Source organism: Bacillus sp. FSL R9-9530, assembly GCF_038008145.1.
In the GTDB taxonomy this organism is placed as follows: Bacteria; Bacillota; Bacilli; order Bacillales; family Bacillaceae_G; genus Bacillus_A; species Bacillus_A mycoides.
Genome location: NZ_JBBOYO010000001.1, coordinates 230,686 through 1,153,431, shown reverse-complemented (window position 1 = coordinate 1,153,431; position 922,746 = coordinate 230,686). Strand labels below are relative to the sequence as shown.

Genomic DNA, 922,746 nt, shown 5'->3' with positions numbered 1-922,746 from the left:
TCTGATGTTGAATTAGTTTGCTTCTTTTCCTCAGCGTTAGTACATGCGGTTAAAGCCGCTACACACGTTAAAGTTAGAAAAAATATAAGTACTTTCATATATACTTTCATTATTTCCAGCCTCCTTCTTCAACATATTCACTTTTGTAACCATTCCATTACACTACTCTTTAAATTATTTTTAGTCCAAAAAGTAAGTGCTTCGCTTTCCCCGAAAGTATTCACAATATACTCCATATACGATGTTCCTAAAAAATAACCGAGTCGGTTGCATCCGAAATAAGTCCCTCCTGATAAACGGAACCATTCTTTCTCTTTTTCATCTGTCCACCCTTTAACATAATCTTGTAAAAAATGTTTCTTAATATGATCTTTATGTTCTTCATAGCAATACAACCAATCGTCACCATCATTATCATATGAATAATAGACTGATTTACTTAATCCTTTAGCTATTCTTTGCGATAAATATGTCGCGACTCCCTCACGATATAAACTAACCGCTGCATCAGTCCATTGTGCTTTAGTCCAATCCATTCCACTCTCTTGCAATACGAAATTATGATATATATGACCAATTTCATGAGCAACGATAACACGAAGATGCTCCCTTTCAGGAGATAATTTTTCTGCCGAAAGAAATATATCCCCAATAATATCTCTTTCTACAAATGCATTGGAGCCAAACCCACCTACAAATAGATGAAAAGTCAAATCTATATTAAAACCAAATTGAATGTGATACTCCTCACTAATTTCTTGAATAATAGATGGTAAAGTTTCCGAAATAATACGGATGTCTTTTAGTTTTTCAGGATATTTTTTAATTGCACTAGAAAGACGTTCTTCCGTCTTAGGACAATGATAATTAAAATACTCTTCAAATGCTTCTGGATACATATCATAATATTTGTCCAAGTCATGTAATCCTATATCATCGCTTTCCAAAAGCTTCAAAAAGCTTGGAATTGTATTGTTAATCATCTTATTCATCTCCTTGTATACACCTTCTCTCCATACTCGCTATATCCTTTTTGTAACTTGAATTAAACTGCTACAAAATCTCCTTTAAATGCAAAAAACCAGCAGAAAGTGAATACTCATTCTCTGCTGGTTTAATGTTTTGTTCCTTCTGAATCTTATTCAAATCATTTGTCATGATCAGAAATCCATTAAGATTACCTATTTATATAATTAAAAAAGCTGCCCTATTAAAGGACAGCTTCAAATATGTATTTTTACACTTCGATAGACTTACCGTCTTCAACGATATGGTAAAGTAAGTGCGCTAAATGATGAATTGGACCATTTTCTTCCTCTTCTTCATTTGTCTCACCTTGGAATTCAAGATCATTTAAGTATAGTGCTAAAAATTGATAGAACAATTTCAAATCAAATCCGTAGCAAGCACTTGGTTCTTCATGATCTCCTTCATATTGTAACATTAAGTATTGCTCGTTTCCTTCTGTATCTTCAGCATCAAAGAATACGAAGAAACCAACGTTTGTATCTAAATCAAATAGATGACGAGTACCTTTTTCTGTTGCTTTCTCGAAGTCCTCTTCACTTAATTTATGTACTGTTGTTGCCTTTGCATTATCCTCTTGATGAAAATTTACTGTAAATGATTTCAATGCTGACACCTCCTGATTGTATAACAGTAGCATAACAGATTAGACAACATAATACAAAGGGACTGCTTACAAATGTAAACAGTCCCCTGTATTCATTTCCGCATTGCACGGAATATAAAGCTTACGATGAAAATCAAAACAATCGCGCCTATTAAAGCCGGAACAATCGCATATCCGCCTATAACAGGTCCGAATTTACCAAGTAACGCTGTACCAAGCCAAGAACCGACAATACCTGCAATAATATTACCGATTACACCGCCAGGTACATCCTTCCCAGTAATTAAACTTGCAAACCATCCTAATATACCACCAACGATTAAAGACCAAATCATATCATTTCCTCCTTTATAATTGACCAATAAAAATTATAATCAGAAACAATTGCTTACCATTAGTTATGTTACATTTTTCGTAAGTTATTCGTCTTATGAAAATCATTCAAATCTGCTCACCCTCTTAAGGACAATCTGGCTTCAATATTGTTCTCATAAATTCGTCTTTAAACGCTTGATAATTAAATTCAACGGCTATTTTTTGTATAGGACGATTATCAAACGTCGTTGGCTCAGCTATTTTTCTAAAATCTGCAACACTTTGACCTCTCGTTACATCATTCGTCGTACTAATCCAAACTGCTGATTTTTTATATTCAAAAATATCATCATTTATAAATGAAATGAACGGAAGTAAATCGTGAATCGGACTCCCAGCAATACCTGGATATTCTTTTTTGTAAAAGTTCTCGTAATAAAAATCGATCATTGGCTTTATGAGTTTCGCCTGCCCTGTTCCTTCTTTATCAATAATATCGACCATTTCAGGGGTAATAAGAGCACGCTGCGTTACATTTAACGGATATATTGTAGCATTCTGCGCATATTTCATAACGATATTCGCGGCAATTGGATCGCCGTAAAAATTAGCTTCTGATACAGGTGTAACGTTTCCCGGAAATAGAAAAGCACCGCCCATTATATAATAAGAACATACTCGATTCATTAAATTGGGGTACAATAAAAATAATGTTGCAAGTGTTGTTAATCGTCCCGTCGCCACTATAATAATATCTTCTGGACAAGGCTCAATTAATTTAATCAATTCACAAAAATTTTCTCTGTCACAAATTCTCATTTTCGGTGGAATAATTGGACCTAAACCGTGATCCCCATGAATTTCAGGGAAAAACAAAGGTTCTTCAGCTGTCATTGGTCTACTGGCACCTTCAATAATCTTCACTTTTGTAGCATAGTATCTTTCTAAAAAATAAACATTTTCCGTAACAATTTCTCTTGATACATTTCCATACTCTGCAACGATACCGATAATATCTAATTTGCATGTTTTATTCGCATAAATTAACGTTACTGCATCATCAATACCAAAATCTCCGAAAAAGATTATTTTTTTATTAACTTTCCTCACCCCTCTCCAGCATAATCTACTATTATTATTATGCGAAAAAGACAAGGCGGTGAAACAGAGATAATTAAAAAAGCCGCCTATTTATTGGCGACTTCAATCTTTTTATAAGATAAATATGCTAGTACACTTTTGCTTGAATCATATTTCGGATTATTCCCTTTTCTCGGTTCTCTCATATGTGTTTTTTCAAACCCAGGAATGTCAGGCATTTTCTCTAAAAATTCAAGCATCTCTTCCTCAGTTCCCTCAATACGTACACGAATCATTATTACTATTCCTCAATTCTCATTTTCTCTGTACTAAGTATATCGTACATCAGAAAGACTGCAAGAAATTTATCTTTTTAATGTTGAACTTTTTTTACATACGAACAGTGCCATTTCAGTATAAAACGATTCTATTTTATTGTTTCCAAATTGAATTTTGAAAAATTCTTGCATTTCATTTGATGTTTTCATCATACACTCTGTTAACTTTACACGTTTTTGCATAGGAACATCCATCATATCGCACCACCAATCAAAATCGAACTTCTTGTCAAAAGTATGACATGACTGCATTTGCAAACCATGTTTTTCTAATAAAGTAATCCATTCTGTTTTTTTCAAAGCTCGTTCATGGCTTGGATCTCTCTTCTTTTCGATAAAGTTATAAAATGTATCAAACTCATTATTTTCTGGTGAAACGTTATCAATTAATATAAATAATCCATTATCTTCTAACGTTCGATTTACTTCAAAAATAAATTGCAAAGGATCAACAAAGTGATGTGCTGCAATTCGGCATGTAATTGTATCAAAGGAATCATCAGCAAATGGTAACCTTTCTGCATGTCCTGCTACAAATGATACATTTTCATGTCCGTTCCCTTCTATAAAACCTTTTGCTTTTTCTAACATTTTTTCTGTTAAATCAAGAGCGACTACCTCTTTGAACATTGGGGCTAACAAATTAGCAACATGTCCACCACCAGTAGCAATATCAAGAAGACGAGTATTATGACGAGTTTCAACTTGCTGAACTACATATTGTAAATCCAGTCCTTTTGCATGAATTTTACTTTTCACATACTTCTCTGCATTACTACCAAATTGTTGTTTCACAAGTTCTTCTTTACTCACTTTTATCATCTTCTTTCTATAAAGTATTATATTTAATTTATAAGTTCTCTTTATATAATTTCAAATCCTCTTTTAGTTTAATCTCGTCTCTTGTATTAGAGACCTTCTATCAAAAAAATTTAACTCTTTTATTTTTAAGCACAAAACAAAAAAGGTTATGGGGAATTATCCCACACCCCCACAAAGTATCTCTTAAATTTGAGGATCTTCTTACACGTCTAATCCCCCTGTAACTTCACAATAACTTCTACTTCGCTATTAGTAGCCTCTCTTGCATGCAATCCATATCCACCCAGGACTATCATAAAGAATATCTATGTTGAAATGCTTCAACTTAGTAAGCTCTGTCCTAATAAATTTATCCCTACTAGCGATTTCCTTATCAAGCAAGCCATATTCTTTCCCATTTTCAAATAGCGCTATCATCTTTCCTGCAAGTGGATGTATACGAACTATAAAGTGATATTCTTTTTCATTTATATTCGCTACAATCGTATTAGAATCAGGTACATCACATCTAGAATTCGGCATATTCATATCGGTCAGCTCCTTTATTGATTTCATTACTATCGCAACAGGTTAATATTTAAATATTATTAATATAATGTAAAAAATATAAAAGCTGACTTCCCTTTAGAAATCAGCTTTTACACATTGTTTATCTTTAAACTTTTTACAAATTTTATAATGTTTCTTTCTCTTCATCATTTCCGGAAACTAAATCTCCTAAAACATCCACCGTAACTTCAACTACAAATTCACAAATCCCTGCTACAACTTCTCCAATTACTTCCTCCATCTTTCTACCCCCTTGTTTTATGGAACCTATTTGTAGTATAGAAGATACTGGTTAATTTTAACTATCGGCAAAGGTGACAAAAACATTACAGATTTGTAAGCTATTTCAATGTTTTTTGAATTTATACTTCTCCCCTTTGAAACTTTAAGTATTATTAACAACCAGATAGGTCATCATAATATAAAGTATTTAAGAATCCTAATTTAAAGGAGGCGTGTAAAATATACTACGTAAAATTAATTAAAGGTCAATCTTTCTATGCTTTTGATCATCGATTCTTAGTGTCTCATGAAGAAGAGGTTTCAGAAAAAATTTTTAATTACTTACGCCGGAATGAATTCTTCGAAGTACGTAAAGAAGAATATTCTGCCTAAAGTATGAAAAGCATCAAAAAATGACTCTCATAATTGAGATTTTTTCTTGATGCTTTTATATTATCTCCCTTTATTCAACATTACTCCTCAATTCTCTTAAAATCTTATAGTATATGTCCAAGCTAATTCATCGTTACCTTCATATTTTAGTATATGAGGAGGTGACGAATATGACTCATATCATTGATTATCAAGCTACTCAACCCTTAAATAAAACAGGTGAAACAACTTTTGTAATTCCCCATTCCCCAGAAAAAGCAATTCTAGCAAGTATTAAATTAAAAATTTCAAGAAGAGATTCACGTAATAATCGAGTAGAATTAATCGCTACAGTTGGGGTTAAAGGTATAACTGAGATTTCACAAGTTTTATTCCGAATTTTCCGTGACAATACAGAAATCTTCAACGCTCAAGTAGGGATTGAATCTACAGATTCTGAGCAATTTTACGCGCAAACATTTCAAGCTATAGATCAAAATGTTAGCTGCGGGACTCACGAGTATTCATTAACTGTAGAAAACCTTACTAGTGGTGCAAGTGCAGACATTGTTGGTCCTCTGTCTTTTAGCGGCTTAGCTATTGGACAAGATCATAAGTGTTGCTAATTTAATCTATTTTGGTTTTTTGAGAAAAGTAAGACGCATTATCTGCGTTCTTACTTTTTTTATTTTCCCCACACTTACCTTCCCTTTGAATTTACTTGTGAATTTTTTGTATTTTTAGTTACCCATTGTATCACTTAATTCATCATTTTTTTACAAATCAAAAAGATTGAAATTCACTAATGAAACACGTAATATAGACTCTGACTCTAAAAAAGTTCGTTAAAAATAATACATAAAATAAGGAGGTTTTATATACGAGTTTTTCATTTTAAAAGACGGAGAGGTTTTACATTATGTGGCGTAATAAAAATGTTTGGATTGTGTTAATTGGGGAGTTTATTGCTGGTCTAGGGTTATGGCTTGGTATTCTTGGTAATCTTGAATTTATGCAAAAATACGTCCCTTCTGATTTTATGAAATCCGTTATATTATTTATCGGACTGTTAGCTGGTGTTCTAGTCGGTCCAATGGCTGGGCGTGTCATTGATCAATATGAAAAAAAGAAAGTTCTTCTTTACGCTGGATTTGGTCGTGTGATTAGTGTTATTTTCATGTTTTTCGCTATTCAATATGAAAGTATCGCTTTCATGATTGCATTTATGATTGCACTTCAAATTTCCGCGGCATTTTATTTCCCTGCATTACAATCTGTAATTCCACTCATCGTTAATGAACATGAGCTATTACAAATGAACGGTGTACATATGAATATCGGTACAATCGCTCGTATTGCAGGTACTTCACTAGGTGGCATTCTTTTAGTTGTAATGAGTTTACAGTATATGTATGCCTTCTCAATGGCAGCATACGCTTTATTATTCCTCTCAACTTTCTTCCTACAATTTGAAGATAAAAAATCCGCTACATCAAGTAAACAATCAGCTAAAGATAATAGTTTTATGGAAGTATTTCGTATTTTAAAAGGAATTCCTATTGCTTTTACAGCACTTATATTAAGTATTATCCCTCTATTATTTATAGCTGGATTCAATTTAATGGTTATTAACATTAGCGAAATGCAACATGACCCAACGATTAAAGGATTCATATATACAATTGAAGGTGTAGCATTTATGTTAGGTGCCTTCGTTATTAAACGTTTATCTGATCATTTCAAACCTGAAAAGTTACTATACTTCTTCGCAATTTGTACCGCTTTTGCACACCTTTCGTTGTTCTTTAGCGATATTAAATGGATGGCACTTGCCTCATTTGGTTTGTTTGGATTTAGTGTAGGCTGCTTCTTCCCTATTATGTCGACAATTTTCCAAACGAAAGTCGAAAAAAGCTATCACGGACGTCTCTTCTCATTCCGTAATATGTTTGAAAGAGTTATGTTCCAAATTGTCTTACTTGGAACTGGCTTCTTCTTAGATACGATTGGGTTACAATATATGGTTCTCATCTTCGGAGTTATTTCGTTGTTGATTATTTTTATTTCCTTATCTAAGCAGAAACAATTTAAAAAACAAACGTCACAATCTGCGAATATATAAAACTAATACTTCTTAAGAATGGATCCCGTATTTTACTGGGTCCATTCTTTTTGAATTTCAAGGATTAAAATCTATTTTCTTTATGTAGTTCAAATATTTAAAGGAGTATCCCCTACTACTTTCGAATAAAATAAATTATAGATTTTTCAAAAAGGAGCTGTGGAAATGTCTTATGGCATCCAATTATTAATTATCCTTCTTTTTTCATTGGTCATGTTTGGCGTCCTTAATTTTTTAGCCATTTCCTTATCTCAAAATAACTTTAAAAGAAGGATTGTTGCAGGTTTCCTATTTTTATTGTTAACTCCCATTATCTTTTTGACTACTACAGCACTCACATCTATATTCGATAAAGGTGGTTTGGGAGTAGCTAACCTAGTCTTCGTTATTTTAAATGTATATATTGTAAATGGAATTGTCATTCTTCTTTCCGCTTCATTTATCCTCAAAAAACATAACATAAGATAGAGTACTAGGCATGAATCTAGCATTACACTAGATTCATGCCTTTTCATTTTAAAAATCTCACCTTTCTCCAAATTTTTATGTGAAATTAAATAATTCTTTATAAAAATTTAAACTTTATTCATTACAATATTCCTATCGTATTCGCACGTTTATAAAAACTAATAAGAAAGGAGTACACAATGAAAAAGTTTCCACTTATTTTCCCTATATTAATCGTTCTACTTAGTGGATGTAGCAATAATGATATATACGGCTCTTGGGAAGTCATTGATAATAAAAAAGGTGAATGCCCTGTATATTATAAATTTGAAACAGTTGTGAAAGAAGAAAAGAAAGAAAAGGTTGTTCACAATTTAGTGGAAATGCAAACAACAAATAAAAAAGAGGATTTATTTAAAGGATCGTTTGTTAAAAATTCTAACGTGTATCGTATTGATTATGGCAACTCGTTTACATCGGATCAATCTTTAAAAGTTGTCGATAATGAATTAAATGTATACTTTTTTACAACTGAAAACACATGTACATATAAAAAAACAAACAATTAATCTTCATTTATAACGTAGAAAATATTTTCTACGTTATTTTTATATTTCCCCTTATTATCCTCCCTCTAAATTTGTCAATCGTTTTAATTTTCATAAAAAAATGATAAAATGTAAACATGTGTTTTCAGAATAATTAAAAATACAGAAAGAAAACACTGTTTTTAGGAGGGGTTTTGATGACTTACACTTTAGCAACTAGAATGAAAGCATTCCAATCTTCTATATTTAGTGAATTAGGGGCCTATAAAAAAGAGAAAATTGCAGCAGGTCATAAAATGATTGATTTAAGTATCGGGAATCCTGATATGCCTCCTGCTGATTTTGTGAGAGAAGAAATGGTACATACAGCAAGTGCAAAAGAAAGTTACGGATATACATTATCTGGTATTCAAGAATTTCACGAAGCTGTAACTGAATATTACAACAACACTCATAACGTTATATTAAATGCTGAAAAAGAAGTTTTATTATTAATGGGTTCACAAGACGGACTCGTTCATTTACCTATGGTTTTTGCAAACCCGGGAGATATAATACTAGTTCCTGATCCAGGATATACAGCTTATGAAACAGGAATTCAAATGGCCGGTGCAACATCTTACTACATGCCATTAAAAAAAGAAAATGATTTCTTACCTAACTTAGAAGTTATCCCTGAAGAAATCGCCAATAAAGCAAAGATGATGATTTTGAACTTCCCAGGAAATCCAGTTCCAGCAATGGCACATGAAGATTTCTTTAAAGATGTAATCGCATTCGCGAAAAAACATAATATTATCGTTGTCCATGATTTTGCTTATGCTGAATTTTATTTTGATGGTCAAAAGCCAATTAGCTTCTTATCTGTACCTGGTGCAAAAGAAGTTGGCGTTGAAATTAATTCTTTATCTAAAAGTTATAGTTTAGCTGGTAGCCGTATTGGTTATATGATTGGTAACGAAGGAATTGTCGGCGCGCTTACGCAATTTAAGTCTAATACAGATTACGGTGTGTTTTTACCAATTCAAAAAGCTGCATCCGCTGCATTACGACACGGCGCTGCATTTTGCGAAAAAAACCGTGGAATTTACCAAGAACGTAGAGATACTTTAGTGGACGGATTCCGCAAATTCGGTTGGAATGTCGATAAACCAGCTGGAAGTATGTTCGTTTGGGCTGAAATTCCGAAAGGATGGACTTCGCTAGAGTTCGCTTATGCACTTATGGATCGTGCAAATGTCGTTGTCACACCAGGCCATGCATTTGGTCCTCATGGCGAAGGTTTTGTACGTATTGCACTTGTTCAAGATAAAGTAGTATTACAAGAAGTAGTTGAAAACATTAAAAACAGCGGTATTTTCTCTATTGAAAAAATAGAAGAATTAGTTAAGAATTAATAATACCCCCCTGCTTAACTTTAGCAGGGGTATTATTATTCCTGGAGGTACGATATGAATATTAAAGATACTCTTCCCCATCGCTATCCATTTTTAATGATTGATAAAATTACAAACGTTAAAGAATCTCAATCGGCTACAGGATACAAACTGATTACAAATAACGAGTGGTTTATTAATAAAAATCAAAACTATATGCCTCATATGCTAATTGTAGAAGCACTCGCTCAACTTAGTGCTTTTGTAAGTACAGGTGAATCTGAAGGACTTGGTTTCCTCTCCTCTTTAGATGGGGTGGAATTTCATGAAAATGCGTATCCCGGTGATAAACTTGACTTACATTATGAATTAACACGTAACAGACGAGGTTTTGTTCTTGGGAAAGGAATTGCCTCTGTAAACGGTCAATCAATCGTTACCATTGAAAAGCTATTAATATATCAAGCTGATTAAACAGATTACATAGTAAGGGGTAGGGAAATGCGGAATGTTGTTGGTATTGATGCTGGGGGAACATTAACAAAGATTGCTTACTTTAACCTAGAGAAAAAATTATGTTTTGAAAAATTTTATTCATACGAACAAGAAAGAATTAAAGAATGGCTGCAAAATCATAATTCAATTACACAATTATGCATTACAGGTGGTAAAGCTAAGCAGTTAGAACAACTCCTTTCAAGTTCATATAAAGTAGTAGAATTAAACGAGTTTGAAGCTACTTTAGCAGGAGTACGATACATACTAAAAGAAGAAAAACGTGCTATAAACAACTTTGTATTAACAAATATCGGTACAGGTACTTCCATTCACTATGTTCACGACAATCAATATGTTCGTGCTGGTGGAACTGGAGTTGGCGGTGGTACTATTATGGGACTTTCAAAACTATTAACAAATATAGATCATTTTGAAGACGTGATTCCGCTTACGAAAATTGGTTCAAGAAACAGTCTAGATATTACAGTTGGAGATATTTATGGTGGGATTCTCTCCCCTCTTGATAATAACTTAACTGCTAGCAATTTCGGAAAAGCGACCATTACAGACTCAAATTATAGTAGTTCAGATATACTAGCTACCGTTCAAGGACTTGTCGGTGAAGTCATCACAGCATTAAGTCTTCAATTCGCCGAAGCAAAAAATATTGACCATATCATTTACATCGGTTCTACTCTATGTAATAACGTACATCTTCAAAATATTATTAGTAGCTATACAGAATATCAAAACAAAATACCAGTCTTTTTACAAGACGGCGGTTATAGTGGTGCAATTGGTGCTTTACTTCATAGTTCGAAATAAAAAAGCTGACTTTTGTCAGCTTTTTTGCAATGGTACTTCAAATTCAATAATTGATTCTCCATTCTCACCAATTCGTTCCACACTAATTCTATCAATTACACAATTTAACTTCTCATGAAAACTAGGAATATCCTTCGCTATTTCAGTTGCTAACTCTGTGCTATGTTTTCTCCCAACTGTTACAGGAGCGACACCTCAAACAGAGCAATTTAAACGTGCAGTAAATGCTCGTATGAGAGCATTTGAAATAGGTTCTGTTAAAGATGTTTCGAAACTTGTATTACAAGCAAATAGCCTATAAAAATAAAAACTTCTCAAATGAGAAGTTTTTATTTTTATATCACATGATTACTATTCCCGTGCCAAACTTTCCTAAACTTTATATAACAAGCAATTCTCCACGGAATAATATAAGACACCGCAACTACGTAAAATAATAAACCTATTGTTTGCTGATCTAAGTCAACAATATATTGTCTTGAACCATATCTTAAAATAACAATTCCGATAAAAGTAATTAAAAAGGCAGCACTTTTTTTCGTATAAATGTTTCCGTCTTCTCTTCGCTCATAGTTTGTTAGAAATATAAGTGGGATTGCGAAAATCACCCCAATGGATGCTGCTATAGTCACTTGTACTATAGCTGGATGTACTGTACCAAAAAACAATAAAATACCCGGTGTTAAAAATAGTAATGGCCACAAAATACGTTTTCCCGTTCCCTTTATCGGCTTATACATAGAACGATATCGTCGCCAAAAAATTAGCAGTGCCACGCATAAAAAGACGGTTATTAGTGAAGAAGTATCTCCCATACAGTCTTCCTTCTCTCTTAAAGTATTTGTGCTTAAATCGTATCCTCAAAAGAAACTTTACGAATAAATAGAGCGCTAATTATAAAGTATATTAAAATAAGTACTATCGAAATTGATATAAAATTGGGTATATCAAGTAACGATTTACTATCAATAAATACCAATTCTTTCAAACCTACCTTACCATAAATTGTACTCGTCAACCCCAAGAAAAAAATCACACTAAAAGCAAAGCCTATCCAATTAAATCTTTTCTGAAAAATAGTTGTTAATTGAAATAAGCTAGCTAATAATAGATAGAACACGAACTGTGCAAAGAATTGTTCGATTGTATGTGCTCCTAAATTTATATGTTTCGTTTCATAAAATGTACCTTGTAAAAGCAAAACTTGTAGAAATGAAAAAATTACTGATTGTAATATGATAAAACATACTGAACCAATAAAGAATTGTAATCTAGTAACGCCAAATGAGACAACTGTACGAAATATGTCATCTTGAACAAGAAAAACACTTGCCACAATAAATATTGCAATTGCAATAGATGAATTATTGAAGATATCATGTAAAAATGCTACCTTTAGTCCCTTTATATCAGTTGCAGCTGTTGTCCATTTTATAAGTAATGCCACACACCAAAAGATAAGAATAGCCTTATAATGAAATTTCATATGTAACTTTAATTGTTTTAAAAGCATTTTCATTTCACCTCATTATCTGTTAGATAAATAAATAGTTTTTGCAGTGTTACTCTGTCTATTTCTAACCCTTCAGTTTCTATCAGCTCATAATCTCTAGCAGAAAGATCTCCCCATATCGCAGAAATCTCTTTATTCCCATACAACTCTTGTTTTACAACATTTTTCCCCATTAAAAAATTTGTCACTTTATCTTTATGTCCTGATATTATGTGTCCTTTTTCTAAAAAATCTTCCACAGAGGATTGAACAGCTAATGATCCTTCTTTTAATATGATTACATTTTCTATAACATGGGACACTTCCTCAACTAAATGTGTTGATAAGATGATTGTTCGTGGATATTCACTATAATCTTCCAATAGTAATTCGTAAAACAACTCTCGATGTGCTGCATCTAAACCGGTAGTCGGCTCATCAAAAATAGTAATTGGTGCTCTACTAGCTAAACCTTTAATAATACCAACAATTGTTTGCATACCATGGGATAAATCATAATACTTTTCTTTTGCATTCAATTGAAATTTTTTAATAAGTTCCTCAGCATATTCTTGATCCCAATTTTCATAAAACATGTTACACAAATAAAAAACATCTTTTACCTTACTACTTAAATTAATGTTTTCTTTCACCTTTACGAAACAAATATTTTGCATCGCTTTACTATTTTCAAAAACATTTTCACCAAATACAGCTACGCTTCCACTACTTGAAATAATTTGACCAGCAAGTATGTTTAATAATGTCGTTTTCCCCGCTCCGTTTCTTCCAAGCAAACCATATATTTTATGCTCTTCCAATGAAATAGTTACTTCGTTAACAGCTAATTTCTTTTTATATTTTTTAGACAAGTTTTTCGTTTCAAGTGCAATCATCCCTCTTTCCCCTCCTTCGTAATTTTGTGTATCATGTCCATCAATTCGTCTTTTGATATTTCTAGTACTTTGGCTTCTTCCCACACTTTAGGTAAATACTCAGTCATAAAAACATGCTGTCTTTTTTTTAGTACGACTTCTTTTGCTCCCTTTGTAACAAACATCCCGATCCCTCTCTTTTTATATAAAATCCCCTCATCTACTAGTAGATTTACTCCTTTTGCAGCTGTAGCCGGATTAATTTGTAACATCTTCGCAAATTGATTTGTCGACGGAACTTGTTCTTCTTCAAGTAATATGTCTTTTAAAATATCAGATTCAATTGTTTCTGCAATTTGTATGTATATTAACTTATTTTGTTCTAGAGTAGGTTTCACGATTTCACCACCTTAGGTTCATAGGTTCATTACTTGTGTAATTAACCATAGCACAACGTTATATTTTTTTCCATAATTTTCATCAAAAAAAAAGAATCATTCGATACTGAATGACTCCCTTTAAAAAATGTCCGTATTTTCAATCGTAAAATAACCACATCTTCCTCCATATCACTTAGATTCCCGCACAGGATGTTCATTAAAAAATTGCTTTCGAAAATCTTTATTATTAACTAGCTTTTCTATTTTTTCTTGATTACCGTAAAAGAAATTCATTACGATTCCCTTATTCCATATAAGATCATCCTTGGGAAAATCATTAAATTCTTTATACAGTATGGGTAAAAGTTCTTCTCTTTTTAATGCAAAACTTTGATTTTCAATCTGAAACTCATACCCTTTCGCATTCGGTACTAAAACTGCAAGATAAATAGCATTAAAGAGTAAATTCTTCTTCATCGTATCCTTCCCATCAAACCAATACGTCTCAATCATTTCTTCTGTAAGATTTCCATTCTCTTTTGCACCATATTCCACTTTAATATTTTCATTTTCTAAATTTAAACTTTGAACTGTTTCACCACCGGGTAAGTTTGTAACAATCGCAATAACGTCGGAATTATTTCCAACGTATGTCCCCGTATATTTTTTAAAAGCCCCAGGTTCAATATGTGACATTTCTTTTATTTGCTCCCCATTAGAACAAGCAGTAATAACTAATAAAATTGTTAGCATAATACCTGCTATTCTATTCATATAGTTCATTAGACACCACCAAGTTCTATTTATTATCCAATCTATACAATGTATCCTTTAAAAAACCCTTTTAAATATACGCATTTTAATCAAAATTAAAAATTTTCAATTTTTTTGTTTACAATTATCCATTAATTGTATATAATTACTAACGTAAGAAAAATATTCTAAAAGGAGGTCGAAGGAAATGATGAAATTACAATTACATGCTTTAACTTTAGCGTTAACTGCATCTGTGTTTTTCGGACAATTAAATATGAATTCGACCACCCTAATGGAGAATTAAAAATCGTACTTTATTTCTTTTAATTCATAAATTCGCCACAGGAGGTCGTATACTTTCCTGTGGCTTTTTCACGCCCAGCCATAGGAGAACGACATCTTCCTGTGGCTTTTTTGTGCGATTTTTTAGTCTCATACATTATTTTTTAAAGAAAGGAGCAACATTCGATGACAATTAGCGTATTGTTTTTAAGTATTACGATTCAAAGAAATACACTTTCCAAAGCTGAAATTCTTCATAATGAGCAAATTACAAAAGCTATGAATGATGTTAAGGAGCGCCAAGTGCTTTATTGCGATCACCTGTAATTCCTTTTCGAAAGGAGGAATTCGTCTATGACTTTTCATATTTTCTTTTTTACGACAGCACTTCAGAAAAAAACTTTATCTGAAGCTGAAATCTTTCGTAAACAACAATTAAAACAAACTATGGATAAAATAACGGACATTAAAAGTTCGTATTATACACAAATGTATTAAAAATATTTTTTAAAGGGGCAATTTCCTAATGAAATTCAAAGCTTTCTTTTTAACTATCACCATTCAAAAACGTAAATCTTCAAAAGCTGAAATCTTACGTGAACAACAAATTAAAATTATTATAGACGAAGTAAAAGAGCGTCAGTCCTCTTATTACAATCGCCTTTACTAAATAAATTATAAAGGGGTAATATCCTAATGAAATTTAAGGCTTTCTTTTTAACGATTACCATTCAAAAACGCAAACTTTCAAAAGATGAAATTTCTCGTGAGCAACAAATTAAAAACATTATGGATGATGTGAAAGAGCGCCAGTCCTCTTATTACAATCGTCTTTACTAAATAAATTATAAAGGGGTAATATCCTAATGAAATTCAAAGCTTTCTTTTTAACGATTACCATTCAAAAGCGTAAACTTTCAAGAGATGAAATTTCTCGTGAACAACAAATTAAAAATATTATGGATGATGTGAAAGAGCGCCAGTCCTCTTATTACAATCGTCTTTACTAAATAAATTATAAAGGGGTAAAAATCCAATGAAATTCAGAGTATTATTTTTAACGATTACCATTCAAAAAAATAAACTGTCTGAGTCTGATATGCTTCATGATCGACAAATTGAGCAGGCTATGTACAACGTAAAAGAGCGACAAAGTCATTATTGTAGTCACCTGTAATTCCTATTCGAAAGGAGGAATTCATGTATGAGGTTTCACCTTTTCTTTTTAACCATTACGATTCAAAAAGAAACTATATCTGCAAATGAAGTAAAACAAGAGGAACAGTATAAAAAGATTATAGATGAAATTCGTGATCGTAGAAGCAAGTACTACACTCGCCTATAATTGTTTGAACTTATATTAGAAATGAAAGGAGTCGATTATGATGTTAATAACGCGGTGTAAAGAAATGATTTGGATAGTTCAGAGGGATTCCACATAGTTTATAAAGTGAAACTTTAATCAGTGGGGGTTTTGTTCATCCCCCACTGATTATTAGCTCTCACCAATCGGGCGTTTACGCGCAGTTGATCTCCCTCCTAACTTCTTTTTTCTTCACCTGAATTTTGAGGTGGGAGTTTTACTGCCCACAAATAGCGGGATAAAGTTTATTTAACAAAAATTCACCGCCTGATTTGATGTGTAAAAAATATACAATAATAAGTATTTCATACACTAAAAAATAAAAGATACACCCCTTTTTTATTAAGCGGTGTATCTTTCTCAACATATTCTATTTCCGTTTACTTCGTTTCGTCTTAAACAATCTCACTAAGTTCGAAACAACTGTTTTTGTTACCGCATAAGCTGGTACTGCTAAAATCATTCCGATAATTCCCGCGAAATTACCTACCCCTAAAATAAGGATGATAATTGTCAACGGATGGATATTTAATTTTGAACTCATAATACGCGGTGAAATGATGTTACTTTCAAACTGTTGTACGATTGTTACTATAATAATTACGTACAGAGCTTGCATCGGAGATACGAACAGACCTATAATGACAGCTGGTGCTGCTCCGATAAATGGACCTAAGTTCGGAATTATATTTGTAAATGCTGCGATAATTCCTAAAACGAAAGCATACGGTAAACCGATGATTAAATAACCAGTAAATGTAAAGGCACCAATAAACATACAAACGAGCGCTTGACCTTGAATATATGCAGATAATGTTTCGTTCGTTTCCTTTATGATACGAAGTCCTTCTTCACGGTAAGACTCTGGTAATACACTAACAGCTTTTCCTGGAAATGCATGTCCATCTTTAAACATATAAAATAAAATGAACGGTACTGTAAAGATAACTAACGCCACGTTCGTGATAATACCAAATAAAGCCGTTGCACTCGACGTAAGTGTGTTTGGTATTTCCTTTAAGTATTCAATTGCATTTTTCTCAATTGTCTCAATGGAAACGTAGTTTTGTGTAGATAGCCATTCAAATAATCTATGATGGGATAGATCTTGTATGTATACTTTTCCCTCTTTTATGTAAGTCGGCATATTTTTTACTAAATCCATTAACTGTTGTGAGATGGTTGGAACAACTACTCCAATAGCAACTCCAGTTAATGTAATGATAAAAAGGTACAGTAGTAAGATCGCTAAACCTCTAGGTACTTTTTTATTCTCCAAAAAGACTAACAATGGGTTAAATATGAAGTATAAAAATAACGCGATTAAAATTGGGAAAAATAATGTTGATATGAAGATACCAATCGGTTGAAATAGAAACGATATTTTTGTGCAAATAAATATAATTCCTACAACCATCAGCACTTCTAATGTCCAAAAGTGCACTTTCGATTTCAAAAAAACGTCCTCCTTTAAACTAGCACTTCTCTTCATTGTACCAAATTAAACTTAGATTTCACATAATATTTTCCTTTACAATATTCCAAAATCCCATTAAATACACTACAATGAGATTACAGACAAATTTGCAGGTAAAGGTGATAAATATGACACAATGCATCATTTGCAGAAAAGATACGAAAGAACTTAGTGAACAATATGTCATTCCAGAGATATTATGTGGATATTATTTCATAAATTCAATTTGTGATTCATGTCATGAACATATGACAACAAATATTGATCGTCCTTTAATTAGACATAAATTAAGTCAATATAAGATTGAGCAAATGAAAAAACAAATCGATTCCCCTCTCTATACGAATGAACATGGTGAGGAGCTAGCAGCCGCTGAGACAGATGTAGTCGAAGTAAGTGATGAGATACTTTATTCCAATGCATTAATTATGAAACTATGTAAAAAGCACGATATTTCATTACATAATGAAATTTGGAAAGAAGAGCGCGTAACAAAAGTAGCTAGTTCTATTCAACGTGAATTGCTTTTAGATAACCGTAAATATAAAATGAGTGTATTAAAAATGGCTTATACTTTTGCTGTACAAACAATCGATGGCTACTTTGACGATCCAGATGCGATTGATATTTCTACCATTCTATTAAATGCCGATTTCATGGAATTAAAGGAAAAGAGTATCGTTCGTGACTTAAGCAAAAGCTCTTTATGGAATACATTAAATACAACGAGCGAAAACCATTACTTTATTTTACTTAGTGATAAAGACGGGCTATTCTGCTTCATTCGCCTATTTGATATTTTTGATGTTGTTGTTCATTTATCAGAAAAAAGATACAATCTTCCATCACCAATTGTCGGCGTAAATAATGTAGACAAAAAAGGATTTTTTGTGGAAAGTTTAAAACAGTATATGGATGGGCTATTTAAAGAAACTACACGTTCTATTTAATCCATATGGGAACATACGGTCTCCTTTCTTCATGAAAAGACACTGTGTTATAATGAGTGTGAAAAGAACAATACAATCACATAAAACAATTAAAACCTGTATATAAATAAAAAAGACTAGTGTGCGGCTACACACTAGTCCACGTAACTTAGCAGATTGGATTGTTCATTTATCCTATTTGTTTCGTACAAACACAACAACCCACATTCTATAGGCATAGGTGGGTTGTTATTTTTTGAGCTTGTCAATTAAGACAACAATAAACGTTAACAATGCAATGAGAAACAGTCCACCTTGCAATAACAACGCAATTTCACTCACTTATTATCACCCCCCTCCTACTTTGGAGAAGTGATAATTGAACAACCAACCGTACCATAAGTTACCTCTTAATTTTATCATATTTTCTAATAGTTTACGATGAAAACCCGCAAGCTAGTAAGCTGCGAGTTTTTTTATTTTTCATGTAGAAAAAATCTCTTTCTGTTTAAATATAGTCTCCGTTTCTAAAATCATTTGAGGTAAGAAGACATGAATTGTATCCGTTAATACGTTAAGAGCTTCTTTCACATAACCATTTTCAAATTGATCTAATGACTCAGGTAATTCGACTTCATCTAATATGAAATACTCACCATTAGGAAGAACCATAATATCAATGATTAAATCTTCAAATGTTACTAACTCATTTCCTACATGTGTGTTTTTTATGATATTAAAATATGACCCTAAATAATGTCCAGCATCATCTCTCCATATGTATAGGTTATACGGACGATCTTCCCAATAATATGCGGTTGTATAACTACCTTTAGGAATAGTTAATTTTATTTCGTTTGCTGTCATAGTAAAAGGGTACTGTACCTCATGAAATAGTACGATTCTCTTCGGTTGTGCTTCTACTAATAAACAAACGTGATCTACAGTTGTAGAATCATAACGTATTTTTCTTTCTATAATTTCAATCCTTGATGTACGTAAACAATTCATTTTTTAGTTACCCCTTTTATCATATAGTCCGTTTTTAATTATATCCTTTACGCTCCTGATTAAGAAAGTATACCGTATTCCGCATCATAAAAACTCCTTCTATAATGGAAGGAGTTAATGAACTACTACTATTTTATTAACCACAATTCATATATGGTTTTTTATTTTTTTCAATACAAACTCCATATACACCAAACGCACGGTGATACTTTAGCATTTTACTCCTATTTCAACTTCTCCATAACTGCAGCATAAAATTCCCGTTCATTATCAACATTTAAATGGACACGACTTACTGTTTTAGAAAATCCATATAACAACTGCGCTTTAATTGGCTCTTTTAACGTTATTTCAAAAGTTGCAGGTTCCTTTATAAATTCCATAACAGTTGCGTCAAGAACCTCTTTCTCTTCTTCTTTCGTTAAAGATTCGCCTTTATAAAACACAATGTTATCAATTTGTGTAAATGGTAAAACGATTTTCTTTCCTAATCCAATTTGAATGATCACTTTTTCTTCCACAACGATAATTGGATTTTTACGCATCGCTTGTATTTCAGCTAAAAAATAAAATATCGCATATATGTTTAAGATGAGTAAAACCCAAGCTATTACTGGATTCCATTGATGAAGTAAATAATGAAAACCGATACTTTCAATTAATGTTGCATGAATAATCATGATATAAACACCTATTGCACCGGTCTTTTTATGATATGAGTATGTGGATTCACTTTCTAATACTTTTTCACGCCACGATAAAAAAGCATAATAGAGTAACTTACACTCTGTTAGAATGATATTTACTGTCTTACTTCTCTTCATATTAGCATCAAATGCTGCATCAATCGCATAAGAAAATGAAGAATACTCACTTCTATATTCTTTATATCGTTTTATTATTTTAGGAAGTACTCTTATAATTTTAAATATAAGAAACAGTTCAAAACATACGAACACAATTTCTCCAGCAACTATTACATACGAAACAAATGAAAAAGCTTGTAAATAATCACTAGGAATTATAAATCTTGCGAATACATATCCAGCTATAACTACAGGAAACATATACGTTAACGAATATCTTTTCCGTATAATAAAGAAATATGTGATGACTGGAATTACAAACATAAAATCTAATAATGAACCGAGGACTACTTCTTTCGGGGCAGCTGGCACTATTGGCAGGGCATACAATAAATAGTTTGATAACATAATTAAAGATACGAGTCCAATCCAAATGCCTTTTTTCCTTCGTGAAATTGATGGATTCATTCCTTCTCTCCTCTATTCAAAAACCTCATTTAAATGGTCTTTATAAAATGAAATAGCACGTTCAAATTCTTTTACCTCATCTACTTTCACAACTGTCTCTAACAGTAATTTCATCGCTTCTTCATGTTCGTTTACGTTATATTTTGCTAATGATAAAAACACTTTCATCACGTCATTTTCCGGGAACTTCTTTATCCCTGCTTCTAATACAGTAATCGCTTTATCATATTCCCCTATACAACGATACGTACTGCCAAGACCGATATACGCACCGCAAAGAGATTCACCATCAAGTCCGTTCGCAATTGCCTGTTCATAATACGGAACCGCCTCCGTTTCAAGACCCATTACATCATGTATCCAAGCGCATTGATATAGTACTTCTGCATCCCTCGTAAAGTTTGTTAATCCTATAAGTATCTCTCTAGACTGCGCATATTTCTTTTCATTTCTAAGTTTAATAGCTTGCTTTAATAAATGTTCCATACAATCCACTCCTCACAAAATGTTCATTATGCATATATCATGTATTACACATTTACGAGCAGCTAATGGCCTATTTATTCCATTGATTCAATTTAATAATCAGTGAGGGCTAAGTTCCCCCACTAATTTAATATTAACTCCATTACATACTATGCGACTGCATCTCTTTCTAAAAGCTTAAATTTACATCGCAGTGATACGATTACATAAATGCTCTAACATATTGACAATTTCTTTTGCAGTTTCATCTTTCCCATTACATAACTTCACATTACCGTCTTGTCCAATAACGTGATGCACAGCACCGCGAGAATATAAAGAATGCGGTGAGTTTGCTACCATTACACTTGCTTTTGCATCTTCCATTCTTTTACTTGCTCTTTCAATAAGTTCTGCTTCATTTACGTCACTTTCAAGTTTAAAGCCAACGAGTATCGTTTCTGGATCCCAACTCTTTATTTGTTTTAATACTTTTGGCGCTTTTTGAAAATGAATAATTGGAGCGATATCACTTGAAATCTTTCCGTTCATATTAAGAACATTTCCATCTTGATCACAAATCTTTTCGACAACCCAATCTGAGCCAGCAGCAGCCATAATAACTGCATCTACTTTTTCATGTGTAATAATACTTTTCATCTTATCTTGTAAATCAATAATCCCCTCAAATGGGTGCAATTCTAATTGGTTATTTACATCCATTGGCTTCTCAGCAAAATAGCCATGCAAATATATAACATTTGCTCCTTTTTTCATTAGCTCTTCTGCAATAATTCTTCCAATCGTACCTTTTGCTAAATTTGTATGCCCACGTACTTGATCCCATTTTTCTAGGCAGCCGCCGCTCGTAATTAATACTTTTTTCCCTTGCATAATAACCATCCCTTACTGATTTTTCGCACGAAACCACTCTGTTCCAAAGTCAACTGCATCACGCTGCCTCATAAAACGGCACGTCGCATTCCCTATCTTCCCACGCGTAACTGTTCCTTTAAGCTCATATTCAACTCCGATTTCTACAAACGTATCAGAATCGTAATCCATTTCAACGAATTCTTTCCATACTCTTACACCTTCTTCTATAATAGGTGCTCCTACCTTTATTAACTCGCGTGCACCTGTACGTACCTCAGATAAATGTATAGACGTATTAGAGTCATAACCAACACCAAGTAATAATATGTATCCATCTAAATCGTATATTTTTCGTAATGGCGATTCTTCACCAAAACTTATGGAAAGTGAATGATTCGCTGTAATTTCTTCTGCGTGTTGCCCCCATGCTGCAAAACTACTGAGTGGATGATTACTGCGCAATACATTCGGATATGTACGAAAACATTCAACTACTTCTCCCATTGCCCTTGTTGGTGTTATACGTGGATCAAATGCTGGGACGTTATCCCGAATAATTTGCCACCATTCTTCTGGTACAGGTGGTCTTGACCAATGTTTTGGATCGGATAAATCCGAAGATTGCGTCGGCATAATTATCGTTCCTTCTTCTGTAACAACTTTCATTAACGCTTCTACTACGGCCACTGCACCGCCTGATATCCAACCGATTGAACTTAATGAAGAATGTACAATAACTGTCATTCCCTTTTCTATCCCTAATGCTTTTAAATCATTTGTAATTGTTTCGATTGTATTTGGAAATTGTGTATTCGCCACTATGTCATTCATTTTCACGATTGTTCCCCCATTTTGCTTTAAACTAATACATACATATATTATCATATTTTTCTTAATTTTTAACTTAATCATTTCAATTACTATACCTCTGTCGTTTTTATCATATCGGAAACAGTTAAATTATGGTGTATTTATTTAAAATTAATATAGAAAGGTGAACACAATCAAAAACTTTCAATCTAGCAATCTTAATTTATACTAATATGAAATAGCCCATCACAAATGATGAGCTATTTATTTTATTCATTCTCTAAATAACAATAAAACCTCTCTACCCCCAGATATTTCTCTCCCAAGCTTTCAATCTTAAAGTTACATTTCTTGTAAAATCCGACTGCCTCTGTATCTGTCTCAGCCTCAATATATGTTAACTCATATTCCCTAATTATTTCTTTAATCATTTGAAGTGCAATTCCTTGATTACGATATTTTTCATCAACAGCTATGTGACACATTCTCGCTCTATTTGTATGAATTAGCACTTACCTATGCAACCCTTATTCCCATATTTATATAGCACTGCCTGATCATTTTTATACATTGAAACTGCTTTAAATAAGCTCGCTTCACTCGGACCGGTCGCATGCTTTAATACTTTTTTAATGGGATCTATTTCTAAATACTCAACACGTTGTAACATCCTATCTCCATCCTTTCTCATGAAAAAAGATTAGCTCTTTATTGAAAAAGAGCTAATCTCATTACGCCGTTATTTTCTCTTCTTTTTTCACAACTACAGCTACATAACTATGAAGTATCATTCCGACAATTACAAGACTCATTCCAACCCACGATAAAGAAGACGGAATTGGAGCCGATAACCAGATCAGCTCTCCTACTAATGCAAATAAAACTTCACCAGACTGTGTCGCCTCGACTGTTGCTAATTTTTGCGGATCATCTTTTACAAGATCTGTCGCAAAGAAGAATAATACCGTTGCGATTAACCCTGAACTAACTGCTACAATAAAACATTGGAAAACTTGACTACTTGACGGTAATCCGCCTGTTGATACTTCATAACCAGATAGTAAAAACCAAAATGGTAAACTTGCTAATGTCATACCGAGAACTCGTTGGAAGACATCTAATTCGCCCTTACATACTTGCATCATTTTTCTATTTCCAAGTGGATATGCAAACGCAGCAATGAGTACAGGAACCACACATAAAATGGTTTCACGAATCCCTAAAGAAGAAGCGTGTTCTACTTGCATAAGAACAACACCGAATAAAATAATGCCTGACATTACTAATTCTTTCATTGGAAGTTTTTTATGTAATGGGTCTACCGCAAAAAATGGTGTTAACAAAATCCCTGCAACTATTGTAATTTGCCAAGTCGAAGCGACAAGCCACCCCGGTCCAAACGCACCCGCGAAACTAAGCGGTGCATAAAAGAGACCAAACCCTACAATACTCCATAACAACCACTCTTTCGGATTGTTTTTCATATATTGCAAGAGTTGTTTTAAATTCCCTCTATACATGACAATAAGTAGTAGCATTGGAACCATAAAGTAATACCGTAGTGATGCACTCCAAATCCAACTCCCGCCCCCTAAGTCCATCGACCGGTTTAACACAAAGGTAAAGGCAAAGAAAAACGATGCCAATATCCCTACTGCAATAGCTTTCATTTTAAAACCCCTTGTTTAGTTTCTTGTTATACGATACAACAAAATGAATATAATTAAAATTCGCAATTCTTATTATATATGTATTCTTTAAAGAAACAACACCATATTTTCATCATCACTATACACACCATTCATTTTTAAAGCTCTCTTTTCAATTCCATAAGTTTTAAAGCCCATTGATCCGTATAATTTTTTTGCTGGTTCGTTTGTGGATACAACACCTAAGTTCAATTGCTCTAGTTCTATTTCTCTCGCTCTTTGAGTTGCATTTGCAATTAACTCACGTGCCAGTCCGTTACGTCTATTTTGTGCATCTACATACATCGCAACGATATGACCTTTATGTTTATACGCCTCTCTCTCTTCTGTTAGTAAAGTGACAACTCCAACTAAATGATTTTCTTCATTAAATGCACCAAATGTACAACTAGTAGTAGCTGTTAAATTACTTTCCACTCTCTTAATAGGATTTTCCTGGCGAATCGCCTCTTCATAAGTTGTTACAAATGCCTCTGGATTTACTTGTAAAGCTTGTAAACGTAAGTCCCAATATTTTTCCGCATCTTCTTTCGTAAGTAATCGAATCATATTTATCCTGCCCCTTTAAGTTAACATAATATTTTTATAAGCTACTATTTAAAGATTGGTATTCTTCTCTTAACATACTATAGCGATAACGATGAATGAACTTCCCTTTACGTAACCGATCATTTCTCATTATTCCTTCACAAACAAATCCTGCTTTTTCATAACTCTTTCTAGCTTGTAAATTATCTTCGTCTACTCGTAGCCAAATTTTTTCTAATTTGAATTCAGAAAAACCGATTTGTAACATACTGTATAGGGCCGCCATTCCATATCCTTTACCCCAATATTCTTTATTTCCAATTGCAATCCCTAGTTCAGCATTTTTATTTGTATTATCAAAGTTTTTTAGGTCTACCCATCCAATGTGTATACCTTCCTTTGTAACGATAGCTCGTTGTTCATAACCATTCTTTCGACTTATGCATGCTTCAATCCACCTTCTCGTATCTTCACGAGTGAACGGTGGATATTGATCTGGTACAACTAAATGCTTTGTTACTTCTGTATCTAATGACCATTGATATCGATCTTCTACATCATCTATTGTCAGTTCTCTTAATTGAACGAATGGTACATTCACTTTGCTATCCCCTTTTCATTTCCCTATAGAAAATCCTTCGAACATTCTTCCTCCATACTGCTCTAACGTATTTTCTATAAAACTAATTAATTCATTTTTCTTCTCTGTTTTATAAAAATGATCAAAAGCCGCTACAAAATGTTCTGCATATCGCTCGTCATACCTTCTTAACACTCTAATAAACCATTTTGAATTTCCAAGCCATTGACCATTTACCCTTAAAACATATTCATGTACTAAATCAGCTAATAAATTGGCGATGAACAATTCTTCTTCTCTCTTTGTTGCACCAATGAAATCATCCAAGGTATCCGTAATAAAATAGCGTTTCTGCTTCATCGTTTCTTCTGACCATTTTTTTGGTCCTTTATTTAATAAACCATTCGCTTCTCTTTTAAGTGTCTCTACAATTTCATCTTTTCCTTTTAGCACAATCCCTTCTGAAACTAATTGAGGTAATGAAGGTCTCCCGCGCTCACAATCACTTTTAAAAAAGGTTTTATACGTTTCAAAATTATGTACGAATACTTCAACAGGCCAGCCATTACTATAGAAAGATTCTCTATAACAAGATGACAAACTTTGGTCGAATATTACAATATCAAGGTCAGATGTTTTCGTAGCCTCTCCTCTAGCCACACTTCCCCCTAGTAAAGCAACATCACAATTCGAAAATTGTGATGTAATTATGCTTTGTGCCGCTTCAATTGGTTTCATAATCTTACCCCTTCTTATTTTACTTTCTTTTTTTCAGCTCTTTCTCTCGCTTTTTTTATATACGGTTCTGCGTCTGGTGTTTTGCATGACGTTGCCCCGTGATCAACTTGTACTTTCCCAATTTCACGTGCAATTTCAATCGCTTTTCGCTCTAAGTCTTCATTACGAATTCCTATCGCGATTAAAGCACTGTTCATCGCTTCTTTTTTTCTATTTTTTTCATTATGTATATTTGCTTTAATTTCTTCGAGATACGGAGTGAAGAATTCATCATGTAACGTTTTATTTTTAATCGCTATATTCGCTAATAATGACCAACCAGCTCTTCCAATCCATTCTTCATCAGACTTCGTCCATTCTTTCTATCGCGATTGGTGACGTACATATAGCTGTCATAAGAACGTCCATTAAACAATAGTAATCAACATCCTGAACCCATCTATTTAGTTGTTCTGACGTTAGTTTCTTCGGATCTAAAATCATCGTTGCTAAAGTCATTGCATCCATATTTTTTGTTTCCCATAATGAAATTGCTAAATCATGATCTTTTTTTATCTTCTTTTTTAACAATTTTAAATTTGCAAAACTAACTCCAAATAACGGCTCTTTCGCTCCGTGGTTTTTATACGTCTTACGAGTTTGCTCTGTCCCATACTCTTCTAGTTGCTGCATTACTTCTTCAAGTAACATATGCCCACCTCTTTTATGTTTTATGTTCACTTCATATATGTATGTACGATATATTCTACATTATTTTTTGGTTTTCCTATATTTATTTTTTAAATACGGTATGTGAAATTTTTATTGATTTTCTTTAAAACAACAAACATCCTCTTCCTTATTTTTCACACGGTTGTTCATTCACACTCTGTATACAATACTCCACAAGCGCATTCAACGGATTTATTATGTTCCTTCCTATTATATTTTCTACCCTTGTAGTAGCGTCTACCATAGATAATTGTGCAACTGAAAGCATTTCGTTTCTATCTTTCATAATTTCATATAAATATTTTTCTAATTTAACATCATGCTCTTCTTTACGCCCTTGCATAATTAACTCAAATATCCCTTCTATCACTTCTACTTTTACTTGTATGGATTTATTATTCTGCTGAGCGTATAGTCTTAAACGTTCCATCGTTCCTGAAACAGTACGGTTATTTGTAAATAGTATTGTCTGTGGCTCTTCAACCTGACAAATCATTTCAAAGAATGGCTCATCAATTTTCAATATAGGTATGTCTATTTTGAAATTCTCATCTAATAACGTGATATAATCTGTACAAGTTATTAAAAGTGTATCAACATCACTTTCAGCTATATACTTTATAATATCTTTTAAATTATTTCGTGCTTGTTCTCGTTCTATTTTTAGTCTGTGTGATAAGATTGGATCTACAAAATGGAGTATTTCTATTTCAAAAAATTGCAACGCTCGGTCAATGTATTCAATATTTGAATGATGAGCATGTAAACAAGCTAATTTTTTCATACTTATCCTCCCTTTCTAAAACAAAAAACGTGAATGAACCATTTTACATGCAGTTCCATTCATTTAATTCTTGTTTCATTTTTTCAAACCTGCAAAACAGTGAAATCTTACATACTTTTTAACAAACTTTTTTGCGCTTGTAAAAAAGTTTTTTTGCATTTCCCCCTCTAAAATTGCTAATATAGTAGAGTAGAACTTTTATAGAGAGTAGGAAAATTATGCACAATGGAATTCGGATGACAACTTTAGTGAAAAGGGCTCTGTTGATTTGCGCTGGGGTATTATTTACATACGAAGCTGCTTACGGATCAACACATATCGCTCTAGCAAGTACAGAGGATGAAGCGAAATCTGTTCAACTTGTAAGTGAAATTCAAACGTCCCTTGCTCCGAAAGAAGCTCCAAAGCACTATAACGGGCAAGTTAGAAAAGTCGCTTACTTAACATTTGACGATGGTCCTGGAAAATACACAGCTGAGCTTTTAGATATGTTAAAGAGTGAAAATGCAAAAGCAACATTCTTCCTAATTGGTTCAAACGTAAAAGCTTTCCCTGATCTTGTAAAACGTGAAGATGCTGAAGGCCACTATGTTGGGATGCACAGTATGACTCATAACTACAAGAAACTTTACACAGAAGGTCATTACGTTGATGAAATGAAAGAAGACCAAGGCTTAATCGCTGGCGTTCTAGGAAAATCTCCAGTATTAACTCGTCCATCTTACGGCTCAATGCCAGGGTTAAATGAAGCTCTTCGCAACAAAGTTGTTGAAAATGGTTTAAAAGTTTGGGATTGGACAATTGATTCATTAGACTGGAAATACAACAAAATGCAAGTAGACGCTGCATCTGCTAAAATCGTAGAAAACGTTCTACATGGTGCTACAAACCCAACAGAAGTTATTCTAATGCATGATATTCATCCACAATCAGTTAAAGCAGTACCTGGTATTATTAAAGGGCTGAAAGAAAGAGGATATGAATTAGAAGCCTATAATGAGAACGAACACTTCCCATTAAACTTCTGGCATGATAATCGTATGTAATAAAAAGACTTGATTCCCTCTTGTAGGTTATCAAGTCTTTTTTTATCGTTTTGGGAATTTCCTTTGTTGCTCTTCAATAGAACGAATAATATTCTCCCTATCCTCTTGAGTTATACCGATAGAAAATTCGTATTCTTCTTCCTTACACCATGTGGGGTTAAGTTCCAGCGATAAGCGAATAACAATGTTAAACTCGCCTGCTTTTCCCCCCATAAATTCAAACGCTAAATTTGGTTCTATGAAATCTAGTTCGTTATATGTAGGGTTTGGTAAAGATTCAAACCATTTTATCATGTACTGTAAATCGTATGTTTGTAAAAAAGGATCCATCGTTTCAAAAACTTTATTTTCTTCTGATAGTTTCGCTTTTACTCTTAACCAATTTCTATCACACTCGTCTTTTGCATCTGCATATTGGTAATTTACAACCTCTAAATGTAATGATATTTTTTCATTTTGAAAATTCATGCATAGACTCCTTTTATTTTACCCTATTTTGAAAATATACTTTTCTGTTTCAATATTGATCCTCAAGGAAAATCAAAAGATTTTACAAACAATCATAACACATTTTTTTCAAACCAATCCCTATTTCTTTTATTCAAATCCCCTCACTTTCTTACACTTTAATATTTAAATAAAAAAACTTGAATTCATAATTAGAATTCAAGTCTTTTTATGCTCTATTATTTAGAAAACATTCCCTAGCAATTTCGCAATTTCACTAATTAAAATACCAACAACAGCAAAGTCGGAATCACCGAATGTTGTATTTTCAAATCCTAATCCACCTAATATAGGTAGTAATATAGCTGGTAGGAATGAGATTAATAATCCATTTACAAAAGCTCCAAGTATTGCTCCTCGTCTTCCTCCAGTTGCATTTCCAAATACAGCAGCTGTTGCCCCTGTGAAGAAATGAGGGATTAATCCTGGCACTATTACACTTAATCCGATAAACGGAAGAATAAACATAGATAGTAATCCAGCAATAAAACTTGTTAAAAAGCCAATAATAACTGCATTTGGCGCGAATGGGAAGATTGTTGGACAATCTAATGCTGGTTTGGCATTTGGTACAAGTTTATCTGCTATCCCTTTAAATGCAGGGACAATTTCTGCAATCAACATACGGACACCAGCTAGAATAATATATACACCCGCAGCGAATGTAATTGCTTGCATGAATGAATACACGAGATAATTTTGTCCGTTACTTAATTCTGTTTCGATAAAGTTTTTCCCAGCAAATGGTGCAACAATAAAGAATAACACAGCCATTGTTAATGACATAGAAACTGATGTATCACGTAAAAACCCTAATGACTTCGGTACTTTAATTTGTTCTGTAGATTTTTCCTTATTTCCAAATTTACTACCAACAAATCCTGCTGCTAAATACCCAACTGAACCGAAATGGCCAATTGCGATATCATCCATTCCCGTAATTTTTCTAACATACGGTTGAAGTAGAGCTGGAAAAATGACCATAAGTAATCCTAAAATAATAGACCCACTAATAACTAGTGAAGCGCCTTTCATCCCTGTAGTTGAAAATACAGCTGAAATTAAACATGCCATGAATAAGGTATGATGACCAGTTAAAAATACATATTTAAATCTTGTAAATCGTGCAATTAGTAAATTAGCAATCATCCCAAATACCATAATTAATGCCGTTTCTGTTCCTAAAGTTTGCTGTGCTATCGCAACAACAGCTTCGTTATTTGGAATAATCCCTTTAATATGAAATGCTTTATCAAATATTTTACCAAAAACATCTAAAGCCCCTATTAATATAGTGGCTCCGCCTCCTAAAACGACGAAGCCCATAATTGTTTTTAATGTTCCTGAAACTGTATCTGCAAAATTCTTTTTTTGCAATAGTAAACCACACATAGCAAACAATCCAACTAATATTGCAGGCTGTCCCAAAATATCTTTCATTATTAAATCAAACATAGCACTACTCCCCTTTCACCGTTTCTACATCAGGTGTTTTTGTAATGCTTCTTTAATTTCATTTAAATCTAGAATGTTTGTTAATCCAGCAACTGTGCGAGTACCATCTTCAAGGTTGCAAATGATATCTTTCGCACCTAAATATAGATCTGCTTGTTCTGATTTACTTGATGCTAAATCCGTATGAGAAACTTCAGCATGCATACCAAGTTCAGTTAATATTTTCTTTACATTCATTTCTATAATAAAACTACTTCCTAATCCATTTCCACATACAACTAATACTTTTTTCATTTCAATCTCCCCTTTAATTAGAATATTTAGCTATCATTTCTAGCATTTTATCTTTTGAATTTGAATGCATTAACATTTCTATGTTCGTTGGTTCAGATAACATCTCACTTAATTGTGCCAATGCCTTCAAATGTGTCTCGTTATCTATAGCTGCTAATACAATAATTAAATTTACAGCATGCTCTTGTTTTTCTGAAAATAACACACCCTCTTTTAGTTGTAATAAACTCATCCCTAATTTTTTGACACCTGCTTCTGGACGAGCATGAGGTATAGCAATTTTAGGTGCAATTACAATATACGGGCCTAACTTCTTTACATTCGCAATCATTTCAGAAATATATTCTTCAGAAATATGTCCACTTTGTAATAAAGGTTCCGACGCAACACGAATTGCTTCCTCCCACGTCTCAACGTGATTCTCAAGCTCTATAAATTCTCTAGTTAATAGCTCGTTTAACATAGGCTTATATTTCTCCTCCTTATCAATATGTACCGGACCACTCATAAACTCTCTCAATTCATTTTTTAAAGATTTTTCATCTAAAATGTCTGTGTATTTTTGGATAATACCCATCATCATATCAACTGAATCATTTTGATTTTCGCCATATAAAGCTACATTGACTTTTCGTAGTAACGATGCTTTTTCGGAATCGGTCAAAAATGGATTTACCATAAAGATAGGAATTTCCCCCTTCTCCAGTTCAGTTGTAGTAATAATACAATCTACATCAAATGTATTTGATTCATATTCCCGCTTTGAAATGGCTTTTAAAATATCTACACTTGAAAACACTTGCTCTAATTGGTACTGCAACATACGTGATGTACCAATACCATTTGGACAAACAAGTAGCGCGGTTTTTCTTGGGCTGGGAACGATTCCCTCTTTCCTCATCCAAGCACCAAAGTGCATAGTAATATATGCCATTTCATCATCTGAAACTATTTTCCCAACATATTCTTCAAAATGATGAATTACTTTTTTTGTAAGAGTATATACTTCTTCATAATTTTGCTGGATTGTATAAAGTAATGGATTTTCTATTTCAATCCCGTACTTTACACGATAATATGCCGGTTTCATATGCAGATATAGGTCTGAAGCAAGTCCTTCAAAATCTTGAAATATAACACAAGCATAATGTTGAAAATCCTTTATCATATATCCGACCATTGAATGTATTCCATCAATTTCACTTTTTTCAAAGTCTTTTTGTTGAGCATTTACTTTTGCTCCTAACAAATGCGTCGTAATATAATAAATTTCATCTATTGGAAAATCCACGAAAAATACTCTTTCAAACTGTTTTGCAATATATTTTGCTGCTTCAAATTGTTTTGTTTCTCTTAGTACATCCTTTTCAGCATCTTCCATCTCGACACATTTTCCATTTACAATACGATTGCGGAATAAATACATGTAAACGCTTAAACTTTCAAGTACCTCATCTGTGTACTGGACCCCTAAAAGCTCTTCACAATTTGATAAAATATTTTTTATTATAAGAAGTTCCTCGTGATCTTTATTACCTTTTACATTTTTATTATCATTCGTAATATATTTCACATGCGATATTAAATATTCCCATCCATGCTTTGAAATTATTTGTGAAAGATTTAAGATTAATATATTTCGTTTTCCATGTTCATTCCCTATAATATTGTAGCCATGTTTACGATTAAAGTTTAATGCGAGCTTAAACTTCACTAACTCTGCTTTTATTTTTTTTAAGTCAGCAAGAGCAGTATTACGACTGACTTGCACAAGTTCTATTAAGTCTTCTAATAGAATCCTTTTCTCCATTGTTAGTATATAAAGAACCAGCAATATTTTTCGTTCATGTGGAGAATATTCATATTGGCTTGTTGTAAATCCATTTAACTTTTTTATCACTCTTTGCTTCGTTTCATTATCAAAACAGTAGCCTAAAGGGCGAATATATTCATATGAATTTAAATCCTCTGCAACTAACCAATCTTCTATTTTCTTCATATCATAATAAATTGTTCGCTTTGAAACTTGTATGACTTCCATTAATTGAGATACAGAAACATAGCTATCTGCTTGAATAATTTGCTGTAAAATACTTATACTTCGATTATCTAATATCATATATGATATACACCCTTTCTATACTTGTTCTTAAATAGAATTGCAAGTATAGATACTAACTTTGCAAAATTAGAGTTTGAAATCGCTTTCTATTAATATCTTATCTTGTATCTCTTCTAAAATTAAGTCCAAATTCTTGTTTATGCACAGTGCAATGATTGTACTTTCATTTAAAAATTTTACTATATACATGCGGCATATGAAATTATACAATACGATTTTTTATTTTAAAGACAATTTGTCAATCTAAGTGCGACAGTTCTTCCTGAAACCCTTCATGGGCAGTTTTCTGTATGAAGTAAGTGATGTGATAACTTCTACTTTATACGAAGCGATATGGGCTTTTTTCTTTAGGTGTCGCACTTAATAATACAATGTGTCGATACATAAAATATTTTTAACTCATTACCCTCTGTACATGAAATAAATTTGATTTGCGATATAATCTGAACTAAAGTGAAGTCCATTCCTTATCCACCACATGATAATACCTACCAATGAAGCTGTTTTAATATCAACCGCAACATAATCATCAGGCAAATCCTTTTTCGTATTCTCTCTTCTCGTTTCTATTAACTCTTTTAAAAATAAAAATAGTTGCTCCTCAAATTGATTCATTTTAAATAATATAAATAAATAATTTCGATGGATATATAAATAATCAAGTAATTGTGTTAGCTTTTGTTTTTCTGATAAATCTTTTGCATGTATTAAATCAGCTATTTTATTTGAAAGTTCATTTGAAATCTCATTCGTGATTTGGTCTAGTAAATCTTGAATATCTTGATAATGTAAGTAAAAGGTTGTTCGGTTTAATCCTGCTTTTGTTGCGACTTTCTGAACCGTTAAACTTGAAATACTAGGATTCTCACATAGGAGAGAAAAAACAGCATTTTTAAACATTTCTCTTGAACGAACTGTACGAGGATCTTCTTTTTTAGGTGTAGACATTTTGAAACTCCTTTATAGATTTTCTCTTTACTTACTCGACAGTGCATACCTTCTATGTCGAGTAGTGAACATTTTCAACAAAACTGTTCATGGTCAAAGAAAATTTATTTTGTTACCATTAATTTTATCGACACAATGTCGATAAATCAAGACAACAATGAAGGAGTTTACCAATGCAAAAGGAAATATCAGAAAGAAATAAAAAAATCATATTAATTGTGCTCATTTCCGGTTGTTTTTTATCAACATTAAATCAGACGTTATTAAATGTAGCGATGAGTAATTTAATGGAAGTATTTGATGTTACAGCTGCAACCGTACAATGGCTATCAACAGGCTTTATGCTCATAAATGGCGTTCTAGTGCCAATTACTGCATTTTTAATGAAACGATTTACAACAAGGCAGCTGTTTATTAGCTCGATGCTCTCTTTGTTTATCGGGACTGTTCTTTGTGCATGCGCCATGAATTTTGGTATTTTGTTAACAGGAAGAATGATTCAAGCAGTTGGAGCAGGAATTATTATGCCACTAATGATGACAGTTATTTTATATTTATACCCTAGTGAAAAACGTGGAAGTATTATGGGAACCATCGGTTTCGCCATAATTTTTGCGCCAGCCATCGCTCCAACATTATCTGGCTTTATTATTGAATATGTATCATGGAGATGGTTATTTATTGGATTCGCTCCATTTGTATTAATCGTTATTATTCTCGCGCTAAAATATTTAATGAATGTTGCTGAGACAACAAAAGCAAAATTAGATATCGTAAGTGTCATTTTATCAACGATTGGCTTTGGTTGTATTATATTCGGATTTAGTAGTGCAGGAAGTAAAGGATGGGATCATCCAGTTGTTATTACTACAATTATCATCGGAATAATTGTTACAACTCTATTCTGTTTACGTCAAATAAAGTCTAGCGATCCACTATTAAATTTATCCGTATTTAAGTATAAAATTTTCACTCTTACATCAGTCATTAACGTACTCATTACGATGATTATGTATGCTGATTTAATTCTTTTACCGATTTACTTGCAAAATGGACGAGGTTTTACTGCTTTTGAATCAGGTTTACTTCTATTACCTGGAGCTGTAATTAATGCATTCTTATCACCTATCACGGGTAAAATGTTTGATAAGTATGGGGCAAAACCACTCTTTATTATAGGTTTAATATGTATCATTATATCGATGTGGGGTGTAATTGATTTGACCGAATCCACCACTTATATGTATTTAATGGTTCGTACCATTATTCTACGCATTGGACTAAGTTTCATTTCGATGCCTTTAAATACAGCAGGTTTAAACGCTTTACCAAGAGAACTGGGTTCACATGGTTCCGCAGTGAATAATACCGTACGTCAATTAGCAGGTGCTATAGGAACAGCAGTCATTATCACTGTATATACAATTCAATCCACTTCACATACTTCACAGTTATCTAGTGAGAACGGAAGCATATCAACTATGCAAGTAACGAAATTAGCTTCTATCTTCAGCTCAAGTGATGCCTACGTATTTATGTTAGTCTTATCCTTTGTAGCTTTGATTATTGCATGTTTTATGCCTAAAAAAGTAGCACTCCAAAAATCCGAAAGTAAATCTTAAAACAAAAAATCCTACTCGTTTTCTATACGAGTAGGATTTTTTATTATTTATTTCGTTTCCCCGTCTTCAGTCGTCTTCACCTTCGTTTTATCTTTATCACGATTGTTATAGTTATATTTAGAAGGTTCTACCGGTGTAAATCCTTCTGGTGTGTAGAATCGCAATAAGTCACCGTTAACAACTTGGTCGGAGTATTTTAGTGATTTTTGAACCATTTGCTCATTTTGTTTTATTTCATCTGTAAATTCTACAGGTTTCCCAGTCGCTGTATCATAGTATTTGCCGTTAAGTGCAGTAACTGTTGGGCTTACGTAGTTACCGTTACGGAACGGAACGACTTGTTTATGCTCTGGTGATAATAAATCTGATCCGAATTGGACATAATTTTTCGTATCTGTACCTAGTAAGTGTAATAACGTTGGAAGAACGTCAATTTCTCCGCCGTATTGATGTTGTACGCCGCCTTCCATTCCTGGTACGCGAATGATTAATGGTACACGTTGTAATTGAGCATTTTCAAATGCGTTCATTTCTTTACCCATTATTTGAGACATTGCTGCACTATGATTATCTGAAATACCGTAATGATCACCGTACATAACGATAATTGAGTTATCGTATAGACCAGATTGTTTCAAGTAATCAATGAATCCTTTTACAGATTCATCTAAATAGCGTGCTGTTTGGAAGTACGTATCTACTGATGAATCACCTGTTTTAGCTGGTTCAATCGTTGCTTCCGCTTTATCAATCGGATAAGGGAAATGGTTCGATAACGTAATGAACTTCGTATAGAACGGTTGTTTCAACGTTTGTAATAACGGAATTGATTCATTAAAGAACGGTTTATCTTTTAAGCCATAGTTTACTACATCTTTTTCATTCATATCGTAGTATGACGCATCAAAGAATTTATTAAAACCAAATGATTTATAAACTTCATCACGGTTCCAGAATGTTTTGTAGTTACCGTGGAACACTGCTGATGTGTATCCTTGTTGTCCTAAAATAGCCGGTGCTGATTGATACGTGTTATGAGCTTTATTTGTAAAAACAGATCCTTGTGGTAATCCAAACATTGAGTTCTCTAACATGAACTCCGCATCAGATGTTTTCCCCTGTCCTGTTTGATGGAAGAAGTTATCAAAGTATAACGTATTCGCATCTTTTGTAAATGAGTTTAAGAATGGTGTAACCTCTTGACCATTTAGCTTGTAGTTTAGTAAAAAGTTTTGGAATGACTCTAAATGAATATAAATTACGTTCATTCCTTTTCCTTTACCGAAATACTCAGGGTTTGGACTTGCATAAGTTGATGAAAGATAGTTTCTAACTTCTGTCATATTATCTCCATCCGCTAATGCTCGTTCTGTTGATGCTTTCGCACTTTGAATACCATCATAAATCGTAAAGTTGTACGCCCCTAAATATTTCACGATATAATTGCGGTCAAATGTTCTTGTTAACAATTCAGGACGGTCAGATTCTGCCAGACCTAAGTTAACGCTAAATAATAAAATACCTGCTACAAATACTAGAGATAATTTATGCTTCGCAACACGGATTGGTTTAGGATTTACAAATTTCGTTGCGACTAAAACAATTAAAATGATTGTATCTAAGAAATATAGTGGATCATATAAGTGTAGCAATGCAAAAATACTACCACCTAAATCTCCAAAGTTATTCGATTGTGTTAATGTCGGGAACGTAATAAAGTCGCTGAAAAAGCGATAATATACTACGTTTGCGTATAAAAGTATAGACATTAGCAAATTAATAATAATTAACCAAATGTAAGCTCGTTTCCCTTTTGCGAATAATGCGAGCCCTAAAAATAGAACTGCTGAGCTTAACGGGTTGAAAAACAGTAAGAACTTTTGGATTGTGTTCGATATCCCTAAATTAAATTCTGTCACATATGCGGCATATGTTTTTAACCAAAGTAAAATAACAGCAAATACGAAAAATCCAAAATGATTACTTAATACTCGTTTACTCTTCAATAAAAATTGTTGCATCTCTCCACCTCTTTTGATCATCCAAGGCTTATTTTATATAAGTCTGTCTCTCTATTCAATTTTTCTTCTTCAAATAGATTTTATTTGTTTAACTATATGAAGAATATTAGTAATTATAATTTGTAGCTTTTATTTATTCAACTATTTCTTTTTAAACATTTTGACCTTGGTTTCTATTTAACAAAACACATTTGTAACATTTCCTGTTTTCTCCCAAGGCTCATCCACTAATTATGACTCCACAAACTATAATCCTTTATTTCCTCATTTGCAAACTAACCTATCTCCAATTTTGGTACATTCATGTAAACTACCCAATTTCATAAAATAAAAAATGTAGTTTGGGCAATTTGCTCAAACTACACTTTTTCGACTACCGTTTATCATCCTTTGTAGCTATCCCCTCTTCTTTTAACCAATTCTTTCAGTCCCATGAATATTACATTCCAACCATGATCAGAGTCATCCTGACACCCCTTTAAAGCTTTTTCAACATCATATTTTGTCCAATCTTCTTCATGAGCAACGATTATATTTTGTGAAAATATCATTTTAAATCCTTGTTGTTTCTCTTTTATTTCAACTGTGATTTTATCTAATAATTCACTAAACTGCGGCGTTTTTAATATAAATACTAATTTTTTTTAGGACGATTCATTTCGATATATTCCCCAATTACTCCATAATCTTTTCCGCCACGATGATCAATAGTTTCCCAACTCCCTCCTACTTCAGGAGTATTTCCCGTTACTTTATCCGTCCCTTCCAATGTAAAAAACCATTTCTTCATCATTTCAGGGTTTATCCACGTTTCAAAAATTTCTTACCATCGCTAATGTTATTTTTGAATAATTATTCATTTTAATCCTCCCCCCACTTTATATTAAAACGAATATTTGTTTACTTAAAAAACCCCCGCTCTCATAAAAGAAAGCGAGGGTTTTAATCATTTATTATTGACCTTTGTACATTGCATCAACTTGTTTTTGAAGTTCTTGACTTTCTAAGAACTCATCATACGTTGCTACCTTATCAACTACACCGTTTGGCGTTACTTCGATAATACGGTTTGCAATTGTTTGTACGAACTGATGGTCATGAGAAGTGAATAGTAATGTTCCTTTAAATGTGATTAAACCGTTGTTTAATGCTGTAATAGACTCAAGGTCTAAATGGTTCGTCGGATCATCAAGTGTTAATACGTTTGCGCCGCTTAACATCATTTTAGATAACATACAACGAACTTTTTCTCCTCCAGATAAAACAGAAACGTTTTTCTTTACTTCTTCACCAGAGAATAGCATACGGCCTAAGAAACCACGTAAGAAACTTTCTGACTCATCTTGTGGAGAGAACTGACGTAACCAATCAATTAAAGTGTAATCACTGTTCTCGAAGTACTCAGAGTTATCTCTTGGGAAATGAGCTTGAGATGTTGTTACACCCCATTTGAATGAACCGCTATCTGGCTCCATTTCACCCATAAGAATTTTAAATAATGTTGTCATCGCAATATCGTTACGTCCGATAAATGCAACTTTATCACCTTTATTTAAAGTGAAGTTCACATTATCTAATATTTTTTCGCCATCAATCGTTTTCGAAATACCTTCAACTGTTAATAGGTCATTTCCTACTTCACGTTCTGGTGTGAAACCAACGAACGGATAACGACGTGATGATGGTCTAATATCATCTAATGTAATTTTATCTAACAATTTTTTACGAGAAGTTGCCTGTTTCGCTTTAGATGCATTTGAGCTAAAGCGTGCAATAAAGTTTTGTAACTCTTTTACTTTTTCTTCTTTTTTCTTGTTAGAATCTTGCGTTAGTTTTAATGCTAATTGGCTTGATTCATACCAGAAGTCATAGTTACCAACGTATAATTGAATTTTACCGAAATCAAGGTCAGCCATGTGCGTACATACTTTATTTAAGAAGTGACGGTCATGGGATACAACGATAACTGTATTTTCAAAGTTCATTAAGAAGTTTTCTAACCATTGAATCGCTTTTAAGTCCAAATGGTTGGTAGGCTCATCTAGTAATAGAATGTCAGGTTGACCGAATAAAGCTTGAGCAAGTAATACTTTTACTTTCTCTGCCCCTGTTAATTCAGACATCTTTTTATCATGAATATCTTCACCAATACCTAATCCTTTTAGAAGGATTGCAGCTTCTGACTCAGCTTCCCAACCGTTTAGCTCAGCGAACTCACCTTCAAGTTCTGCAGCACGCATGCCATCTTCATCACTAAAGTCTTCTTTCATGTAAATTGCATTTTTCTCTTGCATTACTTTATAAAGACGTGTGTGACCCATCATTACTGTTTCTAGTGCAGGGAACTCTTCATATTCGAAGTGATTCTGTTTTAATACTGCTAGACGCTCACCTGGCGTAATATGTATGTCACCCGTTGATTGGTCAATTTCTCCAGATAAAATCTTTAGAAATGTTGATTTACCAGCACCGTTTGCTCCAATTAAACCGTAGCAATTACCTGGCGTGAATTTTATGTTAACATCTTCAAATAATTTGCGATCCGCGAAACGCAAACTAACGTTACTTACTGTAATCATTTGTGTCCTCCTACTAATACCGCTTATTTCAGCGTTTTCTCACCGATTGTCTTAAAAAATCGCATATTACGACTCAATTATTGTAGACTATAGCTATTATATAGTAGAAGCTGGATGAATAGCAACGGTTGATTAGCTTTCTATAACGAAATCGAATAGTTTTTATCCATTCCCCTAGCTATTTTTTGTATATCATCGACCTCTTTCTAATATCCCTATTCGCTTCTCATTCTGTAATACATTGAATCATTTTTTCATTTCATATTTTATATACAAAAAACCTGTAGAGAAAACATTCCCTACAGGTTTTTCTTATTTCGTATTTATTATTTTCTCTTTATAACTCTTCAATTTACTCGTCAATCCTATTAAAGCAGGTAACAATATCGGCATTACAATTAAAGCTAATAGTAAAAGAGCAACGCCAACAACGGATGCTACTTGTATAAGTGTCAATACTCCTGAAGGAATTAAAGCTGCAAATGTCCCTCCTAAAATAAGTGCCGCTGATAATACGACTCCTCCTATGTGACGAGATGCATTTACAATTTTCGTTACTGAATCCCCTTCTAGCTCATTGTATCGCATCATAACGAAGATGCTATAATCCACTCCTAAAGCGACAATCATAATGAAGCTAAAGAATGGAACATTCCAGCTTAATGACTCTACGTTTAATACATGTGCACTAATTTGTTCACTTATACCAAGTGATGCAAAGTACGCTAAAATTAACGACCCAATAATAAAGATTGAGTTTAAGAATGAGCGTGTAATCACGATTAATACAAGCGAAATCCCTAATAACATAATCGTAGCAGTACGTAGGAAATCTTGCCCGGTTACTTCTTTTAAATCAACGTTTCTAGCTGTTGTCCCGCCAATTGCTTTTTTCGCATCATTTAGTTCTGTTCCCTTTAACGTACCATCTATCGTTTTATTAATTTCTTGAATGATAGGCATCGCTTCTTTTGAATACGGGTTTACGTCTAAAATAATTGTCATTTTAGCAGTCTTTCTATCATGTGACATGTACGTATTCAATGCTTTTTGGAAATCTTCTCCTTCTAAAACTTCTTTCGGAATATAAAATTTCTCAGAGCTTTTCGACTCATTTAGCTCTCCTAAATATTTTTGAGCGTCACCTAGACCGTTACTTACTTTTCCTAAACCCTCTGTACTTTTAGATAAACCTGATTGCAATTGCCCCATCTTTTCTTGTAAATCTTTCAGTCCAGTTAATAACTGTCCTTGCCCATCGTTTATTTTCGTTAATCCAGATTGTAAGTCAGCCGATTTGTTCGCAATTTGTTTTGAACCTGTAGCCCCTTCGCTCAATCCTTTGTTCAGCTCAGCAGCCCCTTTTTGTAACTTGGTAACTCCATTGTTCATTTCTTTTAAACCGTTATCTCCTTTCAGTAACGATTGATTCGCTTCTTTAAATGAATTCATCGCTGCTTTATGCTGCACCGCCAATTGATTTAATTCTTTTGAAAGTCCAGTTAATTGTTTTTGAGCTTCTTTAGCAATTCCTAATGTTTGCTGCACATTAGGATCATTTGCTAATTCTGGTTTTGTTTGAATGAAATTGTTCATTAACGTTTCAATTTGTTCATATCCTTTTTTCGCACCATCAATCGCTTGAGAAATACTTCCGAAATATTGATCGTACGAACTTAAACCTTTTTCTAACTGAGCATAACCAGCATGAAGCTGCGAAGTTGCATTTGACAGGGCATTGATATTTCCGTTTAATGATGCTAGCCCATCCTCTATTTGCTTCGCTCCTTGTGCTCCATTGTTTATTCCATTCGATAATTGATTTAAAGCTGTCCCTAAGGCTGATACGCCATTTTTCGCTTCATTTGTTCCATCAATTAATTTTTGAACATTTGCAAGACTATTTGAGTCATTACTACCCATTTTAGCTTTCGCATCAGTTAATCCTTCATTAATTTCTTTTATGCCACCATTTGCATCGCCTAAGCCTGTATTCAATTCTCCGGCTTGTTTATTTATATATAATTCTTTAATCTTATCTCCAGTTGGACGCGTCGGTGAATATACTTCTGAGACTCCTTTAACTTTCGAGATTTTATCAGTAAGTTCATCTAAAGTTTGTAAAGAAGTCGCCTCATCTAACTTTTTATCCGATTGAATGACTAACGTACTTGGTGAAGAAAAACCAGGCGGAAAATACTCTTCTATTACGTTAATCCCATTTTTGATTCATATTTATTATCCACTTCAAATAAATCATTGTAATTAAGCGTGTTAGAATATTTTAATACGAATGGAATCGATATCACGAATACGATAATTAAAGCGATAAATGGTCTTGCTACTGAATTTTTTGCAAAGAATCCCCATAAGCGACTATCCTCATGACCTTTAAATGTTTTAACTGGATAAAACATTCCTTTTCCTAAAAGCACCATGAAAAATGGATTTAAAGTAGTTAATACGAGTAGTAGTACTGCGACACCAATTGCTACCGCTGAAGTAGATTGATATAATTTAAAACTCGCTAAAGCAAGAGATGCAAAGCCAATTAGTACTGCTATCCCGCTATATAAAACGGTTTTACCTGCCGATTTAAACGTTTCTTTCGTAGCCAAAAATGCATTTTCTTGTTTACTTAATTCTTCTTTAAATCTTGTATATAATAAAATGTTATAGTCTGTTCCCACTCCAAACAGGACGACTACTACAAACACTTGCGTAAAGTTTGAAAACGGAAAATTAAATTGATCTACAAGATGGGCAATAATCCCCATTGAAATTAAATACGAAACACCAACTGTAAGAAGAGAAATAATCGGAACAACTGGTGAACGGAATACAATGATTAATACTACAAGAATGAAAATGATCGAAATAACTTCTGTCTTTTTCACGCCCTCTTGAGAGGATGTAAGAAAATCACCCGCTATTAAATCACTTCCTGTTAAGTACGTTGTAACTCCTTTCGTTTGCACTTTTTCATGAAGATTATTTGAAATTTTTGACATTTTACCATGTTTTTTATCTACCGATATTTGCGTTAAAATAGTCGTATTATCTTTAGAAACTAATTGTTTCTGCAGTTCTTTATTATCTAAATGTGAAACGACTTCCTTAATTCCTAATTGCTCTTTTTCATTTTGCAGGGCATTGATCGTTTTCGTTATTTCCTCTTTTTGCTCATTTGTTAAAGCCTTCTTACTTCCACTATTAAAGACAGCTATAATTTCATACTTTTCAGCCCCTTCTTTATCCATCTCCTTTATCATCTTGTCAGCAATACTGCTTTGTTCTGTATTAGGAATCGTGATTTGCCCTTTTTCCTTCACTAACTGATCCATATTAGGCATCGTTACGATCATTGCAATAGTAATAACTATCCATAATAGAAAAGATAAACTTCTCCAACTTTTTAGCTTGCTCATTTGAATCATCTCCTGTTATTAGAGTTTCATGGTGCATAGGGAATGAATATTCATTCCCTATTTTTGAAAATATCATTTAGGAATGAACGTTCATTCCTATTATCCTATTAAATTTTTTTCAATTTTATCAAACCACTACCCACGGAATGAATATTCATTCCTTTAATTGTACAGATATATCATCTCCTGTAATCGTTTTTTATATTTATTTAGGAATGAATGTTCATTCCTGTCCTTATAAGGCTATAGAATCAAATGATTCTAATAGCATTCCAAGAGCTTTCTTCCAATTCTTTTACTAATTCTTTTGAGTATTCTAACTGCCCTGTCGCCATTACTTTTATTAATTTTTCAAGTGGTTGATATACAATAATAATTAAAGCAATTATAGGCAATGGACGAAGAAAACCTTTTTCGATTCCATCTTCAATAATATTCATAAAGAAGCCTATAAAATCGTCAAATATTTTCTTACTCTGTTCATCAAGAAAATAACTATCACAGTGAGAATTTGTAAAAAGAAAAGCATCCACATTGTTTCTCGCAAATTCAAATAAACAGTTATACGTATGACTAAACTGTTCTCGAATATTTGCTTCAACAGGAAAATCAGTCTTTATTGTTTCAGATAGCTGTAGCATGCTTTTTGAAAATAATGAGTTAACGAGTGCCTCTTTATTTTCAAAATAGCGATAAATAGTACCAGCGCCGACATTTGCTTTTTCAGCGATCATCGGAATTGTCGTACCATCGTAACCACGCTCTGCGAAAAGTTTTATAGCAGCATCAAAAATGTCTTCTTGTTTATTTTTAGCCATTTTTCTCACCTCAATTTCCAGGAATGAAAATTCATTCCGTTTTTAATTATAAATTACATGAATTAAAAGTCAAGGGGTTAACATTCATAATGCTTCGTTAAAAGCAGCAATGTACTATAACTAATTATGTTTAATTATAGTACATTGCTATTTACACATTAGTATGCCGCACAAAGCTTTACAAAATTAAAAGAAATCATAAATAAACGGCTTACGCACCGGCACTACATTCTCAAATGCACATATCTCCTCTTCGCTACCGCTTATTAAGTCTATTTCATTTAATTCTAGCGGTCGCTTGTAACCAAACATAATAGTAGATAACGCATTAATATCGATTTGAATTCCATTTTCTTTTGCTGTTTCTTCTTTAACGATTGTTATTTCGTTATTTTTAAGTTGAACCGTTACGTTATTCCACGGTGCAAATGAATCTGTAATATGTAAAATTACTTCTTGCTCTTCGTTGTTCCAGTTCCATTCATATTGTTTGAAAAACTGTTCTACATCTACAATTCTTCCCATGAAATATGGAGTTACTTCTGCTTTTACTCGTGGTTCTTGTAATGTGTAAAGAAGTGGTTCTGTCTCACTTAGTATCATTTCTAGATCTTTAATCATAGAATCATGTTGGCAGATGAAGTTCCAAAGACCAATTCTTGCTTCATTATGTAATGGGACAAATTCTTCTACTTTCATTTTAGAATTCTCTATTTTGTATAAAATGTAACCAGCCGCCGTTTTATTTTCATCATAGTAAACTGCCAATGTTAAATCATGATACACCGCTTGTAGCCACCATTTACGTCCGCGAACTAACATACCAGAAAATCGTTCTGCAAATGTTTCATATAGATTCTCTACTTCTTCTGGATGATTATCTTTACTAAAACGTTTCACTGTACCCTTCACTTGTTTTTTAATTATTAAATCGCTCTTTGTCATCTGACATACGATTCGATTCGCACAAAGTTCCCAGCCGTATTTACGATAAAATGAAACGGCAAATGGATGTAACATCGATACACTATATCCATCTCTTTTCATAGTTTGCAGTGAATGCTGAAGTAACTCTTTTACATATCCACTTCTTCTATATTCCGGATACGTCGCTACCCCCGCAACGCCGCCCATTTTAAACTTTTCTTTTCCTATGTAAATATGAAAAGGAATTAAGTGCAACTTTGCAGCTAACTCTTCTCCTTCCATAATACCGTATATTTGATGGCTTTCCTTCATTCTTGCAATTTTCTGCTCTATCCATTCTTCATTTGCTTTATATTGAAAAGCATATTCTGATAAACGTAATGCTTCTCTAAACTTATCTTCTTTTAATTGTATAACGTTCATATATTTCTCCTCCATTCCTCGTTTGAATTATATCATAATTCAAACTATTACAGTTCGGTAAGTGAAATTACGAGGATGTTTCAACAAAAGATATCGATTTAGAAACACTCTAACATAAAGGCTCTTTTCAACTGCTTTCTATTGGCGGCATAAGAATATTAAAAGCCTTGCGTTCTCTTGGGTTTGCGAAGCTAAGAGGTACCATTGAAAGTGATGAAACTTATGACAACGGCAACATTACGGACATAAAAAAACCAGTTGATTGAGAGAAACTGGTTCAATAAAGGTTTATATTGGATATTCATTCAACCAAATTAATGCTTGTTCATAATCATCGAAAAATTTTACGGATTCTTTTGTATTGGATTGTTGTAAATAATTCATTGTCTCCCCTTCTTCAAGGAGAAACGCAATTGCCTTACTGTGATTCAAAATGGTTTCATTGAAGAACTTATCTTTCCATGCTTTTTGAACAGAAAAATGATCTGGCGTGTATCCTTTTCTATCCACCAACAATTTGTATTTCCGACCCTCGGAAATGAATTGCTGACAAACCTGCTCGAAGCCATTAAACCATTCATAAACATCAGCTGTATTAATCTTGCCAATTAGATGGGTAACAATTAAATCCCCTGAAACTGTTGTGCTGATATTCTGTTTACTCAACTTGGAACCATCTCCCTTAGTTACAATTATGCGTAAAAATCTCATAAAATCAATAAGGATAAAATTCTTACGCAATAAAGCAACATTATTTACGAAAAAAGCCAACATAAAAAAGCAGATACATTGCATATCTGCTTCTCATCACTTTATTTAGCTAACGTTTGCAGTTCTTCAAAAAATGTAGGATACGATACACCTACTGCTTCTGCATCTTCAATCGTTGTTTCTCCTTCAGCTATACAGCCGGCAATCGCAAGCATCATTCCAATGCGGTGATCACCGTGACTATGTACTGTATTTCCTTTTAGCTTACATTTACCGTAAATAATCATTCCGTCGTCGGTCGCTTCAATACGAGCTCCTAGTTTCGTTAGTTCCGCAACGACTGTATCGATACGATTCGTTTCTTTCACTTTTAGCTCGTGTGCATCTTTAATGACTGTAATTCCATCTGCTTGTGTTGCCGCTAAAGCGATAATTGGGATTTCATCAATCAGTCGTGGAATGATATCTCCACCGATTTCGATTCCTTTCAGCGGCGATGTTTCAATTGTAATATTTGCAGCAGGTTCTGATGCTCCTTCGTTAATCTGCTCTACAGTAAACGTAGCGCCCATTTTCTCAAGAACATCAATAATACCTGTACGAGTCGGATTCATTCCCACATTTTGTAATAGTAGTTTACTATTTGGAATAATTGCACCTGCTACTAAGAAAAATGCCGCTGATGATACATCACCTGGCACTTGAACATCTGTTGCGGTTAACTTCTGTCCTCCTGCTAGTTTCACTGTTTTCCCCACGCGAGTTACTGTAACGCCAAACGCCTCAAGCATTCTTTCTGTATGATCGCGGGAAATATGAGGTTCTGTAACAGTTGTTACACCTTCTGCGCGAAGGCCTGCAAGTAAAATAGCTGATTTCACTTGTGCACTTGCTACCGGTGAAGTATATTCAATCGCCTTTAAATTCCCGCCTCGTATTGTGAGCGGCGTAAACGTTCCTTCTTTTCGGCCATCAATTTTTGCACCCATTTGCTTTAGTGGATTTGTTACACGTTGCATCGGTCTCTTCGCAATTGAAGCATCACCTTGCACGCAAGAAAAGAATGGTGTGTTTGCAAGTATTCCTGACATTAATCGAATCGTTGTACCAGAATTACCAACATCTAATACAGCTTTTGGCTCTTGTAAACCTTCTAATCTTGTTCCAATTACCGTAACTTCGTCTCTATTTTGTGTAATCTCTACTCCCATTTCTTTAAAACAAGAAATAGTACTTAAACAATCCGCACCAGGAAGAAATCCTTTAATTGTTGTTTTACCTTCCGCGATTGCGCCAAACATGACAGCGCGATGGGAAATTGATTTATCTCCAGGGATTGTAATTGTACCATTCAATCCGTTATTTACAGTTTGTACTGTTTTTTCTTTCACGTTGTCACCCTCCTCATTAAATTGTTTCATACGTTTGGTATTCTTCTTTTCCGAGCGCAATTTTTGCCTGCGTTCGATCTTCTTCTCTTTGGAAACTAATTCGTAAAACTCCGAGCAATCCTTCTCGCGCTTCTAATATTTGCAAGTTCGTAATACTAATTTCTTCTTCTGCTAGAATGCTTGTGATATGGGCTAATGCCCCTACTTTATCTAAAACGTCGACGTATAAGTCGTGATAGGCAGGAATCGCCCCTCTTTTTCGAACTGGTAAAGAGTCACGATATTCTTTCGCATCTGCAAAATAACTTTGTATTTCTCCTGCATCTCCTTTAGAAACCGTCTTATATAGCTCTTCCATTTCTGAAATCCATTCTTCTAATAGTTCCAATAAATGCCCGCGATTTTGCTTTACGATATCACTCCACATTTTCGGACTACTTGATGCAATACGTGTTATATCTTTAAATCCGCCTGCCGCTAGTTGATGAATAAGCGGATTATCACCAGCATGTTTCTCAACTTGTTTTACTAATCCTGCTGCAATTAAATGTGGGAAATGACTAACTATTCCTGTTACATAATCATGTTCTTTTGTATTTAATACAAGAAAATGAGAGCCTGTTCCTTTTAACCATTCTTTTAGCTCGTCTACTTGATCCGCCTGCACGTGATTCATTGGCGTTAAAATGTAAAATGCGTTTTCAAAAAGGTGTGCCTTTGCACTTTCAACTCCTGTTTTGTGAGAACCTGCCATCGGATGACCGCCGATAAATGAAACTTTCTTTGTTAATAAAGCTTCCGCTTCATTCATGATTGTCCCTTTCGTACTTCCTACATCGGTAACAATGACATCTTCTCGTAAATGAAATGATGCAAGTTTGTGTAACAACTTTTTCGTTTCTTCAACTGGAGAGGCAAATACAATTAAATTTGCCTCCTCACATGCACGCTGTAAATCTACTGCTACTTCATCAACTACATGTAATTCTTTTGCGCGCTCTACTTGCTCTTTAAATATGTCATAACCGATAATCGTTACATCGTGCTCTTTTTTAATCGCTAATGCAAGAGAGCCTCCTATTAATCCAGTACCGATTAATACTACCTTTTTACACATTTGCCTCATCTCGAGACTTACCTTTTTTATTTTCAAAGTGTTGTTTTAACACTGAAATCACTCCTTCATTTTGTTCCCTAGTTCCGATTGTAATACGGACACCATTTGGGAACGGACGAATAATAAACCCTGCATGCGCACAAGCTTCATAAATTTCCCCAGCATCATCTACCGGCAAGAAGATAAAGTTCGTTTGCGACGGATAAAATGGAATTTCATTTTCTGTACAAAAACTTTCGTATTGTTGTAATCCTTCTGTATTAACACGAACTATTTCTTCAATAAACGCTTCATCGTTAAAAGCAATCGTCGCTGCTTTTTGCGCTAATGAAGATACGTTAAATGGCAAACGTACGACATTTAATTTCTCGATTAACTCTTCCTGTCCAATCGCATAACCAACGCGGAAAGAAGCTAATCCGTACGCTTTAGAAAACGTTCTAAGTACAAGAATGTTGTTATGTTTTTCTAGAAGCGGTAATGTCTCAGGGAAATCTTTTGCTGTTACGTATTCATAGTACGCTTCATCAATGACAATTAACGTATTTTCACTAATGCTTTCAATGAATTGAGTCAATTTTCGCTCATTCACATATGTGCCTGTCGGGTTGTTCGGATTACAAATCCATACGATTTTTGTATGTTCATCAACTGCTGAAGAAATTTCATCGAGATCATATACACCGTTCTTTAAAGTAATTTCTTTCACTTCACAGCCTTCAATAATTGCATGATGACGGTACTGAGGGAATGTCGCGCCAGCAGTTACGATATTATCTCCTTTACAGAGCACTGCACGACTTATAATTTGAATGACTTCATCAAGTCCACTACCACAAAGCACTTGTTCCATTTGCACTTGTAATTTCTCTGCAATTGTTTGACGGAGTACTTCAGCACCTCCGTCAGGATATAAAGCATGTTCCTGCCACGATTTTTGTAATTCTCCTAAAACACGAGGTGAACAGCCAAATGGATTTTCATTTGATGCTAACTTAACAAATGAATGATTCCCGTATACTTCTTTCATTTGCTCTGGTGATTTACCTGGTTTATACGGTTGTAATGATGATAGTTGATCTTTTACTCGCATGTTAAATCCACCTTTTCATTAAAATTCTTTTGCGTATTTGTTATGTTGCGAAATATTTTGTTTTAGTAATTCCATGCGATCTTTTCCGAATTGCTCGACTAGTGCACCGGCAAGTTCCCATGCAACGACAGCTTCAGCTACAACACCTGCTGCTGGTACTGCACAGCTATCAGATCTCTCAATACTCGCTTGGAACGCTTCTTTCGTATCAATATCTACGCTTGCTAACGGTTTATATAATGTAGGAATTGGCTTCATTACGCCTCTTATGACAATTGGCATACCTGTTGTCATACCGCCTTCTAAACCGCCGGCATTATTCGTATTTCTCGTGTATCCTTTTTCTTCATCCCATAAAATTTCATCGTGCACTTTACTTCCCGGCTGTCTTGCCGCTTCAAAACCAATTCCGATCTCAGCACCTTTAAACGCATTCACGCTCATAATAGCACCGGCAAGTTTTGCATCTAATTTGCGGTCGTAATGAACGTAGCTACCAACTCCAATTGGCATTCCTTCTGCAATGACTTCGACAATACCGCCTATAGAATCTCCGCTACTTTTCGCATCATCAATCGCATTCATCATTTCTTGTTCTACTTCTTTATCTAAACATCGAACTGGTGAATTTTCAGTTATCGTTTGAATTTCTTTAATTGGTAAGTTTGAAATACGCTTCGCTTGTACCCCACCAATTTCAAGAACATGTCCTGCGATTTCCACACCTAGTTCTTTCAAAATTTGTTTCGCAACTGCACCAGCAGCAACACGAACTGTCGTTTCTCTTGCAGAAGAGCGCTCTAATACGTTTCTTATATCACGATGGCCGTATTTAATTGCCCCGTTTAAATCCGCATGTCCTGGACGTGGTTTCGTTATAGTACGTTTCATTTCTTTACTTTCTTGCTCCGAAATTGGTTCAGCACCCATTACTTTCGTCCAATGTTTGAAATCATCATTTTTTACGATTAACGTAATTGGTGAACCAAGTGTCATTCCGTGACGTACACCACTTGCAATTTCAACTGTATCTGTTTCAATTTGCATGCGTCTTCCGCGCCCATGCCCTTTTTGTCTTCTTAATAATTCTTTATTAATATGTTCCGCTGTTAATGTTAAACCTGCTGGTACACCTTCTAAAATAACTGTTAACTGCGGCCCATGTGATTCTCCAGCTGTAATATATCTCATTTCTCTTGCCCCTTTACTATTTTTTTGTACAAAAAAGTCCCTACTGAGCGCTCAGTAGGGACGATGTTTATCGCGGTACCACCCTAGTTGTAGACTTCTTTCGTCTACCTCTCTTCTTCTTTAACGATCGTTTGACCGTCTTTCTCTCCAAAAGTTGGCGGGAAAGATGCTCCAAGGCTGTAATTCATGCTTACCTTTGTACTGATTCACACCGGCCATCAGCTCTCTTTAACAGTGAGATAAGCACTACTGTTTCCTCTTCAGCGCATTTATGATATGGAATTAAGATAATTTATTTTTGAAACCTTTTAACTCATCCATGAATCTATGGAATTCTGGAATATCCATTTGTTGCGCAGAATCTGATAACGCAACTGCTGGGTCTGGATGCACTTCCGCCATTACTGCATCTGCTCCAATAGCAAGTGCTGCTTTCGCTGTTGGTAATAGTAAATCTCTACGTCCAGTTGAATGTGTTACGTCAACGATAACTGGTAAATGTGTTTCTTTCTTTAAAATCGGTACTGCTGAAATATCTAATGTGTTACGTGTCGCTCTCTCGTATGTGCGAATACCGCGCTCACAAAGAATAATTTGGTCATTACCTTGTGCAATAATGTATTCCGCTGCATTAATGAACTCATCAATTGTTGCTGCTAAACCACGTTTTAATAATACTGGCTTATTAACTTTACCTACAGCTCGTAGTAAATCGAAGTTTTGCATGTTACGTGCTCCAACTTGAATTACATCAACGTATTCTAGCGCCATTTCAACATCGTTCGGATTTAAAATTTCACTAATAATCGCTAAGTCGAACTCATCTGCTACTTGGCGTAAAATTTGTAAACCTTCTACTCCTAAACCTTGGAAATCGTATGGAGATGTTCTCGGTTTGAAAGCACCACCGCGCATTAATTTTAAGCCTTGGTCTTTCATAGCTTGCCCTACTTGGCGAACTTGCTCTAAACTTTCTACCGCACAAGGTCCCATGATGAACGTTTGTGTTCCGTTTCCAATCAATTCACCTTTAACATTAACAATTGTATTTTCTTTTTTCTTTTTACGTGAAACTAGTAATGCTTTACGGTTATCATCTTCTTGTAATTCTAAGCTTGCTTTGAAAATCGTTTTGAAAATATGTTGAATCGTTGACGTTTCGAATGGTCCTTCGTTATGCTCTGCAAGCATATCAAGTACTTCACGCTCACGTACTGGATCAAAGCGTTTCGTACCTTGTACTTGTTTTTGCTCCCCAATCTTTTGAACGATTTCACCGCGTTTGTTTAATAAGTGTAATAATTGTAAGTTAATTTCATCTACCTGTTTACGTAATTGATCTAATTCGTGATTTGCCATTTGGAAATCCTCCTCTAATGTTTTAAAAGTATAGTAAGAGAATAAAAAATTCTCTATTTTCTGAACTGGTTAATTATACAAATTCAAAGTGGAATCGATACCTCTTCTTATTTTAAACTAATAATTACCATAAAGACACTAACTACTAGTTAATAAGCCACTTTTTTGTACAAAAAAGCCCTACTGATTCAATCAGTAGGGACGATATTTATCGCGGTACCACCCTAGTTGTAGACTTATTTCGCCTACCTCTCTTCATTGTTAACGATCATCTGACCGTCTTTCCCTTCATAAAGACAATAACTATCTTTACTACGAAAAAGATGCTCCAGGACTGTAATTCGCTCTTGTTTTTGTACTGGTTCGCACCAACCACCAGCTCTCTGTTACAGGGAAACAACAACTACTTCTTTTCCTTTCAACGCGTGACTATTTTATTTTCAAGTTGGACCACTAAAATACAAAAAGTCCCTACTGAATAAATCAGTAGGGACGATATTTATCGCGGTACCACCCTAGTTGTAGACTAACTTTCCGTCTACCTCTCTTCACTGTTAACGATCAATTGACCGCTTTTCCTTCATAAAGACAATAGTATCTTTACTACGAAAAAGATGCTCCAAGACTGTAATTCATGATTATCCCTGTACTGGTTCACACCAACCACCAGCTCTCTGTTACAGTAAGACTAACCACTACTGTGATCTCTTCATTGCACTTTGTTTATTCAAATGTTTTTGAAATTGAATAAGTATGATTCGTATTATAGAACGCTTTTCAAAACACTGTCAATAACTTTTTATATATTTTTTAAAAATTCCACTTCCGCCCTATGATTCCTCTTGTAAATTCTCCGTTACGATTCCGATGCGAATTATTTCATTTTCTATTAAATTTAATACATGTCTTTCTACTTCATACCTGGTTAATAGTTCTTTTATTTGTATGATCTCACTTTCAAGTAAATCGGCTTCTTGACACGTCTGCAGTAAAGTGAAAAACACATTTGCATACAATTCTTTATACGCTTTCATACGCTCTTTCTTTTCAAGTATCTCTATAAACAACTGTTTCATTTCTTCTTGATTAGATTGTCCTTCCACACCTTGAAATTTACTAGAAATAATATTTAATCCTTTTTCTAAAACCTCATCCATGCATAAAACAATACGTAAAAGCATCATATATTCTCTCGTTGTTATTACGCCCATTTTCGGACGTTCTCTTAAAAACACACTAAGCCACGCTGTCCAAAATTTTTGTTGTTCCTTACCACTTAACGTTTTTACGTAGTAGCATAAATACTGCATAAATTTAATTTTATTCTCTTCGTTTTCTTGCATCAAAAGTGGATATAACCAATCTGTTTTTTGCTCCCAATATAATACGCATTTAATAAATACAAAGCTAAGCCATTTTAAAAATGCTTCTCTCGTATATGGATGTAGTGCATCTAAATGCTCTACTGCATACTTAATATATCGCCTTATTTCTGTAAACAAAGGTAGATTAATTTGCGTATAACATAATCCCGCCCACGCATATTTCGTAAGCTCACTTTCTTTCTTTAAATCTAAGTAAGGTAATACATTTTTCCGACACCATTGCTTCTCAATATGGTATAAAAACGTAATATCTGCTGTTAAACGCGCAAACATGAAGTTCGTTCTTTCCGAAGTAACCCTTACCTGCTCCTCAAATAAAAATAAATATTCATACACGTTGCGATCGTATAAATGATCATATGCTAGCAGTTTTAGTAATACAGCAGTCATCTTCCCAACAGGATGCTGAATAGATTCATTGTAAAACTCTTGTTTTCCAATCTTAAAATCCGATTCCCCTCTCATAACTTGTGGAAGTACAGAAAAAGCAAAGCGTTTTACAATCCTTATACTATTTTCATCTAACTCTTCTAATCGATTACTAATTTCATATAGAAAACTACTAATTAACCAATGAAAAGCAGTATTTCTAATAAATTTCTGCAATAACGGAATGATTTTTTGAATTTGTTCATTCGCCAAATTCCGGTTATTTCGCCACTCTCTAATACACACAAACCATACTTCATTACTAATTTCGTGCACGCCTACTAGTTGATAAGCAAACGAAATACTCCACTCTACATTCAATTTACACGCTTTTGATAACATCTCTAAAAAATGGCGTTGTTCAAAAACACCGTCTCTTGAAAATTGCCGAACTTGCTCCATTATTTCATCTTCTTTCAGCTGCAGTAATCCATCAGCTGTTACATTGCATGTAATACGTTGTTCATTTTCCTCTTTCTTTGGAACACTGTATAGATCTGAAGAAAAATGGGAGTGTTTCTGTTTCATTAGCTCGTATCCTTCCGCCGTACACTTACTATTCGAATCACACGTGAATAGTAAGTCTAATACAAGACAAGCATCAAACGCCCTCTCTTCTGCAAGATACTCTAATACATGTTGAATTACTTCTTCTTTCGTTTCCTCTAAAGCATCTGCGTAATAATTCTTTAAAAGTTGAAACACTTCATGTTTACATGTGAAATCTAACAGAACATCTACATGTAACAGCCACTTCAGTTTGTCATCCGCTGTAACGAATACATTATTAATCATTGCTTCAATTGCAATTCGCTTTTGAAGTACACTATCAGTTTCTATCATTTCTGTAATATAATGATTTGCTTTTTTCTCATTGTTTTCACATAAATATGTAAGACACTCTTTTACAATTTGAATTAAAAATGTAAAATCATTTTGCTGTAACTCCTGCTCTGAAATTTCTCTATCTCTTTTTTTCAGTGCATTTTGTCTTAATGACAATAGTTGTATTTTTTCTAACCCCGTAACCATAATTGGATTTGCGTAGTAAGTAATATGTGGTCTCATTTTCTCTTTCCAAATTCGCTCCACATGAGAAAAAATAGGCATCGGTATACGACTCGATTCCTCGAGTTCAATCGACTCTTGCGTATCATTTCCCCATTTTCTTACACGCTTCAATTTTAGTTTTCCATCTAAAATAAACGTTAGTAACAATAAAGCAATTTCTTTATGCTCTGGGAAAGAACATTTTTGCAGTAAGTATGAAATCATTTCAATAGAGCTACTATCTTTCTCTGCTGTTTCTAATAAAAGCAATGTCCATCTTGCAAACAACAAAGGGTCCATCGTTTCTTTCGTTTCGTTTAAGTAAGTACAAATTGTTCGCCACCATAACGGGGATATTTTAGAATGATTTTTAAAAATCAATTGAAATAGTTCTTTTTGATGACTAAATAGAAATTGCTCCACTAACCATTCCGCAAGCAATTCATCTACTTCATCATAATTTGCTGTAAGCAGAAATAAATTTCTTAGTTTCCCTTCTGCTTCAAGCCATTCCACCCATTCATAATCACGAGCAAATTCAACGAAGTACCGAACGGTTTCAATTTTTTTTATTGACTGTTTTATATAGGATAATTGCTCCTGCTCTACTGATGGAGGAACGGTTACAATATCACGAATACGCATTCTTTTCGTAATATAATTATCCCCCATTAATTCCGCCCACCGCTTCACCGCTTTCACAAGCGCCTGATGATTATTTGCTTTATTCGGATACACAATCGGTCTTATCCCTAAATGCTCCCAATGATATGTATTATCACCTTGTGCGACGAAAGCATAACGCCTTGTACTCGGTGGTAAGCCTGTTGCTAAATATTTCATTACAGGATCATTATGACTATACCCAACGAATAAAACAGTGTAATTTGAGAATAAATCAACTAAAAATCGTCTCGCCCATCCTTCTGTTAAGTAAGCCCTTCCAAAATCACCATCCGTTAAAATTAAAGCTGCTTTCTCTTGTTCTACATTCCCATGTATGTAAGCCAACCCTTTAAACGCTCTCCCTGTCGGTAAAGCAGGTGCATAATAAATATTCAGCTCTCTATTCATTTCTGTAATTACAGACGTAAAATGTTGATCAAAGTTTGTCGTTACAATTCGAACATCCGTATCTAACGGAAACAGCCTTGGAATCGCATAGTGTAATGGATTTGGTTTTGATTTTTCTATATTAACGAGGTCTCTTGCAACTTGATGCACATCTTTCGTTTTCGCAATTTTACCGAGATAATAATCGTGGGGTTCTGTCATCTCACGCCTTTCGACATATAAAGCTTTCGAAATTTCATCAACTAAATCATCGAAATTCGGTAAGTTTGATTTCCCCTTCATAGAAACTCCTGCTCCAACGAATAATACTAACTTACCTTGTTCAAGGTGATCGATTAACTCATCTGGAATTTCTACTTCTGAAGTTATCCACATCCCGGATTCCCCCTTACCTAAAAATGTCATACGCTCTCATTTCACTATAACATTTTTTAATTGTTTTTTTAATATTTAGATAAAATTCCAGCATGATAAAGTTTTATATAAATTAAACCGTTCCAATGTATGAACTCCTGAATTTATTGTAAAACTATGTATAAATGGGAGGTGTAAATATTGAGTGATATTACTGTAATACTTATCAAATTTATATCATGCATCATCGCTTTTAGTATCGGACTAGCTCTATTTTTCCCAGCAACGCTCGTCCAAATCATTTCTTTTAGTCTCTTCGTCACAATCGTTTCTTATATGTTTGTTGATAAAATTATTTTAAATCGAATTGGCAATTCCGCTGCCATTATGACGGATTTCTTACTTACGTATTTAAGTGTTTGGATTTTCGGTAATATTTTATTAGACAACTACATGCAAATTGCATGGGGCAGTATCCTTTCTGCCATCGTCTTTACATTATCAGAAGTAATCGTCCATCGCTTTTCTAATTCCCACACAAGGCACAGCAATGATAACATTCGAATTAATCGCCGGTTTGCATATGGCACGGAGTTTGCTGAAGAACAGAATGTGTTGGATAAAGATAAGAAGAAATAAAGCCATAATTACTGATGCAAAAAAAGTAGCTGTCTCATCAGTCGAATTTTTGACGATGTGGCGCTCCTTTTTGTTTTTTGTACTATCAATACGGTGAATGAAATTATATCAACGATTCGACAAGAAATATCGATTTATCGACAACGTTTGATAGCCTATCTTCAAATAAAAAAGCTGCCCCATTAAGAGACAGCAACTTCTGTAATTACGCTTTTACTTTTAAATCTTTTAACGTAATAACATCTGCAAATGATCCAAATACAACATTATGATGTTTTACAATATCTTCAGCGCGTAATACATCTGTGTCAAATGTGCTATGTGCATCACTTACTAATGTTACTTTATACCCTTCACTAAACGCTCTTCGCGTTGTCGTATCAACACAGTACTCTGTTTGCATTCCTGAAATAATAACATGCTCAATCCCTTTTCCTTGTAACACTTCGTTTAAGTTTGTCTTATGGAATGAGTCTGGAGTCGTCTTTTCAACGACAAGCTCCCCTTTTCGCGGTGCAATCGCCGCATGCACTTTCCAGCCATCTGTACCTTTTTCTAATGGATGATCCTTAGGTCCATTATGTTGGACATAAATAACCGGAATACTATTTGAACGACATTCCCCAATGAGCTCTTGCAACGTTTCTAAAAACTTTTCCCCATTATGTACTGGGATTCCTGCTGTATACATACCCGCTTGCACATCAATAACTAGTAATGCCTTTTTCATTCCACACAGCTCCCTTTATTTTTATAAGCCCCTGCATATTTATTATAATTGTTTATATTCTACCATCCAACAATCTTCTAATTTCCCTTCATGCAGTTCATGTTTCTCTAGTACTTTCACCTTTTTAAACCCGCATTTTTCATAACAGCTTATCGCACGTTCATTATTTACTCTAGGATCCATCGCTATCGCTTCTGCTCCTAAGTTTTCCATAATGTATGTAATTGCTGCTTGAACAAGTTTCGTTCCAATTCCTTTTCCCCAAAAGATTGGTTCACCGATAAATTGGTCCATTCCCCATACATTCTGCGATTCTTCATATCCATATAACGCTTTCCATTCAGAATCAACTGGATACATTTGAATGTAACCGATTGGAACGGCATCAAATTCTATTAAACATCTTTTTTCATGACCGTTTGGATGATGTATAAAATGATCAAGCACCTTTTCTACAGATTGCGGATTATCTCGTCCTTCGTAATACTGCAGGACTTCTGGATCTGTTAACCATTTTGAAATGATAGGTGCATCGTTTTTTATTACGTATCTAACTAATAATTGTCCCTTTTGGAATAACATAGGTCACCTCCTTATTAGTTACTCTTATAATAACTTTTCTATATGCGGATAGTAAATTTTTCAAACAGCTTTACTTGCATAATCCCACAATAAGAAATTATTCTGTTCAACCTATACTGAGTATCATAAACTATTATTTAACTAACTAAAAGAATGTTTCCCATAATGAAGTTCTTTTGTAACAGGACCTAAAAAACTAAAACAATTTGGAGATGAGAATTTGAAATCAACATTAATTATTCTTCGAGGAAACTCCGCAAGTGGCAAAACAACAATCGCAAAAGAACTGCAAGAGCATTTTGGCCAAGGGACACTACTAGTCTCTCAAGATGTCGTGCGTAGAGATATGTTAAAAGTGCACGACACAATGGGTAACTTATCTCATGATTTACTATTTGAAATTACGAAGTACGGAAAAGGAAAATGTGAATTTGTTATTTTAGAAGGTATTCTAAACAGCGGTAGATATGGAGATATGTTAAAAGAATTAATACATTATTTTGACGACGACGCACATACATATTACTTCGATTTATCACTAGAGGAAACCATTAGACGACATAATACAAGAGAAAAACGACATGAGTTTGGTGAGGATTTATTAAGTAAATGGTATAACCCTCACGATACAATTGAAGTTGATAAAGAAACTATTTTTACAGATGATTTCATTCAAAAAGACATCTTTCATGCGATTCTTAATGATGTGACACATCAAAAATAAGACTGACTTTTTATGTCAGTCTTATTCTTTTATGTTCCTTGAATTTCAGTTTTCATAACGGAACAATCTTTACATACATAATAGTATATATTCATTTCCCCAAACTGGAAATCAACTACTGAAATAAGTTCCCGTTCTTCAAGATCTTGTGTAATTGTAGCCACATATTTCATCTCTTTCGAACAAGTTGGACATCCTAAATCTTCTGGAACATCATCGTATAGGGGCGCTCCTACCAATCTACATACATATTCCGATCCGAATAAGTCAAAAGCTTCCCAATAACTATCTTCATCTGTAGGTATATCTTTATTTTTCATATTCGTTAGCTTTACATTAGTTTTTGGAAGATTGACCGGTAGCTTATACTCAGCTTCCATAATCCACTCTTCCATATTGTCTTGTTTTATTATTTGTACCGTTTTGCCCCCATTACTTAATTGAAAATATTGCGGCTCCCACACCATCGCACAATTCAAGCAAGAGATGAATGGTAATACAATCAATTCAGCATTTTTAAGTTCAGCAAGTCTCTCATCTTTCAAATCAAAACAAAAAATTTGATGCATTTTCTCACCGCATAACTTACACAATGGTAATTCACAATCTTGACCACCGAAATAATGATTATATGAATCTTTCCCTTCCATTACTCTATACCCTTTTATTCCATCCCAATGTTCGCCATATAATTCCATTGTCATATTCTATCCTCTTCTCGCTTATAAAGGTAATCCTCGATACTAATCTTTTAATAACTTTCGGTACATAAAACATTTTTTATTGTTGCTAATCATCATTTTTCTCATTCTTATCACCGTTATCTTTTTAGTATGAATACGATAATAAAATAATAACAATTTACAAGAAGACTGAGTTCTGTATCCATTCTGACACTATAGGGATTTGGAACGTTATAAACCCTAGTATAAGACTAAATAAAACAATTACTATTTTATGAATATTTTTCTCCTATTTATCTAATTGTATTTTAATAGTGATAGAAGAACAATATGGTTGTCAGAAATACAAATAAGGATTATATAATTCAATAGGGTTACTTTTACTGCTCACGGTACTCAGCAGCAAAATTAAGGTTTTATCCTTTTACATATCCTTCAAATTTTCCCAACGAATCACATTAAGGTAAAAAATAAAAGCCAGTCTCAATAAAGAGGACTGACTTCTATTTGGATAACTATAATTATTATAAAACTTTTACTTTAACAGTTTGTCTTCCCCAGTTCATAGCTTTACTTTTTGAACCCATTAAAACATCAATACGATTTCCTTTAATAGCACTACCAGTATCACCAGCAATAGCTTCTCCATAACCTTCTACCCATACTTTAGATCCTAATGGGATTACCTTCGGATCCACTGCGATAATTCTCATATTAGGATTTGCCGTTAAATCATGACCCATCGCAGTTAAAACGCGTCCACCATATGTACCATTTTCACTTGGATCAGCAGTATATGCTGTCGCTACTACCGTTAATTCACGTTTAGCAGACTGTGTGTTATTTTTAGATACTTCTTGTGTCTTTGTTGCTTCTTTTGCTTTCGCTTCTTCTTTCGCTTTTTCTATTTCTCGTGCTTGCGCTTCTTTCTTAGCCTTTGCTATTTCCTGCGCTTTCGCTTCTTCTTTCGCTTTTTCTATTTCTCGTGCTTTTGCTTCTTCCTTAGCCTTTGCTATTTCTTGTGCTTTTGCTTCTTCCTTAGCTTTTGCTATTTCTTGTGCTTTTGCTTCTTCCTTAGCCTTTGCTATTTCTTGCGCTTTTGCTTCTTCCTTAGCTTTTGCTATTTCTTGTGCTTTTGCTTCTTCCTTAGCCTTTGCTATTTCTTGTGCTTTTGCTTCTTCCTTAGCTTTTGCTATTTCTTGCGCTTTCGCTTCTTCTTTTTCTATTTCTTTTACTTTTGCTTCTTCTTTAGGCTTTACTATTTCTTCTGCTTTCGTTTCTTCCTTAACTTTTACTCTCTCTGTTACTTTTGCTTCTTCTTTAGGCTTTACTATTTCTTCTGCTTTCGTTTCTTCCTTAACTTTTACTCTCTCTGTTACTTTCGCTTCTTCTTTAGGCTTTGCTATTTCTTTTACCTTCACTTCTTTCTGCTCTTTTGTTGTTTCTTTCGCTTTTGCTATTTCTTGTACTTTTACTTCTTTCTGCGTTTTTACTTCTTCCTTTGCTTTAACTGCTTTTTGTACTTTCGCTACTCGCTTCGTTTTCTCTTCAGCTTTCTTTTCAATTGGTGCTGTACTTGATAGGAAAGAAACATTTGCATAGGCTGTTTTTCCTTTATACTCAAATTGCAGCCATCCATCTTTTACTTGATGTGTTGATTCAATTACATCATCTTGTTTCAGTCTGCCAAGAATTTCTGATTCTGTGTTTGCTTCAGTACGTACATTTAATAGGTTTGCTGTTACATGATAAATATCTTTTGTATACTCCGAACTTACAAACAATTCTTTACCATTTAAATCAATTTTTGACCATCCTTCTTCAGTATGTATGACCTTTAACTTTTGTCCTTCTTTTACTTTTTCGACAACTTTTGATTCCGTAGTTGGCTTTTCACGTACGTTGAGTACATCCGCTGTTACGATAGTTTCTGCGATAGCAGATGTGGTAAAAGCCCCCAATCCAAGAACTGTTGCTGTTGCTGCGCCAATTATTTTTTTCATAATAGCCTCCATTACATTTTTTTGAATTCTATGAAATCCTTCCATAAAATTAGGGGGTTCCACAGAGTATCAAAACATTTGTAACAGTATATTAATACCACTTAATATACTGTTTTTAAAACTTCCTACTCCAATATTATCAAATTTTCATTTCTAATTCTATACATTATAAATCTACTTATCTTCTATAAACTCTTCATGACCTTCTACTTCACACTAGATAGTTGTCGCAATTCCAGCCAAAAATAAACTTACAATTGCTAAAAATGGCGTTCCAGCTATTGCACCTCTTAAGTGAAATTTATAGTCTTTATATCCTTTCATTCCCTCAGTACTAGGAATAACAGCAAATCTTGGAGTAATCCAGCAAAATATAAGCCAATCGATTATTAATAAATCTACTAAATTGAAAATCATTACAATCCCAAAAGTATGTAAATAGGCTTCAATATACAATAATTTCCCATGGTGATGTAGTATATATGTAGAAACTAAAGGCGTTCCGAAGAGAATAATATTGTAAATAATTCCGAAATAAAATGTTTGTTTTTTTTCATTTATCGATTTTGGCAATACTACTTTTTGAATATCTGTCGGATAATCATTTAACCAAAGGCGAGGATTATAATATGTAGACCCTAATATCATAATAGACAGTATAAAAGACATGGAAATACCGACAATCACCATTTGTTCAAATTGCCCCACAAATGTCCCTCCTTATTTGAAATTTTGACGTACGTAATTCACTTAATTAGACATTGTATGCATGTTATGACTTAAAAATTATCTAATACCATTAATAAAAATTTTCATTACAATCCGCTTTTTCCTAACGTCCATTCTTATTTCTTGCAATATGCATGCAAATTTAATAAAGTGAACATCTAATTAGTGTTGTTGAATTTCGCTAATTATTACAGAGTACATATTTTAAAATTTACATAAAGATAGGATTGGTGAAACGAATGAAAATCGAACATATAGCAATTTGGGTAAATGATTTAGAATTAATGCGTACTTTCTATACAAAGTACTTTAACGGTAAAGCAAACTCTTTATATCATAATGAAGCGAAACACTTTGAATCTTATTTTATTACATTCGAATCTGGAGCGAGGATTGAACTTATGCGTAAAAAAGGTATTGAAAATGAGCCTAATCTTAATATAACTGGCTATGCACATATGGCATTCTCTGTCGGTAGTGAAGAACGTGTAAATGAATTAACTTCAACATTAAAAGATGAGGGTTATCCTTTATTAAATGGACCACGTTTCACTGGAGATGGCTATTACGAAAGTGTAATAAGCGATCCGGAAGGCAATCAAATAGAGATCACTATTTAACTATCGTTTATCTTTTCTGAAGAACTAATAAAAATTCGTTTGGAGGAACCCTATGCATAAACTGCATTTCAAAAAATTTGAAGCAACAGATTTTAGTCCATATTTCCAGCTCGTATCAAATGAAAGAGTGATGGCACAAATTACAGAGCGTGCTATTCCGCTAGAAGAGGCACAAAACGACTATGAAAAATTGTTAAGGCGCAATGAAAAGCATAAACTGTTTGGGTCTTATAAAGTTTATGACAGTGCAACAAATGAATTTATCGGCCTTGGACATGTAACAGTGAATGAAGATAATGTAAAAGAAGCTGAAATTGGGTATATGATTTTGCCAGAGCACTGGGGAAAAAGATATGGTAGTTATATTGCAAGAGAATTAATTGAAATAGCGAAGCAGACAGATGTAAACGTACTAAAGGCAATTATCGATCCGAGCAATACCCCCTCTCGGAAGATTTTACTAAACGTTGGTTTTACATCTGAAAAAGTTTGCGAGATTGATGGATTACCTGGGGAGATTTTGAGTACATATATTTAAATATATAAAAAAGCAATGCTACATTTGAACTAGCCGTAGCATTGCTTTTATCTTTTATTATTATAAAAGTCCATTTTCACTTTAATACGAACTAAATCATTATTTCTTTATCTCGTCTACTACACTTTGAACTAAAGAGATAAGAGCTTTCTTTGTATCCTCATCTGTTATTTTTGCATCATCACTAAATTTAGTGCGCACAGATGGGATTAATAGCGAACCATTTTGAACGACAATTGTATCTAGCATACCTAGTGTAAGTAATAAAGATTCATGGGCTTTATCCCCTCCCGCAATTGATGGTGAAGCTGTTATAATAGCCACTGGCTTTTTATAAAGTTCCGCTGATGAAACAAGCCATTCTAAAGCATTCTTCAAAACTCCTGGAATACTTTTTGCATACTCTGGTGTACAAATAATAAGTGCATGTGCTTCACTTAATGTCTTTCGAAATTCTTCAACAACAACCGGTGCTCCAACTCGATCTACATCCGGATTAAAATGAGGTAGTTCCTCTATCCCATTATAAATAGTGTAATTTATACCTTCTGGAATAAATGCTGCTAAAGTTTTTAATATGTTTGTGTTGGATGATCCTTCCCTAATACTTCCTGAAATCGCTATGATTTTTTTGTGTATACTCATATGATCCCCTCCTACAAACATCATACTTATGCAGCCAGAGAAAAATCAAAAATATTGAACTATTTAACAAGCTGTACATTCATCAATTTTGTTTACATAATAATATTATGGTTTATTTTTAACCTTTTATAAAATTAGGTAAGGAAACTCCATATTTGTTATCCTATTTGAGAACGGACAAATCATGTTTGTAAATGGTTTTCACGACTATTATGAATGTTGGCCAGCTGGGGTCCAATGTGAGGATTTTCTTGTAGTTGCTGCACCTGTTATCAAAGGTGAAAAGTGGGTTATGACGCAATGGATGAGTAGAAGAGCATTGTTGTAACAAGTAAATTTACCGACTTTATCATTTTAACCGAGAAGCCCTCCTCCTCTAGACCAAGTGAAGGTTGGGATAGTTCAATTCCAATCTACAATTGAAGTTTTTTGTGAAATTCATTAAAAACATACAAACAGCCATCGTTTCATGGAATGATGGCTGTTTCTGTTTACCATTATACATAATCTTAACTTGGTGGCTGCGTTATTTATAACAGCCGATCAACCTTCCTACTATACAATAGAAAACATCATGTACACTCCAACAACGAAGAAAACGGATAATGTCTTAATTATCGTAATACCAAAAATCTCTTTATAAGCTTCTCGGTGTGTTAATCCTGTAACTGCAAGTAAAGTTATAACTGCTCCGTTATGAGGGAGAGTATCCATACCTCCCGCTGCCATTGCAATTACACGATGCAGCACATCTAACGGAATATCAAAGTTCGCTGCCGCTTCAATATATTTATCTGCCATTAAACCTAATGTAATACTCATTCCACCCGAACCTGATCCCGTCAGACCGCACAAAATATTCGTCATGACCGCTCCGCTAATTAAAGGGTTTGAAAATGTACCTGTCAAAGAATTTTGAATCATGACAAATCCGGGTAAAGCTGCTATAACGGCACCAAATCCATACTCGGCTGCAGTGTTCATGGCAGCTAAGATTGAACCACTTACGCCCACGCTTGTAATAGATTGAAACTGTTCTTTTACCGCTTGGAAGTTTAATAATATAGCAGCAAGTATTCCGATAAGAAGTGCCATTTCCACTGACCAAATACCTACGACTTGTCCCATATCAATCGTTCCGTACTCCTTCAAACCTATAGATGCAAAATCAAATCCCTTTGTATACCAAACCGGGATGAATTCTGTAAAGACTTTATTCATCACTCCGACCAGTACAAGCGGAAGAAAAGCTACCCAATAACTAGCTGGAATAACATCGCTGGAAACAATAGGCGCTTGCACCAATTGTGCGCTAGTTGTGGCAGCCAGTTCAGAAGTGGCACCGCCTTTTCCGAAGTACCCCTCTCCCTTAGCAGCAGCCTTCTTCCTACACCTTTCCAAATACAGCATGCCACATATAAAGATAAACAGTGCTCCGATAATCCCTAATGTAGGAGCTGCATAAATATCTGTTTTAAAGAACGTAGTTGGAATAACATTTTGGATTTGAGGTGATCCAGGAAGTGAATCCATCGAAAACGTGAATGCACTGAATGCAATTGTCGCTGGAATGAGACGTTTCGGAATATCCGCCTCGCGAAATAATTGCGCCGCAAACGGATAAATCGCAAATACTGCGACAAATAAACTGACACCACTGTATGTAAGAATCGCTCCCATTAACACGATGGAAAGAATAGCTCTTTTCACGCCTATAAAATGGATGATAATTTTCGCGATTTTTTCTGCTATTCCAGTGATTTCTACCACTTTACCGAATATCGCTCCAAGCAAAAATACAGGAAAATATAATTTTATGAATCCGACCATCTTCGCCATAAAAACATTAGAAAAGAATGGTAAAACATTCGCCGGTTCCGTTAAAAATACAGCCAACAAAGCACATAACGGAGCGAATAAAATGACTGAGAATCCTCGGTAAGCTACAAATATAAGCAAGCCAAGCGATAGCAATACAATCAATAAATCCATAACCGCATTCCCCCTCAATAAAATAGATTCTCTTAAATTTACTTTACACCCTTTTATATTTATATATATTATTGCAACACCTGCCAGAGGCAGGCATTACTTTTTGTTATTTTATTTATGATGAAAAAGCGGTACCCTCTTTTCTATAAAAGCCTCCACTCCCTCTCTTACATCACTCGTTTGAAATACATGGCCGAAATTTTCAGCTTCTATTTTTAGCCCGTCCTCAAGAGAAGAAGATAATCCCTTATTGATAGATTGCTTCATCAAAGATAAAGCAGGAAGGGAAAATTGAGCCATCTTCGCGGCTAGTTCCTTCGCCTTATTCAGCGCTTCGCCACGCGGAACAACATGATTCACCAAACCAACTCGCCAAGCTACCTCGGCAGTGAACGGTTCACCAGTGAACATCATTTCTTTCGCACTTGCAGTTCCTATTAATCGAGGCAAACGTTGCGTGCCTCCCGCACCTGGAAACAATCCTAACTTCACCTCTGGAAGTCCGATTTGGGCATGTTCTTCTATAATCCGTAAATCACATGATAAGGCTAATTCACACCCGCCCCCAAGCGCTAATCCGTTAATAGCAGCGATTACAGGCTTCGACAATCTTTCTATTTTATTTAATGGATTCTGAAGCCACAATGATTTTCCCTCTGCATATTCATTCCCTTTCCCAATCCATTCCGGAAATGACTTGATGTCTCCTCCTGCAACGAAGGCCTTTTCTCCAGCGCCAGTTAGAAGTACAGCAATTACTTCATCATCCCGTTCGATTTCATCGACCACCACCGTCAGTTGCTCAACCACAGCACAGCTCAGTACATTCACAGGAGGATTATCAATGATAATCGTCGCGATTCCTTTTTCTTTCGCCCATGTAACAACCCGCTTATTTTCCAATGAAATCCCTTCTTTCCAATATGTAATGAGATAAAAAGCAAACTGTTTTACTACCCTTCAACACATCAACTCGTTCTTTTAATTACATAGCCGACCTGTTCGCGATCCCAAGCAGTACTGATTCCTTCCTCCTTCAGCTTGAACTTCTGAATCCGTTCCGTCGCGGTTTTTGGGAAAGTTTCACTGAACTGAACATATCGCGGCACCATGAAGTAAGCCATACGTTCTTGACACCAATCTATAATCTCTTCATGGGACATCGTTTCTCCTTTCTTTACAATCACATATAATTTGACATCCTCTTCTCCCACTTCCGATGGAACACCGATGGCCGCTGATTCAAGTACTTTCGGGTGATTATTCACGACTTTTTCGATTTCCCAAGAGGAGATGTTTTCTCCACGCCTCCGGATACACTGTTTGATTCGATCGCAAAAATATAAGTAACCTTCCTCATCTAGATAACCGCGATCTCCTGTATGGAACCATCCCTCATTCATCGCCTCCTCTGTTTTATCCCGCATTTTATAGTAGCCTTCCATGAATGCTTGTCCCTGTAAGGAACGTATAAAAATCTCTCCAATTTCACCAGTCCGCGCTTCATTTCCATCCTCATTGACAATCTTCGTCTCTACGTAAGAATAAGGCTTTCCAATAGAAGGCGGCTTATTGGCATTCAATGGATTCGTTACACAAAAACCCGTCGTTTCCGTTAATCCGTAACCTTCTACAATCTGGACGCCAAACCTCTCCTCAAACGGCTTCCAAAATTCCTTAGGCGTAGCAGCACAAGCCGTCACCCTTACAAAATTTTCATTATCGTTTTCCTTTTCTGGTTGCTTGCAGAGAATAGGAATCATAGATCCTAAAGAATTAAAAATGGTTGCGCCATGACCGCGAATTTCATCCCAAAATCCAGAAGCACTAAACCGCTTGCCAAGAGCAATTGTCGCATTGGAAGAAATAGCACCGAGTACTGTATGGGCCTGGGCGTTAATATGGAATAACGGCAGCGCTGTAAATAAAATATCTTTCGAACTTGCGCCAACCATATAGGTGGCAAATGACTGCGCAGAATTTACATAGGCAGAATGACTTAACATGACCCCTTTAGGTAATCCAGTCGTTCCAGAGGTATAAAGAATACTGTTAATAGAAGAGGAGGAAACAAATTCAGTTGGAAGGTGATGATTATTTGTATTCAGTACATCTTTCAATTCGATTACCAGCGGTTCTTTACCATCGTTCAAAATGATTGCGCTTTCATCATTTCCGTAAACGACAATTTGAATGTCCCTTTGTATAAATGGCAAACAAGAAGCAATTTGAGGAACAAATTCCTTATCAACGATAATCAGCTTGCAATCAGAGTGAGATAAAATATACTGCAAACCTTCCCCTTTTAAATGCACATTCAGAGGCACCGCAATTGCTCCTATAAAAGATAAAGCAAACCATACATCCAGATATTCAGGAGCGTTATGAAGCATAATACAAACCTTATCCCCTTTTTGAATACCGAGCTCACAAAATCCCGCTGCAGCTTTTGTAATTCGATGATAGAGCTCCTCATACGTAACTCTTTGTTCTTCAAATTGTAAATAGACCTTACTTGGTGTTTTTTCAATACTTTGCATAATAAAATGTGGCAAACTGTGATTTTCCAGCATTGAATTCCATCCCTTCTTGCTATAATCTTTTTTATTTATATAGCAAGAAACATGCCAAAAATCGACTCATTCTCTATTCCCTTATTCCTTCAGGGACATACCCCAAGTCTCCCTTACATGTCCACCTTCATATGTCGCATTTGCGCTACAAATGATTACGATCATGTCGCATCTATAAGAAAGTGTCGCAAAAAAGAGACAGTATGTATTACTGCAAACCAAACAAAAAAAGGGCCTGTTTGCCCTTTGCTTCCTTTCACTAAATTCCATATTTTTCTATTTTTCGATATAAGCTAGCCCGATGAATCCCTAAAAGCTTGGCTGCCTCTTTTATATTTCCAGCTGTCTTTTCCAAAGCCCTTGTAATCGCCCGTTTTTCAGCCGATTCCACTTCCTCCTGCAGTGAATAACTCATCTCATTCTTCTCTTGATCCACCGCAAATATTTCATGATATAACTCTTCTTCCAAATCTTTTTTCCGCAAATATACAGGAAGATGATGCACTTGAATAATCATTCCTTCTATAACATTCATCGCTCGTTCTAACACATTCTCTAGCTCCCTAATATTGCCTGGCCAATCATGCTCCATGAATATATTCCTTACTCTCTCATCCAATGAAAGAACGCTACTACCCAGCTCCCCATTCAATTTCCGAATTAAAAATTCCATTATATGTATCATATCTTCCTTTCTCTCTCGTAACGGAGGAATATCGATCGCAAACACATTCAACCTATAATATAAATCCTCCCTAAATTCCCCTCTTTGCACCATTTCACGAAGATTTCGATGTGTCGCCGCAATGAAACGGACATCAATCTTTTGAATTTTCGTACCACCAATTCTTTCAATCTCTTTCTCTTGCAACACACGCAGCAACTTCACCTGCATGTCCAAAGACATATCACCGATCTCATCTAAAAACAACGTTCCCTTATGGGCCAACTCAATCTTCCCAGGCTTACCACCTTTTTTCGCTCCTGTAAAAGCCCCCTCTTCGTATCCAAATAATTCAGCCTCCAAAAGATCCCTCGGAATCGCAGCACAATTCAAACGAATAAATGAACCCCTAGCACGCGGACTTGCACGATGTACCGCATGCGCAAAGAGCTCCTTCCCTGTACCGCTCTCTCCTCTTATCAAAACGGTAGACCGACTTTTAGAAACCTTCAAGGCCATCGTTTTAACTTCTTTCATTTTCGCACTCTCTCCTATAATACTTTGAAAGGACAACCTACCTTCTTGCAACCGCTGTAATTCAGTTTGATAGTAAGATAACTTTGATTCCATTGCACTAATCTGATCCCCCAAAGCTTTAAACTGCTGTATATCATGAAACATAATTTTACCAATCGCACCAATAACCTCACCGTCCTTAACAATAGGTATGCGAGTTGCGATAATATTCCGATTACTTATACGCTGGATATGCCCAATTTCCACCTGTCCCGTCTTCACGATAATATGCATCCTCGTATTCTCAACAACCTCCGTACAATGCTTACCTATCGCTTCCTTTGGATCATCAATCCCTAAAAATTGTGCATAAGAACCACTTAAAAAATTGACAATCCCTTGTTCATTTACCCCTAGAATACACTCCGACAGTAAATTCAAGGCATTTTCATACCGACTGATGATACTTTCCAAGGACTGTATACTTTTTTCCTTGTTTTCCAAAATGGCAATTGATCCATCTTCTTTCCCGCTCTGATATACACGGGATTCATTCATAATCAATACTTGGTTGCCCACCTTACACTCGTACTTGTACAAACTATCATTTTGATTCACTACTAGCTTTTTACGATCAGGAATAATCGTTGATATATGCTTACCTATTATTTCATTTTCTTTTTTATGTAACATGCTGCAGAATGGTTGGTTGCTGAATGTGATGATTCCATCATGACTTATGACAGCAATTCCGTTATTCATTACCTGAAGAGCCTGGCTTGTTAACTGCAAATTCATTCTTTCATCCATATGCATTTGGAAGCCCCCCCCTATCAAATTGTGCTCTTTCTCGCATGTATTATATATTCATTTTAAACATTTACTTTCCTTCGGCTCTTCCGTTTGAAGTAATAATTTCTTGAACCAGTAATATAGCTGATTAACCGGTAGGTTCTTTTTTGACACCTGTCAGGTTTTAATAATCCAATTTCTTTAAATCCTTGGATGTAAGAAGATGAATCTCATGGGCTATTTACAACTTGTAGGTGAGGAATATTTGACGCTTACCTTAGATACCTAATGAGTTTTATGAAAAGTAAAAAACAGTTGATGGAGTGTCTTCCATCAGCTATTTTAATTACGAATTTTGGTGATGAAACCCATAATTATTAGATTTACTTTAGCATAGCTTCTTATCCCCCAATCCCCAACTAAACCATCTCCCATGCCCTTCCGTTTCCCCAACAGTTTCACAATATTCGTTTCCGTTAATATAATAATCAATATGAAGGTCCCGGTCCCACATATTGTTATATAGGTGGAATACATCACGTTTTGCACCGATTTCTTTAATTTGTTTTTCTAGCGCATGTTTTACTTGCTTAGGTATTTGATTTGCGACGTGTGTATGGAAAATGCAGATAACAGCATCTTCACTTATTTGTTCAATAATAGATGGCAACAGCTCTACACCGTCTCCTTCTATTAATCGGACGGATTCATTTTTAACTAAAGATGCTGCTTGATCGAACAGTTCAAGTCTTTCTTTATGTTCTGGCCAAATTAGTGCACGTATCCATAAATAATCTTCCTCATTATGTAAATCATTCACATGTAAATCAAGCCCGATTCTTTCTACGACAGGTGGACTTTGTTTTAGAAAACGGGGCACATTCTCCCCTCTTATTTCAGAGGTTAAATGTACATTCGAATTTATATTTCCATATGTTTCATCTGTTCCGTACGAATAGCTATATTGGTCCCAGAACAGTTGTAATCCAGAACTTGTACCAATTTCAATTACCACTAACGGTTTATTCACTTTGTTAAATATGTAACAGAAACTTGGGTATAAGTATGCACATCGTCTTACTTCATTCGTTTGAACGAGTTTCGTTTGTAATAAAGTAATGATTTCTTCTCGGTACTCATTACAGAAATCTTTAAATTGTTCAAAAGCTTTATCTAAATTTGTTTTAGCATTTTCAACTAAGCTACTATAATACGTTTTTAAATGATGGTCTTTCCCTTTTAGCAATAAATAATGTACTGCACCTAATAATAAGTTTGGGATTGGTTGTCCTACTTGAGCGTAGGAAGATAGTGTAAGCACTTCCTCATCTTCAGAAATCTTCATTGATAAGTATTCGTATAAATCACTTGATCCTTTACATTCCTGGATTGAAAAATTTCGAAATAAGTTTGCGACTTGTTCTTTTGTAAGCATTGGTATCCCTCCTTGATTATTTTCAGAATAATCTTATCATTTATTTGTTATTTACTCTATTTTTTCAAATTAGATGTTACAAAAATAGAATTTTACTAGTTTTCAAAGATAAAACATAAAAATAGAAGTTTTTTTGAGATAACATCAAAATGGAATTCTTCTCCAAATTCCGCTTTACTACTATGCTTTTTACCCTTATGACAGAAGAATTCTATGAAATAAAACGTTAAATAGTTTAAAATTATCAGATAACACTAGATATTTTAGTCTATTAATTATTATAATAGACTATGAGATGGTTATATAATTGAGACAAAAAAGGTAAATACCTAGGTGGGGCCTAGGCGGTGTTTTCTTTTTACGGCTTAGATATAAAAACACCTACTCTTTTTTGCCAATATAGGGGATGGAGAGATTATCATGAGCAACATGCAGCAAAAAACAGACGTTATCTTAATTGGCGCAGGAATTATGAGCGCAACGTTAGGATCATTACTGAAAGAATTGGCACCTGAATGGGAAATTAAAGTATTTGAAAAACTCGCAAATGCCGGAGAAGAAAGTTCTAACGAATGGAATAATGCCGGTACAGGACATTCTGCGCTATGTGAGCTTAACTATACATCCGAAAAATCCGACGGATCTATAGATATTGGTAAAGCTGTAAAAGTTAATGAACAATTTCAACTTTCAAGACAATTCTGGGCGTATCTTGTAAAAAGAAATTTAATTCGTAATCCACAAGATTTTATTATGCCACTACCTCATATGAGTTTGGTACAAGGGGAAAAAAATGTAGAGTTTCTAAAAAAACGTTTTGAAGCGCTTTCAAAAAATGCTCTATTCCAAGGAATGGAATTTTCTGATGCACCTGACACATTAAAAAAATGGCTTCCACTCATTATGGAAGGTCGTAATTCTAATGAACCTATGGCTGCAACAAAAATTGATTCTGGAACAGATGTTAACTTTGGTGCGCTAACACGTATGTTATTTGATTACTTAAAAACTAAAAATGTGGAGCTTAACTACAAACATAGTGTCGAAAATATTAAACGTGCGAAGAACGGTTTGTGGGAAGTAAAAGTACATGATATGAATAGTGGTAAAATCGAACACCATACTGCAAAATTCGTCTTTATCGGCGGCGGTGGCGGTAGCCTACCTCTACTTCAAAAGACTGGTATTCCTGAGTCAAAACATATTGGAGGATTCCCAGTAAGTGGACTATTTATGGTATGTAAAAACCAAAAAATTGTAGAGCAGCATCATGCAAAAGTATACGGAAAAGCTAAAGTTGGTGCTCCGCCAATGTCTGTACCTCACCTTGATACAAGATATATAGACAACAAAAAAGCTTTACTGTTTGGACCATTTGCAGGCTTCTCACCTAAATTCTTAAAAACTGGCTCAAACCTTGATTTAATTGGTTCTGTAAAACCGAATAACGTCTTAACGATGTTAGCAGCCGGTGTAAAAGAAATGGGATTAACAAAATACTTAATCCAACAAGTTATGTTATCACATGAAAAGCGTATGGAAGAATTACGTGAGTTTATTCCGAACGCTAAAAGTGAAGATTGGGATACTGTCGTGGCTGGACAACGTGTGCAAGTAATTAAAGATACTGATGCAGGTGGGAAAGGAACACTTCAATTTGGTACAGAAGTTGTTAGTGCAAATGACGGATCAATCGCTGCGTTACTTGGCGCTTCTCCAGGTGCTTCTACTGCTGTTCACGTTATGCTTGAAGTATTAGAAAAATGCTTCCCAGAACGTATACTAGAATGGGAGCCAAAGATAAAAGAAATGGTCCCTTCTTACGGCGTGTCACTTACGGAAAATCCAAGACTGTTCCAAGAGCTTCACGCTTCAACAGGACGCACACTTGGGTTAAATGAAAAAGAAGCTGTTCACAATTAATGAATAGATTAAAAAAACAACATAATAAAAACGTCCGATATATTCGGACGTTTTTATTTTCTACTAGAAATTATACTTATCAATATTATCCTTCGTAAATACAACTCGTTCAGGTAATACGATAATACCATTTCCTTCTGCCTCATAGTCATACCCTTGAATAGAGTTCGGCTCTACTTTCACTTTTCCGATTCCTTTTACTTCAAAGCTATCCCCGACTTTTAACTTCTTCCCTTTTACAACAATTTCATTTGCAACATACGTTGCGAGGGCACCTTGTTGTTTTACATCCCATAATCCAAATTGTTGTACTGTTCCTCGTTTTACATAATCACGCATAACGTTCGGTGTCGAAAATCCCGTTACGACTACTTTCTTATCCATTTTCAAATTCTCAGCTGCTTGCGCCATTGCTGGTAGTGCTGTTGCATCTGGACATATTACTGCGTTAATATCTGGATACGTTTTTAAAATACTCTCCCCTACCGATAAAGATTTTTGAGCATTATTTTCACCGTATTGCGTCGTTACAATTTCCCAATTCGGATATTTCTCTTTAATAATCTCTTTCGCCTTCGTTACCCATTGATTTTGATCTGTTACAGTCGGGCTTGAATAAAAGAATGCGACCTTCCCTTTATCTCCAATTTGCTTAGATGTCATTTCTATTAATAACTTTGCTAGTTGGTCTGGTGTACCTTGGCTAATATAAAACGAACGGTCTTTCGGATTCACATCAGAATCCCACGTTAATACGGTCATCCCCTTTTTCTTTGCACGTTGTAATGATTGCGAGAGACCATCAACTGACGTAGATGAAACCATAATTGCATCGTAGTTTTGATTAATAAAATTGTTTATATATTTTACTTGCCCTGATACGCTCGCTTCAGAAGGTCCATCATATTTCACTTGTACACCTAACTTATCTCCCATCTCTTTTGCACCTTCACCGCCTGATGTAAAGAAGCCAACTCCCGTTAATTTCGGAATGAATGCAAATTTCACATCATCTGCTTTTTTCTTGTCCGCTGTTTGGCTAGAACAAGCAATTAAACCGATTAAACAAATACACATAATAATAACAATCCCCAGTTTTCTCTTCATGACATTTCCCCCTTATGCAAATTCCTTCTTTTCCCCGTAGTGAATCGTTGTAATTTGAAATGTCTCATAATAACAGAAACAATAAGGATAATACCTATTACTACATTAGATTGTTCATTCGTTAAGCCCGTCATTTGTAAACCGTACTGCATGAGTCCTATAAAAATACTCGCTAGTACTGTCCCAATAATACTCCCTTTTCCGCCTGTAATAAGTGTGCCGCCTAATACAACTGCCGTAATTACTGGCAAAATCGTTTCACTTCCAATATCTGCACGAGCTGAACCGAAATACGCTGTTAAGAAAGCTCCTCCTAATCCACCTCCTAACCCAGAAAGTACGTAAGCAATAATCACTACTTTCTTCGTTCGAATGCCGGAATATCTCGCCGTACTTTCATTTGCGCCAGTTAATTTTGCGTAGCGACCATATGTTGTACGGTGAAACAATATCGTAAATACTATCGTTAAAATGACAAGGAGCCATAATAGATTAGGTATACCGATAAAACTACCATTTGCCATTTGCACATACGAATCTGGTAAACCACTTATTCCTTCATAGCCCGCTGCACCCGAACCACCTGAAATAACAAGGGCGATTCCTGCATATAAAAACATCGTTCCAAGTGTAACGACAAGAGGTTCTACATCTGTCATTTTTATAATAAGTCCATTTAATCCGCCCGCTATGCAACTTATTACGAGCGCAATGATAACGGCCAACAGTATAGGCATGCCATTCATCCAAAGTGCTCCGATAAGAATCGAAGTAAGCCCCATAATAGATCCTACTGATACATCAATTCCGCCAGTTACAATGACAAATGTCATCGGAATAGCCGCGATTGAAATAATGAGGAAATCGTTCATACTAAAAAGGAGGTTACTAATGTTTAAGAAATCACTATTTATGAAACTAAAGAGAATGAGTTCTACGAGAAGCAATATGAGAAGAACCCCTTCCCATCTATACAAGCTACGTATTCCCCTCATAGATTCACCCTTCTTTCTTCTAGTTGCCGGAGTTTCTTCCATTTTTTTAAGACACTATCTATTATGATGATGAGTAAAAGTAAAAATCCTGAAATAGCACTATTCCAAAATGCAGGTATTTTTAAAAAGACGAGTGAACTGCTTATCACTTCTAAAAAAAATGCACCTAATGCCGCTCCAAATATAGAACCTGTTCCTCCTTTTAAATGTATACCACCTAAAACAGCAGCGGCGATAACTTGCAATTCTATCCCTGTACCTGTTTGATTTGGAACGAATCCAATATTCATTACGAATATACATCCAGCGAGCCCAGCGCTTATGCCTGATATGATAAACGCGTATATTTTCACTTTATCTACATGTATTCCAATAAGCCTTGCACCATCTTCATTATCACCGACAGCATAAAAATATCTTCCAATTTGTACTTTCATTAAAAAGAAATATAGTAGTAATAATATGATAAGAACGGTCCATACCGTTACCGGAATGCCTAACATCATAATAGAAGAAATTTGTTTATACTCATTCGGAATATCTTCAATCCACTTTCCGCCCGTGAATAGTAACATTGCACCTCTAATAATACCGAGCATTCCTAATGTCATAATGATAGCTGGCACTCGAAATTTCGTAACGCCAATTCCATTTACCATACCAATAAGAGCACCAAGTATAATTGCCACAAATATTGAAATAAAGGCACTGTATCCATCTGTTAACAACATCCCGCAAACCGCAGCGCTTAATCCCATAATAGATCCTACTGATACATCTATATTTTTCGTAAACAATACGAAAGATTGACCAATTGCCAAAATAACTAAAATAACGCTTGATTTCATAATTAAAGATAAAGAGCTAAACTGAACAAAACTAGGATTCATTACTCCAACGAAGGCTATGTAAAGAAGTAATAAAATAATAATAGACGTCTCATGCATTTTAAATAAACGGTTCACTCCGTTACACCTCCCTTTCCTCCGTACGCAAGGCGTGTAACTTCATCAATACAAATTTCCTTCTTCTCCAAATGAGAGACGAATCCTCCGTTTCTCATCACATAAACACGATTCGCTAATTGAGCGATTTCTTCCATATCTGAAGAAATTAATATGAGCGCAAGTCCCTTTCTCTTCAAACTTTGTATCGTTTCGTATACTTCTAATCTTGCTTTCGCATCAATACCACGGGTCGGTTCATCAAGAATAATCACTTTCGGATTACATGCAAGATATTTTGCTAGCACAACCTTCTGTTGGTTCCCACCTGATAAAGACGTCAGCTCTTCATTCATATGAGGGACAACAATTCTAAACTGTTTTATATACAATTCGGATAAAGCGCTTTCTTTTTTACTATTTAAAAAGAAGCTACTCATACTGTTTAAAGATGCAGATGTTATATTTTCCTTAACAGACGCAATTGAAAAAATACCATTCCCTGCTCGATCCTCCGGTACATACACCATACCTTCCTTTATTCGCTTATGTACCGAATACTTTGTAATGGATTTCCCATCTAATAAAACAGAACCTGATTTCAAAGGCTTTAATCCACATAACGATTCAGCTAGTTCAGTCCTACCTGATCCAACGATCCCAGCAATCCCAACAACTTCTCCAGCGTGTACAGTAAATGATACATTTTGAAACGCATAGCTTGACGCATTCGTGACATCTAATAGTTTTTCCGCATACTCTGTTTCCTCTTGTATGATCTCTTTTTTCTCCTCAAATTTATATCCTTTCGGTAATAACCCCTCCATTAACATGTCATATGTATACCTTGATACATCACCTTGACTTACAATCATTCCGTCACGTAAAATTGCTACTTTATTCGCAATTTCAAAGATTTCTGGAAAACGATGCGTAATATAAATCATGCCAATTCCTTTTTCTTTTAAACTTTTCATCAACACAAAAAGACTCTTAATTTCGTGAGTTGTTAATGTCGATGTTGGCTCATCTAAAATAAGAATCTCAGCTTCTCTTATTAATCCCCTCAATATTTCTACTAATTGTTGCTGTGCGATGGATAACGATACCCCTAGCTCACGAAGTTGAATGTTCCACCCTAAGTCTTCTAGCAACTTTTTAATTTTATTTCGAAGCTCTTTCTTTTTCGCTTTCATTCCGATACAAATGTTCTCTTCAATTGTCATATGAGGAAAGATGAGCGGCTCTTGTGGTATTAAGTAAATACCATGTTGATGCGCCTCTGCTGTGTTTGAAAACTTTTGTATTTCCCCCTTCACATAAATTTTGCCAGCATCGTATGAATACAAGCCCGTTAGTATTTTCATTAACGTTGATTTCCCGGCACCATTTCCTCCAACTAAAGCGTATATATCTCCACGCTCTAATTGTAAATTGACTTCTTTTAATACGAGTTGATCTGCAAATGATTTACTCATCTTTGTAACTTGTAATAAGGGCACGCTCTCCACATGTTGTCACCTGCCTTTATGCAGAACATTTTTTGAGAAAATGATTTTTTGTTCTACTTGTTTTGTAGCATTGTATATTTCTTTTTTCATATCTAGAACACTTTTTTCACTGGGCTATTTATCGCCTCAACTGGAATAAACAAAATAACGAGCACATATGTTTAAGCTGTGGTCAATTGTTGAAAGGGATGAAGAGCATGTCACAGCTGAACTTTGAAGACAATTTGTTAACAAAAGTAGCTTGGTACTATTATAAAGATCAATTAACCCAGCAAGAAATCGCTTCACTTCTTCACATTTCAAGAAATAAAGTCGTTCGGTTGTTAGATAAAGCACGGACGGAAGGTGTCGTCACATTTCACATAAAAGGTACTGGTTTACACTGTTTAAGCATCGAACGTGACCTTATAAAAAAATTCCATCTAAAAGATGCTTTCGTTATTCCAACGCCAACTGAGGATTATGCATTTTCACTCGGAAAAGCTGCCGCACAATATTTAGAAACTCAATTGCAACAAGGTGATTTACTTGGGATTGGCTGGGGAGAGACGATAAGTAAAATGCTAGAAAACATTCATTTTGATAGCTCTATGAGTCTTTCAATCGTTACTCTTACAGGAGGCGTAAATCACTATATTCCAAGAAATCAAAGCTATTTAAACTACATGCAAGGCGATCTTCATATTATTCCTACCCCTTTTCTTACATCTACAAACGAAATGACACAAATTATTCTATCTGAACCGAGCGTGAAAGATATGCTTCACGTCGCTTCACTCGCTCATACAGCAGTAGTTGGCATTGGCAGCTTATCTCAAGACGCCACAATTGTGAAAGAAGAAAAATTAACACTACGTGAAATGACTTATATACGTAGTCAACACGGGGCTGGAGATATTTTAGGGCAATTTTATAATACTGACGGAAAACAATTAGAACTTCCCCATCATAACCGTCTTATCGGCACACCACTCTCTGTTCTTCAAAATATGAAACATGTCGTTGGTGTAGCTGGCGGTACGGAAAAGATAGCTGCAATTTACGGCGCCTTAAAAGGAAAGTTCATTCATACATTAATTACCGATGAAGAAACTGCCCTCTCCTTATTAAGAAAGGAAGGTGACTCTTAATGTCTACTCTATTAGCTTACGACGCTGGTACAGGGAGCATTCGAGCAGTTCTTTTTGATTTAAACGGTAATCAACTTGCTGTTAGTCAAAAAGAATGGATTCATAAATCAGATAGTCGTTACCCTGGTTCTATGAATTTTGATGTAACTGAAAACTGGCAGCTCGTTCAACAATGTACGAAAGAGGTTCTTCAAAAAAGTAATACGTCCTCCTCTTCTATTAAAGGTATTAGTGCAACGAGTATGCGTGAAGGCTTTGTTTTATACGATAAAAACGGGCAGGAAATATGGGCTTGTGCAAATGTTGATGGTCGCGCGTCAGCGGAAGTTAGTGAACTAAAACAAATTCGTTCCGAAATTGAAGAGGATTTATATAAAAAATCCGGTCAAACTTTTTCGTTAGGTGCTTTACCTCGCTTACTTTGGATAAAAAAGCATGAACCAGACGTGTACAGAAACATTCATTCTTTCACGATGTTAAACGATTGGATTTTATATAAATTGTGCGGCGTACTGCAAATTGATTCTTCAAATGGATGTACGTCCGGTATATTTGATTTACAAAATAGAGCTTGGGATAACTGGGTTGCTGAGCAATGCGGTCTTACTCTAGCCTTTTCTCCAAAAGTAAATGAAGCTGGTACAGTTATCGGGAATATCACAAAACGAAGTGCTGAGTTAACAGGATTACATGAAGGAACACCGGTCGTTGCTGGCGGCGGAGATGCACAAATGGCATCGCTTGGAACTGGAGTTGTAAAACCTGAACAAACATTTATATGCGGGGGCAGTTTTTGGCAACAAGAAGTAAATATAACAAAACCAGAAACTGATCCAAATGCGGCACTTCGCGTAAATTGCCATGTCGTTCCTAACCTATGGCAATACGAAACAATCGCTTTCTTCCCTGGCCTTGTTATGAGGTGGTTTCGAGATGCCTTTTGCCATGAAGAAAAACGGCTCGCTGAAAAACTCGGTGTAGATGCTTATGAATTACTAGAAGAACAAGCGAAAGAAGTTCCTGTAGGCTCACATGGCATAATCCCCACTTTTTCAAATGTAATGAATTATATTTCTTGGCGACATGCTGCACCATCCTTTTTAAATTTGAGCTTAGATGCTGATAAATGTGGGAAGAAAGAAATGTTCCGGGCAATAGAAGAAAATGCCGCCTTCGTTACATTCGGCAACTTGAAATTAATAGAAGCTCTCACTGGTAAATTCCCTTCTGAAGTAATCTTTGCTGGCGGTGCTGCTAAAGGAAAACTTTGGCCACAAATTCTTTCAGACGTTCTTGGAATCCCAGTAAAAGTACCAGTTGTAAAAGAAGCGGCAGCTTTAGGAACTGCAATTGCTGCTGGGGTTGGTGCTGGCATATATTCATCTATGGCAGAGACTGCCGAACAGTTTGTACAGTGGGAAAAAACATTTGAGCCAGTCACTGAAAATCATGAACTATATAAGGAATTCTATGAAACATGGAAAACTGTGTATAACAGTCAGCTCGCTTTAGCCGATAAAGGGCTCACCTCACATATGTGGATTGCACCCGGTGCTCTGTAACACATTACATAAAGTGAAACTTTAATCAGTGGGGGTTTTGTTCCTCCCCCACTGATTATTAGTTGAACCAATCGGGCGTTTACGGGCAGTTGACCTCCCCCTAACTTCTTTGCTCCAGCCAAATTTTGAGATGGGAGTTTTACTGCCCGTTAACGCGGGATAAAGGAGTGAAATGTATGTTAAAAGCGAATGAAAATGATTTCTCCTATCGCTTCGGTGATAACGGGCCTAAATATTTAATACAAGGTCCAAATATCGATCTTGGCCTAGTCGTGATTCAGCCTGGGCAAGAGTTTCAAAATCACTATCATACAACGTGCGAAGAAGTCTTCTATGCGTTAGAAGGCGAAATAGATTTCTATGTGAATAACGAGAGAGTTCCGATCAAACAAGGGGATGTCTTGCAAGTTCGACCTCATGAATCCCATTATCTTATTAACCATTCTGATAAGCCTTTTAAAGCTGTTTTTATAAAGTCACCACATTTACCAAATAAAGATACTGTACAAACTGAAAATCCAACATTAACGAAGGAGTGATTCCTAATGACTTGGGGATTTAAAAATCGATTAAACACAATTTTACCTGACGGCAGAGCGGTTATGTTAGCGATAGATCACGGCTACTTTTTAGGGCCAATTCACGGACTTGAACAACCGTTAGAAACAGTTAAAAACTTGCTTCCATATACTGATTCCCTCTTTTTAACACGAGGCGTATTAAGTTCCTGTATTCCTGAAAACTGCAACACACCGATGGTTATGCGTGTATCAGGCGGGGCAACTGTAGTAGGCAAAGATTTAGCGAATGAAACAATTGTTACACCTGTGAAAGAAGCAGTAAAACAAAACGCAATTGGCGTTGGCGTTTCTGTCTTTGTTGGATCAGACTATGAAACACAAACTGTTTCAAATCTCGCAAACGTAGTCTCTGAAGCTCACGATTACGGCCTGCCAGTACTCGGTATTACCGCCGTTGCGAAAGAACTACAAAAACGTGAAGCTCGCTTTCTAGCACTCGCCTCCCGCGTATGTGTTGAAATGGGGGCTGATATTATTAAAACGTACTACTGCGAAGGATTCGAAAAAATCACAAGCACATGCCCTGCTCCAGTCGTAATCGCGGGAGGACCGAAACTAGATTCAATCGAAGACGCATTAAACATTACGTACAATGCGCTGCAAGAAGGCGCAATCGGAGTAGACATGGGCCGAAACATATGGCAATCCGAACATCCAACTGCGATGATTCAAGCGATTCATGGCATTGTAAAAAATAGATTGAATGTGAAAGAGGCGCTGGAACTATATAATGATGTGAAAAATTAATGTAAAAAAATGGACTATTTATTATAACGGGTTCAGTTAAGAAGAGTAAAACTTGTTTTGACACTCAAACTACACAAGGAAAAGGATGGCAAGTGCCATCCTTTTTGACATACATTGAACTTTTACTGTTTTCAAGTTTCCTTCTTCGACTAACGAGCCAAAAATTTTAATCAACCTTTAACTTTATAGCTTTTGTAGCAATAAAAGTTTTAATATGCTTATCTAATATCCTTGTTCCACCAAAATCATCCTCGTAAAAACCCGTTATAACAAAACCAGCTTCAACTTGACCTTGGATTTGATCTTCTAGAGTATGTGCGTATTCTATTGTTTGATTTAAATTAATATAATCTTGAACTTCATCCTCTGGTAAATAATCCAATGTTGATGAAGGTATTGAATGTTTAACATCCAAAATACCTTTTTGTTCTTGGTTGTCATCAAAAATCCATAGTAAAGGATTTGTAAATCCAGAAATAAGAATACCTTTATTCTTTAAAACCCTTGAAATCTCATTCCATACAAGATGAACATCTTTTACAAACAAATTAGAAACAGGATTTACGACAATATCAAAATATTCATCTTCAAAATCACTAAGGTCTGACATATCTCCTTGTACTGTTTTTAAAGTTAATCCATCCCGTTCCGCTACCATTTCATCTTGTTCCAATTGCTTCTTAGATATATCAGTAACTGTTACATCTGCTCCAGCAGCAGCCAGTACTGGTGCTTGTTGCCCTCCACCTGATGCTAAACAAAGTATCTTTAATCCCTCTAATGACTTTGGAAACCAATCTCTAGGAACTGATTTTTCTGTGGTGACTGTGATTTCCCATTCACCTGATTTACTTTTTTCAATAACCTCACTACTTACAGGCTCAGTGTATCTAGAACCTTCTTCAACCTTCTTATCCCATGCATTACTGTTTTGTTGTGTAGTATCCATTATAATCATTCCTCCTAACTATCTAGTTGCATTTTAATTGTGACATTATTAACTATTTACACCCTTTTTCTATTAACCTGCCGATAGTTAATAAATAGTTTTCTATATTTATTTTAACACATAAACATCCTATTTTTCTAAATATTTAAATTAATTGATTGTATTGTAAAAAATGAGAATTGTTTCAGTTATAATAAAATATGAAAACAAAATAAAGGAAAAGAGGAATGATTATGCAACGAATGCCTTTTGAACGCCCTACTGATCATTATGATGAACGCTTATCTTCTATTGATGAAAAAATTTGCTCTTTATTAAAAGAACGGAAAGAACTTTCGAATGGGAATCCGGGTTTCCCAGCAGATGAAGCCATTTCTAATTGGGCAAAGCAGAACGGGTTATATCCCGATTATTTAAATTCATTATTCTCATCTATGATGGACGAAGATGAGTTTAAACCTCGCGTCGAACCGACTAAGTTTAAAAAACATATACCCGTTTTAAAAACTTATGAACATAAAGAAACTGTGTATACTGTAACCTTTATTCGTCAATATTCTAACGCTAGTGTAATTAATTTATATAAGGAATGGGATCCAAAAAACAATACACTTAATGAGAATAATACACATAGCCTTGTTGAATTATCGATAAATGATACATACGATTGCTGGGCAGAAGGATGGACTGGAACAGATGGACATGTGAGCTACCAATTTGTAGTTTCCCCTACTCTTCCTAATAATCTCTCTGGAATTAGCTTATTATTTAAAGAACAAAGTATGCCATTTATGAAAGATCAAGCTATGCTTGAATTTGAAATTCGGTTAGATTAATAAAGTGAAACTTTAATCAGTGGGGATTTTGTCCATCCCCCACTGATTATTAGTTGAATCAATCGGGCTTTTGACTAAAAGATGCTTATTTTTTACTTTGGTGTTCCATTAAATAAGCGAATAAAATGATCAAGCCCCTTTCCAAACTGGATAAGGGGCTATATATACACCTTCAAAGAATTATTCTTGATGAGTGCCATTCAGTTTTGAGACTTTCTTACCATCTCTATAATCAAGGCAAGATACTTCAATTAACAATCCATTAAACATTGTAAAATAAAAACCATAACTACTACCTCTCATTGAATACGGTTTCTTGTCTATTTCAATGCCACCAGCTACTAAACGATTATATGATTGATCAACTTCACTTGAAGTTTCCACTAAAAAACCAATATGAAAAGCTTCAGGATACATAACTTCCTTATTCCCCTTAAATGCTTTTGGATCACTTAGCACAAGTATAAATCCACTCTCATCACTCATTACTACAAGTGCCTTTCCCTTTTGCTCCAAAAATTGAAAATCAAAAAATGTTTCAAAGAAATGTCTAGCTTCTGATAAATCATCAACACATAGATTTAAATGATTCAACTTCATTCACTCATCTCCTTTTAAGAGAGGGTATATATACTCATATTAATAATACTTAGATATTCAAGGGGGAAGCATTAGACTATTAAAAATAGTCTAATGCTTCCCCCTATAGTCTAGAACGTTTTTTAAAATGCAACATTTGGAATACAATGAATGAAATTATATGAACAATTCGACACGGAATCTCGATTTACCGATAAAGGCTGTCAATCGTAGTAATCTACTTAATTCTTTGTGCAATTGGGTGATCATCCTTTAGTTGCAGTAGATCCCATAAATTCCCGTATAAGTCCTTAAATACTGCAACAATTCCGTATGATTGCTCTTTCGGTTCTCTCACAAATTCTATTCCTCTTGAAATCATTTCATTATAATCTCTCCAAAAATCGTCAGTATTTAAGAAAAGAAATACTCTACCGCCTGATTGGTTACCAATAAAGGGCTCTTGTTCAGGTTTAGATGCCCTGGCTAGTAATATTGTGGTGCCGACTGAACCTGGAGGAGATACCACTACCCACCGTTTGTTTTCTTCTGGCTGATAAATATCTTCAACTAATGTGAAATTTAGTTTCTTTGTATAAAATTCTATTGCCTCATCATAGTCTTTTACTACTAATGCGATATGAACTATCGATTGAACCATTATTGTTCCTCCTAATCTTACTCACTGATCGAGTTTATATTATAACATTTCTAGTTTTAACTTATCCGTTAATTATTCTTACATCACATGCGAATCATTCTCTTTATTCAATATAAATAACCATCTATCAGTAAGCAGATAGATGGTTATTTATTCGAAAGAATATAATTAAACAAATGTATTTTTACGACTGTTGATAAGCCGATTTCGATGATTTCACATAATAAACTCCGTGCTCAACCTTAATGATATGATCTGGTTTTGGCTTACCGCGGCCCGCTCTATGTCCAGCTAAGTGCTCTTCACTCGTTTCCCAGTTCTTCCATGCTTCTTCCGATTCCCAGCGAATCATAACTACAACTTCTTCATCTCCGCGTCTTACTTTTTTAACGAGAACACTTAAGTCGATGAATCCTTCAAATTTTTCAATAATGCCTTCTCCTGTGAAACGCTCTACAACTATATTAGATGTACCTTCTTTTACTGTAAATGTCTTCGTTTCGATAAACATATATTCCACTCCCTCTTTGTAATACGAATACTAGTATTCTTCTATTATAATTGATTATGATAATTGTTTTCAATTATAAAGTTTCAAATCTTTAGAATTATGCTGACTTCTCCTCAATTGCCTCATCTAAAAATTTGAAATACGGAACCAATATTCCTATTAAAGAAGTGACACATATAATCGAGCCAATGATAAAGTATAGTACTCTCACTCCCCACATTTCACTCAGTATTCCCCCTAATAACACACCTAATGGCATTGCCAATCGTATGAAAAATAATCGCACTGAAAATACTTTTCCTATCATATTACTTGGGACAGTTTGTTGGCATATCGTCGTGTTATGAACATTGAAAAATGCAATACATATACCAGCAATTACCTCGATTACAATCGCAATAATAATACTATTATTTAAACCTAGTGAAATGTAAGTAAGGCCCCCTACGAATAATCCTCCAAGCATAAGTAATCTACGGCTCCTATACTTCACTTTCCCAACTAATATGGAACCAACTACATAGCCAAATGGGAATCCTGCCATAAAATAACCGTATTCAGCATACCCTGCCGATAGTTCATCTTTAATATAAGGAAGATTCGTAACCATCGTTACTCCTACTCCAAATTGAACGAATGTTAGAAAGATACCAAGCCAAACGATAACTGGTTTTGTGAAAAAATATGTAAAGCCGTGAAGAAACTCTTCTAGCCACGTTTTTCGAAGTTCTTGCTTTATCCTCTTTTCTGTAATGAAAAGTAATAATCCTCCACTTATTAATAGACAAACGCACACAAAAAATAATGTAAGCTTCATTCCAATAAAATGAATGACGATACCACCTAATACTGGCGCTAGAAACATCATAAGACGAGTCATTCCATCTATATACGCATTTGCATCTTGAAGCTGCTCTTTACTTACAATGCTCGGTGTAATCGCTTGACTGGCGGGTGTATACAGCGGCGTAATGAGCCCTACTATAATTTGAACAACGTAAATGTGCCATACTTCTACACTGTTAGTAACTAGCATTACTAAAGGCAGTAAGAAAACAGAGGCCCGCATCCATTGCGAAAAAATCATAATCCACTTTCTGCTCCATTTATCAATATATGGCCCGCTTATAAGTTGCAGTATGAGTGACGGGATAAAATATAGTAACCACATACTACTTAATGCTGTTTTTGATCCTGTTAATTCATAAACGAGAATTGAATTACATAACGTCCCGAAAGCCCCGCCTAATTCTGAAATTGCACTGCCAATCCACATAAAAAAGAATGAACGATTTTTCAATACACTATTCACTATAGCTCACCAACTTTTCTATTAAATTCCTCCCTTTATGTACATTCCCGTTGTATATTATCTATTCAAAAATGCATCTAATTCTTTCGCTAACGACTGTACTGCTTTCTTTCTCAATACATATTTTCCGTCATGAATATCTACTAACTTTGCTGAACGTAACAATTTCAAATGATGATGTACTGTCGATTTTCCAAGTTGTAATCTTTCCGTTATTTCTTGCAATGTACGTTCTTTTTCAAACAACATTTTTACAATTCGTAATCTCGCTTCATCCCCGAGCGCCTTATGTTTATGAACTAAAAAATAACTCGGTTCATACGGATCTTCCGGATGTATACTTTCATTTGCGACCGGATAATGAAACACTTTCGTATCTTCAATATCAGCTTCTATGTTCCACGGTCTGTATGTAATTTGCGGGATAAGAAGTACGTGATGCACACTTGGCTCTGGCATATATGTAACGCCACCTGTAGCCCACTCGACAAACTCTTCCGGTTTCATCTTTTTATTCATTTCATTTTTCGCTTCATAATCTCGCTTTAATATAGAGAGCAGTTGCTCCTCTTCTTTCTTAATAACACCCTCATACCATCCTGTCATAACCGCGATTAAATGACCCTTTAGTTCTTGTACATCTGCATCACATATAAAGCCAATATAAGTAGAGAAAAACTGGTGATCATGTGCCAGTTCCTTTAATTCATGTATTGCAGTTACGTCTCCATTTGCTGCTAAACGTCTTTTTCCTTGATGCATTTCTCCTAAAAACGGTAAGCACACATATTTAAAATCTACTTCCGATAACGAATTGATATTGTGAACAAACTGAGATAAATCCGTAAAATCTCCATCATACAGTAACTGTAGCAACGCTTTCCACGTATTATGCTTCTCAACAAATTGTAAATGTTCTATCATTTCATGTGATAAAGATTGTCTTATTTCTTCCCATTCGCTTTGAGATTTTTCAAGCGTGTCGATTAACCTCTTATGAGTAATTGCCGCAATGCCAAGTGCGCATTCGAAAAGTATCGAATACTTCATTTGAACGTTGTATGTTTCCCTTTTTCTACTCGTCACGTGAAAGACTTCCATTTTATCCCCTCCTTATTTGCTATGTATTAAATTCTATATTCATCGAATTATACCTTCTAACTTTTTAGAATTTTAAAACTCTCTGAAACTTTATATTGCTACAAGTTTTTAAATTTAAGCTGCAGTTAATTTTCTTGTTCAACTATGAGGCAGGTTTATTGAAGAGAAAGGAGAATTTATTACGTTTATAAAAATGATTTGGAAAGCATAAGTTTATTTCTGCAATTACTACAACGGCGCCGTATTGTTCTTTTAAAAACTTCCAAACATCAATCAGATGATAAGTAGGTACGTTTCTAATTTCTCTAACACTTGTTGTTGGTCTATCTCATAGTTAAGGAGGCTATACGAATGAGTAAAAAAGAAATATTACAAAATGGAGTCAAGCAAGTTTTTTACGAAGAAGAATGGTACCCACCGATATCAGAAGCGTTAAAGAATCTTACTGCTGCACAAGCATGTTGGTACCCAGAAGGAACGGCCAGTAATACGATTTGGGAAAATGCAAACCATTTACTAATCTTTAAAGAGCGCTTACTTTCCCGCTTACATCAGGATGACACATTTGTTGCTCCACAAAATAATGATGACACTTTTGTCCAAGGTGGACCTAATGATGATGGTGCTTGGCAACAAACAGTGAAGCGAACGCTCCAAGTACATGATGCCTTACAATCTTCATTAACATCCCTTCAAGAAGCAGAACTGGATCAACCAAGTCCGTCTCTACCAGTTTGGCAACAATATATGAATATCCTATTGCACGATGCATATCATACAGGTCAAATTATACAACTTCGTAAACTCCAAGGTTCATGGCCATCTCATCGTTCATATTTATAAGCAACGATTAAAGATGATAGATAAGCATATGATTCTTCATTTAGCAAAATAAGCACGCAAAAAAGCAAATGAGATTCTAACTCTCATTTGCCTTTTTGCGTGCTGGAGAAACATCCTGCAATAAATTATTAAGCTTAATTAATATTCAACAAAGAATGTTCAATGGATAAAGTAAAACTTTAATTAGGCATTTCCGGGCCATTATCTCCCGCCTAACTTCCTCGCATTCGCCGCTTATCAATTCATCTGCGCATCGTTCAATATCCCAATTATTTCACTTAACATTTCTTCTGTAAAAGCACCTGCGCTAAAGTTCACTAATGCTCGTAATGGCATATAGTTCAGCATAGCGTCCATCATTTCAGATGCATCACTATCCCCTTCAGTCATACTACCAAACGGACTGTCTGTTACTGTTTTTTCCATAAGCCCTTTTGCGATTGGTGCTAAGATTGGGTCCGTAAATATGTCCCCAAGTAACGTATTACGATGCACTGGTTTTTGAGTTATAGTCGTTGATTGAACATACATGCTATCATGTAAAACGATCTCTTTTGAAGACTTTCCTACTAAAATCTCAAATTCACCTGTTTCAACATGCCAGTCCTTTAATTCAACATTATAATAAGCAAATGATCTTTTATTTAAAGTAAAGCTAACCGTTTTTTCTTCTCCCGGTTGCAATTCTACTTTTTCAAATCCTTTTAGCTCTTTTTCAGGACGAGTCATACTGCTTTCAATATCTTTTATATAAAGCTGAACAATTTCTTTCCCTACTCTACTACCAGTATTTTTCACGTTCATACTGATAGAAACAGTGTCCGTATCCGTTATCTCTTTCTTATTTATTGAAAGATTACTATACTCAAAATTTGTATAGCTTAATCCAAAACCAAATGGGAACAACGATTCAATATTTTTCGCATCGTAGTAACGGTATCCGACGAACACACCTTCTTTGTATTCCACTTTGTCCCCTTCACCAGGGAAGTTTAAGTAAGAAGGATTATCGCTTAACACTTTCGGGAATGTTTCCGCTAATTTCCCGCTTGGATTCGCATCACCAAATAATATATCGGCAATCGCCCCGCCTAATGCTTGGCCACCTAAATAGCCTTCAAGTATTCCTTTTACTTTACCTATCCATGGCATTTCAATTGGAGCACCGTTACTTAAAACTACAACGATATTACTTTGAACTTCACCGATAGCCTCAATTAATTGCACATGATTTTCTGGCATTTGTAAATGCTTTCGATCAAAGCCTTCAGATTCATAACGATCTGGAAGTCCAACGAAAAGGACCGCTGTATCTGCTCGCTCTGCTATTTTTTTTGCTTCATTAACCATGCTTTCATTTACATCATCACTTGCAATGTCATAGCCTTGGGCAAATAATATGTTCGTTTTTTCACCTGATACCGTTTCAATTTCTTCGAGAATACTTTCAAGATTTGTTGGATTAATATGAGAGCTTCCGCCACCTTGAAAACGTGGTTGCTTTGCAAATCCTCCAATTACTGCTACCGTTCCCTCTTTTTTCAGCGGAAGAATGGAAGCTTCATTTTGTAACATAACCATACTTTCACTTGCAACTTCTCTTGCAAGCTGATGATGCGCGTCCTTACTATACACAGCGTTTTCTAATTGGTTATCATAAGCTTTAAAAATAATGTAAAGAAGACGCTCTGCCGCTTGATCAAGCTTTTCTACAGATAGCTTACCACAGTTAACTGCGTCGACAATTTTCTTCTCACCAATTCCAAAGCTTGAAGGCATTTCTAACTCCAAACCGTTAGCTAAACTTGCAACACGCTCATTTACTGCACCCCAATCAGAAACGACAAAACCTTCAAATCCCCATTCATCTTTTAAAATATCATTTAATAAATAGTTATTTTCCGAAGCGTATTCACCATTCACTTTGTTGTAAGCGCTCATTACTGTCCAAGGCTGTGCTTCCTTAATAACATCTTCAAAGCTAGCAAGATAGATTTCACGCAATGTTCTTTCATCAACAATTGCATCTACAGACATTCTACGATGCTCCTGATTATTAGCAGCGAAATGTTTTAATGACGTTCCAACCCCTTGACTTTGTACACCTTTAACATGGTTTGCAGCCATTTGTGATGATAAATATGGGTCCTCTGAAAAATATTCAAAGTTTCTTCCGCATAGCGGCGAACGTTTAATATTTGCACCTGGTCCAAGGAGAACTCCTACATTTTCAGCCTGACATTCTTCTCCTAATGCAACTCCTACTTGTTTTATTAATTCTTTATTCCATGTACTAGCTAACCCTACTGCTGAAGGGAAACAAGTCGCTGGAATACTGTTATAAATCCCTAAGTGATCTGCTCCCTCTGCCTGTTTTCTAAGTCCGTGTGGTCCATCAGTTACCATAATTGAAGGAATTCCTAATCGCTCAATCCCTTTTGTATTCCAAAAGTCTAATCCAGAACATAGACTTGCCTTTTCTTCTAATGTCATTTGTGAAATGATTTTCTTAATATCCCTTTTCATGATAGCCCTCCTAAAAAATAATTAAGTAAACGCTTTCTTAATGTCATTATAGTTATTATTCTTTAGATGTTATGGTATATTTTTTAGAATACTGGTAAAAAATTTAGCTAATTTTTAAAGAATAGGGGTTAAAATAATGAGTTTCTCCAAACTAGAGGATTTATATTATATTTGTAAACTAGTCTTTGACGTACATAAAACACCTGTCTATTTTCTTAATAACAATGGAGATTTAGTATTTGAAATCTCGTCCAATATTCAGCATAACCCTATGTATTCTTCAAAAGAGGCGATACTTAATGAAATATTTAAAGAACAGCCTCCCTTTACTTTTCCGTCATTAGAAGAGACAGCCTTTCTTGAAAATTTTTTCGCAATTAATCTGCTTTTGAACGACCAAATTAGTGGGAACATCATTGTTGGACCCGTCCTTTATTCCAGGCTATCAGAAACATCAATTAAAGGTATCGTTAATGATCTTCAACTAAAAATAGACAAAGAAGAAATGATTCGATATTATCGTTCTCTACCCGTATTAAATAATTTGAGTTTTTTAAATATAAGTTTAGTGCTTTATTACATGCTGTATCAGAAACAATTGAACATAGCAGATGTTCTGCAAAAAAACATGCTTGTAAAAAAGGTGGAATTTAAAATTGAACAGCCCGAAATACATATATCGGAGCAACGACAAAGTACATTAACTCATATCGATCCACTAGCTGAGAGGAAAATATTTGAGTGTATTAAGCAAGGGAAAAAGGATGATTTAATTAAAAATCTAAGGAGATTACCTGAATCAGGAGAGCTTGGGGTGTTATCAAAGACGAGTCACCTGCGAAGCCAAAAAAATTCTGCCATTGCAGCTATTACACTTGCAACTAGATCTGCGATAGAAGGAGGACTTTTCCCTGAAATCGCATATACTCTTAGCGATTTATTTATACAAAAACTCGAAGAAATACATAAAAATGAAGCCATTGCCCCTTTTTTGGAGAATGCTTTACTTGAGTTTGTAGAACGTGTCAAAAATGGTACAATGCAGCAACATTCCAAACCTATAAACGAATGCCAAAATTATATATTTACTCATCTTTATGGTGATATTACACTAACTATCCTTGCAGAAATAGTCACATTAAACCCTAGTTATCTATCTTCCCTTTTCAAAAAAGAAGTTGGAATTTCTCTAAATGAATATATTCAGCGTGCCAAAGTAGATGAGTCAAAGAAGTTAATGACTTATACGAGACATTCTATATCCGAAATTTCTACATTATTAAATTTTCACGACCAAAGTCATTTTACAAAGATTTTTAAAAAACATACTGGTATTTCACCTAAACAGTTTAAAAATGGATACAGTTATTAGTTTAGAAAATTTTATCATACTTCCAATAATTGTTGTCCTTCGTTCTACCAATAGATTTATTTTGTTGCTTTACATTATTAATACATATCCTTTATAAAGCGAAAAAACATTAATTTTTAGTACATAAATTGAAATAGATTAATCCCAAACATAATTTACATTCTTCATAACTTCTGATCATAATCCAAATTTGGAAGAATAGGGGCTTTTTTATATACAAATAATAAGCCTCAAGGAGTTGTTGACATGCATTTCATATTAAATATGTTAGGGATTTTCGTTGTAATATTAATCGTTTTCCTATGTTCGCCTAATAAAAGAAAAATAAAATGGAGACCAATCGTTATTCTAATAATATTGGAGCTTTTTATTACGTGGTTTATGTTAGGCACGAAATTGGGCAGTATTATCATTAATAAAATTGCGTCATTTTTCAGTTGGCTACTATCATGTGCGAATGAAGGAATTCGATTTGCATTTCCTTCAGCTATGGAAAATCAAACAGTTGATTTCTTCTTTAGCGCCTTACTTCCTATCATTTTTGTTATCACTTTCTTTGATATTCTTTCGTATTTTGGAATCTTAACTTGGATTATTGATAAAGTTGGTGCAATCATTTCAAAGATTTCTCGTTTACCAAAGTTAGAAAGCTTCTTTTCCATTCAAATGATGTTTTTAGGAAATACGGAAGCACTTGCAGTTGTTCGTGATCAATTATCTGTGTTAAAAGAAAATCGTTTGTTGACTTTTGGAATTATGAGTATGAGTAGCGTCAGCGGATCCATTCTTGGTGCTTATCTATCAATGGTTCCAGCAACATATATTTTCAGCGCTATTCCTTTAAACTGTATTAATGCATTAATCTTGGCTAATGTTTTAAATCCTGTAGAAGTTACTAAAGAAGAGGATGTTATTTATTCACCTTCAAAAAATGAAAAAAAAGATTTCTTTTCTACTATTTCAAACAGTATGTTAGTTGGGATGAATATGGTTATTGTTATTTTAGCGATGGTAATTGGGTATGTAGCATTAACAGCATGTTTAAATGGTATTTTAAGCTTTTTTGTAACAGGTTTAACAATTCAAAAAATCTTCTCTATTATCTTTAGCCCCTTTGCTTTTTTACTCGGTTTATCAGGAAAAGATGCTATGTATGTAGCTGAATTGATGGGGATAAAAATAACAACGAATGAATTTGTTGCAATGATGGATTTAAAATCAAATCTAAAATCTTTACAGCCACATACAATTGCAGTTGCAACTACATTTCTAGCTTCTTTTGCAAACTTTAGTACAGTAGGTATGATTTATGGAACTTACAATTCATTATTTGGCGGGGAAAAATCATCAATAATCGGTAAAAATGTTTGGAAGCTTCTTGTTAGCGGCATGGCTGTTTCCTTATTAAGCGCTATGCTTGTGGGGCTTTTTGTATGGTAAATGAATAATTGTAATAAGATGAAGACACTTAAACTGAATTGGGTGTCTTCATCTTATTACTTGTTCTTTTATAATTCTTATCTCCGAATCTGTCCATTTCCACGAATCACATATTTTGTGGAAGTCAATGCAGGTAGCCCCATTGGTCCCCTTACGTGTAGCTTTTGTGTACTGATGCCAATTTCTGCGCCGAATCCGAATTCAGATCCATCCGTAAAACGAGTCGATACATTATGATAAAGTGCCGCGGCATCAACAGATGTGAAAAATTTGCTGACGTTTTCCTCGTTCTCTGTAATAATCGCTTCGGAATGCATGGATCCATACGTATTTATGTGATGAATCGCTTCTTCCGTAGTGGAAACCACTTTAACTGCCAGTGTGAGAGATAAAAACTCTGTTTCCCAGTCTTCTTCTGAAGCTAATGCAATAGAAGAATCAATTGCCAATGCTTTATTATCACCACGTAGCTCCACGCCTCTTTCCTTCAAAGAAGAAAACAGCTCGCTACCAAATTGCTGCGCCCACTTCTCATGAAGTACAATCGTTTCTATTGCATTACATACAGATGGACGCTGCGTTTTTGCGTTTATAATAATATCAAATGCCATTTGTTTATCCGCTGTTTCATCAATGAAAATATGACAATTTCCCGCACCTGTTTCAAGTACTGGAACAGATGCTTCTCTCACTACAGTATCTATTAACTGCTTGCCGCCTCTTGGGATAAGAACATCTAAGTACTCATTCAATGTAAACAACTGCTTTGCACTATCTCGCGTTGTATCTTCTATGAGCTGTACACTTTCTGGAGGCAAGCTTGTTTGTTTGAGCGCTCGGTGAATAACGCTAACGATGGCTTTGTTAGAATTGATAGCAGAAGAACTACCACGTAATATGACTGCGTTTCCTGTTTTCAAACAAATTGTAGCAGCATCTACCGTTACATTCGGTCTTGCCTCGTAAATCATTCCGACAACACCAAGTGGTACACGCATTTCCTGAATAGATAATCCATTTGGTCGCTCCCATGCACTTACACATTCTCCAACAGGATCGCGTAATTCAATTAACTGCTTAATCCCCTCTGCCATATCAATAATACGCTGTTCATTGAGCATAAGACGATCAAGAAGAGAATCGGAAAATCCTTTCGCCTTACCTTCTTCAATATCTCGTTTGTTTTCCTTTAAAATATAAGCTGTTTCTACTATTAGCCTTTCAGCAATTGCAGCAAGTGCTTCGTTTTTTTGACTCGTAGATTTAAGAACAAGTTCTCGAGCAACCTCTTTTGCTCTTTTTCCCTTTGCCAATACTTCATTCATTTTATTTCCTCCTTTTTAAAGGTTACAGTTTGAGAGCCCTTTAACACCAGTATCTAAATCTTTCTTGTACTAGAATTAAAGCTTACAATGAAACCCAGTGATCTCTATGGATGACTTCATAATTATGCCTTTCGCCTCTTGCTTGAATATCTTGGCTTTGCATACCTTTTAAATTCCTTAGTTCCTCTGCGCTATATGTGCATTGTCCTTTTCCTATTACGCGCCCTTGTTGCGTAATTACTTCCACGACTTCATCCACTTGGAAAAATCCAGACACACTAGTAACACCAGCAGGAAGTAAACTCTTTCCATGTTGAATGATGGCAGTGGCTGCCCCCGCATCTACTTCAATTTGTCCGCTAACAAGCGAATGCAAGGCGATCCATTGCTTGTTCATCTTAATCACTTTTTGAGGAGCATTCCCGATATATGTTCCATCACCTTTGCCCTTCATAACATCTAAAAACTTCTCCTGTCCACATCCCGTTCCGATAAATACACTCACTCCAAGAGATAGTGCCGTCTTTGCAGCATCGATTTTTGATTTCATACCGCCAGTCCCAAGTTTTGAGCCAGCATCTCCTGCAAGAGAAGCAATTTCTTCCGTTACCTCAGGAAGGAAATGATATTTTTTCGCATCCGCATTTTTCTGAGGATTTTGGTCATATAAACCGTTCACATCTGTAAAAATCATGAGCATATCTGCCGAAACAAGTCCGCTTACTAAAGCTGACAGCATATCATTATCACCGAACGTTAGCTCTTCTAAAGAAATGGAATCATTTTCATTGATTATAGGAAGAGCAGAACGGTTTAGTAGCTCTCCTAAAGTAGCGTAAGCGTTACTGTATTGTTCTTTTCTAGAAAAATCACTTCTCGTTAGTAAAAGTTGTGCAGTAACGATACCATATTTACGGAATTCCTCCGTGTATGCCTGCATTAATAAACTTTGCCCGACAGCCGCAGCAGCCTGTTTCCCTTTAATTGTCACAGGTCTGCTAGGATACCCTAGAGCAGAAAAACCTGCAGCGACTGCCCCGGATGTAATTAGTAAAACTTCATGCCCTTCCTCTTTCAATCGTGCCAATGCAGCAACGTGATCTGAAAGTTGTTCTTTAGAGATGCCTCCGTGACTATCTGCCAAGGAACTACTCCCAATCTTTACAACAATTCGTTGTTTTTTCACTTTTGTATCCCCCAAGTCTAAAATCAAAGTTTTTTATTAATTTCACTTCTATTCATACAGCTTACAGCGGCTTCTATTCTTATCAGTGCTGCACCTAGCCTATTAAAGAGCAAAATAAAAATGACCGCTTCGCCCTTAATAAAATAAAAAGGACGAAACGGTCATTGTTCCGCGGTACCACCTTAATTGATATACATAGATATCCACTTGGCGCCTATAACGCAGGCGTACGCCTAAACTTTCATTTAAGACTCGGGGATAGGTTCGATACATTCTATACGAGGAATCTTTCAGCCGGTGAATTCCACTCTCTTTCGTAAGAAGACATATGTACTATTTCCCTTCAACGATTTTCCATTTGATTTTTTATATTATGCTATATATTTCGTTTTTGTGTCAAGAGGTATTTTGCAAAATGAATAGAGCGACAAGCTTTAAGTATGAAATTATGTACACACTTATGAATATCACCATATCTAGAAAAAGTTGATATAACTATACCTATTCTCCAACATGCTTTTAAACGTTACCAAATAGTAAATAACATAAAATATTAAATAATTGAGAATGCACTTGTTTAGTACAGAATAAAATTGATTTCTTTATTTTTTGTATTGCAAAAAAGAACGTATTCTCTTAGAATGTTTCTTTATATTGCACTTGGATGTTATTGTTATTTTAGAATAATAATTTGAAACCGATATAATTTATGATAAAAGGAGCCAGATTGAGTTATTATGGACAAACAAATTGGATTCATCGGATGCGGAAATATGGGAATGGCTATGATTGGCGGGATGATAAACAAAAATATAGTGTCTTCAAATAAAATCATTTGTTCAGATTTAAACACTACGAATTTAAAAAATGCTAGTGAAAAATATGGACTAACTACAACAACTGACAACAATGAAGTAGCTAAAAATGCTGATATTTTAATTTTATCAATTAAACCAGACCTATACGCATCAATAATTAACGAAATAAAAGAAGTGATAAAAAACGATGTTATCGTCGTAACGATCGCTGCAGGAAAAAGCATTAAAAGTACTGAAGATGCTTTTGATAAAAAGTTGAAGGTTGTACGAGTAATGCCTAATACACCTGCTCTTGTTGGAGAAGGAATGTCTGCGCTATGTCCTAATGAAATGGTGACAGAAAAAGATTTAGAAGATGTATTAATCCTTTTCAATAGTTTTGGTCAAACGGAGATCGTAAGTGAAAAATTAATGGATGTTGTAACATCTGTAAGTGGTTCTTCGCCAGCATATGTATATATGATTATAGAAGCAATGGCAGATGCAGCTGTATTAGATGGTATGCCAAGAAATCAAGCATATAAATTCGCAGCTCAAGCTGTGTTAGGCTCTGCAAAAATGGTACTAGAAACAGGCATACATCCAGGTGAATTGAAAGATATGGTTTGTTCCCCTGGCGGAACAACTATAGAAGCTGTAGCAACATTAGAGGAAAAAGGCTTACGAACAGCCATCATTTCAGCTATGCAGCGTTGTACGCAAAAGTCTGTTGAACTATCCGGTCAAACTAAAAAGTAACAACTGCAAAAAAGACCAGATTAGCTGAATACACAAATCTTTAAACAGCTTTACACTTTATGCACATGTGGTTTTACATACTCCCCTGTTTCCACTAAAAGATAAACGGACAAATTCATGAATAATTGAGTTTGTCCGTTTTGCATTTTATTATCTCAAAATAACTTCATAACTCTTATTGTTATTTGTTTTGCAGATTAAGATACTTTGGTATTACGTTTACATCATTTCCTGTCTGTTGAAATATTCTCAGAGACGAAGCATGATATTCATTAAAAAAGTTGTGGTATCAAACGCTTCACATTGTTAACATAACATATTTACTGTCTCCTTTATTAATGCCTGTTTCCTAATCCACCTCCATTACAATTTAAATCATTTAAGTTTTCTCCATATCGTACATCTACTAGTTAAACAAAAACTCCCCTTAAGTCAAAAATGATTAAGGGGAGTCAGTTATATGTGGTGAAGTTATAGTTCTGATTTTACTGGAACAGAAACATTGTTTTTTACTAATTTTTTGACGTCTTTAAAGGTAACAAAATTGTTGTTTTGCTCATCCCAAAGACGGAAACGAATTGACCGCAAGCTTGTAGCAAGAGTAATCGTTGGTACATTTTTTAAAGGAAGCGTATTATTGTGTGCCTCTTCTAGTTTATAGTTAGGTACTCTTGGACTTAAATGGTGAACATGATGAAATCCAATATTACCAGTTAAAAATTGCAGGATTTTGGGAAGTTTATAAAACGAACTTCCTTCCACTGCCGCTTTCACATATTCCCAATCTTTATCTTCTTCAAAATAAGAATCCTCGAATGTGTGCTGTACGTAAAACAGCCAAATACCTATTGAACCTGCTATTAAGAATATGGAACCGTGTACTAAAAGAAACGATTGCCATCCGAGTGCCCAGCAAAGTAACCCTACTAAAGCAACGATTAACACATTCGTCAAATAGGTGTTCATGCGTTCCTTCTTTCTAGCACCTTTTCTGTTAAATCTATTTTTAAGTAGGAAAACATAAATCGGGCCTAATCCAAACATAACGAATGGGTTGCGATATAAACGATATGCTAAACGGAGTCTAAATGGCGCTGCCAAATATTCATTCACTGTAAGTGTCCAAATATCTCCTGTACCTCGCTTATCCAAATTACCACTTGTAGCGTGATGAACGGAATGCTCATGCCCCCATTGATCAAACGGGAATAAAGTTAAAACACCCATACATGTCCCTACTATTCTATTTACACGACGGCTTTTAAAGAAAGAATGATGGGTACAATCATGAAAAATAATGAAAACCCGTGTCATAAATCCAGCGGCTAACACAGCTGGAACTAATGCTAACCAATAAGAAACGGACAAACTTTTATAAGCAAGGTACCATAAGATAATAAATGGCACTACCGTATTGATGATTTGCCAAACACTTTTTTTTGCCGTTGATTTTTCAAAAGGAGCAACTTGTTTTTTTAAATTTTTAGTATTTTGTAATGTCATTTTTTCTAATTCCTTTCCTTTATGTTGCTAATTCGTATTATAACACATTATTAGTAGTAGGTGTTATACGCAGGTATAATAAATATTTTATACTATGAAAATCTCTTTTTTCTTACTCATTCCTTACAAATTGCTTACGTCCAGAATAGCTTCTATTATAGGATAGAAGGAGCATTTGTGCCTGAAATTCCGAAGTTTTTCCCAATAAATATATTAATTAAAAAGAAACACAGAGTTTTTTTCACTTCTGTACTGCCCCGTTTCCACAATAAGAAGTGAGCTGTCCTGCTTTTTTCGTCTCAGCTTTTACCTCGTTATCGTTCATTATGCTTCCTGTACCTAGTACAATCGTTCCCACTAATGCTAGCCTCATTATCTTTTTACGAAGATTCATCATTGTTGCTCCTCCATAAGCTGTTTTCGACATCCTCAATGTAAACAAGGATTTGATTTTCCATAACATTTACGCAAGCTTATATTTATTCTTTTTTATTATTAATTCCCCACTGTCAGGAAACTAACAATAACCAGTTTTCTAGAACGATAAAAAACGAATAACATACACAATGAACGTAATGTTCACTTGTTACAACTGATTTTACCGGAACCAGATCTATTTCATGAAACAAATCAAATTACATTTAAAATAAAAAACTAGTCTATTTTGAAAACTTCCCTCACTTTTATTTAACTGTTATTCTATATAAAATATAAAAATTCAACGTCCGTTTATTTAATTTCAAATCTATGATATATTCAAAATATTAATCACACAAAGTTAATAAAATGAAAACAAGGGAAATTTATGAAAAAATATATTTTATATTCATACTAAAATCACATAGTTTTTAGTATAGAAAGGAGATTCAAAATTTGAATAAGAATTTAACCAAAATTACATTAATAAGCGGTCTCGCTCTCATACTTTATCATTTTTTCAAATGGTATTTAGTTGAATTCCTTACCCCATTTGTTATGCCATTTCTTTCAATAATAGTTCATGGATTGTTTTTCTTAATATTAATTTTCACAATCATACATCTTATCAAATACAAAAATTGGAAACCGTTAATTATTCAATTAGTCATAATAATTACTTGGATATGTATACCATTTAATGAGATTTATATAAATTTAGATTTTATTATCTATAAAGAAGACCGTGAAAAAGTTATAACACTTATAGAACATAAAGAGTTAACTCCTAATGTTCATTATGATAGTAGACAAATTCATTTACCTAAACAGTTTGCATCCACTTCCAAAAACGGTGGGGATGTAATTATTCAACAAAATAAAAATGGTATTTCTGTTTTCTTTTTTACTTATCGTGGTATATTAGATAATTTTTCAGGATTTATTTATACACCAAATGATACTAGACCAAACAAATACGACTTTAATAATGAATATAAAGAAATCACAAAAATAGAAAAAACTGGTATTATGTGACATCATATTAAAGAACACAAAAATTTTCTTTTAATTATATTAAAAACATACCGTATTTATAGAAAGGGAATGCTTGTATACTATATACTGATCTGTACTGCATTCCCTAATTAAGCCCGAAACGGATTCTTGTCGTATTAGCTCATTCAAGGTGATGCATTTTTTTTACAAGCGATACATCTTTTTTATCATATACGTCGCTTTAACACCACTCAATATAGAGGGTGCTATTTCAAATGACTCGAACCTTAACATAGGAGTAGCATTACACATCCATCAACTTAAGAATTTTCTCGTTTTGGATTATTTGTTTTTCTCAGCTTGATTGTGACAGGGCACTGCCAACAAAAAGCGATTTTCGTACGCTAAGCGATCTTTTGTATAAAAAAGCCGATTTCTTGTAATCTAAAGGATAATCGGCTTTTTACTATTCATTTATTTGTAGTAGTTGAAGAAATTCTAAAGGTATAATCATATTAATTATTATCTATAAAGTGAAACTTTAATCAGAGGTTTTTTTTTCCATCCCCACTGATTATTAGCCTTCACCAATCGGGCTTTTACGGGCAGCCCGACTCCCACAAATAGCGGGATAAGAACGACTTAATCGTTACTTTTAACATAACATCATTTACAAAAAGAAGGAATGATTATCTTCATTAAAATACAAAATTGGTTTAACAATAAAAACAAGATTATAATAAATAAAAATTTATTGTTAAACGATAAATTTCATGTTAGATTAAATAGATAATATTTAAATGAGGTGCTTTATATGAAACAAGGATCAACACTCTTTTTAAAGACAGCTATTATTCTGATTGGAATCCCTGTTCTTGCTTTATGTATATTTTTAGTTCCTAACATAGGGAAATATGCAGCGGAATTGTTCCCGGATATTGCATTTATAAAATATCTTGTTTTAATCAATCTATATGCAACCGTGATACCTTTTTATTTTGCTCTATATCAAGCCTTTAAACTTGTAAGCTTCATTGACAAGGGTAACGCTTTCTCGAAATTATCTGTTAGGGCTTTAAAAAAGATAAAAAACTGTGCAGTAACAATCAGTATTTTATATGTGGTAGGTATGCCACTCTTCTATCTTGTAGCGGAAAGAGATGATGCACCTGGTATTATTATACTTGGCATGCTCCTAATCTTTGCTTCAATGGTTATCGCAGTCTTTGCTGCCGTTCTCCAAAGACTTTTAAAAGATGCGATAGATATAAAATCAGAAAATGATTTAACGGTCTGAGGTGAATAACATGGCAATAATAATTAATATTGATGTAATGTTAGCTAAAAGAAAAATGAGTGTAACAGAGCTTTCGGAGAAGGTTGGAATTACAATGGCTAACCTTTCTATATTAAAAAATGGAAAAGCAAAAGCAATTAGAATTACAACTTTAGATGCTATTTGTAAAGCATTAGAATGCCAACCTGGGGATATTTTAGAATATCAACCTGAAGATACCGAATAAAAAGAGTCCTTCTATTAATGAAGGACTCTTTTTATTGCTCATTACGGCGCGAAGCTAACTTGACCCGTCAAAACTAAAATAATTGCGATGATCCAAAATATAAAAAATGATGAGGACAGTACTAATGAAATAATAGCTATCCCCTTTTTCTCTGTTTTTTTCGTCATTGTGATTATTGAAAGTATAATACCTACACCTGTAAGAGCAATCGTTACATAATCTCCAACTATATTTCCCGCATTCGCTATTCTCGTCGGAGTTATAAAAACGAATAAAAAACACATAATTCCGATGAGTAAAGATATATAGCTTATTATACTGTACTTTTTTTTGGGAACTATTTCGGTTTTCATAATACCCACCCCTTTTATATAGCTATGTGTTCATATTAGCGCGAATAACCATAATTTGGTTAAAACAAAAAAACAGATACAGTGGAAACTTCCACTGTATCTGTTTTTTATTTAATATATAAACCTGCTATTTCTTCTTTAGCGTTATAAGTTATGATAAAGGTACGTTGTTCTTTACTATATTTTGCTACAAGAACAACAGTATATAAACCATCTTTTTCTTCAATCGACTTTTTTTCAATCTTTTCGAATATACCAGCTTTTTCAATTACATGTAAAGTGATAATAATGTTATTTAATTCTGATTTAAAAATATAAGAGCCTCGCTACAAATCATATTGTAGTAAGGCTCTTTAAAGTTGTTTAATTTCTAACCTTTTAAATGAGTTTGTAGACAAATATAAATAATAAATTTGTTTAAATCTTGTTCAACTAAAGCTCCCATTAGTTGAAGTGTAATTCTTCACAAATTATTGAGATTCTTCTTCTAGAAAATTAAAATCACCATCAATAAGATCCTGTAAATACTCATCAAAGCTGTTTGCAATCACTTCATATTCATCAGGGTCGTGCAAAAAACGAATTATTTGACCACATACACCTTCATCAGAAGGGTTAAAATCAATATAGAGTCTTGATGTTCCACCATTGTTCATACAGTCTGAAAAATGAATATAAGTGCCAGGGAGAAGTCCTTTTGGATTTATCTTAGAATCAACAGTATCCTCGTCATCTTGGTATTCTAAAAGATAAGAGACGTCTTCTTCTTCTTTTGAACTTTCGAGCATCTGCTGTGTAGAAAGCAAATAATATGGATACTCTTCAACATCTGAGCCTAAAATACATACCGCAACTTTGTTTTCTCCATATTTCCGCCAATATGTACCATCAATATTTTCAAGTAAAGAGATTAGTGATTCTGGACAATTTGGATATTCTGACCTTAATGTATCAATATCATCTTTTGTAGCACCGTACGCTTTATTTAGTGCCTCGAGATCATCTGTTGATAATGCTGCTCTCAAGCCGTTTAAAAATTTGTTTACCAAATCCATTATTTCGTCCTCCCAATAATAAAATATAAAATTTTTTTATTAGTCTATATACCTAACATAAATAAGATTATTCACTTTTATCGAAAGCCTCATTTCATCTTTTTGTTCAAGCAAATGTAAGCAGATAATCCCATTGTAATTATTGATAGGGTGAGTTGAGCATATTTTCCCACTTGAAATATGTCCGTAAATATCAAAATTAGGTCATTTTCACTCTACTATGATAAAACCTTCTAACTCGAATGCCATTGATGGTTCACTATTTACTTGTGTATGTAAGTTACCTTCTTCGTCTATTACTACAACTGTGTCTATTAACCCATCTGCACTTAATATATCACCTAATTTTAAGTCTTGACCCTTTACCGTTTTGATACCTAGTTCTATATTTGGAATCATGTTCCTACCATCCTATTAGAAATTATAATTTAAAAATGGTAACTTTACACTAGTGTCTACTTCTCCTGTATACAACTCTACAAATACATTTGAAGTTTCATGCGGTATATAGATTGTTGTGACTTTCTCGTCAATATGTACGTAAGCAATTACTTCCATGTATTCATCACAGTCTTTCATAGGTACAAAGGTTAGACAAGGAGATACCCCTAAAGGTACTTCTTTCTTATCTATAAATTCCTTACACATGACAGTCTTCTCTACTTGATATGTAGTTATATGTACATTGTCTACTTCTGTTATTTTTACATTAGTCGGTATCTCTATCCCTAATAGATTACACCAACTGTTTAAGATGGACCTTTTCTCTGTACTTAATATAATGTCACCTTCACCATTTAAAACAAAAAGAGACTCCTTTTGGTCTCTCCCTACTTTTACCTGTTTCATCTCAATCATATTGCATACTCCTTTGTGAAATATTAGTTGAAGTATTGTTTCAGTAACTCACTACCTGTTTTAAGTCTTGTATAATATTGTCCATCTTTCTTCTCGAATTCACCGTTGTTAGCAAATTCTTTCTTTACACTTTCTAAGTTCGATGAATCAATAATACCAAACACATCGCCTATTTCAAAGTTACCTTCTTCATTTATACACTCTTCTAATAAGTAGTATTTGTCTTCTTCTAAAGGAACTATCTTACCTTTTGTAATCGAATACAGATGTTTTGTTTCCTCTACCTGTACCGTAATAAAAATCCAACCAACTCTTACAATGGTACATGGCGTTAACCCCTCAAATGTAAGTGCAACTACTTTTTGGTCTTTCTTGAATTTCCCCATCCTTGGTACCCCTTTAAATAGATTTATTTCTCCTAAAGTCTACTATTTTATAGCGTAACCATAGTCTCTCAAACATCTATCTGCCCTAAGTAATACATCTCTAAGAGTTTCCTTTTCTGTATATCCTAGTTCACTAATCTTTTTTTTTGCATATTCTAGTTCACTATCAATCGTATTCCAGTATACTTTACCGTATTTCGTTACAGTTTCTACATGAATATCCTCAACATAAGCTTCGTGTCGTTCCATTACATCTTTACCGTTTTCTCTATATCCTAAATACTTATAGAATGCACCTACCCCTAGTACCACTTACCTTAGTAAAACCTGCTCTTGCACTACCTATATGGAATGGCATGTTCTACCCCTCTTTTATTTTAATATGATATTATAGCGTTCTCTTTGTTGTGAACTCATAAACTGCCCTACAAATTGTAGTTCATGCCAGTTAAACTCTTTCATGGCAACATAGATGACAGTTAACTTATTGTCTACCATTCCATAATATACCCATTCTTGCTTTGCCTTTGAAAAATTATGCTTTTCTACACTTTGTAATAAATTGAAATTTTTTTATAGAACTAACCTGCATGGTTAGTTCTATAAGAATTAAAGAACTTTATTATTTTTTAAAGGATTTTATTATTTTTTAAACAACTTTATTATCGCTTAACATTACAGGCGTAAGATCTTTCATTTTCCCCTCTGATAATGCGGTTTTCATCTTGCTATCAAATTTCCCATGCACTTCTTTATACTTAGCTTCATTTTGTAATTACTAAATCCGCCCTATCCCTCGGAGATTCCGCTTCCCAATAATACTCCTCCGCTTTCCAATACCTACTTTGAAATTTTGAAAGATTCTTCTGCGTTTCTGGACTTTCACGTAGAAACCTTGTCTCTCTTGAACAATCCAAATACACCATATAATGAAAGAAATCTCTCCATTCTTTTCGTTGAAGAAAAACTCCTTCTACAATTATTACACCTACTAAAGGAAGCTGTATTTCTTTCATTTCACATGAGTCTGTTCCATCATGATAAAAAGGTAATTCTAATTCAATAGCGCTTTGTAACTTTTGAAAAAGGTTTCGCAGCAAGCAATCGATATCCCATTGAAAGTTGTAATACTCATACCACTCTGCAAATCCAGTATTATATCGCTTGTTACGCTCGGTTATGTGATCATCAATATGAAAAATATGAAACGGGATTCCATTTCGTTTCATATTTTCTTCTAATTTTTTAACCAACGTTGTTTTACCCGAACGACTTAGTCCGTCTATACCTAATATAAATCGCTCATCTTTATGGTCCTTAATAACCTTCATTATCTCATTTGTGCTCATTACTTTTGCCAATCTTCTTTTAATAATGAATAAACGACCGTGTCATGAGCAACATCATTTTGAATCATATATTTTCGAAGTAATCCTTCTTCTTGAAATCCGGATTTTTTTAATAAATTACGGGAAGCTTCATTTTCTATATATACGACAGCTGCAATTCTTATAAAATGCAACGTTTCAAATCCGTAAGCTAGCATTGCTTGCAGTGCTTCGGTTGCGTATCCTTGTCCCCAATATGTATCATCTAGCTCATAACCAATTTCAGCTCGTTTATGATGCTTGTTAATTAAATGAAACCCACACGTACCAATTAATTGATCCGTGCCTTTCTTCTCTATTCCCCAGCGAAATACGCTTCCCTCTTCATTACGCTTTCTAAACGTTTGAATAGTCGTTTTCGCTTGCTCAATATTTTCGAAAGAGTCCATTCCGAAATAACGAATAACGGATTCTTTTGAAAAATAATGGAACATCGCTTCTGCATCTAATAGTGTAAGTTCTCTTAATAGTAAACGTTCTGTTTCTAATTTTGGAAACCCCATCCTCTTTTTCTCCTTCTATTCTAATGAACTACAAATTTCAATATAATTACCGTCTGGATCGGCAATGTAAGCAATTGTTTGTCCCCACGGTTTTACGATTGGCTCAACTAGAACTTTCACCCCTTGTTCTTTTAATTTCTCAATCGTTTCCTTTACATCCTCTACAACAAACCCTAACTCAAAATGGGAAGATTGTAGTACACCTTCTGTAAGAGGTAGTCCCGTTAACTCCTTAACATCCTCTCGTGTATTCATCGCTAAAATTGTTGCTCCTGTTTCAAATTCAATATATGTACCGTGCTCTGCTCTTATTGGCAATCTTAAAATTTCTTTATAAAACTGAAGACATTGCTCAAACTTTTCTACATATAAAATAATGTATTTCATTTTTAAGTTCATAATTATTCCCCCTTAACCTTCACCTCTAAAAATTCGACAAATGTTTTTAAAAACCTTGTACCTTATTGAGATGAACACAAAAAAATGAGGCCGATTTCTCGGCCCCCCAGCTTATTGGCATAAAACAGGAGATTTGGTTTGGACATAACCAGTTCTTACATTTATTATATTTTATTTTTTCTGAATTTTAAATATAATAAACACCTATTTATATTGAGAAAGTTTTTTTACTTGCATAAAATCATACCGCTTAAGAAATGCTACAAATGGAGGTGTATACATATGGAACCAATGCTATGTCCAAGCTGTAAAACGAACCGAACGCGCTTTAATATTCTTGAGCAACAAGTAAAACCAGTAAAATTAAATCCGCAAACTGGTCAAGTAGAAGAAGAATACACAAATGAAACGATGAACGCTTTTCATATGGCTTATCAAGGACCTACTTACCGCGTCCAATGTGCTGTATGCGGGCTTGTTGAAAACCCAGAGCAATTTATAAAACCTGCGCAAAATCAGTCTTTCTCATAAAATCAGTACTATCCCTTATAGAAATAGATTTTTCTTTAAGGGATTTTTCCTTTTAATGAGGTAGTACAAAACGTATTTCTTCCTTATTATATTTTAAACTCCATACTCTTCTTGTAATATTTACATAAGAGATTAGTTTGCCACATGATCATACTCTACTTTTGGATTTTCGATTGGAAGAAGATAACAACTCCTTACGGTCTAGCTATATGAATTGTTTCTACTGTTTGCGGCTTTTTACTTTATTACCACTTTAAACATCAAAACTCTAATAAAATAGTATTAATCAGTAGTTCATTATTATTAATCGTTTCTTCATCATTTATGACTTTTTTAGGTATTATTACTAGTATTATCTTTGTAACTGTTAGTTCTATGCCTTAAATATACAGTCTTTTATTATGTAAAAAAGAGTGAACAAAATAAAATTACATAGAAATGAAAGAAGATGATTCCCGTATATAATATCTACGAAATCATCTTCTTTTAAAATCCACTCTTTATTATAATATTTCGCTTTTCAATTTCTTAATTTTCCAAGAGAGCCTTATAAAGAGATACATATACATACAACCAACAAACCCCAGCATAACTTTCGCCCAAATTGGCACTCTTGATTCTGTTGAACTTAAAAATGCGTTATACATTGAGGGTAATATAGTTATTGAAATAAAGGCAAAAAATTGTAGTAATTCCTTCATTTTTTGTACCTTCGTTTCCTTTTCTGAATAAATATCAGGCAACTCTTTTTCCTCTTCTACATCTTTACAAAAATAATTCCATTTTGCAAAACTCGTTACATGTTTCCATCCACACATTTCATATATTTCAATATATTCTTTTTGTTTTTCCTTTGAATCTTTATAATCCAATCTAAAATCTGCTTTATATACTACATCTTTCGGCTTAGTTTTCTGAAACGTATACATTATATTATATTTTTGTAATGCCCAGCCTTGTTGGTGCATATTCCGTAAAAAAGCTTCTTCTTTTTCTAAGCTCCATACCGCAAAAGGTTTGAATATCTTCTTTGTCTCCATCTTCCATTCACTCCCCTAAAATACTATTTCCATTCCCTACAGATCGTTGTAATCTTTTATACTCCAATTCCAACACTTCTCTACCAAATGGTGTTAACTCGTAACATTTCTTCCTATCGGTAGAGGCAACTTCAACAATCAATTTTTCTTTTAATAACTTCGTCGTATTCCCGTATAAAGTACCAGGACCGAGCTTTACTTCCCCATTTGTCATCTCTTCTACCATTTGCATAATTCCATAACCATGCATTGGCTTTACAAGTGACAACAATATGTAATATGTCGCCTCAGTTAATGGAATGTATTTTTGCGCTTTCCCATTCATTATAACTACCTCCGATACATCGCTTCGCGATATATCGACCTTCGATATATCGTATACCGATATTGTATAATCATATTCCAAAATATGCAAGTGGAATTTTAAAATTAAATATCCATTTCTTCAAATTAAAAAATCATATCAATTTTCTGAATAATTTGTTAAAATATAGAAATATCCGCTTTTATTTTGAAAGGAATGATACATATGATAACTAAATTGAAAGAAAACATAGGATCTGTTTTTGTCGGTAAGGAAAATGTAATTGATTTACTCCTCGTTTCATTACTTGCTGATGGACATGTACTGCTTGAAGACGTACCTGGTACTGGAAAAACATTACTAGCAAAAACAATTTCTAAAAGCATTGGTGGTAATTTTTCTCGCGTTCAATTTACCCCTGATGTACTTCCGAGTGATGTAACAGGTATTGAATATTTCAATCCAAAAACTAGTGAATTCGAATTAAGACTTGGACCAGTTATGACAAATATACTACTCGCAGATGAAATTAACCGCGCGATGCCGAGAACACAATCTAGTTTGTTAGAAGCGATGGAAGAACGACAAGTAACGCTTGAAAAGCAGTCTACTCCTCTTCCGAAACCATTCTTTGTTATTGCGACGCAAAACCCGATTGAATCACAAGGAACTTTCCCGCTTCCAGATGCACAACTGGATCGTTTTTTAATGACGATTTCAATTGGTTATCCATCTCCTGAAGATGAATTAAAAATGATGCGCCGTTTTCGTAACAATGCACCGTTAGAAAGCGTCACATCTGTCATTTCTTTAGAAGACATTTTAGAAGCACAGAAACAAGTGAAAGAAATTTTCGTATCAGAACCGTTAGAACATTACATTATTAAGCTTGCTCACGCTACAAGAAATCATGATTACATTGCTAACGGTGTAAGCCCGCGTGCTACATTAGCTTTAGTACGTGCCGTTCAAGCATTAGCCTTTTTACGCGGGAGAGAATATTGCACGCCTGAAGATATACAATTTTTAGTTCCTTCTGTTTGGAATCACCGTATCGTCTTGTCAATGGAAGGAGCTTTACGTACGACAAAAAATGAATTAATGCAAAGGATTTTAAAAGAAGTAGACGTACCTGTGGAGATTGAACAAGCATGAATGGACAGCGCGTTGTAACTGTACCTTTATTTTTTCAGCTCCATATTATTCAATTAACTGTGCCAGGCGCTATACTATTTACGTTTTTTCTGCCGCAACGAATTATTATGTTTCTCTTTTTCTTCTACTATTTATTTGCGATTTTTATTTATAAATATGTCGCTTACATAGAGAAAAAGTTTCAAGTAATAAACGAGAAACAAACAACTCGGCTTTTCCCTGATGAATCTGGACAGTTTTTTATTCATTTAAAAAATGGGGCAAATATACCACTCGTTAATGGTGTTTGTTATTTTCATTTAGATTCTTCCCTTATACCACATAAAGATCAAGGGATTGAACAAATATCAAAAACGTTATTTTCTTTCCCATTTTCACAACCTGCTCATTCGGCACAAAAATGGGATTTAACATTAACCGCAACGAAGCGTGGTGTCTTTCAAATTGAACAATTTGAATGTGTTTTAAAAGACCCTTTTCATTTATTAACTGTACATTTACCTGTTTTTGATAAATTAAAGACTGAAATTATTGTATACCCTACTCCTAAAGAAGTAGCCGGTTTACAAGAACTCCAGCAACTATTAACAGGTTCGTATCGAACGAATTTCTCTTTTTACAATGATGAAACATCCATTATCGGTGTTAAACGATATGAACGCGAATCTTTCCGCTCTATCCATTGGAAAGCATCCGCTAAAATGCAGGCGTTACAAGCGAAGCAATATGAACCAGTAAAAAATTATAGTTGGACGATTTGTCTTTCTTTAGCTGCTGATCGCGGATTCGGCTGGAAAGAAAATATAGAAGACCTTATTTCATTTACAACGTACATTTGTCAATATGCAGCGAAGCATCAAATTCCTTTTGAGTTATTTATTAGTGTTTTAGCAGAAACTGGTGCATTGCATTTACCATTAAACGAAGGACAAACACATTACGCCAAAGCGTTAGAAGAATTAGCACGTATTTCAGATGATAGTACGCTACTTCCGAAACAAGGATTTCTTCATTATGTAACGAGAAAAAGGGAACGCTCATCTACAATGATATACATTGGTTTGCAGAAAAAGGAGCTCCCTCTTCTATCTCAGCCTACGTTCCTCATTAATAATGAAGGGATGGTGGAAAAGCTTGAAAACTTGGCTCTATCACGTTAATGACTTTATTCTGCTCCTCCTCCTTTCGTTATTAACAGAAAGGGACGAACTAGTTGGTATTGCTATATTTTTAGTGACCGGTTATGTAGGAGTATTTTTTATTCATAAATTTATGAATAAAAAAACAACAGGTTTTGTACTACTGTTAGTTATTCAAATAATCGGTTGTTCTTTATTTCTACCTTTCTCTATTTTAGGCACAATATTATTACCACTGTTTTTCTTTATCGTACACTCTGTTGGACCGGGATATCCAGTACAAAAATCGTTAGGCGGTATTGTATGGTTTGTCGTTTCAGCTATATTTTATACCCCCTTTCCGCCATTGTGGAAATTGTTACTATTAACTTTACACATTATGATTACATTTTGGTTAACAGGTTCCAATCGTAATCAACAGCTATTACGTTTCACTTCTATTATTACGATTGGAATAATTAGCGCTTTACTTATTCCGGTATTTCCTTATATTCGGCTTCTTTTTTCTTATATCATACAAGTAGTTGCCTTAGGATTTAGTTATGCTTTAAATCCATTGTTCTCGGCAGCTGCATTAAAAGATACAGACGACTTTTGGTCGAATAAAGGAAATTTAAAAGATCCTCAAATTAAAGAGGAATTGGGGCAGCGTCCTTTTGATCCAACTCTCATAAATAGCATTACAATAATAGCCTGTACAGCCATCGCTATTTACGTCGTTTGGAAAATAGTAAAAAAACGAAAACATTTAAGTTTACCAAATATGCCTGTCTTTGAATCTACAATCATTACTGATAAAGAAGGCATTAGCCAAAAACGCTTCAAACGAAATAAACCACCAAATAACGAAATTCGGAAAGAAATTTTCAAACTCGAGAGCAAGCTATCTCCTCCTTTAAACCGAGAACGAGGAGAAACTGTTGAAGCTTGGCTAGAAAGAATTAATGATGAAGAAGAGGTAAATATTCAGAGTCATATTATTATAGACGCGTATAATGCAGTGCGTTATTCAAATGGTGAAAACACTGTACTTCTGCATGAATTTAAGGAAGAGGTTCATAAGCTTTATGCGTATCAGAAGAGTTTGAAGAAGAAGAGAAAATGATGTATACAAAAAGACTCCTATTAAACTAGGAGTCTTTTTGTGTAAAAGTCCACGTTGCTTTTCACAAATTATGCTTTTTTTCCTGCTTCAATTTCTAAAGATTCTTCATGCCACCAAAGTGTTTCTTCAGGATCCTCTTTAGCAATTTGATGTGCTTCTTTTTTCGATTCTACAGTAGGGTAAGAACCTTTTAGTGCACGTCCTGATGTTGTGACAAACAGTACACTAAACACAATTAATCCAATTACACTTACACCTGTTAAATAAAATGCTGGTGCCAGTGGATTACCAGTAGCATGAACTAAGTATGAACATACGAGCGGTGTTGTACCACCGAATATAGATACAGAAATATTAAAGGAGATAGAAAGCGCACGATAACGTACATCGGTGAAAAAGAGTGCTGGTAATAACGAAGGCAATGTTCCTTCATATACACTAAGGAAGAAACCTAAAATGAAAATACCCGCAAACATGGCTACAATATGTCCGTTACCAATTAATAAAAATGCTGGAATTGAACATAATGCTAAACCAAGTAAACCAATTTGTACTACGCGTTTATTACCTACTTTATCACTTAATTTACCGAAATAAAGTGCCAGTGGAATCATAAGTGCCATCGTAATTGAAATAATTAATAAGCCAGTTGTTTCTTTGACTTTTAGTACTTGTGTTAAATAAGAAGGAATATACGAAAGGATCATATAGTTTGTAATGTTAAAGAAGGCAACAATTACTGTGCTTAATAAGAAGTCTTTTTTGTGATATTTTAATATATCCATAAATGAAAATTGTTCGTTGTCTTCAGATTCCTCTTGTGCTTTTTCCATCTCTTGAAAGATTGGAGATTCATCTAAATGACGTCGTAAATATAAACCGACCAAACCAATTGGTGCAGCAATTAAGAAAGGAATACGCCATCCCCAGCTGAGCATTTGCTCATCTGTTAATAATAACGTCAAAATGGTAACAATTACCGAGGCAGCAATGTAACCTGAGAGTGTTCCAATTTCAAGACCACTACCGAGTATACCACGCTTTTTATCTGGAGAAGATTCTGCGATATAAACCATTGCTCCTGAATATTCGCCGCCTGTAGAGAAGCCTTGAATCATTCGAGCAATTAAAAGTAGTATTGGTGCCCATACACCAATTTGTTCATAGGTTGGTAGTAATGCGATGAATAATGTAGAAAGTGCCATTAAAATAATAGTTGTACTTAAAACAATCTTTCGGCCGTATTTATCTCCTATTCTACCAAAGAAAATACCTCCGATTGGTCGAACGAGAAAGGCCGCCGCAAATGTACCAAATGTTAGTACAAGTTGCAAACCACTATTATCCACACCTGAGAAGAATAATTGACTTAATATTACCGCTAAATACGCGTATAATCCAAAGTCAAACCACTCCATTGCATTCCCAATGCCAGTAGCAATAACTGCTTTTTTCGCTTGTTTAGAATTGACAATATTAACGTCTTGAGGTTCAAAATTCAAATCATTATTTTGTTGCATATAGTAAAACAGCCCCTTATTTAATTTAACTTCTTTAAGCACACCTTCTCTTACTAGAATAAATTCAATACGAAGCACTTAAGGAAAAGCAACGTCTCCTTATCTGTTATTATTGTTTCACATAATTAATTATTTGTCCAACGAGATGCTTCCTAGATTAAGTAATTTACTATTTTAAAAAGCTGAAGAAGGCGCTATACGAGTACCTTTTCCAGCTTTTTATTTTAATATGTAAATTTATTTTTTTCACCCCTATTTTCTTCCTATTTGAATTAAAAATAAGGTGCTTTTTTATAAAGTTTTTTAAACACTCGCTATAGCTGATAAGCTATGAATACAGGAGATAAACTCATAAATAAATGCATCAATTTCTTCTTTAGTAATTATATATGGAGGAAGTAAACGGATGATGTTCCCTTGTGTAACATCAACTAACATTCCTTTCTCCATTAGCTCCACCTGTAATTTCTTAACATTTTCATTCTTATCATTCAAACTAATTCCAAACATCATTCCAGCATGACGTACTTCCTGAATATAATAAGAATTTTCTTTCTGAATTTCTTGCAATTTATCATTTAGATAGTGTGATGTTTCATACGCTTCTTGCATTAAACCATCGTCAATCAATGTATTTAAAACCGTTAACCCTAAAGCCGTTCCCATTGAAGAATGAGCAAACGTTGTGCCGTGATCTCCTGGTGCAAATACATCACATAACTTTTCACCTACAATAATTCCGCCAAGCGGTATCCCGCCTCCTGCTCCCTTACCAATTTGAATAATATCCGGTGTAATATTGAAATTTTGATAAGCAAATAGTTTACCAGTTCTCCCCATACCACTTTGAACTTCATCAACGATAAGAATGACATTATATTTATCACATAAGTTTTGAACACCATGTAAATATTCACCCGATAAAGGGTATATCCCCCCGCTACCTAATACAGGCTCTAGCATAATCGCAATTGGATTTTCTTTAACAATTGTTTCTTCTAATTGCTCTATATTCTCGCGCTCTACTTCATATACTGGAATCGATGTTTTAGGGAAATTTTGATATACACTTTCTTGTCTCGTAAAATGAAGTGCCCCTAACGTACGTCCGTGGAAGCTATTCTTCAGCACTACGATTCCTTCACGTTCCTCATGCGTATTCGCTCTATATTTATCAATTAATTTCAACGTTGTTTCTGTCGCTTCCGTACCAGAGTTTGTAAAAAAGACTTTTCCATTTTTTAAAGAGCAATCAACTAATTTCTTTGCATACTCAATCGCAACTGGGTTTAAAAAATGAAATGGGAGATGCAGAGATTTCGTAACTTGTTCCATTGTCGTTTGCACGATTTTCGGGTGATTATACCCTAATACGTTCACTCCGACACCAGAAAATAAATCTACATACTCTTTACCATCCACATCATAAAGCTTGCACCCTTCTCCTCTTTCTATTGCAACCTTCGTACGACAATACGTAGGCATCATATATTCTTTATCTAATTGAAACCAATCCGACATTTTAAATTCCTCCTAGTTATTTTCCCTGTTTATTTATGTTCATTCTCTATAAAGTCATGTATAAATTCATTTTTAAGATTGTAATTTTAATAGTAATTTTCTTCCCGATATTCATTTTTCCATAATTTCTTCTATTTCAACAGGTCCACTACATACACGTTTTTTTCATCTAGCGGTCTGTTACTATTTTGAACTTTGCGTGTCATACATAATCAAGGCTATAAAATCATATTTAGTAACAATGGAAAAAAAGATTTGGAGGCTATATCGATGGATGAAAACTATGATAAACAGGGACAATCTTTACTAGGAAAAGGCTTTAATGAAAATGGAGAACGTAATGAACAAGCTATACTTCACTCTCAAACAGTTGGTTCACGTGGACCTATTTTAAAACAAGATAATGTACTGCACGAGGCGTTACAAGAATTTATTCACGAAAAAATTTTAGAAAGACCTGTTCATGCAAAAGGATTTGGTGCATTCGGTTATTTTCAAACGATATATCCGATGTCTGAACATACAAAACTAAGCTTTTTACAAAATTCAAATGAGAAAGTTCCTGTTATGGTTCGATTTTCATTAGCTGTTAGTACGAAAGGAACACCTGATACTTCTAGAAATGTACGGGGTTTTGCTACAAAATTTTATACAAAAGAAGGCGTATTTGATCTTTTATGTAATCACCTTCCTGTCTTTTCTGTTCGTGATCCGATGCGTTTCCCTGAAACTATTAATGCGTTATTGCCTTCACCTAAAAATAACTTAATAGACCCTGATAGATTTTGGGATTTTGTTGCTAGAGCACCCGAATCCATTCACTTTGTTGTCCGTTTATACTCTGATGCTGGTACGGCAAAAAGTCTTCGCCACATCCCAGGACATAGTGTAAATACATATGTTTGGAGAAATGCTCAAGGTTATCGAAAGTATGTAAAGTATCATTGGTATCCATTTGAAGGTGTACAATTCATTACTAGTGAGGAAGCAAATAAACTGGCCGCCGAAAATCCTGATTATAGCGGGAAAGATTTATACGATACAATTGAGGCTGGTAAAGCAGTGGAATATGGTTTATATGTCCAGCTCATGGATCCTAAAGATGAAACACACCTTTCTTATGACCCTTTAGATGATACAAAAGTATGGGATGAAAAGGAGTATCCTCTTATACCAGTAGGCAAAATGGTATTAAATAAAAATCCTGAAAACTATAAAGAACAAGTAGAAAAAGTCGCTTTCTCCCCTTCTAATTTACTAGACGGTGCAGAACTATCAGATGATAAAATGCTACAAGGTCGTGCTAACATTTATAGTGATTCTCAAAGAAGAAGAATTGGACCTGAATTTCGTAAAATAGCGATCAACCAACAGCAAGATTGGACACCTGCTAATCAAGCAACTAGCGGTGACGGAAGATACGTTGAAGGAAAACTTGAAAGAGCTTCTATAACTAAGAAAGACGACTTTGGGCAGCCTGGTGAATTTTATGCTAAATTATCACATATTGAAAAAGAACATCTCGCTGAAAATTTAGCTAATGATTTGAAAGTTTTATCCGAAGATATTAGAAAAATAGTTATGGGGTATTTCCATGAAGTGTCAGCTGATTTGGAAAAGAGGATTGAGAGTGCGATGCAAAGGTTTTAAGAATATAAAAAAACGTCATTTTTAATGATTAAAATGACGTTTTTTATGGCGAACTTACTAGTGATTTCTACCGATTAATTTACATTTATTTACGAAAACTTTCCCATTCAAGATTTTCGTTACATCATTTTATATTATGGTATTCATTTCTCTTTTTCAGATAATCTTTTTCACATTGTAATGGTCTGTATTCCACGATTTTCCCTTGCTTCTTTTTCGTTTCGGTAACAATCCATTCCCCTTTTTCAAGGTTTAGGCGTTTCATTACATTAGTATCGTCTATTTCTTTATAAAGTAAAAATGCTTCTTGCGCCTTCACAAATAATCTAGGCTCTCCCCTATATCCACCACTATCATAAACTTTAGTTAGCGAATTATAATAAGAATCATTTTCCCTTCCGCCATACATCAAATGCGCAGCCTCTAGGTCTCTTTTACTAACTTCCCAAAAACTATTTTCATCAATCTTTAAATCAAATGTAGATATAATGTCATTCATAATGTTTTTCACATACTTTTCATCACGAATTTTACTTTCTTCCAGACAATCTGAAGATAACCTTGGTGCATTTGACTGAGAATGTACCACATGCTGTATAGATACGCACAAAATAAATACACTTAAAACATACAATAGTTTTTTCATATTTAAGTATCACCTCAAATGATTTAGATACTATATTATTTGAGGTGATTCTATTCTTATACTGAAAATAATAAATCCCCTATAAAATTGATTTTTATAGGGGATTTATATTTAACATTTAATCGGCGAAGCAAGTACCTTACTACTTTTCACATCATATAATCCTATAGGCGTTACTCGTATAAAAGGCAAGTGCGTCGCAGAAAAGAATAAAATCGTAAATGCTGGATCATTATAGGTGTATCCTCGCTCTTGTAGTAATTCCACCATTTTTTTCTCTTTCTGTATTAATTCACTCATTTTCAAATTAGACATAATCCCGAGCAATGGTAATGCAATTTCGTGTAACACTTCATTTCTTTCCGCTATTACCATTCCCCCGCCAAGCTCTTTTACTCTATGAAAAGCTGTAAGCATATCTTCTTTCCTTTTTCCAATAAGAATGATGTCACCTGTACCGGAATAAGAGCTAGCAAGACCTCCTAATCCATTCGCAAAACCTTTCACAACTGTATTCACTCGCCAAGTGCCATCACGAGCAATCATCATAAGGAAACACTCATCATGATCTAGAGAAAGTTCCTCACCGTTTAAGTCGATTTCAGTTACATATGGTTTTGAAATAACATCATTTAATAATTTTATACCTGTTGTTTCCGAAAAAATCATATCTTCTTTCTTTAAAGACCAGTCTAATGATAATGGAGTTACTTTGAATTTACTCCAGTCTATATGTAATGATGCCTTTTTGTTTATTCCGTCACGCTTCATCCATTTCCCCTTTGCAATTACACTTATTGGAATCGGATTTTCTTTACTTTCCAAAATATTAATATTTGCAATTCTTCCTGTCGCGATCGCGCCGTGTAAATGCTCCATATTATAATAACAAGCAATGTTATAGCTTGCCATATTATAGGCATCAATTACTGGTATTCCTTGCTTTATCGCGATTTCTATCATCCTATTCGTCATTCCGTTTTCATAAAATGACGGATGTGAACCATCTGTTGTGAACATGAATCTATCAAATTGCTTGACACCTAATTCCAGCAATTCTTTCAGTAAAACTTCTAAATCTGGACGGATAGAAGAGTTCCTAAGAGTAACGGTGTAACCTTGCATAAGGCGTGTTAATGCTTCCTGTCCTGTCATCGCTTCATGATCGCAATCAGTACCTAGTAACTTTAACTTCGCTAACGTTGATTCAGACGCACCGGGAAAATGACCTTCTACTTTTTTCTGTAAGCGCTTTGTTTCCTGTACCCAATTTAACATCTCATCATCGCCATTTAATAGTTTTGGCCATGCTGTTAACTCGCCGCCTTGAAGAACCGCTTCATGCTTTAGCCACTCTATTATTTCTTCACTATTAAATAAAGATTCACCATTTTGCAGCTCAGTTTGTCCATCAAAACGGCACCACCAATACATACTTGCTGGAATCTTTTCAAATTCATCTAATAAACGAAATGCTACTTCACGTTGTAATGTGAAAAATAAAGTTAAATTATCATTAATGAAAGTCGTTGTCCCAAATTGCATCGCATAATTCGCTAACGTCTCTGGATTATATAATTGATATGGATGTGCATGCGGTTCTATGTAACTAGGAACTACATACTTTCCATTACAATCAACGACTTCACATTCGTGTAGTTGCTCTGGCAGTTTTTCTCCTACATATATAATGCGGTCATCATAGATCCAAATATTTGCTTGCACCCACTCGCGCATATAGGAATTTAAATATGTTGCATTCTTGAATAAAATGTGCGGGCTTCTTGTGCCATCTATTACTTCAACATGTTCTCGTAATTGTGTGTTACTCCATCTAAACTGATTTTGTCCCAATGTATTTCACTCCACATCAATTTACTTTTATTTATTAAAACAAAAATAATTAACTAACTAAAGTATTTTCCATTCATAACTCCCCTGTATATCCCCTATACCCTTTATTATATGGAATGATTGTAAAAATAACAATTTTCAAAATTCACAACATATCTCTTTGATCCAAAATAAAAAAGATGTCACACAACTGACATCTTTTTTATACTAAACTATAAGATTGAATTACACTTGTATCCGTATTTATTACATATACTTGATTGCTGCCATACCATGAATGCTAATACTGTCCTTATTTGCGAAATTAAAAAGCATCTCTTTTATTTACAACTAAAGCAGGATCCCATTCGCTTTCTTTTCATCTATTTATTAAATTCAATTTGCATCATTTTATTAAACTGTGTAACAACATCCATCGCACCTAAAGAGTTAATATTGACAGCTAATGTATGTTTGCCTCCCATTACTCCGCCAACAAAAGTTGTAAATCCAGGAATTGCCCCTCCATGACCCCAAACTGAAATACCATTTGGAAGTTTAGTCTCATAGATCCCAAGGCCATATCCATCACCAACACCTTTTCCTTCTATAGGAACTGTAGTAAGCATTTCTTTTAGCTCACGTTCTTTCAGTAACTTACCACCAAGTAAAAATGAAAAGAATTTATTTAGATCGTCCGCATTAGAAATCATATCTCCAGCTGAATTAGCTAAACTCGGATTATAATACGTCATGTCTTTCAATTCACTTGTTTCGTCTATTTTCATATACCCACGAGCATGATCCTTTCCTGGAATAACGGGTGAATTCCCTGGTAAAAACGTATTTGACAGATCCAAAGGTTCAATAATTCGCTTTTCAATTTCTTCCGCATAACTATTTCCAGTTATTTTTTCAATAAGCATTCCCAATATTACGTATCCTGTGTTTGAATACAGCCATCCCTTACCTGGTGAAAAATCTGGGGGTAGAGAAAGTCCCATTTTCACTATTTCTTCTGCTGTATACGCTTTTCTCGAATTCATTATGTCAGCGTCTTTTGACTTTAAGTATTCAGCTATACCACTCGTATGATTCAAAAGTTGACGTATCGTAATTTGATTGCCATCATACCCATTTCCTTGAATGAGACCGGGTAGCCACTTTTCAATTGGATCGTCAAGTTGCACGCGATTTTCTCCTACTAATTGAAGAACAGTCGTAGCGGTAAAAGTCTTCGTCACACTCCCAATCCGAAAACGATAATCCGATTTCATTGTTTTCTTTGTATTTAAATCCGCGACGCCAGCAGTATAACTACTAATCTTTCCATTGTTAGACGTCTTCGCTAATATTCCTGGGGTTCCAAGCTGTACTGTTTCCTGCATTACTTGTTTCCAACCATTCCGATTCTTTTGATCATGTGATTGTGACGGACTAGATAAATTTTGAACAGACTCTGCTTTCACAGTAAAACCTGGTGTGAATAGAGTAGTACCCGCTAATAAAACTGCCAAACTTGCTAACTTAATTGAATTACATTTTTTCATAAGGCTCCCTCTCCTCTATTAATATAAGATTAATTCAAGTTATACTTTAATCCTATATGATAAAACTCTCTTTTTTCTTATCCATTCCTTACGAAATACTTACGTTCAAATTTTGATACGATAAACTGAGAAAGAGCTATGCATGAAAATAAAAAGGGCATATAAAATAAGGACAGCCACTTAACTGCCCTTATTTTCATTTCACCTCGTCTTTATTATTTTTAAGATGCTTCATTAATTGTGTTCGTTTCAAAGGTACATATATGTTTGTTCCAGTAACATATCTTTTTCTCAATCGAATTATCTTATAAATTTAAGGAGTTCATATTAAGATTAACAATAAAAAAGAACGTGTTTTCAATTTATCAGAACACGTTCACTTACATACTTAAAACCCTATATCAACTTTTTATTTCATTCACTTTTACCATCCTGCACTAGCGTTCATGCCATTTCCAATAATAGTAAGAAATAGTGGCCACAATACTGGTCCTAACGTAAGAAGTAAATTTAGAAGTATAAGTAATCTATATACCCCGGGGAAATTTTGATCTTTACGATTTACAAATACTAAACTAACTAATAATATTATGGTCGTTAAAAATAAAAGTAGAGTTAGCAACCAATACCAAACCATTAAACTGAGACTCCATGGTGTTAATAGCTCGTGTATTATACCAAATATGATTCCTAATACTCCAAAACTAAAGGTAGTAACTGTTGATTTTATAAGCACTATATTTAATGTTTTTTCGTATGTATTTTTACAATATAAATCTATTAAAGTGTATAAAGATAAATATGCCATTAATACACCTATCCAAGACAATAACCAGTCTCCGCCTCCTCTAAATAATATGAACAGAAGCCAACACATCCCTACTGCAGAAAAAGCAAAGGAAATAAGTATGCTTTTCAATACCGGTTTCATTATATTTTCACACCCTTAAAAATAAATTATAAGTTTTTACTAAACTCATGTAATTTTTTATTAACATGCTACCCATTAATCGTTTAGCTCTAACGTATCCTTTTTTCATTCTATATTAATAAAACAAAGATATACTCATGAACAATTAAAGAAGCAATACTCTACAAAGAGTTCCATATAGCTTGTATATTCTTTTTCCATTGGTAGAGATATTAAAAAATTAAGTATACATTAACATGCAATTAAATATAAGTAAATAAAATTAATTTACAGCTAATTTTATTTACTTATATAACTTTCATATTCAGATTAACTCAGCCATCATTTTATTTTGATATAATACATTCCACTATTCATATCGCCCTTTTCCATCCCGCTCTATCCACCGCATAGTCTTCTTAACATCTAACTCCGTATACGTCTTTTCACCATAACGAACAGACTCATATATCGGAATAATATCTCTCGTTCGACATATTCGTTTTAACCATTGTTGTATCGTTTCATAAGACCTTCTCTGTTCATGAAATGGTAAAGTTCTTTCCCATTCAACTAACGTTTTCCTTATCATATCTGTAGGTAACGGTTGCTCTAACTGATGAATGACTTTTTCATCCTTTACGGTTCTTACCGTATTCTCTTTTGTTACCGATTGTTTCTCCTGCTCTATTTCTGTTTTCGTCAACCTTTTCCTAATAGATTTGTAGAAAAAATATATACTTGCCACTGCGATAATCACATAAAACGCTATAGTAATCCATGAATTTGAAAGCACAGAAAATACGTCTCCCCATGAACTTTTCCTTTCAAAACCTTTAAATTTTTTACCCGTTGTCGTTCTATTCCCATTATCTCCTACTTTTGTCTCTTCCAAAGGTCTGCCATAATCTTCATTATTTTCATTGTTTATTGTTTCCTTATAATTTTTTTCAGATTTCTTTTCACTAAAAAAACGCTCTTTTACTATGTCCTGTACATGCACAACACCTTGTGATAACGTTATCGCACTAACCGCAAAGAATAGTATGATTAAAGCTCTTACACTCCAAAACTTCACTTTCATATGCCTCTTTTTATTCAACATGACATAAATCCCTTCTTATTCTTTAATTACAATCCATTTATTCGTTCTACTGTATTCCCTAGGTGAAGTACCAAGAATTAAAGGAACTGCATCCAATTCCTTACGACGAAATCCTGCTGTATAAAAATAAGAAGATGAAACAGGCGTATCTTGATCCGATATTGAGGCAAGTACCTTTAATACATTTTGCAAATGTTTCCGATTATCCCCGTTCTTTACATGTAACAATCCGTTACCTTTCACACTATTAATCCATAACTCAAATGAACAATCTTGCATGAGCAGTTGTTTGCATATGCCAGCGGTTAATTCAATAAGCTCTTCAATATCATTTCGTAAAGAAACGCCACTTTTATTTTGTAAATTGAGGTAAATCGCATATTTATCTGATTGTGTTCGTTCGTATTTTTTCGCAGTTATCATCCCTGTTTTTGCCGTTGCACCCCAATGTATAGAACGAAAATCTTCATTTTCATAAGATTTCACTCCCATTACTTTCGTTTCATCATATAGCGGGGAAGACATTGCTTTTCGAAATCCCCGTGACCATTCTTGTAATTCAGGAACTTGTATTTTCGGAACGGCTGGTAAAACTAAATAGGACGGCGTATCAACTTGTTTATATGTTATATGTTTCGTTATGAATCCAAAGGGATCAGTAATAACAATTTCAACTTCTTCCCATTTCGCGATTCCTCTTTTTAAAGCTACAGCTTGCAAATCAAATGAAACTGCCTCTCCTCCTTTTAAATTAAAATTCATATAATAATTTGAACCTGTACTATGATTTTTGTTTATTTCATCATGATTCCAATTTAGCTTATTTTCACATTTAAATCGAAATACGATATTGAAAATAGGAAATATCGACTTGTTTGAAATTTTCAATTTGCACATATTTGTTTCACCTATAAAAACGTTTGAATTCCCTTGACTGTATTCCCATTCAACACGAGATACTTTACGTATGTATACATGCATAGTACCTATTAAAATTACATACAAAAATACGAGAGATAATATGAGTAGATTACTTGAAAATACACATAATATAACGGCTACAACTGACATAACTCCTATTACGAAAGGCTCCGCTAAAGGTGTATACACAAGCTGTTGATTCATCGTACATTCTCCACTGGCACACTAATCGTATGAAGAATTTCTTTCATGATTTGTTCTTTCGTCGTTTTCATCTCCCCTTCAATCGTTAACGTTAACCGATGAGCACAAACGGATGCAGCTAGTAGTTTTATATCATCTGGTGTACAGTAATCTCTTTCATTTAATATTGCTCGTGCTTGAATTGCCCGCATAAATGCCAATGTACCTCGCGGGCTTACACCAATTTCAATCAGTTCATGCTTACGAGTTGCCTCAATGATTTCAAGAAGATAATCTTGCACATCATTCCCTACTAACACTTCCCTTGCACGTTTTTGTATATTTATTATTTCTTCACTCGAAATAATAGAATGTAGCGTTTCTAATGGATCATTCGTTTGGAACCGATTCATCATCTCCTTTTCTGCTTCTCTCGTAGGATAACCTTGTCGAATAGTAAGTAAAAATCGGTCTAATTGAGCATCAGGTAAAGGAAATGTACCCGCCGATTCAAGAGGATTTTGCGTTGCAATAACTAAAAAAGGTTCTAGTAATGAATGTGTCTGTTTCGCAATTGTAACAGTACGTTCTTCCATAACTTCAAGTAACGAAGATTGCGTTCTCGGTACAGCTCGATTAATTTCATCCACTAATACTATATTTGCAAAAATAGGCCCTAACCTCGTTTTAAATTCCGATTCCTTCACATCAAAATATTCGAGACCAATAACATCTCCAGGCGAAGTATCAGCTGTAAATTGAATTCTTTGGAACTTAGCGTCCACACTTTTAGCCAAACTTTTCGCTAATGTTGTTTTCCCTGTCCCAGGTACATCTTCTAATAAAATATGTCCTCTTGCTATAAGAGCTATAGCTGCTAGTTCAATCGATTCATCTTTTCCTATAATGACCTTTGAAATATTGTTAGTGATTTTCTTTAATATGTTCATATATTTCACTACCACCTTTAAATGTTTTTAAAATTAAGAATATTTATTTTCCAAATTATAACACATTACGTTAGAAGTAAATATATTCCTATCTAAATAAAAAAGATGACCTCAGCCATACGCTAAAGTCATCTTTTTCTACCTAATTATTTTACTAGTTCACCGCTATAAACCTTTATATCAAGCGGAGCAGTTAAAAACTGTGATGCTTTACTAACGAAAGATGTAAAGTGTTCACTCGTATTATGACTCGCAACTGCTGCTTCATCTTTCCATACTTCTACCATCGTATAAACACTTTCTTTTTCAGTATCTTTATATAAATCGTAAGATACATTTCCACTTTCTTCTCTTGAACCATGAAGTAGTGGCTGAATTTCTTCTAAAAATGATTGTTGTTTTGCTGGATCTACTTGAAATATTGCGTGAATAATAATCATGGTGTTTCCCCTCTCATATCTCACTTATTTCTGTTTTGTTATAAAATTACTTCCACTCAGCAACTTTTTCAATTGGAAGACGTACTGATGGATAACCACTGTCAGCAGCTTTTCCGATTGAAATTAACATAACTGGTACGTGACGCTCTTTGTCTAATCCGAAAGCTTCTGCGATTTGGTCTTTTTCAAATCCACCAATTGGGCAAGTATCATAGCCGTGAGCACGTGCTGCTAACATAAATTGCATCGCTACAAGACCACCGTCAATTAGTACAGTATCTTTCATTACTTCTGGTGTAACCATTGAGAAGTAACCTGAAAGTTTTTTCATTTGATCTTCTTTTACTTCAGCTGGCATAAGTCCGCGCTCTACTGCTGTACCGTAAATTTCTTCTGCGTTATCAAAGTTGTTTAAGTCACCAAATACAGCAATCATCGCTGAAGATGTTTCTACTTGAGATTGATTGAATTTCGCAAGTGGAGCCAGTGTTGCTTTTGCTTCGTCACTTTCAATAACAAGGAATCTCCATGGTTGCATGTTTACTGAAGATGGTGCAAGTGTTGCTTCTGTAAGAATTTCAGTCATTTCTTCTTTGCTAATTTTCACTGAAGAATCGTACTTACGGATTGAACGGCGTCCTGTTAAAATTTCGTTAAAATCATTTGTTTTTACTGAGTTAGTCATAGTTGTATTCTCCCTTTTTTAAAGTTCTTTTATATTTTCTTGAATGCGGTCTAACATCGTTAAAAGATTGTCGCGTTCTTCTTCACTTAATCCTTTAAATGCTGAAGTAGCGAAACGCTCTTTTTCCTCTTGATACACTTGAATTTTATTTCGCCCCTCTTCTGTAAGAGAAACTAACGTAATTCTGTTATCATCTGGATTTTTACGTCTTGTAATCATTCCGTTTGCTTCCAGCTGTTTTAAATGCCTCGTAATCGCGGCATTATCAATATTCACTTCTTGCTGAAGTGCTTTTTGACTAATTTCATCTACTTCATATAACTGAAGTATAAGCTCTAGTCTAGATTGACTCATACCCGTACACCCTTCAAACTTCGAACTTACTTCTTTATTTAGAAAGTGTAATTTATATAAAATTATTGCTTCTTTTGAGCATGAACTTGTCAAATTACCCCTCCTTTACATGCAAAACAAAAACATTTGATGTATCAATAGTTGATATGTCAATTAATATAATCTATATCGATTTATAATGCAAGCATTTTGTTTTCATTTTTATTTTTTCCAAATTAAGGCGCTTTGTCGCGTTACAAAAAATGTAAATTACATTATAATAGTAATAATTCAAATGACTGGAGAGTGATTGTAATGCGGCAATACACAAATAGAAATGAGGAAATGAAAATGGAAAATGAAATGAGGATATTTATATATGACAACAATAAATATAGGGATTGTCGCGCACGTAGATGCTGGCAAGACGAGTTTGACTGAGCGTATTCTTTATGAAACGAATGTGATTAAAGAAGTTGGCCGAGTAGATAGTGGCAATACGCAAACTGACTCAATGGAATTAGAAAGACAACGCGGAATTACGATTAAAGCATCTGTCGTTTCTTTCTTTATTGATGATTTAAAAGTAAATGTTATTGATACACCTGGACATGCTGATTTTATCGCTGAAGTGGAGCGATCATTCCGTGTTTTAGACGGTGCCATTTTAGTTATATCTGCCGTTGAAGGTGTGCAAGCACAAACGAAGATTTTAATGCGGACATTACAGAAATTAAACATACCTACTATATTATTTGTTAATAAAATAGACCGTAGTGGCGCAAATACTGAAAAAGTTGTGAAACAAATAAAAGAGCTTCTTTCAAATGAAGCATACCCCTTCTACTCTGTAGAAAACGAAGGTACAAAGGAAGTACGGATTATTGAATATAAATCCTATGACGATTGTATGGAACGATTAGCACCATTTAACGAATCATTGCTTGAGTCATATGTAAATAACGAAATAATACCGGATGCACTATTAAGAAAAGAACTCGAAAAGCAAATACTGCAAGCAAATGTGTTTCCTATCTTTTTTGGTTCAGCAATGACAGGTATAGGAGTAACTGAATTACTTAAAAATATTTCATCCTTAATTCCAGCTACTAAATCGGCACAAGATGAAACATTATCCGGTGTTGTTTTTAAAATTGAACGTGAATCTTCTGGCGAAAAGATTGCTTACGTAAGACTATTTTCTGGTTGTTTACACGTTAGAAAATATGTTGATATTCAGCGTAGTGAGTCTCTACCACATAAGGAAAAGATTAAAAAAATGTGCATATTTCATAATGGAAATGCAGTTCAAGCCTCTACTGTTCATAGTGGAGAGTTTTGCAAAGTATGGGGACTTACGAATATCAAAATTGGTGATATTATCGGTGAGTGGACGGATTATATAAAAGATATTCACTTTGCCGAACCGCAAATGGAAGCTGCTATTGAAGCAGTACCTAAAGAGCGAATTCATGATCTATACGCTGCACTTATGGAGCTATGCGAAGAAGATCCGCTCATTAAAGTGTGGAAAGATGATATTCATAATGAACTATATATTCGCCTTTTCGGGGAAGTACAAAAAGAAGTAATTGAAACAACACTTTTTGAGAAATATAATTTGCAGGTTACTTTCTCAAATACGCGGGTTGTATGTATTGAGAAACCAATTGGCATTGGGAATTCTGCTGAATTAATGGGAGAAAAAACGAATCCATTTTACGCGACAATCGGCTTCAAAGTTGAACGTGGTGAACTGAATTCTGGCATAACATATAAGTTAGGTGTTGAGCTTGGATCATTGCCTTTAGCATTTCATAAAGCGATTGAAGATACTGTATTTCAAACGTTAAAACAAGGTTTGTACGGATGGGAAGTTACGGACATTATCGTCACGTTAACACATACTGGTTATGCAAGCCCTGTTACAACAGCAAGTGACTTTAGAAATTTAACACCACTCGTTTTAATGGATGCTTTAAAGCACGCTGAAACATGTGCATTTGAACCAGTAAACGAGTTCGAATTAACTGTACCGGAGCACGCAATTAGTACCGCAATGTATAAGCTTGCTGCTATTCCAGCAACTTTTGCAGAGCCTACGTTGCATAATGATTCTTACCATTTAACAGGATCATTACCTGTTGCAAAAATAGAGGATTTTAAACGAATGCTCCATTCATTTACTGAAGGAGAAGGTATCTTTATAACAAAGCCAACTGGTTTCACAAAGCTGACGGCTCCCTTCCCTACTCGAAAACGTGTTGACTTTAATCCGCTAAATCGGAAAGATTATTTACTTCATGTGTTGAAGGCTTATTAAATAAAAAAGAGGTGCAAATTGCACCTCTTTTTGCATGTATTGAAACTTAAATTAATTTGTCCTAACAACTTCTTTAAGTTTTTCTATTACTTTCGCTATAGCTTCAATTGAATTTTCCGTTTCAAATCCCCCAATATTTACAGAATGATTTGCGTTCTTCACAACCTCGATTTTTAAATTCGATTGATCTAATTGCTCAATTTGACCTGCATTGTATTGATGATCTTTATCTCCAATTACTAAAAGCCCGTCGTGACGACTATGTAAGATCGAATCAAAAATCGAATCAAACGTCAATAAAGGTGTAAGTAATATCATTTTTGACTGTAAGTATTCTTCTCTCTTCATTAAATCATTCGCAATCGGGATTGTTCCGAGTGATTTTCCTAAAAACATCGAATCGTTGTATTGTCCATTTCTTAGCACTTCATTAATGATAGGATTAATATCATCCACCATTACTTTCGTTACTTCTTCCATTGGTTTTTCCATTAATTGTCCATCGTAGGAATAATGAATATGTACTACATCTATTTTATTTTCAAGCATAAGCATCGTTGCATAATAAAATAACGGCTTGTCATAATTGTAGCCTGAACCTGAGAACATAAAACAAATTGTATTAGAACCTTTTTCGATATGTGTGTAACGAATGACTTTATCATCTATATGTATCTCTTTTTTAGTCCCCTTCACCGTTTTCCCCTCCAAGCACGCTTACTTTTGTAACACGATATGTTCTGTATGAACTGATACATCCTTTACTTTATCTTTTATAAACGCTGGCTGTAAGTTATATGCATCTAACTCTTCTACCGGCACCCACTTAAATAAATATTTTCTACCTTCTTCTTCAAGAATATATTGATCCGCCCCATTTGCAGGTAATTCATGCAATTCTACTTCATAATAAAAACTAATCTCATGAAACTTTCGCTCAGAAAGTGTAAAGAAGTTTTCTACTGACCATATTAATCTCTTCACTTCAATAGGTACGCCTAGTTCTTCTGCAAGCTCTCGTTTTAACGCATCTTCACTATTTTCTAGCATTTTCACTCTTCCGCCTGGTACGTACCAATACTCTTCACCTTCATCTTGAAGGATAAGTATTTTATTATCATATTTACAAATTGCTCCGACTCGGTAATTAAAACATGTTTCTTCTACTTTAAGTGTAAGATCCACAATTTTGTACCACCTTTATATAGTTTTGGATTATGATATTAAGCAATTGTAATTACAAGTAAGTACACTAAAAAACTTTTTTCACATGCACTTAACCTAATTACACTCTATTATTTATAAATTAAGGTTACTAAATCCACTCAAGTCTTTCAATGTTTTTAGATAAAAACCACTATTCTAACTATTGATTCATTATTTGTTGTTAACTACCTCGTAGTAATTTATAAAAATAATAATCTTCATCATCTAATTCCAGTTTGAATATTCTCAATTTTTTTATTGTTTCTTTTGTTATTATCAATTAATATAAATATGTGGAAGAACAGTAGATATTTGGATGTATCTACCGCTATTAAAAAATAAAATTGTTTCATGGGGGGGAAATATGTGTTTACTAAGTGGAAAATAGGAATGGTTACTTCTCTTCTAGCTTTCACAGCATTTACATCTGTGATTTCTGCTGAAGAGAAGCCGAAAGATCAGCCCAAATGGGAAGAATGGATAAAGGAAAATGCACAAAAATTAAACGAACCAAACGCACAGACAAATGAAGATTTATCCTTTTTAAAAGAAAAAATAAAGGATAAACGAATTGTTCTGCTGGGTGAAAGTACACATGGTGCTAAGGAAATAAACCAATCAAAAGTACGTATGATTAAGTATTTACATGAAGAAATGGGATATGATGTAATTGCATTTGAAACAGGATTTGCGGAGGCAAATGCTGTAAATCAAAATCTCGACCAATTAACTGCTTTGCAGGCTATGAAAAAATCTTTATACGGTGTTTGGCATACTGAAGAAATATTGGAGCTCTTTCAATATATAAAAGATCAAAAGGAAAAAGGAACACCTCTTATATTAACAGGGTTTGATACTCAATTCAGATGGTATTCTTATTTCCCTGAGTTTGCAAAAGAATGGTTAGAAAAAATTAATCCTGAAATTGCTAATGATATAGAAATAGCTCATAAAGAATTACTCAATATAGAGGAGAAAATTGAATCTATAGATAATAAGTACCCCTACGAACAATATAAAGCGGACGTTCAGCAAGTAATAGCGAAATATGAAAAAATTAAAACGTTTGTTCAACAACATAAAGCCGAATTAAATAAGATAGCTCCATCAAATACATACGATGTAAATCTATTAGAAAAGACTATCAGTATACGCATTGATACAATTAAAACACTCCAAGATGCTACTGTAAAAGAAAAAAACTTTATTTATCCAACAAACTTTAAACTTACAGATCTATCTCTTTATATTCGAGATCAAAAGATGGGACAATCTTTAGCTTGGTTAAGTGATATTCAATACAAAAATAAAAAAATCATTGTATGGGGACATAACTACCATATCCGAAAACAAAATTCAAAAATGATACTCGACTTGTTCAAATTCCAACAAAACAATTTGAAAGCACCCAATATGATTGATTATTTACCTCAACGGATAAAAGATCAAATGTACACAATTGGTGTATATGCATATAGCGGAAATAGTTGGGATAGTAGTGACCTTAATAAAATAGTCCCTATAGATACAGACCATGCTGAACAAAGTATCGAGAATATATTACGAACATCTCAAAATCCTAATGTATTTGTTAATTTAAAAGGAGAAAGCAATCGCCCTGAAACATCTTGGATGTTTACTCCTACTACCGCAAGACACTGGGGCGTTAAAAAATCCGAAGAAATTTTGAGGCCGATTGAACAGTACGATGGCATACTATGGCTAGACCGCATTTCACCATCACAATATAAGTAAGGAAAAGAGCACACTTTCGCTATGAATAAGTGTGCTCTTTTCTATTCATAATAATTACTATAGTTTAGAAATTTATAGAATATCTTCTAGAATAATGATATATACAATAAATTATAACATCCTTTAAAATCAAATCATTCTAAAAGTACCCTTGTTTGCCCTTCTTTATACCACTTCTCTATTAATACTCTCTCCCTCTCACCTGAAATACCTGCCTTTAATTCCCTTCCTTGCATCTCTTTCATCCACGCATACACGTCTGTAACAGTATCTTCTAACCTTCTAAAAGTAAGACCCTCTTTAACTGCGCTCTCTATATTAATAGAGAATCCACCTTTCCACGGATCTGTTTCACCTTCTAAAGCAAAAGTTTCGGGAAGCCACAATGGCATTTCCGTCCATGGCTGTACTTTATTCTCATGCATAAACGATTCATCAACCCAAACGAATGCAGCATCGCTATTTGTAACCTTTTTACACGTATTTAATAGCTCTTCCATCGTCAGCTCATCTTTCGGACCCGTTACATTAAATGTACCTACTTTATTGTTTTCTGCCATGTTTAGTCCAAAGCTCGCGACGTCTTTTATATCAACGAACTGCACTGGACGGTCTTTCCTTCCTGGAACTAACACTTTTCCTCCCTTTTCTACACGCCCAATCCAGTATGGAAGCCGATCAGTATAATCAAACATTCCTGAAAGAAGTCCTGCTCTTACGTGTAAAACACGACCCGGCCAATAATTCTCTGCTTCTTTTTCACATAATACTTTAAGCGCACCGTAATACTCATAAGGAGATATTTCACCATTCTCTACAGCTTTTACCTTATCACTTGGTGGTTCAGGTAGTAATTTATAATCTTCTTTTATGTGATGCGGGATCCAATCTTTATATACGGAAAGGCTTGAGATGAATGTATAGTGCTTTATATTATCTTTAAGTACTTCTCCTACATTCCTAATGTGATGAGGAGAAAATCCACATGTATCTATGACCATATCCCATTTTCGATTTTCTAAACTTGAAACATCATCATTTCTATCACCAATTAACTGCTCTATTTCAGGAAAAATCTCATTATTTGTTCCGCGATTAAATAATGTAACTTCATGCCCTCTATTCAAAGCCTCTTCTACGAAAGCCCTTCCTAAAAAACGTGTACCGCCCAGTATTAGAATCTTCATTCTTTTTCCCCCATTCAATCAAGCGCATGATTAAAAACCTTTTCTTTTGTTTAACGATTTTCCCTTGTAAAAAGTTACGGGTATTTTTCATTTTTTTCTATAGTTAATATAACGTCATCCAAATTTGCAACTTGTGACATAACTTTTTATCGAATTCGACAGTAATGAAGACGATAAAGAGGGGTTAAAAAACATTTCAACTAAGTCATAGTGATAAGTACACATCTACGAAAATACTTATTTATACGAGCAATGCTCCTGTCAATTTGGCAGGAGCATTGTTTTTTCAACCTCTATTTACTTTTATATACTTGAATTGAAATGATCGAAATTAAACTGAGCAACCCCATAAATAAACAAGTCGCGCCTAGAATTGTATAAGAATTTCCGTATCCTTGTAATAAAGCTAAATACGTACTTGTATCCATATGACCGCCCTGCTCTGCAACAGATTCACTTGTTGCCTTACTCCCCATTTCTGGTGCATTTATTAGTACATACACACCGATAATAGCTACTAAAGCTGAAATGATTTCTACAACATTAGACTTTGTCATCATACCCTCACCTTTCAAACAACGTCTTTTATCCATCTAGTGAAATCTCTTTCTATCTCTTACTTATATATAATAGCAAAAAATATGGTATAAAATTCCAATTCATACCATATTTTAAACTAAATTTAATTATTTGACTGTACACTAGAAAGAATATATTTTGAAATTAGCTCCCCCCATATATCCTTCGCTTCCGGTATAATCTCAGATGCAATCGCCACCACCAATTCCTTCTCCGGAATACAACAAATCATATTCCCACCATCACCCATGGCACAGTATGAAAAGACCCCATCTTCTTCTCGTAACCACCATAAGTAACCGTATTGATTTGAATTCATCGCTATTGATTTTTGTACCCACGATTTTGAAAGAATTTCCTTTTCATTATGAATACCTTCATTCAAATACATCTGTCCAAACTTAGCCATATCTCTAGCTGCTAACGTAAGTCCCCATCCGCCAGTTGAAATACCATTTGGATCGTGAACCCATCCCTTTACATCTTTTCCGAATAAGTCATCAAATCCAAATGCTTTCATATTGTAGTTTGGAATTTCTCTTATGCCGATAGGCTGGAATAGATATTCGTTCGCAAACTCACGAGCACTTTTCCCTGTTACACTCGTAATAATTGCTGATAGTACATGTGCGCCTGCCGATGAATATTTAAAAGGTCCAATTTCTCCACCTTTTCCTGCCCTACTTAACGTATACTTCACCCAGTCCATTTGTGTACATAGTTCTTCTAACGGTTCCTGCCAGTCTATATAAGGATATGGAGCTGTCATTGTAAGTAGATGCCGAACTGTTACTTCAGATGCCTTAAGATTATATTCAGGAAAAAACTCTATTACTTTTTGATTAACACTTTTGATATATCCTTTATCTATACATATCCCAATTAACGCAGAGATTATCGTTTTTGTGACCGATGCTACATGACATGCATCATCTGGACCGTAACCATTATAATAATTTTCAAAAGTAACATTACCCTTTTGTACAACTAATACACCATTTATATTTTTATAGTTTTCTTTTATAGTCCAATCTAACTGTTCAGCAGTTTTCATCGTTCTTCCCCCTTAATCTATGATTAAAAAGGTTCGATAGGTACATATATATCGACTATATGTTTATTTTCCGGGTGCTGCCTTGGATCATTTCTATATACTTCGAAAGGATACGAATCTCTCGGTTTATATCCGCTATTTGGGAGCCATTCACCGTATAAAAAATCCCATGCTCCTTTATATTCCTCTTGGAATATTTCAAAATGACCTACTGCATATTTACCTGATGGTATTGTCATCAATCCAATATCACTATTTCCTTCTACTACTTCATCTAGAATCGTTATACATAGACTTGTTCTTAAATGATAGTCTTCTGTGAACTCATGATGATCATGGTAAATTGTTAATACTTTCGTATCCTCAAATACATGATAGTTTTCCCCCGCTGCGTAATGAAATAATTTCTCTATCATTTTTGGAAAATCTATAGCTAAATCTTTATATGTACCTACATGTCTTATGTATGCGACGTTTACTTTGTCCGCTGCTACAATTTCGACCTCTCCTCGAACCTTCTTACACTCATTGTATTGAGAATCTTCGCTAACGTCTTTGCAATTCTTGCTATTGTGATTTCTATAGTGAGACGGACTTACTCCGTAATAACTTTTAAATGTCCGGGAGAAAACTGCTGAATCTGTGAACCCGAAGTAATACGCAATGTCTGTAATCGTCATATCTGTACGATAAGTAAGAAGGTGTGTTGCCCTCTCTAATTTCAAACGATTCACATACCGAGATAACGGCTCATCCATCATCCCTTTAAAAATTCTATGAAAATGAAATTTTGAAAAGCCTGCCACATTAGCTAAATCTTCAATTGAAAGTGAATCATTTATATGTGATTCTATATAGTCTTGCACTTTATAAACACGTCGTAAATACTCGTTTCTACTTTGAGAACTCTCCATATTTATCCCTCCTCACAACAAAAAGACTAACTTCACGTTAGCCTACTTTACACATTTTTTAAAAATAAAACTCTACTCCCGCCGTTCCCCTCATAATTTGTATGTACGGATACACCTTCTATTTCATCATCCCCAGCTTCAATTTGAAATCCGATTTCTTGATGAAATTCAATTGATTTTTTATTAACTGGTGCCGTTATCGCTTTTACAACTTTACGGTTATTTGCACGAGCGACATCGAAGAAATAAGAATATAACGTCGATGCGATTCCTTTTCGTCTAAACTTCGGATTTACACCGATAAAATGAACGTACGCTTCATCTTTATGCGTTTGTGAAAAAAATCCACATAAGAAACCTAACGTTTTCCCATCTTCTTCAATGATAAAACTCGTTTCTTGAAAATGGACGAAAAACAACTTCGGCAACATACTAGCCATATCTCTTCCGCCCCACCAATCATTTAATACAGAATGAATATTTACATAATCTTCCCCTTGAATATTTCTTACTCGCATGTATTTCTCCCTCTCACTCACTTCATTTTTTCATAAATTTTAATGACTGTTTCTACTAATAGGATGAATACCCAAATACCGCAAAATACAAGTACAGACTGGAATATGGATCCAATAATAATAACACCAACTGCACCTGATCCTGAAATTGATACTTCCCCAAATCCTGGATCATGTATAAGCGATCCAGCAGAAAAAGCCATTAAAATTGATCCTATTAAATAAATAACACTCATTATTTTTAATATTTTTATAGAAAGATACGAAGTTTGTTCTTCTTCCACTTGTGATAATTCGATTTCCCCGCTCGCAATTCCTTTTTGTAGACAATCTTCACACAAAAATTCTCCCTTAATTTTTTTACCACCGTGTATTGTACCTGTTATTTCTTTACACCTTGAACATTTTCGATTTATCATGTTGTTATCACTCCACTCCTATAAGATTATACTTATATAATTCTACATTTGCCTTAATATTCCTTTTATGTATTTTATAGAGAAAGGTCGTATTTTATGATTTCAAAACTTACATTTAGTTATAAAGAGCTTACTGTTCAGTATGTATTACGGCCTAGTTGCTATGCGGTTATTTTTAATAATGCTTGTTCAAAAATGGGCTGTTAAACAAGCGCTTTTATTACGAAATAAAAAATGATCTCCTTCTATATGAAAGAGATCATTTTTACTACTAACTTACTTTTTTCAAATTGAGAGCTGGCTTTTTCATTCCACCTTTTTTTACAACATATAAGCCGATAAAGATAATAAGTCCGCCAACGAGTTGCATCATATTGATTTGCTCTCCAATTGTTACAGCTGCAAAGATAACTGCGAACAATGGTACTAGATACATATAAACCATTACTTTCGTTGAACCTATTTTACTAATACCGACATACCACATTGCAAGTCCGAAGATTGTCGCAAAGACGATTGAATATGCTAGTGATCCCCAGCTTGGCGTATCTACTGGCCACGTTAATGTATTTACGTTGAATAAACAGTATATAACGAGAGGTACAATTCCAATTAAAGTAGACCATGATGTGACTCTCATTGCGGAGTATTTTGTGATAAGTGGTTGCGCTAAAATGGGATACCATCCCCACGCAATTGCTGCGACTAATCCAATTACATTTCCGAGCCACGCATACTCGTATGTAGCTCCTCCCGTATGCCCTGTTAATAAAACGAATGCTGCACCAATAAACGCTACTATTGAACCAATTTGTACTTTCATCGAAAAACGTTCTTGTTTGTGCAATACTGCTAATATCCCTGTAAAAATAGGTGACATCGCAATTAATAATGAGGCGTTCGTTGCTGAAGTATATTTTACAGATAGCATAAACATCGTTTGATACATTGCCGTACCAACGATACCGACTGCTACTAATCGTAACCAATCTTTTCTTTCAATACGTAATGAGCGTTCCATTAAAAATGTAATAAGTAATAATACCGGTGATGCTACTAAAAATCGTAAACTATTAAATTGAATGGATGACATATATGCCACGCCATACTTTCCAATTGTATAATTTGCTCCCCATACTAATGCTACTGATACTAGGAGCCACTCCATTTGCCATCGTTTCATCCGAATCTCCCCTTCCCTATTTAGCATAGTAAAATTGGCTGGATATAACACCGTCCAATTGGCTGTTTTTTTACCCAGCCAATTTGTTATACTTGATGTATATAAGAGATGCGGAGGCGTTTGTATGGAATGGAAGCTAGATAACGACAGTAAAATCCCTATTTATCAGCAAGTTGTTGACTTTATTGAAAAACGTATTACATACGGAGAACTTCCTCCAGGTAGCTTCCTCCCTTCAGAACGGAAATTAGCGACGCAGTTAAACGTAAACCGCAGTACGGTAACGACTGCTTATAATGAACTACGTGCTATGGGAATTGTAGAAAGTACAACTGGTAAAGGTACACGTGTGAGTACACATATGTGGGGTGTTTCTCCCACATTAACGCCGAACTGGAGAGGTTTCGTAGAAGGCGGGACTTTCTTACCAAACTTACCGTTACTTCGCCATATTCGGGCAGAAGTACAGCAAAATGAAAACATTATTGACTTTGCAAACGGAGAGCTCGGTTGTAACCTCTATCCTCACGATCAACTACAAACAATTTTGCGAGAACAACCGTTAACGCAGTCATTAAGTTACGATCATCCCCAGGGGTATCTCCCGCTAAGACAAGCGGTAGTAAAATATATGAAGGAATATTTAAAAGTTGAAGCGACCGAACAATCGATTATGATTACATCCGGCGCCCAACAAGCACTTCACCTTATCGTACAATGTTTATTAAATCCAGGTGACGCAGTCGCTTTCGAAAGCCCTTCACACTGTTATTCATTACCGTTATTCCAATCGGCAGGTATTCGTATTTTTCCATTACCTGTCGATGAACACGGTATTAATCCAGACGATGTGCAAGAGTTATATAGAAAGCATCGTATTAAAATGATCTTTTTAAATCCAAATTTCCAAAACCCTACGGGAACGATGCTGCATCCAAACCGTAGAAAGAAACTGCTATCACTTTGCGCAGACTTACGAATCGCGATCGTTGAAGATGACCCGTCCAGTTTACTTACGTTAGAAAATAAACAACCTTGCCCTACTTTAAAATCGATTGATGAAAACGGAACAGTCATTTATGTTCATTCCTTATCAAAAATGATTGCGCCAGGGTTACGAGTTGGCTGGCTTGTCGCTCCGCAGTCTGTCGTAGAGCGATTATCAGATGCGCGTCACCAAATGGAATTAGGAATGAGTATATTCCCGCAGTGGCTTATACAACAATTTTTCGAAACTGTACCATTTCAGTCGCATATCGTACCGTTACGAAAACAACTAGCAGAAAAAAGAGACATTATCGTTCGTGCCCTAAACGAGCAACTTCACGATAAAATCTCTTTCTCAAGCCCGACCGGTGGTATATACATATGGGGAAAATTAAACGGACCGATAAACGAAAAACAACTCATTATGCAAAGCTTAAAACAAGAAATCGCCTTTATGCCGGGCAGTATTTTCGGCGCGAAAGATGGTTATATTCGTTTATCTTATGGGAAAGTGAATATTAATCAAATTGAGGAAGGTATTTCTCGTTTGCGTGAGGCTATTTTAGTTTGTGGGAAATAACATTATGTAAAGAAGTCTCGTTTGACAAAAGCAAAATCTACCATTATTATCAACACGAACCTATTCATAGGAGTGATAAAATGAAGATTTACGTTGATGCAGATGCTTGCCCTGTAAAAGATGTGATTATTTATGAGGCTACGAATGCAGAAATTCCCGTTACCCTCGTTACTAGCTTTTCTCATTATTCTAATGCGGAACAACCAAAAGGTGTAGAAACAATTTATGTTGATTCCGGAGCAGATGCTGCGGATTACCGGATTATGCAGTTAGCAAAAAAAGAAGATTTAATCGTAACGCAAGATTATGGTCTTGCTTCGCTAGCTTTAGCAAAAGGCTGTATCGTTCTACACCATAAAGGCTATAAGTATACGAATGAAAACATTGAACAATTGTTACAAACACGGTATTTAAGTGCAATGGTTCGAAAAAGCGGTAAGCGTACAAAGGGACCGAAACCATTTACAGCAGAAGATAAAGAGAAATTTAGAGCGCTCTTTAAAAGTATAATTGCACTTTAAAAATGAACCGTCTATTTGCAAGGAAAACTTCGCAAAACAAAGAAGAGAATATCCAAATGAACATTCTCTTCTTGAGGTTTACCTGTTTAAAATGAAGGTAAATTATCTAAATTATTTTCCTTTATACCATCCGGTTCACTACGTATAATATCCCTACCATACTTATGAAATACGTCCACATGAGCTAACTTCCCTGATTTTGCTTCACCAAGAGCAGTAATATAATCTAACTCTCTTCCACTACTTGTTTTAAAAGCAATCAAATCCCCATCATCATTTTTACGAACGGCAACAATTTGTTCTGCTCCTGAATTGACTTCATTGTCTACTTCAAATTGAGCTTGCTCTTCTCCTTGATGTAAGTAATCATTATAAACTTTTTCAAAGTCTTTTTTGTCCATAAAACTCACCTCCAAAATATTTTATTAGTATGTTTGGAAGGTGTTGGTTTTATGTGCTTCCTCCATCAAGTTCACAAAAACACACTCCCTCAAAGAGATAACCCGGATCATATTTTTTTCAATCTAATACAAATTCATTTTAGAATCCTATAGAGTATCTCTTAATTTAAGTGTTAATATTTTCCTGATAATATTATAATTTATTTATATCGAAAAGAAATATGAAATGGAGAATGAATATGTTGAATATAGATATTAATCGTTTAACTGATATTTGTTTAGAGTATCAGCAGTCTAGATTTTATGTTACTAAAATCCCTAAAGATTTCTTATCAATTGCCAAAAAACGTTTTTCTATACCAACGGATGACCAAATTTTTGCTTTTTTAAGTTGTAACTTGTTTGGATCAGGAAAATATGGTGTTTACTTTACAAATTCAGGTTTATACTGGAAAAATTGGCTGTTAGGTAAAGGAAATATAAAATGGAATCAATTAAATAAAGTGCAAAAAATTGAAATTGATAAAGATAGCTTTTTATCTTTTGATGCACAAAAAAGCTTTAATATTAACGGAAGTGATTATCCTCCACTGTTATTTAAAGAATTACTTATAACTCTTACAAATTCATTCCAAAATTCAAAACAAAATGATATACATCCAGTTATAAAAGTTGATGAGATAAAATCAACCTGTTCTTTGTTTGAGACATACAATGAATTATTAGAACCTGATAATGGGTTATTTGTAGACACTCATATTTCACACAAAAAATTAAAAGAAATTGGGGCACGATACATTGTTTCAAAAGAAGAAGAAATCATTGCTTTTTTAGATACATCTGTCCTTGGTGATTTGAGTAAAGGATCCGATGGAGTATTAATTTGTCAATCAGGTATATATTTTAGAGAAACTTTTGTACACTTGTATTTTCCATGGCATGTCTTTAGGAATATCCCTATTACTTTGACTTCAAATGAATTAGAAATCGGAAAAGGAAACATATTTCATCTTCAACATGCTAGAATGCCTAGTCAAGAGATTCTATTATTCATCAAGAATTTAAAACAGTATGTTAATAGTTTATATGAGGAAAATCCACAACTACATATTTAATACATTCGTTATTACATATAAGCTCGTGTATATTTAAGTCTAAAATTTCAATTCAACTAAAAAAAACCGATTATTTTTGTAGGGAACCTACAGGTATAATCGGTTTATTAATCTTATTCTTTGCTTACATGCTCATTTATAATGGAATCTAGTGATAGACTAGATATTCTGCTTTTTTAATATCTACGCAATTTCTCCAAAGTCTCCAATATATCATCTGTAAAGGCAGTAGCGCCCTCTTTCTCTAAAGCTCTGAAATATAAACTTCTTAAGAAAGCTCTAATATTTTGTACTAAAATATCATGTTGAGGATGTGGGATATCTTCAACAATTGCTATACTATGTAGCCAATTGCTCCACTCTTCTTCAGTTAAAATATTTTGGTTACGCAACGACATAATTGGCGTTACTAATCTCTCATCCTCAAAGTGTATGTATACGTAGTCATTCAATCGAACCTTCTGACGAACAGCAGCTAGTATTGCATATGAAAACTCACGATTTTGTATTGTACGTGCTAAAGCATCTAGTGCATCTGCCGCATGTGCAGTAGAATGTGCCCAGCCTTTTCCTTCTACGTAACCTCTTACATCTTCTTCTAAATAGACATATTCCAGAACTTGTTCTGCCACACTATACAGTTGTTCTTCAGATAACAGTGGTTCTCTTTCATGAACAGATAAAATAAGCGGCGGAATTAATACGGAGAACGCACGTTTAAATACAGAATCTGTGCCCTTTTCACCAATTTTATAAAATAAATAATCAGGACTAATCGCTTGTAACATTAATCCTCGTAATTCTTTTTGTCTAAATACATCATTTGTAATCCATTTGTGAAGCGTACTATAAATCAAATCATCACGTAATTCAGCATCAGGTGATCCGATATAATCTAGCATCCACTGTGCATATGGATATGCATCTACATCTTCTGGCACAGCATAATTATTATTTTGAATTTGTTGTAATTCTTCTTTTAGTTCTAGTACTTCTGTCATTATATTTCCTGTCATTATATTTCCTGTCCCCTTTTTACGTTTTTTAACTTCTTTTCGCCTTATCCCCTGTAATTTCCCTCATAAAATTAAGTCGACTTTTAATATAGTTTTAGTCCCTATCTTTCTATGAACTTGATTCAATTATATAAATTTCTCCCGAGAAATAAAAGGAAATACATTGGAACACCAAAGCTTCTCACTTTGTTTGCATGCATTTCATGTAAGTTTAAGTTATAAAATAAAGTATTTTTTTCATTTGTATTCAAACGTATTTACAATCAAAAATTAAATCATTTTAGAACTCGTTTAATAAACTCTGTTTTAGCTTTTGTGTATGCTTCTCTATCTTGGTTATATCTTTTAGCTAAATCTTGTTTCAGATTTGAATAATCATAAACTAATTGTGGATTTTCTCGTAAGCGGTTACGAAATAAAAGTTGTTGCTCCCATCGCTCAGTTCCTTTAACCATTAAATGCAGGTGAGCTACACGCCTATTATTCTTCACTTTCACAAAGAACCTTCTCCAAGGTCTTTCATCTAATTCCGGGCCTACATAATGCCAATCATATATAGACAATTTTGCTGAAATATCGAGCACTCTATCAAATGAGTCTGTTTCAGCCATTAGATCAATGATAGGTTTTGCAGGTAAACCAGGTATGGATGTACTTCCTATATGTATTACTTTGCTAATACCGAGAGGAGTAAGCAGTTCATAAAGTTGCTGTTCTTCACATCGTCCTTTATCTTGCCAATCAGGATTTGCATTAACTATCTCTACTGACTCATTCGCCCATACAGGCCAATCGTTCGGATTATCTTTTTTATCCACCCAACACATCCCCTTTCACGAACTTTTTGCTATATAAACGATTTTAAATTCATTTAAATACAACTACCGGATCATCAAAATTACTATTCTGAAATATAATATTTGCACATTCTTTCGGATTATGCTCATCTATATACATCTTACAAGCCGCATGATATCTGTTTATAAACATTTTCTCTGCTTCTTCATAACTTCCAAAAGCCTCAGTCTCGCGCTCTGCACCACGGTTTCTCGCAGTCTCAAAATCTGTATCTACGAAAATTTTATAGTCAAATAGATACTCAATTTCTTTTTTCAATAAAAATGTTCCATCTACTATTAGCACCATAGTTGGCGAGGCCACTAGCGGCGTATTATGTACAGGCATGTCCGTTATTAAGTTATGAGAAATCGTTTCATACTGTAAATTCCCGTTAGGTCCTAAAGGTTTTAATAGCCTTTCTTTGAAAGCTGTATAATCGTGTGCATCTTCATAATACCCTCTTGCAGACTCTTTTCCTTGTGCATAACGAATCACTCTCGGGTTATGAAAATCATCAATGCTGGTGCGTATTACTTGCACTTCCCGATTTTTCATTTCCTCTGCCAGTTCGTTTGCAAATGTTGTCTTTCCTGAAGCTGTTATACCATTTACTCCAACTCTTATTGGATGGGTTAATTTTAACGTTAAAATATGATCAGCAATTTCTTTCATGTATTGTTTTCGGAGCATGACATTCCCTCCTGTATGTTGTTTACATAATATAATTGCAGTAAATTAAATTTATCGCTATTTGTTGGTAAATCGATATATTAAAAAAATCGTTGAAATATTTTAAGTTATGATAGATATATTTTTATTGATTTATATTTTCCTTATTTCCCCTTAAAACCTCGATATAAAGCAGTCCGTAACTCTTGTTTGTATTCCTCAATTTCTGGCATATCCAACTCTTCAGCTAATCGGATGGCTAGTTCAATATCATATGGTACACGTACGAGTTGAATCGAAAAGCTTGCTGCTTCTTTTTCATTGTATGTTCCTTCAAAAATTAAATAGGAAGCTTGTGTAATTTCAAGTGGATTACCTACACTACCAGCATTACATAACGTTTTCCCTCTAAAATTTTGCACATACGCCTGATGAACGTCACCGTAACAAACGACATCTGGTTTTCTTTCCCCTTCTATATTCTCTGTGAGCTCACTATTTTCGAACATACTAATACGCTCTTCTCTTGTTGCATGTGGTTGAATTCTTTCATACAAACTTCTCGGTGAAGCGTGGAACATACGAATCAGTTTCCCACTCATATAAAACTCGATTGAAAATGGTAAGCTTCTTAAATACTCATTTTGTTCTTCTGACAATTGTTTTTGATGCCATTTTAACGCTTCAAATACAGTCGGTTTTGTAATGAAATCATCCCAGTTTCCCATTACGGTTCCTTCACATTCTTTACGAACGATTTCAATTACTTCGCTAGAATGCGGACCTTTTCCTACTAAATCTCCAAGACAAATAATACGTTCAATTCCTCTTAATTTAATATCTTTCAGTACTGATTCTAATGCCGGAATATTACCATGTATATCTGAAATTACCGCAATTTTATCCAAATGAATCCCTCCGTTATTTATTGTTTATTATATCCTCATGTTGTGATTGATACCATTTTGGAATATAAGATGAAAAATGATTATGATCTTCTATAATTCGGTTCAATCTTTCTTTCATATCCTCTACTAAATGTGGTGTAGTTCGGTTTGTCCATACGATATCCGCTGGGAATGTCATCGCTGCATATAATGAATACAGTTTCCAAAAGTGGATTGACGGATCGCCTCCGCAATAACCGTGAACTTGTCCAACCGCAAATGGTTTGCTTATTCTTGTAGTAAAAATCGCTACGTTATAAAAATCGTGTATTGGATCGCCAAAATCATATCCACTAAAATCGATAACGATAAATTCATTATTATGAATCATACTATTTGCTGGGTGGTAATCATCGTGTAAAAATGTGATAGGCCGATTTTTCAATAAGTCTTTATGATTTTCTACAAAGGTGAATACTGGCTTCAAATCCAGAAAATTCACCTCATAATCTGCTAATGCCTCTATGTACCTTTCATACTTATTCCACCTAAATATTTCCCATTTATTACTTGCACTTTCTCTTTCTATCGAGTGAATTCTCTTTAATATTTCCCCTGCTTTTCTTCCTGCATTATACTGTTCTTCCACCGATAGCTTGCTTAAGCTCTCTTCACCATTTACACCTTGGGTCCATTCAAATACTTGAACACATTTATTTAATCCCTCAAGTTTTATGAAATGAATTAACTTCGGCGTTGGAATATGTAATAACTCCAATTGTTTCATATACATATATTCTTCTTGTTTTCGTTCATAATTAGCAGAATCACACACTTTTACAAAATAAGTTTCTCGATTCTCTAGGTCAATTTTATACTTCTCTTCATGTGAAAAACCTTTTGTAATAGCTGTACATTTTACAATACGTGACCACTCTAGTTTTCTTTCTATCTCCCTTAACATTTCTTCCACAAAACTCACCTCTATTAATATACGAACAAACTACCTAACACTTCATACTCTCGTTTATTTTCCCCTTTAAACTCCACTGCAAATGGATATTCGCCATGATTCTTCAAACGTTCTAGTACTAGCCCTTCTCCAACTGGTTCACAAAACTGCACATGAACATCACCAAACGATACACTTTGACACTCAGCATTCCATTCTCCATTTTGTATGATTGAATTTGCAGTTAGCTCCATTACTTCTTTCCATTTCCGCACTGTTTCTCGAACATTTTTCACCGTATAATGAATCGTTTCAATTTCTTGTACTTTATTTTTATGTTCAGTGATCGTCCCTATTTTACGTAAATCGTTTCTTCTTTCTTCATCCGTTTCATTCCACTGTATAAAGAATGGTAATTTCGGTCCATTCTCTTCTTGCTTTACAAATAACATTTTCCATTCTAAAAGCCGGCCATCTTTTCTCATCCGTTTCCCTTCAAATGGTCCTATCGTATGTAAGCCGTGCTTACTAAATTTAACTGCTAGTTCTTCAATTGCATCTGTTCGAATTGCGATTTGTAGCATCCCTTCTCCATTTTTTAATTTCACCACTGTTTCTTGTACTAATGGATTTTCTGCTTCTTTCGCTTTTTCTTCATGCTGAACTGCTAAAAATTCTATATATGATAAATCAAAATAACATAAACTATTCCAAGTACCCCAAGTCGTATGCTCACCGCCTAATGCAGTATGAAATCCATGCTCCTGCATTTGTTTTGCCGCTTCCTCCGGTGTACAATGCACTGCGTGAACGAGATGATCAAATGCTAACATAGTCTTTCTCCCCTTTCTCTCCATCCTTTTATTGTATATTTTATTTTTCTTTCGTTCAATTCAAAAAAATTTAAAACCCAGTTGATTTATACGATTAATGTGTATTATAATAAAACAAATTTAATTATTGCTGATTGGAAAAACCAAAGGCACTTTTCTCATACGGGAAAAGTGTCTTTTTCATTTATTATTACAGGGGGATTATTTATGCAGAAATTAATTGTCTTTGCTATTATTGGATTTTTCGCTCAATTGATTGATGGCGCACTTGGTATGGCGTACGGGGTAACGTCTACCTCACTATTATTAATGTTTGGTATCGCACCAGCTGTAGCTTCCGCATCAGTTCATTTAGCTGAAGTCGTTACAACCGCCGCTTCTGGTGCATCTCATATCAAATTTGGAAACGTTGATAAATATACAGTTTCCAGACTTACATTACCAGGAGCAATTGGCGCATTTATTGGGGCATGTTTTTTAAGCAATTTACCTGGTGATGTAATTAAACCGTACATTTCCATATTTTTATTTACTTTAGGGGTTTATATTTTATTACGATTCATCATTCAAAAACAAATTGTTTCTTCAAATAAGCGTATGTCTGCTAAACAACTTGTACCACTTGGCTTATTCGCTGGATTCGTCGATTCAACTGGCGGCGGTGGTTGGGGGCCGATTACGACACCTGTTCTTCTTGCAAGAGGAAATGAAGCTAGAAAAGTTATTGGATCTGTAGATACGAGTGAATTTCCTGTTTCACTCGCTGCAACGATTGGCTTTTTCATTTCACTTGGCTGGGAACAAGTAAGCTGGGTTTGGGTATTTGCCCTCATGCTTGGTGGTATTGTTGCCGCACCAATCGCCGCATGGTTAGTACGCATCGTTCCTTCTCATTTACTTGGCGTACTCGTTGGCGGACTTATTATCTTTACGAATATACGTACACTGCTTACTACATTTAAAGTAGATCCAACTATTATTTCACTTTCTTACGTTGCAGTTGGTCTTGTCGTTATTATATCTATTTTTATTGCTGTTCGTAATCATTCCAATCGTTCTAACGTATCGACAGCCGGCTATCCGAAAGATCAAAAACAAATGTTACCATAATTAATAATAATACCGCCCGATTTACTTCGAGCGGTATTTTTTATTTTTCTATTTTCCAATTGACCATCGTTTCAGTACTATTTACTCTTTTCATATGTAATTTCTCTAATACACGAATGGAGCTATAATTATCAAGGAGTGTCTCCGCTATAATCGTTTTCACTTCCCCTGTTTGAAAAGCCCATTTCATTAATTCACTAACTGCTTCTGTTGCATACCCCTTATTCCAATATTTCTCAATAAATCCGTAACCATTTTCTACTGTATGTTGCTCATTCGGTTTCCCTTTAAATCCTATATCACCTAGAACCACATCATCCTCTTTCCGAATAACATACCACGGTCCCCACGGTAATGAAGCCACATCTCGTTTCACATTTTCTATATGCCCTACAATATGTGGGCCACTATTGTATCCTTGATTATTCGCAATTTGAATCCATTCTTCTGTACACGGTACTATATATAATCTTTCCGTTTCTAATTTCATAATGATATCCCCTTTTCAATTAAACAATACCTCAATTTTATCAGAAATAAAAAGAATATTCATTCTATTTATCGGATTTATACTTATTTCTTTGAAACGAATTTAAGGAATAATCCCCTTTTAATAGTTATGTCGAATTATATTTTCTGAATTTTCTTTTAATTTTAAAGGGTTTTTCAATATTTTTTGCGAAACATTTGTATAACAATTTTTTCTTTGCTTATTGTTACATAAAAGTAGGTTCGGGTGGAGTTTTGCGAGCGTTTCCTATACAATAACCGATATTTTTTGACTTTTCCTAACAAAATCCCTTGCAATATATTCAGAAAGTCATTACAATTGCCATATATTAAATATCTTAGCAATATATAAATCCTCATCAATCCGATGAGGTAGAGGTTGCGACTTTTAAAAGTAAAATGGACGAGACACAGCGAATGTCACTGACTCCGTTTGAAAGGAAAAGTTGCCGAAGTTTATATTTCTTCTCTGGAAATATGAGCTGGGGCTGTCTCCGAAAGGAACAGAACTGTCACGTTTACAAAATTACCGTGTAAACGTGGTGTGCTATCTTAACGGAAGGGTATGATGGGGTGGTTATTTGTGAAACGTTCCGCCTAATTCCTTTGGCGGTTTTTTGTATTTTTCTCCCCCGCTCCTTCCTAACCTACAAGAAAAGGAGTGTTGAACATGAATAGCGCAACAAATCAATCTACCTCTAAAACGCAAACTACACAAGGACAAGGTGAATTAAAACGCGGATTAAAATCTCGTCACCTTACGATGATTTCTCTCGGTGGTACAATTGGTACCGGATTATTTCTTGCCAGTGGTGGTGTTATCCATTCAGCTGGTCCTGGCGGTGCATTAGTCGCATATGCCGCAATTGGAATTATGGTTTATTTTTTAATGACAAGCTTAGCAGAACTCGCGGCTTACATGCCTGTTACTGGATCTTTTAGTACTTATGCAACAAAATTTGTTGATCCATCACTTGGTTTTGCACTTGGATGGAACTATTGGTATAACTGGGCGATTACGATTGCAGCTGAACTAGCGGCCGTAACATTAATTATGAAATTTTGGTTCCCAGATACCCCTTCTCTTATTTGGAGTGGACTTTGTTTAGCTATTATTTTTCTCTTAAACTATTTATCTGTTAAAGGTTTTGGTGAATCTGAATATTGGTTCGCACTTATTAAAGTAGTTACTATTATTATCTTTTTAATTGTCGGTTTTATGATGATTTTTGGAATTATGGGCGGCGAATCTGTCGGCTTTAAAAACTTCACTGTTGCAGATGCACCATTTAATGGCGGCATCATGGCAATTATCGGTGTATTTATGGCTGCTGGTTTCTCATTCCAAGGAACTGAATTATTAGGAGTAGCTGCTGGTGAAACTGCTGATCCAGAACGTAATATTCCGAAAGCAATTCGTTCTATCTTTTGGCGTATTATATTATTCTACATTTTAGCAATTCTCGTTATCGGTTTATTAATTCCTTATACGACTGAAAGCCTTGCAGCAAGTGATGTTACAGTAAGTCCATTTACACTTGTATTTGAAAAAGCGGGCGTTGCCTTCGCTGCTTCTGTTATGAACGCTGTTATTTTAACTGCAGTACTTTCTGCTGGTAACTCTGGAATGTACGCATCAACTCGTATGCTTTGGGATTTAGCTCGCCAAGGAAAAGCACCTAAGTTCTTAGGAAAATTAGATAGCCGTGGTGTACCTGTTAACGCATTAATCGCAACATCAGTAGTTGGTAGCGTCGCTTTCATCGCTTCTTTATTCGGTGACGGTGTTGTATACATTTGGTTATTAAATGCTTCTGGGATGTCAGGATTTATTGCTTGGGTCGGGATTGCTATTAGTCATTACCGTTTCCGTAAAGCTTATATTGCACAAGGGAAAGATTTAAAAGATTTACCATATCAAGCGAAATGGTTCCCGTTCGGTCCAATCTTTGCATTTACACTTTGTGTTATCGTTATTTTAGGTCAAAACTACGGAGCATTTACAGGAGCATCTATCGACTGGAACGGTGTACTCGTTTCTTACATCGGTTTACCACTCTTCTTAGTACTATGGTTAGGTTATAAATTTACTAAGAAAACGAAAGTCATTCCACTTGATAAATGTGAACTGAAATAAAGTAAAACGAGCAAACAAAATTGTTTGCTCGTTTTTTTAATGGAATGCTTCTCCCTTCCCTATTTCTCCTGTTTTTGCAATAATAGAGGAAATATAAATAAAGGTTGGGATTACATGAACATTCGTATTACTGATGAAGCAAAAGCAGCTATACATAGACTAGAACGTGAAGACAAAAAGATCATTCGCATTAGAGGAACTATGACAAACTCTTGCAGTATTTTCGTTGATGTCGATTTAATTTGGGATACATATAATGCGGATGATGTTGTATATGAAGATGTGGAGCTTATCGTACAAATGGATTCATTCACGACAGATTACACTGGTGATACGGTGAAACTTGATTATAAGACGACAGGTTTTAGTATTACGACTCCTAGTGAGACTTTGGTGTATGGATTGTCGATTAAAAAATAAACATTGTTTTTATCCGACCAACGGGGTGAAAAAATGGGCAAATATGTTCCGTTAAAATTTTTATTTAACGAAGAATTAGCAGAAAAAATGGCTGATTCTATTTCTAAACACGTTCCTAATTTCTCTAAAAAAAATTTTGTAGATTCCGTAACAAATAAAGTTGAAAATTTAGAGTTAAAGCAACGTATAGAAGTAATAGCAGATGAATTACACAATGCATTACAAAAAGACTTTAATGAAGCAATACATATATTACTGAAAACATTAGGACCAGAAAATACAACAGAAGTCGGCACATTTACAAAGGGTTATATGTATATGCCTATCGCAAAATACGTTGAAAAATATGGACTTAACGATTTTGAATCCTCATTCAATGCAATGTATGAAATAACAAAAAGAAATACTGCTGAATATGCCATTCGTCCTTATCTTGAAAAATACCATGAAGAAACCTTGGACATATTGCAGCAATGGTTACGTGACGAAAACAGCCACATTAGAAGATTAGCTTCAGAAGGTACTAGGCCAAGACTTCCTTGGGCAAAAAAAATAGGAGCTTTGAAAGGTGACTTCAGAAATAATTTAAAGCTTCTTGAGCCATTAATGAATGACCCTTCTAAGTATGTTCAAAAATCTGTAGCCAATCACATTAATGATATTACGAAAGAAGATAAAGAACTCGTTTTTCGATGGTTGCGAGAATTACTCGATAAAAACCATCCTGTTAATCCTTGGATTATGAAACATGGATTAAGAACGGTGATAAAAAATGGCACTTTACCAAAAGATTTTTGTTTTTAAGTATTTGTAAAGAAAGCAACAATCTATATGAAAACAGCTAATAATAAAAACGTTTATACTTCATTTGGAAGTATAAACGTTTTTTCTTTTTTAAACATTAACCCTGCCTTAAAATCTTATGAAACATTTCCGGTTTATGTTGATCAAAAGCATCTATTAATTCTTTTCCAAATATCGTTATACTCTCCTCCCAAGGATGGCCTAAATACCCCCACTTAAAGTCCTTCTGAATAAAGAAATAATAATCTCCATTTGGAAAAATCGGGATTGTCCACTCATCAAATTCATTTCTATCAAACTTTAAATGTGGATTTACCCAGTAACATTCATGTTGCCAATCAAGTGCCATTATATATTCATTCGATACCGTATTCTCTTTAAAAACTAGTAATGCTTTTTCTTCCAGGTCGTCATATACATCTAAATCTACCGACTCTCTGAAGTAATGAGAAATATCATATGTTATAAAGGGACTTGGCACCTTAAATGATGGGAATGTAGAATCACTTGGCGAAAACTTAAGTTCACTATATACCCTATCCCATATTTGGTCGTACTCTTTGTCTGTAAACTCCATCCAATTTTTCATTAAACAACTGCCTTCCCCTATAATTTCAAAGGATTTTCACTCGATACTCCCGAATATATAAATAACCATTCTCGCAAGGAGCTAATTTATATGAATCTATTCGAACACGAAACATAAAACCGTTCCACTTTAATAAGAGGTCCTCCCTTTTTCTTTTCTTACTATATCATTTATTAACGAAATAGGAGGACAACAATATGAAACGTGATCCATTATTTTCAGCACTATTAGAAAGTGCAAAGACTAACTTTAGCGGCTGGGATTTCTCTTTCATTTCAGAAACTGGCCGTATGAATAGCGAGCCCCTATCATGGTCATACGGTAGCACTGCTTTCCAGCTTATGCAACGTGCAAAATCAATGCTAGATATGGGGACTGGTGGCGGAGAGTTTTTATCTATGTTACAACCGTTCCCGTCAACTATTTATGCGACTGAGGGCTATGCTCCGAATGTCCCAATTGCACGAAAGAAATTAGAACCTTTAGGGGTTACAGTCGTAGAAGTGACTGATGATACTGCTTTACCATTTCAAGATGGTCAGTTTGATTTAATTGTGAATCAACATGAATCCTATTCTGCTTCTGAAGTGAAAAGAAGTCTTTCCATCAATGGAACATTTCTTACACAACAAGTCGGTGGTCTTGATTGTGCGGAACTGAATGAGCAGTTTGGCACACCGCTGAATAGCGAATTTTCAAGTTGGTCACTCGAAACGGCATGTAGTGAATTAGAACAAAATGGATTTACTATTTTAGAAGCGAAAGAAGAATTCCCTCTTCAGCGTTTTTATGATGTCGGTGCTGTTGTCTATTACTTAAAAGCAATTCCGTGGCAAATCCCTGATTTTATAGTAGGTAGCTATACCGAGGAATTGTATCGCATACATGAAATTATCTTACAAAAGGGATATTTCGATGTGAAGCAACACCGCTTTATTATTAAAGCAAATTATGAAGAGTAAACTTAGAATTAGCATTCCTTGTAAAAAGCCAAATTCACATAAAGAATTTGGCTTTCTCTTCGTATTTTAACGTTTCTTCTCTTATTGAGAAACGAGATATTTTTCATATCGTTTTTTCGTATTATCTTCTATCAAAAGTGTAGTTTTGTAATCAATAATATTCCGATTATCATATATGAATATATGCTCTAAATTGTTGTCCTCACTTAATAATGTCGGTAAATATCTTTGCAAATTGCTAACTACACCTCTATTATCACCATCTAATATCCAATCAATTGACTTCCATTCTAATATACCTTCATGAGTGCTTACTGGCGTATCAATATGTACTCCATCTGGTAAATCAGCTAGAAATACATACATTCCCTCACTACCCAAAGGTTCGTCTTTAACTTTAAAAATAACATTCCCTTTATACGTTACACTTGGAAGCTCTATTCCCGTTTCCTCAAAGGTTTCTCTAATGACTCCTTCGTATGGCGTTTCATACTCTTCTATTTTCCCTCCGACACCATTCCACATTCCCATTGTCGGCTTCTTGTTTCTATTTAGTAGAAGTATTCTATCTCCTTTTCTAATGAAGCAAATTGTGTACTTATACATACGATCATTTCCTTTCATTTACATCTTCTTTTGTAAGCAATTCATTTTCCACATGTGTTATTTGGCTTATTTTCACGTGAAAACACTCGCCTTATAATCCCTTACCACATAATATATAGTACAACTTTCATACATAAACTCTTTACGTATGAAAGAATCCTTTTTAGAAAGGAGAATTCAAAATCGATAACATTAGTAGCGAATTTCTAAAACAATATTACGACAGCAACGTTTGGTTACATGGTACACACTGGTTCGGGGTTCCAATCTGCAAACTTCCTTCTGATCTCTTTTTGTATCAAGAAATATTATACGAATTAAAGCCTGATTTAATTATTGAATGCGGAACTTTTTACGGTGGTAGTGCACTGTTTTTAGCTTCTATGTTAGATTTAATTGGAAAAGGTCACGTACTTACTATCGATATAACTCCGCAACCAAATCGGCCATCCCATAATCGAATTACGTATTTAACAGCTTCATCTGTTTCTGTACAGGCCGTCCAATCAATATTAAGTATGCGCAAACCTGATGATGTGATTTTAGTTATTCTAGATTCTGATCATAGTAAAGAACATGTATCGAAAGAACTCTTACTTTATAAATCTATTGTAACCACTGGCAGTTACATTATTGTAGAAGATACAAGTATTAACGGAAATCCTCTCCTTCCTGATTGGGGCCCTGGCCCAATGGAAGCTGTGGAAGAGTTTTTAACTAAAAATAGCAATTTCATAATCGATGAATCTAAACATAAGTTTTTCATATCATTTAATCCAAAAGGTTTTTTAAAGAAGATAAAGTGAAACTTTAATCAGTGGGGGAGTTTTGTCCATCCCCCACTGATTATTAGCCTTCACCAATCGGGCTTTTACGGGCAGTTGATCTCCCACCTAACTTCTTTGCCCCAGCTGAATTTTAAAGTGGGAGTCTTACTGCCCGCAAATAGCGGGATAAAGTGAAACTTTAATAAGTGGGGTTTTGTGAATCCCCACTTATTTTATGATTTTCATTTTCGAAAAAGGATAGTACACAAATTCCACTTTTCCTATTATATTATCTTCTTCAATATATCCTAAACCATTTCGACTATCCTTACTTTGTTCACGATTGTCTCCCATTACAAATAACTTATTTGGCGGAATCTTTGTCTTTTGAAAATTATAAAACACTTGTGTATTGTTATATAAATCTTTATTTATATAAGGTTCATCTTGCTTTTTGTCATTTACGTATACAGTTCCATTCGTTATGTTAATTACGTCACCAGGAAGCCCTATTACACGTTTCACATAATATTTCGACTCATCCTCTTCCTTAATAATGACGATTTCTCCGTGCTGTAAGCTAGAAAAATGTACCGCAGCTTTATTTACAAATACGTAGTCTTCTTCATGTAAAGTTGGCTGCATTGATTTTCCTTCCACTTTACATAAAGTGAAAGACTGGTACGTTACTACTAGGACAAATATAAATAGTATGTACTTTCCCCAACCTCTCTTATTCTCCTCTTTCATATCCATTCCCACCTTATCAAAACACTTTTTAACTCAAAAATATATCACTGCACCTGTTCATTTGCGCAGTGATATACTACAATTTGAATTTTTTACTGTGCCTTACTCGGCTATTGTGTTACTGGGACTGGACTTACACCCGATCTCTGCGTTTTTAAATCAAAATATGCATCCAAAACCTCTTTACCAATTGCAGAATTAATACCTGATTTATCATTATTTACCCATGGCACAACAACAGAAAAAGCAACTTCCGGATCAGCATCATATGGCGCATACCCGGCGAGAGTTAAATTATAACATTTTTTTCGATAGTTGTTTTCATCTCTTCCAATATCACTTTCTCCACCGTACACTGTTTCTGCTGTTCCTGTTTTTCCAGCTGGTTTATAAGGTAATCCTTTAAAAGTTCCAGCACCGGTCCCATCTACCTCTTGGAAAACTCTTCTAAACCCTTCTTTCACATGATTTATATATGAAAGATCCATATCCACTCGATTTAACACGACTGGTTCCATCGATTGCATAACTTTCCCGACTTCCTCTGGTCTATTCGGTTGCTCTCTAATTTCTTGTACAATTTGTGGTTTCATTCGGTAACCACCATTTGCAATCGTTGACATATATTGCGCAAGTTGCAGCGGCGTATATGTATCATATTGCCCAATCGCATAATCAAGTAAAAAACCAGGTATATTATCTGTTCTACCCATTTGACCAATCGATTCATTTGGAAGGTCAATACCGGTTGGTACACCTAAACCAAATTGTCTAAAGTAATAGCGCATTTTATTGAATGTTTCTTGCCTAATATCTAACGGATTGTTTGGTACATAATCAATCCCCGCAATCTTTAACGCCGTATTAAACATGTAGACATTGGATGAAACTTGCAATGCTCTTAAATCATCAATATCTCCAAAGTCTTTCCACGATTTCTTCGGCTTCGAACTTCCTTTAAAGTACATTGGTGCATCAAAGAAATGCGTATATGGCTTAATAGCTTCTGTTTGATATCCCGCTAATACCGTAGCTCCTTTCACCGTTGATCCTAACTCGTAAGAACTTATCATCGTTCCTAAAGCGTAGTCTTCTATTTGCATCCCGCCATCTTTATTTACAATTTTCTTTCCTGCTAATGATAGAATTTGACCATTTTTCGGATTCATCATAACGACGAATGCACGATCCATCATCGGTTCAGAAGAATGAAATGCCCTTAAATTCCTTTCAAGACTTTCCTCCACCTTTTTCTGTAAATCCATATCAACTGTTAACATTAAATTATTTCCACTTTTTCCTTTTGTCACTTTTTCAGTCCGAATAATATTTCCAGCTTTATCCGTAATATTTTTAGACTGTTCTTTCGTTCCATGTAACACATCTTCGTATTGTTTTTCGATGTAACTCTTACCAATACGATCATTTCGGTTATAATCTCGCACTAAATAATAGTCTAATTGCTCCCTTGGTAATCCCTCATTCTCAGTAGAAACACTACCAAGTACAGAACGTAGTATTTTGTCATTTGGATATTCGCGCTCCCAATCCACAGTCGTATCTACGCCTGGCAAGCTCGATAATCCTTCACTCACTACTGCATATTCATTTTGACTTACATCTTTTTTGACGATTTGTGGCGTCATTTTATATCCCGCATTCATTTTGCTTTTAATTGCTAGTACTTCTATATCCTCTTTCGAAAGCTCGTTTAATTCTTCTTGTGTAATTCTTTCTCGTCTCAACTCTTCTACTTTCTTATCTAAGTCTTTCCCTTCTATTTCCTGTTTCCTAAATTTACTCTCATCTTCTTTCGTTACTTTTGTTGCTGCACGTTTTTCATTTAACTGCATCCAAAAATCTTTTTTATCTGTCTCTGTTAACTTGTCCATATCTTCTTGCGGCATTTCAATTAGCTTTGCTAAATTTCTTGCCACTATTAAAACCTCTTTTGAGTCCACACCTTTCATCTTCGTATATGTAACAGTTCGTAACGGTTTATTATTTACAATAACTTTCCCTTCCCGGTCAAACATCTTCCCTCTCGGAACTGGAGTACTCACCGTTATATCTTCCTTTTTATTCACTTCATTTCGATACGTTTCTCCGTCGATGATTTGTACTTTACCTAATTGAATAATAATAGCTGAAAATAAAAGAAAAACGATAAAAAATAGTACATTTAACCGAAATGGAATATGAGTCTTTTTCTTTTTCGACTGTTTCTGTTTCTCCTTTTTCTGTCTCATTTTGCTCCCTCGCTTCATTCTATTAACATTTCTACGCATGAACCATTATGTATTAAATTTATTTATATGCTATATATAGAATTTTATATTAATTACAAAAGAAATAAAAGATTTAATTTTCAGTTTTCGATTTTATCATCCTATTTATTACCATTCCCCTTATACGCAATAACATGAATATAATTCATGCAAAAAAACTGAGGTGGACATCATTCACCTCAGTTTCTTTACGAAAACAAAAACTTATTTAATCGAAGATAACCCTTTGGCAAATTCACCAATCTTATTTTGAAAAACAAAATCAAAATTGTATTCTTGCCCTGTTAACTCTTCATTTACTAAAATTGTTGTTGCGCCTATTTCTCTCTTTGCGATTTCTGGGAATGAAGCGACAGGTTGCACTTTTAATGACGTTCCCATTACGAGAAGTACATCTGTTTCATATAAACGTTTTATTGCATTTTGATATTGAGGCAGTGTATCTCCGTATAAAACAACATCTGGGTTTAGAATGAAATTACACTTCCCGCAACGCGGTACTTCATGATCAATCATATATTGTAAATCATATCCCGTTTTACACTTCGGACAATGTGCAGTTTGAAGTGTTCCATGTAAATCAATTACATGTTTACTACCACCTACTTGATGCAAACCATCAATATTTTGCGTTAAAATCGTTATGTCTTTCCCTTGTTCTTCTAGCTCCGCTAAAAAGCGATGCCCTCGATTTGGTTTATATTGATGAAACGTATTAATTTGAAAGATTTCTTTATAATGCTTCCAAAACTCTTTCGGATTTCTATTATAATAGCCTCTCGACAAATACATCTCTACATTCGCATCAGCATATAATCCATTTGCTGAACGAAAATCTGGGATACCACTTTCCGTACTTGCACCAGCACCTGTTAACACTGTAATTTTCTTCGCTTTTTCTAAAATTGAACGTACTTCTTCAAATTGCACAAAAATCACCTCTAAGTATATTCCTAAACTTATTATACCAGTTGTTTACAATAGTTGTTGTACAATTCATTTTACTTACTTCATTGCATGAATTAACCCCCAACTTTTTTGGGTGTAATTAAAGTTTCAAAGATAACTACTGTTCAATTAAAATAAAGTTATCATTTAGAAAGCAGCCAGAAGGCTGCTTTTCTTCATCGATGGGCTTAGATAGTTATGGACTACTGGGAGCCTCTTAAGTTATACTTGTATAATATAAAAAATTAACAAGGGGTAATATTAACATTATGAAAGAAAAAAACGAACTTGTTCAAAGTATTCCTCAAACAGGATTTTTTGGGCATCCAAAAGGATTATTCTCTTTATTCTTCACTGAGTTTTGGGAAAGGTTTTCTCATTACGGAATGAGAGCTATTTTACTGTATTATATGTACTATTCAGTCGCAAAAGGTGGATTAGGAATTGAACAATCTACCGCAACCTCGATAATGGCAATTTACGGTTCCTTACTGTTCATGTCTAGTATTATCGGTGGATGGATATCGGATCGTTTATTTGGTCCAAGTAAAACCGTATTCTTTGGTGGCGTTTTAATTATGATTGGCCATCTTATTTTAGCTTTACCGGGTAGTAAAAGTGCGTTATTTATCTCTATGGTCTTCTTAGTTCTAGGAACAGGGTTGTTAAAGCCTAACATATCGAACATCGTAGGAAGTTTATACAGTGAAACAGATGCGCGTCGTGACTCAGGGTTCAGTATATTCTACATGGGTATTAACTTAGGTGCCTTACTTGCACCTTTAGTTGTCGGAACATTAGGTCAGCAATATAATTTCCACCTTGGTTTTGGAGTTGCGGCAATTGGTATGGCAATTGGGTTAGGGGTATTTGTTGGAACAAAACAGAAAAACCTTGGTCTAGTCGGTACGCAAGTACCTAATCCATTATCAGATTCGGAAAGAAAAAAGACTATTAAGTATTTCAGTGTTGGTCTAGTTGTATTAACATTGCTAGGTGTGGTTACAATTCCAACTGGGTTGTTAACTATAAATCGTTTTACATTCCTGATTAGTATCTTAGGGATTGTTATTCCAACCTATTATTTCATTTATATGTATCGTAGTCCTAAAACAACAAAAGTAGAGCAATCTCGTCTTCTTGCGTATATACCACTCTTTATTGCAGCTACAATATTTTGGTCTATACAAGAACAAGGTGCTATTATCTTAGCCACATACGCGGATCAACGAACTCAATTACAGTTCAATGGAATTACATTGCATTCCGCTTGGTTCCAATCATTAAGTCCAATCTTTATCGTAACGCTTGCCCCGATTTTTGCATGGGTTTGGATAAAGTTAGGCAAGAAGCAGCCTTCAACGGCAAAAAAATTCGCTATTGGATTGCTATTTGCAGGTTTATCATTCTTAGTTATGATTATTCCGGCTTTAATCAACGGTACTCACTCTTTAGTGAATCCTATGTGGTTAGTCCTTAGCTTCTTTTTAATTGTAATTGGAGAAGTTTGTTTATCTCCTTCAGGGTTATCAATAACGACGAAGCTGGCTCCAGCTGCTTTCTCTTCGCAAACCATGAGCTTATGGTTCTTATCAACTGCGTCTGCGCAAGCAATAAATGCCCAAGTTGTTAAACTGTATAATCCTGCAACAGAAGCAATTTACTTTGGTATTATTGGTGCTATCTCCATTTTAGTTAGCATCCTGCTGTTTACATTATCATCAAAAATCCAAAATTTCATGAAGGGACTTCAATAACGGTCTCTTATTGAAATGAACAAATACAAGTTTCTATGTGAAGAGTAGCCAAATGGGTTACTCTTTTTTGTAAAAGTTAGATAAATATCGCATTCTTACCGTACTTATATTTAAATTTATCAGTTTTGAAAAATCATAGTACAATTAACAATTCTGATGATTATCTCTTACCCAGTTATACTTTACTAATGGAAAAAAATTCACTCTGCTTGTTTTACATAAAAATGGTGTGATATTTTTATCACACCATTTTAAAATCATTACTTTGTATGTCTTTGAGTTTATCAGCACTTAACTTTTTATCCATTCATATAGACGAAAATTCTACATCATTAAGAAACTATTTAAAAAGTTCCCTTTTATTTGGAACAATTCCATATTTGTTAGAATACTCCCATTGCAACCTTTCCCTTTATATTCTATACTGCATCTTCAATTACAAAATACAAACACACAAAGAGGGCTGCATCAGCCCTCTTTAATCTACTATTATTTAATGCGTCGTACCCCCAATTTCCACAATATCCACCTCAACTTCCATCGCTACCTCAATTGCCAATTCTATACCTTTACTAATAGTAGAAAGTGACATACTCGGTTGACCTGGATAGTTGCTCGCTTGTTCTGGTAAGAACGGAATATGAACAAATCCGCCTTTTATTTTCTTATCATTCTTCTCTAGTTCGTGCATGAGTCCATAGAATAAATGATTACAAACGAATGTACCTGCAGTTTGTGAAACAGATGACGGTATACCTTCTTCGCGAAGTTTTTTCACGATTGCTTTCATCGGAAGTGTAGACCAATACGCAATAGGGCCTTCTTCTACAACCGGCATATCCACCGGCTGATTCCCTTCATTATCAGCAATTCTTGCATCATCAATATTAATTGCTACACGCTCTATCGTAATATCTGGTCTGCCCCCAGCTTGTCCAATACATATAATCATTTCAGGCGACAACTCTTCTATATACTCTTTTAATACTCTTATTGATTTATGAAATACGGTTGGAACTTGTTTACTAATAATCTTGTACTCTCCGATTGTTTTTTCATGCAAACTTTTTGCGACTTCCCAAGCTGGGTTGATACTTTCTCTCCCGAACGGATCAAATCCTGTTACTAATACTGTTTTCATAGTTTCACTCTCCTAATTAGAAACGATATACAAGGCCGTACATAATAAACATATTTATAATAAAAATGGAAAGAGCAATTGGTACTTGTGCTTTAATGACTGCATTTTTATCTTTCAATTCTAAAAGCATCGCAGGTACGATATTAAAGTTTGCTGCCATTGGAGTAAGCAACGTTCCGCAATATCCAGCAAACATACCGAGTGCTGCCATAATTGCTGGGTTTCCTCCGTGCATTTGCACAATTAAAGGTAAGCCGATTCCACCAGTGATTACTGCAAACGCTGCGAATGCATTCCCCATTACGACTGTAAATAGCATCATTCCTAAACAATAGGCCATAACAGCAACGAATGGATACTCTGTCGGTAACACTTGTCCGACTAGATCCGAAACGACTTGTCCTACGCCAGACTTCGCAAAAATACCGCCAAGTGCTGCTAACATTTGTGGTAAAATAACTGCCCAACCGACAGCCTGTAGTAACCTACTTCCTTCTTGAACAGGCGTTGTTATTTTCGCTTTTGTAATACGCATCGCCGCAATGAATGCAAGTAATGCCCCTAACGCTAATGCAACTAATGTTACTTTATCAGGATCAACAAGTGCAACATTTCCCCATTTGATTTTTCCTAACGTTAACGTTCCGATAATTGTAAAAATAGGTATTAATATTGCAGGCATAAAAATTTTATTTTTTAATTTCTCAGCATGTTTCACACGTTCTTGTACTGGTACTTCTTTCTCCTCGGATTTTGTTACTTTATTTAATGAAGCCAAAACAACCATAACAAGCACAATACAGCCAACATAAAACGAAGGGATTACATTTCCGAATAAAAATGTAACTGCAAACAATGCCCAAAATAAACTAGAACCGAATCGGTTTGGATGCTCACGATCAAATGCAATACGAACAGCGATAAATGCAACGATTATACCTAATACATAATAAATTGTATCCATTGTTATGATGTTCATCTTATATAGCCTCTTTCTCTTGTTTTTCTTCTGCTTTCATTGTTTTCTCTATATACTTATCAAACCTTCTAAACCTGATCCAGCTCACAATAAGGGCAGATATCGCAGTTGGAATTCCCCAAAGCGCCATATCCCATACACCGACATGCATACCTACTGAATCGAAGAATCCTTTCATTAATAAAATGGCTCCAGTTGCGATGAAAATATCTTCTCCGAAAAACCAAGCTGTATTTTCCGCAGCTGCTGCATTTGCTTTAATCTTTTCTCTCAATTTTTCAGGGAGTTTACCGTATTTACCTTGCGCAGCCCCTTCTGCCATCGGCGCAACAAGCGGTCTTACCGTTTGCGCATGACCACCAATATTTAGTCCAAGTGCTGCTGATGATTCTCTTATCGTAAAATATGACATTAATACTCTTCCAGTTGTTGCTCCTTTTGATTTCGTTATAAGTGCTTCTGCTCTTTCTTTTAAACCATAACGCTCTAAAATTCCGATTACCGGTAAAGTTAATATGATTGGCATAGACATATATCTGTTTTCTATGAAAAATTTACCGAACATGCTAATTACATCATAAAAACTTAAGCCTGAAACCATACCAGTAACAATACCCGCAACCATAACTACTAACAGTGTATTTAGCCTAAATAAAAACCCAACCGCAACAAGTAAAATCCCAATTAATTTCACCAATTTTAACACTTCCTCTCATTTTTAATCCCGCTAACTAAAGTTTCACTTTATTTGGTGCGCATATAGAAATACCGTTAAGTTCGAATGTTCTGTATATTTTTTCCGCAAATTGGACTGCTTTCTCTCCGTCCCCGTGTAAACATATCGTTTGCGCTTGAACTGCTACTTTCCCCCCATTAACCGATTCTACATACCCTTCTTTCACCATTTGAAGTACTTGTTTTATTGCTTCATCTTCATTTTTTATAAGAGCATTTTCTTCTGTACGGCTCGTTAAAGTTCCATCCTGCTTATACGTACGATCGGCAAAAGCTTCTTGTACGAGAGTTATATTATATTTTTCTGTTGCCCTTATAAATGCCTCACTATTTGCTAATCCGTAAAGTAATAATCCAGGGTTAATATGATAAATTGCCTTTGCAATTGCATCCGCAATTTCCGAATCAGTTGCCGCCATATTATATAAGGCACCGTGCGGTTTTACATGTTGCATTTTCCCTCCAGCAGCTTTAACAAATCCTTCTAATGCGCCAATTTGATATAAAACATAATCGTATACTTCACTTGCTGAAACATGCATGTTCCTTCTTCCAAATCCAATTAAATCAGGAAATCCAGGGTGTGCCCCTATTGCTACATTTTGCTGCAGGGCTTTTTCAACCGTTTGCCTCATAACGGACGGATCACCAGCATGAAAACCACAAGCAACGTTTATAGAGGAAACGAACGGAAGAATTTCATCATCATTCCCCATTTTATAAGCTCCAAAACTTTCTCCTAAATCACAGTTTAAATCGATCGTAGTCACGATGTTTTCCTCCTAATCTCAGCTTCGTAAAGCGATGAATTTCTTTAATAGACTCATACTTGTTTCCTGCTTTATATATAATTGTGCAGCTTCTTCCATAGTTATTTTTTCAAAAGTTACATAGTCTCCTGGTTTCAGCTGCGCTAGAAGAGGTAAATCTACTGAAATTACATTTCCAATTCTCGGATAACCACCTGTCGTTTGTCTATCCGCCATTAATATAATAGGCTGTCCACCATTTGGTACTTGAATTGTTCCGAATGTAACTGGGCTCGATAAAATTTCTATCTCTTCAACTCTATTTAAAACATCTCCGTCAAGCCTATATCCCATGCGATCAGCATAATTGGACACTTTATACTCTTTCGAAAAAAACGACTTTATACTTTCTTCTGTAAATTGATCATATTCAAAGTCTGTTATGACGCGAAGAATAGGATGCTTCTTATATTTTGGTAAAGCATTGTTACAAATTGCCCACTTCGTTTTTATACGCTTTTCTTCTTGTAAATTTTGAATGAAACGGCTTGCAACTTCTGCCCCTGTACCAATTTGAAAATAATCTCCTTTTTTCAGCATTCTCCCTTCAATACCGCCAAGAGCAGCACGTATGTAAGTACTTTTACTTCCCATCGTACGATCAATATTTATACCGCCGGCAAAAGTCACATATGCTCTGCAACCGCTTTTCGCTTTTCCGAGGCAAAGCATGCTTCCTTCTTCAGCTAATATAGGGCGCCATAATGGAATGCGTTCTCCATTTAATAACGGTTCCATATCCGCACCGCCAATCGCGAGCAATGTCGTTTTCTTTATTAACAATTTAGGTCCCATTATTGTAATTTCGAGTCCTGCCTCATTCTCCTCATTACCTACTAACATATTAATCATCCTGAGCGCACCTTTATCCATAGCACCGCCAACAGGTACACCGTATTGTTGATAATGAAATCGCCCTAAATCTTGGACTGTTGTAAACATTCCTGCATGCAAAACCTCTACATCCATTCTTTAGCCCCCTCAAGCGATACGTACTCTTCCTTTGTTATTGGTATAAATCGTAAATACATACCACTTTCAATATATGTTGGTGTTTCTTCTTTTGGATTAAATAGAGAAATAGGTGTTCGGCCGATAATATTCCAGCCTCCTGGTGTTTCTAGCGGATAAATACCTGTTTGATTTCCGCCAATACCTACTGAACCAGGAGCGATTTGTAACCGTGGTGTTTCTTTTCTAGGTGTTTCTAGTTCTTTTGATAATCCCCCTAAATAAGGGAAGCCAGGCGTAAAGCCTAACATATACACGAAATATGTTGTTTCACTATGTATTCGAATAACATCCTCTACTTGTAATCTTTGATAATGTGCAACCTCTTCTAAATCAGGTCCATATTCTCCCCCGTAACACACTGGTATAGAAATATGTTTCACATCTCGGTTCACTTCTTCTTTATAAGAATCACACAGCTCCCGTATATACTGGCAAACGTAATCATATGGTCTTATATTTCTATCATTTTCCTTCCATACTTCGTACAAATTGTAATAAACCGCTAATGAAGTAAACGACGGAACGCATTCAACCATTCCTGCAAACGGATGTTGCTGCAGTGCTTGAAATAGTCGTTGTACTTTTTCATATATATCCATTCCAATTTCTTCACCAAATGTAACAATAATTGCTTGATCCCCTAACGCAGAAAATTTCATCCCACTCCCTCTTTCTATGCCAAAAAGCCGAGTTCTTTCGAAATGCGGTATGCTGTTTCTTTCACTTTCGCAGTAAAATATGAAATGTTACTTTCGCTATACTCAATTGCTAATCCCGAAATACTAATGCCTGCTACAACCGTTCCATCACTTGCAAAAATTGGTGCTGCTATAGCCGCTGTATGATTTTCTAATTCAGAGTAGCTAATTGTGTACCCTTCTTTTTTCGCCATATGTAATACTTCTAACAAATGCTCCTTATTCACGATTGTTCCATCTGCAAACTGCTTTAAATCCGTTTCCTCTACGTACTTCCTTTTCTCTTCCTCAGAAAAATACGATAGTAAAATTCTCGGACATGCACCCGCATACAGTGGTGCCCTTCTTCCAACCGCCGTATAAACACGTACTGGCTGAACTCCTTCCATCTTCTCAACGTAAATTGCGTCATTACCATCTTGAATAATTAAATTTACTGCTTGCCCTAAACTATCCCTAAGCTCTTTCATATAAGGAATCGCAATATTTCTTACGGATAACCTTTGTGAAACAAGTTGACCAAATCGTAAAAAAACGACTCCGAGACGATACTTTCCCTTTTCTGTTTTTTGTAAAAAGTCCATTTCTTCTAACGAACCAATTAAACGATAAACAGATGTTTTCGGCATATTCGTAAGCTGAACCATCTCTGTTAAACTTAGCTCCTCATGCTCATAAAACAACTCTAAAATATCCATTGTCTTAACTGCCGTTTTATTTATACTCATCCTATCTCCTTTTCGTTCCGAATTTCGGAACTTCAATTCCGTTTTTCGAAACAAACATATAATTTAAAATTATAAAATATTCTTTCAATTCTATCAATATTTTTTTTACAAACAAAAAAAGTATGGAAGAATATTTCTCCCATACTTTCGCTTTACTTTATAACGCTCTCACTTGTTTCAACGGCCAGAAAACAGCTTGTCCTTTTCCGACAATTTCATCTTCTGAAATAAATCCAAACATACGACCGTCTTTAGAAACTTCACGATTATCTCCTAAAACAAACACTTGGCCTTCCGGCACTTTCGTTTTCCCTGTGATTTGTTCTAACGTAAAATCAGGAGTTAATACACGACCAGACGCCTTTTCTTTAAATTCTTTTAAATACGGTTCTTCCATCGCTTTTCCGTTTACATATAAAACATCATCTTTATACTCAACTGTATCACCCGGTAAACCAATTACTCGTTTTACTAAATCGTACCCTTCTTTTCCGTGGAAGACGATAACGTCAAAACGGTCTAATCCACTTATACTATAACCAATCTTATTCACGAGAACTCGTTCGTTATTTTCTAAAGTGGGCATCATCGATTCCCCTTGTACTAATGAAGGTGTAAATAAAACACCGCGAATAATAGCGATTAATACAAGGGTAAATCCTATCGTTTTAGCCCATGAGAATAATTCTTTCTTCGTATTTTCCTTCATCGTTTCTCCTCTTTCTTAAGTGTTTATTTTATTATTTGAACTAATTCTTGTACTAAATTTAGGTCAATTTCAGAAAAACATGACTTACCTTCTCTAACCGCTGTACCTACATGCGCCTGCGTAATTCCAGTTTCATCTAGCAATTGTTTTACATTCTTTTTCGTTACTCCGCTTCCGACAACAAGCTGTATATTCCCTTCACTTTCCTTTTGCATTGCTGCAAGAACTGGAATATTATCTACTACATTTCCTTGTCCGCCTGAAGTTAAAACGTGAGTAACTTTATTGAATTTCTTCAAAACTTTCATCGCTTCTACTGGATTTTCTGTATCATCTATCGCACGGTGATACGTTACATTTATTCCATCTACAACAGATAATAAATCTACTAATTTCTCTTCATCAACTTCATTTTGTTCATTTAACACACCTAATACAACACCAGCAGCTCCAAGATTTTGAGCAACTACAATATCTTCTTTCATCATTTCAATTTCTTCTTCCGTATATGTAAAAGACTTCGCATGCGGACGAATCATAACATGAACTGGTATTTGCACTGCTTCTACTGCTTTTTTTATAAAAGCATAGCTCGGTGTTAAACCACCTTCTGTATATGATGAAATGAGTTCAATTCGATTTCCACCAGCCTTTTCAATTCGCTTCACATCTTCTAAACAAGTTGCAATAACCTCTAGCATGAGATAACCTCTTTTCGTACTTTTTTCTTATTATACAGTAGGTGAAATAAGAAACATAGCATTCCACTATAAAACTATAAAAAGAAGAATGAAAAGAAAGATTTATTGAATTGATAATAAATATCATATATGTTATGTTTCCCTTAAAATTATACATCCTTATATCCTTATAAAAGGAAAGGAACATATGATTCTTACAAAAAAACGGTTCGTTATCTCTAGTTCATTTATTGTAATTGCATCACTTTGTGCGATTACTTTATTAACAAAACAAAATACAAAACTAGATTCCTCAACTTCAAGTATAGAAACAGAAACGATTACCCTTTCATCAAGCAATAAAGAAGAAACTCAAACCTTTCGTTCATCTTCATTTAATAACTCAACTGTATTCAGAGGCGATACTGGTACAGGCTTTGACTTTAGTGGCCAAGGTGACTTACATATTACAATTAAAAATACTAGTACAAACAGTTTTACCTATTCAATTAAATTCAAAGAAGTTCGTTTAGTCAAACACACGTTACAGCCAAATGAAAGTGAATCCTTTCCTTTACGTTCACTCATCGCCAATCCTTTACCAGGTGAGTATTCATTATTTGCACATAATCAAGACGGTTCTGAAAGTAGTATGAATCTTGAAGTGCAGCCACAATAGAACAAAATAAAAAGGCTATCCTCTTATCAAAAGGATAGCCTTTTTATTTTGTAAAACGAGAATTCCCTCTTCTTTGAACAATGACATAATACATGGAATTATATCACCGATTCACCGACAACGAAAAGCCTGTTCCTGAACGGAACAGACTTTATATTTCTTCATTACGACCGAAACGCCGCATCCGCCAGCATAGATAGTGTTGCATCATCCATCGGCGGATTGTGTAGTCCTGCTCTTACGTTTAAATAATAACGATGAAGCGGATTTTTTTCTGATAAACTTTTCGCCCCGACAATACGCATTGCTTTATCTACAATAGATATCGCCGCATTTGTTACCGCGTATTTCACTGCCGCAAGTTCGGCTTGCAATGATAATTTATCTTCTGCCTCATCGTATTTTTTCGCAATTTGATATAAAAAGACACGAGCTTGCATAAGCTCAAGTTCTAATTCTCCAACTAACCTTCTAACATTCGGTAATAAACTTATAGAATGATTTAAACTGTTTGGCTTGTATGATACCGCAAACTGAACTGCATAATTTCTTGCTGATTGTGCAATTCCTAAATAACATGCTGGTATATGTAGCAACCAGCCAATACCCTTAGCTTTAACTTTTGAACCCTTTATATCAGTGAAAAAGCGATCTGGTATCTCTACATTTTGTAAAACGAGATCATGGCTCGCAGTTCCTCGCATTGCGATGCTATCCCACGTTTCTTCAATTGTCACGCCTTGCGTATTCTTTGGAATGACAAACTCTCCGATATCTTCCTGGCCTTCAATACTTGCTGAAATGATAAAATAATCAAGTACTGGTGCCATTGTCGTAAACGTTTTTCTTCCATTTATAATCCACTTCTCACCTTTTTTGACAGCTAACGTCTCTGGTTTCCCGCCGCGAGTAGGACTACCTGTATTCGGCTCTGTCGCTGCTCGATTAAAAAGCGCACCATTACGTACTTCTTCACAAAACCAAGTGAACATTTCCTCATTCCAAGAACGATTTTCAGCTAATTCCTTTACAATGCCAAGGTGCCATCCAATCGATAATGCGGTAGCACCGCAGCCTTCTGCTATTTTCTCTTGAAATAAAACGAAGTCATATAAAGAAATCGCATTGCCTCCCAATTCTTTTGGCAACGTTAATTTCGTATATCCGATATCTTTCAAATTATTAATATTTTCATACGGAAATGATCCTAATTCACTTAGTTGATGCTCCCTTTCCATGAACTTCGGAATCAATTTATTTATTTGTTCAATAACTAAAGATTGTTCTTCTGTTTCAACAAATGAGAGTGCCATACATAATCTCCTTTATGTCCGATTCATAAACCGTTCATTTTGTCATTATGATTATATGAAGTTACTTCTCTATTGTTTCACTATTCCGATAAAAATACAATGCTTTTGAACAATAAGAAAAGTTCCTATAAAAAAGATAGGTTCTTTTCTTATATTAATCCCCTTTCAATGCCTTTAATGGCAAAGAGGTTACATATCCAATATACGAGCATAATTCTTTAAAAAAGAAAGGGATTTCTGTATCTAACGTTTTATACGCTGACGTTGGAGTTGGTGATGCATACGCTTCAATTTTAATATGTTTTGCAATTTTCATTGCACGTTTCATATGAAGTGGATCACTCACAATCGTATATGTGCGTATTCCGTTCTCTATTCCAACTTGCTTTGCATTCTTTAAATTGTCCTCTGTGAAAAGGGATTTTGTTTCAATTAGAATATCCTCTTCTTTCACACCATGTTTCAGTGCATACACTCTAGCAGTACGCGCTTCCTCAAGCTCTGCCTCAAACTTTGTACCACCTGTGAAAATAATCTTTTTAATATTACCGTTCTTATATAAGGAAATTGCATGATTAATTCTTTCTTTAAATACAGGAGATGGTTTTCCGTTCCATGAAGCTGCTCCCAGCACGATACCAGCATCTGTCTTCACACCATCATCTGTTTTAAAGCGATAACTCCAAATATCGTAAGCTGCATAACTTACATATAAAATAATAGAACAAATCATAAGCAAGAATACTTGCAAGATTCTTCTTTTCTTACTTTTCTTATTTTCTTTCATTTATAACTGCCTCCGTACATCATCCATACTTCTATATAAAAACGTATATATCAAATCATTTTGTTTGAATTTGTTTAAAAGAAGGAATTTTTCTTATCATATATATGCATTAAAGGGTTTTCATTTAAAATTGAGGATTATCAATTCATTTTTCGTTTGCGGTTTTCATTACATTTGTGTAATTTATAAGTTTATTACCATACAACTACATTGTAACGAATTTTTTATCATAATGGAATGATGAAACAAAAGAAGTAACTATTTTGTAAGAAAAAAGGTATATTTTTCATCTTGACGATCAATACACCTTTCTTAATATGAATTATCGTTTTTCTTTATATGACTCTAATTTTTCTAATAACCTTTCCTTTACAGCTGGCCATTCATTTGCAATTACACTGTATACAACTGCATCTCTAACATGCCCACTCGGTAATTTTCTTTCGTTTCTAAGTACACCCTCTTTTACTGCGCCGAGTCTTTCAATTGCTCTTTGTGCTTTTTCATTTCGTGCATCCGTCTTAATTTGTACCCTCCGCATATGCAACTTTTCAAAAGCATATTGTAATAACATGTACTTACATTCCGTATTCATACTCGTACGTTGCACACTCGGGTCATACCACGTTTTCCCTAATTCCACCGTCTTATCTTCAACTGAAATGTTATATAAGCGTGTACTCCCTACTATTTCATTTGTCTTTTGATCAACAACAACAAATGGCAAATCCTTCCCTGCCCCATAAGCTTTTATCGCCTTTTGAACATATTGCTGCATATCTTGAACAGTATCCATTTTAGAGATTAAATACGCCCAAATATCTCGATTTCCTTCCACGATTGAAAACATTTTTTCGACATCATTGCTATCCATTAACCGTAACTTTGCTCTTTCGTGAATAATTTCCATTTGTAAGCCCCCTTTGTTGTAACTATATCATACTCTTTTACCGTTATATCGTTATATAAGAACGTGAAGTTATTTTTATATCAAGGAATAAAATATATCTTTAAAATAAAAAGTGCGATGCCTTTTATTCAAGCATCGCACTCATAAATTGAATTGAAATTTACTTCTTTTCCATTACTGCAAAATAATTATTTTCGCTATCTGCAAAATTAAATATTCTACCTGAAGGCATATTTACAATTTCTCCGACTGTAACGTTTTTGTTTACTAAACCACTATATAAACGATCGAATTCTTTTGAGAAGAACATTAAAGAAGGTGTGCCAAGATTTAACTCCGGCTGCATTTTAGCAATTAGCTCCTTATTATGGAGAATAATACTTGTTTCAGCTTCTTTAGTTGGAGCAATTTCAATCCATCGCATTCCTTGACCGTTATCTTCCTCTGAAATTACAATAAATCCTACTTTTTCTGTCCAGAATTCCTTCACTTCATCTTGGTTATTTACATACAACATGATTTGACCAACATTATTAATCATTTATTTTAACGCTCCTTTATAAACAATTTTTATTAAACTCCATACACTTACACCTAATTATCACCGAAAATAAAGTTGCGGTGCAAAAATCTATTTCAGCGACTCCAATCGCTCATTCAAACGATCCCAAGTTTCGGTGATACCTTGTAGCATGCCCATGTCCATAACGGTCTTAAGGGCTTCTTCGGAAACATATTCAGCACGGTTTATTAGCTTTGTCTTTCCACCTAAATCGATGAATTCCAATGTCATCTCGGTTGACGGCATAGAATCATTTACATTGCCTTCAGCATCTGAAAAGTAATCAGTGTAGACGATTTTCTCTGGCTCAATAATCTCTTTATAGACTGCTTTTCCCCATGATTCCATACCAAAAAATTGCTCCAAGTTCTGATTGACACACTTCATACAGTAGTGCCAAACGCCTCCCGGACGGAAGTCGACAGTGCATGCTGGAATTTCCCAACCTCTTGGTCCCCACCAATGTTTCAAATGCTCTGGTTCTTTAAACATACTGAATACAAGATCACGCGGCGCATCGAAAACGCGCTCCAGTACTAATACCCGATCGTTCTCTACTCTCGATACCATTGTATTATTTGACATTTTAATTCCTCCTTAAATATGAACTGATTTTATGACTTTTCCTTGTTTTGCAATTCCTTCAAATACTCATCTAAATTATCGAATCTCTCTTCCATCACACGCTTAAATGACTGCACCCAACAATCAAGTGCTTGGAAAGGCTCAGGTCGGAGCTTGTAAATCCGGCGATTAGCTTCAGCCTGCACTTCCACAATCCCTGTATCGCTTAACACTTTTAGGTGTTTCGAAGTTTGTGGTTGCCTTAATCCCAAATGTTCGGCGATTTCCCCAACGGTTAAGGGACCGTCACGCAAGAGTTCAACGATATTCATACGATTCGGTTCAGATAAAGCGCTCAACGTCGTCATATTCACGCCCGGAATTTTCCCCGACATATCACTCACCTCGTTAAGTGATGGTCTCCGGTTATAACACATCAATATCATCACTAATATTATTTTCCTGTTGAATCGATTATAACCAAAGAGGAATATTCCCGTCAAGGAATATTCGAAAACTAAAGTAATACCACATCGTTACTTAATAATAAGAATGGATTAAAAACATTTCACAAACCTATGTTTTACGATAAAGTGATGCTTTAGTCAGTGGGTTTTGGAACGATTTTCGCGAAGGCTTTGTTTTTATTTGGTCCAAGAAAGCTTTAACACTTTTAATACTATTTAACGCTACAGTATTTTTTGTCATATTTTTATTTGATAGTTTAGTTGTTTTATTGGCAAAAGAAATGGACATACGTGATAGTTTGTTTGGAATCTTTATAAGTATCGTTGGGTTAGACGCTTTAGTCAGAGCTATAACCATTGGAAAATAGGGAAATACAGTAAACAAAATGAATATCTTAAACGGTTCAGCTATATTACTTGGAGGAATGTTGATCCTTACTGGACTTGGAGGGTTCGGCTTTTTATCGAGTAATTTATTTTTATCGTTAATCATTTGGTTTTTTATTGGTATATTTATCGCTTCTATCTCTGTATGCTATAGTTACTTACTTCAAACCCCTGCAAGATTAATGGGAAGAGTAACTAGTACCACAAATACAATGGTGCACGGTGCTATGGTTACCTACATTAGGTTCAGTTTTAGCCCTATGGATAAAAGTAAGCGGAGTTGTTCTACTCGCAGGAGTTTTAATCACACATATTGGTATGATTATGTACTTAGCTCATACGTTATTTATGAAAAAATCATCTAGAGTTACTTTGGAACATAATTAACGTTATGCCATTTTTTGATTTGAATAATCAGAAAATGGCATAACTTCAGAAACTTAACGCTACATGTTTAAAGCAACAAATAAGCAATCGGCGTAATAATAAGCAACGTTAAAATCGTTCTTTGCACATATAAAATAATAAGCTCAGATACTTTTAACGGAATATCTGTTGATAATATACAAGGAATTGAAGCGGAGAAAAACAAAATAGATGATACCGAAACAACCGCAATAACAAACTTTGTCACGAGTGGTGCACTTACAACTAAAAGAGAAGGTAAAAACATTTCTGCAATACCAACTGATGCTGCTTTTGCAGCTAGTTCCGCTTCTGGAAGCTGCAGTAACCATGTAAATGGATAGAAAATATAACTAATCCAATCAAATATTGGCGTAAACTTTGCCAAGACGATACCAATTAATCCTACTGACATAATAGATGGTAAAATCCCCATCGTCATTATAAATCCATCTTTTAAATTCACTGCGATATTTTTCATAATACTTGGTGCTGATTTTGATACTTCTAATGCATCTTCCCAAGCTCGCTCTAACATTTTCTCTTTATAAACTGGCTCTGGGAACCCTTCTTTCGTAATATATGTATCTGGTTTTCTACTAAGAGGCGGGATTCTTACGGTGATAGCGGTCACGATGAATGTTACAACAAGAGTAGTCCAAAAATAAACATTCCATAAATGCATAATGTCTAATGTTTTTGCGATGATGATCATAAATGTTGCGGATACTGTTGAAAAACCTGTAGCGATAATTGCTGCTTCTTTCGTCGTATACTTTCCTTCTTTGTAAACACGGTTCGTAATTAATAAGGCTAACGAATAGCTTCCTACAAAGGAAGCAACCGCATCAATTGCTGATCGCCCAGGTGTTTTCCATAACGGTCTCATAATTGGACGACAAAACGTGCCGATAAACTCAAGCAATCCGTACCCGACTAATAACGCTAAAAATGCTGAGCCAATTGGAACGAGTAAACTTACTGATATAACTAACTTCTCATACAAAAACGGTCCAACATCTGGCGCAAAGAACCATGCTGGTCCTACTTTCAAACAATATAATACGCCGAAAACAACACCTACTACTTTTAAAATAGAAAAACAAATGTCTACGATAGATGCATTCCACTTCTTCGTATAAAATGGATAAATCGCACCAATTATCATTACAAGCAGTGCATAATAAGGTACTACCGAAGGAACCGTAGCTCTTATCCACGATACGATATGATCAATCATAATTGACGAAGCACCGTTTATCGTAACTGGTACGAAAAACATAAACACACCTACTAAACTTGCGAGTATAAACCGAAGTATAATCCCCCTCTCTCGCCCTGTCTTAATTACATTCCTTTTTAATTCAATTTCACTCAAAATTCGACACCTCCTATTATCTAAAAATTCTGTCTAATAACATTAAATCCCTTCTTTTAATTCTGAATATTTAATCATGCAAAAAAGCCTATTTTGAAATATACAATCAAAATAAGCTTTTTCTATTAGCTCTTATAATCATCCACAATTACTTGAATTACACGATAAGATTCTTCTGCCACTTTTTTATTACTATCCCTATTCGCATCATATGTAATTAACGCCTTCCAAAGTGCCCATCCTCTCGCTCTATTCCACGTTCCTTCATCTATGCGCAATACTTCTTTAAATACGTTTCTACTATTCTTATCAAAAAATGTCCATGCCATCGCTGCATCACAAGCAGGATCTCCTACTCCTAATATACCAAAATCAATTACGGCACAAAGCTTTCCATCCTTAACGAGTAAATTCCCTGGCGCTACATCTCCATGAACCCAAACTGGTTTGCGATCCCATGTTGACCTAAGTGCTAAATCCCAAAGATGCTTTAACAATGTCTCATCAAAAACATCCTTATTATTTTCAATAGCCACTCTCGCTTCTTCATCGTATACAGATATAAGCCCGCCTCGGTAAAAATTATGTTCTCCAGCTATTGGCCCGTTACTCGCATCAATTGATTGTAACTCTATTAAAAATGAGCCTAAGTCCGCCGCAAATTCATCTAGGTCACGAACATTCTCTTTCGTGACTGTCTCTCCCTCGATCCACTTATTAATAGACCAAGGCCACGGATACTCTTCAGTCGGATTCCCTTTCACAATTGGTGCAGAAATTTGTAAAGAAAGTCCCTTACTTAATATAGGTGACCAAGTGTTTTCTTTCTCTACTTGCGGTGCATATGCTGCATCACTCGGTAATCTGACACTCATCTCCTCCCCTAGGTGAAACGTTCTATTATCATGCCCACTAAACTTTACAGGTTTCACTTCTAAATGTGCCCATTCTGGAAATTGTGCCCCTACTAACCTTTTAACTAAATCAGCATTAATATGATTCATTTACTTCCCCCTTTATATACCTATCACACGGATAAACGCGTTCTACCGTCATTTTCGTCTGTAACATATTCAACATAAAACCCTTGATCAATTGCGTTTTCATACATCATTTCAATCTCTTCTTGGTTTTTCGCATAAACCTGTATGTAATCACCATCCGCTACTAATACGACTACTTCACACTTACTCTCTTTAAATTCTTCATATGTTTCAATATCTACTACTTCCTCTCCTTTTGGATACGCTTTTAAATCTGCAAAAATGAGATAATATATGTTGTCTTTTATTAATTTTTTCAATTCTAATCCACTCATTACCTTGTTATCTTCTGAAAATAATTCTGGTCCTAATCCATCAGGCAATATGAAATAAGATTCCTCGTTTTCCACTCGCCAATCAAATGAAGTAATATCGATTGGCTTTAACACTTTCCAAAGTAGATTATCATATTCATTTGGAATATCTACAAAAATTCCTCTTTTCATTTGTTTGCTCCTAGCTTATTTATTTTCGTTTTCGTTTCATACATTATATACCAAATTCAACTACTATATTTTGTCGATACCTATGCACATCATAAAAAACCGCTCCACTACTAGTGAAACGGTTTCCTTCTGCTTCCATTTACATATCTTATTCAATTGTTGCACTGCGTTTTAAAATAATTTCTAATATGTTCAGCACATCAGCCATTCATTTTTAACACTCACTTCGACTTCACAAAATAATATAAAAACCACACTGCATGATTTTGTTCATCTGCTGCTATTCTGCGCAATAACTCTTTCATAGATGCATCTGCTGCTTCATCCGAAATTTCCAAGTAAAAATCTACGGTCTTTTGCTCATCTTTTATAGCGAACTCTAATCCCTGTAAGTACGTATTAGGGCAATTTTCCGTAATCTGTGGTTTCGGCTGTCTGCCAGTTAAATTCGTATAGATTTGTACAAAATGATGAAAATGCCTTATTTCATCATTACGGATTTCAAGAATTTGTTTTTGTTCTACTTGATTTGGAGCCATGTTAGCTAATTTTGCATAGCAGCTTATAGCGCTATACTCTCCGTTTATAGCTTTTTCAATATCACTAATTAGCTTATCATTCTGTCTATACCAATCATCATAATTCGAATTATACATCGTATCCCCTCCATTATTTCACATAACATTTTATGCATTTCGAAATAGTAGGAGCCTGTATACATAAAAGAACAGCATGGACTCATTCTTATAGCCCTTTTACTTCAATCCCTTTAAAACATTGAAAAAGCCTAGCTATCACTACTTTCATTTCCTGTCGATTAAATATTCTATAATGATTTCACAAAAAAACGCTTCACTACTAGTGAAACGTTTTTATCTTTTAAATGTTTAATTCAGTTTTATTTCCTCTTCTTATTTTATTGACATCACATCAAAAAAATTATTGATTCTTATTTATATACAATTTTAAAATACGAATAAACAGTTAACACATAATATCCGAAATAAATTATGCAATATACACCGCTACTAATTAAAATAGGAATTATGATATTAAATATAGGCATGTTGCTTATTACTGATAAAGCAAATAAGCTATGAACAAGTCCAATTATCACGGGTAAAATAAAACTAAAACGAACTTGTTTTGAAATTGACTTTCTTACCTCTTTTTTCGTAACACCAATCTTACGAAGAGTCTCATAATATCTCTGATTAGCATGCGCTTCAGATAATTGTTTGTAATAGATAATAGAACCTGTTGCCAGTACAAATACAACCCCTAAAAAACCTCCAATAAATAATATAGTCCCATACGTCTCCATAACATCTAAATTTGTTTTATAGAAAGTATTGATTTTAATATCATCAGCAGCAGGTACTATCTTTAATAAACCTTCTGTCAACTCTTTACTATCCTTTTGTTGCGTTACATCAATATTTTTCACAATATAGGTCTGATGTGTTTGCTTAACCATTTCATAGAGCTGATCAGGTACAATGACAACCAAATCTCCTAAATTTATTAGTTTACGCATTTCGATCCCCTGAATGACAGATATTTTCGGCTCAACTTCAAGGGGTAATTGAAGTCTATTTCCCTTTTCAAAATTCTTATCAGGCTGTAGATTATATATAACTACTTCTCCTGGATTTAATTTGACTTTCTTCACTCCTAAATTTTTAGCATTATTATTCAAAATAGATTGGGATATAAGCTGAAAATCATATGCTATTTTATAAGGGGGATTGGGTAGACTTGTATTTCCTTCTTCCTCAAAAGGCCCTCCCTTAACTGTTACCATTTCAACTTCAAAATCACGGATAATTGAATTTTTTTTCTTGTTCTCTTCGAAAACACCCTGTATGCCCTTTTCAATTGCATCCTCTTGTTTTTCATATGAAAAACTGTACGGTGCCTTGTTTTTTGCTTCAGCTTCTCCATAAAAATATGCCGATGTAACAGTCCCAATTGCTGTTAAAGCTACGGCACTTAATATAGCAATTGTCGCAAGTAACCTTGCATTTCCTTTTACTCGATATAATGACTGTGAAATGTTCAGTATGCTCATACCATTATAAAACATTGTCCTTTTACTTCTCATTTTCTTTAATATAACAACTGTATAAGACGTGAATAATAAATATGTCCCAAGAACAATTGCAATCAAAATAATAGCCGGAATATACATAGGTTGCTTATCCGTAGGGGTCTGCACAATTTTTATGATTTCACGAATAAAAAAGGCTGACAAATAACCTAATCCTATTAAAATAATGCTCATGTATGCCATGATTCTAGATACTTTTGGCATACTTTCCCCTTGATGATCAGCTTGAAACATCTCAATTAAAGAAAATTGATAAATTATGCGAGAGTTTCTCCAAGCCGTATATAATAAAATAGCTAAAAAAACTACGGATGTGTCTATCAGCGCCTTTATAGAAAACTCAAAATGAACGGGCACCTTTAATTTCATTAAACTCATTAGTATTTCAAAAGCTAGCTTTGAACTCCAACTACCAATTAGTACTCCCATTACTAAAGCTACGCTCCCCATTATTATGGTTTCACAAAATAACATTGTACCGATTTGTTTTTTAGTTATACCTAGTAAAGAGTATAACCCTACTTCTTTTTTACGCTTCTTTATAAAGAAATTTGTAGAGTAAATAATAAATATGGCAATAAAAACAATAAGAACTACTTTTGCAGATTGAAGAAGGTTCTTAGTCTCCACACTATTAGTCAATGCTGCATTTATTTGTGTATTATAGCGAAGTGATGCAAACATAAAATAGATAACTATACTCGCAGTTAGGGACACAAAATAGATTATATACTCTTTAAAATTACGTCGTATATTCCGTTGAACGATGTCAAATAACGTCATCAATTGCACCTCCGGAAATGACGGACATTACGTCAACTACTTGTTGGAAGAACTGTTTACGTGTTAATTCCCCGCGATGCAATTCTTTACATAACTCACCATCTTTAATGAAAACCACTCGTTTACAGTAACTTGCCGCAAACGCGTCATGCGTTACCATTAAAATTGTTGAGTTATCCTGTTCATTTAATGACTTCATACTTTCTAATAAATCTATTGCTGACTTAGAATCAAGCGCTCCTGTTGGCTCGTCTCCAAAAATCATACTTGGATTTGTAATCATTGCACGAGATGCTGCGCAGCGCTGCTTCTGTCCCCCAGATACTTGGTATGGGAATTGATTTAAAATATGCTCAATCCCAAACTTCTTCGCAATTTCCAAAACGAGTCGATCAATTTCGCTCGCTTCCACTTTTGATAGCGCAAGTGGGAGGGCAATATTCTCTTTCACCGTTAGCGTATCTAATAAATTATAATCTTGGAAAATGAAACCTAAATGATTGCGACGGAATAATGCCAACGTATCATCATTCATCTTCACGATATCTTCTCCATCAATTAAAATCTCACCGTTCGTCACATTATCGATTGTAGAAAGAACATTTAATAGAGTCGTCTTACCTGAACCAGAAGGTCCCATAATTCCAACGAATTCACCTTCTATTACTTGTAAGTTAATACCTTTCAACGCTTCAAATGTATTTCCGCCTGTGTCATATACTTTTTTAATATTTTTTGCTTCTAATACTGTTTTCATTTTTATATTCCTCTCTTTTCTTCATATCTATAGCCAAAAAATCTATATAAAATTAGAATTAAGATTACTTAACTTTTGGGTTACCTTATGAAAGTCCTTATTTAAAAAAGAGTAAATACTCATAGGGGTATTTACTCTTTTTTAAAACATCTTACCTTTCACCTACACTATTATTCATATCGAAGACAATCAATTGGGTCCAATTTAGCTGCTTTATTTGCTGGAAGTATACCAGAGGCAATACCAATCAATATAGATATTCCAACAGATAGTAGACCGAGATTTACGGAAATAACGAGTGGCCATCCACCAGTGATTGCCGCTACCCAAGCAAAGATAATACCTAACCCAAAACCAATTACTCCGCCCAATGCTGTTAAAATACAAGCTTCAATGAGAAATTGCATTAATATTTTCCTTCTCGTTGCGCCAAGTGCTTTTCGAACACCTATTTCACGCGTACGCTCTGTAACAGATACAAGCATGATATTCATTACACCAATACCACCTACGATTAAAGAAATCCCAGCGATACTAGCGAATACCATTTTCATCATTTGAGCATTTTCTTCAAACCCTTGCCTATATGTTCCCGTATCCACTACTGTAAATGGATGCTCAAATTCCGGTGATTTCAATTCATTTAATACAGATACAGCTTGTTTCCCTACTTCTTCACGATCATTAGCAGAAGATAATTTAATTTTCACTGATTCGTATTCCTCGATTCCTGAAATCAACATTGCATTGTCAATCGATGTATATCCTTCATACACTTTAAATGGCCGCGCAAAACTACCCTCATTTTTGTACGCTCCGACAATCTTGTATGGTTTTCCTTTTATGTCTATATATAAATCATCTTTCCAAGTACCAAATAGCTTTGTAAATAAATCTTCATGGAGAATGACTACAGGGATTGGTTTTTTTTAGTTCATCCTCTGTTAACTCACGCCCATGTACAATTTTCATTTTACGGTCCTGCATAAAATTACCTGTTCCCACAGCCAAACTAAAAGCAACATCTTGCGACCCTGTATATGCTTTTATGGACATGTATACCTGTGGATACACATCCTTTACACCTGGTATCACTTGTAATTGCTTTACCATATCTGGTGTAATTTTCGCTTTCTCTAGTGGGAAATCCGGATTGTTATACTCTATATCAATTTCATCTATATGGTTGTTTTCTTCAAACTCTTTTTGCATCTTTGCGGTTTGTCCATCACCCATTGCGAGAATCGTAATAATCGCACTGATTCCAACAATAATTCCCAGCATCGTTAAAATGGATCGCATTTTATGTGTAAAGATAGAAGCTATAGCCATACGTATATTTTCATTTATATTCAAATTTATTCTCCCCAATCCTGAACAACGATTCCATCACGAATGACAATTCGACGTGCTGCGGCTTCCCCTATTTCACGATCGTGGGTAATCATAATAATAGTTGATCCCTGTTTGTTTAATTCGTAAAATAGATTTACAATTTGTTCACTTGTTTTCGTATCTAGTGCACCTGTTGGTTCATCTGCCAAAATAAATTTCGGGTTATTTACAATTGCGCGTGCGACTGCAACACGCTGTTTTTGACCACCTGACAATTCATTTGGAAGATGGGTAGCGCGATCAGCTAAACCGACTTTTGTTAAAGCCGCTAACGAACGCTCACGTCTTTCTTTTTTATCGGCTCCTGCATAAATAAGCGGTAATTCAACGTTTTGTAGCGCTGTAAGTCTTGGAAGTAACATGAAGTTTTGGAACACGAATCCAATCTCTTTATTTCGAACATGTGCGAGTTCTGTTTCAGACATGTTTGAAATATTTTGACCAGCTAATTCATACGTACCCGTCGTGGGCTTATCTAAGCAACCGATAATATTCATTAATGTAGATTTACCAGAACCAGACGGTCCCATGATAGAAGTAAAATCTCCTTGATTCAGCGTTACATCAATCCCGTGTAATATTTGAATGGATTCTGAACCATTTTGGAAAGATTTTGTGATTCTTTGTAAGTTAATCATTGAGCGACAACCTCCATACCATCTTTTAGATTTACAGTAGGTGTAGAGATAATTTGCTCTCCTTTTTTCACTCCTGAAACTTTCGCTTCACTACCTGTTTCAAATTCAACCGTAACAACTTGCTCTTTTGCTTTTCCGTCTTTTACTACGTAAACAACCGTTTTATCTCCTTTTTTCAAGATGCTAGTTTTTGGAACGATTGTGCCTGTTGCTTCGCCAGATTTACTCATTACATATACGTGGAAACCATTTTGTAATCCTTCACTATTATCTAATGTGACAGTGAATGGATAATTAGAAACTGTTTTGTTTTCATCCATACTCATTAGTGGTGTAGAGCCGATTTCTGTTACTTTTCCTGTCCAAGTCTTACCGGCAACCACTTTTGATGAAACCGTTACTTCTTGCCCAACTTTCATATTAGTAAGCTCATATTCAGACAGTTGACCTTTTACTTTAAAGGGGCCAGCGTGACGAAGTGTAATGCCGCTCATACCGGATTTCTCATCTGCAATTTTCACAATATCGTCAATTACACCATCGGCCGGGCTTGTTACAGAAAGAGTATTTAATTTCTCTTTTGCTGCTTTAATCATTTCATCAGCTTTTTCTACCTCAAACTTTTTCATTTCAAGTTGTGATTCTAATTGTTGAACTTCGGTTTCTGATGCATGTATTGCTTCCCCAGGAAGCCCAGCGTTTTTATCTTTTTTTAATTTTTGCTTTGCTACATCAATTTGTTTTTGCTGTAAGGTTACTTCTTTTTGTGCAATTTTCTTTTGCATTTCTGCTTCCGTTACCCCTTGTCTAGCAATAGGATCATTATATTTGAAAAGAAGCTGTCCTTTTGTTACTTCATCACCTTTTTTCACAGCTAATTCATACGTACCTTTTGTTTGATCGAATGAAATTGTTTCTATACCATTTGGAATAACCTCGCCACTAAATTTTTGATGATTCTCTATTTGTTTTTCTGTCACTTGATATACTTTATATGGTAGACCCGGTTCAGATCCCCCAGCAAACGTCATATAGGCTCCAACTCCTATACCCATTGTTAACACTCCAACGATGATTACTTTATTTACTTTTTTCATATTATCCTCACTTTTTTCTATATTTTACATTTAGAAACCATTAGTTCTTTTTGTGTAATTAGTTAGTTTTTCGGGAATTATATATAAATTAGATTTCAAAATATAAACTCATCCTTTTTAAAATCTTCGTGTTATATAAAATCCAGCGCATACTGTGCGCAATATAAAAAGCCCCACTTTTTATTTCTAACTCCTCCTTGACCTAACATATGTATAGGATAGAAGAAACTTATTAAATAAAAAGTGGGGTAACATTAAATATTTATTAAATTCTTGAATTCTCTTCTTTTGGCAATCTCACTTCAAATATTGTTCTCATTACATTACTCTCAGCAGAAATCTTCCCATTATGTTGCTCAATAATATTTCTAGCAATATATAATCCAAGGCCCGTACTGTTTTTATGGACTGTTCTTGCTTTATCACCTGTATAAAACATATCGAAAAGATAGGGCAAATCTTCTTCTGGAATGCTTTCTCCATAATTAACAATCTGTACAACAACATCTCCACCTTCAATATATCCATTCATATCAATAAAGTGTCCTTTATTTCCGTATCGAACCGCATTTGTTACAAGATTTTCAAATACACGAGCTAACAAATTCCCATCACCATTAATAAATAAATGAGGTTCAATATTTGATCTCACCTCTAATTGATTCTTTTCCAGTAAAGGGTATAATTCCTCATCTAGCTGAATGAGTAATTCACGTATATTAATGGATTCTTTATCTAATTTTTGTACGCCATAATTCATTCGTGTGATTTCAAACAACTCATCAATTAAACTTTCAAGTCGTTGTGATTTTGCAAATGCAATTGTAGAATAATATTCAATCTGTTCCTTCGTTAAATTCTCCTGTTTGAGAATTAAATCTAAATAACCAAGCACAGATGTCAATGGCGTTCTTAAATCATGGGCTAAGTTTACAACAAGCTGATCTTTACTACTTTCAGCGAAGTCGCCTCTTTCAACCGCCTCTTTTAATTTTTCACTCGCTATATTAATTTCACGTGCAATATCGCCAAATTCATCATTTGATGAAATATAAACCTTATTTGCAAAATCTCCTTTAGCCAGATGATGAATGCCATTAGAAATTTCATCAAAATACTTTAAATATTGTTTTGTTAAAAAGAAAAAAAACAAAGTAGATAGTAGGGCGACGGAAATAAAAGAAAGATAAATATTTCCTCTAACCAGAAGTAAAATGTGTATATAATCTTCATGACTAAACCTCATTCTTAAACAGAAACCTACTATTTTAACAAGTATATATGTAACACCAGCTGCTAACACCATACTTAGTGCAAACAAAGCAATCATTTTAAAACGAAAACTTCTCATCATGTTAGCCATTGAAAGTATAACCTACCCCCCATACCGTTTTTATTAACTTATTCTTTCTTGTATCCTCCCCAATTTTTTTTCGTAAAGTACGAATATGTACCGCAACTGTACTTCCACCATCGTAATAATCATCCGCCCACACTTGCTGAAGGATATTTTCCACACTGTACACTTTTTTCGGATGGCTCACTAATAAATATAAAATATCAAACTCTTTTGGGGTTAATTCAATTTGTTCTCCGTATACATTTAGCTTTCGTTGCTCAAGATTAATAACCACTCCGCCTACTTCTAAAACGGATTTATTCTCCTCTACTTTCGGTTGATTTAACGTAAGAAATCGACGTAATTGTGCATTTACACGCGCAACTAATTCAATTGGTGCAAAAGGCTTTGTCATATAATCATCCGCACCTAGTACAAGACCTGTCACCTTATCAAAATCAGATGTTTTCGCGCTTAGAAAAATGATTGGCATATTATGTTTCACACGAATTTGTCGTGTTACTTCATAACCATCCATTTTTGGCATCATAATATCTAAAATAACTAAATCAATTGGTTGCGATTGAATAATAAGAACAGCTTCTTCTCCATCAGTAGCTTTCACAACATGATAACCTTCTTTTTCTAAATATATCCCAATTAATTCAGCAATTTCCACCTCATCATCCGCTATTAAAATTGAAATCTGCTCCATTTTGCCCTTCCCCTCATTCCTTTTTCATACGTTCAATTTTAAACTAGTCTATTTTGTTTATACCATCTTAAAAGAACATTAGTATGAAATCCTTACTTTTTAAAGATAATCTCGAGTACTATATTTCTTATGCATTTATTTTTGCATGTTTATGTTTTGTTAACTTTGCAACACCCTCTATGATTTCACGTTTTATGGTAGAAAATGCAGAAAAACTAACAAAAATAAAGTATATCAGAGATAGTAATTATATAGTACAACAGATTTTTTAGTAGGATCCCTTCATCTCAAGCCTAGCTAAGTGACAGTTAGTTTCACAAATAACTAACTTCCTTTCATTATATCAATATATTTTGTACCCTTACTTGTATTTCAACATAAAAACCGCTTCACTACTAGTGAAACGGTTTCTCCTTTACTTATTTTTATGCATTTACTTCAGTTTTTTGTTCCTTTACTACACTACGTTTGAAAGCAGTCGCTAAAATAATCATCATACTTACCGCACCAATCCAAACGAGCACAGTAAGAGGTGTACTCCAGCTTAACCCTTTTCCGAAGAAGAATATTTCTCTAAGTCCTTCAATCATAAATCGCATTGGCAACCATGCGTACACCCAGTCTTGGTAAAATGGCGACAACATTTCAGGCGCTAATGATAATAACGGTGCACCGAAGAATAGTAAGAGAGCAAATAAACCGATTCCCTTTAGTCCAACTAATGAAAGTACCGCCGATATCATTAAGAAGAAACTAAAAGAAGTAATTGATAAAAATAAAGCCGTATTTGTGAAATTCGGGATATTTAATCCTACCATTCCATCCGCAATCCATGTAAGCCCAAATCCAATTACAAGTGCAGCAATCGCCCCTGTTATTATTTGTTTTAGTTTTAATACGAAGTTTTCTTTTCTTGTACCTACTGGCATTTTACTTATCGCAATAAAGATAATTGCTGCGCTCGCTAAACTTGCAATCCATAACGGTTGGAATAAAGACATTGGCGAGTTACCGTTCGCACTATTTTTGCCGATTTCATTCACATTTGTCACTTTCTTTGCAATAGGTGTTATTACATTTGAAACTTGGTCTGCTGTTAATGTAGCTCCTTTTGCTTTCAATCCTTCTAATAGTTGTGTACGAACAGTATTGTTCATATTATCAACGATCGCATTTAACATTTGTCCTGCCATAGTTGATGCTGCTGTATTCATTCCTTGATTGATGAATATTTCTACCTCTGGCGAAGATGGCTGTGGTGTTCGTAATGATGCTTGTTTTGTGCTAAAGTCTTTCGGAATAACCAATGCTGCATAATATTCTTGATTATTTAAGCCTTTTTGAACTGCTTCTTTATTTTGCACTTCTACCCACTTTACCGCAGGTTCTTCCTCTGATTTTGATGTCTTTTTCATATTATCAACAATCGTTTGCCCCATATTCATCTTCGGTTGATTCGGAATTTCTACTCCTTGATCCTCATTTACAATTGCGATTGGTAAGTTTTTCGGCTTAGGTTGAACCGTTGGAAATAATGTTGATGAAAAAATAAAAACAACAAGTAGTGCAATAACTGGAGATAACAATAAAAGTTTGTTTTTAAACATTTTCTTTTCTCCTCCTTTAATTTGATTTATAATAACCAACAACGTGTTGTTTATTTATATTTGAATTATATGTTCGAGTTGAACCTTATACAATAATCAAAAATCGTGAATGTGTCGGTTATAAGACACATCCTTGAAATGTGTTGGCTAAAATTAAGGAGGGACATGCTTTGCGCGATAGTAATTTAGATTTACGTGTCATTCGTACGAAAACTGCCATACGAAATGCATTGGTGGAGTTAATTGAGGAAAAAGGTTTTGACGCCATTACAGTGAAAGATATTACTACGAAAGCAAACATAAATCGTGGTACTTTTTATGCGCACTATCAAGATAAATTTGATTTAATGACGAAATGCCAAGAAGAAATTATGCATGAGTTTTCCAGCATTGCCAAACAGAAACTTCCGGAAGTTATTGCTGAACTTGGATCAAATCCTTCCCCAACAATGCCGTTTGTACTTATCGCTTCTATTCTTGAATTTCTAAATGAAAATAGTGGTTTTATGAAAGCTGTACTAAGCCCAAAAGGAGATTTATCTTTCCAAACAAAATTGAAAGACTTTATGTGGAAAACACTATTTGAAGATACGAATGGTGCTCTCATTAATAAGGAGAATTTACTTGTCCCAAGCCAATACTTAACTTCTTATATGGCATCTGCTCATATAGGTGTCATTCAACAATGGTTAAATAATGGACAAAAAGAAACACCCGAGGAAATTGCTCGTATTTTATCAACAATCGCAGTTCATGGACCTTTTTATGCGGCTGGTTTAAAGAAATAAGTCCGCTATATAATAAAAGATCATCCACTATAATAGCGGATGATCTTTTATTTCATTACAACACTTCAATATAGCCTTCTGTTCCATGTACCCGAATTCGTTGTCCGTCTTTTATTAATTTCGTAGCATTCTCTACCCCGACGACTGCTGGTAATCCATATTCACGTGCAATAACTGCTCCATGTGTCATCAGTCCGCCAACTTCGGTGACTAAGCCTTTTATAGACACAAATAACGGTGTCCAGCCAGGATCAGTAAAGGCAGTAACTAATATATCTCCATCTTCTAAATTCGCTTCTTCCATGTTTAAAATAACGCGTGCTCTTCCCTCTATAACTCCTGAAGAAACAGGCAAACCTACAATCGCGTCAGCCGGAAGATTTTCTCGTTTATATTTACCTGTAATGATTTCTCCATCAGACGTCATTACACGTGGAGGCGTTAGTTTTTCATATAATTTGTAATCATTTTTTTGTTTATGAATAAGCTCATAATCTAGTTTATTCGTGCGAACAACTTCGTGAAGCTCTTCAAAAGTTAGATAGTATATATCATCGACTACATGAATGACACCGCTCTGCACAAGTTGTTCAGCTTCTTTCAATAATGCCTTCTTATATATGAAATAACGATTAATCATGCCGTATTTTGGATATTCACGATAACCGATACAATTGCGGATGTTACGAATCATTCGCTTCGTTTCTTCTACTTTTTGTTTACCATCCGGCAAGTGCTGTAATCGATCTACTAACTCTTCTTCTTTTTGCAAAGCTTCTTGCAGTCCTTCTTCAAACTTCCGCTTACTCGCCCCCGCTTCAAAGTCTCTTATATTATTTAAAATCATCGGGATAATTGTAGTTGGCTTTTCACTCCAGCGTGTTTTCGTAATGTCGATTTCTCCGCTGCATCTCATTCCGTATTTATTTAGAAAAGTTAGAATGGCATCTCGAGCTTTTTCTCCGCCTTTAAATTGAACTAATTCATCTAAAAAGTTATCATTTTCTACATGTTGTAAATACGCAATAACTTCTGGATATGGCCGAATCACATCAGCAACATCGAGTAATGCTAGCCCCATTTCAGACGTAATATTGTTTTGTACTGATTGAGAAAGTGTGTCTGCTGCATTCTTTTCGCCTAGCCATTGCTCCATTTTTTCATTGATCCATGTTGAAGCATCCATACCTGCCATAATGACAGCCATACTTTGCGGATGAAATAATATTTTCTTTAATTGCTGCATATCTTCCAAAATAAAATCAAGTACATCCACCCCTGATTTCGTTTGCATGTTTCGTTTTAACTCTTCAATTGATGCTTGATTCATTTCTATTAAATCCGTAACGATTGCTGGATTGTTTTCGACTTGTGGTTGCGAACTTGCAGGTGGTCCACTTTTACCAACACTCTTTTCTTTTTCATCATCTGGTAACAATGTAATAAAATCATCTCGCTCGACTACAGTCGTTAATGCATCTTTAATAAGCGGTTCCGAATTCCCTATCATATTTAATAAAAGTTCTCTACTAGTAGGCGAAGCCAATCTTTGTGCGACATCAACAAACAACCTTCCTCCAGCTTGAAACCTCTGTCCAAAAGATGTTAACTGGAATAAAGACATTCCTAATGGCTTCAAGGGATCGGTCATCATTTGCTGGTGACCAACCGATACATACACATGATTTTCCCCATCATTTACTTTTGGTATTGGATATAAAGTCGTGATTGGGCGACTTTGGACAATATAAAATGTATCATCCACTAAACACCATTCAATATCTTGCGGACAACCAAAATAAGCTTCAATCTGTCTTCCAATCTGTGCTAGTTGTAAAATTTGTTGTTCAGACAATGTTTGAATTTTTTGCTGAGCCAGATCAATCTGCCCTGTCTCCGTTCCTCCCTCTTTTAAAGCATAAATAGCTAATTTTTTAGTTGCTATCATCTTTCCAGTAATTTCGCCTTCTTTTACTTTATAATTATCGGCAGAGACCAGTCCTGATACTAACGCCTCACCAAGTCCAAAACTGGCATCAATTGATACTACCTTTCGGTTAGAAGTAACCGGATCAGCAGTAAATAAAATTCCCGAAGCCTCAGGGAAAACCATTTTTTGAACGACAACACATATAGAAACTTGATTATGTTCAAAATCATTTTGCATGCGGTACATAACTGCTCGCTCTGTAAATAAAGAAGCCCAGCACTTTCTTACATGCTGCAAAATCGCTTCTTTACCGATAATATTTAAATACGTATCTTGTTGACCAGCAAACGAGGCATATGGTAAATCTTCAGCCGTAGCACTAGAACGCACGGCATACGCATGTTCATTTCCAAAACGTGAGAGATAATGAGCTACCGCTTCCACTACTTCAGAAGGGATTTCTACTGCCATAATGACTTCTCTAATCTTCTTACTAATTCCACCAATTTGGGCTCGCTCTTCCATTTTCAACTTTGTTAGCTGCTGCAACAAAGTTTGAAGCTCGTCATTTTGCTCGATGGCCTTTTCATACCCTACCGTTGTAACACAAAAACCTTCTGGCACTTGTATACCTTGAATGTTTGATAATGCCCCTAAATTCAATCCTTTTCCGCCAACGAGCGAAAGCTGCGTTTTTTCTATTTCCTGAAAATCGAGAACGAAAGAACTCATTTAACATCTCTCCTTACTGTGCATGTGTTCTTGATTGTAGCAGTAGTAAATGAGAATAAACAGTCTATTTTGAACTTGATTTACATGATATAATTAAGTTAGGAAGAGATATTCCTCCCCTCTAATTCACTTCAACTACATCACCAAACTTAAACATCCTTTGATTATGAAAAGCATCGGTACAAGTAATCGTCTTATTTAATGGATTTATATCAGCTACTGTTATGTAATTTTTATATAGATAGCCCTCTTTATAATATGTAAGTAAAACCTCTTCTTCACCTAAATATGAAATTAACAGCTTATTTTCAATCCTTTCTTTTGCATCTTGCGTTAAAATTGGACGCGGGACTTTCGTTTGTTCACTTATAATTTCTTTAATAACTGTGATTTGAATCATAAGTCCTCCACAATTTGAACCATAATATTGCCAGAAAACATTATTTTTAGAGAACATTCTTGTAATATTTAAAGCATAACATTGCCATAAATCTTTTTTTCACTCATAAACTTGCCTCAAAAAATAGTAGTAGTCCATCTCCAACATTTAAAATCAAATATTTTTTCATTGGAAATACCTTATACAATTGAAAGTTTTTCGTAAAAAAAGAACAAGCAGCCACAATGAATTGGCTACTTGTTGTCTTGATAAAAATTTGATTGAAATTACTATTTACTAAAATGTTGAATACCGTGTAATAATACTTCAAGTCCCCAATGGAAACGTTCCATTCTCTTTTACTCAGAAAGATTTTAAAACAGAAATTAGTATAATTAGAATACGCATTAATTCATGCTGTATCCTAAAGATGGCCTTCCACTATTCAGGGAACGCCATCTTTTTCCATTAATTCTCACTTTCCTTCATTATTTTTTATTTCTTATTAACAAATGAGTAAAGTGAATTTGTTCATCTAGTTAACTTTTAAAGCGGTAAATCCTTTTGTTGGAAGACTCTCATCCCAAATCCATAAAGTACTATACCTACACCGATAAGAATAATGAATGGGATTGCTATACTATCTCCATTCAGAATTGCATTTGTATCGAATAACGTATTCAATGATAAATACTTCATCTTTTCCAGACTTTTACTTACTTGCCCCATCAGTTGGAATAGAAAGAATGCAACCGGTATTCCCGCTCCTAAAGCTAATGAGTTTTTTGATAAATTGAACAGACAAGAGAAGAAGAAAGAAATACCACTAGTAGCAAACATTAATAAAAATAAACCTATGTTGAGCATAAGAAAATCAGAAATCTTGATATCTACATTACTTTGGGTAATTTGAATCGCAGCAAGACCAGCACCAGTTACGATTACAAACATCACAACAAGCGACGTAATCAAATATAAAGCTTGTGTTCTGACAACCGTACTTCTTTTTGTCGGCGTTGACAACAAGTAAGCCATTGATCCTCTATCAACTTGTGAAGCAATGAGACTATTGGCAGTCATCATAATAAATATGACTGGTAGAAGGATACCATGCATCGAGTAGAAAGTAGAAGCAAGCATGCCAAGGAACGTTGTATTTTTCATCATGTCCGCAAGCGGTGTCCCTTTCACCATATCTGTCATGCCAGTTAGTGTAGTTGGTTCAAAAACGGCAATCATAACTGCTAACATGGCACTTGTGATTACTGTAAATATAATCCATAGTTTGAAATTAGCCTTTAATGTTTGTTTGAAAATAGCTTTACTAAACATTGATTTTTCCTCCTTTTAATATTGGCTATTGAAATATTGTTCAAGTGTATACTTAATTTCCGTAATGAACTTAATATTGTAGCCTTTTAACGTTTTTAGTAGCGTATTAATTTGACGATCATTCACATTTACAATTACTTGGTTTTGATGTTCACGTTTATCCGCAAAATCAAATGCCTCTGCTAAAAACAGCTTATAATCCTCATGTGAGTTAAACTCGATTTTATACACCTTTTCCTGATTGTACTTAATCTCTTTTGTCGATTTAACAGCAATAATCTTCCCGTCTTTTATGAGCGCAACTTTATCACAAGTATGTTCGACTTCGTCAAACATATGACTCGACATGAGAATTGTCTTTCCTTTTTTCTTTTGTTCATCCAAAATGTCCATAAATTCCGCTCTCATAAGAGGATCTAGGCCTGTTGTCGGTTCATCAAAAATCAAGATATCAGGATTAGCCATCAAGGCAGCAACAATAGCCGTTTTTTGTTTCATGCCCTTTGACATTCTTTTTAAATTAGCAGTAGGATCTAGTTGGAGCTTTTTAATAATTGATTCCGCATAAGACATATCTTTCAGCCCTAATAGTTCGGCCTGCCTTTTCAAAAATTCTGTTCCTGTTGGCGCATCTGGAAATGCAATTTCTCCTGGAATGTAACCAATCATTTTTTTTATTTCAGCTGAATCTTTCCAACAATCCAATCCGTTAATCGTTGCACTCCCACTTTGCGGCTTTAAAAATCCCATCATATGACGAAGTGTTGTAGTTTTACCTGCACCATTCGTACCGACAAAACCAAAAACTTCACCTTTTTCGATTGAAAGGCTTACATCAAAAATACCTCGCCCTTCTCCATAATCTTTTGTCATATTTTTTATCTCAATTAATGGCACTTCGTTCGCCTCCTCCCTCATTTTTAGCGTTACGATCATAGAATTTCATAAAATAATCTTCAAGCGTAAACTTGATTTCAGAATAAAAATTCAAATCATAATCACTTATGAAAGCGATAAAATCGTTTATATCTGCATCATTCACTCGAAGTTCTGCCTGATTTTCATGAGGTCTGAGAGAAAGTACATTTATTTTTTTATGAGAAGATACCTCAATTTTAAAACGTTCGAACACTTCTTTTGAACTGAATTCCACTTTAAACGTTTTCTCCTCATTGTGGCGCAATTCATCTGCAACAAAAGTAGATATTAATCTTCCGTCCTTAATAATAGAAATTTTGTCGCATGTAGCGTCAATTTCATTGAAAATATGACTTGAAAGCAATATCGTTTTTCCTTTTTCTTTTTCCTCTTTAATAAATTCAATAAAAACCTTTTGCATAATCGGATCGAGAGCACTCGTTGGTTCATCAAGAATTAGTACTGCTGGATCATGCATAAAAGCGGTGACAATCGCTAGTTTTCGTTTCATACCAAGCGACATACGTTTCAAACTACCGGATGGCTCTAACTCAAATTTTCCTATTAAATAATTGGTATATGTCATATCTTTGATTCCACGCAATTGTGCCATCATCGCAATAAACTCTGTTCCTGTCAGCGACTCAGGTAAAGCTACCTCACCTGGTAAGTAACCAAGATCCTTTTGAATTTCGCTTGCTTTTTCCCAACTGCTCATTCCATTTACAGAGATTTTTCCGACTTGAGGGCGAGAAAAGCCCATAATATGTCGAATTGTCGTTGTCTTCCCGGCTCCATTCGGTCCTAAAAAGCCATACACTTCACCTTTTTCTACTTTAAACGAAACATCGAATACGCCACGATTATGACCATAATCTTTTGTTAAATTATCAATCTGTATGACAGCCATATGAATAGCTCCCTTCATGTTTAATTTCATTTCTGTGCTAACACTTCGGTCTACTCGTCTATTCCACAGCTTGCTTATTTTTTATGCCATTCATAACAAATTGAACGACATCCTCAATTTCCTCTTCACTAATAATGTAATTTTCCATGAATACAAAGCGAGAAACAAAAAATCCTCCCAGTAAAGTAAATAATAGCTTTAAGATCCGGTCAGTAGGGAGATCAATTAGCTCTCCGCTCTTTTGAAATTTTTCCACAATATTTATAAATATCACCGGAACATGTTTTATAAAGTAAGGCTTTAATTCTTTTTTCAATTCTTCCTTATAGATAACTTCTTTAACAATAACCTGAAATACTTCTTTATTTTCCGTGATAACAGCAGCCCTATTCTTTATTAAGTTTCGTAAAAATTGCTCGAAAGATATTGGCTGTTCTGGCAATATCTCACTTACTACGTCCTTTGCCATTGCAGGGAAAAAGTCATCTATAAACGGTAAAATAACAGAAAGTAATAATTGGTCTTTCTTTCCATAATGCTTAAAAATTGTTCCTTCGGATACGCCTGCAACTTTTGCTATTTCTGCTGTCGATGTATTAGCATAACCCTTCTCAGCAAACAATTTAATTGCTGTCTCAATAATCCTTTGCTGCTTTTCTGTCTTACCTTTTATGAGACCTTGAGCAAGTATTGTATCGAAAATTGGATTTGACAATTCTATTCCCCCTTCAAAAAAAGTGAGTAATCACTCACTAATGTCATTATAAAAAAAAGAGACTTAGCAAGTCAACTAAAAAAGTGAGTAATCACTCACTAATGATGATTTAATATTATTTAGAACCGTAGTAAACAATTTTTATTATTTGGGAATATCGATGTATCTATTCAAACCAATATTGTAACGGGGATATTAATAATTTATATATGGTTTCCTTTTCTTTTTATTAATTAATCTAAGTCGTACAACCAACTAAATGTCCGCTTTTTATTATAGTCCGTTTAAAATGCTTATTGCGGGATTTGCTTCCATCGCTACACAAACCCCAAGATTTGCCCATTCAAATCTTGGCTATGATTACCGAACAGGAATGAATAAATTAGAAATAAAAGTAAGAATATGACCTGTCTTTACACGTATCTCGGCTTTACCCTATTAATAGCATAATCTCACGTATTTGAGATAAAGATAATTGTTAGTATGTAAGCTTCAAGCTACGAAAGAGTGGAGAAAGTCTAAAATCTTTAGCAACTTGTTTTATTGTGATTTCACGGTTTACTAGATGCGCGGCGGATTTTTTATACAAAGCTAGGTGCCCCTCAATCACAGGTTCCAGTTCAGAAAGTTTCCTTTTTAAAGCCATACCGAGACTCCTTTGTATGATGTACTGAGATAGTCAGCAGAGGCTGATTGCCCAGCTACAAACGAGTTGTTTATCAAAGATAAATCTGCAGTGCTCTAAGCGATTTATTTGTGCATAGGAAAGTAATCTACTCATATAACTATGTGATCATCCTGCAACAGGGCGACCACTCACCTCCACATGATTTATAGTTTTCTGGTATCTCTGTAATTTAGGAATATAAAAAAACGCACAAAGCGAACGAACCCCCTTCCGTTTTGTGCCGTGAACGAAAGGAATGAATATAACTATGAATAAACCCATCCAGATAAATAAATTGAATGCAATAAAAGCGGAATTGAGAAGGTTTATGCTGGCCTATAAATTTGCTTTGGATGAAATGAATACGAAAATAAATATTTTAAAAGAGGAGTTTCAGCATATTCACGATTACAATCCAATCGAACATACAACTTCACGATTAAAATCTCCCGAAGGTATTTTTAATAAAGTATTAAGAAAAAACATCGATTTATCTTTTCTAGTAATAAAGGATCAAGTGAAAGATATTGCAGGTATTCGAATTACGTGTTCATTTAGATCGGATATTTACCGTCTGAGTAAGATGCTTTGCAATCAAAAGGATATTGAGGTTATTGAATGTAAGGATTATATAAAAGAGCCAAAATCAAACGGTTATCAAAGCCTACACTTAATCGTGAAAGTACCAGTATATATGTCAGACAGAGAAGAAAGAGTTTATGTAGAGATACAAATCAGGACGATTGCCATGGACTTTTGGGCAAGTTTGGAACACAAAATCTACTATAAATATAACAATACAGTTCCTGAAAGACTCACGTCAGAATTAAAAGAAGCCGCTATAGTTGCGACCGAATTAGATTTGAAAATGGAAGCTCTTCATCACGAAGTACGCGAGTTAAAATCAAGTGAAAAAGAGGAGCTAACCGAATTTCATCTCGCACAAAATCATTTTAGCATTCCAATGCAGCTGATAGAAATGTTGAATAAAGAGATAAGCGAGAATAAGTGAAGGAATAAATATATTCTAGGATTCAATCCGTATATATTGAACACCTATTTTTAACTAGTTGGTTTATTTAACATACGACTGATTCAAAAGAGTTATCCTGACAGATGTTTTATTAAAAAGGCTATTTCATTAATGAAATAGCCTTTTTAATATACCTGTCTTGATGATACGATTCACTCTTTATTGAAACAAATGAGCGTAAATTAAGTCTGCTAACAAATAATAACTGTTGAAATAGATATTTCTTGCTGTTAGGGATAGTGGATGTATCTATTTGTATAGAGGAAGCATATCTTTGCCGCAAACAAAAAGAACCATAACCTTGCCAAAATGGCAAAGTTATGGTTCAAATCACAATACAGACGAACTGTTCTGGCATACTAGCAAACGGTTGCCACTTTACCATTCCTCTTCCTTTTGGCATATTAGCATTCTTCACGATTTGTGCCCTCCTAATAATGTGTTTCTATATCTTGCTGTTGCGACGCTTGTGTAAGAAACCCCACGTAAAATACTGTTCTTACCAAATCGTGTTCGAATTTCGTCCATAACCTTCGTTAATCTCATTTCTTTTTCTCTTTGTATAATGTTATCGAAAAGCGAAATTTGCTCTTCTCCTTCATGTATTAAATTTGTTAAGGAAAGACTTATCGAGCGAATCGGCTCTCCTGTATGCCGTTCGTATAAAAAATATGTACAAACGTTGTAAATATCCATCGTTAAATTTGTTGCTCTGTTTAACGTATGTGCTTTTTTTATTCCTCCTCCGTATTCCCTACTATACCCAACTGAAAAATGAATCGTTTGCGCGTATTTCTTTTCTCGTCTCAATCTGTAACAAACTTCTTCTACATGCTCTAATAAAATAACGACGAATTCTTCTATCGAATAATCACGATATAATATTTGGCTTTTCGCTATAGATGTTGTCGCTGGAACATATTTCTCTGCTATTCTGCTAAAATCAATCCCGTTACTATGCAAGTGTAATTCTTCTCCTATTACACCAAAAGATTGCTTTAAATATTTCAATGGATACTCTGCTAGTTCTCCAATTGTATGTATACCTTTTCGATTCAGCTTCATTTCCGTTTTATACGATATACCCCAAAATTTACTGAGTGGTCTAATACTCCATAACTTCTCGGGTATATCGTCATATGTCCAATACGCTATTCCATCTTTATTCTTTTTCGCTTCCACATCCATCGCTACTTTACTCAATAATAAATTCGGTCCGATACCAATCGTACTTTCGATCCGTGTACGTTCATATATTTCTCGCTTGAACTTTAAAGCAAACTCGCACGGATTACTCGCAAACAAATGAATACTTGCAGTCATATCCATAAAAAACTCATCAATACTATATTGGTGAAAATCTTCCGGCGCAACATACTGTAAAGCTAAGCCTGTTATGTAAGTTGAACACTTCATATACGTATGCATAATGGGATTCACAATAATAATATCTGGCCGCTTCGGTATTTCATACAACCGTGCCATTTTCTTAATTCCTAACGCTTTTAATGGCGGTGTTGCCGCTAATACGATTGATCCACTACGGTTTACATCTCCTACGACAGCCAATTTTGTATATCGTGGATCAAGTCCTTTTTTAATACATGATACGCTTGCATAAAAGCTACGAAGATCTACACATAAAATAATACGATTCGGTAAAAGAGAATAATCATACAAGGTTATCACTCCTAACAAAAGAACACTTGTTCTCATTATATACGAACTAACGTTCTTTTGAAAGGTATTTTCATGAAAATTTTGGTTAAAATAACCTTACTTTAAAAAACCTAAAAAACACTTAAGGAATTTCCCTCAATATTCATAAGAGGTTTTTTCTATACTGAAAATGTAAATAGATAAAAGGAGAAACAACTGAATTCTTCGTGAATAAGCACCGTATTTTAGAACCCATTCTTTAGTATTCAAAAAAGTCCTGTATTTAAATAAATATTTTCATATTAGGAATATACTTATATAAGAAAGACTTATTTCGAAAAAGAATACTATTTAGTAGTGCTTTTTTATAGAAAATAAAATATTATTGGTTATTTTCTCAACGTTGTTTTTCTAGTTTTATCATTCAAATTTAGACACATATTTATCTAACCTACATAAACTAAAAGCGTATAATTGCATACTTTATCTATTTTTTATAACAATATCTCGAACGGACTATCATGAATCATAAATTTAATAAATCGGATACATTAATCTTTTTCAAGAAAGATTGTTTATCTGTGTTTCCCTTCTTTAAGAGAGACAGCAATTTCCCCTAATCGAATCTCTAATTACATAATTTTTTACGAGAAAGGAATTGAATTTATGCACAACTTTAATTTCATTTGTGAACAATTTGCTACAATACTTAAAGGGAAAAGTAAAATAAGTCAAGTTGGTTGTTCGGTGTCTTTTCACCGCGATTTTAGAGTGCTTGTACAAGGAAAACCAAGTACCTATGTAGTACCCGTCGGAGTAAGTTTTGAATCGTTGGATCAAAATGGTGATGCATTAAATTTAGGCGAAATCGCTGTTCTACAAGAAGAGATTCCTGCATTTATGAGATCCATTGTGCAACAAGGAATTATTGTTAGTGCTTTACATAATCACTGGCTGTACATGAATCCCTTAATTATGTACATTCATATCCAATCGGTAGAGCCCCCATTACATTTTGCAAAAAAGTTAGCCCATTCTTTTTTGTCCTTAAGTAGCTATCCTATCGCTAATAATGAGGGGCAATGATTGGTGTTTCGGATATATTTACACATTACATTTTCTACATGTGCGAACATAATAAAATTATTTCACTTTGTGCCCAAAAGAAAAAAACTGCCTATCAAATTTTTAGATAGGCAGTTTTTGAATCTATTAAAATAAAGTACCCTACTATTTTATAAAATACTATTCCCTAAACAAAAATACAGATTTCCAATTCACTTTGGCTTTCTTACCTCATATATTCCTCTAAAGTTAATTTTTCCTTATATATTTTTTGCAATATCTCCTACACAGCGAATACGCTAAGGCTCATACGCATAACCAGTTATATTTTCCTTTTCCTTTGGATAACGAATGATAAACCCCGCACTCTGCATCTAGATGGTATATCCATTGGCCACGGTAAGACTTTATTTCAAACCCACAAAAAATAGATTACCTGCACACGAAAAAGTATAGCGCACAGGTAATCTATTTGTTTTTGAGATTAATAAAAACCTAATTTTTTTTTTGAATTCTTCCATCAATAATAGACTGAATTGGTTCTTTTGATTTTTTTATATAATCTACTAATGCTTCAAAATCAGTTGGTCCTGTTTCAGCATCTTTACCGTTTTTAAAGGATACAAATCCATCTCCACCTGAAGCTAGAAATGCATTCGCAACTACGCTGTAAGTTTTAGAAGGAATAATTTCTTCTCCATCTGTTAAGCGGATACTTGTTACTTTTTCTCCATTAGGCTTGTTCGCATCCCAAGTGTATTGGATCCCTGAAATTTGAAGCATTCTTGTTATGTCTTTTTGCCATTGTTGATTTAAAATATCACGAATGTCTTGGCCTGTTAAATTTACTTTTATTAATTGATTTCCGAATGGTTGAATACCATATATCTCTCCCCATGTAATATCACCAGCATCTAAGTCATTACGAATACCACCAGGATTCATAAGAGCAATTTGGGATTGCATTGTTGCACGCTGGGCATCAGCAACTAAATTTCCGAGAGTAGATTCCCCAGACATATTTAGTTTACGATTTAGTGGAGCAATAGACTTACCTACAACTTCATTAACAAGAGGTGCGATTTTTGCTTGATATTTCTCCATCTTCTTCTTTATTTTTTTATCAGGCTCCATGCCTTCATGGTAAGTTGTAACAATTTCTGCTTTTTTCTCAACAATATCTTGTGTCTTACGATCAATCTTTACATCAACATCAGCAAAAGCCATACCATAAGAATTTGCTTGTACGACAAGTTTATTATTAACAGTTCCATTTACATAGGTATGGCTATGCCCACCAAAAATAACATCGACTTCTGGATCAGTCTCATTTGCTAATCGGACGATATCACCATTTGTTACGCCGTTCCCATCTGTTGTACCTCCGTTATGCGCAAGAACAACGATAGATTTAACGCCTAGTTTTTTTAATTGCTTTACGGATTTGTTAATAGCTTCAACTTCATCTGTAATTTCTACATTCTTTAGCATAGTAGGCATAACAAGGTTAGGAACATCCGTTGTTACGACTCCGATAAATCCAACAGGAACTCCTTGTACCTTTTTTATAGTGAATGGTGGTAAAAATAAACGACCGGTGGATTTATTATAGAAATTTGCAGCAACATATGGGAATTTTGCTCCTTTAAAATTCCCTGTTTTCTCATGGTATCCACCATAAATAAGGCGGTTCATTTCCGCAACACCTTCATCAAATTCATGATTTCCTATAGTCCCAACATCGAATTTCAAATCATTTAGAAATTCAATCGTAGGTTCGTCTTGTAATAATGCTGAAACAGGAGTACTTGCTCCAACAACATCGCCAGCATGTACCTTTAATGTATTCGGATTTTGTTTTTCACGATCACGTAAATAAGCCCCTAAGTACTCAATTCCCCCTGCATCTTTATTGTTAATTTTTTTTACAGTGTCTACCTGCCCATGAAAATCGTTAATACCGAGCATTTGCACATCTATGTAGCGGTTTGGTTCTGTACTTGCTTGGGCTGAAGGCACAGCAAATACACTAGTAAAAGTAACTGTACTTAATGCTAAAGCAACTGGAATAATTTTTTTCAACATAAAATTTCTCTCCCCTAATTAAAATCTGACATAATACGTTGTTATTTTAATATATTAAGAGAATTATTTCCATAAAAATTCTACCAATTATAAAAATTAATAAGATTTTATTGTTTTCTGACAAGATATTTCTTTCTCAAAAATGTGAAGGTGTAAAACGACAATTTTAAGAGGGAGATGATTATTTGTAGGCTGTAGCCTACACTTTGGGATTAGGATATAAAGGCCCCAAATCAACTTAAGAAACTTCACTACACAAAACAAAAAATGTGTATTTCTTTGTTTTGAGGATTATTCAAAATATTATCTTGATAGTAATATAGCAATCCACCTAAGAGACCTAAAAACTCTAATCAATACATTTTTGCTGTTAAGAAGAATATTCAATTCGAAATTAATGAGTATTTTTCAAGATAACATCTCAATATTAAAATTTAAAAATAAATAGAAATTTCGTAATGGAAGATTACGGTGGTGCACTACTCCGCATTTAAAAAGATGCTCCTGGATTTATCCAAGAGCATCTTTTATAAAGCTTTATTTTTACTTGTTTATAATTTATCAATTAACAATTATATAGTTGTAATCAGTCCTTTAAAAATAATAGGAGTGCTTCATTAAATTCTTTGACATGCGTTGCATTTAGCCCATGTGGACCACCCTTTATTAACGCTACTTTAGAATTAGGAATTGCTTCATGTGTTAACTTCCCACTATATTCAAATGGTACAGTTGCATCTGAATCACCATGAATAACAAGGGTAGGTATATTAACCTTAGCTAAATCGCCTCTGAAGTCTGTTTTGCTGAAAGCAGCGATACAATCTAGTGTTCCTTTAGGTGATGCACCCGCAGCGATATCCCTATTGTAAAGTCGAAATGATTCACTCACTAAATCAGTTCGGTCTCCAGCAGCAAAAAATCCTTTCGTAAACTCATCAAGGAATGCTAGGCGATCACTTTTTACTCCATTTTCAAATTCTTGAATTGCTACATCATCTAATACACCCTCAGGATGATCTGCTGACTTGTAAAGGAATGGTGGTACAGCTCCTGCAAATACAACCTTCTCTACTCTATTGGTTCCATATTTCCCAATATACCGGGCTACCTCGCCTCCACCCATAGAAAAACCAACGAGTGTGACATTTTGAAGCTCTAACTGTTCTAATAGTTGATGTAAATCAGAAGTAAAGGTATCATATTCATACCCTTCCCACGGCTGAGATGATTTTCCAAAACCTCGACGATCATATGTTATAACTCTGTATCCAGCCTCAACAAGAGCGGGAACTTGGTATTCCCAAGATCGACCACTTAACGGCCAACCATGAATGAGTACAACTGGTTTCCCTATACCATAATCCTCATAATATATCTCAATTGGTGCTTGATTTTCGGTTCCTACAGTAATTTTTGCCATTCTCCTACCTCCTTTAATATATATCCTTTTCTTTAATAATCCCGATGAATCTCATAACCTATTTATGCACATTTATATTGTGAACGCTAAGCATGAAACTCTATTGTTCCAATGATTTTATCTTCTGTTTATGGAACAATTCCCCATCTCATACCTTTTTCATCATGAAGTATTTGCTAAACATTCTTCATATTCAATTCTAATAACAAAAATAGGTGACTATCAATATCGTTCTATCTATAGAATGTATAGGTAAAATCAATCTATTTTATAGTGAAAATAACTATAGTTACGACCTATACAAATTATAGATAATTTAGAATTGATTAACCAATTGGTTTTCAAATACTATAAATTTGTATAGCGCTTCATGTTCCGTGAATGCTGCTATAACTCATATTAACGGTCAGTTTAGTTACAAACTAATCGTAACAAACGAAGAAATTTAGGATAATATTCCACTGTTTAAAATTTCTTCGATTACTTAATTTTTAGGAGGAATACATAATGACTGATCTCTATTCTCGTATTAACAAAGATGATGCTGTCGTGCTTTTAGTAGATCATCAAACTGGTCTTATGTCCGGACTAGTACGTGACTATGGTGTTGATGAATTTAAGAACAATGTTTTAGCTCTTGCTCACACTGCTAAGTTTTTTGATTTACCAGTTATTTTAACAACTAGCTTTGAAAACGGACCTAATGGACCTTTAATGCAAGAATTGGTTGATCTCTTTCCTCACGCACAAAAAATAGCTCGACCTGGACAAATTAACGCATGGGATAATGATGATTTTGTAAAAGCAATCGAAGAAACTGGAAAAAAGCAACTTATCATCGCGGGCGTAGTTACGGACGTTTGTGTTGCTTTCCCGGCACTTTCCGCTATAAAAGCTGGCTATGAAGTATTTGCTGTTACTGATGCTTCAGGAACTTTCAGTAAACAAGTTGCAGATGCTGCCAATACGCGTATGGCACATAATGGTGTGCAACTTATGAACTGGTTTAGCGTAGCTTGCGAATTACAACGCGATTGGCGCAACGATGTCGAAGGTTTTGGCAATTTGCTTGCTAGTAATCTTCCAGGCTATCAAAATATAATTGGAAGCTATATGGGAGCTCAGCGAGATCTTAGTAAACAAAATGCATAAATGTATTTCAAAGAAATAGTTTTAAATCACTTTTTTAAAGTAGATAGTATAGATTTAGTGCTGATTAAATCAGCACTAAATTTTAAATTTAAAAGCATAGCAAAGCTTTTATTTTTACGATTACAGCTTTAATTAACAGAAAATAAATCATTTTAAAAAAATTGGTTTTAAATAATAAAAAAAGGAGTGTTTTATTATGAGTAATTTAGAATTATTAAATCCGGAGAACAGCGCCTTAATTTTGATTGATTTTCAGCCTCAAATGACTTTTGGAGTTGCAAGTATTGATAGACAAACATTGATTAATAACGTTATGCTACTTGCTAAATCAGCAAAAACTTTTAACGTACCTACTATTCTTACTACAGTTGAGACACGCAGCTTTTCTGGTTATTTTTGGCCACAAATTCTTGACATATTCCCAAACCATGAAATTATAGAACGCAGTTCAATGAACTCTTGGGAAGATTCAAAATTTGTTGAAGCAGTTAAAGCAACAGGTAGAAAGAAATTAATATTTGCAGCACTTTGGACTGAAGTTTGCCTTGCATTCCCTGTACTTGAAGCAATTAAAGCTGGCTATGAGGTGTATGCAGTTGATGATGCTTCAGGTGGTACTAGTTTGACAGCACATAACGCTGCTATGCGTCGTGTAGAACAAGCTGGTGCAATTCCAGTGACAGCAATTCAAGTTTTACTTGAATACCAACGTGACTGGGCACACAAAGACACTTATGATGCTGTAATGGAGATTGTAAAAGAACACACTGGTGCTTATGGTCAAGGTGTAGAATACGCATATACTATGGTGCATGGCGCGCTTCCAAGCAGGAAAATATGAAACAAGAAGGAGTAGCAGTCGAAGAGACTTACACGATGGATGCTGCTGATCCAGTAACAACGATTGTTACATGGGAAATTCAACAAGGTAAAGAAAAACAGTTTGAAAGATGGAGACATGAAATCGAAGCTGCCGCTACTAAATTCCCAGGGCATTTAGGTGTAAATCTAATAGTCCCAAATAACGAATTCAGAGAGTATACTGTTATTTTTCGCTTTGATACGTATGAGCATCTACGTGCTTGGCAAGAATCAGATGTTCGCCGAGATTTGTTAAAAACGGCAGAACAATTTCAAGTTACTAATCCAACTTACAAAACTGAAAGCAGTTTGGCTTATTGGTTTGTTACTCCGAAAACGCCAGTTCCACCACCAAAATGGAAAATGTCTATCGTTACCCTTCTGGGTGTATGGCCTCTTAGCATGTTAGTTCCTAAATTGATAGGACCTATTATAAAACATATGAATCCTATTATGTCCGCTTTTTTTGTTTCTGTATGTATAGTGTCCTTGCTATCATGGGTAGTTATGCCGATTTTCGGTAAATTATTTCATCCATGGTTACAAAATAATAGGAAGTAGACGAGGTGTGAATATGAATTTACCGGATATGATCTTATATAACGGAAAAATTACTACCCTTAATCCCTCTCAACCTGAGGTATCTGCTATCGCCATAACTGATGGTTTAATAACTGCAGTAGGTGGAGATGAACTTCTTGATAGTGCCACAGAAAAAACAAAAAAAATAGACCTTAAAAGAAAAAGAGCTATTCCAGGCCTGAATGACTCTCATATACACGTTATTCGTGGCGGTCTTCATTATAATATGGAATTACGATGGGAAGGTGTACCTTCAATTGCCATTGCTCTCGAAATGCTCAAAGAGCAGGCGAGGCGTACACCTGCTCCTCAGTGGGTAAGAGTAGTTGGAGGTTGGTCTGAATTTCAATTTAAAGAGAGACGGCTGCCAACTTTGGAAGAGATTAATGCTGTTTCTGAAGATACACCTGTCTTTGTGCTACATCTTTACGATAGAGCACTTGTAAATCGTGCAGGGCTGCGTGCACTGGGATACACAAAAGATACCCCAGACCCTCCAGGTTGTTTAATTGAGCGGGATAAACGAGGTAATCCAACGGGCCTTTTAATTGCGAATCCTAACGCTTCTATTCTTTATTCAAGTTTGGGTAAAGCTCCAATACTTAATGTTGACGACCAGATTAACTCAACTCGCCATTTTATGCGCGAATTAAATAGATTAGGCATTACAAGTGCCATTGACGCAGGTGGTGGTTTCCAAAATTATCCTGATGACTACAAAGTTGTTGAACATTTAGCCGAGAAGGAACAATTAACTTTACGTATTGCTTATAATCTATTTACGCAAAATCCTAATCATGAATATGAAGACTTTGCTTCATGGGCAAAAATTGTTTCTCCAGGTCAAGGAACTGATAAGTATAAAATGAATGGTGCCGGAGAAATGTTAGTATTCTCGGCAGCCGATTTTGAAAAATTTCAAATGCCACGACCCGAACTAGCTACGATGATGGAAGCTGACTTAAAGAAAGTAATTTCTCTATTGGTGGAAAACCGTTGGCCATTCCGTTTACATGCAACTTATGACGAGTCAATCACACGATTCTTAAATGTATTTGAGGAAGTCAACAAAGAAATTCCTTTTAATAGTCTACGATGGTGGTTTGACCATGCAGAAACAATCTCAGAACGTAGTATGGAACGTGTTAAAGCTTTAAATGGTGGTATTGCCATCCAAGACCGCATGGCTTTTCAAGGTGAATACTTTGTTGATTTATACGGAAAGGAAGCTGCAAAGCGTACTCCTCCAATTTATCGTATGTTAGACCTAGGTATACCTGTTGGCGCCGGTAGTGATGCAACTAGGGTTTCCAGCTATAACCCTTGGGTCGCTCTTTACTGGATGGTTGCCGGAAAAACCATTGGTGGGCTTTCAATATACGATGAAAAAAATAAACTTGATAGAAAAATAGCCCTGGAATTATATTCAAAAGGAAGTGCGTGGTTCTCTGGTGATGAAGGTAAAAAGGGAACCCTTGCAGTAGGTCAGTTTGCTGATATTGCTGTATTGTCTGCTGACTACTTTACTGTGCCAGAAGAAGAAATTAAAGACCTTGAATCATTACTCACCATTATGGGTGGGCAGGTTGTTTATGGAAATGATGAATTTAAAAATTTATCACCTGAATTGCCGCCAGCATCACCTGATTGGTCACCGACGGGAGTTTATGGTTATGGTGGTACTAACCTAGCCCACACTATACTTTCTCACGATGCCCATGATCACAAGTTACATAGTTGCAGTAACCCTCTCCACCAACACACTCATACTGTAATAGGAAAAGATGGAACTAAATGGGGTATTGGTTGTACTTGCTTTGCTTTCTAAGTCAAAACCACCGGTATAATGCCGGTGGTTTTCTTTCTACAATAAGGGTTTGGAGCCGAAGACGGATCCAAATAAGTATTGGTATTAAGATCATAATGGTAATATGGGCTCTATGTAGATTCGAAACAGCAGTATATCCCTAACGAAATCTATTACTATGCAATAAGACCGAATAGTTGATTGATTAACTTGATTTGTTTTTTGACAGACTTCTTTCCTTACAAAGTTTGTCCTTTTTCCCTTAAGTAAAAGTCAATGGTATTCCCATTTAAATCGAATACACCACACATATAAATCCACTGCCCTTTGACTTTAATATAGGTCTTATCCCAAGAATTATGTATCATTTTTAATTCTCACACTATAATCATTATTGTTTCTATTATACTGATACTTTTTCAGGCTCATGTAACTTCTGCATAAAGATACGTGCTGCAAAACTTAAAAATTTATCATCAAAGTGAATAAGATTAATATCTTGACTTGGTGTTGGATCAATAATACGAACTATGCTCAAATTATCATTATTAACAAAGTCAACCAGTGAAAGAGGTATTATGGCAACCCCATGTCCATTATATACAAGGCTCAATAGAGAAATAGAAGATTTTGTTTCTATATTTGCTTCAGATAAAGATAACCCTAAACTCTCACAATATATTTTAATAGATTCACGACAACTACATGAAACCATTATTCTACTCAGCCCTACTAATTCTCGAAAAGAAACAAATGATGTTTCATTCAAAGGATGATTTTTTGGAATGACAAGGACAAGCTCTTCGCTATACAAAAGGGTGCTTGTTAATGTGTCTGGAATTTGAGCACTACGCGTGATGCCTATATCAATATTTTTATCAACGATTTGATTTACAGCAACTTCGGATTCTATAATTTTTACTACGATGTTAGGATAATGTTGTTGAAACTTCATAATATAAGGTGTTAAATAGGTAAGATCCTCTAATAAACCTCCTATAGTAATTACACCTCTTTTTACACCCTTTAATTCAAAAATTTCATTATAAACGTCATCAAATTGTTGCATGATAAATTTTCCTTTATCAAATAGCAGCTTACCCGCTTCTGTCATTTTGATACCTCTTCCAACTCGATGAAACAAGGGTGTATCAAGTTCACCTTCTAACACACGGATTTGTTGACTTAAAGTCGGCTGTGAAATACCTAGAACTTCCGCAGCTTTAGTAAAACTATTATTATTACAAACTTGAATAAAATACTCTAAATGACGTAATTCCATTCTTGATACCCACTCTCCGCTTTATGAAAGATTTATAATGAAAAGGACAATATGTATACGTTAACATAACAACTTTATTTCCTACTATACTAATTGCAATTACATAATTTCTTTATTTTGTATTACAACAAATTTCCTCCTATTTATTTAATTTATATTTAATTAGGATATTACTAAACAGAAATAACCTCTAAAAACTTACAATTTCTGTGTGTAACATCCTAACTTTTTCAACTGTTTAATTATCATTTTTCTCAATATAGTCCAAACTATCAAATATTTCCCAAACATCCTCTTTATGCTGAGGAAAAATAGTATCCATCAATTCAATACCTTCTGAAGTAATTGACACATACGTGACACGGCGGTCTTTAGGACATAGTTTTCACCTCTTCTTTTCCCACCTATCCACTACATACGTGATACTACTACTTGCAAGTAATATTTTGTCTCCAATTTTTTATAGGCTGATCGCCTTTACTGTATAGTAGCTCAAGCACTGCAAATTCAGTTGGATTAAGTCCATAAATTTTATATCCTTTTCAATACGTTTAGTGATTGACTGTAATCCCCTTGATAATATAACAAATAACTTTAAAGATAAGCTCTCATCGTTAATCACGCTCGTAATTACCAATCCTTTACAAGTTATCTTGAATTCGAGATTCATTATATTATCGTCAAAATATTATGTCAATAATTCATTTTATCTTTATCAAGCCACTTATAATTTATTTCTCAACATAAGACATATGGAATTAGAAGAAAACAATTGTTAATATATAAGTATCTCAATTACGTTATTTCTTTTAAAGAGAGCTTGTTTTCTAACGCAAGTTCTCTTTTGTCCTATTCTAAATTGAATCCGGACAAATTTCAGATAATGAGTCTGCCCATGTGTATGATATAGTTTTTAAACAAAGATTAGAGCCCTCCTACAAGAAGGAGAACTCTAATCTTTCATATAAATATTCACCATTTTTATCATTGTGGGGACATCAAAACTTTAACTTAATGGGGATATGGTACTACCCCCATTAATAAATATTAATAACCATATTTCTAGGTTAATATCTATCATATTTTTTAAAAACAGGATTAATTAGATTTAAAAAAAGATTTCTTTTTCTTTACTCGTAATAAATCACCTGTCCATCCTTTGACTCGCATATACAAATACATACCCCCTGTTGTGAAAATGATAAATAAGAGAGCGATTAAATAGCTATATTTCCATTCTAGTTCAGGCATGTATTTAAAATTCATACCCCATAATGCTCCTAAGGCTGTCAAAGGCGTACTCACAGCAGTTAATACAGTAAGAGCTTTCATAATTTCATTCCCACGGTGAGAAGAAACAACTTCTTGTAAATGAATCATCGTGTCTAATTCTTCTTGGTACTCTTTAACAAGTTGTAATCCACGCTCTAATTTCAAGTGTGTTTGTTTATAACAAAGAATTTTTGTTATATTTTCTAACCAAGCTTCCTCCAAGCCTTGTAACACTTCTTGTATTAAGCGAAACACATGTGTGTTCATAAATAATTCATGACGAATATGATAAATTTTTTCTAAAACTGCTATGTTATTATGATGATAAAAATCCCATAATACATTTCTGAAATTATTTTCAAAATAGTCAACCTCTCGCAAATAGTGAGATATAAACATTGATAAGATAGCACATAATCCTTCAGCGGAACTATTACAATTTTTTGTACCCATAGGGAAATTATGTATTAATTTTTGGAAATCCTCTTCCTCTTTTTCCTGGACCGTTATCAGTATTCCATGAGCTACGAAATAATGAAGAAAGTTTTGAATTTTGGCGTCCTTTTTATCTTGATCATATAAAAACGAACCACATACACAAGTTTGACTTGGTGATAACGTATAAACATATAATCCATTTTCACAAGGAGAACTTATTTTCTTTACAAATTGAGAGAAATAAGATGTTACATCACGAGGGATTATAGAAGAAAGTTTTTCAAGCTCACTAGTTTTCACATGATACCAACTCCATTTCGGCATTTTTATGCACTCCATATTATTCTTCCTTTCTGAATAGTTTTATGTTTAATCGAATAATATCCGTAATATGAAATTTGTATGTAGTATTCATGTCTTGGAGGAAAAGTTTTTAGATCAACTAAATTACAAAATAAATGGCATAGGAGGTCTTATTCTGTTAAAAGGAAGACCCCCTATATATTAGCTATTTTTATTCTCAATTTTAAACATTTACTCTATACAAGCACTTTTTATCTTTTCTTATAAAGAATTTATTATATGTGGAAAAGAAGCTACATAATTTGGCACGTCTATTCAACGAACTCCATTTCGGTCGTTATTATAATTTAGATTCATATGCAGATTGATTGGTGATGTCGTCAAATACTTGACTTCCAATAATGTAGTATCCATGAAGTGCAGCCTCTTTCGAAGCGTCTACCATACGGAAAGAAGAAATTTCACCTTGTATTTTTTCAATTCGTTTTTTGTGGATATCTACTATTCCTCCTGTCCAAATAATAGTATCATACTGGTCTAACTTAAATTGTTCTTGTAATACACGCATAACGTCTTGGAAGTGTGCATCCAACTCTTTTTGAATCAAAGTATTAACCTGACTTGTCTGATGATTTTCTTCTCGACCTCCATATCCTTTTTCTAATATTTTTGGGATTTCGTTAATATGCAATTGATTACTTTCACCCGCATGATTCTGCAGGATATTCTTAATATTTTTCAAAGGCTTGCTACATCCTAGTTCCGTCTCATAATGATTTAAAATGACATTCTGTTTCATATCTGTCATTTCTAATGTACGAAATCCACCATCAATAATTAAGATACGATCTCGTTCCTGAATGATCCCCTCTTTTAAGAAATAGGCATGTAAAGCGACCGGTTGCTGAAGAATCAAAGCATTTTCCACCGTAATATTAATAAATTTCCCATCAATTTGCACGGAAGTTTCTTTTTTTAATACATTTTGTAATTGCTCATGCTGACTACCAAAACAAGTAACGGGAAGCCCGGTAACAACTAAAGGTAACACGACATTTTCTTTATAATCCTTTGCAATGCAACCAAATATTTGTTGTTTAAACCGTTCGCTTTCATAATAATTTTCTATTTCTTCGTCAAATGGAGGAAGAAATGAAGCGCCAGATTGATGTGCTTCATTTCCCATGTAGTATGCAAAGTCTAAGTCTATAAAACTTACCTTTGTTAAATCTTCACTTTCAGCATGATTAGGTACAGGGGCTAGTGTGGAAACTTCACTCTTAATCGTCACCTCAGAATCTACATCCTGTCGATATGCTCGCTTAGTAAAGCCAATTCCTACATCAATTGCATACAGAGATTTCATACTTTTTTCCTCACTTTCTCTTTTTAGAATTAAATCTAAGCACTCTCTTCTTTCCCTTCTTTCATATATTTCTTTTCATTTTTCTTTTTTTCCCCGTCTATGTCCTTACTATTTTGATTTATTTCGTAATCCTTTTCATCTTTTTTCTTTTTGTCATTTTCGTTTTCTGTTAAATCTTTAATAGTAGAAATGACAACCGGTGTGGCTGTAAGCAGTTGTGGTAATGTTTGTTTTGCAACATTAGCTGCAGTTACAGAGAATTGTTTACTTGTCTCAGTTACCTTCTCTAATGTTTCCTTTATGTTTCCTTCTTGTAGTTTGTCTTTTATGCTTTTTCCTGTTGTTTGTATAGCTTTCCGATTTTCTTTTTTTAATAAGGAGACCACGACTCCGGTCGTAATCCCAATCACAGCATATTTAAATATTGTATGTTTCATTTTTCTCACCCTTCTCTACTTTTATTTTCTTCCATGCTACAACCTAAAATAATTAACTTATCTATTTATCAGATGTTGCAATCTATTAGAGAGAATGATAGTTTTGCAGATGCCTATCACTCGCCGTTGGTGTTTCAGCTGTTACTAGAAGTAAAATTCTCCCTTGATCTAGTTTTTCTTCATATAAATTAGCTTCCTCCTTCGACAACCCCATTTCCTCCATTTGATTTCGGAGTTCGTCCCCTTTTTTGGAGAAAAAGTTGATAATACTTGTTCCTAATCCTTGTTCTTTTACTCCAATCGTATTTGTGTTTGTATCATCCGCAATCTTTTTTGTTAGATGTTTTTCATGTGTTAAGACGTAAATGTCATCTTGGCGAATCCCTTGCAATTCTAGCTCTTTTACTTTCATAACTACTTCCTGTTCATTTTCATATTCATGAACCACCGGTTTTCTTTCATTCTTATGCATTGTATTTTTCCTCCTTTAGATTTTTTATTTTTTTATTTAGTTGTTATGTAATATGTAATACACCTATTTTAAAGATGTTAAACCTAAATTTTCAAAAAACTTCATACAATAGGTTATTAATGTTTTTGAATATCAAAGAAATGTCACGAGCACTTTGCTTTGATAACAGTGTTACAAATAACAATTTATTTGGAAGGCAAGCCCCTTATTTTATAGAAAGTTTCTATTTAGAAAAAGTTAAAAAGGAGTACAAGATATTTTTTTCGTTAATTAAATCAAAGGAAAATATAAAAACACTCCTTTTCAAAGAGTGCTTTTAAAAAACATATAACCTAATAAAAATGTTTCTATTTTGATTACAGAAAGAAAGTCTTTATTAAAACATATGGTTGCTAATTTAATTGCGATCTTCCTTGCACCCAAGCAGCAATATCATTTATAACATACTCAGGTATATTAGCAGGACTATAATATTCATCCGGCTTACTTATTTCCCCATCACCCTCTGTAAAGAAATGATTTAACTTTGGATATAGTCGATAATCAACGTTATCTCGTTCTTTTAATTGTTCTTTCCAAAGAGGAATTTCGATTTTTGATTGAACTTGATAGTCTCTTTCTCCTTGAATAATAAGAAGCGGTGTCTTTTGTTCTTTTGACATTTCTGCTGCTTTAATTTTCCGGATAGAATCCCAAAATACTGCTGATCCTAAGTAAAAATCTTTTGGGGGATTCTGACTAGAGAAATTGGGATCATTTAATAATTCAAATTGCGATTTGTAGAATTTATATTCCTCTAGGTTCATTGCTCCAATAGAAAAAAGGTACTCAAATTGATCTAAAACAACGTCTTGGATCGTACGAGCTGGCCCTCCCATTACAATTGCCCCAGCAATATTTTGATTTTGGTCTTTTTCAATCATTTTCGGAAGCATCATTCCACCTTGACTATGACCCAGAATATAAATTTGATTCTTATCTATTAGAGGCTCATTTTTAAGAAATTGAGTTACAAGAAGAGCATCATCTGTTGTCTCTTTATCAACTGTATAAAAGGGACTGAATTGTGTTTTCAACCCATGTTCATATGTTCGTTTATTATAGCGAAGGACAGCAATTCCCTTCGATGCAAGACCTTCAGCTAAATCGCGAAATGGTTTTAAAGCAAACGCTGTTTCATCCTGATCAGTTGCTCCAGATCCTTGAACAAGAATAACCGCTGGGAAAGGACCCTTTCCTTTTGGAACAGACAATGTTCCTGGTAATGGAAATGCACCACTTCCAACTACTACTTCTTTATCAACAAATGATTCAGGCTTACTATATGATGGACGCTCTGCAACAGGACTAAACGACATGCTGAGTTGAAAATCGTCTATTTTTCCAGATGGATCTAGTTTTATTAGTAAAGGTACAGTCATTTGTTCAAAAACTAATTGAATCTCCACATTTGTATGAACAGGATTTGTCTCTTTTTGTGTAACCTCTCCAATTTCTATAAAAGAACCTGCTTGTAATTGAACTGGCAGTCCCTCCCAATAGCTCTTCAACCATTCTTTGGATATTATTTTCTGTAATGACCTTGAGGTTAAATCAAATGCAGATTTATATTCTTCACTATTCATATGGCGAATAAATGAAAGAGTAGTAGATATAATAGGATTTTCATCATCACTATTGTCTACTTTTTTTATAGTTGTGTTTGCTTCCTTTAATTTCGAAATAAATTGGTGGTTAAACAGATAATTATATGTATCAGGATATAAGCTTGTTTTCAATACTTCCGTATTCCGTCCCTCATACAAACTTGAAGAACTCGTAAAATTTTCAGGTGAAATTACTTCCTCCGCATATGAGACTGAGGGAATTGTTATTGTACAAATTGCACTGACAAGTAATAACTTATTGCTTATTCTTCTTTTCTTACCCATAATTATTGATTCTCCTTTCAAAATTAAAAATTTCTAATACAGTATGCCAACTATAAGGAAAATAAAAATTATCAAAGAGATTAATAATCTATTTTACGATCCCCCTCTCAAGTTAAAAAGCTATCATTAACAAACTTCAATAAAAAATGCCTTCCCCCTCTTTTTTTATCGTTGGATTTTCCAATGACCTAGAAGCACAGCACTAAATTACATGTAACTGCCCCATGGGATTCTCTATTCCAAAAGAAAAAAGCACCCCACTAGATGCTTTCTTTAATTGTTCTCACTATAATTTATTTAGATAATTCTCTTATTACTGTAAGATAAATTTATTCTAGTTCCTAAATCCCACTTATTTCTTAATTCACTCATACCAATATAAAACCAAATAACCTACCATCAAAAAATAAAGAAAACAGGTTATTTGGCTATTCATTCCGTAAGCTTAATGCTCAAGTTAATCTTTTTTTCACACGGTTAAACTTTATTAAGAAAACCTTAAGGAATTTCCCTCTATATTTATAAGAATTTTTTTCTATACTGAATCATGTAAATGAACAAGAGGAGAAACGATCATGAAGAAATTTGTAATTTGCATACTAGGAATAGGCCTCCCTATATACTTACTACCTTTCATATTACGCGGGGATTTGGACAGATTTAATCCGATTGCTGAAGAAAAAAATGTATACGCCATTGCGAAGGGATATGGTGTTCCAGATTATCATCATAAAGGAAGAGCTATGTACTCCCTAAAAAGTGTTGATGAATCAAAAAATGAGAAAGAATATACAGTAGGAACTAGCACCCCTAATGATTTTATAAGAAAAACTTACTTAAAAATTCATGTGAAAGGTAAGTATGTCTATTCCTACGACATTATTTCTGAAAAGGACATTCCGGAGAAAATAAGGGGACAATTGGAGATAGCAAATAAATAAAAGAGCCAATTCGTACGAGTTGGCTCTTTATTATCTCTCCCACCTACCGTTAGGCTATCTTCCTACACATGCTTGAGATGGGAGAATCCTTTCGGTAAATTTATTACATTCGCTATCATTGTTTTAACAACCATTCCTCAATTACTTTCACTGTTTCATCTTGTTGTGCTTTTGGCGTAATTAAGCTTGCATTATCACCTTTCTGCTCACCGTACATGCCAAAATTAGCATGATTGCCGCCTTTTATCATGTGCATAGTTGTATTTTTTGACATTAACTTTTTATGGTTCTCTATTTTTTCTACAGTTGCTAAAGCATCTACTTCCCCATAAATTGATAACATCGGAATCGATTTAGTGGAGAAATCATCTGCAGGATACGAACCTAAGAAAATGATCCCGTCTACCTTGTCTTCATGTTGAAAGGCATACTTAGAAATCATAGCTCCCCCCATTGAATGCCCCGCAACATACCATTTCTGAACTTCAGGATACTGTTCCATTACACTGTCTACTGCATTGATTCCAAGTATCGCTAAATTTAATGGCAACTCAGGCATTACTACAAAGTGCCCATCTTTTGCAAGAGCTTCTCCTAAGTAACTATAAGCCTCAGCTTCTACTTTAGCTCCTTGATAAAAAATAACCCCTACTTTAGCATCTTTCTCTCCAAAAACTATATTATCTTCATCTTTTTTATCATCTACTAACGACAACGCCTCTTTCGTTGGTTGATAAGTAAACTGAGACCAAACAAAAAAACTAATACTTCCCATAAGTAAAATACCTAGTAAAGAGTACAGAACAATTTTCATCCACTTCTTCACATATATGCCCTCCCTAAGATGTGTATATTCTATACTTTAATTATTATTACTATAATTGTCGAATAATCTTAACTAATAAGTTTAGAAAAAATAATACGAGCCCTGAAATGCCGTTTTAACATAAATTCAATATATTATTTTAAAACGTAAGCTTCATAAGCTAAGTAAAATTTTATAAAGAAAAAGCCGATTTCCTTATCGTATAGGAAATCGGCTTTTGGCTTAGTTATTGATTTAGTAATAAAAAACATCTTGTTAAGATAACCTCGTTCACTATAGACGTTGATCTTTCTGGAAGTTTAGACGAAAATGATCCTCATCATTATATACCCCAAATTCATACCCTTGCTCTTTATAAAATTTAATAATGTCAGGAAGTGCTTGTAATGTTTGCGCCTTTTCATGCATTAAAACAACTTCTACTTCTTCTGTTGTCTGTTTTTTTACATTTTCGATAATCTGAGTTGGATTATCTTTTAATTTCCAATCATTTGAGTCTACTGTCCAATCCCAAACTTTTATTGCTGCTTCTACAATTTGATTCCGAATTTCCTCACCCTTTAACCCTGGTGCAGATCCATATGGCGGACGGACTAGTTTAGGAGTTGTGCCCGTAATATTATGGATAAGATCTAACGTTTCTTTCATCTCTGGTACAAATTGTCCCTTTTTGTATAGCTTATCACTATTATGTGTCATACTATGTGCACCAATATAATGTCCTTCTTTTACTGCTCGTTTTACATTTTCCTGAAAACCTGTATTTTGTAAATTACTACCTTGCATAAAAAATGTCGAAGCAACATTTTGCTCTTTTAGTACATCTAAAAATTTCCCAGTTAATTCGCTAGGACCGTCATCGAATGTTAAATAAACAACCTTTCCTACCGGTTTTCCATCAGGTCTTTTCTGTTTTGTCGGTGGTGTTTCCTTTTTCTTTTCTTGTTGTTGCGTATTAACTTGTTTACTACTTTCATTAGCTACTCCCTTCGCTGGGATAGAGTTCCATTCCCCTATTAAAAAGAATGTGAAAAAGGTCGTTGCTAAAACAACTCCTAGAGATATTATTACCTTAGTTAATCGACTTGTTTTTTCCTTACTTTGTGATTCTTTCATTATTTTTCGATCCTTTCCCTATTAATTTTCATATTCATTATTTATAAAGTTGAATCTTTCAGTTTCAACCGGTGTTTACAATAAATAGATTAATAGAGATGGATAAAGATAAAATGCAGATAATGTCGAAATCAGTTAAAGAATAGCGTATTGCATCCACTCTTTAGAAAAATATTTGTTTCTAATTTAAAAACTGGATATACACCCAAAATAAAAAATACTAATCTTCCTAATTAAGATTTAGAAAGAATAGTATTTTTCTATTTGCCTATTTTATTACATCGTAAAATAATTAATAATGCCATCCACAATACCTTTTTGCGATTTTGCTTGGAATTCTTCTGAATTCATTCTTTTTTCATCATTCGCATTAGATGTAAACCCTAACTCAATTAAGATAGCCGGAGAAGGATTTTCTCGTAAAACAAGAAAATCACTTCCATGAATGCCTCTATCACGGCTGTCTATATTTTGATCAAAAATAGCTTCTTGTACGGTCTTAGCTAACTTTTTATCTTTCCTTTTATTAGATCCATAATGAGTTGTTATTCCTTTTACATTTGTATCCTCAAAAGCATCATGATGAATGCTAATATAAAGATCCGCCGCATGTTCTTTCACTACTTTGACACGCGCTTGCAATTCTTCCTTTTGTTTTGTTTCTGAAAGTAAACTCGCATCTTTTTCACGTGTCAATATAACTTTTGCATCCGTTCTTTCTTCTAATTCTTTCTTTATATTTTGTGCTACTTTTAAATTAAGCTCTTTTTCAATCGTTCCAAATTTCTTTCCTTTCGTCCCTCTATCTCCTCCACCATGCCCTGGATCAATTACAATTGTTTTTCCTCTTAATCGTAAATCCTCTTGTGATATATTTTTATGCCCCTTAGCATGTATGAAACTAACTCCTGTGCCCATTATTAATATTATAAATAAAAGCAATGTCACTCTTTTTTTCATTTTAACAATCTCCTTATCAGCTTTTCATTCCGTTTCTAATGAAGATATTAATGAATGCTGATAAAGATAAAATGCAGATAATGTCGATTTTGTTTAAAAATGATAAAAACGTGTAGAACGACAATTCTACACGTTTTTATTTAAATAGAAGAAAAATAACACTCCATCTTCTGTATTCGAAACACCATATTCTGCGCCATGCAGTTCTAATATATTTTTTGAAATAGCAAGGCCCAATCCTGTTCCGCCTTTGGAGCGTTGACGAGACGTATCCCCTCGATAAAAACGATCCCATATTTTTTCTACATGTTCTGGCGCGATATGAGCCCCTTTATTTTCTACACATACTTTTACACGTTCATTTTCTTCTATTGTAGAAATAATAATATTCTCATGTTCCGGTGTGTAACGAATCGCATTCGTAATAAAGTTAGTAACCACCTGTTCTATTCGATGTGGATTTGCGACTACCTCAATTTTAGAAAGTTGTTTATGCACATGTAATTGCCTAGCTGTTATATCCGAGGTTAATTGCTCACATATATAATCAATCATCTCATCAATATGGAAAACATCCATTTCCATTTTATACGTACCAGACTCGAATTTTGCTAACTCCAGCATATCAATAATAAGCATATCCATTTTATCTACTTCTTTTGACATTGCTTTAAAGTAATAATCCTTTTTATTACTAGCAACACCATCCTCCAAAATTGAAATACAGCTCTTCATAATACTTAAAGGTGTTTTTAACTCATGTGAAACACCAGCGATAAATTCTTTACGTGTATTTTCTAATTACTTTTCTTTCTCTATATCTTGCTGCAATTGATTAATATACGAATGCAAAGCCTTAGAAAGTGTATTAATATTTTGTGATAAAGCACCTATTTCATCCTTTGTAGTAATAGGTATCGTCTCTGAGAAATCTAAACCAGCGATTTTTTTTGTAGTATCATTTATTTGTAATAGTGGTTTGGCAATTTTATTTGAATAATAGAACGATATCAAAACGATTAAAATCAAAACAAATATAATTAAATATACATAATAATCCTTTATCATTTGCACAGCTTCATCAACTGGCTGTAATGATGTCATAGCAAATATATAATTCACCTTACCATCTGCATCTATTGTTGGTTTGATTAATAGTTTATATTTAATATCATTTTCTTCATAGTCCACTATTTCTGTAGAAGTAATATTATTTGGTTTTTGATTTAATATTAAATCAACCTGAAATTGTTTTATTCTATCTATTAACACACGATTTCCATAAATAGAGTTAGTTCCTACAGTACCCTCCGGTAACTGCACGTTCTTAATACTTCCTGCTAAATATAACTGTGAATTTCCTTTTGAAGATGCGATTTTTGGGCCATATAACTTCTCTGACAATTGCTTGTTCTCTAGCCCAACATTCTTCTCTTTTATTGTTAACATCGCAGGGACTACTGCATCACCTTCCTGCACTCCATCGATAATAATATGATTCCCCTGTTCTAAACTATCTTTTATCCTTTGTATATCTTCTAAATTAACAAAACTATACAACGGTATCTGAATTAAACGTTCAGAAAAGGTGTTATTTCCGTTAGGATCTAACTGAATTTCTAAAGAAAAATCACTTGCATATTTTATATTCCCTACACTATCTAACGTTGTAATCCATGTCGCATTATCTTGATAGAAATTTTGTTCCAACTCTTGAATCCTTTTCACGTCATCTCCAGCTTTTATATATGCCTTTTCAAAGGATTGAATATTCGTTTTAATATCATTAACTTTTCGATTCGAATAATATTGCTTAAAAAATATGGTTTGTCCAATAAAAATAGTCACTAAAATAAGTGTGCATAATGCCGTAGTTAATATAAATAACTTTAATACAATTCCTTTTTTCATACCTGTCCCTCAAATTTATAACCAGTTCTAACAACGGTTACAATACAAGTCGCTTTTCCCCCTAATTTATGACGCAAATTACGGATATGACTATTAACAGTACGATCATCCCCAGCGAATTCATAACCCCAAATTTTAGTGATTAGTTGTTCTCTCGAAATTACAATCCCTTGATTTTGCATGAAATACGTTAATATTTCAAATTCTGTATGTGTCATACTTATGTCTTCCCCATCTACAGTTACTGTACGAGAAGGGAAATGTACATGGATACCACTACTAGTTAATGTGTCTGCAGTAGATACATTAATAGTGGAAGAATATCGGCTTTCAATTAATCGTTTTGCCCTTGCCAATAAAATAGGAGGACTATATGGTTTTGTAACATAGTCATCCGCTCCCATTTCAAATCCCAGTAAAGTATCATCTTCATCCACCCGAGCCGTTAGCATAATAATAGGTACATTAGATTTCTTACGAATTCGCCGGCAGACCGCCCAACCATCTAATTCCGGTAACATAATGTCTAAAATAATTAAATGTACCTCATGTTCTTCAAATATAGATAATGCTTCTTTCCCATCAATCGCCTCTAAGACGTTATATCCTTCGTTTAGTAGGTAATCCTTCATTATTTCACGTAAAATATCTTCATCTTCTACAATTAAAATTGTTCTTTGCATATTTCATCTTCCCCACGATTAATTTTATTTTTATGAAGAAATAGTTCATTTTATATTTTAACCAATTAGAAATCTTTCACTATTTCTGTCACTACTAAATGCAACATAGTTATATCAAGATAATAGCATGCTGATATAAAGATAAAATGCAGAGATAACTGTAATTCTTCAGCAAATAATGAAACTCATCTTGAATCGAAAGATCCATACAAAAACGCCATCCTTTCTGTATATTTCTACAAACAGGATAGCGTTTTTTCATATTAAAGGTAGAATTATAAGGTAATATCAATTATACGTAATACTTGATATTTAATTGATATTAGAACTTATTACTTTATATTTATCTTCTTTTGCAACATCTATAATTGCATCAATTTTTTGTTGTTCATTATTCAGCTCATGCCCTTCGATCCAAACTTTATATCCTATTTCTCCCACTACTCCAACTTTAGTTATAACAAAATCTAACTGTTTTTCTTTTTGAAAATATTCAATAGCAGTTGCCTTTGCTTTTTCTTGAGTTTTTGGAAATTCTTTGTCACTTAATGGATCTTTCGTTGTTAATGTAATGTAAGAGACAAAACCAATAATAATTAAAGTTATGGTAGAAAGTCCAACTAAAAATATTTTTTTCATTCTTCTTCATCCTTGTCTATCTTTTTTTAAAGACTAACATAACATTTATCGTTTTTCAATAAAAAAATATTGTATTTTATTATTTATTTATTGAAAATATCTACAACTTTAGACAAATATAAAAAGCATTCCTCTCACTATCCTGATCTTTATCTCAACTAATCTATTACATAATGTAGATTTATAAAAGAGTTTGATCATTATTAAAGAAATACAAAAATAAAAACCCCAATTTCTCTATATTAAAATCGAGAAATCGGGGTTAAGTTATTTTTTTATTTAAAACAAGTAACTAATTAACAATCCTGCTGATAATAAGAAGCCAAAAATCGTATTTGTCATCGCTGTTGATTTCATTGCGATGCGCATATACCCGGGATCCTTTGCTCCTTTTTGGAAACTTTGAATTGCAGAGATTGGCTTTCTCAAACCTAGGAACATAACTAATGCCCAAGGGCTTATATAACCCATCAATACAATTACGGCAATCCATAAATAAGCAATGAAAAAGGCTACAGCTAGTGTTACTATGGCTTTTTCTCTCCCAAGGAGGATTACTAATGTCTTTCTTCCACCTTTAATATCTTCTTCGATATCTCGGATGTTATTCGACATGTTGATTGCACCGACTAAAATCCCAATTGGAATAGAAATTAATACACTTTCAATCGTTATCGTATTCGTTTGAATAAAGAAAGCAATGAGTACAAAACATGTCCCCATCAACAATCCAGAAACTAATTCTCCAAACGGAGTGTACGCAATTGGTAATGGACCACCTGTATATAAGTAGCCAACCGCCATCCCAATTAAACCAATGACGACTAACCACCAGCTGCTATTCATACAAATATAAACTCCAATAATTGCTGCTACTACATACAATAAAAGCGCAACTGTTAAAACATTTTTTGGTTTCAATCCATGACGGACAATTCCACCACCGATGCCAACAGAATCAGCGGTATCTAATCCACGTTTGAAATCATAGTACTCGTTAAATAAATTCGTTGCTATTTGCAATGCTAAACATGCAACCATCATCGCAATAAATAAAAGCCAATGAATTTCGGCAACATAAAGTGATGCCACTGTCCCTAAAATTACAGGAGAAAACGTCGCCGTTAATGTATGTGGGCGCGTCATCTTCCATATTAATTTAGCGGAACTAATTTCTTTTTCATTCCCCATAACTCTGTTCAATCTCCCTACATTTTAAGTATAAAATCACTAGAAGTATCTTTCTTTCTATTTCTTGATTCACATCCATTAATTATATCAAATAAATGATACCCCTTCTAACAAATCTAATAATAGTAAAGTGAAAAATTTAAAATTGAATTACTATTAAGCTAACAAAACTAAATTCCTTTAAATGTGGTACCGTCACCTGCCCATCAACTTAAGAAAACAGATCCACCTTAAACGAAAAAACGAGCTTTTTTATTGCTAGTTAGGGCAAACCCTCATTCTGGAGGTAGCTCTATTTTCTTAGCTTGATAGCGATGTGATGTAAAATTAAGATTGTTCAAGTCGGAGCAAGGCACTCTATGATTGATTTCATTTTATAAGGAATCCACTGCAGAAAAAGAAAAATTTCATTTAGGAACTAATACCTCACATCCAAAAACAAGTGATACATGTACTAATTCTTATTTAATTTCATTTTTTATTAAGGCAGATTAAAAATGAATTAAAGGTGTGTGAAAAAATGGAGGAATTAAATCAAGTTTTAAACACTTCTGAAAAAATTCAGATAGATAATGAAAGTACATCAGATGTAGAACAATTATTAGACTGTTCTACTCCTTGTCAAAACGTCATAAATACTTCTGGGACAATTAGATTAACGGCCGGTACGAGTAATCCTTCATCAATTATTTTTCCAGAGCCATTACATGTTGGTGATACTTTCCCTGTAATTACAGATCCATTTTATTTAAAACTTAATGTTGCTCAATGTGATGCTCAAGCATCTGTAACTACTCCTTGTGGTGTTATAGAATGTAATGTTTCTGTATCTCAAATTACTGCAGTTGGAAATTTACCATTCTTTTTTGGATTTCCAGCTCAATTTTTTCCATGTACAGGTCCAAGAACAGGATTTAGTGCATATTTAAATGATGTTGTACAAATAAACAATGTTCTTTGCTATAACTGTGATGGATCTTTACCTCTATTATGTGTAAATGGACTTTCACAAGTAAATGGTACAGCAACTTTAGTAAGTATTCGTCGAGATAGTTCTTATATATATTTTGATTTTAATGTGGAGATTGTTTTACCTGGTTGCTAAAAAATAAAAAGCACTTATCTTTTTTTGAAGTGACCCCCAAAATCGGAACACATATCAAAATACCTAAACCACCTGTTCCCTATATTCTTTAGGGGATAGGTCGTTTGATTTTTCTTGAATTCGCACACAATTGTAGTATTTTTAATTCCAAGTGTCTCTATAATGGTACGATTTGAATACCCATTCTTTTTCATTTGAATCACTTTCCACTTTATTTCTTCAGAGTAATGAACTCTTGTCTTCAAATGAAAAAGAATTCAAATTAACTCCACACAACACCTCGCCTCTCGTATTCCATTCTATATTCAACAGCAGCTGCAATTTTGGGACTTGCAAACCTTTCCGTGATCCAAAGACCTAAATCAATTCCTGAAGTAACTCCTCTTGCAGTAATAATATCGCCTTGATCCACAATTCTGTAATGAAGAAGTTCTGCTCCATATTGACTAATTTCATTTTGCGCCAAATGATGCATTGTTGCCTTTTTATCATTCAATATACCGGATACAGCTAGTAACATACCTCCTGTACAAACTCCAGCAACAATTGTTCCTTCATCGTGCATCTCTCTAATCATTTTGGTCAAATTACCAAGCTCTGCTTGCTTTCGTGCCCCATGTTCAGCTTTATGATTCCAGCCACCACCAGGTACAATTAACAAATCTGGACGATTATCCATTCGTAAAAAATCATGTAATTTAACCGTAACTCCAAACGAAGTAGTAACCTCTTGTTTTGGTTCACTAGAAACTAATTCAACCGTAAACGGAGCCCCTTCTTCTATCGCTCTTTTCAATACCTCAAAAGGTGCAAAGGAGACATGCTCTCCAAAACCGTCAAACACTACAATTTGTATTTTCATTTTTAGAACACCTCATATGCTTTGTTTTATAAATCCCAAAAGAGAAGAAATGTTATCTACAAATTAAAACAATGAAGACAACCTTTCTCCCCTTACTCTATAAACTTTCAAATGTTCCTCTAATTCTCTCCCGTCACCTAATAGACTCATCGTCTTTTTAACGAAGTTCCAATTTAAACTACCGGATAACCATAGCAACGAAGAAAGTCTTTTATAATCATTTGAAGTTAAAATGTTATTAGCTTTATACCCTTCTAAAAATGCTCTAGCAACTTCCGGACATACTTTATGCGACTGTATTCCTTTCGTTCGAGAGTACCATTTTATTAAAAAGGCTAACCCTTCAATACGGTCAACATAACTAATAGATTCAAAATCTACAATTCCTTTTACCTGTTGACTTGAGCCCCATAAAACATTCAAAGGATTTAAGTCTGTTTGTACAATAAACTCTAATTCACTCGTATATGCGCAGTCTATATGATATTTAGCAAGATCTATATACTCCCGCAATTCCTTACATGCGCTTGTCTTGCTTTCTAACATATTAATAAACTCAACATACCCATCCAAATGAGATTTCTTCTGAAAAATCGCGCTTTGAAATGCACTAGAAATATCATGAACCTTTCTTGCTTCCTTTCCAAATGCTTCTGCGATAGCTTCCGTACAGAGTGTAATATGTTCTCCTTCAATCCAATTAGACAATATAAATCGGTATTGTTCATCATTCCAAGCGACTAATGTAAATGACTCTCCTGACCTATTTTTATTAATTTGCATAAAAAGGACTCCATGCTCGCGTAAATAATACGTAAAACGTACTTGCTCTATCAGTTGTTCGTTTGATAACGCCCCAAAAGCTGGATTGATTGTTCGCTTGCTATTGATAAACCGTGCGGAATATCGCTTTCCATTCACCATAATTTTATAGTGTAAATCTGTATTCCAGCTATTTTTATGTAGCTCTTCTTCCACTGCTAGTGAATGAATTTCTTTAAAATAATTTATTAATACGTCTTTTATTATGTGTTTCACCCTTTTTTCCTTTCATGTGAAAAAATTTTTATTACACGCTATTTTTTTATGATTACTATCTCGATTACTCTAAAAACCAAAATTTTATTCATTGTTAATTACCAATAGTGTTTTTTTCTATATATAAATTTAATAGAGACAGACTACCATTCTAACTATATCATTCTTACATAATATTCTGCATTCGTTGAGATAGTTGTTGTAAACCAATGCAGTAGTGACTATGTATAGAAAAAGAGCCAATCCCCTATACAATAGAAAATTGGCTCTTTCCTTTATTTACTCCCCTGTTTCAGAAAATCGTTTTATACGTTCCCCAATTTCATCGCGAACACGTTGAAATTCAGACCACTCTTTTCCTGCTGGATCATCAAATCCCCAGTGAACACGATTTACGTGCGGAGGTGTCGAAGGACAAACCGAATCCGCATGACTACAAAGGGTAACGACTAAATCAGCGTTGTTTAAAATATTTGCATCAATTATATCTGATGTTTGATTCATTATATCAATATTTACTTCATTCATTGCTTTAATAGCATTGGGATTTACTCCATGTGCTTCAATCCCAGCAGAATATACATTCCACTTATCACCTACATATTGTTTGCCCCATGCTTCTGCCATTTGGCTTCGGCATGAATTTCCTGTGCATAAGAAATAGATTGTCTTTTTGTTTTCCATGTTGTTTTCCGCCTTTGTTTTTAAATTATACTGGCTGATCATTAAAATATTTACGCTTAAACCAAAAAGCGACATTTACAAGTGCAATCATTACAGGTACTTCAACTAACGGTCCGATAACAGCTGCAAATGCTGCGCCCGAATGAATACCAAACACACCAACTGCTACAGCAATCGCTAACTCAAAATTATTACTACCTGCTGTAAATGCTAACGTTGTAGTCACCGGATAGTTTGCACCAATTTTTCTTCCCATAAAGAAAGAAACAAAAAACATCACAATAAAATAGATTAATAATGGAATCGCTATTCTTACTACATCTAGTGGTACGCTAACAATCATTTCCCCTTTTAAAGAGAACATAACGATGATTGTAAATAATAATGCAAGTAATGTAAGTGGACTAATCTTAGGTATAAACACCTTTTCATACCATTGTCTTCCTTTTAACTTAACGAGTACAAAGCGTGTCAACATACCTGCTATAAAAGGAATTCCCAAATAGATAAATACTGATTTCGCTACTTCTCCCATTGTAATATCGACAATAGCCCCTTCAATCCCTAACCATTCTGGAATGACTGTTACAAACACGTATGCATAAACAGAGAAGAATAACATTTGGAATACGGAGTTAAAAGCCACTAAACCTGCTGCATACTCTTTATCCCCATCTGCAAGGTCGTTCCAAACAATTACCATTGCAATGCAGCGTGCTAAACCAATCATAATGAGTCCGACCATGTATTCTGGCTTATCAGGAAGAAAAATAATTGCTAAAACAAACATAAGTACAGGACCAATAATCCAGTTTTGCACTAAAGATAAAACCAATACTTTTACATCTTTAAATACCCGGCCCATTTCCTCGTAACGAACTTTCGCCAACGGTGGATACATCATGACAATTAAACCAACAGCGAGCGGGATGGACGTCGTTCCAACTTGTAATGTATTTAGTCCGTCTACTACACTAGGAAACACAAACCCTAAACCAATCCCAACAGCCATAGCTAGAAAAATCCATAGTGTTAAATATCGATCTAGAAAAGATAAACGTTTCATTTTATTTTCCATCTCCTATTAACAACAAGAATTTTTATCTACTACGTTAGAAGTCGTGCAACAAGATGGATCTTCAATTTTATGAACATCACTATGTGCTTTTGTATAAAAGAATTCCCACTCGTTCCCATCAGGATCCGTTACCCAAAACTTATCTTGAACTGCATAGCAACAAGTCGTATCCATCTCATCACGTGCAAAGAACCCTTCTTTTTCTAATCTTTCTTTATGCAATGTAATTTCTTCAGCTGTATCCACTTGAAAACCGAAATGATTTACCTGATTTCCGTTCACTTCATCTCGTACGTTCAGCGTGAAATTAAGCCCTGGGTTCTCTAATAAAAATTTTGCATAATCCATTTTCACTTTAACTGGTGACACACCAAATACCTTTTCGTAAAACTCAATAGACTTCTCTAAATTCGTAACATTTATACCAACGTGAACATATCTCATAGCTTATTCCTCCTCTATATATGTAATTAATCAATTTTTTTTGATTAATAGTGCGAAATTTTAACAGCAGCTACCTTTACCTGTTTTTCTAAAAATACAGCACAATTCTTCTGATAATAAATTATTTACTTCCGCATCATTTAAATCATAATAACTCCACGTACCTTTTGTTTCTTTTACAATTAAACCTGCATCTAATAAAATTTTTAAATGATAGGACAACTTAGATTGCGTCATTTCAAAAACCTCTGTTAGATCACACACACAAGTCTGTCCCCGCTGGCAAAGTTCATACATAATCTCTAAACGCTTCTGATCCGCTAATGCTTTGAATTTTTTCTCATAGAGCTGAAAATCTTGCGCCACTGTAGTTCACTCTCCCTTCATCAACTTTTTTTGATATTTATAGTATATACGCTGTTTAGTTCTTTATGCAACTTATTAATCAATTTTTTTTGATTAAAATAACTCAACTTCCTCTCATCATATCCATGCCACCATTAAAAAAGGTCATAGCCTTTCCAAAAATGAAAAACTACGTTTCTTTTTACAACTTAATAGTTACAATATTTCCGAGGAACGGAGTCTCTATAACTGTTTTAAATTTTAATTTGACCATTATAGAGTAGTGCCCCATCACCATCAAGCTAAGAAAAACAAATACCCCCAAATGAAAAAAATCGCTATAACGCTTCGGCAAATAAAGATAACTCTTGTTTTTGGTGCATATTCATAAAAAGCACGTCACCTTTTCTCATTAACATAAGAGAATAGTAATGTGCTTTTAATTTCAAAAATAGTCTAAATCCTTAAGTTGATGGTTGTAGGGCGGGACCCCAATAAGAACGGTATCTAATATCTAAGGTTGTATGAGAGGTGTTAGTTCCATTCCAAAGGCCTCAGCCGACGATTAACTCAAGTACCGATTTCGGATGACCCCCATGTGATGAAGTTCGTGTCCTGCGATGCCGTATGCGAGGGCGCGCACCGTAATGCTTAGGTCGTTGGCTGTGCCCTTGCGGGTCCACGCCTCCACCGGTAGCCCACGCAGCAATGTGATCGTTGATTGCCGTACGGCCCGGTAGTCTTCGGCCAATTGCTCGGTTGTCCAACTTCCGAAAGGAGGCATGAACAATTCCTGATCAAAACCAGTCAGAGGCGTCTGGTCCCCTCTTGCGAACCGGAGCAGGCGGTAGGTCATGACGCGTTCCGAATCTGCAATGTGGCCCACGACTTCTTTCAGCGTCCATTTTCCTTCCGCATACCGATACGCGTACTGGCTTTCGGTCAACGATGCCAGGAGCTCGGTCATTTGCTTTTCCTGGGCGAGCAGAATGTCGATGATGTTACCGTCCGGCACCAAACGGATATATTCGCCGGAGTTCCCGGCGTATTCTTCTTCTGACGGTCTTTGATTCATGCGTAGTCACCTCTTATATGTAGATATAGAAAATTATAGCACTCGTCTATGTCTAATAAATTCGCGAAATGATAGAACTCTCCTTCTAATAATTGAGGATAAGCAACTATTTAGTTGGTCGGTCGCTACACTATCCTGATTCGTTAGCACAATAAGCAATGCTAATCAATAATGCATAAAAATTATCTGTTATACAATATTTCGAAGTTATTAATATATATAGGTAACACCTTCTTTTTTAAATTTAAAAATGAATTTTCAATTATATTTTGAAATGAACCGGAGTAAAACACACTAGTCTAACTACTTTTTTATACAAGATTTTATGCAAAAAAGAATAGCGAAGATCCCTAGAATCTCCGCTATATCAATGATGTATAAAATCTTGTATAAGTGATAAATAGACATAGAGACAAAAAATTTAGTGAAAACCAGGATTCTATGAAAAACTTGCTACCGATAATGAGACGTTATGTTAACCGAGCATGAATAGAATATTCATCATTTTTCCTCTTATATTCACTTGTACTAGAATTAAACTAGTCTTCAAACCAAAATAACACTTCAATAGGTGCTTTCAAAACCTTCGCAATATCATAAGTAAGTTTGAATGAAGGATTATATTTTCCATTTTCGAGATTGCCAATTGTTTCTCTTCTGACACCAACTTCACTGGCTAAATCTTCTTGAGACATACTTAGCTTTACCCTATATTCTTTCATTCGAGTTTTAAGTGGCATCTTGCATCCCTTTCTTTTCTCTACGCTCAAATATTTCTAAATTAATTATGAATGTACCTAAAGGTATGAAAAACGAAAATATAACAAAGAACCGAATTACATGTAGATTTTCAAGAATAAAAACACTTAAGAGTAGTATACTACCTAATACTAGTGCTATGAAAAAGGCTCTTGTAGCTGCAAGGCGGACATGTAGCATAAAAAGCTCATCTGGTACGACTTTTGCATATGCGAAGAAGAAAAAGAAACCGAAAAAATAAGATGCCCATGAAATATTACCTAAAAATGAGAACGGACCTAAAAAACCCAAAAAACCGAGAAATCCTAAATAAGCTAATTTATTTTTCATATAAACCTCCTGTGTGATATATTTCGCTCTTTATGATATAAATATATCACATTAACTTGGAAATAAATAGAATTTAAAACGGTACATCTTTGTTTCAAATTAATACTTTTAACTTCCGCTTTCGAGAATTATGTACTACCTTGTAACAAAATGCTCATTTTTTCGTTTTAAGGTATTTGCGTTTCTTAGTCTGATAGTGATGGGGTGGGACCCCATACAGTACGATTTTATTTCAAAGACACAACGATCTTACTACACACTGTTTATTTATCCCACACTCTCATCTGCTAGTATTACTATTTTTTATTACTAATGTTGCCGTTTCACTCGGATGGCTAAGAGGAAAATGATGGCCATATGGAACAAAATCAACCTTACCAAGATGCGATGGAGCAGAATAGCCTCTGTCACAATCCCCCCAAATAATGTGAAGATTATACTTTGTTACTTCATTGAAATCACCTTGATCGTTTTTCAGTAGTAAACTGTTAAGCTGAACCGTAGTATTTAAAATTCTAGGAGAAGTAAAACTGTTACTTATTTTTTCGATATAATGTTCAGGGATGCTCTCCATACTTTCAAACAAACCATTACTTAATAAATAACGCCCTATCAAATTAGTAGTTGCCAATTTTAATGTCCATTTGTTCATAAATTGGGGGACATTTAGCGATTTAGCATTTTTTTTAGCAACAGGTGGCTGAAGTAAAGTGATTGAATACTTCTTATCTATGTACTCTTGTACCAATGCTTCCAGAAGAATAAACGCACCGAATGAATGGCCAATTAGATGTGCACCATTAGTAGCTTTCTCCAATAAATTTTTCACTACATTCAAATAGATATCTAGAAGACTTTTCTCTTGTTTAAAAGGAGAACGTCCCAAACCTGGAAGATCCAAGATCCATACAGGTTGACCAGTTTTTTCATGAAGCTCTTGTGCTAAAGGAAATAAATCCTCTCCATCACTCAATAAACCATGTAATAAAATAAACGGTTTACCCTCTCCTTGTAATTGGTAAAGGGTAGTGTTATCGCATAATGTTCGTTTAAATAAATGATTATGCTGGCCATTTTGATACATCATTCGATAATCCAGATCAGCTACTACGGCAGGGAAAAATTTCATTACACTCGTCTTCTTAAACCAATCTCCTCCCATAATTTTTTTCGCTGAAACATTTGAAAATTTTCGTTTTGTAATAAAATTCAGTCCATCAGAAGGAATTTTTGTTATTTTACTTACTCCACTATTCATAATTGCTTTCATAAGTGGTATTGGGACAGAGATTTTTGGTGCCCTCATATTCATACTTTCCGACATAATACTTAATAATTCAGCAATGTTCTGATCGTGCTGTTTGTCTTCAACAAGTGTATATGTTTGTATAGTCGGTTGCTCCAATCTGAAAACCTGCACAATAAACTTCGCAAGCTCATCGTTTGAAATAAGTGGTAACCTATATCCCTTACCTCCAGGAATCACTGGCATGAGACCTCTTCGCATACTCATCACAAGCAAACCTAATCCTGCTATCTGCTCTGTACTCCCTGTTTTACTACTACCGACTACAGTTGGCGGATTAATTACAGAAAGCGGATAACCTACTGCTGATGCCTGGTGACGGATATAAAGATCTGCTAAAAATTTTGTTCTCTCATATGGATTTTTTATTTTCAAATAATTGTTTCCTTCTTTAAACACATCAATTGCAATCTTGCTATTTTTATCATCAAAGGGACTCATATAACCTACAATATGAATAAATTGTTGCAAGCCCTTCAATTGATGAATACTTTTAGCTAATTCACTAATATGTTTGGCGCCATTTAAAAATACGGAAGCTGCCTCTTTACTTGTCGCTTGAATATCCATGGGGCCTCCTGCGTGAATAATCACATCCGTTTTCAATACCCTCTCCTTATCTTCAGCACTTAGACCTAAATCTATTTTCGTCAAATCACCTTCAATAAAGTGCATAACTGCCTTTTTTAAGATGCCTCTTTCTTGAAAAATGCGTATTGCTTTACTTTTCGACCTTACTAAAAGAAGAATTTTAACATCCTCTTTGGCTAATTCTTTTACTAATTGCTTTCCAATAAAGCCTGTTCCACCAGTTAAAAATACTGTTCTCATATAAAATCTCCTTTTTAGTACTAATTAGTACTAATTTGATGTAAAAAAAATGCTTCTTTTATCGAAGCAATTTTAAAAAATGATCTGCTGTTTTCGTAATTACAGTTGCATCCTTCAATGTTTCTGAAATAAATAACGCTCCTTCAAGATTTGTAATAAAAAGTGATGCAACCTCATCAATATTAATCGTGTTTCTGAATTCTCCATTCTCTACCCCTTGTTTAAGTAATAGAGAAACTTTCTTTTGTAATCCTGTAAAAAAAAGACCTATTTTTTCTTTTATTTGCGTGGCCTGTTTAGGACTTTGAATATAAAGAGTAATAAATGGACAGCTCCCCTTATACTCTCTCGACTGAACTCCTTGTGATAATTGCTTTAAAAACAGTTGGATGCGATCTTCAACTAAAAATTGGTTCTGAGAAAGTACGTCATCAATTGCAGATTGATACATTTCAATCCAATAATCAACGACCCCTTCTAATAATACTTCCTTATTAGAAAAGTGATAATACACATTAGACTTTGAAACTTTGCTTACACGTACTAATTCATCCATACTTGTATAAGCAAACCCTTTTTCTAAAAATAATGTTGCAGCTACTTCAATCACACGTTTTTGATTCATTAATTTTACCTTTTTCATAACTAGAACTATATAGTACTAATTTAAATGTTGCAAGGATTTATTTTAATTTAGAAAAAAGTTTGATTAAAAAAGTTCCACTAACATTGATTTTACTGCAAAAAAATCTTATTTTGAATAAAGTGGAACTGAACCCCGAAATTGTTAATTCACTATCGTCTAATAGGGGTCACCATACATACCCATCAACTTAAGAAAAAGAAATGCCCTCAAAACGAAAAAATGAGCGGCTTCTCAAAATAGCTATCTGTAGAGAAAGAAAATTTTAATTTAGGGGGATATGAAAATATTAGCTTGATGTGTATGAAGTAGTGCCCCTATAAACAAAATCCTCCAGAAACATCTAAAATTTGCCCTGTTACCCAGCGGCTATCCGAAGAAGCAAGGAATGCTACTACATCTGCAATATCTTCAACTTGCCCTATTCGTCCGAACACAGATGAATTCGTAGCAAAATTTCGTATTTCCGGATTATCTAGCAATTTCGCATTTATATCTGTCTTCGTATATCCAGGCATAATTGTATTCACTGTTATACCTCTTTCTCCAAGATGTTTAGCTAGAGGAAGTGTCATCGTATTTAGTGCACCTTTACTTAAACCGTATGCAATGGACCCTGTAAAACCGATTCGTACTTCGGCCGATGAAATGTTAATAATGCGCCCTTCTGCTCGTAGTAATGGTAATGTATGCTGAATTAAGAAGAACGGTGCTTTAATATTTACGGCCATAATTTCATCAAAAACTTCTTCTGTCGTATTTTCAATTGTTCCTTGTGTACCTATCCCTGCATTGTTTACTAAAATATCAATCTCTGATGTACCAACTCTTATTTGTAATTCATTTTTCAATTGTTCTACTATCTTTTTGACACCATCAATTGAATTGAAATCCGCTTCAATTAAGAATGCCTTTCCTCCATTAGATTCAATCTCACTAATTGTTTCATCTGCAGCTGCTTTATTTCGGCCATAGTGAATTGCAACTAATGCACCGTCGTTTGCCAATCTCATCGCAATCGCACGACCAATACCGCGACTCGCCCCCGTTACTAACGCTACTTTCCCATCAAGATTCTTCATTTTTTCCATCCTTTCTAAATTTCCGTTTGATAAAACCTATACTTATATTTTCATTCAAATACTACTAATTTTAAATATAGATTTATAAGTAATTTAGTTCGTTAACTTATGATATTATAGTTATAATTTGTGATTTACTTTAGAAAATAAAACGAGGAGGCTACACAATGCAAAACGCAGTAAAATTGGATGAAATTGACCATAAAATTATGAACTTGTTGTATGAAAATGCGAGAATTTCCGTTTCAGAAATAGGACGAATTATATCCATGACGCAACCTGCTGTAAAAGAACGAATTAACAAGCTTGAAGATCAAGGGGTTATAGCTGCTTACCGAACGAAATTTGAGCCTTCCAAAATTAATAAAAACATCCAAGCATTCATTATGTTCAAAACGAGTCAATGCTCTGATTTTATCCAATATTGTAATGCCGCTCCTGAAGTAACAGATTTATATCGAATTAGCGGGGAATTTAATTATATGATGAAAGTCATGAGCGATTCGATGGATTCTCTCACTGCATTTTTAGACTCTTTAATGCAATTTGGATTATCATCTCCTTTAATTGTTTTAAAGAGTGAATTTGAAGAGAAATTGTCGTTCTGATAAGAGGGTACTAAGGTAGAAATATGAAGTGTATGTGGAAAAATCCTTTTATAATATAATAAAACCAGCCATAGGCTGGTTCTTTTTTCATTCGATTTCCTACTAAAAAATCCCGAGTATAATTCTCCTTCTTCCCTATCCCTGATTCTTCCGCACCTCTCTAAACTCCTCTTTCACCTTCTCTAACAGCCCTTCTTCCGTAATTAATCGATACGCCGTATTTGCTAGTGCTTTTGCGGATGTAATTAGCGCTTTATCTCCTAATTCTGAACGTGCTGCTTCTCTAAATTCATTCGTATGCGCAATTAAGTCATCTGGACCGATTTTAATGTACGGATGAATTGTCGGTACAACTTGGCTTACGTTTCCTGCATCTGTTGAGCCAATTCCTACTCTTTCTTTACGGTTTACCTCTTCACCTAGTAGTTCTAACTCTTCGGCTACGACGTCATTAAATGTTTTTGTTACGAGTAGTTCATCGATTTCATTTTGGAATTGATGAATTTTTACTTTTGTGCCTGTTGCTAACGCTGCCCCTTGTGCAATATTTCTTACTTTTTCTGTTACTTCCGCACATCTTTTTCTCGTTGCAGCACGGATGAAGAAGCGTGCCGCAGCATAATCCGGAATAATGTTAGGTGCTTTGCCACCTTCTGTAATGATTCCATGAATTTTCACATCTGATGGGAGTTGTTGGCGAAGTGCATTAATACTGTTATACAGCTGGATAATCGCATCTAATGCGTTAATTCCTTCTTCTGGTGAGGCTGCTGCATGAGCTGTTTTTCCGTAAAAATGAAAATCAAGTGGATCGACCGCTAGTGATGGACTCGTTGGAGCTGTTTTTCCGCTCGGATGAATCATAAGCGCCGCATCAATGTTTTTAAATAAGCCAGCTTTCACATAACTCGATTTTGCGCTACCATTTGGCCCGCCCTCTTCTGCTGGTGTTCCGAACACGACAACTTCTCCGCCGATTTCCTCAAGCGTTTCTGATAATGCGATCGCTGCTGCAACGCTAATTGTTCCGATTAAATTGTGACCACACGCATGACCGAGTCCTGGTAAAGCATCATACTCAGCTAAAAATGCGATAACTGGTCCTTGTTTCCCGGAACTTTTTCGCGCGATAAACCCTGTTTCATGACCAGCTATATTGTGCTGCAACTGAAATCCTGCGCTTCCTAACAACAAACTTAACGTTCTTGATGCGTAAAATTCTTGGTTACCAATCTCCGGATTCGCATGAATATTATGACTTGTTTCTATGTACTTTTCCTTATTTCTTTCTATACTCTCTTCAATTGTTTTTCTTTGTGACGTTACTCCTGTCGCTCCCATTTTTCTTCCTCCTTTTATTTTCACGTAAAAAAGCCTCTTTCTAAAAGATAGAAAGAGGCTTCTGTATATACAGTCAAAATGAGCTTCTTTCTTATCTTTCAAGTTACCTTGCTGGAATTGGCACAGTATTCATAAAGAATCCGCTGCCGAGGTGTCATAGGGCCAGTCCCTCAACCTCTCGTGATAAGAATTTTCATAAAATTATATTAAATTATTTTCATTCTAAGTTCATTCCAGACAAAAGTCAAGGAATTCCTATCTGAATTTACCGAATATCTAAAAACCCTTTTAATACGCCAATTGTTTCAGGTGCTTGTAATCTTGCACATATGTACGGAAATTCCATACTACCTTCAAACATCATTTGAGATGTAAGAGGTGCTCCTGCCCAAAAGATTTCATCATCGATTACGATAAACGGGAATGCTTTATTTTGTCTTTGTAACTTTACATTTTTTAACGGAACTGGTCCATCACTATACACTGTTATTTGCGCATTTGTACGCATTAACGCTTGCCAGACTCGCTTATCCACTTGCTTTGTACTTGGAAGTGAAATGATAATTTTTCGTTTTGCTGCTAAAATATCTTTCAATAACCCTTTCGGCTCTTCAAGATTCATTTCCATAAACCAGCGTAAACGTTTCGAGATTTTTCGCTCCCACAATTGTCTTGATGTCGTGCGATCATACACATCTCCGTGACGTTCTATATGAGCTGTTAATTGCGATAACGCTTGTTTTCTCGAAAGATTTTTACGCATGTAGTGGCAATCTGATAATTGAATGAACTTCCCTCTCGCTCTTGTCACTGCAACGTTGACGAGGCGATGATTTTTATGGTCAAAGAATAACACGCCAGGTCGTTCTTGCGGATAACTATCTACCGTATCAAAGATCATCATATCTCTTTCAGACCCTTGAAACTTATGAACTGTCGCCGCTAAAACTGGTATGTTTTGATATTTCGTTTTCTGCAACATTTCTCTAATACACGTTGATAAAAAGCGGGACTGTGCCCTGTAAGGCGTAACTACACCGATAGATTGAACACCGTCTAACAATCCAATTAACATCATTTGCATCGCTACTAAACCAGACATAATATTAAAACGAGAACCGGAAGCAGCGTCTTTTAAAGAAAAGGCTCCCATTAAGCTCGTATCAAATAAAACACTCGCCTCATTTGCGAACGGTTGCAGTTTCGCAAGTTCTTTACGCTCTGAAACAGATGGATGATCGTACACTCTATTTTTATAAATAAATGAATTCGTAAACTTAGATATATCCGTATGCATACGTCTTTGCTCCTGCAGCATAAAAAGGTTCGGATGTGCTTCTGATTTATTTACAGAATCAACAATCCCTGCATGATAAAACATATCTTCACCGAGCCATTTTCGAACGAGTTCATGGTTCGCCATCGCAATCGGAGGTAACTGTAAAAAGTCACCACAAACGACAATACGTTTCCCAAGTGAAGCAGCTAATGCGATTTGCGGAACATAAGCCATACTTACTTCATCTACGACAACTAAATCAAATGTACGCTCATAAATAAGTGAATCAATTGCACATTTCGATAAAGTCGCACCGATTACTTTCGCATTTTCAATGTATTCTTTTTCTACTTCTTTAATTTTCGCTTTTTGCTTTCGAAGATCACTTTCAATCTCTTGTATACGCTTCTTATCAGCAGAAGTCGCTTTATATGATAAAATCTTTTCACGAAGATCTTGTCGTGTCTCTTCTAAATAGAGTCTTTCTTCTCCCCAAGATCCATTCGTCGTTTCAACTAACTTCGATGCAAGTAACGTTTCATGATTTCGTATATGTTCATGTTGACTATAACCGTAACGAACAATTTCTCCAGGCGTCCATTTCTTCTTCTTCTCAATTTGCTTCGTTACTTCACTCATTAATACATCTACTGCCGCATTACTATGAGCTAACACAAGTACCGATTTTCCTTTTTGATAATGAGCAGAAATAATACGCGATAAATTGTAAGACTTCCCTGTTCCCGGTGGTCCCCACACGTACGTTGTTGGATTGTAAAAAGAACGATACGCCAATTCATTTTTCGTATTTTTCATCTTTTCAATATGTTTCGGACTGCTCGTCCCATCAACAAGACGCTTTATACGATTACGTTTCAGCTTATCTTTATGAGCTTCTTTCAATCTCTCTTGTAGTTGCTCTAACAATTGCCACGGTTCACTGTATAAAACAGCTTCTCGTATTTCACCTTGTATATAATCATTTAATTTCAGTTCTATTTCTAATCCATGTACAGATAATACTTCTCCTGTCGCTTCCTCACCATCAAACTCAATTCGAATTGGTGAACCTTCAGGTAAGCTTACTTCCGAAATAAGCTGAAATACGTATACTGTACTTTCATAATCTGTATATAAAAAACGACCATTCATGATAGAAATTTTACTACCACCTATCGTTTTCCAATGTTTAATTTCATACGCTAATGCATAATGCCACTCTTTCATCGTTGCCGATAATGAAGGAGTTTGAGTAGTTGTATTCATCGTATAATCTCCTTCCTTCTCCCCAAACATACTTTCTCACTATACCATATAACACTCTAAAATTTGTAAGGTTTTTATCTTGCTTTTTTTCTTAATTTTCAATAATATATTGTATATAATTTTCAGAAAGAAGGAATCCACATGCCAGTTAGACGAATCGAACACGTTGGACTTATGGTTACAAACTTAGAAACATCTATTTCATTTTATAAAGAAGTAGTTGGCTTACAGCTCATTAAACGTATGGGGCACCCAAATCCAGACTTAAAACTCGCTTTTTTAGGTGTGGAAGAATCGAAAGAAACGATACTTGAACTCATTGAAGGTTACAACTCTTCCCTTCCGGCAGAAGGAAAAGTACATCACATTTGTTTTAAAGTGGATTCATTAGAGGATGAAATCGAAAGACTACAGAAACACAGAGTAACCTTTCTACTAGGAGAAGAAATTGAAACATTACCAGATGGAACACGTTACATATTCTTCGCTGGTCCTGATGGAGAGTGGATTGAGTTTTTCGAGACGGAGAGATAAAGTAAGACTTTAAGATAGAAAAGGAGCCGGAATTCCGGCCCTTGTTTTTACAAGTGCATATCCAGTAACAATAAAACATACCTCCAACCTGAGAATTCACCAAGATTAAAAACACAATCCTTTTGTTAGGAGTAGAGAATGATTAATACAATCTATATTATTATTTTTTGGATACTTATTCTATTTCCAATCCTGTATATAATTAAGATACAGCGCTGGAATATAAAAGTGGCTGCCGTATTTGTTGGAAGGATCCTATAAAGTATTATCTTTTTCATAAATGGAATGGTGTTAGGAATGCAACGAAATTGGTCAGAGCCTCCCTATGAAACAGAATGGGATTTCTTTATAAAGTCTTTGCAACATGGGAAAACGGATGCACTTATAGAAGTATTACTTCTAATTATTATCATTACTTTGGATTTAGCAATTATATTTTATTATAGAAATAAAAAGAAATAGGATATTCTCTCCTATTTCTTTTCTTAATGGGGTAGCGCCACATCGCTATCAAGCTAAGCTCAGACAACGTCAATCATAGTAGAAGGTTGCTTCTTTTTTTCTAAAGGCTACGTGTTGGAAATTTAAAGATTTGCATACGAAATAAACCCTAGCGGGTTTCATTTTTTTGAATTAAGCCGCTTGATTATCAGACATGGTACAATTGTAAACGACACCTAATATATCAAAGACTGTTTTCTTCTCATATCGATGAGATTTTCTCCCGTTTTGCTGTAGGAGGTTGAACAGGCGAATTAGAATCTTTGATAGCTCTTGGGTGTCTTTCTGTATAGCTTGGAAAAGAAGAAGAGAGTAATCTTTAATCATATATATGGCCTTATATTCACTCAGTTCTCGTTTCTTTTTCATAAGAAGTAATTGCCGCATTTGAAACATGGTAGAAGAACAGAGTAGAATGGCAATCAATTGCCCATACAAATGGCATTCCAATCGTTCTCGTTTTATTTTTTTACAATGATGGATTTGAAAGAATGACTTCCACGTTTTAAATAAAATTTCGATTTGCCAACGCAAAGAATAACAGTCATGTACCTGTCCCATCGGGACAATATCTGTAGGGGTGTTTGTCATATATACATTGATACCACTGAGTCGTTTACTACGAGGAGAATACTTCATTCCTTTCTTTTTTTCTCTTACAGCTTGATCTTGTAATCGTTTTTGTTGCTGTTGTTTTGTTAATCGATGAACAATTACACGAGCTGGCACTTTATCAATCATACCTACATAAGCATCAGCTATTTCACATGTTTGTCCTGGTTGAAGAGAGTTCATTACCGTCTCCATATCTATCTGTATATACTTTGTACCTTTCTTAATTCTTCCATCTTGAAAATAATCAGGGTTAGGATTTTTTTGATAAATACGTGTATTCGATTTGATACGTGAGATATAATAAGCCTTTTTATCTTGTATATGTTGAAGATCTTTCAAATGAAAATAACCTAAATCTCGGATACATAAATCATTCGCTGTTACAGTTGGGACACACAGGGAACCGTAGGTTCGATCATGTTGTTTACCTGGACCTGTATGAATATGAAGGAACTGTCCACTTAATAAATCATACTCAAGCTGAATCTTTACTCCCGCTGTATGGCTGCATCCTCCTGCACCTGGATAAACCGATGAAAATACATCCGGGAGTTGAAATGCAGTTGAATCTAAAATACGAATACGCTTGAAAACAGAAGTGTATGGAGAAGAAATCGGCATAGATGTGGCCAATTTTTTGCTTAGTAGTTCGGCTAGTAGGTGTTGTAAAAGTTGGACGGCCGCCTTATTAAACCGTTGATTCAGTCCCTCAGGACTGATGAGTACTTCTGTTGATGCTTCTAAACAGCTAGATAACTGAGTTAAAGAAGTCATAGCTACATTTTGGCTTACCCATACACATAAAGCTACTAAATCTTTTGCTTGATACTTACTGGTTCGTTGTACAAAACCAACATCTCTAGCAAGATCCCGTAAGGTATTTGGAGATAAAAAACTTTGAATCTCTTGAGCAAATAGTTGTAATTCGTCAGATACAGAAACAGACATAAAAAACGCCATCCTTTCCTATAGTCCTAGACAAAGGATAACGTTTTTTTCGTTTTAAGGATAGTTTGCAATTTCAGTTTTGTTGGCAATTTATTTTTACATTTTCGAATATTGATTGACTACTTTGAATGCTTCTTCCTGTAAGAATTGTATTAATTCAACCGGTTCCTCAATAAATATTTCAGCACCAAGACTAAGGAACATCCTTCCTACAAAACAAATATCTGACTCTTTGATTTTTTCTTCGATTACTCCAGTACCATCAGGATTTACTTGTATCCATTCTCCTATAGGATGAGGGTCTAATATTTTGCATCCGAATTTTGTTAATCGAGCTTTTAAAATAAATTCCTTTGTTGAATTATTTGGTTGTTTTAGCCATTTTTCAACTGTCATATCGATAGGAATAGATTCAGTAATATTTTGATTAACTTTGAGGGAAACAATCCGATCGACTCGAAACGTCACAGTATTGTTACGCTTATAGCAAAACGCTAGAGAGTACCATAATCCATTAGATATAAAAAGTCCGTAAGGAAAAATTGTCCGAATTGAATATCCAGAGCGAGATTCATATTCTATTTCCACATGCTTTCTTTCTAATGATGCCTGCAATATATCTTTTAGATAAAGGTTCTTAAAGCTTCTTCGAGGAGAAGCTATTGCTAATCGACCTTTTAATTGTTCGACTTTTTGAAGCATTTCGACAGACATGGTGGTACGTATTTTAGTAAGGGTAGACATATTTTCATATTTAAAGGGTCCGTCATGCTGCTCTAATAATTCATACGATAGAAGCAGCCCTGTAGCTTCTTCTGCTGTTAACGATATCGGTGGAAGTTTCTGTTTCCTTATAAGACTATAACCGCCATTCGGTCCAGGTGAGGACAAAAGAGGAACCCCCATTTCACTTAATAGTTGCAAGTCTCTAAGCATTGTTCTTCTTGATACAGAAAACTCATCTGCTAATTCTTGAACCGTAAATCGGTGTTTTGTATTTAATGAAATTAATAATTCAAGTAATCTTCCACTTCTAGACATGAAAATATCTCCTATTATTAGTGACGTTATCTGTCACCAATATACGATAAGATATAATTGAAGTCACGAAATTTTTAAAAAATAATAGCGGATAAGGAAAATAACAGGAGGTTATGATTATAATGAAAGAACACATGATAGATTCAAATGGCGTACGAATTAAGGTTTATGAATACAGTCAGACGGGTGAACCATTGCTATTACTGCATTATATGGGTGGAAGTTCTGCCATTTGGAGGAGCATAATTCCAAGCTTTATGGGAAAATATCGCGTAATTGCCATGGACATACGAGGACATGGTAAATCAGATCAGCCTGCAACGGGATATCAACTTGAAACCTTAGCTGAAGATGTTCGAGCGGTGCTAGATTCTCTTGGAATTGATAAAGCTTATATCGTCGGAAGCTCCCTCGGTTGTTATATCGGTACAAGCTTTGCATCAATGTACCCAGAAAGGGTCCTTTCTTTAGTTAATTCCGAAGGGGCCTTAGTTAATAAATCCGAAGGATTGCATACTGAAACAAAAGAAGAGCATTTAAATAAATACTTTTCCAGTCCCGAACAAGAATTTGAGTCAAGGGAAGCGTTGGTACATTATATGAAAGAAAGCTGGCTTCCTTGGAACAAAGAGCGTGAACTGGTGATGAAAGATTATGAGCCTCGAAAGCTGGAAAATGGGAAAGTAACTTTTATATCTAAGAGAGATACGCTTCGACAAATAGCTGAAGATCTTTATGATAGAAGAGTAGAACATTTGTATGAAAACATTCAATGTAGTGTGTTATTTCTGCCAGCAGAAAAAGAAGGTGACCTTAACAAGAAGTTAGAGTTTATAAAAAGTGTTAAACTTAAACTAAAAAAAAGTAAAACTGTTGTTATTCCTGGAACGTCCCATGCAATGATGTTTGACCACTCAAAGGAACTGAGTTATGAAATCAATAAGTTTCTTGAATATACAGATGAAAAAGGTTGGTAAATTATATAAAATTACTTAGAGAAAAGGACTTTCTAATCTTTCCTGTGAATAATTGTAACTATTCACAGGAAAGACGGTTAAATAGAAAAGCTATCCTAATTTATAAACTAAGATAGCTTTTTTTGTTTTGGGGGAACAATAGATATCTTAACTTGATGGCGATGGGGTAGCGCCACATATCCATTAAGCTAATATTTTGATGTCCCCAAAAACAAAAATTTTATCTCTTCAAAGTTAGTTGTCTATGAGAATTGAGTTCATTTTTTTGTTTTTGGATATTTACTTTACTTAGCTTGATAGCAATGTGGTTCTACCCCTTATAAATGTTATAAAAATCTTTCAAATAGCTCTAACTTGCACAATGCTTCCCGTTAATATAATACGCTGATTCTGTGAAAACCGTAAATACAACCTCTACTTCTGGAAGTCCAAAATCCATTACATATGTAGTAATGGCCTTGGCAAATCGATCACGAATTTCCTGTCCACGCTCGAACCATTTCACTTCAATAAGAGGAAACGCTTCTATTTCTTCTCCATTGAATACAAACGTAGAACTTGGTAGTTCCAAGGTGAAATTATCCGTACCACACTCACAGATATCTGCGAGCTCTTCTACTAATGGCTTGCTTATGCTTTTTAATTGTTCAATAGTAATTCCACGAAACACAACATGCGGCATGTGAATCCCTCCGTTAGATAGCTTTATATTTGCTCACATCATAACACAATTTATTTTGCTGCACTAACATCTATTGGTACATTTCAATGACATTCTTAAGAATGATCATATGTTATTGAAGCAATACATGTATTGTAACCTGAAAAATAATAAAGGGGTATTGTCACATCGATATCAAACTATCAAAAAGAGATGACCCTAAATTAAAAAACACGCTATTCTTTCTGTAGCATCAATTCAAAAAAGAAGGGATTCCCCCCTTCTTTTTTAAATTCCGTGTCCCTCATTATTTACTATAACCACGATTCAGTTTAGTTAACTTTTCATTGATGTGAAAAATTCTTATTCTAATATCTTTAACACCAGATGCTTGCAGTCTGTTTTTGTGCATTTCGGCATATTTTTCAGCATCTTGTTTTTCTTCAAATACATAGATGCCTCCAGCTTCTTTCGTTTCTTGATTCTCCGTCCATATTTTCGAATGGAATCCTTCTTCTTCATTAATACTTTTTGCTAAATCCCAAAATGCTTTTTCCATTTCTTCACCAAAAGGACCTTCAAACGGAAAATCAACTTGTAATAAATATGCCATTTTTATTCACCCCTTTTTCAATTCGAATGCATGTAATACCTTAAATGAATGCTACTATTATTCCTGCATTCATTTAAGATTTCACCTGCTTTTTCACAGACACTTTTATAAAATAATTACAAAATGATAGCAACTTAAACGCGTACATTTTAACGGCTTAAGATTATGTTTAAAAAATATGATACAAACTTACCCCTACACTAAGAACAAACAAAACAAGCGCAGGTATCGCTTTCTTAAAGGGATCTTTCGCTAATACGATAAGAGTTAATGCAGCTGCAAGCATCGTACCGCCTAACAAAAATCCTGCCAATAAAGCTACTGTCGGGAACCAGATTCCTATCAACATTCCAATTGCTCCTACAATCTCAAAAGCCCCAGTTAAGAAATTAAAAAACGAAGGTAAACCAAATCGTTTGAACTCATCTGCCATTTTCCCAGATATAATTTTCGTACCTGTCATTATAAAGAATAGAAACAAAATAACTTTTACAATATTAATTAATATTAAAATAGTAATCACATCTTTCTTATTTATTTGATAAAAACTCAGTATTGCTCAGATAGTAGCTACTATCCTTTCCAATATTAAAGAGATGCAAAGTACATGCTATAGCATGTATAATACAGAAATTTGACTGCAACAAAGTGATCCTGAATCAAACATCATACAAAATAAAGCTATCTCCCCATTCCTTCAAACAAATTACATGCTATAGCATATATAAGACGGAGTTTGTTCCTTATAAATAGTATAGCATCAATAAGGAACACATATTAATAACGTGTATCATACAATTTGTTTAATAATGATTGTAATAATTTGATCTCTTCTTCACTCAAATTACTCGTAACGAAATGGTGAGCGTCTTTCACTACAGGCAAGATTGTGTTTTTTAACTCGTCACCTTTTTCAGTTAAAAAAAGGTTGTGTGAACGCCTATCTTGGTCATTCAAAGCCTTCTTTACAATCCCTTTTCTCTCCATTGACTGTATCATTCTTACGACAGTAGTTTGATCTTTATCAATAGCTTCTGCTAACTCTTTTTGAGTAGTGCCCCTTTGGCTACAAAGAACACTAATAATCCCCCACTGCTCTGGTGTAACTCCAAAAGGCTTTAATTTCTTAGTAAAATAATTAGTCATTTTCACATCAGTACGATGAACTAGATAGCCTATTAAATCATGTAAGTTCATATATCACCTCGATAAATTAAAATATAAAAGGGTATAGCATATCAATCAATTATTCACAGTGCATTTGCTTGTTTTACTTACTATATGCTATAGCATATATATTAATGTAGGTCATTTTAATTGTCAAATGAATTACCTATTGTTTTTCTACGGCAAAATTCATTCAAGCGGTTATAGAGGGTATACCTATCCCCCATCGATTTGACACTGTGCTAGAAACTGTTAAGCCAGTGCGCAAAAGTTTAAATTTCAAATCACGTCAAGAAATTGGTTAACACCATACCCATCAAACTAAGATTATGTAACTTTGGTTTCATATAAGATTTTTTCTTTTTCTACAGTATCAATCCAGCTTATTAAAAATAAGAAAACCCCATATTCAATAAAAAATACAGGGTTTTTATAAATCAGTTTATTTTGTTTAAAGTTATACTTAGTCGAAAGAAGTTCGTGAATTAAATATTACTTATCTAACTAAGAAGAATTTAGATTCCAGCCCAAACATCTTTTCCATATCGCCCTTCGTCTTGCACACGTTCCAACCAATTCCTTGCTTCTTGTTCACTGACTTCATGAATTTCTTGATAGGCTTGACAAAGGGTGTCTTCTACGTCAGGAGCCATTTTACTTCCATCACCACATATATAAAGATGCGCCCCATTATCTAATAACGAAATTAAATTGATTCTATCTTGTTTTATTAAATGCTGTACATATGTTTTAGGATATCCTTCTAGGCGGGAAAAAGCTATGTGTAAAGAGATTAATCCATCTCTTTCATCATTTTCTAGTTCTGTACGATAGAGATAATCCTTTTCAGGATGACGACAACCAAAATATAGATGTGCTTGTCCTAAGTTAATACCTTTTTGCTTTTGAACACGACGCGCTTGCAAGAATCCACGGAATGGTGCAACTCCAGTACCTGGTCCAACCATGATAATTGGTGTTTCTGGATTTTCAGGTAATTGAAAGTTTGATTGTGGCGTTCGAATGAAACATATAATCTCATCTTTATTATGACGCTGAGCTAAATAATTAGAAGCGACTCCTTCATATGTCCCTTCCCCACTCCATGCAGGTGCATTAACAACACCAACTGTAATGCTCAGACGATCCTGTGCAACGAGTGGAGAGCTTGAAATAGAATAGTAACGCGGTTTGAGCGCAGGAAGAAGTTCTAAAAAGCGTTCAAATCGGATTTCACAAGCCTCATACTTTTCAAGAAGGTCCAACATTGACATACGTTTCTTTAATATTTGTTCATGATAAACTCCCTCTTCCAATAATAATTCCAATTCCTTTTTATGAGGAGGGCATGCTGTAAATGTCACCATTTCTCGTATTTGTGCTCGAGTGGCTGCTTCTTGAACTTCTACACTATAACTAAGAAGGTCAAATAAACTAACAGGACTGTCTAAAGGTATGTGATTTACACTTCGTCCACTTGCACTCAATATGACTTGATCCTTCCCATTTAATCCAAAGCGTTTTAAAATTCGGTTGACATTTTTCTCACTATTAATTGGCAGCACCCCAAGGTGGTCACCTTCTTGATACGTAGCGCCTTCTGGCAAGGATATCTCAATATGTCGCGTGCTTCTTTCACTGCTAGATGATTGAAGTTCACGATTTTCTAGTATAGATGCATAAACTGCTTCATATGTTCGCGCAAGAGGAGATCCTCCAAGACGACTAACAAATTGTAAACTTAATGTACTGCGTTCTTTCTCAATGTTTTTGTTAAGTTCCAATCCAAATGCCTTCATCGCATCAGACCACATACTTTGTTTCCATTGCTCGAGCTGTTCCTCGAAATCACCACTTGCATCCGCTTCTCCACGTGTAGAAAATCTTGTTGCTCCTTTTTGAGCCATTTGCTCATCAATGTATCTTGGAATTCGCTGATAAGTACTAGCCCAATTATGATCTCCACAACCAAAAACTGCGTATTGAACACCTTTTAGCTCATCCGATTTTAATTCCTCCAACCATTGCACAAACTGCCCTGCATTACTTGGTGGTTTTCCATTATAAGAAGAAGTTACAATAAGAACCGCCCCTTCTTTTGGCAGACTTCCAATTCGATCGTTAAGTGCTACCACTTCCGTTTGAACACCTTCTAAACTAGCTGTATCTGCTAGTTCTCTTGCAATACCTTCTGCTACCCCTGTATCCGATCCATACAGAACAAGAAGCGAAAGATTATCGGCTCCAATAATAGAAGGAGTCTTCTGAACTTGCTGTTCGATTTCATCGTTTTTCAGTTTCTCCTCTATAGGCGCAAGAACAGTAGTATGGCTAATAGTTTGATTTCGGGGTAGAATCCTAATTTTAAAATCACCAGGCTTTAGCGTTAATGTTTGTTTTACGTCCAGCTGATAGTCTTGATAATCGATGAATTCAAAATGTTGAAGAAGCATCCCCATTACGAGTGTGGCTTCATGAAGTGCAAACTGCATACCGATACATGCTCGTTGACCATTTCCAAATGGCTTATAAGCATGATGGGGAATCTTATCCAGCTCTTCAAATCGTTCAGGTTGGAATTCTTCCACATTGTCTCCCCACGCGTCTTTATCCCTATGTAGCTGTGGAATAAGAACAGAAATACGATCTTCTCCTTTCTTAATTGGATATTTCCCACCAATCACTGTATCTTCTTTTGCATAGAGACTGAATGCTGGAGCAGTAGGCCATAGACGTAGCGATTCATTTAAAATCATCCGGATATACTTTAATTTCATAACTTGTTGGTATGTTGGAGTGGGATCTGTTAAAACCCGATCTACTTCTTCATAGGCTTTTTTCAATTTATCTGGATTCTTTAATAAAAAATAGATTGCAAAAGATAATAATCCACTTGTTGTTTCATGCCCAGCTATTAAAAAAGTGATAATTTGAAAACGAATATTTTCATCATCTAATTTTTCACCAGTTTCCGGATCCTGCACATTTAACATACGGGAAAGTAAATCATTTTCTTCCTGATTTCCACTACTTTTACGTTCAGCAATAATATTATCTACTAAAGAAAACATAGATTGAATATCATGCTGAAATTGACGTTTCGTTCTCCACATGAGTTTGTCTTCTATATCCAGCCGCTGTAATTGGTGCATCGCCTCATCTAGAGCACGGCTCATGCTAGTAATAAAAGGATGAGGGGTCTCACGATAATAGCTATTAAATCGATAATTAAAACCACATAGACCAATTGTATCCAATGTAAGGCGAGTCATATCCTCTGGAACATCTACGTTTTCATTCGGATTAAGCCGTGCCCATTTTTGAACGAGTTGTACAGCAATATCAACCATCATAGCATGATAATCTTTCATTGCTCGTTGGCTGAATGTAGGCATCAAAATATTATGAGCTTTTTTCCAGTTAGGCTCGTGAGTCTCGCTTGTAAATAATCCGTCTCCAGCAAAGGCGCGAACTTTCGCTAAAGCACCCTCTATACTTTTATCAAATCTTGTTTCGTCACAAACTTCTGCTACCAGTTCATGTCCAGAAACGACAATGATGGTATCACTTAAAGTTTGAATTCGAAAAATGGGACCATACTCTTCCGCTATCTTGATAAAGGATAGGGTCGGTTTATCTTTATCGATTAATGGGAGATTCCCCAGCAATCCATATGTTTTCGGTTGAGGAATGGCAGATACTTTTTTATCCATTAAAAACACCCTTTCAAAAAAGCATGAAATAAAATATCCCATTCAATAAAAAGAAGATAGCAATGAATCACCTGGGATAAAGATATGTAATTGATTACCTTATTTTATCTTTTCCCTAACTATTCACGATTATGATATTGCTTATAAGGTTGGTAATCTAAGTTGTTTGTTGATATTAGATTTATAACTTGCAGAGAAAATACTAAATTAAAATGAAGCGTATTATTATAATGTTTATCAGAAATTGAGAGCTAAAGATTGTAGTATTGGGAAAACCAGTAGTTCCTAATGTCAATTCAAACAAATACGATAAGCAAGTATACTGTGTTACTAATGAAAAAGGATCTGATATGAATATCAGATCCTTTTTACTATATATAATTATTTCACTGGTTCTTTTCCAAATTTAAATACCAGCGCCTTAGCAGCAGAAATTTGCATCTCTTCATAGTCTAACTAAACAGCAAAAACTTATAGGAATCATGATCTTAAGTTTTATTTTACTCTACCGATTTAACCTCTCGACAGCTTCCGCACTTGTATCTACACGTTTAACGAAAAAAACTAATAGTAGTGCAACAACATTCATGCCAAGCGCTACATAGAATGAATATTGAATTCCGGATAATAAAGCCTTCTGAGTTAACATTGCCTTCGTAGCCTCTGTGAAGGTTGTAGGATCTACATCAACCATTAGACTTTCAGCTTTTGTTTTTGTTACAGAATTCATAATCGTAACAAGAATAGCAGTACCAATCGAACCGGACACTTGTTGAGCTGTATTATTAACAGCTGTACCGTGCGGATTTAAGCGCGTTGGCAATTGATTAAGACCATTTGTCATAAGTGGCATCATCACCATCGCCATCCCAAACATCCGCAGTGTGTAAATAAGAATAATATGCGTGTGACTAGAGTCGAGTTGCAGGTTTGCTAGCATATAAGTTGAAACGGCTGTAATAGAAAGTCCTACTATACCAAGAATACGAGGGCCATATTTATCAAATAGTTTACCTGTAATTGGTGACATAATCCCCATTATTACCGCACCTGGAAGCATCATCAGCCCAGAGCTCAGCGGCGAAATACCGCGGACGTTTTGTACATAAGCTGGTGTTAAAATCATACCCGAAAACATGGCCACTGCGTTAACAATCGCAATTACAGACGCAAGTGCAAACATTGGGTACTTGTAAACACGTAAATCCAATAACGGTTCATTCATTTTTAATTGGCGGACAATGAAAGTAACTAGGGCAATAGCGCCTATGGTTAAGGTTGTTAAAACAACTTTATTCGTCCAACCGTCGGAGCTTGCAGAACTGAATCCATATAACAAACCGCCAAAACCGATAGAAGATAATAGTAATGAGAGATAATCAAGTTTTGCATTTTTGTTTTGTCTCATGACATTCTCCGATTTCCAAATCCCTAACAGTAAGCTAATGATTGCTAACGGTAAAATCATTTCAAAAAGCAAACGCCAGTCATAATACTCTACAATATAACCCGATAGTGTCGGTCCAATTGCTGGAGCTGTAATCATAACTAATCCAAAAATCCCCATTGCTGTTCCCCTTTTTTCTCTTGGAAAGCTTACTAGCATAATATTCATTAACAAAGGCCCCATGACTGAAGAACCTGCTGCTTGAACCATCCGGCCAGTAAGTAATAAACTAAAGTTCGGTGCTAAAGCCGCTAAGGCCGTACCAAAAATAAAAATCACCATAGATGTAATAAATAAGCTCCTATTGGAGAAGCGGGTTATTAAAAATGCTGATGCCGGAATTAATATACCACTTACAAGCATATACCCTGTAGAAAGCCACTGGATCGTCGAATAATCTTTAATGTCTAAATCCTTCATTATTGATGGCAAAGCTACATTTAAAAGCGAGTTATTTAGAAATGAAACAAATGCCCCAATAAAAAGGATTACAAGCATTAAATATGGTGGTTTTCTTTTATGTAATGTTTCACTCATATATTCATTTGCCCCTTCATTATAAATTCCATTGATTCATTTAAATCTTTTGCATATCTGCACAAGAATACATTGTCCTTGCAGTATTTTGCCAAACTCTTCGAATGGATATTCTCTTTTTAGCAATTCTACTTGCTCAACATAACATTTTAAATTTTTTTTGTTGATTAAACCTTTATAAACACGTTTGTTAACCGAAATTAAATTAGGCTGAAATAAACAAAAGGAGCAACTGAAAATACCCTTCTAAAAGCCCCCCATCTAACTTTTTTGCTTTCGCTGAATTTTGAGGGGACGGTGTCTTACTGTCCACAAATAGCGGAATAAATCAACAAGACCACACACCCATTCCTTTAAATACGGGCTTGTAAATCTAGTTATGTAACCATCCATAAAAAGGAATATTACATAGGCTAAGTCTAACATTACATTTTTAAAGTGAGGGGAATAAGCTTATGCACCAATATTGGTATTTGAATTCAAATGGAAACGGGGAGCAATATAATAACCAAATTTCAATGTCATCATTACATTCACAACCTCAAATAACTAAAGCTCAGGGAATGGATGGTCTGAAGGTTCCTGAGAATTTGAGTTGTCGAGTCTATCCATTTGGTTGGGATTCACCAGCCAATTATACGGGTTTCACTCCCGAGCCCCCTCCCTTCCCTTTAGGTCAGCCAATCCATTATGCAGGGATGATGCCCCAAGGACATCCTGCTAATTGGGCTCCATTACCAGGCCATGCAGGTTTTAATTTTCAAAAACCTCCCATCCCCTGGCCCCAACCATTCAATCATACAGGGATGTTCGCACAAGGTCATATTGCCGCTTTACTATCACCGCCAGCCAAAGCTTTTCATTTTAATACCAATAATAACTGGGGTGTTTTTGGAAATTCTCCAGGATGGGGGAATAACGGGCAGCCAGGAATGCTTGGAAACTTACTGACAGCAGGAAAAGGAACCATGAATGGAATCGGAATGCTTAGTAGTCTAATCGGTATGGGAAAATTCTTCTTTTAGTTAATTAGAACGGGAGGATAGGTCCATAGCTCAAACATGCCCCCTCAATGTATTTATTGTATGGTTCCAGTACTCCCTCCAAGTTCGTTTGCTAGTCAAGCGAACTTAATTAATAAAATACAAGGGAAAACTTTCATCTTATGTATAAAAGGATCTTTCAATTAAAGATCCTTTTATATTGCTCATTTAACTAAATAAATTGGTTAATTGCATAACGCTCTTCTAACTTTCCTTGCGAAACTTAGCGGATCATCAACGTCTTCGATATTAACGTAAATTAAATTCGGCTCATCACATAACCACTCATTGTGTATAGACGAAACGATTATTCCTTGTTTAATAATTGTAGCAACAAATTCAGTAACTTCTTTTTGTAAGAGCGCTATCCGACCTAGACATAATGCCTGTCCAGTTTTATTATCTCTTGATTCGAATGAGAAGGAAGTTGTTACTCTAAAACGTTTTCCTAAGATAGTTGCTTGTATTTCATCCCGATTTATTGTTGCCACGCATTTTCCACCGGCGAATCCTTCTTGGCCACCGATAATTCTTGCAAACTGTTGACAAATTAATTCATCATTAATCGCCATGCCTTTAATCATCCCCCTTTTACTGTTAGGTTATGAATGAATACATCGGTCTGAAACGGTAATGAATCTATTCTATTACAAAAAAGATGATAGCAATCTAACGAAATCTATTAGCTTGATTACTTGAATTAACTCGGCTATTATATGTTAAAACATTTTTAAAGAGCATAAAAAAGACACCCTAAGGTGCCAGCCTCCAACTTGAGAATCGTATCTATGTATGGAGAAATTTAGAAAAGACAAATACTAAAGATAAGGTTCTAGCTATAATTTATAGAGCTCTTATGCCATTAATTAATTACATTGTTCATCATAAGAAGAATCCCGTTATATTACTTTCTGACCAGTCTCGTTAAAGCCATCCCAATAAATCCAGCGCCCATTCCTATTAGCCATCCAGCATGAGTATCGCCTAATATAGATCCCACTCCTCCGCCAAGAAACATGCAGCCAACAAATACTAATCCTCCAATTCCCCAATTCGTCCGTTCCATAATTCAATCACACCCTTTCAATAAAACATATGCTTTTAGCTATCTAAACTTTCTTGCATAGGATGGTTAATTTTTTTGCTTAGGTTTAGCACTTCAGGGATATCTGCTTTCAAATTGGATGCTTAGTACTCTATTTTATAATCTAAAACATTGTTTATGGTGTTAACACCACATGTCTATAAATCTAATAGAAAAGGTTTCCTCAAAACGAAAAATTAGAGGCTTTTATAGCAATGAAGTTCATTTTTCTTTATTTAGCTAGCCGGTAGTTTAGTTTAATAAGTCCAAATGATAAGATAGATGCTTTTTTAAAAGATAAAAATGGTGGCGGAGAATTTAAAACCGTTATCAATTATGGCGAATATGAGACTTTTAGATATATTTATTAACTCAATTGTTCTTAAACTAACGGAGTGCTAATGTTAAATAAGTAGCATTTTTTACTTCCGCTAACGAGAATTATTTAAATAAGCTGTCCATATGGGCAGCTTATTGGATTTTTTCAAATACGCGATATTTTATTTGTCGATAATTTTTTAATCTTCATTATTGATTTCTATTGTACCTGTTCTAGCACTAACCTTTAAAATATTTAATAGATTATCAGGTGTCTTGATTTCCACTTCATATTCAAATTTAGATTGTGCTAAGTTGTCATCTTCTAATTCGAATTCTTTTTTCACATTAATAATTTCTCCATTTGTATGAGCTAAAGAAATTTCACGAACTTGTTTCTCTGTATAGTTTTCATTCTTTTTCGCATAATTGTAGCCCATACCATAATATCCACCAACAATAGCAATACCACTTACTAAAATAGCAATTACACTTATAATTATTTTCTTTTTATGTTTTAACATTTCCATCCACTCCTTAATAATTAATCATTTATTCCAAATCTTGCTTCAAGTACATTTTCTGCTTGCTCTAATTGATCTTCAAGTATATCTTGTTCTCTTTCTTGTATTTGATATTGTTCAACAGTTATCGTTCCAGCGTGAAAATCTGCTTCTAGCTGATCATCAGATAGATCTATCTTGTCATCTAATTGGTCAATTTCTTTTTTTGCTGCTAAGTACGTATTTAAGTTATCTTCTTTTGCTCCAACTGGTTTCGTATTATTTGCCTTTTCTACAATCGATGTGACTTCGTTTTTGAAATCTTGTGTTTGCTTAGTATCATTCATAGCAGGCCCTGTTTTGTGTGGTTCTTGTTGTAGTTGCGTACCTTCTTTTTGTGATGTATCTTTTTCTACTTTCAGTTGTTGTATTTCTGTATCGTTATCAGCTTGAGTAGAACAAGCTGTTAAGAATAAACAAGACATTGCTCCAATCATCATCCATTTTCCCATTATGTTCTCCTCCCTTTACATGTGCACCTTATCCATGTCCTTATATTACTGAACAAACATTAAAGGAAGATTAATGCGCAAAAAAATAAAATGATATAATTAAATAGTTTCTAATCTTTCTTTAATGTTTCGGAATTATAGTGATACATATAAATAAGAAGAAAAGGAGAATGTTAATGCGAGTTCTTATTGTCGAAGATGAAAAAGACTTACAAAATATATTGGTAAAACGATTAAATGCAGAATATTATAGTGTCGATGGATGTGGGAATGGAGAAGATGCTTTGGATTATATAAGCATGGCTACCTACGATTTGATTGTGCTTGACATTATGATTCCCGGAATAGATGGTTTACAAGTATTACAAAGATTACGTGCGGACAATAATACAACTCCTGTCTTGCTTCTTACAGCTAAAGATACAATTGATGATCGCGTAACAGGACTCGACTTAGGTGCGGACGATTATTTAGTAAAGCCCTTTGCTTTTGATGAGCTGTTAGCAAGAATTCGAGTGTTGATGCGAAGAAAAACAGGAAATATATCTAATGTGTTTGAAATCGCTGACCTAGTGGTGGATTGCAATATGCATAAAGTAACAAGAGGAGATCAAGTTATCAATCTTTCCAGTAAAGAATTTGCTATTTTAGAATATATGATTCGTAATAAAGAAGTTGTGTTGACACGAGATAAAATTGAGCAACATGTGTGGAATTACGACTATGAAGGTGGCTCGAATATAATTGATGTTTACGTCCGCTATCTTCGCAAAAAAATTGATAGCCAGTTTGAAACGAAGTTAATTCATACAGTACGAGGAACTGGTTACGTATTGCGAGTAGAATCATGAAAAGACTATCAATAAAAATGAGAGTGACCCTATGGTATACGGGGCTAGTTGTAATTATTATGGCACTCGTGTTAGCTTTTATTTTAACTTCTTCAGATAAAGTTTTGCTTTTTAATATGAAAAATCAATTGAAGAGCACAGTAAAAGAAAGTGTTGAAGATATCGAATATAAGCATGGGCAGTTAAAGATTGACGATGAATTTGAAGCCTTAGAAGATGGAGTAAATATCATCATTTATAGTAAACAAGGTGAGCTGCTGGCAGGACATAATCCAACAACCTTTAATAAAAAGGTATCGCTTAAATTCGATGAAATACAAACCATTAAAGACAGTAATAAGGAATGGATAGTATATGATTTTCTCCATAATGTAGGCGGCGATGAGCAAGTCTGGGTTCGTGGCATAATGACCATGAATCAATTATCATCGACCATGAATACGCTTATTGTGGTAACACTCATCTCATTTCCATTACTTATTCTCATTGCAGCAGCGGGAGGATATTTTATTACGCAAAGAGCGTTTCGACCTGTGCAACAAATGAGTGATTCAGCCAGTGAAATTGGTGATGGTAAAGACCTTTCGAAGAGAATTAATTTACAAGGTTCATCGAAAGACGAAATGTATCATTTAGCACAAACCTTTGACAAAATGTTTGAGCGATTGGAGACATCATTCGAAAGTGAAAAACAATTTACATCTGACGCATCTCATGAATTAAGAACACCAACATCTGTTATTATTTCGCAATGCGAATACGCTTTATCGCAGAGGAATAATCCGAAAGAAATGGAAGAATCGTTAGAAGTAATTTTAAGGCAATCGCGTAAAATGTCCGCGTTAATCTCACAACTCTTATTATTAGCACGAGTTGACCAAGAAAAGCATAATACTTTTCAATTTGAATGTATCAATATGAGTGAATTAACGGAAATCGTTGTAGAAGAGCTTTCATTAATGGTTCAAGAAGCTTCGATTAATATAACAACAAATATAGAGGAAGACCTGTTTATTAAAGCAGATCAAACATTGATGATGCGTTTATTAATGAATTTACTAACGAATGCGATTGCTTATAGCAAAGCGAACGGCACTGTGAATATGCAACTGTTCCGGGATAAAACCAACATAATAGGTAAAGTCTCCGATAATGGCATAGGCATCAGCGAGCAACATATTGTGAAAATATGGGACCGCTTCTATCGAGTTGACGCAGCACGAACATCTTCAAACAATGGAAACACAGGTTTAGGATTGTCGATGGTAAAATGGATTATAGAACTACACGGAGGAGAAATTACCGTTGAAAGTGAATTAGGAGAAGGCAGTACTTTTACATTTAAACTACCAATTGAAAACCGAGCATAATGTATGCTCGGTTTTAGCTTTAGAATACAGATTGATTAAAAAGCTCTCTTCAGTCCTTGTTTAATAATTGTAGCAACAAATTCAGTGACTTCCTTTAATCAACATAGATCATGCACTATGAAATAAAGTGAAACTTTAATCAGCTCCCAACAAACTTCTGTACCCACCTAAATTTTGAGCTGGGAGTTTTACTTTCCACAAATAGTAAGAAGCTAAATATATAGTAAAACCCCAGAAATCCAAAGGTCTCTGGGGCTCCATTATATATTTAGCTCTTTTTGCTTTTTATTTTGTTTATGTCTATGCAGCAATTTTCGACTTATGAGAGAAATCAGTAATAAGATCAGTATTAGTACGAAAAGTTGCATAAATGATAAATCAAAATATTTAGCACCTGTAACTATTAAAAGTGTAGAAATCGTACCTTTTACAATGAAAAAAATAATAATCCATAATCCGCCTTTTTTCCAGTTCATTTTTATTTTACCCTTTCCTACGCTTAAATTCTTAAATGGGACACCTTAATAGAAATCTATTATATTAATAAAAAAGTAAACTTTTTCACAAAAATCATGTCCAATTACATGCGACGATTTCATAATAAATGAAAATGATATTCAGTGTCAATTTTATTGACTATTTGAATATCTATTTATCATCTCAATCTCTTTCTACTTCGTTTCTTATAGGCAATGAACTCTTGTTTTCAAACAAAAAACACCTCCATTGAATTTGCACACTAAATATGCGAATTCAAGAGGTGTTTTTTCATGTACCATCAGATAAGATTTCCTGCTTTATTTATTTCTTGATACGTAGCTATTTTCTAGTACACAATAACTGGATCATTAGTGTTCAAACTATCATATACAGTTTTTGCAACATTAGGAAGAAGGTTTACACACCCGCCTGATCCCCCTGTTAAATAAGCATTATTTGCCCAGTCTTTTCGCCAGCCTGCATCATGGAATCCTTGGCCGCTATTTGTGAATGGAACCCAGTAATCTACCTTAACTGCATAATCAGCTTTACCTACTGCGCTGCCTTTCAGCGTGTATGGTGTTCGTTTATATAGAACGTACCACACACCTGGTGATGTATCTTCACTCGTGCTATGTTTACCAGTTACTACATTTGTTGTGACGACTAATTTCCCATCTTTATAAATCCAAATTTGTTGATCTGCAATTGATACTTCCGCATACGTGTCTCCGATGCCATTATTCGATGTTGTTTCATAACCGATACCTTCCTTCTCCCAACCATTTCCATGGATATTAGAAGCAGATAGCGATTTTTCACCCTTTTCAAAAGCTTGTTGAACTTGTTTTGTTTCTTTTTCAACATCTAGTGCCCAGCCGTAGCCTTGTCCTTTTACTGATATGACCGAACCGGAATGGGTTTTAAAGCTGAAATTTTTATTTAATGTTGATTTAGCATTATTAATTTCAGCAATCTTATTCTTAATGTCGCTCGCATCGATTGTAACTTTCATATCCTTTGACATAGAGGCATTCTGAATTAAATCTTTCGCTTTTAAAGGATACACTTCATTCTGCACTTTATACTCAACAGACTGCCCAAGAAGATTCTGTAGTGCTTTCTCCTCTTTTTTGACAATCGGATCGTCTTCTTTAATAGGCTTTATGTATGTAGACTTCAGATGAATTTCACTTTTATACTTCTGCATGTCGTAATCTTTCAGTAGACTAGTAACGTCATACTGTTTTCCATCAACGCTCTTCGAAATAACAACTTTTCCTTGTTCAAGCTTCGCCATAGCATCTTGAGGCGCTTTTAATTTTTCATTCATAGAGATGAGCTTTTCTTCTACAAGTTTTTTCATCGTTTCACTACGATACTGATCCGCCTTTTCCGGTAGCACTGAATATTTTTTTTCCTTTGAGGAAGGGAAAAATGTCCACTGGCTTTTTAATAGTTTCTTAACTTGAGGAAAATCTTTTTCCGTAAGTTCCGTTTTTGTATCTTTTTCATCTAAAATTTGTTGTTGATCAACATAGACTTTGTTTTCTAGTCCAGATGTTTTTAATTTCTGTATTGCCTGATCAGCGTTCAGACCACCGACTTTTGTGTCATTAATCGTAACATTTGAATTGAAGTGAGTTGCCTGATAATAACTCATTCCTCCAATGAGAAGTACAATTACACCAACACCCGCTGCAATAAGCTTCCAATTTGTAAAACGTTTGCTTGATCTTACTCGTTTTCTCTCAACTTCTTCAACTGATTCATTTATTGGATTATTGTTCATCAATCTTTCCCCCGTATACATTAACGTCAATCGATTTTAAACTAAAACCATTGACTAGTGTACCTTATTTTTCCTAAAATTTCATTATTTTTAAAAAGATTTTATCGCATTTAATTAATCAACTTTAGTTTTTTAATAGAACAACACATTGAATAGTCCCTTACAAGTAATAAATCATTACAATAAACACCAAAAAGTTAAGTACCATATACTTTTATTCAACTAACTTTTCTCCCGTAACAATCTCAAACAAAGTGGCTGCATTTTTCCCTTCTAATTGAGCATACCGATTATCCCCCGCCATTACTTCTACTTTATCTTTATTAGGACTAATCCAAATTTGATATGACACAGCTTTCGCCTCTATTTTCGGATTTTCAAATTGAAAAACAAAGTGATAATCAGCTGAACGAGACATTTCCACTTTTTTATTTTCAAAATGAATATCATTTAATATTTTCTTTACTTGCAACACTTGATTATTGTCTGTCACTATCTTAAAATCTTCATATTTATCATCACCAACATGTTTTTGCACTTCGATTCTTTGATCTTCATTTCCTAGTATATTTGAACAGCCGGTTACTATGAATATACACATAAAAACAATAACTAAAGTTAAATTTCTAATTCGCATATTAGTCCCCCTCTTTTTAATAAAAGGTACCTTTTAATTTTACATATAAACACTAATAAGGAAGGAGTGCCATTCCATGCAACTGAAAACATACACTTGGAAAAGTTATACGTTTCTCATTGTAAGTATATTCGTTACTATTAATCTATTTCTCTTCTCACCTATTTTAGACAGAGTTGGAGTAGAATATGTGGTTCCTTTCGCGTACTTCATATTAACTTCCGCTGTTATAGCAATTATATTAGCAGTTATCTCATTTTGTAGTCGCACCGAAAAGAAAATTTTATCTATTATCGGTTTAACCTTTACGTTATTTAATACAGCAATTATTTTATCTTTCCTTTGGTTCGGTTATCATTTCACTTAAAATACAAATATAATCCGTAACCTAAAAAAATTATTAATATTATAGAAATACTGAGTATTGTGTATATGACCCCTCTTAATGTTGTACTCATATAATCACCCCTCTCACGCTTCAATAATTCCATTATATAACAAATAATTCATTGGAAGTTTAAAACATGTTTTAAACTAAATTAAGCGAAGTAAGGGATGCCATTTGACTTCCCTTACTTCGCCTTTAAAGAATAATTAGTGAGTAGCTTACACATCAAGCTTATTAAATAACCTTTCACTATTTTTTACACAATTGTAATTATAGTGTTTTTTGACATTTGATCATTATAAATTTAAATGGAGGTTTACTTGCCATATTTTTATGTGGCTCCACAATTTCCGTAGTTTCTATCAGTCCATATTTTCCAAAGTCTTGTTGTACCGAGTCAACATCATAAAAATACATTTTTACCCCTTCCATTATTTCAAAGTAGTCTTTACCCAGTTGTTTCCCCTTCCCAAACATTGGGGCATCTTTAGAAATAGTAGTAAAAATCATATATCCGTTTGGTTTTAACTGACTATAACAATCTTTAATAAACTTCTCTCTCTCATCCTTATTCAACAAATGAATAAGTGCATAAGAAAATATGCCATCATACAGTTTGTTATCAAAAGGCATATCCGTAACTGAACCATGGAATAAATTAGCATTAATTTCATTTTCCCTCGCCAATTCGATCGCTGTTTTTGAAATTTCAATACCTGTTACTTGTATTTCGTTATCAATAAAAACCTTTGCATTTCTTCCATATCCAATACCAGGAATCAATATATCCTTCACTTTCTTTTCAAGGAAAAAATCCTTCGTCAAAATTGCGGAATCTGCAGCTTCAAATCCCCACATCATTTGATTTTCTATAAAACTTGCTTCCCAAAATTCTGTCATACATCAATCTCCTTTATATATCGTTGTTTACCGTTGAATGTTGAAAAATCATCGCATATTCACGAAATTGTATCAAATTTCAACATTAATTCAAAACAAAAAGCATTGGATACCCAATGCTTTTTACACTTACGCAAATAGAGACGTATTCGCATATAAAGCTGGTGAACCACCTGAATGTACGAATAAAATGTTGTCTTCTTTATTAAATTTGCCTTTTCTAATTAAATCAATTAATCCTGCTACTGCTTTACCTGTATAAACTGGGTCAAGTAAAATACCTTCTGTTTTCGCAAGTAACTGTACTGCTTCAACCATTTCTGGTGTTGGTAAAGCGTATCCTGGTCCTACATATTCATCAAAGCATGTAACTGCCTCGCGTGGAATAGAGTTTGGGATACCAACGTGAGCTGAAGTTTCATCTACAAGTTTTGCTACTTTCTCTTCTTGCTCCGCTTTTCCTCTACTTACGTTAATTCCGATTACAGGAATTTTACTTTGTGTTCCGGAAAAACCAGTAATTAAACCAGCATGCATACCAGCGCTACCACTTACACAAACAACTGAACTGAAATCAATTCCTTGCTCGAATGATTGCGCCATAATTTCTTGCGCACAAGCAATGTATCCCATTGCACCAGTAGGATTTGATCCACCAACTGGTATTACATATGGTGTATTACCTTTTTCACTAACTTCTTTCGCTACTTTATGCATCTCTTCCATAAGATCTGCTCCGTTTGGCACAACAATTACGTTTTCAGCACCTAATAAATGATATAAGAAATAGTTTCCGTTAAAGTCTGGCTTTTCTTCTGGCTCAAGCCCTTCTTCTAGCACAAGAATACATTTCATTTTTTCTTTTACCGCAGCTGCAAGTGTTAGACGGCAATGGTTTGACTGAATACCACCAGCTGTAATTAACGTATCTGCACCCTTTGCCTGTGCATCCGCAACTAGAAACTCTAACTTTCTCGTCTTATTACCGCCAGCTGTTAAACCAAGTAAATCATCTCGTTTAAAATAAATAGTTGGCCCACCAAGTGCTTCAGAAAAATTGTTTAATTTTTCAATTGGTGTATATGATTCTGTATATTTTTTTCTCGGAAATTTAGCTAAATTCATCAATAACGCTCCTTTTGTACTTCTTTCACAATGTATGTAACGATACTATTATTACATGTAAAAATGATGAAGTCACCTTTCTGGTGGAAAAATGTATTGGAATTCGGTTTTTGTGAATGGAATTGTATTAATAATTTTAACTCCAATACGGTACGTGAAATTACATTAATAACTTTCACTTTATTTCGGTACATGAAGTTTATATGAACGATTTTTTCAAATATATCGTTCATAACTTGAAATATATCGACTTACCGACAAAAAAAGACAACACAAAAGAGCCCACTCATTAAAAAGTAGGCCCTTACTAATCACTTATTTGCCGAAAATCGAAGAAGCTGTGTTAATCCTGGCTCTAAATTCATTTCGCCTTTATGACGTACGTGTACAATTTTGTCCCCATCAAATTTTGGAGGATTCGCTTTATTGTACGTGTACCACTCATTCGTTCCTTCTACATTGTACTCCATATACTCTGTTGCACCAACGATTACGTTTTTACTATCATCAGCCGTTACATCTGGTGCCATTTGTGCAATTTTTGCATCACTAATTAATAAGTTCTTTATACCTTTATCACGTTTATAATCGTAAGCCGTTACGACAACATCGTTACCATATGCTTTCACTTGCAACCCTTGTTTAAAAGAAGATCCATCCGGAGCATGAATCTCGCCGCCATTTGGACCAGCTGACCTCCATCCTGTTTCAATGCCGCCCGTATTTACAACTGTAAATCCTTTTTCATCTCCGCCTGCAATTTTCTTTTTACCAGCCCAGTCTGGTAAATTTAAATCCCAGTGCGTATGGCTCGTGAAAAAGACAACTTGCGGGTAATCTTTTAATATATCGTACAATTTATCCACGTTTAAATAATCTTGTAAATACGGATTTTGTCTTGATCCAGATACTGTATCAGGTAAAACGTGATGAGAGAAAATGAAAATCGGCTTATTTTTATCTTTTTGACTATACTCTTCTAAATTTTGTTTTAACCATCCTAATTGCTCATCACTCATATATACTTCATCCCACATTTTTGAATCGTGGTATTTCATATATTTTTCAGTTCCTAAAAATAAAAGCGGATAACCATCTAATTCTTTTTTATGATATACCTTATCTTGTCCGCTAAATTTTAAATATCGATTAAACAATGTCTCTTCCGTTACACCATTTGGCCATGTATTTTGAGAGAGTTTCCCATCAGCTGTCCATTTACCAGCGTAAAATTCATGATTCCCAACAGTTGACCATACATTTTCCGGATGCTTATTTTTGTTTAGCACGCGCTTTACATCATCATATTGTGACTGCTGTCCAGTTGGTGTTATATCCCCATTCATAATAAGCGCTCTAGAAAGTGGTGTCACTTTGTTCATATCTTTTAATACGTGATCAAAATCCCCTAAATCCCCTTGAATATCACTAATAACATTAAAAGTTGTAGCTGATTTTCGGACTTGCTCTTTTCCTTCCGCATGCACTGAAAACGTCGGCAATAGTGCCGCCATAACTGCTAACGAAGCAACTGTCTTTTTCACTCAAACTCTCCCCCTAATAACAGAATGTAGAAACTGACATGTTCTGCTTTCTCTTAGATGCTTGTCCAATTCATATTATAGGGAGCGATTGTAAAGGTAGATTGGGTAAAAAATTAAGTGTTTTTTAAGAGATTTTGTCTTTTCATTGCACTCCACAATTCGAGATTCACGCCAATCTAGCTTTCTAGCCTTTAACATTACATAAATGTAAATTTTGATGTTAAATCTTTTAGTTTCATACGTTGTTTTTTATTACTTCTAATTTTCGGGAAAAAGCCACTAATTAATAATGTTATAACCCACGCCATTATTAGAATAAAATTTATTGTATTACCAGAATTCAAACTGAAAATCCTCCACAAATAGGCAGCTCCAAATACAAGCATAGCAGTAATACTAAGTAAAAATACCCTAACTACTAATCTTATGTAAGGTTTCTTCTCTTGCTTAAAAATGAAAGTTCTTCTACTTTTGTACAATCTAATCACAAATAGCAGTAAATATACACTAAGTGTGGCTCCAATAACAATTGATGTAATGGAATTACTTTTTCTCTGCTCAGCTAGAGAGAAGTAACTTTCAGGTAATTTTCCAGTTTCATATTCCATCCAGGCGTGGTAAATATCCTGTCGTAAGTCTATACCACCTTCACCATTTGTAAGGATTACCAATCCATCCTTTGTATTAGGAATGAAACCATAAAAAGAATGCCAGCCTCGATTGTCACCAGAATGATAAATTAATTTCCATTGATTAGATAGTTTTTTTTCAAATATACCTAAACCATTCTCCCCTAATACTGGCTTTTGCATTTCCTCAACACGTCCACTTTTGATGACACCATTCCCTTTATTATTTGTATCCATACTTGCAAGTATCAATGTCATCATATCCGTAACATTTGTCTTGAGACCTGCAGCAGCCTGTTCGGTAAATTGGTAACTAGGGAGCTCCTCTCCAAAATATCCATAAGCTTTCGAAAGGTTATGATTTTCAGGGCGTTGTAAGAATGAACTAGATTTCATTCCTAAAGGTTTCATAATTTGTTCTTCCATATAACGATCAAAAGGTATTCCGGTAACCTCTTCAATTACAAGTTGTAAAATTGTATATCCGCCACCAGAGTAAATTGTTTCTGAACCTGGTTTATTGGTAACCTCTACTTGTTCATTAAGCCAACCTTTTCCAGACAGAGACTCCGCAATAGAATTAAGATTTTTCCCTGGTGCAACCCCAAGGTATCCTTTATGTGCAGACAGTCCTGCTGTATGGCTTAACAATCTTCTTATTGTGACTTCATTATTATTAAACTCTGAATTAGGTAATTTCCATTTAGTCAAATATTTTCCAACGGGATCATCTAGTGATAAACGCCCTTCATCTACAAGATGCAAGATTCCCCACGCTGTAAGATTTTTAGATATGGAACCAGCTTGAAACAATGTATCATCACTCACCGCTTTTTTTGTCTTTTTATCTACATAACCGTAGTTTAGTGTATAAGCAATGCGCCCCTCATGTACAATCCCTATTGCAACCCCTGGTACCTCATAATTCCCCTGCCATTTTGGTACCTGTTCATCCAGCTTTTTTTTGAAATCCTCTATACTCCTATCAGTCAACGTGCCCGATTCTGCCCTCGCCACATTTGTAAACCATGCTTCATTCGTAATAAATATGCAAATAATTAAACATAAAATACTTTTGCATATTATCGATGCTTTTTGTCTACTCTTCATTTGCCTCACCCTTTTTTCAGAATATTCTACCCATCAATTAGAGTATCCCATTCTAATATCCCGTTCTATCGATTTTCATTACTTAACCTTACAAAATTGTAATAAAAATCAAAGTGCTACATACTTAAGAGGTTTACTGTTTTTTATCCGAGGACAATGAAATTCATCAACAAGATAGACATGAGGTTATATTTATGGTTTCAGTTAATGCCCCTAAAATACTAGTTTGGTTAATCAATTGGATATATTCCACACTACAAATATTTATTTTATAAAAAGAAGAACCCCACACATTTTGATTAAAATGTGCGGGGTTCTTTTGGCTTCCTTAAGTTTTTATGAAAAAGATTGATTATTTTATGTAGCCTACTTAAATAAACGTAGTTTTTATCTTTTCAAATTTTCTTCATTTAATCCGAACAACTCTTGTAAAATAAAACGTCCATCTTTTCTTATCAGTACATCATCAAACCAAATTTCACCACCACCATACTCTGGCCTTTGAATGTTTACTAAATCCCAGTGTATCGCTGATTTATTCCCGTTGTCTGCACCTTGTAGCGAATCTCCAATTGCTATATGATAACTACCATTTATTTTTTCATCAAATAACGTATTATTCATCGGGTGTAGTATATAAGGATTAAACGCTAGTGCAAATTCTCCAATATATCTTGCTCCCTCATCCGTATTAAGAATTTGATTTATTCGCTCTGTATCGTTTGCATATGCATCTATTATTTTACCCTGTTTCATATGTAACTTTATATTTTGAAACGCATAACCTTGTTGAACGGAGACTATGTTAAATGTTATTACTCCATTTACTGAATCTTTGGCAGGTGCTGTATACACTTCACCATCAGGTATATTATCCGTTCCATCTCCTTTTAAAACGCCAATTTCTTCAATTGAAAACTTCAAATCCGTACCTTCTCCAATAATCCTAACTTGCTTTGTCTTTTCCATTAATTCTTTTAACGGATTCATTGCTTTCGACATTTTATTGTAATCTAACGTACATACATCATAATAAAATTTTTCATAAGCCTTAGTACTCATATTCGCTTCTTGCGCAGACGCCGCATTCGGGATTCTTGTTGTCACCCATCTTGTTTTATACACTGCTTCACTATGAGCTTTTCCAAATATCTTTTGATATAATTTCATTTTTTCTGATGGTACATCTGCTAATTCATATGCATTTCTAGGAATACGGAGATTAATATATACTTGCATCTTACTTAAGCGATAACACTCCCAATCTGCGAATAACTTAAATTGTTCTTCAGACCCTGACAAAATCAATTGCCTCGTAACAGAAACATCGCGCATTGATACATGCGCATATCCCCCTGCTTTTTCCACAGACTTAATAATTTCACGAACTACTGCGGGATCTATTTCAGTAACACTTTGAATTAACACATGATCACCAGGCTGCACTTTAGTCGAATGATTGACTAGTACATCCGCTAATTTCGATAGTTCTCGCTTCATTACGCTCTCGTCCCTTCACTATCGTTTCAATAGCTTAATAAAAAATAAAAGGCTCTTTTCGTAAAGATTGTTGCTTATAATTAAAATAAAGGTTAATTTTCTTAATACGGTATAGTATTTACAGCAGATTATTCAGCAAACGGGCAGGATTGTGAAAGTATTGAGTTCGAGATATCTCCCTAAAAACCATTACTATAATAAAAGGATGACAAAATTTTTATGGTTAATATGATAATTTGGAAACAGAAGTCAGCTTAATCTATGAAAACCTTATCTGAGGAGTGATGTAAGTGAAACAAAATATTTACGATAATCCGAATTTCTTCAAAAACTACACAGCATTGCGTGAAAGTGGAATAAACGCTAATGACTTCATAGAACAGCCAGCAATCAAATCATTAATTCTGTGTTTGAAAGGAAAATCGGTATTAGACTTGGGTTGCGGTGATGGTCATTTTTCAAAGTATTGTATAGAAAATGGTGCAAAAAACGTAATAGGTGTAGACATATCCAAAAATATGATTGAACGTGCTAAAAAGTTAAACCAGGATGATAACATAGAATTTATGTGTCTTCCTATGGAGGATATGGGACTAACCAATCAAAAGTTCGACCTGATTATAAGTTCCCTCTCTATACATTACATTGAAGATTACTCGGCAATGATTCAAAAGATTAATAAACTATTAAAAAGCAGTGGTGAATTTATCTTTTCAACCGAACATCCAATAGCAACAGCTCGCAAAGGAAGCAACCATTGGATAAAAACTGAGGATGGTAATAAATCACACTGGGCATTAGATAATTATCAAGAAGAAGGAATCAGAGTACACAACTGGTTTGTTGACGATAGTGTGGTTATTTATCATAGAACTGTTGCCACATTAATAAATACTTTGATTGAACACGGGCTTTCGCTGGATAAAATAATCGAACCACAATCAACTTTGGCAGGGATAGAGAAAATGCCAGATTTAATAAACGAATCGCGAAGTCCGTCTTTTATTATAATCAAGTCAAAAAAAACAAAATAATATTTAAAAATATCTACCGCAATCTGGGGGCTTTTATTGAATTACGAAAACAGCCGTTTCACTAAGGAATGGCTGTTTTTTATACTTCACGCAGAAAATTCATAGTGATTTGATTACTGTAAGGATTAAAATAAAGGAAAATTATAGAAAGGATAAAAATGCTTATAGCCGCTGCTACCCCATCGCCATCAAGCTAAGGTTAGGTATTCCATGAGCTTCCGTTCTTGTTGCCTACATGCTTGCTATTTTGTTTATTTGTTTTTAAAAATACGCATTCCAAATAAACCTTGATAAGGTGTATTTTTAAAGGTTATGCAGTTTTCTGCTTTAGATTGGATACAGTGCACTGATAAACAACGCCTAAAATATCAAAGACTGTCTTTTTCTCATATCGATGGGATTTTCGTCCGTTTTTCTGTAAGAGATCAAACAGACGAAGGAAAATTTTTGATACTTCTTGGGTGTCTTTTTGTATAGCTTCATATACTAAGTACAGATGATCTTGAATCATATAAATTGCTTTATATTCACTTAATTCTTTTTGTTTTTTCTGTAGTAACAGCTGTCGCATTTTGAACATAGTGGAAGAACAAAGAAAAATAGCGATTAACTGTCCATAAAGATGACATTCTAGACGCTCTCGCTTAATATTGTGACATTGATTGATACCAAAAAGAGATTTCCATGTTTTAAATACAATCTCTATTTGCCAACGTAGTGAGTAGATATAATGAATCTGTTCCATCGGAACAATTTCCCATGGTATGTTGGTAATATAAATATTGATTTCTGTTAAACGTTTACTTTTTTCAGAGTATGTAACTCCTTTTTTCTTTTCAACATAAGATTGCTGTTTCCTACGCTTTTGAATTTGAGTTGATGTAAGTCTGTATATTACAACTCGTGAGGGTAATTTTTGTTGTCCAATATAGGCATTCCGAATTTCATAAGTGTCCCCTGGTTTTATCTGATGCATGATATCTTCAAGGTTAAGTAAAACATATAAAGATTGCTTTTTTACTGTCCCATCCCGAAAGAATTCTGGAGATTCATTTTTTACATATACTCTATTATTTAATTTCAACCGTGAAACATAGAATACCCCTCGTTGATCCATCTGGTCTAAATCTTTTAGAGAAAAGTATCCTAAATCTCCTGATCGTAAGGTATCCAAACACTCTGTTCCAAAGGTTTTATCATTATTTTTACCTGGTTCCATTTGAAAATTGAGGAATTTCCCACTATGTAAATCATACTCTAGTTGAATCTTAATACCGGCTGTTTGTGCACACCCTCCTGAACCAGGATAAATAGGAGCTAAATGATTGGGTACTTGAAAAATAGTAGCATCTAAAATACGTATACGTTGAAAATAAGAGGTGTATTGGTTTGAGATTCGAGACGAATCGTTTAGTTTGCTTTTGATTAAAAGGGAAAATACACGCTGTAGAAATAAAACAGCGTATCGGTTAAAACGTTGATTAAGTCCTTCTGTACTCATGAGTGTAGCTGTATTCGCATAAAGTTGACTACATAATCGAGTGAGGGAATCGCTTGCTACATGTTGGCTGATCCAAATACATAAAGCAGCCAAATCTTGTGAGCCATATTTACTTTTACGTTTTACAAAACCTGTCTCTTGTGCAAGTTGTTGAAGAATATGTGGAGATAGATATCGCTGTAGTTCTTCAGCGAACAAATGAAATTCATCTTGAATCGAAAAATTCATAAAAAACGCCATCCTTTCCCATGATTCTACTGAAAGAATAGCGTTTTTTTAATGCTATGGATACACAATTATCTTAACTTGATAGTGACCCCTAATAGGAATGTTTACTTACTTGCACTAAAATTAACTTATTCTTCAAACCAAAACAGCACTTCAATAGGTGCTTTTAAAACTTTCGCAATATCATAAGTAAGTTTGAATGAAGGATTATATTTACCATTTTCGAGATTACCAATCGTTTCTCTTCTAACACCAACCTTGTTAGCTAAATCTTCTTGAGACATATTTAGCCTTACCCTATATTCTTTCATTCGAGTCTTAATTGGCATTTTGCATCCCTTTCTTTTCTCTATGTTCAAATATTTCAAGACTAATTAGGAATGTACCGAATGGTATGAAAAGCGAAATTGTAACAAGGAATCTAATTACAGCTAAATTTTCCAAAATCAAAACACTTAATGTTACTATAATGCCCAGTATGAGTGCTACGAAAAATGCTCTTGTAGCGGCGATACGAACATGCTGTATAAAGAGCTCATCGGGTACAACCTTTGCATACATAAAGAAGAAAAAGAAACCGAAAAAATAACCTACAACCGATGAATAATCACCTAAAAATGAGAACGGGCTTAAAAAGCCAAAAAAACCGAGAAACCCCAAATAAGATAATTTATTTTTCATTTAATCCCTCCTGCGTGATGTATTTCGCTCTTTATGATAAAAATATATCACATTAATTAAGAAATAAAAAGGTCCTATGGTTCATTTCTATAAAAAGGCACGATTTTTTTATAAAAAGTTAGTCTTTTTTCAAAACGGTTAAATTTTGTTATAAACGATTCAACTTTCTTTCAAACCCACAATTAATTACCAAATAATTGTGGTTCACCTTGAATAGAAAGATTCATAAAAAACTTTATTCTTTCTAAATATAGCTTGTTTAGAAAGAATAACGTTTTTTTACACTTGGGGGTAGTCGGATTTCTTAAGTTGATGGGCATGCGCTGCTACCCCTATATAAACATTTACATTATTTTTCATAATCCTCCTACTCTACTCCCAATAGTAATATACTGACCACTTTCCAATACTATATTTCATTACAATACAGGTTACTCATCTTTTAATTAGCCTTAAAATTGTAAATCGGCTTAATAATATGTTTGATATCAATTGTTTCTTTTGTATTCTCAACAATTTCATCTATTGGCTTATATACCATTGGAGCTTCATCTAAAGTACTTTCTGCAACAGATGTAGTCCAAACTGATTTCATTGTATTTTGAAAATCCTCTAAGTTAAGTAATTCTTTAGCTTTCTTACGGCTCATAATGCGCCCCGCTCCATGCGGTCCAGAAAAGTTCCAATCTGCATTTCCTTTACCCAATGCAATGATTGAACCGTCTCTCATGTTAATTGGAATGATTACTCGTTCATCTTTCTGAGCTGAAATAGCACCTTTTCGTAAAATCATATTTTCCATATCGATGTAGTTATGAATTGTAGTGAATTGATCTATTACTTTCCAATCCATTCTAGTGACGATTTCATCCATCATTGCTTTACGATTTAACTCCGCATATCTTTGAGCAATCTTCATATCATTCATGTAATCTTTAAATCTTTGTCCTTCTAAATAAGCTAACTCTTTGCGAATCGTCGGTCTCTTAATTCCACGTATAGCTTCATGTATTTCTTTTTGTCTGCCTTCTTTTGTTAAACGTTCAATGATTTCCTCTTTAATAGATTTAACGTTGATAAGTTGCTCATAAGCAAGATTTTGATAATACTCTGCTATTTGTTTACCTAAATTACGAGAACCACTATGAATGACAATGAATACATTCCCCTTATCATCCTCATTCAGTTCGACAAAATGATTTCCACCACCAAGCGTACCAATACTCTTTTGAGCACGTTGTAATGTGAATGGAGCTCTTACACTATCAAAATCAATCATTTTTGAAAATCGATGTTCCTTATCTCGAATACGAAAACCACTTGGGACAAATTGACGAATTGTTTCGTCTAAGTGATCGAAGTTGATTTCTTCTTTTTTCTTGTCGATTACTACTACTTCCATGCCACAACCAATATCTACCCCTACTAGATTAGGAACGATTTTATCTTGAATTGTCATTGTTGTCCCAATAGTACACCCTGCTCCCGCATGTGTATCTGGCATAATACGAATCTTGCTATCCTTTACGAATTCTTGGTTACAAAGATCAATAATTTGACCTGCTGCTGTTTCTTCTACGTTAGTAGTAAATACTTTCGCTTCATTGTATTTTCCTTGTAATTTCAACATCTTCTATTTCTCCTTTCCTTCCATACAGTACTCTCTTTGGATTTATAACAATCATAAAAACTGCAACTACTAAATAAAAAATCGCGTTATACATAATTAAATCGATTAAATTTCCGTTTATTATGCCGATAAAAAAATTAAAGAATTGGTGGATAATGATTGGAATGATTAAATTTTGATTTAAGTTATAGAATGCTGTCATGACAATTTTAATGGATATGATAGAAATCATAAAAAATAAAATATATTTAAATAAATCAATTCCTACAAATCCTGTAGTAAACCATATAGGTAGATGCCACGTCCCCCACCAAAATCCTATAATTAGCGAAGCTTTTAATGGTGAATGCCTCTTTTGGAGTTCAATTTGTGCAAAACCTCTCCATCCTATTTCTTCTCCCAATGGCCCCGCAAGAAAGTTTTTAACAAAGAAATAGATTAGCATTCCCCATGAAGAGACAGTAAAAATAGAGTCTACTTCACTATTTTTAGACACGATAAACAAAATCATTAAAAATATGAAAGTTTGAATCATACTCACAATAAGAATTACAGAAACTTTAAGTTTATTCTTGAACTTGTCTTTTACAAATTGTATAAAACTCTGCCCTGGATAGATTTTTTTAAATAGCACAGCAAAAGCAAAAGTTGAGGACCAAGACGATATACAAAACATTACATCAAAAACCCATGCAGGGAATCCCAACATACTTATAGCTCCTACAAGCAAAAAAAGTGGCAGAAAAATGATATTGGTTAGTACAATAAAACTCGCTACTGGTTTTTTTAGTTTCTTTTCCCTGTTCATGCACAATCCCCATTTCAAACTAAGTATTTCGTAAATATAATAGTATTTATATTTACGGATACTTCCAGCTTAAACCTGAGGGCTACTCACAGGTCAATACATGTCTGCATTATTTTACAGGTGCATAAATCTCTAAAAATATACGCTCAAGTTCATCTTCATACGTGGTAAGTAATATATTTATATACACTAGCCCCAAAAGTTCATACCCTTGTTCTATTGCAACTTTTCTTAAACTGGACTCCACATTACGATCAATACTTTTCCCACCAGTTGACCATCTTCCATCTTCAATAACTGTATAAATACATTTTGGATGAGATAGAATTTCACCTTCTAATTCTTTATCAAAGTCCTCTACTTTTCTTACAATAATAAATTTATCTTCTATAATCCCTTCTTCATTAAAACTTATAACTCTACGTAAAGATGTTAGAGTAACTGCTTTTTTTAAGCTGTCAGTGTTCTTTTTCAAAGATTCATATTCCTCATACGCAGTATAATGCTCTATTTCTCCGTTTACTTCTAAAGGCTTCATTTCTTTTACTACGTATTTCCCTAAGAATTGCTTTGTTTTTTCGCAATCTTCTTTTACAATTTGAAGTTTTTTTAAAAGAAGCTTTTTATACTCTATCTCCTTTAAAACTTCTTTTTCTTTCTCTTCCAACAATGATTTTATTCCCTCTATACTCTTACTTTTTCTTAATTCTTGAATCTTTTTTATTTCGATATCCATTTCCCTATAGAAATTGACCGTTGTTATATCATATATATCAAAATGATTATATTTTCTATACCCATTCTCAATATTTTGCTTTGGCTTGACCAAATCTTTTTCCTCATAAAATTTCAAAGTATCTCTAGATACATCTAAAAATTTAGCAACTTGTCCAATTGTGTACATTATGTTCTCCTTTAGCATTGCTACTTAATCTTTTACATTCATACTGCGTATTCTTTAAACTATCGAATTCTCCTTCCAATTAATACTTCCCATCACTACACCCCATTTCCTTTTTCCCACAAAAAAAGACACAGAGATTTCTCCCCCATGCCTACTAATTCTCTACTTCTTCACCGCATGTACATAATGCACCGTCTCAAAAGCTTCTAAATAATCGTTTCGTCCTTCAAAATATAATGTATGAATATCCTTTGGTGCTAAGTGCTCATAAATGAGTAAGCCCGCCTTCTCTAATAGTGCTTCCATTTCGGTATAAGAAAAACATGATTTCATCGGTTCTCCGCCTATCTCAGCCATCTTTATCATATTTTCAACTCGATTGGATAATCCTTTTTCCGTAAATAAATTTTCATCAGGATAATCGAAAACGATAGAACTTCCTGCTGGAACTATCTCGAATAAATATTCTATTAAACTGGAAAGTTCCTCTTTCGTTAAATAATACGTAACACCTAAAAGGCTAAAGAACGTCTTTTTATTTTCAAATCCTTCATTACATAACTGTTCATAGGAAAAACCTTTCGTGAAATCCATGGAAACAAAATGAAGATTATTTGGCATTTCAAGTTCTGCTTCCTTCACTCTTTTTTTCTTAAACGCTTGCGTAGAAGGATGATCCACTTCAAATATTTCTATTTTATTCTCTAACTCTCTATGTCTAAAACTAAATGTGTCTAAGCCTGCACCGAGTATAACGTATTGTTTTGCTCCTAATGTAATCTCATGTAGTAATACTCTTTCACAATATGCCGCACGCGCTAAAGGTGTTGGTGATAATTGAACTTGCGTAATCCACTTTAATATTTCTTTCGGATTATCTTGAAACTGCTGTGCAATGTCTTTATTGAAAAAATGTATTCCTTGAACCATGTTCGTTTCAATATCATTACGTTCTTTTTGTGAAATAAGATCTTTAGCTACATAATCATCAAAGATTTTAGAACTATCAAATTCACTATGATACGCCCTTCCGAAAGCTGATACTAACGATGTTACACTTGATTCACCTTGTTTCATGCACATACACTCCTTCATTTTCACAACAAAAATAGGGTCCCCCTGGCCAGGAGAACCCTATTATACACTTTATTTTTAAATTGGTAAATTATAGCATAAATAAGTTTTTTTGTCAAGTTTTCACCCTGCTAACACTCCGACACTTTGTATATTCTCCGGCAGGAACATCGAAATTATACACACAATTTTCCGAATTATATATCCATTCTTTTTTGAGCAGTATTAGTATCTTGAGATACTGGTATATGTTCGGTAGCTCTAGATAAACCTGTTTTTGGCATATTAACATAGATTGCTTCAGAAGCACCTTTTTCTATTTGATATGTCTCGTGAAAAACACCGACACTCCCATTATCTTTAATCTTATTATTGTAGGATTTCCAAGCATATGAATGATTTTTTCCGTGAGCATAGTTTACTAATTCGTCGAATCCCTTCCAGTATTGAATTAGGATTACTTTTCTCCAACTAAATAAGAATTCTGTATGTAAGAAACCCCATTGTGGATTTTGATACAATTCTTTAATCATAGGTCCCATAGCATTAAAAACTGGTATCCACTTCCAAAATTTTAATAGGTTATTAATACGCATACCAATAATAAAAACAACAAATTCTTGATCCTTGCTATTGGCTATATGCCTGCCGTTAAAAATTTTAGCCCCCACTTTAATCCCCCTTTTTTACTGAACATAAATAATGTGCAGCTCCCAAATAAACCATAACACTTTTCCATGAATCTTCCAATTGATTCAACATAGATTATGAAAGGCTGTACTTAACAATAAAGGGTATATGTTTCCTACCTTTTTATTATTAACAGCTATTTTTAATATTTGTTCTAAACCTCCTTTTCACCAGGAACATTTCCATAATATATTTCAATAACGATAGCATTGTCGCCCCCTTTCTAAACAGAATATTTTTTAGTTCATTTGAGTTAGGACAACATCACACTTTTCACATTAGGGAATTATTGGATAAATAAGTTTTTTGGTGAAATTTCCAGCCTATTACTACTCAGCCACTTTGTATTTTCTCCGGCAGGAAAATTGTCGATTCACACCGAACATTCCAGATTATAACAATACATATGGAGGCCAATATGAAACGATTAGTCATTATTACAGTAGGAAAAACCCACAGTGGAAAAACAACATTTGCTAAAGAACTAGAAAAAAAGTTACCCCACTCTTTCGTTATGGATCAAGATAACCAAGCAGAATTTATTAACACGCATTATGAAAAATTACAGCCAACTGAAGGCCCTAATACATTTAAGCACGCTCTTTCGAAATTCATTGTTGATTATGCAAAAGAACATACAAATTTACACCTTATCATTTGCAACTCAAATAGAAGCCGAAACGGCCGGATCTATTTGCTGAATGAGCTGTTTAAGGAAGAGGAATATGTACGCATACTCGTTCGTTTTGACATTCCAGATGATATTCTTTATGAAAGAGTAGCTCGTAGTAAGCGAAGTATAAATATATTTAGAGGTAACTATTCCAGTTTCAAAGAAGTACTCGTTCGGCAACAGGCTGAATCTCAACATGAAGATGTAGTAGATCCTGTAGAAAATGAGGCTGATTATTTGTTTGTTATTCGCGATAGTAAAGATGTAAAATCTACTATAGAAGAAATTGTTCATCTTGCTGAAGATTTGTCCCCTATCCCAAAATAAGAGACTATAAGAATCACATAATCATAGATTATTATGCAAATACTTCCTCTAAGCGCCGAACATGGTATATAATAATAAAATAATCTACTTCTATATGCTCAATTTTACACAAAACAGCTCATGCATATGAAAGAAAAGAGGTACAAAAATATGAAAACAAAACAAACAATCGCTGCGTCTACACTAGCTTTAGCAATGATTGCTGGCGCAAACTCTACTCATGCGGAAGTAACTGATGCTACTCCCCAGCAAAGTACGGGAGATCGCTTAGCTGAAATTAAGCAACATAGACAAGAGTTAGATGCGAAATTGCAGCAGCACAAAGAAAATGTGGATCAAACATTAAATGAACTTAACCAAGTTAAGGAAAATGTTGATACAAAGGTGAATGAACTACATGAACGTAAACAAGTTGCAGATGAAAAAATTGGCGAGATTAAACAACATAAACAAGAGTTAGATGCAAAACTTCAGCAAGACAAACAAATCGCCGAAGATAAAATCGCTGAAATTAAAGAGCATAAAAAGCAAGTAGATGAAAAAGTTGCTGAAATTAAAGAGCATAAGCAAACTGTTGATGAAAAGGTTAATGAGATTAAAGAACATAAACAAACTGTCGATGAAAAAGTGAATGAAATTAAGCAGCATAAAGAAAATATCGATGCAAAGGTTAATGAGCTTAAGGAAGTAAAAAAACAGGTAGATGACAAATTAGCTGAGTTAAAGAAAGCGAAACAAACCGCTGAGGACAAACTTGCTGAAATTAAAGAAAATAAACCGAATACAGGTAACACATTAGAAGAACTTAAGAAAATTAAAGGCAATTTAGATAGTCTTTCATCTAACTTAGAACTAGCTAAACAAGATGTGAAAAACAAATTAGCTGAGTTACAAGAAGCTAGACAAGATTTACTAAATAAAATAAACGAAATGAAACAAGCGAAACAAACTGTTTCAGACGATTTAACAAAGAAAAAACAAGACTTAGATATTAAAATAAACGATTTTAAACATACTGAGAAAAAAATTGATGACAAATTAGCTGAGTTACATACAACAAAGCAAAATGTAGATAACAAAATTAATGAAGTATCACAACCAAAACAAACGACAGTGAATAATAACACTACTACTACACCTTCTACTGTTCCAGCGAAAAACAATGCTAGAGAACTTCCTAACGCTGGTAGTGAAGAATCAAACAATATGGCTTTAGGTATGTTATCTGTATTAGGCGGGGTTTTATTAATAACACGAAATAAAATTAAAACGTTCTTCTCAAAATAAAGCTATTATAACTATTTTAAAATAATCATACAAAGGCCAACCGCACATATATGTACGGTTGGCCTTTTTTCTTTATATTAACTGCCCATCTCTAAGCGTCAATATACGATCACATACATCAAGCATTCTTTCATCATGCGTAATCATAATTGCTGCTTTTTGACTTTCTTTCACTTCACGTTTCATCATTTCCACGACTTCACGTGCGCGTTTTGAGTCTAAGCTTGCAGTTGGTTCATCCGCTAATATTAAATCTGGGTTGTTCATGAAAGCACGAGTGATTGCTACCCTTTGTTTTTCCCCGCCCGATAGTTGATTTGGATAATGAGTTTTTCTTTCAGTTAATCCAAATGCTGCTAGCAAGTGATCCGCACGCTTTTCAGATTCTTGTTTGTTTTCTTTTTTTAGCTTTGCAATGTAAAGCAATTGTTCTTTTACATTTAAATATGGAACAAGATTTGCGAACTGGAAAATGAAGCCGATTTTTTTCAAACGAATGTCTGTCATTTCCTTTTCTGATAACTTCGTAATATTTTGCTCACGAATGTAAATATCCCCTTTTGACGGTGATAATAAAGCACCTGCGATTGATAATAACGTACTTTTCCCTGATCCAGAAGGACCGACGATTCCGATAAATTCTCCAGCTTTCACATCAAGCGACATCGGATGAAGGGCTGTTACTTCCGTATTCCCTTCTCCGTACACTTTACTTACTTTGTCTAATTTTAATAATGAAGTCATTACATCCCGCCTCCAATTGCTTCTAATGCATCAACTTTTAATACTTGGTATAACGAAATAAGTGTTCCTAAAATACTAATTACGATAAAGATTGCTGCATATTGTGCAATCATCGGTGTTGTTAATAAGAACGGCATACCTGCTGGTAAAATTTGTTCTAATCCTTGTACAAGAACAATACTGATTACCATCGCAACGACTGATAAGAATAACGCCTGTACGACTAAACTATTTGCTAAATAAGAATTCTTTGTACCGATTGCTTTTAATACACCTAATTGCTGTGTTTTTTGCAATGTAATGACGTAGAAGAATACACCGATTAGTAACGCAGCGATAACAAGTAAGAACGCAATGATCATCGTTAATGTTCCTTGCTCTTCTTTAAATCCTGGAATACTTTGCAGTACTTCTTTTTTGTCGATAACATGTGCATTTTTAATTTCTTTATCTGTATTCAGTGCAATTGCACTATAATCTTTTTGGTTTGGTTGTGAAATAGAGCCCCATACGTCTTCATTTACATACACGACTGGTGTATGGCTAAACATTTGGTCTTTCGTAAATCCAACGATTGTAAATTCTTTCTTTGAAACAGGGTCGATAATTGTATCTCCAATATCGATTCCTTTTTCTTTAATTGATTCATCAGCAACCATTTCGTTATTTGCTGTACCTAATTTCTCACCTTTTACAATGTTCGGTTCTAAAAATGAATCACGTTCACTTGAGAAAATAGCAACATCCACTTTTTTCGAACTATCTTTCTTTTCATACGTTGAAACTTTCACACGAAACGGAACGGCCTCTTTCTCACCTACTTGATTTACTACGTTATCTACATCGTCTTTCTTAATTTGTGAACGGAGTAATTTATTTTCCGCATCATCTGCTAATACAAACTTATTTGCCTCCATATTTTGAATCGATGAAGCATTATCATATGATAGTCCATTTGCTAATCCTGAAATAACAAGAACTAAAAATGATAGTAACACCATAATAAGTCCGATTAATCCATATCTTAATTTTGATTGTTTTAATTCACGCAGAGCTAAAAACATTTCGCTCGCTCCTTCCTCTTTCTTTCTATGCACTTATCATAAAAAAGAAATATGAACGGAATATGAACAGAAGATTACAGAGTGTAAGATTTAATTTTCAGAAAGTATTGAAAACAATTAAAATCCTTGATACAATTCAGTCAAATAATCTTGACCGAGTAATTTTATTTAAGGAGTTGATCATGTTGAAGCCCATGTTAACACTAACTACTTATAGCCAACTAAAAGCAATAAGCGATCCACTACGTGTCGAAATGATGATGCGTCTATGCGAACGTCCTTATACAGGACAATTACTATCTGAGAAATTCGGCATTCCAAGGGCTAAAATTCATTATCATTTAAAAGAATTAGAGAAGAATGGTTTTATAGAGATTGTTTATACAGAAGAAAAGAATGGCATCGTTCAAAAGTTTTATCAATCTGTCGCTAGAGGCTTCACCCCTGCCGCGGACCTATTACCTCATTTAGAAATATTAAGCGAATCAGGTCGCCAAATCTTTTTACAAATGACGGAAAGAACGAAAAGCCATATTCTCGCTGCACCAGAAGAAGCTTTTACATTACGGAAAGTAAGCGAAGACCCAGCTGAGTGGAATTACGTTTCATCTTGTTGGGAGTTTGATGCTACGCCAGAACAATTTCAAATGTGGGTGAAAAAGTTTCATGAATTGATGGCTGAATTAAATGATATCGCAAAAGATACGGATAAAGATCCAAATAGTAAATCTTACTACATTTCTACTACTGCACTACAAATCGACGAACGAGCGATGCAGCGCTTTGTGAAAAAAGAAGAAAAATCGTAATACGATTTTTTTTACACTAACGGTCAAAATTATTTTACCGAATAAATTTATTATAAAGGAGTAGATTAAATGGACATATTAAAAAACCGGAATTTCCTCTTATTATTTTTAGGGAGAATTTTTACAAACATAGGAGATAGCTTGTATTATGTAGCAGCGATGTGGCTCGTATATGAGCTGAGTGGTAATCCTTTTTATTCTGGATTAGCTGGTTTCCTTACATTATTACCTTCTGCACTTCAATTTCTTACTGGGCCATTCGTTGATAGATGGTCAATCAAAAACACCCTCGTCATCACACAAGTTCTGCAATGCGTCCTAATATTAATTATTCCTATTACACACTACTTCGACCTATTGACTGTTCAACTACTACTCATCATTATGCCCATCGTAGCCTTTATCGAACAATTCGCCTATCCCGCACAATCAAAAGCTTTACCACTTCTACTGCATAAAACACAATTATTAAAAGGAAATTCACTCTTTTCATTTGCGTATCAAGGCATTGACTTAATTTGTACGACTCTTTCTGGAATATTAGTAGCACTACTTGGCGCAATCACTTTATATGTAATCGACTCTTTTACATTCGCGATTACTGCCCTTTTGTTCTTTTCACTAAAAATGCCAAAGCAAGCAGAAACCAATACATCGCTATCAACTAAACAATATTTCACTGATTTAAAAGAAGGTTTTTCGATCGTCTTCCGTTCACTAATGGGCGTATTCTTAATCGGTTCAGTAGTTGCTAATTTTTCAATCGGTATGACGATGGCGATACTTCCTTCTTTCGCTGATTCTTTAGGAGGTGTGAAATCATATGGCTTCTTCTTAGCTGCTATATCAGCGGGTAGTCTCATCGGTGCATTATTCAGTTCATGGGTTGGCAAACGTAATGTTGGCCACGTCTCCATTATTAGCTTTGCGACTGGCGCTGTCTTTTGGTTTCTCTCTACGATTGCACCGTTTCAATGGCTTTCTATTTTCTTATTCGGCCTAGCTTGGATTCCAATTGGTGCGACCAACATATTATTTGCGACAATTAGTCAAATTGTAATTCCAAATCAATATATTGGACGCATTAACTCAGTCATGCGAAGTATGGGCACAATTGCTATGCCATTCGGTTCTTTAATTGGTGGATACACCGCAAATGTATTTAGTAGCCAACTCATTTTCGCGCTCGCTAGCATCGGTATTTTATTTATTTCTATAGTATGGCTACTTCATCCGAAATTACGTTCATTGCCGAAAGCTGATGAAATTACAGTGGATACTTTTGGGGTTCGGTTTAAAGAAGAGTGCGGGAAAGGTGCGGCTTTATAACAGAAACAAACATTACCCCGTTCTAAATTTGGAACGGGGTTAAACATATAGTTATTTCATTTTGGATGTAAGATACTTTACTAAAAATATAACAATAACACCAACTAAAACGTTCAGTTAACGATTTGATGGCCAAGACCCCTGCATTTTCCTTAATTGAATAATTTGACCTGTATGATAAGCATCATGAAGCATAATGTCCAGTAATTTCCCCTCAAGTGAATTTTGCTCAAGCTCTTTTTCGGAAATTGCACTCAATGCCTGTCTTAAATTACGTTGGGCATTTTCACAACGTTCAACGACTTTCTTCCATTCCTTATCATCATTAGATTGATTGGTAAGATAAAAGGTTTCATCACCGTCGAGATTATGTATCCATTCACGGCCTTCCAAGTTTGCTGCAAGTCTCTCTTTGTAATAAATGAGATGATTAACGTTCTCCCAAATGGTTTTAGTTGCCTCTCCATATGGTTTCCAGATAGCCTGTTCGGCTGTAAGTCCTTCTATAGCATGTTTAAACGGTGCATACCAACTCTCTTTATCGAATGTGGAATCTAGTCCGTTTAAAAACAAGTCAATTCGTTTCAAAGTAATCGCCTCCCTAAATAGTTAAAGTTTCAATAAAATCCTTATAGCTCTGTAGAGATTCTACATTTTCAAATAAACTTCCTGCTAATCTTATTCCACAAACTGACCCAATTGTGAAATAGAATGACTCGCATTTTTTCAAACAACTTTTTATCACTTTACACGTAAGTGATAATATATTGACCAATTGACAAAAATAAGAAGAGGCTGTTCTAAAAACAGCCTCTTCCTTTCCATCTATTTCGGAAGCTCCACCTGAACAGTAGTCCCTTCCCCTTTCGTGCTATATACCGAAACGTTTCCATTATGAAGTTCAACAATTTTCTGTACAATCGATAATCCTAAACCACTACCTTCTATGTTTCTTGCCCTTGCCGTATCTACTTTGTAAAAACGATCAAATATACGATCCATTTCTTCTTTTCCCATACCGATTCCGTTATCTGATATAGAAATGACAATACCTGATTCTAATTCTTCTACAACAAATTCAATCGTCCCGCCATCGTTTGAAAACTTAATGCTATTCGTAAAAATATTACTCCATACTTGATGTAGTAGGTTTTCATCACCTTCTATAAATATGTCCGGTACATCAAATTCAACAGCTATATCTTTTTCACGCCATTTCCATTCGAGCATAAAAATGACGTCTTTAATTTGCTTCTGCAGATTGAATTCTTTTATCTGTAAAACCTTCTCTTCTTTATCTAATGAAGCAAGCGTAAGTAACTGTTTACATAAACTAGACATCCGCTTACTTTCACCCTCAATAATTTTCAAGTAACGTTTTCTTTCCTCTTCACTCATATTCTCCGATTGTAATGTTTTCGAAAAACCTTGTATCGAAGAAAGTGGAGATTGGAATTCATGAGAAACGTTAGAAACGAACTCTTGTCTCATTTGGTCTAATTCTTTAATGCTCTTTGTCATCTTTTGAAAATTAGTCGCTAGTGTACCAATTTCATCTTTTCGATTTTCATCTAATTCGATATCATATTCACCACTTGCAATCTTTTGAGTCGCTTTCGTAAATGTTCGAATAGGACGAACAATATACCCTGCTGCGATCGCTATAAAAATGATACTTAATACAACGATGAAACCAAGTAATACCGCTAGAAAAATTCTCATTTCACCAAATTGTTGCTGAATATCAGGGCGAATGAATAAAGCGTACTGTTTATCATCGTGTTTTAGCGGTACACCGACACTATTAATTAATTCATTATCGAAAAATCCTGTAATAAAGAGGCGCGTTGGATATGTGGAAACGCCATTAAACGTTTCACCTTGCAATACTTTATGAACGGTATCATCACTAATTGTTATCTTACGAAACGCATTCCCAATACGCTTTCCATGATTTTCGTCATCTACAATATAAATTTCATACCCTAACTTCGCAATAGACTGTAAGTATGCCTCTTTATTCTCTTCACTTTGCTTTTCATATAATGATTTTACTTCTTTAGCATACATTAAAATCTTTTCACTATTGTACGGTTTTAACTTCACTTGATAATATACGTTCGTTAATAAAAAACCGATAATACTACTAAGAAGCATAATACCGACTGTCATAAAAACAAATCTAGAATATAGTGATTTCATTTTATTTCAACTCCAACTTATAACCGAGTCCGCGTACTGTCGTAATTTGAAAATCATCTGTTCGTTTTGAAAAACGATCTCTCAGTCGCTTCACATGAACGTCAACTGTTCGTTCATCTCCTTCAAAATCCATTCCCCATACTAATTCAATTAATTCTTCTCTCGAGAATGTTCTTCCAGGATAACTAGCAAGTTGTGATAATAATTCAAATTCCTTTAATGGAAGCAAAATCGTCTGACCGTTACACTTCACTTCAAACCCTTTTCGGTCAATTGTTGTACCGTGCAGCGTAATAATATCAGCATTAAGCATTTGATAACGACGCAATAATGCTTTCATACGGAAAATGACTTCAGCTGGCTCAAACGGTTTTACAATATAATCGTCCGTACCAGAAATGAATCCTTTTTCTTTATCTACTAGCTGATCTTTTGCAGTTAATAAAATAACAGGTATATCATGATACTTCCGGATTTCTTCGCATAACGTATAGCCATCAACAAACGGCATCATAATGTCTACTATCGCAAGATGAATATTTTCTTTCTCTAAAACGCCTTGCGCTACCTTTCCATCTTCCGCTTCAAAAACTTTAAAGCCCTCTTTTTGTAAATGGTAATGCAATAACTCTCTAATATGTTTATCATCATCAGCTAATAAAATATGTATCATCTTCATTAAACCCTCTCTTGTTCATCCTTCTACATCCTTACATTAAGAAACAATTGGATTTTTTGCAAGAAAAAGAAAAACAATTACAGCATTAATTTTTTCATGGCAATGAGCTAAATTTTAAAATCCATTACGTGAAATTATTGAGGTTATCAAAGATACTACGCATTTGAACCGCAATACAGTACAACAGATCGTATGATAATGTAGCTTTGGAATAAAGGTTCATAAATAATACCTACAAGCCAATATTTTACGATAAATAAAAAGAATCCATTTTGAAATAGATTTTAAATAGACTAAACTAAGAAGAGGATATTACGTTCAATATATGAGTATATCTCCTCTTTTCTTATAAACATTAGATTACTTATACAGATAATAAAAATAAAACTCTATATGTATACTGAATTCGGAAAAGTTTGTACAATTTAGATAGCTAACGTATCTCATAACGGAAAGCGTTGTGAGGTCTTTAGACTGAGCGTTAATTTTTTTAGGGGTGAAGTGCTATGAGAGTATAAGAGGTTCTCATAGAGAATAAAAACAAAGGATACATATTACTGGATCAAAAGGGATTCCCTGTAATAAATCATTTAGGAGGTGACAATTATTAATGAAACAACAAGAACGTATTATCTTTCGTGAGGTTCAGCGACCACAACAAATTTGGGTATGGATACTCATATTTGGGATCGCAGCACTGATGTGGTATGGATTCATTCAACAAATTATCCTTGATACCCCGTTTGGAGATAAACCAGCTCCCAATGGTGTGTTAATTGCTTTGTGGTTGTTTTTTGGGATTGCCTTTCCTGTATTAATGCTTGGGGTATTGAAACTGATTATAGAAGTCCGTGAAAAAGGTCTTTATGTTCGTTTTGTTCCTTTTCATTTTCAATATAAACAGTACCTTTTCAAAAATATATGTCACTATGAAAGCATTACTTACAGTCCACTAAAAAGATTCGGAGGATGGGGAATTCGTTTTAACCTTAAGGGTGAAACGGCCTATAACATGAATGGAAAGAAAGGTATAGAGTTAAAGTTGAAATATAACACAGTGGTAATCGGCACTCAAAAACCGGACGAATTAAAAAAAGCATTGGACTCGGCACAAAAAGCATAATGAAAATTAATCGTCAACAAACGGGTATCATTGTGGAATAAGAAAGGACATTACATATTAGTCATATAAAATATATAATGTCCTTGAATTTATTTGTTTTTTTAAAATTTAGGTCTTGATAATTAAGTGATCAAAATAGATTCTCATATTTTCGCATTAAGATTATTTCAATAAAAAATATTGCTCATTTTCTGCCTTTTTAAAAACTAATTCTAACTCTTATTAAGCCTTAGAAATATCAACAAATCCTTCTCCGAACACATCACGAACATCGTGTATAGCGATGAACGCAGCCGGATCTGTAGTTTGAACAATCCGTTTTAGCTTCACTACTTCTTGCTTATTAATAACAATATAAAGAATTTCCTTCGGAGTTTTCGTGTAATAGCCATGACCTGAGTACACGGTAACCCCTCTGCCCATTAAGGTAGTCACCTTCCCGGCAATTTCATTCGGGTTATCAGAAATAATCGTAATGGCTTTCTTCGGATTTAAACCTTCAATTACAAACTCCATCACTTTCGTTGCTACATATAGCATAATAATTGTTATCATCAGTTTTTCTGCACCAATGATGAAATAAGATGAAAACGCAACAATTAAATCGAAGAACAGTAAACCATAGCTAATGCTCCATCCTAAATATTTATGCGTCATCCTTGCTAAGATGGTAGTACCTGCTGTTGTTCCGCCAACGCGAATAATAAGACCAATCCCGCACCCAATAAATATTCCTCCGAAAATGGCATTTACAAGCATTTCATCCGAAGCAATCGTCCAGCCTTCTGTCAAATGAAGAAATAGCGAGTTCGTAACTACAGCGATAATCGTATAAATTGTTGTAATCTTATTTAAAAATTTATAACCAGCTATTAACAAAATCGCATTTAAAATTAAGTTAACTAAGCCTGGTGACCATTCAAATAAATAGTACGTAATAATCGTGATACCTGTTACTCCACCCTCACCAAACTCGTTCGGAATAACAAACAAATTCACACCTAACGCAAAAAGAAATGCACCAATAATAATAAAAATAATGTCTGTCGTTCTTTTTTTCATACAGTACCTCACTTCTTATGTAAATATTTATTCTGTCATAAACTCTCACCATTATATCGTGGAATATTCAAATCGAACAGTGGTTTATTTTTATTTTAATATAGGGTAATAAATCAACTTCATCCTATATCCACATGTAATTTAAAAAGGGTAACAACTTTATTTATCCTTTTCGGCAAGAAGACGCCATCTGAATTGTGTTAGGGGTGAAACCCAACAATTCAGGTGGGGATGAATTGCCGTCAGAAGGTAGACTGAACTCTTTTGTTTCGTTCATAACAATTTTTGGTTACGAACATTCGTTTTTTGTTTTACGATATAATCTGCCCTTAGATAAGGAGGGAATATATCGTAAGACAACGAAATTGGATAATAATCATTCGGCCACTTGAGCCAAAAGGAATTACTGTAGAAGAATGGAATTACGATGAAGAACATGTTCATATTTTGTTCCGTTTCGTTCCAAATATTGATTTGTCAAAAATAATTTTAATGAACTCTCTAAGAAAGGTGGTGAAAACGATGGTTAAAAAGAAAGCAGTGAAAGTATTACGTAAACAAAAGAAAAGAGAAAACATGCAACGATTCACGCAGAAACAGAATATCGGACGAGCTTGCCTTACGGCTAAAGAATTCCGCTTACTACAACGCATGTCACATAGTTCAAAAGCGTTGCGAAATGTTGGATTGTACACGATTAAACAAAGTTATTTGAACCATAATAAAATGGCTACTGTAAAAGAAGTGGACACTGCCATGCAAACCGATATGAACTACTGGGGCATTCAATCCAACTCTGTTCAAGCGATTCGTAGAGCCTTATTTACAGAAGTGAAGAGCTTTTTTAAAGCATTGGAACAGTGGAAGAAAAAACCTGAAACCTTCACAGGTCGCCCTAAGTTTCCGAATTATTCTGATTCAACTGACAAACGAATTATTGAAATTTATCAAGTTCCAAAAGTGGACGATAACGGGTATTGGATGATTCCGATGAATGTTGCATTTAGAAAAAAATTCGGTTCCATTAAAATACGTATGCCTAAAAATGTAAGAAATAAAAAAATCTCCTACATTGAGATTGTACCGAAGCAAAAAGGTCGGTTCTTTGAGGTGCATTACACATATGAAATGCACGTTTCTCAAATGAAGAAACAATCCACGACTACTAGTAACGCTTTGAGTTGCGATTTAGGGGTAGACAGATTAGTAAGTTGCGTAACAAATACAGGTGATGCATTTTTAATTGATGGAAAAAAACTAAAATCCATTAACCAGTACTTCAACAAAATGATAGGTAATCTGAAGCAAAAAAATGTGGAAAACGGACTTTCAAAACGTGTTGTAACAAACAAAATGGCCGCACTTTGGCATAAACGAGAACGACAAATAAATGGTTACATTTCACAAACTGTAGGCTTGTTGTTTAAAAAAGTGAAAGCATGCAACATAGATACAGTTGTCGTAGGGTATAACGCTGGTTGGAAACAAAAATCTGATATGGGAAAAAGGAATAATCAAACATTTGTTCAAATCCCATTTCATAAACTGCTTGCAGCAATTGAGAATAAATGTGTAAAAGAAGGCATCCGATTTTTAAAACAAGAAGAAAGCTATACTTCAAAAGCTAGTTTTCTTGATAAAGATCCGATTCCTGTTTGGTCTAAGGACGATAGGACGTATTATCGCTTTAGTGGCAAACGAATCACTCGTGGTCTGTATCGAAGTAAAACAGGAACATGTATCCATGCTGATATCAATGGTGCATTGAATACATTGCAAAAATCAAGAGTTGTAGAATTGGATGACAATCTCAAAGTGAAAACGCCGATTCTATTAGAAGTGCAAAAACGTAAGGCTGTTGCTTCGCGCATAGCTTAGTGGGTGCGTCAACCATCCATGTGTACTCGACTTGTCGGGGCTTGTAGCACACGCCGGAGTCATCTGAGTGGTGGCTTCTTCCATAAGGAAGAACTGCTCTTTTTCGAAAGGGTGGTGCAAGTGGGAAAACAATAGTTCGTTGCCAGTACCAACCAAAAACATACTTGGGGTGTTACCATAAGGTGGCATGAGTGCTAGAGCGTCAAACTGTCTAGCGATAGATGAAAAGACCTAGTGTTCTAACTCAAGCCCCCACTGAAACGCTTCATCTCAGTGGGGGTAGTTGACTATGTACTACAAATAAAGTTTTGATTTCACATGCAATTGTTGCTAAAAAAATGAATATGAATACTCACTCGCACAAACTTCGAATACAAAACAAATAGGCGAAGCTATAGAATAGACTTCGCATCAAACATTTGATCAAAGAGATTTATATTTATACATTCCAGAAATAAATTTACTTATCTTTCTCCATATATTCTTTAATCTTTCGTTCTTCCCACTCTTTTCCGAATATCCCAACTGGAAAAGTTGTCAAACCGTGTATAACGATACCGATCCCCCAACCTGCAAGTGGATATAAAAACCATAATTTACTTGAATCAGAGCTTATATTTATAATAAAAAGCATTAAGTTCACTAGTATATAGACCGTTAAATGAATATAAAACGCTTGTAAATTCTCTACCCTTTTTTTAGCTCGTAAATAAACCTCATCTTGCTCCACCCTTAAACACCTCTTTCCATATTGTTTTTTTCACCTTCGCTCCAGTATTAACATCATATTCTAATCAGAAATCCGTTATTCTCAAAAAAACATAAAACAAAAAAGTACCCATCGAATTATCATACATATGATCATTCGATGGGTACTGCATGATACATTTGTTATTTACAAGCGTCTAATTAAGACCAAATCCAAACATCATCATTATTTTCAACGTTGCTCTTTATCTCATGAATTTTTTCGATATGATCCGTTGTGTTGTAGTTAATAGAACTTCCGCCCCAGCCTACATACTTCATATCAATTTTTACTTTCTCACCTGTATTAAATACTTGTCCCTTCGTTAAGAAAACATCAATAATATCTTTTTTCCCGTTTAGCGATGGATACTCAACTACGACATATTTAGTAGAACCGTCTCCTTCATCTTCCATCGTTCCTACTTTTGATACTTCCCCAATTACATAATCAGGAGAACCATCTTCTTTCATGTGCATACCTAATTTATTTGACGTATTTTCAACTGTATTTGCAATCATATATTCAGTAAAATTACGCATCATAGATCCAGTAGCTTTAACCTCATCCCCTACTTTCACATTTGAAAGGGAATCTATATACACACTAACAGGTTCCTCATATTGCTTAGATTTTACGACAATTACACCGTTATCTACTTCTACTACTCGCCCTTCTAACGTCGAGAAATTCGATTCAATAGAAGCGGCACTCGCTTTTGATATTTCTAATCCTGGTAAATTCGTTCCTGATAATGCTGCGATCCCTAAAGCACCTGCTAAAATTATTTTTTTCATACCCATATGTAACCTCTCCATTCATGATGATTATATTTTTTTGATTGGATACGACCAACCTGTAACTATTATAGTTACAGGTTATAGAAAATAGCAACCCTCTTTCTCATGCAATGTTGCATACTTTAATTCTCAAATGCAATTCAACACTAAGACTGAATTCTTGAATACCAGCAGGTAAACGGATTGATGATGAAGAAACTAATGTGATGCATCATATTTTTCAATACTACAGTTTGTATAATCGTAGTCCATTACATTATGTAGGAGCGGAGTTAAAATGTTAATAAAACCAAACAGATTACAGCCAGGAGATATTGTGGCGACAGTAAGTTCTTCATGGGGAGGTGCTGGTGATTCTAAGCTAAGATGGCGATATGAGCAAGGAGTAAAAAGATTAGAAGACGTCTTCGGTCTTAAGGTTGTCCCGATGCCAAATAGTTTAAAAGGTAGCGAATACCTTTACAACAACCCTGAGGCTCGTGCGGAAGATTTAATGACAGCATTTAAAGATACTCGTATTAAAGGAATTATTACGAATATCGGTGGAGAAGATAGCATCCGTTTACTCCCTTATATAGATTTTAATGTTATACGCGAAAATCCGAAAATTTTTATGGGATACTCTGACGATACCGTTTCACATTTGTTTTGCCATAAAGCAGAAATTTCCTCTTTTTACGGTCCAGCAATTTTAACTGATTTTGCCGAAAATGTAGAGATGGATCCATATACAATTGAAATGGTAAATCGAACTCTCTTTTCAAATGAGAATATTGGCGAGATTCAACCAGCTCATGAATGGACGAGTGAGCGTTTAGAATGGATAGAGATAAATAAAGATAAAAGGCGTACAATGCAACAAAACAACGGATATGAGCTACTTCAAGGCTCTATCACTGTACAAGGGCGTTTAATTGGTGGTTGTATAGAAGTACTGGAATTTGCAAAAGGAACGGAACTTTGGCCTGAGAAAAAACATTGGGAGAATACCATCATTTTCTTTGAAACTTCTGAAGACCATCCAGAACCAAGCTATATAAAGTATTGGTTACGAAATTACGCAGCGCAAGGCATTCTTCAAAAAGCAAAAGGCATCATTTTTGGTAAACCAAAAGACGAAATGTATTATGAAGAATATAAACACGAAATACTGAAAGTTATGAAAGAACATAACTTAGAAGATTTGCCGATTCTTTATAATTTAAATTTTGGCCATACCGAGCCGAAGTTTATTTTACCTTACGGCGCGTTGGCAGAAATTGATTGTGAAAATGGGGCTTTCTCTATTTTAGAGAGTGGCGTGGAATAAAGGAAAACTTTAAATAAGTATAGTCATTTTCCTGATCCTACAGAAAAAATAGCGTGTTTTTTCATTTTAGAGAGTATTTTATTTTGGTTAGCTTGATAGCGACATGAAAGGACCCCAATAAATAAAATCACTCCTATGAGATATGACTGTGAATTGATACTTTTTAAAAGTATATAATTGGAGGGAGATTACGTTTATGGAAGTAACATTTACAGTAAGTAAATGGGATGAAAAACTAATCGATGATACTAGAAAAGATTTTCCTATTAATATTGCCCATGTTGAATATGATATTGATGGTGAATTAAAAGGAAAAGCTTTTGTTGAATACTTATTATATTATTTAGACTCAAATATAAATGATGGTCACTTGGCTACTGCTAAAATTTCTGGGTTTTTACACTTTGAAGGAATTTATAAGGGGCAACAAGGGACATTTACAGCTATAGAGCAAGGAATATTTGATAAAGGAAATCTAGATTCCCCAGGAACAATTATTAAAGCTACTGGTAACTTAGAAAATCTGAGAGGGTCCTATAATTATCAGTTTACAGGTCAAACCAGTAAACTGATTTTAGAGTTTGAATTTCAGCAAAATACCCTATAATATAGTGGAAAGGACATTTCTTGTAATACTAGGAATGTCCTTTTTGTTGACGAGCTTATTCAACTATTCTTCTATTAGTTAAGAAAAGAACAGAGTATATTACATAACGTCTTATTATCAGTATTCAGCAATGTGTAAAATTTTAATTATGGGGGGAATTAAAAATCTAAGCCCGAGAGACACGGCCCCCACCTATTCATTACTTTTCCTACTTACTAAAGAATAATCCCCGAAAAACTCCCCTTCATAACTTCTTTTTCAAGTTGATTTCTACATATAAACATCGCAATAATTTTTGTGCGATGTTTTTCATCGGGTTCAAATTGTTCAATAGTTACGTCACAACGAATTGTATCACCGCTAAAAACAGGACGTAAAAATTCAAAATCCATCTTGCGAGCTAATACGTTATAGTCACCGCCAATTTTTGTAGGCAGCGTTGATGTTAACAGCCCTTGTACAACAAATCTCCCCTGCTCATCTGGTGTAACATGATGAACACCTTCATCTTTAGATACTTCTGTAAATAAAACAACATCTTCTTTTATAAACGTTCGCTCAAAGGTGATTTTTTCGCCTACTTGCAATTTCATCGATACCCCTCCTCAAAAACACTTTTAACATAAGAAAAACCGAAACTATAATCATTTCGGTTTTTCCAAACTGTAGAAGTCTATATTTACTTTAGCGAATGAACAAACAACCCACTGCGCAGTTTCGGTTCAAACCACGTTGATTTTGGCGGCATAACTTCCCCTGCGTCTGCGATTGATAATAAAGCTTCCATTGATGTCGGATATAATGAAAACGCTGCTTTATACTCACCGCTCTTTACAAGGCGTTCTAATTCTTCTAATCCGCGGATTCCTCCGACAAAATCAATGCGTGAATCAGATCGTGGATCATGTATTTCAAGTACTTGGCTTAATAAATGATCTTGCAGAATAGATACATCTAAACCTTTAACGAGATCATTCGCATCAAACGTTTCCTCTTTCACAGTGAGCTTATACCACTTCTCGTTTACATACATTCCAAATGATTTTGGCTCATTTGGTTTATACGGTGAAACCCCTGCTTCTTCCACATAAAAATATTGCGCAACTTGCTTTAAAAATTGCTCTACTGATAAACCATTTAAATCTTTCACAACCCGGTTATAGTCCCAAATTGATAATTCATCATGAGGGAATAAAACAGATAGGAAGAAATTGAATTCCTCTTCTCCTGTGTAATTCGGATATTGCTCTCTTCGCATTAGCCCTACTTTTGCAGCTGATGCAGAGCGATGATGTCCATCTGCAATGTAAAGACTAGGAATATCTTCAAATGCGTTTACTAAATTTGCAATTACTTCTTCATCAGCTATTTTCCACGCAACATGCCTAACGCCATCTTCTGCTGTAAATGTAAAGATTGGCGCATGTTCTTCTTTCCAGCTTGCAATGATACGTTTCACATCTTCTTTCGTACGATACGTTAAAAAGATAGGCCCCGTATTTGCATCACACACATCTACGTGGCGAATACGATCAAGTTCTTTTTCATGACGCGTTCTTTCATGTTTTTTAATTGTATCATCTTCATACTCGTCAATCGATGTACAAACGACAAGGCCTGACTGCGTTCTTCCTTGCATCGTCAGTTCATAAATGTAAAGCGCTGGCTCCTCATCTTGAACGAACACTTCTTCTTGTATAAATTGCTTTAAATTTTCACCCGCTTTTTCATATACGCGATCATCGTACGGTGAAAGTGCCGGGTCTAAATCAATTTCTGCTTTATCAACGTGTAAGAAAGAATATGGATTCCCTTTTACAACTTCTCTTGCCTCTTCACTATTTAATACGTCATACGGTAAAGCTGCTACTTGTGCTGCTTTTCCTTCTACTGGACGAATAGCACGAAACGGTCGGATTTTTGCCAAGTTTCTCTCTCCTTTACACAATCATTCGAACAGCTACAACACCTGTGATTTTGCTTATATTTTCCACAATATTCTCTTTTATTATATCATCAATTCCGTTATCAATATCAATCATTGTGTACGCCCAAGAATGTTTACTACGATTAATCATATCCGCAATATTAATATGATGTTCTGCTAAGCATCCTGTAATTTGTCCTACCATGTTCGGAACGTTTTGATGCATAATTGTAATTCGTTTTTTTCCAATGTACGGAAGTTCTACGTTTGGATAGTTTACTGAATTACGAATATTACCTGTCTCTAAATATTCACGTAATTGACGTGCAGCCATTACTGCACAATTTTCTTCAGATTCAGACGTAGATGCACCAAGATGAGGCGTTGCTGTTACATTTTTCATCTTTATAACATTTTCATTTGGGAAATCTGTTACGTAATGTGTAATAATATCTTCTTCTAACGCTTTTTGAAGAGCTTTTTCATCTACAAGTTCTCCTCTTGAGAAATTGAATAGACGCATTCCTTTTTTCATCGTCTCTATAGCGTGTTCACCAATAATCCCCTTCGTTTGGTTCGTAAGAGGAATATGAAGTGTAATATAATCACACGTTGCAAAGATTTCATCTAGGCTAAACGCTCTTTGTACTTGCGTAGAAAGACGCCATGCTGTTTCAACAGATATATATGGATCGTATCCGACAACGTCCATCCCTAAAGATAACGCATCGTTCGCAACTAAAGCACCAATTGCGCCAAGACCGATAACACCTAAACGTTTCCCTGCAATTTCTGACCCAACGAATTGCTTCTTCCCAGCTTCAACAAGCTGTGGTACTTCTTCTCCATCCAACTCTTTCGTCCAGCTCACTCCATTTATAATATTACGGGAAGACATAATAAGGCTTGCAATAATAAGTTCCTTCACTGCATTCGCATTAGCCCCTGGCGTATTAAATACTACAATCCCTTTTTCCGTACAACGCTCAACAGGAATATTATTTACACCAGCACCAGCTCTTGCAATCGCCTTTAAATCTTCTGAAAACTCTTCTTGATGTAAAGAATAGCTGCGAAGTAAAATACCATCTGGATGACCTACTTTGTCTCCAATTTCATAGCGATTCCCATCAAAAATTTGCAAACCCTTTTCGGCAATTTGATTTAACGTCTGAACACGAAACATATCCCCATCTCCCTATCTATTTTCAAGCTCAAATTCCTTCATATAGTCTACTAATTCTTGTACACCTTGGGTTGGCATCGCATTGTAAACACTAGCACGCATACCGCCGACTGAACGATGTCCTTTTAACGTAACAAGGCCGCGTTCTTTCGATTTTTGTAAAAACTGATTGTTAAGCTCTTCTGACGGTGTTGTAAACGGAATATTCATAAGTGATCGATACGTAGGGTCAACTGGTGAAGTAAACAATTTAGATTCATCTAAAAAATTGTAAAGAAGTGAAGATTTCATTCTATTTTGTTCTTCAATCGCAGATACCCCGCCTTGTTCTTTCAACCACTCTAGTACAAGTTTTGCTACATAAATACTAAAGGTTGGCGGTGTATTATATAGGGAGTTATTTTTACTGTAAGTTTCATAGTTTAACATCGTAGGACAAGCACTATTTGCACTGCCAATTAAATCTCTTTTTATAATTACAATCGTTAAACCCGCTGGCCCTAAATTCTTTTGCGCACCCGCATATATGAGACCAAACTTCGTAACATCATATTGTTCTGATAAAATATTTGAGGACATATCCGCAACGAGCGGCACTCTTTCTAAATGTGGAATATCCACATATTTTGTCCCCTCAATTGTATTGTTCGTTGTAATATGTACATAATCTAGTTCTTCATCATTTGGTAAATCATCCATTTTAGGAATTGTAGTAAACTTCTCTTTTTCAGAAGAAGCAATCACTTTTACTTCTCCTACTTTTCCGGCTTCTTGCAGCGCCTTTTTAGACCATGAACCTGTCAGTACGTACCCAGCTTTTTTATACGTACTCATTAAATTTAACGGTATCATAGAAAATTGTAATGACGCACCGCCCTGTAAAAATAAAACTTCATACTCATCAGGAATGTTCATTAATTCACGAAGTAAGCTACTTGCTTCATCAATAATACTTTGGAAATAAGAAGATCTATGGCTCATTTCCATAACAGACATGCCTGTCCCGTTATAATTTACAAGCTCCTTTTGCACTTTCTCTAAAACTGGCAAAGGGAGTATAGATGGTCCTGCTGAAAAATTATACACTCTCTCCATCACCCAGATAACCTCCCTATTTCTCATTTTTATTATTTTTTAAACTTTCTGAATTATAACCTATATACAATACACGGTCAATTTGTTTTCCGTTATTACGGTGCAAGACGCAATGGAATCGCTTGCATGTGCACCCTGCTTTTTATAAACATACAAAAAAGTGTTAAGTACATAATCGTACTTAACACTCTAGTAATTAAGTATAATAGCTACTTACTCGTAAAGAACCGATCGAAAATTTGATAAATAGCCGAAAGACCAAAGAGCCAATAAATAGTATCCACAAGCGCCGGCATAGAACCAAACCATTTCTCAACTACATTATAATCTAACGCCACAAACAACCAATTCAAACCGCCAAGAATCACCAAAATTACTGTAAGGTATGACAAAAATTTCATTATGATTGCCCCCTAGGTGATAAGATGGTGAAAGGCCTTTCACTAAAATATATGTAATAGATTCTAAAACTTACCTATTTTATAAAATTTATTTTCGATACCAGCCATTAATAACTGTCTCTGCTTCTTTACTATGTATTTGATATGAATGATTACTATCATTAGATCCGATAAACCAAATTGAAAAACCTTTAAAATATGGCTTCGCTTCTAATACATCTCGGTAAGCACGCCACCCGTTAAGTTGTACATCTTTCGAAAACACATTCGTAACATCTGGGTTCCACGGGCTTTGTAGTCCAAGTTCACGTGCTGGCACATTAAATCCACCAAAATAAACTGGCTTTCCAGTTGTTTTATGTAATGTCTCAAGTTGCTGAACGACATTTTGGCCACGATTGTATACTGTCGTCGCAAATAAGCTTTGTTTTACTTCTTCGTATGATGGATTTCTTTTTCCTGAAACTTCAAACCAACTATCAATACTTACAATGTCCACCTTTTTTAAATACGGGCGATTTATTTTCTCTTTAAATTTCGCCTCATAAGAAGGATCAAAGCTTGCAGTTAACCACCAATTCATTTGATACAAAACATTTCCTTTATACTGCTGGCGAACAAAATTAATCGTATCATTCCAATATCCTTCTGCATATTCCATATTCACGAAATTAGAAGCGATTTTCAGCCCATAAATATTGTACTTACTTGTAATGGAATTAAAAATATCTTGTAAAACAACCGTTTTCCAATTCCAGAAGAAATCGTTAATATTACTAGGGTTCCACTCTGTTTCTCCAATATTTCCTTGCTGAATAAACGGAAACGGCTCCAATATAACTTGTATATTACGCTTTAATAATTCTTGAATTAAAATAATAGCTTGTTTCTTTTGCGCCTGATTAATTACCATATTAGCCGAATTCACATCCGAAATATCTACTTGAATAGGTACATTCACCGTATTTAAATTCAAGCGCTCTACATCTGCTAACACTTTCGCTACATTGCCTACTTCCCATACCGTTACGTTTCCTGATTTTATTTTTCCAGATTGAACAGTATTTACATCCGCCTGTATATTTCCCTGGAAACAAAAAGAAAACAACATGATACACACTCCTAAAATACTTATTAAACTCTTATTTTTTTTCACAACTTCCCCCCATAATTTTTGACTTTCTTGATTATTTTATACAACATTTCACATATATTCCAGAAAAAAATTAAATACATTTCCATTAATAAAAGTGTTATCCATATAATTCCCCTAAAAATAGTAAGGTAAATAAAAAAGGAGCGTATTTCCGCTCCTTTTTTATCTTTTCACAATTGAAGTTATTGAATTTTCTCTGATAATCTAATCACATCTATTTTTTTCGTATAAATAAATTTTTATCTATATTCGCTTTTGTTTGTATTACTTTTATATTTACTTCATTAGATTGTTTAATATCATCTTTAAATTCTTGTTTGACTTTTTCTATATCAGCTGCAGTACCACTAACTAGAATCCCATCGACTGGTTGTCCTGGACCTTGCACATAACGTTTTACTCCTAATCCTACTCCTATAAAAATAGCAATAACCACCACATAACTTATAATTTTTTTCACTAGAATACTCCTTTAATTAATGATTTATATCTGGATTATAGATGTGATTTTTTCATAAGTTAATGACTTCTATCTAACTATCTAACTTCTAATCTTACAATATTGTAAGTTTAGAAGTTACAACGTGTATATTTTATGTCAGAAGACCCTCTCCTTAATTTGTTTGATGTTGGGATAGCGTTAGTAAATAGATGGGAGATACTGTCGAAAAAAGATAAAAATGACTCGATTATTTTTTGTAGATTATACACAAACATTTATGTAAAATGTTTATATATAATCAAACGAAAATGCAATTCATCTACTTTTTATACAAAAACCAAACAAAATTGATGAATATTATTAATACCAATAACAACATGAATCAGTACAGAAAACATACTTTCATAAGTGAAATACTAAAAAATTGAAAAGAAAACATTATGGATCCTTGAAAAAATTACAACCCTATGAAAAACAAGATTGTAACCAAAAATAGCCTGAAAAGAGGGAGAAAATTATGGAACAAAGGAAATATTCAGTAACACCTCAAGATCGAATGAATTATATACTTGGTCTTTATTCCGCAAATCAACAAATTAATGCCGTTCTTTATTTTCCTATAGGTATATCAAAAAAAGTACTTGAACAATCAGTAAGAATAACGTTACAATTACAGCCCGTTTTAAACAGCCGTTTTGTAGAAAGTGATATGCCTTACTGGGAGGAACATTCATCTAGTACTAACTCACCAATTTGTTTTTTTGCAGAAGGAGATGATCAAAATCTTGAAGTGATGGCAATAGATTTTATAAAGGAATCTGGAGATCCTATTCAAGGGCCTATGGTTCAGACAAAATTATTACGAGGCACTTCAACAAATATATTAGTTGTTAAATTATCTCATCTTTGTTCAGATGGTGCTGGAGTCAAGGAATATATTAATTTGCTGGGAGCAATTTATACTCACCTTTCTCTGGGACAGTCTAAGGATGAAATTATAAAGAGATTTAATGCAAAAAATGAGGGCTTTCGCGATCAATCACCTGTATTCAAATATACTGGAATAACAGACATAAAAAGTGCGTATCGTCCCAGCCAAGAACAACAAGCAGCATTATGGTCTTTTCCATCTCAACCTAACAAAAATGCTTATCCAAAAATGGCCGTGCGACGGTTAAGCCGTGAGCAAACTCTACGTTTAACCCTATGGACTAAGGCACAACAAGCTACCTTAAATGATGCAATTCTGACTGCATACTTCCGCTCTTTATCACATTTCGCTGTGTATGCAGAACCTCGTACCGCAGAAAAAATGGTTGGTTTAACAATTGATTTACGCCGATATCTCCCTAATCATACAACTGGTTCAATTTGCAACTTATCCGGGATGGAAATGCCAGTGATTAAAATGGAAAATGATGACTCATTTAATCAAACTCTAGTTCGAGTCAAAGAATCAATGGATACAATAAAATCTAAAAATCCAGGTCTTTCTTCAGCCGCAGGAATGGAGTTACTGGCAAGTAAAAAGCTATCTGAAGTTAAGGAAATGTATAAACAGCAATATGAACGGGCTTTACAAATGGGAATGGCTTTACCGTTACTTACTAATTTCGGATCGATAGCTGATGAACCTATTAAGTTTGGTGAAGTTCAAGCTCAGGACGGGTATATAACATCACCAATTATGTATGCACCATTCTTTACAATGGGGGCAAGCTCTTATAATGGGAGACTTACATTTACAATTGGTTATCATTCGCCAGATACTACAAAAGAAAAGGTAGAGCAATTTTTAGAAAGTGTGGTCAATGAACTATCAAAATTGTAACGGGAGTATCACCCTAAGCTCAATAAGTTAAGTTTATAAATCTAGCCAAGAAGATTCCTTCCTCAAGGAACGCGAAGTGAGTATGTGAGAGATGAACTGGCTTCGGACATAGGATATAAGGAAGCCAGTTTAGTTGTTCGCCATACATGGGGTACCGGCCCATTCCCATTAACCTAAGAAAACAGATGTGAGATACTTTAAAATATTAGCTTGATGCACATGGTTAGGCGCCCTCAAATGCTTGGATTAAAATCATTACAAACAGCTTAAAAAAAATGCTGCAATAGAAGTTATGCATATAATCAAAAAAGGACAAACTATCCAAGGTGAATAGTTTGTCCAAAACCATAAACTCTAGGGTTTAACAATATATAATTCAGTTCCGCTAAAAGTCTTTTATTCTCTTTTCATATCCTACTATTTTTGCATCCGAACGAACAATAGAGAATTAGAATAATGACTTAATACTTGCTAGAACAGTAAGTATTCCTATAACAATTACAAATACATTACTCATTTTCCCTTTGTATTTAGCCAGTACTGGTACTTTATTGATTGCATACATCGGTAATAGACATAAGATAGCAGCAACTAACGGACCGCTAAGGGCATCAATGATTCCAAGAATACTTGGATTTGTATAAGCAACATACCAGCATGTTAATACGACAAAAGTAAGAATCATTGTCTTAACTGTTTTCTCTCCTAAATCTTTCCCACGTTTTTTACCGGACTTAATAATCATGTCACGCATTACCTCATACGCTCCTATATAATGGCCAAGGAAAGACTTTGTAATAGCCACAAACGCAATGATAGGAGCCGCAATAGTAATTACTGGCGAATTAAGCTCATTAGCAAGATATGATAGGATTGACAAGTTCTGTTCTTTTGCCACCTTAAGATCATCTGGAGTCAAACTTAAAGTACTGCTCCAAACAAAGAACATAACAACAACGAATGTCATGATATAACAAACTTTTTGTATTTGAGCACACTTGGCATCAGTAGCATCTATTCCATACGTAGCTCTCTGTTTCATAACGAATGACGAAATCATAGGAGAATGATTAAACGAGAATACGATGATTGGTAGTATCATCCATATTGTTCCAAAATATCCTGTTCCAGTTGAAGCAGTAGAAACACTTGAAAAACTTAGCATTGACGTATTCCACTGTGGAATTAAAGATATTGCGATAAAAAGTAGAGAAACAATGAAAGGATATACTAGCATGCTCATTATCTTTACAGTAATATCTTGACCAAAATTTAGTATAGTGATAAGACCGAGTACTAATACAAGCGATAAAATGGCCCTTGGAGGCTCCGGCATGTGCAATTGATGCACAATAAAACTACTTGCAGTATTTGTAAGTGCAACCGAATACATCAGCACGATCGTATAAATTGAAACGAAATATACAATGTTAAAAATGATACTTGCCTTATTTCCGAAATACTCTCTTATTGTACCTGTAATCCCCTCATCGGCAGAATTAGAAGCGTATATCATTTTAGCAAGTGCCCTATGTGAATAATACATAACAGGATATGCAAGTATGGTAATTAACAGCAATGATAATAAACCACCTGAACCTGCATTAATAGGTAAGAAGAGTACTCCTGCTCCAATTGCTGTTCCAAATAGACTCAATGCCCAGGTAGTATCCTGTTTATGCCACTTTTTAGGGTCTAGATATTTCTCATTTTTTACTGCAGTATTATCAACTTGAAATTCTATGTTTTTTGCAGTATTCCCATTCATATAATAATTCCTCCTAGTTTTCTATTCTTACTTCTCTATTTAAGGCATCGGAATATAGACCGTTCTTGAAAAATGAATTGCTTATAAAGTGCGCCACATCGTATATCCTTCTTCTAAGTTAATCAAAATCAAAAAATTGGCGAAGCATCAACCTGACGGGGTTGTTACAAATTATAAAATATCCCAATTATATAGTGGTATATTTTATTAGTAATTCCCCCAATATACAGACATCCTTAGGCGAACAATAGAGAATAGATTGTTAACTTTTTCACAATATATCCGGTAATTGTTCATTGATTTGATTATTTCTCTCCAAAGATTTTATTTTTAATGGCAATCCCTGTAGGTGTAGCTGCAATTCCACCTAAACCTGTCTCTCTTAATTCGCGAGGCATCTGTCTTCCAACTCTATACATCGCTTCAATAACTTCGTCAGCATTGATGATATTGTTTACGCCGGCTAATGCGATGTCCGCTGCTGCTAAAGCATTTGCCGTTCCAATGGCGTTTCTCTTTACACAAGGAATTTCTACTAAACCAGCGACCGGATCACAAACTAAACCGAGTAAATTTTGTAATGCAATCGAAAAAGCTACAGAAGATTGCTGTGGCGTTCCACCTGCAGCTTCAACCGCAGCTGCAGCCGCCATCGCTGAGGCACTGCCTACTTCAGCTTGACATCCTCCGTACGCTCCTGAAATACAAGCGTTGTTTGCGACTATCGTTCCAAATAACGCTGAAGTAAATAGAAAATGAATCATATCTTCATGACTTAACTGCAACGTATCTTTAATACTAAATAGGACTCCCGGAATCGTCCCACTCGCACCTGCTGTTGGAGTTGCACAAATAGCTCCTAATGCAGCATTTACTTCATTAACACCGATAGCACTTTGGATCCCTAACACCATCAAATCTCCAGAAAGGGTTTTCCTATTTTCTCGATAGTTTTTAATTTTAACAGCATCACCTCCGGTTAAACCAGTTGGAGAAAATACACCGTCGCCCTCGATACTTTTATTTATAGCATTTTGCATAGTCGCTAAATTCCGTTCCATTTTACTCCAAACTTCTTCATAAGTAGATTTAGTTTGTTCAATTTCCTGTTCAATTGCTAATTCATAAATTGTCTTTTGGCTTTTATTAGCTGCATCCACAATTTCTTTTATGGCCATATACATATTTTTTCACTCCTTAATGTAACTAAAGAATAATGAGCTTAGCTATATTGCTTAAATTTCCTAATTCCTCCTGGACATTACCAGGCAATAGCGTATCCAAAGCGAATGCATATAAATATTTCCTGTTTTCTTCTAAACTATGAAAGTTGTTTATTTCCACATCATATTGTTTAAAGATCCTGCGTAAGACAAATTCAAAGTCAGCTCTTTCAGAAATCGCAATAATAACTGGCAATGGCCCCTGCAGGTCTAAGCTAAATCCGTCGATTTCAACATGTTTGATTTCAATTAATCCACCGCCAACCGAAATCCCCATCGTTCTAATACTTCGATTTTCATCCTCTAAATATACATCTGCCGTATTTGGATGGCCAGCAGGACTATCACCTGCTTCTTCAATAAAGGTAATTTCAATTCCTTTAGATTCTGCTATTTCAATAGCATCTGGCACTTTGCTGTCATCGGCAGCAAATCCTAATATCCCAGCAATAATTGCAAAATCAGTTCCGTGACCTTTATGGGTTTCAGCAAATGATTCATAATACCTTACCACGACTTTTTTTGGAAGACCTTGAAATAATTTATTGGCTACTGTTCCAATAGCTAAAGCACCTGCAGTATGTGAACTTGAAGGACCTATCATTATGGGCCCAATCACATCAAAACAACTTTTGTATTTAACAACCTTTTTTTCTTTAATAGATGCTACATTCATGTTCATATAAGCACCCCCATAATTTATTATTTTTAATTGCAGTTGAATCTAAATTACTAAAATGACTGATTCAAAACAAGATCTAATTGAATACGCTTTCATTCTCGTGTCAAATACACTTTTCCTTTTGATCACATACCTTTCTTAGAGTAATCATGTCAGTATGTCCAAATTTAAAAGGTTACTTACAATGTCATTAGGATTTTTGCAAAAAAACTAGGTTTGATAATTTCTCTAGAGGTAATAAATTCTTTCTCGACGCCCTCATTATAGCTTGTATATTTATGAGTACAATATTTTTTTATTTTTAGAAAGATTGAATAAACAGAATCTTGAATGGGTAATAGATTACACTTAGCATGTAGCAATTGTGTCCTTTGTTTGAAGCTGTATTAGTTAGTAGAAAAGCAAAAATAACACAGAGTTCCTTTCATTAACACATTGATTATATTGGAAAATCATTATAATGATACTTATATTATCCTTTGTTGAAACATTTAATTTTGGACATGAAAGCTGTTGTAATAAATGATTAATATAGATAGCAAGTAATAAATTAATGAACTATAAAATAATTTTTGAATATTAATCATTAATTTTGTATTAATATTCATTTTTCAGAAAAAAGGAACTTCTTTTTTATAATCTTAACTTAAATGGTAATATCCAACAGTTTACACCATACCCTTTACAGTTATGGAAACCCTAATTAGATTTAAAAAGAGAGAAGAGCTCATCAATGCTGCTCTCTCTTTTTTATTTACTTAAGATTACTATTCAAATTGCTTATTGCATCTTTAAGCTGACTTTTAAATTATAAACTTTAATTTCCATACTTCTTTACAAGCCGATAAATAAAAAAAGTATATGTTCCTTCAAAATTAAGTTATAAAAGAGTTATGTTTTCCTGTAACATATTATTCATCCTTCTATTCACAGACAGTACGCTTCCACACTAAATAAAATCTCTCCGTAAACGTCCAATAGCTCTAAAATATACAAAAATTGAAGAATATGAAAAAAACACTCTTATGAGTGCCCTTCTTAGCAACTAAGTCCACTGCAACTATTATCATTACCCTGATGAATTTTGCCTGTAAGAGGAAATTTTAAGTTCATATTTAATTATTAAAATAAACCGCACCAAAGTTTTCATTAAATCTTTTACACCAAACAGAAACCGAACCATATTCACTTACATCTATCCCTTCAGGAATTTCATAGTTTTGGTCTCCTTTATTTCCCTTTAATTTTCCTAATTCAATATACTGATAGTTTTTCACGTCTTCATTATTTTTTAAGCGATTTGTAGGAACTAATACAACTCGTACATCTGGCCCATTAGATGTTGCAAAATCAGAAAGTCGTAAAACACGTTTTCCATCCGCTAATTGGTAAATTTTTGCCGTTCCAGTTGTTTCATGGACACCGTTTTGAAACTGACCTTCCCTTATTACTCGATCACTTTGTTGCCTTACTTCAGTTGATTGTATCTCTGCTTGTAGCAATGATTCATTTACGTGCTTATCAATAAATAATTTCTCTGGTCGGAACAATGACCATAAAATCCCCAATACAATTATCAAACCACCTATAAACCATACATATTTTCTTTTCATAAAGTAAAAAACCTCCTGTAACATACTGTGTAGTAGTATGTTAACAAGAAGGTCTTTCATTTTTCTAACGTAAATGTTACAAAAGTCTTTCAGCCGTCTTATTTTTTTACTGATGTGATGGGAAGAGTGAACCAAAATTCACTTCCCTGCTTACCATCTGCGCGATTCCTTACACCAATTTCCCCTTTGTGCATTTCAATCAATGATTTTGCAATAGCTAATCCAAGTCCGGAACCTCCAGATTGTGAACTTCTTGATCGATCTGTTCTAAAAAAACGTTCAAATACGCGTAATTGATCATTTGGAGAAATTCCCATTCCTTCATCCCGCAAAGTGAATTGGACCTGTTGAGTTGGTTTATTTTCCACTACAGTCAATTCAATTGTTCCAGAGATAGGAGAATATCGAATTGCATTATGTAATAAATTACCTATGACCCTTTCTATTTTACAAGGCATAATCAAAAGTCGAGGTAATATATCAGGGACATCCAATTGCAAATGGATTTGTTTGTTTCCTAATAAGACAGAATGTGACTCTAATACATCTAATAGAACTTTATCTAAATGTGTGAAACTTGGGTGAAAATCTACTTGCTCAAACTCTAACTTTGAAAGATCAAATAAGTCGTTAATTAATCCATTTAATCTTTCTATTTCTTTTAAAACCGTTGCTAAGTATTGCTTTTTCATTTCAGGATCTTCAATCAGGTTATCTTGTAATGCTTCTATCATCATTTGCATGCTAGTCATAGGTGTTCGTAAGTCGTGTGAGATATTGGTAATTAGCTCCTTACGAGAGTTTTCCTGTTCCTCTAACTTAGTAAACCCTTCTTCTAATTTTTTTGCCATCTGTTGAAAGGCTGTTGCCAATTCTTTAAACTCACGTGGTTCTTGCCCAATTATATACATCGTTTCAAAGTGTCTATCACTAAATTGTTTCGTCAATTTTATTAAATTTTGTATAGATCTCATGATAGGACGTGTCATTAACCAATAAATAAACGTTGAAATAATGAATGCCACAAATGCAATTACTGTTAATAACCGCGTTTGTTCCGGTTCAAGTAACATTTTCGTATCACTATACCATATAGCAATTACCATAATACTAGTACTTAATAGATTCATGAGTAACAATTGAATACGTAATCTCATGTTTCATTTCCTGCATTTGGCTCAAAGCGATATCCTATACCCCAAACCGTATGAATCCAACGATTCTTTATCGTATGCTTCTCGAGCTTTTCACGTAAACGACTCACTAACACGGTAACTGTGTTTGATGCCCCTTCATGTCCAAAATCCCAAATTAATTCAAGAAGCTGCGAGCGAGAAAATACTTGTTTTGGATGCTTTGCCATGAGATAAAGTACCTCAAACTCTTTCACCGTTAACTCCACTTCCTTATTACAAACAAGTACATATCTTGTCTTTGGATATATTTTTAAATCTGGAAACTCTATCACTTCCAATAAGGATTCTTTCGCTTGTATTTGTACATGGCTTCCTCTTCTTAGTATAATTTGAACCCTTAATACTAATTCACGAGGGGAAAATGGCTTTGTTAAATAATCATCTGCCCCTATCGTTAAGCCTAAAATTCGATCCCTTTCCTCTCCCTTAGCAGTTAACATAATAATAGGGACATTTGATTGTTGACGAATTTCCTCGCATAATTCCCATCCATCTTTTTTTGGCATCATCAAATCTAATATAATTAAATCTGGTTGATGTGTAAGAAATAAATCCCAACCTTCTTTACCATTTACAGCGGTATAAACTTCATATTCTTCTCTTTCTAAATACCGTTTGCATACTTCTCGAATATTTTCTTCATCTTCTACGATTAAAATTCTTTTCTTCATATACTATCCTCACTTCTTTTTCACCAATAACAAAAAATTTTTTTCTATTATCCAATAAAAATATCTTTATAGGTAAAGATATAAAAACTAATCACATAAATAAATCAGAATTCCACATTTCACCCTCGAAACGAATGAAAATTCGGAAAATAAACCATGTAATACAGATAGTAATCTTAACATTTGATTACTTATATGACTAGATAAGTATTTAAAATAGTAGTTTCTAAATCATATATAAATTAAAAGGAATGAGTCCGATTCAACATCGAACTCATTCCTTAATAGTAACCTAAATTTTTGTATCTAACTTTTCAGATACAATTCATTTCCGGTTCTCTTTTCAAACTTAGCAACAGAACTGTTACCTATTACTGAACTCTTGATAGATTCCATGCTATAGTATCAGTACCATTCTCTCCATTACCATATTTCATATAATCGATTAAATATCCTACCTTTAACTTATTACCATTAGATAGTATGTTCCATTGCTTATGGTGTCCAGTGAAATTCTTTGGATATGCATGATTAAATTTAAAAGTACTTGCGTTCTGTTTTTGATCTAAATGGATATAACTATCTTGAAGTTTTAAATATGCATAATCTGAATAAATAGGATTTTGAAATTTAATTAATACCTCTTCATCCTTTTTAATTGGTTTTCCAGGTTTAGGTTGACCTACTCTTTCAATAATTACATTCACTTTTTCATCGCTAGATTTTTCAGCCCAAAGATACTCCCATTTATTCCCTGCATGATGACTTCCCAAATAAGCTGTATTTCCATATGAAGCCACGGTATAAGGAACTCCTTCTGTAACAAATTCACCTGAATTATCTACTACATAATCTTCAAATTCTTTATTAGCTTTAATTTCAGTATCAATCTTTTGTGTAGGCGTTAGATTGTGTGCGTCATTGATTTCAAATGTAACTTTTCTGTGCGCAGCAATTTCAGATTTAATAGGGTGTATATTTTCTCTAGACTCATATGTAAATCCATTTTCACGTTTAACCAGTGTTACTGTTTGTGACGGAGCATTCCATTTCTTACTATAAGTAGTAGGAATATCTTTACTCACTCCAAATAAACCAGGTAAAATTGTTGCCCTAATCTTTTGCGTCACAGAATCATAACTACCTTCTACTAATGTTGGTTGCTGTAGTTTTGCAAAAGCTCCGTGTACAGAGTCTTTATGTAAATAACCACGATCTCCCTGTCCCGCTTTTAAATCGTTCAATGCATCAGTTCCATTATTAGCTGAAACCACTGATACGTTATTAGTACTTTTAGCCTTGTTTACAATATGATTTACTTTTTTCGTATCTATATTTACCTGTTGAAAAACTTCGTTATAGGATAAAACTGGCTTATCAGCAAGAGATTTGTCTTTAGGAGTATATACCCTAAACTTTGGTATATTTCCTATATCTGTTTCTAATTGTTCAGTAGCTGCATTTACTCTAGACTCATATCTCCCTGAATCCCCCAAATGCATAATTTCTTCACCTTTTTCAATAGATAAATCCATTGTACTTGTAGGTAAAACTTCAATCGAAAGAAGTTCCCCTTGTTCAACAGCTTTCAATTCATCCAAAGATAAGACAATATTCGCATCTGCTTGTCCTTCTAAACTGTCAATTACTACTTCTGTTTTATTCCGTCCACCTTTTTCTGTACTTAAATAGTTTGCTTTATAACGATCTTGTGTTGCCTTTACAGTATTAATAATTTTGTTTCCTAAACGAATATTAAAATGAGGCGAAACATTTTCAGCGGATGCTGTTCCTACATTCTTATATTCCAAATGTACACGTAATTTTGCTGCGTTCGCTGTATCCACAGTTGTTGCAGTAGACCAATCAAAATTATTTGTATAACTCTCCGTTTCCGTAGTTGTTTTTGAATATCCGTATCCCACATTTGCTGAAACACTTCCGGAAGGAACAGGACCGGCTGCTGAGCCTTCTACACCACCTGAACCACTTAAACCTACATTAAATGAATGTTGTGTAGATACACTTTTTTCCCATCCTCTACTAACTGATCCACCATTATTATCCGTAATGGTTGCAATAGGAATTACTTCAATTCGTTTGACACCAATTTGCAAATTCGGCATGTTGGCAACTATCGGATTGAAATTAGTATCAGAATCGTTGTTATAATTCTCAACCTCATACATATCAGTAAAAGGATCACCATCCGTATTTGCATTCATAGGATTCGATATAAATTTTGGTTTCCCTTTATCCTTCTCGGGATCCCATGCTTTCGCTTCATTTTTTCCAGTTTGTGAATTGAATTCAATTTTATATCCATTAATCTCTAAGTCGTTGGAAATACCATCTTTATCCCAATCCTTGTTTGCCATTTCAATGTTTTGTGTAATGAGTGAACCTATTTCTCCATCAGATCCGAGCGTGAAATTCTTATCTTCTTTTTTTACATCTGCATTCTCTTTGAATATTTCAACTGTACCTCCTGGATTCGGTTGTTTTACATCTGCTAAAGCAGGAGATGCTAAAGTCAGTGCCATCGATACACTACCTAATACACTAATTGCTGGCTTCAATTGTTTCATTGTTATTTTTCCTCCTTTGTTTCTAGATCCATTAGAACACCTACTAGTAAGATTAATTTCATCATATATAACAAATCTTTCTTTTCTCTCTCATAACTGTTAAAAAAGTCTCTCGTAAATATTACAAAACACTTACAGAGTTTTTAAAAGCCATAAAATATATATATGAAACATCAAAAAGCCGTAATATGAAGAATCAATTACAATATATACAAAAAAGCAGCTAGCCAAAGCTAACTGCTCACTAACTTACAAAATTTCAGTAAAAGAATGTATTAATTTTGAAGTGTGCAAATTGGGAGAGTGACTTCAACTATAGTCCCCTTATTCACTTCACTCTCAATAAATACCTTCCCCTGGTGTGTTTCAATAATTTTATAACAGACCATTAATCCTAAGCCGATTCCCTCTTCCTTAATACTGTAAAAAGGTTCTCCTAAATATGGTATACGTTCTTTTGGAATCCCACATCCTTGATCGATAAAGCGAATCCTTATTTGATTATTATCAAGTTTATCAAATTGAATCAAAATTTCTCCTCCTGTTGGCATGGATTCAATTGCATTTTTTATAATATTAACAAATACTTGTTTTAATTGATTTCCTTCACATGGAATCAGTGGCATACCAGGTGTAAAATCAATTCTAATTTTTATATTATTCATCATTGCTTGAGGTTGCAGTAGCATTAAAACTTGATCCATTAGCACACTAATATCGTTAGGTTGTATCTTTACCACCTGTGGTTTGGCTACCGCCATAAATTCATTAGTAATACTTTCTATACGCTCAATCTCTGATGATACTATATTTATATAACCCCGATTATTCTCAGTTTCCGTTGATTTTAGTAATTGCATAAACCCTTTCATTGCGGTTAATGGATTATTAATTTCATGAGCCATTGCAGTCGCTAATTGTCCTACGACAGCAAGTTTTTCAGATTTCCGTAGTAATTCTTCTGTTTTTAGCCGTTCAGTGATATCACGAGAAATACTTAAGAAAACTTTTTTACCATTTAAGTTAAAAACACGGACACTAAACTCAGTTGTTATTATTTTTCCTGTTGGAAAAACATATTCATCTTGCAAAGTGAAGGAAGTTTGTCCCTCTCTAATTTTTTCTAACAACCTTACAATCATTTTAGAATCTTGTGGTACTACATTTGGAAATGGTAACGAGAGCAGCTCTTCTCTACTATATCCAAATCTTTTACAACCAACAGGGTTTACCTCAATGAATCGACTTGGAACATGATTTTCATTCAGCTCTACTACATATACTGCATCAGTTGCTTGTTCGATTAGTGCACGGTACTTCATTTCACTATCTTTTAATTGTTGGTGTAATCGCTGTCGTTCTCTTTCTGCTTGTTTTCTTTCAGAGATGTCTCTACATATTGCAGATAAAGCTATCACATTTCCTCTTACGTCTAGTATAGGAGAAACTGTCAGACTGACATCAAGAAGACTTCCATCGTTACGTCGTCTAACAGTTTCTAATCTGGTAACTACGGATTCTCCTGTTAGAATTTTCTGAATATTTTTAAGTGATTCTTCCATTAAGAAATCTGGTACACAGGGTAATCTCTTACCTATGATTTCTTGTAATGACCATCCAAATATCTTTTCATAAGCTTTATTTGCTTGTAAAATATGCCCTTCTCGATCAGAAATGGTAATAGCATCTACATTATGCTTTATAAATGATTCTAGTAATTCTTTGGTAGCTCTTAATTCTGATTCTACCTTTTTCCTTTCGGTTATATCGACTATAGAACCAACAACTTCCATAACTTGTCCATTTCGTTTAATCGGCCTAAGTGCAATAAGAATAATCGTTTTATCATCTGGCCAGGGTAATTCGAATATAATTTCTTTCCCTTCCCATGCCTGAAGATAATACTTCATCAATTGTGGAACTAAATGTGGTGGAACAATAGAAGCATCAATAGTCCGTAAGCTTTTCCCTACCACCTGTTCAGAATAAAATCCTTTTTGATAATAAAACTGTCCATCACATAAAGTGTGTATAAAGTGCTTACCCACTTTTTTAAATTTAAAAATCCCTCCTTGAAGCTCATGTACGGTATCTGTGAGTTCTTGCTTGGATTTTTTTAATTCCCGATTCATTTTAGATAAGTCCTGTGTTAAATAATATAATCTCTGGTAGGCTTCCATAAGAAATAGCCCAATTAAAAGCCCTAAAGCTATATATAATAAGCCTCCAGTGTAAAGTAACTTAGTATTAAAGAATACACCAACTAACCACTTTATTCCGACAAAAACAAAAAAATATAAAGATGCACTTTTAAAAGGATGAAGGTTTTTAAAATATGTTTTAAAAGTAACAAATAGGATACCCAAACCTAAATAAGCAATCACAGGAGGTTCCCAGTAACCTCCAATGTAAAAGATACGCATTATAATAATGCTAATTAATGTAATCCAACCAGCAATGCGACCAAAGTAAATAAAAGATAGAATAAGAGGAACAACTCGAAGATCGTAGGAAAATCCCATGTATGGAAAAGAAAAGAGCATCAAAGTAACTGCAATAATCCCTCCATAGAATTTTTCGAAATATCGCCTGGAATGAATCAAAAACACTTGAATAAATATCGCTGCGCTAACTAATAAAGAAAAAATAGAAAGATTGATAAAATAGTCTTTAATAATCATGTAATGTCCCTCCTTGCATTAAAGATATATTCGACAAAAAAACTGAAAATCCTACAAATAGTACAAACAGTTCAGGTGTAAAAAATATAATTCCCTACATGACAGTACATGTAAATAGTATCATTTTGATTCAAATCGAAAACCAGGGAATCTTCCATTTGAACCTTCAAACACCCCAAAAATAAGGTGTTTATTCTCTCTTTTTATTTAAATGTTTTTTATAAATTAATCAATTCCTTCACTATTACAATTCTTCAAATTCCTCAATTTCGGCTTTTCGCTTTAAAAATATTGCAATATCTTTATTACAAGTTGCTCTTTTAATGTATTTGCAATCTTTTAGTTAAGCCATACACATAAAGCAACCAGCACCTTGATTTAATATTCACTTTTTTGCTGTACAAATTCTTTTGCTTTAGCTAGGTGTTCTAGGAAATAAGGAGCCTTATGCCGTTCAATTTTTCACTTAACTTGGTGTCTAGTTTCGTGTACCATCCCCATGCCCATCAACTTAAGAAAATAGATTCACCCCAAAACGAAAATTCTATCCATTGTTGTCTATTAATAACGAGAATTATGTAAATGAGCTGTCCATATGGGCAGCCTATTGTATTTTTTGCTTAGGGTGTTTTTATGTAGTGCTTGATGAAAAAGTAAGAAATAATCTTTAATTATGTACATCGCTTTATATTCACTTAGTTCTTTTTGTTTCTTACGTAACAGGAGTTCTCTCATTTTAAACATAGTAGAAGAACATAATAGGATACTAATGAGTTGTCCATAAAGGTGGCATTCTAATCGCTCTTGTTTTTGATGCATATTCATAAAAAGCACGTCACCCTTTCTCATTAACATAAGAGAATAGTAACGTGCTTTTAAGTTTAAGAATAGTCTAAATCCTTAAGTTGATGGGTACGGGGGGGTACTCCTATTAAAGAAAATTCCCATTCTAAAATTGAAGATACTTGTAAATTTAGTACGAATCTCAGTTGAACTCCTGTTACTTAATTGTCCCCATCCCACCAATTTTCACATTTACCTTGACGTTTACATCGCCCTTTGCTAATTCATTATTCCATTTATTTTGGACTTTTTTCCATTCTGGATATGTGTAAGTTCTTGCATATCTCCCAAGCCCAATAGGATCAATATTGGCAGTTTGTATTTTCTTTATTAATTGCTTGAAATCAGCTTCCAGCTTAGTTTCAATCGCCTTTTGTAATTTTACTCCATCCTTTCTTGTATTGAACGAAAAAAGCTGTTCTGTAATGCCGACCTTCATCTTTATATCTGTATTAAATATAAATTTATTATCATATCTTGCCTTTGTCTTTACTTTAATGTTATAGGCAGCAAAGCTTATCCAATCTTTATCCTGGCTATCCGACTTTAGTTTAATTGGGATTGTAAATGAAAAATCACCTGTAGTTCCTTGTTGCAAAATGCGTAATAGTTTGTTTTCATCAGGTTTTAGCGTTAATTTATGCCTTCCTTTTTCATCTAACAAAGCTGTACCTGCCACAAATATTTTATTCGTTTTTTTCATTTCAGTAATATTCGCTGTTACCCCTTTGTCTGCCATTTGTTCATGTAGTTCTTGAAGATTTGTTTTTACTGTGATATTTCTTAAAGAGGCTGTATCAACTAGTTTTGTTAAATATAGAGGAAGACGCGGCTTATCTTTTGGGTTATAAAAGATGACGTCCGAAACAGGTCCATCAACAGCAACAACCCTTGTAGTAACTGTATTTTTGGGGTCTCGTTGAAATGGATCGAGATATTTCATCCAATTTTTTTGTTTCAATAGCCGTTTTCCAACTAAAATCACCTGTGTTTTACTTCCCGAGGTAAGTGCCATAACAGTAGCATCAAATTTGTCTCTAGAATTTCGAATCGTAGCAGATTTCACACCCGTAACTTCTTCTTTTACCTTGGCTTCTTTATTAAAAACAGGACTTGACATGTACACCAATAGATTATTATTACGATCTAAATCGATACCAAGTACAAGAGTAAGGGAAACATCTTCAATATTTGTTTGATCAAAGCATCCAGTCATCATGAACACCGATAACAAAATACAACATAGTACTTTTCTTTTCAATGTATCTTCCCCCAATGAGACTTCTCATATAGCCAGCCATACATCCATAAAATGATAGGTAATATATAGGTTAACCCAATCCCAGCATTCGATAACACCTGTAGTCCCGTTTCGGCTTGATTCCAACTAGGACTAATCCAGAATACGAAGCCGATAATGAGTAATAAGAGAATAACTACATGAGAGCTGTGATCTTGTTTCCCAAGTAATCGGCTTGAACAAAATACAGAACAGAATATTGCAGGAATCCAGCATGTAGAAACAACGGGCAAGTAAGTAGCCAATAAAATCATGTCAAAACGTTCTAAAAACCGAAATTCAATTACTTTAAGTAAATTTAGTACCGGTTGGTTAAATTGCGTAATGCTATCAGGGCTAAAATAGGCAAAGCAAACAATAGTAGCGAATAAATAAAATAACATCGTTAAAGTGTTTGCAATAACCATTCCATGGACTGCATACTGTTTTTTTCGTAAAAAGGGATATAAAAAGAACGCAATGTCAAATCCTAAATAAGCATAGATAGTGGTCGGCACAGCCGTTAATATAGGCTTCCACCCCTCTTTTAAGAGCGGAAAGAATGGCATCCAACTTCCGTTCTCTTTAAGAGGTACCAAAAAAAATAACGGAATCCAAAGCAACATATAAAAAGTAAGTTCGGAGTACCGCCCTATAATACGAGGGCCGTTACGTGCGACAAGAAAGGTAGGAATCGAAAACAAAAAGATAACTAGATAATCAGGCGTTTTTGGAAGAAGCCATCCCTTAAGATAAAGCATAGCGTTCACAAGAACAGTACAAGAATAAAAAGCGAAGTACATCATGTAAATAACAACAAGTGTTTTCCCTATTATTTTCCCGAAAAATCGTATAAGAATTTCGTAAAGTGTGTCCTCGGGATATTTTGCAGCTGTTTTCACAATAAAAACACCTGATATTGTGGAGAATATCCAGCCAATCAATATAGCTATCCATCCATCTGTTCCAGCTTTTTCTGCAAGCACACGTGGAAGAGATAGAACGCCAGTGCCGACCTGCATTCCATTGATTAAAACAATATACTGCATAAGAGTGATGTCATTATAGGCATATTTTTTCATAATTTCACCTTTTGTTATGATTCTTACCTTGTCGAATAGATTGAATAGCTCCTGTACCCTTAGGACGCCTTCTGATTGCCCATAAAGGAAAGCGTATAAAAGTATCTTTCATATCTGCAAAGCGAAACGGTGCTAACGGTGTTCCATAAGGAGTTCCTAGCGATTCAAGACTGATAAGATGTCCAATTAATGTCATCCACCCGATAACCAGTCCTACAATTCCAAATAATGCAGCTAAGATCATCATGGGGAATCGTAAAAGTCTAACTGCAGATCCCATATCATAGTTAGGGATAATAAAAGAAGAGATGGCTGTAACAGCAACAACAATAATCATAATGTTACTTACAATTCCGGCCTGAACAGCTGCTTGTCCAATGATAATACCTCCTACCATTCCAACTGTCTGACCAATCGGGGTAGGCAGGCGTAAGGCCCCTTCTCTCATCATTTCCAGCGTTATTTCCATAAGTAATGCTTCCATTACTGGAGCAAAAGGTACGCTTGTTCTTGACTCTGCAATAGATAAATAAAGCTCTACAGGAATAACTTCGAAATTAAAGGAAATAAACGCAACATAACTCGCTGGCAAAAATAGAGCAACCAAAAAGGCGATAAAACGAAGTATACGAATAAACGAAGCAACTAGCCATCTTGTACCGTAATCATCCACCCCTTGAAAAAAAGAGATGAAATTTGTTGGAGCAATTAATACATTTGGCGAATGATCCACTACAGTCACAAATCTGCCCTGTAGAATGTGCGATACGGCTAAATCAGGTCTTTCTGTTAACATAAATTGTGGAAATGGTGAGTACGGGTTATCTTCAATGAATTCAATAAGTTCACCTGTACTAGTAACAGCATCAACTGTTATACTTTGAATCCGTGTTTCTAATTCCTTTAGCACATCCTCAGAAGTTACATCTTTTAAATATAAAATAGAAATCTTTGTTTTGCTTCGTAAACCAATTGTTATCTCTTTTATCATTAATTGGCGATGTGGAATATACCTTCGAATCATTGTGATATTTTGAGCTCCGGTTTCTACAAATCCTTGATGCCCACCTTTTAGAGATATTTCGTTATGAGCATCTTCAATACTTCTTTGCGGCCATCCTTTTGTGTCCAATTGATACGCTGTAGTTCGACCGTGAATTAATAAAACACTATCCCCTTCTAAAATAGCATTTTCACTCTGACTCCACGTATTAATAATTTTAATTTGTCCTAATGTAATGGGAAGTTCTGTATTGGTATCAAAATCACTATTCATCAAAGGACTTAGAACATGATTTTGAATCAATTCTTTATCTGTTAATCCAGACAAATATACTAAAGCGGCTTCTAGTCCAGCTTCTGTCATTTGAAACCGTCGAATCACTAGATCAGGTGATTGATGAAATACATTCTGAAGCTCAGCTATATTCTTCGATAAACTAGCTTCTAAGAGAGAGTCTTCTATATTTTTTGGGGGAACAGGAGTATCGTCTCGTATTGAACATGATTTAGGATTTTCTCTATATTTTAACCATTTCAGAAATTTAGTCATGGCTTCCTCACCTTCTATGCACCTTCTATAGTATGTTTAGTATGCATATATGAAGAAAAAATATCCTAATAATTAGAGAGATAACGCCAGACTTATTACTATAAAGTTTTTGGTGCATATTTCATAAAGGCAGGTTGCAATTCTCATTAACATAAGAAAATAGTAACCTGCTTTTAACTTCAAGAATAGTGTAAATCCTTAAGTTGATGGATGTGGGGTACCGCCACATGCCCATCAAGCTAAGATTTTGAGATCCCCCCCATGCCCATCAACTTAAGAAAATAGATTCACCCCAAAACGAAAAAATGAGCTTTTCTGTTAAAAGTTAGCACAAAATTTCGTTCTGGGGGTATTTGTTTTTCTTAGCTTGATAGCGATGTGTACCATCCCCAATTAATGTATTTTTTGGGTTCAGTTCATTATATTTTCTACTTTGTCTTTATACACAACATATTCTTTCCCATCCACTACTGCTACCACCGCAAATTCATCATTTGGATTGAATGAAAGCCAGTCAGCCCACATGCTTGTATTAGCACCTCCACTCCACATATGATGAACAGTGTTTTTAGTTAAATTCATAACTTTATAAGACGCATTTGGTGCATTTGTTCCAGTCTTTATTTCAAAAGTGTATGCGTTATGGATTTTTTTATAAAAGTAAAAAACGTTTGATGGACGAAGTAGATTCATAAAATCCTGTTCTTTCTTCTCTGCAATTTTTATGCCTTCTAGTAATGTGACAACATCTGTTCTTAATGTTTTCCAACTATCTTTAGCTGAATTCAAGTTAGGCTTTAAAAATTTATATCTATTTTGATCAGCTTTTTCATCAGCTTTATCAACATGCCCCAGTACGCCCGAATATTGAGAGTCTAAATCATCCCATTGTGTGGACATATAAGTAAGAGCAGTAATAGCACTATCAATCGTACTATGCATATCACTAATATTATGAAATGCAACTCCGACTACACGATTTAATGTAATTTTATAATCAACAGTTTTACGTAATTCTGCTAAAGCAGGCTCTAATCGACCTAAATTATCTCTAGCAGTACCTATCATTATGCCACCAGAAATAAGCGTGGGGATAAAAGGTATTTTCACCATTATTAATCCATCAGATTCTAATTTCTTATAATAGTTTACTTGTCCTAAAACTTCATCTAAACGCTTTTGATCAGTCTCCACATCAGCTCCTTGGTTTTTTAAAATCGATTGCAAGGTCTCTTTATGGCTTCCAAATACTCTAACATCTTCTCCAATAGCGTTTTTAAATTTAATTAATTCTTCTATTAATGCTTTTGCAGACTTCTGGTTTCGTTGAATTCCCCCCCTTAAATCAGTAATCCCCTTTTTTAAAGTATCCCCATTTCCATTGTTGATCGCCTCTACTAATGTTTCATAATAATTTTCAAACTTTGTATCGTATTCAATAATGCCGGTCAATGTATCTAAAAGCTGTTTTTTTACTTTTGTATTCCATGTAACAGCATGTGCTCTTGCATTCTTTTGATCCTGTACAATTTTACTAGGTAAATCTGCATACCCATTAATAGAAATTCCTTCAAAACTCACATCCGGATTATTAATTAGCAAATAAGAATATTCATTCATAGCTTTTGCAAATAACCCAGCATCTTGTACAGTTTTTTTCATCTTTTCTTCATTTGCTGAAAGAGACATATCTCCAGTGTTCGTTTGTTCAGTTTCAATTGCAAAGGTTGCTACTGGTGTGACTGCATAGGTAGTTGTCATAATTAAAAATGCTGATACAGCCAGTATTTTATAAGGTTTTTTTTTCATCTTTTCTTATTCCTCCTGTATAGAGTATGATTTCAAGTCCTATTCTTATTAAAAGACGATGTAGTTGCATAGATTCGATATTATTAAGCGAATCTATATAAACTGTCCCCTATTAATCGATTCTGTTACAAATTTTTAAAAACAAGTAAACTACATGGCTATCTTTTTATTTGGATAAAACTTATATATAAGTGAAAGGCGAAGTCTTTAATGAGACTCCGCCTTTTTAATATATAAGGATTTATTAATTATCGCTTTACTGTTTAACAGTGTAATCATAGACTCTCTATGTTATGGTTCACTTTGCAACAGAATTAATATTTCCCTATTTTTGTGGAGTAACAGTTTCCACTTTTAATTCCTTTATCCCTTCTTTTAATGTAACAGCATCTGTTCTTAATGTTTTCCAACTGTCTTTCGCTGCATTTAAATTAGGTTTTAAGAATTTAAATTTATTTTGATCCGCTTTTTGAGCTGCATTCTCAATATGCCCTAGAACGCCCGAATATTGAGAATCTAAATCATGCCACTGCGTGGACATATAAGTAAGAGCGTTAATAGCATCATCAAGTGCCTTGTGCATTTCATTAATATTACTATAAGCAACTCCAACTACGCGATTTAATGTTACTTTATAATCCACGGTCTGACGTAATTCTGCTAATAAAGGCTCTAACTTACCTAAATTATCTCTTGCTACTCCCACTATAATACCGCCAATTATCGGTAGACCCAAAATAGCACCCTTCATTACATTAAACCCATCAGATTCTAATTGTTTATAATAGTTTACTGATCCTAATACTTCTTCTAGACGCTTTTGATCGGCTTCAACATCTGCACCTTGGTTTTTTAAAATCGACTGCAAGAGATCTTTATTGCTTCCAAATGCTCTAACATCTTGTCCAATAGAGTCTCTTAATTTAGTTAATTCTTCTATTAGTTGTTGTGCAACCTTTTGATTTTGTTGAATTTCACCTCGTAAATCTGTAATCCCTTCTTTTAAAGTTTCTCCATCCCCTGTATTAATCGCCTCTACCATTGTTTCATAATAATTATCAAATGTTGTATCATATTCAACAATACCAGTCAATGTATCTAAAAGCTGTTTTTTTACTTTTGTATCCCAAGTAACAGCATGTGCTCTTGCATTCTTTTGATCTTGTACAATTCTACCAGGTAAATCCACATATCCATTAATAGTAATTCCTTCAAAGTTCACATCTGGATTTTTAATTAACATATAAGAATAGGCATTCATAGATTTTGCAAATAAACCGGCCTTTTGCAAGGTCTCTTTCATTCTCGCTTCATTTGCAGAAAGAGCCGTATCTCCATTGTTCGTTTGTTCAATTTCACTTGCAAAAGTTGTTACTGGTGAAACTACATTAGCGGTTGTAATAGTTAATAACGTCGATACAGCGAGTAATTTGTAAGGGATTTTTTTTATCATTTCATTTTCCTCCAATTTAGGTTTTAATTTTCAGTTCTATTCCTGTTTAAAAGCAATATCTTTTGAAATGAATTCTGCATCTTTATGAATATCATTCCAACTTTCTTTAGCAGCTTTTAAATCATCCGGTATTAAAGAGAATTTGTGGTCTTGCATAGAATCGATATTATCCAGTAAATCTGTATAATTTGCGCCCATTGTATTCCATTGCTTTTGAATATTTGTTAGAGATAATATCGCTTGATCTACAGTCTGATATAGATATGCCAATGTTTCTTTCGCGTTAGTAAGCGAAAGAACTGCTTGATTAGCACGATCTGCTTTCATACTTAATTCTCCGATTTTGTTAGAAATTTCGTTATAGGAGTCCATATGCTTAGATGCCGTGACACCCGCCGCAGTTCCTAGACCGATACCAGCTGCTCCAAGAGCTGAAAGTCCACCAACAACAGCTGGTGTTGCTGTACCACCAGTTACAACAATTACAACTGCTCCTCCAATAGCTGCAATAACTAAAATAGCTGCTCCCAATCCACCACCAATTGACCATGCTAATACATCATCAAAATGTTTTTTCTGAGTAGAACGAAGTTGCTCAATTTCAGCTTGAAGTTGCGGAATCGTTGCCTGTTGACCTGCTAATATTGCAGTTAATCCACCTTTGCCATCTGGACCACCAACATTATTTTTAAAATCTGTAGAATTTTGATATAGTTTCCCTTTGAAGTCTTGTAGCATCTTAATTACATCTGTAACCTCTTTTGAATTTGTATTAATTGTAGTAATTAAATCACTTATGCCCTCTTTTAGACCTGCCTTATCTTTCTTTTGTACAGTATCTACTAAAGTGTCGTAATAATTTTGAAATTGTTCATCGTAATTTACAATATTACGAGCTGTTTTTTGAATCTGTGGCTTCGCTTTATCTAACCAATAATTCGCATTGATTCGTGACAGTTCTTGATTAAGGTGAATATTTTTGAGCAACTCCCCTCCTTCTGATCCTAAATCGATATTAGATAAATTTACATTCGGTTGCTTAATCATTGTTTTTGCGTACAAATCCATTACAAGAATATGAGACCCTGTTTCAGCCAATGCTTTCTTCAGTCCCTCGGGACCTAAAGCATAATTGCCTACTTTTTGTTCTTGAGCGGTCGTTTCTTGTGCAAATGCATGAATAGTGTTACCAGTAGTAGCAGTTATAACCGTTGCCAGAGTGGCTAAAGTTAGCACTTTGAATGGGAATTTTTTCATAACTATTCTCCTTCTTTCGCTAGATTCTTATAATCTTTATAGTTTTTTTGAAAAACGTAATATCAAAATTTATATACCTGTTCTTCAAGGTAACTTATTACATTTTTTAATTGTCTTAATGTATCTTTTTGGGACTGCTCGTTAGTTGCATCAACATTAGTAGATAATTTTGTAATGTTATTTTTTATTAGATCCAAATCTTCTTTATAGCGCTTTAGTAGGTCAAGTTCTACATCTACTTGGTTTGCAAACGTATGCAAATCATTTTGTGAAAGAAGAAGCATTGATTTTTGTAAATCTGCTATTGATAGTTTCGTTGTTAAATCATATATTTTTTGGTTTTGTTTCTCTAAGTCATCTAAATATGCTCGCTGCTCTGCTGTTAGTTTATTTACTTCTGCGAAGACACCAAATGTTTTCTTAATCTTTTCAGTATCAATGGCTTTCATCAGGTCATATTCTTGCGTTTTTGCGGCTGCAGCTGCAGCTATTTCACCTTGTTTGCTTTTCTCAATTGCTTCACGAGCTGCTTTTTTGGCCGATTCAATCTCTAGAGCAGTTTTACCTTGTTCTGTCGCTTCTTGCGCCGCTTTTTTCTCCGCTTCTAGAATAGAGTTGTTAATTTCTTTTCCTTTGTTATACGCTGCCATCCCTGCTTGAGCAGCCGGTTCAATAATTTCTTTTGAAAGACTATAAACTTCTTTGAATATAGCAAATCCCTGCTCATTTAAAGCTCCTGGTATTAATGCAATTTGTTGTAAATCATTTTGAATTGCTTTTTTGGTATTTAATATTTCATTTTTTAACTGATCTATTTTTCCTGTTCCATCTGTACCTAATATGCCTTGCGCAGTTGCCACATTAGTATCGAAATCTTTTAATTTTTTATCAAGCTGTAATTTAAGATCTGTTAATTCATTAATTTGTCGTTGCGCATTTTCTTGATTCGTCATAGCCATTTCTTGAAGAACTTCAAGTCTATCCGAAAACCCTTCTCTATCTTCTTTATTGTCTACATACGATTTTAATGTCGGGTAATAGCTATTAAATTTCGTTACAAATCCTTTACTTTTTGAATTTAATAGAATTAACTGTGGATAGAGTTCCGATGACCATTCCTTCATATCTTGTTTAATTAGGAATTGATTGGTATTTAAAGCTGGGACTTCCTCTAGCTGTACATTAGGACTCATTAAAGATTGATCAATATACGTTTGGATTAATTTAGATTGCGCACCTAATTTTCGTAATGATGAAGAAATATCCATGCTTTCCTGTTGAGTTTCTGCTTGAACGATTGGTGCTGCGAGAGTATTGATAGGAATAGTTGCTCCAGTTACAATGGATGTTATTAAAAATCCTGTCATTATTTTATTTTTCATTCCGTACACTCCTTTACCATTGTTTTTTATAACTTGATTCATATAACTTGTACGCCCTAGCGCTAGGCTCTCTCCTTGCACACGCATGGGGAATGGGAAGTCTTTCGGATAGGGTGTTATTGTTATTATTTACTTCTAAGAGGATCTAAGAATTTTACTTCCCTCTCATTTAGATACTCTATTTTTCAAATAGTAAACGATAAAAATTCATCAGCTATATTTGAATTAGCTGCCCAATGAGTAGTAAAATATTATTTCCCCCTTAGAGCTGCTGTTTAACTTACAGATCCGTGAAGATAGATAACCATTGCTTCTAGAGTTAATCCTGTCATGACCTTTTTTAAATATCAATTTCATAATATGGTTTTTAGTTTTGTCAGCAATAGCCTTACAAGACTACAAAAGATGAAATTATACTGTACATTGCTTATACTTTTATTGCGGAATAAATTCACTTTTGCTATGTAGAAACTTAAAACCCATTTTTACAAAAATACTACTTTTGAGATTCTAAATACCTTAAAAATAAACTGATTATTAAGAAAATTACCCACAACATAGTGTTACTTGCAAATTTAATAACCTCTATTAGCTTGCTCTTCCCCCTTCTGTGTGGTCATACCAGTTATGTTGTTCATTAAAACATTAAATTTCCAATGCGTAAATAGCAAAATTTTGTCGATTGAGCTCGATAATTTAACTATTAAGTAAAAATACGGGCCTGAAAAATTATACTGATATAATTAACTAGGGATTACAGCTCTGTAATTGTAATGATTACAAATTAAAGTGTATACGGTTAATAAATAACCATTTTAGCTCAACCAAGCAATTTTATTTTTTAAAAAATACTTATAGAATAATTTAATAGGTTTTTTTATACTTTTTCCCCTTTATTTGGTTATGTATAATTGCATATACTATAGATATATCAAGTGATATATGTTATATTATTAAACTTTATGTAATAGTCCCTAATATCACCATTATTAAATACTTAACATGAAGATATTAATCTATAAACTTATTCCTCGTTATAACCATGGGTTTTAAAATATAAAAAAAGCCGCAAAGCTTTCTCGAAAAGAACCTTGGCGGCCTTCTGTTTTTTTGTCTCCTTAGAAAAATAACGGATAGTGTACTCTTTAAAATTAACAACATGTTATAAATCTTACCCTTGCCCTTTGGCTTCACTAAATGTTTCATGGACTCTTCAAGATCTATTTGAATACATATTCCTTTTCTAGATCAATCACATACCCTTTCTAGAGTAAAAGAAACAGTATGCTCAAGTTTTAGATTTACTTGCGCGTATATTAAAGTTTTTTCACAAGAAACTGATACTAAGCTTATATTACGGTATATTTTTCACGATACTGTCTAGGTGTCATGTTAGTTGATTTTTTGAAAACCCTTGTAAAATAACTTTGGTCGTTAAAATTAAGCCAGGCACAAATATCTGATAGTGGATATGTAGTGAGTGTTAATAATTTTTTTGCTTCTTCCACTCGTTCCCTTTGAATAAATTCACTTAAAGGAATCCCCACTTCTTTTTTAAATAATTTAGATAAATAAGTAGGGGTAATATCCAAATGATTAGCGAGTTCATTGAGAGATATTCCATCGTAAACATTTTTACTAATATGATTCATACATGTAGTAACCGCATTTGAAAATTTTTGCGCATTGAATTCTTTCACCCGATCTGCAAAAGTACGTAAAGCATCTCCTGACAATCGCCTTACAGAGTCCACGTTCTCTAGTTGTTCCATGGTTTGGATATACAAAATACTAAGAGCAAAAGCAATGTCTGGTGGGAGATTACCTTCTATCGCATATCGAGTTGCTAAAGTAATCGCAATAATCCCATGGTTTTTTTGGTTTCTGAGTGGATCCGCTGTTAAAATTAATTCCGTATCTTCCTGCGAAACTGCATACATATATTGCAACAACTTCTTTTTATTTCCCTCTTTGATTGCTGAAAAATAATTATGTACTAATGCCATGTTGTGAGTTTTTGGTTTATTTTGTTGACGTTTTAAAATATATAGATCAGGTTTCACAATTTTATAGGGAACTTCCTCTAACACTTTATTTTTTTCTACCACAATATCAACATCTAACTTTTCATTGAAAATCATGTAATGCAATAAAATTCCCATATCAATTAAAGAAGTTTTTTTAACCTCAGGTAGGGATTGAAAATAGGTTAGTCTTTCTTGAATATTATCATTTGAGTTAAATTCTTTTCGAAGTTTAAAGGTTACATCATCCGATCCCTTTGGATGTATAGTGGGGCCAATTATTATAGTCCCTTTTATATAATCATGATTTTCTATATGAATTAGGATGAAATTTTCAAGATAACTGTTACATCTGAAAAGGGGCAAATTATAGGGATCATTTTCTTGATAAATGTCACTAAGATATTCTTCTTTAGAAGAATAAAAAGGACTACAAATATCCTCAGAATTAGAATGATATAAGATTTTTTTGTCTGTGGATAAAATGTGAACAGGTACATTAAAGGCTTTATGTGCGAGATCACACAAGTGTTGTATATCGATTGAATTATTCATTACCTTCTCCTCTTAATTAGATTACTGATAAATTTTTACATCGTTCCTGTATAAATTCATAAATTATTTTCCGTCAGGTATAACTCACGACAAAATATTACTATAAAATATCAAATTAGTACAATTCACGACAAAATATTACTATATTTTTTTTATGAAAATCATATATTATTTATTTGTAAGTAGCATCTAAATATCAGAGTAGTTAGGAAAAGTGTGAAAGAAATAGATTCTTTTCTTATAATTTTCTAAACGACAATGAAATGAGCTGAGGTCGTTTCTTAATTCTCCAAGATCTAATCATAGAACTTGGGAAAACAGTGAAGAACCTACAAAATACAGAAACAAGGGATGATTGGAGTATACAACTCTAGTAAGTAATAGCTTCTTGCTAATCCTGCGAAAAATCTAGCCTTTGCGGATACATTGCCAGACGAACTAGAATATGCCCCAGGTACATTACAAATAGTAGGCTAAACAGTGACAGATACAATTCGATACAGACAAAAGTAAATTTAATGTAGGAAAAGAAAACGAAGAATTTTGGGATGTGACACATACAGAGTGGCATACAATGGTACTCCATGCGAGGGACAAGCTGGAAAAAAGATTAAAAATACAGTGAAAGTCCAAGGAGATACTGTATCACCGTAAGAACTAACAGCCAAAAATTCAATCACTTGGACAAACTGAGATTAAAAAAGTGGATGCTGCAAATTCGAATATAAAACTGATAAACTGCTGTATTCCAAATTTTTGACAAAGATAATAAAGAAGTCGAAAATTTAACAGCAGATGAAAATGATAAAGCTATTTCTGAACCACTGTGCTTCGGAAAATTCACGTTGGAAGAAATTCAAGCACCAAATAGGTCTACGTTATTTAAAGATCTAATTGAGGGAAAGGTCTTATCATCAGTACAAAAATAAAAATAGAAAACACAAAAAGCGAATGGAATATTAAAAATACTGACGATATAGTGCCAACTATTTTTATCTAATTGGCACTATATTACTGGTCGCAACATTAGTTTTAGTTTCCGCAAAAGCGGAAGAAATAAATAGATTCAAAAATTATTAGGGATAGCAGCGGTGACACAACATATAAATATTTTTTTATATGTTGTTAATCTTTGTAGTATCAATCTTTATGCTACCTAGCTTTATTACTCCATCACATAAACATATTATTTATTTTCTAAGTACAATGGCTATTACTTAACAAAAACAACACCTCTAATTAAGAGGTGCAGTCACATAGATCCAAATTAATAGTAGACATTAGACACTTATTTCACAGTAAATTGACCTCAAAATAATAGTTACTGCAATATCAGGATTTGTTTATTCTATAACAAAAGAAATGTCACTTAAGCATTCTTTGTATGCTACTTTTAATTAATATATATGACACCCTTAATTTTCCACTCTATTTTTAGTTAAGAATCAAAATACTGAAGCCAATGAAATTGTATTACATTGGCTTCAGTATTTCAGATTTAAAATTACGAATAAAAACAAAATAACGTTTAAACACCCTGTTTTCAATCGTGTGAAATTTAATCCTTATCGATACATATGACATTCACACGACCGCTAAAAACCCTTAAAAAGCAATCTGAGAGTCCGTTTTTTCTGATTAACAATCATTTTTTAAAAATTTATGTGAAAAATCAATATTTAGTAAATCTTATTATCCGAGACACAATTATTGCCGTAATCAAGATAATAAGGGCGGTTATCAAGCCAGATTCTCCAATCCAAATCTCAGTTTGATACCCTGTACTTGCACGTGCGAAAGGTCCTTGAATAATGGCATTCCAAGTAGTATGGATGATAACCGAAGGCCAAATGCTACCTGTGATAAGTCGTAAATAAGCTGTAATATAACCAAATGGTACAATACAAAGATAGATACCAAGTACTGAAAGAACGACAGATGTTCCCTCTACATATAGACCAGCAATAACAATTGGAACATGCCACGTTGCCCAAATCAATCCACTAATAAGGATGGGCCGTGAAAACTCTGCATCGACTAGCCTTGTGAGCATATAACCTCGCCAACCCATTTCTTCTCCCAAAACTGGGATTAAGTTAAGCAAACTCCCTAAAATGCCGCTCAATACTACTAGATAAATGAAACTGAATGGTGCCGTTAGATACTGAAGCCCAAGTATATTGTAGATTGGTTCTAACATACCACCTTCGGGATGCTGAAACCCCGCAATCCCGCTCAACCAGGCGATAGAATAAGTAATTCCACAAATAATCATAGGTATTAGCAGAGCAAAACCAATCCCCTTCCATATCTTTAAGTTACCGAGACTAAAAGATACATCTTTAAACCCTTCTTTCAGTATTATGCGAGTCAAAATAGAAGAAAATGCTGGGATAAACATATATACCACAATAAGCGGCATACTTTTAGTAATTATTACTACTACATTTAGGATAATAGAAGTAATGATTAAGATACTCAGAAAGAGTTGCAGTCCTATTTTAGCACGTTGGATTTTATCTTTATTGTGGAACGATTTTGCGTGTAATATCATTGTAATCCGCCCTTCCCCTTTAATTCACTTGTTTATCGAATTTACTTCTTGTCATTTCCACAGACACAACTTAGAATAAAAATATTTTGGCATACAGATTAATTCATCTTTAAAATCCCTCCCAAATTTATAATCTAGTCTTACTTGCGACTCATCAATGTAATTATTATTTATAAGTTGTCATAGCCGATAGTACAAAAGTGTAATGATTAGTCTATGACCTGTGTCAATTAACCTTATGACAATATGTAACTAGAAAATATGATATGGGATAGATAACAATTGAATTAAGGCAATTGATTCGTGCAAGTACATGAATCAATCTCGCTTTTAAAACAATTCAATTGAGGTGGAAAAAAATGAATAAGAAAAGAATAATTGCAATGGTTAGTACAGCTTTATTAGTCACAGGATGTGGAGAAGTAGGAAACGCTCAAACAGTAGCAGTCGAAAATTCAGGTCAATCAATCCAAAAAAATATAGTTAAATCAATACAATCACAGGCTTACCCATTAAAAACGATAGAACCGTCAAAATCATTTGAGGATTTAAAACCACTTAAGAAAATGATTGGGAGTGCACAATATGTAGGATTAGGAGAGAATACTCATGGAAGCTCTGAAATTTTCACTATGAAGTTTCGACTTGTGAAATATTTGGTTACTGAGATGGGTTTTACGAATTTCGCAATGGAAGAAGATTGGGGAAACGGCTTAAAGCTAAATGAATATATCCAAACAGGAAAAGGAAACCCTAGGGAATTTTTAAAATTGTTATATCCTACTGATGAAATTATAGCCATGATTGAGTGGATGAAAGATTATAATGCTGATCCATCCAATAAAAAAAAGATCCAATTTATTGGGCTCGACTTAAAGGAGTTGGACCAAGGTAGCTTTAATAAAGTAATTGATTATGTAAGGCTGCATCGACCAGATTTGCTGGCAGAAGTAGAAGAAAATTATAAAGAATTGCCGTCTTTTACTGGAAGTATACAGGAATATATGAAACTTGCTCCTGAAATGAAAGAGAAGTTCAAAGCAAACGCTGAGAGAGTAGCCCGATTACTGAAAGATGAGAATGAGCAAGCCAACACAGAAATAGTTTCACCCGAGTACATCTGGGCGAAAGCAACGGCAAGTGCAATAGAGAAATTTACCACAATGCTGCTTTCTAATGACTACCCAAATGTAATAAAGCTACACGAGCAATACATGGCCGATCATGCAATGTGGGCACAAGAGGCATTGGGTGGTAAAACTATGGTATGGGGACACAATATTCATATAGCTAAAGAAATTATCGATGAGGAATTATACCCTTATGCTGCGGGGCAGTTTTTGAAGGAACGTTTAGACAATAATTATGTCACAATTGGTAGTACAACTACGGAGGGGAATTTTACCTTATACAGCGAATATGATCCTTCCACCGGAGGTAAGATTACAACGGGTACGATTCCACAAGATGTAAATAGTTTCAATTATACCCTCGGAAAAGTACCATATAAAATGTTTTTATTGGATAACCGTCACCTTAAAGGACAAGCAGAGAAATGGGTTAAAGCAAAAAGGCCATTACTAAGTATAGGGGGACAACTCCTCCCGGGCAGTTCTTTATACTTTGATACTTCATTGCTTGAGCAATTTGATATTATTTTTCACATTCGAAAAACAAGTCCATCTCATATTAAATAAAAGTACAAAACAATCCCGTTCTTGCATCTGCAAGAACGGGATTGTTTTATGGAGATTAATATAAGCATCTTTTTTAACCAGAAGTAGGTTACTCTCCCCTTTTTAGCATCATTTAGAGATGTCATATGACACTTTTACACTAGTGAGAATGACAAAAAAAGCAATATAATTCGTTTATTACATAGATAGGAGCGATGAGCTTTATGAAATCAAGATTCATCCAGAATGGTTATTTTTTATTACTAACTTTCATTACAGGTTTGTTTTATTTTTGTTTTTATCTAATAGCTCTGCTATTCAGTTTCACCCTTTCATTTACGGTAGTTGGGATTCCATTAGTTATACGCGTACTACAAACTACCACACCCTTTATCCAATTTGAGCGCATACAAACGAAAATTTATACTGATATTTCGACAGAATCTTACGATAGAAGTGTAACAACGGATACATCGGACTGGGCGCAAGTAAAATTAGGACTTACGGATCGCCACACCTGGTCTGCTGTCTTTTGGTTAATGCAGAAATTTGTGATTGGCATTTTCAGTCTCATTAGTGCAATCATTTTTTATGTAATGCCACTTATGTTCCTGTTAGCACCACTATTGTATCGATACATCGATATGAATATTATTTTCATACAGATAGATACTTTTCCCAAGTCACTTCTTGTAATGTCTATCGGTATAGTGTTTACCGCCATAAGTATTAAAATAGTAGATGGTTTAACGAAAAAATTTGGAGGTTATACACGCAGTATGATTCAGCAACTAAATCGATAGAAGTTTGTAGTCTACGAATAGTAGGCAGTTTAAACTTAAAAATATAACAATATAAGAAGGATTATTCTATAATATAGGAAATGAGAAAGAAGGCTACTTAGGGGGTAAATAAATTGTTTGATATGGTTAAATATTGGTTTTGGTATGATTGGATTATGTTAGGAATCCGTCTACTTGTTAGTGTGTCTACCCTCCTAGCAACATTAAATTTCCAGGATGGTTTAACATTACCACTTTGGATTATTATTATTTGGGAAATTATTGCCTTCTCTATTCCATGGGTAGCCTTACTATTCAATTATAAATATTACTTATTCACAGAAATATTGCTATATGGTGGACTATGTATATTCTTAACCTCTTTATTTCCAGAAGCTTACAATATCTTTCTTATATCGGTATTTCTTATCGCAGCAAATAGTAAGCATTTGTCCTATTATTGGACAGCTCCAACAACAGTTTTTATAACAACTGGAATTTTCTATGCGGTTGCGCCAAGTAATAGCTATTGGGTTATGGTCACCTATTATGGATTCGCTTATGTAATGGGATTCGCCTTTCATTTATTAATCGTCAATCATAAGCAAAATGAAGCAATTCGTAAACAAAACGCAGTACTTGAGCAATATATGTCTCAGATTGAACGCATAACACTGGCAGAGGAACGAAACAGACTGTCGGGTGAGCTTCATGATACAGTTGGTCACGCTTATACTTCTATTATTATGGGGATGGAAACGTTGCGCACCGAACTTGCTACTGAAATGGGTATACAGAGGCTAGATTCTCTGCTTGAAATGGGACGTAAAAGCATCGAGGACGTGAGAGGTTACCTACATCAAATTGAGTCTCCGTGTCAATCGCCCTCCTTAATTCAATCTCTACAAAATCTTGGAGCCGAATTTCAGGAGCACGCTCAGGTTACTGTAAGTTTTCGGGCATACGGAGAGGAATATCAATTGTCTCGGCAAGCGAAGATAGCGTTCATTCGTTGCTTACAAGAATCTCTTACAAATGCAGTACGTCATGGTCAGGGGACTGAAATTATAGTTTCATTGCAGTTTGAACAACAATATACGAGGTTAGAAGTTCAAGATAACGGAAAAGGAAATGTAGAATGGCAGGAAGGCTTCGGTATGAATGCGATGAAAGAACGGGCAATGAATTTGCAAGGTCAATTGTCTGTATATACAAAGCCAGAGGAAGGAATGCTTGTTACATGTACCATACCGCGACAAACTGAAATAAAAGATGGACTTATTCGTTTGTTAATTGTAGACGACCAGCCATTTGTTCGGGAAAGTTTGAGGACACTACTCGATAGATATGAAGATTTAAATGTAGTCGGTTTGGCTGAGGATGGCAATCAAGCCATCGATTTGTGTGGGCGCCTTCAACCCCACGTTATACTTATGGATTTAGATATGCAGCACATGGATGGAGTCGAAGCAACCAAAAAGATTAAGCAACAATGGCCACATATCCGCGTATTGATTTTTACAACTTTTCAGGATACCGAACAGGCGTTGGAATCACTTCGCAACGGTGCGGATGGTTTTTTACTCAAATCTATTGAAACATTGGAGCTAGCTAATACGATCCGACTTATTCACAAAGGTGGGACACTGATTGATCAGGGAATGTCTCACAAAATATTCGAGAAGTTTGATGAGCAAATCGAGACACCACAATCAAAAGCAACTGCTTATGAGCTAACAGCTAGAGAGATAGAAATATTGCAGCTAGTAGCAAAAGGACTTCGATACACTACCATAGCATCAAGGTTATATTTATCGAATGGTACGGTCAGAAATTATGCTTCCACAGCTTATACAAAGCTAGGAGTCCGTAACAAAGAAGAAGCTGTTCAAAAGGCTCTAGAAATTGGAATTATTGAATAACAAAATGTTTTGCGGTGTATACCAATGAGTAACAAAAAAACAGAACGCTTTGTGTGGTTTCTTTTGTAACAGAGTAAATAAGGTCCGTTATCGTATAAGTAAATGTTAAAACACTTACTGTTTTGTCATAATAAAATCATTGAATCTTATTCTCTAAAATACAATAGCCTACTATCAATTTAACTGATAGTAGGCTTTTAAAATTATTTAAGAACTTGGTTATGTTCTAATTTAACAGTTTTCATCAGTGGAAATATTATCACTTCGGCTCTAAAGTTAACACCTTCCCTTCTATCCCATCTGTATTAAGTGTAGTCGTATGATACTCACCGTTCACCCAATCATCTATTTGATCATGGTACCAATCGCTTCTAAAATGTCCCGATTGTCCCGGCCCCACTATATGATAACCGTTTGACATATCTTTCGTATCAATAACGAATCGCCAAGAAGCTCCGTGATTGACAATACCGTTATCTCCGTAACTCGCTGCTTGAACGGTAACTTGGCTTCCGCCGATTGGAATTGGTTTTTCACGATTAAATGCAAATAGTGCTAGCATACTAGATGATTTTGAAATTGGATGTGTGAACGCCAGTTGATGGTAATCGCCCCACTTCCACTCCGTAACATTCGGTCCATATTCCTTCTGTAATTTCTTCATTACTTTCTCGTACGATGTATGCACAACTTTCGTGAAGCCTCCGTACTTCGTAAACCAAGCGCTATTTTCTCCTGCTACTTCTTTTCGAATCAATTCATCAACTACTTGTGACTTCCCTTCAAATAACTCCATCACATCTTTCGGTATTTCTTTTGAAAATAGCGTATTCGAAATCTCTTTCATTAACAAGTGGAATATTAATGGTGCCGCTTCATCTTTACTATCGTAAAAATTCCACTTTGTTAATTGTTTTACGCCTTCTTTCTCTACTTCATTTAAAGATGCTTTATTTAACTCTTTTAACAATATAGGAGTAAACTCTTTCCCATATAAATTTTTTTGATCCATCTGTAAATCTTCTAAATCTTTCACCGTATACTTTTCCTTCTCTTGTAAAAACTCTTGAATACGCATTTGCCTATATGGCTGCGCCCACGTATTACTAATATGGTACGGATAATTATCATCAACGATTTTATTATTTGCAGTTGAAATAAACCCTTGTTTTGGATTTATTACTTTTGGAAGTTGATCAAACGGAATATACCCTTCCCATTCATATTCATCTGTCCATCCTGGCACAGGCAAACTACCATCGCCTTTTTTACGCACTGGTATATTTCCATTCGCTTTATAAGCAATTGTGCCATCGTTTGATGCAAACACAAAATTTTGAGTCGGTGTATGAAAATCTTGAAGAGCCGTTTCAAACTCATTCCAATCTTTCGCCTTATTCATATTTAATACAGCCTTTAATTCAGCAGAAGGCTCCAAAGCAGTCCATTTCAAAGCGAATACTGTTTTCGTTTTCTCTTTCCCCTTATCCGCAAACTCTGAAATAACTGGACCATGCCTCGTAACCGTAACGTTATACGGAATTGTTTTCCCGCCTTTTACTTTAATAGATTCATTAACAACCGTAGCCTTTTCCCATTTATCGTTATACAAAAATTCATTTTCATTATTAGGATTTCTCTTTTCAATATACAAATCTTGCACATCGGGACCTGTATTCGTAACGCCCCATGCTATTTTGTCATTGTGTCCTAATATAACGCCTGGTACTCCTGCGAAAATAACGCCACTCACATGTAAATCTTTCATTTCAAGTTGCGATTGATACCAAATAGAAGGTGTCGCAAGAGATAAATGAGGATCATCCGCTAAAATTGGCTTACCAGATACACTCTTTTCACCACTCACAACCCAGTTATTACTACCGTTAAACTCTGGTGGAATAACTGTCTTTGAAAAACTTTGTGCTACGTCCACATTTGTATTTTTCAATTCAGCTAGCAATCTAGGCGCATCTTTCGGATATGTAGGAAATAGCTCATTTGCTTGCTCTTCCGGAAGATTTTTCAACGCCCAATATCGAAATGCTTGTCCGTGCCAATGTCCTCCTAAATCAAACGCCATATACTTTCCAATCGTTAAAGAATCCACGATTGACCATTCAGCAGGTTCATATCCTAATATAGTAAACTCAACCGGCAATTTCTTTTCCTCTTTTGCCTCACGTATAAAAGTATTCACCCCATCAGCAAATGACTGCAGGGCATATTTCGCTTCCCCATCATATTGACTAACAGATGCTTCTGCCGCTCGCCGTAAACCGAGCGTTCGAAACAATTTATCTCGATCAACAGCTGCTTCCCCTACAACTTCACTTAACATACCAGAAGCTTGTCTTCTACTTAAATCCATTTGAAACAAACGATCTTGCGCTTGTACATACCCTTGCGAGAAATATAAATCATGCGCATTTTCCGCTTTAATATGTGGTACACCTTTACTATCTCGTTTCACCGCAACAGCATGTTGTAAATCCTCAAGTTTTATCGTTCCATCTATCTTTGGCACAGAACTAAGCGTATATATGTTCAAAAAAATCATAGCGCAAATAAACAAAAAAAGAACGATACTACTAGACCAAATAAAAATTCTTTTTCCCCTATTTCGTTTCTTTTTTATGACGACTTCCATACAATCCCTCCTCTCTCAATCTATTCGCTTCTATTGTGAAAGAACCTTTTAGAAAAGAAGAAATCATTACTTGCTCATGCTATGGATCATACAAACTGAATACTTCTCTCTTACGCACTATTTCCTTTCCTTTATTGAAGCTTACTCGTCCTTTCTTACACCAATTCCTCAAAATCCCCTTCACATAAGCGAGTGTCCCCTTATTATTTTCAAACGCAATTTTAAGTGCCTCTAGTACTTTATCTCCTGAAACTCTTTGCATCCATTCCTTTAATTCCTTCGCGATATATGGAGATAGACTACTAATGTTTTGTTCGTAAAATTTATAAACTTCACTATGCGGAGTGGCATCCTCTACTCTTTCTACCTCTTCCTTCTCTTGAATAATTACTTGTTGTGAATTACTATCAATCTCTTCCTCTGGCATACCAAAATACTGAAGTAATAATGGAATCTTGCATTCTTCTTCAAGACATTTACGTAAAAATATATGTATGAACTCTTTATTTTTTACAGTCTTTAACTCACGTAACACACACTTCTCTACATTTGTATTTAAAATAGGGTTATAGTGTAGCCAATTTAGTATGTATAACTCTTTCGTTTCCGCATCGTATAAAATCTTTCCGTATTCAACAAATCTATTTAACAGCTTCTCAACAGTTTCCATACTGTAGCCTGTTTCCAGTTCTGCCACACGCTTCGGTAATACGTAAATTCCACATTGCTTCGTTTTCGTACCAGTTAACAAATATATGTAAAAATAACGCTCCTCTGGCGTTAAATCTAATATGAATTCATCTTGCCAAAAGTTCACCTGCACATTACGGTACACCGCCATATATTTACCTCCTCCTTTTATTCATAAAAAGGCAGAATTCAATCCTTCAATATACATATAGGAATGAGGGCTTTGTTTTTTGCATTTGAATTCCAAATTTTTTTAACTACTACAACGCCGGTTTTATTTTTTCGCGCTTTTTTGTTCTTGTAGTTGTTTTTGTTTTGTTTTTTCTTTTCTTAGTGATTTATTACTTGGTAGGTGCTTATGAAGGGCTTGGAAGGGGCTTCATAGGGGCTAAAATAAAAAGGAGCTGTTCCAAATCCTCATTTTGGATAGCTCCTTTAAAATCCTTATCACTATTTTTTGCATTAGTACAAACTTCTACATACCATTCATTTATTTATGCATAGAGTCCAGCATCTTCACTAAAAAGGCAGCTGCCTCACCACGAGTTGTTGTACCTTTAGGATTAAACTCATTATTTCCAACGCCAGTAACTACCTGTAAGCTGTATAATCGTTGAACAGGCTGTTTGTATGTGATCAAATGTTTATCCCTAAATGGTAATGCGACTAATTCACCTGTAACACCTTTATACTGTAATGCGTTGTCAATCATGATCGATGCTTCTTCACGAGTGATTGGTGCATTCGGGTCAAAAATCCCCCCGCCACGACCGCTAATAATTCCTGCACTTGCACTACGTTTAATACCGCTATGAAGTGATGAATGCGCTTTGTTAATATCTACAAATGACTTATTTCCTTCTGGTAGTTGAAGAGCATTTGCGATTAATGTCGCAAACTCCGCTCTCGTTACATTACGGTAAGGCGCAAATACACCATTTCCTTCCCCGTGCATAATACCTAGACTGTGTAGTTTACGAATATGGCCCTCAAACCATCCACCTGTAATATCATCTTTTGGCTTTTGTACTTCTTCTTTTGGTACATTATAGTTAATTTTAATCCAACTTGGATTATAGAAAATCCACTCTCCACTTCCTACTTTGTACCAACCGTTTTTAACTGCTAACACTTTGTAACGGTCTCCGTTTGAAGCTTTACGAACAATATGATGCTCAAGGTCCGCACCACTACGTACGTTTATACCGTCACCATTCACTACAAGCTCCATGTTAGGTTCAGCTGGATTATATTCATTTGAATCAAATAGCTCGTTTCTTTCTTGTAAAGGCGAGTCAATCTGTGCATTAACATTTGCATACCATTGAATACCTTGTACGAAGCCAGTCCAATTCCCACGAGAAATTAAAATATCAGGACAGTTTTTTCCGCTCCATTGTTGATGCCTATAAATGTGATCCGCGCTAATTCCTTCTTTATTCATTAAGTATCCTGCAAGTCGTTTTGCATTCTCTAACGCTTTATTATAATCTCCATCTTGGTTAACTGAAATTTCGATACCGATAGACTCTCTGTTTCCTGAACCATCACCATCTCCTGCATGCCAACCATTTTCATTTGTTGGTAAGTGCTGATAGATTTGTTTATCGTCTACTGTAAAATGCCATGAAGCAGTTCGGAACGTACCTTCCGTTGCTTGTTTATACAAATATTTCGCATGATTTTCAGCATTCGCACCGCGGGCTGTGTTTGCAGTCTCATGAATTGTAATATAACGTGCTTTCATCGGATTGGCAGGGCGAATATCAGGGTTTCCGGCTGGAACAATCCACTCTACAAACGGGACACCTGCAAGTGTTCCATATTTCTTTGTAGTCATCGACGCATTATATTGAATAGCTCTTGGCTTTTCAACCGGCTTCATTTCGCGAGTAGAACCATCATTTCGACCGTCTACATGTTCAAATGCCTTTTCAATGTTTGAAATAGCTTCATCTTCCGCTACTTGACCTGTTTTAGCTTCTTTCATTTTATGTAACTCTTCTGTTTCATCATGCTTATGCTTATATTCTTCTAGAAGAATTTTCTCATTCTCTGATACTTCCGCTTCATTAATTTGCATGTGATCTGGAGTTTCTAGATTGAAGTCCGAATAACTTAAACCATTTATTCCATATTCTCCTTGAGCGATACTAAGTTGGTCAGTTTGAGATTTATTTATCTCTTCGGCTGATGCGGAAAAAGGTAGTCCTCCTAGAATTACTAAACTTGTTGATAGTGCGATTATTCGTTTTTTGATTATCTTATTCATTGCTGTAATCGATACCTACACAGTCTCTTCGTGTAAGTATCTCAACCTCCCTTTATCTTCTCATTCGTTTTAAATTACTATGAATCTACTATGTATTTAAATAGGATGTCTAATAAATACTTTCATTCTATCCCCCACAAACGAATCGTAGTTTCAAAAATATTTTCTACAAAATCCCTTAACAAACATTATTTTACAACCAATTACAAAGACCGTCAAAAACATTTACAACAATCAAAAGTTTATCTCATGATCCGATAGTTGCCGCCTACTTCTTTTCTCACTATTACTTTCACAGTATATTCGACTCTGAAGCTATTATAAAAAGTCGATTTCTTACCTCAATAAGGAATCGACTTTTTTAAAATCAAATTTAATTATTTTCCACTATAGTTTCCATCTTCTGATGAGCATCTCATTCAAAAAACGTATAATTGAAATACATTTTTGCAAAAGTTATTTTAATAACGATACTATTATACATACCGTATTATCTACAACTGAACGTTCTGGGCGAGATTTCATTAACACCGTTAATCCAATTAATGAAGTGACTAGCGTTTGTGCCAATGCTTTAGCATTCACATCACTTTGCAGTTCTCCAGACTGAATTCCTTTAGTAATTAATTCTTGAAATATAACTGAAAGATACATTTGATGTTCTCTAGTCAGCACTTCAAATTTTTCATTATGAGGGGCAATCTCAACCATTGTGTTAATACAAAAACAGCCTTTATTTGATTCTTTTTTATATTCCTCTTCCACCATATTTTCAAAAAATATACGAATGGCCTCTTTTACAGATTGTTCTTTTTGAAGTTTTGTTCGAATGCTAGCTGCGTGTAAATTCGTGTATCTCCGTAATGCAGCTTCAAATAGCCCTTCTTTATCACCAAATGCTGCATATAAACTCGGTCTTTGTATTTCCATTTTAGCAGTTAGATCACTTAATGAAGTAGCAGCGTATCCTTTCTCCCAAAAAAGTTGCATAGCAGCATCTAAAGCTTTTTCTTTATCAAATTCACGTAGTCGAGCCATTTAACCCCTCCTCTTTTTTCACCTGTTTTCTAAATTATAAATCACGTTTTTATGTACTAATCAGTATATTATATATCGTATTAAATTATAAATGATATGTCAAAAGAAACTGAATTTAATTTACAATTCACTTGACATAGTAACTTATCCCTGATTATATTTGACTTACGAAATAACATACCGTTCGGTACATTATTTTAATAACAAAAGGAGATGATATTATGGATACTAAAGAAAACATGACAGCTGCTCTTACACAGAATAATGATCAGTTCCAATCACCTATCAATACAATCATGCCCCGCTATATAACTCTATTATTTTCAATAGCTTGCGGGATGGCTGTGGCGAATATATACTTCGCTCATCCTCTACTTGATTCTTTATCAAATGCGTTTAAGATCAACCATTCAACTATTGGTGTCGTTATTACGATTACTCAAGTTTGTTATGCACTCGGATTACTTTTATTAGTTCCACTTGGTGATTTGTTAAACCAAAAAAGACTTATCATTGTTCAAATGCTTTTATCCGTTTTCGCTTTAATTGTGGTCGGAGTCGCTCCTTCCAGTACCGTACTTTTTATAGGTATGGCCTTAGTCGGAATTCTTGCGACTGTTACGCAGACACTCGTCGCATACGCATCCATTTTAGCTAACCCAAAAGACCGTGGGCGAATAGTAGGTTTCGTCACGAGTGGTGTCGTAATAGGAATTCTACTTGCACGTACATTTGCCGGAACATTAACAGATCTAGCGGGATGGCGTTCCGTTTATCTCACCTCTGCTGTACTTATGCTCTTCGTAATTGGTTTGTTATATCGTAATTTACCTAGTCTTGAACATAAAAAAACAGCTATGACCTATCGTAAATTATTACGTTCTGTTCTCTTATTATTTGTAGAAGAAAGGATTTTACGTATTCGCGGAATATTAGCATTGCTTATTTTTACTTCATTCAGTATTTTATGGACTTCATTAGTTTTACCTCTAAGTGTTGCACCATATAATCTATCACATACAGCTATCGGAGCATTTGGTCTTGCTGGAGTTGCTGGTGCATTAGCTGCCACTAAAGCCGGACAACTTGCTGATCGCGGATTCGGAGAGAGAACTACTGGCATAGCCTTATCCTTATTATTACTTTCATGGCTCCTAATTAAATTAATGAACCATTCTCTATTCCTACTAGTTATCGGTGTTATCCTTTTAGATTTAGCTGTGCAAGCTGTACATGTCACCAATCAAAGTATGCTTTTCACAGTGCGTCCAGAAGCGAGAAGTCGCCTCACTGCCAGTTACATGATTTTTTATTCTATCGGCAGTGCAACAGGTGCAATTCTTTCCACAAACATTTATGCAAGCTACGGATGGAACGGAGTTTGTATATTAGGTGCATCCGTTAGTGCTTGTGCTCTTTTATTTTGGGCAATGACCTTACGGCGATCGTCATAAATAAAAGGGGAATAATTTATTAGTGCATTTTTTAATACGTATTTTTCTACAAGATTATAGAATACCATTTACTTTTTAAAATAAATCAACGGCATTTTCATATTAAAAATGCCGTTGATTTCAAATTTTATGTATGCGATTCGCCATGTCATGATAATAGATCATATACTAGCAAAATACATCTATTACAAATTACCTTTAACTTTTCCAACAATCTCGTTTATCGTATTTCGATCAAACTTGTCACTAATTTCGTATGGCTCACGATCTCCTACTAATTGTACGCCTACGATGTCGTTGCGGTCCTTACCGTATTGCACTTCAATAATAGATCCGCGCTCTATTTGTTTCCAAATGTAACCTGCTTCATCTTTATTATCTAAAATAATACAGTCCTCAATATTTTCATCGATCCCAATTAACTTGTTATCATCCATATACCCAATCTCGTATTGTTGACGTTCTTTCGCTTTGCCGCTTACTAATATACCTTTGCTACCATATGAGTAATCCGTATAATCCTTTTTCTCCGCTTGTACCGCTTTCGGCTCTTGTACTTCAGTTTTTTCAGTAGCCCCACAACCGGTAATAAGACCGATTGGCATAACTGCAGTTAATACTACTCTAGTAAATTTCTTTATCATTTAAAACTAACCTCACGTGATTAAGTTTTAGTTTCATTTATCGCTTTATTAAAGGATAACATGGCAACGCGAAGAAAAAGCCAAACAAAAAATATTATTTACATTTCCCACTTATATAAGGGACTAGGCCGTTTAAACCTAGTCCCTACATAACTTTAACTTTTCTTTACATGCTTAATGATGCTTCATCCTTATTTCTTTACTATCCCCTGTACAACTTATGTGTTAGAAACTTCTTCTTTCATTTTATCCCGCTATTTGTGGGCAGTAAGACTCCCACCTCAAAATTCGGCTGGAGCAAAGAAGTTAGGTGGGAGAATAGCTGCCCGTAAACGCCCGATTGGTGTAGGCTAATAATCAGTGGGGATGCCCCCCACTGATTAAAGTTTCACTTTATATACCCTATCTCTTTTCTCATCACTTTTGACAAAAACCAGCTTTCCTTCTTTAACAAAACCTTCTAATAGTAAGCATACTTGTCCATATGCTTTCGGCTTATTCGTAGTGAATCTTTCATCGGGTATTTTACCAGCTCGTACTAATTGTTCACATAGCTCAAGTGCACTTATTTCTTCAGAATTAAATAATCCCAATATATCTTGTTGCAATGGCGATAAAGGTACTGGTATCTCAGCAACCTCCACCGTTTCTTTTTCCTCTTCAAATAAATCTTCAAATGAAATTTGATTCATTACATCTTTTCCTTTCTGATAATGAATTTGCTTAACATGAACTGAATCTTATATGTACTAGAACTTTTAAATTTAGTTATTGTTATGTAGTCCTTACCTCTTTACATAAATTTTATAACTCATGTGCATCATTTTAAGTAGTATGTTTCAATTATACCAAATATACGTTCTATCATCTATTGAATTCGTTATTGCAGAAATGAAAGCAATAGTGAACATCATCTGATTTGTTAGTTGCACAAAACATGTAACAAATCTATACTCATCTTTTAGTTTGTCAGCCACTTCTATAAAAGTAAGACTAGAGCCACCTAACCCATGTAAACAAAAGATAACCGAATTTTTCTTATTACCCCATTCTGTGATGTGTACTTTCTTATGTCGATTATTAACAAAATATCTCTTCACCCTATTCAGCTCCTAAAATATTTTCCCTACACCAACTATTTCATCTTAACAAAATTTGTAAGATGCTAACAAATAAAAAACACTACCAATCGCAGTGTTTGGGCTACCTCCACATGTCTATCAAGCTAAGAAAAGCTAACATCCAAAACAAAAAAGATGGCGAGGTTAATATTGTAGCATCTGGAAAGTAGGCAGTCTCTAAAGCCTAGTTAAGCAGATACAGTAAGCAAGTATTCTATGTTACGAATGAAAAAGAATCTGATATGAATATCAGATCCTTTTTCACTGCTTCTTTTATAAATTTAATTTCTTGATACATATATCTTTTCATACGATAACTGGTTCATACGTGCTCAAATTATCATACACCGTTTTCGCAATACTAGGAGGAAGGTTAATACTTCCACCAGATATGGCTTTTTAATAGAAGCAAATTGTATTTTTACTTGCTAGGATTAATTTTTTCGCAATACTCTTCTAAAGTTAATCCTTTTTCTTTTAGATAAACAGCAACTTCTTTTCCTACATAACGATAATGCCATGGCTCATACTTAATGCCAGTAATATTCTCTTTATCTTTTGGATAGCGGAGAATAAACCCATACTCTGCAGCATTCTTATCTAACCATTTGAATGCATCAGTCGTTTCAAATTTTGCATTTAAATCTTCTACAGTATTCTGCCATTCAACTGAAATAATATCTAATGCTAATCCAGTGTGATGTTCACTTGCACCAGGATACTGAAGATATTCCAATGCCTTAGCACTAGCCTCTTTATCCGACAAACCTTGAGATTTATAGCTTTTAACTGAAGCATCATAATAAGTTTGTTGTAATTTTATAGCTCGATAACCTGATCTTAAATAAAGATTGATTCCCTCTTTTTTTGCAGCTGTTACCATATCCTGATAGGAAGTTGCAATTCTGCTATCGATTTTCATATTTGGCTTAGCATTTTGAGTGATACTTGTTAATTCAATCCCTAGTTCCTTTGATAACATATGTTCTCTATTTACAAGAATAATTCTCCAATCATTAAGATCAGAGATAGGTAAAACATCTTTTTTATTCGCATTTATCTCATTTTTATTTTTATCGTTATTATTAGTAGTTTCCTGAGATGTTTGTTTTCCACTACAAGCAGCAAGGCTCCATCCCAATGTCAATACCAATGCTAAAATTATAAATTTTTTAATTGTATCTCATTCCCTTTTTGTTTATTAGTCTTTATACCAATTTCCCAACACATCTCTAGGAATATCCTTGAAATCCTTCAAAGAAACGGGACCTACAAATTTTTTAATCCCATGATTTTTAGAATTTTCATCCGAATAATCTTTTAAAAATTGAATTTTAAATTGTTTCTTACCATCAGCATAGTCGGTTACTGTCGGTACGAGTGCCGCTTGTCGTATACCAAAAGTTTTATCTTCATACTTAACAAATTGTATATAAGATAATCCTCCAACCAATGTTTCTAATTTTTCTTGAGCAGAAATAAGATTTCCAAGAGAATAATAGATTAGCGTTTGATGTCCATCTTTATTTTGTTTCCACTCAATTGGTTGAATTACATGTGGATGATTTCCAATTACTACATCTACACCTAAATCTGTTAAATATTGAGCAACTTCTTTTTGTTGTTTTGAAGGTGTAGAGGTATATTCAACTCCCCAATGCACCATAACAATCACCATATCAGAACTACTCTTTGCCTTTTCCACATCATTTTGTATCGCTTTTTTATCAATTAAATTTAATGCCCAAGACTTATCAGCTGGAATTTTAATTCCATTCGTACCATATGTATAATTAAGTAATGCAAAACGAATCCCATTTTTTGTAATCGTTTTTATTTCATTGCGCTCGTTTTGACTCTCATTAATGCCTACCGGGATAACATCCGGATATTTCTTCCAGTATTCTCTTGTATTCGCAACACCTTTAATACCCATATCCATAGCGTGATTTGTCGCTTGAGTCACTATATTGAATCCAGTATCCACTAAAGATTGACCTACTTCTTCAGGTGTATTGAAAGTAGGATATCCCTGTACTTTTAAATTATTTCCTGCAATCGGGGTCTCCTGGTTCACTATAGCAAGATCACTTGATTTAACAGCTTTTTTGATATTTTCATAAATATAGTTATAATCATATGAACCGTCTTTTTGTTTGCCATCTTTAATTACTGCGTCATGGTATAAATTATCACCCGTTGCTATTAAATTCACAACCGATTTTACTTTTTTATCTTCCGTAAAATTAGGAGATTGTTGAATAGGACTTTTATCTACCCAATTTGGTGCTTTTAAGGATTTATCTATATTTGATTGAGCCGGTGGTAATGAAGCTTTAGATGTCTTAACATCCGTATTACCACACGCGGTTAAAAGCACTAAAAAAATAAGACATAATAAAAAAATTCTTTTACTTCTCTGTAAATTATGTAACATGTAATCCTCTTTTCTGTTTTACTACTTATAACCAGTTCTAACAAATAACTTTTTAAAACAACGTATTTTGGTTTTACACTTAATTATGGAAGGACACTCTGTTACATCTGCTTCGGAATATACGGATATTTTTTTCCACTTTCTAACAATCTATCGATTCCATCAGAATTGATAGATTGCTAGAAAAACATTATCCACCAGGATGTCGACTAGGTTCCAATCAACATCCTCCAGATATTGAACTTGATATACCTGTTCCAATTGTAGTAGCTGGTTAATCTAAACAAGAGAGGAGAATAGTTCATATAGCCTCCTCTCTTGCTTTACGTTTGTGAGTGGCTCCAAAAAGAGGGAATCGCTGCCGTCCCCTCTTTAGATAGTGCGAAATCTGTGTAACTAATTTCTTTAAGTTGAGCGACAATCATTATACTGATAACAACGAGTAAGACCCAAGAACTTATTTTATCAATATACGAAAAAAGTAGCAATATTTTCTGCGATCCATATAAAGAAGCCCATTAGGAGAAATGAAAAAGGAAGTGGCATTTTATATGTGTTGTTTCGCACTGTGAATTGTACATAAGTTTTAGCAAAAACAATAAATAAAGGCTCTGTTGCAAAGTTTTCTACATGAAGCTACAGTCTAGAAAACAGGATTTAGAAGAATTGGGCATGTCTTTTCGTTCTTCCCAGAAAATATATTTTCCTTCACTGATCAAGTGTAAAAAAACAAGCCATCCAATTCATAGAGGATGAATTGGATGGCTTGTTCTGTATCAAAAAGAAAATCTGTTATTTGATTACTTCAATTTCCCCTCAAAAACAATTTTTCTACCGCATGGTTCAACTTCTGTTTTGCCGTTTTTCTTCACTTCATGAAAGATTGGTTCTTCCATGCGACGAGACGGTGCATAGCCTTCTTGTTCCATACGTGCTAAGCAGTCTGTAATTGTTTCGTTTTCGAGTACTTCAAATTTCTTTTTATTAGGTTGTTTTGTCATGCCCTAACCTACTTTCTATTTTTCTTGATGCGAATTGATTCTTCATGTAGACCATATATACCATTGCGAGAATTCCCATTATAATCATAACCGCAATAAAAAAGCTTGTATACTGTATTTTTTCTATAAATACGCCTCCTAATACAGGTCCCATAATACTTCCTATACTAAAGGCGATTCCGGATAATATATTACCCGCTGGTAGTAAGTGTCTCGGTAATAAATCTGTCATAAATCCAAGCCCTAGTGAGAAGCACGAGCCAATGACCATACCTGCTATAAGCATACATGCAAAGACGATCCAGTAATATTGATCAAATACTGCTGCAAGTAGGAAAATGCCCGTACTTACACTGAACGTCCACGTTAAAATACGGTCTCTCCCGTATTTATCACTTAATATACCGAGCGGGATTTGTGTAATAATGCCCCCAACTGCGAATGCTGGTAATAAGAAGGAAACTTCCGATACAGACCATCCTTTGCGAAGTGCGTATACTGGTAAGTTACTATTTAACATCGCTTCAAGTACGCCGTATGCGAGCGGACCAATTAGCGCAATCCAAGCTAATCCAACGACTTGTTTATAACGGGAAAAGGATGATTTACTTTCAGTTTTTGCCTCATCTTGTGCTGGAAATGCATTTTTCGTTGGTAGTAGTAAAAGCCATCCTATTAAGCAAAGTATAGTAGATACGATAAATGGTGTTGCAAGACCGTACTGAACAGTGCTTGCTAAATACGGGCCAACTGCGAAACCAATTCCGAAGAATACACCGTATATCGATACTTGTCTACCTATTTTACTCGGGTCTGATGTTGTCGTAATCCATGTTTGTGTTCCGACATGAAGCATATGATCTCCGACTCCAACTAGAAATCTAAGAACGAACCATACCCAAAATGAAAAAGTTTGTGTAAAAAAGAATAATGAAATAATAACGAGAAACCCACCAATAACGATAATTGGCTTCATTCCAAACTTTTGCATCGGTTTTTCAAGAAACGGTGAAATAACTAATATCCCAATATATAATGCCGTCGCATGAATACCGTTAATACTTGAACTAACCCCTTCTTGTTCAAAAATCATTGCAATGGTCGGTAAAAGCATCCCTTGTGACAAACCTGAGATTGCTACAATTCCAACCATAATCCAAAAAGTAAAACGCATCGACATCCCTTTCCCTCTCCTTCTCACGCTTTCCACTTTTCATTATAAACTGTTTCTTCAAATGCGTGTACGAATATTCATAATAAAAAAGAAGCTAAAAGAATGAACCTTTTAGCTTCTTATCCTTCCCATACTTGCGCTTTCACATTGTAATGAAAATGCTTAAAATATGGATTTTCATAAAATGAAGGCCCAAATAAAATCGGATGTGTATGGACCATTGATTGCTGCACTTGCAAAGGAACTACAGCTGGTGAAACTTGCATATACATCGGATTTATAATTATTTTTATATATTGATGATCATTATATGGAGAATGATATATTAAAAATGGATTATGCATTGACTCTCTCCCCTTATACATACAAATGCTATAGTATATGCAAGTTTTATATTTCGGGAATTATTTATTGTCTAACCAATCCTCAACATGTTTTATAAATACATCTAAACAATCTATAAACGGTGAGTGTCCGCAATCTTCTAATATCTTCAACTCTGCATTTGGCAAATGTTTTGCTAATTCCTCACCGACTACTTGCGGTACGACGTAATCTCTGTCACCTTGTATGACGAGTGTTGGAGCTTTAATATGATGAATTTGCTTATTTCCCTCTACAACCCCGTTATGTTCATCCGAAATATTAAATGTAATGAGCGCGTAATTCACATCTACGAAATTACGTTGCGTTAACATATCATCTAAATACTTTTCATAACGATCCGGTTCAGGTTGATTATGTGTATATATTAATAGATTCCATACTGTACGGTAATATAATTTATTCATATTTTTTATCGCATCTAGCACTGGAGCAATTTGTACTGGATCTTGCGCGATTTCTTCTTTCGTCTTTACTAAACTTGATACGATCGGTTGCCCGTTAATATCTTTTTTAAAAATTGGATATCCCTTCATTCCCACTGATTCTACTAAAATCAACTTTTCGACAAATGTTGGATGATTCGCTGTAAATTGCATCGCAACACCACCGCCCATTGACCAGCCCATTAATGAAAATTTTTCTAGTTTTAATTGATCGATAAATAGTTTTACATCTCTTGCAAAGTCTTGTAATGAATCTATCGATTGATTATATGTTGATTGGCCAAATCCTCTTAAATCAAGAGCGTAAATATGGTATTGATCTTGCAACTTTTCAATAACTAAATCCCAGTGTTGTGACGATGTCATGTTCCCGTGAATGAGTACAAGAATTTCTGTATTTTGCCTTCCAACTTCCTGATACGCAATCGTTTCTCCGTTCGATAGTGAAACAAACTCCATTGTTGCAGGCTTAATCATCACAAGTTCCCCCATTCTATTTAATAGAAAGAAAATTCTTTACTTAATTAAAGAATACCATGTAGAATGTACGTTCTCAATACAAAATCTATACGAAATTTCCACATAAAACAACATGTCTATTACTAGACAAGTAAAATAAAAAGGTATATAGTTAGCTAGGTAACTAATTTGAAAGGATCAAAATACATGGACGAAAAACAACATTTTTTCCACATTGTCAGTCAAACTTCTCGTAAGTTTACGAAGAAATTTAATGAACGTGTATCTCCAACAGGATTATTTAGTGCGCAATGGGCTGTTATTTTCCGCATTAATCAAACTGGATCTTGTACCCAAACAGAATTATGTCAATATTTAAATGTTGAATCACCAACGATGACTCGTACGTTAACACGTATGGAAACGATGGGCTGGATTATTCGTACGGAAGGAAAAGATCGCCGTGAGAAGCTCATTTCCTTATCGGAAACAGCAATAGAAATGATTCCAGTATGGCAAGAAGAAGTTGATTCTTTTGAAGAAAAGACGCTAGAAGGTATTAAAGAAGAAGACTTACATGAAGCTTTTCAATTGTTACAACAAATCATCAAAAATTTAGATCATTAATATGGAGGGATGACGATGCAAAGTGAAAAACTTTGGACGAAGGATTTCCTCGGAACTTGTTTTAGTAGTCTGTTTCTCTTTTTAACATTTTACATGCTTATGACTACTCTGCCTGTCTATGTTATAGACAGCCTAAAAGGAAAACCTGAGGAAATTGGTTTAGTTGCAACTGTTTTTCTTATTTCATCTGTTTTATGTAGACCATTCACAGGAAAATGGCTCGATGATTTAGGAAGAAAGAAAATATTATTTATTTCACTTTCACTATTTTTAGCCGCTACCGTTATGTATTTCGGTACGCAAAGTTTATTTTTATTACTTGCCCTTCGCTTCTTACATGGTATTGGATTCGGAATGGCAACAACAGCAACTGGAACAATTGTAACTGATGTAGCACCAGCTCATAGACGCGGCGAAGCACTTGCTTATTACGGCGTATTTATGAGTCTACCGATGGTAATTGGTCCTTTTTTAGGTTTAACAATTATTTCTCATTTTTCATTTACTGTACTATTTATTGTTTGTTCAGTATTTTCATTACTCGCATTTTTATTAGGATTACTAGTCAATATTCCGCATGAAGCACCAGTAAACAAACAAAAACGAGAAAAAATGAAATGGAAAGACTTAATTGAACCATCTTCTATTCCAATCGCTCTAACAGGATTTGTTTTAGCCTTTTCTTATAGTGGCATTTTATCCTTTATTCCTATTTATGCGAAAGAGCTCGGTTTAAGCGAAATTGCAAGTTACTTCTTTATTTTATACGCACTTGTTGTGGTCATTTCTCGTCCATTTACAGGGAAAATATTTGATCGTTTCGGTGAAAATGTACTTATCTATCCCGCTATTATTATTTTCACAATTGGGATGTTCATTTTAAGCCAAGCGCAAACTTCATTTTGGTTCCTTGGCGCAGGTATGTTAATCGGTTTAGGATACGGAACATTAATTCCAAGTTTCCAAACGATTGCAATTTCTGCCGCTCCAAACCATCGACGTGGTTCTGCGACAGCTACTTACTACTCGTTCTTTGATAGTGGCATTGGCTTCGGTTCTTTCATTTTAGGTATAGTCGCTGCCAAATCAAGTTATCATAATATGTATTTTATCGCAGCTATTATCGTTGCGTTCACTTTACTTCTATATTATGGATTACACGGACGAAAACAAAAATTCAAGAAACAAAGTACAGACGGACAAATATCTGCTTAACGTTCATAAGGAAAGTAAACTTACCCGTTTACTTTCCTTATTTTGTATTTATTTTAAGACGAGCGTATACTTATAATAGAAACTAAAGGAGGTACCTATATGAATGTAAAGAAATCTCCCCTGCTATTACTGTTACTAGTATTACTATTCGTAGTTACAGGGCTTGGGTTTACTTTTTTTAAAAATAATAAAACGACCCCCACTAAAGCAAATGTCACAAAAGAAAACTGGTTGGACGATCCTTACTTACGCTGGTCGTATACACATATGAAAGAATTCACTTTAATAAATGAAGTAAAAAACATCCCTGACCAAGTTGCTCCCTTCCCTACCGCGTTACAAAACTTAGACGATTTTGCTGTGGAGCGTAGATTTGGAAATAAGACTCCTCTAAAAAAACTTTTAGACGAAAACAAAACAGATGCTTTTGTCGTTGTACATAATGGTCAACTTGTTTATGAACGATATTTCAATGGATATAACGAGAGTGAACCTCATGGAATGGCATCATTAGCAAAGGTGTTTACTGGTGCAATCATACAATCTCTCGCTGAAGAAAATCTTATTGATGTAGAGAAAACAGCTGACACTTACATAAAAGAATTAAAAAATACACCGTTTGGAAAAGCAACACTTCAGCAATTACTGGACATGCAAGTTTCCGCTGAATACCCTACTCACGGATATATGCAGCTAGGACTAGAAAATCAAGATGCACAACTATATTTAGCTAGTAATATTTTACCCCGAGGTAAAAATTACGAGGGGCCTATGAAAATTTATGATATGTTACTAGAAGCAGAAGAAACTGCACCACCTGGTTCAGCTTTTTCTTACAATAACGGATCAACTGAAACACTCGCTTGGATTATCCGAACGATTACAGGGAAATCGTTAGCTGAAAATGTAAGCGAACGAATTTGGTCTCAAATTGGTATGGAAGAAAACGCGTATTACGTTACAGATGAAACAAAAGTAGAACAAGCAAGCGCTGGCTTAAATGCAACTGCTAGAGATATGGCGAGGTTCGGACAATTACTATTAAATAATGGTCAATATAGCGGAAAACAAATCGTCCCTTCTTCTATTACAGAAAGTGTGAAAAATGTACAAGTAGGTGAGCTCGCAATTGGTCATGGTGCTTCCATTTCTTATCATAATCAATGGTGGATTCCGCACAATGAACAAGGTGCTTTCGAAGTGTTAGGCAGTTACGGACAAACCCTTTACATCGATCCGAAAGCAAGTATGGTAATCGTCCACTTCTCTTCTAACGCTGCGCCTAGTAATGAAATCCATTCGGTTTATTCCGATATGTATATTGATATTGCACATCATTTGGAGAAGCTTCCACAGTAGTGGAGGCTTTTTTTATTTACCCAAATCCTATTCCAATTAGTACTTGGTTAGTAGGAGTTGCCGAAAGAATTACTATTTAAGCCACGCCTAAACCCCATTTATATTGATAATATTTTAGTAATTTGAAAACACTAGTGCTTAGGAAAGGAGGGATTACGAATGTCTGTGAAAAAGCTATTAACTGGATTAATCATTTCACTTGCGATGATTGTAGTTATGACTACTTTAGGTTCGCTCCGTGTATTTGCCGAATCCGACGTTGTGAGACAGCCTATTGAGGTTGAATTGAATGATGATTACTTTAATCCGAGTATCATCACTGTTCCGGCTGGGAAAACGACGACGTTACTATTGAAAAACAAAGGAAATAGAGATCACACCTTTACTGTGAAAAAGCTCGGAATTGACGCCGAAGTCCCGTCAGGAAAAGAGATAACAATTACCGTAAAACCTGAAACTCCCGGTACATATGAACTAATATGTCGGTTCCACTACTTGAAAGGAATGGATGGGAAAGTAATAGTCCAATAACGAGCGGTACCGGTCCTTACTTTTTTATAAAGTGAAACTTAAATTCGCGGGGGTTTCCCTCCCCCGCACATTATGAGCTCTCACTAATCAGTTTTTTACTGGTAGCATAAAATCGTTACGCTGTCGTAGCGTACGAAATTTGTGTTTTGTTGGTGCTACCCCATCGCTATCAAAGTTAAGAAACACATTCTTCCCCAAAATGATAAAAATGAACTTCGGTGCTATAAAAAACACAAAATTTCCATTTAAAGAGTACTTTAAAGTCTTAGCTTGATGGCAATGGAGTATTAAAATAGATTAATTTGATGGGCATGTACACAGACCCCAATTATAGTAGGGGCCCGCCAACCAATTGACATAAAACCCACGTTAAGCAAATTGGCTTTAGTTTGTATTAATTTAAAGAGATTCTATGATTTTATAGTAAGTGGACTACCAGCACTTTTTAAAAAAATCATACTAAACACATTTTGATAAAAGAGCCGATTTTTCCAATTTTCTTGTAAATTGTGTTGCATAAATAAATGCTCATTTCTCTTGGTGTTTCGATTTTTCTTCAACAGGAATTTGCATATTCATAATTATCTGTCCTTCTGGGTAAAACAGATTCAATCCGTGTAAATCTGATTCAATTACATCACATGATCTAAACTGTAAACCATTTCTCTTTATATAGTCTTTAATGTTTGTATATATTTGACGTCGTGCTTCATCCATATGCCCTTCTGTACATACGTAATCAACACAAAGATAATTACCTGCAGGTATACTAAGAATATCAACGTGCTCGATCTCTTTATCATTCAAAACAGGATAATAAACTGAAAGTCCCAAATCATCATTGAAGAAATTCTTAATTGGACACATTGTTATAAATTGTTCTTGAAAAAGTTCACCTTGCTTAAAAATAGAACGGAATTTATCAAAAAAGGATTTTACACTATTAAAATTTTCTCCTTTGATGTGATAATATTTTCTTTCTTCAAAATAGACACTCTGAATTTTATTGAAATTTCTGCTTCTATTTTGAAGGAGATCTAGGAGCCTAGTAATTTTCTTTTGCACTTCCATAAATCGATGAATTTCAGTTTCAATTTCATTTTTTTTGTTCTGTAAGATATTCATATTGTTTATTATATTTCTCTTATTTATTACTAAATCAATTTCTCCAATTGAAAAACCCATATCTTTACAAAAGAAGATTTGGCTAATTCTTTGTAGGTCTTCATTTCCATACAATCTATAGTTATTTTTACCTACCTTTGGCTGAACTAATCCTTTTTCTTCATAGAATCGAAGTGTTTCTTTCGTAGTATTAAAAATCTTAATTACATCACTTTTAGTTAACTTATAGCTATCCATCTAATTATATTGCCTCCTATAAGGAATAATATTCATACTATAAACTATGTGGTTACTTCATAGTCAATAAATAAAAAAATTCAAAATCAAAACTGGCTGTTTTTAGTGATGAAGGAGTACATGTCTGGTTCTGTTGCAAAGTTTCTTAACAGCTAAAAAGTTGGTATGATAGCTGTTCTTGCAGAGTTTGAGCGTGATATTATTCGTGGAAAGCCTCTTCGTAAAGATAATGCGTAAATACAAACAAAACCAGCAAAACACCTTTTCTGTGTCGTACTGGTTTTGTTGAAGTCCATCTTGAATTGTAGCTAGTTCAACGTGATTGCAAATTCCGAGTTCGGCGCGCCAGCAAATACAACCGATCCGTTTTTCGGCAATTTTACTTTGTTATTGCCGCTCACAACGGTAAAATTGACGCATACTCCCTTCTCATCATACACCGCGAATGAACTCTTCGATGACAACGTCACGCTCATCGTTTTCCCTGCTGTCGCTTGTGGGATCGTAAACCATTTCGCATGCCCATTTGCTTGTAGCGTAACTTTGGATGATTGGCCTGCATCAAGCGGTTTTACGTTGGATCCACTTACATATAACAATCCGGCCATCTCCATATATTCACTGCCGCCTTCTGTATAGAAATGAGTTTCCGTCGTATCACGGCCATTCATCACGGGGATCTGGAGCTGATGCGCCGCGGTGTTCGGACCTGTAATTTTTCTGCCGTCCCAATAGCCCTCCAGGTCTTCCTTGCGAGTAATTTGTGTGGTAATAAGTTTCGGTTGAACGAGATATTCAATAGAACTAAATTTCTCGTTCACGAGATAGAACTTGACGCCTTCCCGCTTCGCCCATGCGGCAGCGGTTTTCTTCGATAGCACGTTGTCTTCTAGTTTCTCGGCTAAATAGTGAGTCATCACATTTTGCCCTAAGCCTGGCGTCGATTTATATGTGCTCTCCTTCAAATAAGTGCTTCCATTCTTCTCAGTGACGAAGTTGAGCTTGGAAGTACCCTTCTCATTAATAAAGCTTCCATTCGCAGTATATACATATTTTTCTTCTCGATTAGATGGTAAGAACAGTTCTCCATTCTTCGTAATTTCTATTTTGAAATGACTTTCGCTATTGCCGTAAAAGCCCGCTTTCTTCGTCACGTCTTGAGGCATCTTGGCCTTGACCGGCTTGCCAAAGGATTTGTTTGGCTTGATGTCCTTAATTGTGCCCTTCTCTTTAAGCGCGGCGAGCAGTAATTCAGTTGCCAGTAGTTGATTTGTAGAGCTTTGGCCGCCGGATGACAACACAGCCACTGCCATCTTCTGTTCCGGAAGCACGACCAGTATAGCATGTTGCAGTGTTGTATCGCCGCCCTTAGCCATGCTTTTTATCCCATATTCACTGAATGGGTATAGTTTCACACTATCCCAGCCAAGACCATAGTTGAAAATATTACCTCCATCCCCCGGCCACATTCCTTTTTTATATTCCTCTTGCTCCATCGCCTTGACTGCCTTATCAGAGAGGATCCCTTTTCCCTGTCCCATAAATAATTGTGAGAATCGTACCATATCTTCTGCCGTGGAAGAGATCCCTCCCGAACCAATCACATTCACCGATTCAATGGGAAGCTTCCCTTGGTACGCCGGAAAATAGAGTCCAGCCCGCTTATCGTCTTCCCATTTGTCCTGCGGCGTTTTCGTATGATTCAGCTGTAAGGGTTCTGTAAACCGTTGATGTATAAATTCGGTAAAGCTCATACCGCTGACTCTTTCCACCAAAATCTCGGCCAGCGTAAAGCCGTCGTTGCAGTATACCGAGAACGCGCCAGGATCCGCCTTCAAGCTTTGGTTGGACAATTGCCGCATCAAGACATCATGGGCATAGGTATCATTATCGTTAAATAAAAATGCATTACTTAACGTGGAACCTTGCAAGCCGGAGGAGTGGTTTAACAGCATACGTGGCGTAATGCGTTTGTACCGCTCGTCTTTCATCTTGAAATCAGGAACAAAGTGGACGACAGGAGCATCCAAATCGACTTTTCCTTCGTCGACCAATTTCATTACAGCCGCTGTTGCATACATTTTACTGACTGAACCAATCCCATATAGAGTATCTTTGTTCAGCCGCTGTTTTCCTTCCATATCGTTCTTGCCTGTCTGACCCGACAAAATAAGTTTACCATTATCAATTAGCGCATACTGCACGCTAGTCGTCCCATAGGACTTCGTGAGTAGCGCAGCCTTCTCTGCCGCAATCTTCTCCAGTTCTTGGTTAGCAACTTCTTGGTTAGCTACAACCGGAGTCTTACTGCTTGAAGATGCTATCGCCCCTGTTGGTAGGATCATCGTTAGCGCTAATGTAGCGGCTAACACCCCAGATAGTTTATTTTTCATGAGAGAATTGCCTCCTTAGATAAGTAATCGAATTCATCACTTATTTGTTTAACTATAAAAAATATGACAAAATTTATCCGTTTTTCTTTTTTGCCTACTTGCTAAATTCAGCAAGTAAAATATTTTTAAAAGGATTAGGACTGTCAGCTCTACCCAAACTATTCCAATTGACGACCAACGTATGCTTGCCTCCAAGTTTACCTCCAACAAGAGTAGTAAACCCTAGTATGCCACCTGTGTGTCCCCATATCGAGACATCGTTTGGAAGCTTAGTTTCATAGATTCCAAGACCATATCCATCGATTCCTTCTTTTCCTGTAGGAACTGTAGTAAGCATTTGTTTTAGTTGCTGTTCTTTCAGTAATTTACCCCCGAGCAAGTAAGAGAAGAATTTATTTAAGTCGTCAGCAGTAGAAATCATATCTCCAGCTGAGCTACCTACACTTGGGTTATAATAAGTAACGTCTTTTAGCTCACTTACTCCGTCTGGTTGGACATATCCACGGGCATGCTTGGTGCCTGGAATAACGCTTGAATTGCCAGGTGGGAATGTATTCGGCAATTCAAGCGGTTCAATAATCCGACTTTCAATCTCTTCCGCATAGCTGTTTCCGGTTACTTTTTCAATAAGAATACCTAGTAATACATATCCTGTGTTTGAATAAGACCAGCCCTTTCCTGGGGCAAAGTCTGGGGGCAGAGAAATCCCCATCTTCACTAACTCTTCAGCCGTATACGATTTTTTTGTATCCGTAAAGTCAGCGTCTTTTGACCTTGAGTATTCAGCGATACCACTTGTATGGTTCAATATCTGCCGGATAGTAATCTGGTTACCATCATATCCGTTTCCTTGAATGACACCAGGCAACCATTTTTCGATGTAGTCGTCTAGATTCAAGCGGTTCTCTCCGACTAATTGAAGTACAACCGTTGCTGTGAACGTCTTCGTCACGCTACCAATGCGAAAGCGAAAATCTGTTTTCATTGGTTTCTTGCTGCTCAGATTCGCTACCCCAGCGGCATAACCCCAAGTTTTTCCACCCTCAGAAGTTTTAGCAAGTATCCCCGGGTATCCAAGTTGCAATGTATCCCGCATTGCTTGCTTGACGGAATTACGATCTCGTTGAGTATTTGTTTGTAACGAACTAGATACATTTTGAGTGGGCTCTGCTTTTACAATTGAGGTTGGCGTTGTGTATAACAGGGAACTTCCAGCTATTAAAATTGCACATGTAATTTGACTATGTGTTTTCATAGGGCATTCCTCTCCTCTATTCATATTGTATAGGTGGTTTCTTGCTATTTCGTATTAACCACACAGCTACCATCTCCACCTATGAAAAAAGGTCAACATTGAATTCGTAATCATCTTCATAATTATTATTTTTACAAACGCCATTCTGTCCTGGGTAAATCCCTCTTTTTCCACATATATGTTGACCACAGAAATTACTTCTTTTCTTTGAAACACTCTTGTTACTGGTCCGTTTTTCATATATAAGTCATATCTGTTCCGCCTTTTACGCCTCTTTATATTTTTATCATACACAATGAAAATTTCTTTTTTCTTACCCATTTCTTACAAATTACTTACGTTCAAAATCGCTTTTATAATAGGGTAGAAGGAGCATCTGTGCCGGAAGGTTCAGTAAATATATTAATCAAAAAGAAACACAGAGGTTTTTTACTTCTGTGTTTCTTTTTTCCATCCTTTTAAATATTAAGAGTCGATTTACCCTTAACAGGATGAATTCTGGCTCTTTTCTAATGTAATTTTTCCTCTTGCAATACAACACAAATGACATTGTGCTGCATGAAACACTCCTAACGTTGTTAAAATCACTTGTTTTTAAGTCAAAATTTATTTAACTTAGGGCAGATACTCCATATCCATCAGCTTAAGAAAAATAAACGCCACCAAAACAAAAAAGCCCCAAATGTTTCTTGAAAATAAGTTGGGGCTTTTGAACCAGAAAAGTATATTTTTAACTATGAAAACTACAATGAATTTTTCCTTTTTTCCTACTTGCTAAATTCAGCAAGTAAAATATTTTTAAAAGGATTAGGGCTGTCAGTTCTACCCAAACTATTCCAATTGACGACCAACGTATGCTTACCTCCAAGTTTACCTCCAACAAGAGTTGTAAACCCTAGAATGCCACCGGTGTGTCCCCATATCGAGACACCGCTTGGAAGCTTAGTTTCATAGATTCCAAGACCATATCCATCGATTCCTTCTTTTCCTGTAGGAACTGTAGTAAGCATTTGTTTTAGTTGCTGTTCCTTCAGTAATTTGCCACCGAGCAAGTAAGAGAAGAATTTGTTTAAGTCGTCAGCAGTAGAAATCATATCTCCAGCAGAGCTACCTGCACTTGGGTTATAATAAGTAACGTCTTTTAGCTCACTTGCTCCGTCTGGTTGGACATATCCACGGGCATGGTTAGTGCCTGGAATAACACTTGAATTGCCTGGTAGGAATGTATTCGACAATTCAAGTGGCTCAATAATCCGATTTTCAATCTCTTCCGCATAGCTGTTTCTGGTTACTTTTTCAATAAGAATGCCCAGTAATACGTATCCTGTGTTTGAATAAGACCAGCCATCTCCTGGGGCAAAGTCTGGAGGCAGAGAAACCCCCATCTTCACTAACTCTTCAGCCATATACGATTTTTTTGTATCCGTAAAATCAGCGTCTTTTGACCTTGAGTATTCAGCGATACCACTTGTATGGTTCAATATCTGCCGGATAGTAATCTGGTTACCATCATATCCATTTCCTTGAATGACACCAGGCAACCAGTCTTCGATGTAGTCGTCTAGATTCAGGCGATTCTCTCCAGCTAATTGAAGTACAACTGTTGCGGTGAACGTCTTCGTCACACTCCCAATGCGAAAGCGAAAATCTGTTTTCATTGGTTTCTTGGTGCTCAGATCCGCTATTCCAGCGGCATACCCCCACGCTTTTCCACCCTCAGAAGTTTTAGCAAGTATCCCCGGGTATCCAAGTTGCAATGTATCCCGCATTGCTTGCTTGACGGAAGTGCGATCTCGTTGAGTATTTGTTTGTAACGAACTAGATACATTTTGAGTGGGCTCTGCTTTTACAATTGAGGTTGGTGTTGTATATAACAGGGAACTTCCAGCTATTAAAAGGGCCAGACTTGCACATGTAATTTGACTACGTATTTTCATAAGGCATTCCTCTCCTCTATTCATATTGTATAAGTGTTTGCTTACTGTTCCTTACTTCCTGACAAGACTTAGGGAAAGGCCCTCACGCATATAGATTAAAGCCCCAGTACAAAGGTATCTATCAATACCAACAATTTGAGCCATTTAAATCTCCATCCCTTCTATAACAAAATTATTCAAAGGTATGAAAGCATATTATGTACCCTTAGTTATTGTTAGGATTAACACAACATGAGACATAACCCCAACCCATATTTCACTTTATTTATCCATAATATGTATTGAGAAAGAATGTAAATTCGAATCCTTTCCGTACCCCAACTATTGATCGTTTTTTTCACCTATTATAATTAGCTATTTAGAATTTCATAATAAAAAACTGTAAAAAAAATAACGAGTCCCTTAACGTATAACGAATTGTAAGTAGCGAATCTGCTGCCTTATTATCCTGTAAAAGAAAAAATAAGTTAAATTCCCATAGATATCTATCTTTTAGTTAATTACATACACTACTCCGTGATATAATTACATCTATATATTTTGTTTAAAGGGGGGGAATAATGAATTCATACATAAATAAGCAAAAAACAGTATCCCTTATAATAGCTTCATTTATCTTTTTCAGTTTTATATTAACTGGTATATACAATTTTACACAACCAAATTTCTTTTACTTAAATTTAGGAGGTTTAGTCCTCAACAGTTTCATGTTATTTGTGGCAGCTAAAGCATTAATGAAACAAATTAAAGACTAAGTATATACAACGATAAAATAAATTTAAGCTTATTTGAGGTATCGCCACATCACGATCAAGCTAATAAAAACAAATACCACATGCCCATCAACTTAAGAAATTGGTTGTTCCCCAAAACGAAAAAATGAGTTTTTTTGTTACAAGTTAGCGCAAAATTCCGTTCTGGGGGTACTATAATTTTTTAGCTTGATGGCGATGTGACGCTACCCCTATAAGGGTAACAAGGCAAATATTATATAAAATGATAACGAAAATAATAGATATGTCTGAATCACTTGGATGAAATCACTAGTTTCAAAAAAGCCTTCACGCAATGATGATTGCATGAAGGCTTTTGATGTTTTCTTATTTTTTTGTCTCATTGACCCCTGCAATAATGTCCTGGATGACGTACTCGGGAACATTTGCAGGGATTTCGTACTCACTTGGAAGACTCAATTCCCCGTCACCCTCCGTTAAGAAATGATTCAATTTCGGGTATTCTTTGAACTGAACATTCCCGCGGTTTGAAAGTCCTTCCTGCCATTTTGTATATTCATCTTTTACTGTTACTTGATAATCGCGTGCCCCTTGCAGAATCAGTAAAGGCTCTTTTCGTGATTTTGCCTCCTCAACTGGACGCCACCTAGAAACATCATACATAAAATGAGGAGACGGAAAATTGTAGCCAGCTGGCGGATGGTCAGGATTGAAAGTAGGATCCTGGATAAAAGCGAGCTGTCTTTTTAGTTCATCGATTACTTCCTTTGGTGCCCCAAGGTATTGATTCTGATCAATGGCAATGTCAGTCAAAGGACGTGCAGGTGGTGCGAGTAAGATACTTCCTCGGACAAGTGAGGAAGGCGCTTTGCTCAGTATACGCGGTATTGTGCCAGCTCCTAGGCTATGTCCGAGAATGAAAATATTATTTGGATCAATGCCTTCCTGCTGCGCTGCTGATTTTGCTACATATATGGCATCATCTGTAGTATCACGGTCTAACGTACCAGGTTCTGCACTCATCTTTAATGCGTGTTCTAAGGTACGTTTTTCATAGCGCAACACTGCAATTCCGTTGGATGAAAGGCCCACCGCAAGGTCTCGTAAGATTTTTGTTCCCATATATGTACTATCGCGATCATGGATGTCAGCACCATGAACAAGAACAACTACGGGTACCTTTTCACCAGGCTTATGTTTCGGAACCGTTAATGTGGCTGGTAACGGATATGTAGAATTTCCAATGACGATTTCACGTTCTTGATAGGAAGTAGGTTGATCATAGCTAGGATGCGGGATGGTATAAGATTCCTGGGGCTGCCTTTCCCCAACTTCATCTACTTTCCCGCCAGGTGTGAATTTAATGAGTAGCGGGATGGTAGTTCCTTCAATAGCTCCTGGAATTTCCACCGTCTGATGGACCAAGTTTCGTTCTTTTATTACAGGTGTTCCCATGCTTTTTATCCCGCTCCAGCCACTTTGTGTCCACCAGTTTTGTAATGTGTTTGCTGTAAACTTGGATTGAAAAGCAGCAGACGTCAACTAGAGTGCCTCTGCATACTTACCTTGCTGGAGATATGCAAAAAATAATGATGTACGCTCCGTTAAAGAGACTAGATTCTTTTCTGCAGATTGTTCCTCACGTGTATCTGCGTGAATAGCTGTTGTAAGTGGGAAAGATGAAACTCCTAAAGAAAAGAGTAGGGTAAAGGAAAGTGCTGATTTTTGTATTTTCTTTTTTTTATTCATGTTTTACCCTCCAATATGTGAAAGATATATTTTTAAATATAAAAACTATGACAAAATTTATCCTTTTTGCCTACTTGCTAAATTCAGCAAGTAAAATATTTTTAAAAGGATCAGGATTGTCAGCTTTTCCTAAACTGTTAAAATTGACGGCTAACGTATGCTTACCTCCAAGTGCACCTCCAGCAAAAGAACTAAACCCTGGAATGCCACCTGAGTGTCCCCATATCGAGACACCGTTTGGAAGCCTAGTTTCATAGATTCCAAGACCATATCCACCGAGTTCAGCACTTCCTGTAGGAACTGTAGTAAGCATTTGTTTTAGTTGCTGTTCCTTCAGTAATTTACCACTGAGTAAGTAAGAGAAGAATTTGTTTAAGTCGTCAGCAGTAGAAATCATATCTCCAGCCGAGCTACCTATACTTGGGTTATAATAAGTAATGTCTTTTAGCTCACTTGCTCCGTCTGGTTGGAAATATCCACGGGCATGGTTGGTGCCTGGAATAACGCTTGAATTGCCAGGTAGAAATGTATTCGACAATTTAAGTGGTTCAATAATTCGATTTTCAATCTCTTCCGCATAGCTGTTTCCAGTTACTTTTTCAATAAGGATACCCAGTAATACGTATCCTGTGTTTGAATAAGACCAGCCCTTTCCTGGGGCAAAGTCTGGGGGCAGCGAAAGTCCCAACTTCACTAGATCTTCAGCAGTAAACGATTTATTTCTATTCTTAAAAAAATCAGCTTCTTTTGTCCTTGAGTATTCAGCGATACCACTTGTATGGTTCAATATCTGCCGGATAGTAATCTGTTTAGCATCATATCCGTTTCCTTGAATAACACCAGGCAACCATTTTTCGATGGAATCGTCTAGATTCAGGCGGTTCTCTCCAGCTAATTGAAGTACAACCGTTGCGGTGAACGTCTTCGTTACGCTGGCAATACGAAAGCGAAAATCTGTTTCCATTGGTTTCTTGGTGCTCAGATTCGCTACCCCAGCGGCATAACCCCAAGTTTTTCCACCCTCAGAGGTTTTAACAAGTATCCCCGGGAATCCAAGATGCAATGTATCCTGCATTGCTTGTTTGACGGAATTACGATCTCGTTTAGTGCTTGTGTGTGACGAAATAGATACATTTTCAGTGGACTCTGCTTTTACAATTGATGTTGGTGTTGTGTATAGCAGGGAGCTCCCAGCTATTAAAATGGCAAGACTTGCAAATGTAATTTGACTACGTGTTTTCATAAGGCATTCCTCTCTTCTATTCATATTGTATGGGCGGTTGCTTGTTGTTTCATATTAACTACACAGCTATTATCTCCACCAATGACAAAGGGACAACACAGAATTCGTAATTATCTTCATAATGATTATTTTTGTCCTAACAAACGGTGAATCCCTCTTTTTTACAAGTATGTTAACCCAGAAATTACTTCCTTTCCCTAGAACACTCTTATTACTAGTTTGTTTTTCACATAAATATATCTTATCTAATCCCCCTTTCACTTTTCTTTATGTTTTTATCCTACACAATAAAAATTTCTTTTTTCTTATCCATTCCTTACAAATTTCTTACGCTCAAAATAGATTCTATAATAGGATGGCAGAAGCATCTGTGAAAATGCCTTTCCAATAAATATATTAATCAAAAAGAAACACAGAAGTTTTTCACTTCTATGCTTCTTTTTTCGTCCTTTAATTATTAAAGATTCGATTTACTCCGAACAGGGTGAATTCCGGCTCTTTTTTATTGTAATTTTTTTCTTGCGATACAACACAAATGACATTGTGCTGCATGAAACACTCCGAACATTGTTAAAATCACTTGTTTCTAAGCCGAAATTTATTTAACCTAAGGGGTACTCCATATCCATCAGCTGAAGAAAAATAAACGCCATCAAAACGAAAAAATAAGCTGACTTTTCAAAGTAACTACCTGTAGAAAAAGAAAATGTTCATTTAGGGGGTATATTAAAACCTTAGCTTGATGGCGATGGGGTCACCATATCAAAAAAAGAAAATTGTACGTTTAGACACATTTTAGACACAAATTAACCGATTCCCTGTACGTTAAGGAATTAGTTTGTATATTTGAGAAGATGTGCGACACAGGTGTGATTTTAGGGGAATCCAATATTTCCCATTCAAATATGATAGAATAGAAATATATCCAAAACGGAGGAACAACAAATGAACTCAAACACAGAACAGTTTATTTATGATATCCAGCAAAGAAAGAACAATTATATAGAAAATGTATTAATAGCCATACAACACCCTAAAAAAGAGCAATCTGAACAGGTCATTCAAAATATAGTAGAGAAGATGGATATGATGATCAGTTTAGTTACTACTTACATGGCTATTGAATCAGAATCTATGAAAGAATTAAAAGAGCTTCAGGAAGAAATTATTCATGCTCAAGCATATATTCAAAAACGAAAATTTGAAGAAATACAGAGATAAAACCCTGTGTTTTTATTTGGTCGTCTATGACGCCAATCTGTTATAAATCAAATTAGATGTAATTTGATCATTGTTTTGGCATAATCCATACAATTTGTTGAATACGTACAATATACGGCACCGTATCTTCAATGAGTGGTAAGTTCACTGGTAATATAAAGTGTATAGACATGAAGGATATAGAAAGTGTGAAAGTTAAGAAAGGTTTGTTTAGGACTAAGATAACTGTCACTTCAACAGGTAACAGGGGAGATATTGTAATTAAAGCAAATAGTTTTACTATAGGCTTATCGAATCAGAAGAAAAACCTAATAAAATTAGAAAAGAAGTATAGTTAAAGATAAGAGACAAATAGATTTTTATTTGAAGAAGGCTTACGCCTACTGATATTCACCTCCCACCTAAAATTGGTGTTTCACACCTTTATATTTTTGAGGAAGGAGTCTTCTGTCAGAAACCGAAAAAAATGAGATACCCCCATTTTTTTCGGTTTTGGAGTATTTCGTTTTCATTAGCTTGATAGTGATGTTTCCGTATCCCCTAAAAATAGAAAAAGAAGATTGAGACATCTCATCTTCTTTTCAGGCAGAGTTAGAGAAAGCATTTTATTGGATAAAATGCTTTCTCTAGCTCTGCAAAAATCGCTGTATTTCTATTTCTGGTAATCCCGTAAGCTTTGCAATGTCTTCTACAGACACACCATTTTTATGCATGCCTCGAATGAGTTGCATCTTTCCTTGCTCAACACCTTGTTCAATTCCCTTTTTAATTCCTTGTTGTTCTGCATGAGCAAATTTTGCTGCCTCATCCATTAAGGCCTTTTCTCTTGCTTCATATGCTTGACGGAAAGAAGAATCTTGACTCATACGTTCCCATTTATTCATTGCTTTTTGTAAAATCGGATCTCGGTTGATGGCAATATCCTCCAATGTTTGAGTGAGATGTTCATCTTCATTCGCAGGTAATAATAATAACCAACGAACAAATGAATCTTCCCACGGATTGACTTTCTCTTCGCGCCATTGCTGCATTAACTTTGGAATCTCTACTATATGAACTTCTATATCATCACTTAATAGCTTTTGTTGTTCCTAATTCCAAAGGATGCCTGTTGTATGAAATGCTTCATATTCAGGAAACATCGCAAAGTTTAACAGGTTAATTGTAATCGTTTTATGAAGTGAACTATATGGCATGCCCTTTTGCAATTGAGAAGTGTACAACCTTCCCCAATAATACAAACTGCGTTTAATCATATCATGATTGTTATTCAGCTGTATTTCTACATTTACCTTTGTTCCTATATCTAATGTAGCCGAAATATCTAAAATCGATAATTTATCTTCTTCATGTTCTCGATGTAAATGTGGATTTTCTAACTGTAGGGAAACTTTAGTTTACTTTCACCATCTATCAGTTTATTTCAACATAACATTCCGAGTTTCTAAAAAAAGAGAAGCTAATATTCTTTTACGAATGGCTTCTCTGAAAAAAAATGTTACTCATTTCTTTTTCAAACGAAGTTACACCCACCACATCTGTGAAGGATTTTCTTCAATTAAAATAGATTGAAGATTTTTTGTGGCACGTTTAAATCCTTCTTGAACAGACATGAGTGGATCTTCATGTTCAATACTTACAACATAATCATATCCATATGTACGAAGTGCACTCATCATTTGCGACCATTCTTCTAAGCTATGGCCACAGCCAACAGAACGGAACGTCCAGGCTCTTGTTTCCACTTTATCGTAGGGCTGCATGTCTGTTAAACCATACATATTTACATTCTCTTGATCGATGTAAGTGTCTTTTGCATGAAAGTGATAAATTGCATTTTCTTTCATTAATAACTTAATAGCAGCGACAGGGTCAATTCCTTGCCACCATAAATGACTAGGGTCTAAGTTAGCACCTATCGCATTGCATGTCTCTTCACGTAGTTTTAGTAATGTATATGGAGTATGTACTAAGAAACCACCGTGAAGTTCTAAACCAATTTTCACACCATGTTCTTTTGCAAATTCACCAACTTGTTTCCAATAAGGAATGAGCTTTTCTTCCCATTGCCATTTTAAAATATCATTGTATTCATTTGGCCATGGTGCAACAGGCCAATTCGGGTATTTTGCGCTTTCATGGTCACCTGCTACACCTGAAAAACAATTCACAACAGGTACGTCTAGTAGTGAAGCTAGTTGAATGGTTTTTAACAATGTTTCATGAGATTCTGTTGCAAAAGCAGCATCTGGGGATAACGGATTTCCGTGACAACTAAAAGCGCTAATGATTAAGTCTCTTTTTTGTACATGTTCTATATATGCGCTTCTGGCATGTTCACTTTCTAATAATACATCTAAGTTACAGTGCGAACCTCCAGGATAACAACCTGTACCAATTTCTACTGCATGCAAACCGGCTGCTTGTACATAATCTAACATTTCTTCAAATTCCATGTGAGAGAAAAGTGTTGTAAATACTCCTAATTTCATTTATCTTCCCGTCCCTTCTTCGTGTGTGTTACTACTTTCGTAAATTGCATCAATAATTTGCGATACTTGCAGCGATTCCTCAGACTTTACAATTAATTCTTCATCGTATAAGCAAGCTTTTACAAAGTTTTCTGCTTGCAAAATTCCAGGATCGCCGTTATTTGCTATCCAAACAGGTTCACTATTTAATATCATATTATGTTTTGTTGTATATAATTCAATTGGAAAAACATTTATTCCACCGTTTACTCCGGAGATACTCAAATATTCTTCATCATTTTTAATATTTGCTGCCCAAGAAGTTTCAAATAACAATGATGCCCCATTTTCAAACTTTATGTATGCGGTAACATGATCATCAACTTGAAATGTTTTATAATCATATTTCCCCCACATGTTTACTTGATTTGGTAGCTTACTAACGGCATTATAGACACTACCAATGACTTCCGTTTGTTTTGGATTTCCAATTAACCAAAGTGCTAAATCAAGAAGATGACAACCGTAATCTATTAAACTTCCTCCGCCTTGTAATTCTTTATTTGTGAAAACGCCCCAGCCTGGTACTTTTCGGCGACGGAGTGCTTTTACACGAACAACTAGAGGTGTGCCAATCTCACCTATCATCATTTGTTTTGCAACTTGCGACTCTTTCATATAACGATAATGATAAGCAATAGTAAGTTTTTTGCCGCTGTTTTTTGCAGATTCTATCATTTTTTCGCATTCTGCCGCTGTTAAAGCCATCGGTTTTTCGCATAATACATGTTTCCCTGCTTGTAATGCTGCGATAGAAATCTCAGCATGAAACTTATTCGGTGTACAAATACAAACAGCATCAACTTCTTTAAAGACTTCTTCATACGTTTCAAATACATAAGGAATGTTATATGTTTCAGCGATTTGTTTTGCGCGTTCTATGTTTCTATCATGTATAGCCGTAATCGTACAATATTCATGTAACTTTACAAATGCAGGGATATGGCGACCTTGTGCAATTCCTCCGGCCCCTATTATTCCAATGCGTAGTTTCTTCATGTCTTCACCTTTTCTCATAATGGGATTGTAACAATTTGTTTTGTTTCACTAGATTGTATGGCTGCTAAAATGACTTCTAGCGATTTCATTCCTTCTACACCATTAATTAACGGCTCTTTATCAGAAAGGATAGACTCTACAAACTGCTCAATCACATGTGAATTACTTTGACCAACTGCAGCATTCGATTGAATTTTATCAAGCTCATATTTTACAACTTCACCATTTTTATATTGAAGAATGAGTGAGTAAGTTGGATCATCTTCTAAGCGAAGAGTGGCCTTTTCACCATAAATAATTGTTGAATTATCTTCTTTGCTAACGTAAGACCAACTTGCTGCAAGTGATCCGATAATGCCACTTTCGGTTTTCAACATACATACTGCACAATCATCTACATTCGAAAATGTTTTTGCACTCGTCTCAACAAAGGCACCAACTTCCGTCATTTCTTCATTAAGAATATACCGAATTAAATCCGCCTTATGTACACCCAAATCACCCATTGCACCAAGAAACGCTTCATCTTTTTTAAAGAACCAGCTCTCTTTTCCATCTACACTCCAATTTTCAGGACCACTATGACCAAATGCTGTACGGAAGCTATATATTTTTCCGATTTCTCCATTTTCAATCAATTGTTTTGCCTTTTGGTGAGAAGCAACAAAACGCTGGTTATGACCAATCATTAACTTTTTACCACTTTTTTCAGCAGCTTCAATCATCATTTCTGCATCTTTTTTTGACGTCGCCATTGGCTTTTCACATAGTACATGGATACCTGATTGTAAAACAGCGATAGAAATTGATGCATGTAAATTATTTGGTGTACAGACACTAACTGCATCTAACTCTTCACAATTGATAAGCTCGTTATAGTCAGTGTACATATTTACACCATACTTATTGGCAATTTCCTTTGCGCGTTTTTTATTACTGTCACAAACAGCTACAATCTGTACATATGGGTTTGCTTCATATTCTGGTAAATGACGATACTGTGCGATGCTTCCACAGCCAATAACACCTACTTTTAAAATATTCACTATCATATCCTCCTTTTGCTCGATTTGAAATTATTATAGAAATTTTTTCACTGAAAAAATATGCTATATATCGTTATGTTTTTATCAAAAGTTGCCTTTTTCTATAAGAAATAAGGAAACTTACTTATCGCATTTTAATAAAGGTGTTATATTGCTAATAAGGAGGTGTAAACGTCTATGACGGAAGGAGTTTGTAATAAGCTTGCTAAAGCAATTGAAGAAAAGGTTATTTATCAAAATCCATTACTATTTTTAAAGGTATGGGACATTGTTATGGAAACTTCTTATTGTGATCAAATTAAGAGTGCCCCTTGGCATTATCATGAAGAGATTGAGTTTCTAGCAATTATAGAAGGATATTTAGGTATACAAAATAAGGATAAATATATTGTTCTTGGCCCTGGAGATGTTTTTATTTTAGGGAAATCTGAGTTGCATCGGTCACATAAACCTTCTGCAGGTTCGTTACACTACGTCGTGTTTCAAGTAAATTTAAAACAACACTTTGACCGAAGCATTATACAATATTTACATTGCTTTTCAGAACAAACAAAATCCTTAAATGAGTTAAACTATATTTTTGAACAAAATGAAGTTGTGAAACATGAGGCTTATGCTCTTATTATAGAAATCTTTACAGAATCAAAAATGAAAATGAACGGATATGAAATCGCAATTAGTGCTGCCATTAAGAAATTACTTTTCTTACTAGTAAGAAACGACACACATAACATATTAACTTATAGTGAACAAGACGACTTCGCTCGTTTAAAACCAGTACTTGATTATGTAGAAGATCATTTAGGAGAAAAGATAACCGTAACCAAAGCATGTGCATTAATAAATTTAAGCTATCATTATTTCATCAAATACTTTAAAAGAATTATGGGTATTTCCTTTTTAGATTATGTGAATTATAAGCGCATCAAACAAGCTGAAAGTTTATTAATAACAAGTGACCTTAGTATTACAGATGTCGGATGCGAAGTTGGAATTGCAAACATGTCACAGTTTTATAAGTTGTTTAAAAAAGAAAATAATTGTTTACCGAAAAAGTTTAAACAGCGAATACAAAGCAATAAAGAGTGAGGTAAGAACATGAAATATACATGTTCATGCTATAGATTTGAACTACCCCCACTTTCACTTTGTTTAGAAGAGGGGGATTCCTAAGTAAAAAGTTCTATCGAACTCTAATTTATTAGGCTATCTCCACAGTCCTTGCGGTTAGAAGCCTTATCGCTTCATTCTTTAGATTGATACTTGCGTTAATATCCCTATCATGGTGTGTAAGGCAAGAAGGGCAGTCCCATTTACGTAGGTTTAGATTTTTAACGTCTTTGTTTTGATATCCACAACAAGAACATAATTGGCTTGAAGCAAATGTTTTCGATACGACAATGATTTGTTTACCGTACCATTTTGCTTTATATTCCAACATGGTTCGAAACTGTGACCATGATACCTCACTAATCGCTTTTGCTAACTTATGATTCTTTAACATATTCGATACTTGCAAATCTTCTATACCAATAACATCGTGGTTTTTGATGATTTCAGTCGAGATTTTGTCCAAGTAATCTTTTCTAGCATTCGTCATGTATTCATGAATTCTAGCTATTTTTACTCGTTGTTTATTCCAGCGAGAAAATCCTTTCATTCTTCTAGAAAGAACACGCTGTGCTTTTGCCAACTTCTCTTCTAATGATCGAAAAAACTTCGGATTTTTATAGATTGTTCCATCTGACAAAATGGCGAAATCTTTTAGTCCCACATCCATTCCAATGTAAGAATTTGTTTTCGGAAGTTCTTGCACTTCTGTTTCAACTAACAATGACAAAAAGTATCTGCCAGAAGGGTTCCGTCTAACTGTAGCATTTAAAATACGTCCTTTTACTTCACGACTTTTGGCAAATCGAACAAGACCTAGTTTTGGCAATTTTATTTTGTTTCCTACAACGGCAATGTTTTCATTTGTTTGTTTTGTGGTATAAGATTGTATGTTGTTCTTCTTAGATTTGAAACGCGGGGCATTGTTTTGTTTTTTGAAAAGGCGTGTATAAGCATCCGCAAGGTTGCGAACAGACGACTGAATCGCAATACTATCCACTTCTTTTAGCCAAACAAACTCTTTCTTCATGGCAGGAAGTTTGGCAGAGCATGTACCATATGTCAAACCTTTTCCTGTTTCTTTGTATGCATTATCCCATAGAGATAGGAAATGATTGAATACAAAACGAGAACAGCCAATCGTTTTATTGATTAGGGTCGTTTGTGCTTTATTTGGATAGATACGAAATTTATATGCTTTATTGATCATCATTCGTTTCACCCCCATTTCGATATGTATCTATTATACAACAAACATACATTCGATAGGTAGTGAAGTAACAGTTTATATATGTCGAACAATTAAGATGGCTTCCTGCCATCCCTTATTTGAAGCCAATTCATCCCCCACCTACTCACTTCGCGTTCCTTGAGGAAGGAGTCTTCTTGGCTAAAATGATAAAAAGGTGAAAGAAATTAATCTACTAACCTCCTTTCACCTTCTCTCTAACTCTCTAACGATACCCAATTCTGGTTCAAAAATAAGCCCAAAGAATTAATTAATTCCTTGGGCTTATTTTTAAAGTTAGGAAGCTACATTCTTTCTTCCTATTAATAATTTCACAGAACATGACCATCGACATGTATAGCGAAAGACACTTTTCCTAATCCATAGGATTTCAAAGCCTACGTCATGACTCACGTATAGTAACAGGCATCGAAACCATTCATTATTGATGACTGTAAAAAATTTGTCTTTCTCAACCATAAATCTTTTATATTTCAATTAACTTTGCAACAGAAGTTTATAAAGCATATCGAATTATTGATTCACAGCTTTGACTACAAGTGCTGCGTATGCTTCTGCACCTACATTGGTTAAATGCACACCATCAGGTGCAAAGTAGTCTCTCTTTCCAGCACTTGCTGCATACCAATCGACTAGAGTTACATTCGGATATTTAGATACCGTCACTTTCAATCTCTCATTCACGATTGATTCCCACGGACGTGGTACCCTCGTATTAATAAATATCATTTTACGTTCATTTCCAATTAATTCTATTAATGATACAAGTTGCTCCGTAGTAAAGGCTCCATTTGTACCTAACCCAATAATGACATAGTTTCCTAAATTCCCTTCATTCTTTAACTGTTCAACTACAGGAATCGCTTTTGACAGCTGGCGACCAATTTGTGCATCAATCCTAATATCAGGAAAAGCATTTTTTAAATATGGAGCAATATCAATCATAACGGAATCGCCTATCGCTGTAACGTTGGGAGAATTTTTAGGTTGCGCAGAATCTACTTCTTTTAATTCTTCTTGATTCTTGGGCGTCTCTTGAATTGGATTTTCCCAAACTGCAACTGGATGTTTCGCCGGTTGTGTTTGTACTGCTTCCACCTTATCTAGTTGAGGATTCTCCTTAGCCTTACTAACTTTTGATAACCCAAAAACGGCTATTGACGAAACGAATACTGCACAAATTAAAGCTAACTTAACACTTAAAGCGACATTTTGAAGCCTTAAATTCTTAAACTGAATATTTCGGAGCGCACCTTGTCGGATTGGTTTTTCAATATACTTCCATGAAATTTGCGCAATCATTATAATTAGAAGAAATTGAAGAATTGCTCTTATTAGTGAAAAATCTCCAACATTTACTTTTGGAGTCGTCAATGTAAGAATCGGATAATGCCAAAGGTATATGCCATACGACCTTATTCCTATCCAACGTAAAGGTCTAAATCGTAAAAATTGAGCGATACGGCTCGCTGGATGAGCAAGATTTGCCACTAACAATGCTGTTGCAATTGATAAGAGAACCATTCCTCCATTGTATAGAAACGGATCATATTGATTCGTCTTCCAAAACATAAGCAAAATAATAATAAGAGCAGTTCCTCCCACTACATCAAGAATGAGACGCGCCCTTGGAATAATTTTATTTGCAAGCCTATTGCTTGGCCAAATTAAGGCAAGTGCCGCTCCAATAAGTAAAGAAAAGGCCCTCGTATCTGTACCATAATAAATTCTACTCGGATCAGCTCCAGGTTCATACAAAATTGCCATCGCTAAAGCTGAAGCAACAGCTCCCAGACAAATCAATAAAATCATACGGGATTGTTTTTTTATGTAGTAAAGTCCTAAACTAATGATAAACGGCCAAACAACATAGAATTGTTCCTCAACTGCTAACGACCAAAAATGATTCAATGGAGAAAGCTGGTTAAAATTATCAAAGTACGATAATTTATGATAAATATACCACCAGTTACTAACATAAAATAACGCCGCTAATGAATCTCCGCGCATTTTTTCAAGTAAAGAACTATGAAAAATCGTAATCCATGCCAACGTTATAACGAGCATAACAAGCATTCCAGGAAGTAATCTCCTTGCCCTACTAAGCCAGAATTTTTTTAAATCAATTCTCTTATTTCTCTTCCACTCCATCGCTAGAATATCTGTAATTAAATAACCTGAAAGTACAAAAAATACAGTAACTCCTAAAAACCCTCCAGGCATCCAATTAAAATTAATATGATACAAAATTACACCTAGTATAGCTAGGCCCCTTAGACTGTCCAATCCAACCATATAACGACTATTTTTTTCAAAAGGTTTAGTCACCCTACAATCACCTCTATTTCTTGGAAATTAGGTAAATAATAGTGGTATAATATGCTATTAATTTCCTAAAATCGTATATTATACCACTATTAAATGCACCATTTGGGAAGGCTCTTTTATTATAATTACATGCACAGTAATCAATACTTTATCATGTTATCTGTTTCTGTTGTGAAAATTTTTAAATTGGGTGTTTTTGCTCATCTCCCCGAAAAAGGGACATTTACTTAATTAAAAAGTACACTTTTTGATACGTTTTTACAGACGTATCAAGGACTGACATTGTGAATATGATCTATAATGAATATATAAAAGATTTCCCATAAAGAAACTTTATAAAAAAGGTCTACTCATTACGAGCAGGCTCTCTATTTTCCTCACCCAGCCTACTTTATTTTAAGCTTCGGCTGCTTCTGTAAACGTTGGTACATAAGTAGAAAATAATAATACTATAAGTCCTATGATTTTCTTCATACTCGCATCTCCTTATCAATTCATTAAAAAACCTTTTAATTACATATTAAGTTTTGATACTACCGAAATAATAAAAAAAGATATGCATAATTACATATTTCTCTTATTGATAGAATGTATGGTTCTGGTGTGAAAAATGATACGTAAAAAAGAATCAAGGATTCCTAACGGAATCACCTGTTAAGCAGTTAATCCAAACAGCCGGCTCATAAAAATATTCTGATTTTGGACAGACTGATCCTGCAAATCAATTTGTTCTTTTTTGAGCATATGCATGGCTTCAACACCACTCAATATAGCGGCTGATGTTTTGTATGATTTAAATCCCAACATAGAGCGTATACGTTTTTTAATAAAACGATGATCTTGTTCTACTATGTTTTTTAAATATTTTATCCTTCGGATTTTGGTGCCCATTGGTATCCTTTTTCTTCCCCCAACTGTTCGATAGCAATTGGATAAGCAGGATTCTTATCGACTGTTATAACACGAGGCTTTGAAACATGAAAAGACTGCAAAGCTTTCTTGAAAAAGCGCTTTGCAGCCTTATGATTTCTAGATTTACTCAAATAAAAGTCAATCGTGTTTCCTTCAGAATCAACGGCACGATATAAATACATCCATTGTCCTTTTATTTTTATGTATGTTTCGTCCACTCTCCATGAGTTATTCGTTTTTTTGAGATGACGCCGAATTCATGCTACTGGTAAAATGTGATATGTGTCGTCAAGAACAAGACGCTAAACATCTGAACACGAACCTGTACGGTATGGTGATAGTACCGTAGCTCCCGAACCTATACGGTCTGTCGTGAGAGTGGTGATGACACACCGCAACCTTGCACGTCAGCGATACCAGAAATGGACTTCTCCTTTGGTAGCAAGAACACCACTGATGTTAGTCAGCTTGCCCCTTTAGGGGTGGGGGTGTCAAATAATTCAAACATCATATAGAACCAAGTTTATTTTACTACTTGAACAGATACTGGTTTCCAGCCCTGATTCTCTACCCAATCAATATCAACCTTATATTTTTTATTACTTTGCTTATCTCGTACATTACCGTAGGCTTTATTTTCACCATTATTTCCAATAAAATCAAAAATCAATTGACCCTCTGGAGCATCAACAGCATAAGAAATTGCTTTTTTCATCTCATTCCAATCTACTGTTCCTTCTTTAAATTGCATTGCAGGTTTTGCTCCTTGCTCTGTACCAATTGGCTTCCAAGAAGGATTAGTTTGAGAACCCTTTTCTTGAGATACCGATTTTTCTGCTTTTTGTTTCTCTTCTAACAGTGCTGCTTCTTTCTCTTCATTTTTCTTCTCTTCTAACAGTGCTGCTTCTCTCTCTTCACGTTTCTTCTCTTCTAACAGTGTTGCTTCTCTCTCCTCACGTTCCTTCTCTTCTAACTGCGCTGCTTCTTTCACTTCACGTTTCTTCTCTTCTAACTGCGCTGCTTCTTTCTCTTTATGTTTCTTCTCTTCTATCTTTGTTGCTTTCTTTTCTTGAGCAATTGCTTTCTTTGATGTATCAGAAGGGGAAAACAACTGGTATGTCACTATACCAACTGTCACTAATACCAAAGTAAATGCAATATTAAAAATCACCTTTTTACGACGATTTTGTTGTTTTTCTTGAAACCTGCTTCCTTGTCCCATTTTTTAAACCTCCGAGTTTATTTTCTCTTCTAATCTTTATGCATTATCCTTATAATTCTTAATATTTTCATTAAACAATGGAAATGAATTACAATTCCCATACAAGATTTCATATCATAATAAAATTTGTGTTGTTTCAAGCATCTGACATATGTTATTCAAAAATATTTTAATACATTAAAAATTGATAAGCATCTGTTCGTAAGAAACCTTCAATTTTATTCAAAGGTGATTCCAATTACGTCCACATTAGATCTCCTGTAGAAATCTTTTTAACAATTAAGCCCCTTCTTCCCTTATTTATAATTTTCAAATTAAACTGCCCTCTATGGTACAATAAAGATGTGTTGTTTTCTACTGGGGTATGTCGTAAAATCAAAAGGGATTTTATCTCTTTTACCTTTTTTTCAGAGTAACTTTCACCACTAGGAGACTCTATTATTCCTAATGTAATCTTTAATTCGCTTTCATCAAAAATCCAATCTTTATTAAGTTCCCTTATCTTTTGTATAAAGCTTCTTTTGGTTTTTCCTATATAGATCAATGTTTCATTCTTAGCATATACTCTAGAGATTGCAAATATTCCCTTCTTAAAAGCTTCTTCTCTATTATAAAAATCATTTAAACTATACAATCCATACCATTTAATATGTACTGTTTCTATTAACCTCACCTCATTTTTATGATTAATATTATAATTTCTGAATGTTCAAATTATTATAGATACATAGCCTTGATTACTTGAATTATAAATAGTGCTTTTCAATAATACATTTTATTATTACTAATTTCAATAATGAATATGTACATATTCATTATTGAATGGCTGCAAAAAAACATGGGAATTTAATTCAAGCCCTATATCAAAATGAAAATAAAAAACACCTGTGATATACACAAAGTGCTTTTCTCTTGTCAATTTATCTATTTTCTTTTTATAACCCAAACTCCTTCGAATCGTACTTTTCTAGAGTTTGCTGCAATTCATTTTTTTTCATATGGAATATGTTTATCTGCCTGTACATCTTCAACATTTTCTCCACCTGCTAATAATCTCCTGTACTTAAAAGAGTGCCCTGTTAATAATGGTGTAATTATGTTGTATGGCCCTCCTTTTGTTTGATTACTTGTATCATAAAACAAGTATCTGAAGCTGATATGTGGTCTACTTTACTGATAAAAATAACAAATAAAAAAGGAAACCTGCATGTTCGTTATAGTGATTTTCACATTATATATACTCATATAAATTTATTAATATGCAATATTACATATTAGGTTCCTCTATCTTCATGATATTGATGTATTTATAATACTTATATCTTCATATTTAGAAAGGAATAAAAAATGAAAAAAATCACATCAACACTATGTATAGCTGGAATGACTTTAACTATTTTAGGAGTAGCTCCTCAAAGTAGTTATGCTCATCTCGATCAAATTGATTTAACTGACAATGATCCTATTACCGCTCGATGGTCTGCAGAAGCTCCGTATCATTCTGATAAAAGTACACATTTATGGATTGCAAAACAAGCTATTGAAATTATGAAAACAGAATCTAATGTTGAAGCAAATAAGCAGGCTGTGGACTTTTTAAATTATCCGCAATATAAAGATCTATTTTCTAAAGGATTATATGATGCAGATTATAATGCAGAGTTTAACGATGGCGGAACAGGAATAGGCGGTGTTTTTAAAGGCGGATGGAAATCTCATTTTTATGACCCTGATACTAAAGAAAATTATAGAGGAGAAACAAATCCAACGGCTCTTACACAAGGCAAGAAATACTTTTATGAATCTGGAGAACATTTAAGAAATAAAGACTATGAAAAAGCTTTCTATTACTTAGGAGTAGCCACGCACTACTTTACAGATGCTACCCAACCTATGCATGCAGCAAATTTTACCGCAATTGATACGAGAGCTATAAAATATCATAGCTACTTTGAAAATTATGTTACAACCATTCAAAATCAATTTGCAGTCAATATTGGAGGGAATTATAACGACTCTCTATCCACACCTGAAGAATGGATTGATTATGCAGCCCGAGTAGCTAAACCTGAAATCCAAAATATTACTAATGATAAAACATTTAAGTATTATAATAGTGGTAAGGCGCAATTGTGGCAAGAAATGGTTACCCCAGCTGTGCAGCGAAGCTTAGGAGAAGCTCAGCGCAATACAGCAGGTTTCTTAAATCTTTGGTTTAAAACTTTTACTGAAAATGTGAAAGCTCCAAGTATAGAGACCGCATTAATCTATGATATAGAAGGAAACGTCATAGAAGCAGGGAAAAACTATTATATCGTACCAAGTGAATCTCCTTATCAAGGTCTAACATTTGAATGGTATGTAGCAAATCGTTACGATTATGTTTTACTTGCAAATAATAAGGACAATGCTTTATCTGGTACACCTATAGAATTTGAATTCTACAAAGAAAATGATGCAAAGCTACACCACGGGGAGAGTATATATCTTCGCATGAAGCACTCAAATTACGATCAGTTTCAATATTTAAATTGGTCTAATTATTCTAGTTGGATTCACCTTGCTCAAAAATCTGATAGTTTAGCTGACTTTAAAATTCAAATTAACCCGGATAAACCTACAGAATATAATATTTTTACAGATGACTATCCATTAAATTATAAGAATATAAATGCAGAGAAAAGTTGGATTGTACTAGGGGGAAAAACACAAAAACCTAGCTCATGGAAGTTTGTACCTTTCAGATAACCTAAACACACTCGTTCCTAATCAGAACGAGTGTGTTTTTTGTTTTGAGGTATTTGCTTTTCTTAAGTTCATGGATGTGGGATCACCATACATGTCCATCAACTTAGGGGAAACAATCTTGTTGAATCAGATGTTGACACTCCCACGGCTAAAGCCACAAGCTGACTAACGTCAGTGGAATTCTTGCTACCAAAGGCGAAGTCTATTTCTAGTATCGCTGACGTGTAAGATTGCGGTGTGCCATCACCACTCCGTATCCAGTGCATATAGCAGATACGGCACTCGTTCTATTACCAAACGAGTCAGATTGTGAGTTCTCAAATGTGTTTTAGCGTCTTGTGCTTGACGACTCAATACATTTTACGGAGTAGAAGAATTTGTTACTCCAACCCCATATGTATTCTGTTTTCAGAGAACAAGATTGTTTTAGAGATTTTTACTTGTCTATTATGAAAATTATACCATTTCAAATTCTCAATGCACAGAACGTACATTCGGTGTTTTATTTGTACATCGCATTTGACCTCACTCTCATCCCACCCCTAAAGTGGGTGCTATCGCACCGTAGTGGGCTTTCCCGTTCGGAAAATCTGTAATTGTTGAAGTCTATTGTACGTTGAAAAGGCGGAGTCTCTTTGAAGACTTCGCCTTTGTTTATATAGGGCATGAATGGTCTCGATACCTTTTATTGTACGTGAAGCATGACGAAGATTTTGAAATCCTGCAGATTTAGCAAAACGTCTCTTGACATGCCTATGATCCTGGTCAATAAGATGGCTAAATTTTTTGATTCTACAATGGATTGTAGTTTGATAAACCGAGAGACCCTTTAGAATAGAAATCACTTTTGACACAAAACAATGATTTTATATGGTGTAGTTTGAGCTGGTATACTCATTGTTGTAAAACTATAAATAGCTATTAAATTTCGATTTACAAGATTACCTGTAAAGAATTGACCATTTGTTAATAAAATTTGAGTAGAAGGAGAAATATTTAATTTTAATTTTCCATCACTACTCTCCAACTGTTCATTAAAATAGTCTACTTTTACATTTTGATGCGGTGTATATTTTGCCATAACAATCGCTTGAAATTGTGGTGGGAAAATAAGAGGAGCAGGAGCGTTGGCATCGTAAAACCCAGTTACTTTATCTCCTACTACTACCGTTGCATAGTCGATAAAATACGTATTTGGTTTCACTACAAAATTTATTAGATCCCCATAACCATTATCTACGGACATTAATTTATTACATCCTATATCTTCGTTTGACCCTGTTACAAAATCGTTAATCATAGTTATTGTACCATCAAATGATTGAAATTTTTTCATTCAAATACCTCTTTTGTTTATATAATTAAACCTCTATCGTTACTCTATAATTTTTAAAAACATGTAAATGAAATAATCCTTCTCGTATCAATTCCAAAAATAACCCAAAACCTACCGTTCCATCTAAAACCAGCAACAGACCTTGGTCCTACAAAAATTGGGAAATACCAAAATTGTTCACCATTACTAAGCCATATATAAGTATTTCGAAATAAACATAATGAAATTGCTCCTGGATCAACAGCAAATGGTGAAGCTGTTGATTGTTGAGGAATAAATGATGGGGGGGGAGATGTTGGAGCTTGTGAGCTTTGCTGTCCTGGAAAACTTGGTACACCCGGAAAGCCTGGTACACCCGGAAAACCTGGAATCTGAGGACCAGAGAATTGACGATCGAAGTATTGATCATAATTTATATAAGGATAATATATTGACTCATTATACATTTAAAAACCACCTCTTTCTTTTTAAAACCCTCAAAATTATTAATATGTAATGTTGTTCGTATAGGAAGCTTATTCGCTTCCTATACGAACAACATTTTTAACAGGAAAGTATACCTATACCCTTTGTTTTTCGGTATGGGGTAAAGTGGAGCGAGGGGCTAGCCTCTCCTAATGCCATAAAAAAAATAAAGAGTGAGAGGAATTCATCACACCTGAAAATTATCTAAAATTAAAAGATTCAGTTCCTACTTTTTTATACTTTTTTTTTGCACCAGAACCTTTATTTTCATCTATTCTTTTTCTGGCCAAATTTTCGCATTTGGTTCTAATAACCACTTGTGTTCTTCCTCCATGATACGATCATTCCATGGGTTATTCTCTAGATGTCGAATCATCCAACAAAAATACATTGCATATCCAGGTGCCGTTGCTTGTGGGTGGTCTAGCTCACCCGGAATTGTAATGAAGCTATTATGTACAACGCGATAAGCATCCTCACCAACCATTGCACATCCAAATCCCTGCGGCTTGTTAAAGCGATAATAATATACCTCTGGCTGATCATGATGATGCGGTGGATAACTAGACCATCGACCTGGATAAGAAATTACTTCTCCTACTACCATGTTAGAATATGCTGCATTGTTATAGTCAAAAATTGTCCGAATAACACGCTGCGCTGTTCCCTCCCATACTCCTTCTCCAGCTACAACACTTTGACACTCATTTGGAGTATACAACTTAGACGCAAATTCTTGATCATTATCTGTTTTTTGAACAAGCACTTCACTATCTGAAAGAGCAGTAATTGTAACCTTCACATTTTTGGCCACATGTAAACACCAAGGGTTTTCTTCAAACACAGACTGTCTTTGAATAATTTGTTCCATTCCTTCCCACTCTAAACGTACTGCCCCTTCTAGTAAAAGTACTGCCGTTTCATTCCTACTATCAAATAGCAACTCTTCTTTTCCATTAGACATCTTATATATGCCTATATCCATTAACATATCACTGTAATGACCGTTCATTTCTGTTAACACATTATACCCTTCATTTAATTCACCTAATTTTCCAAACACGGTTTTCTCCTCCTTTTAATTAATGGCTACTCTATAATTCTCTATCTTTGTCAGCTAACTAAATTTTGAGTTTCTTCTGATATTAATGAAGAAAACCTTTCTGGTTATGCTTTGTTTTCACTTCCGAATATGAGCATATGATTTTTAACGTTTTCGTATGCGGCCTCAATTACATCTTGATGATACATAAAGTAATCTGAATAAGGAGTATTTAGGGCAGCAGCGTTAACCGCAGCAATTACATTCTGAAATGTCGCTGTTGCTACATTAATTTTACGAACACCATGTTGAATACATTGCTTGAAATCCTCTGGACTAATGCCAGAACCACCATGTAATACGAGAGGAATACGAACTACCTCATTAATCTCCTGCAAGCGGTCTAATCGTAAATCAGGATCTCCATTGTACATACCGTGCGCATTTCCAATCGCAACAGCTAACGCATCAACGTCTGTTTCTTCTGCAAATCGTTTTGCTTCTGTAGTGCTTGTCAGTAACATTTCAATATCTTCTGATCCGTCCTCACTACCACCTACTCTGCCAATCTCAGCTTCTACCGTCGCTCCGTACTGTTTCGCAAGCGCTACAATTTCTATTGTCTTTTGGATATTCTCCTCTAACGGATAGTGAGAGCCATCAAACATAACCGAACTAAACCCAATTTCTAATGTCTCTTTAATCTTTTCAAACTTCATACCATGATCAAAGTGAACTGCTACTGGGACAGTCGCTTTTTTCGCCGCAGCAACCATCAAAGGACCAATCAGATGAATCGGCGAATGATTCAAACGAACTTCCGCAATTTGTAGAATAAGTGGAGAACGCAACTCTTCTGCTGCTTTGATAGCTCCCATTACCATTTCCATATTAGCGACACTGAAAGCTCCGACCCCATAATTCTCTTGATTTGCCTTTATTAAAATATCCTTCATTTGAACTAATGGCATTACACATTCACCTTTTTCAATATTATTTATTACATGGAAATACAAACGTTTCGTCTTTTTACTCCTTATGTAATCTCATAATGGGGAAATTAAAGACCTGCTTTCTCTTGTATAAATTTCCGGGCTTTTAATGCATATTCAAAAGGATTCGCTAAAGCCGGGTCTTGCTCTGCTTCTACTACAAACCAACCCTCATAATCAGAGTTTGCAAGGTTAGTAAACACTTCATCAAATACAATTACGCCATCTCCGGGAACTGTAAATGCACCATTCTTCACTGCCTGTAAGAAGCTTAATTCGTTTTCCTTTACAGCATCTACTACTTCCTGGCGAATATCTTTTAAATGTACATGTTTAATACGAGGTAAATATTTTTTCAAAATATAAAGTGGCTCTTCTCCTGAAAAAACAAGATGACCTGTATCAAAAAGCAGGGATACAAGACCTGGATCCGTCATATCCATTAACTTTTCAATTTCTGCCGTTGTTTGAACACCCGTACCCATATGATGATGGTATACAATATGTAGCCCCTTTTCCTGAGCTAATTTACCGAGGTGATGTAACCCATTTGCAAGCTTATCCCACTCTTCTTCTGTAAAAACGGGCTTGTTTTTAAATAGTGGTACATTCATTAAACCTTGAATGCTATGTCCTTGCTCTGATACAACGATGACTTTTGCCCCCATATCATGCAAGAAATCCCTATGTTTAATAAATGCTTGTACCGTCTCTTCAAGCGGTTTCGTTGTCAAAAATGCACTAAACCATGCGCTAGCAATCTCCAGATTTCGTAATTCCAAAAATTTTTTCAATACAACTGTATTTCTCGGATATTTATTCCCTACTTCACTTCCATTAAATCCAGCTAGTGCCATCTCACTAATACATTGTTCAAACGTATTTTCTGCTCCTAGCTCCGGCATATCATCATTTGTCCAAGCAATTGGTGCAATCCCAAGCTTAATCGTGTTTTCTTTGAACATCTCCTTGTCTCTCCTCTTTACAAAATGTGATAGAATTTCGCCAACTTCTCTTATCCGCTCGTTAAAAAGAGAGCTTCCTAAACAATATGCATGTAGATAAAAAGCTCTCTTTGTGTCCTAATCTAATAAGATCTTGCCTTTTGCAAGTTACTTACTTTACTCTCATACGCGGCTTGTACACTTTGACTATTAGATACTTCTGCAACACCTACATGCCACCATGAATCGTATCCATTTGTCATTGTTTTTGGTAATACTTTAATATCAATCAATGTAGAAACTGTTTGTTTTTTCGCATCCCTAAGCGCTTCCTGCAATTGTTCTATCGATGTGACACGATATGTTTTCACACCATATCCAGCCGCGCTAGCTGCAAAATCAATTTTCATAATAGCTCCGTTTAATTTACGAGTTTCTTGGTTTCTGTAGCGAAACTCTGTTCCAAAGCTTCCCATTCCATTACCCATTTGTAAGTTATTAATGCAGCCGAATCCGGAGTTATCAAACAATAAAACATTAATTTTTTTGTTTTCTTGAAGACTTGTTACGAGCTCAGAATGAAGCATTTGGTAACTGCCATCCCCTACCATTGCATATACTTCTTTCGATGGTTCAGCTAGCTTTGTACCAAGTGCGCCTGCAACCTCATAGCCCATGCAAGAGTATCCATACTCCATGTGATATGTATTTGGTTTTCTCGATTCCCACATTCTTTGCAAATCACCCGGGAGGCTTCCCGCTGCACCAACGATGACCGCATCTTCATCAAGTAGTGTATTCATTTGTCCAATGACCGCAGTCTGTGTTAATTGTGTACCAAGTGCGTCTACATACTCATTTAAATTCTCATCGAAATGACCTTCGACTTCTGGTGTGAAATCTTGACCTGTAAAGCGAATATTATGTAGACGTGCTAATTCTGTTTCCCAAGCTTCTTTTGCATTAGCGATTTCTACTGTGTAACTAGATCGATAATCTATTGCTTGCAGTTCATCTATTAGAGCAAGAAGCGCTTCTTTTGCATCTGCTATCATCTTCAATGCATCGAGCTTGTTCGCATGGAATTCTGAAATGTTAATATTTAAAAACTCAACCTCTTCATTCTGAAACAATTGCTTAGATGCCGTTGTAAAATCAGTAAATCTCGTCCCGATTCCAATAACAAGATCCGCCTCTTTTGCAATTGTATTAGCCGCTAAATTCCCAGTTACACCAATACCACCAAGGTTATAGGAATGGCTGCTTTCAATCGCACTTTTTCCAGCTTGTGTTTCCCCAAATGGAATATGGAATGTTTCAGCAAACTGCTTCAGTTCTTCTGCCGCTTCTGCGTATCTTACACCACCACCGCAAATCATAATTGGCTTTTTCTTTCTCTTAATCATTTCAACCGCATCCGCTAAGCTGGCTTTTGTAGGTAGACGACGCTCAATACGGTGAACACGCTTTTGGAAGAAGTAAGTTGGAAAATCCCATGCTTCCCCTTGGACATCTTGTGGTAAACAAATTGTTACAGCTCCTGTATCTGCCGGATTCGTTAAAACACGCATGGCTTGAATCATAGCTGTCATCAATTGTTCAGGACGGTTCACCCGGTCCCAATACTTACTTACCGCACGAAAGGCATCATTCGTAGAAATAGATAAGTCATGCGTTTGTTCAATTTGTTGAAGAACAGGATCAGGTTGCCTCGTTGCAAATACATCACCTGGAAGTAGTAAAACGGGAATATTATTTGCAGAAGCAGTTGCAGCAGAGGTAATCATATTTGCTGATCCAGGACCAACAGAAGAAGTACATGCCATAATTTGTTTTCTATGTTTTTGTTTTGCAAAAGCCATCGCAGCATTTGCCATCCCTTGTTCATTTCTTCCTTGATATACTTCTAATTCCCCTGCGTCTTCTTCTAAAGCTTGACCTAGGCCTACTACATTTCCATGACCAAAAATCGTAAAGATTCCCTTAATAAGCTTTTGTTGCTCTCCATCAAACTCTACGTATTGCTGATTCAAAAATTTCACCAATGCTTGCGCCGTCGTCATTCTAACAGTTTGCATATTGTTTGCTCCTTTCTATCTCTATCAGTCATTCTGCATATGAAAAAGGAGTATCAGGAATTTGATAGACTCCTAATACTTCCTTCTTATGTTTTCATACTTCCGTTACTTTCGCTTACAAGCAACTAAAGAGATTCTACTTCTCTCTTAATGATTACTTTTCCCAACGAGATGTAAGCATTTTCTTTCTAGTATAAAACTCAACGCCGTCCGTACCGTTCGCATGAAGGTCACCATAGAAAGAGTCTTTCCAACCAGAGAACGGGAAGAATGCCATTGGCGCTGGTACCCCAACATTCACACCTAACATACCTGATTCAATTGTTTCACGGAATTGACGTACACTTGCTCCGCTATCTGTATAAATACAAGCTCCATTTGCAAAGCGAGACTCATTCGCAATTTCAATTGCTTCATCTAATGATTTCACACGAACAATGGATAAAACAGGAGCAAAAATCTCATCTTGCCAGATTTTCATTTCTTTTGTAACATGGTCAAAAATTGTTGGGCCAACGAAGTAACCAGCTCCTTTTACAGCTGTATCTTCGCGTCCATCACGAACTAATGTAGCGCCCTGTTCTACACCTGAATCGATGTAACCAATTGTGCGCTCTTTATGGTTATCACGAATAACTGGTCCTAAAAATACATCTTCATCAAGACCATTGCCGATTACGATTTTATTTGCTTCTTCTACTAGTCTTTCAACTAAATGATCTGCAATTTCTTCTTCTACTGTAACAACAGAAGCGGCCATACAACGCTCACCAGCTGAACCAAATGCAGCACTAATAATTTGCTTTGTTGCTAGTTCAAGATTCGCATCATTTAATACAATGGAATGGTTTTTCGCACCCGCTAATGCTTGAACACGTTTTAAGTTTTCTGTTCCTTTTTTGTAAACGTATTCTGCGACAGGTTGAGAACCTACAAATGAAATTGCCTTCACTAATTTATGTTCCAGAAGACCGTTTACTACATCGTGAGCGCCATTTACGATATTTAATACACCTTTTGGTAAGCCTGCTTCTTCAGCTAATTCAGCTAATCTTGCTGCTAGAAGTGGTGTACGCTCTGAAGGTTTTAACACAAATGTATTACCGCAAGCAATCGCAAGTGGGAACATCCAGCATGGAACCATCATTGGGAAGTTAAACGGTGTAATCCCGCCTATAACACCAATTGGGTAACGATACATACCAGACTCAATACCTGTCGCAATATCAGGAAGCTGTTTTCCCATCATTAATGTAGGAGCACCTGCAGCAAACTCCACACACTCAATACCACGAAGAACTTCACCGTAAGCTTCGTTATAACTTTTTCCGTTTTCAATCGTAATAAGTTTCGCTAACTCTTCCCAGTTATCTACTAATAATTGTTGATATTTAAATAGAATACGAGCACGTTTTGGCACAGCTGTTTTGGACCAAGATTTGAACGCTTCATTTGCTGCTTGTACGGCTAGTTCAACATCTACTTTTGTTGAAAGTGGTACTTGAGCGATTACTTCTCCCGTTGCAGGATTATATACGGCTTCCATCTTAGTTGAAGAGGATTCTACCCATTCGCCGCCAATGTAGTTTTTTACAATTTGTGCTGTTTGTACTGTCATATTCATTCTCTCCCTTTTATGTAATGTAGAAGCGTACATAAAATACGCCCTTACTTGATTACTCATTTATGATGTTTCTATACAATTTCCTCAGCCGTTTCCATGAATGCAGAAATCTCTGCCCTTGTTGGCATTGCATCTGAACAGCTATGTTTAGAAATAACGATTGAAGCAGAAGCGCCACCTAATCGCATCGCTTGAGGAATCTCAAGCCCTTGCATTAAGCCGTAAATAAATGCAGAAGCATACGAATCACCAGCACCAAACGTCTTTAATACCTTTGTTTTAAAGATACCGCCTCGGTGAGATTGACCGTCTCTCGTATAAGCGATTGAACCATCCCCACCGTGCTTAATAACGACAATCTTCGCATGATGAGAAAACCACCTTTCAGCCGTAACCTGATCATTAGATTGTTCGTAGTTTAATAGTTTTTCCATCATATCGAATTCTTCACGCGTTCCAATAATGACATCAGACTTTTCAGCCGCTAAATTATAATACACAGCCGTTTCAGCTTCTGACTGCCATGTATAAGGGCGGTAATCAACATCAAAAAATACGACTACATCGTGCTTACGCGCATATTCTAGCGCTAAAAATACCGCCTCGCGAGAAGGACTTTTCGCTAAAGCTGTTCCTGAAATTAAGAGAGCTTTTGATTGTTTAATATAGTCCTCAGATACTTCTGTTGGATCAAGATTTAAATCTGCGACATTGTCGCGGTACATTAAAATACTGCAATCTTCAGGGCTTTTAATTTCTGTAAAAGCTAGACCTGTCACTGCACCAGTACGATCAATACATATCTGATCCGTATTAATATTATTGTCCTTTAGGTACCCTGTAATAAAGCGGCCCATTTGATCATCGGACACTTTACCGATAAATCCTGTTTGTAAGCCAAGACGTGCCGCACCAATCGCGATATTCGCAGGAGATCCCCCCACATACTTAGTAAATGTTCTTGTTTCTTCCATAGGACGTTGTGTTTCATTGGCATTTAAATCAACGCATAAACGTCCAACTGCAATTAGATCTAATGGACAATCTTCTTTAAAAATAAGTGGATTCATTGTTACTACCTCCCGTGCATTATGTAAAGGTAAATGATATGGTTAAAAAATTTTTATGCCCATACGATTCACTACTCTTTAACTTTCTAGAAGTAAGCGCTCTCTTTATTGATTTAATGCAGGCTGTTTATGTTCAATTTGAACAGGTTTTCCTGTTAGTAAAGATTCCTTCGCAGCTTTCGCAATTCGTTCTGCTTGTAGCCCATCATTACCACTGCAAATAACAGCTTGTCCTTCTATAATTGACTTTGTAAATTGTGTTACTTCCTCAATATAAGCCTGCGTATAGCGCTCTAAGAAGAAATAAAGCGGCTTATCTTTTACAACACCTTCTGTTTTTGACACTTGTACTGTTGTCGGACAGCAATTATCCGCAGCGACCGCTCCTTTTTCACCAAACACCTCAAGACGCTGGTCATATCCATAAACAGCTTGGCGGCTATTATCAATTACCCCTAAAGCTCCATTCGCAAATTTCAATGTGACAATTGCTGTATCAACATCATTTACTTCCTGAATGGATGGATCAATTAATGTTGTACCATATGCAAATACTTCAACAACTTCACTATTCATCACATATCGAGCCATATCAAAATCATGAATCATCATATCCATAAACAATCCGCCTGAAGAACGAACATATTCTATACTTGGCAGTTGCGGATCTCTAGACGTAATTTTTAAAATATGTGGGTGTCCCACTTCTCCTTGTTGAATAAGATCATAGACTTTTCTGAAGTTAGGATCGAAACGGCGGTTAAAGCCTACTTGAAGAGATACTCCTTGTTCTTTTACTACTTCTAATGCATCTAATGTTTCTTCTACCGAGAAACTAACTGGCTTTTCACAGAAAATATGTTTTTTCGCAAGAGCCGCTTCTTTAATAATTTGCGCATGTGTATTTGTTGGTGAACAAATGAATACAGCATCAATTTCTGGATCTGCTAATAAATCCCGATAGTTTGTAGTCAGAGTGGAAATCCCTTTATCCTCAGCCCACTTTTCTAGATGACTAATCACTACATCTGAAACCGCTTTAATTTCCACTTGTGGCATCAGCTGCAAATTATCAACATGCAGTTTCCCTATTCGTCCAGCACCAATAATCCCAATCGTTAAAACATTCATATGATTTCTCCCTCTTTATTTAAATTTAAGAAACAAAATGGAAGTCTATAAGGTTTAGCACATCAAATTAAGTTAAGCGCTTTCCCTATTTTTCTTCATTATACACACTTGATTCTAAATTGAAAACATTTTTATTTTTTTGAATACTTTTCTTTTCATCCGAATTTCAAATTTCGTAAGTAAACGTAATCCATGCATCTACAAAGTAATAATAAGAAACAAATAATCTAAACGGCTACAAAAATACTCTTTTAAAATACTGATATAACAAAGGAAATTAAGCCTTTTAAATAGTAAACTCCCATCTATAAGTTATTTCTATCTTTTCATACTCACAATTATTTTAGTGTCCGATAAGTAAATAGATTGCACCCTATGAAAGAAAGTTGTAAATTATCAAAAAATTTCATTGACGACCTCATAATGTAAGCGTATACTTTTTTTATCAAAAAGAATTAAGCGCTTAACCAAAAAAATTATCGGTGGTGGGAGAATGAACGCAATTGGTTCAAACAAAACATTTATGGACAAGATTGGTATCCCTTCTAATTTAACTTGGGGATACATAGGGATTATTGTTTTTATGATTGGGGATGGTTTAGAACAAGGATGGTTATCCCCTTATCTCGTTGAGAATGGCTTAACGCTAGAACACGCTGCTTTTCTGTTTACGATTTACGGAATTACTGTATCTGCTTCTTCCTGGTTTTCGGGGGTATTTGTACAAATGTGGGGACCAAGAAAAGTAATGACGTTTGGTTTAGTATCATTCATTTTAGGCTCCATTGGGTTCATCGGTATAGGAATTCAACATATGAATTATCCCGTTATATTACTTTGCTACGCTCTACGAGGATTTGGTTATCCCTTATTTGCTTATTCTTTCCTAGTTTGGGTATCTTACAGTACTCCTCAGCAAATGCTTTCAAGAGCAGTCGGCTGGTTCTGGTTCGTATTCCAGCTTGGACTTAGTGTTATCGGGGCCTTCTATTCTAGCTATATGGTTCCTAAAATCGGGGAAATCGCTACTTTATGGAGCGCCTTAATTTTTGTTGTCGTCGGGGGATTATTCTCAATTGTTGTAAATAAGGACAAATTTAAAGCACAAACCGTAAGCTCTAACAAATCAAGTGAATTACTAAAAGGCATTACCATCGCATTTGAAAATCCTAAGGTTGGTATAGGTGGTATTGTTAAAATTATAAACTCGGCCGCTCAGTTTGGATTTGTTGTTTTCCTGCCTACCTATATGATGAAATATAATTTTACAATGACTGAATGGCTACAAATTTGGGGTACTCTATTCTTTGTAAATATGGTATTTAATATTATTTTTGGTATTGTTGGAGACAAGTTTGGTTGGGTAAATACGATTAAATGGTTCGGAGGAGTCGGTTGCGGAATTGTAACTCTTGCACTCTATTATGTACCACAAATGGTAGGACATAATTATTGGGCAGTATTATTTGTTGCCTGTTGCTACGGAGCAACACTTGCCGGTTATGTACCTCTTACAGCTTTAGTACCATCTTTAGCTCCTGAAAATAAAGGAGCTGCAATGTCTGTCTTAAATTTAGGTTCAGGATTATCAGCATTCGTTGGTCCATTAGTAGTAACTGCTTTCATCGGTCCATTAGGTGTAGGCGGCGTGATGTGGATCTTTGCTGGTTTGTACTTCTTTGGTGCATTTTTAACACATTTTCTTACTATTCCGAAGGAGAATGAAATTAAGCAAGATTTAAATACGAAAAGTGGAGAGCAATTCTCAGTATAAGTTCTTAATAATAATGTAGATTTGGAATAAAATTTGATTAAAACGAAATTACAAAGCTCTATTTGTTAACCTATACAAAAAACTCCATTTTGAATAAGGATTACTCAAAATGGAGTTTTTTGTATACATATGAATCCCTTATAAAAAGGTTTGATCATTTCAATAAACCTTGCCCTACAAAATTCCTCTACAGTCACAGTACATTCCCTCAGATACCTTAACACAAATAAAACGGAAAAAGACTGTAGTTGCTAAACCACAGTCTATAAAATATTTAGTCGTTTTTTTCTAACAATTTATCCATAAATTCACCATTTAATTTTAAACCATCTTTATATAGAGATAAAAAATCACCAGCAGTTTCTTTTTTTTCTAGCTCAGGATCGAAATAAAGTTTATTAATAGCTTCTCGTAATTTTTCTTCAGCTTTATGAAAGATCTTCACTTCGTCTTCTAACTCCTTAGGCGGGACTGTAGCCGATATTTTTAAGAGATGTCCTTTAGCCTTCTCAGCAAGAGCCATTACAGCTTCATCGTCTATATTATCGCCTTTTGTAGGAACTACTCCATCTTTGAAACAATTAAGAAAATCCTTAATTTCTTTTTTGTAGATTGATACATACTCATCTTTTGAAACTCGTAGATAGTCGCGTCTTTTCTCAAGGAGTTCTTTACTTGTATCAACGCCTAATTTTTCTTCAAAAGAATCGTTATATTTCTTCCAACTATCTTCGTCTTTTTCGCTATATTCATCAAATATAGATGATTTATTACTAATATTTTTTTTTGCTTTTTCAAGTTGTTCAATCTCTATGTCTAAAAATTTAACATATTCTTTGTGTGCCTCCTTAAATTCAGAAGGAGGAGAAAGTTTCTTTGAGTCTTTCAAAAGGGAAATACGTTTTTCGATATACTTTTTTCGTTCTTCAATTGAAAGTGATTTGTCATCACCTTTTTCTAACCCTTCACTTACATCAACCTGTTCTTTTGCAACCGCATCTATGTATTCCTCTTTAGTCAATGAGGAACAAGCAGACAATAATATAATGTTACATAATAATATTGCGATGTTTTTACTTAATTTCATACATTTCTCCTTTCGAATATATACATTAATTATAATTCTAACATAATAATTGTCATATTTAATCATAAAAAATACGTAATTACAACTTCATTTAAATCTTTGTGTATGGCGTTTAACTTTTTATATGAAATCCTTTAATTTTAAAGGAATAAAATGGTACGACTTTAATTCAAATCCACAAATAAAGAAGGTCATCATAACTGCACATGGTTATGATGACCTTCTTTTCGTTACATTCAAATAAGCTATTAAAAAAGCTTTCATGTAATGTCCTTTACTGAGGATCGCTCTACTAACTGAGGTATAATTGTAATTTTTTGCTTGGCATGCGCCTTCATTTCCATCGTTTTTAAGAGTTGTTCAAACGTACAGGCTGCCATTTGTGTAATTGGCTGTTCAATCGTCGTTAACCCTGGATCAGCAATCTCAGCATAGATTGTATTATCAAATCCAATAATTGATAAATCTTCCGGAATCGAAAGTCCTTGTTTTCTTGCTTCATTCATAAGACATATAGCAATTAAATCTGTACAAGCAAAAACCGCTGTAGGCCTATTAGGCAAACTAAGTAATTCTTTACTTGCACGTTTACTATCTTCCACTGTCGAATAGCAGCTAATAATAGCATCCTCTTCTAACGAAACCTCTAAATCTGTAAGAGCCTGTTTGAAACCAGTCAGTCTCCCTAAGCTACTTTTTCTATCCTTCTCCATCATAATCGTTAAAGATGTGTGGCCTTTCTGCGTTAGATAATTCCCAGCTAGATAGCCTCCCCTCATATCATCAGTTGTCACAACATGCGTTGTGATGGAAGGATGATCTACGGTAAATAGTACAAGTGGCAAATCTCGGTTCACAATTTTTTTAACTAGTTTATAATCATTTAGCTCCGTTGCAATAATAATGCCATCTACTTGCTTTTTAAATAATAAATCAATGTACTCGTGCTCACGTTTTGTTTGATGATCTGTACTACATAAAATGAGTGTATACCCTGATTCTCGTGCACTATTTTCAAAAGCTCTTGCTACTTCTGCAAAAAATGGGTTTGAGATATCTGGGACAAGTACCCCAATCGTATATGTTTTTTTACCTGTTAACGCTGCTGCTACACTACTTGGCTGGTAATCTAATTCATTCATTACCCGATTTACTTTATTTATTGTTTTTTCGCTAATACGCCCGGTTTGATTAATTACCTTAGATACAGTCGCTATTGATACACCTGCTTTTTCCGCAACATCATAAATTGTTGGTTTCACTTTAATTGTCCCTTCTTAATCATCTTTTTCTATATTTTATCATAAATAGATTTCGCTTCTTGGTACTCAAACGGAAATCTTTTAAAATTTGTAAGTACTTCTATCTTCTAGCGTGGTTCCTCTCATTTAGGTAAAACCTTGTTTCAGATGGATATTATAATTTATAGACATTACCTTTTATTAAAGGCTTTAAAGGCAGAATGCTTCGATAAGAAACAAAAAAGGAGATGGCTTATTCCATCTCCTCTTCAAATTCAATCTCTAGTTTTTCTACATTTATATTGTCTACCTCATATATCCTTTCAGCCATACGCTCAATTAACCCTACAACTAGCACATTTCCCATACAGAAATACCGCATTCGATTAGACATACCTGTATTTGTCCAATCATCTAGGAAACCATTTAATCGTTCACACTCAATCGGTGTTAAAAATTGAAGTCCCTTTTCATCTATTACTACATGCGTACTTCGATTTATACTCGCTTCACTTGTTAACATTGTTCTGCCTGGTATATCTAACAATTCCGACATTTAATAGTTTAACCTGTACATATAACAACACAAGCAGTGGTTAAAAGTAGCAGTTTCTGCTTATTTATATGCACATCTATTGAAGCAAAGACTTCAACTAGGTTCAAAAATATAACTATTACTTGTATAATATATTTTGTTGAATTAATAACTTGGCTAATATATTTGGCTCTAAACTATATTAGCAAGAATTCATTCTTTCTTTCCTTCTTTCAGTTGTTTTCGAAAATCATTTATTTTCTTTTGAATTATATCTACTTCTTGTAGTACTTTTAATACTGTCGGTTTTCCAGCAGCCTTTAATTTAATTTGTTCTATCCAATACTGATGTAATTGAGGAATTTGTATATAATATTCATCTTCTTCATTAATCTCTTTGATATCCTCTACTATATACTTAAGATAGCTGCAAAGATAATAACTTGGAATCTGCTGTATATGTTCTAACAAATATCTCCCTCCTGGATTAGAATATAAATACTTTGTTGGATGACATGCACCAAACATTTCATACATTAATTTACCAGTTTCAATATCATAATCGCTCTGTTCTACAAATAGTGAAAGTTTAAAAAACCTCTCAATTCTATAACTTTTCCCCCAAAAATCAGATGTACGGTCAACATATTTTAAAGATTCTTTCACAAATTCCATGTAAATCTCTTCTTTAGCTATATCAGTATTATTTTCTAAGATTTTTATTGTGTAGTCCATTATAGAAAAAGCAATATTTCCCTCAAGTGTAGTAATGCCTTTTTCAAAAGGCTTCTCATTTAATATAAAAGGGCTTTTAAAAATCTTATCAAATGCCCTAATAAAATCTAAGTTTAATTCTTTATTATTAACATAATCAGATTCCGCTTCGTTAACTAACTTCAATAGTGTGTTTGTAAATCTAGGTTCTAATGAATGTGCATCAAATAAAAGATTTAAATTAGAGCTTGCTAATTCAGTGCTGATGGCATTAGATAAATCTTCTACAAATATCGGAAGAGTCTCCGCCTCAATCACTTTTATTTTATAGGATTCTAAAAACATCTTATAGAAATTAAAATAGGTTCCCCATTTTTCTTTATCGTATGAAGTTAACACTATATAAAATTTATCATTTTTGATTTGTGAACCATAATCCCTTATAAATTGGAAATAAGTTTGATGTATATTAATATCATTAAATCCGTATCCCATCATTAAAATAGTATTACTAGAAAATAAAGTATATAACTTACTTCTAAAATATCCAAAATCATGCATAAACTTATAGTATTGAGAATGCGTGAAAATTATTCCATTCTGAGAATCGATGTCACCGTGTACTTTTATAATAGATTTGTCTTTTTCATTCCAATTTAATTCTTCCCCCTTACCGAGAGATTGAACTAAATAGTTTTTTCCATTCATTATTTCATCTTCTATAACCCTGTCATAATTGGTAGTAAGTATATAATTAAAATTTATTTCACCTAGCTTTTTTAACTTTTCTATTTCTATATCATTAACTTTATTTTGATTAACTTCTATTAGATTTAATAACTCTCTGGAAAAATCCATTTCTAGCTTCTTATTTGTTTCTTCGTTAACTATTTTTTTTAATGGCACAGTAAAATCATCGTTATTACTTAGTCCAAGACCCTCTATGATTTCCCCTTTACAATTATCCCACTTTACATCTTTGTAATAACTTAAAAAAGATTGAGCTATTTGGAGGGGATCCCCATTTTTCATATCATCAAAATCTAAATTTTCTATACCAATAATTCCTTTTAATTCTTCTAATAATTCCATCCATCCAGGATATCCAAAGCTTCTACTGAAACCTGCTCCGATAAATGGTACTACTTTTTCAGAAATTATTAGTTTGACTAATTCTTTTGGAATCATATATATCCACCTCATGCCTAATCGCCTCAAAATATAAAAAAAGCTAATTCTTTTTACATCCATATAACTTTTTTCAGGAATAACATTAAACTAATCAATACTAGTTTCTTTTTCTTGCCAATCATTAGGTATCAAACCATTTTCATCTTTTTTTCAATTATATCTTACTATTTGATTTTTATCTTTCATCATTTTTTAAATTTAAGTTTTATTAACTACAGATGCTATTAATTCAAAAAATCAATTGTTGCATCTAGTAATTCGAACATTTCACGTTCGGTTAGCCTCTTTTATTTGTTCCCCGATTGTTCTAATAAAAAAATTCAATTTAACCGTAATGTCTTTTTTCGTAAATACTTTACTAACTTCTTCAGCAACTCTTACTTTATTAAATGTTTTAGATAAATTTTTTATCATAGCATTGTATAATTCGGTATCTATTTCTAAATTATAAATTTTTTTCATTTTTTCTGTAATATATAACTCAGAGAATTTTTCATCAAAAGAATCAGCAAGTTTAAATCGAAAATTAGGATTTAAGTTCTTTACATTTGGAGGGGAAAATTTTATTGTTTTCTTACCCATTACCCCTTTATATGTCATTGATTCTCTTTCAAAACAACCATTACATAAAACCTTTTTAAATACTTCTCCTTTTATATAGTTTTCTATTTCACGCCCTGCTGTCTTAACAAATTTAACGTGTTCAAAATCTTTAGATTTTTTTATTCTATTTTCAAATTTAATTAATCTAGGTTTCAATTTTTCCTGTTTATTATTGTTATCCCTATCAGCAATAACCACAGCATATCTACTGGTTGCTAATATATCTATAAACTTATTCGCTTCACTACTTGTTTGTTCTACAAAAACACTACAATAATCTATTAGTGCACCACCATATATCATGAAACTAAAATGAATACCTTCTTTATATTGAGGATAAATTAATTCCAGCCACTTTTTTATATATAGTTTATCACTTGGTCCTTCAACCCAAATAACTAAATTACTTTGTAATAAACTAGAAGGTTTTACTCCAAGGGAATCAAGAAGAGGAAGCATCTCCTTCTTATGTAAACAACGCTCCAGTTTAGTTTCCCTTTTGTCCCCTTGATAAACTCTTGTAATAGTCCAATTGTCATCAACTTGATCTATAATTACACTAGAATGTGAAGTAATAAAATATCTATTCTTTTTCAGAATCTCATCTTTAGAAAGCAAGTAAAGAAATCTTTTTGTTGCCATTGGATGCAAATTAGATTCTGGTTCTTCAATAAAAACATTCGCACCCTTCATCTTTTCACTTAATACATACTTAGTTTTGTGGTATAAGAAAGTTAGAATCTCTACTACTTGCTTAATCCCTGTTCCTAAATCAGTAAGCTCTTGCGCTAATCCCCAATCTTCTTTTTCTGTACAAAATCTAAATTTAATAGTTTTTTCTTCTTTATCTACCAGTAATAATAACCTCTCATCTAATATTTTATTTAACCACTTTTCCATACACTCCTTATAATTATCTATTAACTTATTTTGTATTATCCAATCTATAGATACCGAAAGTTTAATCATTTTCCTTTCAGTATCTATAAAATGAATACCCTTTAAAAAAAATGTTTTCACGTTTTCATCTTCTAATTTAATTAGCAGTTTTTCTTCATATTTACTACTCAAATGAATAGTATTTTTATTACTTAGATATATATCTCCTACTATCTCTTCTTCTTTAAGATGATTAAATTTATCTTCATCAGAAAATTCTAACTTTAATTCCGTATTAGATAAATATGTCTGTGTATAAATTTCTTTTACCACTTGAAAAAATTTTAGTATATTCGATTTACCACTATTATTTGGACCTATAAAGATGTTGATATCTTTATAGCAAAAACCTTCAAAATTTGTAGTTGAAAATGTATGTGATCTAAATCCACAAATATCAAAATCCTTTATAAACAAAATTTCATCCATCCCTTCATCTTATTTGCAATGTCAAAATACTTATAAAAAATGTTGATTTATCTATTAATTTTGCCCACTTTCATTCGGTATACAACAGTACACGACCAGCAGAAAACGCATCATTCACTTCCTTTTTTTAACAAAATCCTAAAGACACGTGATACATTCATTCCAACGCCCCAATCAGCGGATGACCTCGTACATATTTCATAATACGTATTGATCGTACCTGACTCATCAAGTAAGTTTTTAAACTATTGATAATTCGCCTACATAAATAGTTTCTGTTACCCCTGAATTATGTATCAGCTGTTTTACAGCGTTAAATTGCTTATACTTTGACTTTGTTACTTCAAATTGAAAACGCTCTGGAATCATCGGTAATGTATCAAACGATCACTTTTCCACTCAGCGTGATAAAGTTCTGGATTACATAACTGCCTTAAATGATCAATTACCCATGTACAGTATCCTCTATTTGGAAACAACTCATTTGCTTCTACTTCTAAATATCCCAACCTTCCGGCGATATTTAAATTGTGAAACAAGAGCCAAACCTTAATCTGTTTTCTCAGCAATAATTAATACGTATCCCATTTATAGGTCAATCTCCTTTATTCTATATTTTACATGGTATAAGTCTTTTTCGACCTTTTTAATAAGTCAAACAAGTCAACGCCAAATAATATAACGCTCAAAAATGCGAAAATTATTTAATCTGTTTTTATGTGGAATTCATTCCATTCTATGCAAAATATTAAAAATTCATTTACTTAGTTTAGAACAATAACAAAGTAAACTATTCATTGCTCCACTCGATTCTGATTTCTTTTTGAATATATTGAAATCTATCCATTAATTTCAAATCAACATAAGTATTATTCGACATTTATAACAAGTCAAACAAGTAAGCGCCAAATAATATTGCACCTTGAAATGCAAACATTATTTGACGCTTTTTAATTTCACTTCGCTTTAAAAGTATAAATCTTTTAGCTTTCAAACTCTACTATTTCTTCTAGATCCGTATAATAATTTTTAATTATCATTTCCATACAGGATTTTCTTTTTTCAGGTGTACGTTGTGCTAGATTTTTTCCATTGCAATAAAATGTAAATTCATGAATTGTTCCAAAAATATTTAAGTACTTCTGCATCCAATCTTTTAAATCAATAGGCGCAATGTCTAATTCTGTACTTGCCATGAAAAATTCTTCAATTATGGTTTAGCATACTTTATTAAAATGGTAGATAAAGAGATAGGTGAAAAATTCCTTGAAGAATTAGACACAATCCACTGGGACTACTAATCTTTTTCCATTGGCTACAAGACGGTCATATACTTAGAAAATTATAAGGATATCATACTTACTTATCCTTCTTGTAAAACCTCTTATTATGGTACGATTTAAATAACCATTCTTTTTCATCTCAATCACTTTCCACTTTATTTCTTTTGGGTAATAAATTCTTGTCTTCATACGAAAAACACCTCCATTAAATTTGCATACTTAGTATGCGAATTCAGGAGGTGTTTTTTTATGTACCACTATCCGGTTTCAATTCTTCCCTTATCTGCTCTTTTTTGTAAAATCGATATATTATACTATATCTAGTTAGGTTAATTGTAATCCACTCCAAAACAAATACATCATCTGATGAGATAGGTTGTAAAAGATCAAGAAACAATGTGTCTGTAGATTGCTTACACTCTTTTATAATTTAGCTCCCTCGCTTTTGAAGTTAAGGGAATTTCATCTTTTTAATTCCATCTAGTTTTACGTAATAGTGTAAAGTCTTAATTTAAGGTCACTTTTTAACTAACTATATTTCAAACAAAATAAAATCGAATTATCTCGATATGGGTTGAAATGCACCTTCCTTTTTTTTATAAGCCATTGTTTTTTTTAAGTCCGTTTCTAAGGATAAGTCACTTATTACATTAAATTTTTTTTGAAGATCATTATCCCATAAATCTTCTAAATTTAAAATATCTACTATTGATAAGAAATGTGGATTATTTATTATTGCTGTCGCAACAGTTGCTGAATAGGAGGCACTTGGCATAGCTTCTAATAATAAGTTATCTATAGCACTCATAAATTTATTTCTGTTCTGACTAGTCCTACGAGTATTGTTGAAGTAATCTTGTACATTATCATGAATATCAGCGAGTGTGCTTGAAACAGTATTAACTATTTGAAAACGCTGTTGAACAAGTTTAATAGGATCATTTAGTAACAGCGTTTTAATAGTATTGTCACCTGCTTGTGTAACTGGCCAAAGTCTAAAATCACTTAACACAAGGTGAACTCTAGGATCCATTTTTGCTGGATGAATAAAAGGTTTTAATTTGGTATCAAAAGTTGATTTTTTTACATTGCATCTTTTACAACTAGGAAGGAGGTTCTCCCAATTAACAACTTCCAATGGATAACGCTTTTTATCGTGGAAATGTTCAACTTCCATATATTTCGACTCAACATTAAGCTTGCATTCGCAATATATACATTTTGTATGTGAACTTTCTAATAATGAATTTTCTATAAAAGTTTGCTTCCAAACAGATTCACCATCTTTAAGATATTTAAAGGTAAGTTCCTTTTGACGTTCGAATGTTAATTCGTTTGGACAATTTAACTTATTAATTTTAATCAATATTTAATCCTCCTAATGAACTTAGTTGGATTTTAAATATCTTACGTAGATGGTTATCTGGATGTAATAACTTATCAATTTTATCATAATAATAATTCGCTTTTTTTATATCTAAATTATTCAATGCCTCATTGAATTCTCTTAATAGCTGGTAATGCAAATCTGAATGTGTATTTTTAAGTCCCATTACATCTTGTAAAATTTCCTCAATAGACCATCCTTGAAATCCATATTCTTTCGAATATACTTTTTGATTAACTGTTACTAACCCATTTTCAAATTTTAAAGGAATTACTTCATTGGGATACGCTGCTTGGATAATATGCGGGCTATGTGTAGCTGCAATAACCTGTGCATTAGGAACGAGCCAACGCAGTATATCTATTAGTTTAGCTTGCCATTCTGGATGAAGATGCAAATCTAATTCATCAATTAATATTACTCCATCATAAGTGTGTACATCTTTATACGCATGTGTTACTTCTGTTTGCCTTATTAACCCTAATAAAATATTTAAGCAAGATTTATATCCAGAAGATAAATAATTTAATGGAATCTCACCACTAGGGGTTTCGATATATATATCAGCAGGTTCTCTAAACTTCTGCATTCTAAAATCATCATTATTTTGAATATCACGTTTTTCAATTCTACTAAAACGTATCTTTGAATCCAATTTTTGAAAGCATTTTTGTGCTATCATTAAATTAGAATATTTCTTTTCAGAGATTCTTTGTTCATTATAGTAATTTTTAAAAAACCACGATTGAATTGAATCTAATTGACTACCATAAAATCCATTGGGTATATTCCTATTTATTGAAAAATTAACCATTTCTTTAGACCTAATTGAATTTCTAAACTTAGGCATTCCGCGTTTCTCCTGCATCTCAATTTCTTCAATTTCAAAATTCCTCACGAAATGTTCACCATTATTAAAACCATGTGTTTCCCAAAATCCACGGTTACTCAAAACATTTTTCCGTAAATTTCGAGTGTTTCTATTAAATGAGCTAGCAATACATTCTAAAATCGTTGTTTTACCTATCCCATTTTCACCAGATATAAAGTTAAATCCAGGATTCAACTTTATACCTAAGTCGAAAATACCATTTATTCCTTGAATGAAAATCCCCTCAACCTTTAACATTGTTACCTCCTCTTAACTCCCCTATTATTAAATGCTATATATTACTATTGTACTTAATTTGGAAAAATCCAACACTATTAATTTAAAATAAAACTCTAAATTTGTCGGAAAAAATCAAAACAACTGACGTGTACCTATATCTACTATGTACTTTCACCATAAATGTAAGAGATAAAAATCCGTAAAATCTCCCACCTTTTCTCCATATAGGATCAATTTTTAAGTAGCTTAGTTCTCATTTATGAATACTCGTCTCAACTCCGTTTTTTCTGCTTCTTCCTTTGGAACTTTCCAGTAGGCAATTTACCTATTTAAAAGATTAGCTACTTCAACCTGTTTATAACTCTCACCCTTAAATCTATATGGAAGTTTACAAATTATCTTTACATTTACTTCATAATAATAAACAACTTACTTATCCAATATCGCAAAACGACTAGTAATAAATATACAGGTATATAGTCCCCGATGGGTTCTGTTGCAAAGTTTTTGAAAGTAAGCTAAATTTTTGCAAAACAGAGTGAGGAGAATCCTAAATGGGGTATTTTAAAGGAAAATAATTCAGGAAAGATATTATTTTGGTAGCCATCGGCTACTACTGTCGTTTTTCTTTAAGTTATCGGGATGTATCTGAAATTTTGAACGAACGTGGTGTATCTGTTCATCCCACAACCATCATGCGATAGGTTCATGAATATGGAATTTTGATTTATCAAATTTGGAAGGAGAAAAATAAGCATGTACATATGTATCTTGGAAATTGGATGAGACTTATATCAAAGTCAAAGGAAAATCGTGTTACCTATATCGTGCGATTGATAAAGAAGGTCACACATTAGATATTCAACTTCGCAAAAGCGAGATTATCAGGCTGCTTATGCTTTTATAAAAGGGCTCGTAAAAACATTTGGGGAACCCACGGTTCTCACAACAGACAAAGCCCCAGCGTTACTTTGCGCATTTAACAAATTAAAAGAACAAGGCTTTTATAAACGCACCACTCATTGTACAATCAAGCATTTCAACAATCTAATAGAACAGGACCATAGACATGTAAACAGACGTTTTGCCAAATCTGCAAGATTTCAGACCCTTCGTCATGCTTCACGTACTTTGAAAGTTATCGAAATAATTCATACCATACATAAACGAAAACGAAGTTTGCAACAACCAAACTTCGTTTTTTCGACTTACAATGAATTACAACAATTATTCAAAACTGCTTAAACTATAATCGTATTTTGTAAACGGGTTTATGCTTTTCTGAAATTTGCATCTGATCCGTTTTCTTCCATCAGGGCTTTCAACAAAAAATTTCAAAATTTCTTTCATTTGAAAACTCTATTATGTATTTTAAGATCCCACTTATAAAAAGATATTAAAGTAGTTTAATTCCGGTGTCTAATCTTTAACACTTACCGCATAACATTCCAAGTCTACACCACAGAGCACTCTTCATCCGAAATCATTACAGCAGAGCCATCGAGATCCGTTCACGCCGGCAATTATTAAAATGAAATTGTTACGATTGGATTTCCTATAACCCTTGGTCGACCATCACCACAACTCGGGCAAATAACATACCATTTTCTACGACTCTCCACTTGTAGATGGTAGTTGTTCATATGCTTAATTAGCTTATGATGATTGGATCGACAGTGTACTTTCACCCAAAACTCGTTACAAGACTTACATGTATAATAGTATTTTGGATAACCAGCCTGAGTTAGAAGCTGACGCTCGTGCACTTCTTTCGCCTCTCCGCAGTACCAGCATACCTTATACTCCCCTAAATGGTATTCCATAATCAAGCGGAACCAGTTTTTAAAGACATGAGTCATAGAAGGAACCATATAAATTGACCCATATTTATGTGCCTCTTCATTACATAAATTAGTTTTAAATAACGCTTCGTTATACATCACATGATACGGATTGTACTTATCCTCGGCGTTCTCTGAAATCACTACATCGGAATGCAAAATACAAGACGCTAGGATGGGCACTTGCCATTTTGGCTCAATCGGATGCATATGACCGTATTTTTTAATTGCAATATCAACAACGTCCTCCTTCCACTTTCCAGTGCCCTGAGACTCGTAATTACGATACTTCGCATCTAATATGACAAGCCCCATGGCCCGGTCATGCATCTTAAATTTCAAGACAAAGTCAGGCGTAAGATAACTTTTAGGTATAAGATGAATTTTCGGCTCATAGTAAAGTTCCACCTGAAAGTGTTCCCAGCGAAGTATAGCCGAGAAGTTTTGGAGTCCTTGTGCGCTTCCCTCCATCATGTACTTATCAAGACATGATGTTATATCCTTATAACCATCTATTTTCCAGCCCATTTCCTTCGTTAAGATATGTATGATTTTATAGAGCGTCCATACCTCGAAAATTTGTTCAACCTTCCCAGTACTAATTTGTCGTTGGTGCTGTTGTACAAATAATGAGGCAGATAGTTCATGCTTAATGTGCTGTAGTGCCTGCCACGCTACACGGTAGGACGGATTATGCATAAACACTTGTGTCGGCTTTACTGGAAGACGCTCTTTTAATACAAGCGATGAAAATAACGGTAGCTCGAGTAGAGCCTGTGCAGCTTCCCTTAGCTCATCATATTTCTCAGCATCGCTATGAATGTTCTCCTTCTGTTTTGTGAATATTTGTAACTGCTCAAGCTGCTTTAAACGCATAAACGCTGCCTCACTTTGCTCTGCACCCTGCATCTTGACTGGTAACTCTTTATCTAAAAAGGCAAGGAGGTCGTTCTTACCTGTTGGAACAGTTATTTCATTTCCATCCACTCGAATACTCGAAATATGCACAAAGTTAAACGAATAATTCCTATATATACTATTCGGTATTGGCATAGCGACAGCATCAACGCCATTTGGCTGTGGTCGCACAAAGCCACAAATATGAATCATTTTAGCTTCATCTACCGATTTTAACTGCGCCTCTTCACAAAAGGCCTTATAAAACCGTATATGTGACTGGGCATGGCCACTTATCAGTTGAAGCGTTCCAAAATGACTATTAGGAATCTTCGGTTGATCAAATTGTGTCGGAACAATATAAGATTGCACCTTCAGCTGCGTTTCACGTCGATCATACTTTAACTGAGCAGTCATCCCTTCATCGGATTGGTGGTGATAATAGCTATTACTCTCCGTAAACAGGCCATTCATTGCAAGCGTTAACTCAACATACGTACTAGGGATTTGTCCATTTGGGCTGCTAATGAAGTTTGCTTTTGCTTTAACATCTTCGCGAATTTGACGCTCTTCCTCTAAATACGGTTGTATATCCCGCATGAGCTTACTATGCACACGATTATATGTGTTCAAATCCTCTACCATTTCGACTGAACCAAGTAACCTCTGAATTTCTAAATCACTTTTACGAAAATGTGCCTCACGCTCATTTAACACATTACGTAGTAGCACCTTTGTCATTGTTTGATCAGAGCCCTTAACCGTTGCATAATGAATTAAATCTTCCAGCATTTGCTTTATAAGCTTATTTTCAAATGTGGCCACAACAGGCTTAAGCTCTCGACTACGATAATTTGGCTTACCAGGATTGATATATTGCTCAATTTCCATACGAAGGTCAAATCGTCCGCTGTTTTGAGGCTTCTTCTTTGTCGTATATAGCTTTAGTGTCGCATGTGGACTAACATTAATTTGCTTAATAGCACTTGTTAACTTTCTTAATTGCTCCTGTAGCTCCATTACAACCTTATTTGATTTAATCGCAACTTTTGCAACATTACGGTCATCTCGCACAAAATCCTCATGAATCCGGTATAAATCCACAATCATATCCTCATAATCTTCAATAGATAAAGAAGATGGAACAAAATGAATGGTCGCAAAGTATCTAGCTTGGCCATCCTCATCACAGCTTAGCTTCGCTGTACCTGCATTCGTTATTCCTGTTAAAATACTATCTGTTTCATACAAGTAATAGTGCTTTCGCTTCTTCGTTGAAAAACGTGTTGGCTCAAACCAAATATTCTCTTCTGAATGATAGACATAGCTATTACTAAACATTTCATCAGGAGACGTAATAGAAACAGCTTTCACATGTCTTCCCTTGTCAACAAAGCGAATACCAATTTGTCGCATAATGCTTTCATTTTGGTTACGGTAATGGTTTGGAATAACCCACTCCTGATCGTTTTCTGGAGCAATTTTATCACCAATATTAATGGATGAAATTGGAAGTAACCCTTGTTGAGGAGCTACACTATGGTCATATTGAACAAAAATCATGTATAATTCTACATGCATTTCTTATCAACTCCAATATGAGAATAAGCCCGTTTGTTCAAGCTTTTGTTCCATTTTTTCTAGTTTTCTCTTACTTAATAACTCATCCTTCACATGAAGTTCAATTGCTACATTTAATGTTGTGATTAGCTGCTTATCCTCTACTATTTCATGCAACCGTGGTAGAAACTTCATCACCGTAATATCATCCACCTGCTGCTTAGTTGGAATACCTAAGTTTTCCGCCGCTACATGGTACAGCAAAATATGCTTTTCAACACGCTCATTAAATTCAATTTGCCAATCTTTTAATGCTAACTGTAAGTCGTTCACTGCTTCACGAAGATGAGTGGAGATTCTTGGTGTGTCTTCTACATTTATCGTAAAATACTCAGCAGGAATATGATACTGTCCGATTTTTGCATCTGAAGCTATCTTTTCCTTCTTTTGACGATAAAGTGGAATAATAAAACTACGATCAATAACCTTTGGGCTTAAAGCTTGTACAGCACCATCCACATTCATTGTTCCGATAATACGTACGTTGCTTGGGATATCTAGAAGTGGTGCGTAGCGTTTTAAATTCTCATAACGTGTAACCATCTCATAATGCGCTAACGAATCCATTTGATTCTTCTTTAGCACTTCATCAATAGATACATCTTCATCTTGAGACATCCGCTGTACGAACCATTTGATTTCATTCATATTTTGCTTGTACTCAAAATCGCTATATAAGCGAAGCTGACCCCCTTCTAATTCACGCACACTTAGTAAATCAGCTAAATAATATTCAATCTGTGCAAGATTCATTTCATCTAAACAAATAATGTATAACTGCTCCTCGTTCTGCTTGGCTTCAATCAGACAATCTAAAAACGCAGATGGTACATATAACTGTCGGATTGGGTTATAAAATCCCAATAAATCCTGCTTATCGGTCCAGCTTGGTTGAACAGGGATAATTTCACACTTGGCATTCACAATCGATGCGAACTGCTTTACAATCGTTGTTTTCCCCGTACCTGAAGGTCCAGATAATATAATCATTTGCTCCGTCATAAGTGCTAGTAGTAACTGACCTAATGTTTTCTCTTCATAATGATAGCCACGTGCACTAAGCTGCGCTTGCATTCCTTTTAATAACTCTAAAGGTGTCTCTGGTGTCTCAAGGAAAGACTCATCTGACTTAATTAACTGTTCGTCAGCTTGCTCGTTAAATACAAAACCTAGTTCCTCTAGCTTTTGCTGAAGTGAGTAAAGATGCTTACGTTCTATAGCAAACTGCTGCTTAGCCTCCTCTAAATGACCTTCAGCCTTCTGTACCTCTAACAGCCTTGCCTCATTTCTCTCATTTTTAGCATCGATCTCCTTTAAATCATCTGCAATTTTAGCCTTCACAATATCAGCTGCAACATCTACAAAGCGGCTTTCTCCATCCTCATATAGTGATGGCTTTGCTAACGCAATAATACGGAGATCTTCTTTTTTCATATCTAACAGATTAAATAACTCATTACTATCCTCGATTGGATACACCTCATTGAAGGTCGTATTAAACAAGTTACCTTTTAAAATATCCTTCTTTACTCCAGTGAGCTTAACCTTCGCAATAACTAATGTACCGTCCTCATAATATATTTCTCCTGAGCCTGCAGGACAGAAAATTGATAGAGAGCGACTTAAATCTGTAAAAACCTGCGCTTCAATAACAACTCCTGTATATGGGTTTTGTAATTGGTCGATAAAAAAGAATGGCTTTTCTTCCTTCATATTACGTACACGGCCGATAAGCCATAAATCTTCTAAATGTAAACGCTCCAATACATATGCTTGTCTCTCATTAGGCGAAAACTCCGCATACTTTTCTTTTGTAATTGCCTCAATCACACTCAACACTCCCAACAAACTAAAATACATTATATATAGTAACATAAATATATCTTTATTTTCATAGACAAGACTAACGAATAATGTATTCAAAGAAACAGCTAGCTATTCTCTACTTGTATGAAGCTACTTACAAAGATTGTAACTCTTTTAAAATCACCCCTTACTTTTAACCTGCATACATACAAAAAAACTCAGCTATTTAAATATGGCCAAAAACATTTACTCACTACTATTCTAAAGATGCTTTTGAAATAGAAAAATTTCTTTTCTAGTAAAAAAAGACAGAATAGCTTTTCGCAATTCTGTCTAAAAATACTGGTTATAGTGTGTAATGTTTTATTTAATAAAGAAATATTAATTAATGAATGAATTTTATTAAAACTCAATGCCGTCTCTTTTTACACAGTTGCTTTTGAAAGAAGTAGGGTTGATACGTCATAGTAATGACTTAATGCACGAATGATTTCCTTTTTTAGTGCTTCTTTCTCCAGCATTGGCGCCATGACAACGGGATAACTTTTGTTTAACTCAAAAATAACACGTCGGCCGTAGCGTTCGTCACTCCCTAAATCTGGACGATCTTTAATCTTCGCCTTCATAATATGTGAAATCTTTAATTCATCCACGATTTTTAATACTTTTAATAAAAAGTCTTTATTACGGAAAATCTCATATTTAATAATATAATTATACAAATCTAGATTTTCGAAAATGAGTCTATAATAATATTGTTTTTCTTCTGAAGAATGCGCATAATCTTCCACATATTCAGTTGCTAACACACACTTGTAAATGTAGTTTTCCCAGTCAAATGACTTCGTTACAATCTTTTCAAACTCTTTTTGATCTTCTAAAATAGAGGGGTATTTCTCAATAAGATAATCTCGGTGATATGTAATAAAATAAGAATGCCAAACAACTTCATCCAAGTGCAAATCGCGATTAGACATAATATAATGATCAGCTAAAATACGAAACGCTTCTAAAAACTCTTCCTTACGAACAGCATCACTACCTTTTGCCATATAAATCGGAAAAGGAACATCACTCGGTAAGGAAATAACCTTGTCCGTAAAATACTCTTCATTCGTTACAATCGTATTAGCTTTAAAATCATTATAAAGCTTTTCGCTCTTACGGTATCCACTTTTTAGTAATCGCACATTAACTTCCATTGGCAGCCAATCCTTTCACAGCTGATGTGAATTTCTCAATAATGCGATCCGAAATTTGATAAATCACTTCATCGACATTATCAATACTTAATTCTTCCACCATTTTTTTAGACATTAGTTGATATAACTTAAAATCGAGTCCTTCAGGTATACTCACCATGTTTCTTAGCTCAACTGAATCCTCATCTTCTTCCGCATACTTCTGAATAAACTGCTGTAATGCCGTACGAAGGCCCATATACACATACGTATTGTTTAGCGATTGATTTTGCGGAAGTGTCGCAAATTGTAAATCTGCATCTCGATAATGAATAATGATTGTTTCAGGACCTAGCTCAATTTTAATATCCGATGACAGATGTTCATCCAGCTTCTTCTCGAATAAAGTTAAAGGGTTTCTATCACTACCATCGAATAGAACAATATTCGAGAAGCCTAAAATCGAATGCTGCGGTACAATAATCTCACCTTTGAATGAAGTATAAAATTCATCTAAATCATGATTATCACAGAATGAAATCTCTTCCGTTGACTGTAAATGTAGTTGCAGGGACGTACGCTTACTTAACGAAATACGTGACTTGGGAATTTCAATATAGCTTTGCCCAGGCTCCAATACATAGAATTTATTGTCTTTTGATTGCACAATTAAGATAAGTACCGCCTTTCCAACCTCTACTAAAGAAGAAAGAAATGGCGATGTAATATCTGGGGTAATTTCAAAGCGATAGGTCTCCGTATTTTCTTCTAATTCAATATCTAACTTGAATTCACTGCTTCTATAGCTCATCGATGAATTTGTTAAAACAGGGTATGGAAAGTTTGCATCTTTTTTGTAAATCATCTTGTATTACACCTCCACATAGTAATTAAATTTCAACGCACGGTTATAAGTCGGCTTAAGTTGAACATTTAAATATACAACGTCGTTTTTAATCGTTACACCTTGTAACGTATGACCATTTAAGGGATAGGTTTGATTTGTATGCACATCTGTAATAGCATCATAATTTTCTGAAAAAATCAGATTGTGTTCTTCACCCATCCCGTCAATTACGCGGAATGAAATATCACAAGATGTTACATTTTTTAAAGCTTTTTGATTTGTAAAGTCAAAGCGAAGGATTTCTCGATCTTGTAAAATTAAACGCTGTACAAGATTAGGATTCACGCTAAATGTTTCTTTTGAATCGTCCAGCTCACCCGATGCACCTTTTTTCGCTTTCTTACGTTTTAAGTCACCTTGACCACTGCCTTGGCTACCACCTTTACCCCCACCTCGGCCGCTGCCTCGACCGCCACCTTTTTGCTCTTCTCCTTTTTTAGTAGAAGGACCATCAATTTTTGACTTAATCATTTTTTTTCCACTATTAATCACTACAGTTCCTAATGCTTTTTCTAACTCTTTCTTGAACTGAGTTTCAACTGTGTAGAGTACATCTGCCGTATCCATCACACCATCAGTCGGATTATTTTCACGCATCTTTTCATCAATAATTTTTGCTAAAGCATTCGCTAAATTTTTTGTAAATTTACGTGCTTTTGCTTTTAATTTTGGATCTTTAATTTTTGGATTCATAATCGTCGTATGTGATTCATCTTCTAACGATTTTAAATAAGCATCTTCCTCTAATCCACCAATTAATACCGCATTAAATGGCTTTGTCGCATGACCATCAACTTTAAAATCTTCAATCTTCATCCCAATCGTACGGAAAATAGCCATACGTCCTTTTGGAATTTCTTCATTGTACGTAAAGTATAAAGTGAAATGGAAATCACGTTCACCATTGCTCACTACTAAAGATTGTGGCTCTGCATGTATATATGTATCTACATAAAGTGGCGTAAACTCTTTTTTCATTTTTGCTACTTCTGTTGGATAATACTTTGCATCTTTCACAAATTGCTCTAAAGTATTTTTGCTCAAGTCTTTACCGTTTACATTTACTACTAACTCACCCTTTAAAATCGCAATCGCAAAGCTATCACAAATCGTTTTAATAATTTCCACTTCTTTATCAAACTCTTCACGGAAGAAAGGAATCACAATCTTTAAACCTCGTGTATCTTTCTTAAAGATGGAATGGTACGTATTTTCAAATGGTACATATTTTGTACGACCATTTTCCAGCTCTTCTACATCTGAAAAATAACCTGTTGCTCGATAGTAATTACCGTCATGCTCATGCTCTACTAGCTGAATCGTTCCACCAATATGCTGATTTTCATGTTCATCACAGTTCGAAAAATACATTAAATGTAAATCAGATGCACTGTTTGATGCGATCTTCCCAATACCATGCGAACCCCCACGAGCCGTTTCTAACGCTTGATCGCTTTCAGTAGCGTGGAAACCTTTACTATACGCATAAACACCAAATGTATCTTTTGATGAATTACTTTGACCATTACGCGCACCCGATAAACCACGTGTGTTTTTATCTTCAAATGAAATATAGCGCACTTCTTCTTGGTTTAAACAATTTTTCATATGTTCGATTACTTCTTGTGTGTATTCACTTTGACCAACAAGACTTAAGATATGCTCCTCGATCTCTTGAATTCCCGGAATATCACTTTTATTGATAACCCCTGTTTGGATTTCAACAATAACAGGTTCTGTACTTCCTATTAATTTCCCATCGCGCGCATTTTGTAAGTTTTCACGTACTAAACCGCGTACCCCCATCCCATAAAATCGCTGCAGCACTGGGTGAAAGTTACACTCTTCGATATTACTAATTTTCGAAAATTGAATATCCTTTTTTAATTCAATGCTTGTAGACATACACTACACCTCTTTTATTTTTTCGAGCGGAACTTAAATTCGATTTCCACATTTTCTTCTTTACGGAATTTAGTTTTGAGCAACTGGATCTCTGATTCCAACGTCGAAATGATGGCCTTTACGTGCTCATTTGTATAGTCGTAATTATTTCGGTTGGCCAAATTACTAATCAAGCGAATCTTCTTAATGGCTTCATTCATCCGTTTCTCCCCAAGCTCCTCGAACTTTTGTAATTTTACATTTTCATTTTTAACACTCATACTGGCCTCCTAAATTATTAATATATTATTTATTTACTATATTTTCATTTCATAAACTAAATGTAATATATATAGTTTTTATTTTCAATAAAATAGAATTATTTTTAAGGATAAATTCCCAACAATAAATATATAACAATAAAAAAGTCAATGAAAATTATATATTTTAAAAATCTAGAGAGAATAAATTTCATTTCGAACTTCACTTTCATAATGCTCGTAAAAATAGCACATCACTCAGTCTATGTGCCTTTACTAATATGAATTTGGGTTCTGGTGCAAAAATGTTAGTTAGAAACATACAATAGCAATTCCCTCTACATTTCTAGCTTATGAAGCTAAACCAAACAATTTATGAATAAATTATTTTTGATTTTGGGCGGACTTGGGCAGACTTTTCCAGGAAAACAAGTTGTCCTTTTTTCATCATATGCATGGCTTCAACACCACTCAATATAGAAATTGCTGTTTTAAATGACTTGAATCCTAACATAGAGCGAACTCGCCTTTTAATAAACCGGTGATCCTGTTCCACTATATTATTGAGATACTCCACTTGCCTAATCCGGATGCCTTCTGGCATCTTTTTTTCTTCTTTTAACTCCTCAATTGCTACTGGATAGGCTGGATTCTTATCTACAGTAATGACACGAGGAGTGGACACATGCGAAAAAGCCAAGGCCTTTTTGAAAAAACGCTTGGCTGATTGGGTATTTCTATTTTTACTTAAGTAAAAATCAATCGTGTTTCCTTCTGAATCGACTGCACGGTATAAATACATCCATTGCCCTTTTACCTTAATATAGGTTTCATCGATTCTCTACGAATCATTTATTGATTTAAGATGATGTCGTACTTTCTCTTCTAATTGAGATCCATATTGATGAACCTAACGCATAATCGTTGTGTGAGCAATGGATACACCTCTTTCTTCCATCATTTCCACTAGGTTTCGAAAACTCAAATTGTACCGTAGGTACCACCTTACTGTTAATAAGATGAGTTCAGGCTGATAATGCTTCCATTTATTTCTCTCCTTCAAAATGTATATAATCATCTTAATATGAAAATTAAAGTATGTAAATTTAAGAATTATATAAAATTCCCCAATCAACATAAATTCAATTTATTGTTATTAATAAGGATCATGGACAATTGATTAAGTTTTGGTAATTATAATTTAATTACAGAAGAATACATCATTAGTAACGTAAAGGATTTTGTAAGGTTAACATAAAGGCAGTTTCAAAAAACGTTTATCTTACAAGCTGATTCTACAATATTAAGATCATTACTTAACTCAAAATAAAATTATTAACCAAACTTGCTAATTGTAATTTAACTATTATTTTTTGTGAAAATTCCTTATAAAAGAATATACACCGCCTTACTAAAGGGCGTATATTCTTTTATTTAAAGACAAAATGAGAGTATTGACTGCTCAGCTAAATCTAGACAGAAATTAAAATTCTATGCTCAAAATATTCATAGTCGGAATATCCGCTGGTGCCCACTTTAACTCTAATAATTTTTTAGCTTGAACCCACTTAATCTCTGCATGCTCAAGAGCTTTAGGTATACCGGACTCTATGTATGCCTTATAAGTAGCAAGATGAACTATAATATTCTCATACTCATGATCCACTTCTTCTATTTTTTCACCAACAGTAATTAAACATCCTAGTTCTTCTTTGATCTCACGTATCAATGCTTCTTGCGGCATTTCCCCTTCATTAATTTTTCCACCTGGAAATTCCCAATAGTTCGGTAATGACATTGCAGGAGAACGTAATGCACATAATATTTCATTCTTCTCATTAAAAATGACCGCACCAACAACCGATACTTTTTTCTTCATGAACCATCACTTCTTTCACATCTTATTTAAGACATATACTCTCTATATCTCGTCTTTTTTCTTATATCGCGCCAGCTTTTTCTCTAATTTCACAACATCTTCCTGTAGATTTAAAACATGCAGCTTTCGATGACAATTCGCACATACTCCAACAGTATTATAAATCGTATCTTCTCCATCCTCTGATAGCCATTTCACATAATGTGCTTCTAAGTATGGATTCCCTTTTTATCTTGGAAAGGAGCATGCTATTTATACATAACTCCCATATACCTTGCGCACGTCTTTTGGCCAGCTCAGCTACATACATACTGTATATTTTGTAAAGCATCTATTATAACCATGAAATACTACCTTTGTAGCTCGATCCTTTAATTTGTTTTAACTTATTACTCCCAACAATTTTTTAGCCACTTAATCCTGAAATTCAATCTCTCTATGCCATTTCATATATTGACGCTGCATTTCATTCATTTGGATCTGTAACTTATCATGTATATTCAAGAAGATTTTTAAAGTTTCGTCTAAACTGTTCGAAATTAAAATTCTCCCGTCGTCTCCAAAACTAATAAAACCTTTATCAAATAACGCATCATGGTTAGGACAAAGTAGTAGTCCATTGTTTATATCTAACCTTTCCCTATGATTAGATTGGCTCCAAGGTTTAATATGACTTGCTATTAGAAAACGTTTATCAGAGACTCCACATAGTTTACATTTCTCTTCATTCTTCAACAAATTCTTTTTAAAAATGGATTGTCCAATTCTAAATTTTATAACTTGTTCTTTTTCAGTTTGATCTAATACATACGACAAATCCTTCTCTATTTCTTCCAGAATAGTTTCTTCATCACTACCCCCTATGTTTGATAGCTTGTTCCAAGTATCCCTATTTTCTTCTTTAACTATTGTTAATAAATAATCAGCAAGTTCTAGAGTTACTCTAAACAGGTAACCAGTATTACCACGCCCAATCTTATTGAATGGAGCGTATTTTTCACCCTGTAGCTTTAATATGTTTTCTATGAAATCTTTATATATAATAGGAATCTCCAAATCATGGTATTCCACATTTACAATCCATCCTTCTTTTTCCCAGAGCTCAGTCTGTTCCAGTCCAATTGGCTTATCATGAACCTTATAATCTTCTTTTGCAACCAAAATTGATACTAGCCTTCCTTTAAAACTATTAAAAATGATGTCACCTTTTCTTATCATTTTCATATCTGTCCAGTGATGAAATGATTGTCCCTTGTTATTTTTTTGTGGCGCCCAGAGAAATCCTCCCTCCCTCTCCTCCTTATAACTTTTATTTTGAAATACAAGAAAATAATTCATTTTTCTACTCCCCATATATTAGATTAGAAACTTATCTTATCAATATTTAAGTAACTGTTTATATTCAAATAAAATATTATCAAACCTAGTACTCTTTTTCACATGAAACATCTAAATTATTCCTTATTTCTTTTAATGGTACTTCATCTCATGCACAAAATAATTCAAATCATCTTGTCATAGACAATAACGAAGTAGCAAATTTGAAATTAGGACTGAGTGAAGCTATTGCTGTGAATGGGAATGTAGATTCTTTTGAAGTTACCAATAACAAAGTACATGATAACAACAACATCGGTATTGTTCTTATTGGACATGAAGGAGTGTCTCCAGTAGCTGCTTTAGATCAGGCACGGAGTGGAATTATTCGTAACAATATCGTTCATCACAATTCATCTTTTACTAATACTAGTTATAATGCATATTCAGCTAATGGTATTTACGTGGATGGTGGGGAGGAAATTATCATTGAGCAAAATCAAAGCTATGAAAACAACCTGGGTATTGAAGTAGCAAGCGAACACGTAGGAAAAAGCGCAAGCCAAATTACTGTTAGGGACAATACCATATCCAATAATATCATGATTGGAATTGGTGAATATGACAGTCAGCAAGGTTATGCCGAAAATAACACAGTTACCAACAATATTATTTATAAAAATGACACAAAAGATCAAGAGAGTGGACAACTCGAATTAAATTACGATACCCGCAACAACGTAATTACCAATAATTACATCTATTCAAGCAATAGCCGTATTTTTATTAGGAATAATTTTAAAAAAAGCACTGGGAACAAACTTGATTACAATCATTACTATCGGGAATTCGATCAAAATAATAGCTTGTGGCAATGGAAAAGAAAAACGTATAAAGGATTTTCGCCTTATCAAGCAAGTATGAATCCAGAAGGAGATGAACTACATAGTATATTTAGCAAATTACCCCCTTCATAATTAAGGGGGTCTTTATATAACGAATCAGTTTTCTTTTTTAAGAGTGATTTTCTGTCACCTGGGCAAGATTTAACCAACAATAATTTCTTTTAATCAACTGTTATTAACTTGTAATACTTTAGTTTAGTATTTCCTTTAATTCTACTTGACTGTAAATATTTACTTAGTGTTTAACCTTAACTCCCTCTCTAATTCCTTAAAAAAATAAGAATCATACTCATCAAATATACTTGTAAAGCTATTATTTAAAACTATGTTAATATTCATACCTAATTCTGGGTACATATGATAATTAGGAGAAATCCAATAACCAAACTGTGCTAATTCATCACAATGTATTGATTCTATCCCTAAATTATTTTGTGTTCTATATTCTAAGTACTCAAAAAAAGTATCTATTCCATTGATCCTATTGGACACCCACAATATTTTATGCAATGCAAAAATATTGACTACCCATGTATCTTTGTACTTTTCTTCTAAATATCTGTTAGATAACTCTGCTAAATCTAAATATTCATCCAACACAACTACAATCTTAAATATTTTTTTATGATTTGCATTACTAACTTCTAATACTTCTTTTCTTCCTTTTTTCTTATTGGAATTATAATAAATAGCAATCTTATTATTTAACAAATACTCTTTTCCTCTTTGACACTGCTTACAAGCTTTTACAATAACTTCTTTAAAGTGCTTCTCTCTTATTTGAGTTGCATCTTTTCCGTCTATAAATATACTTTTAAAATTCTGCGATTTACATTCTATAAATAAAATTTTATCTTGAAATTCTATTATTAAGTCTTGTTCATTTCCCTTATTGTCATACGAGGTAAGATATATATCTTTAAAAAATTCCCCGATAATATCTTTTGAATACGCCTCTAAAATATCTCCTTTTTCGTCCTTAGACTTCTCATTTTCTATAATTCCCCTAAATATATTCTCGAATATATGATACGCTCGTGGTACATACATCCCATCAGAAAATTTTATTCCTAATTTCCCTTTAAATGCCGTTCTTAAATTATCCTCAATAAACGCTCTTTCTTCTAGCTCATTACCATCTAAAAATAACTTCTCTAAATTTTTTATATTCCCGAACTCTTTTTGAAAGATGTTACTTTTAATATATAAATTTTCTGTTGATGCTAGTAAAATAAGCAAATCATTAAAATTGTTATGTATTGATAATCCATATATTTCTTCAGATAACCCCTCAAAATATTTGAATAATCTAAAGTAACTATATACATCGATAGATGGATAATCATACTTGTAATTTAAGTATCTTCTAAAATCATTTTCTCCAAACTCATTATTTTCTAATTGATTTAACCAATCTAATTCACTTATTTTTTCTACTATAATAATAAATATTTCCTTTTCTTCCGCTAAATTAAATTTACATTTACTAAATATCCTCACAAAGTTAGTCTTATATAATATAAATATACAACTTAGCTCTACAGATAACCTTAAAGAAAATTTAAACTCTTCTAGATTTATTTGTCTATCTTGTATAACTTCATTAAAAATTTTAGCCCTATCTTCCCTTGTTAATTTTCTATAATGTAATTTAGCAAATCTAAACACATCATTTATATCTTTTAATTCCCTTATTTCATCTCTCATTCTTTTATAATTCATCATATCAAACTCCATTTTTATTTTCATAATGAAATTAACTGTATTTTAAATATACCAGAAAAATTCAACAATAACTTGGACCGCATTTAACAAATTTCTTTAACCAATAAAAAATATACTTATCGGTTTTTTACTTTGTAAGCTGTAAAGCTTTCATATAATCCTCTTTCCTCTCAAGGGTCTTTTTTGCATTTTCAGCCGTTAATACATAATCTACTACAATATTTTGTAATAATTCCTTCTTAGCACTTGGCAGCTGAATCGTTATATCTTCCACGCTACTCTTATTATTTTCAATTGTTTTATTAAATTCTTGAACACTTTTTGCAAGCTCCGCTAATTTTTCCATATGTGCGTAATTATTTACATCCAAAAAGATATTACTTCTAAAAACTGCAGTAACATATTTCTTTTCTATTTCTGCTGCAGCCTTTTTATCGAAAACAGCATCTCCTGTATACATTTGATCAAACGTAAATATATCGTTATTCCCTTTTCCAGCATAATATGTATTGAATTTTTCTTTTAACTCATTCGCTTTTTTTTTTATTTTATCTTTTTAGCCAAAAAGACTCCTTCCTTAAGGAACGCGAAGTGAGTAGGTGGGAGATGCATTGGCTTCGGACAAGGGATGGCAGGAAGCCATCTTAATTGTTCGACATACATAAGTGTCACTTCACTACATATCGAATGTATGTTTGTTATATAATAGAAGCATATTGAAATGGGGGTGAAAGGAATGATGATTAATAAAGCATATAAATTTCGTATCTATCCAAATAAGGCACAAGCGACCCTAATCAATAAAACGATTGGTTGTTCTCGTTTTGTATTCAATCACTTCCTATCTCTATGGGATCATGCATACAAAGAAACAGGAAAAGGTTTGACATATGGTACATGCTCCGCCAAACTTCCTGCCATGAAGAAAGAGTTTATTTGGCTAAAGGAAGTGGATAGTATTGCGATTCAGTCGTCTGTTCGCAACCTCGCGGATGCTTATACACGCTTTTTCAAAAAACAAAACAGTGCCCCGCGTTTTAAATCTAAGAAGAACAACGTACAATCTTACACCACAAAACAAACAAATGAAAACATTGCCGTTGTAGGAAACAAAATGAAATTACCAAAACCGGTCTTGTTCGATTTGCCAAAAGTCGTGAAGTAAAGGGACGTATTTTAAATGCTACGGTTAGACGGAACTCTTCTGGCAGATACTTTGTGTCATTGTTAGTTGAAACAGAAGTGCAAGAACTTCCGAAAACAAATTCTTACATCGGAATGGATGTGGGACTAAAAGGTTTTGCCATTTTGTCAAATGGAACAACCTATGAAAACCCGAAGTTTTTTTCAATCATTAGAAGCGAAGTTGGCAAAAGCACAGCGTATTCTTTCTAGAAGAATGAAAGGATCTTCTCGCTGGAATGAACAACGAGTAAAAGTAGCTAGAATTCATGAATACATGACGAACGCTAGGAAAGATTACTTGGATAAAATCTCAACTGAAATCATCAAAAACCACGATGTTATTGGTATAGAGGATTTGCAAGTATCGAATATGTTAAAGAATCATAAGTTAGCAAAAGCAATTAGTGAGGTATCATGGTCACAGTTTCGAACCATGTTGGAATATAAGGCAAAATGGTATGGCAAACAAGTCATTGTCGTATCGAAAACATTTGCTTCTAGCCAATTATGTTCATGTTGTGGGTATCAAAATAAAGACGTTAAAAATCTAAACCTACGTAAATGGGAGTGTCCTTCTTGTCGTACACACCATGATAGAGATATTAACGCAAGTATCAATCTAAAGAATGAAGCAATAAGGCTTCTAACCGCAAGGACTGCGGGGTTAGCCTAATCAATTAGAGTTCGATAGAACTCTTTACTTAGGAATCCCCCACTTCTAAATGAAGTGAAAGTGGGGGTAGTTCAAGCAAAGATAAGCACTTACTTCAGAAGTTACATCAACATGTTCAAGACCTAGGTTATTTAGATACTAAGTATTTAACAGAACGTACTGCAGGAACTTTTTAACTAGATCTTAAAAAGAAGGATTCAATACTCCTATTAAATCCTTCTTTTCCATTACTCACTACTTCACATTTACATAATAAGAACTAGCTGTAATATAGAACACATTACCTCTACTATTCTTCACTTTATATTGTGGTGAACCATTTACAGATACTTTATCAACGATAGTGAACCCTAAACCTTCACCGACAGTTCCTACAACATCTCTATCAGCCCAGGAAGCTTTTGAATAGAATCGTAAGTCATTCACTTTAGAGACTACACGTTTTCCTTCCACAGATGAAGATTCTTCTTTATAGCGAATGTATGATGAATCGTTATAAACCCACTGATTCCCTCCAAGATTTAACCAGTTTCCTACTTTACCCCAGACTTTATATGATTCACCCTTTTGTAGCTTACGAATGACATCATTGCTTGTGGATGGTCCAGATCGAAGGTTTACATTTAAACCTTCGATATAAGCTACTCCTGTTATATCCGTTACACTTTCAGATGGTTGTTGTGGTTTTACTTCCACAGTGACAGAATGACCATTATACGCCTTTAAAACATCAGAACGGAATTGAGCTTCTGATACACCATGTGAAGCAAGATACCCCTGTGGATCCTCATGATCTGTACCGCCTAATTTATATGTGATATCTTTATGAGTCCATAATCCAACACTCGGATGGATATTTCTATCTTTTAAAATTTTCGCAAGTAACTTTACATATCTTTCATACGATTTTTTGAATTTAATTGGGTCACTAGTCTCAGAAAGTTCTACATGTACAAATCTAGCATTTGCCGCTGGACCTGCACCCCATGCACGATATTTAGTAGAAGCGATTTGAATTGTTTCATCCCAATCCGTTGCATAATGAACGAATGCATTTCTCCATGTTCTAGCTTCATAATTTCTAATATTGATAGCAGGTGCTTCTGGTGTCGCTGTGGAATGTGCTACTACTCCCTCATATGCACCCACACCATATCTATATCCTTGCTTAGGTAAATCTAGAATAATCATTTCTCTATCTGCAAAAGCACTTGCGGAAGAAGAAAATAAAATAATACACATGATAAATAACGCGCTACATTTTTTCATTTCGTATTTTCCCCTTTAATATTTGCATAAACAAAAAGAGCACCTCAATTGAGACTGCTCCTTTTGCTATCACTTTTTATATTTGTCTTTATTTAATTTTTTTCTTTTCTAGATTTTGATCTTCTAATTTTCGCTTCAATTTCAGAAGATACACTTTCTAACAACCAAGTAGGAATCCATCTATCCCAGCCAATCCGCACACAATTGGCTGTAAAGCTATTAAAAATATGATAAATTAAACCACCCGTTACCATAAAATAGAAAAACTCTGGTAGTTTAAATGCAATATCAAATAAATGCGCTAAAGAAGGTAATAAAAAGAGCACCACAGTTCGTGCAATGCCCTCAATTCCATATTGTGATGAATACGTACCATCTAATTTTGAAGCCTTACTACCAGTTATCCAATCTAATACAACTACCCATACCAAAATGATAATCCAAATTAAATTAGATTTACCATATAAAAAATTAAATATAGTTCCCAATCCCCCACTAATTACAGAAGCAACTTTAAATTGGGTGGTATTAATAACATCCAGTACATTTAATGTTTTTACAAGCTCATGAATCCGTTCCAAACTTTCACCCCCTTTTTACATTTCAAAGCAAAATAAAAAAGCCCGCTTTGGCAGGCTTGAATGTAAAAAATTATTTATTCATTTTCTTCCAGGAATATTCTAATGGTTCTTGTCGTGGAACCACTATGTCACTATTCAAATTATCATTTGTAACAATTGTATTAGTAAGAATGTATCCTTTCCTTGGTATAGCTTTTCTTGTACCTATTATTAATAAGTCATTCATAACTAAGGCTTTTTTAGAGGTTTTTGCTCTTGAAAGTGTTTGTAAATCTAGATCTAAAATTACACCTTTAAAAATACTAATTGCAATCACCTCATTCTATACGAAATGCTAACGGAGCAGGTAATGAACCGTAATTTCTTGTATTAGCATAAATATATTTATACTTTTGAATCTTACCATTCTCTTCGATTTCCAATACATCCCCATGTACAATTCCATTTTGACTAGTGGTAAATATTCCTCCAAGTTTTCCTCTAATACCATAATTATCATGGTAAATATAAAAAGGTAACAGTATAAATTTATTATCTACATTTGGATTTTTCGATAAAGATACGTTAAGCCAATTAGTCCTATGAGCTGTACCGGATTGATTTAGAATTGCGTTTTTAGGTTCCGCAAAAGTGATACCAACATTAGCGGTGCTCATGTCATTATAAGCGCTAGAATACCAAGTTAATGCTTTAGTGTAAGGTTCATGTAACTCTTCTAACATTAAATTATCTAATACCCCTAAATAAGCTAATGCATTAGAATAATCTGCACCACCTGGACGATTTGCACATACAATTATTCGCTCTTTATCTATATACGAGAATAATTCGATTGTGACTTCTGGCGGGATTTCTGTCCCATATCCAGGACGGGTGTCTGAATAACTATTTCTACCAGTAAACCAGGAAACGGGAAATGAATTCTCTTGCGATATTCCTCTCCCCGTATTATTGTTATATCCTGTGCAAAATTTAAAAAATGGATCGGAATAATTACTAGTTCGTACATCGTAATTTTCTTTTTTAGAATTCAGCTCCGCATTTCTTCCGTCATATGGGATTAATTCGATAAAAATATTCTTTTTTCCATCAGTACCATTTGAATACATAACATAAACATCTTTAGCATTTTCTTTCCCTTCATTTAGTTGTTTCCAACCCACTCGTAACATTTCATTAATAACTAAATCGAATATGTTTTTCTTTAATGGTGTAGATCTCTTGAAAAGATATTCAGCCATGAAAATACGCTCCCTTATTTTAAACTTACAGCTTTAATAATTAACGTGAATAAAGCCGGCTCATTTCCTTTGTTTTCAATATAAAAATGTGCAGAACTTGTTGTATCTTTATCTTCGCAGGGAATGGCCAATATATCATAAGTCTTCTTTTCTTGAAGACTCTTATATATCTGCAGACCATCCTTTTTCTTATCAAAAATTGTAGTGATAGCTTCAACGTTCTTGCTGTTTGTTACATATATAGTTCGAATATCAAATTTATTAAATTCCATATTAATTGAAAGGTATTGAGTTTGTCCGTTTTGTACGATTATTTGTTCAGATTTTTCAATAAGTACAGGTGATGAACTACCACCTACAGTTTCTCTGTAACGATTGATTTTCATTTCAGTACCCATATAAACACCTCAATCATGTTGCAATTTAATGTTAAATAAAATAGGTTCAAATCCAATGTAGTTTGAATCTTTAGTTACCATTACCCAAAACTCCCTAAAACTATTTGCGCGTAATGTATTTATTGAAATTTGTTTTGCCCAAGCTGATTTATCTAACGAAATATCTGCCCACGTATATCCCACCTTTTCCATGTACTGTTCAATAGATATTTTGAGATTTCGAGCGGATACAGAATTTTCGTTTTGGATAATCATTTTAATAATTCTTTTTCCCTCAATCATATAGCCTAAATCAGTTGGATCAGTATCGTTTAATTCTTGAGAGTCCATTATGATTTTTATAGGGGAACCCATATTATAGATGTCACCGCCATAAAACAGGGCTTTCTTTTCAGCTATAAGGCTATTTTGTTCATCGTAAACTTCAATGGTCCCTTGGAATTCTACAGATGGTAGGTTTATATCTATACCGGTATTTAATTTGCCCACTTGATTAATGGATAGTGTAGTGCCATTTTCATCTTTTAAAATTACTCTGTTATTTGGGAACAGTTGTCTTAACTTTAATTTGTGGCCACTCGTGATAATGATACGATCAATATCTAGTGGCTTGTATGGATCTGCGACACCTTTCTTTAATACAACACCGATTTTAGTCGCTTCTAATTTATCGCTATCTGCATAATCAAAGGTAGCATCTACCTTGCTGTAAAAGTTCCATTGTTCACCAGTAGAAGTAGCAAGCCATTCCCTGTGTTCTTTAGAACTATTAATAGAATGAGATTCAAGAAATTCTATCTTATTATCAGCGTTTTGATATATAATCAATCCGCCCTTATCCCCTTCAACATCAGGAGTATAATCAGCGATGACTTGTATTGCTATATCTCCTGGTGGCTTATCAATTAATAACATTACATCTTTATCAGCTGTATGATTCAATCTTATAAAGCCTTTTCTTGCAGCAATACTAAATGAATCCGAAGGTGATATAATCCATTCTGGGTTTATAGAATCGAAATCATCCATGAAGATTTTTCCGCTTTGTTTTTTGTATAAAGAAACTCCTTTTGTTATTTGGGCGGGATCAAAATAATCAATAGCATATAAAAAAGAAAACTCACCTTTGTATCTCGTACTTGTTCTTATTGTCACTGTATGCTCTTTGTTTTCTAATTTTAGGTTTTCATAAACGACTGTAAATTGTGGAGTTTTAGAAAAAAGTCTTACATATTGCTCTTCACTACCGTCAATCTTAATAACTAAATATTCACTAAGTGGAATTGTGTCGTGCCCAGCCATAATTCGAAGACCTGTACCAAAGAATGTGAAAGATAACTCTGGAGAAGGTACTGCAGCAGTTGCATAGAATGCATTTCCACTCTCTGCTTGCTCATCAGATCCTACGGAAAACCATCCTTTATTACCAGTAAGACTTACACCTTTAAAGAAACTGCCAACATTAGAGTATTGGCAATATTCCCTTATCCAACCACTTTCTGGATTAATTAAATTTGTTCCTATGTCCATTTCTTCCTCCTTATCTTGTCTTCTTCCAATGAGAATTTGTCCACCATGAAGAACGGCTATGTCGTAACCATAATTTCGGTTTTTCTTTTTGAACTTTTCTATTTTCATCAACTTCAATGATTTCAGTAGGGTAAATATTATTAACAAGAAAATCATCAAATTGTATGCACTCTGTACCAATGAATTTATTAATAATAAACCTTTCACTTTCGGTAATTTCAGTATTAATTCCAAGAACTTTTTCCGATGCTTCAAATTCCTCGACTGAACTTTCTATGAAAATTCCCCTTTTAAATCGCTCGAATTCTTCTATATCAGTTGCTACACTTACATTTCTATCAAATATATCTGGTTCTTGTATTAAAAACTGCTTTGCAGGTGTGTCAGCTGCATCATAATCATTAACGATTTGTGAATCTAATTCTAATACAGGTCTTTTAAAATCTATTATTCCGGACACATCCGTCATAATATTTGGTGTGCAACGCTCCATATCAATGGTATCAACGATTTCAGAAGTTATAGTAACTTTGGAACGATCCATTATATCGGACAACACCGTCGTTGCTTGCAACTCACGTTGAACCCTTGCAAATAAATCATAATCAGGTAAATAAACAGGTAATCCCATACCATCAAATAAATCCATCTCTTCATTTTTGGCTTCTAATTCGATAATACTTCTATCTGCTGTAGAGGATTCTCCCTCTATAACATCAATTTGTTTGGTTTCTCGTATGCTCAATTCATCTGTAGTAATGTATGAATGGATATTTTGTGATTTCCTATTAAATTCCCGTGATTCAATGGACTCTGCTATTATTTCTGGTAATACTTTGTGAGCATTGGTTTCATTGTCTAGTATGGTATGGATTAGTTCTTTTTCACGAGTAGCAATATCAAATTCAATAATGTTTTCCGCAATAAGATCCCGAGTTAAAATAAAATCACCTGAAGTATCAACTACATCAATAGCAAGTTCACGGCTCTTATTATCCATCGGTTCCATTCCTTCGATAGAATTCCCGATTAATTCATTTGTAACTCGAATTGATTGTGTCTCATCTTCAATTTCACTTTCATGACATGAGTGAATTTTATTTGCGTGTTCATAAAGCACAGAGGATGCTATCACTTCATTTTGAATTCTTTTGGCATCTTCTATATCAAAGGTTTCTAGTTTTAAAGATAAGTTTTTTCGCATTGATGTTTCATAGATTACAACTGCTGCTATTGTTTCTATCTGTTCTCTTTCAGCTAATTCGAATGATATTGAACCCCCGTCAACTTGAATAATATTTCTATCTGCAGTATCAAATTTTGCATAGTCTGCTTTTAATTCTCTTTGGATTCTTGCAAATAGATCATAATCAGGTAAATAAACGGGTAGTCCCAGATCGTTAAATAGATCATATTCTTCATAAGAAGCAGCCACTTCATGAATACATCTATCCGCCATTTCTAAAGGATGTGTTGTTACCGCAGCTAACTCTTTAATTACAATCTCACCCGTGTCATTCTCAAACGTACTTGACTGCAGTTCTTTCTCTTTTCGGTCTGCTAATATACTTTCGTAGAGTTTTTCTCCATACAATACACGAGCTACTTTTACCCATTCGGGAAGTTCTTCTACTTCTGTAGCAAACTCACGAATTTTCTTATGAAGAAGCTCTTCTTCTATGACTTCATTCATTTCATATTCATCTGTAGTTCTAGACATAATAGATTTATTTACAATTGTAATTTCATGTGTATCAAATGGTTTATCTACAAGTTCTTCTTTCGCATGGTCCATATCAAAAATACGTCTACGCTGCTTCGCTGTCTCATCATCTGTAATATCTATTGCAAAGCATTTTGATTGTACGGAGTGTTCCATTTTAGAAATATCTATATTAACGTTACGGTCTATACTAAAAGCGTTTAATTTTGTCATACTTGCTTCAACTTCAATGTCCCTGGAAGCCCGGTTAATTACATCAGATAAGACACCTTTAATCCTATTTACTTTTGTTGCAAATACATCAGCAGAATCTTCTTTAACAGCCTTAAACCTTGAATTAGGCGGCATACTTACAGGAAACTCATACTCGTTTTTCCCAAAAGGATTAGTAATTGAAATTGAAATACAATAAGTCTTTCCATATGATAGACCTGGACTAACAGAAACTATGTGATTCTTTTCATTTATAAATAAAGAAGGGGCAGCAATTGAATACTTTTTCTCATTCATCTTTTGCCTTCCCCCTTTCTTGTTTAAATATCTTCTTTATAGATTGCTAGGCCAATTGGATTGAAAGGCGAAAACTTACTTGTAAATGGAGAAACCGCTGTTGTTGGCAATGTGTAGCGATATAATTGCGCCATTTGATAATTAGCTAGAATTTCACCACCAGGGAATTCCTTAAAAGTTACGGTTTTATCATCCGGATTATAGTCATAAGCCGTTTTAGGAACTTCCTTACAATCCATGAATAGATTCAATGTATCTCCTTTTGGTTTGTGCTCTAAATGGAATATCTTTTTAGTTCCATCGCCTTTACCGATCACTTCATCCGTTACAGTTTTTTCAATTTCAAGCTCGTCTGCTTGCTGAATATTTTTTGGGTGTACAGCATATACATCGTCAAGTTTCCCTACATATCCATCATTAGGGTGTACAATATAAATTTGTGATAAATGGTATTTACCACTATACATAGAAGGGTTAAATCTCCCTTGGCCACTATCGATATCGGCATTATGAGTAATAAACGCAAGGTAATGCTGCTGATACATAGATCCGGTTAATGATTGGGACAAAACAGGCGTAAGATTTCCACCGGATGTGTTTTCACCATAGTCCATATTTGCATTACCGATTTTTTTGGTAGAATTGTTGAATTCTTCCCCAGAACGGCAGCCGCCCATAATCATTAAATTCTTTTGCGGTTTATTATCAAATGTATACATTCTCCCGATGTACAATGGAACAAACAAAGCACGTACAGGGCTTGGTGTTGGATCGATTCGCATAAACATTACAATACGATCTTTATGAGCGTTACCGTACATGTAAACAACAGAATCACGTTTCCAATCCTTTGTAAATTTTTGCTCCGGTGTCAAACTTAGTACTGTGTATGGAGAAGCGTTCACAAAATTGATAGATGTAAAAATTTCAGTCAAGACACTATTTGTACTCTGTACGGTAAATTGCGTCTTAGCGGGTAGTATTTCTGTTACATCGCTACCGTTACTAGATTCTAGCAAACGTGTACCTGCAATTTTTATGTTGTCTGCACTTGCAGGAGCAATTTTGAAAATAATTGTATCGCCTGTAAATGTATAGTTGTTTGCATCTAAAATTGTTCCGTTTTTGTATACTGCAAAACGGCTTTCATCAAAATCTGGGTATGGTAATTTAAAGACTGTTTTTGTACCATTACCATTCCCTAAATCTGCATCTGAATCACTAATTTTCACTTCTTTCTCAATAAAGTACCGTGTGTAAGTAAAGAAAATAATATCATTCGTTGGTTCATATGCATCGTTAGCTAAACGATATTCCCCTGTCACTCTAGCTCCTTTTGCTACTGGTGTATTAAATTTAATAAATCCGGTTCGACCATCCACTGTATAAGTGTTTTTTTCTTGATAGATACTATTTATATAAATGGATAAAGAACTCGCAATGATTGGAGAAGTAGGAATAATGAAGTCTGTTTTTTTGCCATCTCCCACTCCAAAATCTCCTAATCGTGATTCTGTGGCTACATATCTGGAATCTGCGAAATCTGAATCCGCAGTATCGTATGCAACTGCAAAACCAAATCTTCTACGCTCCAAATCACTTCCAGTGGATTCAAATAATCGGACATCAATGAATTTGCTTGTTTCTCTCCGGATACGGAAAAATAGATCACGTTTCCAGCCGTGATCTACAAATAACTTTTCTAATTCTGTAGGAAAGGTTTGTAAATTTACAATTTTATCGAACCACATTTATATTCATCCCCTATATTGTTTTCTCGAAAATACCTAACCCTGCAGGACGATATGCAGTAGCTGGCATCTTTGTAATTGGCGAAATTGCATCTACGGTAAAGAATCTGTAGATATCATGCGTATCTGGGCATGTATTTTGTCTAACTTTTAATTTATCTCCATTTAACAACCCTAGCGGAGAAAGAAGTACAACATACGGCATATAACCACGCACCCCTTCATCTGGATGTATAATATAAGCCCTAGAAGTATGAACCCTGCCGCTATATAAAGATGGATTGAATTGATACTTATATTCGTCATTATCGTGGCTTTGCCACGCTGTAGGATATTGGCCACCATTAGCACCTTTTCGATCGGGTGGCATAATATTACTCGGTATATTCCATGCAATATAATGCGCTTGGTACCTTGCACCAAAACGAGAACGTTTAATAATTACGTTATCAATGCCGTTACCTGGCGATTTAGGGTATTGCTTTGTGCGTGGCATATAGCTCGATACATCCCTAAATGGCGTTTTACTTTCAAAATTAAAGCTATGAGAAGAGCTTTCTCCACCTTCATCGTAAGCAGTTCCAGCCCAAAGAGCATCCGCTATGGTGTCATCATTTGCATAGCTTTCTAATCGTCCCATGTATACCGGAGTTACAGGGACAGTATTATTTTCAAATGCGGGAGTTTTATCTGCTTGTATTAATAAGACAACCCTATCTTTATCAATTTGCCCTGTAATACGTACTAAAGAATCTGGCCACCAATTTGTATCAGCGTCTATATTTAGCAATTTAGGATTCCTTAAAGTCGATTTAACCCAAGGTGACATCATTAAATCTGGCTTATCTGTATATTCATAAACGGTATATGTATAAGGTCCGTTGTTGGAGTGTCCCGTTTTTTCTATAGCTTTCACCTCAGCCAATTCAACATCCATAATAGATTGAAATTCTTTATTGTCTTCTGCTCCCATAATAATTACACTATCCTCTAGATAACTTGGAAGCTTTTCAATCATATACAAATACATGCATGAACGATCTTTATATTGTGGGTTGTTTTCTAAATATGTCTTAAATTCGGTTTTTCCCTCTGGCTTAGAAAAATCAATGTTTAATTTAGACTTTGTAGTCCATTTCCAAGCTTGGACAATTCCGTATAAACCACCATCGTTATTTTTTAAAACCACATGCTTCGCAGCCCAATATTTATGTTCAGGTTCCTCTGATTTAGTAGCTTTATAAATTGTTTTATAAAAGCTACTTACTTTCTTCCATCCATTTGCAACCATGGTGTTTACTAACTCCATATGAAATTCTGCTTCTGTTACTATTTTTTCAATATATGCCATAGGTTTCACGCTCCTAATCTCTTAATAGTTGATAATTCAGCTTTACTACTTTGGATTTGCCGGTTATATTGTGGTATTCGAACTTTAAAACGGCGTTAGCCGGAATAGGCCTAATAATAGAAAAATTGAATCCTTCTGGTACGTCTTTTACATAAACACTTTTAAATATTTGTTTCCCATCGATAAATAGATTCCAATAATCACGATCACTATAACTTGATGCAGCTATAGAGAATGCAATTAACTCTGTATCGAATGGTAGTGAGAATTCATCTTTTTTTATTGAATCATCTATTCCAATTCTTCTACCTTCTATATACGGTTCCGTTTTTGTAGGGAAATAAGGAGCGTCAAATCTACCGCCCGCCATATATGTGACAGTAAAACTCATGATACCCCTCCTTTATGATAAAAAATGCAATTCAAACCATACTGTTTTATCAAGGATACCTTGATTTTTAAATGAAAATTGAACAGTACTTCCTGCTGCTAAAGATTTATAAACCATGAAGTGCATACCTTCGGGAATATCCTTGGTATATATGTTTTTACAAATCGTTTTACCATTCACGATTAAGCTCCATCTATCATCTAATTCATATATAGATGCACTTACACTTATTGCATACAGCTCCATATCTGCAGGTAAAGTATATGTAGTTTCATTTGTTTGGAACGAAAAAGAATCCATAATAAAACCAGGTATAAATGGTTCTGTTTTTGTTGGATGAAAAGGTGGATCTAATCGACCACCAGCTAAATAGGTTGTTTCAAACAAGAGTAATCACCCTTTTTCTTGTATTAAAAAATTCCCGTGCATCATTACGACACATCGGGAATTGCTAAATCAGATAGTATACCGTTACCTTTATTAAGAAGTCTCGGCTGCACACGCTCTAATTGCTTTTGTGCATTGTATATTAATTGTATCTCCATTTCTTTTCCTGTTACTTTATGAGAGACAAGAACCTTTTCTAGCATGCTGTGTGCATTAAAAGCTAAATCATAGTGTAAATATTTATCTCCATCGACTTCAGATAAACGAGCACCATCACGAATAAGTGTATATCCTTCGGTCATGCCTTCTTTAAATACGTCATTTGGATCATTACCAGGAATCGGTTTTCCACCGCTGTAAAATTCCCTATCAATTAACCCTTTCATTAAATACATAATAGGATCATATAAGTTCTTTTGCATTATCATTGAATCACCCCTAATTTACCCTCGTAACAGACCAAGTTTTTGCTGGTCGTTGGATATAATAGTGATCTTTGTTTTGATTTACCCTAGGAAATGATAAATCTGGTAACGAACCATAATCAAACAAGATATTATTTTGCGTATCCAATACTTGCAAACGTCCTGTAAGAATCCCTTTTGGGTTTCGTACTGCTTCAAATACGATAGTATTCACACCATATTCAAGTGGAATATCAACATATGTCGGATTGTTCCGGATAAAATAATTTTCTTCGATTAATTTATCATCGCAGTAAATATTTAATAAATCGCCATCCTCTACATCCCAATCCCAAAGTTTTAAACGTAATGTATCTACATTTACTGTAATACCAGTTATATCTGTATACGGAGCAGGTTCATATCCATAGTTAACAGATAAATCTAAAGTTTGATAGAATCCATCATCTGCAGATATCATGGTATTAATTCCTTTAACAAAGTAATTCCATTGTTGACCAGAATCTCTATTGTAAACAGAAACCACATCGAATAATTGAATCCTTGGATCTCCAATGACTGCTACTGTTAATGTTCTGAACTTCTGGATTGCTTTTAAATGATAAGCTGCAGCAACCGCTCGCCTTGCAAAGAACGTTGTCGCCCAAGGAACTTCTATCATTTCCTCTCGTAAATCACCCTGCGATACATTTTTTAATAGAAACGAATTAAGAAATCCGTTTGCATAATCTCCACATTTAACAACAATGCTGTTACTTATATCCTGGTCAGTTAGCTGCATATCTAAAGAGACAAGGTTTTCGCCTTCTCTAAAACTAAACTTTGCAGGTTCATTAACTGCATAGTCTGGCATTTTCATAAATGTACAACTTCCATCTGGTTCATGTTTAATGTAGTGGAATGTTGTATCTATAATATCCCGTACAATTTCATCCCACTTTTGAAACCTCTTTCCAGTTGCCCCTTCAACAATCCAACTTTCATTGGTCCCAGGAATGTTTACCCTACTTCCGTGTAATGTAACTCCTGCTTTTTTAAGGTAGAATTTCACTACATCATATACATTTCCAGTCGGTGCAACAATTTCATCTGATCCCGGCGTTGGAATTACTGATTTTTGTAGAACCTTTTTATAAGATGTTGTGCAGGTAACTGATATTGTGCCGCTTTCGGCATTCACCTTTACGTCAGATACAAAACCATGTATATACGGTAAAGCCTCTTCACCATAACCGATAGAAACCTTAAATTCAGTCTGCGGATATAGTTGGTTTGTGTTTGTTACTTCACTGTTGTAAAACCATTCTTGAATGGAAGAAAACTTACCATACCAGTTATCAGGTGCCATTTGCCCATATTCATTAGCAAAGGTAATAGAAAATGTACTTGCGAACTGATCTGCGTTCTCTTGCACTTCCAGGCTCATTACACGATGTTGTATTTGTACATAAGAAGAAGATTCTCTTTTTTTCATATAAACAATTAAATTAGGAGCATTATTCCCCACTTGGAAATAGCTCCCCAACATTCTGATTAAAGAAATAGATCCTTCTCTCACATTCCATCAACTCCAATACCTGCTTGTGACATAGATATTAATTTACACTTTGCTATTACTAGCGTTCCTTTACGTATTGCATCAACTTCATTAGGTGGAATAATACCACCATAGGTACCGTAATCACCTGTAATAATATGAGGGCGATATATTTCCCCCATGAACTCACGCCAATGGCTGATATCATTGAATAAAGTAGTAAATTCTACTTCACATCCTTTATTACCAGTACTTTGGTAACGAGGATATCCATGCATAACATTGTAATTTTTTAATCCGTTTAAGGATTTAGGCATTTTCGTTTGTTCAATCATTGCAATTGTAGGTATAGGTCCATATGCATGATAATAAACATCACGCAAATAGGCTACGTCAGAAGAACCGTAACCGCTTGTTGTAAATTCAATTGTTTGTGGCCCTGCGCCAACAAAAATTTCTCTTGCTTCCCAGGCATAAGCACCTCTTGCTCTAAATTTTTCAATACCATTTACCCGAACAATAAAGTATTTATCTGGTAACATACCATCAGAACCAATTGGAACTTGGGACATAAAAGAAAAGTTATATGTCCCAGGCCATGAAAAATTAATAGTATATTTAATTGTACTTTTTAATTCTGTAGCATCCCATAAGAGATGATATGAACCAGCTCTTCTATGCAATGTTTTTAATATACTCATACATTCCGCACCGCCATTCCCATTAGATCGTCAGCAACTACGTTTTGTAGTAATTTTCTCATTTTCACAAAATCCTCTGCGGTTTGCAATTTTTCAACAGCAACTTTGAATGTAGCATTTTGAATTGTAACACCTTTATCAGTTTTCTTTTCAACAGAAGAGTGCCCAGCAAATGGATGTGCAGCTTTTCCAATCATATCAGCAGAATGTGCCCCCATTTGTCCAATTCGGGTAGATACATCCGTTACTAGTTGCATCGGTTTCGGTGGAACAACCGCTTTATTTAACAGTCCAGAAGCCTTATCCACAGCCGGGATCATTTTTTCCATACCTACACCAAGACCTTCTGTAATATATCCGCCGTACTCCATCATTAGACGAGAAGGAGATTTTATACCAAAGAAACTTTTAACTGCTTTTGGTATTCCGTCTACAACGCCTTTAGCTTTATCAACAACCCAGCCAGCCATAGATGTCATACCTTTACCAATACCAGCAATAATATCTTTCCCCCAGCTTACAGCGTCGTTTGCTATCCCCTTAACTATAGAACCAACTTTACCGAATACATCCTTTACTGTATCAACAATACCGTCAAACGCTCCGACGATAGCTTTTTTAATTGTGGCAAAGTTACTTACTATGAAATCTTTAATAGCACCAACAACACTAAATATTGTGTTTTTTATCTTATTAAAGTTATCGACCACAAAGCTAACAAATGTCCGAACAGCGCCTATTATTGTTTCTTTAATAAAATTCCATGCGGTTACAATAATAGACTTTACGATATCCATTACAGTCGTAATTGTGTTTTTAATAAAATGAAATGCTGTAACCACAAAATTCTTTATGGACTCTAATACAGTGATAAAAATTGTTTTTATTACATTCCAAATCGTAGAAACAACCGTTTTTATTCCATTCATTACAGTCGTAATTATGCTATGAATTGTTTGAAACACACTACTTACAACTGATTTTAAGAAGTTTAATACAGTCGTAAAAATTACCTTTATTCCATTCCACACTGTAGAAATGACGGTTTTTATCCCATTCATCACAGTCGTAATTATGCTGCGAATTGCTTGAAATGCACCACTTATAAATGATTTCAAAAAGTTTAGCACCGTCGTAAAAACTGTTTTTATAATATCCCAGCCAATTTTAAAAATACTTTGCCATATTTTAATAGCAGTAGAAATATAGCTTTTAATAAATTCTAAGGCAAATTTAACAACATTTTTTATTATATTTAGCACTGTATTAAATATCGTTTTAATTAGATTCCAACCAATTTCAAATGTCTTTTTCCATATGTTGATATACACTGTAATTACAGCAGTAATTACTTTCCATGCCCCGCTAAGTATTTTATCTATAAACGATACCGCAGATTGGAATACTTTTTTTGTTCCTTCCCAAAAACTTGAGAAAAACTTTGACAAGCTATCCCATACTGACTTCGCAACTTTAACGATAGCATCCCAGCCTTTAGAACAAATATCACTGACCCATTGTACTGCCTGCTTTGTATATTTCACAATTGAATCCCAATTTTTATACAGCACATATACTAAAGCAACCATTGCAATTATCGCAAAACCCCATGGGCTTAATACTAATGAAAACATTGATTTTCCAAGACCAGTCAATATCTGTGCAAACTCACTAAAAACTTTAATAAGTTTTAAGGCATCTTTAATAATCGCCGTAATTGCACCCGGTATTTGCATTAATGTTTTAACTATATTTACAAGGCCACCAATGATTTCACTCGCCTTAGATATAAGACTAGAAACAGATTTGATTAACTCAACCGTTTGTTTCAACGATGGTATTACTATATTAGAAATCTTCACGACTTGTTGAGCGATAGGTTGAATAGTTCCAGCCAAACTCTTTGCATCTTTTTCAGTTAACCCAAGCATATCCTGTAGTTTTTTTTGAGAACCTTCCAAATCAGTAGCAAATTGTAAAGCTTTGCTATTGACTTGTTCTATAGGTTTTGTAACTTTATTTGAAATAGTGTCACCAAACGTTTGCATTTGCTTACTAATATTCCCAAGAGAATCTGCTGATTTTTGGATTTTTTCTTGCATTGTATTAGAGGCTTTTTGCACTCTCTCTTCAAACTTTTCTACACCTTTATATGCCTGATCCGCTTTGTTACCAATCTTTCCAAAAACATTGGTCGCCCCGCTACCAAATTTTTGTATTTGGCCATTTATTTGATTAAGTACTTCTGCTGGTTTTTGAAATTTTTCTTGTATGTTCTTAGAAGCCTTTTGTAAACTTTCCTCAAACTTTGCTAAATCCTTATAAGCTTCATCTGCTTTAATTCCAATTGTACCAAACAACTGGAATACTTCTGTAAACATTCACTCCCCCCTTTCTAACTAGGAAGTTTTTTATTCCTTATCGTCTTCAAACTGAAACTCTGCAATCAGCTTATTTGCATGGTCGATACATTCCTCTTTGGACCAAACTTCCATAGTCCCATTTTCTTCCCCATCCGACGTAGATTCCGTAAGTCCAAAAGCTTGCAAATAGTCATGAAAAGTTGTTCCTTCTTCTAATTGCCTTGTTTGAAATCCGATAAAGGCCATCTTTTTCCATTCATTTAATTCTTCTTGCTGCTCTTCCTGACTAATAAAAGAAAATAAGTCCATTAAACGAGAATATGGTATGGATAAGACATAATCATCTGTCCATCCATACCGTTTTTGGACTTTATCAAAAGCCCTTAGCATATTTTGCTCTGTTTCTTCTATGTATTTATCAGAGTCATTTTCTACATTTCTTGTTTGTTCCATTTGAGACTTTGAGATTTGATTAGACTCTTGACCTGATTGAAAAAAGACATTAAATCTTCACTTTCTAATAATCCTTCAATAACTGCTACCATGGCTTCTGGTGGTAACTGATCGAATTCTTCACGCTTAATCTGTAATAGACTAGAGAAAAATTCCGAAAACTCATCTTCACATTCCGGAATCATAGACAATAATTGAAAGACAAACTCTAAACCCTTTTCTTTTTTTTGTTTTTCAATTTCATTTAACTGTTCTTGTTGCTCTTCATTCATTTGGGCCAATTGGATTTTTTCATCGATTTCATTCTTTTCTTTCCCAAACTCCATAAAATCAGTCATTGCATGACGACCAACTTTAGAAATAATCTTAGTAAAACGCCAAACATCTTTTACATTTAAACGTCTCATCTTCATCTTCTGACCTGAAATTGTAATTTCTGTACTATTATGCATCATTTTTTCTAGCATTGTTGTCATATTTAATATCTCCTTTTATGACCTAAAAATAAAACCTACAACTTATTTACTTGTTGTAGGTAATTTAGGTGCTTTTTTCTTTGGTAAATAAATTTCATAAGGGGGTGTATTAGGCGAACTTTCGCTATAATGACCAATAAATTTGCATTTCAGTCCTACAGTTCCTTTACCATCTTTTAAATCAATTTCTACAGAAGAAACAACCATTGCATTTCGGATAACAAAAATAACCGGAATATCACTTCCTGAAACTACACCTACTATTGCAATATCACTATAACTTGTGTCTTTAATTTCATTGGTTGGTTTTACAATGTTATAATCGTTATCAGTCGTACTATCTACATCTACGCCTGGTAGAGCTAACTCTAAATTTTCTTTCGTAAATTCTACAAGTGTAACCTCCATATGTGGTTCATCTTTTAATAGCCATTTCCCGCGAACTAGTTTTCCTAAAACACCATCAATATCAGCATCATAGTATTCTCTAGTAAACCCCACTTTACAGCCACCTGTAGTAGCTCCTAACATCTCACCTAGGTCTTTTACACTTTTAAAACCTTTATACATTACACCCGGTCCAATAACAAAATTATCAGTTGTACCCTCACGTACACCATTAATAAGCTTCCAACTCATTTTTTTCCCCTCCTTAATATAATTCCATTCTTCCTACCCGTACAAGAAATTTAATACTAATATGAATAATTGATGGATCTTCATCCGGAACTGCAACACTGCCTGCTCGATGAATTGTAATAATACCAGAATCTCTTAACAATCCCGCTTCTCTGTCTAACAAATGTTCTATTCGCCTTGAAATTACATCCGCTTTTTCATAATCACCTTGGCCACAATATATATCAAAAGTGAGGATCATACGATCAATTACCTCTATATCATCCGGATTATTAGATTCAATTCTCATTACCACATAAGGCATTTTCATATCATTTTGTGCAGTTTGAAATGTTAGAGCGGGCTCTCCTTCATATTTCGATAGATTATTTTGCACAATTGTATCTTTCTCAATAATATTTCTAATTGTTGCAATCGCTTTTGTCGTCATTGTTCTCCTCCCAATGTCCTTTTTAATTCCCCACGCTCTTTTTCAAACGTTTTTAAGAAAAAAGGTCGGGCTTCTACAGTACTTGTACCATTTTCGACATACACCGCTCTTTTTAATTGACTTCCAATCGTTCCCACTACTTCGTTATCTGTAATATGTAAGCCATATTTAATAGAATTTTGTAATTCTCCCGTTCTAGAAGCAAATGTCTCTCCTGGTTTTGAAGCAATATATGTGCGACTTGATCGTGGAATTTTATACTTCACACCATTGTGACTACCTGATACTGTTTGTTTCATTTCTCGTTGCAGTTGATTGCAAGCACTTGTAATTCTTTCTACCATTATTTTATTAAGTTGTTCTTTAACCTGTTCTACATTACGTGTAACCATGAATTCCGATGTATTCGTCATTTTATTCCAACAACTCACAATACAATTCAATATGGTGATTTAAAAATGATGGATTTCTTGGTTCTCCTCTTACCTCAAATACATAATCATGAAAATAGATTACATCATTTGTATGGATGTTATGTTCTGCAGAAGTATAAATTTTAAAATTCGGCTCAAAATTTTGTTTATTTCTTTTTAACCTTTCATTATCTACCGCTGTGTGTGTTGTTACACGACACTTCATTCTTTCATAAACAATGACAGGCTCTTCTTTAAAATTTCCTGCCGGCTGTTTTACCTTTTGATTCCTTTTCACAGTTACTTCATGTATATATAATTCTTCCATATCTAATGTTCACAGCCTATTCTTTCATTCATAATGCTATTAAAGGGTTTCTACTTCGGTATTTTTTTAATACTTTTAAAACCTTTTTATTAACAGTTTCCTCATCTAGCGATTCAATATTTATTTCATATGAATAATCTCCGATATTTGCTGATTTTTTCATATTTTCATATTGTAGATTTGTTCGAATTACCGCATAACACGTCATATCGATGATGCATTTTTTCATTAAAGTCAAAAGCCCATCATAATCTTGTATTGTATACTCAAATTCATATAATTGATTCTCACTTAAACCATATACAGTGCAACCATCAGAAAAAACTGAATTGGTAACTTCTTCTCCAGAACCAATATGGATTACCTTGTTCAAATTTTCTGCTCGAAAAGAAAGCCAAGCCAATTTACTTGTTCTAACTTTCTCTTTCATTGGGTTACTTGGCTTACTCCTCAAATAGTTTTTAGTAATCAATTCATATTGACTAATGAGCTCCTGGATTACCGTATCGGGCATTCGTTGAACATTCACCCTGTTCTTTATGTCCTGTACAGTAATTTCCATCCTTCCACCTCTTTTACTTCTCTTTCTTTTTAACCTCTATACTATCTATTAACTTAAAATGTCCTGTACTCAGTAAATAGTTTGCTTTTTCATTTGCAACCTTTTCCTTTACTCCGTTAAAAAAAGTATAGCCATATGCAGTATATGTACCGCCTAATTTTAATTCTATAATCTTCATATGCAAATTACCTTACTTAATTCCCAAATTTATCAGGTATATTAGTAAGAATTGCTACTGCGTCCATTTCTTGAATAACTGCATCATCATCCAAATGAATTACATAGAATCGCTTATCTTCCATAACAGCAGATTTACCTTCTACAGTCTTACGAACTCGCGTGTCATACGTATTTACCGCAATAAAGTTTTTAGGATCTGCAAAAATAATTACATCATCTTGAAGAGAAGGAACTGTGACAACCTCATACCCCAACGGCTTATTAACTTGATCCCCTGCACCTAATAATGCAGCATCGCCTAAGCCAGTTGAACGAGTTGTTAAATATTCAATCCACTTCTCTCTACGAGCAGGTGACATAATCCACTTTAAACCTTCATTTTTATATTTATTAGGCATCGCCTTAGATAAATTAAAGATTGAGTCTTTACTAAACCCGGCGTTAGCTTCAGCATCTCCCGTTCCCGTCACTAATTTAAAATGATCGACAATATGAGATTTACTTGATTGTTTAATTAGTTTTAACCAGCCATCATTAATTTGAAGAAATGGGTCCTCTGAAGTTACATCCCCATTCCAATGCAGATCTTCAAGGTCAATACCTAACTGAGTTGACATTAATGTCATAACAGTATCTTCATATCCTTCACCTTCGATATTTTCTCGAAGTAGCTCCTCCGTTATCTCCCATGGTAAACGAATAGAAACTGTATCATATTCAACTTTCGACGTTTCTACACCTGCTCGATAGCCATCATCACTATTTTCCATTTTCCTACGTAAAATTCGACCACCGATTGCAATTTTATCTAATTCACCTTTTTTCGCTTTACGAATCTCTTTGCGATGCAATTGAGAAAATGGAGTTGCATCAAATACCATTCGGAAAAATTCTTTACTTTGTTCCGGATATAATAGCCCCGCTTTCATTCCTCCCGTTGTCATTGTACTCTTTTCAATTCGTTCAATACGTGCTAATAATTCTTTATTATTCATAGATTCATTTCTCCTTATCTTTATAGATCTAATCCTACCCATTTATTTACTGGTTTTCTTATCTCGTTTGTTGGTTTGGCATCGGCCCCAAGACTTTTACGAACCTGTGCTGATTGCTCAATTACTTCAAGTCTCTTTGAAATGGGATCTATTACCTTCTGAATAAATTCACTAGTCTTTTTAGATTCTCTGTCATTTCCTAATTCATTAGTATCATGAGTTGACTCAAGTTCTTTATTTAACTGTTCTTCCAACTCCTGTAACCTCTCGAGAAAAGGACCCATTTCTCTCTTTACAATGTCTTTAATTTCATCTAAATTTTGGTCTATGTTTTTTTGTAGCTTATTTTCTTTAATTTGGTTCATCAAAGAAATCATTTCATCAAATTTTTTATCATTTTTCTTATATAAGATTGTGCCCGCTTCATTTATGGAATTAATTGTAATATCTTCCGGTGAGAAATCTGTATCACCACCCTTCATTGTATTTAAAATGTCCTTCATTTCATCTAAGGTGGAAACCATACGCTTAATATCTACATTTCCCTCCCAAATCCCAACATAAAATACATCTTCAAACAAATTAAATACCTTTTGCATCTTAGAGTTATGTTTATTATTTAATGACTGATTATCCATCTCCTGAGTTTGTTCCTCATCACAATGTGACTTAAAAAAACTAAACATCTTACGAATTACACCTTTCTCATCTTGTGTAAACTCATCCATTTGTGGCATCTGCATTCTTTCTCCAACCCCTCCCATCGAAAAGCCTGTGATTTTCCCTTTTTTAATTTCTTTCCATGTTTCACTATCGTCTACTCGAACAGTCATAAGCCATGTTCCTTTTTTAATATTTTGTTTTCCAACAACCGTATTATTTTTAGTAATCCAGCTTTCTACTACTGTTCCTTTTCCTGCCAACTCGTCATGGTTTTTATCTATGTATCTATATTTCTCTAAAAAATTATAAGCCGCTCTTTCAATTTCTTCAGCCGTCATGATATCACCATGTGCATCTTCTATATTAGGTTCATAAACAACCCCTGTTACAAGTTGTTTTTCATCTTCCCTCTTTAAAATAGGAACATTTTTCAAAACATTAGAGCCATTCATGTTCATACCCTTCATAATTGCAAATGGCCTACCATTGGCCCCTTTTGTTACTAATGAAACATAATTAATTTCTACATTTTTCAATTCATTTGGCATAATATATTCCTACTTTCTAGCAAGACTACTAAATCGAATTTGAATCTTCATTTAAAAATTTATCTCCTTCTAGAACTGGTTCGTATCCAATGACTTTTCGGCATTCATTTCTTGTTAATATACTCTTGTCGTATCCATCTATTGCATATTGCATATCACTCGCTCGATCATCCGTATCAATTTCATTTAATTGAAACTGCCAGTCCAATTCCCCTAATGTTCCTGTAAACTCTTTAAATAATTGTGTATTTAATCGATGTTCTAAAATTTGTTGACCTGGTTCAATAATTGATCGTTTATACATTTCATTCATTTCTTTTGCTGTCGTCTGCCCAAGTGATCCTGTCATAGCCCAACCAATCCTATATGGTGGCACCCGATGAGCTATACAAATTTCCATGGCATTATCTTGACGATATAAACGAAAGCTCGCTTCTTTGACATCTGGCCCTAATTTCTCTAAGCGAGCTTTTGCTCCTTCAGGAACAGGAACAACTGCTAACTTATGATGTTCTCCTTTTGTTTCGACAGAGAAAAAAGTTTTTAATTCTCTTTCAACTGAATCATCTATTTCATCAACACCCTCAACAAACAAAACAGCATCTGGAATTGTTTTACCAGTAAAATAATTAATATTGTAATCTCTTACAGCTTGTGATCCTACAATGGAACCAATTGAACTCACATAATCCGGAATACCATAGTATGATGATTTAGAACCAAATTTACGAATTACAATAACTTCACCAGCTTTTTCTTCAGTGTCTAATAACGAGTTTTCATCTAAGCTATCACTAATCATTTCTCCATCTATCAACCTAAAATCATATGGATAACTAAATCTTTTAAACCATCTCTCCTCATTATTTACAATCTGTGCAAATCGAATCTTATCTTTGTGCGCACGTACCGTATGTGCTGGAATATGATGAAGCTGCGCTGGTTCTCCTCTCAAATTACGAACAACTTCTATAATTCCCCAACCTACAGTTTCATAATCCTCCCAAACTGCCCTAAGTATTTCGCTACTTGTCATTTCATTGTTGCAATATCTCATAAAACGCTTTAATTCTTTATATTGTTCTTGATTTGCCTCTGTCACTTCATCTAGCGGTGCAAAGTCAAATCCTATACCAGCAATATCATTTACTTTTGCACTAATACATGCCGAGTGAATAGGGTTACTTTCTCTCAAATTTAATAATACTTGCATATCATATGGAGGCTTTACTAGTTCTTTATCACCGTACACTTGTGCAAATGGATCAATTGTCATTTGTTTACTTTGCAGTTCCTCATTCCGTAAATTCATCTCACGATTTTGTAATTTAAGTACTTTCACATTCTTAATTGCTTTCTTCTCAGCCATAAAACCTACGCCCCCTTTCATATACAAATCATTTATTCAATGTATTTCATAAAAACTTTACCAATACAAAAAAGCTGAACAATACACGTTCAGCTAAACTCTTTTTATTTTTCCACCCATTATTTTTTTTTGCTTAGTAAAAAAGTATTCTAAGGCTTGTGACGTTGTATCTACTTGATCATTATGCTTACCAGATGGGAAAGACGCTAATTCATCTATATAATCATATACCCAGGATTGTATTTTAGGATTAGGTATATATACATTCCCAGATTGAAATTCAGGGGATATCGCCTCAGCACGTGTTTCTTTTGAACCCTGTGGGTTTATAGGAATAATTCCACTTATTTCATTCTTCAATGAACTAATAATAGCTGGACCATTTGCTTTTTTTTCAACTAATTTCGGAATGGACTTTTTAAACCCAGAATTCCGAAGAATTGACTCATATTTATTATGAAAAACAACAAATGCTTTCTTTGTTTCTAGGAAATTCATTTGCGCCCTCACTTGATCAATTAAATATTTGTCTCCATCTATTTTTCCCCAAATCTGCCCAACCACAAATGAACTTTTATTTGTAGTGTTATCAAAAGCCATATCCCAGGAAGTAATAATTTGATCAAATTGTTCCCAATTTGGTAATACATCATAATATTGAAACCAGTGCCTTTTGAAAATATTCCCTATATCACTTGATGGTTTTTGTTGCCATAAAGATAACCATGAGCGTGCAGAGGAAAACTTCTTTTTATCTTCATAATAATTTTGGCCATAGTGTTCAACCCATAAGCCTCTTCCTATTTCTCTGTTCAATGGATCATCCCTTGACTCTGCTATAGCAGGAATTGATAACACAGTCCATTTCTCCTGTTCTTTCTCTAACAATCTACCAGCTAAATCGTCCTCATGCCATCGCGTCAAAATTAGAATTACCTTTGCACCTTTTTGTAAACGTGTAGATAAAGTGTCTTCCCATTCATCCCATAGTCTATTTCGGTATGTAATTGATTCGGCCTCTTGGCGATTTTTAATAGGGTCATCAATAATTAATAAATCTGCTCCTTCCCCTGTAATTGAACCACCAACTCCTACAGACAACATTCCACCGGAGTGGTTATGTAGTGCCCAATCTGTTACTGAACCTTGTCGCTCATCAATTCTTATGTTAAATATTTCTTTACCAAACTCTTCAATCTTAGCACGATTTCTTCTACCAAACTTTTCAGCTAAACTTGATGCATAAGATACCTCTATAACTCTCTTATTTGGATAATTTCCTAAATACCAACTTGGCAATGTTTCTGTTATAGACTGTGATTTTGAATGTCTCGGTGGCATAAACACCATTAATCTATTAGTCGATAATTTCTCTTCAATTAAATCTTGGCAAATCTTTGTTATTAATTTTGTGTGCTTTGCATGTTTATAGAATCCCTTATGTGTATACTGAACATAAAAAGGGGTAGTTCAATTTTGCCAATCCCTTAAATGTATTTTCATCTATTAATTTATGCACATTCATCCATGTCATGATTGTAATTCTCCTCCTTGAACTTTTTCAAATAATTTCATAGCTAAATCAAGCATTTCCTCATCACACCCAATTTTCATGGCCATTTTATTATGCTCTACTTTCATTTCTCCTGAATGATTTACGTTTGCCTGCAATTGATCTTTCCTTCCCCATTTAGTTGGGAATTTTCTTTCTAATCTCCATGCTGCCGCTTTCCAATTAGATTTTGCATGCTCCCCGATTGTCTCAACGTCTCTCGCTTCACTAAATGCTAATGCCTGATCAATTTCCATGACTAACTTCACATAAATCTTATCTTTTCTCGGTACTACTTCACCTGTCTTTTCACTCGTTTCAATTGCTCTACGACCTTGTTTTAACCAAACATAAACTATACTTCTACTAATTCCAACTAACGCGCATGCCGTTTCAATATAATTCCCTATTTTAATATATTGGGTTAACCTATTTATCAGCTCGTCATTCAATTTCATTGGTCGTGCCACTAGAATCCCTCCCGTTTTAACTCATCATTTGTACTTCTTTTTCTAAACACTCAATACATATTGTTGTTATATTGTCGTCAACTACCTCACGAATTAACATTTGTTCAAAATACTGAATTGTGATTGGAAATTTCAAAACCCACAAACATTTTTCAAGGCAAATTGAACATATTGGCATTGTATCTATATCTTGTTCTAACATCTAATCGCATCCTTCTGTAGTTTTTCATGTACTACTGCCTATTTTGTAGTAAATAAAAAGATGCCGTCATTTTTAAAATTTCTCATTTAATTTATATATATTCTGCGAGTTACTCATTCTTTTTGCTAGTATCCATTCTTCATTTTTATATTTCATTTAAACTTATTTTATTACTATCTATTTATAGGTGGCACTATGGTGACAAGAATGTGTTTGTAAATAAGAAAAAGCCTTAACTACTTTCGCAGAAAAGGCGTTTTCTTACTTGTTTAGCAATTTTTATTTCAGATCTATATAGAATCGTTTTAATTGTACTTTTTGAAACATTTAAATATTTAGCATTTTTCTCTTGTGTAATGCCTCTTCCTCTTGACATGATTAATTTATAGATATTCTGCGAGTTACTCATTCTTTTTGCTAGTATCCATTCTTCATTTTTTATATTTCATTTGAACTTATTTTATTACTATCTATATATAGGTGGCACTATGGTGACAAGAATGTGTTTGTAAATAAGAAAAAGCCTTAACTACTTTCGCAGAAAAGACTTTCTCTTACTTGTTTAGCAATTTTTATTTCAGATCTATATAGAATCGTTTTAATTGTACTTCTTGAAACATTCAAATATTTAGCAATTTTCTCTTGTGTAATGCCTCTTCCTCTTGACATGATATATATTTCTCTTTCATATTTTGTCAAAGTAGAGAGCGCATCTTCTAGTTTTATTCTTTCCCATTCTGAAATGATACTTTCCTTGTTTTCATCATCCCATTCATATGTTGTATCAGTACTACGAAAATACCTTTGCATTAACAAGGAATCATATGATTTTTCTCGTTGGTAAGCAGCTCTACGTTCTATTCCCCGACGATTACCCGGCATCTTTGCATTTTTCATCCACTCCAAAGCATATGTGACATCACTAATCATACTCGTTAATATTTTAATTTCTTCTTCTTTTGCACTTATTTTGGCACGCTCTAACTTACATAAAGTTTCCTTATATTGGATAATTAAATCTCGCATATACTATTCCCACCCTTATAACAAAGCAAAATTGTTAAAAATAGAGACCATCTAAATCTACATTTAATTTCCATTTATTTTTTCTCACCAAAAAACTAAAATTATTAAAAAACTCTTGCTTAATACTATTTATCTTTGCTACTTTGTACTTATATGATATACGTATATAACGATTCGTTTTTATCTCTTTTTCATCATTTTTTTACATAAAAATAACCACCTGCTTGTTTACACAGGTGGTTATAATCCAAATTAAAAGCTTATTCATTATTAGTAATCTTTACACTCCTCAACCTCAATCCCTAATGCATATGCATAGTTGTAAAAAGCAGTATTTCTTTTTCTATAATAATCTCCCTCGGATAAATTCAACTCTTTCATAATCTCATATCTATTAACTCGATTTTTTAACAAATATATTTGAATAATTATTCTATCACTTTCAATATCTAGCTTTTCTAACCCTTTGTTCATCGCAATAATATAATTGATCCGCTCTTCTTTCGCATTTTCTTTTAATATTTTTTCTTTCGAGAGTATTGTTTCGTTAAGATAATTACACTTCATAAATAATCTGTATTTTTTTATAGCTTTCAGTACATTTTCTTTTGTAGCTTCTTTATTTAATACTGGTAATTCTATATTTAACATGTTAAGCCCCTTTCTTATCATTTATCCTTAATCATAATTTAAATTTCATATATTAATTTGCTATTAAGGCTTACATTCTTTATGTATTATTTCATACGTTGTATTGCTAACATTTATTTTCTTATCATTATGATTTTTGATTAATTTTATTAACTCATCACTATTTAATTCGTACAATTGTTTATCCTTATATTTGTAAATTCCATTTTCAATAAGTTGATTAATTAAAAATAACTTCATCTTGCTACACTACCATATCTTCAACGAAAAATTGAATCTTAATATCTTTTGAATTATAATAAGAAATTTCTCCCCCATTAATCGGAACACATCCTACTACAATTTGAGATTCACTTCCACTTTTTACAATAGCCACTTTATACAATTTATTATCTCTTTCAACTACATCACCAAGTCTAAACTCATCTATTTTACGCCCTTTAATAGCGAATAATTTTGCCCGTTCAAATAATAATTTTTCACTTTTTTCAGCTTTCCTAATTTTTAATTTCGTACGCCTTTCAAAATGACCATAATTATTAGAGAACTCCTCTCCATTAATCCAGAACCAACTACCATGCTTTATTTCTTTTTCGTTTTCTTTACAATATTCAGCGATGAATTTTTCATTTTTTTCATTTTCAATATACAATAGTTCTCCTTTTCGAATAGTTTCTCTACAATCTATAAATTCATTCTCAAAAAAGAAATTAATTTGTTGATAACTTTCTTTTTTACCTAAATAATCAGCAATCACTCTTTCCGCTTCTATTTTCCAGCACATCGGTGTCTCTTGTACTGTTGTAATCCAATTTGTTTTCATTCGTTTAATTGCTTCAAATCCTTTATATGTTCTCATTTTCAAGATGCCTCCATTTAATTATTTAAAACATATTAAATAAACTTAAAAACTGCTTTCAATGTACATACGTGGAATTTCTGATCAAATGCTCTTTCCATTCCTCATATTCTTACTTAACTTCCGAATCACTTCACTTACTCGCTAATTAAAAGAACTAATTCATACAGTACAAATTTCTTGAACAATATGTTTTCATCTACATCTATATTTCCTACACAATATATATTCTTTTCTTAAAAAGGTAATTTTCTCTTACGCTTATCTCTTGTTTTTTTAAATTCTATGTGTCGATATGTATTAAACATACGAGATGTAACTCTTTCATCGTACGCTTTTATAATTGCCTCACCTGTTAAATTCGTTGTGATAATTGTTTTTTTCCCTTGTCGTCCATCAAATAGTTTAAATAACACACGATTTACAAATGCTGTTGCTTTTAAATCATTTATTTCCATATCCCCTAGCTCTGCTCCTAGATCATCAATGACTAATAAATCCATAGAAATTAGCATATTTGTTATGCTATGCTCTGTTTCACAAGATTGCGTATTAAATGTCGAACGTATGAAATCAAAGAGTTCTGAACTTGTAACATACATAACTTTATCCGAACTTTGTTCATTCATTTCATGCGCTATAGAGTATGCAATATGACTTTTTCCAGCTCCAACTTTACCCACGAGAATCAAATTAAATCGAATATCATTTAAATAGTCTGTAAGAGCCTTTTTAGCTAAAATTAAATTGTTTTCATCCTCTTCACACTCTGATATAAATGTCGAAAATCTAGCTAATTTAACAGTTTCATCTTTAATAAGACTATGATCGTAAAATATACTTTTACGTTTTCTTTCCTCTTTTTCATAACGAAAAACATTCATTTCTTTTTCTAACCTTCTATTTTCTTCTTCTAAACGACATACTGGACAAATCGTTTCACCCTGAATCTCCATCAATCTTACCATTCGCTTCCTCTCCTGCTTACATATTAGACATGTATCAGAAAGGAAGTTCATTCTCTTCGAAAGACTTTGTACTATATCTGTTACCTTTGTTAAAGCCATTTGATTTCACCATCTTTCTCTGCTGCAAATATCCCTCAAATTTAGTTCCAAATAAGGTTTCTGGTCTTAAATATTTTGCCTGTTCTGTATAAAGCCATTCTTTCGCCTTCGTCTCAATAACTTCTTTAAATTCATTTATATTAAATCCCTCTTGTAGTCTGGATTTAATTAACATTTGTGTCTTTCTAGTTGAAATACGATAACTTGTATTACATACACTGTTGAGATAATTAATTATCTCTACTATATCTTTTTGAGTGGTATTCTCTGAGTTAATCTTTTGTGTAGTCTCTGGTATTGGTTGAGACATATTATCATTTTCCATCATGACAATATGTTCTTTTCGTTGAGACAATTTGTCACAATCGTTATCTATTTCTAATTCAACTAGTCTGTTATAATTTATTGAATACCATTTTGTTTTATCAAACTTTAATTTGTTATAGTTACCACTTATCAATAAATTAAACTCTTCTAGATTTTTAACAATACGTTTCAACGTTCTTTCATTCCAAAATGGAAATTGTTTATGCCAATTTGTAATGCTATTATAGACCCAATAACGATCATCATAATAATGTTTCGAGCGCTTGAGCCAATAATGTATTTGTTGAAGAAAAATTGCCTCGTTCAACCCAATCTTACTTGCTAATCGAGGTAATACTAATAGTGGCTCATCCTGTATTAGCAAACTACTCATTTGATCTTCCTCCAGAACTTTTTCTTTAAGATCTATATATTAAATTTCTTATATATTAAAGGTTTTATTCTCCAAAACCTTTAAATTTCCCAACCTATTAATACTTTTATAGCTTGATTAGCTTGCTTCCTTGTAAGATCACTCAGTGATTGAATTTTAAGTTTTTCTTTTAATTTATTTTTGATTTCCTCTTTTGATATTACTCCATCATATTTCAATGCTATTATATGAACCTTGGCATAGATCATTTTTAACTGTTTATTCGAAAGTTTTTCTGATTCAAAACAACTAGTATTACTAAATTCTTCATTTATACTCTTGCTGACATATCCTTGTTTTTTTGTCACTTTAAAAACCATGATTAATCCGCCTCCCTACAATAGACTTTCCTATAAGGTTTGTTTTTTAAGACGATAGTCTTTCTTTTCTTACATCTCATTCTCTGTTAGCCAATTTAATAAAAATGCCTTCTTTTCTTTAGCCGGAAAATACCATTTCCCGCCCACTTTAAATTTTTGAAAACGCTGATCAAAAAATAATTCTTTTTGAATAGTAGTCCACGACATGCACGTTCTTTTTTTTAATTCGCTTGTATCCCAAAATACAAATTCTGCATCCACTTCTTTAAATTTTTCTAAATATAATCTTCTGATCGCTCTTTCATTTATTTGAATATTTCAGCATTCTATACTTCACCTCAATTTTTATATTCCAAATACACTTTAGCGTTTCATTTTATGAATCTCTTTCCTTTTTCTCTAAGTACAAATCAATATATAAAGCATATTTAATAGTAAGATTATTAGATATTTATTTTAAAATAACCCCCAAAAACATCCTATAATCCAAACATAAATACGTGCATTTTTGTCACAAATTATTTAAAAAAAGATCAGGGAATAGCTCTTCTATAGATTTCTCTAAATAGCACGATAACATATGTGCCTCTTTCAGAGTGAATTCACTTTTATTATGTTCTTTTGCCCAATATGTACGTGGAGAAACATTAAGAAAATCAGCAACTTCTTCAATAGTTTTTCTCCTTAATTTTCTTTCTAAAAATATCATCTTGTGCATTTTTGTCACCTCTTTTCAAATTCAAATATAGTACTACGTGACAAAACAGTCAAGAATTTTTTTACCAAATAACGAAGAAAGTTGCATTTTTGTCACACCAATTATATAATCAATCAAAGACGGAGGTGACAAAAAGTCATGAAATCATTCGGTTTAAAATTATCTCAATTGATGAAGAAAAATAGTATGACAGACGAACGATTAGCTGAATTATTATCTGTTAGTAGAACTACTGTTTTACGGTGGAGAAATGGTGAAAGAAGCCCTAAAATGTCAAAAATATCACAAATCGCTAAGATGTTAAATGTCCCTGCAACCTACTTTATTGATGAAAATGAATCCTATTGTCCTGAAGATCACGCAATTACCAAACGGGATATTCCCATTTATGGTACAATCGCAGCTGGTAAACCAATTGAAGCTATAGAAAATGTAATTGGTGATATACAGGTACCTGATATTATTTTAGATAAATATGGATTTGAAAAACTATTAGCACTTCGTATAAACGGAGACAGCATGAATAGAATTGTACATGATGGACATATAGCTGTACTTGAGAGGACAACAAATATAAATAATGGCGACATAGCCGCTGTACTCATCAACGGATATGACGCCACTTTAAAAAGAATTTACAAAACCAATAATAGAATTATCCTTGAACCAGATTCTTTTAATCCTAGTATACATCCATTAATGTTTGATTGTACAGATATAGAAAATTGTCCAGAAATAAAAGTAGTTGGAAAATACATTTGGAGTTGTGCACCAATTCAATAATATTTCATCAATGAATTAAGTTATTTTTTAATAAATTTTAAAGTAAGGGGGCTCTCTCCCCTTCTTTTTATAGCAGGAATTTATCTTGGCTAGTTTCAGGAAATTTTGATTTTTTTGGGGTGTTTTGTGGGTGAATTACTCTTCTTTCAAATAAAAGTGTTTTACCCTCAACACGTTTTGCGTCAAGGGTTTGAACCTCTTATTATAGAGACATATACTGTCCGCTTTCGCCTCTTAAACGTTCAATCATACTTGATACTTCTTCAAAATCTATACTTGAATGCTTTTTCTTGCTCAATATAAAATACCTTTCTTACAAATTAATACGATAATCTAATATTAACATCGTGCAGTTTCAGGGATAAGTTATCAGAAGACATATGAGGTAAGCACCTTACAAATTATAATAAATTGAATCTTGGTAAAACAAAAAGAGATGTCTTATTAGTATACCTAGGACATCCCCTTCATTTTATAATATCTAGATTCTATACATCTCTAACAATTAAATATTTATTCTACCTAAAACATCGTATTATCATTAGCTGCTTCACTTGGAATCTCTTGAATTACATCCCAGTGTTCAACAATCTTACCATTATTTATACGAAATATATCGACTATAGCAACTCCCTTATCTTGAGAATTAGTACGAGAATGTACATGAAGAGCAACTGTATCTCCTTCTACTACTACACGTTTAATCTCTGCAAAGGAATTAGGATTTTTAACAAAATCCTCCTTAAAGAAATCCATAAAGGCTTTTCGTCCATCAGCAACAAAAGGATTATGTTGCTTATAATCTTCACTTACATATTTAGGGATAATATCGATATTATGTTTGTTAAAAACTTCATTATAGAAATCAACTACCATCTTTTTATTCTTTTCATTTTCTTTCGCTTCTTTTGATACAGAAGCAACATTCTCGCTCTTTATTGAGTTAGCTTTGTTATTACCGGTGGAAGCTTGAAATATCAAAGTCGACACAATTCCTAAAATAAACACAGAAATAATTATTACTATTAAATTTTTCTCTAATTTCATATATACCTACCTCTTCTAATCATATAAATAATATTCCATAACACGCTTGAGAAGTAAAACCCTTCCCCAAAATATAATGTCAGGGCTAATGTTAGGAAATTTCGTTTATCCTAACACTCCCCCTTATACAATGTATGTTAGAAACTATTAACTCTAACTTAATACCTCATTAACAGTTGCACTGTCCACAATTTGAATAAACTTCTTAACTTTATCGTTTTCATCAAACTCATACAGATGACAAAAATCTGCTATAAACGATTTCCCTGTTGCTTTATATGTCCCACTATATTTCCCATAAACAATAACAGTATTATTATTAAATGTATAAATTTCATCCTTTGCACTATAGTTATCCCATTCCGTGCCAAGGCGTTCATGTACATTTTTCACCACTTCATCTGGACCTATATAAGTCCCCGCATATGGAAATCCAGCAGCTTCTGTCCATGATATATTTTCACTTAAATACGTTTTGAAAGCATCCAATTTTCCTTCGCCAGTTAACACATACGTTTCATGTAATAGTTTTTGATATTTATTCATAGCATTAACCCCAAGGCATTTCTTTTGTTACAACTTTTGCACTTAATTCTAATACACCTTTATTTGCATAGCCTGGATATGCTGCATCAAGTTTCGCTACAAAATCTTTTGAAGTTTTACTTTCCTCAGAAGCTTGAACCGCAGTTCTTAGGTAATCCATAGTTGCAGTAAGTGCCTGATTATTTAAAGATTTTTCAATTGATCCATGGCTAGGTACAATTATGTCAGCATTTAATGCTTGTAATACTTTCAAGTTTTCAATCCATGCCTCCATTGCCGCTTTTGAGCTAGTATCCGCTAAGAATACATGTATTTCGTTAAATACATCAATACCACCAATTAATACTTTTAGCTCTTTATTAAATAAGCTAGTTCTGTAATGATCTAAGCCTACTAGTTCAAATGTTAACCCCTGAAAATCAATCATTTTTTCTTTAAACACTTGAGGTAATACTACGTTGCTTGGTGCGTTTTCTCCTAAGGCACCTTTCCAAACTTTTAATTTACCTAAGACAGAATGAACAATATGTTCAACTGTAGACTCTGTAGCATACGCTATGGCTTCTGGGTAAGCAGCTTTAATACTCTCTAATCCAAAGTAGTAATCAGGATCCCCATGAATAATAAAGATTTTATCTAAAGATAAGTCGTTTTTTTTCAGATACTCAACAATTTCTTTCGAATCAGATTGAGTAAATTTTGAGTTTATTAAAAATGCATGTCCCGCTTTCTCAACTAAGCTTGCAGTGACCATAAAACTTTTTTCGTCTGAACTAAACACCGTCAATTTTACATCTTTTTGATTTGTATCGATTGTTTTAAACATAGAATGTTATTCTCCTTTTGTTGAAGTTATTAACTAGTTAACATATTTTTATCTTGTTCCGACACAAGCTCCCTCTTCAATTCACCTGAAAGTGTGATAGCACCAGCAAATAGGCGAGAGATGAATGTCAGTTGGTGTAAGCTAACATGTTTGCTACTATAGCCTATAGTAAAATTAAAATTGAACTCTTTTTAAAAACAAATTGAAACTATGACTGTTATAAAAAGGTTTAAGTCCATCCACTTCTAGACTTTTTTTAAACGGTAAATGCTATATACTGTAACTTAAAATTCATTAATATAAATTTTTAAAACGCGCTTCAATTTTATCTGGCGTCATTACCCCACCACCAATAGGGATAATTTGATTATCCTTTTGTAAAAGTAATGAAGGATAACTATTAACACCAAGCTGTCGAACTTTATTGAAGTCGTTTTGGGCATCTATTATTGTTTCTTGAGAGTTTAAACGTTCTAATACTTGTTTAGAATTCAGACCAAGCTCAATTGCAATCTTACGATATGTTTCAGGATCACTCAGACTTTGGCCCTCATAATAAAACGCTTTTTGCATAGCCGAAGTGAATTCTAACAAACGGTCTGGTGCTAATGAGCGTAAAGCTGAAAAGCCAATTGCAGCATCTTTCGAATTCATTTTAAAAGTACCTTCTTCCACCAATTTTTGATATGAAGGACCAAATTCTGCACCTGTAAGTTGATTAATTCTTTTATTCCCCTCTTCTATATATGAGAAATTTTTCATTGGTAAATCATCTAAAAATAATCCTCCACATAAAACTGTTAACGGCACTTCAGTGTGGTTTTTGTAAAATCCTTTAATACTTTCTGAAAAGCCATAGCACCATCCACAATAGGCGTCCCATACGTAAATAAGGTTATCTTGTTTTGTCTCCATTTAAATCTCCTACCTTTATTTTTATTATCTAGCTCAGCTAACTTTTTGGTTTATATAAGTACATCTTTTTATACCTTGTTCTTTTTGGGATACCTTACTATATTCCCCAAAAACTAATATTTCCAAAGAAAGATTAACCAAGGTTTTTAACAAAAGATTACGTTGCACATTATTGCCCCGTATCAGAAAATACTAAAGTTGGGATTATACATTAATTTGAATGCATTAGTAACTTTCTACACCGGGTGGCAACGTGTGGACCACCATCCTTAATTAAATATATAAATCATATTTTTATTTTAAGCAGTAATTAGTTGTAACTAATTCGATTACAACCTTATGTAACTATATTAGTTACAACTATAGTAGAAGTCAATTCTTTTTTAACAAAAACAATAAATTTCTACCCTAACGCTTTTAGAATTCTATTATTAAAAACTGGCTTCTTGTTCTTAAATTTGTTAAAAAGCTTAGTAATTCCCTAAAAACATCACTAGTAAATATGGAACAACAAATTCAAGATAATTTACAAAACAAATAATATAAGTACCTCTTTCATGACTTACCGACAGAGTACCAGTTCTAGTAGATAGTTTTTTTCAAAGCATTACTTTTACTATTTGGGGATTTATGCTTTTCTTAGCTTGATTGCTGTATAATGATAATAAAGTTATTGAATTTTGATTATTAAAAGCTAAGAGCCTTACTACATTCTACGTAGCAAGGCTCTTTAAAGTTGTTTCAAATTACATCCATCTGTTTATATAATACTTAAAAAATGAATAATAAAGTTGTTTACTTCTTATTGAACTAACGCATCTGTTCGTTTAAGTGTAACTCTTCACAATTACTTGATATTATATAGGTGAATAGAAAGATAAATTAAAATTTAGTTTCGTAGTTGTAAAAGGAGGTTATTTATATTATTCTCTTATAATTTTCCAAAAAGGAGAGTTTATGAAAAAGATTATTGTTTTTGTATTAACGATATTTATATTATTCTCAGGATTCGCAACACAAAGTTATGCGTTGTCAGATTCGAAATCTGCGGCAATACAAGCGTTGCTAGATGATGCCTGTCGTATATCAGGTGTGCCGGGAATGTCAATCTCAATACTTGCTGATGATGAAGTGTTCTACTTTTCTTCAGGGTATGCAGACCGTGAAAAGGGGGTGTCTGCAAGTGAAAATACACTCTATGAGTTAGCCTCGGTCAGTAAAGCTTTTACCGGTATGGGTATTATGCTGTTGGAAGAGCAAGGGCTGCTCTCAATGACTGACCCTGTCCAAAAATATTTACCTTGGTTTACATTAAAGTATCAAGGGAAACCTGTTGATATGCAAAGTCTTACACTAAATAACTTTCTTTACCATACCAGTGGTCTAACAAATATTAGGCATCTTCAAAATATTCCACAAGGCAATACACCGGATATGTTGCAAAAGACTGTGGAAATGCTCGTGGATGCTGAATTGGCGTTCCCTCCCGGTGAACAGTATAACTATGGAACCGTTAATTATGATGTATTGGGTTTGGTTATTGAGATTGTGTCGCGACAAAGCTATGAAGACTTTATGAAGGAACAGGTATTTCAGCCGTTAGGTCTTCACCAGACGTATGTTTATAAAGAAGATGCTCAAGCCACTGGACAGTTGGCACAGGGCTACCGTTCTTCCTTTTTTATGACAACTCCATTTAAAGCTCCGGATTATGCTGGGAATAAACCCGCAGGCTACATCATTTCTAATACAAAAGATATGGCGCGTTGGATGGGCATACAGATGGGTATCGTGCAGGACATACCCGAAATATTTCACACGGTTATCGAAAAATCACATAGGGGTGATATGTCTGTTTCGGCTGTCAACGGTATGTATTATGCGGCAGGCTGGTCCGTAAACGCCGAACAAACGACTATAGAACACACTGGGGGCAATCCAAATTTCAGAACCGAAGTAGTCATACTGCTAAATGAACGAACAGCCGTCTCCTTGCTGAGCAACGGCGCAAATACCAATATAAATATGGTACTAAAAGTTAAAGATATATTAGAAGGCAATCTAACTCAGTCATATGAAATAAGCGGCACACAGCTTTTGGATATCATTTTGTCGTCTATCACAATTATTCTTTGCCTATTGGCCGTTTTGCTATTTCTCTTAGGATTACGCAGAAGGAAAACGAATGAGCGGCAGCCAATGACAAAAAAGAGAATAACCGTAACAGTTATTTTCCTGATCGCTACGATTGCCCAGGGTATACTGTGCTGTGCTTTCGATTGGTCAACGATACTTATTTGGCAAACATATAGTGTTCTTACAGCTTTGATTTCGTCAGCATTATTAACAGCAAGCATTACATGGTTTGTATACACTCACCGATAAAATACCCCGCTCCCAAGATAAGCATAATGTTAAGTAATTATATTTCAATTTATCGGTATGCTTAATTTGAAAAACATAAGACACTTCGGTGTCTTTTTTAATATCATCGACAATTTTCCCAGTCAAACCTAATTACTATTGCTTCCACTAACCTGCTCCGTTCGTGGAATAAGGATTTTTAAACAACTATATTATTTTTCAAATGACTTTATTGTAAATTAAACAACTTTATTATTTCTGCACAATTGCAGCGTGGGGATTTCCGTATTCAATGTATATGGATACCTATAAAAATACAAAAGCAAAAAAAGAGAGTCGTTATTTACTCTCTTAAACGCTCTACGACTTTTGGCTATTTTTTTCTTCTATTTATAAATTAAATGTTAGTTTTACAAAACATTCAAAATGTTAAACTTACAAAAGCCATTAATATCATGCGCAAATGCTGATATCAATGGCTTTTGGTATAGATATGTAGTAATCATTCTTTTAAATTATTAAAAGGCATAAGCTCAGTTTTACTTTTTACCAGTATTATGCTCTTACATTTATCTTTCTTGTCCATCTGTTTGATTGGCTTGGAACTCCATTTTTAGCGCAATACTATCCCCTTGGAACACGTTTTGATCTGTTCCGTTGTCTTCAAATATAAACTTTATCCAAAACCAATCCATTTTCCCAGGTTTTAATCCTCCTGTTTCAGTCCACTTAGAATGAAATACTTTTTTGGAGGCAATCTCTGGGCTTTGTGATTTTAGTTCTGCAAGAGTTGTCTCGTATACAGGGCTTTTTGCAGGATCCCAATCCCAAAGAAATTGTACTTTAATATGTTTACCTAAATCTTCTGTAGTGTTATTTTGTTTTAAATCGTTTACAGTATAGTCTATTTTCATCATGATATCTTTAATATCTAATGTACCACTATTTTTTAAATTGAATTTCTTTAATATTTTGTCCCCAGGTTTTAAATTTTCTAAGTTAAGTGAAGTAGTTGGCTGCATAGCTAAATCCAATGTACCTGCAGCAAATGAATTATTTGTCACCACTTGATCGCTAAAATATGCATATGTTCCCCCACCAATTAAAGATAAACCCAGAGCGGCTGAAACCACTCCAACACCTAATTTCTTTTTCAATGACATTTTTTGTTCCTCCCATATCATTTTTATAATCTTTCTCCCTAATCAACCGAAAAGGTCCCCTTAATACAGATATACCATGAATTGTTAAAAAATTATATTAAAAGCAGTAAATTCCTTATTGAGAAAATTTTGTTATTATCTATCTTCTGTAAATGAAACGTCCCAAAACTAGAAAAATTGGATTTATAATGATCAAAACCTATACCAAAAACGAATTAATATTAACTGCCCTTTATAATTAGAATTATTTATTTCTTCAGGAGTATTCTAACACTTCAAAAGGTACGTATACCTTTTGATCTTTTCTAATAATGTTTTCAAGAAAAGAGTGGCTGTACTTTTGTGCAGCTACTTTTATATGCAATAAATCAGTAAAAGATATTCGAGCTGCAATAAATGCCCCTTTTATACTTTGGCTTCCTCGAATTTAATAGCACTTTATCGCATGCCCTATCAGGGGTACCGCCACATGCCAATCAACTTAAGAATTCAGAATTACCCCAAAACAAAAAAATGAGCTTTTTTGCTACAAGTTAGCACAAAATTTCGTTCTGGGGGTATTTACTTTTCTTAGCTTGATAGCGATGTGGTACTACCCCTTACAAGACAGAATTATCAATCACTGAGTATTAATATTCTATAATTGAGTAACAGCTCCAAAACTGATTTTCAATAGAAAAAAAGGGTTACAAATTCAATTGTGGCCCTTTTTCCAAGTGTTTTTGTTTTATGCGATTCCTATAATGATTATAAGAGTGAAGTATGGTTCGAAATAGCGCTGATTATATGAACCCAATCGTCGCAATGAATCTCGTGCCCCGATCCTTCGGTTAGTAATACAGCATGGGGAATTCCATTAACAAGAGCAAGACCATGCTCGTATGGAAGCACTGTATCTTCTGTACCGTGGATAACCAGAGTAGGTATATTAATTTCTTTTAACTTCCCCTCATAAGAATCATCGCCTTTAAGAAGTGAGTGATTAAACATACTGAGTAGGTTATTTGCTCGTTTTATTTCTTTTTCTACCTGCTTATAAGCCCTCTTCTCATCGAACTTATGCTTTGAACCACAGAGTAACACTGATCCTGTAACCAAGTAATTTGCAACAGATTCTTCATCCGACCAATTTAGTTTGGCCCCATTAGCATGGTAAGTTAGTATCTTCTCATCGATCGGAGGCAAATTCCGTTTGTTGTCTTCAGAGCCAAAAATACTTGATGCAATCAAAGTTATACTTAGAACTCGCTGAGGGTTCCTCAAGGCTACAATTTGAGCAATCATTCCACCCATTAGAAAAAGCAGGACAATAATATTAAATTGGCTTCCATTCGCAGGAATTTAAGCCTTGTATTTATGACTATTTGATTAAGCAATCGATATGTTGTGCTGAAACGTCAATATATTTTAAAAAGGATCTCTCTTGATAAAGAGAGATCCTTTTCTTATTTCTTCTTCTTTTCTGTCGGTTGGCTTTGTTTAGCGAAATTAGATGAATCATCGAAATTCGGTTGCTTTTTACCAGCATTATTACTTCTACCTTTTCCCATATGTAATGCACCTCCCCTCATCCTTACTATTCCCAATAAAAAAAACCTCTTGCATCCAAGAGGTTTTTTTATTTGGCTCTTATTAATAATGCCAAACTGTTCTCGTAGTACTTCCAACACTTCCCGTCCTGCCATAGCTTTTAACCATGGTGTTGATGGTGGCCATCATGCGTATAATTTGTCTTGGAGTTTTCCTTTAAACAATACCTAAGTTCGGTTTCAGTCTTCGATTGCTTGGTAGACCGTGGTCCAGAAGTCTTGGATAAGATGCGATGGGGCCGGAGTTGACATCCCAACCTGGGTGAACAGAATTCCAATAAACTGTTTGTCTGGATCAGCGTAAGCTGTAGTGCCAGTTCCGCCATCCCAGCCGAATTGACCGATAGACGCGTAGTCTCCAAGATAGGTACGCACCCCCATCCCAAAGCCCCAGCCACCTTGTATCCCTTGTCCAAACGACAAATGGACGTTGTTTTTGGCCAAATCGTCTCGGTATACTTGTTGTTCAGGAGTAAGACGGTTGGTGGTCATCAGCTGGACTGCGGGCCTAGACAGAATCCGTTTGGTTCCGTGCATCCCTTTGTTCAACAGCATCTGCAAATACGCGTGATAATCGTCGATGGTTGCGAGCAGCCCACCACCGCCTGCTTGAAATGCTGGAGGTTTGCTGTAACGTCCGCCTGTACCCTCATCCCACACGATGAACTCACCTGTCTGCGGATCTGGGTTGAAGGCAGGTGGAAGCCGGTCAATCTTGAGCTCAGGCACGTAGAAACCAGTGTCCTTCATTCCCAGTGGATCGAATATGCGTTCGCGCAGGAACGACTCGAATGTCTGACCCGTGACCCTGGCAACAAGAATGCCGAGCACTTCAATACTGATATGATACTGCCACCGCTCTCCGGGCTGGTAGCTTAGCGGAAGTGCACCTAGGCGACACATAAACTCATCTGGATCGGGCATATCCTGCCCTGGCGTGTCGAATATCCCACTCTCGAAGAACGCGTTCATGATCGGAGAACCCATCAACGTGAGATCCACTCCGAGACCGAATGTGGAGGTCAACAGGTCTCGTACAGTGATAGGACGCCGTGCTGGGACGGTCTCTTCCAGTGGACCATCGGGCTGTTTCAACACCTGCCGGTCAGCGAGTTCGGGCAGCCATTTGTCTACTGGATCGTCTAAATGCAGTTTGCACTCGTCGAGCAGAACCATTACCGGTGAAACTGCGATCGGCTTGCTAGTGGACGCCAATCGAAAGATCGTGTCCCGACGCATTGGTGCGCCACCATCATGCCTCATTGTTCCAAGTGTTTCGACGTGCGTCTCCCCGTTTCGGCTGACTAAGGCGACGAGCCCAGGAATCTTTCCAGAATCGACATGCTGCGCCAGTACATTGCGCATTTTGCGCAATCCTGTTTCAGAAAAGCCTTTATTGTTTTGTCCCATTTTGTTCTCCTTTAGTTTAGATTGAGATTTCTAATACATATTGACAATCAATTATTAGTTCTTCAAATAGAAAAATTCCCCTTTTTAATAATTTCGACAAAATATATTTATGTATATGGAGGCATCATACATCACTATCAACCTAAGATAAATTCATATCCATAATTCACAGAGAACGTTATTCTTTTTGTAGAAATATACAGAAAGGATGGCGATGTATTGCTATCCCATTGTAGATTAAGTAAGAAGAGGCACTTTGATGATAGTGCCTTTTCTTTATAAAAAATCCAAATGCTGGCACATAATGAATTAATAAAGATAGGCTAATTTAAATTTATGGAGATTTAATAATAAGGAATGAAATCATTGAAAACATTCATGCAACCATTAAAAATATGATTATAAGATTTGCGAATTGATTATGATATATTTGAAAAATGCCGATATACTTTCAACTAAGTAAAAAAGCCCCAAATTTTTTTAAAAATAAGTTGGGGCTTTTGAACTAGAAAAGTATATTTTTAACTATGAAAACTATGAAAAAAATTTTTCCTTTTTACCTACTTACCAAATTCAGCAAGTAAAATATTTTTAAAAGGATCAGGACTGTTAGCTCTACCCATACTGTTCAAACTGACGGCCAACGTATGCTTACCTCCAAGTATACCTCCAGCAAAAGTACTAAATCCTGGAATACCACCTGTGTGTCCCCAAATCGGGACACCGTTTGGAAGCTTAGTTTCATAGATTCCAAGACCGTATCTCCCGATTTCAGCTCTTCCTGTAGGAACTGTAGTAAGCATTTGTTTTAGTTGCTGTTCTTTCATTAATTTTCCACCGAGCAAGTAAGAAAAGAATTTGTTTAAGTCGTCAGCAGTAGAAATCATATCTCCAGCCGAGCTACCTATACTTGGATTAAAATAAGTAACGTCTTTTAGCTCACTTGCTCCGTCTGGTTGGACATATCCACGGGCATGCTTAGTGCCTGGAATAACGCTTGAATTGCCAGGTAGGAATGTATTCGACAATTCAAGCGGTTCAATAATCCGATTTTCAATCTCTTCCGCATAACTGTTTCCGGTTACTTTTTCAATAAGGATACCTAGTAATACGTATCCTGTGTTTGAATAAGACCAGCCCTTTCCTGGGGCAAAGTCTGGGGGCATCGAAAGTCCAATCTTCACTAGCTCTTCAGCGGTATACAATCTTTTTGTATGCGTAAAATCAGCTTCTTTTGACCTTGAGTATTCAGCGATGCCACTTGTATGATTCAACATCTGGCGGATAGTAATCTGTTTAGCATCATATCCATTTCCTTGAATCACACCAGGCAACCATTTTTCGATGGAGTCGTCTAGATTCAGGCGGTTCTCTCCAGCTAATTGAAGTAAAACCGTTGCGATGAACGTCTTCGTTACACTGCCAATGCGAAAGCGAAAATCTGTTTTCATTGGTTGCTTGCTGCTCAGATCCGCTACCCCAGCGGCATAACCCCAAGTTTTTCCACCCTCAGAAGTTTTAGCAAGTATCCCCGGGTATCCAAGTTGCAATGTATCCCGCATTGCTTGCTTGACGGAATTACGATCTCGTTGAGTATTTGTTTGTAACGAACTAGATACATTTTGAGTGGGCTCTGCTTTTACAATTGAGGTTGGCGTTGTGTATAACAGGGAACTTCCAGCTATTAAAAGAGCAAGACTTGCAAATGTAATTTGACTACGTGTTTTCATAAGGCATTCCTCTCCTCTATTCATATTGTATAGGTGGTTGCTTGATATTTCATACTCACCACACAGCTATCATCTCTACCGATGATAAAAAGTCAACATTGAATTCGTAATCATCTTCATAATGATTATTTTTACAAGCTCCATTCTGTCCTAATAAACGGTAAATCCCTCTTTTTGCATGTATGTTAACCTCAGAAATTATTTCTTTTCCATGAAACACTCTTATTAACTGGTTTGTTTTTCATATATAAGTTATATCTGTTCCTCCTTTCATGCTTCTTTATATTTTCATCATACACAATGAAAATCTCTTTTTCCTTACCTATTCCTTACAAATCCCTTACGTTCAAAATAGCTTCTGTGTCTCAAATGTGCCAATTAATTCTCATCAAGAAGAAACGAGAATTAAGCGAATATAAAGCGATTTATATCATAAAAGATTATTTTCTACTTATTTATGAATCTCTACAAAAAGACACCAAAGAATTAACAAAGATATTGTTTCGTCTGTTTGATCTCTTACAGAAAAACGGACGAAAATCCCATAGGTATGAGAAGAAACCGTCTTTGATATCTTAGGCGTCGTATATAACCTTTCTATGCCTCACAAGCATGTAACGTAATCCAAAAAATTAAAACCCAATAGGGTTTATCTGGTATGAAAATATTTAAAGAACTTACACTGGATCTTTAGAAAAAAGAAAAAAGCCCATCAAGCTAAGGTTTTGAAGTACCCCCTAAATGAAAATTTTCTTTCTCTACAGTTAGTTTTTTTGAGAAGTCAGCTCATTTTTTTGTTTTTGGGGTGTTTACTTTTCTTAAGTTGATGGATGTGGTCTCACCATACCATTTCGGGAAAATTGTACGTTTAGACACAATCCGGACATATTTTAAGCGTTTTCTGTACTTTAAGAGACATCTGTCCAGAAAATCTTATGTTTATGAACAGAGGATAAAACTCAATAATAGAATATTAATATTCAATTTTTATATAAAAAAATAAGCTCCGAAGAGCTTATTTTAATAATAATATCAACGCAATTATCAATGCTATTATTGAAAATACAATCATAAATAATGAAGCTCAGTCATGAGCTATCGCCCTGTTACCGTCATTGCTGCTGTGTAAATTGTATCTACAGAACCGTCAGCACTTACAATTTCAACTTTATAACGGTATGTTCCATTGTCGTAAATGTTTTCTCCATATCCTGTGAAAGTTAAAATTTCATCATTTGCTCCAGCTGGAACCCATTGATTTTGCCAATGGAAGAAAGTATCATATTCTCCCCAGTTGTCTCCATATTTCTTTTCGATGCTGACATTATAATGAATGTCCTCAGCTCGGTTATTTGTAATTCTTGCAATTACGTTTCCACCAAAAGTGTATTCCGTAGCGTGAACTTGAACTGTAACACCATTCACCGTTTCGCTAGGACCACAGATGTAATGACAATCTTCACTTGCTTGTGCTTCAGGTGTGTTAATGTTCATAACCGTCAAACCGCCGAAAGCTAAAGCTACTGTTAATGCAATTGTAGCTAATTTTTTCATGATAATTCCTCCTATTAACCGTTATAAGTGAATGTTTTTGTTTTTACGTATTCATTGCCAGCATAAAAAAATTTCTATGTCTCATTTTTATCACCCTTCAGCCATAACGAAAATTTTATACATCGTTGACTATTGATAATGATACGTTATGTAGACCTCACAGATAGATATGGGCATACAGTTCTTCTTTTATGGTACACTTCAATAAAAGGGGGGTAAGAGGTTTGAAAAAGTGGATTAAAATCACATCAACCTTAGTTATTGCTATAGCAGTTGGTATTTTTACTGGCTACAAAGTCGGTACGTATGCAGGTTCAGACGTTAAGGAAAAGCAGACTGAGAGAATTAAAGGGGAAGAGGTAATACTTGACCTCAACTCTGATCGTCATATAATCAATGCAATGCACAAAATGACTCATCAAAAAGTATTATCCCACGAAAAGCAAGGATTTATCAAAATGACTCCAGAAAACATCGAAAAAGTACGTCAAGCGATTGATGAAAGTAATAGTGGAACCTTACAACATAAAGAACAGTACCTTAAGATTTTGGTTCGTTGGTATGAAGGCGATTTCTCTCAATCGGTTGAGGAACATAATTTATTATGGGAATGGGACAATAACAGCACTGGTAAAGCATACGAATTAGCGACACCGGAACAAGAAGAAGCATACATTTTAGAACAAGCGAAGTCTGAAAAACAATAAAGGGGTATCGTCACCTCGCTATCAAACTAATAAAAAGAAATGCCCCCTAAAATGAAAAAACACGCTATTCTTTCTGTAGAATCATAGGAAAGGATGGCGTTTCTGTATATTTTTACAAAAAGAATAGCGTTTTTTTCGCTTTATAAATACAATTTCTTTTTCAGTAAAAAATGTGGGTGGTCCCCCTCTAATACCCCAGAAGGAAAAGAAGAGTTTGAATTCTTTAACGTACAAGGAGTTCCATATATCATTGTAAACGATCATGAAAATAACACCCCAAAAATCAATTCTTGGATTCAGCACTCAATCATTAGAAGAGGCTATTTTATAATAATCATCCCAAAAAAAGAAACGAACAAAAATGTTCGTTTCTTTTTCATGGTGTTTAATGCTCAAGAAAACTTATAACCGCATAAGTATATAGAACGACTAGAGCAAAGGCACATATTCCCATAATTATAATCGCTAGTGCGCTTTTCTCTTGTCTAAACCCTATAATTCCAAGAATAAATGCACTCCACATTGTTACCTTAAGCATTGTAGAAAGGTTGGGAATTGAATATCCACTCAACCAGGTAGAGAAACTTACAATTACGGAAAAAGAGAACAAAGTTAGAACAATAGATAATATATTAATGTGCTTCCCATACTTCAGTTGCATTTCGCTACCCCCTTTTCTTTTCATTAGTGAATAATAGGTAGATGACTATATTTTTATTTTATTCTAAATTTTCTTGAAAATCCACAACGAAAAGAAGAGGTTGTCCCAAAATTCGCTGAATAGTTACTTTTGGGCAACCTCTTTTCTTTATTTTTTACTTTCCTCTAGTTTAGAGATACTTGCTTCTTTTTCAGGTAACGTATCAACAAAATCCTTTTGAGATTTTAATAAGTCAGATTATTGTATCCAAGCCTTAAGATCATCTAAAGATTTACGGGCTTCTTTTTCACTTCTTCTACAAATTCCCATGTCTCTCCGTTATCTTTTGATTGATAAAGTACACTACTATCGCCATTGTAGTCTCCATCTGCCCCTTGTCCAACTAACATATTAAAAACCCCATCTTTCTCATATGGCATACTAGGAGAATCAAAAGGACTTATTGTGGACTGTGTATGATCTAATTTGACTTCATGCGGCGGATATTCTACCTTTTTGAAAGATCCCCCCCCATCATCTGTGCGATATAACTCTCCCTCATTACCAGAAGGTCTAACTGCTCCTAAAAACCCAAGTTTATCATTTATAAAAGTGATTCCTGATACACTACCAATCCCCCTATTAAATGGGTCTGGATTGATAACCTCCCATGTTTCCCCTTCATCACTAGTCTTGCTTAATGAATAAAAGGCGCTCCCTAATGCTTTATCTGTCATATTTAGTTTATAACCAACTTCTTTTGATAGGAAAAACTGTTCTTTTTCATTCTTTAAATCTTGTTGTTTCTTCTCTTTAAGCCTATCTTCATTTGGAGGCGTCTTTGATTTACTCCAACTTGCGTCACATATTAAGTTATATCTAGCAGGTACTAGCTCTTTCTCTTTTCCAGGGACAAATATAGATACAGTATATCCAATGATTTCAGAAGCTGCTTCTTTAAGACTCTGCCCCTTACCATCCTCAGTAATATTAATAATTCCCTCTGTATTGGATCCCCAATTTCTTTTTCCATAATAAATCAACCCATACTTACTTTCATTCCACTTTCTAACCGTTTGCTTAACTGGAATCGCCTTAACCGTTTTAATTAAAGGTTCTACTAATTTATCATCATCATAATCAGGCTTTGCATACCCGTCTCGTATTATAGTAATATCTTCTGATTTCTTCTTATTATAAGAGATTAAATAAGTTTCTTCTTTCCCATCAACATTTTTCCCATAAACAAATGTATCAAACGCTGTGATTGTTCCATCTGAATGAAATGTAAGATCAAAATCAGTTGCCATATACAATTTCTTTGGCAAAGGATGTTTTTTATTTATATCTTCAAAAATACCTTCTACTCCAGATTCATATATATTATTATGTTTAAGTTTAACTGACCTTTCATGTTTTAACCTTTCTATAAACCATGCCAATTTGCCATTGTAATTTATTGCACTTTTATAAATCTGCATCCCATAAAATGATGTAATTGCAACAATAATGATAATAGAAATGGATCTCCATGCTATTGAATTAGTTAATTTTTTAGATTCATATTCTCTATTTTTTATCACCTGCATTGTAGTAAATGTAGTCATGGATATAAAAAGTACTATACATAATAACAAAATATAAATATTATAATTCATCCTTCCGTACTTACAGTATAAGGCTAACTCATAACAAAAAATGCCGTATACAATTATTAGTATTGGATTTGTTACTAATGACAGAAGTAACCTTTTTGCATTTTCCCTAAATATAGAAATCACTCCTAATTACATGAATTACTGATATTAAGTATACTTTATTGTAAAGTAACAAAAAAGCTATTTTATCTTGCCGCCAAAAATACAATAGACATCTGTCTATGTAAATGGCAGTTGTCTATTAAAGCCGTTTAAAAATCTAGTTGTTTCATAGACAATGGATTTTTGAGTGAATACTAAAGTTGCTTCATTTGGGAGCCAAATAATGAAAATGAACCCTCATAATAAACATAACAAATAGAGTATTTGCATTTAAACTCTATAAAACTCAAATGTATTTTTTTCTAGACATATTGCTTCATCGGAATTTTTGATAATAATATCAAAACATTGACTGTATGGATGCATAAACACTTCGTACTGAATCCGACGTTCTGCATGAGACCGCCTTAAATAATTGATATCGGCTCTCCTTTCAGCAATATCGCGGCTAGACCTTCTCATTAATTCTGTTTCACCATCTGCATAGAAGTAAATTTTTAAATCAAATAAATCGGGATTAATAAAATGCGACACTCATTCCTTCTACAATCATTAGTTGAATAACCTAAGGCTGCTTCGGTAGCCATTTTTTGTACCAACTGGCAGTTTGGTTTTCAATATGTGAAAAGGGATTTCTAAGTGATTAATTGAATATATATTTATTGTTTACTAATTTTTGGGAGGTCCCTTTATGGGAGATAAACTTTACTGTATTACTACATATCAAGTTCTTAATGAAGAAAGAATAGGAGCTTCGCACGGTTCTATAATAATTTATAGTGCTGCTGTGACGGGATCTCCTGTTAGTGAGATAGGGTGTTTTTTAATTTATTTATCATAATAACGTACCACGAAATTGCAACTCTCGTCCTCAAGAATTATTTCTTTTGGGTGAAAGTTTTTTTATTATATAAGTTTCATTCTGTCATAATTTAAAGTTTTCGAGAGGAGAAATGATATGAATTCTATTTTATTAGATGTTCCGTTACAAATAGAAACAGACAGACTAATTCTTCGAGCACCACTTCAAGCTGGTGACGGGAATGTCGTACACCAAGCTATTAAGGATTCAATTAATGAGTTAAAACAATGGTTGCTTTTATTTCAGTCAATTCCTACTGTTGAAGAAACGGAAATTCTCCTGAGAAATGCCCATATAGATTTTTTGAAAAGAGAAAGCTTTCGCTATCTTATCTATCATAAGGATACTAATGATTTTATTGGAACTGCTAGCCTTCACGGAATTAATTGGAAAATTTCTAAATGTGAAATTGGATACTGGATTAATACGCAATTTAGTGGCAATGGATATATGACAGAAGCAGTAAGTGAGTTAACAAATCTTGGATTTCAGTTACTCAAATTTAGAAGGATTGAAATACGCTGTGAATCTAATAACACTAAAAGTCGTGCGATCCCTGAAAAACTAGGTTTTGAGCTTGAAGGGATATTACGTAATGAAGATCTTTCAGCTGACGGTAAAGAACTAACTGATACCTGTATCTATGCAAAGGTAAATTAGATTGAAATTTTAATACTCAATTGCGTCTGTGTACATAGTTTATTCCCCTTCTAATCCATTATTGTGATTTGTTTAGAACTATAGTACATCAATATATTTAAAATGAAATGTACTGAAATGGGTATATTCTATTGTTACAATCATTTTATAAATAAATTACTTCATGAAGTTATAAAATTAGGACCGTACATATTAGACATATCTAAAATGTACGGTCCTTTTGTTTACTAGTGGTTCACTTATCTAACCTAAAGATAAGTATGTGGTCCTTTTACAATTTGAATTTCTTTTTAAGCTTCTTATATTTTCTATATGAACGTCGAACAATGTTTAACATGAAATACGGTATTTTAACAGGGAAAGGCAATTTATAAATAAATGGCAAGTAAAATGTAAAATATGCCTTTTCTAAGTCTCTCCACTTACTATCTTCTTTTGTTTTTAAGAAATCAGATACATCGACTACATATCCCCTTCCATTTTCCATCATCACATTTTTTCCGTGAACATCACAAGGAGTTAATCCTCGCTCCCTTGCATACTCTATAGCTTCATTGATATCAAGGATTACCTGCTTAGGAATTTTAATCCCCTTATGGATAGCATCGTATAAGGTAATTTCTTTTAAACGTTTCAATACTATGAAATTTTCTCCTTTATATATAAGATTCGAATAAGAAGGATGATTTCCGATTCTTCGGTATACTTCTGACTCTTTTTCAATTCCTTCTCCTTCTCGCGCGTAAACTTTCACTACCCAATCTTTGTATTCTTTGTGCATAAATACTGCGGCATAATTACCTGTCCCTAAACACTTCCAAAGTCTAGGAATATCTTTAACTACTATAGGCTCGAATTCATCCTCACTTCTTATGCTTACCTCTTTTAATAATTCGTCCTTTATCAATCTCACAAAACTATTTATACTCATCATTTCCACTCCGGTTTTGCTACAAGGGGGTACTACCCCATACCCATCAAGTTAAAAAGTACATTCTTCCCTAATACGAAAAAAATGAGCAGACTTCACTAAGTAACTAACTTTAGCGAAATAAATTTTTCATTTAGGGGGGTACTTCAAAATCTTAAAATGGATATTCTACGCAAATATATATTATTGATACAATAAGTTATGTTAACTTCACATAATTATATTATACAAAAACTCAGCAAATACCGTTACAAAAAGTGTACAAGCCATATCTACTCTCTCTAAATAGTTTATTGCGAATCTATTTTAAAGAGAATTCTTACATCACAATTTCATAAATCTAAGGTTTCAAACTATTCATTACGAAAAAAAGACCGTATCACTACGGTCCTTTTCTCGCTCTTATGCAAACACTATGACTGTGTAACTTTATTAGAAACAAGTAGTTTTTCAATACATTTAGGTAACATATCTAATAACGTTTCAAATGCGTAATTTACGTCCAGACGCTCCGTCCATTGATGTGCATCTTTTCCTACTGGTCCCATATTTAATACTGGAACGTCAAACTCTTCTAATTCCTCTAGTGGAATCGAATAACCTTTATCCCATAATGGCATATTGTCTACAAGAGAACTCATTGAATCCAATGGGTTTTGTAAGCCCACATAGCTTAAATCTGAAATTCCTCCAAAATAATTTTGGTTTTCAAATGTAATGCTATGATTATAGTGGGCATACTTTTCCATTTCTACAACTACCTCTTTAATTAAAGGATTGTTGCGTGAACTCACAGCTGGATAGTATGGCGGCGCAAAGAAAAGTACAATCATTGGAGCCTTTTCTTTACATAAGATAGATAATTTGTCTACTAAATCAATAGTTACTGCACGATCATCTTTATCTTCTCTATTTTTTATAATATCGGATTGAATTTCATCTATTTTTTCTCTTCCATGTTGTTCAATTGCATAAGCGATAAGCTCTTCATACGTTAATACATTTACTTTAAGATTCGGCGGTATGAACGGATTATACTTAGAAAAATGATACGCTCGCTCCTCATACGATTCTTCGATTTTCTCTGCTACTTTCGTTACTTTTTGGCGTAACAATGAAACTACATCTGTCATCGTTTTTTCTAGTAAAAACAAATTAAATAATGTGACTGCACGATGAGGAATTTGTACAGAATAATCCTCCTTTAAGTCTCTTTGGAGCAAGTTAGTTGGTGGAGGACTCGCTTCACCACCTACAATATCACAAAGGTCTGTATTCAACTCTAATTCAGCTGTTAATAATGCAGCCATATAACTCCCATTTAATCCTGCAAAAGGTTCGCCTACATGTGTCTCTTTTCCATAACAAAGGAAACCAGGTAACACCTTACCAATAGAACCAGTATAAATGTACTTATTTTGGTCACCAGGATGTCTTGAAAACATAGGCTCTGAATTTAGGACCGTTTTATACTCTAAGTCATGTTCTTTTGCTAAGTCTAATAATCTTGGAACAGCAGCTCTCATCCCTACAGAGTTCACTTCTTCATCTGGAACAGCCAATAAAAGAACATTCCCATCAAATCTTCCTTCACAAGCTTGCTCAACCATCGCCATTTGTAAAGTTAGACCACATTTCATATCCATCGTTCCTCTACCAAAGAGCCAATCTCCTTGTTCTATATCTTCACGTACATGATCTGGTAGCTCATCTTTATGAGAATAAAACATAGATGTTAATTTTTTAGGGTTAAATGCATCTTCTTTCCACACTCCGTAATCTTGTACATCTACAACATCAAAGTGGCTAACAAGAATTACGGTATTTTTCGTACTATCGCTTTTCTTTACTAGGGCTGTAACAAAATATCTTCCATCTCCCGTCGGATTTTTTTGTAAATGATGCGGATTTTGTTTGAAATACTGTAAATCAGATAGTTGTTCTACAACAAAGTCTGGCAATATAACTTCAGCTTCTGAACCTGTAATACTAGGAATTTCAACAAGATTGCTTAATAATTGAACCAATTGTTCTTTAGATTGCCACTTTGACATATAAATCCCCCTATTTTTCCGCATTATGAAATTCATTTCCAATATATGAATAAAAAATGACGACAGCTATCAAAATTATAATTTTGCCGTTTGGCAAGCTTATGGTTCTTTTCATTTGCGGCAAACATACGCTTCCAGGATTTGAAGAATATGTTTAATATCGCTTTTAAATAAAGTCACGGTGTTTATTTAAAAGACGCGATGTTTTGTCCCTTTAGATCTGTTTATCTAAAGAGAGGTTTTTATAGTGAAAAGAAAATCTGAACTGAAAGACGGATTAAGAAACTGCTGAGTAGCAATAAAGTTACTCCACTAAAGGGACAGATTGTTGAGGAACGTTTCCAGGCAATTAGATTATTCAAGTTTGAATATATCATTGAGATTGTGAAGGTTTTTTACTTAAACTGACGGGGCAGTAATACTCAATTAAAAATAATGGTAAAGTTAGTGAAAAGAAGAAGGATTAAAAATCGTATAGATTCATTGTAATACATTTTAAGTTTTTGTGTGGCGAGGTATTTGAGAAGTAAGAATGATTTCATCAAAAAAACATTGAAGCTCCAACGGGGTTTTATATGACTATTTTTCCAGACCCAATTTAACATCATAACAATTATAAATAAACAATCTATACTTTTGGTTAGATTTTTTATATAGTTTGATTGACAGCATCAGGGCTAGTCATAGCAATCTACTCGATACATTGTACGAGCTTGAATCAAAAATTGAACCAAGAAGTCGTTATGGATTTATACATGGGGAACTCGGCCCTGCTCATGTATTAATTAATGACAAACTAGAACCTTATTTGATTGATATCGAAGGAACCGAGTTCTTTGATATTGAGCATGAGCACAGTTTTTTTGCAGTTTCGATTTGGGGATTATTATCGATATTTAAAGAATGATACTCTCGACCCCAACAGGATGTTATTCTATCATCATATATCCTTAACTTCAGGCGGGTTGAGATTGCTTCACAGAGGATTTCCGAATCAACAATTTGCAAAAGATCTAACCAATCACCATTCCCGTTGTGCACTGCGTTTTATTGAAGGTTGAACTTATGTCATTAAAAATTAAAAGACAGACAGGAGTTAAATACAATGATAAAAGGTTTCGGAGGAATATTTTGGAGAACTAAAAATCTTGATGTTATAAAAAAATGGTACAGTGAAGTGTTGAAGATTGAAATAGAAAATTGGAATGGGACTGTGATTAAACCCGAATTAGGAACTGAGACTATCTTTTCTTTCTTTGCCGAGAATGATAGTTATTTTCCTACAGAACAACAAGTGATGTTAAATTTCCAAGTACATAATCTACACGAGACTATTCAGCATCTTGAACAAATTGGCGTACCTCTTGAAAAAAAAGAAGAGATTAGTGAATTTGGAAAGTTTATTTGGATTAAAGATCCTGAAGGTCGATTGATCGAACTTTGGGAGAAATAGCCGGTTGTAATCATTTGCTATTAAGCTAGCAGGTGCTTTAGTTCAATAAGGTAAATAAAAAAAGTGCATCTCCGATTATTAGACACAGTCTAACAATCGGAGGTACACTTTTTTAATCTATCCAACTTAGTATAAGCCTATCCATTTATTAATAATATCAATCTATCAATAAATTACAACCATCTTTAATATCTGAATTTTCTATATATTAAAGGACATTACTCAATCAACCTCGAATAATTGTAATAAATATACATAAGGAGGTTGAGCTATTTTGTTTCGTTCATTTACAAATGGATGTGTTGCTCTTGTGCAGCGTTTCTTACCAGAACCGTTTATTTTATCATGTTTATTAACTGTTTTCGTTATCTTCTTCGGCATGTTTGCAACGCACCAAACACCGGTCGAAATGATTACGCATTGGGGCAATGGAATTTGGGGGCTTCTCGCCTTTTCTATGCAAATGGCTCTTGTACTCGTGACAGGATCTGCATTAGCAAACGCTCCTCTTATTAAAAAAGGATTAACGAGAGCAGCGAAATTACCGAAAACAAATGGACAAGGTATTATTGCTATTTCAATCGTAAGTTTACTAGGAGCATACATAAACTGGGGATTTGGTATTGTTGTATCGGTTTTATATGCAAAAGAAGTGGCCAGACAGTTAGAAGGATTAGATTATAGGTTAGCAATTGCTTCTTCCTACTCTGGATTTCTCATTTGGCATGCAGGCCTTTCTGCTTCTATCCCTCTTACGTTAGCAACTGGCGGCGAAACGTTAATTAAAACGACAGCTGGAAGTATTAAAGAAGCGATTCCAATAACAGAAACGTTATTCTCACCATACGCACTCGTGCCAGTTATTATTTTTCTCGTTACGATGCCTCTCATTAACCGGGCCATGCATCCAGATGAAAAACATACGATAACTGTAGATCCTAGCGTATTCCATGAAGAAGCTGCCGCTCAAGAAGTAGGGAACAATACGTTCGCTGAAAAAATGGAAAATAGTATGATTATTACACTTTGCATCGGATTATTAGGTCTTATTTATATTTTTAACTATTTTAGTACGAAAGGCTTTAACCTTACACTTGATATCGTTATTTTTATGTTATTAATTGCCGGTCTTATTTTCCACCGTACTCCGATTCAATATATTCGCGCTTTCTCTGACTCAACTAAGAGTGCTTCAGGTATTTTACTTCAGTTTCCGTTCTATGCTGGAATTATGGGGATGATGATTGGAGTAAATAGTGAAGGTCTTTCGCTTGGAGGAGCTATTTCTACTTTCTTTATTAGTATTTCAAATGAAACCACATTCCCGCTCTTTACATTTTTAAGTGCTGGCATTGTAAATATTTTCGTTCCATCTGGAGGCGGTCAATGGGCAGTGCAAGCACCAATTATGATTCCAGCTGGCGCTGAACTTGGTGTACCTGCCGCGAAAACAGCGATGGCAATTGCATGGGGCGATGCTTGGACAAATTTAATTCAACCTTTCTGGGCATTACCGGCATTAGCGATAGCTGGTTTAAGCGCGCGTGATATTATGGGATTTTGTGTTGTTAACTTACTATATGCAGGATTTATCATTAGTCTATGTTTCTTATTTATTTAAACGAAAAGCTAGTTTTATACTAGCTTTTTTATATAATAAATCATTCGTTATCTATACAGCTTATTACCTTCCTCCACTCTACCTCTGCATGATTTAATGCTTCATATGTAAACAAATCTTCACATACTTTTTCAATCATATGAGGATTGTTCTTAAGGAAATTCCACTGCAATACTTTAGGAAGAACATATGTTTCATATTCTTTACTTCCCTTTATTACCTCATCAACTTCTCTTTCACAAATCCCTCTTATTAAATAATCATTTCTTAATTGTATTTGAATTTGTTGAAACGTTTCGCTGTATTTCTTCAATTGGACTAAACAATTAATATACGTACGCAAAAGTTCGTCATCACAATTGCAACACTTTATAATACGATCGATTTCATTCATAATGTACGAGCCGCTTCTTCTATTTGTAACAGCCATTTTTCACGCTTCTCTACTTTACTCGTTTTCACAGATTGAAAAGCAGAACGTTTTATATCGCGAATACCACAAAAACGTAAAACCCCTCTTTTCATCATAATCCAATCCGCTGATCGATATAATAGGGCCACGTACCATAACGGTGAGTCTAACGTATTAATAACCCATGCTTTCTTTCCTTTAAATAAGCCTTTCGGTAATGACCCCTCATATTTATAAGCAAATCCAGCTACAAAAATACGATCGATAAATCCTTTTAAAATAGCAGGCATGCCCCACCACCATATCGGATATATGAAAAGAAGAATATCCGCTTTCTGCACTAATTCTCTATATCGCTTCGTCTCTTCTTCATTTAGTAAATCACGTCTTTTCTTCTCTTCATTAAATACAAGCACTGGATCAAATTGTTCTTTATATAAATCAAGTAGCGTAACAGAATGATTTGTTTCCTCAAGTCCTTTTTGCACATGCTCTAAAATTGCCCCATTAAAGCTTGAAGGATTAGGGTGAGCATATATAATTAGTACGTTCACTACAAAACAACTCCCTCTTTAGTTAAAGTTTCCCCTTCTTTAACATCGTCTCTACAATTTGCACATTTTTCGAACTTTGTAACAAACGATTTAATACTGTTAGTAACTCTTCTTTTTCTAAACCTTTCAATTGCTCTTTAACTGTACTCTCACCAGCACCTTGAATTTCATACACAACTGCCGCCATATGTTTACAATAATTTTCATAAGGACACTCGCAGCTACTTTCTGCAAAATCTTCAAGATCAATAATCACTTCATAATTCCCTGCATTTCCAGTAACGAAAGCAAATACTTTCTTGTCGTGTATTTCAACATCTTCTACATGTCCCTCTTCATAATATTCATATCCTCTATCTATAATGTACTTTGGAATCCATTTCATTATATCTTTTAATAAGTATGCATACATCACAACACCTCTTCCTCTAATTCCCTTTTGACTTCCAAAATCCTGCATGTTATTCTAATAACTGTCAAGTAGCGAGTCTACGTGACAAAACGACTGACACCTATTCGGCGGAGGTGTCTCTTTTCATTTGCAGCCGATATGAAGTGCCTCTTTCAGGCACATTCAATCTTTGACACTACACACTCAACACCATTCCCTTGTATCAGGCTGCTTTAGCAGTCTTTTACTCTACATACTTCAAAAAAAAGAGAGCTCAGCTCCCTTTTCCCGCCTTATAAAATACCCCTTTTTCAGCATAGCGATATTCATCATCAGCTAAAGTAATTTTCCCATCCAGTTTGAGTTCATCTAATAGTCTTGATAAATAAAATTGATGTAACATTTTTTTAGTGAATTTTCCTTCATGATGCGAAACGATATGTTCTTGAATATCTAACAATGATATTGGCTTATCTTGCTCTATCATATATTCATAAACTGTACTACGCAGTTTTACGTATTTTTCGAGTGTCACAGTACTTCGCAACCCCTTTCTTCTTATTATATGTTTTCGTAATCGGTTTTTTTGCAACAAAAAAACCTCTCCGATAAGAAGAAGTTACGTATATCTTCGTCTTATCTCCCAGAACAAATATGTTCTGCTGGAATTAGCACCTGCATCGCGGTTGCTGGGTTTCATCGGGCCAGTCCCTCCACCTCTCTGGATAAGAAAATATTCACTTTAAATTTAACTATACGTAATTTTATTATAATTGTCAAATAAATATAAAAAATTATATTTTCTTCTTTATTGTTCATACTACAAAAAGATGTACAAAAGGAGGCTACTACTTTGAAAAAGAATGCTCGTGGATACGTACAAGATTCTTTTCATTCCTTACAAGAAGCGAAACATTGTTTAGAAGATGCATTACAGACTGTTGAAGAAGATTTTAATCGCGCACGTATTGAACAATCCCTTTACGCTGTAGAGCAAGCTCTTCAACGTTGCGATTACACCGTTCACATTTTAGAACAAGAATGAAAACTTCCCATCAAAAGATGGGAAGTTTGTTTCAAATGGCATACTTCATCATTATTACCGTTATTATTAAAAAATATACAGAATTAACAATTTCTAAAATCCCTACTTTTAATATAGAAATCTTTTTGCCATACAACATAATGGCCCGAATTACACTTGGTACAAATATGAGTGAACACCATGGATTTATAGCAAATACAATTACCGTTAATACAATATGGTATCCCCAAGATATAAAACGATACTTCGGATTATTTTTTTCACGAATCATCGTTTTCACATAAAACGTACTTCCTAAAAAATATAGAAATGAAATAAGCGTAATGAATAATGCTGTTTTATCTATTAATTTCATGGAGAAATAATAACTGATTAAACCACCTATACAAAACACTATAATCGCACAAACATCATTTAGTAATGCTCGTTCATTTTTTTGACGAGCGTAATACATATTTACAATAAACAATGGAATCATTAATACTGCGAATAAAAGAATTCGCCATTCATATAATAAAGAAATCATCCCAAATACAAATGCAATGATAAAATAAACAATTGCAGCGTGTAGAAATTCTTTTTTTCTTCTCTGCCTTATGTACATGAGAAATGGATAAGTAGCTAGATAGATAAAGAACCAGGCTAAAAACAGTGGGATATGATAAAAAGTAGGTTTACCAAGTAATACACTTAATAGAAATGGTATGACAAGCATCGCCCATGCTCCATGTTGCTTCGGAATAACTAACTTCATTAACTATACACCTCCCTCTTGAAAATAATTCTCACCTACTATTATACAAATAATTTCATATAATAACGGACATATATTGAATCTATTTTTTGACAATAAAAAATGCTTCTTACAATATGTAAGAAGCATGAAAGAGGCAAACGAATATGTAAGTCGCGACCCTACCTTATATGAGTATGCTTTTCTATGTCACGTTATGCTCATCTAATATACCATATTTCTTTTTAAATCTTGTGAGGATCGTAATCCATGACGTACTAAATAACAGAAGGAAAATAACATTCGATATCGCGTGACTCAGATCAAAGTAAAAACTTGCGACATAGTAAGCAATAACTGTTTCCCACGTTGCCTCCTGTATAAAACCGAGAAGACCCCAAAAATTCATGATCCATCCAAATAGAAATCCAACGACGAATCCGTACAACAATCTGCCCCATAGTTTTTTCATCAAAAATGTATTCCGAAGTAATCCAGCTATAAAACCGATCATGCCCCAAGAGAACATTTGCCACGGCGTCCACGGACCTTGACCTAAAAAGATGTTAGACACGATAGCTGCCGTTGCCCCAATCATAAAACCAGTTTCGCTCCCAAATACAATTGCAGAAACGATAATGACAAAAGAAGTCGGTTGTACACTCGGTAATATCGAAAATGGTACCCGGCTAACCGCTGCAATTGCCGCTAACACAGCAACGATAACAATTTCACGTGAAACAAACGCCTTCCTTTCAAAACGAACATAGAAAGGTAACATAATGACAGCTAATAAAAACAAACTACTTACCATGTAATACCCGTCCATAATAAAAGTCGTAAAGAGTAGTGTACATATTACAACAGCAAAAATAAATATTATGAATGCAACATATCGTTTGGACACGCTTCGTACACATCCTCCCACGTTAATGCAAATGGCAACTCTCTACGGATGAATCGATTAATAGATGTTGTATAAAAGAAGTTACCACTAAAGAACTCTTTCGGTGCATCATTCATAATGACTTTCCCGTCAAATAACATCATGCACTGATCAACGTATTTCGCTGCAAACTCAATATCATGCGTTGCCATTACAATTGTTGTACCTTCTTTTTGCAACTGTTTAAATAGCTCTCCTACTCTTTCCTTTTTCCATGGATCTAGTCCGATACGATAAACTTAACTAAATCTATACAATTCAATCAAATTTACACGAGTTAGTGCTTCATCGTGTTCTCGCAACCCCAAAGGGACGAGGGGTATAACACTCCACACGAGGCAGTATCGTTACCTCCTATTATCAAGCATTTATTTTACCCATCTTGATAAATTTATCGCAGCATTTACATCCCTATCGTGATGGCTATTGCACCTAACACAACACCACTCACGTATTTTTAAACTCCACTGTCCTTCTGGTTGAACTGAATGGTCGTATTTTACTCCGCAACATGAACAAATCTTGCTTGAGGCGAACCATTTATCAGCTTTTACATATGCAATGCCATACTTCTCGCACTTGTATGACAAATATTGAAAGAAGAAGTTTAATTTTTGAAAGGAAAATGCTTTCGATAGTTTTTTGTTTTTTAACAGGTTTGAGATAGGTAAGTCTTCCACAACAATTCTCATTGGTTTGGTTTTCACCAATTTAGCTGTTGATTGATGGATATGGTTATTTCGGATATTCGTAATTTTCCTAGATAACCGCAGGTGCTCAGTTTTAGCTTTTTCATATCCGGCAGATTGAATTTTTACACCTTTTTTAAATCTCCTAGACATATCTCTCTGTGCTGACTTTTTCCTTTTCAAAAGTTTTTTAACCTTGGCATCTTTGTTTATATTTCGTTCTTTCATACCATTAGAAGCTACAAAAAGCTCTTTTAAACCAACATCCACACCAATCGACTCATCGGTTAGTTCTTGTGATTCAAAGTCTTCTTGGAACCCTACACTAATCCACCAGTGACGACCATCAAATGTAACTCTTGGATTGGATGGTTTTTTGTTTCTTGGTAGTTGTTGGCTTGTTTTCACTTCTCCAATAGACTGAATATGAACTACTTTCTTTCCTATAATCAGTCTTTCATAATTGGCATAAAATCCTTGAATTAAATCTTTTTTAGATTTATAAGAAGTGTGATAACCATTTTTGTACTTTTCGAACGAATTTTTCCTCGCCTTATCAAAATCTTTTGAAGCCTGTTTGGGAACTTGTGCGTTGATGTCATTTAACCACTCATATCGCTTTCGCTTCTTGATCTTTGTAAATCGTTTCTGTAAAGCTAACTGTGAAACAGATTTTCCAAATAACTTATAGTATCTATCACTCATTCTTTTACAATAGTTATAAGCGAATCTTGCAGCACCAGCATGGTTTCTAAGCACTTTTTCTTGTTCAGGCGTTGGAATCAGTCTGACTTTCTTCGCCAATATCATCAGAATTTAACTCCTTTACTGTGCGATTATTCGGCACTCACCTTTCAGATAATGAAAGATTTGTTCTTCTGAATAGTAGCGTGTTCCACCAGCATTCTCCTAAGACTACTAGGATACAAACCTGTTAATTCCGATACTTGACTAACTCGTAAAAATTTCATTATTATTCTTACCTCATTGAATCCAATATTGCACATACGTTCAGTGTATTCAATGAAGTTTGATAGATTCAATAAAATTTATCTCGTTCAACTAAGGGCGCAATTCCTTGGCCAGTTCTCTTATGAACTTCTCATGTTTTCACATGAGCGCAGACTATATGTTTATCTCTTTAGAGATAGAGGATTTTTCCATCACCATAGGCTTGTGATGTACTCTCGTCAGTTATACGAGATAGTCGTTGAACGTTCATCTTATCAATTTTGACTTAGACGATTCGATGCGGAAGACCCATTATTCTAGTGTTTAGGATTTAACCGTGCACGATCTGATTGATTTTTTCTGCTTTCGCGACATTCACGCTCGCTATTTCTAGCCACGTTGTAGTTCAATCAGCTTTAGGGATTGCCCGCAGTTAACCCTCACTACTAGCCAATCACTTGACTAGCAGGGCTTACTGATATATTTAATTAACTTTGGTTATAATTGGTTAAATAAATCGTAACAGTTAGTTACCCTTTGTCGGTTCATCAAGCAATAATAAAGTCGGCTTTGATAATAACGTTGTACATAATGCGAGTAATTGTTGTTCCCCGCCGCTACAATCATGCGGATGACGTTCTTTAAGCGAATATAACCAAAACTGTTTTAGCATATTTTCTGCTATTTCTTTTCCTTGTTCTCCGTATAATTCACTTGCACGTTCATACACTTCTTCCCACACTGTATCAAATGTAAAATGATAGTATGGGTGCTGCGATACATATCCTATACTTTTAAATCGTTCTTTCGAATCAATTTTATGTATCACTTTTCCACTCCACTTTACTTTCCCTCTTCTAGCTTTTTGTAATCCTGCTAAAATCGTTAACAGTGTAGACTTCCCGGTTCCGTTTTTCCCAACTAGAGCTGTCCATTTTCCTTTTTCGATGTTCACTGTTAAATCTCGTAAAATAAGGGGACTATTTTTCTCATATTGAAAAGATATATGTTCTGCACTTAAGATCACTTCTTGCTTTTCACACTGTTCTACTTGCCCATCCCTATATGATATCGCTGAAAAATCATTCATTTTCATTTGCGCTTCTCGCACTGTAAACGGAATATCTTCTACATTCCACTCTAAAAACAATCTTGGAATTTGCGGGATAAATGGACGGAACTTTTCAACTTCCCACATGTTAGCTATAACCGTTTTAGGACTACCATCATAAACGATTCGGCCGTTATTCATACAAATAACGCGTGTTGCAAGTGGTATCACTTCATCCAGACGATGTTCACTTAAAACGATCGTAATTCCAAGTTCTTCATTAATACGTTTTAATAATCCTAAAAACTCTTTTGCAGCAATCGGATCTAGCTGCGCTGTCGGTTCATCCAGTAATAATAACTTCGGCTGCATGACTAATACTGCTGCTAAATTTACTAGTTGTTTTTGACCACCAGATAAAGTATGAACAGATTGATGTAACAAATCTTGAAATCCTAAAAAGCTAATAAGTTCCGCTATTCTTTTTTGAATAATATGTGATGGTAACCCGATATTTTCTAAAGAAAATGCTAATTCTTGAATCACTGTATCCATTACGAGCTGATTTTCTGGGTTTTGAAATACCATACCAATGTCTTGTGCAGATAATAAATCAGGTACTTCCTCTAATAAAACGTCATCATAAAATATCTCTCCTGAACGCGTGCCAATTGGCAGTAATTCCTTTTTAAAATGTTTTAATAAAGTTGTCTTCCCAGAACCTGAACCGCCAGCAAGTACTATAAATTCTCCTTTTTGAACAGAAAGAGAAATATGCTGTAACGCTTCTTCATTTTCATCAGCATATATAAATGATAAATTCTTTATTTCTGCATGCGCCACCATATCCATTCACTTCCTTCCATCATAATTGGTAAACTAATAAACATCATAAATAGGAAAAACATCATTCCATCGTATTGCTGGAATAGTATTGATTCCACTTTCGGATAAATGATCAATTTCCCTCCGCCATAATAACTAAATATGAATGCGGCTATAAATAGAATACTTAAATAACTTAGCGTGTACCAATCGCGTCTTTCCATTCTATACCGAATATAAGTCGTACGTTTCGTTACACCAAATCCACGAGCTTGCATAGAATCTGCCGTTTGAAGTGCATCTTCTAACGAACAAACTAATAACACTTGCAGTAATTTCATTCCATTTTTTATACGCTCAATGAGTGAACCTGAATCTAATTGTACACCTTTCGTTTTTTGGACGAGTGTAATTTTCTTTAACCGCCTAATAAACAAAGGAACAAATCGTACTGTAATCATCGTTAACAATGCAACTTTCGGTGAAATTCTCGAAAACAAATATAAAAATTTATGACTCGAAATAATATCGTTATAAGAAGCAAATGTAAACATAATCGCAACTAATAATAATCCCATAACAAGTCCATACATACAGGCCTCAAGCTTAATCCGGCTATCTCCTAAATAAAATAACGTAGTCGCTCCTCTATGCGTTAATAAAGAGTTAAATAAAATAACCATTAGAAAGAATACGATAGTACTTGGCAGCATGTTTCTTATTTTCTCGCCATTTCCTTGTACTATATTTAAGATTACTATTAGTATAATAGCTCCAATTAAAAAAAGAGGATGAAGACACATCATACATAGTATCATCACCCCAATATAATAGAAAAAATTAACAAAAGGATGTAAAGAAGAAAAGCTTATTTTCATAGTCCTTTACCGAAGATCCTTTCCTATTTTAATACAAACACCCACTCGATTGTATCGCCTGGTTTTACTTTAACTACACCAGCACTATAGTTTGGAAAAGCACCGTTCACACGATATTTCCAGCCACTAGTAGTAGTAATATCTTTCTCGTATAAATCATTAATACCTTTTACATAAATATCACCTTTAGAGCCCATTGCATCAACCTCTAATCCTGTGCCCGTGAGCACACTGTAAACTGTGTCGCCTTCTTGTACATCAACCTTTTTCGCACCTAATAAGTATCCTTCATGACCTTTTACGGAGATAGTAACTTGTTTCGATTGCGGTTTCGGTACTGATACTGGATCTGGTTTTGGTGGTTCAGGAGTTGGTACTACCGGAGTCGGTATCGTTTTCTCCTCTTTATTCGGATCTTTCTTTTGCTCCTGCTTTGGTGTTTCTTTTGGCTGATTAACAACCTTTGCTTCTTCTTTTACTTCTGGTGCTTTCGGCTGCTGTGGTTTCTCTTCTTGTACTTTTTGTTGCTCTGGTTGTTTATTTGCAGCAGGCTGTTCCTTTGGTTTCTCTTCTTTCTTTACTTCAGGTTGTTCCTGCGCTTTTTCTTCTTTCGGTTTCTCTTCTACTTTTTGTTCTTGTTTATCTTTCTGCTCTTCTTGTGGTTTTTGTTCCGGTTCAGCTTGCTTCTCTTCCGGTTTCGGTACATTTTTTTGTTCTTCCTGTTTCGCTACTTCTTTTTGCTCTTCTTGCTTCGGTTCTGCCTTCTTCTCAGGTTTTACAGCCGTTTCTTCACATCCGGCTAATAATCCCAATGAAAGAACTAAAGAAATGAACCATTTCATCTTACTCATGCTGTCCCTCACCTTTCATATTAAAGTGAAACTTTAATGAGTGGAGATTTTGTTCATCCCCACTCATTATTAGCCCTCACTTTTATAATAAAATTAGGAGCAAATGATTGCTCCTAATTTTTGTTAAGCTGCTTTACGTCTCCATAATACATATGCAGAAGCGATACATAATACACCCATACCTACTTGTGTTGCTGCACTATGAGAAGATGCTCCTGTTTGTGGTAATTGATTCTTATTCTTGTTTGTTTCTTTATTAACTCGTTCGTTATCTACAACAACTTTTAGATTTTCATCTTTTGGTTGTTTTTGTAACTCTTCTTGTTGTTTCGGCTGTTCTACAACTTCTTTTTCTTCTACAGTTGTCTCTGGCTCTACAATTGGTTTCGTATCAATTTCATTCTCTACTACATTTGACCAATCATAAATCGATTTTCCAAGATCTTTAAACTGAAGTAACGCTAAAAATGCTTGCTCTGTAGCCATTCCGCTACCTTTTTGATCACTTGGTAACCATTTAAACTCACCATTTGGAAGCTGGTATGACATTAAATTTTGTACTGCTTTATTAAGACGATCGTGATCTACATCTTTAACTAGCGATAGTCCAATAATTGCTTGTGCAGTACTATTAGAATTCTCTTGTCCATCAGCGGTAAAACCACCATTACCTAGCTGCTGCTTGTATAAATAATCAACAGCTTTTTGAATAGCTGGCTTTACATCTGCTTGATCTTGATAAGGAGCTAATGCTGCTAATACCATACTTGTTACATCAACGTTACTAGCACTTTCTTTACTACTTGAACTATCATATGTCCAGCCACCGTCTGTATGCTGCGCTTGTAAAAGTGCTTGTACTAAAGCAGCTCGATTCCATTTTGCTTCGGCCGGAATCTCATATTTCTTTGTATCTAATGCAAGTAATGTAAATGCGTATCCTGTAACGGAATTCACTTTATCTGATTCAAATAAATTTTGTACTAAATTTTGTCCCTCTACCTTTGTAGGATCAACATTCATTGCATTCATCATAATAATCGTTCTAGCTAAATCTGTTGCTGAAAAACGATTTAAACGCTTCTTAACCTTTTCAGCTACTGGCTTAACATAGTTTATTTTCGTTTCAAGCGGAACATTTACACCTGAACGAGCAAGTCCAATCGCAACCCAATCACTACCAATTCCATCTTGTAACATCTTTTCTGATGTTTTAGAAATCGCTTCGTTTAATTGTGCTGCTGGAATTTCAACTTTCTCTTCCTTTGGTTGTTCTGTTACTTTATCTTCTGGTTTACCATCTGGTTTTTCTGTTTTCGGTTCCTCTGGTTTACCATCTGGCTTTTCTGTTTTCGGTTCTTCTGGTTTACCATCTGGCTTTTCTGTTTTCGGTTCCTCTGGTTTTGGCTCTTCTACAGTTTTACAAGTGCCAAATTTATCTAACGTTTGTTGCAACGTTTGTTGACTCATATTGCTCCAGTCTGCAACGTAACGAAATGCAACAACATCCCCAGACTCTAATTTATAACTATCCGCCCCAACTTCTGCAGATTTATCATTTACATCATACAACCAACCGCTCGTTGCTCCGGCCATTAATCCATCGATGCCCTTTATATACGTTCCAAATGACATACTTTCAGATGTTACTTTGTCACCCATAACTTTTTGTAGCAAACTAAAAGCTGTTTCTCCATCTTCAATGGAAACTTCTTTCGGACATAACATAATTCCTTTTTGTGATTCACCAATAATTGCAAGTTTCGCTGTCTTTCCTTCAGCAAACGTAATATGTACTGTATTCGCAAAAGAAACAAATACAAGTGCCACTGCCATTAATGATGTAAGCAGCCATTTCTTTAACATTGCCATCCAAAAATTCCCTCCCTTTACTAACATTCACACAAAAAAAGACCCTTTAAGGGTATGCGGTTGACACTCTCTTTTTGTAAGTGTCGAACAAAAATGTACAACACCTCCTACCCGCATTATTCGCGGCTATATTTGTATAGGAAAAATAATTTCGTTTATGAACGCACCATTGTGATAACATTCACTTTTCTAGGCACAACTTACTTCCATTTAAGTTATCGTAAAACGATAAACCTATACATTCTGTTAATTTTAAATTTCTGTATTATTTTACTATTGACAAAGAATTTTGTCCATGCTTTATCGGATTTATTTTCTAAGAATAGTAACTTACTAACCTTTAACGATGCAAACTCTTTTCACTAATAATGACGCCATCTTCATCCGCATACACATATTCATTTGGCTTCCATTCTACTTGTCCAAATTGCAATGAAATACCACGCTCTCCTTTTCCTTCTTTTATACTTCTATTTGGCATCGTCCCTAACGCTAAAATACCAATATCTATATTCTTTAGTTCACTAGAATCACGAACATATCCATTCACAATAATCCCCGCTAGCTTTCTTTCCTCCGCAATAGCTGCCAAATTATCACCAAGTAACGCACAATTCGTAGACGCTCCGCCATCAACAACTAATACCGTTCCTTCTGGTAATGTTTGCAATCCTTCCTTCACTAGTACATTATCATCCTTCACTTTTACCGTTGCGATTTTCCCATAGAATTGTTTTTTCTTCCCGAAAGACCGAAAAGACTGGCGACATATTTGTAATTCCTTTTCAAATTCATCACATAGATCCGTAGTTTTCCACATCTCTTTCCCTCTTTTCTTTTCCTTTTATATTACATATTCTTGGATTTTTTTCGTTTCCCTGTCTAATGCTGCAAGAATTTGTATGTGCAGAAAAAGGATAGAAAAACTATTGCCTTAAGAAGCCACCTTTATTATAATCTATTTCACAGATAAATTTCAGAATATTGAAAATTAACCAGGTGAAAAAGGAGGGGTTTTATGCAATTACAGACCGAGGTAAAAAAACAGCCGAGTAAACGAAAGTTTAAAATGCCTGACGCGTACGTACTACTATTTTTTATCGCCTTACTTTGTGCCATTGCTACATATTTCGTTCCTGCTGGAGAATTTAAAAGAGTTACAAACGGTACTGTTACAACGACAATACCAGGAAGTTATCATTCTGTTCCACAATCGCCGGTAGGGTTTGTTTCTTTTTTTACCGCTATTGAAAAAGGAATGACACTTGCTGCTCCGATCATCTTCTTAATTTTATTTACAGGTGGAGCTATTGCAATTCTTGAAAAAACAGGTGCTCTTGACGGTTTAATCTATCATGTGATTAACAAATTTCGTAATCAGCAATTACTTTTCATTTGCATTGTCGCCGCACTCTTTTCTATTCTCGGCACGACTGGCATTATCGTTAACTCAGTTATTGGCTTTATCCCCATCGGCATCATCGTTGCGCGCACATTAAAATGGGACGCTATCGTCGGCGTAGCAATTATTTATTTAGGCACTTATGCTGGTTTTAATGCTACTATTTTATCTCCCTCACCTTTAGGCATTTCACAAAAAATCGCAGAACTCCCGATGTTTTCAGGAATTGGTTTACGTACGGCAATTTATATCTCTTTTTTAATTGCTACCATTTTGTATATTAATTGGTATGTAAAACGCTTAAAAAAATCGAATAAAGGAAGCATACTCGGAGATAACTGGTTTCCAAGTAATGCTCTTTCAAGTGAGAAAGAAACAGAGAAAACAGAAGTTCCTTGGACAATACGTCATAAATTAATTTTACTCGTTTCGGCTTTATCATTAATTGCATTTTTAATAGGCGCTTTTCGTCTACATTGGACGGACGCAGAAATGACCGCTACTTTTATATTCATAGCAATTACAGCGGGAATAATAGGTGGTATGAAAGCAAACGATATCGCTTCTACTTTTCTAGCAGGCTGCCAAAATCTCATATACGGTGCTTTGATCGTCGGAATGGCTCGTTGTATTTCAGTCATTTTAGAACAAGGCAAATTACTTGATACAATCGTTAATCAACTCGCACAGTCTCTCGAAGGACATAGCCCTGTATTTGGCGTTCTCGGCATGTATGTAAGTAGTGCCGCATTACATTTCCTCATTTCATCCGGGACAGGAGAATCTGTTATTTTCATTCCGATATTAGCTCCATTAGCCGATTTCATGCATATTACACGCCAAGTTACAGTACAGGCTGTTATGCTTGGAGAAGGTGTAGTGAACTGCCTCAATCCAACTTCTGGTGTTTTAATGGGCGTTCTCGCAGCGAGCGGCATTTCTTATGGAAAATGGATTCGCTTCATGGCTCCACTTGCATTCATTTGGTTTATCATCGGACTTATTTTTCTTATTGTTGGTGTGAATATTGAATGGGGACCGTATTAAAAGACTCTTATTATACTTAACTTGATAAAATATCTATCCTATTCTCCAATCCTATAAAAATCACTTATTCTAGTATAGATATAAACAGGGATTGATCATAGTGATCAATCCCTTCTCTCAAAGCAAAATACCTTTAAATATTTTAATTCCAAATTTTATTTACCCATTCAGGATGATCAATAAAAGGATTGCGATTATGTTGATATTTTGTAAAAATCACTTCATTACGCTTTCGCTCTAAATCATCGACAGGGTCTTGTTCATTCCATTTTAGTAAAACGGATAGTTTACCCATGTATGGATCTTTATTGTTATTCACCTTTTCATTTAATTCTAAGTCTATTTCGCCGTTGTCTCCTTCATAACGAACAGCCATGTAAAATAGCATTCTAGCGATATCTCCTTTTACACTATCACGAGGTTCCCAAGAATCACTATCGTACTTACATTCTGTCGCTTCTGAATGATTCACACCACCATTATCAAAATCCAGATTTCCACGTGAGCTATTTACAGATACATCCGTCGCTCTTAAATGATGCAAATCTGTTCCAGCTCCTGCAGTCGTTCCAAAATCACCGTGAGATTTTGCCCAAACATGCTCTCGGTTCCAATTATCAACTCCTGAACCATTCGTAAGTTTCCCTTGCGAACGCCCAGTATATAAGAGTAGCACATTGTTTTTATTATTTGGATCTTCATCAGTATCTCTTAGTGCTTCCCAAACCGCACTGTATGATAACTTTGTATGATCATCAATAATATTATGAAGTTCCTTCTTTAATTCTAAACCCATTTTTCCTATTGCATTATTATAATATGTATCGTCATAGCTTTTTACAATAATCTCTTGTGGTGATGCAGAAGCTACTTCACCGTGTATGATATCTGTGAATGATAGAGATGCAGTACCTAAAATAAAAAATGAAGATAGTGTAACCATAGCAAGCCTTGTATTTCTAAACTTCATATACCCATTTCCCCTTTAAAATATAATTTGAAGCTATTAACTAAAAAATGCTTTCTAGCCCCCAAAAACTTTTAGAAAGCCATACCCATCCTTTTCTTTTTATTTAATACAAAACTCTATTGAGTCTGTATTATTTCCACACTTTTTGTTTATCTACTTTTCACAAGGAATATCCTTCTCTAGTAAAGATTATTAAAATATTCTTTACAATTAAAAAGTAGTTTAATGTTAACTTATAAATTTCAATTTTTTTATGCAATTATGCATATTTGATAAATCGTTCGACTTTTCTTTTTTCTATAACTGTCTTTATTTTTTGTGTAAAACCCTTCTTCCTCTGTAGAATACGTACAAAAATAGATTGGATACCATGTAAGGCACCAATCTATTTTAATTAAAGAAACTTTGGTAATTCTGAGTTCACAACACATTGTGCAGTAATGATAACATTTTTATATTGAGACAGAACTACTACTATTTATTTGGTATCGAATCTATATACTTTTTAACTACTTCATATACATATTCTTGATTTGCCGCCGCTGTATTTGGATTGTATTTTCCGCCGTTTGTTTTATTGTTAGATAATACGCGAATCCCTAAAAATGGTACGTCATAAGCTTTTGCGATTTGTGCTGCTGCTGCACCTTCCATTTCTTCTACAGATGTACCGTATTTTGTATGGAACCATTTAATTCTATCAACTTCATTATTCCAAACGTCTGCTGAACCTATAGTACCTTCGACCACTTTACCTTTTGTATATTTATCTTTTACTGCATTAGCTGCTGCAAGTAAATCCTTATCTCCCTCGTAGTATCGGATTTTCTCAGCATTTGGATCTTCTCCTGCACTCCCTTCAGAAGCCATCAGGTCCATAGATATCCATTTTTCCGGTTCAATTCCTTGGTTCTCATTCATATTTGTTGTTTTTAGTGAACCTATATTCGCGACTTGTTTTCCTAAAACAATATCAAATACGTTTAAATTAGGATCATGTCCACCTGATGTTCCTTGGTTAATAATCGCTATAGGCTTATATTTTTCAATAGCCACCGCTGTAGCGGCTGCTGTATTTTCCATTCCTTTACCTGTTTTCGCAACGATTACAGGATAATTGTCGACAGTTCCTTTATAAAATACGAAAGTTCCAGACTTTTCTTCTTTCACATTTTTTAACCTTTTTGCAAACTTCTCAGCCTCTATCGGCATTGGCCCTTGAATTAAAATAGGTTGTTGATTACTTTTTGCCTCTACTACTTGTTTTGGACTCGCATTACATCCCGCAAGTATTGAGAATGACAATACCGTAGTAGTTACTAGCGCCGCACACTTTTTCAACATATTGTTCTTCATAAATAATCTCTCCTCTTTCTCTTGTTGTTTTCTATACTCGATGTTTTGGTCCAAAGAAAAAAGCTCTAGAAATTGTAGAAGAATCTCTACTTTCTAGAACTACGGTAGTCAAAGCTAATTAAGCAAAAGATGAGGCCAATGCTAAATTATAGATCGGTAGCGGCTCAATACAGAAAGCGACCGAATACTTTAACCCGTAGTCCAGTTCTTTCATTGGGAACTAGGTAGAAACGCTCGGACCATATTACCGAGTATATACGAGTGATGTTATTTAAAATTATTATATTGGTAATATAACAAACTTTTAGTGTATACGCAATCTAAAAGTGAACGTTTTTAATGAAAATAATAAAAATGTTCGTTTTTACAACTTAAATAGTTAGGATTTATCATTCCTAAATGGATAACGACGCTAAAAAACTCATAACCCATATACTAAACTAGATTAACCTACAACAACCGATCTTTTACAGACAATTACTCTACCTTTTCAGCGTTTGAGGCATTTACTACTACATAATTCGGTATTGTCGCAACGAATTGTATTAAATGTTGATACATACTAATTTGCATCATTTCATTCGCCTTTTCAGCATTTCCAAGCATTTGATACGCCTGCGCAATTAGATCTTCCTCTGGAAAGTTAGGACGTATCGTTTCACCAAGTAATTGAAGCACCTCATTTGGTCTATTGGGTATAAGATAGCAAGTTGCTTTAAACGATACCGCCTCTTTCGCAAGAGAAACATCTTCACTTTCTCCCTGCACTCGGCTAAAGAGATACATTGCCTCTTCTAAAATTTCAATTCTTCTATCCATATCCTCTGTTAACATGTGGTGATTAATAAAAAGTAGCCCCATTTGAATTAATAATGGAAAACAAGAATAATATTTTTTTGTCACTTCCCTGCACTCCATCATTACTTCATCAAACGGTTCTTCACTAAAAGCTTCCGCTAGTCTATGATATAAATTTTTAATATCTTCCTGTTCATTTGCAGTGTATAACAGATTAATTCATCTATACTTATGTTAAAGTACGATGCTAACAGTGGCAAAAATGTAATATCCGGATAACTCTGCCCAGTCTCCCATTTGGAAACAGATGCTTTCGTAATACCGATATACGCCGCTAACTCTTCCTGTGTAATTCCTTTTTCTTTTCTCTTATCCGCAATGATTTTATGAATATGAATTTCTCTCACTGTATCACCTCATACTTTTATTATATGTACTTTATTTCACACAAAATATAGATTTAAAGTCGACTTTCGTTAACAAAATCAACTGTTAGGAAACATCTCTCTAAAATAAAAGAAGCTCCAAATTTTATTATATTTAGGTCATAGATATTAAACTTAATAAAATCAAAGGCAGGAACATATTTGATATGTTCCTGCCTTTTTATTGTGGGGTACCGATACATAGCCATCTAGCTAAGATTTTGAAGTGCTTCAAAATCAAAAATTTCATCTCACCACAGTTTTCTATGAGAATCCAGTGAACAGCTTATTTACATAATTTTCGTTAGCGGAAGTTAAAAATTCTTAGTTTCTTGCTAAATTAAAGCCACCCTTTAGTTAAACAACAGAAGGTTTCTTAGTCAAGAACCGCTCCAATCGTATTACGGTATTAAATTACATATCATAAGGTTCGAGCTTCAAAATAAATTCTTCAACATCCTTGCCTCTTGCGTTGGAAAAACCTTTATCTTCAGAGATGATTTTAAACCTGCATTTTTCCAATACCCTAATGGAGGCGAGGTTATCTTTAGCGGCACGAGCATAGAGCGGGCGTACCTTAATATACTCCAGAAACTCTGACAACGCTTTAGTTGCAATACCATGACCCCAATATTCCTTCCCAATCCAGTAGCTTACTTCGGGTTCGCCGAACTGTTCAAAGTTCGAGACGTGTCCAGTGACAATACCATTGAATAATATAGTCTTAATTGTAATAGTCTCGTCAGCAATATTTTTTTTCCAATGGTCAAAAAATGCGTCCTTATCAGTGGGGTCTTTAGCTGTAAAAGCAGCCATATAGTTCGCCGTTGAATCTAGTTGTTGTTCGAAAAAGATAGGTAGATCTTTCTCTGTGATATCTCGTAGCTTCACTTCGCTTTTGCTAATGGATTCCATATAATTCACAAGCTCCTTAACATATTTTTTAATATTAATTCTTCCAAATTTAGAGAAATTCCTTCTTCAACTAATCTGCCCTTTAGTTGAAGAAGGAACAATGCATATTGTATACATGATCAGTTAACATAACGTCTCATTATCGGTAGCAAGGAAAAAGGAGAACCCTGCTCTCACAAGGGAACCTTCTTTTTTAGTTCTATGAATCTATACATTTTTTTATACATTCCTATCCTGGCACGGTTTTAGGGTTCTTGTTTGTTACTGGATTAGCCAAAAAACTGTATAAAATCTTGCATACTCTTAGCGTGGGGGTTTTCCAAAATACTGGCATCCCCCAATATGTGCTTTCTTATGGGTATTTCTTGAACCCTCATTAAAACACTTTCCCGTCCTTTGTCTATCTTTAAAAGTAACTCTGCTGTTTATTTAAAGTCCTTGAAACGAGGCTTTGTACTCCTCCTAAAGCCAAACAAATGATTAAAATCACACATCCATATTATACTGATTAAACTAAAAATTCAATTTCTTTTTATTTCATTCATTATGTAAATAAAAAAGGATAATCCGCCCTCATAATGGACTAATTATCCTATAAATCTTTATCTAAATTTAATAAAATTAGAACTTCTTTTCCTATGTATACTTATTTCGTTATTTCACCAAACTGCGCTCTCGTCACTTTCGCCAAGTCATCAACTTTAAGCTCAATTTGTACTCCAATTTTCCCGCCACTTACAATGATCGTTTCAAGCGATTGAGCACTCGCATCAATACATGTAGAAAATAACTTCTTCATTCCTACTGGTGAACAACCGCCGCGAATATACCCTGAAACTTTCGTAATATCTTTAACAGGAATCATTTCTATCTTCTTTTCACCGACCGCCTTTGCGGCTGCTTTTAAATTTAGTTCCTCATCTACTGGGATAATGAACACATGATAATCTTTACTATTCCCTTGAGCAACAAGTGTTTTATATACTTCTCTCACTTCTCTACCAATTTTCCCAGCAACTGATACGCCATCAATTTTCCCATCGTCCGGATCATATGACATCATCGAATATTCAATTTTTTCTTTATCTAATATTCGCATCGCATTTGTTTTATCTTTTTTCATAGTGTTCTCCTTAAAAAGTTATTTCATATTATTAAGTTTTCTTTTATTATACACTCTTTTCAATTTCTCCTACATAACTTCACATATTCTTCAAAACTGAAAATATTGATATTTCCAAATTCATCTGATATAATTTGGAAAAACTTATGTTAAGGAGAGATTTTTAATGCGAACTTTTAATACGTCTTTCCAACTTCATCATCATACGTAACGCCGTGTATCCGAAGAAAAATTTTTCTTCGTGGGTACAGGGCTTTTCCTGTTGACCCACGAAGCGTTCATAAAGCTATGTGGGTATTTTTATACCCGCATAGCTTTTTTTAATTTAAAAGAGGAGTGATTATGGTGGAAATGAAAAATGTAAAAGGGACAAAAGACTATTTACCAGAGGAACAAGTACTACGAAATAAAATTAAAAGAGCTTGTGAAGATACGTTTGAACGTTATGGCTGTAAACCGTTAGAGACACCAACGTTAAATATGTATGAGCTTATGTCTTACAAGTACGGTGGTGGCGATGAAATTTTAAAAGAAATATATACACTTAAGGATCAAGGAAAACGCGATCTTGCCTTACGTTATGATTTAACAATTCCATTCGCAAAAGTCGTGGCGATGAATCCGAACATCCGCCTACCCTTTAAACGCTATGAAATTGGGAAAGTATTTCGAGATGGTCCGATTAAACAAGGAAGATTCCGTGAGTTCATTCAATGCGATGTTGATATAGTTGGTGTAGAGTCTGTCATGGCAGAAGCTGAACTCATGAGCATGGCATTTGAACTATTCCGAACGTTAAACTTAGAAGTAACAATTCAATATAATAACCGAAAATTATTAAACGGTATTCTCCAGTCTATTAACATCCCTACTGAACTAACGAGTGACGTAATTTTATCATTGGATAAAATCGAAAAGATTGGGATTGATGGTGTACGAAAAGATGTATTGGAGCGCGGGGTTACTGTAGAAATGGCCGATACAATATGTAATACTGTTTTATCTTGCCTAAAGCTCCCTATAGCCGACTTTAAAGACACTTTCAATAATACACTTGTCGCCGATGGAGTAGAGGAACTACAAAAACTACAGCAATACTTACTCGCTCTCGGAATAAATGAAAATACGATATTCAATCCGTTTTTAGCAAGAGGACTCACAATGTATACAGGCACTGTGTATGAAATCTTTCTAAAAGATGGCACGATTACATCTAGCATCGGTAGCGGTGGTCGATACGATAATATTATCGGAGCATTCCGTGGTGATAATATGAACTATCCAACAGTCGGTATTTCATTCGGTTTAGACGTTATTTATACAGCACTATCACAGAAAGAAACCATATCATCTACAGCGGATTTATTTATCATCCCACTCGGGACAGAATTACAATGCTTACAAATTGCCCAGCAATTGCGCTCTACTACTTCTTTAAAAGTCGAACTTGAACTAGCTGGACGTAAATTGAAACGTGCCCTTAATTATGCAAATAAAGAAAATATCCCGTATGTGCTAATAATTGGTGAAGAGGAACTATCTACAGAAACAGTTGTATTGCGTAATATGAAGGAAGGTACTGAAGTGAAGATTCCCCTCTCTTCCTTGGAAAATAACACATTTAATAACTATATATAATAAGCGCCACCCTCATTTGGGTGGTTTTTCTAGTGCATAAATAAAGAGTCATTCAGTTTACATAATATAATTATTGATTTCTATAAATGTAATTTTCAACCATATAACAAAAGAGGGCAGATATGCATCTCCCTCTTTTGTCTAACTCTTTTTATTATTATTCTTGTTCTTGCTCGTCCATAATCTTCTCGAACGCCGCAGATACTTTTTCAAATTCCTCGTCATTCTCTATGTATGAGAATTCATTATCTTCTTCTATTTTTAAAAAGAAGATATCAATGTCTTCCTCAGTTTCTGTTTGAATGTCTTCTACAAAGGCAACCGCAATATATTCTGCACCTTCGACATCCATCGCTCCAAGCACTTCAACTTCCTGTTCTTCATTATTCTCATCGGTAAGACTAAAAATTTCGCCTACTTCAATTGCTTCCATATTCATTCTCCTCCTATCATACTCTAAAAAATAAAACGTTCAAATTGCACACTTACTAACATATCTTTCCATAAAAAAGTTGAATTCATACAGAAAGAACAACAAATTCTTGCTGATTCAGCAAAAGTATTCAACTATAAGGATATCATTTATGAATAGGAATGAACATATTTTAAATGAGATAATTGGATTAATTAATTTAAAATCCTTCTTTAGATTTCCGAAAGACCTCCATGTTCCATAATGATTCTTTCATATAGGCAGCTGGAATGCCACCTTTCAATCTGTAAGTAAATACTAAAATGGCACCTCCTATCCTGATTCCTTTCCGTACGTTTTTAGGATGAGAGATAAATCCTTCTATATAAACTAAAGAGACTTATGCAGCAATTCCAATACATCTTTCATCGCAAAAGGACCGTCTTTTTTTACATGCTCAGCGAATTCCGAAACGAGACGTAACGTTTTCACACTTTCGATTGGATGATCTCCTGACGCACTTTCAGCAGAAAGCATAACAGCATTCGTCCCGTCCAGTACAGCTTGAAATACATCTGTCACCTCAGCTCTTGTAGGAATAGAATGATCTACCATAGATTGAAGCATTTGTGTCGCTGTAATGACATATGTATTCGTTCGATTGCACTCACGAATCATCATTTTTTGTAACAGTGGAATAAATTGATACGGCAATTCCACACCTAAATCTCCCCTTGCGATCATAATGCCATCCGCTTCTTTGCATATGTCTTGAAAATTCTCAATTGCTTCCATCGTTTCTATTTTTGCAATTAAATTAGGAGATGTTTCTTTATGTTCATGTATAAAACTTCGTATTTCCTTTATATGACTAGGTTTTCGAACGAAAGAACACGCAATAAAATCAACTTCCTCTTCTAGAAGAAATTGAATATCTTTTTTATCTTTCTCCGTAATAGCTGGCAAACTAACAATTGTACCTGGTAAGTTCACCCCTTTATGAGAGGAAATATTGCCACCTGTTTTTATTCTTGTTTCTATTTTTTCCGAACTTATCTTTTCAACGATTAACTCAACTTCTCCATCATTAATAAGAATTCTACTTCCAACTTTCACGTCATTCGCGATCCCTACATAATCAACACTTGCTTCTTCTTTATTCCCTTGAACTGGATTGGTATGTAAAGTAAATAACTCCCCTGCTTCAAGTGTAATTTGTTCCTCTTTCATTTCACCCAATCTTATTTTAGGACCTTGTACATCCCCTAGAATTTTAATAGAATCGTCTAACGATTTTACTAAACGAATGATGTCTTTATGACTTTCATGCGTACCATGTGATAAATTTAACCGAACAATTTTCATACCATTGTTTATTAACTGCGCTAACGTTTCTTCATTATTACTCGCTGGCCCAATTGTACAAACTCGATCAATTGTCATGTCCCCACCATCCTTTTTTAAATGTTTCCCATAAAATAAAGAGAAGATTCTTTTTATAGGAAAGACCATGTAACTAAGGGTGCAAAGAAGTTTTATATGAGGAGAATATTTTGCTGAAGAAGTAGCTTAAATTTAACTTTTCGACTCCATAGTTATTGTTAGTTTCGTTGCAATGGGGTACTACTAATAATAAATCTTGTTTACATACGAACGTTAGATTTGGATATCGAAAACGACCTATGGAGGAACCACAATGACTACTCTTCGAAAAAAAATAATGGGACTAACATTAGCGGGAACGATAGCAATATTTACATTAGCAACAGGAATCATAATGAACGATAACGAGGTAAAAGCTGAGGTAAAAGCTGAGGTAAAAAAAGCAGGAAAGCAACCTAAAAATGTGATTTTCATGGTTATAGATGGGACAAGTTCTTCTGCTACAACATTAGCCCGCTGGTATAAAGGTTCACCTCTTGCACTAGATCAAATTGTATCCGGAGGTGTTCGTACGTATTCCGCAGAATCAGCTATTACGGACTCTGCACCAGCAGCCACAGCTTTAGCGACAGGAAATAAATCAAATTCAGGCTACGTGGGCGTATTACCTTCTGTTGTGAATTCACCTGGCTTAGAACCAGTGAAAGAAGAATGCAAGTTTCGTCCAGTTGCCAACGTATTAGAAGGCGCAAAACGTTCCGGCCGCGCGACAGGAATCATTGCTACATCAGAAATTCAACATGCTACTCCTGCTAGTTTCTCTGCCCACCACGTTAACCGTAAAGATTTCGAAGTACTTGGTGAACAGCAAGTTTATCAAAATATAGAAGTTGTATTAGGTGGTGGAAAAGCAGCACTTCAGCCTACGACAAGCAACGGAATTCGTAAAGACAACGAAGATTTAGTAAAAGTGATTCAAGACAAAGGGTATGACTTTGTCGAAACAAAAGATGCGTTATTAAACTCCAAATCAAAGAAAATCTGGGGTTCTTTCTCTAATACTGCCCTTGCGTTCGATATGGATCGTATAATAACCAATCCTAAGCAGCCAACTCTTTCCCAGATGACGAGAAAAGCAATTCAAACATTATCAAAAGATAAAGATGGTTTCTTCTTATTTGTAGAAGGTAGTAAGGCAGATTGGGCAGCACATGCAAATGACCCAATCGGGATGATTAGCGATGTATTGGCATTTGATGATGCAGTTACAGAAGCATTAGAATTTGCGAAGAAAGACGGTAACACTATGGTCATTGCATTAGCGGATCATGGTAATAGCGGTATTTCCATTGGCAACAGCAATACCACAAAAGGATATGATACCACACCAGTATCAGCTTACATTGCCCCACTGAAAAAGGCGAAAATGACACTTGAGGGTGCTACAAATAAACTAAAAGATGATTTATCTAATATAAAAGAGATCGCTGCACTTTACGGTTTAGACGACCTAACTGCTAATGAAAAAGAACAGTTAAAAGCTGCACAAAAGAAAGCTGATGTAGGTCCAATCCTTACTAAATTATTGGCCAACCGTGCGAACATCGGTTTTACAACTGGTGGTCATACGGGTGAAGATGTATTCTTATACTCTTACGGTCCTCAAAAGCCATACGGTTTAGTCCAAAATACAGACATTGCGAAAATAATGGCCAAAGCAATGGGCTTTCAATTAGGAGAATTATCTAAGAAATTATTCTTAGATGCTGAAACATCCTTTAAACAAATTGGTGCAACTGTAACGATTGACAAAAAAGATGTACGAAACCCGGTGCTTGTAGTAAAACGCAATAATACGGCGGCCAAATTGTTTGTTAATAAAAATATTATCTGTATCGGTGAAAAAGATTATGAATTAGGAAGTGTTGTTGTAGAAAGCAACGGGAAATTCTATGTCCCTGAAAAAGCAATTCAACTATTCACAAAGCATTCTCGCTAAATTTAAAAACAGACATAAAAAAACGCTATCCTTTCTATAGAAAGGGTAGCGTTTTTTTCGTTATATGGATACAAATTTATCTTATTAAATCCATTCAACAATAGTATCCATAGTTTGTCTTGTTTTATTAAATTTTGGTTCTCCTTTACGGTATCCAAATGCAACCATAACTGATACCTCAAGATTATCATCTTTTAAAATTCCTTCTTGACGAAGTAAAGAATCTACTTTTTCTTTATCGAATCCTTCCATTGGACAAGAATCAATACCGATTTGAGCTGCACTAGTCATCATATTAGCTAAAGCAATATAAGATTGCTTCGATGACCAATCAAATACAGCACGTTCGGAGTCTAATAATTTAAAATCCGATTCTTGGAATTTTTTGAAGAATTCATATCTCATTTGTTGGGCTTCTTCAGGCAATCCAATAATATCTTTCATCATGTGCTGAATATACTCTGCATCATAGTGCATATCTTTGATGGTTCTTGAAAGAACAATGACAAAATGACTTGCTGTTGAAAGCTGCCCACCTGCTCCCCATGAATATGGTAATAGTTTTTCTCTTAATTCTTTATTTTGTACCACAATAAATTTCCAAGGCTCATATCCAAAAGAAGAAGGAGATAATCTTCCTGTTTCTAAAATAAATTTAAAATCATCTTCTGAAATTTTCTTCATAGGATCAAATTCTTTACATGCATGTCTAAAGTTAAAAGCCTCAATAATTTTTTGTTTTGTATTTTGTTTTGTGTTAGTCATAAAAGATCCCCTTTTCATTAAATTATTATTTAACCAAATTATATTTTTAAAGTAACAATGATACAAGTACGCACATTTATGTGCTATAGTATCAAAAAAGATACTATTGTTAAGGGAGAGTCTTTTTATGATTAGTTCAAAAGAAGATGATGTAAATTATCCATTTTTAAATAAATATTCTTGTCCAGTAGAAGCTATCGTCGAGGTTATTGGCGGGAAATGGAAAGGTGTTATTCTTTATCATTTATTAGATGGTAAGAAACGATTTAATGAATTAAAAAGATTAAAACCTAATATCACCCAAAGAATGTTAACACTTCAACTTAGAGAACTTGAAGCAGATGGCATGGTACATCGGGAGGTATATCGTGAAGTACCTCCTAAAGTAGAATATTCGCTAACCGAACTAGGCGAGTCGCTACGTCCAATTATCCTTTTAATGATGGAATGGGCGACTAATAATATGGAGCAGGTTTTGGAAAGTAGAAATAACACTAAATAGTATTTAAAACCTGTAATTAGCCATTACAAACAACTCAAAAAAGATTGCCTCTTAGGATACAGGCGATTTTTTTTTGAGTAAAAGGATTATTTTGTTACAATTTTTATCTATTCTAAACAGATAAGTTTTGTATAATGTTATTGATGACTATATTAATATAACTATAAGGAGATGTACTAATTTGTTTATGTTTTTCATTGGGATATTAATCCACTTTTTAACTTCCCCCTTAATGCTTATTCCTGCATTATTAATTATTTTTATGATATTTCAACAAAAAAAACAGGTCAAAGCTCAAAAGTTTTTTATGGAACAACTTCGCCAATCCAGTATTTATGAAATTGATCGAATGAACGGACTACAATTTGAACACTACTTAAGCGCACTATATCAATCATTTGGATACCATACAGAAGTTACTAAGGGATCCGGAGACTTTGGAGCAGACTTAATTTTAAGAAATAATAATGAAAAAATAATCGTCCAGGCAAAACGCTATAAAAATAAGGTTGGCATCCAGTCTGTACAAGAAGTTGTTGGAGCTAAAAGGTACTATGATGTCGCTCATGCTTGGGTTGTAACTAATAACTATTTTACAGAACCAGCACGTAAATTAGCGCATGCTAACGATGTATTACTTATAGACCGCGACTTATTGATTAAATTAAGTGCGCAAGTAAATCGAGAAAAAGCAGCGACCCGCGCCGAGAAATATAACTCCAATTGAGACACTCATGCTAGTGTCTTTTTTTATAACAAAATGAAATTTTTGTAGAAAATAATGAACTTTAAAAACTACTAAATTGCAAATATAAATACAAGGGAGCGTTTTATATGACTTCCTATCAAAAAATATCTTTAATAGTTATCACTCTTTTTTATCATTGTGATGTTCCTTTTAAATGAAGTCTTTATTTCTTAACACCCAACGAGAGTGTACAACAAACTAAAAAGGCCTACTCACACGAGTAGGCTTTTGAAACTATGAAAGCTTCGTTAATAATTGATTTAAATCTTTTTTCGTTTTCGTCGTTAATGACTTCATTTTATTAATATCGATCTTTTCTTTCTCCGCTCCTACAATTAACGGATACATACTTTGGCCAATTGTTTTATATTCAGTCGGATGTGATGCTTCTAACTCTTTTTCAATGACATCCCACTTCTCATTAATTTGTTTTCCGAGTTTATTAACTGTTTCTAATTTAGGATTTGCAGCTAATTGCTTGTCCAAGCTTTCAATTAATGTAACGACTTCTTTTACATTTGTTTTCACAGCGACGCTTTTCTTCGGATCTTTCGTTGTTTTTCCGTTATTGTTTGTACTTGTACTTTGATCTGTTGTTTTTCCGCTAGTAGTTTGATCATTCGTTTTTCCTGTCGTTTCTTTTTCTTTTGTTGTTTTGTCGTTACTTTCTGTTCCTGATGATTCCTTTGTATTTTTTGCATCCTTATCTGTTTTTTCATTCGAAGAAGTATTTGTGTCTTTTTCAGTATCTTTCGTTGTTTTTGACGCTTCATCTGCACTTGTCGTTTTCGATTGCTCTTCATTTTGTGCAGTTACCTGATCCTTCTTTGCTGCATCTTTATCTGTGGAGGTACTACAAGCTGCCATTGTAAGCATTGTACCAATTGCTACTGATGCGATAGCGACCTTTTTCATTTTCATAAAAATCCCCCTATGTTTACAATTTTATCCTTCTCTTTACGATTCTATTTCCCCTTAAAAAATCCCTTTTCATACGAATCACCATCTTTCCGACAGTAATCTTCATAATAATACGTACAAAAAACGATAAATTCATTTTAATATTCGAGTTTTTTCTACTACATTTTCCTCCTCTGTAGCAAAAGAAAAAGAGTATGTTGTCACATGAAGATTTACAATCTACAAATGACAACATACTCCCCTATCAATTTTTTATCTTTCTTGACATTTTATTTATACAAAAAACAAAATAATTACTAATTTTTTTATTTCTCAACAATTGTTAACATAATATTTTTATGAATAACCACCGTTCGAATGAATGACTTGCCCAGTAACCCACTTCGCTTCTTCACTTACTAAAAAAGCAATTAAGCGTGCCGCATCCACCGGTTCTCCAACTCTTCCTTGCGGGAATTTCCATACTAAATGATGCTGTAATTCCTCTGTAATCCATCCTGTATTCGTCGGTCCTGGATCAACAGCATTGACTGTAATCCCCTTCTCCATAGCTACTGGTGCAACTGACTTAGTAAATACTTCTATTGCTCCCTTTGTTGCTACGTATGCTAGTTCATCTGGCATCGGGCCTAATGACTGCCCAGAAGTAAGATTTATAATACTTCCACTCGTTTTAAGTGAAAAATGTTTAATAAATAATGAACTTAATAGCATAGGAGCACGAACATTAACCGTATAATGTTTATCTAGCTGTTCTACATCTAACTCTTCAATTTTCGTAGGAGTAGAATACGCCGCATTATTAATAAGAATAGATGGATCCCCTAAACGTTCTGATACCATATACAATACACGATTAGGCGAATAAGACTGCGATAAGTTTATTTCTGCCATTTCACATCGAACGCCGTAACTTTCAATTTCCTTTTTCAACAAAAAGGGCTCTTGATCATTCATTCCCCATGGCATCGCTTTATCATACCGAGGCCAGTACGTGAAAAAAATGTCTATCCCATTTTGAGCAAGCACCTTGCATACAGCTGCACCAATTCCATTCAGACGAGTTGCCCCTGTTACAATTGCTATTTTCTTCACCTTTTCTCCTCCATCTATGGATAAATCCCCTGCACGAATACAGAGGATCTACCTTTTTAATTAATATTTGACAATATACGCTCAGCGCCTAATTTTAAAATTTTAATAAAGATATAATTTACAATCGTAAACATTACAAATAAAACGATAAACATAATCCAAAGTCCTACTTGAAGGAAGAAGTATAATACACTTACACCCGCTACAATAACTAAAGCTATTAAAATATTAGCTAAAAAATTCCACAAAGTTGTATATCGACTTTTAAATAATTTCTGTTCTGTATCCCAATGAATATCTGCAGTTTGTGCATCCCAGCGTGTACCGATTAAATTAATTAACAATAAACCGTTCGCACTTAGTAAGAACCAAAGTATCATGAAGACTGGCGAAATACCTGCTACAAATGCCATTGTAATACCGAATACTCCTAAAATGACTACATTAATTAACCAGGCCGTTATCGCTTTCGCAAAAAAGATATCCGAAGCCTTTACTGGTAAGTAACGATTCACAAACCAAGAGCTTCCATCTCGTGAGAATGACGTTGTTGCAATAACGTTACTCCCCATTAAAAATAAGGATGCACAAAGGCCAACACCAATTGCGAAACCTGCTGATTCTGGATTATCAATATACCCTGTAATCCATTTTAAATTTCCATCTTGTACAAACAAAACAAAGAACAGCATAATTGGCATAACGAAAGTTTGCACAATACAATTTAAGAAAAATTGTGGTGTACGGAATAACGTTTTAAATTCTTTTTTCACATATGCTTTTAAATGAGAACTTTGTACTGTTGATTTCTGTAAACCTTCTGCTGAAATTACCTCTTTCTTTGCTGTACTCGTTGAAAGTCCAATAACCCCTTTTAAATATGTACGCTCTGCAATGTAATAAAACAAACCGAAAAATGCGATAGAAATAAGAATGTATATTAGTACGTATAATATTCCCTTCCACGATGCATTTTCTACTAATCCCATTGCACCAAAATATGTAGTTGGAAAATAATTTGTCATTTGTATAAAAAGGGAGGATTGATTATTTGTAAGATAATTCGCAACTGAATCTCCAGCTCCAGATACTGCACTTTTATTTCTCCATTGCATAAATACATTGATTCCGACGATAAATAGTATACTTACGATTCCAATAAATATACTTCCTCGATCTTTATTTTTCGCTATATTCGTATACCTCATAATAATTGTCATAATTAACGAAGCTAAAACTAGCGGAATGATCGGGAAGAATAAGTAAATGACAATCATATAAATGTAATATGTAATGAAAGCACCACTCTTTAAACCGTAAGTAATAAAGATAGGCAATAAAATAAACGAGCTCATTACGTATTGTGTAATTAACACTGTAAAGAACTTTGCCGAAATAATTTGCGCTGGTTTTAACGGTAACGGTAGCAACATTTCAACATCATTACTATAGTAAAACACTGTTAAAATGTTCATAATACTCATCAAAAATACCCATATACTAGCAACTGCTAATCCCATCGCAATAACAATCCCTGGATCCTGTCCGAGGTGTATCATTCCTTCATATATTCCATGGGTCATCGAACCGAATATTAAAAAACCTACAAATAAAATGGCTGCAAATGAAAATAAATACGCCCATCTTTTCTTTTTATCTGTTATGAAATCTGCATAATTTAATTTCAATAATACTTTCGTTAACGTCCAAATTTTACTCATTGCCCGTCATCTCCAAGAACATTTTTTCAAGTGATTCATTGGATTCAAAATGATCTCTCATTTCATTTAAATTCCCTTTAAACTGCAAATTCCCCTTATTAATTATAGCAACGCGGTCACATATTTTTTCAGCTACTTCTAATACGTGTGTCGAGAAAAATACAATCTTCCCTTTATCTGCATGTTCTCTCATCATTTCTTTTAAAATATAGGCAGATTTCGGATCAAGACCTGTTAACGGTTCATCTAAAATCCACACATCTGGTTCATGTACGAGCACACCGATAATAACAATCTTTTGTCTCATACCGTGTGAATAACTTTGAATTTGATCAGATAAAGCATTGTACAGATCAAACTTCTTCGCTAATGACTCTATTCGTTCTTGTCTTACTTCCTTCGGTACTTCATACATATCAGCCATAAAGTTTAAATATTCAATCCCTTTTAATCGTAAAAACATATCCGGGCTATCTGGAACATATCCAAATGTTTTCTTCGCTTCCATCGGATTTTTCATAATATCTTTACCGTTGATTGTAATGGTTCCTTTGTCCACCCCATGAATACCAGTAATCATCTTAATTGTCGTTGATTTACCCGCACCATTCGGTCCTAAAAACCCAAATATTTCTCCGCTCGGTACAGATAAACTTAAATCTTTTACTGCATAGGTAGATCCATTATAACTTTTTGACACATTCAAAATTTCGATCATTACATCCAATCCTTTCCTTAATTACCAATTAACTATATTAAGATTATAGCATACTTATATTTTTAGATTTTTAGATTTTTAGATTTTTACATTTTTCAGTTTTTTTAACCTTTAAAATAAATATAAACTCCTAATCCAACGATTAAAACAACGGCTAGTATTATATAAATCATCGTAAGTCGTTTAATATTTCCTTTTGTCGCTTTACTATAATTCGCATCACCATTTCGCCCAATTAACACCGTTCCAATTACAGTAATAACTACAAGTAATATAACGATCATTATCCCAGTTAACATTTCGTCCTCCCCCTCCTTACATCCATTTTACGATATTTCCCTTTTTATTTTACAGAATATTTAACCTTTTTTACTATTATTATGAAATAAATCGCAAAACTATTATTACTATGAATTTCCATATGTGATATATTTATAACATATAGTGATTTATCCCGCATTAACTGGCAGTAAGACTCCCACCTCAAAATTCGGCTGGAGCAAAGAAGTTAGGTGGGAGCCCTGCTGCCCGTAAACGCCCGATTGGTGAAGGCTAATAATCAGCGGAGGATGAACACCCCCCGCTGATTAAAGTTTCACTTTATTTCTAACATCGAAAGGAGAATCTATCATGAAAACGACTTGGATTAAATATTTAGGATTTCTCGGTTTCTTTGGGTTTCTCGGATTTTTTTATGAAAAAGGATTGTTTACTATGTTTTGTTTTTTCTCCTTTTTCACGACGTATAGAAAAGTTCATCACGATGAGCTTTTTGAACAAATCGTCAATAAATCTTGCCGCAACGCCTTTATCGTTACGTTATTAACTACCGCTATCATTATCTTTATTGAAATGTTATTTCCGAATCCTACACTACAAGAGATTGATATTGCTCTTATTTTCAGCACACTCATTCTTACATTCGGATTCTCTACCTTCTTTTACGATAAACCAGTTGATGAAATGGAAGATGCACCATGGCGTTCGTAACGAAGATAAAAGAATACCGTGCCAAAGTACATATGACGCAGGAAGATTTAGCGAAAAAGGTTGGTGTACGTCGTGAAACGATTAGCCATCTTGAAAAAGGAAAGTATAACCCTTCCTTACAGCTTGCTCACGATATAGCGAGGGCACTACATAGTACGATTGATGAGGTTTTTATTTTTGAGGATTAATTAAGAGCACCAAGTTTAATATATAATACTGAATCGTGAGCGGAAAACATATCAACAAAACCACAGCCTAGATGCATAGTGCTCTCCTTTCAAATTTGATAGGTTCTTCTCTTATCTAGTTTACTTTTTACACATTAAAAAAGAGCGAATCTACATTCGCTCTTTTCCACATATTTATGGCGTAAAGCTTATCATCCAACCTAACATAAATCCAAATACAGCAAACAGTAACATAAAAACAAATAAACTACATGCCCACAATGCATATTTTCGACTTTTGCTTTTTGTGAGCATGCCTACGACTGAACACATCAATCCAGCTCCAACTATTTCTCGAAAACCTTCGCCTATAAATATTTCTTGAATAAGCAATGTAATGTTCAAATACAATAACGCTAGAAAGGCAATAATTAATGAAATAATACCCATCCACGTTTCCTGTTTATAAATATGACTCTTTCTTTTTTTTAAGAATGCCAATTCCATAATCTCGCTTCACCTACTTTCAAGTTTCTAACTTTTTCATGGCTCATCAATTTTTCAACTTCTCCTTTAGGTCCAGTTACAACTGCCCCGTATGTTTTTATCCCATTTTTTTCAAGGAAAGAAATGCGCTGTGACAACTCTAATGTTTTCGCTCTAGATAGCTTCACCGCTAAATCTTCATGCTTCCGTAATGACTTTAACACATCAATAAATTGTTCCTCATGAGGTGAGTCACTTAAAAAAGGACCACTTGGACTTGAAATCATATCTGCTGGAAAACCGATTGGGGCAACATACTGACCCTCATCATTCTTTTGCTTCTCCTCTAATCCTGTATTCACGGCATACCAAACAATATCAATAGTAGGAAACGTATCCGTTACCTCTTGTACACTTAATAATTCTCTAAAAGATACATATGCTTCTACAACAGATTCTTGCGGCAGGCCCTTTAATATCTGCGCTTCTTCGCCACTATTATAAGACGCATTATAATTATTAGGATGAGACAACACTTCGTTATCTATATACGGGATTTCTGGAATTTTTTCATCTGTTGTATATTCACGGCTTACTTTCGTTGCTCTACTTAATAAATAATCTGTTTTCTCTTCTCCTATTCGAATATCTTTCTTTCCTACCCTTTTATACAAATCAAAATGCAATTGTAAACTAAGCGGTAACAATGTTTGCTCCATATCCCTTTCTTTCATAAATACATTAGGTTCTGTTACACTTAATGTTTGATTTACTACATTCCGTATCTCCATCGCGTTTGTAGGTGCCAATGTATAATATAAAAGTGTAGATATATATAAAATAGGTTGAATAAGTAATAAAAAAGTAAATACAATCAACACATTCGTAATTCGAGCTCTTTTTTTACCTATTTTCAACACTTGCTGCTGTTTTCCATCAGGAAGTGAATCTGGTCTTTGATGAAGAGCTTCTTGTAATAATTCTTTATAATCATCTTGTTCAGAATGAGGTTTATCATTTGTCATTTTGACTCTTTTCCTCCTTTAACAATTCTTTTAATCTCTTTCTCCCACGAAATATGTGACTTTTATAAGTATTTACCTTTAAATCTAATACAGTAGCACCCTCTTCGTACGTTAATTGATGTACGTCACATAATAAAATAGCTTGTGCCTCTACCACTGGTAAAGTATGAATAATCTGAATTAATTTTTCGTAACTATTTTTTGCGACTACATACTCTTCTGTAGATTCCCCTGCTTGTATTGTCTCTAATTCCTCCGTTCCTACAAAAGATACTTTTTTCTCTTTCCTTACAAAATCAATAAACGTATGATATGCCACTTTAAAAAGCCATGATTTTACCTTTTGGTTTTCATAGTCTTCTAGATAAAGATACGCCCGATAAAAAGTCTCCTGCATCAAGTCCTCCGCTACGTGATGGCTACGAGAAAGGGAAAATAAATACCGGTACACATCGTTTATATAAACCTTATATATTTCTTCAATTTCCATCCCCCTCCTCCTTTCATATATAACACGAATAAGCGTGTTATAAAGTTGCATTATTTTTCCTTTTTATATTTTTTATTTATTAAAAAAGAAATAACATTTATACATTTTAATAACCATTTACAATTATAAACAAAACATAAGATGTTATAACTGTAAATTCCTAAAAAAAGAAAAGTGACAAAATGCAATCTTCACACCAGAACCACATAAAAAATACCGGTATCCTTCCCATGAAGAATACCAGTACTTTTCATTTATCACCCATACAAAACCGCATGAAATACACCTAACAGTAAGTATTGATTCTCTATATAATCCTCATCATATACATCCATCTCGATATAATACATATCTTCCTCAAGACGAATATTCCAATCTGCGATTACATAGCCGTTTCGTAATAATTTTCCAAGCCCAATTGAAGTTTTGTGAACAACATATTCTTCTGTCTTATATGTAAAAGTAAATAAGAAATTTGCATCTAATAACTTTCCGTCACATACAAGTATTTCATGCTCTGCATCATTATTATCGATGTACGTTACTAAAATCCTTCTTTGACGCTGCCTACTTACATCCTTTGCAATGACGCGAACATTGTTCTTACTATCCATTATTTCATAAATGATATTACTACCGACTTTCGGAATGAAGTCTAGCACTTTCATCAACGTATTTTTATAATAGCCCCGTACTGCGCCTACTCCTTCGCTTCCATTGTAAACCTCTATTGAAGTCGTATCCGCTTTACTATCACACAGTCGTTTATAAGAAAGCTGCATCATTCGCTCTCCTCTTAAGTACTGATCAAACGTCACAGGATATCCTATCGCGCGCAGTTCCTTATTTAGCTCATATAAATAGCGTTGAACGCTCTCTACTAATGTTGTAGTTGATATACGCTCTTGAAGTTCAAATTGCTGCCAACTGGAAAAAACTCTCCACTGATCTTCCTCTTCATATACGAATCCGAGAATTACTTCCTCACGGTCACTCGTTTCATAATTCAATTGTTCTTTCTGCCCATGTTGCACTTGTTCCATCCACTGTCCTAAATAAATGCCAAGCTCTGCAACCTTCATGCATGACTTCTGAAAAAATACGCTGTCACTCACGCGAATCGTTAAATCCCCTTCAATAAAGCCATTTGCATAAGCGGCATACCGTGGCTCATCCTTCTGCGGGATAGCCTTGTCTAACTCAAATAAAAACATTAACATCCTTCACTCACCTCTAGTTGTTACACAGCTCATACATGACATCGCATCACTCTGAGAAACTATGTATATATAAATATTTAATTATCGCATTATAACACGTGAATGACCTTAGTATAGTAGCGCTATTTTTGCTTCGCGAACTCCCTCATAATAGAATAACTATCCTTTTATTATTTTTTTCTTGACTTAGAGTTCACTCTAATTATTATAATCAACTCATAGTTCATTCACAATAAAATCAATTGGATAAAATTCAGGAGGGATCGGAAAAGCTAAAATCAAAAGTGGCTGATATTAACGCAGACCTGAATGTTGTCATTCGAACCTTTGATTTATCTGTTAATACATTTGTACATTAAGGTACTAATTAAATAAAAACCTACGATTTCCTGTACGTTAAGAAGTCAGTGATTCTTGCCTTATTTTACTTTCTCTTAATAGTCGTAAAGCTTCTATAATTTATTTAGTACATATAAAAAAGACGGAATCATAAAATCAGCAAATTAGAAAATAAAACAGGATGGGAGTCAGTTATTATGGAGCAATCAAATAAAGCGTTTAGCCAGGCATTAGTAAAATCGTTAAGAGGGGAACGAGGACATCTTCCCATCAAGAATGCTTTGTCGGATATAGACGTGGCGCTTGCGGGAAAACGCAGAGAGGAACTGCCTTATTCTATTTATCAATTAGTGAAACACATGACCTATTGGCAAGATTTTCTCTTATTATCCGCTCAGGGGAAGAAGCCTGCATTGCCTACCCATGTAAAAGAGAGCTGGCCTGAAGAAGAATGCCCTGGCAGTGAGGAAGAGTGGCAACAGATTATTCAGTATTTTCTTCAAGGGATTGAACAGGCATGCACGATCGCCCAAACTGTTCAATTGGACAAAACATTGGAGGAATGGCCTGGTGAAACCCCTGGCGGTGTTCTACGGAATATTGCATCTCATAACTCCTACCATTTAGGAGAAATTGTGCTGATTCGCAGATTATTTAGTGCTTGGCCACCGCCAACAGGCGGATATCCGGTCTAAACAAGGAAAGGGTTCCACCCCATGCCCATTAACTTAAGATTTTAAATTACACCCAAAACGAAATTTTTACCACTTTACAGTTATTTATGAGAATTAAATTCATTTTTTTCATTACTGGGGAACAAACATTTTTTAAACTTGATGGAGATAGGGTATAAAAATACAAATTTCATCTCCGAAAAAAATAAAAAAACGATTGCTTGGATCCTAAGAGGCAATCGTTTTTTTTAGCTGTTTGTAATGACCAATTACAAACAGCTAAATATATTATTTAGTGTTATTTCTGTTTTCTTTCAGTAAAATTATTTTGACTTGGTACCATCTTTTTTTGTTCCATATCATAGTATATGAACTTATATGAACGATTTTTCAAATATATCTACCGTAACTTAATATATATCAACTAATCGAAAAATCTTAACTCTATTAAAATGAAGCTACCTTTTCTTCCGCCACTTCCGCAATTTCTAAAATTTGTAGCAGGTTCTCCACTTCATAGGTCGGCTTAACGCCTGCCGTATTTTCTTTCAGGCTCGGATTATACCAACACGTATCAATACCGTAATCTTCTCCGCCTTTCATATCAGAAGTTAGCGAATCTCCAACCATTAGTACACTTGATTTATCCGTAATCCCAAACTTCTCAAAAGCATAATCAAAAATCTCACGCGCTGGTTTTTGATGGCCGACTTCTTCAGAAATAATAATATGATCAAAGAAGTTACATAAAGGGGAATTTCCAATTCTAGATTGTTGCACTTTTGTATATCCATTCGTAATGATACCTAACTTGCAATCTTGAAGGTTCTCACATAATTGCACTGCACCATCTATAAGATGTACTTCTTTTCCTAAGTTTTCAAGGTATACGTCACTAAAATGCTGCGCGTCTACTTCTATATTATGAAGAGCAAATAATTGTCTAAATCGATCTACCGCTAATTCACTTAGCGTAATCATTTTATTCTCTAAATCTCTCCATAATCCATTACTAATCTCTTTATAACTTGCAAGGTAATCATTATATCCTGTAGGCATCCCGAACTGTACAAACGCGTTATGTAATGCGTTTCTTTCTGTTTCAGGGAAATCTAATAATGTATCGTCTACGTCGAATAGTATTACTTTGTATTTCATGATGTTCGCCTCAATTCCTATTTTCTCATAGCTTAATTATAGCAACAATAATAAAAGGAGGCTAATCCAATCAGCCTCCCTCCTCATTATTTATCCCGCATTAATGGGCAGTCCGATTGGTGAAGGCTAATAATCAGTGGGGATGCCCCCCCACACTGATTAAAGTCTCACTTTATCTTCTAGCAATAACACTTTCATTTCCTCTAACGATTCTTTCGTAAAGCCAAGAGCTTTTTCAGCGTATACTTCAACTGATCCATATTGCTTTTTAACTTCATCAATCGCAGCTTGTAAATACTCAGCACGTGCTTCAAACATTGCACCTAATATTGCTCTACTTTCGTCGTTCTGTAATTTCGCACCTAAAAAGGCCATCATTTTTTCATTTAACTTTTCACGGAAACCGTTACTTAGTAAGTAGTCTTCCATTACTGTTTTTTCCGGTACACCTAGTAAAAGTAATAATAATGCTGAGCCAAATCCTGTACGGTCTTTTCCAGCTGTACAGTGGTTTACTAACGGTAAGTTTTCCGGGTTTTGCGCCAGTTTTAAGAAGCTCACGAATGCTTCATTACCACTTACGAAATCTTGATTCATTTTCACAAGATACTCGCCTGGTTTCCCTAACATAGAAAGGTCACCAACTTGGAAAAATTCATTTATATTTAAATCTTTCGCTAATTCTTGCATTACTGGTAAGCATACTTGGCGAGCACCTGTAATGCCTGGGTTCGGCTTATGCTTTACTTCAAAATCTGTACGGTAATCACAAATTAACTTTAAGCCCGACTTCTGTAAATACTCGATATCCCATTCTGTTAATCCTGCTAATTCTTCAGAACGATACAATTTACCCCATTTTACTTTACGGCCTTCAGTCGTTTCATATCCTCCCATATCACGGAAGTTAAACGCACCTTGTAATGGTAATCTACGCTCAGCTACTGTGACTGCTTGTCCATTACTTCCTACTAACCTAAAATATGGACGCTCATTTTCACTCGGGTTTTCAATTGTACATGCATCCCCACTTACTGTTACAAGTAATTCTCCATTTTCTTCAATATGATCTGGTGAAGTACTCCAATAAATACGAACTTCTTCTATATTATTTTCCCACTTTATATGTAACGTATTATCTTCATTTCGTTCTACAGTTGCTTGTAGCCAATTTCTTTGCTGCTTCATACTTTCACCAACGCTTTCTTCGTATAGTCTAATCCTTCTCTATTGTATTATAGGAAAGCTTACTTTGTCGTTTCGATTTTTCTTTTTATCTTACAAACATGCAAAAAGTTCTTTTACTTGTTCAAAATTTGTACATGGATTCCCGCTAAATGAGTTCGAGAGAGTAAGCCATCCATCCTTCTAAAACCTTCTCACATATCGCTCAGTAGAGCTCAGCTGCTGACATCCGTTCTTTTCAAAGACATCCTTCATCCACTCGTTTTGTACATTTGTCTCGCCAATATAATAAGATGCGCCTATTTCTTTTAAGACAAACATTGCCCCTGTAAAGAATGCTGCTTCATACCCTTTATTTCGCATATTTGGAGCGACTGCGAAATACATAAGTTTTCCTTCTTCTAACGTACCTCTTTCAATATGCGGGATTACAATTCCTATTGGCTCTTCATCGATACTTGCTGTTAAACAATGTTCTTTCCATTGCCCACCTATTTCTTGTAGCATCGTATTTACAAATTGATCATAATCGATTTGTTCTCCCGTCACTTCATTCCACAGTGAATAAAAAGCGGCTTCGCCTATCTCTTCAATAAGCTTAAAATCAATTTCACTTTCTATATCTTCTACTTCATATATATCCTTAAATACAATTATGTTTTCAGTAATATATTCAAATGAATACATTTCGAAACATTTCTTATACACATCATAATTTGGGCTTTTTGAAGAAATCTCAAATTGCAATTCTTCTATTCCATCTTTTTCAGCTTCAGCAACGCAATATTGCATTATCTCTTCTAATTGCTCTTCTGTAAAAACCTCTGCATCATTTTCTTTTATCATTATAGAAGAAGCATTTTTTCTTATTTTAAAATGTTTTTCTAACTGTTCTATAGTCATCATATACTTCCCTCGTCTATGTCATACTCGAATTTCTACTTGTTCTCCTTGCATGAGCAGGATTGTCCTTGAATATATAGAATACTAGAAAACATCGCATCTTTAAAGTGCGGAGGAGGTTCTCCATTGGATATTACAGCATTGCAACAACAGTTAGAGCTTATACAACAAAATGACTATACGCAACTGCAACATATAGATATTAATGAGTTAACGCTCAATATGCTTCAGTATATCGGAACAACTGATAGTTACGTTCGTTACCAACTTATATATAAATGTTTTGCACATTTCATTCATCATGAATTCCTTATGGACGATCAACTGAAATTACTTCTACAAACTTGTTTAAGTGATGAGTATTTATATTGTGACATTCACTCCCCACTTACAGATGGGGTTTTCACACGTTCTTATACTGTTTCATTACTTGCATTAATACTCCAATTCGCTAACTCGCACTACTTTTTTACAGAGGAGGATATCGAAGAAATAAAAAACAAACTCATTACATACACAAACTTAGAAATGGATTTTCGAGGCTATATTGAAAATAAAGGATGGGCTCATTGTCTTGCCCACGTATCTGATGCCTTTTCTGAAATTGTTCACAATTCCTATACGACCTTTGAATGGTACGAGGAATTAATTCATTGTTTATTAAATAAAATTTTCATCCCATCGGATCTTTTTCATAATAATGAAGATGAACGAATTGTTACACCGTTACTATCTATGCTATATCATGACTTCCCGCAAGATGAGTTAATTTCAATTATTTATAAAAAAATAAAAAGGCTTCCTCAAATTAGAAAACGCCTTTCCCTTAATGAGTATTGTATTTTATGCGCAAACATTAAAATCTTTTTACGCACATTATTTTTCAGAACAAAAGATGATCATAACTTAGCATTTACAGCACGTAAAACAGAAAAAATGTTAAAAGAACTGCCTAATTATTATTAAATATAAGGAGAAGAATTATGGACTATATTGAAGACATGAGAAATCTAGTAGGAAATCATCCACTCATTTTAATCGGATCACACGCCATTATATTAAATGAGAAAAATGAAATATTATTGCAGCTCCGTACAGATTTTAATCGTTGGGGCATTATTGGTGGCGCCTTAGAATATAACGAAACGTTAGAAGACGCTTTACAACGAGAAGTATATGAAGAAACTGGACTTATCATTAAAAATCCAGAACTATTCCGTACATACTCAGGACCTGATTTCTTTCAAATCTATCCAAACGGCGATCAAGTACACGGTGTACTCGTTGTTTATATTTGCCGAGAATTCCACGGTGAGCTTGTATGCGATCAAACGGAATCGAAAGAACTGCGCTTCTTTTCACTTGATGAATTACCTAGTAATCTCCCTCCTGTTATTGATAGGATTATTACAGATTACCAGCAAAAACAAGGGAACGCTTAACGTTCCCTCTCAAATCCAATCCGTTTTTTAATTTCCGCTAAATTTACCTTTGCGATAGCTCGTGCCCTCTCAGCACCTCTCTCTAACGCTTCATATAATAAATGCGGCTCATTCATATACATCTCATATTTCTCACGAGGTCCGGCTAATTCACGGTCTACAACGCGAAACAACTCTTTTTTCACATCGCCCCATCCAATACCAGTTTCATACTTTTCACGCATTGACTGCATTTCATCTTCTGCCGCAAATTCTTTATAAATCATAAATAACGTTTCCAGTTCTTTCGGTTCATTCGGAAGTGAAGAATCTGTTTTGATTTTAAATATTAACTTTCGCAGCTTTTCTTGCTCTGCAAATAACGGGATCACATTTCCGTAACTTTTACTCATTTTTCTTCCATCAAGACCAGGTAATATTGCACCTTCTTCTTGTATGACATACTCCGGAAGTGTAAATGTCGTGCCGAATGTATGATTAAAATACGTCGCAATATCACGCGCAATTTCAATATGCTGAATTTGGTCTTTTCCAACTGGTACATGAGTAGCTTGAAATAGTAATATGTCAGCTGCCATTAAAATCGGATACGTATATAATCCCATATTCACACCTGCATCAATTTCTAATCCCGCTTCTTTATTTTGCTCTATCTTCGCCTTATACGCATGGGCACGGTTCATAAGCCCTTTCGGAGTTAGACAAGCTAATATCCAAGCTAATTCTAGAATTTCCGGCACTTCCGTTTGTCGGTAAAAAATAACATCTTCTCCAAGCCCAAGTGATAACCAAGTAGCAGCTACCTCTTTCGTATAACTACTGAACTTCTCTGGATCATGCACTGCATTTAACGCATGATAATCAGCTATAAAGTACAATGCTTTTCCTTCTTTGTTTTTTGACATTTGTAATGCAGGTTTAATCGCACCAATATAATTGCCTAAATGCGGGTAACCTGTTGGTTTAATTCCTGTTAACATAATTTTCTCGCTCATCCTAACTCCTCCTTTCTCAAAATAAAAAACAAAAAGAGCCTCTCATCCTTAAAAAAGGACGAGAGACTCCCGCGGTACCACCTTAATTAGCTATATTATAGCTCACTTCAACTTCTTAACGTGAAGTAACCGTCTTCGCCTACTCATTTCAGCTAGAAGCTCCAGAGCCCATTCCATATTCATCACTTACTGATTCCCACCACATATCAGCTCTCTGAAAAGTTTTGAATATGTACTCTTCTCTTTCATTGCTTTTTCGTTTTTTACAGTTTATCACATTCCCTTTCCAATTAAACCCTAATTTTCTGTTTTATATAGCAGGAATTTCCACCTTAATTGTCTAATAGTATATAGGTTTGCAGAAATACTCGAAACAACTTTGGAGGTTTTTTCATGGTAAAATATATATCCATTTTAGGTTCAACAGGATCCATTGGCACATCTGCATTAGATGTCGTTTCCGCTCATCCTGAACATTTTAAAATCGTCGGTTTAACCGCGAATTATAATATCGATCTTCTCGAAAAACAAATCGAATCGTTTCAGCCTCGTATTGTAAGCGTAGCGACAAAAGAATTAGCGGATACATTACGTTCTCGTATTTCAACAAATACAAAAATTACATATGGAACTGATGGTTTACTTGAAGTATCTACCCATCCTGATACAAATCTTGTATTAAGTTCAGTTGTCGGTGTTTCAGGTTTACTCCCAACAATTGAAGCATTAAAGGCGAAGAAAGATATCGCTATCGCTAACAAAGAAACTTTAGTTGCAGCTGGACATATCGTCACCGAACTAGCGAAACAAAACGGATGCCGCCTAATTCCAGTTGATAGTGAACATTCAGCCATTTTCCAATGTTTAAATGGGGAAAATAATAAGGAAATCGAAAAATTAATTGTTACAGCTTCTGGCGGCGCTTTTCGTGATAAAACACGTGAAGAAATGAAAATATTACAAGCGAAGGATGCTTTAAAACACCCAAACTGGTTAATGGGCGCAAAACTAACGATAGATTCTGCCACGTTAATGAATAAAGGGTTTGAAGTGATGGAAGCTAAGTGGCTATTCGATATTCCTTATGAAAAAATTGATGTTATGATTCATAAAGAAAGTATCATTCACTCTTTAGTGGAATTTATTGATGGATCAGTCATGGCACAGCTCGGTGCTCCTGATATGAGAATGCCGATTCAATATGCGTTTCACTACCCTACTCGACTACCTTCATCCTATGAAAAATTAAATTTATTAGAAATTGGTAGTTTGCATTTTGAAAAACCAAATTTAGAGAAGTTCCCCTGTCTACAATATGCATTTGAATGTGGAAAAATTGGCGGTACAACTCCAGCCGTATTAAATGCAGCGAACGAAATTGCAAATGCACTATTTCTTAAAAATGAAATTGCATTTTTCGATATCGAAAAAACAATTTACAATACAGTTGAAGCTCATCATAACGTAAAAGATCCTTCACTCGATGATATATTAGAAGCTGATCAATGGGCACGCCAATACGCAAATCAATTGTTAATGAAAAAGAGCTAAAACAGGTTTCTCTGTTTTAGCTCTTTTTTCACGTATTCAACTTCACAAATCTATAACCGTGCGTAACTAAAACTTTTAATATCGCATACCCTGGAATTGCTAAAATAATCCCCATAATTCCAAATAAATTTCCCGCAGTTAAAATGATAAATATAATAGTAATAGGGTGAATATCTAACTTTTTCCCCATGACTTGCGGAGAAATAAATTTACCTTCTGCTAATTGTACAATCATCATAACGATAATTACTTTTAACACCATTGATGGCGAGTCGATAAATGCGATAATTAAAGCTGGTGTAATTGCAATGATTGGTCCTACGTACGGAACGATATTTACAATCATCGCTAAAATAGCAAGTAGTACCGCATATTTAATACCAATAATAAGATAACCGATTAATAGCATAATACCGATAAATAAACTAACAATAATTTGCCCTCTAATATACGAACTAATCGCATAATGCATATCATCTAGTATTCTCTTCGCAGCTGGTTGTCTTTGCTCAGATATAAACTTTAAAAAATGATTCGGTAATTGCTCACCATCTTTTAAAAGATAGAACAAAATAAATGGAACCATTACAAATGTTAAAACAACTTCAGTAATTGTACTTAAAAATCCAGTTACATTTCCTGTTACTGATGATAATGATTTTGTAAAGTTCATTGTAGAATCTTTTACGATATTAGCAAAATCAATATTTAAACTTTTCTGCATTCTACCAATTACATTACTTTCTCCAAATTTACGTGCTGCCCTTTCGATTTCATGCCCGAAATATGGCAAGTTATCTATTAAAGCATTTACTTGATCTTTAATAATTGGAATAACCGTGACCGCAAGAAAAACAAATAATCCAAGAACAATTATATATATCGAGGCAATTGACACAATTCTCGACACACCTTTTCTTTCTAAAAGAGAAACGAATGGATGCAATATATAAAATAGTACTCCCGCTAATAATACTGGGAAAAAGATTGTTTTTAAAAATACGACGAACGGTGTAAAGACGAATGATATTTTTGTAAGTAATAATATATTTACAAACAGCAACGCGAATCCAAGTAGTACAGCTAAATAATTTTGTTCTTTAAAAAATTTTTTCAACTTATCTCTTTTTCTTATATTTACTTTCTCCAAGTGTACCACCTCTCTAATTAGGAAAAGCCCTAAAAGGGCTTTATAAAACAATCAGTAATAGCCTTTATTTTCTTGCAGCTTTTACTACAAATGATACAATAAGAATTAACACAATTGCACCTAATAATGCTGGTACGACATGAATCCCACCAAACGATGGCCCAAAAGATCCAAATAATCTACTACCTAACCAAGCTCCTAGTAAACCAGCAATTATATTTCCAAACATACCAGCTGGAAAATTTTTACCCGTTATAGAACTAGCAATTATACCTATAATAGCACCAACTATTAATGTAATAATCCATCCCATTTTTAGTCCCTCATTTCTATTATAGTTTGTATTATCAAATACAAGAGTAGCTAAACTCTTATATAAGATTACGTATTTATCTACGCTAACCATATCCTACTATAGAAATATACCTACGAACATTTTATGTATGGAGATACATATATTATATGCAAAAAAGAAAAAAATTGTCAAACTTACCCACAAATCAATTATATTAATATATCATATTTAAAGGAGGCGTTATTATCTATGATTCATAAATTACTTCCCACTTCTTATGAAGTAGCAACATCCATTTTAAATGTTCAAATTCCAGCTTATAAAATTGAAGCAGACTTTTTAAACAGTACTGCAATACCTCGTTTATATGATACTGTAAACGATATTCAAAATTGTGATGAAACATTCTATGGATATTTCTCTGAAAATAAACTCGTCGGCTTTATTTCTTTTATACAAGAAGAAGAACTAATCGATATCCACAGATTAGTTGTATCGCCCGATTTTTTTCAAAAAGGAATCGCAACGAAACTGCTACTTTATATATTTAACATGTTCTCGTCTTCAATGACATACATTGTACAAACAGGTAAAGCCAATACTCCAGCTCTCGCATTATATAAAAAACACAGCTTCATTGAAGTAACAGATATAACACTACCTGATGGCATGATTCTTACGCAACTTAAAAGACAGAAAACACAAAATAGTTTGACTTGATTATTTATTTATGTTATTTTTTACTTTATACAACCTTTTGCTGAGTCCAAATTTTGGAGCGGGGGAACCATTTTTGTAGCTATGCTACTTGGGGCGAATCTTTTTCAAGTAGGGAAACTCTCACTTCCCGAGTCCGACAGCTAACCTCGTAAGCGTAATGGGAGAGGAAGGTGCTTTTTGCCTATGTTACACACTTTGCCTCCTTAGTTATAAATATGGAATCGATATCAATCAGAAAACTATATTTATAGAAAAGGAGACTGGTACAATGTTACGTTTATCAGATCACGCAATAAAAATGATGGAGCAAAGACTTCGACTCGAACAACACCGCACATATCAAGCAAATAAAGTTGTAGATAACTTACATCACAAATACTTCTTTCAGCATATTTTTCAACCGAAAAGATAAAGAAAATGTTTATTTAATATTAAAAAACACAAGGTGTGTCTGTAAAGACATTCCTTGTGTTTTTTATATTCCCTATACTTTTTATAATATCCTCACCACATTTAAACTTGCCGTAATCGCACCTGCTATAGTGGTCACATGTCCTACACCTAACGGGCCATTTTGTAATACTAATGTTGAATTTGCACTCGCTACATTCACAAGAAGCGTATTTGAAATGGCTGGCTCGATTACTACAGTTGATGTCGTTACGTTTTGTATAAAACTCCCTGTTAATTGACTTCCATTTAATAGTAATCTGACAGATACTGTCTCATTCCCAGCACTTGCATCACCTTGAAAATAATAACTTACTAAATATATTCCTGGCGTAGATACGGTAACGGTTGTGGAACTAGTTAAAGATACACCTGTTCCATATACGGTAGACCCACTATTAATTGGAATATTGGCATTTGCTGCAATTGTACTTGTTGAGGTAGAAAAGAAATAGCCGCCACCTGTTGATATTGCAGACGATCCAGTTGGACCGGTTGATCCAGTTGAACCTGTAGCACCAGTTGGACCCGTTACTCCGGTTGCACCGGTTGCACCGGTTACTCCTCTTATTCCTTGTATCCCTGTCGGTCCAGTCGCACCTGTTGAGCCAGTCGATCCAGTTGCTCCAGTCGATCCGGTCACTCCTTGTGGACCTTGCACTCCTTGAATTCCTTGAGAACCTGTTACTCCAGTTGCACCGGTTGCTCCGGTTGCTCCCGTGGCACCTTGTGGACCTTGTATTCCTTGCACGCCTTGTGGACCAGTTGCTCCCGTCGGTCCTGTTGCTCCTGCCTGCCCCGTTACCCCTTGTGGACCTTGTATTCCTTGCACGCCTTGTGGACCAGTTGCTCCCGTCGGTCCTGTTGCCCCTGTTAGACCGGTTGGACCTGTTGATCCGGTTATTCCTTGTATTCCTTGAGGTCCAGTTGGGCCTGTTGGACCAATCGGACCTTGAATTCCTTGAAGACCTTGAATGCCCTGTGGACCGGTTGGCCCCTGGATTCCTTGTATTCCCTGAATTCCTTGCGGGCCTGTTGCACCCGTTGGACCAGTTGGACCCTCTGGACCTTGCACTCCTTGTATTCCAGTCGCACCGGTTGGACCTATATCTCCTTGTGGACCTTGTATTCCTTGGATTCCTTGAGGACCAGTTGGACCTGTTATACCACTTATCCCTTGCACTCCTTGTAAGCCTTGAGGACCGGTTGGACCGAGTGGACCTTGGATTCCTTGCAGACCTTGTAAGCCTGTTGGTCCAGTTGCTCCCATTACTCCTTGCTCACCTTGTATTCCTTGTATTCCTTGCGGGCCTGTTGGACCAATTGGACCTTGTGCCCCTTGCACTCCTTGTTGACCTGCCTGGCCTGTTGCTCCTATCGGTCCTTGTACTCCTTGTAAACCCTGTAATCCAGTTGGACCGGTTACTCCCATTACTCCTTGCGGACCTTGAATGCCTTGGTCACCCGTTGGACCAGTTGCCCCCATTGGTCCCTGTACTCCTTGCAAACCTGTTAAACCAGTTACTCCGGTTGGGCCAATCACTCCTTGTACGCCTTGTATTCCAGTCGTCCCAGTTGCTCCTGTCACTCCGGTTGCCCCAGTTGCTCCCGTCGGACCAGTTGGACCTCCTGGAGATCCTGCTGGACCAGTTGGGCCGGTTGGGCCTCCTGGCGGACCGGTTGGACCGGTTGCTCCTGTTGGACCAGTTGCAGATCCAGTTGGGCCGATTCCCCCAGTTGAGCCTGTTGAGCCTGTTGGACCTGGATCCCCTTGCAAGCCCGTTACTCCTGTTGGTCCTATTACACCTTGCACTCCTTGTATCCCCTGAGAGCCTGTTGGACCAGTTAGACCCATCTCACCTTGTGGCCCTTGTAAACCTTGAACGCCAGTTGCTCCTGTTGATCCCATTGGCCCTTGTTCCCCTTGAATTCCTTGAGAGCCTGTTGGACCCGTTGGACCAATCGGACCCTGAATGCCTTGTATACCTGTTACACCTTGTAAACCACTACTCCCTAAATCCCCTTGCATACCTTGTATACCAGTATTTCCTGTTGGACCAGTCGGACCTAATTCGCCTTGCACTCCTTGTATACCTTGTATTCCTGTTGGACCCGCCTGCCCGACTTCCCCTTGTATACCTTGAATGCCTTGTATTCCTGTTAGACCTGTTTCTCCCATTGGACCAGGTATTCCTTGGATTCCTTGAATTCCGGTTGGACCGGCTGGCCCCCTTTCTCCTTGTATACCTTGAACACCTTGAATTCCCTGTGGACCTTGTTCCCCCATCAGTCCTTGACTCCCTTGAGAACCTCGTGGCCCAGTTAAACCTGTTGGGCCTATTGGACCGATTTCTCCCTGCACCCCTTGCACTCCTTGAATTCCGGCCGGACCGGTTGGACCAATTGGCCCTTGTACGCCTTGTATTCCTTGCGGGCCAGTCGGTCCACCTAAAGAACCTGTCGGACCGGTTGGACCAGTTGGTCCCGTAATACCTGACGCCGGAAAAGGAATAGGTGCTTGAAACTTACTACACTTATCTTGATCCTTCACAAGCATCTCCCCCCATTATGACTAACGTATCAAACTATTTTTAATACATTTAAACTAGCTGTTATCACACCAGATAATGTCGTTACATGCCCAATAGCTAATGGACCATTTTGCAAAGATAAAGTGGCATTTGAAGAAGCAACATTAATGACCATCGTATTAGAAATCGCTGGTTCTAATACAAAGGTACCTCCTGTAACATAATAAATAAAACTCCCTGCGACTTGCGTTCCATTTAAAGTAAGACTCACAGAAATCGTTTCATTCCCCCCATTTGGATCACCTTGAAAATAATAGCTTACTAAATATATTCCCGCCGTACTTAACGTTACAGTTGTTGCATTTGTTAAACTGACATCAGAACCAAAAGTTGTAGCTCCTGAATTAATTGGTATTAACGCATTCGCTGCAATTGCACTCGTTGAAGTAGAAAAGAAATAACCGCCCCCGCTAGGTAAACCAGTCGCCCCTGTTGCACCTACTATTCCTAAGAAACCTATAGACCCTATACTACCAGTGGCTCCGGTAGGTCCCACAGCTCCAATCGGCCCTTGACTACCTTGCGCTCCGGCTGGCCCTATACTACCACTAACCCCTGTCATTCCCCTTACTCCAGTTGGGCCTTGCAGACCTTGAATACCTTGAGCACCTTGTATTCCGGTTACTCCCGTTGCACCGGTAGGTCCTGTCATTCCTGTACTTCCTTGTATACCTATAATCCCTTGAACTCCTTGTATTCCTTGTGCCCCGGTCGCCCCTGTTTCTCCTGTCGCTCCTGTTTCTCCAGTTTCCCCCGTAACCCCAACATTTCCTTGTGGTCCCTCGGGTCCCTCAATACCTTGCGCACCTTGCACTCCTTGTAGACCTGTTATCCCGATTTCTCCTAAATCCCCTTGGGGACCTCTAATTCCTTGTGCACCTGCCGGACCTGTTATTCCTTGTATTCCTTGCATACCTTGAGAGCCTTGCGCTCCTGTTGGGCCTACTATACCTTGTATTCCTTGAGACCCTTGCAAACCAATTGCTCCTGCCGGACCTGTTATTCCTTGAACTCCTTGCATACCTTGAGCACCTTGTGGACCAGTCAATCCATTTTCCCCTTGTATTCCTTGTGAACCTTGTAGACCTTGAACGCCAGCTGCTCCTGTTTCCCCTCTTATCCCTTGAGGGCCTTGTATACCTTGTGCTCCAACTGCTCCTGTTTCCCCTCGTATTCCTTGTGGTCCTTGGACTCCTGCCGCTCCTGTTGTGCCTGTGGGACCTATTATTCCTTGTAACCCTTGTATTCCTTGCGCTCCTGTTGGACCTGTTACCCCTTGTATTCCTTGCACACCTTTAGAACCTTCTGCACCAGTTGGACCGATTTCTCCCTGCGGACCTTGTATGCCTATTGGACCTTCTACACCGGTTGCTCCTGTTATTCCTTGGTTACCTTTAGAACCTTGTGCACCTTGTACGCCAGCTACACCAATTACTCCTTGAGAACCTTGTGCACCCCTTACACCTTGAGGGCCAGTGGGACCAGTTATACCTTGTAACCCTTGTATTCCTACTGCACCTGGTCCCCCTGTTACACCCCGTGCACCTGGTCCACCCGTTGGACCCGTTGGACCCCCAGGTGGACCGGGTGGGCCAGATGGACCTGTCACTCCACTAGATGGACCAATTGGACCAGTAGTGCCCATCGGACCACCCGGTGGTCCTTCTAGGCCTTGCGTACCAATACTCCCTGTTGCTCCTGTTATCCCTCGTACTCCTTTTGCTCCTTGAAAACCTGTGGATCCGTTTATTCCTTGTATTCCTTGAACACCTTGTGGACCTTGGGGGCCTATTACACCTGTTATCCCCTTTATTCCACTTATACCTTGAGACCCTTGTATTCCAGTAGAACCAGTTGGACCAGTTACACCTTGTATCCCTTGATCACCTTGGTGTCCTTGCTCTCCAGTAATTCCTTGTATGCCTTGTGGACCTTCTTCTCCTTGTATACCTGTAGTTCCGTCCTCCCCTTGTATTCCTTGCGCTCCTTGGGGACCTTGCGGACCTGTTACACCTGTAATACCAGCTTCACCTATCACACCTTGCATTCCTTGTGCTCCTGTTTGTCCTCGCTCGCCTATTTCTCCTTGTATCCCTTGGGCGCCTTGTATACCTTGACTACCAGCAGGGCCTGTAATTCCTTGTATTCCTTCTAGTCCTTGTAATCCAATATCGCCAACAGGGCCTTGCTCTCCAATTAATCCTTGAGGACCTTGTAAGCCGACCGGACCAGTAATTCCTTGCTCTCCAGTATCACCAATGGCACCTTGTATTCCTTGAGCTCCCGTTGTTCCTCGCGAACCTTGTATGCCTTGAATACCTTGAGGACCTTGTGGACCCGTTGCTCCTATAGGTCCAGTGATTCCCGGAGGCCCGACCGGACCTTCATGCCCTCCAGTTGGACCCGTTGGACCACTATTACCAGTAGGACCCGTTGCTCCTATAAGCGGAAGAGGCAGTGCCACTCCAAATTTTTTGCACTTTCTATGATGACGCACAACAATCCCCCTTCCCCAAAATAATTACACTTTTTATATGAAATGCATTTTCATATGAAAAGTACACCTCTGAACTCATTTTTTAAAAATAAAGAAGCCTATCATTTCATTTATTTGAAATGATAGGCTTCTTTTTATAAAGCACTTTACTTTCTCGCCTTAATAATAAAAGTCGTTGGCACCATTCTAGCTTTATATAAAGAATAATATTTCGTAGACGGCTCAGCTCGTTCTTCATCAAATGAGCTAGATGGTTCAGGTTCTTCTATTCTCTCAATTGTAAATCCCGCTCTATTTAACTCATTTATGTATGTACTTATTTTTCTCTTATATAATGTCGCTTGTACATTTTCTCCTTTAAATGTTTCAAACGTAATAGGAGTTTCCTCATGGTATGAAGACTTTAAAACAATTTCTTCTGTACCATACTGTAAGTTTGAATACACTGGATGCTCCCAACTAAAAATAAAACTTCCTCCTGGCTTTACATATGAATAAATCAGCTCTAACGTTTTCCCTAAATCTGAAGTCCAACCTAATGCATAAATGGAGTACACAATATCAAAATACCCTTTCGGAATATCCGATTCCTCTTCCATTGCTCCGCATATTAACTTTGGATTCCAACACTTTAACGTTTCACTCGCTGTTTTAATTTGTTCACTTGAAAGATCAAGCCCCCATACTTCCTCTGCCCCGTGTTCTGCCATATATTGCAACGAATGCCCACTTCCACATCCAATATCAAGAACCTTTTTATTTCTAATTGAATCGAACAAATGAATCTCATCTTCAGACGCTGTATACGGACCATATTTCGGTAAACAATCCACTTGAAAGAAATAAGGTGCAACTGTATCCCAACACTTTTTATTTAAAGCTAACATTTGTGTCCCTTTCATATTCTACATTCCCCCATCCACTTTTCTTCCCCTAATATAAATTACACATTATAACCCGATCTCCCTTTTCTCTTCGCCCGGTAATTTTTCACTTTCGCAATCGTACCGCACGCTCTTCCTCCTGTTTCTCCAGCATACATACCGCACCATCTTTTACTTCCATTTCGCGAATGATCATAAAATACCCAGCGACAATCTGGGCATGCTTTTAACCTTCCCCACAAATTTTCTTGAATCGCCATTAAAACAACGCTTAATACTTTTGTATATACATTCTCTTCGTGCACAGGCTCATATGTAATACCTTTCATATCTTCCTTTACATGTACATGAAATGGGTATTTCTCTAACCACTTTTGCAATGATCCTTCGCCTTCAACCGTTAACCGAATATCTTCTCGAAAACTTTTTAATTCCTCTATCGTATGAAATGGAACCTCTTCATGAAAATATTCTTTCATAAAGAGCTTTATATCCTCTTCTGTTTGCAGCATGTCAATTGGCTCTCTCGTATCGTTTGGTATTTTCCATGTATTTAAAAATTCCCGAATATATTCTAATTCATTTGGTGCATTTTGATTCAATTCCATCCACCTTCTTCTTAAAATTTACTTTTTTCTGACTTTATGTATAATTATAATATAAACTAGTTAACCATTAAAAAATTTTACCGGTTACAACATTAGGAGGAGTTCTATGAAAAGTTTCTCAATACCGATACGTTTCATGCTTATTTCTTCATTTTTTATGTCTTTTGGGTATTTTGCAGTATACGCATTTTTAGCTATTTATCTATTAAGCTTTCTTCATTTTTCTGCTGTTCAAGTAGGAACAGTTTTGACGGTTATGACAATCACATCACGAGTTATCCCATTATTCTCAGGATTAATTGCTGACAAAATAGGCTATATCATTATGATGATAGCCGGATTATTTTTAAGAGGAATCGGATTTATCGCTTTAGGAATATGCTCTGATTTCTATACAATTTCTATTTCTTCTGCACTTATTGGCTTCGGAACTGCATTTTATGAACCTGCTGCTCGTGCCATATTCGGCTCACAACCAGCTCATATGAGAAAAAATTTATTTACATATTTAAACCTTAGTTTTAATTGCGGTGCAATAATCGGACCAATTGCAGGAGGGTTCTTACTCTTACTCAATCCCATCTATGCTTTCTCTCTAACAGGATCACTTATGCTGTTATTCGCTTTTATCTTTTACTTACTTAAAAATCACTTCCAAGTCACTACTGAAAACACGTCTATTGCATTTGGAATACAGGCTATCTTACAAAACAAGCCTTTTCTTCTGTTTTCATTTATCATGATTTTCTTCTATATTATGTTTACTCAGCTTACTGTCGCACTTCCACTTCATATGAAAAACATTAGTAATAGCAATCCGCTTGCTACACTCGTTATTACGATAAATGCAATAACAGGCGTCATATTTATGGTATTATTTCGTAAACTATTTCATAAATACAATACACTTTCGATTATTAAATACGGTGTTTTATTAATGAGTTTTTCTTTTTTACTCATTCCTTTATTTCCACACCCATATTGGCTATTTATTTGTGTAATTTTATTTACAATTGGCGAAACACTCGTATTACCTAACGCTGATATTGCTATTGCAAATTACAGTAACGAATCATATACAGCTACTTACTTCGGATTTTATCAACTATCACTCGCATTTGGTTTTATCATCGGTAATTATACCGGTACATCTTTTACAGCCAACTTAAGCGGAATGTATACACCATGGCTTATTTTCGGTGGAATAGGACTTATTGGTTTTATTTCACTACATATTTTAAATATAAAAAAAGGATTCCCTAAAGAAGATATATACCTATGTAATAATACAAAACACCTTTAACACATTACAATTGAGATGGTACCTTTAGACAACCAGCCTATAATAAAAAAATTCGACCATCATATGTGACAGTCGAATTTTTTTATTCTTCATATTCAAGATGATTATGTCTTTTACAACCAAATAAATAGCAAGCCCCTATATAATCAGTTTCAAATTCTAACCCTGGAACATATCCAGATTCGATACGTTCTATCATTTTTTTATAACAATTGTTCTCTTCTATATATTCCTCAATTAACTCTTTCTTATCGTTTTCTGTCCAATTTTCTTCTACTTCTTCATTCTGAACATCTTCTATTTCTGCTGTCTTCACTTCGATAGATTCCCGTATAACTTCATTTATACGGGAGAAATTATTAGCTTTATATAGAGCATAAACAAATCTACCAATCCAATTGGGACTTTTCCAGTATTCTTTGTATCCCTTTTCGAACCATTCAATTGCTTCTTTATAGCAATTCAACTCAACATATAAATCTGCTACATTAATTTCTCCTACAAAATCATCAGATTTCCTGTTAAAAGCATCCAACTTCTCTTTCGCTTCTGTTTTTCGCCCTAAATCAATTAAACACTTTACATAGTTATACATTATAATGTCTGAATCCCCTGCAACTCGCAAGAAAAATTCCGAAGCTTTTTCCAACTCTCCAAGATTATAATGAGCTACAGCTACATTGTGATATGCTTCATCGGATGGTTGAATCGAAATAGATTTTTGTAATGCATCTTTCGCTTCTTCCCACTTTTCTTGTTTCATGTAAATTTCCCCTAAGATGTTATAAGGAAAGTATGAGGAAGGATTCTACTTAACAGCTTCTTTTATTAATTCAAGAGCTTTACCATCATTCTCTTCCTCATAAAAGTACATCCAAGCAAGATTATTGAGAGATTGTACACCTCTAGATTCATGTACTGCTTGTTGAAACAGTTCCATTGCTTCCTCATATTCATTTTGTTCAAACATTTCAATTGCCTTCTCTTTAATGTTCAAGTAACTACCTCCGAAGTGAATGAATTCATCTATTCCCTATCATCATTTTAATATACAAAAATTGTAATTTCTATAATAATAAGATTGCTTCGTATTAAGCTCTTTCTCCTGTCTACATTTCATCATATATTTGGATATCCAATTCGTAATGATTTTATCAACACCGCTTTGTAAAGAAAATAAATACCTACTGTAAAAATACTGATTCTCAACAATAAGTAAATTTTTCAATCTCCCTTAAATTGGATATATAACCTATTTTAATTTACATATTATGGTACAATAAAAAAGTGCTAGCTAAACATTTACGTTCCACACTAGCAGTCTAACAATACCAAAATCAAAAATCACTTGAAATTGGGGGATGTTATGAAAAAGAAATTAATTGTTCTTCTATTCATCGGAATCATTTTATCCGGATGTTCAACTATAGTAGAAAATTCTTTAGAAACCGGAAGCGGCAGTATTGAATTATTAACACCAACGATTACAACAAAAGATAATGAATTAGAAATTAAGACTGAAGGTATTGATGAAAATAAAGTAACTTTTATTTATGTTGCCAATAAAAAAGTATTGGAACAAAAAATAAATAATGGTGAATCCTACAAACTTAACATTAAAAATATCGAGCACGCTCATAGGACAGACTACAAGCCAAGAGTTCAACTTTTGCAAACGAAAGATGATAACGAAGATGGAGACATGGCAACCTTTAAACAAGTTAGATATACAGTTGAAAAAAAGTAGTTTTATAGTTATTTCATTTAAATATAACAACCGAAAATATACTTTTAACAGAGGGTAAATATAAGAGGTGCTAGCATGAAAAGTAGATGGATTTATTGGTGGATTGGTAACATATTTTGGATTACCATTTTTGGGATATTGGCAGCTATCATTTGGCTAAGAGAGGTTGATGGTGCTGGTGTTACTCAAACACCTGAGCTGAAATTAATAGCATTTATCGTTTTATTAATTGCATTTATATTACCACTAATTATTCAAGTTGTATGGTTAATTGTTAATCTGAGAAAAAGCAGAAAAAAATAACGCAGAAAAAAGAGAGGAATCTTTTTCAATATAGATTCCTCTCTTTTTTCTATGGGGATTATGCCGTGCTTTTAAAGCTGCACTACTCCCTTTTCTTTACGATGCATGTTCATCTTTCTTCTTCTTCAACAATGCTCTCTTTTTCATCGCCTTCGTTAAATATCCACCTTTAAACGAACGGATTTCATAAGAAGACATAAACGCTTTCGGTGCAATTTCATTAATAATTTCTAACAGTTCTTTTTCTCTAGAACGCTTTGCAACGATATCTAAGCGATAACGTATAGAATTTATTCCTTCACCTTCAAATACTGTAACGCCAAATCCAAAATGGCGTAATTCATTTACTAATTCATTACAACGGTCTAGCAAACTAACTTGATACGTAATATATCCAATTGCTAATTTATTTTCTATATAACCGCCTAACAATAGTCCCGCACTAAAGCCGATGACATAGGCAACAATGTTCATCCAATTTGATAAATCTTGAAACACAATACCTAAACTGACAATATAAATTGCTCCTTCTAACAATCCTACACCTGCAGCGGATCTTGTTTGATTCTTTACAAGCAAAATCGTACGGATTGTTAAAGTTGGAACGTAAATAATTTGAAGCACAAAAATAAGTAAAGCTTGTAACATTGGTATCCACCTCTTTCGCAAATTCTTTTGTCATGATAACATACAAAAGCTTTAGAAATCGATGGGTTTTTTAATTTTTTTTAATTTTTTTTAATTTTTTTTCATACTATTGAAATGCCCCAAAAATAAGCGTATTATATTTGGCATAAATTCGATAAGTACCAGTAAATCATTCGTATTATATCATTTATTTTTAAACGCAAAAAAGGAACCTGATTAGGTCCCTTTCATCAGAGCTCTATGTTTTTCGAAGCATTTTCCTTTTGCTTCTCTTCTTCTTTTACTAGCTGCATATTTGCATAGGCTAAATTCGCAATCATTAAAAAGTGTCCACCCAATATTCCAGTACCGAATGCCCACATTTCCATTTCATGCTCAATTTCAAACATAATGATAGCCCCTAATATTGCGGCTGCAAATCGGTTTAGAACTCCTAATCCAGGAGCCTTTTCTTTCATCACGATACTTCTTCCTAATTTCTCCACTCTGCGAGCTAATAGCCAAAGACAATATGCGCTAACTGCTAAACCGATACCGAACCCTGTCACTTGTTTCCCAAACGGAGTAACCGCCCACATTAGTAGTAAACCACTAAAGATCGTATACAATTGTAATCGATATACACGTAAGGCTACTTGAATCAAAATATCCGCTCCTAATTTCACATTTTATTATGTGTTAGAAGAAAAGCAGCAACTTACACAGTTGCTGCTTTCTCTTGTTCTTGTTCCATTTTTTGAATTTCAACACGTTTAATTTGATAAGCATCTTTTTCTAACACTTTAAATTCATAGCCTTCTGCTTCAACGTATTGTCCTTCTTCGATTTCATGATTTTGCATCATAATCCATCCACCGATTGTATCCACATCGTCTTCTTCAATGTGTAATCCAAACAAATCTTTTACTTCTGAGATAAGCACTTTTCCATCAACAATTTTATGATACTCGTTCACATGTTGAATTGGTGGTGCTTCATCTTCATCATATTCATCACGAATTTCGCCGACGATTTCCTCCAATATATCTTCAAGCGTTACAATTCCAGCTGTTCCTCCGTACTCATCATATAAAACAGCCATTGGAATTCGCTTCTTCTGCATTTGCAGTAATAAATCATGAATTGGAGTCGTTTCCATAACTTCAATAATCGGACGCATATACGTGCGAATCGATGATAAATCTTCTTGATCGTTGTTCATATATCGAATAAAGAAATCTTTTACGTTGACCATACCGATAATATCATCTTTATCTTCTCCAAAAATCGGATAACGTGTGTATCGTTCATTTTGGATTACTTTCATGTGTTCTTCTACTGAATCTTCAAGATAGAAACCAACGATTTCTGTACGCGGTACCATTATCTCTTTCGCGATGCGATTATCAAATTCAAAGATATTATTTACATACTTGTATTCAGCTTGATTAATTTCGCCACTTTCATAGCTATCTGAAAGAATAAGACGTAATTCTTCTTCTGTATGAGCTACTTCATGTTCAGAAGCTGGCTTCAAACCGAATAAACCAGTTATAACACGAGCTGAACCGTTCAATACCCAAATAAATGGATACATGATTTTATAGAACATCATTAACGGAGTTGCCAATAACAACGTTACTTTTTCAGCCTTTTGAATTGCCAGCGTTTTCGGAGCTAATTCCCCTACTACAACGTGTAAATATGTCATTAGCATAAAAGCAAGACCAAAAGTTAATACTGATGAGATAGAAGGATTTACGTTCCATTTCTCAAATAACGGGTGTAATAACTTTTCGATTGTCGGTTCACCTAACCAACCAAGTCCCATCGCTGTAACTGTAATACCTAATTGACAAGCAGATAAATATTCATCTAAATTTGTTGTTACTTTTTTCGCTGCTAACGCACCGCGTTTCCCTTCCGCAACAAGCTGATCAATGCGACTTGAACGTATCTTAACAATCGCAAACTCTGCTGCTACGAAAAATCCAGTAAATGCGATTAAAATCGCAACCATGACTAAATTAAATATTTCCAATGAATCCCCTTAGTTAAAAAACTAAGGTGTCCACCTCCTGTATACTATAATGTTTTCTTATTTGTTCGTTAGAAAACATAGCCCGATACAAAAATTAAAGAGGTCGGATTTCACTTATTCTATAATAATAGAGCAAGTGTCTGTATTAAAGCTGTCGTTTGACCTGATAAAGATTTCGATATTTTTTCACGTTGTGAATCAGTCAATTCATCTAAAAGAGGCTTTAACTCTGTTAGTTCTGCTTCTAATCTATGAATATGGTCTGTCACTTCATTCACATGTTTCGAAACGTGTTCATTGATACCGAGCAGCTTCTTCTCCTCGATCTTCTCTTTAATCTCACAAAGCGGCATATGCATTTCTTTGCACTTCTCAATAAATTGTAATGTCTCAAATGCTGTTTCGTCGTAATAGCGATAATTAGATTGAGATCGCTCCGCTTTTAAGATTCCTAGATTCGTATAATAATCAATCGTTCGTTTCGACACGTGAGCCATGAGAGCCAACTGTCCGATTCGATACACCTTCCCAACGATCTTCCCCCCTTGTTTATATTACTATTATCATACAATACATAAACTGTACAGTCAAACGTGACGGTTTGTTATTCACAATTTATATAAAATTTCTCGTCTCATCTTATACTATCCATAAACATATAATCTATTAATTTAATTATATATAAAAATCAATATTTTTATTAAACCACCACTACCGAAATGTAGCCATTGAATAGCCCGTTCCTTCAACCTTTCTTATTTACGAACATATCATAATAATATCGATATAAATTATTTATTCTATAGGAGGAGATTGAAATTACCACAACTATTATTTCTCATTTTTATAACGAAGAATATTTGCTTCCTTGGTGGCTTATGCACCATACAAAAATATTCGATCACGGTATATTAATTAATAGAGGTTCCACTGATCGTTCCGTTGAGATTTGTAAATTATTCGCCCCCCACTGGGAAGTGCGAGATTCAAGATTTATTGAGTTTGACCCAACAAATACTGACATTGAAGTTATGGGAATTGAAAGAGAAGTTTCAGGTTGGAAAATCGTTTTAAATACTACGGAATTCTTTTGTTGTAATAATAAAGAAGAGTTTTTCTCATCTCTTCATACACTAGGACAAAATATGTATGCAATTAGAATGATTTTAATGATTGATAACCATAATTATTCGAAGCCAAGATATTCTATCCCATTAGTAGAGCAACGATACCACGGCGTCTTCCCTTATAACCCAAAACTCGGATGTGCCTGGAGATTTATTCACAACCACCTAGATGGAGCATATTTACCTGGTAGACATTATTCGCGGCACGGGAACATAGTTTATGACTATCCTTCATTTATTTTAAAATTTTATTTTAGCCCTTGGAATGAACATACAAAGGCTAGAAAATTACAAATTACACCCACCCTTTCAAAAATGGGTGTTCAAATGGGACTCCAAACTCATTATGGACAATCTCCTGAGGAACTCGAAACCCGTTTTTTAGAGCTTAGTAACGTAACACAAGACCTTCGTAATCATCCTGAATATCAAGAATTATTCCCAAAATTCAAACCGTAATGTTGTACGCACTGGCATATTTTCACACAATTCCTCCTACTTAGCAAAAAATATAAAACCATTCGCATAAAATATGAATACTGTAATTACTATAACTTTTTATTTTAGGAGGACAAAATGAAAGCTGTTATTCTTGCTGGTGGATACGGTACAAGGATTGGGGAAGAAACACACTTAAAACCAAAACCTATGATTGAAATTGGGACAAAGCCTATTCTATGGCACATTATGAGTCTGTTCAGTCATTACGGTATTACTGAATTTATTATTTGCTTAGGTTATAAAGGCTATGCAATTAAAGAGTTCTTTCTAAATTACAACTTACACATGTCAGATTTCACAATACAATTAAGCAACAACACAATCACTAGCCATTCACATCGTATAGAACCATGGAAAGTTACTCTTATCGATACTGGTCTAAATACAGAAACAGGTGGCCGAGTGAAAAGGATACAAAATTACGTCGGGAACGAACCTTTCTTTTTAACTTACGGCGATGGATTAAGTAATGTAAATATAAAAGAACTCCTTACGTTTCATAAAAAACATGGGAAAATGGCTACTGTAACTGCCGTACAACCCCCTGGTAGATTCGGTTCCCTTGTTATAGATAAGCAATCAGTTACATCATTTCAAGAAAAACCTTTAGGTGATGGTGGATGGGTTAACGGTGGATTCTTTGTTTTAAACCATGACATTTTCAATTATATTAGCGGAGATAAGTCCATTTTTGAAACAGACACTTTAGTTCAGTTAGTAAATAAAAACGAATTGGCAGCATATCAACATACTGGTTTTTGGCATCCAATGGATACATTGCGCGATAAAAATAAATTAGTCGAGCTATGGGAAAGTAATAACGCTCCGTGGAAGGTTTGGTAATATGGCTTCATCATCTTTTTGGAATAAGAAAAAAGTATTTATTACAGGACATACTGGCTTTAAAGGCTCATGGCTCACCCTTTTTTTAACTTCATTAGATGCAGAAGTAGTTGGCTATTCTTCTCACCCCCCATCCATCCCTAACCTTTTTGAACAATGTAACGTATCAAAAGAGTGCATAACAATTAAAGGCGATATTACAGATTACGATTCTTTATTCCATGCCCTGAGACAACATAACCCTGACATACTATTTCATTTAGCAGCTCAGCCAATCGTCACCACTTCATACAAAAATCCTATCGAAACATTTAAAACGAATGTTTTAGGTACTGTTCACGTATTAGAAGCGGCAAAGCATATAGAAAGTATACGTGGCATCATTAATGTTACAAGTGATAAATGCTATGAAAATGACGGGAGCGGTAACCGGGCATTCGTGGAAACTGACCGACTAGGAGGTTTCGACCCTTATAGTGCTAGTAAAGCTTGTGCTGAACTAGTTGCAACATCATATCAAAAATCATTCTTCCACACTAACACTCCTAAACTTGCCTCAGTAAGAGCAGGTAATGTCATCGGCGGCGGTGATTGGGCAGAAGACCGATTATTCCCAGATATCATTCGTGCATATTTACAAGATAATACATTAAATATTAGAAACAAAAACGCTATTCGCCCATGGCAACACGTATTAGATCCTTTACATGGCTATATTCTTTTAGCTGAAAACCTTTCGAAAGACGCCGAATATGCAGCAGCTTGGAATTTCGGCCCGATGAATGAACTTAACAGAACCGTTCATGATGTCATTCAATCTATAATAAAATTATGGAATCAACCACTAACAATCCTTTCCCCTCATACAAATACTCTTTATGAATCACCTATTTTAACACTTGATAGTACAAAAGCAGTAAATAAACTCGGTTGGACTCCTAAATTATCAACAGATCATTCTATCGCTTGGACTGTTGATTGGTACAAAAAATATGCATCTGGTCAAAATATGGAATCTTTCACGCGACAACAAATCGATGCATTCAAAAATTTATAAGGGGGCTATAAAATGGAACAGAAAAAATGCCGTTTTTGCCACTCATTACTCACAAATACTTTTTTAGATTTAGGCGTTTCTCCTCTCGCTAACTCATTTGTAGCTCCAGAACACTCATATAAAATGGAGCCATTTTATCCGCTGCACACGTTTGTTTGTAACTCTTGTTTACTTGTACAATTAGATGAATTTGAATCTCCGCACAATATTTTTCATGACTATTTATACTTTAGCTCTTACTCCTCCAGTTGGCTACTACACGCTAAGCAATATGTAGAAATGGCGATTACGCGTTTCAACTTAACAAACCATTCGAAAGTGATTGAAATCGCAAGTAACGACGGGTACTTGTTACAATACTTTCAAAAAGAAAATATCAAAACGTTAGGAATTGAACCAGCAAAAAATGTAGCAGAAATCGCTATCCAAAAAGGAATTCCTACTGAAGTGAATTTTTTCAGCAATGACTTAACAAAAAAATTACCGCAAGCAGATTTAATCGTCGCAAATAACGTATTAGCACACGTTCCGAACTTGCATGATTTTGTTGCCGGTTTAAAAACATTATTAAAACAAGATGGCACGATAACAATTGAATTCCCGCACTTATTAAACCTCATATCCTTTAAACAGTTTGACACAATCTATCATGAGCATTTCTCCTATTTCTCACTTATAAGTCTTCAAAAAGTTTTAGCTCATCATCATTTACAAATTGTCGATGTAGAAGAACTTGCAACGCACGGTGGTTCATTGCGTATTTTTGTAAACCATCACAGTGACTCATCCACTATCCATTCCAGTGTTACAAATATAATCCAAAAAGAAGTAGATCACGGGCTAGATACATTAGATTGCTATCTCCTTTTTTCTGAACGCATAGAACAATTGAAAATAAGTATTTTAAAGTTTTTTATCGAAGCAAAAGCTTTAAACAAACAAATTATCGGTTACGGCGCTCCAGCTAAAGGAAACACCCTTTTAAATTATTGCGGGATAGGAAAAGAATTTTTAAATTATACTGTAGATAAAAACCCTCACAAACAAAATCTCCTTCTACCAGGAACCCGCATTCCAATACAATCTCCGGAAGAAATAAAACGTACAAAACCTGATTACATTCTCATACTTCCTTGGAACTTGAAAGACGAAATTATGAAAGAATGCTCTTTCATTCGTGAATGGGGCGGCAAATTTTTAGTAACGATTCCAGAAGTTGAGGTAATTGAGCCATGAAAAAAATCCTTGTAACAGGCGGTAGTGGATGGATTGGTAAATATGTTGTAAATTCTCTTATACAAAAGGGCTATGAAGTGCACGCCACTTTCCATACAAATAAGCCTTCTCACCTTTCTTGCGATTGGCATAAAGTAAACTTACTTTGCGATGAAGAAGTAAAAAAACTCATTTACGACATTAAGCCTAGTCATCTCATTCATTTAGCTTGGGAAGCAGTGCCGCCAGCGTGTTATGTATCTATTAATAATTACTATTGGCTTATATCCAGTATCTCATTACTTCAACACTTCACAACGTGCGGCGGAAAGCGAGTCATCGTTGCCGGTACTGGCGCAGAGTATGAATGGTTTAACGGCGTATTATTTGAAGATTCACCGCTTCTTTCCTATAAAACCCCGTATTCATTATGTAAAAACGCACTACATTCCTGGCTACAATCATACGCTGGGCAAACCGGCCTCAGCATATGTTGGGGCCGCATTTTTCATATGTATGGCCCTCACGAACAAGGGAATCGACTCGTTTCTAACATTATCACGTCCTTATTAAAAAATGAGGACGCACTATGTACACATGGAAAACAATCAAGAGATTTCCTCCATGTGAGTGACGTCGCTGATGCTCTCGTAACAGTATTAGAACGCAACGTTACAGGCACAATCAATATCGCTTCTGGTCAATCTGTACAAATTAAAGAATTAGCTTCTATCATTGCTAAAAAGATAGGAAAAGAAAATTTAATTAAACTAGGTGCGATTCCTTTCTCTAAAGATGAACCTTTATTCGTCGGCGTTAATGTAGAACGTTTAAAAACTGAAGTAAACTGGAAACCGACATACGATCTAAATATTGGAATCGAAGAAACAATTTTATGGTGGGAATCATTTATAAAAAAGCATAACGATACGCATCACTAAAACGTAAATCCTTCGTCCCTCTTGCTAAATCCTTATACCATTCTTCTAATCTTTCAGGTGTAATAATATGATGCGTTCCCATTCCCCCATGCTTACTAGCTTCAGAAAGAGTCGGACCAATTTGTAATTTCCTCTTTCTCATCGCATCGTTCCAAGGGCTGAAACCAAACCATGCAATACACGCAAGTGGCGGGTAAGCCATAGATTCATGCACAGATAAATGTCTTCCAACCGTATAACTTCCGTGTTCATGATTATGAATAAATCTACCCCTTCTCCATAACGCCCAATCTTCTGGTAAATAACCGTGAAATCGCTGTTTCATTAAAGGTATTCCAAAGTTAAGGTCCGGATAATTATAGTTAAGATCATCGACCATAATAAGCCCTTCCAGCCAATACATCCTCCCTCCCAATTCATTTAGTGATTTCCAAAACTGATTTTTATCTTGCACACAAAGAAACTCAGTCGTATTTAAAATCATTTTCCATCCTTCTACTTCTTGTTCTATCCTCATCACTTCATGATCTGTCGCTAGTGCATCAAATTCTGGATTTGCAGAATCTCGTACTTCCCAGTGTGGTGCGAATTTTTTACAAATTTCAACCGAACGATCTGTTGAACCTTTATTAATTAAAATGCCATGATCAAACAGTTTCGTATGATGAGAAAGCCACCACGGTAATAAATACTCTTCATTGTAAAAATGAGAAATAACGGTCGTAGTTATAACAATCTCCTCCTCTTTTTCTATTAATCTACTTTTTTATCCTACTCTTAATATACTTATCAGTTATGTAATTCGTTTCTTTTATTTTAAAAATATGTTTTTCTACCATATACTATGCTTTCTTAGACAACCATCATTTCCATTTTCTAAAGAAACATCCCAATAAACTGAAAATTAAGTTATAATATCATTATAAAATTATGAAGGAGGAATGCACTCATGTACTACAACACTTCATTCGAAAACGATCAACCTGTAGTCCGTCTATAATCTAAGACGGGCATTCATATAACAAGTGCACCATGCCCCGTCTTAGGGAATAAATCATAACCCTAAAAATAGACGGAGGTCATTCAAATGAAACAAACCATTTTAGGAGCTATATGTTTATCACTAGCAGCAAGTATTTGGGGCGGTATGTACGTCGTTAGTAAATACGTACTCGACTTTATTCCGCCACTTACACTCGTTTGGCTACGCTTTATTATCGCTTTTGTTGTTTTATATGCGATTTTGAAAACAACTGAAAAAAAGCAAAAGAAAAAAGTAACCATACACAAAAAAGATTGGCTATTATTCGCTTGGATTGGATTCATCGGGTATTTCATTTCGATCACATGTCAATTTATCGGAACGAAATTATCCGATGCTCATACAGGCTCCTTAGTAACATCAGCTACACCTGCATTTATGGTTATATTTGCAGCGCTCCTTTTAAAAGAGAAACTAACTGCTCGTAGACTTTTATCAACTATAATAGCGACAATCGGTGTCATTATCGTTATCGGATGGGATATTGAAATCGGCTCCTATTTTATCGGTACAATCATTTTAGTTGGAGCCGCTATTACGTGGGCTTTACTATCCATTTATGTAAAAATCGCTTCCGCTCGATTTTCATCTTTAATTATTACAACGCACGCAATATTCTTTTCACTCTTTTTCATTACACCGTGCATGGTATGGGAACTCCAATCAAGTCCTATTGAACATATAAACATGTACGTATTATTAGGCGTACTCTATTTAGGAATCGTCTCAACCGCAGGTGCATTTTTTCTTTGGAATAAAGGGTTAGAATTAATGGATGCTAGCATCGGTTCATTATTTTTCTTCTTTCAACCGATCGTAGGATCATTACTTGGCTGGCTCCTGTTAAATGAGACGTTAAACAGTAACTTTTTCATTGGTGGTATCCTTATTATATGCAGTGTTATAATTACTACTTTTGAAAAGCAAAAATAGTATAAAAAAAACAGGCAGAGACTTAGTCTCTGCCTGTTCGCATAATTGGGTCTTGGTCGTGAAAACCGATGCAAATTGGTATATTACTTTGTAATCCACTGCATGCACTTATAAAACTACACACCGTTCTTGCGATTAAATATAAAGTAATACCTACAGCCTTTTTATCTGAATCAAAGCCATTTTCACCATAAATATCAGCTAACTCTCCTAAAGATGGTCCTTCTATTTCATCCGTCCAATCACTTGCCCAATCCTCATCTTCTTCTTCAAGAAACATATAATCGTCACAAATATAAAACTGACTATCCCACTCATTATCAAGATCATACTCAAAATAAATCGCCTTTGCTTCTTCACTTTCAGCAATTTCTAACGCTTCTTTCAAACCTATCCTCATACTTTCCTTGTATGAATCTAATGGAATCAATTTAATGCGCTCCGCATCCTCACTTGACGCTAGTGTGCGACAAATATCATAATACTTCAATTCTATTTGAGATACTGATAACAAAAATACATCTTCCTGCATTTCCTCTAAATACTGAAAAATATCCACACTATTACAACTCCCTACACTTTACACAGTCCAATGTGCTGGACGAGACAACACTTTCGGTAATTTCGTATGTTTGTCCCCTTTCGCCGCATTAATTTGGACTTGCGTAAGAAAAATACTATTCGTAAAATCTGCCCCTCTAATATCTGCATCACGCAAATCTGCTCCAATGAGATCAGCTCCGCGTAAGTCTGTACCATTAAGGTTAGCCGCAATTAAATACGCCCCTCTTAAATTGGCTCCTTGTAAATCTCTCTTTTTAAGGTTAGCTCCCATAAGATCTGCTCCGCGGTGACTGATTCGTTTTTTACGTGCAGCATTCATTTCTTTCCAAACTAATTCACTCGTCTCTAAAAGGAGAATGTTCACTTCTGCACGGTGTAATGGCACATTTACTTCCATTAACTCATCTGAACTTAAATTAGAAAGACGCTCTGTCTCTTCAATTGCTTCCTTCAGCTCTTTATGAATTGTCTGCGTCGCCTTTAAAAGAACAGCTTCCTTCAAATACCAAAGCATTTCATGAAGCTGATGCATAACCGGAAAAGCATCATACATTTCTCTCGCATGCTCGGCATCTGTCCGCCAATCAATTCCTTTAAACGTAACTTGAGAAATCTTTTGTCCGGCGCCGAAACATTCAAACACTGTACAACCTTTATACCCTTTTCCTCTAAGATTTCTATGTATACTACATTTATAATCTGATTGTAAATTTGTACAAGGTTTACCACCATCTTTATTCACCGCAAAATCTATTGACGCTGCGAACGGTAATGCTACACAACATAAACCAAAACACTTTTCACAATCTGCTTTTAAACTATTGTGATTTGTATCCTCTTCTACATGAAAATAATCGTTATTATTAGTCAAAATATATACCCCCTGTTGTCTTTTGACTATTTCATAATATTCCAACTACAATAAATAATCAATTTTAAAATAAATAGACCTATTTCATTTCAAACAACAACATAATCCTTTTATTTCTTTTCATTTAAAAAGGACATCCACTACAATGTTAATTATAATTAAATTATGAACTTTCGAATAACAAGGAGGATTACTATGGCATTAGAAATGAAAACAAACTGTCAAATTTGCGACCATTCCCTTCAGCCCGATTCTGAAGCATACATATGCGTGTATGAATGTACATTTTGTGCACCATGTACAGAGGAAAGGCAAAATGTTTGCCCGAATTGTGGCGGCGAGTTAGTACGTAGGCCGAAAAAGAAATAATAAAAAGGCAAAAACGAACAGGAATATGTTCATTTTTGCCTTTTTATTTAACTATTAAAATTACTTCTATTATTGATTCAAATGATTTTTAACTGCTCTTATAACCAATTCATGATCTACTTCTGGTGGTAATCCTGAGACTGTTATCATTCCAATAACCCCTACATTTTTTATTTGGATAGGAAAACATCCACCAAACGCAGCATATTCCGATCCATCTAAACGGTATTTTTCATGATATGGAACTCCGCTTATTTCACTTTCTATCTGCATATAATACGAGCTATGATTATGCAGGGAAACGACCCGTTTTTTACGCTCAATCCATTTCGTATTTTCCTCAGTTGTCCCCGTCATCTTGAAATGAAATAATTGCACACCATTTTTGGCTATATCAACAGCAATCAATTTCCCCTCTCGCTTTGCTGTTTCAACGATATATAAACCTAATTGCAAGGCATCTTCATTTGTAAAAGAGGAAAATTGAAGTGTTTCCTCCTCTATTAATATTTGTTTACTTATTTCACTCAAATTTGAAGTACTCATATCTTTAACCTCCCTAATTGTCTTATACCACATTGGCTTTTTTTAGAATTACCAGATTCTATAGTACCGTAACGCTTGTTTTCTTCTTACTGGTGCTATTATGAATTATATTTAACACATTAAAAATGTATGTACTTTAAAGTGCTATAGGTACTAAACATTTAGTACAGGAATTGTCTATTTCTGTGATTAATTAGAATATATTAAGGTGTTTGCATTTTTGCCTTGCTACAATGCCCTTGCGAAAAGATACTATATTTTACTTATGTGAATACAAAAAAAGCAAAGCGCCCACGCTTTGCTTCTTACAAAATCCCTTTTAACTTTTCATAAATTAACTTCGCTAAATACGCATAGACTTCTGCTACAAAGTGTAATCCATCTTTTTCTTCATCTTCTACGAATATTTTATAATTTTCTTCTTGAATCATCTCAGCATATAAATTGAGAAAATGGCTCCCTGTTTTTCTTGCTACTTCCTCTTCCGCCGCTGCATACTGACGTTTTCATTAATCTAACACTCCTTTACGTACGAAACAGCTTTCCTTCTATCGCTTTCACATATCTTTCCGCAGAACGTTCAACTGCCTCATTTGCATTTTCTTTTACTACTCGGTGAAAAGCATTATATAAACGATTAAATTGTAACGGTTTCACTCGATTCGCCATTTCCTCAACTTTTCTCGCCGGTAATGGAATTAAGTTTGGATAGCTGTACATGAAGCTCACCCACTGTTGATCCGCTACAACTTGAATGATATCACCTGTTAATAATATACCTTTCCCATCATTTCCTTCTTCCCAATGTAATACAGAACCGCCACTAAAATGTCCTCCGAGACGATGCACAGTAATTCCATCTGCTAATTGTAAAGACTCACCAGTCCAATAAATAATACGACTACTCGGGCGCATAACCCACTCTTTATCGTCTTCGTGTATATAAATTGGTACATCAAATGTTTCTGCCCATTCTACTTGTGTTGAATAATAATGCGGATGAGATAGTGCAATCGCATCTAATCCGCCCCACTCTTTTATCTTCTCAATTGTCGTTTCATCTAAATAAGTAATACAATCCCATAACAAACGATATGACTCTGTTTTTACTACAAATGCCGTCTGACCGATCGCAAATTCTGGTTTTGTCGTAATACTATAAAGCCCATTTTCTTCTTCTATAATTTCATTTTTATATGTATCACTCGTTTGCAAGTTTTCTAAACTCGTCCAAGACTGCCCTTTCGGATTAATATATTGTCTCTCCTCATCACAAATAACACAACTTACCGGTTCTTCCACACTCGCTGCATACTGCACGCCACACGTTGTACAAACGAAATTATTCATAGTCATTCCCCTATCCCTTTAATTTTTTATTAAGCTGATATTTGTTGATAGTTTTCTGCTTTTTTATTTTCGATTACTAAACCTATTAGAGTCAGTAAATAGACAGCTGTAACTGACAATGGAATTACAATAAGTCCATTGTCTGCAAAAAGAATCCCGCAAACTGACGTCACAAATACGGTTCCTACTGACAATACACCATAACTTTTACTTTCATAAATCCATACGTACGGTACAAAATGAACACCTATTAACATTGCTACTACAAAAGGTAACCATTCTGGAAATTGAAAATATGCAAGTAACACTAACGGAATATTTAATACATTTATCCCACCAATTATTCCAGCTAAAGTCCCTAGCGAATTTCCTTTCGCAAACATATCAATTTTCAATATAGCAGCTATCATTAAGCCACAAGGAAATACACAACCCATACCAATTAAATACACCCACACAACTTGTTTTTCTGAAAGAAGAATACCCGTTACACTCACTACAATCCAAAACAAAATACCAGCTATTATAACAGGAATTCCCCTCTTCGTTCTTTGTGCTAAATCTCGTTTTGCTTCTGCTATGTTCATTTCACTATCTCCCCCAAACTATTTGTACTATAAAGCCGGCTCAATTTCGTTCATCCAATAACACCAAGCTACTAAGTAATCTTCTAAATCTTTCGGGTGGTGTCTCAAACATGTATCTATACGCAAATATAAACCTATGACTATTTCCTCATATAAATCTCGTTCTTTTTTATGAAATATACATGGTTTTATCGCATAACCAATCACTTCTTTTGTTAAATCTTCCGGAGTTGAACAGAACGCGTAAATTAAATCATATAGAGGATCCCCTAACACTGGTAACGGATCTATCACGCCATATAACTTGTTTTCTTGAAATATAAAGTTATGGAATCCGCAATCACCATGTAATAAAAATGGCTGATTTACTCCAGCGTCCCTATTTGCTAGTTTAAGAACAATTCTATAATGTTCCTCACTTATGTAACGTCTTACATTTTCATAAGCTTCCATCACATTTGCCGTTAAAAATTCATTCCAAGATTGAATCGGACTTTCTTTCCATCCCCAGCCTTCTGCCCCTGGAACCATTTTATACTTATTGATAACTTCTTTTACAAGTGTACGAAGCGTACTTCGTTTATATCCTTGTTTACACGAAGTATTACCTTCAAGGAAAGAATACACGAAATATGTATGTAAAGGTTCCTTATACAAAAGCTTTGAAAATAAACTATTCTCCTCATAAAATGAGAGAAAATTAGCTTCTTCACGTATTACTTCCGCTTCATTCAGCTTTACTACATATTTTTCGTCCAACAAATATACAGTACTTGTCGTTCCTCCGTTCAACGCTTTTACGCTATTTGGATCATGTGAAATAACTTTCTCCTTAACTAGTTGTGCAGCAATTATTGAAATGTCCATTCTCTCACCCTTTAATTCCGAAGATTCCCCCAATTCAAAAGACAACTTTACTATTATTTGACAAACGAATAGGAAACCCCTTCCAAAATCTTAATATAACAAAAAATCATTTACTTTTATATTTCAAAAATAAGGAAATACTATCAACAACGTTACATACATATTAGGAGGACAATATGAAACCTGAATTTTTAAAAGCAGTACATGATGCCATTGGAAGTGTCGAACACATTCATATAGAAGAAAGCGGTGCCGACAGCTTACTTATCCATCATGATGATGCACAGCAATTACAACAAGTCGCTAAAACGTTAGAAAACAACAATTTCCGCTCTGCTTTAAGAACAACTGGAGATGCTTCGTATATTGAAGTGTTGAACAGATAATGAAGGTCTGGATGTATTCCGGGCTTTCTTTTTTTATCCCGCTATTTGCCGTGCAGTAAGACCTCCACCTCAAAATTCAGCGGAAGTAAAGAAGTTAGGTGGGGGATGAACAAAACCCCCACTGATTAAAGTTTCACTTTATATTGAAACTTCAAACTCTTTCACATACACCGCTGTTCCCGCAATATCTATTTGTAACTTCTCATTTTCTACATCTTTCGTTACATAAACCATTACACGACCATCTTTATTTATTTCCTGTCCTTGCTCAACGATTAACTCCAGTTCATGGTCAAAATCTTTCTTCAAATACCTCTCATAGTACGCTCCCATCACACCTGAAGCTGTTCCTGTCACAGGATCTTCAATCGTTCCAGCATAAGGTGATGAAAAATGACGACCGTGCATTTGCACCTGTTCATCATAAGTTTCTAGACAAACTGGATGGATAGAAGCCTTAGGTATTTCTTTTAATACCGATGGAAACGCCTCATTTTTAGGTTTCATTCTTTCACATGCATCTAGATTTTTAATCGGTACAATTACAGTCCAGTTCCCCGTACTTCCATATACAATTGGTACACTTGCATCTAAATCAGTTACTTCTAACCCGATACTATGAGCTAATTCTTCTTTTGAACCTGCAAAATCTTTAAACTGAGGTGCTGCCTGCCTCATTTTAATAAAGGTTTCTCCATTTTCATTTGCACCTATTTGTATCGGTAAAATACCTGCCTTCGTTTCAATCGTAAGGTTTGTTTTTTCTTCTAATAAACCTCTTTCACGCAAGGCATATATAGTTCCAACTGTCCCATGACCACATAAATCCATTTCAAACCCTGGTGTAAAATAGCGCATTCTTATATCTGCTACTTCTGAAGAAAGAACGAAAGATGTTTCGTTAAATCCAACTTTTTCAGCAATACGCTGCATGTCCTCTTCCGTTAATCCATCCACCTCTAATACAATACCTGCTGGATTTCCCATATTTGGTTTATTCGTAAATGCGTCGTAATGAAATACGTTTATAGTCTTCATTTTTTAACCCCTTATTTGTTCGTTTCATTATTTTTATAATAAATAAGAAAATCTGCCCACTTACCATTCCCCATAGAAAATGCCTCTCTCGTACATTCAAATGAAAAACCAGCTCTTTCTGCAAGACGAACGGATGGCTCATTATCGATATGTATATGTAATTCGATTCTATGAAATTGAAGGCCATTAAAAAATAACGGCAGCGCAGCTTTTACACTTTCTACTCCGTATCCATTTTTCCAATGTTGATTATGAATAGAGTAACCCATCATCGCCCATTGATAGTCCATACGTAAAATTTTTATAAGTTCTAGCTTTCCAATATTGGCGCCATCTTCTTTCTGAAAAATACCTAACACATACATTTCATCCCGTCGTGCCGCCTCATCAAATCCTCTTATCCATTCCGTAAACCACTCTTTCGTTGAAGACGACATGTCATGATAGCCATCATCGTATTTATATTGAGATGGTAACCTCTTATTGAATCCATCTAACCAACTTTCATAATCCTCTTTTTGAAATGGACGAATAATCAGTCTCTCTGTCTCTACTTGTAATAGTGGCAGCTTCATTTATATCTCTTCCTTTAATTGTTAATTGAATATTCTTTATTATCTTACACAAAATACAAAATCTAGTAAATCATTATGTTTTTTATAAACAAAAATCCAGTTATGCTTTTTACATAACTGGATTCTTCATTATTTAATAACCTTTTATTTCACAAGAAAAACATCCCTTAATTCCCTCTTCAACACTTTCCCTAAAGCGTTTTTCGGTAATTCGTCCATAAATACAACTTCTGGTATTTTATAGCTTGCTAGTTTTTCTTTACAATGCTGAATAATCTCTTCTTCTGTTAAAGACGTTTGATTGTCCTTTACAATGTAAGCTGTTGGGACCTCCCCCCAAAAGTCATTTGGAATCCCAACTACTGCAACTTCTAAAACGCCATTTATTTCATGAATTACATCTTCTACTTGATCTGGATATACGTTGTCACCACCGCGTACGATAACGTCTTTATATCTTCCCATAATATGTAGAAATCCATCATCATCTATCATACCGGCATCACCCATGTTAAACCAATTATCTTTTACTACCTTCTTTGTTGCCTCTTCATTATTCCAATATCCTTTAAACATGTACGGGCTTTTCACGTGAATCTCTCCAACTTTATTTGTTGTTAGCTCATCACCTGTTTCTGGATGAACAATTTTCAACTCAACATGCTTAAGTGTTTTCCCTACAGAAGACATTTTTTCTTTTCCCATATTTGGATGCCAAGAAGTTACTACCCAACCTTCTGTACTCCCATAACCTTGCACCATATAAATGCCTTTTTCCATATATTTTTGAATGAGTGTTTCTGGCACTTTTGTACCACCACTTTGCGCTACTTTAAAGGCCGAAATGTTGCGCTCTTTATTATCTAATTCATCAAGCATGTAACTATAAACAGCTGGGAACGCAAGCATCGTAGTAATTTTCTCTTCTTCAATCTTATCCCAAATAAGAGTAGGATTCGAATCAGCTAAAAAGACCATCGTAACGCCATGATAAATACAATTTAAAATAGAAAGCACGCCACTCATATGAAACAATGGGTGCACTGATAAAAAGCGTTCACCTGCTGGAATTTCTCTTTGCCCCGCAATTTCAGTAAAATAATGGTGTAAGTTTTTATGACCAATTACACATGCTTTTGCCTGTCCAGTCGTTCCTGAAGTAAATAAGTAAATGGCATCATCATCTTCATGAACTTCCACATTCGGCTCTGTTATTGGCTGTTCCTTTGATTTTAATTCAAATGAGCCAAATCCTTCTTTTGTCGTCTCAATTACATAAGGAATTTCTTTAACTGCATTAATCTTTAATACAACTTCACTAAATTCATCATCAATAACTAATACTTTTAATCTCGCTTCTTTTACAATCGATTCTAATTCATAAGCTGTAAGCTGATGATTAAGCGGAATAAATATCGCTCCAATTTTTAAGCTTGCCATCATAACGCTTGGAAACGGATGATTATTTTTGCATAGAATTCCTATACGATCCCCTCTTTTCACACCGGTATGTAACAAATAATGTGCAAGCTGATTTACTCGTTCATTATACTGCTGAAACGAATACCTTTTCTCTCCACCGATAAGCGCTTCCAAATTTGGTGACTGCATTGCTCTTTTTTGTAATAATTGTCGCATCGTTCTCAAGTAAAACTCCCCTTTATATATGTTAGGATTTTTATTTTACCAGATTAATTATTAATTTACTAAAGATTAAACTTGGTGAATTTAAATGAAGTAAATCTTTAGTCGATGTGGGGTGTTCATCTCCACTGATTATTAGTCCACACCTTACGGGCTGTTAATGCGGGATAAACAAAAATAGCCATCTACTTAACAAGTAAATGGCTATTTCTCCTTATATATTAGAAAACTCCTTATTCATCACATATTTCACATACTCAGGTGCACTTTTGTCAATCTCTTCATCACTGATTTCATATTCCGCACCATATAAATAAAATGATGGTATAAATTCCATTCCTGTATATAAGCTCGTAGCGTGGAATGGTTTCGTTAATTCATCCATTGTAATTCCGGTATTTTTATAGTCTTTTTCTAACCCACCTATAGAAATAGCTACACCAAATTCTTTCCCCTTCACTTTATCCCCTTTTGATCCATAGGCAAATCCATATGTTAATACATCATCGAACCATTTTTTTAATAATGGTGGTGAGCTATACCAGTAGAGTGGAAATTGGAATATATATCGGTCGTGCTCTACTAACAGCTTTTGTTCTTCTTCAATATTAAATTGCCAATTTGGTGCCACTTTATATAATTCATGCACCGTTATTTCATCTGGATATTTCTCAAGTTCTTCTACCCATCTTTTATTAATTCGAGACTTTTCAATATCAGGATGTGCTACAATTACAAGTGTTTTCATATATTTTCTTCCCCCTTATAAATAATTCAAACGCTTTAGTATTAGTATGAATGAGTCACATATAATTGAAAAGTACGTACTTTAAAGTGCTATAGGAACCTTAAAGTACCTTTGGAGGTGTTATATGAATCAAAATGATAATTGCCCAATCGCAACGACACTCGACGTGATCGGTGGAAAATGGAAAATTCATATTTTATGTGTTTTGGCGGATGGAAAAATGCGAACAAATGAAATAAAACGAGAAATTCCAAACATTACACAAAAAGTTCTCACACAGCAACTTCGGCAACTTGAGGCTGATGGGATTATCCATCGTACTGTATATCAAGAAGTACCACCAAAGGTTGAGTACACAATAAGCGAACATGGAAAATCTTTAATGCAAATTATGGATGAACTATTTGAATGGGGAAAAGACCATCAGATCAAAAGATTACATGACTAAAAAAACTACCAAATTCTTTACATACTAGTGGGAATGGCACATCACTATCAAGCTAACAAAAAGACCCTAATAAGAAAACCTTCATTTTTATAATCCATTTAAACTTTAGCTTGATAGTGATACGGCAAGACCCTAATAAAGAAATGTATTAAACAAATTAAAAACAACAACACATACGACTAATGTTAATAAGAAAATTATAGTCGCTGAATTGCTTACTTAATTTTGAAATCTAAACAGTTACCCTTTAAGCCAAGCTTAATAATATCGCTTTTGTACGATTATCTGTTACTTCATAATAAATTTCTAACCCTTTCCGAGTACCTGTAACGACCTTTGTAGCTTTTAGTTTAGATAAATGTTGACTAATTGTACTTTGAGGCATTTGTAATGTTTCATACATTGTCGTTACGTTAATAGGACCTTTTGCAAGCATTATTTTTACTAATGATAAACGAACAGGATGTGCTAATACCTTCAATACTTCAGTGATTTCTTCATACATTTCTTTCATATTTTTTCTCCCCTTTTATATAAACATTAATGATATCCATATATATAATTCGAAAGGATATACGATTTTATGTCCGTCATTTTAAAAAAATGTTAAAAAATATCTTCAGATGGAAGGAATCTCCCCTCCGTTCAATATTCTATAGATTTTTCTTTCACTAAATATTATGTGGTAGGAGCTTTCCTTACTGAGACCCTCTGCCATTGTTCCCTTGCTGGTGCCCATTATTCCCTTGCGATCCTCTACCGTTGTTTTCTTGCTGATGCCCATTATTCCCTTGCGATTCTCTTCCGTTGTTCCCTTGACCATTCCCATTACTCCCTTGCGATTCTCTTCCGTTGTTTCCTTGCCCATTCCCATTATTCCCTTGCGATTCTCTTCCGTTGTTCCCTTGACCATTCCCATTATTCCCTTGCGATTCTCTTCCGTTATTCTCTTGCTGATGCCCATTATTCCCTTGTGATCCTCTACCGTTGTTTTCTTGCTGGTGTCCATTATTTTCTTTTTGTGGACCTCTACCGTTGTTTTCTTGCTGATGTCCATTATTCCCTTGCGATTCTCTTCCGTTGTTCCCTTGCTGGTTTCCATTATTCCCTTGGGACCCTCTGCCGTTGTTTCCTTGCCCATTTCCATTATTTCCTTGTGACTCTCTGCCGTTGTTTCCTTGCCCATTTCCATTATTTCCTTGGGACCCTCTGCCGTTGTTTCCTTGCCCATTCCCATTATTTCCTTGTGATCCTCTTCCGTTGTTCTCTTGCTGATTCCCATTATTTTCTTTTATTTGCTTCGGTTGTTGTTCCTTAGATTGCTTTTGTTCTATATGCTCTTTCTTCTCGTTGCTTTCTTCTTTTACAGGAGATGCGTCCGATGATGCATCAGAAGATGACTTTTGTTGTTCTTGATTAGACGGAGGTGCAGGTGGAGTAAGCGATTTTTGCTTCTCATTCTCTTGTTTTATATAAACGCCCGTTCCAACCCCTGCTTTCTTGGCATCCTCCCGCATTTGCATCGTACTGCTTTGATATTCAACTGTAATATGTTTTATCTCATACTCTTTCTTTAATTCTTGCATAGCCTTTTCCAACTGAGGTTCTAACGACTTGTCCTTTGTAACAGCTGTTAGCATAACTTGCTTATCATTCGTTAAGTACTTATCCTTTTGACTCTGCTTTATAATAGTACGTATTACGTCTTGCAGATGCTTATTTTCCCACCCTTTCATTTCTTTTAAAATACGCCTTCCATCATCATTACAAGCCCGCAAATCTATAACACGAAGATCTTCCGTTACGCTCGCCTCTAAACTTGGATTTATATCAACTGAGACATAAGCAAACACTTTTTCTTCCGGTTGATTGTAGAAAAACAGCAATACGCATAGAAAACCAGCAACAATTACTGTTGTAGGCTTTAAGAAAGGTGGCATTGAAAAACGCGGCATTGAAAAACGCGGTGCTCTTTGCTCTTGTTCGTTAAACGAGATTTCCTCTCCAATCATGTAAGAGTGTACTTTTCTTTTAAACGTAATAAACTCTCCATTTGGAGTTAAAACAACTACGTTATGTTTCTTTATATCCATCACAATTCCTTTATTCATCATGCTTCTCCCCTCTTATATAATCCAGAATATATGTATAGTTGTTTGCAAAGATAATACACATCGCAATAATGTATTTTCGATGTCGCTCCAACGTTTTACGACTTACCCTAACACGTGGTTCAATATGTTTAAGGGGTAACTTTTTCTTTCGGAACAGCTCTTCCATCATTTTCTCGTCTTTTATAATAATCTTTACAATTTCTATTAAGTGCTCACGCGTATCACGATGCTTAGGGGATTCCTTAGCAAGCTCTGAAAATGTAATTTTAAACTCAGCTAGCACACTTTGAAAATGAAGAATTTCCTCCTTACGGTTACTATTTTCCATCTCTTTCATATACTCCGTAAGCGATACTTGTATTTCTAATATTTCCTCTTGCTTATCTTCTTTTAAAAAGACAAGATTATGCTTAGACTCCTTGCGTATATAGTCAATTACATCTCTTTTTATAAGAAGATCAGCAAACGCTAGAAAAGATTTTCCTTTTTTATATGAATACTGTTCAATTGCTTCGTTAAATGCAAATAATCCAATGCTATATTCATCATCCTGCTCTGTAATGTACCTGCGGCAGACAGACGATATTGATTTTCTAATAAACGGCTGATACTGTACGATAAAAGCTTCCTTATCTCCACCGTTGTTTTGTATGTTAAATACGATATCTTCTATTTTCGTTTTTTTTAAGATTTTCATTACTAAACTCAACACTAGTAATCTCCCTGCCTCCTTCTGCTTCAAATAGCAAAATGGTCACTAAACAAGTGACCATTTAACCACATTTTCTTAGTACTTTTCTTTGGGCTTGTCTACTTGCTGGTGCTCATATTTTTCGAGGCCGACTTTTTATATGACTATTTTTTCCACTTGTACTAAAGTGACGTCTGTATTTTGTATTACTTTCTTGTTTTCTTTTGCAATACCACTTGTTCTTCTTGCTCTTTTCTATTTTAGCTGCAATCTTTGAATAACTCTTCGCTATATTTTTGGTAATTTTAGCTTTTTCTTTCATTTATTTTCTTCTACTTATATATATTCGAAGGAACAAATAGTTTTATGGGGGTCAAAAAATTTTTTTTATAAAATAGTTATTTTTTCAAAAATAAAAACCATCAATTGGAAGAAACTCGTTATAACTCCTCCTTATGGTAATTCCTTTGTAAACCTTTTTATTTAAATGTACAATTGTATTAAAAGCCTAAAATTTCAGAATCGGAGGGCAGCGTCATGAAAAGTTTTGGTACGTTAGTAATCTCTACCGTCATTTCAGCAGGCTTAGTGTATTATAATATCGATTCCTTTTATAATAAATTTACATCCGGGAATACATATTACTGGGTAAACGGTATCCTAGCTGCTGGATTCTTTATATCCTTAATTATCAACATAAAAGATATCATCAAGAAAAACTACACAACTTCTGAATCAAATTAAGGAGCCTATTATGGTTCCTTTTTCTATGCAAAATAAAAAAGCAGCTGTTAAGCTACTTTGAATTCTTCTTATCCCCAAATGAAATGATATATATTCTCCCGTTACACGTTCATTAATTCCAGCGATCCTAGCGAATCTCATTAAGTCCGCCCCTTGAAGAAAATACACCGAGATCGTAACTGGTACTTGTGACCACATGAATTGATAAAGCTCATTCACTCTCTGATTCGTCGAAACGATTAAATCATTTACAGGTCCATGATTCCATGCAGAGGTTTGAACTGAAGTGAACGGAAGGTCTTTTCCATTAACCACTATTCTTACCACACTTTGAGTTATGTCCACAACAATCCCCTCCACCATTACAGAATTTAGACCTGTTTCTATACTCATATTCTTGATTAATAATAAATGTTTAAGGCAAACCCCTATTTTCATTTCTACTCAAGAACAATTTATTTGATAAAATAAAAAAGCAGCGCATTCGCTACTTTAAAATCTACATACTTCCCTTTTCTTTTGCTCTCTCATAAAGAACCGTGCGGCTTACACCTGTAACTTCACATATCTTCTTTACTGTAAACTTGTTTTCCTTTCGGTTTGCAAGCAGATCTAAAGCATGTTCCATATTAGGATTATCATCATCGTACTTCTTAGGGCGCCCTTTATAAACACCACGCTCTTTAGCTAGTTCAATACCTTCTCGTTGCCGCATTCGAATTAGGTCACGTTCTAACTGATTAACACCAGCCATTACAGTGAGTAGGAAAGTGCTGTATGGATTATCGCTTGTAGTATCAAGCCAATTGTCTTTTAACGACTTAATAGAAGCGCCTTTTTCTTTAATTGTTTCTATGATACATTTCATTCGCTAGATTGATAAGCATTTCAAATGCCATCCCACGGTTTCCGAGTCCCATTGTTATTCCTCGCTTTCTATTAAAAGGATTATTTTGTTAAAAAATTGATTCTAATTTATAACCTCTATCTTTTTCTTTTATTTCCCATTAAAATTGAGTAAAACTATTTTGATAACATAGGAGAAAGCTATGAAACATAACCTCAATCTATGGTCCTTTATATGCTCTTTGATTTGCGTTGGACTATTCCGTTTATATTTTGAAATTCCACTTGAATTATTCAAATTTTTCACGGATTCATTACACATTCACCCTTTATTTATATTACTAGTTTTAACAATAGGAACTTTTTTTGCTGGCATTATAGGATTTTCTAAGATGAATAATTGGATTGCGATGCTTAGGAGTGTAGCAACAGTCTTACTAACATTGTTATTATCAGTGTTTTTAACACTAACTTTGATTGTGGGTTATGCATTAAGTTAAACGTAGTTTTTTATGATTAAAACTCAATATTCCGTCAATAATATAGATGACATTAGATTTTTCTCCTTGTTCCCCCTTGGAGATGAGCAGTTAGTTTTTGCTAACTGCTCTTATATTTATAACAAAGATAAGATTCTTTAGAATGATTCTTCTTTATTTCTCAATATAAGGAGCCTTGGATTTTCATTAAAACTCCTGTAGTATATGAACAAAGAGTAAGGTAAGAGTTACTCTTTGCCATTTTAGGAAAGGTTCTGTTGGAAACAACAGGACCTTTTTTCGTAAAGAGATGGTTTTGTTTAATTTCTCACCACTAACCACAAAAAACATCTTATAATCGTTATATACTAAATTAAAATAATGGATTAGGAGTAGATCAAATGCCAGTTACACTAGAACTTATTCTTTTCATTCTTCTAGCAATTAGCGCTATTGGCTATTTAGTAAAAGAATTTCAAAAAACTAGGAAAAGAACACTTGGAATTTCACTAGAATTCTTGGTTCTTTTCTGGTCAATATGGAGAATATCGACTATCATAATCTGATTTGTAAAACATGAATTCCTTCGAATAAAAATCAATATTATGTCCATAATGTTGATAGGCTGTATGCCAAAATCCATTTAGTTTTCTCTGTATCTCCTTGTATTGAGCAGTTAGTTTTTGCTAGCTGCTCTTTTATTTATGAAAAAAGATAAAAATTTTTATAATGATTCTTCTTTATTTCTCAATATAAGGAGCCTTGGATTTTCATTAAAACTCCTGTAGTATATGAACAAAGAGTAAGGTAAGAGTTACTCTTTGCCATTTTAGGAAAGGTTCTGTTGGAAACAGCGGAACCTTTTTTTCGTGATTTAAAGGTACTAAGACAAAATGAAATATTTACCATGAAGGTAATTGTTAAATATTTTACGCTTATACAGTATAATAGGATAGTTATTGTGTATTGGCATTAAGAGGAGCGTCCTGATTAAGCGCTTCTCTTTTTTTATAAAATAGCTCCAAATTACTTGGACACATTTACCAGTTTATTCAACACAAATATCATGTTAAAATCCCTTTTGAATACGACATAACTCAACTTGGTGAAGCCCTGTAATATTTCCTATAGGGCTTCTTTTTTTACAAGCAGTTATTTCATTACGCTGACTATCTTGTTGTGCAAAATAACGATTTTGTTCACTTTTTTGATACATTTATAAAACATTCATATGTTATCTTCAGTAAGTTCTATTTCCTTTATAATATTGTGTGAAGTATACCAACGAACGAAGCCTAAAAAACTCTAATGAAGTGATGAAAAAAACCTAATTTCTCTACAAAACATTGAGAAATTAGGCTTTTTAATAGAAAAAGTAGCATTCATAAACAATGAATACAGTTTAACTCTTCAATTCTATTTTCACAGATTCATATATTCTTCTAAAGTCAGTTTTTCCTTATATATATTTTCAGCAATATCTCCTACATAGCGAATATGCCAAGGTTCATATGCATAACCCGTAATACTTTCCTTCCCCTTAGGATAACGAATGATAAACCCTGCACGATGCGCGTTTTCTTTCAGCCATTTTCCTTCCTTCGTATTCGCAAAGGATAGCTCTAGTTCATTGTTCGCACTTTTAGAAGAAACATCCATCGTTAACCCTGTTTGATGTTCGCTATGCCCTGGCTTTGCAGAGAAGCGATCCGTATGCTCTTGCCCTTTCTTTTTAACATTGTTGGCATACAGACCTTTTTGATACTCATAGGAACGAAATCCTGAAACAGCATTCAACTGGATCCCATCTTGCTTAGCTAAAAGGAATAGTTTTTCTAACGCTTCCGCTGCTTCTTTACGAAGATGACTCTTTTCTACCGTTCCACTAAATGAGAACGGTACATTTGGTACAACTAAATCCTCTGGCATATAGTCTTCGGGTAAACCATATTCCTTATTTACTACAGCCTGTATACTAGCAAAGGAACTTGCTATCTTATTTGAAGTCCCATTTTGCTTACTATTTTTTTCTTTATTTATGGAGTTTTCACTAGTTTCATGGTTTGTCTTATATGGTTCTTTACCAATAGATATATTGGTGTAAATGATAAAGATACCTAACATTACTACTATACAAGTTAAGGTTCCTACTAATTTAAGTCTCATCATTCATTTCCTTCCTGCAACTCCTACTGTTACTCATTCATCATACTTCAACCATATCAAATCCATATTAATTCCCTGTGAACTTTTCTTCATAACGTATTCCTTAATAGATTGATAGTATATCTTCCCTTTCTTTTGGCACCCTTAAAAAATCAGCTCTATTCATACATGTAGAAAAATAATCTAAAAATTCGTATAATAAGATAAGAAGTGTAGCATTCTATTATAGAAAGGTCTTGGTATAATGCTAGGTATTGATGTCAAAAAAACAAAAGAAGAGTTAATTATTTCATGGCAATTTGCGGAGGTCACGATTCCATTACTTGATGTGATTGAGGTTACCGAAGATGCTACCTATGCGGGTGTTGAAGAACCAAGTGCGATCCGTATCGGAACAGCATATGGGACAACTGATCGTATATTAATTAGAACTGTAAAACAAAATTATGTATTATTTACTACGAATAAAGTGTCGATTTTAAACGCAATTCACGCGTAACAATGAGTAGATAAACGCGCTTAAACAAAGTTCAAGTGAAATAAAAAGGTGCAAAGTCATAGAATTGACTTCGCACCTTTTTTAAAACAATCTATATGAATGAAAATTCCCTTTAACATTTCAGTAAGGCCAAAGCCACTTCTGTCACACCATACTACTTTGTGTCCCATTTATCTAAATTGAAGAGATAACGCTCTCTTTTTTGATAAAATTATCTCTATAATGATAGCAGGAAAGGATTTGTTGCTTTATCACGGCAGAAAAAACACAGTTTGTAAAAAAAGAGCATTATATCCCCCAGTTCTCTATGAGACCTTTTGAAATAGCTAAGGGATTTTGTCTCACAGTGAATTTAGAAGCTGACACTTTGGAAGCTAAGGAAAAGAAAACAGGGAATTATTACAACAACTCAAAAATAAGCAACTAGATTAAAATACTGTAAATAGGACTAAATTATTTTTTAATTTTTATGCATTTTTACGTTTTAGGAAAATCACTCCACCAACAATTAACAATAATGCACCTGCAGCCATAGAGATCCAGCTTGTAAGGTCAGCGCCTGTTTGCGGTAACCATCCAATTTTAGATTGAATTTCTTTCTTAGGTTGTGGTTGCTCTTTTACTTGCTCTTTAGGTTGCTCTGATGTTGGAGTATTTTTATCTTGATTCGGCTGTTCTGGTTTTGGTTGTTCCGGTTTTACCTCTTTAAATTTCACCGTTTGACCCTTATCTTCGATGTCAACATGAATAGCAACCAAGACATTATCTTGATACAATTCTTCAAACACTACTACTTCTTTACCTTGTAATGCAGATGCATTAAATGTGAAATCGAGTGTGATAGAACCATTTTTTTCTTTTGCAGTAAACTTAGATTCTACTGTTACTTCTTTATCATCAACTAATAATGGTTTTTTTGTTGTTTTATCCATTAGTTTGCCTTTTACAACGTACTCTTTACCCACGATTAAGTCTTTGTATTCCACTTTATCTTGGATTGTTACAGATTTAGAAGCGTCTAACTCTTTAGAACCATCAGCTTTGTTTGTAGCTGTTGTTTTAATGGAAGGCTCTACAAATCGAACTGTTTGACCTACATCGTTAATGTCAGCGTGAGTTGCAATTACTTGACCTTCATGCAATAAGTCTTCAAACACAACTACTTCTCTTCCTTGCTGTTCAGCACCAACGAAAGTAAAGTCTAATGTTACAAAACCATTCTTTTCTTTTGCAATGAACTTAGTCTCTGTTGTTATTTCTTTACCATCAATTAATAATGGTTTGTTAATAGCTTTGTTCATTAATTTACCTTTTACAGTGTACTCTTTACCAACAACTAAGTTAGTATACTCTACTTTATCTTGAATAGTGATAGAATCCTTTGAATGAATCTCTTTTCCACCATCAGCTTTGTTTGTAGCAGTTGTTTTTACTGATGGCTTAACGAACTTAACTGTTTGACCTTTATCATTGATATCAGCATGTGTAGTAACAACTTTTCCGTCTTTCAGTAACTCTTCGAATACTACTACTTCTTTTTCTTCTAAACCAGTTGCATCAAAAGTGAAATCTAGTGTAATAGAACCATTTGCTTCTTTTGGTGTAAACTTAGTTTCAGCAGTTACTTCTTTACCATTTACAACTAATGGTTTATTAGTCTCTTTATCCATTAATTTACCTTTTAAAGTGTACTCTTTACCTACTTGTAGGTCTTTGTATTCCACTTTATCTTGGATTGTTACAGACTTAGAAGTGTGCATTTCTTTTGTACCATCGGTTTTATCAGTAGCTGTTGTTTTTACTGATGGAATCTTTTCATCTTTGACAATATGTTTAATGATTTGACCATTCTCTTTGATCTCAAAAGAGAATATTTCTTCATTCAATACATAACCTTTTGGTGCAACAGTTTCTTTATATGTGTATTTTCCAAATGGTAACTTTTCAAACTTCGCGATACCTTTATCGTCTGTTTTCCCTTTAACTACTTCTTTTCCTGCTTCATTATAAATAGTAAACTCTGCATTCGGAAGCTTATTGTTTCCATCAGCTACATCAACTTTTGTAATTTCTAGATCACCTTTGATAAGATGATTAACTGCTAATAGCTCAATAATTTTCCCGTGTTCCTTTATTTCGAACACAATTGGTTCTGTAATAAGAACGTAACCATTTGGAGAAGCCTTTTCTACAAATGAATATTTACCATACGCTAAATCTTTGACGTTAACTTCACCATTTTTATCTGTCTTATATTCCCCAATTACTTTCCCGCTTGCATCTTTTAGCTCGAATACTGCACCTTCTAATTTTTTACTGATATCTTCATTATCTACTTTTAGTAATTTCACACTACCTTTCACTTCTGCATTTTCCACTGTAAAAGTAAGTGTTTTATTGTGCTCTTTAATTTCAAAAGGATACTTTGTTTTATTTCCAATATATCCATTAGGTGTTTTTGTCTCTAAGAAATAATATTTACCATACGTAAGACCATCAACATTTGCAATTCCATTTTCTTTTGTTACTACTTTTTTCACTTCTTTTCCATCTTCAGTAAAGACCGTGAATTCAACATTAGGCAACATCTTACCTGAATCACTAAGTTTTTTTATTTCGATGTTACCTTTTACTTTGTTGTTTACTACTTGAACAGCTCCTATTTCCCCTGTCTTAACTTCAATAGTTTGTGGTTTATCACCTGAAACATAACCTGTTGGTGCTTTAATTTCTTTTACTGTGTAGGTACCAATTGGTAGGTTATTTAATTCTGCAGTACCATCAGCACCCGTCGTGATTTTTCCAACTGATTCATTATTTGCATTAAAGACTTCAAATACTGCACCAGCTAATATTTCTCCATTTTCCCCAACCTTTTTAATTTTTAAAGAACCAGCAGCTTCCCAATTTACTGCAAGGTCACTACTAAGCTTTTCCTCATTTCTTTCTAGTAGCACTGTAGCATTCTGAACAGTATCAGTACCGCGATAAGCAATTGCTTGAACTTTAGTTAAATTTGCAGCAACACTTAGATTAAATTCACCTGTTTTTGTATCTTTAGGAATTTGGATACGAAATTTTTCCCCAAGTGAAAGCTGATCTTTCACTTCTCCATTTTCACTAACAATTTTAACTCCATTAGGTGCATTTTTCGCTACTACTTTATAAGAACCACTCTTAGCATTTGTTTGTACTGTGTATAGGTTTGTTTCAAAAAACTCACCCTTTAATTCTGCCTTTTGCTTTTCAGCAGGAATCACATTCATAAAAATATCTTGAGTATCTTCACTTGTATTTGCAGCATTAATAATTGTCTTAGCCGCTTTTTCAACATTTTTATTTTCATGCTTTAATTCATTTACATCAAGTTGACCTAATGCATTCCAAACCGCAAGCTGAGTTGCATAATGTGCTTCATTCTTATTAGCTACTCCCAGTTTTTCTATACTTTTTTGTGGGAAACCATTTAATAGAACCCTATATACTACATTATCTGTTTTCCCCATTTCAGGAAGATCTTCACCATTTGGTGATTTTAAACCTAGAGTTAAACAATAAGCAATTTGACCGCTTGAATTTTTGATAATTTCAGTTCGGATATCCTTTCCTAAACTGTTGCTATAACTCCAGTTCATTGAATACTTTTCATGCGTCATAACCTCCGCATTTGCCTTCGGTAGAAACACATTAAAGAATAATGCTAGTACTGATAATAATGCAAAAACTCTTTTAACAACTCTTTTCCCCAATTTTAAAACCTCCTTAGATAAAATGAATCTGATGCATTATTCAAATATTTAAAATAATCACAACAAAGATATTTCATATTATAAGACATAAAGTTACAAATATTATATTATTTTTACAAATTATTTATTTTCTCAACATTCACTATAAATTATAATATTAAAACATTTCATTTCACAAAAGTAACAATATTAGAATACCTTAACAAAATAAGAAACTTGGTAAAATACTAGAATAACGGTAGTTGGAGTACGGAAACGATTCTTCGCATGAAGGACCACTACAAAGATATTTTCAGATTGAATATATGTATTAATAATGAAATTTTATTGCATTTACACCTGCAATGTTTATATAAAAGATAGTAAATTATGTTTTTATTGGAGTTTTTCTATTAGTTTACTGGAAATTTGCATTATTATGTGACAATAAATATCATTGTATTTAATATAAAATGATATAAAAAAAGGGGTACGTGGGTAATTATCGGAACTTTCAATCGATTAATTATACTAAAATTAGTATTAAGAATATTAGTATAAAAGTAACAACGTTATTACTAAGTTCGAATATTGGTCTAAGTACCCTAGCCTAGCATCTCAATGGTAACCTCTTGAATACTTTTACGTTTTTAAATAAATTAAAATAACAAAAAAATAATAATTTTTAATTTTTTCTTTGTAATTTAATAAGTTGCATGTTAATATGGCGAAGGTTATAAAATGGATTTCGCCATACACAATGTTTTTTCGGAATATTCACTCCAGAGAAACGTAACTATTTCAGTAATTTGCTTCATCTTTTACCTATACAAGGGCTACTTTCAATTTTTTTGTTCATAAATAAAAGTAACTTTTTATTCTATCTTCCTCATCGATTTTAATATAAATGGTAAAAAAGCACTTTTTCAAGTGCCCTTCCTTTTCTTTTTTAAAGATAGAAAATCTAATAAAATCAAACACCTAGATTAAACACATACATAATCCTACTTACAAACTCTCAGAGAGGTATAAACTATGGGAATTCCTACACTATTATTAAATACATTTATTATTATTATTTGTATCCTTAGTTACCAAGTATTTTGGCTAGAACATAAAGAAAAAATGGCATGTAATAATATATTAATTTCTGTACTTTCCTCCATTGCAATTATTTTTTGTATGACTTTTCCTTTTCATTTACACGCTGGGTTCATTTATGATTTACGTTTTATTCCCATTATATTAGTTTTTCTATATGGAAATACAAAGAGCATTATTTGTATTGGAGTTTTATATCTTTCCTATAGATTTTACTTAGGTGGAAGCGGAGTCTTCCCATCATTTATTATCTTTACTGTTATTTCTGTTATTACAATCATGTTTCGTTACTTGTCACCTACTTATTTCAAGGAAAAGAAGATATTATTAAGTATTCTACTTATTTTGATATGTACAACTTCCCTTTCTATCTGCGGTATTGTAACGCAAATAAATACAGGTGGTAAAATTGACTCTACTCTCATTGAATTTTTATTCAATTATATAATCATAAATATTTTCACAGTATTATTATCAGTTTATTTAATAGAAGGAATGATCGAGAAATATAAAATAAAAGAAAGAATGCAAAGAGCAGAAAAATTTTATATAGCTAGCGAACTAGCTGCATCGATCGCGCATGAAATTCATAATCCACTGACCACGGTACGTGGATTCACTCAATTACTAAATGAAGATGAGAGTGCTAAGATGTCTCAAGATAAGTACTTAGAAATTATGTTACTTGAAATGCAGCAAATACAATCTACTATTAATAACTATTTATCTTTAACCAAACCACAAAACATTATAAAAGAGGAACTAGATATTAATTACATATTAAATCAAGTGAAAGATAATATTTCACCACTCGCTCTTTCATATAATGTTGAAATAAAACAGCATATTACAACAGATTCCCTTTACATAAATGCTAATACTGAAAAATTAAAAATATGTCTAACCAACATCATACAAAATGGAATTGAGGCTATGAAAAATGGTGGCGTATTACAAATAAATATACAAAAAATAAAAGATAATATTGTAATTGATATTATTGATACAGGAATAGGAATGTCTTCCCAACAAATAAAACGTATTGCCTTGCCATTTTATTCAACAACAGAAAAAGGTACTGGGCTTGGTACTATGATTGCGTACAGTATTATTAAAGAATTAAACGGAGATATAGAGATAGAAAGTGAACTAGGAAAAGGAACACACTTTTCTATCACTATCCCCTGCTAATATAATAGAAGATTTATTTAAATGATATTATTTTGCACCAGAACCATATAAAAAGAAGACGTAACTATTCGTCCTCTTTTTATATGGTTCTGGTGCAAAAATGTTAGTTAGAAACATAGAGTAGCAATTTCACAATTTATTCACAAGTACCGTTAAGCGCAAGTTTACGTTAAGTATGCTATTTGCATAATAATGTTTTCAAGAAAAAAGTAGCTGTACTTTTGTGCAGCTACCTTTTTATGCAATAAATCAGTAATAGATATTCGCGCTGCAATAAATGCCCCTTTTATACTTTGAAATGTAATTTACAAACTACAATTTGACATAATTCTAATAGTATGGGATGTATATTTCTCCATAAAAGCAACTTATTTTTATCTCTTTTAAACAATTTATCATATTATTTTCATCTAATTAGGCACAGAAACATTTTGCAAAATCTTACTACTTTTAGGAAAAACGTTTTTAGGGTACATTTTAAAATAGCTCTTTTTCTTTGAAATGTTTCTGTGCTTAATATTTAAAATATCTTATGTAAAAATTTTCCGCAACAAATATGTTAAATTATTCATAATTATATATAATACGGAATATTAAAGTTAAATATTCCGTATTATACTCTATTAAATATAGCGTATTTAATTTATTAGTAATTAATTTATTAGTCTAAGTATGAATTATAAAGTATATTCGTTTAAAATTGTCACAATATAATTTTATATTCGACGTTTTTAATTACTCGTGAAACATTTGCAAATGTTTTAACCGTTATGTATAAGGTAAATATCCCCTCTAAATATAAGATTTACTTAATTTAGATTCTTTCTCTCATAGTCGTAATGTCGAAAAAAGTCGAATTTTTATATTTTTTCTTTATTTTCTAGTTGTAAACGTTTTATTTTCATGTTACCATCTTAATCAAACATTAGATGGTAATAAAACTTAAAGTATTTCTTTCCCTTAGAGACATATAAACGTTCGGTAATACCATGAAAATAAGACCAAAGAAATATGAGTTACCTGATAAAAGATTTAATAGGATTTTTACCACTTTAATTTTCTGTTAATTCAGAATGTAACACTTTAACATTTTGTCCCTAAACAAAATTTAAATTTTAGTGTGGTAAACTCAAAAAGCTAAATCACCCACCCAAATTAATAAATGATATATCCTGTTATATCTAGCGATCAGTCATGAGAAATAGATTTCTTCCTAAGAAAACTTAGCCCATTAATAAAAAGTGTCTAAATTTCTATCTTTATTACCATCTATTGTTGATAACATATTTACCAACTATAAAAAAGAGCCTATTGAAGGTTCTTTTTATTATAATCATTAGCACTTCAATTATTGATAATCATTGGTGTTGAATCTTTATTCCCTCACCTTATATAGCTTTCTTTTATTAACACTTGAAGACTTATTGAGGTACGGTTCTGATTTTAATTTTTTTTTTATTTTTAAGCGACTAATTTCCGAATGATGGGCCATCCACAGTTTTATATCTAATAAAGAAAGAATTATATCTGTTTCAAGTGATATTTTGCTTACCTCCTTCTCTCTTATGGGTTATGTAGATAATATATCTCTTGAATCTGGAGCCTTTAGAACACATAATAGATACCCTAAAAAATGGACTTTATTTTATCTTTATCTTATCTTTACCTTATCTTTAAATTTTTCTATTAAACTTAGCATTTAGAAAAAATTTTTCGAGTCTAAAAAAGCTGGGAAATAGAGAATTATTGAATTTTTTAATAACCAGCCACCATTGAAAATAGGGTTTCTTGTAAAAGGAGGAGTAATATTTGAAGAATAAGAGAAAAGTACAAACTATTATATTATTCTTTATTAGTATTTTAGGGTTAGGAACAATAATCGGGATACTATATTTTAATGACAAAACCAATACTCAAAAAAATAAAGCGTTTGCTACCGAGGAACGTTTATTGCAATATGAGCCCATCATGAAAAAAGAATTAGAAAAATATAATTTGGGAGAAAAAACAGCAATTTTACTAGGAATTATGTACCACGAGAGTAGGGGTGAGGGCAACGACCCTATGCAATCTTCCGAATCACTTGGATTAAAGCCAAATGAAATCCAAGAGATAAACTTGAGCATTAAACAAGGGGTAAAGCACTTTGTTCAAATGTATAGATATGGAGAAGAAAAAGGTGTTAGCATGGATACAATTATTCAAAGCTATAATATGGGGCCAGGCTATATTGATTTTATTGCCAATCAAGAAGCTAAACAACACTCGGAAGATACAGCTAAACAGTTTTCTAAGTTGAAAGTTGATCAGAATCCAGCTACATACACTTGTGGTGGAAATAAACAAAATTTTAGATATCCATATTGTTACGGTGATTTCACATATACAACAAAAGTGAATGAAAAAGCAAAACTTATTGAAGAACGCCTCCAAAAAAATTAAAATTTTATATATTTGTTTGAAGGAGTTTTCCATTTACTTTTATATGGTTTTTCATCAACTTTTATCCCCTCTTACCATCTAAATGTATATATACAACTATCGTATCATATTTCAATTTAAATACGGCTCTAGTTACATATTTCGCAAGAAATCTATCCAGAATATAAATAAAATCACCATTTCACATGAAATAGTATCCACTTAGCGAATTCATTAGGCATAAAAATAAATGTAGATTCAATAAAAAGAGAGTACCCTCGCTATTGGTGCTCTCAATGTGAATTGGGGTTTATCCTGAGCATTGAATAGGACACGAAGAACTCGTCCTGTTACATAATATTATGCTTGTCCATATTATAATGTGCAATAAAAAAAGCACCCTCGCCCAGGCGCCAAGAGATACATATACGTTGAGGTAACTAACACGTTAGAAAAGGCCCTTCCATATCATTGTATGATTATCAATTATCTTTATACCTAGCAGACTCATTAAATACGTTTAATGTATCATTTCTATTAGTTTAACCATGCCTAATGTCATCCAATTCATGGTTAGTATTCTAAATAGACCAACGATGTATTATAATACTTTATATATCCAAGGAGGTTTACTATGCTTAATTTTCATAAAACATTCCCCATCTTAGGATTCTTTTGGTTTTTATATAGTTTTATCGGCATCATCTTTTTATTACTATTCCTTAGCGTGTAGTAACGACGCGTATAAATATATGTTTAATGTGTGATTTCTATTATCGGCTTTGTTAACTAACACTTAAATTATTTTAACAGCCTTTTGTTTAATTCCCACAAAGCTGTTTTGTTACTATCCCATTTTAAAAGCGTTACGGCTTCCTCAAAGCACAACCATTTATACTTGAAGTGTTCTTTAGATAATTTAATATTTTTTGTAGGAACTTTAACTCCAAAAGAAAATTCTTTTATTACATAAACATCTTCTCCCCAAAGAAATTCACCAACTACATCCTCTACTGGTAGTGAAGACACAGAATCTAGTTTTATATATGGACATTCTCTTATAATACCAGCCTCTTCAAACGCTTCCCGTTTTGCTGATTCAATAGGAGTCTCACCATCTTCTCCACCACCAGCTATTCCTTGCCAATAACCATAATCACTTCGATTAAAAATGCCATATTGAATGGAATCATCAGTTTTTATATAAGGAAATATCAATACTTGATACGGCGCTCTCATTGCTTAACCTCCTCTCGAAAAAATATGAACAATTTATTCACTAACTTGCTATTTTAGTAAATAAAGAGCCAACATCAAAATTCTACATTAATAATGCAGGTTTATGGTATCGGCTCTCCATTTTTTAAGAATTTTATTTTTCATAAATAGGTTTACTCTTAACGTGATAAAAACCTGCTTATTTCTTATTTAATTTGCTTAGCGTGTTTTTTTTCGAAATGCTGGCGGTATCACATGTTGACTAACCAGTCCAAATAGTCCCTAAAACGGTCGTTTAAGGAACTTTATTTATATCTATCAAAACTGACTGAAATATGTTTAAAATTCAGTTCAAAAACTCATTACCAAAAACAAAGTTTTATATCAAACATCAAATACCGTTTATGGAACACTCTTAATGTACGGAAAACCAAGTTTTTTAAATAAAAAGTTCCTTAGCGTACGAAATTCGCGTTATGTTGGCGGGACCACATGCCCATCAAGCTAATATTTTAGAGTACCCCCAAAACGAAAAAAATGAACTTAATTCTCATAAATAAATAATAGAGAGAAAAATCCGTTTTAGTTTATTTCAAAACCTTAGGTCGATGGATGTGTGGTGCTATTCTCTATAATAAGAAGTATAATTTCATTAGAATTTTACCATTCTTTTTATTCCTCACTTAATATTTTCACCAGAACTGAAAAAGCTGTCCCAATAAGGATGTTATTCAACAAACCTTTAGGACAGCTTCATTTTGAAATCTTAATCTTTTTTTGGAAGAACAATTCCTTTATATAATTGAACTGTAATGAAGTAGTAAATCACGTAAATAACTACAAAAATAACGATTGGAAGCCATACACGGTAGTACGGATTAATTAAGAAATACGAAAACATATTCATACCAACTAATACGTGGACAATACCAACCATTGCTGGAAATAAGAATACTAAGAATAACTCTTTATAGATTGACATCGTTAATAATTCACGGCGAACACCGATTTTACGAAGCATTTGATAACGTGTAATATCGTTGGATGCCCCAGATAGAACTTTAAACATTAAACAACTTGCCATCATCGCTAGGAAAGCAATGCCTAAGAAGAACCCCATAAATACAGTTCCACTTGAGATACCGTAAATTACAGAATACCCAGAGTACTTACTGAATAAATTCAACTCATCTTTTACATTGTTATATTTAGCTAGTTGTAACTCGTCAAGTTTTTTCCATTCTTTTGTATGTGTTACAAAATCATCAGATTCCCCAATTAATACCATACCTTCTTCACCTTGTAGGCTATCATACATTTTTTGATTTACAATTTTAATGGTATGATCAGGGTGAACATACTCAGGTTCAATTGTACGGAATCCCTCATTCCACATTTGTGGCATCTCTTTTACATCAGGCCCTTGTTCTACATTTGTTCCTGAAATCGCTCCTATTGGAAGCTCTTCAGAAATACGTTTGAATTTACCTGCACTTTCTTGTCCTTCGCCGTCTCGTACAAGCGGGCGATTTTTATCTAAGTCTTCTTTTAAATAGTAAACAAATTTATCATCTGTTTTGTAACGATATTCATTTTTCTCTTTAAATATAATACCATCTAAAATTTTCTTCTCTTCTTTGTTTGGATTATGAATCACTACATCATAATGATTAAAACTGTTTACTGAAAGCATAACGTTATTTTTAAACGCCATACCGCCAGCGATCGCTCCAGCCCCCAGAGCTACTAACATTGTGACTGTTGCTAGTACTTTAGTTAGGCTATTAATACGGAAGTTTAACTGTGCAAAAGTAAAGGCATTCAGTCCTTTTTCACTACGTTTTTTATTACCCTTTAATTTTTTAATAATGAGCGGTAGGAATGTTCCAAATAACATGTAAGTTCCTGATGTTACTGTGATTAAAGCGATAATAATTCCATTTTGCTTTAACTTATCCATGTAAATCATAGAAGCATAGCCAATTGCTAACAAAATAATTGCTAGGACTGCAATAACAACTGTTTTCGCTCCTCCTACAGATGTACGTTCTGTCTTAGAACCTGCATGAACAAGTTGCAGGACGGAAATACGTGATAGTTTAAAACTATTCATAATCGCGGAAAAAACAAATAATACAAAAAAGAAAAGACAAGTAACATTTACTGATGGAATATAAAGTGCTTGATAACCACTGGCAGTAAAATCAAGCTGTTTCATCAGTAACTGACCAACACCTTGTGAAAGGCCTATACCCATCGTAATCCCGATTACAAGAGATGCGATCCCTAATACAACTGTTTCAATAAACATAAGCATTGTCACCTTATGTTTTTTTGCGCCTAACATCATATACATACCGAACTCTTTTTGACGGAGCGATAATAAGAAAGAATTCGCATATAAAATATAGAAGAAGGTAATAATCGCAAGTAAGACTGAACCTGCATAAAAGACGAAAACAATAGGGCCAAGTGTAGAACTTTCTTTAAGAAAAGATTCATTCAGTGCTAGCGTTTGGAACATATAAAAAATAGAAATCGACATGATAAGGCCAACAAGTAAGACAATATAATCTTTAAGCTTACTTGTTAGACCTGACATAGATAGTTTGAATAACATGGTTTCACCTCCGTTTTTATGCTGTTTGTGTACCTAAGTCTGCCAGTACATTTAAAATTTCTTTATAGAATATTTCACGATCAGTTGTACGATGAAGTTCCTTATATAGCTCTCCGTCTTGAATGAATAAAATACGTTGACAGTAACTCGCACTAAATGGATCATGTGTAACCATCATAATAGAAACATCTTGTTCTTCATTTAAGCTTGTCATTGCATCTAATAGACTTGTTGCATTTTTAGAATCAAGCGCTCCTGTTGGCTCGTCTCCTAAAATAATCGCTGGCTCATGTACAAGCGCACGCGCTGCTGCTGAACGCTGTTTTTGTCCACCAGATACTTCAGATGGATATTTTTGAAGGATTGCTGAAATCCCTAACATCTCCGCTACCTTTTCTACTTTTGGTCCAATTTTACGTGATGGAACACCTTGAAGTGAAAGTGGTAGAGCAATGTTTTCATAAATTGATAGGTTTTCTAACAAGTTAAAGTCTTGGAAGATGAATCCTAATTTTTGAGAACGGAAATCAGAAAGTTCTCCTTGCTTCATTTTTGTAATATCCGTACCTGCAATTTCAACTGTACCGCCAGTTGCGTTATCTAATGTTGAAATTACATTTAATAACGTTGTTTTTCCTGAACCCGATGGTCCCATAATTCCAACAAATTCACCCTCTCGAATTGAAAATGAAACACCTTTTAATGCATGCGATTGGTTCTCCCCCTTTTTACCGTATACTTTTTGAACATTTTTAACATCTACAACTGGTTTGTTCATAATCTTATCCTCCTACGCTTTGTTTGTTCCTTCGTCATTTTGCTCTACTTCGACATAATCCGCTATCAATTAACATTACATTCACCTTACATTTTTGTAATATACTAAAAATCATCCGAAATAATTTGAATTCCATCCCTTTCTGTAGTCAACATTGAGGGTTAAGAATTTTTTATTATTTGGGTCGAACTAGTTTTTGCATGAATAGTAGTGTATCCACACTATCTAATGGACATCATTGTATGTATCATTTCTTCATTATTTGCAGAAAAAGGTACAGCACGCTGTGTCTTTTTCATCGATATTATTTTTGATTTCCACTTAATTTTTTTCAATATATTTTCTGGAATATCTTCTTTCTTAATAACCGTCACATCATGCATTCTTGTATCGCTGCCTTTTTTCACTGCTTTGATATATGTCCCAATTGGAAAATTTTGACCAGAACTAAAGCCTAAGTCAATTTTGTTTAAATCTTTATCATATCCAATTAAATCATAACCATAATGTTCTACATTTTCAGGTGCATTAGAATCTCGTTGTGCATCTTCTTTGACTACACCATACACGTCTGTTTTACTTGCAAAAGGACTATAACGATCCCATTGTCCACAACCAGCTAATCCAATACTAAATAAAACAGTTAAAATTAATAAACAAAAACTTTTTTACTCCTTCTTTGTCTGTTTTTCAGTGCTATGTTAATATAACATCTATACAAAGAATCTACTCTTACAACAAGTGCAGTCTAACCTTACATTTTTGTAAGATTGTCGAAAGGTTTATCGATAGTGACAAAATGGATTTCCCTGTATTTTATTAGTGAAATAACAAATATTATGTCATGAGGTGATACATATGAATGGAAATAGATTATTAGCTGCTTTTTCATACTGGAGTGTTCTATTTGCACCTATTTTGTTCCCAATTATTGTTTGGATTATTGGAGAACCTGAAACAAAAAAGCACGCTAAACGTGCTTTGTGGACACATATTATTCCTAGTATTGCTACTTTTATAGCACTTATTGTGTTAGGAATTATGGGAACCGGTTCCCAAGAGCCAGATGTAACACTGGGTATTGGGGCAATTATCGCAGTATGTATTTGTAGTATTATTAGTTTATACTTCTTTATTTGGAATATTGTAAAAGGTATTAAAGTGATTAAATCATAAAAAAAGAACGGTAAAACAATCAGGGATAACGAGTCAAGGAATCGGTTCCAAAACAACTTTTTATTACTTGCTCACTGTAATGATTCAGAAATATATTGCTAGTATTGTGATGAATGGTAAACGTCATAGCGTTGTGACAGTAGCGATATTAGGGTTTTCTATAATCTTAACAACTATTTTCTTTATATTAGTTTAAATTCTTACAAAAAATCATCCTTCAACAAGGATGATTTTTCTTATTTGTCAAATACGACCAATAATAATTTCTTTATTCTCACTACTTAAAACTTACATTTCCGGAGTTATCTTTCTATTTTTCAATAGGATAGTATTTCACAAGAATTAGGTTAACCATGTTTTATAAACAAGACACTATATCTAATAGAGGTAGCACCACATCGCTATCAAGCTAACAAAACAAGATTCCCCTAAAATAAAAAAATACGCTATTCTTTCTGTAGAATCATAGGAAAGGATGGCGTGTTTGATATGAACTTATCGATTTTTGATGAATTAGAATTGTTTTCTAGTGAGTTGCAACGATATATGTCACCTGATGCTTTAGAGCAATTAGCTAGAAATGTAGGATTTGTGAAACGAAAAAGTAAATACCGTGCACAAGATTTAGTGGCTCTATGTATTTGGTTAAGCGAAAACATAGCAAACACTTCATTGACACAATTATGTAGTCGATTAGAAGCTAACACAGGCATTTCTATGAGTCCAGAAGGACTCAATCAACGCTTTAATTCTCAAGCTGTCCAGTTTTTACAACAACTCTTAGCACATTTACTTCATCAACAATTTTGTTCTTCGAGCAAGATTCCAACCTTGTATACAAACTACTTTCGACGTATTCGTGTATTGGATTCTACGCATTTTCAGATTCCGGATAAATTCACTTCTACATATCAAGGTTCAGGTGGTAGTGGTCAAAATGCTGGCGTGAAAATTCAACTAGAATATGATTTGCTAAGTGGTCAGTTTCTACATGTTCATGTAGGATCAGGAAAGCACAACGATAAAACTTATGGTTCTACTTGTTTAACATCCCTTCAACCGAACGATGTATGTATACGTGATTTAGGATACTTCGACTTAAAAGACTTACATACGATAGAAGAGTGTAATGCTTATTTTATTTCAAGATTAAAGCTCAATACACGTATATATCAGAGGAATAAAGAGCCTGAATATTTTCAAAATGGAACCATAAAAAAGCACTCTGAGTACGTCCAATTAGATATGGAGCAATTCATTGACCAATTACAGTCAGGCGAAACATATGAAATTCCTGAGATTTATATTGGAATGTATCAAAAACTTCCTGCAAGACTAATTGTGTACAAATTAACTGAAACGCAAATGAAACGTAGACAAAAGGATTTAGCATCTAAAGAACATAAGAAGCAAATTACCTATACAGAACGCAGTAAGCGGCTTAGTGCAATTAACTTTTATATTACGAATATCCCTTCGGAATATCTACTAAAGGAACAAGTATATGATTTTTACTCCTTACGATGGCAAATTGAATTGATCTTTAAAACATGGAAATCATTTTTTCGTATTCATCACTGTAATTCTGTAAAATTAGAACGTTTAGAGTGTCATTTATACGGACGATTAATAAGCATCCTTCTTTGTTCCTCCACCATGTTTCAAATGCGCCAATTACTTCTCATCAAGAAGAAACGAGAATTAAGCGAATATAAAGCGATTTATATCATAAAAGATTATTTTTCACTCATCTATCAATCTTTACAAAAAGACGCCCACGAATTAACAAAGATATTGTTTCGTCTGTTCAATCTCTTACAGAAAAACGGACGAAAATCCCATAGGTATGAGAAGAAAACAATCTTTGATATCTTAGGCGTCGTATACAACTTTTCTATGTCTCACAATCATGTAGCGTAATCTAAAAAATTGAAACCCGATAGGGTTTATTTGGTATGCAAATCTTTAAAGAAATTACACTGGATTTTTAGAAAAAAGAAAAAATCTCACGTGAAATTAAACTTATATAATCTTAGCTTGATGGGTATGTGGCGGGACCCCATCGCCATCAAGTTAAGGTTTTGAAGTACCCCCTAAACGAAAAAATTCTTTCTCTATAGGGGCACCATATCAAAAAAGAAAATTGTAAGTTTAGACACATTTTAGATACAAAATAACCGATTCCTTATACGTTAAGGGACCGGTTATTTATTTCCCTACTTTTTTAGGGAGGTTTTTCTCGTAATGGTCTTAAATGATTGATTTAAGGTTATAAACTTAAATCATAAATAAAAGATAGAGTAAAAACTATATAAGAAATAAATGTAACGAAAACAAGAAAACATATAAACTGAGCATTAGATACATATTGTTCTATTCTTTTTTTCATTTTAATTAGTATTACTTTTCAGATGTGAAGTATCAATTTGAATTTCACCTTTCCAAGATCCAATTACTTTTCCAATTCTATTTATATTTACATCTAAAGTAAGGGGCTGTTTAAAATCGTCTTTTCCCTCAGAAACTATAACAAATGTAGCAACACCTTCGGGTTTATCATTATCACGAATACCTACATCATTTAATTTTTTACCTGCTGCCATAAGTTCAAAAGGAAGACGGTCATCTGAATCATGGATAAATGATAGTCTCCCTTCATGTTTAATCTCAGGGTTTTCCTCTTGTTGCCCATTAATTTCACCATCACTTTCGAGCTCTAATCCTGATGTATCAAATTCAAATGGTACTAAACTTCCGTCAGCTTTTTCCATTCTATAATGAACTGATATACGTGAATCTGCGATATATAATTCTTTGAAATGTACAGTAATACCTTGATCTGTAATTTTTTCATCAATAGGAATATATTCACCATTCTTCATCATATCTTGTGTGACACCATTTTCATCTTGTATTCCTTCATTTACAACTTTATCATTTGTAATTGCATCAGAAAAATATGAGGCAACATTTGTAGCCGCTACTTGTACTTGTGGAATCATTGCTGTTGTGAACAGTGCTGCTGCAGCTACTGCTGTATACATGAAACGTTTTGATTTTTTACTCATGTTTGTAAAGAGTCCCTTCTTCTGTTGTTTTTTGTGATTTATATTAGAAACATTGTCTAGCTTGGAACGACTTTCAAATGTTTTCCATGCTTGTTCTATATCAATTTTGATTTCTTGTGGTGAACTTGCAGATTCTTCATCTAGCATTACGTTTTCCCATTGATTTAATTTGCTAATTTCTACCAACAAATCTTGGCATGCTTCACATGTATCTAGGTGCTTTGTGAATTCCTTTCTTATATCATGAGAAAGTTCTCCATCAATATATGTTTGAATAAATCCGATATCATAACATTTCATTTGTTATGCCTCCTCCACTTGTTTATAAATCTTGCGAAATTTCATTTTGGCTCGGACCAATAATGTTCCAATAGAAGATATTTCAATTTGAAGTATTTCTGCAATTTCTTTATATTGAAAACCAGAGAATTTCATTAGTAAAAGGGTTCGTTCTCGATCATTCATTTTATTTAGTATCGTTTGTACCTTTGTAATTTCTTCTTTTCTTATCCAATCATCGTCTAATGATGAAACATTTTGTACTTCATGGTATTGTATTTCTTTATCAATCTTCGCTTGTTGCCTTTTTTCAGATCGCAAATGGTTATAAGCTACATAAGTAGAAGATTTAATCAACCATCCAGGTATGTTTTCAATTACTTTCCAGTCGCTACGATATAATTGTAAAAACACTTCTTGTGCTAACTCTTCAGCGATAGATTGATCTTTAACAATCCATATAATCTGTTTCACAGCATAAGCATAGTACTGCTTAAATAAATCTTCAAAAGGCATATCAGAAGCATAACTTTCTTCATTTTCTATGGTTAACATGTTAGTTTAAACCTCACTTTCAATTTGATGCCTGTATTATAGAGAAACCAGAAAAACCGATTTTGTGACAGTTTTTCTGGTTATTTTTTTTATTATGTACTAAAAAAAGCATTCATCTGATTAAAAGATAAATGCCAAAAGGGAAATGAAAACATAAAACTATAACTCTTGCAGTAGTTTTCTATTAATGGGGTACCGCCACATGTCTATCAAGCTAAGATTTTGAAGTACCCCCTAAATGAAAATTTTCTTTCTCTACAGTTAGTTATTTTGAGAGGTCAACTCATTTTTTTGTTTTGGGGGTGTTTACTTTTCTTATTTATTCTGTAGCTTTGAAATAAAGTTTAATTATAAATGTTGATGGAAGCTCGATTTAGCAATACTTAAATGGAAACCTTTTTTGAACAAAGATTGGTCAAAATGGTTTCCTTAGCTATAAGGACTGATTTAGTTTTTATAAAAAAGATGGATCAAAACTCATGGACATATCTGTTACAAAAGTTTACTTACTTGTACTAGAATTAAACTAGTTTTCAAACCAAAATAACACTTCAATGGGTGCTTTTAAAACTTGTGCAATATCGTAAGCCAATTTTAATGAAGGGTTATATTTTCCGTTTTCGAGATTACCAATTGTTTCTCTTCTAACTCCAACCTTATTAGCTAAATCTTCTTGGGACATATTTAACTTTACCCTATATTCTTTCATCGGTTCTGGTGCAAAAACTTCAAAATATCTAAAAAAAGTCTTTCAGACTTGGACATACTGATACTATTACTCTAAAAAAGGATGTGATTGGTATGGAAAAGCAAAATCTATTCAAGTGGAAACATTATCAACCGGATGTTATTTTATTAACCGTGAGATGGTACCTACGGTACAACCTCAGTTTTCGTAATTTAGTCGAAATGATGGAAGAACGCGGGCTATCCCTGGCTCATACAACTATCATGCGATGGGTTCATCAATATGGTCCCGAATTAGATAAGCGAGTACGACGTCATCTTAAGTCAACCAATGATTCTTGGCGAGTCGATGAGACGTATGTGAAAGTCAAAGGTCAATGGATGTACCTATATCGTGCTGTTGATTCAAAAGGATATACAATTGATTTTCATTTAAGCAAAACAAGAGATCATAGGGCTGCAAAGCGTTTTTTCAAGAAAGCTTTGCAGTCTTTTCATGTTTCAAAGCCCCGTGTGATTACAGTGGACAAAAACCCGGCCTATCCTATAGCGATTGAAGAGTTGAAGACAGAGAAAAAGATGCCTGTGGGCATCCAAATAAGGCAGGTAAAATACCTTAATAACATTGTAGAGCAAGATCATCGTTTTATTAAAAAGAGAGTTCGTTCAATGCTAGGATTGAAATCTTTTCGTACAGCTAAATCTATTCTTTCAGGAATAGAAGCGATGCATATCATTAAAAAAGGCCAACTTATTTTACGGGACAAGTCTGTCCAAAATGAAGTGAAGTTTATTCATCAACTATTCGGAATGGCTGCATAAGAATAGATTCCATTAGGAATCTATATACCTCTTTCAAATAAATACAATCTTTGCACCAGAACCCTATCCTGAGTATTCTTTTTCAATATTAGTTTTAGTCATAAAGATTTTGTTCAAACCACTTCTAGTTCCCACACATTTTTGAAATATAATTCCATCTATCTTTTAAATTATTTTATTTAAAGGTTATAAAAGTCTACTCATGAACTCTATTATTTTCATACAATATAATAGTTTAACTTTTCTAGGGATGCCTTATCTAGCTTCATGTACAAAAAGGGATTTTCACTAATTTATGTAAAGAAGAGAGGTGATTTTTTGATTACTAATCTCATTATTAATGGTGGATTTGAAAATGGAACACTCTTACCATTTTTAACGGTGAATGCTTTAATTGATGGTACACATAGTCATTCTGGCCTTTTCAGTGCAACTCTTTCGGGCGGAATAGGGAATGCCGTGATCGTTCAAGAGGTACCTGTTTCCTCAAATCAAAGTTATGAACTATTCGCTTCTCTTGCTAAAGTTGGAGCAGCCGCAAGCCCTACTATCTCGATTACAATAGCTTATTACGCAGGGGCAGTTATTCCAGCAAATTTTTTAGGGTATGGTCTGTCTGTTATAATTCCATCAGATCGTCTTCCAGATAACAGTCAAAATACCTGGTTGAAAGTGTATCAAACTACTTCTTTAGCACCACCTACAGCTACCCAAGCCCTTGTATCTATTTTTAAGTTAGGGCAGATTGGAAGTCCCGATGTAGTAGTGGATGATATATCATTGCTATCATCAGAGCAACCAGGTCCTACTGGTCCTACTGGAACAACAGGGTCTACTGGCGGAACGGGTCCTACTGGAGCTACAGGCGCTACTGGCAGAACGGGTCCTACCGGAGCAACAGGTTTTGGAGTAATAGGTCCTACTGGAACAACAGGCGCTACTGGAGCAACAGGTCCTACTGGAGCTACAGGCGCTACTGGAGCAACAGGTCCTACTGGAGCTACAGGTCCTACTGGAGCTACAGGCGCTACTGGAGCAACAGGTCCTACTGGAGCTACAGGCGCTACTGGAGCAACAGGTCCTACTGGAGCTAGTGGAGCTACTGGAGCTAGTGGAGCAACAGGTCCTACTGGAGCTACAGGTCCTACTGGTGAAACGGGTCCTACTGGTGAAACGGGTCCTACTGGTCCTACCGGAGGACTGTAATTAACAGCCTTCAATCGTATTTATATAGCAAATACTAATAATGCTACTGTATCTGTGATTGATGGTGCAACAAATAGTGTGATCGCTACGATTCCATTTGGAAATGATTCAGGAAGAATAGGAGTCAATTCAACACTTCAAATTCGAAATAACAGCCCCTTTAACAACCAAAATATTGTAACCTGTGCTAGTGGTGTAAATGCTATAGAATTAACCATCCCTAAATTAAACTAATAAAAATATCCCTTCGAATACAGTTTTTATTACCCCATAAATGAAAAACCGTACTGTTCTTTTACTCAAACAGTACGGTTTCTCTTTTATTCTTCATATATTTACTCCATACCTTACTTAACTTAACTCTATATTCCGCCATTTGACTACCTTACTATCAATAGTTTCAATTTCATATTCACCATCAGCCATTAATTTAATTAACTTCCCAATCTTTAATTCTAGGATTTGTATAAAGAATATTTTTCATCTAATGCATCCATTTTATTATCCATCATTCCAGACCCTTGAAATTTTCACGAGTATTTTAAAATCTCAATATCCATTATAATTTTTAAAGAAAACTTTTTAGATCAAGTAGCATATCATACTAGATAAGGATATATTCCACAAATTTTTGAAAGGAGGACTCTTTATTAATACAACTTTAATTTCTCATTTTTATAACGAAGAGTATCTGCTTCCGTGGTGGTTAATGCACCACACAAAACTATTTGATCATGGCATTCTTATTAATCGTGGGTCTACTGATCGTTCGGTTGAAATATGCAAATTACTTGCACCTCATTGGGAAATCCGTGATTCAAAAGTATTAGAGTTTGATGCCATATTAGTTGATCAAGAAGTAATGAAAATAGAAAAAGAAATTACAGGATGGAAAATGGTGTTAAATACCACTGAATTTCTTTGCTGTATTGATAAGGAATCTTTTTTCTCATCTCTTGCTACTTTAGGGCAAAACATGTATGCTATTAGGACTATTCTGATGGTGGATGACCCTACTCACGGTTATACCAATCCGAGATACGGAATTCCCCTTGTCAAACAGCGTTATCACGGGAGAATAATCCCCCCTAATCCACCTGCCCCTTACTATGGCGGTAGATTAATCCACAATTATTCGCATGGTAACTATTGGGCAGGGCGGCATTGGTCACCTCATCCATTTATCGTTTACATGTATCCTGCTTTCGTTTTAAAATTCTTTTACAGCCCATGGAATACAGCTATGAAAAACCGAAAATTACAAATTGGTCCTACTCTTTCTAAACATAGCATTCAGCATGGCTTAGGTATTCATCACCTGGCAACACTAGCTAAATTAGAAAAAAATTATATACACTTTACAACCTCAACTACTGATCTTCGGTTAAATCCGGAATATCAAGTTTTATTTCCAGATTTATGCCCTCCTAACTATTAATACATCAAAAAACATTTTTAAACTTTTCATATACACAAAAACCGGTTCTGGTGCAAAAAATTCAAAATATCTAAAAAAAGTCTTTCAGACTTGGACATACTGATACTATTACTCTAAAAAAGGATGTGATTGGTATGGAAAAGCAAAATCTATTCAAGTGGAAACATTATCAACCGGATGTTATTTTATTAACCGTGAGATGGTACCTACGGTACAACCTCAGTTTTCTTGATTTAGTCGAAATGATGGAAGAACGCGGGCTATCCCTGGCTCATACAACTATCATGCGATGGGTTCATCAATATGGTCCCGAATTAGATAAGCGAGTACGACGTCATCTTAAGTCAACCAATGATTCTTGGCGAGTCGATGAGACGTATGTGAAAGTCAAAGGTCAATGGATGTACCTATATCGTGCTGTTGATTCAAAAGGATATACAATTGATTTTCATTTAAGCAAAACAAGAGATCATAGGGCTGCAAAGCGTTTTTTCAAGAAAGCTTTGCAGTCTTTTCATGTTTCAAATCCCCGTGTGATTACAGTGGACAAAAACCCGGCCTATCCTATAGCGATTGAAGAGTTGAAGACAGAGAAAAAGATGCCTGTGGGCATCCAAATAAGGCAGGTAAAATACCTTAATAACATTGTAGAGCAAGATCATCGTTTTATTAAAAAGAGAGTTCGTTCAATGCTAGGATTGAAATCTTTTCGTACAGCTAAATCTATTCTTTCAGGAATAGAAGCGATGCATATCATTAAAAAAGGCCAACTTATTTTACGGGACAAGTCTGTCAAAAATGAAGTGAAGTTTATTCATCAACTATTCGGAATGACTGCATAAGAATAAATTCCATTAGGAATTTATATAACTCTTTCAAATAAATACAATCTTTGCACCAGAACCCAAATTTTCATATATATTTTTAGGTTCTGTTACAAACTATCTTAATAGATAAAAGATGAGAGAGCTTACAAGTTACATTAAAAAATATAGTAGTTGATGAAAATAAGAGTATATATAAACAAGAGAGTATTTTCATTCCACTTCTCTTTAAATAAAAGCTAAATAGTCGTTCATAATTAACGACTATTTAGCATCTTACTAATAATTCGAAGGTTCTTCATATTAATCTATTTTTCTTAATCCCGTAGAAGTAACTTGATAGGTTCTTTTCTTACCTATATATTCCTGTTTACTATTCTCAAGGTGAGTTAGTGTAGCGCGTGTCTTTTCCTTTACTGCTTCCCCTTCTATATGGGTAAACTCAATGTAATCTCCCACTTTTACGGGAACTGTTTGGATTTCAGAATTTTGTTGTCTATTACCCACGATTTCTTTATTGTACACAACAATACCCGATGAGTTCTGAACTTTAATACTTGCATACGTACTATTAAAGTAGGAATGTGGTATGCCAGCTTCTAATTTTATTTTCAGCTCTTCTGCTGTTTTATTATAATCTACTTTTGCAATTTCTCGATCACTATATCCTTTTAAGGACCATGCAAATTGATTTCCGTCTAAAACTGTTGTTTCTGGCATTTTTCCGACTTTCTTCAAGCCTTCTTTTGTAACCTGATACCTTGCTGTCTTTCCAATAGTCTCATTTTTGTTATTTTCAAGATTCGTTAATGTTGCGCGTGTCTTTTCATTTACTGCGTCTCCTTCTATATGAGTTAATTCAATGTAATCTCCCACTTTTACGGGAACTGTTTGAGTTCCAACATTTTGTTGTCTATTACCCACGATTTTTTTATTGTACAAAACAATACCCGATGAGTTCTGGACTTTAATACTTGCATACGTACTGTTAAAGTAGGAATGTGGTAAGCCAGCTTCCAATTTTATCTTCATCTCTTCTGCCTTCTTGTTATAATCTACTTTTGCGAATTCTCGATCACTATATCCTTTTAAAGACCAAGCAAATTGATTTCCGTCTAATAGTTCATTAATAGGTTCTGTTGAATTGGAATCCCCTTGAACAGTTTTAATTAATAAATCTATGCATCTATAAGTCAATGGAGCCTTATCTTTTAGCTCTTGCTTAGATGATTCGCTAAAATAATAATATGTAAAACATTCCGCAAAATATTCTTCCTTATTTTCGTAATATTTATCCGGGAAAATTTTCTGTCTCTCTTGACTGAAAGGAACATCAAACAAATCAGTATGACTTATATTTAAAAAAACCACTCGATCAATTGCATGCGCTATTTCATGAAGTTCTAAATTAATGGAACCATGCCCCTTCCCTCTTTCACTAAAACCTATTCTAGCCATTACAGGTTTTCCACCAATATCAGATCCCACACCTGGTACATCATCCCAGGTCAATTGTTTTCCTTCGGCATTGGTTCGCCCTTCCCATCCTCGTGGAATTAATCCTTTTAGGTCCCTGTATTCGTCAGACTCAGTGATAGGATAATTAACAAGTTTTACATATGTTCCGTCTGCCACTAACTTATCAAGTATGCCGCTTTTTATTTTTTTTATTCTATCAACCATATGTTGTGCCTCTTGATATTCTTCCACATTATTTCCTCTTATATCAATATGAATAAGCCTTTCATTTTTAGTCTGTTGTTCTTTTATAAACTCAAGGTTGTTTAAAGTTTCGGCTGCAAGGGGATGGTTTGTAAGGGAAATAGACAGAATAAATATCAATAATATCAAAATTGTATTTTTTTTCATATAAATCCTCCCGTTATATGATTTTTAATAACCCTTTGATTAAATAGGGATATTTCAAAAACAAAATTGATAGTGATTGAAGAAATAAGCATTCCTTTTAAAAGCCTCATTTCATGATTCCAATAATTCTGGGTTAATTTTATTTTCCATACTGGCTTGCCTTTTTATATTGTATGTATTGAAGGTCTTTTAAATGAAAACAACCTAAATCTCGGATACATAAATCATTTGCTGTTACAGTTGAAACACACAGAGAGCCGTAAGTGCGATCATGTTGTTTACCTGGACCTGTATGAATATGTAGGAACTGTCCACCTGGATAAACCGATGAAAATACATCTGGGAGTTGAAATACAGTTGAATCTAAAATACGAGTTTGCTTGAAAACAGAAGTGTATGGAGAAGAAATCGGCATAGATGCGGCCAATTTTTTGCTTAGTAGTTCGGCTAGTAGGTGTTGTAAAAGTAGGGCGGCCCGCCTTATTAAACCTTTGATTCAGTCCCTCAGGACTTGATGAGTGCTTCGGTTGATGCTTCTAAACAACTAGATAACTGAGTTAAAGAAGTCATAGCTGCATTTTGGCTCACCCATACACATAAAGTGACTAAATCTTTTGCTTGGTACTTACTGTTTCGTTGTACAAAACCAACATCTCTAGCAAGATCCCGTAAGGTATTTGGAGATAAAAAACCTTGAATCTCTTGAGCAAATAGTGGTAATTCATTAGATACAGAAATAGACATAAAAAACTGCCATCCTTTCCTATGATTTCTCAGAAAGAATAACGTCTTTTTCATTTTAGGGGGATTTTGTCTTGTTATCTTGATAGCGATGGGTTAGCACCAACCAAACGCGAATTTCGTACGTTAAGCAAAAATCCATAAAGAAAAAGCCGATTTCCTGTACGCTAAGGACTCGACTTTTTTAGATTGATCTATTCAGCTAAAACTCCTGATAATACAATAAGATTCATCATATATTTAATTATTGTCTATCAAAAAAAATCAAATAATTTCCTTACATGCCCAAGCGTCTATCTCTACTTTAAATACAGGAGCTGCTAATGCCACCACATAAATCATAGTAGTACAGGGAAGATGTTCACCTAGAAAATCTCCAATAATTTTTCTTGGCTTATCTGCATTAAAATCACCTACTAAATAAAATGTAATCACGATCTGAACAATGACGTTTAAGAGACCATTTCATGTCTTCAAGCTGTTCTTTGCTTCGAATTGGTTGTACATCAATTAAATGTTGCTTTTTATCCATCTGTTTTTCAATACCTTTGATTTCAATGATTTGAATGTATACTTTTTCTATTATTTTTAGAATATAAATAAAAATAGATGAAAGTCAATGTTTAAGGGGAAATTAAAGTAAAATTTTGGATAAAAATTCACTTTGGAGACGTCTTGTTATTATGATTAGAATTTTACATCTGGAATGAAATTCCGAATGTAAAATTGAAAAATACGGGATTTTATTTCAAAAATTCATAATACATATTACATTCTGAATGTAAGGGGGGTACGGCAAACATTCCTTCTTTTTAGATCCATTCACAAATGATTGAGTCAACAGTAGCAAGAGAATTTAGAACAAACACAGATTAGTCTTGATATATTTTTCAACATACTGAAGGTGCAGACTCAATCATATTTAGTGACTGAGCCTGCACCTTCAATTTTCAGATTATTTTTTTATAAATATGTTTTTATACATATGCGTTTTATATAGTGGCTTCTAATAATAAGGAAGTAAATAATTTGCATACAAATAAAGCTTACTAATACAATAATTGAGCTTTGAATAACGGACATTTCCCTACTTACTGTTTGTCCTAATTGATGCAGAGTAAGAAATGCAAAACTGCTGTGAACCATAGCCACTACAATCGGTAAGAAAAATAGTAGCATCATTTGTCTTGTCACGATTTGCTTTAACTCACTTTGGCTTAAACCTAATTTTGAAATCATTTGATATTGCTCTTGATCCCGTTCTAAATCAGTAAATAGACGGAAATATAAAAAGCTTAGCGTAAATACGAAAAATACAATCCCCACCATTACACTTGAGATAGAAAGTAATCCGTTTTGTTGCTTTAATTCAAGCCATCTTAAATACAAAGATGAAAACATATAATAATCATCTTGATTCTTACCAATAATCTTCATAAGTTTAGTAGAAACTGCATTCGTTTCAGACCAATTTTTAACGATAAAACCGTATATGGTGTAATCTCGAAGTACGTTTTCTTGTTGAGCATTTTGGACCTTATTATAAACAGCATCAGAGACAATAACAGGCTTTTCGATTAACGATAATTCTGGGATATAAATTGTTTTTTGTACAGAAAGTGGAACCTCTATTTGACCATGTATTATTTCAAAAGTTTTTATATCCTCCGCACTTTTCTCGTTCTTATTTAGTCGTATTGCAATGCTATCATTTTCATTTGTTAATTTCTCTATGTCATACCCTAATTGTTTTGCATATTCATTATACGTAGATAGATTAATTAACGCCAATCCGTTTAATGTCCTTTTAAATTCTGTTGCAACAAGTTTATAAGAAAATCCATATTCTTTTAATTGCTTCTTTATCTCTTCAATATGGGCTTTTTCTTGTATATTCCCCTTATCCGATCGATACGTAAATGCATATGGGGTCTCATGTTTTGCTAATTCTGGATTTCCAATAGCTGTACAAACTCCAATTGCTGTAAAAGAAACGGCAGATATAATTGTAACGATAAAGAACGTTCTCGCATTATCCTTCATTCGATACATCAATTCTGAAATAACAAGGAGATTGGTTCTTTTAAAGAATGTAGCTTCTTTATTTTTTAAAGTATATAACACATAGACACACAATTGATTAAAGAAAAAATAGGTTCCAAATACAATTAATAAGACGCCCACTCCTACAAGTAGTAATAATTGATCTAAATCCATGTAATACACCGCGACGATACTGTAGTGAACGCTGGAGTAACCTGCCCCAAATAAAATAAGTACCAACAGAGATATCCAACTAGAGACTTTCGGCTCTGGTTTTGGTTTTTCCTCTGATTTTATAAGTTCTACAAGCTCATTCATTTTCACCATTTTTGATGTAAACAATGAAATGAGTAGAAATAAAACAAAAAAGGACATTGCTGTTACTAGCGTTGCCTTTAAAGGAAAATAAAATGCTAACGTTTGCTCTACTCCTAATAAAGACCCACTAACTAGTAAAAACAATTTAGAAAAAACCATCCCAAGTCCGATGCCTACTACTATAGAAGGGATTCCAATCAACATATTTTCGAAAAAAATTAATCGATGAAGCTGTTGATGAGACATTCCATGTAATATTAATAATCCAAACTCTTTTTTTCTATTTTTTAAAAATGCACTAACAGAATAGAAAATAAATAAGAAAGAAAAGACAAAGATTAAGTAATACGATAAATGAAATCCTATTTTCCCAAATGTACTCATGATGGTACTTACATGAGTCAGTTCGCCTTGTAGGTTCGGATGGAAGACAAGTAGTCCATAAGTGAAAAAAATCAATACCGCAAATGTACTACTAAAAAAATGACCAAGATATATTCGTTTATTCCGTAAAACATTATTGAATGCGAGCTGTCTAAAAGTCATGTTTATTCCCCCCTAACATAGAAAAACTATCTATTATGTTTTTATAAAATAATGAACGATTATCATTGTAGCGAACTTCATTGTATAGCTGTCCATCTTTAATAAAAATAATGCGGTCACAGTAACTTGCAGCAACTGGATTGTGCGTTACTAACATCATTGTTGCCTTTTCTTCTTTATTTAATAGTGTTAATATCTCCATTACGTCTTGAGAGGCTTTAGAATCTAAGTTTCTTGTCGGCTCATCTGCAAGAACCAATTTAGGAGAGTGAATGAGTGCACGGGCAATCGCTGTTCGCGGCGCTTGTCCTCCTGATATTTCATATGTTCGTTTATTTAAAATTTCGTTAATACCTAATTTCCCCAAAATAGATTCTACTCGTTTATTTATTCTTTTCACATTCATGCCATCTACTACAAGCGGAAGAACCACATTCTCTTTTACTGTTAATGTATGCAGCAGGTTAAAAGATTGAAAAACGAACCCTAATTCCTGTCTGCGAAATAAGGCCAAATCATTTACCGAAAGTTGATATGGTTTTTTACTATTAATGAATACACTACCTGATGTTGGCGAGTCAATAGTAGATATCATATTCAATAACGTTGTTTTCCCACTACCCGAAGGGCCCATAACCGCAACAAATTCTCCCTCTGTAATTGTTAAATTAATATTTGAAAGTGCCATGTGTGAAACATTTCCTGTATATTCTTTACTAAGATCTTTCACTTTTATTTTTACTACTTTCATATGAGGAATCCCCTCCAAATTTACACAATAAAAATGAGATTTGATAGATGATGCCCCTTATCCCCTAAATCATTTCCGTACCCTTGCAAGCACTATACAAATAAAGGCAAAGTCTTCAAACAGACTCCGCCTTTTCGATGTATCATGAATTACAGCCAGTACTAGTAGCCTCTTCAAAATATTTCTTAAAAAACTTTGCAACAGAACCAAATTTACGTTATTTCTTTGCGGAAATAGGTTGAAGCCAACTATCTTTACCATTTAAGTGTACTTCAAAAACATATATAGGCTGAGAGAAACCTTTTGTATCAGTGTAGTAATCTATACTATATTTTGTAATGGATAATGTATCACCTGCTTTGAAAGATACTATAGGATCGAAGTCTCCTTGTTTCAGTTTTTGAAATGCTTCCTTTGGAGAAAGAATTTCAACATCTCGAACATGTGATTTTTTTGTACCGTAATATTTGTAAACAGGCATTTTTTTCCCTTCGTCTTTTAACTCTATTGATGTTTTTATAGCAACTTGAGACATATCAGTTTTTGTAATGGGATCAATAGGCATATTTCCAAATTCCTTCATTTGATACGAAATCATTATTCCGAGTGCGACGAAACTTACTGTAATGGGAAGGTATAAATATTTGATTATTTTTGTATCTGTTTTATTTTTTTTCAAAAATATAAGAACTATGTTTAACACAGAATATCCTAGCATCATACCTAAAGTATTATGAAGTAAATCTGCTAGTTCCATACTTCCTCGTTGCAGTGTAAATTCAAGAATTTCAATCAATAAACTTGCTATAATTGAGATGATTAACATCCATTTTGTTTTTTGAAAAACCTTACTAAATAAAGGGAATAAAATTCCTAACGGAAAAAGCATACCTATATTCACAAAGATATGGAAGAAGGAAGTAAATGAAAATGTATTCCATGCTTTTTTATAAACACTAAGTACATCAAAGTCAATTGTTCTTGCAAATGCCATATCATCTGAACGACCAAATGAAGTAGCTGATAATGCAAGGGAATAATATCCCGCTATTAAAACAAACAATATAATTTGTTTTACAGTAAGTTTTTTTTCTCTTTTACATATCTTTTTGTATACTACAAAATAACTAAAAACAAATACAAGTAGTAACAAAAATGTGAGTAGTATCATAGGAATCGCATAACTAGCGATTAGACTGAAAATAATGTTCATTTTACACCTCTGTTTTTATGAATATAATTTTGTACATATGCATTTTATATAGTGATCTCTAATAATAATGAAGTAAATAATTTGCATGCAAATATAGATTACTAATACAACAATCGAACTTTGAATCACAGACATTTCCCTATTTGTTATTTGCCCTAATTGGTGCAAAGTTAGAAATGTACAATTGCTGTGAATCATAGCCACTACAATCTGTAAGAAAAATAGAATCATCATTTATCTTGTCACAATTCATGGTCTAGTTTCATATTTCCTTATTTAAACTACAATAATTGGTCGAATGCTTTAAGAACTAAAACAACTTAATATCCCAACACAGATTTTCTCATGAATGTATCTGTTATTCATTGTAGTAGTTAGATTATTTTTCTCATATTGAATTACCTTACATTTTTCTTACACGCTCGTAATTTTTCTGAAAATACAATTTATAATCCTCGGAGCAATGACTCTTTTTTGGGGGATATAGCAAAGTGGGATCTTTTATATGCACAATACTATACCGAACTAGATTTCGGTATAGTATTTTTTGTAACTCATTGTTTTTTTTTACCAAACACGTATAAAAATCAATAGTATGAAAGTAAACTACTAGATAAAAGTTTTACTTTCGGTTTTATCAGAAAAACAAAGAGAACTTGTAGTAATTACTACAAGTTCTCTTTGAGATGATGAAACAACATTTGAATGCCTTCCGTTATAATGGTTTACTAGAATTTTATCATTATGAATAACTATTAATGCGGAAGCTGTACTATAATTAAGTTCTTTTATTTTATCTACATACGAAATTAAGTGTTTATACTCATCCGTCATCTCTCTTATGCCTCCATATATATTATGTGTTTACAACAAAAAAGCCCACTTGTATAAGGAGGCACTGCGCTGCAAAAGGAATTACATTTAGCAAATGACGCCAACATGGGTTCCTACTGTCCCATGTCACCTAATACTATAGTTGAGTCAACGTAATAAATAAAATCCTTCTTTTAATATAGAATTTATCTTTATTTTTGCTTTTCTATAACTACCAAATAGAATATACGTGCTAATTTACTTAAGTATATATTTCCTAAAGAACATTTACACTTTCTCTTTAGTAGAGTCAATGAAAAGGATGATGTTTTTATTGATATTTCACTAGCAAAAGAGTTTCAACTATTCTCTCAAGAATTACACCATCATTTATGACTTCAGATTCTTTAAAAGCTCGCAAAAGATGTAGAATTTATTCGTTAGGGAAGTAATTTTCAACAAGGCTGAATAAGATAAAATCTTCATGCCGTTAAAGAAAACGATAATCTTCAAAAATACGAGCTGAATTTACATAAATAACTGTAAAGAGATAATTTTTTTTGTTTTGGGGGTTCCTCAAAATATTAGCTTGATGGGCATAGGGTACCACCACATCGCTATCAAGCTAATAAAAAGAAATGCAACAACAAAAAATTGCATGATAAACATAAAAAATAAGTCAGATACCGATGTGATGAGACCCCATAAAGAAAAGACACCCTAAGGTGCCTTCCTCCGACTTGAACCACTTTAATTTAATAATATGTATTGGACATTAAGTAAACACGTCCTATAAAACAGAATCATTTATTTTCAACAGATTGTTAGTGTACAAATACAAGAGAATCGAGATCGTTTGTTTGGCTAGATTAAAGCAACGCCACACCACACCTATATGGTTGAGATGTGTTACGCCTTCTAATCGGAAAATCAGCTTTATAGAACGTGTCCACAATTTATATTTTACTACATGTAATATTTATTTTATGTAATTTTTACAAATATGTATAATTACATAAAATTTACGAGAAAAAGAGAGTATACTTTGATATTGTGTAATAAAGATAAGGCCCACCTACGGAAATAGGTGGGTTTTTTGTTGGGCATTACTATCTCATTGCACAAAAGGGAATTTGCATTAAAATGATATCATATTCTTAGAGTTCTTATATTGAGAAAAAAGACACTCTTATGAGTGCCCCTTTTTTTAGTAACCGAATCCGCCGCTACCGCCGCCCCAACAACTACATCCTATAATGATTAACAGGATGAATAGAACGATCAGTAAAGCAAATCCGCCACCTAACTGTCTACGCTTAAAGACTAAAGTTACCTTTAGCCCTCCAAGACTCGCTACGAGCGAATGGCTAGTTCTTACTCGACGGGAATCCCACCCGTTATATGATACGACCTAGGCTTGGCCGCACACCTGCCTCGTTAGTTAATATGAAAATGAAACCCAATGTCTTTCAGGCGAAAGTATAATCTTGGTTTGGAAATATACAACTGTTTGGACATAAAAAAAGACCATCGAAATGATGGTCTTGCAGACTGTAGACAAATGCATAAAATAACGGATGAACATTTCTCTGAACACTTACTTTACTTCTTTCATAAATAGTCTAACGTTTTCAGCGATTTCTTTGAATTTGGTATGGTGTAAATAATGTGATCCATCCATGGTTACTACTTTTCCATGTACCGAGTCTTTGATCTGCCCTTCATGCAGAGGTATCCATCCTGCTACATCTTCACTATTCGCTTGTACAAAGAGAAGAAGTGGAAGATATTTAGGGAAGATTAAACCTTGAGCCCCTTTAAAATTAGACGAAATATGGTCCATCTCATTCAAGGTTGTGTCATTATACATGTTTTTATTCGAAATCATTTTCATTTGCTCTACGGTTTTTTCATCAAATGCCAGTCCAGCATAGGGGTCAGCACTGATTTTCATAGCCAATCTTAAGAGGCCTGATTTTTTGAGATATGCAAACGTTTTTAATGGGAAATTGATATCCATACCCGGTTGTGTTGCAACACTGCTATCGATTCCGACAAATGCAGTCACCTCGTTTGGATATTTGTTCACATAATCAATTCCATAAATACCTGTAATGGAGTGGCCCATGAGCATGTATCTGTTAATATTAAGCTGCTGTAGAGCTTCATGAACTTCACTTACCATATTCTCCGTGGTTCGCTCTTTTACAGTTTCATCACTTAATCCATAACCGAAAGGCTCTACCGCAACAACTTTGTAAAATGGAGATAATTCATCGATAAGAAGCTTAAAATCAAGCCCTGGAGTAGCTGTTCCATAACCAGGCAGGAGCACGATCGTTTCCTCGCCCTCGCCTTGAATTAACACATTCATGTTTTTCCCGTCTACAGATACGTGCTGCCCGTAGGGCACTATTCGTTTTTGCTCCGAATGACTACTCATCACATTTACGATATAAACAATACCTAAAAAAAGTACAATGGCTAGAACGATTGCTCCTATGATTTTAAGTAAGATGTTTCGCACTTTCTTTATTTTCATTCCGCTCAGCGTTTTCTTTTCCTCTTGTTGTGTCACTGTCATCTTCTCCTGTCCTGATCTGTTTGCCTTCCTTCATGTGCCTGTAATGAAAACTTAACCAATGAAGATGTACTCACCATGACGACAATATGAACTGAATATGAACTGCCCAAAAAAATGCTACGGCTCTATATGCAAGTAAGCTTGCATATAGAGCCGTAGCATAGAGAATGAATCTAACTAATCTGTTGGTGTAGTGATTGGCAAGGTGACAATGAAGGTCGTTCCTTGACCAGGTTCACTTTTCACTCGGATGTCACCTTGATGAAGCGACACGATCTGTTTAACGATAGCGAGTCCCATACCACTTCCGTCATACTTAAGACTGTGGGAACGATCGGCCTTAAAAAAACGATCGAATATACGCTTCTGGTCATCAAGGTGAATACCAATACCAGTGTCGGATATTAGGATTGTCACGTTTTTGATATCTTGTTTGATGCTTACGTTAATCACGCCGGCATCCTCGGAAAATTTGATGCTATTTCTGAGGATATTCGTCCATACCTGATTTAACAGGTCATGATCAGCCGTTACTTTAACTGTCTGTAAATCAAGCTCGAAATGTATATCGCGAGCAGACCATTGTGGCTGGAGCGCCACGATTATCCGTCGGATTTGTTCATCGAGGCTGAGTGTGACGAGCCGCAGTTGCTTTGACTGCGATTCAAGAAAACTCAGCTTTAACAGGTTATCGCTCATTTTGGACATCCTTTTCGCTTCAGCGATGATAATATCAAGATAACGGCTTCGTTCGTATTCTGAAAGGTCAACTTGCTTAAGCACTAGAGCATAACCGGATATCGAAGTGAGCGGAGACTGAACCTCGTGCGACACGTTCGTTACGAATTCCCTGCGCATCTGCTCAAGTTGCTGCAGATCGTGCATCATTTCTTCGAAGCTGCGAGCCAAAGTACCCAGCTCACTCGTTTGCTTAATATTCAACTTGACGTTGAAATCTCCAGATGCTATCCGCCTGGTCGCTTTTGTCAGCTTTTTTATCGGTCTTACCAGGAATACAGAGGCAACTAGAATCAATAAGCTTCCTGCAATCAACGAACATGTTGCAAAGACCAATGCCCACTTTGTGACAAAAGAGGCTGAAGGAGGGGCGAGCGCTTCCAAAAATATCGCTTTCGTTCCCATTTCTGTTTTCAATGGCAACCCTAAGAGGACCGTGGCAATACCATTAGGAGTGTCCTGAACAACACCTCCATCTAATACTTTCTTTAGTTGCTCCATCGTCACAGGCGCAGGTTTGTGTCCGTGAATTTTACCGTAAGACTTGAACTGACCCGTTGCTTCGTAAATTCGAATATAATAAGAATCGAGCTGCTTCATTTCACTTACGAACAAGTCCGCTTCACGTAACGGAAAGGTCTTGTAAATCCGGACGATGTCTTGGCCAAAGTTACGTGAGTTGATTTGAGCGTTTTCGTTCAATTTATCTTCGAATATCCAAGTTGACACAAAAAAAGAAATGATCGTGCCCCCGATGATGGAGACTAAAAATGTCAGGACAACACGTATATATAAGGATCTGATCATTCATAAACCTCAAGCCGATACCCAAGCCCGCGCACCGTTTCGATCCGAAAATCGGGTGTTGTCGCGAACCGTTCACGCAGCCGTTTAATATGTACGTCTACCGTTCGATCATCTCCGGCGTAATCGATACCCCAAATCTGATCAATCAACTGCACGCGCGTATAGACTTGTCCGGGTGTTCCAGCGAGCTTATACAGCAATTCGAACTCCTTTAGCGGCAACTTAAGCGACTCCGTCCCGTTCATCACCTTATAGGTCTGTCGATCAAGGATGACGTTCCCGAAATGGATCTTCTGCGTGGAGCCAATCTTGTATCGTTTGAGTAGTGCCCTAACACGAACCGTCAACTCTAACGGATCGAATGGTTTGGTTAAATAATCGTCCGTCCCAAGTTCGAAACCTTTCACTTTCTCCCATGTTTCTCCTCTCGCAGTCAGCATAAGTAAAGGTAGATCAGGATTGGCTCTTCGGAGCTCCTTGCTTAACGTCCAACCATCCATAATCGGCATCATAATGTCAAGTACGACAAGATCGACATTCGTTGAGATGTAGACGGCCAGTGCTTCCTTGCCGTCCGCTGCTTCAGCTGTTGCGAATCCGTCGTTGCGTAGAAATAAACAGACGAGTTCGCGAATGTTCGCATCGTCGTCAGCAACTAGTATAGTAGGCATCGGTTCCCTCTTTTCTCTGTTTTCCACCGCATTATTTCAAGCAATCATTATACTATAAATTAACACGTATGTTGATTAACCAAAGTAATACAGTTTCTTGATTTATCGACCTGTAGAATTCAAGTGTTTCTTTCAAACTAATTTGCCACTCAATTGACAAGGCTTCACAAAGAAACAGGCATGTGAAACCTGCAAATGACAAGCGTTTATTTTGTCTTTTGGCCTTGTGCACGAAGAAATTTCAGCAAAGCATAGGCAATTATAGCTGTGAATAACTGATTGAACAACGCATTGGATGTTGTGCCAAACAATACGGGAACGTTCAAATTCAGCTAAATCCAGCGAAAAAATGATTGTCGGGTAAAGAACTGGCGCGGTATCAGTTATGACCCGTCTCCAGCCCCTCCCCATAAGAACTGCTCGTGAAGTTTTCCCTCAAGCAGCTCACCCCATAAACTTCATCAAAAGGGTTATGAGACCTATCAGATGGCAGACACTTTCATCAATGTCTTCCTGAGCTTTCGAGAGGACGAACTTTCCAGTCCCAATAGAGTCCTAGTACACCATAGAGATATTCACTACTCCATCTCTGCCATCCAATGCTACGCTTTTGTCGCCGTTTCCTTCTCGTCAATAACGTACGGACTTTCATCTCTGTATAGTCCCGTACTTTACTAAAAGCTCGACTAGAATTCCCAACCCGGAAGTAATTCACCCATCCAATCAGTACAGTATTGATTTGTTTTACTAAATCTTGTGCAGGCCTGGCGCCTGCGTTTCTGATTAATTCTCGGATTTTTGCTTTCACTTTCGTACAGGCTTTCTTCTTCGGGGTAATAAGAACAAAGTATCTACTCTTATTTCGATTAAGTACTCGCCTCAAATCAAATCCTAGGAATCCGAAGGATTCTCCTTTTAAAACATTAACCACTCGGGTTTTCTCCAGATTCAGTTCAACTCCCAAAGGCTTTAATTGTTCCCACAGTCGTCGCAATGCCAATTCAGCCCATCCACGTTTACTAGAGTGTCCGCTTACAGTGATAACTATATCATCAGCAAAACGGTGATAGTTTACAGCCTCGTAATGGTTTTCTGTTGTCTTACGTCGAATGGCATCAAATGTCCAATCTACTTCATTGAGGTAGATGTTTGCGGCTAGGGGAGAAAATGGTCCCCCTTGCGGGACACCAATCTTTCCTGTCACCTTGATTACCTGTTTTACAAGATGCATAACTTGCGAATCTTGGACACGCTTTGCAATTTTCTCCAAAAGTATGTGGTGTCGAATTGTATCAAAGTAGCGTGACAAGTCAACATCGATTACTACAGTCATCCGGCGCAATATGCTACGTCGCACTTCTGCCAGTGCTTGATGTGGGGAGCGTTTTGGTCGGAATCCGTAGGAATTTGGGCAGAAATCAGCTTCAAAGATGGCTTCCAATATGAGTTTTAGCGCTCCTTGGACCACGCGGTCCCGTATACACGGGATTTGTAGTGTCCGCATTTTTCCGTTTTCTTTTGGGATTTCTACTTTACGATTAGCTTGTGGTTGATATGTTCCAGCCTGTAGTTCTGCTTGGATATTCTTTAAAAACGGCATAACTCCCTCTAGCTCTATATCAGCGAAACTTTTCCCGTCGATGCCTGGGGCACCGTTGTTTTTTCTCGCTTGCTGATATGCTTCATGAAGGGTTGTTAGTTTGGTAATGTGGGAAAATAGTCCCCAAAACCGATGCGTAGGTTCAGACTTCGCCTTTTGATAGATTCGTCGCCTTAGTTCCTGCAAAGTAATAGGTGTTTTTATCATGGCACCCTTGCCTCCTTTGGTCGTACGAAATATTTACAGGTTCGGACCCTTCCCTCCCCGCGCGTTTTGCTGCACGCAGATCTCTGGTACTACGATCCGTTCCGCCACCCTGACACCTACCGTTCTCACTTCCCGATCGCGGTTATAGAGACGGTCTCCTCGATGAGGTTTCTTCATCGGGTGTCGAGGGCTTCTCCAGTTTCCACATTATCTTTCTCTCCATGTCGCCGCTGATACCCCGCCGGTGAGAACTGCCGTTCCAGACTCGTTTCGGTCAGTTCTTGCTGCTTTCGCACGTTATCGACCGTCTCAGCCACCGGAATTGCGTGTAACGAGGCTACGTCTACGTTCACTGTACGTTACAACCTGGAGATTTGCCCACATGCCTTTTGCATGTGATGTCAGAGGGCTTCGCCGTGTCGCTTTCACTTCATGGCGCCTCTCAGGCTACGGGAGTGGAGTCTATTCTCCCGATTGGACTTTCACCAACTAGATAATGTGTCCTTATCTGGACACGCCAATTGCCCAGCGCGATTTGTACATGGTGGCGATTCCTTCGGACAGATAGATTGATAGAACGCATATTCCCCAAACTACTCCAGTAATTACACCATCTGAAATAACACGTCCCATACCCACTAATTATTTTTCATCAAATGTGTATGGCGTATCAACTTTGATTGCACATTCGTTCCAAATCATTACTTGTTAATTTAAGTGAATTCCATCATAAAGATTCATATAGGTTTAGTAATTAGTCAAAGTTATTAGGGTGTTCTGTCGTACAATTTATATATTACTATATAATCACCTCCTGATTTTTGTATATTATAGTTCTACATCGAAACATAATATATAACTTTTTCTCATTGCTTATTGAATTAATCTGCTCCGTTCAAGAAGAACCATATCAGTTTAAATAACTCAGATTTTGACAAAATTAAATTGATTCAAATGATACCCACCTTTTAGTAATCTCAGAAAATTTCTTAGTCGCGAGTGAGGTTGGTTTTCTTATAGCTAATCCAATAGTTCGATAGCTATCACTTTCAAGTGGAATGGCTGCAAAAGAAATTTTTGATGTCGGTATAATCATTTCTGGCAATATACTAATTCCTAGATTATTCTCCACCATGGAGATCACTGAGTATTCATTCATATTTTCGAATCGAATATTGGGGCTAACTTTATTCTCCCTAAATATTTTTTGAATATCATCATAACACTGATATATTGGCATAATAAAAGGTACATTTTCTATTTGTTGCATTGATACTTGGTTTTCCTTACATAATGGGGATTGGTTAGATACGACACATAAAAGTCGATCCCTCTTCAATTGTACGATTTCAAAGGATTTTTCAAATGATTCAAAGTAAGTATCATTATTAATAAATCCACAATCTAATCTCCCGTTTTGTAACCAATTCTCAACCTCAGCATAGTTTCCTTCCAGTAATTCGATTTCAATATTTGGAAACTTTTCCTCCATTTTTTTAAGAATACCAGGAATCCAGTTTTTAGAAATACTCGAAAAAACCCCCACTCTTACTGTTCCTTTTTGGAACCCATTGATAGCGGCTACTTCCTGCTTCAGCATGTTGTTATAGTATAAAATTTTCCGAACGGTAATTAAAAGCTCCTCTGCATTTTTGGTCAATGTTAAAGTAGAGTGATTACGAATAAATAAAGGAAAGGAAAACTCTTTTTCCAAACTGCTAATTGCATGACTTACAGCAGATTGGGTGAAACCTAACACTTCTGCAGCTTTTGTAAAACTATTGAGTTCTGCCACTTTGTTAAATATTTCATATTTTGTTAAAGTCACTATGGTCCTCCTCATGAATTTTATTCATGTCTCCATTATATTTCTTCGTTTTATTTAATGCCATTACCAACATACAATAAGTGCATGCTCTATTATATGACCCTTGACAAGGGATGTATTTTTTATGGAAGGATGAAGTGAAATGCAAAAAATTTTAGTTACAGGTGCTGCAGGTAAGATTGGCCAAGATGTTACAAGATTCCTAGATAAGCAAGGGAATTACCAGTTACGGCTAGCAGATATTAACTTATCTGCTTTAGAAACTTTTAAAGATACAAATCATGAAATCATATATTTAGATGTTTCTGATTTAGCTGCTTGTCAAGAATTTACGAAAGGTATAGATATAGTTATACACTTGGCAGGTAATCCTTCGCCAAATGCTGATTTTTATGGCTCCTTATTAGAAAATCATATAAAGGGAACCTATAATATTTTTAGAGCTGCTAGTGATAATAATGTATCCAAAGTGATAGTTGCTTCCAGTGCTCAAACAATTGAAGGCTATCCTTTGGATTATCAACCACATACTTATTCACCCACGAGACCCAAAAATATGTACGGGGTAAGTAAGTGTTTTGCAGAGGCTGTTGCTTCTTATTTTGCTTATGAAGAAGGGTTACAAAGTCTTGCTATTCGTATAGGTGCATATGATGATTATAATCCATACGGTAAACCACTAACAGCTAGAGATATGAGTGCATACTTAAGCCCAGAAGATTTTATGGACCTTCTCTTAAAGTCGATGACGGCAAAGAACTTACCTCCATTTTCAATTTTACATGGTGTATCTAACAACAGGTTTAAACGAATTGATATTGAAGGAACAAGAAAGTTAGTTGGTTATAGCCCAAGTTCTGATGCTTTTGTACTAAGTGGTATTAAATTCTTTGATTCTTGATAAAGGCATATCTAGAAAAGAGATTATATTATTGTTATTTAGCTTTTATTTGTTCTATTTTCAATAGCTACAGTTTCTATAATCATAAATATTCCAATTTCCCAGATAGAGCACACTATTCTTCTGTCTCATTTGTGGAACAACTCTATTGTCACCACTAGTTCCACAGATGTGCTTTTCCTTTTCAACATAATGGGGGAGCACCATCAAAACGCGAATTTCGTACGCTAAGCAAAATTTCATAAGAAAAAGCCGATTTCCGGTACTCTAAGAGAATAATTGGCTTTTTACTGTTAAGTTGTTTGTAGTGATTGTAGGGAGTCTAATGATGCAATTTCTTTTATACTAAATCGGTATTTTCCTAGAATATTAATGTGTTCCCATTCTAATGGAGAAATATATTTCAATAATTCTTCATTAAGATGGGAATTAAATAACTCAACTTTCGCACCTATAAAATAAGCGGGGAGATTTAGCTATATTGAATTTAGAGTCTATCAATTGTGTACTGTACAACTTGAGTAAAATGAAAAACACCTCGATCCTTGGTATAGTGAGATTACCTAGAAATCACTACCACAGAAGAGGTGCCTTAACTACAATAGCTCAAAATAACCAATATCATCAACTACCAAAAGAACTTAATTCTATTTTTTCCGAGCTTGAAATGAAGATCCAGCTAAGGATGCAGTCTATCGCTTCTTATAAACGGTGCCAATGTTCAATTGGCGCCATTTCCTGCTGCTGTTTAGTATGAATGCGATTAAAAAAGTAACTCGACTTACGAAAAAAAACGCTCCAAAGTGTTGATTGTGCTTATCATCGTAACTGCAGTAAAAAAGTTGAATTGCTAGCACACTATTTTGAAACCTTGGTTAACTATTCCAACTTTGAAGTATTTCCTGTTTTTAATCAATGAGTAAGGGGCAAAATTTAAAGTATATGGTGGCACTATTTGTACTTCTTTCTGTAATCTCTACTCATCGAATAAATTTAGAGCTATCACTCATGCCTTCAGTTGAACACCCCGATGACTGAACTAAGATAAGTTATGGATGAAGCGCCCGTGCCATCGCATCAAAATAATTTTGACTGGCACGCTGACTCACTTCGGCTTCAGGCACAAGTACTTCAAAGCAATGGAAGCAGCCGGGGTAGAGATGAAATTCAACATCTACTCCTGCTTGTGCAAGTCGTGTTACATATTCAATAATTTCATCTCGGAATAAATCGAGTTGACCTACACATGTATAAGTTGGCGGTAGTCCTGCTAAGTTGTCTGCTCTCGAAGGTACGGCATAGGGAGATGGTTCGTTAGTATCGTTCTTCTTTCCCAAGTACATACTCCAAGCCGCCAAATTGTTTGCTCTATTCCATGTTGCGTGGTCTTCTGTAATCTCATAGCTTGATGGTGTTATGTTGCGGTTGTCAAGCATCGGATACAGCGGCATCTGGAATATAATAGATGGACCTCCTTTATCCCGAGCCATTAACGCAAGCGCTGCTGTTAGTCCACCGCCTCCACTTGCACCGGCGATCGCAACTCGATTCACATCAATGCCAAGCGAGTCTGCCTCATTTGTCATCCAAACCAAGCCTGCATAACAATCTTCGATAGCCGCTGGATAAGGATGTTCGGGAGCAAGTCGATAATCGACAGACACAACAACGCATTTAGCAGTCTGAACAAAGCGTTCACACAAAACATCGTCCATATCGGGGTGTCCCATTACGTATCCGCCACCATGAATCCACAGCATAGCTGGAAGTTTATCAAGATTGTTCTCAACTGGTTCGTAAACTTTAACTAACATCTCGCCGGCAGCGCGAGGAATCATTCGCTTGGTCATGTGTACAAGTTCTGATTTTTCCAAATGTGGATTCGACAAGAGACTTCGACTCGACTCTAAATTCTCCTCTAATTGAAAGCCTGGAAATTGTGAGAAAGCCTGTTTTAATTCTGGTAATACTCGACTGTCAATTTTCATATAAATTCCTCCAGGTAAATAATGAGACTTGATTCAATTCTTATGGAATGATTAACGGAATAGATGTGTCTCCTGTTCTCCTTCAGCTTCCCATTTGGCAATTTCCTCTCGTACACGAGGGGCAACTTCTGTTCCAAGCAATTCTATGGCACGCATGACTTGATCATGTGGCATGGTACTTAATGGTACATACATCATAAAGCGTGTAATCCCTACATGCTTACGAAGATGTATGATTTTTTCAGCGACTGTATCTGGATCACCAACATACAACGCCCCTTCAAAACTTCGTGCAGCATCAAAGCTGGAACGATCATAATAAGGCCAACCCCGCTCTTTACCAAGTTTATTCATGCCTGCCTGAGTGGAAGGGAAAAATGTATCTGCTGCTAATTCCGTATTCTCTCCAACAAATCCAATTGAATGAGATCCCACCTGAAGTTTTGATACATCATGACCAGCGTGAGCCGCCGCTTTCTTATATAGCTGTACAATTCGTGCAAAGTGCATTGGGCTACCACCAATAATCGCCAGCATAAGTGGTAATCCCAGAAAACCGGCACGGATAGCAGATTCCTGATTCCCACCACTACCAACCCATATCGGTAAAGGATTTTGAACAGGTCTTGGATACACACCTAAATTATTGATTGCTGGTCTATGTCCGCCTTCCCAAGTCACTTTTTCGGACTGACGTATTTTGAGCAGTAGGTCCAAATGTTCTTCAAACAGTTCTTCATAGTCTTTCAAGTTATAGCCAAACAATGGAAAAGATTCGATAAAGGAACCACGACCCGCCATAATCTCTGCGCGTCCATTTGAAATGCCATCCAGTGTAGAGAAATCCTGAAAAACGCGCACAGGATCAGCTGAAGAAAGCACAGTTACTGCACTCGCGAGCCGTATCTTTTTCGTTTGTGGTGCCGCGGCTGATAGAACCATCGCCGGAGAGGATGCTGCATAATCCTTCCTATGGTGCTCACCAACACCAAACACATCAAGTCCTACTTGATCAGCAAGAACGATTTCTTCAACAACTTCACGTAATCGCTGTGCGTGACTTATCACTTCACCACTATGTACATCTGGTTTCGTTTCTACAAAAGACGTAATACCTATTTCCATTTGTTATCTCTCCTAGTCCAATTAGATTTTAAGTCAAAAAAATTAATCATTTCCTTTATGGTAGTAACGTGTTTCTCATATTGGCTAACACACGTTTATTTCATGAAATCTTAACTCGTCTGGTCATAGCCCAAAAAAGAAGAGCGAAAGCACTGACAGAGGCTCCGAGTAAGGAAACCCCTCCCCAGCCAAAGTGTGCGTATATTTGAGTCGACGCAATTGAACCACCAGCACTGCCGATAGAATAAAACACCATATATCCAGCAGTAAGTCGACTCCGTGCTTCTGTATGCAATGGAAGGATCATGGTTTGATTCGTGACATGTATTGCCTGTACGGCCAAATCAAGTAGAACTATCCCTATCACTAATGCGATTAATGACTGCTCTATATAACTGATGAACAACCATGAAATCAATAATAGAGCTAAAGCAATACCTGTCGTTCGTTGTCCGTAACCTTGATCGGCCAATTTCCCTGCCCGTGCCGCAGCTAAGGCTCCAGCCACACCTACAAGACCGAATGCGCCAATTGCACTATGAGATAGAGCAATTGGAGGTGTACTAAGTGGCAGTACTAGTGAAGTCCACAAAATGCTGAAATCAGCAAAAATCAGCATGGCTAGAACAGAGCGAACGCGTAACGTTCGTTCTTGAATAAACAAAGCAAGCACCGATCTAATCAACTGAGGGTAAGATAGCGATTTTACCTCGCGCTCAACATTGGGCAACATCTTTATAAACATAAAAACCATCAAAAGCATGAGCGCAGCAGAAAATAAATATACAGAACGCCATCCCGCAACATCTGTTAATATACCAGCAAAAGTACGTGCAAGAAGTATGCCAATAACAATCCCACTTGTTACAATGCCAACGACACGTCCTCTTTCTGTAGGGGAAGCGATGGTCGCTGCAAACGCCACGAGAGTCTGTGTCACAACTGCAAGCAGACCCACCAAAGCCATACCTGCGAAAAGTACCATGCTGGAGGAAGCAGTACCAACTATAACCAGAGCTGTTGTAGATAATAGCATCTGACCGACAATTAGACGTCGCTGGTTTAGCAAATCTCCAAGCGGTACGAGTAGCAGTAAGCCCACTCCATAAAAAATTTGTGTAACGGTAATAACAATACCAATAATGGAATGGTTAATACTAAACTCATTAGATAGTTGATCAAGCAACGGCTGTGCAAAGTAAATATTGGCAACAGACATTCCACAGGCAGTCGCAAACAATAATGCCAAAGCGTGAGACATGGATGGCTGTTGATTCAAATTAGGTTTTGTTATGGAAGATTTATGACTTATCTTAGTGTAGAGTGGATCATCTTCTATATTTGTCTCTGTTTTGCACATACCTTAACCTCCAATCACATTATATTTTTAATCATAACATACCGTTCAGTACGATATGATTACTGGTAAATATAACTTAGCCTTGTTCATGATGTCAACGATTTTTTTGCACTAAAGTTAATGTTTCATTAAATGAATGGATCTTGATTTGACATGAAGAATAGCTAATTATATAATAATTACATACTGTTTGGTAATAAAAAAAAACAATTGTAATTACCTACACACCTATCCTAAAACAATTAATAAAATCAAAGTTTGAGGAGGAGAATTCTTAATGGCAAGAACCCGTGAATTTGATGAGGATCAAGTTTTAGATGCAGCAATGCAGTTATTTTGGGAGAAGGGATATGAGGCTACCTCATTAAGTGATCTTACTTCTAGAATGGGCATTCAACGCCCTAGTATTTATTCGACTTTTGGAGATAAGAAAGAATTGTTTGAAGCCGCACTTCGCAGGTATACAATGTCTCGGGCCTCTGATATACGAAATAGGCTTCAAAGTCACTCCTCTGTAAAAGAGGCATTTTCTATTTTCTTTGCCGATGTCGTCAATGAAGAATACGCAGGGGATCTTAGTAAAGGTTGTTTTTGTATCAATACAATGGTTGAACTAGCACCTCATGATGAGAGATTTGAAATTTTGACCAGAGAACATCAAATGTACCTCGCCGTCATTTTTCAGGAGACGATCGAACGAGGAATCCAATCAGGTGAGCTGGAATTCAACACAGATGCAAAGTCTTTGGCACAGGCACTGATTGTAGCGTTAATCGGTCTAACGGTTATGATGAAATCTCGCCCCCAACGTTCATTTGTCGACAATGTAATAGCAGCGACGCTCACATTACTTAAGTGACATGATTGTATATGAAAGTACGAAAACTATACCTTTATAGGGGTAGCGTCAAATCTCCATCAAATCAAAATCTCATACCACCTCCAGAACGAAAATTTTATGCATGTTGTTCGTATTTATTGTTTGGGGATAAATCGTTCTTTAAGCTTGATGGCGATTCGGTGCTATCCCTAAAACATCTGGACTTTAATATCCAATTAAAAAAATGCAAACAAAACGACCTTTAATCAGTCGTTTTGTTTGCATTTCCTTTTTCTAAAACTACAGAAAAGATAAGTACTATAGTTAACACCATAATAAACCCTACTTCACTTCCATCACTTACAAAAAATGAATACAAAGTATAAATTAAAATTAATATTCCATAAATAACTTTGTGCAATGAACTCCCCCCCTTTTTGCCGTATATATTTTAGTGTAAAAATTTAATTCAAGCCCTATATTAAAATGAAAATAAAAAGCACCTGTGATATACACAAAGTGCTTTTCTCTTGTCAATTTATCTATTTTCACTATATTTATCTATTTTCTTTTTATAACTCAAATTTCTTCGAATCGTACTTTTCTAGGGTTTGTTACAATTCATTTTGTTCATATGGAATATGTTTATCTGTCTGTACATCTTCAACATTTTCTCCACCTGTTAATAATCTCCTGTACTTAAAAGAGTGCCCTGTTAATACTGTTGTAATCATTTTGTATTATCGCTATTAAGCTAAGAAAATACAGCTATCCCCAGAACGAGATTTTGTGCTAATTTGTAACAAAAAAGCTCATTTTTTCGTTTTGGGGCTGATTTGTTTTCTTAAGTTGATGGGCATGCGGCAATGGCCCATATAACAACAATTAGTTAAATTAATATTTTATTCGTTGTTTTATTTCTTTAAAACGATCATGTATTAATTTCTTGATATCCGGGTGATCTTTATATAAGGTAACGGTATACATGATGGAAGATGCAAGAATAGTAGACCATATTAACCAATCTCCAGCATGAGAAAGAACTTTAATTATTTCACTCGTAAACTGTTCCTGTCCCGCTTGAAATGTCGATACGAGCGAGTTAAGATTGAACAACAATAAAATAACACTCCTGCCCAAAAGCATAATAATCCATCCGATAATATACGTATAGCCTCCAACACTACATAATTGATTATTATGATGAAAAACTTTCACCCTCTTAGCTTGCCAATAACCAACTATCGCTCCTAATATAAGCAAGCTAATTAATTCAATTGTAATAATATAGTCCAATCTATTTGGAAGACCCATATAAGTTCTGATTATAGCCATGATTGGTATACCAAGAAGATCGAAGCTATCTACTTTCTTCGGGATAAGCTGCCTAATAATCAATACAATAACGACTACAAGAATAATAATGAAAACTTTATTCATGCGATTAATCCCTCTTTTTTTCTTTTAAATAATACTCAATAAGTTGATTTACTTTTTCTTCTGGATATGATTCTGGTGTTTGAAGGACATGAATTACTAGCCCATCAATAAATCCGTACAGTATCTCTAATTCAAATTCTCTATTGTGACCTGGTGTGACGTATCCTAGATCCCTCATTAAATCTAGAATTATTCCCATAAGATACCTCGTATGGTCATCCATTTTCTTCCGAAGTTCAATAAGTTCTGGAGAACTAAAGGATATACCCAGAAATGTAATCCAAACCTTCCCTTCCAACATTTCTTCTTTATTAGAAGGAATAATAAATTTCATTAATCTTCTAAGTGCTTCTTCTTTCGTTCCCTTAAATTCACTTGTACGAGTGTTTGCCCGTCCTTCCATTCGATTCAATACTAAATTCATTGCATAATGAATTAATTCATTTTTAGACGAAAAATGATGCTGAACAAGTCCAACCGAAATGTTTGCCTCGTCAGCGATTTGCTGTATGGAAGCTTTATCAATACCTTTTTCTAATATTACACGCCAAGTAGCGGTGGCTATCTCATTCTTCCTTTGTATTTGATCAACAATTTTAGGCACTCATATCCTCCTCCCTTTTTATAATACGATCATATTATAAAAAAAGTACCTAAAATAATATGATCATATTATTTTAGGTTTCACATTGCTCTCAAGCTAACAAAACAAAATTCCCCTATAATAAAAAAGACGGTATTCCTACCGTATCCTCTAAAAAAAGAAACAGCATCTACTAGCATTTTTGAAAAAACGTTAGGTAAAAGTAAGAACATACAGTAGCTGGCTTTATTTTTAATATCATTCTTATTCCCCTTACAATCGTTCCAAAAAGATAGTAACTTTCCCCAAGAAGACTCTTACTGTCGACGTTCAAAAGCAAGACGTACAGCAAGACCTGTCAAGACGCTTGCCATAAGCCAACGCTGCACTCGCAGCCACGTTGGGCGTGTGCCAAACCATTTGGCAACTCTACTTGCTGTAAATACAATTAGGAGGTTGACTATAAAGCTAACCGTTATTTGTGTAAAGCCCAGAACTGCACCTTGTAGAAGCAACGATCCTTTCTCAGGATCTTCAAATTGAGGTAGAAGTGACACATACAAAATAGCAATCTTAGGATTCAGCAGATTCGTCATAAGTCCCATTAAAAATAATTTCCGTGGCGGCTCAATAGCAATAGTACGAGGTTCCATAATAGATGTAGCACCAGGCTTAATCGAATTCCATGCGAGCCAGAGTAAGTAAGCAGCACCTGCCCACTTAACTGCTTCATAGAGAGACGGAACAGCTAGGAAAAGGGCTGTAAGTCCGAACATTGTTGCGATTATATAAATTATGAAGCCAAGCATGATACCCAAAAGAGAAATGAATCCTGCCATACGCCCCTGCGTAATCGAGCGAGAAATGAGATAAATCATGTTAGGCCCAGGTGAACAAACCATACTAAGTGAAACAATTGCAAAAGCTAGCAAAGTGCTAAAACTGACCATGAATCTTCCACCCCTTTATCTTACATAAATTTCTTATCGTCCATTTTATCATGATTGAGGAGAAAAAAGATTAATGTATGCCTATTCATATAAGGTTAACATAGCCTATTATTATCGGGGTTCACTGTATTTAGAAGACTATGAAAAGTCCTACATTTTTTAAAACTGGGGGACTTTCTTGATCACAAGGCTTTAAAAGTAACCTATCCATAGTGATATTAAAGCTACTACTAACAGGACAAGAAGAAATATGATATTTCGAATCCACTTTTGTATATCATCAAAATACCGTTCTACAAATGCAACGTTGATATAAAACATGAGAAATACAACAAAGAAGGTAAAGTTACCAAATTTATCGGTCAATTTTTCATTGGTAAATGTGCTTACATGAAGGAACAGTAAAGTAAAAGTTACTAAGAATAACTCAAATAGCCTTTTTTTGCTCACACCACCACTCTACAGTAATTTCCTTTCGTTTTATTTTATCTGAACGTAGTGTGTAGCAGACTATGAATATTATACTTATGTAAAAAAAGGCTAACAATTCAAGATTGTTAGCCTTAATCGCGCCTTTTAAAAGAATAATTCAATACAACAAATGACTGATTCTTCAACTTGCAATATATTCTCCTTTAATTACAAAAAACGAACCTCGAATTGTTCCAGCAAGTTTAGACTTCTGTCTAGCAAACTTAAACTTCTCTACTAACTCCGTTGGTATCTCCATTCCCTCAGAAAGCTTAAATCCAACGGCCCGCTTCTTTGGGTTATCCAACGTATACATGACGTTGACTGCAAGACCATCCTCATAGAAGACATAGGCAAATTTAATATTTTCCACTTGAAAACACGATGTTTCTAAAGGTTTTGCCGCAAACTCAATATCACGTTCTTCTTTCAAAATGCGGTTCACATAATCAAGAGTCTTCTCGCTTTCACTAGCTGGTACAACCGTAAATTCATGCTTGTATTTATTCATAAAGTAACGTGCTTCATGGGCACGTAAACCAGCAAGTGCTTCTGCTACAGGTGAAGACTCCATGCCAGCTGTAGTTACGTTTTTAAAATCAACTATACCGGACAATTCCATCTCTCCTTTTAACACTTTACTTCCTAACAACTGGAATCCATATTTCACCAAATACTAAGCCGTTTCGCTGCCCCATCTCAACTGTTGTATTTGGCCCACCAACATAGGCAAAATCTTTTTCTTCTGCTAATGCTTGACCAAATGCAATACCAGTAAGCTTATTACTTAGCTCCTCAGCTGTATTGCCTTCCCCTTTAACTACTAGGTATTCTCCCCTCGGAAACTGGATAACTCTAGATTCTTCTTGTATCGTTGCCTCTGTCATGACACCAGCGTAATACATCATCTTGTTATTCACCGCTTCACTCACAGAAAAAATGTAATCATTTGTAGCTAAAGCTTTTAAAGTGTCCAACCTTCCATCTTGTTCAACAGCCAGCCAAAAGTCTGCCTTTTCCTTGTTTATGCCCGCAAAGTCTGTATAGTGGCTCTTAAGTTCAGTTCCAATACCTAACACGATAAAGCTATCTTTTTCTTCTATTGTATAATTTTTCATATTTAAAACCTTCCTCACTTTTAAATTAATCAAACGATTTATCTTTTCACTTGATGAGTTTATAATATCTTTAAATCATGTCAAAAAATGATACTGTTTAGGAGACCACCATGAAAAAAGTTGAACGGATTAATACGATCATGCGCTATATTAACAACCGCTCCCACTTTACAATTTCTGAAATCATACGAGAATTTAACATCTCACGATCGACAGCAATTAGAGACATTAGAGAAATTGAAGCCATGGGGATGCCGCTCGTCGCTGAAGTTGGAAGGGATGGGGGATATTTTGTCATGCATAACTCTATCCTGCCCGTTGTTCGCTTTACTGATAATGAGGTCAAAGCTCTTTTTATTGCCTTTATGGCCACAAGAAATCAACAACTTCCCTATCTAAAGAGTCGTCAGTCTTTAGCCGAAAAACTACTAGGACTCATCTCAGAAATCCAGCAGGATGACCTTGTTCTTTTAAATCAAATCTTTCTTTTTGAAGGGACTAACCCTCATAATCCTGACCTACTTGAGCTTTCTGACCTCCCCCATCCTATGTTAGAAAAACTCATCCAAATCCTTCTTTTAGATAGCCATTTATTGATTACCGTAAAAGAAGAGGAGGAAACCAAGTCTTATCCAATTTATCTACTGCACCTTTATCAAGAAAAAAGCCATTGGATAATTGAAGGCTTTGACATAAAAGAAGAAAAAAAGAAGATGTTTCTTGTCGATCATCTCATTAATGCCGAACCCTATACGACGAAAACTAGATTAAGTAAGAAAAAAATTTCAGAAAAACTAAGTAAGAAGGACGAAGCAATCAACCTTGTACTTGAACTTGGTCCAAAAGCGATTACCCAGTTCAAAAAATACCATCCTATAAAAATTTCTATTTCCTATACAAATCCTTACCAATCCACAGCCATTCTAAAAACTTTTATCAATGTTAACAATCTCGATGAATTGATAGAAATAACAAATTGGCTACTTTTCCTAGGTAAAGATATCAAAATCAGGGAAGTTCCTGAAGAAGTGTTAGAAGGTTTAAAAGAGAGATTATGTTTATACTGCCCATAAGCAGTGGCCAGTTAAACCCAAAATAATATTGATTTTGACTAGATGTCAGTTACCTCTATTTAAATACCTAGTAAAAACATTTTATTCGCTACCTACTTTAAACGCTCTTCTAAGAATAACGCCAACACAAAAAAAGACATGAACTAATCTTTGTTCATGTCTTTTTATATTAGAGTTTAACCCTCATAAAACAGCTTGTTTAAAATTCGAATATGGACTTATCTTATCCATAATCTCTTTCATTCTTTTTTCATATCCCACTATTTTAGCACTTGAACTAACAATAGCGAATTAGAATAATGACTTAATACTTGCTAGGACAGTAAGTATACCTACAACAATAACAAATACATTGCTCATTTTCCCTTTGTATTTAGCTAGTACTGGTACTTTACTAATCGCATACATCGGTAATAGACATAAGATAGCAGCAACTAATGGACCGCTCAGAGAATCAATAATTCCAAGAATACTTGGATTTGTATAAGCGACAAACCAGCATGTTAATACAACAAAAGTAAGGATCATTGTCTTAATTGTTTTTTCTTCAATAACTTTTCCACGTGTTTTACCGAACTTCATAATCACGTCACGCATTACCTCAAATGCTCCTATATAATGGCCAAGGAAAGACTTTGTAATAGCCACAAAAGCAATGATTGGAGCTGCAATCGTGATTACAGGTGAATTAAGCTCATTAGCAAGATATGAAAGGATTGATAAGTTTTGCTCTTTTGCCATTTTTAAATCCTCTGGAGTCAAACTCAGTGTACTACTCCAAACGAAGAACATAACTACAACGAATGTCATGATATAACAAACTTTTTGTATTTGTGCACATTTAGCATCAGTAGCTTCTATTCCATAAGTAGCCTTCTGTTTCACAACAAATGATGAAATCATAGGTGAATGATTAAATGAGAATACGATGATTGGTAAAATCATTAATATCGTTCCAAAATATCCTGTTCCTGTTGAAGCAGTAGAAACACTTGAAAAGCTAAGCATTGACGTATTCCACTGTGGAATTAAAGATATTGCGATGAAAAGTAGAGAAGCTATGAAAGGATATACGAGCATACTCATGATTTTCACAGTAATATCTTGACCAAAATTTAGTATAGCAATAAGGCCGAGCACTAATACAAGAGATAAAATGGCCCTTGGAGGCTCCGGCATGTGCAATTGATGCACGATAAAACTACTTGCGGTATTTGTAAGCGCAACCGAATACATCAATACGATTGTATAAATTGAGCCGAAATATACGATGTTAAAAATGATACTTGCCTTATTTCCGAAATACTCTCTTATTGTGCCTGTAATCCCCTCATCAGCAGAATTAGAAGTGTAAATCATTTTAGCAAGTGCCCTATGTGAGTAATACATAACTGGATATGCAAGCAATGTAATTAGTAGTAATGATAATAAACCACCTGAACCTGCATTAATCGGTAAAAAGAGCACCCCTGCTCCAATTGCTGTTCCAAAAAGGCTCAATGCCCAGGTAGTATCTTGTTTATGCCACTTTTTAGGATCTAGATATTTCTCATTTTTCACTGCAGTATTTTCAGCTTGAAATTCTATTTTTTTTGCAGTATTCCCATTCATATAATAAATCCCCCTTGTATCCTATTTTTACGTCTCTTTTTAGGCTTAAGAATATAGACCATTCTTAAAAAATGAACCGCTTACTTGATGCACCATATTGTAAACGATTCCACCTAAAGCTGTCTCTCTTAATGTGCGAGGCATTTATCCTCCAACCCTATACTTACCATTGATGATATTGTTTACACCAGCTAATACGATATCCGCTGCTGCTAAACTATTTTGAAGAAATCCCCCTTCTGGTCACACACCTTTCTGTAATTAATCGTTTCAGTCTGTCCAATTTTAAAATGTTTGATATTTTCTTCGTAGGTAATCGGTTACCTCTCGACGCCCTCATTATAACGTTTATATTTGCGAGTCTAATATTTTTTTATTTTTAGAAAGACAGAATAAACAGAATTATGAATAGATAATAAATTACAATTGGTATGTAGCAATTGTGTCTATTTTTTGAAGCTGTATTAGTTAATAGAAAAATAAACATAATACAGAGTTCCTTTCGTTAACACATTGATTATATTAGGAACTCGTTATAAAGATACTTATATTTCCCTTTGCTTTCACATCTTATCTTTGACATGAAGCTGTTGTAATAAATAATACACATTGATGTAAAGGAATAAATTTAGAAAACATAAAATTATTCTCATGAATTTTTATTACATATAACGAATTAACATTCATTTTTCAGAAAAGAAGAACTTTTCCAAAGGAGCCTACGCACCTTATATAATGGTTATCATGTTAAGCCTGTTAAAAGAATTACACCATAAGTTTCCATTTACTATATGTAATATTTATTAAGTGTAGTTTTTTCTAAATATGCATAATTACATACTTAGAAAAAGAGAGTATACTTTCGAATTGTGTAATAAAGATATAGCCCACCTACGGAAACAGGTGGGCTTTTCATGTATAAAAATTGCATTTATTATATGGCAATTAGAATTGAGATCAAAATATTACCTCTTCCCTTTTAACTCCTCTCAGTCTGCTTTTTCTCAACGTCTGAGCCTACTTACGTACCAACTACATAACCAGTAAGAATACTAACAATTATAGCAATAACTAAGATTAATGTGATTTAAATCCATTTTCCCATATATATATTATTCCAGAAGATTTAGTTGCCATTAACTGGTGGTGTTACCCTAACTGACGTTTAAATGCTTTGCCGGCGAAGAAGTAAGCGATAACCATAATGCCCACACACCAAGCAAGTGCAATCCAAATATCGTTGCCGACAGCCCCTTCATATAAGAGGGCACGAATCGCATTCACGATTGAAGTCACAGGCTGGTTTTCAGCGAACGCACGAACAATTTTTGGCATAGTTTCGGTAGGAACAAAGGCCGAACTAATAAAGGGCAGAAAAATTAGTGGGTACGAGTAGGCTGTCGCCCCTTCCATAGACTTCGCTGTCAACCCAGGAATGATAGCCAGCCATGTCAGCGCCAGCGTAAACATCCCGAGTATTCCAGCTACCGCGAGCCAATCCAGAATATTAGCACTGGAACGGAAGCCCATTAAGAGCGCAACAAGAATAACCACCACGATAGTAAGCACATTAGCAACAAGTGATGTTAATACGTGAGCCCATAATACCGACGAACGCTTGATAGGCATAGTAATGAAACGTGCCATCAGCCCGCTCTTTACATCCGTAAACAACCGTACGGAAGTGTAAGCGACACCGGATGCGATAGCCATCAGCAAGATTCCCGGCAATAAATAATTGACGTAGTTATCCGTTCCTGTCTTTATGGCGCCGCCAAATACGTAGACAAACAACAGCATCATCATAATCGGCGTAATCGCTACCGTAATAATTGTATCTGGACTGCGCATAATGTTGCGCATTAAACGCCCTAATAATACCCCTGTTTTGCTCTTCATTTACATCTCCTCCTTTTTGCCAATAATCGCAAGGAAAATTTCTTCCAATGTCGGCTGCTTCTCGATATACTCCACTTTTGTTGGCGGGAACATCTCTTTAAGTTCTGTAAGAGTACCAGTCTTAATAATTTTTCCGCCATGCAAGATAGCGATACGGTCCGCCAGTTGTTCGGCTTCCTCGAGGTACTGGGTCGTGAGCAAGATGGTTGTGCCGCCGCCAGCAAGTTCCTTGACGGTATCCCACACTTCAATACGCGCTTCAGGGTCAAGCCCTGTCGTCGGTTCATCGAGAAAAATGACTGCTGGCGTCCCGATCAAGCTCATGGCGATATCAAGCCGGCGCTTCATCCCACCTGAATACTGGTCTGCCCTCTGGTTGGCTGCATCAGTCAGGCTGAATCTTGCAAGCAAATTATCAGCGACTTGAGCAGGACTAGAAACTCCACGCAAATTGGCAATCATTATCAAGTTTTCTCTCCCCGTGAGCATTCCGTCTAAAGCTGCAAACTGCCCTGTCAGACTGATACTTTGACGAACATGATCCGGTTGACGCTGAACGTCAAAACCACAAATACCTACTTCGCCGCCATCTTGCTTCATCAGCGTCGAGAGGATATTGACTATCGTCGTCTTGCCCGCTCCATTTGAGCCCAGCAGTGCGAAAATTTCGCCACGCTGCACTTCAAAATCTACCCCTTTTAACACTTCCTTATCTTTAAAGGATTTTTTTAATCCTTTTACAGAAATCGCTGTATTGGTCATGCTTTTTTCCTCCTAAAAAAATGTTTTGTAAAGCTAGACTGCCTACACTCCTCTATTTAGTATTACTGATAATCTGTATTACTTAGTACTGATTTAAAAATATAACTGAATAGCGATGGCGGCAATTCACATTTGTAACCAGCTAATCAGTCAGTATTACCTGTTGCATTTATTTTTTTCTCAATTGCTTCATGATACTTTCATTCAAATCTTCACGATACTTGGAAACATAAGTTTTAGCGTTTGCCACTAGTTCGTCAGCAAAGGATGCCACGTCCTCCCCAGTGATTTCTAGCACTTGTCTGCCTTCCGCCGCACCGGCTTCAAACAAATCGATTAGTTCATACTGTATGTGTAGCATATCCATCCCGTTACCAGCTGAGAAATTCCACATGTAGTTTTGAATTTTCTTAAACACAAACTGATAGTCCTCTGGCAGAGCTCCAACACGTGCCATCATCATTTTGTACTCTTTTTTATCACCAATTAATTTTTTGAACATTTCCAACATATTATTTTTCCTCCTTTTTTATAAAGCAGAACAAGAAACTCCCAAAATATCGGCCGAATATTTAATCTTATGAGGCTAGTTTGACTTCAAGACGTTAATTTTTGATGATACAAAATCCCATTTTCTCCAAAATAATTCAAGCTCCTGACGGCCATCCTCATTTAGTGAATAAAACTTGCGAGGCGGCCCCATGTCTGACGGTTTCTTTTCAATATTCACAAGTTTTTTCTTCTCTAATCGCACAAGGATGGTATAGACCGTTCCTTCCACGACTTCAGTAAACCCAAGCTCATTCAGGTGGCGGGTAATCTCATAGCCATAAGTTTCACGGCGGCTAATGATTTCCAGAACACATCCTTCCAGCGAACCTTTCAGCATTTCAGTTAAATTTTCCATATTCTGATCCTCCTTTACCCCCTATTCTGTCTGACTTATATTCAGTATCACAGAGTACTAAGGCTAATTTTTACTGAATAGCTTTTGAGAAATCTCACTATTCAGTATTACTTATTACAACTACATTGTATGACTAAGTAGATGGAATGTCAACTCGATTTTTAAATTTTTTCTTAAATCCGCTATTATCTATTGGATACTGCCTATTTTCTTCTTAAGAAATCTCACCACATACCTATCCAGCTAAGAAAAGGAAATACCCAAAACAAAAATTCCGTATTTTTATTTTGGGCGTTATAATATTCCGAAGTTAATGAATGTAGATAGCTCTCCTTATTAAAAAGACGGATCATTTTTTTGTTCTTCTACTAATGCACCTGTGCATCTAATACATGAGCTTGCGAATACATACAAACTCTTTATAAAGTCAACTCTACATATAGGACATCCTTTTGTTACGATAACATCATATTCATATCTTCTGCTGCGGTTGTAATTAGTTTTAAACCGAATGTCTCTTGTAATACATCAAGCACGCCAGGTGAAATAAATTCAGGCGCCTTTGGACCAATGCGAATATCTTGAATTCCAAGACTAAATAGCCCAAGTAAAATAGCAACCGCTTTTTGTTCAAACCATGATAAGACAATACTTACTGGCAATTCATTCACTTCACATTGGAAAGCATCTGCTAAAGCGGCCGCTATTTTCACTGTAGAAATTGAATTATTGCATTGTCCTAAATCAATGTAACGCGGAATCTCCGTACCAGGTACAACACCATAACTCACATCATTAAAACGGAATTTCCCGCAAGAAGTTGTTAAAATAACCGTTTCTGGCGGAAGTGACGTTGCTAATTCACGATAATATTCTCCGCCTTTTCCCGGAGCATCACAACCTGCGATGACAAAGAAACGCTTAATCTTTCCTTCTTTTACTGCATTAATAATTTCCGGAGCTAATGATAATACTGTATTATGATGAAACCCTGTTACTAACTGCTCATCCGACTCCATATGTACTTCTGGAAGTTCAAGCGCTTTTTGAATCAATGGTGCAAAATCATCATTTTCAATTTTTTGTACACCCTCTAAACCTGCAATATCATATGAAAAGAATCGATCAGAGTATGATCCTTTAATTGGCATAACACAGTTCGTTGTAGCTAATATGGCACCTGTAAATTTTTCGAAAAGGCGTCGTTGATCATACCATGCCTTACCGATGTTTCCTTTTAAATGTTTATATTTTTTCAGTTGTGGATATCCGTGTGCTGGTAGCATTTCAGAATGCGTATAAATGTTAATTTCTTTTCCTTCTGTTTGCTTTAATAACTCTTCTAATGCAAATAAATTATGACCAGTAACTACAATTGCCTTACCTTCTACATGGTTCTGCGTAATTTGAACAGGCTCCGGAACACCAAAGTGATTCGTATGTGCCTCATCTAATAACTCCATTACTCGTAAAGCCGATTTCCCTACTTTCATAGCCATATCAATATGTTCTTGTTCATTAAAGTTAGAATTTGTTAATGTCATATATAGCGCTTCTTGAGTTGTAGCATCTACAAATGCATCTGTATACCCTAGCTGCGCAGCATGCGTACGATAAGCAGCTATTCCTTTTAATCCAAACACAATCGTATCTTGTAAACTTGCAATTGTTTCATTCTTACCACAAACACCCATCACTTTACATCCGCCTGTTGGCGTTTGTTCACATTGATAACAAAACATATCATCCCACCCTCTCCCAATCATTCATTACAAATCAAGCATAATACCCATTAGGAAAAAAGGATGTGATATGAATCACAATAATATATATAAATTTGTGACAGTTCATATTGTTGACATAATATTTTTACTGACACTAAAAAACATACAGAAAAATGGACACCTTTGTTGATGCCTTCAAATAGCTAGATAATTGATTTAGAGAACTATTAGCAACTAATAAGCATACAACAACACTATTCTTTCTATCATTCAACAGAAAGAATAGCGTTTTTTCATTTTGAAGAACTATCAATTTTTTGATTAAAGATTTTATAGGAAACCTCTTTATTTACAATACATTTACACCATCTTAACATTTTTTACATTATTTATATGATATATTTATATAGAAACTACTTAAGAAATTTCATGTACATTGTTATCTTTATGATCTCTTATTTAATTGATAAGAGATCATGTTATATTTTTATAACAGGGGTGAATTAGGATGACTGAAACATTAAAGACACTTATAATGCTTGATGTTACTTACGTTGTTATAGCAATTATGACGGTACTGGTATTTGTATACTTGGAATTAAAATCTCAGTAACTTATGCAGGCGTAATTGATAGCTTCGCATTTAAATATAGCTAGAAGAAAGCGAGGAGGAAATTGTTTCTCCTCGCTTTTATATTCCCACAGTTTCTTATTTCAACAAATCCAATGTATGTAAAAGTAATCCTCTGTCCCCTACTTCTCCATGACCAGGCACTACTAAGTTCATATTTCCATATCGGTTCAACACATTCTCAATCGATATCGACCATTCATTTACATATGCATCAGCAACATTCCCTAAATCTTTAGCTTCCGCAGATTTCACTAAACAGCCTCCAGCTAAAATGTTGTATTGCGGTAACCATACGACAATATTATCTTCTGTATGCCCTTTCCCTGGATAGAACGTTTCTACTTTTATATTTCCAAACTTCAAATTTGTAATTGTTTGTAAGTCTCCAAGTGGCTCCTCATATCCATTTTTCTTTGCTAGTTCCGCAGTTAATGCTGTACTATGCGCTTTAATACCTCTTTCTTTCAACATTTTTATCCCGCCAATTCGATCAGCATGCGCATGTGTAATAATGACATCCGTTACGCGCTTCTGAAATTTCTTTTCTACCATCTCTATTAGTTCCTTCGTTAACTTATCATCCCAAGAAGAATCGACAAGCACTAACCATTTAGAAGTGTTAAGAACTAGACCGTTCGATGGAACTGCTACTCCATTAAAATAACCTAACTCAGTATGAACCCATACATTTTTGTTTAACTGAGAAATTGAAATAGTTCCTGTCTCATTCTTTATTACTTTTTGCTCTAGCTTTTGTTCCGCTTTCACAGAAGAAATTGTGCTAACAAATTGAATTGTTCCTAGTAAACTAACACATACCCCTACTTTTAATAATATATTCTTTTTCATTTTCTCCACCCTTTCTTTCAAACTAAATAGTTATTTCCTATATTAGACAATTCGTCTCAAATGTTTGTTCCATCTTTTTTTACATATTTTTCATACCATTAATAAAAAGCGCACAAAATTTTGTGCGCTTTTTAACTTTTCTTTTACCATTCACGTTTTTTATTAATCATCATTTTTTCTTCAAACGCCTTCTCTAAATCAATTTCTAACTTGTTTGCTAAATCACATACATTCCAAATTACATCAAACATTTCTAAACCAATCTCTCTTTTCGAATCTTGTATTTTATCACGCTTTAATATAACTTCCGCTAATTCACCTAATTCCGCCATCGCATACATCGTACGCTCTTCAATTGTTGTATCTTGAAATCCTTTTTCTTTACTGAAACTCGATACATATTGCTGGAATTCCGAAATATTCATATATAATCTCCCTTCATCATAAATATCTCATTTTTAATAAACTTAAAATCAAAATTGTATTTTGTTAAATTATAACATTCATACTATAATTTATTTATAGCCCATTAACGGAGGTGTTTTCAATGACTCTCTTCGCTTCCCCATCATTATTCATACTAGCAATCATTTCATTTGCACTAGCTTATTTCATCGGAGTAAAACAATACACTTGGCTCTTATCAGGTTTCAATGAACGCCGTGTGTCAGATAAATTTAAGTTATCGAAGATAGTTGGTCTTTATAATTTAACCGCTGGTGTTATCGCCACAATTGGTAGTGTCTTCACTACCCCTAATGCAAAAATCGTATTTCCTATCATTATAATTGGCCACGTTATAATAGCTGCTTATGTAAATACACGTATGGTGCAGTGAAAAAAGATCACCCAAATGGATGATCTTTTTTATAATTTATCAACATATTGCTTCGCTTCTAGTAAGGAAAACCCAAAAGCCTCTCTTACTCTCTTAACTGCCGTAACTGTTTTTCCTTCTTCCATAAGCTGCCGCAACTCTTTATTAATTTCGGGTTCTCTATCTATAATTCCCATTTCTTTCGTAACTAGCTGTAATCTATCTTCCATCCGCTTTAAACGCGCATCCGTTTTCTTTTCGATTTTATTTAATTTTTCAACGATATAAATAAACCCAAAGACCGCTATCGGTATGATCATCCAAAATTCCATGACTATTCCTCCTCACTAGCTTTCATATGTTTTATTTAAGTAACTTATGTAAATTTTACCACGGGACACATTTAATGTATAATAGTAATATACAACACTGTTGAAAAAGTGAAACTTTAATCAGTGGGGGTTTTACTGCCCGTTAATGCGGGATAAAACCTTTTATTTTAGGGGGACACTTTATGAAAAGATTTTTTAAGACGTTACTACAATTTGTAGTTCTTTCAATTGCACTACATTTGTTATTTGATATAGTTGGTTGGCTTGTTTTCAATGCACCAATTAAAAACAAACAAATCTTTATTTCCTTTATAACAGCCTCATGGCTTATGTACATGTACAGAGATAAATTTTTTAAAGCATTTACTTCGAATTAACTTAAACTAAGAAAACACTTCATCGATAAAAGATGAAGTGTTTTCCTTTTCTCTCTATTTACTACTGTATAATAAAGTTAATATTCTGCCTTTAAAAGAAAGGAGCAACTATGAACTTAAAAATTAACAATATATATGAGAAAATGAACCAATATTCTGTTGCAGGGTTAAGCTTTGCCGTTATACGTGACGGTAAACTTGATGAAGCTACTGCTTTCGGAACACTTGAATCTGGAACAACTAGAACTGTCACTACGGATTCCATATTCAATTCTTGTTCTATTAGCAAATTCATCACTTCAATGCTTGTACTAACGTTATCAGATCAAGGAATCGTATATTTAGATGAAGACGTAAATGATAGACTCACATCTTGGAACATCCCTACCAATCTATTTACTTCACAGAAAAAAGTCACGCTGCGAAACTTATTAAGTCACCAATCTGGAATCATTGATCCTCCCAATAGTTTTGAACATTATAAGCTAGTGCAAGGAATACCTAAAATCCCTAAGCTCCTTGCTGGTAAAACATTATATTGCCCAGTACCTATAGAAGTAACTTATGCACCAGAAAGCCAATTCCACTACTCTGACGCAAATTTTTGTATTATCGAACTAATACTTGAAAATATAACTGGAAAACGATTCAACCTTTTACTTGAAGAATATATCTTTCAACCACTTCAACTGAAGAATAGTACGGTATTCCCTACTGAAGATATAAATAAATTAGATACATTTGCTTGTGGACATAATAAAGATGGCACCGTTACAAATGAGAAGTATCCATTTTATCCATTCGCAGCTGCTTCAGGCATTTGGACAACACCAACTGACTTATCAACTTTAATTATTGAAATCATTCAGTCCTTACAGGGAAATAGCAAACTGGAACTTTCTCAAAAAACAGTACAAGATATGATTTCTCCTCAAGGATTCACCAAATGGACTGGGTTAGGTGTTTTTCTAGAGTATTCTAATGAAGACTTACAAATTCATTCACTTGGCTGGGGTGTTGGATTTCAATGTATGATGGTATGTAATCCATACCGAGGTAATGGCGCTGTTATTATGACGAACTCGGATTTAGGTGTTCATCAAAAGGATGGGATTATTGGTGAGATTTTAAAAATGTTATCCTTATAATTAACGAAGTAAAACAAAGAAAGAAGCTGATTCTCCCAGCTTCTTTCTTTATATAACATTTTTCACCACAATTTTAATATGTTCTGGTGCGATAATTTCCGTTATACTTTCCTGGAAATCTTCATGCAGCAGTTCTTCAATATGTTCTAACTGCACTTCGACATGTGTGCATTCTAAATTATGTATGTTTAATAGTGCATAATGATCTTTCTTCTTAATTACTAAATATTGATTTTCTTCTGTTATGAGTACAGAACCTAATCGTATTCCTAGTAGACGTTGATCATCAAACTTCACAATTTTTTCCCCTTTCCAACTACGAATGTAATTACTATACAAAAAACCTAATTTAAGGAAAAGAATCTTATATAGACTATATCATAATTTACTAAAATATAAATATCATATTTTCTTTCAATAGAAATCCCCGTTTTTTTATATATTTCGATACAAAAAACTTTCTCAACAAAAAAATTATAATTTTCAGTTTTTTATTTCATGAAAATCTATTATACTAAAGCTAATAAACGTTTGAAATGTTTGACCTCTCCTAATTCATGTACATATGGATGATCAGTAGCTGTTGCTACTGATCTATTTTTTGATTTCAGAAAGCAAATACACCGCATCCTTTCCTACACCACAAATAAGCGCAGAACCCCTTTGAGATTGCCACGGCAGTCCAATATAATACAATCCTCTTACTGGACTCATTCCCTTTGTATGATTAGGAAATCCATTCATACTCACTGCCTTTTCTATTTCAATCCATTTATAATCTTGAACAAAACCAGTTGACCATATAATACTTTGTGCACTATACGTGCCACCATTCTGAAACATAATATTATTTCCTGATGCACTTACCACTTTTCCCTGTAGTTTTATTGCTCCACTACGAATAAGTTCCTTACCTTCAAAACCAAAAATGGGATCCTTTCGCTTCTGAAACCACCTTCCTCTCTTTGTATGTATTTCGGCATACAATAAACCCATTTTTTCTAACCAATTAAAAATGCTTTTTCTAAAAAGATATAACGGTAAAAAGGTTAACGGATGACTTATAGACATTGTAACTTCATGAGTTTTTGCAAGTTCTACTGCTATTTGCATGCCTGAATTCCCACCACCTACTACAAGTACTTTTCCCTTTGGAATTTGTAATGGTGATTTATATTGGGATGAATGTATTTGAAAAATATGTGATGAAAGATGTTGTGAAAATGAGGGGATGAATGGTTGCTGAAAACCACCTGATGCGATAATAACTTTTTTCGATTGTAAAATTTCTGTAGGAGTGTGTAATTCAAATATTTCTTTCTCTTTTCTTATTTTTAAAACTTGAGTCTGTAATTGTACCGGCAATTGAAAATACCTTGCATATTCTTCTAAATAAATTGCAATTTCATCTTTACATGGAAATCCACTCCCTTCTCCTTTTAATATCATACCTGGTAAACTACTATATTCCCTTGGTGTGAAGAGCTGCAAAGAATCATAGCGGTCTCTCCAAGAATCGCCAATTCGGTTTCCCGCCTCAAGTAATAAGAAACTATATCCTTCCTGCTTCAAGTAGTATCCCATTGTTAATCCAGCTTGACCAGCTCCAACGATAATTATATCTTTCACTCCAATTCCTCCTTCTCACAAACACATGAATACATGTTCATATGTTCATGCGTTTCCATAATCATAACATTTTATTTTTTTATAATTCAATATCTATCCAAAATAAAAAAGAGCAGTTCACTATAAAGTAAACTCCCCTTAATATGTATCATCTAGTTACTCATTAATATTTCAATTGTCCCCAAAGGATCTAACGGCCCATACACACTATCACCTAAATTTATTATCATTTCGAATATCTTTTAATACCGCCTTTAAAGCGTGACTATTCCCATTAATATCTGAAATCATCGCTATTTTTCTCTTCATTGTAACCCCTACTTTGATAAATTATTTATAACACCTCAATTTCTAAACCCTTTCCTCATAAAATGTAATTCTATTTGAGAACGGATCAATCACAGTTAATTCAATTGTATCCCAAGGTGTTCTCTCTATATCAGGTTTTGAATACGCATAATCTTTACTTGATAAAATAGCATAATAACTTTTTAAATCCTCTATTTTCACACGAATTGCACCGCCTGGTGAAGCATCCCCATGATGTTCAGATAGATGTATTACAGTATCATTTAACGAAATTTGCATATATAATGGCATATTTTCCTCATACCGATGTTCCCAATCCAGTTTAAATCCTAAAAAATTAAAGTAAAATAACTGAGCCTTTTCAATATCAAAAATTCTAAATATAGGTGTAATCATTTATAATTCCCTCCTATTTATAAACATCCGCCGCCAATTCCCGCAAAACATCTACATTCATCACTTCAAAGCAACCATTATTTTTCTTTATAATTTCTTTATCACAAAAAACATTTAATGTACGTAATAAATGCCGATAACTCGTCCCTAACAATTCAGCTATTTCCGTTAAATTCCCACTAAACACAATTCTATTTCCGTGCTGAACCGCCCGTTCCCCTGCTGCTAACATGTAACTCGCAAGTCGATTTTCAAGTGGATACAGTAAATTAATTGTACTATTTTTTGAAAGTCGATTTAATTTATGGGCTAAAGAACCGCAAATACATCTTAAAAATTTCGCATCATGAAATAATTGGCTTCTCACTTTCCCTAAAGGTAGCCCAACACAATACGAATCTGCCATCACTTGTACGTTTGAAGCAGTCTTTTGAGAATGAATTAACTCCACATCTCCTAACAACTGCAAACTGTCATAAAAACATAATAATACAGATTTCCCGTTACTTAATGTGTTAAATGCTTTCGCTTTTCCTTCAACGAAAAAATATAAATAATCTATCTCTTCATTTTCTCTACAAATAAACTCATTCTTTTTAAAAAATAAAAGGTCCATATATGGCTTCATATCATTACTAAAAAATGAGTCAATATTATTTTGTTTCATATACTCTGCTAATTTAATAGAATTACATACTTTCTTCATAGTTCCCCCGCCTTTACAACTCATCCCAATTGTAAACAAAATTTTCTTCTTCCACTATGACATATGTCATAGTAATACACAATTTCAGCATGATACAGTCATTACAAATATGAAATATAAAGGGGCTATTACATTGTATAACTTTCTTTCTGTCTTTATTGGTGTGCTCATTGCCGTTATGCTTCCATTGAATGGGATCTTATCTGAGTTAATTGGCAAGTACACAGCGAGCGTTGTCATTCACCTTGTCGGTTTAATTGCAGTTATTTTCGTTTTAATCCTTAACAAAAATAAAATCCATTTCGATAAAGGTATTCCACTTTTTTTATATAGCGCTGGAGCAATTGGAGTATTCACTGTTCTTTTTAATAACATAAGTTTCTCTGCTCTTGGTGCCTCTATTACGATTGCATTAAGCTTACTTGGTCAATCCATCGCTTCCATAGTTATTGATCATTTCGGTTTATTAGGAATGAAAGTTTCGAAGTTTGATAAGAAAAAATTAATTGGATTAGCATTCATCTCTTCTGGAATTATAGTCATGACAATTTACTAATGGAGGTAAGAAAATGTTATATATTTGTATCGCTATTTTAGCTGGTGTTTCTATCGTTGTTGCTAGAATTATTAACGCGAATTTAGCAAAGGAAATTGGAAATTGGGAAGGCACATTTTTCAATTATATTACTGGATTATTTTTCTCCATGTTATTTTTAATTTTCAGTTCAGATTCGTTGTATATTTCTAGTCATACGTTACAATCCATACCTATCGCTGTATACTTAGGCGGATTAGTAGGCGTTATCGTTATCTCATTATCAAACTATATTACTCCTAAAATATCAGCATTTTATTTAACGCTACTCATCTTTATCGGACAATTGTTTACGGGGACTATCATCGATTTCTTCCTGTCACACGAACTATCAACCGGAAAAATTATCGGTGGAATTCTCGTATTAACAGGGCTCACTTACAATTTACTCATTGATCGCCCTATAAAAACCGTGAAGCATAATCACGTTCAACTATAATACTTTACGCTTACCTATCATATATTAGTAGAAAAGCTCTTCACATGAAGTAATAGAGAGGAGAATATTCTATTAAGAAAATCATTTTACTGCTAGGTAGCGCATTGATTATTTTTGGAACCGTATGGTTTTTAAACTCTGGAAAATCTATTCAAGATCTCTATACAGCAAGTAAACCAAAGAAAAAAGCTACTATTATTTCAACTCAAAGAGACCCAAATGCACCTCCTGTTTTTTTAGGAAAACAGGAAATAAAAGATATACATGTAGAGTCGCTTAAGACAAAAAAATCTATCTTCCTTACAAAAACAGATGAATTAAAAACATTCATTAACAGTATGGATACAGCAAAAAAAGGCGATTTAACGCTAGATGAAGAAGGTTCTGATTTAGTAGATTGTAACATGTGGATTACTTTCCAAGATGGAACTTATAAACAATATTTAATTTGGATAGTAGATAACAACAGTAGTGAAGTTATGATTGCCCATCAAAACACTCCTGATGACGTAGACCTTACTTATTATCAATTAAATGAAGGTAATTCAAAAAAAGTATATAACTTATTTAAAAAGGTTATTTAATAGAAAAAGTCATGAGCTACTAGGCCCATGACTTTTTCTATTTATATATATTCAGGGAACACTTTACAACTCTTTTCCTGCTCTATATCATGTCCAAAGAAAACAATTGGGTTCTCTTTCCTAACAACTTCTTTTAAACGTTTAATTGAAGATAAAGCTAATTCCGAATCAAATCCAGCGAACGGCACTTCATCTTCAAAATTTTCTTTCGTATAAGATGCATCAATCGTTAATAAAACAGGACCGGATTTTTCTGTCTCAATTAATAGCGACTGATGCCCCGGAGTATGTCCTGGTGTATACAATAATTGAACTCCTGGTACAACTTCATAATCCCCTTCAATGATCTTGTATTTCAAATTCGGCAATATACATTCTTTCATATATTCTTCACTATATTGTGCCGCCTCATATTCAGCACGCTGCACAATAATCGGTGTATTTGTAAAAGCACCATTTCCTCCTGCATGATCAAAATGCAAGTGGGAACTAATAATATAAAGAAGGTCTTCCGGTTCATAACCAACGCGTTTTAAAATATTTATGATTCTATCTTCTTCAGTCATTTTCGGTAAAATATGTCCTTCAACAAATGTACCGTTAAAAAGATCCTCGTTATTAACCGCACTTTCTGGCATACCTGTATCTACTAAAATAGGCCCCTCTTCTGTCTCCAATACATAGCACCATACAGGTAAGTTCAATAAATCGCCCGGTGTGAGCGTACTATTAACAGACGAATGATCCAACATACAACGACCTGCTGGGACGAAATAAAGCTTCTTTACTGTCATTATGTATCCACCTTTACATTTAGTTTTGAATAAAACAATACAGTAAAAAATTCTTCCTACTAGAAATAAACTCCTTCTCTTCTTCCACTGTTTCAACTATTATTTTTAGGTTGTTCACAATTTCTTCATTACAGCATTACTCATCATTTTTTAATTTCCGAATAGCAAAAAAACAATAACCTAGCTGTGATATAACATATAGCAATACCTACAAAACTAATACTAACTCCATTTTGTTGAATAGCCATCACTTTTAAGATATCTAAATTTAATACGTGACCAATTAACGAATACATTATAATAATTGCCATTACGATTACATAATCACTTTTTCTTATTTTTGCGGTCATTAGTCATTCACCTCGCAATATTTTCTATACTAATTGTATATTATTTATCAGAATTTTAAAACCAATCAAATGACAGTATAAAAATGAGTGTACTTTTTTACATAACAACCTTTCTGCATCTATAATAAAAGAGAAAAAGACTCTTACTTTAATGGAGGGAATAAAAATGAAAGCAATTGGTTTACATGAATACTTACCTATTGAAGAAGAAAACAGTTTAATTGATATTGAAGTTGAAAGACCTGTTGCCACAGGAAGAGATATACTTGTAAAGATTAACGCTATTTCCGTTAATCCAGTTGATACAAAAGTTCGATCTCCGAAAGATAAAAAAGAAGATATAGCAAAAATACTTGGCTGGGATGCTAGTGGTGTTGTCGTACAAACTGGCGATGGTTGTACGTTATTTAAAGAAGGCGATGAAGTGTTTTACGCTGGAAGCATTACAAGGCAAGGTACATACAGTGAATACCATTTAGTTGATGAAAGAATTGTTGGTAAAAAACCAAAAACGTTAAGTGATGCTGAATCTGCAGCACTTCCTTTAACAGCCATTACCGCATGGGAAGGTTTGTTTGAACGTTTAGGGATTGATTATAATAAGAAAGATGAAAATTCATTTAAAAACATTTTAATTATCGGCGGAGCTGGTGGTGTTGGCTCGATTGCTATTCAGTTAGCTAAATGGGCTGGACTAAACGTAATCGCAACCGCATCCCGCAACGAAACTATACACTGGGTGGAAAAATTCGGTGCCGATTATATAGTTAATCATCACCAACCTTTAAAAGATCAAATATTAGAATTTGGGCTAAAAGATGTAGATTATATCTTCTGCTTAAACAATACTGATCAGCATTGGCATGCGATGGGTGACATAATTAAACCACAAGGAAAAATTTGCTCTATCGTAGAAAATGAGCACCCTCTTGAGATGGGGATTTTAAAAAATAAAAGTGCCACATTCGTTTGGGAGTTCATGTTTACAAAAGCGATGTATGAAACTGGTGATATGAGTACGCAGCACGAACTATTAAATAAAGTAAGCGAGCTATTAGATGAAGGTATTCTTCAAACTACTTTAAATGATACGTTAACACCAATTAATGCAGAAAATCTTAAAAAGGCACATGCATTGCTTGAGAGTGGACGTACAATTGGGAAGATTGTATTAGAGAAATTTTAATAACAAAAAGTCCGATTTCTAAATAAGAAATCGGACTTTTTTATTACCTTTATTTACTTGAAATCTCTTGATCATTTTGAACGTCTAACGGAGCTCGCTTCCCTATTCCGAAAGCATAGAAACTAATTGTTACGATAGCTAAGAAAACAATACCTACAATTAGTGAAATACGTGTATCATCGTTAAACCACATTCCGATTAATACCATAATTAAAAAGGCAATTGTTAAATAGTTTGTAACAGGAGCAAATGGCATTTTGAACGGATGATCTTTCATCTCTGCTCCCTTTTCTTTTCTAAAACGAATTTGACTAATTAAAATGACAAACCATGGTACCATACCAGGAAGTACACTCGCACTATATACATATACGAATAAGTTTTTTGGTGCAATATAACTTAAAACAACACCAACCCCTAAACCGATAATTACACCAACTGTACCGAATAAAGGTACACCGTTATTAGAGATTTTCGTAAAATATTTCGGTGCTTGTCCATTTACACCTAGTGTATAAAGCATACGTCCAGCACTATAAATACCACTGTTACAACCAGACATTGCGGCTGTAATAACAACGAAGTTAATAAGTCCCGCAGCTGCCGTAATACCAACTTTCGCAAAAGTTGCTACGAACGGACTACCAATTGAACTTAATTGATCCCAAGGATAAACAGTTACAATAACGAAAATAGCACCAATATAGAAAATTAAAATACGCCAAATTGTACTTTGAATTGCTCTAGTAAGTGTCTTCTTCGGATCTTTCGCTTCACCAGCAGTAATCCCGATTAATTCCACACCTTGATACGCCCCAACTACAAGTGATAATGCAAAGAAGAATCCTGAAAAACCACCTGTAAAGAAACCGCCATTTACCCAGAGGTTAGATATGCCAATTGCTTCTCCGCCGTTACCAATTCCAAAGAAAATAAGTCCAAATCCCGCAATAATCATTAATAGAATCGTAACGATTTTGATCATCGCAAACCAAAATTCAAATTCACCAAATGACTTAACAGAAATTAAGTTGGCCGCACCAAGAATAACCATCGCGATAATACCAGGTATCCAAGCCGGTAAATCCGGGAACCAATATTTCATATACGCTCCAACTGCGATAATCTCTGACATCCCAACAATAACCCACTGGAACCAGTTACTCCACGCTGTCATATAACCAGCTAACGGATGAATATATTTGTGACCAAATGTCGCAAATGAACCTGTGCTTGGCTCCATATACAACATTTCTCCCATGGCACGCATAATGAAGAAGATGAAAACACCTGCGATTGCATATGCAAGCATTACTGACGGACCTGTCCATTTAATCGTGCTGGCTGACCCCATAAACAAACCAACACCAATTGTTCCGCCTAAAGCAATCATTTGAATATGACGTGCTTCTAAACCTCGTTTCAATTCTTTGTTTGCCACTTCATTTCCCCCTCTTAGATGATTCATAGCCGCATTTAAAGTAAGATGGTGTACCCTAATTCCTGTTTGGCCCTGAAAATGATGAAACAAACGTCATTTTAGACTAACTTTAAAGCTATCCTAAAATCTCATTTTGCCTCTTATAAAATTTCCAAAACCCCTCATCTTCCTATTTTCTATAAAATTTAAAATTGCTCACTTCATATTAATTCATTTATCTGAAAAGTTCAATTATTTTTTCAGTAAATTATTATATATTAGTTTGATTAATTTTTAACTAAATTAACAATAAAATACATCTATTCAATATGATTCCGGTATAAATATTATTACAATATAAATAACCGAGGAGATCCTATCTACCTCGGTTTCATACTGTATATACTTCACTATTTATAGTTTGTACTGTAATTGCTTACACATGCGATTAACGTATCACGCAGAAATTTAATATATTAGTAGAACTACAAAGTCACTAACTTCTACTTCTCTTGATTACCCCATTATCACAGCTGAAAATTCTCTTTCCCATCTCCTACTTTAAGAAAAATATAACCGCACTTAAAACAATCAACAATACACCGGAAAGAGGAAAACTCTTCTCCTCAGCTTTTATCTTTTCCTTAATAATACCTTTAATTTTTGTCTTTATATCCTCTGGGCGTTTTCTAAATAAAATATTAGTTGTATGTAATGGTCTATTCAATATTCGAATTTTAACAGGAGATCCTGATAAATATATATTATTTTTATCCAATGTAAATTCTATGTTCGCTTCGGTTAACCCGTCTTTCACTAATATATTCACTCGGCTAGAAGGTAGATTAAATACCGTATAATCGTTAAAAGCGAGCCCTCTAATCTCGAAATATGAGTATATAAGAATAAAAGTTATCAGCAACAAACATAGTATCAATATGGTTTTTGTTAACGAAAGTTGCTCTAATACGTAGGAAGATGTTGTCATATAAGCGCAAAAGAATGCCATTAAATTACAAAGATAGTGGTTTACAATGAAAGTTTTTCGTATAACTACTGTAAGTCCGGAAATGATTAGTAGAGCGCATGCTAAATTCATTAACATATTTTTACCCTCCCTAAAAACTATAACTATACAATTTTGTTGTATTTTAACATTAATTACATATTCATACCTATAGTTATTTTCATAAAATATAAAAGAGTCTCATTAAAAAATGAGACTCTTTTACAATTTCATATTTAAATCATTTTTGAAGTTTGTTTACCTAAAATAAACACTTTAGTAAATACCATCATGATAACTACTATAGCCAGAAAATAAAGCGGCATCACCATTAACGAGCCCGTATGAAGCTGACTCATTCCCCAAATTATCATCGTTACAATTACATAGTAGCCTAAGCTAAACAATGCTCCAGCTGTACCAATGACATCTTGAAAATCTACTAATGCTAAACTTAAACAGTTAGGCAATGCTACCCCAATTCCTAATAGCAATATAAACATCGCTACTAAAAATCCAATCATATATATTATGTTTGGATTTGATCCAAATGAATTAATAACAGTTAAGAAGATAGCTCCCCCTATCATTACAAGACAACCGATATATATAATTTTCTCTGGTTTATAAGTAGCAAGTAACCGCTTTGAAACTTTCGCTCCAATAATAGAAGCGGAAGCAACAACAATTCCTAGAAATCCGTACATACTAGGCGATAACTGAAAGTATTCAATAAAGATAAACGGCGCTTCTGCATAGTAGCTAAATAAAACACCATTCGCTCCTCCAATTAATAATCCATACGTTACTACTTTCGGATTTGTAATCAACCGTTTTAATACAGAAAATACATTTATTTTACCCGTTATTGCGTCCGTTTTTGTTTCCGGAAGCGAAACAAACGTATATAACAAAATCCCAACACTCATAACAACTAAACTTAAAAATACGATTTTAAATCCAAACATCTGATCAAGAAAGCCACCAATTAACGGTCCTATCGCTGGTGTAAAAGCAATGACTGCCGAGATTTGAGCAAACATAACATGCCTCTTATGTCCTTCTACACTTTCACGAAGAATCGTTTGTGTAACAACAGAGCCAGCACTTGCTCCAAACGCTTGAATAAAACGACTTAGCAATAAAACTTCAAGGGAATTTGCAATAAAGCATAAGAAACTCCCAGCGCCATATACAACAATTCCAAATAACATTGCCGGGCGACGGCCAATTATATCCGATAACCACCCAATAAAAAATACACCTAAAGCAAATCCAGCAAAATACACACTAAGTGTTAACTGCACCTCATTATTACTTACGTGTAACGCCTTTGAAATATCAGGTAAAGACGGTGTGTAAATCGTTTCACTAATTTGCGGAAATGCGACTAGAATGATCATTAACAAAAGTGATGGTACTGAGACTTTTTTCATTTTTAATACCCTCCTATAACTTTGAAAATCTCAGAAATGAATAGACTTTCCTTAGCTACGGAACAGGAGGGGCCATAATAGAAATTCGATCATAAAACAACAAAGAAAACACCTCAATTACGCATGTTAATACTTATAGGAGGGTAATATTAACATTGATTTTAAAATATAGTCTTTCAATTATATGATAGGTTGTGTTCGTTTTCTAGTGTTCATAATCTGAATATTTGTTAGTAGACGAATATCCTTTCAATTCTCTTGGAAAATTAATACGATTTGAAAAGCGCAACTAAACAACTGAAACGCCCCTTCAATTGTTAAAATCATTCTCACAATTGAAGGGGCGTTTTTTTATTGCTACATTTTCACTGATTGTTCTTTTTGATAGATAATTTCACCATCAATAATTGTTGTTTCTACTTTTAAATCTTTAATTTGGTTTGGATTGACACTTAAAATGCTGTCATTTAATATAACTAAATCCGCCAACTTTCCGGCCTCTATGCTTCCTTTTATCTCTTCTTCAAAACTCGCATAAGCACCATTCCATGTGTACAGTTTAATAGCTTCCATTACGCTTATAGATTGATTAGCACCAACCTCTATTCCGGACTTAGTTTTTCTATTGACAGCAACATGAATTCCTAATAAAGGATTATAGTCAGTAACTGGTGCATCCGAACTACCTGCTGCAATGATGCCACGATCAATAAAATCACGAGCAGCGTACATGTGATTAACACGATCACCATAGTGCTCTACATATATCTCTCCGAATTCATATGGAAATGGAGGATTTGGAATTGGAACCATCTCGAGTTTTTTCATTCTCTCTTGTAAATCTGGTGAAGAAATTCCCGCATGCTCGATTCGATGACGGTGATTTTTTCTTGGTGATTCCTCTAGCGCCCTTTCTACACAATTCAAATACATTTCAATAGCTTTATCACCTTGTGCATGTACAGTGATTTGATAGCCTTTTTTATGCGCTTCACCTAAAACCTTATAGATTTCTTCCTCACTATAATAAAGAATGCCGTAATTGTTAGGGTCACTTGAATATGACTTACGGGTTGCAATTGTAGGCCCCGTGCTACTTCCATCTGTAAACAATTTAGCTGGTCCGACTTTGAATCTTTCATCCCCGGTACCAGTTACCACACCAGCCTCGACCATTTTATTAACAAATTCATGAGAGTTATTTATTTGACATATCATTGCATATATTCGGACACGAATATCCCTACTCTTCACAGCTCGTTGTAGTAAACGAAAACTCTCCGGTCCATCTCCACCTGCGTCATGTATACTTGTTATGCCAGCTGCAACGAAATGATCTGATGCAATTTTCACAGCCTTCATCATTTCACTTTCTGTATAACTTGCAACCTCGCTCATACTCATATTTGCTGCTTCAATTAACTTTCCTGTAAGCCTTCCTGCCTGATTCTTTTCAATAACTCCCCCATTCGTATCCGGTGTGTTCTCGTTAATTTGCGCAATTTCTAATGCTTTACTGTTCACCACGCTTATATGGTGACAAGTACGAGTTATAATAATAGGGTGTTCAACTGAAATTCCATCCAACTCAGTAATTGTTGGATAACGCTTTTCCTTCACAGCGGTTTCATTAAAGCCCCAAGCACGTATCCATTCACCTTTTGGCGTTTCTAAGGCCTTCTTTTTCAGATCATCTAATAAAGCATCGATAGAATCAATATGTTCAGCTTTACAACTGACAGCCAACTGATTTAGTCCATGAGAAATGATGTGAAGATGGGAATCAATGAATCCAGGAAGAATCGTTTTCCCTTGCAGGTCAATTACATCCGTATTTTCTCCTATAAAACTCTTAACCTCCTGATTTGAGCCAACAACTACGATATGATTATCTTTTATTGCTACAGCTTCGACTACTGTATTCTTTTGGTCTACTGTAATAACTTCTCCATTTATCAATACAACATCAGCTTTCATAAACTCAACCCTTTCGGAATTACTCTTTTCGAGTAATTCATTCAGTATTTAAAGTTACATCTCCTAATAGGCTCATCCGCTTTTTAACAAGATTTATCAATAATTAATTAAAGTTGAGCTAAAGTGAAACTTTAATCAGTGGGGGGGTTTTTGTTCATCCCCCACTGATTATTAGCCCTCACCAATCGGGCTTTTACGGGCAGTTGATCTCCCACCTAACTTCTTTGCTCCAGCCGCATTTTGAGGTGGGAGTTTTACTGCCCGTTAATGCGGGATAAACATTCTTTCATTGTTTTAACGATAAAAGTAAAGTCTTCCTCTGTGATGCTTAATGGAGGAGCAAGCTGTAAAATATTATTGTAACCTGCGACAGTGTCACCATTTTTACCAATAATTAGGCCTTTTTCTTTACAAGCATTGATGACTTTGTTCATCTTTTCAATGGAAGCCGGTTCTTTTGTTTGCTTATCTTCCACTAGTTCAATGCCCAAAAGAAGGCCCTTTCCGCGAACATCCCCTACGTTTGGATGCTCTTTTACATCCTCTAGCTCATATAACAGTCGTTCACCCAATTCTTTGGAACGTTCAATGAGTTTCTCATTCTCCATAATTTCTAAATTCTTCAAAGCTAAAGCGCAAGCAGCAGGATTTCCTCCGAACGTATTTACATGGCGGAAGCGATCATAATCATCACTACCTACGAATGCCTCATAAACCTCTCGTCTAACTGCTGTTGCTGACAAAGGAAGATACGCACTTGTAATACCTTTTGCCATTGTAATGATATCTGGTTTGACGCCATAATTCATAAATCCAAATGGCTTCCCTGTCCGGCCAAATCCACATATAACTTCATCACAAATGAGCAACGCACCGTGCTTCTCGCAAATTTCTTTTACTTTTCCCATATATCCATCAGGAGGCATTAAAATTCCGCCCCCAGTAATGATTGGCTCCATAATCACACCGGCTACTGTTTGGCTTAACTCCCATGTCATGACACGATCGATTTCCTCAGCACTTGCCAGTGTATGAACATCCTCTGGATTTCGATACGTATCAGGCGGTGCTACATGCAGGAATCCTTGCCCGAGTGGTTCATATTTATACTTTCGCTGTGCTTGACCTGTTGCTGCAAGAGCTCCCATTGAGTTACCGTGATAAGCGCGGTAGCGGGAAATAAACTTATAGCGTCCATGATCACCTTTTTGTTGATGATATTGACGAGCAATTTTAAATGCTGTTTCATTCGCTTCCGATCCACTGTTAGAAAAGAAAATGACGTATTCATCATCAAGCCATTCATTCAATTTTTCTGCTAATTTAATAGCAGGAACATGACTTTGAGTCAGAGGGAAATACGGCATTTCTTCAAGCTGTTCAAACGCCGCTCTTGCAAGTTCTTTTCGACCATACCCAACATTCACGCACCAAAGACCGGACATACCGTCTAAATAACGGTTTCCATCAATATCCGTCACCCATGCCCCTTCTGCTTTTGTGATAATTAAATTCGTTGGACTAGGGGCTGCTCCTCTCATCGCATGCCAAAGGTACTTTTCATCTGTTTTTTTCAAACTTTGTGTTTGCTCCGTCGCTTGCACAATCACCAGCTCCATTCTATCTTTTTATGGTTTTACATCACGCTTTCAATAACGAGCCGTAAGCATTTTCTTGCGAGTATAGAATTCTACGCCATCTTTTCCATTTGCATGGAGATCACCATAGAAAGATTTCTTATAACCTGAGAACGGGAAGAATGCCATTGGAGCAGGAACTCCAAGATTAACCCCAAGCATACCTGCATCAATTTCTTCACGGAATTCACGAATAGCTTTCGCGCTATTTGTGTACAGACATGCACCATTTGCGAATGGCGATGCATTAGCAACATGAATCGCTTCCATCAAGTCTTTTACGCGTACAATAGAAAGAACCGGTGCGAAAATTTCATCTTGCCAGATTTTCATTTCCTGTGTCACATTGTCAAAAATCGTTGGGCCAACAAAATAACCTTGGCTGTTTGCTACATCGTCTTCACGTCCGTCACGAATAAGTGTCGCTCCCTGCTCTACACCGGATTGAATGTATCCGAGTGTCCGCTCTTTATGTCCTTCACGAATAACAGGACCAAGGAAAACACCTTCTTCCAGACCATTACCAATCGTAATTGCATTAGCCTCTTGAAGCAGTCTATTAACGAGCTCATCTGCAACGTCTTCTTCCACGACAACAACAGCCGCTGCCATGCATCGTTCACCAGCTGAACCGAAGGCAGCACTTGTAATTTCTTTCACTGTAGAACTAAGGTCCGCATCTTTTAATACGATCGAATGATTTTTTGCCCCTGCAAGAGCTTGTACACGTTTACCGTTAGCTGCTGCTGTTTTATATATATACTCAGCCACAGGTTGAGAACCAACGAAAGATACAGCTTTCACATCCTCATTGTCAAGAATGCCGTTAACGACGTCATGTGCACCATGCACAATATTTAGTACTCCATCTGGAAGACCTGCTTCTTTAAACAGTTCAGCTATGCGATTAGCCAATAGCGGTGTTCTTTCAGATGGTTTTAATACAAATGTATTCCCGCATGCAACCGCGAGTGGAAACATCCAGCATGGCACCATCATCGGAAAGTTAAATGGCGTTATTCCTGCGATTACTCCGATCGGATAACGATACATCCCTGATTCAACACCAGTAGCAATATCGGGAAGTTGCTCTCCCATCATTAAAGTGGGTGCGCCTGCGGCAAATTCAACACATTCAATCCCCCGCTGCACTTCACCATATGCTTCCTTATAACTTTTTCCGTTTTCCAAGGTTACGAGTTTAGCTAACTCTTCCCAGTTTTCAATCAATAGCTGTTGATAGCGAAATAGAATCCGAGCACGCCGAGGCACAGCGACCTTTCTCCATGTTTTGAATGCTTCTTTCGCAGTTGCTACAGCTCTATCTAAATCTTCTTTAGTCGAAAGAGGCACACGAGCAATAATCTCTCCTGTTGCTGGATTTGGTACATCTTCAACTTGCTTACTTGTGGATTCTATCCATTGTCCGCCAATATAATTTTTCAACGTTTGTACATTTTTCATTACTACCATGGTGAAGCCTCCTATTTTAAGATAACCGTCCTATGTTATCGCCCCTAAAAAGAAAGCGCATTCATTTGACGGTATGTAAACTTATTTACATACATTTCTTCAACATTATTAATCTTATTCATTGAATACGCAGGAGCAGTCATCTGCTTAGCATTTGTCCACTCCCCAGTTCACATTATTTCAGATGGATCTCATGGTTCATCTTATAATTCTTTTTCAAAAATACTGGGCAATCCCATTCACAAACAAGGTCCTTAGCCAAGGAAACGATCCAGTCCTTTGTAATATGATACTTTTCCCCATCAACAGTAATAAACACTTCACCATCTGTCACATAGAAAACTTCCTGCTCTTCTACATGCCACGTTCCTTTATTCGGTTCGCCTACCCACGGTTCCCATGCGTTGGCACCTAGTTGCTCTGCTTCTTCTGCTGTAAGTTTTTTCGCAAAAAACATGACAATCCTCTCTCTTTCTCTTTCTTATTGGTAATTTTGAAGGAATAAGTCTATAAATCTACTGTCTTAACATTTGTATTTTTTAAACGTTTAAACTCTTTTTTCATAAAGTATATGGCAATGAGAACACCTGGAATTTCTGCAGCAGGAGCAGCGTACCATACACCTTCTACACCCCAGTATTTCGGGAAAATAAATAGAAACGGTAACATGAACAACAATATTTTGCTTACACTAATAAACGTTGCGGACCAGTTTCTCTCTTGCGATTCGAAATAACCGGAGATAAGCAGGCTAACTGCACTAAGCGTAAACAAACAATTGAATACAACTGTCGTCCAAATCCCCAGTTTTTGCAATTCAGGATTACCACCGGAAAAAAATGACACAATTGGATCTGCAAAAATGACTAGTATGGCTGTCACGATTACAAAGAAGGAAACTGTAAAAATGAGTCCCATCTTAATTGCTTGTTTCACACGATCAAGGTTGCCCGCACCGTAATTATAACTAATAATCGGTTGAAGCCCTGTCATCCCACCAAGCGCTGCTAGGGCGAGGAGATTTGTAATGTAACCGTTTTGAATCGTGAAAGCTGCAACGTGTAGACCACCACCGTAGCTTTGCAGTAAGTTGTTGGTGAAAATAATTGCAATAAACATCATGAACTGACTCGAGAAAGATGCAAAGCCCGTCCAAACCACTTCACCAATCTTCTTGAGATTAATCATCATATCTTTCATTTTTGGCTTAAGTTTTGTTTTACCAAACCAGAAATAAAAGATTAGGAGAACAGGAATCGATTGCGAAATCGTATTAGCCCATGAAGAACCCATCATCCCCATGTCATACTTCACTACCATAATCCATTCCATAGTCCCAGCAACGACCGCTGCGACTAACCAACTGTTCATTGATAATATAGGCTTTTCATCGATATTAGCTAAAATACTTAATACAACGGCCAATATCGTTAATGGCAACGAAATCCATAGCAGTCGGCTATATTGCACCGCATACGGAAGTGCTTCATCACTTGCTCCGAATAAAATCATAATATCATTTTCAAAGACCAACCCAAGTATAGCTAACAAAGAAGACAGGAAAAGAGTAAACCATAAAGTTTGTCCCATAATACTTCTAGCTTCTTCGATTTTCCCTTTCCCCAGTCGAAGTGAAATGACCGCTCCGGCTCCCACACCTAAAAGAACACCAATCATACGGGTAATAACCATGACCGTAAATCCAATTCCGATCCCTTCGACTTCCAGCTCCTGAAAGCCACTGACGAAATAGCCATCAACAACCGATACAACTCCTAAAATTACGTTAGCCATAATTCCCGCCAAAGCAAACCGTAAATATAGTAACGGAATACTTTTGGTTCCTAGCACTGAATCATCCACCGGCTTATTCATTACTTCTGGTTGCTCTATTTTTGATGACGGACCGTTGTCCACTATTTTCATGAGCATATCCCCTTATTAATAATTTATATAGCACGTTTTGCTCAATTAATTCGCATACCACCCTACCGGATTTGCATGCTGGTGGATATTGATTTGCTTCGTTTCCATAAAGTGCTCCAGTCCGGCAACACCTAACGCTCTGCCGATGCCACTTTGCTTATACCCTCCCCAAGGACCTTCCACATAAGCGAGATGATAACTATTAATCCAAGTAATTCCCGCACGCAATTTACTAATGACACGTTTTGCCAGGTCCATATCTTCCGTAAATACAGCACCGGCTAATCCATAAATAGAATCATTCGCTTTTTGGATGGCATCTTCCTCATCTTTAAATTTCTGTACAACAAGGACTGGGCCAAAAATCTCTTCCTTCACAATACACATATTCTCATTTACATCAGCAAAGATTGTTGGTGCAATGAAAAACCCTCGATCAAGCCCATTTTCTGTTAAGCGCTTACCACCACAAACTAATTTTGCACCTTCTTCGATTCCTCTCTGAATATAATGTAAAACTTCATTCATATGAAACTCGTTTGTGAGCGCTCCCATTTCAATATTCTCACTTTCCCCGTTGCCAACTACAATTTTGTTCGCACGCTCGGCCAATCTTTCAACAAACTTATCATAAATAATCTCTTGTACAAGTAAACGAGATGCAGCTGAACAAACTTGCCCAGCGTTGTGGAAAATACCAAACATCGCATTATCGACTGCGGTTTCAAAATCCACATCGTCGAACACAATAAGTGGAGATTTACCACCTAGTTCAAGTGTGATTTTTTTCATATTGCCTGCAGCTGCGCGCATAATACTTTGACCTGTTTTTGTTCCACCAGTAAAGGCAATTTTGTCGACATCATGGCTCTCTGCAAGCTCATTCCCAACCTTTGAACCAGGTCCCAATACTAAGTTTGCTACTCCATCCGGAAGTCCAACCTCTTCGATAATTTCAAATAACTTGAATACGCTTACAGGAGTGACGTCAGCAGGCTTAATTACAATTGTATTCCCTGCGGCAAGTGCAGGAGCAATTTGCCAAACAGCTAACATAAGCGGGAAATTCCAAGGTACAATAAGTCCACAAACACCAATCGGTTCATGAATAATAATCGTTTCTGAAGCATCATCACGAGTGTAAGATTCCTTTTTCATACCTTTAATCAAGTCAGCATAATAGCGGAAGCATTGAATCGATACAGGAATATCTATATAGGTTGTTGCACGGATAACCTTACCGTTATTTGCAGTTTCCAAACGGGCAATTTCAGCTGTATTCTCTTCAAGACGGTCTGCAATCTTATATAGATAGTCAGCTCTTTCATCAGCCGATAAACCCGACCAGATCCCGCTATCAAACGCTTTACGAGCCGCCTTAATTGCTATCTTCGCATCATCTGCTGATCCATGAGCAGACGTTGCAATAACCTCTCCGGTTGCAGGATTGATAATGTTTCGTCTAGCACCCGATAATGCTTCTACCCATTTCCCGTCAATGAACATGTTAATTTTCATAAACACCTCTCCTTTACGCGATAATATCTACCAGTTTGAAACCAATATGTGCTATATTGACCAGCATCGTTTTCTGATTATAAAATGGGAATGATTTAAGGCGTTCTTTTTCAAATCGATATCCACCTGCACTCCCCGTAACGATCCATTGTGCCAATAACTTACCAAACAATGTCGAGAGAGACGCGCCATGTCCCGTATAACCCGTTGCAAAATATGCGCCTTCTTTGGATCTACCGATAACAGGGAACGTATCAATTGTAACCCCGATAAATCCACCCCACCTGTAATCAATCTTGCTTCCTTCTAGTTTTGGCATTATTTTAACCATGGCATCGTAAACATTTTGATAAACAGCATCACCTAAGTTTGGACGAATATCGCCACCGCCAAATATGATCCGATTATCTGGTGTACGCCTGAAATAGTAAAGGAAACTGCTTGTATCAAAAACCATGCGATCTTTAGGAATGACGCTATTCACTAGTGATTCTGGCAGCTGTTCAGTACCAATAATACGTGCCGAAATTGGCAGTACGCCTTTATTCAATTCAGCCATAATTTTTCCGGAGTAACCATCTGTAGCAACAATAATGTCTTTCGCTGTAACAGTACCTTTTTCTGTAATAACTTTCACACTATTTCGGCCGTACTCAATAGATAGTGCTTTCGAATGCTCAAAGATTTTTGCACCGATCGATTTAGCTGCTTCTCCCAAACCAATTGCATAGTTCAGTGGTTGGAACGAGTAACTCGAGTCGTCGACTAAGCAACCATAATATTGCGGGGAATCAATTTCTTGATGCAACTGACTTCGATTAAGCACGCTACATTCATATCCAAAATTTTTGTTTAAGTATTCGCTTTCAAGTTTCAACCCTTCAAAATGCTTGGCTTTGTAAGCCGCCACAATGTGACCTGTCTTTCTGAAGTTACAGTTGATTTGATGCTCGTCAATAATGTTTTTAACTAATTCAACACTAAGCAGAGAAAGATCGTTAAGTTGCCTCGCCTCTTCAGCACCATACTTCTTGGCAAGCTCCTGCATCGTTGACTTATAGCCTGGCAATACCATCCCGCCGTTGCGACCGCTTGCGCCATATCCGATTGTTTCCTGCTCAAGGACAATGACACTCTTCCCTAACTTTTGCAAATGATATGCAGAAGAAAGACCTGTGAAACCTGCGCCAATAATGACAACATCCGCCTCTTCATTTCCTTCAAGAGGTTTTCCTTTGTCATATCTGTTTGCAGTCGCTGTCCATAGTGAGAGTGTATCCATATGATCCATCTTATCCATAGCTAATCCTTCTCCTTTCGTGACATGTATGTTACAATACAGTCAAAAATATTCTTAATATTCAAACTTATTGAGTTAATAATATGACTTGGAGTTTCCTCCAAGTCAATAGCTATTTGAGAGTTTTTTGAATTCATTTTGCGAAAAAAGTGGAGTAACTCCACTTTTTTCATTGGGGGTACATCTATGAAAATTGGTACATTTGCGAAGCTTTTTCATGTTACGACTGATACCGTTCGTTATTACATTGAACTAGGATTATTAATACCAGACAAAAAAAACACTCAGTATAAAATGAACCAATTGTGTTTCGACGACATGACTTTTATTACTGAGCTGAAAAAATTTCATTTTTCATTGATAGAAATCCAACGAATTTTATCATATCGGCGTGTCACAAACTTCTCGGACCATGAGGATATCGACTACTACAACAACTCGCTCATTGATAAAAAGGACGAGCTAACCAAGAAAAAAGAAGACATATCAAAAGCTATCCAATTGATTGAAAAAGCGGTTCAAACTAGCTCGCCTTCATCCAAAGAAGAAAGTATTACAGGAATCCCGCTTGACTTTGTAAATTTTCTCTATTGTCCAAAATGCCGCATTCCACTTGAAATGAAAGATGTAACGATTAAAAAAGTCTACATTCACACGGGGAGTTTAACTTTTAGCTGTGGATACGAAGCAGCTATCGAGGAGGGTATTATCATTACCGCGAACTTGTACGAGACGTCTCCTTATCCATCTTATTTTTACGATAAAGAAACGATTAAAGAGATCAATCCCAAAATGATTAACTTATTTGAAAAAAGTAATTTTCGATTTCAAAAAGTTCTACAAAATATAGATTTGAAAAACAAATTAATTGTGGAAACAAACGTTGATGCTTTTGTATCACTACCCAAATATATCGATGTTCTTGAACCAAGCGCAAACTATGTATTCAGTGGCTATTCGCTTGCAATGCTCAAGAAGGTGAGAAATAGAATTGAGCGTATGAATCCGAAGCCACGCGTCCTTTATATTTTGAATTCAGATTTAAATCTACCATTGAAACCGCTTAGCATCGATGTTTTTGTGGATAGTTTTACAATAACTGATTTTTCACTGCTCAACCCAGAGTTCCCAAGTCATGTTCTAAAAAACTATTTACATAACAGTTCAACAATTGTCGGTGGATACTCGTATTATGATAACTCGGCCAAATCCTTGAAAAATATTTCAGCCTTATATCCAAATTCCCATGAGCATATTTTACATCCAAAATACTTAGAAGAAAATTTATCAGTTAACGGATTTCAAATCATGCAAAATGAAAATATCGGTTACTGTACAGATCCAGGACCTTATTTCGATTATCATGTAAGAGACGAAAAATTCCACATGCTCATGTATTTGGCTAATACGAAACAATAGCACAAAAAGCGCCATCACAAGTGACGGCGCTTTTTCTATGTAAGAGCTACTAGAAGGTACCCTTCTAGCCTACTCCCATTTATAAGTCCAAAACTGTTCAAGTTGCAGCCATTTTAATGTTGCTGCGTCTTTGTTTTTTATTTTTGCATGCGTTTCTTCTAGCATCGCTTCCGTTTGTGAACGATGCGCGCCTAGTGCAGCTAATTTATGTTCAAATACTTCACTAATATTATTTACAACATCCGGTTCACCGAGTACTGCTTCGCGATTTCTTGTAATCGCAACCGCATGAATGGCTGGACGTTCTTCTTTTGGCATACGTGATACAGCGCGAACTACAGCGCGGCCAAATGCATCATGATCCGGATGTACGCCGTGTTCTGGATAAAATGTAATAATTCGAGATGGATTTACTTCTTGAATAATCGCTTCGATTTTATCGGCAACAAAATCAACATCTTCAAATTCTAACGTTTTATCATGGAAACCGAGCATTCTTAAATCTTGAATCCCCATCGCTTCACATGCATCTTTTAATTCTTTTTCACGTATATTTGGAATCGTTTCACGGTTAGCGAATACGTTTTTCCCCATGTTACGTCCCATTTGTCCAAGAGTACCACATGCGTACGTTACAGGTACTCCTTGATCTGTTAATAAGCGAATTGTTCCTCCCGCAGCAAATGCTTCATCATCTGGATGCGGAAATACAACAAGTACATGTCTCTCCATAAGTTTCCCTCCTTCTTACTTAAATGGCGTTAAGCTTAGCTCAAGCGCTACCGCTAAGCGGCCTTGGTTATCATGCCCTGCTAGTAATAAACGCTCTTTATCGTCTACTTCCCAGTGCGTAATGCCTTCTGCATATACCCAGCCATGATCCATTTTCAAACCAACTCGGTATGGGTTTGTTCCAGTTATTTTCCCACGCTCAAAGCGAATAATTGCATTTCGAATGAATGCTCCTACTGTCATCATCTTTTCATTAAAGTGTGACGCATACGCTCCATTCGTCGTTTCTAAATGAATATATACATCTTTATTTACAAAACGTTCAATTTCATTTTGAATAAGAGAACTATCTTTTACTATTTCCATCGGAATTCACCTCTTTAAACCATTTTACGCAAAAATAATGTAAATTGCTATCTCTATATTAGAGGACAACGCCCACTTTTCCTAATAATTTGCACTGTGTTTTTTTATTTTTTTATATCATATGTAGAATTGATGTTTTTTCCTTCACTTTGTTAAATAGTTTTCTTTCTTTTTTGAATTTGCTACAATATATTTTATCCCGTATTAATACAGCGAGATACATTTCGACAATTGAATACATACTTTAAAGAAGGTGATATGATTGGAACAATCAGCACATGAAGTAGCAAATTGGCAATATTATTTTACAATTTCCGTATTTTTAGTCACGTACGGTTTTATTATTTCTGAGAAATTGAATCGTGCTGTAATCGCACTATTCGGTGCTGCTATTATGATTATTTTTGGAATTGTAGATTTACATACTGCTTTCACATCGCATATTCAATGGGAAACGATTACCCTTTTAATTGGGATGATGATTCTCGTACATATTACGAGTCAATCAGGCGTATTTGAATTTGTAGCCATAAAAGCAGCAAAAGCAGCTGGCGGAAAACCAATCCGCATTTTATTATTACTATCCCTATTAACTGCTGTCGGTTCTGCATTTTTGGACAACGTAACAACCGTATTATTAATCGTACCTGTTACACTATCCATTACACGTATTTTAAAAGTAAATCCTGTTCCTTATTTAATTTCAGAAGTACTATTTTCAAATATAGGTGGAACAGCAACATTAATTGGTGACCCGCCGAACATTATGATTGGATCAGCTAATAAACATTTAGACTTTAATGCCTTTTTACTAAACTTAGCTCCAATCGTAATCATTATTTCTATCGTTACACTTGGCATTATTTACTTCATGTATCGCAACAAACTAAAAACAACACCTGAGCAAATCGAAAAGCTAATGGCATTAAATGAAAAAGATTATATTAAAGATCAGAGCCTCCTTTTAAAATCCATTACGATTTTAGGACTAACTATTTTAGGCTTTGTACTTCATTCTATTATTCATGTAGACGCTGCCGTTATTGCGATGACAGGTGCTACACTTCTTATGTTAATCGGTGTGAAAGAACATGATATTGAAGATGTATTTGCCCACGTTGAATGGGTAACAATTTTCTTCTTCGCTGGACTATTCGTTCTCGTTGGCGGATTAATTGATATCGGACTTATTTCTTCACTTGCAAAAGAAGTACTCGACGTAACAAATGGCGATATCGGTTTCGCTGCTATACTTATCTTATGGGTATCTGGCATCGCATCTGCGACAATTGATAACATCCCATTTGTCGCAACGATGATTCCACTTATTCAAGATTTAGCTACAGGACTCGGACTATCTGTCGATTCTCCGCAAATTGAAGTACTATGGTGGGCGTTATCACTTGGAGCTTGCCTAGGAGGCAACGGAACATTAATTGGAGCATCAGCAAACGTAGTCGTTGCTGGTATTGCAAAACGTGAAGGACATGGGTTCTCTTATATGGACTTCTTAAAAATCGGTTTCCCCTTAACGATCATTGCGCTATTGTTATCACATGCTTACATTTATTTACGTTATTTAATGTAGAAGTTGTATTGCATGAAATTATATCGGCGATTTTTAAAATATATCGGCGATTCGACAACGAATATCGACTTGTCGACAAATAACGACAGTAAAACAGGTATGCAGCACTACGCCGCATACCTGTTTTCATCACCAAAATATACCTATAATTGCTAATCCACCTAAAATCATACCACCAATTTGTCCGATGATTGTTGGTGATAGTTGAACACCTTTTCTCACTTCAACAACTGGTCTTTCGTGCCTTAGTTGCTGCACTTCACTTTGAAGTTGATGTACACTTCCGTGTAGTTCTTTAATTAGTTCTTTTAATTCAGCGACCTCTTCATTTACTGGCTTACTTTTTTCTAAGTTCATCTCGCATAACTCCTTATAAATTCAATCAGTTCACTGTAAAATTTCGCCAATTATCGTTATATCTCCTGCATACTACATATATAATATGGAATGTACCTTTATTAACAAGACCCTGTTAAGAAAAAATTTAGATATTTTAAAAAGACAACTTTCATTAGTTCTTTATATATATAAAGGACTAATATATTCAACAATTCTATTCTTTATAGTTTCTTTTTCATACAAAAAGCTTCACTAAAATTTAGCAGGTGTACCTTGATGAAAATACATTTGCCATCTTCCTTCTCTAAATTTCCATATCGAACTACGTAACGAGTGTTGATTATTTATTTCATTGAATATTCGATAAGTAGTTAATGCTACATCTTTGGATAATGGATGTACTTCGAAATCACTCAAAGTCATTTTTACCACACCAATTCCACTTTTATCGATATCCTCATTTTTATATAAAACTTTACCAGAACTCCCAAACTCAAAAAAATCAGCGGCAAGTATCTTTTTAAGCTCCTTTTGAGATGTGCGAACCCCTGGTTTAAGTAATCGTTCCTCTAGCTGATATAAACACTCTCTTAATGAAGATAAACCTTCCATTAGTACACTCCTCCGCTCATAATTACCCAAATATTACAACTTTTCACTCTACACTACACAATTATTCTGTATGTTTTTGCTAGTTCTGCAGCTCTATCCATTCATCCCGCAATATCCCCATAATCATACGATCAAAACACTTTCCGTCTCGCTGAACTGCTTCTCTCATACACCCTTCCATCTGAAAACCCATCTTTTTATACAACGCAATGGCTGCTTTATTATAAGAAATAACATCGAGACCGACGCGGTGTAAATTCATTTCATAGAACGCATACTTTAGAATAATATGTATCGCTTCTTTCCCATATCCCTTCCCTCTATCATTTGCCTCTCCTATACCAATTGCTAATAGACCTGTTCTGTTATTCCACTCTATGCCGTGAATTGCAACAAAACCAATTAAACGATCATCTTGAACTGTTCTTAACATGAAAGAAATACTATTCGATCTCCGTCCCTTTAATAGCCCATCACTCGCTATTTCATGTAACGATTGCGGGAATGCTAAGTCTGTATCTACATTTCTTAAATATTCACTATCTTCTTGCCACACAGCCATTACTTCAGCATCTGTCGCTCTAATAGCTGATAATTTAATAGTTTTATTTTGAAAAAGATTCATTGTCATCTAAAACTCCCCTTTTTTTAAAATAGCGGGGACAATTATTCTGGCCTATTATCCCCTTGTCCTTTGAACTGTTGTATTAACGGGATACTTACAATAAGCGCTGACATTGGCACATCTCCCTTGCATTGAATTAACTTCATTGTATAATTTTTCATTTATTCTAACAATAACAACGATAAAAAGACCCTCCAAATTTAGAGGGCCTTTCCTAATAGCAAAACTGTATTATTTCGTAAACATTTTCTCTGCTTCATCCATTGCCATTTTGTTACCTAAAGCAGAATAGTCAAGCCATGGTTGATCATTAATAATGTATACGTGCTTACCTTTAACAGCTTTTAAGTCTTTCCAAATTGGTGTTTCTTGCAGTTGTTTAAATGCTGCTTTCGCTTTATCATCTCTATTTACAACAACGAAAATAGCATCTGCGTCAAAGTCAGGTAATACTTCTTGTGAAATTACTTCGAAAGGACGGTTTCCATCAATTTTCTCTACACCATTTGCAGGTTGTAATCCTAAGTCTTGGAATAAAATTGGTCCCATCGGTCTTTTCGTACTAAATACACGTAATTCTTTTGCAGTAACGCGAATTGCCATTACTTTTTCGTTAGTACCTAACTCTTTATCTATTAAACTTTTTACTCGTTTTGATTGTTCTTCATAGTCTTGAATATATTTATCTGCTTCTTTCTCACGGTTTACAAGTTTACCTACTTCTTTTAAATGATCTCTCCACGTACCTTCATCTAAATTAAAAGTATGTGTTTTTGCAATTTTTTCGTATTTCGCTAAATCTTTACCAGCATATTTTTCATCAACATAAATTTCAGATGGCTTTAATTGAAGTAACGCTTCCATATTCGGATCTGTTACAACGCCAAGTTTCTTCGTATCTTTCAACTGTTCTTTCACGTGAGGTAAGAAATCTTTTAAATCTCCACCAATTACAGAACCTACCGGTGTAATTCCTAATGCAAGTAAGTTATTCGTTAAATGAATAGACATAGAAGCAATTTTTGGATCATTACTTTTTTCAGTTTTTTTAGTTGCCTCTTCACTAGATTTCGTTTGACCACATGCTGATAATACTAAAATAAACATAATGCTAAATAAAATAGTAAGTTTCTTTTTCATATGTTCTCCTCTTTGAAGTATTTATTTTGTTTTTGTAAGTAAATAAAGAAAATATGGCGCACCTAAAGCCGCTACTACTACGCCAGCTGGAATAGAGTTTGGCTCAAATAAAGATCGCCCTATCGTATCCGCGAGTACTAAAATAATCATTCCAATTATGCCAGCTAACGGAAGGAAATGTTGATATGTACTACCTACTAACTTTCTTGCGATATGCGGAGAAACTAAGCCGATAAAGCCAATTCCCCCTGCCATTGATACACTTGCACAAGACAATCCTACCGCTGTAGCTAAAAGCAGTAACCGTTCTTTTTGAACAGATACACCAAGTCCTGCTGCTACACTATCACCTAGTGACAGTGCATTTAACGTTTTGGATTTCAGCCATGCGTACGGAGTTAGTATCAAAATCCAAGGTAATAATGCTAGGACATGAATCCAATCTCTTCCCCACACGTTACCAACTAACCACCTAGAAGCGAATGTATACGTCTCATCATTTAACTTGAGCGAGAAAAATAACGAAAGTGCACTAAAACCAGCTGAAACTGCAATACCAACAAGAATAAGTCTAATGGGAAGTAAACCTTTCGACCGATCACTCGCAAGCAAAACAATAAGAAATGCAGCTAACACTCCTCCGCCAAATGTAAATAACGGTATTAAAATCGATGCACTCTCGTTAATAGAATGAAAGAAAGTAACAAATACAATAAGCCCGAAAGATGCACCCGAGTGTAATCCGAGAATACCAGGATCTGCGAGAGCATTCCGAGATAATCCTTGCAAAATCGCACCGGAAACTCCAAGGCCAATACCAGCTAACATTGTGATTATAATTCTTGGCATACGATAATCGTATAGCACGGTTGCACTCTCAAAATCACCATAGCCAAAAAGCGTTTGAATTACTTTGAGCGGTGCGATGCTCAGCGTTCCCGTATTTAAGCTAATCAAAACTATAGCAATACTTATACATCCGAAAATTGTAGTTACAGTAATAGCTTTCTTTTTATCCGTGCTAAAAAGATTCTTCACTTATAGCTCACTCCCAACTTTACGTGCTATATAGAGGAAGAACGGAACTCCAACAAGAGCTACCATAATTCCTATCGCAAGTTCTTTAGGAGGATTTACTGTTCTTGCTCCTAAATCAGCTAAAACTAATAAAATAGCTCCTAATAATGCTGACATAGGAATAATAAGTTGATAATTAACACCTACTAATTTTCTAGCAATGTGCGGGATGACCAATCCTACAAATCCAATGGAACCAACAGCTGAAACAGAAACACCTGCTAGAATCACTACCATAATCATCCCGAGTATTCTCGTTCGGTTCGTTTTTACACCTAAATTTGTAGCGACATCATCCCCCATGGATATGAGTGAAATAGATCGCCCTAGCGCTGTCGCAAAAACAATTGTTATGAGAATAATAGGCACTAAAAATTTCAAGTGTTCCCACTTAACTCCCGCAACACCACCAGCATACCAAAACGCTAAATCTTGGCTTAAGTCATAATAAATCGCGACACCTGAACTTAACGAATGTAAAAGCGCGGCCATAACTGCCCCTGCAATCGTTAACCTCATCGGCGTTAGCCCGCCTGATGTTGCTGATCCAATAATAAAAATGAGTACTGTACTTAAAACTGCTCCAATAAAGGAGACAATCATTAAATAGGAATACGGCATATGCGGGAAAAAAGCAAAGCTAAGTGCTACTACAAACATCGCACCTGCATTTATTCCAAGTACACCTGCATCAGCTAAAGGATTTCGTGTTACCCCTTGCATAACAGCTCCAGCGACTGCAAAAGCAGCTCCTACAACTGCTGCGCCAATTACCCTTGGGAGCCTTAATTCATAAATAATTTGATGCTGTGTTAATTTCGGATTATAATCAAAAACCGCTGCCCACACAGTTTGCAAATGGATATCCTTTGCACCAAATGCAACGGCTAAAAATATAGCTCCAATTAAACATATAATTGTTAAGCTCATGAAACATATGAACTTAATATGTATCCAGCGATTATTGCCAGCATGTACAGTAGACTTATGTAACATGTTTCATTTCATCCTTTATATTCAGTTCTTTTTTATAATTATTTTTTATTTATAATCATTATTGATAATAATTATCATTTTCATTTAGATATTATATCCCCACTTTTTTTAAATAGCAAACTATTTTTTTACTTTGTTAAACTATCAAAATACTTATTACAATTCCCTTCTAAAACTTCCAAATACATGCAAAATGATGTACTGTTTTATTTTCAAATTTGTAGTATACTAAGTTATTATTTTGATTTTTCAAATAATAATCCCGAAGGTGAAAACATGTTTTATGTAAAACAACTACTCTATTTTACTTATGAACAAGCATTATCCTGTTTGTTCCCTGTCGTTATTTTTTTAACACTTGCTCTTTCAAAAATCATTTCGATTCCAGGGCTGTACCGATATGATTTCATACTCATCGTATGTCTTCTTATGCAGTGGATTATGTACAAAACAGGTCTTGAAACAAAAGATGAACTAAAAGTAATTACTGTCTTCCACCTCATCGGCCTTTTACTAGAAATATATAAAGTACATTTCGGTTCATGGAGTTATCCTGAAGAGGCGTATTCAAAAGTTTTCGGAGTTCCGCTTTACAGCGGTTTTATGTATGCGAGTGTCGCAAGTTACATATGCCAAGCGTGGAGAAGATTGCATTTACAAATGCATCATTGGCCGAAAGCTATTTTTGCAATACCTCTAGGAGCAATGATTTACTTTAATTTTTTTACACATCATTTTCTATATGACTTTAGATGCGTATTAACTTTAATTTTATTCATTGTTTTCTTTCGCACATTTGTGGAATTTTCATTACGAGGCGTTACATATAAAATGCCGCTCGTACTCTCATTTTTCCTTATCGGATTCTTTATTTGGATTGCAGAAAACATCGCTACCTTCTTCGGAGCATGGCAATATCCAAATCAACGGGAAACATGGAGCCTCGTTCACTTAAGCAAAATTAGCTCATGGTTTTTACTCGTTGTTATTAGCATTATGATTGTTACACAACTCAAACATTTGAAGGAATCGAAAAGATAATGCTAATTATGTAAAAACATTAAAATAACAACTTATCTTCCTTCCTTACCCAATAAAAAATCCACTCTGTAAAAACAGTTAGCCCATCACTCATTAGAGAGTGATGGGCCTTTTTTATTAATATTTTTTAAACCGTTCTCATCAAAGAGGTTATAGGTTCATCATAATTTACAAGCGCATAAGCAGTTGCACATTATGAACTACTACTAGCAGAAGAGGTTGCTGCAGATGAAGCGGCGATCGTTGCCATCATAGCTGCCTGTTGTGCCTGTATGAGGACTTCTATCATTGTTTGTAAACCTGCGTTGGTAGCTTTACTTTCCTCACCTTTCTGACTTACGAACAGTTGAATAGCAATAAGAATATTCGTATCTGTATGCCAACGGAAAAATTTCTCCCCTTGCAATTTTTCAATCAACGCTTTAATAGAATGAATCTCTTTTTCTCCATCCTCAAGTAACGCTAGTAACCCGATAGCTGGATAATGCATCTGTTTCACTTTTATCTTTTCTTGTTTTAACAAATTCCATATGTTTGTACATGTTGCAACTAATATTTCTTCACGGACATCCTTCTTTAGTGAAAGAATATGACTTAAAAATTGAAGATCATTCCCTTTACGCAAACCAGCTTTCGCTAGTTTCTGATAAAGACGTTCTACTCGGTCCATAAGTGTTTCTACATTCTCTGATTGTCCTGCTAGTAAAACCGCGAGCGGATAATCATTTGTACCTGTAAGAAAGAGATGATCCTTTTTCATGCGTTTATATACTTGTATCGAACGCTGAATGTGCGTACCTTGTTGTTCATTTTCTTCTGTTAAAAGCACAGCTGCTGCGAGATAAGTAAATATACTCCGGCTAAAGCCACCAGCGACCAATTGTTCATATAAATCTAAAAACCTCTGAAAAGCTTCCTTGTAATCTGTAAAGTGAATATCTAATGTTGCGGCCACCACAAAGCGATGATAAGACTTTAAGTATGAAAACATCCCTACCTGATTCTTAATATAACTACTAATTTCTAAAAAACGTCCGAGATCAAACAGTTTATCACTACCTGCATACATAGCAGCAATCATCATACCTGTTCGAGAATCACTCGTTTTCCATTTTAGTTCTCCCTTTAACTGTGCATATGTATGTGTGTATTGCTCTAACTTTTGTTCCAATGTAATCATAGTATTCCCCCATTTTCTAGTTCCTCTCTTTTATTATACGTATATTCCATATTTAGGAATACCCTATTTCATACAGATTTTGCAACCTTATACTTTCTTCTGTATTATTTTCAATATTTTTCTATTAAGTAATACAAAAAAATAATAACTACCATAAAATTTAGGATGTTTCTTTATCCTAATTGGTTGGTTGGTTTTCTTTCCTTCTTCATCAGCATCACGATGATTAGCGTTCATAATCCTTAATCCTTCAAGAAGTTCAACAACAAAAAAGGATAGATAATAAATTATCTACCCTTTTTTGTCTATATATTATTTAACTTTACCCAAAACTAAAGAGCCTTAATAATACGTTCCATCGCCTTCATTTGCCCAATATGGTCTGCTTCATGATAAAGCATCATACCGTATAGCTCTCCTACTGTTTCCAATCCTAGGAATGGCTCTGGAAGTTTATTTTCAAATGCTTCTGCTGGAATTTCGTTAATACGTTTAGCTTGTTCCTTTAATTGAGCCGTTAACACTTCTAACGTTGGTCCTTCTGTTTTCCATTTAGACGGTCTTGAACCATATCCAAACATACCTGGATATTCAGTTGGTAATTGTTTAAATTCTTTTCCAAACATGAAAACTTCTGCTGCCGTTAACACATGACCGATATGCCAACGAATTGTATTGTTAAAACCCTCTGGCTGCGTATCCGCAGTTTTGTCATCTAACGTTTCCATAAATTGAAGTAATGCCCCACGCGTTATTTCAAATTGTTTTAAACCAATTATTCTATTCATTTTATCGTCTCCTTTTTTATGTACAATTTATTATGAACTAAGGATGTTAAACTTATTAAAGTTTCACCTTGTTTAATCTATCAGAAACAATTAAAAAATACATCTAATATGCTTACTGAAAACAATAAAAAAGGACCACTCCTCATAAATATAGAAATACTTACTGCACAAATATTACAGTAAACAAAAGAGGAGTGTAATTACATGTTACATGTTTTAAAACAACAATATAATCTTATTCGTTCTACAAGAGAAAATCTATTTACATTTTTGGAAGAAATTCCACGAGAAAAATTGCACAGTACAGTTCCTAATTTCGGAAGTGGCAGCATTTTAAAAACCCATATTCATGTAGCCGATTGCTACCGATACTGGCTTGGATCATTCGCATTCAAGCAAAAACGAGCAGATTTTTCATTCGCTAGTGATTATGAAATTGAGCATGCAGATGTCGAGAAAGTTCGTGCTAGATTTAAGTTAGTCGATGAGGTTGTAATGCGTTTTTTAGATGAATACAATGACCGTTGGCTCGAAAATATAGCAAATGAAGTGAAATGGCAAAAAGAACCTTGGAGCACAACTCCACTATGGCTTTTAACTCATGCGGAAACACATGAATTTCATCATAAAGGTCAAATTGTATCAATGGCTCGTCACCACGGATACACTCCTCCTGACACAGACCTTAGTTAATTAATTACTGCAACTGAACTTAATAAAGTGAAGGCTAATAATCAGTGGGGGCTTTGTTCGTCCTCCACTGATTATTAGCCTTCACCAATCGGGCGTTTACGGGCAGTAAGACTCCCACCTAACTTCTTTGCTCCAGCCAAATTTTAAGGTGGGAGTCTTACTGCCCACAAATAGCGGGATAAACACAAAAAGAAAGAGCACGTTTTGATTAATCTTTTTCAAAACATGCTCTTTCTATCCCTAAATAATTTAATCGTTTATTATATTACTTGTTCACCTATAACATCTATTAATTAAAAGACTCCCTCGTTACCTCAATAAATTGCTGCAGTGGCGCTGTCATCCATTTATCTTTATGCCAAGCAATTTGCGTATAGATCGGAGTGATTGTATTCTTTAAGACTAATTCCTTTATCGTTCCCTCTCGTATATCTTTTTCTACTACTATTGCTGGCAAAACTGCTATACCTAAATCTGCAATAACGCATTGTTTAATTGCCTCGACACTAACAAATTCAATCTTATTTGCTGGGTATACATCTTCCGCACGGAATAACTCTTCAAATAAAGTCCGATACGAGCAACCTAGTTCTGTTAGTAAAAGTGTTTCGCTTTCTAAATCTTTTGTAGAAACGGAAGGTTGTTCAAGTAAACGATGCGTAGGAGCAGCTACTATTTTTAATTCTTCTTTCATAAGTGGCTCCACATGCAAAACATCCTCTGTTTTACATTCGTCCAAAATAAATACAAGATCTACTTTCCCCTCCATCAATTGTTCCTTCGCATCTTTATTGGAATGTGCAGGTTTAAATATAAGCTTTATTTGGGGAAATTGTGCTTTAAATTTCTTTAATATAGATGGAAGCCTATATGTACATTGACTTTCTTGTGCACCGATTATTAACGTACCCGCTATTTCCTCATCATCTTTCACAGCCATTTTCGCTTCGTTACTGAGTGCAATCATCTTATCAGCATATAGTTGAAACTTCCTGCCTGCTTCAGTTAAGAAAAGACGTTTTCCTAATCTTTCAAATAATGGCGTACCGAGCTCAGCCTCTAACGTTTTAATTTGCGCCGTTACGCTCGATTGTGCAAAGTTTAATTTCTTCGCAGTTTGTGTAAAGTTCAAAGTCTCTGCAGCTACTTTAAATGTAATTAATTGTTTTATCTCCATTTATCATCCCTCTTTTCAATCGGTATTTCCGATTGATTTCATCGAAATAATCCTCTTTGTCTATTGATATTTGTATTGTATGATAAATAGCATCGACAAACAATAAAATGGAGGTATTCCATATGAAAGCACTTTGTTTCGAACAGTTTGGAAGTCCAGATGTACTACAATATAAAGAAATACATGATCCAATCATAAATCCAAATGAAGTTCTTGTTCGCATGCAAGCAATCGGTTTAAATTTCGCTGATATTTATAGACGCCGCGGTGATTATCATCTTGCTGGCAATCCGCCTTATATATTAGGTTATGAAGGCGCTGGTATTGTTGAAAAAGTAGGAGCTAACGTTACCACTATCAATCCTGGAGACCTCATTGCATTTGCTGACGTTCCATTCTCAAATGCAGAATTAGTTGCCGTTCCATCTGAAAAAGCAATTACGCTTCCAGATTCTATTTCTTTTGAAACAGCCGCTTCTGTCTTATTACAAGGATTAACAGCACATTATTTAACGAAAGATAGCTATCAAATAAAACAGGGTGATATAGCTTTAGTACATGCCGCAGCTGGTGGTGTTGGTCAGCTTCTCATCCAAATGATTAAACTACTGGGCGGAACAGTAATCGGTCTTACATCATCAAAAGAAAAAGCACAAGTAGCTACGTTAGCTGGTGCTGATCACGTATTTTTATATACTGAAGCATGGCATACAAAAGTACTTGAATTAACTAATGGTGCCGGAGTAAATGTTGTGTATGAATCAGTAGGTTCTACTTTAGAAGAAAGTTTTAAAGCTACTAAAGTTGGTGGTACCGTTGTATTCTATGGAATGGCTGGCGGTAATCCCGCGCCTGTAGATCCACGTATGCTTATGGATACTTCAAAAACTTTAACTGGCGGAGACCTTTGGAACGTTCTTACTACGTATGAAGAACGCAAGCAACGCTCTACTCAATTATTTGATTGGATCACTGCAGGAGAATTAAATATCGCGAGTCCAACTACATTCGCTTTACAAGATGGTGCTCTTGCACATGAATTATTAGAGAGCCGTAAAAGTACTGGGAAGATTTTATTAATTCCGTAATCGTTCCACTTTAAAAAGGAAAGATAAGCATACTAAAAGAGCATCGATTCCGATGCTCTTTTAGTATGGAATTTTATTAGTTTCTTTTTATTCCAGTAATTTTCGGCTCATCATATGAAATAATGTCGATGATATGGTTCAAACAAGGAATTTGATAGTGAACGAACTGCTCTTCAGGAAATATAAATTCAGCAATTGTTCCTGTTTTAACGAAATCCAAATATCTTGATTTTGAGTAAACTCTAAAAATTCTACCTTCTGAAATTTCGTAGTCATCCATTACAGTAAACGATTCATTAGTAACGGAGTAAGCAACATACGATTCAAAATCCAATTGCACAATTGGCAGATTGTCATCAACATCAATGGATGATGCTTCTATTTCAACCTCATCTGTAATTTTCGCGAGTCCCTTAGTTTTGTTAACTTTACACCTATCAATAAGTACCCTCAGTGAATTTTCTTCAGGTTCAAACAATTTGTTTAAATATATATATCCTTTAAATTCCATCAAATCTTGAAAATCCATTATTCCCCCCCATTTTGAAAATCTAAAAGGAATCGTAATACACCCTGTTAAATTTCCACACTTTCTTTCCCTTTTGCAACATAACTCATATCTCCAACAGACTCGACTGTGTATGTTCCATCTTGATATACAATCTTCGTCACACTAGCATTTTCCACTCCAAGTTTTGTTTTACTACTGTCTAGCATTTCAATTAATGCAGTAATCAAAAGCCCATGAACGACAACTAAGACGTTGCCGCCTCCATTTTTAGCAGCTTCTTCACTAATTTTATCAATCTCTGCTTTTATACGAGTAGAAAATAATTCCCAATCTTCCGCCTGTTTCGTAGGGTCTGCTGCTCTAATAAGATTAATCACTTCTTGAATAGAAAACTTCATGAGTTCTTCTGGAGATGCAACGCCCGCAGCTTTTCCAACCACATCCCACATATTTTCAAGTTTTTCACCTTCAAAAACACCAAAATTTAATTCTCGTAAATCTTTTCTTTTCTCAAGTTTCAATTTTGATTGCTCACTATATTTTAATACTAAATTAGCAGTTTGAATCGCTCGGCCGCTATCACTACTATACGCATTCGCAAAATGAACATCTTTTAATCCCGTTCCTAAATTAGAGGCAACTTCCACACCTTTTTCTACTAACGGAGAGTCTGCCCAACCTTGCGCGCGATGATTCGCATTTAATATTGTTTTACCGTGTCTTGTAACATATAACGTAACTACATTCTCATTGCTATCTGTTTCTCGATTCTTCATCATATTCTCTCCCTTTACATTTCTATATCAATTTTACCATCTCAATTATTCATTGAGCAAAATATACGTAAGTAGATCTGCTTAATAAAAAAAGCTATCTTTCTGTATATCCCTACAAAAAGATAGCATCTTTTATGATTACATTTCCTAATCGATTCTCCTACTCAGCAAAAGCACTCGAATACTGTACAACCCCTTCTACACCTTCAAGAGCATTTTCTGTTAATTCCATTACCATAAACACTTCTTCAGGCACTTCAAATGGTGCTTTTATATTCCACTCACTTGCTTTTTTAAATCCGAATTTCGGATAGTACTCTGGATGTCCTAATACTACAACTGACCCGTATCCAAGTTCTTTCGCTTTTTCTAACGCAGCTCCAATAAGTTTTCCACCAATTCCTTTTTTCTGATGGCCCCTAACAACTGAAACTGGTGCGAGCGCTAATGATTCTACAGAAGTTCCATCCTGTTCTATCGTAATTTTTGATAACATAATATGCCCGACTATTTCCTCATCTACTGCAACGATTGATAATTCAGGAATAAACGCGTCACATTCTCTAATACGTTTTACAAGTTCATGTTCCTTTTTATCACTAAATTCTTCATTTAAAAATGCTTGTTTTACAACTTCTTCTGTCTTACTATAATCATTTTTTTGTTCTTGTCTAATCGTTACCATTCTATATTATCCTCTATTCTTTCTTATTTCTTTTTCAATTTTACGAAGCGCTTTTTTCGATCCGCGCTCAATATCGTGTTGCATTTTTCTTTCTTTATAATCAACAAATAGTGTATTTAAATCATATCCTTCTGGGTATAATTCTTTCGCCGCTACCTCTAAAGTAATACGTTTCACATTCACTTCAACGAATTCACCGTTATAATATACAACGACATTATAGAAATTATCTTTTTCCTTATATACAATCCCGAAATCGTTATGATCTAACAAATTCACACGGTCGCCGATTTTATATTCATAGTCATTTTCTCTTTTTTCTTGCACCATTTTCGGTTTTCTAATCTTACTTTCATTCACTTTTTCTATAGCGTATTCTTTATTTCCCATATACTCTTTCGCTCTTTGCAGTACATGTTCTCTCACATTCATTTTATTCGCAATCCAAAGTGCATTACTTTCACCTGATTTACCGATCACTAATTTATAAAGTGGCTCTAGTGTTTCACTATTAAATTGCATTGCTGCGTTCATAAAATCATCGTGCATTTCTGAAAAGCGTTTAATTTCACCGTAATGCGTACTCGCAATTGTAATACATCCCGCAAGATAAAATTCTTCTAAAATAGATATCGCAAGCGCCGCACCTTCATTCGGTTCTGTACCGCTTCCTATTTCGTCAAATAACAGTAACGTATTATTATTTGACATCCTCATAATTTCAGAAAGATTTTTCATATGAGATGAAAATGTACTTAGTGCATTTTCGATACTTTGGTTATCACCAATGTCTACAAATACATTTTCGAAAATAGCAATTTCCGTTTCTTTATCTCCAGCGATGTGAAGGCCTGACATTGTCGCTAATGTTAACAATCCAATTGTTTTTAGCACAATTGTTTTCCCGCCTGCATTCGGCCCAGTAATAATTAAACTACGGTATTCTTGACCGATTTCAAAGTTTAATGGTACTACTTTTCCACTTAAAAGCGGATGCTTACAATTCATTAACTGAATGTAGCCATGATCGTTTAATTTCGGCTCTATTCCATCGATTGATTTACTAAACTTCGCTTTCGCAAATACCATATCATATTGGCTAATTAGTTCCATATTAATTTTTATATGATAAATATTTTCTAATACCATTCCTGATAAAGTCGCTAAAATTTGATACTCTTCCATCGCTTCTTCTGCTTTCCAACTTGCGAGTTCCGTATTTAACTTTGTAACCGTATGCGGTTCTACAAATACAGTTGAACCTTTAGCGGAAGCTTCAACTATACTTCCCGCAACTTGATTTTTATAAGAAGATTTAATTGGAATCGTATACCTATCGTCCTTCTTACTAATAAAGAATTCCTGAATATATTTCTTATTTGCACTACTATTTAAAAACTTCGTTAAACGTTCTTTTATTTTTCCGTCTACAGAATCAATGTTATTTCGAATTCGTTTTAACTCTTTACTCGCAGCTGCATCAATGCTATTTCCTTTAATTGAAAAGTTAATTTCCTCTTCAATACTTTTATATTCAGTCATTGAATTCGCATAAGAAGCTAATACTGGCGCAAAAAATTCTTTATCTAACATAAAATTTTTAATCTTTCTACAGCCACGTAAAAAGTCTGAAACACTTACTAACTCTGCTGGATCTAAAATCATCCCTTTTTCTAATTTTTGAATTGTACTAGCGATATTAGAAATTCCGAAGAAAGGCACATGCCCTTCTGCATCTACTATAGCTCGTGCTTCTGTCGTTTCATTCAAGCGATTCCTCACTACTTTTATACTCGTACTCGGCTCTAATTTATTTAATAGTTCTTTACCTAATCCACTTACACAATAAGATTTCACTATATCCTTTAATTCGTTATATTGTAACTTTTCAAAAGTCATCGTATTCATTTTGTTTCTCCTCACTATGATTGGTTTTTATCATCAATGAAGATACCTACTCATTAGATTCCAATGAGTTCTACATTATTCAATTATCATTTTTATACATTAAAAACATATACAAAAAAGCTGCGGGGATACCGCAGCTTTTACATTTACAAGGCATGTGTAATAACATATGAGAAAATAAGCCATAAAAACAAATGGCAATCCCCTTATTACACGCTTTATAAAGTATTGTAGGTATCTTCATAGGTTTCGAAATAAATGCATGACAAAATTAGGGGTATGATATACATAAAAATCCCCTGGTCTTATCCGATTTATTTCATTAAATTTTTCCTATTTAGTACCTACCGCACTCACAAAAAGCACCTCTCATTAATTTATATTTTATGTTCATTGAAATCTAATTTATTGAAATCATCATACTATATGTTTTGTAATAAGTAAAGATGTCAGACTTTTGCCCTTCACACCTGAGGAAGGACAATTTTTTCGGATAATGCTTTTTTCACTTTGTAGACTGTAAAACTTTCATATAATCAACCTTTTTCTCAAGGGTCTTTTTCGCATCTTCAGCCGTTACTATATAATCTACAGCAATATTTTGTAATACATCTTTATTAGTATTTGGCAGCTGAATCGTTATATCTTCTACACTACTTTTACTATTTTCAATCGTTTTATTAAATTCCTGAATACTTCTTGCAACCTCCGCTAATGTTTCCATATGTACAGGATTATTTACATCTAAAACAGTATTACTTCTAAAAACTACCGTATAATACTGCTGTAAATTTTTCTTCGCTATTTCTTTCTCAGCATTCTTATCGGAAACATTATCCCCAGTCTGCATTTGATCAAAAGTAAGTATAGTGTTATTCTCTTTTTCTCCATAGTATGTATTAAATTTCTTTTGTAAATCATATGTTTTCTTTTTCATTTTATAATTGTCATTATTTACTTCTGGAGAGATTTGTCCATCAAAATAAAGTTGAAATTGCAAATGCGGTTCATCGACTTGCTGCACAGAAGCTATCCGCCCCTTTGGACCAAGGAAATCCTTTCCGTTATCCAGTGTTTCAACTCCGTTTAATTTAACAGACATACCATATTCCGCTTTTGTATAATTTTGTGCTTTTTGTTCAATTTCTTCATCCGATATATCACATGATGTTAATAGTAATAAACTAAAAAATATGCTATATTTCATTTTTGTTTTTTTCATATTGCCTCTCCTTTTGCTACTACTTCCTATACAGAAATACCCTTAAAAATTTTAAATTACGATTTATATAAAGAACTTCCTCTAATAACCGCTACATCAAATTGTCTTCGCTGACTTGAATAATAAAAACTCATCATCTTGCTTTAGAAAGAACTAATAACCAAAAGTGTAAAAACACCCATTTGTTATTACTTTACACTTATAGTGTATTTTTACACTATAATCATTTTATCGTAAAGCAAATATAACATCTATTAAAATCACGTTAAAAACATACTAATATTTAGTTCTATAGCAATCACAGTACGGTTTTTATCGTATCCAATTTTAAAGTAGCAACTTTAATTTCGTTGTAGAATAATTAAATAAGCGCCTCCGCTATTGCGAATGTCATTTACTTACCCTAATACATTTAATAATTATGACAAGCAATCATAGGAGGTTACTATATGAGCGAAGAATATATTATTTTACATGGACCTGCTCTTGAACCAAATTTAATTGGCCCCACACTACCACCAATTCCACCATTTACATTCCCAACCGGACCTACTGGAATCACAGGACCTACCGGTGCGACAGGTTTTACTGGAATTGGAATAACTGGTCCCACTGGGATTACAGGACCTACTGGAATTGGAATAACTGGTCCTACTGGTGTTACAGGAATTACTGGAATCGGAATAACTGGACCTACCGGCGCGACAGGAATCGGAATAACCGGTCCCACTGGAGCGACCGGTTTAGGAATTCTCCCGGTATTTGGAACAATAACTTCTGAAGTAGGTATCGGTTTTTCAGCAGTAGTTAATACAAATGTTAATTTGACAATTCCAGGACCTGTTAGTGGAACTACTCTAACCCCAGTAGACAACTCCATTACAATTGATACCACTGGTGTGTACTCTGTATCTTTTTCAATTGTATTTGTGATACAAGCTATTTCGTCTAGTATATTAAACCTTACAATAAATGATTCCATTCAATTCGCCATTGAAACACGAGTTGGTGGTGGTTCTGGGGTAAGAACTACATCCGCTAGAACTGATCTATTACCTTTAAACCAAGGAGATGTCCTTCGAGTACGAATAAGAGAAGCCACGGGTGACATTATTTATTCCAATGCATCTCTTGTTGTTTCAAAAGTCGACTAGTTCATTTATTAAAATAAAGATTTAGGAATGATAACAATGTAAAAAGAAGAGGAAACTTATATTTCAGTCTACCTCTTCTTTTCATCACCAATTTACTGCTGAACATATATGGAAACTGAGCCTCCACTTACATAGAACTGCCCCCATCCGTCCTTATTAATTGTTACAGTATTTGTTTGATTACCCGTAATATCGTACCATACTTCCCCAGCGTTATTCTTTCCAACATCCATCCACTTTGATCCTCCTGGTCCGTCCGAGAGTAATGTCGCTAAACCAGAATTAGCATGTACACCATCGCCTTCTCTTGTCCAGCCAATCACATCTGGATGGTCTAAATAATCACGCTGCGTACCATATGCAAAGTTTTTTCGTGCCGTCAAAATTGGATCAATTTTACCTTTTAACGCTGGAATTTCATAACTACTATTTCCGCTTGTCCCATAGTAATCACCATAGAAAACTGAAGGATAGCCCTCTGCACGAGTTAAAATAAATGCATATGCCAGTGGCTTAAACCACGGACTTACTACAGATTCCAATGACTGCCCAGGCTGAGAATCATGATTCTCAACGAGAGTAACTGCGAGTGCAGGGTGATTTTTCATTACTGTTCCATTTAAAATATTTCTCATATCATAATTCCCATTTCCTGTTGAAGCATAATGAAAATTGTAATGAAGCGGTGCATCAAACACAGATTGATTATAATTGACTTTCGCTAAATAATTGTTTAAAGCCTGAACATCATTTTGCCAATATTCAGCTACTGTAAACATTTCTTTCCCCGTTTGCTGTCTGGCATGATTTACCCAATCGCGTAAATATTCATGATCAATATGTTTAACAGCGTCCAAACGAAAGCCATCTAAATTTAATTCATTCGCATACCATGTTCCCCAATTTTTCATCTCATTCGCAACATCAGGATGATCAAAATCAAGATCTGCATACATCAAATAATCATAATTTCCATTTTCGCTAGACACTTCCCAATCCCACGCTTTATCTACACCCCTAAATTTATAAATTCGATTTAATTTCCTTCCTTCATCCCAATCCGTTCCGTCAAAATGATACCATTTCCATTTGAAATTAGAATAAGCATCTCCGCGCCCTGGAAAATCAAACCCCGTCCATGCACTAATTTGATAATCACCTGACACTTCAATATTTCGATTGTTACGGTCTACCTCAACAGCTGTTACGGTTTCAGTATAATCAGCCCCACCTTTATGATTCATAACTACATCACCGTATACGTCGATGTTTTGCTTATGTAAAGCGTCAATTGCAGATTTCAACTGTGCTTTTGTCCCATATTTCGTCCGCACCGTTCCTTTTTGATTGAACTCCCCTAAATCATATAAATCATAGGCCCCATACCCTACATCATTTTGCGAAGTCCCTTTATATGCAGGTGGTATCCATACAGATGTGATTCCTTTATGAGCTAAACTTTCAGCATCGGAACGCAAACGATTCCAATGATTCCCATCATTCGGAGCGTACCACTCAAAATACTGCATTAATGTTCCATTGTTCACTGTTGCTGCTTCTGCCTTATTTCCCTCATATATATTAGGAAAAAGCAAAATAAACAATAAACAGACTACCGTAATCCTTTTCAACATATTTACACCATCCCTTTCAAGAAAACGTTTGCATAATTTGTTAAAGTTATTATAATATTCGTTCTACAGTTAGTAAAGTAACAATCTTTTAATCTCTCACATTATTTTTCAAAATATGAATTCAACTATTCCACAAGTACCCCATATAGTTTAAAATTCACATCGGATTCAAAATTGTTTACAATTTATCTATAAAAGCATAACGGAGGGATTTCTATGACCGACTTTCAAAAACAATTTTTTGCAAGATTAAATATAGAAGAAAAACACAAAGTTTCATTTGAAGATTTACCTAACATTATGTACGCAATGGCACAAACTGTCCCTTTTGAAAACTTAAATATTCTCGAAAACAACTTTAAAGAAATATCAAAAGAAAATCTAAAAGAAAAAATTTTAATAAACAACCGTGGCGGCCTTTGTTATGAATTGAATCCGGCTATGTATTACTTCCTTAAAGACTCTAAATTCGATGTCCATCTCGTTTCAGGAACAGTTTATAACGCTGCAAATTCTATATGGGCTGTAGATTCAGGGCATATCGCAACTGTTTTACAACATCATAATGAACTTTACTTAATTGAAGTAGGTTTCGGATCATATTTACCCCTTTCCCCTGTTCCTTTCTCAGGTGAGATCGTTCATTCTGTAACAGGCGACTATCGTATTCGTAAAGAAACGACTGAAAAAGGTAATTATATTTTAGAAATGAGTAAAAACAATGAGTTTCTAGATCAATCTTCTACTGATGATTGGACAGTAGGTTATGCATTTTACTTGGAAGAAGTGGATGAAACGAAAGCAAATGCAGCACAAAAAATTATTGTTGAACATGAAGGTTCACCATTTAACAAAGTACCTCTTGTTGTAAAACTTACTCATGACGGGCACGCATCATTAACAAAAGATAGCCTTACAGTAACGAAAAATAGAAATAAAACAAAAGAAACAATTACAAAAGAGCAATATACAAACCTCCTTCATTCAACGTTCGGCATTACATTATAACTTTTAAAGCCTCGCCATTTCCGGCAAGGCTTTTCATTTTCCAGCAGGGATTTTTTGCAATTTGTTGTATTTCATAGTTATATAGGAATATAACTACATATTTAGAAAGGAAATGATTATGACTGAACTTAAAGATCGACTACAAGTAGCTGATAAAGAAAAATGGGATTTAACGGATATTTATCATACAATTGAAGATTGGGAAAGCGATTTTCATAAAATTGAAGTATTAACGAATGAATTACACAAGTTTAATGGAAATATTCACGATGGCAATAGTTTATTAGCTTATTTAACAAAGAGTGAAGAAATATCTAGCATAATATCTTTAATGTTCGCTTATGCACGATTACAATCTGATCTTGATACACGCGATACTGACGCTCAATCCCTTGTCGATAAAGTATCACAATTACATGTGAAAGTAAGTGCGGCTAAATCTTTCTTTTCCCCATTCTTACTTAGTGTAGATGAAAACACATTACATTCTTACATAGAAGAAACCGAAGGCTTACACTATTATAAAGAAGACTTATTTGAGCTATACCGTTATAAAAAACACGTTTTGAATAAAGACCAAGAAGAGATTTTATCACAAATGGGTGAAGCACTCTCCTCCCCGCAGCATACATTTGGCATGTTAAATAATGCAGATATAATTTTTGGTGAAGTGACTACTGATGATGGAGAAAAAGTAAACTTAACACGTGGAATGTATTCAAAGCTAATAGAAGATGAGAATCGTGAGAAACGTGAAGAAGCCTATAAAGCTTATTACAAACCATACGTTCAATTAAAGAATTCTATCGCTTCTACTTTGTCCGCAGCTATTAAAAACAATGTTACTGTCTCAAAGCTACGAAAATATCCATCAGCTTTAGAAAAATCATTATTTGGCGACATGGTTCCGAAAGAAGTATATGAAAATTTAATTGAGACAACGAAAAAAAACATTCAATCATTACATACGTATAATGAACTTAGAAAAGAAAAATTAAATGTAGATGAACTACGACAATACGACTTGAGTGTTGATTTAGTAAAAGGTGTAAAACAAGACATTCCATACGACGAAGCGTTTGATATAATGATCGCGTCACTAGCTCCTTTAGGTAAAGAATATATCGAAACATTAAAAAACTTTAAAGATAAACGCTATATAGACGTGAGAGAAACACCAGGAAAACGTTCTGGCGCTTATAACTTTGGTGTATACGGTGTTCATCCTTTCATTCTTTTAAATCATCATGATGATTTAAATAGCCTTTTCACTCTTACTCATGAATGTGGACACGGCATGCATACACATTACTCACACGGATACCAACCAAGAATTTCTGCACACTATACTATCTTTGTTGCAGAAGTCGCTTCTACAGTAAATGAAGTGCTATTAATTCATTATTTATTAAAAGAAGCAAAAGAAACGAACGTACGTAATCATTTAATTAACTACTTTATCGATAGCTTTAAAGGTACTTTCTTTACACAAATCATGTTTGCAGAATTTGAAAAAATCACACATGAAATGGCCGAACAAGGTAAACCATTAAATGCCCAAGTCTTTAGCGAAGTTTATGAAAACTTATTTAGAGAATATAATGGCGACTCCCTCGTATTTGACGAAGAAGTAAAATATGGCTGGTCTAGAATCCCTCATTTCTACCGTCCATTTTACGTATACAAATACGCAACTGGATTCGCTTCTGCCATTCAAATCGCCGATAAATTATTAAGCGGCGATCCAAATGCTCAGAAAAACTATATTGAATTCCTTAAAGGCGGAAGTTCTGACTATCCATTAAACCTACTGAAAAAAGCTGGCGTTGATTTAACTACACCAGAACCGATTGAAAGTGCATTAAATCGATTCACCCAACTTGTTGAAGAGTTTTCAGCATTATAGAAAAAAGCATGCAGATTATAGAATCTGCATGCTTTTTTCATTTCGGTTACTTTATGCTAAATGTTGCTGTGTCACACAGTGAATCATACCACCATACGCAAACAGTTCATTTACATAAACACCGACAATTCTTCTTCCTGGAAACTGCCCTTCAATGATTTGAAGTCCTAACTTATCATGTTCATCACCATATATAGGAACTAATACAACTTCATTTCCAATATAAAAGTTCAAATACGAGCCCTTACAGTCTGCTTCTTTTACCACTTTTCTTGTCACCGGTACTGGTATGAGCTGAAATGGATTTCCATCTATATTTCTCGCTTGTCTCAATTCTTGATAATGCTTTTCGTACGCCTCCAAAAGGTAGGATTCACTCTCCCCAAAAGGATCATATTCATAAAGAATTGTATTTTCATTTACAAAACGCGCTGCCCCATCAATATGGTAATCTGTATCTTCATCATAATTATCCTCTCCGCGAATACCAGTTATCCATATAAAATTCGTTACTCCCAAATACTTCGTTAACTCTATTTCAATCTCTTCCTGATTTAGTGTGGGATTTCGATTTTCATTTATAATAGAAGTTTTTGCCGCCATTAAGGTGCCATTTCCATTTATCTCTATTCCTCCACCTTCTATACAGACACTAGATTTAACTTTTGGAATGCTATACATTCCACTTATTTTTTCCGGAATAATAGCATCATTTTCATACGGATATTTATCCCCCCAACCATTAAATACCCAGTGTGTTAAACAGAGATTGCCTTCCTTATCTTTTACAAAGATCGGTCCATTATCTCTTATCCAAACATCATCCGTTTCTTCAATTAAAAAATCAATTTTATCCATATCTACATTCGCTTCAGTTAACTTCGATTGTACATGTACTTTTTCTTCCTCATCAAATACAACAATATGCACATTCTCTCCGTAATGAAGCTCCTTTGCCATCGTTACCCAAATATCATCTAGCTTAGATCTGTAACCTTCGCCTCTATGAGCCTTATCATGAGGCCATTGGAGCCATGTCCCCTCATGATTTTCCCACTCAGCAGGCATATAAAACAAACTATTTTCTATATTTCTCATACGTGTTCACCCCTTCTTCGAATGTAAGTTCAGTCTAAACTTTGACATCATGTTAAGGTCAACAGAAATATATTAACTACTTCATAAACCGATTCTTTATTTTCCCTTGTGATACACTACTTCTCCTTGTAAAACCGTCACTAAAACTTTCGCATTCGGAATCTTATCGGCACTCATTTTAGTAATATCTTCATTTAGTAATACCATATCGGCTGATTTACCTACTTCAATTGAACCAGTAATATTATCAAGACCTAATGCTTTGGCGGGCTTAATTGTATATGCATCAATAGCTGCGTATACATCAGACAAGCCCTTTTCATCAATACTTAGTGCATTCGAAATCGTCACAAGTGGATTTAGTTCATTTACATCCCAATCACTACTAAGTGATACGTTTGCTCCTGTTTTCCAAATGCGTCCTAACGGCATAATTCGTTTCATCTGTTGATTTGTAAAATACGCACTTGCCCAGCTTTGTTTAGGATCTTCTGCAAAATCATGACCTACTTGGAAATCAGCGCTAATACCTAACTTAGCAAAACGATTTATATCACTATCTTCTACCATTTCCACATGTGTAAGCGTATAAGGTTGATTCGCCCCTTCTTTTTTCGCTGCTTCAATTGCATTTAAACTTTCTCTTACTCCGCCATCTCCAATTGTGTGGATGAGTGCACCGTAACCAATTTTATTGAGTTCACTCAACCACCACTTCATTTTTTCTTCTGGAATATAGTTCAAACCGTACGGTGTTCCTTTAAACCACTCAAATTTATATTTTTCTAGTATTTTAGCTGTGCTGTTAATGCTAATTCCATCACTATACATCTTCACTTGATTAATAAGCATTCTAGATGATACATCATCACGCTTAATTTTTTTGAAATACTCCATTTGCTCTGCTTCATTTAAGTTCGGATATACCCACGGACGAAGTACTACTCGCGACGTTAACTTTTTCTCATCATTAACTTTATTCCAAACATCTAACCAGCCTCGTTTCCAATAAAGACGTCCATCGCCGACTGTAGTAATACCATTCTTCGCAACCTCATCTAAACCGTCTAACAAACCTTCATAATTTTTTTCAAAGAGATTGGGCTGGGAATTCCATGCTTTTTCCATCACGATATCCCCTGCTGTATCATACAGAAGCCCGAAAGGTTCTCCTGTTTCTGGATCCCGGATGATTCTTCCGCCTTGCGGATCTTTCGTCTCTTTATTTATTCCTGCTGATTCCAATGCTTTTGAGTTAACCCATACAGAATGAGAAGTTCTTTCCATAATTAATACAGGGTTATTAGGAAATAACTCATCAAGAACTTGTAATGGCGTTTGTTGTTCTGATTTTTCGTCCATATCTTTTAACAGCTCTTCCAAACTAAATCCTGTTCCGCTTATCCATTCGCCATCTTTCACATCTTTTTTACAAGCCTTTAAATACGAGCGTTGTTCTTGCAGCGCAGCATCTGGCGAGACACTACAATTCCCTGCTGCTGGTGATTTCGCCTCAAATATATGATTGTGATTGTCCACAAAACCAGGAAGAATAAAACGCCCTTGTAAATCCACCACTTTCGTATCTTCATTTATAAATCCTTCTACATCTTTGTTTGAACCAACAAATGTAATTTTCCCTTCTTTAACGGCTACAGCCTCTACAATGTCTTGCTTGTCATTTGAAGTATAGATTGTACCATTTTTAAACACTACATTTTTTGGCAACTGATTTGGTAGAACGAAGCTACCATTCTCCCCTTCTCCTACTCCAGGAGTACACGCTGAAACCCATGTCATACTTAGAATCAGACAAATAATCATGATTGTTCTTTTCATATTCTTTCTCCTTTTTATTATGATGAATTACTTACATAAATAGAATAAGGATTGACATAATGTTAATGTCAATCCTTATTCTCAGTCTATTTTCATAACTAAAAAACAAATTTGTGTCACATACTCCTCTACTAAACAATCACATTCAGGTCCCTTTATGTAGACCTCATATGGTGAACCATCTATTACATAACCATTTCTTTCAATCCATTTTTCTAACGCAATATAAGCGTAGCCTATATAGTCATAACTTCCATAATGCATAGTAGTAACGATTTGATGTGGATTTAATTTTTTTATTTCATATTCTTGTACTACATCTTTATTGTTCCCATGCATGACCGGAATCCTTAATTCAACATCACTTTCATTTGGAATATACTCTTCATCATAAAAGACCGTAGAGGGCGAACCAACCATTTGTAAGTTATGCTTTTGTACTTTTTCATATAAGTCATAAAAATAATCATCCATATCATCTATATTTATTTGCAGTCTTTGAGCAATTACTGTTATTTCATTTCTCATTCCAATAAATATATCGTAATTTCTATGACAAGCAGTATTTAAAGCATGATTCATATTTACCATTTCATTCATTTCTGAAATAACCTGTAAATTTTGTTTCACCTCATGAGACAACTCTATAATTTGTGATTGCATATGTTTAATAAATGAATCTTGATCTGATGATTGAAGAATTATTTTAATTTTCGGTAAAGGAAACTTATACTCCCTTAGCTTTTTAATTTTCAGCGCTATTTCAAGCTGCCCTTGCTCATAATATCTATACCCATTTTCCGGGTTCACATATGCTGGTTTTAATATATCCTCTTTGTCATAATGCCTTAGCATCCGTGTACTCATTTTACAAATCCGCGAAAACTCAGTAATTGTATACATATAAATACCCCTTGAATACATTTTCTTATATATAAGCTTATTTATTAAAACCAATCAAATATTTTTCTGATTGAAGAACCTTCATTCTGATCGTTCAGCCTTTTCATTTTTGAAGGTAACAAATGACTAGGACAATACCACGTTAAACAATTCATCGCGCCTCCCATTGTCGATATTTCTCCTACATGACTTTGAATAACTTGTTTCTCAGTATGCTGTTGAATATATCGTAAAACTTCCTCATCTTTAGCTAATCCAAACTTAGGAACGTAAAGCGTATCACATGTTTCTAACATATTTATATACAAACCTTTTGCTGACGCTATCTCTTCATCGTATTGACCCTTCTCTGTATATGACGAAGGAACAACTATAAATTCAGCCTCTGGCATTTGCTCTTGAATAATCTCTTGAACCTTATATCTAAATTCATGATCCCCTAAAAAATCACTAATAAACATTGTATGTTCATCAATAAATTTAACCATCCCGTCTGCGTGTGCAAGTACATCTCCCTCTTCAGCAGGAATAATAATAACCCGACTCACATCTAAATCCCATTCCAGTTGCTCTATAATTTCTTCTTCCGTCCAATCATAATTATCATCAAATATGCGTTCCGTTAATATAACGGTATCTTTTTTATTCCAAATAAGATTTCCACCGTCTAATATCAATGGAGATGTCACATATTCAAAGTCGTTTTTTTTCAACCATTTATTAAATTGTTGATCTAAATATCGTCCTTGATCTTTCGGTAAGTAATTTGGTTGATATTTGAATTTAACTAGATGATTTGTTACAACTGGTGCAACATCTCTTAGCCAAATATCATCATACTCAAAAAAGTTTGTATGAAAGTCTTGCTCTTCAACAGATAAAGATATAAGTTGATCGGTAAATGCTTTATTTTCATTTAAGTATTCATTAAAATAAATAATGTCTTCATAAAATGGTCGATAATATTCATTCGATTCATCTGGTATTGCAGTAAAAATAATGCCACTATGTTTTTGTTCCATATTACTTACCTCGCTTTTTAATAATGATTGAATAACTGTTTTCAATAAGCTAACTATTCCCCAATTCATTTCTCTTTTCATTACAATTTTTGAAACGTGCACATTTCATGAATGGATTATAGCACGGAGAAATATTATATATTTATATAAAAAATATAAAGCCGTCGTTAAGCCATAAACTGACTCTTGACAAGATTTTTAAATTTTAATCGCCGTACACAATGACGGATTAGATGATTTTTTTATCAAGATTCAAATCCATTACTTCTAACAGGGCGTTTTGATTATATAAATTCACTAAATGTGTTTCTACCCCTATGCAAATCCCTTCTAGCGGAAGATCGTTTGGATCCTGACCAAATGGATCCTCAATTTCAACCCCTATTGCTTCAATCCCTATAAATGCAAAACTTATGAACGTAGTTGCAAGTACTGTAAACCATCCAAGACTATCAACAAGACCAATCGATAAAGTCCCGCAAAATATGAGCAGTAAAATTTTAATATGAGCAAAATATGCAAAAGGAATAGGCGTTGTTTTGATCCGATCACATCCACCCACAGCCGTAAGCATAGTTTTCAAATCAGCTTCCATATTAATTATTGTATTTGGGTGAATTTGACCCGTTTTCAAACCTTTTGATAGTATAGTTTTTAACATAAAAACTATACTAATCGGTAAATGAATAGACTCAGCCAACATTTCTTTTTCCTTCTCAGAACAAATATCAAACAATGCTTTTATTTCGGATAAATCTTTTTCGTCTCTCAAATGTCCTTTCGCTATCTTTGGAAAAGCAATTAACAAATGTAAAAATTTTAATTTTTCCTGATCCGTCTTTTTCCCTTCAGACTCCCAATAACATAAAAAACTAACTGCCAAATTTCTAGTACAAGCACCAACCGTGCCAAATAACTTTCTACCTTCCCAATACCTATCATAGGCAGTGTTAGTACGAAAAACTAACAGTAGACCTAAAGCTCCTCCAACAATTACCCAAGGAGTTTGATTAATTTTTATTTCTACATAATAATAATTAATCACAGTTACTATCGTTGAAATACATATATATAATAAAATTTGCGGGAAAATATCTCTTATAACTGTTCCCTTTAATGTAAATATTTGATGTAAACTATTTTGATTATTGTAATGAACCATATTTACAAAAACCTCTTTCCTTATTAACCTTTTATTCTTTTAAATTATGAAAGTATACAATTAAATAGTAGAATCATAAACCCTATTATTATAAAACTGGTTAAGATTATTTCTTTCAATACTGTTACTCCTTTTTACCAAAAGATAAAACATCTTTTGTGATTTAAACAACAAACGTTCACTCTTCTAAATCACGACGCATTATTTTAGAATTTGCAATGAATAAAGCACTAATTAATACAAGAATCGCGCAAGCATATATCAATGAATCCATTGGACTATCATGGTCTATAATAATTAGACGAACAATAGCCGTAATACCTATATATATAAAATATCGTAATGGAAAATGAAAGTTCATTTGAAAATACTTTATAATCATTACGATGAATTCAAAATATAAAAAGAATACGACAATGCTATCAATTAAATGATAACTAGATTCCTCACTATTTAATTTAAGTTCTTGTATAAATTGAATGACTTCTTTCATAAGAAACACACTTAAAACAATTCCCAAGCAGATCAAAGCTACATTGATAATGTACTGTAGAACGATAGGGAAAAACGAAAATACTCTTTTTAAATTCTTTACCACAAACATTTTTCTCCTTTTCCATATAAAACAATAATGACAATATACCTTCATTTAATTATCGTTACATTGAAATTATACATTCTATTCTTGTTACAGATGTTAAAACAAGACAAAATAAGTAAAGATAGCATTTCACCTATTTTGTCTATAAAGCAACATAACGAAACTATAATCGATTACTTCAATTGAATCGGTTGTTGCTGTGTCACACAATGGATCATTCCGCCATTTTTATAAAGCTCTCTCACATCAATTCCCACTACTTTACGATCCGGGTATAATTTCTGAATCGTATCGTTTGCGATTTTGTCATTTGGATCATTATAGTTAGGCACCAATATAACTGTATTCCCAACATAATAATTGATATACGACCCCTTATAATCTAGAGTTTTTCCACCTTCTAAAGTAACTTTATCTTTACTAAGCGGTAAGTATTCGTACTTATATTTCTGTCCTGAAGCATTTTTTGCATCTAACAATTTATCCATATCTTTGTTTGACAAGCCCCATTCAGCCAAGTCATCTTCTGCCATCGTTACGATTGTAGATTTATCATGGAATTTAGCAAATCCATCAATATGAAAATCAGTAATATCTAAATTAGGCACTCCATCTAACCAAATAAAGTTTGTCACCCCAAGGTCACTTATATATTTTTCAATTTCCGCTTCTGATAAATCAGGATTTCTATTTTTATTCGTTACTGCGCTTCGAGTTAATAAAGCAGTCCCATTGCTGTCTAATTCAATTGCGCCACCTTCAAGGACAAATTTCCCCCAATCAATTCTTTCAATCCCTAATTGTTTACTAACATTCTCACGTATACGGGCATCATTTTTATATGGAGTTTTCTTTCCCCAACCATTAAATGCTGGATCTAATATTTTCAGATTTTTATTATTGTCATAAACAAAAATCGGTCCACTATCTCTTGCCCACACATCATCAGTAGGAGCGATAAAGAAATCAACTTTATCCATATTCAGCCCTTTATCTATTAAAAGCTTATTGATTCGCTCTTTCTCTTCCTCATCATATGCAACAATGTGGACTTTTTCACCCTCAGTTAAAGCACTTGCCATCTTAATCCAAATAGGTTCAACTTCTTGTTTATACTCTTGACCATATGTGTATTCATGAGGCCATTGTAGCCATGTACCTTCATGTTTATCTTTTTCATCCGGCATCGTATATTTTCCAGCGTTTTTCTGTACCTCTACTTTTTTATCCTCTTTCTCTTTCCCTTTGGCATTTTCATTATTCCCTTCAAAAGAACATCCACTAATAATCGTTGTAGATAATGTAACTATTAAACAAAACTTTACTATTTTTTTCATTTTTCAACCTCCTGTTCATGTCTACAATACTGTAAGGCTTAACATAGTGTGAAGCTCAAGCTTTTTCATCAATGTAAAAATTACCAATTATTCTTCCGCATGATAATCACATAATTTCAATACAAATAGATGACATTCACAAAATACACTTCCTATATTTAACATCCATATCATTTAACTTCCTTCATAAATTTATTCTAATACTAATCCCCTCTTATACATGCTTGTTCACTAAATAAAAAAATCGGTATTGATAATTTTATATCAATACCGATTTTTAAATAATTATTTTCCTTCTATTAAATCATTCGCTAATTTCCTAAACTCTTGATTAAATGTATCATTCATACCATTTTGTACGTTAGAGAATAATATTACAAACGTTCTTTTATCCCAGTTAAAATTATTAAAAGTGTTCCAGCCAGCTAATACACCGTGGTTATGATAATAATCTGGGTAAATATAGAAGCTAAATCCATATTTTCTCGCAGGTGATACTGTAAACATATCTGATAAGCTTTGTTTAGAAATCAGCTTTCCATCCATAATAGCCTCATCTAATCTTTTCATATCTTCAACGGTCGTATACATTTCACCACAACCATACAGCCAGTTCATTTTTAAGCGGGGTGCAGCTATTAACTCATTATCTTTTTTCGTGTAACCTTCTGCTAAGAAAATATCTTCAGGGAGAGTTGCACCCATACCAGATTCATTCATTTCAACAGGAGTAAAAATGTTTTCTTTCACATATTCAGCAAGCGGTTTATTCGATATCTTTTCTACAATATACGCAAGTACCATATAATTATAATCTGTATATTTCCATCCTGTCCCTGCAGGAAATTGCAACTTTTGCGCTCCAATCCACGTTACTAACTTTAAACGTGATGCCGCATCAACACTACCTTGTCCCTGATCTGGCAACCCGGACGTATGTGTTAACAAATTTCGTAACGTAATGTTTTTATCTGCTGGAAACGATGGAATATACTTATTTACATTGTCTTCAATATTCAATTCCCCTTTTTCTCTTAGCTGTAATATAGATATTGCAACTACTGTTTTCGTTATGGAACCGATGCGATATTTTGTTCTTGGCGTTGTTAAAACTTTATCTTTTATATTCGCATACCCGTAGCCTTTTCGTAAAACCACATTATTTTTATCCGTTACGAGAACCGTTCCGTTAAATCCTTTATCTTTTAAATATTGATCGAGTTTCGTTGCTGCAATATCATAACGTTTTTGCTGATTCGCATCAACTTTCGGTTGAACATTTCCAACTTTATCCTCAAAATTTGAAAATGCCTTCAAACTGTATTTCTTTTCTTTATTTGCATGTATGAGTGCAGCGACACTCCCACAAAAAATAGCAAAAACAAAGAAAGCGATTAACCATTTCTTAAACATATGAGAACCCTCTTTTATCTAGTTTCACTTTATACTTTTCCATTCTATTCTATATCTTTTAGTTTTTAAATATCTTATAATCTATCTACTCTATTATTCCTCATAGTAAACTAGATTCCTTTTTCTAACGTTCAAATTTTAACTACTCTCTATTGTAGTTCTTTTTTACAAAATTTCCACCTTACAATCGGATACATCCAACCTTAATTTAAATTTTTTATGTAACATTCGTTACACATTAACAAGAATGGAGGCGTTAATTTGAAAAAGACCGATAAGCGCAATCGTTTAGATGATATGATGTTTCATTATCGAGTAACAAAAAACAATATAGCTTTAATTTAATATTACGGAAAACAGATTATGATTTTAAAAGGAAATGATGCTGAAAAATTTTTAAACAAAATAAATCGGGCAAGTAACGAAAAAGAAAAACAGCTTATTATGGCTAAAATTACAGGTAATTTCAAAAGAGGAAATGAGCGTTAATGAAAACGAATCTCATTTATAACTTGATTATACAACATATTAAAAAAGAAATGTCACTCCCACGACATTTCTTTAGATTTTCTTCATAAAAGATTTACATTTTTAATATTCGTTTACTTTTACATAAACTCACTGCTGAAACGCTTAGTAATGCAGCTATCCCCATCCATGCATATGTGTAGCCTTTTCCATCTACTATATAACCAAACAAAGCAGGTGCAAAGATAATAGCAATTTGATTAAGTGTAAGCGCAAAACTCACTGTTAGGCCTACCAATTCCTCACTTGCAGACTCAGCAACTTCAACCATAAAAAGACTAAACCAACCGATCGCAAAGAACCCTAGCAGTCCGCTCATCACAAACAATGCCTCAAGTTTCATTGTGTTTATACTCATTACAACAACTAAAATTAAGCAAAAAGATATACATACAGTTATTAATAAAGGTGTACGACGATCACCTTTGTAATATGTATCACTTATTGTAGCTAATATAATTCGCCCAATCATTCCTGCAACTAGCATAACTGAAAATACTTTCCCTGCTACAATAGGTGTTATCGATTTTTCAATGACTAAAAATTTTATAAAATGTCCGACTAATATCATTTGTAAAGAAATCATGCAAATACCTGTAATAAAAATTGGATACAGCTTTTTTTTACATATTACCTTTTTTAACTGCATCCACAAAGAAATACTTACATTTTCTTTGCTCGTGTGTTCTCGTACGTACGATTCCTTATAAAATATGAAAAACAATAACCCGCCTATTATACATATAGTTGCAATAACATTTATCGTATAAGATAAACTAAATTTAATTGTAAGCAAAGGGATCGTTACTCCTGCTAATGCCCCGCCAATAGGTATACCAGCTTGCCGTATTCCCATAGCTAATCCGCGCATTTCTTTCGGAAACCATTTCAAGATTACTTTACTTCCCCCTGGCTGAGATACGCTATAAAAAATTCCTATTAAAAGAAGGACAAATAATAGCCCAATAAAGCCCCTTGCCATATGAGCAAGTAAAAGCGCCCCGCCAAGTAATACAGTGCTCGCTCCAATTAATATTCTTTCGTTATATCGATCAAGTAACCTTCCGGCAAAAAGCATACAAAACAGCGGACCAATATTTACCGAACTTATTAACAACCCAACCTGCATATTCGAAAGTACATATTTCTGTTTCCAAAATAAAGCGAGTACCCCTACTCCATATGTTATAAGTGTTGCACTTGCCTGTGCTACCGTTGCCAAAGTTAACATGCTCCATTTATTAGAACTACTGTACTTTTCAATTTTTTCTTCACTTATCAACGTTATCTCCCCCATATCCCTTTCATTGTATGAAGGTTCTGATATCATGTAAAATAAGTGTTAATAATAGAATCCATCAAAAAAATTGATACCTTTTTCGGGGTGATAATAAATGGACATAAAAGATTTAACGGTTTTTTACGAAGTTGCGACAGTAGGAAATATATCTCATGCTGCTAAAAACTTAAACTATGTACAATCAGGTGTAACGATGCGTATAAAACAACTAGAAATTGAGTTAGGTGTGCCTTTATTTTATCGAAATGGAAAAGGCGTTACTTTAACTTCTAACGGAGAAATTTTATTAACATATGCAAAACAAATCATCCATCTAATCGATCAATCCATTCAAGCTGTCCAAAGTAACGGAACCGAGCCAAAAGGCACGTTAAAAATCGGGTGTACAGAATCGACAACAGCCGTTCGTCTCCCGCCTATATTAACGACCTATTATGAAAAGTATCCAGAAGTTGAATTGATTCTAGAAACAAATACGACAGACCAATTAACTCAGCTCGTTTTAGAGCGAAAACTAGACGGGGCTCTTATCGCTGGAAATATTCAGCATACTGAACTTCATACACTTTCATTTCGAGAAGAAGAACTCGTTCTCATTAGCAAGACTCCTCTATCTTCCTTTAAAACAATAGAAGAACTGAATTTACTCGCTTTTAGTCAAGGTTGTTATTACAGAAAACTATTAGAAAACTGGCTTCAAGAAGAAGGGATTTCACCTAAAAGAATACTAGAGTTCGGAACAATTGAAGCAATACTTGCATGTGTAAAATCAGGTATGGGTACGGCTATTATGCTGAAATCTATTATTCCAGATTACGAACATGGTTTATCTTTAAATACATTACCAAATCACTTTAGAAAGGTTCCTACTACTTTTATTATTCGAAAAGATATTTTCCACTCAGCTGCCTTGCAAAAATTTATGGAGATGATCAACAATGCGTGAAAAAAAAATACGCGGAATGAAACGAAAAACAAAAACTCTTATAAAAAGAATTGAAGACTCTACTAAAGCATTTCCGTCTACTTTCTATAACGATGAATACTGGCATATGTCTTTACCAGGCTCTCAAGCTTTTATCGATTCTAGTACAACACCTAGGAAAGTAAAGCGATTGTGCATTCAAACCCTGTTAAATCAAGCGAATCAATTAATGACAATGAAACCGAACGATACAAATACATATCGAGTCGTTGTTATGATCAAAATAGCAAGCTTATGGAACTCACAAATCATCATATTTAAAAACGATGACTACTTTCAAAATTTTTTCAATAGAGATAACGAATTTCAAAAATGGATTCCCCTCTCCAATGCTTCCGACTTCGGGCATGAATGGAAAATATCAATTTCTAACAGTGTCCAAACATTGCATTTCCAAGAGATAATCCATGATGAAGATGGATTTTATGATGAAGGAGAACTTTTGTTTATAGGAGAGTTATCATAAAAGGGGAACTGTCAAATGAAAAACTTCCCTTTTTCCACTAAACAACATCGCTATATGATGAATTTAACATTTCACTATATAGGAGGTTTTCATATGGTAATCCCTAAATATCCTGAAGTCCCACATCTTACGAAAAAACAAATTGAAGAAATAACCGAAATCGCTTTCCTAAAAGAATCAACACCACAACAGTGTGATGCAATTTTCGTTTTCGGTGGTTCCCATCCTGGTAATTGGCAAACTCCTTTACATGCTTATCAACAAGGTTTAGGTGCACAAATTATCGTCACAGGTGGTACTAGTTTACATGGAATGAAACATCCAAACTGGAATTAAGGAATAATGTAAAAAAAACTGCTTATTTAAACAGTTTTTTCACATTATTTCTTATTATATTTTAGACAATACATTTTCTTGGAAAGTACGTTCTTCTTGATCTTCATATCCTGTTGAAACAACTTCTTGAATATCATCATGGTTAAATAAATATGTGAAATCTGGATTCATATAGCCTTCTGGATAAGGACACCCCATATAATCGAACTTCCTTACCTCATCCGTTTCTACTTGTTGTTTCCTCCCAAAAATCATGAGTTTCTTTGTACCTTCTTTTAAAATTACAATAGAACCTATAGGAACAAGTTGCGAATTCATTGTCTTTTCTCCTTTCTTGTAAGTTTAGGTTTCTTTTGAGAATAGGGTATATTTACATGTCCCGAAGCAGCCGTGGATTGTCTCCTTTCCTTCCTTGACAGTTTAGGCTTCTTTTGAGAATATAATTCTTTTAAATGTCGCGAAGTAATACCTTGTTTTTTGAAATCAAAGTAAAAATACAAATGTGTACTTAGCGCTAGGAAAACAACTGAAATAAATGACAAAATAACGATTAGCACAATCGCCATAGCTTTTTGGCTCAAAATCCCAATAATAACTTGACCAATCATATAACCTAAACCCGAAAAATATACAATTTTAGGAATTTTCACATCTTGATCAGTTGTCCCCCTTAAGCGGGCTGTAAAATATTTAATCCAAAATAATTCAGATTTATAAACAATTAAACTATATGCAATAAGCGATAGAATAGAAAATAAAGGTGACTCTATTTCTACGAATTCGTAAGCTAACTTTTGTACAGCTATGAAGCTACAAAATGAAATACTTAAAGCAACAAATCCAGAATATAGTAAATGTTGCAATTGAGGCTGCCGAGGCTTATGAATAGAAACCCAAATTCCCCATAGATTACATATCACATAAAATGGTAAGGCTACGTAAGAGTATATATTGAACGGTGGAAATATGAATAAAATGATAAGTAGCATAAAATTCATGATAACCCACATAAAGGCCCCTACAACATTCCTTATATCAAATGGTATTAATATTCGTATACAATCCACTATGTTGTTGCCATTATATTTGTCCATTATGCATCCCATCCATTTCCTCTCTCTTCAAATCAATATATATGCATATATACGCTCCAGATATACTAAACACAACAGCCAATAAAGAAAAGACTAAAATTAAGACCGTCGCTAAACCGTTTTGTGATAATGTACCTATACATATTTGTCCAATAACATATCCCAATCCTGATAAATAAACAATTGGAGAAATTTTTATATTTTCATTTTCTTCATTGTTTAATCGCCTTAAAAAACTTTTCATTCCAATAGAAATCAATTTATAGATTGTAAGAATGTAAAGCAGAAAAGTAACAATAAAAAATAGAGGTGTTTCAATTTTAATAAAAGTATATGCAATCTTTTGAATCACTATAAAGCTTCCAAAAGAAAAAGTTAGCCCCATAAATCCATTATATAAAATGTGTACCAACCTTGGCTCATTTGGTTTATAAAAAAATACCCATACTCCCCATATATTAGAAATGGAAATAAAAGGTAAAATCACGTATAAGTATATAGTAAAGGTTGGAGGAAATAAAAATGGGGTTAAAATCATAAAATTAATAACTACCCATACCATAACGACACTCGATCTTACACTGCCAGGCATCAATTTCTGAATAATTTGTTCTGTGCTTTTTCCGTGGTATTTTTCCATATTACTCTCCTAAAAACTAAAAAATTTTATCTAAAGTTGCTCCGATTCCAGATTTAACTCTATCTTTTATCGAATCCTGTTTACCATCATGATTCCAATCACCTTTGTTAAATTTGATTCCATCAGTTTCTATATTAATTTCTATAAAAACATCCAAGCTTATTCCACTCCAATAAAAGATCCGTTTGCTGCATCACTAATAAGAAATAATGTAAAAAAAACTGCTTGTTTAAACAGTTTTTTACATTATTTCTTATTTTATTTTAGATAATACATTTTTTTGGAAAGTACGCTCTTCCTGATCTTCATATCCAGTTGAAACAACTTCTTGAATATCATCATGATTAAATAAATAAGTGAAATCTGGATTAATATAGCCTTCTGGATAAGGACATCCCATATAATCGAATTTTCTTACCTCATCTGTTGCTACTTTTTGTTTTCGCCCAAAAATCATAAGTTTCTTTGTACCTTCTTTTAAAATTACAATAGATCCTATAGGAAAAAGTTGCGAATTCATTGTATGTCCTCCTCCTTATTAATTGTTTTTTTAAGAATTTAAGGAATCTAGATTGGTTTTCCATCTCTTTAAATCAATATATATACATATATATACACCATATATACTAGACACAACAGCCAATAAAGAAAAGACTAAAATTAAGACCGTCGCTAAACCGTTTTGTGATAATGTACCTATACATATTTGTCCAATAACATATCCCAATCCTGATAAATAAACAATTGGAGAAATTTTTATATTGTCATTTTCTTCATTGTTTAATCTCCTTAAAAAACTTTTCACTCCAATAGAAATCAATTTATAAATTGTAAAAATGTAAAGCACAAAAGTAACAATAAAAAACAGAGGTGTTTCAATTTCAATAAAAGTATATGCAATCTTTTGAATCACTATAAAGCTTCCAAAAGAAAAAGTTAGCCCCATAAATCCATTATATAAAATGTGTGCCAACCTTGGCTCATTTGGTTTACAAAAAAATACCCATACCCCCCATATATTAGCAATCAAAAGAAAAGGTAAAATTACATATAAGTATATAGTAAAGGTTGGAGGAAATAAAAATGGGGTTAAAATCATAAAATTAATAACTACCCATACCATAACGACACTCGATCTTACACTGCCAGGCATCAATTTCTGAATAATTTGTTCTGTGCTTTTTCCGTGGTATTTTTCCATATTACTCTCCTAAAAACTAAAAAATTTTATCTAAAGTTGCTCCGATTCCAGATTTAACTCTATCTTTTATTGAATCCTGTTTACCATCATGATTCCAATCACCTTTGTTAAACTTAATTCCATCTGTTATTATACTAGCTCCTATAGAAACACCAAAGCCAATACAAGCTCCAGCAACAGTTCCGATTGGACCGCCAAAAACAGTTCCAACAGCTGCACCTAGCTTGGCTCCCGCAAAGGCACTTACAGCAGTTGTACCAACCCCAATTGCTGCATCACCAATAATATCACCAGCTATCTTAGTTTTTGACGCTTTATTTTCAATATTTTCCTTTGTATCATTAATTACATCCCATCCTACAGCTGCATAGCCTAAAGCATTTGTTTTTAATTTCAATGAATCTTTAAGAAATTCTTTTGGTGATAAAACATGTCTTTTTACATCGTCTATTTGCTTTACTTCGGCTAAAGGTAATTTTGTACGCCTTATCACATTAAGTCCATTTTTATCCTTTAGTACGGTCCGATTTTGAAATCTTACCATTTCTTTTCCTTTTCTATCTGTGTAGGGTGTTACACGCAAGCCTTTATTATGTAAAGATGCCAATTTATAGGCAGCTGCACCTTCCGTTACAGTACCCAGTAAAGTAAATGCAGACCCTGCAGGGTTATCTTTCCAATCACCAATATCGCCACCAAACGGTGCGAACCAATTTATATCAATTGCTTCTTCTCCAAATGAAACTTCTTGTTGATCAGCCTTCTCAAAACGATCAGCAGCTTTTCTTAATGAATCACTATGTTCTTTTAAAGCGGTCGTTATAGTAGCTAACATTGATCCTGCGTATTGGGATTGATTTAACACAGCATCTCTTCCAGATATCTGGAAAGGCAGATCGAATAACTGCTGATTGATACGTTGATATGTTTCAGATAGCTCATGAGCTGTTTGTTCTATATTAGAAGCCAGTTTCCTTAAATGGGCAGGAGTAACCTTAATTTCACCGCTCACCTTGTTTCACCGCCTAATGATTTAAGATAAAGCACCATCTTTTTTATCTCTTCAGTAAGAGTAAAGGTATCAAGACAAATAAAATTTGTTTGTGTTTGTTCATTATCTAATACTTTTTGGATTAGCCAATATTGGTTTTGACTATATAAAAACTGAATACAATCTGTAGACCATGAGTCCTTTATATAATAATGAACTTGAACAGTATTTAATTCTTCACGATTATGTATAATGTTTGCTAACTCTAAGGAAGCTTCATCATCTAAGTAAAGTTTCAAGTAATCTACTAATTGCTTGTTTGATTGATTTAAAATAGTTTCCTTATATGCAGAAGAAGGGATTTTAAATGTATAATTTGGACAAGAGAAAGTATTTTTAGGCTGTAATGCTTGATATATATATTGCCAAGCTACCTCTGGTGTCCCGCATTCTTTAAATGTACATTGTTTATCACCGTTAGCATCTGTTATTACATTTTGTATAACTTTTTTTTCACTAAAATAGAAAATATTTTTTTCTAAAGCGCTGTTTTTACCTATCTGTACTTCAATAACAAATCCTGTAGTTAAACAAATGCGGAAATATTCTAAAAGTTGTTTGTTACATAATGTTTCATCTTCTTTTATTATGAGTAGTTCTTCGTTTGTCCAATGCTCGTGCATTACATCTAATTCTTTGTCTATTTCTTCATCTGACCAATTTTCAAAGGGGTTCTCAATTCCAATCATAGTTTCACGGTCAAACATACCAGTTAATACATATACTTCTTTATTTGATAAAATAAGAGGTTCAATAGTCAAACAGTCCCACTCCCTAGCGTAATATGTAATCCCTAAGAAATATAATACAATAAAAAAATGATTCAATCTAGTAATTGCCAACACTTATAACTAAAAACTAAAAAAATTCTAATAATAACAAAAAGAAAGGGAATTAATTTACATATATTTTTATAATAATAATGGCTCTTCACTAAACAATTTTATTTTGTAAGCTAAAAAAATAGAAGTATCGTCCTATATAAGACAATACTTCCTTAGTTACTTAAAAATCACATAATAAATTACCCATTACTTCTTCAAGCACTACATCTGGATTTACTACCTCTTTTTCCAAACGCCATCCTATAAAGCCATCTGGTCTAATCAATGCAGCACCTCCATGCCCTATCCCATATAGTTCACTCAAAACATCTTTTTGAGCAACAAAGTCTCCACTTAAACCAACACGATACACTTTTATATTTACTCCTAATTTAGATGAAACGTCACGTGCAGCTTCAGTCCAAGTACTAGGCTCTGCTCCAGTAAGTAACACAAAGTTGCTACCAAATAGATTAAGTATAGAAACTTCTTTTCCTTCATAAGTTCCCCAAAAATGTGGCGCACGCGTTCCCGGGCGTCCGTTCAAATCAACTATATTCATTCTATGCGGTGTGTTACATTCGTCTATAATTGCTTCTGAGCAATACTGATAACCAGCAGTGACAGCTAAACTATCCATATTACTCAAATTACCTTCCTCTCTATTCGCAGCACGAAATAATATACTACTCGCATGGTCCGTCGTTAATTTTGCAACAGGATATCTCTCGTCATGATACGTTTCTAACAATTTTGGATTTGCTTTCCCTTTTATAACAGCCGCTAATTTCCAAGCTAAATTATGTGCATCTTGTATTCCTGTATTTGAACCGAATCCTCCTGTTGGCGGCATAATATGCGCCGAGTCACCAACTAAAAAGATGCGATTGTCCTGAAATTTTACCGCTGTACTTTCACTCGCTTCCCACGGCAAAACACTTACTATTTCTGGCTTAATATCCGTACTTCCAATTGCAGTTTGAATAATTTGTTTACAGCGTTCTATAGAGAAATCCTCTGGTCGCTCCCCTTTTACTGGATCATAAGCTACATGATAAATCCATTTACTTTCGTTATCGACTGGAATAAGCGCACCAATTACTTCTGGATGAAGTATCATAGAAAAACCAAATGCATCTCCTTGTATAAACTCACTTAAATCAGCTTCAAAATAAATATTCATATAATAGCCACCGATTGTACCTCGCCCCTCGGTACTTATCCCTAGCTGCTCACGTATTTTACTTTTCGCTCCATCTGCTGCGATTACATAGTCACAATGAACAACGCTCTCTTTTTCCGTGTCACGATCTCGAATCGTTGCTATTACTCCGTTTTCCTTTTGTTCAAATGAAACTAATTCATGATAATAAGATAGTTGCCCACCTAATGTTTTCGCTTCTAGTAACATCATCTCTTCTAAAATAATTTGATAACAAGCCGTTTGTTTTGATGGACTAATCTCTTCTATTTTTTGAAGTAACTTTTCATCGTTTCCATACTGAGCGGTCCTCATTTTTGCCAATTCTTCCTTTTCCACCTCAGCTATTGTATGAACTGCTAGTCTTCCTCGGCAATTTTCTAATGCTTTACCCGCTGATTTAATTCTTTGTTCTAAACCTAATTCTCGAAATAACTCCATCGTACGAAAAGTGATTCCACCTGCTTTTGGATGAATTGCAGTAGTCGGGTGCCTTTCAATCAGTAAATAATCAATTTTATGTTTTGCAAGGAATAAAGCAGATGCTAATCCTGATAATCCTCCTCCAACAATTAAAACTGGTATATAATTCGATTTCATATATTTCCCCTCCACATCATTGTTCTGAGCTCAGTGACATAAATATAATCAAAAAAACAACAAAGATATAGACTTATATTTCATTTTAAATTATCATATAGATAGATTACGCCCCAAATTACTTTTATCCTTTCATACATCTACAAGTCACTTAATTTGTGTGTGTATGAAAGAATAAAAAAGAAGGCTTTACTTTGAACTATTCTCTGATATAGACATCAAAAATAATAAAAACATTATAAGCGGTCGTAACCTTGTAAATTATACAAGGTTACGACCGCTTATTTTATTGTTAAATGGCTACCCTTTATCCTCGGCAGACATCGTATTGTTAAATCATTTTCTACCTTTCAACTCCATTATTTTCTATTCCCTATAATAACTACTCCATAATTTTCAATACGTAAAAATAGATTCGTCTCGATTTTCTTTCTCAATATTGCAGCTCATACAACATTCATGTAGCATTACCGTATCGATGTAATGGTTCATCATCTTAAACCTTTCGACTACTTATTGGAGGTAAAGTGATTGAAATGAATAAACAAGAGCAATTAAATGTTATAAAAAAAGGTTTTATTGATTCTCAAAAAGTATTATTAGCAATTGGCGATGAAACTCGTCAAGCTATTTTGTTAGTTCTAATGAAAACAGAATGTCAAACTGGATTACGTGTTGGCGAAATCACTAAACAAACACACCTTTCTCGACCAGCAGTATCACATCACCTTAAGATTTTACGAGAAGCTGGTATTATTTTAATGCGTAAAGAAGGTACAAAGAACTTTTATTATATTGACATACGTACCAAATTAGGATTATTAAAAAATCTTGTATTAGATATTGAGAAGCTACTGCAAAACTTTTATTGAACTTTGGAGGTATAAGAAATGAGAGCAATGGTGATTGATAAGTACGGGAAAGTTCCAATGCGTATGACTGAGATGCCCACCCCTGAAATAAATCAGTATGAGGTGCTCGCAGAAATTCATGCAGCTAGCATTAACCCAATTGATTTTAAAATACGCGATGGAAAAGTGAAGTTGTTACTTAAATATAAAATGCCCCTTATTCTTGGTAATGACTTTTCTGGTGTCATTGTAAAAGTCGGAACAAAGGTGACTCAATTTAAAGTTGGTGATGAAATATATGCACGTCCAAGAAAAGATAAGATCGGTACTTTTGCGGAATATATAGCCATTCATGAAGATGATATAGCCTTAAAACCGAAAAATTTAACTTTTGAGGAAGCGGCGTCGATTCCACTCGTTGGCTTAACATCATATCAAGCATTACATGACATCATGCAATTACAAAAAGGACAAAAGATTTTGATTCACGCTGGATCCGGCGGTGTTGGTACTTTCGCAATTCAGTTAGCAAAAATAATGGGTGCCACTGTTGCAACAACTGCTAGTGAAGCTGGTGAAAATTTAGTAAAGTCTCTTGGCGCAGATGAAATTATTAATTACAAAAATGAAAAGTTTGAAGATATACTGAAAAATTATGATGCGGTATTTGATACACTTGGCGGTACAACACTTGAAAAATCATTCGATATTATAAAAAGCGAAGGGAACATTGTTTCCATTTCAGGAATGCCGAATGCTCGCTTCGGTAAAGAATTTGGTTCAGGATTTTTCAAAACACTCTTATTTTCATTAGCAAGCAAAAAACTTACTGCACTTGAAAAAAAGCATAATGCTCAATATTCATTTTTGTTTATGAAACCAAGCGGAGATCAATTACGTATAATTGCAAAGTATATTGAATCTGGACAAATCAAACCTATAATCGATCGCATTTTCCCTTTTGAAGATACTCAAAAAGCAATGGAATATTCAGAGTCTGGAAGAGCAAAAGGAAAGATAATTGTAAAAATTAAATAATAATAAAACTCCATTTTTTTAAAATGGAGTTTTATTATTTGCTGTTAAATAGACATAGTGCAATGAAGTCCTTACAATAGATTTCAAGGGGAAATATCATATTATACTTTTAGCTAATTTTACAAAGAATACATACGTACAAATACATAATAAAAAAATAAACAAGGAGGAGATAAAATGACTAAAAATAATGAAGCAGGTTGGAATTTAGATAATAGTTATACGACTTTACCACAATCATTTTATACAGAAATCCCCCCAACTCCTGTACACTCACCGGAGTTAATTAAACTAAATAATTCTTTAGCAATATCTCTTGGCTTTAATCCTGAGGAACTAAAAAAGGACGCTGAAATCGCCATTTTAGCTGGTAATACTATTCCAGAAGGAGCTCATCCACTAGCTCAAGCGTATGCTGGGCACCAATTTGGTCATTTCAACATGTTAGGAGATGGTCGTGCCCTTTTAATTGGAGAACAAATTACTCCTTCAGGCGAACGGTTTGATATTCAATTGAAAGGTTCCGGTCCAACTCCATATTCACGCCGCGGTGATGGTCGTGCTGCACTCGGTCCAATGCTACGTGAGTATATTATTAGTGAAGCGATGTACGCGCTTGATATTCCAACTACTCGCAGTTTAGCAGTAGTCTCAACTGGCGAACCAATCTATCGCGAAACGAAGTTACCTGGAGCTATTTTAACTAGAGTTGCAAGCAGTCATATACGCGTTGGAACATTCCAATACGCCGCAGCTCGAGGCTCAATCGAAGATCTCAAAGCTTTAGCTGATTATACGATAAAAAGACATTATCCAGAGGTTGAATCTACTGAAAATCCATATGTCGCACTACTACAAGAAGTCATTAAGAGACAAGCAAGCCTTATCGCAAAATGGCAACTCGTTGGCTTCATTCACGGCGTAATGAACACTGACAATATAACGATTAGCGGTGAAACGATTGATTACGGTCCATGTGCCTTTATGGATAGTTATAATCAAGGAACAGTATTTAGCTCTATTGACACACAAGGCCGTTATGCATACGGAAATCAACCATATATGGCTGCATGGGATCTCGCACGTTTAGCTGAATCTTTAATACCGATACTGCATGAAGATGAAGAAGAAGCACTAAAAATTGCACAAGATGAAATTTCAAAGTTTAGCGTGCAGTACGAAAACAATTGGTTCCTCGGAATAAAGAAGAAATTAGGACTATTTAGCAATGAAGAGCAAGATCAATCACTTATTGAGAAACTTTTAAAAGCAATGGAAAAATATAAAGCAGATTATACAAATACATTCCGTGCATTAACTGTCAATATATTAGAAAATGCACCTTTATTTGAAAGTCCTGAATTTAAAGAATGGTACGAGCTATGGCAATCTCGGTTAGAAAGACAAAAAGAATCGAAAGATGATGCATACAAATTAATGAAAAATAACAACCCAGTAATCATCCCTCGAAACCACCGAGTAGAAGAAGCACTAGAAGCAGCTGTTAAAGATGGAGACTATAGCGTAATGGAGAAACTTCTTCAAGCTTTAGCAAATCCTTATGAATATTCTCAAGAACAAGCGGATTACTGCATGCCTCCAGCGCCGTCGAATCGCCCTTATCGGACTTTTTGCGGGACGTGATTATTTAACATAAAAAAGGTGTGTTCATACAAATTGTATGAACACACCTTTTTTATACACTTCCCTTTTAAAAAGACAGATTGAAGCATCTTATAGTTATCCTTACTATATTCCACACTCCCCTCCCTTAAACTAAAGAACAAAACTAACTTTATTCCAATTTGTTTAATAATAAATCCACTAAACAAATATTGAGAAATATAAAACCCCATTTCTAAATATTGTTATTTTTGATAATATGTTTTATAAGAATATTCAAAAAGTGAGGGGATTTCATGAACGTTCAACTACAAGGTAATGAACAAATTACAAAACTATTTAATGATTGGTATTTAGCTATGCTAAAGCAAGATGTTTCACAGGCGACGAATTTAAAGCATGAAATTGAGGAAAAGGAACTACATTTTAAAGAAGACGAAAATTTAGCATTATACTATTCCTTACTAGATTTTCGCTATAAAATTTTAACAGCTAGTTTAAGTATTACAAAAGATAGTTTTGATAAGATAGATTCTTATACTATCTCATCTAATCATCCACTTTCTTATTACTATAATTTGTTTAAAGCGATTTATGCTACTTTAACAACAAATTATAACTTAGCGAGTAAACATTATGAAAAGGCAGAGAAACTATTAGTCAATATTTCAGATAAATTAGAGGAAGCAGAATTCAATTATCGATTCGCTATCTTTAATCAACATTTTTATAAACCTATTGAAGCAATTCAGCAAGCAACAAAAGCCAGAGAAATTTTCATTACTGAAAAAGGATTTGAAATAAAATTAGCCCTTTGTGACAACATAATTGGTTCTTCATGTGTATTTTTAAAACAATATGAACAAGCAGAGGAAAAATTCAATTCTGCTCTTTCTATTTTACAAAAATTCAACGAAAATGCTTTAGTTTTAAGTGTTCGCAATAATCTAGGTTGGCTCTATGCAAGTCAAAACCTTTCTCCTCTAGCAATTCGACATTTATCAGAAGTTACAACAAAAATACCTACACATTTTAAAGCGACCTTTTTACAAGCTAGAGAACATTCTAAACTTGGTGAAATAAATATTGCTGAAGAACTTATTAAAAAAGGATTAAAAATTTGTACAGAACTAAATAATGAAGAATATATACTTCATTTTAAAAATTTAAATTCATTTAACAATAATGAGTCAACTGAAGATCTAGAAAAAATTATTCTTGAAGGAATTACTTATTTCGACAAAGAATCTTTATATAACTACACTCAAGAGTATTCAGAGAAACTAGCTGTTAAATTTTATGATGAAAATAATCATATAAAGGCGAGTGAATATTTTCATAAAGCGTTACAAGCAAAAGAAAAAACGTTTGAGAAAGGAGCTCTAAAATGATTAAAAAAATTAGTTCTCTCGTTTTAGGATTATCTGTTATTGGTATTGTGTCTATTGGAATAAATAGTTCATTTACATATCAAGCAAGTCATGCCGATCTTCCTGCACCACAACGACCTGATTTTGTTCAATCAGTTGACGTTAGTAAAGACTACAATCCAACAACTGCTGAAAAAACATTTTAATACCAAAGAAATGAACGACCTTCGATTAAGAAGGTCGTTTTAAATGCGCTTATTTTGTTGATGTATCGAGTACTTTTTAATAAACAAATGGTAGCGCAAGAGATACTAAACCACCTATTATTACAACACTTAATAAAGTAATACAATTCCGAATTGATATCCCATTCCTCTAATAAGCTATGCCTCCGGCGGGATTCGAACCCGCACTCCTTTCGTAAGCATAGGCTAAGGGGAACACGCTTCCCTACGGAATTTCACCGACAGGAGTTTCACCTGTCTCAGCTTATTTGCTTTTCGGTGCTTCTGAAACCTTCGCCTTGCGACCCGGTTCTACACTGTTTTCCGGCGCTCTTCCCTTCTAGAGCTACGGAGGCAGTTTTTCTTTCAAGTAAAAGATATTTCTACAAAAATAGAAATATCCCTTTGTTTCATATGAAATCACTCTATTTCCTTCATCAACCCTGCAATCCCCCTGCTCCCTTCACTCCCAACTTTCTCAAGTTCTTCTATAACTAATTCTCTTCTCTCCACAGAATGATTTTGACTTAACTTCGCTTTCCCTTCTATTTTATTTATCTTTATTCTGAACCCAACTATTCCCCTACTTAATCCTTCCATATAATTCGGATCTACATTATTCAGTGAGTACGTGCTCTTTGGATTTTCATATTTATGTACTAAATCTTGAAGAGAATCTATTAATTCCTGTTCATCTTCAACAATTTCTAACTCCCCATATACATGCACCGCAACATAGTTCCATGTTGGTACTGCTTTATTTGTTTCATACCATGACGGAGAGATGTAACTATGTGGCCCTTGAAAAATAGCTAACACTTGTTGATTTCCACTATCTTTCCACTGCTCATTTGGACGTGCAAAATGCCCGGATAAAGTAAGTGTTTCCCTATTTAACAATAACGGTAAATGCGTTGCGTACGGTGCTCCGTTATGTTGAGAAAATAAAGTTGCAAAGCTATTTTGTTCAATCATTTCGTACTTCGTCTCTTCATCTTGTATAGTGAAATGTTTTGGTATGTACATAAGCTCCCTCTTTTCTTATCTTCTTATTTCCCATTATATTTACGAGATTTATTATTGGGCAGGGACAGATGATAATTGTTTTATAAGGTCAGTGCATATAGTAAAACCTTTGTTTCAAAAATAATAGGTGGCATTATATGATTTCTGCCACCTTAGTCAATTTTTTTATTTATACAAACTCCCTTATTCAACGATCCTTCATAGCTTTTTCTAATACATATTCAATAAATTCCGTTTTACCTAAGCTATAATTTAAGCGATTTTCCGCCGTTTCTGCTAATTCTTTCTTTAGCTTTCCATATTCAATAACAACGTTTGGATTTCCACGAAGATACTCACGAAACGCTACATGTCTTCTTAACTCTTCACTATTCTTATCGCATACATATAAATGATGTTCCATCCAAATTGTATTCTTCCCGTCCCTCGGAACATATTGACCCTTTCTCCCAAAAACCTCTCTCCCCTTAAAACTCCACTCTTCTTGATGAAAATAACCTACCTGTTCAAGTCTCTTTATTACTTTTGGAAAAACATCATAGTCTTCTATTACAACATCGACATCTAATATCGGTTTAGAAGCAAGGCCTTTAACAGATGTACTCCCAACGTGCTCTATAGAAAAAATGAGTTCTCCCATTACGTTATTAATCAACGTCTGTAATTTACAAAATTCACTTTCCCATTGTGTATTATATTTCTCAACAGTAATAAATTGTTTCAATTGACCACCCTTCTCAAATCACTTTTATAACCTCTGAATATGCGTATCCTTAAAATCAGTTTCATACTTCAATCCATACCCAAGCATTCGATCCATTCCAATATGTGCTGTCCATATTAAACCAATCATTAAAATCGTATCCATCTTTAAATAGACCCCTATTAAAACAAGTAATATTGATATGATATATGTGTGAAATAGATTATAAATTTGTGCACCGATACGTTTGTTAATAGCGTACGCCACCATTGCTAAATCAGGTGCAAAAAGTAATACAATAAATAATAACCAACTAAATCCACATAATCCATATATATAAATTGCAACTAATAAGACCACCAATCCTTCAAAGTGTATAATTCGTTTCTCCAAACTTCATCATTCCTTATCTGTTAGCTTGAAAATTTTATTCGGATTTAAAATATTTTGCGGATCAAGAGCTTTCTTTATTTTCTCCATTACCAATAATGCCGCACCATGTTCTTCTTCTTGATACTTCTGCTTTCCTATTCCAACGCCATGCTCTCCTGTACAAGTTCCGCCACGCTTAAGAGCATACAGTACAATACTTTCATTTATTTCATCCGCTTTTTTCACTTCATCTTTATCATTTGGATCAATCATTAAGAGCACGTGAAAATTCCCGTCTCCTACATGGCCAAGAATACCACCAACAAGGCCCACCTTATCTAACGTCTCTTTCGCATTTTGAATCGCGCCAGCTAACTCTGAAATTGGCACACATACATCTGTACTCATTAGCTTTTTGCCAGGGTAACTATGAACGTAAGAATAAGCTAAGTTATGTCTTGCATCCCATAATTTATTTCTTGCCGCAGTTTCAGTTTCAAAAGCAACTTCTTTACATTTATGATCAAAAACAATTTCCTTCGTAAACTCGATATCTTGCGTTAATCCCGCTTCATTTCCGTGAAACTCTAAAAACAGTGTTGGTTCTTCTCTGTAATTTGTCTCATTATAATGATTTACTTGTTTCATAGATAATTCATCAACAAGTTCTATTCTCGCAATTGGAATGCCAGCTTGCAGTATATTAATAACAGCTTCTACTGCATCATTTATAGTTGGAAACGATGCTCTCGCAGCCATAACATGTTCTGGTATGCCGTATACTTTTAATGTTAGCTCTGTAAAGCATCCAAGCGTACCCTCTGATCCTACGAAAATACCATTTAAATGATAACCTGATGATGACTTCGCCGCTAAATTGCCAGTATGTATCACTTGCCCATCAGCAAGCACCACTTCTAAATCACGAACTTGATCACGCATTACGCCATACTTAACCGCTGTCGTTCCGCTCGCATTCGTAGCAGCCATGCCTCCTAACGTTGCATCTGCACCTGGATCTACACTAAAAAACAAACCGTACTTTTTCAATTCTTTATTGAGCTGAGAACGAGTCACTCCTGGTTGTACTTTCACAAGAAAATCTTTCTCTCTTATTTCAAGTATTTTGTTCATTAATGAAAAATCAACTGTAATCCCCTTTTCATAAGGAATTATATGACCTTCTAAACTAGAACCTACTCCAAATGGAATGACAGGTTTTTTATGCTCACTCGCTATTTTCATTATTGCTCTAACCTCTTCCATCGTTTTCGGAAAAACAACTACATCAGGTAAACTACTATTATGGTAAGATTCATCTTTACTATGTAACTCTCTTACTGTCTTATTAACCACTACTTGATCTTCAGGAAGTACATCCTTTAATTCATTTACTAAACGCTCAATTGTTATTTCCATTACATACTCTCCTTTTATATTATTTACTCTACATTAATTATACCATTTTTATACATAATAATCAGAATAGTTAGATTCCTGAGGTTTTATATTAAAAAAGAACTTGCAGTATATTAGAATATAGGGTAAATAGTATAATAAAACAAAACCAGACCTTATATTTAGAGTTTTTGAGTTTGATTATATATAATCAAACTTTATAATCAAACTTTTTATTTGTATGGGGTAGCACCACATACCCATCAAGCTAAAATTTTATAGTACCCCCCAGACCGAAATTTTGTGCTACCTTATAGGGGTAGCACAAACAAAACGCGAATTTCGTACGCTAAGGATATCCAATATAAAAAATCCCAATCTCTCAGTGATATACATAAGAAATTGGGATTTAATTATTTAACAATTGCACTCAACTGTTAAATAATATCTATTTTTTTCATACGCTTTACAAACCTATAACCTGTTATCTCGTAACCAAGGAATTTATATAGTTCGTGTGCCTTTATCCTCTGTTCACTTTTTCCACTTAGAAGATAAATAAAATTAGAACCCCTTTTCAAAGACCATTCTTCCACATATTTAATCAATGCTTTCGCAATACCTTGACCACGATATTCTTTCTTTGTAACTAGCGATGTTATTTGAATCTTTTCATCATTGTTTGTGTACGTTGTATGAATTGTTATTCCTATCATCCCTACTAAGTTATTATCATTTATTGCAACAAAGGTGTAGTAATTTGGATTGGATTCGATACGTTGCATTCTTACTTTCATTTCATCTAATGAACTGGGATAACCTAAATCTGGCATTAAATCTGTAAATTGTTTGATGTCATCAGAATTATATTTTCTTATCTCCACTAAGGAACCCCCCACATTTTTTCTCCAATTATATCATCTTTAATATTACAATATTTGTCTTAACGTACAGAATCCGCGTTATGTTGGTGCTACCCCATGCCCATCAACTTAAGAATTTAGAACTCCCCCAAAAAATTATGAGTTTTTTGTTACAAGTTATCACAAAATTTTCGTTTTTTGGGTAGTTTTATTTTCTTAGCTTGATTGCGATGAGCGGTACCCCATAAAGGCCCTGATACATAATTGATGTTCTGCCATTTGTAGAAAACAATCCACTTATACCATTTTAACAAGAAGAAATATCTCGTCCATGTTGTAATATTGGCTTACGTTAAGCTTGTGAAAAAAACATATTCTTGTATAATACAATTGATGTATGATACATTAGTTGTAGGAGGGTGACCTATTTGAAAAGAGAAGATGCCTTAAAACTAAGAGCAGATATTAAGAAAATGATTATAATAACTGGGGTTTTTGAATCTCAAAATTTGCCCAATGGACCATTTGAAAAACCTTTACCAACTTCTCAAATGATGGCGTTAGAGGAACTAGAGGTGGAAAAATTAACTGTTTGGCAACTATCCAATAAACTTAGATTAGAGACTTCAACTGTAAGTAGATTGGTAGATAAGTTAGTAAAAAAGGGGCTTATTTATCGTGAAGTAAATGAAAAAAATAGAAGAGAACTTTTTCTGCATCTCACAGAAAAAGGTCACATAACTGTTAATTGCTTAAGAGAGCAATCCATTACATTTTATCAAAGTATTCTCAATAATTTATCAGAATCAGAACAAAAAATAGTTGTGGATGGTTTTGAATTATTTATTGATTCTATTTCTAAGCCTTTTGATTAGAGTGAGGTAAATCATAACATTTGGAGGGTAAAATGAGTTTGGATTTTGAACGTCCTATTATTGAATTAAAAGAGAAATTTGATGAATTAAAGAAAATTATGAAAGAAAATAATGTAGATTTATCGCCAGAAATTCATGTATTAGAAAAACGTTTAAATAAAATACAAGATAAAATTTATTCTAATATTACACCTTTTCAACGAGTTCAAATTGCAAGGCTACGTAACCGGCCCACGACATTGGACTATATACCTTTATTGTTTACAAACTTTCTCGAACTTCATGGTGATCGATTATATGGTGATGATAAAGCAATGATAGGTGGTATTGCAAAATTTAAAGGGATGCCCGTTACGGTTATTGGTCATCAAAGAGGTAGAAATACAAAGGAAAATATAGAAAGAAATTTTGGAATGGCACATCCAGAGGGTTATAGAAAAGCGCTAAGACTTATGAAACAAGCTGATAAATTTAATCGCCCTATTATTACATTTATTGATACAATAGGCGCCTATCCAGGGAAAGGGTCTGAAGAACGTGGAATTTCTGAAGCGATAGCTCGAAATCTATTTGAAATGGCTACACTTAAAGTGCCAATTGTTTGTATTGTAATTGGAGAGGCATCAAGTGGTGGAGCTCTTGGCATTAGTGTCGGTAACCATATCCATATGTTAGAGTATTCATGGTACTCGGTAATTTCGCCAGAAGGAGCAGCATCTATCCTATGGAAGGACGCTAAGTATGCTCCAGAAGCTGCTGAACATATGAAAATTTCAGCAAAAGATTTAAAACATTTAGGAATTATTGATGAAATCATTCCTGAAATTAAAGGTGGAGCACAAAATGATATAAAATCACAGGCAAAAGTGATTGAATCTGTAATCGAATCATCTCTAAAAAAATTGATACTATTATCCTCGGAAGAGCTTATACAACAGCGGTATGAAAAGTATAGACAAATAGAGAATTATAAATGAAAATATTTAAAGTCCGTATTACATTTCGGAGGATTCTCGCAAAAAAATTCTAAATATTTTGTAAGCAACCTCTTAAACTGGGATATGCTGATACTATTACTCTACAAAAGGTGTGTGATCGGTATGGAAAAGGAAAATTTGTTCAAATGGAAGCATTATCACATACCCATCAACTTAAGAAATTGATTGTTCCCCAAAACGAAAAAATGAGCTGAATTCTCATAAATAACTGTAAAAAGGTGAAAATTTCGGTATGGGGGTATCTCAAAAGCTTAGGTTGATGGCAATGTGGCGTGACCCCTGTATGTAAAAATACATCCATTAAATCAATCTTTTTTGAGATAATGGATGTATTTTTTTTATTTTTCATTAAGAATTTTTTGTATGGCAGTTATATATCCTGCCTTATATACCTGAATGCCGTTTTCTTTTACTCTGCCATATTTATCGGTAGTCCATCCCTGATGGTTCATAAATTCGTTTGATATGGCATTTCTCAGCGCATCTATTTCGGTATCTGTCAGATTATAAGAAGGCTCGACTATAACGACATCCTTATTTTTACTTATATCGTTTATAGGACGCAAATCAATCGTAAAGGTTGTTTGTTCCTTAAGCAGAGAGTTTTATCTTTTGAGCTTTTTATTCTCTGCCATAAGCATACCAACCAATGCTTTAGTTGGTGGTTCGGAGATACTTGCTAAGATATCATCGTTTACGGTTGTTCTCTTTTCTTTTTTAGGCTTTTTAGTGGTAGTTTTATAGTATTCAGCCCACTTGCTTATCAAAACCCTGTAATCCTCGGCATTTTTGTTTCTAAGTGCTTGTTCACTTGGACCGCCATCATCTGCTATCAGTCTGCATTGGAAGTACACAACCATTATCCAAAGATGCAGTGGCATTATTTAGTGAAGCTGTAACATCTGCAACTGTTGGCTCTGTGTATACGTTCTGAGACTCTATGGATTTGTGGTGCATGGAAATTTGTTTGATGCCGTCAGGTATATTGGCATTTTTAAGTCTTTGACCATATGCGTGTCTATGTCCGTGTGGAGTAGTGCCATCTTTCTTTCCGACTGTCAAACCAATCTTTTCAACCGCTTTTTCGTGAGACTCCCTCTGAGTCCTAAGTGGCATCATTTCTCCTAGTGTTTTAGGCGAATGTGAGACAAAGGCAAATGGGTGAGTATCCTTAATTCCATCTCTTAACCTTTTTGCCATATACATTTTCCATACATACATAAAGATGTATCCCCATTCCTTTGACAACCAGTAAACATGCATGTATTTATCTTCATCGTTATCAAGTCTTGGCTCTTTCCACCCTGCAAATCGTTTGTCCTGTGCGGAATACATATTGCGTGGAAGTAAACCATATTTTAACAGCAGATAGCTTTCTCTGTCTGTTATATATTTACCAGTAGTAGGGTTCTTGAAATCCTGCGGGGCTCTTCCTTCGCTTGGATGATAGATTCGTACCACAGCAAGATTTGGGTCTTCATGGTCAAGGAATACGTCCTGTACCCATAAATGAAATACTTCACTATGCCTAAGTCCACCGCCATGCATCAGTATAGTAATGGCAATATCACGCCAGTTATAACGGTCAACAAGGTCTAATTCATAGTTCTTTCTTGTATTCTTAAACCCTTCCCATAGGAGCTCATGTATTTTATTTTCGGGGAAGGCTTTTGTATCTCCTTTTGATGAGTATGGTTTTCTTCTTCTAACAGCATTGCGAGCTAACTTTGCAGTTTCAGAGATTTCATGAACATCATTTAAATGTCCTAGAAATGAGTTCTGACTTTTGTTTATCTGTGCCATCCAGTTAAGTCGTTCTTCGTATCTTGTGGCTTTTCTCCAAGGGTTTAATTGAACAGCTCCATATTCTTCATATAACCAATCTGATAACCCATTTAAAGCAGATAAAAGCATATTTGCTGTTTCAACTCTTTTAGGTAACCAATAAAGCCCCGAAGGGTCTAAACCTTCTTCATTTATTGTTCCTGAATAAACAGACTCCGTAAATGTATCAAAGAATTCTTTTGGAGAAGAATAATATTTCTGATTAGCTTCCATATAATCAAGCAATAGTCCAACAGCTTGTACTAACTTCTTATGCCAAGTTCTGCTTTTACTGCGATTCTTTATTTGATATCTGTGTAATTGCGTTGTCTCTCCATTATACTCAACTAGAAGAGTAGGAAAGTCTATACTCCTTCCTGTATTATCCCTATATGTTTTTGAAGATACCTGAACATATCTCATATATAACCTCCTATATATCCTCCTATACCTACATTTTGATTATTATATTACATATAATACCGTAGATATTTAAATGTAACTACAATAAAAAAGGCACTACATCATTAAAATGTAATACCTTTTTAGTAGTTTGATTATAAATATTTTACCCTAGATAATATTCCCTACAAGTTCTTTTTTAAAACTATATTTTAGACGATTTTTTCAATAAAATCATAAACCAAACTAAAGTAAATGCCATCATAGAATGAGAGAACCCTACAATATAAGTTAACCCTTTAAAGTCCGCTCCATTTAGTTGAAGAAGTCCTCTCGCTGCCAGCGATCCTAACATTAAAGTTAATGCGATATTATGTAAAATAAACCAGTTATTAAATCCTTTCACTTCATGAAACGCGAATACTTTCGCTAATCCTAAAGCAATTAAAAAGAAGAAAAAGCCAAGTACTAACGTATGCGTATGCAAAAGATTTAATAAAGTAGAGCCTAAAATCCCTTTATATTTCCCATACTCCCTAGCAAATATTCCTGACAATAAACCGATAATCAAATAAGTAAACGATGCATTATATAATTTCTTCATTATGTACCTCCTTGAGTAGAATGTGTAGTGTGTCATATTTAGTAATAATGATAGTTATATAGTAAAAACTCCTAGTTTCCTAGGAGTCATTGTATAAGTATCTCACTCTTTACAATTAATCCTAATTATAAAATATCCTTTTATACAAAACAATCGAACTTTATGTGAACAGTAACTCTCAATTAAAATAACTTGCACTTTTATTTCGCACAATCCATACTAATTGTTATAACTTTTAAAGGTGGTGCAATAGATTGATAGTTCTTGAAACTGAAAGACTCACTCTTCGCTGGCTCGATGTAAAAGATGCTCCGTTTATTCTTGAATTAGTAAATGATCCTGCATGGATTCAATTTATTGGTGATAAAGGCATTAAAAACTTAGAAGATGCAAAAAAATACATCTTAAACGGACCCGTCGATATGTACAATAAAATGGGCTTTGGTCTTTACTTAGTTGAACGAAAAGAAGATCTCACTCCACTTGGTATGTGCGGCCTTATTAAAAGAGATTCATTAGAAGATGTTGATATCGGCTTTGCTTTTTTAGAAAAATTCCGTTCAAAAGGGTACGGCTATGAATCAGCTGCTGCAGTAATCGAATACGGTGTACAAAAGCTCGGACTGAAACGAATTGTAGCAATTACTTCTATAGATAATGTTGCTTCAGGCACGCTGTTAGAAAAAGTAGGATTGCGATTCGAAAAAATAATTTCAGACTCAGGAGAAAATCTAAAATTATTCGGGTATAACGCATAACAAAAAAGGTCGCCATTCATGGCGACCCTTTTTTTCACTTCACTTCTACCGTATAATTCCCTGTTCCACCACCATACTGGTATACATGTAAATAGTACTTCCCTGGATACGTATAGTAACTACCTACTAATTTATTTCCTTGTTGCTGTGCATACGTAACATAATTATTTAAATCTGCTTCTGAATAAAGAACCCAGTTTACTCCGATATTATTTTCCTTCGTTACATTAATTTGAAGGTTTTTCGCAGTTTCTACATTTATTTCAAAGTAATCACTCGTATCACCGTTTCCTAAACTAGCACGTAAAACTTGATTTAACTGCAGTTTATTTGCCGTTTGGAATGAATTATTTGGCTCTTTTTCTACACTGTTATCTTCTTTCTTTTGAACCGTTACACTTGTTGTAGCAGTATTAGTTAACCCTTTATCGTCTGTTACTGTTAATTTCGCTGTATACGTCCCTTCTTTTGTATAAACGTGAGTTGGATTTTGTTCATTACTTACAGTACCATCACCAAGCTCCCATTTATAAGAAATAATTTTCCCATCTTCATCTTTTGATCCATCGCTTTTAAACGAGATCGCTTCATTCGTATGTCCGCTATACGGACCATTTATAACCGCGACCGGCGCTTTATTCACTGCACCTTCTTCTGTATTAATACCGTGGAACACAACATCATATTCAAATTGCCCTGATGCATTCACACGATAATTCACAAAGTATGCTGTTACAGTTTTATAGCCTGTCCATTCTTTTGCACTTAAACGTTTTAACGTATCATTAACGTTTTGCGTAATTGTTTTCCAGTCTTCATTTTCTCCTTTTGCAGCAGTACCTGTATACGTTCCTTGCAGTGTAAATGTATTAAAGAATTGTGATTTATTTTTCTTTACTGATACATTACTTAATTTTGCTTCCGCTGTAATTTCTGCGGCAATATCTGAAACTGGTTTCGGTGCATGAGTTGCTAAATAATCATCTGACACTAACGGAACATTATATTTCTCACGGTTGTCTACTAACATTTGCATATAGTCTTGATACTCTTTATTTAAATTCGCATCTTTACTTAAAGCAGAGCGATATGCATCATATGCTGTTACATCATTTTTCCTAATAAGATCATGAACTTTATCAAACATATCGTATCTCTTATTGTACATATACGATTGTAAAGCAAAGGAATAATTATAGAAATCCCACGTTCCATACTTTGCATTTAACGTTCGCTCTGCGGTATAACGTTCTGCTGGATTCGAAGATAGCCCTCCTATAATACTCTTTCTTGGAACGACGTTGTCCGTTCTCGTTGCACCTGCAAAAAACTCAGCATTCCCTTCTTCAAACCAAGATAATCTCTCATTCTCATACATCTTACCTTGTCCCCAAAGTCCTGGCACTTCATATCTACCTTGTAAATAATGCGTGAATTCATGTCGGAACAATTCTTCTAAACTATAAATACTTTCTTCTGGCGTACGTTCATAAGTAAAGAACGTACCTGTTCCTTCTATATAAAGACCGCCGTTATTCGTTTCATACCCGTACAATTGACGATTAAATTGATATTCAGCCGGGCTATTATAAATAACCATCGTTAATACATCATCTGGATTTCCTTTTTCTAACGGTTGGTCACTTTCAACCGTACGATGGAATTGTGCCTTCACTTCTTTTGCTGCCCAATATAAACGTTTAACTTTCTCCTCAGTCACTTTATCTCCCGCTTTTAAAACAATTGCACCATCATCAAACGTATACGTTTTCGGCAAATACTTTTTCTTCCCATCTTCTCGTATTTGATCTAAATTTACAACGTTATCGTTTGCATCTTTCCCGCCATAATTCGTCGTAATTTGCTCAGCTGCTACGAAATATTGCTCACCTAAATAAGGATAGATTTTCATCGCATCTGTTACAACTTGTAATCCTTTTGTCCCTGTACTATGGAATGTGCCGAGTCTACCTGTATAATAAATCCCATTATTAATAAGCCATCCGTTTTTCTCTGTAATCGTTCCCATTAACGCGAATCTACTTAATTCATTAATATAGCTATCTATTTTTTGGTACCATACTGTATCTTTCGGTGCTTTTCTCGTATCGTACAAATACGATTGAATATCGTAATCAACACCTTGCATAATATCGTAAATCGCATTTCCAGCTGAAAGATTATCTACCAATGTAGAAAAATTATCATTATATTGCTTAAAAATCTTTGCAGCCGATGTTATCGTTTCCACATCACTCGAAGCATTTCCTATTAATTTCCCATATGATGATACAACTTTATTTTGTTCTAACGTACCGAGTTTGAAATTTGGATTGTTCGCAATCGTTTTTAATGCAGGTAAGCACTTGTCATGATAGCTACGTTCATTTAGTTTACTTAATTCTGTATTATAAAACCCTAAATAAAACCCTGATCGCAAAACTTCCACTAATGTCTCAATCCCTTTTGAATCGTCTTGCGTATAAGCCTGTCCTTGCTGCTTCAATTTATCAATAATTGCCTGCATCCTACTATCATTTTGATAGAATGCAAGACTGTCCTTATTAAACTGAAATAGCCCCGTAATTTGCTCCCAATCGATTGTTACAAGTAAATCTACTAATTGTTGATTGCTTAATTGATTTAATTCAGCAATTGTATAAGTTTTTGCTACAGCTAATTGCTTACTTTCCTTTTTTACTTCAGGCGGTCTTTGCGATAAATCAGCAAATTGTAGCCTTTTCTCAAAAGACTTGCTTTCTAATACTTTCGATGAATGAGCTAATTCTTCCACGGGCAGTTGTACACCAACCGGCTCCATTTTTAGCACATTTCGATATGAAACTTGCTCTCCCTTAGTATCTTCCGCCAATATGCTTCCTTGAAAACTCCCTAACATTAAACTAGCAAAACTTACCCCTACTAAAACTTTTTTTGAATAGCCTTTCATGCTCTCCCCTACCTTACATTTTTTAGTGTCCCGCTCCATTATTTTACTATTCTGACTATTTATTCTGTATTGAGAAAAAAGAAGGGAACGTTCACACATGTATCCATTCAAAGCGAAATTAACACTTGACTTCACATGTGATTTATGTCAAAAAAGGATAGATAATAGCGAAATTCCTGCTACATCTATCCTCTATTTCAACACTATGATTTTAACTTTATAAACGTAATTTCCGGCAATGTTTGCATATGCTGAATAAATGCATTCTTTTCTTCTGACGATATATTTTTCAATTGCATTCCTACCTTATAAACTATTTCTGTATCTTGCTGTAAGGCTTCAATTTCATATGAAAGTATTGGAATACCTTTCACTCGTAGCGTCTCTACTATTTGTTGTACCGCTTCGTGTTTATTTATACACATTTGCACCGTTATATTTTGCGGAAATAAAAATTGCACCTTAAAAATACGACTTACAATCTCTAAACCAATCAAAACGAGAATCATCGCTCCAATCCCTACAACATACATACCTGCTCCAATTGCTAGCCCTATTCCTGCTGTAGCCCATAAACCAGCCGCTGTCGTTAATCCTTTCACTGCCTGCTTTTGAATAATGATTGTACCTGCACCTAAAAATCCAACTCCACTAACAACTTGCGCTGCAATCCGGCTCGGATCAAGAGCCATATGTTCTTCAAACACAATATCCGAAAAAGCATATTTCGAAACGACCATTATTAAAGCACTCCCTACGGCTACTAGGAAATGTGTTTTTAATCCCGCTTCTTTTGAGCGAATTTCCCTTTCAATTCCAATTATTGCTCCTAATAAACCGGCAACACCGATTCGTATAATAAAATCAATATGTAAGCTCACGGGCATTTCCCCCTTTCATTCATTATAGATAGATAAAACAAAAATTATCACAAACATCCGTTTATCGATATAAAAGCATTTCATTAAAATATACTTAATATCTCAACTTATTTATGTTAATATTTTAAATATTAACATAAATAAAACAACCTACTTCTCATACAAAAAAACTTTAAAGTTCAACGTCTAACTTATTTTCAGTTAAAAATGGTATATGAGTTGCATGAAATGAGGTTGAGAAAATCAGGAAACGCTTTCATTTTATATCATAATTTTTGTGAAATAAAACATAAATAAAAGGAGCTTACTAACAATGAACGTCTCTTTACTTACACCTACTACTGATTTACAAGAAGAATACTTAGATTTTTATAACGAATGGAAAGATAGCGGTGAAACGATGATTCCATGGGTTATTTCAAAAAATCCTTCTAATTTCACGGCAATGATTCAAGAATTACACGACGCACATAACGGAATAAATATTCCTGAAACTTGGGTACCAGATTCTACTTATTGGCTTGTTACAAATGAAAATAAAATTGTAGGAGCTGTTAATATTCGTCATAGTTTGACGGAGCATTTATTTAATGCTGGAGGCCATATCGGTTATGGTATTCGCCCTTCTGAAAGAAGAAAAGGTTATGCTACAAAGTTACTAGAGTTATCATTAGAAAAAACGAAAGAATTAAACATCACGAAAGCACTTGTCGTTTGCGACGAAGTGAATACTGCTTCAGAGAAAACGATTTTACATAACGGCGGTCTCCGTGATGATGATTTCACTGAAGAAGATGGGAATGTTGTGAGAAGGTATTGGATTGAGCTCTAAATAATCAAAAACAAGCCAGAAAGTGATTAAACACTTTCTGGCTCCTTTTTCCTTTTATACTGCTTCTATTTCAAACTGCACTGTAATACCACTTGGATCTACTACAGTAAATCCATTTGTAGTTTCATTTATTTCATGTTGTTTTTCTATTAATCTTTCTTTCACTTCATCTAACGCTTCTTTATGCGGTAGTACTATCGTATACACTTTTAGTCCAGTTGCATGTGCTGGTGGATGTGGATTATTTACCCCGTTCCACGTATTTGCACCAATATGGTGATGATACCCTCCTGCCGAAATAAATAAGCAATCATCTTCACGCTGTTGTACTTCAAAACCTACTGTATCTACATAAAACTCATGTGACTTTTCTACATCAGCTATTCGTAAATGGACGTGCCCAACGACAGTGTCAGCAGGTAATCCATCAAACTCATAATTAACGAGCGTTGCCAGTTCTTTTAAATCTAGTGGCGTACTTCCCCCTGGCCCTTCTCTCCATTGACCTCGAGGGCGATCTGCATAAATCTCGATACCATTCCCCTCTAAATCTTGTAAATAAAACGCCTCACTATACGTATGATCACTTGCACTATTAAATCTTGAAATTGGCAAAATTTCATTTGAATATGTATAACGTCCTTCTTGCTCAGCCGGACTATCAATTACCTTTTTATTGCGAATAACACCAAATAGTGCCGAAGCAAAAGCTTCACGAGTCGGAACTAAAAAGGCAACGTGATATATACCCGTCGTACGCGGTTCTTGTAGCGCTGCATCTTCCAACTGCTCAAGAACAAGTAACGTATTCTTACCACCTTTTCCTGTTAAATATGCTTTATTCCCGTCTTCCTTACTTACCTCTAACCCTACTACATTCTCATAAAAAGCAATTTGACGCTCTAAATCTTTTACTTTAAATTCGACATGACCAATACGTGTTTTCGGATGAATTTGTACCATGAATAACTTCCTCTCCTAATCCTTTATTTCAAAACAAACTAACATCGCCGTTACTATGAAGGATACAACTAAAAACACACTATGTAAATAAGAAAAATCAGAATTCATAGTTTTTTAAGGAAGGCCATTAATGACAAAAATCCATCTCCTCTGAAATTCAGAAGAGATGGATTCAATTATAGAAACTATAAATATTTTACTTTCTTATCCTTTAACTACATATTTATTTCATCTTATGTACTTCAGCAACTAACTTTCCACCTTGAATGCCCATATAAAGCTTAACAGGAGCATCATTCGTATTTTCAAATACTAAGTCTAAATATGGATAAGCAATTGTTGCATCTCTTCCCTGAGGGACATAACCTACTGTTTTAGAATGTGTAGTTCTCTCTACCATTTTCAAACCAGCTTGATCTGCTGCATTGTATAGCGTTGATGATGTTTGACAAACACCACCACCATAACCATCTACTAATTTACCATCTACAATTTCTTTACCTAATTGATATCCTTTATCTGGCGTTGTATCACCGATTAATGCATTGAAAGAGAAACTGTCTCCTTTTGCTAATACAACTCCATTTATGCTCGCTGCCGACAAACGAATATTCTCAATACGGCCACCTGCTGATCCACCTAAATTCGTTTCATATCTACCAATTACCGTGCCACTTCCTTGCGCATCACTTAATGTTGCGGTAGGCTTTTTCTCAACGATAGGTAACTGATATGAAGAATCCCACATACCAACGTTTAATAATTTATCTACTAATTCTTTTTCCATTAATTCAAAAGAAGGCTTTCCTTCTTGCCATGATCCATCAGATGCTATACGTGAAGGGACCATCTTTTTGTCAACACTTTTCCCGACTTCACCTGCAACCTTCGTTACGGATTTTTTGAATTTCGCCTCATCTTCAAAATAACCTAAACTCGATAAGTCTATTTTTTTCACTTCAGTACCAGTACGCCCATCCACTAAGCTAATTGAATCCTGCACATCAGCCTTAGCCTCTACAACATTCCCACCAAAATCACTTACTAATGCCACATCACTTACTTTTGTACCACAACCACTTACTACAGCTACGCATAGCACCCCTACTAATATACCCTTTATTTTTCGGAACAATATACTCTCTCCTTTTCCCCAACATTATTTCTTATGTATTATTTCATTTTTATGTATCTTTTGTTACAATCATTTTACAATATATTCAGAAAATGTTACAAGTTGTTTTTTACTCTATTAAAATTACTCTTTTCTTTTGTAAATGTCTATACATATTTATATAAATTTTCGAGTTTGATAAAATTGTAACTTTTATGCAACCTATCTCCATCCAGTATATACCATTCAACAGATGAAATACAAATGTAACACCCTTTCATTTCACCTCTCTATTCACCTGCATGCTTCAGAAACCGCAATACCGCTTTCTCATATGTGATCATTATTAACAACTTAAACCGAGCTTTTATCGGTAAAAACAATCATTCACTTCAGGTATATAGGTATTTGCCGTGCCACTACTCCGCTTTTGCACATACATTATGATGAATTTAACCTATTATAAAGAAATGGAGGATGTTTTTATGTATCCCTACAATCCTTATGATCCATATAACCAATATGGTTACCAACCTCAGTATGATTTACAGGCACAATACCAACAATATATAGATCAAACAGAACAAGTTAATCCATATGATCAAAATCGACAATTTCAACTTCCAATCTCTTTCCCTGGTACTGGAAACCGTCAATTAGAAAGACGAGTAAATGAGCTTGAGCAAAGAGTACGTCAACTAGAAAACACAGTTGAGCGTCATACGCGTAGATTAAACCGCTTAAATCAGCGTTTACGTACAGTAGAAAATAGGCTAAATATTCCATTTTCAGCATTAGAAGACGGATTTTAATTTCGAAAATAACAAATATATAAGGAAGGGGCTCCCCCTTCCTTATATAAATTGACGAAAGTTTTTTCCATCTCTATACTGATAAGAGTTAATGAAATGAAACAAGGTGATAAATATGGATTTTGAAATAAATTTTCTTTCCTTTTATGTAGTACAAGTAGAAGGAAAAGGTGAAGCAGTTGATAAGCGCTATAAACATTTTCAAACATTAGACGCTGAAGAGTATGAAGATAGCTCTTTAAAAGAATTTTTGAATGGTGAATTATTAAAAATTTCAAAGCGAAAAGTAGAACGTCACGCAAAAACAGAACAAGCCCCAACGAAGATCGGTCGCTTTATTGTAGAAGAAGGGCATGAACTCGATTCAAACCCTCATTACAACTTATTTAATCGTATTCGCTTTGCAGAAACAAAAGAAAACTTCAAAGATATGAGCGAACCTCTCGTTTATACATACCTTGACACAAGCGCTGTACGTGGTGGTGTGTTTTTAATCGCTCAAGCAAAACTACGCAAATACTTTGATGATCCATTCGTATTCGTAATGAAATGTGACTTCGAACCAAAGGTTGCTTCCATTTCTGATGAATCAACACTTATTCGTAACGTTGAAATGGCCATCACAACAAAGAATATGAAATCTATCCAGTACCCATACATGCCTGAAGAAGGTATGGTGGAGCCTGGCGAACTAAAAATACACCAAGCATCACACGCCCGCTACTTTGAAGACTTCTTAAAATTCGTCGAATACGAACGCTCTATGCCTGAAATTATGAAAACACAAGTAATGGACATGGTATACGACCAAATTGAAGATGTATTTGAAGAAGGTACTGAAGAACGTGAACAGTTCGACCAAGCGATGGAAGTATGGGCTGCCAGTCCGAAACGCGAAATTATGGAACAATTTTCAACAGAAGAAGTAATGGAAGCTACCGCTCAAATCGTCGAGCACGCCCCTGAAGTGGAATTAAAGCTAAAAGCAGATCATATCTCTGTGAAGGCTTTGCTTGCTGATTTCGGAGACCTAATACATATTGCAAAGGTAAACGACCGATATGTATTAATGATTGAGGCTGATACACTTACGTTTGAGAAAGGCTTCTCTCCAATTGAGTTTTTGAAGCCGGATGAATTACAAGACGTAATTGAGCGGATTGAGAATAAACAGCAGTATTCTTATGATCCGAATGGGATCGAATAAATGCTTCCATATACCTATTTTTACTGAGCTCTATTAACAAGCGCTCTTTTATTTGGGACATAGTTGACATTTATACTAAAAACCGATTCTACTAAGAATCGGTTTTTCTTCTTTATAACAAATATGCTTATTTTCAAAAAATATTTTTGGTCCAAGATGACATTTCTTGTAGAATCAAGCAGATTCCTTCCTTGTTGTACAAGCGTATTTCCATGAGAGACATCTACTTCAATATTCCTAGTTGACCAAGTCCTTCTATAAGTTTTTGGTGTTTTTCCTTTTAGTCATTATGTATGTTGTTAAAATGAAAATTTCACTTTACTACCTCAAATTTATTGTACTCGTAAAAAGATAATTGAAAACGATATTCCGGATGCTCTCTCACCCAATCGTAGGCTTCTTCTAAAATATCCATTTTATTTTGCACGTCATTAAGTTCACTACATTCGTTCCTTTTCTGTTTACATAGAGGACAGAACCCACCCACTATCTCGGCATTCATCGCACGAATCGTTTTACTTTCTAAGTCAACTACTAGACGAAGAATAAGAGAATGCTCCGCTTTTGTAGTCACCATCATTTCAGCAATTCCATCCTCATTCCAAAAGACACCATTTAATTCCATCTGTACGGTGACATCTTTGATTTCCAAGTCTATCACTATCACACCTCCCTTGTATAAGACTCTTACCTTACTCTTCGATTTTAATCTTTAATACACCACGAGCTAAAGATATATTAAGCTTTTTCCAATTCTTCTTCTTTGCTATGAAAGGAAGTGTAATTAGTTCAAATAGTGTGGTAAATATTATCAAAAAAACTAAAACGGTTAAAATGTTAAAGATTACTTCCATTAAACTACACTCTTTTCTATGTATATCCGTACTAAAAACAACAAAATATTCCATTAATAATACAGGACAAGCCGTGAATTCTCCAACTAAACTTCAGCAACTTAATCCTGAAGTCTAGTTGTACATATGAATAAAATAAATTTTATTACTAACTTTCTTCTACTACTTTCTCCATCTCAGCCAAATACCTAAGCTGCCGCTCCGCTTTTCTCACCGCAGTAGGAAAGTGTTTTTTCAGAAGTTCTACTGCTGATTCACTTATATAATATCTTTCCGTTATACTTTCCCACGTGTCACTACTTTCAAATGCATTCCATACAAAAGGACGCTCTGTATTTTTTCTCAGTTCTTTAAACACCCATTTCCGCATCCTTTTTTTCGCTTTTTCTGTTAGTTTTCCGTTCTTTACAAGTTCAAGCTCACCATGTCTCTTGTATCGCTTGTTAATATCTCTCTCGCCATATACTTTCAGAAAGATATTTGCTGTATTCTCAGCATCTGCTAAAGCCCGGTGCTGCTTCCCTTCCCACGTTAAGCGGAGCTGATCCACTGCAAATTGTAAACTTGGTGTATGCTCAAATAATTCTTCATACGCCTGAAAAACAAATTTTTGCACATCAAATCTGCTCTCTTTTTCCATACATGGGCATTCTACACCGTATAATGTACAATCTTGAGATAGAAAACGGTAATCTTCTTTTCCCCATGAAACAAATATTGAATCTTCTCCGATGAACTGAATAAATTTCTCTATAATTTGAGGGAAATTCCCTACACCTATTAAATCTTTCTTTGTAATTCCAGTTAATTTTGTTGTATGACGAGTTAATGGGGCACTTGGTTTTACTAACTCTGAAAATTCTCCAATAACCTTCATTGTACTCACATCTATTTTTACAGCTCCAATATCAACTATTTCTGACGGATCTTCTGATTTATACGGCCTAAAATTCCTTTCAATATCAAACACAATGAAGTGTGTAGCGTTTTTCAATTTATTTACCTCTTTCTAAATTCCTTTTCACACACATACTTTATTTTCAGTATTTATTTATTAATGCACTTTATGCATGAAAAACTTCGCATAAAAATCAAAAATTCAGTCTTATTATTACATGTACATAGGAGGATATTCAATAAAAACGCAAAAAAAAAGAAGGGCAAGCCCTTCTTTTTTTCATAATTACTTCTTGTTTACGTTTGTAGCTTGAGGTCCACGGTTACCTTGTTCTACTTCGAAAGTAACTTCTTGACCTTCTTCTAAAGATTTGAAGCCGTCGCCTTGGATAGCTGAGAAATGAACGAATACGTCTTCTCCGCCTTCAACCTCGATGAAACCGAAACCTTTTTCTGCGTTAAACCATTTTACTTTACCGTTTTGCATTTAAAAAATCCTCCTACAATGTACCTATATGTACATATTCATTTTCAACCACTTTACAATAATACATCATATATTAAAAAACTGCAACCCCAGAGGAGATTTAACATTGCTATCCTCCTCGGAAGTTACAGCTCATTTAAATCTCTATATTATTAAAAGTAAAATGGTTTAAAGTAACTATATCATACCAATATAATAAAAGTAAAGTTTTTTTAAAGTTATACAGCTTTTTTTTCCACTGCATCGTTTTTAATTCACCTGATCCAGCTACAACATATCCTTCTTTTTCATTAACAATGCGCCAACCATGCCCTTTAACCGAATCACATACTGTAACAATTCCTTCTTCAAGAAGCACACGGCAAACAGTGCTAATTCCCGCCTTATTTTGCGTTGACGTTGTATATAACACATGTTGATCCACACTTAAATCTAAATAACTACTCGCTTTTTGTTCACTTTGACATGTATGCCAACCTATTTTATCACTTTCGATACTCTCATCTATTCTGCAAAAAGAAATATTTCCGCTAATCCCCTTGCACGATCCACTTGCCGCTACTAAATAGGAATTATGTATAGTCAACGCAGAAATCATCTGATTCATCGCTATTTTAATCCTTTTTAATTTACGTGTCTCTAAATCAAAAAGCCAAACACCACCATATTTAGTATGTATTTTCGTACCGATAAATAAGTAATGTTTATATAAAAATAATGATCGAATAGATGGTGCCTCACTACCGTAATTAAGAAATGGCTGAATAATCTCCCATGTGGAACCAAAATCATTAGAATGATATAGTGTTTTATCTCCATGAGCAATTACTGTTCCATTCTCATTACTACATACATTCCAGCTCGTTGCTTTCGTTGGAAAGCGCTGGATCGTCCACGTTTCTCCACCATTCATACTACGAATAAAAACTCCTTCGTCCCCTACTCCGTAAACTACGTTACCTTCACTATGTAAATCTCGAATTCGTTTTTGGAAACCAGTTAAAGCCTGTTTCCATTCTCCATCTTTTTCAATGAATAAACCATTATATGTAGTAGCTAACAAAAGCTTTCCATCTCTTAACTTTGTAATAGCAGTTGCACTTAACATTGTTTCCACGTTGACACTCCCGTTCCTAGAACTTCTCGGCAAAAGCAATTGCAAAATCACTGCATTTTTCAACGTCTTCTTTATCTTCTGGAGCTAATTCAATTTTCAATCCTTCTTGTACAAGTTCTGCCCCACATTTTACAAGACGTTCTTCAAATATCGTTACCGCTTCACAAAACAGTTCATACGCCGTATCACCTGATCCAAAAACAGCCACTTTTTTACCCGTCAAATCTATATTTTCTAACTCATCATGGAAATCTTCCGCTTCAAATGGTAATTCACCATCACCCCACGTATAAGATCCTAAAATGATTCCATCATAAGCTAATAATTCTTCAGCATCCATACCTTCCATCTCTTGTAATACTACTTCATGATCAAAGGCATCTAAACTTACTTTAATTAAATCAGCAATACTCTCTGTATTCCCTGACATACTTGCATACGCTATTAAAATTTTCGCCACTTTGGCATCCCCCTCTTACAATAAATGATTCTCATTCTCATTATATTAATAATGAGAATCAATTTCAATTATATTTTTTGCTATTTTATTTTATTCCATAAAAAAAAGAACAGATGACTATACAATCATCTGTTCTTTTTTATTACTTTTTAAAAATACCAAAGGGTTTTCCAACTGGTAATACAACTTTTCCGAAGTGTGTATTTAACACAGCTGCTGCTGAACCATAGAAAGATAATAATGAAATACATAGTTCAGAATACGCTGCTAAATTATGCATTGCGTGCGGCATAACACCTAAAGTACTTAATGAAAGACCGATAAATAAGAAATCAATAAGGACGAAAATCATAAATAATACTTTATGTGTTTCCATTGCACCAATTGTCATAAAGATCGTGAAAATCAAGTATCCGATAAAGGCTACACCGAGCTGTTTTGAATCTGCAGTTTGGGCTAATTTTTCACCAAATACTCCAAGTTGAATTAACCAAGTCATTCCAACACCTAACCAAAATAGGCCGTACGCACCAAATGCTGTTGTACCGAACGTATTGTTGTGCTTTGCATCGTGAATGCATGCAAAGATTTGTGCAAATCCTCCTAAAAAGATTGCCCATGGTAATACAAGTGAAACGCCATCTGTTAAGCCTAACTTTTGAGATGATGCTACAAGTGTTACCATCGCTAATCCAAATAGACCGATTCCAGATGGATCTGCTGTTGTCATTTTCACATGATGTGTAGTAGTTTGATTGCTCATATAAACCTCCTGATTATAAACATACTCGAATACAATACTTAAATCAGAAGGCTATGTCAATGGTTTTTTTTGTATGTTGTCAGACCTTATATTCCATAATAATCAAATACACATTTGGCCACATCATAAGGTTTTACATTTAAATTTGGCAACTCATTTACCGGCATCCATAAAGGAATATAACTCCCTCTATCTTTCAGCTCGAACTCCTCGCCTTTACCACTTCCGAAAACTCCACCTATAATATGGGCATTATAATAATACTCCGTACCTTTATACTCCACCTTTGCAATCCGATGCTCCACTTGTATATGTACCCCTAATTCTTCATAAACCTCTCGCTTCGTTGCTTCTTCAGGCGTTTCTCCTTCTTCAATTCCCCCGCCTGGAAAAACAAAATACAGCTCACCTTCTCGAACACGTTTTATAAGAGCGATTTTACCACCTTGTATAATTATAGCTGCACCGCGATTTCTTCTCACTTTATTACCTCAACACCAATCGCAACTGTTCCCCATTCTTTTTCTTGTTCTTTCGTATATATTCCGTATGTACTTTCTAACATTTCTTTTATACTAAGTTCTTCACAATCAAATAATTTTTTATCAATTTGTTCGTACATTGCTTTAAAGCTTTCGTATCGTTCTATCTCCGTTACTTTTACAGCCATCGTTTCTGCTGTCGTAAGGTTCGTAAATACAATTTCATCGTCTTGTTTTATAAGTTGACGTTTTTTATCGTATAAGCGTACTTCATATACTTTTTTTCCTAATTGAATCGACTGAAAAGGTTTATTATATAATCCCATTTCGTATCTCATACATTTCACTCCCTTTTATTCATCTTGCCTACTAACATTTTTGCACATTACTATTTCATACAACATAGTTCGCCTTACTTCACCTTGCATATAATGTTCCATATCCATTACTTTCTTTAGAGAGGATGATAAAATTAGTATGTTATATTTAAATCAAAAACCTGAATATAATAAATATGATATCGGTGATTATACTTACAGTAAAGTAGGCCCTATTATTTTTTCTTGGAATGATGAAACAAAATTAAAAATAGGTAAGTTTTGTTCATTAGGAGAAGAAGTCGTTTTCGTACTTGGCGGTGAACATCGTGCTGATTGGATAACAACTTATCCATTTAATGTCCTCTTCGAAGAAGGAGCACACATTACTGGTCATCCTTCTTCAAAAGGTGATGTCGTAGTCGGCAATGATGTATGGATTGGTTATCAATCCTGCATTTTATCTGGTGTTACAATTGGTAACGGGGCCATTATCGGGGCCAAGAGTGTTGTTACAAAAGACGTACCTCCATATGCAATCGTCGCTGGTAATCCTGCCAAACTAGTTCGATATCGTTTCCCGCAAGAAATCATTGAAAAACTAGAAAACCTTGCATGGTGGGACTGGGACATTTCCGTTATAAAAGGAGCTATTCCATTTCTACTCTCCAACAAAGTCAACGAATTTTTCACTTCTCCCGAAGAAGAAGCTACTTGATCTAAACAAAAAGAGCATCCTATTCTTTCAGGATGCTCTTTTTGTGTTTATTTTTTATTTATTCGCAACTGATTACACGGAGAACAGTGAAATGGAATTTTGTCTAAACAATTAAAGTTTGTTTCACAAATTTGTTCTATCGTTGGAACGAATGGAATGACAACTATGTTACTATCTATTATTTGTGTAACAGGTGGCAATACTGTGCCTACTTGATGTTCGAAGCGAATACTCGCTTGATTAATATAATTTCCTGAACCACTTGGTGCACTCTGAACTGTTACTTGGAACGAAACTGTCCGTGCTTCACCTGGATTTAAACTTCCTATAAGAAACCCTGATACTGGGCTTACATTTGGCACTGGCGTATTATCAACAGTTACACTTCCAGGAACAAATTGAACACTACTATCTAACATATCTTGAAAACGAATATTTTGTATCGCTGTATCTCCCGTATTTGTAATAACTGTCGTAAACGTAATAACATCGCCTATCGTTGCTGATTGAAGATCTGCCGTTTTTACGACTGTTGTTGAAACATTTTGAGGAATAAACGGGATAACAACTGTATTGCTATCGCCTTCAACTACTACAGGCGGTTCATTTGGATTCACAGTTGCAAACCCACTCGCTGTCGCTGTATTTGTAACTAAGTTATTTATTTGCCCTCCTGTTATTACAACTTGGAAATTAATAATTGCTGCATCATTTGGTTGAAAATCACCTAACGGAATACCAGTATTCGGATTAGCAAATGGAAAAGGTACATCATTTACTGTTACCGTGCCATTTATAAATAACGTATTCGGATCAATGATATCCGTTAAAGCAATATTCGTCACAGGAACTGTACTATCATTTATAACAGCAATTCCGTAAGTGACAACATCTCCTACCATCGCTACTTCAAAGTTTGCTCCTTTTGCAACAAATAAAATTGCAGTATTTACCGTTACAATCACAGTATTACTCGTGTCCATTACTGTAACTGGCGGCTCTCCTGGTACTAAAATATACTCAGCTAACGCCCCAGCAACGTTCACCACTGTACCACCATCTGGAAAACTTGTAATTGTAGCTTCATATGTTACAATCGCCGTCTCACCGACTGGAATGTCTAAAATCGTAAATCCAACCTGCGGATTTACTCCTGGACGTGCTACCCCATTTACCGTTACACTATTTGGTACAAAAGCCGCTTCCGGAGATAACACATCAATAAATTGAACATTCATTGCATCAGCCGTACCAGTATTTAATATGCGAACACGGTACGTTACCGTTTCTCCTACTCCAACAATTGAATGATCTACTTCTTTCAGCATATCTAAACTGCCTCTATTTACTGGTGTGACTGTCGTATTACTTGAATTCGTAATTGTAAACGGTGGTTCTCCTGGAATCAATTCGAAATCACCAGTTACTCTCGCTGTATTCATAATGCTACTAGAAGGCGGAATTACGATTACATTTACTTCAAATGTGATTAGTATGCTATCTCCTACTGCAAGATCCGGTAATGAAAAGCCTACAAAAGGATCTAAACCTACTTGTGGAATCCCATTTATCTGTACACTCCCTGGAACGAATTCTAAACTAGGTGATGGAACGTCAATAAATTGCACATTTGTCGCTGTTACCGTTCCTGTATTTGTAACTTGCACACTATACGTTAACGTATCTCCTAATCGTGTCGCCTGTTTGTTGACAGTTTTTATAACATTGAATCGCCCTCTATTTACCCTTGTTATTGTCGTATTACTCGGCTCTGTTACTACAACTGGTGGTTCTCCTGGTACTAAAGTAAAACTTCCTGTTATATTTGCAACATTCGTTATCGTTCCTGAAGATGGAATATTTGTCACTGTCGCTTGGAACGTCACTATAGTCGTATTGCCAACAAGTATATCGCCAATTCCAAACCCTGTAATCGGATTCAAACCAGGTTGCGGAGTTCCATTTACCGTTACACTATTTGGTACAAATGACGCTCCTGCTGAAATCGTATCAATAAACTGAACATCGTTAGCTGTTACTGTTCCTGTATTCGTTATTTGCACTGTATACGTTAATACATCTCCAACTAAGGTAGCAGCTCTATTGACTTGTTTAATAACATTAAAGCGTCCTCTATTTACAGTTGTGAGCGTTGTGTTACTTGGCTGATTTACTATAACTGGTGGTTCTCCTGGTACTAATATAAAGCTTCCAGTAACATTTGCCGTATTGGCAATTGTTCCGTTTGATGGAACACTAACAACGGTTACTTGGAACGTGACTTCTACACTTCCCCCTGAATTTATATCTGGAAGTGGGAATCCATTATTAGGATTGAACCCAGGTTGTATCACACCACCTATCGTTACACTATTCGGCACGAATGCTATAGAGGAAGGTAATACATCACTATATTGAATATTCGTCGCTGTCACTGTCCCTGTATTTTGAACTACTGTCGTATATGTGATTGTATCGCCTACTGCAACAATTGGCTCACTTACTGATTTTAAAACATTCAAACCAGGTTCATTTATTTCGGTTAATGTCGTGTTACTTGTCGTTGTTTCAGTAATAGGCGGCTCTGTTTCACTTACAGCAAATGTAGCCGTAACATCTACAAAGTTAACAACTGTTCCACCTTCTGGTATGCTCGTTACCATCTCTTGATATGTGACAAGTACAAAATCATCTACAGGTATATCTGGAACTGTAAAACCGATAAAAGGATCTAATCCTGGTGCTGGTACCCCGTTTATGCTCACACTTCCTGGTACAAATGCTACACCCGCGGAAGTAGTATCTATAAATTGAACATTCGTCGCTGCCACTGTTCCAAAATTAAAAATCAATACATCATACGTTAAAATTTCTCCTACAGTCGCTACTTCTTTATCTACTAGTTTTAACGGAAAAATAAACGCTATATTAATTGTCGTAACGACTAAATTTGTTAATATCGTTTCCGTAATCGGTGGTTCCTGCGGATTTGGTTGTGAAGTAAATGTAACGTCTGCATCATTTAATATGACTTCATTATCTGGAATTTCTGTAATCGTCACTCGGAACGTTACCTCAATACTTCCACCATTAATTAATAATGGAGTAACTGTAAATCCTATTTCTGGATTTAAACCAAGTTGCTGCACCCCACCTATCGTTACACTATCTTCTACAAATGTCGTTCCTTCTGGTATGACATCTTGGAAGAACACATCTGTAACAGGTATAATTCCTACGTTTGAAATTAGCACGGTATACGTTAATACATCCCCAACCGCTCCAGTTGCAACGTCAACTGTTTTTGTTGCTGTTACTTCACCAGGAGGAGGTAACGGTATCGTAACTACTGTCGTATTACTTGTATTCGTCGTTGTTACAGGGGGCTGTAAAGGATTTAATAAAAAAGTGGCTGTTGCAGATGCGGTGTTTAGTACGGCTCCGCGCGTGGATGGCGCAACTACTGTTACTTGGAACGTTACAGTCAATGATGTTCCAGCAGCTATATTAGGAAGCGTAAAACCTATATTTGGATCAAATCCAGGTTGAGGAGTTCCATTTATCGTTACACTATTTGCTACAAATGTTGTTTCTGGAGCAATTGGATCAATGAAAGAGACATTCGTTGCTGTTACCGTTCCATTATTTCTAATGACAACAGAATACGTGTAAATTTCTCCAAGTGCCGCTTGTTGTACAGATGAAGATTTTTGTATATTTAACTGTGCTGTGTTTACTTGCGTCACGACGAAATTGCTATTCGTAACAGTCGTTATTGGAGGATTAGCTGGATTTATAAGAAAACTTGCAGTAACGTTTGATTGGTTTCTAATATTTCCACCACTCGGGACACTCGTCACTATAACTTGAAACGTAACTGTAACGGTTTGCCCAACTGGAATATTCGGAACTGGAAAACCTACCACAGGGTCTGCACCTTGCTGAACAACTCCATTTATCGTGACACTATTCGCTACAAACGCAGTTCCAACAGGAATCGGATCTTGAAAAATAATATTTGTTGCAGGAACAGTTCCTGTATTTTGAATAAGAATCGTATACGTTAACGTATCTCCTACACCTGCTTGCGGTGTGTTTACACTCTTTATTACATTAATTGATCCTACATTCACTCGCGTCACAACAATATTACTAATTGTTACAATTGTAATTGGTGGCTGCAAAGGACTTACTTGAAAATCAGCAGTCACATTTGCATTATTCGGAAGAACTCTATTTGGTGGTACACTCGTGATTGTCACCTGAAAAGCAGCTGTTACCATCCCTCCTACTGGAATATTGGCAAGCGGAAATCCAGTCGTTGGGTTTAAACCTGGCTGAGGTGTTCCATTTATTGTTACACTATTTGCTACAAACGTTGTTCCAGATGGAATAGGATCGAGGAATGATACATTTGTTGCTGCTACTGTTCCACTATTTTGTATACGAACTGTATACGTTAACGTATCTCCTACACCTGCTTCAGTAGCGCTTACACTTTTCATTACATTTAACCCTGAAGAATTCACGACTGTCATAACAGTATTACTTGGTACTGTTACAGTAATCGGTGGCTCTGTTGGATTTACAAGGAAATCTCCAGTTACATTCGCATTATTTACGACATTATTTCCTTGGGGAATTTCATCAATCAATACTTCAAACGTAACAATTACACTCGCGCCAGTAGGCAAATTATTTAATGGGAATCCAAGTTCTGGATCTGCCCCTTCTTGTAAAACACCATTAACAAATACACTGTTTTCAATAAATAATGTCCCTTGTGGAATTGAATCTTGGAAAAATACATTTGTAGCTGGTACACTACCTGCATTTATGACTTCGATTGTATATACTAAAACATCCCCTACCGTTGCAACATCCGTATTCACTGCTTTCACAACTTCAAAATTCCCTGATTGTACAGTTGTATTCACAATGTTACTAGGAACATTGATTGTTACTGGCGGTTCGCTCGGATTCACTTGAAAACTTGCTGTTACATTTGCTTGATTTAAAATATCTTCATTTTCTGGATCCTGTACAATTAATACGTCAAATGTGACTACAACGGTTTGAGCCGCAGGAATATTTGGAAGAGAAAATCCTGTATTCGGATTCAATCCACTTTGCGGTACTCCATTAATCGTTACAGTATTTGCAACAAATGAAACAGCGGAAGAAATAGTGTCTTGGAAAAACACATTTGTTAACGGAACGTTTCCTGTATTTTGGACGGCAATCGTGTATGTTAAAGTGTCCCCTACTGCCGCTTGCGTTGTATTCACTTCCTTTATTACATTTAAACCACCTGTATTAACTTGTGTTACAACTGTATTCGTTTGTCTATTAATCGTTACTGGCGGCTGATTCGGAATAACGACGAAATTAGCCGATACATTTCCACGATTCGCAATCGTCCCTCCTGATGGCGTAGATGTGACTCGTACTTGAAAAGTCACTGTCCTACTTCCACCTGGAGATATATTCGCTACTGTAAACCCAGTCGCAGGATTTGCTCCAGGCTGTGAAACCCCATCTACAGTCACACTATTTGGAATAAAAGTCGTTCCAGTTGGGATCGGATCTTGAAAAATAACATTTGTCGCAAGTACATTTCCTGTATTTTCAATTGTAACGGTGTACGTAAGAACGTCATTAACTGTCGCAAAAGCTCTATCCACTGTTTTTCTCGTTCTTATATCAGCTATATTAATAGTAGTAAATACAGTATTACTTGTCGCTTGACCTGAAATTGGTTGTTGGCCAGGCACTGGAGTAAAGTTAAATGTTACACTTGCACGGTTCGGAATTGGATTTACAAGAGGATTAGATGTTACTCGAACTTGAAAGCGCACTACAGTCGTTTGTGAAGCATTAATACTTCCAAGATTAATACTACTTGATGGATTCGCTCCTGGACGTGCTACTCCATTTACCGTAACACTATTTGCGACAAATGTTGTTCCTGCAGGGATACTATCAACAAAAATAACATTGTTTGCAGCAACATTCCCATTATTCGTGACATTAACTGTGTACGTTAATACGTCATTAAGCGTTGCCGTCTGTAGGTCTACAGATTTTTGCATACTTATAGTTGCTTGATTCACTGTCGTTTGTACTGTATTTGAAGAAGACGTACTTGTAATAGGGGGACTACCGACAAAAGGACGGAATTGATATGACACCATTGCACGATTTGGAATAGGGTTTGGGTTCGGGAACGATGTTATTCGAACTTGAAATGTAACAATTCTTTGCGTGTTATTTGGGATTGTACCTAAATTAATTCCATTCGCTGGATTCGCACTCGGTTGTGTTACTCCACCTACCGTTACACTACCTGCTACAAATGTCGTTCCGTTCGGAATACTATCTTGTAATACAACGTTTTCTGCACTTCCTGTTCCTGTGTTCGGGACCGTAATCGTATAGGTGAGAGTATCCCCTACCCCTGCAACTGTTCTATTAACCGATTTAACAGGATTAATGATTGGACCTGTCGCATCAATTTGAACACCAAAACCAGCTGCAGCGTATCCATCTCCATTTGTGACAAAGCGAACAGTTGCTGACGTCTGATTGTTTACTAAAGAAGATGAGGCGTCTACATTCGTAATATCCCACCCTTGTCTTCGGACTGCTAAAGCGATTCCTAACGGCTGATTCAAATCTCCAAATGTGCCGCTCGTATCTAGATTGCCACTATCATTACAAATTTGTGATTGAAAGAAATTATTCGCGGGGTTTCTCGGTCCGAATAATGCGACTGTAGCATTTGCATTCGGTCCAAAGCGAAGCTGATCTCCAACAATGTTAGAATCACCTTCTTGAGCAGTTACGAGCAATCTTCCTGTAACAGCTCCTGTTGCTGGAGTAGCAAATCCTGAAATAGTAGCATCAACTGGAGGGGATGAAGCATCGATAATTTCTTGACCTGCATATACTGATAAATTCCGAAGTGGTAAACTTGCATTTTGATAAACTACCTCAAGCGTCCAGCCAGCTGAACGACTGATTGTTGGATCAGCTGAAGTTCTTGCAGCTGGCACGGCACCTGTTGTATATGTGCCTGCCCCACCTGCACTTACAAGATTCGTTACATTAGCAGAGCGAGCATAATAAAACTGGTTTCCTACCGAACCTTGCTGCGCGGTAGCAGGGTCTGGCGTAACTGAAAATGTTCCTGCTGGTGTTGTAAATGTAATATTATCATTTAAAAATGGTAATACATCTTCCGTATCAGTCCGGAAAGTACCAGCCCAAACCAACTCTGCATACAAAATACTACTCCCTGCCGGAAGGTTTAAAATTGCACTTGAAGAATTCAATTGCCAGTCATCCGTTGTTCCTGCTGGGAATCCTGGTACTTGTAACGACGTATTTACTGTCGTAAATACAGCAAGTGTACCAAAAATATTACCTGGCGCAGGCGATGTAGGACTAAGTCCCAACGTATTCCCAGTGAACGTGACGGCACCAGTTACTGTTGTTGTAAAGCGATTCAAAAAAGGCACGTAATCATCTCATTTCATTTATAGTAAAAAGTGCTCTATACTATAAAATGTAGACAAACTATAGAGTGTACGTTGTCCAAAAAAATTCCGCACATACGAGAGGAGTTTATAAAACTATGCGCTACGTTATCGTAACAGGAACTTCACAAGGTTTAGGTGAGGCAATCGCCGCACAATTGTTAGAAGAAAACACAACCATCATCTCTATTTCTAGAAGAGAAAATAAAGAGCTTACTAAACTCGCAGAGCAAAAAAACAGTACTTGTATTTTCCATTCCGTAGATCTTCAAGATGTACATAATTTAGAAACTCGTTTTAGCGAAGTCGTTTCATCTATAGAAGAAGACAAAGTTTCATCTATTCATTTAATTAATAATGCAGGCACAGTCGCACCAATGATGCCAATTGAAAAAGCAGAAAGCGAACAATTCATTACGAACGTTCACATTAATTTACTTGCACCTATGATTCTTACATCTACTTTCATGAAACATACGAAAAACTGGAAAATAGATAAACGAGTTATAAATATTTCGTCTGGAGCAGGGAAAAACCCTTATTTTGGATGGGGCGCTTATTGTACAACGAAAGCCGGTGTAAATATGTTTACACAGTGCGTAGCTACTGAAGAAGTAGAAAAAGAATACCCTGTAAAAATCGTTTCTTTTGCACCAGGTGTTGTTGATACAAATATGCAAACACAAATTCGTGAAACAAATAAGGAAGACTTTATTAACTTAGATCGATTCACCGCATTAAAAAAAGAAGGAAAGCTACTGTCACCTGAATATGTTGCGAAAGCTATTCGTAACTTACTAGAAACTGAGAATTTCCCGCAGGGTGAAGTAATTCGAATTGATGAATAACAAAGAGGCACGCTATAATAGCGTGCCTTTTCATTCTATTTCTCTAAAAATATGAGTACAGACTCCATCATCTTCTCATAACCAATCTCTTGATAAATTTTATTTGATGTTGGATTTGCCAGGTCCGTATATAATGTCGTTGTTTTGTAACCTTCATCTAACATACGTTGACTAAGTGCAGCGACACAACTAGATGCGTACCCTTTTTTCCGAGCTTCTTTCGGTGTATATACGAAATTAACTGTTATATTGTTTGTAGTCGGTCTCGTTTTTGCAGCTACAGAAACAATCTTCCCGTCTACTTCTAAACCAAATAGACGATGATTAGTAATTAATGTATGAGCAGTTTGTTTCGCTTCTTCTTTCGTAGTAGGAAGCTTCACATCTTCGCAAAATTGATATATCCACTGCTCTATTAATGTTAGCTCATCACTACTTACTTCTCGAAAGATTCCATCTCCGTTCCACTTTTTCTTTACTTGTTTTAATTCATATATACCTTGCTCCATTGCAACATTAGTTTTCTTATTCTCTAACACTGCAATCTCTTCCGCTAATTTCTGTACGATTTTTTTATTACCAATCAATCCAGGAATATTTGGATATACTTTCGTTAACTCTTTTGCAAGTTCCTTAATAGCTACTGCCGAAATCTCAGACGTAGCAACAATTATTTGTTTCTTTTCTTCTGTTTGAAGAAATACAGCTGCAATTTCTTCCTCTTGTTTTGCTACTCCTATAAATATCGGTTCTTGGACCATTTGTAATACACCTAATATGAGATTATTTTCCTGCTCATTCTTCTCTAAAAATGGTGTAACCTCTTCTGTAAAATTAAGAATCTCTTCATATACATGTAATTGAATCATCGACAATCTCTTCTCTCTATTTATAGTTTCATTAAGTATTGGCGATTAATTCATTAAATCCTTCTTTTACGATTTAATAATGTTCGAAGCTAACGTATTCAAATCATTTTCAGCTTGTAAAATTCTTTGTTTTTCCTTTTCAAATACCTCTTCTTCTTTTTGAAATGACTCTTTTCGATTTTTAATCATACGCTCAATCTCTTTTTTACTCGGTCCACCATATACATTTCTTTTTTGAATAAAAGCTTCTGGTGATATAATTTCTTTCCACTCTTCTTCTAATAAATTCACTTTCAAATTTTCTTGTAAGTATACATTTATGTCCTTGAAATTTAATTCATGTAATTCTTTCTTCTGCTGCATAGACATATTCGCAATCGCACTTGCTGCATGATGTGCATGCCGAAATGGTATTTCATAGTTTTTTGTTAAAACATCTGCGAAATCTGTAATCGTAATCGCGTGTTTATATGAACGACTTTTTAACGTTTCCTTTTCTACTTTCATCGTTCGAATAACTGCGTTCATCATACAAAAAACACGAATCGCCTTTTCGATTCCTTTATATAAATACGGCTGCAAGTCATCCTCCGTATCGACAATATCGCCAAATGGTGTATTATGAATCATTTGAAATACAGTAAATGCTTCCCCTAAAGCACTACTCGTAATAGCACGGGCATGTTCTATTGAAACAGGATTTCGTTTTTGCGGCATAATACTACTTATTTGCACATATGGCTTCGCTACAGTAATCCCATCATATTCTTTCGTCGCTAATAGTAAAAAATCATGAATCCATCTACTCGTATTCGTCATAATAACCATTAGTAACGAGCTAACTTCTAATAAATAATCTGCTCCAGCAACAGCATCATATGAGTTCTCAATTACATTTGTAAACCCAAGTAACTGTGCCACTCGTTTTCTCTTAATTGGGAAGCTTGTTGTAGAAAGGGCAGCTGCCCCCATTGGAGAATGATTTAAAAGATGATACGCTTTTTTCATTCTTTCTAAATCTCGTTGCATCGTATCATAAATTGCCAAAACATAATGACCAAATGTTGTCGGCTGCGCCGGTTGTGTATGTGTATACGCGGGCATAATTGTTTCCATATGTTCACCGGCGAGCTCCAGCATACTTTCTTGCAGCAATAAATGATGTTCCATTAACCGCAATACAAATTGCCGTAAACTCATGCGATACATCGTTACACCCATATCATTTCTACTTCTACCGATATGCATATTACTTACAAATTCACACTTTGCTTCTTGAGAAAGCAAATGTTCAACTAAGAAAAAAAGATCTTCATGTTGCTCTGTATATAGCAACTTCTCCTTTGGAATCCCCTCTACTTTTTTAAGTGCGATTAATATAACTTTCGCTTCTTCTCTTTTCATTAACTTCTCTTCAGTTAACATAGCAATATGTGCCCTATGCACTTGAAACATATCTTTTAATAAATAATTACGCTGAAAATTAAATACGTGCTGTAATACACAATCTACATATGTTTTCCCAGGGAAATCAGCGCCTTCATTCTTAATAAACTCTTCTTTACTCTGTTTCATCACCTTTTCCCCTTTCGCCTAAGTGTTACTACCCATCATACCCAAGGATGGTGAAAAAGTGTTTGTACATAAAAATAAACTCGGCGCTCATAGCACCGAGTTTATTTAATAAAAGTCGCATCATACTTATCACTTTGCAACACTTGAAAGTGTAGATTTGCTAAATGTTTACGTATTTCAGCACTGTCATCTTCATTTAAATTATTTGCCAAGAAAACAATTTCTGTACAGTTTCCGCGTTTATCCATTGCATAAACTGCTTTCGTTACCGTCCATGGTGTATAACCATTCTTTTGTCCAGCATGCCTGAATGTTTTACGATATTTCTTTGCGCTCATATCTGTTTCAACGATATTCGCCCACACTTTTTCTTCCGCTTCTGTAAGACCACCTTGATGATTTGCCTTTTGAAGCAGTACCATATAATCGTTAGCGGAAGCAGCCGGCAATCTATCCGACCAAATTTTGTCGTAACGTTCCTCTAAATACAGAGGAATTTCCTTCTGTAATAATGGTCCCTTCTTTTTTAAGCGTTCATGAATAATCATAGCATATTCACGATATTGCTCTTGAGACATTTCTTTTAACTTTTTCTCTATTTTATATTTTGGAACATGTAATTCTTTATGCAAATATCCCGGAATGTATAAAGATGAAACAATCGGAAATAGCGGTTGATGTGCAGGAAGTGCTAAACTTTGTAAATTCCGATTAATATTGTCTAATCCTAATACCTCCATTAAATATTCAGCATTTGCATTAGAACTAAACTTAACCATTCCTTTTGCAACTTCTTCTAAAGAAACCGCTCCTTCAGTTATCTTTTCTTTTTTTTGCAAATAATTTTGCCATCTATCTTGTGCACCACCATCTGTACCCGGCACATAATAACGATTCACATCATTAATTGAAACGAAACTAGACGGATCGATTTTCCCCTCTGTAACTTGTTTCGTATATTCAAGCGCCACAATTAACTTCATCGTACTAGCAACTGGCAATACAACATCCGGATTTACAGAATACACGACTTTATCATTTCTTTTTATTAAAAGTGCACTATTCTTTTCATCTTTATGTTCTTCAATAAAGGATGCTATGTACTGCGCATCATCATTATTTGAACTCCACACTTTTTTCACTAAAAAGTTACCTGATATCAGCAAAACAAAAATACCCACAATCACTGCGCATACTATAGTTTTTTTCAAGTAAAATTCCTCTCCTATTGTGTAACTCTTCTCTATTTATCTCTTAAAAACAAAATAATGGAGATGATTGTTTAAATAATCATCTCCATTATTTTAACTTGTATGCTACTATTATGTCTACGTCATAATTTTCACAAAATCCTCTAGAAACTTTTTATAATGTAAAGACCAGCCAATTTTAACCCAATTTTTCAACGCTTTTGCTTCAGGTTGCGGGCGAAAATCAGCGATACTTTCCCCTTTCGCAACTCCAACCGTATCTACATCAACACGACGATACACGTAATCTAAAATAGATGGATTTGCCGCTACCATCATCGTTACTACATCATGCACTGGGCTCCCTGTTATTTTAGGATTCAGATTTTTATAAGCTTTATAATAATAATTGAAAATCGGTTCTATTAATTTCTTGAAATTCGTTTTAGAATGTTTCGTAATGTATTTCACCATCTCCGGTGTAATAATCGCTTCTGATGTAACGTTAAGCGGTATTAATGTCACATTTTTTGCATTTTGCATAACTAATTGTGATGCAATTGGGTCACCATGAAAATTGGCTTCCGCGACTGGTGTAACATTTCCGGGCATTAAAAAAGCTCCGCCCATTATATAATATTCTTTCACATACTTCATCATTGGTTTTTCTAAAATAAATGCCGTCGCTAATGTTGTTGATCTGCCGGCATCAACAATGATTAGTTCTCCTTTATATTTTTCAATGATATCGAAAAATGCACAAAAAGGTTTAATATTGGGAGAAAAAGTTTTAGGAGGCTTAATAGGTCCCAAACCGTCTACCCCATGAATTTCCGGATAATATGTTACAAAATCCCCAGATAAAGGAATTTTCGCTCCATTAATAACAGGTATATCTTCCCGGCCCGCCATTTGCAATAAATACGCCGCATTACTCGTCGCCTTTTCCTGTGTTACATTCCCATATCCTGTTACTACTCCAACAATATCAATATCAGGATGCAATAATCCATACATAATTGCTAAAGAGTCATCAATTCCTGGGTCTCCTAAAAATAATATTTTTTTCATAGACCTCAACTCCATCCCATCAATTGTTATTACTTTATGAATACATGACGGAATACAGAATGAAAAAGATAAATTTTGTATAAACAAAAAACGTAGGAACTTCATATTAGAAGTTCCTACGTTTTTCTATATTTTCATGCTACTTTTTTCATCGTAACCATACTACCAATTATATAAGAAATAAATGCAAAGCAAATCGGGAAAACAACTGTATGTATACCGAATGGATTAGGGTAGCAAAGGTGAATAAACATATAGGAACCTACTCCAACTAAAATAGATGCGAGAGCTCCAGTTGCATTTCCTTTTTTCCAATATAAACCTAACACAATCGGCCAAATGAACGCTGCTTCTAAACCACCGAAAGAAAATAAATTTAACCAAATTAAAAAGTCTGGTGGCTTAATAGCGGCAGCATATACGAGTAATCCTACGATACCAGTAATCAATAGGCTACCTTTCTTTATCGTACTATCCGCGGCATCTTTATTTATGTAGTTCACATATATATCTTTAATAATTGACGAACTTACAAGTAATAATAATGAGTTCACAGTAGACATTATCGCTGCCATTGGTGCAGCTAAGAAAACTCCAGCTAACCAAGGTGGCAACACTTCCATCGCGAGTAGCGGCATTACTTTATCTGGTACCGTTATGCCTGGAAGGACTACTCTTGCAAACACACCTGTTAAATGCATACCAATCATAATTGTACCGACGACAACCGTTCCAATGATTAATGCTTGGTGCATAGCTTTTGAATTTTTATAAGACATAGCACGCACACTAATTTGCGGTAATCCAACGACACCAATCCCAATTAAAATCCAAAATGATGTGACATATGATTTCGTTAAACTTCCATCCGCTCCGAACGGTGTTATTAGATTCGGATTAATTTGAATAAGTTCCTGCATAATCTTTTCAACTCCGCCACCAGCAATGACAGTAGCAATTAAAATGATTGTTGTTCCGACTAACATAATGATTCCTAATAACGTATCTGATAAAGCGACTGCACGAAATCCACCAATTAACACATACACAAGTACAGAAAATGTAAATAAAAATAGTGCCGTTGTGTAGGAAAGTCCTGTTAGCGACTCAATTAATCGTCCGCCGCCAACCCACTGGGCTACTGTTGCTGAGAACAAAAAGATTATAATACATAACGCAGAAAGAACAACTACCGCTTTATTATTGTATCTGCCCTTTAAATAATCAATAAGCGTAATTGCTTCCATCTTTCTAGCGATAATAGCAAACTTTTTACCAATAACCGTTAAAACGATATATCCTGTTACAACTTGAATCGCTGATAACAGCACCCATCCAAGACCCATATTGTAAGCAATACCAGGCCCGCCGATAAAGCTACTTGCACTACCGTACGTAGCAATCATCGTCATAGCTAATAATAAGCCACCAAGTTCACGCCCACCAAGAAAATATTCTTGTAAAAATTTATTATTAGCGGTTGCTTGTACACGTCTTGACGCATATACACCAATTAAAAACACAACGATAAAAGAAATTATCATTGGGATTATTACATACCAATTCATCTATCATTCCTCACTTTTTTCTTCCTCATCGAGTGAAATATCTTGAAATAAAAAACGAACAACTAAAATAAGCAAAATAACCATTACGATAAATCCAACGATACAGCTATAAAAAAACCATGCTGGAAAACCTAATACATATGTATATTCACTCGGATCCTTACTTCCAAGCCCATAGGCAAATCCATACCATATTATAAAATTAATAATAGCTAATCCAAGACCAATTAACGCTTCTCTATGGGCAACTCGAAAGCGCGGATCATCATGATAATTCTTCATTTTCCCCCTCCTCTCACGATGTATAATTGTACCACTGTTTTTCTAGTTTTTCCTACTAGAAAACAAAAACGCGCAGGATTTTTTGTAATTATATAGAATACAATGTTTCATTACATATTTTTTACAATTGTAACGAAAATGAAATTTGAATTTTCAGCATTTTTTATTTATGATTTTAAGTAGAGGCTTTTCATCTAGTTCCCACATCCTTGATTTCGGAATAAACGCCGTCTCGTACCGCGTTTAAATTATATTTTCAAGGGGGTTATACAATGAGTCAACTAGCTGTAAATCTTCATGAAAAGGTAGAGAAATTTCTTCAAGGCACAAAGAAACTATATGTGAACGGAGCGTTCATTGAAAGCGCTTCCGGAAAAACATTTAAAACGCCTAACCCAGCAACTGGTGAAACACTCGCTATCGTTGCTGAAGCTGGTCGCGAAGACATTCATAAAGCTGTGGTAGCTGCTCGAATGGCTTTCGATGAAGGTCCTTGGTCACGCATGAGCACTGCTGAACGCAGCCGTCTTATGTACAAGCTCGCTGATTTAATGGAAGAGCATAAAGAAGAGCTCGCACAGCTCGAAACGTTAGATAACGGAAAGCCAATCCGTGAAACAATGGCGGCAGACATACCACTTGCAATTGAGCATATGCGCTATTATGCTGGCTGGGCGACGAAAATTGTTGGTCAAACAATTCCTGTTTCCGGTGATTACTTTAACTATACACGCCATGAGGCTGTTGGTGTCGTCGGTCAAATTATCCCTTGGAACTTCCCACTTCTTATGGCAATGTGGAAAATGGGAGCTGCGCTTGCTACAGGATGTACAATCGTTTTAAAACCTGCAGAACAAACTCCACTATCCGCTCTATACTTAGCTGAATTAATTGAAGAAGCTGGATTCCCGAAAGGTGTTATTAATATCGTTCCTGGATTCGGTGAATCAGCTGGACAAGCACTTGTTAATCATCCACTCGTTGATAAAATTGCATTTACTGGTTCTACTCCAGTCGGTAAACAAATTATGCGACAAGCATCTGAATCATTGAAACGTGTTACTTTAGAGCTTGGCGGTAAATCACCGAACATTATTTTACCAGATGCCGACTTATCTCGCGCGATTCCTGGTGCACTTTCTGGTGTTATGTTTAACCAAGGACAAGTATGCTCTGCTGGATCACGCTTATTTATTCCAAAGAAAATGTATGATAATGTCATGGCTGATCTCGTCCTCTATTCTAAAAAACTAAATCAAGGTGTCGGTCTTAACCCTGAAACAACAATCGGTCCTCTCGTTTCCGAAGAACAACAAAAACGTGTAATGAGCTACATTGAAAAAGGGATTGAAGAAGGCGCTGAAGTACTTTGCGGAGGAAGTAATCCATTCGATCAAGGCTACTTCGTTTCTCCTACAGTATTCGCTGACGTAAATGACGAAATGACGATCGCAAAAGAAGAAATTTTCGGTCCAGTTATTTCTGCAATACCTTTTAACGATATTGATGAAGTAATTGAACGTGCAAATAAATCACAATTCGGCTTAGCGGCTGGTGTGTGGACAGAAAATGTTAAAACAGCACACTATGTTGCAAGTAAAGTACGTGCTGGTACTGTATGGGTAAACTGTTATAACGTCTTTGATGCAGCATCTCCATTTGGAGGATTTAAACAATCCGGTCTTGGCCGCGAAATGGGATCTTACGCGCTGAACAACTATACAGAAGTGAAGAGCGTTTGGATTAACTTAAATTAACGAGAAAGAACCTGACCTACTCGGTCAGGTTCTTTTCATTATGTATTCATTTACACTTGCAACCCACCGCTCACATTTAATACCTCTCCTGTAATGTAAGACGCATACTCTGATGCTAAAAAGGCAGCTGCGTTTGCAATATCTTCCGGCGTTCCAATTCTTCCAACTGGAATCGCTCCAACCATTTTCTCTTTTACTTTATCCGGTATTGTTTTTGTCATATCAGTATCCATAAACCCTGGACAAATCGCATTACACGTAATACCAAAACTTCCAACCTCTTTCGCTGCTGTTTTTGTTAAGCCTACAACCCCTGCTTTTGTAGCCGCATAATTTGCTTGTCCAATGTTTCCTTCCCTACTAATAGAAGAAATATTAATAATCCGTCCATACTGTTGTTGTCTCATATAAAGAAGTGCTGGCTGCATACAATAAAAAACGCCAGTTAAGTTCACTTGTAATACTTGTTCCCAAGCAGACTTCTCCATCTTATGTAACATTGCATCTTTTGTAATCCCAGCGTTATTCACTAAAATATGTAATGTACCAAATTTTTGCACCGCATATTCAATTAACGACTTCGCTTCATTTTGATTACTCACATCACATCGATATAAACTCACATCATACCCTTCATCTGATAATTCACGTGTCGTTTCTTGTAGCTTCTCTTCATTTACATCACTAATTAATACTTTGGCCCCTAGTTTTGCAAAAACTCGTGCGATTTCTTTTCCAATCCCCTGCGCAGCACCCGTTACAACAGCTGTTTTCCCATTCAACAATTCCATCTCTATCCCCCATTTCTATTAGTTATATTGTATATTTCGGCTCTATGCTTTCCAAATCCTCTTTGTATAAAAAAGTCTATTTGTGTCAAACTAACTTTGCAACGCCGCATAAAACACAAGGAGATTGTGTCGAATGAAAAAAAAGAATGTAAATCAAAACAAAGCTGCCGATGGCATTGATGTTGAGTTCGCTCGCGAACTCGCTGACCACAATGACTTAGAAGCAAACGCACGTGCAAATGCCGCTGATGCACGTCAAAAACGCCAATCAACAGAAAAATAAGGAACTACAACGTTCCTTATTCTTTTCAACAGGGACCTACTACCCATCAAAATAAACCGAGAGTATCTCTCGGTTTATTTTCTATATTTCTTTACGTAGTGCGCTAAAGCAAGTAACGGATATATATGCCCATAACTATGATAGCGAATATAAAAGCCCCCCGGTAACCCTGTACCAGTAGGATATTTTTCATTCATAGTAGACTTCGCGAGCAAATATGAAATTCCTTTTCGAATAATCGGTGTTTCTTGATCGTAGTAAGAAATGAGTGCATCAAGTGCCCACGCTGTTTGTGACGGCGTACTAAAAGGTAAAGAAATAAATTTTTTCTCTACACTACTTTGACAGGATTCTCCCCACCCTCCGTCTTCATGCTGCAAATGTTCGAGCCATGAAGCTGCTTTTTTCAACGATGGATGAGTAGAAGGCACTCCTAATGCACGTAAGCCTGTCATCGTTGCCCATGTCCCATATATATAACATATCCCCCATTTTCCATACCATGATCCATTCTGTTCCTGTACATCCATTAACCATTTGATAGCTTTCTTTTTTTGCTCTTCAAGCAATTCATTCGGTGCATACGTTCCGAATAATTCTAACACCCTACCTGTAATATCTGGTGTGGACGGATCGGTTATCATATCACTCGCATTTTCAATCGGCAAATTCGATAGTAACTTGCTCGTTACCCCTCGTTCAAAAGCTCCCCAGCCTCCATCATTGTTTTGCAATCCTTTTACCCATTCCACACCTCTTCCCCACGCATCATCTACTCTATCATTCCCTCTACTTCGCGCTAACGCTCTAAGGGCAGCTGTAGTATCGTCTATATCAGGGATCGTCGTATTAACATCTGAAAATCCCCAACCGCCAGCTACAAGTGATGATGCATGTACGCTCCAATCTACCTTTTTAGTTTGTTGTTTTTGCAATAAATACTCCGTCGCCCTTTGAATCATCTTATTTTCATTTGTAACTTTAGCTTCTTGCAATGAATAGCTAAGTAAAGCGGTATCCCATACGGTAGAAGGAGAATTTTGCAAATGACTTCCTCTGTCCATCTTCCATATATAAGATTTTAATCCTGTCACAGCTTTCTCAATAATTGGAGACTGAATAGAGTGCCCTAATGCAAGCAAAGCATAAATCATATAAAACGTAGCACTGGCGTAACTATATAATGTTCCATTTTCATCTATACGATCCTTCATAAAGCGCTCTACTTCTTCGTATCCTTTATGATGTAACGATAATGGATAAGATATTACCTTTTTCACATCGCCTAAAAACGATTGAATCAGCGGAGACCGCTCCTCTCGAAACCATTGCCCACCCCCGCCTGCAATATGATTTAAATTTGGCAATAACTTTTTCTCTACACGGAATCTCTTATTCATACAAATCATCATCGGAATTAAATGTATACGCGCTGAGCTGCTTAACCCAAATATACTGAGGGGGGAGTCATCTTGTAAAAATAATATTGGTGTTGGAAAGTGAAAAAGCGCAGGAAATTCATATTCTCCATGAATCGCTAATAAAAATTTCGTCATAAAATGGGCACGAGAAACTCCCCCGTGTTCCTTAATAAACATTTCAGCTCGCCTCATATTCATATCTTCTTTCGAATATTTTTCCGAAGCAAGTAAAGCAGCATATGCTTGAATCGTCGCGGATAAATTCCCTCCCTTTTCATCTTCGTATAATTTCCAAGTCCCTTCATTTGTTTGAAGAGATACTAACCTTTTCACAAACGGTTCTATTTCGTCATTTCGCCCTAATAATTTGAGTAAAAAAATCATGTGACAATCCGTTAGCAAAGCTCCTTCAAAACAAAATTGCCACGTTCCTTCTTGCCTTTGCATCGTTTGAAGTGCAGTCGTTCTCCGCTCTATCTCCTCATGCACTTTGTCATATAGTAGCACACCGCTCACCCACCCTTTCTAAGTCCGTATACGATATTCGAAAACTCATCTAAATATGTATGAAAGCAAAGAAAAGCAGAACGTGCATTACACACATTCTGCTTACAAACAATACCCAACCCCGACAACAATTCCTAATAGTGCACCAACAACAACTTGATACGGTGTATGTCCAACGAGCTCATTTAACTTTTTATATTCTGTTTGTCTACCATGAAAAAAATCATTCAATATTTTCGCTTGCTTACTTACCGCAAGCCTTACTCCTGAAGCATCGTACATAACAATAATGGCAAAAATAGCGGCAACCGCAAATATTGGACTCTCCACACCTTCCACCACTCCGACACCTGTAGCAAGTGCAGTAACAGTCGAAGCATGCGAACTTGGCATTCCACCTGAAGCAAAGAACTTAGCAAAATCAAACTCGCCTGTTTTTATTAATTTAAAAACGACTTTCGTTAACTGTGCTAAAAACCAAGAAATTATAGCTGCTATAAGTGGATCATTATGTAAAATTGTTTCCATGTTTTTCAGCTCCTCACTGACTATAATGGAATTTCTATATAATATAAGTATAAAGAAAAATGCGTAGAAAATACTACGCATTATGATACTTTTGCTGATTTATTTTTAATAAATTTTGGTTGCTTCTGTAGTAGAAACTTTGTTTTCGCCATTGAAAAGACAAATAAAGCAATCCATATACAGAAAAACGCAATCATATGAGTAGATGTAAAATGTTCACCAAAAACGAACACACCTAAAATTAAACTAATAGTCGGCGCGATGTATTGTAAAAATCCTATCATATAGAGCGGAATAAGTTGTGCTCCTTTAGCAAAATAAAAGAGTGGTAACGCTGTAACAATACCTGCCCCTATTAAAAGAAACGTTGATATTGCCGAAATAGAACCGAACGAACCAAAGCCATGAACTCCTGTCATAAACAAATATATAAGTGCAAATGGCGTCACTAACATCGTTTCCATCGTAAGCCCAATTGTTGCATCATAATTTAATAATTTTTTCGTTAATCCATATAATCCAAATGAAAAAGCAAGTGAAAGAGAAACCCATGGAATTGATCCGAAACGTATCGTTAAAATAACAACGCCCAATCCAGCTAAACCAACCGCAACATATTGCCAAAAATTAAGCTTCTCTTTTAAAACAACTGTACCAAGTAAAATACTTATAAGTGGATTAATATAATACCCAAGACTTGCTTCGATTACATGGTTATGATTTACGGCCCATATGTATACAAACCAGTTTCCACTAATAAGTACCGAAGCAATTGTTAATGACATTAATAATTTAGGTCGTTTAAAAAGGGCCACTAACTCCCCACCAAACTGACGAAACCTCTTCGTTACTCCTAAAACTAACAACATAAAAACAAATGCCCAAACGATGCGATGCGCTAATATTTCATCTGCCGGTACTTCCTCCACCCATTTCCAATAAATCGGAAGGACTCCCCACATCGTATACGCACCTGCTGCATATATAATCCCCTGCTTTTGCTCTGCTGTTTGACTCCCCATCTTCCTTTTTCTCCTCTTCTCTTTTTTTCTTCATTATAAAGTCTCACATGCTTACTTTACCAATATTCAATCTGCATTTCTTTCGACATTCCTCTTGCAAATCCTTTATATGTATAAAAACACTCCTACTGTTATAATAACGAGCACTGGAATACCGAAGACAAATTTACTTTTATGTGTCTTATGATGAAACATATACATACCAATCCAAGCTCCAACCGCTCCTCCAGCTACAGCTGATAAAAACAACGTACTTTCTGGCGTTCTCCACTGTTTTTTCTTTGCTTTTCGCTTATCAAGCCCCATCATACTAAATGCTATAACGTTAATAATAATAAAGTATATCCATTTCATCTTATTCTCTCCCTTAAAAAATTCGCTTTATTGTAACACGAAAAAACCACGCAGGCGAGTAGCCTGCATGGTTTTATAATTCAGTCTCTTGATTTTCTTGTTCTTTCTGTTCTTCCATTTGTTGTTCAGCGATTTCCGCTGAAATCATTCCATAATAAATTTCTGGATATAATCCAAATATTTGATATACACTTCCTAAAAATGGCATCGGAATCCCTCATTTCTAAAGTTGTATTGTCATTCTTAAGGATTCCCTTTTCACTCATTATACATTCGTTTTTGGCACTTCTTCTTCATCGGGAACATGTAATATATTTTGCCATTTTTTATAAGGCGCACTATTTGGATCCACATACCCTTTCGCATACGAACGATCCCACAATTGTTTCATAAACATCTCTTTCTCTTTCTTCGCAACCATATCTGCACCTGTTCCGTAATAGTTTTGGAAATACAGCTCAATTTCATCAAGGAATAGCCTTAACAAATCGTCAGATGTTTCTTCTAACGTCGGGTCATATTTTGCCTCACGGTCATACATTAAAATCATATCTAAAATATTATGAACATGCTCTTTACGGAGCCATCTTATATCTTGAGCGCCTAATACAAATGCATGTGTATATAAATGTCCACCTTGTATCATTGCCTTTTCTTGTTCTTCTTCAAATCGTGACAAGATGTTTTCATAAATAAACGGATTATGAAGCAATGCTCTGTGCAACTTATAACTTTCACTTGAAATATTTTTCCCCATCGACTGGATTAAAAAGCTACGGCCGACACCGTTATATTGATACACGAACTGTCCATCAACAGCAACTAAGCTAATCCAGCGATACATATACGCGTATAGAAGAGCACGATTACATTTATCGTAATCTAACTTCGTTTGCGTTGCATTCAAGTCTGGCATAAAGGCTGGTAAGTGCCAATATTTATCTAAATGCGGCGTCAAACTAGATTTTTTACTATTTAATTTGTTCACGCGGCGATAATACGATTGAAAATAATCACCTTTATCGTTCATAAAACCATTCGCAATATGTCCAGATGAAAGCTTAGGAAAATCTTGTAGCGATAATCCGTAATGAGCACGATAACAAATCACTTCAAATGGTGAAAACGCCTCGTTTACCGTATCTTTTTCTTTAAACATTTCTTGCAATAACTCTTCTTGCAATTCTTGTTTTAAAGATGGATGTACGCCCCAATATTGTAATTCTCTATGATGAGAAACTTTCGGAACGAACGGACTTGCTAAATGGAAAAGATCTTCAATTTTTTCACGAACGTATTCATCACGATCACGCTTCTTGAAATCTGCTTCTTTTCCCAATGCTTCAACGATATTAAGCTCTAATTTGTCACGATAGCGCACTTGAAGTTCGTCATAACAATAACTCAATATATGTTCACGATAGAAGTCTTCCACCTTTTTCGACTGAATTTCTTCGGCTTTCGCATCACGACAATATTCCCCGTACAAGCTCATATAAATTTCGGACGATATATCTTTCGGTAATACACCTAAATTTAAATGTTGCTGCATATCTTGCCAAATCTTTTCTTGCAATTTCTCTTCAGCTAATACGTATACATTCGTCGGGTTCGTTTTCCCCTCAAATTCCTTGCTTCGCTTTTGGATTTCAAACAATAAATTTTCACGTGTTTCGTATAAATTATCAAAGAATCTTTCCCAATATTGAATCATTTTATCAACTGCTTGGTATAGCGATTGATACACGAGTTCTAACAACATTTCTTTACGATACTCACTTAATTTGTGTACGTACTGCGTTACAATATCTTCAAATTCTTTTTTAAACAAACGCTGCTGATTATTAATCATTTTTCCAAACCAGCCTTGTTGCTGCGCAATTTCAACGCGGCGAACAGCCGTTACAGTTCCATCAATATTGCTCACATTAAATTTCTTATCGTAGTTTTGAATTAAATTACGCTTTTGTTCATTATTTTCATGTAGTCGATTCATCTTCTCTACTAACTGCTTACGAATTTCATACAGCATAAAACGTGCTGCAACTGGATGAACTGGATCCGTTTTCTTTAAAAACCATGTATTTAATTGGTAAGACTGTCCTTCTGAGCCACTCGGTGTAAAGCGGTCTGATTCGATCATGTCATATAAAAGGGTAGTAACATGCTCATGTACACGGCTCGGAATGGCATAAGCATATAAACGAACCGCATGATCAACTCTCGCTACTTCCCCCTTCATTTGTTCCATCATTTTAAGCTTCGCAGCCGATATTTTGCACTCATGCTGCAGGCGGTTTAATTCCTCATCTTTTTGCACTGTACGGTGTACGTAACTCTCTACAGCATCTAAAAACAATTTTGATTTTGCAACACCGAGCTTACCACCCTCTGCCCCTTCACGTGTTTCATGGTACATTTGTCTATAAAAAATATGAGCTTGTTCTGGCCGAGTAGCAAGATGCTCTAAGTCTTCTAAATAACTTTTCCCGCGCTCTGGCTTTTCACGCTGCATACCGCGTTTTACATCTTGATCGTATCTTTGCCTCTTCTCTTGAAATAGTTGATCTAAATGAAGCCAAGATTCATCTAAGCCTTGAACCGCCCATTTTAAAGCACAGTATTTCAAAACGTGCTCATACGGATAAATAAGTTTTGCCGTTCCTGCTCCGCAATATCTCCCTTTCCCACTCGATTCTGCCAATTGCTGAATTTGATTATCTTCTTGGGCAAAATGATTTGCAGACATTGGACTAAATAACTGTAAATAAATCGTATTTGCCATTTGCTCCATATAATCCGATAAATTGTGCAAATGGTGCCCATGTAAATTTTCATAATCATATAAGAAACAATAATTGTACGGTAAATGATGCTGCTTTATCGTATGGTTTGTTCTTCCATCTTCATCCACTTGATCAGGACGATATTCTAATTCAATCGTTACGCCGCCTCGTTTTGATAATTCACCAGTCGACCCAAGCGTAATAGCGTGCAACTCTTTTAACGATGCATAACCATTCGCTTGCACAGTTTCAAACTCTTTCGCACTAACCGTTCTCGTCTTAACTAAAACATCCGGCATTAAAAAAGCACCGCGAATTAAAATGTTATGATGCTGCAATTTCTTCCGGAGCATCTCACGCAAATATAATGCGATTTGTAAAAACATCCCTGAACCTGTTCCGCCGGCTAGTGACGTTACAATAATGACACGTACACCATATTCGGTCTGATCACTTGTAACTGGAAAAATCTTCTCGATTTCTTGCCAAAACGATGTGAGTTTATCTTCTTTCATCGCAGCACGTAACGCTAATCGTGAAATGACGCGTAACTGCCCAGCCCCTTCTGTTAACGGTTTATCGAGTATAGTCGGGTCCATCGGAAACCACTCTGGAATCGTTGGATCTCCCGCAATATACTCTCTCGGTGTTTTACTCGAGCTCGTTTGCGTCTTAAACTTCCGAATATGATCAAATTTACTCAATGTATTCACATCTGTATCAAATACATGCATCGCTACCTTTTTACGACGCTCCTCAGGTAATCTTTCATATATTTGATGTGTGACAGTACTACCGATTCCACCTAAGCCAATTAAAATTGTTGGAACTTGTAATGTCATGTGAACCACCTTCCTATTCTTGCTTGTTTGAAAAGAAGAATAAAGAGAGCCGGGCCTCCTCCGCCCCTCTTACACCCTATCTACTATTCACATTCGTACCGGTAAATCTCCTTACCATATCCTCTATCAATTACTAAAAGTTCATTTGGATACAACGTCTTATGCTCCATTCCTACCTCTTCCTCTGTTATAAACAGCCCATCAATAATCATCCCAACCACTTGCGATTCTTTTGCTACAAATATAGATTTCGATCCTTTTTTCGCTATTAATGTTACAGATTGCACCGTCTTTCTTTCTGCTCGGAATGGAATGCCAAAATAGTGCTTCCACCATTTATTTTTAAGTAACTCTGGTTCAGATTGATAAAGCCAATCTTTCGCTACTTCTTGATCCCATTCGTAATATAGTAATGCTTTCCGATGAAATCTCGGACGAACAATCCATCCTAAAATAATAATTCCTACTATTAAAAGTAATAAAGTAATAGGAATTACAAATTTAAAAATGAGCGCATACTTCTCAAAAAACGGCGCATTTTCAATGTGCAGTACAATCTTTTCCTTTACTTCTTGTAATTTTGAATCATTGATCGTGATGGTAGCCTCTACGGTGCCGGTATCTGTAAAATTGAATGTGTCGGAGTAATAAGGTCGAGGATAAACATAAACTTGACTACCATGCTGTTTTAATTCATAGTTGATCGATTGATTCGATGTGACACCAGTAGATTTTAATAGTTTCTTTACAGCCTCTTCTGTCATCGGTTTACCATTTAACTGGGGCTGTAAAATAAATGGTTTACTATGTTCTAAATTTGTTACCTTTTCTTCATAATCTTTCGTAACAGCTTGAAGTGTTAATTTTGGTTTTTCAGCTGGTTCAATCTTGAATTCTTTCGTCTGTCTATAAAATCCCTTTATATTCATATGGACTTTCCCGCGTACTAACTCTTTACCAACCTTTGTCTCGTAATAAAACACATGTCTTTTATCGTCCCACTTCATCGGATACTGCTTTCCGTCTATTTCTACTTCTGCTTCGAAATAAGAAGTTTGAATTGGTAATTCAGTAGGTTTCGCTTCAATAACAGCTGTCACATCTTCATACATTTTCTCAACATTTTTTCTATCTTTATCATCTTTGTCGTACGTAGAAACAGTATAATTAAGCGCTGGTTCAACAAGTACTTGTAATCCCTCTTTCTCAATGTCCTGATCCACTTCTATCGTATATGTCCCTGGCTTAATCACTTCCTGGTTCGCTGTACTTACATGCACTATATTTCCGAATAATTTAGCTTCTCCTGGTGCATGTATAGAAAAAGAAGACTGCAATTGTAACGGTTTGGAAAGTTGCATAACTTTATAATTAGACAAAGAAGGTGATTGTCGTACAAGCGTCATACGCTTTAATGGAAACGGTGTTGTAATCTCTACTTTTTTCCCTACTATTTTCGTTTTGACAATCGACTCAACAGAAGAAAATGGATCACGATTTGCAACTAATGCTGCCACTTGATTCACACTTTGTACAATACCATCCTCACCGCTAGACGGCATGACAACTCCATTCATTTCTTTTTTCCAAATCTCTTTAAACGTATTTAACTGCAGCTTCTCTTGCTGCCCTAAATCCTCTTCCATCGTGATTAAGACTGGGTGTAAAGAGATCTTTTTAGAATCCATCTCTTTCTTAAACTGTGCTAACTTCTGTGTAATTTGTTCTTTTCCGCCAATCTTATCTTTCTCCAAATCATTAAATGCCCCGTCAGTTAATACAATAAGCCAAAATTCACGTTTCCCATCTATATCTGCTTCCTTTTTTATAGATTGCATCGCCGTTTCTACTGCGCTAAATGGAGTATTTAAATATGTTTTCCACGCCCCAATCCCCTCAATTTCTGTTTGCCTTTGATCCTTTGTTAATGAAATGTTTAATGGAGCATCCGGCTTACTCATTGGAACGTAAGAAAATTTATCTTTCTCATCTAATAGCGCAACTAAACTTTGCAAGGCGTAATTGGCATACTTCCAGCGATCGTTATTTCTCATGCTGCCCGAATCATCATATACAAGTGAAACGACCCTTTCCTTTGCCTCCTCTCCTTTTGCAAAAACTGAAAAAGGTAAACATATAAATAGAAACAGCATGAACGTGGCACAAATTCGAATTTTCATGATGAGGCTTCGCCACCTTTGTAGACAAATTCCTATGTTTAAATTTATGAGAGGAAACAAGATATATGACTTGTATTTTAGGACAACAGTTCACAGCAATTACATTATGTAAACAAAAATGAACTACTCCCATATTTTATTTCGAATTTTTCCCTTATTATATATCTGAAATAACACATAGATTTCATACTTTTCCCGCTATAAATTCCACCATTAAAGTTTGATTTTCTTTTCAATACAAGAAATAAAGAGCACGCTATAATTAGCGCACTCTTTACTTCTTCACATATACTTCAACAATCGGATTTTCCTTTTGATCTGCATGTAAACGTATATTCTCTTCACCCGTATTATAAATGCTAGCTACCAGCATAACTGTTAACAAATTAGGGGTTTTCCCGTCACTTCCATATTTTCGTTCAAGAGCTTCTGTATACTCGAAATCCAAATCACCCTGCACATATGTATACACTTCAAAACCATCTTTCAAATTACATACGACCGTATCAATAATATCCGCCCCTACTTGTTTCTTCATTTCACCTCGCAGTGCTTCTATTAATTCCTCCCAAGGAACTTCGTACGTCTGAAATTGGTCTGTAGATTTCATTTCTCTTCCTCCTCGTTATGTATCCTGTTCGTATATTTCCCCTTTCGTATAACAATTATGATAGATAGGTCATTCGTACAAGCCGCACTTGTCCTGCTTACATATCGTATTACGGTAATACGGAAGGAGGAAAGAACATGCATAGAAAAAGATGTTATGATACATGCCAACGTTATTTCGGTAAAGTTGTTCGAATTGAAGATCGGGATGGTCGCATTCACTTAGGCAAAATAATAGATGTAACAAACGATTCTGTTTGGATTGAACCAATGCAACAGCGCTCATCTTTTGATACAGGATTCGGGTACTATAACGCATATTCAAACGGCGGATGTGATATTTGCGGTGGTATTAGCAGATGTGATAACTGTGGATTTGGATGCGGTGGTGGATTCGATGGTGGATTTAGTGGCTGTGGATGCGGCGGTCGTGGTTGCGGTGGTTGTGGCGGCGGTGGCTGGGGCCTTGAACTCGGATTTGGCTTTATTTTTGGAATTACTTTGGCTGCATTATTTTTCATCTAACATAGTAAAGAGTTGACTATCTTTAGCCAACTCTTTTTCTATTTTTCACATATAAAAATCCGATGCCCTAAAATATGTTGATACATAAGCAGTACTTGTTCGTGTTGCACCCACGCCTCATACAATTCTTCCGGAATAAACGGTGATACATTCCACTCTGGCTCTTCCACATGTCCTGCAACTGTTTCTGCAATAGTTCCGCCACCCGCAATTGTAATTCTTTTAAAATTTGCTGCTTTAAATAAATGAATCCACTCATTCTCAGTTAATAATTCTTTCATACCGTATAACTGTCCAATCTTTTCCTCCTCTTTCTTCTCAATATGTTTTTCGGTAATCATTTCAATGACAACAAGCTTTCCATCCTTTTGTAATACACGATAACATTCCGAAATAACCTTTTCTTTATTTGTAAAAGCGAGTATAGATTCTCCAAGTACAAGCTCAAAAGAATCATTTAAACACGGTAACCCTTCTACATCTCCTTGAATCAATTGTATATTTAAACCATCAAACAACCATCTATCTTTCGCTTTTTGAATCATAATTTCATTCTTTTCAACCGCTGTCACTTTATAACCCAATTCTTTTGTCATATACGCCGCTGTTTTCCCCGTGCCGCAACCTATCTCAAGAACATTCGCTCCGTGTCTAAGTGGCAATTGAGATAGTAATTGCTTCGTTAACGTAAAACCACCAGGATGAGCACTCCCTATTCCGTAATAAGCTAAAAAATCAATGTACGAATTTCTTTTCATGGGATTCTCCTTCATTTTTCTATAATACTTATATTCATTCATAAAAAAGTGGTGCAAAAAAAAACATTTCCAAAGTGCTTTACTACACCTTAGAAATGCTTTTATTTGTTATTATTTCTCTTCTACATATGCCCATTTGAAACTATATTCCGGACTAATATTATGTTTCACAATTCCCTTTATATTTGGTTGCATAACATATGATCTAGCATTTTGATATAAAGGTACAAGTGCTACATCATCTTCAAGTAACACTTTTTCTGCCTTCCCTAACTCTTCCCAACGTTTCTTTGCATCAGACATTAATTCTGTTTTACTCTTTTTAATACTCTCATCATATTTTGAATTTGAGTAACTCATTTGATTCTGAGAATTCGTTGTTTCAAACATATCTAAGTATGTCATCGGATCTGCATAATCTGGGCTCCAACCACCATATGCGATATCATATTCTTGCTCTGATTCTAATTTTAATTTTTGCTTAAACGGCTGAAGTTTAATATTTACTGTTACACCTTTTAAGTTTTTCTCAATCTGATCCTTTACATACTCTCCAACTTTTTTCGCATTACCAGTATCATAATTTAGTAATTCAATTGTCACCTGATCTTTTCCAAGTTCTTTTTTCGCTTCGTCCCATGCAGCCGCAGCCTTTTTAGTATCTTGTTTCAAACCATTTTTAAATGTTTCTTGGAAATCTTTACCGTCAGGTCCAGCTGCTAAACCCTTCGGAACTAAATAATCGGCTCCTTTTGAACCATCATTTAAGATGACATTTGCTAAATTCTTTTTATCTATCGATAATGCAATTGCTTCACGTAATTTCTTGCTTTTTAATGGTGTATCTTGACCAGCACGCTTTTGATTTAAACGTAAATAGAATGTACTTGGTTCTGAATATGTTCCAAACTCATCTTTTTTATTTCTATACTTATCAACGAATTCTCCTGCTAAAAGCGCGAAATCAATTGCACCTGTATCATATAAATTTACCCTTGTAGCTACTTCTTTTACTACACTGTAATTAATTTCATCTAGTTTTACAGTCTTTTTATCCCAATATTGGTCATTTTTCTTCAATTTCCAGCCTTGCTCATGTTTCCAATCAGTAAGTACAAACGGTCCATTATAGACTGTCGTATCAGATTCTAAACCGAACTTCTCTCCTTTTTCTTTTACGAACTTCTCATTTAATGGATAGTATGATGGGAATGCCACTAAGTTTAAGAAGTATGGTACCGCTTGCTCTAATTCTACTTCAAGCGTATAATCATCGGTTGCTTTTACTCCTAATTCAGTTACAGGTTTTTCTCCTTTATTAATCGCTTCTGCATTTTTAATATAGTAAGTAATAAATGCATACTCAGCAGCTGTTTTTGGATCTAACAGACGTTGCCATGCAAATACGAAATCTTTTGCAGTTACTGGATCACCATTTGACCATTTTGCATCTTTACGTAGCTTGAATGTATATTTTTTACCATCCTCGCTTTTTGTGCTAGATTCTGCTGCAGCTGGGATTGGCTTATTATCTTTATCAAGACGATATAATCCTTCCATCGTGTTTCCTAAAATTTGTGAACCAAGTGTATCCGTACTTTTCGAAGTATCCATCGTCGGAATTTCATTCGTTTCTGTTCGATTTAATACTTGTTTTGCTGCATATTTAGTATCGGATTTTTTCTCTTCCCCACCATTAGACGTTGTAGTTGTTTTCTTCTCTCCACCTGATCCCGAGCAAGCTGTTAATGCCATACTCATTGCTAGAACTGGTGCTACAACCGCTGTTAATTTTGTCATCTTTTTTCTCTTCATTTCTTTGTACCCTCCCCAATTATATGTACGATATTAACAGTTAGAGATTCTCTATTAACTTTCGTTATCAGAAAATTCTTATTAATTAATATTCTACTATTTTTTTCGGTTTTGTAAAGTATTTTTGTAAATTTTCTAAATATTTATTTTTTTATGATAATAACTTGCTATTTTACTATTACTACTATATGAATTATCCCCCGTCTACTATATGTAAACATATCCCCTCTTATTCTTCTCTATTGCTATGTTCTATATTTTTCTCATCAATATGAAATCTCTGCTATCATTTATCTATCCAATTGTTGAACTCCTTTCTAATTTCCATGTGCCTTATTCTCCTATTCATACAAAAAAAGCATTTCAAAAGCATATTAGCCACTTTTGAAATGCTTTCATGTTATTTCTTTCCGCCATCCTCAGTTACATACGCCCACTTAAAGCTATATTCTGGACTAATGTTGTGTTTCACAATTCCTTTTACATTCGGTTTCATTACATATGATCTTCCTGTTTGATATAAAGGAACTAATCCTGCATCTTCTTCAAGGAATATTTTTTCTGCTTTCCCTAATGTTTCCCAGCGCTTCTTCGGATCAGACAATAATTCATTACCTGCTTTTTGTACCATTTCATCGTATTTCGGATTTGAATAACTCATTTGGTTATATGGACTCTTCGATTCAAACATATCAATAAATGTCATTGGATCCGAATAATCTGGGCTCCAACCTGCAAACGAAACTTCATAATCTTGCGCTGACTCTAATTTTAATTTTTGTTTAAATGGCTGAATTTTCGTGTTAACTGTTACACCTTTTAAGTTTTTCTCAATTTGATCTTTAAAATAATCGGCAATCTTTTTCGCAGTTCCATCATCATAGCTTAGTAATTCAATTGTAACTTGATCTTTTCCGAGTTCCTTTTTCGCCTCTTCCCAAGCTGCTGCGCCTTTTTTCACATCATATTTCAGACCATTTTTAAATGTATCTTGATAATCTTTACCATCCGGTCCCGTCGCAAGCCCTTTTGGAACCAATTGATCAGTTGCTTTTGACCCATTATTTAATATAACGTTTGCTAAACCTTTTTTATCAATGGATAATGCGATTGCTTCACGAAGCTTTTTACTCTTTAACGGTGTATCTTGTCCGTTACGCTTTTGATTTAAACGTAAGAAGTACGTACTTGCTTCTGAATACTCACCATATTCATCTTTGTTCGATTTATATTTATCTACGAATTCTCCTGATAGTAGTGTGAAATCAATTGATCCTGTATCATATAAATTTACTTTTGTAGCAACTTCTTTTACTACACTATAATTAATTTCTTCTAATTTCACAGTCTTATTATCCCAATATTTATCATTTTTCTTCAACTGCCAACCTTGTTCATGTTTCCACGATGCCATTACAAATGGCCCGTTATACAATGTTGTATCTGCTTCTAAACCGAATTTCTCTCCTTTTTCTTTTACGAACTTTTCATTTAAAGGATAATATGACGGGAATGCTAATAAGTTTAAGAAATATGGTACTGGTTTGTCTAATTCTACTTCAAGTGTATAATCATCTACCGCTTTTGCACCTAATTCCGTTGCAGGTTTTTCACCTTTATTAATTGCCTCTGCATTTTTAATATAGTAGGCAATAAACGCATATTCTGCCGCTGTGTTTTTATCAAGTAAGCGCTGCCATCCGTATACGAAATCTTTCGCTGTTACAGGCTCTCCATTTGACCATTTTGCATCTTTACGCAGTTTAAACGTATATTTTTTACCATCTTCGCTTTTCGTACTTGATTCTGCAGCAGCCGGAATAGGCTTATTATCTTTATCAAGACGATATAATCCTTCCATTGTGTTCCCTAAAATTTGTGCCCCTAACGTATCAGTAGATTTAGAAGTGTCCATCGTCGGAATTTCTTGATTTTCCGTACGATTTAATACTTGCTTCGCTGCATATTTAATATCAGCTTTTTTTTCTTCCCCACTATTAGATGTAGTAGTCGTTTTCTTCTCCCCACCTGATCCAGAGCACGCTGTCAATGCAACACTCATTGCTAAAACTGGTACTACAACCGCTGTTAACTTTTTCATCTTTTTTCTCTTCATTTTTGTACCCTCCCTAATTATATGTACATTACCAACCCTTGAGAGACCCCTTGCTAACGATTAATTTTCTGAAAATTATAACTAATATTATTCTACTCTATTTTTCGTATTTGTAAATAGTTTTATTTTAAATATTCTGATTTTTATCTTCATAAATTAGTATGATTTATCCCCCATCTACTATATGTACGTACTATACGCCTTATTCTTCTCTATTTAACTGAGCTAAAAAAAAGCATTTCAAAGTAGCTAAGCTACTTTGAAATGCTTTTTTAACTCTATTATTTTTCAGTCACGTATGCCCACTTAAAGCTAAATTCTGGACTGATATTATGTTTTACTACACCTTTTACATTTGGTTGTAAAACATAAGAATCTCCACGTTGGTATAAAGGTACAATCGCTACATCTTCTTCAAGTAATGTTTTTTCAGCTTTTCCTAACTCTTCCCAACGTTTCTTCGCATCGCTCATTAATTCTGTTCCAGCTTTTTTCACCATGCCGTCATATTTAGGGTCAGAGAAGCTCATTTGGTTATGAGAATGTCCAGTCTCAAACATATCTAAGAACGTCATTGGATCTGCATAATCTGGATTCCAACCACCGTATGAAATATCATATTGTTGCTCAGATTCTAATTTTAGTTTTTGCTTAAATGGTTGAAGTTTAATGTTAACTGTTACACCTTTTAAGTTCTTCTCAATTTGGTCCTTAATATATTCTCCAACTTTTTTCGCATTACCAGTATCGTAGTTTAAGAATTCAATTGTAACTTGGTCTTTACCTAGCTCTTTTTTCGCTTCTTCCCAAGCTGCAGCAGCCTTTTTAGCATTTGGTTTTAAACCATTTTTAAACGTTTCTTGGAAGTCTTTACCGTCTGGTCCAGTTGCTAAACCTTTTGGTACTAAGAAGTCAGCTTCTTTTGATCCATCATTTAAAATTACGTTTGCTAAATTCTTTTTATCAACTGATAGTGCAATTGCTTCACGTAACTTTTTACTCTTTAATGGTGTGTCTTGTCCATCACGTTTTTGGTTCATACGAATGAAATACGTACTCACTTGTGAATATGTTCCGAATTCATCTTTCTTATTTCTGTATTTATCTACGAACTCTCCAGTTAATAAAGCAAAGTCAACTTGACCGCTATCATATAAATTGATAAGAGTTGCTGGTTCTTTAACAACACTGAAGTTAACTTCTTCAAGTTTTACAGTCTTTTTATCCCAATATTGATCATTTTTCTTTAATTGCCATCCTTGTTCATGCTTCCAATCTTTAAGAACGAACGGTCCATTATAAACTGTTGTATCAGACTCTATACCGAACTTCTCCCCTTTTTCTTTTACGAATTTTTCATTTAATGGGTAGTACGATGGGAATGCTACTAAGTTTAAGAAGTACGGTACCGCTTGCTCTAATTCAACTTCAAGCGTAAGATCATCTACCGCTTTCACTCCTAATTCAGCTACAGGTTTTTCACCTTTATTAACCACTTCTGCATTTTTAATTGGGAATGCGATAAATGCATACTCAGCAGCTGTTTTTGGATCTAATAGACGTTGCCAAGCATATACGAAATCTTTCGCCGTTACTGGATCTCCATTTGACCATTTTGCATCTTTACGCAGTTTAAATGTATATTTTTTACCATCTTCACTTTTCGTGCTAGATTCTGCTGCCGCTGGAATAGGCTTATTATCTTTATCCAGACGATATAATCCTTCCATCGTATTCCCTAGCATTTGTGAAGATACTGTATCTGTTGATTTAGAAGAATCCATCGTTGGAATCTCTTGGTTTACTGTTCGATTCAACACTTGTTTTGCCGCTAATTTTTCCCCTGACTTACTATCTCCACTAGAGCTAGAATTTGTGCTTGTCTTTTTATCTCCGCCTGATGTAGAACATGCTGTTAATGCCATGCTCATTGCTAAAACCGGTACTACAACTGCTGTTAGTTTTTTCATTTTTTTCTTTTTCATTTTTGTACCCTCCCTAATTCTAAACGATAGCTATTTAAGAATTTTCTGATAATTCTGTTTTTCTTTATATATTTATCAGACGATTCTTACTACTTCTTATTCTACTAATTTTTTAAAATTTGTAAAGTGTTATTATTGAAAATTATTAAAAAATTATTTTCTTACAGTAATATTCATAAAAATTCCATATAGTTTTTTAACATCATTTATTATCGTTACATATACACTAATTTAATAGTGTTAATGATACTTTCCAATAAATAGACTGTAAATTGTCGTTAATAAATAATGTATATTCTAGAGATCTCTTTCCTACAAAAACAAAAAAAGCCCACTTTCTCAGTGGACTTTCTAATTTACAACGGTAAATCCCTCTTCCTAAACACTACAATTGCTACTATGAAGATACAAAGTGCTCCAGCAGTTAAGCCTATACTTACTGGCCATATATTATATGTTCCTTCAGCAATTTCTTTCGGACGAAACAATGTAAATAAAGATATATTTCTCATCCACTCTAACTTATCACTTAATTTCCCTACCATATCTAATACGAAAAATAAGATTGTTAAACTGGCTGAGTAGCTAAGTGCCGTTCTTTCATCATTACATATACAAGAAAAGAAAAATGAATAGGCACTAACTACTAAAAATATAAGCCCTCCAACTACATTTATTTTCAAAAATAATTCTTTATTTAAGTTATTATCTTTTAAAAACCAATCTGCACCTAATATACCAGCTACATAAGTGACAATTACAATTATTAGTAGCCCCAATATGAGAACAGTAGCTTGTGTAATTGCAATTTGCACCCTGGATACAGGTGTTGCTAATAAATATGCCATCGCCCCTTTATCTACATGACGAGCAATTAGATGCGTTGCAACCGTGACACAAAAAATTGTTAAAATGATAATAAACAATAGACTATAATATTCACCAGCTAAAAAATCCATTACATTTTGAATCGGACTTTCCATTCCAACAATTTTTTTCACACTATCAGGCATGGCACTTATTAATTCATTTAAACCTTTGGCTGAAACCATCGATGGGAATATCCAAATTAATAACCATAAATAAAGAGCTGCACCAGTAGCATAGCTGAATATACTTTTTTTCGTTTCTTTCAAACTAGCTAAAAATAGTTGTTTATTCATGCTTTACCCCTTCTCTCTTCTCGTAATAATGCATAAATAAATGTTCTAAATCCGTCGCTCTCGTTTGAAGTGCAGTTACATTATAGTTTGAAAGTATTTGTAAAACAGTTTGATAGTTTCCTTGCACAATAATTGACGCCTCTCTACCTTTCATTCCTGCAAATTGCAAATCACATTGTTTAAGAGATTCGATTTCTTCTTGAGATGATACTGTTACATCTATCACCTGTCTTCTCATGCCTTGTAAATCATGAATGTTTTCAACGGTTACAAGACAACCATCTTTAATAATAGCTACTCTGTCACAAGTTCTCTCAATTTCAGTGAAAATATGTGATGACATAAGGATTGTTTTTCCTCTTTGCTTTTCCTCTAATATTAAATCTATAAATACTTGTTGCATAAGTGGATCGAGTCCTGATGTCGGTTCATCTAAAATTAACACTTCTGGATCATGCATAAATGCCGCAACTATACCTACTTTTTGTTTCATTCCTTTAGACATTTTTCGAATTGGTGTTTTCACATCGAACTGCAAACGTTCTATCAATTCATCTCGTCTTTTTATATTTTTTAACCCACGCATTCCTTGCATCAAATTTAAAAATTCTAATCCATTCATTCCTTCAATAAAAGAAATTTCTCCTGGTAAATAGCCAACTTCTCTTTGAATTTTCGCAGCATCTTCCCAACAATCTAATCCGAAAATTGTCGCTTTACCAGCCGTCGGTTTTATAAATCCCATTAAATTACGAATCGTTGTTGATTTCCCAGCACCATTTGGTCCTAAGTAGCCAAAAACTTCTCCTTCTTTCACTTCAAATGTAATATCAAACAAGCCTTTTCCATTTGAAAACTGTTTTGTAACATTTTGAACTGAAATCATAAACCCACCTCATTTTTTGAAATATTTAACATGTGATATTTCAAAATTATTGTACTCCTCATCTTTCATATTCGCAACAACTTTTTGAAATATTTATATGTCCATATTTCAAAAATATTGTTTTCAATTATTTTTTCTTGTATATTTTAATTGAGGTGATTGTATTGAACGGCTTTGAAAAAGTGAAAGAAAAGAAAAAACGTGCCATTAAAGATGCGGCCTTTACATTATTTTCAGAACGTGGATTTAATGAAGTGAAAATAGAACATATTGCAAAAAAAGCAAACGTTTCTCAAGTGACAATTTATAATCATTTCGGAAGTAAAGATGCGTTATTTAGGGAGCTTATACAAGAATTTATAATATCTGAATTTCAATATTATAAAAAACTTGCAGAAGAAAAATTACCTTTTCATGAGATGATGCAAAAGATGATCATTAGAAAAATGAATACTGGCGGGTTATTCCAACCTGATATGTTGCTACAAATGATGCAAAGAGATGAAGAGCTCCGAGAGTTTATTTATAGTTATCAAAACGAAAAAATCCTGCCTTGGTATTTAGAAATACTAGAACAAGCACAGCAAAAAAATGAAATTAACCCTCACCTTACTAAAGAAATGATGTTGCTATACATTCAAATGTTCACTAAATTAGGTGATGATTTCGGGGCACAGCTTCTTGAAGGAGATCGCGAAAAACATATACAAGATATCGTTACGATGTTCTTTTATGGACTGTCCGTCCCAGAAAAATAATTTTTTTCTAAAGAACAAATAAAATCACCAAAAGGCCCTTTGGATATTTAGATTTCAAGGGCTTTTTGGTGTTAAAAAAATTATTAATACTAACTTTATCTTAACGAAGTTAAATGCTGCTTTATAGATAATACCTTATTATAAATTAACTCTTTTAGCATAACAGGCTGAATTGAGATAATCGTTTCACCGAAATTCAGAAAATAACTTGAAACAAAATCAACTTCTTTCTTGTTAAAATAGCCTGTTATAATGTAATTTTCGTTTTCTTTTTGTATCTTCATGGAGGGATAATTCTCTTTATCAAAAATGTCTTTTCCTTTTTGATTAACAACGACAATAAAATCAGTTGCATCAGGCCTTCTATGAAAATTAGTAAGATAACTTAACAATTCTTCAAGATTTTTTGAATTCGTATTGCTTGTTTCCACAATAGAAAGAATTTTATCACATCTAATTATTTGAACATGATTTGTCTCAAAATTAAAGATTTTAGCATACCACTGGCCAAATTTAGATTCTATTCGAATAAATTGGGCGACCAATACTTTCTCCTCATCTTTTTTTAAATATGTTAAATGATAAACTCGCTCAGCAAAAATCCCCTGTAAAAGTTCTTTTAAGAACGGACTAAAGTTACTATGATTTGTTACTTCAAAGGAAAGTGTTCGTTCCATAATTGAAATATTTTTACTCACATTATCAGGTAATACATGTTTAAATTTATTTTCAAGCGCAATACTTTCTATATTAAATGGCTTTGTTTTGTAACCATTTAATGTAAGAATCGAAAAGTATAACGCATACATTTCATCCACACTAAAATATATTGGTGATAACACACTATTTTCTATAATTTTATAACTCCCATTTCTACCTAGTTCAGAATATATTGGTACACCTATTTCTTCTAATGATTGAATATCTCGTAGAGCGGTACTTTTAGAAATATCATATCTAACCATTAAATCTTTTAAATTAAAATATCTTTTATTATTTAAGAAGATAAGCATATCATTTATTCGTTCAGTTTTTTTCATATTTCCCTCCATAAAAGGTGTCATGTATTGAAACCTTTTTAGTCTATATTATAATTATTAACTAATAAAGGAGTTATATATTTATGACATTAGAAATAGCTATTTTTCTTTCAATGAATGGGCAAGCAAAGGAGGCAATTAATTTTTATACACGTAATTTAGAGGCCAAGAAGTTAATGATTGTTACGTATGAAGAACTGGCCAAAAGAGATAGTTCTTTTGAAATTACAAGTGAAAATAAAGATCATATTGCCCACTCTGTTTTACAAATTGGGAATACAAAGCTAATGATAGCCGAAGATACAATGAACCCTACTGAACGTTATAGCGTTGGAAATAACATGTCACTTTGCATTCAAAGTGCTAATTTAGAAGAAATACAAAGATTTTATAATAATTTAATTTCCGATAAGCATGTGAAAATAATCTCTCCACTAGAAAAAAATATATTTAGTGAAGCATATGGTATTATTGAAGATCCTTACGGCATACAAATCCAGTTAATGTATGATAAACGACTAAACTAAATAATGAGTCATATTCGCATATTCCTAATAAAAAAAGACACGAAATTCGTGTCTTTTTTTATTTTACCGCAATGACTCTACCCGTTTCACTACTTTCAGTCGCCAATTGAATCAATTTAATAACGTCTAAACCTTCTTGAGCAGTTACAGGTAGTTTTTCACCATTTAATATGCTATCTCGCACGCCTTTATAATACATGTCATAGCAGCCGACTTCTGTTGGAATACGCTCTAAGCTTTCTTCTGTTTCTAAAGTAGCAAAATTCTCTTCAGAGTCTGCTCCATAACCATTATCCCCTGGCTTCATTCCAGTCTTTAATTGTTCTTCCTGTGAATCCATACCATACTTCACGATAGAACCTTTATCTCCATGCAGTGTAAAATGTGGTCCAGCTTGCTTTACGTAACTGCTACTATGTAAAATAACGCGCTTCACTCCATAGTGAAGTACAACATGGAAGTAATCATCCACTTCTGCACCTGGTCGTTGTTTTATTACATCTGCGCTTATCGCATCTGGTTTCCCAAATAATGATAATGCTTGGTCAATTAAATGCGATCCTAAATCATATAATATACCTGATCCTGGTAAGTTCTTTTCTCTCCAGCGATCGCGTACATGTGGGCGGAAACGATCGAAATGCGCTTCATATGCGTATACATTCCCTATTCTTTTTTCTTGTAATAATTTCTTTATCGTTAAGAAATCATTATCCAAACGGCGATTATGATACACACTTAAAACGACATTATGTCGGTTCGCTAATGAAATAAGTTCTTCTCCTTCTTCAATTGAAACAACGAATGGTTTTTCCACAACAACATGCTTACCGTGTACAATTGCTTCTTTTACATATGGAAAATGGGTTGTATTCGGCGAAGTAATGACCACTAAGTCAATATCAGCTCGATTTACTAATTCATCAATTGTACCAACAACTTCAGCATTTGGTAATGCTTGTTTCACTACTTCTTCTTTTGATGATAAAATAGCACGAATATCGTATTCTTCTATCGTTTGTAATAACGGGATGTGAAATGTTGTACTAGAAAATCCAAATCCTACAATCCCTACACCTATTTTTTTCATGTTGCCCCTCCATTTGTCCCGCTTTAACGGGCAGTAAGATTCCTAACTCAAAATTCAGCGAAAGCAAAGAAATTAGGTGAGGAATCAACTACTCGTAAAAGCCCGATTGGTTCAACTAATAATCAGTGGGGATAAAGAAAATCCCCACTGATTAAAGTTTCACTTTATGAGAACGATTTCATTTCATCATTATAACAAGATTATTTTTATATACATAATGATTTGCTTAGAAAAAAGCATCTTACTATCATTCATAGCAAGATGCTCCCTTTATCCCGCATTAACGCGCAGTAAGACTCCCACCTCAAAATAAGGCGAATGCGAGGGAAGTTAGGCGTGAGACCAACTGCCCGTAAAAGGCCGATTGGTGAAGGCTAATAATCAGTGGGGGATGGAAAAAAACCCACTAATTAAAGTTTCACTTTATTCCGTTCTTTTCTTTGTCCACGTTTCAATTACTTCACCAGTATCATTAACATCTAGTACTAAACTACCATTACTATACCGGTCTTTATTTCGAAACGCTTTCGGATCAATTTCTTCTACAATGTGTTTCTCTGTCTTCATGTAAACTAATTCATCATCTCGAACAATTTCAATACCGACAATGCGGTACGGATTACGTTTTAACTCTTTAAAAATTACAAGGCCTCGCTTCGCCCTCGTTGATTTCTCAATTTCCGATGCCTTTATACGTTTCACAGCACCTCGCTGCGTAACGAGAATAAGTTGATCTTTTTCACCATTTAACGGTTTACCAGAAGCAACATAGTCATCTTCTTTTAAATTAATTGCTTTCACACCAGCTGCTCTGACACCAACTGGACTTACTTCTTCTTCATTGAATACAAGTGCATATGCACCATGTGTTGCAAGAACAATATCACTTGTCCCATCTGTCGCAAATATATCAACAACTTCATCATCTTTTTTCAAGTTTACAGCAACGAATGCCCGTGAATAACGCTGCACTTTATATTGGTTTAATTCTGTTTTCTTAATCATACCGTTTCGTGTAACAAATACGATAAATCGTTTTTCTTCTTCAAAATTCGGTACGACTGTTGCCCAAATTAACGATTCATCTCGCTCGAGTGAAACAAGATTCGCAACGTGTTGACCTAAATCTTTCCAACGAATTTCTGGCATTTCATACACAGGAAGATAAATATAATTTCCTTTGTTCGTAAATAAAAGAACGGTTTCTGTCGTGTTTGTATCGAAACGCTCAAGTAAGATGTCACCCTCTTTCATACCGAAGTATTTCCCGTTCGATGCATTATGCGAACGCCAACCTGTTCGTTTCACATAGCCTTCTTTCGTTACAGTAACGATGACATCTTCTTGCGGAATCATAACTTCCACATCGATTTTAATTTCTTCAATTTCCTCTTCAATTATCGCACGGCGATTATCACTATATGTTTTCTTTACTCTCTTCAAATCTGTTTTAATAACTTGAAAAAGTCTTTTTTCACTTTGTAAAATTGACTGTAACTCTATAATTTTCTTACTAAGTTCCGCTGCTTCTTGCTCTAGCGCTGTAATATCTGTATTTGTTAAACGATATAATTGCAGTGAAACAATTGCTTCTGACTGCGCCTCTGTAAATCCAAATTTCGCACTTAAATTATCTTTCGCATTACGCTTATCTTTAGACCCACGGATTGTTTCAATCACTTCATCTAAAATTGATAATGCTTTCTTTAAACCTTCTACAATATGCTGACGATTTTCTGCTTTTCTTAATTCATATTGTGAGCGTCTTGTAACAACTTCTTTCTGATGTCCAATATATGCATCCAAAATCTTAGGTAATGTCATAAGTGTCGGACGACGATTATTTATCGCTACCATATTAAAGTTGTATGGAATTTGTAAATCTGTATTTTTATATAAATAATTTAAAATACCTTCAGCATTCGCTTCTTTTTTTAATTCTACAACGATACGAAGACCTGTACGATCTGTCTCATCACGTACTTCAGCAATTCCATCTAGCTTTTTATCTATACGCAATTCATCCATTTTCTTAACAAGATTCGCTTTATTTACTTCGTACGGAATTTCTGTAATAACGATTTGTTGCTTCCCGCCACGAATCGTTTCAACCTCTGCTTTTCCGCGAATAATAATTTTACCTTTACCTGTTTCATACGCTTTTTTAATGCCATCTATCCCTTGTATAATACCACCTGTAGGGAAATCTGGTCCTTTAATAACTGTTAACAAGTCCTCCACAGAACTATTCGGTTGATCGATACGCATAATTGTAGCATCAATTACTTCTCCAAGATGATGCGGTGGAATTTCTGTTGCATAACCAGCGGAAATCCCTGTAGATCCGTTCACTAATAAGTTCGGGAACATTGCCGGTAATACAATAGGTTCTTCACTCGTATCATCAAAGTTTGACACGAATTCTACTGTTTCTTTATCAAGGTCACGTAATAACTCAGATGCGATTGGTGATAAACGTGCTTCCGTATAACGCATTGCCGCTGCTGGATCCCCATCAACACTACCGTTATTTCCGTGCATTTCAACTAAAACATTACGTACTTTCCAAGTTTGACTTAAACGGACCATCGCCTCATATACAGAGGAATCACCATGTGGATGATAATTACCGATAACATTACCTACTGTTTTAGCTGATTTACGAAACGCTTTATCATGTACGTTTCCTTCTACATACATAGAATATAAAATACGTCTTTGTACCGGTTTTAAACCGTCACGCGCATCTGGAAGCGCGCGGTCTTGAATAATATATTTACTATAACGTGCAAAGCGGTCACCTAACACGTCTTCAAGCGGGAGGTCATGAAACTTCTCTGCCTGCATGTTATTCCACCTCCGTCTCCATAATCATTTCATTTTCTAAAATATTTCCTTCTTCTTGCATACCAAATTGTACATTACGCTCAATCCATTTACGGCGAGGTTCTACTTTATCCCCCATCAATGTCGTAACTCGGCGCTCAGCTCTTGATGCATCGTCAATTTTCACACGGATTAACGTACGTGTTTCAGGGTTCATCGTTGTTTCCCATAATTGATCGGCATTCATTTCGCCAAGTCCTTTATAGCGCTGCAACATGTAGCCTTTACCGACCTTTTTCGTTACATCACCTAATTCTTCATCAGACCATGCATATTCAATTACTTCACTTTTCCCTTTTCCTTTACTTACTTTATATAAAGGTGGAAGTGCGATAAATACTTTACCAGCTTCAATAAGTGGTTTCATATAACGGTAGAAGAACGTCAGTAGTAACACTTGAATATGTGCTCCATCCGTATCTGCATCGGTCATAATAACAACTTTATCGTAGTTAATATCTTCAACAGCGAACTCATTCCCTACGCCTCCGCCAATTGCGTAAATAATCGTATTGATCTCTTCGTTCTTAAAAATATCAGCAAGCTTTGCTTTTTCCGTGTTAATTACTTTACCACGTAATGGTAGTACCGCTTGGAAACGACGATCTCGCCCTTGCTTTGCTGAACCACCAGCCGAGTCACCCTCTACTAAATACAATTCGTTTTTCTGAGGATTACGTGATTGTGCAGGTGTTAACTTCCCGCTTAAAGTACCTTCTGATTTTTTCTTCTTCTTACCAGTACGCGCTTCTTCTCTCGCTTTACGAGCAGCCTCACGTGCTTGTGCTGCTTTAATTGCCTTTCTCACAAGAAGTGTAGCTACATCCGGGTTTTCTTCTAAAAAGTAAGCTAAATGCTCAGATACAATTGCATCAATTGAAGAACGAGCTTCACTTGTACCTAGTTTCCCTTTCGTTTGCCCTTCAAACTGGAGTACGTCTTCTGGTACACGTACAGAAACAATCGAAGCTAATCCTTCTCGAATATCTGTACCCTCTAAATTTTTGTCTTTTTCTTTTAATAAAGAAACTTTACGAGCATACTCATTGAACACACGTGTCATTGCTGTTTTAAATCCAGCTTCGTGTGTACCACCGTCTTTTGTACGTACATTATTTACAAACGAAAGAATGTTTTCTGAGTAACCATCATTAAACTGAAAGGCTAACTCTGCTTCAATTCCATTTTGCTCACCCGAGAAATATACAACTGGATGAATCGAATCTTTCTCTTCGTTTAAGTATGAAACGAAAGCCTCAATTCCTGTTTCATAATGAAACACATCTTCTAAATCATTACGTTCATCTTTTATCGAGATTTTCATTCCTTTTAATAAGAATGCAGATTCACGTAATCTCTCACATAATGTTTCATAATTATAATTTGTTGTGCTGAAAATAGTTGTATCTGGTTTGAAGTGCATCGTTGTACCAGACTCTTTCGTTTTCCCGATTTTCTCTAACGTCGTTGCAGGAGTACCACCATTTTCAAAGCGTTGTTCATAAATGCTACCATCTCGCTTAATCGTTACTACTAGCCATTCTGATAAGGCGTTTACAACTGATGCCCCAACACCGTGTAAACCACCACTCGTTTTATAGCCTCCTTGGCCAAACTTACCACCAGCATGAAGTACTGTTAAAATAACTTCAGGTGTCGGCTTTCCAAGCTTATGCATTCCCGTAGGCATTCCTCGCCCTTTATCAATTACGCTAATACTATTATCTTTATGTATTACGACAGAAATTTCGTCGCCAAATCCCGCTAATGCTTCATCAACGGAGTTATCTACTATTTCATATACTAAATGATGCAATCCACGGCTATCCGTACTCCCGATATACATACCCGGGCGTTTTCGAACGGCTTCAAGTCCTTCTAACACTTGAATTGCATCTTCATTATATTGGAACTGATGCTTCGCCAAACTCCTTGCCCCTTTCCTAATCAAATCAGAACATATGTTTCTATTATAGAATAACGCCTCGACTATAGTTTTGGCAAGTTATCTTATCTCTTTTATATACTATTTTCAATAGAAAAATCCTTGTTTTTTTTCACAAGGATTCCTCTAGGCTACTATTTCAGAAAAATAATCGTTTGTCAACGAGAAATGGATATGTATTCCAACATTATACATTCCAAACCTTTATCATGATCCAAATGATCAATATCCAAAATGGGATAACAAGTAACAATCCCCAAAAACAGCCTTTAAAAAATCTCATGATGAACACCTCGTTCATCCGCCCTACTTATGTAAAAAGCGAGGGCTGAATCAATCTTTCTATCTTTAAAATCTATACTATTTTGTCATTACATGCTCTACTTTAATGCAACGATCCATTATTACTGTGTAGCCTTTTTCTTGTAAAAGTTTATATGTATCTTCATCTTGTACTCCTAATTGTGCCCAGAAAACATCTGCATCAATCTCTACAAACTCTTTCGCAACATCCTTTAAAAATTCTGAGCGACGAAACACATTTACAATATCAACATGTTCTTTAATATCCGTCAGTGAAGAAACCGCCTTTTCTCCGAGTACTTCATCTACTGTTGGATTTACTGGAATAATGCGGTACCCAGCATCTTGCATTGCTTTTGAGACCATATACGATGTGCGTTCTGGCTTATCTGATAATCCAACAACTGCAATCGTTTTACTTTTCTTTAATACTTCACCAATTTCCGTACGAGTTGGGTTTTCAATTATCATAATTTATCCCTCCTATTTCTTTAGTATATCCGATAAAGAAAGTCTCTTTCAACATGAAAGAGACTTTCTTTTATTCCGATTATTGATTCTTTGTAGCTGAATTATCTGCTAATGTAGCTGTTTTCGTCATTTTTTGGCCATTGCGATAGAATGTAACTTCTACTTTCTCGCCTACTTTTTTCTTTTCATATAAATATTTACGGAATTGAAGTGAATTCTCTACTTTTTGATCATCTAACGCTACTACTATATCATATTGCTCTAAACCAGCTTTTTCCGCTGGTGATATTGGATAGATTTTACCTAATACAACTCCATTTGTTACTTCTTTTGGCACTTTTAATTGATTTACTGCATAAGCTTGCACATCTTCTAATGAAACGACACCGACTCCTAGTGCTGGACGTTTCACCACTCCTTCTTTTTCAAGGGATTCAATAACTGGCTTTGCAATATTAATTGGAATAGCAAATCCAATTCCTTCAACTTCTTGTTGTGCAATTTTACTTGAATTAATCCCAATTATTTCACCGTTTTGATTAAATAACGCACCACCACTATTACCTGGGTTAATCGCTGCATCTGTTTGAATAACTTGAGCATTCCAATCTGCACGCTTATCGCCATCAATATCTACTGGAATTTCACGTTCTTTGCTACTAATAATACCTTCTGTTACACTTCCATCAAACCCTAGTGGGTTACCGATTGCAATCGCTTTTTCACCCGCACGAAGTTTACTTGAATCACCTAAAGTGGCAACTTTATTTACATTAGATCCATCAATTTCTACAACCGCTAAATCTAACCAAGGGTCTTTCCCTACAAGCTTTGCATCTACCTTTTTACCATCACTTAGTTTTACAGCAAGTTTATTTGCTCCATCTACTACATGGTTGTTCGTTACAATATACGCTTTATTTCCTGCTTTTTTATAAATAACACCTGATCCTGAGCCAGCTTGTTGCTCTTGGCCTGTCGGTTGCATTGCAAATGGATCAACACTTTGTTGCATATTAATAACACCTACAACAACATCCTTCGCGCCTTCGATCATTCCCGGTAAATCAGTTTCATTTTTCGCTTTATTTACAACTGGAACTACAGTTCCTTCTACTTGTTTATTAGCATTGAATGACGAAACAGCTGCATTATTATTTTGCACCCATGGCATGTACGGTGCTGCAAAACTAATCGAAACCGCCCCGACTACAGCTCCAACTAAACCTGTGAAAAAATATCCTTTTTTACTACCTGATTTTTTCACTTCTCTCGTTTCACTATGCTCTTCATTCAAATTCGGTCCGTCGTAATATCCCATGTTTTATTTCCCCTCCCTGGTGAATTCGTACTTTCAGTATAGTCACATTTTGTGTCCTTCTTGTGAACTCATCGTGAAATCCAATTAAAAAAATACTCCTATCTACCATTGTAGACAAGAAAAGTATTTTTTGTACATTCCACCTACAAAGGAGAGTGTAAATTTGCTATATCCCAAAGCCGAGATGCATAGTAACTTAAAGGTTATTCTTCGAATTTGTAACCTACTCGAATAACAGTGCCGATATGCTTCGCCTTATCTCCTAGCTTATTTCGCAGTTTTTTAATATGTGTATCAACCGTTCGGTCATCACCGTAGTAATCATATCCCCATAACTGATCTAATAAATGTTGACGTGACAACACAATTCCTTTGTTCTCCATTAAATAAACAAGAAGTTCAAACTCCTTATGTGTCAATATAATTTCTTCACCATCTACTAAAACTGTTCTAGATAGTCGATTGACTTCTATTCCAGCTAAAGACATAGTATTTTCTTCCGATACTCCTACCGCTCCATCCGCACGTTTCAATAACGTCTTCGCGCGAGCTACTAACACTTTCGGGCTAAATGGTTTCGTTACATACTCATCTGCACCTAATTCAAAACCTAGTAATGTATCATCCTCATCCGAACGTGCTGTTAGCATAATAATTGGTACTGCTGATTCTTTTCTAATTCGTCTACAAACAGACCATCCATCTATTTCTGGTAACATAATATCTAACATAATTAAATCAATTTCATGCTCTGCAAATAATTCTAACGCTTTTTTCCCGTCTTCTGCTTCGATTACTTCAAAGCCTTCATTACGAAAATAATCACTAACAATTTCACGTAATCTTCTTTCATCTTCAACAAGTAATACTGTTTTATTCATATAATCTATCCCGCCTTTTTACTCTTTCAATCGAATAATACGTTGATTGGAGCTTCCGCGAAATGGAAGTGTTAAATCTTTTTTCTCGATTTCAAATCTTCCATCGACTAAAACATCCCCATACTGTAACAACTCTATCATATCATTATTTCGAGAACTCTGTATCTCTTCTAACGTATAACCTGTATACATCCATAGATTTTTTTTCAAATCTTTCACAGCTTTTGCTACTTTTTTCACTTCAGCAGCTTGGAAGAATGGATCTCCACCTGAAAATGTTACATCTGTTAATGAATTACTTTCAATCTCTTTCACAATTTCTTCTACCGTCATTTCAGTTCCATTGCAAACATTCCAAGATTTCGGGTTATGGCACCCGAAACAACGATGCGGACAGCCCGCAAAAAACACGACTGTCCGCAACCCTTCTCCATCTACTACACTATCATGAATGATATTCATAACTTTCATTTATGCTTCACCCGATCCATCTCTTCACTACGTTTCGCACTATTCCACTTCGACATATCTCCTACAAGATAGCCCGTTATACGGCGAATTCTTTCTATATTAGCCTCATCTTCATTTCCACAGCTTGGACATTCATTCCCAATAACTCCGTGATAACTACAGCACTTACAACGATCAACAGGATGATTTATTGAACCGTACCCAACGCCATTCTCTGCCATCGCTTGCACAATTTGCTTTAATGCCTTTTTGTTATGCATAGCTGCTCCGTCTAGTTCAATATACGTAATATGTCCCCCGTTACATAGGGCATGGAAAGGTCCTTCTAAACGAATTTTATTTATCGCTTGAATGTTATAATAAACTGGAATATGGAATGAATTCGTATAGTAATTATGGTTCGTTATACCGCTAATCTCACCAAATTCTTCTCTATCTTTTTTCACAAACTTACCTGATAAACCTTCTGCAGGCGTTGCAATTACAGAGAAATTGAGTTGATGTTCTTCCATCGCCTTATCCATGCTCTCTCTCATAAAGGAAATAATTTCATATCCAAGCTTCCACGATTCTTCATTTTCTCCATGATGCTTTCCAGTTAACGCTACTAAACATTCTGCAAGACCGATAAAACCAAGACTTAACGTCCCTTGTTTTAAAATCGGTGCCACAGCATCTTCAGGTTGTAACGTCTCTCCACCACGCCATACACCTTGTGAATATAAGAACTGAAAATCTCTTGCTCTCTTTGTACATTGATAAGCAAATCTCTCTAATAATTGCTTAACGCCTAAATCTAAATAATAACTTAGCGCTTCAAAAAACGCTTCTTTCGATCCACTAATTAGCGCTAATTTTACTAAATTAATAGAAGTAAACGATAAATTCCCTCTTCCAATTGCTGTTTCTTCCCCATGTATATTAGACATAACACGAGTACGGCACCCCATATAACATACTTCACTTTCAGGTCGACCATCATAATGCACAGCATTAAACGGAGCATCTAAAAACGAAAAGTTAGGGAATAATCGCTCAGCGGTCGTTTCTAACGCTAATTCAAATAAATCATAGTTCGGATCACACTCTTCAAAGTTCACGCCTTTTTTCATTTTGAAAATTTGAATAGGAAAAATCGGTGTTTCTCCTTTACCAAGTCCAGCTTGCGTCGCTTTTAAAAGTTGCTTAATTAAAAGTCTTCCCTCTTTCGATGTGTCTGTTCCGTAATTAATTGAAATAAATGGTACTTGTCCCCCGCCCCTACTATGCATACTATTTGAATTATGAACGAAAGCCTCACACGCCTGATACGTATCATTTTCTGTCTCTTTCCATGCAAATTCCTCTATTTGTTCTTTCGTAAGCGGATATGACTGTAGTCGTTTTTTATGTCTCTTTACTGTTTTTCTCACATATGGAGCTAAATCAATATCAAAGAGTGCAAACGATTGACCACCGTGCTGCATATTTTGATTCGCCTGAAAAATAATTGAAGAAAGCGCCAACGCACTTTTAATGTCTTGCGGTTGTCTCATATGTCCATGTCCAGTATGAAAACCGTTAGCTAGCATTTGCGCTAACGGAATTTGCGAACAAGTCGTCGTTCCTGTTGCATAAAAATCTAAATCATGTGGATATAATATATTTTGATCTATCGCTTTTTTCACTTGATCTGATAATAATTTTTCTACTGCATAATACTTTGCGCTCTCAGATGCGAACGTTCCCATTACTCCCATTGGAGATCGACCATCTACATTTGCATTTTCCTGCATTAAATCTTGTTCATTACCGTGGATAATTGTCTCAAATACTTTCATTAATTCTTCTCCACGTACATTTTGTTTCAACATTCATAACCCTCCACCAACATGTTGTTGTCTTTTGATTAAAATCATACAACATATAGTTCTTCTGTTCCTGTGAAAAATGTAACATTCCTGTGAAAGTTTTTTTAAAAATTAATGACTTTTTCATTTATAAAAAAGAAATGTGCTCTTTACAAATGTATGGTACAATAAATGGGAAAAACTCTTTTTACCCTTTATCAACACATTTGTATAAAGGAGACTGAACTCATGGTTATTACATATCTTTTATTTATCGTTGCCTATCTACTCGGTTCGATTCCATTTGCATTAGTCGTTGGAAAAATTGGTTATGGAATCGACATTCGTGAGCATGGAAGCGGTAATCTAGGCGGAACAAATACATTCCGTACATTAGGGAAAAAAGCAGGTTTTATCGTAACAATTGCTGACATTTTAAAAGGTACATTAGCAACAGGTCTACCGATTATTTTCGGGTCAGATATTCACCCACTATGGTTTGGGTTAGCCGCTGTTCTTGGACATGTCTATCCGATTTTCGCAAAATTCCGCGGGGGGAAAGCAGTTGCAACTTCTGCTGGAGTGCTATTATGCTATTCACCAGTTGTTTTTGCAATATTAGCTGTTGTCTTTTTCAGCCTTTTATTTACAACAAGATACGTATCACTTTCTTCTATGATAACAGCTGTCGTTGCTGTTATTGCATCCATTGTTAGCGGGGATAAAATCTTCATTATTGCGATGTGTTTATTAGCAGGTATGGTTATTTATAAACACCGTGCAAATATCGGACGAATTATAAATAAAACTGAACCAAAAGCAAACTTTTCAAAAAAGCAAAAATAAGATCGTAACCCACATAACGCAAAAAGAAAACGTGAAGCATATTAATAGCGTCTTTTTGCGTTATTTTTTATACTAAAAGAAAAGGCAACATAATTTGGAGGAACTATACATGAATCTTTCCGTAACAAAAGAAGCAGCACAATGGTATAAAAACGAATTAAACTTACAATCGGGTGAAACAATACGCCTTTTCGTACAATACGGCGGTTGCAGTACTGTGCAAAAAGGACTTTCTTTAGGTATTCGTAAAGATGACCCTGCGCACCCTGCTGTTCAAACTCAAGAAGAAGGTATTAACTTCTTTATTGAAGGCGATGATGAGTGGTTCTTCGATGGACATAATTTATTAGTTACACTTAACGACGGTGATGATTTCCCTCAATTTAATTATGAAAAATAAAAAAGCGTGGCTTCTGCCACGCTTTTTTTATCCCGCTATTTGCGGGTAGTAAGACCCCCACTGATTAAAGTTTCACTTTATTTCTTTTTAATTTCCTCATATTTCGCATACCACTCAGGATATAATTTTTTAAATGATACAGGGCGGAAACCTTCTTTTTTCGCACAAATATTCGTCGTGCTTGCAGTAATACAAAGTTCGCCATCACTATTATAAATTTCATATCCATATACAACGCGGAGCGGGCTCACAGTATCAACCCACGTTTTCACAATAGCTTTTTCGCCGTAACGCATCGCTTTACGATATGAAATTTGCAAGTCTAATACAGGAGAAATAATTCCCTCTTTCTCCATTTCAACATATGAAAATCCTAATTCTTGTATAAGTTTAGTGCGCCCAAGTTCCAGCCACACTAAATAGTTTGAATGGTAAACAACACCCATCTGGTCTGTTTCCGCATAGCGGATTTCAACTTCATGTTCTGCTACAAACATTTCTATTCGCCTTCTTTCACTTCTGCTACCTTGCATACATTTAATCATAATACAGTGGAATCAAAAATAAAATAAAAACAGTGAATCTTTTACCGAAAGGGGCAAGCACATGATCCAAATTGTAACTGTTCGTAGCGGTGATAGTGTTTATGGTTTAGCATCAAAGTACGGATCTACACCTGAAGAAATTGTAAAAGACAATGGACTAAATCCAGCTGAAACACTCGTTGTTGGTCAGGCACTTATCGTTAATACAAAAGGCAATAATTATTATGTACAGCCAGGTGACAGCCTTTATCGAATTTCTCAAACGTATAACGTCCCTCTCGCCAGTTTAGCTAAAGTTAATAACCTTTCATTAAAATCTATTCTCCATGTCGGACAGCAATTATATATACCGAAAGGAACAAAACGAGCAGTAGAATCCATTGCTTATTTACAGCCTTCAACAATACCGATAAAAGAAAGTTTAGTAAATGCTACACGTGCTATTAATCCATTTTTAACATATTTAGCCTACTTCAGCTTTGAAGCAAAAAGAGACGGCACTTTAAAAGAACCGACGGAAACAGCGAAAATCGCTAATATTGCAACGCAAGGTAACACCATCCCTATGCTCGTTATTACAAATATTGAAAATGGAAATTTCAGTGCCGATCTGACCTCGGTTATTTTACGCGATGCAACAATTCAAAACAAGTTTATTACTAACATTTTGCAAACAGCTGAAAAATATGGCATGCGAGACATTCATTTCGATTTCGAGAGTGTGGCACCTGAAGATCGCGAAGCGTATAATCGTTTTTTACGAAATGTGAAAACACGCTTACCTAGCGGGTACACATTAAGTACAACACTTGTACCGAAAACGAGCTCAAATCAAAAAGGGAAATTTTTTGAGGCTCACGATTATAAAGCACAAGGACAAATTGTAGATTTCGTCGTCATTATGACATACGACTGGGGTTGGCAAGGTGGACCACCGATGGCGATTTCCCCTATTGGTCCTGTAAAAGAAGTACTTCAATATGCAAAATCTCAAATGCCTCCACAAAAAATTATGATGGGGCAAAATTTATATGGATTTGATTGGAAACTTCCTTTCAAACAAGGGAATCCACCCGCAAAAGCAGTTAGCTCTGTCGCAGCTGTTGCACTTGCTCGTAAATACAATGTTCCTATCCGCTATGATTTCACAGCCCAAGCTCCACATTTTAATTACTTTGATGAAAACGGCGTACAACACGAGGTTTGGTTTGAAGATTCGAGGTCTATTCAAAGTAAATTCAATTTAATGAAAGAACAAGGCATTGGCGGTATTAGTTACTGGAAGATTGGTCTACCATTCCCACAAAATTGGCGTTTACTCGTTGAAAACTTTACAATTACGAAAAAAGGCTGACGAAAGTCAGCTTTTTAAATATTTTTATAATATTATCCAAACACACAAAAAGGAGAATGATGACATTCTCCTTTTTTTAACCGTTATCAACAATTGGTTGTTTGCCAGTTTGGTCTTGCATTTGCTTCCCTTTATTGCCACCAGCTTTTTTCGATTGTGTTCCAATTTGATTTGGTGCAAAGTCTTTTGAATTCTTTTTCGGATTACCCATTACTATCGCCTCCTTAACACTAGTATCGTACTAGTGTTAAGAATTATTCAGCCTGCTTAAAAAGTTTCATTTCATAACGTTTTTCAATTCGTTTTTCAATTCGATCCATTGCATCACGATCGCTTAATAATTGTTGTTTATTTTCATTTACAAGTTCTTCAAACGATCTACGGTGACTTCTTCTCATGTTGCTCACCCTTTCTTCTACGCTTTCTTATTACATAGTATGAGCAAATGAAAAACTCTTTAATCAGATTTGCAAGAAAATTTTATGTTTTGATAAAAAATCCCATGCGCATATATTGCACATGGGATTTTTTACACCATCGTATTTAAATATTTTTTAATTTCTTCATCCGCATTTACTTTATTTGCTCTATATTCATCCAGCGCTCGTAATACAGAATCGTATTCTGCTACAATGTAGCTCTCTAGCTTCAAAATGTCCTCTACACTGTCAATCATAATTCTCGTGTTGCCAATCTCACTTTTCAATGCTGCCTCGTATGTTAAGCTCGTACAAATTTCTCTTACATCGTCTTCCATTTTTTCTGTTAACACATATTTCTTTCGCCCTTTGACCTTTAACCTTATAATTGGGTAAAAGGCTTTTATATCTAAATAACTCCCAACATTCATACAACGAATCCACTCAATATCACGTTTATTTCGTACAAGCATTTCTTTTACTGCTTCAAATACCGCTGTTTCATCAAGTACTTCCTTATTCGCTTTTCTTTTTCCTTCTTCTTCAACCGCTGCACATTTTTGATAAACAGCCGCACACGTAATACAGTCGTCAAATGCATTATGAGAACTTAATCGAATTCCAAGCATTCGTTTTAACGTTTCAAGTTTATGATTAGGCGCATGCTTCATATATTTTTTCGCTAAAAACACAGTATCAATAACGTTATTTTTAGGCTCAGGTAGTCCAAGCATATTTACATTACTTTTTAAAAAACGCATATCAAAAGATGCATTATGAGCGACAATAACATTTGTATGTAAAAATGCTAAAAATAAAGGTAATACTTCTTCAATCGTCGGTGCATCTGAAACACGATAATTTGTAATACCTGTTAAACTTGTTATTCGGTCCGGAATTGAACGCTCTGGATTCACATAAGAAACAAATTGATCTACTAGTTCATGATTATGATATTTCACTGCTGCGACTTGAATAATTTTATCATTATAAGGGTTAAATCCTGTTGTTTCAAAATCAATTACAACATAATCTAACGGTAAGGATATATTCCCCACTCCAAACACTCCTTTACCTCTAAACGTTTATATTTCTTTTATCATAACATGCTGCTATCACTACGTGAAAAAGAAAAGGCAGAAATGGTAACTTTCCACCTCTACCTTTTCACCGTTATTTTAATTTAGCAATCCGTTTCTCCATCTCTTTTTGCGTCATCGGTCCAATGAACTTATCTTGAATGACACCTTCTGTATCAATAAAATAAGAAGTTGGAATGGTAATTACTTTATACGCTGTTGTCACATCAATGTTCTTGTCCAATAAAATAGGAAAAGTAATTCCTTTTTCTTTAGCGAAGTTCCTTACCTTTTCTTCTCCCCCTCCTTTTTCTGAAGGAGTATAGTTTATAGCTAAAATTTCTACGTTTTCTTTATGTTCTTTATAAAAGGCCTCCATATCAGGCATTTCTTGCTGACAAGGCCCACACCACGTTGCCCAAAAGTTTAAAATAACTTTCTTTCCTTTTAAATTGGATAACTTTACATTCGTTCCATCTATCTTTGCTAATTCAAAATCTGGTGCGCTCTTTCCAATTTCAATACCGTTCCTTGCGAAAATCTCTTTCATAGCAGCTTCACTTTTGGCAGGCTTTTCTTGCATTACTTGATCCTCTTTACCAAACTGTTCATAAGCTGCATATCCCGCTAAACAAAGTAACACTACAATAATGGTAAGCTTCCGCCACATATTATATCACCCTTACGTGTTTATCTTCTTATTACATAATCACCAAAATACTATATACCTTATTTTAGCTTATACGGACAAGCTTGGAAATATTCACAGTCGAAATAGTTAGAATATTTATAGTCCGGATGAAATATTTCCCTTTTTATCATATAATTAGAAATAAATACAAAACTTGCGAGGTGATATGTATTTTACAATTACTTATCAACCCTTTCACTTTTGTTTTTTTCACTTTACCATTATTATGTATTTTTTTTAGCACCTTACTATACAAATTCAAATGGGCTGTAATTATTATTTCTTTTACTGTTCCACTTATATTTTTCATTATCGTCTCAGGATTTGATATACACCTAGTTTTACAAAACTTAGACGCTTGGATTGTTTATAGTGCTGTTTATTCTGTACTTTCCTACATAACGCTAGCGCTAATACGAAGAAAACTGCACATGTAGAACTTTCAAAAAGGGGGATTTTTATGAATCTATTTGAAAAAATACTATTATATATTCTTAGTTTTATATTTTCCCCAATCGGGATTATCACTTGGATCATCTCGCTCTTCAGTAAAGATCCTGAAAAAAAGCAAGTTGGGCGTATTTGTCTCTTTATCGCTTTAATCTCATTTATCCTTTTAGCCGGTCTTGGTATTCTTAGTTTCTTCACGATGACTACCACTACTATACAATAGTTATAGAAAGGATGATTATTTTGGGAGAACATCCTATAAGTAAAGAACTTCGCTATATACGAATATGTTTAGTTGTTTTAGTAATCGTTCTTTTATTTTTCAACGGTGAAAGAGTTGTTGAAATTTCTACAAATCATGATGCCGTAGAAAACGTTTCAACCAGTAATATGACACAGATTGCTGAAAATACATTTGCTATTCAAGAATATAATCCATCACTAAGTAGCGAACGTACGGTCAAAATTTTCAAATATAATCCGGATACAAATCAACTTACTCTAGTCAAAGAGTTTAGCACTAACGATACTGAGTCTTATACGTATCAACTTAATAAGAGTGAATAAAGATAAGAGCGCTATATAGCTCTTATCTTTTTATTAGCATCTCTTTAAACAATGACTTACACGTTAATAATTCTCTAGGATCCCCGCATTCCACAACAATTCCATTCTTCATGACCACAACTCGATCCGCTATCATCGCCCTCTCAACATCATGTGTCGTCACAATTCTCGTTACATTCCCCCCTAGCCCTTTAAGCATATTCCAAACCACTTCTTGATTGCTCAGATCTAATCCCGCAGTCGGTTCATCTAGAATAATGAGATTCGGATTTGATACAATCGCTCGCAATAACGCAAGACGCTTTCTCTCTCCTCCCGAAAACTCTTCACCGCTTTTATGTAGTACAGTCTGAATCCCTTTAGATAAACTCCTAATAATTGACTTCGCATTTACAAGTTCAATATTTTTTTCTAACTGTTTTTCTAAGACCCCTTCCCCAAAATACATATTCTCTTTTACTGTCGTCCGAAAAAAACGAGGTTCCTGCCATATGGTAGTCATACGAGCTTTATTACCGTAATAAGCAATACTACCATTAGATGGTTTATATAAACCCGTGATTAATTTTAAAAGCGTCGTTTTTCCTGCACCACTTTCCCCCACAATAATAACGAGTTCGCCAGGATTAATTTGCAAATGTATATTTTTAATTCTACATCTCTCTTCACCGTTCTCTTGAAATGAAACGTTTGTTAATTTCATTCCCATCGCTCTTTCTACATTTCTGTATTCAGCCGGTATATCTAAAAAGCCAAAAACTCGATTTGCCGAAGCAATAGCAACTTGTGTCATCATCAATAAATCACTCGCATAACGAACGGGGAAAAATAACATCTCAATTGTAGCTAATACCGCCACAAGCGAACCGACTTCCATATCCCCTTTTATTATTTTTTTTGCTCCTATAATAAGAACAACTATATATGCTCCTGTTTCTATTACCGTTCCAACTATCCCAATACAATGTTGTATCATCGTCTTCCTTACTTCTGTTTTATAAGATTGTGCCGTCACTCCTTTAAACAAATGAATTGCCCATTTTTCTTTTTGTAAACTACGTAAATCTTGTATACCTTTTACAAACTGTGACATCATCTCTACAACACTTGATTGATTTTTTTGAGCGATACTTGCAATATTTCTTACTTTTCCCCCCATAGGCATTGGAACAATTGCACTTAAAAATAAAAACGGGGTTATCCACCATATGAACTGTACATCGATATGTTGTAGAGCTATGAACGCACCAATAAATTGTGCAATGGCGTGGATGTATTCTATTAATATAGATCCATATAACCTTACCCAATTCGGAATATCAGAAACGACTAATGTTTCTAACTCCCCTTGTTTTACCTTCTCACTTTCTTCAAATGGTAATAAGAAAAAATGACGTAATACATCTATACGCTTCTCTCGTAATATTCGCTGGCTTACTTTTGAGCTTACATAATCAAATAACAGATTGTTCACCCACATCAAAAAGCGGCTCCCCGCAAACAAAGCAATATATACATACGTACCTTTTAACTCCCGCTGAATAATGTTATCTACAATTAGCCCCATAAATAGCGGACGGGATAAATTTAAAATGGCAGCTACTATTCCGCTACAAATCGCACTAATTAGCAATAGCTTTTCTTGCAACAGCGGCAACATTATTCTTCTATACTCATTCATTGTCATTCCCCCAATTTTGCATAATAAAAGGAAAGGGATGAAACCAAATGGTTTCATCCCTTTCCTCTTTGTTTACTCATGTTCTTTTAAAAACCTAAGTTCCAAAACATAAAATAAAAATCACTACTTTATCTAGGGATATTCTTCTGCCAACGACCTATTAAATGCCGATATGTATTACTATATAAGTTTCATTAAAATAGCAAGTGTATTTATTGTCATATGAACAACGATAGGAACAATTAATCTATTCGTTTTTACATATAAAAAAGCATACACCAATCCCGCTAAAGTATAAGGAATAACACTTGCTAACTCCATATGAAGTAATGCAAATACAAGAGACGTAATTAAGCAAGCAATGTAGACATTTGTTCGTTTACGTAACGTATCAAGAATGATTTTTTTTGTTAGAATCTCTTCCATTATAGGTCCCAAAATTGCAATATTCACTATTCTAAATGGGAAAGATATAACATTATTTTTTATCATTTCTGAGTGTTCTGAGTTAGGATCCATATTAAATACAACAATAGCTATTAATCCATAAATAGCTTGAACTAAAAAATAAATAAGAACACCATAGATACACCATAATACAGTTTTTTTGGGCGGATAAGCATCAGAAGAACCTCTTTCAATATCTGGTTTCATTAATATTAAAATTACTATGAAAGCTAAAAAATAACCTAAGATTCTACCATAGGCATTGGCCGCTTCCATTGTTAAATTAAATAAAGTTATAAAAATCGGTTCGAATAAATAAATGGACAAGTAAAACAGTATGTAAGTAATTATGACTCCCCAATATCTTTTTGGCATATTCCACCTTTTTTACAGTAACTAGCATTTTAATTTTTTTATCATCTGAATATTTCTTTCATTTAATTTTACCATTAACATAGGATATGCAACTTTAATTCTCCCTTAATTTCACAAAACACTTTAATCCATCCCACATTAACTGACAATAAGTTTTCCACTTAGAGGTCTTTAAATATGCCGATGTTTTTTCATACTAAAGAGGGATGAGAAAATCTCATCCCTCTTTAAAATATACATTCAACAAATATTGTTGAATCCTTTTAGTTTGACACTTTAGACTCTTCGATTTTCGAACGAAGAACCATTTGCAAGATACCACCGTGACGGTAGTAGTCAATTTCAACTTCACTATCGAAACGAGCTACTACTTCAAATTGCTTCTCTTTTCCTTCTGCATCGATTGCAACTACTTTTACAAGATCGCGTGGTCTAACTGTTTTGTCAATTTGAATTTCAAATGACTCGTCACCAACAAGACCTAATGTTTCAGCACTGTCGCCATCTTTAAATTGTAATGGTAATACGCCCATTAACACTAAGTTACTGCGGTGAATACGCTCGAAGCTTTCTGCGATTACTGCTTTAATACCTAATAAGTTTGTACCTTTCGCAGCCCAGTCACGAGAACTTCCCATACCGTAGTCTTTACCAGCAACAACTAGAAGGCCTGTGCCATCTTCTTTATACTTCATAGCAGCATCATAGATAGATGTTACTTCACCAGTTGGCCAATATGTTGTATATCCGCCTTCTGTTCCTGGTGCGATTTGGTTTTTAATACGGATGTTTGCAAATGTACCACGCATCATAACTTCATGGTTACCACGACGAGAACCGTAAGAGTTAAAGTCGACTGGTTGTACGCCGTTTTCTAGTAAATAACGTCCAGCTGGCGTGTGCTTACCAATTGAACCTGCTGGTGAAATGTGGTCTGTCGTTACAGAATCACCAAATTTACCAACTATGCGTAAACCTGATAACGTTTCAACTTCACCCGGCTCTTTAGATAATCCTTCGAAGAACGGTGGGTTTTGAATGTATGTTGAATCATTATCCCAAGTATATAAAGCTTCATTTGAAGTTTGGATTTCATTCCAGCGCTCATTGCTGTTAAATACTTGCGCATATTCTTTTTTGAACAATTCAGATGTAACAACACTTTGAACTACATCTTCAATTTCTTTAGCTGCTGGCCAAATATCATTAAAGTAAACAGCATTACCATTTACATCTTTACCGATTTCATCATTTTTTAGGTCAATATCAACAGTACCTGCAAGTGCATATGCCACAACAAGTGGTGGTGATGCTAAGTAGTTTGCTTTTACAAGTGGATGAATACGACCTTCAAAGTTACGGTTACCAGATAAAACAGATGTTACTAATAAATCATTTGCTGCGATTGCTTCTTCTAATTCCTCTGCTAATGGACCAGAGTTACCGATACAAGTCGTACAGCCGTAACCAACTGTTTGGAAACCTAATTGATCTAAATACGTTGTTAAACCAGACTTATCTAAGTACTCTGTAACAACTTTAGATCCTGGTGCTAACGATGTTTTTACGTAACCAGGTACTTTAAGCCCTTTTTCAATTGCTTTCTTCGCAACTAACCCTGCTCCAATTAACACGTACGGATTTGACGTATTTGTACAGCTTGTAATTGCAGCGATTGCAATTCCACCTGTTTTCATCGTTACTTCTTGATCTTTCAATGTAACTTTCACTTCTTTATCAAACTCTTGCTCATTGAATCCAAGTCCTTGTGTTCCAACTGGTGCTACAACAGCTTTATGGAACTCCTCTTTCATATTTGAAAGCGGGATTAAATCTTGCGGACGTTTCGGTCCAGAAAGGTTAGATTCGATTGTATTTAAATCAATTTCAACAAGATCAGTATAGATTGGATCTTTACTATCTGCTGTATAGAATAAACCGTTTGCTTTACAATATTCTTCAACAACGCGAATTTGCTCTTCATCTCTACCTGTTAAACGTAAGTATTCTAATGAAATATCGTCGATTGGGAAGAATCCACAAGTTGCACCGTATTCTGGTGCCATATTTGAAATTGTTGCACGGTCAGCTAAAGGCATGCTCTTTAGTCCACTACCGAAGAACTCAACAAATTTACCAACTACACCTTTTTGACGTAACACTTGTGTTACTTTTAATGCAACATCAGTTGCTGTTGTACCACTTGGAAGTGTACCAGTTAATTTCACACCGATTACTTCAGGTACTGGGAAATATGAAGGCTGTCCAAGCATTCCTGCTTCTGCTTCAATACCACCAACGCCCCATCCAAGAACACCAATACCATTAATCATTGTTGTATGTGAGTCAGTTCCAACTAATGAATCTGGGTATGCAACTAAGTCACCTTCAGCATTTTTCACCGCATGAACAACCGGTGCTAAATATTCAAGATTTACTTGGTGTACAATACCTGTTGCTGGTGGAACTGCACGGTAGTTATCAAATGATTTCTGTGCCCAGCTTAAAAATTTATAACGTTCTTCATTACGTTTAAACTCTAAGTCCATGTTGAATGCAAGCGAGTCCGCTGTACCCGCTCTATCAACCTGTACAGAGTGGTCAATTACAAGGTCTACAGTAATTTCTGGATTAATTTTATCAGGATCTCCGCCCATATCTGCCATTGCTTTACGAAGCGAAGCCAAATCTACAACAGCTGGAACACCTGTGAAGTCTTGTAAGATTACGCGAGATGGTTTAAACGGAACATCGATATCTTGAACATCTTTCGTTCCCCATTTCGCTAAATTTGTAACATGTTCTTCTGTAATTACGCGTCCGTCTACTTGACGAAGTACAGATTCAAGTAAAACTTTCACGGAATATGGTAATTGAGATACGTTGCCAACCCCTGCGTTTTCAAGCGCTTTCAATTGATAATAATGATACGTCTTTCCATCTAGTTCAAAAGTTGCACGTGATTGAAATGGATTATGTTTGACCATTATGTTTCCCCCCTGTTAAACGTGACTAATTTGTCTGAATATAAAATGTAGACAAACTTTTCAATACCTTACGATAATATCTTATTACAACTTTCTAAATAAGTAAATAATAAGAAACTTATGGATTATCATAAGTTTTCTTTATCTTTCTAAATTTGAATAGTGTCCATGCTCTTTATTAATACTATTACTATAAAGTAAAGCACTCTTTCAGCGTTTTACTTTACGTTCATATATGCTATGAACGACTCATGGTTCGTCTATAAAAAACATTATAGAGGTGAGAAAAATGGGTAAAAGAAAAGCCAATCATATTATTTCAGGAATGAATGCTGCATCCGCCCAAGGGCAAGGAACTGGCTATAATGAAGAGTTCGCAAATGAACCTTTAACTCCGGCAGAGCGACAAAATAATAAGAAACGAAAAAAGAATCAGTAACGAAAAATCCCAAAAGGTATACCTTTTGGGATTTTCTCTAATGTTTATATCGTAACAACTCCGAAACTGTTACAAATCGATAACCCTGCTTTTTCAGTTCAGGTAAAATTTTTGCTAATGCCGCCACTGTTTGACTACGATCACTTCCTCCATCGTGCAACAGTACAATATCTCCACTTTTAGCATTTTTCACAACATGATTTACTATGGATTCTGTACCTGGATTCGCCCAATCACGAGGGTCTTGATGCCATGACCATAGAACAATTTGATACCCAGCTTTTTTTGCCGTAGTAAATACAGCATCATTAATATATCCACCTGGTGGACGGAACAATAAAGGTTCTTTCACCCATTTTTCAAAATATTTCTTTCCATTTAAAATATCATGTTCTAATTTTTCATCTGATGAATTACTAGCATACAAATGATTCATCGTATGATTTCCGATTTCATGCCCTTCTTTCAACACTTGCTTTACTAAGTACGGATTACGCTGAACTCGAAAGCCAATCATAAAAAAAGTCGCTTCCGCTTTATATTGACGTAATAACTCTAATACTTGCGGTGTATAAGTTGGGTCCGGTCCATCATCAAATGTAATTGCGATAATTTTTTCATTATTTGGCACTTCCCATGTTACATAGCCAGTTGGCTCTAGCTCTTTTCTTAACAACATTTTAGCTTCCACTTTGTCCACTTGAAATATATGTACTGCACAAATTAAAGAAAAAATTGATAGAATAATTTTTCGTTTCAGCATAGTAGCACTAAAAGTAATGAGGTTGTTGAATTCACAACAACCTTTTTCACTTTTCTATTTGATCTACATTTCGCATAATATTTTGGAGATTACTTTCATATTGCTCAAGTTGTGGACGCTGCGTTTCTGATGCTACTTCAAGTGCATTTTGAATCTGTTCGTACGCCTCTTGCACTTCTTGGCGTAACTCTTTTAAATCATGGCCGTAATTCGGGTCATTTTTCACAATATTATTGAATATATTTTCCGCTTGAACAACCCCTTGCTGCGCAGCCTGAAAAGCCTGTTGCTTATCTTTATGATATGGCATAACACTTTCCCCTTCCTATATGAGTTAGTCCTACTTATCTTTACCCGTTTCTCAAAAAACATTCTCGTATAAATTCGCAAACTTCTCTCATTCTAAATAGGGAGAGGAGGTGTAAAATACAATGGGTAAAAACAATAATCAATCTAATCGTCAAAACGAGAAAAAAGGGCAATCTTCTGGACAGCCCGAACCTTTAAGTGGATCTCACAAAGTTAAAAATCGTAATCATTCACGTCAAAAAAATCATGCACATCATGATATGTAAAGCAAAAGTATTCACACACACTGTATCTTTCACATAAAATGTTTATATTTTTCTATTTGTTCTTCACCTCTATTTCATTCATGCATAACATAGTATGAATTGAGATTTTACGGAGGGTGTCTTTCATGGGCAAGAAAAAGAAGGATTGTCTTTTTCATGTTGATGGTTTCGAAGAATGGATGGATCAATTTTGTTCTGATTCTTGTAGTAACTTTAGTTTTCCAAATCAAATTCATATTGACCTTTGTGAAACAGAGCAAGAATACATTTTGGAAACAGATGTACCAAATGCAACTGCACAAAATGTACTCATTAAAAAGATGGAGACAGGCCTAAACATTTGTATACTTTATAAAAACACTTCTTTACAGCGGATTGTTCCTTTACCTACTAATATCATTTATAACAAGATGCTAGCCTGTTTAGAGAATGGATATTTAGCCATTCATATTTCCAAAAACGAAGTTGCCAATAAGCATGAAGAGAAAGTCTTTTTTCGAATTAACGATTGATATAAATATAAGCCCGAGCAACATTTTAGTTTGCTCGGGCTCATGTTATTTCGCATGTATTTCTATTTTAGAATTTCTAATATATCTTTTTTTCATTAAACCTTTTGTCACTAAAAGAACTGGGAACGCTATGCTTGAAAATATAGCTAATGTTAAAAATACTATAAAGCCATTTTGATATCCATAATGATCGAGAAGTATCCCGCCAAACCAAGGACCAATTACTACTCCAATTCCTGAAAAGCCCATAGCTCCAAAATATGTCCCTTTCAAATGTGAAACAGCTATCTCATCAATAAATACATCTGTCATTGAAAACATTAATACTTCTCCGAATGTAAAAATAATTGTACATATAGCAGCCCCTAACATAGATTCTACTAGTCCAAATCCAAACAATCCCCCGCTCACAAATAACGTTCCAACCATAATAGATGCTAACGGCGTATATTTTTTACACATTTGAATAACAGGGTATTGAATAACTACTACTGTAATCGCATTTAAAGTTAGCATATATGAGAACAACTTTACTCCATCTTGAAATATATGTGCGTTTGCAAAATATTGAGATAGTGTCGTCGTTAAATGTGAAAAACCACTATTACTCAAAATGATTCCGACTAAAGCAACTAAAAATACTATGTCTTTTCGCAAAATCCGAACCGCACTTAACATTGTGACCGGATTTTCTGTAGTTACTTTCTTTTTATCAAGTGGATATTTCTTAAATTGAAACGCTAATATAACTGTATATAAAATGTACACTCCAGCGGCTACTAAAAAAGGAATCGTTGATTTTGCACTTCCAATCTGTAATCCAACAAGTGGACCCATCGCTACTCCAACATTTATTGCACCGTAACGCAAATTATATACGAGTAAACGATACTCTGGTTTCGTTAAATCTGATAATAAAGCTCTTGATGTCGGTTCAAAAAAAGAACGACATAATCCATTCAAAGCGTTTAATAGAAAGAAACTCAAAACATGATCTGCAACTGAAAATCCTATAAATACAAACACCCAAACAATCATGGACCATATTATAATCATCTTTCGACCAAATCGATCCGATAAATTGCCTCCAATAAAACTAGCAAACACTCCAACAAGCGCACTCGTTCCAATGATAGCACCGGTCATTCCAGCCGATACGTCTTTAACAGTCGTTAAATAAATCGCTAAAAAAGGAATGCTCATTGAAGTTGCAAACCTAGCAAATAATGTCCCTATAATGATACTCATTCCAAGTGGATGAATATTTTGTAACTTCCCCTTCATCTTTAAACCTACTCTCCCTTTTCTTACATAAAAAAAGAAAGCAAAGGATCTGCTTTCTTTTTCCTTTTTCTACACTTGAGATGTTTATACCCGAGCTGTTCTCGTTATTTCCATATCAATTCCGTATGTAAACTGTAGTTCTTTACAAACATCTTTAATTAAAATAGCTACATTATACTTTTCATTAAATTCTAAAACAATGCTTTCTACTTCTTCATATGTATACTTATATTCGCCAGTAATTACACTTTTTAAATCAAAGCATTCATTAATACAAAGCTGGACGAGTAATTGTTCATACTTCTCTATGACATCTTCTTTTTTCCAAAGTAACTCCTTTACATATAACCGATCAAATTTCACACTTTCTCGATTACAATCCGTTAAAATCCGGGTCATCTCATTTAATTCTCGATATAATTCGGAAATATTTCTGCTTAAACTAAGCAACTTATCTACGCCGTTTTCATATGGCATTTTCATTCCCCCCCCGCATTTTCTTCTTATTATAGCAAGAAAATTCTAAAAAAAGTTTCTTTCTTCTGAAATATTAGGAAACTAATTTCAATTGCTTTACAATGAAACTAGCTAACACGAAAGGGGAAAGAAAATTGGAGAAAAAATTATATTACATCGACGCTTATAAGAAAGACTTTACTACTAAAGTTATAAAACAAGAGCATGATACAGAAGGAAACTTATATGTTGTCTTAAATGAAACTGCATTTTATCCAACAGGCGGCGGACAACCACATGACACTGGAACTTTAAATGGTATTCCGGTAAGTAACGTTGAAGAAGTAAATGGAGAAATTCGTCATTTCATAATAGAACAATTACATACAGAAGAAGTAGAGGGTAAAATAGATTGGGAGCGCCGTTTTGACCATATGCAACAACATACGGCTCAGCACATTTTATCCGCTGCTTTTTGGGATCACTTTAACATACCGACGATCGGGTTCCATCTTGGAAAAGAAACTATAACCATTGATTTAGAAACTGCCAATCTTTCTACAGAAACTGTTGAGAAGGCCGCACAAATTGCTAATCAAATTGTTTTTGAAAACCACCCTATTCGTATTAAATGGATGAACTTAGAAGAGGCCAAAGCATTACCCCTTCGCAAAGAACCAACTATGACAGAAAATATACGCGTTGTTATTATCGCAAATTATGATTACAACGGCTGTGGCGGAACGCATCCGAAACACACTGGTGAAGTAGGCCCTATTCAAGTACTAGGATGGGAGCGCAATAAAGGTGGTATACGCTTAACATTTATTGCTGGTTGGCGTTCTCTTAAATTAATGGGACAACATCAACAAATATTAACAGATGTTTCTAAGCAATTGAACAGTAGCGACACTGATATTCCAGCAAAAGTAGCACAACTTCTTACCTCTCAAAAAGAAAACGAAAAGGCAGTACAAGCAATGAATGAAAAACTATTATTTGTAGAAGCAAATGAACTATTACAACAACCTGCAGAAATATACGCTGGAACACTTATCTCTCGAGCATTTACAAATCGCTCTATGCAAGAAGTCGCAAAACTAGCTGCTATTATTACGGAACAACAAGAACATGCAATTACATACTTCGTTATTGAAAATGAGGACAAATTACAATGTATTCTCGCTTGTGGTAAAGCAGTGACACTCGATATGAATGCTCTTTTAAAAGATTCCCTTCCTACAATTGAAGGCAAAGGCGGAGGCAATAAAAAGAGTGCTCGTGGTGGTGGAAAAGCGATTATGAGTGGGGATGAGTTTTTAAATCAACTTGTTTCTTCTTTACAGTCAGCAGTGTAAAACATGTTTATGAAGGGTAGCTAACGGCTATCCTTCAATTATTTACAGGCCTATATTTTGTTTCAAGCCTTGATAACTCCCTGCACTTGCAAAACCTTCACTTATAAGAGTTATAAAAGTTTCCGAAAAACCATAATGACTTAAGTCTTTAATCGGTACCATTTGCACATCATGAATCGGATTATGGTCAAACTCGTTAGAAGGTAGCGTAATTTCACCTTCAATCCTCTCAAGCAGAAACGTAATATGCAATAAAGATGGGATAGCATCTGGTTTATCACAAACATAGAGTAGTCTCTTAATTTTAACTTCTAATCCGGTTTCTTCTCTCATTTCTCGAATCATCGCTTCTTCTAACGTTTCACCGTTCTCTACTCTTCCTCCAGGTAAAGACCAATTGCGATTAGCGACTCTTTGTTTTACTAACAATACTTTTTCATCTTCAATTAAAATTCCAGTAACACGAACTTGCATTACATTTTCCATATGTAATCTCCTCTTCCCATTAAATTTATAAATTAATCCTTCCACACAAAGAACATACGTTTTATAATTAAAGAAAATTATGGAAGAAAGAAGTTGTTATATGCATGCACCCACCTTTAACAAAGTCTATATCTCTTGAAGATTTCCAAAACTATTATTGGTTAAAAACAGAACTGCAAACATTTTGTCGTGAGCATGATTTACCAGCTAGTGGCTCTAAGATTGAAATAAGCGGGCGTATCTCACATTATTTAACTACGGGTAAAGTATTAAAAAACAGTTCTCATCAAAAAGTGAGTAAAGCTTCCCTCTCTTATAAAGATCTTTCTCTTCAAACAATTATTACTGAAAATCACCGCTGTAGTGAAGATGTGCGTGCTTTTTTCAAAGAAAAAATTGGAGCAAACTTTCGCTTTACAGTAGCTCTTCAAAAGTTTTTTAAAGAGAATATTGGAAAAACATATGAAGACGCGATAACGTTTTGGTATGAAGAAAACGAACGAAAAAAAGATCCTACATACAAAACAACTATCAGCGCGCAGTTTGAATACAATCGTTTCACTCGCGACTTTTTCGAAGATCCAAATAACAAAGGGAAATCAAAAGCTGATGCTATCGCTGCTTGGAATGAAATAAAAGCAAAACCTGGTAGTAATGCTTATATTCCTCAAAAAGTAGAAAACTAGTCCCTTTCTAGTTTTCTACTTTCTCAAATAATAGCGCAAGCCCTATTCCACCACCAATTCCTAACGTCGTAATTCCATATTTCATATGCTCTCTTTTAGCCTGATAAAACAAGCGCGTTACAAGCATAGCTCCAGATGCACCGTACGGATGACCGAGCGCAATTGCTCCACCATTTACATTTAATTTTCCAAAAGGAATTTGTAACTCCTTTGCACAAGCAACAATTTTTGAAGCAAATGCTTCATTTATTTCAAAATAATCGATGTCCTCTACTTTCATATTCATTTCGTTTAATAATTTGTTCACCGCAAATATCGGACCAGTCCCTGGAAGATTGGGATCCACGCCAACTACAGCACTACGAACGAAACGAAGTACAGGCTTGTATCCTAATTTTCGGGCTTGCCCCTCTTCCATTACAAGAACAGCACATGCTCCATCATTTACACCGCACGAATTACCTGCCGTTACTGTACCATTTTTCAAAAATGCGGGCTTTGTTCTTTTAATCATTCTTTCATAATTCATTTCTCGTTTTATAGATTCATCTAATAATCCATTAAAATAATGAGGTAATATCTCTTCTTGTATATATCCTTTTTCTAATGCTTGCAGCGTTCTTTTATAGCTAAGACAAGCATATTCATCTTGCATCTCTTTTGTTATGTTATATTGCTCTGCAACATACTCAGCCGCTAATCCCATATCTGGATCACCAATTGTTTCTGGTGAAAATCGCGCTCTATTTTGAAAAGGTGATGTACTTGTACTCTCTACTCCTCCTGCAATATAACAATTACCTGCGCCGCCTTGAATGAAATGACATGCGGTGCGAATCGCTTCCAATCCAGCGCCGCATTGCCTATCAATCGTTACACCAGGAATATGATAACCAAGTCCTGCCGCTAAAGCAGATAATCTTGCAACATTCCCTCCCGGTCCAACAATATTCCCTAATATGACATCGTCTATTTCTCTCTCAATTCCTTTACTTAAAAACGTAAGAAGCGGCGTTACTAATTGCTGAACTTCATAATCTTTCAACATCCCATTTTTCTTACCAATAGGTGTTCTTTTCGCTTCTACAATAACCGCTCTATTCATATATCTTTTCCCGGTTTTCAATCATATTTTTTGCTGCATTGCGAGCTATTTTCCCGCTATTTGTATAAGGTATTTCATCAACAAAGTACCATTCTTTCGGTATTTTAAAAGATGATAATCGTTGTAAGCAAAAACTCTTTAATTGTTGCTTTGTAGCACTTCCTTTTACGATAGCGACAGGCTTTTCACCCCAGTAACTATCTTCTACACCAACCACAACTATTTCTTCAACAGCTGGATGTGTCTGTAATACCCTTTCTATTTCTTCTGGAAAAATATTGATTCCTCCAAATAAAATCATATTCTTCTCTCTACCAACAATATATATAAAGCCTTCTTCATCTTGGTAGCCCACATCCTGCACTGTCATCCAGCCACCTTCGGACAATTGCGGGATTATAGCTCCATCCGATACATAGCCCATAAAAAATTGATCACTTTTCACATACACAGTTCCTATCTCACCTGTCTGTACTTCTTCTCCTGCTTCATTACATATTCGAACTTGTACATTATGACAAGGCTTCCCTACTGAATTTGGCCTTCTATCGCTCTCTTCATCAACAAGTGCTGTTACAAAACTTAGTTCCGATGCACCGTAAAATTCATATTTTTGCGCATAAGGAAATATACTCTTTATTTTTTCTTTCGCTTCAGCTTCCCATTTTGCTCCTGACGAAATAATTTTCATCCCATTTTCTATTACTCTATTTTCTTTATATAAAGATTCTAGCATTGTCGGAACTGTATACATGACCGAAATATTTTCTGTTTCTAACTTATCCAGTACTTGATCTGGAATAAACTTTCTCATAATATGCACCGTTTGCCCTACATATAATGCACTTATTGCGCCGTATAAGAAAAGAGAATGAACGAGCGTCCCAGCTATTAAAATAGAATCTTCTTTTTTCATATGAAAGTCATGTATATTGCAATCAAAACTATGAACCCACGATTGTTGTGCACGTAAAAATGCTTTTGCCTTCCCAGTCGATCCTGATGTAAATCCCATATAAAACGGAGCATTTTGTACACTTTCTACAGGATTATATGTAGGAAGATAGTTCTCTATCATTCTTTTCCACTCATCAATTTCAATTACTCTTCCTTCTTCATCCGGTAGATCATTTACCTTATATCGCTCTGTCACAATCACATCCGGATTACTAATTGCAATTCTTTCTTTGAGCTCACCCTCTTTCCACTTTATATCTAACGGCACACAAACCCATCCAGCCATCGCGGAACCCGCAAATAGTTGTAAAAACTCCATACTATTTTCTAATACAATTGCTATCGTTTTATTCTGCGATTCTTTTTCATTCAACCAGTTTTCTACTTTACATACTGACTCAAACCATTCTTTATATGTTAATACTCGATCATTTTCCTTTATTGCTATTTTATTTGTTTGTAAAGAGGCATACTTTTTATATTCTTTTGTAATCCCCATTTGAGACGTCCTTTCTTTACAAAATAATAAAAAGAAACACGCAATAAACGTGTTTCTTCTCTTTCTTATCCCGCATTTGTATATTTCCCACTCTTGAGAGCAGGCGTAATAATATGTTTCAATGAACGATGTAATTTCGTTACAAGAATTGCTGCTATAATCGCTTTTATACAATCACCTGGTAAAAATACGGCACTTACTTTCATCGTCTGCCATATAGAAACATCCATAAAGAAAGCTTGTACAATAATACCAAATACATAAACTACGAAAATACCACCAATTATATTAATACATAATACCTTTATTATAGAAACTTCACGTAAACGCTCAATTAAATAACCAATGACAAACGCTCCAACGATATAACCAAGTAAATATCCTGCACTTGGCCCAACAAATACGCCTGGACCACCGCGTCCACCAGCAAGTAATGGTGCTCCAACTCCAACTATAAGTAAGAAAATAAGCTGACTTAACGCACCAAGACGTGATCCTAACAATCCACCAGCAAGCATAACACCGAGTGATTGTAATGTAATCGGAACTGGTGTAATAGCAAGAGCAATTGGGGGTATTAATCCTAACACTCCCATAATAGAACTAAATAAAGCGACGAAAACTAAGTTTTTTGTATTCATATTTGCTTCTCCTATTTGTAAACTTAAAATGATTTTTAGGTAACATATTATAGGAGTTATATTATCTTTTCACTAGCTTTTTGTCAACTTATTTTTAATATCGGTTTACAAATATAAATTCAATTATTTCTCTTTATGCAAATGCTCAAGTTCTTTTCGAAGTGCCTGTTTTAAAAACTTCCCAACAGATGTTTTCGGTATTTCTTCCATAAATACAATATCATCTGGTAACCACCACTTCGCAAACTGCGGTTTTAAAAACTCATATATTTCGTCTTTTGTAACCGTACTATTTTTCTTTTGAACAACGCAGGCAACTGGGCGTTCTTGCCACTGCGGATGAGGAATTGCAACGACAGCCGCTTCAAATATAGCATCATGTGCCATTAAAGCATTTTCAAGATCCACTGAAGAAATCCATTCTCCCCCGCTTTTAATAACATCTTTCGTACGATCAACAATTTTCACGCAGCCTTCCTCATCAACTGTAACAACATCACCAGTATATAACCAACCGTCTCGGAATCCTTCGACAGTACGATCATCGTTATAATAGCTTTCAGCGATCCAAGGTGCTCGTAAACATAACTCTCCCATCTCAGTACCATCCCACTTCACTTCACCATTTGTACCGACTACTTTCATCTCTACACCAGGGACAAGATATCCTTGTTTTGAGCGGATTTCTAATTGCTCTTCATATGATAATTCTGTTTCATAACTTTTTAAACGTGCAAGTGTTACGAGTGGGCTTGTTTCAGTCATACCATATGCATGTACGAAAGGAACATTATATTTTTGCTCAAATGCTTTAATAACGCTTTTCGGTGCAGCTGCACCACCGCATAATATTCTCGTTATACTAGATAAATCGTAACTATTATTTTCTAACTCTTGTAATACACCGAGCCAAATTGTCGGCACACCTGCTGCTATCGTTACTTTTTCAGCTTGAATCATCTCTAATAAAATTTTTGGAGTAAACATTGGTCCTGGCAGAACTTGTTTAGTTCCAAACCAAGTAGCTGCAAAAGGAAGCCCCCAAGCGTTCACATGGAACATCGGTACAATTGCCATCGCCGCATCACTTTCCGATAAAGCAGCTGTATCCGCTAAACCGAGTGCCATACAATGCAATACAGTACTACGATGCGTATATACAACACCTTTTGGGTTTCCTGTAGTCGCTGACGTATAACACATACCAGCAGGTGTATTTTCATCAATATCTTTTACAAATTGGAAAGTTGGATCGCCTTCTTCTAATAGCTTTTCATAATGATATACAGGTTCTAGCGTAGTATTGGGAAGTTCATCTTTATCAGTCATAATAATGTAGGCTTGTACAGTTGATAATTGTGATTGAATATTTTCAACAAGTGGTACGAGATCTTCATCTATCAGTAGAATTCGATCTTCTGCGTGCTGAATAATGTATGAAATATGTTGAGGAGATAAACGAATATTAATTGTGTGTAAAACGGAAGCAATACCAGGAATAGCAAAATATGCTTCCACATGCCGATGATGATTCCACGCTAACGTTCCTATACGCTCGCCTTCTTTAATTCCTAATTTTTTTAACGCACTAGAAAGCCTTCTCGTCCTTTCACCTAACTGCTTATACGTTAACGTCGTAACTGTATCTTGTGTCCGTGAAACAATTTCTTTCTTTGAAAACAGTTTTTCTGCTCTTTCCATCATAGAACTAATTGTTAGCGGTACATTCATCATCATATTGGTTACATCCCCCTTTAAAGCGTTTTCATTTTTTGTTTATTATAACAGACTTCCACAAATAATTACGATATTTTTCTGTATTTTCTGAATTATTTCTTTGGAAATAATTCAGAAAATACTAAGAGAAAATATATTAAAATTCCTTCTTACGATATATAAATACCGAAATGAAATAAGAAAAGATATATATGATAACGCCAAATATTGTATATAGAATTGAAACGTATACAGATGAATTTAAATTTGATATTGGAAATTGTTCTATTAGATATCCAATTACACTTTGTAATCCAAAATAAGTAGCAAGTCCCCCACATGCGCCTCCAATTGTAATAGCATCAGATTTTTCTGCTCCAAAAACATAGAGAAGCGGATAAGCTATTGCTCCGGCATTAAGAATGATGAACGTCCCTAAAGAAACACTCTTAAATATACCATCATCAATTGGTGTATCTGAAACTAAACCATGTACATAAAATATGCCATACGATAATAAAGTACCAATAATTACAACTAAAAAATAGAAAAGATAGTGACTTTGTACAATATTATTTCTAGTAACCGGTAAAGTAAGTACATATTTTTCATACCCCGACTTACTCTCATATTTAATAACTTCAAGTGCAGGAATCGCAGCAAATAAGATAATGAACGTAGCAATTAAACGGTACATTGAAGCATTACCAAAATAAAAAACAAATCCCGCTCCTAATATCGCTATTCCCATGAACATAAAGAAAGTTCGATACACTAGATAATAGTTTGTCAATAATAAACCTTTCATTTATTTTTCACTCCTCGTTAATAAAACACTTATTTCTTCTATCGAAATGGTTCTATGAGCAATCCCACTTGGTAATTTATGCACATCTGATACAAGTACATTGAAATAAGAACCATTATTCCTTTTCACCACAACTATATCTTTGTTGATTAAAGTTAGTTGTTCCTCATCAACATCTACAATGGCATAATTGTCCAAAACCTTATCCTTTTCTTCATTCAATAAAATTTCTCCATCTTTTATCACAATAAGGTGACTAGCTATTTTTTCTACATCACTCATAATATGTGAAGAAAGTAATATACCACCATTACTTTTATTCACAAAACTTTTTAATTCCTCTAATACCTCCTCCCTAGATGAAGGATCAAGACCTCCCGTCGCTTCATCTAGGATTAATAATTTTGCATTATGCGATAATGCAACAGCTATAGATAGTTTCATCGACATTCCACGGGAAAATCTACCTACTTTTTCATTAGTAGGTAAAGAGAAAGAATGAACTAATCGGTAAAAATTTTCTCTATCCCAAGATTCAAACATCTTTTCAAAAACCTTATTTAGTTGTTTTATTGTAAGATGAGCCGGTAGATTCATAGCATCAAATACGACTCCAATCTTTCCCTTAATCTTGGCATCTTTATTTATATTTTCTTCACCTAATATTTTTACTGTACCGCTATCTTTAGAAATTAATTCTAATACTGTTTTAAATGTTGTTGATTTACCTGCCCCATTGTCACCAATGAATCCCACTATTGACCCTGATGGCACATTGAATGTAACATCTTTTAAAACAACTTTGCTTCCAAATGATTTACTTAAATTTTTAATTTCTAGAATGTTTGACATCATTTCACTCCCATCTTAACTTTTAATAAAATAGATTTTCTCCTATTAAAAATTATCCACTTTATCTCTCACTTTCTTTTTTAGTTTAAAAATAATACGATTGCTATATTCTTTATTCTCTACTAAAATTCGATACATCTCCCACACTCCTACAACACGAACAAAAAGATAGACTCCAATAGCAATAAGTACAACACAGTACGGATAATACTGCACTAATTCTCCTGAAGTGATATGCTTTTTCTCAAATAAAAATGGTATCGCTCCTGCTGCTATAAAACAAAATCCAACGATCATTACTGCAGCATACTTCTTCTTAATTACTTCATATCTTTTTGTCAATTCTTTTAGAAAGTTTTGATCAAATAGTAATTCTTCTTTTTTTAATACATTGTATCGACTCTCTTCTATCGTTACAGGTACCATCATCGCTCCAATTCCAAGGACAGCAATGATAATGACAAGGAATGTAGACATTGTTGCATTTTCTTTAAATAATAAATACGGTATTGTAGATAAAATAAGCAAGCTAAATCCTAATGCGATATATTTAGAAATTTTTTGCCCATACACTATATACCCTTCCGCCATTTCCTTACTTACATAATAACCATTTTCCTTTTCATTACTTTGCTCAGCAGTTTCTTTTAATAAATAATCAAGAGATACTTCAAATACATTTCCAATCATTATTAGTTTTTCGGTTTCAGGAAAACCTTGACCATTTTCCCATTTACTAACCGCTTGTCTTGTTGTGTTTAATTTCTCAGCTAACGCTTCTTGAGAAAGGCCTTTTTCCTTTCTTAATTTAAAAAGCTTCTCACCAAATTCCATATGTGTGTCCCCCTTTGTTTTCTTAACTAAATTGTATGTAAACATTGCTCTTATCTCTATCTTCCTGTAGTTGCACTTTGTCAACTTACGGTTGCGATTGTGTTATATAGCGGTTTTGTATACGATTTAGCTAGTTTTCTTCTATGATTGTGGTATTGAGAAAAACAATATTTCTCAATACCTAATTATAACAATTAAAGGTAATTATTGTTATACGCAAAACAAAAACCCCCTTATTCAATTAAAGGAGTTTTCAATATAAAATATTTCATTGATTCATATATCTTTTCCTAGATATACAATACCTTTTCGTATCACGATACTTACCTTTAATGAACAAATCCTTTTGAATTGTACAATCGTATTCCATATTCAAACGTTTCATTAATTTTTCAGATGCTTCATTTTCTTAATTACATCCTGCTTCAATACTATTAAGACGTAACTCATTAAAACCATAGCTAAAAAAAGCTGAAGCCGCCTCGGTAGCTAATCCTCTACCCCAATATTTTCGTGATAAGGCGTATGCAATTTCCGCTTTATGTTCAGTTACATCATATTTTATAAATCCACAAGTCCCTATGAGTTTTTGTTCCTCTCTTAATACAATTCCAAGGGGAGCTACCTTTTCTTTCTCATATTGACTCACAATTTCTTTTATATATTTTTGTGTGTCATGTAACGATTGCTGAGCATCCCATACTGTATACGTTGACATTTCTTTATCTGAGGCATACTCATATATATGTAAAATACCACTCATATTAATTTCCCTTAATATAAGACGTTTCGTATACAACGCTGGATATGACCACTTCTCAACAATCATAGCGGCTTCTGCTTAAACCTTTCATAATTCCGTACCTTTAATGAAAGGATATTCCCGCAATCTGTACAAATATAAGCATCCACTGGTGAAGATGTGAACATCGTTTCCTTTTTCCGTATTTGTGCATAACCGATAAACTCACCTTCTCCTATGTTTTGAGAACCGCAATGAGAGCATGTCTGCACGTCTTTCTGTTTCATGAGAGCACCACCTTTAATCTGTTTCCACTCCCTTCGACAGTTCGCTTCCATTTCCCTTCCAAAAAACCTCTTATTCTCTTACATTTCAACAGGAATCTCAGAAGAAAAATCGTATATGTACTATGAACTATATTAATTGACGGAGGAATCGCATGAGTACAATTATGACAGTCAATACAGCACAAGAAATTGAAAACGCAGAAATACAGATGCTTTCTTCTAGATTAGAGGCACTACAAACAATAAGCGGCAACCCAATGCAAGTACAAACGAAAAAGTTCGGGAGTGCCACTGCCTTTTCATCAAAAATAATTGCTGGTCCTGCTTTTAACACAGTAAAAGGCGTTACCTTTACAAATACAGATGAGATAGATGAAATCATCGCTTATTATCAATCACTACAAATCCCTTGCCGTTTTGAAATTACACCAGCGCAAGGTACAACTGAATTATTTCAATACTTATCTCAAAAAAATTTTTATCAATCTAACTTCCATACCGCTTTATATAGTTTACCAAGAGAAGACTCATCGCTGCTGCCTTCTAACATTTCAGTACGCCAACTAAAAGAAAATGAATTTGATATTTTTGCAGACATATATGTACGTGGATTTAACATGCCATCCTTTACAAAATATGGTGTGCACCAAAATAACGAAATTCTTTACAATAAACCAGGATGGTATTTTTTCATAGCCGAAGTTCAAAACACTCCTGCTAGTATAGGGGTACTTTATATAAATAAAGGTGTTGCTTCATTAGCTGCTTCTGCTACTTTGCCAGAATTTCAACGTAAAGGTTGTCATACCGCATTAATTCAAAAACGAATTGAGACCGCTGTTGCATCCAATTGCAATTTAATAGTTGGACAAGCAAGATTCGGTAGCGGCAGTCAAAATAATATGGAACGTGCCCATATGAAAATTGCTTATACAAAATCAATATGGACTGCGAAAGACATATAATTAACTTTCTTTTTCTTTCCATTACGAATGTATACATTTTATGACAATTACCTTTCTATCCTGTTACTCATTTGAATATTCAAACTAAATTTGTTACGCTTGTTACGCTATTACTAGATACATCATTCAACTTGCAATATGAAAAGAGAATTCTACTCAAACTACAAGGAGGAGAAATGTATGACTAAACATGATCATGGTTTAAAAGAAAAAGTAGAAGGTGCCATTGATAAGGTAAAGGGTGAAGTAAAGGAAGTTGTCGGGAAAGTAACTGACAATAAAAAATTACAAGCCGAGGGAAAATGGGATAAGGTGAAAGGCACTGCTAAAGATACTGTCGGTAATGTAAAAGAGAAAATACATGAATATAAAGAGAACAAATAAAAAAGAGCCACGATGTATGGTCGTGCAAGTAGTAAGTTACTAGATCTGAGAAGATTGTCAGCTACTCAAAAATGAAAATACAACCGAGAAAGTAAGAGAGTTTGTATTTTACATTTACCCATAAGATCATTTTAAAATGACAAATAGATGCCTCAAGGCATCTATTTGTCTATAAAGAACTATTTTACTTCTATTGTATAATTACCTAATCCTAATCACTCAGGTTTTTCCTTACTAACATTTTCTAACATAATGCCTTTGCTAGAGTATAAGATTACTTTTACATCTTACTTTGTGAAATTTGGTTTTAGGTCACCTGTATACGGTTCATGCTCAACAAAGATTTTTATATCTTTTCCATTCGCATCTTTCCCTATTCTTGTATACGTAAATTTATCTTTATTTAACTCTGTAAGTTCAAGGACCGCACCATATTTATTATTTCCTAACGAAACGTGAGCTCTTATTTTATTGTCATGTACAACATCGAAGAAACCATAATCCCCACGACTTATCCCTGTATTCATATTGAAAAACTCATATTTATTTGTATTTTTATCATATTTTGCTAGACTGATTAAGTTAGAGTTGTAGTTTGTTACATTATTACCCTGTTCATCTAATACCACTGTTCCGTTCCATAGAGTACTAGATAAGATTTCATCTCCATCAACGTCTGTAACTATTTTCCCCGTCGAGCTTTCTAAATTTTTATCAGGTCGGGTAAAAGAAAGCTCTTTTTCTTGATAAGGAACATGCTCAACAAATACTTCTACATCGTTCCCTTTTGCATCTTTCCCCATTCTTTTATATGTAAATTTCTCCTTGTCTAATTGCGTTAATTCAACAACTGCTTGATAATTTTGCGTTTCAGAAATTAACACTCTTTTCTTTCCATCGTTGGTTATAAAAAAGGTACCGCTATCATTACGACTCTCTCCTGTATTTGCATTAAAAAATTCATACCTTGCAGTTTTAGCATCATATTTTGCAAGCCCGATGAAATTTTGATTTTCTTTCGTTAAATCATTATGATCTTTGTCATAGACTTTTGTCCCTTTCCAGTTTGTTTCACCAAGTATACTAGCTAGTAGCTGCCCTTTCGTTTGTTGAGTTTCTTGTATTGCATTGTATAAAAATTGTGCATACTGTTCACGCGTCACATCCATACTTGGAGCGAATTCCCCTCCTCCTACTCCTTTTGCAATATTATTTGTTTGAACAGCACTAATTGCATTTCTTGCCCATGAGTTCGTTGAAACGTCATTAAAAGTATGATCACTCTTTGCCTTTAAATGAAAAGCATTTGTAAGAACCTGTGCCATTTCTGCACGTGTTAAGGATGCCTTCGGTCTAAAGTTCCCATACTCATCACCCTTAAAAACACCCATTTCTGTTAAAGACAAGATTTCCTTTATATAGCTTGTCGAATCTTCGCTTACGTCCCCATATGGGTTCTGATAATTTTTGTTTTCTGCCATATTAAAATAACGATACATTAAAGCTGCAACTTGTTCGCGTGTTACGTTATCTCCAAAACCAAATCTTCCATCATCATAGCCGAAAATAATTTTCTCACCTGTTAATTGATGAATCGCCTCATATGACCAGTGCCCCTTTGGAACATCTTTGAATACAACAGTATGATTCGTTTGTGGTGTAACCTCCTCTGCTTTCACCTCTCCATTTTGAAGTATTACAACGATCATACAATCACCTAACTGTGCATATTCAAGTTTTTCGCCTTCTATTTGAACTGCTGCAATACATGTACACCAAAGATGGTCTTTTTTTCTCGTATCAACCTTGTACTCTAGCATCTTGTTTTGCAATAATTCATTCGCCTTTGCAACTTCACCTTGTAAACTATTAATCTCCCGTAACGAAGTAAAATGACTTGCAAATAAATGCGAAGCGATGTATGCTCCATTATGTCCTTCTTCATCACAAAACGGGACGAGCGGAGTTGCTCCATCACATACACCGTAAATCATTTTATCTTCATTACAAAAAAATGAATCCTCACACTCTTGTTTTAAAGGACTTTTCTGTTGATATGTTGTTATCTTCATATCTGTATCCCCTCCCAATTTATCAAACACTCGAACTATTTAGATTAATCTATTTTTCCAAAATAAACTGTTTTCCCCGAAAACTTTCAATTTCATATATAATCTTGAAATAATATGATTATTTAGTGAAGGACGGGAAAGAGATGGTCAGATTTCTTGGTGTTATTTTTGGTTCTATTATTATCGCAATTGCCTTTAATCTTTTCCTTATCCCCCATAAAATTTTAAGTAGTGGAATTGGCGGAATTGCTATTATTTTAGGGATTGTAACCCCTGTAAACACAGGTATTATTAACTTTGTATTGAACTTACCTATCCTTATTTTAGGATACATAGGTCTTGGAAAAAAAGTAATTTTTAACACGGTTGTTTCTGTAATTGTATTATCTGTTGCATTATACTATGTTCCAGTAAAAGTCGTAGCAACAGATCCACTTTTATCATCTGTATTTGGCGGTGTCATCGCCGGAGCTGGTATTGGTCTTGTCTTTAACTGCCATGGTTCAACTGGTGGATTTGATATTATCGGTATGTTGTTATCTCGTAAGCGAGATATTAAACTTGGTGGATTCCTTATTGCATTAAATACTGTTGTTGTTGTCATTGCAGGATTTTTCTTCACTTGGGATGTTGCCCTTACAAGCTTACTTTCAATTTATGTAACTGGTAAAGTAATTGATGCCGTTCATACGAAACATCGTAAAGTTACACTTATGATTGTAACAAATCAAGCAGAAGAAATGAAAAAAAAGCTTCTTTCAACTGTAGTACGTGGAATTACGTTACTTGATGGTGAAGGTGCTTATTCAAACGAGAAAAAACGTGTACTTATGACAGTCGTTTCACGTGAAGAATTAGCAAGTATGAAACTAACGATTTCGGAAATTGATCCTCATGCATTCGTTAATATTACGGAGACTGTTGAAGTATTAGGATTGTTTAGAAAAGTGTGAAAAACTAGGTGGACCTTCACCTAGTTTTTATTTTCCATAAATTCAATTCGATTTCCAAACGGATCTGACACGTAAAATCTGATTACATCTGGTCACGCATGATCATCTATTACTTCAATACCTTGCTTTATTAACCTTTGTTTAAATTCATTAATTTTCAAAACATAAAAAGCTGGATGCGCTTTTTTAGCTGGATTAAAATTTTGCTCAACTCCGATATGAATCTCTTGATTTCCACACTTAAACCAACACCCACCACGCTTCTTTAATTCCTCTGGCTTTGGGATTTCCTCCATACCAATTTTATTACCATAAAATTCTCGTGCTTCTTCTTCACATCCTACTGGCGCCGCTACTTGTACATGATCAATTCCTTGAACATAATTTTTCATATTCCTTCCCCCTCTTCTATTCTAATGTTATAACGAAAATACATTCATGTAACTTAGAAAATATTAATAAAGCAATATAAGATTCTCTTATTACTACCCTTTTTTACCTTCCACTAAAAATAAAAAAGAAAATTTATTATATAATTTCCATTTTTTATAGAAATACACATTGCACCTATATTATAGTTAGTACTAGATTCATCTTTTTTAGATGCTAGTTGTACGGAGGAAATATTATGAGTCGTAAAAAACATTCATCTACTCAAAAAAAGCTTCACCCAAACGTATCGGAGCGCTTGCGAAACCATATACAAAATCGTTCTTTAGCAGAAATGTATGCATCTCTTTTTGAACATAACCCTGATAGTATTATTTCATTGAATTTAGAAGGAGTTATTTTACATATTAACCCCTCTGCGGAAAGAATATTAGGTTATACTTCTAACGAATTAGAGCGAAAAACAATCACTTCTATTTTAGAAGCACATATTTCTGATCAAGTGCTACAATACATAAAAAATGCTGCAGCTGACAATCAAAAAGAGTATATCGTCTCTATTTATCATAAAGACGGATATTTACTAGATGCCGTAACAAAATTAGTTCCTATTTTTGTTAAAAACCGTTTAACAGGTGTATACGCCATTATGAAACCCCTTGAAAAATCAGAAAGAATTGAGAAAGTATTACAAGAGAGTGAGAAACGATTACGCACATTAATGAATTCAATGCCTGCATTTGTTATTTTTAAGGATCATGAAGGACGCTGGCTTGAAGCGAATGACTATGCGCTTTCTTGTTTCAATTTCCATAACGTTCCTTATCATGGAAAAAGAGATAATGAACTCATTCAATATAACGAAGCATACCGCGAATCTTTTTTGCATTGTGAAGAAGTCGATGAACTAACATGGCAAAAAGGACAAATTCTTCACGGAGAGGAATTTATTATACATAGAAATGATTTCGACCTAGTTTTAAGCATTTCAAAAGTCCCACTCTTCCATCCTGATGGCTCACGCAAAGGTCTTATAGTGATGGGAAGAGACGTTACCGAACTAAAAGAAACTGAAAAGTTATTACGGAAATCCGAAAAACTTGCAGTAGTAGGACAACTGACAGCTGGAATTGCCCATGAAATTAGAAACCCGCTCACTTCATTAAAAGGATTTTTAACGTTATTACATCCAGAAATAAATGAGGAAAACAAATGGTATGTGGACGTTATGTTGAGTGAAATTTCACAAATGGAATCTATAACAAGCCAATTTATGGCGATGTCTAAACCACAAGTGTTATCTATTCATACATGCAACGTACAAACATTAATTGAAGAAGTTGTAACTTTTATTTTACCAACAGCAATTATGCATAGCGTTCATATCATCATGGATCATTTCGATTATATTTCTGACATTCAATGTGATAGTAATCAATTAAAACAAGTTTTGATTAACATATTAAAAAATGCAATCGAGGCGATGCCTGATGGTGGTAACATATTCATTCAAACAACTTCGTTAGAAAATGATTTTGTTTCAATACGCATTATGGATGAAGGTTGTGGGATTCCTGAAGAGCGCATGGCTCGTCTTGGCGAACCTTTTTATAGCTTGAAAGAAAAAGGAACTGGCCTCGGCTTAATGATGTGCTATAAAATCATTCAAGAGCATCACGGAAAATTATTCATTTCCAGTGAATTAAACATAGGAACAACTGTCGATATCCAATTACCGATTGCTACAGCTCAGCCTGTAACAAACTCTTAACTATGCTACATTAATATAGTAAAAGACATCTGTTATAAGTAGTCGAGTTATTGTGGAAAACATCTACACTAATACGTTAAAAAGCTCAAAGTCCCTATATGACTCTGAGCTTTATTTTTGTATACGATTTATTTTATTAAATCCACTCTTTTCCATGTTTACGAATAAACTGAATATCATTTTCATAATGTTCAAGATGCCCTTCATCTATCATCTTTTGGAAGTTCATATCGCCTTCTAGTGCTTTTCTTTTCATGTATTTACATAATCCTTCTAATCGTAGAAGTACCATCTCCAAATAATCCTCGGCGATGCCATCACTTTTATAGGACTCAAAAAACAATTTAACTCTTTGCTTTATGCGGTCTGCATGCTGTAATGAATTATAATAAACCGCCGCACCTGTTTCCTTATAATAAACTCTACTTAATGGGACACAAGTGTAAAGAGTATAGGCTATGTCCCAAAGTCTGGGTCCAGGACCAGCAACATCAAAATCAATAATACCTACTGGTTTTTCGTTATTAAAAATAATGTTGTATATTGCAAAATCATTGTGGCATACAACCTCTATTGTATTTGGAGTATTATCCATCGGTTTCCAATCATCTGATAACGGGAAATCACTCACAGCATCATGATAAAGACGGAGCATCTTCGCTATTTCTTTTAAAACCTCATTAGACCACATGTACTCTTTTAAAGGGTAATTACCAGCTTCTCCTTCAATAAATGATAATATCTCTCTATCTTTATCATCAATACCTAAAAACTTTGGTGCATAACTAAAACCTTTGTTTTCCAAATGATTTAATAGCTTATGAATTTTGGTACTGCCTTGCTTTAATTCTCGTCGAACAGTATCTTCCGAACGATATACGTTTGAGACATTCCCTCCCGTTAGCATTTCTTCATTTTCGTAGTTTGACATCTAATAGTTCCCCTCCATTATTCTACATTTTCTTTATATTTTAACATAACTTTCCTATTCCCTTTTAACCCCTTAAATTGCAACAAAAAAATCGAGCATAAAATCTTTATGATTTTACACTCGATTTAGTCTACTATTTATGCATGTGAAAATATTTTTTCATACCATTCTGTTGCCTTCTCTACTTCATTCATCGTTAATTGATGTCCTCTATTCTCCCAATGCATTGTTACATTAGCATCTACATTTTCTAATAGCATCTTCAATTCCTCTGACTCAGAAGGTGAACAAATTGGATCATTTGTTCCAGCAGCGATAAATACGAATTTCTCTGCTAAATTAGGTAATTCTATTCCTCTTCTAGGCACCATTGGGTGATGAAGGACTGCACCTTTTAATGCATTTTCGTAATGGAATAATAAGCTCGCCGCAATATTTGCTCCATTTGAATACCCAACAGCTACGATATTATCTCTATCAAATTCATATGTTTTTGCTGCTTCATTTAAAAATTCATTTAATTCCTTCGTACGGAAAACAAGATCCTCTTCATCAAAAATACCTTCTGCTAATCGGCGGAAGAAACGAGGCATCCCATTTTCTAATACATTTCCACGAACACTTAATACAGAAGCTTCCCGATCAATTCTTTCTGCAAGCGGTAATAAATCTAATTCATTTCCTCCTGTACCATGAAGCAATAACAACACTGGTTTTGACGTATCTTTTCCTTTTTGAAAAACATGTTTCATCATATTCCTTTTCCCCTTTCAATCACTTTAATCTAGATTTCTCACTTCAAATGGTAAGAGTGTCTGTTCAATTTGTTTTCTATGTTGTTCATATCGATCCGGTAATTTTAACTCCTCACCCATCGTCTCTAAAGATTCGTCATGGGCAAAACCAGGAGGGTCTGTTGCAATTTCAAATAAGATTTCGCCGTGTTCTCTAAAATAAATTGCGTTAAAATAGTTTCGGTCTTGTACAGGGGTTACACCATATCCAAAGCGAGACACATGCTCTTTCCAGTCTAATTGATCAGTATCATCACTCGCTCTCCAAGCAATATGATGAACTGTACCAACACCCATTTGCCCACGTCCAATTGTTGATAATCTCAAATCGATAATATTTCCAATATCAGCAGAAGAACGGAACCGCATAAACTCTCCCTCTTCTCCTACTTTCTCAAGACCCATAACATGCTCTAACAATTCAGCAGTTTTTTGAGGTTGTGCAGATAAAAGAACAGCACCGCCAAATCCTTTAATTGCTACTTCTGGCGTAACTTCCCCAAAAGTCCAATTATTTAATTCGCCCTCTTCTCTTTCAACTAATTCTATATGCAAACCATGTGGATCATCAAACTCTAAATACTGTTCGCCAAATCGAGTCATCTTTGTATACAGCACACCGAATTTTTCTAATCTATTTTCCCAAAACTCCATTGCACCTTTTGGTACGACATAAGACGTAATGCCTACTTGACCGTCCCCAATAATACCTTGACGAGCACCTGCCCATGGGAAAAACGTAATAATTGTTCCAGGCTTTCCTCCTGCATTACCAAAATAAAGATGATACGTACCTGGATCATCAAAATTAACTGTTTGTTTTACTAAACGCAATCCTAATACACCTGCATAAAAATCTACATTTTCTTGTGGGTGACCCACGATTGCTGTAATGTGATGAATTCCCATCGTTTTCTTTTCCACTTTCTCCACCCCTTTTTATTTCATTTTAAAAACTTTTATACATTAAAATTCATTATTCATTTTGTCCATACTGCAAAGTAAAATCCATCGTTATGATTTTATCTTTAATTCGAGATATAAGCTGTGAAGTTACGCATTATCTTCTATATCACTGAATTCATCTCGAATTCGAGATAATCCCAAAAAATATTTACTCCATCTAAAATCTTTATTCGGAAATAAATTATCTCGAACTCAATATTTATTATAAGTTACTTACTTTTAGTTGTCAACAAGCACTTATTTTCATTTTAAATCAAAAGAGAGTAAATGCTAGTTAGCATTTACTCTCTTCGCTAATTATTTCGTTTCCTCTTCCAACACTGCTTCCATCTCGTTAAATTCACGATGAATTGCTTTCACTGGTTCTTTCGTTAATAAACTTACAACTATAACAGCTAATAAACTACAGAAGAATCCAGGTACCATTTCATACATAGTCGCTTTTAAACTTGGAATTTGTACCCAAGTAATAACAACTACTGCACCTACAATCATACCAGCAAGAACGCCCCATTTGTTCGTTCTCTTCCAATATAAACTTAATAAAATGGCGGGTCCGAATGCTGAACCAAATCCTGCCCAAGCATAACCGACAAGTGTTAAAATTGTATCACTTGGATGATACGCTAAAACAACTGCGATCATAGCTACTACTAATACTGACAGTCTACCGATAAATACAAGTTCTTTATCACTTGCGTTACGACGGAAAAATGTTTTATAGAAATCTTCCGTTACAGCACTTGAAATAACGAGTAATTGCGAGGAAATACTACTCATAATCGAAGCCAAAATAGCTGACAATAAAAATCCAGTAATATACGGATGGAATAAAATGTTTGAGAATGTTACAAAGACCATTTCTGGGTCTTGTAATTTCTCATTATTTTTAGCGTAATAAGCAATACCAATTAGACCAGTAAGCATTGCACCTATAATTGAAATCGTCATCCAACCGATACCGATTCTACGAGAAGTTTTTAAATCTTTAACAGAGGTAATTGCCATAAAGCGAACAATAATATGCGGTTGACCAAAATACCCAAGACCCCATGCTAAAAATGAAATAATACCAAGAATTGTAGTACCTTTAAACATATCTAAATGCGATGCATCAACTTGCTTAATCGTATTGAATGTTTCTGTTACACCACCGACATCTGTAAAAGCTACAATTGGCACTAACACAAGAGCAATAAACATAATACAACCTTGCACAAAGTCGGTCCAACTTACTGCTAAAAAGCCACCGAATAATGTATAAGCAACAACGACACCGACAGTTACAAATAAACCAATTTTATAATCAAGATTGAAAGAATTCTCAAACAAACGTCCACCTGAAACTAAACCAGCTGACGCATAAAATGTGAAAAACACTAAAATGACGATAGCGGAGACAAAACGAAGTATTTTCGTACGATCTTTAAACCGATTTTCTAAAAAATCTGGAATCGTAATTGAATCATTTGCCATTTCTGTATACGTTCGCAAACGCGGGGCAAGAATTAAATAGTTTGCATAAGCACCTATTAATAAACCTATCGCAATCCATACACTTGATAATCCTGTTGCATACATCGCACCAGGTAATCCCATTAGCATCCAACCACTCATGTCAGAAGCACCAGCTGATAAAGCTGTAACTGCTGGACCGAGTCCCCTTCCGCCTAACATATAATCTGATAAATCGGATGTCTTCTTATAAGACCAATAACCGATATACAACATACCTGCCATATAAATAGCAAGCGAAACCATAATCTCAATCTTCACCAAATCTCTCCCTTAGTTATATAAGCCATTCAAAATTTCGAAAAATGACTTTTTCTATTTTCTTGTTTTCGCTTATGGTTCCCTACCTTAACAAACATTTTTTGTTCTTTCAAGTGAACAAGCCCTTTTCACTACATGTGAAAACCTTTATAAACGCCTTTATCCCAGTGGATTACCAGGTTTTTAAAAGAAATTAAAGTAAAAATATTCAGAAAAAAAATGGCGTTTTTTCACACCTTATTTTCATTCGTTTATTAGTTGAATTTTAAAAGAAAAAAGCCATACGAATGTATGACTTTTAATTTATTAAACATAGCTTATCTTCTATTTACTAGTAGGAAACAATTCTGAAAGAGGAACTACCCGCCCCACCTCATCTTTAAACACAATATGCTCTCTCGTTAAATGGCGCGGGCTCTTTACTCCCGCTGCTGCCGCAAGTGAGAACAAACTATATCTCATACTAATAACATAGTTCATTACTCGCCATTTTTTCTCATACGGATCTAATGCTTTTTGGTAGTGTGGATTCGTAGTTGCAACCCCCGATGGGCATTGCCCTGAATTACATTGAAGTGCCATAATACAACCGCTTGCCATCATAAATCCGCGTGCTGAATTTACGGCATCTGCACCAATGGCTAAAGCAATTGCCACTTTATCTGGTGTAATTAATTTCCCTGAGGCAAACACTTTGAATTTTTCCCGAACACCGTAATGATTCGCTGTATCAATACATGTCAGTAATGCTGGAATAAGCGGTATTCCCATACTATCTGCCATTGATTTATACGTAGCACCTGATCCACCTTCTGAACCATCAATTGTAATGAAATCTGGATAAATGTTTAACTCTTTCATCGTTTTGAATAAATCTTCCAACGGTTCCTGCTGTCCAATTACAATCTTCATCCCAACTGGTTTACCACCGTTTTCTTGCAAACGTTGAATAAAATAAAGTGTATCTACTGCATTCTTTAAAAATGGAAATCGATTCGGTGAATTAATCGTTTCTCCTTCTCGTACTTTCCGAACGGAAGCGATTTTCTCATTTACCTTCTGTCCTTCTAAATGACCACCACGTATTTTTGCTCCTTGCCCAAATTTCAATTCAAACGCTTTAATATTACTTTCTTTCGCCTTCTCCATAAATTCCTTCATCGAAAAATTCCCGTCCTCGTCACGGTATCCAAATAATCCCGGACCAATTTGGGCAATGATATTTGCACCCGTATGTAAATGTTCCGGTATTACACCACCTTCCCCCGTATTAATCCATGAACCGCCAGCCATCTTCGCGCCAAATCCACTTGCCAAAATATAATTTTCGCCAATCGCACCGTAAGAAGTTGCTGATGCGCCAAACATGCCATACAGTTTCCACGGATATTTGCGGTTTTCACCGACGATAATTGCATCACCTTCTTCATATAACCAAAGATTCGTTGTATCCGCTGTCAATTTTTCTCTTCGTGAAAATAACCCTTCTTTATGAATCACATACTTTTTCCCTTCACGTTCTTTCGTTACATTCACACTTAATTCATCTGTTAATTTCGGAAATAATGTATTAGCGATATAATATCCAGATGCATCAAAATCTCGTTTTGATCCAAAACCGAGTATTTCTGAACGGTATTTTGCTAGAAACATTACACTTTGAAAATCATAACGTGAAAAGGGCTTTCCATCCGTATCATGATCAAACCAATATTGCCTAAATTCCGGTCCTATCTTTTCAAGTAAATAACGCATCCTTCCTAAGTATGGATGTAACTTTAATATAGAATGATGCGTCCGTTTTTTAATAAAAAATGTAATAATAAAAAAAATGATTAATAGTAACATCAATAAGAGCAATATACTAATAATAACGAGTAGCGTTTCACTCATCCCGCTTCCTCCTATGAAAATCCATAATAAAAGGAGAACACCTGATGTGTTCTCCTTTTATCTTTATTCAAATTAATGTAGCAAGATGCTCTTTCGCGTCATATTCAACCAAATTTTCAGCATTTTTAATTCGCTGAACAAAATCTGGATTAGCGATTAATGGTCTTCCGAACGCCGCTACATCAATTGTTCCTTCTTGCAGTGCTTCTTCTGCCTCTTTCGGATTCAAATTACCTACTCCTACGATAGTACTATCCCAATACTTTCTTACTAATTGATGAAAATTCTTACCGTCAGCAATAACTTGCGTATAATTCATCGTTGAAGGGTGAATCATCGTTAATCCAACTTCTTTAAACATATTTACAAACGTTTCAATTGCAAGTTCAGGATGTTCCCACATATAAGTAGGATTATCACCTTTAAAGGCAGAGAAGCGAAGAAGCGTTTTATCAGCTCCAACTGCTTCAATTACAGCCTGAACAACTTCTTTCATAAACGTTAACCTTTGTTTTAAGTCACCGCCGTATTTATCAGTACGTTTATTCGCAAATTCATAAGTAAATTGGTCAATTAAATATCCGTGTGCACCGTGAATTTCTACACCATCAAATCCAGCTTCGATTGCGTTTTTTGCAGCCTGTGCATATTGATCGACAACTTCTTTTATTTCTTCTATTGTCATTGCTTCTGGTGTATCAAACGGTTTACGAAAACGCGGAACATTACCCTCCGCAGCAATAGCAGAAGGTGCTTGCGGCATTTGACCACCAATTATTTCGTGATGACTCATACGTCCAACATGCCATATTTGAGCAATAATCGTTCCGCCTTCTTTATGTACTGCCTCTGTAACAGGTTTCCAAGAATCAATTTGCGCTTGTGTATAAATACCTGGTACTCCCGGATTCCCTTTGGCTCTCGGGCTAATGACAATTCCTTCTGTAATAATTAATCCAATCCCATCAGCAGCACGTTTTTGATAATACTCTACTACATCAGTACCAACTACCCCAGTCTCATTATTTGCAAAACATCTCGTCATCGGTGCCATCGCTATGCGATTACGAAGAGACCAAGATCCAATTTGAATCGGATGAAATAACTTCGTTTCTTCAATATTTTCAAAAGACCCCCAAGCGTTTATATTTGTTCCTTCATAAATACTTGCCGCTTTATTATTTGAACTTGTCATTTTTCTTCCCCCTAAAAAAATCTAACTATAATCGCATCATACTTACTTTTAGATAGTAACGTCAATTTATACGCTCTTACGTAGGAATATTCGTATAATAAAACTAACCGTTTTTAACTTTAAGGATTCTGAAATTCAGGAATCTACTGTTTATTCTAATGCCCAGTAAGTGGATGAGGAAAATACTTATTAAGTGGATGTTTTCTTTTTTTCTAGTTTTATTACTATAGAATATATCGGTAATTAATTATTTAACTATTTACTAACCAAAAAGAACCTGTTTCCAATGTACTATGTTCAAACTTACACTAACGAGGTTTCAATAATTCATTTGTTTTTTAATTATACCAACGAAATTTTAGGAACTAATAAAAGACTCCTAGATAGTTGAAAGTATTTTTTCTTATTTAATTTTTAGAAAGAAGGATAACAATGAAAACAAAAGCTATCGTTTCTACACCCGAAAAAGATTTTAATATGCAAGAAGTATACTTAGACGAGATTAAAGACGATGAAGTATTAGTAAAAATTATCGCTTCGGGTATATGTCATACAGATGCAACAGTTTTAGACGGTACAATGCCAACACCAAAACCAGTTGTTTTAGGACATGAAGGTTCTGGTATCGTGGAAAAAGTGGGAAGTAATGTAACATCGGTTACACCTGGTGACCATGTTGTACTTGGATTTTCTTACTGTGGTCATTGTGAAAATTGCTTAGATGGTAATGCTGCTGCTTGCGAAAATATGATTGAATTAAACTTCTCTGGAAAAAACAAACGCCACGTAACACCTATACACGATCTTAACAATAATGACATTTCTCAATTCTTCGGCCAATCTTCATTCGCATACCATGCCGTTGTTAATGAGAATAATACTGTAAAAGTACCAAAAGATGTTGATATACGTTTGTTAGGACCACTTGGTTGTGGAATTATGACTGGTAGCGGTACGATCCTAAATTCATTACAGCCAAAACCAGGTAGTAGCCTAGTTGTATTTGGAACCGGTGCTGTTGGCCTCAGTGGCTTAATGGCAGCTAAAATTGCTGGATGTACTACAATCATTGCCATTGATATTCATGATAGTCGTTTAGAATTAGCGAAGGAATTAGGGGCTACACACACGATTAATAGCTTAAACGAAGATCCAGTTGCCAAAATTAAAGAAATTACAAACGGTGGAGCTAGTTACTCATTTGAAACAACTGGCGTAAATACTGTTACACTGCAATCCATTCAATGCTTACGAGTAAAAGGTACAATGGCAACTGTTGCTGTTGGTAAAAAGGATTTAACTTTAAACGTAACAAATGAAATTGTCGTAAAAGCTATTACAATTAAAGGGGTAGTTGAAGGTGATGCAGTACCGCAACTATTCATTCCAAAATTAATTAATTTCTATCAAAAAGGACTATTCCCATTCAATAAGTTTGTACAATTCTATTCTTTTGAAGAAATTGCTCAAGCATTTGAAGATTCTAAAACAGGAAAAACGATTAAACCTATTATCGTAATGGAGTAACATTTGTTTACTTTTTCCCGATAACTAACAAAACAAAAATATCCTGAAATGAAATAAATAAAATTAAAAAGGTTTCCTAAGTAGGAAACCTTTTTTAGTTGACCATATAAGGCTAACAATTCGTTTATCTCTTTTAAATAAAGAAAATAAACAATTATTATCTCCTCACATATGGAAAATCTCTTAACAATAGAAGTGGGAGTGGTTCAGTATTCTTCTAAAAATAATAACTTATATACCTAAAACAATGAAAGCCCTACCTCTCTTTCATCCTTACGGCTCCTCGTCCGTGCCAGTGTGAATCAGGATTGCAAAAATCAAGTAACTATTTTATCGAGTTATTTAATTAAACTTCGAACATTCGTAAAAGAAATTAAAAAATAAAAATGGATTAAATTGTAGTAATAACAAAAGAGGTTAATGCTCTAAAAGTGGTTTGAAAGAGTTGAATGTCTTTGAAATGATTGATTTTCTATAATTATATTCCCAAAAAATTCAAGATCTTTTTTGGGATGTAATACATTATCTACAATGAATCTTAACAAAAGCTTTTTATTTGATTTTCTGTGATACCTTCAATTAATCCCAGCTCACTAATCAAAAATTCATGTGCGTTATCTAACATTTTCTTTTCGCTTGCATTAAGTGCTTTTTCTTTCTGCATACGTAATAAATCACGTACAACTTCAGCACCTTCTTGTATTTTACCCGTTTTTATTTTATCAGTGTTTAATTTATACCTTTGTTTCCACGTAAGTAATCTATCTGATTCCCCATGCTGAAAAATATCTATTATGTTTGTTAATGCCTTTATATCTGTAACTGGTCGTATATTTGAACTCAATATTTTCCCCATAGGAATCATTACTTCCATATTACTAGCCGACATTTTTATAACATAATACTGTCTTTTTTCTCCTGAGATTTCCTTTTCTTCTATGGCTTTAATTATACCTGCTCCGTGCATTGGATAAACGATGTTATCGCCAATTTGAAACAAATAATCCACCTCCATATATGGTAACCTTCTCAATCTTAACACACATTTATTTTTTTAGCAAAATTTTTATAATATCACAAAATTATTTTCTATGTCAATTTATTTACACATAAAAATTCAAGCTGTACAGAAACACTAAAAAACCCGCGATTTTGTTACATTTCTACACCCATTTTCTCCAATTTTATATACCTTGTAAAACAAAAAAAACACATCACTACATATAAGTAGCGATGTATTTTTATATAATGACAAAAACGGTTGCTTCAAAACTTCACACACGATCCTTCGCTTATATACTAACCTGTTTACTAATCGTTTCTCGCGCTAAAAGAAAACTCATAATCACTTGCGCAGCTACTCTACTCGTCATATCCCTAAAATCAAGAGTTGGATCAATTTCTACTATATCCATCCCGTGAACGAGTGGCTCTTTACCAAGGAATTCAATTGCATCAAGTAAAGTTGTACTATCCATCCCACCAGGGCCAATTGCTGGACAGCCCGGCGCAAACGCTTGGTCTAGTACGTCCATATCAAGAGAAATATAAATAGAAGTCACATCTTGTTTTCTTAATACTTCAATACTTTCTGAAATAAGATCTTTTATTTTTCGCTCTCTTACATCTTTCATTGTATACACTGTCACGCCATGCTCTTTTGCATATTCATGGTACGCTCGTGCATTTGAAAAATTACGAATCCCAATTTGAACGAGCTGTTTTCCTGTAATCACATCATTTTCTAGCAAACTACGGAACGGTGTACCATTTGATGGACCACCATCATCTAAATTACGTAAATCATGATGGGCATCAAATTGAATAATACCGACCTTCCCTTTACTATTTGCAAAACCAGTTATACTCGGAAAACTAATCGAGTGGTCACCACCAAGAACGATTGGTATCATTTTCGGATTTACTTTCGTCAAGTGACCAACTGTTTTCGCAATTCGGTTATGACTCTCTTTTATATCTGTCACATGCATCGTAATATCACCACAATCATGAAGAACACTTTCTTTCATATCGTGTTCTTCTGTAATTGCGTACGTGCTATATGCATCCAACATTGAACGAATTGTTTTTGGTGCAAAACATGCTCCTGAATGACTAATAGATGGTTTAGAAAGGGGCGCTCCAATTAAGGCAGCACCGAATATTTCCACACCTTCCTCCCAATTTTTAATCATTTCGCTCCATTTCGTCACTTCCCGATCGATAAACTTTGCATTTTTCTTTAAATAGTGGCCGTGCTCCACGATTGTTCACCTCTTGTATATGCGATATTCCCATTCTTCCATACTGTATTTACATGACTTACGCCGTAATGGTACGGTACGTAAGCGTAATTATAAGCATCCCATAAAACTAAATCCGCCTTACGACCAACTCTAATTTTCCCAGCTACATCGCCTCGATTAATGGCATAAGATGAGTTCACTGTTACCGCATTCCAAACTTCTTCTGGTGTCATTTTCAGTTTCAGCATCGCAATGCTCATAATAAGCTGAATGTTTTCAGTTGGACAGCTACCTGGGTTAAAGTCTGTAGCTAAGGCAACTGCAACACCTTCATCAATCATTTTGCGGCCGCGTGCGAAGCTTTCTTTATTTAAATAGAAAGTTGTTCCTGGTAATAAAGTTGCTACTGTATTAGAATTCGCAAGCATTTCAATTCCTTTATCAGAAGCGCCAACTAAATGGTCCGCTGATGCTGCACCAATTTCAGCCGCTGCTTCCGCACCACCAAGAGGGTCGATTTCATCTGCATGAATTTTCACATCAAAGCCAAGCTCTTTCGCTTTTAATAAAAATTCTTTTGATTCTTCTACAGAGAACACACCTGTTTCACAGAAAATATCAACGAACTCAGCTAATTGCTTCTCTTTCATTTCTGGTAATAGATCTAGCATCCATTGTAAAAATTCTTTCGATCTTCCTTTATACTCTTTCGGAACTGCATGAGCACCTAAAAATGTTGAAACTAAATCAATTGGATGCTCTTTTTGTAATTGTGCAGTTGCCTCTAATTGTTTCCATTCTGTCTCATCATCCAATCCGTAACCACTCTTCGCTTCTACAGTTGTAACTCCGAAAGATAGCATACGGTCTAAATGGAATTTAGCTTTTTGAACAAGTTCTTCTTTCGACGCTTGTTTCGTTGCATTTACAGTTGAAAGAATACCTCCGCCTTGTTCTAAAATTTCCAAGTACGGAACTCCTTGTAGTTTTAGCGCGACTTCATTTTCACGAGATCCACCAAATACAAGATGAGTATGCGGATCAACAAGACCAGGAGACACCATTTTCCCGCCGCAATCAATAACCTCTTTCGCTTGTAATCCTTTAGCTTCTTCCGCTGTTCCAACAAAAGTAATTACACCATTTTCAATTCCAACCGCACCGTTTTCAATAACAGGAAGCGTATTCATCGCTTCCTGTCTTAACAAGCCATCTTCTTGATCCATTGTTAGTAATTGACCGATATTTATTAGTAAAGTGTCCAGCATGTTTCTTCCTCCTTATTTCATCATTGGGATGTTAACGCCTTTTTCTTTCGCAGTTTGAACCGCTAAGTCATAGCCAGCATCAACGTGACGAACAACACCCATACCAGGGTCAGAAGTTAATACGCGTTCAATACGTTTTGCTGCTGCTTCTGTTCCATCTGCAACGATAACCATTCCAGCGTGAAGTGAATACCCCATACCAACGCCACCACCGTGGTGAACAGATACCCAGCTTGCACCGTTTACACTGTTAATTAATGCATTTAAAATTGGCCAGTCTGCTACTGCATCACTACCATCTTTCATAGATTCTGTTTCACGGTTTGGAGATGCTACTGATCCACAATCTAAATGGTCACGGCCAATAACGATCGGTGCTGATAATTCACCATTAGCCACCATTTCATTAATAATGCGGCCAAATTTCGCACGCTCACCATAACCAAGCCAACAAATACGTGATGGAAGACCTTGGAACTCAACTTGCTGACGTGCCATACGGATCCAATTACATAAATGCTCATTATCCGCGAACTCGCGTAAAATAACTTCGTCTGTTTTATAAATATCTTCTGGATCACCAGAAAGTGCTACCCAGCGGAATGGTCCTTTTCCTTCACAGAATAATGGACGGATAAATGCTGGAACGAATCCCGGGAAATCGAAAGCATTTTTTAATCCTTCATCGAAAGCAACTTGGCGAATGTTATTTCCGTAATCAAATGTAATCGCGCCTTTTTCTTGCATTGCAAGCATTGCTTCTACATGTTTTTTCATACTTTCTTTTGATAATTGTACGTAACGTTCTGGATCTTCTTCACGAAGCTTCGCTGCTTCTTCTACTGTGTAACCTACTGGAATATAACCGTTTAATGGATCATGGGCAGAAGTTTGATCCGTAACTAAGTCAGGGATAATATTACGGTTTACTAACTCAGGTAAAATTTCTGCTGCATTACCTAATAATCCAATTGAAATAGGCTCTTTCTTCTCTTTATATTCGTTTGCAATAGCCAATGCTTCTTCTAATGATTCTGTATACTTATCACAATATCTCTTTTCAATACGACGATCGATACTACGCTTATCTACATCAATAGCAATTACAACACCGCCGTTCATCGTTACAGCAAGCGGTTGTGCGCCACCCATGCCACCTAAACCAGCAGTAATCGTTACAGTACCTTTTAATGAACCATCGAAATGTTGACGTGCCGCTTCACCAAATGTTTCATATGTTCCTTGTAAAATTCCTTGTGTCCCAATGTAAATCCAGCTACCCGCTGTCATTTGTCCGTACATCATAAGACCTTTTTTCTCTAGTTCACGGAAGTGATCCCAGTTCGCCCACTTCGGTACTAAGTTTGAGTTCGCTAAAAGAACGCGAGGCGCATCTTCATGTGATTTAAAAATTGCTACCGGTTTTCCTGATTGAACAAGTAACGTTTCATCGTTTTCTAACGTTTTTAATGAATCAACAATTGCATGGTAGCTTTCCCAATTACGAGCTGCACGGCCAATTCCGCCATACACAACTAATTCTTCTGGTTTTTCAGCTACTTCAGGATCTAAATTGTTCATTAACATTCGAAGTGCAGCTTCTTGAACCCATCCTTTCGTTTGTAACTCAGTACCTCTTGCCGCACGAATTGTTTGTTGTACTTTTTCCATTTCAATCTCTCCCTTTTCTCGTTTTATAGTGCTGCATTTACATCCAATCTTTCCTTTATTGAATAATTCGTTTTTAACCAATGCGCGATATTTTCAATATCCGTTGAGAATATACGGTCATTTGTAATAGAAGGCACTTGCTGACGACCTTGATGATAGAACGTTTTTGTAACTGTACTCATGTTTTCAATTCCGCGATATTCTGCTGCTTGCATCGCACAGATCATCTCAATTGCAAGAACGCGTCTTGCATTTTGAATAATTTGATGCGCATGACGTGAAGCGATTGTTCCCATACTTACGTGATCTTCTTGGTTAGCTGAAGACGGAATTGAATCTACACTCGCTGGATGAGCTAACGTTTTATTTTCTGAAACGAGTGAAGCCGCTGCATATTGCATAATCATGGCACCTGATTGAAGTCCTGGTTCTGGACTTAAAAATGGTGGTAAGTCATTTAATTGCGGATTTACTAGGCGTTCAATACGGCGCTCTGAAATATTTGCAAGCTCCGCCATCCCTACTTTTAAGAAGTCCATTGCAAATGCAATTGGTTGTCCGTGGAAATTACCACCAGAGATTACTTTTTCACCGCCATCAAAAATAAGTGGATTATCTGTTGCTGCATTCATTTCAATTTCTAATTTTTCTTTCACATAATTTAAAACTTGCCAAGAAGCACCGTGAACTTGCGGGATACAACGAAGTGAATATGCATCTTGTACACGAAGTTCTCCTTGTTTTGTCACAAGTTTACTATCATGAAGAATATCACGAATTCTGCTTGCCACTTCGACTTGCTCTTTATAACCACGCGCTTTATGAACATTTTCATCGAATGCATCAATAATGCCGCGTAATCCTTCCATTGTCATCGATGCAATTAATTCTGATTGATAAGCACTTGCTTCAGCTTCTATATAAGAAAGAACCCCTTGTGCTGTCATTGCCTGCGTACCATTGATTAACGCAAGACCTTCTTTTGCTTCAAGTTCAATAGGTTCAAGTCCTTCTTCTGTAAGAGCAACCATCGCATGAACTCGTTTTCCTTTGTAGAACACTTCACCTTCACCTAATAAAACGAGAGCAAGATGAGATAAAGGTGCTAAATCACCGCTCGCTCCTAGTGATCCTTGTTGCGGAACGACTGGATGAATTTTACGATTTACAAACTCAAGAAGCATGTTTACAACAAGTGGTCTAACACCCGATACTCCTTTTAACATCGTATTAGCTCGTAAAATTAACATACCGCGTGATACTTCTTCAGGGAATGGATCGCCTATTCCGCACGCATGTGACTGAATTAAGTTGTGTTGAAGTGCTTTTACATCATCTTTTTGAATAAGCACATCACTAAACTTTCCAAATCCAGTTGTAATACCGTAAACGACTTTTCCGTCCTCTACAATTTTCTCGACAACTTCGCGGCACTCTGCCACTTTTTGCATACTAGTTGGGCAAGCTGTTACACCTTCACCTTCAAGTAACAACCTCTTCATTTCTTCAACTGTCAATGTGTGTCCTGTTAACGTAATCATTCTTTTTCCTCCTTATAAAGGCAAAAGGGGACCTTATCTTTTTAAGACAGACTTCTGTCCTAAAAAATAAGGCCCCCTTCTAACTAATAGACTATGGGCAAATCATATGTGATTAATTCCTAAACCAATCGCCTCATGCTCAGATCCTTTTACAGGTGCACCAATCGTTCCATAAAGTGCAACAGCAACCCATTCGCCTTCTTTTTTTCCGTCGTATGGTGTACCGCGCACAATCGCAAAGCGAAGTCCTACTGTACGAAGAACGTCTGCTAACTGAATTTGACCTCTCGTCACTCCGTACAAAGCTTCCATAATCGCATGATAAAGTGCATGTGTTTCTCTGTAAACATCTGTTTCAATAACTCGGTTGCTCTTAGCCGCTGTTTCCATTGCTGCTACTACTTTTTGCGAATTCATAGAACCAACTTTCCCAGTACAATATTTCCAACCTTTCGGAATAGATAATACGGGACTTTCATTCTCATCCGCAAGTGCCAACAGCATGGCCATACGACCAATTCGATGTGTTCCTTGAAGAAGCATGTGACTCTCTCATTTCTTTTGAATTATTTGAATATTACTTAATTTAAGAATATATGAAAACGGTTAAATCGTCAATAGTTTAAAATATTATTCAAGCAATTTTTTATCCCTCTCATACTTGTACTTGTGTACACAATTTATTTACAGATTTTTTTCAGACGTGCTATAGTCTCACTAACAGATGCAAAGGGGCGAAATTTCAGTGGCGAAGCGAAAAGATATTCATTTTCGAATTGAAGAAAAATTACTTACAAGGTTTGAAGACGCACTCCATTACGAAGGTTTAAATAAAACAGATGTATTAACACATGCGATTCAGCAATTTTGCATAAAGGTGGAATGTGAAAAAATGAATGATGTAAAACGCCAATACAACGTAAGTAACCATTTACAAACACGTATCGATACGCATAAACATTACGAAGAAAAACAAGTGAATGTAGATGAAGTCGTCATTGAACATTTACAACTCCAAGGTGAAGAAAAAATATTAGAGGTCGGGTGTGCTAACGGAAAATTTCTTTCCCTTTTGCAAACTAATGGTCATAAAGGACATCTAACTGGTTTTGATCAATCCGAAACTATGCTTTCTGAAGCTGCTATAACGAATAATATGATTGAATGGAAACTCGGTGACGCTAGTAAACTTCCTTTCGAAGCTAATTGTTATGACCTGCTAATCGCAAGGCATATGTTATACCACATGAAAGATGTCGAAAAAACTATTCAAGGATTCCATAAGATAATTCGTCCTGGCGGCGCCCTTTTAGCTACAACAAATTCTAAAGTTTCATTACCTCGTATAGATGAAATGTGTAACAAAATGTTAGTCACATTTGATTTACCGAAAACATCACCGTCAGTAGCTCCATTTTGTTTAGAAAATGGTAAAGATCTATTACACTCTGTTTTTTCAACTGTTGAAGAAACAATTATTCATAATGCACTTGTTTTTCATCATGCCACTCCAATCGTTAACTATATTTCTAGCATGTTCCCGTCGCTGAATATACCTGATAATATGTCCCTTCACACCGAAATGAAGGAATGGCTAAAAGAAGAAATAGAAAATGATTTATCATTTCATAACGGTATATGGCGCGATCCGAAAACGTTAGTTATTTATCGATGTAAAAAAGAAAAGAGCTAGCATTCGCTAGCTTTTACACGTTTTCCGGTAAAAGATTCTCCATCATTATATTGCCCTTTCCACTATAAAAATTTGTATTATGTTCATTCACTACTCCAAAATAGGAGGCAATCGCTAGTCCAAATGGCACAAATGCATGTCCTTGTGCTGTAATAATATTTGCGTGCTGTACAACTTCTGTATACACAAAATTTTCTACTGGAAAACAATCTAATTTTTGATAATCTATAGTCACTGTATAAGAGATTTCTTTTAGTAAACCTGCCCTTGCTAACGCATACGGTCCAGCACAAATCGCTGCCACTAATTTTCCTTGCTCAGAAAATTGACGAATAACTGAAAAAAGCAGTTTCGCCTCTTTCATATGTATTTCATCTCCGTCCGGAATGATAATCCCCTCATATTCTTCTACACGCACTTCACTTAATTCTATATGCGGCTGTACTTGTAAGCCTGTTTCACTTATAATCATTTCTTTTGTTAAACTCGCTGTAATGATTTCATATTTCTTTTTCAGCAATGCTGTTGCTACCGTTATTTCAAACTCTGCAAATGTCGGATATACGAATAATAATATTTTTTTCATAGCCTTTTCTCCCTTAGCCACCCTATAAAATATGCCTCTAATTCGTCCACTGATAATATATTAGTGTCCACATAAGTTACCGGAAATTGTTTATACCATTCTTTTTCAACTTCTACTAATTTAAATTGTTCCTCAAATGTACTTCGATTTCTTGTCCTATCATTATTTCTCCTATCATACAAACTCTCTTTCGAAACATCTAAATAAAAAATTGCATCCGAACGGCATTCTCTTAATTTATACAATTCATCTTTTAATTCTGTTTCTATACCCCACTCTTTCCCTATCATCTTCGGATAAAAGAGTGTATAAAATTCAATATCTTCTGGTCCACGATCAAAAATCACGACTGAGCTTTTCACATTTTGAAACTCTATTATTTTTGCTTCAATAAACATTTTTTGATTTGTAATAAACCCCTCTTTTGAGTTCATATCTAAATGTAATTCTTTTCTTTTTTCTACAATTGGATATGGATTTTCGTATATAATTGAAAGCTCATATTGCTCTAACCTTTTTGCCAATGTTGTTTTCCCACTTGCCATCGGTCCTTGGAGTGAAATTACGTATGTCATCCCTCTCATTCCCTTGTACTGTATTACATGAATAATAAACAGAATTTTGAAAACTATCAACAAGATATATATCATCTTGTTTCTTATTCTTATCTAACTTATAATAAAAAATAGAGATTATGACGGACGCAAAATAATGTAAGCTTGGAAATCCAAGCTTACATTATTTTTTGCTTTCCCTTTTCTTATAAAAAGAGTATACTAGATTAGAACGTATGTTCTTAATAATTACATACAGTAAGGAGATAGAACAATGGTATACGACACAAAAGCAATTTCTTGGAATGCATCTTTAAAACAACTTCAACGCCGCTATACAAACAAACAAGTTGACCGAAAAGAATTTGAAGATATTGAACTGATGGAATTCTTCCGCGATAACGACTACATTCCTTTACCTACACATATAAGCGGCCTATCAACAACACGTTTTACTTCTTACTCTATTTTCACAACTGAAGATAAAGATCGTAAAGTTGGCACACTCATCATTGAATATGTAGAAAATGACAATGATATTTTATGTGTTGAACAACTATACTTCGTTTAAATCACAACGCTTGGTCAAAATGATCAAGCGTTCTTGCTTTCTATGAATCTCATTGCTTATAATATAAATAAAATACAAAATATTGCTTTCGTTAAAGGAGGGCATACAATTGCTTGAAGGATGGTTTAGTTGGTTTATAGTCGTTTGGACTGTTGTATTATTAGGGCTTATGTCCATTGGTGGATATTTCATGTTCAGAAAATTCCTAAAACGGTTACCGAAAGAAGACGGTATGTCCATTTTGGATTGGGAAGATCACTATATTAATAAAACAAGACACTTATGGGCTGACGAACAAAAACAATTGTTAGAAGAACTAGTCAGTCCCGTTCCGGAATTATTTCGCGATGTTGCTAAGTCAAAAATTGCTGGCAAAATCGGAGAACTAGCATTACAAGAAAATGCCTCTAAAATTACACAAGATTTAATTATTAAAGGATATATCATCGCCACACCGAAGCGTGATCATAAATTTTTAGTTAAAAAACTACAAGAAAAAAAGATTGATTATTCTCATTATCAATCTTTACTAACAAAATACCCTTCGTAAAAAAAGATTGCTATTTTATAGCAATCTTTTTTATAAGCTCAACTTACAGTTACTGATTTTGTAGCAATTAATCTCGCTTTCGCTAAATCTATCTGTAACCCTACAGCACTCGTATAAATCGTATCACCAGTACCTGTAATATTTACAGAGGTATATGTTGTATTCGCAGCAATTGATCCTGTTGCATTTATATTTGCAATATTAGATTCGGCTCAAGACACTTAAGCTAAGCGAAATTTCGTCATTAACATTCCACTTTCATGTTGTATCAGTACCATCAAGTGGAGTAATTGTTAATGAAGGAACGTCTCCTATACGATCCAACCTAATCTAACTTAGCCACCAATTACCGATGATAAAACTTCAAACCAAATAGTATTCCTTATATCGGTCCATTCGTAACGTCAAACTTAAATTGCTTCTTCGATGGTCGACAATTTATACATCACAACTAGAATTGAGGAAGTTACCTTTCAGTGATTAACAAAAAACAACGTCTAATCAGACGTTGTTTCTTTATACATATAACACTCTTTACGTTAACTTCATATCTTTTTCATTATAAAAACCGTCTTCTTTTTCCATTTCCTTTTGTAATTTCGTAAAGGAACGGTACATTGCAATTCTCCATGAAACGATCATTGCAAACGCAAGTAAGAAGAACATGCCACTAAGTTGTCCTAAATCAAGAGATTGGCTTAAGTATGTTTTAAATACAATCCGCACGACAAGTAATCCAATTAGTATAAAAACAAATGCTTTTGAACGCTTCAAATAAATCTCTTGTCCTCTAATTTCAAATTTAGATGTTTTAATAAGAAAAATAGAGAAAAACAAACCGACGCCAATTGCTTCTAACATTTCTGCTGGAGTTAATCGAAATTCAGGAAAAACAAACATCAACGCTCCCGTGCTCATAAAAAATGGGGGAAGTATAATTTTTTTCAATGTTGCAGGTTTCTTAGCTGCTTTTAAACGAATAAACATCGCACCGACAGCCATACAAACAGCAACGATACTTGATAACAGAACTATGTTCATATTTTCTCATCCTTTTTTGTGGCTATATGCAAAATATAATTTTATTATATGCTTTTCCGTTAGTATTTCCAACATTTTCACAGAATAATACTAAAAACCGGTAAAACCACCAAATAAACTTGAGAAATATACGATAATTTTCGTCATCCAGTTAAAATATAGGAAGATACCCATGACGATCATAACGTATCCTCCAATCTTCATGAATTTCATACTATTTCTTTTAATCCAAGACATTTTCGTAATAAAGAATGAAAGTACGAAAAACGGGATAGCAAACCCAAGTATGTATGCTATCATATAAATCATTGCTGATTCTGGATTTGTTGCTGCTAATCCAATGACAGACACTAAAATAGGTCCAGTACAAGGCGTCCACCCTGCAGCAAAGGCCAACCCAATTAGAACGGATCCAAAATAGCCACTCGGACGATTTTTAAACGTAAATTTACGGTCTTGCATTAAAAACTTCGGTTTAAACACACCGACAATAATAAGACCGAACACGATGATAAATATACCGCCTAACTGTCTAATTAAATCTTTATAATTTGTAAAGATGCCTCCAATAAAACTTGTACCAAATCCAATTGCAATAAAAATAATTGAAAAACCAAGTAAGAAAAACGCTGTATGTATCATACTTCTTTTGCGAAGCATTGCATTTTCTTCTTTCAATTCAGAAACCGACATACCTGTTATGTATGATAAAAATGCCGGATAAAGCGGTAAGCAACATGGGGATATAAATGATAAGAACCCAGCTCCAAACGCTAAAAAAATACTAATATCTTGCATTATTCCACTCCTCTCCTCTCCTCTTCAATATTGTAGCAAAAACAATTGAAAATACTATGGACATTTCATGAATTCACTTTTCCAACATGACAATAAGAAAAACTACCCTTTCACACATTTTCTAATAAAACGTTTTCATTCCCTTCTATTATATAGAAAAATCTCAATTGAATTATGAAACTCTTTCTAATTGTTACTAACATAACAAAGGTTCCACAGTTTCTCAAATGATTAGCACATTACAATTGACTTCACACCTATTGGCCTTAAAAATTTTTTTCAAATGCTGTCTTTATACAACATAAAGCTGATTTTACAATACTTTAATTATTATTAATTTCAAGATTATGCATAAATATCATACTTTTATTATTATTCTATAAAATTTTGCACTTTTCTTTCATTTGACCCTTCATTTTTAATTTTGTATACTTCCCTCTAGTTATATATGTCCGTTACGGAACAATTTCATATAGATGGGAGGAATTTTTCATGCTTCGTTATTCTCTTTTAGTTTTATTAGGAGCGTGTAGTTATGGGGTTTTAGCTATTTTTGTTAAACTTGCATATGCAGAAGGGTTTTCACTTGGAGAGGTAATTGGTAGCCAGTATTTGTTCGGTTGGATTATTTTACTTGCTATTACACTTCTATTTTCTAGACATCGTGTTCCACTAAAACAAATGTTAATTTTATTCGTCGCAGGAACGTCTGCAAGTTTTACTGGAATTTTTTATTACGCTTCTTTAAAAACTGTACCAGCTTCTATTGCAATTATACTTTTATTCCAGTTCGTTTGGGTTGGGATTATCATTGAAGCAGTCGCAACAAAAACATTACCTTCAAGAGAAAAAGTTATTTCAGTAATCTTCTTACTTGCAGGTACATTTTTATCAAGTGGGTTATTAGAAACATCAGCTGGTGATTTCGATACGACTGGAATCATTTTAGGCTTATTATCTGCTGTTACATTTGCAACATACATTTTCGTAAGCGGGAAAGTTGCCGTTGAAGTACCTTCATTAACACGCGGTGTCCTTTTAATGGCTGGCGCTTTAACTTTAGTCATGATCGTATTCCCGCCAACATTTATTTTTAATGGGGCGATCTCTCAAGGCCTTTGGAAATACGGCTTAGGATTAGGAATATTTAGTATCGTTATTCCATCTATTGCCTTTACAATTGGCATTCCAAAAATCGGTTCTGGATTAGCAACTATTCTTGGTGCAGCAGAACTGCCAGTTACAACAATTATGTCTGTATTCGTTTTAAAAGAAGCTGTACTATCTTCACAATGGATCGGTGTATCACTTATTTTAATCGGTATCGCAATTCCGCAAATTGCATACGCAATGCGTGGACGTTATAAAAAATTGCATACTCATAAAAAAATTGCAGCATAAAACGAGAGAGGATTTTCATTTGAGAATCCTCTCTTTTATTATTGTATAATTAATACAAATATTTCACTTAAGAAAGAGGGCATAATAAGTGGCATCTATTCCTGATCAATTAACAGAAAAACTTATTTCCATTCGCCGGCATTTACATGAAAATCCAGAACTATCATACGAAGAATTTGAAACGACAAAAGCGATAAAAAATTGGTTAGACGAGGCCAATATCACTATTATTAATTCCAATTTAGAAACAGGAGTTATCGCTGAAATTTCTGGTAATAAAAACGGACCAGTTGTAGCGCTTCGTGCTGATATCGATGCCCTTCCTATCCAGGAAGAAACAGACCTTCCATACACTTCAAAAATACAAGGTAAAATGCATGCTTGTGGGCATGATTTTCATACAGCTGCTATTATTGGTGCAGCCTATTTATTAAAGGAAAAAGAATCTTCTCTTAACGGAACTGTCCGCCTTATATTCCAGCCAGCTGAAGAAAGTAGTAATGGTGCTTGCAAAGTTATTGAAGCTGGGCATTTACGTGGCGTGCAAGCTATTTTCGGTATGCATAATAAACCTGATTTACCAGTAGGTACAATCGGTATTAAAGATGGGCCACTAATGGCCGGAGTTGATCGATTTGAAATTGAAATCCATGGTGTTGGTACACATGCAGCTGTGCCTGATGCCGGCGTCGATCCTATCGTTGCATCATCTCAAATCGTTATGGCACTTCAAACGATTGTAAGCCGAAATATTAGTTCTTCTCATAACGCTGTCGTAAGTGTAACAAACATTCATTCAGGGAATACGTGGAACGTTATTCCCGAAAAAGCAATATTAGAAGGAACTGTCCGTACATTCCAAGCTGAAACACGTGAAAAGATTCCGGCATTAATGAAACGTATCATTAAAGGCGTTTCTGATGCACTAGGTGTAAAAACAGAATTCCGATTTTATCCAGGTCCTCCTGCCGTTCAAAACGATAAAGTACTCACTGATTTTTCTATTCATATTGCAGAGAAAATGAATCTAAACGTTATCTCTCCTACACCATCCATGGCAGGAGAAGACTTTTCTTTTTACCAACAAGAAATACCAGGTTCATTCGTCTTTATGGGAACAAGTGGTACACATGAATGGCATCATCCAGCTTTTACAGTAGATGAAAAAGCATTGCCTATTAGCGCAGAGTATTTCGCCCTATTAGCCGAAGAAGCTATTCATCAATTATTACAAACAAAAAGCCGTTAAGTTACCCTTAACGGCTTTTGCTTATGCTGTTAAATCTCGTTTTATAAATACAGTATAGGAAACCCCTAAAAATACAGCTAAGTATAGAAGAAGCATACAAGAAGCAAATGGGAATGTTACTCCATCAATAAAGCTTCCACCCTTTAAAAGCCCATATAAATCTGTATTCGCTGGTAATAAATATTTCGCCCATTCATATCTTGCTGCCGGAATTAGCGCTATTCCCCCTGATAATGCAAGAAATAAAGAAATCCCGATTGCACCTCCGCTCGATCTCGTTAAAACGGAAATCATAAAGGCAAATGCAGCATACACAAGAGTTGGTAACCAAGATAAAATATAATATTTACTTGCTTCTACGAAAATATTTTGTTTTATTATATTTCCATTTTGAACGACAAATTCAGCCCAAGCTGGTTGTTGGAATTTATAAATAATCAACCCGCATAATACGGAAAAAATCATATTAAATATAAATAATAATGCCGCAAATATAACGATTGCCAAAAACTTAGATGTTAAAATTTTAAATCGGCTCGCTGGACGAATTGTTAAAAATTTATATGTTCCCCAGCTATATTCATTCGCAAAAATCGTACTCGCATATACGAGAATAAACGGAAGTAAAATTGGAAATACGATAAAACCTGTATCTCTCATAAATGAAAGCGGAGAACTACTTGCTGGCGCTGTATTCGTATCTAAATGCTTCATTTTAAGCTGGTATTCCTTTACAAGCTCGTCTCCTGACTTTTCTGTTAAAATATCCTCTTTTTTCATGCCGAGCTTTTTCTCAATTTCTACAGTGCGTTCTGTATAATCCGCTTTCCACCCTTTTGTTTCTGGCTCTAAATATTTTACCGTAACCCATCCTAATCCAATAATTAATACCGCAATAACTGCAAAAGGAATAATCGTTCGCTTTCGCTTAAATATTTTATACAGCTCGTTATAAACTAAATTAAACAATATCTTTTCCTCCTGTTAATTCTAAAAACTGCTCTTCTAGCGTTTTTCTTTCTTCATATACACGATAAACTTGAATGTTTTTCTCCATCAATGTACGAAGAATATTTGGAACTTCTTCATCTTTCACGTTTATAATTAATTCGTTTTCTTTTACTAAAACATCGTATTCTAAAACCTCTGCCGCTTTATTCGCATCATCTACACGTATATGTATTTCTTCTGTTTCTTCCTTTTTATCACTTTGAATATTTTGTGTTGCGACATATTCTCCATGCTGAATAATAATAACCCTGTCACACATTAATTCAACTTCTGAGAGTAAGTGACTAGAAACAAGGACAGCTTTTCCTTGTTCATGCGCAATTTTCTTTATGTACATCCGCATTTCATGTATACCACTAGGATCTAATCCGTTCGTCGGTTCGTCTAGTATTAATACATCTGGATTATGTATAAGTGCCTGAGCAATTCCTAAACGCTGTCTCATACCGAGTGAATATGCTTTTACTTTACGGTCAATTACTTGTCCCATTCCTAACAATTGTACTACTTCATCGATACGCTCTTCAGTCACATTCCCATTCATTCGTCCGAAATATGTTAAATTTTCATAGCCGCTTAAGAAAGGATAAAATTCTGGTGTCTCAATTACAGCACCAATTTTCGCAGCAGTTTTTTCAAATTGCTGTTTTACAGATTGACCATCAATCCATACTTCCCCTTCTGTCATACGGATCATTCCGACCATCATTCGCATTAATGTCGTTTTTCCAGCACCATTTGGTCCTAATAAGCCAACTACTTCACCTTTTTTCACTTCAAAACTAATATTTTCTACTAACGTCTTTGAACCAATTCGCTTTGTTAATCGATCAACTTTTACGATCGCTTGCTCATTTATCATTCCATACAACCTTTCTTCTTAACTCTTTTTTTCAGTTCTTCCCACTGTATCATGATTAATAACATGTGTAAAATGAAGAAAAAGCCATGATTTCTCATGCCTTTCTCCTCGTTTCATATGACTTTTCACCCTTTAACCTTTGTGTAAACCTACAACATTGCCACATTGATATTATAATGACGGTTATCATAACAACTGCTGTTATCACTACCGCATACATCGTAATCGGTGCATTGGTTATCCCTTGGATTCCTACTGCTTTCATAAAAATAATAATAAATAATTTCAAAAATAACATACCATGAATTAATCCGAAAACAAAAGCTCCTCCGTAAGTTAATAATTGCTCCTGACATAATAAACATAACATTTCTTTTCTTGTCATCTTCACTACTTCATACGATTTAAACTCCTCTCTTCTTACCTGTAAAAGAGAGGTTGTCATTTTATATGTAACGAAAATACACACAAAAACTATAAATAGAAACATAGCATAAAACCACTTTACAAACATAGGTGTATATTCCGCTTTACTTATTACAGCTTCATTAAATCGGAATGATATCATAAAAAAACAAATCATTGTATTCATAGCAATCCACATAAATTGTTTTAACCTTTTGGTAGCAAATATTTGTATATTTTTTCTCGCTAACCGAAATAAAGACATAATTTCCCCCTACCTTACTTCATAACATACGCATTCTATACTACTAGTGTATAAGAATATGACATTTTAAACATCGCACTTCAATCGGAATCTTTACTAAGCCTTTAGTCCTAGAAACCAAGCATATTTACCTCTTTAGCATTGAACAAAAAAACAAAAAACGGAAATGCACTTTAGTTACATTTCCGTTTTTTGTTTAACGAGGTGAATCTTTATACAACTTAATTATCATGACTACCTTGTAACTTCATCAACTATTCAGCCTTCGCATCTTCCACTTCAATCCTTTTTTTCTCTCTTGCAATTTTCAAAAACTCTAACAACTCTGGATTGTTATTCATTTTTTTATAAGCCACTGACATTTCTGCAACAAAATTAGAATCACATAACTCTTTATATACAACTTCTGTTTTATACAATTTATTTGCGGATACAGGTATTACCGTAATTCCAATACCTGCCGCTACAAGCCCCATAACAGTTTGATACTCCGTTGCTTCTTGTACAATGTGCGGACTAAAACCTACATCACGGCAAAGCGATAAAATTGTATCATATAACGCTGGCCATACTGGTCTCGTAATAAATACGAACGGTTCATCCCTTAAATCTTCGATATGTATTTCGTCCTTTTCAGCAAGAGGATGTGCCTTCGGTAAACATAACGTACATGAAAGTTTTTGAATTGGTTCTAACTCAAGTAATTGCGTTGGAATTGGCGGACGTAAAAATCCAATATCAATTCGATTATCATGAAGTGCATGCACCTGATCCGGTGTGGACAATTCATGTAATGCTACAGACACTCTCGGAAATTTCTTTCTATACTCTCTGACGATTGACGGTAAAATATCATATATCGCCGCACCTACAAAACCAATTGAAAGTGATCCAACTTCTCCCCTTTGAGCACTTTGTGCAACTTCTACTGCTTTTTCAATTTGTTCAAACGCTTTTTTTACTTCTTTTAAAAACATTTCTCCTGCTTCTGTTAATTCAACCTTTCTCTTCGTTCTTGAAAATAACATAACTCCCATTTCTTTTTCTAATTGCTGAATTTGTTGACTAAGCGGTGGTTGTGTCATTTGTAAACGAGCAGCTGCTCGTCCAAAGTGTAATTCCTCTGCCACTACAACAAAATATTGCAAATGCCGTAATTCCATTTTGGACACCCTTTTCACTTTCGATTAATACATCTAATATATTAATAACATATAATTTATATATTAGACAAATATTTCGAATGAACGTATAGTAGAAATTGTTAATTCTTTTTTACAATTTTTATGTAAAAAACAAAGAGGTGGTTACTGTATGAAATGGTGGAAGTTAAGCGGACAAATTTTATTATTATTTTGTTTCGCTTGGACAGGTGAATGGATTGCAAAACAGGCACACCTCCCAGTTCCAGGAAGTATAATCGGTATTTTTTTATTGTTAATCTCATTAAAATTTAATATAGTGAAAAAAGAATGGATACAAGACGGTGCAGACTTTTTATTAAAAGAACTTATTTTATTTTTCATCCCTTCTGCAGTCGCTGTCATTCGTTACAAAGATACATTATCACAGTATGGAATCGATCTCATTTTAATTATCGTGATTAGTACACTTTGTGTCACTCTCGTAACAGGACTTTTAACAGAATTGCTATTAAAGCGGAAAGGATCAACACAATGATCGGCTTTCTTTGTTTACTATTAACACTATTCACATATTGGGTATCTAAAAAAATGTATCAACGCTGGAATTGGAGTTTGCTTTCTCCCCTTCTTGTATGCCCAATCATTTTAATCGCTTTATTACTTGGATTAGATACACCATACGAAACCTACGAATCTGGTAGTCATTGGCTAACAGAATTATTAAAACCTGCAACAGTTGCTTTCGCATGGCCAATCTATAAACATTTTGATCTATTAAAAAAACACGGCACTGCTATTTTAATTAATGTCATTGTCGGTTCTTTTCTATCTGTTATTACTTCCGCACTACTAGCTAATTTTTTTCAAATTGACTCTACAATAGAACAAAGTTTAGCACCGCACATTGTAACAACACCTATTGCAATGGCTATTTCAGAAATGATTGGCGGCATGTCACAATTAACAGCAGTTTTCGTTGTATTAACTGCCTTAACTGGAGCGTTATTCGGCCCTACACTCATACGCATATGCCGTATTAAAACAGCGCTCGCAAAAGGTATAATGCTAGGTACTAGCGCGAATGGGACCGGAACATCAAAAGCATTTGAAATCGGTCCTGTAGAAGGTACAATTGCAAGTTTATCAATGCTTTTAACAGCTGGAGCTAGTTTAGTTATCGTTCCACTTTTCTTATCTTGGATACACTAAAAAAGCAAGTATTTACACACTTGCTTTTTTATTTATATATCGGTATATTAGCTCGTAATCCTCCGGAAAAGCTAACGATAATTTTCCAACTTCATGTATCCCTTTCCAATCAATCTCATGTATTAACTCATCCGGATCTTGGATTTTCATATTACCGCCTATTTTTTTAACAAAGTAATAATGAACATACACCGGAATCCCGTATGTAATACCTTCTTTTTCGTATATTTTATTTATAACCTCCACATTGTAGCCTGTTTCCTCCCAAACTTCCCTGATACAACATTCTTCTAGTGTTTCTCCCTTTTCAAGTCCTCCACTTAGGACAGACCACCTTTTTTCTTCCCCTTCTTTTCCTTGCAATACCATTAAAATTTCATTTCTTTCATTCATACAAATAGCTGCCGTACCTATCCATCTCTCCATATACATCCCTCCCCTACTAAAATTCACCTTCTTTTTTATTTCCCCTTTGAAAAAAAAGAGGAAATAAGTAAAAAGATGCCGAAAGTTTACATCAACTTCATGAGCAGTCCCTTCTTAGAAATTCAAACCGGAAGGATGAAATTATGATTTCTAAATATGTTGTGGAATGTGTTTTTTGTGAAGAAAACCGAAAACCTCGGCAAGCCATTGTCACAGTGCCTGCTACTTCTCAGCTACTAGCCATTCAAAAAGTACGAGCTGAATGTAAACGTCGCTTCGGAAAAACTTTATTACTGCAAACAGAAATTAAAGAAGACTTACTCATTGAACAAAAAGAAAGCTGACCATAAATTGGCCAGCTTTCTTATCCGATCATATTTTCACATGAAGATTAGGGGCATCCTCTTTAAGGATCGGGATTTACCCATTATGTGCGTTCCATAATGGTCATCGAACAATATATTTCTATACAATAAACTATTGAATAGAATAGGGCAAAACTTGTTCGCATTTTTAGAAAAGGGATAGGGATATAATTCAAGTAATACTTCGAATACTCGAACTTTATACTCATTATATTAAAGCAAATCCTTTTATATGAGAAATATGAATTACTTATATAATTCATTCGTAAAATATATTAATAGTTTTCTTTACTCTACTAACAACATACATCCAGCTAATATTGGTGTCATAATCATCGAAAACCTTAGAAGCATGCGAGGTGCATAATTTGTAAACTTAGCTCCTATATATGCTCCTAACATTGTCCCGATTAAAACTTGTACTAATAATACATAATCTAAATACCCTTCCGAACTATATCCAAACCCACCTCCAATTGCGATTGGTAATATAACGAGCATTGTCGTCCCTACAGATTGACGGATTGTTAAACCTAATAGAACCATTAATCCGAGTTGGATAAAAGGTGCTGAGCCAATACCAAATGCACCTGCTAAAATTCCAGTCACCAATCCGAGGAATATACATTTAATCACGTTATCTTTCGAAAGTTCTTTATGCCCTTTTAAAGACGACTGTGATCTTTTTTGAAACATAATCAACCGAATAAACATAAAAATTGCAGATAAAAATAACATTCCCGCTGTAAACCAATGTAGAAGATTCGCTGGTATTAGCGAACCAAACTTCGAACCAATAAAGGAACCAATCGCTCCAAATCCCCCAACAATTCCGCCTATTACAAATACAACATTCCCTTCTCTATAATGACTTACTACCCCAGATAATGTCGTAAATGCCATGGCAGTTAGAGATGTTGCAAGAGCAACGTGAATAGGGATATGGAATACTACAGTGAGTATCGCGATGATAAATCCAGCTCCTCCTGCTCCGACAAACCCTAATAAAACTCCCATTAATAGCATTGTTATAATAATTGCCACATATTCCCCCTCCAATATTCCAATTATCTATCACATGCGCACCTCTATACAAACAAAAAGCATCCTAAATGGATGCTCTTTCTACTTTTCTATATTAATAATATGTACTTACTCTTGATTAATCAAAATAACAGCTGGACCAGAAACAACTACTCCGGCCACTTCTATCTTTTCAAATTCCATCACTGTAATAGATATAACCCCTTCTCTTTCCATCAATTCCTTACTCAGGACATCAGTCGGTATTGATTTCACCGCCCTACCTCCTTTTCATTTTATACGAAATTACAAAAAACTACCCAATGCATCTAAATATATGCATCACCTCCACTTTCATTCCTTATTCCAGCCAAAATTCACATCCCCTTTCTATAACATATTGAAAAATAAAAAGCACTCGCCAAAGCGAATGCCTTTCCATTATTTACTCTCTATTACTTTTAACATTCTATTAATAAATGCTGCCGATTCCCCACGTGTTGCAGAACCTTTTGGCATAAACTCATTATTCTCATTCCCTTTTACGATACCTAACCCATAAACACGTTGAACCGCCTGTTTATCATACGCTAAATTTTGATCCGTAAATGGTAATGGAACTAAATTACCTTTAATATTTTTGTATTGCAATGCACGATCAATCATAATGACAGCTTCATCACGTTTAATCGTATCATTCGGAGCAAATATATCATTTCCTCGTCCACTTATAATCCCAGCACTAGCTGCACGATTAATACCATCTACTAGCGATGGATGAGCTGTGCTTAAATCTTTGAAATTCGATTTCCCCTCTGGTAATTGCAATGATCTTGAAACTAAATTCGCAAATTCACCACGTGTTACAAGACGTTCTGGCCAGTAAGAACCCTTACCGTCTCCAACCATAATACCTCTTTTATCTAATTCACGAATATCTGCTTCATACCAACCGCCAGTTATATCATCTTTATGATTCGCATCATAATAAGCTTTCGTTCCCTGTAAAAATGGCTCCCACGCATTATTCCTTATCATAATGGCCGGACAATTCTTTCCGCTCCAAAATTGATGTTTTTTCACATTTTCTAAAGGAATATTTAATTCCCCCATTAAATAGGCTGCTAGTTTGCGAGCATTTTCCACAGCTTTATTATAATCACCATCTTGATTGACAGCAATTTCAATTGCAATTGATTCTCTGTTACCGGTTCCTTCTGATCCATCTCCAGCATGCCAACCATTTTCATTTAATGGTAGATGTTGATAAATTTCTTTATCATCTACTGTAAAATGCCAAGATGCTGAACGGTCAGTCGTTCCTGTTGCTTGACTGTATAAATATTGTGCATGGTTTCTAGCATTTGCTCCAACACTATAATTATCTGTCTCATGAATTGTAATGTATTTTGGTTTCATCGCATAACCTGGACGAATATTTTCATTACCTGTTGGTACAATCATTTCCTTTAATGGTACACCGTAAATATCCGCTGTTTTCTCTTCTATTGGTGCAGTATACATAACCGCTGCACGTTTCGTACGAGTTGGAGTTGTGCTTTGAATAAGAGATGCTTTTGTACCCTCAAATTTTGCTGAAGGTGAATAAATCCATTTCACCTCATTATCTATTTGGACTTGGAACCACTCTCCAACTTGTCCAATTGCAATAATTGTTTGCGGTTGTAACACTTTCTCGTCTTTATATGAATTAAATGGTGCGGAATATGTAGCTGTCTCTTCATTAATTACTAACTTTTCGTTTGCCAAGTGATAAACTTCCTTAACCTCTACATTTCCTTCACTACTTTGTATCCACCCAGTTCCAGATTCTGTTTGTATATAGTAAGCGTTTCCTTTTTGTTTTTCGGCTTTCACTACTTGATTAGAAAGCTGAACACCTGTCGCTTTTTGTAACTCAGCAGAATCAAATAAAGATGCTGAACCTATTATATGTACAAAAAAATCTCCTTGTACTTCATTTGTTATTCCTTTGCTCTCTCCACGTCCATCTTCATCTTTCATATGGCTTTCAATACTTTTTAATGCTTGCTCGTCTGTTGAAATTGTTACGGTCTTTTCTACTGTGTCTGCATAGGAAAAACTTGGAATCGTTACCATGCTAAATACAATTGATGCAGCTAAAACATTATAAAATTCTTTTTTCATACTAATTATTTAACACGTTTATATCTTAATTCGTGTTAACTTCCCTCCCTAATCTAAAATATTTAAGGCTATCTAGCAGACTTCTAAACTAAATAACCCTTTACAATATAACAAACTCTATCTCATTCGTATAGATAGGAATGACTACTATTTGCCTACTTTTTCTATATTGGGATATAGAAAAGAAGCTATAAAAGATATAGCTTCTCCTCTCACTATTTCAATCTCGTTGTACCTTATACTCTATAACTCTACCATCTTTATCAAATTGCAAAACAAGACATTCACTATCTATAGGAATGAAACCACGTTCATTCCCAAGATAGTATAGTGTAGTAATTCCCGTTTCCAAACTGCTTGTTTTCGTAGGGGCCCCTAACAATTTTGTAATTTCCTCGTTTGATTTCCCTATCAATTTATGCTCCTGTAATAGGTCATCTACCATATGTACTCGTTTTTCTTCATAATTTAACCACCGATCCCGATTAAAATTTGAAGTGTATTTATTTATACTTAATTGTACGGTGCATACTAGCAATGGAATGAGACCTACCATCATTATAGTGAACAGTTGTTTCTTACCTTTATCACGTCTTGCCGAAACATGTAAGATAGACTTTTGAATAATAACTAATAAAATAAAAGGCATTACTACCACCAAAATACTCATTACACTCAATGACACATGAACCATATCAATAACGAAAATAAACGCAATGTACATTAATATATGCAAACAAATATAAATGTACAACATTCCCCACAATATAGAGCTTTTACCTTTCTCCACCCAAATAACACCTACTTTATCCCGCTATTTGCGAGCAGTTAGACTCCCACCTCAAAATTCGGCTGTAAAGGGTAGAAGTCGGGTTGCCCATAAACCCCCACTAATTAAAGTTTTACTTTATTTTTCACTTCGCAACATAATTCATCTTGCCAATCATATCTCTAATCTTTTGTAGTTCTCGTGCTGTATATATTACTTTACTTGTTAAAACTTCATTTCTGAAAAACGTTACAATTTGCTCTCTATCTTTAAATCTCGGCAATTCTTCATTAGAAAGATCAATAACTTCTTTTCCACTCTCATTTTCAAAATATACAATTGGTTTTACTTTTTCCTTTACAATATCTACTTGCATTTCTTCCAAACAATTATATAAAGTTTGAGATAGCATTTTCGCTTTATACGCTGGATTCCCTTCATTTCTTACTTGCAAAGTTAATGAAGTTCCATCCGTAATAAATTCAAATGTCTCTTCTTTTTCAATTTCATGTTGATACTTACCAATTTCCTCAATCATAAATGAATATATACCCGCATTTTCTTTCGTTAAGCCATGGATTAATTTCCCTGTCCATTCTTTCGTCTCAAGTAGATAAATACCAGTTTTACATAAGATAAGGTGTTGAATTCGATTATCATTTATGTCACGTTTATCTCTATATTTATTGCTTATCATAAAAACGTTCGGTATAATATGAAACTCTTCTTCTAGTATTATTCCTTGCTCAACGAAACCTCGCTTCATATAATGTAATATTTCATGCGCATTCACTTCAGCACCATTTTTGGTATATTCTCGTAAATCCGCAATTAAATTTTGAAACATATGTATTTCACTACTATGCTTATCTTGCATTTCACTACGTTCTTTACTATGTTGAACAGCCAATTGATTTTTCATCATACGCATATTTTCAAGTTCTCTAGCTGTATTCACTTGTAAATCATTATATTTTTTCTGTTCCATATTCTTTAAAGTATCCTGTTGTTCTTTATGCTCTGTAATCGTAGCTGCAATCTCACTTTCATACGTTTCAATCGCTTGTTTCTTTTCAAACTCTACTTGCTGACTCTCTGATTCTAACTGTTTATTTTTATAAAACAGTACAAACACTACAGCTAATAATATTAAAATCCCACCTATTAGCACATACTCCATATTATTACTCCTTTATTTCATTTCCGATTATTTTTAAACATATATCAATTACATTATACTATGTTATCAATATATACTTTGTAAAAATTATATATTTTTCATAAAAGGCACCTCAGTCGAGATACCTTTTAGATTCACTTTATTGTACACCATACTGAATATAACTTGAATCATAGTATACCCATTGATTTGTCCCTAAGCAAAGCCATCCATCTTGCTTACTCCATACTCGATATGATTCACCATGATGTAACTGTCTTATAACATTCCCGCTTAATGATGGAGCATCTCGCAGATTCACATTATCGCCAGTAATAGTTGCTACATAATGTTTATACTGAATATAACTTGAATCATTATATACCCACTGATTTGTCCCTAAGCAGAGCCATCCATTTTGTTCTCCCCAAACTTCATATGATTCGCCACGATTCAATTGGCGAATTACACTAGACTGTAAAGATGGTCCACTTCGTAAATTCACATTATCTCCATTAATTACAGCAACTCCGTATACTGGAGTCGCATTATTAGGCGTGGAAACATTCCCTCCACCACTTGCTCCATTTCCTTGTAAAGCTTCTAATGAAACAGCTGCTGATACGTCACAATTTCCTACACCTGAAATTTGCCCAGAATCTGTGTACTGCCATGCTGTCCACTCTGTCCATCCACCAGCATCAGCAGGCGGTATACTAGAATATTTGGAAATCCAAAGTGGAATGTCACTTAACCCGCTAATTCCAAATTCATTAATATACCAAATTCCTGTATATAACATTACATTTTTCCCAGTAGCTTGTTTCACATAATTTACGAAACTTCTTGCCCAATTCGATATAGTCGCACCCGTTAAACTACTATTGCTAGTATCCGTTGGCGATTCTAAATCTAAAACAGGAATTAAGTCCGTCTGATTACTCTGTAATATACTCACAAAATATTTCGCTTCTGAAATTGCATCATTTTGTTCTGGATGAGCAAAATGATATGCACCAATTAATACATTCGCATTTCTCGCAGCTTGTACATTTTGAACGAAAGTCGGGTCAATATAGTTCACACCTTCCGTCGCTTTTGCGTACGCCGCTGGAATGCCAGATGACTTCACAGCATTCCAATTAATGTTTCCTTCCCAATGAGACACATCAATAAACGTAATATTTGAACTGGATCTATTTTGCATATAAAAGCTCCTATCAAATTTTGTTATTCTATATACAATATGTACAACTCTAGTTAAAGGACACGACAAACCTCTCACATATTTCGAAGATTTTATTACATTTTAATATCTGAGAGAATAGAAAAAAGACCTTGTAATTCTACAAGGCCTGTTGCAAACTCCCTTTATTTTGTAGCAAGTACATATTATAGTAAAGTCCTTGTTTACTAAGTAACTCTTGATGTGTTCCGCTTTCTACAATTTCCCCTTCATGCATAACAAATATTTGATCCGCATCTTGGATTGTAGACAATCTGTGCGCTATCGCTATCGTTGTTCTACCTTTTCGCATTTGCTGCAATGCCGTTTGGATAGCCTCTTCTGTTTCTGTATCAATATTTGCCGTCGCTTCATCTAACACTAATACTTTCGGATTGGTTGCTATCGTTCTAGCAAAAGCAATTAATTGCCTTTGACCACTAGAAAATGCAACTCCTCTTTCGACAACTTCTGTATCATACTGCTCTGGTAATTTTTCAATAAACGTATTCGCTTGCACAAACTTTGCCGCTTCCTCTATCTCTTCATCCGTAATCTCTTCATTATACATACGAATATTTTGCTTTACATTTCCAGCAAATAAAAATGCATCTTGCAGCACAAGACCAATTTTCTTTCGAATTTCTTGTTCTTCGAACTTCTCTAAATCTACTCCGTCTATTACTATATTTCCTGATTTAATATTGTAAAATCTCATTAATAAATTCATAATCGTACTCTTTCCGCTACCAGTATGCCCTACGAAAGCAACCGTTTGCCCTGACTTTACGTGAAAAGATACATTTTTTAAAACGTCACGCTTTCCATCATATGAAAAAGTAACATCTTTAAACTGAATTTCCCCGTTAGCTACTCGTGGCTGTTCACTCCCCATTTGAACAGGAGCTAAATCTTTATCATCCATTAAATGAAATACACGCGATGATGAAACAAGCGCTTGCTGGAAGAAAGATAGTTTCATCATCATCTCATTTACCGGCTGGAAGAAACGATGAATATAGTTAACGAAAGCATATAAAACCCCTACTTCAACAGGACTCTTTAAAGCATCGATTCCGAATAAACCAAGTACTAACGCAATTGCTACAATATGAACAAGATCTGTTGCTGGACGTAAAAGTAATGCATCTAATTTCAATGTACGACGTCCAGCACTAAAATGTTTATTGTTCACTTCTTCAAATTCTTTTCTCATCCGCTTTTCTTGCCGGAACACCTGAACAATATTCATACCTTGAATGGACTCATTTAACTTTGCATTTAATATACTCAGCTGATTACGTACCTCTAAATAAAAAGCTGCACTTTTCCGTTGATACAACACCATAATTGCAAACATTACCGGAATTAATATGAGCGAGAATAGCGCTAATTTTACATCTAATAAAAACATCGCTACTAAAATCCCTACTAAAAAGACTACATTTTTCACGAATGTTGATAGTACACTAACATAAAAATCCTTAATCGCTTCTGTATCATTCGTTATGCGAGATACGAGCGTACCAATCGGCGTACGATCAAAGAAGCTTAATGACAATTTTTGAACATGTTCATACACTTCAACTCGCATATCTTGGACAATCTTAAAAGCGATATTTTGAAAGTACAATAAGTCTAAATAAGTAAATAATACTTTTAATAAATGAGCAATAATATACACTACAAATAGGGTTACAAGTGCTGATTGTTCAAAGTTACCTGGCACTAAGTGTTCATCAAGAAATTGTTTAATTAAAAAAGGACCCATCATTTCAGTTACAGTTGCACCAACTAGAAATAAAAATGCTAACGCCAATAACCCTTTATAGGGCCTCATATAAGAAAGCAACCTTCTTAAATCACTCCGTTTTTTCTCAGCCATCATACGCCTCCTTTCTCTACTAACGCCTCTAACTGCTGGCTTTCGTACATTTCTTTATACCAACCATTTTCTTTCATTAATTGCTCATGTGTCCCTCGCTGCATAACCCTACCTTCATCAACAACAAGAATAAGATTTGCATGCTGAATAGCACTTAAACGATGGGCGGTAATAATCGTCGTTTTCTCTGCCCTTTCTCGTTTCAATGCAGTTAAAATAGTTTCTTCTGTTTTTGCATCTACGGCTGATAAACAATCATCTAATATTAAAATTTCAGCATTTGTTAATAATGCACGCGCAATAGAGATTCTCTGTTTTTGACCTCCTGATAGTGAAACGCCCCTTTCACCTACTACAGTGTCATACCCTTCTGGAAATTGAAATATATCATTATGAATACAAGCAATATCAGCAGCTCGGCTAATTTCTTTATATGTAGCATCGGCCTTTCCAAAAGCAATGTTCTCCCCAATACTCGCTGAAAATAAAAAGTGATCTTGCGGTACATATGAAATTGCAGAACGCACACCGTGAAGTGTTAAATCTCGAATATCCCGCTCCCCAACTTTTAATTCACCATTAAAATGATCATACTCTCGAATTAAACATTTTAATAACGTCGTCTTCCCTGCACCGGTACGCCCTACAACTCCTAACGTTTCACCTTTTCTTAAGTTAAAGTAAATATCTTTTAAGTTTAATAGTTCATTCTTTTTATAAGAAAACGAATCAACAGCAAACGAAACATCACCACTTGCTATAGCATGTATAGCATTTTCCTTATTCACTACATCTGAAGTTTGTGAAAATATTTTCTCCACACGATCATACGAAGCACGTCCACGCTCCATAATATTAAATAGCCATCCAAAAGCTAACATTGGCCATACAAGTGTCCCTAAGTACGTTGTAAATGTTACTAATTCCCCTACAGTTAATTCACCTCGTACGACTAATAATGATCCGTAACAAATTGCGATCAAAAATGAAAATCCGACAATTAGGGAAATCGTTGGATCGAATAACGAGTCAATACGTGCAACTAACATATTTTTATGTACGACATCTTCAGATTTTTTCCGAAACGCTTGTAAATCCTCTTTCTCTTGTCCAAGTGAGCGAATTACCTTCATCCCACTCATACTTTCTTGTACTTTATCATTGATTTCAGAAAACGATTGCTGTGCCTTATGAAATCTTCTATGCAATAAAGTTCCATAATAATTTGTAGAAATAGCTACAATTGGCATCGGAATTAAACTTAATAACGTTAACTTCCAACTAATTGTAAATCCCATCGCTACGAGTACACATCCTCCAACAGCTAATGAATCAACGAGTGTTAAAACACCTGCCCCCGCAGTTTGCTGAATCGCCTGAATATCATTTGTCGCATGTGCCATCAAATCGCCTGTGCGACGTGATTGATAAAAGGATGGGCTCATCTTAGTAAAATGTTCATATAGATTCTTTCGCAGTTGACGAGCTAGTTTTAAAGAAGATCCAAAAATCATAATACGCCATAAGTAACGTAATATATACATCATAATTCCTACAACTACTAATAGAATAACCCAGTTCAACAATTTTTCAGACGTTAATGTTCCACTATTAATTTCATCTACTACAATCCCTAGTACTCTTGGCGCTACAAGTTCAAGAAGCGCGACACCAAATAACATAATAATTCCGATTATGTACGCTCGTTTTTCTTGCTTAAAAAACCAAGCTAAATTAAAAAACACTTTCATATTTATCCTCCTCCCTTAAAATGAGCGATGTTTTCAGTGTAACAAAAATACAGAATATTTAAAAGTTTTAAATATGTTTTATAACCAAAAGAAAAGGGCACTCGGTAAGAGTGCCCTTTTGCGCTTATTTTGTTTGTTGCTTGTTCATCGCGCTCATCATTTGATTGATTTTCTTTTGGGAAGGTTTTTGTCCCATTTGCATCATCATCATTTTTAACATTTGTTCGTTAATTGGTGGATTTTTTTGTAAGTAATTCATCATGTATTTGCGGGCAATGAAAAATCCTAACGCCACGCCTGCTACTAGTGCTACTACGCCCACTAGAATACCTAACCACATTGGCATATCTTTTCCTCCTTCATGTTGTCTACCTTACAGTGTACTAAAACCTTTTCAATAAGACAAGATACTATTCGACATTTTTTACACATATGTTCGTACTTGTTTGAGAGGATTTAACCAACCGTACTTTTTATTTTCATAATCCATCGCTAAAAATGTTAACTCACACTTTCTAAGCACCTCAAAGAAAGTTGTTTCCATGGATACATTTCCAGAAGTATTTATTCGAATATATTGTGGTTTCACCATTATTTCTCCATATTCGGCTCCTGTATAAAGCGTATGAGTATGATTTGTTCTTTCATATTTACCAAGAACACGCAAAGCTTGTTCTAATTTATGATGAATTTTCATTACTTGTAACGGCATCGTAATATACGTCATTTGTTTATATAATACTTTCTTCTCCGAAAGGAACCCAGATTCTGAAAATCGAGCAAATAAATCAAAAAACAAATATTCACGACCAAAGTAAGCTTTCGCAATATCCTCTTGAATTAAATACAATTCATACGTTTTCATTTTTCCCCTCCCGATCTGGACAACCTTTTCCCTACATTATATAAGAGAAGATTTGCAATGATTGTCTGACTACGGAGAGAGAAAAAACTTTTCCTGTCGAAAAAACTCAATTACATAGAAAAATCTCCCCATGCTGGAGAGATTTTTCTAAAATCATTAAAGCATTTCTTTTACTTTACGAACAACGTTCTCTACAGTAAATCCATACTCTTCCATAATCTTCTCACCAGGAGCAGAAGCACCGAATGTGTCGATACCTAGTACATCTCCATCAAGGCCTACGTAACGGTGCCATCCGAATGTAGCACCCATTTCAATTGCGAAACGTTTCGTTACTGCTTTTGGTAGTACAGATTCTTTGTACTCAGCAGTTTGAGCTTCGAAGCGATCCATAGATGGCATGCTAACAACAGCTGCATCAACGCCGTCTGCTGCTAGAGCTTTTTGCGCTTCGATTGCTAAGCTTACTTCAGATCCAGTTGCAATTAAGATTACATCAGAAGTTTCTTTCTTGCTTGCAGAAACTACATATGCACCTTTTGCTACTTTTTCATAAGTATCGTCTTTTGCACCTTCTAATGTTGGAAGATCTTGACGAGTTAACACTAATGCAGTTGGTGTTTTTGTAGATTCTAGAGCTAGTCTCCAAGCTGCAACTGATTCGTTACCGTCTGCTGGACGAATAACAGATACATTTGGCATTGCACGAAGCGCTGCTAATTGCTCAACTGGTTCATGTGTTGGACCATCTTCACCAACAGCAATACTGTCATGTGTAAATACATACGCTACAGGCAATTGCATTAATGCTGCAAGACGAATTGCTGGACGTAAGTAGTCAGAGAATACGAAGAACGTACCACCGTAAGTTTTTAAACCGCCATGAAGTGCGATACCGTTCATTGCTGCACCCATTGCGAACTCACGTACACCGTACCAAATGTTTTTTCCGCTGTAATCAGCTCTTGTAAAGTCTTTTTCGTTATTCATGTATGTTTTGTTAGAACCAGCAAGGTCAGCAGATCCACCGAAGAATGATGGTACAGACTCTGCAATTGCATTAATTACAGCACCTGAAGAATTACGTGTTGCTGCTTTTGATCCTAATTCATAAGTTGGTAAGCTTTGTTCCCAACCTTCTGGAAGAAGACCGTTCATTGCTGCTTGCAGTTCGTTTGCTAATTCTGGATATGCTTGTGCATATTCACCGAGCATCGTGTTCCACGCAGCTTGCGTCGTTTCACCAACATCTTGTACTGTTTTACGGAAGTTGTCATATACTTCTTCTGCTACATGGAAGTCTTGTTCAGCAGTCCAAGCGTATGCTTCTTTCGTTAATTTTGTTTCGTCTACACCAAGTGGAGAACCATGTGAAGCTGATTTTCCTGATTTGTTTGGAGAACCGAAACCAATTGTCGTTCTTACTTCAATTAGCGTTGGGCGTTTTTCGTCAGCTTTCGCTTCTTCAATTGCTTTTGCGATTGCTTCAATATCATTTCCATCCTCAACACGGATTACTTGCCATCCGTATGCTTTGTAACGATCTTCTACACTTTCAGAGAATGAACGATTTAAATCGCCATCTAATGAAATATCGTTTGAATCGTAAAGTACAACAAGACGACCTAATTGTAAATGAGCAGCTAATGAAGATGCTTCAGCAGAAACGCCTTCCATTAAATCTCCATCACCACAAATAGCGTATGTATGATGATCTACTACATTATACGCATCACGGTTGTATTTAGCCGCTAAATGTCTTTCAGCCATTGCCATACCTACAGCAGTTGCAATACCTTGTCCAAGTGGACCAGTTGTTGAGTCTACACCTGCTGTGTGACCATACTCAGGATGTCCTGGAGTTTTGCTTCCCCATTGACGGAAGTTCTTTAAATCATCCATTGTTAAGTCATAACCAGATAGATGAAGTAGACTGTATAGTAACATTGAGCCATGACCTGCAGATAATACGAAACGATCGCGGTTAAACCACGTTGGGTTATTTGGATTGTGTTTCATAAATTGAGTCCATAATGTATAAGCCATTGGTGCTGCACCCATTGGCATTCCTGGGTGACCAGAGTTTGCTTTTTCAATCGCATCAATGGATAATGTGCGAATCGTGTTGATAGAAAGTTGTTCGATTGAATGTGACATGCTATTCTTCCCTTCGCGTATGTTAGTAAACGTTTTATACATTTATATGATAGCTTCCCACGCAAGATTATACAACATGTATCGACAAATATGTTGATGTTTTTTTGATTTTTCATAAAAAACACAGTGATTTAGGGAATGTATGGGCATTCAATATGACATACTTTTTAATTGTTTTTATTTTAAAAATAAATATAATTATCTGTATTTTTATACAAATATACTAATTTCTGATATATCTCCTTTTTGATAACCTTTAAAAATACAAAAAAGCATCTGAATTAGATGCTTTTAAAACAAATTAAATAATCCGCTTACGAATAGAACTTGAAATAAAATCAATTATAATTACCATTAAAATGATACCTAATAAAATAATTCCCACACGAGACCAATTACGTGAACTAAGTGCAAAAATTAATGGCGTACCAATACCACCTGCTCCAATAACACCTAAAATCGCAGCGGATCGTACATTAATTTCAAACCTGTATAACGTATACGATAGAAAATCCGGTAACACTTGTGGTAATACGGCATACCAAAGTATTTGAAACCGATTTGCACCCGTTGCTATTAACGCTTCCGTCGGTCCCTTATCTATATTTTCAATTCCTTCCGAATATAGTTTCCCTAACATTCCGATAGAGTGTAACCCTAAAGCTAGAACTCCGGCAAAAGAGCCTGGACCAACAGCTTTTATAAATAAAAGAGCCATAACTAATTCAGGAAATGTACGAACAAAACTAAGTACAAATTTCCCAGTTCCTGAAGTTAATTTTCCACTACTCATATTCGTTGCCGCCCAAAAAGCAAATGGAACAGATAAAAAAGCAGAAATAAATGTACCTAATATCGCAATTGCCAACGTATCAATTAAACCGTGTAATAAATCTTCACCATCTGGCAAAGATACATACGACCAATCTGGGTTCAATACGCCTGTCATAATTGCTTTTGTAATTTCTCCCGCCGTATTCTTTATTCCCTCTAACGGGACTCCTGAAAAGGCCCATACATATACAACTGTAAGTGCTATAAAAATAATCCAGCGATATATACTCGGTTTCTTCGGTTTTGGTACGATTATCGTCGTTTTACTCATTATAATTTCCCCCGCAACACTGTACTTATATAATCAATTAGCAATACAACAACAAGGGTATAAATAATAATAGAAGCAGTTTGTTGATATTGTAAAAATCCAAGTGTACGATCATAATATAATCCAATCCCACCTGCTCCTACTAAACCTAGAACAGCTGCTGCACGTACATTCACCTCAAATGTATAAAGTACATAGGAGACGAAGTGCGCTTTCACTTGCGGAATGACCCCATAAACTATCCATTGCACCTTATTCGCTCCTACAGCTGTCATCGCTTCTAATGGACCTGGATCAATTGATTCAATTGACTCATACAATAATTTCGCTACGAGTCCAACAGAGAAACAAGTAAGAGCCAAAATACCTGGAAGTGGTCCTATTCCAAAAATCGCTACAAAAATAGCCGCTAATAATAAATCTGGTATTGTTCGTATAAAATTTAAAATCAATCGAGCTGGACTGTACAAAAATACACTAGTAAATACATTACTTGCCGCAAATAGTGCAAGTGGAATGGCTAAAATCGCCCCTAAAGTCGTTCCAATAATCGCCATACGTATTGTATCTAACATTGCTGTTGTAATAATTTGAAAATAACTCCAATCTGGTGGCACCATTTCCTTCAATAAATCCATCATATTTGGAAAACCAACTACTAGTTTTGAAAATGATGCGTCGACCTGTACACTACTACCCCACAACAGTAAAATAACTAAAATAACCGTTAACATATGTTTAAATTTACTCGGCGGCTTCGGTATCGATTTCGAATATATCGTCACTTCATTCATTTAGCTGCCACCTCTAATAATGCGCTTTTCTGAGCTACGTCCCCATAAATTTCAGCGAATTTTTCATCCGTTGCCTCTTCTACTAATCCATCAAAAACAATTTCACCAGCATGTAATCCAATAATACGAGTAGCATATTGCCTCGCTAAATCAATAGAATGTAAGTTTACAATTGTCGTAATTCCAAAATCTTCATTAATTTTCTTCAAATCATCCATTACTTGCTTTGTTGTCAGAGGATCTAACGAAGCAACAGGCTCATCTGCCAATATGATTTTCGCTTCTTGTGCCAATGCTCTAGCAATTGATACACGTTGCTGTTGTCCCCCTGATAATTCATCAGCTCGTGCATATGCTTTTTCTGAGATATTCACTCTATTCAGCGCCTGGAATGCAAGCTCCACGTCCTCTTTCGGAAACAGACCTAACGTTGTACGCAATGTAGAATGATATCCAACCCGCCCAGCTAATACATTCTTCAGTACCGTTGATCGCTTCACAAGGTTAAAGCTTTGAAAAATCATACCAATATCTCGGCGCATGCGTCGTAATCCTTTTCCTTTTGCAGCAGTAATAGACTCCCCTTCAATAATGATTTCTCCTTCTGTGATTTCATGAAGGCGATTTACCGATCTGAGAAGTGTTGATTTTCCAGCACCGGATAGCCCGACCATTACAACAAACTCACCTTTTTGAATTTTCAAGTTTATATTATTCAATCCTTTTGTACCATTCGGATACACTTTGGAAACATTTCGAAACTCTATCACACATCTTACCTACCTTCTATGTATTATCAATAACTGAAAAACGGCAAACTAACTGAAATCACACACTTTCCAGTTAGTCGCCATTTCCATATGTATTATTGCGTTTTCACTTTCTTTCCATATTCACGAACGATATCAAATTTACTATCATCAGATTTAACGTATCCTTCATGTGAGTATACTTCTTTAATGATTTTGTGCCCTTCCTCATTCTTTCCTATTTCAATGAAAGCATCCTGTAATTTCTTGCTCCACTCTGCATCTAAATCAGAACGTACAGAAATCGTATCGTTTGGAATTTTCTCCGTAAATTTTACTATTTTCGTTTGATCGAATATATTCGGATAATCTTTTTTTACAATATTGCGAGCATCTTGGAATACAACAGCTGCATCTACATCACCATTTAAAAGAGCAATAAGTGACTGATCATGACCTTTTAATGTAACAGGTTTCACATCTTTCAACGGATCGATTCCCTCTTTTAACAATACAGCCGCAGGCCATACATAACCCGCTGATGATGTTACATCTTGATAGCCAATTTTTTTACCTTTTAAATCTTTTACACTATTAATATTAGAATCTTTCTTAACAACAAACTCTGATTTATAAACATCTACTAAATCCTTTGTCGGAGCTCCAGTTTCATCATCTACCCCAAAACGTTGCGCCTGTAAAATTACGTTTGCAGCCTTTTTCTCATGCGCTAACACATACGCTGTTGGAGGTAAAAAGCCTACATCTACTTGCTTAGATGCCATCGCTTCTACAATTGTATTGTAATTCGTTGAAATACTAACTTTTACCGGAATGTTTAATTTATCACTTAATAGCTTTTCCAATGGTTTTGCCTTCGCCTCTAGCGTATCTGCATTTTGAGAAGGAACAAATTGAACACTTAGTGTCTTCGGTACATAACCTTTTTTCGTATCTTCATTTTTACTTGCACTTGATTCCTTCGTTCCACATCCACTTAATAATCCCGCTGCTAGTACAACTGTTGTGCTCATTGCAAAAACTTTTTTCAACATGTTAATGCCTCCATTTTTCGTTGTTATAAAATAACCTTCCATAAACATGAAGAAATATATCACATATTTTTACAAATAATTGCTTATTTACAGAATCTTTACACATTCTATACATTCACATTAAAATTCTTTTCATATATTTGATATGATTAATTGAAAGATAACTATAGAAAAGGTGAATGGCGTTGAATCAAAATCAAATTGTAACTTTAAATATTTTATTAACAAGCGATGTACATGGTACTGTGTATCCAATTCACTACCAAGATAACTCCAAAGCAGAAATTGGTTTAGCTAAAATTTCTACTCTCATAAAAAAAGAACGTTCTCAAAATGCAAACGTTCTTCTGATTGATAACGGGGACTTCATTCAAGGAACACCATTTACTTATCATTACGCTACATACGAAAAAGATATGGAAAACCCAATGTCCTTATTAGCCAACTACTTAGAGTATGACATTGCAATTATCGGAAATCATGAATTTAATTACGGAATGGATATATTAAATAATGCTGTGGCTACTGCAAATTCCCCTTATCTATCAGCAAACATTTTAGATAAAAACAGAAAAGAACCTTATTTCGGGAAACCATATATAATAAAACATATTGAATCAAATATAAAAATTGCTATTTTAGGGGTGACAACGCATTACATCCCCCATTGGGAACAAGCACATCATATTAAAGATTTACAATTTGAAGATGCATTTGAAACAACAAAAAAATGGGTTTCTTACATCCGTAAACATGAAAAACCAGATTTACTAGTCGTAGCCTATCACGGGGGATTTGAACGTGATTTACAAACCGGAGTACCGACTGAAGTTTTAACAGGTGAAAACCAAGGATATGCAATGTGCCATGAAATTGAAGGCATAGATATTTTACTAACAGGCCACCAACACCGAGAAATCGCTCACACCGTGATTAATGGTGTAACAATTTTACAGACCGGATGCAATGGACACTCAGTTGGAAAAGTAACAGTAACATTCGAAAAAGCAGAACAAAAATGGGTAAAAAAAGAGAGTTATTCAGAGTTATTGCCCGTACAAGGAATTGCGGCAGACCAAGATGTTCTTTCCTTGGTTGCCAATTATGAAGAGAAAACACAAAATTGGCTTGATAAACCTATTGGAATAATTTATGGGGATATGCAAATTTCCGATGCTATGCAAACACGTTTGCAAGACCATCCTTTTATTGAATTCATAAATAAAATACAGATGGATATAGCTAATGTTTCAATTTCTTGTACAAGTTTGTTTCATAATACATCTCCAGGTTTCCCGAAACATGTAACAATGCGTGACATCGTTTCTAATTATATTTATCCAAATACATTAAAAGTAATTAGAATAACTGGAGCGGATATAAAAGATGCTCTCGAACTCTCTGCTTCTTATTTCACATTAAAAGCAGATGGAACCATCATCGTAAACCCTACCTATATAGAACCAAAACCACAACACTATAATTACGATATGTGGGAAGGGATTTCGTATGTATTAAACATTTCAAAACCAATTGGAGAGAGAGTAGAGTCTTTGCAGTATAAAGGCACTCCTCTTAATATGAATGAAGAATATGACGTTGTTATGAATAATTATCGTGCAAGCGGTGGCGGGAACTTCTTTATGTTTCAAAATAAACCAGTAGTAAAAGACATACCAACAGATATGTCTGAACTTATCGCTAACTATATATTGAAGCATAAAAGGATAGAAGCAACGAAAAATGAAAACTGGAAAGTTATTAAATAACAATTTTAACAAATAAAAAAAGATGGGCTATGCCCATCTTTTAATTTAATTTTGCATTATCCTGCTTTTTTAAAGCTTTTAATTTCGCCGGTGTAACGTCCGTGCCTTCTTCGTTAACGACTTTAATTCCTTTTAATTCGTTTAACATATTTTGACGAAATCCTTTTAAATATTGTTCACGAAGCGATTGGCGCTCACGTTGTTCTTCTTCAGTTAAGCCTTCAGCTTTTGCTTTTTTCGCTAAGAAGTTAATGCGTTCAATGAGTTCTTGACTTGGCATCTCGAATCCCCCTTCTACTCAAAACTGATTATTATCATACAATAGTTATTCCTCTTTATCAAGCAATTGCTTTGTATATTCTACATACCTTCGATGTACAGTTGCTTTTGAAACATCATGACCAAAACCACGAAGTGTTGCTGCAATTTCTTCAAAAGTTAATTCATTCCGGCGCAAACGTACAATTTCCTCAATTGGCACTTCTTTTTTCTCACGTCCTACGCTTAAATGACGATTTTTCAAATTATTTTCTGGACGAAATCCTTTCTCCACTGCTCTTTGCATGCCACGTTTAATTTTTAAATTGTGGATCTTTCTTTGATACTCTTCAACGATCCCAATTATATTTAGCACCATCGAATCAGAATCTGAAAGCTGTAATTCACCACTATGCGTGTGCGTATAAACTTTTATCCCCTCTTTATGTAAACAATGCATTAATGCAATCTTTGCATTTCCTCTACCAAGACGCGTTTCATCTTGTATAAGTAGTACATCAACTTGTTCATCTCGAATTGTATCTAGCACTTCTAATATGCCATCACGTTCAATTGTATAACCGCTAGCCTGCTCCTCAATTACCTTTGTAACATCCATTTGATAGCGCTCAGCTAAATGCAATAATTCATCTTTTTGACGCAATAATGATGTTTCCTGTTCTTCTTTTGTTGTGCTCACACGTGCATAAATAATTGCATTCATTTTGAACCCTTCTTTCTCACTATATTTTCCTTATAGTGTATCATAAATTTGCCTTTCGTTCGAACTTATGTTTGTAGAATGTTTTTTCGCATGTTATACTTAATAATAAGAAAAATGAAAGAAAACGAGGTGTTAGAAAACATGGAAAAGTTAACGAAACGCCAGCAAGACATTCTCGACTTTATTAAGCTAAAAGTACAAGAAAAAGGATATCCACCTTCCGTACGTGAAATCGGTCAAGCAGTCGGCCTTGCTTCTAGTTCTACAGTGCACGGACATTTATCACGACTAGAAGAAAAGGGATATATTCGACGCGATCCAACAAAACCACGCGCAATTGAAATTTTAGGTGACAACCGAACGGAAACACAATCTGTTATTCAAGTTCCAATCATCGGAAAAGTTACTGCCGGTTTACCGATTACAGCAGTCGAAAGTGTAGAAGATCACTTCCCACTTCCAGCTAGTATCGTTGCTGGAGCAGATCAAGTGTTTATGTTACGCATTTCTGGAGATAGCATGATTGAAGCCGGTATCTTTGATGGTGATTTAGTTGTTGTTCGCCAACAACAGTCTGCATACAACGGTGAAATTGTAGTTGCTTTAACAGAAGATAACGAAGCAACCGTTAAACGTTTCTATAAAGAAAAAGATCATTTCCGTCTACAACCGGAAAACTCTTCACTAGAACCTATTATTTTAAAACAAGTGTCAGTTATTGGAAAAGTAATTGGCGTATATCGTGATTTACATTAAAAATAATAAAAAGAAGATAATTCCCTTATTTATATAGGTAATTATCTTCTTTTTATATTTTGATAGATTTCCGTTCATTCAAAAGAATGCGTTTCATTAATTATTAACGCGTTTCAATAGTAACATCTCCAGCAGCGGTTTTACCGCTAATCTTTTTACTACCATTACCAATCATTATATTTTTATTGTCTTCATTAAAAATTGTCACGTCTCCAGCAGCAGTTTGCCCAGTTATAACTGCATCTTGTGGTTTTTCCAATAAAGTAATATCTACATCTCCAGCAGTTGAACTTACCTCTAAATCATATTTAGAATCATGATCAATAATATCTATATCCCCACTAGCCGTTTTTGCTGTTACTTTCCCTATTACTTTTTTAAAATTCACCTCACCAGCTTTTGTAGACCCCTCCACACTCTTTGCTGTTACATGTTTCAAATCCACTTCTCCGGCGAGTGTTTCAACACTTACGCGGTCACTTTTCACATTACTTATTTCTATTTGTCCAGCGGATGAATTTACTTTTATCTCTTGATAAGAACGTTCAGGTACTAATATAGTCAATGTAGGCGTTTGAAATCCGAAATTGTAAAATGAAAAATCAAATGAAACACCTTTTTCTATTTCCCCTATGATTTTTAATGTATCACCATCTTCAGCAATACGAATCTCCTGTTTACTTACGTCTCCTTTTTGCTTTACATAAAAAGAGGAATCAGGAGATTTTTGGACAACAATATCTCCTGCATCTAACTTAACTTCTACATTTTTTAGCGTTTCGTTTTTAATTACGTCCTCTTTATCTCCTTTTTCTGCAGTTTGTACTGCTTTTTCATATGTTTGTGAAATCCCTATTACTCCAATAATGATACAAGCGATAGCTACTAATAATATCTTTTTCATCATCTACTCCCCTTTTATCATTTTGAAGTTCCAGACTACATAGCATACACATAATCTTTTAAACCACTTCGTACTATAATAAGCTACAATACATAACAACAAACCTACTCCGACAAACGTTATACTAACGAAAAGATCCAACCATATAAAAGTGCCCATAAATACTTTTACAATAACGAAAAATGGTGTCACTACACTAGCAATCCCACCGACCCAAAAGGAAAATATAAAAGCTATAATTGCAACTAACGGGCCTAACACAATAATAAAATTAAACAAACTAAGTCCAACCGCTGCCATGACAGCTCTTGTCACATTTGAAGTCGACGGATCTTTTTTCATTTCATCAAATCGATACATCGCAAGTAAGTCTTTCGCAATTACTTTCGGAGAGCCAAGTCCCTTTATTATTTCTGATTCAGTTTTCCCCTCTTCCATCCCAAACTGAAAGTGCTCTTCATAATCAAATAAAATATCTCGTCGCTCTTCTTCTGGTAACTTTCTAAGATGACTTGATAATTCTTTAAGAAACTGCTCTTTACTCATCCCATTCCACCCCTTCAATAATTTCTTGAACACCTTTAGCAAAATCACGCCACTCTGTTACTAATAAAGTAAGTTGCATCTCTCCTTGCTCTGTTAGTTGATAATATTTACGGGGCGGTCCTTCCGTGGATTCTTTTAAATACGTTTGAAAATATCCCTCTTTCGTTAAACGACGTAATAACGGATATACAGAACCTTCCGATATTAAAAATTTATTAGAGATTTGCTGAACAAGTTCATATCCATAACAATCCTTACGTTTTACAAGTGCCAATACACACAGTTCTAACACACCTTTTTTAAACTGAACGTTCAAGGACAATCCCCCTTTCTCATTTTAGTACTGTTCAGTACACGATACCTGTTTTATCCATAACATACCACTTAGTATTGTTTATTGCAAGGTACTGAATTATATTTATTCCCTAAATTTAGAAAACGCAAATATAAAAGCCCGAATAAGACCTTTTGTAACTGACCATTATCCGGGCTATCATTCAACTCGAATTACAATAATACAAGATTTCATTCAATCTTTCTCCTCTATGAACCCACTTCCATTTGTGACCCTAATAAATTTCGAAATACACCTTTTCTCTCTTTAGCCAATTGATTAAATTCACCTTTTTGAACAATCTCACCTTTTCCTAAAACAATAACTTGATCTGCATTGCGGATCGTAGATAACCGATGCGCAATAACAACAATAGTCATCGTTCCTTTCAACCTTTCTATTGCTGATTGAATTTTTACTTCATTTTCAGTATCTAATGCACTCGTAGCTTCATCTAATACTAAAATGGATGGTTGTCTTAAAATAGCTCGAGCTAGTACAAGTCGTTGACGTTCACCACCTGAAAGTCTCACTCCACGATCTCCAATGAGAGTATCAAGCCCTTTTGGAAGCATTCGTACAAATTCAGCTGCCGCCGCAAAATCTAATGCAGTCCAAATTTGTTCTTCACTCGCATTCGGCTCAATCATCAATAAATTTTCTCTTATGCTTGCATTAAATAAAAAAGGATCTTGTGGCACATAACTAATAGCCCGTCTCAATGACAATAAATTTTCACTTGTAAGAGGAGTTCCATCTATTAATACTTGACCTTTCTCTGGCTGAATCAATCCCATTAAAACATCGATTAATGTGCTCTTCCCAGCTCCCGAATGTCCCACAATAGCCGTCATACTATTGATTGGTATTTTCACATTAATATTTTGAAGTGCATACAAATGCTCCTTCTTATTATATCGAAAATAAATACCCTTACATTCAATACCCTGCTCTATACAAATCGGCTTTATATGTTTTTGCTGATGTATATCCTGCATTTCAATTGCTTCATTACATTCCCCTTGTAAGTCCCATAATGACTTAAAAGCAGGAATGCTTGCAGCAAGCTGTTCTAAATTTGACTGAATTGTCATAAATCGTGGCCATAGTCTCGAAAAGATGAGTATGATTAATAGTAATTGGGTGGGTTGAGCTTTAAATATACTTACTGATAATAATATAAAAAATGCAATTAAAATAGCCATTGAAACTTTATAAAACAATTGAGAGTTCGACCTTATTCTCATATACTCCATTTGTTCATTACTCATCTTTTCTGTTATAGATTGTAACCAATCTAAACGTGATGCTTCCAAAGTATTACTCTTTATATCTTTAATTCCATTAAAATGATCTGTTATACCAGAAAGATAGTCTTGTGCTAATTTCGAGGTCTTACCGCCTAGTATTCGTGCTTTTTTTATAAAAGCACGAGAAGCTACTAAGAATAATAAGCCAAAGACCAAAACAAATATAGTTATTTGGGGAGATAATAAAAACGCAAGCCCCACCTGTATGAATGTAAACAGAATAACAGCTAACAATTGTAAAATTAAATTAACCCCATAACTTACGCGAGCTAATTCTGTAGTTAATATATTTATTAGATTTGTTTTCCTTTTCTCTAAAAAAAAACTCCACTTCGCTTTTAGAATCATACTATATGTTTCTATTCTTAATTCTCGTACAAAAGCTTGTTGCGTTCTCGCATCCCTTAGCGTTATGTTTCGTTGTAATAGATTTTGCCCTAACACTATTAGTATATATATACCTAAAATAGAAATTAGGCTTGTTGTTTTAGGGAAATCCTGCAAAAATCTATAAACAGGTGCAATAAAAGCAGTCTCCTCACCTATATTAATTATTCCAGCCATACTTATCATAGGAATTAATAAAATAATACCTATCCCTTCAAGTAAACTTATTAAAACCATACCAAACAAATTCACATACAGAATTTTCCCTGCAGAAGAATATAATTTCTTCATAAAATATATAATATGATTCATCGATGTTCCCCCTATGACAAAGCAAGCTTCTTTGTTTTCCTCCAAAGACATAGAAACGGACGTAAAGGAAAATATAAAAAATGAAGGAATTTAGGTAACGGCAATGTTTTTGCATCAATCGGATAAGGATAGAGTTGGCTCATAATAAATAAAATTTTTTGCTGATTAGACATCAGTGAAAATAAATGCCTACTATGATAAGCAAGTACTTCTTCAGGAACAGGATCGGTATGCAAGTTTATCATTTGCTTGAAATAAAACAGCGCTTCTTGAGCTAACTGCTTTGAACGTTTTTTCGCTACTAATTCCATCATCCTCTTATCTAATCGTGCACCTAACATTTGAGATGCCAAAATTAATGCTTGTCCTCCTAAATGAAACATTTGATATTTTCTCATTAATTTGTTAATCTCACTCCAGTTAAGATCTTGATTGACAATTTTTTTTATATCCACTAACCAGCGCAATCTAGACCAACCATGTCTAGCACCATGAGAGACAAGAAATAAAAATAAATCTTCCTTTCCTAACATATATACCGAATTACTTGTAAGTGCACTTTTTCTCTTTCGCTTCCAAAGCTCTTCAAACCCAGGTTCCTTACCCGGTCCAGGATTTAACCTCCAATGAATTTCAAGTTTGATCCGCCTTGTTGTATGGAAAAATGTTATATGGTGATGCCTCCATTTCCAATCACTTAATATCGTTTGAATATAATCATCTTTCACATATCCTTGCTCTAAAAGTAGTTTTTCTACTTTTTCTAATTTTTGAACAGGAATGAGAACGTCCAAATCACAAGATGTTCGTAAAGAAATATCTCCATATAAGTCCTGAGATAGTACAGGTCCTTTTAGAAACATCGTACGAATCTCATTTTCATTAAAAAATTTATTTATTCGTTCCATTTCAGCACTTAAATAAAGCATTTGAAATGTATTATTTCTATATTTTCTATTTAAAGTTTGTACAACATGTGAAGGAATTCGTTCCTCATCTACCTGTTTAAGTTTTTGATAAATCACCGGATAAACACGATGATGCATGGCTTGCTCAAGAAAAACCTCCCAATCAATATCTGTGAACCATTCACTACTATAAGTTTGCAGTGTTTCGTCATCTTGTAACTTCAAAATTGTAAAAAGAAGTTTCAATTCTTTAGACATGAACTCTACATTAAGACCAAAATCTTTCTCCATTTTATTCTCCTTTAATAGTGTCCTCACTTAACCTCTTTGCAAATGATCCAACGACAGTAAATTTCTCCATTCCTTCTGATCCAGTAACATAAAAAGAACCGCTCCGTAACCATGCATGCGCAATTAATTCACCATGACTATCCTTAGCAGTTCCTAAATAAAGAGTACTCTCAATGTGACGTTTTTCGAGCATTTTCATCCCAGCTATAGCTTTAACAAGGCATTGACTTTCCCAAAAAGTATAACGACTCATAATAGAAATAGCTTCAGACACCTTCTTTAGTGTATCCCCGTGTGGCTGAATTTGAGCAACTGATGTTTCGTTCATGTAATCCCCTAAAGAAGGTGCAACTTTGGAAAAGGTAATACTTTTCAGTACACGTGCCCATCCTAAAAAAATAAAAGCCTCTAAAAATAAGAGCTTTGTTTTCATGTTCAGTGATAAAAACATCCTTAACCTTTTCACAATATTTATTAATCCCTTCCTAACAGTTCTCTTGAAATTGCGAATCTATCTATTAGATTGATCTTTTATTTGAATTAAACCTTCTTGAAATAAACACTCTAAAAAGGAAAGAACGTGCTCTTCACAATCTTTTCGTTCAATATCATAGTTAGATACTAACATAGTAACAAGCTGATTAATTATTACTGGATTTTCAATAAGCTCCCATATTTCTCCGCCTATTTCACCCAAGTTATAGTAATTTCCTTTTTGGACATTTAACATAACTTTTTCTCCATCCATATCGCTTACTATATTACCCTTACTTTGGACAACGTTATGTTCTAATGATATTTTTCTCGAGTGGACAACCATCAACCATACTCCCTTTCTGTATAGTATTTAAAATAACTTCCACAAGCTCATGCGCTGTAAATCTTGAAGCCGGGCGGCTTACTTGAAACATTTCCATTCCACTTGCAATATCAGATGAAGTTTCAAAATGCCATTCCATCAATCCTAATTTAGAAATCAAAGAGCTCCTAAAAGTATGTCGGTATAATTTAAACAGACGTGTAAGCCCTTCTATCTGAGTCATCTCTATATCTTTCCCCTGTGTTTTTACTAATTCAATAACACCAGCAAGACGTAAAGGCTCAGGAAAAAATTGAGAATTCACAGGAACAGCATACTTCGTTTCCCTTTCAAACAAAGAGCTATATTGCGTTATTCCCATTCCAAACTCATCTAAACTTTCTTTCCATAATTTTTGTTGTGGGTAAGATGGATGGACTATTGGGGTATTCTTACATAAAAGAGACACAGCGACTATATCATCACTTAAAAATTGGTATCCTTTACTTAAAAAAGCCGAGGCTAAAGTTGATTTTCCGGCTCCTGAATCACCAATTAGAGCATATGCTTTCCCTTCTATAGCAATTACGCTTCCATGCAACGGAAGTACTTTGCGTTGCATTAAAAGTGCACCCATACAAGTCCCCAGAATATATAGTCGGATTTTATTTTCTTCCGCCCCTGGCATAGGTGAAAAAATAATTTTCTCGCCCGCTTGGACAGAAAATATTGCAGTCTGAGGAACATGAAACATCACTACATCATCTTCCACTACAATTGTTTTTTGCTGTTCTTCGCTATATTTATCCCATTGTTCAGATAAATCCGTTATTTCAATTTGAACATCCGCCATTTCTTTCTTTTCATTCAGCTGAGACAATTCGGGTAATGGGATTTCACTTACTATTTTTAACCCGAAGGCTTTGTATAACACATTCTCCATAGAATTGATCATCCTATTCACCCCACATTGTCAATTTTTTGAAAGCTCTTATATAACAAAGTTATATAAGAGCTTATTTTCCAGTGACTTAACTATACTTCACCGGATCATCTGGATCAGGTTGAATCGAGTCAGGATATTTATGTCCAGGCCCCGCCATAGTCATATTAATATTAAGTACTTCTAATACAGGTTGTTTCCATTCCTTTTTCATACGTATCACCTCCTTTCATATTGATTTTTTTATAAATCGATAGAAGATTAAGCTGCGCATTAAAACTCTAAAATCTAGATCAAATGCATACTCTGGTCGAGGTTCTTTACAAATTTTCGAGATAGCTTTCTTAATTACCTCTACATTTAGAAATTCAGAGATTATTGGATCTACACTAAGTTCTTCAACTTCCTCAATGAATTCATTCCAAAAAGGAGCCATACGGTAAACACCATCTGCACCTTGAACACCCCGAACCCGTTGATTTAATCGTACTTTATCAGGAAGTAAATTTTTTGTAGCTCTCCGAATAAGAGATCGATCTACACCATTTTGAACATACTGTTCTTCCGGGACTGACAAACAAAATTGAACAATCCGTAAGTCATTTGTAGGATCGCGATCCCATAAAGCATAACGTAACGATAATTTCGTTTCATACGTTCCATTTATGCTCCAATAATATGTTTTTTCAAACTGTTCTCTTTTCATGTCATATGCATTTGAGATAGAGGTACCTGTTATATCAATATCCTGTTCTTTGAGTCTATCAAAAATATTCATTTTTTTTGCAAATTCCGGATTGATTATCCTAGGAAAAACATCTTGTTCCTCTGAAGAAAGTAACTGATGTAAAAATGGAAATGCCTTTCTTTTTACCACTTCAAAAACACGTGATTTTTTCACGCCTAGATTTCTACTATACAAATATAGTTCACGATAAAAACGCATCCAATGTAGCTTTTTTAACAACATTGCCTGATAATCTAAAATAGGCCCCCACGATACTGTCCAATTACCTCTTTGACCACTAAGGAGTACCCCTATTCCATGCTGAGATGCTTTTTCATAAACTCCACTCAACCAAAAAGTATTCTCAAAAAATTTATATGGCATCTCCATTGTTTCCAGCCAATCATCAATTTCCGATAGTGGGCTTCTCTCCGGCAGTTCTAAATAATAATCCTGTATATTCCCTACATGCTTTACAGTTGATTGAATAAATGGTCTTTCGTCGGCTATCCTACCTTTGTGTGTCCAATCTACAAACCCTTCTACTGGGACATAGCTAAACGTATGTAATTTTTTATTTTCAGCACGTAAATCCTTAGCAGCAAAGCTAACGACAGAACCAGAGTCTAGCCCTCCGCTCAAATGAGCTCCTACTTTGTGATGTGTTCTTAAACGTGCCTTCACTGCACTTTGATACACATCTCGAAATGCCTCTTCATACTCTTCATTTGATTTTAAATTAAGCATTTTCCCAGTAGTTGGTGTATAGTATCGCGAAAAATTAACTTTGCCATTCTTTACCGAAATAGTGTGTGATGGAGGCACCTGTTCTATATATTTATAAACTGTTTGCTGTGAATCTACTGATTCGAAATTTACAGGTATAGCTAAAAATTCAGCAATCCACTGCTCATTCAATTTTTTCTCAACATATGGTAGAGTAAATAACGGATTTATAATAGTGCAAAAAGCAAACTTTTCCTCACCACGATAAAAATAAAGGGTTCGGCTTCCCGAAAAATCTCTGGCTCCAAAAAGGGTTTGTTTTTTCTCATCCCAAATCATAAAGGCAAAATCGCCTACCAAATATTTTGGAGTCGCTTCCCCCCATTTCTGATAAGAGAGTAAAATCAACTCACTATCTGTCATGTTTTTTCTATCTGCATAATTCACTTGTAATTTTTCAAATAACTCATTACGATTATCAATAATAGCATCTACTGTAATTGCCAGTTGCTTTTCGTAATTATAAAAGGGTAATTGTTCACCAACAGATTCTGGTGTGATCCACTGTGCGTGACATCCTAGAAAAACATTTTCTTTATGCCATATTTGAATATCATCAGCAGGGTACTTTTGTAAATCACTCATTAATCGTGTGCCATGTTCAATTGATACAGGTTCATTAGTAAAGTGAATAATACCAGTTATAGCGCTCATTTCTTCCTCCTAATATATAGAAAGTCACTACAAATACTATTTATATATTAAATTCGTTAAACATACCCCTTTATCATTCTTTTTAACGAACAAAGTTATTTGTTTTATTACTTTCTGAATTACATGCTTTAATTTACTTACAGACTAAGATATAAATATTTAAAACCTATAATCATCTCTTTTTTATATCAATTGAAACTGAATGTTCCCAAACAATCCCCTTTGGAATTCACTATAAAGAACAAATAGTGCTACATATACAAATCTAATTCCAATTTTACTTACTTTTCTTTTAATTCTTCCATTCTACTGCTTTTAAAATGCTTTGAATTACCCTTTGTTGATCTTCAGCTAACATATTAGATCCTGAAGGCAAACAAATTCCACTTTGAAATAAGGAATGCGACACATCTTCATTTTTACTATGCGGATAATACTTCTTCTCTTTAAAGAGCGACTGCATATGAAGTGGCTTCCACATAGGACGCGCTTCAATATTCTCTTCTGCTAAAGTTCTCAACAATTTCCCAATAGAGATCCCGGATTCCTTTTCATCAATTGTCAATGTAGTAAGCCAACGATTAGAGCGAGTATTTTCTAATTCAGGCATAAAATAAAATCCTGGCATGTGAGATAGCGCTTCATAATACCGTTTATATATAAATCTTCTAGCTCTCACCCTATCTTCTAACACTTCTAATTGTCCTCTACCAATACCAGCTAAAATATTACTCATTCGATAATTATATCCTATCTCACTATGCTCATAATGTGGAGCTGGATCCTTTGCTTGTGTCGCTAAAAACCTCGCTCTTTCTAATGCTTCTACATCATTAGAAACTAGCATTCCACCACCTGAAGTTGTAATGATTTTATTTCCGTTAAATGAATAAACCCCAAACCTCCCAAATGTACCGCTTGCTTTTCCTTTATATGTAGATCCAAGAGATTCTGCTGCATCCTCAACTATAGGAACATTATATTGATTACAAAGTGAAAGAATTTCATCTAGTTTAGCACTCTGACCATATAAATGAACAAGAATGATAGCCTTTGGTAATTTCCCCACTTTATTAGCTTCATACAATGCATGTGCCAATGCATTCGGTGACATATTCCATGTTTCCGGTTCTGAGTCAATAAATACTGGTTCAGCTCCCAAATAAACAATCGGATTCGCACTCGCTACAAAAGTAAAACTTGAACAAAACACTGTATCTCCCTTTTGGACATCTAATAATTGCAAAGCTAAATGAATAGCAGCCGTACCTGAACTAACTGCAGCCCCACCTTTCACTCCTACAAAAGATGCAAGTTCTCTTTCAAATCCATCAACATTTGGGCCAAGAGGGGCAATCCAGTTTGTATCAAATGCATTTTGAATATATTTTTGTTCATTCCTACTCATGTGCGGAGAGGAAAGGTAAATTCGCTTTTTATGCTGAACTGTGTGCATGTAAACACATCCTTTATACATATTTAAATACTATGTATCTAAAAACATATGCTTTAATACAGATATATCAGATAATCTCCTTAAATTATCAATTGTATAATGTGCTTTATAAGCTTGCTCAACTATAAGATTATGGTGAATTCCACCTTCTCTATTAATATGGATCGTTAACCATTTCAATTTCTTGGCTGTTATAAAATCCTTACTTAAATTATCTCCTATATAGACACATTGCTGATGAGGCACCTGTAGTTCCTTACTTATTTTTTCATAAGGAATTTGGCTCGGCTTCCAATATTCTTTTCCCAGCTCATCAGTGAGAATTATCGAATGAAATCTCTCTTTTAACTTTAATGCATTAATTTTCTTTTCTTGGGCAACTAAATATCCGTCTGAAATAAGTCCTATTTTAACGGTATTAACTAAATTATTTAGTACCCAATCTGCTTCATCCAACAATTGAATATCTGGTTTATGAAACCTATACTGTTCTATCAAATTACTAATCAATTTTTCATCGTAAGGAATGTTTAACTTTTCTAGTGTTTCATTAAACACGAACCTTCTTTCCCCCGAATCGAATAATTGAATTGCAATATTATAAAATCCGGTTTTCTTATACTTCTCTTTAATCCAATTATCCACTGCTTTAAAACCACTTACAACATAATCTTTCTCTTTATATAAAGTATCATCCATATCAAAAACAATTGCTTTAATCATCATCTTAAATACTCTCCATAAAAACCGCTTCATCATATCTAAGCATTGTTAAATTTTCTCTCCAATTAAAGTCCTTATCTATAAAGACTTCCCCCTGACACATTTTAATTGTCCAAAGTGGAAAATTCGCTCCTGCTTCTATTGATAGTGGTATTCCTCCTCCAAAACGAGGGTTTATTTCAATAAACGTAATTTGTCCATCCTCCTTTTTAAAACATTGTAAAGTAATACACCCAATAGGATTAGGAAGAGCTTTTATTACAGTTTCTGCTGCTTGGATGATATCAAAATCCTTCTTGGTCATACCTTTACTTACCTCACCTGCTCGTGTCTCTATACGCAATCTAGGAACGATTGTTTTTATATTCCCACAGAAATCTACCATGACATCTATAGTGTATTCTTCTCCTGAAACGTACTCTTGTATCATAGCGTTAGGTATATAATCCTTAAAAAATTCCAATTCCTTTTCATTCATTATTTTTGTTACACCTTTACTAGAACTGCCATCATAAGGTTTAATTAATAGTGGAAATTGATATTCTTTTCTTCCAATCTCTTCATCACTATATACTCTAGGTGTTAGTATATTATTAGATGCAAAAAAGTTATATGTGTATTTTTTGTTATTAGCAATCTTATTTAATTCCATACTAGAAACTAATACTTTTACACCAATACCTTCGAAAACCTTCGAATTATTAGCCATAAGGGTTAATTCTGTATCAATTAACGGAATTATTAGATTTATCATTTCAGATTTACATATTTTTAATAATTCATTTATATATCCCTCTTCATTTACACGCGGAACAATAAAATGCTTATCGCTAAAGTAAATGGTGGGAGCAGTTTCTTTTAAGTCTGCAGTAAAGATTTTTCCTTTGATTCCTTCTTGTTTAAGTACTTCCTTAAATTTTTTAATTAAGGTGACCCTCCTACCAGAGCTAGTAAACAAAATATTCATTTTATTCCCCCCCATGCTCGATTCCCCCCTTAAAAACTGGCATAGTCACATGCTTATTATTTGTTATCCCTTCCGACTTTAAAACCTTACTAAAAGTTAGATATAAAATTTTCAAATCTAAAAGAAAACTTTGATTCTCAACATACCATACATCTAATTTAAATTTCTCATCCCATGAGATACTATTTCTTCCATTAACTTGAGCCCATCCAGTGATTCCGGGTCTTACATTATGCCTTTTAGCTTGCTCTTTCGAATATAAAGGCATATATTCTATTAATAATGGGCGGGGGCCCACCAAACTTAATTGACCTTTTAGCACATTTATTAATTGTGGTAATTCGTCTAAACTATATTTTCTAAGAAATTTTCCAACTTTAGTTAATCTAGCGTGATCTTGTAACAGCTCCCCATTACTATCTCGCTCATTGGTCATCGTACGAAATTTATAAAGATAAAAAGGTTTTCCATGTAACCCTGGACGTTGTTGTCTAAATAAAATGGGTGATCCTATCTGAGTTTTAACTATAATTGCTACTAAAAGAATAACGAAAAAAAAGCAAATTAATAATAATAAAGAAATAAAGATATCAAACAGTCTCTTCATTACCAATCATTCCCCCATCTTAAATTATTACAAATGCTTTTCCAAAGTTAAATAATCTAAAAAGTATTCATTACGGATTGAAATCAAGTATTCTTAAGTTGTAATTAAAGAATTGTATTCAATTTCTCTTTACTTATCACCTGCAAACATTTTCTATAGTACACAGCTTTAAAACTTAATAAGTAGAAGAAAGCAATACACATAGGTGCAAAATATATTTTTTCAAATGCTTATCCAAGAGACTATTACACACTGTAAAAATCTCAAAAAATATATTCACAAACACAGTTTTATAAACAACGCTTAGTAGTATATTAAAAAATCCATTTATTATTTAAAAATTCTCCTACACACTATTTTTTAGTATGCAGTTAACGTAATAATAAAAAGCTATTATGTTTATAAAAAACATAATAGCTTTTCTCTATTCTATAGTAGTAACTAAAAGTCAATAAACCTATTATCTATTAGGAATTAGACTATTTCGAATAATTACATTGGACAAAATCCTTCCATGTACCATTATATAATACCTTATGGACATATTTATTAAGAGCCACTCTACTTCATTTCTCATAATTTTTTGAAACTATTCAAATTTAATTATCACCATGCATTAATTTGGATCTATTACACCATTAACTATATTCCCTTGCAGAAATTCCCTCCCTGTAATTGTAATTTTCGCATTATTCAACACGTTGTTTTGAATTACTACTAGGGGTGTAATACTCGTTGTTCTATTATCTATCCCAACTTGCATCAAATTTGTGGAATTTATAATATTATTTTGAATTATCACTTGCTTACCAGTAAACGCTGCATCCAAAACAATAATAGCTCTCTGAAGAGTATCATTTGTAATTTTTATAGTATTTCCCCTTAACACTATTTCATCAGATACATTTTGAATATTCAAGACCGTACCATTTGGTTTTTCTATATGACAATCCATCATCTTGAATGCTTTGAGGTTATTCACTGTAAATAACGTGTTATTTCTATCTATACTAAAGAACTTGCAATCTTTTAATTCTAAAGTGCTTCCTGTACTTGTTATCCCCAAAAAGGTTACGTCCTTAAAAAAGCAATTTGTATATGTCCCTGCAACTAAGGTTGGGTTTTTAACATTATTAAATATAATATTTTCAAATATCCATCCTGATTTAACTGTTCCTACTGGTACATAATTTAAATACAAAACGTCTTGTCCTTCAAATATACAATTTGAGATAGTTTGCGGCTCATTTTTCATCTCTAATGTCCACTGATACAATGATGACAAGGAATTTAGTTTATCTGCATCGTTTATAAAGCGACAGGAATCAACTTTAACCGCATATGGAAAGGGGGTATCAATAATCATTTTACTATTAGAAAAAATATTATCTAATATATTAATAGGTCGATTTACATATACACCTTGAACATTTACTTGCGCTCCGTATACATAATTATTGGAAAAAATAACATCTCCTAACAAAGAGACCTTGGTTAATCGGATATTATTCCCTGTTACGATTACCCTATCTGCACCACCATTAATAGATAGCCCAACATAAGCATTTGAAATGGTATTCATAATAGAATTATTCGATATATAGATAAATTTCCCATTTACAACAATAATATTATAATTTTTATTATCATGAAAATTATTTCTTTCAATGTATATATATTGATTTAAATCATATCCATCTTCAATATCTAGTCCACTTTGTGGATTGGTACCTGCGATGTGATGAATATCATTATCTCGAATATATACATTCTTTGCCCCACATACACTAATCCCTTGTCTACGGCAATCATGTAAATTACATTTTTCTATATAAGTATATTGTGAAAAAGAAGGCACCCGAACATTTATTAAACAATTTGCAGGAGCAGGAACATTCCCTTGATGCAAAACAATTTTAGCATAACTTGCTCCATTAGGGACTTCTACTTCATCAAAGAATTGTACATTGGTTTTTGAAGATAAAAATATATTATTTGAAGTGTAAAAAATGACATCATAATAATCGCATTTTATTTCAGAACCCAATGCTCCAAATCCATTTCCATATAATCCAAAGTAACCATACTTTACAATAGCCACTTGGGTCATATCAATTTGCAAATTGGAACGTATCTTTGTTGTACTACTTACTAATGAACCATCTGTTGTATTAATTGCTCCCTGTTCAAATGAACTTGCTAATGCTGTAGGAAAAGGTGAAATCTGCCCAAAAGTACTGTTCAGTGTAATGGCATCTCCTGTACAATCTAAAATATCTAGATTATCTAAAGATACAAACCGTGTATTGTTCCCCCCATCAGCAGGTGGAGTAAAACTCCCCAATTCAATGCCGTACCCTGCCTCATGTGTTCCCCCACTAGAATAATCATGTGTATATCTATCTCCTTGGATAATACCATTTGTTATCCTAGAATATACTTGATTTCTACGAAAACTTATAATTGCATATCCAGTCAAATTATTTGTTTCCATTTTTAATGTTGAACCGTTTAGATTCAAAGTTAAATGACTTGGTGGTTCGATGGGTGTTTGTTTATCAATCAAATATATTCCTCTAGGTAACACAACTTCCGTATAACCTTGTTGAGTCGCCCAAACTAAAGCATTATTAATACCTTTGGAAGTATTGATAGCATCAGTCCCATCATTCTTAACATCCCATCTATCTAATTCTAATACATATATACTTGTAGAATTTGTAGCTTCAAATGATTTTGGAATCCATTTTAATTGCGTACTATCATAAGTTAAAATGTCATTATGAAAAGGAGGCTTGGACACCAAATCTAAATCATTCAAATTCCCAAGATTATCCCTTCTTCTCCACATCAATTCACACCTCTTTTTTGCTTTTCTACATCTTATGTTTCATAAGGTAAATTGATTGGATATAAGAGAAGTAACATCACTTTTTATTGTTTTTAGAGATCCATTATTTAGAAAGTCTTTTCACAATTCCTTTCTCCTTCCTAAATAGATCTATTCTTACTAGCTGTTTTTATTTCAATACCATTTTATTTATACTATTTAAACTTACAATTTTATTAAAAAGACACTATGCTCTTTATACATAACTCCCCTACTATTATTTTCAGAACAACCTAAAATCTCTTCCGTAAATAAAACATTCTTTACTGTGATATGGAAAAAATAAAATAATAATTTATGGATAATTATCATTCGAAACTTTCCGAGTTAATATTTTCGACTTTATTTTTTTTATTAATATTCGGGTTAAATTAAGGAAATATCTATACTCTTCCGCCTCTTTAAATACCATCCAAAAGATCCAATTCGGAATAATCAGGCACAAAATACTACGTATTACCATGTCCATAAATATATTTATGTGAAAAATATAACCAATAAAATCCGTTGCTATAACAGAAAATAATACAAGCACTACAAACAAAATATATCTAATAAAATATACTTTTACAGATTTTTTAAAAATCATTTTAAATATAATATAAGGATCATACCAAAAGTAAGTACATAATCTACTAATAACAGTCCCTAAAAGCACTCCTGCTATTCCTATTTGTTTCGCGAGAATTATAGAAACTACAATATTTATAATTGCCGCTATGATAGGTCTATACTTCCCTTTTTTAAATAAACCTGTGGTTTCTCTAAAAATTGTAGTTGTATTTTGCATTCCTGAAGTGAAAAAATTAAGTAATATGAAAAATAATACATACTTATTAAACACATATTCCTCACCTAACCAGAGTGTTATAAATGGATTTATCAAATTCCAAAGGCAAACTGTACAAAATCCATATATCCAAAAATTAAAAAAGTTAATTACACGAAAAATAAAATATTTTTTTTCTGCATTTTCTTTCACATTCAAATTTCCAACACTAGCAGTGATAGAATAAAACAAATAGCCTAATAAGGTATTTAATGTATTTAAGATCAACAAATAATTTGAATACACACCAACCCAAATAATTCCAATGAATTTCGATATAATTATATTATCTGTTGCATTAATTACTACACCACTAATTTTATATAGTAACAAGGAATACAAATTCTCAAAAAACTCTCGTCTGTCTGCCTTAGATAATTTCGCATTATTTTTTTCTTTTAAAAATGGATATAATTTATTTGCCTTATTTGCAATATATACATTCTCAATTACTTTCAATGTTAATTGAACTATCAGTACTACAATGTAATCACTAATAATTATTAATAAAACAATTTGTAATGCGTTAGATATAATTATGAACAAAGTGTGTATTTTAGAAATGATATAGTTACTTTGATCAGCAATAATAATAGATTGCTTATATACAAAATAATATGAGGACACCGAACTTATTAAAAATAAAAGATAGATAATGTTAATGTCTTTAATCATAGTATCTGCATTCACTAAATAATCAAGAAATGGTAATAGAGATAACCCTAATAATAAAACTACTACTCCTATTAATCTGTATGCTTTTTGATATAAATTCATTAATGCCTGTATTTTATAGATATCCTTCTCAGCTAATGGCCTATATAAACTATAAATTATAGCTGTATCAAAGCCTAAATTAGCTAGGGAAAACATCAATAGTATACTTGTAAAAAGCCCATCCACACCTAAATATTCTATACCGAGTGTATAAATAAAAACAGTTCGAACAACAAATCCCATGCCAATACTAATTATTTGTCCAGACAAACCGAATAAAATATTTTTTAAGGAATTTTGTATTCTCATCGTAATACCTTCTATATTTTAGTTGTTTTGCGTACCCACTCTACTAAATTTGGCACTAATCTTCCTCTTTAAAATAGGGAAAAACTTTGTTATCCTGTATTTTAATAACGCTTTTCTTCGTTGCGCCTTGAAATCATAATCTAGAAACCAATTTAGTAAATTTTTATCTGTAATACAATCACAATTTTGTTTCATTCGCACTTGGATTAAATTCCAATACATTTCAATGAATGTATTAGTAAAAAACTTCACCTCACTATTTAAAGAAGTTTTAACGTACTGATAAAGATTACTTGGAATATTAAAACCATATTCACGAGGATCTCTCCCTTCAGCAATAATTCCCATAATTGTTCTTAAACATTTTTCACATTTACAACAATTTTCTTCATTTTTAAAACATACCCTGATATTAACAGGTTCTTTACTAGCTGAATAATGGTCCACAACAACTTTAATCTTTTCTTGCCTAGTAAGTTCGTATCCATCATGAAATACTGTTCCAGATGCATATTTTATTTCATTATCCACAGTTGGATCAGATGCACAAGTAACTTGATATAATGGAGAATTAGAGCTTGCAATGTATATACATTTTATCTTAAGTTTAAAAGCTATTGGAATAGCTGCAGATATTATTGCTAGACCATGATGCAATCCATGCCACCATGTATCGTTTAACTTTTCTCTAAAATCATGGTCAATGTTCCCTGCAATTATAAAGGTCCCATAGTTGGATTGTATAAAAATATTTTCTAGTCCATTATCCTTTACAAAATTTATGGCATTTTCTTTATCTGCCTCCCATACTTTACTACCCTCTATTTCATTTTCATGCCATCCATATTCAGTAACTAGCAAGGGGTTTTTATCTTTTATTCTTATAAATGTAGTAAGTGCATCTAATCCCCCACTAAATAAAGATGCCGCTTCAAATTCCGGAATGTAAACATTATCAATAATTTCTCCTACATCCACGGATCCTTTAAATTTCACACCAGGAAACATGTTTTGATATGCATTTTTTATATTATTTAAACAAATATAAAAAGATTTATCTAGTTCATTTATTACTATTGTTGAATTAGTAATCCATACAAGAGGAACTACATTTGCAACAAACGGAATAGCCAAAATACTTAAAGGGATATCAGATACATCATAGTTATATTCAAGAAACATATGATTACTTGTCTTAAAATACTTTTGTAAATCCCCCTTAATACTAAAAGAATAATCAACTCTATTATTTCTTACGACAATTTTATCGAGAATTATACTATTCATTTGAGCCTCCTAATAAATCGCCATTTTTATCAAAGTACATTTATTAATTAGAGAACTGTTTTAACCATTGATTTACTACATCAAAATTCACTTGAACATCCGTGATAAACTCTGAATTTATCATTTTTTCAAGATTATTTAAATCTTCCCTATCAATCAGATTTAAATTATACGTTTCGCCCATCCCCTTAGCTCTTTCATCTATGGAGATAATTATTGCACGTTTTTTATGACGCATAGCAAATATGCCGCCATGTAAACGTGTTCCAATATAATCGACGGCTGTATTTAGGATTTTTTCATACGCCTCTATAGTAGGAGGTATAATTTTTATGTCCTGTATACCCTCTAAAGTTTTTAAATATTCAAAATCATCAGCGTCTTGTATCCAAAAATAGACATTTTCATAACTTTTGTTAAGTGTATCTATCAATAATTGATCTTTTTCACGATTTTTATAATGATGGGTTAGTGTAAAAACAACCGATTCCGATTTTCCACTTGGAATTCCCCTACAAAAATCATGCGTAAAAGACCACAAAGTTGCACAACCAGTATTTAGAGCTTTAAAGCCCATTTCTTCTAAAATTTTTTTTGTTCTTTCATCTCTAACGCTATGTATATATTCATGTGATAAAACTTTTCTATATAACATTTTTGTATAGGGATTTATTTTATTCCCTTTTCCTGCACCAACTCCAACCAGAATACTCCCCTTTAAAGGACCATAATTAAATATATTAATATTCCACTGCGGAAAGTGCGTAAACATATCCATTGCTAGCAAATTCGAACCACCTACAAACTTATATTTCGCATCACTATAAATCTTTACCCTATTTGATTTTCTCGCTACTTGGTACCAATGAAAAGGTGAAACATGAGTAGGTAATGTTAAAACATATGCATTTTTAGTTATATCAGAAAGATGATGCTTTACACACTTCATTATTATATCGTCACCCTTGTTAAGAGAACCTACCGATGTATCTAATACTAAAACATTCTCCATAAAAATAATTCCCCCAAGTATCTTTTATAAATAGTAAAAGATTTTTTAGTTTTATAACTTAATCTATTCTAATTCAATTAACCTATATATCTTTTCCACTTCTATTTCATTACCATAATTTTTTTGGCTTACATTATTAACAATTTCACTTCTGAATTCAACATCATCAATCATTTTTTTTATTCCTTCGACAATTCCCTTTATACCCATTGGACAAATATATCCATCTACCCCGTTCTCCAGCTGACTTTTGGCAGTTGAAAAATTAGTTATTAATACTGGTTTCTTAAGAATTTGCGCTTCCCGAACTGTTACTGCCTTCCCTTCGTATCTAGAAGGTTGTACATAAATATCACATGCTTTTATGTACGGGTACGGATTAATCTTCTTACCTAGTAAAACAAATTCATCTTGAAGTCCTAATTTATCTATCAACAATTTAAGTTCCGCTTCTTGAGGCCCATATCCAACTATGTACCACTCGATATCATACCCTTGATCTAATAGTTTTCTAAGCGCATATATAGCGTCATCAATTCCCTTAGCATGAGAAAGTCTAGCAACAGTAACTAACTTGATTCGCTCTCTATTTATTGGTATTTCCTGAGTAATATCTCCTTCATTAGATTGTTCGCGAACAAATTCAGAATCTATTATATTTTCTATCACTTGCACCTTTTTATTAATATAAGGCAGACTATTCAGGAATGTATCTCTACAACTTTCGGAAACCGCCACAATATCATCCATTTCCCTCCACATTTTACATTCCATTTCTTTGTTAAGTTGTATGTTCGAATAATCAGTATGAATCCACCCAATTTTTCTTTTCGCTCGAACTTTATCCCCTATAAAATAATGCGGCCATAAAAAACTTATCGCAACATCGTACTCTTCTCTCAACTTTGGAAGAAATGGAAGAGATATTCTCCATCCATATTGAATGACGAAGTATCCAGGTTCTTTACTATTTACATATCGCCCATGCATAACGCCCATAATTCTCCCTATTATCCTAGTAATCCCAATTGAGTAATGCCCTTCTTGTAATATCTGCTTAATTGATTTTCTAAAAGTAGTATATTGTTGCAATTCCTCTAATAAATTCGGCTCTTTAGGTAGTAAAGAGAAAAATCCACCTTCATGTTTAAATAACATTAAATCTATATCATACTTACTGTAATCAATTGTATTTAATAAACCAATCAAACTTCTTTCTACTCCACCAATTTCCATATCAAAAGATGTAATTAATATTCTTTTCTTTTTCATTATAGGATACCTCACAAAATCTATTATTGATTTCTCTTCCTCATTTTATATTTGTATTTTGCTGTTACGCTCAACAAATCTCCTTATACATCAGACATATAAAATGAAAATAAATTAGATTATCCTATTTCTTCCTTGCGCACAATTCCATATAACGATAGCCACTCGTAGATGTTATCGTTAATATCAAAGCCTAATTTCGATATATTGTTAATTATGAATTCCCTGTCAGGTCTTTCTTTTAACAAGGCTTTATAAATTTCTTTACACCATATTTCAATTTCTTCATCTAAGTCAACAAATGACATTATCCCTAACCCCATATCAGTATTATTAGGTAGCGTATCTGCTACAACACATGGTACACCTGCAGATTGCGCTTCTAAAGTTACAATACCAAACCCCTCAAACAAAGAAGGAAAAATAAAAACATCAAAACTCTTCATGAGTCGTGGAATATCCTTCCTAACCCCCAAAAATCTAATATTTTCAAAAATCCCTAATTGCTTTGCTTTTAATTCAATAGAAACCCTTAACGGGCCATCTCCTACTAAAATAGCAACAAAATTTGAATCTCGTTTTAAAATTTTCTTTAAAACTTTTAGGATAAAAATTTGATTCTTTGACTCTGAAAAACTTCCTATATGTCCTATTAATTTTGTTGCATTCGGTATATTAAGTTCCCTTCTTACGCTGACACTACTCCCAGCGTCTATATCAGTAAATTGATTAATATCTATACCGTTTTTAATTAGTTCTATCCTCTCACTATGAAGCATCCTTTCGCCAAATAAAAAACGTGCTGCTTCAACGCTGCACGCACAATAATTAGTTCCAGCATATTTAATAATAGATTGCAAAACCTTTAGGATAACTCTTGCTTTTATTCCAGAGTCTTGTGGCCAATTATTACTATGCGAATGACAAATCCTCTTTTTTATACCAGCTATTTTTGCCGCTACAGCAACGAAACCACCTTGATAATCCGTATGTGCATGTACAACTTCATATTGATTATCCGACATAATTTTCACAAGTTCTTTAACATAGGAAAAAGGTCCTATTTGTCCTAAACTAGGTACCTTATATATTCTCCCACCTAACGCCATTATTTCATCTTCATAATCATTTTTCTCATTTCGATGAGATACAAAATCAAACTGAAGCTGCCTCTTATCTATTTTCCTATATATATTCATTAGTAACGTTTCAGCTCCCCCGCGATTCAGAGCGCTGACAATGTGTAAAACCTTCTTTTTATTTTTAGGTCTAAGCTTAGAATCTATCCCCATTTAACAATCCTCTCCCAGCATCTTGCACTTTATTATCAAAGTAGGTTGCTCTTATAGATAATTCCCAGAGTAATTACATGTTCATATACAAAATAAATAAAATAGCACACTAGAACTGCATAATAAATCAACTTTTGATCTTTATCTGTAAATGACTTCACAACCCAAGAAATTAATATTAACTGATACAATCCAAAATATATGGAGAATCTAGCAAATATCCAATTTTGTGTTGAAATAATCATAAAAACAAGACCTAATATAGACATATTTACAATATAATCACTTTCAGGGAATAACGCCCTCATTTTATCTTTCCCAAGGTAAGCCAGTATAATTGGCACTATACTCACAGCAACCCTAAGTATATTGGCACCACCTTCATGAAATTCCTTATATTGACCATATTGAGTATTTCCAATTGCCGAAAATAAAACTTCCGAAAACTGATTAAAACCTATAACTACACATACTGCTAAAAAAAGAAGCAAATATGTCGTTCCTGACCAGGCTTTTTTTCTTACAAAAAAGTAGATTGGCATAAGAACTAATGCACTTGCATGAAATGTTGATGCGCATAATACAATTGCCATATATTTTTTCCATTTTCCTTCAAAAATATATTTTGTGGCAGCAAAAATAATTGCAGCGGCTAAATATTGCCTAATCCCATTCATTGATGTTAAATACATACCCGACGTCATATAAACATATAAACTTAATTCAATTAGTCTTGAATATTTATATAGTGTTGCTACAATGAGTACATTTGTTATCAATGCTGTAGTAAAAACCATTACTTGAGGATCATCCGCATATTTTTTCAAAACCATTTGAAAAATATTAAAGCCCATGTCTTTGTTAGTTTGAACATACTCCCAATTAAACTCCGTTATTTTATATGCATGCATATAAAAATAAGTATCCCCAATATTATTCCGAAGTCCCGCTACCAATACAAGTGATAGAGCCGCCATTAAAACCAATAATCTATTTGGCTTTATCAATGTAAAATTATTAGTTACAGGTATAGCAAAATACCTTGCAAAAAATGCGAGTATGAATACGATAAAAAGATTCATCCAAAGTATAGTCATTATTATGTCCTCTCATTTACTTACTAAGTAAATCCCTATATATTTACTTCCATTCTTGTTTTCATTGTAATGTAACTATAAAGAATAACTCCAAATGGCAATGCGCAAATCGTAAGACCTTTGCATGGCGACTCTTGCATAAATCTTTTATTTTTCGCTATAAAACTACTAGATACATAATGTACAGCTTGCCTATACTTGAATACTCGATTAGTAAATGGTAATTTCATAAGTTCCTTACGATAAAAAGCAAAACCTCTTGGATTTTTACGATATTGATTTAGCATATTCATTGATGAACCGTCAGGCATGTATTCAACATAGCAAAGAGGTTCGTTCATCAGTAACATCTCATACTGCTGATCTAACATATAATATTTATATGCTAACCCAACATATTTTTCATTTTTAAAAATTGGGTATGGATATTTCTTAGTCAATTCTGTGCGATAGACCAATTTTTTATCACCTGTGACACCATGTTTGTTGTAAAGATTAAACAACGTGGAATATTTAAGGTTTTCTGGTAACTTTGAGCCAATTATTTGCCCATTTGTATACAAATCCAATCCAATTATCCCACTCACTTCATCATTCCCATATCTACTCCAAAAAGAAAGGATTTTTTCTACAGCATCGTCTGGCATATAATCATCAGAATCAATACAAATATTTAACTCCGTATCAATCATTTCGTATGCTGTATTATGAGCACCATGCATCCCTTGATTTTGTTGCCAATGATACATAATTTTTATATATTTTTCAGCAATCCAGCTATCCACCAATTCTTTTGTGTTATCACTAGATCCATCATCTATTATTAACCAAATAAAATTCTTACATGTTTGACGTTTTAAACTCTCATAACAATTTGTAAGACAATATGCTCTATTATAAGTAGGGGTGAAAATCGTTAAATTCTCCAAATTACTCACCTCGAAAGTACGGAATAATAGTCTTGAGTTAATTCTGCCGTATGTTTTATATCGTAGCCTTTCTCCCAAAATACTTGAGCTGGTATTTCCCTCGGAAAATTACTAATTTCTATATTTTTCATTTTTTCTATCCAAGCCATTTTATCTGCTAGAGGAACATGTTCAACTAGATTCATTCCCAAATCCACTTCTTTCGTAATAGCATCCGATATAATACAAGGCAAACCAACTCCTTGCGCCTCTATGAGAGTAAGTGGCAATCCCTCATGTATGGATGGAAAAACAAATACATCAAATGCTTGAAGTATCCTTTCTATATCAGCTCGTATCCCAAGAAACATTATATGCTTCTCCAAATTTAATTCCCTCACTTGATTTTCAATTTCCATACGAAGTGGCCCTTCGCCAGCTAATAAAAGAATTGAATTCGGCCTAAATCGAGTTAACTGCGCGAATAATTCTATAAGGTAAGCATGATTTTTTTGATGAGCAAATCTTCCAACATGGCCAATAACAAGAGCGTCTTGCTCAAGCTGTAATTCTTCTCTTACATGTTTTCTCATTTCTGGAATGAACAAAAATCTATCACAATCAATTCCATTTTTTAAGATTTTGGCTGTATCAGCTTTATCTGCAAATAACCATCTCGCAGCTGCATTTGAGCATGCTAACAAATGCGTTGCACATGTACCTATAGATTTTCCTGCATACCATTTATAGATTTTTGCAGTAGCACCACCTTCACTACTAGTATTGTGACTATGTGCAATCCTAACTGGCACCCTTGCTTTTTTAGCTGAACGAAGTACCAATCCACTCATTTTATCCATATGTGAATGAACGATTTTATATTGCGGATGAGAGCTAAAGAAGGTATTTAATGCCTTTATATAGCCTCTATGACCAACATCCGTAACATATGGAATTCTATGAACTTTTCCGCCCAACTTTACTATTTCTTCATCAAACACTCCTTCTTTACATGTTAAAAAATCAAATTGAACTTTGGAACGATCTATATTGCGATATAAATTCATAATTAAAGTTTCGGCTCCGCCTCTATTCATATTTACGACTACATGTAATACTCTCAATGGAGTGCCCAATTTAAATCCTCCATTCCATCCATATATGTTGTATAAATTTCTTTTTTCTCTTTCAACACTTCATTAACTGAATATTCACTTGTAATAATAGTACGTCCACACTGTCCAAACTGAGCTTGTAATTTAGTATTTTTAGAAATAGTATTTATTCTTTCAGACATCGTCTTTATATCATCACGATCTATAATCCAACCATTTTTATTACTAATAATTAGCTCCCTATGTCCCCGATTGTCCGTAGCGATAACCGGAAGTCCACAAGCCATAGCTTCCATAATATTAACTGGTAAACCTTCCCGGTAACTCGATGCAACTGCAAGATCAGACATCTGTAACAAAGAGGCTATATCATTCCTATAACCAAGAAAGTGAACCATATTACTCACGCCTAGTTGAGTCGCTATTTTTTTGCACTCTTCCATTAACGGTCCTTCTCCAGCAAGCAAAAGCTTCGCATGTGGCATTTCATTTTTCAATTGTGCTAATACACGGATTAAAAAGCTTTGATTTTTATTCTTATTAAATTCAGCAGCATAAAACATTAAAAAATCTTGTGATTTATAGCCACATTGTAGCTTTAATTCTCGTTTCTCAATTTCAGTTACAGGAGTAAACCGTTGTACATCTATTCCTACACCGTGAACTAGCTTAATATCTTTCACTGGAAAGCGATGTTTAACTGCTAAATCATAATCTTCTTGGTTAATTGTTATTAGACAATCCGTATGAGAAGCTAGAATTCTTTCAATCGGATAATAAAGCAACCAATTCATATACGGTGATCCTTTACAAAAGTGAAATCCATGTGCTGTATATACGACTTTCGTTCCTTGCCGCCTGGCTTTCTGAGCAGCTAAACGAGCAATTACTCCTCCCATAGGCGTATGACAATGAATGATATGATATTTATTTTGATCAATAATTGATTTTAGTTTTTTATATACGTGGATGTTTTGTATACTAAGAGGTGACCTTTGAATAGGAATATTATATTTTCGAGTTACGTACGGAAGATGTATATTCCCATTCGCTGCAACATGTACTTCCCATCCTTGTTCTGAAAACCATTTCAAATACGGTAAATGAAAAGCCTTAAAATGATAATCTACAGTTGCACAAAACAGAACTTTTTTAGACACCATCCCACGCACCCGTCTTATATAATTTTTTTCTATTGACCTGATACAGGTATTAACAGTTTTAAAGTTTTACGCTGATTTACTAACTTTAACAATCGTTTTCTTAATTCTACTTCGTTTAAATCTGTATAACTTGAAATAAACTCTTCAATTTCTTCTATACGAACATTCATTTCTTGTCCTACGTAAATCCTCGGATGAATTTGCTTTTCATTCATTTCATCTTCTTTTAGTAATTCTTCAAAAAGTTTCTCCCCTGGGCGTATACCAGTAAATTCTATTCCTATTTCATCCACAGAATTTCCTGATAATCGAATAAGATTTTTGGCAAGGTCGACTATTTTCACTGGTTCTCCCATATCCAATACAAAAATCTCTCCACCTTTAGCTAAAGCACCAGCTTGCACTACGAGTCTTGATGCTTCCGGGATTGTCATAAAATACCGAACCATATCAGGATGAGTAACTGTAACTGGTCCACCATTTTGAATTTGCTTCTTAAATAAAGGTATAACACTCCCTCTACTTCCTAAGACATTCCCAAAGCGTACAGTAACAAACTTTGTATGACTTATTTTATCTTTATGTTGAATTACCATCTCAGCTAATTTCTTTGTTGCTCCCATAACACTCGTCGGGTTCACAGCTTTATCAGAGGAAATCATAACAAACGTTCCTACTCCATGTGCTCTCGCTGCCTCTGATACATTCATAGTTCCAATCAAATTATTTTTAACAGCCTCTTCAGGATTATTCTCCATTAGTGGTACATGTTTATGTGCAGCTGCATGATATACAACATTTGGAAGATGTTTATTCATTATTAAATTCATCTTTTTTTCATCTTGTATATCTGCGATTTCAGGAATAAACGTGCCTTTCATATCTCCATATTTTCTGTTTAATTCCATTTCTATAGAATAAATACTATTCTCCCCATGCCCTAGTAAAATCAACTTTTTCGGCCTAAATTTTGCAATTTGTCTACAAATTTCCGAACCAATTGAACCTCCTGCACCAGTAACTAAAATAACTTTGTTAGTTATATAATCTGAAATAACATCCACATCAAGTTCTACAAGATCGCGCCCTAATAAATCTTCTACTTGAACATCTCTGAATTCGTTCACCGATACTTTACCCGTTACTAAGTCTTCTAACATCGGAAGAATTTGAGTTTTCACTTCTGTTTTTAAACATCTTTTCAAAATAACATTTTGCTCTCTTTTGTTTAATGAAGGAATTGCTAAAATAATTATTTCAATATTCAGTTTTTTAACAGTGTACTCAATTTGATTCATACCACCAATTACTGGAATACCCCAAATATCAAGATTATGTTTTTTTGCATTGTCATCGATAAATGCGACTGGCATTAATTCAGCGGCACTATTCTTCAACAACTGCCTTGCAACCATTGTCCCAGCAGATCCCGCACCAACAATTAACGTTCTTTTTTTATCACCCTTTTTTACATAATAAATATCTCTGTACATTCTCCATATAAAACGTGAACCACCAATTAATAAAATATGAATCATCCAAGTTACAACTAACAGCCGAAAATACATTTTTGGCATGATTAGTTGCTGCACAACTGCTGTAGCAATTATAGAAAATGTAACAACTTTGCATATAATGAGTAATTCTCCTATACTTGCATATTCCCAAGCTTTATTATACAACTTATATATTAAAGCAAATAAATGATGACTGACTAATAGAGTGATAGAGCTAATAATTGATGATAAAGTGATAACACTAAAGCTAGCATTTACAAAGAAATAACTAAAGAAAATAGCACTTAACACAATCATTGAATCCATTAAAAGCAATAACGATATCCTCCGTCGATACGTCATGTAACTTCCTCCTTTAATCAATTCCATACTTAACTCTTTCAAATTTAAAGTTTCTAACTATATTCTCTTTATTAAAAACACATAGTTAGAAACTTTAATAAAATAGGGGCATCTAACCCTCCCTCACATTACACTCTTGATGACTCGCATCTAAGGTTGTTTTCACAACCCACAGCATAATCGAGTGCCTCCGTTGATAGCGGTAAGGAGACATCACCACATCGTATCCCTTTAAAAAATTCTTTATAAAGAACATCCTGATATAAGGATATTAAATTCATTTTTCTAAAGTACATTTATGTTATTTATACTTTTCCATTCAAAATCGCACCTAATATCCTACTTTTCGTAAAACTTAACGCCCTTTTCGTTTCAAGCGCATCTTCATTCACAGTATGATTATAACGGATCACCAATAATACACCTTCACATTTATCAGCCAATACACTCGTATCCGTTACTTCTAGTACAGGAGAAGAATCAAATAATATAATATCGTATCGTTCCAGCGCCTTTTGAATTAACATATCCATTGCATCTGAACTAAGCACTTCAGATGGATTAAATGGTACTGGTCCGCTAGTTAATACATCCAGACTTTCCATCTCTGTTTTTTTCACGGCGCCCTCTAAAGTTGTTTTTCCGTTCAATATATCAATTAATCCAATTGTATTTTCTACTCCAAACATTTCATGAATCGTTGGTGTTCGTAAATTTGCATCTATTACCAATACTTTTTCACCTTTTTGTGCTATTGAGACTGCTAAATTAACTGTAATCGTTGATTTTCCTTCACCATACCTCGGAGAAGTAATAACTATAGTTCTGCTTTTATGAATAGATGAAGATAATTGAAGGTTTGTTCGAAGCGAACGATACTGCTCCGAAATTTTCGATCTTGGAGCGGTATGTACAATTATACTTTCTCCTTTAACTTTATTTGTTTTTCGTCTATTTTTGTAAGCCACTCCGTTCCCTCCCCCAATAATACCGTATTTTTTTTACTGAATTTGTCTTTCACATTTTTTCTATTCATTTTAGATATTCCGCCCAAAACAGGAACATCTAACAATTGTTCAATTCGCCGTTCCGATTTGATTCTCTCATCAAGTGAATCCAATAAAAAAATGAATCCAATACTGAGCACCATACCTATAGAGAATGCAATTAGTATCGTCTTAAAGTGATTTATATTTATAGGCATAGAATGTTTTTGAACTGGGTCTTCTGGTAATATACTCACATTATTAAAATTCAGTATATTCGCTACTTCTTTCTTATAAACAACGGCTGTAGTATTTGCAATTTTATGAGCAAGCACAGGATCTATATCCACTACATTTATTCTCATAATCTGGGACCCTTGCACACTTTCTGTACTTATTTGTCCACTTAATGCACCTGCAGATCTGTTAATATTCAATTCAGCAGCCACTTTTTCTAATATTACAGGCTCATTTACCATCGCTTTCAATGTATTCATCGTTTCAGCATTAGCTTGAACAATAACCCTTGCTGAAGAGGCATATAATGGTGTTTTTACATATATAGTATACATCGCTCCTGCTACTGTTGTGAGAGTTGTAAATAATAGAATGATCCAAATTCTTTTCCGTATAATAGTAAATAGATTTTTCAAATTTATTTCCTTATCCATAACTTCCCTCCTCATTTAAAACCAATGAGCTTCAACTTGAAATTGACATCGAAAACTTAAGAAAAAAACAATATTTTCATTCTTTTTAATATACAAACATTTCTAGTTAATGCCATTTTAGTTCTTTATACAGAACGAGTCAACACAAATTATTTTCACTAAATTACTTCCTGATGACACTAAAAAAAATGCGACAATATTCGTGTTTTTTCACTGTAGATAAATGACGAAAAAGCCCTAATACCGTAGTATTAGGGCTTTTTTCTCTCTTAGTATAGAGACATATATTGGTCGCGTTCCCATTGGTGAACTTGCGTGCGGAAAATATCCCACTCAATTTCTTTTGCTTCAATGAAGTGCTCAAGTAAATGATCACCTAATGCGCCACATACGATTTCATTAGATTGTAAAGTAACTAACGCTTGCGCTAATGTTGCTGGTAAGTCAACGATACCTGCTTCTTCACGCTCTTCTTTTGTCATTACGTAGATGTTACGGTCTACTGCAGCTGGTGGAGTTAATTTGTTTTTAATTCCATCAAGACCTGCTGCTAATAATGTAGCCATTACTAAATACGGGTTTGCAGCTGGATCAACACTACGTACTTCTACGCGTGTACTGATACCGCGAGATGCAGGGATACGTACTAATGGGCTACGGTTTTGTGCAGACCATGCTACGTAACAAGGTGCTTCATATCCAGGTACTAAACGCTTGTAAGAGTTTACAGTTGGGTTTGCTACCGCTGTAAATGCTGGTGCGTGTTTTAAAATACCTGCGATGAAGTGACGAGCATCATCACTTAATTGTAAATCACCGTTTTGATCGAAGAATACATTCTCACCATTTTTAAATAATGATAAGTTACAGTGCATACCTGAACCGTTCACACCGTATAATGGTTTCGGCATAAATGTTGCGTGTAAACCATGTTTACGAGCAATCGTTCTTACAACAAGCTTGAATGTTTGAATGTCATCACATGAGCGAATTGCATTTGCATATTTAAAGTCAATTTCATGTTGACCTGGCGCAACCTCATGGTGAGATGCTTCAATTTCAAAGCCCATTTCTTCAAGTTCAAGAACGATATCACGACGACAGTTTTCCCCTAGATCCATCGGCGCAAGGTCGAAGTATCCACCGTTATCGTTTAATTCTAATGTTGGATTTCCTTTTTCATCAACTTTAAATAGGAAGAATTCTGGCTCTGGTCCAAGATTGAAATCTGAGAATCCTAATGCTTCCATTTCTTTTAACACACGCTTTAAGTTGTTACGTGGGTCGCCATCAAACGGAGTACCATCAGCATTGTAAATATCACAGATTAAACGAGCTACTTTACCTTTTTCAGCTGTCCAAGGGAAAATTACCCAAGTATCTAAATCCGGATATAAATACATATCAGATTCTTCAATACGTACGAAACCTTCAATAGAAGATCCATCAAACATCATTTTGTTATCAAGAGCTTTTGTTAATTGGCTCACTGGAATTTCTACGTTTTTAATTACCCCTAAAAGGTCCGTAAATTGCAGACGGATATACTTTACATTCTCTTCTTTCGCCAAACGGAAAATATCTTCTTTTGTGTACCTAGCCATTATAAATTCCTCCTTAGTCCCTCTAAACACCTTCAGAATCAGTTATCTTTAGTGAAAAAACCTTGAAATGTCACCTTGTCGCAATGAGGTCCGATTAAATCTACCTGTATGTTGTAGTTCATCTCGAAGAATTTTGCGAAGCTCGGATTTTGAAATTTCTTTCGTTTCTTCTTTTACTTTCACTGCTTCTGTTTGATTTTCTTTCATTTGCAATACTTGTTTAATTCCGGCCATATTTAAGCCTTGATCTAACAAATCTTTAATTTCCAACAATTTATCTACATCGTTAAATGAAAATAATCTACGATTCCCTTTTGTACGGGTTGGAAAAATAAGATTATGCTCTTCATAGTAGCGAATTTGACGTGCAGATAATTGTGTTAAATCCATTACAATACCAATTGGAAACAGCGGAGCAGAACGTCTATCTTCTTTCATTGTTTCAGTTCCTCCTTCGCCTTAACTGTTTCTCATTTTATACCATGTTATGTTTAGTGTCAATAGATGTTAGCTTTTCTTACATGATTTTTTTGTGGATTTTTTCATTTTTTTCTAATGGCACAAATCATTACTTTCACACGAAAAAAGCTGCCGAAATCGACAGCTTTCCTTTAAGAAATTGTTAATAGTTTTTTTTCAATTAACGCATCAATCGCAGAACAAATCGCAATCTTTACATGAGAATAAGTTAACCCACCTTGCACGTAAGCAACATAAGGCGGACGAATCGGACCATCAGCCGACAGCTCAATACTTGCACCTTGAATAAACGTCCCCGCAGCCATAATTACATCATCTTCATAACCCGGCATATAGTTTGCATATGGAGTGAAATGAGAATTAATTGGAGATGCATATTGAATCGCTTGACAGAACGCAATCATACGATCTTTATCATCAAATTGAACAGACTGAATTAAATCTGTTCTTGGTGCATTCCAAGCTGGTGATGTATTCATCCCTAACTTTTCTAAAAATGCAGCTGTAAAAATCGCACCTTTTAGCGCTTGTCCCGCTACATGCGGCGCCAAGAAGAAACCTTGATACATTTCTTGCAAACTGTATAAAGATGCCCCTGCTTCCGCACCGATTCCTGGAGATGTTAGACGATATGCACATGCTTCAACATACTGCTCTTTACCAACAATGTAACCACCAGTTTTAACAATTCCACCGCCAGGATTCTTAATAAGAGAGCCTGCCATTAAGTCCGCACCAACATGACATGGCTCTTCTTCTTCAATAAATTCGCCATAGCAGTTATCTACAAATACAACAACATCAGGTTTAATCTCTTTCACAAACGCAATCATCTCTTTAATTTGTGAAACAGTAAACGACGGACGAGTAGCATATCCTTTTGAACGCTGAATACCAATCATCTTCGTATTACTATGGATCGCAGCTGCAACAGCTTCAAAGTCTACAAATCCCTCTTCAGTTAACGGAACTGCGTTATAGCCAATATTATATTCTTTAAATGAACCTACACCTTTTCCGCGTACACCAACGATTTCTTCTAACGTATCATATGGTTTTCCTGTTATGTATAGCAGTTCATCTCCTGGACGTAAAATACCGAATAGAGCTGTCGAAATTGCGTGAGTACCTGAAATAATTTGTGGACGAACAAGACCCGCTTCTGCCCCAAATACATCAGCATACACTTTTTCTAACGTGTCACGACCAATATCATCATAACCATAACCTGTCGTCGGAATAAAATGCGAATCGCTAATTTTGTGTTTACGAAAACTTTCTAATACACGAAATTGGTTACTCTCAATCACTTCATCCACATGTTTATGTACTTCTGTAATTTGACTTTCTACTTCTTTTACAATTGGATCAATTTTTTCTCCATTTTTCAAACGATCAAACATTATTTTCTCCTTCTTCCACTAAAAATCTCTTTAATTGCCCCTTAAGCGATGAATGAGCAAATATATACCCTGTACAATCATATACAAATTTATCTTCTAGAAACTCCATTTTAGTTAATATTGTTTCTGTCTTTAAAAGCGTTAATAACCTACCTTCACTCGGAGGGATTTCCACTTGATAATCATTCATTTCTTCCTTCATCTTCGTTTCTAGCGCTTCTTTTATACGCAATAAATCACTTTCTTCAAAAGCACTAGTCATTAAGAAATCACTTTTCGGAAATGGAATGAAGTTTTGATGCAATTTATCTTTTTTATTATATAACGTAATAATAGGAATATGATTAATTTCAAGGTCCGACAATAATTGTTTTACTGTCTGCTCATGCCCTACATAATTAGGATCTGCAGAATCAACAACATGTAAAATAACATCCGCTTCCCCAGCTTCTTCTAACGTAGATCGAAAAGCAGCAATTAGTGACGTAGGTAAATCTTGTATAAAACCAACCGTATCAGTCAAAAGCACTGTATAACCAGAAGGTAACGGCATCTTTCTTGTCGTCGGATCTAGCGTTGCAAACAATAAGTTTTCTTCAAACGTATCAGCTTCCGTTAATCTATTAAACAACGTAGATTTCCCTGCATTTGTATACCCAATTAACGCAACTTGAAACACTTTATTATCTTTTCTTCTCTCACGATATCTCTTTCGATGCTCCACAACAACCGCAAGTTGTCTCTTTATTTCATCAATACGAGATCGAATATGACGACGATCTGTCTCAAGCTTCGTCTCTCCTGGTCCCCTTGTACCAATTCCACCACCAAGACGTGATAAAGCAAGACCTTGTCCCATAAGGCGCGGCATTGTATATTGCAATTGAGCTAATTCTACTTGAAGCTTACCCTCTCTCGATTTCGCACGTTGCGCAAAAATATCTAGTATTAACTGCGTTCGGTCAATCACTCTCGCATCTAATACTGAAGATAAATTCCGAATTTGACTTGGTGTTAACTCATTATTAAAAACAATAACAGCTGGTTCTAATTCTTCCGTCAACGCTGCAAGCTCTTCTAGTTTACCTTTTCCTATATAAGTCGCCGGATGAAACTTCGGGCGCTTTTGCGTCGTTGATACTAACACTTCCGCTCGCGCAGTTTTCGCTAGCGATGCAAGCTCTTTCATGGAATGCATAAATTTTTCATCATCATCTTGTGGCAATTGACAGCCAACTAATATGATTTTTTCTTTTTCTTCCATCAAATATGTTCACTCATCCTTTTCGAAATTTAAACCTTCTAATATAATAGCAGAGGAAGCACATTTCATCTAGTTAGCGGGGGAGAAAATTCATGGCATGGGAGATTTTTAGCATCATAGGCACAATCGCTTTCGCACTAAGCGGAGCCATTGTTGCAATGGAAGAGGATTATGATATTTTCGGGGTATATATTTTAGGAATGGCAACCGCATTTGGGGGAGGTGCCCTTCGTAATTTATTAATCGGTTATCCAATCGTCGCGTTTTGGCAACAAGACATGTTATTCCAAATCGCACTATTATCAATGACGATCATTTTTCTTTTTCCTAATAAATTAATTAAGCATTGGAAAAAGTGGGAAAACATCACAGATGCCATCGGCTTATCAGCGTTCGCCGTACAAGGAGCTCTATACGCCCAAAAATTAAATTTACCAATTAGCGCTACAATTGTAGCTGCTGTTTTAACTGGCATTGGCGGCGGTATTATTCGTGATCTTTTAGCACGTAGAAAACCTCTCGTCCTTCGAGCTGATGTATATGCGTTTTGGACGATTTTAGCCGGTTTTTTGATTGGCGCTAAAGTCATCGTTAGCGATTGGGCTCTATACACCTTATTCATTTTAATTGTTTGCTTCCGCATGGTTTCTATTCATTACAAATGGCATTTACCGCATAGACGCATCGATACAAAGGAGCGCTCAATGCATAAATAGCAATCTAACCTCTTTACATATCGTAAAGAGGTTTTTCTTTTCTAACGAGTTTTTCTTTACATAATGTTTATACTAATTTTTAAAGCGAGGTGAATGCAAATGACAAACCATGTTAATAAAGGAGCTCAAAAAAGCTCAGTAAACCAATTTGGACATGATCCAAATTCAGCGCACGAAAAGAGCGCTAAAATGGAACGTCTTCATAAAACTCACCAAGAAAAAGCAAAAAAAGAGTAAACGAACTTATGCATAAAAACAGACGCACAGTTTACGTACTGTGCGTCTCCTCTTCAAGCATTAAATCCATACTTGATATCCCAATTAAATCATATTTATCATACGTATCCTCTTGTAACAATCGCATAGCTTGTGTACGAATCGATTTTTCAACAATATTCCGTACGTATCGCCCATTACTAAACGATGTAATTTGCGACGAATACTTTACCGCATGTAAATGATCTCGAAATTTCCACTCCGCTTCTTTAGATAACTGATATTCACGCTCCTCATACATTCTCTTTCCAATTTCCAACAGCTGATTTACCGAGTAATCCGCAAATTCAATAATAAATGGAAAACGAGATTGTAACCCTGGATTTAATGAAAGAAAATGATTCATCTCTCTTGAATATCCAGCTAAAATTAATACAAAACCGTGCTGCTTATCTTCCATATGCTTCACAAGTGTATCAATAGCTTCCTTCCCAAAATCCTTCTCTCCCCCCCGCGCTAAAGAATACGCCTCATCAATAAACAAAATACCTCCCATGGCCTTTTTTATTAAATCTCTCGTCTTTTGCGCTGTATGACCGATATACTCCCCCACAAGATCAGCACGTTCTGCTTCAACTAAATGCCCCTTCGATAAAATATTCATCTCAAACAACAATTTCCCTATCATTCTAGCAACGGTTGTCTTCCCAGTACCGGGATTCCCCCTAAATAACATGTGAAGCACTTGCTTCTCAGATTTCAACCCCATCTCTTGCCTTTTTTTATTTACATAAATCCAAGCATAAATTTCTTTTATTATCTTTTTTATTTCATCCATCCCAACAAGCTTTCCCATCTCTTCTTCAATTCTCTGCAACATCTCATGTTTAGTAGTGGTTTCACTTGAAATTACCGTTTTATTTTCTGATGCCGGTAACGAAATTTTCTTTCGATGGTTTAATACAATATTAATTTGATTGTTATTTTTCTTACGCATCGATTGCTCCATACAATCACCTCATTTTATCCACTCACCAAATATTATTATTCCAGTCCCTCTTGCAAATGCCTATTTTCAGAAAAGTTTGCTATAATATAAGAAATAATCAAGGTGGTGGGACTATGGAAACAACGGAATTCCATGATACAATACAAGCCTTTTCTATTTTTTTATTGAATAAAGGCCGAAAGTCTTCAACCATTAAACGTTATGTTTATGACATTGAAGATTTTGGACATTGGTTAGAAAAAAACAAAAAGCTCCCTTCCAGTAATATATGGGCAACACTTTGTACAAAAGACTATGAAGATTACTTTTCAGACTTAAAAAAGAATCGACACTACTCTGAGAAAACAATGCATCGTGTATTTATTGTATTAAATAGAATGCATCATTTTCTTAACATTCCAAATCCATTGAATGATATGGAAATTACTATTCAACCAAACCGTGCATTGCGTAATGAAGATTTCATTTCATCCGATGAAGAAAAAAGATTAAAGCATATAGTCACTTCATTAGAAGGACTTTCAGAAAAACAACGTCCCGTTCGTCCATTATTAATGGATCGTAATATCGCCATTTTAAGTATATTAATCGACTACGGACTATCCTTACAAGAGCTTACAGCATTAACTATGCATCACGTTCATTTTGAAACTAATACACTTTCTATTCCAGCAACCGCAGGAGTAGAAAGAACAATCACATTAGCAATCGAAGACAAAAAACAACTGTACACATATTATAAAAGTATTCCAGAACCAGTTCGTCCTAAATACCATAGTAATGACCCGTTGTTTGTTGCATTCGATTTTAACCGCGGAACATACAGATGGGTATACGAAAACGATGCACCAAAAGCACTAACAGAAATCGCTATCCAAAAAATGATCCGACTTGAAGTAGCAAGAGCCAATTTACGTAAAGGCATTTCTGGACAACATTTCCGGAACACGTTTATTTTACGCCTAATAAAAAAACAAACCCCAGAGCCAGAAATCATAAAATTAGTTGGCTTCAAATCAAAAATTTCACTAAAGCGATATTATCAATATGCTGAAAATAAAAAAAACGCCCTATAATAAGGCGTTTTTTTTATTTTTTCTCGAAAGAATCCATTTCACTATGACCATTTAACTACTCTCTGCATCTACTATGATGAGTTTCGTTCACATTCTTATTAGAAAGGAGAGATTTAATGTCTCGCTTTAACGACAATCAAAATAAATACTCCAATCCATGCTTTCCAACTAGCGCTGGACGAATTCCAACTACCCCAACGATTCCAATTACTAAAGCGCAAATTAGAACATTCCGTGCAATCATTAACGATTTAATAAAAATAATCCCTAAACTTTTCGCCAATCCATCTCCCAAAAACATTGAGAATCTAATAGATACATTGCACCTATTAAGCAAATTCATCTGTTCACTAGACACTACTTCCGCTCTGAAAGCACAAGGATTAGCCATCATTAAAAACTTAATAACTATATTAAAAAATCCAACCTTCGTAGCAAGTGCTGTATTTGTTGAACTTCAAATTTTAATTAATTATTTACTTTACATTACAAAGTTATTCCGAATTGATCCTTGTACACTCCAAGAACTCCTTAAATTAATTGCAGAGTTACAAACTACTCTAGTTAATTCAGCTTCGTTCGGCAGAGGACCTACTGGACCTACTGGACCTAGAGGTAACACGGGCGCTACTGGCGCTCGGACCTAGAGGTAACACGGGCGCTACTGGTGCTACCGGACCTAGAGGTAACACGGGCGCTACTGGTGCTACCGGACCTAGAGGTAACACGGGCGCTACTGGTGCTACCGGACCTAGAGGTAACACGGGCGCTACTGGTGCTACCGGACCTAGAGGTAACACGGGCGCTACTGGTGCTACCGGACCTAGAGGTAACACGGGCGCTACTGGTGCTACTGGTGCTACCGGACCTAGAGGTAACACGGGCGCTACTGGTGCTACCGGACCTAGAGGTAACACGGGCGCTACTGGTGCTACCGGACCTAGAGGTAACACGGGCGCTACTGGTGCTACCGGACCTAGAGGTAACACGGGCGCTACTGGTGCTACCGGACCTAGAGGTAACACGGGCGCTACTGGTGCTACCGGACCTAGAGGTAACACGGGCGCTACTGGTGCACCGGACCTAGCACGCTACTGGTGCTACCGGACCTAGAGGTAACACGGGCGCTACTGGTGCTACCGGACCTAGAGGTAACACGGGCGCTACTGGTGCTACCGGACCTAGAGGTAACACTACCGGACCTAGAGGTAACACGGGCGCTACTGGTGCTACCGGACCTAGAGGTAACACGGGCGCTACTGGTGCTACACGGACCCTAGAGGTAACACGGGCGCTACTGGTGCTACCGGACCTAGAGGTAACACGGGCGCTACTGGTGCTACCGGACCTCAAGGCGTTCAAGTAACACACGGTGCGCTACTGGTGCTCACACAGGTGCTACTGGACCTCAAGGCGTTCAAGGTAACACAGGTGCTACTGGTTCCACCCTCAAGGCGCGCAAGGTTCAACCTCAAGGTTCAACACAGGTGCTACCGGACCTCAAGGCACTCAAGGTAATACGGGTGCTACCGGTTCCACTGGACCTCAAGGCGTTCAAGGTAACACAGGTGCTACCGGACCTCAAGGCACTCAAGGTAATACGGGTGCTACCGGTTCCACTGGACCTCAAGGCGTTCAAGGTAACACAGGTGCTACCGGACCTCAAGGCACTCAAGGTAATACGGGTGCTACCGGTTCCACTGGACCTCAAGGCACACAGGTCAACCTCAAGGCACTCAAGGTAATACGGGTGCTACCGGTTCCACTGGACCTCAAGGCGTTCAAGGTAACACAGGTGCTACTGGTTCCACTGGACCTCAAGGCGTTCAAGGTAACACGGGTGCTACTGGTTCCACTGGACCTCAAGGCGTTCAAGGTAACACGGGTGCTACTGGACCTCAAGGCGTTCAAGGTAACACAGGTGCTACTGGACCTCAAGGCGTTCAAGGTAACACAGGTGCTACTGGTTCCACTGGACCTCAAGGCGCGCAAGGTAACACGGGTGCTACTGGACCTCAAGGCGTTCAAGGTAACACAGGTGCTACCGGACCTCAAGGCACTCAAGGTAATACGGGTGCTACCGGTTCCACTGGACCTCAAGGCGTTCAAGGTAACACAGGTGCTACCGGACCTCAAGGCACTCAAGGTAATACGGGTGCTACCGGTTCCACTGGACCTCAAGGCGTTCACAGGTAACACCTCAAGGCACTCAAGGTACTGGTTTCCACTGGACCTCAAGGCGTTCAAGGTAACACTCAAGGTAATACGGGTGCTACCGGTTCCACTGGACCCCAAGGCGTTCAAGGTAACACGGGTGCTACCGGTTCCACTGGACCCCAAGGCGTTCAAGGTAACACGGGTGCTACCGGTTCCACTGGACCCCAAGGCGTTCAAGGTAACACGGGTGCCTGGACCAAGGCGTTCAAGGTAACACGGGTGCGACTGGTTCCACTGGACCTCAAGGCGCGCAAGGTAACACGGGTGCTACTGGACCTCAAGGTGCTCAAGGTAACACGGGTGCTACTGGACCTCAAGGCATTCAAGGTAACACAGGTGCTACTGGACCTCAAGGCGCTCAAGGTAACACAGGTGCCACTGGTTCCACTGGACCTCAAGGTATTCAAGGTATTCAAGGTATTCAAGGTAATACAGGTGCCACTGGACCTCAAGGCGTTCAAGGTAACACGGGTGCTACTGGTATAGGAGTTACCGGACCTACTGGACCTTCTGGTGGGCCTCCTGGACCTACTGGACCTACTGGACCTCAAGGTAACACGGGTGCTACCGGACCTCAAGGCGCTCAAGGTAACACAGGTGCTACCGGACCTCAAGGCGCTCAAGGTAACACAGGTGCTACCGGACCTCAAGGTGCTCAAGGTAACACGGGTGCTACCGGACCTCAAGGTGCTCAAGGTAACACGGGTGCTACCGGACCTCAAGGTGCTCAAGGTAACACGGGTGCGACTGGACCTCAAGGTAACACAGGTGCTACCGGACCTCAAGGTATTCAAGGTAACACGGGTGCTACCGGACCTCAAGGTGTTCAAGGTAACACAGGTGCGACTGGACCTCAAGGCGCTCAAGGTAACACGGGTCGACTGGACCTCAAGGCGCTCAAGGTAACACAGGTGCTACCGGACCTCAAGGTATTCAAGGTAACACGGGTGCTACCGGACCTCAAGGTGTTCAAGGTAACACAGGTGCTACCGGATCTCAAGGCACTCAAGGTAATACGGGTGCTACCGGACCTCAAGGTGCTCAAGGTAACACAGGTGCGACTGGTATAGGAGTTACCGGACCTACCGGACCTTCTGGTGGGCCTCCTGGACCTACTGGACCTCAAGGTATTCAAGGTAACACAGGTGCTACCGGACCTCAAGGTGTTCAAGGTAACACGGGTGCTACCGGACCTCAAGGTGCTCAAGGTAACACAGGTGCGACTGGTATAGGAGTTACCGGACCTACTGGACCTCAAGGTAACACGGGTGCGACTGGACCTCAAGGTGTTCAAGGACCAACGGGTGCGACTGGTATAGGAGTTACCGGACCTACTGGACCTAGCTTCCCAGTAGCAACAATCGTTGTAACAAACAACATCCAACAAACAGTAATCCAATTTAATAACTTTATTTTTAGTACTGCAATTAACGTAAACAATATTATCTTTAACGGCACAAATACAGTTACTGTTATTAACGCTGGTATTTATGTAATTAGCGTATCTATTTCTACAACTGCGCCAGGATGCGCTCCACTTGGAGTAGGAATTTCAATTAATGGAGCAGTTGCTACTGACAACTTCTCTTCAAATCTAATAGGCGACTCACTTTCATTTACTACAATCGAAACATTAGCTGCTGGAGCAAACATTTCTGTCCAATCTACTCTTAACGAGATTACGATCCCTGCAACAGGAAACACTAACATTCGTCTTACTGTATTTAGAATCGCTTAAATTTCACTATTTATTGTTTATGACAAATAAAAAAAAGAGCGAGAAACTCGCTCTTTTTTTGTTATGTACAATAATTCATTACTACTCTAATTCAATTGAAACATTTTTTTGTGGTACAAATGTAGAAATTGCATGTTTATAAATAAGCTGTTGCTTACCTTCTGTTTCCAGCAGGACTGTAAAATTATCAAATCCTTTAATTAATCCACGAAGCTGGAAACCATTTAATAAGTACAGCGTAACGAACGTATTCTCTTTACGGAGTTGATTTAAAAACTGATCTTGAATATTGATTGATTGCTTCATGTCGAATCCTCCTCTTTTTCTCTACTTACTATTATTCGACTTTAGTTGTAGCTTTCCTTCTATGTATCGTAAAATTTCTGACGTTTTTTCACCATCAGTAACATCGAACCACGCGACATCCATCTTATTACGGAACCACGTTAATTGACGTTTTGCATAACGGCGTGAATTCGTCTTTAATTGTGATACCGCTTCTTCTAAAGATACACGATTCTCAAAATAATCATATATCTCTTTATAACCAATCGCTTGAATAGATTGACAATCTCGCACTCCTCTTTCATGTAAACCTTTTACTTCTTCTAATAAACCTTGTTCAATCATTAGGTTAACACGTAAGTTAATGCGATCGTATAGCATTTCTCGATCCATTGTCAAGCCAATTAATGAAACATCGTACAGTAACTCATTTTCTTGTTTTTCGAGCTGGTTACTCATTTTTTCACCCGTCGTGTGAAAAATTTCTAACGCCCGAATAACACGCCTTACATTATTGGCATGAATACGCTCCGCACTTTCTGGATCTACTTCTTGCAACTTTTTATGTACATATTCCACACCGTGTTCTAATGCTAACTTTTCCATCTGTTCTCGGTATGTAGCGTCCCCAGCCTCATCTGTAAACTGGTAATCGAATAGAACAGATTGTATATAGAGACCGGTTCCACCAACAATAATTGGTAATTTCCCGCGCTCTGTAATTTCTCGAATGCACTTACGGACACTTTCTTGAAATTCCGCCACAGAAAATGAATCTTCCGGATCTTTTATATCAATCATATAATGTGGAATTCCGTCCATCTCATCTGTCGTCACCTTTGCAGTCCCGATATCCATCGTACGATAAATTTGCATGGAATCACCACTAATAATCTCACCATTCAACGCTTTTGCAAGATCGATACTTAATTTCGTCTTTCCGACAGCAGTTGGCCCAATGATGACAGCAACTTTTTCACGTTGCACTTCTCCCATATCATTCAACTCTCTTTATGTAATATACTCCATCTATTGATTATACCCAATCTTACCAATTTTAACGGCATGATTGCAAGTTCTTTGAATCCAGTACATGAAATTACACAAAAAAAAGAGCATAGCTTGTCCAATTCTGCATATACATGATAAAAAATAGCTCGGAGAGGGTGCAATGACTATGAAACAAGCGACTATCGATTTTCCATTATTAATAAAAGACCTTATTTTAGCTACTGCTACAAAAGAACAAAATTGTTCACAAGAAGAATTATACTTCGCACTAAATTGTTTACTACGTTCCTTTCATTCTACTCTTCAAGAAACAACGTTACATCCAGAAAATAAAAATACAGAGTATATACAAACTCAATTTTGCACCGCGTATAAAATTATTACAGGTAAAACAATTTACCCTTTTCAATAATTCTTATATAAAAAAAGCGGCCGCTTAGACATTTTCAAGCAGCCGTTTTTTATTTTAATAAATTATTTTATAACTTTCACTTTAACGGATTTACGCCCCCAACTATCAGCAGTGCTATCTGAACCAACTAAAACATCAATACGGTTTCCTTTAATCGCGCCACCAGTATCTCCAGCAATTGCTTCTCCATATCCTTCCACCCACACTTTTGATCCGAGAGGAATTACTTTCGGATCAACAGCAATAACTTTCATATTTGGATTCGCTGTTAAATCATGCCCCATCGCAGTTAACACACGACCACCATATGTGCCATTTTCACTCGGGTGAGCTGTGTAAGCTGTCGCTTCTACTGTTATTTCACGACCAGCAGGTTCACTTGTTTCAGTAGATTTCGCCACTGGCTTAGTTGCCGGCTTCGCTTGCGCTACTGGTTTACTTGATGCTCCACTTTTAACTGATTCCTTTCCGTTAACTACCGTATCATTTTTAGCCGGCGCTTTCACCTTAACTGATGTATCATTTTTAACCGCCGTTTTCACCTTAGTTGGCGCTTCATCTTGAGCTGGAACTTCTTTTCTTTCAATAACAGGTGCTGTACCTGTTAAAAATGGTATGTGAACATACGCCGCTTTCCCGCCATATTCGAATTGTAACCATTCGTTTTGTACTTGATTTGTCGTTTCAATCAAGTCATCTTTTTTAAGCGTGCCAAGAATCTCTGAATCAGTATTCGCTCCAGCACGAATGTTTAATACGTTTGCTGTTACATAATAAGAACTTTTCGTAAACTCAGCACTTACAAAAGCTTCTTTACCATCTAATTTAATTTTGGACCATCCGTTTTCTGTATTTATAACATCTAATTTATTTCCACTTAACATTTTACCTACAAGTTTTGATTCTACAGTTGGGTTTTCTCTAACGTTTAATACATCTGTTGTTACAATCGTTTCCGCTTTAGCAGAACCTACAAAAATCCCAAGACCAAAAACTGCTGCTGTTGCTATACCTAATAATTTTTTCATGAATAGCCTCCATTTGCTTTGTTTTCGTGTTCTCATTATAGCAACAGTTTTTTGTAGAATTTCGAAAATCACACAATTACAAAGCATTCGTAATAAACGATTAATGATTTGTAACATAAATTTCCATATTAAAGAATTGTATTTCTACCAAAATTAGCAATAGTTTTCATATATTTCTCACAAATTAGTATAAGAATTTTTTTCCAGAAAAAATTACAGTATTACTTTTTTGTTACAAAAAAACCACTTTTCATTACATCTTTTACCAAAATCCATCATAATCCAATTATTAAATTACTTTTTGTAACGAAAAAGGAACAACTCCTATTAGCTGTCCCTTTTTATCTTTTATTTAACTTTCTTCTTCCAAACACCTATCATAATAGCTGAAACAATCGTCCCAATTAATATAGAGAAAATGTATAGCAACGGTTTATTCACTAATGCGATAACAAACAATCCACCATGCGGTGCCGGCAATGTAATTTGGAATAACATAGATAAGGCACCCGCGATACTTGAACCAACAACACAGCTTACTATTACTCGAACCGGATCGGCAGCTGCAAATGGAATCGCACCTTCTGTAATAAATGATGCTCCCATAATATAATTTGTTAAACCAGATTTACGTTCTGCTTCTGTAAATTTTGTTTTAAAGAATGTGGTTGCGAATGCAATCGCAAGTGGTGGTACCATACCACCAGCCATAACTGCTGAGTGCACTCCAAAATTCTGTGCTTCTATTGCAGCAATACCAAATGTAAATGCCGCTTTATTAATTGGACCACCCATATCAATTGCCATCATACCGCCTAAAATAAGTCCTAATAATATAGCATTCGTACCGTTCAAACCATTTAACCATCCTGTTAACATTTCATTTAATGCTACTACAGGCGGATTTACTACTTTTTGCATACCAACTCCTGTAATCAACAATCCAAAGACTGGATATAACAAAACAGGTTTAATTCCTTCTAACTGTACTGGTAATCCTGAAAATAATCTTTTCAATCCTAAAACAACATATCCAGCTAAGAAACCAGCAATTAATCCACCTAAAAATCCCGCATTCGCTTGTGCTGCTAAAAACCCACCTACAACACCAGGCATAAAACCAGGACGATCAGCAATAGAACTCGCAATAAATCCAGCTAAGATTGGTACAAGGAATAAAAACGCACCTGTTTCTCCTCCCCCAATAGACATGAACAATTCAGCTAAAGGACCTTCCGCTTTTATACCACCAAACGAAAACGCTAGTGCAATTAAAATTCCACCACCAACAACGAACGGAAGCATATTACTTACACCGCTCATTAAATGCTTATAAATTCCTAGCCCTTTTTCTTTCTCTACATTTTCTGCCTTCCCATCCTCTTTTACCCCTTTAAAGATTGGTGCATCTTGTTTTATAGCTCGATTAAGAAGGATTTCAGTTTTTCTAATCCCATCGGCGACTGGTACTTGAATGACATGCTTCCCAGCAAAACGATTCATTTCTACTTGTTTATCTGCAGCTACAATAATAGCCGTTGCGCGTTCAATGTCCTCTTTCGTTAAATCGTTTTTAACACCTGTTGATCCATTCGTTTCAACTTTAATCGCTATTCCTAACTCTGCTGCTTTTGCTTTCAAACTATCCGCAGCCATATATGTGTGAGCGATACCAGTCGGACAAGCTGTAACAGCTAATACGTATGGCTCATTCCCTTCCGGCTTTGCTACTTCAACTTCTTCGTCTTCTTTTTCATTCTCTTTTTCATCAAATAAACGGAGAAGCTCATCCTCATCCTTTGCTTCTAATAATTGCTTGCGGAACCCTTCATCCATCAATAACGTAGAGAGACGAGATAACGTTTCTAAATGAGTATTATTCGCCCCTTCACTCGCAGCAATCATAAAAAACAGATGTGCAGGCTGTCCATCAAGCGACTCATAGTTGATACCGCTTACACTTCTACCAAAACAAATCGATGGTTGTTTAACGGCATTCGTCTTCGCATGAGGTATAGCAATCCCTTCCCCTATGCCAGTTGTACTTTGTGACTCCCGCTTTAAAATAGCTTCTTTAAATTCAGCTTTACTATTTAAACGATTTGCTCCGTCTAATTTCTCAACTAATTCATCTATGACAGCTTCTTTATTTGAAGCTGTCAAGTTCATAATAACTGTATCCCTTTTTAATAGTTCTGTAATTTTCATATGTTACTTCCCCCTATCGCTTAGTTACCATTACTTGCGACAATAATTCTTCTACTTTTTCTTTTTCACATAAATCAGCTGAAAATGCTGTTGCACTCCCTGTTGCAACGCCATATTGAAATGCCTTTTCAATATCTTTTGTCTGTTCATATTTACCTACAAATCCTGCAACGAGAGAATCTCCGGCCCCAACCGAATTAATTACAACACCTTTTGGAACAGTTGCTTCATATATACCTTGTGCCGTAAATAATAAAGCCCCATCTCCAGCCATTGATACGATAACATGCTCTACACCTTGTTCAACTAATTTTCTTCCAAACGGTAAAACATCTTCTACTGTTGAAATCTCTACTCCGAATAACTCACCAAGTTCATGATGATTAGGCTTTATTAAAAATGGTTTATTTTTAATTACATGCTGCAGCGCACTTCCACTTGCATCGACTACTACACGAATACCTTTCTCAGCTCCGAGCGCTGCGATTGATTCATAAAAAGTAGTTGAGATAGACGCCGGTACACTTCCAGCTAGTACAACACAATCTCCCTGCCTCATACTTTCGATTTGTTTCATTAATTGTTCAAATTGTTCATTTGTCACATTAGGACCTTGCCCATTTAATTCTGTCTCTTCTTGCCCTTTTATTTTCACATTAATTCGGGAATCACCGTCTACTTGGACGAAGTTTGTTGTTACACCTTCCGCCTGTAATACATCTTTAATAAATCGACCGGTAAATCCACCAGTAAATCCAAGCGCTACATTTTCAACACCTAAACGATGAAGAACACGAGAAACGTTAATGCCTTTCCCTCCAGGAAATTTCATATCTTTCTCTGCTCGATTTACTGCGCCTAAATCGAAGGAATTAACTTGTACTACATAATCAATAGATGGGTTTAAAGTAACTGTATAGATCATTGTTTATCAGCCTCAATTACATTGGTTTGTCTTTTATATTTTTCTAAATCAATTTCTAAATGGTTTGTAATAATATTCGCTTCTTCAACATTGGCAATTTTCGCAAATGCAACTTCTGAGAACTTACTTTCATCAATTAAGAAATATCCTTCGTTCGCAAATGTTAATGCCATTTGTTTTAAAAGTGCCTCTTCTGGATCTGGAGTTGTAAAACCAAGCTGTTCATGTACACCATTTGCTCCTAAGAAACATTTATCAAAACGGTACTTTTGCATACTTTCCTGTGCCATAGCACCAATTAAAGCTTTCGTCCTACTCTTCATCATCCCGCCTAGTAAATACGCACGAATATTATTTTCAACTAAAGCTTCAATATGCATAAGTCCATTCGTTACGACAGTAACATCTTTATTTATTAAAAATGGAATCATTTCAAATGTTGTACTTCCTGCATCTAAATAAACGCAATCCCCTTGTTCAACAATACTAGCCGCATACTTGGCAATTTGTTGTTTTATTTGAATGTTTTTGGATGATTTTTCAATCATCGTTGGCTCCTGTCCTTTTCCTGTTAAAACAGAGGCACCACCATGAACTCTTTTTAATAACCTTTGTTTTTCTAATTGTGCTAAATCACGACGAATTGTCGATTCAGAGCTTTCTGTTCTTTCAACTAATTGTTGTAATTTAACAACCTTCTGCTCTTTTACAAGTTGCAATATCATTTGATGACGTTCAGGAGTTAACATTTTATTCACCTCTTCTTTGATTACAGTATAATGAAAACGATCACAAAAATCAACCATAAACAGTCAAAAATAATCACTATCAATCAAAACCGGTTATAAACAAAAAAAGAAACCTATTTGATACAACAATCAAATAGGTTTCTTCTCTCGCTTCACTTATAAAGAAGCTTTATAAATTGCAAGAACATCATCTTTATTTAATTTTTTAAAGTTACCGAATTCACCATAAGCCATCGCTTTATCCGCCATTAAGTCAATTTCACTTTCTCTAATAGCGTAATCAGCTAATGTTACTGGAGCTTCAATTGAAGTCCAAAATTGACGTAACGCCTCAATTCCCTCTAATGCAACCTCTTTATCTGTCTTCCCATCTGTTTCTACATCGAATACACGAATAGCGAACTGTTTAAAGCGACTCACATTTTCATCTATAACATGCTTCATCCAATTTGGGAATAGAATCGCGAGTCCGCCCCCATGCGGTATGTCATGAACAGCAGAAACTGCATGCTCAATATTATGAGTTGCCCAATCTCCTTTTACTCCCATCGCTAAAATGCCGTTTAACGCCATAGTACCGCAATATAAAATTGTTTCCCTATGCTCATAATTTTCTAGATCACTTAAAAGCTTAGGAGCTGTTTCAATTACTGTTCTTAAAACAGATTCACAATAACGATCTTGTAATTCTGTATTCATGCCGTGATGGAAATATTGCTCTAATACGTGCGACATAATATCGACCATACCATAAATCGTTTGATCTCTCGGCACAGACGAAGTATGTAGTGGATCTAAAATTGAAAACTGAGGGAATGTAACTGGACTGCCCCAGCCGTACTTTTCATTCGTTTCCCAGTTTGTAATTACAGATCCTGCATTCATTTCAGAACCTGTTGCCGCAAGAGTGAGTACAGTACCGAACGGTAACGCCTCGCTAGCAAATGATTTTTTCGTTACAATATCCCATACATCTCCATCATATTTACTACCAGCAGCAATCGCCTTCGTACAGTCGATTACACTTCCTCCGCCAACCGCTAAAATAAATTCGACTCCATTGTCTTTACAAATTTGAATCCCTTTCTTTACTGTTGATAAACGAGGATTCGGTTCAACTCCTGTCAACTCAAATACTTCCGCATTTATATCCTTTAAAATAGAAATCACATTATCATAAATACCATTTCTTTTAATGCTGCCTCCTCCATACACGAGAAGAACTTTTTTACCGAATTGTGGAATTTCCGTTTTTAACTGCTCTAACTGTCCTTTACCAAAAATAAGTTTTGTCGGATTACGAAATACAAAATTTTGCATATATCTTTACCATCCCTTCTATATAAAAAGCAACTATACTTTTGTATACCACAATTTTTTCATTTCACAAAAATATTTGCCTAATAAAAAAAATCCCAGCCTACAGGCTGAGATTTTTTTTATTGATAATAAGGTGAGATCATTAAGTAAACAATAACACCAGATAAACTTACATATAACCAAATCGGCATCGTCCAACGTACAATTTTACGGTGACGTGTTAATTGATTCGTAAAACCAAACACAAGTGCAAACAATGCAAGTGGTACAATAATAGCTGCCAGGATAATATGTGTAATTAAAATAATGAAGTACACATATTTAATGAATCCTTCCCCACCAAAATGTGTTGCCGGCGCCAAGTAATGATACGATAAATAAGAAACACAAAATAGCAACGTCGTTGTAAATGCTGCTAGGATGAAACCACGGTGCATTTTCACATTCTTCTTAATAATAGAGTATAAAGCTGCTAATAAGAATACGAACGTAAAGCTATTAAAAATTGCATTTAACATTGGTAAAATTGTTACATCAAAATGTACTTCTCCTTCATAGCCAACAGGTCCAAAGAACAAAAATAAAATAATCGCATTTACAATTACAGAAAGCGTTATCACAATAGGAGCATAGCTTTTCTGATTCGTTGATTGATCTACCAAAATGGTCACTCCTCTTCCTTCAAATATGTATACGTAACCTCACTATTTTAACATATTATTCACAGTGTAAATGTGACAATAGTTTGACACAGTAAGACAAAGCAAAGAAAAAAATCCTTCTTAATAAAACTTCTTAAGAAGGATTTTATCGCTTTATTATTTAAATAGCAATGTAATTAGTTTTTGTTAAAAAACGTACTGCTATACGCTTGATATATTTCAGACACTTGATATCCCATTAATGAAATTGCTGTTAATGAAAAGAAACCAATCATAAGAAATCGAAACCACATATAAATCTCCTCCTTGTATTTAGCTTAAAAAGCAGTCGCTATATTACAAGTTGAGTGGCACTCTTCATCGTCACTTTCCTTTTTCTTTACAATTGCTGTTATAAATCGAATCATAAAGAAAATCACAAAAGGAAATTGTTCGTAATTTACCTTGGCATAGTTTGGCAACGGCTCGCGCTGCACATCGAACGGAGATGAGAAGGAATAGAACATACCTTGCTCTTCCATATATACAATTACAATTTTCATACAAAACATTATTCCTAGAAATGAAACAATATCTTGCCATTCTGTCGTATATAAAAAGTTATACAGCTCTAATACGTACTCTTCCATCGTCATCCCCCCTTCCTTTTTTACCATTTTGCTCGCCTTCATATAAAAAGTCAAGAAAAAAGTTTATATTCACTATGACAATAGTAATTACTTGTTTCTATGATTATATATGATTCTTTTATAGCAATGATTGGGTGTAACTCTCTTCTAAAACAAGAAATTAGAATCGAACAGATTCCTCATTCTTACTTTTAGGATTCAACAATGTACTATTTTTATTTCTATTAAAAATAAAATAAGAAATTATTATAAGAACAGTAACAAGCATTGTTAAAAGCGCTTGTGAACGTAAAGATTCAATTGCGAGCATGGCAACTAAAACTGCTATAATCGCAGCAATTGTAACATATGTTACATATGGAAAAAGCCACATTTTCACTTTCAAATTTTGTTGTTCCGCTTTCCCCATTTTTTTACGTATCTTGAAATGTGAAACTGCTATAACGAGATAAACGAGTAACGCAATCCCGCCAGATGCATTCACTAAAAATAAAAATACTTTATCTGGAGATATGTAACTAAAAACAACTCCAATGTAAGCAAAGAAAGTTCCAAATAAAACCGCCCGAACTGGAACACCACTACTATTCAATTTCAAAAATGCCTTTGGCGCATCTCCTCTTTCTGCCATTGAAAAAAGCATTCTTGAGTTCGTATATAAACCCGAATTTAAACAAGAAAGTACAGCTGTTAAAACGATAAAATTCATAATTTGCGCTGCCGCTGGTATCCCTATATGTTCCAGTACCGCCACAAATGGGCTTTTTAGTATGTTCGCCGAATTCCACGGAAGGAGTGTAACAACTACAGCGATCGATCCAATGAAAAATACGAGAATACGCCAAATTACACTATTTGTTGCTGTTTTGACTGCCTTTACAGGTTCGGCAGACTCTCCAGCGGCCACTGCAACAATCTCAGATCCCATAAATGAAAATATAACGACGGTGATTCCAAGTAACACCGAACTTATACCATTTGGCATAAATCCTCCTTGACCTACCAAATTCGAAGTGCCAGGTGCTTCCGTTCCTGGTACAAATCCTAAAATAACAGCTAGTCCAAGACAAAGGAACAAAACAATACTTATTACTTTAATAAATGAAAACCAATATTCAAATTCTCCAAATGATTTCACCGAGAAAACATTCGTCAACGTTAATAATATCGTTAATATTAAGCTTAATAACCAGAGTGGGATTTCTGGAATCCAGTATTGAATAATACCAGCACCTGCTGTAGCTTCTATTGCAATAACAATTACCCAGAAAAACCAATATAGCCACCCAATTGTATAACCTGCCCATGGACCAATTGCCTCTCTTGCATATGTTGCAAATGAACCACTTGTCGGATTAATAGCTGCCATTTCTCCTAGCATTCTCATAACGAAAATAACTAGAAGTCCTGCTAATGCATATGAAACGATAGAACCTGGACCTGCTGAATGCACAACCGCACCACTTCCAACAAACAAACCAGCTCCTATTACGCCACCAATGGAAATCATTGTAATGTGGCGTATTTTGAGGTCTTTCTTAAGATTTTTATCCAACTCTTGTACATCCCCTTCCAAACTTAATTTTGAAATTTATGTAAGAGTATTATGTGAAAAATCTTATCCTATACTTTAAAATATATCAAAATATTCTGAATTTAACAATCGTAATTCGACCTCCTTCAAAAATTATTTCATTAGGTTTAATAATTTCCCATACACAATTGTTGAGAAAATTATAGTCACCTTGCAAGAGAAAGAATTTTCAGATATCATTAAATAAACAAGATTATACATCTAGACAACTTTTTGTATAGGAGTGTTGATATGTTAAACAAGTTCAAATTCATTTGTTGTACTTTAGTAATTTTCTTACTGCTACCGCTAGCTCCCTTTCAAGCACAAGCAGCAAACAATTTAGGATCAAAATTACTCGTTGGATACTGGCATAACTTTGATAACGGTACTGGCATTATTAAATTAAGAGACGTTTCACCAAAATGGGATGTACTCAATGTATCTTTCGGTGAAACTGGTGGTGATCGTTCCACTGTTGAATTTTCTCCTGTGTATGGTACAGATGCAGAATTCAAATCAGATATTGCTTATTTAAAAAGTAAAGGAAAGAAAGTAGTTCTTTCAATAGGTGGACAAAATGGGGTCGTTTTACTTCCTGATAATGCCGCTAAGCAACGTTTTATTAATTCCATACAATCTCTAATTGATAAATACGGTTTTGATGGAATAGATATTGACCTTGAATCAGGAATTTACTTAAACGGTAATGACACTAATTTCAAAAACCCAACGACTCCTCAAATCGTAAATCTTATTTCGGCTATTCGGGCAATCTCAGATCATTATGGTCCAAATTTTCTATTAAGCATGGCTCCTGAAACAGCTTATGTTCAAGGCGGCTATAGCGCATATGGAAGCATCTGGGGTGCATATTTACCGATTATTTACGGAGTGAAAGACAAACTAACATACATTCACGTTCAACACTACAACGCTGGTAGCGGGATTGGAATGGACGGTAATAACTACAATCAAGGTACTGCAGACTACGAAGTCGCTATGGCAGATATGCTCTTACATGGTTTTCCTGTAGGTGGTAATGCAAATAACATTTTCCCGCCTCTTCGTTCGGATCAAGTCATGATTGGACTTCCTGCAGCACCAGCGGCCGCTCCAAGTGGCGGATATATTTCCCCCACTGAAATGAAAAAAGCTTTAGATTATATCATTAAAGGAATTCCTTTCGGAGGAAAGTATAAACTTTCAAGTCAGAGTGGCTATCCTGCATTCCGTGGCCTAATGTCTTGGTCTATTAATTGGGATGCAAAAAACAACTTTGAATTCTCTAATAACTATAGAACATATTTTGATAGTCTTTCCTTGCAAAAATAATAAAAAACAACAATAGGTTTTATATGACCTATTGTTGTTTTTTATCTATGTAAATTACTTTTTCACTTCTACATGATGAAGAAATTCTTTTCCATCTCTTGAATAACTATTCACAAGACTTAAAAGCAACTTCCCACCAACCAACATCGCACGTTCATCAAAATCGAATTGAGGATGATGGTGTGGATATGTTGCCCCTATTTCTTCATTACCGGCACCTGTGAAGAAAAATGCTCCTGGAACATGTTCTAAGTAGTATGCAAAATCTTCTCCGCCCATAATAGGTGGTACTTCCATGACCCTTTCTTTGCCAAGATCGTGTTCCGCGACCGTCATAAAATGACGTGTTTCAGCTACATGATTTATTAATATTGGATAACCTCGTTTATATTGAATATTAACTTCAGCATGAAGGGACTGACAAATCCCCTCAACAACTCGTCTAAATTCCTTCTCCATATATTCTCTCACTTCAGGATCTAACGTTCGAATGGTTCCTGTAAACGTAGCAGTATCCGCAATAATATTATCGGCTTGCCCGGCATGGAATGTACCAACTGTTAAAACTGCTGATTGAAGTGGATCGACTTTTCTACTCACTAAAAGTTGCAACTGATTAATAACTTGTGTTGCAACGATAATAGCATCTACAGTATGATGTGGCATACCGCCGTGACCGCCTCGCCCTTGAATCTTCACTTCAAAAGTATCAGCTGCCGCCATCATTGCTCCAGCTTTCGTTCCAACAATTCCTAAAGGCATCTGAGAAGATAAATGTGTACCAAAAACAACATCTACTCCTTCTAAACAACCATCCTCAATCATGGCAATTGCTCCGCCAGGCTCTTTCTCTTCTGCATGTTGATGAATAAGGACTATTTTTCCTGAAAGTTGGTCTCTGTTATCACTTAATATTTTTGCAACTCCTAAAAGTGTTGCTGTATGTCCATCATGGCCACAAGCGTGCATTACACCAGGAACCTTTGATTTATATGAAACTTTCTTTTCATCTTGAATAGGTAGTGCATCAAAATCAGCACGTAGCGCCATCGTCTTCCCAGGTATTCCACCTTCAATTACGCCGATTACCCCTCTTCCCCCGACATCTGTTTTCACATCAATATGAAAACTTTTTAAAATTTCAGCTATTTTTTTCGGTGTTTCTATTTCTTGAAACGATAGCTCTGGGTATTGATGAAAATCTCTTCGCCACGAAACCATTTGATTATATAAACTTTCCAATTCTTTATGCCATGTTTCTATCATAGAAATTCCCCTTTCTTTTTAACAGTTTAAATAAAAAATACATAATATTCTGTATTTAATCAATAAAAAAAAGAGAACTTTCTTTAAAAGTACTCTTAATTCTTCAAAATATTAAACGTTCTACTTCAGTCACTACTTTGCTTCAATACAAATAGTGAAAGTTCCGGTACACTTAAAAATCTAACAGGCATTCGAGTCGTTCCAATACCACGATTTACGTATAAATGTAACAGCTTACTCTTCCCTTCTAATTCATACATACCTTCAACATGACTCTCAGCTAGTTTTGTAGTAATTAAAGGACCTACAAAAGGAATTTGAACTTGTCCTCCGTGACTATGTCCTGACATTTGAAAATCGACTGGATAACGAGATACTTTATCTACAACATCCGGCTCATGTATTAATAGCATATTGAAATCTTGTTGTCTTAAGTTTTTTAAAGTCGAGTCTATTTGTGGCTTCCCTAATAAAAAATCATCCAAACCTGATATTGTAATATACTTGCCGTTTTCCCCTTTAATTTTCTGCACTTCATTTACTAACACAGAAAAACCAGCTTCCTCCATATACTTTTTGTAAAATAAACTACCGCCCCCACCTCTATCATGATTCCCAAACACAGCATATTTTCCTAGGGGAGCTTTAATTTTCTGCAAAATAACCTTTGCTTCTTCTCTTTCCGCACTATAGGATCCAAACTTATCTATTAAATCTCCTGTAAAAACTACTATATCTGGATGTAATTCATTCATCTTCTCCACCAAATTTTCTAGTTGTTTCAATGTGAAATCTGGTCCTAAATGTACATCTGAGAACTGCAATATTTTTTTATTATTAAACTCTTTAGGAATTGTAGGAGCTTCTATTTCATTCCACGTAACTGTTACTAGTCTTCTTTCTATTTCAGTCGCATAGAAATACAAACTTACTGGTATCATTAATATACTTATGAAACTAATAATAAATATCTTTACGATTGATTTTTTTCGTTCTTTTTTTACATGATGCGTATTCATGTTTTCACCTCTAAAATCACTTTAAATCCTTATTGTTACATTAATGTGACAACATGAACAATGTTCGTTATATCCAATTTCAGCCCCACTCACTTTGACAAATTTATACAGAAATCATATCATATTTTTATCATACATAGATTCTTTAAAATGTTTCTTCTATTCATTCCATCATTCTATTAAGGAGAGGTTATTCATGTCTGTATTTACACCAGAAGAAATTACGGAACTTGCTGCTAATTCTGGAAGAAAAAAAGCTCATTTATCATTGCTCCCTATGCTAATTCTCGGTTTTTTTGGTGGTGCTTTCATAGCATTAGGATATTTACTTGATATCCATGTTATCGGAACAATGCCAAAATCTTGGGGATCATTTACTAGCTTTTTAGGTGCTGCCGTATTCCCTATCGGTCTTATACTCGTTATCCTTGCAGGCGGTGAATTAGTAACTGGCAACATGATGACCGTTTCAATGGCATGGCTTCACAAAAAAATCGACTTATTTCACTTCATACGAAATTTAGTTATTGTTACGTTTAGCAACTTCATAGGTGCTATATTCGTCGCTTATTTTTTTGGTCATATCGTCGGCTTAACGGAGGGAGCTTTTTTAGCAAAAACAGTTTCTATTGCACAAGCTAAACTACAAGATACACCACTGCAAGCCTTCATTTCTGCAATCGGGTGTAATTGGCTCGTTTGTTTAGCTGTTTGGCTCAGTATGGGAAGTAAAGAATTTATCGGAAAGATTGTCGGTATTTGGTTCCCTGTTATGACTTTTGTTGCGATTGGATTTCAACACGTTGTAGCCAATATGTTTGTCATCCCAGCTGCAATTTTTTCTGGTCATTTAACTTGGGTTGAATATTTTCCAAACTTCATTTTTGTTTTCTTCGGAAATTTAGTAGGGGGTATGTTATTTGTAGCATTACCTTATTTCATATCTTATAATAAAAAACTACCTTCCAATAAAGAGCAAACTGCATTAAAGAAAAAATCTGTATCCGCTTAAATTGAATGTCTATAAATTGGTCCTAAAAATATTACAAATTTCATTTTTTTTGCGAATATATGTACGTACACTTGTTCTCGAATGTTTTATACGTTATAATAACAACTTAAATAGCATTATTTACATATGAGGTGAAAAACATGAATAAGACAGAATTAATTAAAAACGTAGCACAAAACGCTGAGATTTCTCAAAAAGAAGCTACTGTAGTTTTACAAACTGTAGTAGAATCAATCACTAACTCTTTAGCTGCTGGCGAAAAAGTACAACTTATCGGATTCGGTACATTCGAAGTTCGTGAAAGAGCTGCTCGTACAGGCCGTAACCCACAAACGGGTGAAGAAATGCAAATCGCAGCTTCTAAAGTACCTGCTTTTAAAGCTGGTAAAGAACTAAAAGAAGCTGTAAAATAATGAAAAATAGCCTTCTCATTTATGAGAAGGCTATTTTTTTCATGACATAATTAATAAAAATCTGACCATTATGCTGCTTATTTTGTTCCTTTATGCAAATAAAACCTTTGCTTTCAAAGAAAGGTTTTGCTGTAATACTCGCCTCTGTATACATATCCCTATGCTGCAAGTTCACTGCTTCTTTTTCTAACTTCTGTAGTATGTATGATGCTATCCTTTTTCCTTGATAATCTTTATGCGTAAATAAGCGATCTACGTAATGATCATCATTATAATCCCCAAATCCCACTATCACACCTTTATAATCAGCAACGTAACAAATATTCTTTTCTAAAGACTGTAGCCATCTCTCTCTATCTAGTCGCTCCGGGGCCCACGCCTGTAGCTGTAACTCGTTATAATCTTTTGCATTCACCGTATGAACCGTTTCATAGAACAATTGTAATACTTGCTCTAAATCCTCCTTCTGGAATGTTCTAATTTTAATATCTTTAAACATATGTAAAACTCCTTATCAAACTAACTCTTTTATTTCGGTTATCCGGATAATTATTTCGTGTTTATTTTCGAAACAGTTTCTTCCACTATATATGATTCTACTTCTGCTCTTTCTATATTATATCGACTTTTCCTTCTAAACGAACAATAAACAATACTCATACAAAGTATTGTTTATTGTAAAAAAGCATATTAAATTCGCTTTATAGCTGAAAGTGTTTAAGATTTCAATTTAACTCTTTGTAATCTTAATGCATTTAATACGACTGATACAGAGCTAAATGCCATTGCTGCACCTGCAACCCAAGGAGCTAAGAAACCGAGCGCCGCAATTGGAATTCCTAGGCCGTTATAAGCTAACGCCCAGAATAGATTTTGCTTAATATTTCTAATCGTCATTTTACTCATAAAAATTGCATCAGCAATACTATTTAAATCACCACGGATTAACGTAATGTCTGCCGCTTCCATCGCTACATCCGTACCTGTTCCAATTGCCATACCGATATCCGCCGTAGCAAGTGCAGGAGCATCATTAATTCCATCTCCAACCATAGCCACTTTCTTACCACTAGCTTGAAGTTTCTTCACTTCTTCTGCTTTTCCTTCTGGTAATACTTCTGCAATTACGTGATCAATACCAACTTGCTTAGCGATTGCCTGAGCAGTTTGTGTATTATCTCCTGTAATCATAACGACATCTAGACCCATTTTCTTAAGTCTTGCAATTGCGGCTTTTGAAGTATCCTTTACAGTATCTGCAACAGCAACAATTCCAGCATATTCCTTATCTATCGCAATAAGCATTGCTGTTTTTCCTTCTCGTTCTAGCTCTTCCATCGATTTAGAAACTTCTTCAATATCAATATCGAATTTCTTCATTAATCGACGTGTACCAATTAATAATTGTTTCCCTTCTACGACTGATTCGATACCGAATCCTGGAATCGCTTCAAACGTTTCTGAACTTGGGATATCAATTTTCTTTTCTTTAATTCCTTCTACAATCGCTTCTGCAAGTGGATGTTCAGAATTTTTTTCTGCCGCACCTACTAAACGTAGTATTTCTTCTTCATGGAATCCATCTGCTACAATTACATCTGTTAAAACAGGCTTCCCGTTTGTCACAGTACCTGTTTTATCTAGAATAACTGTATCTAATCGGTGCGTTGCTTCTAAATGCTCTCCACCTTTAAATAAAATACCATACTCAGCTGATCTTCCTGATCCCGCCATAATAGATGTAGGTGTTGCAAGACCTAATGCACACGGACAAGCGATAACAAGTACTGCTATCATTTTCTCAAGTGCTCCGCCAAAATCACCAGGTGTAACAAATATCATCCACACCGCAAATGTAATAATAGCAATTACAACTACAACAGGTACGAAAATACCTGAAATTTGATCTGCTACCCTTTGAATAGGAGCTTTTGAACCTTGAGCCTCTTCTACTACTTTAATAATTTGAGCTAATGCAGTATCTCTTCCTACCTTAGTTGCTTTAACTTTTAAAAATCCATTTTTATTCATTGTAGAGCCAATTACTACATCCCCAATTGTTTTATCAACTGGAATACTCTCGCCTGTTAACATCGATTCATCTATCGCTGATTTTCCTTCTACAATTTCTCCATCTACTGGGATTTTTTCACCAGGTTTAACATAGACAACATCACCAGCTACCACTTCTTCGATTAAAATTTTCATCTCTGTTCCATCTCGCACAACTGTGGCAGTTTTCGCTTGTAGTCCCATCAACTTTTTAATAGCTTCTGATGAACGCCCTTTTGCTCTCGCCTCAAATAATTTACCTAAAATAATTAAAGTAATAAGTACCGCACTCGTTTCAAAATATAAATCTGTCATATGTTCTGAAGAACCAATCGACCTAATACTTAAATACACACTATAGAAATAAGCTGCGGACGTTCCAAGTGCCACAAGAACATCCATGTTTGCACTTTTATTGCGTAGCGCTTTATACGCTCCAATATAAAACTGTCCACCAATGATAAATTGAACAGGAGTTGCAAGAGCTAGCTGCACCCAAGGGTTCATTAGCATATCAGGTAAATAAATAAACGATGTAAATGAGAAATGACTTACCATTGCCCACAATAACGGGAATGATAAAATAAACGAAATAATAAATTTCTTCTTTTGTCGTTCAATTTCTTGTAAGCGATGATCTGTTGATCCATCTTGCTCATCTGATTTCACTTCCAATTTATATCCTAATTTCGTGATTGCACTCTTCATTTCATTTACATTAATTTCATCAGGATTAAAATCTACTGTAGCTGATTCCAAAGCGAAATTTACTGTCGCTCCGTTCACACCTTCTAACTTATTTAAACGCTTTTCTACTCTATTCGCACATGCTGCGCATGTCATCCCTGAAACAGTAAACTCAGCTTTATCACTTACAATTCCATATCCTAGCGACTCAACTTTTTCCTTAAATTGTTGTGGATTTGTTTTATGGGGATCATACATTATTTTTGTTTTTTCAAGTGCAAAATTTACATTTGCATCATGAACACCTTCTACTTTTTTCAGGCCTTTTTCAATTCTATTTGCACAGGCTGCACATGTCATGCCTGATATTTGGAGATTGGCCTCTTTTTGCTCATTCATGTCTCTCACCTCTATATACCCTTATAAGGTATAATTTTTAGCAAAATAAATCGTACTCCATATAAAGTACGATTTATTTCTATATTAAAAATTATTATTGAATTTCATAGCCTTGATCTTCAATTACAGCAACGATATCTTTTAACGTTACAACTGATGAGTCGATAGTAACTTCAACAGTTCCTTCTGCTAATTGAACTTTTACTTGTTCAACGCCGTTTAGTTCTTTCACATTACTTTCAATAGAATTTACACAATGCCCACAAGACATACCCTCAACTTTTAATGTTAACTGTTCCATTTAAAATCCTCCTCTTGTTTATTCATTGTTTATTAATCACAACTACATCTTACCATACCCCCCTAAGGTAATCAATGGTTTTATATCATGATTTTTATTTTTTTCTAAAATCTTTATTTTTTTGCTCCAATTATGAATTTATATATCTTCTCCTATATAAACAAAAGCCAAGCTAGTCAAATACTAGCTTGGCTTTTATGCTTTTGAAAAACGTTCAAATACTGTCATTAATTCTTCAATTGCTTCGTCACCATTACCATTTTTAATAGCTCCTGAAACACAATGACTCGTATGATTTTTTAAGACACCCATTCCTACTTTTTTCATCGCTGCATTAATCGCAGAAATTTGAACTAAAATATCCACGCAATAACGATCATTTTCAATCATATTTTGAATACCACGGACTTGGCCTTCAATTCTCTTTAATCTATTTATAATTTGTTCTTTTTCTTTTTCTGATCTATGTGTTACTGATTCATGGTCCTTATGATCCATATTATCACCTTCTTAAAGTTTCTCTTCATCCAATAAAACAATTGCTTTTATGAGTATACCAATTATATCATCAAATATCTATGTAGGATACCCCATATGAGTATATTTTCGCTTTATGATTATTCTTAACACATCATTAGCTTCTCAGTCTCAATTAATATGATACCCTTTCTTTTTTTCAAAAAAACAATAATAAGCAGGGATTGTCCATCCCCGCTTATTATTCATCCACAAATATAAAAGTCTCAATTTTCACACGTGTAAATTGAGACTTTTTTCTTCCTATATATAATTATTGCTGATCACATACTTTTGTATCATTCACTACTGAAGTTCCTTCAACGGTTACCGTATGAAAACAGTCATTTACACGAACTGTCACAACATTATCTTGCCGATCAATGATATGGTATTCATTAAAATTTTTATTCAGAGCACTGCGAATTTGTTCTCCTTCATAAATTGGAATGCCATGTGATAAAACCCAAATAAACCCAGCGATAGCAAGAATAGTTTTCATACGATCTACCTCCTTGAGAATATAGTGAACTTTTAATCCATGCTTTTTCAGCTCTACTAATCATGAATGGAATGAATCAAGCCTTTTTGGAAATAAGTTCATTTCGTCTATTTTATGTTTATGCTAATTGTGACCGAATTGTGACAACTTTTTGTCTATTTAGACGAAAAGTTGAAACAAAACTTTCAAAAAGGACAATTCTACTTATAAAAAAGGTTATGGAATGTTTCATCCATAACCTTTTTTCAGCCCTATTCTACAACTCATCCACCGTACTTCATGTGATTTTTGTAGAGTTATTTTATTTTTATTCATCGCCATCAAAACAAAATCTTGAAAAAACTTCCCACACGAGTTCATTTCTACTACTTACCCCAGTCTTTTCAAAAATGGATTTTAAATGATCTTGTACCGTGTATATAGATATACAAAGTTCATGGGCCAATTCCTTTGTCGACATACCTGTAAGAATTTTACGTATTACTTGCTTCTCACGTGTTGTAAAACTATACACTTCCGTAATAAGCGGAAAGATTTCTTCCGGTCTTGCTCTTTCGAATAGAACAACATAACCACCCTGAAAACTACTTGTACGTTCTAACTTACTGGCCCGAATGATTAAAAAATGTCCATAGGCTAAAGGTATACAAACTTTTTCTTCTCTATTCATACAACCTACATTATATTCGTTAGCCTTTACTTTCGAACAAACCGCACGTATTGGCCTTGGTATTTCTTTTATATTTAACTGTTCATACTTTCTAAGATTTGAGAGCCAATCGCTGCCATCTTGATTCCAATATAATAAATTAAAATCCTCACTTAATATAATCGTACCTGTCCCTATTACCTTCTCTTCTGAAAAAGGTTTAGGAAATGCCTTTTTTAAACCCTCTCCAGCAATCGGGACTACCATTGCCAAATACTTACAATTATCTATATGAAAAGCGGGACTTGTACTCCCTCGAAATAAACTAAGATGCCCAAAACAGTTCCCCTTACTCATACAAACGCCCCTTAATTCATCTCCAAAACTTGCTGGTTTTAAAATATTTCGGTATCTAGAGCTTTTCTTTTGTTCACCATACTAAGAGAAGCAACATGAGGATAGTGTTCTGATAAATATTTAAATTTATTAAAATCATCTTCTAGAAATTCATTCATAAACAATTGTGGATGAATCTTTTCAACACTTTCATCCGTAAATGCCCCAGTAGATAAAAAAGAAATTGGGTCTATAGCTGTAAAACAAGCGGCGTCAAAATCAATGACTTTACGTATTAAGTGGAGAAATGACTCTTGAAATGTCCTTATAGAACTTATACGATTCGCTACCATTGTAATTTCTTTCGTTATTTTTTCATACATCCTCTTCCCCCCAGATTTACGGGATTGTTTCCCTTCATAATTTCATTCCATAATAAACCTATAACACACATACTTAGGAGGTTAAAAATGAATTGGAATGATACTACCGTAAATTCATATGAACAAAGAATTCCATGTAAAATCCCAGGCTACTACAACCTATATGAAATGATGAATCATTTCTTGTTTACTACACTCCCTAAAGAAAATATGAATCCAAATTTTCTAGTTATAGGTGCTGGTGGTGGACAAGAAATTTTCTCAATAGGCAAACAAAATAGCAACTTATCTTTTACAGGTGTTGATCCATCTGAAAGCATGCTACAGCTAGCTAAAAAAAGAATTGAAAGCGAAGGCATACAAAATCAAATTCACTTTGTACATGGAACTGTCCATTCATTATTAACCAATCCATTATTTGACGCTGCTACTTGTATGCTTGTTCTTCACTTCATCCCAACTATTAAGGAGAAAAAAGAGCTTCTTAATGAAATTAGTAGTCGCTTAAAACCTGGTGCTCCATTCTTTCTCTCTACAATAAATGGTGTACCCCATACAAGTATGTTTTCTGCACAATTGAATGCTTGGCGCAACCACATGATGCAAAATCAAATTCCATTAGAAGATTGGAACCGATTTGAAAATTCTTTTGAAACAGAAATATTTCCTATTTCCGAAACGAATCTACTAGCTATCATGGAGGAATGTGGATTTACTCAAATCAATCGCTTTTTCACAAGCTTTTTAATTGATGGATACGTAGCAATAAAACAATAATGAAAAAAGGTAAGCAATTGCTTACCTTTTTTCATATACGTCTTCTACACTTGACTAATAAATCTCAATCCTTTACTTAAAGAAGTCGGCACAACAGATGCATGATTCTCCCCTTCAGCTTCATAAAACATAAATCTAAACTGATCGTGTTTTACTTGGAGAAGGCGCTCTGATAATTCGTTTGCACCTACAACCATATGCTCTCGTTCCAATGCCCCAACTGTAAGGAATACTCCCGTTTCAACTTTAGCATTGTTTAATTCATTTATAAGATTCTTTTCTTTTTCAAGCACGGATTGGTTATTCCACCAAATAGATGGACTACTTATAAAATAATTTTGAAAGGCATTTACGTTTGTGAATAGTATATGTAAAGCAAATAGACCACCTAAAGAATGTCCAAATAACGTTTGCTTTCCTTTATCAATCTCAAATTCCTTTTCAATTTGTGGTTTCAATTCTTCTTCAATAAAAGTAAAGAAATTATGCGCTCCCCCTGTTTTAGGCCACGGTTTACCGTCCGGTTTTAACGGGGCATCTTTTGAAATTACGACAGGTGTAAGATCATAGCATCTTTCTTCTCCTGAAAATGCCCCTTCAATTGGATAACCAATACCTACTATAATAGCTGGTGAAACACCTGTTTTCTCTGCTCTTACCGATTGTATTTTAACCGCTTCATGGAATGTTTGAAAAAAGGCATTGCCATCTAATACGTATATAACAGGATATCCTGACTCTGGTGCTGGCTGCCTCGGCTTTGAAATATGAATTTGATATTCTTTACCTTCTAATTTTGAATACATTTTCCACTGTTCTGTATTAAATGTAATAATCTGCTGTTTTTCAATAGTAGTATTCATCTTATATCCCCCCTTCTTAACTCGTTACATATATTTCTACTTTCTCTTTTTGAGATACAACGCTATCGTAACCGAAACAAACAGGAGACCCATTATACGGATCAATCATGACACGTGCATCAATATGAAATACTTCTTTTAACACTTCATTTGTAATTATTTCTTCTGGGCTACCAGTTGTAACGATTTCCCCTTCCTTCATTGCAATAATTTCATCTGAAAACCTTGCTGCATGGTTAATATCATGTAATACCATAACGACCGTACAATTATGTTCTTTATTTAACTTCTCCACAATTTGTAATACATCTAATTGATGAGACATATCAAGATATGTAGTTGGCTCATCTAATAGCAACACTTCTGTCTCTTGTGCTAAAGCCATCGCTAGCCATACCTTCTGTCGTTGACCACCTGATAAATTTGCAATTTGTCTCGTTCTAAATTCAGAAGTTTTCGTTATTTCTAATGCCCAATCAATCATTTCTTTATCTTTTGAAGTTAACTTATTTACGTTATTTCGATGTGGATAGCGTCCATAAGAAATTAACTCTTCTACTTTAAGCTCTCCTGGTGCAATTGGAGTTTGCGGAAGTAAAGCTAACTGCTTCGCAATTTCTTTCGTTGGAATTGTATTTAAATCCTGTCCTTGCAAATATACTTTACCGCTCTTTTGCTTTAAGATTCTTCCCATTGTTTTTAACAATGTCGATTTACCGCACCCGTTTGGCCCTATAATTGTCGTTACTTTTCCTTCTTGTATTTCCACATTTAAATCGCGAAACACTGTAAGCTTTTCATAACTCGTCTCTAAATTTTTTGCACTTAAAATACTCACTTTTATTCCTCCTCTTACGCTTTCGCCTTATAAAGTAAATATAAGAAATACGGTACACCGACAATAGAAATAACGATTCCAACTGGTAACTCTACAGGTGTGAAAACTGTTTTTGCAATAAAGTCTGAAGCAATTACAAGGAACATTCCGATTACTCCGCACGTAGGAATTATATGCTTATGCTGAATACCGACAAGTCTTTTCGCTATATGCGGTGCCATTAGTCCAATGAAACCAATACTTCCTGAAACAGCAACACATGCGCTCACAAGTCCGATACTACTTAATAGTAAAATAGATTTCTCTCTTTCTACTGAAACACCTAGACTTGTAATACTCGTTTCTTCCAATTGAAATAAATCTAATAAATAAGCTTTCTTTTGTATAAGCGGAATTAATATGATAAGCCACGGCAACATAGCAACAATATACTTCCAGTTTGCACTATATATGCTTCCAGACACCCAAACTGCAGCCATCTCGAAATCAGTTGACTTCATTTTGAGCGATAAATACATAGAAAACGCTCCAAATCCAGATCCAATTGCAATCCCTGTTAATAAAAGACGTTGCGAGTCTAACTTACCGTTTTTCCAAGAAAACAGATAAATTATTATAGCGGCTCCTAGCCCACCGACTAAACCAAACATCGGCATCATCATAATAGAAACCCAGTCTGTGCTCTTTAATTGCCCTTGAAAGAAGAACATGAAAATTACGATGGCTGTACCTGCTCCGGCATTCACTCCTAAAATACCTGGGTCCGCCAATCCATTTCTCGTAATCCCTTGAATTACAGCACCCGCAACACCGAGGCCTAATCCTACTAATCCAGCAATTACAATGCGCGGAAGGCGAAACTCAAAAATAACTAAATCATGGTCTGGTACTGGATCTATTCTAAAGAGTGTTTTAAATACATCTGTAATCGTAATATCAAACGTACCATTCGTTAAACTAATATAAATAGCACATAATATTAAAAATATACTAATCCCCATTGTCATTCCAAAACGTTGACTTGAACTTTTAAGCATGTCTCTCTCCTCCTCTTGTACGGATTAAATAAAGGAAGAAAGGAATTCCAATTAAGGAAGTAACGACTCCAATTGGCGTTTCAAATGGATAGTTTACAAATCTACTTAAAATGTCACATAATGCTAAGAAAACTCCACCAATAACGCCTGCGCAAGGCAAAATCCACTTATAATCTACTCCAATTATAAAGCGCGTAATGTGTGGAATAATTAAACCTACAAAACCAACTTTCCCCACTAAAGCAACTGCTGTTCCTGTTAAAAAAATAACTGATAAAATTGCCATCGCCTTAACTAGTTTTGTACGCTGCCCTAGATTAATAGAAACTTCTTCTCCTAAAGAAAGAATGGTAATAGATTTTGATATTAACAGTGCTAAAATTATACCAATTATCCCAAATGGTATCGTGATTTTAATGATATTAGGGTCCACTTGATCTAACTTTGCATTAAACCAAAAACTAACATTTTGAGAAATTTGGAAATATGAAGCCATTGCAGCCGATACACTACTTAAAAATGTTCCAATAACTGTCCCTATAATTGCTAATCTAACTGGGGATAAGCCATTTTGAAGGAGTGAGCCAAAACCAAACACTATACCGGCTCCTAGTGCAGAGCCAATCATTGAACATAAAACCATACCAATCGATGACATTCCTGGAAGAAAAATCATACAAAGTGTAATAACAAAGGCTGCACCATCCGTCACACCCATAATAGAAGGGGATGCAAGATAGTTTCTTGTCATCCCCTGCATAAGTGCTCCTGATATGGCTAGAAATGCTCCGACTAAAAGAGCTGCAACTACCCTTGGTAAACGTGAAGTAATAATAATATTATGATTTACATCGCTTGAATCAAAATGAAATAAAGCATTCCACACTGTTTCAGCATCAATGTTTTTCGCCCCATATAAAACAGAAAGTATAACTGTAAATAAAATCAATATGGGTGCTATACATAAAATGGTTACTGGTACCGCATTCGTTTTCTGCATATCATTCAACGCACCTTACTTATTGTATTATTTAGATAAATTTTTCACTGCTTCTTTTAAGAATGCTGTTTTACTCCAAGCTGTGCCACCTTGGGCCA

General features: G+C 34.9%; 856 protein-coding genes, 64 pseudogenes, 5 riboswitches and 5 other annotated features (2 of these 930 cut by a window edge). Of the genes and pseudogenes, 224 read left to right on the top strand and 696 right to left on the bottom strand.

The features are described 5' to 3' along the window. From MKX66_RS05665 to MKX66_RS05630, 8 genes and pseudogenes are all read right to left on the bottom strand, one after another. Positions 1-113, bottom strand: partial view of a YjgB family protein gene (locus tag MKX66_RS05665; RefSeq protein WP_002032524.1) — the beginning only. It extends 592 nt beyond the left edge of the window; the window shows 113 of its 705 coding nt (coding positions 1-113); the start codon lies at positions 111-113; the stop codon falls past the left edge of the window. A gap of 24 nt (positions 114-137) precedes the next feature. Next, positions 138-983 (bottom strand): DUF5700 domain-containing putative Zn-dependent protease, encoded by an 846-nt coding sequence (locus tag MKX66_RS05660; protein WP_002165597.1) that lies wholly within the window; start codon positions 981-983, stop codon positions 138-140. A gap of 254 nt (positions 984-1,237) precedes the next feature. Continuing rightward, positions 1,238-1,633, bottom strand: a complete 396-nt coding sequence (locus MKX66_RS05655; protein ID WP_002084959.1) for a hypothetical protein — start codon at positions 1,631-1,633, stop codon at positions 1,238-1,240. Between the two features lie 92 nt (positions 1,634-1,725). Continuing rightward, positions 1,726-1,968 carry a GlsB/YeaQ/YmgE family stress response membrane protein gene (locus tag MKX66_RS05650; protein WP_002013368.1) on the bottom strand — a complete coding sequence of 81 codons (243 nt, stop codon included), beginning with the start codon at positions 1,966-1,968 and terminating at the stop codon, positions 1,726-1,728. Between the two features lie 124 nt (positions 1,969-2,092). Then, on the bottom strand, positions 2,093-3,058 hold the full coding sequence (locus MKX66_RS05645) for a nucleoside hydrolase (protein WP_002013369.1): 966 nt from the start codon (positions 3,056-3,058) through the stop codon (positions 2,093-2,095). 77 nt (positions 3,059-3,135) lie between these two features. Further along, positions 3,136-3,324, bottom strand: a complete 189-nt coding sequence (locus MKX66_RS05640; protein ID WP_002013371.1) for a DUF3970 family protein — start codon at positions 3,322-3,324, stop codon at positions 3,136-3,138. Positions 3,325-3,393: 69 nt separating this feature from the next. After that, entirely contained in the window at positions 3,394-4,179 is a 786-nt protein-coding gene (locus MKX66_RS05635) for a class I SAM-dependent methyltransferase (RefSeq protein WP_002192837.1), read from the bottom strand. A gap of 218 nt (positions 4,180-4,397) precedes the next feature. Then, a pseudogene (locus MKX66_RS05630) lies at positions 4,398-4,716 on the bottom strand (hypothetical protein). Between the two features lie 483 nt (positions 4,717-5,199). Here MKX66_RS05630 and MKX66_RS05625 point away from each other — a divergent pair. From MKX66_RS05625 to coaW, 8 genes are all read left to right on the top strand, one after another. Further along, a complete protein-coding gene (locus MKX66_RS05625; RefSeq protein WP_080001761.1) occupies positions 5,200-5,352 on the top strand; it encodes a YqbF domain-containing protein in 153 nt (50 codons plus the stop codon). 170 nt (positions 5,353-5,522) lie between these two features. Further along, complete coding sequence (gene exsC, locus MKX66_RS05620; protein ID WP_002165595.1) at positions 5,523-5,957, top strand: exosporium protein ExsC; 435 nt, start codon at positions 5,523-5,525, stop codon at positions 5,955-5,957. A gap of 293 nt (positions 5,958-6,250) precedes the next feature. Continuing rightward, entirely contained in the window at positions 6,251-7,453 is a 1,203-nt protein-coding gene (locus MKX66_RS05615; RefSeq protein WP_002032512.1) for an MFS transporter, read from the top strand. Positions 7,454-7,618: 165 nt separating this feature from the next. Continuing rightward, positions 7,619-7,921, top strand: a complete 303-nt coding sequence (locus tag MKX66_RS05610; RefSeq protein ID WP_000120186.1) for a hypothetical protein — start codon at positions 7,619-7,621, stop codon at positions 7,919-7,921. Positions 7,922-8,100: 179 nt separating this feature from the next. After that, complete coding sequence (locus MKX66_RS05605; protein WP_215589783.1) at positions 8,101-8,469, top strand: hypothetical protein; 369 nt, start codon at positions 8,101-8,103, stop codon at positions 8,467-8,469. 176 nt (positions 8,470-8,645) lie between these two features. Beyond that, complete coding sequence (locus MKX66_RS05600; protein ID WP_002032510.1) at positions 8,646-9,845, top strand: LL-diaminopimelate aminotransferase; 1,200 nt, start codon at positions 8,646-8,648, stop codon at positions 9,843-9,845. Positions 9,846-9,899: 54 nt separating this feature from the next. Next, the gene (locus MKX66_RS05595; RefSeq protein WP_001021821.1) at positions 9,900-10,298 is read left to right on the top strand and encodes a 3-hydroxyacyl-ACP dehydratase FabZ family protein; all 399 of its coding nucleotides are present in this window, start codon (positions 9,900-9,902) and stop codon (positions 10,296-10,298) included. A 27-nt stretch (positions 10,299-10,325) separates the two neighbouring features. Beyond that, positions 10,326-11,147, top strand: a complete 822-nt coding sequence (gene coaW, locus MKX66_RS05590; RefSeq protein WP_215589784.1) for a type II pantothenate kinase — start codon at positions 10,326-10,328, stop codon at positions 11,145-11,147. A 15-nt stretch (positions 11,148-11,162) separates the two neighbouring features. On the opposite strand, the pseudogene MKX66_RS05585 reads toward coaW, so the two are convergent. After that, positions 11,163-11,330: pseudogene (locus tag MKX66_RS05585) on the bottom strand (2'-5' RNA ligase family protein); the annotation flags it as partial. On the opposite strand from MKX66_RS05585, the gene MKX66_RS05580 reads away from it, so the two are divergent. Continuing rightward, positions 11,305-11,448 carry a hypothetical protein gene (locus MKX66_RS05580; RefSeq protein WP_154214672.1) on the top strand — a complete coding sequence of 48 codons (144 nt, stop codon included), beginning with the start codon at positions 11,305-11,307 and terminating at the stop codon, positions 11,446-11,448. The pseudogene MKX66_RS05585 and the gene MKX66_RS05580 sit on opposite strands and share 26 nt — an antisense overlap. A gap of 34 nt (positions 11,449-11,482) precedes the next feature. Here MKX66_RS05580 and MKX66_RS05575 read toward each other — a convergent pair whose 3' ends face one another. The 5 genes from MKX66_RS05575 to MKX66_RS05555 all read right to left on the bottom strand — a co-directional run bounded on the left by MKX66_RS05575 (position 11,483) and on the right by MKX66_RS05555 (position 14,677). Continuing rightward, positions 11,483-11,962, bottom strand: a complete 480-nt coding sequence (locus tag MKX66_RS05575; RefSeq protein WP_215589785.1) for a CcdC family protein — start codon at positions 11,960-11,962, stop codon at positions 11,483-11,485. Between the two features lie 32 nt (positions 11,963-11,994). After that, positions 11,995-12,666: a DUF4052 family protein gene (locus MKX66_RS05570; RefSeq protein ID WP_215589786.1), complete on the bottom strand. Its 672-nt coding sequence runs from the start codon at positions 12,664-12,666 to the stop codon at positions 11,995-11,997. Beyond that, entirely contained in the window at positions 12,663-13,535 is an 873-nt protein-coding gene (locus MKX66_RS05565) for an ABC transporter ATP-binding protein (RefSeq protein WP_016120384.1), read from the bottom strand. Before MKX66_RS05565 ends, MKX66_RS05570 begins: the two co-directional genes overlap by 4 nt. After that, positions 13,532-13,912 (bottom strand): GntR family transcriptional regulator, encoded by a 381-nt coding sequence (locus MKX66_RS05560; RefSeq protein WP_000805181.1) that lies wholly within the window; start codon positions 13,910-13,912, stop codon positions 13,532-13,534. The genes MKX66_RS05565 and MKX66_RS05560 overlap by 4 nt, the downstream gene beginning before the upstream one ends. A gap of 171 nt (positions 13,913-14,083) precedes the next feature. Beyond that, positions 14,084-14,677: a DUF4825 domain-containing protein gene (locus tag MKX66_RS05555; protein WP_341085767.1), complete on the bottom strand. Its 594-nt coding sequence runs from the start codon at positions 14,675-14,677 to the stop codon at positions 14,084-14,086. Positions 14,678-15,118: 441 nt separating this feature from the next. Between MKX66_RS05555 and MKX66_RS05550 the strand changes: the two genes are divergently transcribed. The 7 genes from MKX66_RS05550 to MKX66_RS05520 are packed head-to-tail and all read left to right on the top strand — an operon-like array spanning position 15,119 to position 16,277. Beyond that, entirely contained in the window at positions 15,119-15,259 is a 141-nt protein-coding gene (locus tag MKX66_RS05550) for a YrzI family small protein (protein ID WP_000156202.1), read from the top strand. A 27-nt stretch (positions 15,260-15,286) separates the two neighbouring features. Then, on the top strand, positions 15,287-15,430 hold the full coding sequence (locus tag MKX66_RS05545; protein ID WP_000142704.1) for a YrzI family small protein: 144 nt from the start codon (positions 15,287-15,289) through the stop codon (positions 15,428-15,430). 28 nt (positions 15,431-15,458) lie between these two features. Further along, a complete protein-coding gene (locus MKX66_RS05540; protein WP_003189685.1) occupies positions 15,459-15,602 on the top strand; it encodes a YrzI family small protein in 144 nt (47 codons plus the stop codon). A 26-nt stretch (positions 15,603-15,628) separates the two neighbouring features. Further along, positions 15,629-15,772: a YrzI family small protein gene (locus MKX66_RS05535; RefSeq protein ID WP_002013394.1), complete on the top strand. Its 144-nt coding sequence runs from the start codon at positions 15,629-15,631 to the stop codon at positions 15,770-15,772. 26 nt (positions 15,773-15,798) lie between these two features. Beyond that, the gene (locus tag MKX66_RS05530; RefSeq protein WP_002120145.1) at positions 15,799-15,942 is read left to right on the top strand and encodes a YrzI family small protein; all 144 of its coding nucleotides are present in this window, start codon (positions 15,799-15,801) and stop codon (positions 15,940-15,942) included. Between the two features lie 26 nt (positions 15,943-15,968). Further along, positions 15,969-16,109, top strand: coding sequence for a YrzI family small protein (locus MKX66_RS05525; RefSeq protein ID WP_000672237.1), 141 nt, complete (start codon positions 15,969-15,971; stop codon positions 16,107-16,109). A gap of 27 nt (positions 16,110-16,136) precedes the next feature. Continuing rightward, positions 16,137-16,277: a YrzI family small protein gene (locus tag MKX66_RS05520; RefSeq protein ID WP_002189927.1), complete on the top strand. Its 141-nt coding sequence runs from the start codon at positions 16,137-16,139 to the stop codon at positions 16,275-16,277. Between the two features lie 388 nt (positions 16,278-16,665). Here the strand turns inward: MKX66_RS05520 and MKX66_RS05515 are convergent, their stop codons facing one another. After that, positions 16,666-17,751: an AI-2E family transporter gene (locus MKX66_RS05515; protein WP_000837889.1), complete on the bottom strand. Its 1,086-nt coding sequence runs from the start codon at positions 17,749-17,751 to the stop codon at positions 16,666-16,668. Positions 17,752-17,900: 149 nt separating this feature from the next. Between MKX66_RS05515 and MKX66_RS05510 the strand changes: the two genes are divergently transcribed. Then, entirely contained in the window at positions 17,901-18,722 is an 822-nt protein-coding gene (locus tag MKX66_RS05510; protein WP_000189680.1) for an HNH endonuclease, read from the top strand. A gap of 228 nt (positions 18,723-18,950) precedes the next feature. Here the strand turns inward: MKX66_RS05510 and MKX66_RS05505 are convergent, their stop codons facing one another. The 13 genes and pseudogenes from MKX66_RS05505 to MKX66_RS05445 all read right to left on the bottom strand — a co-directional run bounded on the left by MKX66_RS05505 (position 18,951) and on the right by MKX66_RS05445 (position 28,187). After that, positions 18,951-19,043, bottom strand: a complete 93-nt coding sequence (locus MKX66_RS05505) for a putative holin-like toxin (RefSeq protein ID WP_001289318.1) — start codon at positions 19,041-19,043, stop codon at positions 18,951-18,953. 141 nt (positions 19,044-19,184) lie between these two features. Then, positions 19,185-19,712, bottom strand: coding sequence for a DUF402 domain-containing protein (locus tag MKX66_RS05500; protein WP_002013419.1), 528 nt, complete (start codon positions 19,710-19,712; stop codon positions 19,185-19,187). Positions 19,713-19,936: 224 nt separating this feature from the next. Continuing rightward, the gene (locus MKX66_RS05495) at positions 19,937-20,986 is read right to left on the bottom strand and encodes a hypothetical protein (protein WP_215589788.1); all 1,050 of its coding nucleotides are present in this window, start codon (positions 20,984-20,986) and stop codon (positions 19,937-19,939) included. Between the two features lie 12 nt (positions 20,987-20,998). Continuing rightward, entirely contained in the window at positions 20,999-21,472 is a 474-nt protein-coding gene (locus MKX66_RS05490) for a tetratricopeptide repeat protein (protein ID WP_002065953.1), read from the bottom strand. 183 nt (positions 21,473-21,655) lie between these two features. Further along, a complete protein-coding gene (locus MKX66_RS05485) occupies positions 21,656-22,345 on the bottom strand; it encodes a phosphopantothenoylcysteine decarboxylase domain-containing protein (RefSeq protein ID WP_107886737.1) in 690 nt (229 codons plus the stop codon). Positions 22,346-22,357: 12 nt separating this feature from the next. After that, the gene (locus tag MKX66_RS05480; RefSeq protein ID WP_125930143.1) at positions 22,358-23,158 is read right to left on the bottom strand and encodes an aminoglycoside N(3)-acetyltransferase; all 801 of its coding nucleotides are present in this window, start codon (positions 23,156-23,158) and stop codon (positions 22,358-22,360) included. 248 nt (positions 23,159-23,406) lie between these two features. Then, positions 23,407-23,807, bottom strand: a pseudogene (locus tag MKX66_RS05475) (GNAT family N-acetyltransferase). A 61-nt stretch (positions 23,808-23,868) separates the two neighbouring features. Then, entirely contained in the window at positions 23,869-24,807 is a 939-nt protein-coding gene (locus MKX66_RS05470) for a DMT family transporter (RefSeq protein ID WP_002065948.1), read from the bottom strand. A gap of 87 nt (positions 24,808-24,894) precedes the next feature. Continuing rightward, the gene (locus MKX66_RS05465; protein WP_215589789.1) at positions 24,895-25,395 is read right to left on the bottom strand and encodes a GNAT family N-acetyltransferase; all 501 of its coding nucleotides are present in this window, start codon (positions 25,393-25,395) and stop codon (positions 24,895-24,897) included. Between the two features lie 34 nt (positions 25,396-25,429). Beyond that, complete coding sequence (locus MKX66_RS05460) at positions 25,430-25,975, bottom strand: GNAT family N-acetyltransferase (protein ID WP_159146790.1); 546 nt, start codon at positions 25,973-25,975, stop codon at positions 25,430-25,432. 15 nt (positions 25,976-25,990) lie between these two features. Further along, complete coding sequence (locus MKX66_RS05455) at positions 25,991-26,692, bottom strand: nucleotidyltransferase domain-containing protein (protein WP_159146791.1); 702 nt, start codon at positions 26,690-26,692, stop codon at positions 25,991-25,993. A gap of 14 nt (positions 26,693-26,706) precedes the next feature. Further along, positions 26,707-27,382: pseudogene (locus MKX66_RS05450) on the bottom strand (DNA alkylation repair protein). A gap of 148 nt (positions 27,383-27,530) precedes the next feature. After that, positions 27,531-28,187 carry a hypothetical protein gene (locus MKX66_RS05445; RefSeq protein ID WP_061674126.1) on the bottom strand — a complete coding sequence of 219 codons (657 nt, stop codon included), beginning with the start codon at positions 28,185-28,187 and terminating at the stop codon, positions 27,531-27,533. A gap of 218 nt (positions 28,188-28,405) precedes the next feature. On the opposite strand from MKX66_RS05445, the gene MKX66_RS05440 reads away from it, so the two are divergent. Further along, positions 28,406-29,233, top strand: coding sequence for a peptidoglycan-N-acetylglucosamine deacetylase (locus MKX66_RS05440; protein WP_002127847.1), 828 nt, complete (start codon positions 28,406-28,408; stop codon positions 29,231-29,233). Positions 29,234-29,275: 42 nt separating this feature from the next. On the opposite strand, the gene MKX66_RS05435 is transcribed toward MKX66_RS05440, so the two are convergent. The 5 genes from MKX66_RS05435 to MKX66_RS05415 all read right to left on the bottom strand — a co-directional run bounded on the left by MKX66_RS05435 (position 29,276) and on the right by MKX66_RS05415 (position 34,559). After that, complete coding sequence (locus MKX66_RS05435; RefSeq protein ID WP_002032758.1) at positions 29,276-29,701, bottom strand: WapI family immunity protein; 426 nt, start codon at positions 29,699-29,701, stop codon at positions 29,276-29,278. Between the two features lie 222 nt (positions 29,702-29,923). Next, positions 29,924-31,195, bottom strand: a complete 1,272-nt coding sequence (locus MKX66_RS05430; protein WP_000459912.1) for a PTS ascorbate transporter subunit IIC — start codon at positions 31,193-31,195, stop codon at positions 29,924-29,926. A 24-nt stretch (positions 31,196-31,219) separates the two neighbouring features. After that, on the bottom strand, positions 31,220-31,489 hold the full coding sequence (locus MKX66_RS05425; protein WP_215589791.1) for a PTS sugar transporter subunit IIB: 270 nt from the start codon (positions 31,487-31,489) through the stop codon (positions 31,220-31,222). Between the two features lie 13 nt (positions 31,490-31,502). Then, positions 31,503-33,608 carry a BglG family transcription antiterminator gene (locus MKX66_RS05420; RefSeq protein WP_341085758.1) on the bottom strand — a complete coding sequence of 702 codons (2,106 nt, stop codon included), beginning with the start codon at positions 33,606-33,608 and terminating at the stop codon, positions 31,503-31,505. Between the two features lie 405 nt (positions 33,609-34,013). Continuing rightward, on the bottom strand, positions 34,014-34,559 hold the full coding sequence (locus MKX66_RS05415; RefSeq protein ID WP_002127851.1) for a TetR/AcrR family transcriptional regulator: 546 nt from the start codon (positions 34,557-34,559) through the stop codon (positions 34,014-34,016). A 173-nt stretch (positions 34,560-34,732) separates the two neighbouring features. Between MKX66_RS05415 and MKX66_RS05410 the strand changes: the two genes are divergently transcribed. Further along, positions 34,733-36,181: a DHA2 family efflux MFS transporter permease subunit gene (locus MKX66_RS05410; protein WP_193653284.1), complete on the top strand. Its 1,449-nt coding sequence runs from the start codon at positions 34,733-34,735 to the stop codon at positions 36,179-36,181. Between the two features lie 47 nt (positions 36,182-36,228). Here MKX66_RS05410 and MKX66_RS05405 read toward each other — a convergent pair whose 3' ends face one another. The 14 genes and pseudogenes from MKX66_RS05405 to MKX66_RS05340 form a co-directional block, all read right to left on the bottom strand. After that, a complete protein-coding gene (locus MKX66_RS05405) occupies positions 36,229-38,202 on the bottom strand; it encodes an LTA synthase family protein (protein WP_012261147.1) in 1,974 nt (657 codons plus the stop codon). Positions 38,203-38,585: 383 nt separating this feature from the next. Then, positions 38,586-38,753, bottom strand: coding sequence for an ATPase (locus MKX66_RS05400; RefSeq protein ID WP_341085755.1), 168 nt, complete (start codon positions 38,751-38,753; stop codon positions 38,586-38,588). Positions 38,754-38,836: 83 nt separating this feature from the next. Then, positions 38,837-38,992 (bottom strand): SRPBCC domain-containing protein, encoded by a 156-nt coding sequence (locus MKX66_RS05395; protein ID WP_235680041.1) that lies wholly within the window; start codon positions 38,990-38,992, stop codon positions 38,837-38,839. Between the two features lie 163 nt (positions 38,993-39,155). Beyond that, positions 39,156-40,781, bottom strand: coding sequence for an ABC-F family ATP-binding cassette domain-containing protein (locus MKX66_RS05390; protein WP_002032778.1), 1,626 nt, complete (start codon positions 40,779-40,781; stop codon positions 39,156-39,158). A 312-nt stretch (positions 40,782-41,093) separates the two neighbouring features. Beyond that, a pseudogene (locus MKX66_RS05385) lies at positions 41,094-44,209 on the bottom strand (MMPL family transporter). Between the two features lie 251 nt (positions 44,210-44,460). Further along, positions 44,461-45,027: a TetR/AcrR family transcriptional regulator gene (locus MKX66_RS05380; protein WP_002142240.1), complete on the bottom strand. Its 567-nt coding sequence runs from the start codon at positions 45,025-45,027 to the stop codon at positions 44,461-44,463. Positions 45,028-45,213: 186 nt separating this feature from the next. After that, the gene (locus tag MKX66_RS05375) at positions 45,214-46,377 is read right to left on the bottom strand and encodes a GNAT family N-acetyltransferase (protein ID WP_341085749.1); all 1,164 of its coding nucleotides are present in this window, start codon (positions 46,375-46,377) and stop codon (positions 45,214-45,216) included. A 288-nt stretch (positions 46,378-46,665) separates the two neighbouring features. Next, positions 46,666-47,172, bottom strand: a complete 507-nt coding sequence (locus MKX66_RS05370; protein WP_002142244.1) for a SpoIIAA family protein — start codon at positions 47,170-47,172, stop codon at positions 46,666-46,668. Between the two features lie 17 nt (positions 47,173-47,189). Next, complete coding sequence (gene aroA / locus MKX66_RS05365; protein WP_341085746.1) at positions 47,190-48,479, bottom strand: 3-phosphoshikimate 1-carboxyvinyltransferase; 1,290 nt, start codon at positions 48,477-48,479, stop codon at positions 47,190-47,192. Between the two features lie 16 nt (positions 48,480-48,495). Then, positions 48,496-49,596, bottom strand: coding sequence for a prephenate dehydrogenase (gene tyrA / locus MKX66_RS05360; RefSeq protein ID WP_033716373.1), 1,101 nt, complete (start codon positions 49,594-49,596; stop codon positions 48,496-48,498). Beyond that, positions 49,589-50,689 carry a histidinol-phosphate transaminase gene (gene hisC / locus MKX66_RS05355; RefSeq protein ID WP_002142248.1) on the bottom strand — a complete coding sequence of 367 codons (1,101 nt, stop codon included), beginning with the start codon at positions 50,687-50,689 and terminating at the stop codon, positions 49,589-49,591. Before hisC ends, tyrA begins: the two co-directional genes overlap by 8 nt. A gap of 18 nt (positions 50,690-50,707) precedes the next feature. Beyond that, complete coding sequence (aroC, locus tag MKX66_RS05350; protein ID WP_341085743.1) at positions 50,708-51,880, bottom strand: chorismate synthase; 1,173 nt, start codon at positions 51,878-51,880, stop codon at positions 50,708-50,710. Between the two features lie 53 nt (positions 51,881-51,933). Further along, positions 51,934-52,153, bottom strand: a binding site (T-box leader). Positions 52,154-52,162: 9 nt separating this feature from the next. Further along, positions 52,163-53,239 (bottom strand): bifunctional 3-deoxy-7-phosphoheptulonate synthase/chorismate mutase, encoded by a 1,077-nt coding sequence (locus MKX66_RS05345; protein WP_002013433.1) that lies wholly within the window; start codon positions 53,237-53,239, stop codon positions 52,163-52,165. Between the two features lie 194 nt (positions 53,240-53,433). Then, positions 53,434-53,670, bottom strand: a binding site (T-box leader). A gap of 54 nt (positions 53,671-53,724) precedes the next feature. Continuing rightward, positions 53,725-53,961, bottom strand: a binding site (T-box leader). A gap of 108 nt (positions 53,962-54,069) precedes the next feature. Further along, positions 54,070-57,582, bottom strand: a complete 3,513-nt coding sequence (locus MKX66_RS05340) for a DUF4020 domain-containing protein (RefSeq protein WP_341085741.1) — start codon at positions 57,580-57,582, stop codon at positions 54,070-54,072. A 150-nt stretch (positions 57,583-57,732) separates the two neighbouring features. Between MKX66_RS05340 and MKX66_RS05335 the strand changes: the two genes are divergently transcribed. Further along, positions 57,733-58,170: a YndM family protein gene (locus MKX66_RS05335; RefSeq protein WP_002032800.1), complete on the top strand. Its 438-nt coding sequence runs from the start codon at positions 57,733-57,735 to the stop codon at positions 58,168-58,170. Positions 58,171-58,375: 205 nt separating this feature from the next. On the opposite strand, the gene MKX66_RS05330 is transcribed toward MKX66_RS05335, so the two are convergent. Then, positions 58,376-58,900 (bottom strand): cysteine hydrolase family protein, encoded by a 525-nt coding sequence (locus MKX66_RS05330; RefSeq protein ID WP_215589798.1) that lies wholly within the window; start codon positions 58,898-58,900, stop codon positions 58,376-58,378. Between the two features lie 42 nt (positions 58,901-58,942). Next, entirely contained in the window at positions 58,943-59,482 is a 540-nt protein-coding gene (locus MKX66_RS05325) for a GNAT family N-acetyltransferase (protein WP_215589799.1), read from the bottom strand. A 220-nt stretch (positions 59,483-59,702) separates the two neighbouring features. Between MKX66_RS05325 and MKX66_RS05320 the strand changes: the two genes are divergently transcribed. Next, the gene (locus MKX66_RS05320) at positions 59,703-60,206 is read left to right on the top strand and encodes a kinase (protein WP_016101180.1); all 504 of its coding nucleotides are present in this window, start codon (positions 59,703-59,705) and stop codon (positions 60,204-60,206) included. Between the two features lie 29 nt (positions 60,207-60,235). On the opposite strand, the gene MKX66_RS05315 is transcribed toward MKX66_RS05320, so the two are convergent. The 3 genes from MKX66_RS05315 to MKX66_RS05305 form a co-directional block, all read right to left on the bottom strand. Further along, positions 60,236-60,910 (bottom strand): hypothetical protein, encoded by a 675-nt coding sequence (locus MKX66_RS05315; RefSeq protein ID WP_340775536.1) that lies wholly within the window; start codon positions 60,908-60,910, stop codon positions 60,236-60,238. Between the two features lie 503 nt (positions 60,911-61,413). Then, positions 61,414-62,892, bottom strand: a complete 1,479-nt coding sequence (gene entB / locus MKX66_RS05310; protein WP_341085738.1) for a cell wall-binding protein EntB — start codon at positions 62,890-62,892, stop codon at positions 61,414-61,416. Positions 62,893-63,108: 216 nt separating this feature from the next. Continuing rightward, on the bottom strand, positions 63,109-63,600 hold the full coding sequence (locus MKX66_RS05305) for a nitroreductase (protein WP_137077490.1): 492 nt from the start codon (positions 63,598-63,600) through the stop codon (positions 63,109-63,111). Between the two features lie 260 nt (positions 63,601-63,860). Here MKX66_RS05305 and MKX66_RS05300 point away from each other — a divergent pair, with 260 nt between their 5' ends. Beyond that, a complete protein-coding gene (locus MKX66_RS05300; protein ID WP_078176510.1) occupies positions 63,861-64,241 on the top strand; it encodes a VOC family protein in 381 nt (126 codons plus the stop codon). A gap of 52 nt (positions 64,242-64,293) precedes the next feature. Continuing rightward, the gene (locus MKX66_RS05295) at positions 64,294-64,779 is read left to right on the top strand and encodes a GNAT family N-acetyltransferase (RefSeq protein WP_151304410.1); all 486 of its coding nucleotides are present in this window, start codon (positions 64,294-64,296) and stop codon (positions 64,777-64,779) included. A gap of 99 nt (positions 64,780-64,878) precedes the next feature. On the opposite strand, the gene MKX66_RS05290 is transcribed toward MKX66_RS05295, so the two are convergent. The 6 genes from MKX66_RS05290 to MKX66_RS05260 all read right to left on the bottom strand — a co-directional run bounded on the left by MKX66_RS05290 (position 64,879) and on the right by MKX66_RS05260 (position 73,396). Beyond that, a complete protein-coding gene (locus MKX66_RS05290; protein WP_341085732.1) occupies positions 64,879-65,424 on the bottom strand; it encodes an NADPH-dependent FMN reductase in 546 nt (181 codons plus the stop codon). Between the two features lie 555 nt (positions 65,425-65,979). Next, the gene (locus MKX66_RS05280) at positions 65,980-67,416 is read right to left on the bottom strand and encodes a GntP family permease (RefSeq protein WP_341085729.1); all 1,437 of its coding nucleotides are present in this window, start codon (positions 67,414-67,416) and stop codon (positions 65,980-65,982) included. A 111-nt stretch (positions 67,417-67,527) separates the two neighbouring features. Beyond that, complete coding sequence (locus MKX66_RS05275) at positions 67,528-68,319, bottom strand: enoyl-CoA hydratase (RefSeq protein ID WP_002032823.1); 792 nt, start codon at positions 68,317-68,319, stop codon at positions 67,528-67,530. 65 nt (positions 68,320-68,384) lie between these two features. After that, the gene (locus MKX66_RS05270) at positions 68,385-69,989 is read right to left on the bottom strand and encodes an ATP-dependent acyl-CoA ligase (protein WP_341085727.1); all 1,605 of its coding nucleotides are present in this window, start codon (positions 69,987-69,989) and stop codon (positions 68,385-68,387) included. A 259-nt stretch (positions 69,990-70,248) separates the two neighbouring features. Then, on the bottom strand, positions 70,249-71,985 hold the full coding sequence (locus MKX66_RS05265; RefSeq protein WP_341085725.1) for a sigma 54-interacting transcriptional regulator: 1,737 nt from the start codon (positions 71,983-71,985) through the stop codon (positions 70,249-70,251). Positions 71,986-72,349: 364 nt separating this feature from the next. Next, the gene (locus MKX66_RS05260) at positions 72,350-73,396 is read right to left on the bottom strand and encodes a DUF2332 domain-containing protein (protein ID WP_341085723.1); all 1,047 of its coding nucleotides are present in this window, start codon (positions 73,394-73,396) and stop codon (positions 72,350-72,352) included. 420 nt (positions 73,397-73,816) lie between these two features. On the opposite strand from MKX66_RS05260, the gene MKX66_RS05255 reads away from it, so the two are divergent. Then, positions 73,817-75,319, top strand: coding sequence for a malate:quinone oxidoreductase (locus MKX66_RS05255; protein ID WP_088035417.1), 1,503 nt, complete (start codon positions 73,817-73,819; stop codon positions 75,317-75,319). A gap of 63 nt (positions 75,320-75,382) precedes the next feature. Here the strand turns inward: MKX66_RS05255 and lsrB are convergent, their stop codons facing one another. From lsrB to MKX66_RS05235, 4 genes are read right to left on the bottom strand one after another with little or no spacing between them, the layout of a single operon-like run. Next, entirely contained in the window at positions 75,383-76,426 is a 1,044-nt protein-coding gene (gene lsrB, locus MKX66_RS05250) for an autoinducer 2 ABC transporter substrate-binding protein LsrB (RefSeq protein ID WP_063218349.1), read from the bottom strand. Then, a complete protein-coding gene (locus tag MKX66_RS05245) occupies positions 76,423-77,421 on the bottom strand; it encodes an ABC transporter permease (protein ID WP_002189993.1) in 999 nt (332 codons plus the stop codon). Before MKX66_RS05245 ends, lsrB begins: the two co-directional genes overlap by 4 nt. Next, positions 77,418-78,386, bottom strand: coding sequence for an ABC transporter permease subunit (locus MKX66_RS05240; protein ID WP_088039621.1), 969 nt, complete (start codon positions 78,384-78,386; stop codon positions 77,418-77,420). The genes MKX66_RS05245 and MKX66_RS05240 overlap by 4 nt, the downstream gene beginning before the upstream one ends. Beyond that, entirely contained in the window at positions 78,383-79,876 is a 1,494-nt protein-coding gene (locus MKX66_RS05235; protein ID WP_341085719.1) for a sugar ABC transporter ATP-binding protein, read from the bottom strand. The genes MKX66_RS05240 and MKX66_RS05235 overlap by 4 nt, the downstream gene beginning before the upstream one ends. A gap of 197 nt (positions 79,877-80,073) precedes the next feature. On the opposite strand from MKX66_RS05235, the gene MKX66_RS05230 reads away from it, so the two are divergent. The 4 genes from MKX66_RS05230 to lsrF all read left to right on the top strand — a co-directional run bounded on the left by MKX66_RS05230 (position 80,074) and on the right by lsrF (position 83,896). Next, positions 80,074-81,006 (top strand): sugar-binding transcriptional regulator, encoded by a 933-nt coding sequence (locus MKX66_RS05230; protein WP_131247927.1) that lies wholly within the window; start codon positions 80,074-80,076, stop codon positions 81,004-81,006. Then, positions 81,006-82,568, top strand: a complete 1,563-nt coding sequence (gene lsrK / locus MKX66_RS05225; protein ID WP_193653299.1) for an autoinducer-2 kinase — start codon at positions 81,006-81,008, stop codon at positions 82,566-82,568. Before MKX66_RS05230 ends, lsrK begins: the two co-directional genes overlap by 1 nt. Before the next feature lie 176 nt (positions 82,569-82,744). Beyond that, a complete protein-coding gene (locus tag MKX66_RS05220) occupies positions 82,745-83,107 on the top strand; it encodes a cupin domain-containing protein (protein WP_000909986.1) in 363 nt (120 codons plus the stop codon). 6 nt (positions 83,108-83,113) lie between these two features. After that, complete coding sequence (gene lsrF, locus MKX66_RS05215) at positions 83,114-83,896, top strand: 3-hydroxy-5-phosphonooxypentane-2,4-dione thiolase (protein WP_002032842.1); 783 nt, start codon at positions 83,114-83,116, stop codon at positions 83,894-83,896. Between the two features lie 166 nt (positions 83,897-84,062). Here the strand turns inward: lsrF and MKX66_RS05210 are convergent, their stop codons facing one another. Further along, complete coding sequence (locus MKX66_RS05210) at positions 84,063-84,845, bottom strand: class I SAM-dependent methyltransferase (RefSeq protein ID WP_016101165.1); 783 nt, start codon at positions 84,843-84,845, stop codon at positions 84,063-84,065. Positions 84,846-85,078: 233 nt separating this feature from the next. Here MKX66_RS05210 and MKX66_RS05205 point away from each other — a divergent pair, with 233 nt between their 5' ends. Next, the gene (locus MKX66_RS05205) at positions 85,079-85,681 is read left to right on the top strand and encodes a hypothetical protein (protein WP_341085715.1); all 603 of its coding nucleotides are present in this window, start codon (positions 85,079-85,081) and stop codon (positions 85,679-85,681) included. A gap of 180 nt (positions 85,682-85,861) precedes the next feature. On the opposite strand, the gene MKX66_RS05200 is transcribed toward MKX66_RS05205, so the two are convergent. From MKX66_RS05200 to MKX66_RS05180, 5 genes are all read right to left on the bottom strand, one after another. Then, the gene (locus tag MKX66_RS05200; protein WP_044438236.1) at positions 85,862-86,281 is read right to left on the bottom strand and encodes a VOC family protein; all 420 of its coding nucleotides are present in this window, start codon (positions 86,279-86,281) and stop codon (positions 85,862-85,864) included. Between the two features lie 217 nt (positions 86,282-86,498). After that, positions 86,499-86,921, bottom strand: a complete 423-nt coding sequence (locus MKX66_RS05195; protein ID WP_002084855.1) for a VOC family protein — start codon at positions 86,919-86,921, stop codon at positions 86,499-86,501. A 184-nt stretch (positions 86,922-87,105) separates the two neighbouring features. Next, a complete protein-coding gene (hmoA, locus tag MKX66_RS05190) occupies positions 87,106-87,432 on the bottom strand; it encodes a heme-degrading monooxygenase HmoA (protein WP_000469495.1) in 327 nt (108 codons plus the stop codon). A gap of 97 nt (positions 87,433-87,529) precedes the next feature. Beyond that, positions 87,530-88,744, bottom strand: a complete 1,215-nt coding sequence (locus MKX66_RS05185) for an MFS transporter (protein WP_341085712.1) — start codon at positions 88,742-88,744, stop codon at positions 87,530-87,532. 57 nt (positions 88,745-88,801) lie between these two features. Continuing rightward, complete coding sequence (locus MKX66_RS05180) at positions 88,802-89,845, bottom strand: ArsR/SmtB family transcription factor (protein WP_215589811.1); 1,044 nt, start codon at positions 89,843-89,845, stop codon at positions 88,802-88,804. A gap of 351 nt (positions 89,846-90,196) precedes the next feature. Between MKX66_RS05180 and MKX66_RS05175 the strand changes: the two genes are divergently transcribed. Next, complete coding sequence (locus tag MKX66_RS05175) at positions 90,197-90,688, top strand: DinB family protein (protein ID WP_341085710.1); 492 nt, start codon at positions 90,197-90,199, stop codon at positions 90,686-90,688. A 237-nt stretch (positions 90,689-90,925) separates the two neighbouring features. Here MKX66_RS05175 and MKX66_RS05170 read toward each other — a convergent pair whose 3' ends face one another. Next, positions 90,926-93,214, bottom strand: coding sequence for a glycoside hydrolase family 3 C-terminal domain-containing protein (locus MKX66_RS05170; RefSeq protein ID WP_341085708.1), 2,289 nt, complete (start codon positions 93,212-93,214; stop codon positions 90,926-90,928). Positions 93,215-93,350: 136 nt separating this feature from the next. Here MKX66_RS05170 and MKX66_RS05165 point away from each other — a divergent pair, with 136 nt between their 5' ends. Both MKX66_RS05165 and MKX66_RS05160 read left to right on the top strand, forming a co-directional pair. After that, positions 93,351-94,586 (top strand): helix-turn-helix domain-containing protein, encoded by a 1,236-nt coding sequence (locus MKX66_RS05165; protein WP_341085706.1) that lies wholly within the window; start codon positions 93,351-93,353, stop codon positions 94,584-94,586. A 246-nt stretch (positions 94,587-94,832) separates the two neighbouring features. Beyond that, on the top strand, positions 94,833-96,026 hold the full coding sequence (locus MKX66_RS05160) for a NupC/NupG family nucleoside CNT transporter (RefSeq protein WP_113735796.1): 1,194 nt from the start codon (positions 94,833-94,835) through the stop codon (positions 96,024-96,026). Positions 96,027-96,103: 77 nt separating this feature from the next. On the opposite strand, the gene MKX66_RS05155 is transcribed toward MKX66_RS05160, so the two are convergent. Together MKX66_RS05155 and proB are read right to left on the bottom strand one after the other, a co-directional pair. Then, positions 96,104-97,351, bottom strand: coding sequence for a glutamate-5-semialdehyde dehydrogenase (locus MKX66_RS05155; RefSeq protein WP_341085704.1), 1,248 nt, complete (start codon positions 97,349-97,351; stop codon positions 96,104-96,106). A gap of 82 nt (positions 97,352-97,433) precedes the next feature. After that, positions 97,434-98,537 carry a glutamate 5-kinase gene (proB, locus tag MKX66_RS05150; protein WP_088039636.1) on the bottom strand — a complete coding sequence of 368 codons (1,104 nt, stop codon included), beginning with the start codon at positions 98,535-98,537 and terminating at the stop codon, positions 97,434-97,436. A gap of 145 nt (positions 98,538-98,682) precedes the next feature. Then, positions 98,683-98,893, bottom strand: a binding site (T-box leader). Between the two features lie 381 nt (positions 98,894-99,274). Between proB and proC the strand changes: the two genes are divergently transcribed. Further along, positions 99,275-100,093, top strand: coding sequence for a pyrroline-5-carboxylate reductase (gene proC, locus MKX66_RS05145; RefSeq protein ID WP_078184931.1), 819 nt, complete (start codon positions 99,275-99,277; stop codon positions 100,091-100,093). A 471-nt stretch (positions 100,094-100,564) separates the two neighbouring features. On the opposite strand, the gene MKX66_RS05140 is transcribed toward proC, so the two are convergent. Next, positions 100,565-101,596, bottom strand: coding sequence for a fatty acid desaturase (locus MKX66_RS05140; protein WP_061675371.1), 1,032 nt, complete (start codon positions 101,594-101,596; stop codon positions 100,565-100,567). Between the two features lie 241 nt (positions 101,597-101,837). Continuing rightward, positions 101,838-101,993, bottom strand: coding sequence for a hypothetical protein (locus MKX66_RS05135; RefSeq protein ID WP_002168135.1), 156 nt, complete (start codon positions 101,991-101,993; stop codon positions 101,838-101,840). Between the two features lie 476 nt (positions 101,994-102,469). Here MKX66_RS05135 and MKX66_RS05130 point away from each other — a divergent pair. The 3 genes and pseudogenes from MKX66_RS05130 to MKX66_RS05120 all read left to right on the top strand — a co-directional run bounded on the left by MKX66_RS05130 (position 102,470) and on the right by MKX66_RS05120 (position 104,532). Then, positions 102,470-103,059 (top strand): annotated as a pseudogene (locus tag MKX66_RS05130) (hypothetical protein). A gap of 764 nt (positions 103,060-103,823) precedes the next feature. Next, entirely contained in the window at positions 103,824-104,306 is a 483-nt protein-coding gene (locus tag MKX66_RS05125) for a DUF2975 domain-containing protein (RefSeq protein ID WP_002032872.1), read from the top strand. Positions 104,307-104,316: 10 nt separating this feature from the next. Next, the gene (locus MKX66_RS05120) at positions 104,317-104,532 is read left to right on the top strand and encodes a helix-turn-helix domain-containing protein (RefSeq protein WP_000974615.1); all 216 of its coding nucleotides are present in this window, start codon (positions 104,317-104,319) and stop codon (positions 104,530-104,532) included. A gap of 41 nt (positions 104,533-104,573) precedes the next feature. On the opposite strand, the gene MKX66_RS05115 is transcribed toward MKX66_RS05120, so the two are convergent. The 11 genes and pseudogenes from MKX66_RS05115 to MKX66_RS05070 all read right to left on the bottom strand — a co-directional run bounded on the left by MKX66_RS05115 (position 104,574) and on the right by MKX66_RS05070 (position 109,474). Continuing rightward, positions 104,574-104,885: a hypothetical protein gene (locus MKX66_RS05115; RefSeq protein ID WP_002190010.1), complete on the bottom strand. Its 312-nt coding sequence runs from the start codon at positions 104,883-104,885 to the stop codon at positions 104,574-104,576. A gap of 107 nt (positions 104,886-104,992) precedes the next feature. Continuing rightward, positions 104,993-105,157: pseudogene (locus MKX66_RS05110) on the bottom strand (DUF3887 domain-containing protein); the annotation flags it as partial. Between the two features lie 198 nt (positions 105,158-105,355). Continuing rightward, positions 105,356-105,940, bottom strand: coding sequence for an SMI1/KNR4 family protein (locus MKX66_RS05105; RefSeq protein WP_016101155.1), 585 nt, complete (start codon positions 105,938-105,940; stop codon positions 105,356-105,358). A gap of 210 nt (positions 105,941-106,150) precedes the next feature. Further along, positions 106,151-106,339: a hypothetical protein gene (locus tag MKX66_RS05100; protein WP_016101154.1), complete on the bottom strand. Its 189-nt coding sequence runs from the start codon at positions 106,337-106,339 to the stop codon at positions 106,151-106,153. 15 nt (positions 106,340-106,354) lie between these two features. After that, complete coding sequence (locus MKX66_RS05095; RefSeq protein WP_002032882.1) at positions 106,355-106,798, bottom strand: hypothetical protein; 444 nt, start codon at positions 106,796-106,798, stop codon at positions 106,355-106,357. A 23-nt stretch (positions 106,799-106,821) separates the two neighbouring features. Beyond that, complete coding sequence (locus tag MKX66_RS05090) at positions 106,822-107,184, bottom strand: hypothetical protein (RefSeq protein ID WP_002032883.1); 363 nt, start codon at positions 107,182-107,184, stop codon at positions 106,822-106,824. A gap of 42 nt (positions 107,185-107,226) precedes the next feature. Continuing rightward, a complete protein-coding gene (locus tag MKX66_RS05085) occupies positions 107,227-107,496 on the bottom strand; it encodes a hypothetical protein (protein ID WP_002032885.1) in 270 nt (89 codons plus the stop codon). Between the two features lie 361 nt (positions 107,497-107,857). Further along, positions 107,858-107,959: pseudogene (locus MKX66_RS30825) on the bottom strand (DUF3887 domain-containing protein); the annotation flags it as partial. After that, complete coding sequence (locus MKX66_RS05080; RefSeq protein WP_061688462.1) at positions 107,949-108,533, bottom strand: kinase; 585 nt, start codon at positions 108,531-108,533, stop codon at positions 107,949-107,951. The gene MKX66_RS05080 and the pseudogene MKX66_RS30825, both read right to left, overlap by 11 nt. Then, positions 108,533-109,075: a GNAT family N-acetyltransferase gene (locus MKX66_RS05075; protein ID WP_002032891.1), complete on the bottom strand. Its 543-nt coding sequence runs from the start codon at positions 109,073-109,075 to the stop codon at positions 108,533-108,535. The genes MKX66_RS05080 and MKX66_RS05075 overlap by 1 nt, the downstream gene beginning before the upstream one ends. 15 nt (positions 109,076-109,090) lie before the next feature. Further along, the gene (locus MKX66_RS05070) at positions 109,091-109,474 is read right to left on the bottom strand and encodes a VOC family protein (RefSeq protein ID WP_002084828.1); all 384 of its coding nucleotides are present in this window, start codon (positions 109,472-109,474) and stop codon (positions 109,091-109,093) included. 282 nt (positions 109,475-109,756) lie between these two features. Here MKX66_RS05070 and MKX66_RS05065 point away from each other — a divergent pair, with 282 nt between their 5' ends. Then, positions 109,757-110,005, top strand: coding sequence for a hypothetical protein (locus tag MKX66_RS05065; protein WP_000433610.1), 249 nt, complete (start codon positions 109,757-109,759; stop codon positions 110,003-110,005). Positions 110,006-110,149: 144 nt separating this feature from the next. Then, a pseudogene (locus MKX66_RS05060) lies at positions 110,150-110,389 on the top strand (hypothetical protein). Positions 110,390-110,508: 119 nt separating this feature from the next. Here MKX66_RS05060 and MKX66_RS05055 read toward each other — a convergent pair. Both MKX66_RS05055 and MKX66_RS05050 read right to left on the bottom strand, forming a co-directional pair. After that, entirely contained in the window at positions 110,509-111,045 is a 537-nt protein-coding gene (locus MKX66_RS05055; protein WP_098767607.1) for a DUF2812 domain-containing protein, read from the bottom strand. A 7-nt stretch (positions 111,046-111,052) separates the two neighbouring features. Next, entirely contained in the window at positions 111,053-111,370 is a 318-nt protein-coding gene (locus tag MKX66_RS05050; protein WP_088035481.1) for a PadR family transcriptional regulator, read from the bottom strand. A 204-nt stretch (positions 111,371-111,574) separates the two neighbouring features. On the opposite strand from MKX66_RS05050, the gene MKX66_RS05045 reads away from it, so the two are divergent. Genes MKX66_RS05045 through MKX66_RS05035 form a run of 3 tightly spaced genes read left to right on the top strand, consistent with a single transcriptional unit; the run spans position 111,575 to position 114,748 of the window. Next, positions 111,575-112,504, top strand: coding sequence for an AAA family ATPase (locus MKX66_RS05045; protein ID WP_061674891.1), 930 nt, complete (start codon positions 111,575-111,577; stop codon positions 112,502-112,504). After that, on the top strand, positions 112,501-113,664 hold the full coding sequence (locus MKX66_RS05040) for a DUF58 domain-containing protein (protein ID WP_215589817.1): 1,164 nt from the start codon (positions 112,501-112,503) through the stop codon (positions 113,662-113,664). Before MKX66_RS05045 ends, MKX66_RS05040 begins: the two co-directional genes overlap by 4 nt. Next, complete coding sequence (locus MKX66_RS05035) at positions 113,639-114,748, top strand: DUF4018 domain-containing protein (protein WP_341085697.1); 1,110 nt, start codon at positions 113,639-113,641, stop codon at positions 114,746-114,748. The genes MKX66_RS05040 and MKX66_RS05035 overlap by 26 nt, the downstream gene beginning before the upstream one ends. A 68-nt stretch (positions 114,749-114,816) precedes the next feature. Here MKX66_RS05035 and MKX66_RS05030 read toward each other — a convergent pair whose 3' ends face one another. Together MKX66_RS05030 and MKX66_RS05025 are read right to left on the bottom strand one after the other, a co-directional pair. Continuing rightward, entirely contained in the window at positions 114,817-116,268 is a 1,452-nt protein-coding gene (locus MKX66_RS05030; protein ID WP_012261183.1) for an MFS transporter, read from the bottom strand. Between the two features lie 303 nt (positions 116,269-116,571). Next, positions 116,572-117,789, bottom strand: coding sequence for an aspartate aminotransferase family protein (locus tag MKX66_RS05025; protein WP_002190021.1), 1,218 nt, complete (start codon positions 117,787-117,789; stop codon positions 116,572-116,574). 270 nt (positions 117,790-118,059) lie between these two features. Here MKX66_RS05025 and MKX66_RS05020 point away from each other — a divergent pair, with 270 nt between their 5' ends. Next, on the top strand, positions 118,060-119,439 hold the full coding sequence (locus tag MKX66_RS05020) for a catalase (protein WP_341085695.1): 1,380 nt from the start codon (positions 118,060-118,062) through the stop codon (positions 119,437-119,439). A 124-nt stretch (positions 119,440-119,563) separates the two neighbouring features. Here MKX66_RS05020 and MKX66_RS05015 read toward each other — a convergent pair whose 3' ends face one another. The 10 genes from MKX66_RS05015 to MKX66_RS04970 form a co-directional block, all read right to left on the bottom strand. After that, positions 119,564-120,085, bottom strand: a complete 522-nt coding sequence (locus MKX66_RS05015; RefSeq protein WP_098635647.1) for a hypothetical protein — start codon at positions 120,083-120,085, stop codon at positions 119,564-119,566. Positions 120,086-120,196: 111 nt separating this feature from the next. Then, complete coding sequence (locus tag MKX66_RS05010; RefSeq protein WP_341085692.1) at positions 120,197-121,939, bottom strand: adenine deaminase C-terminal domain-containing protein; 1,743 nt, start codon at positions 121,937-121,939, stop codon at positions 120,197-120,199. A gap of 362 nt (positions 121,940-122,301) precedes the next feature. After that, positions 122,302-123,468, bottom strand: coding sequence for a serine hydrolase domain-containing protein (locus MKX66_RS05005; RefSeq protein ID WP_326996289.1), 1,167 nt, complete (start codon positions 123,466-123,468; stop codon positions 122,302-122,304). Positions 123,469-123,892: 424 nt separating this feature from the next. Beyond that, positions 123,893-124,399 carry a DUF3902 family protein gene (locus MKX66_RS05000; protein ID WP_215589823.1) on the bottom strand — a complete coding sequence of 169 codons (507 nt, stop codon included), beginning with the start codon at positions 124,397-124,399 and terminating at the stop codon, positions 123,893-123,895. A 349-nt stretch (positions 124,400-124,748) separates the two neighbouring features. Then, complete coding sequence (locus tag MKX66_RS04995) at positions 124,749-125,483, bottom strand: signal peptidase II (protein ID WP_215589824.1); 735 nt, start codon at positions 125,481-125,483, stop codon at positions 124,749-124,751. 15 nt (positions 125,484-125,498) lie between these two features. Then, a complete protein-coding gene (locus MKX66_RS04990; RefSeq protein ID WP_215589825.1) occupies positions 125,499-126,608 on the bottom strand; it encodes a DUF58 domain-containing protein in 1,110 nt (369 codons plus the stop codon). Further along, positions 126,605-127,537 carry an AAA family ATPase gene (locus MKX66_RS04985; protein ID WP_341085687.1) on the bottom strand — a complete coding sequence of 311 codons (933 nt, stop codon included), beginning with the start codon at positions 127,535-127,537 and terminating at the stop codon, positions 126,605-126,607. Before MKX66_RS04985 ends, MKX66_RS04990 begins: the two co-directional genes overlap by 4 nt. A gap of 146 nt (positions 127,538-127,683) precedes the next feature. Next, positions 127,684-127,977 carry a putative quinol monooxygenase gene (locus MKX66_RS04980; protein WP_000583822.1) on the bottom strand — a complete coding sequence of 98 codons (294 nt, stop codon included), beginning with the start codon at positions 127,975-127,977 and terminating at the stop codon, positions 127,684-127,686. 46 nt (positions 127,978-128,023) lie between these two features. Continuing rightward, positions 128,024-128,662: a nitroreductase family protein gene (locus tag MKX66_RS04975; RefSeq protein WP_088292137.1), complete on the bottom strand. Its 639-nt coding sequence runs from the start codon at positions 128,660-128,662 to the stop codon at positions 128,024-128,026. 18 nt (positions 128,663-128,680) lie between these two features. After that, a complete protein-coding gene (locus tag MKX66_RS04970; protein WP_000204168.1) occupies positions 128,681-129,109 on the bottom strand; it encodes a MarR family winged helix-turn-helix transcriptional regulator in 429 nt (142 codons plus the stop codon). 265 nt (positions 129,110-129,374) lie between these two features. Here MKX66_RS04970 and MKX66_RS04965 point away from each other — a divergent pair, with 265 nt between their 5' ends. Continuing rightward, the gene (locus MKX66_RS04965; RefSeq protein WP_215589827.1) at positions 129,375-131,318 is read left to right on the top strand and encodes an elongation factor G; all 1,944 of its coding nucleotides are present in this window, start codon (positions 129,375-129,377) and stop codon (positions 131,316-131,318) included. A 51-nt stretch (positions 131,319-131,369) separates the two neighbouring features. Here the strand turns inward: MKX66_RS04965 and MKX66_RS04960 are convergent, their stop codons facing one another. Together MKX66_RS04960 and MKX66_RS04955 are read right to left on the bottom strand one after the other, a co-directional pair. Continuing rightward, positions 131,370-132,014: an alpha/beta hydrolase gene (locus MKX66_RS04960; protein ID WP_088009400.1), complete on the bottom strand. Its 645-nt coding sequence runs from the start codon at positions 132,012-132,014 to the stop codon at positions 131,370-131,372. 21 nt (positions 132,015-132,035) lie between these two features. Continuing rightward, the gene (locus MKX66_RS04955) at positions 132,036-132,503 is read right to left on the bottom strand and encodes an NUDIX hydrolase (protein ID WP_341085685.1); all 468 of its coding nucleotides are present in this window, start codon (positions 132,501-132,503) and stop codon (positions 132,036-132,038) included. Positions 132,504-132,890: 387 nt separating this feature from the next. Between MKX66_RS04955 and MKX66_RS04950 the strand changes: the two genes are divergently transcribed. After that, positions 132,891-134,279 (top strand): erythromycin esterase family protein, encoded by a 1,389-nt coding sequence (locus MKX66_RS04950; RefSeq protein WP_087946974.1) that lies wholly within the window; start codon positions 132,891-132,893, stop codon positions 134,277-134,279. A 134-nt stretch (positions 134,280-134,413) separates the two neighbouring features. Here MKX66_RS04950 and MKX66_RS04945 read toward each other — a convergent pair whose 3' ends face one another. The 6 genes from MKX66_RS04945 to MKX66_RS04920 all read right to left on the bottom strand — a co-directional run bounded on the left by MKX66_RS04945 (position 134,414) and on the right by MKX66_RS04920 (position 138,950). Further along, the gene (locus MKX66_RS04945) at positions 134,414-135,466 is read right to left on the bottom strand and encodes an SDR family oxidoreductase (RefSeq protein WP_341085684.1); all 1,053 of its coding nucleotides are present in this window, start codon (positions 135,464-135,466) and stop codon (positions 134,414-134,416) included. 293 nt (positions 135,467-135,759) lie between these two features. Then, the gene (locus tag MKX66_RS04940; RefSeq protein ID WP_000361375.1) at positions 135,760-136,059 is read right to left on the bottom strand and encodes a hypothetical protein; all 300 of its coding nucleotides are present in this window, start codon (positions 136,057-136,059) and stop codon (positions 135,760-135,762) included. A gap of 89 nt (positions 136,060-136,148) precedes the next feature. Further along, positions 136,149-137,099 carry a serine hydrolase domain-containing protein gene (locus MKX66_RS04935; protein WP_341085683.1) on the bottom strand — a complete coding sequence of 317 codons (951 nt, stop codon included), beginning with the start codon at positions 137,097-137,099 and terminating at the stop codon, positions 136,149-136,151. A 23-nt stretch (positions 137,100-137,122) separates the two neighbouring features. Next, positions 137,123-138,013 (bottom strand): AraC family transcriptional regulator, encoded by an 891-nt coding sequence (locus tag MKX66_RS04930; RefSeq protein WP_341085682.1) that lies wholly within the window; start codon positions 138,011-138,013, stop codon positions 137,123-137,125. A 47-nt stretch (positions 138,014-138,060) separates the two neighbouring features. Continuing rightward, entirely contained in the window at positions 138,061-138,531 is a 471-nt protein-coding gene (locus tag MKX66_RS04925; protein WP_193654340.1) for a GNAT family N-acetyltransferase, read from the bottom strand. 17 nt (positions 138,532-138,548) lie between these two features. After that, the gene (locus MKX66_RS04920; protein WP_193654339.1) at positions 138,549-138,950 is read right to left on the bottom strand and encodes a DUF3980 domain-containing protein; all 402 of its coding nucleotides are present in this window, start codon (positions 138,948-138,950) and stop codon (positions 138,549-138,551) included. 96 nt (positions 138,951-139,046) lie between these two features. Here MKX66_RS04920 and MKX66_RS04915 point away from each other — a divergent pair. Further along, positions 139,047-139,148 (top strand): annotated as a pseudogene (locus MKX66_RS04915) (NUDIX hydrolase); the annotation flags it as partial. 73 nt (positions 139,149-139,221) lie between these two features. Here the strand turns inward: MKX66_RS04915 and MKX66_RS04910 are convergent. After that, the gene (locus MKX66_RS04910; protein WP_341085681.1) at positions 139,222-140,133 is read right to left on the bottom strand and encodes a DMT family transporter; all 912 of its coding nucleotides are present in this window, start codon (positions 140,131-140,133) and stop codon (positions 139,222-139,224) included. Positions 140,134-140,257: 124 nt separating this feature from the next. Between MKX66_RS04910 and pdxR the strand changes: the two genes are divergently transcribed. Both pdxR and MKX66_RS04900 read left to right on the top strand, forming a co-directional pair. After that, complete coding sequence (gene pdxR, locus MKX66_RS04905; RefSeq protein ID WP_341085680.1) at positions 140,258-141,700, top strand: MocR-like pyridoxine biosynthesis transcription factor PdxR; 1,443 nt, start codon at positions 140,258-140,260, stop codon at positions 141,698-141,700. Positions 141,701-141,780: 80 nt separating this feature from the next. Then, complete coding sequence (locus tag MKX66_RS04900) at positions 141,781-142,221, top strand: YaiI/YqxD family protein (RefSeq protein WP_002032939.1); 441 nt, start codon at positions 141,781-141,783, stop codon at positions 142,219-142,221. Positions 142,222-142,307: 86 nt separating this feature from the next. Here MKX66_RS04900 and MKX66_RS04895 read toward each other — a convergent pair whose 3' ends face one another. Further along, positions 142,308-142,622, bottom strand: coding sequence for a DUF3892 domain-containing protein (locus MKX66_RS04895; RefSeq protein ID WP_215589837.1), 315 nt, complete (start codon positions 142,620-142,622; stop codon positions 142,308-142,310). A gap of 239 nt (positions 142,623-142,861) precedes the next feature. On the opposite strand from MKX66_RS04895, the gene MKX66_RS04890 reads away from it, so the two are divergent. Beyond that, on the top strand, positions 142,862-143,737 hold the full coding sequence (locus MKX66_RS04890; protein WP_215589838.1) for a hypothetical protein: 876 nt from the start codon (positions 142,862-142,864) through the stop codon (positions 143,735-143,737). Positions 143,738-143,913: 176 nt separating this feature from the next. Here MKX66_RS04890 and MKX66_RS04885 read toward each other — a convergent pair whose 3' ends face one another. The 6 genes from MKX66_RS04885 to MKX66_RS04860 all read right to left on the bottom strand — a co-directional run bounded on the left by MKX66_RS04885 (position 143,914) and on the right by MKX66_RS04860 (position 148,934). Then, positions 143,914-144,738: a DUF2785 domain-containing protein gene (locus MKX66_RS04885; RefSeq protein WP_002013583.1), complete on the bottom strand. Its 825-nt coding sequence runs from the start codon at positions 144,736-144,738 to the stop codon at positions 143,914-143,916. A gap of 290 nt (positions 144,739-145,028) precedes the next feature. After that, positions 145,029-145,571, bottom strand: coding sequence for a GrpB family protein (locus MKX66_RS04880; RefSeq protein ID WP_002142334.1), 543 nt, complete (start codon positions 145,569-145,571; stop codon positions 145,029-145,031). 49 nt (positions 145,572-145,620) lie between these two features. Further along, positions 145,621-146,283: an AAA family ATPase gene (locus MKX66_RS04875; RefSeq protein ID WP_341085679.1), complete on the bottom strand. Its 663-nt coding sequence runs from the start codon at positions 146,281-146,283 to the stop codon at positions 145,621-145,623. A gap of 143 nt (positions 146,284-146,426) precedes the next feature. Continuing rightward, positions 146,427-147,170 carry a metallophosphoesterase family protein gene (locus MKX66_RS04870; RefSeq protein ID WP_341085678.1) on the bottom strand — a complete coding sequence of 248 codons (744 nt, stop codon included), beginning with the start codon at positions 147,168-147,170 and terminating at the stop codon, positions 146,427-146,429. A gap of 13 nt (positions 147,171-147,183) precedes the next feature. Beyond that, positions 147,184-148,122 (bottom strand): aminoglycoside phosphotransferase family protein, encoded by a 939-nt coding sequence (locus MKX66_RS04865; RefSeq protein ID WP_341085677.1) that lies wholly within the window; start codon positions 148,120-148,122, stop codon positions 147,184-147,186. Positions 148,123-148,136: 14 nt separating this feature from the next. Next, positions 148,137-148,934 (bottom strand): VOC family protein, encoded by a 798-nt coding sequence (locus MKX66_RS04860; RefSeq protein WP_341085676.1) that lies wholly within the window; start codon positions 148,932-148,934, stop codon positions 148,137-148,139. Between the two features lie 207 nt (positions 148,935-149,141). On the opposite strand from MKX66_RS04860, the gene MKX66_RS04855 reads away from it, so the two are divergent. Beyond that, positions 149,142-150,044: a sulfite exporter TauE/SafE family protein gene (locus MKX66_RS04855; RefSeq protein WP_002127976.1), complete on the top strand. Its 903-nt coding sequence runs from the start codon at positions 149,142-149,144 to the stop codon at positions 150,042-150,044. A gap of 40 nt (positions 150,045-150,084) precedes the next feature. On the opposite strand, the gene MKX66_RS04850 is transcribed toward MKX66_RS04855, so the two are convergent. Further along, positions 150,085-150,534 (bottom strand): GNAT family N-acetyltransferase, encoded by a 450-nt coding sequence (locus MKX66_RS04850; RefSeq protein ID WP_242245908.1) that lies wholly within the window; start codon positions 150,532-150,534, stop codon positions 150,085-150,087. Positions 150,535-150,919: 385 nt separating this feature from the next. Then, positions 150,920-151,112, top strand: a riboswitch (Lysine riboswitch). 112 nt (positions 151,113-151,224) lie between these two features. On the opposite strand from MKX66_RS04850, the gene MKX66_RS04845 reads away from it, so the two are divergent. The 3 genes from MKX66_RS04845 to MKX66_RS04835 all read left to right on the top strand — a co-directional run bounded on the left by MKX66_RS04845 (position 151,225) and on the right by MKX66_RS04835 (position 153,915). Then, positions 151,225-152,691: an amino acid permease gene (locus tag MKX66_RS04845; RefSeq protein WP_016091686.1), complete on the top strand. Its 1,467-nt coding sequence runs from the start codon at positions 151,225-151,227 to the stop codon at positions 152,689-152,691. A 114-nt stretch (positions 152,692-152,805) separates the two neighbouring features. Continuing rightward, positions 152,806-153,111: an iron-sulfur cluster biosynthesis family protein gene (locus tag MKX66_RS04840; protein WP_341085675.1), complete on the top strand. Its 306-nt coding sequence runs from the start codon at positions 152,806-152,808 to the stop codon at positions 153,109-153,111. Positions 153,112-153,144: 33 nt separating this feature from the next. Beyond that, complete coding sequence (locus MKX66_RS04835; RefSeq protein WP_341085674.1) at positions 153,145-153,915, top strand: DNA alkylation repair protein; 771 nt, start codon at positions 153,145-153,147, stop codon at positions 153,913-153,915. A gap of 97 nt (positions 153,916-154,012) precedes the next feature. Here the strand turns inward: MKX66_RS04835 and MKX66_RS04830 are convergent, their stop codons facing one another. After that, positions 154,013-154,504, bottom strand: a complete 492-nt coding sequence (locus MKX66_RS04830) for a DUF2716 domain-containing protein (RefSeq protein ID WP_113735194.1) — start codon at positions 154,502-154,504, stop codon at positions 154,013-154,015. A 197-nt stretch (positions 154,505-154,701) separates the two neighbouring features. Between MKX66_RS04830 and MKX66_RS04825 the strand changes: the two genes are divergently transcribed. Then, the gene (locus MKX66_RS04825; protein WP_341085672.1) at positions 154,702-155,466 is read left to right on the top strand and encodes a class I SAM-dependent methyltransferase; all 765 of its coding nucleotides are present in this window, start codon (positions 154,702-154,704) and stop codon (positions 155,464-155,466) included. Positions 155,467-155,547: 81 nt separating this feature from the next. Here the strand turns inward: MKX66_RS04825 and MKX66_RS04820 are convergent, their stop codons facing one another. Next, a complete protein-coding gene (locus MKX66_RS04820) occupies positions 155,548-156,072 on the bottom strand; it encodes an NUDIX hydrolase (RefSeq protein ID WP_002190054.1) in 525 nt (174 codons plus the stop codon). A 182-nt stretch (positions 156,073-156,254) separates the two neighbouring features. Between MKX66_RS04820 and MKX66_RS04815 the strand changes: the two genes are divergently transcribed. Beyond that, the gene (locus tag MKX66_RS04815; protein ID WP_078178857.1) at positions 156,255-156,878 is read left to right on the top strand and encodes a cephalosporin hydroxylase family protein; all 624 of its coding nucleotides are present in this window, start codon (positions 156,255-156,257) and stop codon (positions 156,876-156,878) included. A 189-nt stretch (positions 156,879-157,067) separates the two neighbouring features. Here the strand turns inward: MKX66_RS04815 and lepB (MKX66_RS04810) are convergent, their stop codons facing one another. The 3 genes from lepB (MKX66_RS04810) to MKX66_RS04800 form a co-directional block, all read right to left on the bottom strand. Continuing rightward, the gene (lepB, locus tag MKX66_RS04810; protein ID WP_002142345.1) at positions 157,068-157,589 is read right to left on the bottom strand and encodes a signal peptidase I; all 522 of its coding nucleotides are present in this window, start codon (positions 157,587-157,589) and stop codon (positions 157,068-157,070) included. Between the two features lie 110 nt (positions 157,590-157,699). Next, entirely contained in the window at positions 157,700-159,856 is a 2,157-nt protein-coding gene (locus tag MKX66_RS04805) for a peptidoglycan D,D-transpeptidase FtsI family protein (protein WP_172796639.1), read from the bottom strand. Positions 159,857-160,081: 225 nt separating this feature from the next. Continuing rightward, positions 160,082-160,807 carry an NAD-dependent protein deacylase gene (locus MKX66_RS04800; protein ID WP_061675358.1) on the bottom strand — a complete coding sequence of 242 codons (726 nt, stop codon included), beginning with the start codon at positions 160,805-160,807 and terminating at the stop codon, positions 160,082-160,084. 287 nt (positions 160,808-161,094) lie between these two features. On the opposite strand from MKX66_RS04800, the gene MKX66_RS04795 reads away from it, so the two are divergent. Next, positions 161,095-162,582 (top strand): peptide MFS transporter, encoded by a 1,488-nt coding sequence (locus MKX66_RS04795; RefSeq protein WP_016101120.1) that lies wholly within the window; start codon positions 161,095-161,097, stop codon positions 162,580-162,582. A 493-nt stretch (positions 162,583-163,075) separates the two neighbouring features. Here MKX66_RS04795 and pcp read toward each other — a convergent pair whose 3' ends face one another. The 9 genes from pcp to MKX66_RS04750 form a co-directional block, all read right to left on the bottom strand. Continuing rightward, positions 163,076-163,723: a pyroglutamyl-peptidase I gene (gene pcp, locus MKX66_RS04790; protein ID WP_215589846.1), complete on the bottom strand. Its 648-nt coding sequence runs from the start codon at positions 163,721-163,723 to the stop codon at positions 163,076-163,078. A gap of 16 nt (positions 163,724-163,739) precedes the next feature. Then, positions 163,740-164,702: a DUF979 domain-containing protein gene (locus MKX66_RS04785; protein WP_033709246.1), complete on the bottom strand. Its 963-nt coding sequence runs from the start codon at positions 164,700-164,702 to the stop codon at positions 163,740-163,742. Between the two features lies 1 nt (position 164,703). Continuing rightward, on the bottom strand, positions 164,704-165,399 hold the full coding sequence (locus MKX66_RS04780; protein WP_002142352.1) for a DUF969 domain-containing protein: 696 nt from the start codon (positions 165,397-165,399) through the stop codon (positions 164,704-164,706). 34 nt (positions 165,400-165,433) lie between these two features. Next, complete coding sequence (gene pxpA, locus MKX66_RS04775) at positions 165,434-166,207, bottom strand: 5-oxoprolinase subunit PxpA (RefSeq protein ID WP_002033004.1); 774 nt, start codon at positions 166,205-166,207, stop codon at positions 165,434-165,436. Positions 166,208-166,225: 18 nt separating this feature from the next. Continuing rightward, entirely contained in the window at positions 166,226-167,215 is a 990-nt protein-coding gene (locus MKX66_RS04770) for a 5-oxoprolinase subunit C family protein (protein ID WP_256486105.1), read from the bottom strand. Next, complete coding sequence (gene pxpB / locus MKX66_RS04765) at positions 167,206-167,919, bottom strand: 5-oxoprolinase subunit PxpB (RefSeq protein WP_341085670.1); 714 nt, start codon at positions 167,917-167,919, stop codon at positions 167,206-167,208. The genes MKX66_RS04770 and pxpB overlap by 10 nt, the downstream gene beginning before the upstream one ends. Positions 167,920-167,933: 14 nt before the next feature. Beyond that, a complete protein-coding gene (locus MKX66_RS04760; protein ID WP_016101114.1) occupies positions 167,934-168,686 on the bottom strand; it encodes an IclR family transcriptional regulator in 753 nt (250 codons plus the stop codon). Positions 168,687-168,843: 157 nt separating this feature from the next. Next, positions 168,844-169,395, bottom strand: coding sequence for a signal peptidase I (gene lepB / locus MKX66_RS04755; protein ID WP_002013664.1), 552 nt, complete (start codon positions 169,393-169,395; stop codon positions 168,844-168,846). Between the two features lie 23 nt (positions 169,396-169,418). Continuing rightward, positions 169,419-170,096 (bottom strand): copper homeostasis protein CutC, encoded by a 678-nt coding sequence (locus MKX66_RS04750; protein WP_215589849.1) that lies wholly within the window; start codon positions 170,094-170,096, stop codon positions 169,419-169,421. Between the two features lie 187 nt (positions 170,097-170,283). Here MKX66_RS04750 and MKX66_RS04745 point away from each other — a divergent pair, with 187 nt between their 5' ends. Continuing rightward, a complete protein-coding gene (locus MKX66_RS04745; RefSeq protein WP_341085668.1) occupies positions 170,284-170,754 on the top strand; it encodes a hypothetical protein in 471 nt (156 codons plus the stop codon). A gap of 164 nt (positions 170,755-170,918) precedes the next feature. On the opposite strand, the gene MKX66_RS04740 is transcribed toward MKX66_RS04745, so the two are convergent. From MKX66_RS04740 to MKX66_RS04650, 19 genes and pseudogenes are all read right to left on the bottom strand, one after another. Then, positions 170,919-172,067, bottom strand: coding sequence for an acyl-CoA dehydrogenase family protein (locus tag MKX66_RS04740; protein WP_044443100.1), 1,149 nt, complete (start codon positions 172,065-172,067; stop codon positions 170,919-170,921). 154 nt (positions 172,068-172,221) lie between these two features. Further along, the gene (locus tag MKX66_RS04735; protein ID WP_002033016.1) at positions 172,222-172,854 is read right to left on the bottom strand and encodes a YdcF family protein; all 633 of its coding nucleotides are present in this window, start codon (positions 172,852-172,854) and stop codon (positions 172,222-172,224) included. Positions 172,855-173,176: 322 nt separating this feature from the next. After that, positions 173,177-173,764: a GNAT family N-acetyltransferase gene (locus MKX66_RS04730; protein ID WP_002185500.1), complete on the bottom strand. Its 588-nt coding sequence runs from the start codon at positions 173,762-173,764 to the stop codon at positions 173,177-173,179. 160 nt (positions 173,765-173,924) lie between these two features. Further along, positions 173,925-174,305: a VOC family protein gene (locus MKX66_RS04725; protein ID WP_193653736.1), complete on the bottom strand. Its 381-nt coding sequence runs from the start codon at positions 174,303-174,305 to the stop codon at positions 173,925-173,927. A gap of 90 nt (positions 174,306-174,395) precedes the next feature. Next, entirely contained in the window at positions 174,396-174,911 is a 516-nt protein-coding gene (locus MKX66_RS04720; RefSeq protein WP_002013656.1) for an SRPBCC domain-containing protein, read from the bottom strand. A gap of 29 nt (positions 174,912-174,940) precedes the next feature. Next, a complete protein-coding gene (locus MKX66_RS04715; RefSeq protein ID WP_000014568.1) occupies positions 174,941-175,285 on the bottom strand; it encodes an ArsR/SmtB family transcription factor in 345 nt (114 codons plus the stop codon). A gap of 181 nt (positions 175,286-175,466) precedes the next feature. Further along, positions 175,467-175,850, bottom strand: coding sequence for a hypothetical protein (locus tag MKX66_RS04710; protein WP_341085666.1), 384 nt, complete (start codon positions 175,848-175,850; stop codon positions 175,467-175,469). A 348-nt stretch (positions 175,851-176,198) separates the two neighbouring features. Then, positions 176,199-177,527 carry a YjiH family protein gene (locus tag MKX66_RS04705; RefSeq protein ID WP_016101110.1) on the bottom strand — a complete coding sequence of 443 codons (1,329 nt, stop codon included), beginning with the start codon at positions 177,525-177,527 and terminating at the stop codon, positions 176,199-176,201. A 125-nt stretch (positions 177,528-177,652) separates the two neighbouring features. Then, entirely contained in the window at positions 177,653-178,531 is an 879-nt protein-coding gene (locus tag MKX66_RS04700) for an aminoglycoside phosphotransferase family protein (RefSeq protein ID WP_341085665.1), read from the bottom strand. Between the two features lie 23 nt (positions 178,532-178,554). Continuing rightward, positions 178,555-179,016 carry a DUF2691 family protein gene (locus MKX66_RS04695; protein ID WP_107886655.1) on the bottom strand — a complete coding sequence of 154 codons (462 nt, stop codon included), beginning with the start codon at positions 179,014-179,016 and terminating at the stop codon, positions 178,555-178,557. A 221-nt stretch (positions 179,017-179,237) separates the two neighbouring features. After that, a complete protein-coding gene (locus MKX66_RS04690) occupies positions 179,238-179,672 on the bottom strand; it encodes a ferritin-like domain-containing protein (RefSeq protein WP_341085663.1) in 435 nt (144 codons plus the stop codon). 293 nt (positions 179,673-179,965) lie between these two features. Continuing rightward, positions 179,966-181,909 carry an ABC transporter permease gene (locus tag MKX66_RS04685; RefSeq protein WP_341085661.1) on the bottom strand — a complete coding sequence of 648 codons (1,944 nt, stop codon included), beginning with the start codon at positions 181,907-181,909 and terminating at the stop codon, positions 179,966-179,968. After that, complete coding sequence (locus tag MKX66_RS04680; RefSeq protein WP_044443081.1) at positions 181,896-182,666, bottom strand: ABC transporter ATP-binding protein; 771 nt, start codon at positions 182,664-182,666, stop codon at positions 181,896-181,898. The genes MKX66_RS04685 and MKX66_RS04680 overlap by 14 nt, the downstream gene beginning before the upstream one ends. A gap of 170 nt (positions 182,667-182,836) precedes the next feature. Next, a pseudogene (locus MKX66_RS04675) lies at positions 182,837-184,022 on the bottom strand (ABC transporter permease). A 2-nt stretch (positions 184,023-184,024) separates the two neighbouring features. Then, on the bottom strand, positions 184,025-184,699 hold the full coding sequence (locus MKX66_RS04670) for an ABC transporter ATP-binding protein (protein ID WP_341085660.1): 675 nt from the start codon (positions 184,697-184,699) through the stop codon (positions 184,025-184,027). Next, positions 184,696-185,796: an efflux RND transporter periplasmic adaptor subunit gene (locus MKX66_RS04665; RefSeq protein ID WP_107886652.1), complete on the bottom strand. Its 1,101-nt coding sequence runs from the start codon at positions 185,794-185,796 to the stop codon at positions 184,696-184,698. Before MKX66_RS04665 ends, MKX66_RS04670 begins: the two co-directional genes overlap by 4 nt. A gap of 265 nt (positions 185,797-186,061) precedes the next feature. Beyond that, complete coding sequence (locus tag MKX66_RS04660; RefSeq protein WP_107886651.1) at positions 186,062-187,159, bottom strand: ATP-binding protein; 1,098 nt, start codon at positions 187,157-187,159, stop codon at positions 186,062-186,064. Then, positions 187,152-187,850 (bottom strand): response regulator transcription factor, encoded by a 699-nt coding sequence (locus tag MKX66_RS04655; protein ID WP_341085659.1) that lies wholly within the window; start codon positions 187,848-187,850, stop codon positions 187,152-187,154. The genes MKX66_RS04660 and MKX66_RS04655 overlap by 8 nt, the downstream gene beginning before the upstream one ends. Positions 187,851-188,275: 425 nt before the next feature. Next, a complete protein-coding gene (locus MKX66_RS04650) occupies positions 188,276-189,457 on the bottom strand; it encodes a YhgE/Pip domain-containing protein (RefSeq protein ID WP_341085658.1) in 1,182 nt (393 codons plus the stop codon). Between the two features lie 170 nt (positions 189,458-189,627). On the opposite strand from MKX66_RS04650, the gene MKX66_RS04645 reads away from it, so the two are divergent. Beyond that, entirely contained in the window at positions 189,628-190,245 is a 618-nt protein-coding gene (locus MKX66_RS04645; protein WP_044443069.1) for a TetR/AcrR family transcriptional regulator, read from the top strand. Positions 190,246-190,300: 55 nt separating this feature from the next. On the opposite strand, the gene ppsA is transcribed toward MKX66_RS04645, so the two are convergent. The 6 genes from ppsA to MKX66_RS04615 form a co-directional block, all read right to left on the bottom strand. Next, on the bottom strand, positions 190,301-192,907 hold the full coding sequence (gene ppsA / locus MKX66_RS04640) for a phosphoenolpyruvate synthase (RefSeq protein ID WP_341085656.1): 2,607 nt from the start codon (positions 192,905-192,907) through the stop codon (positions 190,301-190,303). Positions 192,908-193,028: 121 nt separating this feature from the next. Continuing rightward, positions 193,029-193,307, bottom strand: a complete 279-nt coding sequence (locus tag MKX66_RS04635; RefSeq protein WP_341085654.1) for a YolD-like family protein — start codon at positions 193,305-193,307, stop codon at positions 193,029-193,031. 525 nt (positions 193,308-193,832) lie between these two features. Further along, the gene (locus tag MKX66_RS04630) at positions 193,833-194,618 is read right to left on the bottom strand and encodes an ABC transporter permease (RefSeq protein ID WP_341085653.1); all 786 of its coding nucleotides are present in this window, start codon (positions 194,616-194,618) and stop codon (positions 193,833-193,835) included. Positions 194,619-194,633: 15 nt separating this feature from the next. Beyond that, positions 194,634-195,515 carry an ABC transporter ATP-binding protein gene (locus tag MKX66_RS04625; protein ID WP_002084680.1) on the bottom strand — a complete coding sequence of 294 codons (882 nt, stop codon included), beginning with the start codon at positions 195,513-195,515 and terminating at the stop codon, positions 194,634-194,636. Then, positions 195,502-196,446 carry an ABC transporter ATP-binding protein gene (locus MKX66_RS04620; protein ID WP_341085650.1) on the bottom strand — a complete coding sequence of 315 codons (945 nt, stop codon included), beginning with the start codon at positions 196,444-196,446 and terminating at the stop codon, positions 195,502-195,504. Before MKX66_RS04620 ends, MKX66_RS04625 begins: the two co-directional genes overlap by 14 nt. Positions 196,447-196,504: 58 nt before the next feature. Continuing rightward, a complete protein-coding gene (locus MKX66_RS04615) occupies positions 196,505-197,161 on the bottom strand; it encodes a TetR/AcrR family transcriptional regulator (protein ID WP_002084678.1) in 657 nt (218 codons plus the stop codon). A 995-nt stretch (positions 197,162-198,156) separates the two neighbouring features. Between MKX66_RS04615 and MKX66_RS04610 the strand changes: the two genes are divergently transcribed. Continuing rightward, a complete protein-coding gene (locus MKX66_RS04610; RefSeq protein WP_341087605.1) occupies positions 198,157-198,840 on the top strand; it encodes a GTP pyrophosphokinase in 684 nt (227 codons plus the stop codon). Between the two features lie 355 nt (positions 198,841-199,195). Here the strand turns inward: MKX66_RS04610 and MKX66_RS04605 are convergent. Further along, positions 199,196-199,279, bottom strand: a pseudogene (locus tag MKX66_RS04605) (YolD-like family protein); the annotation flags it as partial. Beyond that, entirely contained in the window at positions 199,276-200,541 is a 1,266-nt protein-coding gene (locus MKX66_RS04600) for a Y-family DNA polymerase (protein ID WP_341085648.1), read from the bottom strand. The gene MKX66_RS04600 and the pseudogene MKX66_RS04605, both read right to left, overlap by 4 nt. 645 nt (positions 200,542-201,186) lie before the next feature. Here MKX66_RS04600 and MKX66_RS04595 point away from each other — a divergent pair. Then, the gene (locus MKX66_RS04595; RefSeq protein ID WP_341085646.1) at positions 201,187-201,606 is read left to right on the top strand and encodes a DUF1259 domain-containing protein; all 420 of its coding nucleotides are present in this window, start codon (positions 201,187-201,189) and stop codon (positions 201,604-201,606) included. A gap of 205 nt (positions 201,607-201,811) precedes the next feature. On the opposite strand, the pseudogene MKX66_RS04590 reads toward MKX66_RS04595, so the two are convergent. The 3 genes and pseudogenes from MKX66_RS04590 to MKX66_RS04580 all read right to left on the bottom strand — a co-directional run. After that, a pseudogene (locus tag MKX66_RS04590) lies at positions 201,812-201,950 on the bottom strand (M15 family metallopeptidase); the annotation flags it as partial. Positions 201,951-202,080: 130 nt separating this feature from the next. Then, a complete protein-coding gene (locus MKX66_RS04585; RefSeq protein ID WP_341085644.1) occupies positions 202,081-203,670 on the bottom strand; it encodes a bifunctional metallophosphatase/5'-nucleotidase in 1,590 nt (529 codons plus the stop codon). Positions 203,671-204,256: 586 nt separating this feature from the next. Further along, on the bottom strand, positions 204,257-205,093 hold the full coding sequence (locus MKX66_RS04580; protein WP_341085642.1) for an alpha/beta fold hydrolase: 837 nt from the start codon (positions 205,091-205,093) through the stop codon (positions 204,257-204,259). Between the two features lie 507 nt (positions 205,094-205,600). Between MKX66_RS04580 and ycaC the strand changes: the two genes are divergently transcribed. From ycaC to MKX66_RS04560, 4 genes are all read left to right on the top strand, one after another. Continuing rightward, entirely contained in the window at positions 205,601-206,245 is a 645-nt protein-coding gene (gene ycaC / locus MKX66_RS04575; RefSeq protein ID WP_000131220.1) for an isochorismate family cysteine hydrolase YcaC, read from the top strand. 196 nt (positions 206,246-206,441) lie between these two features. After that, complete coding sequence (locus tag MKX66_RS04570) at positions 206,442-207,086, top strand: hydrolase (RefSeq protein ID WP_097808053.1); 645 nt, start codon at positions 206,442-206,444, stop codon at positions 207,084-207,086. Beyond that, entirely contained in the window at positions 207,083-207,667 is a 585-nt protein-coding gene (locus MKX66_RS04565) for an antibiotic biosynthesis monooxygenase (protein WP_097808052.1), read from the top strand. The genes MKX66_RS04570 and MKX66_RS04565 overlap by 4 nt, the downstream gene beginning before the upstream one ends. Positions 207,668-207,680: 13 nt before the next feature. Further along, positions 207,681-209,516, top strand: a complete 1,836-nt coding sequence (locus MKX66_RS04560; protein ID WP_341085640.1) for an amidohydrolase — start codon at positions 207,681-207,683, stop codon at positions 209,514-209,516. Between the two features lie 242 nt (positions 209,517-209,758). Here MKX66_RS04560 and MKX66_RS04555 read toward each other — a convergent pair. From MKX66_RS04555 to MKX66_RS04525, 7 genes and pseudogenes are all read right to left on the bottom strand, one after another. Then, positions 209,759-209,869 (bottom strand): annotated as a pseudogene (locus tag MKX66_RS04555) (IS6 family transposase); the annotation flags it as partial. A gap of 29 nt (positions 209,870-209,898) precedes the next feature. After that, positions 209,899-210,777, bottom strand: a complete 879-nt coding sequence (locus MKX66_RS04550) for a LysR family transcriptional regulator (protein ID WP_097808049.1) — start codon at positions 210,775-210,777, stop codon at positions 209,899-209,901. Between the two features lie 198 nt (positions 210,778-210,975). Beyond that, a pseudogene (locus MKX66_RS04545) lies at positions 210,976-211,447 on the bottom strand (MarR family winged helix-turn-helix transcriptional regulator). A 428-nt stretch (positions 211,448-211,875) separates the two neighbouring features. Beyond that, positions 211,876-212,826, bottom strand: coding sequence for a magnesium transporter CorA family protein (locus tag MKX66_RS04540; protein ID WP_341085637.1), 951 nt, complete (start codon positions 212,824-212,826; stop codon positions 211,876-211,878). 304 nt (positions 212,827-213,130) lie between these two features. Continuing rightward, on the bottom strand, positions 213,131-214,156 hold the full coding sequence (locus tag MKX66_RS04535; protein WP_341085635.1) for a ParM/StbA family protein: 1,026 nt from the start codon (positions 214,154-214,156) through the stop codon (positions 213,131-213,133). Positions 214,157-214,191: 35 nt separating this feature from the next. Further along, positions 214,192-214,593 (bottom strand): peptidase U61, encoded by a 402-nt coding sequence (locus MKX66_RS04530; RefSeq protein ID WP_097808044.1) that lies wholly within the window; start codon positions 214,591-214,593, stop codon positions 214,192-214,194. Between the two features lie 85 nt (positions 214,594-214,678). Continuing rightward, positions 214,679-215,065, bottom strand: a complete 387-nt coding sequence (locus tag MKX66_RS04525; protein WP_097808043.1) for a general stress protein — start codon at positions 215,063-215,065, stop codon at positions 214,679-214,681. A 119-nt stretch (positions 215,066-215,184) separates the two neighbouring features. On the opposite strand from MKX66_RS04525, the pseudogene MKX66_RS04520 reads away from it, so the two are divergent. Then, a pseudogene (locus MKX66_RS04520) lies at positions 215,185-215,339 on the top strand (acyl dehydratase). A gap of 118 nt (positions 215,340-215,457) precedes the next feature. On the opposite strand, the gene MKX66_RS04515 reads toward MKX66_RS04520, so the two are convergent. Then, positions 215,458-216,996, bottom strand: coding sequence for an alpha/beta hydrolase (locus MKX66_RS04515; RefSeq protein ID WP_341085634.1), 1,539 nt, complete (start codon positions 216,994-216,996; stop codon positions 215,458-215,460). Positions 216,997-217,571: 575 nt separating this feature from the next. Between MKX66_RS04515 and MKX66_RS04510 the strand changes: the two genes are divergently transcribed. Beyond that, a complete protein-coding gene (locus MKX66_RS04510) occupies positions 217,572-217,937 on the top strand; it encodes a YxeA family protein (RefSeq protein ID WP_097810656.1) in 366 nt (121 codons plus the stop codon). Between the two features lie 115 nt (positions 217,938-218,052). On the opposite strand, the gene MKX66_RS04505 is transcribed toward MKX66_RS04510, so the two are convergent. From MKX66_RS04505 to menA, 7 genes and pseudogenes are all read right to left on the bottom strand, one after another. Continuing rightward, on the bottom strand, positions 218,053-218,763 hold the full coding sequence (locus tag MKX66_RS04505) for an alpha/beta hydrolase (protein WP_341085631.1): 711 nt from the start codon (positions 218,761-218,763) through the stop codon (positions 218,053-218,055). A gap of 273 nt (positions 218,764-219,036) precedes the next feature. Then, the gene (locus tag MKX66_RS04500; RefSeq protein WP_341085630.1) at positions 219,037-219,879 is read right to left on the bottom strand and encodes a polysaccharide deacetylase family protein; all 843 of its coding nucleotides are present in this window, start codon (positions 219,877-219,879) and stop codon (positions 219,037-219,039) included. Between the two features lie 276 nt (positions 219,880-220,155). Then, entirely contained in the window at positions 220,156-220,839 is a 684-nt protein-coding gene (locus MKX66_RS04495; protein WP_341085629.1) for an N-acetylmuramoyl-L-alanine amidase family protein, read from the bottom strand. A 126-nt stretch (positions 220,840-220,965) separates the two neighbouring features. Then, positions 220,966-222,750: pseudogene (locus tag MKX66_RS04490) on the bottom strand (sensor histidine kinase). Next, a complete protein-coding gene (locus MKX66_RS04485; RefSeq protein WP_012261222.1) occupies positions 222,747-223,433 on the bottom strand; it encodes a response regulator transcription factor in 687 nt (228 codons plus the stop codon). Before MKX66_RS04485 ends, MKX66_RS04490 begins: the two are co-directional and overlap by 4 nt. A 312-nt stretch (positions 223,434-223,745) precedes the next feature. Continuing rightward, on the bottom strand, positions 223,746-224,072 hold the full coding sequence (locus tag MKX66_RS04480; RefSeq protein WP_341085627.1) for a hypothetical protein: 327 nt from the start codon (positions 224,070-224,072) through the stop codon (positions 223,746-223,748). Positions 224,073-224,351: 279 nt separating this feature from the next. Next, positions 224,352-225,263 carry a 1,4-dihydroxy-2-naphthoate polyprenyltransferase gene (gene menA / locus MKX66_RS04475; RefSeq protein ID WP_098152481.1) on the bottom strand — a complete coding sequence of 304 codons (912 nt, stop codon included), beginning with the start codon at positions 225,261-225,263 and terminating at the stop codon, positions 224,352-224,354. A gap of 520 nt (positions 225,264-225,783) precedes the next feature. Between menA and MKX66_RS04470 the strand changes: the two genes are divergently transcribed. Next, a complete protein-coding gene (locus MKX66_RS04470; RefSeq protein ID WP_215589877.1) occupies positions 225,784-226,368 on the top strand; it encodes a hypothetical protein in 585 nt (194 codons plus the stop codon). Between the two features lie 63 nt (positions 226,369-226,431). Here MKX66_RS04470 and MKX66_RS30820 read toward each other — a convergent pair whose 3' ends face one another. From MKX66_RS30820 to MKX66_RS04405, 14 genes and pseudogenes are all read right to left on the bottom strand, one after another. Next, positions 226,432-226,494 (bottom strand): hypothetical protein, encoded by a 63-nt coding sequence (locus tag MKX66_RS30820; RefSeq protein ID WP_350472279.1) that lies wholly within the window; start codon positions 226,492-226,494, stop codon positions 226,432-226,434. Continuing rightward, positions 226,479-226,613, bottom strand: a pseudogene (locus MKX66_RS04465) (IS3-like element ISBt2 family transposase); the annotation flags it as partial. The pseudogene MKX66_RS04465 and the gene MKX66_RS30820, both read right to left, overlap by 16 nt. A gap of 17 nt (positions 226,614-226,630) precedes the next feature. Next, positions 226,631-227,230 (bottom strand): DJ-1/PfpI family protein, encoded by a 600-nt coding sequence (locus MKX66_RS04460; RefSeq protein ID WP_341085624.1) that lies wholly within the window; start codon positions 227,228-227,230, stop codon positions 226,631-226,633. Positions 227,231-227,293: 63 nt separating this feature from the next. Then, positions 227,294-228,268 (bottom strand): phosphotransferase enzyme family protein, encoded by a 975-nt coding sequence (locus MKX66_RS04455; protein ID WP_002013620.1) that lies wholly within the window; start codon positions 228,266-228,268, stop codon positions 227,294-227,296. A 279-nt stretch (positions 228,269-228,547) separates the two neighbouring features. Then, positions 228,548-228,952, bottom strand: a complete 405-nt coding sequence (arsC, locus tag MKX66_RS04450; protein ID WP_098635585.1) for an arsenate reductase (thioredoxin) — start codon at positions 228,950-228,952, stop codon at positions 228,548-228,550. Positions 228,953-228,977: 25 nt separating this feature from the next. Beyond that, positions 228,978-230,018, bottom strand: a complete 1,041-nt coding sequence (arsB, locus tag MKX66_RS04445) for an ACR3 family arsenite efflux transporter (protein ID WP_002128038.1) — start codon at positions 230,016-230,018, stop codon at positions 228,978-228,980. Positions 230,019-230,036: 18 nt separating this feature from the next. After that, entirely contained in the window at positions 230,037-230,474 is a 438-nt protein-coding gene (locus tag MKX66_RS04440) for an ArsI/CadI family heavy metal resistance metalloenzyme (protein WP_193653141.1), read from the bottom strand. A 60-nt stretch (positions 230,475-230,534) separates the two neighbouring features. Then, the gene (gene arsR / locus MKX66_RS04435) at positions 230,535-230,840 is read right to left on the bottom strand and encodes an arsenical resistance operon transcriptional regulator ArsR (RefSeq protein WP_000046018.1); all 306 of its coding nucleotides are present in this window, start codon (positions 230,838-230,840) and stop codon (positions 230,535-230,537) included. Between the two features lie 544 nt (positions 230,841-231,384). After that, entirely contained in the window at positions 231,385-231,894 is a 510-nt protein-coding gene (locus MKX66_RS04430; protein ID WP_326996246.1) for a DinB family protein, read from the bottom strand. Between the two features lie 539 nt (positions 231,895-232,433). Continuing rightward, positions 232,434-232,634, bottom strand: a complete 201-nt coding sequence (locus MKX66_RS04425) for a helix-turn-helix transcriptional regulator (protein WP_341085623.1) — start codon at positions 232,632-232,634, stop codon at positions 232,434-232,436. Then, a complete protein-coding gene (locus MKX66_RS04420) occupies positions 232,624-232,983 on the bottom strand; it encodes a DUF3796 domain-containing protein (protein ID WP_000791546.1) in 360 nt (119 codons plus the stop codon). The genes MKX66_RS04425 and MKX66_RS04420 overlap by 11 nt, the downstream gene beginning before the upstream one ends. A gap of 280 nt (positions 232,984-233,263) precedes the next feature. Next, on the bottom strand, positions 233,264-235,120 hold the full coding sequence (locus tag MKX66_RS04415) for an alpha/beta fold hydrolase (protein WP_341085621.1): 1,857 nt from the start codon (positions 235,118-235,120) through the stop codon (positions 233,264-233,266). Between the two features lie 58 nt (positions 235,121-235,178). Further along, positions 235,179-235,745, bottom strand: a complete 567-nt coding sequence (locus MKX66_RS04410) for a TetR/AcrR family transcriptional regulator (RefSeq protein ID WP_001072320.1) — start codon at positions 235,743-235,745, stop codon at positions 235,179-235,181. A 335-nt stretch (positions 235,746-236,080) separates the two neighbouring features. Further along, on the bottom strand, positions 236,081-236,845 hold the full coding sequence (locus tag MKX66_RS04405; protein ID WP_341085619.1) for an SDR family oxidoreductase: 765 nt from the start codon (positions 236,843-236,845) through the stop codon (positions 236,081-236,083). 167 nt (positions 236,846-237,012) lie between these two features. On the opposite strand from MKX66_RS04405, the gene MKX66_RS04400 reads away from it, so the two are divergent. Continuing rightward, entirely contained in the window at positions 237,013-237,453 is a 441-nt protein-coding gene (locus tag MKX66_RS04400; RefSeq protein ID WP_341025258.1) for an Lrp/AsnC family transcriptional regulator, read from the top strand. Positions 237,454-237,588: 135 nt separating this feature from the next. Here MKX66_RS04400 and MKX66_RS04395 read toward each other — a convergent pair whose 3' ends face one another. After that, on the bottom strand, positions 237,589-238,794 hold the full coding sequence (locus MKX66_RS04395) for a M20 family metallopeptidase (protein WP_341085617.1): 1,206 nt from the start codon (positions 238,792-238,794) through the stop codon (positions 237,589-237,591). 88 nt (positions 238,795-238,882) lie between these two features. Further along, positions 238,883-238,984, bottom strand: a riboswitch (SAM riboswitch). A 75-nt stretch (positions 238,985-239,059) separates the two neighbouring features. After that, positions 239,060-241,369, bottom strand: coding sequence for an AAA domain-containing protein (locus MKX66_RS04390; protein WP_341085615.1), 2,310 nt, complete (start codon positions 241,367-241,369; stop codon positions 239,060-239,062). Between the two features lie 111 nt (positions 241,370-241,480). Between MKX66_RS04390 and MKX66_RS04385 the strand changes: the two genes are divergently transcribed. Both MKX66_RS04385 and MKX66_RS04380 read left to right on the top strand, forming a co-directional pair. Next, positions 241,481-241,873, top strand: coding sequence for a VOC family protein (locus MKX66_RS04385; protein WP_002190100.1), 393 nt, complete (start codon positions 241,481-241,483; stop codon positions 241,871-241,873). A 138-nt stretch (positions 241,874-242,011) separates the two neighbouring features. Further along, positions 242,012-242,335: pseudogene (locus MKX66_RS04380) on the top strand (hypothetical protein). A 171-nt stretch (positions 242,336-242,506) separates the two neighbouring features. Here the strand turns inward: MKX66_RS04380 and MKX66_RS04375 are convergent. Next, positions 242,507-243,937 carry an IS4 family transposase gene (locus tag MKX66_RS04375; protein ID WP_341085613.1) on the bottom strand — a complete coding sequence of 477 codons (1,431 nt, stop codon included), beginning with the start codon at positions 243,935-243,937 and terminating at the stop codon, positions 242,507-242,509. A 96-nt stretch (positions 243,938-244,033) separates the two neighbouring features. Then, entirely contained in the window at positions 244,034-244,978 is a 945-nt protein-coding gene (locus MKX66_RS04370; RefSeq protein WP_044438632.1) for a helix-turn-helix transcriptional regulator, read from the bottom strand. A 122-nt stretch (positions 244,979-245,100) separates the two neighbouring features. Between MKX66_RS04370 and MKX66_RS04365 the strand changes: the two genes are divergently transcribed. Next, positions 245,101-245,955 (top strand): alpha/beta fold hydrolase, encoded by an 855-nt coding sequence (locus MKX66_RS04365; RefSeq protein WP_179867027.1) that lies wholly within the window; start codon positions 245,101-245,103, stop codon positions 245,953-245,955. A 349-nt stretch (positions 245,956-246,304) separates the two neighbouring features. Here the strand turns inward: MKX66_RS04365 and MKX66_RS04360 are convergent, their stop codons facing one another. The 6 genes from MKX66_RS04360 to MKX66_RS04335 all read right to left on the bottom strand — a co-directional run bounded on the left by MKX66_RS04360 (position 246,305) and on the right by MKX66_RS04335 (position 254,093). Then, complete coding sequence (locus tag MKX66_RS04360; protein ID WP_002142404.1) at positions 246,305-246,637, bottom strand: DUF1904 family protein; 333 nt, start codon at positions 246,635-246,637, stop codon at positions 246,305-246,307. 286 nt (positions 246,638-246,923) lie between these two features. Continuing rightward, positions 246,924-247,229: a monooxygenase gene (locus tag MKX66_RS04355; protein WP_097809976.1), complete on the bottom strand. Its 306-nt coding sequence runs from the start codon at positions 247,227-247,229 to the stop codon at positions 246,924-246,926. Positions 247,230-247,398: 169 nt separating this feature from the next. Beyond that, on the bottom strand, positions 247,399-247,749 hold the full coding sequence (locus MKX66_RS04350) for a DoxX family protein (RefSeq protein WP_341087602.1): 351 nt from the start codon (positions 247,747-247,749) through the stop codon (positions 247,399-247,401). A gap of 257 nt (positions 247,750-248,006) precedes the next feature. Continuing rightward, positions 248,007-248,426 carry a MarR family winged helix-turn-helix transcriptional regulator gene (locus MKX66_RS04345; protein WP_063217987.1) on the bottom strand — a complete coding sequence of 140 codons (420 nt, stop codon included), beginning with the start codon at positions 248,424-248,426 and terminating at the stop codon, positions 248,007-248,009. Positions 248,427-248,911: 485 nt separating this feature from the next. Beyond that, on the bottom strand, positions 248,912-252,109 hold the full coding sequence (gene cypD / locus MKX66_RS04340; RefSeq protein ID WP_002190106.1) for a bifunctional P-450/NADPH--P450 reductase: 3,198 nt from the start codon (positions 252,107-252,109) through the stop codon (positions 248,912-248,914). A gap of 505 nt (positions 252,110-252,614) precedes the next feature. Further along, positions 252,615-254,093 carry an MDR family MFS transporter gene (locus MKX66_RS04335; protein WP_002033130.1) on the bottom strand — a complete coding sequence of 493 codons (1,479 nt, stop codon included), beginning with the start codon at positions 254,091-254,093 and terminating at the stop codon, positions 252,615-252,617. A gap of 455 nt (positions 254,094-254,548) precedes the next feature. On the opposite strand from MKX66_RS04335, the gene MKX66_RS04330 reads away from it, so the two are divergent. Further along, positions 254,549-255,118 (top strand): hypothetical protein, encoded by a 570-nt coding sequence (locus MKX66_RS04330; RefSeq protein WP_002190107.1) that lies wholly within the window; start codon positions 254,549-254,551, stop codon positions 255,116-255,118. A 203-nt stretch (positions 255,119-255,321) separates the two neighbouring features. On the opposite strand, the gene MKX66_RS04325 is transcribed toward MKX66_RS04330, so the two are convergent. From MKX66_RS04325 to MKX66_RS04310, 4 genes are all read right to left on the bottom strand, one after another. After that, positions 255,322-255,720, bottom strand: coding sequence for a DUF1259 domain-containing protein (locus MKX66_RS04325; protein WP_002033128.1), 399 nt, complete (start codon positions 255,718-255,720; stop codon positions 255,322-255,324). Between the two features lie 320 nt (positions 255,721-256,040). Further along, entirely contained in the window at positions 256,041-256,202 is a 162-nt protein-coding gene (locus MKX66_RS04320) for a hypothetical protein (protein ID WP_002190108.1), read from the bottom strand. Between the two features lie 536 nt (positions 256,203-256,738). Further along, positions 256,739-257,062 carry a PepSY domain-containing protein gene (locus tag MKX66_RS04315; protein WP_002137174.1) on the bottom strand — a complete coding sequence of 108 codons (324 nt, stop codon included), beginning with the start codon at positions 257,060-257,062 and terminating at the stop codon, positions 256,739-256,741. 20 nt (positions 257,063-257,082) lie between these two features. Beyond that, a complete protein-coding gene (locus tag MKX66_RS04310; protein WP_002190111.1) occupies positions 257,083-257,553 on the bottom strand; it encodes a hypothetical protein in 471 nt (156 codons plus the stop codon). Between the two features lie 176 nt (positions 257,554-257,729). Here MKX66_RS04310 and MKX66_RS04305 point away from each other — a divergent pair, with 176 nt between their 5' ends. Together MKX66_RS04305 and MKX66_RS04300 are read left to right on the top strand one after the other, a co-directional pair. Further along, complete coding sequence (locus tag MKX66_RS04305) at positions 257,730-258,404, top strand: response regulator transcription factor (RefSeq protein ID WP_341085609.1); 675 nt, start codon at positions 257,730-257,732, stop codon at positions 258,402-258,404. Beyond that, a complete protein-coding gene (locus MKX66_RS04300) occupies positions 258,401-259,774 on the top strand; it encodes a sensor histidine kinase (RefSeq protein ID WP_326996240.1) in 1,374 nt (457 codons plus the stop codon). The genes MKX66_RS04305 and MKX66_RS04300 overlap by 4 nt, the downstream gene beginning before the upstream one ends. A gap of 260 nt (positions 259,775-260,034) precedes the next feature. On the opposite strand, the gene MKX66_RS04295 is transcribed toward MKX66_RS04300, so the two are convergent. The 3 genes from MKX66_RS04295 to MKX66_RS04285 all read right to left on the bottom strand — a co-directional run bounded on the left by MKX66_RS04295 (position 260,035) and on the right by MKX66_RS04285 (position 262,683). Beyond that, entirely contained in the window at positions 260,035-260,250 is a 216-nt protein-coding gene (locus MKX66_RS04295; RefSeq protein WP_002017170.1) for a hypothetical protein, read from the bottom strand. Positions 260,251-260,600: 350 nt separating this feature from the next. Next, the gene (locus MKX66_RS04290; protein ID WP_341085607.1) at positions 260,601-262,046 is read right to left on the bottom strand and encodes a L,D-transpeptidase family protein; all 1,446 of its coding nucleotides are present in this window, start codon (positions 262,044-262,046) and stop codon (positions 260,601-260,603) included. 214 nt (positions 262,047-262,260) lie between these two features. Further along, on the bottom strand, positions 262,261-262,683 hold the full coding sequence (locus MKX66_RS04285) for a hypothetical protein (RefSeq protein WP_341085606.1): 423 nt from the start codon (positions 262,681-262,683) through the stop codon (positions 262,261-262,263). Positions 262,684-262,759: 76 nt separating this feature from the next. On the opposite strand from MKX66_RS04285, the gene MKX66_RS04280 reads away from it, so the two are divergent. After that, positions 262,760-263,050 (top strand): hypothetical protein, encoded by a 291-nt coding sequence (locus MKX66_RS04280; protein ID WP_341085604.1) that lies wholly within the window; start codon positions 262,760-262,762, stop codon positions 263,048-263,050. A 291-nt stretch (positions 263,051-263,341) separates the two neighbouring features. Here the strand turns inward: MKX66_RS04280 and MKX66_RS04275 are convergent, their stop codons facing one another. The 6 genes from MKX66_RS04275 to MKX66_RS04250 all read right to left on the bottom strand — a co-directional run bounded on the left by MKX66_RS04275 (position 263,342) and on the right by MKX66_RS04250 (position 269,879). Next, positions 263,342-263,971 carry a class I SAM-dependent methyltransferase gene (locus MKX66_RS04275; protein WP_341085603.1) on the bottom strand — a complete coding sequence of 210 codons (630 nt, stop codon included), beginning with the start codon at positions 263,969-263,971 and terminating at the stop codon, positions 263,342-263,344. 129 nt (positions 263,972-264,100) lie between these two features. Continuing rightward, positions 264,101-265,096, bottom strand: coding sequence for a D-cysteine desulfhydrase (locus MKX66_RS04270; RefSeq protein WP_341085602.1), 996 nt, complete (start codon positions 265,094-265,096; stop codon positions 264,101-264,103). After that, positions 265,096-265,329 carry a hypothetical protein gene (locus tag MKX66_RS04265; protein ID WP_341085601.1) on the bottom strand — a complete coding sequence of 78 codons (234 nt, stop codon included), beginning with the start codon at positions 265,327-265,329 and terminating at the stop codon, positions 265,096-265,098. Before MKX66_RS04265 ends, MKX66_RS04270 begins: the two co-directional genes overlap by 1 nt. Before the next feature lie 78 nt (positions 265,330-265,407). Then, positions 265,408-266,640: a DUF4073 domain-containing protein gene (locus MKX66_RS04260; RefSeq protein ID WP_341085600.1), complete on the bottom strand. Its 1,233-nt coding sequence runs from the start codon at positions 266,638-266,640 to the stop codon at positions 265,408-265,410. Positions 266,641-266,837: 197 nt separating this feature from the next. Continuing rightward, positions 266,838-268,379 (bottom strand): serine hydrolase domain-containing protein, encoded by a 1,542-nt coding sequence (locus MKX66_RS04255; protein ID WP_341085599.1) that lies wholly within the window; start codon positions 268,377-268,379, stop codon positions 266,838-266,840. 387 nt (positions 268,380-268,766) lie between these two features. Beyond that, a complete protein-coding gene (locus tag MKX66_RS04250; RefSeq protein ID WP_215589895.1) occupies positions 268,767-269,879 on the bottom strand; it encodes an aminopeptidase in 1,113 nt (370 codons plus the stop codon). 290 nt (positions 269,880-270,169) lie between these two features. On the opposite strand from MKX66_RS04250, the gene MKX66_RS04245 reads away from it, so the two are divergent. Beyond that, on the top strand, positions 270,170-270,913 hold the full coding sequence (locus MKX66_RS04245; protein ID WP_215589896.1) for a class I SAM-dependent methyltransferase: 744 nt from the start codon (positions 270,170-270,172) through the stop codon (positions 270,911-270,913). A gap of 310 nt (positions 270,914-271,223) precedes the next feature. Here the strand turns inward: MKX66_RS04245 and MKX66_RS04240 are convergent, their stop codons facing one another. From MKX66_RS04240 to MKX66_RS04205, 8 genes are all read right to left on the bottom strand, one after another. After that, positions 271,224-272,642, bottom strand: coding sequence for an IS4 family transposase (locus MKX66_RS04240; protein WP_215589897.1), 1,419 nt, complete (start codon positions 272,640-272,642; stop codon positions 271,224-271,226). Positions 272,643-272,770: 128 nt separating this feature from the next. Next, positions 272,771-272,971, bottom strand: a complete 201-nt coding sequence (locus MKX66_RS04235; protein WP_018783661.1) for a helix-turn-helix transcriptional regulator — start codon at positions 272,969-272,971, stop codon at positions 272,771-272,773. Further along, the gene (locus MKX66_RS04230) at positions 272,961-273,323 is read right to left on the bottom strand and encodes a DUF3796 domain-containing protein (protein WP_088291591.1); all 363 of its coding nucleotides are present in this window, start codon (positions 273,321-273,323) and stop codon (positions 272,961-272,963) included. The genes MKX66_RS04235 and MKX66_RS04230 overlap by 11 nt, the downstream gene beginning before the upstream one ends. 442 nt (positions 273,324-273,765) lie before the next feature. After that, positions 273,766-274,953 carry an RtcB family protein gene (locus MKX66_RS04225; protein WP_215589898.1) on the bottom strand — a complete coding sequence of 396 codons (1,188 nt, stop codon included), beginning with the start codon at positions 274,951-274,953 and terminating at the stop codon, positions 273,766-273,768. Next, positions 274,925-275,761 carry a CPBP family intramembrane glutamic endopeptidase gene (locus tag MKX66_RS04220; RefSeq protein ID WP_215589899.1) on the bottom strand — a complete coding sequence of 279 codons (837 nt, stop codon included), beginning with the start codon at positions 275,759-275,761 and terminating at the stop codon, positions 274,925-274,927. The genes MKX66_RS04225 and MKX66_RS04220 overlap by 29 nt, the downstream gene beginning before the upstream one ends. 109 nt (positions 275,762-275,870) lie before the next feature. Next, positions 275,871-276,665 carry a MerR family transcriptional regulator gene (locus MKX66_RS04215; RefSeq protein WP_002033099.1) on the bottom strand — a complete coding sequence of 265 codons (795 nt, stop codon included), beginning with the start codon at positions 276,663-276,665 and terminating at the stop codon, positions 275,871-275,873. A gap of 162 nt (positions 276,666-276,827) precedes the next feature. Continuing rightward, entirely contained in the window at positions 276,828-277,742 is a 915-nt protein-coding gene (locus MKX66_RS04210) for a class I SAM-dependent methyltransferase (protein ID WP_215589900.1), read from the bottom strand. Between the two features lie 194 nt (positions 277,743-277,936). Then, on the bottom strand, positions 277,937-278,410 hold the full coding sequence (locus tag MKX66_RS04205) for a DUF4188 domain-containing protein (protein ID WP_341085596.1): 474 nt from the start codon (positions 278,408-278,410) through the stop codon (positions 277,937-277,939). Positions 278,411-278,835: 425 nt separating this feature from the next. Here MKX66_RS04205 and MKX66_RS04200 point away from each other — a divergent pair, with 425 nt between their 5' ends. Both MKX66_RS04200 and MKX66_RS04195 read left to right on the top strand, forming a co-directional pair. Then, positions 278,836-279,429: an AAA family ATPase gene (locus MKX66_RS04200; protein ID WP_181150778.1), complete on the top strand. Its 594-nt coding sequence runs from the start codon at positions 278,836-278,838 to the stop codon at positions 279,427-279,429. A 120-nt stretch (positions 279,430-279,549) separates the two neighbouring features. Further along, positions 279,550-280,716 carry an LPXTG cell wall anchor domain-containing protein gene (locus tag MKX66_RS04195; protein ID WP_341085595.1) on the top strand — a complete coding sequence of 389 codons (1,167 nt, stop codon included), beginning with the start codon at positions 279,550-279,552 and terminating at the stop codon, positions 280,714-280,716. Between the two features lie 72 nt (positions 280,717-280,788). Here the strand turns inward: MKX66_RS04195 and MKX66_RS04190 are convergent, their stop codons facing one another. Both MKX66_RS04190 and MKX66_RS04185 read right to left on the bottom strand, forming a co-directional pair. Continuing rightward, positions 280,789-281,460 carry an ABC transporter ATP-binding protein gene (locus tag MKX66_RS04190; protein WP_215589902.1) on the bottom strand — a complete coding sequence of 224 codons (672 nt, stop codon included), beginning with the start codon at positions 281,458-281,460 and terminating at the stop codon, positions 280,789-280,791. After that, positions 281,460-282,524, bottom strand: coding sequence for an ABC transporter permease (locus MKX66_RS04185; RefSeq protein ID WP_000477765.1), 1,065 nt, complete (start codon positions 282,522-282,524; stop codon positions 281,460-281,462). Before MKX66_RS04185 ends, MKX66_RS04190 begins: the two co-directional genes overlap by 1 nt. Before the next feature lie 182 nt (positions 282,525-282,706). Between MKX66_RS04185 and MKX66_RS04180 the strand changes: the two genes are divergently transcribed. Both MKX66_RS04180 and MKX66_RS04175 read left to right on the top strand, forming a co-directional pair. Then, positions 282,707-283,333, top strand: coding sequence for an ArsR/SmtB family transcription factor (locus tag MKX66_RS04180; RefSeq protein ID WP_113769947.1), 627 nt, complete (start codon positions 282,707-282,709; stop codon positions 283,331-283,333). A gap of 69 nt (positions 283,334-283,402) precedes the next feature. Then, the gene (locus tag MKX66_RS04175; protein ID WP_341085589.1) at positions 283,403-284,662 is read left to right on the top strand and encodes an MFS transporter; all 1,260 of its coding nucleotides are present in this window, start codon (positions 283,403-283,405) and stop codon (positions 284,660-284,662) included. 117 nt (positions 284,663-284,779) lie between these two features. Here MKX66_RS04175 and MKX66_RS04170 read toward each other — a convergent pair whose 3' ends face one another. From MKX66_RS04170 to MKX66_RS04160, 3 genes are all read right to left on the bottom strand, one after another. After that, positions 284,780-285,250 (bottom strand): DinB family protein, encoded by a 471-nt coding sequence (locus tag MKX66_RS04170; RefSeq protein WP_215589904.1) that lies wholly within the window; start codon positions 285,248-285,250, stop codon positions 284,780-284,782. A 237-nt stretch (positions 285,251-285,487) separates the two neighbouring features. After that, complete coding sequence (locus tag MKX66_RS04165; protein WP_016101049.1) at positions 285,488-286,864, bottom strand: sensor histidine kinase; 1,377 nt, start codon at positions 286,862-286,864, stop codon at positions 285,488-285,490. A gap of 1 nt (position 286,865) precedes the next feature. Then, a complete protein-coding gene (locus MKX66_RS04160) occupies positions 286,866-287,543 on the bottom strand; it encodes a response regulator transcription factor (RefSeq protein ID WP_002033085.1) in 678 nt (225 codons plus the stop codon). 610 nt (positions 287,544-288,153) lie between these two features. On the opposite strand from MKX66_RS04160, the gene MKX66_RS04155 reads away from it, so the two are divergent. After that, complete coding sequence (locus MKX66_RS04155) at positions 288,154-288,666, top strand: DUF6141 family protein (RefSeq protein ID WP_002033084.1); 513 nt, start codon at positions 288,154-288,156, stop codon at positions 288,664-288,666. Positions 288,667-288,888: 222 nt separating this feature from the next. Here the strand turns inward: MKX66_RS04155 and MKX66_RS04150 are convergent, their stop codons facing one another. Next, a complete protein-coding gene (locus MKX66_RS04150; RefSeq protein ID WP_000747487.1) occupies positions 288,889-289,728 on the bottom strand; it encodes a YitT family protein in 840 nt (279 codons plus the stop codon). A 402-nt stretch (positions 289,729-290,130) separates the two neighbouring features. Here MKX66_RS04150 and MKX66_RS04145 point away from each other — a divergent pair, with 402 nt between their 5' ends. Further along, a complete protein-coding gene (locus MKX66_RS04145; RefSeq protein WP_252188923.1) occupies positions 290,131-291,606 on the top strand; it encodes an RNA-guided endonuclease TnpB family protein in 1,476 nt (491 codons plus the stop codon). 460 nt (positions 291,607-292,066) lie between these two features. Here the strand turns inward: MKX66_RS04145 and MKX66_RS04140 are convergent, their stop codons facing one another. Together MKX66_RS04140 and MKX66_RS04135 are read right to left on the bottom strand one after the other, a co-directional pair. Next, on the bottom strand, positions 292,067-292,336 hold the full coding sequence (locus tag MKX66_RS04140) for a 2TM domain-containing protein (protein ID WP_002033083.1): 270 nt from the start codon (positions 292,334-292,336) through the stop codon (positions 292,067-292,069). Positions 292,337-292,515: 179 nt separating this feature from the next. Next, the gene (locus MKX66_RS04135; RefSeq protein ID WP_002033082.1) at positions 292,516-293,157 is read right to left on the bottom strand and encodes a F0F1 ATP synthase subunit alpha; all 642 of its coding nucleotides are present in this window, start codon (positions 293,155-293,157) and stop codon (positions 292,516-292,518) included. 274 nt (positions 293,158-293,431) lie between these two features. Here MKX66_RS04135 and MKX66_RS04130 point away from each other — a divergent pair, with 274 nt between their 5' ends. Both MKX66_RS04130 and MKX66_RS04125 read left to right on the top strand, forming a co-directional pair. Further along, the gene (locus tag MKX66_RS04130; RefSeq protein ID WP_215589906.1) at positions 293,432-294,463 is read left to right on the top strand and encodes a S66 family peptidase; all 1,032 of its coding nucleotides are present in this window, start codon (positions 293,432-293,434) and stop codon (positions 294,461-294,463) included. 196 nt (positions 294,464-294,659) lie between these two features. After that, positions 294,660-295,070, top strand: coding sequence for a DUF3224 domain-containing protein (locus MKX66_RS04125; protein ID WP_012261251.1), 411 nt, complete (start codon positions 294,660-294,662; stop codon positions 295,068-295,070). Positions 295,071-295,285: 215 nt separating this feature from the next. On the opposite strand, the gene MKX66_RS04120 is transcribed toward MKX66_RS04125, so the two are convergent. The 7 genes from MKX66_RS04120 to MKX66_RS04090 all read right to left on the bottom strand — a co-directional run bounded on the left by MKX66_RS04120 (position 295,286) and on the right by MKX66_RS04090 (position 301,295). Continuing rightward, positions 295,286-295,663, bottom strand: coding sequence for an enoyl-CoA hydratase (locus tag MKX66_RS04120; protein WP_341085585.1), 378 nt, complete (start codon positions 295,661-295,663; stop codon positions 295,286-295,288). Positions 295,664-295,749: 86 nt separating this feature from the next. Beyond that, on the bottom strand, positions 295,750-296,997 hold the full coding sequence (locus tag MKX66_RS04115) for a DUF1015 domain-containing protein (protein ID WP_215589907.1): 1,248 nt from the start codon (positions 296,995-296,997) through the stop codon (positions 295,750-295,752). A gap of 13 nt (positions 296,998-297,010) precedes the next feature. After that, positions 297,011-298,183 carry a 3-phosphoglycerate dehydrogenase family protein gene (locus MKX66_RS04110; RefSeq protein ID WP_044443451.1) on the bottom strand — a complete coding sequence of 391 codons (1,173 nt, stop codon included), beginning with the start codon at positions 298,181-298,183 and terminating at the stop codon, positions 297,011-297,013. Between the two features lie 12 nt (positions 298,184-298,195). After that, positions 298,196-299,278, bottom strand: a complete 1,083-nt coding sequence (gene serC / locus MKX66_RS04105) for a 3-phosphoserine/phosphohydroxythreonine transaminase (protein WP_002142453.1) — start codon at positions 299,276-299,278, stop codon at positions 298,196-298,198. A gap of 209 nt (positions 299,279-299,487) precedes the next feature. Further along, positions 299,488-299,679 carry a DUF378 domain-containing protein gene (locus MKX66_RS04100; protein WP_002084566.1) on the bottom strand — a complete coding sequence of 64 codons (192 nt, stop codon included), beginning with the start codon at positions 299,677-299,679 and terminating at the stop codon, positions 299,488-299,490. 88 nt (positions 299,680-299,767) lie between these two features. Further along, on the bottom strand, positions 299,768-300,835 hold the full coding sequence (locus MKX66_RS04095) for a glycoside hydrolase family 113 (RefSeq protein ID WP_016120498.1): 1,068 nt from the start codon (positions 300,833-300,835) through the stop codon (positions 299,768-299,770). 214 nt (positions 300,836-301,049) lie between these two features. Beyond that, a complete protein-coding gene (locus tag MKX66_RS04090; protein ID WP_215591329.1) occupies positions 301,050-301,295 on the bottom strand; it encodes a hypothetical protein in 246 nt (81 codons plus the stop codon). A 499-nt stretch (positions 301,296-301,794) separates the two neighbouring features. On the opposite strand from MKX66_RS04090, the gene MKX66_RS04085 reads away from it, so the two are divergent. Continuing rightward, positions 301,795-303,108, top strand: a complete 1,314-nt coding sequence (locus MKX66_RS04085) for a condensation protein (protein ID WP_341085582.1) — start codon at positions 301,795-301,797, stop codon at positions 303,106-303,108. Between the two features lie 448 nt (positions 303,109-303,556). Here the strand turns inward: MKX66_RS04085 and MKX66_RS04080 are convergent, their stop codons facing one another. From MKX66_RS04080 to MKX66_RS04000, 17 genes and pseudogenes are all read right to left on the bottom strand, one after another. Then, positions 303,557-304,876 (bottom strand): aromatic amino acid transport family protein, encoded by a 1,320-nt coding sequence (locus MKX66_RS04080; protein ID WP_088063991.1) that lies wholly within the window; start codon positions 304,874-304,876, stop codon positions 303,557-303,559. A 305-nt stretch (positions 304,877-305,181) separates the two neighbouring features. Beyond that, positions 305,182-306,060 carry an L-serine ammonia-lyase, iron-sulfur-dependent, subunit alpha gene (gene sdaAA, locus MKX66_RS04075; protein ID WP_088063992.1) on the bottom strand — a complete coding sequence of 293 codons (879 nt, stop codon included), beginning with the start codon at positions 306,058-306,060 and terminating at the stop codon, positions 305,182-305,184. Between the two features lie 22 nt (positions 306,061-306,082). Then, positions 306,083-306,781: an L-serine ammonia-lyase, iron-sulfur-dependent subunit beta gene (gene sdaAB / locus MKX66_RS04070; RefSeq protein WP_033716175.1), complete on the bottom strand. Its 699-nt coding sequence runs from the start codon at positions 306,779-306,781 to the stop codon at positions 306,083-306,085. Positions 306,782-307,896: 1,115 nt separating this feature from the next. Then, positions 307,897-308,394, bottom strand: coding sequence for a DM13 domain-containing protein (locus MKX66_RS04065; RefSeq protein ID WP_341085580.1), 498 nt, complete (start codon positions 308,392-308,394; stop codon positions 307,897-307,899). Positions 308,395-308,492: 98 nt separating this feature from the next. Continuing rightward, the gene (locus MKX66_RS04060) at positions 308,493-309,551 is read right to left on the bottom strand and encodes a sensor histidine kinase (protein WP_341085577.1); all 1,059 of its coding nucleotides are present in this window, start codon (positions 309,549-309,551) and stop codon (positions 308,493-308,495) included. After that, entirely contained in the window at positions 309,548-310,261 is a 714-nt protein-coding gene (locus tag MKX66_RS04055) for a response regulator transcription factor (RefSeq protein WP_193653167.1), read from the bottom strand. Before MKX66_RS04055 ends, MKX66_RS04060 begins: the two co-directional genes overlap by 4 nt. 371 nt (positions 310,262-310,632) lie before the next feature. Then, positions 310,633-312,849, bottom strand: coding sequence for a binary toxin-like calcium binding domain-containing protein (locus tag MKX66_RS04050; RefSeq protein WP_199695066.1), 2,217 nt, complete (start codon positions 312,847-312,849; stop codon positions 310,633-310,635). A 275-nt stretch (positions 312,850-313,124) separates the two neighbouring features. Continuing rightward, positions 313,125-315,530, bottom strand: coding sequence for a PAS domain S-box protein (locus tag MKX66_RS04045; protein ID WP_326996232.1), 2,406 nt, complete (start codon positions 315,528-315,530; stop codon positions 313,125-313,127). Positions 315,531-316,130: 600 nt separating this feature from the next. After that, positions 316,131-316,340: pseudogene (locus MKX66_RS04040) on the bottom strand (IS4 family transposase); the annotation flags it as partial. 190 nt (positions 316,341-316,530) lie between these two features. Then, positions 316,531-317,634 (bottom strand): Ger(x)C family spore germination protein, encoded by a 1,104-nt coding sequence (locus MKX66_RS04035; protein ID WP_044444146.1) that lies wholly within the window; start codon positions 317,632-317,634, stop codon positions 316,531-316,533. Next, positions 317,631-318,734, bottom strand: a complete 1,104-nt coding sequence (locus MKX66_RS04030) for a GerAB/ArcD/ProY family transporter (RefSeq protein WP_044444145.1) — start codon at positions 318,732-318,734, stop codon at positions 317,631-317,633. The genes MKX66_RS04035 and MKX66_RS04030 overlap by 4 nt, the downstream gene beginning before the upstream one ends. A 4-nt stretch (positions 318,735-318,738) precedes the next feature. Beyond that, on the bottom strand, positions 318,739-320,286 hold the full coding sequence (locus MKX66_RS04025; RefSeq protein ID WP_341085572.1) for a spore germination protein: 1,548 nt from the start codon (positions 320,284-320,286) through the stop codon (positions 318,739-318,741). Between the two features lie 411 nt (positions 320,287-320,697). Next, the gene (gene hblB / locus MKX66_RS04020; protein WP_341085571.1) at positions 320,698-322,095 is read right to left on the bottom strand and encodes a hemolysin BL regulatory component HblB; all 1,398 of its coding nucleotides are present in this window, start codon (positions 322,093-322,095) and stop codon (positions 320,698-320,700) included. A 325-nt stretch (positions 322,096-322,420) separates the two neighbouring features. Beyond that, positions 322,421-323,548, bottom strand: coding sequence for a hemolysin BL binding component B (hblA, locus tag MKX66_RS04015; protein WP_000591974.1), 1,128 nt, complete (start codon positions 323,546-323,548; stop codon positions 322,421-322,423). Between the two features lie 36 nt (positions 323,549-323,584). Next, positions 323,585-324,805 carry a hemolytic enterotoxin HBL lytic component L1 gene (gene hblD / locus MKX66_RS04010; RefSeq protein ID WP_002128070.1) on the bottom strand — a complete coding sequence of 407 codons (1,221 nt, stop codon included), beginning with the start codon at positions 324,803-324,805 and terminating at the stop codon, positions 323,585-323,587. 62 nt (positions 324,806-324,867) lie between these two features. Beyond that, positions 324,868-326,187, bottom strand: coding sequence for a hemolytic enterotoxin HBL lytic component L2 (hblC, locus tag MKX66_RS04005; protein WP_088064481.1), 1,320 nt, complete (start codon positions 326,185-326,187; stop codon positions 324,868-324,870). A 1,349-nt stretch (positions 326,188-327,536) separates the two neighbouring features. Then, entirely contained in the window at positions 327,537-328,766 is a 1,230-nt protein-coding gene (locus MKX66_RS04000; protein ID WP_088063998.1) for a helix-turn-helix domain-containing protein, read from the bottom strand. A 752-nt stretch (positions 328,767-329,518) separates the two neighbouring features. Between MKX66_RS04000 and MKX66_RS30815 the strand changes: the two genes are divergently transcribed. Then, positions 329,519-329,695 carry a SpaA isopeptide-forming pilin-related protein gene (locus MKX66_RS30815; protein ID WP_157835323.1) on the top strand — a complete coding sequence of 59 codons (177 nt, stop codon included), beginning with the start codon at positions 329,519-329,521 and terminating at the stop codon, positions 329,693-329,695. A 743-nt stretch (positions 329,696-330,438) separates the two neighbouring features. Here the strand turns inward: MKX66_RS30815 and MKX66_RS03995 are convergent. Next, positions 330,439-331,320: a CPBP family intramembrane glutamic endopeptidase gene (locus tag MKX66_RS03995; RefSeq protein ID WP_193653686.1), complete on the bottom strand. Its 882-nt coding sequence runs from the start codon at positions 331,318-331,320 to the stop codon at positions 330,439-330,441. A gap of 359 nt (positions 331,321-331,679) precedes the next feature. Here MKX66_RS03995 and MKX66_RS03990 point away from each other — a divergent pair, with 359 nt between their 5' ends. The 3 genes from MKX66_RS03990 (at position 331,680) to MKX66_RS03980 (ending at position 335,700) form a co-directional block, all read left to right on the top strand. Continuing rightward, positions 331,680-333,017, top strand: a complete 1,338-nt coding sequence (locus MKX66_RS03990; protein WP_113769937.1) for an erythromycin esterase family protein — start codon at positions 331,680-331,682, stop codon at positions 333,015-333,017. A gap of 203 nt (positions 333,018-333,220) precedes the next feature. Continuing rightward, positions 333,221-333,799, top strand: coding sequence for a sensor domain-containing protein (locus MKX66_RS03985; protein ID WP_002084562.1), 579 nt, complete (start codon positions 333,221-333,223; stop codon positions 333,797-333,799). Between the two features lie 113 nt (positions 333,800-333,912). Next, positions 333,913-335,700, top strand: a complete 1,788-nt coding sequence (locus tag MKX66_RS03980) for a helix-turn-helix transcriptional regulator (RefSeq protein ID WP_012261258.1) — start codon at positions 333,913-333,915, stop codon at positions 335,698-335,700. A gap of 259 nt (positions 335,701-335,959) precedes the next feature. Here the strand turns inward: MKX66_RS03980 and MKX66_RS03975 are convergent, their stop codons facing one another. From MKX66_RS03975 to MKX66_RS03960, 4 genes are all read right to left on the bottom strand, one after another. Further along, on the bottom strand, positions 335,960-338,350 hold the full coding sequence (locus tag MKX66_RS03975) for a penicillin acylase family protein (RefSeq protein ID WP_326996231.1): 2,391 nt from the start codon (positions 338,348-338,350) through the stop codon (positions 335,960-335,962). 79 nt (positions 338,351-338,429) lie between these two features. Beyond that, positions 338,430-339,191 carry a DnaD domain-containing protein gene (locus MKX66_RS03970; protein ID WP_016101038.1) on the bottom strand — a complete coding sequence of 254 codons (762 nt, stop codon included), beginning with the start codon at positions 339,189-339,191 and terminating at the stop codon, positions 338,430-338,432. Positions 339,192-339,530: 339 nt separating this feature from the next. Next, positions 339,531-341,312 (bottom strand): S-layer homology domain-containing protein, encoded by a 1,782-nt coding sequence (locus MKX66_RS03965; RefSeq protein ID WP_326996230.1) that lies wholly within the window; start codon positions 341,310-341,312, stop codon positions 339,531-339,533. A 456-nt stretch (positions 341,313-341,768) separates the two neighbouring features. Continuing rightward, positions 341,769-342,350, bottom strand: a complete 582-nt coding sequence (locus tag MKX66_RS03960) for a TetR/AcrR family transcriptional regulator (protein ID WP_326996229.1) — start codon at positions 342,348-342,350, stop codon at positions 341,769-341,771. A 221-nt stretch (positions 342,351-342,571) separates the two neighbouring features. Here MKX66_RS03960 and MKX66_RS03955 point away from each other — a divergent pair, with 221 nt between their 5' ends. Continuing rightward, positions 342,572-343,804: an MFS transporter gene (locus MKX66_RS03955; RefSeq protein ID WP_341085569.1), complete on the top strand. Its 1,233-nt coding sequence runs from the start codon at positions 342,572-342,574 to the stop codon at positions 343,802-343,804. Positions 343,805-343,989: 185 nt separating this feature from the next. Here MKX66_RS03955 and MKX66_RS03950 read toward each other — a convergent pair whose 3' ends face one another. From MKX66_RS03950 to phaZ, 10 genes and pseudogenes are all read right to left on the bottom strand, one after another. Continuing rightward, positions 343,990-344,448, bottom strand: coding sequence for a hypothetical protein (locus MKX66_RS03950; RefSeq protein ID WP_002190150.1), 459 nt, complete (start codon positions 344,446-344,448; stop codon positions 343,990-343,992). 380 nt (positions 344,449-344,828) lie between these two features. Continuing rightward, entirely contained in the window at positions 344,829-345,140 is a 312-nt protein-coding gene (locus MKX66_RS03945; RefSeq protein WP_002190151.1) for a DUF3895 domain-containing protein, read from the bottom strand. Positions 345,141-345,386: 246 nt separating this feature from the next. After that, positions 345,387-345,548: pseudogene (locus MKX66_RS03940) on the bottom strand (alpha/beta fold hydrolase); the annotation flags it as partial. A gap of 442 nt (positions 345,549-345,990) precedes the next feature. After that, positions 345,991-346,722: a M15 family metallopeptidase gene (locus tag MKX66_RS03935; RefSeq protein ID WP_033709263.1), complete on the bottom strand. Its 732-nt coding sequence runs from the start codon at positions 346,720-346,722 to the stop codon at positions 345,991-345,993. A gap of 48 nt (positions 346,723-346,770) precedes the next feature. After that, on the bottom strand, positions 346,771-348,006 hold the full coding sequence (locus tag MKX66_RS03930) for a CapA family protein (protein ID WP_063218236.1): 1,236 nt from the start codon (positions 348,004-348,006) through the stop codon (positions 346,771-346,773). Positions 348,007-348,329: 323 nt separating this feature from the next. Then, positions 348,330-348,612 (bottom strand): annotated as a pseudogene (locus MKX66_RS03925) (DUF817 family protein); the annotation flags it as partial. Positions 348,613-348,806: 194 nt separating this feature from the next. Further along, positions 348,807-349,007, bottom strand: a complete 201-nt coding sequence (locus tag MKX66_RS03920; RefSeq protein WP_000166305.1) for an NETI motif-containing protein — start codon at positions 349,005-349,007, stop codon at positions 348,807-348,809. Beyond that, a complete protein-coding gene (locus MKX66_RS03915) occupies positions 348,991-350,187 on the bottom strand; it encodes an MFS transporter (protein ID WP_002142467.1) in 1,197 nt (398 codons plus the stop codon). Before MKX66_RS03915 ends, MKX66_RS03920 begins: the two co-directional genes overlap by 17 nt. A gap of 113 nt (positions 350,188-350,300) precedes the next feature. Continuing rightward, on the bottom strand, positions 350,301-350,525 hold the full coding sequence (locus MKX66_RS03910; RefSeq protein ID WP_193653694.1) for a hypothetical protein: 225 nt from the start codon (positions 350,523-350,525) through the stop codon (positions 350,301-350,303). Between the two features lie 60 nt (positions 350,526-350,585). Then, positions 350,586-351,503 carry an intracellular short-chain-length polyhydroxyalkanoate depolymerase gene (gene phaZ, locus MKX66_RS03905; protein ID WP_002013809.1) on the bottom strand — a complete coding sequence of 306 codons (918 nt, stop codon included), beginning with the start codon at positions 351,501-351,503 and terminating at the stop codon, positions 350,586-350,588. Positions 351,504-351,677: 174 nt separating this feature from the next. Between phaZ and MKX66_RS03900 the strand changes: the two genes are divergently transcribed. From MKX66_RS03900 to MKX66_RS03885, 4 genes are all read left to right on the top strand, one after another. Continuing rightward, positions 351,678-352,097, top strand: a complete 420-nt coding sequence (locus MKX66_RS03900; protein WP_002013810.1) for a MarR family winged helix-turn-helix transcriptional regulator — start codon at positions 351,678-351,680, stop codon at positions 352,095-352,097. A gap of 15 nt (positions 352,098-352,112) precedes the next feature. After that, positions 352,113-353,312, top strand: a complete 1,200-nt coding sequence (locus tag MKX66_RS03895) for an MFS transporter (RefSeq protein WP_002128166.1) — start codon at positions 352,113-352,115, stop codon at positions 353,310-353,312. 99 nt (positions 353,313-353,411) lie between these two features. After that, positions 353,412-354,671 (top strand): serine hydrolase domain-containing protein, encoded by a 1,260-nt coding sequence (locus tag MKX66_RS03890; protein WP_215589916.1) that lies wholly within the window; start codon positions 353,412-353,414, stop codon positions 354,669-354,671. A gap of 159 nt (positions 354,672-354,830) precedes the next feature. Beyond that, positions 354,831-355,202, top strand: a complete 372-nt coding sequence (locus MKX66_RS03885) for a cupredoxin domain-containing protein (protein WP_341085566.1) — start codon at positions 354,831-354,833, stop codon at positions 355,200-355,202. A 528-nt stretch (positions 355,203-355,730) separates the two neighbouring features. Here the strand turns inward: MKX66_RS03885 and MKX66_RS03880 are convergent. The 4 genes from MKX66_RS03880 to MKX66_RS03865 all read right to left on the bottom strand — a co-directional run bounded on the left by MKX66_RS03880 (position 355,731) and on the right by MKX66_RS03865 (position 362,149). After that, entirely contained in the window at positions 355,731-356,564 is an 834-nt protein-coding gene (locus MKX66_RS03880; protein ID WP_341085564.1) for a MerR family transcriptional regulator, read from the bottom strand. 308 nt (positions 356,565-356,872) lie between these two features. Then, positions 356,873-358,957 carry a serine hydrolase domain-containing protein gene (locus tag MKX66_RS03875; protein WP_002035327.1) on the bottom strand — a complete coding sequence of 695 codons (2,085 nt, stop codon included), beginning with the start codon at positions 358,955-358,957 and terminating at the stop codon, positions 356,873-356,875. Between the two features lie 94 nt (positions 358,958-359,051). Beyond that, positions 359,052-360,212 carry a serine hydrolase domain-containing protein gene (locus tag MKX66_RS03870; RefSeq protein WP_341085562.1) on the bottom strand — a complete coding sequence of 387 codons (1,161 nt, stop codon included), beginning with the start codon at positions 360,210-360,212 and terminating at the stop codon, positions 359,052-359,054. Between the two features lie 767 nt (positions 360,213-360,979). Next, positions 360,980-362,149: a serine hydrolase domain-containing protein gene (locus tag MKX66_RS03865; protein WP_341085561.1), complete on the bottom strand. Its 1,170-nt coding sequence runs from the start codon at positions 362,147-362,149 to the stop codon at positions 360,980-360,982. 560 nt (positions 362,150-362,709) lie between these two features. Between MKX66_RS03865 and MKX66_RS03860 the strand changes: the two genes are divergently transcribed. Beyond that, a complete protein-coding gene (locus tag MKX66_RS03860) occupies positions 362,710-362,904 on the top strand; it encodes a hypothetical protein (protein ID WP_341085560.1) in 195 nt (64 codons plus the stop codon). 345 nt (positions 362,905-363,249) lie between these two features. On the opposite strand, the pseudogene MKX66_RS03855 reads toward MKX66_RS03860, so the two are convergent. Both MKX66_RS03855 and MKX66_RS03850 read right to left on the bottom strand, forming a co-directional pair. Continuing rightward, a pseudogene (locus MKX66_RS03855) lies at positions 363,250-364,632 on the bottom strand (alpha/beta fold hydrolase). A 70-nt stretch (positions 364,633-364,702) separates the two neighbouring features. Next, the gene (locus MKX66_RS03850) at positions 364,703-365,875 is read right to left on the bottom strand and encodes a serine hydrolase domain-containing protein (protein WP_341085559.1); all 1,173 of its coding nucleotides are present in this window, start codon (positions 365,873-365,875) and stop codon (positions 364,703-364,705) included. Between the two features lie 945 nt (positions 365,876-366,820). On the opposite strand from MKX66_RS03850, the gene MKX66_RS03845 reads away from it, so the two are divergent. Together MKX66_RS03845 and MKX66_RS30810 are read left to right on the top strand one after the other, a co-directional pair. Next, entirely contained in the window at positions 366,821-367,096 is a 276-nt protein-coding gene (locus MKX66_RS03845) for a hypothetical protein (RefSeq protein WP_113769978.1), read from the top strand. Positions 367,097-367,224: 128 nt separating this feature from the next. After that, positions 367,225-367,434, top strand: a pseudogene (locus MKX66_RS30810) (PH domain-containing protein); the annotation flags it as partial. Between the two features lie 288 nt (positions 367,435-367,722). Here the strand turns inward: MKX66_RS30810 and MKX66_RS03835 are convergent. The 4 genes and pseudogenes from MKX66_RS03835 to MKX66_RS03820 all read right to left on the bottom strand — a co-directional run. Further along, positions 367,723-368,487: pseudogene (locus MKX66_RS03835) on the bottom strand (Rpn family recombination-promoting nuclease/putative transposase); the annotation flags it as partial. 132 nt (positions 368,488-368,619) lie between these two features. Beyond that, positions 368,620-369,588 carry a sugar phosphate isomerase/epimerase family protein gene (locus MKX66_RS03830; protein WP_193665484.1) on the bottom strand — a complete coding sequence of 323 codons (969 nt, stop codon included), beginning with the start codon at positions 369,586-369,588 and terminating at the stop codon, positions 368,620-368,622. Further along, the gene (locus MKX66_RS03825; RefSeq protein ID WP_420481298.1) at positions 369,589-370,626 is read right to left on the bottom strand and encodes a Gfo/Idh/MocA family protein; all 1,038 of its coding nucleotides are present in this window, start codon (positions 370,624-370,626) and stop codon (positions 369,589-369,591) included. Positions 370,627-370,640: 14 nt separating this feature from the next. After that, complete coding sequence (locus MKX66_RS03820) at positions 370,641-371,672, bottom strand: Gfo/Idh/MocA family protein (RefSeq protein WP_341085556.1); 1,032 nt, start codon at positions 371,670-371,672, stop codon at positions 370,641-370,643. Positions 371,673-371,849: 177 nt separating this feature from the next. On the opposite strand from MKX66_RS03820, the gene MKX66_RS03815 reads away from it, so the two are divergent. Continuing rightward, positions 371,850-372,761, top strand: coding sequence for a helix-turn-helix domain-containing protein (locus MKX66_RS03815; RefSeq protein WP_107888448.1), 912 nt, complete (start codon positions 371,850-371,852; stop codon positions 372,759-372,761). 112 nt (positions 372,762-372,873) lie between these two features. Here MKX66_RS03815 and tnpB (MKX66_RS03810) read toward each other — a convergent pair whose 3' ends face one another. The 6 genes and pseudogenes from tnpB (MKX66_RS03810) to MKX66_RS03780 form a co-directional block, all read right to left on the bottom strand. Continuing rightward, positions 372,874-373,995: an IS200/IS605 family element RNA-guided endonuclease TnpB gene (gene tnpB, locus MKX66_RS03810; RefSeq protein ID WP_193665509.1), complete on the bottom strand. Its 1,122-nt coding sequence runs from the start codon at positions 373,993-373,995 to the stop codon at positions 372,874-372,876. Between the two features lie 549 nt (positions 373,996-374,544). After that, positions 374,545-376,359, bottom strand: a complete 1,815-nt coding sequence (locus tag MKX66_RS03800) for an acyltransferase family protein (RefSeq protein ID WP_341085553.1) — start codon at positions 376,357-376,359, stop codon at positions 374,545-374,547. A gap of 654 nt (positions 376,360-377,013) precedes the next feature. Then, positions 377,014-377,528 (bottom strand): annotated as a pseudogene (locus tag MKX66_RS03795) (IS6 family transposase); the annotation flags it as partial. Between the two features lie 266 nt (positions 377,529-377,794). After that, positions 377,795-378,493 (bottom strand): YrrS family protein, encoded by a 699-nt coding sequence (locus MKX66_RS03790; RefSeq protein WP_193665476.1) that lies wholly within the window; start codon positions 378,491-378,493, stop codon positions 377,795-377,797. A 238-nt stretch (positions 378,494-378,731) separates the two neighbouring features. Beyond that, positions 378,732-379,166, bottom strand: a complete 435-nt coding sequence (locus MKX66_RS03785; RefSeq protein WP_002013690.1) for a hypothetical protein — start codon at positions 379,164-379,166, stop codon at positions 378,732-378,734. A 311-nt stretch (positions 379,167-379,477) separates the two neighbouring features. Continuing rightward, positions 379,478-379,636 (bottom strand): histidine kinase, encoded by a 159-nt coding sequence (locus MKX66_RS03780; RefSeq protein ID WP_341087674.1) that lies wholly within the window; start codon positions 379,634-379,636, stop codon positions 379,478-379,480. A 204-nt stretch (positions 379,637-379,840) separates the two neighbouring features. Here MKX66_RS03780 and MKX66_RS03775 point away from each other — a divergent pair, with 204 nt between their 5' ends. Beyond that, complete coding sequence (locus MKX66_RS03775; RefSeq protein WP_193664558.1) at positions 379,841-381,241, top strand: zinc dependent phospholipase C family protein; 1,401 nt, start codon at positions 379,841-379,843, stop codon at positions 381,239-381,241. 554 nt (positions 381,242-381,795) lie between these two features. Here the strand turns inward: MKX66_RS03775 and MKX66_RS03770 are convergent. The 10 genes and pseudogenes from MKX66_RS03770 to iolG all read right to left on the bottom strand — a co-directional run. Next, positions 381,796-382,059, bottom strand: a pseudogene (locus MKX66_RS03770) (DDE-type integrase/transposase/recombinase); the annotation flags it as partial. A gap of 23 nt (positions 382,060-382,082) precedes the next feature. Beyond that, complete coding sequence (locus tag MKX66_RS03765; RefSeq protein WP_341085552.1) at positions 382,083-382,577, bottom strand: hypothetical protein; 495 nt, start codon at positions 382,575-382,577, stop codon at positions 382,083-382,085. Between the two features lie 53 nt (positions 382,578-382,630). Next, on the bottom strand, positions 382,631-383,023 hold the full coding sequence (locus tag MKX66_RS03760) for a hypothetical protein (protein ID WP_063218858.1): 393 nt from the start codon (positions 383,021-383,023) through the stop codon (positions 382,631-382,633). A gap of 290 nt (positions 383,024-383,313) precedes the next feature. Next, positions 383,314-384,105: a 5-deoxy-glucuronate isomerase gene (locus MKX66_RS03755; RefSeq protein ID WP_341085550.1), complete on the bottom strand. Its 792-nt coding sequence runs from the start codon at positions 384,103-384,105 to the stop codon at positions 383,314-383,316. A gap of 104 nt (positions 384,106-384,209) precedes the next feature. After that, a complete protein-coding gene (locus tag MKX66_RS03750; RefSeq protein WP_341085549.1) occupies positions 384,210-385,055 on the bottom strand; it encodes a class II fructose-bisphosphate aldolase in 846 nt (281 codons plus the stop codon). An 89-nt stretch (positions 385,056-385,144) separates the two neighbouring features. Further along, entirely contained in the window at positions 385,145-386,041 is an 897-nt protein-coding gene (gene iolE / locus MKX66_RS03745; RefSeq protein WP_341085547.1) for a myo-inosose-2 dehydratase, read from the bottom strand. 122 nt (positions 386,042-386,163) lie between these two features. Beyond that, positions 386,164-388,098, bottom strand: coding sequence for a 3D-(3,5/4)-trihydroxycyclohexane-1,2-dione acylhydrolase (decyclizing) (gene iolD / locus MKX66_RS03740; RefSeq protein ID WP_341085545.1), 1,935 nt, complete (start codon positions 388,096-388,098; stop codon positions 386,164-386,166). A gap of 154 nt (positions 388,099-388,252) precedes the next feature. Further along, the gene (locus MKX66_RS03735) at positions 388,253-389,716 is read right to left on the bottom strand and encodes a CoA-acylating methylmalonate-semialdehyde dehydrogenase (protein ID WP_098204085.1); all 1,464 of its coding nucleotides are present in this window, start codon (positions 389,714-389,716) and stop codon (positions 388,253-388,255) included. A gap of 77 nt (positions 389,717-389,793) precedes the next feature. Next, on the bottom strand, positions 389,794-390,792 hold the full coding sequence (gene iolC / locus MKX66_RS03730) for a 5-dehydro-2-deoxygluconokinase (protein ID WP_033659598.1): 999 nt from the start codon (positions 390,790-390,792) through the stop codon (positions 389,794-389,796). Between the two features lie 105 nt (positions 390,793-390,897). Further along, a complete protein-coding gene (iolG, locus tag MKX66_RS03725; protein WP_341085543.1) occupies positions 390,898-391,923 on the bottom strand; it encodes an inositol 2-dehydrogenase in 1,026 nt (341 codons plus the stop codon). 493 nt (positions 391,924-392,416) lie between these two features. On the opposite strand from iolG, the gene MKX66_RS03720 reads away from it, so the two are divergent. Then, a complete protein-coding gene (locus MKX66_RS03720) occupies positions 392,417-393,697 on the top strand; it encodes an MFS transporter (RefSeq protein ID WP_215589927.1) in 1,281 nt (426 codons plus the stop codon). Between the two features lie 274 nt (positions 393,698-393,971). Here MKX66_RS03720 and MKX66_RS03715 read toward each other — a convergent pair whose 3' ends face one another. The 10 genes and pseudogenes from MKX66_RS03715 to MKX66_RS03675 form a co-directional block, all read right to left on the bottom strand. Next, positions 393,972-394,784, bottom strand: coding sequence for a hypothetical protein (locus MKX66_RS03715; RefSeq protein WP_215589928.1), 813 nt, complete (start codon positions 394,782-394,784; stop codon positions 393,972-393,974). Between the two features lie 260 nt (positions 394,785-395,044). Then, on the bottom strand, positions 395,045-396,046 hold the full coding sequence (locus MKX66_RS03710) for a LacI family DNA-binding transcriptional regulator (RefSeq protein ID WP_215589929.1): 1,002 nt from the start codon (positions 396,044-396,046) through the stop codon (positions 395,045-395,047). A gap of 232 nt (positions 396,047-396,278) precedes the next feature. Further along, positions 396,279-396,575, bottom strand: a pseudogene (locus MKX66_RS03705) (DNA cytosine methyltransferase); the annotation flags it as partial. 198 nt (positions 396,576-396,773) lie between these two features. Next, positions 396,774-398,462: an SIR2 family NAD-dependent protein deacylase gene (locus MKX66_RS03700; RefSeq protein ID WP_215589930.1), complete on the bottom strand. Its 1,689-nt coding sequence runs from the start codon at positions 398,460-398,462 to the stop codon at positions 396,774-396,776. Positions 398,463-398,732: 270 nt separating this feature from the next. Next, positions 398,733-400,436: an ATP-dependent nuclease gene (locus MKX66_RS03695; protein WP_215589931.1), complete on the bottom strand. Its 1,704-nt coding sequence runs from the start codon at positions 400,434-400,436 to the stop codon at positions 398,733-398,735. A gap of 88 nt (positions 400,437-400,524) precedes the next feature. Further along, positions 400,525-400,681: pseudogene (locus MKX66_RS30805) on the bottom strand (DNA topoisomerase); the annotation flags it as partial. Between the two features lie 18 nt (positions 400,682-400,699). Then, a pseudogene (locus MKX66_RS30800) lies at positions 400,700-400,982 on the bottom strand (DNA topoisomerase III); the annotation flags it as partial. A 437-nt stretch (positions 400,983-401,419) separates the two neighbouring features. Continuing rightward, positions 401,420-401,632 (bottom strand): hypothetical protein, encoded by a 213-nt coding sequence (locus MKX66_RS03685; RefSeq protein ID WP_215589932.1) that lies wholly within the window; start codon positions 401,630-401,632, stop codon positions 401,420-401,422. 646 nt (positions 401,633-402,278) lie between these two features. Then, on the bottom strand, positions 402,279-403,085 hold the full coding sequence (locus MKX66_RS03680) for an HNH endonuclease (protein WP_215589933.1): 807 nt from the start codon (positions 403,083-403,085) through the stop codon (positions 402,279-402,281). Beyond that, positions 403,078-404,235, bottom strand: a complete 1,158-nt coding sequence (locus MKX66_RS03675; RefSeq protein ID WP_215589934.1) for an AAA family ATPase — start codon at positions 404,233-404,235, stop codon at positions 403,078-403,080. Before MKX66_RS03675 ends, MKX66_RS03680 begins: the two co-directional genes overlap by 8 nt. Positions 404,236-404,807: 572 nt before the next feature. Between MKX66_RS03675 and MKX66_RS03670 the strand changes: the two are divergent. Then, positions 404,808-405,462 (top strand): annotated as a pseudogene (locus MKX66_RS03670) (IS6 family transposase). 281 nt (positions 405,463-405,743) lie between these two features. On the opposite strand, the gene MKX66_RS03665 reads toward MKX66_RS03670, so the two are convergent. From MKX66_RS03665 to MKX66_RS03620, 10 genes and pseudogenes are all read right to left on the bottom strand, one after another. Beyond that, a complete protein-coding gene (locus MKX66_RS03665) occupies positions 405,744-408,536 on the bottom strand; it encodes a nuclease domain-containing protein (RefSeq protein WP_341085538.1) in 2,793 nt (930 codons plus the stop codon). 6 nt (positions 408,537-408,542) lie between these two features. Then, positions 408,543-410,405, bottom strand: a complete 1,863-nt coding sequence (locus MKX66_RS03660; RefSeq protein WP_215589936.1) for an AAA family ATPase — start codon at positions 410,403-410,405, stop codon at positions 408,543-408,545. A 401-nt stretch (positions 410,406-410,806) separates the two neighbouring features. Then, complete coding sequence (locus MKX66_RS03655; protein WP_215589937.1) at positions 410,807-411,583, bottom strand: DUF6339 family protein; 777 nt, start codon at positions 411,581-411,583, stop codon at positions 410,807-410,809. Beyond that, on the bottom strand, positions 411,573-412,427 hold the full coding sequence (locus MKX66_RS03650; RefSeq protein WP_215589938.1) for a hypothetical protein: 855 nt from the start codon (positions 412,425-412,427) through the stop codon (positions 411,573-411,575). Before MKX66_RS03650 ends, MKX66_RS03655 begins: the two co-directional genes overlap by 11 nt. 6 nt (positions 412,428-412,433) lie before the next feature. Further along, positions 412,434-414,374, bottom strand: a complete 1,941-nt coding sequence (locus MKX66_RS03645; protein WP_215589939.1) for a hypothetical protein — start codon at positions 414,372-414,374, stop codon at positions 412,434-412,436. A 14-nt stretch (positions 414,375-414,388) separates the two neighbouring features. Next, positions 414,389-414,634 carry a hypothetical protein gene (locus MKX66_RS03640; protein WP_215589940.1) on the bottom strand — a complete coding sequence of 82 codons (246 nt, stop codon included), beginning with the start codon at positions 414,632-414,634 and terminating at the stop codon, positions 414,389-414,391. A 330-nt stretch (positions 414,635-414,964) separates the two neighbouring features. Further along, positions 414,965-415,691 (bottom strand): annotated as a pseudogene (locus tag MKX66_RS03635) (IS6 family transposase). A 405-nt stretch (positions 415,692-416,096) separates the two neighbouring features. Beyond that, the gene (locus tag MKX66_RS03630) at positions 416,097-416,492 is read right to left on the bottom strand and encodes a (deoxy)nucleoside triphosphate pyrophosphohydrolase (protein WP_341085534.1); all 396 of its coding nucleotides are present in this window, start codon (positions 416,490-416,492) and stop codon (positions 416,097-416,099) included. Between the two features lie 42 nt (positions 416,493-416,534). Then, positions 416,535-416,690 carry an HNH endonuclease gene (locus tag MKX66_RS03625; protein ID WP_341085532.1) on the bottom strand — a complete coding sequence of 52 codons (156 nt, stop codon included), beginning with the start codon at positions 416,688-416,690 and terminating at the stop codon, positions 416,535-416,537. Between the two features lie 216 nt (positions 416,691-416,906). Next, entirely contained in the window at positions 416,907-417,716 is an 810-nt protein-coding gene (locus MKX66_RS03620) for an HNH endonuclease (RefSeq protein ID WP_445662211.1), read from the bottom strand. Between the two features lie 239 nt (positions 417,717-417,955). Between MKX66_RS03620 and MKX66_RS03615 the strand changes: the two are divergent. Continuing rightward, positions 417,956-418,786: pseudogene (locus tag MKX66_RS03615) on the top strand (right-handed parallel beta-helix repeat-containing protein); the annotation flags it as partial. 159 nt (positions 418,787-418,945) lie between these two features. Here MKX66_RS03615 and MKX66_RS03610 read toward each other — a convergent pair. Together MKX66_RS03610 and MKX66_RS03605 are read right to left on the bottom strand one after the other, a co-directional pair. Further along, positions 418,946-420,463, bottom strand: coding sequence for a hypothetical protein (locus MKX66_RS03610; RefSeq protein WP_341085529.1), 1,518 nt, complete (start codon positions 420,461-420,463; stop codon positions 418,946-418,948). A 103-nt stretch (positions 420,464-420,566) separates the two neighbouring features. Continuing rightward, positions 420,567-420,989, bottom strand: a pseudogene (locus MKX66_RS03605) (hypothetical protein); the annotation flags it as partial. 186 nt (positions 420,990-421,175) lie between these two features. Here MKX66_RS03605 and tnpB (MKX66_RS03600) point away from each other — a divergent pair. Both tnpB (MKX66_RS03600) and MKX66_RS30795 read left to right on the top strand, forming a co-directional pair. Beyond that, positions 421,176-422,297, top strand: a pseudogene (gene tnpB, locus MKX66_RS03600) (IS200/IS605 family element RNA-guided endonuclease TnpB). Between the two features lie 77 nt (positions 422,298-422,374). Beyond that, a pseudogene (locus MKX66_RS30795) lies at positions 422,375-422,473 on the top strand (DUF2691 family protein); the annotation flags it as partial. Positions 422,474-422,531: 58 nt separating this feature from the next. On the opposite strand, the gene MKX66_RS03595 reads toward MKX66_RS30795, so the two are convergent. From MKX66_RS03595 to MKX66_RS03410, 38 genes are all read right to left on the bottom strand, one after another. Continuing rightward, entirely contained in the window at positions 422,532-423,566 is a 1,035-nt protein-coding gene (locus MKX66_RS03595) for an N-acetylmuramoyl-L-alanine amidase (RefSeq protein ID WP_341085526.1), read from the bottom strand. A 92-nt stretch (positions 423,567-423,658) separates the two neighbouring features. Further along, positions 423,659-424,147 carry a phage holin family protein gene (locus MKX66_RS03590; RefSeq protein WP_098912111.1) on the bottom strand — a complete coding sequence of 163 codons (489 nt, stop codon included), beginning with the start codon at positions 424,145-424,147 and terminating at the stop codon, positions 423,659-423,661. Positions 424,148-424,464: 317 nt separating this feature from the next. Further along, on the bottom strand, positions 424,465-425,388 hold the full coding sequence (locus MKX66_RS03585) for a hypothetical protein (protein ID WP_341085524.1): 924 nt from the start codon (positions 425,386-425,388) through the stop codon (positions 424,465-424,467). Between the two features lie 14 nt (positions 425,389-425,402). After that, the gene (locus tag MKX66_RS03580) at positions 425,403-425,786 is read right to left on the bottom strand and encodes a hypothetical protein (protein ID WP_341085522.1); all 384 of its coding nucleotides are present in this window, start codon (positions 425,784-425,786) and stop codon (positions 425,403-425,405) included. 9 nt (positions 425,787-425,795) lie between these two features. Continuing rightward, positions 425,796-427,316, bottom strand: a complete 1,521-nt coding sequence (locus MKX66_RS03575; protein ID WP_341085520.1) for a cell adhesion protein — start codon at positions 427,314-427,316, stop codon at positions 425,796-425,798. Between the two features lie 10 nt (positions 427,317-427,326). Beyond that, complete coding sequence (locus tag MKX66_RS03570; RefSeq protein ID WP_341085518.1) at positions 427,327-429,549, bottom strand: hypothetical protein; 2,223 nt, start codon at positions 429,547-429,549, stop codon at positions 427,327-427,329. A gap of 23 nt (positions 429,550-429,572) precedes the next feature. Next, a complete protein-coding gene (locus tag MKX66_RS03565) occupies positions 429,573-431,300 on the bottom strand; it encodes a hypothetical protein (RefSeq protein ID WP_341085516.1) in 1,728 nt (575 codons plus the stop codon). Between the two features lie 13 nt (positions 431,301-431,313). After that, complete coding sequence (locus MKX66_RS03560) at positions 431,314-432,651, bottom strand: hypothetical protein (protein WP_341085514.1); 1,338 nt, start codon at positions 432,649-432,651, stop codon at positions 431,314-431,316. Positions 432,652-432,664: 13 nt separating this feature from the next. Continuing rightward, positions 432,665-433,042: a Low copy number virion structural protein gene (locus MKX66_RS03555; protein ID WP_341085512.1), complete on the bottom strand. Its 378-nt coding sequence runs from the start codon at positions 433,040-433,042 to the stop codon at positions 432,665-432,667. Positions 433,043-433,054: 12 nt separating this feature from the next. Further along, a complete protein-coding gene (locus tag MKX66_RS03550; RefSeq protein WP_341085511.1) occupies positions 433,055-433,429 on the bottom strand; it encodes a Low copy number virion structural protein in 375 nt (124 codons plus the stop codon). Between the two features lie 44 nt (positions 433,430-433,473). Beyond that, a complete protein-coding gene (locus MKX66_RS03545) occupies positions 433,474-433,857 on the bottom strand; it encodes a hypothetical protein (protein WP_341085510.1) in 384 nt (127 codons plus the stop codon). Positions 433,858-433,867: 10 nt separating this feature from the next. Beyond that, complete coding sequence (locus MKX66_RS03540) at positions 433,868-435,412, bottom strand: hypothetical protein (RefSeq protein WP_341085508.1); 1,545 nt, start codon at positions 435,410-435,412, stop codon at positions 433,868-433,870. Further along, the gene (locus MKX66_RS03535) at positions 435,409-436,092 is read right to left on the bottom strand and encodes a hypothetical protein (protein ID WP_341085506.1); all 684 of its coding nucleotides are present in this window, start codon (positions 436,090-436,092) and stop codon (positions 435,409-435,411) included. Before MKX66_RS03535 ends, MKX66_RS03540 begins: the two co-directional genes overlap by 4 nt. After that, positions 436,089-438,473 carry a phage tail protein gene (locus tag MKX66_RS03530; protein WP_341085504.1) on the bottom strand — a complete coding sequence of 795 codons (2,385 nt, stop codon included), beginning with the start codon at positions 438,471-438,473 and terminating at the stop codon, positions 436,089-436,091. The genes MKX66_RS03535 and MKX66_RS03530 overlap by 4 nt, the downstream gene beginning before the upstream one ends. A 30-nt stretch (positions 438,474-438,503) precedes the next feature. Beyond that, positions 438,504-438,908 (bottom strand): hypothetical protein, encoded by a 405-nt coding sequence (locus MKX66_RS03525; RefSeq protein ID WP_341085503.1) that lies wholly within the window; start codon positions 438,906-438,908, stop codon positions 438,504-438,506. Next, positions 438,887-439,384, bottom strand: coding sequence for a hypothetical protein (locus MKX66_RS03520; RefSeq protein WP_341085501.1), 498 nt, complete (start codon positions 439,382-439,384; stop codon positions 438,887-438,889). The genes MKX66_RS03525 and MKX66_RS03520 overlap by 22 nt, the downstream gene beginning before the upstream one ends. Positions 439,385-439,426: 42 nt before the next feature. Then, positions 439,427-440,023 (bottom strand): hypothetical protein, encoded by a 597-nt coding sequence (locus tag MKX66_RS03515; RefSeq protein WP_000118567.1) that lies wholly within the window; start codon positions 440,021-440,023, stop codon positions 439,427-439,429. A gap of 13 nt (positions 440,024-440,036) precedes the next feature. Beyond that, positions 440,037-440,453 (bottom strand): hypothetical protein, encoded by a 417-nt coding sequence (locus MKX66_RS03510; RefSeq protein ID WP_341085500.1) that lies wholly within the window; start codon positions 440,451-440,453, stop codon positions 440,037-440,039. Next, complete coding sequence (locus tag MKX66_RS03505; protein WP_341085499.1) at positions 440,450-440,866, bottom strand: HK97 gp10 family phage protein; 417 nt, start codon at positions 440,864-440,866, stop codon at positions 440,450-440,452. The genes MKX66_RS03510 and MKX66_RS03505 overlap by 4 nt, the downstream gene beginning before the upstream one ends. Before the next feature lies 1 nt (position 440,867). Further along, entirely contained in the window at positions 440,868-441,194 is a 327-nt protein-coding gene (locus MKX66_RS03500) for a hypothetical protein (protein WP_002169536.1), read from the bottom strand. A 28-nt stretch (positions 441,195-441,222) separates the two neighbouring features. Continuing rightward, positions 441,223-441,756: a hypothetical protein gene (locus MKX66_RS03495; RefSeq protein ID WP_002169537.1), complete on the bottom strand. Its 534-nt coding sequence runs from the start codon at positions 441,754-441,756 to the stop codon at positions 441,223-441,225. Positions 441,757-441,769: 13 nt separating this feature from the next. Continuing rightward, complete coding sequence (locus MKX66_RS03490) at positions 441,770-441,934, bottom strand: YqbF domain-containing protein (protein WP_000691127.1); 165 nt, start codon at positions 441,932-441,934, stop codon at positions 441,770-441,772. 16 nt (positions 441,935-441,950) lie between these two features. Continuing rightward, positions 441,951-442,931: a phage major capsid family protein gene (locus MKX66_RS03485; protein WP_341085498.1), complete on the bottom strand. Its 981-nt coding sequence runs from the start codon at positions 442,929-442,931 to the stop codon at positions 441,951-441,953. A gap of 20 nt (positions 442,932-442,951) precedes the next feature. Further along, positions 442,952-444,142 (bottom strand): XkdF-like putative serine protease domain-containing protein, encoded by a 1,191-nt coding sequence (locus MKX66_RS03480; protein WP_341085497.1) that lies wholly within the window; start codon positions 444,140-444,142, stop codon positions 442,952-442,954. Positions 444,143-444,170: 28 nt separating this feature from the next. Further along, complete coding sequence (locus MKX66_RS03475) at positions 444,171-445,511, bottom strand: phage portal protein (protein WP_341085495.1); 1,341 nt, start codon at positions 445,509-445,511, stop codon at positions 444,171-444,173. Positions 445,512-445,604: 93 nt separating this feature from the next. Next, on the bottom strand, positions 445,605-446,852 hold the full coding sequence (gene terL / locus MKX66_RS03470) for a phage terminase large subunit (protein ID WP_234710407.1): 1,248 nt from the start codon (positions 446,850-446,852) through the stop codon (positions 445,605-445,607). A gap of 189 nt (positions 446,853-447,041) precedes the next feature. Further along, positions 447,042-447,533: a hypothetical protein gene (locus MKX66_RS03465; protein ID WP_085312003.1), complete on the bottom strand. Its 492-nt coding sequence runs from the start codon at positions 447,531-447,533 to the stop codon at positions 447,042-447,044. A 16-nt stretch (positions 447,534-447,549) separates the two neighbouring features. Next, a complete protein-coding gene (locus MKX66_RS03460) occupies positions 447,550-447,735 on the bottom strand; it encodes a hypothetical protein (protein ID WP_002169544.1) in 186 nt (61 codons plus the stop codon). A 232-nt stretch (positions 447,736-447,967) separates the two neighbouring features. Further along, positions 447,968-448,111: a hypothetical protein gene (locus tag MKX66_RS03455; RefSeq protein ID WP_341085493.1), complete on the bottom strand. Its 144-nt coding sequence runs from the start codon at positions 448,109-448,111 to the stop codon at positions 447,968-447,970. 149 nt (positions 448,112-448,260) lie between these two features. Then, entirely contained in the window at positions 448,261-448,761 is a 501-nt protein-coding gene (locus tag MKX66_RS03450; protein ID WP_085312005.1) for a sigma-70 family RNA polymerase sigma factor, read from the bottom strand. Between the two features lie 270 nt (positions 448,762-449,031). Next, positions 449,032-449,412 (bottom strand): ArpU family transcriptional regulator, encoded by a 381-nt coding sequence (locus tag MKX66_RS03445; RefSeq protein WP_085312006.1) that lies wholly within the window; start codon positions 449,410-449,412, stop codon positions 449,032-449,034. 63 nt (positions 449,413-449,475) lie between these two features. Continuing rightward, positions 449,476-449,652 carry a Fur-regulated basic protein FbpA gene (locus MKX66_RS03440; protein WP_159146872.1) on the bottom strand — a complete coding sequence of 59 codons (177 nt, stop codon included), beginning with the start codon at positions 449,650-449,652 and terminating at the stop codon, positions 449,476-449,478. A gap of 4 nt (positions 449,653-449,656) precedes the next feature. Next, a complete protein-coding gene (locus MKX66_RS03435; protein WP_341085492.1) occupies positions 449,657-450,271 on the bottom strand; it encodes a hypothetical protein in 615 nt (204 codons plus the stop codon). Between the two features lie 236 nt (positions 450,272-450,507). Then, positions 450,508-451,290: an ATP-binding protein gene (locus MKX66_RS03430; protein WP_172805453.1), complete on the bottom strand. Its 783-nt coding sequence runs from the start codon at positions 451,288-451,290 to the stop codon at positions 450,508-450,510. Next, positions 451,274-452,038: a conserved phage C-terminal domain-containing protein gene (locus MKX66_RS03425; protein ID WP_159146874.1), complete on the bottom strand. Its 765-nt coding sequence runs from the start codon at positions 452,036-452,038 to the stop codon at positions 451,274-451,276. The genes MKX66_RS03430 and MKX66_RS03425 overlap by 17 nt, the downstream gene beginning before the upstream one ends. An 80-nt stretch (positions 452,039-452,118) precedes the next feature. Continuing rightward, positions 452,119-452,397 (bottom strand): hypothetical protein, encoded by a 279-nt coding sequence (locus tag MKX66_RS03420; RefSeq protein WP_085312010.1) that lies wholly within the window; start codon positions 452,395-452,397, stop codon positions 452,119-452,121. Positions 452,398-452,466: 69 nt separating this feature from the next. Then, positions 452,467-452,712 (bottom strand): hypothetical protein, encoded by a 246-nt coding sequence (locus MKX66_RS03415; RefSeq protein ID WP_341087590.1) that lies wholly within the window; start codon positions 452,710-452,712, stop codon positions 452,467-452,469. A 196-nt stretch (positions 452,713-452,908) separates the two neighbouring features. Further along, positions 452,909-453,115, bottom strand: coding sequence for a helix-turn-helix transcriptional regulator (locus MKX66_RS03410; protein WP_341085489.1), 207 nt, complete (start codon positions 453,113-453,115; stop codon positions 452,909-452,911). Between the two features lie 138 nt (positions 453,116-453,253). On the opposite strand from MKX66_RS03410, the gene MKX66_RS03405 reads away from it, so the two are divergent. Then, positions 453,254-453,898, top strand: coding sequence for a LexA family protein (locus tag MKX66_RS03405; protein ID WP_002169552.1), 645 nt, complete (start codon positions 453,254-453,256; stop codon positions 453,896-453,898). 522 nt (positions 453,899-454,420) lie between these two features. Here MKX66_RS03405 and MKX66_RS03400 read toward each other — a convergent pair. The 4 genes from MKX66_RS03400 to MKX66_RS03385 form a co-directional block, all read right to left on the bottom strand. Next, positions 454,421-454,945, bottom strand: coding sequence for a nuclear transport factor 2 family protein (locus MKX66_RS03400; RefSeq protein WP_341085488.1), 525 nt, complete (start codon positions 454,943-454,945; stop codon positions 454,421-454,423). Between the two features lie 153 nt (positions 454,946-455,098). Then, positions 455,099-455,491, bottom strand: coding sequence for a nuclear transport factor 2 family protein (locus MKX66_RS03395; RefSeq protein ID WP_098169077.1), 393 nt, complete (start codon positions 455,489-455,491; stop codon positions 455,099-455,101). A gap of 4 nt (positions 455,492-455,495) precedes the next feature. Beyond that, positions 455,496-456,317 (bottom strand): MBL fold metallo-hydrolase, encoded by an 822-nt coding sequence (locus MKX66_RS03390; RefSeq protein WP_061689679.1) that lies wholly within the window; start codon positions 456,315-456,317, stop codon positions 455,496-455,498. 294 nt (positions 456,318-456,611) lie between these two features. After that, on the bottom strand, positions 456,612-457,232 hold the full coding sequence (locus tag MKX66_RS03385) for a DsbA family protein (RefSeq protein ID WP_002033220.1): 621 nt from the start codon (positions 457,230-457,232) through the stop codon (positions 456,612-456,614). 957 nt (positions 457,233-458,189) lie between these two features. Here MKX66_RS03385 and MKX66_RS03380 point away from each other — a divergent pair. Next, positions 458,190-459,617 carry a serine hydrolase domain-containing protein gene (locus tag MKX66_RS03380; RefSeq protein WP_341085487.1) on the top strand — a complete coding sequence of 476 codons (1,428 nt, stop codon included), beginning with the start codon at positions 458,190-458,192 and terminating at the stop codon, positions 459,615-459,617. A gap of 548 nt (positions 459,618-460,165) precedes the next feature. Here MKX66_RS03380 and MKX66_RS03375 read toward each other — a convergent pair. The 4 genes and pseudogenes from MKX66_RS03375 to MKX66_RS03360 all read right to left on the bottom strand — a co-directional run bounded on the left by MKX66_RS03375 (position 460,166) and on the right by MKX66_RS03360 (position 465,488). After that, a complete protein-coding gene (locus MKX66_RS03375) occupies positions 460,166-460,759 on the bottom strand; it encodes a TasA family protein (RefSeq protein WP_002084491.1) in 594 nt (197 codons plus the stop codon). 747 nt (positions 460,760-461,506) lie between these two features. Further along, positions 461,507-462,052 (bottom strand): annotated as a pseudogene (locus MKX66_RS03370) (alpha/beta fold hydrolase); the annotation flags it as partial. Between the two features lie 476 nt (positions 462,053-462,528). Further along, the gene (locus MKX66_RS03365; protein ID WP_326997862.1) at positions 462,529-463,758 is read right to left on the bottom strand and encodes a serine hydrolase domain-containing protein; all 1,230 of its coding nucleotides are present in this window, start codon (positions 463,756-463,758) and stop codon (positions 462,529-462,531) included. Positions 463,759-464,318: 560 nt separating this feature from the next. Then, positions 464,319-465,488 carry a serine hydrolase domain-containing protein gene (locus MKX66_RS03360; RefSeq protein WP_002190158.1) on the bottom strand — a complete coding sequence of 390 codons (1,170 nt, stop codon included), beginning with the start codon at positions 465,486-465,488 and terminating at the stop codon, positions 464,319-464,321. A gap of 366 nt (positions 465,489-465,854) precedes the next feature. Between MKX66_RS03360 and MKX66_RS03350 the strand changes: the two are divergent. Beyond that, a pseudogene (locus tag MKX66_RS03350) lies at positions 465,855-466,111 on the top strand (IS4 family transposase); the annotation flags it as partial. A gap of 472 nt (positions 466,112-466,583) precedes the next feature. Here MKX66_RS03350 and MKX66_RS03345 read toward each other — a convergent pair. Further along, positions 466,584-467,042, bottom strand: coding sequence for a hypothetical protein (locus tag MKX66_RS03345; protein ID WP_002142480.1), 459 nt, complete (start codon positions 467,040-467,042; stop codon positions 466,584-466,586). Between the two features lie 224 nt (positions 467,043-467,266). Here MKX66_RS03345 and MKX66_RS03340 point away from each other — a divergent pair, with 224 nt between their 5' ends. Beyond that, positions 467,267-467,749, top strand: a complete 483-nt coding sequence (locus MKX66_RS03340) for a PRK06770 family protein (RefSeq protein ID WP_002190159.1) — start codon at positions 467,267-467,269, stop codon at positions 467,747-467,749. 385 nt (positions 467,750-468,134) lie between these two features. Here the strand turns inward: MKX66_RS03340 and MKX66_RS03335 are convergent, their stop codons facing one another. The 3 genes and pseudogenes from MKX66_RS03335 to MKX66_RS03325 all read right to left on the bottom strand — a co-directional run. Then, positions 468,135-468,410 carry a hypothetical protein gene (locus tag MKX66_RS03335; protein ID WP_002084476.1) on the bottom strand — a complete coding sequence of 92 codons (276 nt, stop codon included), beginning with the start codon at positions 468,408-468,410 and terminating at the stop codon, positions 468,135-468,137. 263 nt (positions 468,411-468,673) lie between these two features. Further along, positions 468,674-470,170 carry a WD40/YVTN/BNR-like repeat-containing protein gene (locus tag MKX66_RS03330; RefSeq protein ID WP_326997865.1) on the bottom strand — a complete coding sequence of 499 codons (1,497 nt, stop codon included), beginning with the start codon at positions 470,168-470,170 and terminating at the stop codon, positions 468,674-468,676. Between the two features lie 249 nt (positions 470,171-470,419). Continuing rightward, positions 470,420-470,708: pseudogene (locus MKX66_RS03325) on the bottom strand (uridine kinase); the annotation flags it as partial. 132 nt (positions 470,709-470,840) lie between these two features. Here MKX66_RS03325 and MKX66_RS03320 point away from each other — a divergent pair. Together MKX66_RS03320 and MKX66_RS03315 are read left to right on the top strand one after the other, a co-directional pair. Next, positions 470,841-470,990: a hypothetical protein gene (locus MKX66_RS03320; RefSeq protein WP_341085485.1), complete on the top strand. Its 150-nt coding sequence runs from the start codon at positions 470,841-470,843 to the stop codon at positions 470,988-470,990. A 117-nt stretch (positions 470,991-471,107) separates the two neighbouring features. Beyond that, positions 471,108-471,671 (top strand): GNAT family N-acetyltransferase, encoded by a 564-nt coding sequence (locus MKX66_RS03315; RefSeq protein WP_341085483.1) that lies wholly within the window; start codon positions 471,108-471,110, stop codon positions 471,669-471,671. Between the two features lie 271 nt (positions 471,672-471,942). Here MKX66_RS03315 and MKX66_RS03310 read toward each other — a convergent pair whose 3' ends face one another. Beyond that, positions 471,943-472,611: a serine/threonine protein kinase gene (locus MKX66_RS03310; RefSeq protein ID WP_341085482.1), complete on the bottom strand. Its 669-nt coding sequence runs from the start codon at positions 472,609-472,611 to the stop codon at positions 471,943-471,945. A 404-nt stretch (positions 472,612-473,015) separates the two neighbouring features. Next, the gene (locus MKX66_RS03305) at positions 473,016-474,656 is read right to left on the bottom strand and encodes a M20 family metallopeptidase (RefSeq protein WP_341085481.1); all 1,641 of its coding nucleotides are present in this window, start codon (positions 474,654-474,656) and stop codon (positions 473,016-473,018) included. 640 nt (positions 474,657-475,296) lie between these two features. Between MKX66_RS03305 and MKX66_RS03300 the strand changes: the two are divergent. The 3 genes and pseudogenes from MKX66_RS03300 to MKX66_RS03290 all read left to right on the top strand — a co-directional run. After that, a pseudogene (locus MKX66_RS03300) lies at positions 475,297-475,717 on the top strand (aminoglycoside phosphotransferase family protein); the annotation flags it as partial. Between the two features lie 44 nt (positions 475,718-475,761). Next, complete coding sequence (locus tag MKX66_RS03295) at positions 475,762-476,109, top strand: VOC family protein (RefSeq protein WP_061675228.1); 348 nt, start codon at positions 475,762-475,764, stop codon at positions 476,107-476,109. 274 nt (positions 476,110-476,383) lie between these two features. Next, complete coding sequence (locus MKX66_RS03290; protein WP_002033241.1) at positions 476,384-477,730, top strand: short-chain fatty acid transporter; 1,347 nt, start codon at positions 476,384-476,386, stop codon at positions 477,728-477,730. Between the two features lie 40 nt (positions 477,731-477,770). On the opposite strand, the gene MKX66_RS03285 is transcribed toward MKX66_RS03290, so the two are convergent. From MKX66_RS03285 to MKX66_RS03270, 4 genes are all read right to left on the bottom strand, one after another. Continuing rightward, positions 477,771-478,124: a hypothetical protein gene (locus tag MKX66_RS03285; RefSeq protein ID WP_002165385.1), complete on the bottom strand. Its 354-nt coding sequence runs from the start codon at positions 478,122-478,124 to the stop codon at positions 477,771-477,773. Next, on the bottom strand, positions 478,121-478,696 hold the full coding sequence (locus tag MKX66_RS03280) for an NAD(P)H-dependent oxidoreductase (RefSeq protein WP_078177223.1): 576 nt from the start codon (positions 478,694-478,696) through the stop codon (positions 478,121-478,123). The genes MKX66_RS03285 and MKX66_RS03280 overlap by 4 nt, the downstream gene beginning before the upstream one ends. A gap of 22 nt (positions 478,697-478,718) precedes the next feature. Then, the gene (locus tag MKX66_RS03275; RefSeq protein ID WP_002033243.1) at positions 478,719-479,156 is read right to left on the bottom strand and encodes an SWIM zinc finger family protein; all 438 of its coding nucleotides are present in this window, start codon (positions 479,154-479,156) and stop codon (positions 478,719-478,721) included. Between the two features lie 205 nt (positions 479,157-479,361). Then, the gene (locus tag MKX66_RS03270) at positions 479,362-479,682 is read right to left on the bottom strand and encodes a hypothetical protein (protein WP_002110869.1); all 321 of its coding nucleotides are present in this window, start codon (positions 479,680-479,682) and stop codon (positions 479,362-479,364) included. Between the two features lie 38 nt (positions 479,683-479,720). Beyond that, a riboswitch (SAM riboswitch) is annotated at positions 479,721-479,819 on the bottom strand. Between the two features lie 121 nt (positions 479,820-479,940). Here MKX66_RS03270 and MKX66_RS03265 point away from each other — a divergent pair. Next, positions 479,941-480,132, top strand: coding sequence for a hypothetical protein (locus MKX66_RS03265; protein ID WP_002084448.1), 192 nt, complete (start codon positions 479,941-479,943; stop codon positions 480,130-480,132). A gap of 31 nt (positions 480,133-480,163) precedes the next feature. On the opposite strand, the gene MKX66_RS03260 is transcribed toward MKX66_RS03265, so the two are convergent. From MKX66_RS03260 to rraA, 9 genes and pseudogenes are all read right to left on the bottom strand, one after another. After that, the gene (locus MKX66_RS03260) at positions 480,164-480,886 is read right to left on the bottom strand and encodes a YwiC-like family protein (protein WP_002033247.1); all 723 of its coding nucleotides are present in this window, start codon (positions 480,884-480,886) and stop codon (positions 480,164-480,166) included. Between the two features lie 184 nt (positions 480,887-481,070). Then, positions 481,071-481,772: an ECF transporter S component gene (locus tag MKX66_RS03255; protein WP_326997177.1), complete on the bottom strand. Its 702-nt coding sequence runs from the start codon at positions 481,770-481,772 to the stop codon at positions 481,071-481,073. Continuing rightward, positions 481,745-482,038, bottom strand: a pseudogene (locus MKX66_RS03250) (ABC transporter ATP-binding protein); the annotation flags it as partial. The pseudogene MKX66_RS03250 and the gene MKX66_RS03255, both read right to left, overlap by 28 nt. A gap of 141 nt (positions 482,039-482,179) precedes the next feature. Beyond that, on the bottom strand, positions 482,180-483,310 hold the full coding sequence (locus MKX66_RS03245) for an RNA-guided endonuclease InsQ/TnpB family protein (protein ID WP_326997176.1): 1,131 nt from the start codon (positions 483,308-483,310) through the stop codon (positions 482,180-482,182). 673 nt (positions 483,311-483,983) lie between these two features. After that, positions 483,984-485,354: pseudogene (locus MKX66_RS03240) on the bottom strand (ABC transporter ATP-binding protein); the annotation flags it as partial. Beyond that, a complete protein-coding gene (locus MKX66_RS03235) occupies positions 485,327-486,205 on the bottom strand; it encodes an energy-coupling factor transporter transmembrane component T (protein WP_326997175.1) in 879 nt (292 codons plus the stop codon). The gene MKX66_RS03235 and the pseudogene MKX66_RS03240, both read right to left, overlap by 28 nt. Before the next feature lie 23 nt (positions 486,206-486,228). Continuing rightward, positions 486,229-487,056 (bottom strand): DUF4430 domain-containing protein, encoded by an 828-nt coding sequence (locus MKX66_RS03230; RefSeq protein WP_326997174.1) that lies wholly within the window; start codon positions 487,054-487,056, stop codon positions 486,229-486,231. A gap of 123 nt (positions 487,057-487,179) precedes the next feature. Then, a complete protein-coding gene (locus MKX66_RS03225) occupies positions 487,180-488,928 on the bottom strand; it encodes a DUF4430 domain-containing protein (protein WP_341085479.1) in 1,749 nt (582 codons plus the stop codon). A gap of 340 nt (positions 488,929-489,268) precedes the next feature. Beyond that, positions 489,269-489,748: a ribonuclease E activity regulator RraA gene (gene rraA / locus MKX66_RS03220; protein WP_002190176.1), complete on the bottom strand. Its 480-nt coding sequence runs from the start codon at positions 489,746-489,748 to the stop codon at positions 489,269-489,271. 198 nt (positions 489,749-489,946) lie between these two features. Between rraA and MKX66_RS03215 the strand changes: the two genes are divergently transcribed. Beyond that, entirely contained in the window at positions 489,947-491,377 is a 1,431-nt protein-coding gene (locus MKX66_RS03215; RefSeq protein ID WP_002033286.1) for a YfcC family protein, read from the top strand. Between the two features lie 142 nt (positions 491,378-491,519). On the opposite strand, the gene MKX66_RS03210 is transcribed toward MKX66_RS03215, so the two are convergent. From MKX66_RS03210 to ybaK, 5 genes and pseudogenes are all read right to left on the bottom strand, one after another. Then, positions 491,520-492,347: an endonuclease I family protein gene (locus MKX66_RS03210; protein WP_002033283.1), complete on the bottom strand. Its 828-nt coding sequence runs from the start codon at positions 492,345-492,347 to the stop codon at positions 491,520-491,522. Positions 492,348-492,821: 474 nt separating this feature from the next. After that, the gene (locus tag MKX66_RS03205) at positions 492,822-493,703 is read right to left on the bottom strand and encodes a 5'-methylthioadenosine/S-adenosylhomocysteine nucleosidase (protein ID WP_193652986.1); all 882 of its coding nucleotides are present in this window, start codon (positions 493,701-493,703) and stop codon (positions 492,822-492,824) included. A gap of 177 nt (positions 493,704-493,880) precedes the next feature. Next, a riboswitch (purine riboswitch) is annotated at positions 493,881-493,984 on the bottom strand. Between the two features lie 199 nt (positions 493,985-494,183). Beyond that, positions 494,184-494,908, bottom strand: a pseudogene (locus MKX66_RS03200) (helix-turn-helix domain-containing protein); the annotation flags it as partial. 432 nt (positions 494,909-495,340) lie between these two features. Further along, positions 495,341-495,841, bottom strand: a complete 501-nt coding sequence (locus MKX66_RS03195; RefSeq protein WP_002013963.1) for a GNAT family N-acetyltransferase — start codon at positions 495,839-495,841, stop codon at positions 495,341-495,343. A gap of 646 nt (positions 495,842-496,487) precedes the next feature. Then, entirely contained in the window at positions 496,488-496,964 is a 477-nt protein-coding gene (gene ybaK, locus MKX66_RS03190) for a Cys-tRNA(Pro) deacylase (protein ID WP_002142510.1), read from the bottom strand. 342 nt (positions 496,965-497,306) lie between these two features. On the opposite strand from ybaK, the gene MKX66_RS03185 reads away from it, so the two are divergent. After that, a complete protein-coding gene (locus MKX66_RS03185) occupies positions 497,307-498,602 on the top strand; it encodes a histidine--tRNA ligase (RefSeq protein WP_341085478.1) in 1,296 nt (431 codons plus the stop codon). Positions 498,603-498,759: 157 nt separating this feature from the next. Here the strand turns inward: MKX66_RS03185 and MKX66_RS03180 are convergent, their stop codons facing one another. Continuing rightward, on the bottom strand, positions 498,760-499,041 hold the full coding sequence (locus MKX66_RS03180; protein ID WP_003190466.1) for a DUF1292 domain-containing protein: 282 nt from the start codon (positions 499,039-499,041) through the stop codon (positions 498,760-498,762). A 363-nt stretch (positions 499,042-499,404) separates the two neighbouring features. Next, the gene (locus MKX66_RS03175; RefSeq protein ID WP_002167963.1) at positions 499,405-500,457 is read right to left on the bottom strand and encodes a pyruvate kinase; all 1,053 of its coding nucleotides are present in this window, start codon (positions 500,455-500,457) and stop codon (positions 499,405-499,407) included. Positions 500,458-500,710: 253 nt separating this feature from the next. On the opposite strand from MKX66_RS03175, the gene MKX66_RS03170 reads away from it, so the two are divergent. Continuing rightward, the gene (locus MKX66_RS03170; protein ID WP_341085477.1) at positions 500,711-502,396 is read left to right on the top strand and encodes an alkaline phosphatase; all 1,686 of its coding nucleotides are present in this window, start codon (positions 500,711-500,713) and stop codon (positions 502,394-502,396) included. Positions 502,397-502,480: 84 nt separating this feature from the next. On the opposite strand, the gene MKX66_RS03165 is transcribed toward MKX66_RS03170, so the two are convergent. Then, the gene (locus MKX66_RS03165; RefSeq protein WP_061674355.1) at positions 502,481-503,161 is read right to left on the bottom strand and encodes an NAD(P)H-dependent oxidoreductase; all 681 of its coding nucleotides are present in this window, start codon (positions 503,159-503,161) and stop codon (positions 502,481-502,483) included. A 127-nt stretch (positions 503,162-503,288) separates the two neighbouring features. Between MKX66_RS03165 and MKX66_RS03160 the strand changes: the two genes are divergently transcribed. After that, the gene (locus MKX66_RS03160) at positions 503,289-503,663 is read left to right on the top strand and encodes a winged helix-turn-helix transcriptional regulator (RefSeq protein ID WP_341085476.1); all 375 of its coding nucleotides are present in this window, start codon (positions 503,289-503,291) and stop codon (positions 503,661-503,663) included. Positions 503,664-503,850: 187 nt separating this feature from the next. Then, positions 503,851-504,390, top strand: a complete 540-nt coding sequence (locus MKX66_RS03155) for a restriction endonuclease (protein ID WP_445662204.1) — start codon at positions 503,851-503,853, stop codon at positions 504,388-504,390. A 255-nt stretch (positions 504,391-504,645) separates the two neighbouring features. On the opposite strand, the gene MKX66_RS03150 is transcribed toward MKX66_RS03155, so the two are convergent. From MKX66_RS03150 to MKX66_RS03130, 5 genes are all read right to left on the bottom strand, one after another. Further along, positions 504,646-505,332 carry a hypothetical protein gene (locus MKX66_RS03150; RefSeq protein WP_215589963.1) on the bottom strand — a complete coding sequence of 229 codons (687 nt, stop codon included), beginning with the start codon at positions 505,330-505,332 and terminating at the stop codon, positions 504,646-504,648. Between the two features lie 336 nt (positions 505,333-505,668). Continuing rightward, positions 505,669-506,427: an SDR family oxidoreductase gene (locus MKX66_RS03145; RefSeq protein ID WP_326998436.1), complete on the bottom strand. Its 759-nt coding sequence runs from the start codon at positions 506,425-506,427 to the stop codon at positions 505,669-505,671. Positions 506,428-506,483: 56 nt separating this feature from the next. Beyond that, complete coding sequence (locus tag MKX66_RS03140; protein WP_002167957.1) at positions 506,484-508,148, bottom strand: putative ABC transporter permease subunit; 1,665 nt, start codon at positions 508,146-508,148, stop codon at positions 506,484-506,486. Beyond that, positions 508,141-508,866, bottom strand: coding sequence for an ABC transporter ATP-binding protein (locus MKX66_RS03135; RefSeq protein WP_002033261.1), 726 nt, complete (start codon positions 508,864-508,866; stop codon positions 508,141-508,143). The genes MKX66_RS03140 and MKX66_RS03135 overlap by 8 nt, the downstream gene beginning before the upstream one ends. Positions 508,867-508,970: 104 nt before the next feature. Then, the gene (locus MKX66_RS03130; RefSeq protein WP_002142517.1) at positions 508,971-509,165 is read right to left on the bottom strand and encodes a hypothetical protein; all 195 of its coding nucleotides are present in this window, start codon (positions 509,163-509,165) and stop codon (positions 508,971-508,973) included. Positions 509,166-509,496: 331 nt separating this feature from the next. Here MKX66_RS03130 and MKX66_RS03125 point away from each other — a divergent pair, with 331 nt between their 5' ends. Next, the gene (locus MKX66_RS03125) at positions 509,497-509,856 is read left to right on the top strand and encodes a DUF3796 domain-containing protein (RefSeq protein WP_016100988.1); all 360 of its coding nucleotides are present in this window, start codon (positions 509,497-509,499) and stop codon (positions 509,854-509,856) included. Next, entirely contained in the window at positions 509,844-510,044 is a 201-nt protein-coding gene (locus MKX66_RS03120; RefSeq protein WP_002084410.1) for a helix-turn-helix transcriptional regulator, read from the top strand. The genes MKX66_RS03125 and MKX66_RS03120 overlap by 13 nt, the downstream gene beginning before the upstream one ends. Positions 510,045-510,218: 174 nt before the next feature. On the opposite strand, the gene MKX66_RS03115 is transcribed toward MKX66_RS03120, so the two are convergent. The 4 genes from MKX66_RS03115 to MKX66_RS03100 all read right to left on the bottom strand — a co-directional run bounded on the left by MKX66_RS03115 (position 510,219) and on the right by MKX66_RS03100 (position 513,244). Beyond that, positions 510,219-510,530: a hypothetical protein gene (locus MKX66_RS03115; RefSeq protein WP_002128289.1), complete on the bottom strand. Its 312-nt coding sequence runs from the start codon at positions 510,528-510,530 to the stop codon at positions 510,219-510,221. Next, positions 510,512-511,534 carry an anti-sigma factor gene (locus MKX66_RS03110; protein WP_326997166.1) on the bottom strand — a complete coding sequence of 341 codons (1,023 nt, stop codon included), beginning with the start codon at positions 511,532-511,534 and terminating at the stop codon, positions 510,512-510,514. Before MKX66_RS03110 ends, MKX66_RS03115 begins: the two co-directional genes overlap by 19 nt. After that, a complete protein-coding gene (locus tag MKX66_RS03105; protein ID WP_002013989.1) occupies positions 511,524-512,024 on the bottom strand; it encodes a sigma-70 family RNA polymerase sigma factor in 501 nt (166 codons plus the stop codon). Before MKX66_RS03105 ends, MKX66_RS03110 begins: the two co-directional genes overlap by 11 nt. Before the next feature lie 257 nt (positions 512,025-512,281). After that, positions 512,282-513,244: a tubby C-terminal domain-like protein gene (locus MKX66_RS03100; protein WP_326997165.1), complete on the bottom strand. Its 963-nt coding sequence runs from the start codon at positions 513,242-513,244 to the stop codon at positions 512,282-512,284. Between the two features lie 536 nt (positions 513,245-513,780). Here MKX66_RS03100 and MKX66_RS03095 point away from each other — a divergent pair. After that, complete coding sequence (locus MKX66_RS03095) at positions 513,781-514,278, top strand: DinB family protein (protein ID WP_215589969.1); 498 nt, start codon at positions 513,781-513,783, stop codon at positions 514,276-514,278. Between the two features lie 426 nt (positions 514,279-514,704). Here MKX66_RS03095 and MKX66_RS03090 read toward each other — a convergent pair whose 3' ends face one another. The 3 genes from MKX66_RS03090 to MKX66_RS03080 all read right to left on the bottom strand — a co-directional run bounded on the left by MKX66_RS03090 (position 514,705) and on the right by MKX66_RS03080 (position 517,506). After that, positions 514,705-515,415: a YjjG family noncanonical pyrimidine nucleotidase gene (locus MKX66_RS03090; protein ID WP_002190190.1), complete on the bottom strand. Its 711-nt coding sequence runs from the start codon at positions 515,413-515,415 to the stop codon at positions 514,705-514,707. A 159-nt stretch (positions 515,416-515,574) separates the two neighbouring features. Continuing rightward, on the bottom strand, positions 515,575-516,603 hold the full coding sequence (locus MKX66_RS03085) for a tyrosine-protein phosphatase (protein ID WP_215589970.1): 1,029 nt from the start codon (positions 516,601-516,603) through the stop codon (positions 515,575-515,577). Between the two features lie 180 nt (positions 516,604-516,783). After that, positions 516,784-517,506, bottom strand: a complete 723-nt coding sequence (locus tag MKX66_RS03080; protein WP_341085471.1) for a GNAT family N-acetyltransferase — start codon at positions 517,504-517,506, stop codon at positions 516,784-516,786. A 123-nt stretch (positions 517,507-517,629) separates the two neighbouring features. Here MKX66_RS03080 and MKX66_RS03075 point away from each other — a divergent pair, with 123 nt between their 5' ends. Then, positions 517,630-518,469 (top strand): DUF2785 domain-containing protein, encoded by an 840-nt coding sequence (locus MKX66_RS03075; RefSeq protein ID WP_002013997.1) that lies wholly within the window; start codon positions 517,630-517,632, stop codon positions 518,467-518,469. 17 nt (positions 518,470-518,486) lie between these two features. Continuing rightward, positions 518,487-518,945, top strand: coding sequence for an NUDIX hydrolase (locus MKX66_RS03070; protein ID WP_341085469.1), 459 nt, complete (start codon positions 518,487-518,489; stop codon positions 518,943-518,945). On the opposite strand, the gene MKX66_RS03065 is transcribed toward MKX66_RS03070, so the two are convergent. Then, entirely contained in the window at positions 518,942-519,940 is a 999-nt protein-coding gene (locus MKX66_RS03065) for a tryptophan--tRNA ligase (protein WP_341085468.1), read from the bottom strand. The genes MKX66_RS03070 and MKX66_RS03065 overlap by 4 nt on opposite strands. Before the next feature lie 51 nt (positions 519,941-519,991). Continuing rightward, positions 519,992-520,198, bottom strand: a binding site (T-box leader). Positions 520,199-520,333: 135 nt separating this feature from the next. Between MKX66_RS03065 and MKX66_RS03060 the strand changes: the two genes are divergently transcribed. Next, positions 520,334-521,491 (top strand): 1-deoxy-D-xylulose-5-phosphate reductoisomerase, encoded by a 1,158-nt coding sequence (locus MKX66_RS03060; RefSeq protein WP_215589974.1) that lies wholly within the window; start codon positions 520,334-520,336, stop codon positions 521,489-521,491. A 28-nt stretch (positions 521,492-521,519) separates the two neighbouring features. Here the strand turns inward: MKX66_RS03060 and MKX66_RS03055 are convergent, their stop codons facing one another. Next, on the bottom strand, positions 521,520-522,641 hold the full coding sequence (locus MKX66_RS03055) for an AI-2E family transporter (protein WP_133116723.1): 1,122 nt from the start codon (positions 522,639-522,641) through the stop codon (positions 521,520-521,522). Between the two features lie 64 nt (positions 522,642-522,705). Further along, positions 522,706-522,954 (bottom strand): GlsB/YeaQ/YmgE family stress response membrane protein, encoded by a 249-nt coding sequence (locus MKX66_RS03050; protein WP_002033357.1) that lies wholly within the window; start codon positions 522,952-522,954, stop codon positions 522,706-522,708. Positions 522,955-523,185: 231 nt separating this feature from the next. On the opposite strand from MKX66_RS03050, the gene MKX66_RS03045 reads away from it, so the two are divergent. Together MKX66_RS03045 and MKX66_RS03040 are read left to right on the top strand one after the other, a co-directional pair. Further along, positions 523,186-523,656, top strand: a complete 471-nt coding sequence (locus MKX66_RS03045) for a GNAT family N-acetyltransferase (protein WP_341085463.1) — start codon at positions 523,186-523,188, stop codon at positions 523,654-523,656. A gap of 28 nt (positions 523,657-523,684) precedes the next feature. After that, positions 523,685-523,827, top strand: a riboswitch (cyclic di-AMP (ydaO/yuaA leader). A 97-nt stretch (positions 523,828-523,924) separates the two neighbouring features. After that, on the top strand, positions 523,925-524,068 hold the full coding sequence (locus tag MKX66_RS03040; protein ID WP_000945246.1) for a hypothetical protein: 144 nt from the start codon (positions 523,925-523,927) through the stop codon (positions 524,066-524,068). Positions 524,069-524,149: 81 nt separating this feature from the next. On the opposite strand, the gene MKX66_RS03035 is transcribed toward MKX66_RS03040, so the two are convergent. The 4 genes from MKX66_RS03035 to MKX66_RS03020 form a co-directional block, all read right to left on the bottom strand. After that, a complete protein-coding gene (locus tag MKX66_RS03035) occupies positions 524,150-526,663 on the bottom strand; it encodes a BC_3345 family exosporium-associated protein (protein ID WP_341085462.1) in 2,514 nt (837 codons plus the stop codon). 23 nt (positions 526,664-526,686) lie between these two features. Then, positions 526,687-529,194: a collagen-like protein gene (locus MKX66_RS03030; protein ID WP_326997159.1), complete on the bottom strand. Its 2,508-nt coding sequence runs from the start codon at positions 529,192-529,194 to the stop codon at positions 526,687-526,689. A 146-nt stretch (positions 529,195-529,340) separates the two neighbouring features. Then, on the bottom strand, positions 529,341-530,096 hold the full coding sequence (locus MKX66_RS03025) for a class I SAM-dependent methyltransferase (RefSeq protein WP_044443301.1): 756 nt from the start codon (positions 530,094-530,096) through the stop codon (positions 529,341-529,343). Between the two features lie 41 nt (positions 530,097-530,137). After that, positions 530,138-530,680 carry a CGNR zinc finger domain-containing protein gene (locus tag MKX66_RS03020; RefSeq protein ID WP_044443502.1) on the bottom strand — a complete coding sequence of 181 codons (543 nt, stop codon included), beginning with the start codon at positions 530,678-530,680 and terminating at the stop codon, positions 530,138-530,140. 112 nt (positions 530,681-530,792) lie between these two features. Here MKX66_RS03020 and MKX66_RS03015 point away from each other — a divergent pair, with 112 nt between their 5' ends. Next, positions 530,793-531,989, top strand: coding sequence for an MDR family MFS transporter (locus MKX66_RS03015; protein WP_107887994.1), 1,197 nt, complete (start codon positions 530,793-530,795; stop codon positions 531,987-531,989). A gap of 82 nt (positions 531,990-532,071) precedes the next feature. On the opposite strand, the pseudogene MKX66_RS03010 reads toward MKX66_RS03015, so the two are convergent. Continuing rightward, a pseudogene (locus tag MKX66_RS03010) lies at positions 532,072-532,986 on the bottom strand (tetratricopeptide repeat protein). Between the two features lie 369 nt (positions 532,987-533,355). Between MKX66_RS03010 and MKX66_RS03005 the strand changes: the two are divergent. Together MKX66_RS03005 and MKX66_RS03000 are read left to right on the top strand one after the other, a co-directional pair. Beyond that, a complete protein-coding gene (locus tag MKX66_RS03005) occupies positions 533,356-533,736 on the top strand; it encodes a hypothetical protein (protein WP_326997158.1) in 381 nt (126 codons plus the stop codon). Between the two features lie 75 nt (positions 533,737-533,811). Next, positions 533,812-534,039, top strand: coding sequence for a DUF3923 family protein (locus tag MKX66_RS03000; protein ID WP_107887992.1), 228 nt, complete (start codon positions 533,812-533,814; stop codon positions 534,037-534,039). Positions 534,040-534,135: 96 nt separating this feature from the next. On the opposite strand, the gene MKX66_RS02995 is transcribed toward MKX66_RS03000, so the two are convergent. From MKX66_RS02995 to MKX66_RS02980, 4 genes are all read right to left on the bottom strand, one after another. Beyond that, positions 534,136-534,687, bottom strand: a complete 552-nt coding sequence (locus MKX66_RS02995; RefSeq protein ID WP_002014015.1) for a DUF2179 domain-containing protein — start codon at positions 534,685-534,687, stop codon at positions 534,136-534,138. 230 nt (positions 534,688-534,917) lie between these two features. Continuing rightward, complete coding sequence (locus MKX66_RS02990; protein ID WP_002084378.1) at positions 534,918-535,331, bottom strand: ATP synthase subunit I; 414 nt, start codon at positions 535,329-535,331, stop codon at positions 534,918-534,920. 53 nt (positions 535,332-535,384) lie between these two features. Then, positions 535,385-536,707, bottom strand: a complete 1,323-nt coding sequence (locus MKX66_RS02985; RefSeq protein ID WP_002142537.1) for a hemolysin family protein — start codon at positions 536,705-536,707, stop codon at positions 535,385-535,387. Positions 536,708-536,826: 119 nt separating this feature from the next. Continuing rightward, positions 536,827-537,231 carry a MerR family transcriptional regulator gene (locus MKX66_RS02980; protein WP_078178706.1) on the bottom strand — a complete coding sequence of 135 codons (405 nt, stop codon included), beginning with the start codon at positions 537,229-537,231 and terminating at the stop codon, positions 536,827-536,829. A gap of 294 nt (positions 537,232-537,525) precedes the next feature. Between MKX66_RS02980 and MKX66_RS02975 the strand changes: the two genes are divergently transcribed. The 5 genes from MKX66_RS02975 (at position 537,526) to MKX66_RS02955 (ending at position 542,391) form a co-directional block, all read left to right on the top strand. Continuing rightward, positions 537,526-538,293, top strand: coding sequence for a glycosyltransferase family 2 protein (locus tag MKX66_RS02975; protein WP_107887990.1), 768 nt, complete (start codon positions 537,526-537,528; stop codon positions 538,291-538,293). Between the two features lie 117 nt (positions 538,294-538,410). Beyond that, positions 538,411-539,178, top strand: coding sequence for a glucose-1-phosphate cytidylyltransferase (gene rfbF / locus MKX66_RS02970; protein ID WP_341085460.1), 768 nt, complete (start codon positions 538,411-538,413; stop codon positions 539,176-539,178). Position 539,179: 1 nt separating this feature from the next. After that, positions 539,180-540,235, top strand: a complete 1,056-nt coding sequence (gene rfbG / locus MKX66_RS02965; protein ID WP_326997157.1) for a CDP-glucose 4,6-dehydratase — start codon at positions 539,180-539,182, stop codon at positions 540,233-540,235. Positions 540,236-540,247: 12 nt separating this feature from the next. Continuing rightward, positions 540,248-541,471, top strand: a complete 1,224-nt coding sequence (locus tag MKX66_RS02960) for a class I SAM-dependent methyltransferase (protein WP_341085456.1) — start codon at positions 540,248-540,250, stop codon at positions 541,469-541,471. Continuing rightward, complete coding sequence (locus MKX66_RS02955; RefSeq protein ID WP_326997156.1) at positions 541,468-542,391, top strand: NAD-dependent epimerase/dehydratase family protein; 924 nt, start codon at positions 541,468-541,470, stop codon at positions 542,389-542,391. The genes MKX66_RS02960 and MKX66_RS02955 overlap by 4 nt, the downstream gene beginning before the upstream one ends. Here MKX66_RS02955 and MKX66_RS02950 read toward each other — a convergent pair. After that, a complete protein-coding gene (locus tag MKX66_RS02950) occupies positions 542,360-543,145 on the bottom strand; it encodes a glycosyltransferase family 2 protein (protein WP_326997180.1) in 786 nt (261 codons plus the stop codon). The two genes, MKX66_RS02955 and MKX66_RS02950, sit on opposite strands and share 32 nt — an antisense overlap. 333 nt (positions 543,146-543,478) lie before the next feature. Between MKX66_RS02950 and MKX66_RS02945 the strand changes: the two genes are divergently transcribed. Next, on the top strand, positions 543,479-544,366 hold the full coding sequence (locus MKX66_RS02945; RefSeq protein ID WP_044443276.1) for a DMT family transporter: 888 nt from the start codon (positions 543,479-543,481) through the stop codon (positions 544,364-544,366). A gap of 22 nt (positions 544,367-544,388) precedes the next feature. Here the strand turns inward: MKX66_RS02945 and MKX66_RS02940 are convergent, their stop codons facing one another. Further along, positions 544,389-544,925: a hypothetical protein gene (locus MKX66_RS02940; protein WP_107887987.1), complete on the bottom strand. Its 537-nt coding sequence runs from the start codon at positions 544,923-544,925 to the stop codon at positions 544,389-544,391. A gap of 21 nt (positions 544,926-544,946) precedes the next feature. Then, positions 544,947-545,801, bottom strand: coding sequence for a pentapeptide repeat-containing protein (locus MKX66_RS02935; protein ID WP_341085453.1), 855 nt, complete (start codon positions 545,799-545,801; stop codon positions 544,947-544,949). 195 nt (positions 545,802-545,996) lie between these two features. Here MKX66_RS02935 and MKX66_RS02930 point away from each other — a divergent pair, with 195 nt between their 5' ends. Continuing rightward, entirely contained in the window at positions 545,997-546,170 is a 174-nt protein-coding gene (locus MKX66_RS02930) for a DUF1272 domain-containing protein (RefSeq protein ID WP_001162783.1), read from the top strand. 69 nt (positions 546,171-546,239) lie between these two features. On the opposite strand, the gene MKX66_RS02925 is transcribed toward MKX66_RS02930, so the two are convergent. The 5 genes and pseudogenes from MKX66_RS02925 to MKX66_RS02905 form a co-directional block, all read right to left on the bottom strand. Continuing rightward, positions 546,240-546,716 carry a heme-degrading domain-containing protein gene (locus MKX66_RS02925; RefSeq protein WP_002033314.1) on the bottom strand — a complete coding sequence of 159 codons (477 nt, stop codon included), beginning with the start codon at positions 546,714-546,716 and terminating at the stop codon, positions 546,240-546,242. 305 nt (positions 546,717-547,021) lie between these two features. Beyond that, positions 547,022-547,216, bottom strand: a pseudogene (locus MKX66_RS02920) (esterase); the annotation flags it as partial. A 25-nt stretch (positions 547,217-547,241) separates the two neighbouring features. Continuing rightward, the gene (locus MKX66_RS02915) at positions 547,242-548,066 is read right to left on the bottom strand and encodes an MBL fold metallo-hydrolase (RefSeq protein ID WP_107887985.1); all 825 of its coding nucleotides are present in this window, start codon (positions 548,064-548,066) and stop codon (positions 547,242-547,244) included. Positions 548,067-548,095: 29 nt separating this feature from the next. Further along, positions 548,096-548,653, bottom strand: a complete 558-nt coding sequence (locus MKX66_RS02910) for a DUF7010 family protein (RefSeq protein ID WP_326997153.1) — start codon at positions 548,651-548,653, stop codon at positions 548,096-548,098. 27 nt (positions 548,654-548,680) lie between these two features. Next, positions 548,681-549,520, bottom strand: a complete 840-nt coding sequence (locus MKX66_RS02905) for a phosphotransferase (protein WP_326997152.1) — start codon at positions 549,518-549,520, stop codon at positions 548,681-548,683. Between the two features lie 176 nt (positions 549,521-549,696). Here MKX66_RS02905 and MKX66_RS02900 point away from each other — a divergent pair, with 176 nt between their 5' ends. Next, positions 549,697-549,906 carry a hypothetical protein gene (locus MKX66_RS02900; protein ID WP_044443258.1) on the top strand — a complete coding sequence of 70 codons (210 nt, stop codon included), beginning with the start codon at positions 549,697-549,699 and terminating at the stop codon, positions 549,904-549,906. A gap of 138 nt (positions 549,907-550,044) precedes the next feature. Here MKX66_RS02900 and MKX66_RS02895 read toward each other — a convergent pair whose 3' ends face one another. The 4 genes from MKX66_RS02895 to MKX66_RS02880 form a co-directional block, all read right to left on the bottom strand. Further along, a complete protein-coding gene (locus tag MKX66_RS02895) occupies positions 550,045-550,944 on the bottom strand; it encodes a PhzF family phenazine biosynthesis isomerase (protein ID WP_341085449.1) in 900 nt (299 codons plus the stop codon). Positions 550,945-550,955: 11 nt separating this feature from the next. Beyond that, a complete protein-coding gene (locus MKX66_RS02890) occupies positions 550,956-551,519 on the bottom strand; it encodes a GNAT family N-acetyltransferase (RefSeq protein WP_159146940.1) in 564 nt (187 codons plus the stop codon). A gap of 144 nt (positions 551,520-551,663) precedes the next feature. Then, a complete protein-coding gene (locus MKX66_RS02885) occupies positions 551,664-553,166 on the bottom strand; it encodes a class I adenylate-forming enzyme family protein (protein ID WP_341085448.1) in 1,503 nt (500 codons plus the stop codon). Between the two features lie 211 nt (positions 553,167-553,377). Next, positions 553,378-553,911 (bottom strand): NAD(P)H-dependent oxidoreductase, encoded by a 534-nt coding sequence (locus tag MKX66_RS02880; RefSeq protein WP_341085446.1) that lies wholly within the window; start codon positions 553,909-553,911, stop codon positions 553,378-553,380. Positions 553,912-554,035: 124 nt separating this feature from the next. Between MKX66_RS02880 and MKX66_RS02875 the strand changes: the two genes are divergently transcribed. Further along, entirely contained in the window at positions 554,036-554,359 is a 324-nt protein-coding gene (locus MKX66_RS02875; RefSeq protein WP_002033301.1) for a winged helix-turn-helix transcriptional regulator, read from the top strand. 247 nt (positions 554,360-554,606) lie between these two features. Here MKX66_RS02875 and MKX66_RS02870 read toward each other — a convergent pair whose 3' ends face one another. From MKX66_RS02870 to sigI, 3 genes are all read right to left on the bottom strand, one after another. Then, positions 554,607-554,873: an ArsR/SmtB family transcription factor gene (locus tag MKX66_RS02870; RefSeq protein ID WP_000661861.1), complete on the bottom strand. Its 267-nt coding sequence runs from the start codon at positions 554,871-554,873 to the stop codon at positions 554,607-554,609. Positions 554,874-555,057: 184 nt separating this feature from the next. Next, a complete protein-coding gene (locus MKX66_RS02865) occupies positions 555,058-556,470 on the bottom strand; it encodes an anti-sigma factor domain-containing protein (protein WP_341085444.1) in 1,413 nt (470 codons plus the stop codon). Then, the gene (gene sigI / locus MKX66_RS02860) at positions 556,463-557,185 is read right to left on the bottom strand and encodes an RNA polymerase sigma factor SigI (protein ID WP_002128341.1); all 723 of its coding nucleotides are present in this window, start codon (positions 557,183-557,185) and stop codon (positions 556,463-556,465) included. Before sigI ends, MKX66_RS02865 begins: the two co-directional genes overlap by 8 nt. 516 nt (positions 557,186-557,701) lie before the next feature. Here sigI and MKX66_RS02855 point away from each other — a divergent pair. Continuing rightward, a complete protein-coding gene (locus MKX66_RS02855; RefSeq protein WP_215589990.1) occupies positions 557,702-557,908 on the top strand; it encodes a hypothetical protein in 207 nt (68 codons plus the stop codon). Positions 557,909-557,976: 68 nt separating this feature from the next. Here the strand turns inward: MKX66_RS02855 and MKX66_RS02850 are convergent. From MKX66_RS02850 to MKX66_RS02840, 3 pseudogenes are all read right to left on the bottom strand, one after another. Next, positions 557,977-558,253: pseudogene (locus MKX66_RS02850) on the bottom strand (hypothetical protein). A 154-nt stretch (positions 558,254-558,407) separates the two neighbouring features. Then, a pseudogene (locus MKX66_RS02845) lies at positions 558,408-558,767 on the bottom strand (recombinase family protein); the annotation flags it as partial. Then, a pseudogene (locus tag MKX66_RS02840) lies at positions 558,760-558,828 on the bottom strand (Holliday junction resolvase RecU); the annotation flags it as partial. The pseudogenes MKX66_RS02845 and MKX66_RS02840, both read right to left, overlap by 8 nt. A gap of 129 nt (positions 558,829-558,957) precedes the next feature. On the opposite strand from MKX66_RS02840, the gene MKX66_RS02835 reads away from it, so the two are divergent. After that, complete coding sequence (locus tag MKX66_RS02835; RefSeq protein WP_002142559.1) at positions 558,958-559,254, top strand: hypothetical protein; 297 nt, start codon at positions 558,958-558,960, stop codon at positions 559,252-559,254. 1,048 nt (positions 559,255-560,302) lie between these two features. Here the strand turns inward: MKX66_RS02835 and MKX66_RS02830 are convergent. Together MKX66_RS02830 and MKX66_RS02825 are read right to left on the bottom strand one after the other, a co-directional pair. Next, the gene (locus tag MKX66_RS02830; RefSeq protein WP_165773204.1) at positions 560,303-560,449 is read right to left on the bottom strand and encodes a hypothetical protein; all 147 of its coding nucleotides are present in this window, start codon (positions 560,447-560,449) and stop codon (positions 560,303-560,305) included. A 206-nt stretch (positions 560,450-560,655) separates the two neighbouring features. Further along, entirely contained in the window at positions 560,656-561,399 is a 744-nt protein-coding gene (locus tag MKX66_RS02825) for a M15 family metallopeptidase (protein WP_033709884.1), read from the bottom strand. A 244-nt stretch (positions 561,400-561,643) separates the two neighbouring features. Here MKX66_RS02825 and MKX66_RS02820 point away from each other — a divergent pair, with 244 nt between their 5' ends. After that, on the top strand, positions 561,644-561,898 hold the full coding sequence (locus tag MKX66_RS02820) for a SunI/YnzG family protein (RefSeq protein WP_341085441.1): 255 nt from the start codon (positions 561,644-561,646) through the stop codon (positions 561,896-561,898). A 467-nt stretch (positions 561,899-562,365) separates the two neighbouring features. Here MKX66_RS02820 and MKX66_RS02815 read toward each other — a convergent pair whose 3' ends face one another. Next, positions 562,366-565,647 carry a VaFE repeat-containing surface-anchored protein gene (locus MKX66_RS02815; RefSeq protein WP_341085440.1) on the bottom strand — a complete coding sequence of 1,094 codons (3,282 nt, stop codon included), beginning with the start codon at positions 565,645-565,647 and terminating at the stop codon, positions 562,366-562,368. Positions 565,648-566,661: 1,014 nt separating this feature from the next. Here MKX66_RS02815 and MKX66_RS02810 point away from each other — a divergent pair. Together MKX66_RS02810 and MKX66_RS02805 are read left to right on the top strand one after the other, a co-directional pair. After that, entirely contained in the window at positions 566,662-567,918 is a 1,257-nt protein-coding gene (locus MKX66_RS02810) for an ATP-binding protein (RefSeq protein WP_016100949.1), read from the top strand. Positions 567,919-569,727: 1,809 nt separating this feature from the next. Then, positions 569,728-570,360, top strand: coding sequence for a lysozyme family protein (locus MKX66_RS02805; RefSeq protein ID WP_002035240.1), 633 nt, complete (start codon positions 569,728-569,730; stop codon positions 570,358-570,360). Positions 570,361-571,140: 780 nt separating this feature from the next. Here the strand turns inward: MKX66_RS02805 and MKX66_RS02800 are convergent. From MKX66_RS02800 to MKX66_RS02785, 4 genes are all read right to left on the bottom strand, one after another. Next, the gene (locus MKX66_RS02800) at positions 571,141-571,578 is read right to left on the bottom strand and encodes an NUDIX hydrolase (protein ID WP_002066317.1); all 438 of its coding nucleotides are present in this window, start codon (positions 571,576-571,578) and stop codon (positions 571,141-571,143) included. Between the two features lie 745 nt (positions 571,579-572,323). Then, positions 572,324-574,177, bottom strand: a complete 1,854-nt coding sequence (locus MKX66_RS02795) for an ABC transporter permease (RefSeq protein ID WP_340780500.1) — start codon at positions 574,175-574,177, stop codon at positions 572,324-572,326. A 16-nt stretch (positions 574,178-574,193) separates the two neighbouring features. After that, entirely contained in the window at positions 574,194-574,955 is a 762-nt protein-coding gene (locus MKX66_RS02790) for an ABC transporter ATP-binding protein (RefSeq protein WP_340780501.1), read from the bottom strand. A gap of 221 nt (positions 574,956-575,176) precedes the next feature. Further along, entirely contained in the window at positions 575,177-575,524 is a 348-nt protein-coding gene (locus MKX66_RS02785) for a hypothetical protein (RefSeq protein ID WP_445662203.1), read from the bottom strand. Positions 575,525-575,813: 289 nt separating this feature from the next. Between MKX66_RS02785 and MKX66_RS02780 the strand changes: the two genes are divergently transcribed. Both MKX66_RS02780 and MKX66_RS02775 read left to right on the top strand, forming a co-directional pair. Then, positions 575,814-576,131 (top strand): DUF4870 domain-containing protein, encoded by a 318-nt coding sequence (locus MKX66_RS02780; RefSeq protein ID WP_340780502.1) that lies wholly within the window; start codon positions 575,814-575,816, stop codon positions 576,129-576,131. Positions 576,132-576,620: 489 nt separating this feature from the next. Continuing rightward, positions 576,621-578,051, top strand: coding sequence for an IS4 family transposase (locus tag MKX66_RS02775; RefSeq protein WP_341085439.1), 1,431 nt, complete (start codon positions 576,621-576,623; stop codon positions 578,049-578,051). A 470-nt stretch (positions 578,052-578,521) separates the two neighbouring features. Here the strand turns inward: MKX66_RS02775 and MKX66_RS02770 are convergent, their stop codons facing one another. The 3 genes from MKX66_RS02770 to MKX66_RS02760 all read right to left on the bottom strand — a co-directional run bounded on the left by MKX66_RS02770 (position 578,522) and on the right by MKX66_RS02760 (position 580,742). Further along, positions 578,522-579,499, bottom strand: a complete 978-nt coding sequence (locus MKX66_RS02770; protein WP_326997231.1) for a DUF4179 domain-containing protein — start codon at positions 579,497-579,499, stop codon at positions 578,522-578,524. Positions 579,500-579,502: 3 nt separating this feature from the next. Next, positions 579,503-580,033: an RNA polymerase sigma factor SigX gene (locus MKX66_RS02765; RefSeq protein WP_341085438.1), complete on the bottom strand. Its 531-nt coding sequence runs from the start codon at positions 580,031-580,033 to the stop codon at positions 579,503-579,505. A 526-nt stretch (positions 580,034-580,559) separates the two neighbouring features. Next, entirely contained in the window at positions 580,560-580,742 is a 183-nt protein-coding gene (locus tag MKX66_RS02760) for a helix-turn-helix transcriptional regulator (RefSeq protein ID WP_341085437.1), read from the bottom strand. 92 nt (positions 580,743-580,834) lie between these two features. Here MKX66_RS02760 and MKX66_RS02755 point away from each other — a divergent pair, with 92 nt between their 5' ends. From MKX66_RS02755 to MKX66_RS02740, 5 genes are all read left to right on the top strand, one after another. Next, positions 580,835-581,542, top strand: coding sequence for an IS6 family transposase (locus tag MKX66_RS02755; protein ID WP_341085436.1), 708 nt, complete (start codon positions 580,835-580,837; stop codon positions 581,540-581,542). A gap of 318 nt (positions 581,543-581,860) precedes the next feature. Beyond that, entirely contained in the window at positions 581,861-582,748 is an 888-nt protein-coding gene (locus tag MKX66_RS02750; RefSeq protein ID WP_341085435.1) for an NTTRR-F1 domain, read from the top strand. A gap of 54 nt (positions 582,749-582,802) precedes the next feature. After that, on the top strand, positions 582,803-582,982 hold the full coding sequence (locus MKX66_RS30790) for a hypothetical protein (RefSeq protein WP_429721774.1): 180 nt from the start codon (positions 582,803-582,805) through the stop codon (positions 582,980-582,982). A 475-nt stretch (positions 582,983-583,457) separates the two neighbouring features. Then, positions 583,458-584,186 carry a glycosyltransferase family 2 protein gene (locus MKX66_RS02745; RefSeq protein ID WP_341087583.1) on the top strand — a complete coding sequence of 243 codons (729 nt, stop codon included), beginning with the start codon at positions 583,458-583,460 and terminating at the stop codon, positions 584,184-584,186. 134 nt (positions 584,187-584,320) lie between these two features. Continuing rightward, positions 584,321-585,028, top strand: a complete 708-nt coding sequence (locus MKX66_RS02740) for an IS6 family transposase (RefSeq protein WP_341085434.1) — start codon at positions 584,321-584,323, stop codon at positions 585,026-585,028. Positions 585,029-585,313: 285 nt separating this feature from the next. Here the strand turns inward: MKX66_RS02740 and MKX66_RS02735 are convergent, their stop codons facing one another. The 16 genes and pseudogenes from MKX66_RS02735 to MKX66_RS02660 all read right to left on the bottom strand — a co-directional run bounded on the left by MKX66_RS02735 (position 585,314) and on the right by MKX66_RS02660 (position 601,739). Next, the gene (locus MKX66_RS02735; RefSeq protein WP_341085433.1) at positions 585,314-586,879 is read right to left on the bottom strand and encodes an anthrax toxin lethal factor-related metalloendopeptidase; all 1,566 of its coding nucleotides are present in this window, start codon (positions 586,877-586,879) and stop codon (positions 585,314-585,316) included. A gap of 157 nt (positions 586,880-587,036) precedes the next feature. Next, positions 587,037-587,623 (bottom strand): annotated as a pseudogene (locus tag MKX66_RS02730) (IS4 family transposase); the annotation flags it as partial. A 261-nt stretch (positions 587,624-587,884) separates the two neighbouring features. Further along, positions 587,885-588,052 (bottom strand): annotated as a pseudogene (locus tag MKX66_RS02725) (RidA family protein); the annotation flags it as partial. After that, a complete protein-coding gene (locus MKX66_RS02720; RefSeq protein WP_272937949.1) occupies positions 588,030-588,152 on the bottom strand; it encodes a hypothetical protein in 123 nt (40 codons plus the stop codon). The gene MKX66_RS02720 and the pseudogene MKX66_RS02725, both read right to left, overlap by 23 nt. Before the next feature lie 431 nt (positions 588,153-588,583). Then, positions 588,584-590,527: an ABC transporter permease gene (locus tag MKX66_RS02715; RefSeq protein ID WP_341085432.1), complete on the bottom strand. Its 1,944-nt coding sequence runs from the start codon at positions 590,525-590,527 to the stop codon at positions 588,584-588,586. After that, positions 590,517-591,278: an ABC transporter ATP-binding protein gene (locus MKX66_RS02710; RefSeq protein ID WP_341085431.1), complete on the bottom strand. Its 762-nt coding sequence runs from the start codon at positions 591,276-591,278 to the stop codon at positions 590,517-590,519. The genes MKX66_RS02715 and MKX66_RS02710 overlap by 11 nt, the downstream gene beginning before the upstream one ends. Before the next feature lie 217 nt (positions 591,279-591,495). Next, positions 591,496-592,491 (bottom strand): VanZ family protein, encoded by a 996-nt coding sequence (locus tag MKX66_RS02705; RefSeq protein WP_088037767.1) that lies wholly within the window; start codon positions 592,489-592,491, stop codon positions 591,496-591,498. A 15-nt stretch (positions 592,492-592,506) separates the two neighbouring features. Then, positions 592,507-592,725: pseudogene (locus MKX66_RS02700) on the bottom strand (ABC transporter permease); the annotation flags it as partial. A 375-nt stretch (positions 592,726-593,100) separates the two neighbouring features. Continuing rightward, on the bottom strand, positions 593,101-593,325 hold the full coding sequence (locus MKX66_RS02695) for a hypothetical protein (protein ID WP_341085430.1): 225 nt from the start codon (positions 593,323-593,325) through the stop codon (positions 593,101-593,103). Between the two features lie 1,186 nt (positions 593,326-594,511). Then, positions 594,512-594,607 (bottom strand): annotated as a pseudogene (locus MKX66_RS02690) (YjcZ family sporulation protein); the annotation flags it as partial. 294 nt (positions 594,608-594,901) lie between these two features. Further along, the gene (locus MKX66_RS02685; protein WP_016100944.1) at positions 594,902-595,882 is read right to left on the bottom strand and encodes an alpha/beta hydrolase; all 981 of its coding nucleotides are present in this window, start codon (positions 595,880-595,882) and stop codon (positions 594,902-594,904) included. A 183-nt stretch (positions 595,883-596,065) separates the two neighbouring features. Next, positions 596,066-597,433, bottom strand: a complete 1,368-nt coding sequence (locus MKX66_RS02680) for a sensor histidine kinase (protein WP_341085429.1) — start codon at positions 597,431-597,433, stop codon at positions 596,066-596,068. Further along, positions 597,430-598,104 (bottom strand): response regulator transcription factor, encoded by a 675-nt coding sequence (locus MKX66_RS02675; RefSeq protein WP_002084315.1) that lies wholly within the window; start codon positions 598,102-598,104, stop codon positions 597,430-597,432. The genes MKX66_RS02680 and MKX66_RS02675 overlap by 4 nt, the downstream gene beginning before the upstream one ends. Positions 598,105-598,606: 502 nt before the next feature. Continuing rightward, positions 598,607-599,911 carry a group II intron reverse transcriptase/maturase gene (ltrA, locus tag MKX66_RS02670; protein ID WP_341085428.1) on the bottom strand — a complete coding sequence of 435 codons (1,305 nt, stop codon included), beginning with the start codon at positions 599,909-599,911 and terminating at the stop codon, positions 598,607-598,609. 549 nt (positions 599,912-600,460) lie between these two features. After that, a pseudogene (locus MKX66_RS02665) lies at positions 600,461-600,704 on the bottom strand (GNAT family N-acetyltransferase); the annotation flags it as partial. 147 nt (positions 600,705-600,851) lie between these two features. Beyond that, positions 600,852-601,739 carry a LysR family transcriptional regulator gene (locus MKX66_RS02660; RefSeq protein ID WP_341085427.1) on the bottom strand — a complete coding sequence of 296 codons (888 nt, stop codon included), beginning with the start codon at positions 601,737-601,739 and terminating at the stop codon, positions 600,852-600,854. Between the two features lie 142 nt (positions 601,740-601,881). Here MKX66_RS02660 and MKX66_RS02655 point away from each other — a divergent pair, with 142 nt between their 5' ends. Next, positions 601,882-602,640, top strand: a complete 759-nt coding sequence (locus MKX66_RS02655; RefSeq protein WP_085312018.1) for an NAD-dependent epimerase/dehydratase family protein — start codon at positions 601,882-601,884, stop codon at positions 602,638-602,640. Between the two features lie 1,049 nt (positions 602,641-603,689). Here MKX66_RS02655 and MKX66_RS02650 read toward each other — a convergent pair. From MKX66_RS02650 to MKX66_RS02640, 3 genes are all read right to left on the bottom strand, one after another. Then, entirely contained in the window at positions 603,690-604,628 is a 939-nt protein-coding gene (locus MKX66_RS02650) for an alpha/beta hydrolase (RefSeq protein WP_341085426.1), read from the bottom strand. A 51-nt stretch (positions 604,629-604,679) separates the two neighbouring features. Then, the gene (locus MKX66_RS02645) at positions 604,680-605,753 is read right to left on the bottom strand and encodes an LLM class flavin-dependent oxidoreductase (RefSeq protein ID WP_016091903.1); all 1,074 of its coding nucleotides are present in this window, start codon (positions 605,751-605,753) and stop codon (positions 604,680-604,682) included. 100 nt (positions 605,754-605,853) lie between these two features. Continuing rightward, the gene (locus MKX66_RS02640) at positions 605,854-607,113 is read right to left on the bottom strand and encodes an MFS transporter (RefSeq protein WP_215586666.1); all 1,260 of its coding nucleotides are present in this window, start codon (positions 607,111-607,113) and stop codon (positions 605,854-605,856) included. A 277-nt stretch (positions 607,114-607,390) separates the two neighbouring features. Here MKX66_RS02640 and MKX66_RS02635 point away from each other — a divergent pair, with 277 nt between their 5' ends. Next, entirely contained in the window at positions 607,391-607,972 is a 582-nt protein-coding gene (locus MKX66_RS02635; RefSeq protein WP_002066413.1) for a TetR/AcrR family transcriptional regulator, read from the top strand. A 223-nt stretch (positions 607,973-608,195) separates the two neighbouring features. Here the strand turns inward: MKX66_RS02635 and MKX66_RS02630 are convergent, their stop codons facing one another. The 7 genes from MKX66_RS02630 to MKX66_RS02600 form a co-directional block, all read right to left on the bottom strand. Continuing rightward, positions 608,196-608,354: a hypothetical protein gene (locus MKX66_RS02630; protein WP_002137521.1), complete on the bottom strand. Its 159-nt coding sequence runs from the start codon at positions 608,352-608,354 to the stop codon at positions 608,196-608,198. A gap of 473 nt (positions 608,355-608,827) precedes the next feature. Further along, positions 608,828-609,373: a hypothetical protein gene (locus MKX66_RS02625; protein ID WP_002066412.1), complete on the bottom strand. Its 546-nt coding sequence runs from the start codon at positions 609,371-609,373 to the stop codon at positions 608,828-608,830. A 4-nt stretch (positions 609,374-609,377) separates the two neighbouring features. Then, positions 609,378-609,977, bottom strand: a complete 600-nt coding sequence (locus MKX66_RS02620; protein ID WP_113935991.1) for a TetR/AcrR family transcriptional regulator — start codon at positions 609,975-609,977, stop codon at positions 609,378-609,380. A gap of 296 nt (positions 609,978-610,273) precedes the next feature. Beyond that, a complete protein-coding gene (locus MKX66_RS02615; protein WP_002066409.1) occupies positions 610,274-610,906 on the bottom strand; it encodes a LysE family translocator in 633 nt (210 codons plus the stop codon). Between the two features lie 192 nt (positions 610,907-611,098). Beyond that, positions 611,099-611,356, bottom strand: a complete 258-nt coding sequence (locus MKX66_RS02610; protein ID WP_341085422.1) for a DUF3963 domain-containing protein — start codon at positions 611,354-611,356, stop codon at positions 611,099-611,101. Between the two features lie 163 nt (positions 611,357-611,519). After that, positions 611,520-612,029, bottom strand: a complete 510-nt coding sequence (locus MKX66_RS02605) for a phage tail protein (protein WP_341087580.1) — start codon at positions 612,027-612,029, stop codon at positions 611,520-611,522. Beyond that, on the bottom strand, positions 612,016-612,495 hold the full coding sequence (locus tag MKX66_RS02600) for a GyrI-like domain-containing protein (RefSeq protein ID WP_002167907.1): 480 nt from the start codon (positions 612,493-612,495) through the stop codon (positions 612,016-612,018). The genes MKX66_RS02605 and MKX66_RS02600 overlap by 14 nt, the downstream gene beginning before the upstream one ends. A 110-nt stretch (positions 612,496-612,605) precedes the next feature. On the opposite strand from MKX66_RS02600, the gene MKX66_RS02595 reads away from it, so the two are divergent. After that, positions 612,606-613,568, top strand: a complete 963-nt coding sequence (locus tag MKX66_RS02595; RefSeq protein ID WP_341085421.1) for a helix-turn-helix transcriptional regulator — start codon at positions 612,606-612,608, stop codon at positions 613,566-613,568. Between the two features lie 291 nt (positions 613,569-613,859). Here the strand turns inward: MKX66_RS02595 and MKX66_RS02590 are convergent, their stop codons facing one another. The 9 genes and pseudogenes from MKX66_RS02590 to MKX66_RS02550 all read right to left on the bottom strand — a co-directional run bounded on the left by MKX66_RS02590 (position 613,860) and on the right by MKX66_RS02550 (position 622,379). Next, positions 613,860-615,179, bottom strand: coding sequence for an aromatic amino acid transport family protein (locus tag MKX66_RS02590; protein ID WP_016100936.1), 1,320 nt, complete (start codon positions 615,177-615,179; stop codon positions 613,860-613,862). 147 nt (positions 615,180-615,326) lie between these two features. After that, a pseudogene (locus MKX66_RS02585) lies at positions 615,327-615,480 on the bottom strand (L-serine ammonia-lyase, iron-sulfur-dependent, subunit alpha); the annotation flags it as partial. A gap of 848 nt (positions 615,481-616,328) precedes the next feature. Beyond that, positions 616,329-617,078, bottom strand: coding sequence for an ABC transporter permease (locus MKX66_RS02580; RefSeq protein ID WP_002190260.1), 750 nt, complete (start codon positions 617,076-617,078; stop codon positions 616,329-616,331). Then, complete coding sequence (locus MKX66_RS02575; protein ID WP_002190261.1) at positions 617,079-617,840, bottom strand: ABC transporter ATP-binding protein; 762 nt, start codon at positions 617,838-617,840, stop codon at positions 617,079-617,081. 169 nt (positions 617,841-618,009) lie between these two features. After that, entirely contained in the window at positions 618,010-618,351 is a 342-nt protein-coding gene (locus MKX66_RS02570; protein ID WP_002014108.1) for a DUF1048 domain-containing protein, read from the bottom strand. A gap of 75 nt (positions 618,352-618,426) precedes the next feature. Further along, a complete protein-coding gene (locus MKX66_RS02565) occupies positions 618,427-618,747 on the bottom strand; it encodes a PadR family transcriptional regulator (RefSeq protein WP_002128372.1) in 321 nt (106 codons plus the stop codon). Between the two features lie 455 nt (positions 618,748-619,202). Beyond that, positions 619,203-620,489 (bottom strand): hydroxylamine reductase, encoded by a 1,287-nt coding sequence (hcp, locus tag MKX66_RS02560; protein WP_002137545.1) that lies wholly within the window; start codon positions 620,487-620,489, stop codon positions 619,203-619,205. 691 nt (positions 620,490-621,180) lie between these two features. Further along, positions 621,181-621,954: a BcII family subclass B1 metallo-beta-lactamase gene (gene bla2, locus MKX66_RS02555; RefSeq protein WP_341085420.1), complete on the bottom strand. Its 774-nt coding sequence runs from the start codon at positions 621,952-621,954 to the stop codon at positions 621,181-621,183. A 143-nt stretch (positions 621,955-622,097) separates the two neighbouring features. Beyond that, positions 622,098-622,379: a MazG nucleotide pyrophosphohydrolase domain-containing protein gene (locus tag MKX66_RS02550; protein ID WP_012261329.1), complete on the bottom strand. Its 282-nt coding sequence runs from the start codon at positions 622,377-622,379 to the stop codon at positions 622,098-622,100. Between the two features lie 122 nt (positions 622,380-622,501). Between MKX66_RS02550 and MKX66_RS02545 the strand changes: the two genes are divergently transcribed. After that, a complete protein-coding gene (locus tag MKX66_RS02545; RefSeq protein ID WP_016100932.1) occupies positions 622,502-622,792 on the top strand; it encodes a DUF3784 domain-containing protein in 291 nt (96 codons plus the stop codon). Positions 622,793-622,821: 29 nt separating this feature from the next. On the opposite strand, the gene MKX66_RS02540 is transcribed toward MKX66_RS02545, so the two are convergent. Then, positions 622,822-623,103: a hypothetical protein gene (locus tag MKX66_RS02540; RefSeq protein WP_341085418.1), complete on the bottom strand. Its 282-nt coding sequence runs from the start codon at positions 623,101-623,103 to the stop codon at positions 622,822-622,824. A gap of 182 nt (positions 623,104-623,285) precedes the next feature. Between MKX66_RS02540 and MKX66_RS02535 the strand changes: the two genes are divergently transcribed. Together MKX66_RS02535 and MKX66_RS02530 are read left to right on the top strand one after the other, a co-directional pair. After that, positions 623,286-623,480, top strand: a complete 195-nt coding sequence (locus MKX66_RS02535; protein ID WP_002087600.1) for a hypothetical protein — start codon at positions 623,286-623,288, stop codon at positions 623,478-623,480. 110 nt (positions 623,481-623,590) lie between these two features. Continuing rightward, the gene (locus tag MKX66_RS02530; protein ID WP_215589999.1) at positions 623,591-624,628 is read left to right on the top strand and encodes a serine hydrolase domain-containing protein; all 1,038 of its coding nucleotides are present in this window, start codon (positions 623,591-623,593) and stop codon (positions 624,626-624,628) included. A gap of 48 nt (positions 624,629-624,676) precedes the next feature. Here MKX66_RS02530 and MKX66_RS02525 read toward each other — a convergent pair whose 3' ends face one another. The 5 genes and pseudogenes from MKX66_RS02525 to MKX66_RS02505 all read right to left on the bottom strand — a co-directional run bounded on the left by MKX66_RS02525 (position 624,677) and on the right by MKX66_RS02505 (position 627,668). Beyond that, positions 624,677-624,925 carry a hypothetical protein gene (locus MKX66_RS02525; RefSeq protein WP_002087603.1) on the bottom strand — a complete coding sequence of 83 codons (249 nt, stop codon included), beginning with the start codon at positions 624,923-624,925 and terminating at the stop codon, positions 624,677-624,679. A 297-nt stretch (positions 624,926-625,222) separates the two neighbouring features. Further along, positions 625,223-626,257, bottom strand: coding sequence for a flavin-containing monooxygenase (locus tag MKX66_RS02520; RefSeq protein WP_326997405.1), 1,035 nt, complete (start codon positions 626,255-626,257; stop codon positions 625,223-625,225). 155 nt (positions 626,258-626,412) lie between these two features. Continuing rightward, positions 626,413-626,566: pseudogene (locus tag MKX66_RS02515) on the bottom strand (metallophosphoesterase family protein); the annotation flags it as partial. Between the two features lie 42 nt (positions 626,567-626,608). Further along, the gene (locus MKX66_RS02510; protein WP_002066393.1) at positions 626,609-626,962 is read right to left on the bottom strand and encodes a glyoxalase superfamily protein; all 354 of its coding nucleotides are present in this window, start codon (positions 626,960-626,962) and stop codon (positions 626,609-626,611) included. 13 nt (positions 626,963-626,975) lie between these two features. Beyond that, positions 626,976-627,668, bottom strand: a complete 693-nt coding sequence (locus MKX66_RS02505; RefSeq protein WP_341085416.1) for a cyclic nucleotide-binding domain-containing protein — start codon at positions 627,666-627,668, stop codon at positions 626,976-626,978. Positions 627,669-627,777: 109 nt separating this feature from the next. Between MKX66_RS02505 and MKX66_RS02500 the strand changes: the two genes are divergently transcribed. The 3 genes from MKX66_RS02500 (at position 627,778) to MKX66_RS02490 (ending at position 629,286) form a co-directional block, all read left to right on the top strand. After that, entirely contained in the window at positions 627,778-628,224 is a 447-nt protein-coding gene (locus MKX66_RS02500) for a DMT family transporter (RefSeq protein ID WP_326997404.1), read from the top strand. Positions 628,225-628,237: 13 nt separating this feature from the next. Then, on the top strand, positions 628,238-628,702 hold the full coding sequence (locus MKX66_RS02495; protein ID WP_012261337.1) for a DMT family transporter: 465 nt from the start codon (positions 628,238-628,240) through the stop codon (positions 628,700-628,702). 104 nt (positions 628,703-628,806) lie between these two features. After that, a complete protein-coding gene (locus MKX66_RS02490; protein ID WP_002033404.1) occupies positions 628,807-629,286 on the top strand; it encodes a hypothetical protein in 480 nt (159 codons plus the stop codon). A 41-nt stretch (positions 629,287-629,327) separates the two neighbouring features. On the opposite strand, the gene aiiA is transcribed toward MKX66_RS02490, so the two are convergent. Further along, the gene (gene aiiA, locus MKX66_RS02485) at positions 629,328-630,080 is read right to left on the bottom strand and encodes a quorum-quenching N-acyl homoserine lactonase AiiA (protein ID WP_326997402.1); all 753 of its coding nucleotides are present in this window, start codon (positions 630,078-630,080) and stop codon (positions 629,328-629,330) included. Between the two features lie 143 nt (positions 630,081-630,223). Further along, the gene (locus MKX66_RS02480; protein ID WP_326997400.1) at positions 630,224-630,430 is read right to left on the bottom strand and encodes a hypothetical protein; all 207 of its coding nucleotides are present in this window, start codon (positions 630,428-630,430) and stop codon (positions 630,224-630,226) included. 166 nt (positions 630,431-630,596) lie between these two features. On the opposite strand from MKX66_RS02480, the gene MKX66_RS02475 reads away from it, so the two are divergent. Beyond that, positions 630,597-631,616 carry a zinc-binding alcohol dehydrogenase family protein gene (locus tag MKX66_RS02475; RefSeq protein WP_016100923.1) on the top strand — a complete coding sequence of 340 codons (1,020 nt, stop codon included), beginning with the start codon at positions 630,597-630,599 and terminating at the stop codon, positions 631,614-631,616. A gap of 49 nt (positions 631,617-631,665) precedes the next feature. Here MKX66_RS02475 and MKX66_RS02470 read toward each other — a convergent pair whose 3' ends face one another. The 10 genes from MKX66_RS02470 to MKX66_RS02425 all read right to left on the bottom strand — a co-directional run bounded on the left by MKX66_RS02470 (position 631,666) and on the right by MKX66_RS02425 (position 645,309). Beyond that, the gene (locus MKX66_RS02470; RefSeq protein WP_341085412.1) at positions 631,666-633,057 is read right to left on the bottom strand and encodes an amino acid permease; all 1,392 of its coding nucleotides are present in this window, start codon (positions 633,055-633,057) and stop codon (positions 631,666-631,668) included. 535 nt (positions 633,058-633,592) lie between these two features. After that, complete coding sequence (locus MKX66_RS02465; RefSeq protein WP_326997398.1) at positions 633,593-634,141, bottom strand: hypothetical protein; 549 nt, start codon at positions 634,139-634,141, stop codon at positions 633,593-633,595. A gap of 137 nt (positions 634,142-634,278) precedes the next feature. Beyond that, positions 634,279-635,478, bottom strand: coding sequence for a multidrug effflux MFS transporter (locus MKX66_RS02460; RefSeq protein WP_326997396.1), 1,200 nt, complete (start codon positions 635,476-635,478; stop codon positions 634,279-634,281). Between the two features lie 357 nt (positions 635,479-635,835). Further along, positions 635,836-637,455 carry an amidohydrolase gene (locus MKX66_RS02455; RefSeq protein ID WP_326997394.1) on the bottom strand — a complete coding sequence of 540 codons (1,620 nt, stop codon included), beginning with the start codon at positions 637,453-637,455 and terminating at the stop codon, positions 635,836-635,838. 254 nt (positions 637,456-637,709) lie between these two features. Further along, positions 637,710-639,074: an aspartate aminotransferase family protein gene (locus MKX66_RS02450; RefSeq protein ID WP_162014394.1), complete on the bottom strand. Its 1,365-nt coding sequence runs from the start codon at positions 639,072-639,074 to the stop codon at positions 637,710-637,712. A gap of 30 nt (positions 639,075-639,104) precedes the next feature. Then, positions 639,105-640,565, bottom strand: coding sequence for a CoA-acylating methylmalonate-semialdehyde dehydrogenase (locus MKX66_RS02445; RefSeq protein WP_286676692.1), 1,461 nt, complete (start codon positions 640,563-640,565; stop codon positions 639,105-639,107). A gap of 175 nt (positions 640,566-640,740) precedes the next feature. After that, the gene (locus MKX66_RS02440) at positions 640,741-641,022 is read right to left on the bottom strand and encodes a cupin domain-containing protein (protein ID WP_033729945.1); all 282 of its coding nucleotides are present in this window, start codon (positions 641,020-641,022) and stop codon (positions 640,741-640,743) included. A 50-nt stretch (positions 641,023-641,072) separates the two neighbouring features. Then, positions 641,073-642,491 carry an MATE family efflux transporter gene (locus MKX66_RS02435; RefSeq protein ID WP_002142589.1) on the bottom strand — a complete coding sequence of 473 codons (1,419 nt, stop codon included), beginning with the start codon at positions 642,489-642,491 and terminating at the stop codon, positions 641,073-641,075. A gap of 45 nt (positions 642,492-642,536) precedes the next feature. Then, the gene (locus MKX66_RS02430) at positions 642,537-644,009 is read right to left on the bottom strand and encodes an aldehyde dehydrogenase family protein (RefSeq protein ID WP_341085407.1); all 1,473 of its coding nucleotides are present in this window, start codon (positions 644,007-644,009) and stop codon (positions 642,537-642,539) included. A gap of 13 nt (positions 644,010-644,022) precedes the next feature. Then, a complete protein-coding gene (locus MKX66_RS02425) occupies positions 644,023-645,309 on the bottom strand; it encodes an NAD(P)/FAD-dependent oxidoreductase (protein ID WP_002033464.1) in 1,287 nt (428 codons plus the stop codon). Between the two features lie 186 nt (positions 645,310-645,495). Between MKX66_RS02425 and MKX66_RS02420 the strand changes: the two genes are divergently transcribed. Next, a complete protein-coding gene (locus tag MKX66_RS02420; RefSeq protein ID WP_341085405.1) occupies positions 645,496-646,728 on the top strand; it encodes a MerR family transcriptional regulator in 1,233 nt (410 codons plus the stop codon). Positions 646,729-646,797: 69 nt separating this feature from the next. Here MKX66_RS02420 and bshB2 read toward each other — a convergent pair whose 3' ends face one another. Further along, positions 646,798-647,460 (bottom strand): bacillithiol biosynthesis deacetylase BshB2, encoded by a 663-nt coding sequence (gene bshB2 / locus MKX66_RS02415; RefSeq protein WP_000439465.1) that lies wholly within the window; start codon positions 647,458-647,460, stop codon positions 646,798-646,800. Between the two features lie 15 nt (positions 647,461-647,475). Next, positions 647,476-647,826: a YojF family protein gene (locus tag MKX66_RS02410; RefSeq protein ID WP_000407039.1), complete on the bottom strand. Its 351-nt coding sequence runs from the start codon at positions 647,824-647,826 to the stop codon at positions 647,476-647,478. Between the two features lie 262 nt (positions 647,827-648,088). Here MKX66_RS02410 and MKX66_RS02405 point away from each other — a divergent pair, with 262 nt between their 5' ends. Continuing rightward, complete coding sequence (locus MKX66_RS02405; protein ID WP_341085404.1) at positions 648,089-649,414, top strand: ArsB/NhaD family transporter; 1,326 nt, start codon at positions 648,089-648,091, stop codon at positions 649,412-649,414. 129 nt (positions 649,415-649,543) lie between these two features. Here the strand turns inward: MKX66_RS02405 and MKX66_RS02400 are convergent, their stop codons facing one another. The 6 genes from MKX66_RS02400 to MKX66_RS02375 all read right to left on the bottom strand — a co-directional run bounded on the left by MKX66_RS02400 (position 649,544) and on the right by MKX66_RS02375 (position 654,203). Further along, positions 649,544-649,771 carry a hypothetical protein gene (locus tag MKX66_RS02400; protein WP_002033458.1) on the bottom strand — a complete coding sequence of 76 codons (228 nt, stop codon included), beginning with the start codon at positions 649,769-649,771 and terminating at the stop codon, positions 649,544-649,546. Between the two features lie 234 nt (positions 649,772-650,005). Beyond that, positions 650,006-650,365, bottom strand: coding sequence for a nuclear transport factor 2 family protein (locus tag MKX66_RS02395; protein WP_002033457.1), 360 nt, complete (start codon positions 650,363-650,365; stop codon positions 650,006-650,008). A 79-nt stretch (positions 650,366-650,444) separates the two neighbouring features. Beyond that, positions 650,445-650,996: a GNAT family N-acetyltransferase gene (locus tag MKX66_RS02390; protein WP_002142599.1), complete on the bottom strand. Its 552-nt coding sequence runs from the start codon at positions 650,994-650,996 to the stop codon at positions 650,445-650,447. Between the two features lie 225 nt (positions 650,997-651,221). Then, on the bottom strand, positions 651,222-652,130 hold the full coding sequence (locus tag MKX66_RS02385) for an iron-hydroxamate ABC transporter substrate-binding protein (RefSeq protein ID WP_016120578.1): 909 nt from the start codon (positions 652,128-652,130) through the stop codon (positions 651,222-651,224). Between the two features lie 21 nt (positions 652,131-652,151). Next, the gene (locus MKX66_RS02380) at positions 652,152-653,168 is read right to left on the bottom strand and encodes a FecCD family ABC transporter permease (RefSeq protein WP_002142602.1); all 1,017 of its coding nucleotides are present in this window, start codon (positions 653,166-653,168) and stop codon (positions 652,152-652,154) included. Further along, positions 653,169-654,203 carry a FecCD family ABC transporter permease gene (locus tag MKX66_RS02375; RefSeq protein ID WP_002142603.1) on the bottom strand — a complete coding sequence of 345 codons (1,035 nt, stop codon included), beginning with the start codon at positions 654,201-654,203 and terminating at the stop codon, positions 653,169-653,171. A gap of 276 nt (positions 654,204-654,479) precedes the next feature. Between MKX66_RS02375 and MKX66_RS02370 the strand changes: the two genes are divergently transcribed. Beyond that, on the top strand, positions 654,480-655,244 hold the full coding sequence (locus tag MKX66_RS02370; protein ID WP_326997390.1) for a DUF817 domain-containing protein: 765 nt from the start codon (positions 654,480-654,482) through the stop codon (positions 655,242-655,244). 193 nt (positions 655,245-655,437) lie between these two features. Here MKX66_RS02370 and MKX66_RS02365 read toward each other — a convergent pair. The 3 genes and pseudogenes from MKX66_RS02365 to MKX66_RS02355 all read right to left on the bottom strand — a co-directional run bounded on the left by MKX66_RS02365 (position 655,438) and on the right by MKX66_RS02355 (position 657,212). Then, a pseudogene (locus MKX66_RS02365) lies at positions 655,438-656,474 on the bottom strand (DUF4003 domain-containing protein). Between the two features lie 37 nt (positions 656,475-656,511). Beyond that, entirely contained in the window at positions 656,512-656,661 is a 150-nt protein-coding gene (locus MKX66_RS02360) for a hypothetical protein (RefSeq protein ID WP_181462953.1), read from the bottom strand. 95 nt (positions 656,662-656,756) lie between these two features. After that, the gene (locus tag MKX66_RS02355; protein ID WP_215590010.1) at positions 656,757-657,212 is read right to left on the bottom strand and encodes a DinB family protein; all 456 of its coding nucleotides are present in this window, start codon (positions 657,210-657,212) and stop codon (positions 656,757-656,759) included. A 204-nt stretch (positions 657,213-657,416) separates the two neighbouring features. On the opposite strand from MKX66_RS02355, the gene MKX66_RS02350 reads away from it, so the two are divergent. After that, the gene (locus MKX66_RS02350) at positions 657,417-657,905 is read left to right on the top strand and encodes a DinB family protein (protein ID WP_215590011.1); all 489 of its coding nucleotides are present in this window, start codon (positions 657,417-657,419) and stop codon (positions 657,903-657,905) included. 289 nt (positions 657,906-658,194) lie between these two features. Here the strand turns inward: MKX66_RS02350 and MKX66_RS02345 are convergent, their stop codons facing one another. Further along, positions 658,195-659,082 (bottom strand): LysR family transcriptional regulator, encoded by an 888-nt coding sequence (locus tag MKX66_RS02345; RefSeq protein WP_326997389.1) that lies wholly within the window; start codon positions 659,080-659,082, stop codon positions 658,195-658,197. A 122-nt stretch (positions 659,083-659,204) separates the two neighbouring features. Here MKX66_RS02345 and MKX66_RS02340 point away from each other — a divergent pair, with 122 nt between their 5' ends. Beyond that, positions 659,205-660,170, top strand: a complete 966-nt coding sequence (locus MKX66_RS02340) for a quinone oxidoreductase family protein (protein ID WP_215590013.1) — start codon at positions 659,205-659,207, stop codon at positions 660,168-660,170. 76 nt (positions 660,171-660,246) lie between these two features. Here MKX66_RS02340 and MKX66_RS02335 read toward each other — a convergent pair whose 3' ends face one another. From MKX66_RS02335 to MKX66_RS02315, 5 genes are all read right to left on the bottom strand, one after another. Next, positions 660,247-660,699, bottom strand: coding sequence for a hypothetical protein (locus MKX66_RS02335; protein ID WP_016120586.1), 453 nt, complete (start codon positions 660,697-660,699; stop codon positions 660,247-660,249). Positions 660,700-660,746: 47 nt separating this feature from the next. Further along, positions 660,747-661,457, bottom strand: a complete 711-nt coding sequence (locus MKX66_RS02330) for a histidine phosphatase family protein (RefSeq protein WP_215590014.1) — start codon at positions 661,455-661,457, stop codon at positions 660,747-660,749. 160 nt (positions 661,458-661,617) lie between these two features. Beyond that, positions 661,618-662,142: a GNAT family N-acetyltransferase gene (locus MKX66_RS02325; RefSeq protein ID WP_215590015.1), complete on the bottom strand. Its 525-nt coding sequence runs from the start codon at positions 662,140-662,142 to the stop codon at positions 661,618-661,620. A 6-nt stretch (positions 662,143-662,148) separates the two neighbouring features. Beyond that, positions 662,149-664,050, bottom strand: a complete 1,902-nt coding sequence (locus MKX66_RS02320; RefSeq protein WP_341085397.1) for an endonuclease MutS2 — start codon at positions 664,048-664,050, stop codon at positions 662,149-662,151. Positions 664,051-664,555: 505 nt separating this feature from the next. Next, positions 664,556-665,272, bottom strand: a complete 717-nt coding sequence (locus tag MKX66_RS02315) for a hypothetical protein (protein ID WP_002033442.1) — start codon at positions 665,270-665,272, stop codon at positions 664,556-664,558. 449 nt (positions 665,273-665,721) lie between these two features. Between MKX66_RS02315 and MKX66_RS02310 the strand changes: the two genes are divergently transcribed. After that, a complete protein-coding gene (locus tag MKX66_RS02310) occupies positions 665,722-666,426 on the top strand; it encodes an exosporium leader peptide-containing protein (protein ID WP_201034183.1) in 705 nt (234 codons plus the stop codon). 92 nt (positions 666,427-666,518) lie between these two features. Here the strand turns inward: MKX66_RS02310 and amyS are convergent, their stop codons facing one another. Beyond that, positions 666,519-668,060, bottom strand: coding sequence for an alpha-amylase (gene amyS / locus MKX66_RS02305; RefSeq protein ID WP_341085396.1), 1,542 nt, complete (start codon positions 668,058-668,060; stop codon positions 666,519-666,521). A gap of 216 nt (positions 668,061-668,276) precedes the next feature. Here amyS and MKX66_RS02300 point away from each other — a divergent pair, with 216 nt between their 5' ends. Both MKX66_RS02300 and pepF read left to right on the top strand, forming a co-directional pair. Further along, positions 668,277-669,068 (top strand): arylamine N-acetyltransferase family protein, encoded by a 792-nt coding sequence (locus MKX66_RS02300; protein WP_215590018.1) that lies wholly within the window; start codon positions 668,277-668,279, stop codon positions 669,066-669,068. 118 nt (positions 669,069-669,186) lie between these two features. Continuing rightward, the gene (gene pepF, locus MKX66_RS02295) at positions 669,187-670,974 is read left to right on the top strand and encodes an oligoendopeptidase F (protein WP_215590019.1); all 1,788 of its coding nucleotides are present in this window, start codon (positions 669,187-669,189) and stop codon (positions 670,972-670,974) included. Positions 670,975-671,025: 51 nt separating this feature from the next. On the opposite strand, the gene MKX66_RS02290 is transcribed toward pepF, so the two are convergent. The 8 genes from MKX66_RS02290 to MKX66_RS02255 all read right to left on the bottom strand — a co-directional run bounded on the left by MKX66_RS02290 (position 671,026) and on the right by MKX66_RS02255 (position 680,349). After that, complete coding sequence (locus tag MKX66_RS02290; RefSeq protein ID WP_341085395.1) at positions 671,026-672,072, bottom strand: agmatine deiminase family protein; 1,047 nt, start codon at positions 672,070-672,072, stop codon at positions 671,026-671,028. A gap of 96 nt (positions 672,073-672,168) precedes the next feature. Next, positions 672,169-673,911 (bottom strand): amidohydrolase, encoded by a 1,743-nt coding sequence (locus MKX66_RS02285; protein WP_078185502.1) that lies wholly within the window; start codon positions 673,909-673,911, stop codon positions 672,169-672,171. An 81-nt stretch (positions 673,912-673,992) separates the two neighbouring features. Next, a complete protein-coding gene (locus MKX66_RS02280) occupies positions 673,993-674,814 on the bottom strand; it encodes a MerR family transcriptional regulator (protein WP_088039906.1) in 822 nt (273 codons plus the stop codon). Positions 674,815-674,858: 44 nt separating this feature from the next. Then, positions 674,859-675,836: an agmatine deiminase family protein gene (locus MKX66_RS02275; RefSeq protein ID WP_002128426.1), complete on the bottom strand. Its 978-nt coding sequence runs from the start codon at positions 675,834-675,836 to the stop codon at positions 674,859-674,861. Between the two features lie 229 nt (positions 675,837-676,065). Next, positions 676,066-676,998: a bestrophin family protein gene (locus tag MKX66_RS02270; protein ID WP_341085394.1), complete on the bottom strand. Its 933-nt coding sequence runs from the start codon at positions 676,996-676,998 to the stop codon at positions 676,066-676,068. 178 nt (positions 676,999-677,176) lie between these two features. Further along, complete coding sequence (gene psiE, locus MKX66_RS02265) at positions 677,177-677,596, bottom strand: phosphate-starvation-inducible protein PsiE (protein ID WP_215587956.1); 420 nt, start codon at positions 677,594-677,596, stop codon at positions 677,177-677,179. A 176-nt stretch (positions 677,597-677,772) separates the two neighbouring features. Continuing rightward, a complete protein-coding gene (locus MKX66_RS02260) occupies positions 677,773-678,936 on the bottom strand; it encodes an agmatine deiminase family protein (RefSeq protein WP_215590021.1) in 1,164 nt (387 codons plus the stop codon). A 285-nt stretch (positions 678,937-679,221) separates the two neighbouring features. After that, entirely contained in the window at positions 679,222-680,349 is a 1,128-nt protein-coding gene (locus MKX66_RS02255) for a serine hydrolase domain-containing protein (RefSeq protein ID WP_215590022.1), read from the bottom strand. Between the two features lie 261 nt (positions 680,350-680,610). On the opposite strand from MKX66_RS02255, the pseudogene MKX66_RS02250 reads away from it, so the two are divergent. Beyond that, positions 680,611-680,838, top strand: a pseudogene (locus MKX66_RS02250) (hypothetical protein). A 94-nt stretch (positions 680,839-680,932) separates the two neighbouring features. Here the strand turns inward: MKX66_RS02250 and MKX66_RS02245 are convergent. Continuing rightward, entirely contained in the window at positions 680,933-682,159 is a 1,227-nt protein-coding gene (locus tag MKX66_RS02245) for an MFS transporter (protein WP_215590023.1), read from the bottom strand. Positions 682,160-682,271: 112 nt separating this feature from the next. Here MKX66_RS02245 and MKX66_RS02240 point away from each other — a divergent pair, with 112 nt between their 5' ends. The 3 genes and pseudogenes from MKX66_RS02240 to MKX66_RS02230 form a co-directional block, all read left to right on the top strand. After that, a complete protein-coding gene (locus MKX66_RS02240) occupies positions 682,272-683,123 on the top strand; it encodes a LysR family transcriptional regulator (protein WP_002033425.1) in 852 nt (283 codons plus the stop codon). Continuing rightward, positions 683,116-683,628: a DUF3916 domain-containing protein gene (locus tag MKX66_RS02235; RefSeq protein WP_002142635.1), complete on the top strand. Its 513-nt coding sequence runs from the start codon at positions 683,116-683,118 to the stop codon at positions 683,626-683,628. The genes MKX66_RS02240 and MKX66_RS02235 overlap by 8 nt, the downstream gene beginning before the upstream one ends. A gap of 93 nt (positions 683,629-683,721) precedes the next feature. Continuing rightward, positions 683,722-683,961, top strand: a pseudogene (locus MKX66_RS02230) (hypothetical protein); the annotation flags it as partial. A gap of 57 nt (positions 683,962-684,018) precedes the next feature. On the opposite strand, the gene MKX66_RS02225 reads toward MKX66_RS02230, so the two are convergent. The 9 genes and pseudogenes from MKX66_RS02225 to MKX66_RS02185 form a co-directional block, all read right to left on the bottom strand. Further along, positions 684,019-684,282 carry a DUF4176 domain-containing protein gene (locus MKX66_RS02225; protein WP_215590024.1) on the bottom strand — a complete coding sequence of 88 codons (264 nt, stop codon included), beginning with the start codon at positions 684,280-684,282 and terminating at the stop codon, positions 684,019-684,021. Continuing rightward, complete coding sequence (locus tag MKX66_RS02220) at positions 684,279-685,070, bottom strand: hypothetical protein (protein ID WP_341085391.1); 792 nt, start codon at positions 685,068-685,070, stop codon at positions 684,279-684,281. Before MKX66_RS02220 ends, MKX66_RS02225 begins: the two co-directional genes overlap by 4 nt. Further along, entirely contained in the window at positions 685,045-685,698 is a 654-nt protein-coding gene (locus MKX66_RS02215) for a hypothetical protein (protein WP_326997382.1), read from the bottom strand. The genes MKX66_RS02220 and MKX66_RS02215 overlap by 26 nt, the downstream gene beginning before the upstream one ends. A 16-nt stretch (positions 685,699-685,714) precedes the next feature. After that, positions 685,715-685,834 (bottom strand): annotated as a pseudogene (locus tag MKX66_RS02210) (type VII secretion protein); the annotation flags it as partial. Between the two features lie 117 nt (positions 685,835-685,951). Beyond that, entirely contained in the window at positions 685,952-686,218 is a 267-nt protein-coding gene (locus MKX66_RS02205) for a DUF4176 domain-containing protein (protein ID WP_001088075.1), read from the bottom strand. A gap of 30 nt (positions 686,219-686,248) precedes the next feature. Next, complete coding sequence (locus MKX66_RS02200; RefSeq protein ID WP_063548210.1) at positions 686,249-686,899, bottom strand: hypothetical protein; 651 nt, start codon at positions 686,897-686,899, stop codon at positions 686,249-686,251. Between the two features lie 16 nt (positions 686,900-686,915). Continuing rightward, complete coding sequence (locus MKX66_RS02195) at positions 686,916-687,911, bottom strand: WXG100 family type VII secretion target (protein ID WP_000012250.1); 996 nt, start codon at positions 687,909-687,911, stop codon at positions 686,916-686,918. Beyond that, complete coding sequence (locus tag MKX66_RS02190) at positions 687,908-688,711, bottom strand: hypothetical protein (RefSeq protein WP_000151461.1); 804 nt, start codon at positions 688,709-688,711, stop codon at positions 687,908-687,910. The genes MKX66_RS02195 and MKX66_RS02190 overlap by 4 nt, the downstream gene beginning before the upstream one ends. Before the next feature lie 244 nt (positions 688,712-688,955). Next, a complete protein-coding gene (locus tag MKX66_RS02185) occupies positions 688,956-690,575 on the bottom strand; it encodes an FAD-dependent oxidoreductase (protein ID WP_341085388.1) in 1,620 nt (539 codons plus the stop codon). Between the two features lie 527 nt (positions 690,576-691,102). Here MKX66_RS02185 and MKX66_RS02180 point away from each other — a divergent pair. The 5 genes from MKX66_RS02180 (at position 691,103) to MKX66_RS02160 (ending at position 695,663) form a co-directional block, all read left to right on the top strand. Then, positions 691,103-691,447, top strand: a complete 345-nt coding sequence (locus tag MKX66_RS02180; protein ID WP_341085387.1) for an ArsR/SmtB family transcription factor — start codon at positions 691,103-691,105, stop codon at positions 691,445-691,447. Positions 691,448-691,465: 18 nt separating this feature from the next. Next, positions 691,466-692,464, top strand: a complete 999-nt coding sequence (locus tag MKX66_RS02175) for an NADP-dependent oxidoreductase (RefSeq protein WP_002142642.1) — start codon at positions 691,466-691,468, stop codon at positions 692,462-692,464. 177 nt (positions 692,465-692,641) lie between these two features. Next, positions 692,642-694,108, top strand: a complete 1,467-nt coding sequence (locus tag MKX66_RS02170; RefSeq protein ID WP_002142643.1) for a protein adenylyltransferase SelO — start codon at positions 692,642-692,644, stop codon at positions 694,106-694,108. Between the two features lie 275 nt (positions 694,109-694,383). Continuing rightward, a complete protein-coding gene (locus tag MKX66_RS02165) occupies positions 694,384-695,478 on the top strand; it encodes a response regulator aspartate phosphatase (RefSeq protein WP_341085385.1) in 1,095 nt (364 codons plus the stop codon). Next, positions 695,475-695,663, top strand: a complete 189-nt coding sequence (locus MKX66_RS02160) for a Phr family secreted Rap phosphatase inhibitor (RefSeq protein WP_016091949.1) — start codon at positions 695,475-695,477, stop codon at positions 695,661-695,663. The genes MKX66_RS02165 and MKX66_RS02160 overlap by 4 nt, the downstream gene beginning before the upstream one ends. A 438-nt stretch (positions 695,664-696,101) precedes the next feature. Here the strand turns inward: MKX66_RS02160 and MKX66_RS02155 are convergent, their stop codons facing one another. The 5 genes from MKX66_RS02155 to MKX66_RS02135 all read right to left on the bottom strand — a co-directional run bounded on the left by MKX66_RS02155 (position 696,102) and on the right by MKX66_RS02135 (position 700,064). Beyond that, a complete protein-coding gene (locus MKX66_RS02155) occupies positions 696,102-696,707 on the bottom strand; it encodes an FMN-binding negative transcriptional regulator (RefSeq protein WP_201064913.1) in 606 nt (201 codons plus the stop codon). A gap of 187 nt (positions 696,708-696,894) precedes the next feature. Further along, positions 696,895-697,431, bottom strand: coding sequence for a GrpB family protein (locus tag MKX66_RS02150; protein WP_215590032.1), 537 nt, complete (start codon positions 697,429-697,431; stop codon positions 696,895-696,897). 24 nt (positions 697,432-697,455) lie between these two features. Further along, complete coding sequence (locus MKX66_RS02145; RefSeq protein WP_098636330.1) at positions 697,456-697,803, bottom strand: DUF4260 domain-containing protein; 348 nt, start codon at positions 697,801-697,803, stop codon at positions 697,456-697,458. 6 nt (positions 697,804-697,809) lie between these two features. Beyond that, positions 697,810-699,201 carry an FAD-binding oxidoreductase gene (locus MKX66_RS02140; protein ID WP_016100874.1) on the bottom strand — a complete coding sequence of 464 codons (1,392 nt, stop codon included), beginning with the start codon at positions 699,199-699,201 and terminating at the stop codon, positions 697,810-697,812. Between the two features lie 416 nt (positions 699,202-699,617). Continuing rightward, the gene (locus MKX66_RS02135; RefSeq protein ID WP_000405816.1) at positions 699,618-700,064 is read right to left on the bottom strand and encodes a GNAT family N-acetyltransferase; all 447 of its coding nucleotides are present in this window, start codon (positions 700,062-700,064) and stop codon (positions 699,618-699,620) included. Between the two features lie 407 nt (positions 700,065-700,471). Between MKX66_RS02135 and MKX66_RS02130 the strand changes: the two genes are divergently transcribed. Next, positions 700,472-700,918, top strand: coding sequence for a MarR family winged helix-turn-helix transcriptional regulator (locus MKX66_RS02130; protein ID WP_103592174.1), 447 nt, complete (start codon positions 700,472-700,474; stop codon positions 700,916-700,918). 32 nt (positions 700,919-700,950) lie between these two features. Beyond that, on the top strand, positions 700,951-701,895 hold the full coding sequence (locus tag MKX66_RS02125; RefSeq protein ID WP_215590033.1) for an acetyl-CoA carboxylase carboxyltransferase subunit alpha: 945 nt from the start codon (positions 700,951-700,953) through the stop codon (positions 701,893-701,895). Between the two features lie 359 nt (positions 701,896-702,254). On the opposite strand, the pseudogene gmtX reads toward MKX66_RS02125, so the two are convergent. The 3 genes and pseudogenes from gmtX to MKX66_RS02110 form a co-directional block, all read right to left on the bottom strand. Further along, positions 702,255-702,776 (bottom strand): annotated as a pseudogene (gmtX, locus tag MKX66_RS02120) (gamma-mobile-trio protein GmtX). Then, complete coding sequence (gene gmtY / locus MKX66_RS02115) at positions 702,739-704,163, bottom strand: gamma-mobile-trio recombinase GmtY (protein WP_215590034.1); 1,425 nt, start codon at positions 704,161-704,163, stop codon at positions 702,739-702,741. Before gmtY ends, gmtX begins: the two are co-directional and overlap by 38 nt. 184 nt (positions 704,164-704,347) lie before the next feature. Next, a complete protein-coding gene (locus tag MKX66_RS02110; RefSeq protein WP_002033617.1) occupies positions 704,348-704,746 on the bottom strand; it encodes a DUF2871 family protein in 399 nt (132 codons plus the stop codon). A gap of 254 nt (positions 704,747-705,000) precedes the next feature. Here MKX66_RS02110 and MKX66_RS02105 point away from each other — a divergent pair, with 254 nt between their 5' ends. Beyond that, positions 705,001-705,504, top strand: coding sequence for a GNAT family N-acetyltransferase (locus MKX66_RS02105; RefSeq protein WP_149190807.1), 504 nt, complete (start codon positions 705,001-705,003; stop codon positions 705,502-705,504). 34 nt (positions 705,505-705,538) lie between these two features. Here MKX66_RS02105 and colA read toward each other — a convergent pair whose 3' ends face one another. Then, positions 705,539-708,454: a collagenase ColA gene (colA, locus tag MKX66_RS02100; RefSeq protein WP_215590035.1), complete on the bottom strand. Its 2,916-nt coding sequence runs from the start codon at positions 708,452-708,454 to the stop codon at positions 705,539-705,541. Between the two features lie 203 nt (positions 708,455-708,657). Continuing rightward, entirely contained in the window at positions 708,658-709,335 is a 678-nt protein-coding gene (locus MKX66_RS02095; RefSeq protein WP_002033612.1) for an MgtC/SapB family protein, read from the bottom strand. A 313-nt stretch (positions 709,336-709,648) separates the two neighbouring features. Here MKX66_RS02095 and MKX66_RS02090 point away from each other — a divergent pair, with 313 nt between their 5' ends. Further along, the gene (locus tag MKX66_RS02090; RefSeq protein WP_002033611.1) at positions 709,649-710,167 is read left to right on the top strand and encodes a GNAT family N-acetyltransferase; all 519 of its coding nucleotides are present in this window, start codon (positions 709,649-709,651) and stop codon (positions 710,165-710,167) included. Between the two features lie 54 nt (positions 710,168-710,221). On the opposite strand, the gene MKX66_RS02085 is transcribed toward MKX66_RS02090, so the two are convergent. Continuing rightward, positions 710,222-711,130 (bottom strand): VOC family protein, encoded by a 909-nt coding sequence (locus MKX66_RS02085; RefSeq protein WP_326997365.1) that lies wholly within the window; start codon positions 711,128-711,130, stop codon positions 710,222-710,224. A 223-nt stretch (positions 711,131-711,353) separates the two neighbouring features. Then, positions 711,354-712,265 (bottom strand): VanW family protein, encoded by a 912-nt coding sequence (locus tag MKX66_RS02080; RefSeq protein WP_002128453.1) that lies wholly within the window; start codon positions 712,263-712,265, stop codon positions 711,354-711,356. Between the two features lie 464 nt (positions 712,266-712,729). Here MKX66_RS02080 and MKX66_RS02075 point away from each other — a divergent pair, with 464 nt between their 5' ends. After that, the gene (locus MKX66_RS02075; protein WP_002087720.1) at positions 712,730-713,056 is read left to right on the top strand and encodes a hypothetical protein; all 327 of its coding nucleotides are present in this window, start codon (positions 712,730-712,732) and stop codon (positions 713,054-713,056) included. 115 nt (positions 713,057-713,171) lie between these two features. Further along, positions 713,172-714,263 (top strand): DUF3900 domain-containing protein, encoded by a 1,092-nt coding sequence (locus tag MKX66_RS02070; protein WP_002014380.1) that lies wholly within the window; start codon positions 713,172-713,174, stop codon positions 714,261-714,263. 313 nt (positions 714,264-714,576) lie between these two features. On the opposite strand, the gene MKX66_RS02065 is transcribed toward MKX66_RS02070, so the two are convergent. From MKX66_RS02065 to MKX66_RS02030, 8 genes are all read right to left on the bottom strand, one after another. Further along, positions 714,577-714,924 (bottom strand): hypothetical protein, encoded by a 348-nt coding sequence (locus MKX66_RS02065; RefSeq protein ID WP_002087722.1) that lies wholly within the window; start codon positions 714,922-714,924, stop codon positions 714,577-714,579. A 341-nt stretch (positions 714,925-715,265) separates the two neighbouring features. Further along, positions 715,266-716,111 carry an exonuclease gene (locus MKX66_RS02060; RefSeq protein WP_193652433.1) on the bottom strand — a complete coding sequence of 282 codons (846 nt, stop codon included), beginning with the start codon at positions 716,109-716,111 and terminating at the stop codon, positions 715,266-715,268. Between the two features lie 189 nt (positions 716,112-716,300). Continuing rightward, entirely contained in the window at positions 716,301-716,501 is a 201-nt protein-coding gene (cspB, locus tag MKX66_RS02055; RefSeq protein WP_001179147.1) for a cold shock-like protein CspB, read from the bottom strand. A gap of 136 nt (positions 716,502-716,637) precedes the next feature. Next, positions 716,638-717,618, bottom strand: coding sequence for a WD40/YVTN/BNR-like repeat-containing protein (locus tag MKX66_RS02050; protein ID WP_341085371.1), 981 nt, complete (start codon positions 717,616-717,618; stop codon positions 716,638-716,640). Positions 717,619-717,634: 16 nt separating this feature from the next. After that, the gene (locus tag MKX66_RS02045; RefSeq protein WP_001062757.1) at positions 717,635-718,078 is read right to left on the bottom strand and encodes a flavodoxin; all 444 of its coding nucleotides are present in this window, start codon (positions 718,076-718,078) and stop codon (positions 717,635-717,637) included. 142 nt (positions 718,079-718,220) lie between these two features. Then, entirely contained in the window at positions 718,221-718,841 is a 621-nt protein-coding gene (locus tag MKX66_RS02040) for an acetate uptake transporter (protein ID WP_000070943.1), read from the bottom strand. Positions 718,842-718,927: 86 nt separating this feature from the next. Further along, on the bottom strand, positions 718,928-719,323 hold the full coding sequence (locus MKX66_RS02035) for an NUDIX hydrolase (RefSeq protein WP_060749166.1): 396 nt from the start codon (positions 719,321-719,323) through the stop codon (positions 718,928-718,930). Further along, positions 719,320-719,661: an ASCH domain-containing protein gene (locus MKX66_RS02030; protein WP_215590039.1), complete on the bottom strand. Its 342-nt coding sequence runs from the start codon at positions 719,659-719,661 to the stop codon at positions 719,320-719,322. The genes MKX66_RS02035 and MKX66_RS02030 overlap by 4 nt, the downstream gene beginning before the upstream one ends. A gap of 139 nt (positions 719,662-719,800) precedes the next feature. On the opposite strand from MKX66_RS02030, the gene MKX66_RS02025 reads away from it, so the two are divergent. Beyond that, complete coding sequence (locus MKX66_RS02025; RefSeq protein ID WP_215590040.1) at positions 719,801-720,358, top strand: CatB-related O-acetyltransferase; 558 nt, start codon at positions 719,801-719,803, stop codon at positions 720,356-720,358. A 47-nt stretch (positions 720,359-720,405) separates the two neighbouring features. On the opposite strand, the gene MKX66_RS02020 is transcribed toward MKX66_RS02025, so the two are convergent. Then, positions 720,406-727,878 (bottom strand): DUF7507 domain-containing protein, encoded by a 7,473-nt coding sequence (locus tag MKX66_RS02020; protein ID WP_326997364.1) that lies wholly within the window; start codon positions 727,876-727,878, stop codon positions 720,406-720,408. Between the two features lie 116 nt (positions 727,879-727,994). On the opposite strand from MKX66_RS02020, the gene MKX66_RS02015 reads away from it, so the two are divergent. Then, the gene (locus MKX66_RS02015) at positions 727,995-728,744 is read left to right on the top strand and encodes a (S)-benzoin forming benzil reductase (RefSeq protein ID WP_088039927.1); all 750 of its coding nucleotides are present in this window, start codon (positions 727,995-727,997) and stop codon (positions 728,742-728,744) included. Between the two features lie 35 nt (positions 728,745-728,779). Here MKX66_RS02015 and MKX66_RS02010 read toward each other — a convergent pair whose 3' ends face one another. The 6 genes from MKX66_RS02010 to MKX66_RS01985 form a co-directional block, all read right to left on the bottom strand. Beyond that, positions 728,780-729,613: a GNAT family N-acetyltransferase gene (locus MKX66_RS02010; protein ID WP_002014365.1), complete on the bottom strand. Its 834-nt coding sequence runs from the start codon at positions 729,611-729,613 to the stop codon at positions 728,780-728,782. Positions 729,614-729,679: 66 nt separating this feature from the next. Further along, positions 729,680-731,188 (bottom strand): argininosuccinate lyase, encoded by a 1,509-nt coding sequence (argH, locus tag MKX66_RS02005; RefSeq protein ID WP_215590043.1) that lies wholly within the window; start codon positions 731,186-731,188, stop codon positions 729,680-729,682. A 101-nt stretch (positions 731,189-731,289) separates the two neighbouring features. Then, positions 731,290-732,399, bottom strand: coding sequence for a serine hydrolase (locus MKX66_RS02000; protein WP_098168392.1), 1,110 nt, complete (start codon positions 732,397-732,399; stop codon positions 731,290-731,292). Positions 732,400-732,516: 117 nt separating this feature from the next. After that, positions 732,517-733,449: a nucleoside hydrolase gene (locus MKX66_RS01995; protein ID WP_002033591.1), complete on the bottom strand. Its 933-nt coding sequence runs from the start codon at positions 733,447-733,449 to the stop codon at positions 732,517-732,519. Between the two features lie 134 nt (positions 733,450-733,583). Beyond that, positions 733,584-735,017, bottom strand: a complete 1,434-nt coding sequence (panF, locus tag MKX66_RS01990; protein ID WP_002087740.1) for a sodium/pantothenate symporter — start codon at positions 735,015-735,017, stop codon at positions 733,584-733,586. Positions 735,018-735,020: 3 nt separating this feature from the next. Continuing rightward, the gene (locus MKX66_RS01985) at positions 735,021-735,299 is read right to left on the bottom strand and encodes a YhdT family protein (protein WP_002014357.1); all 279 of its coding nucleotides are present in this window, start codon (positions 735,297-735,299) and stop codon (positions 735,021-735,023) included. A 272-nt stretch (positions 735,300-735,571) separates the two neighbouring features. On the opposite strand from MKX66_RS01985, the gene dhaS reads away from it, so the two are divergent. Continuing rightward, complete coding sequence (gene dhaS / locus MKX66_RS01980) at positions 735,572-737,056, top strand: aldehyde dehydrogenase DhaS (protein ID WP_002087742.1); 1,485 nt, start codon at positions 735,572-735,574, stop codon at positions 737,054-737,056. 50 nt (positions 737,057-737,106) lie between these two features. Here the strand turns inward: dhaS and fabG are convergent, their stop codons facing one another. Continuing rightward, positions 737,107-737,847 carry a 3-oxoacyl-ACP reductase FabG gene (gene fabG / locus MKX66_RS01975; protein WP_002014354.1) on the bottom strand — a complete coding sequence of 247 codons (741 nt, stop codon included), beginning with the start codon at positions 737,845-737,847 and terminating at the stop codon, positions 737,107-737,109. Between the two features lie 133 nt (positions 737,848-737,980). Here fabG and MKX66_RS01970 point away from each other — a divergent pair, with 133 nt between their 5' ends. Further along, complete coding sequence (locus MKX66_RS01970; protein WP_016100859.1) at positions 737,981-738,130, top strand: YfhD family protein; 150 nt, start codon at positions 737,981-737,983, stop codon at positions 738,128-738,130. A gap of 74 nt (positions 738,131-738,204) precedes the next feature. Here MKX66_RS01970 and MKX66_RS01965 read toward each other — a convergent pair whose 3' ends face one another. The 8 genes from MKX66_RS01965 to MKX66_RS01930 all read right to left on the bottom strand — a co-directional run bounded on the left by MKX66_RS01965 (position 738,205) and on the right by MKX66_RS01930 (position 748,380). Beyond that, complete coding sequence (locus MKX66_RS01965) at positions 738,205-740,058, bottom strand: terpene cyclase/mutase family protein (protein WP_326997362.1); 1,854 nt, start codon at positions 740,056-740,058, stop codon at positions 738,205-738,207. 102 nt (positions 740,059-740,160) lie between these two features. After that, the gene (locus tag MKX66_RS01960) at positions 740,161-740,586 is read right to left on the bottom strand and encodes a divergent PAP2 family protein (RefSeq protein ID WP_000447809.1); all 426 of its coding nucleotides are present in this window, start codon (positions 740,584-740,586) and stop codon (positions 740,161-740,163) included. An 80-nt stretch (positions 740,587-740,666) separates the two neighbouring features. After that, on the bottom strand, positions 740,667-741,608 hold the full coding sequence (rarD, locus tag MKX66_RS01955; RefSeq protein ID WP_002014350.1) for an EamA family transporter RarD: 942 nt from the start codon (positions 741,606-741,608) through the stop codon (positions 740,667-740,669). Between the two features lie 105 nt (positions 741,609-741,713). After that, positions 741,714-741,962, bottom strand: a complete 249-nt coding sequence (locus MKX66_RS01950) for a DUF1294 domain-containing protein (RefSeq protein ID WP_016092058.1) — start codon at positions 741,960-741,962, stop codon at positions 741,714-741,716. A 73-nt stretch (positions 741,963-742,035) separates the two neighbouring features. Continuing rightward, a complete protein-coding gene (locus tag MKX66_RS01945; RefSeq protein WP_002014348.1) occupies positions 742,036-742,170 on the bottom strand; it encodes a hypothetical protein in 135 nt (44 codons plus the stop codon). Positions 742,171-742,227: 57 nt separating this feature from the next. Continuing rightward, on the bottom strand, positions 742,228-745,590 hold the full coding sequence (locus MKX66_RS01940) for a tubulin-like doman-containing protein (protein ID WP_341085366.1): 3,363 nt from the start codon (positions 745,588-745,590) through the stop codon (positions 742,228-742,230). Positions 745,591-745,673: 83 nt separating this feature from the next. After that, a complete protein-coding gene (locus MKX66_RS01935) occupies positions 745,674-747,770 on the bottom strand; it encodes a vWA domain-containing protein (protein ID WP_215590045.1) in 2,097 nt (698 codons plus the stop codon). Positions 747,771-748,044: 274 nt separating this feature from the next. Then, the gene (locus tag MKX66_RS01930; protein WP_002142686.1) at positions 748,045-748,380 is read right to left on the bottom strand and encodes a hypothetical protein; all 336 of its coding nucleotides are present in this window, start codon (positions 748,378-748,380) and stop codon (positions 748,045-748,047) included. A 137-nt stretch (positions 748,381-748,517) separates the two neighbouring features. Here MKX66_RS01930 and MKX66_RS01925 point away from each other — a divergent pair, with 137 nt between their 5' ends. After that, positions 748,518-748,904: a hypothetical protein gene (locus tag MKX66_RS01925; RefSeq protein WP_002128474.1), complete on the top strand. Its 387-nt coding sequence runs from the start codon at positions 748,518-748,520 to the stop codon at positions 748,902-748,904. A gap of 38 nt (positions 748,905-748,942) precedes the next feature. On the opposite strand, the gene MKX66_RS01920 is transcribed toward MKX66_RS01925, so the two are convergent. From MKX66_RS01920 to MKX66_RS01895, 6 genes are all read right to left on the bottom strand, one after another. Then, the gene (locus MKX66_RS01920) at positions 748,943-749,662 is read right to left on the bottom strand and encodes a class I SAM-dependent methyltransferase (RefSeq protein ID WP_002142687.1); all 720 of its coding nucleotides are present in this window, start codon (positions 749,660-749,662) and stop codon (positions 748,943-748,945) included. A gap of 111 nt (positions 749,663-749,773) precedes the next feature. Then, positions 749,774-751,477 (bottom strand): peptide ABC transporter substrate-binding protein, encoded by a 1,704-nt coding sequence (locus tag MKX66_RS01915; RefSeq protein WP_012261385.1) that lies wholly within the window; start codon positions 751,475-751,477, stop codon positions 749,774-749,776. Between the two features lie 400 nt (positions 751,478-751,877). Further along, entirely contained in the window at positions 751,878-753,593 is a 1,716-nt protein-coding gene (locus tag MKX66_RS01910) for a peptide ABC transporter substrate-binding protein (RefSeq protein ID WP_012261386.1), read from the bottom strand. Positions 753,594-753,874: 281 nt separating this feature from the next. Next, positions 753,875-755,578, bottom strand: coding sequence for a peptide ABC transporter substrate-binding protein (locus tag MKX66_RS01905; protein WP_061676023.1), 1,704 nt, complete (start codon positions 755,576-755,578; stop codon positions 753,875-753,877). A gap of 356 nt (positions 755,579-755,934) precedes the next feature. Next, positions 755,935-756,741 (bottom strand): ABC transporter permease subunit, encoded by an 807-nt coding sequence (locus MKX66_RS01900; protein WP_215590046.1) that lies wholly within the window; start codon positions 756,739-756,741, stop codon positions 755,935-755,937. Beyond that, the gene (locus MKX66_RS01895; protein WP_341085364.1) at positions 756,734-757,627 is read right to left on the bottom strand and encodes an ABC transporter ATP-binding protein; all 894 of its coding nucleotides are present in this window, start codon (positions 757,625-757,627) and stop codon (positions 756,734-756,736) included. The genes MKX66_RS01900 and MKX66_RS01895 overlap by 8 nt, the downstream gene beginning before the upstream one ends. A 137-nt stretch (positions 757,628-757,764) precedes the next feature. Here MKX66_RS01895 and MKX66_RS01890 point away from each other — a divergent pair, with 137 nt between their 5' ends. Beyond that, positions 757,765-758,385 carry a TetR/AcrR family transcriptional regulator gene (locus MKX66_RS01890; protein WP_080118282.1) on the top strand — a complete coding sequence of 207 codons (621 nt, stop codon included), beginning with the start codon at positions 757,765-757,767 and terminating at the stop codon, positions 758,383-758,385. Between the two features lie 95 nt (positions 758,386-758,480). On the opposite strand, the gene MKX66_RS01885 is transcribed toward MKX66_RS01890, so the two are convergent. Beyond that, entirely contained in the window at positions 758,481-759,449 is a 969-nt protein-coding gene (locus MKX66_RS01885) for a helix-turn-helix transcriptional regulator (protein WP_215590048.1), read from the bottom strand. A gap of 59 nt (positions 759,450-759,508) precedes the next feature. Between MKX66_RS01885 and MKX66_RS01880 the strand changes: the two genes are divergently transcribed. After that, entirely contained in the window at positions 759,509-759,952 is a 444-nt protein-coding gene (locus tag MKX66_RS01880; protein WP_002142698.1) for a VOC family protein, read from the top strand. 58 nt (positions 759,953-760,010) lie between these two features. Here the strand turns inward: MKX66_RS01880 and MKX66_RS01875 are convergent, their stop codons facing one another. The 8 genes from MKX66_RS01875 to MKX66_RS01840 form a co-directional block, all read right to left on the bottom strand. Further along, positions 760,011-761,042, bottom strand: a complete 1,032-nt coding sequence (locus MKX66_RS01875) for an oxidoreductase (protein ID WP_002128492.1) — start codon at positions 761,040-761,042, stop codon at positions 760,011-760,013. A 423-nt stretch (positions 761,043-761,465) separates the two neighbouring features. Then, positions 761,466-763,889: a DNA topoisomerase IV subunit A gene (gene parC / locus MKX66_RS01870; protein WP_002014315.1), complete on the bottom strand. Its 2,424-nt coding sequence runs from the start codon at positions 763,887-763,889 to the stop codon at positions 761,466-761,468. Between the two features lies 1 nt (position 763,890). Further along, complete coding sequence (gene parE / locus MKX66_RS01865) at positions 763,891-765,855, bottom strand: DNA topoisomerase IV subunit B (RefSeq protein WP_002014314.1); 1,965 nt, start codon at positions 765,853-765,855, stop codon at positions 763,891-763,893. 378 nt (positions 765,856-766,233) lie between these two features. After that, positions 766,234-766,647, bottom strand: coding sequence for a CoA-binding protein (locus MKX66_RS01860; RefSeq protein ID WP_002014313.1), 414 nt, complete (start codon positions 766,645-766,647; stop codon positions 766,234-766,236). A gap of 79 nt (positions 766,648-766,726) precedes the next feature. Then, complete coding sequence (locus MKX66_RS01855; protein ID WP_215590049.1) at positions 766,727-767,968, bottom strand: S1C family serine protease; 1,242 nt, start codon at positions 767,966-767,968, stop codon at positions 766,727-766,729. A 203-nt stretch (positions 767,969-768,171) separates the two neighbouring features. Next, entirely contained in the window at positions 768,172-768,849 is a 678-nt protein-coding gene (locus tag MKX66_RS01850) for a response regulator transcription factor (RefSeq protein ID WP_002014310.1), read from the bottom strand. A gap of 18 nt (positions 768,850-768,867) precedes the next feature. After that, positions 768,868-769,320, bottom strand: coding sequence for an anaerobic ribonucleoside-triphosphate reductase activating protein (nrdG, locus tag MKX66_RS01845; RefSeq protein WP_002137702.1), 453 nt, complete (start codon positions 769,318-769,320; stop codon positions 768,868-768,870). Next, positions 769,317-771,173 (bottom strand): anaerobic ribonucleoside triphosphate reductase, encoded by a 1,857-nt coding sequence (locus tag MKX66_RS01840; RefSeq protein ID WP_002033560.1) that lies wholly within the window; start codon positions 771,171-771,173, stop codon positions 769,317-769,319. The genes nrdG and MKX66_RS01840 overlap by 4 nt, the downstream gene beginning before the upstream one ends. A 225-nt stretch (positions 771,174-771,398) precedes the next feature. Between MKX66_RS01840 and plsY the strand changes: the two genes are divergently transcribed. Together plsY and MKX66_RS01830 are read left to right on the top strand one after the other, a co-directional pair. Further along, positions 771,399-771,995, top strand: coding sequence for a glycerol-3-phosphate 1-O-acyltransferase PlsY (plsY, locus tag MKX66_RS01835; protein WP_002014306.1), 597 nt, complete (start codon positions 771,399-771,401; stop codon positions 771,993-771,995). A 109-nt stretch (positions 771,996-772,104) separates the two neighbouring features. Next, complete coding sequence (locus MKX66_RS01830) at positions 772,105-772,395, top strand: HesB/YadR/YfhF family protein (protein WP_002033558.1); 291 nt, start codon at positions 772,105-772,107, stop codon at positions 772,393-772,395. A 77-nt stretch (positions 772,396-772,472) separates the two neighbouring features. Here the strand turns inward: MKX66_RS01830 and MKX66_RS01825 are convergent, their stop codons facing one another. Further along, positions 772,473-772,892 (bottom strand): acyl-CoA thioesterase, encoded by a 420-nt coding sequence (locus MKX66_RS01825; protein ID WP_002142699.1) that lies wholly within the window; start codon positions 772,890-772,892, stop codon positions 772,473-772,475. 109 nt (positions 772,893-773,001) lie between these two features. Here MKX66_RS01825 and MKX66_RS01820 point away from each other — a divergent pair, with 109 nt between their 5' ends. After that, positions 773,002-774,294: a glycosyl hydrolase family 18 protein gene (locus MKX66_RS01820; RefSeq protein WP_002066644.1), complete on the top strand. Its 1,293-nt coding sequence runs from the start codon at positions 773,002-773,004 to the stop codon at positions 774,292-774,294. A gap of 76 nt (positions 774,295-774,370) precedes the next feature. On the opposite strand, the gene sspN is transcribed toward MKX66_RS01820, so the two are convergent. From sspN to MKX66_RS01800, 4 genes are all read right to left on the bottom strand, one after another. Continuing rightward, the gene (sspN, locus tag MKX66_RS01815) at positions 774,371-774,505 is read right to left on the bottom strand and encodes an acid-soluble spore protein SspN (protein ID WP_000527988.1); all 135 of its coding nucleotides are present in this window, start codon (positions 774,503-774,505) and stop codon (positions 774,371-774,373) included. Between the two features lie 43 nt (positions 774,506-774,548). Continuing rightward, positions 774,549-774,692, bottom strand: coding sequence for an FbpB family small basic protein (locus MKX66_RS01810; RefSeq protein WP_341085360.1), 144 nt, complete (start codon positions 774,690-774,692; stop codon positions 774,549-774,551). A 131-nt stretch (positions 774,693-774,823) separates the two neighbouring features. Further along, positions 774,824-775,771 (bottom strand): 3'-5' exonuclease, encoded by a 948-nt coding sequence (locus MKX66_RS01805; protein ID WP_016100849.1) that lies wholly within the window; start codon positions 775,769-775,771, stop codon positions 774,824-774,826. Between the two features lie 115 nt (positions 775,772-775,886). Further along, positions 775,887-776,462, bottom strand: coding sequence for a TlpA family protein disulfide reductase (locus MKX66_RS01800; RefSeq protein WP_002128499.1), 576 nt, complete (start codon positions 776,460-776,462; stop codon positions 775,887-775,889). A gap of 481 nt (positions 776,463-776,943) precedes the next feature. On the opposite strand from MKX66_RS01800, the gene MKX66_RS01795 reads away from it, so the two are divergent. Beyond that, complete coding sequence (locus MKX66_RS01795; protein ID WP_002033553.1) at positions 776,944-777,156, top strand: hypothetical protein; 213 nt, start codon at positions 776,944-776,946, stop codon at positions 777,154-777,156. Between the two features lie 11 nt (positions 777,157-777,167). Further along, positions 777,168-777,500 (top strand): YmzC family protein, encoded by a 333-nt coding sequence (locus MKX66_RS01790; protein WP_002033552.1) that lies wholly within the window; start codon positions 777,168-777,170, stop codon positions 777,498-777,500. 22 nt (positions 777,501-777,522) lie between these two features. On the opposite strand, the gene MKX66_RS01785 is transcribed toward MKX66_RS01790, so the two are convergent. From MKX66_RS01785 to acnA, 3 genes are all read right to left on the bottom strand, one after another. Continuing rightward, complete coding sequence (locus MKX66_RS01785; RefSeq protein ID WP_033709358.1) at positions 777,523-779,238, bottom strand: ABC transporter ATP-binding protein; 1,716 nt, start codon at positions 779,236-779,238, stop codon at positions 777,523-777,525. A gap of 123 nt (positions 779,239-779,361) precedes the next feature. After that, positions 779,362-780,003, bottom strand: a complete 642-nt coding sequence (locus tag MKX66_RS01780) for a CPBP family intramembrane glutamic endopeptidase (protein ID WP_061689980.1) — start codon at positions 780,001-780,003, stop codon at positions 779,362-779,364. Positions 780,004-780,266: 263 nt separating this feature from the next. Next, on the bottom strand, positions 780,267-782,990 hold the full coding sequence (gene acnA / locus MKX66_RS01775) for an aconitate hydratase AcnA (RefSeq protein WP_016100845.1): 2,724 nt from the start codon (positions 782,988-782,990) through the stop codon (positions 780,267-780,269). A gap of 289 nt (positions 782,991-783,279) precedes the next feature. Between acnA and sspO the strand changes: the two genes are divergently transcribed. Beyond that, the gene (sspO, locus tag MKX66_RS01770; protein WP_002033549.1) at positions 783,280-783,429 is read left to right on the top strand and encodes a small acid-soluble spore protein O; all 150 of its coding nucleotides are present in this window, start codon (positions 783,280-783,282) and stop codon (positions 783,427-783,429) included. 37 nt (positions 783,430-783,466) lie between these two features. Here the strand turns inward: sspO and pdaB are convergent, their stop codons facing one another. Then, positions 783,467-784,192, bottom strand: coding sequence for a polysaccharide deacetylase family sporulation protein PdaB (gene pdaB, locus MKX66_RS01765; RefSeq protein ID WP_002066634.1), 726 nt, complete (start codon positions 784,190-784,192; stop codon positions 783,467-783,469). Positions 784,193-784,238: 46 nt separating this feature from the next. Then, positions 784,239-784,502 carry a hypothetical protein gene (locus MKX66_RS01760; protein ID WP_002014282.1) on the bottom strand — a complete coding sequence of 88 codons (264 nt, stop codon included), beginning with the start codon at positions 784,500-784,502 and terminating at the stop codon, positions 784,239-784,241. Positions 784,503-784,623: 121 nt separating this feature from the next. Between MKX66_RS01760 and MKX66_RS01755 the strand changes: the two genes are divergently transcribed. Together MKX66_RS01755 and MKX66_RS01750 are read left to right on the top strand one after the other, a co-directional pair. Continuing rightward, positions 784,624-784,767: a small acid-soluble spore protein P gene (locus tag MKX66_RS01755; RefSeq protein WP_002014281.1), complete on the top strand. Its 144-nt coding sequence runs from the start codon at positions 784,624-784,626 to the stop codon at positions 784,765-784,767. Positions 784,768-784,892: 125 nt separating this feature from the next. Further along, a complete protein-coding gene (locus tag MKX66_RS01750; protein ID WP_002033545.1) occupies positions 784,893-785,279 on the top strand; it encodes an Hsp20/alpha crystallin family protein in 387 nt (128 codons plus the stop codon). A 45-nt stretch (positions 785,280-785,324) separates the two neighbouring features. On the opposite strand, the gene MKX66_RS01745 is transcribed toward MKX66_RS01750, so the two are convergent. Next, complete coding sequence (locus tag MKX66_RS01745; protein WP_078176074.1) at positions 785,325-786,563, bottom strand: MDR family MFS transporter; 1,239 nt, start codon at positions 786,561-786,563, stop codon at positions 785,325-785,327. Between the two features lie 84 nt (positions 786,564-786,647). Further along, positions 786,648-787,040: a hypothetical protein gene (locus MKX66_RS01740; RefSeq protein ID WP_002137716.1), complete on the bottom strand. Its 393-nt coding sequence runs from the start codon at positions 787,038-787,040 to the stop codon at positions 786,648-786,650. Between the two features lie 134 nt (positions 787,041-787,174). Between MKX66_RS01740 and MKX66_RS01735 the strand changes: the two genes are divergently transcribed. Further along, positions 787,175-788,377: an alanyl-tRNA editing protein gene (locus tag MKX66_RS01735; RefSeq protein WP_215590051.1), complete on the top strand. Its 1,203-nt coding sequence runs from the start codon at positions 787,175-787,177 to the stop codon at positions 788,375-788,377. A 42-nt stretch (positions 788,378-788,419) separates the two neighbouring features. Here the strand turns inward: MKX66_RS01735 and MKX66_RS01730 are convergent, their stop codons facing one another. Next, positions 788,420-788,863: an NUDIX hydrolase gene (locus MKX66_RS01730; RefSeq protein WP_088039948.1), complete on the bottom strand. Its 444-nt coding sequence runs from the start codon at positions 788,861-788,863 to the stop codon at positions 788,420-788,422. A 104-nt stretch (positions 788,864-788,967) separates the two neighbouring features. Here MKX66_RS01730 and MKX66_RS01725 point away from each other — a divergent pair, with 104 nt between their 5' ends. Further along, the gene (locus MKX66_RS01725) at positions 788,968-789,549 is read left to right on the top strand and encodes a DUF6434 domain-containing protein (protein WP_088039949.1); all 582 of its coding nucleotides are present in this window, start codon (positions 788,968-788,970) and stop codon (positions 789,547-789,549) included. A gap of 7 nt (positions 789,550-789,556) precedes the next feature. Here the strand turns inward: MKX66_RS01725 and MKX66_RS01720 are convergent, their stop codons facing one another. The 9 genes and pseudogenes from MKX66_RS01720 to MKX66_RS01680 form a co-directional block, all read right to left on the bottom strand. Further along, entirely contained in the window at positions 789,557-790,654 is a 1,098-nt protein-coding gene (locus MKX66_RS01720) for an acetyl-CoA C-acyltransferase (RefSeq protein ID WP_088039950.1), read from the bottom strand. After that, positions 790,647-792,110 carry an acyl-CoA synthetase gene (locus tag MKX66_RS01715; RefSeq protein ID WP_215590052.1) on the bottom strand — a complete coding sequence of 488 codons (1,464 nt, stop codon included), beginning with the start codon at positions 792,108-792,110 and terminating at the stop codon, positions 790,647-790,649. The genes MKX66_RS01720 and MKX66_RS01715 overlap by 8 nt, the downstream gene beginning before the upstream one ends. A 65-nt stretch (positions 792,111-792,175) precedes the next feature. Beyond that, entirely contained in the window at positions 792,176-792,751 is a 576-nt protein-coding gene (locus MKX66_RS01710; protein WP_001093321.1) for a biotin transporter BioY, read from the bottom strand. 123 nt (positions 792,752-792,874) lie between these two features. Further along, a complete protein-coding gene (locus MKX66_RS01705) occupies positions 792,875-794,488 on the bottom strand; it encodes a long-chain fatty acid--CoA ligase (protein ID WP_215590053.1) in 1,614 nt (537 codons plus the stop codon). A gap of 136 nt (positions 794,489-794,624) precedes the next feature. After that, positions 794,625-795,275, bottom strand: a complete 651-nt coding sequence (locus MKX66_RS01700) for an ABC-2 transporter permease (protein WP_061676008.1) — start codon at positions 795,273-795,275, stop codon at positions 794,625-794,627. Further along, positions 795,276-796,127 (bottom strand): ABC transporter ATP-binding protein, encoded by an 852-nt coding sequence (locus MKX66_RS01695; RefSeq protein ID WP_098636308.1) that lies wholly within the window; start codon positions 796,125-796,127, stop codon positions 795,276-795,278. Positions 796,128-796,172: 45 nt separating this feature from the next. After that, positions 796,173-796,961: a helix-turn-helix domain-containing protein gene (locus tag MKX66_RS01690; protein WP_286676693.1), complete on the bottom strand. Its 789-nt coding sequence runs from the start codon at positions 796,959-796,961 to the stop codon at positions 796,173-796,175. A gap of 268 nt (positions 796,962-797,229) precedes the next feature. After that, positions 797,230-797,790: pseudogene (locus MKX66_RS01685) on the bottom strand (GNAT family N-acetyltransferase). Continuing rightward, the gene (locus tag MKX66_RS01680) at positions 797,787-797,990 is read right to left on the bottom strand and encodes a hypothetical protein (protein WP_033708017.1); all 204 of its coding nucleotides are present in this window, start codon (positions 797,988-797,990) and stop codon (positions 797,787-797,789) included. The pseudogene MKX66_RS01685 and the gene MKX66_RS01680 overlap by 4 nt, the downstream one beginning before the upstream one ends. Before the next feature lie 152 nt (positions 797,991-798,142). Here MKX66_RS01680 and MKX66_RS01675 point away from each other — a divergent pair, with 152 nt between their 5' ends. Continuing rightward, complete coding sequence (locus tag MKX66_RS01675; protein ID WP_215590055.1) at positions 798,143-798,955, top strand: GNAT family N-acetyltransferase; 813 nt, start codon at positions 798,143-798,145, stop codon at positions 798,953-798,955. Between the two features lie 180 nt (positions 798,956-799,135). Then, positions 799,136-799,339 carry a CsbD family protein gene (locus MKX66_RS01670; RefSeq protein WP_002033531.1) on the top strand — a complete coding sequence of 68 codons (204 nt, stop codon included), beginning with the start codon at positions 799,136-799,138 and terminating at the stop codon, positions 799,337-799,339. A 287-nt stretch (positions 799,340-799,626) separates the two neighbouring features. Here the strand turns inward: MKX66_RS01670 and MKX66_RS01665 are convergent, their stop codons facing one another. Further along, a complete protein-coding gene (locus MKX66_RS01665; RefSeq protein WP_341085349.1) occupies positions 799,627-801,411 on the bottom strand; it encodes a DUF4822 domain-containing protein in 1,785 nt (594 codons plus the stop codon). A gap of 143 nt (positions 801,412-801,554) precedes the next feature. Here MKX66_RS01665 and MKX66_RS01660 point away from each other — a divergent pair, with 143 nt between their 5' ends. After that, positions 801,555-802,364 carry a YitT family protein gene (locus MKX66_RS01660; protein WP_000251329.1) on the top strand — a complete coding sequence of 270 codons (810 nt, stop codon included), beginning with the start codon at positions 801,555-801,557 and terminating at the stop codon, positions 802,362-802,364. A 20-nt stretch (positions 802,365-802,384) separates the two neighbouring features. Here the strand turns inward: MKX66_RS01660 and MKX66_RS01655 are convergent. After that, a pseudogene (locus MKX66_RS01655) lies at positions 802,385-802,756 on the bottom strand (VOC family protein). Between the two features lie 236 nt (positions 802,757-802,992). Between MKX66_RS01655 and MKX66_RS01650 the strand changes: the two are divergent. Further along, on the top strand, positions 802,993-804,525 hold the full coding sequence (locus tag MKX66_RS01650; protein WP_215590057.1) for a BA3702 family sensor histidine kinase: 1,533 nt from the start codon (positions 802,993-802,995) through the stop codon (positions 804,523-804,525). 136 nt (positions 804,526-804,661) lie between these two features. Here the strand turns inward: MKX66_RS01650 and MKX66_RS01645 are convergent, their stop codons facing one another. From MKX66_RS01645 to MKX66_RS01620, 6 genes are all read right to left on the bottom strand, one after another. Then, entirely contained in the window at positions 804,662-805,456 is a 795-nt protein-coding gene (locus MKX66_RS01645; RefSeq protein WP_002142732.1) for a phosphotransferase, read from the bottom strand. Between the two features lie 137 nt (positions 805,457-805,593). Further along, complete coding sequence (locus tag MKX66_RS01640) at positions 805,594-806,208, bottom strand: alpha/beta hydrolase (RefSeq protein WP_002087830.1); 615 nt, start codon at positions 806,206-806,208, stop codon at positions 805,594-805,596. Positions 806,209-806,235: 27 nt separating this feature from the next. Continuing rightward, a complete protein-coding gene (locus tag MKX66_RS01635; RefSeq protein ID WP_088039959.1) occupies positions 806,236-807,174 on the bottom strand; it encodes a ring-cleaving dioxygenase in 939 nt (312 codons plus the stop codon). Positions 807,175-807,513: 339 nt separating this feature from the next. Then, positions 807,514-808,992: a sodium/proline symporter PutP gene (gene putP / locus MKX66_RS01630; protein WP_002142737.1), complete on the bottom strand. Its 1,479-nt coding sequence runs from the start codon at positions 808,990-808,992 to the stop codon at positions 807,514-807,516. 324 nt (positions 808,993-809,316) lie between these two features. After that, complete coding sequence (locus MKX66_RS01625) at positions 809,317-810,885, bottom strand: FMN-binding glutamate synthase family protein (protein WP_215590058.1); 1,569 nt, start codon at positions 810,883-810,885, stop codon at positions 809,317-809,319. A 67-nt stretch (positions 810,886-810,952) separates the two neighbouring features. Beyond that, entirely contained in the window at positions 810,953-812,080 is a 1,128-nt protein-coding gene (locus MKX66_RS01620; protein WP_002142739.1) for an alkene reductase, read from the bottom strand. Between the two features lie 432 nt (positions 812,081-812,512). On the opposite strand from MKX66_RS01620, the gene MKX66_RS01615 reads away from it, so the two are divergent. Next, complete coding sequence (locus MKX66_RS01615; RefSeq protein WP_341085348.1) at positions 812,513-813,607, top strand: NAD(P)-dependent alcohol dehydrogenase; 1,095 nt, start codon at positions 812,513-812,515, stop codon at positions 813,605-813,607. A gap of 538 nt (positions 813,608-814,145) precedes the next feature. Here the strand turns inward: MKX66_RS01615 and MKX66_RS01610 are convergent. From MKX66_RS01610 to hutP, 6 genes are all read right to left on the bottom strand, one after another. Continuing rightward, on the bottom strand, positions 814,146-814,607 hold the full coding sequence (locus MKX66_RS01610) for a CarD family transcriptional regulator (protein ID WP_170935206.1): 462 nt from the start codon (positions 814,605-814,607) through the stop codon (positions 814,146-814,148). 292 nt (positions 814,608-814,899) lie between these two features. Next, positions 814,900-815,871 (bottom strand): formimidoylglutamase, encoded by a 972-nt coding sequence (gene hutG, locus MKX66_RS01605; protein ID WP_215590060.1) that lies wholly within the window; start codon positions 815,869-815,871, stop codon positions 814,900-814,902. After that, positions 815,850-817,121: an imidazolonepropionase gene (hutI, locus tag MKX66_RS01600; protein WP_002190400.1), complete on the bottom strand. Its 1,272-nt coding sequence runs from the start codon at positions 817,119-817,121 to the stop codon at positions 815,850-815,852. Before hutI ends, hutG begins: the two co-directional genes overlap by 22 nt. Positions 817,122-817,133: 12 nt before the next feature. Continuing rightward, positions 817,134-818,792, bottom strand: a complete 1,659-nt coding sequence (gene hutU / locus MKX66_RS01595) for a urocanate hydratase (protein ID WP_002033512.1) — start codon at positions 818,790-818,792, stop codon at positions 817,134-817,136. Between the two features lie 23 nt (positions 818,793-818,815). Beyond that, positions 818,816-820,333 (bottom strand): histidine ammonia-lyase, encoded by a 1,518-nt coding sequence (hutH, locus tag MKX66_RS01590; RefSeq protein ID WP_002033511.1) that lies wholly within the window; start codon positions 820,331-820,333, stop codon positions 818,816-818,818. Between the two features lie 102 nt (positions 820,334-820,435). Further along, positions 820,436-820,876, bottom strand: coding sequence for a hut operon transcriptional regulator HutP (gene hutP, locus MKX66_RS01585; protein WP_000926519.1), 441 nt, complete (start codon positions 820,874-820,876; stop codon positions 820,436-820,438). Positions 820,877-821,057: 181 nt separating this feature from the next. On the opposite strand from hutP, the gene MKX66_RS01580 reads away from it, so the two are divergent. Further along, a complete protein-coding gene (locus MKX66_RS01580) occupies positions 821,058-822,026 on the top strand; it encodes a class I SAM-dependent methyltransferase (RefSeq protein WP_085960791.1) in 969 nt (322 codons plus the stop codon). Positions 822,027-822,039: 13 nt separating this feature from the next. Here MKX66_RS01580 and MKX66_RS01575 read toward each other — a convergent pair whose 3' ends face one another. Continuing rightward, on the bottom strand, positions 822,040-822,612 hold the full coding sequence (locus tag MKX66_RS01575; RefSeq protein WP_033709344.1) for a DJ-1/PfpI family protein: 573 nt from the start codon (positions 822,610-822,612) through the stop codon (positions 822,040-822,042). Further along, entirely contained in the window at positions 822,609-823,187 is a 579-nt protein-coding gene (locus tag MKX66_RS01570) for an AAA family ATPase (protein ID WP_033709342.1), read from the bottom strand. The genes MKX66_RS01575 and MKX66_RS01570 overlap by 4 nt, the downstream gene beginning before the upstream one ends. A gap of 253 nt (positions 823,188-823,440) precedes the next feature. Here MKX66_RS01570 and MKX66_RS01565 point away from each other — a divergent pair, with 253 nt between their 5' ends. Further along, positions 823,441-823,737 (top strand): hypothetical protein, encoded by a 297-nt coding sequence (locus MKX66_RS01565; protein ID WP_002033506.1) that lies wholly within the window; start codon positions 823,441-823,443, stop codon positions 823,735-823,737. 109 nt (positions 823,738-823,846) lie between these two features. Next, positions 823,847-824,287, top strand: coding sequence for a DUF2621 domain-containing protein (locus tag MKX66_RS01560; RefSeq protein ID WP_061674208.1), 441 nt, complete (start codon positions 823,847-823,849; stop codon positions 824,285-824,287). A 534-nt stretch (positions 824,288-824,821) separates the two neighbouring features. Here MKX66_RS01560 and MKX66_RS01555 read toward each other — a convergent pair. After that, positions 824,822-825,328, bottom strand: a complete 507-nt coding sequence (locus MKX66_RS01555) for a CcdC family protein (RefSeq protein WP_002014224.1) — start codon at positions 825,326-825,328, stop codon at positions 824,822-824,824. A gap of 90 nt (positions 825,329-825,418) precedes the next feature. Further along, positions 825,419-826,126: a cytochrome c-type biogenesis protein CcdA gene (ccdA, locus tag MKX66_RS01550; protein ID WP_001152684.1), complete on the bottom strand. Its 708-nt coding sequence runs from the start codon at positions 826,124-826,126 to the stop codon at positions 825,419-825,421. A gap of 492 nt (positions 826,127-826,618) precedes the next feature. Between ccdA and MKX66_RS01545 the strand changes: the two genes are divergently transcribed. Next, complete coding sequence (locus MKX66_RS01545) at positions 826,619-827,527, top strand: EamA family transporter (RefSeq protein ID WP_341085346.1); 909 nt, start codon at positions 826,619-826,621, stop codon at positions 827,525-827,527. 88 nt (positions 827,528-827,615) lie between these two features. After that, positions 827,616-828,776, top strand: coding sequence for a M20 peptidase aminoacylase family protein (locus MKX66_RS01540; protein WP_215590062.1), 1,161 nt, complete (start codon positions 827,616-827,618; stop codon positions 828,774-828,776). Between the two features lie 21 nt (positions 828,777-828,797). Here the strand turns inward: MKX66_RS01540 and MKX66_RS01535 are convergent, their stop codons facing one another. The 4 genes from MKX66_RS01535 to alsR form a co-directional block, all read right to left on the bottom strand. Further along, positions 828,798-829,745, bottom strand: a complete 948-nt coding sequence (locus tag MKX66_RS01535; RefSeq protein ID WP_002128553.1) for an ABC transporter permease — start codon at positions 829,743-829,745, stop codon at positions 828,798-828,800. Continuing rightward, positions 829,738-830,649: an ABC transporter ATP-binding protein gene (locus MKX66_RS01530; RefSeq protein WP_002014392.1), complete on the bottom strand. Its 912-nt coding sequence runs from the start codon at positions 830,647-830,649 to the stop codon at positions 829,738-829,740. The genes MKX66_RS01535 and MKX66_RS01530 overlap by 8 nt, the downstream gene beginning before the upstream one ends. A gap of 94 nt (positions 830,650-830,743) precedes the next feature. Continuing rightward, positions 830,744-831,319: an FtsX-like permease family protein gene (locus MKX66_RS01525; protein WP_002142748.1), complete on the bottom strand. Its 576-nt coding sequence runs from the start codon at positions 831,317-831,319 to the stop codon at positions 830,744-830,746. A gap of 254 nt (positions 831,320-831,573) precedes the next feature. Then, positions 831,574-832,482: an acetoin biosynthesis transcriptional regulator AlsR gene (gene alsR, locus MKX66_RS01520; protein ID WP_002033496.1), complete on the bottom strand. Its 909-nt coding sequence runs from the start codon at positions 832,480-832,482 to the stop codon at positions 831,574-831,576. Positions 832,483-832,633: 151 nt separating this feature from the next. Between alsR and MKX66_RS01515 the strand changes: the two genes are divergently transcribed. Together MKX66_RS01515 and MKX66_RS01510 are read left to right on the top strand one after the other, a co-directional pair. Further along, positions 832,634-832,999, top strand: coding sequence for a CidA/LrgA family holin-like protein (locus MKX66_RS01515; protein WP_000872360.1), 366 nt, complete (start codon positions 832,634-832,636; stop codon positions 832,997-832,999). Continuing rightward, entirely contained in the window at positions 832,996-833,673 is a 678-nt protein-coding gene (locus tag MKX66_RS01510) for an LrgB family protein (protein WP_002137763.1), read from the top strand. Before MKX66_RS01515 ends, MKX66_RS01510 begins: the two co-directional genes overlap by 4 nt. Positions 833,674-833,685: 12 nt before the next feature. Here MKX66_RS01510 and MKX66_RS01505 read toward each other — a convergent pair whose 3' ends face one another. Next, positions 833,686-834,099, bottom strand: a complete 414-nt coding sequence (locus tag MKX66_RS01505; RefSeq protein WP_215590063.1) for an NUDIX hydrolase — start codon at positions 834,097-834,099, stop codon at positions 833,686-833,688. A 143-nt stretch (positions 834,100-834,242) separates the two neighbouring features. On the opposite strand from MKX66_RS01505, the gene MKX66_RS01500 reads away from it, so the two are divergent. Continuing rightward, on the top strand, positions 834,243-834,443 hold the full coding sequence (locus MKX66_RS01500) for a DUF3903 domain-containing protein (RefSeq protein ID WP_002137765.1): 201 nt from the start codon (positions 834,243-834,245) through the stop codon (positions 834,441-834,443). A gap of 309 nt (positions 834,444-834,752) precedes the next feature. Here the strand turns inward: MKX66_RS01500 and MKX66_RS01495 are convergent, their stop codons facing one another. The 15 genes from MKX66_RS01495 to MKX66_RS01425 form a co-directional block, all read right to left on the bottom strand. Further along, entirely contained in the window at positions 834,753-835,508 is a 756-nt protein-coding gene (locus MKX66_RS01495; protein WP_061689959.1) for a sulfite exporter TauE/SafE family protein, read from the bottom strand. Positions 835,509-835,616: 108 nt separating this feature from the next. Continuing rightward, positions 835,617-835,763, bottom strand: coding sequence for a BC1881 family protein (locus MKX66_RS01490; RefSeq protein WP_002033491.1), 147 nt, complete (start codon positions 835,761-835,763; stop codon positions 835,617-835,619). Between the two features lie 165 nt (positions 835,764-835,928). Then, positions 835,929-837,656 carry an S-layer homology domain-containing protein gene (locus MKX66_RS01485; protein WP_061689958.1) on the bottom strand — a complete coding sequence of 576 codons (1,728 nt, stop codon included), beginning with the start codon at positions 837,654-837,656 and terminating at the stop codon, positions 835,929-835,931. A gap of 220 nt (positions 837,657-837,876) precedes the next feature. Next, the gene (locus MKX66_RS01480) at positions 837,877-838,446 is read right to left on the bottom strand and encodes a hypothetical protein (protein WP_215590064.1); all 570 of its coding nucleotides are present in this window, start codon (positions 838,444-838,446) and stop codon (positions 837,877-837,879) included. Between the two features lie 124 nt (positions 838,447-838,570). Next, entirely contained in the window at positions 838,571-839,605 is a 1,035-nt protein-coding gene (locus tag MKX66_RS01475) for a nuclease-related domain-containing protein (protein ID WP_215590065.1), read from the bottom strand. Positions 839,606-839,744: 139 nt separating this feature from the next. Then, the gene (locus MKX66_RS01470) at positions 839,745-840,791 is read right to left on the bottom strand and encodes a GH25 family lysozyme (RefSeq protein WP_341085342.1); all 1,047 of its coding nucleotides are present in this window, start codon (positions 840,789-840,791) and stop codon (positions 839,745-839,747) included. Between the two features lie 139 nt (positions 840,792-840,930). Next, the gene (locus MKX66_RS01465) at positions 840,931-842,694 is read right to left on the bottom strand and encodes an ABC transporter ATP-binding protein (protein ID WP_215590067.1); all 1,764 of its coding nucleotides are present in this window, start codon (positions 842,692-842,694) and stop codon (positions 840,931-840,933) included. Further along, positions 842,694-844,445 (bottom strand): ABC transporter transmembrane domain-containing protein, encoded by a 1,752-nt coding sequence (locus MKX66_RS01460; protein ID WP_215590068.1) that lies wholly within the window; start codon positions 844,443-844,445, stop codon positions 842,694-842,696. Before MKX66_RS01460 ends, MKX66_RS01465 begins: the two co-directional genes overlap by 1 nt. 124 nt (positions 844,446-844,569) lie before the next feature. Continuing rightward, a complete protein-coding gene (locus tag MKX66_RS01455; protein WP_001132292.1) occupies positions 844,570-844,791 on the bottom strand; it encodes a YneF family protein in 222 nt (73 codons plus the stop codon). Between the two features lie 78 nt (positions 844,792-844,869). Continuing rightward, on the bottom strand, positions 844,870-845,310 hold the full coding sequence (gene sirA / locus MKX66_RS01450) for a sporulation inhibitor of replication protein SirA (protein ID WP_002014415.1): 441 nt from the start codon (positions 845,308-845,310) through the stop codon (positions 844,870-844,872). A gap of 156 nt (positions 845,311-845,466) precedes the next feature. Continuing rightward, positions 845,467-847,467 (bottom strand): transketolase, encoded by a 2,001-nt coding sequence (tkt, locus tag MKX66_RS01445; RefSeq protein ID WP_341085340.1) that lies wholly within the window; start codon positions 847,465-847,467, stop codon positions 845,467-845,469. Between the two features lie 301 nt (positions 847,468-847,768). Further along, on the bottom strand, positions 847,769-848,572 hold the full coding sequence (phnE, locus tag MKX66_RS01440; protein WP_002033481.1) for a phosphonate ABC transporter, permease protein PhnE: 804 nt from the start codon (positions 848,570-848,572) through the stop codon (positions 847,769-847,771). Next, complete coding sequence (gene phnE / locus MKX66_RS01435; protein WP_215590069.1) at positions 848,572-849,366, bottom strand: phosphonate ABC transporter, permease protein PhnE; 795 nt, start codon at positions 849,364-849,366, stop codon at positions 848,572-848,574. The genes phnE (MKX66_RS01440) and phnE (MKX66_RS01435) overlap by 1 nt, the downstream gene beginning before the upstream one ends. Continuing rightward, on the bottom strand, positions 849,363-850,136 hold the full coding sequence (gene phnC / locus MKX66_RS01430; protein WP_002033479.1) for a phosphonate ABC transporter ATP-binding protein: 774 nt from the start codon (positions 850,134-850,136) through the stop codon (positions 849,363-849,365). Before phnC ends, phnE (MKX66_RS01435) begins: the two co-directional genes overlap by 4 nt. 95 nt (positions 850,137-850,231) lie before the next feature. Then, positions 850,232-851,170 (bottom strand): phosphate/phosphite/phosphonate ABC transporter substrate-binding protein, encoded by a 939-nt coding sequence (locus MKX66_RS01425; protein WP_341085339.1) that lies wholly within the window; start codon positions 851,168-851,170, stop codon positions 850,232-850,234. Positions 851,171-851,355: 185 nt separating this feature from the next. Between MKX66_RS01425 and MKX66_RS01420 the strand changes: the two genes are divergently transcribed. Then, the gene (locus tag MKX66_RS01420) at positions 851,356-852,939 is read left to right on the top strand and encodes a bifunctional metallophosphatase/5'-nucleotidase (protein WP_012261434.1); all 1,584 of its coding nucleotides are present in this window, start codon (positions 851,356-851,358) and stop codon (positions 852,937-852,939) included. 40 nt (positions 852,940-852,979) lie between these two features. Here MKX66_RS01420 and MKX66_RS01415 read toward each other — a convergent pair whose 3' ends face one another. Both MKX66_RS01415 and MKX66_RS01410 read right to left on the bottom strand, forming a co-directional pair. Further along, positions 852,980-853,219, bottom strand: a complete 240-nt coding sequence (locus MKX66_RS01415; protein WP_002014431.1) for a DUF896 domain-containing protein — start codon at positions 853,217-853,219, stop codon at positions 852,980-852,982. 45 nt (positions 853,220-853,264) lie between these two features. Next, a complete protein-coding gene (locus tag MKX66_RS01410) occupies positions 853,265-853,921 on the bottom strand; it encodes a YneB family resolvase-like protein (protein ID WP_002014433.1) in 657 nt (218 codons plus the stop codon). Positions 853,922-854,062: 141 nt separating this feature from the next. Here MKX66_RS01410 and lexA point away from each other — a divergent pair, with 141 nt between their 5' ends. Then, positions 854,063-854,677 (top strand): transcriptional repressor LexA, encoded by a 615-nt coding sequence (lexA, locus tag MKX66_RS01405; protein ID WP_002087894.1) that lies wholly within the window; start codon positions 854,063-854,065, stop codon positions 854,675-854,677. 103 nt (positions 854,678-854,780) lie between these two features. On the opposite strand, the gene MKX66_RS01400 is transcribed toward lexA, so the two are convergent. The 31 genes from MKX66_RS01400 to hflX all read right to left on the bottom strand — a co-directional run bounded on the left by MKX66_RS01400 (position 854,781) and on the right by hflX (position 889,489). Beyond that, positions 854,781-855,584: a DUF4097 family beta strand repeat-containing protein gene (locus MKX66_RS01400; RefSeq protein WP_215590070.1), complete on the bottom strand. Its 804-nt coding sequence runs from the start codon at positions 855,582-855,584 to the stop codon at positions 854,781-854,783. Further along, positions 855,585-856,127 (bottom strand): DUF1700 domain-containing protein, encoded by a 543-nt coding sequence (locus MKX66_RS01395; protein WP_341085335.1) that lies wholly within the window; start codon positions 856,125-856,127, stop codon positions 855,585-855,587. After that, positions 856,120-856,443, bottom strand: a complete 324-nt coding sequence (locus tag MKX66_RS01390) for a PadR family transcriptional regulator (RefSeq protein ID WP_002066545.1) — start codon at positions 856,441-856,443, stop codon at positions 856,120-856,122. Before MKX66_RS01390 ends, MKX66_RS01395 begins: the two co-directional genes overlap by 8 nt. Before the next feature lie 227 nt (positions 856,444-856,670). Continuing rightward, positions 856,671-858,470 carry an ABC transporter ATP-binding protein gene (locus MKX66_RS01385; protein WP_002128582.1) on the bottom strand — a complete coding sequence of 600 codons (1,800 nt, stop codon included), beginning with the start codon at positions 858,468-858,470 and terminating at the stop codon, positions 856,671-856,673. 11 nt (positions 858,471-858,481) lie between these two features. After that, the gene (locus MKX66_RS01380; RefSeq protein WP_341085334.1) at positions 858,482-859,669 is read right to left on the bottom strand and encodes a nucleotidyltransferase domain-containing protein; all 1,188 of its coding nucleotides are present in this window, start codon (positions 859,667-859,669) and stop codon (positions 858,482-858,484) included. A 1-nt stretch (position 859,670) separates the two neighbouring features. Continuing rightward, complete coding sequence (locus tag MKX66_RS01375; RefSeq protein ID WP_215591313.1) at positions 859,671-860,144, bottom strand: lasso peptide biosynthesis B2 protein; 474 nt, start codon at positions 860,142-860,144, stop codon at positions 859,671-859,673. Between the two features lie 36 nt (positions 860,145-860,180). Further along, positions 860,181-860,489 carry a lasso peptide biosynthesis PqqD family chaperone gene (locus MKX66_RS01370; RefSeq protein WP_215590072.1) on the bottom strand — a complete coding sequence of 103 codons (309 nt, stop codon included), beginning with the start codon at positions 860,487-860,489 and terminating at the stop codon, positions 860,181-860,183. Further along, the gene (locus MKX66_RS01365) at positions 860,452-861,423 is read right to left on the bottom strand and encodes an aldolase (RefSeq protein WP_215590073.1); all 972 of its coding nucleotides are present in this window, start codon (positions 861,421-861,423) and stop codon (positions 860,452-860,454) included. The genes MKX66_RS01370 and MKX66_RS01365 overlap by 38 nt, the downstream gene beginning before the upstream one ends. A gap of 76 nt (positions 861,424-861,499) precedes the next feature. Continuing rightward, positions 861,500-861,625: a paeninodin family lasso peptide gene (locus tag MKX66_RS01360; protein ID WP_002087908.1), complete on the bottom strand. Its 126-nt coding sequence runs from the start codon at positions 861,623-861,625 to the stop codon at positions 861,500-861,502. A gap of 15 nt (positions 861,626-861,640) precedes the next feature. After that, positions 861,641-863,578 (bottom strand): lasso peptide isopeptide bond-forming cyclase, encoded by a 1,938-nt coding sequence (locus MKX66_RS01355; RefSeq protein WP_215590074.1) that lies wholly within the window; start codon positions 863,576-863,578, stop codon positions 861,641-861,643. 292 nt (positions 863,579-863,870) lie between these two features. Next, positions 863,871-865,034: an aminotransferase class I/II-fold pyridoxal phosphate-dependent enzyme gene (locus MKX66_RS01350; RefSeq protein ID WP_341085332.1), complete on the bottom strand. Its 1,164-nt coding sequence runs from the start codon at positions 865,032-865,034 to the stop codon at positions 863,871-863,873. 30 nt (positions 865,035-865,064) lie between these two features. Continuing rightward, positions 865,065-865,760, bottom strand: coding sequence for an HAD family hydrolase (locus MKX66_RS01345; protein WP_341087575.1), 696 nt, complete (start codon positions 865,758-865,760; stop codon positions 865,065-865,067). Position 865,761: 1 nt separating this feature from the next. Beyond that, the gene (locus tag MKX66_RS01340; RefSeq protein ID WP_215590076.1) at positions 865,762-866,739 is read right to left on the bottom strand and encodes an ATP-grasp domain-containing protein; all 978 of its coding nucleotides are present in this window, start codon (positions 866,737-866,739) and stop codon (positions 865,762-865,764) included. Next, positions 866,726-867,331 (bottom strand): sugar transferase, encoded by a 606-nt coding sequence (locus MKX66_RS01335; protein ID WP_085312159.1) that lies wholly within the window; start codon positions 867,329-867,331, stop codon positions 866,726-866,728. Before MKX66_RS01335 ends, MKX66_RS01340 begins: the two co-directional genes overlap by 14 nt. A gap of 616 nt (positions 867,332-867,947) precedes the next feature. Further along, entirely contained in the window at positions 867,948-870,182 is a 2,235-nt protein-coding gene (locus MKX66_RS01330) for a right-handed parallel beta-helix repeat-containing protein (RefSeq protein WP_341085330.1), read from the bottom strand. A 334-nt stretch (positions 870,183-870,516) separates the two neighbouring features. Beyond that, positions 870,517-872,076, bottom strand: coding sequence for a lipopolysaccharide biosynthesis protein (locus MKX66_RS01325; protein WP_215590077.1), 1,560 nt, complete (start codon positions 872,074-872,076; stop codon positions 870,517-870,519). A gap of 18 nt (positions 872,077-872,094) precedes the next feature. After that, positions 872,095-873,363 carry a hypothetical protein gene (locus MKX66_RS01320; RefSeq protein ID WP_002128600.1) on the bottom strand — a complete coding sequence of 423 codons (1,269 nt, stop codon included), beginning with the start codon at positions 873,361-873,363 and terminating at the stop codon, positions 872,095-872,097. A 43-nt stretch (positions 873,364-873,406) separates the two neighbouring features. Further along, positions 873,407-874,375: a polysaccharide pyruvyl transferase family protein gene (locus tag MKX66_RS01315; RefSeq protein WP_215590078.1), complete on the bottom strand. Its 969-nt coding sequence runs from the start codon at positions 874,373-874,375 to the stop codon at positions 873,407-873,409. A gap of 63 nt (positions 874,376-874,438) precedes the next feature. Next, the gene (locus MKX66_RS01310; protein ID WP_061674188.1) at positions 874,439-875,647 is read right to left on the bottom strand and encodes a glycosyltransferase; all 1,209 of its coding nucleotides are present in this window, start codon (positions 875,645-875,647) and stop codon (positions 874,439-874,441) included. A 119-nt stretch (positions 875,648-875,766) separates the two neighbouring features. Further along, positions 875,767-876,939: a glycosyltransferase family 1 protein gene (locus MKX66_RS01305; RefSeq protein WP_341085327.1), complete on the bottom strand. Its 1,173-nt coding sequence runs from the start codon at positions 876,937-876,939 to the stop codon at positions 875,767-875,769. A gap of 35 nt (positions 876,940-876,974) precedes the next feature. Next, entirely contained in the window at positions 876,975-878,036 is a 1,062-nt protein-coding gene (locus MKX66_RS01300; RefSeq protein WP_215590081.1) for an EpsG family protein, read from the bottom strand. A gap of 35 nt (positions 878,037-878,071) precedes the next feature. Further along, positions 878,072-878,965, bottom strand: a complete 894-nt coding sequence (locus tag MKX66_RS01295) for a glycosyltransferase family 2 protein (RefSeq protein WP_002128603.1) — start codon at positions 878,963-878,965, stop codon at positions 878,072-878,074. 5 nt (positions 878,966-878,970) lie between these two features. Continuing rightward, positions 878,971-880,080 carry a glycosyltransferase family 1 protein gene (locus tag MKX66_RS01290; RefSeq protein WP_215590082.1) on the bottom strand — a complete coding sequence of 370 codons (1,110 nt, stop codon included), beginning with the start codon at positions 880,078-880,080 and terminating at the stop codon, positions 878,971-878,973. Continuing rightward, a complete protein-coding gene (locus tag MKX66_RS01285; RefSeq protein WP_215590083.1) occupies positions 880,065-881,222 on the bottom strand; it encodes a glycosyltransferase family 4 protein in 1,158 nt (385 codons plus the stop codon). The genes MKX66_RS01290 and MKX66_RS01285 overlap by 16 nt, the downstream gene beginning before the upstream one ends. 29 nt (positions 881,223-881,251) lie before the next feature. Beyond that, a complete protein-coding gene (locus MKX66_RS01280) occupies positions 881,252-883,081 on the bottom strand; it encodes a polysaccharide biosynthesis protein (protein ID WP_215590084.1) in 1,830 nt (609 codons plus the stop codon). 305 nt (positions 883,082-883,386) lie between these two features. Next, entirely contained in the window at positions 883,387-884,049 is a 663-nt protein-coding gene (locus tag MKX66_RS01275; protein ID WP_002128609.1) for a CpsD/CapB family tyrosine-protein kinase, read from the bottom strand. Then, complete coding sequence (locus MKX66_RS01270; protein WP_215590085.1) at positions 883,998-884,738, bottom strand: YveK family protein; 741 nt, start codon at positions 884,736-884,738, stop codon at positions 883,998-884,000. The genes MKX66_RS01275 and MKX66_RS01270 overlap by 52 nt, the downstream gene beginning before the upstream one ends. Positions 884,739-885,007: 269 nt before the next feature. After that, a complete protein-coding gene (gene glnA, locus MKX66_RS01265) occupies positions 885,008-886,342 on the bottom strand; it encodes a type I glutamate--ammonia ligase (protein ID WP_002014472.1) in 1,335 nt (444 codons plus the stop codon). 48 nt (positions 886,343-886,390) lie between these two features. Continuing rightward, entirely contained in the window at positions 886,391-886,780 is a 390-nt protein-coding gene (glnR, locus tag MKX66_RS01260; RefSeq protein WP_002014475.1) for a transcriptional repressor GlnR, read from the bottom strand. A 173-nt stretch (positions 886,781-886,953) separates the two neighbouring features. Further along, entirely contained in the window at positions 886,954-888,225 is a 1,272-nt protein-coding gene (locus MKX66_RS01255; protein ID WP_341085324.1) for a methionine gamma-lyase family protein, read from the bottom strand. Continuing rightward, complete coding sequence (hflX, locus tag MKX66_RS01250; RefSeq protein WP_002033471.1) at positions 888,218-889,489, bottom strand: GTPase HflX; 1,272 nt, start codon at positions 889,487-889,489, stop codon at positions 888,218-888,220. Before hflX ends, MKX66_RS01255 begins: the two co-directional genes overlap by 8 nt. A gap of 92 nt (positions 889,490-889,581) precedes the next feature. Here hflX and MKX66_RS01245 point away from each other — a divergent pair, with 92 nt between their 5' ends. Together MKX66_RS01245 and MKX66_RS01240 are read left to right on the top strand one after the other, a co-directional pair. Continuing rightward, positions 889,582-890,205 carry a trimeric intracellular cation channel family protein gene (locus MKX66_RS01245; protein ID WP_002014478.1) on the top strand — a complete coding sequence of 208 codons (624 nt, stop codon included), beginning with the start codon at positions 889,582-889,584 and terminating at the stop codon, positions 890,203-890,205. A 99-nt stretch (positions 890,206-890,304) separates the two neighbouring features. After that, on the top strand, positions 890,305-890,442 hold the full coding sequence (locus tag MKX66_RS01240; RefSeq protein WP_002087943.1) for a hypothetical protein: 138 nt from the start codon (positions 890,305-890,307) through the stop codon (positions 890,440-890,442). Positions 890,443-890,473: 31 nt separating this feature from the next. Here MKX66_RS01240 and spoVK read toward each other — a convergent pair whose 3' ends face one another. Further along, a complete protein-coding gene (gene spoVK / locus MKX66_RS01235; protein WP_002014481.1) occupies positions 890,474-891,430 on the bottom strand; it encodes a stage V sporulation protein K in 957 nt (318 codons plus the stop codon). Between the two features lie 113 nt (positions 891,431-891,543). Here spoVK and MKX66_RS01230 point away from each other — a divergent pair, with 113 nt between their 5' ends. Together MKX66_RS01230 and MKX66_RS01225 are read left to right on the top strand one after the other, a co-directional pair. Further along, positions 891,544-892,506, top strand: a complete 963-nt coding sequence (locus MKX66_RS01230; RefSeq protein ID WP_002128613.1) for a tyrosine-type recombinase/integrase — start codon at positions 891,544-891,546, stop codon at positions 892,504-892,506. A gap of 116 nt (positions 892,507-892,622) precedes the next feature. Beyond that, positions 892,623-896,461 (top strand): annotated as a pseudogene (locus tag MKX66_RS01225) (Gly-Xaa-Xaa repeat protein). An 81-nt stretch (positions 896,462-896,542) separates the two neighbouring features. Here the strand turns inward: MKX66_RS01225 and hfq are convergent. Together hfq and miaA are read right to left on the bottom strand one after the other, a co-directional pair. Beyond that, positions 896,543-896,767: an RNA chaperone Hfq gene (gene hfq / locus MKX66_RS01220; RefSeq protein WP_000813896.1), complete on the bottom strand. Its 225-nt coding sequence runs from the start codon at positions 896,765-896,767 to the stop codon at positions 896,543-896,545. 21 nt (positions 896,768-896,788) lie between these two features. Continuing rightward, positions 896,789-897,742: a tRNA (adenosine(37)-N6)-dimethylallyltransferase MiaA gene (gene miaA, locus MKX66_RS01215; RefSeq protein WP_002142786.1), complete on the bottom strand. Its 954-nt coding sequence runs from the start codon at positions 897,740-897,742 to the stop codon at positions 896,789-896,791. Positions 897,743-897,923: 181 nt separating this feature from the next. On the opposite strand from miaA, the gene MKX66_RS01210 reads away from it, so the two are divergent. Further along, the gene (locus tag MKX66_RS01210) at positions 897,924-898,169 is read left to right on the top strand and encodes a hypothetical protein (protein ID WP_002033671.1); all 246 of its coding nucleotides are present in this window, start codon (positions 897,924-897,926) and stop codon (positions 898,167-898,169) included. 62 nt (positions 898,170-898,231) lie between these two features. On the opposite strand, the gene entD is transcribed toward MKX66_RS01210, so the two are convergent. The 8 genes from entD to gabP form a co-directional block, all read right to left on the bottom strand. After that, a complete protein-coding gene (entD, locus tag MKX66_RS01205; RefSeq protein WP_326996555.1) occupies positions 898,232-899,197 on the bottom strand; it encodes a cell wall-binding protein EntD in 966 nt (321 codons plus the stop codon). Between the two features lie 348 nt (positions 899,198-899,545). Beyond that, on the bottom strand, positions 899,546-901,405 hold the full coding sequence (locus MKX66_RS01200) for a PTS fructose transporter subunit IIABC (protein ID WP_341085320.1): 1,860 nt from the start codon (positions 901,403-901,405) through the stop codon (positions 899,546-899,548). A gap of 13 nt (positions 901,406-901,418) precedes the next feature. After that, positions 901,419-902,330, bottom strand: coding sequence for a 1-phosphofructokinase (gene pfkB / locus MKX66_RS01195; protein WP_215590087.1), 912 nt, complete (start codon positions 902,328-902,330; stop codon positions 901,419-901,421). Beyond that, positions 902,327-903,079: a DeoR/GlpR family DNA-binding transcription regulator gene (locus tag MKX66_RS01190; protein ID WP_002128628.1), complete on the bottom strand. Its 753-nt coding sequence runs from the start codon at positions 903,077-903,079 to the stop codon at positions 902,327-902,329. The genes pfkB and MKX66_RS01190 overlap by 4 nt, the downstream gene beginning before the upstream one ends. A 156-nt stretch (positions 903,080-903,235) precedes the next feature. Further along, positions 903,236-904,399 carry an iron-containing alcohol dehydrogenase gene (locus MKX66_RS01185; protein ID WP_002128630.1) on the bottom strand — a complete coding sequence of 388 codons (1,164 nt, stop codon included), beginning with the start codon at positions 904,397-904,399 and terminating at the stop codon, positions 903,236-903,238. Positions 904,400-904,518: 119 nt separating this feature from the next. Then, complete coding sequence (locus tag MKX66_RS01180; RefSeq protein ID WP_000228316.1) at positions 904,519-905,061, bottom strand: DUF420 domain-containing protein; 543 nt, start codon at positions 905,059-905,061, stop codon at positions 904,519-904,521. 317 nt (positions 905,062-905,378) lie between these two features. Continuing rightward, the gene (locus MKX66_RS01175) at positions 905,379-905,717 is read right to left on the bottom strand and encodes a hypothetical protein (protein ID WP_078175321.1); all 339 of its coding nucleotides are present in this window, start codon (positions 905,715-905,717) and stop codon (positions 905,379-905,381) included. 133 nt (positions 905,718-905,850) lie between these two features. Beyond that, a complete protein-coding gene (gene gabP / locus MKX66_RS01170; RefSeq protein WP_000360102.1) occupies positions 905,851-907,245 on the bottom strand; it encodes a GABA permease in 1,395 nt (464 codons plus the stop codon). Between the two features lie 270 nt (positions 907,246-907,515). Between gabP and MKX66_RS01165 the strand changes: the two genes are divergently transcribed. Beyond that, positions 907,516-908,598, top strand: a complete 1,083-nt coding sequence (locus MKX66_RS01165; RefSeq protein WP_341085317.1) for a chitinase — start codon at positions 907,516-907,518, stop codon at positions 908,596-908,598. A gap of 54 nt (positions 908,599-908,652) precedes the next feature. On the opposite strand, the gene MKX66_RS01160 is transcribed toward MKX66_RS01165, so the two are convergent. Together MKX66_RS01160 and MKX66_RS01155 are read right to left on the bottom strand one after the other, a co-directional pair. Next, entirely contained in the window at positions 908,653-909,864 is a 1,212-nt protein-coding gene (locus MKX66_RS01160) for a M20 metallopeptidase family protein (RefSeq protein ID WP_002167780.1), read from the bottom strand. Between the two features lie 125 nt (positions 909,865-909,989). Then, positions 909,990-910,883: a metallophosphoesterase gene (locus tag MKX66_RS01155; protein WP_002033659.1), complete on the bottom strand. Its 894-nt coding sequence runs from the start codon at positions 910,881-910,883 to the stop codon at positions 909,990-909,992. A 196-nt stretch (positions 910,884-911,079) separates the two neighbouring features. Here MKX66_RS01155 and MKX66_RS01150 point away from each other — a divergent pair, with 196 nt between their 5' ends. Both MKX66_RS01150 and MKX66_RS01145 read left to right on the top strand, forming a co-directional pair. Beyond that, complete coding sequence (locus tag MKX66_RS01150) at positions 911,080-911,895, top strand: formate/nitrite transporter family protein (protein WP_002014675.1); 816 nt, start codon at positions 911,080-911,082, stop codon at positions 911,893-911,895. 140 nt (positions 911,896-912,035) lie between these two features. Beyond that, entirely contained in the window at positions 912,036-912,308 is a 273-nt protein-coding gene (locus MKX66_RS01145) for an HU family DNA-binding protein (RefSeq protein WP_002033657.1), read from the top strand. Positions 912,309-912,327: 19 nt separating this feature from the next. On the opposite strand, the gene MKX66_RS01140 is transcribed toward MKX66_RS01145, so the two are convergent. From MKX66_RS01140 to MKX66_RS01115, 6 genes and pseudogenes are all read right to left on the bottom strand, one after another. Further along, the gene (locus MKX66_RS01140) at positions 912,328-912,807 is read right to left on the bottom strand and encodes a GNAT family N-acetyltransferase (RefSeq protein WP_002142798.1); all 480 of its coding nucleotides are present in this window, start codon (positions 912,805-912,807) and stop codon (positions 912,328-912,330) included. Between the two features lie 218 nt (positions 912,808-913,025). Beyond that, a complete protein-coding gene (locus MKX66_RS01135; RefSeq protein WP_341085316.1) occupies positions 913,026-915,446 on the bottom strand; it encodes a heavy metal translocating P-type ATPase in 2,421 nt (806 codons plus the stop codon). 94 nt (positions 915,447-915,540) lie between these two features. Beyond that, a complete protein-coding gene (copZ, locus tag MKX66_RS01130) occupies positions 915,541-915,747 on the bottom strand; it encodes a copper chaperone CopZ (protein ID WP_002033654.1) in 207 nt (68 codons plus the stop codon). 195 nt (positions 915,748-915,942) lie between these two features. Further along, positions 915,943-916,245 carry a metal-sensing transcriptional repressor gene (locus MKX66_RS01125; RefSeq protein ID WP_002014668.1) on the bottom strand — a complete coding sequence of 101 codons (303 nt, stop codon included), beginning with the start codon at positions 916,243-916,245 and terminating at the stop codon, positions 915,943-915,945. Between the two features lie 292 nt (positions 916,246-916,537). Next, a complete protein-coding gene (locus MKX66_RS01120; protein ID WP_002014667.1) occupies positions 916,538-916,765 on the bottom strand; it encodes a hypothetical protein in 228 nt (75 codons plus the stop codon). Positions 916,766-917,072: 307 nt separating this feature from the next. Next, positions 917,073-918,133, bottom strand: a pseudogene (locus MKX66_RS01115) (helix-turn-helix transcriptional regulator). Between the two features lie 87 nt (positions 918,134-918,220). On the opposite strand from MKX66_RS01115, the gene MKX66_RS01110 reads away from it, so the two are divergent. Beyond that, positions 918,221-918,910, top strand: a complete 690-nt coding sequence (locus tag MKX66_RS01110; RefSeq protein ID WP_341085315.1) for a class I SAM-dependent methyltransferase — start codon at positions 918,221-918,223, stop codon at positions 918,908-918,910. A gap of 44 nt (positions 918,911-918,954) precedes the next feature. Here MKX66_RS01110 and MKX66_RS01105 read toward each other — a convergent pair whose 3' ends face one another. The 5 genes in view from MKX66_RS01105 to MKX66_RS01085 are tightly spaced (at most 27 nt apart) and all read right to left on the bottom strand, a layout consistent with a single transcriptional unit that may run on beyond the window. Next, on the bottom strand, positions 918,955-919,773 hold the full coding sequence (locus MKX66_RS01105) for an alpha/beta hydrolase (protein WP_215590092.1): 819 nt from the start codon (positions 919,771-919,773) through the stop codon (positions 918,955-918,957). A 16-nt stretch (positions 919,774-919,789) separates the two neighbouring features. Then, positions 919,790-920,611: an ABC transporter ATP-binding protein gene (locus MKX66_RS01100; RefSeq protein WP_002142804.1), complete on the bottom strand. Its 822-nt coding sequence runs from the start codon at positions 920,609-920,611 to the stop codon at positions 919,790-919,792. Positions 920,612-920,625: 14 nt separating this feature from the next. Continuing rightward, the gene (locus MKX66_RS01095) at positions 920,626-921,648 is read right to left on the bottom strand and encodes a FecCD family ABC transporter permease (RefSeq protein WP_002142808.1); all 1,023 of its coding nucleotides are present in this window, start codon (positions 921,646-921,648) and stop codon (positions 920,626-920,628) included. Continuing rightward, the gene (locus MKX66_RS01090; RefSeq protein ID WP_002014660.1) at positions 921,641-922,648 is read right to left on the bottom strand and encodes a FecCD family ABC transporter permease; all 1,008 of its coding nucleotides are present in this window, start codon (positions 922,646-922,648) and stop codon (positions 921,641-921,643) included. Before MKX66_RS01090 ends, MKX66_RS01095 begins: the two co-directional genes overlap by 8 nt. 27 nt (positions 922,649-922,675) lie before the next feature. After that, positions 922,676-922,746 carry the 3' end of an iron-hydroxamate ABC transporter substrate-binding protein gene (locus MKX66_RS01085; protein ID WP_341085313.1) on the bottom strand. The gene runs 895 nt beyond the window's last position, so 71 of the gene's 966 nt are visible here — the last part of the coding sequence; the start codon falls outside the window, past its right edge; it ends in the stop codon at positions 922,676-922,678.

Bases quoted from the DNA above. Each gene is read 5' to 3' on its own strand.
- terL (WP_234710407.1), bottom strand. From the start codon at position 446,852: ATGCCACCGAGACATTCAAAATCACAGTCTATAACAGAAACATTGCCA.
- MKX66_RS05020 (WP_341085695.1), top strand. From the start codon at position 118,060: ATGGATGAAAACTATGATAAACAGGGACAATCTTTACTAGGAAAAGGC.
- MKX66_RS03040 (WP_000945246.1), top strand. From the start codon at position 523,925: ATGTTACGTTTATCAGATCACGCAATAAAAATGATGGAGCAAAGACTT.
- MKX66_RS04045 (WP_326996232.1), bottom strand. From the start codon at position 315,530: ATGATTATTAAAGACTATTTTATCAATCTTTCTATTTTTTCTTTATTA.
- MKX66_RS04820 (WP_002190054.1), bottom strand. From the start codon at position 156,072: ATGTATAAGTACACAATTTGCTTCATTAGAAAAGGAGATAGAATACTT.
- MKX66_RS02790 (WP_340780501.1), bottom strand. From the start codon at position 574,955: ATGAACAAACCAGTTGTAGATGTTAAAAATGTTCAAAAAGTATACGGT.
- MKX66_RS03995 (WP_193653686.1), bottom strand. From the start codon at position 331,320: ATGATATTACACGCAAAATCGTTCCACAATAAAGATAAAATCCAACGT.
- MKX66_RS03640 (WP_215589940.1), bottom strand. From the start codon at position 414,634: ATGAGTGTTAAAAATGAAAATGTAAAATTACAAAAGTTCGAGGAGCTT.
- MKX66_RS04725 (WP_193653736.1), bottom strand. From the start codon at position 174,305: ATGATTAATAATGTTGGTCAAATCATGTTGTATGTAAATAACCAAGAT.
- MKX66_RS03130 (WP_002142517.1), bottom strand. From the start codon at position 509,165: ATGTTAACTGGGATAATGATCGTTATATTACTTGTAGTTATTACTGTA.
- MKX66_RS01210 (WP_002033671.1), top strand. From the start codon at position 897,924: ATGAAACAAGCGACTATCGATTTTCCATTATTAATAAAAGACCTTATT.
- MKX66_RS01690 (WP_286676693.1), bottom strand. From the start codon at position 796,961: ATGGAATTTGGTGAGAAGCTTTTTAAATTAAGAAAGGAAAAAGGCCTT.
- MKX66_RS02500 (WP_326997404.1), top strand. From the start codon at position 627,778: ATGAAATATAAAGGGGCTATTACATTGTATAACTTTCTTTCTGTCTTT.
- MKX66_RS01410 (WP_002014433.1), bottom strand. From the start codon at position 853,921: ATGAATGCAATTATTTATGCACGTGTGAGCACAACAAAAGAAGAACAG.
- MKX66_RS05530 (WP_002120145.1), top strand. From the start codon at position 15,799: ATGAAATTCAAAGCTTTCTTTTTAACGATTACCATTCAAAAGCGTAAA.
- MKX66_RS05510 (WP_000189680.1), top strand. From the start codon at position 17,901: ATGACACAATGCATCATTTGCAGAAAAGATACGAAAGAACTTAGTGAA.
- MKX66_RS01880 (WP_002142698.1), top strand. From the start codon at position 759,509: ATGACATTAGAAATAGCTATTTTTCTTTCAATGAATGGGCAAGCAAAG.
- MKX66_RS04990 (WP_215589825.1), bottom strand. From the start codon at position 126,608: ATGAATCAACAGCTTGTGTATACACCTTTAGCGGAGCCTTTCGTAATA.
- MKX66_RS04065 (WP_341085580.1), bottom strand. From the start codon at position 308,394: ATGAAAAGAAAATATGTATGGTTTATAGGTGGTTTGATAATTGTATTG.
- MKX66_RS04080 (WP_088063991.1), bottom strand. From the start codon at position 304,876: ATGAATGGGAATACTGCAAAAAACATAGAATTTCAAGTTGATAATACT.
- MKX66_RS01780 (WP_061689980.1), bottom strand. From the start codon at position 780,003: ATGCCAAAAAGATATTGGGGAGTCATAATTACTTACATACTGTTTTAC.
- MKX66_RS03215 (WP_002033286.1), top strand. From the start codon at position 489,947: ATGCAATTACAGACCGAGGTAAAAAAACAGCCGAGTAAACGAAAGTTT.
- tkt (WP_341085340.1), bottom strand. From the start codon at position 847,467: ATGTCACATTCAATCGAACAACTTTCTATCAACACGATTCGCACATTA.
- hutH (WP_002033511.1), bottom strand. From the start codon at position 820,333: ATGATTACGTTAACAGGACACACATTGACAGTTGAAGAAATGAAGAGG.
- MKX66_RS04630 (WP_341085653.1), bottom strand. From the start codon at position 194,618: ATGTTTAGTAAAGCTATTTTCAAACAAACATTAAAGGCTAATTTCAAA.
- MKX66_RS02760 (WP_341085437.1), bottom strand. From the start codon at position 580,742: ATGAAAGAATATAGGGTAAAGTTAAATATGTCCCAAGAAGATTTAGCT.
- iolG (WP_341085543.1), bottom strand. From the start codon at position 391,923: ATGAATGTTTTAACGATTGGGATTATTGGTGCTGGACGAATAGGGAAA.
- MKX66_RS03970 (WP_016101038.1), bottom strand. From the start codon at position 339,191: ATGGCGGTGTACCGTAATGTGCAGGTGAACTTTTGGCAAGATGAATTC.
- MKX66_RS04420 (WP_000791546.1), bottom strand. From the start codon at position 232,983: ATGAAAAATAAATTAGCTTATTTAGGATTTCTCGGTTTTTTGGGTTTT.
- MKX66_RS04560 (WP_341085640.1), top strand. From the start codon at position 207,681: ATGAATTTACCGGATATGATCTTATATAACGGAAAAATTACTACCCTT.
- MKX66_RS02170 (WP_002142643.1), top strand. From the start codon at position 692,642: ATGACTAAAAATAATGAAGCAGGTTGGAATTTAGATAATAGTTATACG.
- hflX (WP_002033471.1), bottom strand. From the start codon at position 889,489: ATGGAAGAAAAAGAAAAAATCATATTAGTTGGCTGTCAATTGCCACAA.
- MKX66_RS02740 (WP_341085434.1), top strand. From the start codon at position 584,321: ATGGAAAAGCAAAATCTATTCAAGTGGAAACATTATCAACCGGATGTT.
- MKX66_RS01310 (WP_061674188.1), bottom strand. From the start codon at position 875,647: ATGAAAAAGAAAAGAATATTAATTACATCTTTTGATATGGAAATTGGT.
- MKX66_RS04405 (WP_341085619.1), bottom strand. From the start codon at position 236,845: ATGAAGAATCTTGATGGGAAAGTAGCGTTAGTAACGGGGGCGAGTCGC.
- MKX66_RS02370 (WP_326997390.1), top strand. From the start codon at position 654,480: ATGTTTTATGTAAAACAACTACTCTATTTTACTTATGAACAAGCATTA.
- hutU (WP_002033512.1), bottom strand. From the start codon at position 818,792: ATGGAAAAAGTACAACAAACAATTCGTGCGGCAAGAGGTACTGAGTTA.
- MKX66_RS04295 (WP_002017170.1), bottom strand. From the start codon at position 260,250: ATGAACTGGAAAAAAGGCGGATTATGGATTATTATTTTTTTCATTGTA.
- menA (WP_098152481.1), bottom strand. From the start codon at position 225,263: ATGGGGAATGAAAAAGAAATTAGTTCCGCTAAATTAATATGGAAGATG.
- MKX66_RS04750 (WP_215589849.1), bottom strand. From the start codon at position 170,096: ATGCTAGAGGTTATTGCAACTTGTTTAGAAGATGTGAAGCGAATTGAA.
- MKX66_RS04155 (WP_002033084.1), top strand. From the start codon at position 288,154: ATGAAACAACAAGAACGTATTATCTTTCGTGAGGTTCAGCGACCACAA.
- MKX66_RS03105 (WP_002013989.1), bottom strand. From the start codon at position 512,024: ATGGAAATTGAAGAAATATATAAGGTTTATATAAACGATGTGTACCGG.
- MKX66_RS03345 (WP_002142480.1), bottom strand. From the start codon at position 467,042: ATGAAAAAATTAGCTACAATTGCATTAACAGTAGCTTTAGCTTTCGGC.
- MKX66_RS01360 (WP_002087908.1), bottom strand. From the start codon at position 861,625: ATGAAAAAGGAATGGAAACAACCTGTATTAGAAGTACTTAATATTAAT.
- MKX66_RS04320 (WP_002190108.1), bottom strand. From the start codon at position 256,202: ATGGAACGGACGAATTGGGGAATTGGAGGATTAGTATTTGTTGGCTGC.
- pcp (WP_215589846.1), bottom strand. From the start codon at position 163,723: ATGAAAACAGTATTAGTAACAGGATTTGATCCGTTCGGGAGAGAAAGT.
- MKX66_RS05400 (WP_341085755.1), bottom strand. From the start codon at position 38,753: ATGATATTTTCACAAAATATAATCGTTGCTCATGAAGAAGATTGGACA.
- MKX66_RS01415 (WP_002014431.1), bottom strand. From the start codon at position 853,219: ATGCCAAGTCAAGAACTCATTGAACGCATTAACTTCTTAGCGAAAAAA.
- MKX66_RS03665 (WP_341085538.1), bottom strand. From the start codon at position 408,536: ATGCATGTAGAATTATACATGATTTTTGTTCAATATGACCATAGTGTA.
- MKX66_RS04925 (WP_193654340.1), bottom strand. From the start codon at position 138,531: ATGCGAGTAAGAAATATTCAAGGGGAAGATTATGTAAATATTCATTCT.
- MKX66_RS02330 (WP_215590014.1), bottom strand. From the start codon at position 661,457: ATGAAGAATCGAGAAACAGATAGCAATGAGAATGTAGTTACGTTATAT.
- MKX66_RS05605 (WP_215589783.1), top strand. From the start codon at position 8,101: ATGAAAAAGTTTCCACTTATTTTCCCTATATTAATCGTTCTACTTAGT.
- MKX66_RS04535 (WP_341085635.1), bottom strand. From the start codon at position 214,156: ATGAAATCTCTGTATGCAATTGATGTAGGAATTGGCTTTACTAAGCGA.
- MKX66_RS03575 (WP_341085520.1), bottom strand. From the start codon at position 427,316: ATGGACATAGGAACAAATTTAATTAATCCAGAAAGTGGTTGGATAAGG.
- MKX66_RS01485 (WP_061689958.1), bottom strand. From the start codon at position 837,656: ATGAAAAAAGAATTTTATAATGTTTTAGCTGCATCAATTGTATTTAGC.
- MKX66_RS02355 (WP_215590010.1), bottom strand. From the start codon at position 657,212: ATGAATAGAATAATTGGTTTAAAACAATTTGAAATAACGCGTGGGGCA.
- sirA (WP_002014415.1), bottom strand. From the start codon at position 845,310: ATGAAAACGTATGAATTGTATTTAATTCAAGAGGATATTGCGAAAGCT.
- MKX66_RS03595 (WP_341085526.1), bottom strand. From the start codon at position 423,566: ATGAAAAAATGTAGCGCGTTATTTATCATGTGTATTATTTTATTTTCT.
- MKX66_RS01620 (WP_002142739.1), bottom strand. From the start codon at position 812,080: ATGACAAGTTCAAATAATAAAGCGGCAAGTATTTATGAAGGAACAAAT.
- MKX66_RS02595 (WP_341085421.1), top strand. From the start codon at position 612,606: ATGAAAAAAGTTGAACGGATTAATACGATCATGCGCTATATTAACAAC.
- spoVK (WP_002014481.1), bottom strand. From the start codon at position 891,430: ATGGAGCAATCGATGCGTAAGAAAAATAACAATCAAATTAATATTGTA.
- MKX66_RS02030 (WP_215590039.1), bottom strand. From the start codon at position 719,661: ATGAGATACGAAATGGGATTATATAATAAACCTTTTCAGTCGATTCAA.
- hblC (WP_088064481.1), bottom strand. From the start codon at position 326,187: ATGAAAAATAAAATAATGACAGGATTTTTAATAACATCCATTGTAACT.
- cypD (WP_002190106.1), bottom strand. From the start codon at position 252,109: ATGGATAAAAAAGTATCTGCCATTCCTCAACCGAAAACATATGGATTG.
- plsY (WP_002014306.1), top strand. From the start codon at position 771,399: ATGGTTATTACATATCTTTTATTTATCGTTGCCTATCTACTCGGTTCG.
- MKX66_RS03675 (WP_215589934.1), bottom strand. From the start codon at position 404,235: ATGTTAAAGGTTGAGGGGATTTTCATTCAAGGAATAAATGGTATTTTC.
- MKX66_RS04430 (WP_326996246.1), bottom strand. From the start codon at position 231,894: ATGAATCAAAGACCGTCAGAAGAAGAATACGCCGGGAACTCCGGCGAA.
- MKX66_RS01325 (WP_215590077.1), bottom strand. From the start codon at position 872,076: ATGAGAATACAAAATTCCTTAAAAAATATTTTATTCGGTTTGTCTGGA.
- MKX66_RS02480 (WP_326997400.1), bottom strand. From the start codon at position 630,430: ATGACCGCAAAAATAAGAAAAAGTGATTATGTAATCGTAATGGCAATT.
- MKX66_RS02820 (WP_341085441.1), top strand. From the start codon at position 561,644: ATGCTAGGTATTGATGTCAAAAAAACAAAAGAAGAGTTAATTATTTCA.
- MKX66_RS03285 (WP_002165385.1), bottom strand. From the start codon at position 478,124: ATGAATGAAATCGATCGTATTATAAAGTGTTGCAATTGTGATGACGAA.
- MKX66_RS04185 (WP_000477765.1), bottom strand. From the start codon at position 282,524: ATGTTTTTAGCTCTGCGTGAATTAAAACAATCAAAATTAAGATATGGA.
- hmoA (WP_000469495.1), bottom strand. From the start codon at position 87,432: ATGTTTATCGAAACGAAGACATTTACAGTAAAAGAAGGTACATCTAAT.
- MKX66_RS03560 (WP_341085514.1), bottom strand. From the start codon at position 432,651: ATGGCATATATTGAAAAAATAGTAACAGAAGCAGAATTTCATATGGAG.
- MKX66_RS01900 (WP_215590046.1), bottom strand. From the start codon at position 756,741: ATGAATAAACAACTATTTTTAGCTAGTTTGAAAGAAACGAAAAAAAGT.
- MKX66_RS04330 (WP_002190107.1), top strand. From the start codon at position 254,549: ATGCACCAATATTGGTATTTGAATTCAAATGGAAACGGGGAGCAATAT.
- MKX66_RS03315 (WP_341085483.1), top strand. From the start codon at position 471,108: ATGAATTCTATTTTATTAGATGTTCCGTTACAAATAGAAACAGACAGA.
- MKX66_RS01090 (WP_002014660.1), bottom strand. From the start codon at position 922,648: ATGCAGAAAACGAATGCGGTACCAGTAACCATTTTATGTATAGCACCC.
- MKX66_RS05080 (WP_061688462.1), bottom strand. From the start codon at position 108,533: ATGAGCACAAATGAGATAATGAAGGTTATTAAGGACCATAAAGATGAG.
- MKX66_RS01545 (WP_341085346.1), top strand. From the start codon at position 826,619: ATGCTTCGTTATTCTCTTTTAGTTTTATTAGGAGCGTGTAGTTATGGG.
- MKX66_RS02540 (WP_341085418.1), bottom strand. From the start codon at position 623,103: ATGGAATTTTGGATGATCATACCGATAGCGGTCTTTGGGTTTATTTAT.
- MKX66_RS04655 (WP_341085659.1), bottom strand. From the start codon at position 187,850: ATGGAGCAGATTTCAATTTTAATAGCGGATGATGAGGTGGAAATTGCT.
- MKX66_RS03175 (WP_002167963.1), bottom strand. From the start codon at position 500,457: ATGACAATTGATCGAGTTTGTACAATTGGGCCAGCGAGTAATAATGAA.
- MKX66_RS04580 (WP_341085642.1), bottom strand. From the start codon at position 205,093: ATGGCAAAAATTACTGTAGGAACCGAAAATCAAGCACCAATTGAGATA.
- lepB (WP_002013664.1), bottom strand. From the start codon at position 169,395: ATGAAGGAAAATACGAAGAAAGAATTATTCTCATGGGCTAAAACGATA.
- MKX66_RS02910 (WP_326997153.1), bottom strand. From the start codon at position 548,653: ATGAACATAGCAGAAGCAAAACGAGATTTAGCACAAAGAACGAAGAGG.
- MKX66_RS02010 (WP_002014365.1), bottom strand. From the start codon at position 729,613: ATGATTCAATTACATGTATATGAAGAGATTCTTAATTTTACAGAAGAG.
- hutP (WP_000926519.1), bottom strand. From the start codon at position 820,876: ATGCTTCTTCAAGGAACACATCGAATTGGTCGTATGGCCATGCTGTTG.
- MKX66_RS03365 (WP_326997862.1), bottom strand. From the start codon at position 463,758: ATGGGACAAAACAATAAAGGCTTTTCTGAAACAGGATTGCGCAAAATG.
- MKX66_RS04845 (WP_016091686.1), top strand. From the start codon at position 151,225: ATGAATAGCGCAACAAATCAATCTACCTCTAAAACGCAAACTACACAA.
- MKX66_RS04220 (WP_215589899.1), bottom strand. From the start codon at position 275,761: ATGAACAGGGAAAAGAAACTAAAAAAACCAGTAGCGAGTTTTATTGTA.
- MKX66_RS03505 (WP_341085499.1), bottom strand. From the start codon at position 440,866: ATGACGAATACATCGGAATTCATGGTTACACGTAATGTAGAACAGGTT.
- MKX66_RS03865 (WP_341085561.1), bottom strand. From the start codon at position 362,149: ATGAAAATACGTAGTCAAATTACATGTGCAAGTCTGGCCCTTTTAATA.
- MKX66_RS01525 (WP_002142748.1), bottom strand. From the start codon at position 831,319: ATGTCTTTATTTCGGTTAGCGAGAAAAAATATACAAATATTTGCTACC.
- MKX66_RS04665 (WP_107886652.1), bottom strand. From the start codon at position 185,796: ATGAAAAAAGTAAATAAAGTAATCATCGTTGGAGTGTTAACAATGGGT.
- rfbG (WP_326997157.1), top strand. From the start codon at position 539,180: ATGGCTTCATCATCTTTTTGGAATAAGAAAAAAGTATTTATTACAGGA.
- MKX66_RS04760 (WP_016101114.1), bottom strand. From the start codon at position 168,686: ATGAGTATAAATAAAACGGCAGTTAAGACAATGGATATTTTAGAGTTG.
- tnpB (WP_193665509.1), bottom strand. From the start codon at position 373,995: ATGATGATCAATAAAGCATATAAATTTCGTATCTATCCAAATAAAGCA.
- MKX66_RS02680 (WP_341085429.1), bottom strand. From the start codon at position 597,433: ATGATCAGATCCTTATATATACGTGTTGTCCTGACATTTTTAGTCTCC.
- MKX66_RS03000 (WP_107887992.1), top strand. From the start codon at position 533,812: ATGAAAAGTAGATGGATTTATTGGTGGATTGGTAACATATTTTGGATT.
- MKX66_RS01755 (WP_002014281.1), top strand. From the start codon at position 784,624: ATGGGTAAAAACAATAATCAATCTAATCGTCAAAACGAGAAAAAAGGG.
- MKX66_RS01575 (WP_033709344.1), bottom strand. From the start codon at position 822,612: ATGAAAAAAATATTATTATTCGTATATCCGACATTTGCAGAGTTTGAA.
- MKX66_RS03420 (WP_085312010.1), bottom strand. From the start codon at position 452,397: ATGGTTTTTAAAGTGACAAAAAAACAAGGATATGTCAGCAAGAGTATA.
- MKX66_RS05070 (WP_002084828.1), bottom strand. From the start codon at position 109,474: ATGAACTTAAAAATGAAATACATTATTTTATATGTAGAAAAGTTTGAG.
- MKX66_RS04895 (WP_215589837.1), bottom strand. From the start codon at position 142,622: ATGGACAAAAAAGACTTTGAAAAAGTTTATAATGATTACTTACATCAA.
- MKX66_RS01660 (WP_000251329.1), top strand. From the start codon at position 801,555: ATGGTCAGATTTCTTGGTGTTATTTTTGGTTCTATTATTATCGCAATT.
- MKX66_RS04360 (WP_002142404.1), bottom strand. From the start codon at position 246,637: ATGCCGCATGTTGTGTTTCGTGGAATTACTATTGAACAATTAAAAAGC.
- MKX66_RS01785 (WP_033709358.1), bottom strand. From the start codon at position 779,238: ATGAAACCATTTGGTTTCATCCCTTTCCTTTTATTATGCAAAATTGGG.
- MKX66_RS04120 (WP_341085585.1), bottom strand. From the start codon at position 295,663: ATGAAATTGCAAGTAGGCGAAAAAATCACCTTTGAGCGAACGTTTATA.
- ybaK (WP_002142510.1), bottom strand. From the start codon at position 496,964: ATGAAAAAAGATAAAACAAATGCGATGCGAATATTAGATAAAGAAAAA.
- MKX66_RS02875 (WP_002033301.1), top strand. From the start codon at position 554,036: ATGAATCAAAATGATAATTGCCCAATCGCAACGACACTCGACGTGATC.
- dhaS (WP_002087742.1), top strand. From the start codon at position 735,572: ATGAGTCAACTAGCTGTAAATCTTCATGAAAAGGTAGAGAAATTTCTT.
- MKX66_RS03885 (WP_341085566.1), top strand. From the start codon at position 354,831: ATGTCTGTGAAAAAGCTATTAACTGGATTAATCATTTCACTTGCGATG.
- MKX66_RS02015 (WP_088039927.1), top strand. From the start codon at position 727,995: ATGCGCTACGTTATCGTAACAGGAACTTCACAAGGTTTAGGTGAGGCA.
- MKX66_RS01165 (WP_341085317.1), top strand. From the start codon at position 907,516: ATGTTAAACAAGTTCAAATTCATTTGTTGTACTTTAGTAATTTTCTTA.
- MKX66_RS01700 (WP_061676008.1), bottom strand. From the start codon at position 795,275: ATGAAAGGTTTATTATTGACAAACTATTATCTAGTGTATCGAACTTTC.
- MKX66_RS05390 (WP_002032778.1), bottom strand. From the start codon at position 40,781: ATGATTACAGTAAGTAACGTTAGTTTGCGTTTCGCGGATCGCAAATTA.
- MKX66_RS01190 (WP_002128628.1), bottom strand. From the start codon at position 903,079: ATGTTAACTCCTGAACGTCATCAAATGATATTGCAACTTGTAAAAGAG.
- MKX66_RS02160 (WP_016091949.1), top strand. From the start codon at position 695,475: ATGATTAAAAAAATTAGTTCTCTCGTTTTAGGATTATCTGTTATTGGT.
- MKX66_RS01425 (WP_341085339.1), bottom strand. From the start codon at position 851,170: ATGTTGAAAAAAGTTTTTGCAATGAGCACAACAGTTGTACTAGCAGCG.
- MKX66_RS05440 (WP_002127847.1), top strand. From the start codon at position 28,406: ATGCACAATGGAATTCGGATGACAACTTTAGTGAAAAGGGCTCTGTTG.
- MKX66_RS04180 (WP_113769947.1), top strand. From the start codon at position 282,707: ATGTTGAAGCCCATGTTAACACTAACTACTTATAGCCAACTAAAAGCA.
- MKX66_RS01840 (WP_002033560.1), bottom strand. From the start codon at position 771,173: ATGTTGAAACAAAATGTACGTGGAGAAGAATTAATGAAAGTATTTGAG.
- MKX66_RS01280 (WP_215590084.1), bottom strand. From the start codon at position 883,081: ATGACGTATCGACGGAGGATATCGTTATTGCTTTTAATGGATTCAATG.
- MKX66_RS01675 (WP_215590055.1), top strand. From the start codon at position 798,143: ATGAGTACAATTATGACAGTCAATACAGCACAAGAAATTGAAAACGCA.
- MKX66_RS05535 (WP_002013394.1), top strand. From the start codon at position 15,629: ATGAAATTTAAGGCTTTCTTTTTAACGATTACCATTCAAAAACGCAAA.
- MKX66_RS02865 (WP_341085444.1), bottom strand. From the start codon at position 556,470: ATGAATAAAGGAATTGTGATGGATATAAAGAAACATAACGTAGTTGTT.
- MKX66_RS01800 (WP_002128499.1), bottom strand. From the start codon at position 776,462: ATGTGGCGGAAGCTTACCATTATTGTAGTGTTACTTTGTTTAGCGGGA.
- MKX66_RS03515 (WP_000118567.1), bottom strand. From the start codon at position 440,023: ATGAGTTGGAAGCTTATTAATGGTGTACGTGAGGGTACAACTGATAAT.
- MKX66_RS01750 (WP_002033545.1), top strand. From the start codon at position 784,893: ATGGGCAAGAAAAAGAAGGATTGTCTTTTTCATGTTGATGGTTTCGAA.
- MKX66_RS03385 (WP_002033220.1), bottom strand. From the start codon at position 457,232: ATGGAGACAAAACAAGATAACCTTATTTACGTATGGGACGCCTATTGT.
- MKX66_RS04055 (WP_193653167.1), bottom strand. From the start codon at position 310,261: ATGAAGAAAAGAATTTTAATCGTAGAAGATGAAGAAAATATTCGAGAA.
- MKX66_RS05015 (WP_098635647.1), bottom strand. From the start codon at position 120,085: ATGAAAAAACTATTGTATGTTTTAAGTGTATTTATTTTGTGCGTATCT.
- MKX66_RS03180 (WP_003190466.1), bottom strand. From the start codon at position 499,041: ATGAATATGGAAGCAATTGAAGTAGGCGAAATTTTTAGTCTTACCGAT.
- MKX66_RS04060 (WP_341085577.1), bottom strand. From the start codon at position 309,551: ATGAGATTACGTATTCAATTGTTACTCATGAATCTATTAAGTACTAGT.
- MKX66_RS01240 (WP_002087943.1), top strand. From the start codon at position 890,305: ATGACAAACCATGTTAATAAAGGAGCTCAAAAAAGCTCAGTAAACCAA.
- MKX66_RS02220 (WP_341085391.1), bottom strand. From the start codon at position 685,070: ATGGGATGCATAATGGACAAATATAATGGCAACAACATAGTGGATTGT.
- MKX66_RS02880 (WP_341085446.1), bottom strand. From the start codon at position 553,911: ATGAAAACACTTGTAATTGTAGCACATCCTGATATTGAAAAGTCTCGA.
- MKX66_RS03775 (WP_193664558.1), top strand. From the start codon at position 379,841: ATGAAAAAAATCACATCAACACTATGTATAGCTGGAATGACTTTAACT.
- MKX66_RS05330 (WP_215589798.1), bottom strand. From the start codon at position 58,900: ATGAAAAAGGCATTACTAGTTATTGATGTGCAAGCGGGTATGTATACA.
- MKX66_RS03890 (WP_215589916.1), top strand. From the start codon at position 353,412: ATGAATGTAAAGAAATCTCCCCTGCTATTACTGTTACTAGTATTACTA.
- MKX66_RS04540 (WP_341085637.1), bottom strand. From the start codon at position 212,826: ATGGAGTGCATAAAAATGCCGAAATGGAGTTGGTATCATGTGAAAACT.
- MKX66_RS04985 (WP_341085687.1), bottom strand. From the start codon at position 127,537: ATGAACATATTAAAGAAAATCACTAACAATATTTCAAAGGTCATTATA.
- MKX66_RS04875 (WP_341085679.1), bottom strand. From the start codon at position 146,283: ATGCTCCGAAAACAATACATGAAAGAAATTGCTGATCATATTTTAACG.
- MKX66_RS04130 (WP_215589906.1), top strand. From the start codon at position 293,432: ATGTTAATAAAACCAAACAGATTACAGCCAGGAGATATTGTGGCGACA.
- MKX66_RS04610 (WP_341087605.1), top strand. From the start codon at position 198,157: ATGCTGGCCTATAAATTTGCTTTGGATGAAATGAATACGAAAATAAAT.
- MKX66_RS04395 (WP_341085617.1), bottom strand. From the start codon at position 238,794: ATGGGAGCGACAGGAGTAACGTCACAAAGAAAAACAATTGAAGAGAGT.
- MKX66_RS05480 (WP_125930143.1), bottom strand. From the start codon at position 23,158: ATGAATGACATAGTGGCGAATACACAATTTCCAAATACAATCGAAACA.
- MKX66_RS03005 (WP_326997158.1), top strand. From the start codon at position 533,356: ATGAAAAAGAAATTAATTGTTCTTCTATTCATCGGAATCATTTTATCC.
- MKX66_RS01475 (WP_215590065.1), bottom strand. From the start codon at position 839,605: ATGGAGTATGTGCTAATAGGTGGGATTTTAATATTATTAGCTGTAGTG.
- MKX66_RS01230 (WP_002128613.1), top strand. From the start codon at position 891,544: ATGGAAACAACGGAATTCCATGATACAATACAAGCCTTTTCTATTTTT.
- MKX66_RS03095 (WP_215589969.1), top strand. From the start codon at position 513,781: ATGGAGCAATCAAATAAAGCGTTTAGCCAGGCATTAGTAAAATCGTTA.
- MKX66_RS02475 (WP_016100923.1), top strand. From the start codon at position 630,597: ATGAAAGCAATTGGTTTACATGAATACTTACCTATTGAAGAAGAAAAC.
- MKX66_RS03650 (WP_215589938.1), bottom strand. From the start codon at position 412,427: ATGATTTACAAAAAAGATGCAAACTTTCCATACCCTGTTTTAACAAAT.
- MKX66_RS03185 (WP_341085478.1), top strand. From the start codon at position 497,307: ATGGTGGAAATGAAAAATGTAAAAGGGACAAAAGACTATTTACCAGAG.
- MKX66_RS04390 (WP_341085615.1), bottom strand. From the start codon at position 241,369: ATGTTTGGGGAGAAGGAAGGAGATTATACGATGAATACAACTACTCAA.
- MKX66_RS03085 (WP_215589970.1), bottom strand. From the start codon at position 516,603: ATGAAGCAGCAAAGAAATTGGCTACAAGCAACTGTAGAACGAAATGAA.
- MKX66_RS01950 (WP_016092058.1), bottom strand. From the start codon at position 741,962: ATGAAATGGATATACTTTATTATTATTAACGTTATAGCATTTAGTATG.
- MKX66_RS04310 (WP_002190111.1), bottom strand. From the start codon at position 257,553: ATGGGAAAATGGATGATGATTGGAGCAATGTCTTGTTTATTCTTAACA.
- MKX66_RS04270 (WP_341085602.1), bottom strand. From the start codon at position 265,096: ATGAATTTAGCTAAATTTCCGAGAAAAAAATATACAGAATCATATACA.
- MKX66_RS03445 (WP_085312006.1), bottom strand. From the start codon at position 449,412: ATGTTAAATATAGAATTACCAGTATTAAATAAAGAAGCTACAAAAGAA.
- MKX66_RS05340 (WP_341085741.1), bottom strand. From the start codon at position 57,582: ATGACATTTTTAGGTAAGGGGGAATCCGGGATGTGGATAACTTCAGAA.
- amyS (WP_341085396.1), bottom strand. From the start codon at position 668,060: ATGTTGAAAAGGATTACGGTAGTCTGTTTATTGTTTATTTTGCTTTTT.
- MKX66_RS03205 (WP_193652986.1), bottom strand. From the start codon at position 493,703: ATGAAGAACAATATGTTGAAAAAGTGTGCGGCGCTAGTAACTACTACG.
- MKX66_RS03860 (WP_341085560.1), top strand. From the start codon at position 362,710: ATGAATTCATACATAAATAAGCAAAAAACAGTATCCCTTATAATAGCT.
- MKX66_RS02765 (WP_341085438.1), bottom strand. From the start codon at position 580,033: ATGTTAACCATAGAAAATGAAGAAAGTTATGCTTCTGATATGCCTTTT.
- MKX66_RS01200 (WP_341085320.1), bottom strand. From the start codon at position 901,405: ATGAAAATTACAGAACTATTAAAAAGGGATACAGTTATTATGAACTTG.
- MKX66_RS03875 (WP_002035327.1), bottom strand. From the start codon at position 358,957: ATGAAAAATAAACTATCTGGGGTGTTAGCCGCTACATTAGCGCTAACG.
- MKX66_RS05180 (WP_215589811.1), bottom strand. From the start codon at position 89,845: ATGGAAGTCTTTCACGTGACGAGTAGAAAAAGGGAAACATACAACGTT.
- MKX66_RS05100 (WP_016101154.1), bottom strand. From the start codon at position 106,339: ATGATTCCAAATATAGAACTAGGTATCAAAACGGTAAAGGGTCAAGAC.
- MKX66_RS05095 (WP_002032882.1), bottom strand. From the start codon at position 106,798: ATGATTGAGATGAAACAGGTAAAAGTAGGGAGAGACCAAAAGGAGTCT.
- MKX66_RS02325 (WP_215590015.1), bottom strand. From the start codon at position 662,142: ATGGTAACGATTAGACAAGAACAAAAAAATGATTATAGTAAGACAGAA.
- MKX66_RS01825 (WP_002142699.1), bottom strand. From the start codon at position 772,892: ATGTTTGTAGCAGAACATGAAGTTGAAATCCGCTATGCGGAAACAGAC.
- MKX66_RS03235 (WP_326997175.1), bottom strand. From the start codon at position 486,205: ATGAAAATAAGCTTTTCTTCTTTACATCCTTTTGTTAATTTTTTCTAT.
- MKX66_RS05595 (WP_001021821.1), top strand. From the start codon at position 9,900: ATGAATATTAAAGATACTCTTCCCCATCGCTATCCATTTTTAATGATT.
- MKX66_RS02460 (WP_326997396.1), bottom strand. From the start codon at position 635,478: ATGAAAAAAGTCTCAGTACCATCACTTTTGTTAATGATCATTCTAGTC.
- MKX66_RS02825 (WP_033709884.1), bottom strand. From the start codon at position 561,399: ATGAGACTTAAATTAGTAGGAACCTTAACTTGTATAGTAGTAATGTTA.
- MKX66_RS02755 (WP_341085436.1), top strand. From the start codon at position 580,835: ATGGAAAAGCAAAATCTATTCAAGTGGAAACATTATCAACCGGATGTT.
- MKX66_RS03025 (WP_044443301.1), bottom strand. From the start codon at position 530,096: ATGAAAGGGACACAAATGTTAGCTTTAAATAAAAAGTGTTGGGATACA.
- MKX66_RS03380 (WP_341085487.1), top strand. From the start codon at position 458,190: ATGAAAAAGATTATTGTTTTTGTATTAACGATATTTATATTATTCTCA.
- MKX66_RS03695 (WP_215589931.1), bottom strand. From the start codon at position 400,436: ATGGATGAAATTTTGTTTATAAAGGATTTTGATATTTGTGGATTTAGA.
- MKX66_RS04690 (WP_341085663.1), bottom strand. From the start codon at position 179,672: ATGTATAATTCGAATTATGATGATTGGTATAGACAGAATGATAAGCTA.
- MKX66_RS03440 (WP_159146872.1), bottom strand. From the start codon at position 449,652: ATGAAGTTATTTTTAATTAATCAACTTATTGAAAATGGAATTTACAAA.
- MKX66_RS05610 (WP_000120186.1), top strand. From the start codon at position 7,619: ATGTCTTATGGCATCCAATTATTAATTATCCTTCTTTTTTCATTGGTC.
- MKX66_RS02645 (WP_016091903.1), bottom strand. From the start codon at position 605,753: ATGGAAATAGGTATTACGTCTTTTGTAGAAACGAAACCAGATGTACAT.
- MKX66_RS04565 (WP_097808052.1), top strand. From the start codon at position 207,083: ATGAAACAAGAAGGAGTAGCAGTCGAAGAGACTTACACGATGGATGCT.
- MKX66_RS03195 (WP_002013963.1), bottom strand. From the start codon at position 495,841: ATGGAATCCATTAGCAAAAGCGAAGTGAAGCTACGAGATATCACAGAG.
- MKX66_RS03485 (WP_341085498.1), bottom strand. From the start codon at position 442,931: ATGAATAATAAAGAATTATTAGCACGTATTGAACGAATTGAAAAGAGT.
- MKX66_RS02260 (WP_215590021.1), bottom strand. From the start codon at position 678,936: ATGAAAAAAATAGTAAAGTTTTGTTTAATAGTTACATTATCTACAACG.
- MKX66_RS03535 (WP_341085506.1), bottom strand. From the start codon at position 436,092: ATGAGTATATTAAAAACATTGCATAGAAGAGCTGGTTCATATCATCTC.
- MKX66_RS01255 (WP_341085324.1), bottom strand. From the start codon at position 888,225: ATGTTTGATCGTTTGAAAAATGGAGAAAAAATTGATCCAATTGTAAAA.
- MKX66_RS03120 (WP_002084410.1), top strand. From the start codon at position 509,844: ATGGCGTTCGTAACGAAGATAAAAGAATACCGTGCCAAAGTACATATG.
- MKX66_RS05550 (WP_000156202.1), top strand. From the start codon at position 15,119: ATGACAATTAGCGTATTGTTTTTAAGTATTACGATTCAAAGAAATACA.
- MKX66_RS04495 (WP_341085629.1), bottom strand. From the start codon at position 220,839: ATGAAAAAAAGAGTGACATTGCTTTTATTTATAATATTAATAATGGGC.
- MKX66_RS05075 (WP_002032891.1), bottom strand. From the start codon at position 109,075: ATGGGGTTTCCAAAATTAGAAACAGAACGTTTACTATTAAGAGAACTT.
- MKX66_RS02835 (WP_002142559.1), top strand. From the start codon at position 558,958: ATGAAACATAACCTCAATCTATGGTCCTTTATATGCTCTTTGATTTGC.
- MKX66_RS04275 (WP_341085603.1), bottom strand. From the start codon at position 263,971: ATGACAGAATTTTGGGAAGCAAGTTTTATAGAAAATCAAATGATGTGG.
- MKX66_RS05600 (WP_002032510.1), top strand. From the start codon at position 8,646: ATGACTTACACTTTAGCAACTAGAATGAAAGCATTCCAATCTTCTATA.
- MKX66_RS03135 (WP_002033261.1), bottom strand. From the start codon at position 508,866: ATGATCGAAATTTTGAATGTGTCAAAAAGTTATAATGGATCTACCTAT.
- MKX66_RS04025 (WP_341085572.1), bottom strand. From the start codon at position 320,286: ATGACTAAATTTCTGAAATGGTTAAAATATAGAGAAAATCCTAAATCA.
- MKX66_RS01645 (WP_002142732.1), bottom strand. From the start codon at position 805,456: ATGTCAAACTACGAAAATGAAGAAATGCTAACGGGAGGGAATGTCTCA.
- MKX66_RS03530 (WP_341085504.1), bottom strand. From the start codon at position 438,473: ATGTTTACAGAAGTATTCCAGTTGTTTGGTACAATTGGAATTAAAGCA.
- lsrK (WP_193653299.1), top strand. From the start codon at position 81,006: ATGTCTACTCTATTAGCTTACGACGCTGGTACAGGGAGCATTCGAGCA.
- MKX66_RS02570 (WP_002014108.1), bottom strand. From the start codon at position 618,351: ATGTTGGAAATGTTCAAAAAATTAATTGGTGATAAAAAAGAGTACAAA.
- MKX66_RS05545 (WP_000142704.1), top strand. From the start codon at position 15,287: ATGACTTTTCATATTTTCTTTTTTACGACAGCACTTCAGAAAAAAACT.
- MKX66_RS04110 (WP_044443451.1), bottom strand. From the start codon at position 298,183: ATGTTTCGTGTTCAGACGTTAAATCAAATTGCCGAAAAGGGTTTGCAA.
- ycaC (WP_000131220.1), top strand. From the start codon at position 205,601: ATGACTGATCTCTATTCTCGTATTAACAAAGATGATGCTGTCGTGCTT.
- MKX66_RS03760 (WP_063218858.1), bottom strand. From the start codon at position 383,023: ATGTATAATGAGTCAATATATTATCCTTATATAAATTATGATCAATAC.
- argH (WP_215590043.1), bottom strand. From the start codon at position 731,188: ATGAAACAGAGTAAAGAAGAGTTTATTAAGAATGAAGGCGCTGATTTC.
- MKX66_RS05465 (WP_215589789.1), bottom strand. From the start codon at position 25,395: ATGATTCGATTACTTACGAAAGAAGATGCGGAAAAATATTGGGACTTA.
- MKX66_RS04995 (WP_215589824.1), bottom strand. From the start codon at position 125,483: ATGTTGAATAAAAAGAGGCATATGAAAGTGAAGTTTTGGAGTGTAAGA.
- panF (WP_002087740.1), bottom strand. From the start codon at position 735,017: ATGAATTGGTATGTAATAATCCCAATGATAATTTCTTTTATCGTTGTG.
- MKX66_RS02315 (WP_002033442.1), bottom strand. From the start codon at position 665,272: ATGAAAAAAACAAAAATGAAATATAGCATATTTTTTAGTTTATTACTA.
- MKX66_RS05415 (WP_002127851.1), bottom strand. From the start codon at position 34,559: ATGTCTACACCTAAAAAAGAAGATCCTCGTACAGTTCGTTCAAGAGAA.
- MKX66_RS01150 (WP_002014675.1), top strand. From the start codon at position 911,080: ATGTCTGTATTTACACCAGAAGAAATTACGGAACTTGCTGCTAATTCT.
- MKX66_RS03720 (WP_215589927.1), top strand. From the start codon at position 392,417: ATGAACGCAATTGGTTCAAACAAAACATTTATGGACAAGATTGGTATC.
- arsC (WP_098635585.1), bottom strand. From the start codon at position 228,952: ATGGAAAACAAAAAGACAATCTATTTCTTATGCACAGGAAATTCATGC.
- MKX66_RS04125 (WP_012261251.1), top strand. From the start codon at position 294,660: ATGGAAGTAACATTTACAGTAAGTAAATGGGATGAAAAACTAATCGAT.
- MKX66_RS05525 (WP_000672237.1), top strand. From the start codon at position 15,969: ATGAAATTCAGAGTATTATTTTTAACGATTACCATTCAAAAAAATAAA.
- MKX66_RS01335 (WP_085312159.1), bottom strand. From the start codon at position 867,331: ATGAAGAGACTGTTTGATATCTTTATTTCTTTATTATTATTAATTTGC.
- MKX66_RS03990 (WP_113769937.1), top strand. From the start codon at position 331,680: ATGAATAAGAAAAGAATAATTGCAATGGTTAGTACAGCTTTATTAGTC.
- MKX66_RS01300 (WP_215590081.1), bottom strand. From the start codon at position 878,036: ATGACTATACTTTGGATGAATCTTTTTATCGTATTCATACTCGCATTT.
- MKX66_RS03830 (WP_193665484.1), bottom strand. From the start codon at position 369,588: ATGAAATTAGGAGTATTTACAACACTTTTCTCTCACATGGAATTTGAA.
- MKX66_RS04965 (WP_215589827.1), top strand. From the start codon at position 129,375: ATGACAACAATAAATATAGGGATTGTCGCGCACGTAGATGCTGGCAAG.
- MKX66_RS05160 (WP_113735796.1), top strand. From the start codon at position 94,833: ATGCATTTCATATTAAATATGTTAGGGATTTTCGTTGTAATATTAATC.
- alsR (WP_002033496.1), bottom strand. From the start codon at position 832,482: ATGGAATTACGGCATTTGCAATATTTTGTTGTAGTGGCAGAGGAATTA.
- MKX66_RS01160 (WP_002167780.1), bottom strand. From the start codon at position 909,864: ATGATAGAAACATGGCATAAAGAATTGGAAAGTTTATATAATCAAATG.
- MKX66_RS04975 (WP_088292137.1), bottom strand. From the start codon at position 128,662: ATGACTAACTCAGTAAAAACAAATGATTTTAACGAAATTTTAACAGGA.
- MKX66_RS03455 (WP_341085493.1), bottom strand. From the start codon at position 448,111: ATGTCAAGAGGAAGAGGCATTACACAAGAGAAAAATGCTAAATATTTA.
- MKX66_RS04315 (WP_002137174.1), bottom strand. From the start codon at position 257,062: ATGTTAAAACATAAAAAGAAAATAATTATAAGTGTAATTGCTATTTTA.
- MKX66_RS04335 (WP_002033130.1), bottom strand. From the start codon at position 254,093: ATGAGTGAAACATTACATAAAAGAAAACCACCATATTTAATGCTTGTA.
- MKX66_RS05205 (WP_341085715.1), top strand. From the start codon at position 85,079: ATGCAACGAATGCCTTTTGAACGCCCTACTGATCATTATGATGAACGC.
- MKX66_RS04230 (WP_088291591.1), bottom strand. From the start codon at position 273,323: ATGAAAAATAAATTATCTTATTTGGGGTTTCTCGGTTTTTTTGGCTTT.
- MKX66_RS03170 (WP_341085477.1), top strand. From the start codon at position 500,711: ATGACTACTCTTCGAAAAAAAATAATGGGACTAACATTAGCGGGAACG.
- ltrA (WP_341085428.1), bottom strand. From the start codon at position 599,911: ATGATAAAAACACCTATTACTTTGCAGGAACTAAGGCGACGAATCTAT.
- MKX66_RS01125 (WP_002014668.1), bottom strand. From the start codon at position 916,245: ATGGATCATAAGGACCATGAATCAGTAACACATAGATCAGAAAAAGAA.
- MKX66_RS02535 (WP_002087600.1), top strand. From the start codon at position 623,286: ATGAAAAGATTTTTTAAGACGTTACTACAATTTGTAGTTCTTTCAATT.
- MKX66_RS02285 (WP_078185502.1), bottom strand. From the start codon at position 673,911: ATGAAAAGAACAATCATGATTATTTGTCTGATTCTAAGTATGACATGG.
- MKX66_RS04460 (WP_341085624.1), bottom strand. From the start codon at position 227,230: ATGAAAATACAAATTGTAGTGTTTGACGGTTTTGGAGAGCATGTCTCC.
- MKX66_RS02905 (WP_326997152.1), bottom strand. From the start codon at position 549,520: ATGGACATTTCAATAATTGCTGCACAACTAGTTAAGGAGAAAGTTATT.
- MKX66_RS02775 (WP_341085439.1), top strand. From the start codon at position 576,621: ATGAACTTATCGATTTTTGATGAATTAGAATTGTTTTCTAGTGAGTTG.
- MKX66_RS04940 (WP_000361375.1), bottom strand. From the start codon at position 136,059: ATGGATAAAAGACGTTGTTTGAAAGGTGAGGGTATGATGACAAAGTCT.
- MKX66_RS01960 (WP_000447809.1), bottom strand. From the start codon at position 740,586: ATGGAAACAATTTTACATAATGATCCACTTATAGCAGCTATAATTTCT.
- MKX66_RS03610 (WP_341085529.1), bottom strand. From the start codon at position 420,463: ATGAAAATAAAAATGGAGTTTGATATGATGAATTATAAAAGAATGAGA.
- phnE (WP_215590069.1), bottom strand. From the start codon at position 849,366: ATGAATGAAGTGACGATATATTCGAAATCGATACCGAAGCCGCCGAGT.
- lepB (WP_002142345.1), bottom strand. From the start codon at position 157,589: ATGAAAGAGGAGAATAAGAGAGGTTGGGGAAAGTACATACTATTTATA.
- MKX66_RS03645 (WP_215589939.1), bottom strand. From the start codon at position 414,374: ATGTCTACAAGCATTGAATTAAAAAAGGATATTCAATTTTCGAAAATT.
- MKX66_RS01920 (WP_002142687.1), bottom strand. From the start codon at position 749,662: ATGAAAAGAAATTCGTACATTGATTTTTTAGCTTATTACGGAATAGGG.
- MKX66_RS04730 (WP_002185500.1), bottom strand. From the start codon at position 173,764: ATGGAAATTATTCACGAAAGAGCAAAGTTACGGTTAATGGATAGCAAT.
- MKX66_RS03900 (WP_002013810.1), top strand. From the start codon at position 351,678: ATGGACGAAAAACAACATTTTTTCCACATTGTCAGTCAAACTTCTCGT.
- MKX66_RS02695 (WP_341085430.1), bottom strand. From the start codon at position 593,325: ATGACGGATGAGTATAAACACTTAATTTCGTATGTAGATAAAATAAAA.
- MKX66_RS05165 (WP_341085706.1), top strand. From the start codon at position 93,351: ATGAGTTTCTCCAAACTAGAGGATTTATATTATATTTGTAAACTAGTC.
- MKX66_RS04365 (WP_179867027.1), top strand. From the start codon at position 245,101: ATGAAAGAACACATGATAGATTCAAATGGCGTACGAATTAAGGTTTAT.
- MKX66_RS04745 (WP_341085668.1), top strand. From the start codon at position 170,284: ATGATTCTTACAAAAAAACGGTTCGTTATCTCTAGTTCATTTATTGTA.
- MKX66_RS05090 (WP_002032883.1), bottom strand. From the start codon at position 107,184: ATGGGGAAATTCAAGAAAGACCAAAAAGTAGTTGCACTTACATTTGAG.
- MKX66_RS04280 (WP_341085604.1), top strand. From the start codon at position 262,760: ATGCAACTGAAAACATACACTTGGAAAAGTTATACGTTTCTCATTGTA.
- MKX66_RS03525 (WP_341085503.1), bottom strand. From the start codon at position 438,908: ATGGAACAAACAAGAAATGTAGAAAATGACTCTGATAAATACATAGAA.
- MKX66_RS01140 (WP_002142798.1), bottom strand. From the start codon at position 912,807: ATGTTTAAAGATATTAAAATTAGAACATTCCAGAAGGAGGATTTAGAG.
- MKX66_RS02615 (WP_002066409.1), bottom strand. From the start codon at position 610,906: ATGGTCAGTTTTAGCACTTTGCTAGCTTTTGCAATTGTTTCACTTAGT.
- rarD (WP_002014350.1), bottom strand. From the start codon at position 741,608: ATGGGGAGTCAAACAGCAGAGCAAAAGCAGGGGATTATATATGCAGCA.
- MKX66_RS05485 (WP_107886737.1), bottom strand. From the start codon at position 22,345: ATGCAAGGGAAAAAAGTATTAATTACGAGCGGCGGCTGCCTAGAAAAA.
- MKX66_RS04595 (WP_341085646.1), top strand. From the start codon at position 201,187: ATGCACAACTTTAATTTCATTTGTGAACAATTTGCTACAATACTTAAA.
- MKX66_RS05200 (WP_044438236.1), bottom strand. From the start codon at position 86,281: ATGAAGTTGAATCATTTAAATCTATGTGTTGATGATTTATCAGAAGCT.
- MKX66_RS04300 (WP_326996240.1), top strand. From the start codon at position 258,401: ATGAAAAGACTATCAATAAAAATGAGAGTGACCCTATGGTATACGGGG.
- MKX66_RS05455 (WP_159146791.1), bottom strand. From the start codon at position 26,692: ATGAAACCAATTGAAGCGGCACAAAGCATAATTACATCACAATTTTCG.
- MKX66_RS02890 (WP_159146940.1), bottom strand. From the start codon at position 551,519: ATGAAGCTGCCACTATTACAAGTAGAGACAGAGAGACTGATTATTCGT.
- MKX66_RS02070 (WP_002014380.1), top strand. From the start codon at position 713,172: ATGGATTTTGAAATAAATTTTCTTTCCTTTTATGTAGTACAAGTAGAA.
- MKX66_RS04325 (WP_002033128.1), bottom strand. From the start codon at position 255,720: ATGATTAAAGGCATGGCGATTAATGATGAATTAATTTGTCAACAGTTT.
- MKX66_RS02205 (WP_001088075.1), bottom strand. From the start codon at position 686,218: ATGAATTCGCAACTTTTTCCTATAGGATCTATTGTAATTTTAAAAGAA.
- MKX66_RS03480 (WP_341085497.1), bottom strand. From the start codon at position 444,142: ATGCCAAATGAATTGAAAAATGTAGAAATTAATTATGTTTCATTAGTA.
- MKX66_RS03895 (WP_002128166.1), top strand. From the start codon at position 352,113: ATGCAAAGTGAAAAACTTTGGACGAAGGATTTCCTCGGAACTTGTTTT.
- MKX66_RS04670 (WP_341085660.1), bottom strand. From the start codon at position 184,699: ATGATTAACTTACAAAGAATCACAAAATCTTTCCAAAATGGTTCAGAA.
- MKX66_RS04530 (WP_097808044.1), bottom strand. From the start codon at position 214,593: ATGAAACATACAATATTTAAATATGCTGTGATTGGGATTACGACCGGA.
- MKX66_RS01320 (WP_002128600.1), bottom strand. From the start codon at position 873,363: ATGAATAGTATAATTCTCGATAAAATTGTCGTAAGAAATAATAGAGTT.
- MKX66_RS04440 (WP_193653141.1), bottom strand. From the start codon at position 230,474: ATGAGATATGTTCACGTTGGTATAAATGTTACGAATTTAGAGAAGTCT.
- MKX66_RS01505 (WP_215590063.1), bottom strand. From the start codon at position 834,099: ATGGAGAGATGGATAGGTACGGCAGCTATTTGTATGAATGAAAGAAAT.
- MKX66_RS05565 (WP_016120384.1), bottom strand. From the start codon at position 13,535: ATGATTGCACTTGAAACGAAAAACTTGTCTAAAAAATATAAAAAGAAA.
- MKX66_RS04425 (WP_341085623.1), bottom strand. From the start codon at position 232,634: ATGCCACTTAAAACTCGAATGAAAGAATATAGGGTAAAGCTAAGTATG.
- MKX66_RS01135 (WP_341085316.1), bottom strand. From the start codon at position 915,446: ATGAATGAGCAAAAAGAGGCCAATCTCCAAATATCAGGCATGACATGT.
- MKX66_RS05570 (WP_215589786.1), bottom strand. From the start codon at position 12,666: ATGAAAATGCTTTTAAAACAATTAAAGTTACATATGAAATTTCATTAT.
- MKX66_RS05555 (WP_341085767.1), bottom strand. From the start codon at position 14,677: ATGAACTATATGAATAGAATAGCAGGTATTATGCTAACAATTTTATTA.
- colA (WP_215590035.1), bottom strand. From the start codon at position 708,454: ATGAAAGGCTATTCAAAAAAAGTTTTAGTAGGGGTAAGTTTTGCTAGT.
- MKX66_RS04175 (WP_341085589.1), top strand. From the start codon at position 283,403: ATGGACATATTAAAAAACCGGAATTTCCTCTTATTATTTTTAGGGAGA.
- MKX66_RS05405 (WP_012261147.1), bottom strand. From the start codon at position 38,202: ATGCAACAATTTTTATTGAAGAGTAAACGAGTATTAAGTAATCATTTT.
- glnR (WP_002014475.1), bottom strand. From the start codon at position 886,780: ATGAAAGAAGATAGACGTTCTGCTCCGCTGTTTCCAATTGGTATTGTA.
- MKX66_RS02600 (WP_002167907.1), bottom strand. From the start codon at position 612,495: ATGAAAAATTATACAATAGAAGAAAAAGATAGCTTTATCGTGTTAGGT.
- MKX66_RS03080 (WP_341085471.1), bottom strand. From the start codon at position 517,506: ATGATGACTATAGAACAGTTAGAAAAACATTTTAAAATAAGAAAAAAT.
- MKX66_RS02735 (WP_341085433.1), bottom strand. From the start codon at position 586,879: ATGAAAAAAAATACAATTTTGATATTATTGATATTTATTCTGTCTATT.
- MKX66_RS02240 (WP_002033425.1), top strand. From the start codon at position 682,272: ATGGACATAAAAGATTTAACGGTTTTTTACGAAGTTGCGACAGTAGGA.
- MKX66_RS02510 (WP_002066393.1), bottom strand. From the start codon at position 626,962: ATGATTACACCTATATTTAGAATTTTTGATATTGAAAAGGCTCAGTTA.
- MKX66_RS05105 (WP_016101155.1), bottom strand. From the start codon at position 105,940: ATGGATTTGGTAAACAAATTTTTAAACGGCTTGAGAGCAGCATTATCA.
- MKX66_RS03410 (WP_341085489.1), bottom strand. From the start codon at position 453,115: ATGCACAAGATGATATTTTTAGAAAGAAAATTAAGGAGAAAAACTATT.
- copZ (WP_002033654.1), bottom strand. From the start codon at position 915,747: ATGGAACAGTTAACATTAAAAGTTGAGGGTATGTCTTGTGGGCATTGT.
- MKX66_RS03815 (WP_107888448.1), top strand. From the start codon at position 371,850: ATGACGGAAGGAGTTTGTAATAAGCTTGCTAAAGCAATTGAAGAAAAG.
- MKX66_RS01810 (WP_341085360.1), bottom strand. From the start codon at position 774,692: ATGAGAAGAAGTCACCGTAGATCGTTTGAAGAACTTGTAAATGAAAAT.
- MKX66_RS02235 (WP_002142635.1), top strand. From the start codon at position 683,116: ATGCGTGAAAAAAAAATACGCGGAATGAAACGAAAAACAAAAACTCTT.
- MKX66_RS04785 (WP_033709246.1), bottom strand. From the start codon at position 164,702: ATGAACATCATAACAATGGATACAATTTATTATGTATTAGGTATAATC.
- rfbF (WP_341085460.1), top strand. From the start codon at position 538,411: ATGAAAGCTGTTATTCTTGCTGGTGGATACGGTACAAGGATTGGGGAA.
- MKX66_RS03765 (WP_341085552.1), bottom strand. From the start codon at position 382,577: ATGAAAAAATTTCAATCATTTGATGGTACAATAACTATGATTAACGAT.
- MKX66_RS01565 (WP_002033506.1), top strand. From the start codon at position 823,441: ATGGTATACGACACAAAAGCAATTTCTTGGAATGCATCTTTAAAACAA.
- hblD (WP_002128070.1), bottom strand. From the start codon at position 324,805: ATGAAAAAATTCCCATTCAAAGTGCTAACTTTAGCCACTCTGGCAACG.
- MKX66_RS03160 (WP_341085476.1), top strand. From the start codon at position 503,289: ATGATTAGTTCAAAAGAAGATGATGTAAATTATCCATTTTTAAATAAA.
- MKX66_RS04835 (WP_341085674.1), top strand. From the start codon at position 153,145: ATGGGCAAATATGTTCCGTTAAAATTTTTATTTAACGAAGAATTAGCA.
- MKX66_RS04160 (WP_002033085.1), bottom strand. From the start codon at position 287,543: ATGAAGATGATACATATTTTATTAGCTGATGATGATAAACATATTAGA.
- bshB2 (WP_000439465.1), bottom strand. From the start codon at position 647,460: ATGGAGAGACATGTACTTGTTGTATTTCCGCATCCAGATGATGAAGCA.
- MKX66_RS05125 (WP_002032872.1), top strand. From the start codon at position 103,824: ATGAAACAAGGATCAACACTCTTTTTAAAGACAGCTATTATTCTGATT.
- MKX66_RS02390 (WP_002142599.1), bottom strand. From the start codon at position 650,996: ATGACAATGAATCTTTTTCAAAATAAAACTATTAAATTATCAGCTATT.
- MKX66_RS02770 (WP_326997231.1), bottom strand. From the start codon at position 579,499: ATGAAATGTTATGATATCGGATTTATTCAAACATATATTGATGGAGAA.
- MKX66_RS04935 (WP_341085683.1), bottom strand. From the start codon at position 137,099: ATGAAAACTGCTGAACAGTTAGATTGGACTATAAAAGAAAACTATAAA.
- MKX66_RS02350 (WP_215590011.1), top strand. From the start codon at position 657,417: ATGTTACATGTTTTAAAACAACAATATAATCTTATTCGTTCTACAAGA.
- MKX66_RS02420 (WP_341085405.1), top strand. From the start codon at position 645,496: ATGAAAATTGGTACATTTGCGAAGCTTTTTCATGTTACGACTGATACC.
- MKX66_RS01380 (WP_341085334.1), bottom strand. From the start codon at position 859,669: ATGGAGAAAGATTTTGGTCTTAATGTAGAGTTCATGTCTAAAGAATTG.
- MKX66_RS02870 (WP_000661861.1), bottom strand. From the start codon at position 554,873: ATGAAAGAAATGTATGAAGAAATCACTGAAGTATTGAAGGTATTAGCA.
- MKX66_RS01500 (WP_002137765.1), top strand. From the start codon at position 834,243: ATGATTTCTAAATATGTTGTGGAATGTGTTTTTTGTGAAGAAAACCGA.
- MKX66_RS02955 (WP_326997156.1), top strand. From the start codon at position 541,468: ATGAAAAAAATCCTTGTAACAGGCGGTAGTGGATGGATTGGTAAATAT.
- MKX66_RS04620 (WP_341085650.1), bottom strand. From the start codon at position 196,446: ATGGCTGTCATACAGATTGATAATTTAACAAAAGATTATGGTCATAAT.
- MKX66_RS04400 (WP_341025258.1), top strand. From the start codon at position 237,013: ATGCAAAACGCAGTAAAATTGGATGAAATTGACCATAAAATTATGAAC.
- MKX66_RS04980 (WP_000583822.1), bottom strand. From the start codon at position 127,977: ATGATTATTATTCACGCAATATTTCAAGTAGATCCAGCAAAACAACAA.
- hfq (WP_000813896.1), bottom strand. From the start codon at position 896,767: ATGAAGCAATCAATCAATATTCAAGATCAGTTTTTAAATCAACTCCGT.
- MKX66_RS02040 (WP_000070943.1), bottom strand. From the start codon at position 718,841: ATGAGCAATCAAACTACTACACATCATGTGAAAATGACAACAGCAGAT.
- MKX66_RS03115 (WP_002128289.1), bottom strand. From the start codon at position 510,530: ATGGAATTGGCATTCTTAAAAAAAAGAAAGAGTCATATTTATAAACAG.
- MKX66_RS03585 (WP_341085524.1), bottom strand. From the start codon at position 425,388: ATGGCTGAATATCTTTTCAAGAGATCTACACCATTAAAGAAAAACATA.
- MKX66_RS02275 (WP_002128426.1), bottom strand. From the start codon at position 675,836: ATGGAACAAAAACATAGTGGCATTATTTTTACTGCAATACCAGATGAA.
- MKX66_RS04900 (WP_002032939.1), top strand. From the start codon at position 141,781: ATGAAGATTTACGTTGATGCAGATGCTTGCCCTGTAAAAGATGTGATT.
- arsB (WP_002128038.1), bottom strand. From the start codon at position 230,018: ATGAAACGTTTATCTTTTCTAGATCGATATTTAACACTATGGATTTTT.
- MKX66_RS01915 (WP_012261385.1), bottom strand. From the start codon at position 751,477: ATGAAGAGAAAAAAGATGACAAAATTAACAGCGGTTGTAGCACCAGTT.
- MKX66_RS02625 (WP_002066412.1), bottom strand. From the start codon at position 609,373: ATGAATAAAGTTTTCATTATTATTCTTGTAGTCGTTATTGTATTGATT.
- MKX66_RS04795 (WP_016101120.1), top strand. From the start codon at position 161,095: ATGAAAGAAAAAAACGAACTTGTTCAAAGTATTCCTCAAACAGGATTT.
- pdaB (WP_002066634.1), bottom strand. From the start codon at position 784,192: ATGCTGAAACGAAAAATTATTCTATCAATTTTTTCTTTAATTTGTGCA.
- MKX66_RS04830 (WP_113735194.1), bottom strand. From the start codon at position 154,504: ATGAAAAATTGGATGGAGTTTACAGACAAAGAGTACGACCAAATATGG.
- MKX66_RS02795 (WP_340780500.1), bottom strand. From the start codon at position 574,177: ATGTTATTCAAACTATCTATGTCAGGTCTAACAAGTAAGCTTAAAGAT.
- MKX66_RS04385 (WP_002190100.1), top strand. From the start codon at position 241,481: ATGCCAGTTAGACGAATCGAACACGTTGGACTTATGGTTACAAACTTA.
- MKX66_RS03090 (WP_002190190.1), bottom strand. From the start codon at position 515,415: ATGAAATACAAAGTAATACTATTCGACGTAGACGATACATTATTAGAT.
- MKX66_RS05170 (WP_341085708.1), bottom strand. From the start codon at position 93,214: ATGAAAAGGGATATTAAGAAAATCATTTCACAAATGACATTAGAAGAA.
- entD (WP_326996555.1), bottom strand. From the start codon at position 899,197: ATGAAAAAATTATTAGGTATAGCAACAGCAGCAGTTTTTGGTCTTGGG.
- MKX66_RS05220 (WP_000909986.1), top strand. From the start codon at position 82,745: ATGTTAAAAGCGAATGAAAATGATTTCTCCTATCGCTTCGGTGATAAC.
- ccdA (WP_001152684.1), bottom strand. From the start codon at position 826,126: ATGCAAGATATTAGTATTTTTTTAGCGTTTGGAGCTGGGTTCTTATCA.
- MKX66_RS04480 (WP_341085627.1), bottom strand. From the start codon at position 224,072: ATGAAAAAAATATTTTTAGTTGGACTTTCTACCATAACTTTAATTATT.
- MKX66_RS02495 (WP_012261337.1), top strand. From the start codon at position 628,238: ATGTTATATATTTGTATCGCTATTTTAGCTGGTGTTTCTATCGTTGTT.
- MKX66_RS02960 (WP_341085456.1), top strand. From the start codon at position 540,248: ATGGAACAGAAAAAATGCCGTTTTTGCCACTCATTACTCACAAATACT.
- MKX66_RS01330 (WP_341085330.1), bottom strand. From the start codon at position 870,182: ATGTGGAGAAGAAGGGATAATCTTGGGAATTTGAATGATTTAGATTTG.
- MKX66_RS04370 (WP_044438632.1), bottom strand. From the start codon at position 244,978: ATGTCTAGAAGTGGAAGATTACTTGAATTATTAATTTCATTAAATACA.
- MKX66_RS03495 (WP_002169537.1), bottom strand. From the start codon at position 441,756: ATGGAAATTACTGTACAGGACATAAAGAACAGGGTGAATGTTCAACGA.
- MKX66_RS05175 (WP_341085710.1), top strand. From the start codon at position 90,197: ATGAGTAAAAAAGAAATATTACAAAATGGAGTCAAGCAAGTTTTTTAC.
- MKX66_RS03230 (WP_326997174.1), bottom strand. From the start codon at position 487,056: ATGAGTAAGATGAAATGGTTCATTTCTTTAGTTCTTTCATTGGGATTA.
- MKX66_RS03915 (WP_002142467.1), bottom strand. From the start codon at position 350,187: ATGTCGATGCGTTTTACTTTTTGGATTATGGTTGGAATTGTAGCAATC.
- MKX66_RS02995 (WP_002014015.1), bottom strand. From the start codon at position 534,687: ATGTTACAAGCTTTACTTATTTTTGTGCTTCAAATTATTTACGTTCCA.
- MKX66_RS02800 (WP_002066317.1), bottom strand. From the start codon at position 571,578: ATGAGAGCGCCGTATCAAGTATTGATATTTCCTTATATAAAAACTGAT.
- MKX66_RS01345 (WP_341087575.1), bottom strand. From the start codon at position 865,760: ATGATGATTAAAGCAATTGTTTTTGATATGGATGATACTTTATATAAA.
- MKX66_RS05230 (WP_131247927.1), top strand. From the start codon at position 80,074: ATGTCACAGCTGAACTTTGAAGACAATTTGTTAACAAAAGTAGCTTGG.
- MKX66_RS02290 (WP_341085395.1), bottom strand. From the start codon at position 672,072: ATGAGAAATATAGAAAATAGTTTGTTTTATATGCCTGCTGAGTGGGAA.
- MKX66_RS02720 (WP_272937949.1), bottom strand. From the start codon at position 588,152: ATGGATAAAAAGCAACATTTAATTGATGTACAACCAATTCGAAGCAAA.
- MKX66_RS03125 (WP_016100988.1), top strand. From the start codon at position 509,497: ATGAAAACGACTTGGATTAAATATTTAGGATTTCTCGGTTTCTTTGGG.
- MKX66_RS05265 (WP_341085725.1), bottom strand. From the start codon at position 71,985: ATGCATATGGATGAAAGAATGAATTTGCAGTTAACAAGCCAGGCTCTT.
- MKX66_RS03450 (WP_085312005.1), bottom strand. From the start codon at position 448,761: ATGCGAGATTTAATTATCCAATATAAGGAAACTTTATGTAAGTTAGAG.
- MKX66_RS01650 (WP_215590057.1), top strand. From the start codon at position 802,993: ATGAGTCGTAAAAAACATTCATCTACTCAAAAAAAGCTTCACCCAAAC.
- MKX66_RS04100 (WP_002084566.1), bottom strand. From the start codon at position 299,679: ATGAAATTTTTGTCATACCTTACAGTAATTTTGGTGATTCTTGGCGGT.
- MKX66_RS03520 (WP_341085501.1), bottom strand. From the start codon at position 439,384: ATGACAACAATGCTAGAAAAAATGATGCATAATAGTACAGAAATTACA.
- pfkB (WP_215590087.1), bottom strand. From the start codon at position 902,330: ATGATCTATACAGTTACTTTAAACCCATCTATTGATTATGTAGTACAA.
- MKX66_RS03060 (WP_215589974.1), top strand. From the start codon at position 520,334: ATGGTAAAATATATATCCATTTTAGGTTCAACAGGATCCATTGGCACA.
- MKX66_RS02575 (WP_002190261.1), bottom strand. From the start codon at position 617,840: ATGACCAATACAGCGATTTCTGTAAAAGGATTAAAAAAATCCTTTAAA.
- MKX66_RS03715 (WP_215589928.1), bottom strand. From the start codon at position 394,784: ATGAAATTAAGTAAAAACATCGCAATATTATTATGTAACATTATATTA.
- MKX66_RS04050 (WP_199695066.1), bottom strand. From the start codon at position 312,849: ATGAAACAATTGAAGCCAGCAATTAGTGTATTAGGTAGTGTATCGATG.
- MKX66_RS05430 (WP_000459912.1), bottom strand. From the start codon at position 31,195: ATGTTTGATTTAATAATGAAAGATATTTTGGGACAGCCTGCAATATTA.
- MKX66_RS02140 (WP_016100874.1), bottom strand. From the start codon at position 699,201: ATGGAAATAACAATTGAGCGTTTAGTAAATGAATTAAAGGATGTACTT.
- MKX66_RS02655 (WP_085312018.1), top strand. From the start codon at position 601,882: ATGCAAAAAATTTTAGTTACAGGTGCTGCAGGTAAGATTGGCCAAGAT.
- MKX66_RS04710 (WP_341085666.1), bottom strand. From the start codon at position 175,850: ATGATTAACGATAAAAATAAATTACTCGATAAAAAGCCGAACCCTCCA.
- MKX66_RS05445 (WP_061674126.1), bottom strand. From the start codon at position 28,187: ATGAAAAAATTAGCTTGTTTACATGCTCATCATTCAAATATTGAATAC.
- MKX66_RS04920 (WP_193654339.1), bottom strand. From the start codon at position 138,950: ATGATAAATCGAAAATGTTCAAGGTGTAAAGAAATAACAGGTACAATA.
- MKX66_RS01285 (WP_215590083.1), bottom strand. From the start codon at position 881,222: ATGGTGTCTAAAAAAGTTCTGTTTTGTGCAACTGTAGATTATCATTTT.
- MKX66_RS01395 (WP_341085335.1), bottom strand. From the start codon at position 856,127: ATGAGTAAAGAGCAGTTTCTTAAAGAATTATCAAGTCATCTTAGAAAG.
- MKX66_RS05195 (WP_002084855.1), bottom strand. From the start codon at position 86,921: ATGGTTCAATCGATAGTTCATATCGCATTAGTAGTAAAAGACTATGAT.
- MKX66_RS01470 (WP_341085342.1), bottom strand. From the start codon at position 840,791: ATGCAAAATAGATCCAGTTCAAATATTACGTTTATTGATGTGTCTCAT.
- MKX66_RS01460 (WP_215590068.1), bottom strand. From the start codon at position 844,445: ATGAAAGTGTTTTTTAATTTAGCTTGGTTTTTTAAGCAAGAAAAACGA.
- MKX66_RS03070 (WP_341085469.1), top strand. From the start codon at position 518,487: ATGGACTATATTGAAGACATGAGAAATCTAGTAGGAAATCATCCACTC.
- MKX66_RS02375 (WP_002142603.1), bottom strand. From the start codon at position 654,203: ATGTTACATAAGTCTACTGTACATGCTGGCAATAATCGCTGGATACAT.
- MKX66_RS01905 (WP_061676023.1), bottom strand. From the start codon at position 755,578: ATGAAAAAGAAAAAAATGAAAAAACTAACAGCAGTTGTAGTACCGGTT.
- MKX66_RS05500 (WP_002013419.1), bottom strand. From the start codon at position 19,712: ATGAATTGTTTACGTACATCAAGGATTGAAATTATAGAAAGAAAAATA.
- iolC (WP_033659598.1), bottom strand. From the start codon at position 390,792: ATGAATCCACTTATTTTTAAAGAAGATTGTCCATTAGATCTAATTGCA.
- MKX66_RS01740 (WP_002137716.1), bottom strand. From the start codon at position 787,040: ATGCCATATGAAAACGGCGTAGATAAGTTGCTTAGTTTAAGCAGAAAT.
- glnA (WP_002014472.1), bottom strand. From the start codon at position 886,342: ATGGCTAGGTACACAAAAGAAGATATTTTCCGTTTGGCGAAAGAAGAG.
- MKX66_RS04200 (WP_181150778.1), top strand. From the start codon at position 278,836: ATGGAGGCCAATATGAAACGATTAGTCATTATTACAGTAGGAAAAACC.
- sspO (WP_002033549.1), top strand. From the start codon at position 783,280: ATGGGTAAAAGAAAAGCCAATCATATTATTTCAGGAATGAATGCTGCA.
- MKX66_RS02705 (WP_088037767.1), bottom strand. From the start codon at position 592,491: ATGAACATTATTTTCAGTCTAATCGCTAGTTATGCGATTCCTATGATA.
- MKX66_RS04250 (WP_215589895.1), bottom strand. From the start codon at position 269,879: ATGAAGCGAGAACTATCGAAATTAGCGGATGTACTAGTCAATCATTCG.
- MKX66_RS01935 (WP_215590045.1), bottom strand. From the start codon at position 747,770: ATGAAAATTCGAATTTGTGCCACGTTCATGCTGTTTCTATTTATATGT.
- MKX66_RS03435 (WP_341085492.1), bottom strand. From the start codon at position 450,271: ATGAGAACATATAAAGGATTTGAAGCAATTAAACGAATGAAAACAAAT.
- MKX66_RS01305 (WP_341085327.1), bottom strand. From the start codon at position 876,939: ATGGGGATAGATTCTAAGCTTAGACCTAAAAATAAAAAGAAGGTTTTA.
- MKX66_RS04715 (WP_000014568.1), bottom strand. From the start codon at position 175,285: ATGTCGGGGAAAATTCCGGGCGTGAATATGACGACGTTGAGCGCTTTA.
- MKX66_RS05660 (WP_002165597.1), bottom strand. From the start codon at position 983: ATGATTAACAATACAATTCCAAGCTTTTTGAAGCTTTTGGAAAGCGAT.
- MKX66_RS02925 (WP_002033314.1), bottom strand. From the start codon at position 546,716: ATGAGTACTTCAAATTTGAGTGAAATAAGTAAACAAATATTAATAGAG.
- MKX66_RS01760 (WP_002014282.1), bottom strand. From the start codon at position 784,502: ATGCCATATCATAAAGATAAGCAACAGGCTTTTCAGGCTGCGCAGCAA.
- MKX66_RS03155 (WP_445662204.1), top strand. From the start codon at position 503,851: ATGTTTTTCATTGGGATATTAATCCACTTTTTAACTTCCCCCTTAATG.
- MKX66_RS01850 (WP_002014310.1), bottom strand. From the start codon at position 768,849: ATGAATAAAACAGTATTACTTGTTGAAGATGAAAGAAGATTACGTGAA.
- MKX66_RS04680 (WP_044443081.1), bottom strand. From the start codon at position 182,666: ATGAAAACAGTATTAGAAGCAAAAAATATTAAAAAAGTATATGACACA.
- MKX66_RS02505 (WP_341085416.1), bottom strand. From the start codon at position 627,668: ATGAAGAAAGTATGTAATTCTATTAAATTAGCAGAGTATATGAAACAA.
- nrdG (WP_002137702.1), bottom strand. From the start codon at position 769,320: ATGAAAGTTATGAATATCATTCATGATAGTGTAGTAGATGGAGAAGGG.
- MKX66_RS01465 (WP_215590067.1), bottom strand. From the start codon at position 842,694: ATGGCTGAGAAAAAACGGAGTGATTTAAGAAGGTTGCTTTCTTATATG.
- MKX66_RS03460 (WP_002169544.1), bottom strand. From the start codon at position 447,735: ATGTTAGAACAAGATATAGATACAATGCCAATATGTTCAATTTGCCTT.
- MKX66_RS03570 (WP_341085518.1), bottom strand. From the start codon at position 429,549: ATGAATGAGAAAAAGTATTCAATTGCTGCCCCTTCTTTATTTATAAAT.
- fabG (WP_002014354.1), bottom strand. From the start codon at position 737,847: ATGGAATTGTTGAATGGGAAAACAGCTGTTGTAACGGGTGCTGCGCAG.
- MKX66_RS01580 (WP_085960791.1), top strand. From the start codon at position 821,058: ATGCAAAGGGGCGAAATTTCAGTGGCGAAGCGAAAAGATATTCATTTT.
- MKX66_RS05245 (WP_002189993.1), bottom strand. From the start codon at position 77,421: ATGAGGGGAATACGTAGCTTGTATAGATGGGAAGGGGTTCTTCTCATA.
- cspB (WP_001179147.1), bottom strand. From the start codon at position 716,501: ATGCAAAACGGTAAAGTAAAATGGTTTAACGCAGAAAAAGGTTTCGGT.
- hblB (WP_341085571.1), bottom strand. From the start codon at position 322,095: ATGAAAAAAAAACCTTATAAAATACTGGCTGTATCAGCATTTTTAATT.
- MKX66_RS02900 (WP_044443258.1), top strand. From the start codon at position 549,697: ATGAAACCTGAATTTTTAAAAGCAGTACATGATGCCATTGGAAGTGTC.
- MKX66_RS03955 (WP_341085569.1), top strand. From the start codon at position 342,572: ATGGATACTAAAGAAAACATGACAGCTGCTCTTACACAGAATAATGAT.
- MKX66_RS01270 (WP_215590085.1), bottom strand. From the start codon at position 884,738: ATGGATAAGGAAATAAATTTGAAAAATCTATTTACTATTATACGGAAA.
- MKX66_RS03850 (WP_341085559.1), bottom strand. From the start codon at position 365,875: ATGAAAACACGTAGTCAAATTACATTTGCAAGTCTTGCCATTTTAATA.
- MKX66_RS01910 (WP_012261386.1), bottom strand. From the start codon at position 753,593: ATGAAGAGAAAAAAGATGAAAAAGTTAACAGCGGTTGTAGTACCAGTT.
- ppsA (WP_341085656.1), bottom strand. From the start codon at position 192,907: ATGAGTTCTTTCGTTCTCGATTTTCAGGAAATAGAAAAAACGCAGCTT.
- MKX66_RS04355 (WP_097809976.1), bottom strand. From the start codon at position 247,229: ATGGCATATTTATTACAAGTTGATTTTCCGTTTGAAGGTCCTTTTGGT.
- MKX66_RS01355 (WP_215590074.1), bottom strand. From the start codon at position 863,578: ATGAGCGCTATAACTGGTATTATTCACTTTACTAATGAACCTGTATCA.
- MKX66_RS03295 (WP_061675228.1), top strand. From the start codon at position 475,762: ATGATAAAAGGTTTCGGAGGAATATTTTGGAGAACTAAAAATCTTGAT.
- MKX66_RS03335 (WP_002084476.1), bottom strand. From the start codon at position 468,410: ATGCAACTGAAGTATGGGAAGCACATTAATATATTATCTATTGTTCTA.
- MKX66_RS05300 (WP_078176510.1), top strand. From the start codon at position 63,861: ATGAAAATCGAACATATAGCAATTTGGGTAAATGATTTAGAATTAATG.
- MKX66_RS03375 (WP_002084491.1), bottom strand. From the start codon at position 460,759: ATGTCATTGAAAAAGAAATTAGGTGTTGGAGTGGTTTCAGCCGCTCTG.
- MKX66_RS04285 (WP_341085606.1), bottom strand. From the start codon at position 262,683: ATGCGAATTAGAAATTTAACTTTAGTTATTGTTTTTATGTGTATATTC.
- MKX66_RS02650 (WP_341085426.1), bottom strand. From the start codon at position 604,628: ATGAAAATTGACAGTCGAGTATTACCAGAATTAAAACAGGCTTTCTCA.
- MKX66_RS04345 (WP_063217987.1), bottom strand. From the start codon at position 248,426: ATGAACTTACATGATTTAATAGGCTATCTAGTTCATCGTACTGATGTG.
- MKX66_RS04515 (WP_341085634.1), bottom strand. From the start codon at position 216,996: ATGGGTAAGAAAAGAAGAATAAGCAATAAGTTATTACTTGTCAGTGCA.
- MKX66_RS04215 (WP_002033099.1), bottom strand. From the start codon at position 276,665: ATGTACACAATTGGACAAGTTGCTAAATTTTTAGATGTATCTAGAGAT.
- MKX66_RS05155 (WP_341085704.1), bottom strand. From the start codon at position 97,351: ATGAATGAAGTATTGGCAAAGGGAAAAAGAGCAAAAGAGGTTGCTCGA.
- MKX66_RS05045 (WP_061674891.1), top strand. From the start codon at position 111,575: ATGATAACTAAATTGAAAGAAAACATAGGATCTGTTTTTGTCGGTAAG.
- MKX66_RS03910 (WP_193653694.1), bottom strand. From the start codon at position 350,525: ATGCATAATCCATTTTTAATATATCATTCTCCATATAATGATCATCAA.
- MKX66_RS03165 (WP_061674355.1), bottom strand. From the start codon at position 503,161: ATGACTAACACAAAACAAAATACAAAACAAAAAATTATTGAGGCTTTT.
- MKX66_RS02550 (WP_012261329.1), bottom strand. From the start codon at position 622,379: ATGAATATTTCGGAATTCCAGCAATATGTATCGAGTTTCAGTAAAGAA.
- phaZ (WP_002013809.1), bottom strand. From the start codon at position 351,503: ATGGGGGAACTTGTGATGATTAAGCCTGCAACAATGGAGTTTGTTTCA.
- MKX66_RS04945 (WP_341085684.1), bottom strand. From the start codon at position 135,466: ATGAAGATTCTAATACTGGGCGGTACACGTTTTTTAGGAAGGGCTTTC.
- MKX66_RS04650 (WP_341085658.1), bottom strand. From the start codon at position 189,457: ATGTTTAAAAACAAACTTTTATTGTTATCTCCAGTTATTGCACTACTT.
- MKX66_RS04305 (WP_341085609.1), top strand. From the start codon at position 257,730: ATGCGAGTTCTTATTGTCGAAGATGAAAAAGACTTACAAAATATATTG.
- MKX66_RS01895 (WP_341085364.1), bottom strand. From the start codon at position 757,627: ATGATTTCAGTTCAAAATGTTACAAAACAGTTTTCAAATGGAAAAGGC.
- aroC (WP_341085743.1), bottom strand. From the start codon at position 51,880: ATGAGATATATTACAGCTGGAGAATCACATGGGCCGCAGTTAACAGTT.
- MKX66_RS05030 (WP_012261183.1), bottom strand. From the start codon at position 116,268: ATGCAACAAAATAATGATTTGAATTTTGAACCTCAAGACGTTAATATT.
- MKX66_RS02435 (WP_002142589.1), bottom strand. From the start codon at position 642,491: ATGAAAATAGTGGACAACGGTCCGTCATCAAAAATAGAGCAACCAGAA.
- MKX66_RS01860 (WP_002014313.1), bottom strand. From the start codon at position 766,647: ATGATAATTGAAAACCCAACTCGTACGGAAATTGGTGAAGTATTAAAG.
- MKX66_RS01530 (WP_002014392.1), bottom strand. From the start codon at position 830,649: ATGATAAATGAGCAAGCGATCGTAAAAGTTGATCGATTAACAAAGCGA.
- MKX66_RS04735 (WP_002033016.1), bottom strand. From the start codon at position 172,854: ATGAAAGAAAATAAGAAAAGTAAGAAAAGAAGAATCTTGCAAGTATTC.
- MKX66_RS02085 (WP_326997365.1), bottom strand. From the start codon at position 711,130: ATGGTACAAATTCATCCGAAAACACGTATTGGTCATGTCGAATTTAAA.
- MKX66_RS05540 (WP_003189685.1), top strand. From the start codon at position 15,459: ATGAAATTCAAAGCTTTCTTTTTAACTATCACCATTCAAAAACGTAAA.
- MKX66_RS03655 (WP_215589937.1), bottom strand. From the start codon at position 411,583: ATGGAAGTTAATGTGCGATTACTAAAAAGTGGATACCGTAAGAGCGAA.
- MKX66_RS05640 (WP_002013371.1), bottom strand. From the start codon at position 3,324: ATGATTCGTGTACGTATTGAGGGAACTGAGGAAGAGATGCTTGAATTT.
- MKX66_RS03870 (WP_341085562.1), bottom strand. From the start codon at position 360,212: ATGAAAACACATAGTCAAATTACATGTGCAATTTTAATAGCTGGAAGT.
- MKX66_RS05325 (WP_215589799.1), bottom strand. From the start codon at position 59,482: ATGTTATTCCAAAAGGGACAATTATTAGTTAGATACGTAATAAAAAAC.
- MKX66_RS02895 (WP_341085449.1), bottom strand. From the start codon at position 550,944: ATGAAGACTATAAACGTATTTCATTACGACGCATTTACGAATAAACCA.
- MKX66_RS01725 (WP_088039949.1), top strand. From the start codon at position 788,968: ATGCACCCACCTTTAACAAAGTCTATATCTCTTGAAGATTTCCAAAAC.
- hblA (WP_000591974.1), bottom strand. From the start codon at position 323,548: ATGATAAAAAAAATCCCTTACAAATTACTCGCTGTATCGACGTTATTA.
- MKX66_RS03580 (WP_341085522.1), bottom strand. From the start codon at position 425,786: ATGGGTACTGAAATGAAAATCAATCGTTACAGAGAAACTGTAGGTGGT.
- MKX66_RS05040 (WP_215589817.1), top strand. From the start codon at position 112,501: ATGAATGGACAGCGCGTTGTAACTGTACCTTTATTTTTTCAGCTCCAT.
- MKX66_RS02280 (WP_088039906.1), bottom strand. From the start codon at position 674,814: ATGTATACAATTACTGAGTTTTCGCGGATTTGTAAAATGAGTACACGG.
- MKX66_RS05000 (WP_215589823.1), bottom strand. From the start codon at position 124,399: ATGAAACCGGTATTGAAAAGCATACTTATTTCCTTTGCTTTTTCTGCA.
- MKX66_RS02270 (WP_341085394.1), bottom strand. From the start codon at position 676,998: ATGGTTCATTACAATAATCAAAATAGTTTACATCAAATATTTACATTA.
- MKX66_RS04485 (WP_012261222.1), bottom strand. From the start codon at position 223,433: ATGCAAAGAACAATTTTAATTGTAGAAGATGAAGATATTTTACGTGAA.
- MKX66_RS04860 (WP_341085676.1), bottom strand. From the start codon at position 148,934: ATGTTAGCATTTGATCATCTCGTTCACGCAGTGCATTGTACACCGGAG.
- MKX66_RS01930 (WP_002142686.1), bottom strand. From the start codon at position 748,380: ATGAAATCTACAGACCAATTTCAGACGTACGAAGTTCCTTGGGAGGAA.
- MKX66_RS01615 (WP_341085348.1), top strand. From the start codon at position 812,513: ATGAAAACAAAAGCTATCGTTTCTACACCCGAAAAAGATTTTAATATG.
- MKX66_RS04500 (WP_341085630.1), bottom strand. From the start codon at position 219,879: ATGAAAGAATCACAAAGTAAGGAAAAAACAAGTCGATTAACTAAGGTA.
- MKX66_RS02335 (WP_016120586.1), bottom strand. From the start codon at position 660,699: ATGGATTTTCAAGATTTGATGGAATTTAAAGGATATATATATTTAAAC.
- MKX66_RS02175 (WP_002142642.1), top strand. From the start codon at position 691,466: ATGAGAGCAATGGTGATTGATAAGTACGGGAAAGTTCCAATGCGTATG.
- MKX66_RS02945 (WP_044443276.1), top strand. From the start codon at position 543,479: ATGAAACAAACCATTTTAGGAGCTATATGTTTATCACTAGCAGCAAGT.
- MKX66_RS05370 (WP_002142244.1), bottom strand. From the start codon at position 47,172: ATGCAATGTATCTGCTTTTTTATGTTGGCTTTTTTCGTAAATAATGTT.
- MKX66_RS04885 (WP_002013583.1), bottom strand. From the start codon at position 144,738: ATGACAGAAGTACTAGAACTAAAAGAAGAATTACAACAAATTCAAAAT.
- MKX66_RS03050 (WP_002033357.1), bottom strand. From the start codon at position 522,954: ATGGGATGGATTATTACATTAATAGTTGGTGCTATTATAGGTATAATT.
- MKX66_RS02565 (WP_002128372.1), bottom strand. From the start codon at position 618,747: ATGGAAAATTTAACTGAAATGCTGAAAGGTTCGCTGGAAGGATGTGTT.
- MKX66_RS03845 (WP_113769978.1), top strand. From the start codon at position 366,821: ATGAACTCAAACACAGAACAGTTTATTTATGATATCCAGCAAAGAAAG.
- MKX66_RS03825 (WP_420481298.1), bottom strand. From the start codon at position 370,626: ATGAAGAAACTACGCATTGGAATAATAGGGGCCGGAGGAATTGCACAA.
- MKX66_RS02075 (WP_002087720.1), top strand. From the start codon at position 712,730: ATGTATCCCTACAATCCTTATGATCCATATAACCAATATGGTTACCAA.
- MKX66_RS02445 (WP_286676692.1), bottom strand. From the start codon at position 640,565: ATGGTAGTAATGAAAAATGTACAAACGTTGAAAAATTATATTGGCGGA.
- MKX66_RS01695 (WP_098636308.1), bottom strand. From the start codon at position 796,127: ATGTCAAACATTCTAGAAATTAAAAATTTAAGTAAATCATTTGGAAGC.
- MKX66_RS04375 (WP_341085613.1), bottom strand. From the start codon at position 243,937: ATGTCTGTTTCTGTATCTGACGAATTACAACTATTTGCTCAAGAGATT.
- MKX66_RS03630 (WP_341085534.1), bottom strand. From the start codon at position 416,492: ATGAAGAAAAAAGTATCGGTTGTTGGTGCGGTCATTTTTAATGAGAAG.
- MKX66_RS04850 (WP_242245908.1), bottom strand. From the start codon at position 150,534: ATGAAATTAGAAACGGAAAGATTATATATAGTACCGTGTACAGAAGAA.
- MKX66_RS02385 (WP_016120578.1), bottom strand. From the start codon at position 652,130: ATGAAAAAGAAACTTACTATTTTATTTAGCATTATGTTTATTTTAGTA.
- MKX66_RS01515 (WP_000872360.1), top strand. From the start codon at position 832,634: ATGAAATGGTGGAAGTTAAGCGGACAAATTTTATTATTATTTTGTTTC.
- MKX66_RS03390 (WP_061689679.1), bottom strand. From the start codon at position 456,317: ATGTTTAAAACAATCGATACAAATCAAAAAGATGTAAAATTGACGGTG.
- MKX66_RS02745 (WP_341087583.1), top strand. From the start codon at position 583,458: ATGCACCACACAAAACTATTTGATCATGGCATTCTTATTAATCGTGGG.
- MKX66_RS03360 (WP_002190158.1), bottom strand. From the start codon at position 465,488: ATGAAAACACGTAGTCAAATTACATTTGCAAGTCTTGCTCTTTTAATA.
- MKX66_RS04635 (WP_341085654.1), bottom strand. From the start codon at position 193,307: ATGATTCAAATCACAGTTATTAAAGAAATTATAAGTGAACAAACGAAA.
- MKX66_RS05140 (WP_061675371.1), bottom strand. From the start codon at position 101,596: ATGACATTACAAAATACTAAAAATTTAAAAAAACAAGTTGCTCCTTTT.
- MKX66_RS02310 (WP_201034183.1), top strand. From the start codon at position 665,722: ATGAGCGAAGAATATATTATTTTACATGGACCTGCTCTTGAACCAAAT.
- MKX66_RS05290 (WP_341085732.1), bottom strand. From the start codon at position 65,424: ATGAGTATACACAAAAAAATCATAGCGATTTCAGGAAGTATTAGGGAA.
- tyrA (WP_033716373.1), bottom strand. From the start codon at position 49,596: ATGTGTAAAAAGGTAGTATTAATCGGTACTGGATTAATAGGAGGCTCT.
- miaA (WP_002142786.1), bottom strand. From the start codon at position 897,742: ATGGGAGAAGTGCAACGTGAAAAAGTTGCTGTCATCATTGGGCCAACT.
- MKX66_RS01640 (WP_002087830.1), bottom strand. From the start codon at position 806,208: ATGAAACATGTTTTTCAAAAAGGAAAAGATACGTCAAAACCAGTGTTG.
- MKX66_RS05005 (WP_326996289.1), bottom strand. From the start codon at position 123,468: ATGAAAAAATGTAATTCAATTAAGTTAGCAAGTTTGGCAGTTTTATTA.
- MKX66_RS04550 (WP_097808049.1), bottom strand. From the start codon at position 210,777: ATGGAATTACGTCATTTAGAGTATTTTATTCAAGTTTGTAATAATAAT.
- lsrB (WP_063218349.1), bottom strand. From the start codon at position 76,426: ATGAAGAGAAAACTGGGGATTGTTATTATTATGTGTATTTGTTTAATC.
- MKX66_RS05410 (WP_193653284.1), top strand. From the start codon at position 34,733: ATGCAAAAGGAAATATCAGAAAGAAATAAAAAAATCATATTAATTGTG.
- MKX66_RS02465 (WP_326997398.1), bottom strand. From the start codon at position 634,141: ATGTTAATGAATTTAGCATGCGCTCTACTAATCATTTCCGGACTTACA.
- MKX66_RS01350 (WP_341085332.1), bottom strand. From the start codon at position 865,034: ATGCACACAGTTCAGCATAAAAAGCGAATTTACCTTTCCTCTCCGCAC.
- MKX66_RS05420 (WP_341085758.1), bottom strand. From the start codon at position 33,608: ATGATATTAGATAATCGAAGTATAAGTATTTTACAGCAAATTATTCAA.
- MKX66_RS02425 (WP_002033464.1), bottom strand. From the start codon at position 645,309: ATGGATAAGATGGATCATATGGATACACTCTCACTATGGACAGCGACT.
- MKX66_RS03545 (WP_341085510.1), bottom strand. From the start codon at position 433,857: ATGATAATGCAAAAGAACTTATATGATCCTATTATGTATTTAATGAAA.
- MKX66_RS02215 (WP_326997382.1), bottom strand. From the start codon at position 685,698: ATGGAAAAATACCACGGAAAAAGCACAGAACAAATTATTCAGAAATTG.
- MKX66_RS04840 (WP_341085675.1), top strand. From the start codon at position 152,806: ATGAACATTCGTATTACTGATGAAGCAAAAGCAGCTATACATAGACTA.
- MKX66_RS03945 (WP_002190151.1), bottom strand. From the start codon at position 345,140: ATGAATCAAATTTCATTTGAAGATTTATTTGAAGAGGAAAAAGAAACG.
- aiiA (WP_326997402.1), bottom strand. From the start codon at position 630,080: ATGACAGTAAAGAAGCTTTATTTCGTCCCAGCAGGTCGTTGTATGTTG.
- MKX66_RS03930 (WP_063218236.1), bottom strand. From the start codon at position 348,006: ATGTTACATAATTTACAGAGAAGTAAAAGAATTTTTTTATTATGTCTT.
- MKX66_RS05575 (WP_215589785.1), bottom strand. From the start codon at position 11,962: ATGGGAGATACTTCTTCACTAATAACCGTCTTTTTATGCGTGGCACTG.
- MKX66_RS03490 (WP_000691127.1), bottom strand. From the start codon at position 441,934: ATGAAGATTATAGAATTAAAATTAGGCGGTACATATACTGCATATGGC.
- MKX66_RS01245 (WP_002014478.1), top strand. From the start codon at position 889,582: ATGGCATGGGAGATTTTTAGCATCATAGGCACAATCGCTTTCGCACTA.
- MKX66_RS05115 (WP_002190010.1), bottom strand. From the start codon at position 104,885: ATGAAAACCGAAATAGTTCCCAAAAAAAAGTACAGTATAATAAGCTAT.
- MKX66_RS03400 (WP_341085488.1), bottom strand. From the start codon at position 454,945: ATGAAATTAGAGAAAAATTTAATAGTAATAATTATTTCTGTGTTTATT.
- MKX66_RS04240 (WP_215589897.1), bottom strand. From the start codon at position 272,642: ATGAATTTTTCGATTCAAGATGAATTTCATTTGTTCGCTGAAGAACTA.
- MKX66_RS01830 (WP_002033558.1), top strand. From the start codon at position 772,105: ATGAATCTTTCCGTAACAAAAGAAGCAGCACAATGGTATAAAAACGAA.
- MKX66_RS02360 (WP_181462953.1), bottom strand. From the start codon at position 656,661: ATGAACGCTAATCATCGTGATGCTGATGAAGAAGGAAAGAAAACCAAC.
- MKX66_RS03700 (WP_215589930.1), bottom strand. From the start codon at position 398,462: ATGATTCCAAAAGAATTAGTCAAACTAATAATTTCTGAAAAAGTAGTA.
- MKX66_RS05470 (WP_002065948.1), bottom strand. From the start codon at position 24,807: ATGAAAGCTATTGCAGTAGGGATATTGGCATCGTTTTTCTTTGCCTTT.
- MKX66_RS01945 (WP_002014348.1), bottom strand. From the start codon at position 742,170: ATGCCATTTTTAGGAAGTGTATATCAAATATTTGGATTATATCCAGAA.
- MKX66_RS05375 (WP_341085749.1), bottom strand. From the start codon at position 46,377: ATGAACGTTATACAATTAAAAGAAGATAAGTTTAGAGAAGCATTACGT.
- lsrF (WP_002032842.1), top strand. From the start codon at position 83,114: ATGACTTGGGGATTTAAAAATCGATTAAACACAATTTTACCTGACGGC.
- MKX66_RS01555 (WP_002014224.1), bottom strand. From the start codon at position 825,328: ATGAACATAGTTCTGTTATCAAGTATCGTTGCTGTTTGTATGGCTGTC.
- MKX66_RS03620 (WP_445662211.1), bottom strand. From the start codon at position 417,716: ATGAAAATGATAAGAAAAGGTGACATCATTTTTAATAGTTTTAAAGGA.
- MKX66_RS03430 (WP_172805453.1), bottom strand. From the start codon at position 451,290: ATGAACTTCCTTTCTGATACATGTCTAATATGTAAGCAGGAGAGGAAG.
- MKX66_RS03965 (WP_326996230.1), bottom strand. From the start codon at position 341,312: ATGAATAAGATAATCAAAAAACGAATAATCGCACTATCAACAAGTTTA.
- MKX66_RS04085 (WP_341085582.1), top strand. From the start codon at position 301,795: ATGGAACAAAGGAAATATTCAGTAACACCTCAAGATCGAATGAATTAT.
- hcp (WP_002137545.1), bottom strand. From the start codon at position 620,489: ATGTTTTGTTATCAATGTGAACAAACGCCAACAGGCGGATGTAAAGTG.
- iolE (WP_341085547.1), bottom strand. From the start codon at position 386,041: ATGTTCAAAGAAAACACGATTAAGCTTGGGATTGCACCAATTGCTTGG.
- MKX66_RS01145 (WP_002033657.1), top strand. From the start codon at position 912,036: ATGAATAAGACAGAATTAATTAAAAACGTAGCACAAAACGCTGAGATT.
- iolD (WP_341085545.1), bottom strand. From the start codon at position 388,098: ATGCAAACTGTTAGAATGACGACGGCGCAAGCATTGGTGAAATTTTTG.
- MKX66_RS04210 (WP_215589900.1), bottom strand. From the start codon at position 277,742: ATGAAACAAGGTGAATCAAGTGTAACATCGTTAGTATCAGCTTTCGGA.
- MKX66_RS01680 (WP_033708017.1), bottom strand. From the start codon at position 797,990: ATGAAACAGAAAGACGTGCAGACATGCTCTCATTGCGGTTCTCAAAAC.
- MKX66_RS05120 (WP_000974615.1), top strand. From the start codon at position 104,317: ATGGCAATAATAATTAATATTGATGTAATGTTAGCTAAAAGAAAAATG.
- MKX66_RS02715 (WP_341085432.1), bottom strand. From the start codon at position 590,527: ATGACTTTTAGACAGCTCGCATTCAATAATGTTTTACGGAATAAACGA.
- MKX66_RS04890 (WP_215589838.1), top strand. From the start codon at position 142,862: ATGTTGAATATAGATATTAATCGTTTAACTGATATTTGTTTAGAGTAT.
- MKX66_RS03985 (WP_002084562.1), top strand. From the start codon at position 333,221: ATGAAATCAAGATTCATCCAGAATGGTTATTTTTTATTACTAACTTTC.
- MKX66_RS05615 (WP_002032512.1), top strand. From the start codon at position 6,251: ATGTGGCGTAATAAAAATGTTTGGATTGTGTTAATTGGGGAGTTTATT.
- MKX66_RS01625 (WP_215590058.1), bottom strand. From the start codon at position 810,885: ATGAGTGAAACGCTACTCGTTATTATTAGTATATTGCTCTTATTGATG.
- hisC (WP_002142248.1), bottom strand. From the start codon at position 50,689: ATGCGAGTAAAAGATCAACTATCATCATTACAACCGTATAAACCAGGT.
- MKX66_RS05345 (WP_002013433.1), bottom strand. From the start codon at position 53,239: ATGGCAAATCACGAATTAGATCAATTACGTAAACAGGTAGATGAAATT.
- MKX66_RS03320 (WP_341085485.1), top strand. From the start codon at position 470,841: ATGGGAGATAAACTTTACTGTATTACTACATATCAAGTTCTTAATGAA.
- MKX66_RS01400 (WP_215590070.1), bottom strand. From the start codon at position 855,584: ATGATGAAAAAGATATTATTAGTAGCTATCGCTTGTATCATTATTGGA.
- MKX66_RS04415 (WP_341085621.1), bottom strand. From the start codon at position 235,120: ATGAGAACAGTATTTTTAACTGGTGGAACAGGCTTTATTGGAAAGCAA.
- MKX66_RS01925 (WP_002128474.1), top strand. From the start codon at position 748,518: ATGCATAGAAAAAGATGTTATGATACATGCCAACGTTATTTCGGTAAA.
- MKX66_RS03035 (WP_341085462.1), bottom strand. From the start codon at position 526,663: ATGCTTGTGAAGGATCAAGATAAGTGTAGTAAGTTTCAAGCACCTATT.
- MKX66_RS03425 (WP_159146874.1), bottom strand. From the start codon at position 452,038: ATGAGTAGTTTGCTAATACAGGATGAGCCACTATTAGTATTACCTCGA.
- MKX66_RS01340 (WP_215590076.1), bottom strand. From the start codon at position 866,739: ATGGGGGGGAATAAAATGAATATTTTGTTTACTAGCTCTGGTAGGAGG.
- MKX66_RS03975 (WP_326996231.1), bottom strand. From the start codon at position 338,350: ATGGAAGTCGTCATAAAAAAGAAACGAAATAGGGGAAAAAGAATTTTT.
- MKX66_RS02410 (WP_000407039.1), bottom strand. From the start codon at position 647,826: ATGGAAATAGTAAAAGATAGTTCTCTTATTCAAAATGAAATTGAACGT.
- MKX66_RS02320 (WP_341085397.1), bottom strand. From the start codon at position 664,050: ATGAATACGATGACTTTTGAAAAGTTACAATATAACGAATTAAAGGAT.
- MKX66_RS03305 (WP_341085481.1), bottom strand. From the start codon at position 474,656: ATGTCAAAGTGGCAATCTAAAGAACAATTGGTTCAATTATTAAGCAAT.
- MKX66_RS03960 (WP_326996229.1), bottom strand. From the start codon at position 342,350: ATGGCTCGACTACGTGAATTTGATAAAGAAAAAGCTTTAGATGCTGCT.
- MKX66_RS04805 (WP_172796639.1), bottom strand. From the start codon at position 159,856: ATGAAGCGAGGGAGCAAAATGAGACAGAAAAAGGAGAAACAGAAACAG.
- MKX66_RS01510 (WP_002137763.1), top strand. From the start codon at position 832,996: ATGATCGGCTTTCTTTGTTTACTATTAACACTATTCACATATTGGGTA.
- MKX66_RS03395 (WP_098169077.1), bottom strand. From the start codon at position 455,491: ATGAATAAATATCAAAAACTATTACATGAAACGTATGTGTTAACTGGC.
- MKX66_RS01720 (WP_088039950.1), bottom strand. From the start codon at position 790,654: ATGAATAGAGCGGTTATTGTAGAAGCGAAAAGAACACCTATTGGTAAG.
- MKX66_RS01110 (WP_341085315.1), top strand. From the start codon at position 918,221: ATGAATTGGAATGATACTACCGTAAATTCATATGAACAAAGAATTCCA.
- MKX66_RS03750 (WP_341085549.1), bottom strand. From the start codon at position 385,055: ATGCCATTAGTTCAAATGAAGGATATTTTAATAAAGGCAAATCAAGAG.
- MKX66_RS01455 (WP_001132292.1), bottom strand. From the start codon at position 844,791: ATGCCAATGTGGTTAGGTATTCTAGTGGGCGTAGTAGCACTAGTAGCA.
- MKX66_RS02810 (WP_016100949.1), top strand. From the start codon at position 566,662: ATGGGAATTCCTACACTATTATTAAATACATTTATTATTATTATTTGT.
- MKX66_RS03225 (WP_341085479.1), bottom strand. From the start codon at position 488,928: ATGGCAATGTTAAAGAAATGGCTGCTTACATCATTAATGGCAGTGGCA.
- acnA (WP_016100845.1), bottom strand. From the start codon at position 782,990: ATGGTCAAACATAATCCATTTCAATCACGTGCAACTTTTGAACTAGAT.
- MKX66_RS02780 (WP_340780502.1), top strand. From the start codon at position 575,814: ATGAATGGAAATAGATTATTAGCTGCTTTTTCATACTGGAGTGTTCTA.
- MKX66_RS04190 (WP_215589902.1), bottom strand. From the start codon at position 281,460: ATGACTTCATTATTAAAATTAGACAAAGTAAGTAAAGTGTACGGAGAA.
- MKX66_RS01175 (WP_078175321.1), bottom strand. From the start codon at position 905,717: ATGGTAAAAAAGGAAGGGGGGATGACGATGGAAGAGTACGTATTAGAG.
- MKX66_RS05055 (WP_098767607.1), bottom strand. From the start codon at position 111,045: ATGGAGACAAAGAAGATATTCAAACCTTTTGCGGTATGGAGCTTAGAA.
- MKX66_RS03150 (WP_215589963.1), bottom strand. From the start codon at position 505,332: ATGAAAATGAAAAAGGTCGCTATCGCATCAGTAGCAATTGGTACAATG.
- MKX66_RS01715 (WP_215590052.1), bottom strand. From the start codon at position 792,110: ATGGGGATTACAAAAGAATATAAAAAGTATGCCTCTTTACAAACAAAT.
- sdaAB (WP_033716175.1), bottom strand. From the start codon at position 306,781: ATGAACATGAATGTAGCATCTATTAAAGAAAAAAAGGTTGTTAAATAC.
- lexA (WP_002087894.1), top strand. From the start codon at position 854,063: ATGGAAAAGTTAACGAAACGCCAGCAAGACATTCTCGACTTTATTAAG.
- MKX66_RS01985 (WP_002014357.1), bottom strand. From the start codon at position 735,299: ATGAAGAATTATCATGATGATCCGCGCTTTCGAGTTGCCCATAGAGAA.
- MKX66_RS02025 (WP_215590040.1), top strand. From the start codon at position 719,801: ATGTTATATTTAAATCAAAAACCTGAATATAATAAATATGATATCGGT.
- MKX66_RS03565 (WP_341085516.1), bottom strand. From the start codon at position 431,300: ATGTGGTTCGATAAAATTGTAAATTTACAAACCTTTCCTACAGAATTA.
- sspN (WP_000527988.1), bottom strand. From the start codon at position 774,505: ATGGGTAATCCGAAAAAGAATTCAAAAGACTTTGCACCAAATCAAATT.
- MKX66_RS04265 (WP_341085601.1), bottom strand. From the start codon at position 265,329: ATGAACGATATATTTGAAAAAATCGTTCATATAAACTTCATGTACCGA.
- MKX66_RS01155 (WP_002033659.1), bottom strand. From the start codon at position 910,883: ATGAATACGCATCATGTAAAAAAAGAACGAAAAAAATCAATCGTAAAG.
- MKX66_RS04030 (WP_044444145.1), bottom strand. From the start codon at position 318,734: ATGAAAAAATATGCCTATAATGACATCACTCTTATGCAGTATATTGTT.
- MKX66_RS02345 (WP_326997389.1), bottom strand. From the start codon at position 659,082: ATGGAGATAAAACAATTAATTACATTTAAAGTAGCTGCAGAGACTTTG.
- MKX66_RS02455 (WP_326997394.1), bottom strand. From the start codon at position 637,455: ATGAAAGCTGATGTTGTATTGATAAATGGAGAAGTTATTACAGTAGAC.
- MKX66_RS04720 (WP_002013656.1), bottom strand. From the start codon at position 174,911: ATGTCAAATAATACAATGGTATCGAGAGTAGAGAACGATCGGGTATTA.
- MKX66_RS02830 (WP_165773204.1), bottom strand. From the start codon at position 560,449: ATGTATCAAAAAAGTGAACAAAATCGTTATTTTGCACAACAAGATAGT.
- MKX66_RS05270 (WP_341085727.1), bottom strand. From the start codon at position 69,989: ATGCTGGAAAATCACAGTTTGCCACATTTTATTATGCAAAGTATTGAA.
- MKX66_RS01855 (WP_215590049.1), bottom strand. From the start codon at position 767,968: ATGGGATATTACGACGGACCGAATTTGAATGAAGAGCATAGTGAAACG.
- MKX66_RS01385 (WP_002128582.1), bottom strand. From the start codon at position 858,470: ATGAATCATATTATATATTTTATGAAGAAATTATATTCTTCTGCAGGG.
- MKX66_RS01370 (WP_215590072.1), bottom strand. From the start codon at position 860,489: ATGGTTGTCCACTCGAGAAAAATATCATTAGAACATAACGTTGTCCAA.
- MKX66_RS01795 (WP_002033553.1), top strand. From the start codon at position 776,944: ATGAATCTATTTGAAAAAATACTATTATATATTCTTAGTTTTATATTT.
- MKX66_RS03950 (WP_002190150.1), bottom strand. From the start codon at position 344,448: ATGATAAAGAAATTTACTAGAGTAGTATTAACTGCAGTTATGCCAATC.
- MKX66_RS03555 (WP_341085512.1), bottom strand. From the start codon at position 433,042: ATGAGTTTTACTGTCACATATATGGCGGGCGGTAGATTTGACGCTCCT.
- MKX66_RS05050 (WP_088035481.1), bottom strand. From the start codon at position 111,370: ATGAATGGGAAAGCGCAAAAATACATTCCATTAACTGAGGCGACATAT.
- MKX66_RS04855 (WP_002127976.1), top strand. From the start codon at position 149,142: ATGCAGAAATTAATTGTCTTTGCTATTATTGGATTTTTCGCTCAATTG.
- hutI (WP_002190400.1), bottom strand. From the start codon at position 817,121: ATGCTGGACACTTTACTAATAAATATCGGTCAATTACTAACAATGGAT.
- MKX66_RS01710 (WP_001093321.1), bottom strand. From the start codon at position 792,751: ATGAATACAAAAAACTTAGTTTTCGTCGCTTTATTTAGTTCTATTATG.
- MKX66_RS02440 (WP_033729945.1), bottom strand. From the start codon at position 641,022: ATGTTTTTTGCGAAAAAACTTACAGCAGAAGAAGCAGAGCAACTAGGT.
- MKX66_RS01665 (WP_341085349.1), bottom strand. From the start codon at position 801,411: ATGAAGATAACAACATATCAACAGAAAAGTCCTTTAAAACAAGAGTGT.
- MKX66_RS02400 (WP_002033458.1), bottom strand. From the start codon at position 649,771: ATGAACTTAGAAAAAAGTAAGCCAGTAAATGAAGAGGTCGCTGAATTA.
- MKX66_RS01995 (WP_002033591.1), bottom strand. From the start codon at position 733,449: ATGAAAAAAATATTATTTTTAGGAGACCCAGGAATTGATGACTCTTTA.
- MKX66_RS01790 (WP_002033552.1), top strand. From the start codon at position 777,168: ATGATTATTTTGGGAGAACATCCTATAAGTAAAGAACTTCGCTATATA.
- MKX66_RS04700 (WP_341085665.1), bottom strand. From the start codon at position 178,531: ATGAATCATATTAATGCTGATTTAGTTAAAAGGTTAGTAGGGGCACAA.
- MKX66_RS04470 (WP_215589877.1), top strand. From the start codon at position 225,784: ATGGAGGAATTAAATCAAGTTTTAAACACTTCTGAAAAAATTCAGATA.
- MKX66_RS05210 (WP_016101165.1), bottom strand. From the start codon at position 84,845: ATGGATACTACACAACAAAACAGTAATGCATGGGATAAGAAGGTTGAA.
- MKX66_RS02915 (WP_107887985.1), bottom strand. From the start codon at position 548,066: ATGAATAATTTCGTTTGTACAACGTGTGGCGTGCAGTATGCAGCGAGT.
- MKX66_RS03685 (WP_215589932.1), bottom strand. From the start codon at position 401,632: ATGGCAAGTACAGAATTAGACATTGCGCCTATTGATTTAAAAGATTGG.
- MKX66_RS02090 (WP_002033611.1), top strand. From the start codon at position 709,649: ATGAACGTCTCTTTACTTACACCTACTACTGATTTACAAGAAGAATAC.
- MKX66_RS02225 (WP_215590024.1), bottom strand. From the start codon at position 684,282: ATGAATTCGCAACTTGTTCCTATAGGTTCTATTGTAATTTTAAAAGAA.
- MKX66_RS02580 (WP_002190260.1), bottom strand. From the start codon at position 617,078: ATGAAGAGCAAAACAGGGGTATTATTAGGGCGTTTAATGCGCAACATT.
- MKX66_RS03475 (WP_341085495.1), bottom strand. From the start codon at position 445,511: ATGGCTGAGAAGAAAGCAATTAAGAATGTGAAAGTACTTAAATTACAA.
- MKX66_RS04910 (WP_341085681.1), bottom strand. From the start codon at position 140,133: ATGAAACGATGGCAAATGGAGTGGCTCCTAGTATCAGTAGCATTAGTA.
- MKX66_RS01185 (WP_002128630.1), bottom strand. From the start codon at position 904,399: ATGCAAAATTTTGTATTTCGTAATCCGACAAAACTTATTTTTGGTAAA.
- MKX66_RS03210 (WP_002033283.1), bottom strand. From the start codon at position 492,347: ATGAAGTTTAGAAATACAAGGCTTGCTATGGTTACACTATCTTCATTT.
- MKX66_RS03510 (WP_341085500.1), bottom strand. From the start codon at position 440,453: ATGACGACAAAAGCGATTGCAACAATTAGAAATATTATTGAGAAAGAT.
- MKX66_RS05395 (WP_235680041.1), bottom strand. From the start codon at position 38,992: ATGAAGAAATGGTTTTTTACATTGGAAGGGACGGATAAAGTAACGGGA.
- MKX66_RS02155 (WP_201064913.1), bottom strand. From the start codon at position 696,707: ATGTACATACCAAAACATTTCACTATACAAGATGAAGAGACGAAGTAC.
- MKX66_RS05435 (WP_002032758.1), bottom strand. From the start codon at position 29,701: ATGAATTTTCAAAATGAAAAAATATCATTACATTTAGAGGTTGTAAAT.
- MKX66_RS04585 (WP_341085644.1), bottom strand. From the start codon at position 203,670: ATGTTGAAAAAAATTATTCCAGTTGCTTTAGCATTAAGTACAGTTACT.
- MKX66_RS04825 (WP_341085672.1), top strand. From the start codon at position 154,702: ATGAAACGTGATCCATTATTTTCAGCACTATTAGAAAGTGCAAAGACT.
- sdaAA (WP_088063992.1), bottom strand. From the start codon at position 306,060: ATGTATATGGCCATAAAAGAAATTGTGGATGCAGCTAATAAAAGCCAA.
- MKX66_RS03140 (WP_002167957.1), bottom strand. From the start codon at position 508,148: ATGAGTAAAATTTGGACGTTAACGAAAGTATTATTGAAATTAAATTAT.
- MKX66_RS04135 (WP_002033082.1), bottom strand. From the start codon at position 293,157: ATGGGTATGAAAAAAATAATTTTAGCAGGTGCTTTAGGGATCGCAGCA.
- MKX66_RS03045 (WP_341085463.1), top strand. From the start codon at position 523,186: ATGATTCATAAATTACTTCCCACTTCTTATGAAGTAGCAACATCCATT.
- MKX66_RS02200 (WP_063548210.1), bottom strand. From the start codon at position 686,899: ATGGAAAAATACCACGGAAAAAGCACAGAACAAATTATTCAGAAATTG.
- MKX66_RS02185 (WP_341085388.1), bottom strand. From the start codon at position 690,575: ATGAAATCGAATTATATACCAGTTTTAATTGTTGGAGGAGGATTATCA.
- MKX66_RS03065 (WP_341085468.1), bottom strand. From the start codon at position 519,940: ATGAGCGAGAAAATTATGTTAACAGGAATTAAACCAACAGGTTACCCG.
- MKX66_RS02255 (WP_215590022.1), bottom strand. From the start codon at position 680,349: ATGTTTAAGAAATGGTTAATCGCTTTCTTTGTTTTTGCTATTTTTTGT.
- MKX66_RS02450 (WP_162014394.1), bottom strand. From the start codon at position 639,074: ATGGAGCTGGTGATTGTGCAAGCGACGGAGCAAACACAAAGTTTGAAA.
- MKX66_RS01885 (WP_215590048.1), bottom strand. From the start codon at position 759,449: ATGACACCTTTTATGGAGGGAAATATGAAAAAAACTGAACGAATAAAT.
- MKX66_RS04255 (WP_341085599.1), bottom strand. From the start codon at position 268,379: ATGAAGAGTAGACAAAAAGCATCGATAATATGCAAAAGTATTTTATGT.
- MKX66_RS05255 (WP_088035417.1), top strand. From the start codon at position 73,817: ATGAGCAACATGCAGCAAAAAACAGACGTTATCTTAATTGGCGCAGGA.
- MKX66_RS05295 (WP_151304410.1), top strand. From the start codon at position 64,294: ATGCATAAACTGCATTTCAAAAAATTTGAAGCAACAGATTTTAGTCCA.
- MKX66_RS05280 (WP_341085729.1), bottom strand. From the start codon at position 67,416: ATGGATTTATTGATTGTATTGCTATCGCTTGGCTTGCTTATATTTGTA.
- MKX66_RS03100 (WP_326997165.1), bottom strand. From the start codon at position 513,244: ATGTTAATGTTTTTATTTGAGTTAGACAAGGCTATCCCGCAGAAGGAT.
- MKX66_RS02640 (WP_215586666.1), bottom strand. From the start codon at position 607,113: ATGTGCAAAACAGAGACAAATATAGAAGATGATCCACTCTACACTAAG.
- MKX66_RS05650 (WP_002013368.1), bottom strand. From the start codon at position 1,968: ATGATTTGGTCTTTAATCGTTGGTGGTATATTAGGATGGTTTGCAAGT.
- MKX66_RS05520 (WP_002189927.1), top strand. From the start codon at position 16,137: ATGAGGTTTCACCTTTTCTTTTTAACCATTACGATTCAAAAAGAAACT.
- MKX66_RS02530 (WP_215589999.1), top strand. From the start codon at position 623,591: ATGAACTTAAAAATTAACAATATATATGAGAAAATGAACCAATATTCT.
- MKX66_RS01570 (WP_033709342.1), bottom strand. From the start codon at position 823,187: ATGACATACGTAATTTCACTCCAAGGACCGATGGCAAGTGGGAAAACA.
- MKX66_RS01095 (WP_002142808.1), bottom strand. From the start codon at position 921,648: ATGCTTAAAAGTTCAAGTCAACGTTTTGGAATGACAATGGGGATTAGT.
- proC (WP_078184931.1), top strand. From the start codon at position 99,275: ATGGACAAACAAATTGGATTCATCGGATGCGGAAATATGGGAATGGCT.
- MKX66_RS03260 (WP_002033247.1), bottom strand. From the start codon at position 480,886: ATGAAGTTAGTTATTCCGAAGCAACATGGAGCATGGGCGATGCTTGTC.
- MKX66_RS05495 (WP_215589788.1), bottom strand. From the start codon at position 20,986: ATGAATCCATCAATTTCACGAAGGAAAAAAGGCATTTGGATTGGACTC.
- serC (WP_002142453.1), bottom strand. From the start codon at position 299,278: ATGGAGAGAGTGTATAATTTTTCAGCAGGACCATCTATACTCCCTTTG.
- MKX66_RS04150 (WP_000747487.1), bottom strand. From the start codon at position 289,728: ATGAAAAAAAGAACGACAGACATTATTTTTATTATTATTGGTGCATTT.
- MKX66_RS03880 (WP_341085564.1), bottom strand. From the start codon at position 356,564: ATGGATAGCTATAAGTTAACTAAAAGTGATGTAATTAAGATTTTTAAT.
- MKX66_RS05135 (WP_002168135.1), bottom strand. From the start codon at position 101,993: ATGATGAATCTTCGTAAAAAGATAATGAGGCTAGCATTAGTGGGAACG.
- MKX66_RS01875 (WP_002128492.1), bottom strand. From the start codon at position 761,042: ATGAAAAAAATAGGTGTAGGGATTGTAGGATTTGGATTTTCTAGTACA.
- MKX66_RS01120 (WP_002014667.1), bottom strand. From the start codon at position 916,765: ATGAAAACTATTCTTGCTATCGCTGGGTTTATTTGGGTTTTATCACAT.
- MKX66_RS03405 (WP_002169552.1), top strand. From the start codon at position 453,254: ATGAAATCATTCGGTTTAAAATTATCTCAATTGATGAAGAAAAATAGT.
- pxpB (WP_341085670.1), bottom strand. From the start codon at position 167,919: ATGAAATTTTCTGCGTTAGGGGATCAAGCAATTATTGTTACATTTGGT.
- MKX66_RS02855 (WP_215589990.1), top strand. From the start codon at position 557,702: ATGAAAAGTTTTGGTACGTTAGTAATCTCTACCGTCATTTCAGCAGGC.
- MKX66_RS04290 (WP_341085607.1), bottom strand. From the start codon at position 262,046: ATGAACAATAATCCAATAAATGAATCAGTTGAAGAAGTTGAGAGAAAA.
- MKX66_RS01105 (WP_215590092.1), bottom strand. From the start codon at position 919,773: ATGAATACTACTATTGAAAAACAGCAGATTATTACATTTAATACAGAA.
- MKX66_RS01940 (WP_341085366.1), bottom strand. From the start codon at position 745,590: ATGACATTACAAGTTCCAACAATTTTAATTGGCTTAGGTGGAATCGGT.
- MKX66_RS04740 (WP_044443100.1), bottom strand. From the start codon at position 172,067: ATGGCACTCTCATTTGTTGAAACAGAAGAACAATCTTTAGTTATTGAA.
- entB (WP_341085738.1), bottom strand. From the start codon at position 62,892: ATGAAAAAAATAATTGGCGCAGCAACAGCAACAGTTCTTGGATTGGGG.
- MKX66_RS04410 (WP_001072320.1), bottom strand. From the start codon at position 235,745: ATGAATCAAAAACGTGTGATTGAAGTAGCTGCAACATTATTTTTAGAA.
- MKX66_RS04195 (WP_341085595.1), top strand. From the start codon at position 279,550: ATGCATATGAAAGAAAAGAGGTACAAAAATATGAAAACAAAACAAACA.
- MKX66_RS01820 (WP_002066644.1), top strand. From the start codon at position 773,002: ATGATCCAAATTGTAACTGTTCGTAGCGGTGATAGTGTTTATGGTTTA.
- MKX66_RS04695 (WP_107886655.1), bottom strand. From the start codon at position 179,016: ATGAAAAGAGGAATTTTTGTAGATATTCCAAATGAATATGATAATCTA.
- MKX66_RS04525 (WP_097808043.1), bottom strand. From the start codon at position 215,065: ATGCATAAGAATGAAAGAAAACCGGTGGTTCATGAATATGAAAATGAA.
- rraA (WP_002190176.1), bottom strand. From the start codon at position 489,748: ATGTGGAAAACTACGGATCTATGTGATGAATTTGAAAAGGAATTACAA.
- MKX66_RS03275 (WP_002033243.1), bottom strand. From the start codon at position 479,156: ATGCAGGATTTTGGAAGTCAAAAGGGAATTAGAGGAAGAGGTGTTGTG.
- gmtY (WP_215590034.1), bottom strand. From the start codon at position 704,163: ATGAGATATGTTCAGGTATCTTCAAAAACATATAGGGATAATACAGGA.
- MKX66_RS01745 (WP_078176074.1), bottom strand. From the start codon at position 786,563: ATGAAGGGGAAGTTACAAAATATTCATCCACTTGGAATGAGTATCATT.
- MKX66_RS03735 (WP_098204085.1), bottom strand. From the start codon at position 389,716: ATGACAGTACAAACAGCACAAATTGTAAAAAACTACATTGGCGGCGAA.
- MKX66_RS01670 (WP_002033531.1), top strand. From the start codon at position 799,136: ATGACTAAACATGATCATGGTTTAAAAGAAAAAGTAGAAGGTGCCATT.
- MKX66_RS02110 (WP_002033617.1), bottom strand. From the start codon at position 704,746: ATGAAGAAATTATATAATGCATCGTTTACTTATTTGATTATCGGTTTA.
- MKX66_RS04570 (WP_097808053.1), top strand. From the start codon at position 206,442: ATGAGTAATTTAGAATTATTAAATCCGGAGAACAGCGCCTTAATTTTG.
- MKX66_RS03245 (WP_326997176.1), bottom strand. From the start codon at position 483,310: ATGATATTGGCGAAGAAAGTCAGACTGATTCCAACGCCTGAACAAGAA.
- MKX66_RS01730 (WP_088039948.1), bottom strand. From the start codon at position 788,863: ATGGAAAATGTAATGCAAGTTCGTGTTACTGGAATTTTAATTGAAGAT.
- MKX66_RS04770 (WP_256486105.1), bottom strand. From the start codon at position 167,215: ATGGATGTAGAGGTTTTGCATGCAGGAATGTTTACAACAGTCCAAGAT.
- MKX66_RS04000 (WP_088063998.1), bottom strand. From the start codon at position 328,766: ATGAATAATTCAATCGATATACAACACTTGTGTGATCTCGCACATAAA.
- bla2 (WP_341085420.1), bottom strand. From the start codon at position 621,954: ATGAAAAAGAATATATTATTAAAAGTAGGGGTATGTGTTAGTTTACTA.
- exsC (WP_002165595.1), top strand. From the start codon at position 5,523: ATGACTCATATCATTGATTATCAAGCTACTCAACCCTTAAATAAAACA.
- MKX66_RS05380 (WP_002142240.1), bottom strand. From the start codon at position 45,027: ATGGCTAAAAATAAACAAGAAGACATTTTTGATGCTGCTATAAAACTT.
- MKX66_RS02340 (WP_215590013.1), top strand. From the start codon at position 659,205: ATGAAAGCACTTTGTTTCGAACAGTTTGGAAGTCCAGATGTACTACAA.
- MKX66_RS02395 (WP_002033457.1), bottom strand. From the start codon at position 650,365: ATGGAAGGTTTATCTTCATTAAGAGAGTGTTTATATCAGCTAGAGGAA.
- MKX66_RS04660 (WP_107886651.1), bottom strand. From the start codon at position 187,159: ATGGCTAACATGATGAGAAGTTTTCGTTTTAAAATGATTGCTTTGTTT.
- MKX66_RS01705 (WP_215590053.1), bottom strand. From the start codon at position 794,488: ATGATGATGAATGTACCGCTAACAATTAGTTCTATGATGGAAAGAGCA.
- MKX66_RS04510 (WP_097810656.1), top strand. From the start codon at position 217,572: ATGAAGAAATTTGTAATTTGCATACTAGGAATAGGCCTCCCTATATAC.
- MKX66_RS02675 (WP_002084315.1), bottom strand. From the start codon at position 598,104: ATGCCTACTATACTAGTTGCTGACGACGATGCGAACATTCGCGAACTC.
- MKX66_RS04165 (WP_016101049.1), bottom strand. From the start codon at position 286,864: ATGAAATCACTATATTCTAGATTTGTTTTTATGACAGTCGGTATTATG.
- MKX66_RS02635 (WP_002066413.1), top strand. From the start codon at position 607,391: ATGGCAAGAACCCGTGAATTTGATGAGGATCAAGTTTTAGATGCAGCA.
- MKX66_RS02545 (WP_016100932.1), top strand. From the start codon at position 622,502: ATGACTCTCTTCGCTTCCCCATCATTATTCATACTAGCAATCATTTCA.
- MKX66_RS02590 (WP_016100936.1), bottom strand. From the start codon at position 615,179: ATGAATGGGAATACTGCAAAAAAAATAGAATTTCAAGCTGAAAATACT.
- MKX66_RS03110 (WP_326997166.1), bottom strand. From the start codon at position 511,534: ATGACAAATGATAAACCTCATTCTGAACAAGATGATTATAAAGAATTA.
- MKX66_RS02125 (WP_215590033.1), top strand. From the start codon at position 700,951: ATGAGTTTGGATTTTGAACGTCCTATTATTGAATTAAAAGAGAAATTT.
- MKX66_RS05425 (WP_215589791.1), bottom strand. From the start codon at position 31,489: ATGAAAAAAGTATTAGTTGTATGTGGAAATGGATTAGGAAGTAGTTTT.
- MKX66_RS04930 (WP_341085682.1), bottom strand. From the start codon at position 138,013: ATGGAGAGTTCTCAAAGTAGAAACGAGTATTTACGACGTGTTTATAAA.
- MKX66_RS01970 (WP_016100859.1), top strand. From the start codon at position 737,981: ATGAAAAAAAAGAATGTAAATCAAAACAAAGCTGCCGATGGCATTGAT.
- MKX66_RS02930 (WP_001162783.1), top strand. From the start codon at position 545,997: ATGGCATTAGAAATGAAAACAAACTGTCAAATTTGCGACCATTCCCTT.
- MKX66_RS02710 (WP_341085431.1), bottom strand. From the start codon at position 591,278: ATGAAAGTAGTAAAAATAAAAGTGAAAGATCTTAGTAAAGAATATACA.
- MKX66_RS05315 (WP_340775536.1), bottom strand. From the start codon at position 60,910: ATGACAATGGAATTATATGGCGAACATTGGGATGGAATAAAAGGGTAT.
- parC (WP_002014315.1), bottom strand. From the start codon at position 763,889: ATGCAGGCAGAGAAGTTTCATGACCTCCCGCTTGAAGACGTGTTAGGT.
- MKX66_RS05490 (WP_002065953.1), bottom strand. From the start codon at position 21,472: ATGGAACATTTATTAAAGCAAGCTATTAAACTTAGAAATGAAAAGAAA.
- MKX66_RS05065 (WP_000433610.1), top strand. From the start codon at position 109,757: ATGGAACCAATGCTATGTCCAAGCTGTAAAACGAACCGAACGCGCTTT.
- MKX66_RS05025 (WP_002190021.1), bottom strand. From the start codon at position 117,789: ATGTCGGATTGGTTTCAATTAGATAAAGAATATATGATGCCTACGTAT.
- MKX66_RS04235 (WP_018783661.1), bottom strand. From the start codon at position 272,971: ATGCCAATTAAGACTCGAATGAAAGAATATAGGGTAAGGCTAAATATG.
- MKX66_RS01365 (WP_215590073.1), bottom strand. From the start codon at position 861,423: ATGATCAATTCTATGGAGAATGTGTTATACAAAGCCTTCGGGTTAAAA.
- MKX66_RS03920 (WP_000166305.1), bottom strand. From the start codon at position 349,007: ATGACAAAACAACCTAATAAAAAGAAATTTGAAGTACTCGAAAACGAA.
- MKX66_RS05260 (WP_341085723.1), bottom strand. From the start codon at position 73,396: ATGCTTACAAAAGAACAAGTCGCAAACTTATTTCGAAATTTTTCAATC.
- phnE (WP_002033481.1), bottom strand. From the start codon at position 848,572: ATGAGTAAAACGACGATAATCGTACCAAAACCGAAGAAACCGAGTATA.
- MKX66_RS01315 (WP_215590078.1), bottom strand. From the start codon at position 874,375: ATGGAGAATGTTTTAGTATTAGATACATCGGTAGGTTCTCTTAACAAG.
- MKX66_RS02430 (WP_341085407.1), bottom strand. From the start codon at position 644,009: ATGAAAATTAACATGTTCATTGACGGGAAATGGGTAGAAGCATTATCG.
- MKX66_RS03790 (WP_193665476.1), bottom strand. From the start codon at position 378,493: ATGGGACAAGGAAGCAGGTTTCAAGAAAAACAACAAAATCGTCGTAAA.
- MKX66_RS04685 (WP_341085661.1), bottom strand. From the start codon at position 181,909: ATGACGTTATTTGACATCGTTCAACGGAATATACGACGTAATTTTAAA.
- MKX66_RS03500 (WP_002169536.1), bottom strand. From the start codon at position 441,194: ATGGAAGAATTATATATACATGAAGTAACTGTGAAAAGGAATCAAAAG.
- MKX66_RS02300 (WP_215590018.1), top strand. From the start codon at position 668,277: ATGACCGACTTTCAAAAACAATTTTTTGCAAGATTAAATATAGAAGAA.
- MKX66_RS02165 (WP_341085385.1), top strand. From the start codon at position 694,384: ATGAACGTTCAACTACAAGGTAATGAACAAATTACAAAACTATTTAAT.
- MKX66_RS03015 (WP_107887994.1), top strand. From the start codon at position 530,793: ATGAAAAGTTTCTCAATACCGATACGTTTCATGCTTATTTCTTCATTT.
- pdxR (WP_341085680.1), top strand. From the start codon at position 140,258: ATGGAATGGAAGCTAGATAACGACAGTAAAATCCCTATTTATCAGCAA.
- coaW (WP_215589784.1), top strand. From the start codon at position 10,326: ATGCGGAATGTTGTTGGTATTGATGCTGGGGGAACATTAACAAAGATT.
- MKX66_RS04225 (WP_215589898.1), bottom strand. From the start codon at position 274,953: ATGTTGAAATTACAAGGAAAATACAATGAAGCGAAAGTATTTACTACT.
- pepF (WP_215590019.1), top strand. From the start codon at position 669,187: ATGACTGAACTTAAAGATCGACTACAAGTAGCTGATAAAGAAAAATGG.